Genomic DNA, 922,746 nt, shown 5'->3' with positions numbered 1-922,746 from the left:
CACCAGCCCGGGTGGGAGTACCACGACGAATCGCTCGTCGACGCGCACACCGGCACGCTGGACACCTCGGCACGCTTCCGCCGCACCATGTTCGACGCCGGGCTCGACCAGACCGTGGTGGGGGTGCTGGCACCGTCGACGGTCGCGTCGAGGGTCTGGGGCACGCCGGCCGACTTCGTGTTCATCGACGGCGGCCACAGCATGGAGGCCGCACAGAACGACCTCGACGGATGGGCGCCATGGGTTCGCATCGGCGGCGCCCTGCTCATCCACGACGTCTTCCCCGACCCGGCCGACGGCGGGCGTCCGCCGTACGAGATCTACTGCCAGGCACTGGAAACCGGGCAGTTCACCGAGGTCAGGGTCGAGGGATCGCTGCGCGTCCTGCGTCGCGGATCGGGTGATGTCGGTGCGCCACTGACCCCCGAGGTCTGACGCGCTGCGCCAGTGCGGGCGCTAGGCTTCCGCGGCCAGCGCCCGCACCTTGCCCAGCACGTCGGGGTAGCGCTTCAAGTGCGCACCGCCGTTGACGTCGAACGCGGCGCCGGTGATCCATCGCGCCTTGTCGGAGGCGAGAAATGCGATGATGTCGGCGATCTCGGACGTCTCACCGCTGCGGCCCAGCGGGGTGTTGTCGAGATAGTCCTCGGTGAGTCCCGGGACGAAACCGATCCCCTCGGTCAGCGGGGTCATCACCAGTCCCGGTGACACCGCGTTGACCCGGACCCCACGCTCGGCGAGTTCGAGGGCGGCGACCTCGACGAGCATCAGCACACCGGCTTTCGAGGCGCAGTACGCGCCCATCCCCGCACCGGGTTGCCGACCGTTGAGCGAGGCGATGCAGGTGATCGACCCACCGTCGACGATCCGTCGGCCGGCGTGTTTGACCACCAGGAACGTTCCGGTGAGACAGACGTCGACGGTGTGCCGCCACGCACTCAACTCGAGGTCGGTGAGCGGTCCGGGGTCGGAGAGTCCGGCACAGTTCACCGCGGTGTCGAACTCGCCCACATCCTCGAAAACGGCTGCCACCGAGTCCTCGTCGGTGACGTCCAGCCGGACCGCGCGCACCGCATCGCCTCGTTCGGCGGCGACCGCCTCGGCGCGCACGAGGTCGACGTCGGCGACGACCACCTCCGAACCAGCGTCGGCCAACGCGTCGACGGTGGCGAGGCCGATCCCCGAGGCGCCGCCGACGACGATCGCCCGACTCATCGGGCCCCGGCCTCTACGGTGTGGCCCATGGTGACCAGATGCCGTGTCAGGAAATCGATCTCGTGCTTGACGCAGGGCTCGAACCAGTCGTTCCCGGCGAACACGTCGAAGTGGTCGCACGGGTAGTGCCGCACCTCGGCGCGTGCCTTGAAGGCCGTCTTCGACGCGGCGTATGGCGGTGCGACGTAGTCGAAGTCAGCGATCTGGAACAGCACCGGAGCGGAGACCCGGTGTGCATACTTGTCCGCGCGGAAGCCCCCGATCTCCAGGCCGACCGAGGCGTCGACCTCGTTGCGCCAGGACGGGCCGGCAATGGCCTGGTAACTCTCTTGGTAGCCGGGCGCCGTCAGCGCGGCGCCGGTGTCGCCGGGTTGCCCCACGACACGCATCATCTTCGGGGCACGACCGAGGCGTCGCGACACCGCACTGGCCACCGCGGTCGCGGTCGACTTCGCGATCGCCGCCCCGCCGTTCTGCGCGTAGGCGACCCGGCCGGCGGCCGGCCCGTTCACGAAGGGGATGACGGAGATGACCGCGGCAACGTCATCGCGGTCCGCGGCCACGGTCAGTGCATGGCCACCGGACTGCGAGACACCCCACAGGATGATCCGACCGGGATCGACGCCCGGCTGTTTCTTCGCGGCCACGATCGCGGCACGGTAGTCATCGGCCTGACGTTCCAACGAGATCTGTTGCCGTGGTTCTCCTCCCGACAACCCGAAGCCGCGATAGTCGAACGCCAGCACCGCCAGGCCCGCCTCGGCGAAGCGCTGGGCGTAGGGGCCCAGACCGGAGTCCTTGGTCCCGGCGAAGCCATGGGCCATCACGACGACGGGCCGTGTGCCGTCGACCTCGAAGGGCGACGCGGCCGCGCCCGGGAAGAACCAGGCGTCGCACTCGGCGTCCGACGAGGAGAAGCGCACGGTGGTCGCACCGTCCGGTGTGTTCATGCCGAGGCTCCCTTCGAGACCAGTTCGGAAGCGACGCCGGCCCATTCGGTCGGCCCCTGCTGTTCGGCCCGGCGGATACCCGCCGGAATCTCCTTGGTCCGCATGTTGTGTTCGTACAGATAGTGATCGAGCTGCTGGGTGTGCCGCGGCCGATCGAGCATGTGGCCGGTGTAGTACTGCATGTCGGCCTCGATCGTCTGCCGCATCTCCGGCACCGACGGGAGCCGGTAGTGCCCCGTGGCGTAGGCCCCGATCAGACGGGCCTGACATTCCACGAACGGGAACAGCGTCGGGACCGCCTGCGCGAAACCGGCGAAGACGAGGTCGTCGATCCCCGGATAGAACATCCGCTTGTACAGATCGATGCGATTGTCCGGGGCGCTGATGAAGTCGGGATCGAAGAACGGGAAGGTGATGTTGTATCCCGTTGCGTAGATGATGATGTCGAAATCGTCGGAGGTGCCGTCGTCGAAGTGGACCGTCGAGCCGTCGAATCGGTTGATGTTGGGCTTGGGGATGACGTCGCCGGAGCCGAGCCGGAGCGGCAGCTCGACCGACTGGGTCGGATGTGCTTCGAAGAACTTGTGATTGGGCGTCGGTAGTCCGTAGTCCTCGGGACGTCCTGCCGTCACGGGCTGCATGACCTGGACGAACTTCCGCTGCCACGACGTGGGCAGGTACGGCGTCGACCGGTAGTACTTGTCGGCCGGTTTGCCGCCGAAGTACTTCGGGACGATCCATGCACCCGACCGCGTGGACAGGGTCAGCTTGTTGTCCAGTGCCTTCGACGACAGCTCGACGGCGATGTCGGCCGCGCTGTTGCCGAGTCCGACGACCAGGATGCGCTTGCCCATGAAGTCGTGCGGGGTGCGCGGGTCGATGTAGTGGTGGGCGTGCATCTCGATGCCGTCGAACTCGCCCGGGAAGTCCGGCCACCGGGGGTCCCAGTGGTGCCCGTTGGCGACGACTAGCAGATCGAACCGGCGTCGCTCGCCCAGCTGGGTCTGCAGTTCCCAGCCGCCGCCGTCGAGTCGGGTCGCGTGTTCGATGCCGTTGGTGAACTCGATCGACGAGTAGAGGTCGAAGGCCTCCGCGTACGAGTCGAGATAGGCCTTCACCTGGGTGTGGTGCGGGAAGTCCGGGTACTCGTCGGGCATCGGGAAGTCCCGGAACGACAGTTGGTGTTTGGAGGTGTCGATGTGCAACGAGCGGTATGCGCTGCTGTGGCCGTTCGGATTGCCGAACGCCCAGTTGCCGCCGACCCGGTCGGAACTCTCGAAGCATGTGTACGGAACGCCGTAATCGGTGAGCATCTTGCCTGCGGTCAGACCGCTGATGCCGGCCCCGATGATCGCGGTGGTTGGTAAAGGCACACTGCCCCCTCGTCGGACACGTCGTGGTTCGGTCGTCTGGGTCTCGGTCATGCGTGTAGACAGATTCTGGTTTGTGTCTACACGATGCGACGTATCGTGTACACAGAATCCGCGAACTGTCTACGACGCCGTCGTCCGTTCGCCGGAACCGCCGACGAGTACGCAGCAGTGCGCGCAGACCGTGACCGCAGGAGTGTCCGTGACCGAAGCCCCGACCACCACGGTCCAGGACCGCCTACTCGATGCGACGGAGAAGCTGCTCGCCGACAAGGGGATTCGCGCGACGACGATGCAGCAGGTGGCCGAGACGGCCGGGGTCTCGCGCGCGTGGCTTTATCGGCACTATCCCGACAAACCGTCCATGATCGGTGCCACCATCGTGCGCCTCACCGAGTCCTTCTGGCGGGACGCACGCGCCGAACTCGACGGGATCGACGACTTGGCGGGCCGGCTCACTGCCGGTGTGCGGATCGGCCGCGGCGCGTACGACGACCCCGGAACCCTGCTCATGCGGCTGCGCACCGACGAACCGACCGAGTTCGCCGAATGCGCCGGCGTGGGCGTCGTCAAGCTCGTCCCCGACCTCGCCGCGTTCTGGTTCCCGTTCGTCGAGCACGCCGCGCACCGGGGCGAGATCCATCCGGGACATGACCTGCGCGAGGTGTCCGAATGGGTTGCCCGCGTGCTGATCAGCCTGGGTACGTCGCCAGGTGAGACCGTCGACATCGACGACGCATCCCAGGTCCGACGACACCTCGAGGTCTTCATCCTCCCCGGGTTCCGCACCGATCCACGCCACTGACCGCGTCCGAGCCCTGGTCCTCCTCTGGTCTGGGTGACGCCAATCACCTAGACTGGTGTCCAGTCAACCGTCCGGCCGTCCCGGGCGGCCGAACGACGCCGTCGGAGGGCACCATGGATTTCGGGATCGTGCAGTTCACCAGTGATCGCGGATTGAAGCCGCACGTCCTCGCCCCACTCATCGAGGACGCGGGATTCGCTTCCTACTACGTTCCCGAACACGGGCACATCCCCACCAGGCGCGACGCGGCGCACCCGCGCACCGGTGACGAGACCCTGCCCGACGAGCGGTACATGCGCACGCTCGACCCGTGGACATCGCTGGCCGCCGCCGCCGCGGTCACCGAACGCATCCGTCTGGCCACGGCGGTCGCCCTTCCGGTGCAATCGGATCCGATCACGCTGGCCAAGACCATCGCGACCCTCGATCACCTCTCGAACGGACGGGTGACCCTCGGCGTCGGATTCGGCTGGAATCTCGACGAACTCGCGGACCACAACGTGCCGCCGAAGCGCCGGCGCACCATGCTGCGCGAGTACCTCGAGGCGATGTCGACGCTGTGGTCGGAGGAAGAAGCCGAATACGACGGCGAATTCGTGCAATTCGGTCCCAGCTGGGCGTGGCCCAAGTCGACCCAGGCGCACATCCCGGTCCAGGTGGGTGCGGCGGGCAACGAGAAGAACTTCAAGTGGATCGCGCGCAGCGCCGACGGCTGGATCACCACCCCGGGCGAGGAGGACATCGAGGGTTCGGTGTCGCTGCTCAAGCAGATCTGGGCCGACGCAGGTCGCACCGGCGATCCCGAGATCGTCGTCCTCGACTTCCGACCGGTTCCCGAGAAACTCGAGAAGTGGCGCGAGATCGGTGTCACGACAGTGCTGTACGGCCTGCCCGACGACTCGGTGGAGCGCGCGACCGGTTACCTCGCGAAACTCGCGGGAAAGTTGGGTATCGCTCCGGCAGTCGTGTAGAGGCCCGAATCCCTCTGCTAGCCTGGGTGCGTTCTGACACGGGGTGCTCCGCAACTGCGGGGCTGAGATGAGACCCGAGAACCTGTCCAGGTAATGCTGACGAAGGGATGTCATGTCTTTGCATGCGCACGCGCCGGATCCCGGCCGCTTCACCGACCACCTGTGGGAACAGACGACAGCTCTGCGAGCGTCGATCGACGATCTCGAATTCCTGCACCGCCTCGGAGACGGCACGCTGCCCCTCGAGGTGTTCCGCACCTACCTGGAGCAGGACTCGCTGTACCTGGCCGGGTACTCGAAAGCACTCGCGATCCTGGCGTCGAAGTCGCCCGACCCGCAGACCGCGGCATTCTGGGCGAACTCGTCGTCGACCGCGGCCACCGTCGAGGTCGCCCTGCACGGCGACCTGCTCGGGGGCGGCCAGTTGCCGCCGCGGCAGGGTGAGCCCGAGCCGTCGACCGCGTGCCTGGCCTATGTGTCCTACCTGATCGCCACCGCAGCGACCGAGTCGTACGCGGTCGGTGCCGCCGCGGCGCTGCCCTGCTTCTGGATCTACGCCGACGTCGGCCGGGGACTGGCGGCGAGCGCCGCCGAGGTCCTCGCCGCCGACCCGAAGCACCCGTATGCCCAGTGGGTGACCACCTACGACGCCCCGGAGTTCCAGGAATCCGCCGCCCGGGCAAGGGAACTGGTGGATGCGGCGGCGGCGTCGGCCGGCGCGCCGGAACGGGCTGCGATGTCCGCGGCGTTCACCATCGCCACCCGGTACGAGCTCATGTTCTGGGACACCGCGCTGAACCCCTACGCATGGCCCGCCGCATGACCGGCCGCGTGCGCCGCGTCCTGGCCTGCCTCGTTGCCACCGTCGCGGTGTTGTCGACGGCCACCGCGTGCGGGTCGGACACCGCCTCCGACAACACCATCCGGTTCGCGCTCGACTGGACCCCGAACACCAATCACACAGGCCTGTTCGTGGCGCAACAGCGCGGGTACTTCGCCGAGTCCGGCCTGGACGTCGAGATCCTGCCCTACAACAACACCTCCGTCGACACCGTCGTGGACGCGGGGAACGCCGAATTCGGGATCAGCACCCACAGTTCGTCCACCTTCTCTCGGGCATCGGGCGCGCACACGATCTCCGTGCTGGCACCACTACAGCGGTGGGCGACAGGTATCGGTGTCCGCGCCGACCGCGCCGACATCACGAGCCCGAAGGACCTCGACGGCAAGACCTATGCCGGGTTCGGTGACCCCGGTGAGGTGGAGACACTCAAGCGGGTGATCCGGAACGACGGCGGCACAGGTGAATTCACCTCGGTCACCCTCGGCACCTCCGCATACGAGGCCGTCTATTCCGGGAAGGCGGACTTCACCGTCTCGTATCTCGCCTGGGAGGGCATCGAGGCCGAGCACCACGGAACGCCGATGAGGTATTTCCACTACACGGACTTCGGTTTCCCGGAGGCCTACGCGATCGTCGTCGACGCCAACGAGGACTGGCTGAACGAGAACCCGGAGCGTGCGGGCCGGTTCGTACGGGCGCTGCAACGCGGCTACCAGGCTGCGGCCGACGACCCGGATGCCGCCGCCCGCGACCTCATCGCCGCCAATCCGGGCGCGTTCAACGACGAGAAGCTGGTCGTCGAGAGCCAGCGGATGCTCGCCGCCCAGTACATGAAAGACGCGAACGGCCGGGTGGGCGGGCAGACGCTCGAGCAGTGGGCCGGGAACTCCGGGTTCCTCTACCGCAGTGGGCTTCTCACGGGTCCGGACGGGTCCGCGCTCACAGCCGAGCCGGATTGGTCGACCTACTTCACCAATGATTACCTCGACGCGTCCCGCTAGCACCGGCCTCCGGCGGGCCGCGCCCGCGATCGTGGCGGTGGTGGTACTCGTCGCGGCCTGGCAGGTCTATGTCGACCTCAGCGGGGTCCGACCGCAACTGCTGCCGTCGCCGTCCCGGGTCGCGGGCCAAGGGTGGGCGCATCGGGACGAGATCGGGGTGCACGCCGGGGCGACGCTTCAGGTCACCCTGATCGGCTTCGCGGTGTCACTGGTCCTGGCATGGGTACTGGCGATCATCGTCGACTTCTCGCCCACCCTGCGGCGAGCCTTCGTGCCCCTGTTCGTCGCGTCGCAGACGTTGCCGATCATCGCGATCGCCCCGCTCATGATCATCTGGTTCGGCTTCGGCGTGCTACCGAAGGTGCTGGTCATCGCCCTTGTCACCTTCTTCCCGATGGCGATCGGGTTGATCGAGGGGTTCGCGGCCGCCGATCGCGAGGCCGGCGCACTCCTGCGGAGCATGGGCGCCACCCGCCGGCAGATCTTCCGCTACGTGCGCCTGCCGTCCGCGCTCCCCCGGTTCTTCACGGCGCTGCGGATCGGCATCACCTACGCGGTGGTCGGTGCCGTGTTCGCCGAGTACGTCGGCGCCAGCCAGGGGCTCGGCATCTACATGAGCCTCCAGAAGAACTCGTTCCGCACCGACCTCGTGCTCGCGGCCGTGCTGGTGACGGCCGTCATCAGCGTCGGGTTGTATCTGCTGACATTCGCGATCGAACGCGTCGTCGTGCCGTGGGCTCGTGCCGAGAAGACCGAGCCCTCATGACCGACGACGCTCGCCGGCTCGTCGTGGACCGGCTGACGAAATCCTTCCCCCCGAGCGGCCGCGAGCAACCTCCGCGTCACGTGCTCGACGCGGTCTCGTTCACGGCGGAGCCCGGCGAGTTCGTCTCCGTCATCGGACCGAGTGGCTGCGGCAAGAGCACCATCTTCAGCATGCTCGCCGGGCTCGACGTACCCGACTCCGGCAGCGTCACCGTCGGCGGCGACGCCGCGATCGCCGGACACTGCGCGTACATGCCGCAGAAGGATCTCCTGTTCCCCTGGCGCACGATCCTCGACAACACGATCCTCGGCCTGCAGGTACAGGGTGTGCCGGCAGCCGATGCCCGTCGCCGGGCGGCGGAGCTCTTCCCGACCTTCGGGTTGTCCGGGTTCGAGGACGCGCGCCCGTCTCAGCTGTCCGGGGGGATGCGACAGCGGGCCGCCCTGCTCCGCACGGTCGTGCAGAACCGCGATCTGCTGCTGCTCGACGAACCGTTCGGCGCCCTGGACTCGTTGACCCGGACGGAGATGCAGTCGTGGCTGCAGTCGGTATGGCAACGCTACCGGTGGACGGTGCTGATGATCACCCACGACATCCGTGAGGCCATCTACCTCTCCGACCGGGTCATCGTGTTGTCCGCCCGACCGGCGACCGTCGTCCGCCAAGCGCGCGTCGAGCTCCCGCGGCCGCGGGAACTCGCGGTCCTCACCTCACCGGAATTCGTTGCGCTCGAAGAGGATCTGCGAGCAGTGCTGCACGACGAGGCCCGGCGCGCCCTTGCCGAGCAGAGCGACTCGGGCTCGACGCTCGCGGAATGACCGCCCGCCGGGTCACCGGTCAGGGTGTCGGTGCGACCAGACGCTGACGGACATCCCGGAAGATCCCGTTCGCGACGCTCGTCCGGCTCACCGCGTCGGCCGCGAGGACGACGGCGGCCGAAGTCCAGCAACTCTTCTCGACCGGCCAGCGCTTGCCGTCGGCGAACACCAGCCCGGTCCAATACGATCCGTCCGGATCACGGAGGTGCTGGATCGAGGCGATGAGCTCGATGGCGTCGGCGGTGTCGCCGAGCGAGTCCAGAGCAAGGGCCAGCTCACAGGTCTCGGCACCGGTCACCCAGGGCCGATGGTCCACGCATCGGACACCCTTGCCGGGGACGACGAACTGTTCCCAGCGGCGAGCGATCAGTTCCTGACCTTCGCGGCCCCGCACGGCTCCGCCGAGGATCGGGTAGTACCAGTCCATCGAATGCTCCGACGGCGGGGTGAAGATCTGCCACTCCTCGCGCCCGACATCGGACCGGATGGCATCCCCGAGCAGGCTGTGTGCGGCTGTCCAGGTCTCGTCGGGCTGGTCCATCTCGCCCGCGATGCGTATCGCACAGTCCAGAGCCTGGAAGATGCTGGCGTTGCCGGTGATCAGGGCCTCGCCGAACATCGCTCCGGTGCGGTGGTCGCCACCCCAGCGAAACGCCCCGTCCTCCCGCTGGAAACGCAGGACACAGTCGATCGCCGACCAGACGACCGGCCACATCTTCTGCAGGAACGCGTCGTCACCGGTGATCAGGTAGTGGTGCCACACCCCGACCGCGATGTACGCGCAGAAGTTGCTGTCGGTCCCGGCGTCCTCGACCTTGCCGCAGACGGTACGGATCGGCCAGGACCCGTCGTCGCGCTGCTTACGTCGCGACCAGTCGTAGGCGGCCTCGGCCTCGGCGTGAAAACCCGTGACCGACAGCGCCATCGCCGATTCGATGTGATCCCACGGATCGGTCTGCCCGCCGGGGAACCAGGGCAGCGCCCCCGACTCCTCCTGCATGCCGACGATCGCGGCGCCGGTGGCGTGCATCTGCTCGGCCGTGACCACACCGGGGACCGCCGGAGCGGTCGTCATGCGACTCCCGTCCTGGAGGGCCTCGTCATGAAGACGCGGTGGCGGTCTCGGGCTTGCGCAGGTACAGGGCCACCGACTTGCCGATGAGCGGGTTGAGCACCTGCTCCCCGACGCGGGTCAGCCACGGCTTGCTCATCATGTCCCAGACGAGCAGCTGGTGATAACCCTTCACCAGGACGTTGTCCTTGTTCTCAACGCCCACAGCACATTTCAGCCACCAGTACGGTGCGTGCAGCGCGTGCGCGTGGTCGGTGCCGGTGACCTCGAGTCCGGCGCGCTGCAGCTTGCCCGCGAGTTCGGATGCCTTGTAGATGCGGACGTGCCCGCCCTCGACCTCGTGGTACTCGTCGGACAGGGCCCAGCACACCTTCTCCGGCCAGTAGCGCGGCACGGTGACCGCGGCGACTCCCCCCGGCTTCAGGACGCGCACCATCTCGGTGATCGCGCCTTCGTCGGTCGGGATGTGCTCGAGGATCTCGCTCATCAGGACCACATCGAAGCTGTTGTCCGAGTACGGAAGCCGGAGCGCGTCCCCAACCTCGGCGCGGGCCTTCGCCGATGCCGGCACGTGCCCCTCGGCCATCATCGCGTCGAACATCTCGCCGACGTCGGACATGTCGCTCTCGGACATGTCGAAGGCGATGACCTCGGCGCCGCGACGGAACATCTCGAACGAATGCCTACCCTGCCCCGCCCCGATGTCGATCGCCTTGGTGCCCGGTCCAACGCCAAGCCGGTCGAAATCAACTGTGAGCACTCGTCGTCCCTTCTGTTGCCCGCCGGTGTCCGGCGAGCACGGTTTCATAGTGAGCAGCCGTCTTCGCGGCCACCGCTGCCCAGCTGTAGTTCTCCTCGGCTCGACGACGGCCGCCGTCGCCGAGACGCCCACGCAGGTCCGCGTCGTCGAGCAGACGGCCGATCGCCTGCGCGAGGCGCCCGGAATCCCTCGGCGGCACCAACAGTGCGGCCTCTTCGGCGGTTCCGACGACCTCCGGGATCGCGCCCGCCCGGGTGGCGACCAGCGGTGTACCGCAACTCATCGCCTCGACCGCGGGTAGGGAGAAACCCTCGTAGAGCGAGGGCACACACGCGACCTCGGCCGAGGCGAGCAGGCCGGCGATCTCCTCGTCCTCGAGTCCGGACACCACCGAGACGCGATCGGCGATCGCCAGATCGTCGATCATCTTCGCGGACGGGCCGTTCGGGTCCAACTTGGACACCAGTACCAATTCGACGTCCCGCTCGGAGGACAGCTTCGCAACCGCCTCCAACAGGTACGACACACCCTTCAACGGCGCATCGGCACTGGCGACGCACACGATGCGACCGGGCACCCGGGTGGCAGCCGGTGTGAAGATCTCGGTGTCGACGCCCAACGGGATCGTCGTGATGCGACCCGACGGGATGTCGAACGCCTTGCGGATGTCGACCTCACTGCTCCGGGAAACGGTGAGCAGCTCGGGAATCCGCCGCGAGACCCGACCCTGCATACGCAGGAACGAATGCCACCGCCACGCGCTGATCTTCCGCCATCCCTTCGCCGCCTTCACCGCGAGCGTGCGGTCGCGCGTGATCGGGTGATGGATCGTCGCGATCAGCGGGAAGCCCGCCTTCTGGATGCCGAGCAATCCGTAACCGAGACACTGGTTGTCGTGGACGATGTCGAAGTCGTCGCGCCTCTCCTTGAGGAGCCTGGCCACTCGGAGGCTGAACGTCAGCGGTTCGCCGAAGCTCGCCGTCCACATCGAGCCCACCTCGAGAACGTCGATCCAGTCGCGGTATTCGCCCGGGCGAGGCGTGCGAAACGGATCCGGCTCGTCGTAGAGGCCCAGGCTCGGCACCTTGGTGACGGTGACGCCGGCGTCGATCGCGACCTGGTCGAGCTCGGGATAGGGCTGCCCCGAGAAGATCTCTACGCTGTGGCCGAGGAGGGCGAGTTCGCGGGACAGATGACGGACGTAGACGCCCTGTCCGCCGCAGTGGGGCTTGCTGCGGTAGGACAGCAGTGCGATCCGCATCACTGAGCTCCGGCGGTGGCAGCCGCCTCGAACTCGGCGACATTGACGAACTTCGCGCGGACCCGGCCGGCGGCCTTGCCCGCGGACTTCTCAGCGGCGTCGATCGCCTTCCACCCGGTGAGATCGATGCGGTTGGCGCCGCGATCGGCCACCAGGGCGGCGACGTCGTCCCGGGAGGTCGACGGATCGTCGAAGGCCGCGGCGACGAAGTCGGCGATGACGGCCTGCGCGGTCTCCTGGCCACAGATGCGGTTCATGCCGATACCCCCCGTTGCTCCGCGTTTGATCCAACCCGTCACATAGAGGCCCGGCATCACGTCACCACCGGCGGCGGTCTGGACGCGTCCCTCGGTGTTGGGGACGACGCCGTGTCCCTCGTCGAACGGCAGGTCGGTGACGGGCACGCCGCGGTAACCGATGGCCCGCAGGACCAGGCCGGTCTCGAGGTCGAAACGCTCCTCGGTGGGTGTCACCGCGACTCTCCCGGTCGCGTCGGAGTAGGCATTGCGCACGCAGGTAAGCGTAGCCACCTCGCCGTCCCCGGCGATCTCGACCGGAGAGGTGAGGAACCGGAACACGATGCGCTTGTTGCCCTCGGTCTGCGGGCGCTCGGCGAATTCGCGGGCGAGTCGGATCTTGGTGGCGATCGTCGAGTCGAGCGTGTCGTCGGACAGTGCCGCCTCGGTGGCCGGATCGAGGACCAGTTCGTCGGGATCGATGATCACATCCAGACCCTCGACGTCACCGAGGGCCAGGAACTCGCTGTTGGTGTACGCAGCTTGCGCGATGCCACGGCGACCCAGGAGGACGACCTCGGAGATGTTCGACTCCCGCAATGCCGCGAGCGCGTGATCGGCGATGTCGGTCTTGGCGAGCTCGTCGGGATCGGTGACCAGGATCCGCGCGACGTCGAGCGCGACGTTGCCGTTGCCGACGACGACCGCCCGGTCACCGGACAGATCGACGGCGAGGTCGGCGAAGTCGGGATGGCCGTTGTACCAGGCGACGAACTGCGTCGCGGCGACCGAGTTGGACAGGTCCTCACCCTCGATGCCCAGCCGTTTGTCGGTCGAGGCGCCCACCGCATAGATGACCGCGTGGTAGCGCGCCACGAGTTCGTCGTGGCTGATGTGCTTGCCGACCTCGACATTGAGGTAGTAGGAGAAGTTCTTCTTCGCCGCGACCGAGGCAAAGGTCTTCTCGACTCCCTTGGTGGCACTGTGGTCGGGTGCGACCCCGGCGCGCACGAGTCCGTAGGGCGTCGGCAGCCGGTCGAACATGTCGACCTTGATGCTCGGCTTGCGGACGAGCTCCTCCGCGGCGTAGAACGCCGCAGGTCCGGCACCGACGACGGCCACGTGCAGTTCCTTGTCGGGCAGCGGGGGCGCCTTGCGCGGCGGGACGAGCCCACCCTCGACGTCGTGGTCCTTGTAGTAGTCCGCGTTGATCTGAAGGTACGGCTCGTCGCGCTCCTCCAGCTGATCATCGGGGACGATCGCTTCCACCGGGCACTCGTCGATGCAGGCACCGCAGTCGATGCAGGTTTCCGGATCGATGTAGAGGGCCTCGGCCGTCAGGAACTCCGGCTCATCGGGCGTGGGGTGGATGCAGTTCACCGGACACACGCTCACGCAACTGGCATCGTTGCAACATGGGCGGGTAATCACATGCGCCATCTGCTGTTTCCTCGTAATCCGACACGTAGAACGTGTTCTATTTTTCCGGTTGGATGTATCTTAGCTGCAAAGATACCGGCGACCTATCGGAGGGACTCGAGTGAGCCAGGTTACGCCAGCAGTGTCCGGTGCATCACTCCCGGACCGCAAGCCTGGATCCCAGTTCTACGAGGTGGGTTATCGCATCCGCACCGGCGACGTCGATCAGGACATGCGGGTGCGGCTCGATGCCGTGGCCCGGTACCTCCAGGACGTCGCCAACGACAACCTCGAAGCCACCGAGTTCAGCGCGACGGACCCGTTCTGGATCGTCCGCCGCACCATCATCGATGTCATCGAGCCGCTGACCTGGCCGGGCGCGGTCACCGCGCAACGCTGGTGCGGGGCGCTGTCCACGCGCTGGACCAACATGCGCGTGCGCCTCACGGCAGAGCACGAGACGAACCGGTTCAACCCACGGCCCCGCCCCCCGGGGTTGATCGAGACCGAGGCGTTCTGGATCAACGTCAACGAGAAGGGCGTGCCGTCACGGCTGTCCGACGAGGCGTTCACGATGCTGTCGGCGATGACCGACGAGCACCGCCTCCGCTGGCGGTCGATGAATCCGGAGAAGGCCCCCGATCCGGCCGAGATCGACTTCCCGGACCGCGAACACGTCCTCCGGATCACCGACTTCGACCCGTTCAAGCACCTGAACAACGCCGCTTATCTCGAGGCGATCGAAGACGAACTCGTCGAACACCCCGACCTCGTCGACGGTCCGCACCGGTTCGTCATCGAATACCTGCGGCCCATCGTGCCGGGCACCCGGCTGATCCTGCGGCGGGTGCGCGAGGGCGACCGCCTGACCGTGTGGCTGCTGATGCCGGGCACCGGCGACGAACTCGTGGTCGCGGCCACCGTCGTCGTCGGGCCGATCCCGGAGTGAGTGGTTTCGACAAGCTCAACCAGCGGTACCCGGAGCTCAACCAGCGGTACCCGGAACTCAACGACCCGCTGGCCGAGCAGCGTCGACCGAGCGCAGCGAGGCCGCCGCGCCCGTCGAGGTCACCAGGTGCCACACGAGCCGGACACTGACACCGGCAGGCTCACTGACCGCCCTGCAGCAGCAGCTCCATCAGTTTGATCGGTGCCGCGCAGGGGTCGCCCGGAGGCGCACTGCGGGGTTCGACGAACCAGGTGAAGATGCCGCGGCTCGGCGCCCTCGCGGTCACCCCGCACACTCCCGGACGGTCGGGGCTGCGCTGGGTGAACGCCGACTGACTGGCGACCTTGATGTTCTCGGTCTCGAAACCCAGCTTTTTCGCGGTCTCTTTCTCGACGTTGACGTTGCCCCACTCGAACCAATTGAAGGTCACGCTCACCACGTCGGTCGTACCGGAGACCAGCCAGCGACAGATGGCGCCGCTGAACGACCGCTCGGCGAATCCGCCGCCGGCGACGACGTCGGCGATCATGGCGTCGGGCAACACATCGCATTCGAGCAGCAGGCGGTCGAACTGGTCGGTGTCGATGTCGCTGCTCCCGGACTGTCCCGCGGCCCCGAGCGGCACCGGCTCACCCTCGACCGTGCGTGCACACCCGGCGAGGGCGGCCACGCCCACCAGCACGGCCGCCAGCAGGACGAGGACCCGCTTCACGACGCACGCTCGATCGACATCGTCGCCAACTCGCGAGCGGCGTCGCAGATCTCCTCGATCGGTCGTGGGGTGGCGGCGTCCCCGCGGATCGACCACTCGAAGAAGTCCGCCCCGAAACCGATGCCGACCTCACAGATCTGACCTGACTGGGTGTAGCCGATGAACCCCTGGTGACCGTCGATCTCGAGTCTGTTGGTCACGTCGCGCGACAGCTTCACATTCGCTTCCTCACGGCCGATCGGCGAGCCGCGATACCAGTTGAACGACGCGACGGCCCCCGTCCGGGAACCGGTGGTGTCCCACTCGCACACCGAGGTGTTGTTGACGGTCTCGGTGAGCCCGGCGAACCCGGTGATCCGGACGACGTCCTCGAGGGATACGCCGCCACACTTGCCGAAGAACGGACCGGAACCGGCCTGGGCGGGCGCCTCGGGCGTGTTCGGCTTGTTCGGGTCGGCCGTCGGCTCGTCGCCGGAGCAGGCGCCGACGAGAAGTGCGACCGCGGCCAGCGCGGCGATGAGGAAGGTGCTGTCGCGCAGCCGGTCCAGTTGCCGCCGTTCACGTTTGGTGGGCCGCCCGGCCCCCCGGTCGCGCCGTGGCTGACTGGCGAGGATCTCCTTGGGTGGCGGTGGCGGCGACCGGTCGACGAAGCACTCGGCGGCCATCGGCGCGGACACCCGCTTGCTGATCGTCCTGGTGACCTCGACGATGCGCTCCCGCCCGGCGAGCCGAACCCGGATCTCGTCACCCGGCACCACCGGCTGCGCGGGCTTGGCCGTCACCCCGTTGACCCGGACGTGGCCGCCGCGGCAGGCGGCGCCCGCGGCCGACCGGGTCTTGGTCAGACGGATGGCCCAGATGTAGGCGTCGACACGGGTGGACATGTCAGCTGCCCAGCCGACTCGTCCCGAACGCGAGAACACGTCCGGCGCGAACGCCTCGACCCGGTTCAGCGACCACGACGCCGACTCCCTTCACCGCTCTCCTCGACCCGTTCACCGCGCGGTTCAGCGTCGGCGGACACTCATTGCGCACCACTCTAGCCGCGGACAAATCCTCGGTGCGGGATCGCAACGGACGCCACCGTCAGCGCTTGCGCGTGAGCAGATATGCGCCACCCCCGACGGCGAGGATGAGGAACAGGATCGCCAGAAGGGTCTGGTCGAGCAGCAGCAGGGTCACGAACACGGCGATGCCGGGCGAGACCGCGACGAGACTCATCGCCGGGTGTTGACGCACGACCTCCGACACCGCTCTGCTCTTGTCCCGATCGATCGCCATGAGGCCCTCCCTGGTCGGTTACCCGGCCCGGCCCGACAGCCGTCCCGGGGTCGTGTGCCCAGCGTAGTCGCGTCTTGCGACGGAGCAATTGCGCTGAAGCATGTCGCCCGGTTTCCGCCCCTGCGGCGCGAGCCGCGAAGGTTCTCCCGGATCAGGGAGCGGAATTGTGAGGTTCGTTCGGACCAGGAGCAGGGGTCTGCGGCCGATCAGGCTGCGGCCGATCCGGATTCACTGCCCGAGTCGGTGTCACCGGCGTCCACACCGTCATCGTCGGCGCTGTCGGCGTCTGCGTCTGCGTCGGCGTCGGCGTCGACCGCATCCACGCTGTCCTCATCGGTGTCGTGGGCGTTCGGGCTCTCGGATTCCGAAACGTCCGATCCGCCGCCATCCGATTCCCCGGAGCCGCTGTCGTCGGAGGGTTCCGGTGCCCGATGCCTGCCGACGTAGGAGTCCTCCGCCGAGCGGTGCTTGCCGACGTAGCTCTCGGCCTCCCCGGTCACGTCATCGGCCGTCACCTGCCCCGTCGACACATCGTCGAACGAGAGGGTCGTGGTCGCCGAGCTCGTCGACACCCCGGTGTCGATCGGGTCGGTCGCCGGCAGACCGAACGGCAACTCGTATTCCGGGATACGGATGACCGGGATGAGCTCACCGGTGTCGAGCTGCCCGAACTCGATGACCGGCAACCCGAGACGGTTCGGCCGCAGCTCACCGTTGACCTCGACCAGCGGGCGGAAGGTGACCTTCGAACCCAGCCAGTCGACCGTGATCGGACCGGTGAAACCGTAATCGCTCGTCAGCCGGAGGAAGTTGCCACTGAACAGGTCGTGATCACCCCCGATGCTCAGGCGGGCGAAGTCCTTCGACAGGGACATCCAGTCACTGTCGAAGTCGAGACCGGAGCCACTCAGGATGCCGGCGAGCAGACCCTCGAGAACCTCGGCGCCGAGGCCGCCGAGAACCCCGCCGGGATCGGCGATCAGTGCGGTTGGATCGGTGAGCGCGAACTGAAGTTCGCTGTTGGGTTGTTGCCAGCGGAAGTCGAAGGTGCCCAGCACATTTGCGCAGGCTCCGACGCCATCGGCGTAGGCGCCGGTGAGCCCGCCGTAGCAACCGACCCCCTGGACACCCGGGACGGTTCCGATCGTCTCCCCGAGGACCGTGACATCGAGCGGACCGGTGTTCCACGCATGCGCCATCCCGATCAGCGCGAACGATTTCGCGGTCCGCCCGTCGCTCGCGCCCGCGGTCGCGATGCTCAGAGGTAGATACGATGTAGCGCTTGCGTCGCCCCCGCGGTAGGCGAGAGCGAACTGGAAACCGTTCCCGGCGACCGTCGCCGAACCCTCGGTGGCGGGGCCGTCGGTCATCGTCTCCGGCAGGTCGACGCCGAGCCAGCGGATGATGTCCCCGAGAACCGAACCGGACAGCGTGTCGAAGACACCCTTCACCGGGTCGTAGACCGCGATCGGCACGACCTCGATGCGGTCGGGCAGGACGACGGCGAGTCCGATACCGCCGTACTCGGTGCTCGACTGCGAGCAGTCGGCTCCATCCCGGACGCCGCCGGACATGCAGCTCTGGATGCGCCACTGCTCCGCGATGTCGGCGAGCGCGCCGTTCCCGATCGTGGTCACCAGACTTCCGAGCGGGTTGGTCTTGTCGAAACCCTTCGACCAGTTCCGCAGATCGTCGATCTCGGACGGGATACCCGGGAGCAGCGCCGCGTCGGCCACTGCCGGTTCCGCCACCTGCCCCGCGCCGATCGCGGCGACGGTCGCCAACGCGGCCGCCCCCGCGATCGCGCGGTGCTGCCGCCGCTGTTTCCGGTTCTCGCGTCGAGCGACCTTGTCCGATCGCTGAATCTCGCTGCGCCCCACCCTGGTCATCCGCCCAACTCTCTTCTCCCCGACCTCCCGAGCTGAGTAAGTGAATCACCACGGTCGGCGAATCGGTAGCCGATCCGTGGAAACGGCACGAATCGGCCGTTCTGGTCAGACGTCCAGGACCGGACGTGAGACGAGTTCCTGGACAGGCGACCTCAGCTGAACGACGCCGCGATGTCGAATCCGGTTCGTGCGGCGGTGGTTCCGACGGAGGGCGGCGCCGCTGCCGACACCTACCAGCGGTCGCGGTCGAGGATCTGCCCCGACGCGCCGGCGTCGGCAGCACACCCGAACCCGACGATCCAGCGGGCCGGCCCGGTCTCGCCGGCGGCGATCTCGACCTTGCCCAGCATCATCGGCTCGGGAAGAGCGGCCAAGAAGTCCCCCAGCGCTGCCGAGGACAGCGTCCACACCTCGCCCCGGATCTCGCGACCGGCAGCCGGATCGCGGATCAGACCCGGCTTGGGCGGGGTCGTGTCCAGAGCCACGAGGCGGTAGGACGCGGTCGTGGTGACCTCACCGGCCCATCGGGCGCCGCGATCGCCGAGTTCGTGGGTCAGCGGCCCGCCCCGCATGTGCGCCCCGAAGACCGCGAGCTCGATCGCCTCGTCACCTTCCGCCCAGGACGGCGCCACCGAGTCGTCGCCGGAGAATCGGCGTGCCACGTCGACGAGCACGGCATCGGCATGTCCGCGGCCCAGGAACGTGATGCCGAACTGTGCTGTGCTGCCGCCCTCGTCGACGACGGTGCCGGCCGGCACGGCGAGTCCACACAGATCGAAGAGGTTGCAGAAGTTGGTGTACGTGCCCATCCGCGAGTTCACGCCCACCGGATCGGCGGCCACCTCGGCGAGTGTGGGGTGTGCCGGGGCGGTCGGCACCATCAGGACCGTGGCGTCGCCCCACTGCTGCATCGCCGTGGCGCGCAGGTCGGCGAGCCGACGACGAGCCCGTAACAGGTCGACGGCCGAGAACCTTTGCGCCGCACCGATGATCGCCGACACGGTCGGGTCGAGTCCGGCAACATCGGGGTCGGGGACCGAATCGAGGTAGTCCCCCACCGCGTCGTAGCGTTCGGCGACGAGCGCGTCGTCGTAGAGGAGCCGGGCGGCCTCGAGAAACGGTGACAGATCGATGGTCTTGACCATCAGACCCGCGGATTCGGCACGCAGCACGGCGTCGTCGAAGGCGGCCCGCCAGCGGTCGTCGAGGCCGGGCAGTTCGGTGGGCACGGCGATCACCGGGCGTTCCGGGGCGGCGTACGGGATCGACGGCGGGAAGGGCCGGGTGCCGGCGGCTTCGGCCATCACCGACATGGACCGGTCGGCCAGCGCCAGGTCGGCGGCGAAGACGGTGACGACGTCGTAACTCGCACAGGCGGGCACGACTCCGGCAGTGGAGACCACCCCGACGGTCGGCTTGATGCCGACGATGCCCTGCAGGCCGGCCGGCACCCGGCCCGACCCGGCGGTGTCGGTGCCGATCGCGATGTCGGCGAACCCGAGGGCGACGGCCATCGCCGAGCCGGAGCTCGATCCGCCCGAGATGCGGTCCGGTCGCCGCGAATCCCGCACCGCCCCATATGGGCTGCGGGTCCCCACCAAGCCGGTGGCGAACTGGTCGAGGTTGGTCTTGCCCACGACCACCGCTCCTGCCGCGCGCAAGGCGGCGACCGCTGGGGCGTCGACGTCGGGGGTGTAGGCGAACCCGGGGCACCCTGCGGTGGTCGGCACGCCTGCGACATCGACGTTGTCCTTGACGGCGAGGAGCGCGCCGGCGAGCGGACCGCCGGCGGCGACGGACCGCTCGTACTCGGCCGCGACCTCATCCTCGGATCGCAGCGTGATGAACACCTCCGGCCGGTCCGCCTCGGCGATCCGCGCATACAGCTCGTCGATCCTGCTCATGCCACCCGCTCCTTGTCGTCTGCGATCCCCGAGGCATCGGCGCGGCCCACTCCCGCCGCCTTCGCGGCGAATTCGCCCTGCATCGACCACCGTTCACGCTCTTCCGCACGAGCGGTCTCCATCGTGTTCCGCCGGATCGCGATGTCGGCGGCGTGCTCGTCGAGGAAGCTCTGGTGCGCGGCCAGCGAGAACTCGCCGTCGACGATCTTCGTGCTGTCCCCGCGCCCGGCGGCGACGTCGGCCCGCATGTCGAGGAGTTCCGCCGCACTCACCGGGTACCAGTGGATTCGGTCGAAGAACCGGAGGAGCCACGGATGTTCGGGATCGAACCCCGGTGCCGGCAACGGATGCCGGTGATTCCACACCTGCGTCGTCCGGCCGACGAACTGATAACCGCCCGGGCCTTCCATGCCGTAGATGCAGAGGTAGGCGCCGCCGATCCCCACCGCGTTCTCCGGCGTCCACGTGCGGGCCGGGTTGTACTTGGTGGTGACGAGACGATGCCGGGGGTCGAGTGGAACAGCCACCGGCGCACCGAGATAGACGTCACCCAGGCCGAGCACGAGGTAGCTCGCGTCGAAAACGGTGCGGTACACGTCGTCGACCGAATCCAGGCCGTTCATCCGTCGGATGAACTCGATGTTCCACGGGCACCACGGCGCATCCGATCGCACGCCCAGCATGTACCGTTCGATGGCCTCCCTGGTCGCGGGATCGTCCCACGACAAGGGCAGGTGCACGGTGCGGCTCGGCACCACGAGGTCCTCGGCGGCCGGCAACTGGCTCTCGCATTCGGTCAGCCACTCCAGCATCTGCGCCTGCGACCACACGTCCGGGTCGGCCTTCACCTGCAGCGAACGGATACCCGGTGTGAGATCGATGAGCCCGCGCGGCTTCTCGGCGGCGATCCGCTCGGCCAGCGCATGCACCCGGGCGCGCAGGGCCAGGTCGAGGTGCATCTCGCCGTACTCGACGAGCACATTGTCGTCACCGGACCGCCGGTATGTCACCGAGGTCGCTCCATCGGCTGTCGTGGTGGATCCGAGGATTCCGTTGTCGGTGTCCCCACCCGACGACAGGACGTCGACGAAGCAGGCCCGCCGACCCAGCCCGAGTTCGGTGGGCGAGGCCGCCCGGTCGCCGCGTACCGCGATGAACCGGATCGTGTCCCCCGGCTTCAGCTGGCCGAGCTTCCACCGTTGCGCGGTCGTCACCGTCACCGGGCACACGAATCCGCCGAGACTCGGCCCGTCCGGACCGAGCAGGATGGGTGTGTCGCCGGTGAAGTCGAGCGCACCGACGGAGTACGCGGTGTCGTGGATGTTCGAGGGGTGCAGGCCGGCCTCGCCACCGTCGTCGCGTGCCCACCGGGGTCGGGGGCCGATCAATCGGATGCCGGTCCGGTCGGAGTTGAAGTGCACCTCGTAGTCGGTGGCGAACAGGTCGGCGATGTCCTCCTCGGTGAAGAACTCCGGTGCGCCGTGGGGTCCCACGGTCACCGCCAGTTGCCAGGAGTTGGTGAAGGCAGGTTGCTCGTCACCGAGGATTCGACGCGGCGCGCCGACCGGCCCGTCCAGCAGCTCCAGACGGTCGTCGGCGGCCAGCGCCCGGCCGTCGAGTCCGCCGAACCGTCCCATGGTGAAAGTCGACCGGCTCCCGAGATGATCCGCCGCGTCGAGCCCACCCGACACCGCGAGATATGCCCGCATACCCAGGGCGCCGATCGAACCGATGTCGAGGACGTCACCCTCCTCGACCGTGAGCGGAACCCACTGCGGCACAGGAGTTCCGTTCACCGTCACGGCCACCGGCGCACCGGTGACCGCGACGACCGCGGACCGGTCGAACCGAAGGGCGGGACCCATGAGGGTGATCTCCAGACCGGCGGCGGTCTCCGGGTTGCCGACGGCGAGGTTGGCGAGCCGGAAGGACAGGTCGTCCATCGGACCGGACGGCGGTACGCCGACCTTCCAGTACCCGACCCGGCCGGGCCAGTCCTGGATGGTGGTGAGCGGACCGGACCGGAGAACGGTCACGGCACCCGGGGTGGTGGCAGTCATGATGATGAATTCCTCGTCGGGCTCGGTCGGCGCCCGGGGGCGCGGCGGAAAGAGATTCTCAGAACGGCCGGGTGACGATGACGCGCACCGCGGTGGGGTCGAACCCGTTGCAGGGGTTGTTGATCTGCGGACAGTTCGAGATGAGCACCAGGGTGTCGACCTCGGCCCGCAGCGCCAGTCGCTTACCGGGTGCGGACAACCCGTCGACGATGCCGAGCGAGCCGTCGGGGTCGACGGGCACGTTCATGAAGAAGTTCACGTTCCCGACGAGGTCGGCCTTGCCCAGTCCGTGGCGGCTGCCCTCGATGAGGAAGTTCTCCACGCATGCGTGCTGATGCTTGGTGTGGTGGCCGTACCGCAGCGTGTTCGACTCCTGCGAGCACGCGCCGCCGAGGGTGTCGTGGTTGCCGACCTCGTCGGCGACGATCGTCATCAGCGGTGCGGAGTCGTGATCGCGGATGACGCTGCCGGTGGTCAGGAAGATGTTGCCCTGCGCGGTGATCGTCGCCTGGGCCGAATACCGCCGCGTGGTGTCGTCGGCGGCGTAGAACAGCGTGTCGACGGCCTGATTGCCGTGCAGGTCGACGATGGTGAGCACGTCGCCGGCGGCGACGACACCCGACCACGGTGCCCGCTCGCCCACCTGCGCGTCGTCGACGGCGGTGCCGGGGACGAGGGCGAGTCCGGCGGCGGATTCCGTCGCGACATCGGGGATGACTGCGGAGTGTGTCTCGGTCACGATGGGTGGTCCTCTCTACTGGACGGCTCGGTGATGAGCCGCGGCCCAGACGTCTTCGGAGTTGGCGACGGCCCGCTGGTACTCGGGGTCGGTTCCGGCGACCTCGGCCAGCAGGGTGTCGAGATCGTTCTGCGCCTGCCACGCCAGTACTTCCAGCGAGGTGGTGCCGAAATCGGGCGACGGATCCAGGGGGTGAGCAGTGTTGGCGATCGCCACCGTGCACGGCAGATGCAGGATCAGATCCACGGTCCGGCCGGGCCCGGCGCTCCCGGTCGAACGCAGCGCCCCGTCGGCGTCGACGGTGACGCCGTGGAAGAACGACAACGACGGGGCGACGTCGGTCGGTGTCAGACCGTGTTTCGCCGCGGCGAGCGTGAACAGTTCACGACCGGCGGGACTCATCGAATACACCTCGCCCGCGCCGTATTTCGCCGCATTCCCGGCGAGGGTGGACGTGCCGCACAGCGCGTCGTGATGGCCGGAGTCGTCGGCGACGACGGTGGCCAGCACCCGGCCCTGGTCACTGAGCAGCGGATGGCCCGCGCCCAGGTAGGCCTGCCACGGGACCTTGACGGTGTCGGCGACGTTGAGACGTTCCCACGGGGCGTCGGCGCGCCACAGCAGCAAGTGTGCGCACGCCGCCCCGGCGACGTCGGCGAACCGCAGGCGGGTCCCCCGAGCCAACACCTTGCTGGTGTAGCGACCGCCGGGAACCGTCTCCGCCCAGGTCAACGAGGCCGCCGGCACGTCGTCGGGCGGGGCGGGCCAGTTCGACGCGGGCACCACCGGCATGCTGTCGGTGATCGCGCCGGCCTGCGCGCGGGCGTGTTCGCGTGCACCGGTGGTGGTGCCGGTACCCGCCGCGGTGATCGTGCTCATTCGGAACTCCTTGTCGTGGTGATTGTGTGCGGGCGCGCTCAGGCGGACGGATCGGTGTTCACCGGCCGGGGGTGTTCCTTGCCGCGGGGATAGCAGGCGATCCCGACGAGGACCGTCGCCACGATGCAGATGGGACCTGCCCACCGCAGGATCGGCATCTCACCCGCCGGGTCGAAGACCTCGGCCCGCGGCCATGCCAGGTTGATCACCATCAGGGCGCCGTAGAGCACCGCGAGGGCGTTCACCACGATCCCGAAACGACCCAGGCTGAACAGCTTTCGGCCACCGGCATCGACGGTCGGGTTGCCCCGGCCGCCACGATGCGGCCAGCCCTGGAACCGTCGGTAGAGCATCGGACCGGTGACCGCGAGATAGGCCAGGTAGATCAGGATGATGCACACGCTGGCGAGGGTCGCGAAGATCGCGGAGTTGCCGACGTTCACGAGCAGGATGCCGATGCAGAGCACACCGATCAGGATCGAGGGCAGGATCGGGGTCCCGGTGCGGCTGTTGACATGTGACAGTTGCGCGGAGAACGGGAGTCGGCCGTCGCGGGCCATCGAGAACATCAGACGCGAGCAGGCGGTCTGGATGGCGAGGGTGCAGATCAAGATGGCCACCGCCACGTCGGCGAGCAGGACCTTGCCCCAGAAGCTGCCGAGTACCGAATCGAGAACGTACGGCAGACCGCCGGTTGCGAGTTGCTCGTCGAGGGTGGGCGCCGCCATGAGGGTGCCGAGCAGCATCAGTCCGCCGCCGATGGCCGACACGGTCAGCGCCATCCGGATCGTACGAGGTGCGACGCGGCGCGGGTCGCGGGTCTCCTCGGCCAGCTCACCCGCCGACCCGAAACCGACCATGACGTAGGCGGCCATCAGACCGGACACGATGAACGCCCAGATGTAGCCGGGCTGCTGACCGGGAACGCCGGTGTCGAAGACGACGTCGGGGCCGCGCTGGGCGTGGGTGAACAGTGCCAGGATCACCGCGACGACACCGACGAGTTCGCAGACGACGCCGATGCTGTTGACCCGGCTCATCCACCGGACGCCGACACAGTTGATCGCGGTCACGACCACGAGCAGGACCGAGCCGAGCAACACCGCGTTCGCCGCACCGCTGGTGGTGGTCAGAGTCGGGTCGTCGCCGATGATCTGGAAGCCGATCCAGATCGACGGCAGGACGACCTGCAGGGCGATGGCGGCCGCGGCGGCGGTGACCACCTGCGCGATCATCATGAACCAGCCGCCGAACCAGCCGACGACCTCGCCCCCCATCCGGCGGGACCACTGGTAGATCGCGCCCGAGATCGGGTACCGCGCAGCGATTTCGGCGAAGCACAGGGCGACCAGGAACTGGCCGGCGTAGACGATCGGCCAGGTCCAGAAGAAGGCCGGACCGCCGAAACCGAACCCGAGGCCGAACAGCTGGAAGATGGTGGTCAGGATCGAGACGAAGGAGAACCCGGCGGCGAAGGACGCGAACTTGCCGAGCGAGCGATGGAGTTGCTGGTCGTATCCGAGCGCCGAGAGGTCGTGTGCGTCGGCGTCTCCGGCGGGCGAGGAGGGCGTCGTCGCGGGAGCCACTTCGGGGGTGGAGGTCATGCGCGGTCTTCCTTTCGGAGAAGAAGCTCCACGTTGAGCAACGGTGTGAGTCAGGCACTGTTTCCTGTCACCTGATAGATAAGCCCGCTCGGATTTCTATCGATTGACAGGATTGTTCCGGTCGTGAAAACTCCGGTTACGTCCCCGTTACGCGCCTGGGGTTACCCCGACCTGCGGGTTCGTGTGCGGCAGAAGAGCGCAATCCGTCGGCTAGGGTCGGGAAATCGCACCGACCCCATGAAGGAGACGAGCATGCCGACCGGCTCGAGCGCGGCCCCGACTCCGATCGGTCGCGGGCGTCCGCGCCTGGTGCCGGCACGGCGACGCGGGCAGACCGCACGCGAGGAGATCCTCGACGCCGCCGCCGAATTGTTCACCCGTCATGGGTACACCGGGACATCGACGCGGATGATCGCCGAGGCGGTGGGCATCCGGCAGGCGTCGATGTACCACTACTTCGCCACCAAGGACGACATCCTGGCGACGCTGCTGGAGACGACCGTCGTCGCCTCACTCGAACGCGCACGGGAACTCCTCGACGGCGACGAGCCCGCGCTGACCCGGCTGCTGGAACTCGCACGTTTCGACGTCGACCAGCTGGCGCAATCGCGCTGGAACCTCGGGGCGCTGTATCTTCTGCCCGAGGTCGCCGACCAGCGCTTCGCCGAATTCCGTTCGGATCGACAGGAATTGGCCCACTCCTACGCGGCGCTGGCCGCCGCTGCGCTCGGCGATGACACCGACCAGCGCACACTGCTTCCCTTCCGGCTGGTGGAGTCGGTCATCATGATGCGTGCCGACGAGCAGCGCGGCGAACTCGGCGAGCACACCGCCGCCGGACTCGCCGCCACCGTGGTCGGCGCCATCCAGATGCTCCTCGAGCACCGGAGCGGGTCGAGTTCGTAGCCGCGGAACCGCAGCGGCACAACAGATATACCCAAGATGATCCAAGACTGGAGCATGCCCCGACACACCCTGGTTCGGGTCGCCAGTGGAGCTGGTGAACCGGGCTCGCGTCGTCGACCGTGCGCCCATCTCCGTCGACTCTGCGCCCCGCTCACGTCGCCCCTTCTCGGAATACCCGACCGGGTGGGACGAGACCCCCTTCAGCAGGACGTACCAGGTCGACGCCGATGGCCGGCCCTTGATGAGCAGATCGTCCGGCCACCGACAGCGCGAACCACCCGCAGGGCCGGTCCCGGCGTTCCACTGCGCGCCGAAACCGGCACCGCAGATCCACCACTCGTGCGCCCGAATCTGTAACGAGTGAGGCTGGAATTGACGGCAGTCAACAATGGAAGCACAGTCGACGAAATATGCTGCACAGTAGATGATTTCGCGAAAATCGGTTGTGGAATTTCCTCGAAATCGAACGAACGTTCCCGTACAGTGGAGACATGCCAGAGCTCGCCACTCTCCTCGACCACCTCATCGAGACCACCCCACCCACCGACGACCCCACCGGCGCAGCAGCATTCGACGCACTGAACACACTTCGACTCATACGCAATATCGCCGACCACCAGATCGTGACTCACACAGCACAACTCGACGACCTTCGCGTCGCGCAGAAAGTCGGCAGCACCACCAAGAATCTGTTGATCGAGTCTGGCCATGCACCGGCCGCCGCCCACCGCACCATGAGGAGTGTCGACGCCCTACCCGAACTTCCAGCGCTCGCTCGTCACGCCGCCGACGGACGACTGACCGGCGAGATCGTCGACGCCATCATCCGCGGCATGAACGAGCTCGAGAAACGATGCGGCGACGCCCTTTCCGACGACAAGAGCACGTATGAATTGGAACTCCTCACTCACGCGTTGTCCGGTGCGACACCCACCGAAGTGCTCAAGCACGCCCGCACCATCGGCAACACCCTCACCGACGCCGACGACACCGGCATCCCCACCGCCGACGACTCGTCCTTGAACTCGGTCAGCGCCCACACCACCGACGACGGACGCATCGACATCCGCGCCGACCTCACACAAGTCGTCGGCGAGAAGTTCCTGGCCATGATCGACGAACGATCCTGCCCACGCCCCGAACCCGACGGCGCCCAGGATCGACGCACCGCGGAACAACGCCGCGCCGACGCCTTCGAGCTGATCCTCGACCAAGCAGCACTCGGAGCCACCCTCGACACCGTTGGTTCCCCACGGACACAACTCATGCTCACAATCCCCGCCACCGGCGCCGACCCAGCCACCCTGCCCTGGACCGGATCCGTCAGCCATGCAACAGCGAAACAGCTGTCATGTGACGGGTCGCTGACCGAAATCGTCCTCGATACTGAAGGCGTACCGCTACAGATGGGACACACCCACCGCCTGTTCCCACCACACCTACGACGAGCGATGATCGTGCGAGACCAGTGCTGCATCAAATGCGGTGCACCCCCATCGCATACCCAGGTGCATCACATCGAGCACTGGGCCGACGGCGGACCCACCGACCTCGACAACGGCTGCCTGCTCTGCCAACGCTGTCACACCCAAGTCCACCACCACGGGTGGGACATCGTCATCGGCTACGACCGCCATCCATGGCTCATCCCACCCGCCTCGATCGACCCACACCGCAAACCCCTACCCGCCTACAACCGGCGCACCATGCGACTCGACAACGCCGCCTGACCGCAACACACCTATAGCGCAGCACCTTCCGCACCCGGGCCTTACTCGGGACCGCGCTCGTACCTTGACAACTCCACAGTGAAACGGGCCCGGTCCGCGTTCCCGCTCGCACCGTCGAGCGGGAACGCAGATCGTTGCGGCGCAGTCCTTCGGCGTGGTCGTTGTCGCGCCGGTCACCCTGCCTGACAGGTTCCGATCGCACCGCCCTGCAGCGCCACCTCCACCTTGCGCACGATCGAGCAGTCCGCTGGACCACTCCCGACGGTCCGCATGGGTTCGACCCGCTTCACCGCAGGTGTCGGGGCCACCTGCCGGACGACGGGTGCGGCGACCTCGGGGACAACGGCCGGCGCGGGTGCCGCATGCTTCGCCTGATGTGGGACGACGACCCGTTCGGCCGACACCTCAGTGGTGTCCGCGCGCAGGTGCCGAGGCCCGCCGACCGGGACCTTCCAGCCCTTGTCGTAACCGTGCGCGGCGCCGATCGCGACACCCGCCGCGACCGCGGGCAGCGCGACCAGGGTGGCTACCACAGCCGTCCCCACCAACGGCCCGACGACGAGTCCGGTGGGCCACAACGGCAAGGTGAGTATCAGACCCAATGGGGCACCCACAACGCCGCCGACCGCGAGGGAGAGGGGCGCGGCCACCCCGGCGCCGATGACGCCGCCCACTGCGGCGTCACCAACCATCTGTTCGGCCACCCGGTCCGCGCGGGCAGCTGGAACACCGTTGCTCCGCAACACATCCGAGATGCCCCGGACGATCTCACCGGACCCCGCCGTGATCTGGGCCGCCAGCTCCGGCGGCAACGCGCTCGGCCGGGTCAGATCGAGGTTGCCGACCCGGACCCGGTCACCGGCATCGGCCGCGACCGGCACCATCACCTGGCCGAGCGGCCGTAGGTGCCGCGGCGACGGGACGACCGAGGGCGCCTCCGGCCACTGGCCGACCACGACCGGGCCGGCGTCCGACACCAACGCGGCGTCGACGTGCACGATCCGGAAGGCGTTGCCGGGCAGCACCTCTCCTCCCGGCGTCGACGACGACGGAAGCACCGGGACCGGTAGGGCGACACCGGGCGCGGCCGCCTGGGCGACGGCCGGGGCCGTCACGGTGAGCGATGCGGCCAATGCGCAGCCGAGGAAGGCCCCGGCCGGGCGGCGACCGCGCGGGCGTGGGCACCGGTGTGCGCCGGATTTGCCGATCTTGTCCATGGACGACCTCATTTCTTGATGGTGAACCGATCATCGTGAGAAAACGCTAACCCCGAACGGGCCTGCTGCGAGGCACTTTCGGACGTCAGATGGTCGTCGAGGACCGCTGCGATCCGCGCGATCGCCTCGTTCTCGGTCATCCCCAGATGGTGGGTGTCGACGTCGACATTCGTGATGCTCCCCCGGACGTATGGACCCCACCCGTCGGCACCCACCGCGTCCGGCCGCCGATCGCGCACGGCGGTGAAGTAGAGCACGTCGGTCTCGACGACCGGCGGATGCCAATCACCGGTCGCACGGATGAGCAGGTTGTAGGCGTCGGTCAGCCGCTCGATCGTCGCGGCGTCGATGCCGAACCCGTCCCCGAGACGCTCGGCGATCTGTTCGGCAGCGCGTTCGGCGGTCGCGTCCGAACTCACGAAGTCGATGCCGAGCACCGGTCCGAGATTGCTGATCAGCTCGCCCGCCGTGACCGTGGTGATCGCCGAGGTGTCGACGCCGTCGGCCTCCGTGTCGAGCATCGCCAGCAGGGCGACCTCGTGACCGGCCGCCCGCATCTCGGCCGCGACCGCATGTGCGATCACCCCACCCAGCGACCAGCCCAGCAGGTGGTACGGGCCCTCGGGCTGCACCGACCGGATCTCGTCGAAGTACCTGCGTGCGATCTCGGACATCGTGGCCGGACCGGGCACCTCGCCGCCGATCTGGGGCGCCTGCAGTCCATAGACCGGCCGGCCGGCCGGGATCTGCCGGCTCAACGTCTGGTAGCACCAGGACAGTCCGGATGCGGGATGGATGCAGAACAGCGGCGCCTGCTCGCCCTCCGGACGGATCGGGAGCAGGACATCGAGCCCCACGCCGCGTGACCCCGGGCCACCCGGCCCGGTCGCGGCAGCGTGGTCGGCATCGAACCCGTTGCGCATACCGGCCTCGATCCGCCGGGCCAGGTCGGCCGGGCTCGAATCGGAGAGCATCCACCGGATCGGGATCTCGACGTGCAACTCGGTCTCCAGATCGTTGACCACCTGCACCGACCTCAGCGAATTGCCCCCGAGGGCGTAGAAGTCGTCGTCGGCCCCGACCCTGGGCACGCCGAGCACGTGCTCGAACGTCCGCGCGATCTCGGTCTCGAGCCACGACGAGGGTGCGCGGAACCCGGAGGCGTCGCGGGGCGGCTCCGGCAACCGCGCTCGGTCGAGCTTGCCCGACGCGGTGAACGGCAGCGAATCGAGCACCATCACCGCGTTCGGCATCATGTATCCCGGTAGCGCCGCCGACGCGAAGGCGACGACCTCGGCGGTGTCCACCGATCCCGCCCCGTCCCGGTCCGACCCGACCGGCACCAGGTAGACGGTGAGATAGTCGACCGTGTCCGTCGAGGTGACCGCGGCCGCGGCGCGGGCGACATCCGGATGCCCGGCGAACACCGCTTCGATCTCGCCGAGTTCGATCCGGAGCCCACGTAGCTTGACCTGGAAGTCGCTGCGTCCCAGATACTCGAGCTCACCGGTTCGGCGTCGACGCACCAGGTCGCCGGTGCGATACATCCGGGCGCCGTCGACGAACGGGTCGGCCACGAAACGGTCGGCGGTGAGACCCGGGCGTCCGTGGTAACCCCGAGCCACCTGTGTCCCGGACAGATACAGGTCGCCGGTCACTCCCGCCGGCACCGGGCGCATCCGCGAATCCAGCACGTACGCGCGGGAATTCCACACCGGTACCCCCATCGGCACCGCCCCGTCGGCGGCCGTCCCCACCACGGACGACGTCGCGTGCACGGTGAACTCCGTCGGTCCGTAGAGGTTGTACATCTCCACTCCCGGCAGCGCGCGGCGGGCGGCGTCCACCACGTCGGGCCCGAACGCCTCGCCCGCCACGAGCAGGGTCCGCAGCGACGTCGCCCAACCGACGGGCAGGGCATCGGCGAACACCGCCAGCATCGACGGCACGAACGAGGTGATCGTGACCCGATGGGCGGACATGACCTCGGCCAGATATCGCGGATCGGTGTGGCCGTCCGGTCGCGCGATGACCAGACGGGCACCCACGGCCAATGTCGCGAACAGTTCCCACACCGACACGTCGAAGGTCGCAGGAGTCTTCTGCAGCACCACGTCCGCCGTATTCAGCCCGTACTCGGCACTGATCCAGCGCACCTGGTTGACCACCGAGCGATGCGACACCGCAACGCCTTTGGGACGCCCCGTGGAGCCGGACGTGAACAGGACATAGGCAAGGGCATCCGGGTTCAGTGGTCCGGTCCGCATGTCGTCCGTCAGCGGCGAGTCGTCGAACCCCGTCAGGTCCACGGAGTCGAGTGACGACAGGACCAACACCGGCTGGGCGCACTCGATCATGTAGTCGATCCGTTCGGCCGGATGATCCGGGTCGATCGGCACGTAACCACCGCCCGCGGCGTGCACCGCGTACATCGCCGTCACCTGGTCGAGCGAGCGCCGCATGCGGAGGGCGACCAGCGAATCCGGGCCCACTCCCTGTGCGATCATCCAGCGGGCCAGTCGATTCACCCGACCGGCGAACTCGGCGTAGCTCTGCGTGACCGCCCCCGAGATCACCGCGGTCTCGTCGGCGTGTGCCGCCGCGGCCGCCGCGAACATCGAGGCGAGGTTCTCGGCGGAATCCACATCGTGCGCCGACGCATTCGAACCCTGGAGTGCGGCATGTCGTTCGGCGTCGTCGAGCAGGTCGACGTCGTGGACGGCGCGGTCGGCGTCGGTCGTCATCGCCTCGAGCATCCCCACCAACCGGTCGACGAAGCGCTCCACGGTCAACCTGTCGAAGAGGTCGGACGCGAAGGTGACCCCACCGGCGATGCCCGCAGGCGTACCGTCCGGGTCATAGGCGTCGACCACCGTCACCTGCAGGTCGAACAGGGCCAGCCCGGTGTCCGGCTCGACGGCCCGCACCGACAGTTCGGGCAGTTCGATGTCGGTGGTCGAGATGTTCTGGAACGCGAGCATCACCTGGAACAGCGGGTTGTGGGCGTCGGAGCGGACCGGATTGAGTTCGGAGACGAGCCGCTCGAACGGGACGTCGGCGTGACCGAATGCCGCGAGGTCGGTGTCGCGCACGTCATCGATCAACTGCGCGAACGACATCCCGCTCCACACCCTCGTGCGCAGCACGAGGGTGTTGACGAACATCCCGATCAGGTCATCGAGATCGCGTTCCCCACGCCCGGCATACGGGGTGCCGACGGCGACGTCGTCGGTCGCGGCGAGTCGGGCGAGCAGGGCGGCCAGCGCGGCGTGAACGACCATGAACAGGGTCGTGTTGTGCGCGCGGGCCACCCGTTGCAGCCCGGCGTGCAGTTCGGCGTCGACGGTCAGACCGACGGAATCCCCGGCGTAGGACTGGGTGGCCGGGCGGGGCCGGTCGGTGGGTAGTTCGAGCAGCGGGGGCGTGTCGGCCAACTGTTCCGCCCAGTAGTCGATCTGCGCACGCAACAACGAGTCCGGGTCCGACTCCGAGCCCAGGACCGCCCGCTGCCAGATCGCGTAGTCGGCATATTGCACCGGGAGCGGCACCCATCCGGGCGCCTCCCCCTGCTTTCGCGCGACATAGGCCGACATGATGTCGCGCGCCAGGGGCGTCAACGACGAGCCGTCGCCGCCGATGTGGTGCAGCACGACGGCGAGCACCCACTCGTCGGCGCCGAGTTCGAAGAGCACGATCCGCGTCGACGCCTGGACGGTCAGGTCGAACGGCGTCCCGATCAGGTCCGCGATCGCCTGGTCCACTTCGGTTTCGGCGACCCGGGCGACCTCCATCGGGACGATGTCGGCCTCGGCCGGCAGGATCACCTGGGCTGGTTCCCCCTCGACGAAGGGGTAGACGGTGCGCAGGATCTCGTGTCGGTCGATGACGTCGCCGATCGCCCGGTGAAGCGCGTCGACGTCGAGATCGCCGGACAACCGCACCACGATGGGGATGCTGTACGCCGACGAGTCGGGTTCGATCCGATTGAGGAACCACATGCGTTGCTGGGCGTAGGACAGCGGAACCCGTTCCGGACGAGCGTGTGCCACCAGGCCGACCCGGCCGGTGTCGGCGTGGGATTCGGCGCGCGCCGCCAGCCGCGTCACCGTGGATGCCTCGAAGATCAGTGAGACCGGGATCGTCGTGTCCAGCGCCGCACCGATTCTCGCCACGACGCGGGTCGCGGCCAGACTGTTCCCACCCAGGTCGAAGAAGTCGTCATCGGCACCGACCGCGGCGTCGAGGGACAGGACGTCGGCGTACACCCCTGCGACGATCTCCTCGACCGGTGTGGCGGGTGCGCGGAAGGTCCGGGTGGTGACGATGGGCGCGGGAAGGGCACGCCGGTCGAGTTTCCCGCTCGGCGTCAACGGGATCTCGTCGAGGACCACCACCGCGGCCGGGACCATGTACGACGGCAGGACCTCGCCGAGCCCGGCTCGCAACTTCTCGCCGGTCAGGGCGACACCGGGCGCAGGCACCACATAGGACACCAGGCGCATGCCGATACCGGCGTCGTGTCGCGGAACGGTGACGGCGAAGGCCACCGCGGCCAGTTCGGCCAGGGCGGTGTCGATCTCCCCGAGCTCGACCCGGAAGCCGTGGATCTTCACCTGGAAGTCGTTGCGTCCCAGAAACTCGAGCATCCCGGCGCGGTTCCGGCGAACGAGGTCACCGGTCCGGTACGCGCGTTCTCCCGTCCGTCCGAAGGGATGGGCGACGAACCGCGCCGCCGACACCCCGGGGCGGTTCAGGTAGCCGCGCGCCAGCGCGGGTCCGGACAGGTACAGTTCCCCGGCGACCCCGTCCGGCACGGGCTGCAGACGCGGGTCGAGTACGAGTGTCTGCATTCCGGCAAGTGCCGAGCCGATCGTCGAGCGCTCCCCCACCCGCAATCCGGCCGTGGCGGTGGCCACGATGGTGGTCTCGGTCGGGCCGTACAGCACGCGGAACTGTCGGCCGCCGGCACGATCGGCACCCACCCACCGGCTCACCAGATCGGTGGGCACCTCGTCACCGCCCGAGAACACGACCCGCAGATCGTCGAGACCGTCCGGGTCCACCGATGCCAGCGCGGCCGGCGTGACGAACGCGTGCGAGACGCGATGCCGACGGAGGAGATCCGCCAGTTCGCGACCGCCACGCATCCCGGTGGGCGCGACCACCAGCGCGGCCGCGGCACTCACTGCGAGCAGGATCTCCAGCAGCGAGGCGTCGAACGACGGGGAGGCGAAATGCAGGACCCGCGAGGAGGTTCCGGCCGCTCGGTCCACGTGCAGCGTGGCGAGATAGTCCGCGACGCCGGCGTGTGAGACGGCGACACCCTTCGGCACGCCGGTCGAGCCGGAGGTGAAGACGACCCAAGCGATGTTCGCCGGTCGGACCGGGCACACCCGGTCGGACTGCGCGATCGGCAAGGACGGCAGTTTCTCGATCTCGGCGGCGGTCGCGGGGTCGTCGAGCACCACCCACTCGAGCGCATCGGGCAGCACAGGGCGCGACTCGCGCGTCGTGATACCCAGTGGCGCAACCGAATCGGTCACCATCTGGTCGATCCGTGCAGCCGGGTAGTGGGGATCCACCGGGACGTAGGGGGCACCCGACTTCACGACCGCCCACCATGCCACCACTGAGTCGACCGACCGCTCGACGGCCACCACCACCGGTCGTTCCGGTGCCGCTCCGCTCCGGATCAGCTGCCTGGCCAGTCGACTCGAGCGGCGATCGAGCTCACCGTAGGACAGCTCGACGTCGCCGGCGATCACCGCCGCGCCGTCGGGATCGGCGTCGACGGCGGCCGCGAAGACCTCCGGCAGCAGGGTCGGCTCCGCCGCCGCATCCGATCCGACGACCGTGAGCAGTTCGGTGCGCTCGTCGTCACCGAGCCAGTCGATGTCACCGACGGGCGTCGACGCGTCGGTGACGATCGCGTCGAGCACGAACTCGAGCCGACGAACGAATCCCGCGACGGTCGCGGGGTCGAAGAGGTCGCGGGCGAACATCATCGTGCCGGCGATCCCCTGTGCCGCACCGTTGTCCGAGTACGACTCGGCCACGACCAGCTGGAGGTCGAACTGACAGACACCGGTGTCGGCCCGCGCACGGGACACGTGTAGGTCCGGCAGTTCGACGTCGACGCCGGACAGGTTCTGGAACGCCAGGGCGACCTGGAACAGCGGATGGTGGGCGGTGGACCGTTGCGGATTGAGCTCGGACACGATCCGCTCGAACGGGACGTCGGAGTGCTCGAAGGCGTCCAGGTCGACGTCACGCACACGGTCGAGCAACCCGGCGAACGACTCCGCCGCGTCGAGATCGGTCCGGAGCGCGAGCGTGTTCACGAACATGCCGACGAGGGGCTCCAGATCCGGTTCGCCGCGCCCGGCCACGGGTGCGCCGATCACGACGTCGTCGACCCCGCTCAACCGGCCGAGGACCGTCGCGAGCGCGGCGTGCAGGACCATGAACAACGACGCGCCGTGTGAGCGGGCGAGGGCCAGCAGTTGCTCGTGGAGCCGAGCATCGATCGCCACCGGCACCTGACCGCCGGCCAGGGTCGCCACCGGCGGGCGCGGCCGGTCGGTGGGCAGATCGAGGACGTCCGGTGCACCGGCCATGGTCGCGCGCCAGAAGTCCAGCTGGGCGTGCATCATCGATGCCGGGTCATCGTCGCGTCCCAGCATCTGGCGTTGCCACAGGGCGTAATCGGCGTACTGGACCGCGAGCGGTTCCCAGGCCGGTTCCGCGCCGCCGAGCCGAGCGGCGTAGGACGTCATCACATCCTGCGCCAGCGGTGCCATCGACTGTCCGTCACCGGCGATGTGATGGACCACGAGTACGAGCAGGAAGCGTCCGTCGGTCGTCCGCCGGTGGTCTCGACCCCGCTCGTCCGGATCATCCACCGCGACCACTGCCACGCGCATCGGCACCGACGTGGTCACGTCGAATCCGCGGCGCACGAATCCGGCGACGACGTCCTCGACCTCGGTCGCCGGCACCCGGCGGGTCTCCACGGTCACCGGGGCCTCGTCGAGGATGAGTTGCCACGGGTCACCGTCGATCTCGGGATAGATCGTCCGCAGTACCTCGTGCCGTCGGACCACGTCGCCGAGCGCCCGCTCGAGTGCGGCGAGGTCCAGTCGCCCCGTCAGTTCGAGGACCACCGGGATGTTGTAGGCCGGCGACTCGGGCTCCATCCGGTTCAGGAACCACATCCGCTGTTGCGCGAGCGACAACGGAAGTCGTTCCGGGCGTTCGGAAGCCGCCAGCGGTGCGCGCCGGTCGTCGCCCAGCGATCCGACCGACTCGGCCAGGGCCGCAACGCCGGGCGATCGGAACACCGATCGAAGTGGGATCCGCACCCCGAGGACAGCTCCCAGCCGCGCGGTCACCACCGATGCGCTCAGCGAGTCACCGCCCAGGGCGAAGAAGTCGTCGTCGGCGCCCACCCGCGGCACTCCGAGGACCTCCTCGAACACGGCGGCCACCGCCGACTCGGCTCGGTTGGACGGTGCGCGGAACTCCCGAGCGGCGAAGACCGGTTCGGGCAGCCGACGCCGATCGAGCTTGCCGGTCGGGGTGAGCGGGATCTCGTCGAGGACGACGACCGCGGCGGGAACCATGTACGCGGGCAGCGTCTGCTCCAGGGATGCGCGGAGTTCGTCCCCGGACAGCGACACCCCCGGCGCGGCGGTCACGTACGACACCAGGCACTGCGGCGTTCCGTTCCCCCCATGCGGGACGGTCACGGCATAGGCGACGTCCACGCGGGACCCGAGGCGCGCGTCGATCTCGCCCACCTCGACTCGTGTACCGCGCACCTTCACCTGGAAATCGTTGCGTCCCAGATATTCCAGTTCACCGGATCGGGTGACCCGGACGAGATCGCCGGTCCGGTACATCCGGGCGCCGGGCACATCGGCCGGGCAGGGCACGAAACGCACGGCCGTCGTCGCGGCACGCCCGACGTAGCCGTCGGCCAACCCGGGGCCGACAAGGTACAACTCGCCGACAACGCCCTGCGGGACCGGGCGCATCCACGAGTCGAGTACCACCGTGCCGACGGGTCCCACCGCGGTTCCGATCGTGATCGGACCGGCCACGCCCAACGGTGCGCTCGCGGTGGCCCAGATCGTGGACTCGGTCGGTCCGTAGAGGTTGACCATCCTCCGGCCGCCGGCCCAACGCCACACCAACTCGTGCCCCACGGGCTCACCCGCGGTGGCCAGCACACGAAGGCTGTCGAGACCTTCGGACGGCACGGTGGCCAGGGCCGACGGTGTCAGCACCGCATGGGAGATGTCCTCGCGCCGGATCAGATTCGCGACGTCGGGCCCGCCGTAGACCTCCGGCGGCGACACGGCCAGCCGCCCGCCGGACCCGTGCGCCATCAACAGTTCGAACACGAAGGCGTCGAAGCTGGGCGATGCCACCTGGAGCACGGTCGACCGGTGGTCGACGCCGAGGACCGCGCGCTGGGCCGCGACGACCTGTGCCAGTCCGCGATGGGACACCACCACGCCCTTGGGCGTACCGGTGGACCCCGACGTGTAGATCACGTAGGCGGTGTCGGCGACCCGGATCGGGCCGCTCCGTTCGTCATCGGTGATCGGGTCGGCGGGTCTGACGCGCGCACGAGAAGACGAGTGCGGCCCGTCGAGAACGATCCAGTCGATGCTGTCGGGCAGCCCCGCCCGGCACGCGCCGATCGTGATCCCCAGCCCGGCGCGCGAATCGGCCAGCACGAACTCGATGCGTTCGGCGGGCAGGTTCGGATCCAGCGGCAGGAACGGTACTCCCGCCTTCGCCGCCGCCCAGATCGCGATCGCCGCCTCGACGGATCGTGGCAGAGCGCACGCCACGAGGCGATCCGTCGCGCGCCGCAGGATCTGTCGGGCCACCCGGTCGGACTCCGCGTCGAGCGCTCGGTACGACATCGACGTCTGCCCACAGGTCACCGCGATCGCATCCGGATTCTGCCCGGCCGCGGCGGTGAGGATGTCGAGAAGGGTTGCCGGTGGCGCCGACTCGTCGGTCCGGCCGACACCGGCCGGCCCCGCATGACGGAGGTCGCCGAGCCGTACACCGGGCCCGTCGGCGATCCGGGCCAGGCATTCCACGAAGTGGTCGGCGATCTCACGCGCGCGGGTCTCATCGAACTCGTCGCGATGGAACCGCACCGTGACGCTGAGCCCCGGCTCGCCCTCGCCGCTGTCGATCTTCGGCGCCACGACGACGCTCAGCGGGTACGGCGTGGCGTCGAGTCCGGTGATGCCGTCGACGTGCAGACCGGCCGAGGTGACGAGCTGTTGCAGCGCCTCCTCGCGCAGTGGGAACGACTGGAAGGCCAGCGCGGTGTCGAACAGATCCGACCGTCCCACCGCGCGGTGGATGGCCGGGAGTCCGACATAGTGGTGGTCGAGAACCAGCGCGTTCGCGTCCTGCACGTGAACCAGCAGGTCACGCAACGACATCGACGGATCGAGACGGACCCGGATCGGCACGGTGCTGAGGAACATGCCCAACGCCCGTTCGACGCCGGGCAGCTCCGGCGGTCGCCCGGCCACGGCGGAGCCCAGCACCACGTCGGTGTCACCGGTGAGGGTTCGCAGGACGAGCGCCCAGGCCGCCGAGAGGGCGGTGCCGACGGTCACGGCGGAATCCGCGACCGCCGACCGCAGGCGCGCGTACTCCTGCTCGGGGAGTTCGGCGATGATCTCGCCGGCCGCGACCCCACTCATCGCGAGGCCGCCCCTGGTCACCCGGGTGGGTCCGTCGACGTCGGCGTAGGCGTGCGCCCACGCGGCCGTCGAGGCGTCGTGATCCTGCGCGTCGAGCCACGCGAGGTAGTTCCGGTACGACGACGCCGGGCCGGCCACGCCGATCTGCGCCGGATCTCCGTAGTACTGCAGGAGTTCGCCGAGCAACAGCGGCATCGACCAGCCGTCGAGGATCACGTGGTGGTTGGTGACATGGACCGCGTAGCGGTCGGGGTCGAGTCGCACGACAGTGAATCGGATGAGGGACGGCTCGGCGAGATCGAAACCCGCTCCGGCCTCGTCGGCGGCGATCCGACGCGCCGCTCCCCGGTCCTCGACCGCGGTGAGATCGACGCTCCGGAAACGAACCCCGACATCGCCGACGACGACCTGCCGGGGGCCCTGCGACGTCTGGACGAAAGCCGTCCGCAGGATGTCGTGCCGGTCCACGACGGCCTGAGCGGCGCGGCGCAGCAACTCCACGTCGAGCCGACCGGACAGGGCGATCGTCGATTGCACGGTGTAGTCGTCCACGGAGTCGGGATCGAGCGTCGAGTGGAAGTGGATCCCCGACTGCGTCGGCGACAGCGGCCACACATCCGTGAGCGCCGGGAACCGCCGTCGCAGGCTCTCGAGGTCGCCGTGCGGCAGCTGCTCGAGGTGCGACCCCGAATGTGCGACATCGAATTCGGCGCCCACACCCGTCGACAGGACGTCGGTGTCCGGCCCGTTCGCCTCGCATCCCGTGCCGGTGTCGCCGATTCCGGTCGCGACGGCGGCAAGGGCGGCGACGGTCTTCGCCTCGAAGACCGCACGGGGGGTGATGGACAGGCCGGCCGCCTTCGCTGCCGCGACCAGCTGCATCGAGACGATGCTGTCGCCGCCGAGCGTGAAGAAATTGTCGTCGGCGGTGACGTCCTCGAGCTGCAACACCTCGGCGAACAGAGCGGCGATGATCCGCTCCGTCGGTGTCCCCGGCGCTCGCCCGCCCCCGCTCTCGGCGCGGAAGTCGCACTGCCGCAGCGCTTTCGTGTCGACCTTGCCGGATCGGGTGACGGGCATCGACTCCAGTTCGATGATCGCCGCGGGAACCATGTACTGCGGCAACGTGTTCGCGAGATCGTCGTGCAGTCCGTGCACGTCCAGCGTCTCGTCGGGCGTCCCGACGACGTAGGACACGATGACCGGACGGCCCGAATGTCCGCGCTGGAGCACCGTGGCTGCCTGGGCGACACCGGCGTTGCGCACGAGGTGGGCGTCGATGTCCCCGGTCTCGATCCGCAGGCCGTGGACCTTCACCTGCTGGTCGTTGCGGCCCAGGTACTCCAGCCGCAAGGCGTCGTCCACGCGCACCCACCGCACGGCATCGCCGGTGCGATACAGGCGTTCTCCCGGGGCCCGCAGTGGGTCGGCGACGAACCGCGCCGCGCTGACGCCCGGGCGGTCGAAGTAACCGCGCGCGAGTCCAGGACCACCGAGATAGAGTTCGCCGACCACACCGACGGGCACCGGACGCAACCAGGTGTCGAGCACGAACGCCGAGACGCCTCGGATCGGCTCCCCGATCGTCACCGGTTCACCGGGCCGGAGGTCGTCGGCGCCGGTCGCCCAGATCGTGCTCTCGGTGGGGCCGTAGTGATTCATCAGTCGACGCCCCGGCGACCACCGGTTCACGATGTCCGCACCCGTCGCTTCGCCGACCACCGCGATGATCCGCAGCGCCGGCAGTCGGGACGGGTCCATCGTGTTGAGCACCGTCGGCGTGATGATCGCGTGGGAGACCCGCTCGATCCGCAGTAGGTCCTCGAGATCGGAGCCGCCGTAGACCTCGGGCGGCGCGACGACCAGGCACGCGCCGGCACTGTGCGCGACCAGCACTTCCGAGACACAGGCGTCGAACCCCGGCGAGGCGACCTGCAGAATCGTCGAATCCTGGTGCACCGCGAACGATTCCGCGTATTCGACGACCCGATCGGCGAGACCGCGATGGGTGATGTGGACGGCCTTGGGCCGGCCGGTGGAGCCGGAGGTGAAGATGAGGTAGGCCGCGTTGTCCGGCCGGAGTGGGCGGGGGTCGACCGGCCGGTCCGGCAGTGCGGTGTCATCACCCAGCGGGAGCGAGCCGGGGCCGACGAGGGTCAGCCACTCGACCGTGTCCGGGAGGTTCGGCACGACGGCGTCGACGGTCACCCCGATGGTGGATCGCGCATCGGCGAGCAGTTCGGCGATGCGATAGGCGGGATTGCCCGGGTCGACGGCGACGAAGGCCGCCCCGGTCCGCGCGACCGCCCAGATCGCCACGATGAGCGCGGCCGACCGCGGGACCGCCAGCGCCACCGAGGTTTCCGGGCCGGCGCCGCGGGCGGCGAGGTCGGCGGCGAGTCGGCCGCTGCGGTCCGCGAGTTCGCGGTAGGTCATGGTCGCGCCGTCGGCGCGCACGGCGGGCGCCCCGGGGTGCCGGCGTGCGGTGTCGGCGAGGATGTCCCGGAGCACGCGCGCTGACACCGGGGGTGGCCCCTCGATCGGACACAGGGCGGCGCGTTCGGTGTCCCAGCACGAGGCCAGCGCGGCGACCGTGCGGCCGGGTTCGGCGGCGATCTGCCGCAGCAGGAGCACGAACCGCTCGAGCAGCACGTCTGCGGACTCCGCGTCGAGCCGGTCCACGGCGTACTTCAGCAGAAGTTCATAGGTGCCGGGCTGATCGGTGGCCGAACGGTCGGAGCTGCCCGGCCGGGGCGGTGTGACCTGGAGGCTCACCGGATACGGGGTGGCGTCGTGCGCGGCGAGACCGTTCCATCGCAGGCCGGCGTCGGCGAGCATGCGGTTGATCTCGTCCGGATCAAGGGGGTAGGACTCCAGCACCGTGGCGGTGTCGAACATGTCGGCCACCCCGGTCACCCGCTGGAGCTCGGCCAGGCCGATGTCGCGGTGGTCGAGCATCGCCGCCTGCTCGGACTGTGCCCGCGTCAGGAGATCGACGACGCGCTCGTCCGGGCGGAGCCGGATCCGCACCGGCAGGGTGTTGATGAACAGTCCGATCATCTGCTCGATGCCCGGGATCGAGGCGGGACGATCGGACACCGTGTTGCCGAACACGACGTCGGACCGGCCGGTCATGATCGAGAGCAGCAGGGCCCACGCCACCTGGATCGAGGTGTTGGCGGTGACGCCGTGGGCGCGTGCGAGTCCCGCGATCGCCTCCGTCGTCGCCCTGTCGAGTTCGAGGCCGGTCTCGCCGATCTCGCCGGTGGCGCCCCGTTCCGGCACTCCGGTGAGTCGCGTCGGACTCTCGATGCCGGCGAGGGTCTCCTGCCACGCGCGCGTCGTCGCATCGTGGTCGCGGGTGTGCAGCCACTGCAGGTAGTCCCGGAACGTCCGAGGACCCGGGAGTCCGGTGTCGCCGGCCTTCCCGCCGTCGGTGAGGTACAGGCGCAACAGCTCGGAGATGAGCACCGGCATCGACCAGCCGTCGAGCACGATGTGGTGGTTGGTGATCGACAGCACGTACTCGTCGGTGTCTGATGTGCCGACGGTGTCGGCGGTGTCCGATGTGCCGACGGTGTCGGCGGTGTCCGATGTGCCGACAGTGTCGCCACATGCGACCCGCGCGAGCCGGAAACGCAGCAGGGGCGGGTGTGTCAGGTCGAAGGGCCCGGCCGACTCGGCGATGAGCCGCCGCAGTGCCCGGTCTCGGTCGTCGGCGTCGACGATGCCGGTGAGGTCGGAGTCCGACCAGTCGACGGCCACGTCGTCGAGGAGAATCTGGCGTGGCCCGGCGCCGGTCTCGACGAACGCGACGCGGAGACTGTCGTGCCGATCGATCAACGCCTGCGCGGCCCGTCGCATCCGTTCGGGTCGCAGGCGCCCGCCCAGTCGTAGTTCGGCCTGCACGGTGTAGCCGTCGGCGGCGTCGTCGTAGGTCGCGTGGAACAACAGACCGGACTGCAGCGCGGTGAGCGGCCACACGTCGACCATCGACGGGTGGGCCACCGCCCAGCGATCGATGTCGGCCTGGCTGACCGAGACCAGGGGGAAGTCCGACGGCGTGTGACCGCCGGCCGTCCCGGACCGGACGTGTTGGGCGAGACCCTTGAGCGCCTGCGCCCACAGCGCGGCCAGTTCTTCGACGTCGACCCGGTCGAGCACCAGCGAGGCGTACTCCCAGCCGACGTCGAGTTCGGCGCCGGCCGGGCCCGGTTCGGCGATCGCGTTGATGTCGATGAGGGCGGGCAACGCCATCCACGGGTCGCCGGTACCTGCCAGCGCGTCGAATCCGCGCGCCGGCATCCACGGGCCGGTGTGTTCGCCGGTCCCCATCCGGCCCAGATAGTTGAGGCTGATCTGGGGTTCGGGCCGGTCTCCCAAAACGTCGCGGCCGGTCGGATCGAGGTACCGGACCAGTCCGTAACCGATCCCGTGATCAGGCGCGGCCCGGAGCTGTTCCTTGATCTGCTTGATCGCCAGCCCCGCCGACGCACCGCCGGTGAAGGCGTCCTCGAGGTCGACGCCCTGCAGCTCGAGCCGGACCGGGAAGCGTGCGGTGAACCAGCCCACCGTCGAGGTGAGGTCCGCGCCGGGTACCGCGGCCTCTTCGCGACCGTGACCTTCGAGAGCGATCAGTTCGCTGCCGTCGGTCTGGCCGTGCCTGCGGCGCCACTGCGCGAGCGCGAGGGCGAGGGCCGCCAGCAGCGGATCGTTGGCACCGCCGTGGAACCGCGCGGGGATGGTGGTGAGGACCGCCTCGGTCACATCCGCCGAAATCCGCATCCGGAGCCGGCCGGCGGTGGCGACGATGTCGCGATCCGGGTCGAGTGCGCGACGACCGAGCAACCGGTCCGCCGGTTCGACTACCTCCGTCCATCGGTCGAGTTCGGCCGCGGCACGCGACGGAGCCTGCTCGACGAGGCCGTGGACCCAGCGCCGCACCGAGGTCGTCGGCAGGCCGAGGTTCGGCACGTCCCCCTCCCGGATCTGATGCCAGGCCGTGACCAGGTCGGCGAGGATGATGCGCCAGGAGACGCCGTCGACGGCCAGGTGGTGGATGACCAGCCACATCAGGTCGGGCGCGGAGTGCTCGCGGTCCTGCAACCAGACGAACCTCACCAGCACGCCGGCACGCGGGTCGAGCCGGTCGGCTGCGGCCTGGAGGTGCCGGTCGATCTCCTCGGCATCCCGCTGTTCGAGCCACGTGTGCTCCAGCACCTCGTCCGCGTCGACCGCGCCGGGCGGCCGGACGACCACGTGCGGCTGGTCCGCCAGATCGTCGACGAGTACGGCGCGAAGGATGTCGTGCCGATCCAGGACGGCGGTCAGCGTGCGGACCAGCTCGTCGCGCCCGACGGCGTCCGGGAGTTCGACCAGCGCCGCCTGTCCGAAGCGGTCGATGGGACCACGGTCGAGCATCGCGTGCATGATCGGCGACAGCGGCAGAGACCCGATGGCACCGCCGGGCAGCTCGCGCAACCCGGCGTCGTCGGCGACCTCGGACGCCATCGCGGCAAGTGCCGCAACGGTTTTGTGCTCGAACACGTCCTGGGTCGTGAACGCCAGGCCGCTCGCCTTCGCCCGCGCCACGAGCTGGATCGAGAGGATGCTGTCACCGCCGAGAACGAAGAAGCTGTCGTCGGCACCCACCCCCGCAACTCCCAGGACGTCCGAGAAGAGCTGCGCCAGTTGATATTCCCTGGGCGTGGACGGCGGCCGCCCAGACCGGGCGGCGGCGAACACCGGTGCGGGGAGGGCACGCCGGTCGACCTTGCCGAACGGGTTCAGCGGCAGGGCGTCGAGCGTCGTGATCACGGCCGGGACCAGGTGCGGTGGCAGACAGTCACGCGCGAACCGCCCCAGCTCCGCCGGCTCGGGCCGCGGCCCCGCCGCCGGCACCACATACGACGCCAGCACGGTCGTGCCCGCATGATTGCGCACCGGCACGGTGACGGACTGTTCCACCTGGGCGTGGCCGGTGAGGGCGGCATCGATCTCGCCGGGCTCGATCCGGTAGCCACGGATCTTCAGTTGGAAGTCGGTGCGACCCAGCAACTCCAGCGACGGCGACGTCGACGCACCGACCCAACGCGCGAGATCGCCGGTCCGGTACATCCGTTCGCCCGGGGCGCCATTCGGATGGGCGACGAAACGAGCCGCGGTCTGACCGGACAGGTGCGCATATCCGCGCGCCAGACCGGGGCCGGCGAGGTACAGCTCGCCCGCCGTCCCCACCGGCACCGGCTGGAGCGCGTGGTCGAGGACCATCACCGAGGTCCCGCGGATGGGGCCCCCGACGGTGACATCGCCGTCGGTTTCGACCACCGAGCTCGCGGCCGTGATCGTCGCCTCGGTCGGCCCGTACTCGTTGATCATCGTCGCCGATCGCGTCCACCGTTCGACGACATGCGGCGCGCATCTGTCGCCCCCGACGACGACCGTCTGCAGTCCCGCCAGCGGCTCCGGCTCGACGGTCGCCAGCATCGCCGGGGTCAGGGTCAGGTGGGTCACGCGCTCGTCGGAAAGCAGCCGTGTGAGCCGCTCCCCGCCGATGACCTCCGGCGGGACGATGACCAAGGCGGCGCCGGCCGCGAAGCAGGTAAGGAGTTGTTCCATCGACGCATCGAAACTCGGGGACAGCGCATAGGACACCCGTGAGTCCGGTCCGAGGCCGTACGCGTCGGTCCGGTCGGCGACGAGACTCGCCAGACCGGCATGGGTGACCTGCACGCCCTTCGGCACGCCGGTCGAACCGGACGTGTAGGTCATGTACGCGACGTTCTCGAGTCGTGGACGCGTTGCGAAGTCGCCGTCGTCTGCCCCGTCGTGGTCGCCGGGGTCGGTGTCCGCCGACAGGTCACCGAGGTCGATCCGGACCGCCGCCGGCGGCACTCGATCGGCGAGGTCGTCGACGGTGATCGCAGCCCGGGCACCGCTGTCGGCGACGATGTGCTCGATCCGCTTGCGCGGGTATTCCGGATCCACCTGGACGATCGCGGCCCCGGTCTTCGCGATCGCCCAGACGGCCACGACGGTGCCCAGGGATCGTGGCAGCAGGACGGCCACCGAGGTCTCGGGCTCGCAACCGGCGGCGAGCAACCGACGCGCGAGCCGCGACGAGGCGGCGTCGAGTTCGCGGTAGGTCATGCTCCGCCCCGAGGCGCAGATCGCGATTGACTCTCGGTGCCGCGCAACCGTATCGGCGAGGACATCGGCCAGCACCCGCGGCGCTGCGGGGTCGGCGCCACGGACCGGGAGCAACGCCGAGCGCTCCTGCTCGTCGAGCAATGGAAGTCGTCCCACGTGGTCGCCGGGCGCCCCGCCGAGGAACTCGTGCAGGAACATCAGGAACCGGCGGTGGTGCGCGGTGAGCTCGTCGGGTGTGTAGATGTTCGGATTGCCCTGCAGGTCGATGTGTGTGCTGCTCTTGCCCGCACCCGGGTAGATGTTGACGAACAGATCGGACGTCGGGCCGGACGTCAGGACGTGCAGGCGCCCGGTGACCCCACCCAGGACGACCTCGCTGTCGACCATCATGAGATTCACCGCGGGCCCGAAGGAGGCCGACTCGTCGCGGGCCATCCCCATGTCGGCGAAGATGTCCTCCTGGCGGTACCGCTGGCGGCGCAGGGCGCTCAGCAATTCCCCCTGCACGGAGGTCACCACGTCGCCGAGGGTGCGCCCCGCGACCGGGACGCGCAGCGGCACCACATTCGCCACCATGCCGCCGGACCTGCGGAGCACGGCCGAGTGCCGACCGGACACCGGCAGGCTGAGGAGCACCTCGGCGCTTCCCGTCATCCGCGCGAGGTACGCGGCGAAGGCCGCGACGATCACCGGGGTGACTCCGCCTCCCTCATGCGCGGCGGCGTCAAGGCGCTGTGCCGTGCCCTCCGGAATCGGCGCGCTCACCAGGATCGGGTGCAGGGTCGGCTTGCCGTGCCGGCCGGCGAGCGTGACGACCGGCGGAGCGCCCTCGAGGTGCTCGCTCCAGTACTTCCGATCGTTGTCGTGACGAGTCGACCCCGGGTACGACGCATCCTGGTCGACGATGTCGGCGATGTCGCTCGCCGTCGACGGCGGAGCCGGGTCGCCGCGAACGGCGGCGTTGTACAACTCGGTGATGCGCCGGACCATCGTGACGGCGGCGAACCCGTCGAGCGCGATGTGATGGGCGCGGAGGTACCAGATGTAGTGCTCGTCCCCGACGCGGTAGACGATGCTCGTCATCAGGTGATCCGCCAGCAGATCGAGCGGTGTGGTGTAGTCGCGCACCATCATTCGATGAGCGGTGGCGATCGGGTCGGGCTCGTCCCGGAGGTCCACGGTGCGCACCGGGGCGCCCTGTGCGGCGACGTACTGTCGTGGTTCGCCGTCGACGACGGTCAAGCGCAGGTGTCCGGATCCGAATTCCCGCCCCGTGGTCCGGCAGACCGTGGCCAGCAACTCGGTGTCCAGTGCGCCGTCGATGTCGACGTATTGCGCCACCGAGATCGGCAGATCACCCGCGAGGTGCTGAGCGAACCAGATCCCCCGCTGCGCGGCGGACAGCGGCAACGAGTCGATGCCGTCCCCCGGTCTCGTCGGGGCGGCGGCCGGTGGCCGGGTCGATGGGCCCGCGGGCGGGTTGACGATGTCCTTGTCGGAGATGGTCACGTGGCCTCCATGCGTTCGTGTCGATCGCACTCGTCCGGGGTTCGGGACGACCCGGGCGGACCCCGCAGACCACGGGACGAAAGATCTCATCACCCGCGCAAGATCAAGCCAAGTAAGCCCCCCTGGAGAGCTGTCGCCCCGTCGACAAATCGGACCATACTCCCGATAAACATTCGCCGACATCAATTTTCGGCAAAGGCAAAATGCCGGTAAAGGCATCTTAATGACATGGGACAAATAGTCTCGAAAGCGTCACGAAAGATCAATTGGTCTCATCAGATGAGTTTTCGGAAAAGGGTGGATTCTTGGCCATGTCTCTGATTTTCAGCTGTGCGATCGGTAAAACCGAATCCGGATTCATCAGAAAGTCAGTGTTTGTCAAACAACAAGTGCTGGTTGATATTTGGTGACCAGGGCCGATTGCGTCAATACGCCCTTTGACGACGAACCACCCAAATGGGACATGCGGAAAGTTAGGTGTCGTTGCTAACAAATAAGTTCTCTATGCTAATCGTCGGTTTGATTGCGACTACCCTGATCACAATTGATCGAATCAACCCTTCAAATCGCCCGAATCGGCAGTGTCATTCACTGGCACGACACCGTCCGCAATCGGCCGGCTTCGACCGAGGCGACCGGAAGCGGTGGCCGTCCCCGGGCCGACCGGGCGCCACCCGACGGCACGCGCCAGGCCCTGCGGGGCCATCCCGCTCGAGATGGACTCGTGCTCACCGATGACGTAGGTCTCGTGCCAGATCCCGACCGAGTCGGTGTCGGCGAGCTCCCGGTTGAACCACCGCCAGACGGGCAGATGCGGCGCGTCGGGGTCGGACGCGAACCGCCGGAGATCGTCGGCGCTGCGCCAGTACGACAACACCATGAGTGAGCCACCCACATAGAGACGGGCGTCGAGCATACCCGCCTGCGGTCGTCGCCGGAGATGGATGAGCATCCTCGGCATCGCCGCCATCACCGACAACCACGCGCGCACCCGCCAGGGCCGGGTCACCCGCATCCCGATCAGGAACACGGCCGTGCCCGCGGGCGGGACGTCGTTGGTCATGCGGACGGCTCGGCGGGGTGGCATGGCGACTCCGTAGTTTGGTAACACTGTTACAGAACGATGTTATGAAACGATGGTGGTCGTGGCAAGACCTCGATCGCACACCGATGACGTGCGGACACGACTCCTCGACGAAGCGGTCCGGGTGGTGGCCGCGCACGGGGTCGGCGCGCTGTCGGTGCGGGAGGTGGCTCGCGCTGCCGACACCTCCACCACCGCGGTCTACTCGCTGTTCGGGAACAAGGAGGGACTGTCGCGCGCGATCCTGGTCCGTGCCTTCGACTCGTTCGCGGGCGCGCAGCGGTCCGCGGTGGCGGCAGCCGAGGGTCCGATGACGCTGGAAGGCCTCGGGGTCGCCTACGTCGGATGGGCACTGGAGAATCCCAGGCTCTACGAGCTGATGTTCTCCGACGCGCTCGTGGGGGTCGAACGCACCGACGAGACCCGTGCGGCCGCGACGCGTGCGATCACCCCGCTGCGCGAGGGGGTGCAGGCGGCGATCGGAGCCGGGCTCCTCCGCGCCGCCGACACCGAGACCGTCGTCGCATCGTTGTGGGCGCAGGTGCACGGGATGGCGACGCTCCTGCTGTCGGGCAACTACCCGGCGGGCGCCGACCCGGTGGCCGCCGCGACCGCCGTCATCGACGGGTGGCGCACTGCACGCGCCTGACCGCGGTGGGACCGGAGGCGCACTAGGGTATCGGTATGGCAGGGCGCAGCATGGATTTCGACCCCATCGCCGAGGCACGGGAGAACTGGACCCAGGCGGGGTGGGGCGGGGTCGCCGACGGCATGGTGGCGGTGACCTCGGTGATGCGCGCGCACCAGATCCTGCTCGCGCGCGTCGAGGCCGCACTGCGTCCGTACGATCTCAGCTTCTCCCGCTTCGAACTCCTCCGCCTGCTGGCGTTCTCGCGGCACGGCTCACTGCCGATCACCAAGGCGAGCGACCGGCTCCAGGTCCATGTCACCAGCGTGACCCACGCGATCCGACGGCTCGAGGAGGGCGGCCTCGTCCGGCGCGTCCCGCATCCCACCGACGGACGCACCACGCTCGTCGAGATCACCGAGCTCGGGCAGAAGACGGTGGGCGAGGCCACGGAAACCCTCAACCGCGAGGTGTTCGGCGACGTCGGGATGTCCGACGACGAGATGACCGGCCTCGTCGGCGCGATCCAGTCGCTTCGCAAGCACAACGGGGACTTCTGAGTCGGCACCTGAAACGCGTATGACGTTGCACCCGGAAACCGGGCACAACGTCATACGGATTCCGGAGCCACCCGACGACGGAACCGCACGCCGACCGGCAGCGTCGAATCACCATGGACATTGCCGAACTGGCCGCCCGCCGAGACGGCGTGTTCTCCACCCGCGAAGCCCGCGACTGCGGCGTCAGCTCCTCGACCATCCACCGCAAACTCGCCGCCGGCGACTGGAAAGCCGTCGCACGCGGGGTGTACCTCGTCGCCGGACACCCCCGCACAGCCCGAGCCCAAGCGCGCATCGCGGTCCTGTCGGTCCACACCGCAGCGGTACTCGGCGGCGCGGCCGCCGCCTGGTGGCTCGGCCTCCACGACGACGAACCACGAAAACACGTCGTGTACACGCCAACCCGCGGCACTGCCCGCCGCTCATCAGCGACCGCACTCGTCCGATACCGCCCACTGCACGCCGAGGACATCACCATCCACCAGGGACTTCCGACGACGGCCGCCGCACTGACCGTCCTCGACGCCTCCCTCGACATCGGGATCAGCATCCTCGACTCAGCACTACTGACCACCCGCGTCACCCTCGACGCACTCCACGCCGCACACGACCGCTACCCGAACCGACACGGAGCACCACGAGTCGCCACCTATCTACGACTCCTCGGCGACGGGGCACGATCAGAGGCCGAACGACTCACCACCGAACTGCTCACCACCGCCGGGATCACCGGCTGGATCGCGAACATGCCCACCCTCGGCCACGTCATCGACTTCGCCTTCCCCGACACGAAGATCGCAGTCGAGATCGACGGCTTCGCCTTCCACCGCGACGTCGCCACCTTCCAGCGCGACCGGACCAAACGCAACCTGCTCACCGCCAACGGCTGGACCGTCCTCAACTTCACCTGGACCGACCTCATCGAACGACCCGCCCAGGTCGCCACGGCCATCCACACCGCGCTCCACCGATCAGCCGCCTGAAACGCGTATGACGTTGCACCCGGAAACCGGGCACAACGTCATACGGGTCTCGTGCGGACGGCGAAGACCTAGTGCAGCGAGGTGATGATCGCGCTGAAGTCGAGGTCGGCGTGCTGTTCGGCGAAGCCGCGGTAGAGCTGTGCGGCATGAGTGCCCAGCGGTGCGCGCGACCCCGTGCTGGCGACGGCGTCCATCGCCAGACCGAGGTCCTTGTTCATCAGAGCGGTCGCGAAGCCCGGCTTGAAGTCGTTGTTCGCCGGCGACGTCGGGACCGGACCCGGGACCGGGCAGTTGGTCTGCACGGCCCAGCAGTTGCCGGTGGCGCCGGTGATCACGTCGTAGAGCGCCTGATCGTCGAGACCCAGCTTCTGCGCGAGGACGAACGCCTCGCCCACCGCGATCTGCTGGACGGCGAGGACCATGTTGTTGCAGACCTTGGCGGCCTGGCCGGCGCCCGCGGCACCGCAGTGGATGATCTTGCCCGCCATCGGATCCAGGGTTCCGCGTGCGGCGGCGAAGGCCTCGTCCTCACCGCCCACCATGAACGCCAGTGTGCCCGCGACGGCGCCCTTGACGCCGCCCGACACCGGCGCGTCGAGCTGCGCGAAGCCGTGCTCGGCAGCGCGCTGGTGGATCTCGCGGGCGTCGTCGACGGAGATCGTCGACGAGTCGATGAACAGCGCGCCGGTAGGCGTCGCCGGGAGGATGTCGTCGTACAGCTTCTTCACGATGGCGCCACTCGGCAACATCGTGATCACGACCTCGGCGGCGGACACCGCCTCGATAGCGGCCGGGAAGGTCTCGATGCCGTTGTCCTGTGCCGTCTTCACCGCTTCGGGTACCGGATCGAACCCGCGAACGGTGTGCCCGGCCTTCACCAGGTTGGCGGCCATCGGGCCGCCCATGTTGCCGAGGCCGAGGAAGGCGATCGTCGTCATTGTCTCTGCTTCCTACGAAAGTGGTTGTGGAGGACGGGTTGTCAGCCCTTCGAGGCTCGTCGCTAACGCTCCTCGCACCTCAGGGGGCGAGGGAACGGTAGCGGGTCGCGATCGAACGGCCGAGCACGACGCGCATGATCTCGTTGGTCCCCTCCAGGATGCGGTGCACACGGAGGTCGCGGACGATTTTCTCGATTCCGTACTCGGTGAGATACCCGTATCCGCCGTGCAGCTGGAGCGCCTGGTCGGCGACCTCGTAGCACGTGTCGGTGACGAAGCGCTTCGCCATCGCACACTGCTCGACCTTGTCCGGCGCATCGTCGTCCAGGGCGGACGCCGCCTGCCACAGCATCAGCCGCGACGCCTGCAGCGACGTGGCCATGTCGGCGAGAGTGAACCGGATCGTCGGCTCGTCGATCAGCGCGTTCCCGAAGGCCCGACGACTGGCGACATAGGCGGCCGCCTTGTCGAAGGCCGCCTGTGCACCGCCCAGCGACGATGCCGCGATGTTGATGCGACCTCCGTTCAGGCCGTTCATCGCGACGCCGAAGCCGATGCCCTCGGTGGCGCCCAGGAGATTGGCCGCGGGCACGCGCACCTCGTCGAGGATGACCTGGGCGGTGGGTTGCGCATGCCAGCCCATCTTGTGCTCCTGCGCACCGAAACTCAGCCCGGGGGAGTTCTTCTCCACGAGGAACGTGGAGATCCCCTTCGGACCGGCCTCGCCCGTGCGGGCCATGATGACGTAGAGGTCCGACGACCCCGCACCGGAGATGAACTGCTTGACCCCGGTGAGCACGTACTCGTCGCCGGACCGCTCGGCACGGGTCGCGAGCGCGGCCGCGTCCGAGCCGGCACCCGGCTCGGTCAGGCAGTAGCTCGCAACCGTCTCCATGGTCGCCAGGCGCGGCACCCACGTCGAACGTTGTTCGTCGGTGCCGTACTTGTCGACCATCCACGTGCACATGTTGTGGATGGACAGGAACGACGCGACGGCCGGATCGGCGTAGGCCAGCTGCTCGAAGATGCGCACGCCGTCCAGACGGCGCAGGCCACTGCCGCCGGCATCCTCCGAACAGTAGATGGCGCCCATCCCGAGTTCCGACGCCTCGCGCAGCTCGTCGACCGGAAAGTGGTTCGACGCGTCCCACTCCAGCGCGAACGGCGCCAGCTTCTTCGCCGCGAAACCCGCTGCGGTCTCGACGATGACGCGTTCGTCACCGTCGAGCCGAGCGACCGCGGCGTCGGCGAAAGTGGTCAACGCCGATCAGTCCATCGTCGGGATGACGAACTCGGCGCCGTCCTTGATGCCGGACGGCCAGCGCGTCGTCACCGTCTTGGTCTTGGTGTAGAACTGGATCGACGCCGGACCGTGCTGGTTGAGATCGCCGAAGCCCGAACGCTTCCAGCCGCCGAAGGTGTAGTACGCCACCGGAACCGGGATCGGCACGTTCACGCCGACCATGCCGACGTCGACGCGGGCCGTGAAGTCGCGGGCGGCGTCGCCGTCCTGGGTGAAGATCGCGACACCGTTGCCGTACTGGTGGTCCGACGCCAGCGCGAGGGCCTCCTCGTAGTCGCCGGCACGCACGATCGACAGAACCGGACCGAAGATCTCCTCGGTGTAGATGGTCATGTCCTTGGTGACGTGGTCGAACAGGGTCGGGCCGATGAAGAAGCCCTTCGAGATGTCCTCGTCGCCGAAGGTCTGCTCGTTGTTGGCGCGCTCGCGTCCGTCGATGACGACCTCGGCACCTTCCTCGGCACCCTTGTCGATGAACCCGCGGACCCGCTCGAGGGCGGCGGCGGTGACCAGGGGCCCGTAATCGGCCTTGGGATCGAGGCTGTGCCCGACACGCAGCGCGTTCACCCGGTCGATCAGCTTGGCGCGCAACCGATCTGCGGTCTGCTCGCCGACCGGGACCGCGACACTGATCGCCATGCAGCGCTCACCGGCGCTGCCGTAGCCCGCACCGATCAGCGCGTCCACGACCTGGTCGAGGTTGGCGTCGGGCATGATGATCGCGTGGTTCTTGGCGCCACCGAAGCACTGTGAGCGCTTCCCGTGGGCGGCCGCCGTCGAGTAGATGTACTGCGCGATGTCGGAGCTGCCGACGAAGCCGAGGGCCTTGACGTCCGGGTGGGTCAGCAGCGCGTCGACCGCTTCCTTGTCGCCGTGCACGACCTGGAACACACCGTCGGGCAGGCCCGCCTCGGTGAACAGTTCGGCCAGCCGCACCGGCACGGACGGATCGCGCTCGCTGGGCTTGAGGATGAACGCGTTGCCGCACGCGAGGGCCGGGCCGGCCTTCCACAGCGGGATCATGGCCGGGAAGTTGAACGGCGTGATGCCCGCGACGACACCGAGCGGCTGACGGATGGAGTGCACGTCGATGCCGCCGCCGGCACCGGCCGTGAACTCGCCCTTGATGAGGTGCGGGATGCCGATCGCGAACTCGATCACCTCGACGCCGCGCTGGATGTCGCCGAGAGCGTCGGCGTGGGTCTTGCCGTGCTCGAGCGACAGCGTGGTCGCGAGCTCGTCGGCGTTCTTGTTGACCAGATCGACGAACCGCATCAGGACGCGGGCGCGGCGCTGCGGGTTCCAGGCGGCCCACTCCTTCTGCGCCTCCGAGGCGGTCGCGATCGCGGCGGCGACGTCGTCGGTCGACGCCAGCGGGACCTGGGACTGCACGGCGCCCGTGCTCGGGTTGAAGACGTCGGCGAAACGTCCACCCTCGGCGGGAACGCGCTTGCCGTTCAGGTAGTGCGGGATCGAGGGGACAGCAGGAGCGGACACGGAGATCACCTTCGACTTCGTTGGGGGTTATGGCCGGTGTCACCACATAGTAGGACATCCAAGTATTTCTTCCAACCCCCTGTTCACCAGCGATTTCGCACCGGCGAGCCGGTTAGGCTACCCTCGCTTTGCGAAAACGCCGACGTCGAGAGGAGTTCACATGTCGGTTGTCATCCTCTACGGAACCGAAACCGGGAACGGCGAGCTCGTCGCGGACGCCATCGCCGACACGCTGGCCGCCGATCACGATCCCTCGATCTACGACATGAGCGAGTTCGCGGTCGAGGATCTCGACCCCGAGGACTTCCTCGTCATCGTCTGCTCGACCTACGGCGAAGGCGAACTCCCGACCGGCGCCGAGCCCTTCGCCGAGGAACTCGAGAGCGTCGACCCCGACCTCACCGGCGTGCGGTTCGCGGTGTTCGGGCTCGGGGATTCGATCTACGACACGTTCAACCGCGGCGGCGAGATCGTCGCGGAGATGCTCACCAAGCGCGGCGCGGTCCAGGTGGGCGAACACGCCCGCCACGACAACTCGTCGGCGATCAAGCCGGCAAAGCAGGCCGCCGAGTGGGCCGAAGGAATCTCGCAGGAGATCTGAGAACCCGGACGTCGTCGCGGTCGGTGGTCAGGCCACCGGCCGCGACGTCGTCGTCTCCGACTCCCCCGCCGCGGCGTCTTTCGCTGCGACCCCGTCGGCTGCGGTCTCCTCGACAGCGGCGGCCTCTTCCGCGGCGACCGCCTGTTCGTACCCGCGCACTGCCGACAGCTTGGCGAGTTCACACACCGCACGCACCATGATCGCGAGCACGATCCCGAGGAACAGCGCCGTCGGCACCGACACCTGCAGGTTCTCGCCGAGCAACAACACGCCGAGAACCATGGCGACGGCAGGCTCGGCCACCGTCATCGAGGGGAACGACGTCTGCAGGTCGCCCGCGCCGAATCCCATCTGCTGGGCGAGGATCGCGCCGATCACCACGAGCACGAAGAGATAGATCTCGGGGTGGACGAAGGTACGCCAGAAATGATGGGTGACCTGGTAGATCACCGTCTTGACCAGCAGTGCCGACACCCCGAAGAGAACGCCGGCGACCAGTCCGTAGAACAGCGCCTTGTAGTGCGGGCTCGAGCGGTGCGCCAAGACCACCAACGCCACCACGACACCGATGACCGCCCCCACCGTGCCCCAGAGCAACAATGCGTCGGGTCGCCGCATCGACGGTTCGGGTCGCGCCACGATGAGGAACGTGACGACACACGCGACGAGCACCCCGCCCCACGCCCATTCGATGCGGGCCGGGTGCCGATGGTCGGCCCAGGCCTCCAGCGGCAGGGCGAACAGCACCGCCAGCACGACCAGCGGTTGCACGAGCAAGATCGAGCCCAACCCGAGCGCAGACGCCTGCAAACCGAAGCCGCACAGCGCAATCGCCGCACCCGCCCACCAACCCGGGGTGATGGCACCGTTCACCCGAGAGGCGCGCTGACGCAACACGGTGCCCGCCGCGATCATCAACGCGGCCAGCACCGCGAGGAGAGCGGGTACCCAGGTGTGCACGATCCCCAGGGTAACGGCGGCTGCCGGTGCTCGCGGTGGCGACCGGAGTCGCCCGAACCGAGATCGACGGTGTCGGAACACCCACCACCTGCCCGGACAACGTAGATTCGAACCCATGCGTTATCGGTCAGATCTGGAACGACTGGCCACCCTCGACGCCGCCGCGATCGAGGTGGCCTGCACCGACTGCACCTCGGTGGGCGAATTCATCGCCTGCGCCGTCGACGAGTATCTGGAGTTCGACGTCGCCGCCGAGGAGGCCGAGGCCCGCGGCGACGACGAGCATGCGGCCTTCCTCCGGCAGGAGGCGGCGGCGTGGCGCGCCACCGTGCGGGTGCTGCGGATGATGGTCGCCGAGTCCGGGCCCGGCAACCGGCTCAGCGACCGACGGCACGGCGCCGCATGAGCGAGGCCCGCACGCTCATCCTGATGCGGCACGGCAAGTCGGGCTACCCGCCCGCGACGCCCGATCACGACCGTCCGCTGGCCGAACGCGGCGACCGGCAGGCCGCTCTGGCCGGACGATGGATGGCCGACGAGGGCCTGCGGGTCGACGCGGTGCTGTGCTCCACATCGACGCGAACGCGTCAGACCCTCGCCCGGACCGGCATCGACGCGCCGGTGACCTACGTCGAGGACATCTACGGCGGCGCACCCGAGGAGATCATCGAGTCCATCCGCATCCACGCACCCGCCGACGCGCAGACGATCCTCGTCGTCGGGCACGAGCCCGGGATGCCCGCGACCGCGCTGACGCTCGACCCGGACGGTCACATCGAACGGTTTCCCACCTCGGCCTACGCGGTCGTCGGCGTGACCCACCCGTGGGGCCGACTCGGCCTGACTCCCGACCCGGGGGCCCACCTCGTGGGTGTGCGAATCCCGCGCGAGGACTGACCGATGGCGCACACTGGGGTCATGCGTGAGATCCAGCGAACCATCATCGACGCCCTCGCGGTGAAGCCCTCGATCGAACCCGCCGACGAGGTGGAACGCCGGGTGCGCTTCCTCGCCGACTACCTCGACGCGACCGGCGCCAAGGGATATGTCCTCGGCATCTCCGGCGGGGTGGACTCCACCCTGGCCGGACGGCTGGCACAGCTGGCCGCCGACCGCGTCCGTGCCGGTGGCGGTGAGGCCGTCTTCGTGGGGGTCCGCCTCCCCTACCGGGTGCAGCACGACGAGGACGACGCGGCTGCCGCGCTCGATTTCGTCGCCGCCGACGAGGTGGTCACCGTCAATGTGGCCCCCGGCGTCGACGCCCTCACCGCGGAGATCGAACAGGCGACCGGCAACCGACTCACCGATTTCACCAAGGGCAATGCAAAGGCCCGGCACCGGATGGTCGCGCAGTACGCGCTCGCCGGCGACCGCGGATTGCTGGTCATCGGGTCCGACCACGCGTCGGAGAACGTCACCGGTTTCTTCACCAAACACGGCGACGGTGCCGCCGATGTCCTCCCCCTCTCCGGACTGAACAAGCGGCAGGGTCGTGCGTTGCTGCGCCACCTCGGTGCGCCGCAGCAACTGTGGGAGAAGGTCCCGACCGCCGACCTGCTGGACGACAAGGCGGGGCAGACCGACGAGGACGAACTCGGCCTGCGCTACGACGACATCGACGACTACCTCGAGGGACGCGAGATCCCGGTCGAGGCCGCGGAGAAGATCGAGGCCGCGTGGCATCGCAACCGGCACAAGCGGACGACTCCGGTGGAGGTCGACGACACCTGGTGGCGGTCCTAGGAACACCTGCCGCCGAGGCGCGTCCGGGCCCGCCCGCGATTAGGGTGTCGGAGTGTCTGTCTACGCAAACGGATTCGCCCGGGTCGCCGGTGCCGTTCCCGTCCTGACGATCGCCGAACCCGCGGTCAACGCCACGCGCACCATCGCACTCGCGCGACGGGCCGCCGACGACGGCGCCTGCCTGGTCGTCTTCCCCGAACTGGGGCTGTGCGGCTACAGCGTCGACGACCTCTTCCATCAGGATGCTCTCCTCGACGGGTGCCGCGCCGCACTCGACGAGATCGTGGCCGCCAGCGCCGGAATGACGCCGGTCCTCTGCGTCGGGCTGCCGATGCTCGTCGGCGACGGCCTGTACAACTGCGCCGCCGTCATCCACGACGGTGCCGTCCTGGGGGTGGTCCCGAAGTCCTACCTGCCGAACTACCGCGAGTTCTACGAGCAGCGCTTCTTCGCCGCGGCACGCGACGCGATCCCCACGACCGTGTCGATCGGCGGCGACGAGGTCCCGTTCGGCGCCGATCTCGTCTTCGAGGCACGCGACCTCCCCGGTTTCGCACTGTTCGTCGAGATCTGCGAAGACGGGTGGGTGGCGATCCCACCGAGCACGTGGGCGGCTCTCGGCGGCGCGACGGTGCTGGCCAACCTGTCGGGCAGCCCGGTCACCATCGGCAAAGAGGGCTACCGCACCAACCTGTGCACGGGGCACTCCGCACGCACCATCTCCGCCCACGTGTACGTCGCCGCGGGCTTCGGCGAATCGACGACCGACCTGGCCTGGGACGGTGACGCCCTCATCACCGAGAACGGCTCGCTCCTCGCCCGGAGCGAACAGTTCGCGACGACCGATCAGATCATCTCCGCCGACATCGATCTCGACCGGTTGCGGCAGGAACGGATGCGCATGATCAGCCTGCGCGACCAGGTCGGCGACCACTCCGAACGGTTGAAGTCGTTGCGCCGCATCGGCTTCGACTTCGGCGAGTTGGCCGGCGACGATGACGTGGTCCGGCGGGTGATTCCCCGGTTCCCCTATGTGCCGGCGGATTCCGCCGACCGAGACGAACGCTGTGCCGAGGTCCGTTCCATTCAGGTGCAGGGTCTCGCCCAGAGACTGCGATCGACCGGACTGGAGAAGATCGTCATCGGCGTCTCCGGCGGGCTGGACTCGACGCTCGCGCTCCTCGTCGCGGTCGACACGTTCGACCGACTGGGGCTGCCGCGCACCAACATCCTCGGTTACACGATGCCCGGTTTCGCGACCGGCGGCCCGACGCTGCGACGGGCCCACGCGCTCATGGACTCCCTCGGCGTGAGCGGCACCGAGATCGACATCCGGCCGTCGTGTGAGCAGATGCTCGCCGACCTCGACCATCCGTACGCCCGCGGCGAGAAGGTCTACGACGTCACGTTCGAGAACGTGCAGGCGGGCGAACGGACCTCGCACCTGTTCCGCCTGGCGAACTCCAACGGCGCCATCGTGCTCGGCACCGGCGACCTGTCCGAACTCGCGCTCGGTTGGTGCACCTACGGTGTCGGCGACCAGATGTCCCACTACAACGTCAACGGCTCGGTGCCGAAAACGCTCATCCAGCACCTGATCCGGTGGATGATCACCAGCGGACACCATTCGTCGGAGACCACCGAGACGTTGATCGAGATCCTCGACGACGTCATCTCCCCCGAGTTGGTGCCGCCCGGTGACGACGGCCGGATCCAGAGCACCGAGGACACCGTCGGCCCCTACGAACTGCACGACTTCTTCCTCTACCACCTGACGCGCTTCGGCTATCGGCCGACCAAGATCGCCTACCTCGCCCGGCAGGCGTGGGGCGACCGCACCCGCGGTCCGTGGTCGGATCTGGTGACCGAGGACAAACGCAACGAATACGATGCGGCGACCATCGAGCACTGGCTCGGCGTGTTCGTGAAGCGGTTCATGGGCAACCAGTTCAAGCGCTCGGCGATGCCGAACGGTCCGAAGATCGGATCGGGCGGGTCCCTGTCCCCGCGTGGCGACTGGCGGTCACCGTCGGATGCGTCGGCGCGGGTCTGGCTCGACCAGCTGGCCGGGGGTTAGTGGCTTCGACACGTCGCCTCGCTGCGCTCGTCGACTGCTCAACCAGCGGGAAACCATGCTGATCGACTACTCAACCAGTGGGAAACCATGCTGATCGATGCTCAACCAGCGGGAAACACGCTCATCGACTGCTCAACCAGCGGCAGCGGCAGATCTGCTCGTCGCTCGACCAGCGGCAAACCGCCCGCCTCAATCGCAGGCAGCGAGGAGTTGCTTGAGCTGATCGTCGAAGGCGTCGGCGATCGCCCACGGATCCGGGGTCTGGTCGGTGCAACCCACGATGCCGATGTTGAGGTTGCCGTCGGCGGAGAACACCGTGATGTTCAGTCCCAGTCCGTGGAAGATCGGGCCGAGCGGGTAGACGCCGGTGACCCGGGCGCCGAGGAAGTACAGCGGGAAGTCCGGACCCGCCACGTTGGACACCAGGACGTTGAAGACCGGTGGATGGGCCGACGCCAGGTTGCGGTCGCCGTAGATCTTCATCATGGTGGACAGCGTTGTGCCCGGGGCGAATTGAGCCCAGGACCGCAGGATGTTCGCATCGATCTCGGCGTGGTGCTCCTTCGAGGTGCGGCTCAGCTCGGCCTGCTTCCGGAGCCGGGCAACCGGATCCGGCTCGTCGGAGGAGAGCTGGGTGAACATCCCGGTCACCTTGTTGGTGCCGCCGACGACCAGGTCCTTCTCATCGGCGCCGTGCACCGAGACCGGGACCATCCCGACCAGCGGGCGATCGGGCAACTCGTCGTGTTCGAGCAGGTAGGTGCGCAGCGCTCCACCCACCATCGCGAGCACCACGTCGTTGATCTTCACGCCGAAGTGGTCCTTCACGCGCTTCACGTCGGCGAGCGAGAGTTGGGTCACGGCGATGCTGCGATGCGGCGTGATGGGTGCGTTGAACCGCGTCCGCGGCGCGCGGAACGGAGCCGGCATCGCCGAATCCTGTTGTGCGCGACGGAACCAGCCGACCGGTACGCCGAGGGTCCGGGGCAGCAGTTTGGCCATCGCCAGGGGACGCTGGACGAAGTAGTTGACCGCCCCACCCGCGGCCATCGCGACGCGCGACGACGGCCCGGCCGACTCTCCCACCTTCTCGGCGTCGAGTTCCGGGGGTTCCGGTGAGAGCGTGCACATCTGCGCCAGCAACTCGGCGCCGGTGACACCGTCGGTCCCGGCGTGGTGCATACGCAGCATGGCGCAGACCCGGCCGTCGGCGAGCCCCTCGATGATCCAGAGCTCCCAGAGCGGCTTGCCCCGGTCGAGCGTCTGACCGGCGAGATGACCGACCAGTTCGGCGACCTCGCCGGCGCCGGCGGGTGCCGGCACCCCCACGCGGTGGACATGACGCTCGATGTCGAAGTCCTCGTCCTCGATCCAGACCGGGTGGTCGATGTTGAGCAACGAGTTGTCGAGTTTGCGGCGGAACGCGGGGATGGCGGCGATCCGTCGCTCCATCTCCGCACGGATCTTGTCGAACCGATAGCCGCCCGGCATGGTGCTCGGGTCGATCTCGAACAGACCGATGACGTGCATCAGTTGCGAACGCGTCTCGAGGTAGAGAAACGATGCGTCCAATCCACTCAAGCGCTGCATGAGTTCAGCCTCTCCTCGACGTCGGGCACCCACCCCGCAGGCACCCCACGCCATCATGCCGCACCCGGCGTGCCTCGCGGAGCCGGTTCCGCCGACCGCCACGGCCGACTGGGGACACATGCTCTCCGGCGGTCAGAGCGGCAGCGAGTCCACCATGTCGAGAATGTCCTGACCGTCGGTTTCCAGTACGACGATCATCGCGAGTTCGCGCGCCGGGTCGTCGGTGATCTTGAAGACCCCGCGGCCGTTCTCGTCGATCAATCCCGTTCCGTGCCGCCACCTGACCGGCCGCGACGTCGACGACGACCGCGAGTACTCCGCGTTCAGCGCATCCCTGGACGCAAACCAGAACACCCCGAAAGGACGATCCACCGCACCCGCCGCACACCGCACGACGAAGACGGTGCGGACCTGCCCCGCCCCGGTCTCCGACGGGCCGACCTCGTCCCGGCCACCGGAGTAGCGGCGGATGCACTCCGTGTTCATCCATTGCGCGGCGGTGTCGGGGGCCTGCGGGAGCAACTCCGGGAACTGCGCCACGAGCGGCGCGAACTCTCCCCAGCTCGCACCCGTCCGGACCCGCTGCACCGGCCCGGGCTCGGAGTACACGCCCCCACGCATCGCAACCACCCGGTAGTCATGTTCTCCGGCAGGCACACTCGCGTCCTCGGCCGTCGTCTCCGGCCCCTGGTGGACGACGTATCCGTCACCGCGGAGGAGCTGGTAGGCCGACGCCCCGTCGACCGGGTTCCAGGTCGCGATGACCCGCCCCGGCCGGGCCTGCAGGGTGAGCCCGCCGGGCGGGTCCGGCGCATCGGGTGCCGTCACCGAACGGACCACCGCGAACCCACCGAGCGCCACCACCGCCGAGATCAGCACGATCAACCCGATCAGCCAGGGGCCGGATCCGATCCGTCGCGGCCGGGTCGGGACGGTCGTCGAGATCGGCGAAGTGGGGAGAGCGGGTGGAGGGGGCGAGTTCATCAGATCGGCAACCTCTTCAACACGTCGCCGGCCGCGGCGGCGGGCTCGCCCGGGACGACGACCCACACCACCGATCGGGCGTGGTCACCGTCGTCGAACGTGAGGATCGCCTGACCCTGATCACCTTGCTTGTCCGACAGATACAACGTGCCGGCGTGTCCCTGCGCAGTCGTGTAGTCGACGCCGCGGAGGTCGTACGCGGTCACCGTCGCTGCTGCCGTGGCCTCCTCCGGGGTGTCGTAGGCATCGACGATCACCTGGTACGCAGCCACCTGCGGACCGGCAGGGTCTCCGCTGCCGGCCCCGGTCGGGTTCTCCGCTTCGCGCGTGCACGACACGGTGCGCTTGCTCGACGAGAAGGCGAGGTCGCCGTCCTCACCCCAGCAGCGCATGGCATCGAAACCGTTGGTGCTCAACGGTGTCGCGGGGATGAGATCGTGGTACAGGTCGGCGATCGGTTGCAGCTGGCCCCACGTCATGAAGACATCGACCTGCTCGGAGTTCCGCGAGAAGTCCGACACCCGGCCGTCGTCGTGCGCGGCGACCTGGAACGTGTAGGTGCCGGGTACCGGTCGGGGCGCGGTGAACTCGGTCGCGGGCCCGGAGTAGATCACGGCGTCGTTCTGGGTGACCACGTAGCCGGTGGCCCCGGCCACACTGTTCCAGGTCAGTTCGACGGCAGTGGTCGTGACCTCCGCGTCCGGCGGGTCCGGGGTGTCCAGAGACGTGGCCGACATGCGCACGAGTCCGATGCCGGCGCCGAGGATTCCGGCGACGAGCACGGCGACGATCCCGATCACGAGCAGCTGACGCGGACGGCCGACCGCATTCGGTTGCGTCGCATCGTCGTCGGCCGGCCAGGTGGGCGACGGTTCCGGCGGAACCCGAGGCGGCGCGAGCGCCGCGGCACGCGGGCCCGGAGCACCGATCGGCGGGCGGGGATCGGTACCGACGCCGGTTCCGGCGGGACGGAGCTCGGCGAGGTTCTCCGCGTCCCGACCGTGGGACGCGGGTACCTCCCCGGAATCGGGCACGCCCACCGGGCCGATGAGTGTTGCGCGGGAGTCGAAGACGTCGGCGAGCGCGGCCGCGAACTCCCCCGCCGTCGAGTGTCGGCGGCCCGGCTCCTTCGCGATCGCCCGGGCGAGCACCCGGTCGACGGCCGCGGGGAGGGCCCGGTTGCGGGCACTGGCCGACGGGGGTTCGTGGTGCATGTGTGCCGTCATCAACCCGTGCAGCGACGGTGAGTCGAAAGGCGGCGCACCGGTGAGCAATTCGTACGCGGTGGCGGCGAGCGAGTAGATGTCGCTGCGGCCGTCGACGCGCAGGCCCTCGATCTGCTCCGGCGAGGCATAGCGCATCGTGCCGATGGTGATCCCGGTGCCGGTCAGGTGGGTGACCTCGTCGAGTACCTGCGCGATGCCGAAATCGGTGAGCTTGATGGCTTCGGGACCGCTCGGACCGCCGTCGACACGTTCCTCGCCCGGCGTGATCAGGATGTTGGCCGGCTTGATGTCGCGATGCATGACGCCGCGCCGGTGGGCCGCGTCGAGTCCGGCGGCCGCCCCGGTGATGATCGTGCACGCGAGACCGGGGTCGAGCGGGGACTCCCGGGCGAGCATCCGCGCGGCATCGGTGCCCGGCACGTACTCCATTGCGATCCATAGCAACTCGTCGAACACACCGCGGTCGTAGACGGCGACGATGTTGGGATGGTGCAGGGGCGCGACGATGTCGGCCTCGCGTTCGAACCGGGCGCGGAAGACCGGGTCGGTGGCGTGGACCGACCGGAGCACCTTGAGGGCGTCGGCGCGCGGCAGCCGGGGATGGGCGGCCTTGTAGACCTCGCCCATGCCGCCGCGTCCGAGCACGTCGAGGACGCGGTACCCCGCGATCAGGTCCCCTACCTGGTACATGACGTCCTCACCGATCCGTGTGCGGTGGCAGTGTTGGGCACGAATGGTACCGAGTGTCGCGAAACGCGGTGGATCGCGCCGTTCCGGACTCTACGATCGGCGACGATGGAAACCACCGAGAAACCGACCCCGCCGACCACCGAGTTCACCCACGCAGAACTCGACGAGGCCTTCGCGCAGTTCCAGCGCACGGTCGCCGAGATCGCCGTCAGCCGCGACTGGGATCGCTTCGCCGAGCTGTTCACCGACGATGCCGACTACGTCGAGCACGCCCTGGGCACCATGCGCGGCCGTGAGGAGATCCGGACGTGGATCTGGCGCACGATGACCTCGTTCCCCGGCAGCCACATGACCGGTTTCCCCTCCCTGTGGCATGTGGTCGACGCCCCGACCGGCCGGGTCATCTGCGAAGTCGACAACCCGATGCGTGACCCCGGTGACTCCACCCACATCACCGCCACCAACATCACCATCCTCACCTACGCGGGCAACGGTCGCTGGAGCCGCGAGGAAGACGTGTACAACCCCATGGAGTTCGGTCGGGCGGCCATGCGCTGGTGTGAGAAGGCCCGCGAACTGGGCACCATCGACGAGCCCGCAACGGCCTGGATGGAAACGACCGGGGCCATGTTCGCCTCTCGGCGCTGACCGTTCCGCCGCACGGGCGAACCCGCGCCCAGCTGGGCGTTTGCGGCGACGCCTGCGGAGGTCGCCGGCGTGACGGATGACACCCTCGCACCCCGTAACGGTTCGCCGGTGCTGCGACGACACCCTCACGACGGACTTGGGACACCGGTGAGCGTGCCGTACGCTAGGACTTTGACCAGTGGCGTCGGGCGCCGGAGCGCACCCCGGCCCGACACACCGCGGTCCGGCGGACCCGGCACGCATCCGCCAAGACGTCGAGCATCACCGACGACGTCGAGAACCACGATCGTGGCAGCGGCCGCGCACGTGGACCGACCCACCAGACACAGACGACGACACACGCACGATGACACACGCGGACACCGTTCGGAGGACACCCATATGGCACGCGACCTGACGCAACTCGAGCTCCTCAAGGAGCTGGCCCCGGTTGCCGAGGACAACGTCAACCGCCACCTCAAGATCGCCAAGGACTGGAACCCGCACGACTACGTGCCGTGGGACGAGGGCCGGAACTTCGCCGCGTTGGGCGGGGTCGACTACGACCCCGAGCAGTCGCAGCTCGACGAGGTCGCCAAGGCCGCGATGATCACCAACCTCCTCACCGAGGACAACCTGCCGTCGTACCACCGCGTCATCGCCGACAACTTCTCCATGGACTCCGCCTGGGGCCACTGGGTCGGTCGCTGGACCGCCGAGGAGAACCGCCACGGCATCGTCATGCGCGACTACCTCGTGGTCACCCGCGGCGTCGATCCCGTCGCACTCGAAGAGGCGCGGATGATCCACATGACCAACGGCTACGACCCGATGCTGGCCGCCGCCGGACGTGTGGACGAACTCGAGGAGCATGCCGACGAGCTGGGCCTGCTGCACTCGGTGGCCTACGTGACCTTCCAGGAACTCGCGACCCGCGTCAGCCACCGCAACACCGGCAAGGCGTGCAACGACCCGATCGCCGACAAGATGCTCCAGCGCATCGCGGCCGACGAGAACCTGCACATGATCTTCTACCGCAACATCTGCGGCGCGGGCTTCGACATCTCGCCCGATCAGACGCTGCGCGCGGTCACCGACATCGTGACCAACTTCCAGATGCCCGGCGCCGGGATGCCCAACTTCCGTCGTCACGGCGTGCTCATGGCCAAGCACGGTATCTACGACCTGCGCCAGCACCTCGAAGAGGTCGTCATGCCGGTCCTGCGCAAGTGGAACGTCTTCGAGCGTGAGGACTTCACCAGCGAGGGCGAGAAGACCCGCGAGGAGCTCGCCGCCTTCCTCGAGCAGCTCGAGAAGGACACCATCCGCTTCGAGGAGATGCGCGACCGTTCGCTCGCCCGCGAGGCCAAGAAGCGGGAGCAGCAGGCATCCTGAGCACCACCCTCCCCTTCGAGGCTCGCTCCGCTCACACCTCAGGGAGCAGCGACCCGGCGCCTTCGACCACCGCAAGCTCGCTCCCCGGCCCCCTGAGGGGCGAGCTTGCGAGCGTCGACCCCAGCCCCCTGAGGAGCGAGCTTGCGAGCGTCTCGAAGGGGCTGCGCATCGGTTCGATCGAACTGGCCAGCCCGGTCGTGCTGGCCCCGATGGCCGGTGTCACGAACGTCGCATTCCGCACGCTGTGCCGTGAGCTCGAACTCGCCCGCACCGGCACCGTCTCCGGGCTGTACGTCTGCGAGATGGTGACCGCCCGCGCGCTCGTCGAGCGGCATCCGGTCACGATGCACATGACGACCTTCGGACCGGACGAGAATCCTCGGTCGATGCAGCTCTACACCGTCGACCCGGAGTACACGTATCAGGCCGCGAAGATGATCGTCGACGAGAACCTCGCCGACCACATCGACATGAACTTCGGCTGCCCGGTCCCCAAGGTGACCCGCAAGGGCGGCGGTTCGGCGATCCCCTACAAGCGCACCTTGTTCCGCAAGATCGTCGCGGCGGCGGTCCGCGCCACCGAGGGCACCGACATCCCGGTGACGGTGAAGTTCCGCATCGGCATCGACGACGAGCACCGCACCCACCTCGACGCCGGTCGCATCGCCGCGGAGGAGGGCGCCGCCGCCGTTGCCTTGCATGCGCGCACCGCGTCGCAGCGGTACTCCGGCGAAGCCGACTGGGACGAGATCGCCCGTCTGAAGGACCACGTCACGTCCGTGCCCGTGCTCGGCAACGGCGACATCTTCGAGCCCGCCGACGCGGTCGCGATGATGAACCGCACGGGCTGCGACGGCGTGGTCATCGGACGCGGTTGTCTCGGCCGCCCCTGGCTGTTCGCCGAACTCGCCGCCGAGCTGGGCGGGTTCGACGCCCCGACCCCGCCGAATCTGGGCGAGGTCGCCGACATCATGGTCCGGCACTGCCAACTCCTCGTGGACCACCACGGTGAGATGAAGGGCTGCCGCGAGATCCGCAAGCACGTCGCGTGGTACCTGCGCGGCTTCCCGGCCGGATCGGAGATCCGCCGCCGGATGGCACTGGTCGGCAGCGTCGACGAGCTGCGCGAACTGCTCGCCGAGCTGCCCGCGGACACCCCGTTCCCGTCCGACGGCCACGGCCCGCGCGGCAGGCAGGGATCCCCGGCCAAGGTCGCGCTGCCGGACGGATGGCTCGACGATCCGGACGAGGACGTCGTCCCGGCCGGGGCCGAGATCATGCACTCCGGCGGTTGAACCGGATTGCGAAAACCGTCACAACCGGCGCCTGGCTGAGATGCTTTCTCAGGTGGGATCAGTACTATTGCGCGGAGGTCCCGGCCGCCGGGACCTCCATTCTGTGCGCACCGCGCTGGTCGAGCCCCGATCTGCGGTGACTCGCGAATCAGACCACGGGGCATGAGGAACGTGCATTGAGTCGTAGGACACCGGGCCCGGACGACCCCGAGGCGGGCGACGCCGATCGCTCTCGTCGTGGTCGTCGCGCCGGACGCTCCCACGACGAGCTCGGCCCGACCCCGGGACAGGACGCCACCGGCCCCGTCGGCCCGGGTGACCAGCCCCCCGCACACCCCAGCCTCCGTGAGCCGCGGTCCGCGGATCGATTTGTCCGCGGACGAACGCGGCTGACCGTCCGTCAGCTCATGGAGCAGATGAACGCCGAGGAGTCGTCACCGGTCGAGCCGCCTGCGGGCTCCGGCCGCTCCGGCTCCCGCCGCGCGATGCCCCCGCGTCCGGAGTCGCGGAATCCCGAGACCCCGTCGACGCGCGCACGTTCCCGCCGCCTCGGACAGCCGTTCGGTCAGGGCGCCGAACCGCCGCCACCCCCACGTGCGCCGGGCGCACCCCAGCCGGCGCCCGACGACCGCCCCACCACGGTCCATCGCTTCGACAACGACGTCACCCAGAAGATCCCCACCATCGGCGACTCCGCACCGGACCTGTCCGACCGTGCGACCGAGAAGCGGGCCATCGAGGAATCCCGGGGCCAGGAACCGGTCGCCGGGTCTCCGTCGGGGAGCCCGGTCGCGCAGGCACCGCTCGAGCGCACCCCCGACCTCACCGGACCCCTCGCCCTGCGTTCGGCACCCCGGCGTCATCCCGGACGCGACGAGGACCGTCAGGGTGCGATGCTCCGCAAGACCGCCGCGACCGGACGGATCCTGGTCGCCATCGCATGTGTCCTCGCGCTCGTCGGCACCGGCTTCGTCTGGGGCTACCTGCAGTCGTGGAACGGCAACTGGCGCAACGTCACCGCCGTCGATCCCGACGACCAGAACATCCGCAACAAGGACGCCCAGTACGGTGACGAGACCTATCTGATCGTCGGAACCGACACCCGCGGCGGACAGAACGCCAAGGTCGGGGCAGGCACCACAGCCGACGCCGACGGTGCCCGATCGGACACCGTCATCCTGGTGAACGTCCCCGCGAACCGGAGCCGCGTCGTCGCGGTGTCGTTCCCGCGGGACCTGCAGGTGGACCAGCCGGCCTGCCGCGCCTGGGACAACGCGACGGGCGCCTACGGCGCCGAGATGCCGCCCGCCGACGACGTCAAACTCAACGGCGTCTACGCCGCGGGTGGACCGCAGTGCCTCGTCCGCGTGATCACCGCGATGAGCGGTCTGAACATCAACCACTTCATCGGCATGGACTTCTACGGTTTCGAGAAGGTCGTCCGTGCGATCGGCGGCGTCGAGGTCTGCTCGACGGTGCCGCTCTACGACTACGAGATCGGTCAGATCCTGCGTAAGCCCGGCAAGCAGAAGCTGACCGGTCGACGGGCGCTCAACTACGTGCGGGCCCGCAACATCTCCTCCGAGGGCAACGGCGACTACGGGCGCATCAAGCGTCAGCAGTTGTTCATGTCGTCGCTGCTGCGGTCGTCTCTGTCGGGCAACGTGCTGTCGAACCCCAACAAGCTCAACGGCATCGTGAACACGTTCATCGAGTACAGCTATGTCGACGGTGTGGACACCCAGTCGCTCATCAGCCTGGCCGAGTCCATGCAGGGCATCGAGGCCGGACGCGTCTCGTTCCTGACGATCCCGACATCGGGAACGTCCACCGACGGCGCCAACAACGAGATCCCGCGCACCAGCGACATCGACGCGATCTTCGACGCCATCATCGACGACCTGCCCCTACCGGGTGAACAGGCGCGCAAGAAGCCGCCGTCATCCTCCAAGGCCCCCTCGAGTTCGGATGCCCCGAGCACCAGGGCCGACACGTCCGCTCCCGGACCGGTCACCGCGACGGCACAGAACCCCGGCAATGTGGGCGTCCGGGTGCTCAACGGCACCGATCGCACCGGTCTCGCCACCGAGGTGTCCGAACAGCTCACGCCGTACGGCTTCGACGTCCGCGGTGTCGCCGACGCCTCGGAGAACCGCGACGACACGGTCGTCCGCTACGGGCCGGGACAGCGCGATGCCGCCGCGACGCTGGCCGAGATGTTCCCCAACGCCAGCATCCAGCTCGATCGCACGGTCAAGTCCGGCGTCGAGCTCATCGTCGGGGCGGATTTCACCGGCTCTCTCGGATCGGTTCCGGCGTCCGGGGCGACCCTGACGGCGAATCAGCTCGCACCCGCCGAGAACACCGGCAATCTGCCCAATGACCTGGCGATCACCAACGCGGGCGACACCACCTGCACGTGATCACGGGCGGTCGCAGAGGCCCGGATGGACGGATCTGCACCCGACGTTCACCGCACGTTCATCGGTCGGAGTCGGTCCCGTGCGATCACGCACGTATCCTGGCAACATGCGTACCGCCTACCAAGAGCAACTCGAGGCCTTGACCTCGGTATTGGGTGAGATGTGCGAGCTCGCCGGCACCGCGATGGCGCGCGCCACGCAGGCACTGCTGCAGGCCGATCTCGCCATCGCCGAAGAGGTCATCGGGGACACCGACCGGATGAGCCAGCTGACGGCCCGCGCCGAGGAACAGTCCTTCGCGCTACTCGCGTTGCAGGCGCCGGTCGCCGGCGATCTGCGCGGGGTCGTCAGCGGATTCCAGATCGTCGCCGACGCCGACCGGATGGGCGCCCTGGCGCTGCACGTCGCGAAGGTCGCCCGTCGTCGCCACCCGGCGAAGGCGCTGCCCGAAGAGGTCAACGGTTACTTCGCCGAGATGGGTCGCCTGGCGGTGACGCTGGCGAAGAACGCGCACGAGGTCCTGGTCACCAGCGACCCGCAGGCCGCGCTCCGCCTCCAGGAGGACGACGACGCGATGGACGACCTCCACCGCCATCTCTTCACCGTCCTCATGGACCGCGAGTGGAAGCACGGCGTCGCGGCCGCTGTCGACGTCACGCTGCTCGGCCGCTACTACGAGCGATTCGCCGACCACGCGGTCCTGATCGGCCGTCGCGTCGTGTTCACCGCGACCGGCAAGACCCCGGAGCAGTTCCAGAGCGTGGGGTGATTTCCCTCGCTCGACGCGGATCGTCGAGCAGAGGACCACACCGAAAGAGGCCGAGAATTCAGTTTCCGACACTGAACTCGGCCTCTTTTCACGTTCGTGAAGAACTGTGCCCGAAGTGAGGCCGGCGAGATTTCACACGCGCCGAGGTCGTCGTTAGGGTGGCGGTCATGGCCCAGCACTATCCGACCGAGCCCGATTTCAATGCGGTGACCGACGAGGACGCCGAGGCTGCCGCCCACCGCCGCAAGATACTCGCGTATCTGGGTGTGACCGCATCGCTGGTCGCCCTGCTGGCGATCCTGCTGCTCAACATGTGACGCACGACGAAGCCCGCTCCCCGGATGGGCGAGCGGGCTTGTCGGTCTCGCGTCGGTTCTAGCCGAAGCGGCCCGAGATGTAGTCCTCGGTCTCCTTCTTCGTCGGGTTGGAGAACATCGTCTCGGTGTCGTTGATCTCGACGAGCTGGCCGGGCTGGCCGACTGCCTCGAGGTTGAAGAACGCGGTCTGATCGCTGACGCGAGCCGCCTGCTGCATGTTGTGGGTCACGATGACGATGGTGTACTCCTTCTTGAGTTCACCCATCAGATCCTCGATGGCCAGCGTGGAGATCGGGTCGAGCGCCGAACACGGCTCGTCCATGAGCAGGACGTCGGGCGAGACCGCGATCGCGCGGGCGATGCACAGACGCTGCTGCTGCCCACCCGACAGTCCGCCGCCCGGCTTGTCCAGACGGTCCTTGACCTCTTCCCAGAGGTTCGCGCCGCGCAGGCTCTTCTCGGCGACGTCGTCGAGCTGGGAACGGTTCCGCACGCCCTGCAGGCGCAGACCGGCGACGACGTTGTCGCGGATCGACATGGTCGGGAACGGGTTCGGCCGCTGGAACACCATGCCGATGGTCGCGCGCACGCTGACCGGGTCGACGGTCTTGCCGTAGATGTCCTCGCCGTCGAGGAGCACGCTCCCCTTGGCGTAGGCACCCGGGGTCACCTCGTGCATGCGGTTGAGGGTTCGCAGCACCGTCGACTTGCCACAGCCCGACGGGCCGATGAAGGCGGTGATGCAACGCGGCGGGACCTCGAGGGTGACGTCCTTGACCGCATGGAAATCGCCGTAGTAGATGTTCAGGTCTTTGATGTCGAGGCGCTTGGCCATGGCAGTGGTCCGTTCTGGAAAAGATGACCCGAGAAGGGTGAGGAGGTCAGGAGGTCTTGGGGGCGAAGAGTTTCGACACCGCCTTGGCACCGAAGTAGACGATGGCGACGAGGATCACCAGTGTCAGTGCCGCGCCCCACACCTGGTCGAACGCGCCCGGTCCGTTGTTGTACTGCTGCACCATCATCAGTGGCAGTGACTGCTGGTTGCCGTCGAAGGGATTCCAGTTCATCGCCCGGGTGGCACCGACGAGGATCAGCACCGGTGCCGATTCGCCCATCACGCGGGCGATGGCCAGCATGACGCCGGTGACGATGCCCGACAGCGCCGTCGGGAGAACGATCTTCACGATGGTCTTCCACTTCGGGATGCCCAGCGCGTACGACGCCTCCCGAAGGTCCTGCGGCACGATCTTCAACATCTCCTCCGTGGCGCGCACCACGAGCGGAACCATCAGCAGCACCAGCGCGATGGCCACCACGAAGCCCGACCGGGGAAGTCCGAGCGTGGTCCGCCACACCGCGTAGACGAAGAGAGCTGCGACGATCGACGGAACACCGGAGAGGATGTCGACCATGAAGGTGGTGACCCGCGCCAGCAGCGACTTCTTGGTGGCGTACTCCACCAGGTAGATGGCGACGAAGATGCCCAGCGGGATGGAGATGACCGCGGCGAGCGCGGTCTGCATCAGGGTGCCGACGATCGCGTTTGCCGCCCCGCCGCGCCGCTCGGCCTGAGTCCACCAGTCGATGTCGACGATCGTCTCGATACCGCGCGACACCAGGGTGAACACCAGCCAGAGCAGGGGAACCAGCGCCAGCAGAAGGGCGGCGATCACGGCGGCGCGCACGGCCCCGTCGGTGAAACGCCTGCGCCCGGACATCGGGGTGAAGCCGGAGGGCTTCTTGACCGGGTCGGCCGCGGAAGTTGTCGTGGTCACAGACATGGTCACTTCTTTCCGGCGACGACCGCGCGGGCGGCGGCGTTGACGATGAAGGTCAGGACGAACAGGGTGAGGCCGGCGGAGATGTAGGCGCCGGTCTTGGCCGGGGAGTCGAACTCGGCGGCGTTGTTGGCGATCTTCGTCGCGAAGGTCTCGCCGCTCTCCATGAGGTTGAAGTTCATGGGTCCGACGGTCGAGATGATGAGCAGCAGGGCCATCGTCTCACCGAGTGCGCGGCCCAGGCCGAGCATCGATCCGGAGATGTATCCGGAGAACCCGAAGGGCAGCACCGCGACCTTCACGACCTCGAACTTGGTGGCGCCCAGTGCCAGCGCGGCCTCCCGGTGGCCCTTCGGGGTCTGCATGAAGACCTCGCGGGTCACCGCGGTGATGATCGGCAGGATCATGACCGCGAGCACGATCCCCGCGGTCAGCAGCGTTCCGCCGGTGCTCATGTTGGCGACCTGGGTGGGCTGCTGGAAGAACGGCAGGAAGCCGAGGTTCCCGACCAGCCACTCGTTGACCGGGACCAGAGCGGGACCGAGGACGAGGATGCCCCAGAGGCCGTAGACGATCGAGGGCACCGCGGCGAGGAGGTCGACCGTGTAGGTGATCGGCCCGACGAATCGCTTCGGTGCGTACTCGGTCAGGAAGATGGAGATGCCGAGCGCGACGGGCATGGCGATCAGCAGCGCGATCACCGAGACCACGACCGTGGCGTAGAACAGCTGCGGGATGCCGAAGGCGAGCTGATCTCCGCTGGTGATCCACTGACCCGTGTAGGTGAAGAAGTTCTCCTCGTTCTTGGCCAGCGACGGGATCGCCTGCGCGAGGAGGAAGAGCGCGATCAGCGCGATGACGATGGAGACCACGAAGCCCGAGCCGACGGCGAGGGTGCGGAACACCCGGTCGGCCACGCGATGATGTGCGGCTGCGTGGAGCGAGGATTCGGGTTGGTCGGGCGATGACCCGGGGGTCTGGCGTTCGCCGGTGTCCGGCGGGATCGCGCCACCCTCTTTGCTCAGCGAGGTCATGCGTCCTTCTTGTGATTCGGCTCTGGTCATTGGGGCACTTCCCGCCGTCTCGTGGACACGCGAAATGTCGTGTCAGTGTGTCAACCACGTGCGCGGGGCCGCAACCGAAGCGGCCCCGCGCACGCGATCAGATGGGGTTGATCAGGCGTTCCCGGACCCACCGGACAGCGAGTCGATGGTTCCCTGCAGCTTGGCCTTGAAGGCGTCGGGGACCGGCACGTAGCCGATCTCCTCGAGGCCGGCCTGGCCGTCGTTCAGGACCGCGGTGAAGGCGTCCTTCAGCGTCTGGCTGGTGGCCTCGTCCTCGTAGCCTGCCGAGCAGACGATCGAGTACGGGGTGAGCAGCAGCGGGTAGGCGCCCGGGGCCTTGGAGGCGAACAGGGCGTCGGTGTCGACGACGAGGTCCTTGCTTGCCGGGTCCTTGAAGGCCAGCGACTCGAGCGCGTTGCCCGCGCTCTCGGCGTTCAGGGCGACCGGGCCGGCACCGAAGTCGACCTGGGCGACGCCGAGGTCGTTCTCGGTGGCGAAGCCCCACTCGACGTAGGTGATCGAGCCGGGGGTCTTCTTGACGGTGTCGCCGACGCCGGTCGACTTCGAAGCACCGGAACCGACGCCCTTGGGCGCGAATTCCTTGCTGTGCTCGTACGGCCAGTCGGCGGGAGCCGAGTTCTCCAGGAAGCGCTGGAAGTTGTCGGTGGTGCCCGAGCTGTCCGAACGGTAGACCGGGACGATGTCGGTCGCGGGCAGCTGCACGCCCGGGTTCAGCGCCGCGATGGCCGGGTCGTTCCAGCTGGTGATCTTGCCGTTGAAGATCTGTGCGATGACGCTCGGGTTGAGCTTGAGGTCCTCGACGCCGTCGAGGTTGTAGGCGACCGCGACCGGGCCGACGACGAGCGGCAGGTGCCACGGGGCGTTGCCGTTGCAGCGCGCGGTGGCGTCGGTGACCTCGTCGTCCTTGAGGGCCGAGTCCGAGCCGGCGAAGTCGACGTCGCCCGCGATGAACTTCTTGATGCCATCGCCCGAGCCGCTGCCGGTGTAGTCGAGCACGATGTCGGTGTTGTCGGTCAGGACCTGGCTGAAGTGCTCCATGGCCTTCTGCTGCGCGGTCGAGCCCTCGCCGCTGACCGTCTGTTCGCTTCCCCCACCGCACGCCGTCACGAGGGTCAGTGCCGCAATCGCCGACACCGACGCAAGGGCGCCGTTCCGATTGATTTTCACCGCTGGTGTTGCCTTTCCGTTCGCGTTCTCCGCGCCGACTGGCGTCGGGTCCGGAGTGTCCGATTGGAAAGCTATGGGGGCGCGGTGGACTGATCCCCTACAAAAGATGAACTGCGGGTGAACTGGCCAAGGCAGACGGGGTGCTACCTGCCCGGAGGCGATCGTACGTGATCTGCGTAACCCGACAATCGAGACTTAGGCAAGCCTTGCTATAGTTCTGCGGATCGTACTCATGGCCACACCCTCACCCACCCCGCCTTCGACCCCCCGGCACGTCGACCCCGCGGCACCCCGACCCGGCACGCTTCCGCGTTTCCGCTGCGCGGCGATCGACCTGTTGCACGGGCACAACCGAGCGGCATTGGTGATCGGCCCACTCGACCTTCCGTCCCGCGCCGTGGCAGCCGAGCGGATCGTGCGCCTGGCGCGGTTGGGCCCGCACGCCCGCGTCGGACTCCTGCCCTCGCCCCATCGACGGGACTGGGTGTTCGATCCCGATGCAGCGGCCGACTCGGTCGCCGACGCACCGCCCCCCGCGCCGGGCACGGACCCGGCCCGCCTGTTCGAGGCGCTGTACGCGTTGCCGCACAGGCCGATACGGATCGTGCTGGCGGGCGACCACCTCGCGCTGGACTACGACCACGGACTCGGCGACCTCACCCTGCTCAACCTGATCGTCGACGTCATCGTGGGCGCGGTCGACCCGTCGACACTGCCTCGCCGGGGTCCGGCGGTCTCACCCCTGCTGGTCGCCTCCGCACTCACCGTGGCCGACCCGCGCCGGGTCACCTCGCTCCTGCGCTTCCGGTCGCACCGCGAACCCGCCGAGTCGGCGTTCACGAACCGTCCGGTCCCACCACGGCGGCCGGTGTCGGCGAATGTCCACATCGCGGCCCCCGACGTGGACGCCATCCGCGCCGCGCGGACGTGGTCGATGCCGGAAACGGGACTCTTCGCCGTCTGTACGGTCGCCCTGGTCGAGGCACTGACCGAGGCCGGCGTCCGGCTGGACCCGATGGTCACACTGCCCTTCGACGTCCGCACCTCCCTACCCGACCGGGTGCGCACATACGCCAACTTCTCTGCCGGACTGAGCTTTCCGGTCGATCACACGACATCGGCCCCCGCGCTGCAACGCGCGATGACCGCATCGGCCCGGATGGGGCGTCCGACGGCCAACCTGGCCGTCGCCACGCTCAAGACGCTGCGTCGCCACAGCCACCGGTCGGCGTCGCCGGGTCAACACATCCACGTCCCGGCCGAGGGTGAGGTCCGTGCCGAACTGCTGCATTCGAGCGTCGGCCACCTCCCCGGCCGCGAGCGCGGCTGGCAGTGGTCCGACCCCGCCCGCGCCGCGGTCATCGCCGTGGCCACACCGCCGTCGGCGGCCGGGATCACGGTGACGACCGGTTTCGTGGGGGGCGGGATCTCCATGACCGCTGCCTTCCGCGACGACGTCTTCGACCCGGCACGCATTCGCGCGGCGATGGAAGCCGTTGCCGGGCACGCCGCGCGGATCGTCGGGGTGCCCTGACGTCCACCGGTCCCCCGTCCCACCCGTGAACTCCACCTGATCCGAGCTATCGAAGGCCGAAACGTGCTGTCCTCCCACCCTGCCGAACCAGCGGCCGACCCGATGACCCCCGCACCGGGCATCCCCGTTCTCGACGCCGCGGCGCGCACCGAACCGACGCTGTCGGTCATCATCTGCTGTTACACCGAGCGTCGGCGTCGATCACTCGACACCGCGATCGTCGAAGTACGAGCGCAACTCGGTCCCGACGACGAACTCCTCGTCGTCGTCGATCACAACGAATCCCTGCGCGCGGACCTGGCAGTCGCCCATCCCGACGCGATCGTGTGCGCCAACACCGGAGCCCGCGGGCTGTCCGATGCGCGCAACTCCGGCGCGGCCGCTGCGGGCGGAGACGTCGTCGTCTTCATCGACGACGACGCGTGTCCGGCCCCGGGCGCACTGGCGGCCGTCCGAACCCGATGCTCGGACCCCGATGTCGTGGCAGTGGGCGGAGCCGTTGTGGCACAGTGGGACTCCCCCGCGCCCCGATGGTTCCCCGAGGAGTTCGGGTGGGTGGTCGGCTGCGATTACCGAGGACTTCCGGGTGACGGCGCGCCGATCCGCAACCCGATCGGCGCCGCCATGGCCGTCCGCCGGGCCGCCTTGATCGACATCGGTGGTTTCTCGACGCGACTCGGTCGACAGGGCACGTTGCCCGCCGGGTGCGAGGAAACCCTCATGGGTATCGACCTGCGGCGCCGGGACCCGTCGTCGAAGATCTTGCGCGACACGGCTTTCGGAGTCACACATGCGGTGACCGACGACCGCGCCCGGTTCGGCTACTTCGCCCGTCGGTGCTACCAGGAGGGGCGCTCGAAGGCGATCCTGTCGGAACTGGCCGGCAGCGGCGAGGCCCTGGCGAGCGAGCGGAGGTACAGCACCAGGGTGCTGCCCGCGGGGGTCTGGCGACATCGTCGGACCCCGAGTCGGGTCGGCGCACTCGTCGCCGGTTTCGTGCTCACCTGCGCCGGATACGCTCTCGGGCTCGCCGGCCGCGGACGAGGTGTGTCCCGGTGAGGCCCAGCAGGCTGCTCGCGTCGATGGGCGCGGCGGTGGCCACGGCGGTGTCCGCGTGTTCGGTACCGACCGTCCTGGCCGAGCCCGACACCGGACCCGAGGTGATCTTCGTCGACGAGTTCGACGGCCCCGCGCGCGCACCGGGCAGCCCCTGGCAGATGATGACCGGCGGCGGTGGCTGGGGCAACAACGAGTCGCAGGTCTACACCGACTCGTCCGCCAACGCCCGGATCGACGGCGAGGGACACCTGGCCATCACCGCGCGCCGGGGACCGGACGGCTACACCTCGGCGAGATTGTCGACGAAGGATCGGCTCTCGGTCACCTACGGCCGGATCAGTGCCCGCATCGCCGTACCCGCCGGCACCGGTCTGCACCCCGCGTTCTGGATGCTCGGCGACGACATCGACGAGGTCGGGTGGCCCGCGGCCGGTGAGATCGACATCATCGAGACGCTCGATCAGGCACCGGAATTCCACACCGGGGTCCACGTACCGCAGACGTCCTCGGAACGGGGACAGAACATCTCGAGGTCGGGCGTCCCCGCCGGGCCGCTGGCCTCGACCTTCCGCACCTACTGGCTGAACAAGCTCCCGGGCCGGATCGAGAGCGGGATCGACGACCAGCGGCTGTTCGTCGTCGAACCCGGGGATCTCGCGCCGGACGCACGCTGGGTCCTCGACCAGCCCTTCCACCTACTGCTCAATCTCGCCGTCGGGGGCAACTGGCCCGGACCGACCGACGACACGACACCCGCGGAGAACACCATGCTCATCGACTGGGTACGGGTGACCGCACCGTGACAACCGACTATGTCCACGACGCGGCGGAGGACACCACCGATCCGGCCCCGGTTCCGCTGAATCCCGCGATGCCGCTCGAGGGCGCCCCTGAATGGGCGGGTGCCACCTGGGTCGGGACACTCGATGTCACCAAGATCGCCGACGGCGACCGGACTCCCGGATCGGCGCCCGACGGGTCGGTCACCTGCGTCCCATCGGACGCCACGGGTTATCGGCGCGCACGGGTTCTCCTCCGACACGGCTCCGTACCCATCCGGTTCGTCGACGCACCGATCGACGACGGCCTCGTACGGGTCCCGGTCGCACCGTACGCACTGCCCGAGCCGCCTTCGCGCGCCTCACTACCGCCGATCAGCGTCGTCGTCTGCACGCACGAGCGCCCCGGCATGCTGGCCGATGCGCTGCAGTCACTGCAACGACTGGACTACCCCGACTACGAGGTGGTCGTCGTCGACAACGCGCCCCGCACCGACGGCACTCGACAGGTCGTCGAGTCGCTCGACGACCCGCGGTTCCGGATCGTGACCGAGCCGGTCGCGGGATTGTCCAACGCACGCAACGCCGGCCTGCTCGCCACCGCTCACGACCTGGTGGCCTTCACCGACGACGACGTCGTCGCCGACACCGGGTGGTTGCTGGGGCTGGCCCAGGGTTTCGCCCGGTCGCCGGAGATCGCATGCGTGTGCGGCATGGTGCCGAGCGGAGAACTGCGGACTCGGTCGCAGGTCTACTTCGACTGGCGGGTGTCGTGGGCGGATTCGATGCGGGCTCGGGTCTTCTCACTCGCCGAGCCACCATCGGATCTGCCGCTGTTCCCCTTCCAGATCGGGGTCTACGGCACGGGTGCCAATTTCGCGATCCGCCGGGACATCGCGCTGTCGCTGGGCGGGTTCGACGAGGCGCTCGGCGCCGGGACCCGGACACGGGGTGGCGAGGACATCGACATGTTCTTTCGAATCCTGACGGCGGGCCACGCGCTGGCCAACGAGCCGGATTCGATCATCTGGCACCGGCATCGCAGCACCGACGACGCCTTGCTGGAGCAGTCGCGGGGTTACGGCGTCGGACTCGGTGCGTGGCTGACCAAGGTCGCCACCGACCGACACCATCTCGCACTCGCCCTGCGCGTGCTCCGGCGTCGGTCGCGCGCCGTCGCGAAAGCCGGTGTCGCCTATGGTGCGATCACCAGGCCACCGGCGGCCATCGCCGACGGTGTCGCGGCCCGGGCAGGCCGGCGCGAGGTGCTGTCGGTCGTCGGCGGACCCGTCGCGCTGGTTCGCGAGCGCCTTCGTGGCCGTCGCGCCGAGCCGCTGGCGAAGGGATCCGCGTGACTGCCGCCGCGGAGGCCGCACCGTCGCGCCCCTCCGACGCCGGCGCTGTGACCACGGCGACGGCCGGCCGCTCGGGGTCGGTGGCGACCCTGAGCGTCGTCGCCGCGATCGCCGGACTCGTCGGTGCGCTGCCGCTGCCGTCGGTGCTCAGCGCATTGTCGGTGGGCTTCTTCGTGATCTGTGGACCCGGTGCCGCCGTGTGCACCTGGGTGGAACTCCCGCGGCGCACCCGACTCGCCGCCGTACCGACGCTCGGCCTGGCGCTCACCACCCTGGTCACCATCGCCGCCATCTGGGCGTCGTGGTGGCAGCCGACAGTCCTCCTGGTGGTCGGCAGCGCGGCGGTGCTGGCGTCGGGCATCGCGTTTCGTCGACGGACGCACGCGCCGACCCCCGACCTCCGGGAGCTACGGACCCGACTCACCGGCCGCGGGGCCACCGCGTTCCGCAGTCCCGCCCTCCGGTCGACCAGGTTCCGTGTGTCCGTTGCGTTCTGCGTTGCGGCGCTGACGTTGTGGGCGATCGCCGTGCCGACGCTCCCGGGCGTCGACGCGAGCTACTACGGTCTGCTGTTCTCCGGCAGCGGACGCCTGCTCATCCCGGCGACCCTGCTGACCGCGGCCGCTGCCGTCGTCGCGATCGCCACCCGGAGCTCCGCCGGGCTCGTGGTCACGATCGGGACCTCGATCGTCGTCAGCCGCGTGACCACCTGGCTCGGCACCGAGATGCCGCTCTACGACTGGACATACAAACACCTTGCGGTCGTCGACTACATCCAGGACACCGGCACCCTCACCCCGAGCGGTACCGACATCTACGCCCAGTGGCCCGCGTTCTTCGTGGTCGGGGCCTGGTTCTGCGACGTGACGGGACTGGATCCGATGGTGCTGGCGCATCTCTTCGCGACGGTCGTCCACGTACTCCTCGCGGTCATCGTCTACGCCACGGCGCGCACCCTGTCGATGAGTCGCATCGTCGCGCTGACAACGGCTTTCCTCGTCGAAACGGTCAACTGGGTCGGTCAGGACTACTTCGCACCCCAGGCATGGGCGCTCGTGCTGGCCTATGGCGCGATCGCCCTCCTGTTGGCGTCGCGACGCACCCCGCGCGCCGCAGTCCTGGCGATCATCCCGTTCGCGGCGATCGTGCCGAGTCATCAGCTGACACCGTTCTGGGTACTCGGGGCGGGCATCCTCCTGGTCATCCTGCGCCGGGTGCGACCGTGGTGGGCGGTGGCCATCATGGTCGCCATCGCCGGTGCCTATCTGCTGACCAATCTGGAAGCGGTTGCCCCGTACGGCATCTTGTCGGGCGGCAACCCGATCGACAACGCGGCCAGCAACTTCACCATGGCCGGGGTGCCCGCCAAGGAGACCACCTCGATGGTGTGCCGTGGATTGTCGGCGGGGGTCGTGGTGTCGGCCGGCGTCTGCGCGCTGATCGGCCGGCGCCGCAGGCGCGCACATTGGCTCACCCTCGCTGTGCTCGCGTTCTCCGCTCTCGCCCTGTTGCTGGGCCAGAGCTATGGCGGCGAGGCGATCTTCCGCGTCTATCTCTATGGGCTCCTCGGTTGTGCGCTGCTGATCGCACCGACCCTGGTCTGGTTGCTCACCGGCTTCTCGCGGGGTGCCGGGGCCCGGTTGCGGGCCGCCGGCGCCGCCGTACTCGTCTGCGCGACGACCCTCGCCGGCATGTATTCCTATGTGGCGCTGTGGCCGCTGATCGTCGAGACCCGCGCACAGTACGAGGCGATCGACATCATCACGGAGAACGCCGAACCCGGAACCCGGTTCATCTCACTGCATCCGGCGGGCATGCCCACCCGGACGAACGGCAACTACGCGCCGATGACCTTGGCGAACCCCTACTTCGACTACCCGCTCAGTTTCGACCTCGCGGGCGACCGGATGACGTTCCCCAGTCCCGAACAGCTCGGCGACCTCTTCTGGAAGGTCGACCAGTCCGACATGCCGACCTACGTCACCTTCACCGAGCAGTCGCGCCGGATCTCCGCCTACTACGGGACGTACCGGCCCGACGCGGCGGCCGAACTCGAAGCCGCTCTTCGGGTTGCGCCGGGGTGGCGCATGGTCCACGAGGACGGCGAGACCGCGATCTTCGTCTTCGAACCCCAGCGCGACCCCTCCGCCCCCTGAGCTGAGAAGAGCGCCCCCTCCGCCACCTGAGGTGCGAGGAGCACAAGCGATCGACCCCCCTCCGCCCCCTGAGGTGCAAGGAGCACAAGCGATCGACCCCCTCTGTCCCCTGAGGTGCGAGGAGCACAAGCGATCGACCCCCTCTGTCCCCTGAGGTGCGAGGAGCGATAGACGGTATGAGGGCCTTGGGGCCGAAGGCCTCAAGCTGCAAACACATCGTGGGTTGCTGCTGCTGAGTTCACACTCGGCGGTAGCACCACATTGCAGATCAGGAGGCCTCCGGTGATTGTTCAGGGTACAAGTGTCGGATTGGATGTTCACGCATGCTCGGTGGTCGCTCATGCCATCGATGAAGACTCCGGGATGGTGATTCGGGAGACGTTGGTCCCCGATGCGGCGACCATCGTGAGCTGGCTACAGGGCTTGGCACCGCCCGTGCGGTTGGCCTATGAGGCCGGTCCGACGGGCTTCGGTTTGGCTCGGGCGATCGCTGCGGCCGGGATGGAGTGTGTGGTTGCCGCTCCCTCAAAACTGCAACGACCAGCCGGGGACCGCGTCAAGACCGATGCCCGAGACGCTGCACATCTGGCGAAGTTGCTGCGCCTGGGCGAGGTGGTAGCGGTCAGTGTGCCTGAGGTGGGCACCGAAGCCGCCCGTGATCTGGTCCGCGCCCGCGAGGACGCCCGCAGCGACCTGATGCGCGCTCGGCATCGACTGTCCAAACTGCTTCTGCGCCAGGGAATCGTCTACTCCGGCGGCAAACCCTGGACCGGTGTTCATCAGCGGTGGCTGCAGCGTCAACGTTTCGAGCTGCCGCTGCTGCAGGCCGCCTTCGACAACGACCTGGACGCGGTGTTGAGCGTGACCGCACGCCGTGACCGCCTCGATGAGCTGATCGAACAGACCGCGACGACCGATCCGTGGCGGGCGGTGGTCACCCGTCTGTCGTGTCTGCGGGGTGTGTCGACGCTGACCGCGTTCGCTCTCGCGGTCGAGATCGGCGACTGGTCGAGGTTCAGTGGCGCCACGATCGGCTCCTACGCCGGGTTGGTGCCCTCGGAGTACTCGACCGGCGGGACCCGCAGTCAGGGCTCGATCACCAAGGCCGGTAACGCCCACGTGCGTCGGTTGCTGGTCGAGGCGGCCTGGCAACACCGGCGCCCTTACGCCACACCCGGGCAGACCATGCGCCGTCGGTGGGAGGCTGCCTCGCCGGCTGCCCGCGCCCGTGGCCATGCCGGCAATCGTCGGTTGCACAAGCGTTGGCAACAGTTCGACCGCCGCAGCAAACATCCCTGCGTCGCCAACACCGCGATCGCTCGTGAGCTTGCCGGCTGGTGCTGGTCGCTGGCGGTGCTCGACGAGTAGCCAGCACTGACACAATCTTGGCCGCCCGTCGCGGGACTCCCGCTGTGGTGAACAGGGAACGAATCCACGGCGTCGCTATGTGCGCCAGCACTTTTGAGTGCACGGTACGCACGTTTACATAGACCCGTCGGTCAGCGTTTTCATCTCCTGTCGAACACCGTTGAGCGGTAACCAACCCGCGTATATCAGTCCGACAACACCGTCGCGAGTAACGACCACCACACACCGCGGCGGGCGGCCAACCCCCACTACAGCCCCTGAGAAGGAGGCCAACTTCGCCATGGGACTTGACAGAGCAACACTACATATCAGCGACGAGCCACGAAGGGCTGGGAGGATCACTGCTCCCGACGCCGAACGCCGGCGACCTCACGGTCACCGGCGTTCATCACGCGGGGCGTCCACCGTTGCGGCAGAGGCGGTCTCGGTCCGCTCAGCGGAGAGCCGACGCCTTGTGGTCGCGGTGGAGGCGACGCTCGAGACCGATGGTCCGGAGCACGCGCATACCGTCGGTCAGGGCGTTGAGGTTGCTGCGTCCGTGGATTCGCTTGGACTCGCGGCTGCCGACCTCGCGGATCGTCAGACCACTCCGCGCCATGCGCACGTTGATGATCGTCTCGATCTCGAACCCGTCGCCCCACTGTGGTTCGTCGACATCGGTCAGCGGAAGGTCGAGGACCTCGAGATGCCGGCGCCAGAATGCGTTGTAGCCGTAGCAGAGATCGGCGAATGACGTGGCGAAGATCCGGTTCACGAGCCAGTTCAGGCCCTTGTTGCCGGCACGGCGGAAGGCGGTGATGTCGTCGCTGTGTCCACCCAGGGAGAAGCGGCTGCCCTTCGCCAGGTCGGAGCCGGCCACGAGCGCACCGACGAAGTCGGGGATCTCGGCGGGGTCCGTGGAGCCGTCGGCGTCGATCATGACGATGATGTCACCGGTCGCCACCTCGAAGCCGCAGGCGAGCGCGTTTCCCTTGCCGGAACGGGTCTGCGAGACGATCACCGCATCGGGCCACAACGTCCGCGCGACGTCGACGGTCCCGTCCACCGACGCGCCGTCGACGACGACGATCTGGTCCACGGGCGGCATCCGCTCGGCCACATACGGCAGATTGAGCGCCTCGTTGCGGGTCGGGATGACCACGGTGACAGTAGGTCTCGCGGTCTCGACGACCTCGGCCGCGGAGACGTCGCCGATGCCGGCGATCTCCGCGACCCGCTCCCCCGTTTCCACGCCATCCGATGGGTGGACGTCGAGTTCGTTCTCGAACTCGGTCATGTCGTCGAGCACCGCCGGATCTGCACCCCCCGTGCCGTTCCCAGCGTCGATCAAGTCGGTCACCATACCTCCAGCGCGAATCGCATCATCATGAGTCATGAAGCGCCCCCCACGACGCTCAGCGAGTGAAGCATAACCAGTAAGGTTAGGCTGCTCTTACTTTGTGATCAGCTTCATATGAACCGCCTAAAACGGACTCGCGCAGTCGGATCGGTACGAGCGATGGCCCCCGTGAGATCTGCGCGCCATCCGCCTCGCGCGTCATTTGACACCACTGAGAGGAAAGCCAACTTCAGGATAGGCTACCCTCATCTCGGATCCGCGCGTCCCGCCAGATTCACCGTCCGCCGGATCACGATCGGAGAAGTCAGTGTTCGACGCGCACACGCCGTCTCGACGATCTCCTCGACCGATCGAGACACCGGCGGAATCCGTCACCCGGCGGCGCGTCCGGCCGAGGAGATTCACCAGGAACACCGGAGGGCTCCTCGGCGACCAGACGGGCGTGGGCCTCAACATCATGGCCGTCATGACGTCGAGTCTCGCGACCGGCGTCCTCGGATTCGTCTTCTGGACCATCGCCGCACGTGGCTACACCACCGCCGAGGTGGGTCGGGCGTCCGCGCTCATCACCTCGGCGACCCTGCTGGCCACCCTGTCGAACCTCAGCATCGGCAGCCTCTACGAACGCTTTCTCCCTGTCGCAGGGGGCAACGCGCCCCGGATCATCGCGTCGGGGCGCCTCGTGATCATCGGTGCCGCACTCCTACTCGGACTCGGTTTCGTCTTTCTCGGGCCGGTGGACTCCCTGTTCATGAGCCCGTGGGAAACCTGGCTGTTCCCGCTCTTCGTGGCCGTGCTGGGGATATTCGCCATCCAGGATCAGACCCTCATCGGCCTGGGCCGCTCGCGAACCGTTGCCACGAAGAACATCTCACAGTCGACCATCAAACTGGTCCTGGTGACGGCGTTCATCCCGGTTGCCACCGGATTCGCCGTCTTCTGGGCCTGGGTCCTGCCCGCGGCGGTGATCGCGGCGTGGGTCGGCCTGAGCGCGATCCGTCGTACCGCCCGCTCGATGACCGGCCCGGGCACACTTCCGCGGCCGGGCGAGATCGCCCAGTTCTATGCCGGCTCACTGGGGATCACGGCCGTCGGGGTGGTCGTGCCCCTCATCGTGCCGCTCGTGATCGTCGCTCGCCTGGGAACCGAGATGAACGCCTACTTCTCGATCTGCTGGCTCGTCGTGAACACCGCGGCGATCCTCCTGCACGCAACGTCGGCGCCCTTCGTGGCCAAGGCCGCGGAGCCCGATGCCGATCTCCGGTCGGCAACGATCCGGTTCATGACCCTGTGCGGTGGCGCCGGGGTCATCGGCGGCGTCGTCCTGTTCGTCACCGCGCCCTGGATTCTCGCGATCATGGGACCCCAATACGCCGACGAGGGCACCGATCTGATCCGTCTCATGGCGCTGACCCTGCCGACCGTGTCGTTCGTGACGATCTACACGGCGCTCGCCCGTGTCCGCCGCAAGCTCCGCCTCGCCGTCGGCGTGCAGGGCGTGTTCGGTGTGATCGTGCTGTGCGGCATCGTCTTCGGCGCCGACCACTGGGGCATCATCGGCGTCGGTTACGTCTATCTCACGGCCAACGTCGCCGTCGTGATCCTGCTGCTCGTTCCCGGTCTCCGGCTCATCCGCCAGGCCTTGACCCCCGCCCCCACTGCTGCCGAGCTCTCGGCGAGGACGACCACACCATGACCATCGACTCCACTCGTGGCCTCGTCGCCGCGTTCCCCGCGACCGAGTCCGGCACCGCCCAGCCCGAGCTGGCCGGCGGGCTGGCGCATGCGTTCGCGGCGGCCGCCGACCGTTTCGGGGACGCGATCGCGCTCCGATTGCAGGGCACCGAGATCAGCTATCGCGCGCTCCTCGACACCGCGCGTGGTGTCGCCGGACGGATCCACGAGCTGCAACCCGGCGAGCGGGGTCCGGTGGTCGTTCAGCTCGGCCTGTCCCCGGACACCGTCGCCGTGGTCCTCGGCATCGTCCTGACGCGGCGACCTCTGGTCACGCTCGACACGGCGCTGCCCGCGGACCGGATCGACGCCATCCTCGCCTCGCTGCGCACCCATGGCCGGCCACCGGGCCTGGCCATCGCCGATGACGATCACCTGGACAGGCTGCGCGACTGCGGAAATCGACTCGGACTCATGGTCGCGGCGACGACCGACGTCCTCGTCGACGTTCCATCGGCATCGGATGCGGCCATCCCGTCCGATACCGGCGGGGCCCCACTCCTCCCGACCGACACGGCCTTCGAGGTCACCAACATCCAGTTCACGTCGGGTTCCACCGGAACCCCGAAGGGTGTGCTGCAACCGGGCGCGATATGGTTGTGCGACTCGATGTTTATGCGAGCGCGTTTCGGGCTCGCACACCGCCTGCGCGTCGCCTTGTGCATGCCGATCAGTTTCGGCGGCGGTCTCAATGTGTTGATGGGCTCACTGCTGAGCGGTTGCGATGTCCTCGTCGCCGATCCGCGGCAGGGTACGTCGACCGATTTGCTCGACATGATCGCGGCAGACGAGATCCACACCGTCTTCCTCACCCCGTCGCTGCTGCGCTCGCTCGTTCGCGCCGGCGCGTCGGGCGCAGTGCACCCTGCGTGGGCGACAGTGCAGCGGATCATCACCACCGGCGAACCGCTCACCGGTGAAACTGCCACCGCCACACTCGCGTTGGCACCACAGGCGACCGTCACCAACTGGGCCGGTTCGTCGGAGACCTATGCGATCGGGCACTTCGACGTCCGCGCCGGCGATCCCGCCCGAACCGGGCCGCTGCCCGCGGGCACCCCGGCGCTCCACAAGACGGTGACGATCGACCCGTCCGGTCGGGTGTCGATCTCGTCGCGCTACATCGCTCTCGGTTATCTCGACCCCGCGGGCGACGCCGGCCGGTTCTCGGTCGACGACGACGGCGTGCGGACGTTCCATTCCGGCGACAAGGGACGGTTCGACGGCGACGACCTGATCCTGCTCGGGCGTGCCGACGACGCGGTGAAGATCCGTGGTTACCTCGTCGAGCCGGCCGAGGTCAGCGCCGCACTCCTACGCGAGGGCGACCTCTCCGAGGCCGTCGTGATCGCGCGCGAGACCCCCTCCGCGACAGTGGAACTGATCGCCTACGTGGTCCCCGAAGGCAGCCGGCGCACACCGCCGACCGCCGCCCTGCGTGCCCGCCTGCGGGATGCGCTGCCGCCGTGGATGGTCCCGACGCACATCGTCGAACTGTCCGACCTGCCCCGCAACGCCCGCGGCAAGGTCGATCGCACGGCCCTGCCCGAACCCCGACGGCACATCGAGCCGGTGGCAGGCGAGCTCGAATCGTCCGTCGCCGCGACCTGGGCGCGTGAACTCGCGCTGGACGTCGTCGGTCGGAACGAGAACATCTATGCGCTGGGCGCGGATTCGTTGACGATTCAGCAGATCATGGTGAGCCTGAACTCATCCCACGGCGCATCGCTCACCCAGTCCGACATGGCCTCCGCGCCGACCGTTGCAGAGCTCGCGACGATCATCGCCGACCGCACCGGCGGGTCGGGCACCGGTTCGCGGACCCGGCCGGGCATCCGTCTTGCGCCGACGACGATCCCGCTGCGCCGGGGCCCGGGTTGGCCTGTCTTCTGTTTCACCGGTGCGGGCGCCTCGGCTCTCACCTTCGTGCCGTTCGCCGACCGTATCGGTGAACTCGACGACGCCGGACCGGTGTACGCGTTCGCGCCGCACGGCCTGGACACCCGCGGGGTCCCGGACTGGACGGTCAACGCCGCCGTCCGCCGGCATCTCCGCGACCTCCGCCGACTCCAACCCGACGGACCCTATGTCCTCGTCGGCCACTCACTGGGCGGGTTCATCGCCCTGGAGACCGCACGGCGCCTCGAGTCCGACGGGCATCGTGTCGATCTGGTCGTCGTGGTGGACACATTCGTCCCGCCGCGCGTCCTCCTTCGCGCCAAGCGTGCCGATCCATCCCTCAGCACCACCCCCGTGTACGAGCCGCTTCCACGGAAAGAGCTGTGGCGACGACGTATTCGCGTTCCCCTCGCGGGCGTGGTGAAGACCTCGCCGACGGCCGACGCGCAGGCTCTCGAGGAGCTCGGCGTCCGCGTCGCGCGGCTGCATCGTCCGCGGCCGTATTCGGGGCGGGTCCTGGTGGTGCAGGGCAGCGAGAACCGCGACGAACCGTCGATCTGGCGGCGCCACATCGTGACCGGTGACGTCGACGTCCTCCGCCTCGACTGCAATCATCTGTCCGTGGTTCGCGAACCGCACATCGGCGACGTCATCGATGCCATCGGTTCCGCCCTCGGACGTCGAGGCGCGTGAGACTCAGCCGTAGGCGACGTCGACGGCGTATCGGGTGAACCCGAGGCGCTCGTAGGTGTGCAGCGCGGCGGTGTTGTCGCCCTCGACGTAGAGGTTGATCTCCGAGACTCCCGCGCGCGCAAGGTGATGCAGTCCGGCAAGCGTCAGCAGACGGCCGAGCCCGCGCCCCTGAGCGGCGGGATCGACCCCGACGATGTAGACCTCACCGAGATCGGCATCGTGCCGCTTGGTCCAGTGGAAGCCGAGGAGCCTGCCGGTGTCGTCATCGCCGGCACGGTCGACGGCGAGGAACAGACCTTCCGGGTCGAAAGAGTCGGCCTCGACCCGTTCCCGGATCTGCTCCGGCGACCAGCCGCCCTGCTCGGGATGCCAGTCGAAGGCGGCGTTGTTCACGCGCAGGATCTCGGCGTCGTCGGACGACCCGGCATAGGTCCGCAGCTCGACGGTCGGGTCGACGACCAGTTCGGGGAGTTCGTGACCTGCCCCCACCGGACGGCGCAACTGCAGGAGCTCACGGCGCTTCGTCAGGCCCATCGATGCCGCGAGCGCCACCGCACCGGGCAGGTCGCCGTGCGCCCACACCCGCACGCCGGCCCCCGACTCGGGAACGGGTGCGGCACCGAACGCCGCATCGAGCAACCTCCGGCCGCGCCCCTCACGCCGATGCGCCGGGTCGACGACCGCCTCGATCATCGCAGGCTCACCGTCACGGCCCGGGACGATGACGGCGTAACCCGCTCCTGACCAGACATGGACGGTCGGCGACCCGTCGGGGGCGTCGATCGCCGTGACCGCACCTTCCGACAGCGGTGCGACGCCGTCGGCCGTGGTCGCGTCGCGGACCAGACGACGAGCGAAGTCCGCCACGTCGTCGGGCAGCGCGCCCTGATGGATCTGGATGCGATCAGTTCCCGGCGCTTGCACTGAACTCCTCGTCGAAGGGGTCGGGACCATCCAGGGCACCGTCGAAGTCGTCGGGGCCGGACCCGGCCGGTCCCGCAGGCTCGTCGTCGGACAGGTCGGTGTCCGCCGCCGCGGCCGCGCGACCGCGCGTCGGGCGTACTGCCTTGTACCCGACGTTGCGCACGGTGCCGATCAGCGACTCGTGCTCGCTGCCCAGCTTGGCGCGGAGGCGCCGGACGTGCACGTCGACGGTGCGGGTGCCGCCGAAGAAGTCGTACCCCCAGACCTCCTGCAGCAGCTGAGCCCTGGTGAACACGCGACCGGCGTTCTGCGCCAGGTACTTCAGGAGTTCGAACTCCTTGTAGGTCAGGTCGAGCGGACGTCCGCGCAGGCGCGCGGTGTAGGTCCCCTCGTCGATGACGAGTTCACCCAGCGTGACCTTGCCCGAGGACTCCTCCGCAGCGACCCCGCGGGTACGCACCACGAGCAGGCGCAGCCGGGCGTCGAGCTCGGCCGGGCCGGTACCCGGCAGCAGGAATTCGTCGATGCCCCAGTCCGCGTTGACCGCGACCAGCCCACCCTCGGTCAGCACCGCCGCGACCGGCACCGAGGAGCCGGTGCTGCCCAGCAGACGGCACAGTCCGCGAGCCGCCGCGAGGTCGGCGCGCGCGTCGACCAGCGCGACATCGGCGTTGCCCGCCTCCATGAGTGACGACACCTCGGTCGGAGCGGTCCGTACCGTATGCGCGAGCAGCGACAGCGACGGCAAGACCGACTCCGGATTCGGGTCGGCCGTCAACAACAAGAGATCCACCCAGCACTCCGATCTCGTTCGTCCCCGTCCCGGACCATCCAGATCGCTCACCACGACGTGAACGCCACCCACACCTGCGCTCGGCGATTGTTTACGCCGCCTTACCAACGTGTGCGGGATAGGTGACAGAATAGCGCCACCGGGGCGGTTGGCTGTTAACAAGGCGACCTCGACCGCCGGATGACGACGACGGGGAGGGTGATCGGCCGAGCATGCCGCGCATCCGGAAAGTGCTTGTCATCGGCGTTGTCGCCGCGCTCGCCGCAACGGGGGTCGCGGTCGGCGTCGACGTCGCGGCCGCAGTCCGCGGTGAACACCAGCTCTCCCGCGCCATCGCCCAATCCCCCCGCGTGACTGTCGATCCCGAGGTCACCATCGCCGGGTTCCCGTTCACCTCCCAGTCGTCCGCCGGCCACTTCGCGGGCGCCACCATCGCCGCACGGGGCGTCGAGCTTGCCGGCTGTGAGCCCGCCCGCGGCGTCTGCCGCGGCGAGTTGGGGGCCGCTCTCGGCCCGTTCGACGTCGCCGACGGCAGCGGTTTTACCGCGAGTGATGTTCTCCACACCAGCTCGATCTCGGCCTACACCCGCCTCGACGCCGTCACCCTGGCGCGGTATCTGCGCATCGTCGACCTCACCGTGAGCACGCCAGGGCCGGACGGCAAGGCCGGTGCGGGCGGCCCTCAGGACGGCACCGTCAGCCGCACCAGCGGCGTCGTGTTCACCGGCACCGTCGCGCTGCCGCCGGGCGACGGACTCGATCCCGCCGAGCCACCGTCGGCGTCGGCCTACGACGGACCGAAGGTGCGCGTGAGCGTGTCCGTCGACCTCGGCGTGGTCGACGGCGCACTGGACATCCGGGCCACCGGCTTCTACACCGGCCCCGAACGCCACGTCGAGGCCGAGATCGCGCCCGACATGCGCGCCGCGGTTCTCGACCGGTTCAGCATGACCCTCCCCCGACTGCCCATGGCCTGGGACGTCGCGGCCGAGCGCGCGGAGAGTTTCGGCGGGGACGTCCAGCTGGTCGGCGATTCCGGCCCGGCCGCGGTCCGACCCGACCGCTTCTGACGGTCACCCGAACAGACTCTGAGCAGTTCAGACGGTTGTCGGGGATGCGGGCGCCAAAGGACCCCGGCCGTTGGGGGCCCGATCGACTCTGTTGTACCCTCGTGGGCATGCAGCAGCGCCGTGAGTATCTGCTCACACGACGCCGGGCGATCGACTTCTGTCGTGTCGCCGACTGTTGTTGTCGCACTCGCCGTTGACGGTGTGACCACCCGCGCTGCGTTGGCAGCCGGTCGCCCACACCGTCGATGAGTACGGGGGCGTCTCCACCGAGGTATCGATTCCTCGATTCCGTGCGCCGTCACCCGCGCTCATCACCTCCGCCGAGAACGCGGGAATCCTTCTCGCGTCTCACTGTCTCCACCTCCACCATCTGATCGACGACCATCACAAATGCACCGGAAAGGACACCGCCATGGCACGTTCCGACGTCCTGGTCAGCACCGAATGGGCTGAGCAGAACCTCAATGCCGACAAGACCGTCTTCGTCGAGGTCGACGAGGACACCTCGGCCTACGACGGCGGGCACATCGCCGGCGCCGTCAAGCTCGACTGGAAGACCGACCTGCAGGATCCTGTCCGCCGCGACTTCGTCGACGCCGAGCAGTTCGGCGCCCTGCTGTCCGAGCGCGGCATCGCCAACGACGACACCGTGATCCTCTACGGCGGCAACAACAACTGGTTCGCCGCCTACGCATACTGGTACTTCAAGCTGTACGGCCACAACGACGTCAAGCTCCTCGACGGTGGCCGCAAGAAGTGGGAACTCGACGGCCGTCCGCTGTCGTCCGACTCCGTCAGCCGTCCGGCCACGACCTACAAGGCCGGCGAGCCCGACCTGAGCATCCGCGCGTTCCGCGACGAGGTCGTCGACGCCATCAACGTCAAGAACCTGGTCGACGTGCGCAGCCCCGACGAGTTCTCGGGCAAGATCCTGGCGCCGGCTCACCTGCCGCAGGAGCAGAGCCAGCGGCCCGGCCACATCCCCGGCGCCATCAGCGTGCCGTGGAGCAAGGCTGCCAACGAGGACGGCACCTTCAAGTCGGACGAGGAACTCGCCGAGCTCTACGGTGAGGCCGGCCTCGACGGCTCGAAGGACACCATCGCCTACTGCCGCATCGGCGAGCGTTCGAGCCACACCTGGTTCGTCCTCAAGGAACTGCTCGGTCACCAGAACGTCAAGAACTACGACGGCAGCTGGACCGAATACGGCTCGCTGATCGGCGTCCCGATCGAACTCGGAGAAGGAAAGTAAGAGATATGTGTGCTGCACCCAAGCAGGGACAGAAGCTGCCCGCGGGCGTCGACGTCGAGAAGGAGGTCGTCCTGACCGGACAGGTCACCGACGGCTCGGGTTCGCCCGTCGCCGGCGCCTTCGTGCGTCTGCTCGACTCCACCGGTGAGTTCACCGCCGAGGTCGTGGCCTCGCCCACCGGCGACTTCCGTTTCTTCGCCGCCCCCGGCACCTGGACGCTGCGCGCCCTGTCCGCCGTCGGCAACGGCGACGTGACGATCAGCCCCGAGGGCCCCGGCATCCACGAGAAGGACATCACCGTCTCGAAGTGACGCCGGAGACATCGTCTCCACAGTGACGGCCAGTTCGTCCCGGCAGCCCGGTCACCGCATCCGCGGTGACCGGGCTGTCTCGTTCCGGCCCCGCGAAACGTCCGGGCCGGGCCGGGGTTAGAATTTCCCTCGTGGTCCTCTTCTTCGAAATCCTGCTGATCCTGGCCGCCGTGCTGATCACCTGGTTCGGTGTCTACACCCTGTACCGCCTGGTGACCGACGAGTCGTGACGTCCCCACCCGGCGGCACCACGGCCGACGGCCCACCCGCCCCGGAGCCGTCCGGCGACGGGTCGACAGATGCCGTCTCCGAATCCCGCCGGTCCGGTGACGAGGCGATCAATCAGGCCGAGGCCCGGGCCGTGGAGTCCGGCAGCCGTGAACGCAACGTCCCCACGTGGGACGATCTGCCGCTTCCCGCCGACACCGCCAATCTCCGTCTCGGGGCCGATCTGCATCCGGGCCTGCTCGCACTCTTGCCGCTCGTCGGTGTGTGGCGTGGCGACGGCGAGGGGCACGATCCCGAGACCGACACCGACTATCACTTCGCGCAGCAGGTCGTGGTCTCGCACGACGGTCAGAACTTCCTCGCCTGGGAGTCCCGCTCGTGGTTGATCGACGAGGACGCCGCCTACCAACGGCCCGACCTCCGCGAATCCGGATTCTGGCGGATCGGCGAGGACGACACCATCGAACTGCTGCTCGCCCACGCCGAGGGTTCCGTCGAACTCTTCTACGGCACCCCGCTGAACCAGACCACCTGGGAACTCGCCACCGACGTCGTCATCAAGGCCGAGTCGGGCCGGCGCACCGGCGGTGCCAAACGTCTGTACGGCCTCGTCGCCGACGGCGACCTCGCCTATGTCGAGGAGCGCGTCGACGCCGACGGCGATCTCACGCCGCGGCTGTCCGCCAAGCTCCGCCGCCACGTCGGCTGATCCCCCTCATCGACGCTCCCTGCGCCCCGCACACTCGCCCCAGTTCGGCGGCGCGGCCCCCTGCTCCCTGAGGTGCGAGCGAAGCGAGCCTCGAAGGGTCGCCGATCCGAGAACGCCATGTAGAGATTCCGTTTCGGCAGTGCGCTGTAGACGGGCGATCCGAGCATGACGACGACGGACCCGTACGCGGTTGCCTCACCCGGGCGCCCCGCCCACCCGGGATGCACCGTTCCCGACCGCGACATGTACGGTCCGTGCCCCGCCGTGCCGCCGATGCGGCGTCCGACCACCGAGAACACCTCGGCGCGCGCGGAATGCGGGGACAGGTCGAAACCGACGCGGCCTCCCGGCGGACACTCGACGAAGGTGAGGTCGGCACCGGATCGATGCACCACACCGATCCAGTCGCGGCCGGAATTGCGCACGAGGAACGTCGAACCGCCCGTCCGGTACTGATACGAGATGCCCGCCGCCGCGGCGTCGAGAATCTGTCGGCCCGAGACACCGCCGTTCCACTCCGGACTCCACGGAGTGAGGTACAGGTGGTCGAGGAACTCGTGCCGGGTGGGGATCGGCAGCGTCACCGGCATCACCCGTCCGTCTCGCACCCACACCGCGCCGTACAGGACCGGCCGGCCGTCGGCGGTGCGCGGCGCCTGGACGTAGGTGAGCGAATCCCCCTCCGGCAGAGGGGCTTCCGAACCGGGGATCAGGATGTCGAGATATGTGCGACCGTCCGCGAGCAGGACCACGACGGCCGCATCGCGCTCGCCACGGTTGCCGATGGTGACGCGCTCACCGAAGTCGCCGGACCTGCCCTTGGCGTGGAACAACCCGGCGGCGTGCGGATCGGCGAACTCGAAGCGGGGTGCCACCGCCGTTCCGAAGTCCGGATCGCCCGGACCCCAGTACTGTTCGCCCACCCCGGGTTGATGGCGACCGGGGTTCGCCTCCCCGACCACCGTGGCGATACTCGTGGCCACCATCGCACCTTCTCCTCTCGGCACCCCGACGGGCGCCGTGGACTCGCTGTGTTCCCATTCCAGCGCTTCCACGCCCCGGTCTCGCGAGTACTGCGCTACGCGAATCACCACGCTGGTCACCGGCAACCACGTCCTGTCTACCTGCGCCCGGAGCGCGCTCCCACGGAGCCGGGTCGCAGATCGAGTCGACGCAGCAGCTGCGCGTTCAGCGCCACCACCACCGTCGACGCGGACATCAGGATGGCGCCGACACTCATCGGCAGGACGACACCGATCGGCGCCAGGATGCCGGCGGCCAGCGGTACCGAGACGAGGTTGTAACCCGCTGCCCACCAGAGGTTCTGCGCCATCTTCCGGTAGCTCGCGCGCGACAGCTCGATGACCGACAGGACCGATCGCGGATCGGACGAGGCGAGGATGACCCCGGCCGAACCGATAGCCACGTCGGTCCCGGCGCCGATGGCGATGCCGACGTCGGCCTGCGCGAGGGCGGGCGCGTCGTTGACCCCGTCGCCGACCATCGCCACGCGATGTCCCTCGCGCTGGAGTTCGGCGACAGTGGCCGCCTTGTCCTCGGGCCGGACCCCGGCGTAGACGCGATCGATGTCGAGCCGGCCGGCGACGTCGTCGGCCACGGCCTGCGCGTCGCCGGTGATCATCACGACCTGCACACCGAGGGCATGGAGTTCGTCCACGGCCGCACGCGACTCCGGACGGACCTCGTCGGCGAGCCGGATCGCCCCTGCGACACGCTCGTCGACGAGCACATGCAGGATGATCGCCCCCTGCTCACGCCACGACGACGCGACGGGGAGTTCGTCGAGGCCCTGTTCGTCGAGCAGGTTGGGCCCGCCCACTCGCACCGCGTGCCCGTCGACGGACGCGGACACACCCACCGCAGGTGACGAGGAGAAGCCCTGTGCGGCCGGGAGTTCGATTCCCTCGGCCCGTGCCGCGCGCATGATCGCCGAGGCCAGCGGGTGTTCACTGGCCGCCTCCGCGGCGGCCGCGAGGGTCAGCACCCGACGCCGATCCTGTCCCGGGGCCGGCTCGACCTCGAGGACGGTCGGCTCCCCCTTGGTCAGGGTGCCGGTCTTGTCGAAGAGCACGGCGTCGACATTGCGCATCGACTCGAGCGCGAGCCGGTCCGTGATCAGGACCCCACCGCGGGCGGCCCGCTCGGTGGCGATGGAGACGACGAGGGGGATCGCCAGACCCAGCGCATGAGGACACGCGATGACCAGCACCGTGATCGCGCGGACGACGGCGTCGTCGGGCGACCCGACCGCGGTCCAGACGATCGCGGTCACCACCGCGGCGCCGAGAGCGAACCAGAACAACCACCCGGCCGCGGTGTCGGCGAGCCGCTGAGCGCGCGATGAGGAGGCCTGCGCGTCGGCAACCAGACGCCCGATACCGGCCAGGGCGGTGTCGTCGCCGGTCGCGGTCACGCGGACCCGCAATCCGGAGTCGGTCGCGACGGTACCGGCGACCACGACGTCGCCGATCTCCCGCCGGACGGGGGCGGACTCCCCGGTGACCATCGACTCGTCCATGTTCGCGGAGCCGTCGATGATGGCGCCGTCGGCGGGCACGGATGCCCCGGGCCGGACGATGACCACGTCGCCGACGACCAGGACAGCGGGCGCCACCGTGATGATCTCGCCCCCGTCGACCTTCTCGGCCTCGTCCGGGAGGAGCGCGGCGAGTGAGTCGAGGGCCGATGTCGTCCGGGCCAGTGAACGCATCTCGATCCAGTGACCCAGCAGCATGATCACCACGAGCAGCGCCAGCTCCCACCAGAAGTTCAGCTCGTGGCCGAACAGATGCAGCGTCGAGCCCCAGGAGGCGACGAAGGCGACGGTGATCGCCAGGGCGATCAGGAGCATCATCCCCGGACGACGAGAACGGATCTCGCCGGCTGCGCCGGCGAGGAACGGACGTCCGCCCCACAGGTAGAGCACGGTGCCGAAGAGCGGCGACACCCATCGCACCCAGTCGGCGTCGGGCAGCCCGTAGCCCAGGATGTCGGCGAACATGTCGTTGAAGCCGACGGTCGGGACCGCCAGGACGAGCATGATCCAGAACAGTCGCCGGAACTGCTCGACGTGGTCCCCGTGACCGCCATGGTCGGCGTGCTCATCGTGGCCGCCGTGCCCGTGTGCGGGCTGAGCGCGATGTGCGTGGTCCGCGGTGGGCGACGCCGCTGCACGTGGATGGTCATGATGCGTGTTCATGACCCGAGACTATACCCCCCAGGGGTACCAGCGCCAGGACTACTTCTACCCTGTATGGGTATCCACTCCGTGCACCCCGGACATGGAACGGCCCCCGCATCGCCCTCGATGGGCCTGCGCCGACCGGACCGGGTCGGGATGCGGGGGCCGGGTGACCACCTGGTATTCGCTTGCGCCGACCGACGGGTGGAGTCCCGCCTCGGTGCGACACGAATGCCACACGGTCAACTGCTAACGGATGGTCACCTCACATGTCCGATGAGAAATCACTATCAGACCACCTCCTTCCTTGTGTACCCGCGAACGTACGCCCGATTCCGGCGGGCCGCAACGGATTAACCCGGTCAGGGGGTGGGCACCGGCGCTCCGGCCGGGCCGGGCGCCGGCGTCGGCGTCGCCGCGGGCGACGCCGAACTCGGGCCGGGCACCGGCTTCGCGTCGGGCGGTAGCGACTCCACGACCTCGATCTTCGAGCGGAAGGTGTCGTCGGTGATGACCTCGATGGAGTTGATCATCCAGCGGTCGCCGTCGCGTTTCATGTCGAAGGTCAGCCGCGACGGGTTGATGCTCACGAGTTCCTTGTTGCCTCGGGTCACCGACTGGTTCATGAAGATCAGGACCTGCGAGGTGTCCGCGGTGTTGGTCACCACGCCCGCGTCCTGGATCGTCACCTCGGACACGACCGACTGCTTGCGTACCTCGGCGGCGAGATTGTTGTCGGTGATCAGCTTCGTGTACTCCGGCTTCGCCGGACCGGTGAGCACGCTCATCGATTGATCGATGTGCTCGGTGACGTTCTCGGCGTTGTACCCGAACATCGTCGTCGCATAGTCGCGAGCCGCCGCCAGCGACGACGCCCGCGCGTCCTCGACGGCGCGACCCTGGGTGAAGCGGAACCCGAGGAACGCCGTGACCACGACCGCGGCGACCAGCACCACCCCGAGTGCGATCAGACCCAGACGCCCTTTGCCCATCGCGAATCGCGAACGCGAGGTCGGTGCGGACCCGGACGCCATCACGCCACCCACTCGAAGTCGGTCATCTTCAGGTCCCCGTTGATGCGCGTCATGTCCACACGCCACCGGAACACCTTCTCCTGCGACGGCACCTCGCCGTCGAGAGATCGCTGGTGCCAGCCGAACACCATGATGACCGAGCCCTCGTCGGGTTCGGCCTTGGTGACCGCAGAACTGAGGATCAGCGACCGGGTCTCCAGCTTGCCGTCGCGGACCAGGGCAGCGACCTGCTGGATGTTGTTCTCCACCTCCTGCTTGACCTTGCCGCTCGTGTCCTCCTGCACCGAGGTGAGGGTCTGGTCGACGGTGTCGGGGTTCATGCTGGTGAGGTTCACGAGGACCTGTGACGCGAAGGCCGAGTACTCGGCTCGCAGGTCGTCGGTGCGGTCCTGGCGGGCGATACCGAGCGCGAACACCACGGACGCGATGGCGCACACGACGATGACCACGAGTGCCACCACGACACCTACGATCGTCCGTGGCGAGCGTTGACCGGTTCCGCGGTACCTGATGCGGCGCTTGGCTTTCGGCGCCTGCGCGGCCGACGAGGCGGCTGCCGTCCGGGCGCGTCGACGCTCACGGTAACCGACCGTCTTCTCGACCTCGGACGGGTCGGGCGCGATGGCGGGCACCGCGCCGGCGCCCGCCTCAGCGCCGGACTCGCCGTCCGGCTTGGTGAGCGACACCGACGACGTCGTGTCCGACCTGACCTCGTCGGTTCCGGCCGCCGACTCGTCGGTGCGCCCGTCCGTCGGCGCGGGAACATCGCCGGCGGGGGTCGCCGCGGCCGGCTTCGACGGCTTCTTCCCTGCCGGACGCCCGCGCCGGATCGGCGCCGAACGCACCGGCCGCTTCGCATTTCGGCGATCACCCGTGCCCGCGCGATCCGTGCCCGTGCGATCCGGGGAGGTCGTGCCGGGACCGTCCGGCGTCACGGGGCGACCGTCCCGCTGATCATCGTCTGCCATGTACTGCTCTGTCCCTGCTCATCGCTGCCGGCCCCGGCGTTGTAGGTCTTTCCGTCGGGTCCGATGAAGTTGCCCGAGTCCGGGTCGTATGTCGTCGCGTACACCGCGGGCTCGGCGTCGAAGTCCTTCGGTGTGCCCGGTGTCACGGTACCGGAGGACGCCGGTTGCCATTTCAACCCGAACGGCAGCCCGCTCTGGAAGGGGTCGACCGAACCCGGCTTCGGCACATACCCCGTCGCGCATTCCGCCGGAGTGGGCGCACGGCGTCCCGGGAACTCCGCGCACGGGTAGTTGCGCGCGCCGCGGACGGCGATGTTGGAGTTCTGCGGCACCCGGCACAGCATGCCCGGCGGCAGTTCGCGAGCGGTCTGCTCCGAGGGCCACCGCCAGTCCTCCTTGGGGAGGAACCCGATGTTGCACGGCGGCCGGTCCTGGAAACCGAGCGAGAAGTTCACGTTGGGACCGAACCGGTTGGTGCCGGTGTTCAGTGCCGTGATCAACGAATTGACCAGTCGCGGATAGAGAACGAGGACCTGCTTCCAGTTCGGTAGATACACCACCTGGGTCTTGGCGATGGTGCCCAGATTCGAGACCAACAGCGGGTACGACGCGCCGAGGGATTCGAAGAGTTCCTGGCTCTTCGACGCGGTCGCCGGCCCCTTGCGCAGGATGTCGCCGATCTCGGGCCGGTTCGCGCGGAGCTGATCGGTGAACGCGGTGACGTCCCGGGTCCAGGAGCGGATGGCGTCGGCCGTGCGTGATTGGGTGGCCAGCAGCGGGGCGCCCTGCTCGACCAACTGGATCGTCGTGTCGGTGTTCTTGTTCGCCTCGTCGACGAACAGGACCATCGAGTCGAGCAGTCGCTGAAGCGCCTCGCCGGTGCCGTTGAACGCGACGAAGGCCTCGTCCATCAGCGAGCGCAGACGCGTGTCACCGATCTCGGCGAGCAACCGGTCGGCCTGGTCGAGCATCGACGAGATCTCCACCGGCACCTGGTCGGTCGAGACCGTGGCCCCGTCCTGCAGGAATCCTCCGGACTCCCCTGCCTCGGGGTCCGGTGTGAACTCCACGAACTGCTCGCCGATCGCCGAGACGCTGCGCACCGACGCCGTCGACGATGCCGGGATCTCCGCGCTGTTCTCGATCGTCAGCACCGCTTCGACGCCGGAGTCGGTCAGCTGCACCGAGTCGACCTTGCCGACGTACACGCCGCGGTAACTGACGTTCGCATTCTGATACAGGCCACCGCTGGTGGGCAGCAGCAGCTGCACCTGGTAGCTGCCGACCCCGAACATCGACGGGATGCGGATGTAGAACAGCGCCATCACCACCATCGCGACCACGGTCACGATCGCGAAGATCATCAGCTGCATCCGGACGAATCGCGTGATCTTCATCAGCGGCCACCTCCCGCAGCCGGGACCGGCGTGACCGCGGGCATCTGCGGAATCATGTTCGCCGGAATCGGTTCGGCGGAGTCGGGCATCCGTTCGCCGCCCGGTTGGAGTGGCGCGATGAACGGATTCAGCCCGCGCGCGGCGGCGCCGGCGGGACGTCCGAAGACGCCCTCGGGCCCGGTGACGCCGAGGCTGGCGAACATCGACTTGTCCAGGCGCTCCAGCGTCAGATCGAGCGTGAGGTCCGAGTTCACGTAGTCACCCTTGACGATTCGTCGGATCGTCGGTTCGTAGAACGGGAAGGTCAGCAGGATGTTGAGCGATTGCGTCATCGCGGGACCTGCCGCCTGGAGCTGATCGAGGGCCGGTTCGATCCCCTCCACGATCGTCACGATGTCCTCGGAGTTGGCGTCGAGGATGTCGTTGGCTGTCTTCGACAGAGTGGCGACCGAGCCGAGCGTGTCCAGGAACTGCTGACGCTGGTCGACGAGAAGCTGCAGGATCTGCGGGCTGTCGTCGAGCGCGCGCTCGATGGTGCCGGACTGCTCGTTCATGGTGCGCGACAACCGGTCTAGTCCCTCGGTGGCCCGGATGATGTTGCTCTTCTGCGCATCCAGATCGGCGACGAGTGTGTTCAGTCGCGGGATCAGCTTCTTGATCTGGTCCTCACGTCCGCCGAAGACCTCGCTCATCTCGTGCACGATGTCGCCGATCTGGGACAGACCGCCGCCGTTGAGCACCACCGACAGCGAGCTGAGCACCTGCTCGGTGCTGGGGTAGGTACACGCCGACACCTGTTGTGCCGCATTGATGTCGGGCACCGCGGGCACCGACGGGTCGGTCACGATGTTGGATTGCTCCGGGCATTTGGTGAGGGGGATCTGGTCGCCCGCTTCGAGGCGGCCGCCTTCGGGCTCGGCCGGCTGCACGATCTCCAGGTGCGTCGAACCCAGCGCACTGGTCAACCCCACCATGACGTGCGACCCGCGCGGGACGATCACGCCGTCGTTGAGGCGGATGGTGACCAGCGCATTCCAGTCCTCGACCTCGATGTCGCCGATGCTCCCGACCGTTGCATCGTCGATGAGGACCGGCGCATTGTTGACCAGTCCGGCAGCCGACGGGATCAGGGCGGTGATCTCGTAGGAACCACCACCGGTGCCCTCGGCGCCCGGTACGGGCAGCGAGTTGGGGCCGTCGAAGGAACATCCGGCCAGGATCAGCGCGAGGGAGGCCGCACCGGCGACCAACCCGCCGCGCAGGCGTGCCGGCCTCATCGGTCACCTCCGAACGGGACCAGCAGATCCTCGAGCGGACTGCCTCGGTTGTCGCGTCGGGTCTCGTTGTCCACCCGGGTCACACCGGCATTGGCTCGCGCTCGAACGCTTGCGTCCTGGTACTGGAGCTGACTCGGTGTCGCGTTGCGACCCTGCACCGGATTCGTCAGGAACGGCGGGTAGTTCATCGAGATCGACGACAGGACGGGCGCGAGGATCTCCACGCACTTGTCGACGTCGGCCATCGTGGTGCCGGGTCGTTTGGTCGATTCCATGGTTCCGCACAACAGAGTGATGAGATTTGTTCCCATCCCCAAACCGAAGACACCCGACAGGGATCCCGAAAGCGGGTTGTAGATGTTGTAGAAGTTCGCGAGCTGGTTGGGCGCCGAATGCAGTACGCCACGCACCTGTTCGTCCTTGTCCGCCACGATCTTCGTACTGGCGGCCAGACGCTCAACCGATGACGACAGCGCCGTCTGGTTGGTGTCGATGAAGGTCTGCACATCGGTCATCGCCGCGTCGAGGCCTTTGAGCGCCTCGTCGAGCTCGGTCGTGTTGTCCGCGAGAACGGAACTGACCGAGGCGATCCGGCCGTTGAACTGCACGAGTTGCTCGTGGCTCCCCGACAGGGCGTCGGTGAGTTTCTGCAGGCTCTGGATGGTGGCGAACAGGTCGCCACTGCCGGCTGCAAGGGTGCCGATCACGTCGGACACCTCCCGGATCGACGCGTTGATCGCCTCGCCGTTGCCCTCGAGGTTCTCGTCGAAGACGTTGACCGCCTTGGCCGCCGAGCCCGGATCGGCCCCTTGCGGGCCGATGGCCTCGGTGAGTCGGGTGAGCTGGGCCTTGATGTCGTCCCACTCCATCGGCACCGCGGTGCGGTCCATCGGGATGTCGGCGCCGTCGGACATCTGCGGCCCGCCCGAATAGACCGGGGTCAGCTGCACGAACCGGCCCGAGACCAGACTCTGCGCCACGATGACGGCCTTCGCGTCCTGCGGGATGTCGACGCTGGAGTCCACGCGCAGTTCGACTTTCACGTCGTTCTCGCGGGGGGTGATCGCCGAGACACTGCCGACGTTCACACCGAGCACCCGGACCGGATCCCCCTTGTAGAGGCTGGCGACGCCGGCGAAATAGGCGGTGAAGGTGTTCGTCGTGGATTTGGTGAACACCTTCCAGCCCACGAGGACCAGGGCGACCGCGAGAATCACGGCGAGTACCCCGAAGAGCACCTTGCGTCCGATGGACATACTTCCGACGGTCATGTCACCTCCCCCTCGTGGTCGGCGCGGGCGTGGGATAGGTCGGGCTGGGCAGTGGTCCGCGCGGCGTATCGCTCCCCGCTGGAGGTCCCAGGCTCCAGCCCTGCGGAAGCAGCGGGTTGCCCGTGTACATCAGCGACTGCCACAGCTGCGGGTACCGACCGCGCAGGGCGTTGAGAAACACCGCGGTGTAGTCGCCGAAGGTGTTCACGCCGACGAGGGAATCGAAGTTCGGGCCCGACGCCACTGCTTCGCCGAGGGTGTTGGCGAACGGTCCGAGACGGTCGATCGTCTCCTTCAGCTCTTTCTCGTTGTCGGTGAGGATCGTCGCGACGCGGTCGAACTTCTGCAGCACGGGCGTCAGCTGCGCGTTGTTCTCGGCGATGAAGCCCCGCAGCTGAGCGGTGACGTCACCGATTCCCTTGATCAGCTGGTTGAGCGCGTAGCGCCGCATCTCGATCTCCCCGACGAGCGCATTGGCGTCGATGAGCAACCGGTTGATCTGTTCGTTGCGGTCGCCGACGATCTTGCTCACCTGGTTGGCCTTGGCGAGCAGCGCCCGCAGTTCCTTGTCGCGGTCGGCGACCGCTTTCGACAGCCGCGCAACACCGTTGACCGCCCCCTGGACCTGATCCGGTGTCTCGGAGAACGTGATCGTCAGCGTGTTGAGCGCCTCGTTGAGCTGGTCGGTGTCGGTGTCGGCGACGGTGTCGGTCGCTCCTTCGAGTGCGTCCTGCAGCGAATACGGCGAGATCGTGTTGCCGACCGGGATCGAGCCACCGGGCTTGATCCGGTCGCCCCCGTGCGGGATGACCGTGAGATTGCGTCGGCCCAGCACGGTCTCGGTCCGGATCGCGGCCTGGGAGTCCGACCCCATCTCGACGGTGTCGTCCATGCGGAACCCGACCTTGACCTTGGTCCCGGCGTCGGTACCGGCCAGTTCGATCGACTCGACCGTGCCCACCTGGACCCCGGAGACGGAGACGATGTCGCCCTTGGTGAGTCCGCCGGCGTCGTCGAAGTAGGCGGTGTAGGTGCTGATCGGCGAGATATAGGGCAGCTTGTCCATCTGCATCGCGGTGATGACCACCAGGCCGATCACGACGATGCCGATGACGCCGACCTGTGCGCGACTCCGCTGTCCGCGTTTCTGCTCGCGGGCGACGTCGGCCTCGTCGGATTCGGATCTACGGCTCGAGAACATGCCGCCGAACGGAAGACTCATGAGCCGTCACACCTTCCGCCTGCCGTCGTCGAGTTCCCCATCACGTTGTTCGACGTGTACAGGATGGTCTGACCGCCGGGCGCCGGCAGCATCAGCCGGATGCGGCAGAAGTAGATCTGCAGCCAGGCGCCGTAGGAGCCGAGGTTCGACAGCGTCTTGTAGTCCTCGGGAAGTCGCGAGATCAGGTTCCGGACAAACGGTTCCGCGGCCAGCAACTCCTCCGAGACCCGTCCGGTGTTGGTCACCATCGACTGCAGGGTCGGCCGGGTGGTGCCCAACAGGTCGGCGAGACCGTTGGTGACGCGCGAGGTCTGCGTCAATGCGTTGCCGACGGTGCTCTTCTGTTCGGCGAGCCCGGTGACGAGTTGCTGCAGGAGGTCGACGCTGGTGTCGAGGCCCTCCCGGTCGCCGTCGAGGGTGGCGAGGGTGGTGTTGAGGTTGTCGATCACGTCGCCGATCAACTGGTCGCGGTCGGCCAGCGAGTCGGTGAACGACGCGGTGTTGCCCAGCAACGTGTTCAACGCGCCGCCCTGCCCCTGGAAGACCGCGATCAGCGAACTGGTCAGCGCGTTGGCCTCGTCGGCGTCCAGGGTCCGGAACAGTGGTTTGAAACCACCGACGAGCTTGTCGAGATCGAGTGCGGGCTCGGTCTGGCCGATCGGGATCTGCGCGCCGTCGGCAAGGAAGGTCGACGTGTTGCCGGTCCCCTGCTGCAACTCGAGATACCGGTCGCCGGTGAGGTTCTCGTATCGGATCAACGCGCGTGCCGACTCCGGCAGCGGATACTGCTGGTCGACGCTGAAGGTGATGACGGCATCGTTGTCGCGGTTCAGCTCGACATCACCGACCGACCCGACCTCGACTCCGGCGATCTTGACCTTGCTGCCCGATTTCATCGCCGATGCACTGGTGAAGACGGCACTGTACTCGTTCGACGCGCCGGACCGATAGCGGCTGAAGACGACGACCAGCGCGACGAAGACCAGGACCATCACCACGGTGAAGGCACCCAGTTTGATCAGGGTCGCGCGGAACGCGCGAGCGCGGTTATCCACGGGGCGGTTCTCCGAACAGGATCTGGAACAGCTTCTGCGAGTTCGCCTTCGGCTTGGTCCTGGGCTGGTAGGGCTGTGGTGCGTTGTCGCCGACGTAGAACGGTGCCGGCACCTTGGTTGCGGGATCACTGAGTCCGCCCTGGCACGTCGGCGGTCCCTCGACCCCGACCCGCGGCAGGTCGTACGGATATTGATACGGATCCTTGCCGGGGAGGATGCTCGCGTCGAGCATCAGCATGCCGTTGCGTTCACCGAGGAACGGCGCCGCGACCTCGGAGGCGATCGCGCCCGCGGTGAGGAAGCACTTGATCCCCGGGGCGTTGTATCCCAGGAGCGCCGCGATGGGATCGAGATCCGACAGCGCTCCGATGAGCGTCTTCTTCGAGGGGGCGATGACCCCATCGATGGTGTTGGCCATCCCGGTGGCGTTGATGAGCAGTGCGTCGAGGTTGGAAGTGTTGTCCACCAACGTGTTCCCGACAACGGTGAAGTTGTCGACGGTGCGCAGGAGATCGGGCATCGAATCCGCGTAGACGTTGGTGACGGTCGCGCCCTCCCGGAAGAGTCGGTTCAGGGCGGGCAGATGCGGATTGGTCTTGCCCAGCAGCGTGGTCAGTTGCTCGAGGGCATCGCCGATCTCCTCGCCCTGACCCTGCAGCGCCGTGTTGATCGCACCGAGGGTCGCGTTGAGTTTCTCCGGCTGCAGCTGTGCGAGCACCGAGACGAGCTGCTGGTACACGGTGTTCAGTTCGACGACGACGCGGTCGGCGGGGATCTCGGCACCCGCGGTCAGCGTGCCCTCCGGCTCGCCGGGCACCACGAAGTTGACGGCCTTGGCGCCGAAGATGGTGTTCGACTTGATGTCGGCGGCCACGTTGGCGGGGATCTTCGCCATGTCACCGTCGGCGATGTCGAGGGTGAGGATCGCATCGCCCCCGCGCTCGGTGATCTCCGCGACGCGCCCCACCTCGACCCCGCGCAGCTTGACCTTGGCGTCGGGGTTCATCACCAGGCCGGCCCGGGGAGCCACGAGGGTGACCTGCTGGGTGCCCTTGAAAGCACCGAGGAACGACGCGCTGGCCCCGATGATCAGCGCCAGCAGCACCGCGACCATGACGACCGCCGCCGTTCGGCGGGTGGCCCGTGAACGCTCTTGTCTCTTGCTCATGACTCAGCCCGCCAGGTTGAACTTGCCATCGGCGCCGTAGATGGCGAGGGAGGTCAGGAGTGTGATCACGACCACAACAACGAGCGATGCGCGGACCGCGTTCCCGACGGCGACGCCCACGCCGACCGGCCCACCCGAGGCGTTGTAGCCGTAATAGGTGTGGATCAGCATGACGGCGACCGCCATGCAGATCGCCTGCACGAACGACCACAGGATGTCCGACGGGATGAGGAACGTGTCGAAATAGTGGTCGTAGACGCCGGGCGACTGTCCGTACAGGAAGACCGTCGCCGACCGGCTCGCGAGGAACGATGCCAACGACGCCAACGCGTAGAGCGGGATGATCGCGATCAGACCGGCGATGATCCGCGTGGACACCAGGTACGGGATGGACGAGATCGCCATCGTCTCCAGCGCGTCGATCTCCTCCGAGACGCGCATGGCACCGAGCTGCGCGGTCGCGCCGGCACCGATGGTCGCGGCGAGCGCGATACCGGAGATCACCGGGACGGCGATGCGCACGTTGATGAACGCCGAGAAGAAGCCGGTGAGCGCCTCGACGCCGATGTTGGCCAGCGAACTGTACCCCTGGACCGCGATCGTCCCGCCGGTGAACAGTGTCAGGAATCCGACGACCACGACGGTGCCGCCGATCATGGCCAGCGCGCCCGTGCCCATGGAGATCTCGGCGATGAGCCGCAGGGTCTCCTTCTTGTAGTGCTTGATCGCACGTGGGATCGACACGACGCTGTCCCAATAGAACAGCGCCTGATCGCCGATCTGATCCCAGTCCTCGCCGGCCCGCTTGACCGCGACGCGCGCGGTGCGGAACCGGGTGGTGAACGGAAGTACCATCGCTCAGCCCGCCGTTGCCTTGAGACCGACGGCGGTGACGACGACGTTGACGACGAACAGCGCCATGAACGAATACACGACGGTCTCGTTCACGGCATCGCCGACGCCCTTCGCGCCACCCTTGACGTTGAGGCCCTGGTAACAGCCGACCATGCCGGCGAACAGACCGAACAGAGCCGCCTTGACCATGGAGATCATCAGCTCGCCGAACCCGGTGAGCAGTGTCAGGTTGGCCACGAATGCACCGGGATTCACGTCCTGGAGGTAGACGGAGAAGATGAACCCGCCGCCGATGCCGATGGTGCACACGAGACTGTTGAGGAGCAGCGCCACGCCGGTGGAGGCCACGATGCGCGGCACCACCAGACGGTGGATCGGGTTGATGCCGAGCACCTTCATGGCGTCGATCTCTTCGCGGATGGTCCGGGCGCCGAGATCCGCGCAGATCGCGGTGGCGCCCGCCCCGGCGACGATCAGCACGGTGACGATCGGGCCGATCTGGGTGACCGTGCCCAGCGCGGCACCCGCACCCGACAGGTCCTGTGCGCCGATCTCGCGCAACAGGATGTTCAGCGTGAAGCTGACGAGAACCGTGAACGGGATGGCGACCAGGAGCGTCGGCACCATCGACACGCGGGCGATCGCCCAGGACTGTTCGACGGTCTCCCGCCACTGGAACGGACGGTGGAACAACTCGCGCGTCGACTCGACCCCGAGCGCAACGAAATCCCCGATCCCGCTCAAGGGTGTGGCCAGTTTGCTCAGCACCGCCAGCCCCCCTTCACCCTCGCACCATCGCGAAACCTATCACGCACAATCGAGCCGATTTGGTCAGTTGACCAGAGCACTTGCCGAGAATGTGCGTCCCGGATCGCGGTCGGCGAAGTGGCCCGTCAGGGTCTTCGCGAGGTCCTCCGCCGCCCACGCGTCGCCCTCGGCCACGAAGACCTCGTCGACCGTCGGCGCAGCCATCAGCGTGACCTTGGGACCGTAGACGACGAACACCTGACCGGTGACCGCGTCGGAGTCGGGACCGGCGAGATAGGACACCAGCCGCACGACGTGTTCGGGGTCGAGGGGATCCACCCCGTCGGTGGGCGCGTCGCCGAACACCGCGGCGGTCATCGCCGTCCGCGCCCGCGGGCAGATCGCATTGGCACGCACGCCGTATCGCTTGAGGGCTCGAGATGCCGACAGCGTCAGCGCGGTGATACCCGCCTTCGCCGCCCCGTAGTTGGCCTGCCCCTCGGGACCGAGCAGACCGGCCTCCGACGCGGTGTTGATGATCCGGCCGTAGACTGGACCGCCCGCCGCCTTCGATGCGGCGCGCCAGTGCGACGCGGCGTTGCGGGTGAGCAGGAAGTGACCGCGCAGATGCACGCGGATCACCAGGTCCCACTCGTCGTCGGTCATGTTGAACAGCATCTTGTCGCGCACCACGCCCGCGTTGTTCAGGACGATGTCGAGCGAGCCGAGTTGGTCGGTCGCCGTCGTCATGATGGCGGTGGCGGTGGCCGAGTCGCCGATGTCGCCGGCCACCGCGACAGCTCGGCCGCCTGCGGTCGTGATCGTGTCGATCACGTCGCTCTGTTCGAGCGCCGCGGGGAGGTCGTTCACGACGACCGTTGCCCCCTCGGCAGCCAATCCGATGGCCTCCGCGCGACCGAGACCTGCACCTGCACCGGTGACGACCGCGACGCGACCGTCCAACGAGTAACCCACCCGACATCCTCCTGAGCTAAAACTAGAACCTGTTCTAGCATGATTCACGAACGGATGGAACCGAACCGCATTTTCGCCGGGGTCAGTCCTCGACCACCGACAGCGCCGACTTCGGGCAGTTGGCGGCGACCTGACGAAGTTCCTCGACGCGGTCCGCCGGGATGTCCTCTTGAAGAATCACCAGGTAGTCGTTGTCATCCAGGTCGAAGAAGTCCGGCGCCATCCCGACACAGATGGCGTTGGACTCGCAGAGGTCGAAATCTGCCTTGATACGCATCGGAACCGTCTCCTCATCGATGGGTCACCTGTTGACTGGGCTGTGAGAACAGGTTAGAACGTGTTTCAGAAGTGCACGAGCACTTCGCCTGTCAACTTGACCATAAGCCGGGACCGGACGCTAGCCGATCCACCCCTTGGAGTGTCGATGCGCATCGCCTATACCGACCAACAAGCCGAGCTCCGCAGAGAACTCCGCGACTACTTCTCCGGCCTCATGACCGAGGACCGTCGTGCCGCCCTGTCCGGCGGCGACGGCGAGCTCGGCGAGGGCGACGCCTACCGCGACGTCGTCGCCCAGATGGGCGCCGACGGCTGGCTCGCGTTGGGCTGGCCCACCGAGTTCGGCGGCCAGAACCGGTCGATGATGGATCAGCTGATCTTCACCGACGAGGCCGCGATCGCGGGCGCACCCGTTCCGTTCCTCACCATCAACTCGGTGGCGCCGACGATCATGAACTACGGCTCCGACGAGCAGAAGGCGTACTTTCTGCCGCGGATCGCGGCGGGCAAGCTGCACTTCTCGATCGGGTACTCCGAGCCGGGCGCCGGCACCGATCTCGCGGCCCTGCGGACCACCGCGGTCCGCGACGGTGACGACTACGTCATCAACGGCCAGAAGATGTGGACCAGCCTGGTCGCGTATGCGGACTACATCTGGCTCGCCTGCCGTACCGACCCGTCGACGCTGGAAACCGGCGGGAAGAAGCACAAGGGCATCTCGATGCTCATCGTGCCCACCACCGCCGAGGGCTTCAGTTACACACCGGTGCACACCATGTCGGGAGTCGACACCAGCGCGACCTACTACCAGGACGTCCGGGTGCCGACGTCGTCGATCGTCGGCGAGGAGGGCGGTGGGTGGCCGCTGGTGACCAATCAGCTCAACCACGAGCGGGTGGCGCTGTGCAGCGCGGCGCCGATCCAGACCGCACTGCGCGAGACGGTCGCGTGGGCACAGCAGACCAAGACCGGTGACGGCCACCGGGTGATCGACGCGCCGTGGGTTCAGCAGAACCTCGCCCGCGTCCATGCCAAGGTCGAGTTCCTGAAGCTGATCAACTGGAAGATCGCCTCGGTCGCCAGCTCCGGCGGGTCGCCGAGTCCGGCCGATGCGTCGGCGACCAAGGTCTACGGCACCGAATTCGCCACCGAAGCCTATCGATTGCTGATGGAGGTCGTCGGTCCCGCCGCGACCCTGCGCACCGGCAGTACGGGGGCACATCTCAACGGCCGGCTCGAGCGCTACCAGCGCACGTCGCTGATCCTCACCTTCGGCGGCGGCACCAACGAGGTCCAGCGGGACATCATCGCGATGCTCGCGCTCGGCCTCCCGCACCAGCGCAGGTAACCTGCCCCGCCCCAGCCGCAGGTAACCCCGACCGAGCCAAGCAAGCACCCCGCCCCACCCGCTGGTTGAGTAGCCCCGAGCGAGCGCAGCGAGCACGCGGCGTATCGAAACCACAACCGCACCCCGAAGATGGAGACGCACCGATGGATTTCTCGCTTCCCGAATCCGGCGCCGACGTCCGTGGACTGGCCCGCGACATCGCGACGTCGATCAGCACTCCCGAGCGCGTCGCCGACCTGGAGTCCTCGCGGGCCGCGCTCGACGCGAACCTGTGGCGTGAACTCGGCGGCGCCGGGCTCCTGGGCCTCGAGCTGACCGCCGAAGCCGTCGGAGATGCCGGTGGCGACCTCGGTGTCGTCGAGAACGCGCTCGTGGCCACCGAGCTCGGCCGGGTGCTGGCCCGCGTACCGTTCGGACCCCATGCGATCGCTGCGCTGCCGGTGATCGCCGCGCACGGTTCGGCGCAGCTCCGTGGCCGGGTCCTCGCTGCCGGCGCCACCGGCGATTCGGTGCTCACCGTTGCCGTCGAGGAAGACCTGGCGACCGACCTCGGCTCCCCCACGACGACGTTCTCGACGGAGGGGACGCTGACCGGGGTCAAGGTCGACGTTCCCTATGCCGAGGCCGCGGACATGTTCGTGGTCACCGCATCCGGACCCGACGGTGTCGTCGCGGTGGTCGTCGCGGCCGACGCCCCGGGCGTCGTCGTCACCCCCACCCCGTCCACCGGATTGATCCCCTCGGCGCAGGTCGAATTCGACGGCACACCGGTCGACGGCGACGCCGTTCTCGCCGGCGGAGGGGACACCGCCGCGACGCTGGTCGCCCGCGCGACACTGGCGTGTTGTGCCGACCAGACCGGCATCGTCGAGCGCGGACTCGAGCTCACCGCCGAATACGCCCGCGAGCGTGAGCAGTTCGGCCGCGCCATCGGATCGTTCCAGGCGGTCGCGCAGCGTCTCGCCGACGGATACATCGACGCGCAGGGGTTGGCGCTGACGACGACGCAGGCGGCCTGGCTGCTCGACCATTCGAGCGGACCCACCCCGGAGCTGCAGAATGCGATCGCGACGGCCAAGTTCTGGGCGGCGGAGGCCGGTCACCGCGTGGCACACACGGCCGTGCACGTTCACGGTGGTGTCGGCCTCGACACCAGCCACCCCGTGCATCGTTACTTCCTGCGCGCCAAGCACAACGAGTTCGCGTTCGGCTCGGCCACCGCGTCGGTGAGGGTCATCGGAGCCGAGCTGGCCGCCACACCGGCGTGAGCCGGCCGATCGAACCGACGCGCGCCTCGACGGTCGCCGATCTCGTCGCGCCGCTGACCGGGGTCGACGATCGCGGGATCTGGTTCGAGGGCGGGTTCCGTTCGTGGGCAGATCATCTCGTCGACGCCGCGCTGCGGGCCGGGGTGGTGCGGAGCCGGTTGTCGGAGGACCGCCCGCGCCACGTGGGCGTCCTGCTCGCCAACACACCGGAGTTCAGCGCACTGTTCGCAGCGGCGGCACGTCACGGATTCGTGCTGGTCGGCCTGAACACCACCCGCCGCGGCGACGCCCTCGCCGCCGACATCGCCCGCGCCGACTGTCAGGTCGTGTTGTGCGGCGTCGACACCCGGCATCTGCTCGACGGCCTCGACCTCGGCGGAACCCGCGTCATCGATGTCGACTCGCCCGAGTGGGCGGACGCGGTGGCCACGAGCGAGCCGGCGCCCCTCGCCGATCCGACGCCGGACGACCTCATGATGCTGATCTTCACCTCGGGGACGACCGGGGATCCGAAGGCGGTGCGGTGTACGCATCGCACCTTCGCCACCAGCGGCCCGATGCTGGCCGACCGGTTCGACATCGGTCCGCGCGACGTCGCCTACTTGTCGATGCCGATGTTCCACTCCAACGCGATGATCGCCGGGTGGTGCGTCGCGGTGGCCGGCGGGGCGTCGATCGCGTTGCGACGCAGCTTCTCCGCGCGCGGATTCGTCGAGGATGTCCATCGATACGGCGTGACCTATGCCAACTACGTCGGCAAACCGATGAACTACATCCTCGCCACCGAGCCGCACCCCGGCGACGCCGCGAGTTCGTTACGCATCATGTACGGCAACGAGGCGTCAGCCCGCGACCGGTGCCGGTTCGCCGAGCGCTTCGGGTGCCGCGTCGTCGACGGTTTCGGCTCCACCGAGGGCGGGGTGGCCATCACCCGGACCCCCGACACACCCGACGACGCCCTGGGACCGTTGCGTGAGCCGACCGCGGTCGTCGATGTCGATACCGGCGAGCCCGTACCTGTCGGCACGGTCGGTGAGATCGTGAACCTCGCGGGCCCCGGCCTTTTCGCCGGCTATCACAATGATCCCGACGCCACCGCCGACCGCATGCGTGGCGGGATCTACCACACCGGCGACCTCGCCTGGGTCGACGACGCCGGTTTCCTGCACTTCGCCGGACGGCTCGGCGACTGGCTGCGGGTCGACGGGGAGAACATCGGCACCGGCCCGATCGAACGAATCCTGCTGCGTCATCCGTCGATTCGTCAGGTCGCGGTGCATGGCGTACCGGTGGAGATCGGTGACGAGATCGAGGCGGTCCTCGTCGCCGACGGGCTCACGGCCGACGAATTCGGCGAGTTCCTCTCCGCTCAGGACGATCTCGGCCCCAAGCAGTGGCCGCACCGGGTGCGACTCGTCGACGAGCTCCCCGAGACCGCCACCTTCAAGACGGTCAAGCGACTGCTGGCGGCCGACACCACCCCGCCCACGTGGGTTCGCGACGGCCGCACCTACCGGCCCGCGACGTAGTTCGCGCGCGATCCGTATGACTTTGTGTTCGGAATCCGAACCCGATGTCATACGGGTTTCGCGTCATTGTGGACAGTGAGTTGCAGAGTGCGGGCGCCAGAATCCGTGCCCGTCTTTGCTTGTACCGGCGGTCGTCGCCAAGATGTGACCGAGTTTCCGTCGAAGTGACACCCCGCAACGTCGGAGGAGCCATGGAAAGCATATTGGCCGGCAACGGCGACACACCCGTTCCGACCTACGACGCACCAGATCGTCAGGTACTTTGATGCCCGTCGGCCCGCGTTCCCTGACGGTATCCGACCAGCAGCTCGAGAGGCCTGACTCCATGACCGGACGACACCTGCTCCGCACCCTGGGCATCGCGCTCGGATGCGAAACCGCGGCAATCCTCTCCCCCGCGATCGCGCACGCCGCCCCCGGCGATGTCACGATCACACCTTCGGTGTCGGGCAACTCGGTCACCGTGACAGTTACGAACCGGTCCGCGGCGGTGATCGGGTGCAAGATGTTTCGGGCTACCGGCCGGGTCGGTGGCGAACAGCGACTCACGACCGCCGTTCGGGTACGTCAATCCGGTTGACCCGCGGGCTCTGATCGCCCCCGGCGGCACGAGAACTGTTGCGCTCGAGGTATCCGACGACGGTCCGACCGGGTCCACCGTGCTGCCCGACGGCGACTGGGACCTGTACTGGGGATGCACCACCGTGCCGGGAGTCGACGGCGTCGAACAATGGGGCACGCTCGGCCCGACCGGAAAGCCGTCGGCCGCACCAACCACGCGACTGACACTTCCCGCCGCAGTCGGCACCCTGATCGCACCGACTCCCATGCCGCCGGGGCCGTGTCCCGACGCGAGTTGCCTCCCGCCCGACGCCGCCGACATCGTCGACGACCTGTGGGGCGAGTACACCTCGCCGTAGCGCGATCCCCGAATCCCGAGCCGAGCCCGCTCGCAGCCGCCACACAACGGTTGTGCCGACGCGTGGGTTCCGCCGACACCTCGATGGGTGACGGATCGCCCGGGCGGACCGGTATGTGGTCGGACTCACGTGGCGCAGACGGCGGACTTCGGGTGCCCTGGAAGTAGGGAACTGCCCTATCGGGCTTCCCCGACGGGACAGACCGCCGATGCCGCCGGGACACACTCCCCCGTTCGAATGCCGATCACGACCACAGCCCTACCGACAGGACTGGGAGCCGACCCGATGACCGTTGTCGAACGCACCGCATCCACTTCCGACCCTCGCAGCGAATCAACCCGAAAGGAATTGCTGGGTCCCTTCTACGACGGGCGAGAGATGGTTCTCGCCGCCGTCCTCGCCGCGCTGGCCGGCGCCACCGGCGCCGCGGCATGGCTGTACTCCTCCGGCTGGTACGTCACCTTCATGACGGGCAACAGCGAACGGCTGGTGCTCGAACACGTCAAGGGGGCGCACCGGCTCGGCTTCACCGCGCTGCTCACCGTGGTGGTGTTCGTTCTCGGGGTGTTCGTGGCCACCTTGGCGCGAATGTATGTGTGGCGCAAGGCCCGGCACGGGGCGACGATGCTGACCGCGGGTTCGACGATCGCGGCGTGGCTCATCGACATCGGCCTCGAGAACGGCAATCGCGAATTCGGCGCCGGCCCGGTCCTCTGCCTGGCCTTCGGTCTCGGCGCACTCAACACCTCGATCAGCCGCAAGGGCGAGGTCGTCATGCCCCTGTCGTATGTGACCGGCACGCTGGTGAAGATCGGCCAGGGTGCCGGGTTGCACGTGGCCGGCGCCAAGCGGTGGGGATGGGTCGCTCACCTGAGCACCTACGCCGGATTCCTGGCCGGTGCCGGATTCGGTGGCCTGCTGTTCAACGCCTTCGACGAACGGAACTCACTGCTGACGTTGGCCGTGGTCGCGGTGGTCGCGGCGATGATCACCTGGCGCCTGGATCATCCGAAATTCTTGCGTGCCGATGTCCGCTGACGTGACGTCGCCGCACCGGTCCGCTAACCGCCCAGCGTCTTGTTCATCCGGCCGACGGCCTCGTCGTACTCGCTGACGAGATCGGCGATCAGATCGGCCACCGGCGTGATGGCGTTGCAGCGTCCGACGATCTGCCCGGCGGGCATGGCGACGACGTCGGGGTTGTCGGCCTGCGAGATCCGTGCGTGCGCCTCGGCGACGAGTAGGTTCTGCAGCGGCATCGGCAGCGGTTCGGGCGCCGATTCGGCGTCCCACGCATCCGTCCAGGCCGTCTTCAGCAGTCGCGCAGGCTTTCCCGAGTAGATCCGGCGGCGCACGGTGTCGCGCGACGTCGCCTTGAGCAGCGCCTGCTGAACGGTCGACGGCTTGTCCGAGCCCTCCGGCACGCCGAGCTTGTACTCCGCGGCCGTCAGCCAGTACGTGCCCATCCACACACCCTGGGCACCCAGCGCGATCGCGGCGGCGATCTGACGACCGCTACCGACGCCACCGGCCGCGAGAACGGGGGCGGTGTCGCCGACCGCGTCGACGAGTTCGGGCCACAGGATCATCGAGGTGACCTCACCGGTGTGCCCACCACCCTCGTAACCCTGCGCGATGACGATGTCCACGCCGGCCTCGACGTGATGCAGCGCATGATCTTTCGCGCCTGCCAGTGCGGCCACCAGCACGCCGTTGTCGTGCGCGGTCTGGATGACGTCGGGCGGCGGCGACCCCAGGGCGTTGGCGATCAGTTTGATCTGCCCGTATTTCCGACGATGCTCCATCGAGATGTCGACGTGGGACCGCGCGACCGAGTGCAGCCAGCCGAGCACACCGGCGTCGACACGATCACCACGGGGCAGCGGCGGCACACCCAGATCGTCGAGCGTGCGCTCGACGAACGCCCGGTGCTCGGGCGGGATCATCGAGTCGAGGTCGACCTTGGAACCCTCGGTGGGGATCTTGGCGGGCATCACCACATCGACGCCGAAGGGCTTGCCGTCGGTGTTCTCGTGCATCCACTCCAGGACCTCGTCGAGCTCGTCGGCCTCGTTGAAGCGGACGCATCCCAGCACGCCGAGTCCGCCGGCGCGACTGATCGCCGCCGCCACGTCCTGGCTGGGTGTGAACCCGAAGATCGGGTATTCGATGCCGAACTTCTCGGCCAGTTCAGTACGCATTGTTGTCAGCTCGCTTCCGGCGCTCTACTGCGCCTCGTCGGCGGGACGCTCGGCGGTGACCGACGCTCCCCATCGGTAGTCGGGTTTGCCTGCGGGAGAACGCTTGATCTCGTCCACGAACCACACGCTGCGCGGGCATTTGTAGCCCGCGAGCTCTTTCCGCACGACGTCGTTGAGACTCGTGAGCGTCGGCCGCGCCCCGTCGCGGGTGGCGATCACCGCGGCGACGCGCTGGCCCCATCGATCGTCGGCCACTCCCACCACGACGGTGTCGAACACGTCCGGGTGGGCCTTGAGCGCGCCCTCGACCTCCTCGGGGAACACCTTCTCGCCGCCGGTGTTGATCGACACCGACCCGCGGCCGAGCATGGTGATCGTCCCGTCGGCCTCGAGGACCGCATTGTCGCCGGGCAGCGAGTACCGCACGCCGTCGAAGACCTTGAATGTCTTGGCCGACTTCTCCGGATCGTTGTGGTAGCGCAGTGGCACATGTCCGGAGCGCGCGAGCACCCCCACCTCGCCACTCCCCGCCTCGACGGGTGTGCCGTCCTCCCGGAGGACGTGGGTCTCGCTGTCGGCCTTCACCCGTGGACCACCGGTGTGCGGGGTGCCCTTCTCGACGACTCCCATTCCACCGAAGCCGGTCTCCGACGACCCGATGGCATCGATGACGACTGCGTTCGGAAAGCGGTCGAGGAACTGTTCTTTCACGCTCGGCGAGAAGAGGCAGGCCGATGACGCGACCGACAGCACACTCGACAGATCGCGCTCGTCGCCGTTCTCCAGCGCCTCGATCATGGGACGTCCCATGGCGTCTCCGGTGATGAACACGACGTTGACCTTGTGGCGTTCGACGATGTCCCACGCGGCCGAGCCGCTGAACTCGGGGTACACCACCGCTTTTCCGCCGGCGAACAGCGACTGGAAGATCGCCCACTGCGATCCGCCATGGATGAACGGCGGGATCGGGTACCGGACGAGCTGCCCGCCGTCGGCGCCGGTCTTGGCGAGATGCCACTCGTCGGGGACGGGTTCGCTGGTGTACCAGTCGATTCCGCCACCGAGCACACGCCAGACGTCCACCTGACGCCACACGACACCCTTGGGCTTCCCGGTGGTCCCACCGGTGTAGAGCATGTACAGGTCGTCGTCGCTGCGGTCCTCGAAGTCGCGTTCGGTCGACGATCCCGCGATCGCTTCCTCGTACCGGATGGCGTCGCCGTGTCCGTCGCAGCAGAGATCCTCGTCGGACCCGTCCTCGATGGCGATGCGGTGCTCGAGTTCGGGTGAGCGCGGCAACGTGTTGCAGACGCGGGTGGCGAAGCCGCGCTCGTGGATGAGCACCTTCATCCCGGAGTCGGTGAAGATGTGCTCGAGTTCGGCTTCGACGTAGCGGTAGTTGACGTTGACCATCACCGCGCGCGCCTTGAAGATGGCGACCATCGCCTCGACCGATTCGATGGTGTTCCGGCTGTACAACCCCACTCGGTCACCCGGCTTGACACCCAGTTCGCGCAGTGTGTGGGCGAGGGCGTTCGACCGCGCCTCCAGCTCGGCGTAGGAGAGCGTGCGGTCGCCGGACTCGAGCGCGATGCGCTCGGGAACCAGGTCGACGGCATGCTCGATGAGGTCGGCGATCGTGTAGGCCATGGGATCAAAATTAGAACGTGTTATCGTTCTGGGCAAGCGGCAATCCACTGCCGCCGCGATCACCTGAGCACAGCGAGACCGGAGCGCAGCGATGACCACAACAACCCCCGCCGAGTCCGTCACCGAGAAGGCACCCGAGTGCCTCGTCGAGAAGTGCGGGCACATCCTCATCGTGACGATGAACCGCCCGGAGGCGCGCAACGCGCTGTCGACGGAGATGATGCGGATCATGACGGAGGCGTGGGATCAGGTCGATGCCGACCCCGACATCCGCGTGGCCATCCTCACCGGCGCCGGCGGATACTTCTGTGCGGGCGCCGACCTGAAGAGCATGAACAAGAACGCACCCGGCGACACGGTGGACTCCGGCGCCTGGAATCCGGCGTCGCTGCCCGCGCTGCTCAAGGGACGCCGCCTCACCAAGCCGCTGATCGCCGCGGTGGAGGGACCGGCGATCGCCGGCGGCACCGAGATCCTGCAGGGCACCGACATCCGGATCGCCGGCGAGAGCGCGAAGTTCGGTGTCTCCGAGGCGCGCTGGGGGCTCTACCCCATGGGCGGCAGCGCCGTCCGGCTCGTCCGGCAGATCCCGTACACCGTCGCCTGCGACATCCTGCTGACCGGTCGCCACGTCACCGCGCGGGAGGCCCTGGAGTACGGCCTGATCGGCCACGTCGTCGACGACGGCGCCGCGCTCGACAAAGCCCTCGAGCTCGCCGAGAAGATCGCGGCCAACGGTCCGCTCGCGGTACAGGGAATCCTGAAGACCATCCGCGACACCGAGGGCCTGCACGAACTCGACGCCTTCGAGATCGACGCGAAGATCGGCATCTCGGTCTTCAAGTCCAAGGACGCCAAGGTCGGCCCGCGCGCCTTCGCTGAGAAGCGCACACCCGAGTTCACCGGCGAGTAGTCACTTCGGCGCACAATCAACGCCAAACGACGCCCAGTCGACGAAAGCCGACGCCCAGTCGACGCACAGTCCGACTCTGCGCGCTAGCGAGCGAGGCGCGCGGTGGGGCCGGAGAGCACCGGTCAGTCCCCCGACGCCTGCCGGGGACGCAGCACGATCTCGTCGAGGCGCCGACGCTGGTGGTCCTCCACGGAGAGTCCCGCCTGGATCTCGACGACGAGCGCGGCCGCGACATCCCGGATCTTGACGTTCTCCTGCTGCGAGCGCCAGCGGAGCACATCGAACGCCCGGTCGGCGTTGACTCCGTACACCAGCATGAGCATGCCCTTCGCCTGCTCGATCACCCCGCTGCTGTCCCGGAAGGCCCGGACCTGATCGTCGACCCGCCGCTGCACCGCGGCCAGTTCGGCGTCGGTCAGGTCGAGATAGAAACCCTCGGTGCCGATGGGCACACCGGTTGCGTCGGTGATGGAGTGGGCGATGACCGCCACCGGTCGGACGCGCCCCGACGTGTCGACGATGCGGTGACGGCTCGAGAACGGCGCGTGATTGGTGAGTATCTCGGCCATCACCGCGTCGAAGTGGGCACGGTCCTCGGGGTGCTTGTGGCGGCGCATCAGCTCGGTGGTCGGTTCCACCTCACCCGGTGCGTAGCCGTGCAGCGCGGCGACCTCATCCGACCACTCCCACTTCTCACCCTCGTAGAAGAAGCGAAAATTGCCGATGCGGCGCATTCCCGACGGCATCCGGTCGGACGTGTTGTTCTGCCTTCCCGCCGGGAGGCCGCCCCGTTCGTGGTCTGCGCCCTCACAACGAGGATCGTGATCACCGTGTCGCACGGGGTGAATTCTATGGCCGAATCACACCAGCGTCGCCAGTTCGCGGATCGTCTCGGCGTCGCGCGCGGTGACCATGAGCATGGTGACCCCGGCCGCCTCCCACTCCTTGATCTGCGCGCGCACCTCGTCGGCGGTCCCGACCAGCATCGTCTCGCGGACCATCTCGTCGGGCACCGCGGCCATCGCCTCGGCCTTCTTCCCGCTCAGGAACAGGCTCACGATCTCGTCGACGGCGTCGCCGTAACCCATCCGCTTGTACAGCTCGGCGTGAAAGTTCTTCTCCTTGGCGCCCATTCCGCCGACGTAGAGCGCCGTCGACGGCCGGTACCGGTCGATGGCGGCCGCGACGTCGTCGGTGATGACGACCTGCACGGTCGCGGCCACCTCGAAGTCGCTGCGCGACCGGCGCGCACCCGGGCGGGCGAATCCCTCGTCGAGCCAGGCGTTGTACTGGTCGGCGAGGCCGAGGCTGAAGAAGATGGCGAGCCAGCCGTCGGCGATCTCGGCGGTCTGCGCGACGTTCTTCGGGCCCTCGGCGCCCAGCCAGATCGGCACATCGGCGCGCAGCGGGTGGGTGATCGGCTTCAACGGTTTCCCGAGGCCGGTCGACCCCGGTGCGTCAGCCGGATACGGCAGCGGATAGTGCGGACCGGGGTTGGTCACCTTGTCCTGGCGGGCGAGCACGTCCCGCACCACGCGCACGTACTCTCTCGTGCGCGCCAGCGGTTGGGCGAACGGTTCGCCGTACCAACCCTCCACGACCTGCGGTCCCGACACCCCGAGTCCGACGATGTGCCGGCCGCCGGAGAGATGGTCGAGGGTCAGCGCGTGCATGGCGAGCGAGGTCGGCGGTCGCGCCGACAGCTGGGCCACCGCGGTGCCCAGTCGCAGACGCGAGGTCGCGGCACCCCACCACGCCAGCGGCGTGTACGCATCCGATCCCCACGACTCCGCGGTGAACACGGCGTCGAAGCCACATTCCTCCGCGGCGGCGATCAGTTCCGGCGCGTTCGGGATGGGGTCGGCGCCCCAGTACCCCAGTTGCAGACCGAGCTTCACTCCCACTCCCCTTTCGCCCGGCCGCGCGTTCCCACGGCCTGACATGCACCTTGTGTCCAATACTAGAACGTGTTCTACTCGAGATGTGAGCATGAGCGTAACGTCTCCGGCCGCCCCGAGTCCCGTTGCCGAGGTGCCCGAGCCGAAGTCCCCCATCCTGACCGCTCCCCTGACCAACTCGTTCGACTACACCAGGTCTCTGGGTCCGGTTCTCAGTCAGTTCGCACTCGCCCTGCGCGACGGTCGGATCATCGGCTCGAGAGTCAGCGACGGCAAGGTCGCGGTCCCTCCGGTCGAGTTCGACCCCGTCACCGGCGCGCAGTCAACGGAGTTCGTCGAGGTGTCGGCCGTGGGTACGGTGACCACGTGGACCTGGAACCCCGAGCCGGTACCGGGCCAGCCACTGGACAAGCCGTTCGCATGGGCGCTCATCCGCCTCGACGGCGCGGACACGACTCTGCTGCATGCGATCTCGGTCGACTCCCCCGACGAGATGTCGACCGGGATGCGGGTCCACGCGGTGTTCGGCGCGGCTCGTATCGGCCGCATCGACGACATCGCCCACTTCGCCCCCGGCGAGGAGCCGGCCACCGCCCCTGCCAACACCGCCGAGGCACCCAAGGGTGCCGACACCGGCCTTCTCGTCATCCCCACCCCGGTCAGCACCGAGATCATCCACTCGGCCAACGAGGAGGAGTCTGTCTACCTCGAAGGGCTGAAGGCGGGCAAGCTGATCGGGACCCGTATCGGTTCGGGTGTCGACGCCGGACGCGTGTACTTCCCGCCCCGTGGCGTCAGCCCGGCCGACGGTTCCCCCGCGGTGGAACGAGTCGAACTCGCCCACACCGGCATCGTCACCACGTTCTGCATCGTCAACGTGCCCTTCCAGGGTCAGCGGATCAAGCCTCCGTACGTCGCCGCCTACGTGCTCCTCGACGGCGCGGACATCCCGTTCCTCCACCTGATCCTCGACATCGAGGCCGCCGAGGTCCGAATGGGCATGCGCGTCAAGGCCGTCTGGCTCCCCGAGGACGAATGGGAGCACTCGATCGGCAACATCAGCCACTTCGCGCCCACCGGGGAACCGGACGCCGAGTACGAGACCTACAAGGACCACCTCTGATGACACTGCCCCCGATCGCGATCATCGGTTTCGCGCACAGCCCCAATGTCGCCGGCACCCACGGCACCACCAACGGTGTCGAGATGCTGATCCCGTGCTTCGAGAAGCTCTACGCCGAGCTCGGCATCGCTCGCACCGACATCGAGTTCTGGTGCAGCGGATCGTCGGATTACCTTGCCGGCCGCGCGTTCTCCTTCATCTCGGCGATCGATTCGATCGGCGCCATGCCGCCCATCAACGAGTCACACGTCGAGATGGACGGCGCATGGGCGCTCTACGAGGCGTGGGTCAAGATCGCCACCGGTGAGGTCGACCTCGCGCTCGCCTACGGTTTCGGCAAGGCCACCGCCGGCAATGCGGATCAGACCCTGATCCTGCAGACCGACCCCTACACGGTCGCTCCCCTGCACCCCGACGCCCGGTCGCTCGGCGCGCTGCAGGCGCGAGCCGGGATCGACGCCGGGGTGTGGACCGAAGAAGACATGGCGACGATCGGCGCCCGCACCTTCGGCGGCTCGGTCGACGAGCTTCTCGGCCGCGACTACGTCGCGAATCCGCTACGGGCGCACGACATCGCGCCGTACACCGACGCCGCCGCCGCGGTCGTCATCGCCAGTGAGCGCAAGGCGCGTGAACTCGTCGCCAATCCGGCATTCGTCACCGGATGGGACCATCGGATCGACACCCCCAACTTCGGGGCACGCGACCTCACCCTCTCCCCGTCGACGAAGCTGGCCGGCGACACCGCGTTCGGCGATCGCAGCCGTGCGGTCGACGTCGCCGAGATCAACGCGTCGTACACGCATCAGGAGATCATCGTCCGCAACGCACTCGGCCTTCCGGACTCGGTGCGGATCAACCCGTCCGGCGGTTCCCTCGCCGGCAATTCGCTGTTCTCGGCCGGCCTGCAGCGCATCGGCTACGCCGCGCACGAGATCCTCGGCGGCAACGCGGGCACCGCGCTCGCCCATGCGTCGAGCGGCCCGCTGCTGCAGCAGAACATGGTGGTCACACTGAGTGCCCAGAACAACGAGGGGGCCGGGAACTGATGGGACACAACAACCGTGCCGCGGTGCTGGGCACCGGGCAGACACGATACGTCGCCAAACGGTCCGATGTCACGATGGCCGGCATGGTCCGCGAGGCCATCGACGCCGCGCTGATCGACTCGAAGGTCTCGCTCGACGACATCGACGCGATCGTCATCGGCAAGGCGCCCGACCTGTTCGAGGGGTCGATGATGCCCGAGCTCGCGATGGCCGAGGCCATCGGCGCGGTCGGCAAACGCCTCATCCGCGTGCACACGGCCGGCTCGGTCGGCGGGTCGACGGCCAACGTGGCCGCGTCGCTGGTCTTCGCGGGCGTGCACAAGAGAGTCCTCGCGGTCGCGTGGGAGAAGCAGTCGGAGTCCAACGCGATGTGGGCCCTGTCGATCCCGGTGCCCTTCACCAAACCGGTCGGTGCGGGCGCGGGCGGATTCTTCGCACCGCACGTACGCGCCTACATCCGGCAGTCCGGGGCTCCCGAGCACATCGGCGCGATGGTCGCCGCCAAGGACCGTCGTAACGGCGCGCTGAATCCCCTTGCGCACCTGCATCAACCGGATCAGACCGTCGAGAAGGTCATGAGCTCGCAGATGCTGTGGGACCCGATCCGCTACGACGAGACCTGCCCGTCGTCGGACGGCGCCTGCGCGGTGGTGATCGGCAGCGAGGATGTCGCCGATGCGGCCGTGGCCGCGGGTGACCCGGTGGCGTGGATTCACGCCACCGCGATGCGCACCGAACCGCTGTCCTATGCGCACCGCAACGTCGTGAGTCCCCAAGCCGGGCGCGACGCCGCCGCCGCGCTGTGGAAGGCCGGTGGCATCAGCAATCCGCTCGACGAGATCGACGCCGCCGAGATCTACGTCCCCTTCTCGTGGTTCGAGCCGATGTGGTTGGAGAACCTCGGCTTCGTCGCCGAGGGCGAGGGTTGGAAGCTCACCGAATCGGGTGACACCGAGATCGGCGGCCGCCTCCCGCTCAACGCGTCGGGCGGTGTGTTGTCGTCGAACCCGATCGGCGCATCGGGCATGATCCGTTTCGCCGAGGCAGCCATCCAGGTCATGGGCAAGGCGGGCGACCACCAGGTCGCCGATGCGCGCAAGGCGCTGGGTCACGCCTATGGTGGTGGCTCGCAGTACTTCTCGATGTGGCTCGTCGGGGCCGACAAGCCCCTCCACTGATCCGTTCTCGTAGCAGTCATGCGCGCCATGTGCGCATGACTGCTACGACATGCGTTCGGGCACAGCGCAGGCGAGGCCGTCGGACATCCCGGTCGGCCGAACGCCCAGTGACTGGTTCAGCCGAGCCCGCTGGTTCTCCCATGCGACGGTCATCGCGAGCTCGACGATCTGGGTCTCCGACAGATGTTCGGCCAGCCGACCCCGCAGCTCGGCGAGGTCCTCGCCCACTGCGGGGGTCAGGGTCATCGCCTCGGCGTAGCCGATGACGAGCTTCTCCAGATCGGTGTACGCACCCGACTCGCGATACCGCGGCAGATCGCGGAGTTGCTGCTCGGTGATGCCCGCTCCCGTCGCGAGTGCCGAACCGATGTCGAGGCAGAACTCGCAGCTGACCAGGCCGGCCGCCTTGAGCTCGGCGAGTTCCTTGAGTTTCGGGTCCATCCGATTCGACAGCAGCAGTGCCGATTCCATGCCCATTGTTGCGCCGGCGACGAGGGGGCGTCGTGCCAGATGGCCGACGAGTTCGGCGCGATGCCGTCGAGCCCGCCCCATCGCGCGAAGGTAGTTCCGTGTTCGGTGCAGTGCCCTCATCGTCCGTCCTTCCGGTGCCGATCGCCGACCTTTACGCACCTCATCGTGCGCCGATGCGACTCCGGTGTAAACGTCCGATGGCTCACAGGCACCGTCACTGACAAACACCGCGGGCGGGACAGGTGGTCGTCACCTGTCCCGCCCGCGGTGGGCTACTCGTGCGCCGATCAGGCCTTGCGCACCGAGTTGATGGTCTTCTCCACTTCCCAGAAGGCGCGCAGTGCCGACAGCTTCCCCTCGGCGTCGGCCCGATACGTGAAGACTCCCCGCGCCTCGGAGACGTGGCCGGCGATGTGGGTGACGATGCTGCCGATGTAGGCGACCTCGTTCCCGCAGATGATCTCCTCGTCGAACCGGAAGTCGATGTTCTCGGTCGTCCCGATCGACTTGTCCCAGAACTCGGAGATCGCCTCGTGCCCACGGAATCCGGCGCCGTCCGGATCGAACATCGACGGACCGACCGGGTCCTCCACCGTGGCGTCGACGGCGAAGTTGTCGATCCACGCCTGCTTGTCCCGTGACGCCACGAACTCACGCGAACGACGACCTGCCACGACTGCGGGATGATTCTCCCGGTCGATGCCGAGGTAGGCCGGCGACTGCTGTCCGGCGGTCTCCTCCGCTGCGGTCACTTCGTGCCGTAGTCGACGCGGAGTTCCTTGACCCCGTTGATCCAACCGTGCCGCAGGCGGCGCGGGGCGTCGAGCTTGGTGATGTCGGGCACCATGTCGGCGAGCGCGTTGAACATCAGGTTGATCTCCATCCGCGCGAGGTTCGCGCCGACGCAGAAGTGCGCACCGTTGCCGCCGAACCCGACGTGCGGGTTCGGGTCACGCATGATGTTGAACGAGAACGGATCGTCGAAGACGTCCTCGTCGTAGTTCGCCGAGCCGTAGAACATACCGACGCGCTCGCCCTTCGCGATGTGGACGCCGCCGATCTGCGTGTCCCGCTTGGCAGTCCGCTGGAAGCAGTTCACCGGGGTCGCCCATCGGACGATCTCGTCGACCGCGGTCGCCGGGCGCTCCTTCTTGAACAGCTCCCACTGGTCGGGGTTGTCCAGGAACGCGTTCATCCCGTGGCTGATGGCGTTACGGGTGGTCTCGTTGCCGGCCACGGTCAGGAGGATGAAGAAGAACCCGAACTCCGTCTCGTCGAGCGCCTGCCCGTCGATGTCGGCGTTCACCAGCGTGGTGACGATGTCCTCGCCGGGATTCTTGCGCTTCTCCTCGGCCATCGTGTAGCCGTAGCCGAGGATCTCGGCATTCGCCTGCTGCGGATCGGTGGTGTAGTCCGGGTCGTCGGCGTTCATCATCGAGTTCGACCAGTCGAACAGCTTCTCCCGGTCCACCTCGGGCACACCGAGCAGATCCGCGATCGCCAGCAGCGGGAGGTCGACGGCGACGTCCTTGACGAAGTCGCCGCTGCCCTTCTCCGCGGCCCGCCTGACGATCTCACGTGCGGCATCGTCGAGCTTCTCCTCGAGGGAGTGCACGGCACGCGGCGTGAACAACTTGGAGACCAGCTTGCGCAGGCGTGTGTGCTCCGGCGGATCGTGGTTGATCAGCAGCGCCTTGGTGATCTCGATCTGATCGGCGGTCATGTCGTCCTCGAAACGCATGATCACGCCGTTGGCGTTGGTTTCCCAGTCGTCGTTGTTCTTCGAGATCTCGCGGACGTGGGCGTGCTTGGAGATCACCCAGTAGCCACCATCGTGGAACCCGCCGCCCTTTCCGGGCGCCTGGGCATTCCACCAGACGGGTGCGGTCTTGCGCAGTTGCGCGAATTCCTGCACGGGGATTCCCTTTTCGAGCAGATCAGGGTTGGTGAAATCCCACCCTTCCTGCTGCATGAACGGGCACTCCGCGACGACGTCGGGAGGGCTCGCGTGCGCAGAATCCGCCGTGGTCGGCTCGCTGCCGATCGGGGCGCTCTGGGCCTGGGTCACGTCACACCACCTCGCTGTGAGATTTAGAACCTGTTTCAATCACATTGAAGCACACTGTGACCCATTCGACACCCCCAGACGAGAACTTGTTCTAGTTTTGTTCCCGGCTTGTTGCCCCCACCAGCAGCGTTGCTCCGCAGATCCGACCATGTTCGCCATCGTGCAGCGCAGTCGTACGACGCCGGACCGCGTCCCGAGGTGTCATCGGGGGACGCCTTCCGGACCCACCATAGACGCAAACATAGAACGTGTTCTAGCGTGATCTCAGCGGCCTCGACGCCCTGTCGTCGGGCCATACCCGGTGGGCAACGGAGTTCACCGAGACCAACGAAGGAGTGACCATGGGCGTTCCGGTCATCGTGGAGGCGGCGCGTACGCCGATCGGCAAGCGTGGCGGATGGCTGTCAGGACTACATGCCGAGGAGCTCCTCGGCATGACCCAGCGCGGGGTCCTCGACAAGGCCGGCATCGATCCCGCACTCGTCGAGCAGGTCATCGGCGGTTGTGTCACCCAGGCCGGCGCGCAGGCCGGCAACATCACCCGCAAGGCGTGGCTGTCGGCGGGCCTTGCCGAGGCGACGGGCGCCACCACCATCGACGCCCAGTGCGGTTCGGCGCAGCAGGCCAACCATCTGATCGCCGGGCTGATCGCCTCCGACGCGATAGAAATCGGTCTGGCCTGTGGCGTGGAGACGATGTCGGTCGTCCCGCTGGGGGCCAACGTCGGCACCGACGCCGGGCCGTACCACGCCGAGTCGTGGGACGTCGACATGCCCAATCAGTTCGAGGCCGCCGAGCGCATCGCGAAACGCCGCGGCATCACACGCGCCGACATCGACGGACTCGGCGAGCGCAGCCAGCGCCTCGCGCGCCAGGCGTGGGACGAGGGCCGCTTCGATCGCGAGGTGTTGACACTGAAGGCTCCCGAGCGGACCAAGGAGGGCGAGCTCACCGGCAACATCCTGGACGTCAGCCGGGACCAGGGTCTGCGTGACACCACCCTCGAGTCGTTGTCGGCACTCAAGCCCGTCCTCGAGGGTGGCATCCACACCGCGGGCACTTCGTCGCAGATCTCCGACGGCGCGGCCGCGGTGCTGATCATGGACGAGTCCAGGGCACGCGAGCTGGGCCTGACGCCGCGTGCTCGCATCCGGTCGCAGGCACTCGTCGGCGCGGAGCCGCACTTCCACCTCGACGGTCCGGTCCAGGCGACCGAACGGGTGCTGGCGAAGTCGGGGATGTCGTTGTCCGACATCGACGTCGTCGAGATCAACGAGGCGTTCGCGTCGGTGGTGCTGAGCTGGGCTCAGGTCCACGGCGCGGACATGGACAAGGTGAACGTCAACGGCGGCGCCATCGCCCTCGGCCACCCGGTGGGCAGTACCGGGTCCCGCCTCATCACGACCGCACTGCACGAGCTGGAACGCCGGGACGGTCAGACCGCCCTGATCACCATGTGCGCGGGCGGAGCGATGGCCACCGGCACGATCATCGAGCGGATCTGATGCCCGCCTTCGATCCGAACAACAAACCGGCGCAGCTGGATTCACCTGTCGTCAGCAAGTTCATCAAGCTGGGCTCCAAGGCGAACACGGCGCTGTACAAGGCGACCGGCGGCCGGGTCGGCGGCACGTGGCGCGTGGGCGCGGGCCTCCGCAAACCGGCGCCGGTGTGCCTGCTGACGACGATCGGCCGCAAGTCGGGTCAGCCGCGCACGGCTCCGCTCATCTACCTGCGCCGCTGCGACTCGTTCGTCGTCGTGGCGTCGCAGGGCGGCTCGGCCAAGCACCCCGCGTGGTACCTCAACCTCCGGGACAACCCGAAGGTCGAGATCCAGCTCGGCAAGGAGAAGTTCGACCTCGTCGCACGCACGGCCACCGATGCCGAACGCGCCGAGCTGTGGCCGGATCTGGTCGACACCTATGCCGACTACGACACCTACGCTGCCTGGACGGAGCGGACGATCCCGGTGGTCATCTGCGAGCCGGTTGCATAGCTCTAGCCAGACACCCCATCCCTGCTCCCTGAGGTGTGAGGAGCGATAGCGACGAGCCACGAAGGGCGGCAACGCATCTCGCCAGGACCCTTCGAGGCTCGCTTCGCTCGCACCTCAGGGAGCGCGAAGTCGGCCCGCTCGCACCTCAGGGAGCGCGAAGTCGGCCCGCTCGCACCTCAGGGAGCGCGAAGTCGGCCCGCTCGCACCTCAGGGAGCGCGAAGTCGACCCGCCCGCACCTCAGGGAGCAGAAGCCGTCGCGCTTTGTACTTCAGGCCACCCATCCCACCGACTGCCGGCCGGTCCAGTTGGCGAGCCGCTCGGTGGGTCCGGCCTCCGGGCGCGGCTCGACGACGGGGCCGAACGGGACACCGGGATCGGTGCGGATCGCGGCCGGGATGAACTGGCGTGCCACCCCGAGCGTCGTCTCGGCGAGTTCGGCGTCGGCCTCCGCAGGCCGAGCGGTGGCGACCGCCAGATCCCAGCCGTGGACGAGTGTTTCACTGACATAACCCCACAGGGCACCGGCGCCCGGGACTTCGCCCCATGGCACCTGGACCATCGCGGAGAGCTTGGCGTCATCCGACCATGAGTCGAGCGCCTGGTCGATGAAGGCCGCGTAGGTCCGGGCGTCGAACTGTTCGGCGATCGACGCCATCGTGCGGATGTCGACACCCTCGGCCAGCGCGGCCGCGCGTTCGGCGACGGCGACGAGGTGGGCCGACAGCGTTCGGACGTCGAACTCGTCGCACGGCGTCGGCGAGTCGAGTTGGTCGTCGGACACTCCGTCGAGCAGTTCCACGACCCATGCGGTGGCGGCGCGGAACGCCGGCCGGGGATCGTCGAGGGCGGGCGTCGCCTCGGGAGTGGGTGCGGAGTTCGTGGTCGCTGCGTTCATGATGTCGTCCTCTCGTGGGGTTTCGGGTACGTCGACCAGTGAAGTCCCGATACACGACACCTTCTGTCATGTTTTTCCGGAAGAATCTCCCCCGTGCGCGCTGAACGCCTCATCGCCCTGCTCATGGTGCTGAAGAAGCACGACCGGGTCACCGCCGCGGTGCTGGCCGCCGAGCTCGGGGTCTCCGAGCGAACCGTGCTGCGTGACATCGACGCGTTGTCTCTGTCCGGCGTCCCCGTGTACGCCGAGCGGGGTCGCCACGGCGGGTTTGCACTCCTGCCCGGATACCGCACCGATCTCACCGGACTGACCGTCGACGAGGCGACCTCCCTCCTGGCCGGGACGGGCCGGTTGGACTCCCCCGCGTTCACCAGCGCCATGCGAAAGGTGACCGCGGCGCTCCCGGAGGCGCACCGCGGCCACGCGGTCCGCGCCGCCCAGCGGGTTCTGGTCCGGCCGGAAGGGTTCGTCCGCGCACCCGAGCGACTCGAGTCGCTCGACGCCGTGCAGACCGCTGTCCTCGATGGGCGTCGGATACGCATGCGCTACCGCCGGCGAGGCGCGGACGAGGCCCGCGAACACGTCCTCGACCCGATCGGACTCATCGTGGCCGGTGACACCTGGTATCTCGTCGCCTCCGGACGACGCCCGGGGACCACCGAGACGGCCGCCACCCGGAAGGACGGACCGGGCAAGGGTTCCGACGAACGGATGTACCGCATCTCCAGGATGCGCGACGTCGAGGTCCTCGACGAGCCCGCACAACGGGACGACGAGGTTGACCTCGCCGCGATCTGGGAACGACGCCGCGACGCGTTCCGCAGCTCGTTCGAACCCGTCGACGTGGTCGTCGACTGCGCCGCCGACGATGCCGAGCGCCTCGGGATGATCGCCACCGCCGTCGACACGATTCCCCGGCCGGGCGACCGCTGTCACCTCGAACTCCATTTCGCCGATCATCGACATGCCACCCGCGCCCTGTGGACGTCGATGTTCGATCACGATTTCGCCGTGGTGGAGCCGAGGTGGTTGCGGGACGCACTGTCCGCTCGCGCCCGATCGATCGGAGGGGCGCGCGGACCGGGTTGAGAGTGGTTGCGCCGAACGAATGAATCCCGTGGCGACGCTCCCGGCCCTGTGGTCTGATTCTCAGATGTTCGGAGTCCTCACTCCTTGTCGGCACGCACTCGACCACGATCTGATGGACCAGTGGCGCTCACACCTGTGCGGTGTCTGTATCTCGCTGCGCGACAACCACGGCCAGTCGAGCAGGCTGACGGTCAACACCGACGCGGTGATGGTCTCGATCCTCACCGCCGCGCAATCGGCGTCGGAGTGCGCCTCCACAACTGCCGGCCGGTGCCCCCTTCGCGGAATGCGCACGGCGACAGTCGTGTCCGGCGACGAACCGGGCGTCCGCCTGGCCACCACCGCGTCGCTCACCCTGGCCGCAGCGAAGGCTGCCGACGTCGGCAACGAGCAACACCACGCGCTCGCGCCCCGCCGGCCGGTCCGCGCGAAACTCGCCGGATACGCCGGGAACCATCTGCGCCGGCACGCAGCGGCCGACACCGCGGTCGCCGACCGGCTCGACATCGATTCCATGATGACGACGCTGTCGCGGCAGGCGGAGATCGAGTCGACGAGCGTGGTGCTCGACGACCTCATCGAACCATCGGCGGTCGCTGCGGCACAGGTCTTCGCCACCTCGGCGGTGCTCGCCGACGCCCCCGACAATCGGGAGCCGCTGCTCGACATCGGCGCGGACTTCGGCCGCATCGCGCACCTGCTCGACGCGGTAGACGACTACGACTCCGATGACGCCGAGGGGCGGTTCAACCCACTCCGCGCGACCGGCACGTCACCCGAGACCGCCCTCGACCGGTGCCGGCGACTGGCGGCCGCGATCCGGGCGCGCTATGCGGATCTCTCCCTCGCCGACGACCGCTTGCTGCGCGTGGTTCTGCTCGACGGCCTGCGCCACGCCATCCACAAGCGAATGCACCCTCATTCTGCCGCCATGTCGGTGACCGCCGACTCGCGCACACAGTGGCCACCGCACCGGCCCTTCGGTTATCCGACCGAGTGGCCGTACCCGCCGCCGTTCAGGCCGAATCGTTCCTTCGCCGAACGGATTCTGCCCTTCATCGGTGTTTCTTGTTTCGGCAAGGCCTGCTGCACCGACCATTGGAATCACTTCACCGACAAGTACAAGGATGCGGCCTGCGACGACTGTGACTGCTGCGATTGTTGCGACTGCTGCGATCTCTGACCTGCGATCTGGGTCCGTCCCCCAGGGAACGAAGACCTACCCGACTCCGCGGTCGGAGGTGGCCCAGTACTGGGACCGCAGCGCCTTCTTGTCGGGTTTGCCGAGTGCGGTCAACGGCAGTGCGTCGGCGAAGATCACCTGCTTGGGCGACTGCACCGCGCCCTTGCGGTCTTTGACGGACTGCTGGATCTCGGTCGTGATGCGGCCTTTCGCCGCATCGTCGGTGTCGGCATCACTGCGGAGCACGACGATCGCGGTGACCGCCTCCCCCCACTTCTCGTCCGGGACACCGATGACGCCGACCTGCCCGACGGCCGGGTGCTCGGCGACGACATCCTCGACCTCGCGCGGGAACACGTTGAACCCGCCGGTGACGATCATGTCCTTGGTGCGGTCGACGATGAACCAGAAGCCGTCCTCGTCCTCGCGAGCGACGTCACCGGTGCGCAGCCAGCCGTCACGGAAGGTATCCGCGGTCTGCTCCGGGAGACCGAGGTAGCCACCCGCGAGAAGCGGTCCGGCGACACAGATCTCGCCGGGCTCACCCTGCGGGACGGGCTTGTCGTCGGGGCCGAGGAGGGCGGTGCGCAGGAAGGCCGACGGTCGTCCGCAGCTGCTCAGCCGACGCTGGTCCTCGCCGGGACCCGGATGATCGCCCTTGGCCAGATAGCTGATGACCATCGGGGCCTCGGACTGGCCGTAGTACTGCGCGAAGATCGGCCCGAAACGCTCGATGGCCTCGGCGAGACGTACCGGATTGATCGGCGACGCACCGTAATACACGGTCTCCAGCGACGACAGGTCGCGCGTCTTCGAGTCCGGGTGGTCCATCAGCGCGTACAGCATCGACGGCACCAGCATCGTCGCGGTGATCTTCTGCTCCTCGATCGTGCGCAGCACCTCCGCCGGGTCGAACTTGGACAGCACCACCATCGATCCGCCCTTCATGAGGGTCGGCACGAAGAACGCCGCACCCGCATGCGACAGCGGGGTGCAGAGCAGGAACCGCGGGTGTTCCGGCCACTCCCATTCCGCGAGCTGGATCTGCGTCATCGTCGACATGGCCCGGGCGGTGCCGATGACACCCTTGGGTTTGCCCGTCGTCCCACCCGTGTAGGTGATCGAGACAACGTGGTCGGGCGAGAGATGTGCCGCCGCAAGAGGCTTGGGGTCGAAGTTCTCGGCCTCGGCGATCACGTCGCGCGCGTGGGCGGCCAGTTGCTCGGGTACCGGCCCGAGTGTCAGCACCTGCTTGAGGCCGGGCACTCGTTCGAGCAGCGCCGCCGCCCGTTCGACGAACATGGGGACCGGATCGATGATCAGGGTCGACACACCGGCGTCGGACAGCACGTAGGCGTGGTCGTCGAGCGACCCCAGCGGATGCAGCGCGGTACGACGCCATCCCTGGGTCTGCCCGGCGCCGATCACGAACAGCACCTCCGGACGATTCAGCGCGAGCAGGCCGACCGCGGTTCCGGTGCCGGCCCCCAATCCCTCGAAGGCCTGGATGTACCGGCTGATCGACGCGGCCATCTCGCCGCCGGTCATCTCGGTGTCCCCGAGGGACAGCACGGTGCGGTCGGCGTGCCGCCGCAACGCCGCGACCATCAGGTCGCCCATGTGCGTGCCCCCGCGCAGGTGATCGAAGTCGGCCGGTGGTGTCGTCGTACCCTCGTTCGTCATGAGCACCAGACTAGGACGTGTTACAGCCAGAGGGAAGAATCTCCACCAAAACAGACCATCCAGCCAATAGAACCTGTTCTACATTTGCGCCTCGAGGGCGAGGTCCGGCATCCGATGCGCGCACCGGATGTCCACCACATGGTGACCGACGGTGACCTAGGATCGAGGCATGACTGATCTCGACCTCGCCACCACCCGACGAGACATCGCCGACGCCCTGCTGACCGCTCTCGAACGTCGCCATGAGGTCCTCGATGCCATCGTCGACGCCGAGAATCACGACCAGGCCGTCGCCGCAATCGTCGAGCTGCTCGGGAAGTCCCGGCTCGGCGCCGAGGCCATTCTGGACATGAAGCTCGACCAGCTCACCAAGGACGACCGTCGCAAGAACCAGGCCGAGCTCGACGACCTGAACAGTTCCCTCACCTTCACGCTGGCCGAGCGGCCGGCGAGCAGCGGTGACACGCTCGACCTCCGTCCGTTCGACCCGTCCGCCGACGCGGAACTGTTCTCGGCGCGGACCAACGAGATCGGCACCGCCGGAGACGGTTCCGGTGCTCCCGCCGGAGATGTCGCGGCCGAGATCAGCGCCGCCACCGACCGGGTCGACGCCGAGGAAGCCGTCTGGCTGGTGGCCGTCGAGGGCGAATCGAAGGTGGGCTTCGTATTCGGCGAGCTGAAGGACGGCGAGATCGACCTGCGCATCTGGATCCATCCCCAGTTCCGCAAGTCGGGGTACGGCACCGCCGCGCTGCGCAAGTCGCGTTCGGAGATGGCCGCCTACTTCCCGGGCGTGCCGATGGTCGTCCGCGCGCCGGGCGCCTGACTCACATCCATACCAGCCGAACACCCACCGCCACGCGGGGCGGTGGGTGTTCGTTGCGTGCGAAAGTGCCCGGCGGTCAGGCGCGTTGGGGCCGCGGGAGTCCGAAGTGGGCGACGATCGCACGGATCCGGTTGTCCTCGTCGATCACGAAGGTCTCCGACACCGTCGCCCCCAGTCGTAGCGCCTTGGGTCGGACGTGCACGACGTAGCGCGTGGTCACGCTGTGACCGTCGACCGTTGCGGTGAAGTCCGAGACCCGATGGATGAGGCGGAATTGCGGACCGCGGGCGAGGCTACGGGTGATGTGGCCGCCGTTGCGTCCGGTCTTGACGCCGAACTCCACCCGGGTGCAGTCCGGGTGCAGCGCGACCGCAGACGGATCGTGACTGACCAGGGCATCGACATAGGCCCTGGCCGCTGCGATCCGGTCGCCCGACGAATCGGCGGGTGACGTCATCGCGCGCCGTACACCGGCATCGGCACCGGCGCCTTCGCCAGGATCTCCTCGATCACCGGGCCGAGCTCACCAGCCTCCCAGCGAGACCCCTTGTCCCGCTCGACGCTTCGCTGCCAGCCATCGGTGACCGAGATCTTGCCGCCCTCGACCTCGAACACCCGGCCGGTCACCGAGCCCGCTGCGGGCGAACCGAGCCAGACCACGAGCGGCGACACATTTGCCGGATCCATCGAGTCGAAGGAGCCGTCGGCGGGCGCGGCCATCTGAGCGGCCATTGCCTCACCGGCGCCCATGGTCATCTGGGTGCGGGCGGCCGGAGCGATCGCGTTCACGGTGACACCATACGACCCCAGTTCGGCCGCTGCCTGGATCGTCAGGGCCGCGATGCCGGCCTTCGCCGCGACGTAGTTACCCTGGCCCACCGAACCGTACAGGCCCGCACCGGAACTCGTGTTGATGATGCGTGCCTGCGGAACGTCGCCGGCCTTGGCCTGCGCGCGCCAGTGCGCGGCCGCGTGCCGCAGTCCGACGAAGTGCCCTTTGAGGTGCACCCGGACGACCGCATCCCATTCGTCCTCCGACAACGAGACCAGCATCCGGTCGCGGACGAAACCCGCATTGTTGACCAGGATGTCGAGGCGCCCGAAGGTGGAGAGCGCGGTCTCGACCATGGCCGCTCCCGCATCCCAGTCCGCGACATCACCCACCGATGCGACGGCCTGCCCGCCCGCGGCGACGATCTCGTCGACCACCTCGCTCGCCGGATCCTCGGCGTAATCGTTGACCACGACCTTCGCGCCGTCGGCGGCGAACGCGAGGGCGTGGGCACGTCCGATGCCCTGGCCGGCACCGGTCACGATGACGACTCGACCCTCATTCATTGTGCTGGTCACACTGTTTCCTTTCCGAACTGCTCTCGGACCCGATCCGCGCCGGGTCTCAGACTGCGTTACCGGCGGTCGCGGCGTCGAGGAATGCCGGTTTCTCGCCGCCCCCGTGCACGGTCAGCGTCGATCCGCTGATGTAACCGGCGAGCGGTGACAGCAGGAACGCGACCGCATTGCCCACGTCGGCGGGCGTGGCCATGCGGCCCATCGGGATGGTCGCACCCACCGCCGCGACGCCGGCGTCGTCGCCGTAGTGCAGGTGCGACTGCTCGGTGACGACCGGACCGGCGATCACCGAGTTCACCCGCACCCGCGGCGCCCACTCGACGGCCAGCGAGCTCATCAGGTTGTCGAGCCCGGCCTTCGCCGCCCCGTAGGCCGAGGTCCCGGGTGACGGCCGGTGGCCGCTCACGCTGGAGATGTTCACGATCGCACCGCCGTCGGGCTGCGTCTGCATCACGGCGTTGGCCGCGCGGGCCACGGCCAGCGGAGCGAGCAGGTTGAGATCGACGATCTTGCTGGCGAATCGGACCGACGCGTCGGCGGCCAGTGCGAACGGTGATCCGCCTGCGTTGTTCACGACGCCGTCGATACGTCCGGCGCGCCCGATGATCTCGTCCATCATCGCCTCGACCGCATCCGCGTCGCGGACGTCGCAGGACACGAAGTCGACCTCACGGAGGTCGTCGGCGAGGTTGTCGGCGTTACGGCCGCAGATCACCGGTCGAGCGCCGAGCGCGCCCAGCACGCGGGTGATCCCGGCACCCACCCCACGCGCCCCGCCGGTGACCAGCACGACCTTTCCGACCAGGCCCAGCTCGACCTGTGACTGCGTCTGCATGGGTGCTACCCTACCAAACAACCAAGCACTTGCTTGGTGCGCTTCCGCAGTCCTCCGGGCTGTCCGAATCGCCCCATGAGAGGAGCCCGCGTGCCGATCACCACGACACGTTCCGATTCCGGGATCGTGACGGTCACCGTCGACTATCCGCCGGTCAACGCGCTGCCATCGGCCGCGTGGTTCGAACTCGGCGACGCCATCACCGCCGCCGGAGCGGACCCGACCACGCATGTGGTGGTCCTGCGAGCAGAGGGGCGCGGCTTCAATGCCGGCGTCGACATCAAGGAGATGCAGGCGACCGACGGCTTCGACGCCCTGATCGGCGCCAACCGCGGATGCGCCGCCGCGTTCAGCGCGGTCTACGACTGCGCGGTCCCCGTCGTCGTCGCCGTGAACGGATTCTGCGTGGGCGGCGGCATCGGACTCGTCGGGAACGCCGACGTCATCGTGGCCTCCGACGACGCCGTCTTCGGACTGCCCGAGGTCGACCGCGGAGCCCTCGGCGCGGCAACGCATCTCGCACGACTCGTGCCCCAGCACATGATGCGGACCCTGTACTTCACCGCCAAGAACGTCACCGCCCAGCAACTCGAGCATTTCGGGTCGGTGTACCGGGTCGTGCCGCGCGAGGAGCTGCTCGACGCGGCCCTCGAGATCGCGGAGGCCATCGCCGCCAAGGACACTCGGGTGATCCGCGCAGCGAAGGAAGCGATCAACAACATCGACCCGATCGACGTCAAGGCGAGTTACCGCCTCGAGCAGGGTTACACCTTCGAGTTGAACCTGGCCGGCGTCGCCGACGAGCACCGCGACGCGTTCGTCTCGACCGGCAAGCCACTCACCGCGAATTCGGCTTCGGATGGAGGACGTGCCTGATGCCCACCGACAAGACAAGCACTTTCGACGACGTCATCGCCGAGCTGCGCGACGGGATGACCATCGGCATCGGCGGATGGGGTTCGCGCCGTAAGCCGATGGCGCTCGTGCGCGCGCTCGCCCGCTCCGACGTCAAGGACCTTACCGTGGTCACCTACGGCGGGCCCGACCTCGGGTTGTTGTGCGCCGCACGCAAGGTACGCCGCGCGTACTACGGCTTCGTCTCGCTCGACTCGGCGCCGTTCTACGACCCGTGGTTCGCCAAGGCCCGCACCAACGGCGAGATCGAGGTGCGCGAGATGGACGAGGGAATGGTGAAATGCGGGCTGGAAGCAGCCGCCGCGCGCGTGCCGTTCCTGCCCATCCGCGCCGGCCTGGGCTCCGACGTCCTCAATTTCTGGGAGGGTGAGCTGAAGACCGTCACCTCGCCCTATCCCGACGCCGACGGCCGCACCCAGACCCTGGTGGCGATGCCGGCACTGAAACTCGACGCCGCCTTCGTCCACCTGGATCTGGCCGACGCCCACGGCAACGCCGCGTACACCGGGGTCGACCCGTACTTCGACGATCTCTACTGCGCGGCCGCCGAGCGTCGCTACCTCGAAACAGATCAGATCGTCTCCACGGAGGTACTGGTCAAAACGGTTCCGCATCAGCGTCTTCTGCTCAATCGGATGAACGTCGACCGGGTTGTCCACGCACCGAACGGGGCCCATTTCACTTTGACGGGCGCCGGGAGCGGAGCGAGCGGGCCCAATGGCACAGGCGAGTACGGCCGGGACGAGAAGTTCCAGCAGTTCTATGTGGCCTCGGCCAAGGAACCCGAGACCTGGGATACGTTCTCCCGCCGGTTCCTCCAGGTCGACGAGGAGACCTACCAGCGCGAGGTCACCGCGTGGCAGGCCGAGCAGAAGGAGAACGAGCAGTGAGCACCGCCGAGACCCAGACGTCCACGGACGTCACGCGCGCCGAGTACTGCGTCATCTCCTGCGCCGAGATCTTCTCCGGGGCAGGCGAGATCATGGCATCGCCGATGGCGCCCACTCCCCTGCTCGGTGCCCGCCTGGCACGCCTCACCACCGAACCCGATCTGCTGATCACCGACGGTGAGGCGCTGATCCTGGCCGACACCCCGCCGATCGGGAAGACCGGACCCATCGAGGGGTGGATGCCGTTCCGCAAGGTCTTCGACGTCGTCGCGTCGGGGCGTCGTCATGTGGTCATGGGCGCCAACCAGATCGACCGTCACGGCAATCAGAATCTGTCGGCCTTCGGACCGCTGCAGCACCCGACACGCCAGATGTTCGGTGTGCGTGGAGCTCCCGGCAACACCATCAACCACCCGACGAGCTACTGGGTGCCGCGGCACACGGCACGCGTCTTCGGCGAGTCCGTCGACATCGTGTCGGGCGTCGGCTTCGACAAGGTCGATCCGGAGAACCCCGCCTTCGACGATCTGAACATCCACCGCGTCGTCACCAACCTCGGCGTCTTCGACTTCGGCGGTGCGGGCCACACGATGCGGGCCCTCTCGCTGCATCCGGGAGTCACGGCCGACGAGGTCGCCGAGAACACCGGCTTCGAGATCGACGGACTCGCCGATGCACCGGAAACGCGCAGGCCGACGGCAGAGGAGCTCGGCCTGATCCGGGACGTCCTCGATCCGAAGGGCATCCGCAACAAGGAAGTCCGATGAGCGAACCCACCGCCGCGCATCCGAGCCCGGCACGTGCAGCCGGATTGTCGACTGCGTTCACCGAACTCGTGGGCATCGAGTACCCGATCGTGCAGACCGGGATGGGCTGGGTGTCCGGGCCGTCGTTGACCTCGGCGACGTCGAACGCCGGCGGGCTGGGAATCCTGGCGTCGGCGACGATGACCTTCGCCGAACTCGAGACCGCGATCGCGAAGACGAAGACGCTGACCGACAAGCCGTTCGGCGTGAACATGCGCGCCGACGCGACCGACGCCCCGGAGCGGATCGACCTGCTGATCCGCGAGCGTGTGAAGGTCGCGTCCTTCGCGCTGGCACCCAAACCGGAACTCATCGCCAAGCTGAAGGACAACGGGATCGTCGTCATCCCGTCGATCGGTGCGGCCAAGCACGCCGTGAAAGTCGCTTCGTGGGGTGCCGACGCGGTGATCGTGCAGGGCGGCGAAGGTGGCGGCCACACCGGACCCGTCGCGACGACGCTGCTCTTGCCGTCGGTGCTGGATGCGTTGTCGGCGAAAGGCATCGACATGCCGGTGGTCGCCGCCGGCGGCTTCTTCGACGGCCGCGGGCTCGCCGCGGCGCTGGCCTATGGCGCCCAGGGCGTCGCGATGGGCACGCGCTTTCTGCTCACCTCCGACAGTGCCGTGCCCGACTCGGTCAAACAGGAGTACCTCGGTCGCGGACTCGGCGACACCGTCGTGTCGGTGAAGGTCGACGGCATGCCGCATCGCGTCTTGCGTACCCCGCTGGTGGAGGCGCTCGAAAGCGGAAGCCCGGTCAAGGCGCTCGTCGCCGCGGCGCGCAACGCCAACGAGTTCAAACAGATGACCGGCATGCGCTGGACGACGATGCTCAAAGACGGTCGCACGATGAAGAAGTCGGGCGAACGCACGTGGCAACAGGTCATCATGGCCGGCAACACCCCGATGCTGCTCAAGGCCGGCCTCGTCGAGGGCGACACCCGCGCCGGGGTACTCGCCTCCGGCCAGGTGGTCGGGATGATCGACGACCTGCCGAGCTGTGACGAGCTGGTCCAGTCGATCATGACCCAGGCGCACGAACGGTTGAAGACACTCGGATCGTTGGGTTAAGGCGGAGCTTGCGGAGGGCGCCACCCCCGCCCCCTGAGGAGGCCCGGAGCTTGCGGAGGACCGCCACCCCCGCCCCTGAGGAGGCCCGGAGCTTGCGGAGGGCCGTCACGAAGGGTCCGGTAGGTTCGCAAGCGTGTCTACCCCGGATGTCCTGCGCCTGGATTCGGTCGGTTTCGTGCGGCAGTCCCGCGCGATCCTCACCGACATCGACCTCACCATCCGGGCCGGCGAGCGATGGGCGCTCATCGGCCCGAACGGTGCGGGCAAATCGACGATCCTGAGCCTGTGTGGCGCCGAACAACATCCGACGTCCGGAACGGTCCATGTCCTCGGACATCAGCTGGGGCGCGTCGAGATACGACAACTGCGCGAGTCCATCGGCCACGTGAACCCGCGGCATCCGCTGCGATCACCGCTGTCCATCCGCGAGGTGGTGCTGACCGGTGCGACCGGCACGACCGAGTTGATGGACCACCGGAAACCCGCACCGGAGACACTCGCCCGCGCCGACGAGCTGATCGAGATGCTCGGCCTGAGCGCGCTCGCGTCGGCGCCGTGGACCAACCTGTCACAGGGCGAACGCGGCCGGACGCTGATCGCCCGCGCGCTGCTGTCCGACCCGCGGCTCCTGCTGCTCGACGAGCCGTCGACCGGCCTCGATGTGGCCGCGCGCGAGCGACTTCTGCAGACCGTCGACCGGTTGCACCGCACGCACCCGGACCTCGCGACCGTGCTCGTCACCCACCACCTCGAGGAACTGCCCGAGACGACCACGCATGCCGTGCTGGTGACCGGAGGTCGGATCCTCGCCGCCGGCCCCGTCGACGAGATCCTGACCACCGAGTTGGTGACCGAGTGCTTCGACTACCCCATCGAGATCGCGCACCAGGAGGGCCGGTGGTCGGCGCGCGGCGTCTCGTTCACTGCTCCCTGACTCGGCCGGCCCCCTTGTGACTGGTGGGGTTTCAGTTCACCACAGTTTACCACGGTTCACCGCTGGGACGTGAGTGACATCCACTGCAGTGCAGTAATTTTCGTCGACTCCTGGGTTGTGAAACAAATCTCGTCGTCGAACGCTTTGGCGAGTACCTTGGTGTCATGCCCTCGATCACCGAGCTCCGCGACACCCTCATCGGTCTGACTCCACCACCCGACGACGGCACCGGTCGCGCGGTGCTCGACCGACTCGACGAACTACGGGTGCTGCGAAACGTGCTCGATCACCAGATCGCTGTCCACATAGCTCTTGTGGAGGCCTCGGCTGCAGCGGCACGCGCAGGATCGACGACACGGTCGTGGCTGATCGAGATGGGCATGCCACCGGCGGTCGCCCACCGCGGGGTGCGGATCGCCGCCGGCCTGGCGTCGTTGCCAAAGGTCGCCGACTGCGCAGCCGACGGATACCTCGCCGTCGAGTGCGTCGACGCGGTCGTCCGCGGTATCGCCTCCATCGACAGGTGTTCCACATCAACGCTTTCCGACGACGACCGGCAGCTGTTCGAGACCGAGTTGCTCACCCAGGCGTTCTCCGGTGCCACACCCGCCGAAATCGACACCCTCGCCCGCGGCATCGCCATGCGTGTCGCCGAGGCCGATCCCGGCACGGTTTCGGCAGCTGATGACGCATCACTGAACACCGTGCACGCTCGGGTGACCGACGAGGGCAGAGTCGCCATCACCGGCGATGTGACGGCGGTGATCGGAGAGAAGTTCCTGACGATGATCGACGAACGATCCGGTCCGCGACCCGAACCCGACGGCACCGACGATCGACGCAGTGTCGGCGAGCGTCGGGCGGACGGTCTGGAGTTACTGCTCGATCAGGCGGCGATCGGGGCGGCGATGACCACCGCCGGAGCGCCCCGTACCCAACTACTGGTCACCATCCCTGCTGATGGGGTGGACCCGGCGCGGATGCCGTGGGTCGGCGCGGTCACGGCATCGACAGCCCGCCGGTTGTCGTGTGACGGCGCGGTCGCCGAGATCGTCCTCGACAGCGAAGGCGTGCCGTTGCGGATGGGTACCACCAAGCGGCTGTTCCCGCATCACCTGCGCCAAGCGATCATCGTGCGCGACATGTGTTGCGTGAAATGTGGTGCCCCCGCGGCACATACGCAGGTGCATCATCTGGTGCCATGGGCTGACGGCGGCCCCACCGATCTGGACAACGGCTGCCTACTCTGCCAGCGCTGTCACACCCAGGTGCATCACCACGGCTGGCAGGTGGTGATGGGTCCCGACCGGCACCCGTGGCTGATCCCGCCGGTCGACGTCGACCCCCGACGCCTGCCCCGCCCCGCCTACAACCGACGCACCATGCGACTCGACGACGCACTCGTCTAGACGGCCCGCGCACCAGACCCTCCGGCGTCGACCCCGATGCCACACGACCTTTGACAACTCCACAGTGGAAACAGGCCCGGCCGGCCGGGATCTCGTAGCGAGAAGATGGGTTGCAGAGTGCGCACTTTCGCTACGAGATCTCGGTAGGGCCGGGGCGATCGGCCCTGAAGTGAGGACAGTCTGACCCATTTGCACTGCCTGAAGGGGCGCGCCTACGCCGACGGCGTCAGCGTCCAGCCGGCAGCAGCGGTGCGCTGGTTCCAGAACTCGGTGTAACGCCCGCCCCGGGTGAGCAGTTCGTCGTGGGTGCCGATGGCGTCGACACCGCCCTTATCGTCGAGGACGACGATCTGGTCGGCGGCGATCACGGTCGAGAGCTTGTGCGCGATGACCAGCACCGTGCTCTGGTCGGCGAGGCGGCGGATCGACTCGGCGACGTGCGATTCGTTCTCGGGATCGAGAGCACTGGTCGCCTCGTCGAAGAGCACGATCGGGGCGTCCTTGAGCAACGCGCGGGCGATCGAGACCCGTTGCCGCTCACCGCCGGACAGCGCCGAACCGCCCTCGCCGACGACTGTGTGCCAGCCATCGGGCAGCCGGTCGACGATCGAGGTGACGCCCGCTGTCTCGGCCGCGGCGCGAGTCTCGTCGTCGGAAGCATCGGGGCGGCCCAGTTTGATGTTCTCCCACAACGTGTCGTCGAAGAGGTAGACGTCCTGGAACACCTGGGACAGCTGGCCCATGAGCGCACCGGTCTCCTGCTCCCGCACGTCGACGCCACCGACCTTCACGACGCCGCCGTCGACGTCGTAGAACCGGGCGATGAGGCGGAAGATGGTCGACTTTCCCGATCCGGAGGGACCGACGAGCGCCGTCATCGTGCCCGGACGAGCCCGAAGCGACACGTCGCGCAGGACCTGCGCGCCGGTCTCGTATCCGAATGCCACACCGTCGAGTTCGACGGCACCCGGCTCGGTGATCGGCGTCGGCCGCTCGGGCGCGGGCATCCGGTCGGTGTCGAGCACACCGGTGATGCGATTGATCTCGTCGGTGGACATGCGCAGCGTCGAACCCAGTTCGGCGAGTTCGCCGATCGGCCCGAAGAAGCGCGCCGCGAGCCCGAAGACCGCGATCAGCAGCGCCGGTTCGATGTGACCCGCCACGGCCAGCCACGCGCCGAGGGCGAGCACGGCACTGAAGACAACCTGCACCGACAACCCGTTCAGCAGGATGCCGAGGATCGAGCGCCAGAGCATCGACTTGCCCACGCGGGCTTGCCGGCCGAGCGCGTCGGCGAGCGGCTTGTGCGCGGAGTCCGAATCACCGAAGGCGCGCAGCACCGCCTGGCAGCGGGCGAACTCCAGCACCCGGTTGTTGACCTTGACGGCCTCGGCACGCTTGCGCCCCTCGGACTTCGCGAGGAACGAGCTCGACAGCTTGCCGACGTACATCAGGAGCAGTGTCCCGACGACCATGAGAAGACCGATGCGCCAGTCGAAGAAGCAGATGCCGATGACGACCACCACGGAGCTGACCGTGTTGACCACGACCGGGGTGATGTAGTGCGCCCCGGTGCTGCCGACGAACATCGTTCCCTTGACCGCGATCTGGGAGACGTCGCCGACCCGGTCGCGGGTGAACCAGCCGAGCGGCAGCGTCACCATGTGGTCGCCGAGGCGGTGATGCAGCATGCGCATCGCGTAGAGGGCCATCGTCATGCCCTTGAGCGACTGGACGTACGCGCTGACCGCGCAGATGACGACGAGCACGGCCAACGGCCACAACCACTGTGCAGCGGCGGACAGATCGCCGGTCAGCAGGTGTTCGACGATCGGGACCAGGGTGAGCATCGCCAACCCCTGCGCGATGCCGTAGACGACCACCCAGGTCAGGAAGACGACCATGCGGGCACGTTCCGAACCCAGGATCGTGTAGAAACCGCGGATCATCGTGCCACCTCGCTGCTCGCGACCGCGCCGCGCGCGATCTCCTCGTCCTGTCGGGTGGTCCCGGCCTCGTAGGCGGCCCACATCGACGCATACAGCCCGCCGCGGGCGACCAATTCGTCCTGCCGGCCCTGTTCGACGACCCGGCCCCGATCGAGGACGACGATGTTGTCCGCGTGCGTGATCGAGCCGAGCCGGTGGGCGATGACGAGCACGGTTCGCCCGACCATCAGGGTGCCGATGGCCTGCTGGATCTGCGCCTCCGACTCTGGATCGGCGAAGGCGGTCGCCTCGTCGAGGACGAGGATCGGCGTGTCGGCGAGCAGTGCCCGCGCGATCGAGACGCGTTGCGCCTCACCGCCGGAGAAGTGTACGCCATCGCCGACCACGGTGTCGTAGCCGTCGGGTAGCTCCAGGATGCGGTCGTGGATCTGCGCGGCACGGGCGGCATCGTAGACCTGCACGTCGCTCGCGTCCGGACGGCCGAGCCGAATGTTGTCGCGCACCGACATCGTCAACAGCTGCACGTCCTGCAGCACGAAACCGACATGGCGGTAGAGCTCGGTGGCGGCGATGTCCCGCACGTCCACCCCACCGATGCGGACCGCGCCGGAATCGGGATCGCCGAAGCGGGGCAACAGTGTCGCGAGCGTCGACTTCCCGCTTCCGGACGGCCCGACGAGCGCGGTCACGGTGCCTTCGGCCAGTTCGACGCTGACGTCGTCGAGCGCCTTCACCCCGGACGGCACGCCGAGACGCGGCGGGTAGGTGAAGTGCACGTTCTCGATCCGCACGTCGTGTCCGGCGGGCACCTGCGGGTTGTCCGGGACGTCGAGTTCGGGCTCGGCGAGCAGCGCGGCGATACGCAGCGCCGCGGCCGAAGCCTGCTGACGGGTGTGGACCGCGGTGGACACGGTGAGCAGCGCAGTGGGCAGCACCATCGCGATCAGCGTCGAGCCGACGAGTTCGATGGGCTGGACCCACCCGTTGTCGACGAACCAGTACCCGACCCCGAGGTTGACCAGCAGGATCAAGGGCGCGCTGATCAGGACGGTGGTGACCGCCTGGACGCGCAGCATCGGCCCCATGTAGCCGGCGAAGTCGTCGTTGAACTCGTCGGCGGCATCGACGAAACGCCGGTGGGCCTTGCCCGTCTGCCCGAACGTCTTCACCACGGCGACACCCGAGATGAACTCGACGATGGTGGCGCTGATCCGCGCCACACCCTTGTCCATCTTCTCCATCTCGGTCGTGAGGTCGCGAGCCATGTAGGAGTAGGTCAGGGCATACAGCGGCACGGTGGCGACGGCCAGGAGCCCGAGTCGCCAATCCAGGTAGAAGCAGTAGACGAGCGCGAAGATCGGCGAGAGCATCGCGGCCGTGGCTTCGACCGTCGCATGGGCGACCAGGTAGTGCAGATCTGCGACGTCGTTCTGCACGGACTTGCGGACCGCACCGGAGCTGGTGCGGCTGAACCAGCCCAGCGGGAGCCGACCGAGCTTGTCCGCGATGCGGATTCGAAGTTGTGCCTGGAGGTCGAGATCGGCGAAGTGGGTGATCGCGAGCGCGAGGAAGCTGAAGGCCGCGCGTGCGCCGAGTCCCGCGACGACCAGCCACACGACCAACCACACGCGACCCGAATCGACCGGCCCGGGTTCGAGCAGGATGCGTCCGAGTTCGACGATCCCGATGAACGGCACCACCGTTGCCGCGGAGGCGAAGACCTGGACGAACTGGGCGAGGAGCGTGCGCTTCTTCACCGGGGCCAGGATGTCGGCGAGGGCAGCGGCTTTCGCCTTGGACTCGGATCGGGCCTGGGCGCGCGCCGCTTTCGGATCGTCGGGTCCGGCGTCGACGTCGGACACTGGTGCAGGCGCGGCCACATCGGTTCCGCCAATTGTCATATGCGCACAATAACGGCCGGACGCTGGGAAAGGAAAGCTACCCTAACTTCGACGTGCGTGGTCAGCGCGGCAGGATGCCGTCGAGGACAACCGACAGGTACTGGTCGGCGATCGAATCGACCGACATCGAGCCGCCGGGCCGGTACCACCGCACGGCAACCCACACGGTGTCGCGCATGAACCGGTAGACCAGTTCGACGTCGAGATCGGCGCGGAACTCCCCGTTCTCGACGCCGCGTTGCAGCACCGACTGCCACAGCCGGCGGAACTCGACGTTCAGCTCGGAGATATAGGCGAAGCGTTCCTGACTCGAAAGTCGCTTCGCCTCGTCCTGGTAGATCGCGACCGCATTGCGTTCGGCGTCGATGGACTCGAACGACGCGATGACGAGACCGCGCAACGTCTCGGTCGCCGACTTGCTCGACGCCGCGATCTCCCGGTAGCGGGCGAACAGATCGTCGAGGAAGCCACGCAGGATCTCGTCGACCATCGACTCCTTGGAGTCGAAGTGGTGATACAGGCTGCCGGACAAGATGCCGGCCGCATCGGCGATGTCTCGGACGGTGGTCGACCGCAGGCCCTGCTCGGCGAACATCTGCCCGGCCGTCGCCAGCAGCTCGTCCCGACGTGACGAACGCGCCGGAGCGTCGGCCGTACTCGCAGCGGTCCGGCCGTTCGCGTCGATCCTGGTCTGGCCTCGTGGTGACAAGCGCATCCTCCTGAGAGAGTCTGCGCTCACCCTAGCAAGCGCTTGGCCGGGACCGTCGGACGACGATCCCGGCCAAGCGACCGATGCTACGCGCCGAGGCGCTTGCGCACCTTCTTCATCGCGCGGTTGTTGAAGAACTTCCACAGCTTGAGCTGATTGTTGGTCAGCTTGGTGTCCTTGGGCAGGAACGGCGGCGACATCATCTCGGCGACGCTGACCGGCAGCGTCGAGAACGCGACGGCCCTGGCATGGCTGAACGTCTCGAAGCCGGTGCGGCCGTGGTAACCGCCCATGCCGCTGTTGCCGACACCGGCGAACGGCAGTTCGCCGCTGAACAGGTGGATGGCGAAGTCGTTGCCGTTGATCGAGCCGCTGCGGGTGTTGTCGGCGAGCTTCTGGAAACGCTCGTTCTGCTCACCGCACCAGTACATGGTCAGCGGATGCGGGTGCGAGCTGATCTGGCTGATGACCTCGGACAGATCGCGGTAGGGGTACACGGTCAGCACCGGACCGAAGACCTCGTCCTCCTCGATCTTCATGCCCGCCTTGACGCCGGTGAGCAGCGTCGGCGGGATCTTGCGGCGCTCGGCATCCGGCAGCGGCTCGCCACCGGGGATCACCTGCCGCTTGGTGGCGCCGAGCTGCTCGGCGTCGTCGATGAGCCCGAGGATGCGCTCGTAGTTCTTCTGGTTGATCGTCGAGGTGAACTGATCGTTGTCGATGATCGTCGGGAAGTTCTTGGTCCAGCGCGCGACGACCTTGTCGGTGAACTCACCGAGCTTGGCCTCGGGGACGAAGACGTAGTCCGGGCACAGGCACACCTGGCCGCCGTTGACCATGCGGGCATCGGCGAGCATCGTCGCGGCCTTGTCGATGTCGGCGTCGATGTCGACGACGGCCGGGTTTTTGCCACCGAGTTCGAGAGTGACCGGGATCAGGTTCTTCGCGGCCTCCTGGGCCACCGAGGCACCCACCCCGGGCGAGCCGGTGAAGAACATGTGGTCGACCTTGAGCTTCGCGAAGTCCGAACCCGAACCGTGCTTGGAGGTGGCGACCGCCAGCTCCTCGATCGAGAAGTAGTTCGGGGCATGCTTGGCGATCACGTCGGTGGTCTTCGCGGTCACCGACGACGGACGCAGGATGACCCGGTTGCCGGCCGCGAAGGCCGAGCCCGCGGGCACGATCGTCAGCTGCAGCGGGAAGTTCCACGGCCCCATGATGGCGACGACGCCGAGCGGGTCGTGGCGGATGCTCTGCTTGTACCCGAGCAGGCCCTGCACCTTGGCGACCTTGGACTCGGCCATCCAGTCCTTGACGCCGCGGCGCTGATGCGCGAGGTCGATCATGCAGCCGGCGACGTCGGCGGCCAGCGACAGCTCGCGCGGGCGGGAGCCGAAGTCCTCTGCCAGCGCTGCGGCGATCTCGTCGGCGTTGTCGAGCAACAGGGCCGCCAGCCGCGTGATGCGGTCGATGCGGGTGTCGGCGTCGGGAATCCCGTCGCGCAGGAACGCCGCGCGCTGGATCTCGACCAGTTCGGTCAGCGTGTGCGCCTCCGACGAGACGCCACGCGTCGAAATCGCGTCGGTGCCGGTGTGTTCAGCAGGCTTGGTCATCGAGATCCCCTCAGCTAGGTCGAGCTGCACCCATGTGCGGCGTTGGAACGAAACGGTCCGCCTGTCCCACACAATAGTATGCGCCAGGTCACACCTACATGTGGGCACGCCTGTTGTCAGAATGCTACGACCCCGAGACCGAAACGTCGAGGGGGTGAACGCTCAGCCGAGCCGCTCGATGATGGTGACGTTGGCGGTCCCGCCGCCTTCGCACCCGCGGCTGACCGCCGAACCTCAGCCCAGCCGCTCGATGATGGTGACGTTGGCGGTCCCGCCGCCCTCGCACCCGCGGCTGACCGCCGAACCTCAGCCCAGCCGCTCGATGATGGTGACGTTGGCGGTCCCGCCGCCCTCGCACCCGCGGCTGACCGCCGAACCTCAGCCCAGCCGCTCGATGATCGTGACGTTGGCGGTCCCGCCGCCCTCGCACATCGTCTGCAGGCCGTAGCGGCCGCCGGTGCGCTCGAGTTCGTTGAGGAGGGTGGCGAACAGCTTGGCGCCGGTGGCGCCGAGCGGGTGGCCGAGGGCGATGGCGCCGCCGTTGGGGTTGACCTTGGCGGGGTCGGCGCCGGTCTCCTTGAGCCAGGCGAGCACTACGGGTGCGAAGGCCTCGTTGATCTCGACGACGTCGATGTCGTCGATGGACAGTCCGGTCTTGTCGAGCGCGTACTTGGTGGCGGGGATGGGCGCGGACAGCATCATCACGGGGTCGTCGCCGCGCACGGACATGTGGTGAATGCGGGCGCGCGGGGTGAGGTTGTGTTCTTTCAGCGCGCGCTCGGAGACGACGAGGGTCGCCGAGGAACCGTCGGCGATCTGCGACGCGACGGCGGCGGTGAGGCGTGAGCCCTCGGCGAGCACCTGGAGGCCGGCCATCTTCTCCATCGAGGTCTCGCGCGGGCATTCGTCGACGACGCAGTCGCCGAGCGTGATGTTCTCCTTGTCGAACTTGCCGTCGGCGATCGCCGACCGGGCACGCTCGTGTGATTGCAGGGCCCAGCGCTCCATGTCCTCGCGGCTGATGTCCCACTTCTTGGCCATCATGTCCGCGCCGAGGAACTGCGAGATCTGCGCATCCCCGAAGCGCTCCTGCCAGCCCGCGGATTCCGCTGTGGGCGTCGTGAATCCGAAGTCCTTGCCCGCGATCATGGCCTGGGAGATGGGGATCGCGCTCATGTTCTGCAGGCCGCCGGCGACCACGATGTCCTGGGTGCCGCTCATGACGCCCTGGGCGGCGAAGTGGATGGCCTGCTGACTGGAACCACACTGACGATCGACGGTGGTGCCGGGCACCTCGAGCGGGAGACCCGCGGCGAGCCAGGCGGTCCGCGCGACGTTGCCGGCCTGCCCCCCGATGGTGTCGAGGCAGCCGAACACCACGTCGTCGACGGCTGCCGGGTCGATACCGGTGCGCTCGACGAGGGCGGAGATGATGTGGGCGCCGAGATCGGCGGGGTGGGTCTTGGCCAGCGAGCCGTTGCGCTTGCCGACCGGGGTGCGGACGGCGTCGACGATGTAGGCCTGGGGTGTGGTCATGGTCGGTGCTCCTTGGATCGGTGGAAGTCGGTTGCGCGTCAGGCGCGTTGGCTGGAGATCGAGACGACCTCGCCGGTGAGGTAGGTGGTGTAGTCGCTGGCCAGCATCGCGACGGTTGCGGCGACCTCCCACACCTCGGCGGCGCGTCCGTAGGCCTCGCGGGAGGCGAGTTCGTCGAGGAGGTCGTCGCTGGTGACCTTCGCGAGGAACGGGTGTTTGGCGATCGACGGCGCAATCGCGTTGATGCGTACCCCGACGTCGGCGGCTTCGAGGGCCGAACACCGGGTCAGGGCCATCACCCCGGCCTTGGCAGCGGCGTAGTGCGCCTGGCCGCGCTGCGCCCGCCACCCGAGCACCGACGCGTTGTTGACGATGACGCCGTTGTGGTCGACCGATCCGAAGTACCTCAGGGCAGCACGGGTGGCGCGGAAGGTACCGGTGAGCGTGATGTCGAGGACCCGGTCCCATTCCTCGTCGGTCATCTCGGCGACCGGGGTCTCCCCACCGAGTCCGGCGTTGTTGACCAGCACATCGATGCGCCCGAGTTCGCTTGCGGCATCGGTGATCAGCGCATCGACCTCGGCGGTGACCTGGACATTGCACGTGCGCTGGGCGACTGTACGGTCGGGGAACTCGGCGGCCAGCTTCTCGGCCGCCTCGCCGAGGCGTCGTTCGTGCCAGTCGCTGATGAGCACATCCGCGCCCTCGAGCAGGGCGCGCCGGGCTGACGCGAAGCCGATACCCGTTCCCGCGGCGGCGGTCACCACGACCTTCTTGCCCAGCAGCAGGTCGTGCCCGCCGATCTCGGCGGGCGGGGTGGCGAGCGGCGAGAGCGCTCCGCCCGGCGCGCGGGTCCCGTTGACATCGACTCCGGTCATCTCAACGTGCCTCTCGGGGTAGGCCGAGCACCCGCTCGGCGATGATGTTGCGCTGCACCTCGTTCGATCCGCCGTAGATCGTGTCGGCGCGGGTGAACAGGTAGAGCCGTTGCCATTCGTCGAGTTCGACGTTCTCCGGATCGGTGATGTCGTTGGCCTTGCCCTCGGCGGTCGCGGCCGGACCGATCAGCGAGGGTGCGCCGACGACGTCCATCGCGAGCTCACCGAGATCGCGATGCCAGTTCGCCCACAACAACTTCGACACCGACGCCGCGCCCGCTGGATTGGGCCCGCTCGCTCCGCTCCCGGCGCCCGCTTGCGAAGTCACGTCGCCGTCGAGCGTCCGTTGGGCATGCGCCCGCATGACGGTCAGTCCGATGTCAGCGCGCGCGAGGCGCGATGCGATCTCCGGATCGTCCAGCGCCCCGTTGACACGGGCGAGGTCGGTGAGATTGCCCAGCTCGCGCGCGAATCCGACCTGCTGGCCCAGTGTCGACACTCCGCGTTCGAACTGCAGCAGTCCCATCGCGACCTTCCAACCGTCGCCGGGTTCGCCGACGATCATATCGGCCTCGGTCTCCGCGTCGTCGAAGAACACCTCATTGAATTCCGAAGTGCCGGTGAGCTGTTGGATCGGACGCACGGTGATGCCCGGCTGGTCGAGCGGAACCAGCAGGAAGCTCAGGCCGGCATGTCGCGACGATCCCTTCTCGGTGCGCGCGATCACGAACACCCACTGCGCGACATGCGCGAGCGAGGTCCAGATCTTCTGGCCGTTGATGATCCACTTGCCCGAGCCGTTCGACTCGTCGAGGCGTGCGGACGTGGACACACCCGCGAGATCCGATCCGGCGCCGGGCTCGGAGTAGCCCTGCGACCACAGTTCGGTGACATCGACGATCCCGGGCAGCAGGCGCCGCTTCTGCTCGTCGGTGCCGTAGGCGATGAGCGTGGGACCCAACAACTCCTCGCCCAGGTGGTTCACCCGCGCGGGCGCGTTCGCGCGGGCGTATTCGCGGTGGAAGATGATCCGCTGCTCGAGCGTCGCTCCCCGACCGCCGTACTCGACCGGCCAGCCGATGCAGGTCCAGCCGGCGCGGGCGAGGTGACGGTCCCATTCAAGGCGTTCGGCGAAGAACTCGTGTTCGCTACCGGGGCCGCCCCGACCCTTCAGATCGGCGAAGTCGCCCGTCAGGTTCTCGTCGAGCCACGTCCGCACCGCGGCCGCGAACTCAGTGGTGGCGTTCGGCGTCGATTTCGCCCATTCACCCAGGTCGACGGCACGATCGGCGAGATTCGTCGTGGTCATGAGCGCTAGCATAACGCACCAAGCAAGTGCTAGGTTGGGGCGCATGGCGCAGACCTCTCTGCACGAGACTCTCCCCTCACCCACCACACCCGCCGCCGTACGTCGCGCAGCGCACACCTGGGCCGACCGTATCGCTCTCGTCGACGCGCAGTGGGCCCCTTCGTCGCATCCGCGCCTCGAGTTGACCTGGGCGCAGCTGCACGGCGCGGTGCGCACCTTCGCCGGTGCGTTGGTGGCGTCGGGCATCCAGGCCGGGGACCGGGTCGCGATCTGGTCACCGAACAGCTTCCACTGGCCGATCGCGGCGCTCGGCGTCCACTACGCGGGTGCCACACTCGTTCCGCTCAACACCCGCTACACCGCGGGCGAGGCGGTCGAGATCGTCGAACGGTCGGGGTCCCGCGCCGTCATCGTGTCCGGCGAATTCCTCGGGGCCGACCACGCATCCGAGCTCCTGCGCGATCACCGTGCGTCGATGCCGGATCTGGTCGTGCGGGTGCCGCTGACCGACGGCACGACCGCCCCCGACGGCGCCGTCGACTGGCATGAGTTCCTGGATCGGGCGACCGACGACGCACAGACCGAGGCCGACCGTCGCGCCGACGCCGTCTCCCCCGAAGACATCTCCGACATCCTCTTCACCTCCGGGACGACCGGAAAGTCCAAGGGAGTGCTGGCAACTCACCGACAGACCCTCACCGGGTCGTACGGGTGGGGCGCGAACGCGGGACTGCACCCCGGTGACCGCTACCTGATGGTCAACCCGTATTTCCACACGTTCGGATACAAGGCGGGCATCCTGCCGAGCGTCCTGTTCGGCGTGACGATGCTGCCGCTCGCCGTGTACTCACCGGAGCAGGCGATGACGCTCGTGTCCGACGAACGCGCAACGGTCTTCCCCGGCGCACCCACGATCTTCCAGACCATCCTCGACGACCCGAAACGCGCCGACCACGATCTGTCCAGCCTGCGCATCGTCATCACCGGCGCCGCGATCGTGCCCGTCGTCCTCGTCGAACGCCTCCAGCAGGACCTCGGCGTGGACACCGTCATCACCGCCTACGGCCTGACCGAGGCGAGCGGCTTCGTGTCGACATGCACGCCCGACGACGACGACACGACGGTGGCCACCACCTGCGGGCGGGCGTTCCCGGGCATGGAGATCCGGCTCTCCGACGACGGCGAGGTGCTCGCCCGCGGAGACATGGTGATGGTCGGCTACCTCGACGATCCCGACGCCACCGCTGCGACGATCGACGCCGACGGATGGCTGCACACCGGTGACATCGGGACCATCGACGAGCGCGGCAACCTGAAGATCACCGACCGACTCAAGGACATGTACATCTGCGGTGGGTTCAACGTCTACCCCGCGGAGATCGAGCAGACCCTCGCCCGGATCGACGGTGTCACCGAGTCGGCGGTCGTCGGTGTCCCCGACGACCGGCTCGGCGAGGTCGGCCGCGCCTACCTGACGGTCCGCGCGGACGCCGACCTCGACGAGGACCGTGTGATCGCCTACGCCAAGCAGCATCTCGCGAACTTCAAGGTCCCCCGGTCGGTGGTCTTCGTCGAGCAGTTCCCCCGCAACGCGGCGGGCAAGATCCTCAAGCGCAACCTCACCTGACCCCACCCGGGATTCCGCTCCGAAATCCCGGTCAGGAGCGGGGCTTCACCAGGGGGAAGAGGATGGTGTCGCGGATGCCGAGACCGGTGAGGGCCATCAACAGACGGTCGATGCCCATCCCGGTGCCGGTGGTCGGCGGCATGCCGTACTCCATCGCGGCGAGGAACTCCTCGTCGAGGACCATCGCCTCGTCGTCACCGGCGGCGGCCAGGCGCGCCTGGTCGGCGAAACGCTCGCGCTGGATGACGGGGTCGACGAGTTCGGAGTAGCCGGTCGCCAACTCGAAGCCGCGCACGTAGAGGTCCCACTTCTCCACGACGCCGGTCACCGACCGGTGCGCGCGGACCAACGGCGAGGTCTCGACCGGGAAGTCGCGGACGAAGACCGGGCGATCCAGCTTCTCACCGACCATGTGTTCCCAGAGTTCTTCGACGAGCTTGCCGTGGCCGTACCCCTTGTCCTTCGGGATCTCGAGGCCCACCCGTGCCGCGATCGCGAGCAACTGGTCGACGGTGGTCTCGCCGTCGGCGCCCGCGGGGACGATCTGCTCACCGAGTGCCTCGGACAGCGACGGGTACATCTCCAGCGCGGTCCACTCACCGGACAGGTCGTAGGTGGAACCGTCCGGCATGGTCGGGGTCTGGGTGCCGAGCGCCGCCTGCGAAACCTCTTGCACGAGTTCGCGGATCATGACGGCGGAATCGTCGTAGGTGCCGTAGGCCTGATAGGTCTCGAGCATCGCGAATTCCGGCGAATGGGTGGAGTCGGCACCCTCGTTGCGGAAGTTGCGGTTGATCTCGAAGACGCGCTCGATGCCGCCGACCACACAACGCTTGAGGAACAGTTCCGGTGCGATGCGCAGGAACAGGTCGATGTCGAACGCGTTGGAGTGCGTGACGAACGGTCGCGCCGCCGCACCGCCGTGCAGGGTCTGCAGCATCGGGGTCTCGACCTCGAGGAAACCTCGACGGCCCAGGGCCGCACGGAGTTCGGCGATCACCGAGATCCGGGTCCGGGCGATGCTGCGCGCCTCCGGACGCATGATGAGGTCGACGTAGCGCTGCCGCACGCGGGTCTCCTCGTTCATGTCCTTGTGGGCGACAGGCAACGGACGCAACGACTTCGACGCCATCTGCCAACCGTCGGCCATCACCGACAGTTCGCCGGTGCGCGAGCTGATGACCTCGCCCGAGATGAAGACGATGTCTCCGAGGTCGACCTCGGACTTCCACCGCGCCAACGCGTCCTCGCCGACGCCGTTGAAGCTGACCATCGCCTGCAGCTGGGTGCCGTCGCCCTCCTGAAGCGTCGCGAAGCACAGCTTGCCCTTGTTGCGCAGGAAGATCACGCGCCCGCTCACGCCGACGTGTTGTCCGGTCTCGGTACCGGCCTCGAGGTCGGGATAGGCCGCGCGGATCTCACCGAGGCTGTGGGTGCGCGGGATCGCCACCGGGTAGGCCTCGCGACCCTCGGCCAGGATCCGCTCACGCTTCTCGCGGCGGATCCGCAACTGCTCGGGAGTCTGCTCGTCGGTCGCTTCGGGCGTGGCGGTGCTGGTCGGCCTGTCACTCACCCCACGCACCCTATCGGGGCCGGTCATCGACTCCCAACTCACCGCCCGGCCGTGATCGAGGCCACAACCGGGTCGTGCTGGGCGCGGGTTCAGCTCTCGTGTGCGGAGATGACGGCGAGGTCGTCGGGGCGGATCCGGCCGTTGACCCGTGCCGACCGCATCCGACGGTGCCCGCCGACGACGAACACCGCACCGTGCACGCCACGCGCCTGCAGGTGCCACGCGAGCCATTCGGCCTCGTGCCCGTCCTCGCTGACGAGAATCCATCGCGACTCCGGTCGGGCGGCGCGCAGGGAATCAGGGGTGTCCGGCGTGAGCCGGTCGAGAACCTCGACCGCATCGATGGCGAGGGCACCGAACAGTGCGCCGTCGAGCTGACGGCGCCGGTGGGAGCGAACGTCGACCGGGATCGCGCCGGCGGCGACCGCGGACGCGTAGTCGTCGACCCGCAGGGACAACGGCGCACGGGGTGCCGGGGCGACAGTGGGCGGCGCAACGGAGAACACCGAGGCGGGCGAGGTGACAGCAGAAGAAGCAACCGAAGCGGTCATGAGGAGATGTCCTGAGGTGATCGAGATCGAGCGGGGAGCGCGAAGTAGGGCAGCCGCAAACGCGGTACTAGCCCCGACAACACTCCTGACAGCTCATGATCACGGCGACGAGTATGCCACAGCCCGCCCCGACCGGCCAGACCCCGATCGGAGCGACGACGTCACACTTCCGGCGGCTCCCACCGCTGCACGCGTCGCATCTGCGCGTTGAGGACGGCGTCGGGCGTCATGCGCAGGGCGAGGTCGCGGGCCCGGACCGCCGGCCCGGCGCGCATCTGGCCGACCCGGCCGACCATCGACGCCTGCCGCGCGATCCGTTGGGTCCGCGGGCGCCGCAGCTCGTCGTAGACCCGCAACGTGTCGTCGAGACCGCCGGGACCCGACCTGCGCAACAGGGCCACCAGGGTGGCCGCGTCCTCCATCGCCTGGTTGGCTCCCTGACCCAGATTCGGCGTCATGGCATGCGCGGCGTCGCCGACGAGGACGCACCGCGATCCGACGAACGTCGGCAGGGAGGCGGCGAGTTCCTCGATCGGGAGATACCCGACGTCCGCCGGGTCGGTGGCCTCGAGCAACTCCCCGATCGGCCGGTGCCACCCCGAAAACCGTTGCCGCACTTCGTCGAGGCCGCCGTCGCCGTCTCCTGTGGTCGACACCGAGGCGAACCAGTAGACGTGTCCGTCCGGCAGCGGCGCGATCCCGAACCGCGCCCCACGACCGGTCGTCTCACCCGCGGCGTCGACCCTCACCGGGGTTGATGTGACAGCTCGCCAGGCGGAGTAACCGCACCGTCGGACGCCCGGGTCCGCGACGATCGCGGGCCGCACCCGGCTGCGGAGGCCGTCGGCGCCGACGATCAGATCGCAGTCACCGATCTCGGTTCCGTCGGACAACCGCACAAGTCCACTCCCGGGCGAGATGTCGTCGACACCCGATCCTGTCCGGATCTCGACGTCGTCGGTCACCGCGGCGAGCAGGCCCGCGTGGAGGTCGGTGCGGCGCACGACGCGCATGTCGACCAGTGACGCCGGGTCGAATCGACTGAGCCACCGGCCGTTCGGCGTCCTGGTCCCGCTTGTCGGCGCAGGCGGAGCAAGAGCGTCGCCGATCGCCGACCGCAACCCGAGGGCGTCGAGCGCACGGACCCCGTTGGCGAACACGCTCAGACCCGCCCCGCCGCCCCGTACCTCAGGTGCCCGCTCCACGACGGTGACGCGCACCCCGTTGCGTGCCAGACCGGCTGCGGTGCACAGCCCGGCGATCCCCGCACCCACCACCACGACCTTCATGATCTTCTTCTCCACATGGAGAAGAAGGATAGCAGATACACTTCTCCAGGTGGAGAAATCGACGACTGCATCGACTCGCGACGTGCTGCTCGACACCGGCATCACCCTCATCGGCACCCTGGGTATCCGCCAGGCGTCCGCACGCGCCGTCGAAGACGCGGCGGGAGTCCCACACGGGAGCGTTCGGCATCACTTCGGCGGGCTGAGCGGCTTCCTCGCGGCTCTCGTCGAGCACGTCTTCACCGCTGACCGCGCCGCCGACGGCGAGTCGACGCGCGAGGTGATCGCCCGCTGGTTGGGCACCGACCGGATCCGCACCCGGGCGCGCTACGAACTCATGCTCCTGGCGACACGCGACGAGGAGCTGCGCCGGGCCATGGTCGGACACCGCGACCGCTATGTCGAGGCGCTCGTCGACGGCGGGCTGCCCCGCACCGAGGCCCGCCAACTCGTCGCCGCGCTCGACGGCCTGGTCCTCGACGCACTGCTGCGGGACTCCGACGGCACCGACGCCGACCACGATCCCACTCCCCTGCTGCGCGCGTTCCGCTGACACCGGCAGGCGTGTTCACGCCTCCCCGACGAGATCGGCGGCCAGCGCACGCAGATGTGCGGCCAACTCGTCGACGCCGGGTTGTTCGACCGGGAAGTGCCCACACCCGGTCAGCAGGTGGATGTCGGTACGCGCCGCGATCCGTCGCGCGAAGCGCACACTGACCTCCGGCGGTGTCCAGGAGTCGGCCGCCGGGTGGACCAGCAGCACGCGCGGACCCCGGTACTCCTCAGGGGGCGGCACCTCGTGGGTCATCAGGTCGGCCAAGAATCCCAGCGAGACCGACGATCCGGCACCCAGCCGGTCGTCGAGGCAGGCCCGGGACAGTGCCGGGTCGAGACTCATCGCGGACATCGGCGCCACCCAGCGGATCGGGAATCGCACCCGCGCGAGCGTTCCGAGCCGCGCGAGCACCGGCATCAGCGGGGAGAGTCGCCCGAGCATCGGCGTGCGCGCGACTGCTCGCCGCGCGTCGGGATCGCCGGCCAGATCCAGCAGGCAGGTCGCGACGACCGCGGCGACCCGCCCGGTACGGTTCGCGACCTCGTAGGCGAGCATGCCGCCGAGGCTCGCACCCAGCACGACGAGGGGCCGCGGATCGTCGTCGGTCTCGGCCACCACGAGGTCGCAGACCAGATCGATCCAGTCCTGGTGGCGAACCCGCCCGGGGTCGGCGACCCGCGTACGGCCGTACTGCGGCAGATCGGGAGCCAGCACCTCGTACCCCTCGTCGGCGAGGACCGCACCCAGCGGCCAGACCAGGGCGCTGTGTCCGCCACCTCCGTGCAGCAGCAGCACGCGCAGTGGTGCCGCGTTCCGGCGCGCCCGCAGGATGTGCACATCCACCTCCCCGCACGGCCGGTCGGAGCTCGACGGCCAGGCCCACCAGCCGGATTCGGCAGCCACCCCGGTGGCTGCGGACCGCCACGGTTCGGGCAGGAAGCGAAGGTAGGATTCGGGCGTTCCGGATTCGCGGATCATGCATCCATCGTCGAACCGGAGAAGTCCACCGGCAACTCGCATTCCACCGGCGTCGAGAAGATGCGAAACATACTCGGCGGCAACGGTCTTCGTTCACCGTCGGCCTACTTCTCGGGCACGCACTCAGCTTCTCGACGTCGGGGAGCACGGAGCCGACGTCCACCGCATCGCCGAGAATGTCGGACTGCGACGAGCTGCGACGCGATAGCGTGTGGGCCGACGGTGAGGCGGTGGGCGATGCGAGGGTCTTCGCGAGTGGGTGCGGTGGTCGTGGTGATGGCGTCTGTGGTTCTGGGACTCCAGCCGACGACGGCCGCGGCGGCGCCCGGATGCGCCCACGTGACGGTGACCGAGGTCGTTCCGTCGTCGACGCCGACCGGATGGTCGGAGAACGTCGGCTACGACGCCGACGGAAACCTGTGGGTGTCGCGGATTCTCGAGAACGTCGTCGAGAGACGTGACCAGCGGGGCCGGGTCACGGCTCGCGTCCGCGTCGAGTCACCCGGCGCCGTCCGTCTCGGCCCGGACGGTCTCCTCTACATCGCCTCTGGCGACTCGCCGGTCAACATGCTGCCCGGGTCTCCGCTGGTCGGCAAGGTCCTGCGGATCGACCCGCGTTTGCCCTCCGCGCCGGCGAGCGTCTTCGCACGCGGACTGGGTATGCCGAACGGGCTGGCCGTGGACCGCACCGGCGACGTGTACGTCTCCGACGGGCGACTCGGGGTTGTGCGGATCCGCCCCGACGGTTCCATCGATCGCGCCTGGTCGGCCGCGGCACCGAAGAACCTGACTCTCAGTGCCACGATCAACGGAACCGGGATCAACGGCGCCGTGATCGTCGGTCGGGACCTATTTGTCACGCTGACCATGAGCGCAACGGGTCGCGTGCTGCGTGTCCCGCTCGCCGATCCCGCCGCCTCCTCCGTGGCGGCCGATCTCACCACTCCGCTGCCGGGTGTGCTCGACGATCTCACCGCGGTCGGCCCCGGACAGCTCGCGGTGTCGTCGACCACCGGCCAGGTCCACCTCGTGGACCTCGGGACCGATCGGATCTGCACCACGAACGTCGGGCAGCCGGTGACCGCCCTCGCCGTGGTACCCGGATCGACCGGTCGCCTCGTGGCCGGGACGGAATCGGGGGCGCTGCTGACCCTGTCGATCGGCCGCTGAGTCCACCCCTCCGCCGCGAACGCGAGAGACCGAACAGATGCGCAAAAGACCACGGCAACAACGCTCTTCGTTCACCGTCGAAACGATCCTCGAGGCGACCACACAGCTCCTCGACACCGAGGGCGCGGAGGTGACCACCAACCGCATCGCGGAGAAGGCCGGGGTGTCGGTGGGTTCGATCTACCAGTACTTCGGCGACAAGCAGGCGATCTTCGACGAACTCGCGCGGCGCCACCTCGACGACGCCGACCTGGCGATGACCGCGGTGCTCGACGACAATCCGGTGGGTTCCAGTCCATGGCCGGAGGTGCTGCGCGCCGTGATCGAGGTGGCGGTGCGCGAGAACTCGACACACGGTCGTGCCCATGGGCGCCTGCGCGAACTGGCCGATCCGGCACGCCTGGCCGCCGGGTACACCGCGCTCGTGGACACCCTGATCGCTCGGCTGACCGCCTACCTCGTCGCCGACGGTTGGACCGTGGAGTCCGCGGCGGTGGACCTACGGCTCGCGTTCGCGGCCGTCGATGCCCAGGTGCATCAGCTGGCCGGCACCGAGCTGACCGGCGACGAACTGACCGACCGAGTCAGCGCCTACACCGAAGCCGCGCTCCGCGGGCGCTGACCACAGCGCCGGCGGCCGACCGCCTCGAGATGCGAGAATCACTTGCCGCGCCGCGGGTTCGCCTTGGCCCGTTCGTGGACCAGGCGCAGCCCCTCGAGGGTCAGATGCGGGTGATGGTCGGTGAGCGAACGACATTCGTCGAACATGAGCGGGGCGAGGTAACCGGTCGCGACCACGGTCACGTCGTCGCCGTCGAACCCCGGGACGGTGTCGCAGACACGGTCGACCAGTCCGTCCACCTGACCGGCGAAGCCGTACAGGATGCCCGACTGGAGCGCCTCGACGGTGTTCTTGCCGAGCACGCCGCGCGGCGGCATCAACTCGACCTTCCGAACCGTGACCGTGTGTTCGGACAGCGCCTCGACGGCAAGGTTCACCCCGGGTGCGATCGCCCCGCCCAGGAACTCGCCCGACGCCGAGATCGCGTCGACGACCGTCGCCGTGCCGAACGCGACCACGATGCAGGGCCCGCCGAATTCATGATGGGCGGCCAGACAATTGGAGACCCGGTCGGTACCGACCTCTTTGGGATTGTCGACCAGGAGCGGAACACCGGTGCGCACGCCGGGTTCGAGCAGCACATGCGGACCGTTACCGAAGTAGCGCGGCACCATCACCCGGAGCTCGCGGAGCAACGACGGCACCGTCGACAACGCACTCACCCCGGTGACCTGGTCGATGTCGTCTCCGAGCATGCCCCGGAACGCCCAGGCCAATTCGTCCGCGGTGTAATGCGGGTCGGTGTGAATCCGCCAGTCGCGCACCAGTCGCGCGTGGTCCCCCACCCCCGCATACACGCCGAGATGGATGTTGGTGTTCCCGACGTCGACGGTGAGCAGCATCGAAAGCCGTTGCCGTGTCAGAGCGAGGCGTCGGCGAAGACCGGACCGTCGAGGTGACGGGGGTCGAGCAGCCCCGACCCCTCGGGTACATCGGCCGGATCGTCACCGGTCGTCACGATCCGGTTCTGCGCATCCACGAACACCACGTTCGGCGAGTACTCCCGCAACTCCGCCGCGTCGAGCATGCTGTAGCCGATGATGATGACGAGATCACCCGGATGGACGAGATGTGCTGCCGCACCGTTGATCCCGATGACACCACTGCCGCGTTCGCCGGCGATCGCGTAGGTCACCAGGCGGGCGCCGTTGTCGATGTCGACGATGGTGACCTGTTCGCCCTCGAGCAGGCCCGCGGCGTCGAGCAGGTCGGAATCGATGGTGACCGAACCGACGTAATGCAGATCGGCCTGGGTCACGGTGGCACGGTGGATCTTCGAGGTCATCATGGTGCGCAACATGGTCATCGTCCCTCTGTCGTGGTTGCGGTGGCGTTGGTCCAGGCGATTTCTTCTTCGAGCGCGGCGAGTCCGCCGATGCTCACGCCCACGTTGTCGATCAGGCGCGCGTTGCCGAGCCGGGCCGCGACGAGCAGGCGTCCCGGGCCTTTCTCGGGTGGTTCCTCGAGCTGGCGTCCGAGCAGCGCCAGGTAGTCGAGCTCGATCTCCGGCACCGTGGCCAGCACCGAGTGCGCGGCGGCGAGAATAGCGTCGCGTCCGCCCTCGGCCGCGTGGGCGCCGGCGACGAGCGAGGCCGACAGCGTTGTCGCCAGTTCCCGCTGCTCCGGGGTGAGGTAGCGGTTGCGCGACGACATGGCCAACCCGTCGGGTTCCCGTACGGTGGGGACCCCCACGACGTCGACGTCGAGGTTCAGATCGGTCACCATCTGCTTGATGAGCACCAGCTGCTGATAGTCCTTCTCGCCGAAGAAGGCCGCATTCGGTCCGACGATGTTGAGCAGTTTGAGGACCACGGTCAGCATCCCCGCGAAGTGCGTCGGTCGCGAGATGCCGTCGAGGATCCCGCCCGCCGCACCCGGGTGCACTGTCGTCCGCGGACCGTTCGGATACATCGACGACGCGGACGGTGCGAACACCAACTCGACGCCCAGCGGCTCGAGCAGAGCGAGGTCGGCGTCGAGGGTGCGCGGATACGCGTCGAGGTCTTCGCCCGCGCCGAACTGCAGCGGATTGACGAAGATGGACACCACCACGACCGTGTTGCCCTTGGCCTTGGCGGCCTTGACGAGCTGGAGATGGCCGGCGTGCAGGGCGCCCATGGTCGGGACCAGCACGACGCGCTTGCCCGCGGCCCGTAGCGCGCGGGTGACGCGGCTCAGTGACGCCGGCTCCCGATGCACGGTCATGCGACCGGCCGAGTAGGTGGGTTGTCCGTCGGGCGGGCCGCTCACGCCGCCTCCTCCGTGTGGTGCTGTCATCGGTCCTCCAGTGCGTCGATCAATGCCTGCGGCGCATCGGTGTGGTCTGCCGCGCGTCGTGCGAGTGTGCGGTACGCGTCGGCGATGCCGTGCGGTCCGGCGCCACCGGGCACGGTGCGCAGCGCTGCCAGATGCCGGGTGACCGCGGGGGCATCGCCGCGGGCGACAGGCCCCGTCAGTGCCGACGGGCCGAGTTCCAGCACGTTCCGCAACGACGCCGCGACCAGCGGGCCGAGGATGCGTTCGGCGAGGCGGTTGCCGTGCCCGTCGACGGTTGCGGTGTCGCGGCCGGAGTGGTCGATCGCGGCATTCAGCGCGACGACCGCGTCGGAGATCAGGGCGATCAGATGGTTGGCGCCGTGCGCCAGAGCGGCGTGATAGAGCGTGCGATCGGCCTCGGCGATCCGCACCGGGTCGCCGCCCATCTCCAGCACCAGCGACGATGCGATGGCCTCGCCCACCGCATCGGCGGCGGTGATCGCGAAGCACGCGTTGGTGAGACGAGCGGTGTCGTCCTCCGACCCCACGAACGTCATCGCGGGATGCAGCGCGATCGCCAGTGCCCCGCGTTCGGTCACCGGTTGCAGCACGGCGACTCCGTGCGCACCCGCGGTGTGCGCCACGATCGTCCCCGGCCGAAGCGAACCGGAGGACGCGATCTGCTCGACAACGGCGCTCAGGGCTGCGTCAGGCACGCTGACCAGCAACAACTCGGAGCCTGCGACGACCTCGTCGAGATCGAGGACCTCGGACTCGGGGAGCCGACGCGCCGCCCGGCCGCGGGACTCGGGCGAACGGGCCACGACGGCACCGACCACGTGCCCGGCCTTCTCCAGCGCCTCGCCCAGCGCGGTGCCGACACGACCGGCGGAGATGAGACCGACGGTGAGCCGAGCCGGTGCCGGCAGGTTCGTCATTCCCGGAAAGGGATCGGTGGGAGCAGACCGTGCAAACGCGTCGTCCGAGACGAGGTGAGCGGGATGCAGGCCATCGCCGACGGCGTCATCGCCACCGGCTCGCCGTGCGGACGGCATACCACCGCTCGGTGAGGTCACCGCTGTCCTCCAGAGTCTCGTTCCAGTCCCGCCTCTGCCGGAGCGACCGTCACGCGAGCGAACTCGGCGCGGCGGCGTCGGCACGGGTACCAGACGTTGCAGAGCAAGAGTAGGTCCGACACCGCGGCCGGTGCCAACCTCTGTGACAGGTGTCACCTCGATGCCGGGACGGGTCCGCCCCCGGAGTTGTCGGCCGAACGACGGAACCCTCGATGACCTGGGCTGAAGCGGCGTAGTCTGAGGCGGCCGCCGCCGCTACCGACACGCCTGCACACGAAGGTCTGCCCATGAGCTTGCAACCGGGCACAGAGTTCGCCGGATACACGGTTGTGCGCAAGATCGGTGCCGGCGGCATGGGCGAGGTGTACCTCGTGCGTCATCCACGACTCCCCCGCCACGACGTCATCAAGCTGCTCGCCGAGCACGTCTCGAACGATCCGACCTTCCGTGCCCGGTTCACCCGTGAGGCCGACCTCGCCGCCCAGCTCGACCATCCCTGCATCGTCAGCGTCTATGACCGGGGTGAGGTCGACGGACGGCTCTGGATCTCGATGCAGTACGTGCCCGGAACGGATGCGGCCGCGCTGCTCGCCACCTCCCCCCGGGGACTTCCGTTGGCCGATGTCGCGGCCGTGGGCGACGCCATCGGCGCCGCACTCGATCACGCGCATCGGTGCGGGCTGCTCCATCGAGATGTCAAACCGGCGAACATCCTGCTCAGCGCCGAGGAGTCCGACCCGCGCTCTCCGGGCTCTGCGGTGCGACGACGAATTCGCCTGGCCGACTTCGGTATCGCGCGATCGACCGACGCCGGTGCAACCTCACTCACCTCGACGGACCTGGTGATCGGGTCCTTTCCGTACTCGTCACCCGAGCAGCTCTCGGCCGGCTCCCTCGATGCCCGCAGCGACGTGTACTCCCTGTCCTGCAGCGTGTTCGAGTTGCTCACCGGCACGGTTCCGTTCACCGCACGCACACCGGCGATGATGATCCACCACCACCTCAGCACGCCGCCTCCCGAGGTGTCCGCCCTCCGGCCCGACGTCCCGCGGGCAGTGGCCGCCGTGGTGCGTTCCGGGCTCGCGAAGGACCGGGCCGACCGGCCGTCATCGGCGGGAGCCTTTGCCGCGGAGCTCCGTTCGGCGATCGACACCACCACGTTCGTCCCGGCGCCGGGAGCGAGGCGAGCGGCCCAGTTCACTCCGACCGTCCGCGCGCCCACCGCCGCGATTCCCGTAACCGCCGCAGTCCCACCACGCGGCCGCGCGTCGCGAGCCGGTCCACCGAGGACGCACGCGGGTGCGACCGCCTATTCGGGATTACCGGGCCATACTGTGCCGCAGCATGTTCCAGAATTCTCGACCGTTCGGGCCTCACAGGACCTCCCGGTACTGGACCCACCGCCGGTCGACACCCGCCCGGCCCGGCGCACCACCGCGGCGCTCGCCTGCGGCGTCGCGGCGATTCCGTTGAGCGTCGTCGGCGGGCTGGGCCTGCCGGTCGGGGTGGCCGGCTGGTATCTGGCCGGTCGCGGTCAGCCGAACTCGGCCGGCCGACTCGCCCGGTTGCTGTGTGCGCTGGGCGTCGTCCTGAGCCTGGGGTTCATCGTATTCACCGTCGGACGAGCCGTGGCGATGCAGTTCTGACCCGAACCTTCTGTCTCCGATGGGTTTTCGTGAGTGTCAGTAGTCGCGGGCCCGGGACTGCTGCGGGTCGCGTCCCTGCCGCGACAAGGCACCGAACACCGAATCGACCACCCACAGGGTGACGATCCCCGCCACGATGTCGATCACATCGTCGAAGGGCGAACGGAATCTCGGCGAGAAGGGATCCAGCACCTGCGAGGCCGGGACGTCGAGGAGTCGTCCCGTACCGTCGACGATCGCGTCGACCGGATTCGACGCCCAGCCCTCATAGGCGTTGATCGCCAGCAGAGCGATGACCGGAACCGCCAGGACCCACCAGAATCCACGCCGGCGCGCGACCGACCACGCGACGATCAGGAGGACGACGAAGGCGGGCATGTTCTCCGAACAGAAGGTGAGGATCGGGTACTCACCCGACCGCACCAGGACGGGCACCTGGCCGCCCCAGAATCCGAGCGCGCCGACCGCGCCGATCGCCACCGCGATACCCGACCGAAGCGGGCTCCGCGCCCAGATCCCCAGCACGAGAACCGTGTACAACGGCATCAGGGCGGTCAGCGACCAGATCAACAGCAGGCTCGCCTCGGGCCCGTTGGCCTGGAGGTTCGCGTAGTACTCGGGGAACGGGGTGCCGTCGAGCGGGTCGAATGCGAAGAGCCACAGCACAGTCGGCCACCAGGCGAAGACCGGCAGGAACAGGGCGGCACTCACCAGTGACTGCTTGACCGCGTTCCCCCGGTCGGTGTGGCGGATCGCGACCATCGACGGACCGGACCCGGGCCCGAGACCGAACTCCCCACCAGCGAGCGTCTCGCTCATACGGGAATACTAGGGCGATCGTCCAACTCGCACGGTCGAAACCGCGGCAACGTCACGGATGTGACCCGAACGGATGACAGAAGCGTTCGGGGGATTGACCGGTGGCTCAGCCGTTCCGGCGGCGTCGCCCGCCCCCGGACGTCTCGGCCTGCGAACGCAACTGGTTCAGGAGTTCCGAGACCGGAAGCCCCGCCGAGTGCGCCGATTCCGCGTCGTCGTCGGTGGCGCGTCGTCGGCGGCCACCACCGTAGGACTCCGCGGCCCGGCCACCGGGCGGATTCTCGTGCCGGCCCGCGGCCGAGAGGAACGCGGGCGGTTCCACGTCGTCATCGGTGTCGGTGGCGTCTGGGGCCTCGGCGTCGGGGGCACCGGCGGGCGTGCCGGTTGCCCACTCATCGGTCGGGGTGTCGTCGGTGTACAACGGTTGATCCGCGGCGCCGACCTCGGCCGCCGTGTCGGCGGCCGGCGTATCGGCGGTCCGAGGTGCCGACTCCTCGTCGCCTTCACCGAGGTAGAAACCGCCGGAGAACGGGAGCGACGCGGACTCGGCGGTGCCCGTGCCGGCGGAACCGGCGGTCGGTGTGGCCGCCTCCGTGGCATCGGGAGCGTCGGTGTCGACGATCTCGGCGTCGGACACATCGGCGTCTGGCACGTCGGCGTTCGGGACATAGGTGCCGGGCGCCTCGTCACCGCCCGGCCTGTCACCGGCGCCGACCTCATCGGACGGGACCTCCGTCGCGATTCGACCCGAGATCGGATCGTCGGTGACGATCGGGATCACCTCGGTCATCTCGTTGGGGTCGACCGGACCGGTGTGCCGCCCGTCGTCTGTGGTGGGAGCGGTGGCCGCGAAGTCGCGGGCGGCGAGCACCCCGTCGTCGGCGTAGGTCGCGCCATAGGAGGACACGCCCCCCAGGTCGCCGGTGAAGTCACCACCGAAGGAGGCACCGGCCCGACGTCCTGTCCCGGACTCGTCGTTCAGGCCCGAGGCCAGTTCGCGCATCTTCTCGCTGGACAACGCGACCCGCTGGTCCGGGAGTGGCTCGCCGAGGAGCATCTCCAGGCTGGAGCGCAGCGCCAGGACCTGAGCCTTCAATTCGGACAGTTCCTCGTTGGACTCCGCGGTCACCTCTTTGCGGATGGTCGTCTCGACGTCGAGTTCGTACTGACGACGCGCCGCGATCTCGCGTTCGAGCTGCAGTTCGTAGACGAGACGAAGGTCCCGGCTCTTCGCCTCCGCACTCTCCGCCTGCCGTCGGAACTTCGTCACCAGGATCGCGCCGATGACGGCCGCCCACAGCGCCGCGATGACCGCCAGCGAGCCGGTGATCGACAATCGGTCGGTGAAGACCATGAGGATGCTGGCCACCAGGGCGAGCACGATCAACAGGCCGAGCAACCACTGAGCCGGTGACCGACTCGACCGGCGCGAGTCGGCGGCACGGCCGTTCGAGGTCGTCATGATCGTGAATTTACCCGCTGTGAGTACATTCGGACGTCAGGCGGGTGCGGAGTTTCTCAGATAGTCCGCATGTTAGGTGACACATCTGCGACCCCACCTCCAGTCGCGGCAACCGTCACGAATCGCCCACCGCAGACGGGTCGTCGGGGGCTCGGCAGCAGTACTCGAGCCACAGCGCCGCGGCGACGAGGACCACGCCGCCGACGAGTCCGACGATGGCACCCGGCCGGTCATGGTCGGCGGCGGCCAGGTCGTGTTGCCCGAGCAGGAACGCCAGCAACCCCAGCCAGACTCCGACGGCGATCGCACCGAGGATCGCAGAAGCCTTGGCCAGGGCCAGCACTCGCGCCGCCGTGAGCGGATGAAGCTGCCCCCGCGCGCGACCCACGTCTCGGGATTCGACGCGGGAGCGGACGACGAAGGCGATGACGATCTCGAGTGCCGCAAGCACATACAGCACCACACCGGCGAGCAACGGCAACGGCGGGAAATCGGAGTAGTTGTACCGCACCAGGATCCACGCGACGACGGCGGTGACCGCCGCGATCGCGGCGAGATCGCGGACCCGGGTGGGTCCAAGACCGCTCTGCTCGTCGTCCTGATCCGGCCGCCGCGGCTCCGGCGCACTCACGAGTCGGCCCCGGTCAGACGGCCGACCGCGCGCACCGCATCCCGCTCGGTGGCGTCGAGCCCCGCGACGAGGTCGGCCACCGCACGGACACCCGCCGGGGTCCACAGGGTGGCGGCGGGCTCGATCTCCAGCCACGGCACGAGCACGAAAGCCCGTTGCACCGCACGGGGATGAGGCAGCGTCAGGTCCGGGTCGTCGGCGACCACGACGCCGCCCGCGTCGGTCACGGTGATCACATCGACGTCGAGAGTTCTTGGCCCCCAGCGAATGTCCCGGGTCCGTTCGGCCGCGCGCTCGAGTTCGAAACCACGCTCGAGCCAGTGCCGGGCATTGTACGGCCCCTCTACGACGAGCGTGATGTTGCGGAAGTCGTCCTGTTCCACCCCGCCCCACGGGGGCGTCGAATAGACGGCGGACACCGCGATCAGCTCGTCGGCGAAACCCTCGACGACCGAACGCAGATATGCCATCGGGTCACCGACGTTGGACCCCGCCGATAGGACCGCGCGGCTCATCGTGTTCCCTTGCGGGAACGACGGGTCACCACCGCGACGTCGTCGAAGGTCAACGGGATCGGCGCCGACGGTTTGTGCACGGTCACCTCGCACGCGCTGATGCGCTCGTCGGTCATGATCGAGTCCGCGACCTCCGCGCCCACCTTCTCGATGAGGTTGCGCGGTTCGCCCCCGACGATGTCCGCGACCTGCTGCGCGAGCGCACCGTAGTCGACCGTGTCGGCGAGGTCGTCGGACTCCCCGGCGGCCTGCAGGTCCAGCAACAGCACGACGTCGATGAAGAAGTCCTGGCCGTCGGCCCGCTCGTGGTCGAACACACCGTGATTGCCACGGACCTTCAGGCCACGCAGTTCGATCCGGTCAGCCATTCGATTCTCCTACCGGTGATGAGGTTCGGGAACCGCCGGCGCGCCAGGCCGCGGCAACCGCAACCGCGTCGCGGCTGCCGGCGACATCGTGGACACGCACGCCCCAGGCGCCGGCGGCGGCGGCGAGCGCCGACACGGATGCGGTGGCCGCATCACGCCCGGCGGGCGGGCGGTCCGCGCCGTCGCGGCTCAGCAGCGTGCCGAGGAAACGTTTGCGGGAGGCGCCGACCAGAACCGGGAAACCCAGCCCGGTGAAGGTGGGCAGCGCGTGCAGCAGGGCCCAGTTGTGTTCGGCGGTCTTGGCGAAACCCAGACCCGGGTCGAGGATCAGGCGGTCGGCGTCCACACCGGCCGACACCGCGGCGTCGACCTGGGCGAGCAGCTCCCCGCTGACCTCGGCGACCACGTCCCGATAACCCCCGACATCGCCGCTGCGGTGGGTGAACCGGCGGTCGGGGCTGTCGCCGGCCGGACGCCAGTGCATCAGGATCCACGGCACCCCCGCATCGGCGACGACCCGCGCCATGTCGGCGTCGGCACGCCCACCCGAGACGTCGTTGACGATCGCCGCGCCCGCCTCCACCGCTGCGGCCGCCACCGGCGCACGCATCGTGTCGACCGAGACCGCCACGCCGCGAGCGGCGAGCTCGCTGATCACCGGTACGACGCGCGCCGTCTCGAGTTCGGGATCGACCCGGACCGCACCGGGGCGGGTGGACTCGCCGCCGACGTCGATGAGGTCGGCACCCTGCTCGATCAATTCGAGTCCGTGCGCGATCGCCGCATCGGCATCCAGGTACCGGCCACCGTCGGAGAACGAGTCCGCGGTGACGTTGAGGACACCCATCACGAGGGTCCGGTGCACTCCCCCGCGAGCGAGGACCGGGTGCGCCGTCGTCACCGGGTGATCAGGTCGAGGGCTTCGCCGCGAGACACCGCACTGGTCTTGAAGATGCCGCGGACCGCGGACGTCGTGGTCGTCGCGCCGGGCTTGCGGATCCCCCGCATCGCCATGCACAGGTGCTCGGCCTCGATCACCACGATGACCCCGCGGGGTTCGAGCCTGCGCATCATCGCGTCGGCGATCTGACTGGTGAGACGTTCCTGGACCTGCGGGCGCTTCGCGTACAGGTCGACGAGCCGGGCCAGCTTCGACAGCCCGGTCACCCGACCGGAGGTACCGGGGATGTAGCCGACGTGAGCGACCCCGTGGAAGGACACCAGGTGGTGTTCGCAGGTCGAGTACATCGGGATGTCCTTGACCAACACCAGCTCGTCGTGGTCCTCGTCGAACGTCGTCGCGAGGACGTCGTCGGGCTCGGTGTAGAGACCGGCGAACATCTCGCGGTAGGCGTTCGCCACCCGGGTGGGCGTGCGGATGAGGCCCTCGCGGTCGGGGTCCTCGCCGACCGCGAGCAGCAATTCACGCACCGCGGCCTCGGCACGCGCCTGGTCGAACTCCGATCGAGGTCCGGCGAGTACGGCGTCCTGCCGCTCGTTGATGCTCATCCGGCCACTTTACGAACTCGGCCGCGAGTCGTCGTCATCGGCGCGGTGTCCCCACCCGTTGGTGTCGCCGTTGCGGCCCGGCCGCGGCTCGGGCTCGGGTGGCCAGCCGGGTGCCGACCAATCCCGCGGCGCACCGTAATCCGGACGCGTTCCACCGCCGTAGGACCCGCCCGATCCGCTGCGCCCCGCGCCCGGATCCGGGTACTGCGGGTTGGGGTAGTTCGGGTTCGGGTACTGGGGGTTGGGGTACTGGGGGTTCGGATACTGGGGTCCCGGATGAGCCGGCGGATACCCGTGGTCGGGGTACCGGGGTTCGGGATTGCCGCCCTGCGCCGGTGGTGTCGGTCCGCCCGGTGTCCCCGGTTCGGGGTACATCGGCGGATAGTTCGGGACCTGACCCGGGACCTGCGGGGCACCCGGGTAGCCGGCTCCCACCGGTTCGGGGATCTTGGCCTGCTCCGGCGGCGGCCACGGCTCGCCCCGTTCGATGGCGAGCTCGCCCGGGGTCTTCACCGGCGGCTTGTCGCTGGGGGTGCGCTCGCCGAAATCGTTGAAGGTGGTGATCCGCGGACGCTTGTCGACGTCGGAGAATATCTTCTCCAGGTCCTTGCGGGTCAGCGTCTCCTTTGCGAGGAGTTCGGTGGCGAGGACGTCGAGGGTGTCCCGATACTCGGTGAGGATGGCCCACGCCTCGGTGTGCGCGGCCTCGATGAGCCGGCGCACCTCGTCGTCGATCTCACTCGCGATCTCCGCGGAGTAGTCGGAGTGCGACCCCATGGACCGGCCCAGGAACGGGTCGCCCTGGTCCTGGCCGTAGCGCACCGCGCCCAGTCTGGAGCTCATGCCGTACTCGGTGACCATCGCACGCGCGATCTTCGTCGCCTGGTCGATGTCCGACGACGCGCCGGTCGTCGGCTCGTGGAACACCAGTTCCTCGGCGGCACGGCCGCCCATCGCCATCACGAGCCGGGCGATCATCTCCGAGCGGGTCATCAGGTCCTTGTCCTGCTCGGGAACGGCCAGCGCGTGACCGCCGGTCCGTCCGCGAGCCAGGATGGTGACCTTGTAGATCGGATCGAGATCCGGCATCGCCCACGCGGCCAGGGTGTGACCGCCCTCGTGGTACGCGACCACCTTGCGCTCGTGCTCGCTGATGATCCGGGACTTGCGGCGCGGCCCGCCGATGACCCGGTCGACCGCTTCCTCGAGCGCCTCCGCGGTGATCGTCTGCTTGTTCTCACGCGCGGTGAGCAACGCCGCCTCGTTGACGACGTTGGCCAGATCCGCGCCGGACATCCCCGGTGTCCGCTTGGCGAGACCGTCGAGATCGGCACCGGAGTCGATCGGCTTGCCCTTGGCGTGGACCTTGAGGATCGCCCGGCGACCCGCCATGTCGGGGTTGCCGACCGGGATCTGACGGTCGAAGCGGCCCGGCCGGAGGAGGGCCGGGTCGAGGATGTCGGGACGGTTGGTCGCCGCGATCAGGATGACGCCCGAGCGGTCGCCGAAGCCGTCCATCTCGACCAGGAGCTGGTTGAGGGTCTGCTCACGCTCATCGTGACCGCCACCGAGGCCCGCGCCGCGCTGGCGGCCGACCGCGTCGATCTCGTCGACGAAGATGATGCACGGACTGTTGTTCTTGGCCTGCTCGAACAGGTCGCGCACACGTGACGCACCCACGCCGACGAACATCTCGACGAAGTCGGAGCCGGAGATCGTGAAGAACGGGACGCCGGCCTCACCGGCGACCGCGCGGGCCAGCAGGGTCTTGCCGGTTCCGGGCGGGCCGAAGAGCAGCACACCACGCGGGATCTTCGCGCCCAGCGCCTGGTAGCGAGCCGGGTTCTGCAGGAAGTCCTTGATCTCGTAGAGCTCTTCGACGGCCTCGTCCGCGCCCGCGACGTCGGCGAAGGTCGTCTTCGGCATGTCCTTGGTGAGCTGTTTGGCCTTCGACTTGCCGAAGCCCATGACCCCACCGCGTCCACCGCCCTGCATACGGCTCATCACGAAGAAGAACAAGCCGAACAGCAGGATCATCGGAAGCACGAAGATCAGGATCTGCCACAGGACGGACTGCTCGTTGACGTTGGTCGTGTACGGGGTGCCGGTGCCCTGGACGGCCTCGAAGACCTGGTCGCCTGCCTGCGCCGGGTACTTGGCGCTGATCTTGTCGGCGTCGGCGTCGTTGACCTTGATCGGCGACTTGAGCTCGATCCGGAGCTGCTGCTCGCGATCGTCGATGCTGATGAACTTGGTGTTCTTGTCGTTGAGCTGCTGCAGTGCGACGGAGGTGTCGACGCCGCGGTACTCCCGACCGGAGTCGCTCATCACGCTCCAGCCCCAGAGGGCGAGCAGGATGAGCGCCAGGATGGCGAGGTTGCGGAAGACTGTCTTACGGTTCATGCCAGTTGGTGGGGGTCGAGCGGGCTCGCGGGTTCAGTCCCGGTGCCGACGCCGTTCCCATGTCCTTCCCGTCGACGTACACATTGAGGCTACCGGTCAACGATCACGCTGGTGAAACCGTTCCCTCCGCAGGTCGGGCGCGTGAGTCACGCGGGAAGTCGCGTCAGTGCGTGTACACCGACGGCTTCAGGCGACCGATGTAGGGCAGGTCGCGGTACCGCTCGGCGTAGTCGAGGCCGTACCCGACGACGAACTCGTTGGGGATGTCGAAACCGACGTCGGCGACCCTGATCGTGGAGCGCACGGCGTCGGGCTTGCGCAGCAGGGCGCACACCTCGAGGCTGCGCGGCGAACGCGTGGCGAGGTTCTTCATCAGCCAGGACAGCGTCAGGCCCGAGTCGATGATGTCCTCGACGATCAGCACGTCACGTCCCTCGATGTCGCGGTCGAGGTCCTTGAGGATGCGGACCACACCCGACGACGACGTCGACGACCCGTAGCTCGACACCGCCATGAACTCCATCTGCGACGGGATCGGGAGCGACCGCGCGAAGTCGGTCATGAACATGATCGCGCCTTTGAGGACACCGATCAGGACCAGATCCTCGTCGATGTCGGCGTAGCGCGACGCCACGGACTGGGCGAGTTCGGCGGTGCGCTGCTTGATCTCTTCTTCGGTGATCAGGACAGCGTCGATGTCAGCGGCGTACGGATCGGCAAACTGCACGGTTCCAGCTTGTCATGTTTTCCCGACGCCGCGACGAACGGGTACCTCGGCGGGGCCGGCAGCCGTCGATCAGAGAAATGATGAAAGGCGACCTGCGGTTTTTCCAAGAATCACCTGCTCACACCATTCATCTCCTTTCACACCGACATTTCGCGAAATTGCTATGCGGATAACAGTCACATAACAACTCATCACACGGGCACCATTTCGCGGGGATGCGTTTCGATGTGGATCAAGCGTCTGACATTCTCGAAAGCAGAGAGCTGAGCACCAGACCTCTGAATCCCCTCCCTTCTCACGCCCTGTCCTGTGTGGACAAGAAGGAGCATTAGTGTTCCCCACTTCGCGTACTCCCCTGCGCAAAAAACGCCTGAGCGCGATTCTGGTGCTGGTCACCGCTGTCGTCACAGCCTTTGCCGCGACGGCCGAAGCTGCACCTCAGCGGGCCCCGGCCGCGACATACGACGCGTCCTGGAATGCCTCGGCACTCACTCTCACCGTGCACAACGCATCGGTGAGCACGGACAACGGGAATCTGACGATCCGGGATATCGCCGGCGCGGAACTCTTCCGGATGCCGCTCACCTACCGCAACGAATTCCGACAGTTCCCGATCGACACCCGGACCGCGGGGAACAAGGTCACGCTCATTCCGTCGCGGGACGCCGCACGTTCGTCGGCGCTCAATCCGACCGAGGTCGAGAAATTGCGCGGCGTGGCTCGGCACAATGTCGCGGCTCCGCAGACGCGGCAGGAACGCGACGATCAGGCTCTCGAACGATTCCAGTCCCAACTCCGCACCGGCATATCGGTCGGGACATTGGTCGGAACGGTCGTCGGTGGAATCGTCGGCGGTGTGATCGGTTGCGTCATCGGACTCGTCGCCGTGGTGGTGGGCTGCCTCGTGGGCGTCGCGCCGGCAGCCGCGATCGGCGGCATCGCCGGCCTCGCACTGGGCGGTGGAGGCACACTGATCGGTGCCGGAATCCACTACTTCCAGACGATCAACTCGCCCTTCACGCCCCCGCGTCGATAGCCGCGGAACCCACGACGACGGTCCGTCTCACCTCGCGGTGAGGCGGACCGTCAGTGTGTCGCCGGACCGGATGACGACACGACGCACCCCGGGGTCGCCACCCACGGCGATCTGGGTCCGGTCGGCGGTGGCCGTCGCGTCCAGGAGGTCGGCGACGGCCGAGATGACCCGGTGGGTCGGTTCGGTCGCCCCGATGTCGAGCAGCCAGGCGCGCAGCACACGCGTCCGGATCGCCGGCGGCGCATCGAGCAGTGGCCCGATCGCCAGGCCGTCGTCGCGCCCGCACTCGGCCAGCACCCGGGCCGCCCAGTCGTCGAGCGCGTCGTTGTCGGCCCGAACCCCCGCGGCGGTACGACACAGCGCCTCGACGACCCCACCGTGCAACGTGTCCTCCAACAACGGGAGGACCTCGGAGCGCAGCCGGACGCGAGTGAATCGCGGGTCTCGATTGTGCGGGTCGTGGTGGGCAGCGAGTCCCAGTTCGGTGCACGCCGCCAGGGTCTGTTGTCTGCGGACCCCGAGAAGCGGCCTGCCCCAGGGGTTTTTCCAGACGCGCATACCGGCGATCGACCGTGCCCCGGAACCACGCGCCAACCCGAGCAGCACGGTCTCGGCCTGGTCGTCGGCGGTGTGACCGAGCAGAACCGGGCGGTCACCGCGGGCCGCGTCGAGCGCCGCGTATCGGGCGTCGCGCGCGGCGGCCTCGAGACCTCCGCGACGGCCGACCCGCACCGGCAGGACCTCGACTCGGGCTCCGAGAGCACTCGCCGCGTCGGCCGCGGTCCTCGCCACCTGGGCGGAGCCCGGCTGGAGCCCGTGATCGACGACCAGCGCGGTGACGTCGAGACCCGCGCCGACGGCCGCCGCGGTCAGCGCGAGCGAGTCCGGGCCGCCGGAGAGTCCCACGCAGACCTCGGAACCGAGCCGGTGAGCGGCCGCGAAATCCGCGACCGCCTTTCTCACAAGACCCGCTGAATCCATGCCCGCGGGTCGTCGATCTCGTTCGGCAGCGGCATCGTGTCCGGTGAGGTCCACACCGTGTTGAACCGTTCCATGCCGACGGCCTCGACCACCGCGTCGACGAAGGCCTTACCGCGGATGTACTGCGCGAGCTTGGCATCCATCCCGATGAGGGCCCGGATGAGTCGCTGCACCGGATTCTGCGGTGCGGTGCGTCGTTTGTCGAAGGCGGTGCGGATACGAGCCACCGACGGCACGTGCGCCGGACCGACCGCATCCATGACGTGATCGGCGTGCCCCTCGAGCAGGGTGCCGAGGACCATCATCCGCTGGAAGGCGGCATGCTGCTCCGGACTTTGCAGCAACTGCATCGCCCCGATCACGCCCTTCTCTCGCGGGCCGTCGGAACCCTTGAGCGCCTTGGTCATCCGCGTGACGATCTCGGTGGTCGACTCGCCGGCGTCGGAGGTGAGCACCGCGACGTTGTCCTGCATGTAGTCACGTAGCCACGGGTTGGCCGAGAACTGCACGCGGTGGGTGACCTCGTGGAGGCACACCCACAGCCGGAAGTCCGACGGGATCACCTTGAGCTGACGTTCGACGTTGATGATGTTCGGCGTCACCACCATCAGCACTCCGGGTTCGCCGGTCTCCGGATCAGGCGTGAACGGATCGTACTGACCGAGGATCGCGGTGGACAGGAACGCGAGCAGACCACCGGCCTGCAGTCCGCCGAATCGTGCCCCGAGTCCCGGGGAGCCCGCGTCGGCGGATTCCTCGTCGGAACCGAGCATCGATCGCATCGACAGGGAGGCGGCGTCGATCCAGCCGGCCCGGTCGAGGACCCGCGTGGTCGGTACGCGCAGGCCGTCGGCCAGACCCGTGACCCCTCGGACCGGGGCCTCGGCGCGGGTGGCGGCGTCGGCCAGTTCGGCGCGCGCCGCCTCGTAGGTGTACGCGGTCGTCTTCGGGCCGGGGCGGGCGAGTCGTTTCGCCGTGGACGCGGCCAGCGACCAGTCGATCTGCGAACCGATACCCGGTCGGCGTTCTCGCTCGACGGTGTCCTCGGCGCCCGATTCCGGCGGCGTCCCGGTCTCGGTCCCGGCTTCCGCTGCCGCCGGCCCGGCGATTCCTGACGTGATCATCGGCACCCGCACTCTCTCAGTTGACCCACCACCGCATCGAGGGCGGGTCGCGCGTCCGCCGGCGAGGTGCCGCCGGACATCAGGGCGAACGACAGCACGCGGCCGTCGACTGTCTGCACTATGCCCGTCAACGAACTGACCCCGGTCAGTGTTCCGGTCTTGGCACGTGCCCACCCCGCGCCCGGGTTGTCGGCGGCGTCGAACCGGTCGGCGAGTGTGCCGGTGCCACCGGCGATCGGCAGCCCGTCGAGCATCGGGCGCAGGGCCGGTTTGGCGGGACCACTCGCGGCCGTCATCACCGCGTCGAGCAGTTCCGGCGTGGTCCGGTTCGCGTAGGAGATCCCGGACGCGTCGTGCAGTGTCGTACCGGCCCACTGGCCCGGGAACTCCGACGAGAGCACCTGCTCGATCGCCTCGACCCCACCCGCGTGGGTCGGCTGCCCGCCGCGATGCACGGAGAGTTCGACGGCGAGCGTCTCGGCGAGCACGTTGTCGCTGTAACGGAGCATGTCGTTGACCCGGGTGACCAGCGGGGCCGACTGGACCTTCGCGATCACGCGCTCGTCGCCGGATCCGCTCGAGGCGGTACCGCGTACCTCGGTGACCGGCCCCTCGACACCGAGCGCGGCGGCCAGCGCCTCGCCGGCCATGATGCCGGGGGTCGCGGTGCGGGGCGAGTACTCGTCCAGCGGCTCCAGCCGGGCACCGTCGACCATCAGTGATTCGATCGGCGCGATGTCGCCGCCCTGGATGTCCCGCCGGTCCCAGGTGGTGTCCATCGTCGGCCCGGAGAACGCGCCGAGGTCGACGGCCACCGAGGTCACCGGGATCTCGGTCTCCTCGATCTGGCGCGCGAGGTCGGCGATGCGTCCCGGATCGGTGTAGAAGGTGTCGGTTCCGGCGGGCTGGGCGGACAGGGTGGGGTCACCCGCGCCCCGGAGGACGACCTGCCCGTTGCTGCCGGCCACCACCGTCGTCGTCAGTCGCTGATCGTGCGGCACGGCCTCGAGGACGGCGGCGGCGGTCAGGATCTTGGCGTTCGAGGCGGGAATGCGGGGACGGTCGGGGGTTCTCGTCCAGAGGACCTCACCGGTGAGCGAATCGCTGATCTTGCCGCTGAGCTCGCCCAGCGCGGGATTGCGCAGTGCGGGCGTGATCGCTCGCAGGACCCCTGGCGGCGTCGGCTCCGGCGCGGTGTCGACCACCGGGCCGATCCGCGGGTCGACGGCGACCGCGGCGGGTTGCGGCGGCACCCCGGGCGGGAGTTCCGGCTCCCGGTCGATGCGGAGCGCGATCACGACCGACGCCGTGGCGACGAGGGCCAGGATCACCACCGCGGTGATCGTCCACCACAGAAGTCTCCGACCGCGACGACCGCCGTTTCGGGTGGATGCGCCCACAAAGCCTCCGGGTCTCTCACGGTTCACGGTCGATGGAACGGGCCCGGATGTACGCACAACGAGGGGTACGAACATCGAGGTCGCCGGACCAACAGTATCGTTGGGACAGCGTGCGGGCGTTTCGGCCCGACGCGGCATCCCCGATCAAGACTGCCAGGAGGAACTGTGGAATTCGATGTGACCATCGAGATCCCCAAAGGTGGCCGCAACAAGTACGAGGTCGACCACGAGACGGGCAAGGTCTACCTCGACCGCTACCTGTACACCTCGATGGGCTACCCGGCCGACTACGGCTACATCGACGGCACCCTCGGTGAGGACGGCGACCCGCTCGACGCGCTGGTCCTGCTCCCCGAGTCGGTGTTCCCCGGCATCATCGTGCGGGCACGGGTCGTCGGCATGTACACGATGACCGACGAGGCCGGCGGTGACGACAAGCTCCTGTGCGTCCCGGCCAAGGACGTGCGCTGGGACCACATCAAGGACATCTCCGACGTGTCCGAGTACGAGCTGGGCCCCATCGCCCACTTCTTCGAGCACTACAAGGACCTCGAGCCCGGCAAGGAGGTCCAGCCGGGCGGGTGGGTCGGACGCGACCAGGCCGAGAAGGTCGCGCAGGAAGCGATCGACCGCCTCGCCTCGCATCCCGACGCGGCCAACGAGCCCTCGCGGGGCTGACGCTTCGCAACACACGAGAACGCCGGCAGCATCCGTCGAGATGCTGCCGGCGTTCTCGTCTGGTCACCGGAGTGGCTTCGACTCGGCGCCTCGACCTCGACGCGCTCCTTCGTCGCTTGCTCGGCCCGGCGGCTGCGCTCGGTGCCGGTACCAGCGGAGCGGACCGTCAGGCCACGCGGTGCCGCTGCTCGGCGAGAACCGGCAGGATCTGTTCGCGGATGCGCACTTCGGTGGCCGCGCCGTCGATCGGGACCAGGATCACCGCGTCGGCGACCTCGGCCGCGTAGATGTCGCGGACCAGCGTGATCAGTCCGTGGGTGGTCCCGATGTAGCGGATGGTCCCGGAGCTCGCCTCCGACGACGCGACCACCGCGTCAGCGGCCGCCGCACGCGCCGACGCGGCATCCGGCGCGACGGCCACCTCCACCTCCAGAGCGACAACGAATCTCGCTTGATCGTGGCTGCCGGCCCGGAGCAGGGAACGCGCCCGCTGCGCATCGCGAAGGGTCTCGCGTCGCACGACGATCGGAAATGTCTGTGCCAGTTCGTCTCCGGCGACGGCGACCTGAAATCCCGGCCGGCCGATGCTGATCGGGGCCGTCGGTGCGGATGTCGGTGCGGGGACCACGGTGCCGCGGTCTGCACGTGCGTCGAGTTCGATGGTCATCGTGTCACCCCTCGTTCGAGTTCGGTCGGATCGTCTGTTCGGTCAGTGCTTGCGGTCAGGGCGCGTAGCGCGTCGAGCAGCCGGTCGATGTCATCGGAGGTGGTTCCCGCGCCGAAACTCGCGCGAACCGCGCCGGCCGGATGACCGAGACGTCTGAGCAGCGGGTGGGCACAGAACCGGCCGTCGCGCACACCGATGCCGTGTTGTGTACTCAGATACTCCGCGACGACCCGCGGTGCGATGCCGTCGACGGTGAAGCCCGCGATGCCGACCCGATCGGTGGAGTCGGCGAAGATCCGCAACGGCCGCACCCCGTCGATCGCGGCCAGTCCCCCGTCGAGACGCTCGGACAGGCGCGCCTCGTGCAACCCGATCGCCTCCGGCCCGAGGTCGGCGAGTGCGCGACAGGCCCGGGCGATCGACACCGCGCCAAGCACGTTCGGCGATCCGGCCTCGTGGCGGGCGGCCCCGGTGTGCCAGGTGACCCCACCGGCACTCGGACCCAGGTCGACGTCGGCGGTCGCACCGCCGCCGGCAAGGTAGGCATCGGCGGCGTCGAACCAGTCCCGGCGGCCGATCAGGACTCCGGAGCCGAAAGGCGCGTATGCCTTGTGTCCGGAGAAGGCCAGGTAGTCGATGCCGTGACTGACGATGGACACGGGTCGGTGCGCGACGAGCTGCGCGGCGTCGACCAGGATGCGGGCCCCGTGCCGGTGGGCGATCGACGCGAGCCGGCCGATCGGCAGCACCTCGCCGGTGACGTTCGACGCCGCGGTGACCGCGAGCAGCGAGGCCGGCGCCGACGCGAGCTCGGCCTCGAGCGCGACCAGGGTGTCCTCGATGGTGTCGCAGGCCGGGACGACCCGGGCCCGGTTGCGACCGTCGCGCGGCGCGCACCACGGCAGCAAATTGGCGTGATGCTCGATGTCGAGCACCACGACGTCCCCGGGGGTGATGTGGGCGGCGAGGTTGATGGCGTCGGTGGTGTTGCGGGTGAAGACGACGGTGTCGTCGACCCGCCCGCGGACGAACTCGCGCACGGTCTCCCGAGCGGCCTCGTACCGGGCGGTCGTGACCTGCGACAGGTGGCCGGCACCGCGGTGAACACTCGCGTACTCGCCGAGCCCCTCGGCGACCGCGGCGGCCACCGAAATCAGTGCCGGCGCACTCGCCGCGTAATCGAGATTGACGTATCGCGTCGTCCCGCCGCCGGCCAACGGTACGGTCACGTCGGCGCCGACGACCGGGGCGAGACCGGGAACGGCCGGGCGCGCACGGTGGTCGAGACCGACGACGTGGGCATCGACAGACTCGTGGCCGACAGTTCTCGGTGCTGACAGGACAGCGGTCATGGCAGGAGCTCCTCTGAATTTCCGCGCTTGCCGCGTCCGGTCGGTACGCGGCCAGGTCGTCACCCGGAGCACCCCACCGCGGAGGAGGGTTGCCGACCAGCGAGCCGGGGCTTGTCACTGGCACTCATGACCTACGAACCAGAGTCGTCGATGTCGCGCAGACGTGTCAATTTTCACTCAGCGTGATCCGAAGTTAGGGCACACTTACCTGTAGCGTGTCAGGGGTGTCAGCGACTGATGTGTTCGTGTTGTCCCGCCCGCACGGCACCGTGCGGGGCCGGGGCGCCGTCCGGGGTTTCACCGATGTCGATGCGGCCTCGGCCGCGCTGCGTTCCGGCGAGATCGGCGCGCTGACCGGCGCGATCCCGTTCGATCTCGCCGACCCGGCCGCGCTGGTGGTGCCCGAGGTCTTGGACCTCGACGACGCACCGCTGGCCGGCGGACCGCCGCTGTCGCGAATCCCGCTGTCGACCACCCTGCACCCCACCGCGGATGAACACCGCGAACGGGTGGCGCATGCCGTCAAACGCATCGTCGCCGGCGACGTCGGCAAGGTGGTCCTCGCCCGCAGCGTCGACATCGTGCTCGACCGAGAGGTCGCGCCAGGCGAACTCCTCGATGCCCTCGCGGGCGGGAACGCCGGGCACAATGCATTCGGCGTCGACCTCGGCGCGGCCACCGGCTCCGGGTCGTGGTTGTTCGGTGCGAGTCCCGAAGTGCTGCTGCGGAAGTCGGGATCGGTCGTCACCTGTCACCCGTACGCGGGGTCGGCGCCCCGATCGCCGGATCCGGTCGTCGACCGCGCGGTCGCCGACGGATTGTTCTCCTCGGCCAAGGATCTCGCCGAACACGCGTTCGTCGTGGATCATCTGCGGGACCGGCTGTCGCATCTGTGCGACGACGTCGACGCGCCGTCGACCCCGCAACTGCAGTCGACCGGAGAGGTCTGGCATCTCGCCACCCCGATCCGCGCGACGCTCCGCGACCCCGCCACCACCGCACTGGATCTCGCGCTTCTGCTCGGACCAACCCCCGCGGTGTGCGGCACACCGAGTGATGTTGCGGCACAGATCATCCGAGAGGTCGAGGGGGAACGCGGCTTCTATGCGGGAGCCGTCGGCTGGTGCGACGCCGCCGGCGACGGCGAGTGGATGGTGACCATCCGGTGCCTCGAACTCGAGGCAGATCGTCGCAGCCTCCGCACGTGGGCCGGGGGCGGCATCGTCGAACACTCCGATCCCCAGGGCGAGCTCGAGGAGACCGCGTTCAAACTCCGGACGGTGTTGAACGCGTTGGGGATCGACAGCCTCGACTAGCCGCGTCCGGGCCGCGCCGGCTCAGCCCAGCGCCTGGTCCAGATCCCCGAGCAGGTCGTCGACCCCTTCGAGCCCGACCGACAGCCGCACCACCGAGTCGCTGAGGCCGATCGCCGCGCGTCCGTCGGGTCCCATCGCACGATGCGTGGTGGTCGCCGGGTGGGTGATCAGCGACTTCGAGTCACCCAGATTGTTGGAGATGTCGACGATCTGCAGGCCGTTGAGCACCTCGAAGGCGCGCTTCTTGCCGTCGATGCCGTCGTGGTCGTTGAGCTCGAAGGTCACCACGGTGCCGCCGCCCGACATCTGCGACTTCGCGAGATCGTACTGCGGATGTGATTGCAGAAACGGGTATTTCACCCACCGCACGCGCGGGTCGGCCTCGAGGAACTCGGCGATCCGGAGCGCGGAGGACACCGAGGCGTCGACGCGTAGGCGCAGTGTCTCCAGACCCTTCACCAGCGTCCAGGCGTTGAACGGACTCAGCGCGGGACCGGTGTGGCGCATCAACTGCTGGACCGGCCCGTCGATGTACTCCTTGGCGCCGAGCACGGCGCCGCCCATGACGCGGCCCTGTCCGTCGATGTGTTTGGTGCCCGAGTACACGATGACGTCGGCGCCAAGATCGAGACCACGCTGCAGCAACGGCGTGGCGAAGACGTTGTCCAGCACCACCTGTGCGCCCGCGGCGTGCGCGAGTTCGGAGACCTTCACGACGTCGACGAGGCTCTGCATCGGGTTCGACGGCGTCTCGAAGAACACGGCGTCGGTGGGCTTGGACAGCGCCCGCTCCCACTGTTCGAGGTCTTCACCGTCGACGAATTCGGTCTCCACACCCCACCGCGGCAGGATCTCGTTGCACACGACGAAGCAGGAACCGAACAGGCTGCGTGCGGCGACGAGCCGGTCACCGGCCTTGAGCAGCGCCCCGAGTGCGACGAACACCGCGGCCATACCGCTCGCGGTCGCGAAACACGCTTCCGCACCCTCGAGTTGACGCAGACGCTCCTGGAACATCTCGACGGTCGGATTGCCGTAGCGCGAGTAGACGAATCGCTGGTCCTCCCCGGTGAAGGCACGTTCAGCCGCCTCGGCGGAGTCGTAGACGTAACCGCTCGTGAGGTAGAGGCCCTCAGAGGTCTCGTGGAATCCGGAGCGCGACAATCCACCGCGTACCGCGATGGTGTCGGCCGACAACCCTTCGGGCAGCGGGCGACCCACGGGCAGATCAGGACTCACGATTGCCTCCACGGCAGGTTCTCGGCACGCCAGCCCGACGCGCCGCGATGGTCGTTCTCGTCGAGGGCACCCTCGAAACCGTCGACGATGTTGTAGGCCTTGCCGATTCCGTCGGCGGTCGCGGCTTGCGCAGCGCCGATCGACCGATGTCCGGAGCGGCAGATGAAGATGACCTCTTGGTCGTCGGACACGCCCGAATCGCGCAGCTGTGCGACGAAGTCGTCGTTACGACGCCCCTCGGGAAAGGTGGTCCACTCGGCGAAGATCGTGCGCTTACCCAGGATCTCGAGGTCGGGCACGCCGACGAACGACCATTCGGCTTGCGTCCGACAGTCCACCAGCACCGCGTTTGGATTGCTCTCGAGCTTCTCCCACGCCTCACGGGGGGTCAGGTCACCGGCATAGGTCATGAGGAACACACCTTCCATTCGCCGTTCTCGCGCACCACGATCGTGTCGACGACGTTCACGTCGTCGGGTGTCTTGTCATAGTGCCAATGAACCTTCGCGGTCGCCCGGTCACCGTCGACGACCAACTCCGTGATCTCCGGGATCTCGATGTGACCGTTGCGGGTCAGGGTTTCCCGGTTGTCCTGCACGAACCGCTCTTCGGAGATGAAATCGGCCGCCTCGACGTCGGCGGCGCAGGTGTTCGCCCGGTACTCGGCATAATTCGGGCCGTTCCGCGCGGTGTAGACGTCGTTGATCGCGTACTGGACCTGGGCCGAGTCGCCGGCCCGGTCCTCGGCGGGACGGGTCACATTCGACAGCACGACGCCGAGCACAACGAGGCCCACGACGCCCGCCGCGACGAAGAACGGCCATGCGTTCTTCCACGACGGGGGCCTCTGGTCACCCTCACCTGCAGCTTCGGCCATGGCGGGCAGTCTATCGAGCGTCCCGGGACCGGTTGAGACCGGCGTCGCCGGCCGTGCGGTGCCCGACGAGCGCACCCGCGCGTCGTCGGCAATCGGAACACCGTGAGTAAGGTGGCCCTAAGTACTTGAGTACCTGAGTACCTGAGTACCGAAGTACAGCGGAGAACGACGACGCCGAACGCAACGACCAGCGAGGACCCCGGATGCGCTCTACCACCCGCCGCACACTCACCCTTCTCGTCGGGCTGCTCGCGGCAGCTCTCGTGGCGACCTCGTGTTCGCCGCCGGATGAGACCGTCGACTCCGGGATGGCGCAGGCGCCCGCCCCCGAGGCCGGCGCGATCCCGGTGACCGTGCAGCAGGTCTATGCCCCCGCGACGGTCGCACAGGCGCCGAAACGCGTCGCGGCGATGGGCGTCGGCGACGGTGACACCCTGCTCGCGCTGGGGATCACCCCCACCACGATCGCGCCCTTCGCCGACCCCGACCAGGCGTCGGCACCGTGGAATGCCGAGCTGCTCGCGGACTCGAACCCGGTCGTCCTCCCCAATTCCTCGGGTGCGTTCGGCGACGAGATCCCCAAGACCCTGGCCACCGAACCCGACCTCATCACCGCGGTCGGCGCCGACCCCACCCGCGATCAGTTCGACCTGCTGAGCAAGACCGCACCGACGATCCTGCGGCCCGCGCAGTTCCAGCCCTGGCAGGTGCCGTGGGACGCGCAGACCCGACAGATCGGCACCGCCGTCGGGCTGCCCGAGCTGGCCGACCGGAAGGTGGCCGAGACCGAGCAGTTCCTCGCACGAGTCCGCGAGCAGAATCCGCAACTCGCGGGCAAGACCGCTGTGGTCGTGACCGCCAGCCCGACCGGCGGCGTGTCGATCTACGGCCCCGGCGACGGCCGCGGGCAGACCGTCGCCGGATACGGACTGACCTTCCCGCCGGCGCTGCAGCCATCGCTGACCAGCGGATTCTACGGCGACCTCCCGGCCGAGAGCCTGAACCTGCTCGACTCGGCCGACGTCGTCGTCGCCGTCGACTGGGAGGGATCCAACGACCGGCTGAAGTCGAACGCGGCATTCAACCGCCTGGCCGTTGCGCAGTCGGGCCGCGTCGTCTACCTGCCCCAAGAGGTCGGCAGTGCCATGTCGGTGCCGACGGTTCTGACCATCCCGTGGGTCGCCGATCAGGCCGTCGAACCGATCGCGGCCGCCGCGGGCAAGGCCTGAGCCTGCCGCGGCCCCGGCCGCCGATCACCCGTCGAGGTGAGGGTTACCTCACAGACGGATTTTGGTCGGGGACAGCAAGCGCCTACCGTAGAAGGGATAGGCCTTATCCATACGCGCGGACCCGGGGGTCACCGAGATTACTGGCCGGCGCGTGCTGAGCAACGGAAGACACCTACTCCATGAGCGACAACAGCCGCCCGCTGCGGGTTGCGATCGTCGGTGCCGGTCCCGCCGGGATCTACGCCGCCGACGCGTTGATGAAGTCCGACACCGCCAAGGACCGCGGCGTCAGCATCGATCTGTATGAGCGGATGCCCGCTCCGTTCGGTCTGATCCGCTACGGCGTCGCACCCGACCACCCGCGCATCAAGGGCATCATCACCGCCCTGCACAAGGTCCTCGACAAACCACAGGTACGCCTGCTCGGCAACGTCGACTACGGCACCGACATCACCATCGACGAACTGCGCGCCCACTACGACGCGGTCATCTTCTCCACCGGCGCCACCGACGACCGCGTCCTCGACATCCCCGGCATCGACCTCGACGGCAGCTACGGCGCCGCCCAGTTCGTCGCCTGGTACGACGGCCACCCCGACTTCCCCCGCACCTGGCCCCTCGAGGCCGAGAAGGTCGCAGTCATCGGCGTCGGCAACGTCGCCCTCGACGTCGCACGCGTACTCGCCAAGACCGGCGACGAACTGCTGCCCACCGAGATCCCCGCCAACGTCTACGAAGGACTCAAAGCCAACAAGGCCATCGAGGTCCACGTCTTCGGCCGCCGCGGCCCCGCCCAGGCCAAGTTCACCCCCCTCGAACTCAAAGAACTCGACCACTCCCCCAACATCGAAGTCATCGTCAACCCCGAGGACATCGACTACGACGAGGGTTCGGCCGTCGCGCGCCGCGGATCGAAGATCACCGACCAGGTCGCCACGATCATCGAGAACTACGCGATCCGCGAACCCAAACAGGGCGCGATCCACAAGCTGTTCCTGCACTTCTTCGAAAGCCCCACCGAAATCCTCGGCGAAGACGGCAAGGTCGTCGGTCTGCGCACCGAACGCACCCAGCTCGACGGCACCGGCAACGTCAAACCCACCGGCAAGACCACCGACTGGGAAGTCGGCGCGGTCTACCGTGCGGTCGGCTACCTCTCCGACAACCTGCCCGAGATCCCGTTCGACTCCCAAGCCGGCGTCATCCCCAACGAAGCCGGACGCGTCTTCGACGAAGGCCACCAGCTCACCGGCATCTACACCACCGGCTGGGTCAAACGCGGCCCCGTCGGCCTCATCGGCCACACCAAGGGCGACGCCAACGAGACCGTCGACTGCATCCTCAAAGACATGGAAGCCGGGGCCCTCAACCAACCCGGCAAACCCGGCGAGGACGCCATCATCGAACTCCTCGAGTCCAAGAGCATCCCGTTCACCACCTGGGACGGCTGGTACCGACTCGACGAACACGAACGCGCACTCGGCGCCGCCGAAGGCCGCGAACGCGTCAAAGTCGTTGAACGCGAGGACATGCTCGCCGCGTCGGAGCCCGACAAGGTGTCCCGCCCCTCCGCGTGACGAACGCACAAGAGCGGCGGCCGAGATCTCTCGGTCGCCGCTCTTTCGCATGCGCCCGGCGGGTGCGGGGGCGTCCTCCCCGCACGCCGCCCGGCGCGAAATGCTTCAGTTGTTCATCGACCCGGGATCGCGGGAACGCCCGCGACGTCGGTGCCGCCGCCGGTCAGGACCGTCGACGCCGACGCCGAGGAGCCCGTGCCGAGCCGGTCCAACGGGTTGTCGACGCGCCGGACGTTCCACCAGAAACCGGCATTGTCGGTCAGGTTCTCGGCGTAGTCGGAGATCGCGTATCCGGCGATCGATGACGGGAAGCAGCCGAACCAGGTGGTCTTGATCGTGAGCGATTCGTTCTTCTTCAGCTGCGACTTGAACTTCGTCGCGCCGTTGATCTCCTGCAGGGTGACGTTGCGGAACTCGCCGTCACGCGCGGTGACCCGCATGAACCGGGTCATGCTCCACGCCTGGTTCCACGGAGTGCCCGGAGCAGCGAACTGACAGTAGACCCCGCCCGTCATCTGGAGGTTGGGAACGGCGGCGTGGGCGGGTGCAGCACCCACCAACGTTCCACCGGCGATTCCTGCGGCGACCAGAACCCCTGTGAGAGCCCGTTTCAGCGATTTCATCGATCCTCCTCGTTCGTAGGCGACACTGTTGTGTTTCCCGACGTCGCCGTCGTGGGGCGGTTCATCCCATCCCACCGGCGACCGGTCTGCTGCTGTCGGTCCGAGATGCCCACCGACACCGGGACTATCGACCCAGCCTGAGCGAAGTGTTACCGCGCGCACAGCCTTCCCTCAGCATTCGTCGGCATTTCGTTATCCGAACGACACCCGGCTTGTCTGCTCCGCACACGGTGCGGAGGCGTCCCCGCGCAAGGTTGGTAAGGTTTACCTTCGTGCGCCGATCTGTCCGAGTTCTCGGAATCCCGCTGCTGCTCGCGACCCTTGCAGCGCTGGTCGTCGCGTCCGTGCTCTTCGGGACCCGACCGGTCCCTCTCGACGAGATCTGGCCGAGCTTCACCGCCGGCGCCCAGGAGATCTGGAACGCGTTGATCAATCTGCGGATGCCGCAGGTGCCGAAGGACACCGACGTCGACGGGATCGTGTGGGACCTCCGTGTGCCGCGCACACTGCTCGGCCTGTCCGCCGGACTCGCGATCGGTGCGGCCGGCGCCATCACGCAGGGCCACACCCGCAACCCGATCGCCGACCCCGGAATGCTGGGCGTCAACGCCGGAGCCGCATGCGCTGTCGTGGGCGGCATCTATCTGCTGGGGATCACCAGCCCGATCGCGTTCATGTTCTTCGGCCTCGTCGGCGCGATCATCGCGTCGACCGTGGTGTTCGGGTTGTCGTCGTTGAGTGGCTCGAGTCCGCTGACCCTGGTGCTCGCGGGTACCGGCCTGACCGCGATGCTGACCGCCATCACGTCCGCGATCGTGCTCGTGGACACCAATTCGCTGGACCAGTGGCGCTTCTGGAGTGTCGGGTCCACGGCGGGCCGGGGCATCGACGTGTTCTGGGCCAGCCTGCCGTTCATCGGCGTCGGACTCGTCCTCGCGCTGGCGAGCGGATTCTTCCTCAACGTCCTGAGCCTGGGCGACGACATGACCAAGGCACTCGGTTCCCGGGTCGTGCTGATCCGCGCCCTCGGCGTGCTGACGATCACCCTGCTCATCGGAGCCGCCACCGCGGCCTGCGGCCCGATCGTGTTCCTCGGTCTGGTCGTCCCGCACATCGCGCGCGCGATCGTGGGCGCCGACTACCGGTGGATCATCCCGTACTCCGCTCTGCTCGGCGGCATCCTCCTCGTCGGTTGCGACATCCTCGGCCGCGTCGTCGCCCGCCCCGGCGAAGTCCAGGTCGGTGTGATGCTGGCACTGGTCGGGGCGCCGTTCCTCATCGTCATGGTCCGCCGACAGAGATTGGGGACCGTGTGAACCCGCCGACCTCCATGAAGACCGCGACCGGTATCGCCGAGAAGACCGGGCTCCGGGCCAAGACCCGGATCGCACCTCATCCCGGCGGCTACCGGATCGCCATCGAACCGATGTCGATGGTCGTCCGCCCGCGCATGCTCGCCGTGGCACTGGTGTCCACCACCGTCACCGTCCTCCTGTTCCTCACGAGCGTCGGGGTCAGCGACTTCCCGCTGACCCCGATCGACGTCGCGCGCATCCTCCTCGGCGGCGGCACCCGGGTCGAGAACGTCGTCGTCTTCGACGTCGCCCTGCCCCGCGCGCTGGTCGCGCTACTGGTGGGATTCGGTCTGGGCCTTGCCGGTTCGCTCACCCAGCTGATCGCCCAGAACCCGCTGGCCACGCCGGACATGCTGGGCATCACCGCCGGTGCCAGCGTGGCGGCGGTGACCGCGATCGCGTTCTCGACCACCAGTTGGGGCGCATGGCTCGGCGGTCTCGGCGTCCCCGCGTCCGCCATGCTCGGCGGGTTGCTCACCGCCGTCGTCATGTACGTCTTGGCATGGCCGGGACGCAAGGCCAACAGCGGCATCAACCCGTTCCGGCTCGTGCTGATCGGTGTCGGGATGACGTGGCTGCTGCAGGCGCTGACCCAGTTCCTGCTGTCCCGTGCCGACATCCGGGATGTCGGTCGCGCGCAGGTCTGGATCGTCGGATCGGTGGCGAACGTGGGCTGGTCGAATGTGTGGCCGGTCGTCGCGGGTGTGTGCGCGAGCATCGTCGTCGTGGTCGTCCTGGCCCGCCAGATCGGGATGCTCAGCCTCGGACCCGATCTCGCCCGCGGACTCGGCGTCCGCACCGGTGCGGTGTCGACGACGCTGCTCCTCACCGCGGTCCTGGTCGCCGCGCTGAGTGTGTCCGCGGCCGGCCCGATCGCCTTCGTCGCCCTGCTCGCCCCGCAGATCGCCCTGCGGCTGGCCGGTACCGCCGTGCCCACACCTCTGGTGTCCGGGGTCATCGGTTCGGCGCTGGTCCTGGGCGGCGACCTACTGTGCCGCACGGTACTGCCCGGTGGTCTGCCGGTCGGCATCGTCACCGCCGCGATCGGCGGGCCGTTCCTGATCTACCTGATGGTCGTCATGTCCCGAAAGGCGAGCGTATGACCGCGTCCTCCCTCGAAAACCCGACCGCCACCGCGCGATTGCGCGGCGTCGGGCTCACCGTCGGCTACGACGACCGGATCGTCATCGACGGCCTGGACATCGACATCCCCGACGGGCAGGTCACCACGATCATCGGCTCGAACGGATGCGGCAAGTCGACGCTGCTGCGGTGTCTCGCCCGGCTGCTGCCACCGCGGGCCGGCACGGTGTACCTCGACGGCGACGACATCTCGTCGGCCCGGCCCAAACAGGTCGCGCGCACCCTGGCGATCCTGCCGCAGAATCCCATTGCGCCCGAAGGTCTCACCGTCGCCGACCTGGTCGGGCGCGGACGGCACCCGCACCAGCGCTGGTTCGCGCAGGCCAGCGCCGCCGACGAGGCGGCGGTCGCGCAGGCGATGGAGATGACCGACACCCTCGACCTCGCCGACCGCACCCTCGACGCGCTCTCCGGCGGACAGCGACAACGGGTCTGGATCGCGCTGACCCTCGCCCAGGACACCGACCTCATCCTGCTCGACGAGCCGACCACCTATCTCGACCTCGCCCACTCCATCGACGTCCTCGACCTGGTCCGCAGGCTCCGCGACGAGCACGGCAAGACCGTCGTCATGGTGCTGCATGATCTGAATCTGGCTGCCCGTTACAGCGATTCGCTCTTCGTCATGCGCAACGGCGCCATCGTCACCACCGGCTCCCCCACCGAGGTCATCGACGCCGAGACCCTCGATGCGGCGTTCGGCCTGCGGGCGCACGTGATGACCGATCCGGTCACGGGCGGCCCGCTCATCGTGCCGCTGGACTCACGGACGAACGCGACCCCCGCTGCCCCCTGATCCGAAAGCGCGACCCCTGGTGCCCCTGAGATCAGGGGTCATCCCGCCGAGCCGAATTCGCGAGCATCCGCTCGCGGAGCGAGTCGTACACCGGCGGTGACCCGGACATGTGCGCGACGAGCACCGCGGCAGCCGTCGCGGCCAGCATGGGAAGGGCGACCGTGGTGGTCGCGGTCATCTCCATCACCACGACCATTCCGGTGAGCGGCGCCCGGACGACCGCGCCGAACAGCGCTGCCATCCCGGCCAGGATCATCGCACCCCGGAATCCCGACCCAGCCGAGTCCGGCTGCTGGACAACGACGTCGGCGACCTCGGCAAAGGTGGCACCCCACAGCGCGCCCAGCGCGAGCAGCGGCGCGAACAGGCCACCGGGCGTGCCCGCGGCGTATGAGAGCGGACCCGCGACGAACCGGACGAGGAAGAGCGCGGCGAGTGCGGGGAGCACGACACCGCCGTCGACCACCGCCTGGGTGAGTCCGTCCCCGCCGCCGGCTGCGCGCGCATCGAGGGCGAGCAGTGCACCGATCACCGCACCGATGAGAGCGGCGCGACCGATCGGGGGCACCCGCGAGAACCGGCCGACCCAGCCGAGGGTCCCGAGAACCATTCGGCTGTAGGCGATCCCGATGAGGCCGGAGACGAGGCCGAACACCACGAAGACGGGCAGCACCGTCACCGACGGCACGTCGAGATCGGGTACGTCGAATTCCGGACGGTCGCCGAGGATCACCCGGCCGGCGGCGACCGCCGCCACCACGGCGAACACCGTCGGCACCACGAGTCGCAGCCGGACCGAACGGCCGACCTCCTCGAGCGCGAACAGGGCACCACCGATCGGCGCGGTGAACGCCACCGCCAGGCCCGCGCCGCTCAGTGACGTCTGCATCACCCGGACGTCGGCGTCGTCCAGCCCTCCGCGCCTGCCGGTCTCGGCACCGACGACGGCGCCCATGTGCACCGTCGGCCCTTCTCGCCCGAGCACGAGCCCCGATCCGATCGCGGCGAGCGCGCCGACGAACTTGGCCGGGATCAGGCGCAGCGGCGCCGAGGACACCTCACCGCGCTCGACCGCCTCCACATGCTGGATTCCGCTGCCCGCGGCGGTCGGGACGACCCGAACGGCGAGCGCGCCGAGCGCCGCGCCGGCCGCGGTGACCGCGATGGGTACCAGCCACCCGGGAACACCGAATCCCGCCGACCAGTCGAGCATCTCGACGCGCCAGCGGTCCAGGTGCCCGAGACACCAGCGGAACGCGCCGCCCAGCACACCGGTCACGAGCCCCGCCACGACGGCCAGCACACACAATCGCACCAGGCCCCGGTCGGCAGGTGGTGGCGAGGTCACACGTGGACGCTACCCTGCATCGCGCATCACACCGGCTGGATCAGCCGTCCCTGCACCACAAGCGAGGCGTTCTGCTTGAGCCGGCGCATCCGGATGCTGACCGAGTACCCGGTGACGCCCTCGATGGCGGCAACCCGGGTCCGTAGATAGTCGTAGAAATGAGCGGTGTCCCGGCAGATCAGCGACACCATGAGGTTCCGCTCGCCACTGATCGCCGCGGCGAACGCGACTTCGTCGTGAGCTGCGAGTTCGGTTCCCGCCCGGTCGAGAGCCGCCGGGGTGACCGTGAGCCAGAGGGTGGCACTCAGGTCGAAACCGAGACGGTCGGGCAGGATCTCGACGTCGTAGAACAATGCCCCGGCGCGTTCGAGTGCGCGGAGCCGACGGCGGACTCGTCCGACCGTCCAGCCGCAGATACGGGCGAGCTCGCGGTGCGCCCGGCGGCCGTCCTGGACCAGGGCCTCGATCAGCATCGCATCGTCGGCGGTCAGGCGCCCGCCGCCCGCCGTGTCGTCCTGTTCCGGCTCCTCCGGCGTGTCATCGCCCGCACCGGTCGCTGCGGAGGCGAGGAGGTCCCGGTCGCGGTCGGCGAGATGGCCGCCGAATCCCGTCCATCTCGACGCCGGGTGGCCGGGGTCGAAGGCGTGCAGGATGAGATCGATGCTGACGTCGGTCACCGCGGCGCGCGCCGGGAACGTCCTCGCGATCGCTTCCTCGCCCGCCACGCCGAGTGGCGCCCGGATGAGGCAGATGATCTCCGCACCCCCCGATGCGACGTAGGCGAAGGCGACTTCCCGGCGGCGGGCGAGTGAGGATGCGAGCGGTTCCATCCGATCCGGGCGGCACCGCACTCGTGCCACCCACTCCGACTGGCCGCGCACCGAGGGTTTGATGATGCCGACGACCTTCATCACCCCGGCCCGCCGCAGCGCCTGGTAGCGACGTGCCGCGGTCTGCTCCGAGATCCCGGCCACATCGCCCAGCTGCCGGAACGTCGCCCGCGGCGACACCTGTAGTGCGCGGAGGATCGTGCCGTCGATGTCGTCCATGGTGGAGGAAGTGTACCGATGACGAGTCTCGGTAGTCGGAATCGTACCGCCTCAGGGAATCGGTACGCGATTTCGGGGCATGGACTCCGACAATGGATCTCTGCGCCGTGCCGGCGCCCCCTTCCTCCAGACCGAAAGCGAGCGCGTGACCGCGACCACCTCCCCCGTCACCACCGGTGTATCGACAGTTCCCGAACGCCGCACGGCAACCATCGTCATGGCCTGCCTCGGCGTCTTCGTCGCCTACCTGCCCATCACGAGCGTTGCCGTGACCCTGCCGGCGATCGGCACCGCGTTCGGCGCGTCGACCGCTCAATTGTCCTGGGTCCAGGACGCTTTCGTCCTGCCGATGGCGGCGTTCATCCTCACCGCGGGGGTCTTCGGCGACGTACACGGCCGACGCAAGGTGTACCTGGTCGGACTGTCCCTCACCGCACTGGGCGCACTCGTGGCGTTGTCCGCGCAGTCGATCAGCATGGTGTGGATCGGACAGGCGCTCGCCGGCACAGGCGCGGCCGCGCTGCTCCCCACGACCCTGGCTCTGATCAGCCATGCCGTCCCCGACGTCCGCGAGCGCGGCAAGTTCATCGGCATCTGGGCATCGGCGCTGATGCTCTCACTGACGGTCGGGCCGTTGGTCGCGGGCCCGGTCGCCGAGTCGGCGGGCTGGCGCTGGATCTACCTGCTGCCGATCCCGGTGGCGCTGATCGCACTCGCGGTCGCGGTGGTGACCCTGCCGGAATCCCGTGCGCCCCATGCCCGTCGCCTGGACTGGCCCGGTCAGATCTCCGCCGCGGTCGCGGTCACCGCGCTGGTCTTCGGCGTCATCGAGGCCGGCGTCTACGGCTTCGGCGACGCCCGGGTCATCGTCGCGCTGGTGGTCGCCGTCATCGCCGCGGTCGGGTTCGTCATCACCGAGAAGCGTTCGGCGAGTCCGATGCTCGACCTCGATCTCTTCCGGAGCCGCGCCTTCACGGCCACGACCCTGGTCGCGATGATCACGTTCCTGGCGCTCATCGGCTTCATCTTCGTGCTCAGCATGTATTTCGGTCTGGTGCAGCAGCTCGGCACCATCGAGGCGGGCTGGCGGTTGGCCCTCATGAACGGCGCGTCGATGCTGGTCGGGGCGCTCGCCGGCAAGATGATGCACCGTATCCACGCGCGGTTCCTGATCGGCGGCGGTCTGATCATGGTCGCCGTTGCCCAGTTCGCACTGCTGACCATCGACGCCGAGACCTCGTTCGCATCCATCTCCTGGCGTCTGGTCGTGCTCGGGCTCGGGATGGGCCTGGTGATGGCACCGATGACCGCGACCGCGGTGTCGGCGGTGCCCTATCACCTGTCGGGGATGGCCGCGGCCGGCAACAACGCCTTCCGTCAGGTCGGCGGCGCGCTCGGTCCGGCTGTCCTCGGTGCCCTCCTGACCGCCGGCGCGGTGAACTCGTTGCCGCAGAGGCTCATCGACGCCGGTGTCGAGGAACCGGTACGCGACCGGGTGGTCGGCGCGGTCGACACCGAGGGCCTGGCCGCCGCGAGCGGCCTGAACCTCGGCGCCGACACCCCCGCCGTGATGGGCGCCGTCGGCGACGCCTTCCTGGACGGCATGCACCTGTGTCTGACGTTCTCGGGCGTCCTCACCGCGGCCGCCGCGATCCTCGCACTCGTGATGTTGCGTCCCGGTCGGGCGGTCGAGGAGCAGCCGGTCGGCTGAGCCGCGGGTCGATGATCTAGGACCCGACAGGCGGCGCCCCGCCGAGCCCGTCGGTGACCGCGGCGGCGGCGGTCCGCACCCGGCGGCCGAGCTCGATGACATCCTGCCCGAGCATCGACGTGCGCGCGTCGACGACCGCGACGATGACTGCGGGCACTCCGCCGGGTGCGAAGGCGACGGCGTTGACAGAGATGGGCCGGTAGTCGGCGGCCGGATCGATCTCACCGACCACGACGTCGGTGGACAGACGACGCTGCGCCTCGCGTAGCGCGGAGACCGCACGCTGCCCGGCAATGCCCGTACCGCGCAGCCCGGCCACGGTGGCCGACAGCGACTGCTCTCGTTGATCAGCACACTCCACCGCGTACCCACGGGCGCGGATCACCTCGAGCATCGGCCGGTACATTTCGCGCAGTTCGGCATGGTCGATCCCGACATGGTCCGCACCGAGGAGCAGCCACTCGTCGAGCCGATCGGGCGGGTACCACGCGGCCAGTCCCGCGCCCAGCGGGGGCGCGATCTCCAGGGTGTCGCCCAGCCGCAGGCCGAGCGTGCCGCGGCGGCCGGCCACGGGTTGCACGATCTCACCGATCGCCAGGTCGGCCCCCGAGGGTACGAACGCGATTGCCGCCATGCCGCTTTCGTCGGCCAGATCGCGCATCAGCGGACGAGCGACCTCCACCGGGGCCATCGCCCGCGACGCCGCCTCACCGATCGGGACCACCGCGGGCCCCAGGCGGTAGCCCTTGGTGACCGGGTCCCGCAGGAGCCAGCCCGCTTCGGTCAGCGCGATGACCATCGGATAGCACGTGGGCTTCGAGACCCCGAGGTGCCGCGCGATGTCGGCCAGGCTCCGGGCCGTCGTCGGCTGGTCGGTCAGCAGCTGCATCAGCATGACGATGCGTTCGGTCTGCGGGGAGGAGCGCGCCATGCGCCCATCGTGCCACCGACGGATGTGTTCGCATAATGCGACTCTGGCGTCGCACTGTGATCGCAGTTACTCTCAGCCGCACACGTTGGACGGCTCTCGAAAGGTCCCCACAATGGCAACTGTCAACGGCGGTCAACTTCTTGCCCGCGCACTCGCCCAGGCCGGCACGACGGAGGTCTTCACCCTCCACGGCGGACACCTCGACGCCTTCCTGATCGCCTGCGCGGGAGAGGGAATCCGGCTCACCGACACCCGCCACGAGGCGAGCGCCGGCCACGCCGCCGATGCGTACGCACGCGTCACGGGCGGCTTCGGCGTGTGCGTGGTCACCTCGGGCCCCGGGTTCACCAACGTCTACACCGCGCTGGCCAATGCCTACCTGGACCGCTCGCCGACACTGTTCGTCGTCGGGGCGCCTCCGCTGCGCGAGACCGAGACCAATCCGCTGCAGGGCGGCTTCGATCAGATCGCCGCCGCCGACCCGGTCACCAAGTGGGCCTACCGGATCACCGACGCCGCCCGCGTCCCGGAGATCGTCGCGCTGGCCATCCGCAAGGCCACCAGCGGCGTGCCGGGCCCGGTGCTGCTCGAACTGCCCATCGACGTCATGTTCGGCGAGGCCGACGACGATCAGGTGCGCTTCCCCACCAACTACCGGGTCTCGACGCGGTCCGGAGCGGATCCCGACGCCGTGACCCTGGCCCTCGACCTGCTGCAGACCGCATCGAACCCCGCGATCGTGATCGGCGGCGGGATCACCTTCTCCCGTGCCGAAGAAGCGCTCGTGGCCTTCGCCGAGACCGTCGGCGTGCCCGTGTTCTATCCGGGCAAGGCCGATGGTGCGATCCCGGCCGACCACCCGCTCGCCGGTGGCGGACTCCTGTCGATGGGCACCATCCCGGCCCTCGGGGCGCCCACACCCGACGTCGTCGTCATGGCGGGCACGCGAGCCGGGATGTTCACCGGCGGGCGGGCCAGCATGTTCCCGGGCGCCAAGATCATCCAGATCGACATCGACCCCGCCGAGATCGGCCGGATCTACGACGTCGAGGTCCCGATCGTCGCCGACTGCCGCGCCGCTCTGGAGCAACTCACCGCTGCGGCCGCCGGACGGACCTGGCCGGACTGGACCGAGTGGGCAAGCACCGTGAAGGCCGCCAAGGGCGCGCACGCCGCCGGATTCCCCGACGCGACCACCGACACCGGCAAGATGCACCCCTACTTCGCGGCCAAGGCCATCGTCGAGGCCTGCCCGCCGGACACCATCTTCGTGCTCGACGGCGCCGAGGCCCCGTCCTGGGCAGAGTTCTTCGTCGCCGTCGGACGTCCGGGAAGCGTCCTGCGGCTGGGTTATCTCGGATGCTTGGGCGTCGGACCGGGATTCGCGATCGGAGCGGCCCGGGCCCGGCCCGCCGCACCCGTCGTGCTGATCACCGGAGACGGCGCAGCCGGTTTCCACCCGCAGGAATTCGACACCATGGGCCGTCATCACCTGCCGGTGACCACCGTCGTCTTCAACAACGCCGTCTGGGGTATGTCGATCCACGGGCAGGAGGCCGTCTTCGGGCCCGAGGGCGTGGTCGTGTCCGAGCTGGCCGACAGCGACTACGAGAAGATCGCGGAGGCCTTCGGCGGAATCGGAATGCGCGTCAAGCATCTCGATGATCTCGCGCCCGCCGTCGAGAAGGCTCTCGGCGCCGATGTCCCCGCGTGCATCAACGCCGAGATCGAGCCGGGCGTCGTCCACCCGATCACGACCATGATGCTCGGCGACGTCACGAGCACCGACGAGATCGTCGTCCCCTATTACGAGAACCTGCCCCGGTGACCACCGATCACACCCGGCGAGAGGGAGAGACCATGACGGACAAGCGTGTCGACGGCAAGATCGCCGTCGTCATCGGCGGCGGCTCGGGCATCGGCGAAGCCGCGGCCCGGACCCTGGCCGTCCACGGTGCAGCGGTGACCGTGGCCGACGTGAATCTCGAAGCGGCCGAGGCTGTTGCCGCAGACCTCGGCGGAGACGCACAGGCGCGGTGGGTCGACGTGACCGACGAGGAGTCGGTGGCCGCGCTCTTCACCGGGGTGACGGACGACCTCGGCGGTGTGGACATCGCGGTGAACTGCGCCGGGTTGAACATCCCGGGGTTCATCGTCGACCTCGACGCGCAGCAGTGGCAGACGACCATCGAGTTGTGTCTCACCGGTTCGTTCCTGGTGACCAAGCACGCGGGACGAACGTTGAACGACGGCGGATCGCTCATCGGCATCGCCTCTCTCAACGCCCGCCAGCCTGCGGCCGGCTTCGCGGGCTACTGCGCGGCCAAGGCGGGCATGGTGATGCTCGCCGAGGTCGCCGCACTCGAGCTGGCCCCGCGCGGCATCCGGGTCAACTCGATCTCCCCGGGGCTCGTGGACACCCCGCTGGTGCAGACCCTCACCTCGATCCCGGTCATCCAGGACGACTTCACCGAGAACACCCCGCTCGGGCGGAACGGCCGGCCGGACGAGATCGCCGACGCGGTCCTCTATCTCGCCTCCGACGACTCGCGGTGGGTCACCGGGGAGACGATCAACATCAACGGCGGTGCGCACCTGCGCCGGTATCCCGACGTGATGCGCCACCTCGCCGACCTGGCGGCTGCCGAATGACGACGCCGACCGACTATCGTCTGGCCGAGCAGACCCGGCTCCGCGCACGCCTCGACGGAGACGCCCCGGCGCTGTCGGGGGCCGGGGTGCAGCTCACCTACCGGCAGCTCGACGACCGCGCCAACCGTCTGGCGAACGTGTTGCGCGACCGCGGTATCCGAGCCGGCGATCGGATCGCCGTGTTGGGGAAGAGCTCTCCGGAGATCATCGAGACGGTACTCGCCGCCGCGAAGATCGGCGCGGTCACCGTGCCGCTGAACTGGCGGCTCTCGGTCCGCGAGCTCGGCGAGGTCGTCGACGACGCACGGGCACGTCTGATCGTCTGCCACCGCGACTTTCTCGATGCGGTGACGGAGATCCTCTCCGGTGCAGACACTGTCATGCAACCGATCGCATTCGGCGATCCACGACAACCGCTCTCGTACGAACAGTTGCTGGCGACGTCGTCCCCGAATGATCCGGGCCACGTCGGCGACGCCGACGACGTGGTCCTCCAGCTCTACACCTCGGGTACCACCGGCCGGCCCAAGGGCGTGCTCACCTCCAACACCAACCTGGGCGCCTGCACGCAGGCCGGCGGGCCGTGGGGGTTCGACGACTCGTCGGTCAGCCTCTGCGCCATGCCACTCTTCCACATCGGCGGACTGGGCTGGGCGCTGGTGGGGCTGGCCAACGGCGCACACAACGTGGTAATCGCCGACTTCACCCCGGAATCCCTCCTGGACACCCTTGTCCGCGAACGCATCACGAACGTCTTCCTGGTACCGACCGTCATCGGCATGCTCGTGGACGTACCGGGCGCCGACCAGGCCGATGTCGGGGCATTGCGGTCGATCGCGTACGGGTCCGCGCCGATCACCCCCGCACTCCTGCGACGGACGCTGCGCACCTTCGGCACCCCGCTGTTCCAGGTGTACGGACTCACCGAAACCCACGGCGCGGTCACCCAACTCGACGCCGCGGACCACAGCACCGACCCCGAGCGCGCACATCTGCTCCGCTCCGTCGGCCGCCCGTACCCCTGGGTGGAACTGACCATCAGAACCGCATCGGGCACCGAGGCGACGTCCGGCGAGCAGGGCGAGATCTGCGTCCGGACACCGCAGGCGACCCGCGGCTACCACCGGCGCGACGCCGAGACCGCGGCGGCCATCGACGCCGACGGCTGGCTGCACACCGGCGACATCGGCCGCGTCGACGCCGACGGTTACGTGTACGTCACCGACCGGCTCAAGGACATGGTCATCACCGGCGGTGAGAACGTCTATCCCACCGAGGTCGAGGCGGTTCTCGGCGACCACCCGGACGTCGCGCAGGTCGCGGTGGTCGGGCTGCCGCACGACACCTGGGGCGAAGAGGTGACGGCGTTCGTCGTGCCCGCGCCGGGGCACGAACCCACCGAAGCCGATCTCCGCGCCTTCGCCCGGTCCCGGCTGGCCGGCTACAAGGTCCCCAAGACCGTGCACATCGTCTCGGCGCTTCCGCTCGGCGCGACCGGGAAGATCCTCAAACGCTCTCTGCGAGAACAATTCGCAGCACGACGCGGGCCGGTCGCGTCAACTCCGGCGACCGCCGACGAGTGACGTCACATAGCGCGCAGGGACATCGAACCACACCTCGCGCGCCGGCGTCCGCTGCAGTGCCGATTCGGGCAGCTCGGTGGAGTAGGTCAGACTCAGCGTCCCGGTGAAGTCGGGATGGACGCGATCGAGCGCCGGGATCTCGATGACGAGACCGCCGGGGTCGATGACCGCGCGGACCATCGACCCCGGCGGGGCCGCCCACTCGTGGTCGACGGCCCGGCCGGCGCGCCCGGGAACGGTCGACATCGTCGCCAGGACTCGACGAGGCGTCAAGACGAGGGCACCGGTGAAGGGCCGGACGGAGCCCTGCGCCGATCGGCCGGGTACGCGGCCGCTGAATCGCAGTGTCACGGGCACGAATTCGACGATGTGGTGGGCCTGCTCGGAAGCGGCTTCGGCGCGAAGGTCATCGGGGAGCTTGCCGATGCCGAGCATCCGGCGCAGGGAGGCCATGGCAGCACCCTAGATCCCGCGGCGACGCTCCGTCAGGAGAATGCCGCGGCCACGTCCGCGGCTCGCCGCAGTTGATCGGGATCGGAACTCGTCGGGATGAGTTGGACCTCGTCGGTGCCGATGTCGGCGAAGCGCCGCAAGACCTCGGCCAACTCGGCCTCGGTGCCCGCCCACCCGGTGGTGGGTGCGATCGCGTCGACGAACTCCGAGGGGATCCAGTTCATGTAGTGGTGCAGGTGCCGGGTGACCTGCGCGCGCGGACCGTCCCCGTCGCCGATCGCGAACCAGAACGACGTCGCAAGATGCGGTGCCGCCCGCCCGGCCTCGGCCCACGCCGACCGGGCGACGTCGAAGAGTTCGTTCTGCTTGGCGGTGTCGAGATCCAAGGTGACCCCGGCGATCCCGTCCGCCCAGTCGACCGCGCTGCGGATGGTCTTGGGTCCGGTGGTGCCGACATGCAGTTCCGGACCGCCTTTTCGGTGCGGCGACGGACCGACCGGCAGGACCGATTCGGTCAGTTTCTCACCGGCCCACACTCGTTTCATCGTCGCCGCCCGGTCGGCGAGTTGACGCATCGTCTGCGTCGACGGGTCCGCGCCGACCGCCCGATAGTCCTCGTGTCGCCCGCCGACGCCGAGGGCCACGGTGAGGCGGCCGGCCGACAGCATGTCGCCGGTCGCCAGTGACTTGGCGAGCATCACCGGGTCGTGCAGCTGCGGCACGACGACCGTCATCACCAGCGGTACCCGAGCCGTCCAGGCCGCCAGCGCCCCGAGAAAGGTCAGGCATTCCGGGTTGTCGAACGCGATGCGTTCACCCCAGCACAAGGAGCTGAACGGACCGTCGTCGATGGTGGTGGCCCAGGAGTGGAGCATCTCGGCATCGAGATCGGGCTCCATCACGGGCATCGTCATCCCGATGCGCACGAGCGCCATTCTGGCACGGACGACCCACGACCGGACGTGGTTTCGCAGATGCCGCGCATCGTTGCGGCAAACGCAACGATGCGCGACATCGGTTCTGTCAGTGCTGGTTCCGCCCCGGAGCACCGGACGCGGCCCGGCCGACATGCGCTGCCCGCACCGGCGAATTCTTCAGTTCGCGCAGCGCGGTCCGCAGACCGCGGCGCTTGCCGGTCTCCGGGTCGACGCCGAAGTGATCGCTCATCCCCTCGCGGATCGCGAAACGCAGCTCCGACGCCGTCTCGGGCGCGTCGTCGGACGTGGCCTTCAACAGCGAGTTCGGCAGTGCCAGCTTCGCGATGGTCCGGAACGACTGCGCGTACTGGCCCAGGAGGGTCCCGGTCGTGTACGGAAGGTCGTACTTGTCGCAGAGTTCACGCACACGCACACCGATCTCCTCGTACCGGCTGCTCGGCAGGTCGGGGAACAGGTGGTGCTCGATCTGGTGACTGAGGTTGCCGCTCATGAACCGCATCAGCGGGCCCGCCTTGAAGTTGGCCGATCCCAACATCTGCCGCAGGTACCAGCGCGGCTGATCCTCGTTCTCGAACTCCTCGACCGTGAACTTCTCGGCGCCGTCGGGGAAGTGACCGCAGAAGATCACCATGTACGCCCAGTAGTTGCGGACGATGTTCGACGTGAAGTTCGCCGTGAGCGTCGTCTTCCAGTTCGGTCCGGCCAAGGCGGGGTAGATCAGGTAGTCCTTGGCGGCCTGCTTGCCGACCTTGGTGCCGATCACCCGGAGATCCTTGGCCGCCTGGCGGTAGGTCTTCTCCTTGTTGCGCAGCTTCTCCGTCTCCAGATGGTGCAGCGCGACACCGTATTCGAAGAACGTACCCAGCGTCAGGTTGTAGATCGGGTTGCCGACGTTCCACCACTCCCAGGGCTGGTCCCGGGTGACGCGGAGGATACCGTAGCCCACGTCGTCGTCCATCCCGACGACGTTCGTGTACTTGTGATGGACGAAGTTGTGCGAGTGCTTCCACTGCACGCTCGGGCAGGTGGTGTCCCACTCCCACGACGCCGAGTGGACCTCCGGATCGTTCATCCAGTCCCACTGACCGTGCATCACGTTGTGGCCCAGTTCCATGTTCTCGATGATCTTGGCCAGCGAGAGCATCGCGGTACCGGCCGCCCAGGCGACCTTCTTGTTGCTGAACATCAGGGCGAGCCGGCCGCCGGCCGCGAGACTCCGCTGGATGGTGATGGCCCGCCGGATGTACTTGGCGTCGGCCTCGCCACGCGACTCCTCGATGTCACGGCGAATGGCGTCGAGTTCGGCGCCGAGGGTCTCGACGTCGCTGTCGGTGAGATGTGCGTACTGATCGATGTCGGTGATGGCCATGAAGCCTCCTACAGATCGAGGGTGCATTCACCAGACACGGCGCTGATGCATGTCTGGATTCGTTCTCCTTCGCGACGCTCCTCGCCGGTGCGCAGGTCACGAACGTAACCCCCGGCGAGTGGCACGACGCAGGTCTGGCAGATGCCCATCCGGCATCCGAACGCCATCTGGATGCCCAGGTTCTCGCCCGCCTCGAGCAGCGTTGTGGCGCCGTCGATCTCGGCCTCTTTGTCCGAGATCGCGAACTTCACGGTGCCACCCTCGCCGCCGTGGTCGGTGCGCGCGATGGCGAACCGCTCCACGTGCAGCCGCTCGCGGAGACCACCGTCCTCGTAGTGGCTCTCCATCGCGTCGAGCAGCGCCACCGGCCCACAGGCCCAGCATTCGCGCTCGCGCCAGTCCGGCGCCCACTCGTCCATCCGGGAGACGTCGAACTTCCCCATCTCCTTGGTCAGCTGGAGGTTGAGGTCGTAGTCGTCGGCCTCCTCGGCCAGTTTCTCCATCTCGTCGAGGAAGATCACGTCGTCGCGCGTGGGCGCGGAGTGGATGTGCACGATGTCGGGCGTCTCACCGTGCGAACTCAGCTGTCGCAGCATGGCCATCACGGGGGTGATGCCGCTGCCGGCGGTCACGAACAGGATCTTGCCCGGCACCGGTTCGGGCAGATGGAAATCGCCCTTCGGGGATTGCAGCCGGATGATCGTCCCGGGGCTGACGCCGTCGACCAGGTGCGACGAGAGGAACCCGTCCGGGTTGGCCTTCACGGTGATCGCGATGGTCTTGTTCTCGTTGGCCCCGATCGATGTCAGTGAGTACGACCGCCAGTGCCACTTGCCCTCGATCTGCAGACCGATGCCGACGTACTGGCCCGGTTTGTACGAGTCGGGGAAGCCCCAACCCGTCCGGATGGTGACGGTCGCGGTGTCGTCGGTCTCCTTGGTGACGTCGAGCACCTTGCCGCGGAGTTCACGTGCGCTCCACAGCGGATTGATCAGGTGCAGATAGTCGTCCGGCAGGAGCGGAGTGGTCGCTCGCGCCACCAGACCGCGGATGATGTTGACCTCGGGCTTGCGGGCCTCGACCCCCGCTGCCGGCCGCTTGCTCCACTTCAATAGGTTCACACAAACTCCTCCCCTGGAATCCCCTCGGCTGGAGTTACTGGCGGGTATTTACCCTTCGGTGCACGACTGTACACATGCAATCGGTGACCGCGGTCACAAGCTTCGATATTGCCAGTTCAGACGCGGATCGGCGACCCCGCAGGTCACCAGACGAAGGCGCCGCCGGTCCAGATGCCGGTCGCGATCAGCGCGAAGAGCAACTCGATGCCGATCGTCTTGACGGCGGCTCTGAGTGCCGAGAACGCGCCGCGCCAGGCTCCGTCGAAGCTCCGCGTGCGGACCAGTTCCGACGCCAGTGCGCCGACGATGAACCCGAGCAGCAGACCGATGACCGGCACGACGAAGAAGCCGACGATGCCGACCAGTCCGCCCACCACGATCGTGCGGTTCGGGATCGCGTCCGCGCGCAGGGACCGCCCGGCGACCAGGTACTTGAGCACCTCACCGATCGCGATCACGACGAGGGCCAGCGCGAACACCGACCAGGCCCAGCCGCCGACGATCAGCGCCCACACGAACAGCGCGCCGACGATGAGCAACGTGCCGGGCACGATCGGCACGACGATGCCCACCAGCCCGACCATGATCACCGCTGCGACCAGCAGCTCACCCCAGAACGGCACCCGCGTGTCGTCCGGTCACTCGCCGGGTGTCGACGACGCGTCGGGGCGTACGTCGGTGGTCCGGCCACCGGTCTTGACGATCGAGGTCATCGCCGGAGCCGGTTCGTTCGGGGACTGGTCCTTGGGGGCCGTCCGCGGCGGCGGGCCCGCGGGACGCGGGGGCGTTCCCGGCGGGGGTGTCGAGGGCGGGGGCACCGGGCGTGGACCACCGGCCGGCCGAGGGACCGGTCGAGGCTGCGGCGGCGGGCCCGGTCGGCGGGGCGGCGGACCCGGCGGTCCACCCGCAGGCTTCGGCACGCCGGGTGGCGGGCCCCCGGGTCCACGCGATGGACCGACCGGTCCGGGCGGCGGCCCGGGCCGTCGGGGCGGCGCCGTCGGGGGCGGGGTCGGCGGAAGTGCGGTGACGGTGCGGACGGCGGCGCGACCCGGCACCGGGGTGACGAGCGAGGCGGCGCGGACGGCGCGCTCACGGGCGGCCGGGACGTCGTCGGCGGTCGCGGTGATCACGCCCATCCGCCGGCGGTGGAAACTCTCGGGCTTGCCGAACAGCCGGATGTCGGTCTCGGGGACCGCCAGCGCCGCGGCGACGTTCTCGAACCCGATCGCCGGCTCGTCGAGCTGCCCGTAGATGACGGCCGACGCGCCCGGGGACGCGAGTGTGACGTCGACCGGGAGGCCGAGGATCGCCCGGGCGTGCATCTCGAACTCCGACAGACGTTGGGTCGACATGGTGACGAGACCGGTGTCATGGGGCCGGGGGCTCACCTCGGAGAAGTAGACGTCGTCGCCCTTCACGAACAGCTCGACCCCGAAAACACCACGCCCGGCGAGTTTTCCGTCGCCGAGAGCGGTGGCGATGCGCGCCGCGATGGATGTCGCCGATGCGTGCGCATCGGTGCTCATCTCATGGGGCTGCCAGCTCTCCACGTAGTCGCCGTTGATCTGCCGATGCCCGATCGGCGCGCAGAAGTGGGAGGTGAGCCGGCCGGTGGCCGGATCGATCGCCCGGACCGTGAGAAGGGTGATCTCGTAGTCGAATTCGACGAAGCCTTCGACGATCACCCGAGTACCCCGTACACGACCACCGGTGTTCGCGGTCTCCCACGCCGACGCCAGGTCCTCGGGACCGCGCACCACCGACTGCCCCTTGCCCGACGAGGACATGACCGGCTTGATGACGCACGGGAACCCGATCTGGCGCGCGGCGATGGTGACTTCCTCGAGCGTGTCCGCGAAGAGGTACGGCGAGGTCGGCAGGCCGAGCTCCTCGTCGGCGAGGCGCCGGATGCCCTCACGGTTCATCGTCGCGACGACCGCGCTCGCGGTCGGGATGACCTCGGCGATACCGCGTTCGGCGATGTCGACCAGGGCCTCGGTGGCGATCGCCTCGATCTCGGGTACCACATACGCGGGACGATGTCTGTCGACGACGGCGCGGAGCGCATCGGCATCGGTCATGTCGATGACCTCGGCGTGATGGGCTACCTGGTGGCCGGGTGCGTCGGCGTAGCGATCCACGGCGACGACCTCGACACCGAGGCGCTGGAACGCGATCACGACCTCTTTGCCGAGTTCACCGGCTCCGAGGACCATCACCTTGGTCGCGGTCGGACTCAGCGGCGTGCCGATGACGTCCGGTGGCCCGGTCGTCGGCGCCGGCTGGGCTGCGCTGATCGCGCTCTCGCTGTTCGACGTCATCCTCAAATCCTACTTGCCGTCAGCACACATCCCGACGCGGTCGGCGCCGGGAGCGAAGCGAGCGGGCCGGATGTCACGCGGCGCCGGGAGCGAAGCGAGCGGGCCGGATGTCGCTCGGCGCCGGGAGCGAAGCGCGCGGGCCGGATGTCACGCGGCGCCGGGAGCGGAGCGCTCATCCGGTCACCTCGTGCACGAAGCACCACCGCCACACCTCGCCCGGTTCGGCCGAACGCATGACCGGGTGCCCGGTGTCGTGGAAGTGTCCCGTCGCGTGCCGGCGCGGGCTGGAGTCGCAACATCCGATGTGTCCGCACGTCAGGCACTTTCGTAGGTGGGCCCAGTGGGTCTCCCCGATCGCGACGCAATCCTGGCAGCTGCGGTCGTCGCCGGCGGCCGGGGCCGGGTCGTCGGCCGGTGCGGCGTCGAACGCCTCCAGTTCGGCGCAGCGTGCGGTGGCGGTCGAGCCGGCCGACGCCGACTCCGGCGGACCGGACGAGGACTTCCGGCGAAAGATCTGCATGCTCGACATTATCCACCGCGCCGGGCGCCATTAGAGTCGCTCGAATGGGCGCATCGCTACTGCTGGTCGCGGTCATCGCCGTGGCGGTCGCGGCTCTGTGCCGTCGCTACGGGTTGTCCTCGCCGCTCGTGCTGGTCACCGTCGGGCTGGGCATCGGCTGGATTCCCGAGCTGCCGTCGGTGGCCCTGGAACCGGAGCTGGTGCTGTTCCTCATCCTGCCGCCGTTGTTGTACTCGGCCTCGCAGGAGAGTTCGTATCAGGCGTTCCGCGCGAACTGGCGCGCGATCGGGTTCCTGGCCGTCGGCCTCCCGCTGGTGACGACGCTGGTCGTCGGGTACGTCGCCTACCTCGTCGTCCCCAATCTCCCGCTCGCCGCGGCGCTGGTGCTCGGCGCCGTCGTCGCGCCGCCGGATGCGGTGTCCGCGCAGGCCATCGGCCGTCGGTTGGGTCTCCCGCGTCGGATGATGACGCTGCTCGGCGGCGAGAGCCTGCTCAATGACGCGACGGCTTTGACCGCCTTCCGGATCGCGCTCGCCGCGGCGGTGGGGGCCACCGCGACGGTCGGCGAAGGGGTCCTGACGTTCGCGGTGGCCGCCCTCGGCGGCCTGATCATGGGGCTGCTCGTCGGGATGGTCGTGTCGTGGGTGCGCGTCTGGCTCACCGACCCACCGATGGAGACGGCCATCGGCATCATCGTCCCGTTCGCCACGTATTACGCGGCGGAGGAGCTGCACGGTTCTGGTGTCATCGCGGTGGTCACGGCCGGTCTCTACCTCGGCCACCGGTCGGTGCGGCTGGGCTATGCGACACGCCTGCAGGACGAGGCGGTGCGCAAGTCGATCGACACCATCCTCGAGTCGTTCGTCTTCCTGCTGATCGGCCTCCAGTTGCCGATGCTCATCGAGGGTGTCGAGAACGAGTCGTGGACGCAGATCGCCATCGACGCCGCGGCCGTCCTGGCGGCGACGATCCTCGTACGGATCGTCTGGGTCTTCCCGGCGACCTATCTGCCCCGTCTGCTCTCACGACGGATCCGCGACCGCGAACCGCCACCCACCCCGGCGTCGGTGTTCGTCGTGTCCTGGGCGGGTATGCGCGGTGTGGTGTCGCTGGCCGCCGCCTTTGCGATACCGGTCTACACCGAGATGAACGAGCCCTTCCCCGCCCGCGCGGAGATCCTGTTCCTCACCTTCGTCGTCGTGGTGGGAACGCTGCTGATCCAGGGCACGACCCTGCCCTGGGTCATCCGATTCCTCGGGGTCAGCGGCGACGAGCATGCGCAGGACCGGCTGGCGTACGCGGCCGCCCAGGACCGGGCGTCCCGCGAGGCCGAACGCCGTCTCGACGAGTACGCGGCCGAGCTGACCGACGACGACCCGCGCCGCCTTCAGGTGGTGATGCTGCGCAAGTGGGTCACGACGCAGCGCAACGTGGCGTGGGAGGAACTGGGCCGGGGCCCCGAAGATCTCGGGGAGAGTCCCTCGTCCGCCGGCGCGCGCCTGCGGACGGAGATCCTGCAGATCCAGCGCGCGGCGTTCATCGCCGAACGCGACGCGGGCCGCATCGACGACGAAGTACTGCGGATCGCGTTGCGCCGCCTCGACTTCGCCGAGGGGCAGGGCGACCGCGATGTTTAACCCCTGAGGAGCCGGAGCCTGCGGAGGGCGTCCCGTCGCCCACCCGAACGACTCCGGGGAGTTCTGCCCATTCCGCCTTCGGCGGTCCGCCCCTACCGTCGGTTCCCATGACCACGACCCTCACCCGCCTGGCCACTGCCGGCGCCTCCCTCGTCCTCACCGCAGGCGCGCTCGCCGTCGGCACCGCCGCCGCGGCTGCTGCGCCGTCCGCACCGTCCTGCGATGCCGGACAACGGACCGTCACCTCGGTCGTCACCGCACACTCGGCGGCGTCGATCTGTCAGTGGCGCTCCGACGGCACGCTCGAATATCGCGGCGTCGCCCGCTCGAGCGGCAACACCCTCCACATCCCGGTGTCCGAGGTGCACCAGCAGGAGAACGGTAGCGGCCGCCCCTATTACGTCGCCTACAACAACGGGTACAAGTACCTCGTCTTCGACGGGCTGGGCCTGAGCATCGTCGGCCCCGACGGGTTGCTGATCAGCTCCGAGGACGCGATCGGCTGAGTGGGACCGTCATCCCTCGCCGACGAACGCGGCGAACACGGTGGTCTCCTCCGTACGACCCCGCAGTGACGTGGTCTCCTGCTCCTCCCAGCGGTCGGCCTCTGTCCGCTGCGCGGCCTCGACCGCACGCCCAGAGGCCAACGGCCGCCGCGGATCCCGCTTGGCCAGCTCCGACAACCGGGCACTCTCGTTCACCGGATCGCCGATGACGGTGTACTCGAATCTCTCGATGGCACCGACGTTTCCGGCGACCACGGCCCCGTGACTGACCCCGATACCCGCCGACAGCTCCGGGACCTCCTCGGCCAACCCGTACGCGATGTCGCGGGCGGCGGCGAGTGCGCTGCCGGCCGCGTCGTCGAGGTCGATGGGCGCACCGAAGATGGCGAGCACCGCGTCGCCCTCGAACTTGTTGACCAGGCCGTCGTGTTCCTCGACCGCCCGCACGATCACGGCGAAGAACTTGTTCAGGATCTCGACGACCTCGGTCGGGCGTCGTTGCGCGGCAAGCGTCGTCGAACCGATGACATCGACGAACAGCGTGGCGGCCAGGCGTTCGGTGCCGCCGAGTTCCGGGCTCGACGACATCGCCGCCTCGGCGACGTCGTGTCCCACGTGACGTCCGAAGAGATCGCGGATCCGTTCCCGCTCACGGAGTCCGGCGACCATCGAGTTGAAACCGACCTGGAGGTCACCGAGTTCGGTGCCGTCGTAGACGACTAGGTCGGCGTTGTCGAGGTCGCCGTCGCTCACGCGGTTCATCCCGGCGCGCACGCTCCGGATGGGTCCGGTCACGCTCATACTCGACAGCAGTGTGAGCAGCAGGCCGGTGAACAGCGCGGTGATCCCGAGGACCGTCGCCCCGACGAACAGATCGAGTTTGGAGGTCTCGTCCCGCGCGAGCCCGAAGGCCAGCACCAGCAGGATGCCAATGATCGGGATGGCCGAACCCACCATCCACGAGACGACCGAGCGCGCCTTCACACCGGTACGTTTGCGTCGGCGGTGCCCGGCCGAGATCAGTTCCGCCGCAACGGGACGCAGCGTGAAGTCGATGAACAGGTACGAGATCGCCACCACCACGACGCCACTGAGGCTCACCACGAAGAGCGTCTTCGGGATCAGCTGCGGGTCGACGATCCCGTACATGATGGTGAGCATGACGGTGGCGATGCCCCACAGGAATCCCTGCACCAGGGACAACCGCCACGGCAACCGCATCGTCCGACGGGCATCGCGTTTGGTCGGCGCGACGTCGCGGATCGCCCAGCGCAGGTCGCGGACGCCGACGTAGGTGCCCCACCCGATCCCCACCACGAAGGCCGCGGTGATGTAGACGGGCACCACGATGAAATTGACCCACCACAGTTCGGCGGTGAAGATGGTCGGCTGCGGGATGCCGACCGCGGTGAGCGAGACCGCGACGATCGCCCCGAACAGATTGGCCACCACGATCGACGCGGTCAGCAGCGTCTGGATGCGGACCCGCTGTTTGACCGAGCTCTCGCCGACGGAACCGAGCAGGATGGACCCGTAGTCGCGGCTCCCCCGCTTCGCACGCATGGGCACTAGCTAATCACGAGCCGTGCCCGGATCCGCGATGAGCTTCGCGGAGCCACTTCCGGAGCGTCACCCCGCCCCTGAGCGGGAGCCCCCTGCCCCTGAGCAGGAACACCCCCTGCCGCCCCCTGAGGAGCGAAGCGCACCACCCTGCCCCCTGAGGAGCGAAGCGCACCACCCTGCCCCCTGAGGAGCGAAGCGCACCACCCTGCCCCCTGAGGAGCGAAGCGCACCACCCTGCCCCCTGAGGAGCGAAGCGCACCACCCTGCCCCCTGAGGAGCGAAGCGTCTCGAAGGGTCAGACGATCTCGCGCCGCACGATCGTCTGATCCCGGCCCGGACCGACGCCCACGCACGAGATGTGCGCACCCGAGAGCTCTTCGAGCCGCAGGATGTAGTTCTGCGCGTTCTGGGGCAGCTCCTCGAAGGTCTTGCACTGGGAGATGTCCTCCCACCAGCCGGGCATCTCCTCGTAGATCGGCTTCGCGTGGTGGAAGCCGGTCTGCGTCATCGGCATCTCCTCGACACGTTCGCCGTCGACTTCGTAGGCCACACAGATCGGCACGGTGTCGAGGCTGGAGAGGACGTCGAGCTTGGTGAGGAAGTAGTCGGTGATGCCGTTGACGCGGGTCGCGTAACGGGCGATCACGGCGTCGAACCAGCCGCAGCGGCGGGCACGTCCGGTGGTCACGCCCACCTCGCCGCCGGTCTTGGCCAGGTACGCGCCCCACTCGTCGAAGAGCTCGGTGGGGAACGGTCCCGATCCCACGCGCGTGGTGTAGGCCTTCAGGATGCCGAGGACGGTGGTGATCTTGTTGGGACCGATTCCGGCGCCCACCGCGGCACCGCCGGCCGTCGGGTTCGACGACGTCACATACGGATAGGTGCCGTGGTCGACGTCGAGCAGGGTGCCCTGCGAACCCTCCAGCAGCACCGTCTCGCCGTTCTCCAGGGCCTGGTTCAGCAGCAGGCGGGTGTCGGAGATGCGGTGCTTGAAACCCTCGGCCTGCCCGAGGACCTCGTCGACGACCTGCGCCGGGTCGAGAGCCTTGCGGTTGTAGATCTTGACCAGGATCTGGTTCTTCAGCTCGAGCGCGGCCTCGACCTTCTGGGTGAGGATCTTCTCGTCGAGGACGTCGGCGACGCGCACACCGACGCGGGCGATCTTGTCCTGGTAGCAAGGGCCGATGCCGCGACCGGTGGTCCCGATCTTCTTGTTGCCCAGGAACCGCTCGGTGACCTTGTCGATCGCGACGTGGTACGGCATGAGCAGGTGCGCGTCGGCGGAGATCAGGAGGCCGGAGGTGTCGACGTCGCGGTCCTCGAGGCCACCGAGTTCGGTGAGCAGCACGCCGGGGTCGACGACGACGCCGTTGCCGATCACGTTCTGCACACCGGGCGTCAGGATGCCGGACGGGATGAGGTGCAGCGCGAAGGTTTCCCCGTTGGGGAGTACGACGGTGTGCCCGGCGTTGTTGCCGCCCTGATAGCGGACAACCCAGTTGATCCGGCCTCCGAGGAGGTCGGTCGCTTTGCCTTTGCCCTCGTCACCCCACTGGGCTCCGATAAGCACGATCGCGGCCATGTCCGGTACTCCTTTGTGTGGCGCGCTTGGGACCAAACCTGACCAACACTACTGGGTCGGCGCGCTCGATACGCTATCCGCGTGCCGTTTGCCCTTCTGACCCAGACCAGCCGCGCCGACGACAAGAAGGCCGTCCGCGCCGCGGTCGCCGATGCCCTGGCCGATCCCGACGTCTCCCGCCTCGTCGTCGAGCCGCGCGTCGCCGAGCGGTTCGCGCCCACCGTGGCCCACGAGAACGACATCTTCCTGTCCCAGGTGCTCGCCGCACTGATGGTCACCGAACGACTCGACGTCGAGGTCGCGTACGTCTCCGCCGAGGCCACCCCGGCGACGCGCCGCTACGGGTTGCCGCACGGGCCGGCGGCACGCGACCTGGCCGAGCACGGCACCGCGGTCGCGGTACCGCTCATCCGCGACGACGCCGCGACGGTCGTGGTCGGCAGCGCCCGCCACCTGGGTGCCGAGGGCGCGAAGCTGCACGGCGAGACCTACGTCGACAACGAGCGCCTGTTCGACGGCGAGGTGCGTTCCGTGCTCATCGAGCCGACCCTCACCGCGCCCGGGCTGCGCGCACAGGTGGAGCGGATGTTGTTGCCGGGCAAGTGGTTCGCCGGACGGGCCTGCCAGACCGGGGGCACCAACGTCGTCGTCGAACGCGAAGGGGTGGTGAACCCACGCGTCCTGAAGCGGTCGACGTTCTACCGACACGTCACCGATCTGCTGCTCGTACGTCCCTGACGGGCAGCGCCTCCGGCCCCGTCGTGAGGTGGAGGTCGTCGCGTCGGATGAGGGCGGTCGCCACGACGCTGATGATCGCGGTGAGCACCAGGTATCCGGCTGCGAGCCACGGCGACCCACTCGCCGCGCCGATCAGCGCGGTGAGGATGAGCGGCGTCAGACCCGATGCGTAGATCCCGGAGAACTGGTAGACGACCGACAGACCGGTGTAGCGCACCGGGGTCGGGTACAGACTCGCGAACAATGTGCCCTGCGCGCCGTAGAACAGTGCATGGATCACGCCGAAGACGATCACCAGCCCGACGGTGAACCACAGCAGATTCGACGTCCCGAACAGCACGAACACCGGGTAGACCGCGACGCCGTAGGCGGTGATCCCGACCAGATAGATCGTCTTGGCGCCGTAGCGGTCGGTGAGCAGTCCGGAGAACGGCAACAGAGCCGCCATGACCAGCGATGCGATCGTCACGGCCACCAGGACCGGGACCTTTTCCATGTCGAGTTCGGTGGTCGCGTAGGCGATCGCGAAGACGCCCCAGGTGTTGAAGGCCGATCCCTCACCCCACCGGGCGAGGAGGCCGAGGACGGTGTTGCGCGTGTTCGGCGGGACCACGACGTCGCGCAGCGGTGCCGTGGACTTCTTCGCGAGTTCGGCGACCTCGGCGAAGGCCGGCGTCTCGTCGACCTTGAGGCGTACGACGAACCCGATGACCACCAGCACGATGCTCACCAGGAACGCGATACGCCAGCCGTAGGTCAGGAAGGCCTGATCGTCGAGCGCCACCTGCAGCAGGGCGAACACACCTGTGCCCAAGGCGAGTCCGAGTGCCAGGCCGATTTGCGGGATGCTCCCGAACAGACCGCGTTTGCCGTCGGGGCTGTGCTCGACCGACAGCAGGACGGCGCCCGCCCACTCCCCGCCCAGCGCGAACCCCTGAACGATGCGCAAGAGCAGCAACAGGATCGGGGCGAGCACCCCGACCGACGCCGCGGTCGGGAGTACACCCATGAGCGCGGTCGCGACGCCCATCATCACCATCGTGATCGCGAGCGTGCGCTTGCGGCCGATGCGATCGCCGATGTGCCCGAACACGATTCCGCCGATCGGGCGCACCACGAAGCCCACCGCGAAGGTCGCGAAGGACAGCAGGGTTCCGACGAACGAACTCTGGTCGGGGAAGAAGAGCTGGTTGAACACCAGGCTGGCCGCGGTCGCATAGAGGAAGAAGTCGTACCACTCGACGGTCGTGCCGAGAAGACTCGCCGCGACGACGGTCCGGAGCCGCTTGCGCCGCTCGGCTTCGGTCTCGCCGGCCGGGGCAGGTGCTGTGAGTGTGGTGGTAGCCATGACCGACACACGGTAACGACGCGACGTCCCGATCCGGCGACTACGAATCAGGGTGAGCGAAAAGTTGCGGCCGTGTGCAACCGTCGCCGGTCAGGGCAGGAGAATGCGCGGCCGAGCAGTCATCGGGCCGCGACGAAGAAGTCGTCCAGAGTCACCATGCGCAGCCGGCGATTCCGGATGATCTCGACGAGTTCGGGGTACACCTTGGTCACCGGATCGTGATTGGCGTGACCGATGACGATGCTCTGCGGGCGGAAGTACTTGCGCGCGCAGCGGATCAGATACTTCTCGGTGATCAGGCCGGAGTCCGACAGCGAGCCGTACCAGAGGGTCGGCACCGTGTAGCCGAGGTCGGCGGCCACCGCGTCGACGGTGGGGTTGTGATACCCGAACGGCGGTCGATAGAAAGGAGTCCCGTCGACGCCGAACTGCTTGCGCAGGAAACGCTTCGTCCGACCGAGCTCGTCGGCCACTCCCCGCGACGACATCTCGGTGAGCGCGGGATGACTCCACGTGTGATTGCCCAGTTGGATCTGACCGGACTCGACGAGAGGTCGCAGGTCGGCCCGGTGGTCGGTCCAGCCGTCGAACGAGCCGGTCACGAAGAAGGTGAATCGGGCGCCGGTGTCCTGCGCGAACTTCACATAGGCGCCGATCACCTCCGAGCTCGCACCGTCGTCGACGGTGAGCGCCAGATGCCGACCGGGTCCCGGTAGCGCGGTGATCGCCCCCGCGGGCAGCGGACGTCGAGACCCGACCGCAGGTGGCAGCAGCACCGACGACGGGGCTCGTGCCGTGCTGACCTGGCCGGCCGCCGGTGAGATCTCCTCGACCGGTTCGATCTCGGCCGCCGGGACCGGCGTCGCGCAGCCCGTGAGCGAGCCGGAGGTCAGTGCCCCCACGGTCCCCGCGGCGAGAACTGCGAGGAAGTCGCGTCGTTCCATGCGCCGCAATGTAAGGCATAACCGACATTCACGACGCAGTGACGCACGGTCACCAGGTCATCTCGTCCCGACATCGTCGCTGGTGGTCGTCGGGATCGATCTGCACCGTCGCGTGCTCGAGTCCGTGCCGGGCCAGGACGGCCTGCGCGGCGGGCAGCACCTCACCGTTGGGGCGACTGCTGCCGAGATGGACGGTGGCCACGTCCATCCCCGTCGTGAGCGTCCAGACATGGAGATCGTGCACGTCGTCGACCACGGGGATGTCGGCCAGGTCGGCCCGCAACGCCTCGACGTCGACGTGGGCCGGCGCCTGCTGGTTGAGGATGCGAAGCGCATCGAGCGCGAGTCGCACCGCGCGCGGGACCACCCACAGCGCGATCAGCACCGCGACGACGATGTCGGCGTAACCCCATCCGGTCGTCATCGCGACGATGCCGGCCACCAGGACACCGACGCTGCCGACGGCGTCGGCCAGGACTTCGAGGTAGGCGCCGCGTACCGCGATCGACTCCTTGGCGTCCGCGCGCAACAGCAACATGACCCCGAGATTCACCAGCAGACCGATCAGGGCCACGACGATCAGCGTGAGTCCCGGGACCTGCGGATCGCTGCCGATGCGTTCCACCGCTTCGTAGAGCACGAACGCGGCGACGCCCATCAACAGCACGGCATTGGCGACCGCGGTGAACACCTCGGCGCGGTGCCAGCCGAAACTACGGGTGTCGGTGATCCGCCCGTGCCGGCCGAGCAACAGCGCGATCAGCCCCATGACGAGCGCGACGACGTCGGTCAGCATGTGTCCCGCGTCGGCGATCAGCGCGAGCGAGTTCACCAGAATGCCGGTGACGAGTTCGACGACGAAGTAGCTGCCGATCAGTCCGACCGCCAGCACCATCGGCCAGAGCCGCCGCTGCCCACCGCCCGCGGGAGCGTGCGAGTGCGAATGTGAATGCCCCATGATGCCGGTCAATATATGCAGAACTTCGCATATGTGGCAACAGGCCGGTCAGCTCCGCAGGGTCGCCAGCGCCGAGGACCTTCGCAGACCCGCCGTCATCAGCAGGTCGACGAGCAGCGAGCGGATCTCCGCGAGCAGCGCAGCCTCCGACAACTCGCTGTTGGTGACCAGGTCGATCCGGGCCTTGCGCACGATGCTGCGGATCACCCTGGCCGCATCGGCCTGATCGGGTTCCTCGCCGGGGTCGGCCATCATCATCGCGCGCAGCACCTCGAAGGCGCCGGCGAGATCGTCGATGATCTCGATCAATTCGGGGAGCACCGGCACCCCCCGCTGGGTCATGCCGAGCGAACGCCGCGCGATGATCCGGAAATTGCGCACGGCGTTGTCGATCGGGTCGGCGGTGGCCGAGATCCGGTCCAACCGCATCCGCGAACCCCAGTAGAGCGGTGAGATCCGGGTGACCTCGCGTCCGCCCGTCATGTCCGACCGCATCTTGTTGATCTCCGCCTGCGTCCCGCGGCCGGCTTCGAGTGCGGCCGCGATGAGTTCCTCGTCGCGCTCGCGGAGTCCGGTGGCCAGCTGGCGGGCGGCGTCGCGAACCGTGGCGAGGACCCCGGCCGCGTCCCGGCGCGCCCGGCTCGCCGGGTTCACCGGCAGCAGCGCCCCCACGAGGATGCCGACCAGCCCACCGATCAGCGCGTCGAGCGCGCGATGGAAACCCGCCACCCCGCCGGGCGGGAGAAGCGTCGCGACCAGCGCGGCCGACGAGGCCGCCTGCATGGGGACGAGCGGACCGTCGTCGAGGAAGACCGCCACCGTCATCGCCAGGGCGACGACGATCATGATCTGCCACGCCCCCTCACCGACCAGGCTGATGAAGAGGTCGCCGACGAGGATCCCGATCGCGACGCCGCCGACGAGTTCGGCTGCGCGCCGCCACCGCTGCCCCAGCGAGAGGCCGAGCGAGATCACCGCGGCGATCGGGGCGAAGAACGGGTCGGGATGGATGAAGATTTCCACCGCGATCCACCAGGAGACGCCCGCCGCGAGCGCGCACTGCACGATGGGGACGAGCGAGACACGCAGCCTGCGCAGCCGATTCTTCAGCGGCGCGGGCATCGCGTTGAACACCCGGCGCGGGTACGACGGGTTCGCGGAGCTCGATCCCATCAGGCGGACGTCATCCCGGGATGACCGGTCGTCTCGGTGTCGTCACACAAGGCCGAGTTCGGCGGCCGCGCGTGGATCGCTGTCGTTGAGCAGGTCGAGGCAACGCAGGTGCTCGTCCTCCTCGCCGACCAGTTCGGCGGCCCGGGCCAGCGCCCCGACACACCGCAGGAAGCCGCGGTTCGGTTCATGACTCCACGGCACCGGGCCGAAACCCTTCCAGCCGTGGCGGCGCAGCTGATCGAGGCCGCGGTGATAACCGGTCCGCGCGTAGGCATAGGCCGCGATCACCGCGGGCGTGTCGATGTCGCCGCCGGCCGCGGCGCCCTTCGACGACTCGAGAGCCGCCTCGGCCAGATACGCCCAGGCGATCGACGCGGTCGGGTGCGCGGCCGCGACCTCCGCCGCGGCGGCGCCGTTGAGCAGGTCCGATTCGGCGTCGTCGTCCCCGGTGAGCAGAACCGGTTGTGGGCCGAGAAGATCTCCGAAAGACGTCATGCCCTCTATTCAAGCATCGTGTCGCCGGGGACCCTTCGTTCGATCAAACGCCCTAGTGCTGGATTGTCGGGCCATTCGCTAGGGTGAATGGCGCAATCGGTCCTGCTGCCCTCCCGCTGATCCGGTGTCGTCGGGCGGCCGGACCGAAGTCGTGCAATGGCGGAATGCGGGGTGAATCAGTCGATGGCGCGATCTGAGAGGCCGAGAGCTGCTGTCACCAGGGCTCTGTCGACCCTGAAACAGGTCCGGGAGGATCGTCGTGCTCGCCTGGCGGGTGCCCGACCGACCCCCGATACTGTTCCGACCGGCACCGACGCCACGCCACCCAGCACCAGCAGAGAGGGCCGCGAGCCAGCTGTGGACGATTCCACCCAGAACGAGACCGCCGAGGGCAAGGCCACCGAGGACACGGCCACCGGGACCGAGGCGACCGCAGCGGAGTCCACGACAGACGCGTCCACTGCGGCCGGCGCCGCGAAGAAGTCCCCGGCACCGAAGCCGAAGGGTGGACGCGGGATCGACGGCGCCACCCAGGTGATCAATCGCGACAGCCTCCCGTCTGCCGAGGATCTCGAGGATCTCGACGACATCGACCCGCTGAGCGACGAATCCGAGTCCGCCTCGACCGAGGAGACGGCGACCGACGACGCCACGAGCGAGGACGCCGCCGCCCCGAAGCGCCTCGGGCCCAGCGATTCGAAGACCACGGTCATCCGACGGTCGGACCTCCCCGACGCCGAGGGGCTCGAAGACCTCGACGACATCGACCCGACGGCCCCGGAGCCCGAGGCAGCCTCGCCCGAATCCGAGACCGACGCGGAGGGTCCGACAGACGAGGCCGCCGAGGCAGAGCCGTCCGAGTCCGAGTCCGAGTCCTCCGCAGCGGAATCGACCGAGGAACCGGAGTCGGAGTCGGACGACGAGGCGGACTCCGACACCGACGCGGCGGCTGAGCCGGTGGTCCCCGAGGACGACACCGACCCGTCGACGGGTACCGCGGTCAGCGCGGGTGTCGTAGCGGCCGGCGCGGCTGCCGTGGCGGCCGGCACGACCGAGACCGACGACGACGTTGCAGACGCGGAGTCGACCATAGACGAGTCCGCGACAGACGAGGCCGGGGACGCCACCGAGGCAATCGAGGTCCCGGCCGCCGAGTCAGACGCCGAAACCGGGGCGATCGAGACCGAGCCGATCGAGGACGAGCAGGCGGTGCCGACCGAGACCGAGCCGACCGAAGACGCGGCGGCGACGGACGAGACGGCGACAGACGAGACGGCGACGGACGAGGCAGAGGCAGAGTCCCCCACCGAGGCGATCGTCGTGCCCGCCGGCGGGACCACCGGCACACCCGAGACCGACACGGCCGACGCTGCAGACGACGCCGAAGCCGACGACAAGGCCGACGAAGCCGGCAAGGCCGACGAACCGGACGCCGCCACGACCGTCATCCCCGCGGCTGCGCCTGCGGCGGCCGCCGCGTCCGCCCGAGACGAGCCCGCCACGGCAGATGACGAGGTCCGGACCACCCCCGAGCCGGCCGTTCCCGCCTCGACCGCGGGGTGGACGACGACCGACCGCGAACCCCAGGTCATCCCGGGAAGCGGCCCCGCGTCGCAGAAGAAGAAGCGCGGCAAGGGCCTGCTGATCGCGGCGGCGGCGATCGTGGTGGTGATCGTGGCCGTCGTCGGCGGCATCTTCGCCTACAACAGCCTGCGCGGCCCAGCACCGGCCGACGAGGCCGCGACCGTCGCGATGGACTACACGACCGCGCTGTACGAGGGCGACCTCTCGACCCTGCGGTCGGTCACCTGCGGTGAGCTCAACGCGTTCTACAGCGACTTCGACGATGCCGCGTACGAGCGGACCTACGAGGCGCAGCGCGCCCGCAACGAGCTTGTACAGACGCAGGCGATCAACGCGGTCCGGGTCGTCGAGGGCGGCAATCAGGCCGTCGTCGAGGTCGTCGCCGTGCACACCAACACACCCGACCAGCCCGAGACCGTCACCCTCAACCTGCAGCGCGACGGCGACGACTGGAAGGTGTGCAACCCCACGTGACGAACGGACACCGGTACGGCCCGCCGCCGGCCGGCCCGGGTGACCGTTCTGCACCTGGATACTTCACGCCGCCGGCCCGACCGGCGTCGGCCGCGGGCACGGCGCCCAGCCGGACTCCCGGGCCGGACAACCGGGTCCGCACCAGTCGGATCCGTCCCTACGAGGTCGGTCCACCGCAACGGACCCGGTCACGCGTCGACCCGGCCGTCGTGATCGCGGCGCTGGTCATGATCGCGCTCGCCGCCGCGGTCGTCGTGGGTCTCGCCCTCACCTGAGTGCACGGACAACACTGCCCGCACCCCTCGTCGGAGTGCGGGCAGCGGTTGATCACCTCGGTCAGGCGGTCAGGGACTTGCCGTTGGACTTGAGGTCGTTGCACGCCTCGACAACGCGCTCGCTCATGTTGCTCTCGGCCTTCTTCGACCAGCTGCGCGGGTCGTAGACCTTCTTGTTGCCGACGTCGCCGTCGACCTTCAGCACACCGTCGTAGTTGCCGAACATGTGGCCGGCGACCGGGCGGGTGTAGGCGTACTGCGTGTCGGTGTCGACGTTCATCTTGATGACGCCGTAGCTCAGCGCCTCGTCGATCTCGCTCTTCAGCGAGCCCGAACCGCCATGGAAGACGAAGTCGAACGGCTTGGCGCCCTCGGCCAGACCCAGCTTCTTGGTCGCCACTTCCTGGCCGGTGTTGAGCACATCGGGACGCAGCTTGACGTTGCCCGGCTTGTAGACGCCGTGCACGTTGCCGAAGGTCGCGGCCAGCAGGTAACGGTTGCCGCTGTCGCTGGCACCGAGCGCCTCGATGGTCTTCTCGAAGTCCTCGGGGGTGGTGAACAGCTTGTCGTTGATCTCGTTCTCGACGCCGTCCTCTTCGCCACCGACCACGCCGATCTCGATCTCGAGGATGATGTTGGCGGCACCGGCCTTGGCCAGCAGTTCCTTGGCGATCTCCAGGTTCTCGTCGAGCGGCACGGCGCTGCCGTCCCACATGTGCGACTGGAAGAGCGGATTGCGGCCGGCGTCGACGCGCTCCTGCGAGATCTGCAGCAGCGGCCGGACGTAGGTGTCGAGCTTGTCCTTGGGGCAGTGGTCGGTGTGCAGACCGATGAGGACGTCGTACTTGGCCGCGACGACGTGCGCGAACTCGGCAAGTGCGACCGCGCCGGTCACCATGTCCTTGACACCCTGGCCGGACCCGAACTCGGCGCCACCGGTCGAGAACTGGATGATCCCGTCACTGCCTGCGTCGGCGAAACCCTTGATCGCGGCGTTGATCGTCGACGACGAGGTGCAGTTGATCGCGGGGAATGCGTAACCGCCCTTCTTCGCCTTGTCGAACATCTCGGCGTACTGCTCCGGGGTTGCAATGGGCATCGACGAATCCTCCAGGGTGTTGATGTGCTCTGGTGTTCGGGTTCTCTCGCCTCGAGTGGTGCTTCGGTGGCGAGCAGCCGGACTTCCCGCGGCCGGACTCCCCCCAGTATGGCAGGTGCCACATCGCCCGGCGCGGGCACCATTCGTGCCCGGACCTGCTGGAAAACGACGATGGCGGAGCCGTGAGATTCTGTCCTCGACGCACCCGCAGGTACTCTGGGTCCCCGTGATCGACTCCGCTCTTGCCACCACGACCACCAACCTGGCGCTCCTGCCGGGATTCCTGGATCCGGTGAACCTGCTCAACTCGTTCGGCACATGGATGCTGGCCGGTCTCCTGCTGGTCGTGTTCATCGAGTCGGGTCTGCTGTTCCCGCTGCTCCCCGGCGACTCGCTGCTCTTCACCGCGGGTCTCATCGTGGCGGCGAAGTCCGCGGAGATCGAACCGTTCGCACCGCTCTGGGTGCTCCTCGTGCTGATCCCCATCGCGGCGTTCCTCGGCGACCAGGTCGGCTACTGGATCGGCAAGAAGGCGGGGTATTCGCTGTTCCGGCCGGACGCGAAGATCTTGAAGCAGGTCTACATCGAGGAAGCGCACGAGTTCTTCGAGAAGCACGGCCCGGTGACCATCATCCTCGCGCGCTTCGTCCCCATCGTGCGGACCTACGCGCCACTGGTCGCCGGTGCCGCGAAGATGCGGTACCCGATCTTCCTCACGTACAACATCATCGGCGCGATCGCCTGGGGCGCGGGTGTCACGCTGCTCGGATACTTCCTGGGGCAGATCGAGTTCATCCGCGACAACATCGACTACATCTTCCTGTTCATCGTCTTCATCTCGGTTCTGCCGATCATCACCGAGATCGGCAAGCGCATCCTGCGCTCGCGCAAGAAGGTCGTCGAAGAAGCTCCGCTGCCCGCGTCCGACGATGCGAAGAATCAGACCGCCGAGAACTGATCGGCCCCTCGGCCGGCGCGCCGAGTCATCCCGTCAGCTCGATTCTTAACCTTCCGCCGGGGCGCCTGCGCGCTTAGCGTCGCCGATCATGGCAACTCCGACCGTCACGGCGACGGGTCCCGTGCTCGACGCCGCCCCGTCACAGATGCGTCTGGTGGGCCGTCGCCGCCCTGGGCGGTGGGTCGAAGCGACGGTGGCCGTAGTCCTGGGCGCGATGTTCGTCAACACACTGGTGACCAACGAGCGCTTCGAGTGGCCCACGGTGGCGCAGTACTTCACCCAGGAGTCGGTGCTGCGCGGCTTGTGGCTCACACTGTGGCTCACCGCGGTGACGTTCGCCGCCGGATTCGTGCTCGGCATCGGACTGGCGGCGATGCGCTTGTGGGGCGGCCCGCTGCTCCAGTCGATCTCGTTCGGATTCGTGTGGATCGTGCGGTCGGTGCCGCCACTGGTGCTGCTGCTGGTCTGGTTTCAGCTCGCTTCGCTCTATCCACGCCTGTCGCTGGGCATTCCGTTCGGGCCCGAGTTCACCTCGGTGGACACCACTCACCTCATCGGTCCGCTGACAGCAGCCTTCATCGCGCTGACCATCGACGTGGCAGCGTTCGCGGCCGAGATCGTGCGCGGCGGACTCGTCTCGGTCGACGACGGACAGACCGAGGCCGCCCGCTCGCTGGGGCTCGCTCCCAGCCGGATCTTCCGGCGCATCGTCCTCCCCCAGGCGATGCCCGCGATCGTCCCCGCCTCCGGCAACCTGCTCATCGGTTTGCTGAAGTCGACGTCGCTGGTCAGCGTGATCGCCGTGACCGATCTGCTGTATTCGGTGCAGCTGGTCTACAACCAGAACTTCAAGGTGATGCCGCTGCTGCTGGTGGCCACCATCTGGTACATCGTGATCACCTCGCTGCTGGCGATCGGTCAGTACTTCGTGGAGCGGCGTTTCGCCCGAGGCCGACGCGACGCACGTCCGTTCGCCGACATCCTCCGCGACGCCGCGCGTCTGCGCCCGCGTCTGCCCGGGACGCCGCGATGAGCGCCGTGGAGATCCGCGGCCTCGAGAAGTCCTTCGGCGGCCGGGAGGTTCTGCGCGGCATCGACCTCGATGTCGCCACCGGGGAGGTGGCCATCGTGCTCGGACCGTCGGGGTCCGGAAAGTCCACTCTGCTGCGGTGTGTCAACCATCTGGAGCGCCCCGACCGCGGTCATGTGCGGGTGCACGGCGACGTCATCGGTTACCGCGAAACGCGCCGACGCAACGGCGAGACGGTATTGCGCGAACTGCCTCCCCGTGAGGTCGCTCGACAACGCCGCCGGATCGGCATGGTCTTCCAGCAGTTCAACCTGTTCCCGCACTTCACCGTCCTGGAGAACCGCACCGAGGGTCAGCTCGCGGCCGGCACCTCACCGGACGAGGCGGACGAGCGGGGGCGGGCGTTGCTCGCCCGGGTGGGCCTCGCGGGACGTGAGAAGTCGTACCCGTCGCACCTGTCCGGCGGTCAGCAACAGCGGGTGGCCATCGCTCGCACCCTCGCCATGCAACCCGACGTCGTCCTGTTCGACGAGCCGACCTCCGCGCTCGACCCCGAGCTGGTGGGCGAGGTCCTCGCCGTCATCCGCGACCTCGCCGAATCCGGAATGACCCTTGTCGTCGTCACCCACGAGATCGGTTTCGCCCGCGATGTCGCCGACACCGTGATCTTCATGGACGACGGCCTGATCGTCGAGACCGGTTCGCCCGAGCGCATTTTCGCCGCCGCCGAGCACCCCCGCACCCGCGAATTCCTCGCGGCCGTGCGCTGACCTTCCCACACCACTGACGACGCCAAGGAGAACCCATGCGCAGCCGCGCTCTGCTCGCCCTACCTCTGATCGCAGCCGCGACGCTGATGATCGGCGCATGCGGTGGCTCGACCGACCCGGCCGGCGAGAGCTATGCGATCCCCACCCAGGACGTGGTGTCGTCGGTGGCGGTCGATCCCGCCGCGCAGGCCCTCCTGCCGCCGGGGACCAGCGAGCTCACCCTCGGCCTCACCCGCGCGCCCGGGGTCAACAACCTCCCGCACGCGGGCGAGGTCCCGGAGGGCAACCCGGTTGGCCTCGACGTCGACCTGCGCAACGCGGTCGCCAAAGCCCTCGGCGTGACGTGGAACGAGGAGGTCGGCACCTTCTCGACCATCATCCCCGGCGTGCAGAACGGCCGATATCAGGTGGGGCAGGGCAACTTCGGTGTGACGAGGTCTCGGCTCGAGGTGGTCGACTTCGCCACATACCTCAATGACGGACAGGCCTTCGTCGGCTCGTCCGGGTCCGGTCTGACCTCCGTCACGACGCTGGAAGACCTGTGCGGCAAGAAGATCGTGACCGGATCCGGCACCACCTTCCAACAGATCCTGGAGAAGGGCGTGCAGGAGTGCACGACACACGGCAAGCCCGCCTACTCGGTTCAGTACCTCGACGACCAGGGCGCGATCATTCTCAGCCTGCAGAACAACAAGGTCGACGCCTACTTCGGCCCCACCCTGTCGCTGCGGTACCTCGTCGACAAGGTGCCCGGGACGACGTTCCTCGGCGAATACTCCACCACCGTCGTCGGATTCGTGACGGCCAAGAACTCCCCGGTCGCCCGGGCGATCAGTCAAGCGGTCAACACCCTCATCGCCCGCGGCGAGTACCAGCGGTTGTTCGACAAGTGGAATGTCCCCACGTCGGCGCTGCCGAGGTCCGAGATCAACCCCACCGCAGGATTCTGAGCCGCCCGTCACCACGCGGCGTCGAGGTCGGCGTGCTGCCGGACCCACGCGTGCATGGCGATTCCGGCGGCGACGCCCGCGTTGATGCTGCGCGTCGAGCCGAACTGGGCGATGGACACCGTGAGATCGGCCTCGCGCTGCGCGTCGTCGCTGACCCCCGGGCCCTCCTGACCGAACAGCAGCACGCAGTCGCGCGGTAGATCCGCCGTCTCGAGGGGCCGCGCACCGGGCGTGTTGTCCACCGCCACCACGGTGAGTCGCGCGTCCCGAGCCCAGGCGATCAGGTCGGACACCGTCTCGTGGTGCATCAGGTGCTGGTATCGGTCGGTCACCATCGCTCCGCGGCGATTCCAGCGGCGCCGTCCGACGATGTGGACGGCGGCCACCGCGAAGGCATTGGCGGTGCGCACCACGGTGCCGATGTTGGCGTCGTGCGCGAAGTTCTCGATGGCGACGTGGAATGGATGCCGCCGGGCGTCGATGTCGGCGACGATCGCCTCTCGCGACCAGTACCGATACGCGTCGACGACGTTGCGGGTGTCCCCGTGGGCGAGGAGCTCGGCGTCGAGGCGCGGATCTTCGGGCACGGGCTCGCCCGGATGCTCGACGGTCCAGGGCCCGACCCCGACGGCCGGCCCGGTCTGCCACTCGGTGGGTCCCGCGGCGTCGTCTCCGCCGTGACCGGCCGACTCGTCAGGCAAGCCCGAGATCGCCGAGGTCGAGGAGGGAGCGGTACGGCACGCCGAGGGCCGTGATGACCGCGTCCGCGCCGGTCGCGCGGTCGACGACGGTGGCCACCCCGACGACGTTGCCACCGATACCGCGGACGGCTTCGACAGCCGTGGACGGGGAGGCCCCGGTCGTGCTGGTGTCCTCGACGACGAGCACGTCGCGGCCGCCGATGTCGGGCCCCTCGATCTGACGTTGCATGCCGTGCGCCTTGGCTGCCTTGCGGACGACGAACGCGTCGACCGACCGGCCGTCCGCGTGCATGATCGACGTCGCCACGGGATCCGCGCCGAGGGTCAGGCCACCGACCGCGGCGTACTCCCAGTCCGCGGTCAGCTCCCGCATCAGCGTGCCGATCAGTCGCGAGGCCTCGTGGTGCAGCGTCGCCCGGCGCAGGTCGACGTAGTAGTCGGCCTCTTTACCCGACGACAGCGTCACCTTGCCGTGGACGACGGCGAGCTCACGGACGAGCTCGGCGAGCCGTGCCTTCGCGGCCGGGTCGACCCGCGGGGTCTCGGCGGGAACCGGGGCGGACGAGGACATGCGACTTCCCTCTCGGTCGAACGTGCCGGGATCGACGATCTCCGGTGCGTGGCGTGCTGGGCGCGATCAGTTGCGGTGCCGGTTGGGCCGCTCGCCCGTGTCCCGGCGAGGTGCCTCGTCGGAAGTCGCGCCGGACCCGCGGACGGGCATCGGCGACATCCGGCGGCCACCGGTGGTCGGTGACGGGGGTGTGCGCGTCGGTGCCGGATTGTCGGACTCCGCCGGCTGCGACGCGCCGGCCGTGGAGCCGCCGGCCCGCGACTCGCCCTGGGCCTGCCGCCTGCGCTTGTCCCGCAACGATTCGGTCTTCTCGTCGGCGAGTTCGGCCCGCGTGGGTCCGTGCGGGTCGCGCGGATCGGGCGAGTCCTCGGGTTCCCGGACCGGCGGCAGCACTCGCAGCAGGTCGGCGAATCGGCGAACGACCTCCAGACCCGTGTTCAGCTTGGCCGGGTCGTTCGTCACCGGCATCGAGCCCAGCGCCCAGTTGCCCTCGTTCCAGAGGACCTCGACGAACGCGGGCGCCTTGTTGGCGAGCGCGACCATCCGGCGGTCGCAGACCCGACGGGCGACGTCGAGATTGTTGGAGAACATGACACGCGGGCCCATCGCACCCAGCAATTCCACGTCCTCCTCGGCGGGGGCGAGGACGTCCTCGTGCCGGAGGTCGACGACGACATGCGACGGCGAAGAGCGTCGGACGGCGATCACGGTCGCGGTCTCGGCGAGGTCGAAGACCACGGCCTCCACCCCGGCGTAGTGTCCGTATGCGACGTCCTGGACCGGGATGTGGTCGCCCACGTTCATGGTTGCGCGCCGAAACACCTTGCGCAGCTTGGTATCCGACTCACGGAACTTGAACTCGTGTTCATCGCCCCAGACCGCACGCTGGTGCCGCGCATCGCTCGACCGCTGGCGGTCGAGCCACAACAGGACACCCGCACCCAGTAGGGCCACGGCGGCGATCAGGAAATAGACGGTGGTCATCGCGCTACAGCCTACTATCGGCGGGCCCGCGGTGAGGTCATCCGCCTACCCGGATGTACCCGCGTTCCTTGTCGACGACGTTGACCAGCACGTCGGCCGGCTCCTCGGTGCCCGCGGCGACGTAGCGCCGGAGGTTGTCGAGGACCTGCTCGGCCAGCGCATCGCGCCACCCGACGGCGTCCCCGCTCATGTGTGCCGAGATCGCGACCCCGGGCAGGTCCCACAGTTCACTGTCGGCGGGCAGCGGCTCGGTGGCGAAGACGTCGAGCGTGGCCGCGCCCAGGTGTCCCGATCGGAGCGACCGCACCAGGGCCGGCTCGTCGACGAGCTCGCCGCGTCCGACGTTGACCAGGTGTGCGCCGGGCTTCATCGCCGCCAGCACGGTCTCGTCGATCATTCCGGAGGTCTGATCGGTCAGCGGCGCGATCGCGACGACCGTGTCGAAGTCGCCCACGTGCGCGGCGAGGTCGTCGGTGGCGACGACGTGTCCGAAGTCCGGGTCCGACGCGCGTTCGGTCCGGCCTGCCCCGGTCACCCGTACACCCACGGCGCGTAGCAGTTTCGCGGTCGCGCGGCCGATCCCGCCGGTGCCGATCACGAGCGCGGAGGTGCGGTGGGTCGCCACGGTCTCGCGGTGCCGCCATTCATGGTCGCGCTGCAACGCCATCGACTCGTGTATACCCTTGTGCCGCGCGAGGACAGCGGCGAGGACGAATTCCGCGATCGGCCGGTCGAAGACGCCGTGCGCGTTGGTCACCACGACGTCCGAGGCCCGCAACTCGTCGAAGAGCAATGAGTCGACGCCGGCCGCACACACGTGCACCCAGCGCAACGATGCCGTCGCCTCGCCCCAGTGGTCGGCGAGCCCGCGGGAGAAGAAGTCCCACAACACGAAGACGTCCGCACCCGGCAGGGCGGAGCCCAGATCGTCAGCCGTGCAGAGCCGTACCGTCGCGAGCTCCTCGATCTCGGCGAGGTTCCCCGGCGGAGGGGCATCGGGGGAGATCAACAGGGCAACCACGGGCGCATGCGGGGTCATGACCCCACCGTAGGTGACGGGTCGGTGTGTTCGTCGATCACGAAGAGCAGCAGCGTCACCGCGAGGAAACCGGCGGGCACCCAGGCGGCGCGACCGCCCAACAGTTGGGTGCAGACCGCCCCGACGAGTGCGCCACCCGCGAACGCCCCCACCAGGCGGCCGTAGACCGCGAGGGCCTTGCGCGCATCCGGCGACCGGTCGACGGTCACCCCGTAGCCGGCCTCCACGAGCCGCATGAGATTCCCGGTCGTGGCCACCGCGATGTAGTTGAGATCGCCGATGTTGCGGAACAACTCGATCTGCATCGCCGTGATGAACGAGATGGGGATGGTGACGAACGAATGCGGCACCGAGGTGGGGACGAAGCCGATCACCACGAGGATCGCCACCTGCAGCGCCATCGTCACCCGGATCGGATAGACGAGCAGGCGGTCGAGCCGGCCGGCCTTCACGTGCACCGCGAGCACGACGCCGACGAGAAAGGCGAGGATCGGCCACAGATGACCGGACGCCTGATGCCATTGCCGCTCCGACAGATTCAGCGCGAGGAGGATGACGTTTCCGGTCTGGGCATTGGCGAACACCCCGCCCCGGGACAGGTACGTGTAGCTGTCGAGGAAGCCACAGGCCGCGGTGATCAACAGGGCGAAGCGCAGCGAGGTCGACGTGGTCATCTCACAGCACCACCGGAACCGAGCCCGTGCGGCAGCCCGACCGGTCCAGCAGTGTTCCCAGCCGCTTCGGGGTCTCCAGGGTGACCGAACGGTCGGCGACGACGAGCCCCGGCACCCGGCTCTCGAGCTGCTGCTCGAACTCGGACAGTTCGCCGACGGTGTGCAACCAGACGCCCATCAGGATGTTCGCGGTGCCCGTGACCTCGCAGCAGACACGCACCTGGGGCAGTTCGTCGAGCGCGTCGACGAGCGCCGAGATCGACCTCGACGACGCGCGTGCCCACACGTTCGCCGTGACGGGCCATCCGCTGATGACATGGGCCACCTCGCATCTGATCGACAGGACGCGTTCGGCGACGAGTGCGGTCAGTCGGCGTCGGACGGTCGGTGCGCTCAGGCCGCTCGCGGCCGCCAGATCGACCGCCGAGCGTCGGCCGTCCTCGGCCAGTGCGGCGATGAGCCGCAGATCCATCTCGTCGGGTTCGTGCGCCAGCGGGCGGTGCTCGGGACGGTGCTCGACGAGCACCGATTCGTCCGCGTCGGACAGCGTGTGCACCCGCCAGCGTTCGCTCTCGCCGAAGACCCGCATCACCAGCCTCGTCCGGGTCCGGGCGACGCCCTCGGTCTCGGCGAGGCGCTGTACCCAGTCGCCGAGGAAGCCGAGGTCGGGCACCATCACGGTCAGCAGCAGGTCGCCGTCGCCTGCGGTGCGCTGGATCGTGGCCACGTGTCGGTCCCCCGCGAGTCGCTCGACGAGCGCCTCCCGCCGCGACGACGCCTGGACCTCGACGAACGCGCTGCAGCGGGTGTTCAGGTACGCGGCCCCGGGATAGGTGACGATCCAGGCGAGACCGCTGTCGACGAGCCGCTCCCAGCGGCGGGCCGCGGTCGCCGCGCTCACGCCCACGACGTCGCCGACGACGCCCCACGGCGCCCTCGGCGCGACCTGCAGGGCGTGAACGATCTGATAATCGAGGTCGTCCGGCACGCAACAATCCTGCATCACGAGGTGAACTTTTTTCGTCTTCGGCAGACGCCGGGACAGTCCGCGGCAGCGCTCCTACGTTTCCTCCCAACACCCCAGTGGCCGCACGGGCGGCCCGAGATCGAGGAGGACGATTCGTGAAGGTCTGCATCATCGGCGGAGGTCACGGCTCTTATGCGGCCGCGGCCGAGCTCAGCGAGAAGGACCACCATGTCACCTGGTGGCGGCGGGACGGCGCGGCGTTCTCGTCGCTGGTCGAGCGCGGAACCCTCGACCTCGACGACCATCGCGGCAGCAGGCAGATCACCGTCGACAACGGTGACGGCAGGGGCATCTCGATCGTCACCGACCTCGCCGAGGCGGTGTCCACCGCCGAGGTCATCGTCGCGCCGGTTCCCGCGTTCGCCCACGAGTCGCTCGCCCGGCAACTCGCCCCGCATCTGCGCGACGGTCAGGTCGTCTATCTGCCGCCGGGCAGCTTCGGATCCATCGTCTTCGCGCAGGCGGTACGCGCCGCGGGCAACCCCGCCGACGTCGCGTTCGCCGAAACCGGGACCCTGCCCTACCTCGCACGCAAGCACGGCGACACCCGCGTCGTGGTCAGCGGATACGCCACGCGTCTGCCCACCGGCGTCTTCCCGGCGCGGCACACCGACCGGGCGCTGGCGGTCCTCGGCGAGGTCTACCCCGCCGTCGAGCGCGTCGAGGACGCCCTCAGCGGCGCGCTGATGAACGCCGGACCGATCATCCACCCGCCGCTCATCCTGATGAATGCCGGTCCGCTGGAACACTTCCCGTCGTGGGACATCCACAACGAGGGCACCCAGGACTCCATCCGGCGGGTCACCTCGGCGCTCGATGCCGAGCGCATCGCGGTCCGCGAGGCGCTCGGCTATGCCGCACCGCATTTCCCGCTCGCCGACCACTACACCGCCGACGGCGACGAGTGGATGTACGGCAACGCCGCCCACGAGAAGCTCACCGACAGCGGCGACTGGCGCGAGAACATCGACCTGCACACCCACCGCTACATGGTCGAGGACGTCGAGATCGGGCTGGCGCTGCTGAGTTCCGTGGCGCGGTGGGCGTCGGTGCCGTCTCCGGTGGCCGACGGTCTGCTCGCCCTGGCCGGCGCGGTCACCGGCCGTCCCGCCGCGACCGGCGGGCGGACCCTGGAGAGCCTGGGGTTGGCCGAACTCGACCCGTCCGGCATGCGGGCACTGCTCCACGACGGACCGGCGCGGTGACGGGCCGTCACGTCGCCGTGGTCGGCGCCGGCCGGATGGGCCAGGGCATCGCCGCGGCACTGGCCTTCGGGACCGTCGCGGTGTCGGTCGTCGACCTCCGTGACCGCGGCGCCGACGCCGCGGCCTACCTCGAGGGAGTCCGTGCGTCGATCCGACAGGCACTGGCGCACAAGGTCACGCTCGGCCTGCTCGCGGTCGAGGACCTCGAGGATGTCGCCGCGCTGGTGACGGTCGTCGGCGAGGTCGACGCCCTCACCCCGATGGCCGCGGCGGATCTCGTCTTCGAAGCCGTGCCGGAGGTCGCCGGGATCAAACGCGATGCGCTCGCGTGGATCGAGGCGATGGTCGGCGACACCGTCCCCATCGCGTCGACCACGTCGAGCTTCCTCGTCGACGAACTCGCCGGCGCATTGTCGGCGCCGGCGCGTTTCCTGAACGCGCACTGGCTGAATCCGGCCGATCTCATGCCGCTCGTCGAGGTGGCGCCCGGCACGGCGACGGGTCCCGGGGCCGTCGACGCCACCCGCGAGCTGCTGCTCGCGGTCGGCAAGGTGCCCGTGGTGTGCGCGCCGTCGCCCGGATACATCGTGCCCCGGCTCCAGGCGCTGGTGATGAACGAGGCCGCACGCATGGTGGCCGAGGGCGTGGCCAGCGCCGAGGACATCGACACCGCGGTCCGCATCGGATTCGGTTCGCGCTTCGCGGTTCTCGGCCTGCTCGAGTTCATCGACTGGGGCGGCTGCGACACGCTCTTCCACGCGTCGAACTACCTGAGCCGCGAACTCGGCGAGAGGTTCGCACCCGCGCCTCTGGTCGAGACGAACATGACGTCCGGGCGCCGCGGGATCTCGGACGGCGCAGGCTTTTACGAGTTCGACCCGTCGACCGTCGACGACTATCGGGCACAGCGCATCGCCGATTTCGCCCGTGTCCTCGACGCGGTCGGACGCCTCGCCCGCCATGAGGAGTTCAGCACGGCCGACTGACGTCTCGGGCGATCCCCGCACCCCGCCACCGGGCCGGACCCGGTGGCGCGGTGAAACGCGCTCGAACGCGTCCAATAGCTCGGCGTTGTAGAGCTTTTCCCGATTCCCCGCGTCGCGCGGGTTCGACACAATCGATCCATCCACGAGTACAGCCAACGAACGCCGGCCTCGACGGTCCGTTCGCCCACCGATGAGGAGTGATCCGTGGTAACTCTCGACAATTCTGCACCGCCCGACCCGACGGCACCGAGCACCGAGCAGCCCCGGCGGGAACGGACCACCCGCGTCGCCGTCGCATCCGGCGTCGGCACGATCATGGAGTTCTACGACTTCGCGATCTACGGCACCGCGACGGCGCTGGTCTTCAACAAGATCTTCTTCAACGTCGACGATCCCTGGTTCGGCACCTTCCTCGGATTCGCGACCTTCGCGGTCGGTTTCGTGATGGCGCCGATCGGCGCCCTGATCTTCGGACACTTCGGGGACAAATTCGGCCGACGCAAGGCGCTGACCGCAGCCTTCCTGCTCATGGGCGGGTCGACGCTGGCGATGGGCATCCTCCCCGACTACCAGGCCATCGGGATCGTGGCACCGATCATCCTGGTCTTCCTCCGCATGGTGCACGGCATCTCGCGAGGCGGTGAGATCGGCGGCGCCGCCCTGCTCGCCGCCGAACACGCGCCGGCGCACCGGCGTGGCCTGTACGGCTGCTTCGTCACCCTGGGCTCGCCGGTCGGCGGCATCCTGGCCAACCTGTCGTTCGCACTCGTGCTGCTGATGCCGATGGAGCAGGTCCTGGCCTGGGGCTGGCGCATCCCCTTCCTCATCGGCGGAGTCGTGCTGGCGATCGGGGTGTGGACGCGATCGAGGGTGAGCGAGACACCGGACTTCGTCGCGTCCAAGCAGGCCGAGGAGAGCTCACCGCCTGCCTTCGCCGTGCTCCGGCAGAACTGGCGTCGTGTCGCCCTGGCCGCCGGGATCAACGTCGGGCAGAACTGTTACGCCTTCCTGTTGTTCACGTTCATGCTCTCCTTCCTGACCGAGACCGATCCGGGACGCGGCTTCGAGCGGTCGCCGGTGGTCCTCGGCAGCACGCTGGCGCTCGCCTGTCATGCCGCGACCGTCGTGCTCGGCAGTTACCTGTCCGACCGGCTGGGCCGCAAGACGGTGATCGGATTCGGCATGATCACCTCACTGCTGTTCGCGCCGATCCTGTTCTGGGTCACCGCATCCGGGTCGCTGACCGCCTGCATCACGGTCATCTCGATCGGCTTCGCCCTGACCGGCTTCGTCTACGGTCCGATGCTCACGACCTTCGCGGAGCTGTTCCCGATCACGCAGCGCTACAGCGGCATCGGGATCGGCTTCCAGGTCGGCGCGGTGCTGGGCGGCGGGCTGGCCCCGATGATCGCGAACCGGATCGTCAGTGCCACCGGCAGCGTGATTCCCGTCGGGATCTATGCGGCGGTCCTGATGGCGATCAGCCTCTGCTGCCTGATGGTCATCCGGGAGACGGCCCCTGCCCTCGTCGGCCGACCCTCGCGCGGGCAGCGCCTGCGCAACTGACGCACACCTCGGACGATTGACAGCATCCTGTCATATATGACAGGATGCTGTCATTATCGTTCACGAGGAGGCATCATGAGAACCGTCCATCTCGCCCTGTATCCGACGCTCGCGGACTGGGAGTTCGGCTATGTCGCTGCGGGCATCAACAACCCCGACTACCAGGCCGAACCCGGATCGTTCCGGATCGTGACCGTCGGCGCGTCCGCCGAGCCGATCCGCACGATCGGCGGGGTCACGATGGTGCCCGACACCACACTCGACGCCATCGGACCCGAGGACAGCGCGATGCTGCTGCTGCCCGGCGCCCAGCTCTGGGAGTCCAACGACGCCTTCGTCGACGCCGCCCGGCGGTGGGCGGACGCCGGGACACCGGTCGCCGGGATCTGCGGCGCGACACTGGGACTCGCGCGCGCCGGATTGCTCGACGACCGCCGCCACACCAGCAATGCGCCCGAGCAGCTCACACCCACGGGATATGCGGGCGCCGCACACTACGTCGACGCTCCCGCCGTCACCGATCGCGGGGTGATCACCGCCGCGGCGATAGCGCCCGTCGACTTCGCCCGCGAGGTCTTCGCGCTGCTCGGTCTCTACACACCGCCGGTTCTCGACGCCTGGTATCAGCTCTACGGCCATCAGGACCCCAGCGGCTTCTACGCCCTGGCCGGCGAGCAGTGAGAGACCATCAGGACCTGCTGTCGGCCTCGGCACTGACCGCGTTTCGCCTCAACGGCCAGTTCCTCGCCCTCGCCGAGCGCCTCGCCGCCCCCGCCGAGCTGACCGCCACGCGATGGCAGGTGCTCGGCGCGGTCCTCGACGAGCCGCTACCGGTCGCGGGCATCGCACGGGCGATGGGGATCACGCGGCAGAGCGTCCAGCGCACCGCCGACCTCCTCGTCGCCGACGGACTGGCCGAATACCGGGACAATCCGGCCCACCGCCGGGCCAAGCTCGTCGCGCCCACGGCAGCGGGACTCGCCGCCGTGCGGGCGATCAACCCCGGGCACCGCGAGGCGGCCGATCGCTTGGCGACCGTCCTCGACCCCGCGCGGTGGGAACAGGCCCTGCACGCGCTACATGACCTCAGCGCCGCCCTCGACACACTTGATGACCAGCACTGATGTCCAATTGTTGACAATCGTACGATCGAGCGTCACCGTGTACCCATGACCGCCAGTGTTGACTCCCCGATCCGCTCCGGCCAGACCGCGTCGCTGAGCCCGGCGCTGAAGCAGGCGACCCCCGTGGTCGTCGACACCGCGGCTGGCTCGTGGATAAGGGGCACCGACGGTCGCGACTATCTCGACTTCACCACCGGTATCGGTGTGACCAGCACCGGACACTGCCACCCGCACGTCGTCGCGGCCGCGCAGGCACAGTGCGCCAAGGTCATCCACGCGCAGTACACCACCGTGATGCACACCCCGCTCCTCGAGCTCACCGCGCGCCTCGGGTCGGTACTGCCCGCCGGACTCGACTCGGTCTTCTATGCGAACTCCGGTTCCGAGGCCGTCGAAGCCGCCGTCCGCCTGGCGCGGATGGCCACCGCGAAACCCAACATCATCGTGTTCCAGGGTGGTTTCCACGGCCGTACCGTCGCGGCGGCCAGCCTGACGACCGCCGGGACGCGTTTCTCCGCAGGCTTCTCCCCGCTGATGAGCGGCGTGCACATGGCGCCGTTCCCGTACGCCTACCGCTACGGCTGGGACACCGACACCGCCGTCGATTTCGCGCTGCGCGAGCTCGACTATCTGCTGCAGTCGCGGGTCGCACCCAATGACACGGCCGCCTTCCTCATCGAACCGGTTCTCGGCGACGGTGGATACCTGCCCACCCCGCCGCGCTTCCTCCAGGGTCTGCGGGAGCGCGCCGACCGCCATGGCATCCTCCTCGTCCTCGACGAGGTGCAGGCGGGATTCGGCCGCACCGGCAAGTTCTGGGGTCACCAGCACGCGGCGGGCCTGACACCCGACATCCTGATCACCGCCAAGGGCCTGGCATCGGGATTCCCGATCTCGGCGATCGCGGCACCGACGGAGTTGATGAGCAAGGCCTGGCCCGGCTCGCAGGGCGGTACGTACGGGGGCAACGCCGTGGCGGCGGCCGCCGCGATCGCCACGCTCGACGTGATCGAGTCCGAGGGCCTCGTCGAGAACGCCCGCATGCGCGGTGAACAGCTACTCGCCGGCCTGCGGCAGGTGTGCGCCACCTTCCCCGGCGTCGGGGACGTCCGCGGCCTGGGACTGATGGCCGGCATCGAGTTCATCGCCACCGACGCCACCGGGAACACCGCGCCCGACGCGGCGGCCGCGCTCGCCGTGCAGCAGGCCACCACCGCCCAGGGGCTGCTCTCGCTCACGTGCGGTCCGGCGGCCAACGTCGTGCGACTCATTCCCGCCCTCGTGGTCACCGCCGAGGAGATCGACCTCGGTGTGGCCCGTTTCGGTGCCGCCCTCGCCGCGGCACTCGGTTAGACCGACAGCTCGGTCACACATGCCACGGGTGGACATCGCAGCCGAACTCGCCGAACTCGGTGTCGACGCGGACTCCTCGACGCGTCGCCTCGCCGAATACTCCTACGACGCGTCCAATTACCGGGTCCCACCGCTCGCCGTCACCTTCCCCCGCACCGCCACAGAGGTCGCGACGGTGGTCGAATGGTGTCATGACCGCCGGATCCCGGTGGTCCCCCGCGGCGGCGGGACCTCGATGGGCGGCAACGCGATCGGACCCGGAGTCGTGATCGACCTGTCCCGGCATCTCGACCGGGTCCTGTCGGTCGACGCCGACTCCGCGACCGCGGTCGCCGGCGCGGGAATCGTCCTGACCACCCTCGCCGCCGAGGCACGAGCCGCCACCGGCGGTACGCTCACGTTCGCGCCGGACCCGTCGTCGGCGTCGCGCGCGACGCTGGGCGGCGCGATCGGCAACGACGCCTGCGGCAATCACTCGGTCCGACACGGCCGCACCAGCGATCACATCGTCGAACTCCATCTCGTCACAGCAGAGGGGTTGCTGCTCACCGCAACCCGCGACGGCCTGCGGGCCACCGATCCCGCCGACGCCGCGGCGGGGGCGCGAGCGGCCGAGATCACCGGGTCGCTGCGTGACCTGACCGCCGCGAACCTGGCGATCCTGCGCACCCAGCTCGAGACCATTCCGCGACAGGTCTCCGGTTATCATCTCGCGAAGCTGCTGCCGGAGAACGGGTTCGACGTGGCGCGCACCCTCGTCGGCAGCGAGGGAACCTGCGCGATCGTCGTGTCGGCGACCGTGACGCTCGTGCCGGTCCCGACCTCGCAACTCCTGCTGTGCGTGGGCTACCGCTCCCCCGCCGACGCCGCCCGAGATGTCCCGGCGATCCTCCCGTTCGCGCCGTCGGCCATCGAGGGCATCGACCGTAAGATCGTCGCGACGATGGCGGCGCGACGTGGCCGCGAGTCTGTCGCCGGTCTGCCCGACGGATCCGCATGGCTCTTCATCGATCTCGACGACCACAGTGCCACCGTGCAGTCGGAGGCCGACGTGCCCGCGACCGCCAAACGCCTTCTGGATCACCTGCGCGCGCAGGGTCGGATGATCGACGCAACGGTTGTCGACGACCCGGCCCGCCGCAAGGCACTCTGGCGGGTTCGCGAGGACGGCGCGGGGCTGTCGTCGCGCCTCGCCGATCCCGATGACGAGAGCATCGGCGACGGTTACGAATCCTGGCCGGGCTGGGAGGACGCCGCCGTCGCACCCGAACGACTCGCAGACTACCTCGACGACTTCGCCGAACTGCTCGACCGGCACGGCCTCACCGGCGTCATGTACGGGCACTTCGGCGCCGGTTGCATGCACGTGCGGATCACATTCGACCTGCGCTCCCCCGAGGGTCGTGCGGTGATGGCACGCTTCTGCGCCGAAGCCGCCGAACTCGTGGTGCGCCACGGCGGTTCGCTGTCCGGCGAGCACGGTGACGGGCGGGCCCGATCGGCGCTGCTGCCCGTCATGTACACCCCGGCGATGATGTCGGCCTTCGCCCGGTTCAAGGCGATCTGGGACCCGCACGGAATTCTCAACCCGGGCAGCATCGTCGACCCGCCCCCGATCACCACCGACCTCGCTCTCGCCGAGGTGCCGCGCCGGAGCTGGCCCACGGCTTTCGATCTCGGACCCGAACTCCCCCTGCTCGACCCGTTCGTGCACGCCGTACAGGGATGCATCGGCGTGGGGAGGTGCCGTGCGGATTCCGGCGGGGTGATGTGCCCGAGCTACAAGGCCACTCGCGACGAGAAGGACTCGACCCGCGGCCGGGCGCGCGTGTTGCAGGACATGGTCCGCACCGCGCCGAGCGTCGACGAGGGCTGGCGGTCGACCGATGTCGCCGAGGCCCTGGACCTGTGCCTGTCCTGCAAGGCCTGTTCCACCGACTGCCCGACCGGCGTCGACATGGCCACCTACAAGTCCGAGTTCCTCCATCACCACTATCGGCGCCGGCTCCGGCCGCTGTCGCACTACTCCCTCGGCTGGATGCCCGCGTGGTTGTCGGCGGCCGGGCTCACGGCACCGGTCCTCAACCGCGCACTGCGATCCCGGCTCAGCGGTCTCGCCGCGCGCGCAGGCGGACTCGACCCCCGGCGCACGATGCCCGCGTTCGCCACCCGACGGGCGCGGCGCACCCACCTCGGGGCGCTCTCCCCGGTCGACGCGAGTTCCACGGTCGTGTTGTTCGTCGACTCCTTCACCCGCGCCTTCCGGCCGCACGTGGCCACCGCCGTGGCCGAGATCCTCCGAGCCGCCCACCCCGTCGACCGTGCGTCGGATCCCGTCGGCTGTACGGCCGACAACTGTTGCGGTCTCACATGGATCTCGACGGGACAGCTGGATCGGGCCCGAAAGGTGCTGCGTCGCACCGTCGCCGATCTCGACGACGGGACGGACCGGCCGATCGTGGTGGTCGAACCCAGTTGCGCCGCGGCCCTGGCGAAGGATCTGCCCGAACTCGTCCCGACCGAGGCCGCACGTCGCGTCGCCGCACGCGTCCGGAGTTTCGCCGCCCACCTTCCCGCACTGCTCGACGCGGGGTGGCGACCACCGCCCCTACCCGATGAGGTGACGGTGCAGACCCACTGCCACGAGTACTCGGTGTTCGGCGCCCGGGTGGGCGTCGCCGCTCTCGAGGCGCTCGGAATAACCGTGCACACCGCAGACGGATGCTGCGGTGTCGCCGGCAACTTCGGCTTCGAGAGAGGGCACTACGAGGTCAGCATGGCCGTCGCCGAGAACAGTCTGGCTCCGGCCCTGCGGAAAGCACCCGACCGGCCGGTGATCACCGACGGTTTCAGCTGCGCGATGGCCGTCGAACACCTCGCGACCGTGGACGACGGCCTCGCCCCCGGCCGTGTCCGCGGAGTCCATCTCGCCGAACTGCTCACCTCAGCACCCGACACAACCACCGACCTCCGAGGAGTACGACCGTGACCGCCTCAGTGACCGCAACCCCCCACTCCGCACCCGATGTCGTGTCGCGCGTCAGCACCGATCTCTTCATCGACGGAACATGGACCCCGGCCGCCTCGGGTCAGCGATTCGACGTGGTCAACCCGGCCACCGGCGACGTACTCGCCCGAGTGGCCGACGCCGACGCCACCGACGCCCGGCGCGCACTCGAGACCGCGGCGGCACATCAGGCCGACTGGGCCGCGACCTCGCCCCGCCACCGCAGCGAGATCCTCTACCGCGCACATCAGTTGATCATGGCGCGGGTGGACGAGATCGCCGCGGTGATGACCGCCGAGATGGGAAAACCCCTCGCCGAGGCCAAGGGCGAGGTCGCCTACGGCGCCGAGTTCTTCCGCTGGTTCGCCGAGGAGGCGGTCCGCATCGGCGGCGACTCCACCACCACCGGCGACGGATCGCACCGGATCGTGGTGACCAGGCAGCCGGTGGGGCCGTGCATCCTCATCACGCCGTGGAACTTCCCGCTGGCCATGGGAACCCGCAAGATAGGGCCTGCGGTCGCGGCCGGCTGCACCATGGTTCTCAAACCGGCCGAGTTGACCCCACTCACCACGCTGTTGCTGGCCGACATCCTCGTCGAGGCGGGTCTGCCGTCGGGGGTGCTGAACGTCGTCACCACCAGCGACCCGTCGACCGTCGTCACCGAGTGGATGGAGAGCGGACTCGCCCGCAAGATCAGCTTCACCGGGTCGACCGAGGTGGGGAAACTCCTCCTGCGCCAGGCTGCGGGGACGGTCATGCGAACGTCGATGGAACTGGGCGGCAACGCGCCGTTCATCGTGTGCGCCGACGCGGACATCTCCCGAGCCGTCGACGGACTCATGTTCGCCAAGATGCGCAACATCGGCCAGGCGTGCACGGCCGCCAATCGGGTCTTCGTGCACCGCAGCGTGATCGACGAGTTCACCGATGCCTTCGCCGCGAAGATGTCCGCGCTGCGGGTGGGTGATGGTGCGGCCGAGGGCGTCCAGGTCGGGCCTCTCGTCGAATCGAGAGCCGTCGAGAAGGTCTCGGCACTGGTGTCCGACGCCGTGGCGAAGGGCGCCTCGGTCGTCTGCGGGGGCGAGAACCCGGCCGGCCCGGGCTTCTTCTATCCGCCGACCGTCCTGACGGATGTCGGGCTCGACGCGGATCTCACGCGCACCGAGATCTTCGGACCCGTCGCCGCGATCATCCCGTTCGGCGACGCCGACGACCCGGGCGATCCCGCGGCCGACGACGAGGTCCTCGCGCTGGCCAACGACACCCCATGGGGGCTGGTCGGTTATCTGTTCAGCCAGGACGTCGACCGCTGCGCCAGACTGTCGGCTGCGCTGGAAACCGGTATGGTCGGGGTCAACACCGGCGCCGTGTCCAATCCGGCAGCCCCGTTCGGGGGTGTCAAGGAGTCCGGACTCGGCCGCGAAGGCGGACGCGTGGGCATCGAGGAGTTCCTCGACGTGAAATACACGGCCACGCCGATTCCCCGTCGCTGACAACACTTCCCGGAACCAGTCCCGTTCAGACAGGAGCGCGAAGACCATGTACCTGGGGGCTCAGCTCTTCACCGACAGCGAGTACGAACAGCGCCTGACCCGAGTCCGTGAGCTCATGGACCGACAGGGTCTGTCGGCGATCATCGTCACCGATCCGGCCAACATCTTCTATCTGATCGGGTACAACGCCTGGTCGTTCTACACCCCGCAGATGCTGTTCGTGCCGATCGACGGCGAGATGGTCTTCTACGCCCGCGAGATGGATGCGCATGGCGCACACCGCACGACGTGGTTGTCCGCCGACCAGATCGTCGGCTATCCGGAGAGCTACGTCCACCGGCCGCACCTGCACCCGTTCGACTGGGTCGCCTGGTCGTTGCGTCAGCGTCACCTCATCGCCCCGGCGTCCAACACCGGGTCGGTGGGCCTGGAGATGGACTCGCACTTCTTCTCCCCCAAGGCCTACCGCGCGCTCTTCAACGCGATCCCGGAGTGGAAGCTCGTCGACAACTTCGAACTCGTCAACTGGGTACGATCGGTCAAGTCCGAAGCCGAGGTGCAGCTCATGCGCCAGGCGGGCATGGTCTGCTCGAAGGCGATGCGCGCCGCCATCGACACCATCGACATCGGTGTCCGGCAATGCGATGCGGCGGCGGCCATCTCGCAGGCGCAGATCACCGGGACCCCGGAGTACGGCGGCGACTACCCGGCGATCGTCCCGATGATGCCCACCGGCGCGGCGGCCGACACCCCCCACCTCACCTGGCATCAGGGAACTTTCGCCGAAGACGAGGCGGTGGTCATCGAATTGACCGGTGCGCACAGCCGATACCACTGTCCGCTCGCCCGCACGGTATCGCTGGGCACCCCGAGCAAGGACCTCGACTACGTCGCCAAAGCAACCGCCGAGGGGTTGAACAACGTGCTGGAGGCCATCAAACCGGGCGTGGCCACCCGCGAACTCGCCTCCACGTGGAACTGGACGCTCGCGAAGTACGGCCTCGAGAAACCCTCACGTCTGGGTTATTCGATCGGGATCGGCTATCCGCCCGACTGGGGTGAGCGCACCATCAGCATCCGCAGCGAGGACGAGTCGGTGCTCGAGACCAACATGACCTTCCACATCGTCTGCGGAATGTGGATGGACAACTACGGTTTCGAACTGTCCGAGTCGGTCCGGGTCAGCCCGACCGGTGTGGAGACCTTCACCGACTTCCCCCGCGAACTGATCCAGAAGTAGCCACAGAGAGACGAGGTGACGAGATGACCACAACCGAAACCGCCTACCAGAACCGGCATTCGGCACCGACACTGCCGCTGGCGGGCCGCGCCAAGGACCTCGTCGGTTCGATGATCGACTCGTCGACCTCGCTGCTGGCCGCGCAGTCCCACGACATCGTGCGTTTCGCGATGGGTTCGCCGGCGGACGAGGCCGTGCCGGCCGACGAGTTCCGGCAGATCGCCGGGGAGATCCTGGACAACACGTCGTTCACCTACGGGGCGACGGAGGGCGAGCCCCGACTGCTGCAGCTCCTCGTCGACTATCTGGCCACGACTCCCGATCCGTCGTCCCTGGACCGGCTGGTCATCACCACCGGGGGGATGCAAGGACTCGACCTCGCCTGCAAGCTGTTCGTCGACCCCGGCGACCTGGTCGTCGTCGAGTCCCCGACGTACACCAACGGCAGCGCCACCGCGCTGTCGTATGGCGCGCAACTGCTCGAGGTGCCCGTCGACGACGACGGCATGCAGGTCGATCAGTTGGAGGCGCTGGTTGCTCGTACCCGTCAGACGCCCAAGGCGATCTACACCATCCCGACGTTCCAGAATCCGTCCGGCGTCACCATGTCCGAGGACCGACGCCGCGAGCTGCTGCGGCTGGCGCACACCTGGGGGTCGGTGATCATCGACGACGACCCGTACGGGTTGCTGCGGTTCGCCGGCACCGACATCCCGACCTTCCAGACCCTGAGTCCCGGTGATCCGCTGATCTTCTCGGTGCGCACCTTCTCCAAGATCCTCGCCCCGGGCTGGCGGGTCGGCTGGGTCGACGCCGATCCGTCACTGCGTCAACTGCTCATCAACGGCAAGCAGGCGATGGACACCTGCACCAACGTGCCCAACCAGCACATCGTCGCGGAGTACATCGCACGCGGCGGTCTCGAGGACCACCTCGCCGGGATCCGGGTGCTGTACCGGGAGCGCAAGAACGCCATGCTCGACGCCATCGGGCGTCATCTGGGCGATCGGGTGGTGACCACGAATCCCGAGGGCGGCTTCTTCCTGTGGGTCACGCTGCGCGACGAGTTCGCCGAGATCGACACGCGGGAACTCTTCGAGGTCGCCCTCGCCGACGGGGTCGCGTTCATCCCCGGACCCGCGCTGTCACCGGGCGGCCGCTTCCGCAATTCGATGCGTCTGTGTTTCGCGTCGAGCACGCCCGAGCGAATCGACGAGGGTGTTCGACGTCTCACGGCCAGTCTTGAGAAGATGGCCGGGTGAGTGGTGAACAGGACCTGACCGCAGCCGAGTCCGCAGTACTCGGTTTCATCGACGAGGCTGCGATCACCTCGCTCACCTCGGCGCTGGTCGAGGCGCCGAGCGAGAACCCGGGCGGCACCGAGTCGGCCGCTGTCGCCGTGCTCCAGAACGCTTGCCGCGAACTCGGTTTCGATGTGTCGACGCACGAGGTGGCACCCGGCAGACCGAATCTCGTCGCCACCGTCCGTGCCGGGACATCGCCGGGCCTGATGTTCCTCGGACACTCGGATGTCGTTCCTGCCGGCCCCAACTGGTCGGCCGACCCGTATACGGTCCGCATCCGCGACGGCCGCATCTACGGGCGCGGTGCCACCGACATGAAGGGCGGGCTCGCCGCCGTCGTCGCCGCGATGAGCGCCGTGTCCCGGGCCGCCGAGGTCGGTGTCGAACTCTCCGGGCCGGTCCGCCTCGTGTGCACAGTCGACGAGGAGGAACACGGAATCGGGGTGCGAGATCTCGTCGGCCGTCCCGCCGACCACGAGTTCCTCGGTTGCGTGGTCGCCGAACCCACCGATCTGCAGGTCGTCCGCGGCTGCCGCGGCGCGTCGTACATCGAGATCGAGGTCACCGGACGCGCCGCGCACTCGGGACGCCCCGCGGACGGGCGGAGTGCCATCGACGCCGCGGCCGCCATCGTCGAGATCATCCGTGCCGACGGCGAGCGATTAGCTCAGATCGCCGACGACCTCCTCGGTCACGGAACCTGGAATGTCGGGACCATCACGGGCGGACAGGGCATCTCGGTGGTCGCACCAGGTTGTTCGCTGGGCATCGACCGGCGACTGATGCCCGACGAGGACCCGCATCGGATCGCCGAGATGCTCCGAACCACGATCCGCGAGAAGGGGATAGACACCGACGGCATCACCGTAGACGTCCGGGTGACCATGGAGATGCCCGGTTTCGCCACCGACGCCGCACATCCGCTCGTCACCACGGCCGTCGGCGCGGTCATCGATGCCGGTGCCGACACGTCGGTCGGCGGCTGGACCGCCGCCTGTGACGGCGGGTTCGTCAGCCGCGACCTCGGCGTCCCGTCGATCGTCCTCGGTCCGGGCAACATCAACACCGACGCCCATCAGCCCGACGAGTCGGTGGCCATCGCCGATCTGGTCACCGCGGCGAGAGCGTACGCCCTCGCCGCGATGCGGCTGCTCGGCCCCTAGTTCGCTTTCTGCTTCTGCAAGGACGTGAAATCGTTCTCGAGACTCGGTATCTCGGTACCGCGGAGCGAGGCACCCGCGGTCTCCTTGAGGAAGCACAGGGCGACCATGCCGATGGCACACGCGCCCATCATGTAGACCGCCGGGAACAGGTTCCAGTCGGTGCTCTCGACGACGGCATCGTTGACCAGCGGGGCTGTGCCGCCGAAGGCGGCGGTCGCGACGTTGTAGGAGATCGCGAAACCGGCGTACCGGACCTGCGTCGGGAACATCGCCGGGAATGTCGCCGAGATGGTCGCGAGCTGCGGTATGTAGAGCACGCCCAGGATGACGAATGCCACGATCGCCCAGGCGAACCCCTGCCCCATCAGCCAATAGAGCGGCAAGGCGAGGACGAACAGGCCGATCAGCGAACCCCACCACATCGGTTTGCGGCCCGTCGAATCCGACCACCATCCGAAGAACGGGATCAGCAACATCATGACCAGCTGACCGATGAGGTTGACGACGCTGGCGGAGGTCTCGGACAGATCGATCGTGTTCTGCAGATAGGTCGGCTGGTAGGCCAGCAAGGTGTAGTTGGCGACGTTCAGCGCGATCACCAGACCGAACATCGTGATGATCGGACGCCGGTAGTTGACCAGCAGGTCCTTGAACCGGGTCCAGGCCGACCCCTTGATCTCGTTGTCCTGCTCCAGTTCCTGGAACACGGGGGTGTCTTCCATCTGCGACCGCAGGTAGAGACCGATCAGGCCCATCGGGAGAGCGAGCAGGAACGGGATACGCCAGCCCCACTGGTCCATCTGGCTGTCGGTCAGCGCCAGCTGCAACAGCAGGACGAACAGTGTGCCGCCGCAGAAGCCGGCCAGCGTTCCGAATTCGAGGAACGATCCGTACTTGCCGCGTTTGTTGTCGGGCGCGTACTCGGCCATGAACGTTGCGGCACCGCCGTATTCACCGCCGGTGGAGAAGCCCTGGATCACCCTGAGCAGGATCAGCAGGACCGGCGCCCAGAAGCCGATGGACGCGTGTGTGGGCAGCAGACCGATCAGCGCGGTCGCGCCGGAGATGAGCAGGATGGTCATCGCGAGAACGGATTTGCGGCCGATACGATCGCCGATGGGTCCCCAGACCATGCCGCCCAGGGGCCTCAGCACGAAGGAGATCGCGAAACCGAGCATGGTGCCGACGGTTCCGAAATCGCCCGGGAAGAATGCCTGGGTCAGATAGACCGAGGCCGCGGCGTAGACGCCGTAGTCGTACCACTCGGTGGCGTTGCCGATCGCCGAGGCGCCGATGGCCTTTCGGAGGAGTTTCTTGCCCTCGGGAGAGTTCGGGTCCGGTGCGAGCTGCTCGTAGGTGTCTGCTGTCGTCGTGTCGCTCATCTGCGCTTCCTGATTCGTGGGGCCGCTGAGGGTCGAGCTCGTCGTGCAGCGCTCGGTGGACCCACGAGATGCACTCAGCGACGTTCTCGACTGTGTGCTCTCCGGCCGCGGGCGATCAGCCCCTGGCCACCTGAAGGTTTGCGGCGTCCTCGCCGTCACCGATCAGGCGACGCAACCCGTCGGCCATGTGCTCGATCATCAGAGCATCCGCCGCCGCGGCATCTCCCGCGGCGATGGCGTCCACCAACGCCTGGTGTTCGTCGATCCGATCCTTTCCCGAGGAATACGTTCCCCGCATGGCTCGCAGGCACATTCGCGTCTCCACGAGAATCGTCTCGTGCAGGCGCGAAAGCCTCTGACTTCCGGCGTATTCCACCAGGGTCTGATGGAAAGCCATGTCCGCCTCCGCCATCCCGGCGCCGTTGGGCTCGCCGATGTGGTCACGCATCGCGTCGACGGCCTCACCCAGCGCCTGCACCGCCTCCTGCTCGCGATGCGCGATCACCTGCTGCGCGGCAGCACGTTCCACGGCGGTCCGCGCTACGTACATGTCCCGGATGTCGTCGTCCTCCATCGACACCACGAACAGCCCGCGGTTGCGGTGGCTGACCAGCAACCCCTCGGCGGTGAGACGCTGCATGGCCTCGCGGAGGGGACCACGACTGACGCCCAGGTCGGCCGCCAGCCCCGACTCCGTCAGTTGCGAGCCGGGTGCGAAGTCCCCGTTTGCGATCGCATCGTGCAACTTACGCGCGATGATCGCCGGTGTCGATTCCTGAACCAGCGGCGACAACACCCGGCGACGTGGCGATTTGCTCTGTTTTGGCTGGTGAACGACGGTCCGATCAACCCCCGGATCCTCCGGACCCGGAGTCTCGGCCCCCACCTTCATCGTCACCGTCATCCCCTCTTTCTTACCGTGAATGGCGCGCATAAGTCAGTGTTTCCCCGCGCGCGCCGCCCATCCAGACGTCGTTGCAGGCAGCTGCGAACTCGTCGAGACCCTCGACGATGGTCGCGAACACATTGCCCGGGACCCAGCCCACATCGCCGTTGACCAGCAGATTGTTGCGGCCGTAGAACACCGCGAGGTCGATGAGCAGCCGATGCTCGGCGGGGGCCGATCCGCTGTCGTAGCCGTAGGCCGGGTTCTCGAGCACCCCGTCGAAAGTGAAATAGCACAGATCACCCGGGATCGGGGTGATGGTGGTGTTCTCCATCCCCGGTTCCGCCGGAGCGAAGGCCGGCAGCAGCGTGTAGATCTCGTTGCGCGCGAACTTGCCGTGAAAAACCTGCCCTCCCAGCGGCAGTGCGTCCCAGACCGCGGCGGCGGTGCGCGGCGCCTCGGCATCCAGCATCCGCGCCACCGCGCGCACGCCTCGCTTCTCCAGTGTCACGGTGATGAATCGGTCATCTCGGGACCGTGCACCCGTCCGCTGTTCCTCCGTCACGGCCGATCCCCCAACATGGTGAAGCCGGCGGCCGCCTCGTACGCCGCCGCGACGCGCAGAACGGTTGCGTCATGATGGCGTGCGCCGACGAACTGCGCCCCGGTCGGCAGACCATCGGCGAATCCGCTCGGCACGGAGATCGCCGGTTGGCCGGTGAGATTGAACGGGTAGGTGTAGGGGCTCCACGAGGTCCAGTCGGGAGATGCCGACCCGTCGGGAACCGTGCGACCGGCCCCGAATGCGACGGTCGGCATCGACGGGGTCAGCAGGACGTCGAATTCCTGGTGGAGAAGGCTCATCTGGGTGCCCATCTCCATCCGCAGGGCGGTGGCACCGACGACATCGGCCGCGCTGAGGTCGCGGTGGCGCTCGAGCGCTTCGATCAGCAGCGGGTCCACCCGCTCGGCGGCATGCGGGCCGAGCCCCCGCACGACGACGCCGGCACCGGCGAACCAGATGACGTGATAGGCCCAGGCGGGGTCATCCCAGCCCAGATCGACCTTCTCCACCGTCGCCCCGAGCTGCTCGAGGACTGATGCGACCCGATCGGTATTCGCCTGGACACCTGGGTCATTCGAGCCGAATCCGAGATCGGCGCTGTACCCGACACGGAGATCCGCGAGGTCGCGAACCTCGTGGACCGCCGTGGCCATACTCGTCGACGACGGGGGCAGGGCGGACCAGTCGCGCGCGTCGAATCCGCTCAAAACATCCAGCAGCGCAGCACAATCCGACACGGTCCGTGTCATCGGGCCGACGTGTGCCACCGGCGCGAACGGACTCGGCGGATACATCGGCACCCGTCCCATCGTGGGTTTGAACCCGACGACGCCGCAGTAGGCGGCCGGTATACGGATGGAACCGCCACCGTCGGTGCCGACCGACAGCGGCCCCAGACCGGCGGCGAGGGCCGCGGCACTGCCCCCGCTCGACCCGCCCGATGTCCGCGTCGTATCCCACGGGTTGCGGGTGACACCGGTCCGCGGACTGTCGGTCACGCCCTTCCAGCCGAACTCCGGCGTGGTGACCTTGCCGAGTAACACCGCGCCGGCCTCACGCAGACGGGCAACGGCAGGCGCGTCGGTGTCCCACACCATCTGATCGGGTTCGATCATCAGCGAACCGCGCAGTGTCGGCCATCCGGCGGTGAGGAGGAGGTCCTTGATCGAGACTGGCACTCCGTCGAGTGGACCGATGGGCGTCCCGGCCGCGAATCTCGCCGTGGATTCCACGGCCGCAGCCATCGTCCGGTCCCGGTCGACCAGGCAGAACGCGTTGATCGGCGGATCGACGTCCTCGATGGCGTCGAGCAGCTCCGTCGCCACCGTCTCCGGTGTGAGCGCACCGGTACGGTAGGCCTCGGCCAGTTCCGTGGCGCTGAGCCACCGCGTGGCGTCCGACATGCGCCCCCTCGGAGAGTTGGTAGATTGTTGACAATCTACCTTGGAGGTGTGGGCGTGACAACTGCCGTCGCCATGCTGTATCCCGGCCACGCCGCCGAGGACGACTACGAACTCATCGAGGCGGCCATCGGTGCCGCGGCACCCTCCCTCGGGGTCCGATTGCCGGTCCTCATCACCGAGGTGGACTCCGACGATCACACCGTCGAGGCCATGGCGGCGGTCGGCGAACGGGGCCGCCTCGCCGACGGCGTTCGGCGAGCGCTGGACCACCATCCGTCGGCGGTCATGTGGGCGTGCACCTCCGGCAGTTTCGTCTACGGCTTCGACGGCGCCCGACGCCAGGCCGCCGACGTCGCCGACCGGGCGGGCCGTCCGGCCTCGTCGACATCGCTGGCGTTCGCCGGGGCGTGCAGGCATCTCGGCCTGTCGCGGGTCGCGATCGCCGCGACCTACCCGGAGCCGCTGGCCGCCCGGTTCATCGGGTTCCTCGCCGACGCCGGTGTCGAGGTCGTGGCCCTCCGCGCCAACGACATCGGGACCGCCACCGAGGCAGGCACGTTCGACGGTGACGGGTTGTTCGAGATGCTCGCGGCTGCCGACTGCGATTCGGCACAGGCGATCGTGGTTCCCGACACCGCATTACACACCGCGATGTGGATCACCGACCTCGAGGCCTACGTCGGCAAACCCGTGCTCACGGCCAACCAGGTCACCGCGTGGGAGGGGCTCCGGCTTGCCGGTCTCTCGGTCGAGGTGCCCGGCCTCGGGAGCCTGTTCACCTCTCCGCCTGCTGACTAAGCCGTGTCGAAACCACCCACCGGTCTCGTCAGAACGGCGGCGGGTCGATGCGGTCGAGTTCTTCGCGGGCTCGTTTGTTGCGGGCGCGTTCGTGTCGCCGGCGGGCCAGTTTGGCGTCCAGTCGGCTATGGGGGCGCTCCGGGTTGTCGTCGGAGGTGATCACCCGCGGGGTGGGTGGGGCTTGGGCGGCTTGTTCGAACCGGATACGCCGCAGGTTCGGGAAGGTGTCTTCCAAGGTTTCGGCATCCCCGGGCAGGGTGACCCCTTCGGGGGTCTCGTATTCGGTGACCAGGCGTCCGTCTTCGTCGCGGTACTGCACATCCACCCACTCCCCATAGGTCTTGAAGAGATGCCCGGGGCGGCACTTGGCGTTGAGGTTCTCACTCGACGTCGCCCCACCCCGGGCAGGGTCGGTGTGGTCGTATTCGGAGACGTGGTCGAGATCGCAGGCGAACGCTGAACGGGTGCAGCCGGGTTCGGTGCAATACCCGTCCCGCACCCGCACGAAGTCGGCACACGACGTGGTCGGCCGGTACCCGTTGCCGGGATGGGTCGCCGGATACACCACTGCGACCGCTGCGGTGGCGGCATCGGTCGATCCGTCGAATTGCACTGCGGTGCGATAGTTCTCGCTGTCGGACTGCGGTGTCACGTCTGGTGCCGGGCGCCCGGCGGTCCGCCGCTGTGCATCGTCGCTGCTGCGGGCCACATAGGTCGGTTGGGTGCGGGCCGGGGTGACCGGGGACAGCGTGGCGTCCGGGCGGGCCGCGAGGTCACGCACATGCTCATCGGAGACTATGCCGTGCTCGTCGAGGAACCCCACCCCCGGCGCACCAGCCAGGGTCGCGGCATCGGTCACCACATGAATCACGACCTCGGCGCGCACCGCGTCGAGGACGCTCTGCGGGTCCGGGATGTCGGCGGTACACGGCTGTTCATCGTCGCACTGGCACTCGAATGCCGTGCGGGTCAGCAGCGCGAACATCGCATCCGACTGGCGGTGCCCGCGCTTGCGACCGTCTCGCTTACAGACGGAGTCAGCGAGGATGGCGACGGCTTTGGCCGAGATCCGCACGTTCTCCGCCGACATCACCGCGGTGAGTTCGGCGGTGCCGTCGGGCAGTTCGTGGGTCCACACCCCACGTTGGTCCATCGCGTCTTTGCGGCGTTGGCGTACCGCATCGGGGTCGTGCCGGAAGACCAGTCGGTCGACCATGTCCCGTAGCCGCGCCCGGTCCCACACGCCCGAGCGCCGGCGAATCGTCGCGGCGATCTCGGCATCCAGGCCGGGGGTGATCGGGTCGTCGGCGGGGATCAGCTCGGTGCGGGAGAGGATCAGCCGGATCTGCCACTGCGACAGGATCCCGTCACGCAGGGTGTCCGCGACCTCGGGGAGCCGGTCTCGTAGCGCGATAGCGTCGTCGATCAAGATTTCGGCCTGCCGTCGTGACACCGCGGCTTGGCGGGCGATCCGGGCGGCGCAGTCGGCGTGGCCGTCCATCACGAATCCCGACGCGCTGGTGGTGACCAGGCGGTCGGTCATCGCCGCGATCGTCTGATATCGATGCCAGGCGAGATAGGACTCTCCGCGTCGGGTGGCGTCGAGGCCGGCGATCAACATGACCATGTCGGTCTCGGCGGCGTGGGCAGGATCGACCCCGGCGACGAACTCGCCCGGCAGATCGGTCCACACCCTCACAACGCCCCCCGACGCCTGTTTCGTCACCCGCCCAGCTGGGTGACTTGTTACCAACCAATGTAAACCCGACCACCGACAATTTCGAAAGAGTCTCCACCGCAGGTGAGATCGTCGTCGACGAAATGAACTCTGCGAGTTGCAGTATGGTTCTGGCCGGGTTCGCGGGTGGCTGAGTTCCTCGGGTCACCAGGTGGTTTCGACACGGCGCCTCGCTCCGCTCGGGGCCGGCTCAACCAGCGGGTTGGGGGCTCAACCAGCGGAAGGGGCGCCGGTTCAACCCCACAGGAGGCGAACTGTCGAAGAAACCGGAGGCCGCAACAATGCACAGTCAACGGGATCCGACGCATAGTCGACACAATCGGACGCACGGTCGACGAGAACTGACGCACAGTCGACGAAACACGACACCCAGTCAACAGGATCGGACGCACGGTCAGTCGATCACTGCCTTCGCGACCGTGATGCACGTCGTGATCCACTCACGGTCGGTCGGGCGCAGTGCGCGCGACGCACGTTCGGCATCCTCGATCGCCCAGTGCGCGTTGAGGATCATCCGCACGATGACCCAGTCGCGCGCACGATCCGGATCGAGGTTCGCTGCGTCGGTGATCGTGGAGAAGCGCCGGCGGATGTCGTATCGCACGTCGGAAGCGCGCGTGTCCAGACGGTTCCACAGCATTGGGGCGAGTTCGTAGTGTGCATCACCCGACATCGGGCTGGGATCGATGGCGACCCAGCGGCCGTCGGCATCGGCGAGGACGTTCTCGTGGTGGAGGTCGCCGTGCACGATGACGCCCACGGTGGCGGCGTCGGCGAGGAAGTCCCGGCCGAGGGAGAGCGCTTGCTCGACAAAGCGTCTCGGCACCGGCGCGTCGCGCGGGATGCCGGCCAGGTCGTCCAGCCACCGCTCCAGATGCGCGGTGAGTGGCGTGAGCCGGCCCGGCGCCGGGATGTGCAACCGGCCGTAGAGACCGGCGACCACCAGACAGGCCTCGTCGTCGTCGACGGTCGTCAGGTCGCGTCGGGTGAGTCGTTCGAGGAGGATCGCGCGGCGACGGGGATCGGCGCGCAGCATTCGCACCGCCCCACGACCGTGCCAATGGTGCAGTCCCAGAGCCTCGTGCGCGCCCTCGTCGTCTCCGTCGAACGCCACCTTCAGGACAGCCGGCGCACCCTCGCGATCGAACACCGGGACCACGAGCGATTCGAACCCGTGCCACAACTCGTCGCCGTCGCGGCGCAGGGCCCACTCGTCGAGGAGTCCCGAGATCGTGACCGGGAGGCGTCGCAGCCAGTCCGTCCAGAGCGGCCCCAACTCGGCCTGATCCGACAATCCGGCCGGGATGTCGGAGGCGGCGATCATCCCGGCCCCGACCGGACGAACCGGTAGCCCATCCCGGCCTCGGTGAGGAGGTGGCGGGGATGTGCTGGATCCTCTTCGAGTTTGCGCCGCAGGCTCGCCAGGTAGACGCGCAGATAGTTGCTCTGCCCGAGATATCCCGGACCCCAGACCGAGGTCAGGATGTCGCTCTGCGACACCAGCTTTCCCTCGTGACGTACCAGCAGTTCCAGGATGCCCCACTCGGTCGGCGTGAGATGGACCGGAACTCCCCCGCGAGTCACCTGTTTCGCGGCGAGGTCGACGACGAACGCGCCCGCGTCCACCACCGGGGACTCCGACGTCGCGTTCGACGCGGAGCCACGCCGCAGTGCGGCCCGCAACCGGGCCAGGAACTCCTCCATGCCAAACGGTTTGGTCACGTAGTCATCGGCCCCCGAGTCCAGGGCGACGACCTTGTCGGCGGCGTCGGTCCGCGCCGACAGGACGATGACGGGAACGGTCGTCCATCCGCGCAACCCCTCGAGGACCGTCAGGCCGTCGATGTCGGGCAGGCCCAGATCGAGCACCACCACGTGCGGGTCCTCCCGCGCCGCCGCCGTCAGCGCGGCGGCACCGGTGGCCGCGGTCGTCACCGCGAAGCCGCGCGCGTTGAGGTTGATCCGCAAGGCCCGCAACAACTGCGGCTCGTCGTCGACGACCAGGACCCTCGTCTTGTCGGTCGTCGATTTCTCCGGACTCATCCGACCGGCCCTCCCGTCACCACGGGAGCGTCGTCATCGGTCGCGGGCAGGTCGACGACCATCGTGGCACCGCCACCCGGCGTGTCCTCGATGCCGAGCACTCCCCCGATCGCGGTGACGAATCCCCGTGCCACCGACAACCCCAGACCCACCCCCGACGACGCGCCGCTGGTGTCACCTCCCTGATGGAAGGCCGCGAAGACCCGGTCGCGGTCCTCGACCGGGAGACCCGGCCCGTGGTCCACGATGCGGATCACACATCGGGGCGGGTCGGCCGCGGTCAACCCGGCGGTGACCTCCACATGGCCGCCGGCGTGGCGCCGCGCGTTGTCGATGAGGTTCGCCAGCGCACGTTCGAGCAATCCGGGATCCGTGTAGGCCCAGGCGTGCCCGAGGTCGAAGGACAGGGCGGGCTCCGGATCGAGTCGGGCCACCGCCGCGGCGGCGCGATGCACGACCTCGGGGAGGAAGGTCCGCTGCCGGTGCGGCCGGACCGCGCCCGCGGCGAGCCGGGAGGAATCCAACAGGTTCCCCACCAGCGAGGTGAGGTGGTCGACCGACTCGTCGACGGTCGCCAGCAGTTCTGCGGTGTCCTCGGCGCTGAAGGTGACGTCGTCGCTGCGCAGGCTCGACACCGCGGCCTTCGCCGCGGCCAGTGGTGTCCGGAGGTCATGGCTGACCGCCGAGAGCAGGGCTCGGCGCAACTCGTCGGTGCGCGCGAGCGCCTCGGCCGTCGCCGCCTCGGCTTCCAGGGCGTGACGCTGCACCGCGCCCGCGGCCTGCCCGGCCACCGCCGCGAGTACACGGCGGTCCCGCGCACCGAGTTTCGGTCCACGCAGGAGCAGTTCGAACGTCTCGCCGGGCACGACGCACACCGTATCGGCGTCCTCGGGTGTCGCCGGTGGCGAGGAGCCCACCGCGGCCTCGACCGTGCGAGTCGAGCGTGAGGTCCGCCGCACGACCGCCACCGCCGACTGGTCGTAGGTCTCGCGGAATCGTTCCAGCAGGACCGGCACGTCGGCACCGCCGAGCACGACGCTGGAGAACAGCGCCAGCAACTCGGCCTCGCGCGCGGCGTCCTGCGCCTGCGCGCGCCGGACGGTTGCCGAATCCACCAGCGCGGCAACCGCGATCGCGATCATCAGCATGACCAGGATGGTGATCAGATTGTCGGGCTGGCTGATCGTGAACGTGAATCGCGGGTCGGTGAAGAAGAAGTTCAGCAGCAACCCCGAGATCACTGCCGACAGAGCAGCCGGCAGGATGCCGCCGAGCATCGACACCGCGAGCACCGCAACGAAGTACAGCGCCGACTGGCTGGCGAAGCCCAACCACGGATCGAGTGCCTGCAGCAGCCCGGTGAGACCGACCGGGACCACGACCGCGAACACCCAACTCAACGGCCGGTGAAAGCGGGTGTCCCGGATGTCGAGCCGGGACCGTCGTGTCGTCTCGTCATGGGTCACCATGTGCACATCGATGCGGCCGCTCTCGCTGACCACGGCGGCCCCGACACCCTCGTCGAAGATCCGCTGCCACCTCGGTCGCCGCGACGTCCCGAGAACGAGCTGGGTGGCGTTGACCCCGCGGGCGAACTCCAGCAGCGTGCTCGGGATGTCGTCGCCGACGACGGTGTGGATCCGTGCCCCGAATCCCGCGGCGAGCTCCTTGAGCGCGGCGAGGTCGATCCCCGCACCGGTCAGCCCGTCGCCCCGGACCACGTGGACGGCCAGCAGTTCCGCGCTCGAACGCGATGCGATCCGACTCGCCCGCCGGAGCAGCGTCGGCGACTCGGCGCCGCCGGTGACGGCTACGACGACCCGCTCGCGCGCTTCCCACGTCTCGGTGATCGAATGTGCCGCACGGTAATCCGCGAGCTTGTCGTCGACCTGGTCGGCCAGCCACAGCAGCGCGAGTTCGCGGAGCGCGGTGAGATTGCCCTGCCGGAAGTAGTTGGCCAGGGCACCCTCGACACGTCCGCCCGGGTAGACCTTGCCCGCGGACAGGCGCTGCCGCAACGCCTGCGGATCGATGTCGACGAGTTCGATCTCGTCGGCACCGCGCACGATGTCGTCGGGCACGGTCTCCCGTTGCACCACTCCGGTGATCTGGGCGACGACATCGTTCAGGCTCGCCAGGTGCTGGATGTTGATCGTCGAGTACACATCGATGCCGGCACCGAGCAACTCCTCGATGTCCGCCCACCGCTTGCGATTTCGAGATCCGGGGACATTCGTGTGCGCGAGCTCGTCGACGAGTGCCACCTGCGGTCGGCGACCCAGCACCGCGTCGAGATCCATCTCCTCCAGCGGCGTCCCGCGGTACGACCGGCTGATGCGCGGAACGGTCTCCAGTCCCTCGGCAAGCGCGGCAGTGGCCACCCGGCCGTGGGTTTCGACGATGCCGATCACGACATCCGTCCCCTCGTCGACGAGGGTTCGGGCCTGGGCGAGCATCTCGTAGGTCTTCCCGACACCGGGTGCACAGCCGAGGAACACCCGCAGTGTCCCCCGCCCCTCGGAGAGTCCGGCCGGTGAGGTCATCGGCCGAGTCTAACGTCGGTCACGGGGCGCGACAGCCGGGCGGCGCATGACCCAGCGCGAGGTTCACCTCGAGGACGTTCACGCGTGGTTGCCCGAGGAATCCGAACTGTCGGCCCTCGGTGTGCTCGTCGATGACTGCCTCGATCTCCGCGGACGTGCGACGGTTCTCGCGGGCCAGCCTTGCGACCTGCAGACCGGCGTATTCGGGACTGATGTGCGGATCGAGTCCCGAGCCCGATCCGGTCACCGCGTCGGCCGGGACCTGTGCCGGTGCGACCCCCTCCCGTTCGGCGATCAGCGCACGTCGCGCGGCGACGTTGGTCAGCAGGACCTCGCTGTTGGGTCCCTGGTTGGTCGCCGCCGACGCCGACGGATCGCCGGTCGCCATCGGCTCGCCGGCAGCCCCCAGGACCCGGGCGTGCAGGTACGGGTCGGGCGCACCCGGTTCGACCTGCGGATCGAGACCGATCAGCGTGGATCCGACGGGGCAGCGCGCGGCGTCGGAGACCTGCGACCCCTCCGCGCCTGCGGTGTTCACCCGCGAGATCGCCCACACCGCAGCCGGATAGGCGAGGCCGAGGATCAGCGTGAGACCCAGGATCATTCCCGCGGCGGCGACACATTGCCGGACGAAGCCGGACCAGACAGTGTTCATGACGTCATCCCATTCCCGGAAGCAGACGGACGACGAGGTCGATCAGCCAGATGCCGACGAACGGCGTGACGACCCCACCGACCCCGTATACAGCTAGATTGCGGCCCAACAACTTCGACGCCGTGTCCGGCCGGTAGCGCACGCCGCGCAACGACAGCGGGATGAGTGCCACGATGATCAACGCGTTGAAGATCACCGCGGACACGATCGCCGACTGCGCCGAGTGGAGACCCATGATGTTGAGGGCGTCGAGCTGCGGATAGACGGCGGTGAACATGGCGGGCAGGATCGCGAAGTACTTGGCGAGGTCGTTGGCGAGCGAGAACGTCGTCAGCGCACCCCGGGTGATCAGCAACTGCTTGCCGATACCGACCACCTCGATGAGTTTGGTCGGGTCGGAGTCGAGGTCCACCATGTTGCCGGCTTCCTTCGCCGCCGACGTCCCGGTGTTCATCGCCAGCCCGACGTCGGCCTGTGCCAGCGCGGGTGCGTCGTTGGTGCCGTCACCGGTCATCGCGACCAGGCGTCCGGCGGCCTGCTCGGCGCGGATGAGGTCGAGTTTCTGTTCGGGGGTGGCCTCGGCGACGAAGTCGTCGACGCCTGCCTCGGTCGCGATCGCCCGGGCGGTGAGCGGATTGTCGCCGGTCACCATCACGGTGCGGATGCCCATCGCGCGCAGCTGCGCGAACCGTGCCGTCATGCCCGGTTTCACCACGTCGGACAACGCGATCACACCCATGACCCGGGCCGGTTGCCCGTGGGTGCGAACCCCGACCACGAGCGGTGTACCGCCCGCCGACGAGACCCGCTCCACATCGGCGGCGACGGTGTCGTCGACGGTGCCCTCGCCGGCGGCGACCCATCGGGCGACCGCATCGGCGGCGCCCTTGCGGTACTCGACGAGTGCACCGCCGTCGTCGGAATCCACGCCGCTCATCCGCGTCTGCGCGGTGAACGGGATGGTCGTGTCGGCCCCGCCGTCCGTCGTGACGCCGTACGCGGACCGGCAGAGTTCGACGATGCTGCGCCCCTCGGGTGTGTCGTCGGCGAGGCTGCACCGACAGGCGACACGCGCCAGTTCGTCGACGGACACTCCCGGTGCCGGGTTCAGGTCGGTGGCGCGGCGGTTGCCGTAGGTGATCGTCCCGGTCTTGTCCATCAGCAGCGTGTCGATGTCACCGGCCGCCTCGACCGCGCGTCCCGACATGGCCAGGACATTGCGCTGAACCAGCCGATCCATGCCCGCGATCCCGATCGAACTGAGCAGGGCGCCGATGGTGGTCGGGATGAGGCAGACCAGTAGCGCGATCAGCTTCACCGGATCGGGCGATTGCCCGGCGTACTCCTGCATCGGCGCGACCGCGACCACCGCGAGCAGGAAGATCACCGTCAGGCTGGTCAGCAGGATGTCGAGCGCGATCTCGTTGGGGGTCTTCTTGCGGGCGGCACCCTCGACGAGGGCGATCATCCGGTCGACGAAGGTCTCCCCGGGTGCCGTGGTGATCCGGACGACGATGCGGTCGGAGAGCACCACGGTTCCACCGGTGACCGCCGACCGGTCGCCACCGGATTCACGGACGACCGGCGCGGACTCACCGGTGATCGCCGACTCGTCCACGGTGGCGATCCCGTCGACGACGTCGCCGTCGCCGGCGATGACCTCGCCCGCCTCGACCAGGACGAGGTCGCCGACCCGCAGGTCGCTGCCGGAGATCTCCTCGGTCGCCCCGACCCCGGCAACGTCATCGCCGTCGATCAGTCTGCGGGCGACCGTGTCGCGCTTGACCTTTCGAAGGCTGTCGGCCTGCGCGCGACCACGCCCCTCGGCGACGGCCTCGGCGAGGTTGGCGAACAGAACGGTGAACCACAGCCAGGCGGCGACGGTCCAGCTGAACCAGGACGGATGCAGCGCCGCGAGCACGGTGGTGACGACGGCTCCGAGGAACACGACGAACATCACCGGGTTCCGGGCCTGGGCCCGCGGGGCGAGCTTCCGTAGCGCGAGTGGCATCGACGTCACCAGCGAGCGGATGTCGAAGGCGCCGCGCGACATCAGTGGCGATGCCGGTTCATCGGACTTCGCGGCGCCCGGCGTCGCGGGTTCGTCGGTGGGGACGAATTGTGTGGTCACAGGAGTGCCTCGGCGATCGGTCCCAGCGCCATGGCCGGGAAGAAGGTGAGTCCGGCGACGAGCACGATGGTCGCGGCCAGTAGGAATCCGAACAGGAGACCGGAGGTGGGCAGGGTCGAGCGCGCCTCCGACGCACCGACATCCGGAGCGATCTCGGTCGGCCCGGGCACCACCGCGGTCGACGATCCGCTCGCGCGGTTCACCGCGACGGCGACGGGTGCGACGGCAGGTGCAGCGGTGCCGCCGCCGCGCGGGATCTGCCGGGCGAGAAGTCCGGCCAGCGCGAGCACCACCACGATCGGCAGGAACCGGCCGAGCAGCATGGCCATGCCGAGCGAACCCTGGAACCAGTCACCGGTCGCCGTGAGGCCACCGAAGGCGCTGCCGTTGTTGTTGGCCGCCGAGGCGTAGGCATACAGGACTTCGCTGAAGCCGTGGATCGAGCCCGGACTCCCCGGGTCCCCGCTGTTGCCCTGCGCCTCGGTCGTCGATCCCAGGATCATCGAGATCCCGGTGCCGGTCAGCACGAGGGCAGGCATCACCAGCACATACAGTGCCGCCATGGTGATCTCGTGCTGTCCGATGCGTTTGCCGAGGAAGGTCGGTGAGCGTCCGACGAGCAGCCCCCCGATGAACACGGTGATCATCGCCATGACGAGGATGCCGTACAGACCCGACCCGACGCCGCCGGGTGCGACCTCGCCGAGGAGCATGTTCCACAGGACGGCGCCGCCGCCGACCGCCGAGAAACTGTCGTGCGCGGAGTTCACCGCGCCGGTCGACGTGCCGGTGGTCGAGACCGCGAACAGGGCTGATCCGGGGATCCCGAACCGGACCTCCTTGCCCTCCAGCATCGCCCCGGCGGCCGCGGAAGCGCTTCCGGCGGTGCGGCTCTCGAAGACCCACACGAGGGTGAGCATCAGCGACCAGATGGCGGCCATCACGGCCAGCAGTGTCAGACCCTGCCGCCGGTCGCGGACCAGGGTCCCGTAGGTGCGCGTCAGGCAGACCGGGATCAGCAGGAGTGCGGTGATCTCCAGCAGGTTCGACAGCGGCGTGGGGTTCGAGAACGGGTGTGCCGAGTTCGCCGACAGCGTCCCGCCCCCATTGGTGCCGAGTTCCTTGATGGCCTCCTGCGAGGCGAACGGACCGAGCATGCTGCGCGCATCGGCACCGTCGAGGGTGGTCCACCCGAACCCGGTGTGCCAGGACTGGACCAGGCCCTGCGTGATCAGCAGGGTCGCGAGGACCAGGCTGAGCGGCAGCAGGATTCGGATCGATCCACGCACCAGGTCCACCCAGAAGTTCCCGATCTCGCCGGTCCCACGACGACTCACGATGCCGCGGATGACCGCCATCGCGACCGCCATGCCCACCGCTGCGGAGACGAAGTTCTGGACGGCGAACCCGACCATCTGCGTCAGGTTGCTCATCACCACCTCGGGCGAGAACGACTGCCAGTTGGTGTTGCTGACAAAAGAGATCGCGGTGTTGAACGCCATCGACGGCGACACACCCGGCTTGCCGTCGGACCAGGGCAGGACACCCTGGAGACGCTGCAGGAGGTAGACGACGAGGAACGAGATCAACGAGAAGGCCAGCACCGCAAGCGCATAACCCACCCAGGTCTGCTGACGACGCGGGTCCACCCGCGCCATCCGGTAGAGGACGCGCTCGACGCGCAGGTCCTTGTCGCCGGTGTACACCCGGGCCATGTGGTCACCGAGTGGGACGTAGGCGACGGCGAGGATGGTGACGAGAGCGGCGACCTGGAGCAGTCCCGCAACAGTTGTGTTCACGCGGTCAGAACCTCTCCGGGAACACGAGCGCGACCAACAGGAACAGCACCGTCACGGCAGCCAGGGCCAGCAGCACGACGTTTGTCACCCCGTCGGCGGTCACGACTTGGTCCTGACGTCGAGGGCCCGTACGGCCAGCACACACAGGGCGAACCCCACGACGGCCGGCAGCAGGTACACGAGGTCCGCCACGCAGTCACTCTCCGATCACATCGACACCCACCGTTCGGTGGCCACATCGAAGGATCACGCAACCCGGCCGGCTGCGGGAGAGTCCTTAACGCGTTCCATACGCGGACCGCACCGTTATTGACGCCGCGTTGACGTCTCGCTCGGTCCGCCCGGTCGGGGAGCCTATGCCGCGGGTGTGATGACGATCCCCACGCTGCCGTGCTTGCCGCGGCGGATCTTGCTGCCGAGGATGGTGATCTTGCCGAGCAGTCCGTACTTGCGGGCGATAGCGCGCTTCACGCTGTCGCTGCCGGCCTCGTCGAGCACCTCGGCGGTACCGCTGACGGGTTCGCCGAAGGTCTTGTGGCCCCGAACATCACAGGCCTGTACGACGACGCGGGGGTCGCGCCGCAGGCGCTTGACCTTCCATGAGTCAGCGACGGTCCACATGACGAGACGGTCGCCGTCGAGCGCCGCCCACAGCGGTGAGGTCACCGCGGTGCCGTCCTTGCGATAGGTCGTCAGGCTCACGTACTTGGCCGTGCCTGCTTCGCCGAAAGCCGCCGCGCTCGAGGTCATGCGGCCATGCTACGGGCAAACAGCGCCTGCGAGTGGCCGCTCGACGCGCCCGCGAACCCGGCGCTGTCACCGAGCACCCCGGCGTCGCAGAGTGTCGCCCAGGCGGTGACCTGATTCGCCGACAGGACCGGTTTGCCGAGCTCGGCTTCGAGGCCGGCGAGGATGTCGTAGGTCCAGAGGTTGGTGCAGGACACGAAGATCGCGTCTGCGTCGGGGTGGTCTGCGGCCCGGATGAGGTCTGCGGTCACGGGGTACGGGATCGTCCAGATCTCGTGGTCACGACCGAGTCCCGCCTGCGCGACGACGCCCCGGCCGGATTCGGCGAGGAAGTCGCACAGCAGCCCGGTGAGCGCCGCGGTGTACGGGGTCGCGACCGAGAGCGTGCCGATGTCCAGCGCGTCGAGGGCGCGGATCAGGGCCTCGGATGTCGTCACCGCCCGGTCGGCACCGGCTGCGACCATGCAGTTCGAGATCTCGAGCGCGCCCGCCATCCCGTAGACGAAGCTGCCCGACGCGCAGGCGTAGCCGAAGGAACGGGGTCCGACGGACGACACGGCTCGCACCGCGGCGGCGATCTCGGCGTGATTGTTCAGGTCGCGACACAGTTCGACGTCGACGGGTGCGTCGATGAACCCGGTGCGGGTGAAGTACAGGGACACCGAGTCCGGCATCCAGCGCCACAGCTCACGATCGAGAGCCATGTCGAACGGGCACACCATCCCGATGCCGATCTGGGCGGTCATGCAGGGATGATGGCATATTGTCAGATTGTCTACAATCGCTGGGGATAGGCGGCCCGAAGCGCCGCGTCCACGTCCGCCCGGATCACGCAGTCGTAGGCGTGGTCGTTGACCATGCCGGTCGCCTGCATGAGGGCGAACATCGTCGTCGGACCGACGAACCGCCAGCCGCGCTTCTTCAGGTCCTTCGACAGCGCCACCGACTCGGGCGAGGTCGTCATCGAGCCGGGTTCATGCTCCCCGGCAGGGGCGTATCCCCAGAAGTAGGACTCGAGCGACCCGTGCTCGTCGATGAGCTCGATCGCCCGGCGCGCGTTGTTGATCGACGCCTCGATCTTGCCGCGGTGCCGGATGATGCCGGCGTCGGCGAGCAGCCGGGTGACGTCGGCGTCGGCGAATCGGGCCACCTGCTCGATGTCGAATCCCGCGAACGCCGCCCGGAAGTTCTCGCGCTTCGTCAGGATGGTCCGCCAGCTCAGCCCCGACTGGAAACCCTCGAGGCAGACGCGCTCGAACAGCGCCGTATCGCCGGCGATCGGAAATCCCCATTCGGTGTCGTGGTAGGTGGTCTCCGGCTCCCGCGCCGCCCACAGGCAGCGCGCCCGACCGTCGGCAATCGTTATGGTGTCGTCAGGCAAGGCATGCCCCTCTCGTCGCGAGGAGGCTACTCCGCGAGACCGACAGCCCTGCTCATCGCCGCCATGCGGCCCCACGCATCGTCGTTATCGCACCGTTACCAAGTATTGCGAAACCATCCCGTTGTGTCTCGCGATGATCACTCCACGGCGCCACCCGCCTAGCGTTGGACACATCGCATCGCAGGGCACCCCGGACTCACCGCCGACCGGACCCGCGATCGCCACAATCCACCTTCGGCAAGGAGCTTCGTGATGAAAGACACCGATCTGAGCGCCCTCCTCGCCCGGGTGGCCACCGGCGACATGGACGCCTTCGCCCAGTTCTACGACGCGACCTGCGATCGGGTGTACGGCATGACACTGCGCGTGCTCCGCGACCCGGGCTACAGCGAAGAGGCGACGCAGGAGACCTTCCTCGCGGTGTGGCGCAACGCCGATGCCTACGACCCGGCATCCGGTTCGGCGCTCTCCTGGATACTGACGCTCGCGCACCGCCGAGCCGTCGACCGTGTCCGCTCGGAATCCGCCGCGACCCGGCGCACCGTCGCCTATGGCATCGCCGACACCGGCCGGGAGGTCGACGAGGTCAGCGAGTCGGTGGAGCGACGCGAGATCGCCCGTCTCATCCACACCGGCCTGGAGACCCTCACACCGCTGCAGCGACAGGCCATCGAACTCGCCTACTTCCACGGGCTCACCTACCGCGAGGTCGCCGAACATCTCGAGGTGGCCCTGCCGACCGTCAAGTCGCGCATCCGCGACGGCCTGATCCGACTGCGGCAGACCGTGCCCGGCCGCGCCGCCTGACACCGGCCCGCCCCCACCCCCGCCCGTTTCCACAGACCCCGCTCGACGGCGATCTCCCGCCACCCGAGTGGGGTCGAGTCATGTCGTGACCCATGGGGTCCCGCTGTGTCCTCGACCACACAAATTTTGAGACGCAGGCCAGGTCACAGCCGTTACCACCTCGAGTTCTGTCCGATTCCACCCACCACGTCTCCCGCCGTTCGCGGTGGACAGGCAAAATCATGGGTGGATGTCGCACGGGTACATCCCCGTCGTGATATCGGTAAAGCCGGACCCACAAGGCCGCACACTGAAGCGTCAACCAAGACAGAATCGAGAACACATCGCATGAGTGCCGAACAGCCGACCATCATCTATACGCTGACCGACGAGGCACCCATGCTCGCCACTCACGCGTTTCTGCCGGTGGTGCGCACGTTCGCCGGCGCGGCCGGGATCGCCGTCGAGACGAGTGACATCTCGGTCGCGGCTCGTATCCTCGCCGAGTTCTCCGACCTCCTGCCCGACGACCAGAAGGTCACCGACAATCTCGGTGAGCTCGGCAAGCTCACCCAGGCTTCCGACACCAACATCATCAAGCTCCCCAACATCAGCGCATCTGTCCCCCAGCTCCTCGCCGCCATCAAGGAACTCCAGGACAAGGGCTACGACCTCCCCGACTTCCCGGGCAACCCCAAGACCGACGACGAGCGCGCCATCCGCGACCGCTACACCAAGTGCCTGGGCAGCGCCGTCAACCCCGTTCTGCGCGAAGGCAACTCAGATCGCCGCGCGCCGAAGGCGGTCAAGGAGTACGCGAAGAAGCACCCGCACAGCATGGGCGAGTGGTCGATGGCGTCGCGTACCCACGTCGCCCACATGCGCGAAGGCGATTTCTACCACGGCGAGAAGTCGATGACCGTCTCCGGCGACCGCAAGGTCAAGATGGAGCTCCTCACCGATTCCGGCGAGACCCTCGTCCTCAAGCCCGAGGTGTCGCTGACCGACGGTGACGTCATCGACAGCATGTTCATGAGCAAGAAGGCCCTCATCGAGTTCTACGAGGAGCAGATCGAGGACGCCTACAAGACCGGCGTGATGTTCTCGCTGCACGTCAAGGCGACGATGATGCGCGTCAGCCACCCGATCGTCTTCGGTCACGCCGTCAAGGTCTTCTACAAGGACGCGTTCGAGAAGCACGGCGAACTCTTCGACGAGCTCGGCGTCAACGTCAACAACGGCCTGTCGGATCTCTACAGCAAGATCGAGTCCCTCCCCAGCGCGCAGCGCGAGGAGATCATCGACGACCTGCACAAGTGCCACGAGCATCGTCCCGAGCTGGCGATGGTCGACTCGGCCCGCGGCATCACCAACTTCCATTCCCCCAGCGACGTCATCGTCGACGCCTCGATGCCGGCCATGATCCGCGCCGGCGGCAAGATGTACGGCGCCGACGGCCGCCTCAAGGACACCAAGGCCGTCAACCCGGAGTCGACCTTCTCCCGCATCTACCAGGAGATGATCAACTTCTGTAAGACCAACGGGCAGTTCGATCCCACCACGATGGGCACCGTCCCCAACGTCGGCCTGATGGCGCAGAAGGCCGAGGAGTACGGCTCGCACGACAAGACCTTCGAGGTCCCCGCGGGCGGCACCGCCAACATCACCGACCTCGAGACCGGCGAGGTCCTGCTGACCCAGACCGTCGAAGAGGGCGACATCTGGCGTCTGTGCATCGTCAAGGACGCCCCGATCCAGGACTGGGTCAAGCTGGCCGTCAACCGCTGCCGCGATTCCGGGATGCCGGTGCTGTTCTGGCTGGACCCGTACCGCCCGCACGAGAACGAGCTGATCAAGAAAGTCCACAAGTACCTGCCCGATCACGACACCGAGGGCCTCGACATCCAGATCATGTCGCAGGTGCGCGCGATGCGGTACACCCTCGAGCGCGTCGTCCGCGGCCTGGACACCATCTCGGCCACGGGCAACATCCTGCGCGACTACCTCACCGACCTGTTCCCGATCCTGGAACTCGGCACCAGCGCCAAGATGCTGTCCATCGTCCCGCTCATGGCCGGCGGCGGCCTCTACGAGACCGGCGCGGGCGGCTCGGCCCCCAAGCACGTCAAGCAGCTCATCGAGGAGAACCACCTCCGGTGGGATTCGCTCGGTGAGTTCCTCGCGCTCGCGGTGAGCCTGGAGGACGTGGGCAAGAAGTTCGACGACAAGCGCGCCGTCATCCTGGCCAAGGCCCTCGACACCGCCACCGGCAAGCTGCTCGAGAACGACAAGGGTCCGTCGCGCAAGACCGGCGAGCTCGACAACCGCGGCAGCCAGTTCTACCTCGCGCTCTACTGGGCGCAAGAACTCGCCGCGCAGACCGAGGACGAGGATCTCGCGAAGCACTTCGCCTCGCTGGCCGAGACCCTCGCCGCCAACGAGGGCAAGATCGTCGACGAGCTCAACGCAGTGCAGGGTGAGCAGGTCGACATCGGCGGCTACTACTACCCAGACTGGGACAAGACCGCCGCCGTCATGCGTCCGAGCTCGACGTTCAACGACGCACTCGCGAGCGCGCAGCGCTGATCGCCCGGCCTCATGGCGAGGGGCGCCGACTACGGCGCCCCTCGCCATGAGGGATACACGTAGTGTCGGGACATGACCGACGCCGACGTGAGTTTCTACTTCGACCCCGTCTGCCCGTTCGCCTGGATGACGAGCACATGGGTGCGAAAGGTGCAGTCCCAGCGCGATTACACGGTCGACTGGCGTTTCATCTCGCTGCGCCTGCTGAACGCGCACGTCGATTACGACGCGCAGTTCCCGCCGGAGTACGAGGCCGGCCACACGGCCGGGTTACGGCTGCTGCGAGCCGCGGCGAGCATCCGCCGCGACCACGGACGAACCGCCATCGGCCCGCTCTATGAGGCGCTCGGTACCCGAATCTTCGACGCGCACACCGGTCCTTACACCGCCGGCGCCACCGACTTCCGCGGTACCGCGGACTTCCTCGGACCCGTCCTGGACGAACTCGGGTTGCCCGCACATCACCTGGATGCCCTCGACGACACCGCCTTCGACGCCGAGATCCAGGCGGAGACCGACGAGGCCCTGACATTGACCGGCCGCGACGTGGGTACGCCGATCATCCACTTCCAACCGCCCGAAGGCGTGGCGTTCTTCGGGCCCGTGATCAGCCGGCTACCCGGCGACGACGAGGCGATCACGTTGTGGGACCACGTGATCGGGCTGGCGAGCTTCCCGGGCTTCGCCGAACTCAAGCGCAGCCTGCGGGAGAAGCCGCAACTGCGGGCCTTCGGCGTATCCGATGACGAGACGGGCGTCGAGGAGGACTGGCACGGCGGAAGCCGGCGCACCCACAAGTGAGCCTGGACGTTCCTACTTGAACGGGTTGAGCGTCCGGCCGAGAAAGTACTGGACACCCGGCGGGAGCGGCCGCACAGCCGCCGTCACCAGTTTGTTCACCGTGCCGGTGACGCACACCGCGTCGCCCTTCATCACCGCGTTCCATCCCTCGCGCACGACGTCTTCGGGCTCCTGCCACAGCACACCCGGCAGTCGATCGGCGGTCTTGCGGGTCTCAGCGCCCATCGCGTCGTGGAACTCGCTCCGGGTGAATCCGGGACACAGCGCCGTCACGTGGATGCCGTGCGGCTTCAGCTCCATGTCCAGCGACTGCGACATCGTGAGCACATACGACTTGATGGCGTTGTAGAGCAGGCCCTCCGGCGGTGGCAGCAGCGCCGTGATGGATGACAGGTTGACGATCCGCCCCCACCCGCGCTCCTTCATCCCCGGGAGCACTCGATGGGTCAGCTCGGTCAGCGAGGTCAGCATCAATTGGAGCTGACCTCCCACCTCCTCCCACCGTGTCTCGCCGAACTTCGTGCTCAACGACATCCCGGCGTTGTTGATCAGCACGTCGATCCCCGACCCCAGCTCGTCGGCGTGTTCGATGATCGCGGCGGGCATCGCGGGATCGGACAGGTCGCCGACGAAGTTCTCGCATCGGACACCGTGTTCTCGCCGCAGTCGCGCGGACAGTTCATCGAGCCGCTCGGCTCGGCGGGCGACCAGGATGAGGTCGTATCCCTGTCCTGCGAGATGGTCTGCGAACGTCTTGCCGATGCCGGCGGAAGCGCCGGTGATCAGGGCCGTGCGGTGGTCAGGCGACCCGTCTCGATCCGATGACATGAGCGGACTTTCTCCTCGATGGACGATGCCGCGAGTTCTACCAGGGCGCACGTCGCGTCATTGGCGACAACAGCAGGATTCGTTCCAACGCCCGGCCGCCGGTCTCAGGACACGTGACCGTACGGGTGCCATCCGGAGGGGTTCCACTTTCCGCCGCGCTCCCGCCGGACCTCGCGCAGGCTGGTCCCCACGTATCGCGCCTCGAGGTCGGGGTCGGGTTTCCCGGTGTACACCCACCGCTTCGGGTCGAGGTTGCCCTCGGCGTCGCGATAGGACTCCCAGTAGTCGACGCGATGGACCGCACGGACGAGGTCGTCGGCGAAGACCAACACGGGCAGGTCCGGAACGGTCCGGTGCGGTCCCGCGCGCCAGGCGCTGCGAGAGAGTTCGTAGATGACGTCGGCGGTGGCGTCGCCCCGGGCCGCCGCGTCGACCTTCACCAGGACGCACGGATCCGGTAGCGGCGGCGACACCGGCGCCGCATATCTCAAGACGAGTTCTTCGATTCGCCACGGCCCCTGCGCGTCCGGCGCTTCCGACGAGCCCGACCCGGCGAGGGCGACGACGTCGAGTCCCGAGCGTCGCAGCGAGCTCGCATGCAGCTCAGCAGAATCCGCAGTGCCGATGTCGTAGTGCAGAATCCAGTGCTCGACGCCGAACCCGTCGGCATCGATGTCGCGGATGCGTTCTTCGATCGCATCCGCGATCGCCACCGGATCGTCGTCACCCACGATGTCGGCAGGGTCCGGCACGACGCCCGCCAGTGCGGCGGCCGAATGGCGATGCACACGGTCACCACGACCCGCACCGACGTGGAACAAGGACGAGTCCCGCGGATCGACGAGCGCGTACACATAGACGCCGAGCGCGGACTGCGCCTCGTACGGAACCGGTTTCGGCGGGCCGGGTGGCGGGACCGCGACCGGTCGCAACAGGGCGAGCACCTCGTCGACAACCGACGGCCGGACACCCAGCCCGCCCCCGGTGACCCCGCCGAAGACGACTTCGCCGGCACGCTCCCGGTCGACGAACCGCCGGCCGGCGAATCGGTCGACGGCGCGTATGACATCGGCGACCTCGGCGCGCCGCGCCGCAGCGCTCCGAGATGCTGTCCGTTCATCGCCGGGGTCGAGCATCTCGGCGAAGGCTGCCGACGAGAGGAAATTGTCGAGTGCCGCCCGTGGCAACTCGACCGCATCCATCCTGCGCACCGCCATGGTCGCATGATGCCAGCACTCGGTCCGGAAACCGCCGAAGCGGTAGTGTACGTTTGTACATGTACATACGTACACCAACGTCAACGTCGAGAGGACCGGACCGTCATGAGAAGACCGTCATGACCCAGGCCCCGGCTCGCCGCCGCCGGAACCCCGAAGAACGTCGTCGCATCATCGTCGAGGCCGCCGCCACCCTGATCACCGAAGTCGGTTCCGACGGCCTCACCCACCGACTCGTCGCCAAACGCGCAGGTGTACCACTCGGTTCGACGACGCAGTACTTCGCCACGCTCGACGATCTGCGCGAGGCTGCGCTCGTCCATCTGGCCGACGACATCGACTCGGGCCTGGCCGACGTCGCGGAGACACTCGGCGAACACGGCCCGTCGGCCGCGGTCTTCGCCGAAGCGCTCCACGAGTACCTGTCCGACGAGCGTCTGATCCGGGCCGACCTCGCACTCGTGTCGGCCGCGGTGATCGACCCCTCGCTCCGTCCGCTCGCGATTCGGTGGACCGACGGACTGGTCGAGATGCTGATACCCCATGTCGGGCGGACTGCCGCCCGCGCCATCGCCGCGTACACCGACGGGGTGGCGATGCACGCACTCCTCTACGGGTCACCGCTGTCACTCGACGACCTGACGGCCACCCTGACCGCTCTCACCGCGCTGCCCTCCACCCCCTCGACCACCGATCAGAACCGGAGCCGACGATGACGCAGCATTCATCGAAGACCACCTCGTCACCCGGCATGCCCGGCGCCGGACAAGACCTGTCCTACCGGCGCCGGTGGGCGTCGGCCGCGGTGCTGTCGGCCAGCCTGCTGGTCATCACCGTCGATCTGACGATCCTCAACGTCGCGCTGCCCGATCTGGCCGCCGACCTCCGCCCGACCGCCGATCAGCAGTTGTGGATCATCGACGCCTACTCGCTCGTCCTGGCCGGCCTGCTGCTCTCGATGAGCTCGCTTGCCGATCGGTGGGGCCGGAAGCGGATGCTGGTCACGGGCTTCGCGGTGTTCGGCGGCGCCTCGGCACTCGTGCTCCTGGCCGATTCACCCGGAGCGGTGATCGCGGTGCGGGTGCTGTTGGGTGTCGGCGGCGCGATGATCATGCCGACCACACTGTCGCTGCTGCGCAGCATCTTCACCGACCCCGCCGAACGAGCCACCGCACTCGGGCTGTGGGCCGCGGTGTCGGGTCTGGGTGCGGCCATCGGCCCGATCGTCGGCGGCGTTCTGCTGGAGTACTTCTCGTGGCGTGCCGCGTTCCTGATCAACGTTCCACTGATGGCCGTCGCCATCGTTGCCGCCCTGCTGATCCTGCCGGAGTCGAGGCATCCGCAGCCGGGCCGGTGGGATGCTGTCGGCGCATTGATGTCGATCGTCGGCATGGTGGCGCTCGTCTGGGCGATCAAGCGGTTCGCCAAGGAGGAGAGCCTCCTCGCACCGGCGGCCTGGTTGGCCCTGCTCGGCGCGATTCTCGTCCTGACCCTGTTCGTGCGGCGATGCCTGCGTCGCACCGAACCGCTCCTCGACGTCTCCCTCTTCCGCAGCCGGCCCTTCAGCGCCGGTGTCCTGGCCGCGCTCGGGTCGATGTTCGGACTGGCGGCGGCACTGCTGCTGCTGGCGCAATGGCTCCAGCTGGTCGAGGGCCACTCCCCGATCGCGGCCGGGATCCGGTTGCTGCCGGTGGCGGGAGCGGCGATCGTGTCCTCGATGATCGCCGCCCCGCTGTCCCGCCTGATCGGCGCGCGTGCCGTCGTGGCCGGCGGCATCGGCATCGCCGGTGTCGGCATGGCCCTGATGTCGCTCGGTTCCGACGGACTCGGTTACGGCACGGTCGCCGTCGCCCAGGTCCTCGTCGGCTTCGGCATCGGCTCGCTGGCGATCGCGTCGGCGATGATCATGGCCGGGACCCCGGATGCCAAGGCGGGCAACGCCGCTGCTCTGGAGGAGACCGCGTACGACCTCGGCAACGTGCTCGGCGTCGCCATCCTGGGCAGCGTCGCGTCGATCCTGTACCGGTCCACACTGACCGCCGAACCGATCCCCGGTGTACCGGATGAGGTGACCGATGCGGCCGCCGAATCCCTCGGCGCCGCGATGGGTCTCGCCGAGGCGGCCGGTGCGCCGGGCCTCGCGGAGCGGGCGGCGACAGCGTTCACCGACGCCATGCAGGAGACGAGCCTGATCGGCGGGCTCACGCTCGTCGCCGTCGCCGCGGCCGTCTTCGTGCTCGTGCCGCGCGGCACGGATGTCACGGCCGCGCAGCACTGACGCCCGTCACGACGCGGTGACGACAGCCTCGGCCGAGGGGAGAACAGCCTCGCGCACCCGGACGGCCCGCGGGAGCAGACCGTTCGCGTGGAGGAGGTCGGCGGCACGCTGCTGCTCGTCGAGGAAGTCCTCCGTGACGGGCCCGATTCCGAACGGCCGGTTGCGGATGGCGGCTTCCCAGGCGTCGAGACTCGCGTGGCCACCCCGATCGACGACGTCCTGCACGAAGTACTCGGCCGCCTCTCGGGGATGATCGACGATCCACTGATCCGACTCACGGAGCGCGTCGACGATGGCGGCCAGTTCCGCGGGATGCTGTTCGGCGAAGTCGCGTCGGGTGAACCACAGCGACGGGTGACTGAACAGGCCTTCGGTGTCGATCAGAGTCCGGAGTTCGAGATCACGTTCGACGGCGGCCAGGCCGGGGTAGGCGCCGACCCAGGCGTCGATCGTGCCCTTGCGGAACAGGTCGGCGCCATCGGTGACCGAGGTGTTGACGGGAATGATGTCGCGCCAGGTCAATCCGACCGAGTCGAGCGCGAACAGCAGCAGTGTCGTCTGCCACGAACCGTGGGCGATGCCCACCCGCTTGCCCTTCAGTGCGGTCACCGAGTCGATGTCCGAGTCGGCCTTCACGACGAGACGCCCGTTCTCGGTGCGCGGTCCGGACACCCCGACGTAGACCAGGTCGCGCTCCTGCGCCAGACCGGTGATCGGCGGCGTGAAGCCCGTGCCGATGAAGTCGTATCCGCCCTCGGTGAACAGCCAATCCGAGTGCAGCGTGGGCAAGCCGGTGGTCGGGTCCGGCTCCGATGTGGCAGGCAGGCTGCGCAGATCGACCCACTCGACGTCGATGCGCTGCTCCAGGATGCCCCGGTGGCGGAGCACGAACAGGGAATTGTTGTGCGGGAAATAGCCGACTCGAACGGTCATTGTCTCTCCTCAGTGGTGTCAGGTGGTTCGGGGGCGGTTCAGAGTTCGGGGATGAGGCCGCGCTCGCGTGCCTCGGACAGCAGACCGCTGCGCTTCCACTGGACCTCGAGGTTGGTGGGGTGGAACTCCGCCGACCCGCCGAGTCCTTCGGCGATCGCCTGGAACTGGGCGCCCTCCTCCAGCAGGACGATGAACTTCGCGGTGTCGAGCAGTCCCCGACGGCCGATCACGTTGGACCCGCCATTGGCCTCGAAGATCGCGGCGAGGTGCGGATCCTCGTGGAGACGCTCGAGGATGAACTCCGACGCCGGCTGGTGGCGGTTGATATGCGGCTTGATCTCCCGGGACAGCGTCAACCGCTGGGAGGCCGCGTACCGGATCGGGAGGGTCCGGTGGGTCTGCGCCCAGGCACCCAGCCAGGGCGTGTGGATGTGCACGACGGTCGTGATGTCCTCGTGGGCCCGGAACACCGGCGCGTACGATGTCACGAAACCCGCTGCGCCCGAACCGGACAGGATCTCCCCGTCGAAGGTCGCGACCACGGGGTGCACGGTCAGGTCGTCGGCCCAGGGACCCGGGTCGTTCAGTGCGACGGCGATCTCACGGCCGGGTACGCGTTCGACGAAGTTGGCGGTGCCGTTCGCCGACACCGTCCCGGTGGTCCGGAAGACGTCGAACGCCTTCTGTGCGTGCTCGGTCGCCTCGGCGACGAATTCGGCGACCTCGCGGTCGAGGCCGGTTTCTACGGTGGTCATGTCTCTCCTTGCGTCACATGGGTTGTCTGTCTTCGGCGATGGCGTGTGTTAGAGAAAGCGCTGCTGCTCAGGCCACGCCCAGGGCGGAACCGGCGGTGTTCTCGGCGCGGCCGAGCCGCGATCGTCCCAGGAGCGGGAGGACCTCCTCGCCCACGCGATAGGCCTCCTCGAGATGGGGGTTGCCCGCCAGGATGAAGGCGTCGACACCGAGATCGATCAGCTCGTCGAGCCGCTCGGCGACCTGCTCATAGCTGCCGACCAACCCGAACGCCGGGCCGCCGCGCATCAGGCTGAATCCGCACCACACGTTGGGCTGGACCTCGAGATCGGAATAGTGGGTGATGTTCTCGGGCACCCAGCCCTTGATCCGGCCCGCGCCGACGGAGTCGCCCTGCGCCTGGCGGTTCGCCGCCGCGCGGTCGACGTGCTGCCAGCCCTCGGCGATCTCCGCCCACGCCGCCTCGGCGGTGTGCCGGGCGAGCACGTCGATGCGGACGGCGAACCGCGGACGCCGTCCCAGCCGCGCCGCGTGCTCGCGCACCCCGTCGAACTTGGCACGCAGATCCGCGAAGGGTTCGAGCCAGGACAGGTAGTAATCGGCGTGGCTGCCCGCGGCGTTGACCGCGGCGCCGGACGACCCGGAGAAGTAGATCTCCGGAAACGGTGTCTCGGCGAGTTGTGGTGGCAGCACCGCACCCTCGGTGGAGAAGAAGTCGCCGTCGTAGTCGAACGGCTCACTCCCCCATACGCCCTTGAGGACGTCGAGGAACTCGCTGGTCCGGCGATAGCGGTCGTCGTGGGCGACCTTGTCACCCCACCACAGCTGCGCCGGGCCGCCGCCCCCGCTGATGATGTTGTAGACGAGGCGTCCTCCGGTCGCGCGCTGCAGGCTGGCCGACATCCGGGCGGCCTGCAGCGGATGCAGGAACCCCGGCTGGAACGCGACCATGAACCGGTATGTGCTGGTCTCTCGGGCCAGCGCCGCAGCAGCCGCCCACGGATCGTCGGTCCCGGGGAACGACGGGAGCAACCCGCCGACGAAGCCGGCGCTTTCCGAGGCCTTGGCCACGGCCGCCATGTGGTCGATGTAGCTGTACGAGTCACGTTCTCCCGCACGGATCGCCGGCGTCAGGTTGCCCGGCTGGACGCCGCGCCAGTCGCCCCGGTTGAGCCGGCGCGGCGTGCGCAGGGTGGCATGGTCGCCACCCATGCCTATCCGCCAGTAGAAGTCGATGGTCATGGGTCTCCGCTCGTCGATGGGAAACGGGTCGGTCAGGGAACGGTCAGGACAAGACGCGGTTTCGTTCGTCCGCCCGGAAGAGGAGGTGCTCGGTGTTGCGATTGAGTTCCTCGATGTTCGGTATGCCGGACAGGACGAAACGCTGGAAACCCTGCTCGGACAGTCCGACGATCCGTTGCGCGACATCGTCGTACGAGCCGACCAGACCGATCGGGTGCCGGTGGCCGATCCGATCGAATCCGGCGAACGTGAGGTCGTCGACCCAGAGATCCTCCGCGCGGATGTCGGCGTCCGCGCCGTAGGCGTCACGCCATTGACGGCGCAGGCGTTGCACCGCCTCGTCTTTCGTCGCGCGTGCGATCACCGGTAGGTAGAGGCCCGCCTCGACGGTCCGTCCGAGTGCGGCCGCCCGTTCGGAGAGCGGTCCGATCGCGGGTGCCGCGCCGGTCGAGGACAACTCGAACAGATGGATGTCGCCGTGCCTGGCCGACAGCGCGAGCGCGTCGTCGCTCTCCCCGGTCAGGCGGACGGTCGGGAATCGATGGCCGTGCACCGACCGGTCGAGCCCGCCGTCGATGACCTCGTAGAACTCGCCCGCGTGGTTGAACTCGCCACCGTCGAAACCACCCTGGCGGGCTCCGGCCCCGTCCCACACCCCTTTCGCCACGGTCAGGAATTCGTCCGCCCGGCGGTAGCGCGCGGCTTCCGTCAGTCGATCTCCGCGAGCCCGGTTGTCCGCGGCGCCGGTCACCACGCGCACCTGCCACTGAAGCCGGTCGTCGGAGTTACGCTGCAGGGTCGCCGACACCTTCGCCGCGTAGACGGGTGTCCCGAAACCGGGATGGAACTCGACGGCGACGCGCGCATGTCGCGTGCGTCGCAACGCGATACCCGCCAGGATCCACGATTCCTCTCCGGCGGGGTCGTACGGGGCGATCACCGAGTCGTAGCCTGCGGTGTCGATCGCGGTGATCACCTGCTCGGTCGGATCGAACGGATCCCACCGGCCACCCGTTCGCAGGTCGGTGGCCACCGCGGATCCGGGCGTGGGCGCCCAGCCACCGCGGTGCCTCCCGACGGAGCCGACGTGCCTGCTGTCGCCGCGAGTCGGCACCTCCCATTCGAACGCGACCATCACGCTTCTCCGGAGAGCTCTGAGATGGGTGTGGCCCCACCGATCTCGGCGCGCGCACGCCGCAGCGGCTCGAAGTCGACCCAGCTCTCGATGTCGAAGTCGGCGGGCAGGAAACCATAGGTGTAGAGGAAGCGCTTCTGGACTCCCAGCAGATCCAGCCGCTCCTCGGAGAGCGATGGGTGTAACGAGGTGTGGAAGCCGTCGCCATACGCCGCCGCGACGCCTTCTGGCCCCGAGAACGTCTCCTGCGCAAGCACTTCACGGACCGTTCCGAGGTTTCCGGCCGCCCAGTCGGCCGCACGGAGGCTGGCGGCGAGGAAACCGACGACGACCTCGGGATGATCCTGCAGCAGCGACTCGTGGACGGTGATCGGCCGCGGCGTACCGTTGTTGACCCGCGACCGCCTCGACTCGGTCGAATCGAGGTCGACGAGGACCCGCAGACCGTGCTCGGCGGCGGCCTCAGCGGCCCGGGCACCCTTCACGTAGATGGCGTCGACGTCACCGTTGAGCAGTTCCGGGAAACCGGACGGCACCGATCGCAACCGAGCCGCTTCCTCGGTGCGTACGCGTGGTTCCCAGTTGCCGGCCGTCTCGACGACGATCACGTCGCCGAACGAGAGTCCGGCGAGTGCCAGCGCGGAGGCGAAGCCGTGCAACGACATCGCGCGCGGAAAGCTGCGTGCCTGGTCGACCGCCCACGCGGGAACACCGACTCGTCTACCGCGGAGCCCGGCGGCATCGTCGATGTCGGAGTCGGGTCCCACCAGAATCGACTGCGACTCGTCGATCCAGGTCAGTCCGATCAGACGTGTCGGCGAACCCGAGGCGCGGGCGACGATCGCCGGCACGTTGCCGCCTTCGCGGATCAGGCCCGACAGCTGATGATCGAAGTGGCGGGGCGCGAGTTCGGCGCCCGCGTCCTGGAGGATCGAGAATCGCAGGCCCGCAGCCGATGCCGGCTCGCCGAGCCAACCCAGGCTGTTGGCCAGACCACTGGCGGTGGGGACCGGGCACCGGGTGTACCAGACGGTGTCGGCATCGGTAGAGCCCGCCTGGGTGGTCGCGGTGTCGATGGGAGTCACGCTGTCGATGGTCATGATGTTCCTCAACTCTCGGTGTCGGGATGTATGCGGCCGACGCCGAGTTCGCGGAGGAACTCGGCGCGGTAGCGGAGCGATTCGGGGTCGGAGCGGTCACGTGGGCGGGGCAGGTCGATGTCCTCGTCGACGCCGAAGGTGCCGTGCGACAGGATGATCACGCGGTCGGCCAGCCGGACCGCCTCGTCGACATCGTGGGTCACGAGAAGCACCGCGGGCTGGTGTCGGGCCACCAGGTCGCCGACCAGGTCCTGCATCTGGAGCCGGGTGAGGGCGTCGAGTGCCGCGAACGGTTCGTCGAGCAGCAGCAGTTCCGGTTCGCGGACGAGAGCCCGGGCCAGCGCGACACGCTGCGCCTCACCGCCGGACAGAGTCGCCGGCCAGGCGTCGGCCTTGTCCGCGAGGTTGACCTCCGCCAGCGCGGCCCGACCGCGGTCCTTGGTGCTCTTGCCACCACGCTGACCGATGGTCACGTTGGCCAGCGCCCGCTTCGAGGGCACCAGCCTCGGCTCCTGGTAGACCGTCGTGCGTGCTGCGGGGACGAGGATCTCGCCGGAGTCGGGCTCTTCGAGGCCGGTCAGCAACCGCAGCAGCGTCGTCTTCCCGGTTCCCGATGGACCGAGCAGCACCACGAACTCGCCGCGCCTGATGGTCAGGTCGACCGAGTGCAGCACGGTCTTCGGTCCGAAGGTCTTGGTCACTCCGGTCAGCGAGACCGCAACCGGTTGGCCCGCACGACGTTCGCGCGCGGTGACCTGCGTCGGCTGCCGTTCGAGGAGTGGGGGCAGCGGAGCCTCCGGGCTCATCGGACGGTCACCCCCGCCCGCCACGGCATCGAGTACTTCTCGAGGATGCGGACGATCAGGTCGAAGATCAGGCCGAGGATGGCGTACAGCACCACGCACAGGATCATGTAGTCGGTGCGGTTGTACTCCTGCGCCAGACTCACCAGATAACCGATGCCCTCTCGGGTGCCGACCTGCTCGGCGGCGATGAGTCCGGTGATCGAGATCGACAGGCAGATCCGGAGTGCCATCAGGATTCCCGGCAGCGCCGCCGGGATGATCACGCCGAGGATCAGACGGCCCCCGGTGAGCCCGAAACCCTGTGCCGCCTCGATCATCTTGCGGTCGACGTTGCGGACCCCGAGGTAGCTGTAGGCGTACATCGGCGACACCGTGGCGATGGCGATCAGCAGCACCTTGAAGGTGTTGTCGATGCCGAACCAGGCGATGAACAGGGGTACCAGCGCGAGGAACGGGATGGCCCGGTTGATCTGCATCGTCGAGTCGATGAGTTCCTCACCGAGGGTGTACAGGCCGGCGAGCACCCCGAGGATCAACCCGACGCCGACGCCCAGACCGACACCGAGCGCAGCGCGCTCCAGCGACGCCAGCGCGAAGTCGACGAGCTGACCGGTGCGGTAGAGCTCGACGAACGCGTCGAACACCGCCCCGGGTGAGGCCAGCACCGACGGTGAGATCGTGCCGGTGGCGGTGCCGATCCACCAGACGGCCACGATGACCCCGGGCACCAGGAACCGCAGCGGCAGCGAGAGCCAGACGGGCCGGCTGCGTTGCTTCCGAGTCCGGGGGGTCTCCAGACCTATCCGTGACACCCGCTGCGATGCAGCGTCTCCCGCGGTGGACTTCGCGACCGTTGCCGAGGTCACTTCTGTCCGCTCTCGTACTTCTGCAACTGTGCGGGCAGATCGAAGAAGATGTCCTCGGCGGTGACCGGCTTCTGGATCACGCCGGCTTCGACGAACAGTGCCGACACCGATTCGAGGTCCTCACCGTCTTCCGCCGTGGGGTAACGCGGGGTCGACGCGTCGGCGCCGAGGGCGAGGGCGCGGGTGAGCCGGTCTCCGCTGAGCGCCCGAGGACCCGCCTTCTCGAAGACGTTCTCGTAGTCGTCGGGATTCTCCCGCTGCTGATCGGTCAACTGCTGCAACGTCTTCAGGTACACGTCGGCGACGTCTGGCCGCTCTTCGAGCACCTCGGTCCGGAAGGCGACGATGGTGTTGTCGACCGAACCGATGCTCTCCTCGGTGGCGATCTCGACCCCGCCGGCGGCCTTCGCCTCCTGGTAGGGCTGGTTGAAGGACGCCCACGCGTCGACCTGACCGGTGGAGAACGCCGACCCTGCCTCGGCCTGCTGCAGGGGCACCCGCTCGACCTTGTCGAACGGAATACCCGCCTGCTGCAACGCCTTCAGCGTGATGTACTCACCCTTGCCCGCCGGGTTGACCGCGATCCGCTTGCCGACGAGGCCGGCGACATCGGTGACCCCGGAGTCCTTGGTGACGAGGATGCCGTTCTGGTCCTTGCCGGCCGGGTCGGCCACCGCGATGATCTTGACGCCGACGTTCTTCGACAGGGCGCCGACGACCGGGCTGTAGGCACCGCCGGACACGTCGAGCTGGCCGGTGTTGAACAGCTTGAGGTTGGACGAGAAGCCCGGTGTCGAATTGACCCATTCGATCTTGGCTCCGAGCGGGGCCAGCGCCTCGTCGAAGGTCCCGTCACGTTTGCCGACGGCCAGTGGCCCGGCGTTGCCCGGATCGGTCACCTTGAGCACGTACTGGTCGCCACCGCCGGCGGCGTCGCCGTCCGAGTCGCCCGACGCACACCCGGTGGCGACGGTGAACAACGCTGCCGCTGCGACCGCGGCGGCGGCAAGGCGAAATCGTGGGGTTCCGGGCATGAAGGGCTCCTGTTCGACAGGTGGAGACCGTGTTCAGGCGAACACGAGGACTGGGCTACCGCAGACGTTATGTGGACGGGGACGCCGCGCACACCTCTGCGTTTCCATCAGTTGGAAAGCTTGACAACTTCGCCGAAGGCTGGGTCAGCCGGCGCGTAGCTCTCCCACAGATCGCGGTACGGACCCGGCCTCGACACCAGATCGGCATGGCGCCCGACCTGGACGGCCCGGCCGTCGCGCATCACGACGACCCGGTCCGCCCACGCGGCGGTGGTGAGTCGGTGCGCCACCAGAACCGTTGTGCGGCTGCGCGCGACGGCTTGCAGCGCGGCGAGCACCTGGGCTTCGGTACCCGGATCGATGTCGGAGGTCGCCTCGTCGAGGATCAGCAGGTCCGGCTCGACGAGTTCGGCGCGCGCGAGACAGATCAGTTGCTGCTGTCCCGCAGACAGTGTGGCCCGGCCCGGCCCGACCGGCGTCTGGTAGCCGAGCGGAAGGGCCGCGATGCTCTCGTGCGCGCCGACCGACCTCGCCGCGCGCTCGATCTCCGCCTGCCCGGCGTCGGGACGCCCGAACGCGATGTTGGACGCGACCGTCCCGGCGAAGAGGTAGGGATCCTGGGGCACATAGGCGATTCCCGGCCGGGTGCGCGGTGAGCGGGGATCACGCAGGTCGACGCCGCCGACTCGGACGACGCCGCGGTCGGGCGAGTAGAACCGCAACAGCAGCTTCATCACGGTGCTCTTGCCCGCGCCGGTCGTGCCGACCACGGCCGCGGTCTCGCCGTCGGGGATGGCCAGGTCCAGCCCGTCGAGCGCAGGACGACCCCGCGTCCGCGTCGTCGACGAGTAACCGAACACCACCCCGTCGAATTCGACTGCCGCGCCGCTTGGTCCGGCTGTTCCGGTCGCCTCCGGCCGCACGTCCGCGTCGGCGGATGTGTCGACAGGGGTGTCGAGGAAGCCGCGCATCCGCTGGGTGCCGACCCGAGCCTGAATCCAGAGGTCGAGCACGATCGACAACTGTTGGAGCGGGGTGAAGAACAGATCGACGTAGAGGAGCGCGGCGACCAGCACACCGGTGGTGAGCGTGCCCGCGTCCATGAGATGCGCGCCGACGATCAGGATGAGCGCCTTGGCCACCACCGCGAGCAGGTTCAGGAAGGGGAAGAACACCGAGATGTAGAGCATCGAACGGCGGCGCGCGTCGCGGTAACGTCGCGAGTGCCCGTCGAAGGCCCCCGTCGCCCACTCCTCGGCGTTGTGCGCCTGGGTGACCCGCACCCGCCCGAGGTGTTCGGAGAGCAGCGCGGTGACGGTCGCGATGCGTGAACGTGCCTGCAGGTAGGCCCGATTCGAGCCTCGGACGAAGACCCACGACCCCACCGCGAGCAACGGGATGGTGACGAGCATCGCGGCCGCAAGCCGGATGTCGAGCAGGGCCAGCACCGCCAGGATGCCGGCACACGTGCACACGTTGACGATCGCGTTGACCATGCCCTGCGTCATCAGCTGCCCGACCGCGTCCACATCGCTGGTGAGCCGGGTGACGATGCGGCCCGACTGCCGCCCGTCGAAATAGTCGATGCGCAATAGCTGCAGGTGCCCGAACAGCCGGAGCCGCAGCGCGAAGAGCACCCGCTCGAAGACCCGCGCCGCCCGCAGCGCCAGCACCCACGAGTTCAGCCAGGACACCAGCGCGATCATCAGGACGATCGCGCTGGTCACCCAGAACACGGTCGTCGCGTCCACCGAGACACCCTTGTCGATGGCGTGGCGGAAGAGGGCGGGGACGGCCAGCGTCGTCGCCGCGTCGACGATGACCAGGAGGACGCACAGCGCGACGGCCCACCAGAACGGCCGCAGGGAACCGGTCAGACCGAAGACCCTGGTGCGCGCCGACGTCGGCGGCGGACGGTCGTCGCCGGGTGCGGGCTCCTCGGTCAACGGCGGGAGCGCCAGGAGCGCCTCGCGCAGGTGCGAGTCCACCTGCTGGACCTGCTTGCCGCTCTCGTCGGCGTCGAGACCCAACCGGGCCCGGACCACCGGGTCGGCACCGGCCTCGTCGACTTCCGGCCAGCTCTCCGCACTCGGGATCGCCTGTCCTTCGTGAGGCCTGGTCGCGCCCCGGACCGCGCCGCCGGCCAGGAGCTCCGCGACGCGCGGGTCGGCGAGCACCTCCGACGGCGGACCGTCGTGCGTGATGCGACCTGCCTCGAGGACGATGACCTGGTCGGCGAGTTCGGTCGTCGCCGGCCGGCGCGCGATCAGGATCGTGGTCCGGCCGACCATCAGCCCTTCCAGGCCCGCCAACACCGTCCGCTCGGTCGTCGGGTCGAGCGCCGACGTCGTGTCGTCGAGGATCAGGACCGCCGGGTCGGCGAAGAAGGCGCGGGCGAGCGCAATCCTCTGGCGTTGACCGCCCGACAACGAGATCCCGCCCGGTCCGACCACGGTGTCGTAACCCGCGGGCAGCCGCTCGATGAACTCATCGGCCGCGGCGGCGCGGGCAGCAGCGGCGATTCCCGCGTCGTCGGCCGGGGACCCCATCGCGATGTTGTCGCGGAGGGTGCCGGAGAACAGCAGGCTCTCGTCGAACACCATCATCACCGCCGACCGCACCGACCGTGGCGACACGGCGCGCAGGTCGGTGCCGCCGATCCGCACCGTTCCCCGATCGGGATCGAACTGGCGGGCGATGAGTGCGCCGAAGGTCGTCTTGCCCGCGCCGGCCGGACCGATGATCGCGACCCGGCTGCCCGGGGCGATCGAGGTGGTCACACCACGCAGGACGGGGTGGCCGCCGAGCGCCAGGTCGACATCGGTCACCTCGATCGTCCCGCCCGGCGACGGGAGATCCGGACCGGTGGGGTCCACGGCCGGCACGGTGTCCAACAGCGCGAACACCCGGCGCGCCCCCGACCGAGCCAGCTGCATCGTCGTCACCATCGCCGCGAGCAGCCGCGCCGGAGGCGCGAATTGCAGTACGTACGAGGCGAATGCGAGGAAGACACCCACCGAGACGTGCTCGTTCATGGCCAGCCAACCGCCGACCACCAGGACGCCGAGCTGGGTGAAGACGGGGATCGCGACCATCGCCGCGCTCCAGCGCGCCGAGATCCGCGCACTGCGCAGCCGCGAGGAGAACAGGCGGGTCGCGCGGGCGCGGAACCGATCCATCCGCGTCGACTCCTGACCGAACGCCCGGATCAGTTCGACCCCGGCGATCTCCTCGTCGACCGCCGCGGCCACCTGGCCCAGCAACACCTGGTCGCCGAACGACGCGGGATACAGTTCGCGGCGGAGCCGGCGGGTGACCCAGAACAGGACCGGGACGCTGGTCGCCACGACCACGAACAGCGGCGGGGACAGCGTGAACATCACGATCAGCCCGACCGCGAGCAACGTCAGGTTGGCGACGAACAGCGGCACCTGCGAGAGGAACATCTGGATCAGGTTGAGATCCGACGTGCCCCGCGAGATGACGTCGCCCGCAGCGAGTTCCGCGCGGCGTCGCGCATCGAGCGCGTGCAGGTGACGGTGGACCGCAACCCGCAGATCGTGCTGCACGTCGACGGCGCACCGGCTGCCGATGTAGCGGCGCAGCGCGTGGGAGACGAAGCTCAGCACGCCGATGGAACACAGGATCGCGATCCAGAACGCAAGGGACTGCGTCGGGTCGAGCAGGACGTCGTCGACGATGATCTGTTGGACCAGCGGCACCAGCGCCAGCAATCCCTGCCCCACCACTGCGAGCACGAGCGCCACCGACACCCGCCCGCGGTACGGGCGGACCCACTGCCAGAGCCGTCGCAACCAGCCCGCTCCACTCTCGTCGGTCACACGTCTCCTCGTCGATCTCGCGATTGCCCTGATTGCTGAACTGCCGAGCTCGAACCGCGCTGATCCTGATCTCGACGGCTCACTCCGCGAGGAGTATCTTCCGAATAGTGGAAAGTGGCCAGGCACTGAATCAGGCCGATTTCTAATCGGGAGGCACGGAGGCGATGGCGGGTTCTGGTGTGCAGACCGTGTCGAGGGCGCTCGCCGTTCTCGGCTGTTTTCGCGGCGGGGACGAGCTCGGCGTCACGGATGTGGCACGCGCACAGGGCCTCGCCCTCAGCACGACGCACCGGCTGCTGACCGCGTTGGTCGACGCCGGGTTTCTCGAGAAGACCGCGGAGGGCAGCAGATACCGCCTCGGCGGCGCGTTGGCGCAGTACGGCCAGATCGCCTACCGCCAGCACCGGATCTACCTCACCGAACCGCACCTGGAACGGCTCGCGGCCACCACCGGCGCATCAGCCTCGGTCGCGATGCGATACGGCAACGAGGTGGTGCTGCTGGGTACCAGCCGCTGGCGCGAAGCGGAGGGGCATGCCCTCCAGGGCGTCCTGCTCCCGCTGCACGCCTCCGCACTCGGCAAGGCGCTGCTCGCCTTCTCGAATGTCGGTCAGGACGAGCTCGAACGCCTCCCTTACGGAGACGGCACCGACCGTGCCGTCCGAAACGCCGACGAGCTCGCGAAAGAACTGGCCCTCACCCGCGAGCGGGGTTATGGCTTCAACGACGAGGAGCTGAGCCCGGGCCACCGCACCATCGGGCTCCCGATCTTCCCGGCTTCCGACGACCAGGAGGTGCGCTTCGCATTGGGCATCCGTGGGGCAACCGACCTCATGAGTCCCGAACGCATCCCGTTCCTCGTCGACCTGGGCCGGTCGACCGCTCGCGACATCGGCGTCGCCCTGGCGCAGTGAGCGAAGAGGTCTAGACTCGAACGCGTGCCAGCCTTCAGCCCCCTCGAATGGCCGGTGTTCCGCCAGCTGCGGTCGGGCGACGTCTTCGGACGCGGGCCGGCGGTCACGTCGGCGAAGACACGCGGCATCGAACCGCGCACCGCCACCGCGGACCGCGTGGTCCAGAGTGTGTGCCCGTTCTGCGCGGTCGGTTGCGGACAGAAGGTGTACGTGAAGGACGAGAAGGTCGTCCAGATCGAGGGCGATCCCGACTCACCGATCTCGCGCGGCCGCCTCTGTCCCAAGGGGGCGTCGAGCGAGCAGCTGGTCAACAACCCGATGCGGCAGACCGCGATCCGCTATCGCGCCCCGTATGCGACGGAGTGGCAAGACCTCGACCGCGACGCCGCGATCGACATGATCGCCGACCGCTTCCTCGAGGCCAGGCGCCGCGGATGGCAGGACCACGACGACGAGGGCCGGTTGCTCCGGCGCACGATGGGTATCGCCTCGCTCGGTGGCGCCACCCTCGACAACGAAGAGAACTACCTGATCAAGAAGCTGTTCACCGCCGCGGGTGCGATCCAGATCGAGAACCAGGCACGTATATGACACTCCGCCACGGTCCCCGGTCTGGGGGCCTCGTTCGGACGCGGCGGCGCGACGCAATCACTGCAGGACATGGCCAACGCCGATTGCATCGTCCTCATGGGCGGCAACATGGCCGAGGCGCACCCGGTGGGTTTCCAGTGGGTGTCGGAGGCGAAAGCCAAGGGCGCGAGGGTCATCCATGTCGACCCGCGCTTCACCCGCACCTCCGCGGTGGCGGACAAGCACATCTCGATCCGGGCCGGTTCTGACGTCGTCCTGCTCGGCGCGCTGATCAACTACGCCATCACGCACGAGAAGTACTTCCGCGAGTACGTCGTCGCCTACACCAATGCGGCGACCCTGGTCTCGGAGGACTTCCGCGACACCGAGGACCTCGACGGCCTCTTCTCCGGGTTCGACGCCGAGACCGGCGAATACGACGCCTCCAGTTGGGCATACGAGGAACCGGCCGCCCAGTCCGACGACAGTGGCGGCGGCGAGGACGGCAAGGTCGAGTCGCCCGGACACCCCGACGACGGACCTCCCGTCAAGGACCGCGCCGTCGGCCACGAACACGGATCCGGCGGGCCGCCGCTCGAGCACGGTGCGACGGTGCGCGACGACTCGCTCGAACATCCGCGCAGCGTGTTCCAGATCGTCAAGCGCCACTATTCGCGCTACACCCCCGAGATGGTGCGCGACATGTGCGGGATCTCGGTACGCGACTTCGACTATCTCGCCCGGGCCGTCACCGACAACTCCGGACGCGAGCGCACCACCTGCTTCGGGTATGCGACCGGATGGACCCAGCACACCTTCGGTGCCCAGTTCATCCGTGCCGCATCGGTTCTGCAGCTCCTGCTCGGCAACATCGGTCGCCCGGGCGGCGGGATCATGGCGCTCCGCGGCCACGCGAGCATCCAGGGTTCCACGGACATCCCCACCCTGTTCAACCTGTTGCCCGGTTATCTACCGATGCCCTCGGCAGGCAAGCACGACAGCTTCGACGAGTACATCGACGCCATCACCTCGAAGGCCGAGAAGGGTTTCTGGGCCAACGCCGAGGACTACACCGTGAGTCTCCTCAAGGCGTGGTTCGGCGACGCCGCGACCGCCGAGAACGACTGGTGTTACGACCATCTGCCGCGGCTCACCGGCCCGGCGGGCACCTTCCAGACGACCGTCGACATGCTCGCCGACAAGGTCGACGGCTACTTCGTCCTCGGTCAGAACCCCGCAGTGGGTTCGGCCAACGGCCGCCAGGCGCGGATGGCGATGTCGCACCTCAAGTGGCTCGTCGTCCGCGATCTCAACATGATCGAGACGGCCACCTGGTGGAAGGACGGACCGGAGATCGAGTCCGGCGAGCTACGCACCGAAGACATCGCCACCGAGGTGTTCTTTCTGCCCGCGGCCACACACGTCGAGAAGGCCGGCTCGTTCACCCAGACCCAGCGCATGGTCCAGTGGCGTCACCAGGCCGTCGAGCCACCGGGCCAGTGCCAGAGCGAGATGGACTTCTTCTACGAGCTCGGACGGCGCATCCGCGAACGTCTCGCCGGGTCGACCGACGATCGCGACCGTCCGCTGCTGGACATCACCTGGGACTATCCCCTCGACCAGCACGGCAACCCCGATCCCGAAGCGGTGCTGTCGGAGATCAACGGCTACCACGTGACCGGCCCCGACGCAGGCAAGAACCTCACGTCCTACACCCAGATGCGACGCGACGGCTCGACCGCCGGCGGCTGCTGGATCTACACCGGCGTGTACCCGGGCTCCGACACCGACGGGCCGTCGAACTCCGCCGCCCGCCGGGTCCCGCAGGGCGGTGGCGGTGTCACCCAACACGAGTGGGGCTGGGTGTGGCCTGCGGATCGTCGAATCCTCTACAACCGCGCATCTGCCGACCCCGACGGCCGGCCGTGGAGCGAGCGCAAGCGGTATATGGAATGGGACGCCGACGCGGGTCGATGGGTCGGTCCCGACGTACCCGACTTCCCCGTCGACCTCGCACCCGACGCGCGACCCGACCCCTCGGTCGGCGGCGTCGAAGCCCTGTGCGGCGACGATCCGTTCGTCATGCAGGCCGACGGCAAGGGCTGGCTCTACGCCCCGCGCGGATTGGTCGACGGCCCGCTCCCGACGCACTACGAGCCGCAGGAATCGCCCGTGGTCAATACGCTGTATCCGCAACAGCAGTCGCCCGCGCGGGTCCTGTTCCCCCGCGTGGACAACCTCGACGCGCCGAGCGGCGATGCCCCGGGCTCCGAGGTGTATCCGTTCGTGTTCACCACGTACCGCCTCACCGAGCATCACACCGCCGGCGGCATGAGCCGGTGGTCGCCATACCTCTCGGAGCTGCAGCCGGAGATGTTCTGCGAGATCTCGTCCGAGCTGGCCGCCGAGCGCGGCCTGACCAACGAGGGCTGGGCCACGATCGTCTCGCCGCGCGGCGCGATCGAGGCACGCGTGCTGGTGACCGACCGCATGATGCCGCTGACGATCAACGGCCGGCAGGTACATCAGATCGGTCTTCCCTACCACTGGGGCGTCGGTTCCGACGCGGTGGTCAGCGGTGACGCCGCGAACGACCTCATCGGGGTCACACTGGATCCGAACGTCCAGATCCAGGAATCCAAGGTCGGTTCGTGCGACGTCGTCGCCGGCCGCCGGCCGCAGGGTCGGGCACTGCTCGACCTGGTGCGCGCCTACCAGGAGCGAGCCGGGGTCACGGTCGAGACAGACAATCAGCACATCACCGGGAAGGTGGACGAGTAGATGGGGCAGCTGTCCGGACCCTCCGACCCCAGTGTCGACGCGCACTGGGCCACGCACGAATCACGAAAAGGGTTCTTCACCGACACGTCGATCTGCATCGGCTGCAAGGCCTGCGAGGTGGCCTGCAAGGAATGGAACTCCAACCCGCGCGACGGCGACCTGGCGCTGACCGGGATGTCGTACGACAACACCGTCGCACTCGGTGCGAGCACCTGGCGGCACGTCGCCTTCATCGAACAGAACTCCGACCGCATCGCCGAGGCCCGCGAATCCGGCCGCATGCTGGTCGGTCTCGGGATGCCCGCCATGCCCGAACCCGAGGGGTCCGGTGGTGCCGATCAACCGGTCGGTACCACCCTCCCGGACACCCCCGAGTTCCGCTGGCTGATGTCGTCGGATGTGTGCAAGCACTGCACCCATGCGGGGTGCCTCGACGTCTGCCCGACCGGCGCGCTGTTCCGCACCGAGTTCGGCACCGTGGTGATCCAGGACGACGTCTGCAACGGCTGCGGGACGTGCGTCGCGGGGTGTCCGTTCGGCGTCGTCGAACGTCGCGCCGACGGCACCGCGGCGCCGACGACGCGTTCCGGCGAGCGCAAGGGTGAACAGCCCGAGGTGCCCAAACGCGGTGTCGCACAGAAGTGCACGCTCTGTTACGACCGTCTGGTCGACGACGAGACGCCCGCGTGTGCCAAGACCTGCCCGACCACGTCGATCAAGTACGGCGACCACGACGACCTCGTCGACGACGCCCACGCCCGGGTGCGGGCGCTGCACGATCAGGGCATGACCGAGGCGCGGCTGTACGGTGCCAACCCGAATGACGGTGTGGGAGGCACGGGTTCGGTGTTCTTGCTGCTCGACGAACCGGAGGTCTACGGGCTGCCGCCAGACCCGCGGGTGTGCACCGCCGACCTGCCGGCCATGTACAAACGCGCCGGCATCGCCGCGGCCGGGATGCTCGCCGCAGCTGCACTCTCGTTCCTGCGCGGTGGCCGATGACCTCGTCGGAGTTCGATTCGTTCCGCCCGCCGGAGCCGCCCCGGCGGCGCGGGCGGGGGTTCGGTCGTGGCGGTCAACGCAAGCCACGCAAGAACTTCGGGCAGGGCGACGGCAACCGTGAGATGTCGATGGTGCCCGACGCCGAATTCACCTCGTACTACGGCCATCCGGTGGTCAAACCGCCGCCCTGGGACGAGAAGGTCGCCGCCTACCTGTTCCTGGGCGGTGTCGCAGGCGGCTCCGGTGTGCTCGCCGCCGGCGCACAGCTCACGGGACGCGATGTGTTGCGCCGCAACGCCCGTCTCGGCGGACTGGGCGCGGTGGGTCTGGGCGCGATCGCACTCGTCGCCGATCTCGGCCGCCCCGACCGTTTTTACAACATGCTGCGGACGTTCAAGGTGACCTCGCCGATGAGCGTCGGCTCGTGGATCCTGTCGGCGTTCAGCGGTGCGCTCGGCGTGGCCGCGGTCGGCGAGATCGACCGGATGACCGGGGCACGTCTCCCGTTGGGGCCGCTACGTCCGGTGCTTCGCGCCGTCGAGGCCCCCGCCGGACTGGCGGCGGGTCTCGCGGGACCGCCGCTCGCGGTCTACACCGCGGTGCTGCTCTCCGACACCGCCGTGCCGACCTGGAACGCCATGCACCGCGACCTGCCGTTCGTGTTCGTCAGTTCGGCGAGCCTGGCGTCGAGCGCGCTGGCACTGGTCACCACGCCCACGCGCCAGGCGGCCCCGGCGCGCACCCTGGCCGCCATCGGCGTGATCGGCGACCTCACCGCGATGCGACTCATGGAACGCCGGATGGACCCGGTGACGACCGAACCGATGCACGACGGCACCGCCGGAAAGCTGCTGCGGTGGAGTGAGCGGCTGGCCGTGGTCGGCGGCGTCGGCGCCCTCCTCAGCAGCCGGTCCCGGCCGCTGGCCGTCGCGTCGGGACTGGCGTTGCTCGCCGCATCGGCGTGCACACGTTTCGGCGTCTTCGATGCCGGGATCGAATCCGCGAAGAACCCGCGCTACACCATCGAACCGCAAAAACGGCGCCTCGCGGCCCGTCGCGCCGCCGGAATCACCGACGACTCGATCACCACCGGACCGCCCGCGCCCTGAGTGTGGGTAGCGCTTCTGCTCCGTGAGTGCCAGGAGCGTCAGCACACCGTGATCCCGGAGCCGGCCACCGTCTCTCCGATCACCGGATAGCCCGGCACCTCACCGACCACGAGGAGCCCGCCCGATGTCTGGGCGTCGGCCAGGAACAGCAGGGCGTCGTCGGTGATCCCGGCACCGAGGGTCAGGTGCGGCCGCACCCAGTCGAGGTTGCGGCGGGTTCCGCCGGACACGAACCCGTCGCGCAGGGCCTCGGCCGCGCCGCCCACCGCGGGTACCGCGCTGCGGTCGAGCACCGCGCCGACGCCGGAGGCTCGGCACAACTTGTGCAGGTGACCGAGCAGGCCGAATCCGGTGACGTCGGTCGCCGCGCGGGCACCGGCTGCGACCGCGGCCGTCGAAGCGTCGCGATTGAGCGTCGTCATCAGGGCGATCGCCTCGTCGAACACCTCGCCGGTCTGCTTGTGCCGGTTGTTCAGCAACCCGACCCCGATCGGTTTCGTGAGGGTGATCGGCAGGCCCGCCTCGGCGGCGTCGTTGCGCAGCAACCGGTCGGGGTGGGCGACACCCGTCACCGCCATGCCGTACTTGGGTTCCGGGTCGTCGATGGTGTGCCCGCCGATGACCGGGCAGCCCGCCGACGCCCCGACGTCGAGACCCCCGCGCAGCACCTCGGTCATCAACTCCATCGGCAGGACACCTCGCGGCCAGCCGACCAGGTTGATCGCGACGACGGGGGTACCGCCCATCGCGTAGATGTCGGACAGCGCGTTCGCGGCGGCGATGCGGCCCCAGTCGTAGGGATCGTCGACGACGGGCGTGAAGAAGTCAGCGGTCGAGAGCACCGCGAGGTCGTCACGGACGCGCACGGCCGCGGCGTCGTCCCCGGCGTCGAGCCCGACGATGATGTCGTCGCCGACCTGGCCGGTCAGCCCGGCGACCGCCTGCTCGAGCTCGCCCGGCGGGATCTTGCACGCGCACCCGCCACCGTGGGCGTAGCCGGTGAGTCGGACGGGAGCATCATCACGCACAGTCACCGTGCCGAGGGTAGCCCTCACGCAATCAGACGTGTCCCCGACCGCGGATCGCTACCATCGGGCACATGAGGCAGGCAGACGGCGAGTACTTCGTCACCGCGGACGAGTTACAGGCGTTCTGGGAGTCGGGTCACGACTACTGGTACATGCGGGAGGACGGTTCCACCGACCTGTATGGCGACGAACTCGACATCACCCACGGCTGGCCCATCTTCCTGATGAAGCGGGACGAGGACTGGTTTGCGAAGTGGGACGGCGATTTTCGACGAGCGGTCGAGGATGATCTCAATCCGAAGCTGATCCGCCACTTCGAGGAGCTGATCACCCAGGGGAACTGGCCGCACCAGCAGGACTGACGGTTCTCGCCGTCGGATACGTTGGACGGCGCAGGGAGGCGTATGGGTCCTGGTGGGCTCCCCGGTCTTCAAAACCGGTGAGGTCGAGTATCTCGGTCTGGCGGGTTCGATTCCCGTCCGCCTCCGCCACCCACCGCCGGCTGAGCCGGTGACAAGCAGGGCGAGAGCCACCCACCGCCGGCTGAGCCGGTGACAAGCAGGGCGAGAGCCACCCACCGCCGGCTGAGCCGGTGACGAGCGAAGCGAGGAGCCGTGTCGAAGCCCCCCGTCACCGACCCGCGTCGCCGCATTCCTCGCACCGATGCCCTGCTGTCGCTGCCCGCCGCGATCGACGCGCGAAAGCGGCTGGGCGACGGGACGGTTCGCGACACCATCCGTGCCGCCCAGGACGCCGCGCGGCGCGGTGAACTGCCGCCCGACGAGGTCGAGCAGGCGGTCGTCGACGCACTCTCCGGTCACCGCGCGTCCTCGGCAAGCCCGGTGCTGAACGCCACCGGCGTCGTCGTGCACACCAATCTGGGTCGGGCGCCACTCTCCCCCACCGCGCTCGAAGCAGTGGTCGCAGCATCGGGCTATGTGGATGTGGAACTCGATCTTCGGACCGGGACGCGGTCGAAGCGCGGGGCGGCCACCCGCGCGGCGCTCGTGCGCGCGTGTCCCGCCGCCGGAGATGCGTTGATGGTCAACAACGGTGCCGCTGCGCTGGTGCTCGCGACGACCGCGCTGGCCGCCGGCCGGGCGGTGGTGATCAGCCGTGGCGAGATGATCGAGATCGGTGCCGGCTTCCGGCTCACCGAGCTGATCGCGTCGACCGGCGCACGGCTGCACGAGGTCGGTACGACCAACCGGACCCATGCACGCGATTACGCCGACGCCCTCGCCTCGGACGACGTCGGTGCCATCCTCAAGGTCCACCCCAGCAATTTCCGCGTGGAGGGCTTCACCAGCGACACCTCGCTGGCGGAGCTGCGCGACCTCGGCCGGGCGCACGACGTGCCCGTCGTCGCCGACATCGGCAGCGGCCTCCTGCGACCAGACCCGCTGCTGCCCGACGAGCCGGACGCGACGACGACACTGGAATCCGGTGCCGATCTGGTGATCGCGAGCGGCGACAAGCTCCTGGGCGGTCCGCAGGCCGGACTCCTCCTCGGTGATCCAACTCTCGTGCAACGGTTGGCGAAACACCCTCTGGCGCGGGCGGTTCGCGCGGACAAGCTCGCACTCGCCGCCATGGAGGCCACCGTCGGCGGGCCGCGGCCGCCGGTCTGGGAGTACCTCCATGCCGACTCCGAGAACCTTCGTGTACGCACTGAATCCCTGGCTACTGCACTCGGTTTCCCGGTCGTCGCACACGACGGGCGGGTAGGTGGCGGTGGCGCACCCGGTGTGCCGCTACCAGGGTGGGCAGTGCGACTCCCGGTCGCCGCGGCCGAACGCCTCCGCCTCGGCGATCCCGCCGTGCTGCCCCGCGTCCACGACGACGCATGTCTCGTCGACGTGCGGTGCGTCCCCGAGGCCGACGACCCGCGACTCCTCGCCGCGATCGTGCAGGCCCTGGACGAACTGTGATCCCCGAATCATGAAGTTCAGCGCATGAAGTACTGCTCATGAAATACGTGGTCGCCACCGCCGGACACGTGGACCATGGCAAGTCCACACTGGTGCGGGCTCTGACCGGCATCGAACCGGACCGGTGGGAGGAGGAACGACGCCGCGGCCTGACCATCGACCTCGGCTTCGCCTGGACGACACTGCCTTCCGGTGCCGATGTGGCTTTCGTCGACGTCCCCGGTCACGAGCGGTTCATCCCGAACATGTTGGCCGGCCTGGGACCTGCGCCGGTCGTCCTGTTCGTCGTGGCCGCCGACGAGGGGTGGCGTGCCCAGTCCGACGACCACCGCGACGCCGTCACCGCACTCGGCATCGAATCCGGACTGCTGGTCGTCACCCGCGCCGACCGGGCATCGGCCGATCGCATCCGCGAGGTGATCGACGAAGCGCGACGCCGGCTGGGCGACACCGGTCTTGCCCATGTCCCCGCGGTGGTGGTGTCCGCAATCGACCACTCCGGCATCGACGAGTTGCGCACGACCCTCGATGATGTTCTCGCGCAGTCACCTTCGCCACCGTCCTCCGGTCGTGTGCGGTTCTGGGTCGACCGGGTGTTCACCCGCACCGGGGCCGGTACGGTCGTCACGGGCACCTTGGCGTCGGGAACGATCTCGGTCGGCGACACCCTGGAACTACATACTCCCCACGGCGGCCGCCGGGTCGATGTTCGCGGATTGCAGAGCGAGGGCACGACTCTCGCGACCGCCGGTCCGGTCAGCCGGGTCGCGGTCAACCTCCGCGGTGCGGGTGTCGACGACGTCGCGCGCGGTGACGCGCTCGTGACTCCGGGCGCCTGGCACGCGTCCGCCCTCATCGACCTACGACGCGCGAGCGGCACGCCGTTCGACGAGGCCCCCGAGCACCTGATCGCCCACATCGGCACGGCCGCGGTACCGGTGCGCGTGCGACCGCTCGACCCCGATCATGGCCGACTCACGCTCGCCCACGCTCTCCCGCTGTCGAACGGAGACCGGGTGGTACTGCGTGATCCCGGGCAGCGGATCGTCGGCGGCGGCGTCGTCCTGCACCCCGATCCGCCGCCACTGACTCGCCGGGGTGACGCCGCACGTCGAGCGGCAATCCTGGCGGCCACGACCGACGGCGCGGGAGCTGCCGAGGAGGTCATGCGACGGGGCGCGGTGCGCGTCGCCGATCTCGCGCGACTCGGTCTCGTCGGCGACGCGGACTCCGCACCCCGGTCCGTCCGCGTGATCGACGGATGGTGGGTTGCCGAGGAGTCACTCGCGGCCTGGGCCGGACGACTACACACCTCCGTTCTCGAGCTGCACGAGCGGGACCCGTTGTCCGCGGGCATGTCCGCGGCGGGAGCGCCCGCACTGTTGGGTCTGCCGGACTCGGCGTTGCTGGACGCCGTCGTCGCCGAGGCGGGTCTCGCGTCTTCCGATGGCCATCTGTCGGTGCCCGGCCACATCCCCTCCCTCGGCGACGCCGAGGACGCGGTCCGCGCCTTGGAGCGACGTCTCACCGACCAACCGTTTCGTGCTCCCGAGGCCGACGACCTCAGCACACTCGGACTGGGCGCCAGGGAACTGGCCGCAGCCGAGCACACGGGACGAGTGCTCCGGTTACGCGACGGGGTCGTGCTGTTGCCGGCCGCCCCAGCCATGGCGATGCGCATCCTCGCCTCGCTCGATCAACCGTTCACCACCAGTGCCGCCCGTCAGGCGCTGGGAACCACTCGGCGCGTGGTGATCCCGCTGCTCGAGTATCTCGACTCCCGCAGGTGGACCCGCCGCATCGACGCCGGGCACCGCGAGGTCGTGCGGTGAACTCGACGCGAGGCGGCTCGACGGACTCGTCCGAGTCAGCTGTCGGACGGCGGCCCCGGCACCATGGAGTCGAACATGCGCCGAAGACAGTGCCCGAGCTCGAGATCGTCTCGTCGGAGCCACATCTCGTGTGCAGCAGATGATCCGGCGATGACCGCGTACGCCACCGCGGTCGGGTACGCGTCGTCGCCACGACCGGCGGCACGCGTCCGGACGTGGTCGGCGATGACCGTCCGCCACTGCCGATAGACGACATTCGCCTGCGCCTGCACTGCGGGCACGGTGAGAATGAGTTGCGCCCGATGACGCGCCCACCGCTCTTCGGCTCGTCCGTGATCGATCGCCGTGATGAACGCTTCGGTCACCGTCAGGTGGGGTGGCGTGTCGGTGGACGCCGCTGCGACGAGCCGGCGGAAGTGATCGAGTTCGGCCGCCGACTCGACCCACACCACGTCGGCCTTCGTCGGAAAGTAGCGAAAGAAGGTCCGGCGGCTGACTCCCGCCGCATCGGCGATGTCGCCCACACTCGTCTTCTCGAAGCCGCGCTCGAGGAACAATTCCTGTGCTCGTGCGGCGAGCTCATGCGCGCTGGTCGTGGCGGGACGGCCGCCCCGGTCGACGCGCACCTCCTCAGACCGTGCGGTTTCCATGCCCGCCATCGTGTCACCCCCGCCTGCCGCGGACGCCTGACACCGGAAAAGTCGGTTTCGGCACCGTTATGGCACGCTGTGACATATCGTCACCGGTGAGACGTGCATCACTCGTCGCACGTCGTGTCGAAGGGATCACCATGGGCAAACTCGAGGGCAAGGTCGCCTTCATCACCGGAGCCGCACGCGGTCAGGGACGCAGTCACGCGATACGCCTGGCCCAGGAGGGCGCGGACATCATCGCGGTCGATGTCTCCCAGCAGGTCGAGACCGTCCCCTACGACACCGCCCGCCCGGGGGACCTCGAGGAGACCGTGCGCGAGGTGGAGGCACTCGACCGCCGGATCATCGCCACCGAGGCCGACGTGCGTGACCTGTCCGCGCTGAAGCAGGCCGCCGACGACGGGGTGGCACAGCTCGGCCGCATCGACATCGTCCTCGCCAACGCCGGTATCAGCACCATGGCGCCCACTCTCGAGATGGACGAGACCATGTGGCAGACCATGATCGACATCAACCTGACCGGAGTGTGGAAGACCGTTCGCGCGGCGGCACCACACATCGTCGCCGGTGGGCGCGGCGGCTCGATCGTCCTGACCAGTTCACTCGCCGCGATGTGGGCCAACGAGAACATCGCGCACTACTCCGCGGCCAAGGCAGGACTGATCGGCATGATGCAGGTCCTCGCGAAAGAGTTGGCGCCGCAGAGTATTCGCGTAAACACGGTGCACCCGACCACGGTGGCGACCGAGATGATCCTCAACGACGCCACCTACAAACTCTTCCGTCCCGACATCGAGCAACCCACCCGAGCCGATTTCGAGGAAGCCGCCCGAGAATTGAACAGGCTGCCGGTGTCGATGGTTGAACCGGTCGACATCTCGAACGCGGTCCTCTACCTCGTCTCCGACGACGGTCGCTATGTCACCGGGACCACCCACGTCGTCGACGCCGGCGGACGACTGTAGAGGGGGCATCGACATGGGACTTCTCGACGGCAAGACCGTACTGATCACCGGCGGAGCCCGTGGCCAGGGTCGCGCGCACGCGCTCACCTCCGCCCGCGAGGGCGCGGACGTCATCCTGCTCGACATCACCCGGCAGCTCGACTCCGTCGAATATCCGCTGGCCACAGCCGATGACATGACCGAAACCGTGCGCCAGGTCGAAGCGCTCGACCGGCGGGCTCTGACCTTCGACGCCGACGTCCGCGATCAGACGCAACTCGACGACGCGGTGGCCGCGGGGATCACCGAGTTCGGCAAGATCGATGTCCTGATCGCCAACGCCGGCATCTGGACCCGCGCCCCGTTCTGGGAGATGTCCGAACAGATGTGGTCGGACATGATGGATGTCAACCTCACCGGGGTGTGGAAGTCCGCCAAAGCCGTTGCACCGCACATGATCGAGCGACAGAGCGGATCGATCGTCATCACTTCGTCGGTGAACGGACTCGAACCCGGCATGAACTACGCGCACTACGTGGCCACGAAACATGGCGTGATCGGGCTGATGAAGAACATAGCGCTGGAGCTCGCGCCGCACGGAATTCGCTGCAACTCCATCAATCCGGGCGCGATCCGTACTCCGATGACCGATCAGCAGGGCGCGTGGGACATGTTCGCCGGCCACGAGGGCGGCACCCCCGACGACCTGATCGAGGGCGGATATCACTTCCACGCACTCAAGGGGCACTCGTTCATGCCACCCGAGGTGATCGCGAACACCGCCCTGTACCTGAACTCGGACCTGGCAGCTTCTGTCACGGGCGTGACCATCCCGGTGGATGCCGGTCACCTTCTCCTCACCGGGGTCAACCAGGAACCGGTCAGGTGACCTCACTTCGGCCGATGGAGACGCATGGCCTCGCGGCGATCCGGGCACGGATCGCCGCCGAGGTCGTCGGCCGCGATCGCGAACTCGACCTCGTCCTGGCCGCGGTGGCCGCAGGCCGGGACCTGATCCTGGAAGGCCCACCGGGCACATCCAAGAGCACGCTACTGCGCTCGATCACCGCCGACTGGGGCATCCCACTCGTCCTGGTGGAGGGCAATGCCGACCTGACTCCCGGACGCCTGGTGGGGCACCACAACCCGGCGCGGGTCTTGCGCGAGGACTACTCCCCCGACAACTTCGTCGACGGCCCGCTCATCGAGGCCATGCGCGCCGGCGGGTTCCTCTATGTCGAGGAGTTCAACCGCGCGCCGGAGGACACCATCGACACTCTGCTCACCGCGATGGCCGAGCGGACCATCACCGTCCCGCGCGTCGGCACCATCGCCGCCCAGCCAAGTTTTCGCATCGTGGCGTCGATGAATCCCTTCGACAATGTCGGCACCACGCGCCTGTCGACCTCGGTCTACGATCGCATGTGCCGGCTGGTCGTCGACTATCAGGACGACGCGGCGGAGCGCGAGATCGTTTCGCGCAGGACAGAATTGTCGTCGGCGAGAGTGGTCGCGGATGCCGTCGCCGTCACCCGCGACACCCGTCGACACGACGCCGTCCGTCAGGGCAGCAGCGTACGCGGAGCGATCGACACCGCACTCCTCGCGCACCAGCTGTGCGAGATGCGCGGCACAACCGTCCCGGTCGACGACGCGGTCGAACCGCCACGCGACCTGCCGTCGGCGTACACCGCCACCTTCCTCGACGCCATGCAGGTTGCCCTGTCCGGGCGGATCCATCTCGACGACGTCGCGTTCACCACCGCCGAACAGGTGCTCGGCGAGATCTGGCAGAACCACTTCCTACTGGCGCCGGCGGCGGCCGACCCGGGTTGAAGAGCGGTCGACGCCGATTCACCGCTCCGGCGCGATTCGGTCAGCACTCAACCCCGTCGACGGAAGCCACTGCGGCGCAGACCCAAACAGCTGTCGGAAAGCCCGATGCTGTTCGAGCCCGCGGGCCGCGGCGGCGCCGTCGTCCCGATCGGTCGACGTGGACGTGCCCGGGACGTGCCCCGCGGGACCTCGGGTGCGGTCGTCGCGGTCACCGATGACGCAGGTACCCGTGACGACGATTCCCCTGCGGCACAGACCGACCCGGTCGCGCGAGAGCGGGCGATCGGACTCGCCAGACGACTCCGACTCGCACGTCCCGTGGAGACACGGAACGCACGCCGCAGCGCCAACGGTGTACTCACGACCCAGCGTTGGCGGGGTGGCTCCGATGAGCTCGATCTCGACGCGACCCTCGAGGCACTCATCGGCAACCCGATTCCCGAGGACGACGACATCCGCGTGCGCGAGCGCGTCCGGCGCCGACGCTCCATCGTGCTGGCGGTCGACGTGTCCGGCTCCGCCCGCGGCGAGCAGGTCCGCACCGCGGCCGCGACAGCCGGCGCACTCGCCGGTGAACTCGGTCGCGACGACCTCGCCGTTATCGCCTTCTGGTCCGACGCCGCGCTCATCGTCCCTCTCGGCCGACCGGTCACCACCGAACAACTCGTCGACGAACTCCTCGCACTGCCCGCACAGGGCCTGACCAACGTGGCCTTCCCGCTGCAGACCGCCCTCGAACAGCTGGCCGGCGCACCTCGCGCAGACGCTCGCGTGATCCTGTTGAGCGACTGCGTCCACAACGCGGGACCCGACCCCCGGGACGTGGCCGGCCGACTCCCCCGTCTCGACGTGCTGCTCGACATCTCGGGGGAGCACGACGCCGAACTCGGGAAGGACTTGGCGCTCATCGGCCGGGGCCGGTGCCGGCCGATCCGGGACCACCACGACGTGGTGCCCGCACTCCAGGCGATCTTCGCCTAGGCGGTGGCGGATAACCGCCCTTATCACATGGCCCCGACAATCTATTGCCGTCGAATACGGTTGCACAACAGTATTTTTGGTCTTGCCATGCGTTCCCGTTCGTGTACACTCGAACGTACATTCGCAGCAACGGCTCTCGCCGGGGGGGGTGGCCGTCATGACAGATACCCAACGGCACGACGGCACCGACGCGCCGACCCCTCGTGCGGTCGAGTTGGTGGCCGACCTGCATGCGATCCTCGACGAACTGCAGACCGTGGACCTGTCTCCGTGTACCGATGCCGAACTCACCGAGGTCGCAGCCGACACCGAACGCGCCATCGCGCGACTGACCGTGGCCGGTGACCGGCAGATCGATCAGGCCGAGGCCCGCGACCTTCCCCGCAAGACGGGCTGCCGCACGCTCATGCAGTTCATGACCCACCGGCTGCGGGTATCCAACCCTGTGCGCCGCCGTAAGCAGATGGACGCCACCGCCACCCGCACCAGCCTGGGTGGCGAGGTCCTACCACCCGAACACCCCACCCTGGCCGAAGCATTCGCCGCAGGGTCTGTCGGCAGCGCGCACGTCCAGGCCGCCCTCGACGTCCTCGACCAGATCCCCCACGCCGTCGAACACGACGTGAAAGTCGCTGCCGAACGGCAGATGGCCGAGATCGCTGCCGATCACACACCGGCCGACATCACCCAGCTCGGTGCGCGGTTGCTTGCTCATCTCGACCCGGACGGCACCCTGTCCGACGACACCGACCAGAAACGGCGCCGCAACCTGTGGATCGGCCGCCAACGCGCCGATGGCACCGCGAAGATCTCCGGCACCCTGACCCCCGAACTAGTTGCCCGGCTTACGATGATGTTCGCCGTCTGGGGCAAACCCGGACTCAACAACCCCGACGACCCCAACTCACCCAGCGGACCCGCCGGCACCGCCGACCCCGACGCCCTCGCGCTCGCAGCCGATCGTGACGGCCGCACCCTCGCCCAGACGAATCACGATGCGCTCGACGCCGCACTCACCGCCGGCTTCGCCGACGGGATTCTCGGAACATCGCACCGCGGCCTGCCCGCCCATCTGATCATCAAAGCCGACCTCAGTGACCTGATCCGCGAAGCCGGACTCGCCACCACCGCCACCGGAACCCTGCTGCCCATCGCTGACCTGATCGCGATGGCCGGCGAGGTTCAGCCGTGGCTGGCGATCTTCAAAGATCACACCGCCGTGCCCTTGTACTTCGGTAGAGGCAGACGTCTGGCCACCCGCGAACAACGCCTCGTCTCCTTCGCCCGCCCCGACGGGGAAGTGTGCTCGGCGCCCGGTTGCGATCAGCCCGCCACCCACGTCGAACTCCATCACGCCCACAAGGATTGGGCCAAGGGCGGTCTCACCGACATCGACGACCTCGCCCCGGCCTGCCCCCGCCACAATCGGATGGTCGGCGACCAACCCGGGCAATACACCACCCGGATCGTCCGGTCCGGCCCCGACGAAGGCCGCTGCGTCTGGCAACTCAATGCCGAACCCGGAGCACCACCCAACGAACGCATCAACCGCCGACCCGACATACCCCGGCGGTTCTCAGAACATCTGAACACCGTGCGCACCGAGATCCACGGACCACCAACCCGGCCCGACGATCAAGCACGCCAATCATGGCTGACAATCAGCCACGTCATCGACGTCCGACCACCCCGACCCGGACCACCCCCACCCCGACCTTCCCTCGTCGAAGCACACCTCATGGAGCTACTCGCCACCCTTTGAACCATGCACAACGACAAAGGGACCCATCCCGAAGGATGGGTCCCCTGTCTTGCGATGGACTCTGTCTCGCGATGAACTGTGACGAGCTGAGATCAGCCGAGTACCAACGACTCTCCGTCGGCACTGACGTTGACCGGCACCACGTCACCGTCGCGAATGTCTCCGGCGAGCAGTTGCTTGGCGAGCTGGTCACCGATGGCCTGCTGCACCAACCGGCGCAGCGGGCGCGCACCGTACAGCGGGTCGAATCCACGTGCGCCCAGCCATTCCTTGGCCTTGAGCGACACCTCGAGGTCGAGGCGACGCTGCGCGAGGCGCTTCTTGAGCTGGCCGAGCTGGATGTCGACGATCGACACCAGTTCCTCCGGGCTCAGGGCATCGAAGATCACCACATCGTCGAGACGGTTGATGAACTCCGGCTTGAACGCCGACCGCACCGCCATCATCACCTGGTCCTTGTCGCCACCCGCACCGAGGTTCGAGGTGAGGATCAGGATGGTGTTGCGGAAGTCCACCGTCCGGCCCTGGCCGTCGGTCAGTCGGCCTTCGTCCAGCACCTGCAGCAGTACGTCGAAGACGTCCGGGTGCGCCTTCTCGATCTCGTCGAACAGGACCACCGTGTACGGACGACGCCGCACCGCCTCGGTCAGCTGCCCGCCGGCCTCGTACCCGACGTAACCGGGCGGGGCACCGACGAGCCGTGCGACGCTGTGCTTCTCGCCGTACTCGCTCATGTCGATCCGAACCATCGCCCGCTCGTCGTCGAACAGGAACTCGGCGAGCGCCTTGGCGAGCTCGGTCTTGCCGACACCGGTGGGGCCGAGGAACATGAAGGAACCGAGCGGCCGGTTCGGGTCGGCGACGCCTGCGCGGGCACGACGCACCGCGTCGGACACCGCCTGCACCGCGTCCTTCTGGCCGATGACCCGGTGCCCCAGTTCCTCTTCCATGCGCAGCAGCTTGGCGGTCTCGCCCTCGAGCATGCGTCCGGCCGGGATTCCGGTCCACGCCGACACGACCTGGGCCACATCGTCGGGTCCGACCTCCTCCTGCAACATCACGTCCTGCGACGGATCGGTGCCGGTCTTCTCGATCGCGGCCTCGAGTTCCTTCTCCAGTCCGGGGATCGTGCCGTACCGCAGCTCGGCAGCCCGTCCGAGGTCACCGTCGCGCTCGGCCCGATCCGCCTCGCCGCGAAGCCGTTCCAGCTCCTCCTTGAGGTCGCGGACCGCGTCGATGGCGGTCTTCTCCGACTGCCACCGGGCGGAGAGCTCGTTGAGCTTCTCCTTCTGGTCGGCCAGCTCGGCGCGCAGCTTCTCGAGCCGCTCCTTCGACGCCGCGTCGGTTTCCTTCTCCAAGGCGACCTCTTCGACCTCGAGACGGCGGACGATCCGCTCGACCTCGTCGATCTCGACGGGGCGCGAGTCGATCTCCATCCGCAACCGCGACGCGGCCTCGTCGACGAGGTCGATGGCCTTGTCGGGTAGGAAGCGCGAGGTGATGTACCGGTCGGACAGCGTTGCGGCAGCGACCAGTGCGGAGTCGGTGATGCGCACACCGTGGTGCACCTCGTACCGGTCCTTGAGGCCGCGGAGGATGCCGATGGCATCTTCGACCGACGGCTCACCGACATACACCTGCTGGAAGCGACGCTCGAGTGCGGCGTCCTTCTCGATGTACTTGCGGTACTCCTCAAGGGTCGTGGCACCGACCAGCCGCAGCTCACCACGGGCGAGCATCGGCTTGATCATGTTGCCGGCGTCCATCGCGGAATCGCCTGTCGCACCGGCACCCACGATCGTGTGCAGCTCGTCGATGAAGGTGATGACCTGTCCGGCCGACCCCTTGATCTCGTCGAGCACGGCCTTCAGGCGCTCCTCGAACTCGCCTCGGTACTTCGCGCCGGCGACCATCGATCCCATGTCGAGGGAGATGACGGTCTTGTTGCGCAACGACTCCGGCACGTCGCCGGCGACGATGCGCTGGGCGAGGCCTTCGACGATGGCGGTCTTGCCGACACCGGGCTCACCGATGAGGACCGGGTTGTTCTTGGTCCGTCGGCTGAGCACCTGTACGACGCGCCGGATCTCGGTGTCGCGGCCGATGACCGGGTCGAGCTTGCCCTCGCGGGCGGCCGCGGTCAGATCGGTCGAGTACTTTTCGAGAGCCTGGTAGGTCGATTCGGGATCCTCGGAGGTGACCCGCGCACTGCCGCGCACGGCGACGAATGCCTCGCGCAGAGCCTGCGGAGTCGCACCGAGGTTGTGCAGCAATTTGGCGACATCGGAGTCACCGGTCGCCAGACCGACGACGACGTGCTCGGTCGAGACGTACTCGTCGTCGAGTTCACCGGCCAGCTGCTGGGCTGCGGTGATGGCCGCGATCGATTCGCGGGATAGTTGAGGCGTCGAGCTGGCGCCGGACACCGTCGGCATGCGATCGACCAATGCCTGGGCCTGCGCACGAACGCTCGACGGGTCCACGCCCACTGCCTTCAGCAGTGGCGACGCGATGCCGTCGGACTGATCGAGCAGTGCCACGAGGATGTGGGCCGGTCGCACGTCGGGGTTTCCAGCACTGGCCGCCGCCTGCACAGCAGAACTCAATGCTTGCTGCGTCTTGGTGGTGGGGGTGAAGCTGTCCACTCGCGTACACCTTTCTCTTTAGTCCAACAGGCTCAAGTATGAGCCATACGCGGTCTACAACGCCAACAGAGTTGAGTCCATTCCGCTCATGTTAACTGGTGGTGTGATCTGCATCACTCCTTCCGCGTCAGCGAGCAGGTCCGCTCTCCGCGCGTATCCGACCTCCGGCAGCGTCGATGGGCACTATTGATGCATGACCGCAGACAGCTCCGCACCGGAGAACGCGACACCGTCCGATTCTGACGCGGACTCAGCAGTGATCTTCGTACTCTTCGGGTCGACCGGCGACCTCGCGAAGCGGATGGTCCTGCCGTCGCTGTACGAACTCCACCGCCGCGATCTGCTCCCCCGCGGATGGCAGCTCATCGGCAACGGGCGGGGCGACCGCACCGACGACGAGTTCCGACAGCACGTCAAGGATGCGATCAAGGAGTTCGGTGCGGACGGGTCGGGCTCGTCGGACGAGTGGACATCGTTCGCCGAGACCATCCGGTTCGCCGGCGGCGGGTTCACCGCGGACGACCCCGGCCGTCTGCTGGAGGTGATCGACGCCGCCCGCAACGCCGTCGGGGACACCGCTCAGCTGGTCCACTACCTCGCCCTCCCGCCGACCACTTTCGTCGACTACACGAAAGCCATTGCCGCGCATGGTCTCGCGAAGGGTTCGCGGGTCGTCTACGAGAAGCCGTTCGGGACGTCTCCCGACGGATTCCGGGCACTCGACGAAGCGGTGCACGAATCCCTCGACGAAAAGCAGATCTATCGGATCGACCACTTCCTCGGGAAGGAGAGCACCCAGAACCTGCACGTCCTGCGATTCGCCAACGGACTGTTCGCCGGGGTGTGGAACCGCGAGCACGTGGCCGAGGTCCAGATCGACGTCCCGGAGACCCTCGATATCGCCGACCGCGCCGCGTTCTATGACGCCACCGGGGCCTTCCTGGACATGATCGTCACGCACCTGTTCCAGGTGGCGGCCGAGGTCGCCATGGAACCTCCGGCGTCGCTCGGCGCCGACGACCTGCTCGACGCGCGGGAGTCGGTCATCGCGGCCTTCCGTCCGCTCGACCCCGCCGAAGTCGTCTACGGCCAGTACGAGGGGTATCGCGACACCAAGGGGATTCCGGACGATTCCACCACCGAGACGTATGCGGCAGTCCGCCTCTGGGTCGACACCGACCGCTGGCACGGCGTCCCGTTCCTGCTCCGGACCGGCAAGATGCTCGACCACAGCTCGCAACGACTCAGCCTCGTGTTCCGCGCCCCCACTGACGGTCCGCTGACCGATACCCCGGAGGACGGCACCGTGCTGACCTTCGACCTGGCCGGTGACGGTGCCATCGATCTGGCCGTCACGGTCAAGGAACCGGGGTCGGGCACCGACCTGTCCGTCGCGCACATGACCGAACAACTCGACGAGGTGGCCGACGGCCTGTCGCCGTACGCACGACTCATCGTCGACGTGCTGCGCGGTGACCGATCGCTGTTCACCCGGCCCGACGGCCTCGCCCACGTGTGGGAGGTGGCCGCGCCGGTGCTGGACAATCCGCCTGCTCCGCAACCGTATGCGGCCGGATCGACCGGCCCCGCGGCCGCCGACGACCTGTGCGGCGGGTCCGGCTGGATCTGAGGCGCGCCGGCTCTATTCGCCGAGGCGCCGATCGAGATTGATGGCCGCGCTGATGAGGGCGAGGTGGGTGAACGCCTGCGGCATGTTCCCGAGTTGTTCGCCGGTGAGACCGACCTGCTCGGCGTAGAGACCCAGGTGATTGGCGTGGGTGAACATCTTCTCCAACGCCAGCCGGGCGTCGCCGAGCCGGCCGGTCCGGGTGAGCGCTTCGACGTACCAGAACGAGCAGAGCGAGAACGTCCCCTCGGCTCCGTCGAGGCCGTCGTGTCCGCCGTCGGTGTCGTACCGGAACACCAGGGAGTCGCTCACGAGCTCTTCCTCGATCCGCTCGAGGGTGCGGACGAAGCGCTCGTCGGTGGGTGACAGCAACTTCACGGCGGGGATCAGCAGCAGCGCCGCATCCAGACGGTCGGAATCGAGGGTCTGGACGAACGCCCCCACCTCGTCGTTCCAGCCGCGCTCCATGATCTGCACGAAGATGTCGTCGCGCGCCTTCATCCAGCCGGCGATGTCGCCGGGTAGTCCGCGCTGCCGGCTCATCCGGATCATCCGCTCGAGGGCCACCCACGACATCACGCGCGAGTAGACGTAGTCCTGCGGCTTGCTGCGCACCTCCCAGATGCTCTGGTCCGGACGATCCCAGTTGTCGACGAGCCACCCGGCCACCGTGCACAGATGGGTCCAGGCCCCGTACGAGATCCCCGGTCCGTATTTGTTGTAGAGGTACACCGAGTCGATGAGCTCGCCGTAGATGTCGAGCTGGAGTTGGTCGGCGGCGGCGTTTCCGATCAACACCGGGGAGGTTTGCCGGTAGCCCTCCCAGTGGTCGAGTTCGGTCTCCTTCGGTGGTGGATCCCCGTCAAGGGTGTACATCAATCGCAGCGGCCCCAGATCTCCCGACTCGTCGGCACCGTCGTCGAACCGGCAGGTCAGCCAGTCCATGAACGCGCCGGCTTCGTCGGTGAACCCCAACCGGAGCAAGGCATACAGCGTGAACGCCGCATCGCGGATCCACACGTAGCGGTAGTCCCAGTTCCGTTCGCCACCGATCTCCTCGGGAAGCGCGGCGGTCACCGCCGACACCACTGCCCCGGACGGTTCGTGCGTCAGCAGTTTGAGTGTGAGCGCCGACCGATGCACCATCTCCCGCCACCGGCCGGTGTACGACGACCTCGACACCCAGTCCTGCCAGAAGGCGACCGTCGCGGCGACGACGGCGGGCGAACTGTCGTGGTCGAGAAGCTCGTCGTCGACGGGGTCGGGCGCGAGGACGAACGTGACGCACTCGCCGGTTTCGACGGTGAAATCGGCCTGCGCATCCCGGTCGTCCATCGTGTCGACATCGACCGTCGATACGAGATGCAGCACCAAGCCGTCGGTCTCGAAGCGAACCCGACGCCCGTCCTCGACGACCAGCTTGTGTGCCTCACGGCCGTAGTCGAATCGCGGTGCGATCGTCACGCGAAATCGGACGGAACCCCGGACACAGGAGATCCGACGGATGATCCGCGTCCGGTGGTCGGGGTCGTGTGGTCTCGCGATCGGCATCAGGTCCTGCACCTCGGCGACGCCGTCCTCGCTCAGGTAGCGGGTGACGAGCACGTTGGAGTCGGGCAGATAGAACTGGCGCGTGGTGACGTCGCCGTCCACCGGTTCCACCGTCCAGGCGCCGCCTCGTCCGGCGTCGAGCAACGAGCCGAAGACGCTCGGCGAGTCGAATCGCGGACAGCAGAACCAGTCGATCCGCCCATCCACCCCCACGACGGCCGCCGTCCGCAGGTCACCGATCACGCCGTGGTCGGCGATCGGCAGATAGTCGCTCGCGGAGTCAGCCGTCGTGGCGCCGTCGCATCGGGAAGTCGGATTCGCGTCCTCGCCGGATTCGGTCGCGGTGCTCATGGCGGCCATTCGTCGCCTGGCCCCTCCCGGATGGGCCGACATCCTCGCACCCCGTGCTGAACTCTGACGTGCTCGGCTGTCGTCTTTTAGTCGCACGTGAAACAAGCGGACAGCCGACGCGCACGGCCGCCCCAATTTGCAGCCGACTTCAGGTCCGGTCCCCCTCGATGGACCCGCCTCAAGGTCCGGCTCGCCCGTTAGGCGCCCCGCGACGCTGACAGTTGCGTTCCCAGGGTCACGGAACCCGCTATGACGACCTCTACTAGGATTCGCGCATGACGAACCCGAGGCACCACCGTGGCGCTTGAAGATGGCGTGTTTGGCCGCTACCGAATAGTTTCCAAGATCGGCCAAGGCGGAATGGGACAGGTCTTTCGAGCCTTTGACACCCAGACCAATCGCGAGGTTGCGCTGAAAGTCCTGCCCTCGGAGTTCGCTGACAATGACGAGTTTCGGACTCGGTTTCAGCGTGAGGCAGACTTGGTAGCCGGACTTCGCGAACCGCACATCGTTCCGATTCATGGATTCGGCGAGATCGAGGGCCGCCTTTTCCTCGATATGCGACTCATCGACGGCGTCGACGCACGTTCCATGCTCGAGTCCCAAGGCCCCATGAGTCCGGAACGGGCACTCGGCATCATCGACCAAGTGGCCGCTGCCCTCGACGCCGCGCATTCAGTCGGACTGGAGCACCGGGATGTTAAGCCCGAGAACATACTCATAGGTCAACGCGACTTCGTGTACCTGATCGACTTCGGCATCGCCCGCGCTGTCGACAAGACAGGCTTGACTCGCACCGGCCTGGCTGTCGGAACTTTCGCATACATGGCACCCGAGCGTTTCGGAGGAAACTCAGACCACAGGTCCGACGTATATTCCTTAACTTGCGTTCTGTACGAATTGCTGACCGGCGCTGCGCCATTCTCCGGCAACAGCATGGAGCAACTTATTGCCGCTCACTTGCACCAATCCCCACCGAAGCCGACGGAACGTCAGCCGTCATTGCCTGCATCGATCAACGACGTAGTCTCCCGCGGAATGTCAAAGGCCCCCGAATTGCGATATGCCTCGGCTGGAGAACTGGCCGATGCCGCGCGGCAGACTCTGACCGGAGGTGAGCATTCCGCAGCCGCTGGCGGGCGGGCACCGGTGACAGTGCTGTCGGGGGAAGCAACCAGCGGGCGACAGGACCCATTGCCTCACGATCCTGCTCGCCGAGCCCCCACTGAAGACGCACCCAGCCGCCGTCCGAGATCCGGCCAATGGGTACTGGGTGGAGTGGTTGTCGTTGTTGTCGCTATTTCACTAGTTGTTGGATTGAGCGTGACGCACGGCGAGGGCGGCAGCCCGTCAACGCTGGAAGCTTCCACGCCCGTCAAGAGTGGAGCCGATGCACCCGCCGGCTCAGCGGAACCACCACCCGCCGGGGGGAGTCAGACCGGACAGAACGTCGAGGTCGCCGGATTCACGCAGATTGGCACCGAAGTCTCGGTGCGTCTTCGGAATCCGAACCAAGATCTCGGACTGATCCGAAGCCCGTTCGAAGCGACCCTTCTCGGTGAATCCGGTGAGGTAATCGCCACGATTGGTCAGGGTGGGCTCCCCGGCGCAATCATCAATACGATTTATCAGCTGCCGCCAGGGGGCGATTACGGTATCAGCGTTCCTGCACCTGAAAACTCGATGGTGAAGTCCGTCGAAATTGTGACATTGGGAACCTGGCACGAGTGGGGTTCCGTTGGTCCTCCGGAAGTCACCGTCAACGGGCCCGCAATCGCCGATCAGTCCTCCACGTACGGGCCCGGTGTCACGGGCCGGATTTCGTTGGAAGGCGGCGTTCCGAGCAACGTCGTCGTCACGGCCTTCGTACGAACTTCAAAGGGAACAGTCGTCAGCAACGTAATCGTCGACTGCGTAAAGGTCGCTCAACCCCGTGCGTTCCAGACGTCTAGCTTTATACAGGTCAGCGGCCCGTTTGAGCTCGAGAAGGTCGTCGCTTACCCGACCGCGGTTGAGGGCGTGGAACCGTCCTACAAAGCCTGCTGAGCGACCCTCGTTGCGGGCGAGTTCGCGATTCCGCCAACTGGAACACCCCGATATCGGACACTCGGATCCAGAATCACCCTCGACCGAAGGACGCACCCGTTGACGACAAGCGACGTGAGCACGAGCACGGCAGACGACGCCGCCACCATCTTCGCCGACGCCAAGGCCTACACCGACGAGCCGCGCCTGTACGCGGCGATGGCATATCTGCGGGCACACAATCCGGTACCGCGCGTCGACCACGGCCCCTACCGACCGTTCTTCGCCATCACCAAGCACGCCGACATCATGGACATCGAGCGCGACAACACCCTGTGGCTGAGTGAACCGCGTCCCGTGCTGACCACCGCCGCCGCCGACGATGTCGCACGGGCGCAGCTGGAATCCGGTGCGGGCCTGCGCACCCTGATCCACATGGACGATCCGCACCACCGCAAGGTCCGCGCGATCGGCGCCGATTGGTTCCGGCCGAAGGCCTTGCGCGACCTGCAGACCCGCGTCGACGAGCTCGCCAAGCGCTACGTCGACCGGATGCGCGACATCGGACCGGAATGCGACTTCGTCGAGGAGGTCGCGGTCGGCTTCCCGCTGTATGTGATCCTCTCGCTGCTGGGCCTGCCCGAAGCGGACTTCCCCCGAATGCATCAGCTCACGCAGGAACTGTTCGGCGCGGACGACGTCGAATACCGGCGAGGGGCAACACTCGAGGAGCGGATGGCGACGCTTCTGGACTTCTTCGCCTACTTCAACGAGCTGACCGCGTCCCGACGCGCTCACCCCACCGAGGACCTGGCCTCGGCCATCGCCAACGGCCTCATCGACGGGGAACCCCTGTCCGACGTCGACACCGCGTCGTACTACGTGATCGTGGCGAGTGCGGGCCACGACACCACCAAGGACGCCATCTCCGGCGGTCTGCGCGCGCTGATCGAGAACCCCGCCGAGCTCGACCGTCTCCGCCGCGAACCCGAGCTCATCGGCACCGCGGTCGAGGAGATGATCCGGTGGACCACGCCGGTCAAGGAGTTCATGCGCACCGCCGCCGCGGACACCTCGGTCCGCGGCGTACCGATCTCGAAGGGTGAATCCGTCTATCTCGCTTACACTTCGGGCAACCGGGACGAGGAGGTCTTCGACGACCCGCACACCTTCGACGTCGGCCGCTTCCCCAACAAGCACCTGTCGTTCGGCTACGGCGTCCATTTCTGCCTCGGCGCCGCGCTGGCGCGGATGGAGATGAGAAGCTTCTTCGCCGAATTGATCCCGAGGCTCGATTCCATCGAACTCGCCGGAACACCCGAACTCGCCGCGACCGTCTTCGTGGGAGGACTCAAACACCTTCCGATCCGGTACTCGCTGCGCTGACGGCGAGCGAGACCCGTTCGTCGTAGAAGCAGATGAGGTCGCGCACGGGCTCGGCATCGGTCAGCGGGTCGGTGTACGTCCACGCGACGTCGGGCACCACATGGTCGCCGACGACCGCCGACCAGTAGGTCGCCTGGCCCTTGTACGCGCACACCGTCACGGTGTCCGACGGCACGAGAAGGTCCACCCGGACGTCCTCGCGCGGAAGGTAGTGGCGCGGCGGCAGATGGGTTTCGAGCAACAGGGTCGGGCGGCGGCTCTCCGCCAGGACCGTGTCACCCACCGTCACCACCACGTGTCTGCTGGTGGCAAGGCAGTCGATGCGCTGGAACGGATCGTGCGGGTGACCGATCGCCGTCTGGTCCTCTTCGCGCCATTCGTCGAACGCCGACCAGTCCAGGAGAACGTGGCCGGCGAGGTCCGGATCCCGCGGGCGGAACCCGGCGCCGCGCAGCGTTCGTCCGTCGGCGTGCAGGTCGTAGACCGTACCGGGTGTCGTGTGGATCGCGAACGGGTCGTCGGGCGTCAGGATCGGCGCATGCTCGGCGACGGCGTCGACCACCTGCGGATCGCCGAGCGGCGCAACGACATCGGCAATCGGTACCGCATAGCATCCGAGCACCCGGTAGGGCTCCCACACCTGGATGGCCGACGTCGAATCGACGACGACCTGCCCGTCGACCAACGCGCGCACCCGCCTGCGCATGTCGGCCCAGCGCAGCGAACCGAGTCGGGACATCGTGAGTTCATCCATCGACGTGGCCATGGTCCGATGGTCCTCCGATCACGCGGCACGCGCCAGGCCGCATCGGGTTCCCGGCAGTTCGCCGGTGGCGCCCAAGCGACCGTTCGGCGAGGCAGCGAAGAAGTCGTCCACCTCAGCTCCGTGGAAGGGCACCATGGTGACCGCTTCGAGACCCCACGGCACGGCTCGACGAGACCCGGCGGCGCGACGATGAGCAGGTGACCAGCCCGTCGGACACCGACCGCACCCGCTCCGGCGCAGGCGACGCCGAGTGGAATCGCGCCCAACGCGACGAGACCGAAACGCAACGGCTGGACCGCAACTGGAATTCGCTCCTCCAGGAGCTCCGCGTCGTGCAGACGGGAGTGCAGATCCTGACCGGGTTCCTGCTCACCCTGCCGTTCCACGACGGGTTCGAGGAACTCGGCGGCACACTCCGCGTGATCTACCTGATCACCGTGTCGTGCGCGGTCGGTGCGGCCATCCTGCTCGCCGCACCGGTGGCCCTGCACCGCGCGCTGTTCCGGCAGCATCAGCTCGCGCTGATCGTCACCTACGCGCACTATCTCTCGTTCGCCGGACTCACCCTGTTGGGACTGGCGCTGTCCGGCGCGGTCACGGTCGTCTTCGGTGCGACCGCCGGCCCGGTCCCGTCGGCGATCGCCGGGGTCGTCACGCTTGTCGTGTTCTCCCTCGCGTGGCTGATAGTCCCACTGTGGCTGCGCGCGGCGACCGGTTCGCCGGATGATTCCACCGACGAGACCCACCATTGACAGCGTTCACCCGCCCGGGGTACGCAGACGCAGTGACCGTCGCACCGAGTTTCATCGAGAACCGCTACGACGAGGTGACCGTGCTCGCGTCGTCGCACGGCGGCGCGTTCCCCTACGGCAACTCCGTCGTGGTCCGCGGCTCCGCCGGCACTCTCGTGATCGATCCCTCGCTCGAGGTCGACCACGATCCCGTGCAACCCGAGGCGGTGATGATCAGCCATGCGCACGAGGACCACATCGCCGGTCTCCGGTACTTCGCCGCGGACATCTTCGCCCATCACGCCGACGTCGACGGCGTGCGCTCCCTGCAGGTCCTCCTCGACAACTACGGTCTGACCGACGAGCAGCGAGCTGGTGTCGACGCCCAGATCGGTGACACCTTCGACCTGACGCCCGGCTTTCCCGACGCCGCCGGAGTCGACGATGGGCACGTCTTCGACCTGGGCGGCGTCACGGCAACGGTCGTACACCTGCCCGGCCACACCGCGGGGCATTCCGGCGTACTCGTCGAGCCCACCGGCTTCCTCTATCTCGCCGACATCGACCTCACCTCGTTCGGCCCGATGTACGGCGACCTGGGGAGCAGCGTCGACGACTTCCTGGCGTCGATCGCGCGGGTCCGGGACATCGACGCCCGTTGGTACGGGACCTTCCATCAGAAGGGTGTCGTCACCGGCGCCGACGACTTCCGCGCGCGGCTCGCGGACTATGAGGGCGTCATCCGTCGACGCGAGGACCGGCTGCTGGAGTTGCTACGCCACCCGCGCACCGTCGACGAGATCATCGTGGAGCGACTCGTCTACCGGCCGCATGTCCGGCTGCCCTTCGTCGACGCGGTGGAGAAGCGAACCGCCGAACTCCATCTCGAACGGCTGATGCGCCACGGGCAGGTCATGCGCTCCCCGGAAGGTGTCTACCACCGCACATAGACGATCGCCTGCTCTCCGCACGTTTACCGAATGTCCGGTTCGGTCACCCTGTGTCGACGACACGAGCGAGAGTGAGGAGCTATAAGTGCCCACCGACACCATGCGCCCGAACAGCTGGGACTTCGGCCTGGACAGCGCGATCCCCGACCTCGGCAGCTCCGGCGACGTCGAGGTCTCGTCAACCGATTTCAGCGACACCTACTACGACACCGAGGACCGGGACCTGCTCGCGCACGGTACTTCCGTCGTCTTCCTCGACGGCGGGGACGAGGAGGGCCGGGAATCGGGGTGGCGGGTCACGACACCGTCCCCCGGCGAGATCATCACGGAGCGGGTCGACGCGCCCTCCACAGCCGTGCCGTCGGCGATCGCCGATGCCCTGTGGGGTCTGAGCGGCGGCAAACCGTTACGCGTGGCGGCGATCGTGCACACGCACCGGACCCGCCACCGGCATCTCGACGCGACGGGGGAACACGCCTACGACGTCGTCGACGACACCGTCTCGGCCACGGTCACCGGCCCGGTGGCCACCGCGACGTCGTGGCGCGAGGTCGGGGTGCAAGCGGAGTCGAACGCGATCCCGAAGAGTGTGCGCAAGCGGATGGCCGGGGCCGGCGCGCGACCCGCGTCGGCATCGTCGACCTTCGAGCGCGCGATCGGCCACGAGGTCCCGCGCCCCGCTGCCCCTGCGTCGCCCGCCGCGGGCGCGGTTCTCGACTACGTCCGGGAACAGATTGCGACGATCTTCGCCGGTGACGTCGCCCTCCGACGCGGCGCGAACCCGGTGCACGGCGTCCGTGTGGCCATCCGGCGGCTGCGCAGCACGCTGCGGACTGCCGCTCCCCTCTTCGTGCCGGACGGTCTGTCGGACCTCGACACCGAACTCCAGTGGTTCGCGGGTGTGCTCGGCGAGGTGCGCGACCGTGAGGTCTTGCGCGCGCGATTCGCCTCGGCGGTCGCCGATCTCCCTGACGAGTTGGTGCTCGGGCCGGTCGCGGCACGGATCGAGGAGGAGCTCTCCGCGCAGCAGCACCATCACCGGCAGACCGTCACCGACGAGATGCGGTCGGACCGGTACCGCGGACTGTTGTCGACCCTCGGGACCTGGAACGAGTCGGTCCCGCTCGCCGACGACCAGATCTCGACGAAGCAGGTACGTCAGATCGCCACTCGCGCGGCGCGCAAGGCGGACAAGCGTCTTGCGCACGCGCTGGAGACCGGGAACGAGGAGGACCTCCACCGGGCACGCAAGGCGGCGAAACGGGCCCGGTACGCGGGTGAGCTGGCCGCGCCGGTCGTCGACAAGTCGATGGGTCGGTCGCAGGCCAAGCGATACAAGAGGATTCAGACCGTCCTGGGCGAACACCAGGATTCCGCGGTGGCCGCCCGCGCGCTCCGTGAACTCGGCGCGGGCGCCGGAGTCCGCAAGGGAGAGAACGGCTTCACCTACGGGATCCTGTATCAACGTGAACTCGCCGCCGCTGCCGCGGCGCGCGAAGCCGTGCTGTCCGGGAAGAACTGACGTCGGCCGCGCCGCCCGCTACGACGTCTCGAGGATCGCGCGCCGCAGCTCGGTGTGATCGTCGAAGAACGTCGTCGCCGGTCCGTACCGCCGGAAGGTGTCACTACCCCGGCCGGTGACCACGACGACATCGTCGTCACCGGCCATGGTCGTGGCGATCGCGAAGGCGGCCTGCCGGTCGGGTTCCTCGATGACGAGCGCCGACGCCGCGCGGCGTGCACCCCGGAGCACCCGGGCCCGGATGGCATTCGGGTCCTCGTCTTCCGGGCTCTCATCGGTCACGATCACCACGTCGGCGTACTGTGCCGCGACCTCGCCCAGGGGTTCTCGCTTGCCCGGGTCACGCCCGCCGGTCGCGCCGACGACCACGATCAGTCGCCCGCCCTCGGTCAGCGACCGCAGATACGGGAACAGCGCATGCTGACCAGCGGTGTTGTGCATGTAGTCCACGATCGCCCGGTAGGGCTGCCCCGCGTGCACGGGTTCGCAGCGGCCCGAGATGCCGGTCACCGCCGAGATCCCCTCGGCCGCGGCAGCGAGGTCGACGCCGTCGGCCACCGCGGCGGTGAGCGCGAGCAGGGCGTTGCCGACCTGGTGCGGACCCAGCACCTGCAGGCCCATCCGGGCCCGCCCGTGCGGCGTGTGGACGGTGAACTCGGTCCCGAGCCGGCCGGTCCGGATCTCGGTGGCGACGACATCGGCATCCGGGCGGGAGGTCGAGCACGTCCAGGTCTCCGTCGTGGTGCCCGTGGCCAGTCGCGCGCCCCAGGCGTCGTCGATGTCGATCACGGCGATCTGCGTCCGTTCGGCGGTGAATATCGCGGCCTTGGTCGCGAAATAGTTCTCCATCGAGTCGTGATAATCCAGATGATCATCGGACAGATTGGTGAACGCCATCACCCGGAACACCGTGCCGTCGACCCGCCCCTGGTCGATTGCGTGAGACGAGACCTCCATGGCGCAGCAGGTGACGCCGTGGCGCCGGAACATCGCCAGTGTCCGTTGCAGCAGCGGCGCCTCCGGCGTCGTGCGCAGCGGGACGACGTCGCATCCGGGTCCTCGGATGCGCGCGCCGGAGATGAGTCCGGCGGCCTCACCCCCCGCAGCCAGCGCGGCGTCGACGAAGTGAGTGGTGCTGGTCTTCCCGTTCGTTCCCGTGACACCGAAGACCCGCAGGTCTCGCGACGGCTCGCCGTGGAACCAGGAGCTCAGCGGCCCCATCACGCGACGCGGTTCATCGACGAGAAGTGAGGGCAGCCGAAACGCCGGCCGGTCGCTGATCACCAGCACGGCACCGGCGGCGGCCACCTCTCGCTCGAAGTCGAGTCCGTGCCAGCGGCTGCCGGGTATCGCCAGGTAGGCGTCCCCGGGACGGATCGTCCGGGAATCGTCGTCGATGTCGCGGACGATGATCGAACCGACGTCGGGTCCGCCGACGATCGGCGTTCGGAGATGGTCGGCGATCTGCGCAACGGTGAGCTGCGCACCCGGATGGGGGTCCATCCTGCGACTCCGATCCGGGTTCATCGCGCCGAGGTACCCGGGCCGCGGGCGAGCCCAAACCTCGACGTCGGGGTGCCGTTCGGTCGGTATCCGCCCCGGTACCGAGCAAAGCTCGGCAATCGGACATGGACCGCCCGGTCGGGCGCAACTGTGACACGCTTCACATACGTTCGGAAACGTTGTGACACTTGCTCTTTGCCGACTCGACCAGGGCCGATTCCCGCCGAGGTGTTACATCTGCCCTCGTCGTGGCAACACTCGGGTTGTAGCCCATCCCGACCCGCACCAGAGGGGAGCAAGAACCGATGACCGTTTCCACCACCACCGTTCACCAGCAACTTCGCGCGATCCTCGCGCTGACCCACACCGAGATCCAGATCGCCGAGACCCGGCAGGCCCAGGCACGCACCGACGCCATCCGCAAGGAACTCGCACAGAATGCCGAGAACGCACGCGAGCGTGCCCTGACCATCGAGAACGCGCTGCGCGACCGCGGCGGCCTCGTCGATGTGGTCCGACCGGTCCTCGGCCGCTTCGGAGCCGTCGCCAAGACCCTGGCCGAGCAGGCCCAACCGCTGGACGAGGCCCTGCTCGACGACCTCGCGCTCGAACAACGACTCGTCGCACGCGCCACCTACCTGAAGGCATTGGCCACCGGCCAGGAGGACCAGGCACTCGTCGCGCTGGCCGATCAGCTCATCGACGCGCACACCGCCACTGTCCACTGGCTCACCACCGTGCTCGCCGAGGAGGCGCTGGGTGGCCCGGCTGCCCTGCGTCGCGGGCCCTCGCAGTGGGCCAGCGGCCTCGCCGCACGCGCTCTCACCGCTCCCGCACTCGGCGCATCGTGGGCGATCGACCGGACCGCCGAATTCGCCCGCCAGCTGCCCGACCCGGTGGACTCGATCCGCAGCCGATTCGGGCGCGCCGTCGACGACGCATCGGAGACCGCGGCGCGGGCGACCGACGCCGTGAGCAACGCCGGCGCAGCCGTCTCCAAGACGGTCGCGGCGGGACGCGACGCGGCCCTCGAAGCCGTCGAGGACAGCGCCCGCGACAATGGCGCCGACGGTGCCGCCGACGCGCTCCACCAACTGCGCGAGATCACCGGAACCGTTGAGGCCGAGGACCTCCCGATCGAGGGATACGTCGACCTCAACGTCACCGACGCGGTCGCCGCGGTCAAGGAACTGACCAAGCCGGCCGACCTGCGGGTCACCCTCGCCTACGAGGAAGCACACAAGAACCGCCAACGCGTGGTCTCGGCGATCGAGATCCGATTCGCCGAACTCGCGAAGGACCTGGTCGGCATCGACAGCTGATCGCTCCGCACCGACCCGACGGCCGCCATCCATCTGATGGCGGCCGTCGTCGTGTGCGGACCGGAAAGGAATTTGGATCAGATCCAGAAAAACCGTGCGCGGTCGCGACGACGCCCCTATGGTGGGTCACGTGGCATCGACATCGGACTATGCCCAGCAACTCCGGGCCGCAGATCTTCGTGTCACCCAGCCGCGGGTGACGGTGATGCACGCCGTCGACGATCACCCACACGCCGACACGGACACGATCTACCACGCGGTGCGCGAAACCCTCCCCAAGGTCTCACGTCAGGCCGTCTACGATGTGCTGCACGCCCTGACCGAGCGCGGTCTCATCCGCCGAATCCAACCGTCGGGTTCGGTGTCGCGCTATGAGTTTCGTACCGGAGACAATCACCATCACGTCGTCTGCCGCGCCTGTGGCGCGATCGCCGACGTGGATTGCGCAGTCGGGGAAGCCCCATGCCTGACCCCATCCGAGGACCACGGTTTCGCGCTCGACGAGGCCGAGGTCATCTTCTGGGGACTCTGCCCCGAGTGCGTCAGCACGGCCCCGACCTGATCGCACCCTGTGATCATTCAGCCCATCAGCAGTTCCCCCTCGAAAGGAATGTCGTGACCTCCGACAGCCGCCCGCCCAATTCCGACGAGCAGACCCGTAGCAACAGCGAGAGCGAGAACCCGGTCATCTCGTCGCCCGAGCCGAAAGCTCATGCGCCGCTGACCAACAAGGACTGGTGGCCCGAGCAGATCGACCTCTCGATCCTGCACGCACACTCCTCGCTCTCCAACCCGCTCGGTGAGGATTTCGACTACTCGGCGGAGTTCGCGAAGCTCGATGTCGAGGCCCTCAAGGCCGATCTCGTCTCGCTCATGACCACCTCGCAGGACTGGTGGCCCGCCGATTACGGCCACTACGGCGGCCTGTTCATCCGCATGAGCTGGCACGCCGCCGGCACCTACCGCATCTTCGACGGCCGCGGTGGCGGTGGCCAGGGTGCGCAACGCTTCGCCCCGTTGAACAGCTGGCCGGACAACGCGAACCTCGACAAGGCACGCCGCCTGCTGTGGCCCATCAAGCAGAAGTACGGCACCAAGCTCTCGTGGGCCGACCTCCTCGTCTTCGCCGGCAACGTGGCGCTGGAATCCATGGGCTTCAAGACCTTTGGATTCGGTTTCGGCCGCGAGGACATCTGGGAGCCCGAGGAGGTCTTCTGGGGACCGGAGGATGCCTGGCTCGGTACCGACAAGCGGTACTCGGGTGAGCGGGAGCTCGCGAAGCCGCTCGGCGCCACCACGATGGGTCTCATCTACGTCAATCCCGAGGGCCCCGAGGGCAAGCCGGACCCGATCGCCGCAGCCGAGGACATCCGCGAGACGTTCAGTCGCATGGCGATGAACGACGAGGAGACCGCCGCCCTCATCATCGGCGGTCACAGCTTCGGCAAGACCCACGGAGCCGGCAACGCCGACCTCATCGGACCCGAGCCCGAAGGCGCACCCATCGAGCAGCAGGGACTGGGCTGGAAGTCGGGTTACGGCAAGGGGAAGGCCGAGGACACCGTCACCAGTGGCCTCGAGGTCGTCTGGACCTCCACCCCCACCCAGTGGGGCAACGGCTTTCTCCAGAACCTCTACGGCTACGAGTGGGAGCTGACCAAGAGCCCCGCCGGCGCCTGGCAGTACGTGGCGAAAGACGGTGCGGGAGCAGGAACCATCCCCGATCCGTTCGGCGGACCCGGGCGCGCCCCGACGATGCTGGTCACCGACGTGGCACTGCGTGAGTCGCCGATCTACGCCGACATCACCCGCCGCTGGCTCGACCATCCCGAGGAGCTCGCCGAGGCCTTCGCGAAGGCCTGGTACAAGCTGCTCCACCGCGACATGGGACCGGTCAGCCGCTACCTCGGTCCGTGGGTTCCCGAGCCGCAGATCTGGCAGGACCCGGTGCCCGCCGTCGATCACGAACTGATCGACGACGCCGACATCGCCTCGCTCAAGAGCACTCTGCTCGACGCCCTCTCGCCGACGCAGCTGGTGAAGACCGCGTGGGCATCGGCTGCCAGCTTCCGCAGCACCGACAAGCGCGGTGGCGCCAACGGCGCACGCATCCGCCTGGAACCGCAGAAGAACTGGGAGATCAACGAGCCCGGCGAACTGGCCAAGGTGCTGCCGGTCCTCGAGCAGGTCCAGAAGGACTTCAACGACTCGGCGTCGGGCGGCAAGAAGGTGTCGCTCGCCGACATCATCATCCTCGGCGGCGCGGCCGCGGTCGAGAAGGCCGCGGAGGCGGCCGGATTCCCGGTCACGGTGCCCTTCACCCCGGGTCGCACCGACGCGTCGCAGGAGAGCACCGACGTCGACTCGTTCGAGGTTCTCGAGCCACGCGCGGACGGGTTCCGCAACTACAGCAAGGGCGGCGAGAAGACACCGCTGGAGTCGCTGCTCCTCGATCGCGCGTACATGCTCGATCTGACCGCGCCCGAGCTGACCGCGCTCGTCGGCGGTCTGCGCGTGCTCGACGTCAATCACGGTGGCAGCAAGCACGGCGTGTTCACCGACCGCCCCGGAGTCCTGACGACGGACTTCTTCCGGAACATCGTCGACATGAACACGGAGTGGAAGAGCGGCTCCGACGAGAACGTCTACGAGGGAACCGATCGGGCCACCGGTGAGAAGAAGTGGACGGCAACGGCTTCCGACCTCGTCTTCGGTTCGCACTCTCAGTTGCGTGCCCTGTCGGAGGTCTACGCCCAGGACGACTCGGCGGAGCGATTCGTGAACGACTTCGTCAAGGCGTGGGTGAAGGTATCGAACAACGATCGGTTCGATCTGGCCTGATCAGCCACGGCCGTCACGACACAGAACACCCCGCGGGCCCGTTGCCCGCGGGGTGTTCCGCATTCAGCAGCCCTTCAACTCGGCCGAGCTAGGTTCACGGTGTGGACACCATCAACGGGCTCCCCCTTCACCCACTCCTCGTGCACCTGGTCGTGGTCCTCGTTCCCCTGACCGCGCTGATGGCGATCGCAGGTGTGGTGTGGCCGGCCGCGCGTCGTCGGCTCGGCATCCTCACCCCGCTGGTCGCGCTGGGCACCCTCATCGCGGTCCCGCTGACCACCTCCGCGGGCGAATCGCTGGAGGAACAGGTGCCCGCGAGTGCGGCGGTCGAACGTCATGCAGGCCTCGGTGACCAGCTGATCTACTGGGTCGGACCTCTCTTCGCCCTGACCGTGCTGTGGTGGGCTGTGCACGACGACCGGTTACTCACCGCCGTCCGCACGAGGGTGTCCAGAACGACGATCCCGACGAGCCGACCCGTCGCCATCGCTCTCGGCGCGCTGCTCGTCGTCGTGGCCGTGGTGTCGGTGATCATGGTGTACCGCATCGGCGAGAGCGGGGCACGCGCCGTCTGGACATGAGACGCGCGGGGTCGACGGGTCCGCGGGCTGCGACCCCAGCCGGTGATACTGGGACGCATGCGCGTGCTGGTGATCGAGGACGACCCGCGGGCCGCCGAGACCCTCCGCCGCACCCTGGCGGCCGAGGGCTGGACGGTCGACACGGCCGACAACGGGGTCGACGGCGTCGAGTGCGCCTGCACTCGGACCTACGACGTGATCGTCAGCGACATCATGATGCCGCGCCTCAACGGGTACGAGGTCGTCCGCGAGCTCCGCAGGCGCGCCGTGTGGACGCCGGTCCTGATGCTCACCGCGAAGGACGGCGAATACGACGAGGCGGACGCCTTCGACCTCGGTGCCGACGACTATCTCGTCAAACCGTTCTCGTTCGTCGTGCTGTCGGCCCGCCTCCGGGCGCTGGTGAGACGCGGTGCGCCCGAGCGTCCCGCCGTGCTCCGTGCCGGTTCGCTCACCCTCGACCCCGCAACGCGGGAGGTCCGGCGCGGCGACACCCCGATCCGCCTCACCGCCCGTGAGTTCGCCGTGCTCGAGTTCCTGATGCGGCACAAGGGAACAGTCGTCAGCAAGACCGAGATCCTGCAATCGGTATGGGACGCGCACTACCGGGGCGACGACAACATCGTCGAGGTGTACGTCGGCTATCTGCGCCGGCGCATCGACACCCCGTTCGGTTGTCGAACCATCGAAACCGTCCGGGGCGCAGGCTATCTCCTCGCCGGTGACGGCGGGGGCCCGCTGTCGTGAGGTGTCGTGCGCGGTAGCGACAGCTCGATGGCGAACCCGTCGGCCCCGGTGTCGGCGACCGCGACCGTCCCGCCGTGCGCGTGCACGATCTCGGCCACTATCGACAGGCCGAGACCCGTCCCGCCGCCGCGTTCACGAGCTGTGTCCAGGCGGACGAACCGGTCGAAGATCCGATCCCGGTCCTCGTCAGGAACGCCGACACCGTCGTCGGCGACGGTCACCGCCACCCGCTCCGGTCCGACCGCCATCGTGACACTGACCGCGCCGTGGGCGTGCCGGGTCGCGTTGTCGCCGAGATTCCGCAACGCTCGCGCGAGTTGTCGCCGGTCGCCGGTCACCCGCACCGGGAGAACCGTGGCGTCGACGTCGAGTTCGGTCGTCAGGTCGAGCCGGGTCACCTCGTCGTTGACGATGTCGTCGAGATCCACGTCCTCGAACTCGGGGCGCAGCCCGTACTCATCGGCGCGCGCGAGCAGCAGCAGGTCGTCGATCAGGTCTCGAAGGCGGTATGCCTCGGGGAGCAGAAGCGTCGACACCGAATCGTCGTCGATGGGCTCGCCGGTCCGGTCGGCCAGCTCGAGCAGTCCGATGATGGTGACGAGCGGGCTCCGCAACTCGTGCGACGAATCACCGACGAAACGGAGCTGCTGGTCACGAGCGAATGCGAGCCGGTCCAGCATCTCGTTCATCGTCTCGGCGAGGGTCGCGATCTCATCTCCGGTGTCGGGGACGGGCACCCGACGGGCGACGCCCGCACGGGAGATGTCGGCGACTTCGGCGCGGATGGACTCGACCGGACGCAGCGCTCGCCGTAGCAGCTGATCGGTCGCGATGACGGCCGCCGCGAGAATGATCGGGAACACCACGCACAGCACGGCGAACACCGTCCACACGGTGGCGTGGATGCTGCCCTCCCCGGCTCCGACCACCACCGTGACGAGGTCACCGGACACCTCGGCACCCTGAACGGTCGCGCGATACTCGGTGTCGCTCCCGGAGAATGCGGCGTCGATCACGTGGCTCACACCGGCCCGGCCCGCGGGCGGGACGAGCGCCCGGTCCTGCTCGACACCGGGCGTGGCGGCCAGCACGTCGCCGTTGCGACCGACGATCTGGACGATGTCGACGGCCTCCGTCCGTTCCAGCAGCGACGGATCGAGTCCGGCGACGCCCGACCGCGACATCGCGTCGACGATCTCTCCGCTGCGTGCGGCGGTCGCGCCGTCGGCGGCGGTGTTCAACGAGTGGTACAGGACGAACAGCACGATCGCGCCGGCGATCAGCAGTGCGGTGAACAGCATCGCCGCGCCGACGACCGTCAGTCGCATGCGAACGCTGGCCGCCCGGAATCGCCGTCGGCGGTCGGGCACCGCGGGTGTCACGCCCGGCGCACGCACGCGACGACCTCGGCGAGGACCTGCTCGACCCGGGATTCCGCGAGGGCGGAGGCCGCACCGGTCACCAGGACCTGCAGCTCCCCCTGCGCGGTCGGCGAGCCCTCGATCTGCAGCATCCATCGCGTGATCCGCGGTGGGAACACGTACAGATGACCACCCGCGCTCGGCCGGGTGATCGTCGGGACCCAGCCCAGGAGAACCGGAACCGGGAAGAGGCGACCGTCGACGACCGGGCGTCCCAGTGCGTCCAGCACGTCTTCCATCGGCCCCGTCGCCGCGCCGATGCACCGACGGGTCCGCTCCACCGAGTCGCGCGCATCCTCTCGGGCGTCCAGCGGCGTCATCGCGGAGATCACGAAGTCCCCCACGGTGTCCTCGAAGCCCGCCGGCCGCGTCGACGCCGCGGTGGCCGCCATCACCCGATCTTGTCCGGTCAGCCTCGCCAACGCCTCGGACACCGATCGACCGAACGCCTCGAACGACGTCATGCCCCGCTCGGACGCGTCGGTGTGGAATCGTGTGTGGACATCGGCGTCGACGAGGGCTCGACGGCGGATCGCCGCTGACCGTGTGCGCGAGACCGGGTTCACCCCGTCCAGCGTGAACGATTGCTCGGGCGGCAGGCCGAGCAACTTCTGCCACGACGCGCCGTCGACTCCGCGGTCGGCGCGGGGTGCGCGCGGCGAGATGGAGTGCACGGCCGGGACATCGGCCCCGCGAGCGATCAGGTCCGCCTCCCGAGCCAGTGTTCCGAGCGACTGACCGTCGACCGCGATGTGATGGAACACCGCGACCGCGGCCTCCACATCGCCGTCGGCGTCCGACAGGATGCGGACGCAGAACGGCGGAGCCACCCGGACGTCGAGCGTCGCCGACATCTGCTCGGCCAGTGCACTCAGCCGCTCGCGTGTCGGGTTCGGATTCGACTCCGAAACCACCTGCACGGCGGCATCGATCGCGGTGCCGGCGCCCCCCGCCAGCGCCCGCTGGACCGGCCCGGCGGGGGTGTCGGGGTAGATCGACCGCAGGGCAGGGTGCCGAACGGCCAACGCGCGGAGCAGTTCCCGCAGTTCGGCCGAGGTGGGTCGCCCGGTTTCAGGGGGAACCCATGCGACGCGGACGAGCTGCCCGTGCGGGTGCCCCGGCGCGCGTTCGACCGTCCGTTCCGCGGACGTGAGCGGCCGGTCGTCGTCGGACCCGGCCTCCCGCGGCGAGGCGATGTCCGAGTACACCGGCGCGACCATCCGCCCGGCCAGTGTCTCCAGGTCGGGGGCGGTGAGTATGTCGTCGGGCCCGATCTCGGAATGCCCCGCCGCCGTGAGCGATCCGACGACCCGCATGACCGCCAGGGAGTCACCGCCCTGCTCGAGGAAGCCGGCGAACAGGTCCACCGCGTCGGTGCCCAGCGCCTCACCCACGACCCGCACCAGGAGGGTCTCGTGCGAGCCGATGGGTTTACGCGCCGACCGACGACCGGGGATCGGGTGGTCCGCCAGCTTTCCGACGTCGAGCTTGTTGTTGCCGGTACGGGGCAGCGCGTCGATGCCGACGACGAGCGCCGGGACCATGTACGACGGCAGCACACCGGCGACCGCGCGACGCAGCCCGGGTGCGTCGACGTCCGTTCCGGTGTCCTGCGGCACGACGAACGACACCAGCGCGGTACGGCCCGACGGCAACTCACGCAGGATCGTCGCGGAACTGCGCACACCGGTGCATCGCCCCAGCGCGGCATCGATCTCGGCGAGTTCGATGCGCAATCCTCGCAGGGTCACCTGGCTGTCGCGCCGTCCGAGCACACGGACTTCACCGGACTCGGTCCACTGGGCAAGGTCCCCGGTCCGGTACATGATCTCATCGTCGGAGAACACGCTCTTCGCGAAGACCTCGACCGTCGACGCCGGGTCGTCGAGGTAGCCGTCGGCCAGTTGCGGACCCACACAGTGCAGGGTGCCGAGCGCACCAGGAGGCTGTGGCCGCCCCAGGCGATCCAGGACCGCCTCGCCGACCCCGACCATCGGCGGGCCCACCGTGATCGCCCCGCCCGGAGACAGCGGCGCGGAGATGTTGATGCTACATCGAGACTCGGTGGGTCCGTATGCGTTTCGTAGTCGGACGCGCCCTGACCACCGGTCGACCAACCGCGGCGAGGGCGGTTCGCCGCCGATGATCACCTGCACCAGGTCGTCGGCGAGATCCACGGGCAGGGTGTCGAGGACCGACGGAGTGACGATGAGATGGGTGACGCGATGGCGTCGGATCAGGTGTGCGAGACCGTCCCCGCCGGGAGTCGAGTTCGGCGCGACGACGACGGTCGCCCCACAGACGACCCCGCACAGCATCTCGACGATCCCGGTGTCGAAGGTCGGGGACGAGGCGTGCAGGATGCGTGACCCGGACGTGAGCGCATACGTCTGTCGGATCTCCGCGATCAGGGCGGGCAGGCCGCGGTGGGTCATGACCACGCCTTTGGGGGTTCCCGTCGACCCCGATGTGAACAACAGGTAGGCCGCGTCGTCGGGCCCGCAGTCCAGTCCCGGCCTCCGGTCGGCCTCCGGGGAATCGGGGTCGCTGTGCTCGAGATCCAGCCACCGGATCGAGCCCGGGCGTGGGGCGCCCGGCACGCACAACCCGACCTTGGCGCCCGAGCGATCGAGCAGATCACGCGTTCGCGCCTCCGGTGCGAACGGGTCGCCGATCGGCACCCATACGCCGCCCGCACACAGCACCGACCAGAACGCGACGACGGAGGCCGCCGACCTCTCGATGGACACCGCCACCCGGTCGCCCGCACCGACCCCGGCCTCCACGAGCAACCGGGTCCCGCGATCCACCCGGCGGGCGAACTCGCGCCGGGACACCGAGACCTCTCCGTCGATGATCGCGATGGCCTCGGGGTCCGACGTCCAGTGGTTCTCGAGGTGGCTCACGGTCGGCGTGAAGGGCGGCGTCGGCGGCCCGCTCACGCACCGGAACCGCTCCCATTCGCCGTCGACGAACACCGAGTCGTCGGGAATCGTCGGGCCGCCGTCCAGTTCGAGGAGGGTGGCGGTGAGATGTCGGTCGAAGCGTCGGGCGAGGGTGGCCAGCGCGTCGCTGTCGAAAACGGCAGCCGGGGCTTCCCAGGTCACCGCCTGACGCCCGTCCTGGTCCGCGGGGTGCAGGGTCACCGCGACGTCGGAGATCGGACCGGTCCGCATCACCTCCAGTCCCCAGTGCAGACCGTCGACGGCGGGCGGATCGAAACCCGGCAACAGGTTGACCACCGCGCCGAAGTCGTTGAGCTCCTTCCGGTTCCGCAGCATGTCCTCACGATGAAAACGCTGATGGCGCAGCGCGTCGACCAGGGCCGACGACACGTCGGCGAGGGCCTGACCTGCGCCCCGGTCGCCGATTCCGGCGAGGCGCAACGGCACGACGTTCGAGACGGGTTGCACCGCCCGTAGACGCGCCGCCGAGGTACGTGCCGCCACCGGAAGACTCAGACCCACGTCCGGGGTGTCGAGGAGCCGGGCGCACAGACCGGCGAACCCGGTGACGAACTCCGCCGATGACGCGGTGCGCGGACCGGTCAGGGTGTGGGTGACGCGCACGATCGACGACGTGAGGCGCGGGACGGTACCGGCGAGCCGAGAGGGTTCGAGGGCGTCGAGTCGTCGCGCCCAGTGTTCCTCGTCGACTCCTCGGCGTCGCGAGTCGCGATACCTCTCCTCTTCGGCCTCGAGTTCGAGGTCGTCGGCGAGGGGCATTTCATCCGGCCGCGCGGCACCCGCGTAGACGGCGGCGATGTGCGCCATCACCCGCAAGGCGCCGGCGCCGTCGGTGAGCACGTGATGAACACGCACGATCCACCGGTGGAGGTCGGGAGCGAGAACGTGCAGTTCACTGCGGAACAGCGGGAGTCCGAGGTCGGCGCCCGCGGGATCATCGAGGACACGCTGCGCTCGCGACTCGCTCTCCGCCGCCGGGTCGGCACACGCGGACAGGTCCACGCACGCCACCGGGTCCAGTCCGGAGCCGGCGGGTTGCACGGGATGCGGATGACCGTCGGCCGGCGAACGGTCCGGACTCAGACGTACGTCGCACCAGCCGACGTGATCGAGCACCGCGCGGGCCGTGCGGTCGAGTAGTTCGGCATCGAGCGGGCCGGACAGGGTCAGGCCGAAGGCGACGACGTGCGAGACCTCGGGATGCAGCAGTTGCGACAGCCACAGGCCGCGGCGGGTGACGGTCATCGCGGATCGCCCCCTGGACATCGTCTGGTGGAGCCGTGCCCCGAGATCACGTCCCGACCGTAGGTCCGCCGAGTTGAACGGACGCTGAAACGCGAGGTCCGGCGGTCGACGGCGACCGCCGCCCGCGGTGCATCTCCCGCGGCGTCACGCCCCGAGCGCGCGGGCGAACATCGGCCAGGACTCATGCATCTGGTCCTCCCAGTACCCCCAGGAATGCGTACCGGTCGCCGGGAGCCGGACGACGGCCGGGATGCGGAGCGCGGCGAGACGATTCGCCATCGTCACCGTGCACGATCGTGCGGTCGCCTCCGCGAAACCGCCGGCGGCGACCTGCTCGGCGAGTTCCCCCACGTTGCCGGCAACTCGGCGGTCGGACAGGTTGTCATGCGCGCCGGGCAGGCCGGTCGCCGCGCTGATCCATAGGGCGGGGGTGCGGCGAGCGAGCTTGTAGGCGTTGATCACCGGGTCCTGCGCCGCCCACTGCGGATCGCCGGGCGGCCCGTACATGTTGCTGGCGTCGGCGAGTCCGGGCACGAACGCCACATTGCGCAGGAGCAGCTGTCCGGTGGGCGACGCGGTGTCGGCGCATCCCGAGTAGGAGCCCACCGCCCGGTAGAAGCCCGGGTGGTTCTCGGCGATCCGGAGCACCGCCGTACCTGCCATCGAGATCCCCGCGACGCCGCGCGAGCGCCCCGGACCAGATCGTCCCCCGTGCGCGTTCTCGAACGCCGCGGGCAATTCCGAGGTCAGGAAGGTCTCCCACCGCAGGGGCCGGGACGACTTCACGCCGAAGCGGAAGTTCGCGGCCGGATCGACGCGGCGCCAGTCGGCGTAGTAGCTCGCGGCACCGCCGATCGGGGTCACGGTCCACACGTTCTTGTTGGCGTAGAAGGAGTTGGCGTCGGTGGCGTGCGTCCAGTCGTCGTTGTCCTCGCCGCCCGTCGATCCGCTGAGCAGGTACATCACCGGTGCGGCCTGGTTCCGGTTGGCCGGCGTCTGCACCAGCGACGGGACCTGGGTCTGCATGGACCGCGACCACACCGACACCACCAGGTTCCGCGGCGACACCCAGGTCTCCCGGTACGGCGCGTCCGCGGTCGCCTTGGCATAACGGACCCCGGCGAGGGTGTCCGCGGCCGCGGTACCGGCTGACGGCACCAGCAGCCCCGTCACGCCGAGCACCGAGCAGAGGAGGGCAGCGCCGACGACGATCGCGACATGGGACAAGCGAGACATCCACGGCTCCCTGGGTTCGGGCCGGGTCATCGACCCGGCTCCGCCATCGTAGGCACATCGACCTGTACCCAGAACCGTTCGGGTCAATCGTCCAGAGCTGTCCCCCAGCGGAATCGGACGAATCGGTTATCCCCTCCGCCCGGTCGACGTACGGTCGGACGATGACACCTCTCCTGCGCACCGCCGTCGCGACGCTTGCCGCCGCGGCCGCTCTCCTGACGCCCCTCGCGATGTCGTCGACGGCGGCGAATGCCACGCCCTCGTCCGGGATCTCGGCGGTCAGCCTGGCCAAGGCGGACATCCCGGCGGATCTGCTGCCCTTCGTGCCCGACGGCGTGCACGTCGAGGTCCGCGAGATCACCATCGCTCCCGGCGGCACCACGGGCTGGCACTACCACGACGGCACGCTCATCGGCCTGGTCCGCCAGGGCACGCTCACCCATCCCGGCTCCGACTGCAAACCGGTCGTCTACCGGACCGGCGAGATCATCCAGGAGCCCGGGGGCAAGGCGAACACCCATGAGGGAACCAACCTCGGGACCACCCCGGTCGTCCTCGACGTCCTGTACCTGATGCCGCTGAACAAGCCGCTCTCCGAGGACGCCCCGGCACCCCCTTGTGCGACAGGCCCATCTGCTCCCTGAGGTGCGAGGAGCGCAAGCAACCCCCATCCGCTCCCTGAGGTGCGAGGAGCGCAAGCGACGAGATGGTCCTATAGATTGTCAAGCGCTCCGAGGTCGGTGGTGAAGGCTTTGTAGAGTTCGCGGGCGACGTAGCGTTTGAGGCATCGGATGATTTCCTTCTTCGTTTTCTCGTTGCCGCGTCGGGCGAGGTAGGCGCGGGTGGGGTCGTGGGATTTCATCCGTCCGACGACGATCATGTGCAACGCGCTGTTAGCCGCCCGGTCACCGCCACGGTTGAGGCGGTGACGCACGGTCTTGCCCGACGATGCCGGTAACGGCGCGACACCGACGAGTTTGGCGAAGGTGGCTTCGGTGCGCATGCGTTCGGCATTGTGCCCGATCGTGATCAATAGCCGTGCGCTGGTGATCGGGCCGACCTGAGGCAGGCCCAGCACGGTAGGCACCAATGGTTTCAACAGCTTGTTGAGTTCGCGGGTCAACGTGGTGACCTCGCGGTGGGTCTGCCGGTACCGCCCGGCGATGGACTTCGCCGCGAACACAAACGCCGCGCGCGGATCGGTCAACGACGCCGGGGCCGTGAATGATTCGACCAGTGCGAGTCGTTGAGGCGTGGTGGTGCGGGTTTTGAGTTGATCAGCGAACTCATCGGGTGCCGTGGTGCACAGGTCACGGAGTTGGTCACCGAGTTCGGTGCGGTGATCGACCGCCATTCTCCTTGCCACGTACAGCATTCGGATCGACTCGACAACGCCTGTGGTGTCTTTGGCGTGGCCAGTGGCCCGCCCGGTCAGCACAGCCATCGCCGCGGCGTAAGCATCGAGCTGGTCGGACTTGCCCTGGGCTCGGCGGGCCCGCACGTCCGGGGCGTTGACCTCGATCACCTCGATACCGGCGGCGGTCAACTCGCGGGTGAGTCCCGCGCCGTATGAGGCGCTGGATTCGACCCCGGCTTGTTCGAGGCGACCGTGGGTGCGGGCCCAGTCCAGCAGCTGCTGGTAGCCGGCAGCCGAGGCGGGGAATTCGAGATCGGCCAACGGCAGGCCGAGGGTGTCGATGATCGCTGCGTGGTGGGTTTGCTGATGGGTATCAACCCCGAGTACGACCACTTGCGTAGCCGTTGCTGTCTCGGTCATTCTGGCGGTGTCTCCTTCACTGCGGTGATGGATGACCTCGCCGGGGCGGGTGGACACGACAGTGAGGAGTCACGGGCTCAAGCCCGAACACGGCCCTTATTAGGTCACACCCGCCCCGGTCTCCCAAGGTCGTTGTGTTGCGGTGATCGCCAGCGCAGTGAGGCCGACAGATCTCGTCCATGACAGCACCGTCAGCCACGAAGCAGGTCAGGCCTCAACCCATGACGACCACCACACCCATTCTCACTGCCACGAAGGGCCTGTTGAGACACCTCGCGTGACCCTTCGAGGCTCGCTTCGCTCGCACCTCAGGGAGCAAGGAGCCTCGTCGCTCGCACCTCAGGGAGCAAGGAGCCTCGTCGCTCGCACCTCAGGGAGCGGGAGGTCGCTTCGCTCGCACCTCAGGGAGCAAGGAGCCTCGTCGCTCGCACCTCAGGGAGCGGGGGGGTTACGTCAGCAGCCCTCCGAGTTCGGTTGCTAGCGTGCGGGATTCCGCGGCGAGGAGCCTGCCGTCGCGCACCACCCACCGTCCGCCGACCATGACGTCGCGGGGTCGACGGCCCGGGCCCGCCCAGAGCAGTCCGTCCACCGGGTCCGGGACCCCGGCGTCGAAGACGTCCGAGCAGTCCCAGACGCACAGGTCGGCTGCGGCGCCGGGCCGCAGGTGCCCCAGCTCGCTGCGGCCCAGGCCGGCCGCCGAACCCTCGGAGGCCATCGCGAGAGCCGCACGTGCGGTGACGGGTTCACCGATCAGTCCCGAGACCTGCACGGCCAGACGGGCGTCGGCGAGCAGGTGCCCGGCGTCGTTGCTTCCCCCGCCGCTGGTGCCCAGCCCCACCCGCACGCCCGCCGACATCAGCGCGGACACCCGCGCGACACCCCAGCCCATCGGCACGTCGCATCCGGGGGCATGAGTCGCCGAGGCTCCCGACCGAGCGAGAAGAGCCAGTTCGTCGTCGGTGATGTCGCACAGGTGCGCTACCGTGACGTCGTCATCGAGCCAACCCCACTCCTCGAGGAGGGCGAGGGGGCGTCGCCCGTATCGTTCCGCGGCGACCTGCACATCGATCTGCTCGTTGGCCTGCGTGCGGCGACGCAGACCGAATCGGGAAGCGACCTCGGCGAGCGTCGCGAAGGTCTCGGGTCCGTCGGCGTGCACTCCGGACGGCCCGACGGCCAGTTGGAGCATTCCGTCGGGACTGGTTCCGGTCGAAGCCGCATCCAGGTACGTCCGATGGATGTCCTCGACCGATGCGGCAGCCAGATCCGGGTCGTCACGAGCGGTGCCCCGCACGAACACCAGCCGCGCCCCCACCCGTGCGGCGGCACCGATCGTCGCACCCGCCAGTGCGACCGGGTCCTGATCCCGTGGCCAGGTGAGGTGGTGGTCGGCCACCGTGGTCACACCGCACAGCAGCGATTCCGCGAGTCCGACGGACGCCGCCGCGGCGGTGAGTTCGGGGTCCACACCGATCGACGAATAGCGCTGCGCCATCGAGTCGAGCCACTGCGACATCGGGACGGATCGACTCTCCGGGCGCGATCGGAACGCGGTCTGCAACAGATGATGGTGGGCGTTCACCAGGCCGGGGGTGACCACGCACCCCGAGACGTCGACGACCTGATCTGCCCCGTCCTGTCCGTCGGCGCCGTTGCCGATCCACCCGTCCACCACGACGACCGGGTCCCGCGCGACCGTCGAGGCGTCGCGCAGCACCGCCGCGGCCCCGGTGAGCACGGTCGTGGTCACAGTTCGAGAACCAATCGACCACTCGTGCACCGAGACACGCAGATCATCATGGACTCGTTCTCGGACCTCTCCTCCGGGGACAGGATCGAGTCCCGATGGTCCACCTCGCCGCTGAAAACCCCGGTCTCGCACGTTCCGCACACCCCCTCGCGACACGACGAGGGGGCCACCACCCCGCGTCGGTCGAGGACGTCGAGGATCGTGCGGTCCGCCGGCACCGTCACCGTCACACCCGAGAAGGCAAGCGAGAGTTCGAACTCCGCGTTGGCCTCGGACTCCGTCGACGTCGCGGTGAACTTCTCCGCGAACGAATCGACCGCCGGTTGCGGTTCACACACGCGCGCAACCGCATCCAGCATCGACGGCGGACCGCATGTGTACACGGCGGTACCGCGTGCCAGGCCGGCGAGCACGTCGCCGACATCCAGGCGACCCGATCGACTCGACTCGTGGACCGTCACCTGCCCGGGGTACCTGGACTCGACGTCCTCGACGAAGGCCATGTCCGCGCGGGTACGCCCGACATACACGAGCCGCCAGGGCCGGCCCGTGCGGTGGGCCTCGTCGACGAGGGCGAGGATGGGAGTGATGCCGATGCCGCCCGCCACGAACACGTACCCGAGTGCGCGCGTCAACGCGAAGTGGTTGCGCGGCAGACTGATCGTCACCTCGGCGCCGACCTCGACGTCGTCGTGCGCGGAGACCGAACCCCCGCGGCTGTCGAGCCGGCGTTCGACGGCGATCCGATACCTGTCCGTGTCATCGGGCGGGGACAGCAGCGAGTACTGCCTCACCGGCCCGGCAGGCGTGTGGAGATCGATGTGCGAACCGGCGGTCCACGGCGGCAGCGCCTCACCTCCGGACGGCGTGAGGACGAATTCGTCCACCCGCCGGGCGATCCGGCGCCGAGACACCACGCGAACACGTACGGTGTCCTGAATGTCGTTCACTGACAATGACATCGGAGATCTCCTCGATACTTCGATCTCCGCCGGAATTCCCAGCCACGGGAACCAGCCCCACCACCGCGGGTCAGGGCACCTGCGCCGACGCCTGGACAACGATCAGGCGAGCAGCCACGGCACCGATGAGCCGCCATCGGTGGGGAATGCCGCCAGCGTAGTAAAGGCTGTCGCCTCTTCGCAATTCGAGAACACTGTCATCCCCGAGGTCCACCTCGATCTCGCCGTCGACGACGTGCAGCCATTCGTCCTGCTCGTGCTGGAAGTACTCGCCGTGGTCCCTTCTGTTCAACAACTGCTCCTGCGGGAAGAAGACGGCGTCGCCGCGGACGAGCAGGCGCGCATATCCGGCGTTGTCCCCGGCCTGCGGGAGGGTCGCACCCTCTCCCGCGCGTACCAGTTGTGCCCCCATCGGCGCCGCGGGCGGAACTCCTGCCACGTGCGTGGGATCGGCGGCCAGCATGAGACTCACCTGCGTGGTGTCCAGGGCTCGGGCGATCCGTTCCAGCGTCGTCATGCTCGGGCGCGCGTAACCGCGCTCGAGCTGGGACAGGAACGGGTGCGAGATACCGGCCTGTGCAGCCAGATTCGCCAGTGTGAGGCCGTGCTGCTTACGGCGTCGGCGGATTTCGGTGCCGAGTGACACCTGCGCGAGATCCGGCTCGTCGAGCGCCATGCGGCCACCCCCTTCCTCCGGCGAGAAATCGCCACCGATGGTTACATGCCCGCAGCGCTGGTTAACGTCGCGGCAACAGCGCATTCCTATATTCGGTCGTGTTGACGTGATCAACAAGTATCACGAACCGCCCCACCCCCGCCGACCCCCAGCCACAGCGGGACCACCAACCCTCTCGTGCACCGTCGCACGTCGATCCCGAAGTCTCCGAGGAAGTTCCGTATGCAGGTTCCGCAGACAGCGCCCGTCCCGGGCATCACCGGGTCACTACCCGACGGGTCGGTGGTCGATGTCGAACTCTCGGCCGACGCCGACGACACACGTCGGGTCCGCGCCGTCACGCCGTTCTCCCCCGGGTCGCCGCGCACTGCCGGTTGGCTCGACCTCCGCGGCCACCTCCTGCTGCCGACCGCGGCCGAGCCTCACGCCCACCTGGACAAGGCCCTGTCGTGGCCGGAGCTCTCACCTCCGAGCGGCGATCTCGCGGATGCCATCGCGTCGTGGCGGGCCGGCAGCATCGTCCTCGACGAGGCGTCGTTTCGGACACGCGCGCTGCGGACGACCTCGTCCATGCTGGCCAACGGCATCACCGCGGTGCGCACGCACGCCGACATACTCCAGCACGAGGACCCGCTGCGCGCCGTCCGTGTCCTCATCGAGGTCCGCGACCATCTGCGTGGACTCATGGACGTCCAGATCGCGGTGCTCGCGAGTCCCCTGACGCCCACCGCGCACATCGAGGCCGCACTCGACGCCGGGGTCGATCTGGTCGGCGGCGCCCCCCACATCGCCGACGATCCGCTCCTAGAGCTCACCAGGCTGCTCGACCTGGCCGAGGCGCGCGGCATCGGAGCCGACCTGCATGTCGACGAGTTCCTCGACGGCGACCACCTGACCATCGAGGCCTTCGCCGACCGGGTCGCCGACTGGCCCGAGGACCGGATCCGCACGGCCGGCCACTGCTGCCGCCTCGACACCCTGGCCGCCGACGACCTCGACAGGGTCGCACGGGCACTCGCGCGTGCGCGTGTCTCGGTCGTCGCACTTCCGGTGACGAACCTGTATCTCCAGGGCCGCCACGGCCCGTCGGCGGGGCGCCGGGGAATCACCCCGATCGATGTCCTGCGCGATCACGGGGTCCGCGTCGCCGGGGGCGCGGACAACATCCGCGACCCGTTCAACCCCGTCGGTCGGGCCGACCCCTTGGAGACGGCCGCTCTGCTGATCACCGCCGCCCATCAGAGTCCGGACACAGCAACAGAATTGGTCACCTCTGAGGCGCGGTCCGTGCTCGGACTCGAGCCGGCCGGGCCGATCGTCGGCGCACGTGGTGATCTAGTCGCGATCCGCGGGACCGACCTCACCGAGGTGATCGCGACCGCCCCGGCCGACCGGGTGGTCATCGTGAACGGGATCCCGGTCGCGCGCACCGAGACCACCACCTGGACGGCCTTTCCGTCGCCCCCGGTCCCGTCGCCCCCGGTCCCGTCCCCGCCAGGAGCGTTTGCAGCAGGAGTGTCACCAGCAGGCATGTCCCCCGTCGGTATGGAGAGATGATGAGTTCACCCGCAACGACCCCCAGACCGGCACTCGGTCACCCGCTCGTCGGCTTCGAACACGTGGAACTCACCTATCCGGACGGCACCCATGCCCTCCGGGATGTGAACCTCACCGTGCGCGAGGGCGAATTCGTCAGCGTCGTGGGCCCATCCGGCTGCGGCAAGTCGACCCTGCTGCGCTTGTCGTCGGGATTGGAGACGATCACCGACGGCTACCTGCAGAGCGGAGCCGAGCGGATCGGTTACGTCTTCCAGGACGCCACCCTGCTCCCGTGGCGGACGGTGGCCGACAACGTCGCACTGCTCGGCGAGCTCGACGGCGCACCGAAAGCCGAACGGCGCGAGCGAGTTCGCGCCGCGCTCGAGACAGTCGGCCTGACCGGCTTCGACAAACACCTTCCGCACATGTTGTCCGGCGGGATGCGGATGCGGGTGTCGCTGGCCCGGTCACTGACCCTCGACCCCGACCTGTTCCTCTTCGACGAGCCGTTCGCCGCCCTCGACGAACTCACCCGCGAGCGACTCGGCACCGACCTGACCGAACTGTTCGCCGTCAAACGCTTTGCCGGCCTGTTCATCACGCACTCGGTCGCCGAGGCCGCGTTCTTGTCCACCCGCGTCCTGGTGATGTCGGGGCGCCCGGGCACCATCGTCGACGAGATCGAGGTCCCGTTCGACTATCCCCGTTCGCCCGACCTGCGGTTCGAGCCGGAGTTCGGCGCGATTGCCGGCAGGATCTCCCGCGCACTCCGAGAGGCACATTCATGACCGCCCCCGAGACCGACACCGACACCACCGCGAGCGTGCGAACCCCGAAGCCCGGCAAGGCCGGGACCCCGGACCCCGGATCCACCACCGAGCTCGCCGTGGCGGCGCGCACGAGCCGACGCGGACGATCTCGCTCGAAAGCAGTGGGGGTCGCCGCACCGCTCGTCGTCCTGGCACTGGTCATCGGTGTCTGGTACCTCGTGAGCTACGCGGTCCTCGATCCCGGGCGACGATTCCTGATGCCACCTCCGCATCAGGTCGTCACCGACGGCCTGCTCGGCGATGCCGCGCCGGCGATGTGGGAAGCGTTGAGCCGTACGGCGACCGTCGCACTGACGGGTCTGGTGATCGCCGCCGCCATCGGCATCACCTGGGCCGTGATCATGTCGCAGTCGCGTCTGATGGAGAACGCCCTGTTCCCGTATGCGGTGGTCCTGCAGTGTGTCCCGATCCTCGCACTCGTTCCGCTGGTCGGATTCTGGTTCGGATTCGGTTTCAGCGCCCGCGTTTTCGTCTGCGTGCTGATCTCGCTGTTCCCGATCGTGTCCAACACGCTGTTCGGCCTTCGGTCCGTCGATCGGCAGATGCGCGACCTGTTCGCCCTGCATCATCCGAGCCGCCTCACCATCTTGCGCAAACTCGAGTTCCCTGCCGCGATGCCGGCGATCTTCGCCGGCCTGCGGATCTCGGCGGGCTTGTCGGTGGTCGGCGCGATCGTGGGCGACTTCTTCTTCAAACAGGGCAATCCCGGGATCGGCATCCTGATCGACAACTACCGGTCGCGGCTACAGGCCGAGGAGTTGTTCGCCTCGATCGTGCTCGCCTCACTCCTCGGCGTGGCCGTCTTCTGGTTCTTCGGCTGGCTCGGCAACCGCATCGTCGGCCGCTGGTATCAGCACTGACCTGGTCTCGCCGGGTGGTTTCGACTCGGCTCCTCGCTTCGCTCGGTGCCGGCTCAACCAGCAGGCGGTGCCGGCTCAACCAGCGGGGGTGTCGGCTCAACCAGCAGGCGGTGCCGGCTCAACCAGCGCTCGGTGCCGGATCAACCAGCAGGCGGTGCCGGCTCAACCAGCGCTCGGTGCCGGCTCAACCAGCAGGCGGGTCCCCTGTCGTCGACACCCAATGATCACTCCAACCAACTTCCGGAATCTCTCAGCCCGAAAAGGAACTCATCTCATGAACACACACATCTGGCGTCGCCTGTCCAAGACCACCGGTGTCGCGGCCGTCGCCGCCGCCCTCGCTTTCACCGCCGCGTGTGGTTCCGGTGAGACCACCGAGTCCTCGGGCTATACCGGTGCCGTCGGCCCGGTCGACCTGAGCGCCAACTGCCCGGACAAGATCGTGGTCCAGACCGACTGGAACCCGGAGGCCGAGCACGGCCACCTCTACCAGCTTCTCGGACCCGACCCGACGATCAATGCCGGCAACAAGCGCGTCGTCGGACCGCTGTTCGACCGCGGCCAGTACACCGGCGTCGACATCGAGATCCGCTCCGGCGGACCGGCCATCGGCTTCCAGTCGGTGACCTCGCAGATGTACTCCGATCCAGAGATCCTCCTCGGTTACGTGGACACCGACCAGGCCATCCAGAACTCGAAAGACAACCCGACGACCGCGGTCATGGCGCCCCTGGACATCAGCCCGCAGATGATCATGTGGGACCCCGCCACATATCCGCAGGCCCAGGGCATCGCCGACCTCAAGGCGGCGAATGCGCGCGTCCTCTACTTCGAGGGAGCCACCTACATGGACTACCTGACGGGGTCGGGCGTCCTCTCCCCCGGACAGGTCGACGGCAGTTACGACGGGTCACCGGCCAACTTCGTCTCCGACGGCGGCAAGACGGCCCAGCAGGGATTCGCCAGCTCCGAGCCGCAGGTCTACCAGGAGGAGGTCGAGGGCTGGCAGAAGCCGGTGAAGTACCAGCTGATCCACGAGGTCGGATATCCGATCTATAAGTCGTCGGTGGCGGTTCGCTCGGACGCACTGGAGGAGAACGCCGCCTGCCTCGAGCAGCTCGTCCCGGTGTTGCAGCGCGGGTCGGTCGACTACCTGGCGTCGCCGCAGGCGGCGGACGCGGTCATCCTCGACGCCGTCGAGCAGTACGACACGGGGTGGGTGTACTCCCAGCGCAACGCGGACTACGCCCGCCAGACGATGGCCGACCTCGACCTGGTGAGCAACGGCACCGACACGACGATCGGCAACTTCGACACCGCCCGCGTCGCCCGCGTGATGGAGGTGACCGGACCGATCTTCACCGAACAGGGCACCCCCGCCGCCGACGGTCTGACCCCCGAGTCGATCGCGACCAACCGGTTCATCGACACCTCGGTGGGCCTCCCGTCATGACCGCACCGGTGGTCGCCGTCGGCACCGATGAGGGACGCCCCGACTTCGGACCCGACGACGTCGACGCGCTGGCCGACGACCTGCTCGCCATTGTCGGCCCGCGCGGCATCAGCTCGCTTCCCCGCGCACTCGAACGGGCGGGGCGGGACGGCTCGGGGATGAGCCCGATCCTGTCGGCGCAGGACCTCGGGCAACCGGACCTCGTGTGCTACCCGCGGTCGGCCGAGGCGGTGCCCGCGATCGTGCGTGCCGCGGCCGCCCGCGGGGTCCCGATCACCACGCGCGGCAAGGGCACCGGCAATTACGGTCAGGTCATCCCCCGCTTCGGCGGACTCGTCCTCGACATGACGTCGCTGACCGAGATCCGCGATGTCACAGAGCGTTCGGTCACCGCGCAGGCCGGCGCGCGGATGATCAACCTGGAACAGACCGCCTGGGCGCACGAGCGCCAGCTGTGGATGTACCCGTCCACCGTCCAGTCGACCCTCGGCGGGTTCCTCGCGGGCGGTTCGGCCGGTACCGGCACGATCGTGCACGGACGTAACCATCAAGGTTTCGTCGAAGCCCTCGATGTCGTCCACGCCACCGACGACGCCGAGGTGGTGCATCTCGAGGGCGACGACGCGACCCCCTTCGTGCACACCTACGGGGTTGCCGGCATCATCGTCGGCGCCACCGTCCGGGTGGAACCACTCCAGGAATGGCGGTGCGTCTATGCGAGTTTCGCCTCCGGTCCGGAGGCCTTCGACGCGGCGTACCGGCTGGCGGCGGTCGAGCCCAAGCCGCGTCTGCTGTCGGCCGACGGTCCCCTGATCACGGCGGCACTTCCCGACGACCCCGCCCTCGTCCGCGGGCGCGCCAGCGTGCGCGGGATCATCGACGCCCGTGCGCTGGCAGAGACCACCGATCTGGTCGTCGCAGCCGGCGGCCGCGTCGAAGCGGTCCGAGAAGGGATCGCCGAGACGGTCAAACTGTCGACCCTGTCCTACAACCACCCCACGTGGTGGCTGCAGAAGTCCCAGCCGGACAAGTGGTTCCACATGGAGGTACGCGGCGATGCGCTCGTCACCCGGCTCGACGAGGTCGAGCAGGTCTACGAGGGCGGCGAGCTTCATCTCGAGGTCGGTCACGAGATGATGTTCGGGATGCTCAACGGGGTCTATCGCAGCCCGCAGCAGGTCATCGACGGAGTCGCCGCACTCGAAGGACTCGGGGTCGGCGTCCACTCCCCGCACCAGTGGTACGTCGATCTCGACGCCGAGCGCGTCCGTGCGCTGGCGCAGCAGACCGATCCGAAGGGGTTGCTCAACCCGGGAAGGTGGATGTGAACGTGGTGGACACGACGGCCGCGAGCCCGAACGGTCATCGACGTTACGCTGAGCTGACCACCGAACAGATCGGCACGGCCCTGTCCCGAGATTCGATTCTCGTACTGCCCACGGGCGCAATCGAACCGCACGGACCACACCTACCGCTCGCCACCGACCTCATCGTCGCCGAGTCGGTCGCCGAGGCCGTCGTCGAGCGCGGCGCGGCGGCTGGGCACGACGTCTGGCTGCTACCCGCTCTCGGATACACCAAGTCCGACGAGCACTCGCGGCTCCCGGGCACGATCTGGCTGCGCGCGACGACCCTGTTCGAGACGATCGTCGACATCGGCGCCTCGCTCGCCGAGACCCCGGCGAGACGGATACTGTTCCTCAACGCACACGGCGGCAACTCCGCCCTGATCGAGGTCGCCGCGCGCGAGCTGCGCCGCCGGTTCGATCTGCAGACGTTCTTCTCCTCCGGCCCAGGGCATCCCGGTCCCACCGAACGCGGCCTGGGTATCCATGCCGGGTGGGCGGAGACCTCGATGATGCTCCACCTGCGGCCGGATCTGGTGCACATGGACAAGGCCGTGGCGGCCGTGGCGGACGCGGTTGCCGACGCCGAGCACGTCGGATTCGCCGGCACCGTTCGATTCGGTTGGTTGTCCACCGATTTCGCCGAGTCGGGCGTCATCGGCGATCCCACCGGCGCCGACGCATCCATCGGCGCGACGCTCTTCGACGAGCGCGTCGGAAACCTGGTCGCGGCACTACCGGAGATCGCCACGTTCAACCCGGGCCGGGTCGGACGTTGATCACCAGCGGAGCAGGCTTCGGAACCGATTGTGCGGCCACCGATCAGCTCACGATCGACCCGATGGAGCTGTTGCGCGACTGGCTGCCCCCTGCCGACCAACCGCGCCCACTGATGGCACTGGCGACGTCCGGTCGCGATGGATATCCCCGGGTCCGGCACGTCCTGATCACCGAAACCGACGACACCGCGGTCTATTTCCACACCGACAGCAGGTCGGCGAAGGTGGCCGAACTCGTGGAGACCCCCCGAGCGTCGGTTGCGATCGCCTGGCCGGCCGCGGGCCGTCAGGTCGTCGCGCATGGGGACGTGCGGCGGGCGCCGGATACCGAACTGCACGAGGCATATTCACGCCGGTCTCGCTATCTGCAGCTCCTGGCATGGATGAACGACGACGACCTCGCCGCACTGGCACCCGACGAGCGGCGGCGCCGCTGGGCCGACTTCGACGCCGCCCACCCACGACTCGCCGCACCGCCGACCTGGACCGGGTACGCCGTCGACCTGCGGGAGATCACCTTCTGGCGGGGCGACCCGGACGGTCCGTCGCAGCGAGTACGGTTCACCCACAACGCAGATCATTGGACATCGGAGGTTCTACCGGGATGACCGGCACTTACCACAACGCGCTGATCCTGCCGGTCAGCGGCGAGAAGCCGTGGTTCTGGGGATGGCTGTCGATCGGGGACGACGGCCGGATCTCCGGGATGGGCGAGGGGTCCCCGCCCGCCGACGCACCGCTTCCCCGGCACGATCTCGACGGCGCCTTCCTCGCACCCGGTTTCGTCTCGGCGCACAGCCACATCTACACCGCCGGAATGCGTGGTGTCGCGCCGAACAGTCCGCTGTACGAATGGGTCACGCTCAACAGCACGATGCTGCTCGGGGCCGAGGCGGAGGACCTGTACTGGATGACGCTGGCGGGCGGGCTCGACCACCTGTCCTCCGGCATCACGTCCGTGTACAACTTCACCCAGTCGCGCGTCCTGGCCCTCTTCGACTACGAGGAATCCGTCTTGAAGGCGGCACGGGTGCACCCACCGGAATTCGTCACCTCCCAGGTGGACGGCTTGGCGGCCAGCGGAATCCGGTTCGTCACCAGCGTGCGACTCGACGACGAGCAACTCGGCGAGGATGCGGCCTTCGCCGGTTTCGACGAGGTGATGACCCACCTGGCAACCGTCGACCGCGGGCTCGATCTGGGCGGTTCGGTCTACGGCTCGGTGCAGTGGTCGTCGTCGCAGGCGACCGCGGAACGCGAACGCGCCCTGATGGATCGATACGGGATCACCAATCAGGCGCACTTCGTCGAGACCGCCGAACAGATCGAGATCCAGCAGTCGAAGTTCGACTGGTACGACGCCGCGGGCGTGTTGGGTCCCGACTTCGCGTTCGGCCATTTCGTCCATCCGACCGAGGACATGTTCACGCGCGTTCGCGAGACCGGGTCGGCGGTGGTGTGGCAACCGATGTCCAACGGACGCCTCGGCTCCGGGATCGCCGATGTACCCCGCCTGCTGCGGGATTCGGTCACCGTCGGCATGGGCGTCGACGACCAGTCGTGCACGGACGTGTCCGACCCGTTCGAGAACATGCGCACCGGGTTGTTCCTGCAACGCGGCAAGCACAGCGACGCCGCTGTCCTGACCCCGCTCGATGTGCTCGGGTTGCACACCCTCGGTTCGGCGTCGGCGATGGGGGTGGCCGACCGGGTCGGTTCGCTCGAGGTCGGGAAGTTCGCGGATCTGCTCGTCGTCGATCCGCGGTCGCCCCACCTCGGACCGATCTGGGATCCGATCGCCACCTATGTCCTCGGATGCGGACTGCGGAACCTGCGCGAGGTCGTCGTGGGCGGTCGGTCGGTCTGGCACCGCGACGTGGCCGACCCCCGACGTGCACAGGCGGATTCCGAACTCACCGAACGGATGATCGCGTCAGCGGCGCAGTCCGGGATTCATCCGGCCGTGCCTGCGCTCCGCGGTCCGGACCGCACGAGCGCCGACGACCAGCGGTCGGTGTAGTCGGCGATCCGGGAATCGGTGGTGTAGGTGGAATCCATCAGGTACAGGCCCGGAGCCGGGCACACCGCGCCGAGTTCGACCAGGACCGGTTTGAGCAGCAGGTCGGGTGCCATCGCATGCGCCGGCCCCGCCCCCAGCATCAGTGGGACGGCCGTGACATCGCGCAGGCCCTCGCCGGTGGCGAACTGGTCGAGGAAGAGTTTGAGGACGCCGGTATAGGTCGCCTTGAAGGTCGGGCTCGCCACCACGACGAGGTCCGACGAGGCGACGGTCTCGACCGCACCCTGGACCGCGGTGTCACCCCACGCGAGCAGGCCCGGCCCGAGTCCGATCACGTCCACGACATGGTCGGGTTCGGTTCCGGTCAGCGCTCTCGCCAACCGGCGGGCGGCGTCGAGCGTGCGCGAACCGGGCTTGGGGTTCCCGGCGACAACGGTGGTGGTCATGGTCCGCCTCTCGCAGTATCGGTCTCGCCTATCGTGCCGCAGCCGGAGCGGGCGCACCCGCCCGGCGCCGCAGTATCGTCACCGCCGCCGTGGTGACGACCAGCGCGACGATCGTCCCGACCGCGACTCCCACGACGGCCGTCGACTCACCCTGCGCGGACACGATGATCCCGACGAGCGCCCAGATCAGCGTGAGCGGGTAGGCGACGAGCACCGACCCGACGACGGCGGTGACCGCCAGCCCGACCAGGGCGCACGCGAGCAGGACGGCCAGCTGCCATCCCAGGGACTGCGGATCCGCCAGGTCGGCGCCGATCGCCGCGGCCCAGTTCTGGAACACAGCCGCGGTCGCCCACGCCGCGTAGACACCCACGAGGACCCGGGTCAGGACCGTGAGCCATCGAGGCGCCGAATCGTCGGCCGGCCTCGCGGCGATCCGGGCCGCGTCGAGCAGGACCACCGTCATGACCGTCAGCACGATCGGTGTCACCCATGTCCACTCCGCCGCCGACACGAGAATCCACACCGCCGCGCCGGCGAACGCGACTTCGAGGTCGACGAGCAACCGCCGCGGGTCACCGGTCCCGGTGGCCCCCTTCCACACCACGGCGACGGCGAACACGATCGACAGCAGGTAGATGAGGCTCCAGATCGAGAACGTGTAACCGGCCGGGGTGATCAGCAGATCGGTCGTCGACTCGTTGGGCGAGGCGCCGAAACCGGAGAACGGGACGATGGGCGCGAGCACCTGTGCCACGGCGAGGACGACGGCGAGCCAGGTGATCGGACCGGAGATGCGCGTGGGTGTCATGTGTCCCAACGTAGGCGTAATTTGTCGGATTCACGCGCGGAGTGTCGTCGAGATGCGAGCGAATCCCCTTGCTGCCTGGTCCGAGAGAACCAGAAGAACTGATCCGTGAGGTGCGAGGAGCGCAGACGACGAGCTGGTCCTACACCCGTTCTCACTGCCACGAAAGGTCGCGCGAGCAACCTTCCGGGTGATGAACCTCATCTCGACCGATCGACTTCGATCGAGGTTCATCGGTCGAGTTCGAGTTCATCGGTGAAAGGTGCAGTGCCGCAGGACCGGGTCGGCCGGGCGAGGGTAGTGCATCCCATTTCCACACTGAATGGCGCCGGCAAGAACCATCAGTTCGTGTGACCAATGGGGTTTCTGTTCACCACAGTTTACCACGGTTCACCGCTGGGGCGTGAGTGACATCTATTGCAGTGCAGTACTTTTCGTCGACTCCTGAGTTGTGGAGAAATCTCGTCGTCGAATGTTGTGGCGAGTACCTTGGTGTCATGCCCTCGATAACCGAGTTCCGCGACACCCTCATCGGTCTGAGTCCACCGTCCGACGACGGGACCGGTCGCGCGGTGCTCGACCGGCTCGACGAACTACGGGTGCTGCGAAACGTGCTCGATCACCAGATCGATGTGCACGTAGCTCTTGTGGAGGCCTCGGGTGCGGCCGCGCGTGCGGGATCGACGACACGGTCGTGGCTGATCGAGATGGGGATGCCACCGGCGGTCGCCCACCGTGGTGTGCGGATCGCCGGCGGCCTCGCGTCGTTGCCGAAACTCGCCGACTGCGCCGCCGAGGGATATCTCGCCGTCGAGTGCGTCGACGCGGTCGTCCGCGGCATCGCTCTCATCAATAGAGTTGCTGCGGCAGCGCTTTCCGATGGCGAGCGGCAGCTGTTCGAAACAGAACTGCTCACCCAGGCGTTCTCCGGTGCCACACCCGCCGAGATCGACACCCACTCCCGCTCGATCGCCATGCGTGTCGCCGAGGCCGATCCCGGCACGGTTTCGGCAGCTGATGATGCATCACTGAACACCCTGCACACTCGGGTGACCGACGAGGGCAGAGTCGCCATCACCGGCGATGTGACGGCGGTGATCGGAGACAAGTTCCTGTCGATGATCGACGAACGCTCATGTCCGCGACCCGAACCCGACGGCGCCGAGGACCGGCGCAGTGTCGGCGAACGCCGCGCCCTTCTGCTCCCTGAGGTGCGAGCGAAGCGAGCCTCGAAGGGCTTGGTGAGATGCGTCGCGAAACCCTTCGAGGCTCGTCGACCTCGACGCCGAGGGTGTGCCGTTGCGGATGGGGACGACGAAACGACTGTTCCCGCACCATCTGCGCCAGGCGATCATCGTCCGGGATGCGTGTTGTGTGAAATGTGGTGCCCCCGCTGCACATACGCAGGTGCATCACATCGTGCACTGGGCTGACGGCGGTCCCACCGATCTCGACAACGGGTGCCTGCTGTGCCAACGCTGTCACACCCAGGTCCACCACCACGGCTGGCAGGTGGTGATGGGACCCGACCGGCACCCCTGGCTGATCCCACCCGTCGACATCGACCCCCAACGCCTACCCCGACCGGCCTACAACCGGCGCACCATGCGACTCGAGACGCACTCGTCTGAGAGCGCACCCGCCCCACCAGACCCTCCGGCGTCGACCCGGCGCCACACGACCTTTGACAACTCCACAGTGTGAAACCTCCGTCGCATCATCGGGAGTGATCAACCCACCGGGCGGAGGTCCGAGGTCGTACCCGGACGCGGTCCCCAGTACTTCTCGACCCACCTGTCCGACCCGGCCCGTGGATCGGTCTCGGTGATGTCCCAGTCCACGAAGTCGTAGAGGTCGTGCGACATCTCGACGATGACGTCGTGGAGTTCGAGGGACTTCAGCCATCGCGGCGGGATCGCTGCCGCGCCATCGCGGGCCCCCAGCAGGTTCCCGGCGATCGCCCCCGTGGAGTCCGAGTCGCCGTCGTGGTTGACCGCGATGATCACCGCGTCCTCGAGGTCATCGGCCACGAGTGCGGAGTAGGTCGCGATCGCGAGTGCTTCCTCTCCGACCCAGCCTTCGCCGAGGCGTGCGATCGCCGCGTCGTGGGACAGGCCCGAACCGGCCAGTGCCTCGGCGGCGTCGAGCGCCGCCAGGGTCTCCCCGTGCCCGGCACGAGTCCGGAGAACCCCTTTCGCGACCGACAGCGCGTCGGGCAGGCTCGCCCCGCCGACCAGATCGCGGATCGCGACCGCGAGGACTCCGGCGGGGAGCGACCCGGAGGGATGTCCGTGCGTGAGCGAGGCGAGGGTGGCCGCGAGATCGAAAGTACCTGCGGCAGACCACTCTGCGCGTGCCGCGAACAATCCCACGGGCGCAACGCGCATCACGCCGCCGCACCCCTTGCTGTCGTTGTCGGCGGGCGCGCCGGGACGAGTGGTCACCCGGAGCGCTTCCAGACAGGTGGTGCCGGGTGCGCGACGGTCGTGCAACTCCTGGTGTCCGGACAGCCAACTCGACCTCTCGGCCGTCGCCAGCACACCGTGTCGGGGGTGACCGCCCTGGGTGATGAACCAGCGCAGATAGGCGCGGGCGGTCGTGGCCGCGTAGCAGGAGATTCCTCCCGCACAGTCGCGCGCCCAGGAACGCAGCAGACCCTCCGCGGTGAAGAGCGTCATCTGCGTGTCGTCGGTGACGGTGCCGACACCGCCGTACGCCTCGGCGTACGAGGTGATCCCGGTAGGCCCGAACGCGTCGAGAATCGCATCCCGCGTCGAGAACTCGACCGCTCCGCCGAGGGCGTCGCCGGCAGCCCCGGCGAGTAGACATCCGGTGTATCGATCCATGGTCGCCCCCTAGAGTTCTCCCGGCGTTTCCCCATGGTCACACGCGCGGCCGAAACCTGCTGAACAGCGGACCGGCGGGGTATTTTCGGAGAACCTCGAGACGAAGGGGCCGGTCGGTTCTCTCCCTCATCCCCGATTCACAGCGACGCACACTCGACGAGATCGGTGAACGTCTCGACTTCTCCGTCGGCGACCGCACCGCCAAACGCAGCGCCTTCTGGCTGATGCTCACCCTGTCCGGGATCATCGCGGTGTCCGGAGTCGTCGCCGACAGCACGGCAACGGTCATCGGCGCGATGATCGTCGCGCCGCTGTCGACTCCGATCCTCGGCGTCGGCCTCGGGATCGTCACCGGCCGCGGCCGGCTCGTGCTCGCGAGCCTGGGTTACGTGCTCGCCGGGGTGATCCTGGTGACGATCCTCGGCGTCGTGTTCGCGGAGTTGCTGCCCAATCCGACCAGCGTGCTGTCAAATTCGCAGGTTCTGGGCTGGACATCACCGACGCTCGTCGACCTTCTGGCCGCACTGGCCACCGGCATGGCCGGCGCGGTCGCCATCACGCGTCGCGACGTCGGCGACGTGTTGCCCGGTGTGGCCATCGCCATCTTCCTGGTGCCGCCGCTCGGGGTCGTCGGGGTCTGCCTCGGGTCGGGGGCGCCGTCGCTCGCCTTGGGCGCCTTCGTACTGTTCGCGTCGAACGTGGTCGCGATGATCATCACCAGCCTGGTCGTGCTGACGATCGCGGGCTACGGCCGGGAGGCCGCCGAACTCGTCGGCGGGGACCATCCGAGGCCCCCGCGGCGCCGGGCGTACGCCGTACTGGCCGTCGCCCTCGTCGTCGTCACCGTCCCGATGGTCGCGAACTCGCTCTCATCACTGTGGTCCCGGCAGATCGCGACGGCGGCGGAGTCCTGGCTGGAATCCACCGGAAACGACACGTCCGAGGTCACCGGGGTGTCGTGGACCGGCAGCACGGTGACTGTCAGCGTGCTCGCTCCGCAAGACCTACCGCCGGTCGGCGAGCTCCAGACGACGGTCGACGAGCTCGTGCCCTGGGACCCAGAGGTGGTGGTCGTGCACACGGTCGGCGAACGCGCGACCGCCGGTTGATCGACCACCAACCAGAGGTGACACCGCTCGAACGCACGTGCGAAACTGTGCGGGTGGGCATGAAGTGGATTGGCGGGGACAACGGCCAACCACACCGGCCCGCCTTCGTGCGGGTCGGCCACAAGGCGGTGCTCATCGACCTAGGCGCGCTGTACCCCAACGCACCTCACTTCAACGGCGAGTATCACCCCGACGGGCTGCAGATCCGCTCCGTTCACCTCGGAGTCCTGACCGAATGGGGACGGGACGAGTGGGGCGCCTGGTACGGGAAGGTCACCTACACCATCACCTCGAAGGACCGGCAGGAGAAGGTCACGCACTGGGTACCGTCGTGGGCTCTGCGGCCGGCCGGTGATCCCCCGCCCGGGCGACGGTGACCCTTCGAGGCTCGCTTCGCTCGCACCTCAGGGATCGGGGGTAGCGTCGCTCGCACCTCACGGATCGGGGGTAGCGTCGCTCGCGCCTCAGGGATCGGGGGTAGCGTCGCTCGCGCCTCAGGGATCGGGGGTAGCGTCGTTCGCACCTCAGGGATCGGGGGTAGCGTCGCTCGCACCTCAAGGATCAGCGCGGCGTCTCAGCGGATGAGCGGATCGCGCGGCAACCCGAGGATGCGCTCGGCGATCTGGTTGCGGGTGATCTCCGACGTCCCTCCGGCGATCGACATCCCGCGGGCCCCGAGTATCAGCAGGCCGGCCAGCTTGCCGGGGCCGTCCGAGAACGCGACATCGGGTCCGAGCAGTTCCGCCGCGAGATGGGCACGATCGCTGAGGTGTTCGGCGAGAAGCAGTTTCGTGACGTTGCCCTCGGGTCCGGGGGCGGCGCCGACGACGGACCTGGCGGCGCGACGCAGATTCAGCAGTCGCAGCGCATCCTCGACGGCGAGGAACTCCCCGACCTTCGTCGCCGCCCCCTCGACCCGGTCCCCGTAGCCCTGGACGAGCGCCACCATCTGCTGCACCGCGCCATCGCTGCCCGGTGCTCCGCCGCCGATGCTGACCCGCTCGTTGCCGAGGGTCGCGCGGGCCACGGCCCAGCCATCGTTCGGGGTGCCCACCACGTCGGCGTCGGGGACGAAGACGTCGGTGAAGAACACTTCGTTGAACTCCGATCCGCCGGTGATCTGACGCAGCGGCCGCACCTCGACCCCGGGCGCCTCCATGTCGATCAGCACCGCGGTGATGCCCTTGTGTTTGGGAGCTTCCGGGTCGGTCCGGACCGTCGCCAGGCCGCGGCGACACAGGTGCGCGCCGCTGGTCCACACCTTCTGGCCATTGATACGCCAGCCACCGTCGACGCGTGTGGCCCTCGTGGTGACCGCCGCCGCGTCCGACCCCGCGCCCGGCTCGGAGAACAACTGACACCACACCTCGTCACCGAGCAGCGCCGGCCGTACGAGACGGTCGATCTGGTCCTGCGTGCCCTGTTGGATGAGGGTGAGGATGACCCACCCGGTGATGCTGTAGTCGGGTCGCTTCACCCCCGCCGCAGCCATCTCTTCGTCGATGACGAGTTGTTCGACCGAGTCCGCGGCGCGTCCCCACGGCGTGGGCCAGTGCGGCATCACGTACCCGGTGTCGATCAGCTTCTCCCGCTGCTCGGACTCGTCGGCCGCTGCGATCTCGGCGATGTCGGCGCGCACGCGCGTCCGCAGTTCCTCGGCCTCCGGCGGGAGGTCGAGGCTGTTGGCACGGGTGATGCCGGCCGCGGAGAAGGCATACACATCGTGCGCCGGCCGCTGCCCTCCGAAGAAGGCCTGCAGCACGGTGGCCCGACGCAGGTGCAGGTGCGCGTCGTGCTCCCAGGTGAAGCCGATGCCGCCGTGCACCTGGATGTTCAGTTCCGCATTCCGCGTGTACGTGGGCAACGCAAGCGCCGCGGCCGACGCCGCCACCAGTCCGAGGGCGTCGGCGTCCTCGTCGGCTGCCCGCGCGGCATCCCACACGACCGCCGTGGCGGCCTCCGCGCCGACGAGCATGTTCGCGCAGTGGTGTTTGACGGCCTGGAACGACCCGATGGTCCGACCGAATTGTTCGCGGACCTTCGCGTAGGCGACCGCGGTGTCCAGTGCATCGCGTGCCCCGCCCACCGCTTCGGCGGCGACCAGCGTCCGCGTGAGGGCCAGGGCGGTGGCGGCGAGTCTCGGCAGACGGACGACGGCGGCATCGGTCAACGACACCCTGGCCGAGCGCCGGGTCGGATCGAGGTCGGCCTGCGCACCCACGTCGACACCGGCCGCCGTCGATTCGATCACCAGTACGTCGTCATCGGTGATCAGCACCAGAAGGTCGGCGAGCGGTGCGCCGAGCACCGCGTCGACGACACCGGACGACTTGCCGTCGGACTCGGTCAGCCCCGGGGCGAGTCCGAGACCCGCGGTGATCGTGCCGTCGACGAGTGACCGCAACCAGCGGGCACGCGCCTCGTCGTCGGCACGGGCCAGGATCGCAGAGGCGAGCACGGTGGGCAGGAACGGCCCGGGTGCCACGGCGCGACCCAATTCCTCTGTCACCACGACCAACTCGGCCACACCGAAGCCGGACCCGCCGTACTCCTCGGCGACGTGCAGGCCCAACCACCCGAGGTCGGCGATCTCCTGCCAGAAGGTGGGCCTGGCCTCCTCCGACGCGTCGAGACGATCTCGCGCCTGCGCTCGCACCTTGCGGTCGACGGCGAATTCGCGTACCACCGAGGCGAGTTCGACGTGGTCTTCGGTCAGGGCAATACTCATGGCGACTCCCGGGATCGTCGGTCACCCGATCACACCATCTACCCGGCCCGCGGCGGGCCGCCTTGGGACAAAACGTCCGGGTTCGTCCCATCAGAGCCGGTTGCGATGAACGTCCTCAGGGCCGGTCGCCCTCGGCGACCGGCCGCTCCGGGTCCGACGACCACTGCGAGAACGACCCCGGGAACAAGGACGCGTCGATGCCGGCGACGGCGAGGGCCGCGATCTGGTGCGCCGCGTTGATCCCGGAACCGCAGTACACCACCACCCCGGTTCCGGCCTCCGCGTCGATGCCGACACCCGCGAACCGCCGCCGTAGCTCGTCGGCCGGATGAAATCGGCCGGACGTGTCGACGTTGTCCGCGGTCGGGACGTTGATCGCCCCGGGAATGTGACCCGCACGCGGATCGACCGGTTCGACGTCGCCGCGGTAGCGCTCGGCGGCGCGGGCGTCGAGCAGGTGGTCCGGTCCGGCCGCCACATCGTCGATGGTCGCGACCGGCAGGTGTCCGGCGGTGAGCGTCACCCGACCGGCCCGCGGGCGACCGCCGTCTCCCGTCGTCGTCCGCAGACCTTCGGCGCGCCACGCCGCGAGACCACCGTCGAGGAGTCGCACGTCGGCGACTCCCGCCCAGCGCAGCAGCCACCAGGCCCGGGCGGCGGCAAGATTGCCGGAGTCGTCGTAGACCACCACCGGGACGCCGTCGTCGATCCCCCATCGCCGGGCCGCCTCCTGGAGATCGGCAACGGCAGGCAGCGGGTGCCTACCCCCGACCGGCCCGGAGGGCGGGGCGGCCAGTTCGGAGTCGAGGTCGACGTAGACCGCGCCGGGGATGTGCCCCTCGCGGTAGGCACCCCGGCCGTCGAAGTCGCCCAACTGCCAGCGCACGTCCAACAGGACCGGTGGAGTGGACAGGAGCATCTCGGCCAGTTCGAGCGGGGCGATGAGGACCTCAGCCATGGCGGCGAGGGTACCAACGCACACCGATGGCAGAATTGGGGCAATCCGCCCATGCCCGGGCGCTGGCCATCCGCCGCCCTGTCGTCAACACCCTCAGGAGTCCATCCGTGGCGTTGTTTCCTGCCGTCGTCTTCGGACTCATCACGTTCTGGCTGCACCGGCGCATCGTGCGAGCGACTGCGATGCCACGTCCCTGGTCGATCATCGCCGACGTCGCGCTTGTCGTCCTGTGGGCGCTCGCACTCATCGGCTTCGCCACCGGACGCGTGCTCGACCCGTCGTGGGCGCGACCGATCGGCACCATCGGGCTGATCTGGCTCGCCGCCGTTTTCTACCTGTTCCTGGGCCTCGCGGTGGTGGGTCTCGTCTCGTTCGCCGCGCACGTCATCCGCTCGATCCGGCGTCGCCGTTCCGGCGTGCAGGACACCCCGGCCCTCGCCGCGCGTCGGGTCGGCAAGCTCCGGTTCGCGACCGCCGCGGTCGTGATCATCGCGCTCGGGGTCACCGGCTACGGCGTGTACGAAGCGTCTCGCCCCCAGGTCGTCGACGTCGACGCCACATTCGCGAGCCTGCCCCAGCAGTTCGACGGAACGCGCATCGCGGTGATCTCCGACCTCCACGTCGGTCCGGCCCGCGACGCGTCGTTCACCCAGCGCGTCGTCGACGACGTCAACGAGCAGAAGCCCGATCTCGTCGTCCTCGTCGGCGACCTGACCGATGGCACGATCCCGAACGTTCGCGACACGCTGGAACCCCTTGCAGACCTGCAGGCACCACTCGGTGTGTTCGGCGTCAGCGGCAACCACGAGTACTACGCCGACGACGGCGGCCGGTGGCTCGACGTCTGGGAGGAACTCGGCGTGCGCACGCTGCGCAACTCGCGGGTCCCCATCGAGGTCGACGGCGCGACCATCACACTCGCAGGCATCTACGACGCCACCGCCCCGGAACCATATGAGCCGGACCTGCCGGCGGCCCTGGCGGGATCGTCCCCCGACGACTTCACCCTCCTTCTCGCCCACCAGCCCAAGCAGGCGGTGGAGGCCTCCGATCTCGGCGTCGACCTGCAGCTGTCGGGGCACACGCACGGTGGCCAGCTCTGGCCCATCCGCTATCTGGTGCGCGCCCAGCAGCCGACGATCACCGGGCTCGACCAGATCGGCGACACCGTCATCTACACCACCCGTGGCGCCGGCGCGTGGGGCCCGCCGGTCCGCGTCCTGACACCGCCGGAGATCACGATCCTCACGCTGCGATCGGCGGCCTCTGCCCCCTGAGGTTTCGCGCACACAATCCGTTCCCACTCATCCTTTTCGGTGAGCGGGAACGGATTCGGTGAGCGGGAACGGACCGTCAGCCGTTGATGTCCGACGGATGGGTTGCCAGCGGGGTGACCTTGATCTGCATGTACGGGAACAACGGCAGACCCGAGAGCAGGGTGTGCAGTTCGTCGTTCGACTCGACGTCGAAGATCGAGTAGTTGGAGTACTCGCCGACGATCCGCCAGATGTGCGGCCACTTCCCTGCACGCTGTAGATCCTGGGAGTACGCCTTCTCCCGCGCGACGGTTTCCGCACGTACCTCGGGATCGAGGTCGTCGGGGATGGCGACGTCCATCCGCACGTGGAACAGCATTACTTCGCCGGGTCCAGCACGAAGTCGTAGGAGATGGTGAAGCCGCCCTGGCCGTCGTCCTTCGGGTCCAGCACCAGCTCGGGCTTGACCGCGCTCGCGACGTCGTCGTCGTTGTGCGGGTCGCCCGGGAAGTACAGCTGCGCGGTGAGCTGCTCGTGGCCGGGCGCCGACACCTTGAGGTGCAGGTGCGCGGGACGCCACGGATGCCAGCCGGCAGCCGAGATCATCTTGCCGCACGAGCCGTCGGTCGGGATCATGTACGGCGCGGGTCGGATGGTGGTGATCTCGAACCGGCCGTCGTCATCGACGGTGAAGGTGCCGCGCAGGTTCCACTCCGGGATGCCGGGGGCGAACTGCGAGTAGTAGCCGTCGTCGTCGGCATGCCAGAGCTCGACCGTGGCGCCGGCGAGCGCGGAGCCGTCACAGGAGCGAACCTGACCGGTCCACACCAGCGGATCACCGGGCTCGTCGTCGCGCATCGGAACCGTGCCCTTGGCGCCGAGCTCCGGAGCGTCCGGAACGTAGTACGGGCCCTCGATGCTGCCCTTGTTGCCCTGGCGGTGTTCGGTCGCAACGTCTTCGACGACGTGCTCGACCCACACGTCGAGGAACAGCGGCCACTCGCCGTCCTCGCCGACGTTGATGAGCCACGCCTTGAGCGCGTTGTACTCGTCGTAGGTGACCTTGTGCTTGCGAATGGTCTCGTGCACGCCCGCGAGGACGTCGTTGATCAACATCGACACACGCTCGGGCGGGGTGTCCTTGACGGCCTCGAACGGCGACTTGTCCGCATGGAACCGTTCGGTCGCGGAGGCGCCGGACGCGGCGGCGGTGGCGACTTCCTGGGGATGCTCGGTGGTGGTCATGTCCTTCTCCTTGTTGCTCCGAGTCGTGGGGCTGCCACGAGACGTGTTGTGGGGGTCGTGCTTTCAGTTGTCGGTGCGGTACTTCTCGAGCTTGTCCGGGTCGACCTCGAAGCCGATGCCCGGCGCGGTCGACCGGTGCAGGTGGCCGTCGCGGATCTGCAGCGGCTCGGTCAGCAGGTCGTCGCTCATGTCGAGGAAGTTCGACAGCTCACCCGCGTAGCGCGAGGTCAGCTCGAAGGCGCTGCCGAAGGCGAGAGTGCAGGCGGTCCCGATCTGGCCGTCGATCTGGTTGCCCATGACGACCGGGACGCCGAGACCCTCCGCGAGATGGTGCGTACGCCGCGAGGTGGTGAAACCCGAACGCGCGGTCTTGATGCTGATGGCGGTCGCCGATCGGCCGAGGACCTCGCGGGTGACGTCGGCCGGCGTGGGCACCGATTCGTCGGCGATGAACGGTACCGCCAGCTGTTCGACGAGCCAGCGTCGGCCGAGGACATCCGCTGCGTCGCACAGCTCTTCGGCGAACAGCAGATCGAGGTCGGCCATCTCCCGCATGGCGCGCGCCGACTCGGCCGCCGTCCAACCCCGGTTGCCGTCGACGTACAGTTCGACGTCGCCGCCGAACCGCTCGCGCAGCGCGCGGACGACCGCGGTGTCGAGGGAGGCGGGATGACGTCCGACCTTCACCTTGAACGTGCGGATCCCGTAGGCGTCCACCATCTTCTCGGCTTCGGCGACCATCGCGGCAGGCTCGGCGAAACCGAGCATGTGACTGACCCGCAACCGATCGGTGTACCCGCCGAGCATGTCACCCACCGGAAGCCCGAGAACCTTGCCAAGTGCATCCCAGACCGCCATGTCCACAGCGGATTTCGCAGCGGGGTTGCCGACCGTCCGGGCCATCCGGGCGGCGACCACCTCGCGTTCCAGCAGGGTGAGGCCGACGACCGCGGGCGCGAAGATGCCCTCGATCACGGCGATGATGCCGTCCTGGGTCTCGCCATAGGTGAACGGACGGGGCGGCGCCTCGGCGACGCCGACCACGCCTGCGTCGGTGTGCACCCGTACCAGCACGTGGGTGGCGGCGTGCACCTCGCCGGAGGCGAACCTCAACGGCTTCACATACGGGATGGCGAACGGGATCGCCTCCACAGCGGTGATTTTCACGACTTCTCTCCAGATCGAGCACCCGTCCGGGCACTCAGGGAACGATGGTCGGCGACCCGATCGCCGCCGGCTGCGGTGACGAAGGCCGGATCGGTGTCGATGGCGTCATCCGGGGCGAAGGCTGCGGCGATGACGTCGGCGACCGCCGCGACGACCGGGTCGCCGGATCCCGATCTCCGGGCGAGTGCGACCTCAACGGTGTCGGCGTCGGCGAGGTCGCGCACCACCAGCCCGTCGAGCGGGAGCGAACGCACCGAAGCCGGGAGCAGGGAGACCCCCAGCCCCGCGGCGACGAGGGCCAGCAGCACCGCGGTGCCCGGCGCCTGGTGCGCCCGATGCGGGACGAATCCGGCTGCGCGACAAGTCCGCATCGCGGCATCGTTGACCGCCGAGTCCCGGCTGTCGTAGAGCACGAACGGTTCGTTGCGGAGGTCGGCGACCGAGACCACCGGCTCGACGGCCAGACGGTGATCGACCGAGACCGCGAGCACCATCGGCTCGACGTCGATGACCCTCGTCTCGATGTCCTCGCCGATCGCCGGCGGGCGGAGCACCCCGAGGTCGAGGACACCGGCACGCAGGGCGTCACACTGGCCCGGTGTGAGCATGTCGGACTGGATGCGGAGGTCCACGTCGGGCAACTCCCGTTTGACCACCCGAGCGATGCGCGGGAGGTGGGAGAAGGCAGCGATGCCGGTGATGCCGACCCGGACGACGCCGCTGCGGCCGGCGGCGATCCGACGCACGCCGTCCACGGCCTCGTCCACGCCCGCGAGAATTCGTTCGGCCTGGACCCGAAGGTATTGCCCGGCCGGGGTGAGCGACACCTGGCGGGTGGTCCGCGTGAACAGCGTGACGTCGAGCTCGGCCTCGAGCTGGCGAATGGCGTAGGACAGCGCGGGTTGCGCCACGTGCAACGACTCCGCCGCCTGCCCGAAATGGCAGGTGTCGGCCACGGCGGCGAAGTACCGCAAGTGCCGTAGCTCCATGACCTGCCTCGTCTCGTACCGATCGACACCGCGGCTGTGACCGCGGACACGTCTCACGGTAGAGCGTCGATCCATACATGACAAAGACATAAATTGCGTCGATTGATGAATCAGATCGATCAATCGACTACTGGGTCAGGACTGGTAAATACCCCGGTGTGATCGCCGCCACGTGCTGCCACAGTGCAGAGAGCAGCCCACTTCTGGAGGTACACGACCATGACCGCGTCAGTATCGGAACATCTGAACCACGTGAACTCGGTCCTCGGCGACGCGGTCGTCGACGACCGCGACGCCGGTGTCTACCGCGCCAACCGGCGGATCTTCACCGATGAGGACATCTTCGAGCTGGAGATGAAGCACATCTTCGAGGGCAACTGGATCTACCTCGCGCACGAGAGTCAGGTCCCCGAGCCCGGTGACTACTTCACCACCTACATCGGTCGGCAGCCCGTGGTCATCACCCGCGACAAGAGCGGCGAACTGCACTGCCTGATCAACGCGTGCGCGCACCGCGGCGCGATGATCTGCCGACGCAAGACCGACAACCGCATGACACTGACCTGCCCGTTCCACGGGTGGACCTTCCGCAACGACGGAACGCTGCTCAAAGTCAAGGACCCCGACGGCGCCGGCTACCCGGACACCTTCGACGTCGACGGTTCGCACAACATGACCGAGGTCGCCCGCTTCGACAGCTACCGCGGCTTCCTGTTCGGCAGCCTGAACGACGACGTCAGTTCGCTCGACGACCATCTCGGCGACACGCGCGTCGTCATCGACATGCTCGTCGACCAGTCCCCCGACGGGCTCGAGGTCCTGCGCGGCGCATCCACCTACACCTTCGACGGAAACTGGAAAGTACAGGCGGAGAACGGCGCCGACGGTTATCACGTCACCGCCACCCACTGGAACTACGCGGCCACCACGTCGCGTCGCGGCACCGGCGAGTCGAAGAACGACACCAAGGCGCTCGACGCCGGCGGCTGGGGGAAGTCCGGCGGCGGATACTGGTCCTACCCCAACGGCCATCTGTGCCTCTGGACCTGGGCGGCCAATCCCCAGGACCGCCCGCTGTGGGATTCGCTGGAGCAGCTCAAGGAGATCCACGGCGACGCCAAGGGCGAGTTCATGGTGAAGGGTTCGCGCAACCTGTGCCTGTACCCGAATGTCTATCTGATGGACCAGTTCTCGACGCAGATCCGCCACTTCCGCCCGATCGCCCCGGACAAGACCGAGGTCACGATCTACTGCATCGCACCCAAGGGGGAGAGCGACTCCGCCCGGGCGCACCGCATCCGTCAGTACGAGGACTTCTTCAACGCCTCCGGCATGGCCACGCCCGACGACCTCGAGGAGTTCCGCTCGTGCCAGCTCACGTTCCGGGCGCAGGCCGCGCCGTGGAACGACATGAGCCGAGGCGCCGAGCACTGGCTCACCGGGCCCGACCCCGTCGCCGAATCGTTGGGCATGACCGGGGTGATCTCGGCCGGCGTCAAGAACGAGGACGAGGGCCTCTACCCCGTCCAGCACGGTTACTGGCTCGAGACGATGCGCGCCGCCGCAGCCGCCGAACAACGCATGTCCGCCACCGAGCACTGAAAGGGAAGGTCATGACGAACGTCCACACCGACTCCACTGCACCGACGTCCACCCGAGGCGCCGCCGACGCGACCGAGAAACTCATCACCCAGAACATGATCGAACAGTTCCTCTATCGGGAGGCGCGTCACCTCGACGACCGCGAGTTCGAGAAGTGGCTCGACTGTTACGCCGACGATGTCGTCTACCGGATGCCGGCGTGGGACGACCGGGACCGCCTCACCGAGGACCCCCACCGCGAGATCTCGCTCATCTACTACGGCAACAAGGGCGGTCTCGAGGACCGGGTCTTCCGCATTCGTACCGAGCGGTCGTCGGCGACGTCGCTTCCGGAGCCGCGGACGAGCCACAACATCACCAACGTGGAGGTCATCGACCGGCACGGTGACCTGGTCGACGTCCGATTCAACTGGCACACCATGTATTTCCGGTACAACACCGTCGACCCGTACTACGGGACCTCGTTCTACACGATCGACTTCTCCGGCGAGCATCCGCTGATCCGGCGCAAGACGATCGTGCTGAAGAACGACTACATCCATCACGTCGTCGACGTGTACCACTTCTGAACGGTTTCCCGGCCGCTCAACCCATCTCACTCTCATCGAGGACCCTTTCATGACTGTCACCCCGGAGGCGGGTGTCCGCAACGACACCGGCGACACCGACGCGACCACCCACCAGGTGGCACTGTCCTTCGAGGACGGGGTCACCCGATTCATCACGTGCCGCGAAGATCAGACCGTCGCCGACGCGTCGTACCGTCAGCGCATCAACATTCCGCTCGACTGCCGCGACGGCGCGTGCGGCACGTGTAAGTCGTTCTGCGAGTCCGGCGATTACGACGGCGGCACGTACATCGACGACGCCCTCAGCGACGACGAGTCGGCACAGGGCTATGCGCTGCCGTGTTGCATGAAGCCGAGATCCGATCTGGTCCTGCAGATTCCGGCGACGTCGGACATCGCCAAGACACAGGCGGCCAGATTCACCGGGACCGTCGTCGAGCTCGACCGATTGTCGGAATCCACCGTCCGGCTGGGTATCCACATCGAGAATCGCGGACAACTGGCGTTCTTGCCGGGTCAGTACGTGAACATCGAGATCCCCGGCAGCGATGACGGGCGGGGCAACCCGGTCACCCGGTCGTACTCGTTCGCCAACGGGCCGCACGAGGACCGGCTGATCTTCCTGATCAAGCTGACGTCCGGTGGGGCCATGTCGAGCTATCTCACCGACCGTGCCGCCCGGGGCGAACCGATCGCCTTCACCGGTCCGCACGGTTCCTTCTTCCTCCGCGAGGCGGACCGGCCGGTGCTGTTGCTGGCCGGGGGTACCGGACTTGCGCCGATCTTGTCGATGCTGCGAAAGTTGCACTCCGACAACAGCGATCGCACGGTCCATCTGATCTACGGCGTGTCAACGGATGTCGACCTGGTGGCGGTCGACGAGATCGAGTGGTTCGTCGGGAAACTGCCCGGGTTCACCTGGGATCACTGCGTCTCCGACCCGGCGAGCTCAGCACCCAACAAGGGTTACGTGATGAGCCTGATCGGCCCCGGCCACCTCAACGACGGCGACGTGGCGATCTATCTCTGCGGTCCTCCACCGATGGTGGAATCGGTCCGGCAGCACGTCACACAGGCCGGAATCGAGCCGACCGGCTTCTACTACGAGAAGTTCGCGCTCGCCGCGCAGGGAACCACAGACCTCCCCGCCGGCCCGGATGCGCGCGGCACGACCGGCACAACGAGCGTCGGCGACGCGGCTTCCGACGACATCACGCCGAAATCTTCGCGAGCACAGCCCATCGACGAGCAGACGCACGCCGACGCCCTCCTGTTCGCCCCGGACGCACGGGCGATCGCCGGACAGGAGACGCTCCCGTCCACGGACCTCGACGCATGGTCGGGTCCCCGCCCCGCCGCGACCGAGGACGCCCGCTGGCGAATCGCAGGTCAACTCATCTGGCCCCACGCGTCGGGAGCCCGGGCCGGTGACGTCGATGCCGATACCGTCGCCACGGTGTCGCAGCCCGGGGCACCGGCTCGTTCGATAGCCGGGCAGGAGATGTTCGCCGCATCGGACAGCACTGCGCTCCACACCCACCCCGCACCGACGCGCACACCGACGGGGACTCCCGACCTCGACGCGTCCGCCGCGCCGACCGTCATCGGCTCACATGGATATCAGATCGGTGAGGAGCATCCGGAGATCACCGAGTCCGACGCGCTCTTCGAGGCGCGGGCCGCTCTCGAACTGGGCGCACTGGAGCTGACTTTCGGCCGGTTGTCCACCCAGCAACTGGCGGGTTACCGCCTGCTCGCCGACGCCACGGTGCCCTACGTCGACGGCGACCGGTTCGTCGATTCCGCCGAGTACACGGAGACCAACGCCGCGTTCCACGACTATCTGTTCCTGCTCACCGGCAACGATCACCTCCTCGAGGCCTACAAGGCCCTCGGTGTGAAAGGCCGGATGAGCGAGGTGTTGCGGCACGCGACATGGTGTCACCCACTGTGCGCCCAGGACCACCTCGACATCGTGACCGCGTTCACCTCCGGCGACCACGATGCCGCCCGGGCGTTGATCGTCGCCCATGCCGACCGCTCCAAGCAGACCATGCGACGAGCGATGTCCGACGAGATCGGCTCGCGGCGGCCACGTTTCGTCACCCCGGGGCGGTTCAGCGGCAAGGTCGTGCTGATCACCGGTGCCGCACAGGGTATCGGGGAGCAGACCGCGCGCCGGATCAGCGCCGAGGGCGGACAGCTCGTGCTGGCCGACCGTTCCGAACTCGTCGACGACGTGACCCGCGAACTCGCCGTGACCGGGCCCGGTGCGGTGTCGGCCGTCGCCGACCTCGAGACCTTCGCCGGCGCCGAGGCCGTCGTCCGGCGTGCGATCGACTCCTACGGCCGGGTCGACGTGCTCATCAACAACGTCGGCGGCGCGATCAACTTCAAACCATTCACCGAGTTCACCGACGAACAGATTCGCACCGAGATCGACCGGTCGCTGATGACCACCCTGTTCACCTGCCGCGCGGCGCTGCCGTCGATGGTGCGATCCGGACGCGGCGTGATCGTCAACGTCTCGTCCGCCGCCACCCGGGGAGTCCATCGAATTCCTTACTCCGCGGCCAAGGGTGCGGTCAACGCGCTGACCGCGTCGCTGGCGCTCGAGTACGCCGACCACGGCATCAGGGTTGTGGCCACGGCACCGGGCGGAACCGAGGCACCACCGCGCCGCATCTCACGCGGCACCCCGGAACCGCGCAGCATCACCGAATCGCAGTGGTACCAGGCGCACATCGACCAGACCCTCTCGTCGTCGACGATGCACCGGTACGGCACGCTCGACGAGCAGGCGGCAGCCCTCTGTTTCCTCGCCTCGGACGAGGCGTCCTACATCACCGGGACCGTGCTCCCTGTCGCCGGCGGTGACCAGGGTTGAGCCACCCGGCGAGGCCCTAGTATGGACCGATGATGGTCACCGGCGGGTGTGTCGGCCGCGACCGCGAGATCGAGTTGCTGTCCTCGCGGCTCGATGCCGTGTCGGAGGCAGGTGTGCTGGCCGTCACGGGAGATCCCGGCATCGGCAAGTCGACACTGCTGAGGCACCTGGTCCGGCGGCGATTGTCCGCTCCGACAACCGGTCCCACGTTGTGGGCCGCGGTGTCACCATGGCGAGCGCACACGCCCGGCGCGCTCATCCGGCAGCTGGTACAGGACCGGTCCGACGTCACACCCGCGACCGATACCGTCCCGTCCCCGGACGACCTGCTCGACGGACTGCTCGCAGCGGTCGCGGCTCCCGCGGAGCCATCGAGCGAGATGACGAGTGACATGGCCGCACTCATCGCCATCGACGATGCCGACCTCGCCGACGAGGAGTCCCTGCAGACGCTGGTCTCGCTGACGCGTGAGCACCGGGATCGTCGAATCCTGGTCATCGTCACCATGTCTCGTCCGGGCGCCCGGCTCGTCGGCAGTGCGCTCGAGGAGTTGCGGCTCGACGGCCTGGACGCACAGGGCACGGCGGACATCGCCGCGCAGCGTGGCATCGTGCTGCACCCGTCGATGCAGACGGAACTGGCCCGGCACACCGGCGGTAATCCACGCGACATCGTGGCCCTGCTCGACGAGGTCCCGGCGCTCACCTGGTCCCGCACCGGCGTGGCGCTGCCTGCACCGTCCCACGTCGTCGTCGCGGTCCGAGACCGATTGCCGGACAACGGCACGCCCGCCCGATCGCTGATCGAGGCGCTCGCCATCCTCGACCCTGCCGAACCCCTGGCCACCGCGATCGCCCTCGCCGGGATCACGGACCCGCTCGGCGCCATCGACGACGCGCAGGCAACCGGACTGGTGACGGTCGACCGAGCGCTGACACCCGCAGAGGCGCAACCGCGCCTGGCCGGCCCGCTGGTCCGAGCCGCCGTCCTCGAGGTCCTCGGCATGAAAGCAGTGGGCGAGGCCCACCGCCGGGCCGCGGACACGGTCGACGACCCCGCCCGGCAACTCCATCACCGCGTCGCGGCCACCTCGACCGTCGACGCCACCCTCGCCGACGACCTCGCCGCTCTCGCACGGGCCCGCGGCGCCGACGGCGCGTGGGCCGAGGCCGCCGGGCTGTACCGGCAGGCGGGCCGACTCACCCCCGACCCGTTGCGGCGCGACACCAGGATGACGCTCGCGGTCGATTCGCTACTCGCCGCGGGAGATTGCACAGGCGCCGGCGCCCTGGTCCCGACCGTGGAGAGCCTGCGCGAGACACCCCTGCGCAACGCGACCCTGGCGTACCTCGCCATCCTGCGGGGACGGTCGGCGGAGGCGCAGCTGCGTCTCGATCGTGCGTGGGCGATCGTCAACGTCGAGCGCGAACCCGATGTCGCCGCCCTGATCGCGCAGCGTCACGTCCTGCACAATCTGGTCCGATGTCAGGGCGCCGAACTGGTGGAGTGGGCGGATCGGGCGAACGCGATGGCCGACACCGGTTCCGCCGCACGCGTGGAGGCCGCGGTCATCCGCGGGCTCGGACTGGCGTGGTCGGGACACCCGGACGCCGCCCGTGCCGAGTACGAGACGGTCTCGGAGCGCGTCCGCTACGGCGCGCAGGCGCAGCGCGCGATCATGGGACGCGGCTGGCTGCGCCTCGGTCTCGACGAGATCGACGCCGCCCGCAGCGATCTCGAGACCGCCGTGTCGATGGCACAGCTCGGCGGGTCCACCCGGATCACCCTGTGGGCACTGGCCTGGCTCGCCCGCGTCCAGTTCCTCACCGGCGACTGGGATGGCGCCCTGCGTGGCGTCGAGGCCGGTCGCGCTCTCGCCCGCAGCAGTGGCATCGCGTTGACCACTCCCCTCCTCAACTGGACTGCGAGCCAGATCCATTCGCTGCGCGGCGACTGGGAGGACGCCCACCGGAGTGTGGCACAGAGCAGCACCTCCATCGGCGACTACGAGATCATGCGGATACCCGACCTGCTGGCCCGGGCCCAGCTGGCCGAGGCCGCAGCGGATTACGGCAAGGTCCGACGAGTACTCACCCCGCTGGTCGCAATGACCGAGTCCGTCCCGGCGCTCTCCGAGCCGGGCTTGTGGCCGTGGGTCGACGTCCTCGCCAACGCACTGGTGCTCGAGGGACGACACGACGACGCCGACGATCTGCTGTGTCGCTACGAGTCCCGGTCCGCCGAGCGGGGACACCGATCGTCGGCTGCCCGGATGAAGTACGCACGTGGTCGCCTCCTGGGCGCGACCGGTGACATCCACGGCGCACGACGGACCTTCGAGGAGGGCATCGAACTCCTCGACGGTCTCGGCCTGCGCTACGACCAGGCACGGGTGAACTTCGCCTACGGCCAGACGTTGCGACGCGCCGGCAAGCGCCGCGCCGCGGACGCCGTCATCGGGACTGCCCGCGATCTGTATCTGTCGCTGGGCGCCACCACCTATGTCGAACGCTGCGAACGCGAACTGAAGGCCGGCGGTCTCGCGACGTCTCGTGGCGAGAACCACACCGCCGCAACGGGTGCCGTCGAACTCACGCCCCAGGAGGAGGCGGTGACCGCCCTCGTCGCGCGTGGCCTGTCGAACCGGGAGGTGGCGGCCGAGCTCTACATCTCACCGAAGACGGTGCAGTACCACCTGACCCGGATCTACGCGAAACTCGGCGTGAAGTCCCGCGCCGAGCTGGCGGCCTCGCGCCGGTGAACTCCCGGTTTCAGTCCTCGATCGCGTCGACAAGGCGCCACGACAACGCTCGAGAGGCCTCGATGGTCTCGCCGGTGACGAAGAGATGCAGCGCCCGCCACCGGCCGATGCGCCGGGGCACACTCACGGTGCCACCGGCACCGGGGATGAGTCCCATGGACACCTCCGGCAGTCGGAGCCGAGTGTCCGGTCTCGCGACGACCCGTCGCGCAAACGCGGGAATCTCGATACCTGCGCCCACACAGTGCCCGTGCAGCCGGACCTCGACGCGATCGGCCAGAGCAGCCATCAACCGTCCGGCCCCGCCCCGCGTGCGAACGAGATGTGCCGTCGTCGCGTCGGGCATGTGACCGAACTCGTCGAGATCGCCGCCCGCACAGAAGGAGCTTCCCGCGCCGTCGAGGACGACACGGCGGATCGTGCCGTCGACGACCGCGACCCGCAACGACTCGACCAGTGCGTCGCGCACCGCCGTGCCGTAGGCGTTACGGCGCTCGGGCCGGTTGAGGGTGATGTACAGGGTGTCGTCGACACGATCGAGCAGGACGGGGTCGACCGTCATCGGCGGAAGTGGTCGTCCCTGGGCGCGCCGCGCGGTGAGCCACGCGCCGAACTCGGGGCCCGCCTGCAGTGTCGAGTACGCGAACGACTCGACGTCGATGGCCGGGATCGGTTCGAGGGGCTCGGCGGCTCGGAGCACCTGTGCCGCCACCAGAGCCGCGGTCGGGGTCCGGCCGACCGATTCCAGGAACCGTCCGATCGCGGCTTCTACGTCGTCGACGGCGACGACGGCCCGGTCGTCGCACCCGGGCGCGTACGTGACATCAAGTGCGGCGAGGACGGGGCGCAGCGCGGGGTCCGGCGTCCGTCGAGAAACACCGACGAGGATGGTCTCGGCGGTCGCCGCCCGTTCGGCGGCGCCGGCGATGTCGGTGACCGACCGATCGTCCGCATCGAGGTCGACCACGACAACCGGGTCGGTCAGCGCCGCGTGGTGACCGAAGAGCTCGCCCCCGCCGATGGCCGGTGTGCCCGCCAGATCGGCGATCGAGAGACGGCGACTGCCCATGCCATGACCTCCTGTGTGCCCGTGCAGACGGTAGCATTTCGGCCGTGCACAGCGACGCGCCCCGTGACCCGGTGCGTGCATGGGCAGACAGCGGGATTCCCCACCTGACCGGCCGCCCCGACGGCCCGCCCGTGATACCGATGGGTGACGCCGCGGCCCGGGCACGGGATCTCACCGACCACATCCGGCTGGCCAGCGACGGCGCGGTCGACGTCGACGGGGCCGTCCTGCTGTCCGAACGAGCCGCTCTGACCGGATTCCACCGCCGCGGTGCGGTGACCCTCGGCGGGACGGGACGACTGCTGCCGGCCACCGACGGGTGGGTCGCGGTGAACTGTGCCCGCCCCGACGATGTCGCGCTTCTCGGCGCTGTCGTGGGACGCGACATCGGGAATGATCCCTGGCCGGCGGTCGCGGACTGGCTCGGCGAACACAGCCGGGCCGAGTTCGACGAACGAGCGGCGATGCTCGGCGTCGCAGCCGGTTCGGTGGCCCGCGACGACGAGGTGACTGCCGCCGCGTGCGGTGCCCCGACGCCGACGGGCGACCCGCGTTCGGTCGCGGACATGCTGGTGGTCGACTTCAGCGCGCTGTGGGCCGGCCCGTTGTGCGCGCACCTGCTGGGTTCGGCGGGTGCCCGCGTGGTGAAGGTGGAGACCCCGCAACGCCCCGACGGGGCGCGCAGCGGGAACGCCGAGTTCTACCGGCTACTTCACGGCGGCCACGAGTCCGTCGTCCTGGACCCGGCGGTGGCGGCCGAACGCGGCGCTCTGCATCGGCTCGTCGCATCTGCCGACATCGTCATCGAGGCGTCGCGTCCACGAGCCCTGCGCGGGTTCGGTCTGGACAGCGCGGAGTTCGTGTCGGCCGGCGCCACGTGGATCTCGATCACGGCCGCGGGACGTGGTTCGGAGCGAATCGGTTTCGGCGACGACGTCGCCGCGTCCGCCGGTCTCGTCGCCTACGACCACACCGGGGCGATGTTTGTCGGGGATGCCATCGCCGACCCGTTGGCCGGACTCACCGCCGCGGCTCTCGCCATGAGTGCCACCGACGGCGGTGTGCTGTGGGACGTCTCGATGCGCGCGACCGTGGCCGCGACGGTCGGCGCGACACCCACACCGGCGGCCCGTTCCGACGCCGGGCGATGGATTGTCGACACCGCATCCGGTCCCGCGGTCCTGGCCCCGCCCACGCGACGTCCCACGGCTCGGCACGCACCGCGGTCCGGACGCGACACGTCCGCGGTCCTCGACTCTCTCGGGATCCGGCTGTGAGTCGGCTCGTGATCACGAACGTGACACTCCACGAGGGCATTCGGGACGTGGCGGTGGAGAACGGACAGATCTCCGAGATCGGGGTGGGCCTGCCGACGACCGGCGCCGAGGTCATCGAGGGCCGCGGCGGCGCGCTCATCCCCGGCCTCCACGACCACCACATCCATCTGCACGCACTGGCCTCGGCACGCAACTCGGTCCGGTGCGGCCCACCACACGTGACCGACCCCGAGGAACTCGCGGCCGCACTCGCCACCGCACCGTCATCGGACAATCAGGGATGGGTGCGGGGCGTCGGCTACGTCGAAACCGTTGCCGGACTTCTCGATCTGGCCGCGCTCGACCGATTGCACGCCCGGCGGCCCGTCCGCGTGCAACATCGGAGCGGTGCGGTGTGGTTCCTCAACTCTGCCGCCGCAGCCGCGGTGGACCTCGCGTCCGGAGACCACCCCGGCATCGAACGCGACGAGTCGGGTTCACCGACCGGGCGCCTCTGGCGCGCCGACACCTGGCTGCGCGAGCGACTCGGCGGCGCGGGCCCGCCCGATCTGGCAGGCGTGGGAGCCGAACTCGCCCGGTTCGGTGTCACCGGCGTCACCGACGCGACGCCGGATCTCGCTCCCGGCAGCCTGGCCCACCTGATCGACGAGCACGTCACAGGTGCACTGCCCCAGCGTCTTCATCTCCTCGGTGCCGAGCAGGGGACCCCGCTGCCGCGTCCGACGGTGACCCTCGGACCCCACAAGATCGTGCTCGCCGACTCCGCCCTCCCCGACTTCCCCACCCTGTGCCGCGCCATCCGCGACGTCCACCTCGGGAACCGAGGGGTCGCCGTGCACTCGGTCAGCCGAGAGTCCCTGCTCCTGTTCCTCGCGGCACTCGACGAGACTGGCGGTCACCCTCAAGACCGGGTCGAACACGGCGCGATCATCGCCGCCGAGACCGTCCGCGAACTACGGCGACGAGGCCTCACCGTGGTCACCCAGCCGGGTTTCATCTCCGACCGCGGCGACGACTACCTCGACCGGCTCGACGGCGATGACATCGACGATCTGTACCGGTGCCGCTCTCTCGTCGACGCCGGCGTCACCGTCGCCCTGTCGAGCGACGCCCCATACGGACCCACCGATCCCTGGTCGGTCATCGCGGCCGCGGCCGACCGACGAGCTCCGGACGGGCGCGTCGTCGGACCCGGTGAGCGAGTGGACCACGCCGGCGCCCTGGGCATGTATCTCGCTCCGCCGGAGGCACCGGGGAAATCCCCACGCACCGTTGAGGTGGGCCGGCCCGCCGACCTCGTCCTGCTCGCGGAATCTCTCGAACACGCGCTGACCGACGGATCAGATGCAGTGCGGTGCACACTGATCCGCGGAGACATCGCGTGTCAGCGCTGAGCGGTCACCGCCACCCGGTCGACCACAGGCGCACCGGTCTTGTCCGCAACGACTTCCAGGTCGACACCCGGGGCGTACTCGACGACGTCGAAACCTGTTCCGGCGATGTCGAACACACCGAGGTCGGTGATCACGCGACTCACCACACCGCGGCCCGTCAGCGGGAGCGCGCAACCCTCGAGCAGCTTGGGTTCACCCTTCTTGGAGACGTGGTCCATCACCACGATGACCCGGCCTGCGCCGTTGACCAGGTCCATGGCGCCACCGATGCCCTTCACGAGGGCCCCCGGCACCATCCAGTTGGCCAGGTCGCCGTTCATCGCGACCTGCATGCCACCGAGGACCGCGACGTCGACGTGGCCACCGCGGATCATCGCGAAGCTCGTGGCCGAATCGAAGTACGACGCCCCGGGCAGCACCGTCACGGTCTGCTTGCCGGCGTTGATGAGGTCGGGGTCGACCTCGTCATCGTAGGGAAACGGCCCCACGCCGAGGATGCCGTTCTCGGCGTGCAGGTGAACACCCGAGTTGTCGGGCATGAGGTCGGGAATCATCGTGGGCAACCCGATTCCCAGGTTGACGTAGTCGCCGGGGGTGAGTTCGCGGGCGGCGCGGGCGGCCATCTCGGTACGGGTCCAGGTCATCTCGACACTCCTAGGCTGATGGGGATGCGGCGGGACGTTCACGGACGGTGCGCTTCTCGATCCCCTTGCGCGCCACCTGCTCCGGGGCGAGTTCGACGATCCGCTGCACGAAGATGCCGGGCAGATGGATCTCGTCGGGTCCGAGTTCGCCGACCTCGACCACCTTCTCCGCCTCGACGATCGTGACGCGCCCGGCCATCGCCGCCGGCGGGTTGAAATTCCTTGCGGCGGCGTGGAACCGGCAATTGCCGTCGGTGTCGGCGGCCGCGGCCCGGATGAGTGCGTAGTCGGTGACGATCGACTCCTCGAGGACCATCTCCCGGCCGTGGAAGGTCCGAACCTCCTTGGGCGGCGACGCCTCCGCGATGGTGCCGTCGGAGTGGTAGCGCCAGGGCAGCCCGCCCTCGGCGACGAGCGTGCCGACGCCGGTGGGGGTGAAGAACGCCCCGATCCCGCTTCCGCCGGCCCGCATGCGTTCAGCCAATGTCCCCTGCGGAGTGAGTTCGACGGTGACCTCGCCGGACAGGAACTGGCGACCGAATTCCTTGTTCTCGCCGATGTAGGACGCGACCACCCGGTCGATGCGACGGGCCTCCAGCAGCAGCCCCAGGCCCGCGCCGTCGGCTCCGCAGTTGTTGGAGACGATGGTCAGGTTCGCGGCGCCCTGCTCGAGGAGTGCGTCGATGAGAAATCCTGGGATGCCGGCCAGCCCGAAGCCGCCGACCGCGATACTCGCGCCGTCGGGGATGTCGGCGACCGCCTCGGCCGCCGACGCCGCGAGTTTGATCGGGCCGCCGGGACGGTCGACGACCGTCGTCGTGGCGGCACTGTCGCGAGTGCTCATTGTTGCTCCAGGTGCTCGAGAAGTGCGGGTGTGATGGTGCCGGGTTGTTCGGCGTTGGCGAGGTGGGCCGAGTCCGGGACCACCAGCAGACGGCCGTTCGGCACGGCATCGACGATGTCGCGCAACAGATCCGGTGGGGTGGCCGGGTCGTCGGCGCCGGCGATCGCCAGTGTGGGCGCGATGATCGACGACAGCTCGGCCCGCTGATCCATCGCGGCGATCGCCTCGCAGCAGGCCGCGTATCCCTCGGTGGGGGTGGCGGCGACCATGGCCTCGTACCCCTGTTGCGCTTCGGTGTTCGCGGCGAGGTATCCGGGGGTGAACCACCGCTGGACCACGGCCGCGGCGACCGCCGAGGTGCCGTCGGCGCGCACCAGCGCGGCACGGTCGGTCCAGCCCTGTGCCGGCGGCAGGTACGCGGCGGTGCACAGCAGGGCCAACCGGTTCACACGTTCGGGATTCCGTGCGGCGACGCGCATCATGGTCATCCCGCCGAGCGAGAGCCCGACGAGGTGCGCGCGTTCGATGTCGAGGCGCTCGAGAAGCCCGATCACGTCGTCGGCCAGTTCGTCGATCGAGTACGGGCCCGGTGGCACAGGCGAATCTCCGTGCCCGCGGGTGTCGTAGCGCACGACACGGAATCGCTCCTCGAGCGCGGCGATCTGGGCGTCCCACATCCGATGTGTCGACCCCAGCGAGTTGGACAAGACGACGGCCGGCCCGTCGGGACGACCCGTGACGACGGCGTGGACCTGCGCGCTCATCGGGTCGCCTCGAAGATCGCGGCGAGTCCCTGTCCGCCGCCGATGCACATCGTCTCCAGGACGTACCGACAGTCGCGGCGGCGCGCTTCGTACGCCGCCGTGGCGAGGATGCGGGCGCCGGTGGCTCCGATGGGATGACCCAGCGAGATACCGGACCCGTTGGGGTTGAGCCGTTCGTCGGTCGGGTCGATCTTCCACTCCGCCAGGCAGGCGAGCACCTGGGCGGCAAAGGCTTCGTTGAGTTCGATGAGGTCGATCTCGTCCAGCGTGAGGCCGGCGCGGTCGAGGGCGGCGGCGGTGGCCCCGACCGGGCCGATGCCCATGACCTCGGGCTCGCAGCCGGTGACCGCCCAGGAACGCAGCGCCAGAAGAGGTTCGAGCCCGCGGCGCTCGGCCTCGGCGCGCGTGGTGACCACGGCCATGGCCGCGCCGTCGTTCTGCCCGGATGCGTTTCCGGCCGTGACCGTCGAGTCAGCGTCGACCTTGAGTCGCACGGGGCGCAGGGCCGAAAGCGATTCGACGGTGGCGTCGGCGCGCGGGTGCTCGTCACGATCGACGATGGTGTCGGGGCGGCCGCGGCGGCCGGGGATGGTGACGGGCACCAGTTCGTCGGCGAAGCGGCCGCTGTCGTGCGCCGCGATCGCACGTTCGTGGGAGCGGGCCGCGAACTCGTCCTGCTCGATCCGCGAGATGCCGTATCGCGCCCGGAGATTCTCGGCGGTCTCGATCATCCCGCCCGGAACGGGGTGCGACTCGCCGCCCGCGGTCAGACGCCCGCGGTCGAGGCGATCGCGGAGTTCGACGCCGCCCTGCCTGATTCCCGACCGGAGACCGAGCGCGTAATGCTCGACGGTCGACATCGACTCGGCACCACCGGCCACGACCAAGCGGGCACCACCGGTCGCGACGGACGCGGCGCCGGTCAGGATCGCCTGCAGACCGGAACCACACCGACGGTCGATCTGCATCCCCGGCACTCCGACACCGAGTCCGGCGTCCAGCGCCGCGATCCGGCCGAGCGCAGGCGACTCCCCGTTGGCGTAGCCCTGCCCGAGGATCACGTCGTCGACATCGCCCTCTCCCAGCCCGGTGCGTGCCGTGAGTTCGCGAAGGAGGTCGGTGGCCAGGCGGGTGACGGGGACCGTCGACAGTGCGCCACCCATGCGTCCGACCGGGGTACGCAGCGGAGAACAGACGACGATGTCGGTACCCGCGCCCGTGCTGGAAGTAGCCATGCCACCACAGTAGGAACCGCCGCCGATATGGAGAAGTATCCGTATCAGGGCTTTTGATACGCAGTGGATATCAAACGCTTAGACTGGCCGCATGGAGCTGCGACACCTGCGGTACTTCCGCGCCGTCGCCGAGGAGCTGCACTTCGGCCGGGCCGCCCGGCGACTTCACATGGCCCAGCCACCGCTGTCCCAGCAGATCCGTCAACTCGAGGACGAGCTCGGCGTCGCACTGCTGGTCCGGTCGACGCGGCGCGTCGAGCTGACCCCGGCAGGTGCGGACTACCTGGAGCGAGCCGTCGCAATCCTGGACTCGGTCGACGCCGCATCGCGGCAGGCGCAGCGGATCGCCGACGGACGTGCAGGCACCCTGTCGATCGGGTGCGTGGGTTCGGCCACCTACTCGCTGCTACCCGCACTGGTGCGCGCACTCAGCGACGAGCTACCAGATGTGGACGTGAGCGTTCGCGGCGAGATGCTGGCACCCGCCCAGATCACCGCGCTCACGGCCGGGGACATCGACCTCGCGTTGTTGCGGATGCCGATCGACACGACCGGACTGCATGTCGAGCCGATCCGCAGCGACCGCCTCATCGTGGCTCTGCCCCACGACCATCAACTCGCCCGCGGCGCATCAGATGCGGCCGTCGACCTCGCGCTTCTGGGCGGCGACGACTTCATCGTCCACGCGGGCGGCGGGAAGTCGATCATGCACGGCGTCCTGTCGGCCGCCGCCGGACGCGCGGGATTCGTGCCGCGCATCCGGCACGAGGTCGAGGAGACGTCGACGCTCGTGACGCTGGTCGCCGCCGGGGTGGGGGTCGCCCTGGTCCCCGAACCCACCTCGGCGCTCGGCGTACCGGGCGTCGTCTACCGGCCGCTCGACACCGACGACGAGGTCGAACTCGCCGTCGCGTTCCCGGACGGGCGCCGGACCCCGCTCGTCGACCGGGCCCTCACCGTGCTTCGGCGGGTTTCGGGACCGATCAGCGGTGGGTGAAGTTCGGGTCCCGCTTCTCGACGAAGGCGGCCATGCCCTCGGTCTGGTCGTCGGTCGCGAACGTCGAGTAGAACAGCGCGCGCTCGGCGCGGACGCCCTCGACCAGACTCGACTCGAAGGCGCGGTTGACCGCGTCCTTGGCGGCCGCGGACGCGATGAGCGACTTCGAGGCGATGACCTCGGCGACCTCGATGGCGGCGGCGCGGCAGTCCTCCTTGGGAACGACCCGCGACACGAGGCCGAGGCGTTCGGCCTCGTCGACCTTCATCTGCCGGCCGGTCAGCACCATGTCCATCGCCTTGGCCTTGCCGACGGCGCGAGTGAGACGCTGCGAGCCGCCGATGCCGGGGATGACACCCAGGTTGATCTCGGGCTGGCCGAAGACGGCGTTGTCGCCGGCGATGATGGTGTCGCACAGCATCGCGAGCTCGCAGCCGCCGCCGAGTGCGTAACCGGTGACCGCGGCGATGATCGGGGTGCGCGCCCGCGACAGCTCATCCCAGGCGCCGAAGAACTGCTCGTTCACCACGTCCGCGTACGACTTCGACGACATCTCCTTGATGTCGGCGCCCGCGGCGAACGCCTTCTCCGAACCGGTGATCACGATCGCGCCGATCCCCTGGTCGACGTCGAATTCGCGGACAGCGCCGACCACTTCGTTCATCAGCTCGGTGTTGAGAGCGTTCAGCGCCTTCGGGCGGTTGAGGGTGATGATGCCCACCCGGCCGCTGGTCTCGACGACGATGGTCTGGTGTTCGGTCATGGTGAGTCCTCTTTCGGTCGGTGACGGCCCGGGATCGTACGGGGCTGGTCGTACGGGGCGGGATGCTACGGGTTGATCGCGAACGCCGGAAGGTCCGGCGTCGTGCCGGAAGGTTCCGCGGTCAGCGTTCGCCGAACGTGAGGTCGTCGGGAAGCGGCGCGAAGAAGGCGTCGACGGCATCCTCGGAGAATGCCGCCCACTTCGGATTTCGGTCCTTGTCGATGACCTGGGCGCGGATGCCCTCGGCCATGTCGGGATGCAGCAGGCACCGCACCGAGACGCGGAATTCACGGACGAGGGTGTCCTCGAGGGTCGCGTCGCCGGCTGCCTCACGCAACGATCGCAGCGTGACGGCCAGTGCGGTCGGGCTCTTCGCGGCGATGGCGTCGGCGGTCTTGTCGGCGAAAGGTGTACCGATCGCGCGGCAGCGTTCGATGATCTCCGAGACATCGTCGGCCGCAAACGCTTCCGCGATCCACTCACGCTGCTCGGCGAGTTCGGAGGCCGGCGCGTCGACGGCGTGGGCGGACAACGCCGCCTCGACACCCGACTCGCCGATCGCGGCGAGAAACGCCGGGAGGGACTCGGACGGGACGAAGTGGTCGGCCAGCCCCATCGCGATGGCGTCGGCGCCGCGCAGGTGACCGGCGGTGAGACCGGCGTAGGTTCCGAGTCCGTCCGGAACGCGCGAAAGAAGATGAGTGCCACCGACATCGGGAACGAATCCGATACCCACCTCGGGCATCGCGAGCTTCGTGCGGTCGGTGACGACACGGATGTCGCCGTGCGCGGAGACTCCGACACCGCCGCCCATCACGATGCCGTCCATGATCGCGACGTACGGCTTGGGGTAGCCCGAGATCAGCGCGTTCAGCCGGTATTCGTCGAACCAGAACTTCGCCGACGGCGACTGCTCGGCATCACGGTCGGTCGACTCGGGATTCCCGCTGAGCGAGGACGCGTCGCGATGGATGGCGACGATGTCGCCACCGGCGCAGAGCCCCCGTTCACCGGCACCGGAGAGAACGACGGCCTCGACCGCGTCATCGTCGGCCCAGGCCGCGAGGTGTTCGGCCATCGAGCCGACCATCTCGTGATCGATTGCGTTGATGGACTTCGGACGGTTCAGGACCAGCGACCGCGCCGACCCGTTCTTCTCCGTCACGACCGATGGTTCCGACACGGACGAACTCCTCTCCACACCGACAGACGTCGCAGATGGTTCTTCTCAGATAGTTGCATATCCTAGTAACCCGGGTCCAGACAAGTCAGGTTAGGGTTACCTCATGGGCTACTCCAGAGCACGCGTTGCCGACGTCGCCGACCTGACGCCCAATCTGCGTCGTATCGTCTTCGACGTGGCCGATCTGCCAGGACTCGGCTTGCCCGGCGGCGCCGACGAAGCCGTGGGCATCTACTTCCCACACGACCCCGAGCGTGTCACACCGGATATGGAATGTCGCGACGGCACGTGGGCCTACTACGACATCGACCCGGCACCCGACGGCCGGAACTACTCGATCCGGTCGGTCGACCACTCCGCCTGCACCATGGTCGTCGACTTCGTCATCCATGCGGCCGGCCCCGCGACGCTGTGGGCGCAACGCGCCGAGGCGGGGCATGACGTGGTGATGACGCATGCGCGGAGCTGGTACGCGCCACCCGCCGGCGTCGAACGCCTGATCCTCGCCGCCGATCTTGCCGGGCTCCCCGCTCTGGCACGCATCCTCGACGAACTGCCGTCGACCGACGGGGTGACCGCCGTGGTCGAGGTGCCCGCGCCGACCGAACTGTCCTACCTACCCGAGCGGGATGTCGAGCTGATCACGCTCGTCGGCGGAAACTCCCGTACGCCGAGCCGGCTTGCCGACACGGTCTGCGGGCTCACCCTGCCGGACTCCGGCGCGTACTGCTGGTTCGCCGGCGAGGCAGCGGAGTCGCGCGCGATTCGCAAGCACCTGCGCGGCAGTCTTCGCTGGGACCGCGGGTCCTACGACGTCATCGGCTACTGGCGTGTCGACGCCGAGCGCTGGACGCAGGCCTATGTACAACGAGGCGCCGAACTGTTCGCCGTCTATCGCCAGGCGCTCGAAGACGGCAAGAGCGAGAAGCAGGCCTCGGAGGAGTTCGACGAGGCGCTCGAACGGGCGGGGCTCTAGGCGCGACCCACCACTAGTACTCCGCGACCATTCCCCTCCTGGGGGCGCGGTACATCGTCCACAGGAACCGTGGCACCGCCCGCAGTGGCAGCCGAGACGGCCAGTCGCGTGCGCGCATGAGGGCATCGGTGCCGCCGTCGACGGTGACGACCGCGCCGGCCATGAAATCCGCCGCCGGCGACAGCATGAGTACGACCCAGGACGCGAGTTGCCCTGGAGTCCCGTACTCGCGCACCGGCACCGGGAACGACTTCACGTGTCCGCCCTGCGGACTGTCGAGTTGGGACTGCAGCAGTGGCGTCATCACCGGGCCCGGCGCGATGACGTTGACGCGGATACCGGCGCCCGCCCACTCGGCCGCTGTGCCATGGATACGGCACCACTGCGTGATCGCGATCTTCGAGGACGCATACGCGACGGGGCCGGTGACGCCCCGTCGGCGTCGGATCACCCGGGTGGCCCCCTCGGGGTCGTCGTTGAGCAGTCGGCGTATCGCGGACGTCGGCACCAGCGGCGTCACCGTCGTCGAATTGGAGCCGAACACAACCACTTTCGCGTTCCCCGCGGCGGCCAGCGCCGGACGCCAGGCGGTCAGCAGGTCGGTCACGCCGAACACGTTGACCTCGACGATCATCCGCTCACGCCCGGCAGCGGGGCCCATGCCCGCGGCCAGCACGGCACCGTCGAGCCGCCCGCCGGATCGGGCGAGGACTTCATCGGCCGCGCCGCGTCGACCCTCGGGTGTCGACAGATCGGCGACGACCTCGGCGTCGCGCTGATCGACCCCGATCACGGTGTGCCCCTCCGCGCGCAGGGCCGCGGCCACCGACGCACCCATCCCCGACGCCGAACCGGTCACCACGTATGTGCCGGCCGAGGTCACGCCGATCCTCTCTTCCCGGTGTCGGATTCATCGGTTGCGCCGTGCCGGTGCTGGGTCCGTTCGTACGCGTCGTTGAAGGCGCGCAGTTCGTCGAGCAGCGCCTGCGGGGAGCCGGGGGCCAGGTCGGCGAAGACCTGCTCGAGGCGCTCGGCACGCAGCAGGCCGTCGCGCCGGAACGCCGCCCGCCCGGATTCGGTGGGACGGATCATCTTCGACAGCGAATCCTCGACCTCGAACCGCTCCACATACCCGTGTTTGATGGCGGCGTTGACCTGGCGGTTGACCGTCGACTGCTCGAGTTGGAGGTCGGCGGTCAGCTCCCGCAACGTGCGCGGCCGTCCGTCGGAGAGAACCCAGAGGATCGCGAAAGCCGAGCGTTCCAGCCCGACGCCGGGGTGCACCAGGCTGCGACGCCGTGACATCCGCAGCAGTTCCTGCGCCAGGTCACGATGCACCGGCGACTGCCAGGGCGCGTGGTCCTCCGACATCTCTCCTCCATCTCTCGACGTGGACAATCTACTGTCCGATTTGCGTGTGTACATTACATATGTATGCTGCATACCTCGAAGGAGGTCTCTCCCATGGGCCAAGTACGAGGTTCGGCACCCGAACTGACCGACGACACGTCGGACGCCATCGAGAAGGCACCCGCGGGTGCCATCGGCAGCGTCGTGGTGCTCTGTTTCGGCGGTCTGGTCGCCTCGCTGATGCAGACGCTGATCATCCCGATCCAGCCCGACCTCCCCCGTCTCCTCGGGACGTCGATCGGCAACGCCTCCTGGATCATCACCGCGACCCTGCTCGCCGCCGCCGTGGCCATGCCGATCGCCGGACGCCTCGGCGACATGTTCGGCAAGCAGCGCGTCCTGCTGGTGAGCGCGGTGCTGCTCACTCTCGGTTCGCTGATCTGCGCGCTGGGCGATTCGCTCATCCCGCTGATCATCGGGCGCGGCGTGCAGGGCCTGGCCATGGGTTTCATCCCCGTCGGGATGAGCCTCATCCGCGAGATCACCCCACCCCGGATCACCTCGATGGCCGTCGCCGCGATGAGCGCGACCCTCGGTGTCGGTGGCGCGATCGGCCTGCCGCTGGCGGCGTGGATCGTGCAGACCTGGAACTGGCATGCGCTGTTCTATGTGGCTGCCGGCCTCGGCGTCCTCGTCACGCTGGCGGTGCTGATCCTGGTCCCGCGCGTCAACGACGCCGCCGGCGGTCGCATCGACATCCCCGGCGCCATCGGCCTGGCCGTGGGCCTGTCCGCCTTCCTCATCGCGGTGTCGAAGGCCAACGACTGGGGCTGGACGTCCGGCGCGACACTGGGACTGGGCATCGGCGGGATCGTCGTCCTGGTCGGTTGGGGATTCGTCGAACTGCGCCGGCGTGAGCCGCTCGTCGACCTGCGCACCACCGCACGGCCCGCCGTCCTGCTGACCAACATCGCCGCCGCGGCAATCGGATTCGGCATGATGGCCCAGTCCATCGTGCTGCCGATGCTGCTGCGCCTACCGGAGGCCACCGGTTACGGCCTGGGGCAGTCGCTGCTGGCCGCAGGTCTGTGGATGGCGCCCGGCGGACTGATGATGATGATCTTCGCGCCCGTCTCGGGCATCCTCATCAACCGGATCGGCGCCAAGATCACGCTCGCCATCGGCGCCGCCATTCTGGGATGCGGCTACCTGCTCGCGTTCTTCCTCATGGACGCCGCGTGGAAGTTGATGCTGGCCTCGATCGTGTGCGCCATCGGAGTGGGCGTCGGCTACGCGGCGATGCCGACCCTGATCATGGGGTCGGTCCCGGCCACGGAAGCCGGTGCCGCGGTGGGTCTCAACGGGCTCATGCGTTCGCTGGGCACCACCATCGCCTCCGCCGTGATGGCGCTGATCCTGGCCAGTGCCACGATCTCGCTGGGCGGCATCGAGGTTCCCGACGAGTCGACGTTCACCTGGTGCTTCCTCGTCGCCGCGGCCGCCGCCTTCGTCGGCATGGCGATCACACTCACCATCCCGTCGCACCGCAGATCGTCGAATGTGCCCGAGGAGCAGCCCCTTCCGGCTCGGGGTTGACAGGGATACCGCCACCTGAGTCCCGGCGAGCCACCAACCGCTCCCCGAGGTGCAAGCGAAGCGAGCCACGAAGGGCATGGTGACGTACGTTGCGGCACCCTTCGTGGCTCGTCGCTAACGCTCCTCGCACCTCAGGGAGCGGAGGGGTCGTTCCCTTCGGATCGGCGACCAGAGGGCGCCGGCTCACTCCGACCGCGGATCGGTGGTGCGGCGCAGAGTCACCCGGTACGTGTAGTGCTCGGGCAAGAAGTGACTGACCGCGAGTTCGACTGCCCTACCCCGTGAGTCGGTGTACAACCGGTCGACGCGCAGCACCGCGTGTCCGACGGGGCATCCGAGTCGGGCGGCGGTCCCGGCGTCGGCGACGGTGGCGGTGATCGACTGCGCGCACTCCTCGATCGGATGCACCAGATGGGGTTCGAGCAGTCCGATCATCGTGTGTTCGCTGCGCGCACCGGCTTCGACCTCGGGGGCGTCGATCACCAGGCGCGCGACCGACTCCGGCCACCACACGGTGGTCACGACGAACGGGACCCCGTCGTGAAAGCGCTGGAAGACGATGCGGTACGCCACGTCGGTGTCCAGTCGCAACCGTCCCGCGGCTTCGAGATCGACTCGGCGCGCGGGTGATTCGATGACCTGCATCTCGGTGTCCGCGGACAGGTTCATCAGATCTTCGATCGAACCCAGTTGGCGCAGATATTGCCCCGCGTTCTCGGTCGCGAAGGTCCCGCGGCCGGGGACGCGGTAGACCGAGCCCTCGGTCACCAGCTCCAGGAATGCGCGGCGGACGGTCTGCCGACTGAGCCCGTGTTCCTGCGACAGTTCGGATTCGGTGGGCAAGCGGACGCCGCCGGCATATATCCCCGCGACGATCTGTGAGCGCAGCTCGGCGGCCAGCGTCTTGTACGCAGGCGCGGACTGATCTGGCTCGTCCATGGAACCCACTCTCCGGCCGGGTCGACGCTCGTCGCCTCAGATACCGCCGCGCGAGACGAGCTGGGCCGCGATCACGTTGCGCTGGATCTCGTTGGTGCCCTCCCCCACGATCATCAGCGGTGCGTCGCGGAAGTACCGCTCCACATCGAACTCGGTGGAGTAGCCGTAGCCGCCGTGGATGCGCACGGCGTTCAGGGCGATCTCCATGGCCACCTCCGAGGCGTAGAGCTTGGCCATGCCCGCCTCCATGTCGCAGCGTTCGCCCTTGTCGTACTGCTCGGCGGCGTGCCAGGTCAGCTGACGCGCCGCGGTGAGCTTGGTGGCCATGTCCGCCAGATAGTTGCCGATCGACTGATGCTTCCAGATGGGCTGCCCGAACGACTCCCGTTGCTGCGCATACGCGAGCGAGTCCTCCAACGCTGCGGTCGCCACCCCGAGCGCGCGGCACGCCACCTGGATCCGACCGGTCTCCAGACCCTTCATCATCTGGCCGAACCCCTTGCCGGGAACCTCGCCCAGGATCGCCGACCGCGGTGCGCGATAACCGTCGAAAGACAGCTCGCAGCTCTCGACGCCCTTGTAACCGAGCTTGGGCAGGTCGCGTGAGACGGTCAGTCCCGGACCGTGTTCGACGAGCACGATCGAGATGCCCCGGTGCCGTGGCTGCGCTCCCGGATCGGTCTTGCACATCAAGGCGATCAACCCGGAGCGTCGCGCGTTGCTGATCCAGGTCTTCGACCCACTGATGACCAGATCGTCTCCGTCGACCTTCGCGACGGTCGTCATCGCCTGCAGGTCCGATCCCCCGCCCGGCTCGGTCAGCGCCATCGTGGCCCGAATCTCGCCCGTCGCCATCCGCGGCAGGTACCGCTGCTGCTGCTCCGCGGTGCCGAACAGCGTGAGGAGCTTCGCGACCACGGTGTGCCCGCCCATCGCCCCGGCCAGACTCATCCATCCGCGCGCGAGTTCCTGGGTGACCCGCGCGTAGCACGGCATCGACACCGGCGAGCCGCCGAACTCCTCGGGAATAGCAAGTCCGTAGATCCCGATCTGCTTCATCTGCTCGATCCACTTCTCGGGATAGGAGTTGGCGTGCTCGACCTCCTGCACGGAGGGCTTGACCTCCCGGTCGACGAACGACCGCACGGTGTCGACCAGGAATGCCTCTTCGGCGGACAGCGAGCTCATGACGGGTTCCCTACGATGTACGACCAGATTTGTACGGCCATTTTGTCCACCAGCACGGTCGGTGTCAACACTTCCCATGCACGCGTCGGTCTGATAGAACCGGAACGGCATCGAATTTGGCCGCACATTTGACCTCACACCTTTGGAGCAGCAGTGCAGAGAAGACGAGCCGTCCTGGTCGCGCCGGCCTCCGACGACCGCAAGGCCCGCAAGGCCCTGGGCTCGATCGCCGACGAAGTGGTCCTCGACCTCGAAGACGCGGTGACTCCGCAGAACAAGGACTCCGCGCGTGCGGCGGCCGCCGACCTCGTCGCCGAATTCGGTGCCGACCGCGCGATCTCGTTGCGCATCAACGCGATCGACACACCCTGGGCTGCCGCCGACCTCGCCGCATGTGCACAGATGCCGAACCTGTCGTCGGTCGTGCTGCCGAAGGCCGACTCGCCTGCCGACCTCCGGTCCGCCGACGAACAGCTCGGCCGAGCCCCGGTCCGTCTGCAGGCGTTGCTCGAATCGCCCCGCGGCATCCGTGACGCCGGTGCGATCTGCGCGGCCACCACCAGGCTGGACGCCGTCCTCATCGGGTACGCCGATCTCGCCGCGTCGCTGGGACGCAGTCCCGGCCTGCCGATGCAGACCTGGCACGTCGTCCAGGACTCGGTGCTGCTCGCCGCCCGGGCAGCCGGCGTCGACGTCATCGATGGACCGCATCTGACCATCGCCGACGACGACACCTTCCGCGACGCCAAGCGCTGGGTTCGCGACCTCGGCTTCGACGGCACCTGGGTCATCCACCCGGCTCAGCTGCAGTCCGCCATCGACATCTTCACCCCGGACGCCGCCGCCGTGGAGGACGCACGCCGGGTGCTCGACGCGCTCGACAAGGCTGCCGCCGTAGGTGCCGGCGCCGCCGAACTCGACGGCCGGATGCTCGACGAGGCGCTGGCCGTGTCTGCGCGGCGCGTCCTCGCGAAGGCAGCCGAATGACCCCGCCCGATCGAACCGGCGGCGAGACCATCGCCGTCGGCGGACCCTACTTCGACGAGCTGTTCCACGGGCAGGTCTTCGACGACGCCCCGTCGCTCACGGTGACCGACGGCCTCGCCGCGGCGCACCAGATGATCCTCGGCGATCGTCTACGCCTCGCACTCGACGCGCATCTGTCCGATCGGGTGATCCACGGTGGCACGCTCGTTCATCCCGGACTGGTCACCGACATCGCGATCGGGCAGTCCACCCTGGCCACCCATCACGTGAAGGCGAACCTCTTCTACCGCGGCCTGCGGTTCCTGAGCCACCCCCGGATCGGCGACACGCTGGCAACCGTGACCGAGGTGGTCGGGTTGCGCGAGAACAAGTCCAAGCCCGACCGTGCACCGACCGGGCTCGCCGCACTGCACATGGTCACGACCGACCAGCAGGGCGACACCGTCCTCGACTTCTATCGCTGCGCGATGCTGCCGCTGTCTTCGGACCCCGACCCCGGGCGGACCGTCCACGCGGACGACCTGAGCACCATCGGACCGGGAACGGACGCGTCGGCGTCCCTCCCCGAGTGGGACCTGGCGACCTACCGTGCATCCGCAGGCGGACAGCACTTCTCGCCCGACCTGGTAGGTCGATCCTTTGCCTCCAGCGCCGACGTGGTGTCCAGCGCGCCGGAACTCGCCCGGCTCTCGCTGAACATCGCGGCCACCCACCACGATGAGCGGGTGGCCGGCGCGGCCGCCGGCGGACGCCTGGTCTATGGCGGCCACACCATCGGATTGGCTCTCGCGCAAGCGAACCGGGCGCTGCCGAATCTGGTGACGGTCACCGGCTGGGACTCGTGCGACCACACCGGACCGGTGCACGAGGGCGACACCCTCAGTTCGACGATCCTCGTCGAGGACGCCACGCCACTGGCCACCGGCGGCGGTGTCCTGCGCCTGCGCTCCACAGTCATCGCACACGGCGTGGACGCTGACCGAGAGGTCCTCGACTGGCGCTTCCGCGTCCTGATGGCCTGACCTCACTCACCGCACCGCCCCCCACGTCCCAGGAGTCTGTCGCATGAGCTCGAATCCCCGTCCGCTCGAGGGTCTCCGCGTCGTGGAGGTGTCGAGCTTCGTCGCATCACCGCTGTGCGGCCTGACGCTCTCGCAACTCGGCGCCGAGGTCATCCGCGTCGACCCGATCGGCGGTGGCGCCGATGTCAACCGATGGCCGCTCACGGCAGACGGCCACTCGATCTACTGGACCGGGTTGAATCGCGGCAAGAAGTCGGTCACCGTCGACTTCCGCGATCCCGGTGGCCAGAAGTCGGTGCAGGACCTGGTCATCGACAGCGGCCCGGGCGGGGGAATCCTCGTCACCAACGCGGGTGGGCGGTCGTGGATGAGTCACGAGACACTGTCCGCACGGCGGTCCGACGTCATCACGCTGGAACTGCTCGGCCGCACCGACGGCACCCCGGGCGTCGACTACACGGTCAACGCGGCGTTGGGATTCCCGGCGATCACCGGTCCCACCGATTACGCCGGCGTCGTCAATCACGCACTGCCGGCGTGGGACATCGCCTGCGGTCTGTATGCCGCGCTGGCGATCACGGCGGCCGTCCGCCGCCGGGAACAGACCGGTTCCGGGGCACAGATCACCCTGCCCCTCGAGGACACCGCCCTCGCCATCGCCGGGGCGCTCGGATATCTCACCGAACCGCAGCTCGGCGGTGGCACACGCCCGGCGACCGGAAACGATGTATACGGCACCTACGGAACCGATTTCGTGGCAGCCGATGGCGGCCGGTTCATGCTCGTCGCGCTCACCCCGCGCCACTTCCGCGCCCTCGTCGAGATGACCGGGACCGGTGACGCGGTCGCGGCCGTCGAGCGGGCGCTGGGCGCGGACTTCAGCACCGAGGACGACCGGTACATCCACCGTGGTGTTCTCACCCCGTTGTTCGCAGCATGGTTCGCGCGGCACACCACCGCGGAGGTCGAGGCCGGCCTGGCAACGGCATCCGTGCTCTGGGAGCGGTACCGAACCTTCGACGAGGTCGTCGAATCGGGTGTCCTGGAGCGCAACCCGCTCTTCGGCGAGTTGGACCAGCCCGGAATCGGCACCTACCTCGCGGCCGGCCTGCCCGCCCGGTTCGACGGTGAGCATCTCTTCGCCGGACCGGCTCCCGACCTCGGCTCGTCGTCCGGGTTCTGACCCTTCGAGGCTCGCTTCGCTCGCACCTCAGGGAGCAGGGGGCGGGCCTTCGCTCGCACTCAAGGAGCAGGGGGGCCTTCGCTCGCACCTCAGGGAGCAGGGGTGGGCCTTCGCTCGTACCTCAGGGGCAGGGGGCGGGCCTTCGCTCGCACCTCAGGGAGCAGGGGGCGGGCCTTCGCTCGCACCTCAGGGGGCAGGGGGTGGGCCGCCGCTCGCGGGTCAGCGCACAGCCGCGCTCACCTGTGCGCCAGATGATCCGGACGTGGCGCGGTCCCGCCGTACGGCTCCTGCAAGGCGTTCGACTTCGCGTTGAAGACGACGAACAGGTTGCTGCGCGGGTAGGGCGTGATGTTCCCGCCGGACGCGTGCAGGCAGTTGGAGTCGAAGTACAACGCAGACCCGGCCGGTCCGGTGATCGTGTCGATACCGAGTTCATCGGCGAGGCTCGCGACGTCCTGCTCCTCCGGCGTCCCGAACGGCGGCCGGTAGGACGTCAGCGATTCCCGGTGATAGTCGCCGGGTGTCGAGCCCACACAGCTGACGAACCGCCGGTGCGAACCGGGAATGATCATCAGCGGGCCGTTGGTCGTGACGTTGGGTGTCAGGGCGAGGGACACACTCAGCGCGCGCGGCGCGGGCATCCCGTCCTCGGCGTGCCAGGTCTCGAAGTCCGAATGCCAGTAGAACGGACCGCCCGCGAACCCCGGCTTGAGGTTGATCCGGCTCTGGTGGATCGTCACGTCATCGTCGAGGATCTGACGGGCGACGCCGACAATCGATTCCCGCGAACAGATCTCGGCGATGACGTCACTGAGCTGATGCGCCGCGAACAGCGACCGCACGTCCCCGCTGGACGACTCGCGGATCACCCGGTCGTCGTCACCGAGCCGCTCGGTGATCGCTTCCACCTCACGGAGACACTCCGCGATGTCGCCATCGGCGAGAACGTTTGTCTCCGTGTGGTATCCGCGATCGGCGTATCGGCGGAGCTCAGGGGCGGACAGCGGTCCGGGGTTTCCCATGCTCCCCCACACCGTGTTGTGCGGTCGCGGTTCGATCTGGCTGTGGTGCGCGAGCCGCGTGCGGTAGACGTCGACACCGACGCTCGTCGACCGAGCGCCCGCCGAGACGGTCGGCGCTGCGCTCGTTCCGGCGGTGTCGGGCATCGTGGTTGCTGTGTGAGTTGTCACGATCTCTGCGATCCTCTCCCTCATCCGGCAGGCCGCTCTCGGAGCAGGTGCGCCTCGGCGGCGGGCAAGGTGATTGTGTTGTGCGCGAACGTCGGACGGCGACGCATCGCGATGTGACGGCATCGGTGGCGCGAACGATCTTCACGCGCGCCGGAATCGGCCGTATGTCTGCACCCTGCCAGGGACCGACAACCCCCGCAACCATGCAGGTATGCCGCACGCGAGAGCTCAGATGTGCTGGAGCACGACCGTCGCGATCGCCGCGGGCTTGGCTCCGCGGTTTGCCGCCACCACGCGCACCACCGACAGCGATCGGCCATGGTGCATGACCTCGGATGTGAACGTCGCCGTCTCAGCCGCGTCGCACGGGCGGACGTAGGTGATGTCGACGCTTGTCGTCCGCATGTCGCCTGCGGCGCGGACACACGACGCGGCCGCGAGTTCGGAGGCACAGACCAGAATTCCGCCGTGCGCGCTGCCCATCCCGTTGGCCGACAAGACCGTGGGCGCCATGCTCAGGACGTTCGGCGCGACCTCGACGAGTCCGAGCTGCTGACGGACCGGCTCGTCCGGGATCTCGAGGACCCGCGCTGACGCCCGCGGGCCGGGAGTCCTCGGCGCGTCGATGAGGTGCGACCGCTGGATGATCGTGGCGATCGTCCGGCCCGACGGATCAAGGACGGCCCCGGTGGTCATGGCACCCCGGTCATCTCGCGCCACGAGTTCACCGGAGACATGCAGCGAGGAACCATCCAGTGGCGGGTCGGCGAGGAAGTCCATCCGGATACCGAGCGAGACCGGCCACCGGTGCCGTGGACCACCGGCGGCGACGAGGTATCCGGTGACGTCGTCGCACGACACGGCCAGAGCCCCACGGCTCACCCCCGCTGCAGGGTCGGCCAGCCACGGTCCGGCCTCGGTGTGGGCCTCACTGCGTTCACCGGAAACGGAGACCTCGCCGATGCGGAGCATCACTTCGGGACCGCCGAGGTGGAAGGCGGATGCGGACGTCGTCATGGCTGCCGGGCGCCCTGCCGACGGCGCTGCGCGTGCTCCAGGATGATGTCGACGGCCCGGGCCGCGCTCTGGCACGCGCCCTCCATCGTCGTGGTCCAGTCGGTGCGGGTCCAGTCGCCGGCGAGGGCGAGACCGTCGACCTCGGTGCGCTGGTCGGGACGGATGCCTGCGGTTCCGGGTCGTTGCGCGAAGGTCGATTTCGGCATCCGGACCACGTGGCTGTGGACCACCTCGGCATCGGCCGCCTGCGGGAAGTATCGGCGCAGCATGTCCATCTGGATCTCGGTGATCTCGGCGTTCGTCTTGCCGATGAGGTCATAGGACGCGGAGACCGTCGTCGAGTAGAAGTGGTTGTCGCGCGGTTCGCGCCCGTGCATGCGCTGACGGTCCCAGACCTGCTCGAGCACACCCTCACCGCCGTAGAGGATCTCGCCCCAGTCGGTCATCCCGATCGAGCGGTCGAGATACAGGTTCACGCTGACGATGGGGACGGGGGTCAGGTTCTCGACGGCCCGATAGATGCGATCGTGCCCCGGGACCTGGTCGAGGAGCCCCTTCACACTCCACACCGGTACCGCGCAGATGACGGCATCGGCGGCGATCTTCTCGCCGTCGGCGAGGGTCACACCGCTCACGACCCCGTCGGTCACGTCGATCGACGACACCACCGCGCGGTGGCGGACCTCCACACCGGCGTCGGCGAAACGCTTCTCGGCGCCCTCGATGAACAGCGTGTCGAGATCGACGGTGGGGTACCCGATGGAGATCGGCGTGCGCGTCTCCCGTGCCCGCCGGGCGCCGGTCACCAGCAGATCGGCCGGGACCTTGGCCGAGGAGATGTCCGGCTTGTCCCCGGTGAGGCCGATGACGATGCCGTCCCACAGCGCGTCCCGCGCGGACTGCGGCATGCGGATACGCCGGAACCACTCGTCGGCGGTGATGTCGTCGAGCCAGTCGGGTTGCCGAAATGCCTGGCGTATCAAAGTGATCTGTGCCCGAGCGGTCCGCAGCCGGTCGAGGCCGGTCACGCCGGGCAGGTCGCCGAGCGCCGCGCGGAGTCCGGACACGCCCGCGAATCCGGATCTGCGGGTCGCCCCGCCGGGCATGCGCACCGTCATGTGCCCCGGGAACGCCACGTGTCGGCGGGTGCCCACGCTGTCCAGGTAACGCATGAGGTGCTCGTATCCGCTGGCGAACACATGCTGGCCGTTGTCGGGGACATCGTCGACGACATGCAGGGGCATCGAGATGGTGCGGCCGCCGAGTGAACCGCGCCGTTCGAGCAGGGTGACACGCTGACCAGCCTCCGAGAGCCACACCGCCGACGCCAGACCGGCGAGTCCCCCACCCACGACCACACAATGCATGCGCCACAGATTAGCGGTCAGGGCTGACCGGTACCGGCGTTGCGCGGATCCGCCTGCGGCATCGGGCCGGCTCGGCTCAGCCGGTCATCTTGGCGTTCTTGGCCGCGCCGAGCACAGAGACGGCCTGCGGCACCAGCACGAGACCGAGAACCGCCATCGCAAGCGTCCACGAACCCGTGACGTCGTGAATCCCGCCGATGGCGATCGGTCCGGCTGCCGCAGCCAGATAGCCGACGGATTGTGCCATCCCGGACACCTGCCCCGTCTGCTCCGAACCCGAGCTCCGCAGCACCATGAAGAGGAGAGCCAGACTGATCGACGAGCCGGGCCCGACCATCACGCAGGCGGCCCAGAACCCGGGCCACACGTCGGTGCTCAGCAGACCCACGAAACCGATGGCACACACGGTGATCACCGACAGGGTCACGACGCGCTGATCGGCGAAGCGGCCGGCGACGATCGGCGCGAGCAGTGACATGATCAGCGCGACCACCTGCGCCGACGCCAGAACCGCACCCGCCCGCAGTGGCGACATCCCGGTCTCGACGAGGTATTGCGGCAGCCACGCCACGAACGTGTAGAAGATCAACGATTGCGTGCCCATGAACACCGTGATGGCCCACGCGATCGGGTTCGTCAGCAACGACGTCGTCGGCGAGGCAGAGGTCACCCGGTGAACCGAGGGGAGCTGCGGAATCCAGACGACGACGGCCACCACCGCGAGGAGTCCCCACGTGGCGAGCGCGAGACGCCAGTCTCCGCCCAGTGCATCGTTGATGGGCACGCTCACCCCGGAGGCGACCGCGGCTCCACCTGACAGCGTCATCGAGTAGAGACCGGTCATGAGCCCGGAGCGGTGCGCGAAGTCGCGTTTGATCAGCGCAGGCAACACGACGTTGCAGGTACCGATGGCGGCTCCGATGATGGCCGAGCCGGCGAAGAGTGCTGCTGCGGAGGGAATCAGACGCACGAGGATTCCGGCGATCAGCACGAGCAGCGCGCCGAAGATGACCCGCTCGATGCCGAAGCGGTTGGCCAGGCGCGGCGCAACCGGAGCCGAGATCCCGAAGAACAGGACGGGCAGGGCGGTGAGTAGCCCGGCGACCGCGCTGCTGAACCCGGCGTCGTCGGAGATCACGCCGATGAGTGGCCCGACGGCCACGACGGCCGGTCGCAGATTCGCGGCGACCAGCATCACCCCGACCGCGGTGACGATCACCCCGATTCCGGTCCGCTCATGCGTGGACAGACCCCGCCCGCTCATTCCGGCACCTCGGTGAAGTCGACGTAGGCGTACACCGCCGCGCGCGCCGCGCCGGCGTCGCCGCGTTCGATCGCATCCACGACGTCGCGATGGCCACGCGGGTGTGACTGCTCGGCCAACGGACGACGCAGCACCGACGGATGGGTTCGAGCGATCGCCTCGGCGATCCCGTCGTACATCTCGATGAGCAGCACGTTGCGGGACGCGAGGACGAGTTCGGCGTGAAAAGCGATGTCGGCCTGTGTGTATCGATCCAGATCGCCGTCGGTCAGCGCATCCTCGGTGCGCGCGAGCAGCGTCCGTAGGCGTTTGACGTCGCGGGCATCCCCACGACCGGCCGCACCGGCCGCCGCCTCGCTCTCGAGCGCACGGCGCACTTCCAGTAGATCGCGTAACTCAGATGGCGCCGAGCGTCGCGCGATCGCTCCGGCGAGCGGACTCCGTCCACGTACATAGGTGCCGTCGCCGCGCCGCGGCTCGAGCATGCCGGCGTGTTCGAGCGCCCGGGCGGCCTCCCGGATCGTGTTCCGTCCCACCCCGAATTGCGCCACGAGCTCGGGCTCGGCGGGTATCCGCTCGCCGATCGGCCAGGTGCCGTCGGCGATCAGCTCCTGCATCCGTTGCACGACGAGCTCGCTGGTCCTGCGGGGCGGGATGATCTGGCCGGTCACGCTAAACAACCTAACATCCCATGTTTAGGTTCAGGAGCCGCCCGGTCTCGCCGCCCGGATACCTCAGGCGGTGGCCGCCCGGTGCAGCGCACCGGTGAGGTCGTCGATGGTGTTCGGCATGAGGCGCTGATCGTCGAGAAAGAACGTAGGGGTGCCCTGCACGCCCAGGGCCAGCCCGTCCGCGACGTCGGCGCGAATCCGCTCCAGCGTGGCCGGACTGTTGTACGCGGCGTCGAACGCGGGCATGTCCAGTCCGAGGTCGATCGCGAAACCGCGGAACACATCGTCGGCAGGAACCCGCTGCTCACCCCAGTGCGCCTGGGTGGCGAACATGCGCTGGTACATCTGCTCGAATCTGCCCTGTGCCGCAGCGGCTTCGACGGCGCGGGCCGCTCGCTCGGCGTTGACGTGGCCGGGCATCGGGAAGTAGCGGACCACGAAGGCGATCCGGTCGCCATACGTGCGCCGCAGGTCCTCGATGATCGGGTAGACCGCGCCGCAGGCCTCGCATTCGAAGTCGAGGAATTCGACGAATCGCGCGCGCTCGTCGGCCGGGGCCGTCAGGCGATGGCTGTCCGGGCGCACCAGGCGATCGACGGCGACCGTCGTGTCCGCGGGCGCGGGGGCGGGTTCGCGGTCGATGAGCACGGCGACACCGAGGACGACGACGATGGCCACGAGGGCCGCCCATGCGATCTTGGTCGGTCTGCTCATCCGTCCAACGTAGAAGCAACGGGGTCGGCGGCCGGACCGACCCCGCAACAGACAGCCCTCACCGGCCGCCGGGAGGACAGCTTCGGTTGATCTGAATGATTGGTTACCCTAACCTAACCTCCATGCATCCGAAGCGGTATCTCGCCGCCCCGTTCCTGCTCGTCGCCGTGCTCGTGTTCGCCCTGGGATGTTCATCCGGGAATGACGGCAACTCCGGCAAGAACTCGACCGAGTCGACCGGCTCGACCACCGTCGACCATCAGTACGGGTCGACGGTGGTCGAGGGCACGCCTGAGCGGGTGGTCACCCTCACCGGCGCGACCGCCTGGTCCGATTCGCTCATCAGACTGGATGTCCCCATCACCGCCGAGTTCGTCTCCACCGGATACTCGGGCCCGGGCAACCGGTTCGCGTGGACCCCACCGCACGAGTCCACCGTCATCCCGGTCGATGTCGGCGCCTCGCCGGGCGTCGCCGAGATCGCGAAACTCGATCCGGACCTGATCCTGGCGGGGTACCTACCCGATCGTGCGGCGTACGACATCCTCGCCAAGATCGCGCCGACCATCCCGGTGATGAGCACCGAGACCGTCAACGACACCTGGCAGCAGGTGTTGAGCACCGCAGGAAAGATCTTCGACAAGGAAGAGCAGGCGGCGGAAGCGCAGACCGAGGTCGAGGCGAAGATCGACGCGGTCAAGAAGAAATACCCTGCAGCACAGGGCAAGACAGCGACCTTCGGCCAGCTGACCCCGGAGCGGCAGTTCGGTGTCGTCACCTCCGACAACGACCCGTCGGCCAAGCTCCTCGCGGAGGTCGGCCTGCGCTTGGACCCCGCGGTCACCGGGCTGTCCGACAACGGCCAGCGTGTCGTCGTCTCGAGTGAACGGGTGGATCTGCTCGGCTCCGATCTGCTGATCTTCTGGCCGTTGGTCGGCGGACCCGAGGTCTTCGGGACGATCCCGGGATGGGATTCGCTGACCGCGGTCCGCTCAGGCGCGACGGTCTTCCTGACGAACGACACCGCCTCCGCGTTCGGCTCGCCGACGGTGTACTCGGTTCCGTGGGCGGTCGACGCCCTCGAGCCCGCACTGGCGAAGCTGACCACATGAGCGGTGCGGTGGACGACGTCGCTGTTGGGTGACCTCTCCCATCCCGGCCCATTCGATGTTTAGATGAGCCATGTCGTTCGGGGTGCGCACGAGTTGGCTGCGCGTGGGAGTCATCGGTCTTGTCGTCGGCGTGATCGCCGGAGTGCTCGCGAGCGCACCTCCCGCGCAGGCGGCACCCGGCCCGGGTTCGCCGCTTCCGTCGGCCGATCCGTTCTACTCGTACAACGGCTCGTTGGCCGGGGTGGCACCCGGCGCGGTGCTCCGCAGCCGCCCCATGCAATTCCGGACACCGACGCTGTCCACACCGATCACCGGCTCGCAGGTGCTCTATCGCACCACCGACCAGTTCGGCGAGAGCGTGGTGACGGTCGCGACGGTGCTCCGACCGCTGACCCCGGGCCCCACCCGACTGGTCTCGTACCACATGGCCTACGACGCGCTGGGTTCGCAGTGCGACCCGTCCTACACACTCAGCGGTGGCTACACCAACGGCACCGCGACCGCCGAACAAGGCGTCATCGCAGGCTATCTCGCGGCCGGCTACACCGTCGTGGTGCCCGACTACGAGGGCGAGAAGCTGCAGTGGACCATCGGCCGCCAGTCGGGGTACGCCGCGCTCGACGGCGTGCGCGCCGCGCAGTCGTTCCTGCGGCTGCCGCGGTCGACCCCGGTCGGCCTGGTCGGTTATTCCGGCGGGTCGATCCCGACGCAGTTCGGCGCCGAGGTCGCGCCGCGATACGCGCCCGAACTCAACATCGTCGGCGCCGCCGCCGGCGGCCTGCCCGTGGACCTCGCACACAACCTGCCGTACATCAACGGCAGTGCGAAGTGGGCGGGCGTGATCCCGGCACTGGTGGTCGCCTACCAGCGGACCTACCGCCTCGACACCTCGACCTTCCTGTCGGCACGCGGCAAGCAGGTCGCCCAGGACGTGAGCGACGAGTGCATCTCGGAGTTCGCGTCGAAGTACGCGGGTCTCACGAGTGCGGACATGGTCAAGCCGCCCTACACCGGGTTGCTCGACGTGCCGCAGGTGGTGCGCGCGATCAACGACAACATCATGGGCCGGTCGGGCACCCCGTCGACGAAGATGCTTCTCGCGGTGGGTCACTACAACGCGATCGGCGACACCCTGATGATCACCGGCGACGTCATCGGCCTGGCGAACGAGTACTGCTCACGCGGCGTCGACATCACATACCGCCAGATCAACGGCCTCACGCATCAGGAGGCGTTCCTGCCGTTCGAACCCCTTGCCCTGCAATACCTGACGGAGCGGTTCGCAGGTGCTCCGACGCAGAGCAACTGCGGTTCGTTGTCGCGTGGCAACAGTCTGGCTCCGCTCCCGGTGCCCTGAACCCGCGCCTAGCCCGGGAGCGTCTCGCCGCCGATCGGCGCGAGGACCTCGCCGGTGTAGTACGACGACAGCTGTTCGGCCGCGAAGAACACGTATGACGGCGCGATCTCGTCGGGCTGGGCGGCGCGCCCCATGGGCGCCTGCGTACCGAAGTCCTTGACCGCGTCGGCAGGCATCGTGGCCGGGATCAGCGGCGTCCAGACCGGGCCGGGAGCGACACAGTTCACGCGGATCTTCCGCTCCATCAACGACTGTGCGAGCGAATAGGTCAGCGCGAGAACCGCTCCCTTGGTCGCCGAGTAGTCGATGAGACTGTCGTTGCCGCGCAGTCCGTTGATGGACGACGTGTTGATGATGGCGCCGCCGCCGGTCAGGTGCGGGACGGCGGCGCGGGTGGTGTGGAAGAAACTGTCGATGTTGACGGCGAACGTGCGGCGCCACTGCTCCGGCGTGAGTTCCAGGAAGTCGTCGACGATCTCCTGGTAGGCGATGTTGTTGACCAGGATGTCCAACGCACCGAGTTCATCGACGGTTCGCCTCACGATGTCCGTGCAATGCGCCGGGTCGGCGAGGTCGCCGCGATAGGCGCGAGCCTGCCGCCCCTCCGCTTCGATCAGTCCGACGGTGTGCCGTGCATCGTTGTCCTCCTCCAGATAGGCGATGGCGACGTCGGCGCCCTCCTTGGCGAAGGCGACCGCGACCGCTCGGCCGATCCCCGAGTCACCGCCGGTGATGAGGGCGGTCTTGCCCGCGAGCAGATCGCGTCCGCGGTATTCCCGCATCTCGTCGCGCGGGCGATCACCCATCTCGTCGGTCTCCCCGGGGTACGGGATCGTCTTCGCCACGTGCTCGGGATTCTCGTCACTCATGGGCGGCGGATGCCCGAGCGGGCGGAGCCGGAAACATTGCCGCCGGCCCCATCGCGCGCGGCGTCAGGGATTCTCGTCGGGAATCTCCTGGTCGAGCTTCTCCTCTAGCGACTCGCCTTCGCGCTGCTCCCGGGCGGTCGTTCCGGTGCGGTCGCTGGCCGACCAGTCCTCCGGCGGATCCATGCCCTCCTCGAGCGGATCCCGACCGAGACGGTCCTCGTCGAGGTCCTCGAAACCCGCCGTCGACGTCAGATCGGGGTTGATGCCCTCGGTCGCTGCTGTCGCACTGTCACCCACGTTGTCGGTGCTCATTCTCGTCCTCCTCGTCGTGACCGGATTCGGTGATCGGGTCGGAGCCGCGTCGCACGCCGCCGGCCCGCAGACGCCGATACCCGAGCGGCACGGAGCCGAAACGATCTCCGCGAGTCCGGCATCGACGACACTGACCAGGCCGATTCCCGCTCGGCACCACAGCCAGGTAAGCTCATTTTTCGCCCGAGACCGCTGGCTCCCATGTTGATTTGTGGTTTGTAGGGGTGAGGGTGAGAGACGCCAACGATCACACCGCCGGCGAGTCCCGCATCAGTCACGTCGGCAGCTTTCGGTTCTTGTTCGACACCCAGGAGTGGGAGTGGTCTGACGAGGTCGCCGAGATGCACGGATACCGGCCCGGTGAGGTGACCCCGACGACCGAGCTGATCGCCGGTCACAAGCACCCGGACGACCGGCAGTCGTTCGAAGAGTTGCTCGCGACCATGCTGGACCGCCGGATTCCGTTCTCGAGCCGACATCGCATCGTCGACACCCAGGGCGAGGTCCGTCATGTCGCGGTCGTCTCGCAGCAACTGACCGACGAGGCCGGAGCCGTCATCGGCGCCGAGGGCTTCTATCTCGACCTGACGGCGATCGAGGAGAGAGCGGTCAAGGACCGCGTCGACGAGCACGTCGCGCGTTTCCGCGAGCACCAGGGCGTCATCGAACAGGCCAAGGGCATGATCTCGCTGGTCTACGGGGTCAGCGCCGATCGCGCGTTCGAGGTCATGCGGTGGCGATCGCAGACGGCGAACGTCAAGGTGAACGAACTCGCGCGGTCGATCGTCACCGGGGTCCACAAATACGTGGTGCTGCCGGACCCGGTCCGGCAGTCCTTCGACCACCTGCTGCTCAATGCGCACCATACCGACGGCCAGGGCACCCCACACTCGAACTCACACTGATCACCACACCGCTCATCGCACTCGTCGACGGTTTCGCCGGACGCCGTTCTGGGTAACTCGGCTCGCACGAGAACTTGCCGGAATTCGGCAGTCGTCGGCGGCTTGCGAAGCCGCGATCGCGCAGGCCCGGTTGAGAACACAGCCGTTGCGACCCGAGTGAACGGATGTGGCAGTGAGTAGTGGGCAGCCCAGCGGAACAGCAACCCTCGACACCACGGGGGTGAGCACGACACGGGACCGTTCGGTACGGGCGGGTCTACGCCCGCGGGCGAGTGTCGGCCCCACACGCGTGCGCGTCGCCTCGGTGCCGCACTCGCATGTGTACGTCCGGCACCTGTCTCCGCTCAACGGGACGGCCAGCGACCTCGACACCGGACCGGTGTCGGTGGTGCGCCTGCCCGACCCGGCGCCGGCCGACGGCGAAATGGTCCCGGGTCGGTGGTGGCCACCGCTGATGCTCGATCCCGCCTGGATCGCGCGACATCACAACGAGTTCGATGTCTTCCACCTCCATTTCGGGTTCGACGCCATCGAGCCGGCGACGATGTCGGCGGTCATCGACGAACTGCGCACCCACGGCAAGCCGCTCGTCTACACGCTGCACGATCTGCGTAATCCGCATCACGCCGAGCCGGGTCATCACGAGGAGGTACTGGACATCCTCGTGCCCGCGGCGGACGAGGTGGTGACGCTGACCCCCGGCGCGGCCGCCGAGATCACACGCCGCTGGCACCGGGAGGCGACCGTTCTCCCCCATCCGCATGTCGTGCCACCGGGAAAATTCGGCGCGCGAGAACCGCACACCGACGAGTTCGTCGTCGGGGTCCACGCCAAGAGCATCCGCGCGAACATGGATCCGTTGCCGGTCATCATGACCCTGCTCGATGCCGCCGCCGATTACCCGGACATGACCGTCCAGATCAACCTGCACGACGAGGTGTTCGTCCCGGGGACCCACGCGTACAACCCCGACTTCGGCACGACTGCTCTCGCGCTGTCGCGACATCCCTACGCGCGCGTGCGGGTTCACGACTACTTCACCGACGACCAGCTGTGGGACTATCTGCGAAGCCTGTCCGTATCGGTACTCCCGTACCGGTTCGGCACGCACTCGGGCTGGCTCGAGGCCTGCCACGATCTCGGTACCGCCGTCATCGCACCGAGCTGCGGCTTCTATCGCGAGCAGCAGGACTGCCTGTCCTACGAGTTCACCGCGGACCACTTCGATCCGGACTCGCTGGTTGCCGCTCTGGCGCAGGCCTATACGGCTCGACCGTCGGCAGCACTGTGGCCGGAACGACGCGCCCAGCGCCAGTCGCTCGCCGAACACCACGCCGCCCTCTACACCCGGATTCTGGATGCGTGACCCCCTGAAGATCGCCATCGTCGCGTCGAGCCGCTACCCGATCGCCCAGCCCTTCGCCGGCGGACTCGAGGCCCATGTCTGGCATCTCACCCGCGCCCTGACGCTCGCCGGACACGAGGTCACGCTGTTCGCAGGTGACGGCAGCGATCTCCCGGTCGACTCGGATCGCCTGCGCGCCGAGCTGTTCGAGCCATCCGCGGCCGCACGCTCGGATGTGTCGATGCCCCAGCTCGAAGTGTTGCAGGATCATCACTCGTATCTGTCGCTGATGCTCTCGTTCACGCGCAACCCCGGCGACTACGACGTGATCCACAATCACAGCCTGCACTACCTCCCGGTCGCCATGGGGCCTGCGGTGCAGACCCCGATGGTCACCACGTTGCACACCCCGCCGACGCCGTGGCTCGAGTCGGCCCTCACCCTCGCGCCCGATACGCGGTGCGTTGCGGTCAGCCGGCACACGGCGCAGTCCTGGTCACATGTTCTCGGCGACATCCCGGTGGTGCACAACGGCGTACAGCTGGACCGCTGGCCCGCCGGTCCCGGTGGGGACGATCTGGTCTGGTTCGGCCGTTTCGTCCCGGAGAAGGGTGCGCATCTCGCGATCGAGGCCGCGCAGCGCGCCGGACGACGGCTCCGACTGGCCGGACCCATCAGCGACGCAACGTATTTCGAGCAACAGATCGCCCCCTCCCTGGGCCGCCTCGTCCACTACGAGGGGCACCTCCACCAGCACGACCTGGCCCGGCTGGTGGGTTCCTGCGGCGCGACCCTGGTGAGCCCCGTGTGGGACGAGCCGTACGGCCTCGTGGTGGCGGAGTCCCTCGCGTGCGGCACCCCGGTGGCGTGCTTCGCGCGCGGAGGCATCCCGGAGATCGTCGGCGCCGACGCCGGTGTCCTCGTCCCGCCGGGCGATGTCGATGCGCTGGCAGTCGCCGCGGAGGAAGCGCTCACCATCGACCGGCAACTCGTCCGCCGTCGCGCGGAGGAACACTGCTCCGACACCGCGATGATCGGCCGGTACTCCGACATCTACGCCGATCTGGTCGCCGGACGTTCGACCCTCGGCACCGACTCGCTCACCCGCCAGGTACCGGCGTGATCGGTTACTACGTGCACCATCAGGGACGCGGACACTGTTCCCGCGCCACCGCAGTCGCCGGGCAGATCGGCACCGACGTCGTCGCGTTGACCAGCGCGTCGCTGTGCGATCCGGCGTTCAGTGAGGTGATCTCCCTCGACCGCGACGACGCCGACCCGGAGCCGAGTGATGTCGCCGTGAGCGGCCTGTTGCACTGGGCTCCGCGGCACGACGCCGGGCTGCGGACGCGCATGGCGCAGGTGGCGGAGTTCGTCGCCGAGCGCACACCGGCTGCCGTCGTCGTCGACGTCTCGGTCGAGGTCACCCTGTTCCTCCGGCTGCTCGGAGTGCCGGTGATCGTGACGGCGCAGCCCGGGGTCCGGGACGACCTGCCGCATCAGCTCGCCTACCGGGCGGCCGATGCGATCATCGCGCCCTGGCCTGCCGAGTTGTATCAGCCGGAGTGGCTCCGGGAACATCTGTCGAAGACGGTCTTCACCGGGGGCATCTCCCGCTTCGACGGCCGACCTCCCGTCTCACACCCCACGTTCGCGTCGGATGTGCTGGTCCTCACCGGTGCCGGCGGGGAACACGGGCTGCCGCACCCGGCGACCACTCTCGCCGACGAGCTGCCGGGGCGCACCGTCGTCGGACTCGGACCGGCATTCGATACATGGGTCGACGACCCATGGCCCTTCCTCTGCAGCGCCCGGGTGACCGTCATCGGCGCAGGTCAGGGCAGCGTGGCCGACGCCGCTGCGGCGGGCCGACCGGCGGTCGTGATCCCCGAGGACCGACCGTTCGCCGAACAGCGGGCGACCGGCGACACGCTCTCGCGCTCCGAACTGGCGCTCGTCACGTCGACGTGGCCGGACGCCGAGAGATGGCGATCGATCCTCGACACCGTCGGGGACTCGTCGCCGGCGTGGTCGCGCTGGCACACCGCGGGTGCCGCCGGGCGTGCCGCCCGCGCCATCGAAGCGGTCGCGAGCCGATGACAGGCTCCCCCGAGGTGGTCGCGGTGATCACGATCGTGGCGGGGCGACATCTCCACCTGCGACGCCAACTCGAGGCCTTCGCTCACTCGTCCAGCCGGCCCGACGTCCACATCATCGTGGCGATGGACGATCCCGACGTCACCACGGTGGTCGAGGGCCATCCGGTGCACGTCATCCATGTCGATGTCGACGAACCGGGCACACTCCAACTCGCCGACGCGCGCAACGCCGGAGCGGCGGCCGCGATCGCGGCGGGAGCGTCGATCCTGGCGTTCCTCGACGTCGACTGCATTCCTGGTCCCGACATGCTCGGACGCTACCTGCAGGCCGGCGCGGCGACGCCGGACCGCAGGCTCCTCTACTGCGGCCCGGTCACCTATCTGCCCGCCGATCAGCCGACCTTCGAGGCTCGTGAACTCCCTCGATTCACCGACCCACACCCGGCACGCCCGGCACCGGCGTGCGGACAGACGCAACTCTCGTCGGAACTGATGCTCTTCTGGTCGCTGTCGTTCGCCGTGCGAACCTCCGACTGGCTCGCGCTCGGCGGCTTCCACCCGGGCTACCGAGGATATGGCGGTGAGGACACCGACTTCGCGATGTGCGCGCGCGAGAACGGTTTTCGCATCGCCTGGGTGGGTGGAGCCCATGCGTATCACCAACACCACCCGGTATCGAATCCCCCCGTCGAGCATCTCGACGACATTCTCCGCAACGCCCGGGTCTTCCACGGCCGCTGGGGTACGTGGCCGATGGCGGGGTGGTTGAACGCCTTCGCCGACCTCGGTCTGTGCGCCTACGATTCCGCCGCGGACGACTGGCGGATCGTCAGCGACGGAACTTCGAGAACCGGATGACGACGCCGTGCGATCCCGAGTCCGACAGCGGTTCGTCGTAGGAGATCGTGTGGGTGTCGGTGACGGTCTGCACGATTCGCCACCCGAACGTGGACTGTTTGAGGGTCACACCCCCGACGAGTTCGCCGCGGATCTCCCCGACCACGCCCTGTGACGACAGGTGCAGCGTCAGCTCGATCGACGACCCCTCCGCCGCCGCAGAGATGATCTGAGAGCAGATCTCGTCGACGGCGACCTTCGCGTCGATGACGTCGTCGAGTGCCCAGTCATCGATGTACAACGCGGTCTCGATGAGGGCGCGTACCAGTGCGAGACGATCGGTGGCCGCGGGAACCCGCAGGACCGTCGGCGTGCCGCCGTCGATCGCTAGCTGGGACGTCGCGTCGGAATCGGTCATCAAATGAGTCTTCTTCGCCCGTTGATTGGTGGTGCCGATCTCGGCTGGTCTGGTCATGAGTGCCCCGTGATTCCCTGTTCCAAACCGCGGCTCGAGAAGATGTACCGCGCTGAACCGTGCCCCCCGAACACGTGTGGACACGGTAGCAGAGCATTCCTCGAGGACCGGACCCCATGAGATTCACATCTCGTTCCGTCCCAATTCCGGCGGACGGTTCGCACCACGACGTTTCGTTGTCGCCCCGTCGCGGTACACCGTCCGCACCGAGGCCGGTCGTCCAGCCACGTCGGCCACCGAGCCACAACCAGACAGCGCAGGGAGTGCACCATGCCAGATCTGACACCCGACCGAGAGGTCGCCTCGCGCGAGGCCATCGCCCGGCGTCCGGCACGAAAGTCACGAGGGCTGAAGGCCATCGGCCTCCTCGGCTTCGTCTGCCTCGGACTCATGCTGGTGCTCGCGGGCCTCGCGATCGCCGCCGGCGCGGGCGACCGCGACGCGACCGTATGGCTGGCGGTGGGCGCCGTCCTCGTCGGCCTGGTGGCGCTCGGCCTGCTGATCGGCAGCCGCGTCCTGCTCCGGCGACGCGCCGCCCGAGACGGTGATCGTGCCCATCAGGACCCGATCCAGCCGGAGACCACTGCCGAAGAGGCCGAGCGTTACGAGGAGCGCTTCCACGACTTCCCGGTGGAACACGCGGGAAAACGAGAGCGAGGGCGGGACGACCGCCTGGAAGAAATGCACGACGAGGGTCATCGACACAACCGGGGACACAACGAGGGAAAGGCCTGAGAATGCGCGCAGTGACCTGGCAGGGCAAACGACACGTGTCGGTCGACACCGTGCCCGACCCGAAGATCATCGAGCCCACCGACGCCATCATCAAGGTCACCTCGACCAACATCTGCGGATCCGATCTGCATCTGTACGAGGTCCTCGGTCCATTCATGCAGGCCGGCGACATCCTCGGGCACGAGCCCATGGGGATCGTCGAAGAGGTCGGCAGTGAGACCGGCGACCTCCGCGTTGGCGACCGGGTCGTCATACCGTTCCAGATCTCGTGTGGCTCATGCCTTTTCTGCCACGACGGGCTCATGACGCAGTGTGAGACGACGCGCGTCACCGAACAGGGGACGGGCGCCGCGCTGTTCGGCTACTCGCAGCTCTACGGCTCGGTCCCCGGGGGGCAGGCCGAGTACCTACGCGTACCTCAGGCCCAGTTCACCCACATCAAGGTGCCCCTGGAGAAGCCCGATTCCCGTTACGTCTATCTCTCGGATGTGCTGCCCACGGCCTGGCAGGCCGTGGCCTATGCCGAGATCCCCCAGGGCGGAACCGTCACCGTGCTCGGCCTCGGCCCCATCGGCGACATGGCCGCCCGGATCGCCGCGCATCAGGGCGCTCGGGTCATCGGTGTCGACCGGGTACCCGAACGGCTGGCCCGGGCGGAGGCCCGCGGTATCGAGACCGTGAACTTCGACGCCGTCGACAATGTCGGCGACGCCATTCGCGACCTCACCGGCGGGCTGGGTACCGACGCCGTCATCGACGCCGTCGGCATGGAGGCCCACGGATCGCCGATCAACAAAGCGCTGCAGAGCGTCGTCGGATTGCTGCCGGATGCCGTGGCGCGCAAGGCGATGTCCGAGGTGGGCACCGACCGGCTGGGTGCGCTCTACTCCGCGATCGACATCGTCAAGCGCGGCGGAACGATCTCGCTGTCCGGGGTCTACGGCGGCGCGGCCGACCCGCTTCCCATGCTGACCATGTTCGACAAGCAGATCCGGCTTCACATGGGGCAGGCCAATGTGAAGCGGTGGGTCGACGACATCATGCCGTTGCTCACCGATGACGACCCACTGGGCGTCGACACCTTCGCCACCCACGAACTGCCGCTCGACGAGGCCCCGCAGGCTTATGAGACCTTCCAGCGGAAGGACGACGGCATGGTCAAGGTGATCCTCAAGCCGTGACTCAGCGGGGCCTGCCGCGGCCCTTGGCTGCGGCGGGCTCTCCGTCGGCCTGCGGGGTGTCGTTGCCCTCGGCCTCGTCCTCCTCGACGACGACCTCGGACCGCAAGGTCTCGAGAATGCGCGTCAGCAGGCGCGACACGTGCATCTGGGAGATCCCCACCTCGCGTGCGATCTCGCTCTGCGACATCGACTTGAAGAAACGAAGGGTGAGAATCGTGCGCTCGCGCTCGGTGAGCCGCTCGAGTGCGGGCTGCAGTGTCACGAATTCTTCGACGAGTTCCAACCGTGCGTCCTCGTCGCCGAGGGTGTCGGCAAGGGTCCAGCCGTCGGTATTCGAGCCGGCCTCGGCGTCGATCGAACTCGCGGTGTACGCCGACCGGGCGACCATGCCCTCGATGACCTCGCCGACAGGCAGGTCCAGATGCTTGGCGATCTCACTCGGGCGTGGCGACCGACCGAGGGTCTGCAAGAGTTCTTCACTTGCCTTGGCGATGTTCAGCGAGGCCTCTTGCGCACGCCGGGGTACGCGGATGGACCAGGTGCTGTCCCGAAAATAGCGCTTGACCTCGCCCATCACGGTCGGCACCGCGAAGGCGAGGAAGTTGTTGCCGCGCTCGACGTCGAACCGGTCGACAGCATGCATCAGACCGATCCGCGCCACCTGACGCAGATCGTCGATGGGTTCGCCACGCTCGGAGAACCGCCGCGCGACATGATCCGCCAGGGGCAGGCACCGCGCGATGACCTCGTCCCGAAGTCGAGCACGACGATCGTCGTCCTTCTCCTCGTGCATCGCACGAAGTGAGGGGAGGACGTCACCGTAATCGTCGTGATCGCCCCGGTCTCCCGACGCCATTCTCACCACCAGACTTAGAAGACAGCACGAGAACTGATGCGCAGACCTCGTGCCGCAACCAGAACAGGAATGATGTGCGCACGGGTTCGACGCATATCCGAGTCCAGCCAACCACGGTCGTACGACAGCGTCCAGCCATGCCGGGTGTGGCCTGGTCAGAGCGGTGTGTGGCAGGAACTCGGCGCATAGAAACTGCCGAAGTGGGCACAACCTTGTACGCCGTGGTCGCGCAACGTAGGGTAAGGGATGCGGTTCAGGTAGTAGCTGCGTTCTAAGCGACAGGCGCCCAGGGCCTCTTCGCTTCCCACCATCACGTGTCAATCTTTTTTCGACGATCGTGAACTTGGGTTACTCCCAACCACATTCGGTGGAGTATCAAGGCCTTCGATCCAGAGGTGACGGTCGGGCCAGACGCGCACTTACCGAAACGAGAACATCATGGCTCTCACTTCTTCGACCACCTTCCGGTCGGCCTTCGATCCCGCGACCGAACCTGCGCCGAAGACACATCCACACCAGTTCGTGTCACCGAAATCGTATTGCGTACAAGGTTTTTCAGGCAGCGTCGATCGCGATTCCGCCGCCGATTTCGCGGCTGCGCTGGATCGGGTGATCAGCGGCCCGGTCGACGGCATCGTCCTCGACTTCTCCGGCCTGAACTTCTTCGGAACAGTGGGTCTCGTACTGCTGCGGTCCTTCATCGACGACGCCGGTCGACGATTCGTCCCGGTCGTGGTCGTCGGCGGCCGCAGTGTGACCCGCCCGCTCGAACTCTGCGGGATGGCGCCCTACGTCAAGGCTTTCGAGACACTCGAGGAAGCCGGACGCGCCCTGACTCAGAACGAGGTCGCCCCCAGCACGATGGAATTCACCGTCGCCGAGTAAGCCGCCCCAGCTAGGCCGCTGCTCCCTGAGGTGCGAGGAGCGCTGGCGACGAGCCTCCCCTGCCCCCTGAGGTGCGAGGAGCGATAGACGGTATGAGGGCCTTGGGGCCGAAGGCCTCAAGCTGCAAACACATCGTGGGTTGCTGGTGCTGAGTTCACACTCGGCGGTAGCACCACATTGCAGATCAGGAGGCCTCCGGTGATTGTTCAGGGTACAAGTGTCGGATTGGATGTTCACGCACGCTCGGTGGTCGCTCATGCCATCGATGAAGACTCCGGGATGGTGATTCGGGAGACGTTGGTCCCCGATGCGGCGACCATCGTGAGCTGGCTACAGGGCTTGGCACCGCCCGTGCGGTTGGCCTATGAGGCCGGTCCGACGGGCTTCGGATTGGCTCGGGCGATCACTGCGGCCGGGATGGAGTGTGTGGTTGCCGCTCCCTCAAAACTGCAACGACCAGCCGGGGACCGCGTCAAGACCGATGCCCGAGACGCTGCACATCTGGCGAAGTTGCTGCGCCTGGGCGAGGTGGTAGCGGTCAGTGTGCCTAAGGTGGGCGCCGAAGCCGCCCGTGATCTGGTCCGCGCCCGCGAGGACGCCCGCAGCGACCTCATGCGCGCTCGGCATCGACTGTCCAAACTGCTTCTGCGCCAGGGAATCGTCTACTCCGGCGGCAAACCCTGGACCGGTGTTCATCAGCGGTGGCTGCAGCGTCAACGTTTCGAGCTGCCGCTGCTGCAGGCCGCCTTCGACAACGACCTGGACGCGGTGTTGAGCGTGACCGCACGCCGTGACCGCCTCGATGAGCTGATCGAACAGACCGCGTCGACCGATCCGTGGCGGGCGGTGGTCACCCGTCTGTCGTGTCTGCGGGGTGTGTCGACGCTGACCGCGTTCGCTCTCGCGGTCGAGATCGGCGACTGGTCGAGGTTTAGTGGCGCCACGATCGGCTCCTACGCCGGGTTGGTGCCCTCGGAGTACTCGACCGGCGGGACCCGCAGTCAGGGCTCGATCACCAAGGCCGGTAACGCCCACGTGCGTCGGTTGCTGGTCGAGGCGGCCTGGCAACACCGGCGCCCTTACGCCACACCCGGGCAGACCATGCGCCGTCGGTGGGAGGCTGCCTCGCCGGCTGCCCGCGCCCGTGGCCATGCCGGCAATCGTCGGTTGCACAAGCGTTGGCAACAGTTCGACCGCCGCAGCAAACATCCCTGCGTCGCCAACACCGCGATCGCTCGTGAGCTTGCCGGCTGGTGCTGGTCGCTGGCGGTGCTCGACGAGTAGCCAGCACTGACACACAATCTTGGCCGCCCGTCGCGGGACTCCCGCTGTGGTGAACAGGGAACGAATCCACGGCGTCGCTATGTGCGCCAGCACTTTTGAGTGCACGGTACGCACGTTTACATAGACCCGTCGGTCAGCGTTTTCATCTCCTGTCGAACACCGTTGAGCGGTAACCAACCCGCGTATATCAGTCCGACAACACCGTCGCGAGTAACGACCACCACACACCGCGGCGGGCGGCCAAACCCCACTACAGCCCCCCGAAGGAGGCCAACTTCGCCATGGGACTTGACAGAGCAGCACTACATATCAGCGACGAGCCTCGAAGGGCACGTCAGGTCACCGCTTCGTGGTGACCTGGCGTGCGACGTCGACCAGCTTGGTGTTCGAGTCCTGTGACAGCCGCTTCAACAGCTCGAACGCGGCGATCGCATCGATCTCGAACCGCTCCATCAGCATGCCCTTGGCCTGGCCGATGACGTCGCGATTGGCCAGGGCGCTGTGGAACTGCTTGTCTTTCCTGACCTTGTTCCACGCGAGCGCCGCGTGGGTCGCGAAGACGGCGCCGAGATCCTCGGCGTGGAGGTCGAAGGCGCGGGGCACGTCGGCGAACAGATTCAGCGCCCCGATCGTGGTCGTGTCGGCGAAGAGCTGAAAGGACAGCACCGAGCGGATCGAGGTCTCCGCCAGCGCCCGCTGCCGGTACTCGGGCCAACGTTCTTCCTTCGCGAGGTCGTCGACGCGCACGACGCGGTCGGCAAGCGCCGCCGAGATACACGGTCCCTCACCGAGTTCCGCCTGGATACGGTCGTGCACGTCAGCGACGTCGTGGGTCGAGCCGAAGGACTCGATCGACTTCCGATTGGTGGTGACGGTGAGGCCGGCGTACCCGACGCCGGGGATGTCGATGAGCGCGTTCTCGACGATCGACTTGGCGACCTGTTCGTCGGAGTCGTCCCCGTGGAGCTCACGCGCCAGATCGGCGATCCTTCGGTGGACGTCCTCCTCGAACGGATGTGTCATGATCGAGCCCCTTTCAACGCCCGACGTGAACACCAACGACCACGGACGCGCATTGTTCGGCGTACTCACCCCAACGTAGCCCACGGCGACGTGCCTGTTGTCGGCTCGGGAAAGGCGTTCGGACCCTACGCCGGCAAGTGGCTCAGCGGAACGCCGAAGCACCGGTCAGCGCGCGACCGATGGTGAGCTGGTGGACCTCGGAGGTCCCCTCGTAGGTGAGTACCGACTCCAGGTTGTTGGCGTGCCGGATCACCGGGTACTCGAGGGTGATGCCGTTCGCCCCCAGGATGGTTCGGCATTCGCGGGCGATCGCGATCGCCTCCCGCGTGCTGTTCAGCTTGCCGGTGCTGACCTGCTCGGGGGTGAGTTCACCGCGATCTTTCAGACGGCCGAGATGGTAGGCCAGCAGGTGGCCCTTGCCGACCTCGAGCGCCATGTCGGCGATCTTGGTCTGGGTGATCTGGTAACCGGCGAGCGGCTTGTCGAACACCTCGCGGGACTGCGCGTAGTCGATGGCCGATTCGAGACAGTCGCGAGCCGCGCCCATGGCCCCGAAGATGATGCCGAATCGCGCCTCACCGAGAGCGGTGAGCGGTCCCCGCAGACCCTCTGCCTTCGGCAGCATCGCCGACGCGGGAAGCCGCACGTCGTCGAACACGAGCTCCGAGGTGACCGAGGCGCGCAGCGACATCTTCTTGGTGATCTCCGGCGCCGAGAACCCGGGCGTGTCGGTGGGGACCACGAATCCGCGGATACCGCCCGGACTGTCGGCGAGATCGGTCTGCGCCCACACCACTGCGACATCGGCGATCGAACCGTTGGTGATCCACATCTTCGTTCCGTTGAGCACCCAGTCGTCGCCGTCGCGCTTGGCATGGGTGCGCATGCCCGACGGATTGGATCCGAAGTCGGGCTCGGTCAAGCCGAAGCAGCCGATCGCCTCCCCCGCCGCCATCCGCGGCAGCCATTCGTTCTTCTGTTCTTCCGAACCCCAGTGATGGATGGAGAACATCGCGAGTGACCCCTGCACCGACACCAGGCTGCGGATTCCGGAATCGACGGCCTCGAGCTCGAGGCAGGCCAGTCCGTAGGACATCGCACTCATCCCGGGACAGCCGTACCCCTCGAGGTGCATTCCCAGGGCCCCGAGCCCGCCGAGCTCCCGGGCGATGTCGCGGGCAGGTAGGCGGGCCTCCTCGAACCAGTCGGCGATGTGCGGACGCAACTTCGACGCGGCGAAGTCGCGCACACCGTCGCGGATGGCGATCTCGTCCGCGTCGAGCAGCGAGTCCAGGGCGAAGAGCTGGGGCAACGTGCTGGGGCGGGACATCGAGACCTCCATGAGAACGTTTGCAAGAACGATTGCATCGCCTAAGGTAGGTGGTCGGCCGCCGCCGGTCAATGTGTGGGGTGGGCTCGAGCTACCGGGCCGAGAGGAGAGCCAGCGTGATCAGTGGTCAGCGCGCACCCACGCTCAAGGAGATCGCGCAGCGTGCCGGCGTGCACGTGTCCACCGCGTCCCGCGTCCTCCGCCAGGCCGAACCCGCCGACGGATGGTCGGAGTCGGCGCTCCGGGTCCGGGAGGTCGCCGACCAGCTCGGCTACCAGCGCAACGTGTGGGCGGCCAGTCTGCGGACCCGCAAGACCACCACGATCGGTGTCGTGATGACGCGACTCACCGACGGCGTCGTCGCCACGACCTACCAGGGCATCGAGCAGGCCGCCACCCGGGCCGGTTACTCGGTGCTGCTGTCGAGCCCGCCTGATGAGGAGGCCGCTCAGCGGCGGGCCATCGAACTCCTCGTCGGGCGGCAGGTCGACGGTCTGTTGCTGAGCGGGCTCCATCGGCCGGGTGGCGATTTCGTCGAGTCGCTGCGGATCGGCGACCTTCCGTTGCTCGCGCTGACCCGGCACGCCGAGGCCGGGCTTCCCTTCGTCGGCGGTGACGACGTGCGCGGCGGCCGCATCGCGGCCCGACATCTCCTGGATCGGGGGTACACCGACCTCGCCGCCATCGCCGGTCCCGCCCACGCGACCACGGCCACCGACCGACTCAGCGGGTTTCGCGTGGAGTTGCGCAAGGCCGGGATCACGCTGCCCGACGACCGCATCGTCGCGTCGAACTTCGAGGTCGACGGCGGTACGGCGGCCGGTCGCGCACTTCTGGATCGTCCGGACCGCCCGCGGGCGATCTTCGCGGTGTCGGACACGATCGCGGTGGGGGTCCTGGGCGTGGCGCGCGACCTCGGACTCCGCGTCCCCGACGACCTCGCCCTGATCGGCTACAACGACATCCCGGTGGCCGCCCAGCTGCCGGTTCCACTCACGACGATTCGTTCCCCGGCACGGGAGATCGGTGAGACCGCGGTGCGCGGTCTCCTCGACCTCGCGACCGGACGCGACGTCGAATCCCGGCGCTTACCGGTCGAACTCATCGCACGCGGCAGCACGTGATCGGTTCGCCTCCGCGCTGGCCTCAGGGCACGACCGGCTCGGGCCGTCGACGCACCGCGACGGCGCGGGCGACCGCGAACGTCGCGGCCAGGACCATCGTCACCACGAGGATCGTGGCGATCCACGTCGGCGAGGTGGTCGTGTACCCGAACCAACCGGCCACCCCGACGCCGGCGCCAGTCGCCAGCACGGCCCCGACCGGGAGCGAGATCGCGGTCGTCCGAACGGTGGCCCGGGTGTGCGCATCACCGGACAGTCGCAACACACCGAGGATGCCGACGAGCACCAGCACGTACCCGAGCACCCCACTCACGGCGTAGACCACCAGGACGGGGTACCCGGCGCCGGTGTCGCCGGTGAACGCGTTCGCCAGCAGGATGATCGCCGGGGCGAGTCCGACCACGACACCGATCAGCCCGGCGCCCACCACCCGGCCGAGCCGCAAGCCGCTGCGCTCCGCCAGACGTACACCGACCGCCCAGAGAACTCCCGCAACGAGCGCACCGGTGACGGCGCCGACCCCGGCCGCGACGATCACCGAGTCCGTCGGGTCTTGCGCGACACCCGCCGTGTCCCCGGTGCCCCACACCATCCAGATGTCGGGACCACCGACCGAGCCGCCGCGATCGGAGAGGGACAGGGCCGCGCCCAACGCCGCGATCACTGCACCGAACAGCCCGAACCCGACGAGTTGCCTCCACATACGGCCACTATCGCCGGTCTCGGCGTCGTCGGGCTTCCGGACACGCGGTAACACTCGTCGCTTGCGTTTCCGAGACAGTGTTTCGCGGTTCTTCCGGATCAGGAAGCGGCGGGGAAGTTCTCCTGCGCCGCACGGAACATCGCGACGACCGCGGCGCGAACGTCGGCTCGGTCGCGCACCGGCCGATCCCACGGGAGCCGTACACCGACAGTCCCGTCGGGGCCGGAGACGTCGAAAGTGGCTGCCTCGTGGTCGAATCCGGTCATCGTTGCCGTGACCGCATCCGGACGTCCGCCCAGCACCCGGCAGATGAGCAGCGAGTCCTCGGCATGGTCGTCGTTCATGTGCGCGAGTACGGCCGCCACGACATCCGGCGCGAACTGCGCCGTGTCCGAGACGTTGTCGTCAGTCACGCGCGGCCTCGCCCGTCTCGGTGCGCACGAAGTTCCCGACCCACCGCCGGAAGCGCTCGACGTCGCCGCCCTGTTCTTCGAACCAACCCCAGGTGCCGCCGCGGGCACCCGTCACGTCGCCGACGACCAGTTCGATGGCCTCGCGCGGGGTGCGCAGGATGGGGGCCTCCAGGGTGGTGCCCGCCGGAATCCGCTTGCGGGACCGCAGACGCTCGAAGACGCCGGCGATGCCATCTTCGGTCCGGTGGTAGTCGGCGATGACCGACGACTCGTCGACGCCCGCCAGCAGCAGCGCGATGGCGATGATCACCCCGGTCCGATCCTTGCCGGCCGCGCAGTGCACCAGAGTCGCGCCGCTGGGATCGAATTCGTTCAGCGCGGCGGTCAGCCGGTGACCGCCCGTCCGCATCATCGCGGTGTAGATGTCGACGAGAGCGGTGTCGGCGAGCCGGTCGACCCGGGCACCCGACGACACCGGACGGTGCACGACCCGCACGTTCGCCGGCCACGTGACGGCCATCCGGCCCAGCTCCGTGGGGTCTCGCAGATCGACGACGGTGGCCGGCGGCCAGGGCATGCCCACCGGGTCCTCGTCGTCGGGATACGGTGCGTCGCTGCGGATCAACACATTGGCGGCGGTGATGCCGCCGCCGGCGACCCGCATACCGCCCAGATCCCGGATATTGGCGAAAGTCCGCAGGTCAGAGGCAGAGGAGAGAGTCACAGCTTTCCCGATCGTCGAAGTGCGCGGTGGTCGGTCGCACCTCACCTTACGCAGGCAGCGGCACGTCCGGCCGCTGACGTACCGTTGCGACGGTGACGACCTATCACTCCTACGAACCGTCGCACGGCCATCGGCTGTCGCACGATCCCGTCAACGCGATCGTCGCGCCGCGACCCATCGGCTGGATCTCCACCGTGTCCGGCACCGGGGTGCGCAATCTCGCTCCCTACAGCTTCTTCAACCTCTTCAACTACACGCCGCCGATCGTCGGTTTCGCCAGCGTCGGCTACAAGGACACCGCCGCCAACGCGATCGAATCCGGCGAGTTCGTGTGGAACCTCGCCACCGACGACCTCGGCGAGAAGATGAATGCGACCTCGGCGGCGGTGCCCGCCGGCGAGGACGAGTTCGAGGTCGCCGGCCTGACACCGCTGGCCGCCGACCTCGTCGCGCCGGCACGCGTCGAGGAGAGCCCCGTGGCCTTCGAGTGCCGGGTCACCCAGTCGTTCCAGTTGCGCACCGCCGCTGACGACCCCGTCGACAGCTGGATGGTGTTGGGCGAGGTCGTGAAGATCCACATCGCCACCCACCTGCTGCGCGCGGACCAGACCTTCGACACGGCCGGTGCGCGCCCGCTGCTGCGAGCCGGCGGACAGGGCGACTACTTCCTGCCGAGCGACGACCACCACCGGTTCATGAAGCGACCGAAACCCGCCACGCGCTGACCGCCCGGTCGACGGGTTCGCTCACAACGCGCTGCGAATCTCCTCGTCGCTCGGCATCCCGGTCCGCGCACCGACCGCGGCCACCGACAACGACGCCGCCGCGACACCTCGCTTCGCCGCGTCGGCGACCGTCGAACCGCCGGCGAGCGTCGCCGCGAACACTCCGTTGAAGGTGTCGCCCGCCCCCGTGGTGTCGACCACGCGGTCGACGTGCCCGGCGGGAAGGACGACCACCTCAGATGCCGGATCGGCGATCAGGACGCCCTGCGCACCGAGGGTCACCAGAACCGGGGCACCCGTCCGCGACGCCACCGCCGTAGCCCGCTCGGCCGCGGGAACGTCCGGGGCGTCCCGACCGTCGGCGATCAGCCGGTGCAGGTCACGAAGTTCCGACGCGTTGGGCGTGAACACCGGCCGCGACGCCATCAGGTCGACCGTCGACGGCAACACCGGGGCGGGATTGACGACGCATCGGATACCTCGCGCAGCGGCCGTCGTCACCGCCGCGGCCACGGCGCCGGCCGGGATCTCGGTGCTGACGAGCACACACCCGGCCCAGCTCGCCGCGCGATGCACCGCGGCACGGACCCTCTCGGCGTCGACGGCGGCGTTCGCGCCCGCCCCGACGGCGATCTGATTCTCACCCTGTGGATCGACGACGATCAGTGCCATTCCGGTGGCGACGCCGTCGAGCACGCCCACGTCGGTCACGTCGACGCCGGAGTCCCGCAACTCGGCGAGTGCCTGCGCGCCGGTGTCGTCGGAACCCACTGCCCCGCAGTAACGCACCTCGGCACCCGCCCGCGCGGCGGCAACAGCGGCATTCGCGCCCTTGCCGCCGCCGTGCCGCGTCACCGTCGGGCCGACGACCGTCTCACCGGGCCCCGGGAGACGATCGGCTTCCACCACCAGGTCGACGTTGACGGCGCCGACGACGAGCAGTCGGGTCGCTCGATCGTGAGAAGTCATCGTGCCTCCGAACCCGTGAGCGCCCCCGGCGTCCAGTCGGGCCAGTCGGGCACGCCCGCGACCATACCGTCGACGTACCGCGCGACGATGCGCGTGGTCGCTCGCTCGTTGGCGTACACGGTTGCCTGGTCACTCCGCAGGATCGCCGTGCGGACGAGCGGCCACAGGCGTCGGAACCGCTCGCGGATCTTGACCTCCGGGACCGCATGCCCGCCACTGTCGACGCGTAGCCGCACCCGATGCACGGCGAGATCTTCGGGGATCATCACGACGTGGAGAGCGACCCGGTATCCGGCGGTGTGCGCACGGTCGACGAGTTCCAGTTTCGACGGATGCGAGAAGACCGTCTCGGCGATGAACGAGGCACCGGCCTCGATGAGGTGGTCGCGGGTGGCCGCGGCCAACCGGGCCGCGTCGTAGGAGTGGGCTTCCGCGGCGTCGGGCCACTGCTGCCGGGCGATCAGGTCGGCGTTCACGAAGGGTGTGCGCACCAACGGCTGTAGATGATGCTCGACCAGCGTCGACTTTCCCGCGCCGTTGCATCCGACGACGAGGTCGAGCCTCGGTGTCACCGGTCGAGGACGACGCTCGTCCCGTCGGGCCGGAGTTCGACGAGCCGTCCGGCGTCATCGACGACGACCGAGGAGAACCCCTCCGAGGCGCGTCGGACGACGTGGTCGTCGGTGGCCAGCCGCGCCTCGAGGTGCGCGTCGATCTCGGCGTCGTAGACGACGGCTTCCTCTGCGGTCAACGCCTCTGCCGGTAGGTCGCCGGCCAACGCGGCCTCGACCCGCCGACGCGACGCGGTGGTGCGCTGTGAGACGCTGCGGCCGAGACGTGCCCAGTGTTCGAGTTGCTGCCGCGCCGATCGCTGCTCGCGCGCGCCCTCCCGCGCGGCATCGGTCACCAGTGCAGCAGACAACCGGGTCACCTTGTCCGTACCGGTGCTCATCGCACACCTCCCGCGTGGGTGTAGCAGAGTGCTACATCGACCCAGCATACGCCGACGAACCCGTCGACGGTCGTTGTCGGACGACCGTCGACGAGCGCCGGCACTCTCAGCCGGTCTCGGGTGTCACCGCGTCGAGGTCGCATCCCGCTTCGGCAACACCCATCCCGGTCGCGGGAAGTGGCAGGTGTAGCCGTTCGGGAAATTCAGCAGGTAGTCCTGGTGCTCGGGCTCGGCCTGCCAGAACGGACCCAACTGCTCGATCGTGGTGACCGCCTTGCCCGGCCACAGACCCGAGGCATCGACGTCGGCGATGGTGTCGCGAGCGACCTGCTCCTGCTCCGGGGTCACCGGGAAGATTGCCGAACGGTAGCTCGTGCCGACGTCGTTGCCCTGCCGGTCGCGCGTCGTCGGGTCGTGGATCTGGAAGAAGAACGCCAGGATGTCGCGGTACGTCGTCTGCGTGGGGTCGAAGACGATCTCCACCGCCTCCGCGTGACCGGGATGGTTGCGGTAGGTGGCGTGGTCGTTCTGTCCGCCGGTGTAGCCGACCCGGGTGTCCAGGACACCGGGCTGCTTGCGGATCAGGTCCTCCATCCCCCAGAAGCACCCACCCGCGAGGACCGCGGTCTCGGTGCCGGGGCGGACGGTGATCTGACCGGTGTCGGTGGTCATGCGTTCTCCTCCTGGGTGTCGGTGGTGGTGTGGTCGTCGGTGAACAGGGCGGCGTACTCGCCGTAACCCTCGGCGTCGAGTTCGGCCACCGGGATGAACCGCAGCGATGCCGAGTTCATGCAGTACCGCTGTCCGCCCGCGTCCCGCGGCCCGTCGTCGAAGAGGTGCCCGAGGTGGCTGTCCGCCCCGGCGGACCGTACTTCGATGCGCCGCATGAACAGGCTCCGATCGACCTTCGTCGCGACGGCGTCGGGATCGATGGGCCGGGTGAAGCTCGGCCACCCGGTTCCGCTGTCGAACTTGTCGGTCGACGAGAACAGCGGCTGCCCCGACACGACGTCGACATAGATCCCGGGTTCGTGGTTGTCCCAGTACTCGTTGTCGAAGGCCCGCTCGGTGCCGTCCCGCTGGGTGACGCGGTACTGCACGTCGGTGAGGCGGCTCAACGCCTCGGGGGTCTTGCGGTAGGTGTTGCTCACGTTTCCTCCTGCCGACGCTCCCCCGCTCCGTCGATCGACGGCGCATCTCGGAGGGCGTCACCGTGCACAACACCACGATGCCCGCATTTGGTCCCGACCCGCGACCGGGCCGCCGCCCACCAGGTGGACGGCGGCCCGGACACGCCTGGCAGACTCCGATCAGCCCACGACGTCACGCCCGAAGATCTGCCGGGCGAGGACCCAGCGCTGCACCTCGCTGGCACCCTCGTAGATCTCCCCGATCTTGCTGTCCCGGTAGAGCGCCTCGACCGGACCCGACGAATCGTCGTCACCCAGTTCCTGGGTGAACCCGAACCCGCCGAACGCCTGGACCGCGTCGCGGGCCATCAGGACCGCGACCTCGGTACCGCGCAGTTTGGCCATCGCCGCCTCCGGTTCGGGGAACCGCGTGCCGGAGTCGAGCCGCATCGCCGCCTTGAGGTACAGGTCGCGCGAGATCGCGATCTCGGTCGCGCGGTCGGCCATCAGGAACTGCCAGTGCTGCCGGGCTGCGAGCGGTTCGCCGAAGGCCACCCGGGTGCGCAGGTGGGCAGCGGTGCGGTCGAAGGCGGCTTGCGCCATGCCCACACCCGCCGCCGCGATCCCGATACGTCCGTAGGTCAGCGTCTGCAGGGCGACCTTCAGCCCGCCGCCCTCGGTCCCGAGCAGGGACTCACGCCCCAGCTCCACCTCGTCGAGGTGCACGTCGGCGGTGATCTGGCCCTTGTTCCCGAGCTTGCGATCCGGCGTACCCACCCGGACCCCCGGGGTGTCGGTCGGGACGATGAACGTCGAGAGCCGGTCACCGGTGCGAGCGAGGACCACGACGAACGCGGCGACGACGGAATTGGTGATCCACCGCTTGCGCCCGTTCAGCACCCATCCGTCGCCGCGGCGGTGCGCCACGGTCTGGACCGCCTCGGGTGAGAGATCGCTCGACGCGGCCGGCTCGCTGGTGGCGAAGGAGCCGACGATCTCGCCGGCGACGACCGGGGCCAGCCACCTGCGGCGCTGCTCCGGCGTGCCCTGGTTGACGGCATTGCCCGCGAGGATGCAGTGGACGTCGAAGATCGCGGCGACGCTGTTGGAGAAGTACGCCAGTTCTTCGACGGCGGTGGCCGTCGCGGTGGCCGGGTGAGCCAGTCCGTCGCCGCCGACATCGGCCGCGAAGGGGATGCGGTAGATCCCCGCCGTGGCCAGCCGATCGAACACGTCACGTGGGAAGCCGTCGAGTCGCTCGTCGCCCCGCGCGATCCGGTCGGCCACCGGCGCGACGTCGCGAAGCGCGACCTGCCGGACCCTGCGCCGGACCTCGGCCACCTCCTCGGGCGACACGAGGTCGTGGTACAGGGTGTCGGCGATCCGCGGCGGCTGGTCGGGCATGTCGTCGGACGACGACACCCTGGTGATGTCGATGACAGTCAAGGAGTCTCCTGTTCTGATCGAACCGATCGACCCGGCTCAGACCGGCGCATCGGCCACGGCACGGGAGTGCTCGATCTCGTCGGGCACGAGTTCGGCCGCGGTCTCCGGCGCTCCTGCGCCCGGACCGAAGTCGGCAAAGGCCGTGATGTGCTCCTCGAGGGGCAGCGGGTTGGGCGTGCCGTAGGTGAAATAGGTCTCCCACGGCAGCTTCGCGCCGCCGATGGCCAGGCCGGTGTCGATGTCGGACATCTGCCAGGTCTTCGTCTCGGCAGACGGGTCGAGATGCAGGTATCCGGACTCACCGAACAGCTCGATGCGATTGCCGCCCGGTTCGAACACGTACAGGAACTGCCCCTGGGTGATCCCGTGCCGGTCCGGTCCGGCTTCGATCCGGATGTCGTACTCGCGGAACATCTCCACGGCGTCGATGTTGTGCTGGCCCGTGCCGTAGTAGAAGGCGACGTGATGGAGCTTGCCGCGCCCGCCGGTCATGTCGCGCATGCACGCGACCTCGTGTCCGAGGATGTTCGAGCTCATCCAGGCACCGATCTCGACGTCCCCGTCGACGACCCGCTCGGTGGTGTGGAACCCGAGGTGCCGTTCGAACTCGGTCTTGACGGCGGTGACGTCGGAGGCCATCAGGTTGAGGTGGTCGATGCGCTTGACCGGGATGCCCTGCAACGGCTTCTTCGACGGCCGGGTGAGGATCTTGCTCTGCAGTTCCGGTGGCGCGACGTACTTCTCGGCCTCCCAGACCAGTGCGAAGTCATGACCGTCCGCGGTCTTGTACGCCAGGGTCTTTCCGTAGCCGAATTCGTCCTCGTGCCAGGAGGTCTCGATGTTCGCACCCTGCAGCGAGGCGGCGCGACGTTCGAGCGCCTCCGGGGAGCTGGTCCGCAGACCGGCATGACCCATGCCCGGCTCGCGAGACTCGGTGATCTTCAGACTCCAGGGATAGGGGTCCTCGTACGCCCGCAGGTAGACGGACTGGCCTTCGCTCCGGGTCACGTACATGCCCAGGAATCGGGTGAAGAAGTCGAGGGTTTCCTGCGGCTTGGGGCTCAACAGTTCGGCTCGCGCGAGGTGCGCGACATCGAAGCGTGCGGCGTTCTCGGTCATCGGTTCTCCTGTGGATCGTGCGACACCGGATCTCGGTGGCTGCTGGCTGATGTCCGTCAGCATGGCGTCGAGATGTGACTGCCGTCACCGGCATTCGGGATATCCGAACAACGGCGCTGCCGATTGACTCCGCATTCGGACTGCCCGGTCCCGGCCCCGCAGACCGCCCCTGCTCCATAGCGTTCGGAGTCGAGCACGCCGCCGGCATCGGAGACCGAGCGTGCGCGACGAGCTAAGGAGACATGCGATGAGCCGGTTGACCGCCGCCATTGTGGGATCGGGCAACATCGGGACCGACCTGATGTACAAACTGTTGCGGTCCGAGTACGTCGACCCGGTCTACATGGTCGGAATCGACTCGGCCAGTGAGGGTCTGCGACGAGCGCGTGCCGAAGGGCTCGAGGCGTCGGCAGAGGGCGTGGACTGGCTGCTGCAGCAGTCGTCGCCTCCCGATCTCGTCTTCGAGGCCACGTCGGCCAAGGTGCACGCCGCGGTCGCTCCGCGCTACGCCGACGCGGGGATCACCGCGATCGATCTGACGCCCGCATCGGTCGGCCCCTACGTCGTCCCGGCGGTCAACCTCCGCGAACACGTGAACGCGCCCAACGTGAACATGGTGAGCTGCGCCGGGCAGGCCACGATCCCGATCCTCTATGCGATCAACCAGGCCGCCGACGCCGCCTACGGTGAGATCGTCGCGGCCATCGCGTCGGCGAGCGCGGGCCCGGGCACCCGGCAGAATCTCAGTGAATTCAGCGAGAAGACGGGGCGCGCACTGGCACAGGTCGCGGGAGCGGACCGGGCCAAGGCGATCTCGGTGATCAACCCGGCCGAACCGCCGATGAACATGCGCGACACGGTATATGCGAAAGTGCGCAACCCGGATCCCGCGGCCATCGAACGCGCCGTCGTCGACATCGTCACCGAGGTCCAACGCTACGTCCCCGGTTACACCCTCAAACTCGTCGACGTCGACGGTGATCTCGTGACCGTGATGCTCGAGGTCGTCGGCGCCGGCGACTTCTTACCCACGTACGCAGGCAATCTCGACATCATCACCGCGGCCGCCGTGCAGGTCGCCGAGGTGATGGCGCAGGAGAGGGCCGCGACAGCGACACTTCAGACAGGAGCACTGCGATGACCAGCCAGTCCCCGGCCCGCGGGCCACGATCGGTCACCCTCGTCGACACGACGCTGCGTGACGGGATGTCGAGTGTCTCGCACCGGTTCACCACACGCGACGTCGCCGCCATCGCGGCCGGCCTCGACCGGGCCGGCGTCCCGACGATCGAAGTGGCACACGGCATCGGTCTCGGCGCGTCGTCGGTCCAGTACGGCTTCGCCGCGGCCACCGACCCCGAGTACGTGCGCGCCGCCGTCGACGCGGTCGACAACGCCGACATCGCGGCCCTCTACGTACCGGGCATCGCGACGCTGAACGAACTGCAGGCGGCGGTGGACGCCGGCATCTCGACCGTCCGCGTCGCCGTCCACTGCACCGAGGCGGACTGCGGACAGCAACCCGTCGAGTGGGCCAAGGAGAACGGGCTCGAGGTCATGACATTCCTCATGATGAGCCACAAACTCGAACCCGATGCACTCGCCGAGCAAGCGGCCAAGCTCGACTCCTACGGCGCCGACGTCGTGTACGTCGTCGACTCCGCAGGTGCGCTCGTCCCGCAGCAGGCCGGCGAGCGGGTCGCGGCACTGCGCGAGGCGATCTCCGCGGACATCGGCTTCCACGCACACAACAACCTCGGTGTCGGGATCGCCAACGCGCTCACCGCCGCCGAGAACGGAGCCACCTACATCGACGGTTCCTTGCGCGGTCTCGGCGCGAGCGCCGGCAACGCCCAGACCGAAGTCCTCGCCGCAGCATTCGAACGCGCGGGATGGGACACCGGCGTCGAGTTGTTTCCGCTCATCGACACCGCCGAGAACGTCGTGGCACCGCTGATGACCGAACCGCAGATCGTCGACGAGACCGCGCTCGTGCTCGGTTACGCCGGCGTGTATTCCACGTTCTTCCACCCCACCAAACGCGCCGCGAAGAAGTTCGGTGTCCCGGCCCGGGAGATCCTGCTCGAACTCGGCCGGCGCGGCGTGATCGGCGGTCAGGAAGACATGATCATCGATGTGGCCTCGGAACTCGCGGGCCGCACCTACGAGACGCCCGTCGCGGCGGAGGTGTGAGGAAATGACTCTGTCTGTCACCGATCAGGACAGCACCGATCAGAACGGTACCGCCGAGGTGCGTCACCTCATCGGGAACGAGTGGCGTACGGCCTCGGACGGCGCCACGTTCGAGTCGCGCGACCCGCACGACGGCGCGTTGCTCGCGACGGTGGCGCGCGGCACCGCCGACGACGGGATCGCCGCGATCGACTCTGCCCGCACCGCTTTCGACGACGGACCGTGGCCGCAGATGTCGCCCAAGGAACGCGCGGCGATCCTGCATGCGGTCGCCGACGCCGTCGACGAGCACCGGGAGGAGCTGGCACAGCTCGAAACACGTGACGGCGGCAAGACGATCACTCAGTCGTTGCACGCCGAGATCCCGCGGGTGGCCCACAATCTGCGCTTCTTCGCCGACTACGTCTCGATGGCCGCGAACGAGGCCTACCCGGACGGCGACCTGCTGTCCTACGTCCTCTATCCGCCCGCCGGGGTCGTGTCGGCGATCAGTCCGTGGAACGCGCCGCTGATGCTGGCGACATGGAAGATCGCGCCTGCTCTGGCCTTCGGCAACACCGTGGTCCTCAAACCGGCACCACAGACACCGTTGACCGCCAACCGCTTCGCGCAGATCGCACTCGAGGCGGGCCTGCCGCCCGGTGTGCTCAACGTCGTGCACGGTTTCGGCGGTGAGGCCGTCGCCGGACCGCTGACCTCCGATCCACGCGTCGACCGCATCACCTTCACCGGATCGAGCGCCACCGGTGTGAAGATCTTGCAGGCGGCCGCGGCGAACCACACGCCGGTCTCGGCCGAGATGGGTGGCAAATCAGCCAACATCGTGTTCGCCGACGCCGATCTCGACGTCGCCGTACCCATGTCGCTCCGGGCCATCTTCGGCGGCAACGGACAGGTCTGCCTGTCGGGTTCGCGTCTGCTGGTGCAGAACTCGATCCGGGGGGAGTTCGTGGATCGCTTCGCCGAGGAAGCTCGGAAACTCGTGGTCGGCGATCCCAAGGACCCGGCGACGTTCATGGGCCCGCTCATCGAGCAGCAGCACCTCGACAAGGTGCACGGCTACGTCGAGCTCGCGCAGGACGAAGGCGGCAAGATCATCACCGGCGGCGAACGACTCACCGACCCGGATCGAGCGGGCGGCTTCTACTATCCACCGACCGTCATCACCGGCCTCACCAACGACTCCCGAACGGCACGTGAGGAGATCTTCGGTCCGGTCGAGACGGTTCTGGGCTTCGACACCGAAGAGGAGGCCCTGCGCGTCACCAACGACTCTCCCTACGGCTTGGCGGGCATCCTCTTCACGCAGAATCTCGACCGGGCTCATCGGATGGCGGCACGCTGGAAGGCCGGCACGGTCTGGATCAACACATTCTTCGAACGCGATCTCCGGCTGCCCTTCGGCGGTGAGGGCATCAGCGGCCTGGGTCGTGAGGGTGGCCAGTACTCCCGCGAGTTCTTCACCGAACCGCGCGCGGTGACGCTCCGGATCCGGAAGTAGGACCCGTGTCCACAACCGAGACTTGCGTGGTCGTCGGCGCGACCGGCGCCATGGGAACCGTGTTCACGCGACGCCTGGTGGCGCGAGGGATGCGTGTCATCGCGGTGGGGCGTCGCGCCGAGGAACTCCAACAGCTGGCCGCGACAGACGAATTGATCGTTCCGTGCGTGGCCGACATCGCCGAGGACGCGTCCATGGACGCGATCCGTGCCCGCCTCGACGGGACCGTGCGACTCGCGGTGTTCGCGGCGGGCCTGCCGGTCCGCGGCTCCGCGGACGCGATCGAACCCTCGTTGCTGGCCACGGCCGCCAACATCAAGGTGGCCGGCACGGTCCGGTTGCTGCGGGCCGTCCGCGACCATCTCGCCGACGGTTCGCGGTTCGTCGCGATCGCGGGTTCACTCGGACTCGAGCCGGGCCCCCTCGACGCGGGCCCGGGTACGGCCAACGCCGCACTGTTCAATCTGATGCGACAGATCGGTGCGTTGTACGGACCCCGAGGAGTCACCGTGCACACCATTGCGCCCGGGCCGATCGACACCCCTCGGCTCCGCGCCTTCGTCGACACCGAATCGCGCGAGACCGGTGCTGCGGCGCAGGAGATCTGGGACAGGTACACGGCCAAGACCTCGCTGGGCCGCCTGCCGACGCTGGACGAGATCGCCTGGCTCGTCGAGATGTTGCTCGAGCCCCTGGCCGCCGTGCTGCACGGCAGCGTCCTCAACGCCGACGGCGGAACCCGCCACGGTATCCAATAACCGGGTCCGGAACGGACGCGGGCACTTTCGAACGGAGCCGACGTGCCGGTTGCACACTTCCACATCCCCATCGGCAGCGCTTCCACCGAACAGCGCGCCGCCCTGTTGACCGCCGCGAGTGCGGCCTACTCCCGCATTCTCGACTCACCGATCGAGCGGGTACGCACCTTCGTCGTGCAGTACGACCCGACCGACCTCGCCGTCGCCGGGCAGCTCATGGTCGACGGCGGCGCGATCGCGCCGTATTTCACCGCGATCGTGCTCGCCGGCCGGCCGGCGCACCAGCGTGCGGAGTTGCTCGCCGCCTTCACCGACCTCGTCGTCGAACACCTCGGGGTCGACCGGTCCGCTGTCCGCGGCCGAATCGTGGAGGTGGCGCCGGAGAACTGGGGCATCGGCGGCATACCCGCGAGCGACGTTCGGAAAACGGAGATCTCGATGCGCGCTGCCCACCCTACTGCTCCCTGAGCCGACAGAGCCGCGAAACTGCTGGTCCTCGAGGTGCACGTGGCTAGCCCCTGCTCCCCAGTCCGAAAAAGCCACACACCCACTGAACCCTGAGGTGCGAGGAGCGCAAGCGACGATCCTCGAAGGACCGTCAACCGCGCCTGCCGAGATCTGGACCGAATCTTCGTGCTATCTAACGTCTTTGGCCACATGATCCCGGTGGTCATGGCGCGTGTCACACTGTGGAGTTGTCAAAGGTCGAGTGGCGTCGGGTCGGCGCCGGAGGGTCTGGGGTTTGTCTTGGGGGGCGACTAAACGAGGGCGTCGTCAAGTCGCATGGTGCGCCGGTTGTAGGCCGGTCGGGGTAGGCGACGGGGGTCGATGTCGACCGGCGGGGTCAACCACGGGTGCCGGTCGGGACCCATCACCACTTGCCACCCGTGGTGATGCACCTGGGTATGACAGCGCTGGCACAGCAGGCACCCGTTGTCCAGATCGGTCGGCCCGCCATCGGCCCAGTGCACGAGGTGGTGGACTTGGGTATGCGCCGCGGGGGCACCACATCTCACACAGCACTGGTCGCGAACGATGATGGCTTGCCGCAGATGATGTGGGAACAATCGTTTCGTGGTGCCCATCTGCAACGGCACCCCTTCGGCGTCGAGGACGATCTCAGCGACCCCGCCGTCACACGACAGTCGCCGGGCTGTCGACTCCGTCACCGCCCCCACCCACGGCAACCGCGCCGGATCAGCGCCTTCAGCGGGGATCGTCACCAACACCTGGGTGCGGGGTGCGCCGGCGGCGGTCATCGCCGCACCGATCGCCGCTTGATCGAGCAGTAGCTCCAGCTTATCGGCGCGACGCTCCCCGACACTGCGCCGATCCTCGGCCCCGTCGGGTTCGGGACGCGGGCAGGAGCGTTCGTCGATCATCGACAAGAATTTCTCGCCGATCACCGCGGTCACATCTGCGGTGATCGCGACCCTGCCTTCCTCGGTCACCCGGGCGTGCACAGAGTTCAACGACGCGTCATCACCCGCCGCAACCGCGTCCGGGTCAGTGGCTGCGACCCGGACTGCCATACTCCGGGCGTGGTCGTGTCGGAAACCCTGCCCTGGTTACGATCAGCCGTCGGCGCAGCGACGGTGGCGCCATCTCGACATGGGTGGCTGGCGATGCATTCTCGAGTTGCCGGCCAGACGGGTGCAGTGCCCGCGCCACAATGTGGGTAGCGAATGGGTTCCGTGGGCGCGTCCGAAAGCGAAGATGACCAGGGCTTTCGACGACGCCGTCGCGTGGATGTGCGCGCACGCGCCGATGAGCGCCGTGAGTGCTTATCTCCGGGTCTCCTGGCGGACGGTGTCTCGTATCGTTGAGCGCGTGGTCGACGACCATGTCGGACTCACCAAACGCTTGAACGGGTTGCGACGCATCGGTATCGACGAAATCTCCTACCGCAAGGGCCACCGATATTTGGTCGTGGTGGTCAACCATGACTCAGGTCAACTGGTGTGGGCGGGTGAGGGTGCCAAGAAGGAGACGATCGAGCGATTCTTCGATGAGCTCGGTGATGTGCGCGCCCGTCGGATCACCCACATCAGCGCTGACGGCGCCGAGTACATCGGCGCAGTCCTCGCCGAGCAGGCGCCGCACGCCTACTGGTGCATGGACCCATTTCACGTGATGCAGTGGGTCAATCAGGCGTTGGACAGGTGCCGCGCTCGGGTGATGAACCGAGTTGTTGGCTTATCGAAGGTAGAACGCGGGCGACTGAGGTGGGCGTTATTGAAGAATCCCGACAACCTCACCGACAGTCAACGGCGGCTGCAATCCATTGTTGTCTGTAACGTCAACAGCCAACTTGCCCGCGCTTATCAGATGAAAGAAGAGATACGGCACATACTTTCAGGCGCTTACCGATCAAGTTGGGCGCCGTTACGGCGATGGATCCGTAAGGCGGAGTCCTCCGGTATTCCCGAGTTTCGACTCACTGCGCAGAGCATCCGCAAACGGGAGGTGCAGATCCACAACGCGGTCGCGTGTCAAATGAGCAATGCGCGAGTCGAGGCAACGAACTGCCACCTCCGGTCATTGACAAAGCGGTCGTACGGATTCCACACACCCGACGCCCTGATCGCGATGGCCAACCTCACACGAGGCGGCGCGTGTCCGAAACTTCCGCATCACGATTGAACCCGGAATCCGCCCACTTCTACGTCAGGAGATCCAATTACGTTCGACGACGACCTTTCTCCACAGCCGACCATCATCGAAAAACGCTGCCTTACAATATATGTCACCCACGCCCCAGCGGTGAACCGTGGTGGACTGTGGTGGACAAAAGCCCCACCAGTCACACGGGTGCATCGGCCTGCTTGGAGACGAGTCACTACCGGAGGTAGGAGGCACTTCGCCCGCCAGTCCAGAGAGTCACTACAACGCATCCGGCTCCGACCGATGAACTCGAACTCGACCGATGAACTTCGATCGAAGTCCATCGGTCCAGGTGAGGTTCATCAGTCGGTGGAGGGGTTCGGCAGACCCTTCGTGACGCGCCCTCCGCAAGCTCCGGGTGCTCCTCAGGGAGCAGACAGTAGTAGCGCCCTGGCGGCCGTCGTGGATACAAAAGAACCCCGCTCGCTGAGGAGCGAGTTTCCCCCCACCGCTCCCTGAGGAGGGAGCTCGCGAGCGTCTTGAAGGGTTTCCCAAGCTTGCCCGCCAGCCCCTTCGAGGCTCGTCGGTTTCGCTCCTCGCACCCTCAGGGAGCGGGAGACACCCGTCGCTTGCGCTCCTCGCACCTCAGGAAGCACTTCAGGTCGCTTCTTCCAGATCCGGGAGCAGAGAGAATCGCTTCTCCTCGGGGCAGGCGGCGGAGAGACCGCGAGAAGACTTCCCGCACCTCACGATTCCGAGATCGTCGCCTGACGCTCGGCGACGGTGACGTCGCCCGCCGACCAGTGCGTGGGCGGTACCTCGCGGACACAGACGCGGATGTTCGCGACCGGGGCGCCGATCGCACGATGGGCGGCCGCCGTCAGCTCGCGCATGAGTGCGCGCACCTCGTCGGGCGAACGCCCCTGGGCGATGGTCACGTCGATGAACGGCATCTCACCCTCCCGCGACCGTGATCGAACCGAGCGTGGTGAAGTGAGCCGCGACCCGGCTACCCGGCTCCACCGGGACAGCGTCCGTCATACCCCCGGTGAGGACGACCCACCCCGCCTCCAGGGTGATGCCCCGCGCACCGAAGGTGTTGGCCGCGAATGCCAATGCCTCGGCGGGATGTCCGAGCACTGCTGAACCCGTCGCGGTGGCGACGATGTCACCGTCGACCTCGAGCAGGCACGCCTCGAGTCCGAAGTCCACGTCCGCGACATCGCGGATGACCGGACCGGTCACGTAGACGCCGGAGGAGTTGTTGTCGGCCACCGCATCCGCGAGGGTGAACTTGAATCCCGAGTAGCGACTGTCGATGATCTCGATCGCGGCCATCGCATGATCGACCGCGGCGAGTGCCGTGGCCGCGGTGACACCGGGACCGGCGAGGGGACGCCCGAGCACGAAGGCGATCTCGGGCTCGGCGCGTGGATGGATGAGTCGCTCACGCGGGACCGGCAAGCCCGCGGGCAACGCCATGGCATCGGTCAGCCACGCGACCGAGGGCTCGTCGACGCCCATCTGCTTCTGCTTGGCCCGCGAGGTCAGGCCCAGCTTGATCCCGGTCACGGTCTCCCCGCGCGAGCGGCGGTCGGCGAGCGCGATGTCCTGGGCGGCGTAGGCGACGTCGAGGCTCAGTCCCGGCCACTCGTGCTGGATCGAGGTCCGCGCCGTCCGCGAGCGCTCCGCGGCGAGCAACGAGCCGGCCACGCGAACCGCACTCCAGTCGTCGATTCCGTTGTCTGTCACTTCTTCTCCTGATGATTCGAGAACACGAGCACTCACGCACCCAGCACCGCGGTCACGCCGCCGACGCCGGCGATGGTGGCGACCACGGTGTCCCCCGGCCCGACCGGCACCGCCGCGGTCATCGAGCCGGGCAGCACCACATGGCCGGGTTCGAGCGTGACGCCGAGGGGCCCGACCGTGTTGGCCAGCCAGACCAGGGCGTTGATCGGCGATCCGAGCACCGCGCCACCGGCGCCGGTGTGGACGAGTTCGCCGTTCACGTGCAGGTTGCAGCCGGCCATCCGCAGGTCGACGTCGACGAGCGGCACCGGCCGCCCGCCCAGGATGACCCCGCCCGATGACGCGTTGTCGGCGATGGTGTCGAAGATGCCGATCTTCCAGTCGCGGATGCGGGAGTCCACGATCTCCAGTGCGGGGAGCACGAAGTCGACGGCCGCGGCCGCCTCGGCGACCGTGACCCCCGGTCCCCGTAGTGGCCTCGCGAGGACGAACGCGACCTCCGGCTCGATGCGCGGTTGGATGAACGTGCCCGCCGGGATCGGGGCGTGCTCGAGGTGGAACATGCTCGCCGTGAGGTGCCCGAAGTCCGGCTGGTCGACACCCATCTGCCGTTGGATGGCACGGGAGGCCAGCCCCACCTTGTGCCCTTTCACCACGTCACCCTGCTTCTCCCAGTCCTGAACCTGGGCGAGGGCGATCTCATAGGCGGTCGACAATGGGCGGTCCGCGAACCGCCCGGCCAGGGGTTCGATCGGGGCGTGGTCTCGATAGGCGTCGAGCAACGCATCAGCGGCATCGCGCACGAGGTCGGCATGGTCGGTCATGGAAGGCATGATCTTTCTGGGCTGAGGAACGGTGACCGCGGGGTCATCCCGCCACCGCGTGCAGGACGGAGACCTCGCGCTCGGGCAGACGGATGGGCGTGGACACGTCGCCGGACGAGGAGTTCAGCGCGCGGGACGCGTCGGCGGCGGCCGCGATCACCGCACGCCGGAATTCGTGCTGCGCCGGAATGAATCTCGTCGCGGGCGCGGTGATCGACATCGCCGCCACGACGACCCCCATCTCGTCGCGGATCGGCGCCGCGACGCAATGCACGTCGGGAACCGCTTCGGCCAGGTCGAAGGCGCAGCCCCGGCGCAGCACACCCTTCAGTTCCGCGGCCAGTTCGTCCGGGTCGGTCAGGGTCGAGGACGTGTACCGCCGGAGCTGCTTGTCGGTCAGGTTGCGAGCCAACTGGGCCGGATCGCAGTGCGCGAGGAGCACTTTGCCGACCGCGCTGCAATGCGCATCGAGCTGGGCGCCGATCCGGGCGCCGGACACGTTGATGACGTGGTTGCCCAAAACCTTGTCGACGTAGATCACCCGATAGCGTTCCATGACGGCGAGATGGGTTGTCTCGCCGAACTTCTCCGAGAGCGCCTGCAGGATCGGGGCAGCACAGGACTTGACGTCGACCGTGCCCTGCAGCGCCTGGTTCAGTTCGACGACGCGCCAGCCGATACGGTAGCGGCCGCGGGCGCGACACTGCAGCAGGCCGATGTCGACCAGCGAGGCCAGCAGCGCGTGCGCGCTCGACCGGGGGACGCCCAGTTCGCCGGCGACCTCCGACACACCCCACTCGGGACGTTCGACGGTGAACAGATCCAGGACCGGGCCGATTTTCTGGACGGTCTGCAGCGCGGCCACCTCAGGGACCCACCATCGACTCGTCGCTGAACAGCAGGGTCGCCCCACCGGTGGCGAAGTTGGCGACATCGCCGGCCGCGGCCTGCCCCTCAGGCGATCCGAGGGCCTGGGCAAGGGCGTCTTTCGAGTCGAAGTACAGCTCGGCCACCGAGTACGAGGCGGGTTCGGTGCCGTCGAGGGACTCGCACTTGCCCGCGGCGAACCGCCGCAGTCCGGGGATACGGCGGACCAGCTCGGCATGCTCGTTCTCGTAATGCCGGTCGAAGGCCGCCGGGTCGAGCGGATGTCCGTAGATCACGGTCAGTCGGTACATGAGGTGCCTTTCGGATTCGAGCGGGAGGTCACGACGCCGCGGTCGTCGCCACGGGGGCAGCCACGGTGAATTCCTCGCGGAAGATGAGACGGGGCGCCATCCGGCGACGTTTCAGCGCCCGGACGCCGGCCTCGATCATGGCCGGCGGGCCACAGAGATAGGCGCTCAGCCCTTTACAGCTGCGGAAGTCCTCGACGACGACGTCGGTGACCATCCCGGTGGCGCCGTCCCACTGCTCCTCGCTGAGGACCGGCCGGTAGTGGAAGTTGTCGTACCCGGCCTCGAGTTCGCGGAAGAACTCGACGTCGTAGAGGTCGTCCCGTCGTCGGCCACCGTGGTACAGGTACAGCTCGGGTACCAGGCCGTGGTCCAGCACGTGGCGGGCGATGGACTTCAGGGGGGCGAGTCCGGTACCGCCGCCGATGAGGATCGCCGGCTCGGCCTGCTCGCGGACGAGGTGGAACTGGCCGAGCGGTCCGCGGAGTTCTACCCGCTCCCCCACCGTCAGCGAACCGAAGATCCAACCCTCCGTGGCCCGTCCACCGACGGTGCGCTTGACGTGGAACTCCAGGAGCTTCGACTCCGACGGCGGGTTGGCCATCGAGTACTGACGCCCCACACCGGTACCGGGGATCACCAGCTCCGCATACTGGCCCGCGTTGAACGTCATCGGCTCGTCCAGTTCGACGACGAGCCGGCGCGTGTCGGTGGCGATGTCGTCCAGGACGACGACGGTGCCGTCGTGGTCGCGCAGCGGATGTCGGGGCGCTCCGTCGTCGACTGCGGCGTCCAGCGGTTCGACGACCAGGTCCGAGCACGGCGTGGCCATGCAACCCAGCGCCAACCCGGCACACCGTTCGGCCGGCGTCAGCGTGTAGTCGGGTGAGTCATTGTGCGCCACTTCGCCGTCGAGCACTCGGAGCTTGCAGGTACCGCAGGTCCCCTGGGTGCAGGAGTGCGGCAGCCACTCCCCGGCGCGCAGCACCGCATCGAGGACCGACTGATCGGCGGCCACGTCGAGCGGCGTGTCCGAGCCCTGGATACGAACCCGATGTGTGGTGTTCACGCCTCAGACCTCCCACTTGACATGGAGTTCCTTGGGGCCACGGAAACCCCAGCCCCAGAAGTCGACCTCGTGGTCGGTGTCGCGCTCGATGTTGGGGATCGTCTCCAAGAGCTCCTCGAGCGCGATACGGACCACGTTGTTCGCGAAATAGGTTCCGGCGCAGGCGTGGACACCGCCGCCGAAGGTCATGTTCGGGATCACCGCGCGGTCGAGGTCGTACGCGGTCGGGGCGTTGTAGGCACTCTCATCCTGATTCGCCGAACCGTAGGACAGCATCACCACGGAATTCTGCGGGATCGTCACGCCGCCGACCACGACCTCGTCGGTGGCGATCTTCGCGGCCGCCGACCAGATCGGCGCGACCCACCGCATGCCCTCACCGACCGCCCGCGGGATGAGGCCCGGGTCGTCGACGACCCGCTCCAGCTGATCCGGCCGGCTGAACAGGCCGGCCAGTGTGGTGGCCATCGCATGACCCGGCTCCTGCATCGCGCCGAGCAGGAACACGTAGAGGTTGGGGTAGATGACGTCGCGGCTGCGCGTCTGCCCCTCGGGCATCCCGTCGTGCAGCCAATGCGAGATCGCGCTGTGGTCGGGGTTGACGATCCACTCGTCGATCTTGGGGTCGACGTGCGCGATGATCTCGGCCTTCGCCTCGTCGCCGGGGACGAAGCCGTCGGGGTTGGCGAACTCGCCGTCGGGCGTCATCGCGGAATTCGTGAACGAGACGCTGAGCTTGTGGAACCACTCCCGCAGCTTGTCGGTGCTCACGTCGCTCAGGCCGAGCAGATCGCCGAGGGCCCGGACACTGACCGGTTCGCAGTACTCGGCGACGATGTCGGCCGAGCCGTTGTTCTCGATCCGCTCGAGCAGTTCGCGGGCGTACGGCCGGACCAGGTCGTCGATGTAGTTGTCGACGGCCGACGGCTGCAGATGCGGCTCGACCATGTCGCGCAGATCGCGATGCTCGGGACCGTTCGTGTTGAGCAGCGCCCCGTGACCGAACGTGCGGCCGCCCGCCGGGGAGATCACCGCAGGCCAGTTGTCCGAATCCTTCGCGATCTGCATGCACAGCTCGCGGGTCGAGACGATGTACATCCCGAGGGAGGGCACGAACGCCACCGGCGCCTCCTTCCGCAGCCGCTCGTAGAACGGGTACGGATCGGCCTCGAGTTCGGCCATCGTGATCTCTTCGACGAACTTCGGGGTGACCTCGTGCGAGGGCTGGACTGCGGTCATGGTGACTCTCCGTTGTCGTTCCGGATATCGGTTGTCGGGAGCCGGTTCGTTCGGTCATGTCGCCGGCCACCGTGGCAATGTCTTGTGATCTGGAACACTATGGGTGGAGGTGAGGGGAGAGAATGACTGCGAATGCACCGATGGATGACTCCGCGTGCACAGCGGGAACCGTCGAACTGAGCACCCGCGAACTCGCGAGCGCCGAGGGTCGGGTCCGGTGGGCGGAGGCGCTCGACGCCACCTTCTGCGAGATGGACATCGACTGGCCCCAGGACCGTCGCCCGTTCACCGCTCAGATCGTCGCGCGCCCCGTCGGAAGCCTCTCGGTGAGCGTGGTCCGCGCCGATCCGCACACCGTCGTCCGCACGCCGGCGATGATCGAATCCGATCCGGCCGACGACTATCTGCTGTGCCTCATCACCCAGGGCGCCGCCACGATCTCGCAGGGCGAACACACCGGACTGTTGCAACACGGCGCCTTCGGGATCATCGACGCCACAGCTCCTTTCGTCGTCAGCGGCGCCACCGAATTCGAGCAGATCGTTGTGCGTGCGCCTCGTGGACAACTGGCTGCGCGGGCGACGTACGACGTCATCGACGACGCGACGGGCCGGGCCATCGCGGTCGATTCCGGTATCGGACGACTCGTGTCGAGCTTCCTCGTCGACGTCGCGGCCCAGGTCCAAGGAATCTCCGTGTCGTCGTCCGGCACGGTGGCGAGCGCGGTGTTGGACATGGTCGCCGGCGCGGTGACCGAGCAGATCTCACACCGCACCGCGACCGACCGGATACATGCCGCCGACCTCCGCGCGGTCCAGAACGCGATGGCCGATCACCTGCACGATCCCGACCACACCATCGCGCTGGTGGCCGCCGAGGTCGGGATGTCGATGCGATACGTCCACAAGCTGTTCAGCACCACCGGCACGACACCGCGGGCCTGGCTGTACGCCCGACGGCTCGACCGGGCCCGCGCGCTTCTCGCGCAGACCGATCTCTGTGTCGCCGACATCTGCGCACAGGTCGGGTTCCGCGATGCGTCGCACTTCAGCCGCGCGTTCAGCCGCACGTTCGGAGTCAGCCCATCCCGCTATCGGGCCACCGCTCCCGAGCGGCATCGTCCCTAGGATGGTCCGTACGCGACCGCAGGAAGGCACCCATGACGATCAGTGACACCGACCGCAGTGCTCGATTCACCCACTCCAAGTCCATCCACATCGACGCCACACCCCAACAGGTGTGGGACCTGGTGACCGACATCGGTCGCACCGGTGAGTGGAGCCCGATCTGCAAGGCGTGCTGGTGGGCGGAACCGGCGACCGGTCCCGAGGTCGGTGCGTATTTCCATGGCCGCAACGAAACCCCCGAACGTGTGTGGGAGACCCGTTCCCGTGTCGTCGCCGCCGACGAACCCCGCGAGTTCGCGTGGATGGTGAACGAGAACGCGGTGCGCTGGTCGTACACGATCACGCCCGACGGCGACGGGACGACGCTCACCGAGTCCTGGGCCGTACAGCCCGCAGGGTTCGACCTGTTCGCCGAACGCTTCGGCGACGACGCATCGCATCAACTCGAACAGCGTCGCGACGCCGCGTTGGCGGGCATCCCGGCCACCCTCGCCGCCATCAGAGAGATCGCCGAGCGCGGCCCCTCCGCCCCCTGAGGTGCGAGGAGCGAAAGCGACGAGCCTCCGCCGCCCCCTGAGGTGCGAGGAGCGAAAGCGACGAGCCTCGAAGGGCCTGGCGACTATTCTCACCAAGCCCTTCGAGGCTCGCTTCGCTCGCACCTCAGGGAGCAGGGGCACCTCACTTCACCTCAGGGAGCAGAGGTCGCGGAGCAGGCCGCTACGAGCTGGCCACCCGCGAGTCCTGCTTGCCCCACGCCGGCGACTTCTCGATCGCGCCGATGATCTGGGGCCGGAGCTCGTCGGCCTGGATGACCGCGTCGACCGAGCCGACCTCGACGGCACGGCGGATGCTGTGCACCGAGTCGAACTCGGCGGCGATCTCACTGATCTTCTCCGCGCGCACCGACTGTCGGAGGTCGGCCAGTTCGGCGTTGAGCCGCGAGCGGTCCGGACCGGTGGCCTGTGCCGTCTCGGCCTCGAGTTCGCGCACCCGCGCGTCGGCACTCACCCGCTTGGCCACATCGCCGGCGAAGACGACCGCGGCCGCCGGCGCACCACCCAGCACGGAGGCGAACGAACCGTCGATCGCGAGCACGGTCATGTTGGGGTTCAAGGCCTTCGAGAACACCACGAACGCGCCGCCGTGGTAGCGCGAGATCACGCAGAACACGATGGGGCCTTCGAAGTTCACGATGGCACGGCCGATCTCCGCACCGTACTCCAGCTGCAGCTTGCGCAGCGACTCCGGCGATCCGTCGAACCCGGACAGGTTCGCCAGCACCACGAGTGGTCGGTTGCCGCTGGCCACGTTGATCGCGCGCGCCGCCTTCTTCGACGATTGCGGGAACAGCGTGCCGGCGGTGTAGGTGTCCGGACCGTCGGTCGGTGTGTAACCGCGGCGCGGCACCTCCCGTGACTCGATACCCAAGAGACACACCGGGATTCCGCCGATGTGCAGATCAGTCACCACCGCGGTCTCCGCGTCGGCCATGCCCGCCCAGCGCTCGAGCACCGGGTGATCCTGGTCGGCGACGGCGCGGATCACGGTGCGGATGTCGAACGGCTTCTTGCGATCCGGGTTGGAGGCCGCCGAGAAGATCTGCCCGACGGTGGTGAAATCGCTGCCCGCGAGGACGTGCGGGTAGTCGGAGATGTCACGGTCGACGGGGTCGCTCGTGATCGCGCGGCGCGGCGTCTGCTCGCCCGGCAGCACGTAGGTGTGCTCGTAGTGAGCCATCAGGAGGTCCCGTGCCGCACCGAGGTTCGGCGCCCAGTACTGCGCCTGGCCGTTGGGGCCCATGACGCGGTCGTAACCGCCGATGCCGAAGTTGTCCTCGGCCGACACACCTCCGGAGAAGTCCAGCGACTGCTTGCCGGTCAGCACCATCGCCGACTCCGGGGTCATCACCAGGATGCCCTTGGTGTGCATGAGCATCGTCGCCTCGGCGTTCCAGTACGGCTGCCCGCCCACGTTGATGCCGGCCACGACGATGTTGATCTCGCCGCCGTCCTGCGTGAACTCGACGATCCGCTTCAGCGCCCGGGCGATCCAGTCCATGTTCTCCGTACCGGAGTCCATGGAGATCCGCGCGCCCGACGAGAGTGCGTACCACTCGAGCGGGACCTGCATCTGCTCGGCGAGGTCGAGCGCCGCCACCAGCCGACTGCACTCCGGTTCCGCAAGCGCGCCCAGCGATTTCGTCGGATCGCCGAGCAGGACCACACGGGTCACGCCGCGCGGGTACTTCTCGGTGGGTGTGGTGACCACACCGGCGACGATCGCGGCCGAATTGCGACCCTTGGGGCGGTCGACCTGCACCAGTCGCTGCTCGGCGTCGAGGTCGTACTCGGTGAAATCGCCCAGGATGGCCGCCAATTCGTACGGGTAGACGGTGTTGCGCTTCGCCGCGCGCAGCACCTTCTGCCGGTATTCGTCGACCGGCTCGATGGGCTCGTCGCTCGGCTCGACGACCCGGACGTCGAATCCGCCGGTGGGGTTGCCCGAGAAATGCACCGAGACCTTGCTCAACTCACCGGTGTCGCGGTCGCGGCGGCGCGCGATGAGCTGGACCTCTTCGAGTCCGACGCCCTGCGTCGTGCCGCTGATGTGATCGGCGATCAGATCCAGGATGTCGGCGTCGACGTCGATCGGCGGCCACACGTACATGATGATCCGGTTGGCGCTCGACAGGTTGGTGGAGCCGCGCTGCGCACGCCGGATCGAGTCGACGCACGACGCGAGCGCGGCTTCGGCGGTCGGCAGCGTCAGCAATCGGCCGTCTTGCTCGCGCAAGGCGGTCAGGTCACGCACCTGGGCGAAGGCGACGAGTCGCCGGTCGGACGGGTTCTCCCGTGCGACACAACGGAAGAGGTACACCTCTTCGTCGTCCGACGAGGGCAGGCGGGTGAGGTCGAACTTGCGCAGACGCTCCATCTGCATCCGCTGTGCGATGTAGGGGTGCAGGCCCCGGATCAGACGTTCCTCGGCCATACCGGTGGCCGACGGCCGGAACGTGACGTGGTGGTGCATCCGGGCGTCGGCGCTGCCCGCGACCGTGATGGTGACGCGATGCACCTGCGGCGGAAGCGAACTCGTGGCGACGATGTCATGCAGCGTCCCGGCGAGGACGTCGAAGTCGTCGGGCTGCTGCTCCCAGGCGAGATAGATGTCCGCGTCGACGGCCGCGGTCTCGCGAGCGAGCTCGGCGAGTCCGCCGATGGCTGCGGGCAGCGCATCGAAACCGACTGCGGCCGAGGCGATGTTGCCTGCGTCGCGCTCGGCGACCACGAAGGTCGCGCCGCCGGCCTCACGAATCCGGATGTCCGAGAGGCCGCGATTGCCGTAGTAGCGCCGGGTCAGCACCTCGAGCATGACCGTGTTGTCGGCGTGCCGCTCGATGCGCTGGCCGAGCAGCCGGACGAGCGGCTCGGTGCTGCGCACCATGTCGTCGATGCGGCTCGTACGGTCGGCGGCGTCGGGATTCTCGTCGAGATACTTCAGCTGCTTGCGCACGTTGCTGTACACGCGTGCGCGGTCGCGCAGCAGCAGCGGCTGTCCGTACCAGGCGTAGATGACGCCGCGCGCGAGGTCGGAGACGGCCGGGAAGCGGACCTGGGTCGCGGCGACGAGGCGGTCGAGGGCGGTGCCCACCGCCTCGCGCAGTTCGTCTCGCGGGGTCGGCTCGTCGAGCCATTCGAGCAGCAACGCGCTGATCACCGAGGCGGAGTCGTTCGGGTTCTGCAGCGCGAGGAAGATCCGGAAGACGGCGGCTTCGAGCTCGGGGGTGCGCTCGAGTTCGGTGACGCCGTAGTGGCCGAGTGCGCGACCCAGCTGATCGTGGAACGCCGCGGGCAGTCCGTCGCGTTCGACGTCGAGACTCTGCAGGTAGGTGTGGAAGTTCTCCCGTGCGCTGTGTACGTGCTCGACGCCGACCTCGTGGCTCGACGGCCGGTTCTGGCTCAACTCGGCGAGGTCGGCGAACACCGTCACGAGTTCGAGTTCGTCGGCCAGCGGTCGACGTCCGCTGTCGATGGCGGCACGGCGGACGGACAGGTATTCGTCGAGCAGTCGTGTCCGGTGGTTCGGGTCCACGTCGTAGCCGAGCAGCTGGCTGCGGAGGTCCTCCTGGCTACGGGTGGTCCGCTCGGTCGGGTCGACCTGCGGCTCCTCCGGCAGTTCGAGGTCGACGGTCGCACCGACTTCCTCTTCGACCTCGTCTCCCTCATCGGCCAGCGGCTCCAGCCGCATCAGGGTGGCGCCGGTCTCGACCTGCGTGCCGACCGACACGGCGCACTCCTTGACGCGCGAGCGCACCGGGGCACGCAGCACGGTCTCCATCTTCATGCTCTCGAGCACCAGGATGGGAGCGCCGGCCTCGACCTCGTCGCCGGCCTGGATCGGTGTGGCGACGACGAGCGCGGGTGCGGGCGAGCGCACCACACCACCCTCGTCGCGACTGACGCGGTGGGTGACCCCGTCGACGTCGACGAGGTGGATCGGTCCATGGGTGTCGGTGAGCAGGCGGTAGCGGACCCGGTTCACCACGAGCTGCGCGGCGTGGTCGTCGAAACGCTCCAGGTCGACGTCGGCGGTGCGGGTCTCCCCCGGCGCCTCGATGACGACCCGGAAGCGATGAGCACCGATGGCGGCGACACGCACGCGGTAGGCGACGCCGCGCAGCTTGAGGTCGAGCGGGCGCCCGCTCTCGTGCTGCACCTGCGGGCGGCCACCGGAGGCCGTCGACATCAGGCGCTGCCGTTCGACGAGTTCCTCTTCCTCGTAGGCGTCGATCGCGGCGGCGATGAGAGCGATCGCCGAGTGCCGGTTGGCGACGAGGCCGCCCTCGGCGCGCACGCGGTCGATCCAGCCGGTGTCCGCGCTGCCGTCGATCACCTGCGGCTGATCCAACAACTCGAGCACGAAGCTCTTGTTGGTCGCGCCGCCGGCGATGATGACGCGGGTCTCGCGGATGGCCCGGCGCAGACGGCCGAGCGCCTCGTCGCGATCGCGGCCGTAGGCGATGATCTTGGCGATCATCGAGTCGAAGTCGGCGGGGATGGTGTCGCCCTCGCTCACACCGGTGTCGACGCGGATACCCGGTCCCGCGGGCAGCTCGAGCAGGTCGATGCGACCGGGTGCGGGCGCGAAGTCGCGGTCGGGATCCTCGGCGTTGAGGCGGGCTTCGATGGCGTGTCCGCGCTCGCTCGGTGCCGCACCCTCGAGCCGTCCGCCGGAGGCGACGTGCAGCTGCGCGCGCACCAGGTCGAAGCCGGTGGTCGCCTCGGTGATCGGGTGCTCCACCTGCAAACGGGTGTTGACCTCGAGGAACGCGAGGAGATTCTCGCCCGGGTGGTAGAGGAACTCGACGGTGGCCGCGCCCCGGTAACCCACGGCGACGGCGAGCCGCTCCGCCGAGGCCTTGAGCTCGGCGACCCGGTCCGCGGGGAGGACCGGCGACGCCGATTCTTCGATGATCTTCTGGTTGCGGCGCTGGACCGAGCAGTCACGCACGCCCAGCGCCCAGGCCGTGCCCTGACCGTCGGCGATGACCTGGACCTCGACGTGACGCGCGCCGGTCACGAGACGTTCCAGGAACACCACGCCGCTGCCGAAGGCGCGCTCGGCCTCCTCGCGGGTGCGGGTGTAGGCGTCGCGGAGATCGGCGTCGCTGGTGACCTTCCGGATGCCGCGGCCGCCACCGCCCGCGGTCGCCTTCAGCATCAACGGGTAGCCGATCTCGGCTGCCGCGGCCACCGCCTCGTCGAGGGTGTCCACACCGCCGCGGCTCCACGCCGCCACGGGGACGCCCACCTCTTCGGCGATCAGCTTGGCGCCGATCTTGTCGCCGAGCTTGCGCATCGCCTCGGCCGACGGCCCGACGAAGGTGACGCCGATCCGGTCGCACAGCTCCGCGAACAGCGGGTCCTCGGCCACGAAGCCCCAGCCGACCCACGCCGCGTCGGCACCGGTCTCGAGCAGCGCGTGCTCGAGCACCTTCATGTTCAGGTAGGGACGCGATGCCGCGGGCCCGAGGTCGTAGGCGACGTCCGCCTCGCGCACGAACGTGGCGTTTCGATCCACGTCGGTGTGCAGTGCGATGACCTCGATGGGTTGCCGGGTCTCCTCCGACAGGCCCCGAACGGCGTGGATGAGCCGCATCGCGGCTTCACCTCGGTTCACGATGGCGATACGAGAAAACAACACCGACTCCATTCACGTCGTCGTCGTGCGGCTGAAGGTCCGCAGGTACGGTACAGCGCGGCGACCCAGCTCAGTGGCGATCCGGGACGCGCGGGGTGGTTCGACGGTGTGATTCTTACGAGTCAAATCGCTACGCGCGAGTACGGCGCGTCGGAAGGTGGCCGGAAGCACCTGTTCCGGACGCCGGGAGAGCGGGTTTTCGCATGCTCCCTACGAGGAGCCCCGCTGGGGAGCCGGGATGCCGTGATGCAGTTCCGCGACGTCGGGATGAGCACGCGTACGCGACTTCCAGGCGTTCTCGCCGTAGGTGGCGAAGATGGGGTTGTCGGGATCGGTCTCGACGCCGCGCGACCGGCGCGCGAGGTCGGGCGGCAGGTCGATGATCGGAACCACCGCGTCCAGGGCCGGATTGAGAAAGAACGGGATGGACACGCGATCGGTGCCGGGCGCGGGGGCCTGGACCCGATGCCGGGTGGCCCGCAGGTAACCGCCGGTGGCGACCTCCAGCAGCTCCCCGATGTTGACGATGAATGCGCCATCCATCGGCGGCACGTCCACCCACTGTCCAGGCGTCAGCTCCACCTGGAGGCCCGCCGAGTCGGGCTCGACCAGCAGGAGAGTCAACACGCCCGAATCCTTGTGTGCGCCGACCCCCTGGCTTCTGTTCGCGGTGCCGGGATACCGCACCACCTTCATCAAGGTCGCGGGCAGATGCGCGAAGGCATCGTCGAACACCGTCGGTTCGGCCCCCAGCGACGACGCCCAGTGACGCAGCAGCCGAAGACCCACAGCCGACAGAGCGGCACTCCAGTCGTCGAAGACCTCCCGGAATCTCGGGATCGACGTGGGCCACAGATTGGGGCCCTGCAGATGCCAATACCCCTGCGCTCCATCGATGACGGCGCGCTCCGGGCCGATATCGATCTGCTCACGCCAGTCGACCTGCCCGTTTGTCAGCTCGCCACCGAGCCGTGAATAGCCGCGAAACTGCGCGCTCTGCAATTGACTGATCTCGTTCTTGTCGGCGTCGGGCAGAGCGAAGAACTCACGCGCCGTCGACAGAACCTCCGCCTGACGGTCGACGCCGACGCCATGCCCGACCAGATAGAAGAAGCCCGAGGTGTGCGCAGCCTCGCGCAGTGCCACCGCGAATTCCTCCGGCGCGTCGTCGGCCGTGGACAGATCAACCACCGGCACAGTCATGACGCCATCCTCACTCCTGTCGGCGGCCGAGGCCACCCGAGTTCACGGTCGGGGCCGAGAAGCGGCGTCGATGACGTCGTCGAGCACGGCCCGAGAGTTTCGCAGCTCACGTATCGCGTCGTCGATACGAGCCCGTTCGGCGGCGAGGCGTTCGACCAACTCGGGCGTCGCAGTATCGGAAGGACCACCGTCGGAGTCGCGCATGCACGGCAGCAGTGCTGACATCGTCTGGCTGCCGAGTCCGGCGGCGTAGAGCTCCTGGATGTGGAAGACACGGTCCACCGCGGCCTCTGTGTACTCACGTTGCCCTCCGGCCGACCGGTTGGAAGCCAGCAGACCACGCTGCTCGTAGTAGCGCAGCGACCGCTCGCTCACCCCTGTTCGTCGTGACAGCTCCCCGATCCGCATGGCTCCGTTTTACGCAACCGGCCAGGCGCGGCCCGCCGTTCCGGTGGGGACCGTCGGCCGGATCGCGCTTGACCCTGACATGCGTGTCAGGTCTTACGGTCGGCGCCATGACGAACCCGACTCCCGCGCCGCCTTACGAGTACTGCCCCATCGTCGACCGCGACCCGATCAGTTGGCCCGACGGCAAGAAGGTCGCCGTCTACATCGGTCTGAACGTCGAACACTTCTACTTCGGCCGCCCGTCGACGAGCATCTGGCCGGGTACCACCGAACTGACCCCGGATCCGCTGAACCACGGATGGCGCGATTATGGCCCGCGCGTCGGGATCTGGCGCACCATCGAGTGTCTCGACCGGCACGGTGTCCGACCGAGTGTCCTGCTCAACTCCTCCGTCGTGGATGCCCACCCACAGATCGTCGTGCCGGCGTAGAACGTGATTGGACGTGGCTTGCACACGGACGCAGCAACTCTGAACTCCACACCGACCTCACCGTCGACGAGGAGCGTCGAGCACTCGCCGAGATCACCGACACCATCCGTTCCGCGACCGGCCGCTCGCCGCGGGGGTGGATGGGACCCGGCCTGACCGAGACGCACCGGACGCCGGAGTTGCTCGCCGAGCTCGATTACTCCTATGTACTGGACTGGACACACGACGACCAGCCATTCCCGTTGACGGTTCCCGAGATGTACAGCGTCCCTTCCTCGGTCGAACTCAACGACCTACTGTTGTTCGGTCATGGTCTCACCGGGCCGGACTTCCTGCAGATGATCATCGACAGCTACGAGCAGCTCCGCGCGGACTCCGCGACGAGTGGCCGGGTACTGCCGATCGCCCTGCATCCGTTTGTGATCGGCCAACCGTTCCGCCACCGGTACCTCGATGAGGCGCTCGCATATCTCACCGCCCAACCCGACGCCTGGCTCACGACGACCGATGACATCGTCGATGTGTATCGCGCACAGGCCTGACGGCCGACGCCGGTCCCGCACATGGCCCATTGCCGAGCGAGGGTGGCGGCTGGTCCGCACGAACCGGCGACCGTGCGCGACGCGCCTACGCCGACTCCGCCGCCAGTGCACGCACCTGTGCCACCGAGTCCCAATCGACCGCAGCGGCGCAGTTCCGCCGCAGCAACGCGAGGATGAGGGTGTTGACCGTCTCGTTGTCGGGGAGCACGTCGATCGCGGCCAGGGTGATGTACAGGCCGCTGAGCAGCTGCACGCGGTAGTCCCTCAGCGCTGTCGCCTCGTCGTAGCCGGTCGACTTCTGCGCGAAGGTCTCCGCGTAGTGGGTGATCAGCCGGCGCTCGTGCGCTCGACGATCCTCGACGTCGACACTGCCCGACATGAAGTACCCGACGTCGTACATGGGATTGCGGAGGCCGGTGACCTGCCAGTCGATCAAGACCGCGCGTCGGACGTCTCCGACCGACTCGAACAACACGTTGTCCACGCGGGGATCACCATGGGTGAAGGTGAGGTGCTCCTGCGGGAGCAGGTGCCACACCCGGACGAGCTCGATCGCCTGACGGATCGCCTCGAGATGGTCGTCGGGAAGGTCATCGGCGAACCGGGTGAGTGCCTGCCCCGCCCCGCGTTCGGCCGCGTCGGACCAGTAGTCGCAGACGTCGCTCAGCCGGATCATCCATGCCGGCGCGGTGGCGGTGTCCATCGGATGGAACTCCGAGTGCACATTCGCGAGTTCGGCCAGCACCGCTGTCGCGTCCTCGACGGTCGCGCCCTGAACCTGGTTTCCCGCAACGGCACTCGTACTCAGGTCCTCCATCACCAGATTGATCGTGCTCTCGTCTCCGGCCACCCAGTACTTCAAGGGGATCCGGCAGGCGTTCCGCGCGGAGATGTCGACATACGCGCCGATCTCGCGATGGTATGCACCACTGCGCAATCCGTGCGCGTGTACATCAGGGTCACGGGGTTTCAGCTTGACCACGACCGCATCGGGCGCTCCGGGAGACGTCCTGGCATAGGCGACACTCACCCGTACGGTGTCGCTGACATTGCCCGCGCCGATCGGCTCGATCGTGATCGCCGCGATCGATGTGTCGTGGCCGGCGTGGCAGAGGACTTCCTCCATCCAGGCTGCGGTGATGTCGTCGGTGGTGTCGATGAGCTTCGGCGTTGTCAGCGTCATGACCAGGATCCTTCGAGGTAGTCGGGATTCCACACATCGGTGATGACACCGTCGTGGACTTTGAAGATCTCGATGCCGCAGAGACGCTCGCCCGTCGTGAGACGTTCGGCGTTCCAGGTGAGGGACGCGAACATCTCGTCGCCGACGAGTGTGACCACGGTGAACTTCGGCTGATGCGCGGCGAGGTCGGCGACGATGCGCTCTCGTTGCTCGCGTCGGCTGAGTGACCGGATACTGCCCGCCCCGTGGCGTGTCATCGGGTCGCCGCAGATCTCGTCGACCAGGTCGATCTGCTCGTCGTTGTACAGTTCGTAGACGTAGCGTTCGACGAGTCGTACTGCGCCAGTGCTCATGTGATGACTTTCTGATGGATTCTGTCGGTCAACTGCCGAGAGCGACGAATTCGGAGACCGTGCTGTCGAGCTCGGTGGGTGTCGCGCCGTGCATGATCACGCCGTCGACCCCCAGGTCGAACTGCGCCCGCACTCTCTCTGCGCAATGCCGTGGCGTCCCCATGGCCGCGCAGTCGAGCCACTCGGCGGGGATCACGTCGCGGAGACGTTCGAACGTGGCGGTGTCCCCGACGGCATCGGCCCATCCCGGTAGCTCGCGCACCACCTCGGACTCCCGGAACCTGTTCAGCGCGGCTACATCCCACCGGTTGGTCGACACCAGAAGATCCCCGTAGACCTGGAGGTAGGTGGCGATCCGGCCGACCGTCTTCTTCAGGATGACCTGTTCGTCGAGCTCGTCGGTGACGGTGGCATAGCACGACCACACCTCGACCGAGTCGGGGTCGCGTCCGGCCGCGGCCGCGGCGTCCTTGACGGTGCGTACGACCCTGGCCGTGGTCTCGTCGGAGAAGAACGTATGCAGCACGACGAGGTCGTAGGCGCGACCGGCCATGGCGAGGGTCTCGGGCCCGAAGGCCGTGGTGGCCAGCTTGATGTCCTCGTCGAAACCGGGGTCGAGTTTGATCGCCGGGAACCTGCCGAGCGCCCCGTCGTAATCGGTCACGGTCTCACCACGCCACAGTCTGCGCATCAGATGAGCGAACTCTTCGAGTTGTGCGGTGGTCGTGTGCGCGAGTCCGAGCCCAGCGATCTGGGGGCGCAGACCGCGGCCGACGCCGAGGGTGAAGCGGCCACGGGTGAGGCGATGCATGGTGGTCGCGAAGGCCGCGGTGATCGCCGGGTGGCGGGTGTTGATGTTGGTTGCCGCGGTGGTGATCCCGATGCGATCGGTGACGGCTCCGGCCGCCCCGGACAGGGCACACGCCTCTTTGACGTTGAGCCGTTCGGAGATGAATGCCTGCCCGAGGCCGAGACGCTCAGCGTGCGCGAGCTCGCCCAACATCTCTCGGGGGTCGTCGACGTGCCCGCCGAGCGTGTAGAAGCCCAGTCGGTCGGTTCCGATCGAGGACGCGGCGACCTGCGGTCGACCTTCTCGGACGGCGGTGTCAGACATGAACTGCCCCTTGCCCGCTCAGTGCGGCGATCCGCGCGAGCGCATCGTGGTCGCGGGCGTGCGCCAGCGAGTTGGCCACCATGGCCGTGAACAGCTCGTCACCCCGCTCGGATCGCGCGACGAGCATCGCGGCGGCGACACCGATCACCAGGTTCTGGAAGGTGCCGACCGGGTAGTCCCGCATCAGTTCGGCCAGTGAGTAATCCGTGACCCCGTGCGCGAGGAGCCCTCGGTGGTAGTGCTCGAGGAGCTCGGCTTCGGATGCCCGACGGGTCTCCGGGTCCAGCGCTCCGCCGATGAAGTAGGCGACATCGACGACCCCGGGCGCGAAGATGACCGTCTGCCAGTCGAGAACGGCGAGGGGTACGTCGCCGCCACCCGCGTCGAAGAGGACGTTGTCCGGCCGGTAGTCGCCGTGCTGGATGGTGAACGGCATCGTACGCAGTGCGGTGTAGTAGTCGGCGATGCGCTCGGTGAACGCCGTTCCGAGTTCGATGTCGGCCGCGGACAACCGGGTTCGGTACCGGTCCACGAAACCGGCCCACCATTCGGGCATCATCTCGGTGAAGCGGGCCCAGTAGGTGTCGGAGATGTCGAGCCAGGGCGTACCGGCGAGTTGCGCCGATCCCCAGTAGGGCCCGTGGATGCCCGCGGCCTGCTCCACCGCGAGTCGCACCTCGCCGACAGTGCACCCGGCCAGCTGGTTACCCGGCCGGGCCGGCGTCAGGTCCTCCAGGACAAGTGCGAATTCAGTGTTGTTGGAGTCGATCTCAGCGTGATGGCAACGCGGGACGCGCACCTGCAGGTTGGGTGCGATGTCTTGATAGAACCGCACCTCGCGCAGGTAGTTCAGCTCACTGCGACCGGCCGCGCGGCTCTGTTCCTTGTCGGAGGTGACCTTGATGACGAACGACGACGGGGCTGACGTGGGTGCGGAGTAGCTCACGGTCGTCCGGATGCTGTCCGCGACCTGTCCGGTTCCGATGGGGCTGGTGGCGAACTCGGTGATCGCCACCGTGCCGTCCTTCGTCCCGGTGGTGGTGAGCACGGTGTCGAGCCAGGTGGGACAGATATCAGAGGCGTGCATCGCTCTCCTCGGGTGCGCACGGGTGGAGCGGCCGGCCCCGAGGGGATTGGCTCTCTCGGGGCCGGCCGAGTCGAATAGCGAGATGGGACTTCAGATGAGGGTGACGGTGCCCGCGGTCCCGTCGACTTCGACGGTCGCGCCGTCGGTGATGCGTCGAGTCGCCTCGGTGGCCGACACCACGCACGGGATGCCGAGTTCGCGGCTCACGATCGCGGCGTGCGAGAAGGGTGCGCCCACGTCCACGACGACCGCGGCTGCGGTGACGAACAGCGGCGTCCACGACGGGTCGGTGATCGGCGCGATGAGAATGTCACCCGGTTCGAGTGCCGACGGGTCCGAGGCCTCGGTCAGCACCCGCGCCCGGCCGCGTGCGACACCGCCGCATGCGGGAACTCCGGTGATGGTGTCACCGGCGGATGCGGCGGCGACGGTCGACTCCGAGCGCAGCGGCCACTCGGAGATCGGCGCAGGGGTGCCGTCGACGACGAACGGCGGCGTGCGGTCGAACAGGTCCAGGTACCCCTTCTCGCGTTCGACGAGAGCGTCGCGGTACGACGCCGGATCGTCGAGGAACCCCGCCAGCTCGTCGGCGAAGAGCATGAAGATCTGACGCGGCGAGTCGATCGCACCCCGGTCCGCGAAGCGACGGCCGAGTTCGAGTGCGGGCAAGCGCAATTCGTGGATCAGCATCGCGGCCGTGGTGCGGCCGCGTTCCCGGCCGCGCATCCACAGAGCCGACGCATTGAGCACCGCCTCGAATTGACCTGCGGTCTCGGCGTCGCCGGCGAGCATCTCACGGATCGCCGCCGCGGCGGCGTCGCGCTGGGCGGCTCGCTGCGCCGACTTGGCCTCCGGCGCTTCCCCATCCGGAACGTCGCGCATCGTCTCGATGGTCGCCAGGGCGAGGTCGGGGTCGACACCCCACGTGATCGCGCGGATCTCCCACTCGGCAGGTCCACGGAAGTCCCAGTCGGCGAGGAACGCATCCAACTGCGCGGCGAACGCGCCGACCGCCTGCGACTCCGAGGCCTTGAGCTTGGCGTAGAGCCCCTTGGTGCCGGCATCGAACAGCGCTGAGACATCGGGATGCTGCGCCTGACGGCTCAATTCCCACATCCGCAGCGAGGGGCCTGCGGAGTCGACGTTGCCCAGCCCGGCCACCAGGGTGAGTGCCTGCTCCGGTTTGCCGACCGCCTCGGCGAGCTGCGCGATGGCACCGAGTCCGACGCCGCACTTCAGGCTGGCCTCGATGTGATGTTTGAAGAGCCGGCGGAGCAGGGTCTCGAACGAGTTCATCCGCTCGACGAGCTCACTGTCCGACAACTGGGTCAGATCAGGCCGACTGCGACGGATCTCGTCGACCTCGACGCGATCGGTGTCGTAGGCGGCGAGGTCGGTGGCGCCGAGGACCTGCTCATTGAGCCAGGCACCGGCTTTCGCCTCGTACTCGGCGTTTTCGTCGAAGTCGCGTTTCTCGCTCTCGTAACTCGGGATGCCGGGCATGTCCCCGAAGTACTGCAGGTCGACGGCCTCGGCACTCATGCCGGGCACCCGCACGCCGAACAGCCGCATCAACGACATGTTGATGTAGAGGTAGCTGCCGAACGCCGGGAGGATGTTGAACGCCACCGCGTCGTCGTAGAGGTCGTCGTCCCATACGCCGCATGCCACGAACGCGTCGCGCCATCCGGGTTCCAGCGTGTGCTGGAACCCGAGGGAGGCGTTCAGCGGGGTGATCGGGTCCGGGAAGATCTCGCCGACGTTGGCGCGAGAGTACAGCGGGAAAAGTTTCGAGGTCTCGTTCGAGATCGGCCAGGCGGTCATGTCCGGGCGTCCTTCCAGTTGGTCATGAGCGAGCGGCCGAGTCCCTCGGCCCGCTTCTGCATCTCGCAACCACACATCGGTGGTTAGCGAACGCTGCGTCACATTATTCTGTGATCCCACTCACGTTGTCAACCACTCGGGTCGCAGGATCTCTGTTCTGTCCACGCTCTTTACCTCCGCCACGCGAGTGCGGCTGGACAGATATGTGATGAGTGAGTCACTATTCATCCAGGCGGCGCGGTACTGGACGGGCTGCCGAAAGGAGAGTTCGGATGCGTGTGCTGGTCACCAACGACGACGGTTACGACGCCGATGGGTTGATCGCGGTGGCCACCGCGCTGATCTCCGCCGACCACGACGTGGTCGTCGGCGCGCCGAGCTCCGAGCGGAGCGGGAGCGGGAGTTCTCTCGGCACGATCGAGGACGGTGCGCTGATCACCACGACCGAGCACCGTATCCCCGACCTCGGCGACACCCCGGTCTTCGCTCTCGACTGTCCGCCGGCGCTGACCGTGGTGGCGTTCTGCGCCGGAGCCTTCGGGCCGCCGCCCGAACTCGTCGTCAGCGGGATCAACGAGGGCCACAACACCGGGCGGTCGATCCTGTTCTCGAGCACCGTGGGCGCAGTGCTGGCCGCGCGCGTGGCCGGAGTCAGCGGTATCGCGGTCAGCTGCGGGTTCGCCCCAGACCACCGCTACGACACCGCGGCAGCGGTGGCCGAGCGCGTCGTCGGATGGATGTCCGACTCCCCCACCACCCCGATGACATTGAACGTCAACGTCCCCGACGTCGACTTCCCCGATCTGCGCGGTATCCGGGTGACACCTCTGGCGAACCGGAGCATGTTCACCTTGCGGTTGTCCCGTACCGAGGGTGGCCTGCTGATCAATCGCGACGAGCGGCGCGGCGGCCGGTTCCGCGAGGGAACCGACAGTGCGGCGGTCGCGGACGGGTACGTCTCGGTGTCCGGGTTGAGCGGAGTCGACGCGGACAACGACTCCCTGGCGGACGCCGATACCGCACTGCGACAGGCGATGTCACGGGACGACGTGTTCGGGCTGGCGCAACTGCGCTGACTCCGGTGGTGGCCTCGACGGGCGCGGCGGCCTCGCTGCGCTCGGTCGACGCTGCTCGACCAGCGGGGGGTGCGACCATTCCCGCTGGTTGAGCCGTGTCGAAGACACCTGGTGACCCGTCAGTCCCTACTCGTCACCCGCGCCACGCTGGTGACCCGAGGTCAGCAGCAGATCCTGGTGGAGTTCCATCCAGATGTCGTGGTAGCTGTCGTACATCGGGCGCGCGAATGCGGCGGTGTCACCGCCGTGCACCTTCTCCAGGGCCGCCGAGAGCCGACTCCGGTAGCGGCCGAGTCGCGGGAGCTCGGCGCCGACCTCGTCGAGCGCCTGCGCGATCCGGTGGTGGATTCGGTCGAGTTCGGCGACGACGGATGCGTCGTAGTCGGCATCCGCGTGATCGTTGGGGGTCTCGTCCGGGCGGATCTGCCACGACGCGCACACCTTCTTGAAGTCCCCGTTGATCGGGCCGAAGCGCTCGTGGAACGTGTCCACCGCGGCACGTTCTGACTCACTCAGCGTGAGTTCCGAGGACAGTCGCTCGTACTCGGCTTTCCCGGCCGGGGTGATCATCGTGCCCGAGATCCGGCCGCCCTCGCGGCGCATCACGAATCCGGCGTCCGCCAGCTGTTCGATGGTCACGGCCAGGGCGTCCGCATCGTGGCCGGTCAGCGCGGTCAGGGTGTCGTCTGTTGCGAGCCCCTTCACCTTGAGGGCATGCAGCACGTCGAAGTGGGCGGTGGAGGTCTCGGTCGTCATACTCGTTCTCCTTGCTGGGATGGATCTGTGGGCATCGTCGGGTCTTCCTGCGCCGACGACGGTCCGCTCGGCGGATCGGCATCGGCCCCGGGGGTGGCGAACCGATCGACCAGTCGGCGTTTGTCGAGTTTGCCGGTGGGCAGGCGCGGTAGGTCGGTGGTGAACTCGACCGACCGGGGCGCCTTGAAGTGCGCCAGGTGTTCGCGCGCATGGGCGATCAGGTCGTCTTCGCTCACCGACGCGCCGGGGCGCACCTCGACGACCGCCTTGACCGACTCGCCGAACTCGGCGTCCGGCACGCCGACCACCGCCACGTCGGAGACCGCCGGGTGAGCCAGCAGAGCCGATTCGATCTCCTCGGGATAGATGTTGACCCCGCCGGAGATGATCATGAAACCTCGACGGCCGACGAGGTAGAGGAATCCGTCGTCGTCGAGATATCCGATGTCGCCCATCTGCTTCAACACCGGCCGTGCGGCGTCGGCCGGCCGGTCGGGTCCGCCGGCCGCCTCGAAACAGACCGTGCCCTCGACGCCGGGATCGACGTCCGCGCCCGCGGAGTCGGTGATGTGCACCCGTGCGGTACCCAGCGGTCGACCCACCGACCCCGGATGCGACCGCGCGTCCGTCGGCGAGATGTAGGTGTGCCCGTAGCCCTCGGATGCTCCGTAGTACTCGTGCAGGACCGGGCCCCACCACTCGAAGATCGCCTCCTTGACGTGCGGAGGGCACGGGGCGCCCGAGGTGAACGCCACCCGATGCCGCGGGGAGAGCGCGATCGTCTCCCGGTCGGGCAGGTTCAACAGGCGGATCAGCATGGTCGGCACCCACTGCGAGTGCGTCACACCGTATTCGGTGATCGCGCGCATCGCCCCCGCGGCGTCGAACTTCTCCATGCACACGACGGTGCCGCCGGCCGCCAGCGTGATCAGCTGGAACGTGAACGGTGCCGCGTGATAGTTCGGGGCGGGTGACAGCAGGACCGAGTCGGCTCCGACCCCGAGTTCGTCGACGAGGCCCGAGTGCCGGCGCGGTGCGTCCGCGGGATGCACGCCGAGCAGCGGTTGAGCGAACCGCTTCGGCCGTCCGGTCGTCCCGCCGCTGTAGAGCACTCGAGCACCGAGCAGCTCACGCTCAAGGGGCTCGGACAACTGGCCGGCGAGCGCGTCGGCCAGGGCGACACACCCGTCCGCCGGGCCGTCGGCGCACACGATCACGGTCTGGTCCCGTCCCGAGCCGTCGACCGAGTCGCCGACCGCGGCGACGACCTGGGCAGCGAGCGCCGCGCTGGTGACGATCGCGGCCGGCCGGTCCTCGCGAATGAGTGCGGCGAGCTCGGCCGGCTTGAGGTGCCAGTTCACGGGTGTCACATACAGTCCGCTGCGCATCCCGGCGGCCACTGCCACCGGCCACGCGAGACTGTTCTCCATGACCAGCACCACCGAGTCGCCCGGGCCGACGCCGCGGGACTGCCAGAATCGGGCCAGTCGATTCGATCGACGATCGAGCTCGGCGTAAGTGATGCGCTCCCCCGACCCCGCCATCACATAGGCGATGGCGTCGGGGCGGGTACGCGCGGTGGACGGTGGGTACACATCACTCCTGTTTGCGAATCAGATGTCACATTACCTTCACCGGCGGTGATCACCGATTGGTGCAGGTAGGCAATCTCAGACTTTTATCCTGTTGTGGTTCACAACACACCATAGACTATGGTTTAGTGAAAATGCAGTCGCAAACGAGAGTTCATTGGAGAAGACATGACCATCGCTGACGACATCGACCTGATGGACCTCCGCCCGTTCGCGGCCGGTGTCGACCATGACATGTTCGCGCGACTGCGCGCCGAGGACCCGCTGCACTGGAACGCCGAGCCCGACGGCCGTGGATTCTGGTCGGTCACCCGCTATGAGGACGTCAAGGCCGTCGCCTCCAACGCCGAGGACTTCACCGTCACCCAGGGCACGCAGATCGCGAGTCGCCGCGCGGAGGGTGAGGGCGCGCGCAGTATTCACCATGTCGATCCGCCCGAGCACGGCAAATTGCGGGGGATCGTCACGCCACACGTGCGGCCGGTCAAGCTCAAGTCGCTCGAAGGTGACATCTCCGCGGTCATCGACGAGTTGCTCGACGCCCACACCGGCGCCGGCGACATCGACTTCGTGGCCTCCGTCGCCGCGCAGCTCCCGCTGGTGATGATCGGGCGACTGCTCGGCGCGCCGCTCGAGGACTGCCCCAACCTGTTGCGGTGGACGAACCAGATGGCCAGTGAGGACCCCGACTACTCAGAGGGTCCGGAGACCGCGGTGAAGGCGCGCGACGAGGTCTTCGACTATTTCCGCGGATTGGAGAAGCTGCGCCGGGAATGCCCCGCCGACGACCTGATCAGTGTGCTGACCGCGGCCGAGCTCGATGGTGTACCCCTCTCCCGCGGCTACCTCGACGCCTACTACTTGATCCTCATGGTCGCCGGGAACGAGACGACACGCAATCTGCTGTCCGGCGGCGTCAACGTCCTGGCCGAGAATCCGCAGTGGTGGGACTTCATGCGAGCGAACCCCGCCAAGATCCGGGTGGTCGTCGAAGAGATGGTCCGCTGGGTCTCGCCTGTCCTGTCCATGCGCCGCACCGCCACCCGCGACATCGAGATGCACGGCAGGACGATCCGCGAAGGTGACAAGGTCGTGATGTGGTTCTGCTCGGCCAACCGCGACGAACGCGCCTTCGACGACCCGGAGACGTTCATCGGCAACCGGTTCCCCAACGAGCATGTCGGCTTCGGATGGGGCGCGCATGCCTGCCTCGGCTCGAACCTCGCCCGTCTCGAGGCACGGTTGTTCTTCTCCCGCATCATCGAGCGGGGACTGGGCATCACCGTCCTGGACACGCCGAATCGATTGCAGAGCAACTTCTTCCGCGGTATCAAGACGCTCCCGGTCCGGATCGAGGCCACCCGATGAGCATGGGCACGATCGGCGACCCCCCGACGATCGCCGGTGTCGGTCCGGCCGCGCTGATCGAGGGTCGCTCGATCCCGGATGGCGCGCCTATCCCGGTCGTCAATCCTTTCACCGACCGCGAGATCGGTGTGACCCATGAGGCGGGCGCAGCCCTCGTCGACGAAGCTGTTGCCGCCGCGGTCGCCGCACTCCCGGGGTGGTCGCGGACACCCGCGTCTCGGCGAGCTGCCGTGCTGCGGTCGACCGCGGATCTCATCGAGCGGCCGAGCCATCGGATCCCGGCCATGGTGACCGATGAAATGGGAATGCCCATAACGCTTTCGACTGTCACACAGCAGGCATTGCCGGCAACGGTCCTGCGGGCAACCGCAGATGCCGCCGAGAGCTTTCCCTGGGAGCAGACCTCTGACGGGACGATCCTGCGCCGGGTGGCCGGCGGGGTGGTCGCGGCCATCACTCCGTGGAACATGCCCGTGCACCAGATCATCGCCAAGGTCGCGGCCGCATTCGCCGCAGGGTGCACCGTGGTGCTCAAGCCTTCCGAGGCCACCCCGTTCGACGCGATGCTGGTGCGCCGGTGCTTCATCGACGCCGGCCTACCCGCGGGTGCCTTCGCCATCGTCAACGGCACGGGACCGGTGACCGGGCAGGCCCTGGCGTCGCATCCCGACATCGCGCACGTGTCGTTCACCGGCAGCGTACGCGGTGGAAAGGCCGTCGCCACAGCAGCTGTGGAGTCGCTCGCACGGACCACGCTCGAACTCGGCGGCAAATCGCCCGCCGTGGTTCTGCCCGATGCCGACCTCGACGCCGTGGTACCGCGAGTGCTGGCGTCCGGGTTGGTCAACTCCGGGCAGGCCTGCAACGCCACGAGCCGCCTCGTGCTGCCCGCCGCACACGCCGGCCGCATCGAGACGTTGATCGACACCGCACTCGGGCACTTCGTGTTCGGCGACCCGACCGCGTCGGAGACCACTCACGGCCCGCTCGCCTCCCCTGCGCACGCCCGACGAGTTCTCGACCATGTCAATCGTGCTCGTCAGGACGGCGCCCGGGTGATCGCCGGCACCGGAAGCCAACTCGACATCGGCGACTCCCGTTCGTTCGTCTCTCCGATCGTGTTCGGCGATCTCGACCCCACCGCCGCCGCGGTCCGCGAGGAGATCTTCGGTCCGGTCCTGGTGGCGCAGTACTACCACGACGTCGCAGAGGCCATCGAGCTGGCGAACGACAGCCAGTACGGACTGTCGGCAGAGGTGTGGTCGGCCGACCGGGATCACGCGCTCGAGGTCGCGACGCAGCTGGAAGTGGGCCAGGTCAAGGTCAACGGGGTTCGTACCCGCGAACGACCGACCGTGCCCTTCGGCGGGGTCAAGAAGTCCGGTCACGGTCGCGAGCTGGGCAGTGCGGGAATCACCGAGTTCACCGAGATCATGGCGGTGATGGCATGACCGTCCCCGCACGCACTGTCGTCATCACCGGCGCCGCCTCGGGGATCGGGCTGGCCCTGGTCCGGCGGATTCTCGATCGGGAACCCGACACCCGACTCATCGCCGTCGACATCGCCGACTGCCCGGATGAGCGGGCCGACACCCTGCTGTGCGACCTCTCCGACCTGGAGGCAATTGCCGCGCTGGACCTGCCCGATGCCATCGACGCGCTGGCCAACGTCGCCGGTGTCCCCGGCACCGCACCGGCCGAGACCGTATTGGCAGTCAACACACTCGGATTGCGGGCGCTGACATTCCGGGCTCTCGAACGGATGCCGGCCGGCGGCGCCATCGTCAACGTCGCCTCGATCGCGGCGAACCGGAACACCGTCGCGCACGACGACATCATCGGCCTGCTCGAGGTTCGCGACCGGGAAGAATTGCGTAGCTGGATTTCTCAGGTGCGGATCGAGGGCCCAGCCGCCTACGACGCCTCCAAACGCGCCGTCGTCGACTGGACCGTCGCACTGTCGGCGTCGCTGCAGCCCCGGGGAATTCGAGCCCTGTCGGTCAGCCCGGGCCCCACCGAGACCCCGATCCTGTCCGACTTCGAACAGTCGATGGGCGCCGAGGCCATCGCACGATCGGCGTCGATGGTCGGCCGCCACGGCACGGCGACCGAGTCGGCGTCGGTGATCGACTTCTTGCTCGGCCCGGACGCCGCCTGGGTCAACGGCATCGACGTACCCGTCGAGGGCGGACTCACCGCACTGCGCGCCACAGCCATCCCCCTTCCCCTGTCCCGACCCCGTAGCCGGGTCGACATCGCCGAGTGAAAGGACCACTCATGACCACACCTGCTGTCCTCGCACTGGACGGAACCGCGCCGGCCGATCGAGAGCTGCTCGGCGGCAAGGCCTACAGCGTGAACCGCATGCGGTCGCTGGGATTGCCGGTCCCACCTGCCTTCGCCCTCACCACGCCCGTCTGCGCCCAGTTCACCGAAGCAGGCGGTCAGCTCCCCACCCGCGTCTGGGAGGGGGTGCTCGCCCAGCTCCGCGTCCTGGAGCAGCAGACCGGAAAGGTCTTCGGCGCCGGCCCGTTCCCTCTGCTGGTCTCGGTGCGCTCGGGCGCTGCCCAGAGCATGCCCGGCATGATGGACACCGTGCTCAATCTCGGCCTCACCCGCGAGCTGGTCGCACAGCTGGCCGAGGCGACCGGCGACCCCGACTGGGCCCGTGACACCTGGGAGCGATTCCGCGCCGGATACGGCGACATCGTGCTCGGCGACGCCACCGCCGCACCACCCACCGACCCGTACGACCAGTTGCGCGAGGCGATCGGCGCCGTCTTCGGTTCATGGAGCAACGAACGGGTCGCAGCCTATCGACGTCACCACGGTCTGGGCGAGGGCGGCGGCACCGCGGTGACCGTGCAGGCCATGGTGTTCGGCAACCGCGACGATCAGTCCGGGACGGGCGTGGTGTTCAGCCGCGACCCGGCCACCGGCGCACCCGAGCTGTTCGGCGAGTGGCTCGCCCGGGCGCAGGGTGAGGATGTCGTCTCCGGTGAGCGCACGCCCGAGACCATCGACTCCTTCCGCACTCACTCGCCACACCTGCACGCCGAGCTCAGCACGATCGCGCGGACGCTCGAGAACGAACACCGCGATCTCGTCGACATCGAGTTCACCGTGGAGAGCGGCACGCTCTACATGCTGCAATGCCGCTCGGGGAAGCGCTCCGCGCGTGCTGCGGTCCGCATCGCCGTCGACCTGGTCCGCGAGGGCCTCATCAGCCGGGACGACGCCGTCGCGCGTATCAGTCCCGAACAGGCGAAGTCGTTGTCGCAGAACAACTCGGCAGACGCCGCGGCCGACGTCCTCGCCACGGGCACGAGCGCCGGCCCCGGTGCCGCGGTCGGCGTCGTCTACACCGACACCGACGATGCCTGCGCCGCAGCGGCACGCGGCGAGCACGTCGTCCTCGTCCGGCCCTCGACCTCGCCGGCCGACGTGCCCGCGATGTTCGATTCCGTGGCGGTCGTGACCGAGGTCGGCGGTACGACGTCCCACGCCGCCCTGGTGTGCCGCGAGATCGGGGTGCCCTGCGTGGTCGGGTGCGGGATCGGACTCTCCGACGCCCTCGCCGGGCAGACGGTCACCGTCGACGGAACGACCGGAAAGGTCTATGCCGGTGACGTTCTCAGTGCCGGCACCTCCGCTGACGAGTACGTCGACGAGCTGGTGTCGTATCTGCCGGACGTGCTGTCACCCGAACACCCACTGGCCGAGCTGATCACCGCACGAACACTGCAGGGGGCCTGATGAGCACCGACACCGGACCGGACGCCCGTGCGCACGATGGGATCGACGCTGCTTACTCGGCAGCCGGCCTTCTCGATCACACCGCGGCCCCGGCCAAACGCGCGAACAAGCGCGGTGAGCAGACGCGCGACAAACTGGTCAAGGCGGCGACGGAGTGCTTCACCGAGTACGGATACACCCGCACCCGGATCTCCGACATCACGCACCGGGCGGAGATCTCGCAGGGCAACTTCTATCGGCATTTCGTCAGCCTCGACGACATCTTCCTCGCCGCGCTCCGCCCGTCCCTGCTGGAACTGGCCAATGCACGACTGCGTCCCGATCGCGCCCAGGGCGAGTTGCAGTCGCTGATCGAGGTCAACACCACGTATCTCCAGGCCTACGCTCGCAGTCGCCACATGCTGCGACTGCTCCGCGAGGCGGCCGCGGCCAGTGAGAACCGGGGGTTCCAGCAGCTCTGGCTCAATCTGCGGGGCGACTTCGTGCGACGCACCGAGCGCTGGCTCGACCGCCTCGTCGCCAACGGGACCATCGAGGCCTGTGACACCGAGTTGCTCGCCGAGACCCTGGGCTGCGCCACCGAGCAGATGGCCTACATCCACGTCGGTCTGCCGGCCAGCACCCCGCGACGAGAGCGCCTCGAGGCTCTCGGGACCGCGCTCGGCGAACTCTGGTACCGGGTCATCCCGCTCACCTCCAGGACGACGGCATGACCCGCTCCGTCGCCTCGCCGGTCGAGCGCACCCTCGGGATCGACGTCACCGTGACCGCGGTCCGCGACGAGACGTCCGAGGCACGCACGATCGTGCTGGACTTCCCCGCGGGCAGCGACTACCGACCCGGGCAGTTCATCACCGTGCGCATCCCGAGCGATCGGACCGGCTCGGTCGCGCGCAGCTATTCGTTGTCGACCGCTCCCGGGGTCGACGCCGCCCCGGCGATCACCGTCAAGCGAACCCGAGACGGCTACGGATCGAACTGGTTGTGCGACAACGCCGAACCAGGCCTGACCCTGCACGTCATCCCACCGTCGGGGGTCTTCACGCCGCACTCCTGGGCGCACCCGCTGTACCTGTTCGCGGCCGGCAGCGGCGTGACGCCGGTGATGTCGATCCTGCGTTCGGCCCTCGAATCCCACGACACGACGGTGACCCTGTTCTACGCCAACCGCGACCGGGAGTCGACGATCTTCGCCGACGCGATCGACGAGCTGGCCGAGCGTCATCCCGGACGGTTGGTGGTGCATCACTGGTTGGAGGCCGACCGGGGTCTACCCACCGCGGCCGCGATCGGCGACGTTGTTGCCGGCACCGAGGACTGCGAAGCCTTCATCTGTGGTCCGGCACCGTTCATGGACCTCGTCGAGCACACCCTCCGCGGGCGCGGCCTGCACCACGAGGCGGTCCACGTGGAGAGATACGTGTCGCTGACCGGCGACCCGTTCACCCTCGCGACGCACGACGACGAGGGTGGCGCCCACGACGTCACCGTGCACATCGACGGCGACGTGCACACGGTCCGCTGCGGCACGGACACCGTGCTGCTCGACGCACTGCTCGCCGCCGACGTCGACGCACCGTATTCCTGCCGGGAAGGTGACTGCGGGTCGTGTGTGGCCCGACTGACCGCCGGCGACGTCGACCACGGCAACGGGATCGCGCTGGAATCCGAAGACATCGACGACGGATACCTGCTGACCTGTCAGGCGACCCCGAAGGGCCCGGTCACGATCGAGTTCGACTGAAGCCACACCCCGGATACATCGCATCGGCCCCGAGCGCTACACCGCGCCGATGATGTATTCCACTGCCAGATAAGCCTGCACCGTATTCCCGGCGACCCGATCTAGCGAGACCCGTCGGCCTTCGAGCGATTCTGTGGGGGACAGTGGCGCCACAGGGCGGGGTGTCAGTTGCCGACGGCAACGCGGTTCTGCAGGTCGAGTGCGATGTCGACGATGAGGTCTTCTTGACCACCGACCAGTCCTCGTCGTCCCACTTCGAGCAGGATGGTGCGCACGTCGATGCCGTAACGCTCCGAGGCGGTTTCGGCGTGGCGCAGGAACGACGAGTAGACCCCGGCGTAACCCAGGGTGAGGGTTTCGCGGTCGACTCGTACTGGACGGTCCTGCAGTGGGCGCACGATGTCATCTGCGGCGTCTTGTAGGGCGAACAGGTTGGTGTTGTGTTTCCAGTCGTGCAGGTCGGCGACGGCGATGAACGGTTCGATGGGGCAGTTACCTGCGCCGGCTCCGTGTCCGGCCAACGATGCATCGACCCGGGTTGCCCCGGCTTCGACAGCGATCACCGAATTGGCCACCGACAGCGAGAGATTCTCGTGCGCGTGGATTCCGATCTCAGTGGCTGGGTCGAGAGTCTCGCGGTAGGCGCGGACACGCTCGCGGGTACCGTCCATGGTCAGCTTGCCCCCGGAGTCGGTGACGTAAACACAGTGTGCTCCATAGCTTTCCATCAGTTTGGCCTGGCGCGCGAGTTCTCCGGGGTCGGTCATGTGGCTCATCATCAGGAAGCCGGAGACGTCCATGCCGAGTTCGCGGGCGGTGGAGATGTGCTGGGCGGAGACATCGGCCTCGGTGCAGTGGGTCGCGACCCGTACTGACCGGACGCCTAGGGAGTATGCCTGGCGGAGTTCGTCAATTGTGCCGATGCCCGGGAGTAGAAGCGTCGTCAGACGAGCATGGGTGAGGTTGTCGGCGGCGGCCTCGAGCCACTCCCAGTCGGTGTTGCTTCCCGGGCCGTAGTTGAGGCTGCCGCCGGCCAGTCCGTCGCCATGGGCGACTTCAATGCCGTCGACCCCGGCGGCATCGAGTGCGGCGACGATGATGCCGACGTTCTCCGGTGTGATCCGGTGCCGCAGTGCATGCATGCCGTCACGGAGCGTCACGTCCTGAATGAACAGTTGTGTGGTCATCGCAGAGTTCCCTTGGCTTCGGTCATCGCCAGGTCAACCGCGATGGTTTCGGCGAATTGCACCGCCGCAGAGGTCATGATGTCGAGATTGCCTGCATAAGCAGGTAGGTAGTGTGCGGCTCCCTCGACTTCGAGGAACACGCTGACCTGGTGCGTAGGCCGCGGCGCATCGGCAGGCAGCAGAGTGTGGACGGGCTGGTCGGCCGGGATCTCGGTGATCTGCACGTCCTGCTTGAGCCGGTACCCCGGCACGTAGACAGCCACCTTGTCGACCATCGCGTGCACCGACTCGATCACTGCCCGCTCGTGGTCGGGGCCCGAGAGTTCTGCGAGACAAAACACGGTGTCTCGCATGATCAACGGTGGATCAGCGGGATTCAGGACGATGATTGCCTTGCCGCGCCGGGCCCCTCCGACCGATTCGATTGCGCTCGACGTGGTTTCGGTGAACTCGTCGATGTTCGCGCGGGTGCCCGGCCCAGCTGACTTGGAGGCGATCGACGCGACGATTTCGGCGTAGGACACCGGGGCAATCGCGGACACAGCGGCGACGATCGGGATCGTCGCTTGGCCGCCGCATGTCACCATGTTCACGTTGTCGGACTGCCGGTGTTGGTCGAGGTTGACCGCCGGAACGACGAACGGACCGATCGCAGCGGGCGTCAGATCGATCAGCCGCTTGCCGAAGGGAGCGAGCAACTCGGCGTTGAGCCGGTGGGCTCCGGCGGACGTCGCATCGAAGACGATGTCGACGTCGGAGAAGTTCGGCAGATCGATGAGTCCGCGCACTCCTCCGGACGTCGTCGGCACCCCGAGACGCTGTGCGCGAGCGAGTCCGTCGGATGCAGGATCGATACCGACCATCGCTCCCATCTGCAGATTCTCCGAAAGCCTGATGACTTTGATCATGAGGTCGGTACCGATGTTGCCCGAGCCGATGACAGCGACGGTCGCATCTTTCGTGGTGCTCATCTCACCAGCTCCTTCACGAATGTGGTTGATACCGAGCCGAGACCACTGATGTCGGCGCGAACATGGCAGGGCCCGGCGACCGGCACCATCGGTCCCAGCGCACCGGAGAGCACGACTTGACCGGCCTGCAGCGGTTGGCCGAAGTCTCGAGCGGTGACTGCGAGCCAACGCAGAGCGTTGAGAGGATCCCCGAGACAGTCGGCACCCGTGCCCGTCGAGACGACATCGCCGTCGACCGACATCGTCATATTCACTGACTGCGGCTCGAACTCGCCGAGTGTGCGTCGTTCGTCGCCCAACACGAACAGACCGCTCGATGCGTTGTCAGCAACCGTGTCGGCGAACGTGATGTCCCACCCGGCGATTCGGCTGTCCACGATCTCCAGAGCTGCCACGGCATAAGCCACCGCGCCGTGTACCTGTTCATAGGACAAGTCGCCCTCCGCGAGATCCTCGGCAAGAACGAATCCGATCTCGGCCTCTACCTTCGGTTGCAGGAGACAGTCCAGCGCCACGACGGCACCCGCCGCACAACTCATGTCGTCGAGGAGAATTCCGAAGTCCGGCTGGTCCACACCGAGTTGTTTCTGGACCACCGGCGCGGTGAGGCCGATCTTGCGTCCGACAATGCGTGCACCTGCGTCCACACGAGCAGCGACGACCCGCTGCTGAACCGCATATGCAACGTCGGGATCGTCGACACCGATCAGGGCACGAACAGGCAGGCACGGCGACCGGCGCGCGGCCGCAGACTGTAGTGCTTCCGCAGCCCTTCTCACAGAAGGGTCAGAGGTTCTCAGAGTTTTACTCACGTCGTCTTCCATGTCATCGGGTGCTCAACGGCTCGAGGGTTGAATCGGCAGCCGGTTCTTATCAACTTTCCGCATCGCGATCCCACGTCGTCGCCGTCTTTCCGCGTTCTCGGAGGAGAACTTTGCGGATCTTCCCGTTCTCGGTGGTCGGCAGCGTCTCGACGATGTCGACAAAACGGGGAACGGCGAACTTCGCCAGACGGCCATGGCAGTGGTCGACGATCTCGCGAGGGGTGAGGATTGCGCCGGCCTTGGGAACAACCGACACCATGACCTCGTCCTCGGCCATCTCAGATGGCACCGGATACGCTGCCACCGATTCGACGGCGGGGTGTAGTCCGATTGCCTGCTCGACTTCGAAGGACGAGATGTTCTCCCCCCGCCGACGGATCACGTCCTTCATGCGGTCGACGAACCGGAACCAGCCGTCCGGCTCCCGGACGACGCGATCACCGGTGTGGAACCACAGGTTCCGCCATGTTTCCGTTGTCTTGTCGGACATGCCGTGGTAGCCGGTGGCAAACGCATATGGGACGCGTGGGCGGAGCAGAAGCTCCCCTGGTGTGCCGTCCGGTACTGGAGAGTCGTGCTCATCCACCACGACCGCTTCGAAGTCGGGCTGGACCTGGCCGATGTAGCCGGGTCGAGGCATGTCCGGCGCGGAGGTCAGGACCGAGTTGGTCTCTGTCGAACCGAAGCCGTCGACGAGTCGGATGCCGAACCGATCGAAGAACGGGTCGGCCAGACCCGCCGGAGTTGCCGGTGACAGCGCGCGGTTCACGTTGTGCTCCCGATCCCTCGACTGAGGCTCGCGGGACCAGAGAATGTTGATCATCGCCCCAAGCAGATAAGTGACCGTGGCGTCCGAGTCGGACAGCTCCGACCAGAACCGCCGCGCGGAGAATCGACGTCCTACGACGATCGTTGCCCCGGCGACGAGAGTTTGGAAGAAGGCGTTGAGGGCATTGGTGTGGAACAGCGGCAAAACCGTGAACAACGTGTCCTCATCGGAGATGCAGAGCTGCTCGGAGACGGTGATCCCCCACCAATAGAACTGGGCGTGGGGGCAGCACACACCTTTTGACACGCCCGTGGTTCCAGAGGTGTAGAGCAGCGCCGCCGTATCACCCGGCGACACCGAGCAGGGCGGGACGGTCCCGGAGAGCTCTGGGAAGGTGCGCACGTCGTAACCCGCCACAGCTGTGGCGGCTGAATCCAGCAACCAGACCTGCTCGAGATCGGGCGGGACCGGAACCGACTCCAGAAGGTTGAGGAGTTCTGGCTCGATGACCAGAATCCGGGAGTTCGAGTTCTCCAGCGCATGGTGTAGCTGGGTTCCCTGCAACGCGGCGTTCAGTGGCACGGCGACTGCACCGATCCAGGCGCACCCGAGGATGGTCTGAAGCAATTCGAGCCGATTCTGCGACAGTGTCGCGACCTTGTCCCCGCGACTTATCCCGTTCGCTTGCAACATCGCTGCAGTCGCGGCGGCCAGGTCGCGAACCTCGGCGTAGGTAAGTGCGGATTCCCCCATCTTCAACAGTGTCTTGTCGCTGTACAGCTCTGCCTGACGTGTCAGCAGGGCTGGAATGGTGCAATCCTTCAAGGGAAGACCGCGAAGCGGTGCGATGCGGTCAACGGTGCTCTGCATTTGTTCATTGCTCCTTGGCGGAGGGCTGCGGTATCACCGCGACCGGCCCGCCGGTTGTCTGCGTTTCTGGTGATGCCAAGTCGATTTCGGACCCGGGGACCCCGCCCTCGCCGACGACTTTCGCAACAACTGTCGGACCCAGGTCGGTACGTATCGACGCGAAGGTGACTGCGGGTGTGCCGCGCTGAACAGAGATTTCTTCGATGACACCTCGGTAGGCAGTCAGGGGTTCGAAATCGCCACTGCAGCAATGAGGGCAGAGGCTACGTGGAGGGAAGGACGCTCTTCCGCACCTCGTGCAGCTCTGCATCGTGATGCCCATGTCAAACCCTTTCGAGAATCGCAAGGTTCGCGCAGGATCCGTAGCGATAGGTGACCATGCCGTAACCGCTGACGGCGGCGGTGCGTGCGCCGGGAACCTGGCGCTCGCCGGCTTCGCCACGCAACTGGATGACGGCTTCGACGAGCCCATGCATTCCCGCCGCTGACCCCGCCTGCCCCGCGGACAGTTGACCGCCCGAGGTGTTGACCGGCCATCGATCGTGGAGGAGGCGATCGGTGATGTCGAACAAACTCCCGGTGGGGACGAAACCCATGTCCTCCAACTGGATCAACACCATGACCGGATAGTCGTCGTAGACGCTGATCACATCGATATCGGCAGGACGCAGACCTGCGCGGTTCCACAGTTCTGGGGCGACTCGGCACAGGCCGGTACGAAGTCCATCGCCTTCATGTCCGTCCCAGTTCACAGAACCGCCGATGGCACTGACGCGAACCGCCGGACTTCCGTCCTGCATGTGGTCCTGTCTCGTGATCACGATGGCGTCTGCACCCGTGACCGGCGGAACACAGTCGAACCGACGCAGGGGCGACGCGATGACGGGCGAGGTGAGATAGTCGTCCATACTCATAGGCGTCCGGTAGACGGCACCTGGATTCATTGTCGCCCAATGTCTCTGGGCAACAGCCACCGCTCCGTACGCCTTATCGTCGAGGCCATGTCGACGCATGTGGCGTTGCGTGAGCATCGCGAACATGGCGTTCGGTCCGCCCATTCCCAACGGAGTGACATAGTCCCGGGTGATGGCGTTGTATTCGTCGACTACTGACTTGAAGTCCGACGCGGTCATGCGATCGCCGGCAACCAGGACAATGGTTTCCGCGTCTCCGGCCTCGATTGCACGCACGGCATGCTGAAGCATGTTCACGCCGCTGGCTCCGCCGTTGGTGTCCTCCATGATCCAGCGGAGAGCCAGGCCGCTGCGAAGGGCCAGGTCGACAGCGTGGTCGGGTTTGAGGGTGAAGCTCGATACCCCGAGCCCATCAACGTCTTCGAGAGCAAGGCCGGCCTTCTCGACCGCCTGCCGAACAGCACTGGTCAGCAGACGCTCTGTGGTCTCGACTCCCTCTGGGTGTCGGGTATACGGCACCTCGACTGCGCTGGCGATGATTGCGCTGTGCCCGGTCATACCGGCTCGCCGATCTCGTCCAGCGAACGGGAATCCGGAGCAGCAGGCGGCATCCCCGAAAGCGAGTCGATGCCCTTGGTTTCGGGAGCCTTGAGCACGGCGACGGTGCTGAGGACGCCGAAGAGGGCCAGGTACACCGCGATGGGCCAGTACGTCCCGGACCAGGCAAGCAGGCCTGTGGCGATCAGCGGCGCGACACCGCCGGCAAAGATCGCGGCGACTTCATGACCTATCGACAATCCGCTGTAGCGGACCTTTCCGGTGAACAGTTCGCTGAAGAAGCTCGGCTGAGTACCGATCATCGCACTGTGGCAGATGCTGATGGCGATGATGATCGCGAGCCAGATGAGCGCCGTGTTCTGTGTGTTGATCAGAAGGAAAAACGGTGCGGCCCAGATGATCACCCCGACGGCGCCGATGAGATAAACCGGGCGTCGACCTATCCGATCAGACAGTGCCGCGAACCCGACCATGGTGAATGTCTCCAGGATGTTGGCGACGATGATCGCGGTCAGAATCACCCCGCTACCCACACCGATGTGGACTCCGTAGGCGAGGGAGAACACCGCGAAGATGTACGAACCGCCGTTCTCGGCCATGCGCGCGCCTACGGTGACCAGGATTGATCGCCGCTGCGTCTTGATCGCTTCGAGTGCGGGGAAGCGAACCCGGTTGTCCTCCGCCTGGAGCTCCTCGAAAACCGGGGTTTCCTGGACCTTCATGCGGATCACCAGGCCGGCGATCATGAGAACCAGTCCCAGAAGGAACGGTATTCGCCAACCCCAGGAGAGAAACTCGTCTTCGGGGAGCAGGTTGACCAGGGCAAACACTGACGACGACAGGATGAAGCCCAACGTGACGCCCACCTGGCTGAAGGCGGAAAAGAATCCGCGCCGGCTCGGTGGAGCATTCTCGCTGATCAAGAGTACTGCGCCACCCCATTCCCCGCCCACCGCGATTCCCTGAATCACACGCAGAATCACGAGGAGAATCGGCGCCCAGACGCCGATCTGGGCATGTGTGGGGAGTAGACCGATGAGCGCAGTACAGACGCCCATCATCATGAGTGTGATGACGAGCATTGACTTTCGTCCGACGCGGTCACCGAAGTGCCCGAAGATGACTCCACCGAAGGGCCGTGCGACGAAGCCTATGGCGAACGTTCCGAATGCGGCGAGTGTTCCAACGAGGGAATCGTCTCCGGTGAAGAAGAGTGGCCCGAAGACGAGGGCTGCGGCGGTTCCGTACAGAAAGAAGTCGTACCACTCGAGGGCGCTGCCGATCAGGCTCGCGGTGGCCGCCTTACGCGTTCGGCTTTCTACAGATTGATTGGACATGGCAGGAATCCGTTTCCTATATTGCGAGAATCATGATTGAGGGCGTATCAGCGGGCCAGTGATACCGGCGTCGGGATCTCGTTGGGACTGTGAGTCAGTGACCGAATGCTTCGACAAGCCACCATGCCCCTTCGTCCGAGACGATCTTGGCGTCCAGGACCATCGGGCGATTGGGTTGGTCGAGCCAGGACTTGATCGGGAGTAGATCGTCGAGGCACCTGACGGTGACGGTCTCACAGCCGAAGCCACGAGCGAGGGCAGCGATGTCCGTCTCTGGGAAGGTCACCGCGTCGAGGTCTTCGTGTGCTCCGAAGTGGTGGGCTTCCGCCCCGTACTGCGCGTCGTTGTAGACGATGACGAGCATGGGGAGGTTCAGTCGGGCTGCCGTCTCGAGTTCGCTGATACCCATCAAGAAGCCACCGTCGCCGCAGGCTGCGATCGGAACACGGTCGGGTTGAGCGATCGCGGCGCCGATCGCGGTGGCGAGGCCGAGGCCAACGGATTGAAATGCCTGGGTGAAGCAGAATCCGTACTCGTCGGGTACGTCGAGAAACATGCTCGGGTAGCCGAGGAAGTTCCCGGAATCCACCGACAGGACCCGCGAGCGCGGCAGCATTCGATTCAGCTGTGCACTCATCAGCCGGGGATCGATACGCTCGTCTGTGCTCTCGTCTTCGAACGGGACCTGGTGCCATCGACCTTCGGTCTGAATTCGTCGCAGAGTCCCGCTGGTCCGGTAGCCGGTCCTCTCGACCCGCGCCTCGGCAAGCAGAGCCGAGACGTCGGCGGCGGTTTCCGCCACGCCGGCCCACACACCGAGATCGACCGGGCGATGCCGCCCGAGGGCGCTCTGGTCGATGTCGACCTGGACAACCTTCGCGCTGTCGCCGATCAAGCGGCCGTGCCGCATGGTCCACATGTTCAGTGTGCATCCCCAGCCGACGATGAGGTCGGCGTTTGTGATGAGCTCAGCGGCAAGTGGCGTCGAGAACCCTCCGGCCACGTCGATACTCCACGGCTCCCCTTCGAACATCCCTCGGGCGACGGCAGATGTCGCCAGCAGGGCTCCGCATCGTTCTGCGAGTTCGATGAGGGTGCGTTTCGCAGGACCCCCACGGGCACCACGTCCAACGACGAACACAGGCCTCTGTGCCTGCTTGAGCAGTACCGCGAGTTCTTCCACATCGGTTCGCTGAGGCCGGGGAGCCATCCTGGTGATCGGGTGCGGAACCGAGACGGACCCGGTCAGTACACAGTCCTGGACATCGATGGGGATGTTGAGCACCACCGTGCGCTTCTGCATCGCGCAGACGTTGTACGCGTGAGTCAGATCGGAAACAGCTGTCTCCGCAGATCGGATTCGGAGCGCCACTGCTCCGCAGCCGCGGGCGATCGATTCCTGGTCGATGTAGAAGTTCGACTTCGGATCGGTGGCTTCGGCGGTCAGGACGAGCAGCGGGCTCTGGCTCTTCGCGGCCTCGACTATGCCGGTCAACGCGTTGGTGTAGCCGCACCCTTGATGCAGCGAGAGCACGGTCACCTGCTCGCTCATCCGGGCGTGGGCGTCTGCCATGACCGCTGCGCCGCCCTCATGACGTGCCGCGACGAAGCGGGCGCCGGCTCCAACGAGTGCGTTCGTATAGTGGAAGTTGCCGCTACCGACGACACCGAACGCCACCCGGACACCGAGCTCGTACAACGCTCGACCGATAGCTTCGCGAACGTACATGATCAATCTCCCTTTTCGAGCTCGGTGGGTGTTTTCACGAGCGCCAGCACTCGGGCGGGGCTACCTGACCCGCCGACGATCTTCAGCGGCGCGACGACCAGCACTCCACCGGCGGCGGGGAGTGAATCGAGATTTCGTAGCTGCGTGACGCCGTACTTGCCGGCGCCGAGCAGGTGGTGGTGACACGGGAAGGGTGGGTCGAAGGCGTATGCTTGGCCGGCGTCGATACCGACGGTTTCCACTCCGATGCCCCTGATTGGGCTCTGTGTCGCCAACCATTCGGCGCACTCCACCGAGATGCCGGGCGTGTGAGGACCATCGCCGTCAGCGTTGATGAATTGCACTTCGTCAGCGGCTCGGCGGTCCCAGCCTGTTCGGTAGAGCAGCCAACCACCTTCGGGCAAGGGGCCGTAGCTCCGTTCCCAATCCAGTACGTCATCGACACCGAGCAGGAAGTCAGGGTCGTCGACAACCTCCTTCGACTTGTCGATGACGACGAAAGGACCGATCAGGTGAGAAGCCGGAACACGCGAGACATCGGCGAGATCACGGCCGGTGACCCAGTGACACGGAGCGTCGAAGTGAGTCCCCACGTGTTCGCCGGTGTGGATGGCGTTCTGGTAGGACGTCTCACCCCTCTCGTCATAGCGTGCAAGCTCCTCGAGAGAGAATCGCGGAATCGGCTCCATGCCATCGGGAAGTGGCAGAACCGGAGTCCGGTCCGACAGGGGGGCGGTGAGGTCCACGACGCTGATCGTGTTGTCTCTCAACCCCTCTGACAGACCGAGGGCGGACGGGAGTAGTTCGGGCATGCCCTAGATACTTCAGTTTGTGGGCTGATCCACATAATGCCCTTCTTGCACGCACTATGCCCATATGGCTATCACGCCAGGCTCTGGCTATGCTCTCGCCATGGAACGTCGGCTGAAACACCTCCTCGACGGCGGCTTCAAACTCCGTCATCTACAACTGATCACGGCAATCGCGAACAATGGAACAATCGTCGGCGCTGCTGCGGATCTGTATGTGACCCAGCCTGTGGTGACCCGGGGTTTACGTGAGGCAGAAGAGATTCTGGGAGTGCGGCTGTTCGACCGCAGCACGCGCGGGGTCACCCCGACGCCCTATGGCACCTTGCTGCTTGAACACGCCGAGATGATCCTGACCAGCATGGAACGTCTGGCCGAGAACATCGATCACCTCCAACAGAGCGGAACGCGACCGATCCGGGTGGGCACGAACATGACCGGGTCGTATGTTCTCCTCCCACGCACCCTGGTGTCGCTGAAGGCCGCGCACCCTGGTCTCAAGGTGTCGGTGGTCGAGGGCACCGACGAGACCTTGCTCGAGTTGCTGGCGCACCACAAGCTCGACGTCCTGATCGGGCGGATGACTGACGGGAACCCCCACCACATCACCCAGCGGCATCTGTACGACGAGCCCATCCGCATCATGGCAAGGGTTGGACATCCCGCCTTCACGGGCGACGGCCTCGAGCCCGAGTCTCTGGCGTCATTCCCCTGGGTGCTGCCGCCTCCGACCGCGGTGGCAAGCCGATTCGGTGGGTCATTCGGCGAGACCGGATCTTGGGTCCCCACGAATGTCATCGAGTGCACGTCAATCCTCACGATCCGGGCGATTCTGCACGCCACCGATTCACTGGCCCCCCTGCCGGTGCTGGTCGGAACGAACGATCCCGAGCTGCGCATGCTCCCCGTGGAGCTCGATACCCTCCCCCGCGCAATCGCTCTCATTCATTCGGCAGAGTCAGCCCTGAGCGAGAGCGCCGACTTGTTCGTGTCGCACCTCCTCGACGAGGTCGAGGCGATCGAATCCGAGCTATCGGGATTGCACCTCGACCTCAAGTAGCGCACGAGATCGGATCGAGCCGACGAACCTTATGTCCGTATGGACATGGCCGGCTCCGATATAGGCATTTGTTTGGTATAGCCGGGGGCCCGACCATTGATCCATGACTTCAACCCCCGACGGCTGGATCCGCAACTTCGTCGACGGAGCCTTCGTCGATCCCGATCCGCGGCGTGGATTCGATCAGGTCGATCCTGCGACCGGACGGACGCTCGGCCAGGTCCACGAGGCCGACCAGGCGCTGGTCGATCGCGCCGTGAACGCCGCCCGTCGGGCCCTTGACAACGGCTGGGCCGACACGCCGGTGCGCGAACGCTCCGCGCTGTTGCGCCGCGCCGCGGATCGCATCGAGCAGCGCTTCGAGGAGTTCGTCGCCGCCGAGATGGCCGACACCGGTAAGCCGATCACCCAGGCACGAGAACTCGACGTGGCTCGAGCGCTGACCAACTTCAGGACGTTCGCCGATGTCGCTGCCGCCGCCGGCCAGGAGTCGTTCATGACCGACCTTGCCGGCGGTCGGCAGGCGCTCAACTATGCGGTCCGCAAACCGCTCGGCGCGGTCGCGGTGATCGTGCCGTGGAACCTGCCACTGCTCCTGCTGACCTGGAAGGTGGCGCCCGCACTCGCGTGCGGTAATGCCGTGGTGGTCAAGCCAAGCGAGGAGACGCCCGCGACTGCCACTCTGCTCGCGGAGGTCCTCGCCGAGGTGGGACTGCCCTCCGGCGTGTACAACGTGGTGCACGGCTTCGGTGGCAACTCCGCCGGCGAGTACCTCACGACACATCCGGGAATCGACGGTGTCACCTTCACCGGTTCGTCCGCGACCGGCTCTCATGTGATGAAAACCGTTGCGCCCCGTGTACGTCCGGTGTCGTTCGAGCTCGGGGGGAAGAATGCCGCGATCGTGTTCGATGACGTCGACCTCGACGAAGCACTCACCGGACTCACCAGGTCCGTCTTCGCCAACACGGGCCAGGTGTGTCTGTGTACCGAAAGGGTGTACGTCCACCGTTCCATCTTCGACGACGTCGCTGTCGGGCTCGTCGAGCGTGCCGAGCGACTGCGTCTGGGCAACCCCGCCGATCCCGACGTCACCACCGGACCACTGATCTCGCAGGGGCACCGCGACAAGGTAATGCGCTATTTCGAGCTCGCCGAGCAGTCGGGCGCCAAAGTCTTGACCGGGGGCGGAATTCCGGACCTGGGTCAGGATTTCGAGTCCGGCTCGTGGGTGGAGCCGACGCTGTGGACGGGACTGACCAACGAGGACCCGGTTCTGCGTGAAGAGATCTTCGGGCCGGTCGCCGCATTGGTGCCGTTCGACACGGAAGCGGAGGCGATCGCGCTCGCCAACGACACCCAGTACGGGCTGGCCGCGTCGGTGTGGACCAACGACCTGCGACGCGGACACCGCGTCGCACAGAAGATGAACGTCGGAATCTCCTGGGTCAACACTTGGTTCACGCGCGAACTGCGATCTCCATTCGGTGGCGTCGGGTTGTCCGGAATCGGCAGGGAGGGCGGCGAGTCGTCGTTGCACTTCTATACCGAGCCCACCAACGTGTGCGTGGCCCTATAACTCCCGGGAAAAGAGGAACAATGGAAGCGAAGTCACTGACCCGCAAGGAGATAGACACCCTTGCCGCGCGATTGGACGAGGCACAGCTGCAGGTACTCGACACTCCGAGTCTCGCAGACGATGTCGAGGTCCACATCGACGACGCGTACCGCGTCCAGGAAGCGCTGGTCGGCCGGCAACTCGACCGTGGGCAGACGCTCGTGGGCGTCAAGCTCGGGTTCACCAGCAAGGCCAAGATGGCTCAGATGGGTGTTTCCGACGTGATCGTCGGCCGGCTCACCGACGCTATGCGCGTCGACAACGGCGGTCGATTCGATCTGAGCCGGTTCATTCACCCCAAGATCGAACCCGAGGTCGCGTACCGCCTGATGCAGGACATCGATCTCGACGACCCAGGTGTCGACGTCGAAACCTGCGTCGACGCCGTCGCTCCGGCGATGGAGATCATCGACTCCCGCTACCGTGACTTCCGGTTCACCTACACCGACGTGGTCGCCGACAACACGTCCGCAGCCGCTTTCGTGATCGGTCCGTGGCAGTCGATGCGTTCCGTCGGCGATCTCTCGGTGCGACTCGAGGCGGGCGGGCAGTCCGTTGACGGTTCCACCGCCGCGATTCTCGACGATCCGGTCAACGCTCTCCACGCACTTCTCGACGTGTGTCGCCGTCGCCGAATTCCGTTGCGCGCGGGCGATGTGGTGCTCGCCGGCGCCGCCACCGCGGCAATCCCGTTGGCGGCGGGCGCCGCACGATGCGACATCGACGGCCTCGGCAGCGTCACCGCCGAAGTCAGCTCATGAGCCACGACGCCGCCGCCCGGGTCCTCGAGCAACTCGCGATCCCACGCGGACGATTCCCACATCTGAAGGTCGCGGGCGACTTCGTCTATGTCTCCGGAACGAGCTCCCGTCGACCGGACAATACGTTCGACGGTGTCGAGGTCGACGAGATGGGAACGACGAATCTTGACATCCGAGCACAGACGCGAGCGGTCATCGACAACATCCGATCGATCCTCGTCGAGGTCGGTGCGGATCTGAGCGATCTCGTGCAGGTCACCTCCTATCTCGTGTCGATGAACGACTTCGGCGGCTACAACGAGGTGTACGCCGAGGTGTTCGACGAAACCGGTCCGACCCGGACCACCGTTGCGGTACACCAACTTCCGCATCCGCATCTACTGATCGAGATCCAGGGTGTCGCCTACCTGCCCCCTCATCGCCGTACCGCCCTCAACCTGAAGGATCACTCATGAACGCCATCCCGCCCGTCATCGACTTCCAGAAGTGGATCGCCGAGAACAAACACCTGCTCGCACCGCCGGTGAACAACCAGACGATGGCCTTGGGCGACGACTTCGTCGTCCAGGTGGTCGGCGGTCCAAATCAGCGCACCGACTATCATCTCGACCCGTACGAGGAGTGGTTCTACCAGCTCGAGGGCAGTATCTACGTGGACGTCATGACCGCGGACGGACCGGAGCGCGTGCATATCCGCGAAGGCGAGACCTGGCTGCTGCCCGGCAACATTCCGCATTCACCGCAACGCCCGACCGCCGACTCGATCGGCCTTGTCATCGAACGCGTGCGTCGTGAGGGCACCCTGGAGAAGTTCCAGTGGTACTGCCTCGACTGCAATCACTTGATCCACGAGATCGAGCTGCAGGTGCGCAATATCGTCGCCGACCTGCCACCGGTCTTCGTTCAGTTCTACGAGGACGAGCAGGCTCGCACCTGTGACAACTGCGGGGCCCTGCATCCCGGGAAGGGCTGACGTGAGCGGCACCATCGACGTCCACACCCACTATGTTCCCAAGGGCTGGCCGGACCTGACCGCCGATGCGGGGCGCGATGCGCCGTGGCTGCGGATCGAGACCGAGGCTGAAGCCGTGATAATGATGGGTTCGAACGAGTTCCGACGCATTCAGTCCGACGCCTGGGATGCAGGCATCCGACTGCGGGACATGGATTCCGACGGCGTCCGGACCCAGGTTGTCTCACCCACACCGGCATTCTTCAATTACGGTCGCGCCGGCGCGCAGGCCGAACGGATCGCACGTGTCTTCAACGATCTCGCGCTTGACATCGTGGCCCCCGCCCCGGAGCGGCTGATTCCGTTCTGCCAAGTGCCATTACAAGACCCTGACGCTGCTTGCCGTGAAGTCGAGCGTTGCATCGCCAATGGGCACCGTGGAGTCGAGATTGGCAACCACGTCGGCGATCGAGACCTCGACAGCGAAGGGGTGGTGACGTTCTTGCAACACTGCGCGTCGATGGACGTTCCGGTATTCGTCCATCCTTGGGACATGGACTCGTCGCCCCGCCTCAATCGCTGGATGGCGCAGTGGCTGACCGCCATGCCCGCAGAGACGCACCTGTCGATCCTGGCGTTGATCCTGGGTGGCGTCTTCGACCGTATTGACGATCGGCTGAAGATCGCCTTCGCCCACGGCGGGGGATCGTTCGCGTTCTGGCTCGGCCGAATGGAGAATGCCTGGCACCGCCGCAACGACCTCATCGGCACCTCCGCGATGCCGCCGTCGCACTACCTCGGCCGCTTCTACGTGGACTCCGTTGTGTTCGACGACCGCGCGCTGCGCCTGCTCGTCGACACGGTCGGATCGGACCGGGTGATGGTGGGTAGCGACTACCCCTACCCGCTCGGGGAGCGGCCGGTGGGAGAGGTCGTCCGCACGAGCGACTTCCTGGACGAGGCCTCGCGGGAACTCATTAAGCGCGGCAACGCCGAGCGATTCCTTGGACTCACCGATACGCCTGCGAGATAGCCGATCGAGCCTCGATCCGAGGCGTCGATCGAGACTGCGATTTCCGATGTGGTCGCCTGCTCGGGCCGGAGTGGCGCGGTCACGACGAGGCGAGCAACCGCCAGCACCGACCCGGTACGGGGATTGCCCCGGACGGCCCGGGCGGAGTCAGATCTAGAGTGCCTGGCCATACTGCTCGTCGGTCACCGGTTGCAGCCACTCGACCGCGTCGTCTGGTCGTCGGCCTCGTTTATGGCAAAGTGGACCATCAGGGGCGCCGGGGCGGCGCCGTGCCAGTGTTCCTCGCCTGCTCCGAAGAGCACGCGCTCACCGGGTCGGATAACCTCGACAGGCCCACCGCGGCGCTGCCACAGCCCGATCCCCTCGGTGACGAAGACCGTCTGGCTCAGCGGATGCCGGTGCCAGTGCGTCCGCGCACCCGGCATGAAGTGGATGAGGTTCGCCGATACGTGCGACGGCGAAGTGAGAGCTTCAGATCTGAGTCCGGTCATTCTGCTTCCGGCAGCTCCCACGTGGTGTAGATGTTACAAAGATACACAAATTGTTTCATTGCCACATCGTACGACCCCGACGAGGTGCAGCCCCACCATGTTGAACCCAGAAGTGTTGCAAGACAGCCTATCCCTGGTCATCGACGACGAACAGAAGTTGATGCTCGACTTCTACGACCGACTGTTCGATGAACATCCGGAGGTCCGGCCGATGTTCGGCGCCGACCTGCGACCACAGGCCGCGATGCTGCAACAGGCCATCGCCGCCGTCCTCGACCACCTCGACGACGCCGAGTGGCTCGGCCGCACACTCGGCGCCCTGGGACGCCGACACAACGACCTCGGGGTGACACCCGAGATGTACGAGTGGGTGGCCGGCGTGCTCATCACGACGATGGCCGAGCACGGCGGAGCCGAGTGGACCGACGAGATGACCTCCGCCTGGACCGAAGCCCTCGGCGCGGTCGCCGGCCTGATGCTCGACGCCTACCCGACCGCCGCCGACTGAGCCGCCCGGCTCTCGTACTCGCGACGCCGGGCCGGCGGCCGACCCACGTGCCCTTGAGACGATTGTCACGAATCGTTTCTCGCCCGGGGGTAACCGCCGGTCAAAAGCCCATCACCCAGATCCGCCCGTCCGCTTTGGGCGTTTCGGCGCTCGACCGAGACGGGCCCATTTCTGACTACGTGTGGTATCAGATATCTGTTTCAGTCCGCGTTACGAGGAGGAACAGATGACCCGAGGCCGAGCGTTCGCCGCCGCCGCAGTGGCCGCAGTGCTGACATGGACAGGCGTGGGCACCGCGGTGGCCGACCCGAACATCCAGCTTCCCCGCCGCGACGACGGCACGTCGAATTGCGCCGTGCTGAACGGCCGGGCGTTCGCCGGCTACATCGGCACGGGAGACCCACAGCCGACCCGGCCGATCGACGAGAAGTTCGCCACCGCGCCCACCGTCTGGTGCAACACGAACGTCGGGTACAGCAAGACCTCCTACGGACCGAACGGGGTCACCTTCAAGGTGCCGCCGACCGTCGAGGGCTTGTTCCCGTACAACAACGCGGAGATCCTCGCGAAGCCGGTGTTCGAGCCGGGTCAGACGATGACGATGCGCGTGGGCGGCACCGAGCAGATCAAATCCTGGAACGGAACCACCGGGTGGGGCGTCTCCAACCGGTCGATCGATCCCCTGGGCCTCGAGATCGCCTGGTTCATGTACAACGGGTCCGCCGGGCTGGTCGGTCAGGCGAGCACGCTCACCGCGCCGATCGCCCATGCGCTCGGACAGGACTTTCCCAAGGGTTTCTTCATGATGGTCAAGAAATCGGGAACCCTTGTCCCCCAGGCTCGTTTGCTGCCCATGAACATTCTCGACAAGCAGCACGACTATGCGGTGAAGCTCGGTGGCAAGCAGGTCGAGTTCTACGTCGACGGCAAGCAGGTCGGCACCTTCGACAACGCGCCGACCGGTAAGTGGACCGACATCTCCCGCCAACCGGTCCCGCTTCTCGGACAGATGTGGCTCGACTCGAGTTACTGGTTCCCGCTTCCGATCCCGGAGTTCAACGGACGCTGGCAGACCGCGACGATGAGCCACTATCGTCAGGGCCCCTCCGCCACCACCCCATTGACGTTCGAGAACTGAGCCTCAGCGGAACCGGTCGCTCAGCGACCCATGCCAGAACAGTCCCCCTGCCGACCTCACGCCGGCGGGGGGATTGTCTACTTTTGCGGACTTATCTCGCTGTGTTGTGAGTCATAGCTTCTGATGTGTACCTCTCACGTCACACAGGAGTTCCGATGACCAGACTGAAGTTCGGCACGTTCCTCGCCCCGATCCACGAGCCGGGACAGAACCCGACGCTGCTGCTGCAGCGCGATCTCGAATTCGTCCAGTACCTCGAGCAATTGGGATACGACGAGGCCTGGTTCGGCGAGCACCACTCCGCGGGCGCCGAGATCTACGCATCGCCGGAGATCATGATCGCCGCCGCGGGCGAACGCACCAGCCGCATCAAACTCGGCACGGGCGTCACCTCGGTCTCGTACCACAACCCGCTGTGGGCGGCCGAACGCATGATCATGCTCGACCACCTGACCCGTGGCCGCGCCCTGTTCGGCCTCGGCCCGGGATCGCTCCCCACCGACGCCGCGATGCTCGGCCTCTCCCAGATCGACACCCGGGAACTGCTCGCGGAGAACACCGACATCATCATGCGTCTGCTCCGCGGCGAGACGGTGACGGCCAAGACCCGCACCCACGAACTGTTCGACGCGAAGATCCAGATGGCCCCCTACTCGGATCCGCTGTTCGACGTCGTGGTCGCCGCGATCGCGTCGCCCACCGGCGCGCGCCTCGCCGGCAAGTACGGCATCGGCCTGCTGTCGATCGCCGCTACGTTGACGGCGGACGGTTTCAGTGCACTGCAACATCATTGGGGCCTGCTCGAAGAGTTCGCCGCGCAGGCCGGACGCAGCGACGAGGTGGACCGCTCGACCTGGCGACTCGTCGGCCCCTTCCACATCGCCGAGACCAAGGAGCAGGCCTACAAGGATGTCGAGCACGGCATCGAGTACTGGTTCAACTACCTGCAGCACGTGGCGGCCTTCCCACAGATGGACGTCCGCGGGACCAACAAGCACGAGATGATCGACTTCATCAACACCTCCGGCATCGGTGTCATCGGCACCGCCGACGAAGCGCGTGCGCAGGTGCAGCGTCTGATCGACCAGTCCGGCGGTTTCGGCACCCTGCTGATCCAGGGCCACGACTGGGCGAACCCGCAGGCCACCCGTCGTTCCTACGAACTGTTCGCGCAGGACGTCATGCCGTATTTCCAGGGCCAGGCGCAACCGATGATCGACGCCGCGGCCCGCGCCCAAGCTGTCCGCGAAGGGCAGGCGGCCGAGCACGTGAAGGCCGTCGAGCACATGACCAAGAAGTACGAAGCCGAGCTGGGACGGGTGTGACATGGCGAGTATCGAGGTGACCAAGGACTTCCCGTTGTCCGCGACGGACGTGTGGTCGTGGATCGGTGACACCGGCGGTGTCTCGGCCTGGATTCCGGCCATCGGCGAATCCCGGATGGACGGCGATGTCCGCCACGTGGTCTTCACCGACGGAGCACCGGCGCGCGAACGCATCGTCGCCTTCGACGAAGAGGCACGCACCTACTCCTACGAGTACATCGACGGTCCGCTACCGCTCGAGCACTACCGCTCGACCGTCTCGGTCACCGCAGCCGGCGACGACGCCTGCTCGGTCCGCTGGTCCGCGCAGTTCGGCGCCGAATCCGCCGAGGTGGAAGCCGAACTCGCCACGGCCATCGAGGGCATCTATGCGGCCGCCCTCGACGAGTTGGCCACCAAGGCCGTCTGAGTCTGATCCTCCAGGTCTCGGCGGGTGCGCGGCAGGACGCACCCGCCGGGGCCGCATCGGAAGGAAATCCATTGAACCCCAGTCATACCGCCGACGCCGGGGCGTCCGTGTACGCCGCCGACGCGGACTCGGTCCGCGATCGATACCGGGAGGTGCTCGCGCACTTCGGTTCCGGCGTCGTGGTCATCACCTCGGCCAGGCCGGACGGCTCACCCGTCGGGATGACCGTCGGCTCCTTCACGTCCATCTCGATGGAGCCACCGCTCGTCGGCTTCTTCGCGGGCAACACCTCGACGACGCTGCCCTCGGTCGTGTCGAACGGCGCCTTCTGCGCGAACGTCCTCGCCGAGGACCAACACCTCTTGGCCCGTACATTCGCGCGCAGCGGTGCGGACAAGTTCGCCGGCGTGGACTGGACCCGATCCGCCAACGGCTCGCCCCGACTGGCCGGTGCGCACGCGTGGATCGAGTGCACCATCGACGACCATCGGCCCATCGGTGATCACGATCTCGTCGTCGGACGGGTCGACGCACTGGGAGTGCCGACCACCAACGACCCGTTGATCTTTCATCGGTCGGTCTTCCACGGATTGCGAGCTCACCGATGATCCCCGACGACCAGATGTGTACGGCCCGTTCCGCGGTCGAGAGGTGCGTCGATCAGCTCCGCCTCGGCCGTCCGGTCATCGTCGTCGACGACGCCGACCGCGAGAACGAAGCCGACCTCGTGATGCCCGCTCAGTTCGCCGACGTCGACGACATCGCCTTCTTCCTCGAACACGCCTCCGGATTCCTCTGCGTGGCGATGACCGCGGACCGTCTGGCCGAGCTCGAACTGCCTCCGATGGTGGACGATCCGACCGACCCCCTCGGCACGGCTTTCACCGTGAGCGTCGACGCGGCCGTCGGTGTCACGACCGGCATCAGCGCGGCCGATCGGGCACGGACGATCCGCACCCTCGCCGATCCGGACGTCGGCCCGACAGACCTCACGCGTCCGGGTCACGTGATGCCGTTGCGCGCCAGGGAAGGTGGGGTACTCGAACGTCGCGGGCACACCGAGGCCGCCGTCGACCTGTGCACCGAAGCCGGCCTCGAACCCGCCGGCCTTATCTGTGAACTCGTCAGCCCGGACCGGCGCGCGATGCTCGGGCGGGCAGACGTCCGCGACTTCGCCGCGCGTCACGGACTCGAGGTCATCTCCATCGCCGACCTCGTGGCCCATCGCCGGGCGGGCTCGTCGGTGGAACGGGGTGCGACCTGCGCCCTGCCGACCGATCACGGCGTCTTCGAGGCCACCGTCTACCGATCCTCCGGTGGCGCCGAACATCTCGTCCTGGTGCTCGGCAATCCCGCGCAGGGTGAGCCGCTGGTTCGCATCCACAGCGAATGCCTCACCGGTGACACGCTCGGGTCGCGGCGCTGCGACTGCGGCGCCCAGCTACGAGCCGCACTCCAGCACGTCGCGGTCGCCGGCTCCGGGGTCGTGGTGTACGTCGGCGGCCACGAGGGTCGCGGCATCGGTCTCGCGGCCAAGATCGCCGCCTACCGACTCCAGGACCTCGACGGCGTCGACACCGTCGATGCGAACCTGCGCCTCGGCCAGCCCATCGACAAACGCGACTATCGGGACGCCGCGGCGGTGCTGACAGACCTCGGAATCCGACGCGTCCGGTTGCTGACCAACAACCCGGCCAAGGTCGACGGGTTGGCCTCCGAGGGTGTCGAGGTCGTCGAGACAGTCGGACTCGAGATCGAGGCCACCGCGGACAACGCCGGATACCTCGCCACCAAGCGCGATCGGCTCGGTCACCGGCTGGCGCAGTCGGTGTCGACGACGACAGCGGCGGTGGTCTGAATGTCTGACGAGAAGTTTACGGAGACCATCGGATTCGGCTCGCTGTTCGAGCGGGTGACGGTGATGCACGCGACCGACCGGTGGGCCGGTGTCGCCGGTGACGTCCAAGCGGTCCTGGGATCACCAAAGTTCTCCGACGGTTCCGCCTGGGCGGCCTGGGATGCGTTGAGCGTCTCCGACGAGACGGACGGGCCGGCGTGGTCACTCCTCGCGCGGACCCCCGACCTGGCGGCGACGATCGAGGTCGCTCGCTCGCTGGGGTGGCATGTCGGTGAGAGGTCGGTGGGAGGTCATGAGACCCGGGTCCCCCTCCGCTCGCCGAACGGTCTGACCGTGATCGCGTACACCCCGACGTCGTGACCGGAAGACCCGCTCAGCGCGCCTGTCGCCGAGAACGCAGCACGGTGGTCGCGAGTTCGGCCCGGTTGCGCAGTCCGGCGGCCTCGAAGATGCGGCTCATGTACTTCTTCACCGACAGTTCCGACAGCGACAGTCGCTGGGCGATCTCGGCGTTGCTCAGCCCGTCGCTGACGAGTTCGGCAACCTCCAGCTGTCGCGGCGTGAGTGCCGCCAATGGATCGACGGGCTCGTGCGCCGCGGACACCGTCGCGGTCCGCGCGCGCAGCTGCCGCGCGAGAATGCGCATCGCGAGCATGTCCGACTCGTCCCACTCGCGGACGCGGTCGAACATCCCGATGAGAGCCTCGCCGTCGGAGAGTGGCAGGTGAAGGGCCGAGGCGGTGTCCATGTCGTTGGGGTGCAGATAGTCCACGACGTACGAGCGCTGCGGAACCGGCAGGCGGGACAGCTCCTCGAGAGTGGCGAAGCCCTCGGCGGTGAGAACCCGCCGGGCCCGCGGCAGCGCGAAGATGTCCTTGTCACGCCAGCGTTCGCGGTAGTCCCGCAGCAGCGGGGCCGCGGCACCGGTCAGCAGCGGTGCCGGATCGTCGAAGATCTCGCTGTAGGTCCGGCCGTGGAAGAACGTCACGTCACGAACCCCGAAGTACGTGGAAATGGCCTCGACCAGGCCTTCTTTGAACTGCTGGCCGCCGGCCGCGTGCTCGCACTGCTCGAGCACGGCCAGGACCCCGAGCATCTGTCGACGCGACAGCAGGTCCTGCCATCCCCCGCGAGGCGCCACCGACTCGGCGCCGGGACTTCGTCGGGCGCCCGGCTGAGAACTACCGCGCATAGCTACGAACAGTACCCATCGGCCCACTGCCACCGGCTCGGGTCGCACGATTTCACCGGATCGAGAGATACCTGACCATGACGACTTCTCCCCTCCCGACCGACCTCATGGCCGGCCTCATGACCGTGGCCCGGTCCCACTCGCTCGGTGACATCCCACGTCGGTCGGCGGCCCGAACGCCTGACAAGCCGGCCGTCATCCACCGCGACACCCGGCTGACCTTTCGCGAGTTCGACGACGCCGTCGACCGGGTCGCCGCCGCGTTGCATGCCGCCGGCCTGCGACAGGGACAGACCCTCGGCATCCTGTCGCACAACTGCTGGCAGTTCCCCGTGGTCGTCTTCGCCGCTGCCCGGATCGGGGTGGTGTCGGTTCCGATCAACTTCATGCTGACCGCGCCGGAGATCGCGTACATCCTGGACGACTGCGAGGCCGCCGGCCTGATCGTCGAGGACTCGCTCGTGCCCACCGCCGACGCCGCGATCGCCGCATCGGCGGCACCGGTGACCGTGCGCCGGTCGATCCCACTCGGCCCCGCCGGTTCCGACACCCGCTGGCCGTCCATCGACGACTGGCTGAGCGAGCCGGCCGGCGCATTACCCGACGTCCGCATCGCCGACGACGACGTCATCCGCATCATGTACACCTCCGGCACCGAGTCCCGGCCCAAAGGCGCGATGCACACGAGCCGAACGCTGATGTGGCAGTACATGAGTTGTGTGGTGTCGGGCGGCATGACCGACGATGACATCGAGGTGCACTCGCTCCCGTTCTACCACTGCGCCCAGCTGGACAACTTCCTCATCACCGACATCATGCTCGGCGCGACGAGCATCATCCTCGACCGTCCGGAGGCGACGACGCTGTTGCGGACGGTCGCGCGGGAACGAGCGACCAAACTCTTCTGTCCACCCACCGTGTGGATCTCGTTGCTGCGCTCCCCCGACTTCGACCCGGTGGCGCTGTCGTCGCTGCGGAAGGGCTACTACGGGGCGTCGGCGCTCCCCGTCGAGGTCCTGCGCGAGCTGAGCGCCAGCCTGCCCGACCTCCGGCTGCGAAACTTCTACGGCCAGACCGAGATGGGGTCCCTCGCCACGGTCCTGGCGCCCGACGACCAGGCCACGCGCGGGGGTTCCGCCGGCCGTCCCGCGCTGAACGTCGAGACGCGGATCGTCGATTCCGACGGTGCTGTTGTGCCGACCGGCAGTGTCGGGGAGATCGTGCATCGCAGTCCGCAGGTCACCGTCGGGTACCTCAACCTGCCCGAGAAGACCACCGAGTCGTTCCGCGGAGGATGGTTCCACAGCGGCGATCTCGGCTACTTCGACGACGACGGCTACCTGTGGGTGGTCGATCGGCAGAAGGACATGATCAAGACCGGCGGCGAGAACGTGTCGAGCCGCGAGGTCGAGGAGGTGCTGTTCTCCCACCCCGCCGTGCACGAGGCGGCTGTCATCGGAGTCCCGCACCCGCATTGGGTCGAAGCGGTTGCCGCAGTCGTCATCCCCGCCGCCGGGCGAACCGTCGAATCGTCAGAGATCATCCAGTACTGCCGGGATCGACTCGCTCCGTACAAGATCCCGAAGTTCGTGATCGCCGCCGAGTCACTGCCCAAGAACCCCAGCGGCAAGATCCTCAAACGCGACCTCCGCGACCGCTACGCCGACGTCGTCGACGGGTGAACTGGTCTCAGCCCGGTCCGAGCCGCTCGACGATCCCGTGGTCACCGTCGACCCGCACCCGGTCGCCGGTCCGCAGCACGCGGGTGCCCACCAGGGTGTTCACGACGCACGGCAGGCCGTACTCGCGGGCGACGACCGCGCCGTGGGAGACCGAGCTGCCGATGTCGGTGACCAGGGCACCGATGACGGTGAAGTACGGGGTCCAGCCGACATCGGTGACGGGCGCGACCAGGATCTCGCCACGCTGGACGTCGCGCGCCTCGACGATCGACTTCGCCACGCGCACCACACCTTCGACGGTGCCGCGACTCGCGGGACGCCCGACGATGCGATCGTCGGTGGCACCGCGTCGCGGGGCGGCGACGAGCGGGAACGGTCGTCCCACCGACACATCCTCGAACTCGAGAGAGTCCTGGAACGACAAGGCCTCTCGACGCTGCCGCGCGCTCTGCACCAGGCCGGTTGCTTCCGTAGGGCCGGCGTCGACGAGACGCTGCAGCTCGGCGCGGTCGAAGAAGAAGACGAGGTCGGCGTCCGGCAGTCGTCCGGTCTCGGCCAACACCTCACCGAGATGCCGGTAACCGCGCTTGAGCGCATGAGCCATCAGCGCCATCCGAGACTTCGTCTCCTCGCGACCGCGTGCGCCGCCCTGCGCCAGGCGGGCGAGAAGCCGGATCGCGGCCGGCGGCGTCTCGTCGACGGCGGCCGGGGCCGGAATTCGAGCGACGGGGTCGAGCGCCGACCGCACCATCACCTGCATCATCGCGCCCAGGCCGCCGGGGTCGTCGGCCCAGGACGGGTCGCGCATGCACAGTTCGCGGTACCCGCGATGACCGTGCCGTTCGAGGAAATGCCGCAACGCGCGACCGGCGTCGCCGGAGGCCGACCGCAGGTCGATGACCGCGTCATCCGGTGCTGCAGCAAGAAAATCCCGGGCAACCGCGGGGTCGGCCGCGATGGTGTGGACGACCGCGTCGAGTGCCGCGAGCATCATGGCGCTCTCGACTTCCGACGCACCGGCCATGAGCCGCGCGGCCTGCGCCTTGCCGTCCTCCTCGGTGCGTCCGTCCTTCACCGCCTGGCGGACCAGGACACTCTCCAGGACGTTGGCCGCCACCGCGGCGCGCGACGACGAGCGCACGTGGGTCAACGTCACATCGCAGTACTGCTCGACACCGGTCGCCAACTGCTGCAGCACAACCCGCGGATCGCGGCTCGTCGGCACCGGGAAGGCCGCGATCTCGGCGGGCAGTCGCCGGATGGCCGGGCCCACCGACAGGGCATGTGACGTGAGCCGGATCGTGTTGCCGAGCTTCCGTCGTAAAGGTTGTGCCGGTTTCGGTGTCAGCTCGTCGATCACCCGGCCGCAGATCGACATGGAGAACTGTTCGAGCGAGTTGCCGATGATGCCCGAGCTCAGCGCCGTGCCCTCGGTCAGGTTCAGGAACATGTGCCCGTAGAAGTAACCGACCTGGAGCCAGGGCTTCTCGTACCTCTCCTGTGCCCTCGCGACCACCTGCACCATCTGCATCGCATAGTCGATCGCGAAGCCGGAGACCGACGCGGTCAGGGGACAGAAGGCGCCGGGCATCATCTCGCCGATGTTGCACCGGGTGTACACGTGGTCGACACCGGCCGGCGGCGAGTCCATCTCGTTGAGGTCACCGGGGAGCGTGGTGATCGGCCGTGCCTGCAACCACCACAGTTCGCCGGCTTCGTCGATGGCCCACTCGAGGTCCATCGGTCGACCCCAGTGCTGCGCGGTGCGCAGCGCACCCGCGCGGACCTGTGCGATCTCATCCGGGGACAACACCGGCGCGGCAACGGATTCGTGCACCACCGTGTTGCCGTCGACATCGAGTACGAGGTGGTCGGGGGCGGCGGACCCGTCGACGAGTGCCTCCCCCAGTCCCGCGACGGCGTCGATGACCATCAGATCGCGGCGCCCCGACGTCGGGTCCGCGGTGAACACCACGCCTGCGGCGCGTGCGTCGACCATCCGCTGGACGACCACGTGCATGGTCGGCGCTGCGTCTCCGCTGTAGGCCGAGGCACGACGGGAATGCACCGAGGCCGCGCACCGACGGACGGCATCGGTGAAGGCGTCGACGGAATCGACGCCCAGCACCGTGTCGTACTGACCGGCGAAGGACTGGTCGTCCCCGTCCTCCCCCACGGCCGAGGACCGGACGGCGACCGGAGTCGTACAAGCGGCCACCATGTGGCCGAACCGGGCCGTCACGTCGTCGAGAGCCCCGTCTACAGACGCATCGGCGATGACGAACCCCGTCGGCACCGGCAGACCCAGACGACGCAGTTCCGCCAACCCGGCCGCCTTGCCCCCGTAGCGGTCGTCGACGATGTCGTCGAACTCGACGACGCTCGGCGTCACGTCGATCTCCTGCGTCATCTGGAGCCGCCGAGCGCGTCGACGATCTCGGCGAGCGCATCCACGGCGATGGGACCCGGCTGATAGAGGCAGATCCGGTCCGACACACCGTCGACCCGGTCGCGGATGTGCGTAGCGACCTCCTTGGGCGTTCCACACGCCGCGATCGTGTGCAGCATCTCGTCGTCGATGAGGCCGGCCATCTCCTGCCACCGGCCCTGCTTGGACATCGTGTTGAGCTCCGGTTGCAGATCTCCCCAACCGTGCGCTTCCAGCACCGGCCGGTATGCCGGAGTGGAACCGTAGAACGCCAACAACATCCGCGTCGAGGCGTGGTCATCGTCGAGATCTGAGCCGACTGAGACGATGATCTCGGGCACCACCTCGAAATCGTCCTCGGACCGGCCGGCCGCCGCGAGACCGTCGCGTACGGCGGGCAGCGTCGTCTCGTGCAGGAACCGTTTGGTCCCGAACGGCATCACCAGCAGGCCGTCGGCGACCTCGGCGGTCGCCCGGGTGAGCCGCGGACCCAACGCGCCCAGGTAGATCGGTGGCGGCCCGTACGGGTTCGGCCCCGGGACGAAGGTCGGCGTCATCAGCGTGTGCCGGTAGTACTCGCCGCGAAAGTCCAAGCGCTCGCCGGAGTTCCACGTCGCGAAGATCGCGCGCAGTGCGCCGACCATCTCCTTCATCCGCTCGACCGGACGGTCGAACTCGACGCCGTAGCGCTTCTCGATCTGAGCGCGGACCTGAGTGCCCAGACCCAGGATGAATCGTCCCTCGCTGAGCAGTTGCAGGTCGTTGGCCTGGTGGGCGAGTTGGATCGGGTTGCGCGGGAACGCGATCGCGACATTGGACATGATGTCCAGGCCCGTGACCGTCGATGCGAGCACGAGCGGGGAGAACACGTCGTGCGGCCCCTCGAAGGTGAACACCCCCGACGCACCCGCCTCCTGCAGGAGCTGTGCGCGTTCGACCGCATCGGTCGGGTTGAACAACGCCGTCATGATCTTCATCGCGCGCCTACTTCGCCACGTCGGTCCAGTCGGAGAAACCCGACGGGTGGTGCGGGCCGATCACGCCGTGCTCGAACAGGCCGGCGCCTCGTCGGACGGTGCCGTCGGGCTCGGTGCACACGGCCGACCCGACATGGTCGATGAGACTGAACGGCGCACGGGCCATGACCTCGTCGTCGGTCAGGTCGAAGGTGACGCGTTCGGCGAACGCACCCTCCTTCCAGGTGCCGTGCGCCCACGAGGTGTCGCCACCGTATCCGGACCCGAAGGCGATGGGAGCGAACAACTTCGACTCGACGTCGAGCTCGATCCGGTCACCGGACCGATTCAGGAACTCGACGTGAGCGCCGTGGGGAATCCTGGTGCCGGACGTGTAGTGGATGGTGACCCGCACACCGTCGAGCTGCTCCACACGGCCGTCCCGCCAGCGACGCGTGCAGTCGTACAGGCTCCGATGGCCGTCCGGGTCCTCCTGCAGGATCAGGAACAACTGGAAGTCGTCGAACGCCAGCGGGAGGTAGAGCCACCACATCCCGCGGAAGGAGGCGTCGGGCCGTCCCGCGGGTTCGGCTTCGCCCACCGGCCTGATGCCCCAGGACCGATCCCGGCTGGCCACACTGCTGTCGTGATCGACGGTCAAGCGCTCACCGTCGATGTCGATCCACCCCTCCCACGACCCGACCTGGGCAAACCGACACGCCTCCAATGTGACCCGACGTTCGGTCAGCATGTCGTGAGGCTTCTCCAGTGCCGCCGGGAACAGTCCCCGCCACGTGAGATCGGCGGCGACACCCTCGGTTTCCGCGAGGGTCAGGTGCATCTCCTGCAGCGGTTCGACGACGTCGAGACGGTACCCGTTGACGTTCTGGTGGAGCCGGTCGTCGTCGATGACGTCGCTCAGGTGCACCGCGGTCTGCGTGTCCCCGCGACGCACCACGAAGTAGGCGTCCTTCACCCCGAGCCGGGGGTAGTAGCCGATGCCGGTCAGAGCCATGAACCGGCCCTCGCGGTCGAGCACGTTGAAGTACGAGCGGTCGTAGAAGTTCCGGTCCGACGTCGCAGGCCAGCTGACCGGGGCCGCCGTCTGATGGATCGGATACTCGTCGAGCGGACTCAGTTCCACGAAGACTCCTCTAATACGATGCACACTGTATTGGAACTACGATGGAACTCATGACAGCAGATGGCCAGAGGGAAAACAAGAGGTCGACGTCGTCGGCACCCGGGCGGCCACGCGACGGGCGGATCGACACCGCGATCATCGCGGCGACCCGCGAACTGATCCTCGAGACCGGTTACCCCGCCCTGTCGCTGTCCGCGATCGCGGCCCGTGCCGGCACGACGACGGCCGCCATCTACCGGCGATGGTCGGGCAAGGCCGAACTCGTCCACGAGGCGGTGCTGTCCGCCGAGACCCTCGCCCCGCCAACCGGTTCCGGAGACGTGCAGCAGGACATCCGTGCCCTCGTCGAGATCGTCCGCGCGATGTTCAACCGACCCGAGGTGCGGGTGGCCCTCCCCGGCCTGATCGCCGACACAGTCGCATCACCCGACGTCCACAGTCAGATGATCGCCCGGCTGGCCGGCGACCTCACCGCCTTCGAGTCCCGCTTCGGCCAGGAACGCCGCGACGACGACCGGTTGCCCATGCTGGCGGAGGTCGTCGCGGGCACCGCGATCTTCCGCATCCTCATCCGCAGCGACGCCGCGCTCGACGACGCATGGGTCGATCAGATGGTCGAGCTCATCACGGAGCGCTGGCCGGCGAGCTGATCGGCCCACGCCCCAGATCGACGAGCGCCTGGAAGACCCGCGTCGGGTCCTCGGCGATGCGATTGAGCACGTACAACCACCATTCCGACCCGAAGATGCAGTACTCGCGAGTGGAGATCCCGTCCGTCGCCAGCCTGTCGAGCAGGTCGGTACCCAGACCCATCAGCATCTCGACCTCGACAGACCCGACAGCGCCGACCGCCCCGAGGACGTGCGACAACAGCGTCTCGTCGTGCGTCGCAAGGGTGAGCGAGCCGCCGGCGTCGGCGATGCGGTGCGCCAGTCGTTCGTAGCGCTTCGGCAGCTCCGGGTCCTCCCGTGCCAGCGCGTCCGATTCGGCCTCCAGGAATGCACCTTTGACGAGCCTGATACGGCCGCCGGCAGCGAGCACTCTCTCCACGTCCCGCTCCGAGCGATGGAGCCTTGCCTGCAGGGTGATGCCCACGTTGTCGTAGCGGTGCGCCAGCCAGTCGTAGACGTCGAGAACCCGATCGGTCCGGTCCGACCCCTCGGCGGAGATCATGAACACGGAATCGACTGCGGCGCACGCCTCTGCCAGGCGGGCACTGTTGTCCCGCACCAGATCTTCGGAGACGAGAAGTCCGATGTGCGACAGATCGCCGGAGACCGTCGACGGCAGCCCGGTCCGACCGATGTGATCGGCGACGGAGACGAACACATCGGTGGCCGCACTGGCCTCGGCGGCGTCGCGGACGCTCTCGCCCGTGAACTCGATGCTCACCCGATGTCCGCGCTCCACCGCGCGCCCTCCGGCGCGGATCGCGGATTCGACATCCTCTCCCGCCGTGTACCGATCGGCGACTCGTCGCGCACACTCGGCGAGCGCGGGATCGGCCATGACCCGGGACTTCAACTCTTCGTCGAGCGCCCACCGGCGGAGTGTGTCTGCCGCACTTGCTGTTTCCATGTCATACCGCCTCTGCTCACGCGCCTGCCGACCAGCACACACTACGCGGAACACGCCGAAAGTCGATGTACTGTACCGCCATGGAACGACACGCCTCGGAGGCGTTCGGATGCTCGAGCGATCCCGCCGATCGAAGAGAGGTGAGATGATCACCCTGCACGAGGACTTCACCGGCGACCGTTTCGACAGCCGGACGTGGATCGCCGACTACCTCCCGCACTGGACGAGACCGTCGAACTCCGCGGCTCGGTGGACCACGTCCGGGGGACGTTCGAGACTGTGCATCGACGACGACCAACCCGCATGGCGGCCGTCGGAGTCGACGATGCGCGTCTCGAGCCTGCAGACCGGACACCACGCCGGTGAGGTCGGCGGCGTGGTCGGTCAGCACGCGCACCGAGACGGGCTCACCGTGGCCACCCACCGTCCGTCGGAGATCCTGTTCGCGCAGCGGCACGGCCGCTTCGCAGTCACGATGAGTGCGATTCGCGACCCGGCGTCGATGGTGGCGTTCTGGCTCCTCGGAACGGAGCAGCGACCGGAGGAGTCGGGGGAGATCTGCGTCGCGGAGATCTTCGGCCCGGGGCCCGGCGAGCCCTGGACGCTGGGTGTCGGCGTGCACCCGCACCGGGATCCGCGCATCGTCGACGACTTCTCCGTCCTCGAGATGGCCGACGATCTCGCCGACCTCCACGAGTACGTCGTCGATTGGGGGCCCGACCGTCTCGTGTTCAGCATGGACGGACGCGTCGTCAAGGAGGTCCGGCAGTCCATCGACTACCCGATGCAGCTCATGCTGAGCATCTTCGACTTCCCCGACCGCGCGATCTCGGACTCTCCGCTCGCCTACCCCCGCATCCTGGATGCGGCGTATGTGCAGGTCAGCACACTCGACGGCGGTTGAGTCCGGCCCCGCCGCCGGGTCTGCCGGCAGGCGAACCTTGCCGGACCCGCGTCCCTCTTTATTGTTTGTCATACAAACACTGTCGCAGGACATTGACGACGAGGATTCTCATGCCCACGACCGGACGCGCCACGAGAGAGGCCGGCAAGACCACGCGCAAGTCGCTGCTGCGCGCTGCCGCCGAGGTGTTCGCCGAGAACGGCGAGTCGGCGTCCGTGGCGCAGATCTGTCAACGTGCCGACGCCTACCCGAACCAGGTCACGTACTACTTCGGCTCCAAGGAGCAGCTGTTCGTCGAAGTCGCCGGCGCCGGCGTGCTGCGAGCCGGCCGTCGCGCGGAGGAAGCCGCAGCCGGTGCCGAGACCGTCCGCGAGTACACGAACACCCTCGTCGGCACACTCCTCGGACCCTGCGCGCGGGACGTCGAACTCTTCGCGACGGCAATGCTTCTCGTAGCGCGTCGTACCGATCTGCGGCCACTCATCACGGACACACTCACAGTGCTGCACGAGCGCGGTGAAGAAGCGTTGCTCTCCACGCTCGTCCGCACCGGCTGGCAGCTCCGCGCCGGGATCGACGTCGAGGCGCGGGCGTTCTGGTCGGCGATCTTCGGACTTGCGGTCCAGAAAGCCGCCACCGGAGCCGATTTCGGCTATCGACTCGAAGACGCGGTGGCCGTCGTCTTCACCAATCTCCAGATCCCCGACGAGGTGTTGGACAGTCCGCTCCGCCCGGTCGACACCGACACCAACACCGACACCGACACGCCATCACCCGCAGCACAGGAGGCATGATGACCCAGTCCGCGAGTTCCGTTCGACCGCAGCCGCATCTCACCCACGAGGTGTTCAACCAGTCGGCGCCGCGGGTCGACGTGAACGAGTACGAACTCGACACGGTGCTACGGGAGTCCGTCAACCGCCACGACGCGGGCTGGGGTGATGCCGAACTGCGCGAGATCGGCGCCCTCGTCGGCAGCGAATCCTTCAAGCACGACGCCCAACTGGCGAATACCGTCATCCCGACGCTGCGCACGTTCGACCGATGGGGCAATCGCATCGACGAGGTCGAGTACCACCCGGCCTATCACCGCATCATCTCCGCGTCGATCGCCCACGGGTCCCACACCCGGTGCTGGGCGGACCCGCAGCCCGGTTCTCATGTCGTGCGGGCCGCGGCGTTCATGCTCTTCGGCCAGATCGAGCCCGGTCACGCGTGCCCGGTGTCGATGACGCATGCGGTCATCCCGTCCCTCGAGCTGCAGCCCGACGTCGCGGCCCAGTGGGTACCGAAGGCACTGTCGCGCAACTACTCCCCCGACCTCTCCGCCGGCAAGGACTCGGCGATCTTCGGGATGTCGATGACCGAGAAGCAGGGCGGCTCCGACGTACGCGCCAACACAACGGTCGCGGTTCCCGCCGGCGCCGGCGGCCCGGGCGCGGAGTACCTGCTGACGGGGCACAAGTGGTTCTGCTCGGCCCCGATGTCGGATGCCTTCCTCGTCCTCGCACAGGCCCAGGGCGCCGGGGGCGAGGGGCTCTCGTGTTTCCTGCTCCCGCGCATCCTGCCCGACGGCACCCGCAACGTCTTCCGCATCCAGCGGCTGAAGGACAAGCTGGGCAACAAGTCCAACGCATCGAGTGAGATCGAACTCGACGGGACCGTGGCGATCATGGTGGGTGAACCCGGCCGCGGCGTGCGCACCATCATCGAGATGGTCGCGCAGACCCGCCTCGACTGCGTTCTCGGTTCGGCTGCGGGCATGCGTCAGGCCGTGGCGGAGGCGGTCTGGCACGCCCGGCACCGCAGCGCCTTCGGCGCGACCCTGGCCGACCAGCCCGCGATGACCGCCGTATTGGCCGACCTCGCACTGGAATCCGAAGCCGCGACCACCACCGCCATCCGACTCGCACGCGCGCACGACGAAGACGCCGACCCGCAGGAGCGGGCCTTCCGCCGGCTCGCGACGGCGGTCTCGAAGTACTGGATCTGCAAACGCGGCCCCCACCACGCCTATGAGGCCCTGGAATGCCTGGGCGGAAACGGCTACACCGAGGACTTCCCGCTCGCCATGCGCTACCGGGAGCAACCGGTGATGGCGGTGTGGGAGGGCTCGGGCAACGTCATAGCACTCGACGTCCTACGGGCCATGACCCGCGAACCCGAGTCGATCGCCGCGTTCGACGCCGAGGTCTCACTCGCCCGCGGAACCAGTCGCACCCTGGACACCCACCTCGACCACCTGCGCGACCGGCTCGGCGAGCTGTCCCGGCTCGACGCCGCCGATGCCCAGCGGCGGGCGCGGTCCACCGTCGAGGCGATGGCCCTCGCCCTCCAGGCGTCGCTCCTCGTCCGACACAGTCCCACCGCGGTGGCCGATGCGTTCATCGCCGCGCGCCTGGGCCCCGACCGGAGCCTCGAGTACGGCGCACTCCCGGCCGGCGCCGATCTGCGCGCGATCCTCGAGCGGCACTGAACAGCGAATCACGTCAGAGCGAGTTCTCGGCAGCGGCGAGGATCTGGCGTCGCAGGGTCGAGGACGTGTTGGGCAACCACATGGCGCGGACAGGCGCGAACGGCGGGTCGGTGAACTCGACGATCCGGATGCGATTGACGTAGATCCAGCCGGGTTCGTTGGTGACGAAGGCACACGCATCGGGATGCGCGATGACGGCGGTGTGCGGGGGCGTGCCCAGCAAGGTCGACAGGATGATCCGCGGTTCGAAGCCGGCGCGCCGGCACATGCCGACCAGGATGTCGGTGTATTCGTACTCGTGCTCGGGGCCCCACACGACGATCTCGTAGCCGGCGAGGTCGGCCATGTCCACCCGGTCGTGCGCCGCGAGCGGATGGTCGGCGCGCACTGCCAGGCGCAACTCGTGCTGTGTCGCGATGGTCGTGGCCATGTCCGGTGGCGCCGCCACACCACGACCGAGGGCCATGTCGATGGCGCCGGACAGCAACTCGTCGCGGATGAGTTCCGCGAAGACCGGCCGCACGGTGATCGGCACCGACGGATCGGCGAGGACCACCGGTTCGATGATGCGGAACACCTCGGAGGAGGCCAGGTCGGGGGCGTGGCCGATGACGAACGGGGCCGGCGACCCGGCGTCGACGCGCCGTACCTGGGTCGCGAGTTGCTCGCCACCGGCCAGCAACGGCACCGCCCCGCGGTAGAGCGCTTCGCCCGCGGGGGTCGGCGTGAGGCTTCGGCGTGACCGCGAGAAGAGCTCGACACCGAGGTGGCGCTCCAACTCGCGGATGGCCGAGGAGAGCGCCTGCTGGCTGATGAACAGGTCATCCGCGGCGACCCGAAGGCTCGGTGCCTCCATCACGACGACGAACATTCGTAGCCGCCGTAGGTCGATATCGCGTAGTCCGGGGTCCCCAGGACCATTCATCAACCATCTCCTGTCAGTTATCCCGATTGATGTGATTGTAGGTTGACCATCGAGACCATATGCTGAATTCTGCGAGGCCGGGTTCGCACCGGCCAGATCGCATTCGGACTACCTGCTGGGGTCCCTCCCGCGGAGGGGACGGGAGGACCCCAGCAGGAAGCGGCTGATCGGGCCCGATTGGCACGACCGTCTCAGCACGCATCAGATCGACGGCGATTCTGCCGATTCTTACATCTTTCGCTCCGTCGGGTCATATCGCCGAATTCGGGACGAAACGATCTTTAATCGTCCTCTAAACTCCGTAATGTGCGTTCGACGATTTTCGCCGCCGCATGCGGGTGCGTGTCGCGCATCACGAGCGAGAAAAGAGGGCGTCGCCATCGGGTACCTGGAACGCGAGGGCAACGAGGCGCGGCCGACCGCACGTTTCCGGGCGCTTCGCCACGGGCCGATGTCCGACGAGACCTCCGGCCACCGCGACCTCTACGACGACGCCGATCATGTCCTCGAACAAGTGCGTATGCGCGAGTGGCATGTCCGCTTCACGATCGCCGTGCTGGTCGCGGTGTGCGGGGTCCTCGGAACGATTGCACTCTTCACACCGAGCGGCACGCAGGGTTCCGTTCCTCGCTCGATCGCGCTCGGGATCGTCGTCGCCTCGACCATCCCGATGGCCTTCGTCGTCAGCCGGGTTCACCTCGGCGTGATCTGGTGGACCAAACAATCCTCGGTCCGGGGATTCAACACCGCATTCGTCCTGTGGGCCGACGCCGTCCTGACCGTCGCTCTCGTCGCCATCACCGATACCGTGCTGGCCCAGTTCTGCGCTGTCATCTTCGCGGTGATCGGTTCTTACGTCGCCCATTTCGTACGCAGTGTGGTCGCATACGCGCACATGATCTACTCGAGCATCACCGTGTGCGCTCTGGGAATTGTCTCCTGGTCCGACGGAACCCCGTTCATGAATGTGCTGTTCACCTCGCTCGCACTATTGGTCGCGACCAATGGCACGACGGCTCTCCATCGCAGTTACACATCCGATTCCCAGCGGTCGCTGAAACATCAGCTCATCATGGCCAACACCGATTCACTCACCGGGCTGTTGAACCGTCGTGGCTTCATCTACGCGGCCACCACGATGCTCCGCCGCAATCCCGCCGTTCCGTTCGCGCTGATCGCCGCGGATGTCGATCGTTTCAAGGGCATCAACGACGAGCACGGGCATGCGACCGGTGACGACGTCCTGCAGCGGGTCGCGGAGATCCTGCAGGGCGCGAAGGCCGAACACGCAGTCGTCGCGCGGCTCGGCGGCGACGAGTTCGCGATCGCGACACTCGCGGACGAGGGCTCGGTGCGCGCTCTCGCCGAACGCATCCGCACCCAACGCATCACGACTCGCGGCGGTGCAACGGCCTCCATCAGCCTCGGCATCGCCGTCGGTGTCACCCCCGGCGGCCACATGTCCTCCGACGACGCCGACGCGTTCATCAGGGGCGAGTTCGACGTCGCCGACGAGGCGCTCTTCGACGCCAAGGCCGCAGGGCGCGGCACCTACGTGGTGGCGGGCCGGTCGACCTCCGGACCGCCTACAGGAGCACGCCCGGATTCAGCAGACCGTCGGGGTCGAGAGCCCGCTTGATCCGTGCCGTCAGTTCCATGACGTCGGCCCCGACCTGATCGGGCAGCCAGCCCTTCTTCAGACGTCCCACCCCGTGCTCACCGGTGATGGTGCCGCCCAGACGGATCGCGAGATCCATGATCTGACCGAAAGCGACCTGCGCGCGTTCCGCCTCGTCGGGGTCGGCGGGGTCGAAGACGATCAACGGATGGGTGTTGCCGTCGCCGGCGTGGGCGATCACCGAGATCATGACCCGATTGCCGGCCGCGATCTCGGCGACCCCGTCGATGAGCTCGGGCAGGGACGGCAGCGGAACACCGACGTCCTCGAGCAACAACGATCCCAGCTTCTCCACGGCCGGGATCGCCGCGCGGCGGGCCGCGGTGAACGCCTCCCCCTCGGTGGGGTCGTCCGTCGCGAAGACCTCCCCCGCCCCGTTGCTCTCGAACGCCTTCTGGATGAACTCGACCTCGGCCGCACCGGCGGCCCCCGGAGCGTCGGACTGGGCGACGAGGAGCGCACCGGCCTCCCGGTCGAGGCCCATCCGCATCAGGTCCTCGACAGCGTTGATGGCCACCGAATCCATGAACTCGAGCATCGCCGGCCGGATCTCGGCGGTCACCGCCAGAACGGCCCGGCTGGCCTCGTGCACCGAGGAGAAGACTCCGACAACGGTGCTCGCCGGCCCCTGCGGCGGCAGAAGTCGTAGCGTCACCTCGGTGATGATCCCGAGGAGTCCCTCGCTGCCGACGAACAATTTGGTGAGCGGCAGCCCCGCGGAGTCCTTGAGCTGCTTGCCCCCGACCCGGACCGCGCGGCCGTCGGCGAGCACCACCTCCAGACCCAGGACGTAGTCCGTGGTGACGCCGTACTTGACGCAGCACAGTCCGCCGGCGTTGGTGGCGACGTTCCCGCCGATCGAACAGATCTCGAACGACGACGGGTCCGGCGGATACCAGAGCCCGTGAGCCGAGGCCGCCGCCTTGACCTCCGCGTTGAACAGGCCGGGCTGCACGACGGCGGTCCGCGTCGCCGGATCGACCTCGAGGTCGCGCATCTTCTCGGTGGAGAGCATGATCGCGCCGTCCACCGCCGTCGATCCCCCGGACAGGCTCGTACCGGCGCCCCGCGTGATGATCGGGACGCCGTTCGCCGCGCACCAGCGCACGGTGTTCTGCACCTGGTCGGTGGTCGTCGGCCGCACCAGCGCGAGCGGAGTGCCCGCTGTCGGGTCGGCGGCGCGGTCCTGCCGGTAGCCGGCGAGGATGTCGGCGTCGGTGACCACCATGCCGTCGGGGAGGGAAGCGGCCAGCGAACTCGGGTCGGCACTCATCCGTTCAGAGTATTCGCCACGCCGACGACCACGGTTTCAGTTTGATACATGGCCGGACGCGACCCCTGCCGGGACAATGAGCGTCGTGAACGATTTCAATGCGACCGTCATCAACGAGTTCCGATCCAACAACGGACATGTCGAGACCGCCGGCTTCGGCAAGAATCTCGTGCTGCTGCACACGCTGGGCGCCAAGTCCGCCGAGCCGCGGATCAGTCCCCTCTTCGCACTTCCCGACGGCGGCAGCTGGCTGATCATCGGGTCCTTCGCAGGCTCACCGAAAGCCCCCGCCTGGGTGCACAATCTCCGTGCCCACCCCGATTCGGTCGCTGTGGAGGCACCGTCGGAGGACGGCGTCGAGCGCCTCGACACCGCGGTGAGCGAAGTCGAGGGCGACGACTGGGAACCGGCGTGGCAGAAGTTCATCGAGGCGTCCGAGCAGTTCCTGAAGTACACCGAGACCGCACAGGGTCGCCGATTCCCGATCTTCCGCCTGACCCCGACTCGCTGACACCGGCTCGCTGACACCGGACTTCCCGTCGCACGAGGATCGGCACAACTACCCTGTCAGGGGTGTTCGAGGTTGGTGAGAACGTCGCCGGCTTCACCATCGACGACTTCCTCGGTGGCGGGGCGAGCGCGGATGTGTTCCGGGTTCGGGATCTGCAGGATCGGTGCGATGGGCCGATTGCCCTGAAGGTCCTGCACCCGAACGCGTCCGATCACGCGCGAGTCCGCGAGCGCTTCGAACGCGAGTTCGGGATCGCATCACTGCTGGACCACCCGCACATCGTGCGTATGCTCGCGCACGGCGAGATCGCCTCACCGCGTGGGTCGCTCGGCCCACGACACCTGCCGTCGATGTGGCTGACCATGCAGTACATCGGCGGACCCGCCGCGACCGCACTCGTCCCGGAGCGTGGCGACGAACCGGACATGGGCACCATCCTGCGCGTGGCGACGCAGATCGCCGGGGCGCTCGACTACGCGCATGCCCAGGACATCCTGCACCGCGACGTCAAGCCCGCCAACATCCTGCTCTCCCGCACCCCCGACCCGCGATCGGGAGACGGCGCACCCCGCAGTGCCGATCCCCCCGATGCCTACCTCTCGGACTTCGGGATCGCCCAATTCCTCGACGACACGCGGCCGCTCGCCCGCAACGGACGCGTCCAGGGTTCGATCGGCTACGCCTCACCGGAACTCCTCCAGGCCCAGAAGCTCACGCCGGCAACCGATTTCTACGCGTTCGCCTGCACCCTCGTCGAACTCATCACCGGCACACCGCCGTATCCGCGCAACACCGCCTTCGCGATCACGTATGCGCACCTGAACGACGACCCGCCGAAACTCACCCGGCGCCGCCCCTGGTTGCCGTCGGCGACGAACTCGATCTTCGCCAAGGCGCTGGCGAAGAATCCCGAGGACCGGTACCCCTCGTGCACGGCGCTGGTGGAGATCCTGACCCGGCTCATGCGCGACGTGCCCGTACCGGAGCCGGCGCGGCGCTCGACGTGGTGGACTCGGACCCGCTGAGCGCTCAGCGCGTCGGACCGTCGATGGCATACACGCGGAACGCTGTGTCGCGGAAAACTTTTCGCAGGGCCTCCGAGCCCCACTGGGAGACGCAATCGACGAGCGCGCCCACGAGGACGTCGACGGCGGCGTTGGGCCGATCGATCGGGTAGTTGGACCCGAACATGATGCGGTCGGACCCGAAGTGGGTGATGACATGCTCGACGAAGGGACCGATCATCTCGGCGAGGGTGGCCTGGCCGCCGATGTTGCCCCAGCGTTCGTGACCGTAACCGAGGATCGGCATCGCCAGGCCGGACAGCTTGACCACCACGTTGCGATAGGTCGCCAGCGTCGTCATCCGCTCCCGCCACAACCGCCAGATGTCCGCGCGCGCAGCCGCTGTCGCACCGGTGCGCACCCCCACGGGACCGAAGACCCCGGCCGGTATGCCGAAGTGGTCGAGGATGATCGTCGTGTCCGGATACTCCCGGGCCAGCAGGATGACGTCGTAGAGCTGGTGTGAGTAGACCGACGCTTCGAAGACGAGGTCGCGGCTCGCGAGTTCGGCGAACCCCTCCAGGAACGCCGTCGAGGACAGTAGGTTGTCGGTGTCCCCGCCGTCGCGCACGCGCGGATCGGGATGCCGCGATGCGACGATGCGGATGCCGCGGAACCGCGGGGACGCCGCGAACTGCTCGTCGAGCATGTCCGCGAACGTCCGGGTGCGCGGATCGCCGTGCGAGATGACGGCGCCGAGACGCGGCGTGCCGGCCTGACCGAACGGCAGACTCTCCAGATACCGCGTCTCCTCCACCGCGGTGCTGTCCACCGGGGGTTCGGTGGCGTCGGCGGCCTCGCGGCGCCAATGCGACTCGACGTGGACCACGGTGTCGATCGGCACCCCCACCACGGTCGGGACCAGCGCCGCGTCGGTGGCGTACTGCCGCGGCTCGTAGGCCCGGGCGACGGTGCGCGGGGTCAGGATGTACTCGCGGTCGGCGCGCGAGACCACCAGGGGGAACACCCGGTCGCCCAGGGTGGGGACGAATCCGTACAACCTCGACGCCCGCGTGGCCGCCCACGGGGTACGCCGCGGGTTCCAGTGCTGCACATGGGCATCAACGATGCCCGTGAGGACCCCTTCGAGGGACGTCATCCCCGTACCTTGCCACACCTCATCACTGCCCGACATGGGATGCCGGATCCTGAATTGTGCCGTGTCGAAGGACTAGTGTGGGTCTCTTGAACCGGGTGGGGACACGAGCCGCGACGGAGGTGTGATCTTTTCGATATGGCGACACATTCGCGCCATGCGCTGCATCAGCTGCGGACGGCTGTCAATCGGCACCCCGACCGGTTCGTCACCAACGTCTACACCCGGATGTTCGCGATCGACCCCGACCTGCGCGACCTGTTCGGTGTGTCGATGGCCGCCCAGCGGGTCGCCTTCCATCGCGTCATCGACCATGTCCTCGAAGCGATCCCGGCCGAGTCCGGGCATGCCGAACTCGTGGAGTTCCTCGCGCAACTCGGACGCGACCATCGCAAGTTCGGGGTGGAACCCGAGCACTACCACGTGATGTACGCGGCGCTGATGGGCGAGTTCGGCAGCCTCATGACCGGATACTGGGACGCCGAGACCGAGCAGACCATCTCGCAGGCGATGATGCTGGTGACCGGGGTGATGCGCGGCGCGGCCGAGAGTGCGACCCATCCCGCGCGCTGGACCGCCGAGGTCGTCGAGAAGTACCGGATCACCCGCGACCTGGCGGTCGTCCGGCTCCTCGCGCATTCGCCGCTGACCTTCAACGCGGGCCAATACCTCGAGGTGCACACCCCGCAGTGGCCGAAGCAGTGGCGCAATCTCTCGCCCGCCATCCCGCCCAACCCGGCGGGAGAGCTGGAGTTCCACGTCCGCGCGGTGCCCCGGGGAACGGTCAGCACCGCGATCGTGAGCGAGACCAGCATCGGCGACGTGTGGACGCTGGCCCAGGGCCACGGCACCTTGCATGTCGACCGCGACAGCAAGGTCCTGATGGTCGCCGGCGGCACCGGACTCGCGCCGCTGCGGGCACTGTTGATCGAGATGTCCTCGCGCGTGGATTCGCCGGAGACGCACATCTTCTACGGGATGCGCCACCCGGGCGAGCTGTACGACCTGACGGTGCTGCGACGCATCGCGTCGACCAATCCGTGGCTGCGCGTCACCGCCGTGTCCCAGGAGCGGACCGATCCGTGGTGGATCAACGCGGTGGCCACGCCCGCCGAACTCGGCGTCGACCACGAGATCGGCACACTGGCCGACGTGGTGGTCCGGGCAGGCAACTGGGAGAACCACCAGGTGCTGATCGCGGGGTCGCCACAGATGATCGAGAACACCCGGCGCACCCTCATCATCGCCGGTGTGCGGGCCAGCCGCATCCAGCACGACCCCGTGTTCTAGGACCGCTCAGGGGACCTCGAGGCTAGGCTCACCGGCGGCCGGGGACGTGACCGTCTCGGTTTCGGTCACGGTGTACGTCTCCGGAGCCGACTCGGTGACCGTCTCCGTCCGCGTGACGGGGCGGGGGGTGCGCGTGACGGTCGTCGTACGAACGCTGGTCTCGGTCTCGGTTTCGGTGACCGTCGCCTGCTCGGTCGAGGTGACCGCCGCGGGGGTCTCGGTCACCGTGACGGGGGCCGGTTCGGCGATGGTCGACTCGGCGGTGAGGATCAGCGTGATCCCGACGGCACCGAGGAAGACGGCGGCCCCGATCGCGGCACCGACGAACCACCATCGGCGACCGGTCGACGTCCGGGCGGCGACGGCAGTGGTTGCCGGCGCGATCACCGCGGCGTCGGCGGCGCCGAGTGCGGAGGCGAGCGACGGATTGTCCGCCACCGTCACCGGACGCTGTGACGCGTACTCGAACGCCGGCGCGATCCCGGGGAGCTGAGCACCGGGGCCGACCACGATCACCGAGGTGATGTCGCGACCGCGAGGCAGCCTGGTGACCGCCGTCGCGAGCTGTGACGCCGCCTCCGGGTCGGTCACCGAGGCGACCTGGCCCGGCGTGAAATCTGCGGTGCCGAGAACGGCGCCGGACGCGGAGTCGACGGTGGCGAGGGTGGTGCCGGCCGCGGGCGCGGCGTTGCGATCCAGATCGACGACGGCCACCACCCCGCCGCGGGTCGAGTGGGTACACGCGATCTCGGCGAGAGCGGCGGCGTATCCGGTGACGACGACCTTGCCCGACCAAGACGGCCCGGTGCCCGCGCCCGGCGCGAAGACGCGAGCCAGATGATCGCGAACGTCGGCGCGGGACGCCGAGATGCCGATCCGGTCGACCTCGACGGGCACGGAGTCGACGAGTTCGACGATCGCGGCTTCGGCACCGGCGGCCGACGCATCGGGGAGGTCGACCAGGTTGCTCGCCAGGATGTGCCCGTCGGCATCGCGGACCACCGAGCTGATCTGATCGTCGACGACGGAGATGCCCAGGACCACGAACCCCGGCATCGGACCGTTCCCCGGTACCTCGGACATGGTTCACCTCCCGTCGCCGACCTGCTGTGGCGTTCTGACCCGCAAGCCTAGCGGCTGGGGGCCGGACGCCGTGCACCCGGCTGTGCGAGGTGTACCGCTCAGATCGGCTCGGCGGGATGCTGGGTGTAGGCCGCGTCGCGGACCGCCTCGTCGGTTTCCAGGCCCGCGCCCAGGGCGCCGCCGACGGTCGCGAGTGAGCAGGTGAGCCACGCGACCTCCAGATAGTCGGTGAAGCCGACCGGGTGGTCGAGCGTCGCACCGATGACCTGCGGCACCACCAGGCAGAGCGCGCCGATCGCGGACAGGACGAACAGCGCCGCGTAGAACGCGCCCACACCCAGAACCACTGTGATCGTGGTGACGATGTTGAACAGCACCACCTGTTCTCGCGTCTGTCGGGAGCCGCCGCGTTCCCAGAGGTCGGCACCGATGATCAGGGTCGCGGTGATCGCGATGATCGAGCCGAGCGCCACGCCGGTGAGCCGAATCCCACCGAAAGTGTCTGCGAGCAGCCAGATGTCGGCGGTCACCAGTGCGAAGACCCCGGCCGCGATCGCCCCGGTGAGTGCGCGGCTGAGGCCGAGTGCCAGCCGCCACGGGCGGTTGGCGCGCACCATGCCGGTGAGCAGACGCAGGTTACCGGTCAGGACACGCGCGGTGAACGCGGTGCCCGCCTCGTCGACGTCGGTCCCGAGTTGGCGGACGCGATGGCGCAACGCCGACCGCGCCGGCGACTTCTGGTGACCGCGGAGATCGTCGGCGTCGGCACCGAGGAGTTGCCCGACGAGTCCGGTGATGATGCCGCGGGCCCGCTGCCGCACTCCGGTGGCGCCGAGCGCCGGCACCGAGAGGACCGCGACGCCGTGCACCGCGTTGGCATGCGCCACGACCGGGCGTTTGCCGACATGCAGCGGAAGGTCGGTCAGATAGACGACGAGATCCCATTCGCGTTCGAGCAGAAGGTCTCTGGTGGCATCGACGATTTCGGCGTCGCCGGCCGGCGGCTGTACGAGACCGGCCTCGACGAGGTCGATCTGCCAACGCGCACCGGGGAACGTCGTCTCGACGTGTTCGGCCAGGCCGGCATCGACGAGCTTGCGCGCGAGACCGATGGCCTGCCCCGGCGCGGCGACGACGCCGAGGACGACGACGGGTTCATCCGGGGAATCCGGCCCGGGCGGCGGACCGGCGGAAGAGTCCATGGATGGTTCCGGATTCAGGCGAACCGGCCCGCGAGAGCGCGGAGGGTGCTCTCGATCCCCTTGCCGTTCTTCTTGTCGTAGCCCATGAGTTCGATGATCTTCGGCAGCCGGAGCGTCGAGTAGTCGAAGGTCTCGGTCACGGCGGTGGTGGTCGGTGAGGTGGACTCGAGCTCCCACCGCCAGCGGTGACCCATCGGATGCTGCCACTCGACGACCCGGCCGGGTTCGAAGTCGGTGACGGTGGAGGTGATCTTGTACGGCACGCCGTACTGCTTCATCCCGACGCTGAAACGCGCCCCGCGGGTCAGCGTCTCCGGCCCGCTCACGGGGGTGTCGCGCACCGTGCCCGAGCCGTCGAGCTCGGGATGCCTGTGCGGGTTCGACACGAGCGCGAACACATCGGCGGCCGGGGCGTTCACGACGACCCGACGCGAGACCTTGTGCGGCCCGGCGTCGACGGTGGTGACGGGTTCAGAAGCCATGCGGTCAACGTTACGCACCTCTGCGGGCCCGCGCCGAAACCGCGGCCGGGCACCAGGACGCCGGGCCCGGTGGGCGGTCAGTCGGTGGTGCGCTTGCGCCGCGGCTGCCACACGACGAGTGCGTTGGTGCGCGGTACGGGCACGAGTTCGCCACCACGCCGGGCCCGCGACGCCTGCACCTCGTCGGTGAGTTCGCGGACGCGGTGCTGGAGCGCCTCGACCTGATTGCTGAGGTCGATGATGCGCTTGATACCGGCGAGGTTGACGCCTTCCTCCTGCGAGAGACGCTGGATCTCTCGCAGGAGTTCGACGTCGCGGGACGAGTAGCGGCGTCCGCCGCCACTCGTCCGCTGGGGGGTGACCAGACCCAGTCGGTCATAGGTGCGCAGGGTCTGCGCGTGCATACCGGCGAGTTCGGCGGCCACCGAGATCAGAAAGGTCGCGCCGTCGGCGTCGAAGTTCTTCTGGCCGGCCATCGCTCATCGCCCCCAGTCCGCCCGCGGATCGAAACCACTCGCCCGCTCGGCCTGGTCGTAGGCGCGCATCGCCTCGACCGCGGCCTCGTCCAGCTTGTTCGGGACCGCGACCTTCACGGTGACGAGCAGATCGCCTGCCCCGCCGGAGCGCTTGGGCACTCCGCGACCGCGCACGCGCAGCGTGCGTCCGTCGGTGGTGTTCGGCGGGATCTTCACCCCGACCGATCCCTCCAGGGTCGGCACCGAGACGGTCGCTCCGAGAACGAGTTCGGAGATCCGTACCGGCAGTTGCACCCGAAGGTCGTTGCCGCTGCGGGTGAACTGCTTGTGCGGGGTCACGTGCACGACGACGTAGAGGTCGCCCGATGGGGCGCCACGCCGGCCGGCCTCGCCCTGTCCGGCGAGCCGGATGCGTTGTCCGTCCTCGACGCCGGCGGGGATCCGCACGTTGATGGTGCGCGCGCGGACCTTCACCCCGCTCCCGTCGCAGTCGGTGCATGGATCGTCGATCCGCGAACCGGTGCCCTGGCAGTCCTGGCACGGCTCACTGAAACCGAATGCGCCCTGATTGCGGCTCACGAATCCGGAGCCGTTGCAGTTCGCGCACACCCGCGGACTCGTGCCGGGCTTGGCGCCCGAACCGTGGCAGGTGGTGCAGGGCGACGGGCTGGTCACCCTGAGTGGGACGGTCGTGCCGAGCGCGGCATCGGAGAACGAGAGCGTCGTCTCGGTCTCGAGATCCTTGCCGCGACGCGGGCGGCTCGCCGTCGAAGTACGTTGCGTTCCGCCGCCGCGGTTGAACAGTCCGTCGAAGATGTCGCCGAAACCGCCTCCGCCGCCACCGGTCTGCGCCCCGCCGAACAGGTCGCCGAGGTCGAAGTCGTTACCGCCGCCGGTGGTGTAGGTGTTTCCGCCGCCGGGGAAACCGCCCGGGAAGCCGTTGCCGCCGCCGCGGAATCGTCCGCCGGCGAACATGGCGCGCGTCTCGTCGTATTCCTTGCGCTTCTCGGCGTCGCCGAGCACGCTGTGGGCTTCGGACACCCGCTTGAAGCGCTCTTCGGCCGCGGTGTCACCCGGGTTGGCATCCGGGTGCAGCTCGCGCGCGAGCTTGCGATAGGCCTTCTTGATCTCTTCAGCCGAAGCGTCAGAAGCAACGCCCAGGTCCTTGTAGAAGTCGTGTTCTAACCACTCACGTTGTGGTGCCACCAGACGTCACCTCCTATGAGTTCAGTTGTCTGGGTTGGTTTTTTCAGTTGGGGACACCCGCTCCCCGAGGTGCGAGCCGACCATCTGCTCCTGAGGTGCGAGCGAAGCGAGCCACGAAGGGTTCGTCGCCCTTCGTGGCTCGTCGCTTGCGCTCCTCGCACCTCAGGGATCAGTGGTGAGTTCGCCCACTCAGGATCGAGCGACGGTCGCTCTATTGTGCACCGGGTGCGTCGCCCGCAGGGGCAGGATCGGTGACCGTCACCATCGCGGTGCGGATCACCTTCTCGCCCAGGCGGTAGCCGCATCGGTACACCGATCCGATCACCGGATGCGCCCCGGTGCCGTCGTGCTGCACGGCTTCGTGGAGTTCGGGGTCGAACTCGTCACCGGCCGCACCGAAGGCCACGAGACCTTCGGCGGCCAGCACCCCGGTCAGCTTGTCGGCGACCGAGCGCAGCGGACCGCTGTCGAGGTCGCCGTGCTCGCGGGCACGGTCGAGGTCGTCGATGATCGGGAGCAGCTTGTCGATCAGGATCTGCTTGCCGTAGGCGACCGAACCCTGCTTCTGCTCGGCGGCACGCCGCCGGAAGTTGGCGAATTGGGCTCGCTCGCGCTGCAGGTCGGCGGTCAGTTCGGCGACCCGGGCATCCGGTTCGCCCGCTGCCCCGTCCGCCTGCTGCTCGTCACTGGTCTGCTCGTCGACGACCGGTCCGGCGTCGGCCGGGCCGGGTCCGGCGGCCGGCTCGTCGCGCACCTCACCCGTTTCCGGGTCGATGCGACGACGGTCGGTCACCGTCACCGGCTCCTCGCCGGACCCATTCGCCGAATGGGCTCCTGCGGTCACTTGTTCTCCTTCGAGTCCGCGTCGTCGACGACCTCGGCGTCGACGACGTCCGGGTCACTGTCGGCCGCGGCGGCCTCACCGTTGGGGGACTCGGCAGCGGCGTTGGCGTAGATCGCCTGGCCGAGGGCCTGCGACTCCTCCGACAGCTTCTCGATCGCGGACTTGATCGCTGCGGTGTCGTTGCCCTTGAGCGCTTCCTGCGCTCCGGCGACGGCCGCTTCGACCTTCTCCTTCAGCTCCGCCGGGACCTTGTCCTCGTTCTCCTTGAGGAACTTCTCGGTCTGGTGGACCAGCGACTCCGCCTGGTTGCGGGTCTCGGCCTCCTCGCGGCGCTTGCGGTCCTCGTCGGCGTGAGCTTCCGCGTCCTTGATCATGCGGTCGATCTCGTCCTTGCTCAGGCCGGAACCGTCCTGGATGCGGATCGAGTTCTCCTTGCCGGTGCCCTTGTCCTTGGCGGTGACGTGCACGATGCCGTTGGCGTCGATGTCGAAGGTCACCTCGATCTGCGGGACACCCTGCGGCGCGGGGGCGATGCCACCGAGCTCGAAGCTGCCGAGCAGCTTGTTGTGCGACGCGATCTCGCGCTCACCCTGATAGACCTGGATCTGCACCGACGGCTGGTTGTCCTCGGCGGTCGTGTAGGTCTCCGACCGCTTGGTCGGGATGGTGGTGTTGCGCTCGATCAGCTTGTGCATCACGCCGCCCTTGGTCTCGATGCCGAGGGACAGCGGGGTGACGTCGAGCAGCAGCACGTCCTTGACCTCACCGCGGAGCACACCGGCCTGCAGTGCGGCACCGACGGCGACGACCTCGTCCGGGTTGACGCCCTTGTTGGGCTCGCGGCCACCGGTCAGTTCCTTCACCAGATCGGTGACGGCCGGCATACGGGTCGAACCACCGACGAGCACGACGTGGTCGATGTCGCCGACGGAGATGCCCGCATCCTTGATGACGGCCTGGAACGGTGCGCGGGTGCGCTCCAGCAGATCAGAGGTGATCTTCTGGAACTCGCTGCGCGAGAGCTGCTCGTCGAGGAACAGCGGGTTCTTGTCGGCGTCGACGGTGATGTAGGGCAGGTTGATCGAGGTGCTCTGCGAGCTCGAGAGTTCGATCTTCGCCTTCTCGGCAGCCTCACGCAGACGCTGCAGGGCCATCTTGTCCTTGGTCAGGTCGATGCCCGAAGTGCTCTTGAACTTCTCGACGAGCCAGTCGACGACGCGCTGATCCCAGTCGTCACCACCGAGGTGGTTGTCACCGGAGGTCGCACGAACCTCGACCACGCCGTCGCCGATCTCGAGCAGCGAGACGTCGAAAGTACCGCCACCGAGGTCGAAGACCAGGATGGTCTGCTCCTTCTCGCCCTTGTCGAGGCCGTAGGCCAGGGCGGCCGCGGTCGGCTCGTTGACGATGCGGAGCACGTTGAGGCCGGCGATCTGACCGGCTTCCTTGGTGGCCTGACGCTGTGCGTCGTTGAAGTAGGCCGGGACGGTGATGACCGCGTCGGTCACGTCCTCACCCAGGTACGACTCGGCGTCGCGCTTGAGCTTCATGAGCGTGCGCGCGCTGATCTCCTGCGGGGTGTACTTCTTGTCGTCGATCTCGACGGTCCAGTCGCCTTCGCCCATGTGGCGCTTGACGGAGCGGATGGTGCGGTCGACGTTGGTGACCGCCTGGTTCTTCGCGGGCTGACCGACCAGCACCTCGCCGTTACGCGCGAACGCGACCACGGACGGTGTGGTCCGCGCGCCTTCGGCGTTGGCGATGACGGCGGCCTCGCCGCCTTCGAGCACGGCGACCACCGAGTTGGTGGTACCGAGGTCGATTCCAACAGCACGAGACATGTTTGGCTTCCTCCTAGTTTGTGGGTGTGCACCCGAGTCCTTGTCCCGCGGTCTCGCGACCGCGGGGATGTCGTGGCGAAACTCTGCGGGACCGGACTTCAGTGCGTCCGACTCATGTCCTACTGAAGAATCAGGCTCGAGTCAAACTTACTTGAGTCTCTGTCGCTCAGGTTTCTCGAAGTGTGTAACGGGGCTCGTCGGCCGATTGTTCCCGGATCGTCGAAAAAAGTTGAGCGGGGTTCGCTCACGTGCTTCGACCCTTGACACCCGGGGGTCGGCACGGCAGATTTCAACAGGAACCATGTGATTCAACTTGGAGCAGCCGTCAGGCGGCGCCCCACGAGACACGAGGACGGCCGATGACGCCACGCCCGCCACTCCCCGACGCCGCTTCGCCCGCACGTCCTCTCCGGATCGCCGTGTGGGGACCAGGTGAGGTCGGGGGCGCGATCATCCGCGCCGCCGTCGCCGATCCCGCCTTCGACATCGCGGGCGCACTCGTCCACGATCCGAAGAAGGACGGCCGCGACATCGGCGAGCTGGTGCGCATCGACCCCATCGGGGTTCCGGCCACCACCGACCGCGACGCGATCAAGGCACTCGACGTCGACTGTGTCGTGGTCACACCTGCGCCGGCCGCGGTGCTCAAGGGCCTCGACGACGACGTCGTCGACCTGCTCGCGTCGGGGAAGAACGTGGTCGCCACCGCGGCCTATCACAACGTGTCGATGCCGAACTGGATGAGCCCGTTCCGCAAGTCGCCGCAGCAGCTGCTCGAGGCATGCCAGAAGGGCGGTTCGACGCTGCACGGGACCGGCGTCCATCCCACGTTCATCGTCGAACGGCTGGCGATGACGATGGCCACGGCGATGTCGTCGGTCAGCCACGTCCGATCGGTGGAGGCGGTCGACTTCACCAGCGCGGGCTCGATGTGGGGCGGTCTCGGCGGACTGGGCTTTGGCGCCGACCTCGATTCCCTGGGCCCGGATTCACCGGTCGCCCGCGGGGGCGATCTCTACTACGGCGACCTCACCGGCAACGTCGCACATGCGCTCTACGGTTCGGACAGCTCCGAGGTCCGCGTCGAGACGTCGCTGCGGGGTCTTCCCGCCGCCGCCGACGCCCAGGTCGGCAAGACAACCATCACGAAGGGAACCGCGGCCGCGCTGCACCTGACCCATCGCGGATACCTCGGCGATCACCACTTCTTCACCAACGAGGAATGCTGGTACCTTGCCGCCGCAGACCTCGTCTACCGCGGCGACGATCTCCCCTTCGGCGGGTTCACCAGTCCGATCGCCTATACGCTCGTCGTGAGCGGCGAGCCGGCCGAGATCCGCACCCAGATGGAGTTCGGTGTCGGTGCGGGCCACACGAATCCGATCACCACGGCATCCGTGCGAGCGGTGCTCGACTCGATCCCCGCGGTCGTGGCCGCCGAGCCGGGAGTGCTCATCGACGACATCGGCCCGCACTACAAGCACGACGACCGGGTCCGGCTCTCGTGAGCGACTCGACGCGACCCGAGGTCGAGGCGTGGAACGGTCTCGTCGATGCGCTCCGCACCGCGGGCGACAAGCTCGCGTCGGACACTTCCGGCCTCAGCCCGCTCGAACAGGCCGATGGTTATCGCGCCCTCATCCGCGGATTGTCGAATCAGTTGTCCCGCTTCGACGTCGACCGAGAACGGCCCGAACTGGTGTCGTTCAACGGGTGGCGTCACAAGTTCCTGATGGACAACCCGGATTTCCGCTACTGGGTCGCCGACGTGCGAAGCGATCGGTCATATCGCATCCGCGGGAATCGCGGCGACGCCGTCTACGTTTCGATCACCGCCTACCGACGCACCGGAGGTATCGGTTCGGGCGGCATCAGTTCGGAGTCGACCGCCCGGATCGACAGCGACACGATCGTCTTCGACGACGACGGATCGTTCGAGATCCTCGTCGGCGGTGATGCCGGGATGGACCGCGGCGCAGACCATCTGGATCTGCCCGAGAAGTCCTCGGTGATCTGGGTGCGCTTCTTCCACGACGACGTCTCCCACGGCGAGGCGGGACGATGCAGCATCGAACCACTCGCCGATCCACCGACCCCGCCACCGCTCGACCCGACGAAGTTCTGCACGCAGTTGGGCACGCTCGGCACCATGACGTCGATGCTGCCGACGATCTTCGAGGTGGCCACCAACGACGACCGCAACCCACCGAACACGATGCGGCACTGGTCGGAGATGTCGGGCGGCGCGGTGTTCACCGAACCGGGCATCCACTACCTCCGGGGCGGCTGGCAGCTCGAACCCGGGCAGGCGCTGGTGATCGAGGGGGACGTGGTCGACTGCCGATACTGGAACATCCTCGCCTACAGTCGATTCCTGAACTCGCTCGACTTCCGCTACCGGCCTGTCTCCTACACGGGCGGCACCGCAACCGTCACCGACGGTCGGTACCGGTTCGTCGTCGCCGCCGAGAATCCACACCCCGAGGATCCGGGTTCCGCGGACTGGATCGACACGGAGGGAAGGGAATTCGGCATCGTCGTGATGCGATTTCTGCAGCCCGTCGACACCCCCGCCCTTCCCTCAGCCCGGGTCGTCGGGCTCGATGAACTGCGAGATCCTCGATGACGTGCTGGGTGCCGCCGGAGCGCACCGAGACAGCACAGCACATCTACGCTGCGGCCGAGGCGGACCGCGCGGCCGATCCCGACCGTTACCGGCTCGGCGTCGAGATCGCGGACCGGCTCGTCGAACGAGCTACGGGTGAGCACGGCATCGAGGGGCTGGGCGATCCCTCTCAGTGGCGACCGGGCCTGGAGCGGTATCTCGAGTCGGCAGACGCCGACGGTCGACTGAACGCGGTCGGGATTCGCCACGCCCAGGACGCGGCTGTCGGGAAGCTGCGCGCCCGAGCGATCTTCGACAAGACGCTGCGGGCCGATCCCGCTGTGGCGCAACGGTCCCTCACCCCACCGATCGTGATCATCGGTGGGTGGCGCACCGGGACGACGTTCCTGTTCCGCCTCCTGGCCCGCGACCCACGGCTGCGGGCACCGCGTCCGCTGGAGCTGTACGCGCCCTGGCGGGCCGCCCGGATGACCTCGGAAGAACTCGAGCGTTCCGTCGACGACCAAGCACGTCAACCGAATCCCCTGCACGTGCTCAACCCGTCGATGGCGGCGGTGCACGACTCCGGCCCGACCCTCCCCGAGGAGTGCGTCCTCGGCATGGGAACGACCATGCGCAACTGGGGATTCGCCTCGACGATGCGCCTCGATGGTTACGCCACGTGGCTCGCGACCCAGGACTTCGCCGCCGAGTACGACGCCCATCGAACGATGTTGCAGATCCTCGACGACGGGTCGGCCCGTCGCTGGTTGCTCAAGGCGCCCGCGCACACTCCCGAACTCGCTCACCTCGCCACGACGTATCCGGGTGTCTGCATCGTCCACCTGCACCGCGACATCGTGGAGACCGTGGCATCCGGGGCCAGCCTGTTCGCGACCTACCGGTCGACCTACAGCGACGAGGTGGACGGCCACGATGTCGGACGATTCCAGGTCGAGCAGTCCGAACGGTGGTTCCGGCGTGCACTCGACTTCCGGTCCTCGCCCGCGGCCGCGTCGGCGACCATCCTGGACCTCGACTACCGGGACCTGGTGGCGAGCCCCGCGACCACGGTCGGCCGGGTCTACACCGCGGCCGGGATCGACCCGCCGGACGTCGCCACACTGCTCGCCGAACACGAAGCCGCGCAACCCCGCCACGGCAAGGGCCGACACCGGTACACACCCGAGGAGTTCGGCATCGACCCCGACGCACTCCGTGAACGGATGGCGTTCTACACCGATGCCCTGACCGTCCAGCGGTGACAACCCCAGAGGTTCAGCGTCGTCGGGTGAGCACCAACCGGGCACCCGCATCGAGGACGAAGCCGAGGATGCCGATCACCACGATCAGAGCGGCGACCTGGTCGTACGCGAGCTGATCGCGGGCGTTGAGGATCTGGTAGCCGAGACCCGAACGCACGCCGAGCATCTCGGCGGGTACCAGAACCACCCAGGCGATGCCGAGCGCCACGCGGATGCCGGTCTGCACGTTGCCTCGGATCGCCGGGATCACCACGGCCGTGAGGACTTCGGTTCGGGTGGCATGGAACGATCGCGCGACCTCGACGAAACCGGGGTCGATCGACTTCACGCCGGCCGCCGTGTTGATGACGATCGGCCAGATCGCCGCGATGGCGATCAGGAAGATGACCGGTTCGTTTCCGATCCCGAACACCATCACCGCGACCGGAGCCCACGACAGCGGCGAGATCATCCGCAGGAAGGCGACGATGGGGTTCGCGGCGCGCTCCGCGGTCAGGCTCAGCCCGATCAGCAGGCCCAGCGGGAACCCGAGCACGACGGCGATCAGCAGTCCGATCGACAACCGCCACAGGCTCAGTCCGATGTCGGGCAGCAACACCCCGCGATCGAGGAGTTCCAGCATCGCCGGGAACACCTGTTGCGGGGCGAACTGGCGGGCGAGGGAGTCCGCAGCGGGGACGACTGTGGTCGTCACCCACCAGATCGCGACGAGCACCGCGATCGCGATCAGCGGTGGGGCGACGGTGGAGCCGGTTCGCCGGCGCGGGGCCGCCGCGGTCTCGTCCTGGGTCAGCAGCGTCATGGCATCACCTGTTCGGTTCTCGTGAGATCGGCGGGTAGTCCGAGAGCGGCCGCACCACCGCGCGTTCCGATGGCGCTACGGATGAATCGGTCGTCGACGAGGTCGGCGTGGACGGTGGCCGGATCCAGGCGCCCGAGGAAGCGCCGATCACCGTCGACGAGGGTGTTGTCCATCTCGGTGACGAGCCGCTCGGTGAAACTCGCGAACGGGAAGGGTTGGAATCCGAGTCGCTGCGGCTGCCAATCGACATTGCTCACGGCGAAGTCGGCCGGGTCGTAGGTGAGCGCCTTGGCGATGGCCGGTTTCGGTTGCGGGAGATACCCACCGGCGAGTTCGGCCGCGGCCCGGGGACGATCGAGGTCGATGTGGTGCTGTGCCGCAACCACGGAGTCGGCGAGGGATTGGACCGCCGCGGGGCGTTCGTCGATGGCCGCCTGGTGGACGAGGAGCGCGCAGCAGGCGTGCTGGCGCCACACGTCGCCGAGAAAGGTGTGGATACGGCCGATCTTGCGTACCTGGGCCATCGCGTTGAACGGATCGGCCACGACGTAGCCGCCGATCGATCCGTTCGCCAACGCCGGCACCATGTCCGAGGGGCTCATCACGATCAGTTCGACGGTCTTGTCACCTCGGGACGCCCCGGTCCGGATGACCGGCCGCAGTCCGTGGGTCCGCAACATCCGCTGCAGGATGATGTTGTGGATCGACCACCACGCCGGGATGGCCACCTGGGCGCCGGCGAGTTGCTCGAGGTCGACGATGTCGGGCGCCACGGTCAGCGCCGATCCGTTGGTGTGATTCCAGCCCAACACCTGCACAGGGCTTTTCATCGCGTAGCGGAGTGCCACCGCCATCGGCATCAGCAGATGGACGACGTCGACCTTGCGCGTCACGAAGGCCTCCGCGAGCGAGGACCAGCTCCGGAACAGCACGGGTTTCGTCGAACTCACCGCCGCCGGGTCGTAGAGCCCCGCGGCGTGTGCGACGAGAAGCGGTGCCGCATCTGTGATGGGGAGGTAGCCGACCCGCAGCGCATCGGACGCACTCGGTGGCGCTGCCGTGGCGGCCCGGCCCAGACCGACGACGCCGCCGATCCCGCCCGCCACGGTGAGACCACCGACCCCGGCCAAAAGCAGTCGGCGTGAGATGGGCGCGTTCACACCTGCTGCCCCACCTGGTGACCGAAGTGCGTCAGGATCTCCGTGCGCCGGTCGGGATCGGCGCGGCCGAGACCGGCTTCGAGCCGCCATTCCCCACCGATCCGGCCGGCCTCGGACAGCAGGACGATCCGGTCGGCGAGTTCGAGCGCCTCGTCGACGTCGTGCGTGACGAGGACGACGGTGATCCCCAGTTCGGCGGCCAATTCGGCCAGCCAGCTGCGCAATTCGCCGCGCACGGCCGGATCGAGGGCGCTGAACGGTTCGTCGAGCAGGAGCAACCTGGGCCGGATCGCCGCCGCGCGGATGATCGCCACGCGTTGCGCCTGGCCGCCCGACAGCTGATCGGGATAGCGGTCGGCGAGACCGTCGAGCCCGAAGCGGCGCAGCAGACCGAGTGCGTAGTCGTTCTCGAACGACGCACGGTGCGCGGCAAATCGTCGTCCGAACCGGATGTTCTCCGCCACGGTCAGCCACGGCATCAGCAGCGCTCGCTGGAAGACGACCCCCGTGTGAGGTCGCGCGCCGCCCGAGGTGTCCTGCCACTCCAGGCTGCCGGCATCGAGGGTCTCGAGACCGGCGAGCACACGCAAGAGCGTGGTCTTTCCGCTGCCGCTGCGGCCGAGGACGGCCACGAACTCCCCGTCGTCGACGGTGACGTCGATGCCCGTCAACACAGATGTGCCGCGAAAGGCTTTGCGGCCACCGACTATTCGAACTGCGCGAGTTCCCACCGCAGTTGTCCTTCCGAAGGTGATTGGATGGGGATGAAAGCTGTCTCCCGGAACCGCCGGTTGGTGGCGCTCGCGGTCGCATAACCCGCACCGCCGCGGACGGTCGCCTCGAGCCGGGAGGCCGCCACCGCGGTACGGGCGGCGTCGAGGCGCAATCGGATCAGATCGGCCGGCGACGGTGTCGTCGGATCGGCGGCGAAGGTCGCAAGACGTGCCCGTATCGACTCGAATTCGGCAGTCCGGTCGTCGAATTCGGCGCGGAAAACCTCGTTGACCCCGGCCAGCGCCCCGACGGCACCGTCGAGGGCGGCACCGATGGCTCCGCTGCAGAATGCGGACTGCAGCAGCAGGAAGACCGGTCGTATCCCCCGGACGAACGCGGTCAGGTCATCGGAGATCACGCTTTCCGCGGCGATCGTCACGTCGACGAGCTCGAGGGACGTCGAGGCTGTGGATCCCAAACCGATCAGGTCCGGCGCGGAACGGATCTCGACACCGGGCGCGTCCGCGTCGACGACACCGACGAGGGTCGTGTCGCCGGTGCGCACCGGCAGGACGATCAGCGACTCGTCGTAGACGTTCGACGCCCAGCGGATGGGCCCCGTCGCCACCACACCCGCCCGGCCGCGACGCCCCGTGATGGGTACCTCGCCGAGACCGGCCACCTGTTTCAGACCTGCCGCCATGGCCGTCACACCGATCCGCTCGCCACTGAGGAGTGACGCGAGGTGTCTCTCTCGCAACGGCTCCGGCGATCGGGCGACGTACTCGATCGCCATCCGCTGAGCCCACAGCGAGAATCCGGCCGACAGGCTCACCGCCGACACACGTTCGAGGACGTCGATCATCGACGCCAGCGACCCGTCGACCACGCCCCGGCCCAGGAGGCCGGCCGCACCGGCCGCGGCGATGTCGACCCGGGTGTCGGTGTGGCCGGCGTCGAGGTCGCGGGCACGATCGGCCACGGACGCGACGACCTCGCCGAGCTCATCGGTCAACGTCGGCGCCATACCGGTCAGCCCTGCAGACGGTGGAGGCGATCCACCGGGGTCGAGACGACCTCGCGAGCGTGACGGACGGCCGCCTCGTCCGGGGCGTCGTAGAAACACAAACACTTGTCGGTGTCCTCGCGGACATAAGTCCGCAGGAAGCTGACCTCGGGGACGTCGGCGTACTTCGGCGAGTTCGCCTTCTTGCGGGCCAGGTAGGTCTCCATGTCGATGGCTTCGGGGATGTCCCACTCGACGAGATAGCCGGCGGTCGGGCGCGCCTTCTTCAGCTCGTCCAGGTCCGCGCCGACGAGCCGGACCTCGTCCGGACCGGCAGCGACGACCCCCCGGAGGGCCTCGACCTCGTCGAGCCCCACGGCCCGGCACCCCTCGAACTCCGCGATCGCGAACAACCTCGCGGCGCCTTCCGTCACCTGCGTCTCGATCAGTTCGCCGCCGGCGGTCCGGAGATGCGCGTCGAGTCCTTTGATGAGTTCCTCGACTGTGCCCGCATCACTGTCGGCAGGTTCGAGTTCGTAGAGGAAGAGCGCCATGGCTGAGCCTTTCTGCGTCGGTGTGCCCGCTGGTGACCGGACCGACCCTGGCATAGACAGACCGGTCTGTCTATGGGCTCTCGTGGTTTACCCTTGGCGATGTGAGCAACCCCGCACAGGCGAGCACCGGCCGCGCGACCGCTGCTGCCGGGCCCGGCAGCCCGGCCGACCGACTGCTCGCCACCGCGACCGAACTCTTTGCCGCACAGGGCATACGGTCGGTCGGCATCGATCTGCTGCTGCGCGCCTCCGGCGTGGCCAAGGCGAGTTTGTACAACGCCTACGGCTCGAAGGACGGGTTGGTCGTGGCCTATCTGGAACGTTTGGATCAGGCTGATCAAAACCGGTGGTTCGAGGCGACGAAGGCCATGAGCGATCCTCGCGAGCGCATCCTGGCCTTCTTCGACCTGGCCATCGCCGGGGCCCCGACTCGCAATTTCCGCGGCTGTCAGTACGCCAATGCCGCGACCGAGTTCCCCGACACCGATCTGCCTCCCATCACGGCGCATCGTGCGTGGCTGCTCGACACCCTCGGCGACAACCTGGGCACACTCGGCGACCCGGAGCCCGACACGACCGCGCGACAGATCCAGGTGGTCTACGACGGTGCGCTCTCGGGGTCGAAGATGGCACGCTCCACCGCTCCCATCGAGACCGGGAAGCAGTTGGTGGAGGCGTTGCTCGACCGCACCATCGGGTGAGCCCGGCGTTCCCCACCCTGGCGGGGGACATCGGGGCTACCGTCGATGCATCCCGTCGACGCGGAGGTGGTGATGAACGCAGCCACACCGAGCGATCCGCGATGGGTGCCGTGGCGGGTGGCTCCCGAGTCGGGGTTCGTCGTCGACGATCCGACCGGGCAGGGTGATGTCGACATCGTGCAGATCGATGAACGGCAGTTCGTCGTGCGCAATGCCTTTCGATACCACGAACCCGCCGTCGAGGAGTACCTCGTCGGACAACTGGTCGATCGGGGCACGACGAAGGCCGAGGCGCTCAGGGCCGTCGACACCGCCCGCACGTTCCTCCCCCGCGAGGACAACCCGACCGACCTCGCCTCGATCCCCCGGTTCCTGCGCTGGTTCGAGAATCCTTACGGTCTGCATTCCCTGGCGGCCCTGATTCACGACAAACTCATCACGGGCACCCCCAATTCCGGCGCGCTCGGTAGCGACACCCTGTCCGACCGCTTCTTCCGCGAGATGATGCGAACGTCCGGGGTTCCGTGGCTCAAGCGGTGGATCATGTGGTCGGCGGTGGCGCTCCGTACGCGGTGGGTCGCCGGCGGATGGCGGCGCCTCATTGTGGTCGTGTGGTTGTTGCTGAGTGTCGTCGGCATCGGCACGGCGGTCGGTTCGAGCGGGGCACTGCTCTCCGCTTGGTCATGGCCGACGTCGTCGCCGTCGATCTCGCTCGCGTTCGCTCTGCTGATGATCTTCGTCGCCGCGCCGCTGTGGGGACGGCAGTGGGCGGCGAGTCTCATTGCGGCCGTGGCCGCCCTGTGGGTTCTCCCCGCGGCGATCGTGGCGTACTTCGCCTATGCGCTGTATCTGTTGTCGGAGAATGTCGCTCGCACCGTCGGGCTTCGGTGACCCGCGCAGCCCCGATCGCGCCACATCAGCCCACGGAAGCCTCGTCGGGGTCGGCGAACCGACGAGCGACTCCGGCGAGGAAAACCGTCACCATCTCGACGAACAGACGTTCATCGGTCCAGCGGGCACCCTCCATCGAACCGGCCAGATCAGGATCGAACTGCTCCGGGTTCTCGAACGGGGCCATCGCCGGCCGCCCGGTGGCGACACACATCGCAGAACCGATCGTCATCCGATGGACTGATTCCAGGATGAACATCTGCGAGTCGAGCGGCACGCCAGACAGTCCCAGGATTCGGCAATGTTCGGCATACAGCCGTTCCAGGAGCCCCCGGGGGAAGTATTCGACGACGATCGGCACCGCCCGCTGATGGGCGAGCAAGGCCTGACGGAACAGCACGCTCGCACTCACGAGCCACTGCTGCCAGTCCTCGCCGTCATCGGGGTCGGGCTGCCGCGGCGTCTCCGACACGACGAGGCGAGCGACAGCTGACAGGATCTCCGCCTTGTCGCTGAAGTGGTTGTACAGCGACGGCGAGCGGACGCCCAACCTCGCAGCCATCTTCTCCAGACTCAACGCCCCGGGCCCATCGGCGTCGATGATGTCCAGGGCGGCTCGAACAGCGTTCTCGCGCTGGATCATCGGCTTCCGGCCCATGGACTCCTACTTCCTTTGCCTCGACACCGAGAGTGTACGCGGACACCCTCTTGACGATTTATACTAACGGCACTAGTTTATTTAACGAGTGAGGCAGCTCACAGCCAACTTGAACCGTCCGTCGCGCCATCACCGGGAGCGACATCGCAATCACCTAGAAGAGGAGTGGGCAGTGGCAGTCGTGGATGCTCAACTACAGACGATCCAGGACCGGCGAACTCGTGCCCTACGGGCCCTGCTCGGCCATCTCGATGGAAAAGCAACCGATCAGGTCGCCGAGATCCAGCGTTTCGACGCGATCGATTATCACGATCCCGTGCGTGCCGAACTCGAACGCGATCGGATCTTCGGCGAGGTCCCGTTCATCGTCGCGCACTCGTCCGAGATTCCACGCCGCAACGATTTCCTCTCGATCGATCTGCCGCGCAACAAGATCGTCGTGGTACGTCAGCGCGACGGAGGCGTGAAGGCCTTCATCAACGCCTGCCGTCACCGAGGCGCCCAGTTGGTGACCGAGAAGTCGGGGACATGTCGCCTGTTCTCGTGTCCGTACCACCGGTGGTCGTACAGCCCGGACGGCACTCTTCGGACCGTCACCTTGGACAGCACCTTCGGCGAGTTCGACCGTTCGAAGTCGGGTTTGGTGGAGCTTCCGGTCGAAGAGCGGCATGGATTCGTCTGGGTGGTCGACAACGCGAACCGCGACATCGACGTCGCAGCCTGGCTCGGACCCGAGATGGATGCACTGATGTCCGAGTACCGAATCGCCGATCTCGTCAGTGTCGACCCGCATCCCTATGAGCGCCCGGTCAATTGGAAGATCATGCAAGACGGCTTTCTCGACAACTATCACGTGAAATACGCGCATCCCAATACCGCCGGAAAGATGCTGCACACCAACGCCGTCACCCTCGAGGACTTCGGACGGTCGTTCTGGTTCCTGACCGCACGCAAGACCATCGACCAGTTCATCGGCGCCGAGGTGGAATGGAGCCCGGCGATGGAAGCGCACACCATCGAGAGTTGCTTCCTGGCGCCGAACACGATGCTGCTCAAGCACGCCACCCACTTCGAGCTGTTGACATTCCGACCCGTCGGCGGGGATCCGAACCGCTCGATCATGGAGATGCGCATCCTGGCACCCAGCATCGAGGACAGCGGGCTCGAACCCGAACACTGGCAGCGTCGATGGGACAAGAACTGGGGCCTCCTCGTGTCCATCCTGCACGACGAGGACTTTCCCATCCTGGACAGTTCGCAAGCTGCGCTCTCGAGTCTCGATGCCGGGACCATGCTTCTGGGCCGCAATGAGATTGCGAGCCATCTGTTTCGACGTGAAGTGGACCGGTTGATCAGCGACACCGAGGACACCCGATGGCCGTCGACGTAGGCTGTCCCGACACCGACGTCTCCGATCTGGTGGAGCTGAACTGGCGTGACGGCCCTCCGGTCGAAGATGCGCGAGAGCTGCTGGACCGTGCGCGCCGCGTCGATGCGGAGATGAGCTTTGCCACGACCACCAGCGAGACACGACGACACCCGGTGTCATCCCGCACCGTCGAGGTCCGCACGCGGTTGCGCCGGTGGACAGCGCCGCGGACGGACCACGCCGCCCTCGCCGCCGTCCTCACCTTCACTCCGACCGCTGCCGGCGGTCCGATCGTCATGAGCGCCGTCGTCGACCCGGACTTCCGTTCCACCGGCGTCATCACTGCGGCTTTCGAGGCGCTGAGACACAGTCGCCACTGCACTTCGGGACTCGACGCCGATATCGTCGCCTGCGCCTTCGGGTCACATCCCGCCGCGCTGCGGGCCGCAGCCCGATTCGGCGCGAGGACTGTCGCCCAAAGAGATGTGCTGGTGCCCCACTCGCCGTTGAGGCCGCCGCCCGCAATCGGTGCCGATGGCATCCGCCCGCTCCCCTGCGGCACTGAGATCGGCGGTGGCGACACCCACTCGGTGTGGCAGCACTTCGACACCGGGCCGGCACCCGCCGTCTATGCGGCCACACGTGGTGCGGGCACGACCGCCGGATACTTCACTGTGGAACAGGGTTCCGAGACAACCCGTTTGACGATCCTCGGCGTACGCCCCGGTGCCGAACCTCTCGCCGCCACGCTCGACGACATCATCGGCGCAGCAGCTCCACTGGTACGCGACCGCGATCCCGCTCAGATCGAGGTCACCGCCGCGACCGATCACCGACCTCTGCTGGAAGCGCTCAGATACGCCGGCTTTCACCACGACCGCACCGATGTTGCGTTTGCTCTGCACATAGCACCCGACCTCGTCACACCCCACAAGTGAAGGACTCACCATGAACCACGACATCCTGCGCCCCCTGTCGGCCTGGGTCATCCGGCAACCCGACTCTCCGGTCATCGAATGCGACGGGTCGGCGCTCACCAGACGTGAACTGGACGATCGCTCCGAGCGAGTCGCGGAGTCCCTTGCCGCCCAGGGGATTCAGGCCGGGGATCGGGTCGCGATCATCGGTCGGCCCTCCGCCGACTGGGCGGTGGTCGCCGTGGGGATCATCAAGACCCGCGCGGTGTTGTGCCCGCTGAACGAGCGCAACGGTCCGGTCGAACTCTCCCAGGCCATCGCCGCACTGGAACCCAGTCTGATCGTGGCCGCGGAGGCTTTCCGGCCGGCAGTCGATGCGGTGGTCGCGGACCGCGACATCGCGACTCCGGTCACCGATCTCGAGGCGGTGGCCCTCGACACCGCACCGTCGACGCCGGTGACTCGGGAGAACCTGACGGTCGCCGGCGACGCCCCGGTTGCGATCCTGTCCACCTCCGGTTCCACCGGATCACCGAAAGGTGTCGTGTTCACCCATGATTCGCTGACGAACGCGTTCTTCGAGTGGTGCCTCCAAGAGCCCGGATTCATGCGTGTCAGGTCGCTCAACGTGAGCTCGATGGCCTTCGGCGCCGGCCTGCTCAACGGATTCCTGGCCCCACTCGTGCTCGGTGGCAGCGCCGTCTTTCTCCCTGACTGGAATCCTCAGGTGGCCCTCTCGCTCATCCGCGACAGCGGTATCACCCACCTGGGCGCCACCACCATCTTCTACGAACAGATGGCGTCGGACCCGGAGTTCACCGATGCCGATCTGAGCTCGCTGACCGTGGCATTCACCGGCGGCAACCCGGTCACCACCGAACTGATCCGCGCGTGGGCAGCGAAGGGGATCGGACTCCGCCAGGTGTACGGCCTCACCGAGTCTCAATCGAACGCCACCGTGCCAACGGTCGAGATGGCGATCCATCACCCCGACAGCGTGGGACTCGGCGGTATCCTCAACACCTTCACAGTACGAACCGCTGATGGGAATGAGTGCGCCGCAGGCGAAGCCGGTGAGATCTGGATCTCCGGGCCCGGGCTCGCAGCCGGGTACTGGCGTGACGAGCAGCAGACGAGCGCCAACTTCGTCGACGGCTGGCTGCGCACCGGTGACGTCGCCGAACGAGACGAGGATGGTCTGCTGCGCATCGTCGGCCGCATCAAGGACGTGATCATCTCCGGCGGTATCAACATCTATGCGGCCGAACTCGAACGCGTCATCCTCGAACTCGACGGCGTCCTCGAGGTCGCGGTCATCGGCGTCGCCGACGCGCAGTTCGGGGAGGCCCCGGCGGTCTTGCTCCGCGCCGGCGGAGGGCTATCAGCACAGGACGTCGTCACACATTGCCGATCCCGCCTCGCCCGGTTCAAGGCCCCCCGGTACGTCGAATTCGTCGCGGACCCGCTTCCACGAACAGCCGGGATGAAGATCGACAAGGCGCCGCTCCGGAGCCGATACGCCGACCTGCCGTCGTGGGCCACCCCGGTCTCTGCGGACGCATTGCAGGGCAGCGCCTGATCGGTTCTTGTCGGTGGTCGGGTTTACCTTGGACTCATCAGTTGGGCCGGTCGTTTCGATCGGGTTGCAGCGTCTTGGGGGAGTCACTGTGGGGGTTTGGACCGATCTGCCGGGCGAGTTCCTCGCCGGGGTCGATCCTGCCCGCCCGGCCGATGCCGACACCGCCACCCACATGCAACGCCTGGGATCGATCCGTGCCGGGGAGTCGTATCTGGCGTGGTGCCGCTATCAGACGATCTTGGTGTTGTGCGACCGGTTGTTGAATTCGGTTGGCAACAGCTACATCTCTGACGGTTTCGGTGACATCGTCGCCCGGGTCTCGCGGGAGGCCGGGATCACCCGCCACCGCGCCGGGGTGCTGGTCGACGAGGCACTGTGTCTGCGTGACCGGTTGCCGCGGGTGTTGGAGACGTTGCGCGACGGCATCATCGGGCCGCACCAGATCCGCGAGATCATCGGCCGCACCCACCTGGTGGCCGATGACCACCTGCTCGACCCCGCCGACCCTGACAGTCGTCGGATCATCGAGGTCCTCGACGAATCCATCGCCGACCTGCTGCGCAACCGGGCCGGGTCGTGGTCGACGTCAGGTTTGCGCGACATGATCGACCGTCTGGTCTTCGGCCATGACGCCGACGCGGTCCGCGAACGGCGCCGCGAGGCGCTGGACAACCGTGGCGTGTGGACCGAGAACCACGGCGACGGGACCGGTGAGATCACCGCGGTGATGGCCGCCGAGAACATCCGCGCGTCCCAGGCGTCGGTGCGCGCGCTCGCGGCGTCGGTCTGTGACAGGGATGGGCGCACCCTCGGGCAACGAAAGTCCGACGCCACATACGCGTTGCTCACCCGAACGGCGTTCGCGTGCGCGTGCGATCACTCCGACTGCACCGCACCACCGTTCAATCCTGCCGCCCCCGCCGGTGCGACAGCTGGTACCGAGGTCGTGATCCATGTCGTGACCGACGCCGCCACCCTGGCCGGCGGCTCCGGACCCGGTTGGGTCGACGGGCACGGGGTGATCTGCGATGAGCATGTGCGCGATCTCGCCGCCCGGCCCGACGCGACGACCAGACCGGTCACCCCGGTGCGGACACCACCGTCGCATGTCGTCGCCGGCGGACCAGCCGGGAGCGGTGAGGGTGGATTCGACGACGACACCGGGCGAACCGCGAACATCACCGCGCCACCGCAGGGTACCGAGGACACCGCCACCAGCCGCAGTGGCGATGCGTCGACACCCCCGACTCCGGCCACACCGTCGACGCCCCCGACTCCGGTCACACCGTCGACGTCGTCGGAGATCGTGGTGGTCTACCCGGGCGCCCTGCCCGGTGACCCGTACCGGCCGACGAGTGCGTGTGCCGAGTTCGTGCGGGTACGGGACGGCTACTGCACCGAACCCGGGTGCACGCGTTCGGCGTTCACCGCCGACGTCGACCACGTCGCCGAGTACGACCACGCCCGCCCCGCCCGCGGCGGCGCGACGTCGAGTGAGAACCTCAACGCCAAATGCCGCGCCGGTCATCTACACAAGACGCACGGGGATTGGACCGACGTGCAGTACCGAGACGACGAGGGCCGGCTGGTCACCGAATTCGTCACCCCGGAAGGTTTCGTGATCCCCGGCGAGGCCGAAACCCTCGAGGATCTCTTCCCGAACCTACGTCGTATCCGATTCGAGCAAGCAGCGAAAGCACCACCGACACCGCGCATCATCGTGCCCGACCACCACGGCCGACCACCACGCACGATCACCGAACGAACCGCCGCGAAACACGCGAAGCGGCGAGAAGAACGCGCCCGCAACAAGACACAGCTCGACGCAAATCGACGCGCCCGGACCGAGGCAGCCCACCATCAACCGACAACCCAGGACGACGACCCGCCACCGTTCTGACAAGGCCGACACCCCGGCGGAACGTGGTGGTCCACGCACCCGCCGGGGTGTTGACTGATAATGCCTGTCGTCAGGCCGCGCTGACCTGCTCGCCGACGGCCGGCTCCAGCGCCTGCGCAACGATCTCGGCGACGTCGGTCATCGGCCGCACGTCGAGAGCGTCGAGCACCTCGGCCGGCACATCGTCGAGGTCGGGCTCGTTGCGCTGCGGGATGAAGATGGTCTTCAGCCCGTTGCGTTGCGCGGCAAGCAGTTTCTGCTTGACCCCACCGATCGGCAGGACGCGCCCGTTGAGCGTGACCTCGCCGGTCATCCCGACATCGCTGCGCACCTGACGTCCCGTCGCCATCGAGACCAGCGCGGTGACCATGGTGACGCCGGCACTCGGACCGTCCTTGGGCACCGCTCCGGCCGGAACGTGCACGTGGATGGTCTTGTCGAGCGCCTTCGGGTCGACGCCGAGTTGCTCGGCGTGTGCCCGCACGTACGACAGTGCGATCTGCGCCGACTCCTTCATCACGTCGCCGAGCTGGCCGGTCAGCTTCAGGCCCGGCTCGCCCTCGGTGGCGTTGACCTCGATGAAGAGGACGTCACCGCCCATTCCCGTGACCGCGAGACCCGTTGCGACGCCGGGCACAGCGGTCCGTTCCGCCGACTCCGGGGTGAACCTCGGCCGCCCCAGGTAGTCGCGTAGGTCGGGCTCGTCGATGGTGACGGGTTCGCTCTCGCCCCCGTCCCCCGCTGCGACCGCGAGATTGGTCGCCGCCTTGCGCAGCGCCTTGGCCAGCAGCCGTTCGAACTGTCGCACACCGGGTTCACGGGTGTAGTTGGCCGCGATCTCACGTAGTGCCGCATCGGTGACGGTCACCTCGTCGGGGGTCAGCGCCGCGCGCTCGGCCTGCCGGGGCAGCAGGTAGTCGCGGGCGATGGCGACCTTGTCGTCCTCGGTGTACCCGTCGAGCGTGACCAGTTCCATGCGGTCGAGCAGGGCCGACGGGATGTTCTCGATGACGTTGGCGGTCGCGAGGAACAGCACGTCCGACAGGTCAAGGTCGAGATCGAGGTAGTGATCGCGGAAGGTGTGATTCTGCGCGGGGTCGAGGACCTCGAGCAGCGCGGCGGCCGGGTCGCCCCGGTAGTCCGAGCCCACCTTGTCGATCTCGTCCAGCAGCACGACGGGATTCATCGATCCCGCTTCGCCGATGGCCCGCACGATCCGGCCCGGCAGCGCGCCGACGTAGGTACGCCGGTGACCACGGATCTCCGACTCGTCGCGCACACCGCCCAGGGCGACGCGCACGAACTTGCGGCCCAGCGCCCGGGCGACGCTCTCACCGAGCGACGTCTTGCCGACACCCGGAGGACCGGCGAGCACCATCACGGCACCCGACCCGCGTCCGCCGACGACCTGCAGGCCGCGTTCGGCGCGACGGGCCCGCACCGCCAGGTATTCGACGATGCGGTCTTTCACGTCATCGAGGCCGTGGTGATCGGCGTCGAGGATCTCGCGCGCGCCCTTCACGTCCGTGGAGTCCTCGGTGCGAGTGTTCCACGGCAGGTCGAGGACGGTGTCGAGCCAGGTGCGGATCCATCCGGTCTCCGGCGACTGGTCGCTGGCGCGTTCGAGCTTGCCCACCTCGCGGAGGGCGGCCTCGCGCACCTTCTCGGGCAGGTCGGCTTCCTCGACGCGGCCGCGGTAGTCGTCGGCGCCCTCGGGCTCGTCCTCACCGAGCTCCTTGCGGATGGCGGCGAGCTGCTGACGAAGAAGGAATTCCTTCTGCTGCTTGTCCATCCCCGCGCGGACGTCCTCGGCGATCTTCTCGGTCACCTCGGACTCGGCGAGATGGTCGCCCGTCCACTCGATGAGCAGGCGCAACCGCGCCGCGGTCACCGGCGTCTCGAGCAACTCGCGCTTCTGCTCGTCGGACAGCCACGACGCGTAGCCCGACGTGTCGGCGAGATCCGCCGGATCGGACATCTTGTTGACGGCGTCGATGAGCTGCCACGCCTCACGGCGCTGCAGCATCGCCAGCACGAGTTTCTTGTACTCGCCGGCGAGTTCACGGTCTTCGTCGGTGACGTCGACGACGTCGACCTCGGTCACCTCGACCCACAGCGCCGCACCGTGACCAGGTGTCCCGGTCCCGATCTGCGCGCGCTGCTCACCCTTGACGACGGCTGCGATGCCGCCGCCCGGGATGCGGCCGACCTGAACGATCGACGCGATGACACCGTAGGTGGGATACCGGTCGTCCAGACGCGGCGCGACCAGCAGTTTCCCGGACTCGCTCGCCCGGGCGGCGTCGACCGTGGCCTGCGCGGCATCGTCGAGCGGGATGGGCACGACCATGCCGGGCAGCACGACGACGTCGGGAACGAAGAGAACCGGCAGTGAATATGTCTGGGACTGATCAGCTTGGGACATGAAACCTCCAGAGTTAAGTCTGACCGACTCAACCCAGGTGGCAGGAATCTTGTTCCCGAGCGATTTATGCCAGGAGCGAACGGGTTGCAGCGGCCCATTCGAACCCATCCGGATCGGTCAGCTCCCCGGCGTCGCCGCCGATCACCAGCCGATGGGAACCCGAACCGTCCGGCCGGACGCCCGCGTCCTTGGCCGCGGCCTTCCGCCCGTAGAGCGCCAGCTTGAGCGAGTTCTGCTCACTCTCGAACTCGACGTACTTCCGGCCGAAGCTCTTCGCCACGGTGAATCCGCGGCTCACGTAGAACTCCTTCGTCGCCGCGACGTCGTCGACGCCGAGCAGCAGGACCAGATCGTCGACCTTGCGCTCGGGTGCGCCGCTCGGCTTCTTCGAGGAACTGGCGACCTTCCAGATCGTGCCGTCGGGCGCCTGAACCACGCCGCCGTACCCCCAGAAGGACTTCTTGGCGGGTTTGAGCACAGTGGCGCCGGCCTCGATCGCCGGTTGCAGGAAGGAGTCGGCGACCGTCGGGTCGGCGACCACCAGGGAGACCACGAAGCCGCGGAAGCCCGACGTCGGTGAGTCTCCGGTGCGGAAGCGCAGCCGGTCGCCGAGTCCGAAAGCTTTGTCGTAGAACGTCTGCGCCGTTGCAGTATCGGGAACTTCGAGTGTGAGTGCGTTGATGTTCGTCATGCTTCGACGCTAAGACGCCGACCCGCCCGGAGGCTTCTCGATTCCTGACCGGTCGCGAACCTCAGGTGAGATCGGCCGCGGCGCGGGTGGCGACCACGACGACCTGGGCGATCACCAGGACCGCGATGGCGACGAGAAATGCCGCGGTGGTCACGACGACTCCGGCAGCACCCTTGAGCGCGCCGGACACGGAGTCGACCCACGACGCGGAAAAGTGGTGTGACGGTGCGGTGTCGAGTGTCATGGCTGTCCCCTGCGTACTGAAGAGCAATCCCGGCCAAGTGGTCGGAGTCACAACACTCAATCACAAGTAAGTACTTCTGTGCCAGAAATCGACGCCAAGACTCACGCCGACGCGAACTCGGCGCCGTCGGCCGTCCGAAACCCGGCTCGCCACGAAGTGCGGTAGAACCGAACCGACGCCCATCCGAGGAGCCTGCATGTCGATCCTGACCCCCACGACCACTCGCCAGCCGCTGGGCCGGGCCATCGCCCGCATCGCGCTCGGCGCCATCCTGGCGATCGCCGGTGTGGGTCATCTGACCGCACAGCGTGAGGAGTTCCAGGCGCAGGTCCCCGACTGGGTGCCGTTCAGCAAGGACTTCGTGGTGCTGGCCTCGGGCGGCGTCGAGATCGCCCTGGGCGCAGCCCTGATCGCGCTGCCCAGACACCGCAAGGTGGTGTCGTGGATCGTCGCGGCATTCTTCGTCGCCATCTTCCCCGGCAACATCAACCAGTACGTCGAGCACATCGACGCCTTCGGCCTCGACACCGACCAGAAGCGCCTGACGCGACTGTTCTTTCAGCCGCTCCTCGTGATCTGGGCCATCGCGGCCGGCACCGGGGAACGCCGGACCTAACCCGCCCGGGTCGCCGCGTCCTGGCACGCGGCGTCCACGCCGGCACGTACCTGCGGGTGCACCTCGGTGCTCGAGCGGATCGTGCACGCCGCCACGATGCCGCCGACCGCGCAACACGCCGCGCAGATGTACATCGCTGCCCGAAAGCCGTCGCCGAGAGGATCGCCAGGACCCGCGTCGATCCCGGCCACGGCCGGCAGCACCGCCACCGCGAGCAGTCCCGCGAGACGCGCCACCGCGTTGTTCACGCCCGACGCCGTGCCGGCGAGCGCGTCGTCGACGGCGGCGAGCGCGGCCGAGGTGAGCGGCGCGACGGTCACCGTCATCCCCAGACCGAACAGCAGCACGCCCGGTAGTACGGCGTCGACATACCCCGAGCCGGGCTCCACCCGGGACATCAGCGCGAACCCGCCGGCCGCGATGAGCGGACCGACCGTCATCGGCAGTCGCGGGCCGGTGCGCTGGGCCAGCGTGCCGACCAACGGCGACCCGAACAGCATGATGAACGTGCTCGGGAACATCGCCGCGCCGGCCTCGAACGCCGAGTAACCCAGACTCTGCTGTAGTTGCAGGGCCAGCAGGAACAGCGCACCGCCCAACGCCGCATAGACCAGCAGCGTCGTCAGGTTGGCGCCGGTGAACTGCGAGGAGCGGAACAGTCCGAGCGGCAGCAGCGGCGCGGCCACCCGTGACTCGATCACCACGAAACCCACGAGCGACACGACACCGACGATCCCGGCGGCGACCGTCTCGCCATTCCACCCGTTCGACGGCCCCTCGATCAGCGCGTAGATCACGCCCGCCAGCCCGACGGTCATCGCCAGCGCACCCGCCACATCCAACCGGGCGCCCGACGGCGTGCCGCGCGATTCGGGCACGTGCCGGATCACGATCCACAACGCGCCCAGCGCGAGCGGAACGCTCAGCAGGAACGTCCACCGCCACGACGCAGCGTCGACGAGCCAGCCGCCGAGGAACGGTCCGAGCGCGGTGGTCGCGCCGGACATGCCGGCCCACAGTCCGACCGCGGCACCTCGATCGGCTGGCTGGATCTCGGCGTTGATCAGCGCCAGACTGCCCGGCACCACCGCGGCCGCGGCGATCCCCTGCACGATCCGCGCGGCGACGAGGAGCTCGACGGTCGGCGCCAGCCCGCACGCGACGGTCGCCACCGCGAACACCGCCAGACCACCGGCGAACACCAGTCGACGCCCGTACCGATCGCCGGCGACGCCACCGATCAGCAACAGCGCACTCAAGGTCAGCAGGTACCCGTCGAGCACCCACTGCTGGCCGCGCAGACCCGTGTCGAGGTCGCGCGCGATCGCGGGTAACGCGACGTTGACCACGGTGCCGTCGATGAAGGCGACGCCCGAACCGAGAACCGCGGCGACGATCAGCCACCGGCCCGCCCGTGACGCGGCCGGCACCCCACGGGACTCGGCAGCGGCCGGGCTGGGGTCGGTCATCTGTTCTCGTCCATGTGGGCCTTCCGGACCGCGGGTCGTGTCCTACCCAGGGTCGGGGGCGGACCTTCCGCGCGCAAGTGCGCGCGCACCGAGGGCATCGGCGGCGATCAGCTCGGCGAGTCCGTCGAACTGGTGACCGCCGGTCGGGTGCCGATGCACCGTCGCCGACGGCAGGAGCGCCGTGTTCAGGTCCAGATGCTCGACGGGTACCACGTCATCGTCGACGCAGTGGTGGAGGGCAACGCCCTCAGGGAGCGGGGCATCGGCGTCTGTGTCGGTGAACGCGTACTGCGGGACGTCCCATCCGTCGGGACCCCAATTCGGCATCGCCAGCAGCACAGCAGGTCTGGGTGCGGGCACCGCGGCCTCGGCGAGGACGTGCACCAGCACTGTCGCACCGAAGGAGTGCGCGACGACGAGGTCGTCGGCGCCCAGCCCGGCGAGGTGCTCTCGGACCGGCCGCGCCCACGCCTCGATCGACATGTCATCGTCGGAGAACATCGGCATGACCAGGGTCGCGCCGAGCGCCGCGGACAGCGCCTCGGCGAGCGGGCCGTCGTCGACGTAGCCGCCCGCGCCGTGGACGAAGAAGAGTCGGCTCTGCGTCATGGGGTCTCCTCGGTCTCGACATCAGTCCTGCAGAGGTCGACCATCACCGTCGCGGATCCTCATCGGCGCGGCGTCGCGAAGGTCCGGGTCAACGGCTTCCCGGCTCCAGCAGCGACTTCAGCTGTGCGAGATCCTTTTCCACCATCTGGGTGTCGCGGTCGAACTCGTCGTCGGACATGGCCAGCTGCCGGATCGTGAAGACCACCTCGGCGCCGTCCGGATGCGGCAGGACCCGAAGTGGATTGAGCACGGTGTCACCGGTGGGGAGCACGACCTCGTGGTCGACGACACCCAGCGGGTTGCGCGGGACGAACCGGACCGTGACGGTGCCCATCGGCGACTCCACGAGCAACTCGTCACCCCGCCGGACCACCTCCGACTTCGCCAGCCCCGCAGCCCAGCGCGGCAGGTTGTCGGGTTCGGCCGCGAAGTCGTAGACGTTCCCGGGTTCGGCGTTGATGACCACACTCACGTGTCGGCTGCGCATGTGGCCAACCTAGTCGCCGCGATCATGGTCACCAAGTGGCTTCGACACGGCTCCTCGCTGCGCTCGGTGCCGGCTCAACCAGCAGTGGCCGCGTCCCACTGCGCTCGGTGCCGGCTCAACCAGCAGTGGTCGCGTCCCGCTGCGCTCGGTGCGGTTCCGCCGGCTCGATGTGGTGGCGGGCCAGGAACAGGCCGATGCCGAGGACGACGTAGACCAGGATCGGTGCGAACGCTACGACGTAGCCCTTCTGGTCGACCAGGATCATCGTGCCGGAGATGATCGTGAAGTCGAACAGTCCGTGGATGACCGAGTTGAGGACGTTGCCGCCGGACACCCGGCGTATCAGATAGAAGAAGTACCCGGCCAGGCTCACCGCGATCGCCTGCGGGATCGCGGTGGCCCCGTGGCTGATGGCGTTCGACAGATGGACGGCACCGAAGATGACGCTGGACCACAGCGCCACCTTGCCCTCGGAGAGGCCGTGATCGCGCAGCGTGGTGACGCCGATACCGCGGAACATCGCCTCCTCACCCCAGCCGACGAACTGCGTCGCGATGAGCAGGGTCACGATGAAGAGGAGATCTTTCTGGGCCAGCGAGCTGTAGTCGATCCCGACCAGGATGGCCACGACGAAGACCGCGGGCACGATCCACACCCAGCGCCGGACGGGGCGATCATCGCGCAGCACCGGCTTCTGCCAGCCGAGCGCCACGACGACGAGGATCGTGAACAACAGCGCCGCGCCGAGCGGGATGATCATGCCGAACACGACACCGGCCGTGGTGACCGGTTCGGTCTCGTCCGCGAAGTGCGCGATCGCCAGGCCGCCGAGCTGGATGATGGCCAGGTACACGACGACGATCCCGGCGAAACCGGCATAGCCCAGACGACAGCGGGTCCGCGGCCCCAGCTGGTCGAGGTTCACCTCGAGAACCTACCAACCGCGGGCGTGGGTGCGCCGGGTCAGGACATCGACTCGGTTCCCGCCTCGCCGGATTCGCTGAGCTCCCGCTCGATGAGCTGCTCGGCGACCTTGGCCAGCGGCGTGTTGGTGTCCTGGGACAGTCGTCGGAGCAGAGCGAAAGCGGCTACCGCATCAATGCGGAACCGGTACATGATCATGCCTTTGGCCTGGCCGATGACGTCCCGGCTCGCCAGGGCGCTCTGGAAGTGTTGCTGCTGGCGAGCCGCCCGCAGGGCCAGCGCGGCATGGGTGGCGAACAGCAGCCCGACTTCCAGGGACTCATCGCCGAACACGTCGGTCTCGTCGGAGAACAGGTTGAGCGCGCCGATGGTGCCCTTGTCGGTGAACAACTTGAACGACAGGCTCGACCGCAACGGCGTCTCGTCGATGACGCGTGCGGAAAACGCCGGAAACCGCTCGTCGGTGCGGATGTCGTTCACGAGCACCGTGTGGTGATCCCACGCGGCCTGCAGGCACGGACCCTCGCCGGTTTCTTTCTGGATCTGGTCAGCCGTGATCATCAGGGGATCGCTCGGCGCCAGGGTGTCGAAATTCTTCTTCTGGTCGACGAGCAGAACACCGGCGTACTGGGCGCCGGGGACATACTCGACGGCCCCGGCGGTGATGGAGCCCATGACCTGGCTGGTGGAGTCCTCGGTGCTCTCCGGGACTGCATGCATCTGCCGCGCCAGTTCGGCGATCTTGTGATGGACGTCTGTTGCCACAGGCATTCAACCTCGATTCGATGTGCCGGGGGCCGCCCGGCGAACCTCGTGATCGTACAGAATATTGCACGGGCTCAACCCAGTTGTTCGTGTCGAAGCGCCTCTCGGATGGCCCCGGATTGCCTCGTTCTTTGGGACGATGAGCCCCTTAACTCAGCCGTACGTGATCTCTACCATGAGCCAGGTGATCAAACGGTTGAGTGTTTCCGTCCTCTGTGTCATCGCTGCGATCACGGGGGCGGTGGCTGTCGGCACACCGACCGCCCAGGCCGCGCCATCGTGCTCCGACGTCGAGGTGGTGTTCGCGCGCGGCACCGTCGAGACGGCGCCGCCGCTAGGTCTCACCGGCCTCTCCTTCGTCGAGGCCGTTCGTTCGCAGCTGCCGGACAAGACCGTCAGCTCCTACGGTGTTCCGTATCCCGCCAGCGACCAGTTCAACAACCGCCTGAAGTTCGCCCAGACCGTGGCCGACGGTGTCCGCACCACCCAGAACCGCATCAAGTCTCTGGCCGCGAAGTGCCCGGGCACCAAGGTCATCCTCGGCGGATACTCCCAGGGCGCCGTCGTCGCGGCCTACTCCGTCCAGGCCGAACTGGATCTGCCGGCGCGATACGCGACTTACGACCGGTTCGTGCCGCCGCCGCTGCCGGCGAACATGGCGCGCAACGTCGCCGCGATCGTGCTCTACGGCGCGCCGTCGGATCGCTTCATCGACGACATCGGCGCTCCCCCGGTGAAGGTGGCCGCGCCCTACCGCAGCCGCACGGTTCGCTACTGCGTCCCCGGTGACACCATCTGCAACGGTTCTCCGGTCGGCGGCCCGAACGCCCTGCACGTGCTCTACTCGGTGAACGGCATGACCCTCGAGGGCGCCCGGTACGCGGCCCGGCGCGTCTGAACGGAGAAGCTCACACGGTTCAGAAGTCCGGCGCCGGCACGACCTTCGCGAAGGTCCGGCCGGCGTCGGACTTCGTCGCTTCGTAGACGAGAGCGAGTTCGGCGCGCTCGAAGTTGCGGAACCACTCGTCCCAACTGATGTGCTCGAGGCACTCGTCGGCCGTCCGGCCGGAGAAGTCTATGCGGAGCAGTCCCGTTCCGCCGACGCTCCGGATATCGCGTACGCGCGCCGGCACACCCTGGTGGGTGGTCACCCACTCCCGGATCTCGTCGTGATCACGCGTCGTCTTGCAATGAGACCCCATCGGTCGTCTCCTTCGTGCCGCACCGAAACCCACCATTGGGCATCGCGGTCCGTGGACCGCCCTGTCCTGGTCTCGGCATCCGGGGGTCCGACGTCAACCGCTGATCGGTTCGCTGTTCTTACCCACCACGCACTTTCGTCAATCCTGCGGAATTGAACGCACAGCGAAGCTCCGACGGCGACTGAAGGTTCGACCGCCGTGACCCCCGACGCTCAGCCCGCGAGAAGCGCGACGATGGCCCTGGCCAGGCCGCGGCGGGCGAGTTGCTGGTCCTGAAAGGTGCCGAGCTGTTTCTCCGACACCAGCCCGCGCATGGCCCCCGGGAGGAACGCCGCCACCTCGCGCACACGCTCCGGATCGACGTCGAGGTCGGCGAACGCGCGCTGGCATGAGTCGATCCAGGACGGTCCCCACGAGGCGAATTCGGCCGCGGTCTTGGGGAACAGGCGACGCAGCTCGTCCGGATCCCGCGGCAGCGCCGCCCGCAGGGTCTCGATGGCCCGCGACTCGGGTGCGGTCAGCCCGTCGTACATGAGGTCGACGATGGCTGCGACCCGTTCCACCAGTGGCGCTTCGGGTTTCACGCTCACCGGCAGGTCGCCGCGATGTTCCGCGGTCCGATGCAGCACTGCCGCCCACAGACCGTCGATGTCGTCGAACTGATACTTGATCGCGCCCCACGTCGCACCGATGTCCTTGGCGATCCGGTTGCCCGACACCGACGCGGGGTCACCCGTCGCCAGCGAGACGAGCGCGGCGTCGAGCATCGCGTCGCGCGTCGCCTGGCCGCGCTTGTTCGCCCGCCGCGGGACGCCGGCAGTACCGCTGTCGGGGATACCGGCGTCCGCGGACCGTGTGTCGGGGATGCGGGAGTCACCGGAGACCATGGCTGCCGATCGTAGTCGGACCGTTCACGGCCACGACGCTCCACCGACGCCCTGACCGGCGAGATGTTTGGCGATCGTTCGCTCGGCTACCCGTCCGATCACCCGATGGTGACGAACTGCGGACGACCGATGGATGAGCCGGCGCTCGGCCGGTTCGACACAACCCGACATATGGCACAAACCGTGATTCCGAAACACTAGGAACACATCGCATGGATTTGTATCATCAAGGCCTCCTGTGACACCTGTCACGAAGCGGGGGCGAGGAGGACGACATGATTTCCACCGATGTACTGGGTTCGGCCCGACACACCCTGGCCGGTTTCTCGCCGGCCGAGGCGCGTCGGCGCCTGCGCAACCGTGAGTACGTGGACGCCCTCTTCAACAGCCGGGAACCCGAACGAACCTCATGGGCGGTCACCGACGACGGCGCACGGCTGCGTGTGGTTCACCACGGCCCCGCAGACGCACCCGTCCTGGTCCTCGTGCACGGCTGGTCATGTTGCGTCGAATACTGGAATCCACAGGTCAACGCCCTTGCCGAGCGCTACCACGTGATCGCCTACGATCAGCGCGGACACGGCGAGAGCACCTGGGGCAAACGGAAATTCGACGCCGACGTGCTGGCAGACGATCTGTCCACCGTGGTGTCCCAGACGATCCCCGACACTTCCAAGGCGGTCTTCGTCGGCCACAGCATGGGCGGCATCACCCTGCAGGCGTGGGCGCACCGACATCGCGGCCAGGCCGAGGCTCGAGCGGCGGCAATGATCCTCGCCAACACCACCTGGGGTGGCATCGCCACCGAGAGCCGCGTACTGCCGCTCGTGAACGGTCCGATCAAGGCGCCGCTGTGGCTCCTGCAGATGGCACTGTCTGTACCGATCCCGTTCCCCGGTGACCGGTTCACGAGGAGCGTGATCCGCCACCGCGTCCTCAACGGCCGGTCCGCGACCGTCGACCACGCCGCATTCGTCCTCGCGATGACCCGCTCGTGCACCCCGAGCTCGCGAGCCAAGGCCGCAGTGGCCCTCCTTCAACTGGCGATGGGACCCACCGGCGCGGAGGCGATCTCGGTGCCGACGACGGTGATCGGCGGGCGGCACGACCTCCTTCTCCCCCATGCGATGACCCAGCGCATCGCACACGCCCTGTCGATCCGCGGCCAGCTCGACCGCCTCGTGGTCCTCGACACCGGGCACGCGTCGAACATCGAGGCCGCCGAGGACTTCACGGCCGAGATCCACCGGGTCATGCATGCGGCGTCGTCGACTCCGGAGTTGGTCGAAACCGCCAGCTGACCAGGAGGGACAACTTTCACAGAACCCTCTTGCATTCTGCGTCGGCGGGACCTACCGTTACCCCATGGCGAGAACGCCCCTGTCGATGACACCCACCGGCTGGTTCCAGGTCGCCTGGTGCTCGGAGATCGCCGTCGGGGCCGTCCACACGATGAAGTACTTCGGCCGCGAGATGGTCGCCTGGCGGTCCCGCTCGGGCGCCGTCTCCGTCTTCGATGCCTATTGCGAACACCTCGGCGCCCATCTCGGTCACGGCGGCCACGTCGACGGCGAGAACCTGGTGTGCCCGTTCCACGGCTGGGAGTGGAATCGCGAGGGGCGCAACGTGTGCATCCCGTACGAGAAACACCCCAACCGGGGACGCCGCATCCGCAGCTATCCCGTCGTCGAACGCAACGAGGCTGTCTGGATCTGGCACGACATCGACGGCCGCCCACCACATTTCGACGTACCCGACATCTTCGGCGACTTCGGCGACGACCGCACCGCCGCCGACTACTACCCGCCGGTCCCCGCCGCCACCCTGTTCCGGCCGGGACTCGAGATCCATCCGCAGTACATCATGGAGAACGGCGTCGACTTCGCCCACTTCAAGTTCGTCCACAAGACCCCGTTCATGCCGGAGTTCACGCGGCACGACTTCGGCGGCCCGGTGTCCCACGTCGACTTCACGATCGCCTTCGAGGACGGCGCGACACTCGAGAACGCCACCAGTGGAGTCGAATCCATCAACGCCGGGCTCGGGTGTTCGGTGACCAAGAGCTGGGGCATGGTCGACAATCGCACCATGCCGGCGGTCACCCCGGTCGACGAGCACACCTCCGACGTCCGGTTCACCGTGTGGATCGGCCGCAAACCGGGCGAGGAGACCGGCGAGATCACCCGCTACGGCACCGTCATGGCCGACCTCGTCATCGAGCAGTTCGCCGCCGACATCGACATCTGGGCGCACCAGCGCTACTCCGACCCGCCCGCGTTGTCCCGCAGGGAGTTCGAGGGCTTCACCGCACTTCGGAAGTGGGCGCGTCAGTTCTACCCCGACGGCGGACCCGACACCGCCGACCCGTCCGCACCGAGCGGCGCGGTGCCCTCCTCGGAAGAGTTCGTCCGCGTCCGCCGATCCGAGCTCGACGCGCTGCGCGCCGCAGCGCAGCCCTGACCGGAACCGCTTCCGCCGAAAGGATCCGCCATGACCGCCTCCCCACGTATCCGGGTCTTCCAAGTCGCCACCGGCAATCTCGGCACCGAGATGATCGGACGCATCCAGTCGCATCCAGATCTCGAACTGGTTGGCCTGCACTGCTATACGCCCGACAAGATCGGTCGCGACGCCGGCGAGATCGTCGGTCTCGATCCGGTCGGTGTGACCGCGACCGGCACGGTCGAGGAGATCCTCGCCGCCCGTCCGGATGTGCTCACGTTCCACGGCGTCTTTCCCGACGAGGATCTCTACGTCGAGGTTCTCGAGGCCGGGATCGACGTCGTCACCACCGCGGACTGGATCACCGGGTTCCACCGCGACACCAACCACCCACACCATTCCGGGCGCAAGGTCAGCGAGGTCATCGCCGAGGCCTGCGAGCGCGGTGGAGCCACCTTCTACGGCACCGGCATGAATCCCGGCCTGGCACAGATCCTCGGGATCGTGCACACCGCCGACGTCGCCGACATCGAGAACGTCACGGTGATCGAATCCGTCGACGTCTCCTGCCACCATTCCGTCGACACCTGGAAGGCGGTCGGATACGGCCTGCCCGTCGACGACCCCAGCATCCCCGATTCGCTGTACAAGTACACCGCGGTGTTCGCGGATTCGGTCTACCTGATGGCCGACGCCTTCGATCTCGAACTCGACGAGGTGACCTTCTCCTACGAACTGGGCGCCTGCACCAAGGACGTCGACCTCGGCTGGTATCAGCTGCCGCAGGGTTCACTCGGTGGCAGTTACATCAAGTACCAGGGCATGGTCGACGGCGTGGCGCGCGTCGAATCGCATCTCGAATGGCAGATGACGCCGCACACCGACCCGTCCTGGAACATCCAGGCCTGCTACATCACCCAGGTGACCGGCGACCCGAACATCTACTCCAAGCACATGATCTTCCCGCGCAAGGGTTTCGACCTCTCCAACCCGGAGAACTTCGCGTCCATCGGCATGACCGTCACCGGACTCCCGGCCCTCAACTCGATCCGGTCCGTCGTGGCGGCACCGCCGGGAATCGTGACGAGTGCCGACCTCCCGCTGCGATCATTCGGTGGTCGGTTCAAGCTCTGACGGAACATGTTGCGACCCTTCGTGGCTCGTCGACCTCGACGCGCTCCTTCGTCGCTTGCTCGGCCCGGCGGCCAGCGCTCCTCGCACCTCAGGGAGCGGGGTCAACCGAGGTCGATGGTCACCCCGGTGAGTTCGGCACCGATGTGCCACAGCCGTGCGGCGACGTCGCGGTCCTTGGCCTTCACCGACGGCTCGACCAGTACGGGCGGACCGGCGAGCCCGAGACTGCCGACGGGACCGTAGTATTCGCCGCCCTGTGCCTTCGGATCCGTGGCCGCACGAAGGACGGGCAGTGCACCGTCGGGCGGGTCCATGATGAACCGGTCGGTCAGCCAGCGCAGCGACGGTGCGTGGTAGGCCCACTGGAGGAACCGGCTCTGCTCACGCATCACCCCGGTCCGGGTGCCACCGGGGTGGGCCGCCAGCGAGATCGCCGACACCTCGGCATCTCTCATCCGACGGTCGAGTTCCATCGCGAACAGCATCTGGGCGAGTTTCGCTCGCGAGTACGCACCCGCACTGCTGAAGGTCCGGTCCATCGGCAGATCGGAGAAGTCGATGGCGCCGGCGCGGTGGGCATGACTGCCCACGGTGACCACGCGTGCCGAGTCCGCGGCGAGCAGGCGATCGGCCAGGAGCCCGGTGAGTGCGTAGTGACCGAGATAGTTTGTGCCGAAGTCCATCTCGAAACCGTCGGGCGTCAGTTCGCGCCGCGCCCGCATGACCCCGGCGTTGTTGACCAGCAGATCGATCCGTGGATGACGCCGCCGGATCTCGGCGGCGGCGTCATGGACGGAATCCAGACTCGCGAGGTCGAGATCGACGAGCTCCAGCTCTGCCCCGGGGACCTTGCCCACGATGTCGTCGCGGGCCTCCGCCGAGGTCTGGGGATTGCGGCACGCGAGCACGACACACGCGCCCAGCGTCGCCAGCCCGAGCGCGATCTCGCGTCCGATCCCCGAATTCGCGCCGGTCACCACCGCGACCCGACCGGTCTGCGGTGGCGCGTCGGCCAACGTCCACCCCGACTTCACATCTGCCCCCTCCGGCGTCGACTCGAACGACGATGTCGTTCGTATCACATCGACGCCGGAGGGCTGGCGTCAGGCGTTCACGGCCGCCGGGGTGGCGCTGCTGAACTGTCCGGCCGGCGCGAAGCGGGCGAGGACCTCCTCGTGCGGCTCTCCGGCCACCGCGGCGATGAAACCCTCCACGTCGTCACGGGTCCGCAGACCGAGCAGCGGATTCGGTTCGGAGAGCAGACCGAACAACGCCGACGCGATGGCGGGACTGACGGCGGCAGCCGGAAACGACAACTCCAGGTGGGTCGCGTAGTCGGGGTCGCCCAGGTAGAGCCGGGTGACCTCGACCGCGGCCCGTCCGCGTCGCTCCCAGTGCTTCTCGAACTCCGCCGACAGCCACTCGGCGGTGAACTCACCCTCGTGGTCCCGTGCGGCCTTGACGAGTTCGGCGACCTGGAACAGCGTGTTGGCTGCCCCCTGGCCCGCGACCGGGTCGACGGCGATCGCGGTGTCGCCGATGGCCGCCACCGGGTGTCCGCCCGCGGTGGTGGCGACGGCCTGCCGGACAGTCGGGGTGACCGCGCCCTTGAGCCACGACACCGGATCGGACTCGATGACCTCGAGCTGATCGATGACCGGTGCGTCCTCCGGGAAGTACTCCGCGAAGATGCCGGAGATCGTCTGCCGGGCGGACACCGCGTCGTGGACGTCGTCGAGCCGGGCCGCCCACGCTCCGTCGGGCTTGGCGAAGACGATGAACGACCACGTCGGCCCGGCATCTTTGTGCAGGAACGGTCCGACGAAGATCTCTCCGTTCTGGGCATCGAGGTTGAACAGCGAGTGGTCGCCGCCCGCGCTGCTGCGGTAGGCGAAGGACTCGGGGCCGTGGTCGACGCCGGTCAGGGTGACCTGCAGCAGACGACGCTGCGGTTCGCGGTAGTGACTACGTGATTCGTCGACCGGGAAGAGCGTCGACAAACCGCCCTTGCCGGTCGCGACGAGGGTGATGTCGGCGTCGGCGGCGATCGCGTCGAGGCGGTCGAGCCCGATCTGCCCGACCTCGAATCGTCCACCGCGGTCCAGGAACCGGGCCAGGCGGTCGTCGGCACGCAGGCGCAGGTCGACAGCCTGTGCGACGTAGCCGTAGTCCGGATTGAACTCGAGGACCGCGGCGCGCTCGTCGCCCGTGCCCGAGTACAGACGAGCGCTGATACCCGTCGTGTTGCCGACCTCGTACAGGTCGTCGATGATCTCGGCGTCCCACTCGCGCGGCTTTCCGAAGAGCACCCCGACCCCGGTCGGCGGCACCTTGTCGCGCAGCGACTCGCGGTCTCGGTCGCTGTAGAGCGTGACGTCGAATCCGGCGTCGACGAATCCGAGTGCCGCGCTGGTCCCGGCCAGCCCGGCCCCGATGATCGCGACCGATCGTCGTGCTGTCATGAGTGGATCTCCCCTGGTTGTCGGCGTGGAATGGCTGCTCGACAGGGTGCCGGGGCGAGTGCTGTGGCTGAAGGTTTAGACGCACCGAGAACGAATGGCGTGCGTCGTACCGGGAAAGCGGAGAGCCTACGTGTCGTCGCGCACGCGGAGGTAGCGCTCGTAGATCACCTGCCCGCCGTAGGTCCGGGTCTCGGCGAGCTCCAGTCGGACAGCGTCGGTGACCGGCGGGAGCAGCGGTGTACCGCCACCGACGATGACCGGGTACCGGAAGATGCGGAATTCGTCGACGAAGCCGAGTTCGATTGCCTGCCATGCCAAGTCGGCGCCACCGATCTCCACGTCGGCGTCCGTGGAGTCCAGTACCGCGGCGAGCTCGTCGGCCAGGGACCCCTGCGCCAGCCGGGCGTTGCCCTCGACCGTCGTGAGGGTGCGGCTGAAGACCACCTTGGGCAGCGCCGACCAGATGTCGGCGAACGCGGCATCCGCCGCGTTCTCGCGCATCCGCGGGTCCGTCTCCCAGACCAGCATCGTCTCGTATAGCCGACGGCCGCACACGAAGGCACCGAGCTCGCCGACCCGCTCGGTGTGGAACGCGAACAGGTCGTCGGATGGAACTGACCAGTCGAAATTCCCGTCACGGTCGGAGATGAAGCCATCGACCGACACACCCATCGACAAGAGCAGCATGCGGGGGATGGTACGACGCCCTGCCGACCCAGGCACCGACTCCGAGCGGATCGGCGAACCGAAGAGTCTGCTGTGAGGTCCGGCGACACCCCGCTCGTGCCAGGCTGCGCTCAGGTGCGGCCAAGTACCATCGCCCTCTGTGCGTACGCCCCTGACCGATGCGACACCTGTCGCGACCCCGAACGAGGATGCCGCGACCGGCAACACCTCCGGGTACCGGCTGGACCTCGACGGGCTACGCGGTATCGCGATCGCGCTCGTGGCGATCTTCCACGTCTGGTTCGGCCGGGTGTCCGGCGGCGTCGACGTCTTTCTCACCCTGTCGGGCTACTTCTTCGTCGCCTCCCTGCTCAAGCACGTCCTCGCGACGCAGCCCGCGACGAGTTCCTGGGGCGCGGCGATCAATCCGTGGCCACGGTTCTCTCGACTGCTCCGCCGGCTGCTGCCCGCACTGCTGCTGGTGCTCGCGGTCACCGCCGGACTGATCGCGCTGATCATGCCGACGACGCGCTGGGGACCGCTCGGCGCCGAACTGCAGGCCAGCGCGCTGTACTACCAGAACTGGCACCTCGCGTTCTTGTCGCAGGACTACGCGGCCGCCGACTCCGCGAACAGCCCGATGCAGCATCTCTGGTCGATGTCGATGCAGGGCCAGTTCTTCGTCCTCACCCTCGTGTGCGCGCTGGCGCTGGGCGCGGTGCTGCGTGCTCTCGGCCGACGGTCCGCGTTCTTCGCCGATCCCAAGGTGGTCCGCGGGGTCGTCGGGATCGCGCTCGGCGTCGTCGCTCTGGGTTCGTTCGCATGGGCCAACCACCGCCACGGGATCAACCAGCCGTTCACGTACTACGACACCGTCGCCCGTCTGTGGGAACCGCTCGTGGGTGGCCTCCTCGCGGTGTGGATGCCGCGGATCGCACTGTCGCAACGGGTGCGCGACCTGCTCGGCGTGGTCGCCCTCGGCCTCATCATCACGTGCGGCTGGTGGATCGCCGGCGTCCAGGAGTACCCCGCGGCCTGGGCCCTCGTCCCGGTCGGTGCGACGCTGCTCCTCATCTGGGTCGGCTCGTCGCAGACCGCCCCCATCGATCAGACGACGGGGAAGAGCCAGACCTCGATCCGTTCCGGGGTCAGCCGCGGCCTCGCGCATCCGCGACTCGTGTGGCTGGGCTCGATCGCGTACGCGCTGTACCTGTGGCACTGGCCGCTGCTCATCTTCTACCTGGCGTGGCGCTATCAGGACGACGTGTCGTGGTTCGAGGGCACCGCCATCCTGGCCGTGTCGGTCCTGCTGGCCTGGCTGACGACGAAGTACGTCGAGGCGCCGCTGCGTGCGGGATCGCCGAAGCGGACGAAGTCCCCGGTACCGCCCGAAGCCGATGGCCCGGTCGCGCGGTCGCCGTTCGAGAAGACCAGAGGCTACCGTCGCTCGCTCGTCGCGGTCCTCGTCGTCATCAGCGTCGCGGCCGGTTTCGCGGCGGTGACCTGGCAGCGCGACGCCGCCAACGCCACTCTGGACACGCAGAATCTCGACCCGCGGCTCTACCCCGGAGCGCGCGCGTTCCTCGACGGCGCGCCCGTCCCCAACGTCACGGCGCAGCCGAGCCCGAACGTCGTCGACATGGACTGGCCGATCACCTCCTACGACTCGATCATCAGCGGGTGGAAGGACCCGTCGATCAAGGTCGGGTACTACGGGGATGTCGACGCCACCCGGACCATCGCCCTCGTCGGCGGATCGCATGCCGAGCAATGGATCACCGCGCTCAACGACATCGGCAAGCGCCACCACTTCCGCGTGACCACCTACCTCAAGGTCGGTTGCGCCCTCACCACCGAGCACGTCTTCACCTGGTTCGGCCAGAAGTACTACCAGTGCAACGACTGGTCGCGTCGCGTCATGGAGCAGCTGGCCGTCGACAAACCCGACGTGGTGTTCACCAACAGCACGCGCCCGGTCGAGTCGGGCGACGGCGATTACGTCCCCAAGGACTACGAGGAGATCTTCGCCCAGTTCCGCGACCGCGGGCAGCGGGTCGTCGCGGTCCGCGACAACCCCTGGGCCACGGGCCAACTCAAGCCGCCGGAGTGTCTCGCGAGCGGCCGCAAACCCGAGGTGTGCGGCGTCCCGCGCGATCAGGCGATGGCACCGACCGACCCCGCCGCCGCGCTTGCCGGCGAGTTCCCCAACATGAGTTTCCTCGACTACACCGACGCCATGTGCGACGACCGGTACTGCCCCGCGGTGGTCGGGAACATCCTGGTGTGGCACGACTTCCACCACCTCTCGGCGACCTTCGTGCGCAGCCTCATCCCCGCCGTCGAAGCCGACCTCCAACGGTCGCTGCAGTGGTGGTGAACGGCAGATTCACCACCTCACCCGGAACGGTGGAAGTGAACAGGTCGTCGTTGCCGATAGTCGATGACGGAGCCCGGCGAACCGGCCCAGCCCGGTTCTGCGCGCACGGACATCTCGGTCTGCCGATCTCCTCGGTGGGCCGGTACCGATACCCGGATGTCGGTGTGGCTGCCCCGTGGACGCACCGAGACCACCTCAGCGCTTCCGTCGCCGGGGATTCCGGTAACGATCTCGAGGTCCTCCGGTCGCAACATCACCACCCCTGGTCCGTGGGCGGGTCGACGAATCCGTAACCGTCCGGCCACGCACGACACGGTCTCTCCGTCCGCGGAGGCCGTCAACTCGGTCACCGCGCCGAACATCTTGGCGACCTCGCTGTCGACAGGCTCCAGGTATATCTCCTCGGGGAGCCCGACCTGACGCACTCGCCCCTGCATCACCACCACGATGCGGTCGGCCATCGCCATCGCTTCCTCGCGATCGTGGGTGACAAGAAGTCCGCTCGCGCCCTCGGCCAACATGGTGTCGCGTACGTGCTCGCGCAGATGGGTACGAAGCTGAGCATCGAGTGCCGAAAACGGTTCATCCAGGGCGATCACCGCCGGGCGGGGTGCGAGCGCGCGCGCCAGGGCCACCCGCTGACGCTGGCCTCCCGACAGCGATCCCGGACGCCGTGCGCCGAATTCGCCGAGGCCGACGGCCTCGAGCAGTTCGGCGATCCGTTCGGCGCGACCGGCCGTCGGCCGCCACCAGGGACCGAGCCCGAACCCCACATTGCCCGCCACGGACAGGTTGTCGAAGAGAGCGCCCTCCTGGGGGACGAGCCCGAAGCGACGCCGCTCAGGCGGCACGTTCACATGACGCTCGCGATCGGGGCCGGACGAAGCGACCTCGACCCCATCGATCTCGACGCGGCCCGCCCGGATCGGTTCGAGCCCGGCGATGGCGCGCAGCAGGGTCGTCTTCCCGCATCCGGATGGCCCGATCACCGCGGTGATCGACCCGGTAGGGACATGCAAAGACAACCCGTCGAGCACGGTCGCGTCTCCGTAACCGACCGAGATACCCTCCACGCGTATGGCATCCGTCATGTTTGCCGAGCCCTTCCGAACAGCGCGGACAGTACCGCGGTCGGTATCGACGAGACGACTATGAGCACCAGGCCGAGCACGGCCGCGCGTCCGTAGTTCATGTCGTTGTTGAGACTCCACATATCCGTCGCAAGAGTCCGGGTTCCGATCGGCGCAAGCATCAATGTGGCCGGAAGTTCCTTGGCCACCGAGAGAAATGCCAGCGCCGAGCCAGCCAGCACAGCGGGTGTGGCCAACGGGAGCTGAACGCGTATGGCGGTGGCAAGCGGCCCTGCACCCAGTGTCCGGGACACCTCGGACACCGCGGGCGCGACCGCATCCACACTTGACCGGACCGGCCCGAGGCAGACAGGCATGAACAGCACCACGTAGGTCGCGATGAGCATGGTGGCGGTGAGATACAGCTCCGGCAGGGCTCGGGTTCCCGCGAAGACCATCGCCAGCGCGACCGTCACACCAGGCAGTGTGTAGCCCAGATAGGACACCATCTCGACGGCGTCGCCGGTACGACTCCGAGGGCGGGAAATGAAGAACGCCAGCGGTATTGCGAGAACTGCGATGACGATCGCGGCTTGCACCGACAGCACAGTCGTGGTGCGCGCGTAGGGGATGATCCAGGCAAGCAGTTCGCCGACACCGTCGAATCCGAGTCGACGCGATTCGCTGAGCTCTCGCAGCAACCCGGCGACCGGAACGCAGACTCCCACCACGCCGGTGGCGACGATCATGCCCCAGGCCGTCGGCCTGTTCTCCGCCGTCCGGGGCCGCATCGGGGACGGGCGCGAGTCGACCCTGCGCCGTACTCGGCGCTCACCGACGGCCAAGACCATCGCGAACACCGCGAGCACCAGTCCGTACAGCGCGGCGACCGACCGGTCCAGGGTCCCGTTGTACGCGTTGTAGATGCCGACCGTGAAGGGTTCGAACCGAACGATCGCAGGACCACCGAAATCACTGATCGTGTAGAGCGCGACGAGGAGGCCGCCCGCGATGACACCGGCACGGACACGTGGCAGGGTCACCCGTACAAACGCCCCGACGGGGCCGCATCCGAGAGTGCGAGCGGCGTCTTCCTCTGCCCGCCCGGCGCCGGAGAGCAGGGCGATCGTGGGCAGCATGACAAGCGGATAGCACACCAGGGTCAGGACAAGCGCCGCCGCCCACAGACCTTCGAAACCCGGGAACAGACGAGTCCATACGAAGCCGGACACGTACGACGGGATCGCCAGCGGGGCGGCAAGCAGCGCGATGACCACGGCGCGCCCGCGCGCCACACCGCGAACCACGCACCACGCCAACACGACCCCCATCAAGGTCGACGCGGCGGTCACTACCACTGCGAGCTGCACTGTACGCCAGAGCAATTGACCGGTACGCGGGCGGAAGAGCAGCGCGGTCGCCTGGTCGACCCCGATCCCGGCGACCCGAACAACAAGATAGATCGCCGGGGTCACGAGCAGCAGGGCGACCCCGATACTGACCCCGCCCAACGCGATTCGTCCCGACCGCATTCTACGGCCGGGACGGATCTCACTGCTGCTGTGCAACAGATCAGACAGCGCCGACCTCGTTCAACAACTCGTCGGTGCCGACGACGTCGGCGAGTTCGTCGAGTGCTAGTTGCGGCGGCGTCAGTTCCGCCAGTGTCGGCAGGCCCTCCACCGGAAGCGGCTCATCGCCGATCACCGGATACTCACCCACCTCGGTGGCGAAGTAGGTCTGCGTCTCCGGGGTCAGGAGCTGACGGACGAACTCGAAGGCCTCCTCCTTGTTCCCGGCGGTCTTCAGGACACCGATGGCACCCACGTTCACGAGGGCCCCCGGGTCACCGTCGGAGAAGAAGTGCAACCGTCCCGGAACATTCTCGATGCCCTTCTCCTGGACTTCCTGAACCCAGTAATAGTGGTTCGTGAGACCTGCGGCGAGCTGCCCTGTGTTCACGCCCTCCACGATGGGTCCGTTGCCCTCGAACGACTTTGGGTCGTTGGCGAGGAATGCGGTGAGCCATGCGCGCGCGCCATCGTCGCCCCGGGTGAGTCGGAGCGCGGTCACGAAAGACTTGAAAGACGCGTTCGTCGGCGCGTAGCCGACCTTGCCGCGCATTCCGGGCGCCAGCAGTCCATCGATGCCGGCGGGAAGCATTGCGGAATCCACTTGTCGCGGATCGTAAATGAGAACTCGTGAACGAGCCGACGTCGACACCCACGACCCGGTCTCCGAGCGGTACTGCTCGGGAATGCTCTCGGCGATGTCGGCCGGAAGCGGTTCCAGCAACCCCGCCTCGGCCAGCGCACCGAGTTCGCCGGCGTCCTGGGCGAAGAAGAGGTCAGCCGGGGTGCCTTCTCCCTCCTCGAGGATCTGGGCGGCCTTCTTGTCGTATGCGGCGGTCACCGGGATCGTCGCATCGATCCGTTCGACGAGCGGCCCGACCAGGGCTTCCGAACGTCCCGAGTAGAGAACGAGCGCCTCGTCGTCGCTGGAGGAGTCGCTTCCCGCGCACGCGGCCAGCAGCCCCGCCGCCATGATCGCGGCACTGCCCGTCGCGACCATACGTCGAACCCATCGTTGTGTTTGCACTTCCGACTCCCCTTCGCACACCCTCTGGACATGAACCCCCGACCGAGCGAGGAAAGCCTAACTTACTTAGCGACAAATGCCCTGAATCGGTCACACAAGTGAGGAGCAATCGACCGCGTCACACCCGTCAACCCACCGCGGTCAGCAGCGCACGCGGCCCGGCGAAGACCGTCTCGCGGACGTGATTGCGAACGAGAGTCCAGGCGGGGCAGTCACATCGGGCCGCCACACCGCGGGCATCGACACCCTGATCTCGACACAACGCGATGGCGCGGCGTAGGTGGAAGCCCTGGGTCACGATCACCACGTCGTCGACGCCGAACACCTCCCGCGCGCGACGGCAACTCGCCGCCGTGTCGAGACCGGCCGGGTCGTCGGTGATCACCCGCGACGCCACCCCGCGCTCCTCGAGATAGCGCCGCATCACCGCCGGTTCGTTTCCGGCCTCCTCGGAACCGTTGCCCGAGTTGATGATCCGATCGACCCCGCCGGCCCGGTACAGCTCCAGCGCAGTGTCGAGGCGGCCGCGCACGTAGTCACCGGGCGACCCGTCGTAGGCGAGCGAACCCAGCACCAGCAGCGTCGACCGGGACGCGGGGGCCATCGCATCGTCGATCCTGCCCACCGACGCGACGTACATCCAGGTGGCCGCCAGCGTGATCCAGAGTTCGATCGACACCAGCAGTACGGGCAGCACCAGACGAACACCTGATCTCACCCCTACAACGTAGGGCGCCCGGCGGTGAACATGCCCATTCCAGCCCGGGCCCGGCGGTCACCCCGCGATACTTGGAGGACTCGGTCGCGTTCAGCCTGTGCGCACCACTCCGCGGTGTGAAAGTGATGGTGCGAATGCCGTACATGCCGGTCACCTCGTCGATGTTCCTGCTGGCGGAGACGCGCGAGCAACCCATGCATGTCGGGGGACTCCAGCTGTTCGTCCCACGTGCGGGCCAGTCGTCGAGTGAGCTCGCCGAGGAGATCATCGAGGCGTTCTGCGGGTGTACCGACGTCCATCCGCTCTTCCGCAAGCGGCCGGCCTCGCCGGTCACGCTGCTGGGCAACGTTGCCTGGTCCTACGACGACGACATCGACTTCGACTATCACGTCCGGCGCGCGGTCCTGCCCCGCCCGGGCCGCATTCGTGAACTGCTGCGATACGTCTCCCTCAACCACGGGGCCCTGATGGATCGGTTCCGTCCGATGTGGGAGATCCACGTCATCGAAGGACTCGACGACGATCGGGTCGCGCTGTACACCAAGATCCACCATTCCCTGGTCGACGGCGTCTCCGCGCTGCGGCTGCTCGAACGCACGCTGTCCACCGATCCCGACGACCGGTCGGGCACCGCACCCTGGGACCCGGCACTGGCCGAGCGGCGCCGGCCGCGTCCCGCGCCGAGTCTGCGCAGCCGGGTGTCCGGGCTCGCCAATGTGGCGGGTCAGGTCGCGGGTATGGGGCCGGCGGCGGCGAAGGTCGCGGTCTCCGGGGTGCGGGATCCCGAATTCGTGGCGCCGCTCGGCCGCGCACCGCGGACCATCCTCGACGTCGCGATCGGGAGCGCCCGCCGGTTCGCCTCGCAGCAGTGGGAACTGACTCGTCTCCGGGCGGTGGCCGACGCCCGCAGCATCACCCTCAACGACGTCATCGTCGCCATGTGTTCGGGAGCCCTGCGGTCATACCTCATCGATCAGGACGCGCTCCCCGACGCGCCGCTGATAGCCGCGGTGCCGGTGTCGATGCACACCGACGGAGACGACGACGGCAACGCGGTCACCGCCATACTGGTCAGCCTGGCGACCGACGAGCCGGATCCCGAACGTCGCCTGGACAAGCTCGTGGAGTCGGCCCGGCACAGCAAGTCGGTGGTCCGCGGACTGCGCCCGCTGCAGGCCCTCGCGCTCGGCGCGGCCAACTTCGCACCGCTGGCGTTCGCCACCGTCCCCGGCTTCGTGCAATACGTCCCGCCGCAGTTCAACATCATCATCAGCAACGTGCCCGGGCCGTCCAAGCACCTCTACTGGAACGGCGCCCGCCTCGACGGCGTGTATCCCGTCTCCATCCCGACGCAGGGCCTGGCCCTCAACATCACGGTGACCAGCACCGCCGAGCACATCAATTTCGGCCTGATCGGCGCGCGGGCCCAGCTCCCGAGCCTGCAACGCCTGCTCACGCACCTCGACACGGCCCTCGAAGAGCTCGAGAAGGTCGCCCGCACGCGGTGACACCGTCGAGCACCCCGTCGCCGGAGGTGGCGTCGAGCACCCTGACTCGACAGTAAGTTACTCGCGAGTATCATCACTCATGAGGTAGACCAGCGTAATTAGGCCAGCCTTGGCAGCGCTCCGGTGGCGCAACGAATTACGGTTACCTGTAGTACACCGCCCCGTGGTACCCAGCCTCGCGTTCCGCGACCCGGCGGCGGACGACCTAGACGAAAGGCCGGTACGAGCCCGTGACAGCCACGACGATTGCCCTCGGCACCACCGCTGCCGTGGTCAGCCTGTTCTGCTGGTACCTGTTCCTCGGCGGCGTGGTGCGGATCTACCGCACCATCAAGCTCGGGCACAAGGTGGACAGCGCCCGCTTCTGGCCCATCCTGCCGCGGTTCCTGACGATGATGAAGGAATTCATCGTCCACACGCGCATGGTGAAGTTCCGCACCGTCGGCTGGGCACACTGGCTCGTGATGGTCGGCTTCCTCGGCGGCTTCCTGCTGTGGTTCGAGGCCTACGGCCAGTCGATCAACCCCGAGTTCCACTGGCCGGTCTTCGGTGACACGTTCGCCTGGCACCTGTGGGACGAGCTCCTCGGCATCGCGACCGTGGTCGGCATCATCGTGCTGATCGTGATCCGTCAGCTCAATCACCCGCGCGTCCCCGAGCGGCTGTCCCGATTCGGCGGATCGCGCTTCGCCCCGGCGTACTTCGTCGAGGCCGTCGTGCTCCTCGAGGGCCTGGGCATGATCCTGGTGAAGGCCTCGAAGATCGCGACCTACGGTCACGCGAACGCCTACTCCGACTTCTTCACCATGCAGGTCGCGAAGATCCTCCCCGCGTCGCCGACCCTGGTGTCGATCTTCGCCGTCATCAAGCTGATGAGCGGCATGGTCTGGCTGGCCATGGTCGGCATGAACATCAGCTGGGGCGTTGCCTGGCACCGCTTCTCGGCCTTCTTCAACATCTACTTCAAGCGCGAGCAGGACGGCGGCGTCGCCCTCGGTGCCGCGAAGCCGATGATGAGCCAGGGCAAGGTCCTCGACATGGAGACCGCCGACCCCGATGTCGATGCGTTCGGCGCCGGCAAGATCGAGGACTTCTCGTGGAAGGGCTGGCTGGACTTCACCACCTGCACCGAGTGCGGTCGCTGCCAGTCGCAGTGTCCCGCATGGAACACCGGCAAGCCGCTGAGCCCGAAGCTGCTCATCATGTCGCTGCGCGATCACGGCAACGCCAAGGCGCCCTACCTGCTCGCCGGTGGCCGCAAGGACATGGGCGGTGACGAGGTCGGACTGGTCGACGCCGACGGCAACGTACTCGAGGACAAGCTCAACGCGATCCCCGAGGCGGCGCGCGCCGAAGCGGCACGCAAGCTCGTCGGCGAGTCGAAGGGCGATCTCGGCGGCGGTCAGGTCGTCGAGGCCGTCGGTGACATCGGCTCTGGGGGCGAGTTCGATCCCGAGGCCCTCGGCGCCGTCATCGACACCGAGACCCTGTGGAGCTGCACCACCTGTGGTGCGTGCGTCGAGCAGTGCCCGGTCGACATCGAGCACGTCGACCACATCCTCGACATGCGTCGCTACCAGGTCCTCATCGAGTCGGACTTCCCGACCGAGCTGGCCGGCATGTTCAAGAACCTCGAGAACAAGGGCAACCCGTGGGGCCAGAACGCCTCCGCGCGCACCGCCTGGATCGACGAGATGGACATCGAGATCCCGGTCTTCGGCAAGGACGTCGAGTCGTTCGAGGGCTTCGAGTACCTGTTCTGGGTCGGTTGCGCCGGCGCCTACGAGGACCGCGCGAAGAAGACCACCAAGGCCGTCGCCGAGCTCCTCGACATGGCCGCGGTGAACTTCATGGTCCTCGGCGAGGGCGAGACCTGTACCGGTGACTCGGCACGACGCGCCGGCAACGAGTTCCTCTTCCAGATGCTCGCGCAGCAGAACATCGAGATGCTCGGCGAGGTCTTCGCGACCGCACCCGAGCAGCGCAAGAAGGTCGTCGTCACCTGTGCACACTGCTTCAACGCACTGGGCAACGAGTACCCGCAGCTGGGAGCGAAGTACGAAGTCGTCCACCACACGCAGCTGCTGAACCGCCTCGTGCGCGAGAAGCGGCTCGTCCCGGTTGCCCCCATCAGCGAGGACGTCACCTACCACGACCCGTGCTACCTGGGCCGCCACAACAAGGTCTACGACGCACCGCGTGAACTCATGGGCGCCGCCGGTTCGACGCTCACCGAGATGCCGCGTCACGGCGAGCGGTCCATGTGCTGTGGTGCCGGTGGCGCGCGCATGTGGATGGAAGAGCAGATCGGCAAGCGGATCAACATCGACCGGGTCGACGAGGCGCTGAACACCCTGGGCGCCGGGAGCGCAGCGAGCGGGCCCAATCGAAACGGCGACACGACCGGTGACCAGGTCAAGAAGGTCGCGACCGGCTGCCCGTTCTGCCGCGTCATGCTCACGGACGGTGTCACGGCCCGGACCAGCGGCACCGAGTCCGAGGGCAAGGTCGAGGTCGTCGACGTCGCGCAGCTGCTGCTCGACTCGGTCAAGCGCGGCGGCCCCACCGAGGTGAAGCTCGGCGGCCGGTTCCTCGGACCGCGTCCGAGCGCTGCCGAGCCGGAGCCCGAACCCGAGCCCGAGAAGGTCCCCGCCGCGGCGGCAGCATCCGCGTCGGCGACGACCGAGGCGGCCCCGAAGCCGAAGGTCGGCCTGGGCATGAAGGGCGGCAAGAAGCCGGGTGCGGCGGCCAAGACCGCAGCGCCGGAGGCACCCGCCGAGACGGCCCCCGCCGAGAAGAAGCCGGCGTCCAAGGGATTCGGCATGAAGGGCGGCAAGAAGCCCGGTGCCGCGGCATCCGCCGCCGCTCCGGCCACGGATTCCGCACCCGCCGAGGCCCCCGCCCAGGCACCGGCCGAGAAGAAGCCCGCCGCCCAGGGATTCGGCATGAAGGGCGGCGCCAAGCGTCCCGGTGCGGCAGGCAAGCCCGCCGGGGGGACCGCCGAACCGGTGCCCGCCGAGACCGAGTCGTCGGACGCGGTCAAGGAGGAGGTCGCCGAGGCCGCCACCGAGACCGCCGAGAAGAAGCCCGCGTCGAAGGGCTTCGGCATGGGCAAGGCGAAGCGGCCGGGTCAGAAGGCGACCAACGCAGCCGCACCCGACGCCGGAGTGACCGCCCCCGCCGAGAGCAAGGTCGACGAGAGCGAATCGGCACCGGACGCCGCGCCCACCGTCGACACGGAATCGTCGGCGACTGCGGGAACGACGACAGCGGAGTCGGCCACCGCGGGTTCTGCGGCAGCGGGATCGGCAACGGAGGAGAAGCCCGGCAAGGCCAAGGGCTTCGGGATGTCCGCGGGCAAGAAGCGGCCCGGCGGAATCGGCAAGGCGGCAGCCAAGCCGGCCGTCGCGGCACCTGCCGAGGCTGCACCCGCGGCGACCGAAGCGGAGCCGGAGCCGGAGGCGGTGTCCGACACCGCCGACGCCCCGGCCGCAGAGACGCCCGAGGCACCGGCAGCCGAGGCGCCGCAGGGTGGCTCGGCCGCCGCGCTGACCGAGGAGAAGCCGGCCAAGGCCAAGGGCTTCGGCATGGCCGCGGGCAAGAAGCGGCCGGGCGGGGCGAGCAAGGCCGCACCGGCAGCTACTCCGGCTCCGGAAGTGGCCCCCGAGCCGGAACCGGCGTCGGAACCCGAGGTCCCGCAGGCCGAGGAGGCCCCAGCGGCCGAGGCCGACGACGCGGGTACAGCCGAGGTCGAGAGCCCGGGCGACGCGAACGACGCCGACACAGAGGCGGCGCCTGCGGCGTCGAGCAACGGTTCGTCCGCGGCTCGCACTGTCGCCGAGACTGGGGCGTCGAAGGCCAAGGGCTTCGGCATCGCGGCCGGCAAGAAGCGGCCCGGCCACAAGTAGATCGCTCAGCAAAGCAGACAGATGTCGTCTTTCGTGGCGCCCACCGCCACGAAAGACGACATCTGTCGTTTGGGGTGACTCCGCTTCGACACGCGCCAGAAACGCATTTGCCATCGGCTGCGACAATGTACCCGTGAGTAGGCCCCATGTTTCGCACCTGAACCAGAACCTCAAGCCGCTGGAGCAGTCGCTCAAGCTGCAGAACGTGTGCTACGAGATCCGTGGTCCCGTCCACGCGCACGCGCAGCGCCTCGAGGCGGAGGGCCACCGAATCCTCAAGCTGAACATCGGCAACCCGGCGCTGTTCGGTTTCGAGGCCCCCGACGTGATCATGCGCGACATGATCCACGCGCTCCCCTACGCGCAGGGCTACTCCGAGTCCGCCGGCGTCCTGTCCGCGCGGCGTGCCGTGGTGACCCGCTACGAGCTCATCCCCGACTTCCCGTACTTCGACGTCGACGACGTCATCCTGGGCAACGGCGTCTCCGAGCTCATCACCATGACGATGCAGGCGCTGTTGAACGACGGCGACGAGGTCCTGATCCCGGCGCCCGACTACCCGCTGTGGACCGCGATGACCTCGCTGTCCGGCGGGCAGCCCGTGCACTACCGCTGCGACGAGGAGAACGGGTGGAACCCCGACGTCGCCGACATCGCCGCGAAGATCACCGACCGCACCAAGGCGATCGTCATCATCAACCCCAACAATCCGACGGGCGCGGTCTACTCACGCGAGGTCCTCGAGCAACTCGTCGAACTCGCCCGCCAACATTCGCTGCTGATCCTCGCCGACGAGATCTACGACAAGATCATCTACGACGAGGCCGAGCACGTGAACGTGGCGTCGCTGGCGCCGGATCTGTTGTGCCTCACCTTCAACGGCCTGTCGAAGGCCTACCGCGTCTGCGGTTATCGCGCCGGGTGGGTCGTGATGACCGGACCGAAGGATCACGCCCGCGGCTTCATCGAGGGCATGGGCATCCTGGCGTCGACGCGACTGTGCGCGAATGTGCCGGGCCAGCACGCGATCCAGGTGGCGCTGGGCGGCTACCAATCCATCGAGGCCCTCGTCTCCCCCGGCGGCCGGCTGTACGAACAGCGCAACGTCACCTGGGAGAAGCTCAACGAGATCCCCGGGGTCAGCTGCGTGAAGCCCAAGGGCGCGCTGTACGCCTTCCCCCGTCTCGACCCCGAGGTGTACGAGATCCACACCGACGAGCTGTTCGTCCAGGACCTGCTGCTGCAGGAGAAGATCCTGGTCGTGCAGGGCACCGGATTCAATCTCGACGACCACAACCACTTCCGCATCGTCACCCTGCCGTGGTCGCGCGATCTGAAAGAGGCCGTGGAGCGTATCGGTAACTTCTTGTCGTCGTACCGGCAGTGACTTCGTAGACGCCTGCGGATAACACCTGGTGAGGGCCCGGTCTTCGGACCGGGCCCGCACTGTTTTCCAGGGGTCTGGACATTTGTGTAACCGTTGGTAACGTGTACCTCCATCGGCGCGGCAACACAACGAGGTGACACACATGTCCGAGACGGCAGTACACCACCAGCCGGACTGGCGACGGGGAACCGTCACCAACAGCGGGATTCGGCTGGCCACCTATGAACTGGGCGATACGTCGAATCCGACGGTGCTGCTGGTGCACGGCTGGCCGGACACCCACCATCTGTGGACCCACATCGCCCCGCGCCTGGCGGAGAAGTATCACGTGGTCGCCTATGACTGCCGCGGCTTCGGCGCGAGTGACCGCCCCCGGCGGGTCGCCGCCTACCGACTCGACGAGCTCGCCGACGACCTGTACGCGGTCGCCGAGTCGGTGAGTCCGGACGACGCCGTCCACGTCGTCGCCCACGACTGGGGGTCGGTGCAGACATGGGAGGCCGTGAGTCGCCCGCGAGCGAACGCCCGCATCGCCTCGTTCGTCTCGGTCTCCGGCCCGAACCTCGACCACCTCGGCCAGTTCGTGCGCGATCAGGTCGCCAGCCCCACGCCTCGTCATCTGCGAAATGTTCTCGCGCAGTCGATGTCCTCGGCCTACACCGGGCTCTTCCAGCTCCCGGTGCTCCCCGGCGTGCTGTTGCGCGCACTGGGCAACCCGACGGTGTGGAAGCAGTTCCTGCGTGCGGTCGAGGGCACACCACCGGAGAACGTCGACGTCGCCGACTCGTTGCGTCGCGACATGGTGACCGGCCTCGCCCTGTACCGCGCGAACATCCGCGCGAAACTCCTGCGGCCCGATCCGCGGCCCACCACGGTGCCGGTGCTCCAGGTGGTCAACGAACGCGACATCGCGCTGCGGCCCGCCATCTACGACAACACGCCGACCTACGCCGCGAAACTCTGGCGACGCGACACCCCGACCGGCCATTGGCTGCCGTACACCCACCCCGACTATCTGACCGGGCTCGTCCTGGATTTCCTTGCGCTGCAAACCAACAGCGGAGAGCCGGCACCGGCGATCGAGCGCGCGCGGTTGTTCACCGAACCGAAGCCGCTGGCGGGCAAACTCGTCGTGATCACCGGTGCGGGCAGCGGTATCGGACGTGAGACGGCCCTCGCCCTGGCCGAACGCGGTTGCGAACTCGTGCTGGCCGACCTCGACCTCGCGTCCGCCGACGAGACCGCCCGGGCCTGCAAGGTCGCGGGGTCGGCGGCGCATGCGTACCTCCTCGACGTGTCGGACACCGCGGATTTCGTCACCTTCGCCGCACGCATCCGAGATGTCCACGGGGTTCCCGACATCGTGGTCAACAATGCGGGAATCGGTTTGGCCGGTGGGGTGTTGGCCGCCACCGACGAGCAGGTGGACCGGCTGCTGGACGTCAACCTCCGCGGCGTCGTCACCGGCAGTCGCGAATTCGGCCGCCAGATGGTCGGGCGCGGCGTGGGCGGGCACATCGTCAACATCGCGTCGGCCGCGGCGTTCACGCCGTCGCGCAGCCTCGGTCTGTACTCGGCGTCGAAGGCGGGGGTGCTGCTGTTCTCCGAGTCGCTGCGCGCCGAGCTCGCCGAACACCGCATCGGCGTCAGTGCGATCTGTCCCGGGCTCGTCGACACCAACATCGTCTCCTCGACGCCGATCGCCGGCCTCGACGCCGAGACCGAACAAGCCCGCCGCGATCGGCTCGACCGGTTCTACCAGCGCCGGGGGTTCACGCCGGACCGGGTCGCAAGTGAGATCGTCGCGGCCATCGAGCACAACCGGGCGGTGGTGCCCGTGACCGTGGAAGCCAAGGTGGGATACCGGATCTACCGCTTCGCGCCCTGGCTCTCGCGAATCGGGGCCCGCCAGAAAGTCGCGGGGTGAACGGATATGACGCACATCGACACTCCCGCGCACCGGGACGATGCATCGGCCGATCCGGGGCCCGTCGAGCTGCACGCCCGCAATGTGGCGTTCGACTGGGACGACGTCCCGCTCCACTGGATTCCGGGTCACCCGGTCGCGTCGAACTTCGTCAGCGTGCTCAACCTCCTTCTGCCCGAGGGTGAGCGCTGGTTCGTGCAGACCTACAACGAGGCCCTGCCCCTGGTCGCCGACGACGAACTCGCCGCCCGGATGCGAGGGTTCATCGGTCAGGAGGCGATGCACGCCGAGGCGCACGATCATGTCCTGTGGGAGTTCCTCGATCACCACGGCATCGACCCACGGCCCTATCAGTTACAGATGGAGTGGATCTTCCGCAAGGTCCTCGGGCCGTTGGAGGGTGGCACCCAGGAAGCCCGGGACAAACACCTCGTCGAACGCCTGTGGCTCATCGCGGCCCTGGAGCACTACACCGCGATCCTCGGCGACTTCGCGCTGAACAACACCTGGACCCGGCTCGGGGCGCACCCCACGATGGCCGACCTGTTCATGTGGCACGGGGCCGAAGAGGTGGAGCATCGGGCGGTGGCGCACGATGTCGCCGCGTACTTCGGCGACGGGTATCTCCGCCGCGGCCGTGCCATGTTCGTGGTGCTGCCGATCCTGCTGATCCTCATCCAGCGGGGTTACCGCTTCATCATGAGCCAGGACACGTCACTGTCCTACAACTACTTCCAGAAGACGTGGCATTACCACCGCGGGGTACGTGCCGGTGTGCTGCCGAAGATGCGGACGATCGTGTTCGCCACCTTCAGCTACTTCCGGCCCGGATTCCGACCCGAGGACATCGGCAGCACCGCGCAGGCCGTCGCCTACCTCGCGAGCTCTCCGGCCGCGCGCAACGCGGCGTGATCGGGGGCGAGGGGGCACTGTCATGAACCAACGCGCACATCCACATTCGACGACGCTGACCCAGCCCCCGCCGCACCTGCACGGCCGGTGGCGACACGATCCTCTGCTCACGGTCGGGACGATGGTGGCCCGGGCGTGGTGGCCGGTCTGGCGACCGCTGTCACCGTTGCAACCCGGTGCGGTGAGCGACGGGACCACCAAGGTCCGGATCGTCGGCCGCGAGGTGGTCGCGCGGGACGAGAACGTCATCGCACTCACCCTCGCCGCCGCCGACGGTGGCATGCTGCCGACATGGCGTGCCGGCGCGCACATCGATCTGCTGCTGCCCTCCGGACGCATGCGGGAGTACTCCCTGTGCGGCGACACCGCTGACCGCAACCACTATCGGATCGCGGTGCGCCGAATTCCCGACGGCGGTGGCGGTTCGGTCGAGGTCCACGACTCGCTGCGGGTCGGTGACGTGTTCTCGATCAAGGGACCGCGCAACGCTTTTCCGTTCGCCGTTCCCGGTCACGGGTCGTCCGCCCGCCGCCTCCGGTTCGTCGCGGCGGGAATCGGCATCACCCCGATCCTGCCGATGCTCGCCACCGCCGAACGATTCGGGCTGGACTGGTCGATGATATACACCGGCCGTACCGCCGAGTCCATCCCGTTCCTCGACGAGGTGGCCGCCTTCGGCGACCGCGTCACGATCCGTACCGATGACGTACACGGTCTGCCGAGCATGGCCGAACTCGTCGGTCCCGTGGACGATCCGGCCGACCTCGCCGTCTACTGCTGCGGGCCGGTTCCGATGCTGGAGGGGCTCAGGCGCCGGCTCGCGGCCCGGTCCGACATCGAGTTGCACTACGAGCGTTTCAGCCCTCCCCCGGTGGAGAACGGGACCGACTTCACCGTGACCCTGGCCTCGACCGGCCGGCAGATCCCGGTCGCCGCAGACGAATCCGCGCTCGCCGCGATCCGCCGGGTGGTGCCGTCGGTTCCGTACTCGTGCCAGCAGGGATTCTGCGGCACCTGCAAGGTCAGGACGCTGTCGGGCGAGATCGACCACCGCGACAACATCCTGACCGAGCCCGAACGCGAGGCCGGGACCATGCTCACCTGCGTCTCACGCAGTCCCGGCGGGAACCTCACCCTCGACCTCTGAGCCCTTCTGCTCATCAATCCCAAGGATGTGACCCCCTTCTGCTCCCTGAGGTGCGAGGAGCGTTAGCGACGAGCCACGAAGGGCCCCGTCGCCGACCTCGTCGACAGCAGCCTGCAACCCGGTCCCACTGCCGCGCAACAGGAATGCTGCCGCGATGCCTGCCGTCGCGGTGATGGCGACCGCCGCCCAGACCGCGTTGTGCAAGCCGTCCATGAAGACCTGTTGAACCGCGACCTGAACCGCATCGCCCATCGCGCCCGGCAGGCGGTCCGCCACCTCGACACCGGCCATCACGGACTGCTTCGCCGCGTCGACCGCTTCGGCCGGCACGCCGCCACCCGACAGTCGTTCCCCGACACCGGCGACGTAGGCCGACGTCAGGATCGAACCGAGAACGGCCACACCGAGCGTTCCGCCGATCTCCCGCGTCGTGTCGTTGACCGCACTGCCCGCGCCGGCCTGCTCCGGACGCAGCGCGTCCATGATGAGCTGGGTGCACGGACCGGAGATGAACGCGAGCCCCGCCGCCATCAGTGCCATCGACCACACGATGAGCTCCCAGTAACCGGAAGCGCGCGAGGAGATCTCGACGAGTGCGAATCCACCCGACATCAGGAACGCACCGATCACCGAGACGACCCTCGGCCCGAAACGATGCGACAGCGCCATCGCGACCGGCGACAACGCCGCCATCACGATCGCGAACGGCAGCGTACGGATCCCGGCGGCCAGCGGCCCGTAACCCTTCACCGCCTGGAAGAACTGGGTGATCAGGAAGATGAAGCCGAACAGCGCGAAGAACGCCACGCTGATCATCCCGGCCGCGGTCGCGAAACGCCGGTTGGCGAAGAGTCGCACATCGAGGATCGGATGCGCGATCCGGAGCTGCGTCGTGACGAACACGGCGAGGATCGTCAGCGCGACAACGACTCCGAGGACCGTGCGCACTTCGGCCCAGCCGACATGCGGTGCCTCGATCAGGGTGAAGGTGAGCAGGCCCAGACCGGCGACAGACAGCACGACGCCGACGGCGTCGAAGCGTGGCACCGCCAGCGGACGGGTGCCGGGAACGACGGCCAGGATCAGCGCCAGGGCCAGCACACCGAACGGAATGTTCACCCAGAACACCGAAGTCCACGAGAAGTGTTCGAGCAGCCATCCGCCGAGGACCGGCCCGATGGCCACCGCCACCCCGGACACGGCCGCCCAGATCCCCACCGCCATCGCGCGTTCCCGCGCGTCGACGAAAATGGTGGTGATGATCGCGAGCGTGGCCGGGAAGACCAGCGCCGCAAAGACTCCGAGCCCGGCTCGACTCGCGATGAGCTGCCCGATGTCCTGCGACGACGCCGCCGACACCGACACCCCCATGAACCCCACGATGCCGGCGAGAAGCATCCGTCGGTGCCCGAACCGGTCACCGAGGTAGCCGCCGGTCAGCAGCAGACCTGCGAAGACGAGGGTGTAGGCGTCGACGATCCACTGCAGGCCCGAGATCCCGGCGCCGAGGTCGCGAGCGAGCGTCGGGAGGGCCACGTTGACGATCGTGTTGTCGATCATGACGAGTAGTTCGGCGAAGCTGAGGGCGCCGAGCGCCCACCAGCGGATGTGTGCGCGTTCTGTTCGCATCGGATCTCCTGATCAGGGCCACTCGGGCGATCGTGCTGACAGCCGGACGAAGTGCTTTGGAACATTGTTCCATTGTTGTAGGACACTGTTCTATTCAAGAAGAACACTGTCCTAGTAGGTTGTCAACATGTCCCCCGCGAAGCCCCGCACCCGCACCTCGGCCGCCGAGGTCCGCTCCGCCCTGCTCCGGGCCGGACGAACAATCCTCGAGCGGGACGGCGAGGCCGGGCTGACGGTCCGTGCCGTCGCGGCCGAGGCACAGGTGGCCCCGATGGGGGTCTACAACCACTTCGACGGTCGCGACGGCCTACTCGACGCGCTGGTCACCGACGGGTTCGTCGAGTTCGGCCGGGCCATCGCAGCGACCGATGACGACCCGGTCGCCCGCCTCATCAACTCCGGTCGCTCCTACCGGGCGTTCGCGATCGCCAATCCGGTGATCTACCGGTTGATGTTCTCCGCACAGTGCGCGCCGGAACCGGACGTCGCGCTGGACGCGTTCGGCGTACTCGTCGATGTCATCCGGTACGGCCAGGTGGCCGGGGTGATCATGGCCGGGGACCCGGCCGACCTGGCGATGCTGGCCTGGTCGGCCGTGCACGGCGCGGTGGGACTCGAACTCGCGAGCACCCACCCGCCCCAGATCGACGCGACGGCGGGTTACGAGAAGGTCCTGACCTTCGTGGCGCGCGGGTTGTCCCCGCACCCGGGCTGACGTCAGGGCAGGACGATCGGCGGCAGACCGGGGATCGGGATCGTCACACCGCCTGGCGCACGCGGGGTCCGCGACCGGGGACGAGGTCGGGGCGCCGACTCTGAGGAGGGCGTCGTCGTCTCGGGCGGCGGAGGCGTCGTGTACCGACGCGCGGGTTGCCGGGCCTCGGCAAGGATTGCGGGGTCGGCGAATTCGGGTTCGGGGGTCACGATCGTGCGCTGGGGAAGCGGCGCGGCGACGGTCGGGGCCGGCTCATCGTGTGCGACCGCCAATGCCGTGGCCACACCCACGACGGCCACCGCGCACAGCAGAGCGATCCCCGCGAGCACACGCTTGTCCCCACGCCTCCGCCCGGCACCGACAGCTTGCGGGCCCGTCGTGGGAACGTCGACGAGTTGGAGCGGCCCGGTCGGCGCCGAGTCGTCCGGCGGCGAATCCGATGCGGGAACGGTGTCGACATCCCGTCCGATGGAAGGCGCAGCCACCGAGGGCGATCGGGTTGCCGACGACGATTCCGACGCGGTGTCCGTCCCGTCGTGTGACACGCCCCCGCCGTACGCCGGACCGCCATTCGGCGGGTCCTCGCGAATCGGTTGTCCGACTGCACCATACGTCGCCAGCGCCCCGAACGCCGTGGCCATCGGCGGCGGCGCGCGCTTCACCGCCTCGAAGATCGGGGGGTCGTGGGGTGGATCGTCGCCCTTGTCCGGGCGAACCGTTTCGTCCGGCGACGGGTTCGGCGTATGCGAGTCGGCCGCGTGCTCCGACGTGATGGTCGGTGCAGGCCAGACGTGGACATCGTCGCCGGCGACCTCGTCGGGTTCGGCTGCGTGCCCGCCGGTCGCCACGGGCCGGATCGCGCTCCCCGCGGGTTCGGCGTCGACAACGGGCACCGGGACCGCTCGCGCAACGGCGTCCCGCAGTCCCGGCCAGGCACTCACGCGACCGGTGATGACGACTGCGGGGGCAGCCGCGCCCGCCACGGCCGCGCGGGCGAGTTCTTCGGCCCGCGCGGTGAGTGGGGCGCCGGCTTCGGCGACGTCGCGACGCGCCATCCGGAACAGCCTGATGTGGTCACGGCCCATCAGGAACGTGCCGTCGGACTCGCGGAGCCGTTCGCGACCGCGCGTGACGAGGTCGAGTACCTCCTCGTGCCAGTCGCGCGAGGTCGGCGCGGCCACGCGCCCGACGCGGACGAGGTGCTCGGCGATCACGTGATCGAGGGCGTCCAGGGTGAGACCGGAATCGGAGTAGGAATCGGCGACGGTCCCGCGAGCCGGGTCCATGCGTCCCACCGAGACACCCGCGCGCGGATCGAGATCGAACAGCACGATCTCGGCTGTGTCGGGGATTCCGCGGTCAGCCAGCTGGGCGCGCACGGAGTCGGCGACGGCAGCGCTGACCGCGACCTCTGCCTGGGCAGACGTCGGTGTCACGGCCGGGTCGGCCACCGTGTCGGTCATCTGGTCAGTTCCTGCACCTCACGTGCACCTCGCCTCAAGCCCCCACCGGCGAGAAGGTGCCCCCTGGACAGTCGCGAGACTCAACCTAGCACGACTCAGCGGATCGAGGCCCCCGGCGCGAATCCGTTCACCTGCTCGGACGGGCTGTTTCGCGGTGCGGGGCGGGTGGGTGCCGGACCGCCCAGCGCGCGGTAGTCCCAGCCGGCGTCGCGCCACATCTGCGGGTCGAGGCAGCGCCGGCCGTCGACGATTCGTCTGGCGCGGACCACGCCGTCGAGTTCCTCGGGCGCCATGTGGACGAACTCCGCCCATTCGGTGGCGATGACGACGACGTCGGCCCGGTCGCATGCGTCGCGCGCGGTGGCGGCGTACTGGAGACTCGGCTGCATGCGTCGGCAATTGTCCATCGCCTTGGGATCGAAGACGGTGACCGATGCGCCTTCGAGAGCCAGCCTGCTCGCGACGGCGAGGGCCGGCGAATCCCGGACGTCGTCGCTCTCGGGTTTGAACGCGGCACCGAGGACGGCGACGTTGCGGCCCAACACCTCGCCGCCCAGCGCCTCGTAGACCAGTTCGACGGCCGCGCCCCGGCGACGCATGTTGATGGCGTCGACCTCGCGCAGGAACCCCACGGCGCGTGGCGCACCCATGTCGTCGGCGCGGGCGGTCAGTGCGCGGATGTCCTTGGGCAGGCATCCCCCGCCGAAACCGAGTCCGGCGTTGAGGAATCGGCGTCCGATACGGGGGTCATACCCGATGGCGTCGGCGAGCGTGTTGATGTCGGCGCCGGCGATCTCGGCCAGTTCGCTGATCGCGTTGATGAACGAGATCTTGGTGGCGAGGAACGCGTTTGCCGAGACCTTGACGAGTTCGGCCGTGGCCCAATCGGTTTCGATGAGCGGAACGCCGGTTTCGAGGATCTCACGGTAGATCTCGCGGATGACCTCGCCCGCCGACGATTCGGCGGCGGGGTCGTAGGACGGATCGTCGAGCGACCCCAGACCCAGCACCAGGCGGTCCGGTTCGAGGGTGTCCTCGACGGCGAACCCCTCCCGCAGGAATTCCGGACTCCATGACAGCTCGATGTCGGCACCAGAGTGCGTCAAGACCGAGATACGCTGCGACAGTTCGGCACACGTGCCGACGGGGACGGTGGACTTCCCGATGATCAGGTGCTTGCCGCGCAGTGTGGGCACGAGTGAGTCGACGGCGGCGTACACATGCGACAGGTCGGCGCGATGCCCGCGCGGCTCCTGCGGGGTACCCACCCCGAGAAAGTGGACCGAGGCGTGGTCGGCGGCGGCGAGATGGTCGGTGGTGAAGCGCAGCCGTCCGGCGTCGATGTTCCGCCGGAGGATGTCGGAGAGTCCTGGTTCGAAGAACGGGACCTCGCCGGCCTGGAGACGCTCGATCTTGTGCGCGTCGACGTCGATGCCGACGACGTCGTGCCCGAGTTCGGCCATGCAGGCCGCGTGTGTGGCACCGAGGTAGCCGCATCCGATCACCGTGAGCTTCATGAAGGCTACGGTTACCCACGCGGTGCGGCCGGTAACCATCTCCGCCGTGGCGGAGGGTGATCCGGTAGGTGAACTTCCGGTCGGCCCTAGTCGTCCTTCTGGAAGTTGAGGTATGCCTTCGACGGTGTCGGACCGCGTTGCCCCTGGTACTTCGAACCCACCGACGCACTGCCGTACGGCTCCTCGGCCGGGCTGCTGAGGCGGATGAGGCAGAGCTGGCCGATCTTCATCCCGGGCCAGAGCGTGATCGGCAGGTTGGCCACATTGGAGAGTTCGAGGGTGATGTGGCCGGAGAAGCCGGGGTCGATGAAGCCCGCCGTCGAATGCGTGAGCAAGCCGAGCCGGCCGAGCGACGACTTGCCTTCCAGCCGGCCGGCGAGGTCGTCGGGCAGTGAGCACACCTCGAGGGTCGACCCCAGCACGAATTCGCCCGGGTGCAGCACAAAGGGCTCGCCGTCGGCCGGTTCGACCAGCGAGGTGAGTTCGTCTTGGCGCTGCGCGGGGTCGATGTGGGTGTAGCGGGTGTTGTTGAACACCCGGAACAGACCGTCGAGCCGGACGTCGACGCTGGAGGGCTGGACGAGGGCGGGATCGAACGGATCGATGGCGAGGCGCCCGTCAGCGATCTCGGCGCGGATGTCGCGGTCGGAGAGCAGCACGGTGTCGAGGTTATCGAATGGTCAGGGAGGATCTGCGCCGGTGTCCGTCGAGGTCGGCGTTCCCTCACTCGCCGATGCCCCGGTTCCGCGCTGCCGGGCGTCGGTGCGCATCCGGTCGAGGACGGCGTCGGCGCGGTGGGCGTGGTTGATCCGCGGCGTCGACGACGGGTGCGAGCGGGGCGGGTGCCAGACGGCGCGGCCGGCGTCGACACCGTCGGCGGCGATGGTGGTGGCCCACTGGTCCACACCGACGCCGACCGCGCGGTTGTGTGGTCCGCAGGCGGTGGCGAGGGTGTCGAGGTCGGTGGAGCCGTGGTGGGCTTCCCACTCGACCACGTGGTGGATTTCGCAGTCGAACGACGGCCGTGCGCAGCCGGGGAAGGTGCAACCGCCGTCGCGGGCGAACGCGGCGATGCGCTGCGCGCGCGACGCGAAGCGCTTGGCCCGTCCGAGGTAGAGGACCTCGCTGGTGTGGTCGCGGAACACCGCGAGATGGTGCTGTGCGTCGGCGGCCAGGTCGAGGGCGTCCTTGATGGGGAGCAGAGTCCCCGTCGCGGTCCGTGCCGGATCGCCGGCCGCGTCGCGGAGGGCCGACTCGGTGATGGAGACGACAAGGTGTGGCGGCAGCCCGTGGTGCGACCCCCCAAGCGCGCCGGCGTCGAGCACAAAGCGCAGCATGGCGCGCAACGCGTCGTGGTTCCGCTTGTCGGCTGACCGTTCGTCGCGCTCGGCCGCTGCGGCGAGGGCATCGGGGTGCGCGGCTTCGGGGCTCCCCGTGGGCGATTCGGGGTCGGCGGGGTTGTTCATCCCGGGAGCGGCCCACACCGACAAGACGACGTCGAACATGGCGCGCGTCACGGGGTCGAGCGTTGCGGTCAGCCGAGACATCAGTTGGGCGTCTTGCGGCCCGAGTTTGAGGCCACGGTTGCGGGCGCGGTCGCGATCGTCGGTGATGGTGCCGTCGGGGTCGAGGTGGGCCAAGATGCGGGCGCCGAGATCACGGAGTGACGACGGGTCGTACTCGCGTGCGTAGTGCGCGAGAGTTGCTTCGGCGGCGTCCTTGTCGGCGGTGTCGACACCGGCGGGGATCTTGCGCATCACCTCGATGACGACGTCGACATGCCGTCCCGAGATCTCCCCCTCGGCAACACCTTTGGCGGTCTCCGGGAACCGGGGTTCGAGCGGGACCCCCTGCATGTCCGGGAACTTGCCCAGTGCCCAGACGCGGTTCATCAGGCGGTTCGCCTCGCCGCGCCGGTTAAGCGCGTGGCACAGGAAGTTGGAGACGGTCTGGCAGCCCATCTTCCGGTACGCCGACCGCTCGTCTATGTCGACGATGTGGTCGGCGAACGCCGACAGCATGCGCCGTTCGGCGCGCTCGTGCTGGATCGCGACCTGGAGTAGCTCGGTCTCCGAGCAGTCCGTTGACGACGTCTCGGCGATCTCATCCAGCAGCGCATGCAAGCGCTCGTACTGGTCGAGCAGAAGTGGTTGTGGTGCAGATGGCTCGGTAAAAGCCATGATTTCATCCCCCATCATCATGGCTTTACTCGAAACTACGTTCGAGACTACTGCTCAGCTGCCCTCCGCGCAACCCCTGTTTGTGAGTAGTGCTGTGTTGCAACCGAATCAAGTCCGGTGACTCCGTCTTATCGCCGGCCAGATGTAGTACTTCGTAGCGCCCAGCGCGACGATCCGCGACATCTGCGCGTCCCGACGACCGTCCCGGCCACCGGTTTGCTAGGCTGTCGATCGCGAGTCCAGCACTCGCACGCCGATGTAGTTCAATGGCAGAACATCAGCTTCCCAAGCTGAATACGCGGGTTCGATTCCCGTCATCGGCTCCACCATTCTCGGGCGCGATCCACAACCGAGCCGCCGCGTGCAATCATCAGACGAACCGGGCCGGCGCCATCGTCGGTCCTCGTCATCCCAGGACGCACACATGCATCTGCCCGCGGTGAGAATTCCGATTCTGGTGCTGTGCATCGGCCTGCTCGTGAGCTGGATGATGCCTCCGCCCGCACAGGCGGCACCCAACCGGGTGAAGGCCACGTCGACCGGATTGACCCTCGACGGACGCCAGTGGTGGCCATCCGGATTCGACGCGTACCAGCTGGCCACCGATTGGTCGGTGAACGCCGGGTGCGGAGCGATGGTGGATCTCGACGACTATTTCGCTGCCCTACCCCCGCATTCGCTCACCCGCTTCAATCTGTTCGCTCGACTGGCGGTGAACAAGTACACCCAGCAGTTGGATTTCGGGCCGATGGACGCCGTCTTCGACGCCGCGGCGCGGCACGACCAGATGGTCCTACCGGTCCTGGCCGCCGCCGACGGCGCCTGCGAGAGCGGAGTTTTCAAGGAGCGCGACTGGTACCGATCGGGCTGGCGAACGGCCGCCGGAGCGGGCGGACTCACGTTCGAGGAATGGGTACGGACGGCAGTGAGACGCTGGAAGGCCAGCCCGGCGCTGGCCGGATGGGAGCTGGTGGGTGAACCCGAACCGTCCGTCTGTGGCGATCAGACGTGTGCCTGGCAACAGCGGTCGTGCCCGGTCGACGCCGCGCGCGTGCTGCGGTCGTTTTTCGGCAGTGCAGGTGCCATGGTCACCCGGCTGCACGGCGGGGCGGTGATCTGGTCCGGCTTCACCGGCGGTGGCCAGTGCGGCACCGCCGGACCCGACTATCAGTACGTCGCGGGCTCCCCGTATCTGGATGTCCTGGACTACCACGACTACGGCGCGGACGGCGTCGCGCTCCCCGGGGATCAGTGGAACGGGCTGGCCGAACGTCTACGACAGGCGCGCGCAGTCGGAAAACCTCTCGCCGTGAACGAGATCGGCCAGTTCGCCGGTTCGTGCGGTTCGAGGTCCGGCCGCGTCGACGACTTCCGGACCAAGGTCGCCGGTCAGCGGGCGGCCGGGACGGCAACCGCACTGTTCTGGGCGTTCGTCCCGGACCCGCGGGACGACCAGTGCACTTACGACATCGGTCCCGGCGACCCGGTGCACGACCTGGTCGCCGAACTGACCCGTCTCGATTGAGGCCCGGCACCCAGGCAACAGCGCAACGCCCGGCCGACGGGCCGACCGGCCGTTAGACTCTGCCGGTGTCCAGTCCTCTGGGGATCACCCCCGACGAGTCTCTGCGCAAGGGACTTCAGAGTCGCCACATCAGCATGCTCGCGCTCGGCGGCGCCATCGGCACCGGCTTGTTCGTCGCGTCGGGCGCCACCATCTCCGACGCGGGTCCGGGTGGCGCCATCCTGGCGTATCTGCTGATGGGTTGCATGGTCTTCTTCCTCATGCAAAGCCTCGGCGAGATGTCGGCATACATCCCGTGCAGCAACCCATTCGAGGAGTACGGCAAACGCTTCGTGAGCAAGTCCTTCGGTTTCGCCGCCGGGTGGAACTACTGGCTCAACTGGTCGGTCACCCTGGCCGCCGAGTTGGTGGCCGCCGGGCTGATCATGAAGTACTGGGCCCCCGACGTGCCGTCGTGGATCTGGTCGATCGTGTTCCTGGCGGGTCTGCTGGCCCTGAACCTGTTCGCGGTCAAGGCGTTCGGCGAGGCCGAGTTCTGGTTCGCGGCGATCAAGGTCATCGCGGTGGTCGTCTTCCTCATCGTCGGCGTGCTGCTGATCCTCGGGGTCGTCGGCGACCGCCCGTCGCCGGGGTTCAGCAATTGGACGATCGACGACGCTCCGTTCGTGGACTTCCCGCTCGGCATGTTGTCGGTCTTCCTCATCGCCGGCTTCGCATTCCAGGGCACCGAGATGATCGCGGTCGCCGCCGGCGAGGCAGTCGAACCGAAGACCGCGATTCCGCGTGCGGTGCGCACCGTTTTCGTGCGCATCCTGCTGTTCTACATCGGCACCCTCACCATCATCGCGTTCCTGATCCCCTACACCGACCCCAATCTGCTGAATGCATCCGAGGAGAACATCGCGGTCGCCCCGTTCACCCTCGTGTTCTCCGAAGCGGGGATCGCGGTGGCGGCATCGATCATGAACGCCGTGATCCTGATCGCGATCCTGTCGGCGGGCAATGCGAGCCTGTTCGCGGCAACCCGCGCGTTGTACGGCCTGTCGGTTCAGGGCAACGCGCCGCGTGTGTTCTCGTGGGTCACGCGATCAGGTGTGCCACTCCTCGCCGTGGCCGCGACGACGGCCATCGGTGCCCTCTGCTTCCTGGCGAGTCGGGTGGGCGACGGTCGCGCCTACGTCTGGCTCGTCACCGCCTCGTCGGTGGCCGGTTTCATCACGTGGATGGGTATCGCCTGGGCCCACTATCGGTTCCGGCGGGCGTGGCACGCGCAAGGTCTGGACCTCGGCAGACTCCCCTACAAGGCCTGGCTCTATCCGGCCGGACCGATCATCGCGTTGCTCATGTGCGTTGCAGTCATCGCCGGCCAGAATCTCCCGGCGATCCGCGACGGCTCCGCGGGAAATCTCGAACTGTGGCTCACCGCCTACGGTGCGCTGTTCGTGTTCCTCGCGCTGTGGTGGGGCCACAAGGTGATCACGCGCAGCCCGAGCGTGGACCTGCTCACCGCCGATCTGTCACCCACGTCGGCTGCGTCGGCGCACCGCGACCCGGATCCGGACCTCGTCGGCTGACCCGCTCGTCGGGCACTAGCCAAGTGGGGCACCGGGTCTCGCCCAGTCAGCTCGCGCCGCCGCGAATGGGCAGTAGGCTCGGTCCATGCAGATCGTTCCCGAGATCGTCGACGTCGACCCGGTCGAACTCGCGGTGGTACGAAAGACCGTGGCCATGGACGAGATAGAGGCCTTCTACGACTCGGCGTTCCCGCTTCTGGTGTCGAGCATCGAGCAGTCGGGGCGCACGATCGCCGGACCGGCGTACGGCTTGACCTTCTCCATGCCGTCGGAGACTCCCGACGGCATGGTCATGGACATGGGGGCCGCGTTCCCCGTCGATGCGCCGTTCCCCGACACAGATCAGGTGTTCGGGATGCGGACTCCGGGCGGGCAGATCGCCCGCCATCTACACCAGGGCAGCTACGACCTGCTGCCCGAGTTGTATGCGGCGGTCTTCTCGTGGATAGACGAACAGGGCCTCACGCCTGGCGAGTTCGCGTGGGAGGTTTACGTGACCCAGCCGACTCCCGACGCCGACCCGGACAGCCTGCTCACCGAGATCGTCGTGCCATTGTCCGTCGCGCACATGTAGGCCGCCTCGAGGCCGGGCCGCTCAGCCGACGAGCTCGGCGATGTGGTTCAACGAGTTACGCAGATGGTCGTCGGCGAACGGCGGGAACTCGATGTACTCGCGGATGTAGGTGGGCACGGCCGACCAGTCGTAGGTCAAGGTGAGCTCGGTGCACGACTCCCCAACCGGCGCCAGGTCGTACCGCCAGGTCCAGCCGCCGAACTCGAGCTCCCCCGAGTCGTCGCGCTGTCCTGGTTGCCACGCTATCGCCGACACCGGTTCGATCACCTCGACCCGGTTCTCCATCAGGTAGTCACCGTCCGGATGGTTCGAGTGGTACATGTTCATCCGGAAGAGCTGACCCACCTCCCGCAGCGGTGTCGTGTCGACTGCGTCCCGAACCCAGCCGGTGCCGTCGATGGCCTGGTGGGTGCGCGGGTCGGCGAGCGTCGCGAACACCTCGTCGGGTGTGGCGGAGATCGTGAGGCTGACGGCAACGCTGTCGTGAGTCATGCTGCTGACCCTTTCTGGTCGGGTTCCCCGGATCGGGGCGTGGACACAGGGGTTGACCCGAACCGGCATCGACACTCATCGGTGACTCGAGCCTCATCTCTCCGCGACGTTCCGGACGTCTCCGTAGCCCGGCTCGACACCCGAACGCATGTCATCCTCGTGAGATGGACCTGCGCCTGACTCGCGAACGTTTCGCCGCCGCTCGGTCGGTCACGCTCGCCACGGTGTCGCCCTCCGACACACCGCACCTGGTCCCCGTCGTATGCGCAATCGATGACGACGTCATCTACACGTGCGTGGATCACAAGCCGAAACGCACCACCGCACTCCGTCGTCTCGCCAACATCGCGAACAATCCCGCGGTGTCGCTCTTGGCTGACCAGTACTCCGACAACTGGGATGAACTCTGGTGGGTGCGGGTCGACGGCCGGGCACACGTCGTCGACGCCGGTGAACCCGTCGGCAGTCACGGCATCGACACGCTGGCCGCGAAGTACCCGCAGTATCGACAACGACGGCCCGAGGGACCGGTGATCGTCGTGGAGTCCCTGACATGGCACAGCTGGTCGGCGACCGCATAGGCACGGCGGGACCGAGGAGGCGATCGTCACCCTTCGCCGCGCCTGGGAATGACCCGGCACGAGCCCTCGTTGCGCGAATGGTCAACAACGTCGTCGAATATTGAGGTGCAGTTGTGAAGATCGGGATCATCGGTGCAGGATTCATCGGCGGGACGCTCACGCGTCGTCTGACATCGCTGGGACACGAGGTGCGGGTGGCGAACTCGCGCGACCCGGAGACGCTGGCCGAGCTGGCCTCCGAGACCGGTGCCACGGCGGTGTGGGCGGCCGACGCCGCGCAGGACGCCGACCTGGTGATCGTCAGCATCCCGCAGAAGAACACCCCCGACCTCGCGCCGGGCATCCTCGACACCCGCAAGGCCGACGCGCCGGTCATCGAGACCAACAACTACTACCCGCAGCAGCGCGACGGGAAGATCGCGGCGATCGAGAACGGCACACCCGAGAGCGTCTGGGTGTCGGAACTGCTCGGCGTGCCGGTGTACAAGGTGTTCAACGGCATCTACTGGAAGCACCTGCTGAACAAGGGCGTACCGGCGGGCACAGAGGGCCGTATCGCGCTGCCGATCGCCGGCGACGACCCCGCCGGCAAGGAGATCGTGTTCCGCGTCGTCGACGAACTCGGGTTCGACCCGGTCGATGCCGGTCCGCTCGCCGAGTCGTGGCGTCAGCAGCCGGGGACTCCGGTGTACGGCAAGGACTTCGGTGTCGACGACACGATCAAGGCTCTCGCCGAGGCATCGCCCGAACGCACCGCGGAATGGCGCGCCTGACGCACCCTCGCCAAGGGGGCACGTCACGGCGTGAGATCACCGACGCTTCGGACGTCCCGACCCACGCCGCGCACTCTTGCCGGGGACCTTCCCGGCCGCCTCGCGTGCCGCCCTCTTCGCCGCCACTTTCTCCTTGGCCGATCGCTTCGGCGCCTCGCCGGTGCGTCCGCGCGAGGACGTCGGCTTACGGCCACGCACGATGCCGATGAACTCGTCCGCCGATTCTGTTGTGGGAGCAGGCCACAGGAGCCCCACGGCACTCGTCGGCGCGTCGATCACCGGACGGTAGACGAGGTCCTTGCGGTGATGCAGACGCGCCAGCGACTGCGGTACGAGCAGCACACCGACGCCGGCTGCGACGAGTTCGACTGCGTCACCTGCGGTCTCGGGCCGGTGCTCCACCGCCGCGCCCGGGCGGTCCGGCACCGTCAACGGCTCGTCCAGCGGCCAGAGGAACTGTTCGTCGGCGAGATCGGCCAGCGCCATCTCCTCACCCGCCGTCAGGACATGGTCTTTCGGCACGACGACGACGGTGCTCTCCTCGTACAGCTCGATGGTGTGGTGCTGCCGTGCATCGCCGTACCGGAGGGCCTCCGGCAACCGCGTGATCGCCATGTCCACACGCCCCTCCGCGACCGCCTCCGCGCAGTCCGCGACGTCGAGCGCGACGAGTTCCAGCGGCACATCGGGACGACGCTCCGCCCAGATCCCGACCCATTTGCTCGGTGTGACGCCCGGGACGTACGCCAGCCGGAACGCGGGGGCCTCGCCGGCAGCGTGAACGTCGGGTGTGGTCACATCCACAGGCTACCGCCCGATACCCTCGACGAATGAGCTCGCAGTCGATGAAGCCGGCCACCGCCGCCAAGAAACTGGACGTGTACCTGCCGGCCACTCCTGCGGAATTCCAGCAGGGCCCGATCACCCGGGCCGAACTCGCCGCCCTCCAGGCCGACCCGCCGGAGTGGCTCCGCACGCTTCGTGCCGACGGACCCCATCCGAAGAACCTCGTCGCCGCCAGGCTGGGGATCTCCAATTCGGGCCTCGTCCGCGGCGGCATCACCGAGGCCCTCACGACGGCCCAGATCGACGACCTCCTCAGCGAGATGCCGGATTGGCTGGCCGCCGAACGCGCCACCCAGATCGAGGTCCGGCGCGAGGAGCGGCGCGTCAAGTCCCTCCACGCCGACAAGCAGCGTGCTCGCGACGAGGCCGACGCCGACCCCGAGGGCTGACCGACCCTGCACAACCACTCCTGATACCGGCGAGATCTGGGTACACTACGTCCGATTCGCCGGTTTGCGGCCTGCCCGCACCTTCCGCTAGGAGTTCGTGTGCAGCACCGCATCCCGGGCCGATGGGTTCGATTAACACTGGCGGCCGTCGCCTGTGTGGCCGCATCGTCGGCGGTCACAGGAGTCCAGACAGCCTCTGCTGCACCATCCCCCACACCGGTCGCCGGGTCGGTCAGCGCCGCGGGCCCCGCCCGTGCATGGGACGTCCAGGCGTGGGTGTCCGGCATCGACGGGGCTCCCGCACGAAAGGCGGGCTCCGCACGCACGGACCGCGCGGGCAATTTCCGACTCGAGCCGACGTCTCACCCCGACGCCCGCCAGGCCTTCTACCTGACGGCCACACCGGCCGGTCGTAGAGACGCGTTCACGACGCTCGCCACCGTGTCCCCCACCGTTCCCACCCGGGTCGTCATCAACGAACCGACAACGGTCGCAGCGGGTTACGCGCTGGCACAGTTCGTCAGCAGCGCCGGCGTCAACAGCACCGACGTCAGCGGCGCGGCGCCCGGCGTGCGCAACGCGGCGTCGATGGCGGCCAACCTCGCCGACCCGTCCACCGGCCGGCTCGGCGCCACTCTGCGGAGCGCACCCAACGGCTCGCAGACGTCGACGATGGCCGCGTTCACATCGCTGTCGAACGCCGTGTCGGCGTGCACCGCGTCCGCCGACGGATGCGCGGCCCTTCGTTCGACGACCACCACCCCACTCGACGGCCGCCCCTCGACGCTGCTCGACGCCATGGCCAACATGGCCAAGAGCCCCTCCATCAACCCCGCCGGCCTGTTCGCGGTGTCGCTGCGCAATCAGGTACGTCCCGGCGGACTTCCGCTGCCGCCGCCGGCATGGACCCTCGCCCTCCGCTTCGACGGCGGCGGCGGACTCCTCGCGGGCCCCGGCAACTTCGCGATCGGCGAGGGCGGCGACGTCTGGGTGAATGCCAACTACCAATTCGCTCCCGACCCCCGGACCCCGGTCTGCGACGGCAAATACCTGTTCCGCTTTGCGCCGAACGGCACACTGGTCGGTGGCCGACCCCTCACGGGCGGCGGGCTCAGCGGAGCGGGCTACGGCATCACCCGCGACCACGACGGCGACATCTGGGTCAGCAACTTCGGTTTCGCGGCACCGGCCCCGGGCTGCCCCACCGACCGACAGCCGCCGCACAATTCGATGTCGGAGTTCAGCGCCGACGGCCGGGCGCTCTCGCCCTCGGCCGGTTACACCGAGGGCGCGATCAGCTGGCCGCAGGGCATGGCCACCGACCGCAACGGGTCCATCTGGACCGCGAACTGCGCCACGGACTCCCTCACCGTCTACCCCGGCGGAGATCCGCGGCGCGCACGGAACATCGACCCGGGCGTCCAGCAGCCCTTCGACATCGTCGACAACGGTCGCACCCTGTTCGTCAGCGGTCTGCAGAGCAGCTCGATCGCCGTGCTCGACCGCAACGGACGCGCACTGCGCGCTCCGATCACCGGCCCACAGGTCGACAATCCCCTCGGCCTGGCAACCGACGCCAGGGGCACTGTGTGGGTGGCCAATTCGGGCGTGATCACCCTGCCGTGCCCGGACCGCCCCACCCAGGCGCCGTCCTACGGTTCGGTCACGGCCCTCGCACCCGATGGGCGCACCCTTGCCGGACCGCTCCGCGGCGGCGGGATCACGATCCCCTGGGGCATCACCACCGACGGCGACGGGAACGTCTGGGTGGCCAACTTCGCCGGCAAGCGCGTGTCGAAGTTCTGTGGCGCCGACGCCTCGACCTGCCCGCCCGGCAAGCGCACCGGTGACGCGATCTCGCCGGACGTGACCGGCTACTTCTTCGACGGCCTCACCCGCAGCACGGCGGTCATCGTCGACCCGTCGGGCAATCTCTGGGCGACGAACAACTGGAAAGAGGTTCCGCTGCAGACGAACCCCGGCGGATTACATGTCATCGCCTTCGTCGGCGCCGCGGCACCGGTGCCGGTGAGCTGACTCGGGGTGGCCACGTCGATCCGCGGGGAGGGGACGCCGCCCCTCCCCAGAGCTGCTGCCGGCGGCTAGCGTCGCATCGCCCCGTCTCCTTTCCTCTCCGTCTCCGATGAAGAAACCACCGATGCGTCGACTCGTCCTGTCCGGAATTGCTGCCCTCACGGCTTTCACGCTCGCCGGGTGTGGTCAGATCGGCAAACCCGATCGCGAGGAGGTCCGCGAAGGTCTGGTTTCGGTCTACCTGGACAGCAAGAGCAAGCCCGATCAGGCCAGTGCCGAGTTCATGGCTGATTGCATGCTCGACCGTGTCTACGATTCGGCGCACGACGTGACGCTCCGGGCGTGGGCTGACGGGCAGGAAGACCAGGACGAGGTCTCCGACAATGTCGTGGTGTTCGAGGCGTCGCGCGCATGCAACGACGAGCTGGCCGACAAGCGCGAAACCGAAGAGAAGCAAGCTGCCGGACCGATGCCGAGCGACGCCGAGATCCGCTCCGGATTGGCGAAAGTGCTACAGGGCCAGAGCAGTTCGTTGACCGAGTCCGGAGCCGACGCGATCGCCGCGTGCGTGTTGGACGAGGTCGGGGACTCGGTCACCGACGAGACGCTGCGCGCTTTGGCGTCGGGGAGCAACCGGATGGGAGTCGCGGACGCGAGCACGATACGTACCGCAACACAGCCCTGCTACGACTCGGCCGTCGCCAACTGACCGTCCGGCGAATCACCCGGCCCGCCCGCTCCGGTCCCGACCACCGTTGCGAGACTCGGTGCCATGGGTTCCGCGGAGGGCATGGGTTCCACAGGTGGCGCCGAAAAGGTGTGGGTGACCGGGCGCACGACAGGCGTCCCCGAATGCCGTGGTGACATCGTCCTGACGGACCTCCGCGGCGTCGTCACCCACACCCTCGCCGACGACGGGCCCAACGGGCCGAACGGGCCGGTGACGCAGTACATCCTGGCCGCGGCGGAGAAGCGGCTCTACAACGGTCTCCGCAACGCACTGGGCGGGGGCGACGGGCTGGACCGCGACGCGGCCCTACTGAGCCGGATGGTCCCCCTCGAGACCTTCGGACCGGACGTTCTCGACATCAGCAGGAACAATCTGCGTCGGCGATGGGCGACTTCCACGGACTGGCTCGACGACGTGATCGCGTACTCGCTACGTCCGGGCAGGGCCGACAGCCACGCACGCGCAGCGGTCGCCCGGGCCTCCGCCATGATCGGCGGGCCGCTGGGCCGATTGATCGACGCGGTGGCAGCAGGTGAGGTCGAGGCCGAACGCGACCCCGGACGGTTCGCGCTCGCCGAGATGATCCGGATGGTGTGGCCCGAACACCCCGCCGTCCGGCGATCACAGGCGACTCACGACGAGTACGCAATGCGTTGGTGGGTACCGGTATACGAACACATCCTCGATGCTTACGGCCTCCGATTGCTTCCCGGCCTCGACATGGACGACTTCGCCTGGCCGCTGCTCGCACTCGTCGACCACGAGGCACGAACACCGGGCCCCGCGGGCCGCTCCGCGCTCACGATCCGGGTGCTGATCGCCGGCGGTGTCGCCGACCGGAGGACCGGCGCCGGGTTGACCCCGGAGGAGATTGCCGTGCGCCTGCCGCCTGCACGAGTGCCGGACTGAGGAGCGCGGCTCGGATCAGCTCGCGACCCGCAACACCGCCAGATGGTCCCGCAGTACGCGTCGAGCCCGGTCCGGCGATTCGGTGCCGGCGAGGAGCAGGTGCATCGCCAGGCCGTCGACGAGAGCGTGCAACGCCATCGCCTGCGAGTCGAGATCGAGGTCCGCGCTGATCATCTCGTGCTCGCCGAGGACCGTCAGCACCGTGCGGCAGAGCGAGCGCAGGCCGCCGTGGGCCTCACGCGCCGCAGCCGCAAGCCCCGGATGGGCCACCGACTCGGTCACCATCGCGATGTTCACGTGCATCTCGACGCGCCGCTCGTCGTCGAGCGGCAGGACCTCCGACAACACGACCTCGGCCCAGCGCAGCGGATTGCGGATCCGGTCGTGGCGTCGTAGTCGAACGGCGACGCGCTCGTAGATCAGCCGCATCGAGAACTCGAGCAACTCCTCTTTGTCGGCGAAGACGTGCCGGAGCGAACCCACCGAGATCCCCGCCTCGGCCGCCACCTCGCGGACCGACACTCCGGACGCGCCGTCACGCAACACGATCCGCCACAGGGCCTCGGCTATCTCGGCACGTCGCCCGTCCCGGTCGATCAACTTGGGCATTGACTCATGGTAGTACACCCGTGCTACGTTGACCCGAGTTTTGATAGCACGGTTGTGTCAACAAAGAACGGAGACACGATGTCGACCCGACACGCGGCACTCGATGTCCTGCGCGGCATCGCGATCCTGGGCACCCTCGCCACCAACATCTGGATCTTCACCAACCCAGAGGGGTTGGTGGGATACATCCAGGGCGCGAATCACGCGACCGGCTCCTGGTCGATGGTCGAGGACCTCCTGCAGCAACTCGCCCAGGGAAAGTTCTTGGGCCTGCTGACGATCATGTTCGGAATCGGACTGGCCATCCAGCAGCGGTCGGCCGTTCGACGAGGCCGACCCTGGCCCGGTCGCTACTACTGGCGAGCCGCCTTGCTGTTCGTCGACGGCGTGATCAACTACTTCCTCTTCACCGAGTTCGACGTCCTCATGGGATACGCGGTCACCGGACTCATCGTCGCCTACCTGTTGTCGATGCGGCTTCGGCGCCAGTATGTCGCCATCGCAGTCGCGGCCTCGACACATGTCGCCCTGCTGGGCCTGGTGACGTGGGCCCTCCTCGCCGCCCCGGCCGGGTCGGGCGCCGGCACCGAACTGTCCCCGAATCCCTACGCGAACGGCAGCTTCGTCGACCTCATCGCATTCCGCGCCGAGAACCTGCTGATGTTCCGCGCCGAGGTCGTCTTCATCCTGCCGATGTCGATCGCCCTCTTCCTCGTCGGCGCCGCCCTGCTACGCGCCGGCGTTCTGGAACCGCACGGCGCCCGGCTCCTACGACGCCTGATGGTCGCCGGGCTGGGGGTCGCGCTTCCCCTCGACCTCGCCGTCGGGCTTGCCGGTGGCGACGCCGGACTCGTCGTCGGACGGTACGGGCTGGCGCCGGTCGTCGCACTGGGGCTGCTCGCCTGGGTGGCCGGGCACTACGCCGACGGTCACGCGCCCGGGCGGTTCGGCCGGGCGTTGACACCTGTCGGACGAATGGCGTTGTCCTGCTACGTTCTCCAGAACGCGATCGCGGGTGCGGTCTGTTATGGCTGGGGAGTGGGCCTCGCGCAGCACCTCGACGGCACGACGCTGGTCCCGGCCACCGTCGCCCTCTACCTCGCGATCGCCGCGATGCTCATGCTGTTCTCCCGCGTCTGGCTCAGCCGATTCGAGCGAGGCCCCCTCGAATGGTTGTGGCACCGCGGCTATGACCGCATCACCGGTTCCACCGAACGGCGGGTCGCACAGCCGAGCGTCGAAGCACCGCGGTGACGGGCTCTCCCCCGCAGGTCGGAGCACCATCCGAGGTGGGTTAGGCATCCGCACCGCGGGGTACCCGACGCGCACCATCATCCGATCGAGGAGTGAGTCGTGGACACCGCCATCTGGATCATCATCGCCGTCGTCGTCGTGATCATCATCCTTGCGCTCGTGCTGTTGCTGATGCGTCAGCAGAAGGCGCGTCGCCGGGTACAGGCCGAGGAGATCAGGCAGAACGCCGCCCAGCAGGTCTCGTCGGTCCGCCATCGTGAGGCCGTTGCCGAGGAGGCCGACGCCCGGGCCCGCCAGGCCAAGGCCGAGGCGGATGCGAAAGCAGCCGAAGCCAAGCGCCTCCAAGAGCAGGCGCGCCACCACCAGGGGCATGCCGCGGAGTCGCGGCAGGAGGTCGAGAGCGAGTTCGCTCGCGCGGACCGACTCGACCCGGACGTTCGACGCAACGCCGACGGACGCAACGCCGACGGACGGAACACTGAAGGACCGAACACCTACGGACGGAATTCCGACGCACGGGACGACTCGACCAGCGCAGGTCGTCACTCCGGCCAGCCGTCGAACAACCCGGTCGATCCGCGCCACCGCCCCGGCGCAGACCCTCGCGGAGACCAGACCCCGCCGAACGCTCGCTGACGAGTCCCTTCGACGTGCGCGTGACGTGAGCGACCTGGCTCACGTCGACATGAAAGTGTGACCGAGCTCTTCATAAAAGTGGTACTCAGTACCGAGTGTGAGTGGCTACCATTTTGTTGATCACTCGCCGCGCCCGTCGGGGGCCGGTTCCACGAAGACCGGAAGGTTCCCACGTCATGGCGTCGTTTCTGTTCAAGCTCGGAAGCTTCTGCTTCCGCCACAAATGGTCGGTGATCGCAGCCTGGCTGGCCGCGCTCATCGCGGTCGCCGGACTGGTCGGCGCACTCCAGCCCAAGTTCGCGCAGGACTTCAGCCTCCCCGGCACCGACTCGGGAATTGCCACCGAACAGGTCGAGCAGTACTTCCCGCAGGTCATGGCCCAGCAGGAACAGGCGTCCACGAGCATCCTCGTCGCCGCCGAGGACGGGCTGCAGAACCACACCGCGCAGCTGAACGAACTCGCCGCGGCCCTCCGCGGACTCCCCGACGTGATCGAGCCGCAGACCGTCGTCAACCCGCTGACGGTTGCGGCCGCTGATCCAGCACTGGCTGCACAGGTCGTCGGCGACGACGGCCGCGTCGGCCTCATCCAGGTCCGTCAGGACATCCCGATCCTCGATCTCACCGTCGAGAACAAGGACGAACTGGTCTCGATCGTGGACGAGTTCTCCGTCGACGGCCTGCAGGTGGCGGCAACCGGGTCGCTGATGCAGGTGATGGAAGCAGGCGGCACGGCCGAACTGCTCGGTTTCGCCGTCGCCTTCGTCGTGATGATCGTGGCATTCGGAGCTCTCATCGCCGCCTTCATACCTCTCGTGACCGCGATCGTCAGTGTCGGCATCACCATCCTGCTGCTCACGCTGTCGGCCGAGGCGCTGTCGATCAACGAGTCCGCCACCGCCATCGTCACGATGCTCGGCATCGCCGTCTCCATCGACTACGCCCTGTTCATCGTGTCGCGGTACCGCGCGGAACTCCTCCGCGGCGGCGCGCCGTCAGATGCCATCGGCCGAGCCGTCGGCACCGCCGGGTCGGCGGTGGTGTTCGCCGGCCTGACCGTGATCGTCGCGGTGGTGGCCCTCATGGTGATCGGCATCCCGATCATCACTCAGATGGGCGCGGGTGCCGGCGTCGCCGTGTTCATCGCGGTTCTGGCTGCTCTCACCCTCATTCCGGCCATTCTCGGTGCGTTCGGGCGGTTCGCCTTCCTACCTCGAATCCCCTGGATCAAACACGCCGTGGAATCCGAGGACGACACCCTGGGTGTCAAGGTCGGGCGCACTGTCGTCAAGTGGCCCATCCCGTTCATCGTGATCGGCCTCCTGGCGCTCGCGGGCGCGGCCATCCCGGCCACCAAGCTGGAGCTCGGTCTGTCGCTGTCCAGCGAAGCCGAGGCGCCCGCGCAGGAACTGCTGAGCCGAGGGTTCGGTGAGGGCATCAACGGCCCCTTGCTCGTCGTCGTGCACGACGAGGACGGCGCGATCAACGCCGCGGCCGAGGAAACCGTCCGGCACATCGCGACACTGGGTGATGTCGCCAACCCCGAGGGGCTCACCTGGACGGGCAATCGGGCCGGCGACACCGCGCTCATCATGGTCACTCCGGAGAGCGCGCCGTCGTCAGCCGCCACACACGACCTGATGGAGCAGATCCGCGCCTTCGCACCGACGGTCGAGAATCGTGGCGCCGAACTGCATGTCGGCGGTCAGACAGCCATCATGTCCGATCTCTCCCAGAAGCTCGACGATGCACTCATCCCGTACCTGGTCGTGGTCGTCGGTCTCGCCTTCCTGATCATGATCGGCGTCTTCCGGTCGCTCTGGGTCCCACTCATCGGCACCCTCGGATTCGTCTTCTCGGTCCTGGCGACCTTCGGCGTCACCGTGGCGATCTTCCAGGAGGGCTGGCTGGGACTGATCACCCACACGCAGCCGATCATCTCCTTCCTGCCGATCTTCCTCATCGGTGTGGTGTTCGGGCTCGCGATGGACTATCAGGTGTTCCTGGTGACACGAATGCGTGAGGAGTTCATGCACGGCTTGTCGGCCAAGGAGGCGATCGTGGCCGGTTACCGGCACGGCGCACGAGTGGTGACCTCGGCGGCGATCATCATGATCAGCGTCTTCGCCGCATTCATGCTCTCCCCGGAGACGACCGCCAAGATGATGGGTTTCGCCTTGGCCGCAGCAGTGTTCTTCGACGCCTTCGTGATTCGCATGCTGGTCGTACCCGCGGTCATCGCACTTCTCGGTGACCGCGCATGGGGACTGCCGCGCTGGCTCGACCGTTTCGTCATCAACTTCGACATCGAAGGCGAAGCCGTCCGCCACCGCGGGCTCGAGGAACCGGACGACACCAAGACCCCGGTCCCCGCGAACTGAGCAGCTGCACAACCCTTTCGATGAAGAGTGAGCACACATGGGCGACCGCCTGACGGTGCACGCCACCTCCGACGCCCCGGGACCGATCCCGGGGCGTCGGATCGGCCTGCGCGAGAAGAACAAAATGCGCACCCGCAACGCGATCCGGCAGGCCGCGATCACGCTGATCGCCGAGCAGGGATATGCGAAGACGACCGTCGAGCAGATCGCCGAGGCGGCCGGGGTGTCGCACACGACGTTCTTCCGCTATTTCCCGTCGAAGGAACAGGTGGTCATCGGTGACGAGCATCTGCACGCCGAGGCGCACGCGATCGTCGAAGCGATGCCGCCCGGGCTCAGCCACTTCGACCTCATCCGGCGACTGATGACCGAACTGCACCGCCTCACCGTCGACGACCCCTGGGTGGGCAATCCCCTACGCATGCAGCTCATCCGCACCGAACCGTTGCTGCAGAAGACCTTTCAGGTCGAGGCCGAACGGATGATCTCCGACATGACGCAGCTGATCGCCGACTACCTCGGGGTCGCACCCGACGACTTCCGGTTGAAGGTCTTCCTCGACGCCGTGGCCGGGGTGACCTTTCATCTCGCCACCGAACTCGACGACAACCGCGAGGTGCCACAGCTCGAGACCACCCTGCGCGCGATCGACCTGCTCGAGCAGGGGTTGCCGGTCGGGTCGACGGACCCGTCTGACCGTTCGCCCGGCGAACATTCCGACTAGGATCTGGACCGTGATCTCGGACAGCGCCGCCCGACCTGGAACGACCGGCCTTCGACTCGGCTCCGCAGCAAGGGGGAGGTCCCGCCGGTCACGGTTGGCCACGTCTCTGGTCGGTACCGCAGCGGCACTCGCGGCCGCCGTCTCGCTCGCGGCGCCGGCCCAGGCCGCGCCCGCCCGACCGACGCCGACGCCGTTCCCGGTCACCGACATCGCGCGGCTGTATGCGTCGGACATCTCGTCGTATCCGGGCGGCGTCTACCTCCAGCCCGTCGAGACCTTCACCGCGTTGCGGCGGGACCACCCCGAGGTGATGACCCGCAATCTCGAGACCGCGGTCGCGATCAACCAGTCCGCGGCCGACAACCCGGGCCTGCAGCGTCGCGCGCTCGCCGATGCCCACGACGATCCGCTCCAGACGATGTCCGACGCCTTCGGCGCCCGCCTCGGACGCCACTTCCGCGACGCCCTCGCCGCCGGCCGGCTACCAAAGACCACAGCTCTGTTCAGCGACTACCTCGCCCGCGCGGGCGGACTCGCGAACGCGACGCTCGTCGAGAAGTACGTGTTCGGCTACGAGCGGCCGTTCATCGTGGCGCCGGAGCGGATCCGCAAGTACATGCGCGCCGGCGCGAGCGAGTACGACGCGCTGGGCAGCAATCCGTCGTTCCCCTCCGGTCACACCAGCCTCTTCTTCTGGCGGGGCACATTGTTCGCCTCGATGCTGCCCGAGCTCGCGCCGCAGTTCCTCGCCCGCGCCTCCGAGGGCGGATTCCACCGCATCGTGCTGGGTGTGCACTACCCGCTCGACGTGATCGGTGGTGCGATGGTCGGCCAGGCCGCCGCCGCCGACCGCTGGAACGACGCCGAGTTCCGCCGGCTCCTGACCGCGTCCGCCACCGAGATCCGCAAGGAGCTCGAATGGCGTTGCGGCGCAGCCCTCTCGGTGTGCATCGCGCGTGATACGCCCTATGCCACCGACGCCGAAGCCCAGGCGATCTACGCGCAACGCATGACCTACGGGTTCGGTCGCGTCGCATCGTCGACCCACCCGATGACGGTGCCGCGGCAAGCCGTCGACCTGATCGCCTCGGCGTATCCGCGGCTCACCGACGAGCAGCGCCGCCAGGTACTGGCCCAGACCTCGGCCCCCGCCGGATATCCGCTCGACGATCAGCGCCCCGGACGCTCCTCCTGGCAGCGCCTCGACCTCGTGCGGGCTTACACCGCCGACGTCAGCGTCGGCCCCGACGGCCGCGTGACCGTTCACCAGGACCCGCCGACCCGGCGGTAACCTAATCGTTTGTCCCACTGCCCGTTGCGAACTCATCGCGACGGGCAGTGTCGTCACCATCTGATCCAGAGTGTGTCCAGTTTGCGTCAACAGCTTGACACCGAAGTAAGGATGTGGCTACTTTTCGAGTGGCCCACATCACATCCGACGTGGACTCACCGCCGTGACCTGCGCGGACGGTGCCGGAATCGCGGACCCAGATACAGCGCTGGGTCGATGAACTCATTCCTTCTAAGCCCCGCCGGGGCGATGTCGCCATGCCCCTTTCCGGGGCGGTTCCGTCGTGCCCGGAGATCATCGGGAAAGGCAGTCGAAACATGCGTTGGTCGAATTCACGCAGGAGAGCCGGACGGTTGGCGGCAGTGGCCGTCGCCGCGGCGTGCATCTTCTCGGTCGTGTCGTGCAGCAGCGACGACGGCGGATCGTCGGACGGCTCAGCCGCGGATGCCAGTGGCACCAAGGCGTCGGGCGAGACGATCAAGGTGGGGTTGTTCAACCCCACCAAGGGACCCGCCACCCAGGGTGGCGTGACCACCGGCAAGGACGCCGCCCTGGACTACATCAACAACCAGATCGGCGGCATCGGCGGCCGGCCCGTCGAGATCGTCGACTGCGGGATCGACCAGACCGCACCGGAATCGACGGTGTCGTGCGCCAACCAGTTCGTCGAGGCAGGCGTGGTCGCCGCCATCGACGGGTACAACGCCGAATCCGCCTCCGCTGTACCCATTCTCACCTCGGCCGGGATCCCACTGGTCGGTCAGATCCCGTTCAACACCTCCACCGGCGCCTCGGCGGAGAACCGCGTGTACTTCGGTCCGCCACCCGCCGCCTTCCTCGTCGGCTTCATGCAGCAGCTCAAGGCCGCGAACAAGAACTCACTGACGCTGGCGAATGCCGACCTCCCACAAGCACATCAGGTGTTCGACGGCTTGATGAAGCCGCTCGGCGCCCAGCTCGGCATCGACGTCAAGTCGGTCTACTACCCGCCGACCGGCCCGAACTTCACCTCGTTGGCCACCACCCTGGCCGAGGGCAATCCCGCCGCGGCCGGTCTGATGACCTCCCAGAACGACAACGTGTGCACCAAGCTCGCCCAGTCGTTGCGCTCGGTGAACTACGAGGGCACCATGTTCATGGCGGCCTGCACCGACTTCATCGACACCATGGGTGCGCAAGCCGTTGGCGCACAGACGTACTCACCGATCTGGCAACCTCCGGCCATCGACTCCGCACCGGAGCCGGCCAAGGCGAACCTCGAGATCGCCCAGAAGTTCATCGACGAGCAGGGCGGCACCGGGGGCTTCTACGCCTACGGCACGTTCGCGACCCTCGCCGACTTCGCGATCACGCTCAACAACGCCAAGGTGACCGACTACACCGGACCCAACGTGCTCGGTGCGTTGAAGGCAGTCACGGACTACCAGTCCTTCATCGGCCCGAAGCTCAACTGCGGTAAGCCGACCACGCCGAACTGCACCACCGAGATGCTGCTGTTCGACGTCGTCGCCGAGAAGAAGACCGAACCCGCCACCGGCGGTTTCATCACCCCGCTCCCGGCTGCGCTGCAACGCATCCCGGGCGCCTACTGAGACAGGTCGTGACGTGGCGGGGTGGACACCCACCCCGCCACACCCGGCTCTGCCCCCCGTCCTGAAGCCTCGACCCCCCGAATCCCGCACCCCTCACGCGCGTGAGATCCGTCCGCGCCGAACGAATGAGTACGCCACATGGGCCAGTTCCTCCAGTTCGTCTTCCTCGGACTATCCGCCGGTGCCATATACTCGGTGCTCGCGTCGTCCCTCGTGGGCATCTATGCCGCCACCGGCATCATCAACTTCGCGCAGGGCGCCATCGGCCTGTACTCGGTCTACCTCGTCGCGGCGCTACGCACCGACGGCAGTCTCGTCCTGCCGATCGGCACCCTGCAACTCGGCAGTGAATCCGAGCCCACGTCAATGGAACTCGCGCTGGTGCTCGGTGTACTCAGCGCGGTGGTCTGGGCGCTGCTCGCGCATGTGCTCATCTTCCGGCCGCTACGCTCGGCTCCGGTGCTCGCACAGGTGGTCGCCTCCGTGGGCCTCATGCTCTTCATCCAGGCCCTGGTGCATCTACGTTTCGAGACCGAGAACCTCTTCGCGGAGGCGATCCTGCCGGAGAACACCATCGACATCGCCGGTGCGGTCGTGAACGTCTCGGATCTGATCCTGGCCGGTGTCGCCATCGTCATCTCCCTCGTCCTCTGGGCCTACTTCCGCCTCACCACCCTGGGCGTCGCGACTCGCGCCGGGTCCGAAGACGAACTGGCGGCGCGACTCTCGGGCTACTCCCCCGACCGCCTCGCGGGCATCGTGTGGGCATTGACGGGAGCGGCCACCGGACTCATCGTCGTGCTCGCGTCGTACACGATCGGACTCACCGAGACCAGCTACACCTTCTTCGTCATCCCGGCGCTGGCAGTCGCGCTCGTCGGCCGGCTCACCTCCTTCGGAATCGCGTGCGCCGCAGGCCTCGTCCTGGGCGCCTTTCAGTCGGTGATCACCTGGCTCACCACCAAGGACTGGTGGCCCGAATGGGCGCAGGCCGGCCTCGGCGACGCCGTCCCGTTCATCATCGTCGTCGTCGCCCTCTTCCTCCTCGGCGGTCGTATCCCCTCCCGCGGTTCGCTCGGCGAGGTGCGGATGCCCGCGGTCCGCATCCCACGCATCCGGGTGATCCCGACGGTCGTCTGCATCGCCGTCGTCGTCGCGGCCATCCTGGTCACCTCCGGCAGCTGGCGTTTCGGCGTCGTCACCTCGGTGATCCTCAGCCTCATCGCCCTGTCCCTGGTGCTGCTCACCGGTTATCTCGGCCAGATCTCGCTGGCCAGCATGGCGTTTGCCGGTGCGGCCGGTTTCGCGCTCTCGAAGCTGACCACCAACTGGGATGTGTCCTTCCCGTTCAGCATGATCTTCGCGGCGCTGATCGCGACCGGTCTCGGCGTACTGGTGGGCGTACCCGCACTGCGGATCCGAGGCGCCCAGCTCGCCGTCGTGACATTGGCGGCAGCACTGGCGATCCAGAGCTTCGTCTTCAACAACCCGGCCATCACCTCCTTCGAGGGCAACCTCATCGCGGACCCGACGATCTTCGGCATCGACCTCGGTGTCCGCGACGGCACCAACCTCGTCACGATCCGGTTCTCGCTGATGGTCCTCATCGTCGTCGCGATCGCAACCCTGGTGGTGCTGCGCTTCATGGGTGGCTCCACCGGCCGTGCCTTCCTGGCCGTACGGTCCAACGAGCGCGCGGCGTCGTCGGTCGGGATCAACGTGGCCGCGACCAAGCTGCTCGGTTTCGCGCTGTCGGCGTTCCTCGCCGGCATCGGTGGCTGTCTCATCGGCTACAGCCGGGGCCAGCTGTCGGCTGGCTCGTTCACGGTCATGATCGGGCTCACCCTGCTCGCGATGACCTACGTCGGTGGCATCACCTCGTTCGCCGGCGCGGTTCTCGCCGGCATCATCGGACCGCTGGGCGTGGGCTACGTGTTCCTCAACCAAACCCTCAGTCTCGGTGAGTACTACGAGCTCTTCGCGGCCGGCAGCCTGCTGCTGATGGCCGTGCTGAACCCGGTCGGCGTCGCCGGTGCGATGTCGGAGTTCGGCGAGCGGATACGCGCACACCGCCACCGACCGCCGCCCCATCCGGAAGCCCCGGGGGCGGCCCAGAACGCACCGGAGGGCGCACATGTCTGAGTCGACACTCGACAAGCCGGCCACGGCGACGACACTTCTCGAGACCGGTGGACTGTCGGTCCGGTACGGCGGCGTCAGCGCCAATTCCGACATCGACATCTCGGTCGCAGCAGGCGAGATCGTCGGGCTGATCGGCCCCAACGGCGCAGGCAAGACCACGTTCGTCGACGCGGTCACCGGGTTCACGAAGGCCACCGGCACGGTGTCACTGCGCGGGGAGCGACTCGACAAGGCGAGCCCGCATCGCCGACGCCGGGCGGGTATGGCCCGGACATGGCAGGCGGGCGAACTGTTCACCGATCTGACCGTCGCCCAGAACCTTGCCGTGGCAGTACAACCCGTCGGCCTGCGGGCCATGCTCGCCGACGTCGTCAACGGGTCCCGACCCCCGGCCGACGTCATCTCCTCGGCGCTCGAACTCGTCGGCCTGGCCGATGCCGCCGATCAACTCCCCGGCGAGCTGACCCTCGGGCAGCAGAAACTCGTGGGCGTGGCCCGCGCGCTGGTCGGCGGGACCCAGCTCGTCCTGCTCGACGAACCGGCCGCCGGGCTCGACACCCACGAGAGCCGCGACTTCGGCATCGAACTCCGTCGGATCGCCGCGACCGGCATCGGCATCCTGCTCATCGACCACGACATGTCCCTGGTGCTCGACGTCTGCGACCGTCTGTACGTGCTCGACTTCGGTCGTGTCATCGCCAGCGGACCACCGGCCGCCATCCAGGACGATCCCGCGGTGATCTCGGCCTACCTCGGCAGCCCCGAGGTGGACCCGGATGCGGTCGTCGATCCACCTGTTCCGCCGGCCGGCCCGTCCGGTGGGGGCATCGACACCGAACGACCGTCAGACATCGGCCCGACCGGGCACGCCCCGAAGGAGACGCCATGAGCACGCACGCCGAGTCGTCGTCCACGCCGAACGGGCCGGGATCGACGACACCCGACCCGGCCGCACCGGTGCTGGAGATCGACCAGATCACCGTCGGCTACGGCGGGGTCCCTGCCGTCCGCGGTCTCAGCGCGTCCGTCCGGCCGGGCGAGATCCTGGCTCTGCTCGGCCCGAACGGGGCCGGCAAGACGACGAGCCTCCTCGCCGCGGTCGGTGCGCTCGGCCTGATGTCGGGCACGGTCACCGCCCTGGGCGATCCGATCGACCGCCGGATCGAACGCAATGCGCGTCGCGGGGTGACTCTGGTACCCGACACGCGCGGGGTGTTCCACCGGCTGTCGGTGTCGGACAACCTCCGTCTCGCCAGACGTCGCAACGGACCCGACCTCGACACCGCCTACCAGTACTTTCCCAAACTCAAGACGATGCGGGGGCGGCGCTGCGGCAACCTGTCCGGTGGCGAACAGCAGATGCTGGCGCTCGCCAAGGCGCTGCTCGCGAATCCGAGAGTGCTGCTCATCGACGAACTGAGCCTCGGTCTGTCCCCGGTCGCGGTCCAGGACCTGCTGCCCCGCTTGCGGTCGATCGCCGACGAACACCAGATGGCGGTCGTCCTCGTCGAGCAGCACATCGACCTGGCCCTCGGCATCGCCGACGCCGCGATCGTGCTCCACCACGGTCGTGTCGCACTCTCGGCGCCCGCAGGCGAACTCCGCAGTCGCCGAGACATGGTCGAGGCGGCCTACTTCGGCCGGACCGTCGACGATCTCGCCTCCTAGGCCGCACGACGAGCAGAGGCGCAGGACGAGACGAACGGGGACCGGACGACGTGGCCGTCGGAGACGAGAACGATCCGGTGCGGACGGATGCCGACACCGCACGACCCCCACGCAACACACGCAACCGGCCCACCGACGACGAATTGCTCGACGCCGCGTGCGCGGTCATCGCCGAGGTCGGTGCCGAACGCGCCACGATGACCGCCATCGCCGAACGCGGCGGCACCACCCGGGTGACCCTGTACGCGCACTTCGACTCCCGCGACGAGCTGGTCAATCGCGTGATGACCCGCGAACTCGACACCTTCACCTCGTTCATGTTCGAGGTGTACGACGCGAGTGAGAACATGCCCTACGGGGCCCGTGCCCGCCATTCGGTGCTCGCCTTGTTCGACTACGCCCGACGCCACCCGGAAGGCCTGCGCGTCCTCATCGGTCATCGGGAGGGCGGCAGCGACCGCCGGCTCTATGCCGCGCTCGAACCCCGGATCGCCGCACGCCTGCGTGACAACTACGCCGAACGCGGGGCGCGGATCGCCGCCAGTGCGGACACCCTCGCCTCGCTCCTGCTGGGCATGAGCCTCGACGTCGCGCACCGCGCGCTCATCGTCGACGGCGCCGGCGTCGACGAGGCCTGCGACCTCGCGATCACCGCGACCCTCGCCGTCCTCCGCGACGTGCGCCCGGAACAGCTGCGGGCGCTCGACGAGTCACTCGGCGGGCGCTGACGACCGGATCGATCACCCCAGCCATCGTCCCGCCCGGCGGCTGTGCGCCGCCTTCGTGCCCGACGGCAGCCGATCGTAGGCCCGCGCGAGGAAGTTGGAGCGCGCGTTGGCCTCGAAGACGTCCCGGTGGTCGCGCACGAACGTCCAGTAGAGCCCGTCCCAGTCCTCGGTCCAGTCCCCGGCCGGGATGTCCGACATCTTCTTCAGGTAGTTGCTACCCGAGACGTAGGGCTTGGTGGTGATCGCCTCGCCCGCCGCGAACTGACTCATCGCGTACACGTTCGGGACCATCACCCAGTCGTAGGCGTCGACGAACATCTCCATGAACCACTCGTAGATCTCCTCGGGGTCGATACGGAGCAGGCACATCGCATTGCCGAGGACCATCAATCTCTCGATGTGGTGGGCATACCCGTGTTCGAGGACCCGCCGGATCACGAGATCCACCGGTTCGAGGCCGGTCTCCGCGGTCCACCACCCGTCCGGCAGCCGGCGATCGTGACCGAGGTGGTTCCGGCTGCGGAGGCCACGTCCGCGGATCTCATACGAGGCCCGCATGTACTCCCGCCAGCCGATCAGCTGCCGCACGAAACCCTCGAGGCCGGCCAGCGGGACGCGGTTTCGAGCGCCGACCTCCAGCGCCCTGGTCAGCACCGTGCGCGGACTCAACAGCCCGATGTTGAGGCCGGGCGTCAGCAGCGAATGGAAGACGAAGGGGTGCTCGGCGCTGATCGCATCCTCGTACGGACCGAACTCCGCGAACCGGTCGGCGAGGAACTGTTCGAGCATCGCCCGCGCCTCGTCGTGAGCCGTCGGCCACCCGAAGGCGTCCGCGTCGCCCGGGTTGTCGGGGAACGCATCCGACACCCAGGCGATCGCGGCGTCGACCTCCGGATGTCGCGCAGGCGGTGTCGGTTGCGGAACCTCGTGGCCCTTCGGCAGCTTCTTCCGGTTCTCGGAGTCGTAGCTCCACCGGCCGCCCTCCGGCTTGCCGTCGTCGTCGACGAGGATGCCGAGCCGCCGGCGCTGCCAGGTGTAGAACTGCTGCATCCGCGGCCGGTTGCCGCCGAAGAACTCCCGGAGCTGGCGACGGGTGGTCAGGAAGTTCGGGCTCTCGGCGATGTCGTCGGCCGCGAGCGGGCACCCGGCATGGTCGAAGGCCGCCAGCAGATCCCCGGACAGCCAGTCGTCGACGACGTCATAGAGGTGGATGGACGACGGCTTCCGACGCGACAGGTGGGCGACGAGTTTGTCGTGACTGGACTGCTGGGCGTCGGTCTCCAGGATGTCGACGTCGAAGCCCCGGTCCCGCAACCGATCGGCGAACCTGCGCATACTCGCCCGGTGCAGGACGAGCTTCTGTACGTGGAACCGGTACTGCCGGAACATGAGATCGTGTTCGACGAGAACGAAGCGGGTGCCGGGCTCCGCGTCGAGGTGTGATTCGAACAACTGATGCGGGAGCACCACCCGGACCACACCGCCGGACGGAACGGACATCGGCTCTCCTCTCTGCCTCCGCTGGTCGAGCGCCCCCAGCTGGTTGAGCTTGTCGAAACCACTCCGACGCACCCTCCACTCCCGACTTGGACGCGCCCCTCAAGGACCGGACAAGTCGACCCCAAGTTCGCACCAAGCGCCTGGCGACATCCTGTTGTCCATCACCCGATCACCACGATGAGCAGCCGAGACCGGGCATCCGCCCACTCCAGACGATAGGAACGACGATGTCGCGCAGCATCCCCAGCTATTCGCAAGCCTCCGCCGATCGGATTGCCGGACCCGGCGACGACGTGCCGCCCGTGGCCAGGCCCTTCTGGCAGTTGGGTCGGCGTGCCGCGGTGATCGCGGCCTGCGTGGGCTTCTCGGCGCTGGCGGCCTGCAGTGTCAGCGTCGGCACGCAGTCGATCGAGGAGGCCTCCGACATCGACGTGGGCGAGTGCCTGCAGATCGGCTCGGAGGCCGGCGAGGGCAAGGTCGAGGCGACGAAGGCCGACTGCGAAGGAACCGAGGGGCTGACCTTCTACGCCGCCGACAAGGTCAACACCTCGGCGGAGTGCGGCACCCCCAACACCTCTGCGCTCACGTTCGGTGAGGGCGACCAGAAGCTCTGCCTCACACCCAACTTCGCGGTCGACGCGTGCTACCAGATCCCGGTCAACGGCGGCAAGCTCGCCGACTACCGCGAGGTCGAGTGCAGCGCCTCCCCCGCGGACAGCACCATCCTCGCCAAGACCGTCAGCCGGGGCGGGGATTCCCTCACCTGCACCGAGGACGAGACGAAATGGTCGTTCGCGCAGCCTGTCTCGGTCGGCTACTGCCTGACCGAGGACGTCACCGCCGCCAGCCGCTTCGAGGGCTGATCGGCGCTTTGGGGTCCGGGCGCGGCGTCGACCAGGTCGTGGGTGACGCGGTAGTCCGTGCGCATCCGCGCCATCGCGACGTCCCGTGCGCGATAGGCTTTCTCGAGCCGAGTCCGCGCGCGTCGGGCTCCCCCGACCCGCTGCACCGACCCGGCCGCCGCGAGGACCGGCCCGACCCGGCTCAGGACATGCTTGAGCCGGCCGTCGGGAATCCGGAGCGCATCCGCGTCGGCGTCGCCGATGAAGACCCGCTGCAGGCCGTGCATCGTCGTCGCCGCAAGCCGATGTCGGAGCGCCGCCGGTCCGGGGAAGACCGCGGCCAGTTCCGGTACCAGGTAGTCGTCGGTCAGCGCGACGACGAAGTCCCGGTCATCGGGGCCCGGCCCCGGCGAGGTCAACCGGTAGAGGTCTTCGATGCGGACGTGGTCGGCCTCGCACACCGGGTTCAGCTCGGGACTCATGCCGACGACGTGCCCGACGTATCGCCACAGGTGGTAGATGTCGTCGAGTTCGCGGTCGGTGAACCGCACCCCGAGCTTGTGCATCGCGTCGATCGCGATGTGCCCGAACTCGGCGATCGTGAACGCCATGTACGGCTGCGGGATCGGCACGCCCCAGGCCTTCTCGTCCCAGTCCCCGCGTGTGAGCAGCATGTGGCGGACGTGCGCGTGGATCATCCGGACCCGTACCGTGTACGCGAAACCGGCTCCGTCACGACGCATCCCGCCGGGCGTGAGCACCTGACCCAGCCATTCACCGACCTCGACCGAGCGCACCGCCGGCTGTGACACATACCGTCCGGTGACCGCGAGCGGCTTGCCCGCGATCGTGTTACCCGCCCCGCGGACCAGCGAGGCCGCGCCGAGCACGATGCCCAGCGGCGCGGTGTTGACGACCAGCGCATCAGCCGCGCGGCTCATCCGGTCGTGATCGACCCAATCGGGCTCGTCGTCGAGGAACCCGAACAATGCGCGCAGCGAGTCGGTGGCGTCGTCGACCGAGTCGATGCCGCTCTCCAGCGCCGCCCGCAGCACGGTCGTCGTGGGGCCGCCGTGCTGCCGGTCGGCGGCCACGGCGTCGGCGAGTGGGTCCGCGAGCCACATCTGGTCGAGCCAGTCACGGCCGGCCGTCCCGAACCGCTGCACGGCGAGGTCGGTGTTCACGAGGTCGGCGGGCGCGGTCCGTTCCATCAATCCATGAGAACACGAGCAATCCTCACTTACCATTCACTTTTGATGGCATCGTCGACGAACTCGAAAAGTACAGCACTGCAACGACGCAGTGCGCCGAAACAGCAACGCGGCCGGGAGATGCGCCAGCGACTGCTCACATCCACCCTCACTCTTTTGGAGCGTCGCCCCGGCCGCCGGCCGACGACCGCCGAACTCGCCGGCCACGCGCACGTGAGCATCGGGACGGTGTACCGCTACTTCGCCGACATGGACGCGATCGTCGAGGAGCTGCGCCTCGCCGCCGTCCACGACATCACCGCGACCCTCGCGAGCGGTATCGGCCGGGCGATGGACCAGCAACCGGACATCGCGATGGTCACGGTGGTCGAGACCCTGGTGTCGTCGTTCGAGTCGCACGCGCCGGTACTGCGTGCCTCACTCGAGATCGGCGAGCACGGCTTCGGCGACGCCTGGGCGGAGGTCGAGGGACCCCTCCTCCCGCTCGCGCGGATTCTGCCGTCGCGCCTGCGGCCCGACCTCGACGACCGGGCCATCGACGAACTGGTGTTCCTGACCATGGGCGCGACCGCCAGCCTGTGCCTGCGCATCGCGTTGCAGCGGCCGCGGGACGCCGACCGGGCGTCGCTCGTCGCGATGGCGGCGCGAATGCTGCTGGCGGCTTTCGATTCGCCACCGGCCGATGCTGCCGGTTGAGGTCCGGGTCTCAGAGGCTGCGCTGTTTTGCGTACTCCGCCATAGCCGTTCGCTCCGCCTCGTGTTTGGGGTAGAAGAAGAACACCACGGCCGCACCGAGCAGGACGATGCCGGCCGCCGCGCCGTAGGCGTTCTTGTCACCCTGGACGAACGCGTCGCGGGCCGCACCGATGATCTGATCGGCATACTGCGGGTAACGCTCGGCCATGACCTCGGCACTCGAGAACGACTTCGTGAGCGCGGCTTCGGTCTGTTCGGTCACCTGGTCGGCCTGCGGTGAATCGGAGATGCTCTGCTGCAACTGGTTTGCGTAACCCGCCGTCAGGATCGCGCCGAGGGTGGACTGCAGGATCGCGCCGCCGAGGTCGCGTTGCAGATCGGACATGCTCGACGCCATCCCGGCGCGCTGCACCGGCACCGAGCCGGTCAGCGACTGCGACGCCGGGGTGCCGGCGAGACCGACGCCCACCCCGACGAGGACGTAGACCAGGCCCACATGCCAGAAGTGGGCGTGCTCGTCCCAGGTGAGCATCGCGAGCACCAGGCCGACGACGATGAACGCGTAGCCCGACAGCAAGGTGAAGCGCGAACCCATGTTCTGCACCAGCTTTGCCGACCGTGGTGCCACGACGATCATGGCGGCCGCCGCCGGGAGGATCGTGGCGCCGGCCGCGAGGGTGGAGTATCCGAGCACGTTCTGCATGTACTGCTGCCCGATGAACATCGCTCCCATGAGCGTGCCGAACACGATCAGCCCGCCCACCGCCGCGACCCAGAAGGTCCGTCGGGACGCGATGCGGAGGTCGAACAACGGAACCCGCACCCGCAGCTGCCGCCAGACGAAGCCCGCGCCGGTGAGCAACGCGATCGCGGCCAGGATGTAGACCTGGAGTCGCTGATCGGAGTTGGGGGCGAAGTTGATCGCGAGCACGAGCGACCCCACCATCACGATGGACACGACGCCGCCCAGGTTGTCGACGACCGCGGCCTCGTCACCGTTGTCGGCGGGCACCAGCCGCCATGCGGCGAGCAGCGCGACGACGGCCAGCGGCAGGGTCACGAGGAACACCGAGTGCCACGACAGGACCTCGAGGAGAGCCCCGGACAGCACGGGCCCCAACGCCGAGATCGCACCGCCGAACGCCGACCACGCGGCGATCGCGCGGACGCGTTTCGGTCCCGACCACAGGGCGGTGATCACCGCGAGGGTGGTCGGGAAGGCCAGGCCCGCCGCGATGCCACCGACCAGGCGGGCGCCGAACAGGACCTCGACGTTGGGCGCGAACCCGGCGACGAGCGACGCCGGGATCGACAGGCACATACCGATGACGAGCATTCGCTTGCGGCCGTGCCGGTCTCCCAGCGCGCCGAAGTAGAGCACCGACGCCGCGAGGCCGAGCGAGTAGCCGACCGCGACCAGGTTCAGCTGCGTCGAACTCGCGTCGAGCGCCTTTCCGATGTCGGGCAGCGCGACATTCGCCACCGCGAGATTGATGTTGGCCACCCCGGCCACCAGGATCAGCGCGACCAGGATCGCTTTCGCCCGCTTCGGGGCCGTACCCGCCTCGACCACGGCCGTTGTCGACGTCATCGGGGAATCGTACGTGCGCGAGGACCATTGGGCCCGGGATCTCAGCGGACCGGGCACAAACCGGTCACGCGATCACGTTGCTGTTCGTCCCGGAGGCCGGGACGAACAGCAATGGGATCTCAGTGAGTCCGATCAGAGACAGACGCTGATGGTGACCGGCCCGATCGGGATGCCGAAGCAGATCGCGACCGAACCGACAGCCTGGACGGGCTGCACCGGTTGCACTGCCGGCGCGGCCGAGGCCGTCGGCGCGGTGGCCAGACCGATCGCGCAGGCGGCACCGGCGGCGGCCACCCCGACAGACGTACGACGCATGATCCTGGACATGCTCATGAGCAGCTCCCCTCGAGCTCGAGTCCCCCCGGACAACCCTGCGGATGGGGTCAACACGCAGGTGATGGTGACTGCAGAGTCTACGCCTCGGCGCCCGCGTCGTACCCGTCCCGGAGGTCGAATCCCAGGACGGGTCACAGGCTGATGCGGAGACCGTCCCACTCGTGGTCGTGCATGAAACCCTCGGCGAGTCCGACGCGGTACTTGAGGCAGCTGCGGAGGATTCCGGCATACGCGAACGGGAGCATCAACGCCGGCTTCTGGTCGCCGGGAGACGTGACCACGTCGGACGCGCCGCGAAAGTCACGGACGAAGTCGCGCAGGGTCCGGTCCTTGCGCGACGAGGAGCGCCACCCGTAGAGCAGCATGCCCAGCCCGATCATCTTGTCGACGCCCGAGCCGGGGGTGATCGGCCCGTCGTCGGGGTCCCAGGTCCCGAGGAACGCGCGGTCGACTCCGTCCTCGGGCGTGAACATCATGATCCCGCTCGTCGCGCGCGGGTTGCATTCGATGCAGAACAGATCGGCGGCGTCCCCCGAACCGTTCCGGTCCTCGATGAAGTCGAATCCGATCTGGCCGGTGAAGTTCACCCGGCGGACGAAGTCACGGACCCAGCCGGCGATCTGCGGATGGTCCACCGATCGGAAGTTGAGGCACGAGCTGCCGTCGATGGCGTAGTCGACGGGGTAGGTGGCGTGCGCGTAGACGCGGCCCTCGTGGCAGACCGAATAGGTGCAGTAGTTGTTCCCCGACGCCCACTCCTGCGCGATCCACGGGTTCTGCTCGTCGTGCTCCAGCCACGTGAGCGGATCGCCGGGGGTCACCTTGTGGACCTTCTGCGACCCGCGCGAATAACAGCGCTTGAGCGCGAACGGCTGGGAGAAGTCGAGCGCTCCGACGTCTTCGGGACCGGTGACCCGCGCGAATTTGCGCGTCGGGATGCCCAGTTCGACGAGGAGTTCTTGGAAATCGTATTTGTTGTGCAGCCGGTTCTCGGTGGTGAAATCGGAGAGGAACAGGCGGCATTCGGGTGGGAACAGATCGGCGAGCATCGCGATGATGTCGGTCTCCTCGTGCACCGGGATCACCATGTCGACGTCGTTCTCGCTCACGATCCGCGCGAGCGCGTGGCAGTACGCGAGCGGCTCGAACTTCGGTGGCGGCACCCGGTGAAAGTCGCTCACCGCGTTGGAGAACCGGCCGATCCCGACCGGGATGGAATCGACGATGCTGACACGGTGCCCGGCCGCGGCCATGAGCCGCGCGAGTTCCAGGGTCAGGAACGACCTGCCGAATGTGATCAGTACATGGGCTTTTCCGGCGCTGTTCACCCGAGCGAGTCTAGTGCCGCCGGCGCGCGACGTACGGGCGGCCGATCGTCGAGGGGATCCCGCCCACAATTCTGTGCGCGAGGGAATATTCGATACCGTCCTGTCGGTTCGTGCTGTTAGTTTCTCCACGATCGGCCGGCACGTCGCACCTGCGGTATCGCGACCAGCACCAGCGCGGAGCCGGTGTCACCTCGGCCGATCGCGTGAGTTCGTAGTCGGGGTGGTCGGCGGTCCGGGCTTCACCAGAGGCTCATCCAGGCCGAGTTGGAGGAGGCATGCAGCTGTTCGTCATCGGCGTGATCGCCGCCTGTCTCGCCGCAGTCGCCTACGGGATGTCGACGGTCCTGCGCGCGCTCGGTGCGCGCCGCGTCGCCGAAGCCGCCGCCGACGAGGGCGAGGGCATCACCAACGAGAACGGCGCACCGACCCTCTCGTCGACCATGTCGACGCTGGTCGATCCCGCATTCATCCTCGGCACGACGCTGGTCGTCCTCGGGTTCGCCGGTGGTGCGCTCGCCGCCCGGTTCCTGCCCCTGTTCCTCTCCCAGACCATCGTGTCGGCGAACCTCGTCATCACCGCACTGCTCGGCACGATCATCCTCAACATCGCGCTGCACACCCGCGAATGGGTCGCCATCTGGCTGGTCGTGATGTCGCTCTGCCTGCTCGGCGTGGCGTCGTCCCACCACACCGGCGGTGGCGAGGAGGTCGGATTCCACTGGGGCCTGTTCGTCGCGACCCTCGCCCTGTGCGCCCTGGCCCTAGTGGGCGTCTACAACCTCGGCCCGGCCGGTGCGATCGTCGGCGGGGCGTCGGCCGGCCTGCTGTTCGGAATCATCGCCATCGCGGTCCGCATCCTCGACGGAGTGCAACCGTTCGACCCCGTCGCCCTGCTGAGCGATCCGGCCGCATGGACCATCGCCGCGGCGGGCGCGGTCGGCTTCTACGTCCAGACGGTCGCACTACAACTCGGCGCGGTGAACGGGGTGACCGCTGTCCTCGTGGTCGGCGAGACGGCCGGTCCGAGTCTCGTGGGGGTCGTGTTCCTCGAGGACACGGCCAAACCCGGACTCGGCTGGCTGGCGATCCTCGGCTTCGTCGGCGCGGTCATCGGCGCCGTGCTGGTCGCGTGGTACGGCTCGGTCGACCCGGACCACCTTGGCGAGGCGCCGCCGATGAAGGGCGGCTGGCGCCGTGGCCGCGAGGAGCCCGAATCCGACGAGGCGTCCGCCGACACACCTGCGGGGACCGACGGGTCGGCGCTGACCGACGGGTTCCGCGCGCCGGACGACGACCCGCCCCCGAGCGACCCGTCACCCGATTCCGGCTTCTGGTCGGTCGACGACGACTCCGTCTACGGCGGCCGGGACTCCCGCCGTAACTGACCGCTGCGCCTGCTCCGCAGATGGTTGACACCCGCCCCGCAGATGGAGAGGGTGGGTTGATGACATCGACCAGCACGGGCTCCGCGGCCCGGCTCGCCTACGAGACCCTCGAGCCCTTCCATATCCTGGCCTACTTCAACCCCGGACTGAAAGGCGCACAGGAAGACACCGGGCTCGATCCGTACGCCTTCTACGTCGGTGCGCGGGGTGCGCCGTTCGGCCCGTGCACGGCCTCGGTCGTCGCCTCCGCCTTCTACAACTTCAACCCCGAACTGATCGCGAAGAGTTGGACGGCCGCCATCGACGCCGGGCTCGAGCGGGTCCACGACCGGCGCAACCAGATGCTCGACGATTCGCTGCGCGACATCCTCGGCGACTCCATCGACGATGCAGAGCTCGATGAACTCGCTTCTGCCTATTACGATCTCGCGGCCGGCCTGCCGCTCGGCGGTCGCCCGCTGGCCGCCGCGTGGTCGACGGCTCCGACGCCCGACACCGCACGACTGCGGCTGTGGCACGCCATCGCGGTACTCCGAGAATGGCGCGGCGACAACCACATCGCCGCCCTCGCGCTCCATGGACTCAACGGATTCGACGCGGCCGTCTTCCACGAGGCACAGCTGCCCGACCCCACCGTCCGACGGCGCACACTCGGCAAACGCATCGTGCTGATGACCCGCGGGTGGTCCGAGCAGGACTGGGAGGACAGCGTCGATCGTCTCGCCGTCGCCGGGTTGGCCGAACGCGTCGACGACGGGCACCGACTCACCGCCTCCGGTGCGGCGACCTACGACGACATCGAGGCCACCACCGATGCTGCGGGAGAGTCCATCTGGGCCGGCACCGACGATCTGCTGGCGCGGACCAGGCCGGTCGTCAAGGCCGTCATCGACGCGGGCATTCTGCCGGGAACGAGGACGAAGTGAGCGCAACCGACGGTCGACTCGAGGACCTCCGGGCGATCGAGAACCTCAAATACCGGTATCTGAGGTCACTCGACACCAAGGACTGGACGACGTTCGCATCGACCCTCACCGACGACGTCACCGGCAATTACGGTGAGGGACTGAGATTCTCCGACCGGGACGAGTTGGTCGGGTACATGCAGACGAACGTCGGGCCCGCGGTGATCACCGAACACCGTGTCGCGCACCCGGAGATCGAGATCGACGGCGACACCGCACACGGTCGCTGGTACCTCCAGGACCGGGTCATCGTCGCCGAGTTCTCGTTCATGCTCATCGGCGCCGCGTTTTACGACGACACCTACCGTCGCACCGCGGACGGTTGGCGCATCAGCAGCACGGGCTACGACCGCACATACGAGGCGACCATCGGTCTCGCGGACCTGCCGAGCTTCGCACTGAAGGTCGGTCCCGCAGTGCGGGTCTGAGGCCGGACGATGGGCCCGCGCACCTTCGCCGACCGTCGCGAGGCGGGCCGCCTGCTGGGTGCGCGGGTCGTCACGGTGGCGAACATCCTCGCGCCACCCGTTGTCCTCGGCCTCGCCCGCGGTGGGGTCCCCGTGGCGCGGGAGGTGGCCGACGCGATCGCAGGGACGGCGGGAGCCTGCGACCTGGATGTCCTGGTGGTCCGCAAGATCGGGGCGCCGGGTCACGAGGAGTTCGCGATGGGCGCGGTCACCGCGCGCCATCTGGTGGTCAACGACGACATGCCCCGTCACCTCGGGGTGTCCCGCGCCGAGTTCGAGGAGGCCGCCGACCGGCAACGCCGTCTTCTGCACGATCGCGAACGACGCTATCGCGGCGACCGCCCGGAAGCCGAACTCCTCGGCCGGACAGTCGTTCTCGTCGACGACGGACTCGCCACCGGATCGACCATGGCCGTGGCGGTCGACTCCGTCCGGGCCGTCGGGGCCGCCCGCGTGGTGGTGGCCGTACCGACCGCACCGTCGGATTCGGTTCACCGCCTACGGGACCGCGGAGTCGACGAGGTGATCGTTCTCGTGACGCCGGAACCGTTTCGCGCCGTCGGCCTGTCCTACGAGGATTTCGCCCAGGTCGACGACGACGAGGTGATCACCGCCCTTCGCCGGCCGGGCGACTGAGCCGCCGGCGCACCCCCTGAAAACAACCCGTCAGGGCGACACCGTCGACATGCCGTCGACTGTCCGTTTCCTACGGGTGGTTGTCAGCGCGGCTGCGGCCGAGCGTCTTTGAGCAGGAGCTCGGCCAGTTCGGCGCGGTCGCCCACATCGAGCTTGGTGTACGCGCGGAACAGATGCCCCTCGACGGTGCGGACCGACACGGTGAGCCGTTCGGCGATGTCCTTGTTGGACAGGCCCGCCGCCGCGAGGTTGGCGATCTCGCGCTCGCGGGAGGTCAGCGGCAACGGCTGCGCGGCCGAGATCAGCGCGGGTGTCCGCAGGCCCCCGCACGCCGACGCCAGCCGGTTCGCCACCGCGGCCGACGCCACGGTCGCCGACCGCTTGTCCGCCGCGTCGTGCAAGACGCTGGCCTGCGCCGACGCATCGGCGGCGGACAGACACACCCCGGCGTCCTCGAACGCCGCCGAACACAGATCGAGTTCGACCGCGTCGCCGTCACGCAGCGCCGCGGCGTGACGCGCGTACAGGTCCGACAGCGGACCGTCGACGCGCTCCGCCAGTTCGGCGAGCCGATCGGCGACGCCCCCGTCACCGAAGCGTGCCGCGGTGTGCAATGCCTCGGCCTCCACCGCGAACTGACCCGCGGCGCGCGCGGACGCCGCCGCGGTATGAGCGAGTTCGACGGCGGGCGTGACGGTTCCGGCCGCGGCCGCCTGCCAGGCCGCCGCGATGGCGAGCATCGGCCCGAACACCGCCACGTGCGTGCCGGACTTCTCCCGCGCCTTGGCCAGCGCGGCGCCGGCACGGTCTGCCTGCCCCAGTGCGCTGAGGGCCTGCACCAGGAAGATGTGGGCGGGGAAGTTCCAGGACTCGGAGAACCGGCCGCTGTCGAGAATCGCGAGTGTCTGCTCCATCCGACGGGTCACCGACGCACACGATCCGCGCGCGAGTTCGACTGCCGCGACCAGGATTCCCGACATCGCCCAGCCCAGGTACTGCGCGGTCTGAGCGGCGGACACGAAGCGTCCCGCCGCGACGTCCGCGTCGCCGAGCCGGCCGGTGAGGGTCAGCGCGAGGGTCTCGCCGAAGCCGGTGGGGAACCGCAGCAACCCATCGACCTCGACCTCCCGTGAGTGCTCGGCCAGCGCCCGGACCTCCGCTCCCCGGCCGGCCACCGCGCGGGCGAGGCTGCCGCCGAACACCGCCCATTCCACCGCCCAGGGCAGCACCTTGGACTCGGCCAGGACGGAGTCGGACAACGAGATCGCCTCGTCGATGCGATTCTCGAAAAGAGCGCATGCCGAGGCGATCCCGGTGACGATCGGCGTGAGTGCGGGGTGGGTGACGCGCTCGGTCAGCAGCTGCAGTATCTCGTCGGCCCGCTCGGCGTCACCGAGCGCCCAGAATGTGTTGCCGATGATCGAGTTGCCCCACAGCACCAGCCGGCCCTCGTCGAGGTCATCCGGCGAGAACCGCGCCAGGATGTCCCGCGCCTCATCCGGGTGTCCCTGCCACATGACCGCCCGCGCGAGCAGCTCGGCCTCTTCGAGTCCCCCGCCCTCGTCGAGTGCCGCGCGAGCAAAGCGTTCGCCGAGTGGTGTCTGCGCGAGATTCAGTGCGTCGCGGGCTGCGGTCCGCACCAGCGACAGATCGATCTCCACGTCGCTCTCGATCGCGAGGTCGGCGAGACGAATGCGTTCGGCCGGAGTGTTCGTGGGACGCGACCGCAGCGCCTCGACGAGTCGGCCGCGCAGCCGTCGCGACGAGACCAGACCCAACCGGCGCCGGATGACCTCACCGAACAGCGGGTGGTGGAACGCGACATCGAGGCGCCGCCCGTCGCGGGTGATGCGCACCAAGCCGGCGATCTCGGCCTCCTCGACTGCCTCTTCACCGGCGAGTTCGGCGAGGACGTCGATGTCGAGCGGCTCGCACAGGCTCAGATACTTCAACGCGCCCAGGACCGAACCGTCCAGTTGCTCGATCCGGCCCTCGAGCAGCGACGCGAGCTCCGAGGTGATGGCGGCACGCCCGCGGAGTTGCCACACACCGTTGACCTGCCGCAGGGTGTCGGCCTGCCGGGCGCCGTCGACGAGATGCCGGAGGAACAGTGCGTTCCCACCGGAGGCCTCCCACATGAGATTCGCGGAGTGCTCCTCGAGCTGGCCGCCGAGCACGGACTCGATGAGCTCGACACTCTGTTCTTTGGTGAACGGCGACAACGTGATCCGTGTGAGATGGTTGTCCTTCCACAGCGAGGTCACCGCATCCGGGACGGTCTCGCCGCTGCGCACGGTCGCCACGATGTGCACCGCACGGTCGATCGCGAGTTGATGCAGGAGCGTCGCCGACAGTTCGTCCAGGAGGTGGGCGTCGTCGACACCGATGACGACATCGCCGTCGGCGAGCAGTGATTCACGCGCTGCCGCAAGGTAGGTGACCGGATCGCTCGACGTCGCCGGGCCGACGAGATGAGCGAAGACGCCCAGCGGGATCGACCGCGCGGACTCGGTACCCGCGACCCATCGCACCCCCGTGGGCAACTCGGCGGTGACATGCCGCGCAAGGGTGGTCTTGCCGACGCCGGAGTCGCCCGTCAGGACCACGCCACAACCGGTCGTCTCACCCCTGAGTGCCGCCTGGATCGTGCGGAACTCCCGATCGCGCTCGACAAGCGGCCAATTCGTGGACATAACCGCGAATTTTAGTCTGCCGGTGCCTACAATGGGCCGCGCCGAAGCACCAATGTGGTCCAACCGGATGCAGTGGCCAGCACTCAGCGAATCCCGGATTCGACATCAGCGGATCGAAGTACGCGAACTACGCATCCCGGGCGTTCGTGACCGTCACCGCCGCCGCCAGGAGCACGAGAGTGAACGCCGCGAAGTACAGCAACGATCCGTAGGCGTTCCAGTGGAAGGTGTCGCTGCCACCCGCGAGGAAGTTCCAGCCGTTGAGGAACGGCAGGAACGACACGATGTGCTCACCCACACGCGGGAGCACCGACACGATGCGCTCGAGGGCCAGCATCCAGACGAGCATGATCGCCACCGCGCCCGCCGAATGCCGCACGAGCGCCCCCACCGCGAGGCCGATCAGCGCGCACAGCATCGCGAAAACCGGCGTGCCCCAGAGGTGTCGGACGGTCTCGGACCCGGTCAGTGAGACCCCGACACCGGACAGCATCTGCGCGACCACGACCGCGACGACGCACAGGATCGCGACCACTGCGAACGAGAGTCCGCCGAACACGACCGCCTTCGCGATGAGGATCCGTGGGCGGCGCGGAATCGCGGCGAAGGTCGGGCGGATGGTGCCGAAACGATACTCGGTGGTGACACCCAGGATCGCCATGATCGCCAGGACCGCGACCCCGAACTGGTCGACGCCGATCAGGAAGTCGCCGGTGAGGGTGTCGGCCTCGCCGGGACTTCCGTACGAGGTTCCGGCGACGGCACCGAGCAGCACCGCAATACCCAGACCCAGCACGACGACGACACCGAGGCACCAGTACGGCGACCGCGTGCTGGCGAGCTTGATCCGTTCGGCGTTGATCGCGGCGATCACCGGCTCACTCCCCCCTGGTTGTCGGTGGCGGTGTAGTCGACAGCGTGGGCCGTCATCGACATGAACACCTCTTCGAGCGACGCCGACTCGGCGGAGAGCTCGTGCAACGTGATGCCCGCGGCGGCGGCGAGATCGCCGACGTGATCGGTCGTGGTGTCCGGTATGCGCATCACCGGACGCCCGCGATCATCCGGGTCACCCGGTGCGGGGTTCAGCCCCGCCGCGGCGAGCGCGGCATGCAACTGCTCCAGCTGCGGGCCGCGCACCCGCACGGACTGCCGAGCCCGTCCGGTGAACTCACCCACCGAGCAGTCGGCGATCAGCCGCCCCCGCCCGATGACGACGAGATGATCTGCGGTGAGCGACATCTCGGTGAGCAGGTGGCTCGACACCAGCACCGTTCGACCCTCGGCGGCGAGCTTGCGCATGAAACCGCGGATCCACACGATCCCCTCCGGATCGAGGCCGTTGACCGGCTCGTCGAACAACAGCGTGTGCGGGTCGCCGATGAGGGCACCCGCCAGACCGAGTCGCTGCGACATGCCGAGCGAGAAGCCGCCCGCGCGTTTCTTGGCCACCGACGTGAGCCCGACCGTCTCGAGCACCTCGTCCACCCGGGCGACCGGGATCTGGTTGCTGGCCGCCAGCCATCGCAGATGGGAACGCGCACTGCGGTTCGGGTGCACCCACCGGGCGTCGAGCAGCGCGCCGACCTGACGCAGCGGATGGTCGAGGTCGCGGTAGCGCTGACCGTTGATCGTGGCCGTACCCGAGGTCGGGCGATCAAGACCGAGCATCATGCGCATCGTGGTCGACTTGCCCGCACCGTTGGGCCCCAGGAAGCCGGTCACCCGTCCCGGCCCGACTTCGAAGGTGAGGTCGTCGACCGCGCGTTGACCGCCGAAGTCCTTCGTCAGATTCGCTACCCGCAACACGCCTCGACCATAGCCGTCCAAGCCGGAGCGGCCCGGTCCGTCATTCGGACGGCCTGTCGCGGGCGACCGTCAGCTCTGCTCCCGGCCGGGCGAGGACGCGTGGGCCCAGAAGCGCTTGGGGATCCGGCCCGCCCGCGCGGCGAGCCGGCCCGCGATCACCGCATGCCGCATCGCCGTCGCCATCTGTTCGGGGTTCTCCGCGCGGGTCACCGCGGTGGCCAGAAGTACTCCGTCGCAACCGAGTTCCATCGCCAGGGCCGCGTCGCTCGCGGTACCGATGCCGGCGTCGAGGATGACCGGCAGCGGGTCGTCGAAGCGGGTGCGGCAGTCGTCGACGATCATCTCGATGTTGTGCGGGTTGAGGATTCCGAGGCCGGTCCCGATGGGCGAGCCGAGTGGCATCACCGCGGCCACGCCGAGATCGGCGAGTCGCGCGGCCAGGACCGGGTCGTCATTCGTGTAGGCCAGGACGACGAATCCGTCCGCGACCAGGGCGGCCGCCGCGTCGACGAGCTCGATGGCGTCGGGCATCAGGGTGCGCTCGTCGGCGACCACCTCGAGCTTGACCCAGTCGGTCTCGAACGCCTCGCGCGCCAACTGCGCGGTCAGCACCGCCTCGGCGGTGGTGTGGCACCCCGCCGTGTTCGGCAGGACCGCGATGTCGAGCCTCCGCAGCAGGTCGAAGACCCCGGTGCCCGAGGCGGCGTCGACGCGGCGGACCGCGACGGTGGTGAGTTCGGTGCCCGATGCGACGAGTGCGCGTTCCAGGGTCGCGAGATTCGACGCGCCCCCAGTGCCGGTGATGAGCCGAGACGAGAACTCGCGGCCGCCGATCCGCAACGGGTCGGGTGTCAACTGGTCAGCCACCCTGCACCGCCGTGACGATCTCGACGACGGCGCCATCGGTCATGGTGTGCCGGTCCCAGCGGCCGCGCGGGACGACCGCGCCGTCCACCGCGACCGCGATCCCGCGATCCGGCAACCCGAGTCCGGCGACCACATCGCGCACCGAGGCGTCGGCCTCGACGTCCACTGTCTCGCCGTTCACCGTGATACTCATTCCTCGACTCCTTCCAGGATCGACAGGACCCGCTCCGCGGTACCGGGAGCGAGGACGATCCCATTGCGTCCGTGCCCGGTCGCCACGACCGTGCGGGCGTCCACGCGGGTGACGAGCGGTAACCCGTCGGCGGTGCACGGCCGCAGACCGGCCGCCGCTTCGGTCAGCTCATACGTCCGCAGCCCGGGCATCACCTCGATCGCGTCGGCCAGCAGGTCGGCGACCCCACCGGCCTGCGGCGTCCGGTCGGCCATCCCCTCCGCCTCGTACTGGGTCGCCCCGACGACGACCCCGTCCTCGCGCGGGACCACGTACACGGCGCGGCCGTGCAGGCGAGCCCGGACGACGTGGTCGGGCGGGGGCACCGACCACCGCGTGCGACGAAGCCGCAGGATCTCCCCCTTGGCCGGGTGCAGGTCGACGTCCGGCCACAGTGCCGCGGTGCCGAGTCCGGCGGCGAGCAGGACCTGCGCGTCGGGGCCCAGGTCGTCGACATCGGACAGGGACTCGAGGCGAGCGGAGACGAGTTCCACGCCGGCACTGGTGGCCGCGGCGCGCAGCGCCTCGAGCAGTCGACGGTTGTCCACCGACCATTCCCCGATCGCGCGGTAGCCACCGACGAGTCGAGAACTCAGTGACGGTTCCAGCGTTCGGATGTCGCGGCCGGTCACCGGCTGCAGCGCGGCATCGGTGCCGGGCTGACCGGACCAGACGAAGTCGGCGAGGTGTCGCAGATACTCGAGGTCGGTGGCCGAGGCCGCGACGAAGAGCGAGTCGGTGGCGGTGACGACGGCCGGATCGTCGAGTCGCTTCACGAGCGCAGGCCAGCGGCGGACCGACTCGACCGACAGGGCGAGCGATGCCTCCTCGCCGGGGATTCCCTCGCCGAGCGAACCGAGCATGCCGCCCGCGACCCACGAGGCGCGCTCCTCGGCGCCGGCGTCGAGTACGCGAACCCGCCACCCGGCGTCGGCCGCGGCGACCGCGCACGTCAACCCGATGACGCCGCCGCCCACGACCGTGAGCGGGCGGTGCGCACGCTTCTGCTGAGGGGAATTCACGCTGGAATCACCTTCCTTCGCCGGAATGACCCGGATCAGGTTCGACGGTCAGCGGATGGGTCCGCACTCTCAGCCCGGCCGATCCGGACTCCCGTGTGTTCGTGCGGTCCACCCTACGCCCGGGCCTCGGGCGTCCGGTTAGCCTGGTCGGCGTGACGACCCCGAACCCCACCACGTCAGCGTCCGCGGACTCCGGCCGCGCGGCGGACCGTCGTCGTCGGCTCTCCGCGGCCCGCCTCTACCTGTGCACCGACGCCCGGCGCGAACGCGGCGACCTCCTCGACTTCGTCGATGCCGCGCTAGCGGGCGGCGTCGACATCGTGCAGCTCCGTGACAAGAACTCACCGGGCGAACGCGAGTTCGGGACCCTCGAGGCGCGGGAGGAACTCGAGATCCTCGCCGGGTTGCGGGCCGTCGCCGATGCGCACGGCGCATTGCTGGCGGTCAACGACCGCGCCGACATCGCGGCGCTCTCCGGCGCCGATGTCCTGCACGTGGGACAGGGCGACCTCGCGCCGTCGGCGGCCCGCCGGATCGTGGGCCCGGAGGTGATCATCGGCGCCTCGACCCACGACCCCGAGCAAGCTGCCGCCGCGATCGCCGACGAGGACGTCGACTACTTCTGCGTCGGCCCGTGCTGGACCACGCCCACCAAACCCGGCCGCGCCGCCGCCGGCCTCGACCTCGTCTCCGCAACTTCGGAAATGCTGTCGGGGACACCACAATCGCCGAAGCCGTGGTTCGCCATCGGCGGCATCGACGCCGGCCGCGTCGGCGAGGTCACCGCACTCGGCGCCGAGCGCATCGTCGTCGTCCGAGCGATCACCGCGGCCGCGGACCCGGCCGCCGCGGCCCGCGACCTCGCCGGGATGCTGTAGCGGCTCACCGCCGGCCGCGGGCAAACACGTTTGCCCGGTCGATACCTCGGGTCTATGGTGGACCGATCATGTTGTGCATCACGAGCGTTCTCGTAACCCGCCGCAGCGGGGTCTGACTCTGACCGACCCCCCGCTGCGGGTCGGTTGCGCTCTCCAGTCGGTCATCCGTTCTTCGACCGAAATCGGTTAATGAGATGCACCCTCTTCATCTGTCCCATCCATCCTGTTCGTGGCATGAGTGCGGCGACCGCCGCGGTGACGATCTGTTCACCGAGCGGTACGGACGTCCGCTTCCCCCTGGAATGCACGAGGAGGCGACCGGGATGACCTGGCAGGAATTCACCGACGAATGCTCCCGCGGCGGCGCGATCCGGCTCGGATCATGGTCGGTCGTGTCGTGTCCGGGCGACCTGGTCGAGTGCCGGGCGACGCTCGCGATCGCCGACCGCATCAGGTCGTGCAGCGCGGTCGCCGCCGGTCCGGTCGGCGCGATGACCTCGATCCTCCACGACGTCGGCGCCCCGGTTCAGATCGTCCGCCTGCATCAGCGGGTGGTCGACGGCGTGGTCACGACGTTCCTGCTGTGCGAGAACGACGGCCGCCAGGCGTGGGCCGCCGGCGAGGGTGCGAGCGGCGACGAGGCGAACGTCCACGCCCTGATCGCCGGCGCGAACCGTCTGCTGGACGCCGATCGTGTCGGGGTCTGACGGGTAGGGAGCGGGACTCAGCTCTGGGGGTCGAGCATCGCGATGCGCTCGCGAAGCGTGGGCCAGGCGAGCCCGAACGCCGGGTGCAGCGGCAGCTGGTCGACGCGCTTCTCGTCGACCCACCGCAGCTCGGTGGATTCGAAGTTGGCGACCGTGCGGACCGGCGAATCGGTCTCGGCGATCACGGTCGTGTAGGTCCATCCGCCGGGTGACTCGTGGGTGACGACGGCCGCGACGACGCGCAGATCGTCGCCGGTGATGCCGGCTTCTTCCTCGGCTTCGCGAATCGCCGTGTCGACGGCGCCTTCGTGCGAGTCGCGCGCGCCGCCGGGCAGCGCCCATGTCCCGCCCTGGTGCGACCAGGCGGCGCGATGCTGGAGGAGCACACCGGTCGATCCCTCCGGCAACGGCGCCCGCAGCAGCAGACCTGCCGCGCCGTGGACACCCCAATATCGTGAACCGTCGGGATCGATCACCCAGCCGTCGCCGTCGCCGCGCACCACGCCTCCTCGCAACCCGATCGCGTCGACCGGGTGCCTCCACCGTAAGTGAGACGCGCGCCACCTGCCAGGGAGTCCGCGCAGCGCTTGCGGATCCCGGGTGGCGAACCCTGAGGCGACCCGGTTGCACGCACTGCGAGCCGAACGGTCGAGGTCGGCGACGCGGGGCCGGTCGAGCCCGGAGGAACCCCGCCCGATGGCATAGGGTGAAACACGCACGACCCGGTGAACGATGACCCAGATGACACAACACCTGGCGTTGATCGCCCGGTCACGCGAATCCGGAACGGGGAACCGGTGACCGTACGACCGCACCGGAGACGATCCAGCGTTCGAGAAGGGATCAGGTAGGTGACCGGCGACGCGTCCTCCGTGCGGACGGCGCTGACGCGTGGCGGTCGCACGATCCGACCGGCGCAATCCTCACCCCCGATCCGACAGGTGCTCGCCGACCGGCGCGAACTCGTCGCCACGGCCCGGGAACGCGCCCAGTCGCCCTTCCAGACCCTCCGGCACTTCGCGGTCACCACCCCCGGCAAACTCATCATCATCTGCGGCATCCTGGCGCTCGGCTGTCTGAGCACCGGGCTGTACGCGTCGACGGTTCTCGAGGACCGCACCCAGACCCTGCAGCGCCTCATCGATCGGACCGAACCGCTCGCCGAGGCCGCACAGGTCCTCTACAGCTCGCTGTCGATCGCCGACGCCTCCGCGAACGCCGCGTTCATCTCGGGCGGTCTCGAGACGCCCGAGTTGCGGCAGCGTTACTCCGACGCGCTGGCGACGGCGTCGTCGTCGTTGATCCTGGCGACCGGTACGTCCAGCGAACCCGGTTCCGGCATGGCGTCGGACCGGGCGGAGCAGGCAGTCAGCGCCGACCTCGAGACCCTATCCACCTCGATCCCGGTGTACAGCGGTCTCATCGAGACGGCGCGAACCAACAACCGACTCGGCAACCCGGTCGGCTCGGCGTACCTCGGCCAGGCGTCGTCGATGATGCAGGACGAGATCCTCCCGGCCGCACAGCGCCTGTACGAGCGGCGTTCGATGGCCATCGCCGATCCCCAACACACGCTCACCCGCCCGCCGTGGACCGTGTACGCGCCACTGTTGTTCCTGCTCGCCGCGCTGGTGCTGACCTCGCGCTACCTCGCACGCCGAACCCGCCGCCGGTTCAACCTCGGGATCGTCGCGGCCATCTTCGCCCTCAGCATCGGGACGCTGTGGCTGCTCGCCTCCGGCCTGATGTCGGTGGCGGCGACCAGCGACGCCCGCACCGAGGGCGCCGACCCGCTCCGCGACCTGACCGCTGCCCGCATCCTCACCCAACAGGCCCGGTCGGCGGAGACGCTGTCGCTGATCCGCCGCGGCGACCAGGGCGGACTCGAACGCAGCTTCTCCGCGGCGACCAGCGAGATCGGCAACATCGTCGACGACGTGCGCGGCGGAACCGAGGACGGCGACAGTGCGGTCACCGCCGAGCAGCTGGACACGGTGACCGCGGCGCTGACGGAGTGGAAGCGCACCGACGCCGCCGTCCGCCGCTACATCCAGACCGGGAACTTCGGTCTCGCCCGCCTGCACACCGTCGGCGACGGACCGGACAGCTCCGCGCGCGCCTACACCGCGGTCGACACCGCGCTGGTCGACGCGATCACCACCGCACGGAACTCGTTCCGCGACGACATCAACACCGCGCAGCGCGTCCTCGGGTTCACCGGCACCGGCATCCTGCTGCTCACCGTCTTCGCCGGTGTCGCGATCGTGGGCGGTCTCATCCCCCGGATCCGGGAGTACCGATGACGACCATGCCCGCACCTCATACCCCGTCACGTCATCGCCTGCTGACCTTCGTGGTCCTGCTCGCGCTCACCGGCCTCGTCGCCACGGGGTGCGTGCGGTTTCCCGCACCCGAATCGCCCCCGCCCACCGCCACCGCCGGACCACCGGTGCTGCCCGGCGTCCAGGTCGACGTGCCGGTCGAACCACTGCCGAGTTCCGAGGCCTGCAATGCGACCCTGACCCTTCGGCCGCCCGCCCAGATGCCGCTCCCGCGCCAGATGCCGCCGAACTCGACGATGGCCGGGATCCTGGAACGCGGCCGGCTCATCGTCGGCCTCGACATCGGCTCCAACCTGTTCAGCTTCCGCGACCCGATCACCGGCGACATCCAGGGCTTCGACGTCGACATCGCGCACGAGATCGCCGGCGCCATCTTCGGCGACGACCGTCGCGTCGAGTTCCAGGTCCTGAGCTCCGCCCAGCGGATCGACGCCCTGCGGGACATGACGGTCGACGTGGTGATCAAGACGATGAGCATCACGTGCGACCGGTTGCGCGACATCAGCTTCTCGGCTCCCTATTACGTTGCCTCGCAGCGCATTCTGTCATTCCGGAATTCGAATGTCACCGGCCCGGCGCAGCTGGCGGACAAGCGTGTCTGCGCGGCGCGCGGGACGACCTCGATCGGCCGCATCCAGGCCATCCAGCCCCGCGCCACCATCGTCAGCACGACGACCTGGGCCGACTGCCTGGTGCTGATGCAACAGGGGCAGATCGACGCGGCGACCACCGACGACGCCATCCTCGCGGGTCTGGCCGCACAGGACCCGTGGTTGCGGGTCGTCGGCCCCAGCCTCGGGGAGGAGTTCTACGGCGTCGGAATCCCGAAGGGCCAGGACGACATGATCCGGTTCGTCAACGGGGTCCTGGAGCGCATCCGCGTGACCGGTCGCTGGCAGGAGATCCGCGACCGGTGGTTGTCCATCCTCGACAGCGGGTACGGCGCGCCCCAGCCGTACTACCGGGACTGATGCCCATGGACGGCGCAGCGCGCAACGATCACGACACCGACGATGTCCGCCACGATCCGGCGGGCGACGATCGGGGCGAGGACGATCGGGGCGAGGACCTCGGCACCCAGCGCGTCTCGCTCGACGCGCTTCTCGGCGAGGACGAGATCGGGCAGGACGAGGTCGGCGAGGTCGGCGAGGTCGGCACCCAGAAGGCCGACCTCGCGGCGCTGACCGCCGGCTCCGACGACACCACCGACCCGCGGCCCGGTCGGCGCACCGACCCCGATGTCGGAACACAGGCTGTCGCACCGGTGTTCACCGTCGGGGTGGACCCCGACGATCGGACCGACCGCGTCGTGCGGTCCCGTCCGGCCGTACCCCATCCGGAGCCCGACTCGGGTCCGCTCGGCCGGCGACTCGTGCCGCGCCGCCGTCCTCCGGTGCACGAACGCAGGCTCGGCAGCGGCCTGGTCGAGATGCCGAAGATCACCGACATCGAACCCGAGGACGCCGTCATCGACGACCCGGTGATCGCCGACAACAAGCGGTTCTGCTGGCGCTGCGGCAAACCGGTCGGCCGCGTCGAGGGCGAGGGCGCCGGACCGCCGACCGGTGATTGCGGGAACTGCGGCGCGCGATATTCGTTCGTTCCCGGTCTCGCTCCCGGCACGCTGGTCGCCGACCAGTACGAGATCGCCGGTGCGATCGCCCACGGCGGCCTGGGCTGGATCTACCTGGCCATCGACCGCAATGTGAGCGATCGGCCCGTCGTCCTCAAAGGCCTGCTGAACTCCTCGGATTCCGAGGCGCAGCGCGTCGCGGTCGCCGAGCGGCAGTTCCTGGCCTCGGTGAACCATCCCGGGATCGTCAAGATCTACAACTTCGTCGAGCACGTCGACGACGATGACCGTTTCGGCTACATCGTGATGGAGTACATCGGCGGTCAGACGCTCAAGCAGATCACCGCAGGCGACCCGGACAACTCGTTGCTCTCGGTCGAGCAGGGTCTGGCCTACATCCTGGAAGTGCTTCTCGCCGTGGGCTACCTGCACTCGGTCGGCCTGGTCTACAACGACGTCAAGCCCGAGAACATCATGGTCGGCAGTGACGAGGTGAAGCTGATCGATCTCGGTGCCGTCTCCCCGATCAACGGTTACGGTCACCTCTACGGCACGCCCGGGTTCCAGGCGCCGGAGATCGTCAAGACCGGACCGCAGATCGCGACCGACATCTACAGCATCGGACGTACCCTCGCGGTACTCACCGTGCCGATGGAGATGCGTCACGGGCGCTACGTCGACGGCCTGCCCACCGCGTCGAAAACGTCGCTGTTCCGCAACAATCCGTCGTATTACCGCCTCTTGCAGCGCGCCACGGCGCCCGATCCGGCCGACCGCTTCGTCTCCGCGGAGGAGATGAGCACCCAGGTGCTGAACGTGTTGCGCGAGACGGTCGCCGTGCACACCGGCGTTCCGCGTCCCGCGTTGTCCACGGTGTTCACCCCGCAACGTTCGACGTTCGGCACCGACCTCATGCTCGCGCCCGTCGACGGTTTCTTCGACCCCGATCAGGCGGCGTTCTACGACCCGGTGGACATCGCCAACGCGCTGCCCGTCCCACTGGTCAACCCGCTCGACCCGGCCGCGAGCCTGCTCACCTCGGCGGCGCTGTCGGATCCGCGACAGACCCTCGACTCCATCAACACCGCCCGCGCAGAGGGTTTCGCGTCGCTCTTCGGCGGCCGACCGGTCAAGAACGCCCACCCCTCTCGGGAGATCGATCTCGCCGAGGCCCGCGCTCACCTGCAACTCGATGACGTCGACACCGCGCTCGCCCTTCTGCAGGAAGTCCGGGCCCACCACGGTGATTCGTGGCGGGTCGAGTGGTACATGGGCATCTGCGCGCTGATGAACGACGAGCCCGAACTCGCCTACGAGCGCTTCGACGAGGTCCTCGGCGCGATGCCCGGCGAGGTCGCACCGAAGCTCGCCGTCGCCGGCACGGCCGAACTCATCGGCCGCTGGCTGGCCGACGAGAAGGGGCCCGCGAAGTCCGCGGACAAGATCGCCAAGCTGTATGACGTTGCGCAGCACCACTATCACGACCTGTGGCTCACGGACCACAGCATCGTGACCGCCGCCTTCGGACTGGCCCGGCTCGCGGTGGCCGCCGGTGACATCGACGCCGCCATCCAGCCGCTCGACGAGGTGCCGGCCACCAGTCGCCACTTCAACACCGCACGCGCGACGGCGATCATCGCGCTCGTCCACGGCCGGCCCACCACGCAGGTGACCCGCGAGCAGATCGTCGAGGCGGCCCGACGTCTCGAGCAGATCCCGGATACCGAACCACGTAAGGCCCGGATGTTGCTGATCGTGTTGGGTACCGCGCTGGGCTGGATCCACGACAACCCCGAGGATGCCGCACAGGACAAGGAACCCTCCACGTTGCTCGGATTCCCGTTCACCGAGTACGGGATTCGCACCGGCACCGAGCGCTCGCTACGTCAGCTGGCCCGTCTGACCCGCACCAACCGAGCACACCGGTTCATGCTGGTCGACCTCGCCAACTATGTCCGACCGAACACGTTGTTCTAGGGCGTTTCGAAAGGCGTCCCGGTTGCGTTGCACACGAGCGGTTCTTGCCTGAGGAGATCCTCGAGGTGCGCCTCGACCGACGTTGGACGTCGGCGACGCACGCGCCGTGGTGGTCGGACGTCGATGACGTGGCTGGTTTTCAACCATGATTGGCGTGCGTCTTGGCGGTGTGGCGTCTCCGGGCGTGCTTGATCGCCGGGCCGGGTGGTCGGTCCGTGGATCTCGGCGCGTATGTCGCGTAGAAGTTCTGCGAACCGCCGGGGTATGTCGGGTCGGCGGTTGATGCGGTCGGGATTGGGTGGTGCGCCGGGTTCGGCGTTGAGTCGCCAGACGCAGCGGCCTTCGTCGGGTCCGGACCGTTCGATGTGGGTGGTGTACTGGCCGGGCTGGTCGCCGACCATCCGGTTGTGCCGCGGGCAGGCCGGGGCGAGGTCGTCGATGTCGGTGAGACCACCCTTGGCCCAATCCTTGTGGGCGTGATGGAGTTCGACCTGGGTGGCGGGTTGATCGCATCCGGGTGCCGAGCACACTTCACCGTCGGGGCGGGCGAAGGAAACGAGGCGTTGTTCGCGGGTGGCCAGACGCTTGCCCCTACCGAAGTACAGCGGCACCGCGGTGGCGTCTTTGAAGATCGCCAACCACGGTTGCACGTCGCCGGCCATCGCGAGCAGGTCGGGGATGGGCAGCAGGGTGCCGGTGGCGGTGGTCGCGAGCCCGGCTTCGCGGATCAGGTCGCCCAGATCGGCTTTGATGATCAGATGGGCGGGCAGGCCGCGGTGCGACGTTCCGAGAATCCCGTCTGAAAAGCCAGCGGTGAGTGCGGCGTCGAGCGCGTCGTGATTCGTCTGGGCGAGGGTGCGGCCGTCACGATCGGCTGCGAGCGCGAGGGCGTCGGGGTCGGCGGTGCCGGCGGGTCCGCTGGGTGAGGCGGGGTCGTCGGGGTTGTTGAGTCCGGGCTTGCCCCATACCGCGAACATCATCGTCAACCGGGCGGCGAGTGTGGGAGTCAGCGTGCCCGAGATCTTCGCGGTGCCATCGGCGCGTTGCCGACCGATCCACAGGCCTCGTCGTCGTTGCTGATCGGTGTCGTCCGTGAGGGTGCCGTCCGGATCGAGGTGGGCGATTAGGCGTGCGCCGAGTTGGGTGATGTCGGCCGGTGTGTGGTCGATGGCGATCTCGGCCATCTGCCGCTCGGCGGCGACTCTGATGTCGTGGTCGATAGTGCCTGGGATGCGGTCGAGGACGTCGAGTGCGGCGTGTACGTGTGCGGTGCCGACCGTTCCTTGGGCGAAAGCCTCGGCGAGGCACGGGTGTTCGGGCGGTAGGACCTCGCCGCTGAGGCTGGTGCGGGTGGCGGTGGCGTCCATCTGCTTACGACGCCGCACCGGGTTGGAGACCCGCAGCCGGTGGGTCATGAACTGCATGAGCGTGCGGCAGCCCGTCTTGCGGGGGAGGTCGCGGGCCTCGGCCTGATCGATTTGCCGGTCACCGGCAAAGGTCAGTCGCGCGATGGCGCGTTCGGTGTCGGCTGCGACCTCGGTGAGTTCGGCATCGGTGCACGGAGACAAGTCGACGGTCTGCAGTTCGTCGAGGATCGCGTGCAGGTCGGCCACCAGCTCGACGACACGTGGTTGCGGCGAAGCGGAGTCGTCAGGCATGGTCACCCCCCGGAGACGATTTCACGAATGCATGTTCGAGTGTAGCGTCTATCAAACTGTCGTGCAACGGTTTTCGCAATTCGCTACCGAGCGAGTCTTGTCGGTGGTGTGTGGTAGGGCGCCGATAATCGGACTATCCTGCGGCTTGGTCTCCTTCCGGCCGGCTACCGAACGCAACCGTCCTGCTTGAGCATCCGCGGCGTCGGCCCTAGTTTAGAGCCGGGTGTGTCGACCTCGAGTACCCCAACGTGTGCTCTTACACCTGAAGCTCGCTCGACATGTATAACCTGTGAGCATGACCGCAACGTCCGACCTGATCGCGCGGATTGAGAGCGCCTTCGCGACGGGACGAATCTCAGGCGACATACTCTATGCCGAGGGCGCAACTGCCCACGAGCTAGGCAAGGAAAGGTATGACGAAGCGGTTCGTCTAACTCGCCGCGAATGCCCACTCTCGGATGCGATCCAGGCGGCTGAACTCTACGGTTACGCGGCTGGGATTTCCAAAGCAAACAATCTGGGCTACGAAGACGACTGTGAAGCACGTCTAGCGATGTTGTTAAACTGGGTAGTTCTCCCAAATAGAGATGAAGCGCGCATTCGGGCCTCTCGGTTGATGTACGATCTTGGCGAAAGATTCCTCGCTCGAGGTGAGAAAAACCTCGGGGCGATGCAACTTACCAACGGCGCGTTAGCAATCGCGGAAATGAACAATGCCACTCTTTCTCAGCAAGAATCTGCGGCTGATACGCTACGCCGGGCGCTGAGAATGCGGGCACGTAACTCAACCGACTATGCCTATGGTCTTACGAACTTGGCAGTGATCGAGACCCAACTCGTACATCGCTTACCGAAATCGGAACAGTCGGTCGCCTACCGAAATGTCCTTCGCAAACTCAACAAGGCGAACAAACTATTCGTCAAGAATAGAGAGAAGGTACCGCGGTCGCTGTACCACGACGCCGTGCTGGAGGCTCTAACCAGATGGCTGTCGCACGAACTTGACTTGGCGACCGAGTCGGCCTACACAAGATCTATCCCTGAAGCCGAGGACATAGACCTGAGAGGCCTATCGAAATCGGAATACGTATCCGCGATGGTATCAAATTCCGTCGCGCTCGGTCTGGACTCACTTCCCGAATGGGTACCAGAATGGGAGACCGTAGTACAGGATGCTATCGCCAGAATACCTATGTTTTGGGGTTGCGTTGAGCGGGCAAGAAAATATTTGGACGCGACTACGGCATCAAGAACTAAGGCGGACCTCAAGCTATATGTCCTCCAGCAGATGGCGCACCAAAAGGTAGGTTTTCCGTACGAATCGATGGACGCCTTGTGGTCTTCTAACCAGATGGAGATGTATCTCACCTGGGCTGTAAAATGTATGAGCTGGCAAGATCGCCTCACACCGTCCGGCGACAGCCAATACAGAGCCTTGTTGAAACGCTCTGGGCAGAGTGTTCGAACGCTTCGAGCTACGTGGTCTGCTCGCGACGTAGAGAGATTGTTGGGTAGAAATCCGCTTGAATTTCGCTTCATTGCTTGTGAGTTGGCGCGGCTCGAAGAGTGGAAAGACTCGTTCGAACTGCTTGAGGCGACACGCGGGCTGGTATCTTCTAAGACTCTGAACGACGCTCCCGATGCGTATATGCGTGTTGCTGATTCTTTATCGTGGGTGCATCTCACGCACAGTCCAATGGGGACGTACGCGGTATGCCTACGCGATGGGTCCTATTTTGGGCGCGCTTTTCCTTCGCTAAGCGGCTCTGAACTGGCGGCATTGTTTTCAAATATTGCGGGCTCTGGGCTGCTGGTTGAGCAGAATGTCCAAGGATCAACGGCCGCAGCAAATGCTGCAGAAAAGATAGCGCTCGCATTAGCTCCCGTTGGGGATTGGATTTGCGAGGTCTCTGGAGCAGACGTCGTAGTAATGCCCGGTGGATTCTATCAAACGTTTCCGGTTTGGTCGACAGGGATGTTGGGGAATGATGTAGCGAAGGGCAAGAGGAGGGTTAGCAGTTCGCCGTCGAGAAACATTGCCTACAAGAACTCTGAGGCCCGCGCTGGCCGGGCTAAACCCTCTTCTGTAATCGCGATTGAGGAGGCCAGTTCCGTACCTGGATTCGCCGAGCTTCCCTGGTCTCAACACGAACCCACTGCACTGGCCTCGATATGCGGCGATTTCATAAGAGTCACGGCCAATTCGGCGACATTCGATTCCCTAGCTAGTTCGTTATCGAACTGTTTGGCAACGCATTTCACGGGCCACTCATACGCAGATCCTGATCCGTATTTCTCGTCGATTGGAACCTACGGGGAGCGTGTCACAGTCAGGCATCTACTTGAGTTGGACATTTGTAGCAGTCTCGTGGTTCTGGGGTCGTGCCAGTCGGGACTAGCACTCAACTTCAAGCAGCAAGACGAGTATCTCAGCATTCAGTCCGCGATCTTCTACGCAGGAGCTCGATACTGTATTGGGACCTCGTGGCCTGTAAGAGATTACGTTGCCTTTGCATTCAGTATTCAGTTCTATTCGGCGATGAAGGCTCTTCAAGAGCCTGTCGGTGATGCAGACTTCAGTCCCACACGGGAGTCTTTTGCGCAGGTGGTCAAGTGGATGCGCAACGCAACACTCGCAGAGGTGAATATAATACTCGCTGAGTACGAGGTCCCACAATTGAAAGGCAATTCCGAGACTCTGGCCTTTAGGTACTATGACTGGGCAGCATTCGGCGTCGTCGGCACGCAGTTGTAGCCGCCAACGATCTATTGTCATTAGCGATGGCCGCTAGGATACGGTCATCAAGTTCGGGCGATATGGGTTCCTTTAAGGGCTCACCCCACGTAAGCCACAACGATCAGTGCTCCCATAAAGTGGGCCCTAATCGCAGGGATGCAAACCACCATAGTCGAATATGCGGTCCGGACGATGCCGACCCGGGGAGATCACCCCCCAACCACCGCCGCCGATTGCCGCGCGATGGCGAGCTCTTCGTTTGTCGGCACGACGAGCACCTCCACAGCACTGTCATCCGCCGAGATCCGACGAGCAGCCCTGCCGCGCACGGCGTTCCGCTCCTCGTCGACGACGATCCCGAACCCTTCCAAGCCCGCCAGCGCACGAGAGCGAACGACTGCCGAGTTCTCCCCCACCCCCGCCGTGAAGGTGATGGCATCGACGCGGCCGAGGGCGAAGGCGTAGGCGCCGACATAGCGGCGCAGGCGGTGGATGTAGACGTCGAAGGCGCGTCGGGCGGCGTCGTCGCCGGAATCCATCAGCTCCGTGATGGCGCGGAAGTCGTTCTCCCCGCACAGGCCTCGAAGTCCCGACCGTTTGTTGAGCAGCGTGTCGATCTCGCCGACGGACAGGTTCGCCACCCGGTTCAGGTGCAGCACGAGCCCGGGATCGAGATCGCCGCTGCGGGTTCCCATCACCAGCCCCTCGAGCGGCGTCATACCCATGGAGGTGTCGATGGGCTGCCCGCCCGCGATGGCCGACGCCGACGCGCCGTTGCCGAGATGCAGCACGATCTGGTTCAGCGACGCCGGGTCGCGGTCCAGGAACTCGGCCACCCGCCCGGACACGTACTCATGGCTGGTGCCGTGAAACCCGTAGCGGCGGATCGCATGCTCGTCGGCGACCGCACGGTCGATCGCGTACGTCGCGGACGCATCCGGGAGTCCATGGAAGAAGGCGGTGTCGAAGACCGCGACCGACGGGACGTCCGGCAGCAACTCCTGCGCGGCCAGGATTCCGACCAGATTCGCGGGATTGTGCAACGGTGCCAGCGGAGAGATGCGCTCGATCTCCGAGATCACCTCGGGGGTGACGACAGTCGGCTCGTAGAACGACCTGCCGCCGTGGACAACCCGATGCCCGACCGCGCTCAGTCCCGCGTCCGCCAGATCGGTTCCGTTGTCGGCGAAGAACCGCTCCGCACGCCGGACCGCGGCGAGATGGTCGTCGAGTTCCAGCGTCTCGGTGACCGTCTCGCCGTTCTGTTCATGCGTCATCGACGAGCCGGTGTCGCCGATCCGCTCCGCGATGCCCTCCGCGAGCACCGTGCCGTCAGCCGGTTGCACCAGTTGATATTTCAACGACGACGAGCCGGCGTTGAACACCAGCACCGCACCGGACGCCGCGCTCATCGACGATCCTCCTCGTCGGCGGCGCCGGCGTTCTCGGCGATCGGGTCCACACCCTCCTGCTGGGCTTGGATCGCGGTGATCGCCACGGTGTTCACGATGTCGGAGACGAGAGCTCCGCGACTCAGATCGTTGATCGGCTTGTTCAGACCCTGCAGCACCGGTCCGATGGCGATCGCCCCCGCGCTGCGCTGGACCGCCTTGTACGTGTTGTTGCCGGTGTTCAGGTCGGGGAAGATCAGCACGGTCGCGCGACCGGCGACCGGCGAGTCGGGCATCTTGGTCTTCGCCACCGAGGGTTCCACCGCGGCGTCGTACTGGATCGGCCCCTCGACCAGCAGCTCGGGTTCCCGCTCCCGCACGAGTTCGGTTGCGGTCTTCACCTTCTCGACGTCGGCGCCCGATCCGGACGTTCCCGTGGAGTAGGACAGCATCGCGACCCGGGGGTCGATACCGAAGGCCGCCGAGGTCTGCGCAGACGAGATGGCGATGTCGGCGAGCTGCTCGTCGGACGGGTCGGGGACGATGGCGCAGTCCCCGTACGCGAGGACCTTGTCGGCCAGACACATGAAGAACACACTCGAGACGGTGGACACCCCGGGTTTGGTCTTGATGATCTCGAAGGCCGGTCGAATGGTGTGCGCGGTGGTGTGCGACGCCCCCGACACCATCCCGTCGGCGCGCCCGGTGTGCACCATCATCGTGCCGAAGTAGGACACGTCCCGCATCTTCTCCTGCGCCCGTTCGAAATCCATGCCCTTGTGCTTGCGCAGATCGGTGTAGATCCGGGCGAACTCGTCGAGGTACTCCGACTCGGCCGGGTCGATGACCGTCACGTCGGTCAGGTCGAGTCCGAGTTCGATGGAGCGCTCGCGCACCGCGTCGGGATCACCGAGCAGGGTGAGGTCGGCGACCCCGCGCCGGGCAAGCCGGTTGGCCGCGCGCAGGATCCGATCGTCATCCCCCTCCGGCAGCACGATGTGCTTCCGGTCGGCACGCGCGCGCGAGATCAGGCGGTACTCGAACATCTGCGGCGTCACCACGGTCGGCGTCGACACGTTGAGGTTGAGCATGACCTTCTCGGGGTCGACGTGGGTCTCCATGAGCGACAGCGCAGCCTCGATCTTGCGCGCCGAGCCCACCCCGAGCCGGCCGCGCGTGTGGGCGGCGGTGCGCGCGGTGTCGTAGGTGCCCTGTGGACAGCTGATGATCGGGAGGGTCGGCTTCAAGCCGCTCACCAGCGCCTCGATCATCGGATGCGGCTTGAGGCCGCCGTTGAGGATGATGCCCGCCAGGCGCGGAAACCCCTGTGCGGTGTTGGCGTTCACCAGGGCGAGAAGGACATCCGACCGATCGGCGGGCGTGATGACCACCGTGCCGTCGGTGAGTCGCTCGAGGATGTGCTCGACGGTCATGCCCCCGACCATCACCCGCAGCGCCTCACGATCGAGCAACTCCTCGTCGCCGCTGTACATGGTCGCGCCGAGCGCTTCTTTCAGCTCGCCCATCGTGGGAGCGAACAGCACCGGCTCCTCGGGCAGACACAGTGCGGGAACACCGGTGCTGCGCAACTGGTCCCGGATCTCGTCCAGACGGTCGGGATCGCACCGGTTCGCAACCAGCGCGATCGGGGTCGCATGTGCGGCCGTCACCTCGGCGATCAGACCCTCGGCCAGACCATGCAGTTCTGCCGGCGACCGGTCGATCGCCCTGATCGCCAACACCATCGGAGCAGCGAGGTTGGCGGCGATCCGGGCGTTGTAGCTCAGCTCCGACGGGGTTCCGACGTCGGTGTAGTCCGAGCCCACGATGACGACGCGGTCGCACCGGGACTGGATGGCGTGAAAGCGGGCGACGATTTCCGCGATCGCGCCCTCGGGATCGTCGTGGACCTGTTCGTAGGTGACGCCGAGACAGTCCTCATACGGGATGTCGGCCGAGTCGTAGTCCAGGAGAAGGTCGAGGATCGGATCACGGTCATCGGTAGCCGTCCGCGAGATCGGTCGGAACACGCCGACGCGTCCGCCGGTGGCCGACAGCAACGCCAGCAGTCCCAGCGCGACGATGGACTTGCCGGTCTCGCCCTCGGCCGAGGCGATGTAGATACTCGTCGTGGTGTCGGTGACGACCTGTTCCGCACTCGCGGGTCCGTCGGCGTTCGCGGTCTGGACTGCATCCGTGGCCATGCGCCCCAGCATAGTGGCGGTCGCGCCGGGCGCCGGGCCGCCGGATGGAGCGTCAGATCAGAATCCCGGGATTGCACACCCCGGTCGGGTCGAGCGACGCCTTCACCGCCCGCAACGCGTCGAGGGCCAGCGGTCCGATCTCGTCATGGTAGGCGTCCCGGTGATCCCGCCCGACCGCGTGATGGTGGGTGATACTCGCGCCGGACGCCCGGATCGCGGTATTGGCCGCGGATTTCGCCGCCGCCCATTGCGCCAGCGGGTCCTCGCCGAACGGCGCGACGACCGTGAAGTACAGCGACGCCCCCGACTCGTAGACGTGGCTGATGTGACACATCACCAGCGGTGGCGTGCCCGACGCCGTGAGCGAGTCCGTCACGGCGGCCGTCACCGCGGCGCGCACCTCGTGCAGCCGCGACCAGAAGGCGACGGTCTCGAGCGTCTCGACGAGCACCCCGGCGTCGAGCAATGGATCGCGCAGATACGGCCCCGCGAAACGGCCTGTACGCCAGGCCTCCCCGGGACCGTCACCCAGAGCGTTGCCCCCGACATCGGTCAGCACCGCCGACGCCGCGTCCCGCCGCCGCGCCACCTCGTCGGCCGCACCCTCGTACCCGGCGACGACCAGACACCCGGACCCGCCATCCGCTTCGCTCTCGGCGCCGGAATCATTCGGCCCGCTCGCTTCGCTCCCGGCGCCGGCGCCGGAATCATTCGGCCCGCTCGCTTCGCTCCCGGCGCCGGCCGGATCGGCGAGATTCAGCGCCGTCTCCACCTCATCCGACAGCCGGAGCACGGTGGGTAGCGGACCGTCCTGGGCGAGCCGACGGAGCGCGGTGGCGCCGTCGGCGAACGACGCGAACCGCCAGGCGTCGAAGACGCGGGTCGTCGGGACGGGCCGGATGCGCAGCTGGACGCTGGTGATGACGCCGAACACGCCCTCCGAGCCGAGGACCAGCTGACGTAGATCGGGTCCGGCCGCCGAGCGGGGCGCGGTACCGAGTTCGATCGTGCCGCGCGGAGTGGCCAGCACCAGCCCTTCAACCATCTCGTCGAACCGCCCGTAGCCCGCCGACGACTGACCGGCCGACCGGGTGGCCGCATACCCACCGATCCCCGCGCCCTCGTAGGACTGCGGGAAATGTCCGATGGTCCAGCCCTTCTCGCGGAGGAGCGCTTCGGCCGCCGGCCCCCGCAGGCCTGCCTCCAGCGTCGCCATGCGGGAGATCTCGTCGATCTCGACCACGCGGTCGAGGCGTCGCAGGTCGAGGCTGATCACACCGGCGACCCCGGCGCGGTCCGGCGTCAGACCGCCCACCACCGACGTCCCGCCGGTGAACGGCACCACCGCGATCCGCCGCTCCGAACACAGTCGCAGGATCGCGACCACCTCGTCGTGGTCGCCCGGGTACACCACCAGATCGGGTGCGTCGTCGGCGTCGCCCGCACGCAACCGCAGGATGTCCGGGGTGGAGTAACCGCGCGTGTGCTGAACCCGGGCGGCATCCGCATCGGAGACGTTGTCGGCACCGACGATCTCCGAGATCTGATCTCGCACAGCGGCATCGACGACCGGTCGGGCGAGCGTGATCGTCGCCGGGTCGACACCGGCATCGGCCGGGCGGTCGCCGGCGAGAGCAGCCGCCGCACCGGGCAGTTCGGCGGTGCGCGCCGGGTCTCCCCATCGCGGCCGGTGCATCTCGACGACGGGGATCGCGGTTTCGTCGGACATCGGATCGCCGCCGCTCATCGCGCCGTGCCCGGCCCGGTACCGCCGGTCGGCGCCGCGCCCCCGGCGTCGTCTCGGACGACCGCCCGGACGACCAGTTCGGCGATCTGCTCGTCGCTCAGGAAGCTGTCGGGGATGAGCATGAGGGAGTAGATGGTCCGCACGAGGAATTCCGCGGCCCCCCGCGGATTCGGGAACAACTGGTCCCCGATCTCGGGTTCGAGGTCGGGAAGGGTCTCCGCCACGATCTGGTGGATGAGCGTCGGCCCGGCCGGATCGCTGGTGGCGACCAGCGCGCGGACGACCTCCTCGGGCTCCTTGCGCAGCACGTACTGCAGCGCGTCGTGGTTGCGGATGTACGGCAGGACGTTCACCACCTGCGCGTGGATCTTGCCCGCCGCGTCGGGCGCACTGGCCGACCACTCGACCAGCTTCACCCGCAGCAGCGAGACCTCGCGCTCCACGATCGCCGTGACCAGCGCTTCGCGCCCGCCGAACATCCGGTAGGCGGTGGCGCGCGCGACCCCGGCGTGCCGTGCCACCGACGTCAGACTCAGCGTCTTGGCCCCGAATCGGGAGACGAGCCCGACTCCGACATCCACCATGCGGTCACGATCCATGCGAAAACCGTAGCGAATCAGCCTGAGGCGGGAACCGTCGTGGTGGTCGTCGTGACGGTCGGCGCCGTGGTCGTGGTCTCGTCCGGGACGGCATCTCGGGTGCTCGTCTGCGGTGCCGGGTCGTCGGCGGGCCGATCGGACTCCCGTGACTGCGACGGCGCGGACGGGGCCGGCGGAGGTGACGGTCGTCGGAACGACGGCGTCGTCCGCTCGGGCACCGGCGCCTCGGCCCGCGCGCTGATCGTCGTCTGACGCTCCACGCGGTCGGTACCCGAACCGCCGCCCCGGCACTCGACGACGAAGGTTCTCGACACGTTCGGGAACACCGTCGCCCCGAGAGAACCACGCGAACCGGGCCCCATCGCCGTCGAGTCGGTGGGCCGCAGCGCACCGCTCGGCGTGAGGGTGCACACCACGGCCGGGTTGCGCGTCGCGTTGTTGTACAGATCGATCTGGATGCGAGCCCCGTCGACGTGTACCGAACACCCGGGGACGGGCCCCGACCCGGCGAACGGCGGACAGCTCACATTCGGCGGCGCCGCAGGCGATTCCGAGTCGACGGTCAGAAGCGTAACCGCCGCGCCCAGGGTCAACGATCCGCCGATCGCGAGACCGGCGACGAGCTTGCGCATGACGGTGTCCCCTCGGTTGCGGTCGTGCCGGGACCCCGTTGTCGGTGTGGAGGCGCCATCGCCGGCGACGATGGGTCCAGGCTACGCGCAGGGCGGGCCATGCGCGGCCTCCTCGGCAGCAATCGGCGCGCGATGGCGACCCCGGCGAGGCAGAGCAGTCCACCGACGATACCGACGCCCGTCGGCAACTCGTCGAGCAGCACCCACGACAGGGCGATGACGATCGCGGGGACCACGAGCGTCGTGGCCGCCATCGCGCTCGCATCGGTGCGCGCCAACGCATACGCCCACGTGGAGAAGGCGATCGCGGTCGGCCCCACACCGAGGTAGATGACCGCCCAGATCGCCCCCGGCTCGGCGCCGGCCAACTCGCCGACGGCGACCGGGGCGAACGGCGCGGTCGCCACGAGACCCGCGACCGCACCCAGCCAGGTGGCGGTCAGCGCGTCGACGGTGCGCAGTGCGGACTTCTGGATCAACACGCCGGTCGCGTACAGGACTGCCGCGGCGACCCCGAGGACGATGCCCAGCCAGTCGGCGTGCGCGTCCGCGGTCGCGGATCCGCCGAGCGCTATCAGCACCACGCCGGCGAAGGCGATCGTCATGCCGATCACCAGATGGCGCGGAAATCCCTCTCCCAGAAACAGTCCCGCGGCAACGGCGACGAGGATCGGCGCCAGATTCACCAGCAGCGCCGCGGTCCCGGCGTCGAGGTGACGCTCGGCCCAGTTCAGCAGGATCGTGTAGCCCGCGAACCACGCGACGCCGTAGGCGATGACCATTCCCAGTGCGCGACCCCGCGGGAACAGCGGACGTGTCGGCGTTCCGGTTGTCCGCGCGCGCAGACGCACCACCGCCATGAGGACCGTCAGCGGGATGACCGCGGCGAGCAACCGCAGAAAAGCCATGGCACCCGGCGAGAACGTGTCGCCCAGCGCACGGATCCCGACGAAGGCCGACGCCCACAACACGACGGTGACGATCGCTGCCAGCGCGGGCAGCGATGCGGAGGCGGACGCAGCAGATGCCGGCAGGCGCGGGGACATACGGTCCAGAGTCGCCCATCCGGCACTTCAGGACAAGTGGATACTTGAATCCAACACTTCAGTGACACTGAAATGACCGCGTTATACTCGCCGCATGGTCGACATCCACCGACTCCGCGTCCTGCGTTCGGTCATCGGCGAGCAGTCCATCGGCGGGGCCGCGGCCGCGCTCGGGTACACACCGTCGGCGGTCAGTCAGCACATCGCCACGCTCCAGCGCGAGACCGGACTGTCGCTGGTGGAGCGTGACGGTCGTGGCATCGTGCCGACCGAGGCCGGCACCATCCTGGCGCGCGAGTCCGACACGGTCTTCGAGCAGATCGCCCGCGTCGACGGCCTGATCTCGGAGCTGCGCGACGGACGACTCGGCCAGTTGCGGATCAACTATTTCGCCTCCGCCGGCGCCACCTGGATCCCGCCCATCGTCGCGGCGATCTCCCGCGAATTCCCCGGACTGCGACTCGATCTGCGCCTCATCGAACTGATGGGCCCCTCGTCGACGTCACCCGACATCGAGATCTACGTGGCGGACAGTCGACGCCCCTCTGCCGAGGTCGGCGGCTTCGACGATCGCCGACTGGCCACCGACCCCTATCACGCTGTCGTACCGGAGGATTCACCGTGGGCGGCGCTCGAGTCGGTGACCCTCCGTGAGCTGTCCCAGGTCCCGTGGGTCGACAACGACGTGGCGCGCGGCCCGTGCCGACAGGCACTGCTGGACGCGTGCACGTCGGTCGGATTCGTACCCGATTTCAGCGTGGAGACACAGGACTACCCGACCGCGATCCGGTTCGTCGCGGCCGGGGTCGGACTCACCGTCGTCCCCCGACTGGCCCTGATCGACCTGCCGCCGGGCGTCGTGGCGATCCCGATCCTCGATCCCACGCCCGCGCGCGAGGTGCGGGTCCGGGTGCGCCAGGCCGGACTCGACCTACCACCGGTGCGACAAGTCCTCGACATGCTCGACTCCGCTGTGGCGCACAGCTTTTCGTAGGAGCTTCGACAAGCTCAGCCTCACCGCTGGTTGAGCCGGGCCGGGGCGAGGCGACGCCCCGAGTCGAAGCCACTCCCGCGTCAGCCGAGCTTGCGCAACCGCGGGGCGAGGTCGCGTTCGAAGTTGTCGAGGAACCGCTGCTGGTCGTGTCCGGGGGCGTGGAAGACCAGGTGGTTGAGCCCGGCGTCGGTGTAGAACTTGACCTTCTCGACGGCCTCGTCGGGGTCGGAGGACACGATCCACCGCTTGGCGACCTGCTCGATCGGCAGTTCGTCGGCCAGGCGCTCCATCTCGGTGGAGCTGTTGACGCTGTGCTTCTGTTCCGGGGTCAGCGACAGCGGGGCCCAGAACCGGGTGTTCTCCAGCGCCAGTTCGGGATCGGGATCGTAGGAGATCTTGATCTCGATCATCTTGTCGATGTCGTCGACGTTGCGTTCGGCCTTCTGCGCACCTTCGGCGACCGCGGGCAGCAGCTTCTCGGTGTAGAGCTCAGGACCCTTGCCCGAGGTACAGATGAAACCGTCACCGGCGCGACCGGCATAGCGGGCCACGACCGGGCCGCCGGCGGCGACATACACCGGGATCGGTTGCTCGGGAATGTCATACATGTACGCGCCCTGCGTGTGGTAGTACTCGCCGTCGAAGTTGATCTCCTCGCCGGTCCACAGCTCGCGCATGAGCGTGATCGACTCCCGCAGGCGTGCGAATCGTTCCTTGAACTCCGGCCACTCGCCCTGGAAACCGGTCGCGTACTCGTTGAGCGCTTCGCCGGTTCCGACGCCGAGCATGATGCGTTCGGGGTACAGGCAGCCCATCGTGGCGAAGGCCTGCGCGATGACCGCGGGGTTGTAGCGGAAGGTCGGGGTCATCACCGAGGTGCCGATCTGCACCCGCTTGGTGCGCTCACCGACCGCCGCCATCCAGGCCAACGAGAAGGGCGCGTGACCGCCGTTGTGCCGCCAGGGCTGGAAGTGATCGCTCACCGCAACCGAATCCATGCCGTGCTCTTCGGCCGCGACCGCGATCTCCACCAGCTCGCGCGGATCGAACTGCTCCGCCGATGCCTTGAAACCGAGCTTGAGTTCTGCCATGTCCATCGCTCCTCTGCCACCGGCCTCACCGCCGGCGCGGGCCGGTCTGCGGAGTCGGCCGAATCGTGTTGTGACCTCGCATACCAACGTAGAGCATGTGCGCAGACAGCGGCGTCGCCAGCCTGTCGCCCCGTCAGCCGGCCCTGCTGCCGGCCGCAGACGCCTCGCCGGACTCGCCAACGGTCAACGTCCGTGACGCTCCGGCCCGTGTGTCGGCGATGTGCCGCTCCAGCAGGTCGGCCGCACGCTCGGAGTCGCGGTCGCGCACGGCGTCGAGGATCGCCCGATGCTCGGCCACCGACACGTCGTGCCGCCGGCCCGCGGTCGGCAGATAGTAGAAACGCACCCGCTTGTTCACGTCGGCGACCATCGACTCGAGGACTCGGTTGTGCGCACAACTCGCCAGTCCGACGTGGAAGTCGCAATTGATCGCGGACAGCGCCGCGTCATCTGTCGTCGCATCCTGACGTTCGACGACCTGCACCAACTCGTCGAGTTGCGCGGCGGTGCGTCGTTGCGCCGCCAGCCACGCCGCTTTCCGCTCGACGATGAGCCGTGCCTCGAACAGGTCCGACAGTTCGGCGGCATCCCGGTCCCGGACGTAGGTGCCGCGATTGTGACGACGGACGACCCACCCCTCGGCTTCCAGGGAACGGAGGGCCTCGCGCACCGGGATGTGACTGACCCCCGACTCCCGGGCGAGCTCGTCGGCGTTGATGCGCGTACCGGGCGCGAGTCGTCCGGACAGGATGCCCTCCTCCACCTCGGCGCGAATCCGGTCCGCCGGGGCCGGGGTGACGCCCACGGCGCTCTCACTCATGGCGAGATCCTATATGAATTCTCGATTCTCGTTCTACGCGCTCGACGCCGGCCACCGTCGTGACGAGAGTTCGCCGCGAATGCCCTCCTGTCGTGGTTAATCGGTTGTTAACGACGCGGCAACGAGAGCGCGACGACTCGAGCGTTTCCTATAGGAACTTGCATCGAGGTTCGGGAGGAACCCATGAGCTCTACCTCAGACATACCCGTCGCCGGGACGGGACCCGGCAACACCGCCCCCGACGCGGCGGCGACCTTCGACGAGTACGAGGACCGGCCCGTCCCGGCGGCGGCGCGCAAGTCACTCTTCGCGGTGTCATCGGTGTGGCTCGGGTTCCCGATGATCCTCACCTGCGCGGTCTTCGGCGGCATGATCGTCTACTCGCTCGGCTTCTGGCCGGGCATGGCCGCGATTGCGGCCGGCAACCTGATCCTGATGGCTTACGTCGGCCTGCTCAGCTATCAGGCGGGACGAACCGGCGAGAACTTCGCGTTGATGGCGGCCCGGACGTTCGGCGCGAAGGGTTATCGCATCCCTGCGGCCTTCCTCACCACTGTCGTGATCGGCTGGTTCGCCTTCCAGACCGGCCTCACCGGCTCGACGCTCGAGGCGAGCATGGGGTGGAACGCCACAGTGATCGCGCTGATCGCCGGCGTCGGGTACGTGGCGGCGACGCTGCTGGGTATCCGGGCGCTGACCGTGATCGGCGTCATCGCGGCACCGCTCTATCTCGTCCTCGGTGTCCTCGCCATCGCCGACGCCTCGTCCGCGCCCGGCGCCGGTGAATTCACCTCGTACGCCGGTGGCGCCGGCGCCACCGCGCTCACCTTTGGTGCCGCGGTCACACTCGTGGTCGCCCTGTTCGCCGATTCCGGAACCATGACAGCCGATTTCACCCGTTGGTCGGTCAACGGCAAGCAGGCGTTCCTCGCCGCCTTCAGCGCCTTCCCGGTCGGCAACACGATCGCGCTGACCATCGGCGGCATCATCGTCGCGATGGGCGCCGGCGACGATCCGGCGGCCAACGGTGGCGGATTCCTCGGCATCCTGATCGACAACGGCGGCGTGCTGGTCCCGATCGCGATCGCCTTCGTGTTCATCAACCTCGGATCGGTGTGCACGCATTGCCTCTACAACGGCGCCGTCGGCTGGAGCGAGCTGACCGGCATCAAGATGCGTGTCCTGACCGTCGCACTCGGGGCCGTCGGTGTCGCGCTCGCCGTCGCCGGGATCTGGCAGCACTTCGAGGATTGGCTCAACCTGCTCGGCGTCGTCGTCCCGCCGCTCGGTGCGGTCCTCATCGTCGACCAGGTGCTCCCACGGACGAAGCGGGCCGCACCGGCCGATTCCCCGGTCGCCTGGCGCGCGACGTCGTTCGTCGCGTGGGGCGGCGGCGCGGTCGCAGCCCTCGTCACGCACTACGTCGCCCCCGTTCTGTGCGTCGTCGCGGTGGGGATCCTCGTGTCGGGAGTCCTTGCCGCGCTCCTGAGTCGGCGGTCATCCGTTCCGGCGGCGACGGCACCCGCAGCCACCGAGGGTGTCGAATCGGCGACGGTCTGACGCCGGCCCTTCGAGGCTCGTCGCTAACGCTCCTCACACCTCAGGGAGCAGAAACGGCATCTCGTCGCTAACGCTCCTCACACCTCAGGGAGCAGAAAGGGCATCTCGTCGCCAACGCTCCTCGCACCTCAGGGAGCATCCTGTGGCTCTCGGATCACGGAGCAGCAGCCCCCACCCACCGAAGCAGGAACCATCCATGACATCCTCTGCATCACATCGCTTTTCGACGATCGGCGCCGCACGGCCGTACGCCTGGCCCTACGACGGCGGTTTCGACCCCACCGCCACCGCACTCCTCTGCATCGACTGGCAGACCGACTTCTGCGGCCCGGGCGGGTACGTCGACTCGATGGGCTACGACCTGTCGTTGACGCGGGCGCCACTCGGACCGACCGCCCGGGTCCTGGCCGCGGCGCGCGACGCCGGCCTCACGATCATCCACACCCGAGAGGGCCACCGTGCCGATCTGTCCGATCTCCCGGCCAACAAACGCTGGCGGTCGGGACGGATCGGAGCCGAGATCGGCTCCGCCGGTCCCTGCGGTCGCATCCTGATCCGCGACGAACCCGGATGGCAGATCGTGCCGGAGGTCGCTCCCCGCGACGGCGAGATCGTCATCGACAAGCCGGGTAAAGGCGCCTTCTATGCCACCGACCTCGACCTCGTGCTGCGCACCACCGGGATCACGCACCTCATCCTGACCGGGATCACGACCGATGTCTGTGTTCACACCACGATGCGCGAGGCCAACGACCGCGGTTACGAATGCCTCATCCTCTCCGACTGCACGGGCGCGACCGATCCCGCCAATCACGAGGCCGCCCTGAACATGGTCACGATGCAGGGTGGCGTGTTCGGCGCCGTCGCCGCGTCGTCGGATCTCCTCGCCGTGATCGCCCCGGGAGCGGGCGTCGATATCGCCGTGTAGCACCTGCACCCCTGGTGAGGGGCGTGTTCGCGGCGGGCGATTCCTCTGGTGGCGAACACACTGGACTTGAAGCTCGGTTGAAGTTCTACCGTGGTTGGCATGAGCATGCAGTCCGTGGCCTGGGACATGATGTACAAGTCCGCCACCCAGCCCAACAGCAAGCGGTTGCGGGGCGACCGCCGGGCGACCCTCCGCCGGATCGGCGCATTCGCCCGACCCCACCGGCGTCGTATCGCCCTGTTCCTCGTGCTGTCGATCTTCACCGCGGTGCTGACGGTGGTGACCCCGCTGCTGGCCGGCCGGGTCGTCAACCTGATCACCGAGAGCGGCTCGGAGACGATGATCGTCGGACTCGCGGTCGCCATCGCGCTGATCGCCGTCGCCGAGGCCGCCGCGGGGATCGGGGTCCGCTGGCTGTCGGCGAACATCGGCGAGGGTCTCATCCTGGACCTGCGTCGAGCCGTCTTCGACCACGTGCAACAGATGCCGGTCGCGTTCTTCACCCGCACCCGCACCGGAGCCCTGGTGAGCAGGCTCAACAACGACGTCATCGGCGCTCAGCGCGCATTCAGCGACACCCTGTCGGGCGTCGTCTCCAACATCGTCACGCTCACCCTGACCCTCGCCGTGATGATCGCGATCAGCTGGCAGATCACGCTGCTCGCGCTGATCCTGCTGCCGGTCTTCGTCGTACCGGCGCGGCGGATGGGCCGGCGGATGGCCGCGCTGTCCCGCGAGGCCGCCGAGCACAACGCCCGGATGTCGACACAGATGACCGAGCGGTTCTCCGCCCCCGGCGCCACGCTGGTGAAACTCTTCGGGCGGCCCGACCTCGAGTCGCGCGAGTTCGCCGAGCGCGCCGACCGCGTCCGCGACATCGGCGTCCGCCGGTCGATGCTGCAGGCGTATTTCATGACGACCCTGATGCTGGTCTCGGCGCTCGCCCTCGCGCTGGTCTATGGGCTCGGCGGATGGCTTGCGGTGCAGGATCATCTGTCCGCGGGCGCGGTCGTCTCACTGGCACTGCTGCTGACCCGGATGTACGCGCCACTGACCGCCCTGGCGAATGCCCGGGTCGAGATCATGAGTGCGCTGGTCAGTTTCGAGCGCGTCTTCGAGGTGCTCGATCTCCGGCCCCTCATCACCGACGCCCCGGACGCGATAGCGGTGCCCGGCACCGAGAGTGGGCGGCCCGTACCGGTGTCCGTCCGGTTCGACGACGTCTCGTTCGCCTATCCCGCGGCCGACAAGGTGTCGCTGGCCTCACTGGAAGAGGTTGCCCAGCTGGACAACCGAGCCGGGACGACGGTGCTGCACCACGTCGACCTGGATGTCCCGGCCGGCAGCATGGTTGCCCTGGTGGGCAGTTCGGGTGCCGGCAAGTCGACGATCGCGAGTCTCGCGACCCGCCTCTACGACGTCGATGAGGGGTCGATCGAGCTGGCCGGGGTGGACATCCGGAAGTTGCAGACCGCGTCGGTCCACCGGACAGTCGGCCTCGTCACCCAGGACGGCCACCTCTTCCACGACACCATCCGCGCCAACCTCGTTCTCGCGCAGCCGAACACCTCCGACGACCAGATCTGGGACGCGCTCCGTCGCGCTCGGCTGGACGACCTGGTCGGCTCGCTGCCCGAGGGGCTCGACACGGTCGTCGGCGAACGCGGCTATCGCCTGTCCGGCGGTGAGCGGCAACGGATGACGATCGCCCGTCTGCTCCTGGCCCGGCCGTCGGTCGTCATCCTGGACGAGGCGACCGCACATCTCGACTCGACGTCGGAGGCGGCGGTTCAGGAGGCGCTCGGCGAGGCCCTCGAGGGACGGACCTCGATCGTCATCGCCCACCGGCTCTCGACGATCCGGGCCGCCGACGAGATCGTCGTGCTCGAGGGTGGGCGCGTCGTCGAACGCGGTGATCACCCGACGCTCCTCGCCCGCAACGGGCGCTACGCCGAGCTCTACCGCACCCAGTTCGCCGACGACGACCCCGAGGACTCGGATTCGCTGACGGCGTGACCCTTCGAGACGCGGCCTCCGCAAGCTCCGGCCGCTCCTCAGGGAGCAGGGATGGTCGCCGACCCCGCAAGCTCCGGCCGCTCCTCAGGGAGCAGGGGTGGTCGCCCTCACGCTTCTTCGGGAGGCAGAGGTGAGATCAGTCGTCGAGGTCGTCGAAGTTGTCGATCAGCCCGCGGCGCCGGGGACGATCGTCGGTGTCCTTGACCCGCTCACCGAGGCGGCGCCGGAGCTGCATGGCGATCAGCACGATGTTGACGACCACCACGGCGATCCCGACGGCCACCCAGAACCAACGGCCTTCCTGCCACCAGCCGACGGTCAGCCAGCCGATGCAGAAGATGAGGATCGTCGCGCCGACGATGGTCAGTGTCATCGAGAACGTCTGCGCGCTCCGCGAGAAGTCGGGGCCGGTGGTCACGATGATCTCCTGCATTCGGGGACAACTGTTGGCACGGCCGCCCCGGCGGAAACGATGTCGTGGTGGGCGCAGGTCAGGACTGGATCACCATGACGACCGCGACGAGGACAGCCACCACCACTATCGCAGCGACCACGAGCATGACCTGCTGCGGCCCCGGCATCTCGCCGCCGGTGACCAGGGCCCGCGACGTCCGCCGCCACCGCCAGGCCCCGAGAACCGCCAGCGAGGCGCCCAGCGCGACCATGAGGACGCCCAGCACGATGTCGAGGAGCGGGGTGGCCTCGTCGGGCGACAGGTAGACGACGGCGATCCCGGCCGCGATGAAGCCGAGGGCGGTCCGGACCCACGCGAGCAGGGTGCGTTCGGCAGCGAGGGTGAACCGGGCGTCCACCGCGCCGGGCGGCCTGATCTCCAGGTCGTCGTCGTACGACGGGCCCGGCGCCGCCGGAGCACTCACACCGTCAGCCGGCCCGCTTACCCGTTCGTTCGTCAGTGCTCTTGCCCTCTCGAATCGCTTCGGTGGCGAAGGCCGCGGTCACCTCGACCGCGTCCAGGGTCTCGGGGTGGTGGGCGCTCAACACCGGAAAGGCGTGTACCTGCCATGCGTAAGTGTGCGCCACCGCGGTGACGCCCAGCTCGTCGAGTGACTCGACGAGGTCGATGACGTCGGGCTCGAGCATCTCACCCTCGGCCGCGACGAGCACGGTCGGCGGGAACGAGGTGAGGTCGGCGTCGGCGATGCGCCGGACCCCGGTGAGCTCGACGGGCCCCTTGTCGAACTGGGGCGCCAGCCGGGCCATCTTGGACTTGGGTAGATAGGCGTCGGATCGGCTGGACCGGTCCGGGTGAACGCCGAGATCCATGTCGAGCAGCGGCGAGAACCCGATCAGCGCCGCCGGCGTCGGCAACCCGCGCGTGACGGCCGCCTCGACGACCTTCGCCGCCAAGAACCCCCCGGCCGAGTCGCCGGCGACGATGACACGGCGGAAGCCCCGCTCGTTGATCAGTTCGGCATATGCGTCGACGGCGTCGACGACGGAGGTCCCGACCCCCGCCTTCGGTAGTTGGCGGTACTCCAGCGAGAAGACCGGCACCTCACACGCTCGCGCCATCCGCGCCGCGATCGATCGGTGCGTACCGAGTCCGCAGACCACGAACGCACCACCGTGCAGATAGAGCATGGCCGTGTCGCTGTCCCGGCGTGAGGGACCGACCGGCATGATCAGCTCGGCCGGCCGACCGGCCAGGACAAGCTGTTCGCGGACCACGCCGCGGGGCTTGGGTCCGACCGCCATGATCCGGTCGATGAGGAACAGGCCCGCCAGCCCCGGCGTGTTGACCGGCCACAACGCCAGCGCCGGCTTCAGGAACACTCGTGCGCCGAACCACATGGGGAAAGACCGAAGGCTCGGGCGACGGTGGTGAACGATGGGCATCAGATCCTCCTGGCCCGAAGCTACACCCCGTGGCCGTCCGTTTCAGTACGTTCGTCGGGGTCGCCGTTCACTGTGTCGAGGTCGTTCGGTCACCTTGGTCGGCTATATTCTCGGACTCGTGACCAGATCGCGGATGTGCCCGGCAGGTGCCGTTTAGGTGCCGATCCCTCCCCAGTTCCTGTTGTCTGCGCAGGCAGACCCCCCTCGCACCCTCTGCGATGTACTCACCGCCACCGCGCGGGCGCACCCGGACGCGGCGGCCATCGACGACGGTGAGATGACCCTCACCTACGGCCAGTTGCTGGCCGTGGTCCGTCGTACCGTCACGCGCCTCGGCGGGGTCGGCGTCGGGCGGGGCAGCCGGGTCGGGATCCGGATGCCCTCGGGCTCGCGAGACCTCTATGTCGCGATCCTGGCGACCCTCTACGCGGGCGCCGCGTACGTGCCGGTCGACGCCGACGACCCGGACGAACGCGCCGAACTCGTCTTCGGCGAGGCCGGTGTCGACGCCATCGTCGACGCCGACGGACCGCGGTCGACCACAACGACGTCGACGTCCGCGGAACCCCCCGCCCGCCCCACGCCCGACGACGACGCATGGATCATCTTCACGTCCGGGTCCACCGGAAAGCCCAAGGGCGTCGCGGTCACCCATCGCAACGCCGCGGCCTTCGTCGACGCCGAGGCGGCCATGTTCCTCCCGGACGCCCCCATCGGCCCACACGACCGGGTCCTGGCCGGGCTGTCGGTCGCGTTCGACGCGTCGTGTGAGGAGATGTGGCTCGCGTGGCGCAACGGCGCCTGCCTGGTGCCCGCGCCTCGCTCGCTGGTTCGCAGCGGCATGGACCTCGGACCGTGGCTGGTGGCACGGGACATCACCGTCGTGTCGACGGTGCCCACGCTGGCCTCACTGTGGCCGCCGGAGGCCCTGGAAGCGGTGCGGCTGTTGATCTTCGGCGGCGAGGCCTGCCCGCCCGAGCTCGCCGACCGGCTGGCCGTCCCGGGCCGCGAGGTGTGGAACACCTACGGCCCCACCGAGGCAACGGTCGTGGCCTGCGCCGCACCACTGGGCGGGGACGGCCCGGTACGCATCGGATTGCCCTTGCGTGGTTGGGATCTCGCGGTCGTCGACGCCCAGGGACAACCGGTCGCCGAGGGCGAGGTCGGCGAGCTCGTGATCGGCGGCGTCGGTCTGGCCCGTTACCTCGACCCGGCCAAGGACGCGGAAAAGTACGCGCCGATGCCGACCCTCGGCTGGGAACGTGCTTATCGCAGTGGCGATCTGGTGCGCCTGGACACCGCAGGCCTGCTGTTCATGGGCCGCGCCGACGACCAGGTCAAGGTCGGCGGCCGGCGTATCGAGCTCGGCGAGATCGACAATGCACTGCAGAACCTGCCCGGGGTGAGCGGCGCCGCGGCCGCCGTTCGCAAGTCCGCGGCGGGCAACAGCCTGCTCGTCGGCTACCTCGTGTCGGCCGATCCCGGCTTCGACGTCGCCGACGCGCACGCCGAGTTGCGCCGCCAACTGCCCGCCGCGATGGTGCCCACCCTTGCCCTTGTCGACGAATTGCCCACGCGCACTTCGGGGAAGGTTGATCGTGATGCGCTGCCCTGGCCCCTGCCGGGCAGCAGCAGACCAGTGGATGACGACGTTGAACTGAGCGAGACCGAGCTCTGGCTGGCGCAACTGTGGACCGATGTCCTCGGGATGACCGTCTCCAGCCCGGACGTCGACTTCTTCGCCGAGGGCGGCGGCTCGCTGGCCGCGGCGCAGCTCGTCACCGCAGTGCGCGAACGATACCCCGACATCTCGGTCGCCGACCTCTACGACCATCCACGCCTGGGGTCGATGGCCGAGATGCTCGACGCCCGCCGCCCGACGACGAGCATCGACGAACGCCACATCGCACCGACCCCGCGCTCGGCCGGGCTGGCACAGCTCGCGCTGACCGTCCCGCTGACGACGCTCACCGGACTGCAGTGGGCCACCTGGCTCGGCGTGGTCAACAACCTCGCGGTGCTCGCCGCCGAGCGGATGGACCGCACCGTCGAGTGGCTGGTCGAGATCAACTGGTGGGTCCTGCTGGCGGCGTTCCTGATCTTCATCACCCCGCCCGGACGCATGTGCATCGCGGCTCTCGGCGCCCGGGTGCTCCTCGCCGGCGTCTCGCCCGGCGTGTACCCGCGCGGCGGCAGCGTCCACGTGCGGTTGTGGGTCGCCGAGCGACTCCTCGACGCCAGCGGCGCCGCCAACCTGTCCGGGGCACCGTGGATGATCTATCTCGCGCGGGCTCTCGGAGCGACGATCGGGCGCGGCGTCGACCTGCACACCATCCCGCCGGTGACCGGATTGCTCACGGTCGGCGACGGCGCGTCCGTCGAACCCGAGGTCGACATCTCCGGCTGGTGGATCGACGGCGACGACGTCCACATCGGTGAGATCGCCATCAAACGCGGCGCGTCGATCGGCGCTCGGTCGACGCTCACCCCGGGCGCGGTCGTCGGACGCGACGCCGTCGTCGCCCCCGGATCAGCGGTGTTCGGCCGGGTCAAGGCCCGCCAGCACTGGGCCGGTTCCCCCGCGGTCAAGATCGGGAAGGCCGAGCATCCGTGGCCCGACCACCGGCCCCCGCGGGCGACCTGGTGGGTACCGATCTACGGGCTGTCGTCGCTGGGGCTGGCCGCGATCCCGCTCATCTCCCTCGCGTCTGGCCTGGCGGTGATCGGGGCCTGGGCACTGACCGCGGACCGGTTGCGCGACGCCGGGATTCGCGCGCTGATCCTGCTGCCTGCGGCCACCATCACGAGCCTCTTCGTGTTCGCGGCCATCACCGCGGGCCTGGTCCGGCTCGCCTCGATCGGCCTGCACACCGGGTACCACCCGGTTCGTTCGCGTGTCGGCTGGCAGGTCTGGATCACCGAGCGCCTCCTCGACGCCGCGCGCACGTACCTGTTCCCGCTGTACGCGAGTCTGCTGACCCCGACCTGGTTCCGTGTCCTCGGCGCGAAGGTCGGTGTGGGGACCGAGATCTCCACCGCGCTCGTGCTCCCCCGGTTCACCACCATCGGCGACGGCGCGTTCCTCGCCGACGACACGATGGTCGCGTCGTACGAACTCGGCGGCGGCTGGCTGCACATCGACGAGGCGAAGATCGGCAAGAGGTCCTTCCTCGGCAACTCCGGTATGACCGGGCCCGGCCGCAAGGTCCCCAAGAACGGGCTGGTGGCGGTGTTGTCGGCAACGCCTGATCGGGCGAAATCGGGGTCGAGCTGGCTCGGCAGCCCGCCGGTGCGCCTGCGCCGGACCGCGGCCCAGATCGACACCTCGCGCACCTTCGACCCGCCGGCCACCCTGAAGATCGCCCGCTCACTCATCGAGACGCTGCGCCTGGTGCCCGTCATGGTGTCGTTCGGGCTGGGCGTCGGGCTGCTGCTCGCGCTGCAGTACGTCGCGGTACACGTGCACTACGGGGTCGCGGCCCTGGTGAGCGGCCTGCTCCTGCTCGTCGTCGGCGCGATCGCCTGCATCACCGCCGCCGCGGCCAAATGGCTGGTCGTCGGCCGCATCACGGTGAGCGAGCACCCGCTGTGGAGCTCGTTCGTCTGGCGCAACGAACTGTCCGACGCGTTCGTCGAGACCGTTGCGGCACCCTGGTTCGCCAACGCCGCGACCGGCACTCCGATCCTCAACCTGTGGCTGCGGATGCTCGGCGCGAAGATCGGCCGGGGCGTCTGGTGTGAGACCTACTGGCTGCCCGAAGCCGACCTCGTCACGCTCGGCGACGGCGCGACCGTGCAACGCGGCTGCGTGGTCCAGACGCATCTGTTCCACGACCGTGTGATGGCCATCGACCGCGTCACGCTCGGGGCCGGGGCGACCCTCGGCCCGCACTGCGTCGCGCTGCCAGCATCCGGACTCGGCGACTCGGCGACCGTGGGGCCGGCGTCGCTGGTCATGCGCGGAGATGTGGTCCCGGCTCACACCCGCTGGCAGGGAAACCCCATCGCTCCCTGGCCTCGCTGATCCGAAGGGACCGCATAACCGCAGTTCACAGCCCCTGCTCCCTGAGGTGCGAGGAGCGAAAGCGACGAGCCACGAAGGGTTGGCGACACACCTCACCAAGACCCTTCGTGACGGCCTCCGCAAGCTCCGGCCTCCTCAGGGAGCAGTTAGAGGGCTCACTCCGGGCGCACCGGGCTCTTTCGTAGTTCCGGCTCAGACCGTCGACTCGCCGGCGACCGGCTGCTCGACCTTCTTCGGCAGCGTGAGCAGTGTGGCGATCGACAGTGCGACGAGCATGATGCCGCCGACCCAGGCGAGCACCTCGAGCGAGAAGGCGGGCAGCACCATCATCACGATGCCCGCGATGATCGCGATGATGCCCGAGACGATCGAGAACCAGATGGGGGCGTGACCGGACTTGGTGATCGCCGCGTACAGGTCGGCGACGCCCTGGAAGATCCAGCCGATGCCGATGAACACCGCGAGCAGCCAGACCGCGTCGCCCGGGCTGAACAGTGCGATCACCCCGGCCAGCAGCACGATCGCGCCGACGACGCCGAGCATCACCCGGACCCCGGTACTGAGGAACGACGCCGCGAAGGCCTGGTAGATGCGGAAGATGCCGGCGATGATCAGCGAGATGGCGAACAGGATCGCGAGCACGACGATGGTCGGTCCGGGCCACAGGATCGCGATGACCCCGATCACGATGCCGACGATCGACGTGATGATGAGTGCCGTGCGCACGGCACCGACCAGTTCGTCGGGGAAGTGTTTGGTGTAGACCGTGGCGAAAGTCATGGTCGGAGGTTATCGGGCAGTGGAGGATCCGGCGCGCTATTCGCGCAGGAGTGGCACAAACCCGACCGTCGTCGTCGGCCTCGGATGAACAGGGGGTAAAGAGTAACGATGACCAACATCGCGTTCTTCGAGCCGATCAGCGGAGACGGCCGGCCCGACGAGGGAATCCGGTACCGGCCGACCACCTTCGCCGCCAGCCTGTGGGCACCCGGGACCCTGAACGGCCCCGCGGTGTGCGGCCTCGCCGCGCGAGCAGTCGAGGCCGAGTTCGGCCGTCACGAGTCGGGCGGCGACGAGTTCGTACCGGCCCGATGCACGATCGATCTGTTCAAGGCCGCGCGGGACATCGTGACGTCGACGCGAGTCCGCGTCGTCCGATCCGGCGGCCGCATCCGAGTCCTCGACGTCGATGTGGTGCAGCATCCCGACGACGCCGACGAGGTGGTCGTCGCCCGCGCCACGACGGTGTTCCTGCGCACCTCGACCAATCCCCCCGGCCGGCGGTGGCATCGCCCCGCGGACGCGGTCACCTTCCATCCACCGGAGATCGCCTCCGACGACGATCTGTCGCCCCGGTTCGCCTCCGACGCCGCGGACGACACCGTCGGCGAGTGGGAGCGGGATATGGCGAATCACCAGAACGGCCATCGCAAACGGATGTGGTCTCGCGCCGCACCCATCGTGGCGGGTGAGAAACTCACCCCGTTCCAGCGTGCGGTCATCAGCGCCGAGTCCGCGAGCCTCGTGTCGAACTGGGGCACCACCGGCATCGGCTTCATCAACTGCGACCTCACCGTTGCCCTGAGCCGGCTGCCGTCGGGTGAGCGGGTCGGCGTCGAGGCCGACGTCCACATCGAGGACGACGGCGTCTCGGTCAGCAACGCGGGCCTCTTCGACGCGCATGGGATGTTCGGGACCGCGCTCGTGACCGCGGTGAACAACGCCGCGGCGCAGATCGACTTCACCACCGTGGACAGCTCGGAGCGCTATCGGGAAGCCTGAGGCCATACGACATTTAGCCGTGCAAAGCACCGTAGTGCACCTCACACATCTCTCTCAGGTCTTGATAAGGTCACGGCCATGACACGGCGCCTCTCACGGCTTTTCCTGGGTCTTGTCGTCTCTGTACTGGCTGTTGCCTTGACGACCACCCTGGCCGCCTCACCCGCTCACGCCGCCCGCTACGCCAACGGCCCGGCGACCATCGTCAACCGGCTGACCGGCCCGTTCGCCATGAACGACACGATCGGACGGTTCAACATCGTCGGCACCGATCTCGGTGTCATGTGGGACAACGGACGGGGCGAGATCCTCACGGCCTTCGGCGACACCCAGTCGTTCAACGGATGGTCCCTGCTGTACGGCGAGCTCTTCTACTGGCGGTCGAACGTCCTGCTCCGGAGCACCGACCGGCATCTCAACGACGGCATGACATTCACCTCACACGCGGGCCGCCCCGGACATGCCAAGCGGTTGCTGAAGCCGAACGTCCGGCGCGAGGTCACCATCATCCCGACCGCCGGCGTGGCCGCCAACGGCAAGCAGTACATGACCGTGATGTCGGTGAAACGCTGGGACTCGCCGGGCATCTGGACCACGAACTGGGCCGGCCTCGTCTCCTCCTCGGACAACGGCGAGAACTGGCGAGCGGTGAACGCCTTCCGCCCCAACGGCGGCGGCAACAAGAAGTTCCAGATGGGCGCCTTCCTCAAGGTCGGCAAGACCGTCTACTACTACGGCACCCCCGACGGACGCTGGGGCGGCGTCTATCTCGCGCGCGTGGACGAGAAGGACATCGAGAATCTCGGCAAGTGGCAGTACTTCTCCTACGGCCGGTGGGTTCCGGGCAACCCCGATGCCGCCACCCCGGTGATGGGCGCGCCGACCGGTGAACTGTCGGTGCAGTGGAACGACTACCTCGGCAAGTACATCTCATTGGCCAGCCAGGACGTCGGCGTCACCCTGCGGACCGCCGATAACCCCTGGGGCCCATGGACTTCCGGAGAGATCGTCGCACCCTCGGTGGACCCGTACACGGGTTACGCGCCCTACATCCATCCGTGGTCGAAGGGCAGCACGCTCTACTTCACCTACTCGATCTCCATCGGGTACCAGGTCTATCTGATGCGGCTCCCGCTCCGACGCGGCTGAGCTCGATCCCTGCCACCGACGCGTCGGGGCGGCCGACGTCCGTTTCCGGATGCGACCGCCCCGACGCCGTCTCCCGGGACGATCAGCTCTGGCCGAGCATGCCCTTCATCTGATCGATCTCGGCCTGCTGAGTCCTCTTGACCTCCTGGGCAAGAGCTTTCGTCGCCGGGTCGACGCCGTCGGCGAGTACCGCATCGGCCATCGCGATGGCGCCCTCGTGGTGTCGGATCATGCCCTCGAGCCACAACCGGTCGAACTCCGTGCCGCGCGCGTCCCGCAGGGCGGTCATCTGGTCCGGGCTGAGCATGCCGGGCATCGCGGAGTGACCGCCATGCCCCATGTTCTCGTGGCTGTCGTCGGGATCGTCTTTACCGACGCCCCAACTCTCGAGCCGGTCCTCCATCTGCTCGATCTCGGCATCCTGCGCCTTCTCGATCGTCGATGCGAGGGCGATCAGCTCCGCATTGTCGGTACGGCCCTCGACGAGTTCGGACATCGCGACGGCCTGCCGGTGATGTCCGATCATCGTGGAGGTGAATTCGACGTCGGCCTCGTTGTGGGCAGCCGACGCCGACGCGGACGCCGTGGCCGACTCCGACACCGAGGTGGACGCGGACGGAGTGCCACTCGGCGACTCGTCGGGCGAACAACCGGCGATCGCGATGAGTCCCGCCGCGGTCAGGCCGATTGCTGCTGCCGCGCGGATTCGGCGTCGAGAGGTGTTGTGTGCGTGCATGAGTGAGTTCCTTGCTGCTTGTTGAACACCCGGCGGGCGCGACGGCCGGCCAGGGCGAGAAGAGATGACGGCATGACGGACCGAGCGGTCCGCGGGGGTCACCTCAGCAGCGAATCACCTGTAGTTGCAGATGGGAATACACGGCCCACGGCGGCGGTCGGCCCAGGACCGTCGTACGTCGTCGCGCGGTGTCGGAGATTCGTGGCAGAACGGCCAGCGACCAGACGAGCAACACGAGCACCACGGCCGGAAGGTCGACACCCGAGGCGCGGATGAAGACGCAGTCATGGGAGTGTTCGCCGCAGTCGTCGGTCCCGGTCATCTCGGGTGCGGCGGTCATCGTCGACGACGAGGTGAACGCCGAATGGTCCGCGTGGTGGGACATACCGCGGTCAGATCGTCCCGGCTCGCTCGCTTCGCTCCCGGCGCCGGCGCCGGGATGGCCCGACACCACCGTGTGCATCAGCATCACGGCGACTGCGAGCGCGAGGATGAACCCGCGGCGCCGGACCTCGGCGCCGCGACCGGTTTCTCGGCGGCGACTCACGGTGGCCAGGTTACGAGGTCACGATGCCGACGTCGACGCCCTGGCGTCATCGGGAACGGGATCGTCCCCCGATTCGGCCGCCTCCTCGGCGGCTCGCCGGCGTTGACGTGGGATCAGTATCTTGCGGTCGATGATCTGATAGGTCGCCACCACCGCCGCGGCCAGCGCCCATCCGAGCACGATGTCGAAGATGTAGTGCTCGGCCGTGTACACCAGGGCGAACGCCATCGCGAGCGCGTAGCCCATGAACAGTGTTTTGCCCAATGCCTTCACGCGTGGCCACATGAAGAGCGCGAGGAGCATCGTCAGACCGGCGTGCAGCGACGGGATCGCGGCCACCAGGTTGGACTTGCCCTGCCCGACCTCCACCAGGTTTGACGCCGCGTGGATGTTGAGGAAGCCCCAACCGCGCGCGGAGATCCGTTCGACGTACGGATTGGCGTCGGGGTACTCGTTTTCGAGCGGGCCGAGCAGCCCGCCCGGTTCCTTCGCCTCGGGCGAGTACATGCAGATGGGGTCGCGTGGGAAGTCCTGGACCTCGGCGGCGGTGCAACGCGCGGCGGCCCACGGCGGAGCGCCCGGGACGAGCGTGTACCCGACGAGGGCGAGGAACGTCGTCGCCACGAAGCACGCCGCGTAGCGACGCCACGCGGCCCGATCCTTCAGCCACAACACCGCCGCGACGGCGTACGGAATGATGAAGTACGACATGTAGACGACGCTGACGATGACCTCCCACCAGGGCGGGCTCGCCTGCTTGAGGTGCTCCTGCAGCCACGCGGTGGGATTGACCCCACCGGTCAGCCAGGCGTCGAAATCGATCGCCAGATGCCAGTGGGTGGGCATGTCGACGATGCGCGCGACGTCGCGCGTCCAGTCGTAGAGGATCAGGATCAGCGCGAACGGCGCCCAGTCGATGAGGATCGTGATGAACTTGCGCCGGCCGATGCAGGCGGCCGCGAGTCCCAGGCACATCAGGACGATCAGGCGCGTGCGGTCGAAGGCCAGGCCGTAGAGCGCGACGTGCACCGCCATCAGCACGATCCAGGCGCCGATCGCGATGCGTCGGACCATCGTCAGATCACGACGGCTCTCCGGGTCGGCCTCCATCTCGGCCGCGGCGGCCAGATCGTCGAGGACCGGGGACACTCCCGCCGGGCCGGCGTCGTCGCCGTCGGCGTCGTCGCGTTCGGTGTCCACGGAGGAATCCGATGTGGCGGTGGTCGTCTCGGCACTCTCGCGCTCATCGCGCTTGGAAGATCTGCCCGGCTGCGGGACGCCCACCGACTCGTCGACACTCACCCGACACAACCCCGCCTGTCACACCCCGCAGGGCAACCACCCACTTAACCTGCCGTCAGTGTAATGGCCATCTCCCGTTGGCGAGCCACCCCGACGGCCAGGCATGTCGGATTCGAGCGCTTTCGGCGAGGCGGCACGCACCCGACCCGCGCCTTCGGCGGTTTTCTCGGACGCCTCGCCCGGCGGGGTGTTGTGGATCACACTGGAGGCGTCGATCCCCTGAAGGAGGTCTCGGTGCCCAATCGCTACCTGCGCTACGGCGACCAGCGCTACATCATCAACAAGGAGGCGGAGGCCCGCCTGAACCGCACCCTCGACGCGGTCTACGCCGACGGGACCCGCGGACACGAGTGGCTGAACCTCTATCACGACAGCGCGGCACCCTGTCGGCTCCTCATCGCCCCCGGGGTGCCGATCACCATCGAGACCGAGCCGTGCCTGGGTGAGTGACGCGCGGGTCCGGGGTCGAGACGCGGCCGGACGAACGTCGCCCCCTTCGGGCGTGTCCGCGTATCGGCGTCGACGGGGGCGTCGGCACGTCGGTGAGGGCAACTATCGTTGTCGCATGCGCATCGGAGCACATCTTCGCGAGGACGCCGACCCACTGGCCACGGCCGCCGAACTCGGGATCGACGTCTTCCAGATGTTCGTCACAGACCCTCAGAGCTGGAAGAAGCCGCAGCCCAACCCTCGGGCGGCGGAGTTCCGTGAGTCCGACATCGACGTCGTCGTGCACTCCAGCTACCAGATCAACGTCGCGAGCCTGAACAACCGGTTGCGGATGCCGTCGCGCAAGGCCGTCGAACAGCAGGCGGCCGCTGCCGCCGAGCTGGGTGCCTTCGGACTCGTCGTCCACGGCGGCCATCTGCGCGACGGCGAGGACAGCGCCGAGGGTTTCGCCAACTGGCGCAAGCTCTTCGACCGTCAGGTCGACAAAGGCGGCTTCGGCGTCCCGATTCTCATCGAGAACACCGCGGGCGGCGACCACGCGATGGCGCGCACGCTGGAGTCCATCGACCGCCTCTGGGAGGCCGTCGGCGACTTCGATCAGGCGGGCTTCTGTCTCGACACGTGCCACGCCTGGGCGGGCGGCGAAGACCTCGTCGGGCTCGTCGAGCGGGTCCGCCAGATCACCGGCCGGATCGATCTGGTGCATCTCAACAACTCTCGCGACGAGTTCGACTCCGGCCGCGACCGGCACGCCAACCTCGCGTCGGGCCACATCGACCCCGAGGTCCTCGTCGCGGTCGCCGAGGCGGCGGGCGCGCCGGTCATCCTGGAGACGCCGGGCGACGGCATTCCCGACGACCTCGCCTATCTGCGCGAGTCGCTGTAGTTCGTCACGTCACCGGACCGGGTAGGCGGCGACGTTCATGACGACCGTCCCCCGGCAGGGCCCGCCGTAGATCGTGGTCCGCCACACGCCTTTCAGGGATCCGTCGCTCTGCGGCTTGTAGGTGGCGACCGACCGCGCCGGACGCCACACCTTGGGCACGCCGACCCCCTGCCAGCAATCCCACTGCCAGCTGTAGCGATGCACCCAGGAACCGTTCTGCCAGGTGTATCGCGGTGGTTGCGGCAGCGTCGGATTGGCCGGCTTGGGTCCGCCGACGACGGTCGCGACGCATCGGCTGCGCACACAATCGGTGTCGAAGGTGTAGTCGTCGGAGAAGTCGGGCTCGCGTTGGCGTGCCGCCAGGCTGGTCCCGGTCTTGGAAGCCGCGAACCGCTTGAGCGAGTACACGCCGTCCCAGGTCGGCTTGGGCGCCGCGTCGGCGGGAGCGACGCTCACCAGCAACCCGGCGGCCAGGGCGAGGACCACGGTCACGATGCTCGCCGGAACGACCACCATATTTCGGCGTCCGGCGGTGGGAGATCTGCGCATTCACCCATTGCAGCGCAGATCCGGGCGGCGCGTCGGCGTTGGGCGATTCTCGTCGTCGTACCCGCGGGCGCAGATCACACATCTTCCGATTGATCCGGCGAGAAGATGGGGCTATTCTATGGTTACCGGCGAGTAACATAGCTCGGACCGACCAGGCCCCTCACCCGGCCGGTACGCACACATCCGTGAGCGATCGGACCGGGTCGAGGATGCCAACGCAGACGGCCACACCAGACAAGGAACCACCATGGGCCATTACAAGAGCAACATGCGCGACCTGCAGTTCAACCTCTTCGAACTGTTCGAGCTCGACAAGGTACTGGAGTCCGGCGACTTCGGTGACCTCGACCGCGAGACCGCCGTCGACATGCTGCGCGAGGTCCGCGCGCTGGCCGAGGGTCCGATCGCCGAGTCCTTCGTCGACGCCGATCGCAATCCCCCGGTCTTCGATCCCGACGAGCACAGCGTCACGATCCCCGAGTCCTTCAAGAAGTCCTACAACGCCCTGGTCGAAGGCGGCTGGGACAAGATCGGCATCGCCGAGGAACTGGGCGGACTCCCCGCTCCCCGGTCGCTGTACTGGGCGATCGGCGAGATGATCCTCGGCGCGAACCCGCCCGTGTTCATGTACGCCGCCGGCGCCGGCTTCGCCAACATCTTCTACAACAACGGCACCGATGAGCAGAAGAAGTGGGCCGCCATCTGTTCCGAGCGCGGCTGGGGCGCCACCATGGTGCTGACCGAGCCCGACGCCGGCTCCGACGTGGGCGCCGGACGCACCAAGGCCGTGGAGCAGGAGGACGGCTCCTGGCACATCGACGGCGTGAAGCGGTTCATCACCTCGGCCGATCAGGACATGACCGAGAACATCTTCCACCTCGTGCTCGCCCGCCCCGAGGGCGCCGGGCCGGGCACCAAGGGCCTGTCGCTGTTCTTCGTGCCCAAGTTCCACTTCGACTTCGAGACCGGCGAACTCGGCGAGCGCAACGGCGTCTACGTCACCAACGTCGAGCACAAGATGGGCATCAAGGCGTCGGCCACCTGTGAGGTCACCTTCGGTCAGCACGGCACCCCCGCCAAGGGCTGGCTCGTCGGCGACGTCCACAAGGGTATCGCGCAGATGTTCGAGGTCATCGAGCACGCGCGAATGATGGTGGGCACCAAGGCCATCTCGACGCTGTCGACCGGTTACCTGAACGCGCTCGAGTACGCCAAGGAGCGTATCCAGGGTGCGGACATGACGCAGATGACCGACAAGGCCGCACCGCGCGTGTCGATCACCCATCATCCCGACGTGCGTCGTTCGCTGATGACCCAGAAGGCCTACGCCGAGGGTCTGCGCGCGATCTACCTCTACACCGCGTCGCATCAGGACACCGCCGCCGCGAAGATCGTCTCCGGCGCCGATCCCGAGATGGCCCACCGCGTCAACGATCTGCTGCTCCCGATCGTCAAGGGCGTCGGCTCCGAGCGCGCCTACGGCACCCTCGGTCACGAGTCGCTGCAGACACTGGGCGGTTCGGGCTTCCTTCAGGACTACCCGATCGAGCAGTACATCCGTGACTCGAAGATCGACTCGCTCTACGAGGGCACCACGGCCATCCAGGCCCAGGACTTCTTCTTCCGCAAGATCATCCGCGACAAGGGCCAGGCCCTCGCACACGTCGCCGGACAGATCCAGACCTTCATCGACTCCGAGGCGGGCAACGGCCGGCTGAAGACCGAGCGGGCACTGCTGAAGACCGCACTCGACGACGTGCAGGCAATGGCCGCCTCGCTGACCAACGATCTGATGGTGGCACAGGAGAACTCGGCCGAGCTGTACAAGGTCGGACTCGGTTCGGTCCGCTTCCTGATGGCGGTCGGCGACCTGCTCATCGGCTGGCTGCTCCTCCGCCAGTCCGAGGTGGCTCTCGCGGCCCTCGACAACGGGGCCTCCGACGCCGACAAGTCCTTCTACGAGGGCAAGGTCGCCGTGGCGAGCTTCTTCGCGAAGAACATGCTGCCGCTGCTCACCGCGGTCCGCGTCACCGTCGAGAACATCGACAACGACATCATGGAGCTCGACGAAGCGGCCTTCTGAGGCAAAAGAGTCAGACGGAAGGCCGCCCGCCGAGGGACACCATGGAGCTCGACGAAGCGGCCTTCTGAGCTGCTGACGCCTTAACCAAGAACTCCCACCGGCGAATCCGCCGGTGGGAGTTCTTCTTTGCGTCGAAACGCAGATCACTCGATGACGCTGAAGCAATATCCGACCGGCCGCGGCTTGTCCGCGAAATAGCTGCCATCTGCGTCGGGGCACTCGGTCTCACCCGAAGCCTTGGTGTCGACGCGGATGTTGGTTCCGCCGGAAACCGGTGCACCGCATTCGATCTCACGGATCTCGGCGAGGGCAGTGCCGGTGGTCGCGGCCGGCAGGTAGTAGCAACGCCCCTCCTGGTACACCGGCGCAAGGCACAGGGCACCATCCTGGCCCGCCACCCAGTAGCGCGAGTAGTTGGCGCCGCACAGTCCCTGCGTGATGGACTTCTCCGCGACGACATAGTGGAAGTCGGTGTCGCCGCACGACACTTCCTTGGCCTTGAGCGTGTCCGGTTCCGCGGTCACGACGATGCACTCGCCGACCGCGACGTCACTGACGTCCGAGATCCCACCACCCTGCGACGCGGACAACAACACCCTCGCCACGCCGCCGGCGATCACGATGAGCAGCAGTACGCCCACGACGCCCAGCACGACCCACAATCCGGTGCGCTTCTTCTTCGGCGGCGGCGGGAACGGCGGGCCGGGCGGGTACATCCCACCCGGCATCGGGCCACCCTGATAGGGCGGCGGCGTGCCATAGGGCACCTGGTTCGGTGGCGGAGCACCGTAGTGCTGATTCGGTGGCGGGTACCCGCCCTGTGGTGGATAGTGCCCGGGCTGTGGTTGTGGCCCGTATCGCGGGTCCCCCGGTTGATATGGCGAGTTCGTCACGCCGCGAAGACTACCGGCCCCCACCGGTACGTCCGGCACACCGGCGAACCTCGACTCGACTCATGCACTTCGATCGAAGTCCAGTAGTCGAAGTGAGGTTCTTTGGTCGGCGAGGTGTTACTCGAGGAAGGTGAGGCAGTAACCGGTGGGGGTCGGTCTTGGGATGAAGTACTCGGACTGACCTTCGGGGCAGGTCGGTTTGCCCGCCGTTTTCGAATTGACCCGAATATTGGTTGCGCCAGGTATCACAACTGGTTTCGCACAGTCGATCTCGCGAGTCTCGGCTATGGCGAGACCTTCGGTGGCGGCCGAAATGTAGTAGCAGCTGCCAGGGTGCAAGACCTCCGCGAGACACAGCGCACCGTTGGCAGACGGGTACTTGCTCGAAAACCAGAACTTCGCGTACTCGGGACCGCAGATATCTTTGCCGACGGACACCGACGCAACGACATACCGGAACCCGGAGCCGGAGCACGAGGCTCGTTTGACGACAAGCGATGCCTGCCGTGCTTCTACCTGGACGCACTCGCCGACGGAGACGTCATCGCTGCTGACCACCACTGTGCTGGGCGGAATGGAGTCACCAAGTCGGTGGAGGCCGAGTCCCCCGACTGCGAACACGACCAATCCCACGACAGCGCCGAGCAGGAGCCATAGCCCTGTGCGCTTCTTTTTCCGCGGCGGCGGGAACGGCGGTCCTGGCGGGTACATGCCTCCGGGAATCGGAACTCCGTATGGAGGCGGAGCCCCGTACGGCTGAGTCGGCGGTTGAAAACCCGGGTGCGGAGGGTACTGCCCTGGCGGGGGTTGTGGTCCGAATCGCGGGTCCCCCGACTGATATGGCGAATTGGTCACGCCGCGAAGACTATCCCGAACCTCGCGATCGCGGACCGCCGCATCCACTGTTGGATTTGCTGGCCCGACGGGTCCTGCGGGTCCGGTGGATCAGCTCCGCTGTTCAGACGTCGCGTCCAGACCGGACGCGCTCCACCACGTCCGCATAGAACGTGGTGGCCAGAAGGACCATGGCGGTCACGAATCCGCCCTCGCTTCCGGAGCGCTTCGAGCCCATCGACGACTCCATGGTCACTGTGAACTCGCGGATGTCGCGACCGTCGGACGGCATGACAGTGGAGGGGTCGGAGCGAATGTCCTTCAGCAACGCGGCAGTCGACTCAACCCGACTCCCCGAATGATGGGCGGTGATACGCAGATCGTCTGGTGCGTCGGCAAGTTGACGAACCAGCCAATTGATCTTGGTCTGCGTTCGCCCTGTCCGCGGTGCGGCGGTCTTCAACGAGCAGCCGATACGCCCACGGCCGAGATCGGCGTGCATTGCCACCGGACCAGCTGCTCCAGACACGCGCAACAACGCGAAAAGTTCTCCCGAGTCTGCCAATTGCCGTGCACGACTGACAGTGTCCACCCGGCTTGCCGGCGGCTGCGCGGTCACCCGCTGACCGGTCAGAGCACTCAGCCGGAGCGCCACATGCCGAGCCAGCGTGTGCGTCGGCCGAGACCAATCGCACGGCACCGCCCACTCCGCTGGGTTGGTTGTAGAAGATCAGATCATCGTTGGAACGCACTCGCCCGTCCTCGCCGAGGATGAGGATTCCGGCATCGAGTCCGATCTCCCTACCCGCGGCGGTTTCCGTCTGGATGACGAACACCAAGCGTGGTGAGGCCTCGCCGGCCACCTCGTCGACGGATACGTTTCCACCCTTGGACAGCTCTCGAGGCTCTACCTCGACAAACCTATTGGCTAAACCGTTGTCGGCGTGCGGTGAATCGAGAAGTAGGGACAGCAAACGGGAGCTCATTCGACCGATCGGGGGATTTGGTCCCGCAGATGCAAGCCGCTCAGACGGCCTTCTCCCGCTTCCGCTGTCCTGCGCGGGCCGAGACCGCGGCGCCGAGGAGGATCATCCGCATCGTGCGCTCGGCGGCGTCGGCGAGAAGTTGTTCGCCGTTGGCGACGGCCTCCGACAGCGGCATGGGTACCGCGATGATCGATGCGATCGCCCCGATCCCGACATCGTGGACCGACGGCGCGCCGTGACCGAGAGACCCGGCCAGCGCGACCACCGGCACGCCTCGAAGCTGCGCGCGGCGGGCCACCTCGGCGGGCACCTTGCCGTGCGGGGTCTGGAAGTCGATGGAACCCTCGGCCGTGATCACGAGGTCGGCCTTGCCGATCCGATGATCGAGGTCGATACCCGACAGGCCGGAATCGAGCAGGGCGTCGAACCGTGATCGCAGGATTCCGCCGATCGCGGCGAGTCCCGCACCGAGGCCGCCCGAGGCGCCGGAACCGGCCCCGTGGCGATAGTCGATGTCGGGCAACCCGTCCCGCTGCAGGACATCCGCCCAGACGTCGAGCGCAGCCGCCAGCTCGTCGACCTGTACGGGCGTCGCCCCCTTCTGCGGTCCGAAGACTCGCGCGACACCGTTCGGCCCCGTGAGGACGTTGTGCGGATTGCCCGCGATCACCATCTCGGTCTCACGGAGTCGGGGATGCAGACCGGTCAGGTCCAGCGACGCCGCGCGTGCGAGTTCACCACCACCGCGGCCGATCTCGTGCCCGGCATCATCCAGAACGCGCGCCCCGAGGGCCTGCAGCGCGCCCGCACCGCCGTCGCACGTGCCCGAATCGCCGCAGCCGACGAGGATCGCCGACACACCCGCATCGAGCGCGGCGGCGATCAACTGTCCGACACCGAAGGTGGTGGTCGCACCCGGATCCCGCTGACCCGCCGGAACGAGCGCCAATCCGGCGGCGGCGGCCATCTCGACGACGCCGATCCGGTTGCGACCGACACCCACCTCCGCCCAATGCGACTGCACCGGCTCGCCGGTGGGGCCGCAGACGGTCAGTTCATGGAGTCGTCCGTTGCCCGCGGCGGCCAGGATGCGCGCCGTGCCCTCGCCGCCGTCAGCAATGGGCGCGATGTCGACCCGCACCCCGGGGAGCGTGCGCCGGACCCCCGCGGCGATGGCACCGGCCACCGACACGGCGTCGAGGCTCTCCTTGAAACCACTCGGGGCGACCAGGATTCGTTGCGGAACTCGGACGGACATCGGCACTCCTGTTGATCGATCGGACGAGGTTCTGATGATGGGAGGGGAACTCGCGCCCGCAGGCACGCTCCTGACTGTCGCGGAGCGACGGTCAGGACGAGAGCAGGGGCAGGCCGAGGTAGGGCCAGACCCAGCACGCGAAGATGAGGAGCACCACCAGCGACACCGGTGCGAGCAATGCCGACATCGTGAGCAGATGGCGCGGTTGATAACCCGGTACGTCGGCGCTAGCGGCGAACATGGCGACCGGTTTCGCCGAACTCGTGAGGGTGATGCAGAATCCGGCGGCCGCGGTGGAAAGGAAGGCTGCGGCAACCGGGTCCACCCCGACGACCGGCGCGGTCACCACGATGATCGGGATCAGCACCGCGGAACGGGCAGAACGGGATTGGATCACGAGGTGTGCGAGCAGCGAGACAACAGCCGACACGACGACGAACACCATCGCAGCAGCCGGGCCGGTCTCGGCGATGGAGCCGAATGCCCGATCCGCCAGCCATTGCGCGGCGCCACTGGAGTTGAGAGCCATCCCGAGGGCGAGCGTGGCGGCCATGAACAGCAGGAGCGTCCACGGAATGGTCTTCAGCGCCGCACCGAGCGTAGTCGCGCCGACCGCCGGGGCGGACGCGGCCAGCGCGCCGAGCACCGCGACGATCGCCGGGTCGACGCCGTGCAGCGGTTCCGAACACCAGAGCACCATCACGAGTCCGAGGATGACCGACACGCGGCGTTGCGCGGGCGTGAACGGACCGGAGGTCGCCATCCCGGCCGTCTCGAATGCGTTCGGCGGCACGGACAGCGGACGGGACCGCTCGCCGTGATCGGTCATCAGCCACAGCGCCGCCTCCGCCGCGAGGTGCGACCACACGACGGCCAGCGGCACGCCCAGTACCGCCCACTGTAGGAATCCGATGCCGGTTCCTGTTGCCGCCGAGACGATCTCAGCAGTGATGAGGTGCGCGCCGGCACCCAGGAGTGATCCGACCGCCGAGAACAGGATGACGAACGGGAAGACCAGTGCAAGACACAGCACGAGTCGCGGCCGATCACGCAGGACCGCGGCCAGAACGAGGAAGATCGGGAGTGCCAGAGCCGCACGCCCGGACGTCGCCGGGACTGCGAAGGTGGTCAGCAGGAGCGCAGCGGTGATGAGGTGCACCAGCTGACGTGGTGTCCGGGCCAGGCGAACGACGCGCGCAGACACCCGGGCCGACAGTCCCGACGCCGTGACCGCAGCCGCGATCACGAAGGCCCCGATCAGAAGCCAGATCACTCCCGAGCCAAGAGTTCTCGCAAAGGTGTCGGCGTCGATGATCCCGAAGACCACCAGTGCGATGCCACCGCCCAGGGCGACGTAGGTGTCATCGAGGGGCGAGAAGATCCACGCCCACACCGCGATCAGGAAGACGAGCAGCGTCACGACGGCGTCGAACGACAGCTCTCTCGACCAGCCGGCGTGGCCGACGAACGCGCCGGCGGCCACCACCACGGCGAGACCTGCTGCCGCCCAGGGCGTCAGCACCCCGCCGACGACGCCCCGGACACCGCGTCGGGGCGGCGGGGACACGACAGGATGCGCAGGCGGTCGCGTCGCGTACATCGTCACCGGGTGTCCCGGGTGTCCCGGGTGTCGGTCGATCGCGTGCGGAACGTTCATGGCGACAACAATGGAGCGTGGGTGTGACGCCTCCATGAGACGCGCATGAAAGTTCTTTCACGTGAACAGGTCACGAACAACGAGAAACGCACCGCCGGATGATCGACGGTGCGTGTGCTCGACGAGGGTCGTCCTCGCGAATGTCGGTCAGCTGCCCTGCAAGAGCAGGTTGTCCTTGAGAAGCGTGTCGGGGTCACCCACGCAGAAGGCGCGGACCAGCAGGTAGCTGTTGGGATTGCTCTTGACCAGCTCCTTGCCATGGCGGTCCGCGAACTCGTTGACGGTGGCGATCTGCTCGGAATCGGTGAGCGACAGATAAGTACCGCAGGTCATCTCGTCCGGATCGGTTGCTGCGCCCGACTGCGGCGGAACCGCGACCCGTGACCGGGGCGACGCGCTCGCCGTGCAGGGAGCCGTCGTCCTTCCCGTGGTCGTAGTCGTAGTCGTCGTCGGGGTTTCGCTGGTCGTGACCGCGATCGGCGAGACCTCGGGAACGGCGGTCCCCGAGGTCTCGGTGGCACATGCGGACATGATCGACACGGCCGCAACGGCTCCGATCAGAGCCACGCCCGCGCTCCGGCGGGCGTCGATCATCTCGCGGTCTACTTCGGTGGCATCCGGATGCCGCCGTCGACGCGGATGACCTCGGCGTTCATGTAGCTGTTGGTGACGAGCTCGACGACCATCGAGGCGAGCTCGTCCGGTGCACCCAGGCGGTGCGGGAACAGGACCGACTCGCCGAGCTTGGCCTTGAACGCCTCGGCCGATTCGCCCTCACCGTAGATCGGGGTGTCGATCAGACCGGGGGCGATGGTGTTGACGCGGATGCCGACCGCCGCCAGGTCGCGCGCGACCGGGAGGGTCATGCCGACGACGCCGCCCTTGGACGACGAGTACGAGGCCTGGCCGATCTGGCCGTCGAAGGCAGCAACACTGGCCATGTTGACGATCGCACCGCGCTCACCGTGGGCGTCGAGCGGCTCGTTGCGGCTCATCGCGGTGCCGGCGAGACGGATGCAGTCGAAGGTGCCGATCAGGTTGATCGCGATGACCTTCTTGTACGCGTCCAGGTTGTGCGCCGAGCCGAACTCGCCGTCGCGGCCGATGGTGCGCTGGGCCCAGCCGATGCCGGCCGAGTTGACCAGCGCGCGCAGCGGGCCGAGTTCGGTGGCCGCGTTGACGGCGGCTTCGATCTGTTCGGTCGAGGTCACGTCGACGGCGACGAACTGCCCGCCGATCTCCTTGGCGAGTTCCTCGCCCTTGTCCGCGTTGAGGTCGGCGACGATGACCTTCGCACCCTTGGCCGCCAGCTGGCGAGCCGCAGCTGCGCCGATACCCGACGCGCCACCTGTGACGATTGCACTAGCTCCATTGATATCCACGACCCGGAGCCTATCGAGCGTTCTATCGCTCGGTAAAGCCCCTCCGCGAAACACCCCGCATCGAGATCACGCCGTCGGGTCAGACGCACTTCACGATCGGCTCGGGCGCATAGCGGACGGTGCGGGTCGATCGGTCGATCTCCCGGCCGGTCCGTGCGTCCTTGATGATGCGGGTGTCCGACGTCGTGAAACCCTTGCTCCCACTGCTGGGGATGCAGTCGTCCCCGCGGGGGACGCGAACCCGCTGCGGATCGGTGGTCGCGAACCGTTCGCCGGTCACCGACTCCACCTCGAATGCCTTGGTGCCCCACAGCCGCACGGTCACCGACGACGGCGACCAGCTCGTCTCGATGAGGACACCGTGCCGCGTGTTGTTGCGGAACTTCAGATCGATGGCGCCCTCGAAGACCGTCGCCTCCCTCGCCTCGGGGTACCGCGAGATGTAGTAGGCGTGCTCGGTGTGGTCGACATCTTCGAGCCCGGCGAAGTACGCCGCGTTGTACAGCGTCGTCGCGAACTGGGAGATGCCGCCGCCGACCGCGTTCGACGCCCGTCCGTGGTCGATGATCGTCGACTCGACGTAGCCCTGTTCCGAACCGCGCGGGCCGGTGTGTCCGTTGAGCGAGAACACCTTTCCGGGCAGCACGAGCGCTCCGTCGACCTCCGCGGCGACGAGCCGGATGTTCTCGCCGGACGCACTCGAGAACCCGCCCGTGGTGTACTCGCTGATCAGTTCCGTGACCCCGAGCTTGCGGGCGGCGTCGGTCGTGAGCCTCGGCTCCACCTCGTCGTAGACGACCTCGACCGTGCGATTGCCACCGTCGGCCGCCGCACTCGTCGCGACGGCGGCGAGGGTCTTCGGCCAGTTGATCGAGGCGCCGTCGACCCCGGGCACCACCACCGGACGGCCGGACGCGAGGCTGAACCTCGCATTGACCGGGGCCCGTTGGGAGGCGTCGAGGTCGGGGGCGAGGATCTCGCGGCCCACCTTCTCGTCGGAACGGGGACTGAGCCCGCCTCGCCCATCGGGGCCGAAGGTCAGCATCGACGCCAGGTCGCCCGCGGGGATCTCGACCGTCCGTTTCCGCCGGTCGATCAGCCGCACGGGAGCCGACGTCACGCGCTCGGCGGGTCCGGCAACGGTAGCGGCGACGACCTCGGCGGTGACGGTCGGCGAGAAGGGCTCCATCGGCAGGTCGACGGGCGCACCGTCGAGCCAGCGGTCGATGAGGGTGGCGGCCGCCGCGTCCCGGGCGATGCGTTCGCCCGCGGCGGGTTGATCCCCGACCGGTTCGGTGCCGTCGTAGTGCACGCCGCCTTCGACGGCGGCCTTCTCGAGAGATGTGCGCCGGCCATCGAGCGCGGCGTTCATCGCGGTTCGATCCAGGGTGACGACCGGTTCGATGTCGGCGTCACGGCCGAACAGCGCAGCAAGACGCACGAGCGGGTTGCGCGGCTGCTCGAGCAGGCGGGCACGCGTGGCGTCGGCGTCGAAGGCGAGTCCGAGGTCGGCGGGTGCGACCTCGGCCGAGCCCTCCGGCGTCCGCAGCACGACGGGCCGCTGTGAACGGGCCGTCAGCTCGTCGAGGACGGGGTTCAGTTCGGCGGAGTCACGGCCGCCCGCGTCGATCCCGCCGACGACGGCGTTGCGCGCGGAGTCGGAGTGGGTCGCCACGAGGTCGACGGCGAGGACGAGGGTGATCACGGCGACGACGGCGAGCACAGCGCGTAGCGCGGATCGTGCTCGGCGAGAGCCTGGGGTCACAACTCCATCCATCGTGGCTGGCACCTGGGCCGGACTGACGACTGGGCCGATCAGGTGGTGGCCGCAGAACTACGGTCGGGAAAAGTAGGCGCTCCGGCCGAGCTGTCGGGTCGGGGGTCTGACAGCGCAGCCGGAGCTATAGACATATTTACGCTACTTTTCGGCCGCAGGCATCCCCGGAAGGCCGATTCTGTCGAATATGTGACGAAGTACCCCCATTCGTCCCACGAAAGTGAGACGGATCGGCCGATCAGTCGCCGATTCGTCCCACCTGTCGGGATTTCGGGCGCATCGCGTTCGATGCGACCCCGTCCCGATCAGCCCTCGATGATCGCGGTGACGCCCTGCCCGCCGGCGGCACAGATGGAGATCAACGCACGACCGCCGCCGTTCTCCTTGATCTGCTTGGCCGCCTGCGCGACGATCCGGCCGCCGGTGGCGGCGAACGGGTGGCCCGCGGCCAGCGACGAACCATGGACGTTGAGCTTGCTGCGATCGATCGACCCCAGCGCGGAGTCCAGGCCGAGGCGCTCCTTGCAGTACTCCTCGGACTCCCAGGCCTGCAGGGTGGCGAGGACCACCGACGCGAAGGCCTCGTGGATCTCGTAGAAATCGAAGTCCTGCAGCGTGAGCCCGTTGCGGGCGAGCAGGCGCGGCACCGCGTAGGTCGGGGCCATCAGCAACCCGTCCGGACCGTTGACGTAATCGACCGCGGCGGTCTCGCTGTCCACGAAGTACGCGAGGACCGGCAGTCCGCGATCGGCGGCCCACTCGTCGCTGGCCAGCAGCACGGTCGACGCGCCGTCGGTCAGCGGCGTCGAGTTGCCCGCGGTCATCGTCGCGTCGCCCAGGGAGACACCGAAGACCGGCTTCAGCTTGGCGAGCTTCTCCGCGGTGGAGTCGCCGCGCAGGTTCTGATCGCGGGTCAGGCCCAGGAACGGGGTGATCAGGTCGTCGAAGAAGCCGGAGTCGTACGCGGCGGCCATGTTCTGGTGGCTGCGCGCGGCGAGCTCGTCCTGATCGGCGCGCTTGATGCCGAACTCCTTGGCCGTGACGGCGGCGTGCTCGCCCATCGACATGCCGGTGCGGGGCTCACCGTTGCGCGGGATCTCGATACCGAGCTTGGTCAGCAACTTCGCCGCACCGAGGAGCTGATCTTTGGTGCTGCGGGCCCGGTTGACCTCGAGCAGCTGACGACGCAGGCCCTCACCGACCGCGATCGGCGCGTCCGATGTGGTGTCGACGCCGCCCCCGATCGCGGCGTCGTAGCGACCGCGGGCGATGCCGTCGGCGACCGTCGTGATGGCCTGGAGTCCGGTGCCACACGCCTGCTGGATGTCGAAGGCGGGCGTGTACGGCGACAGGGCCGAACCGAGCACCGACTCCCGGATGAGATTGAAATCACGCGCGTGTTTGAGGACCGCGCCACCGGCCACCATGCCGAGCTGCTCGCCCTGCAGGCTGAAGCGGCTCACGAGACCGTCGAGTGCGGCGGTGAACATCTCCTGGTTGCTGACCTTGGCGTACGCCTTGTCCTGGCGCGCAAACGGGATGCGGTTGCCGCCGAGGATCGCGACGGGGCGATCGCTGCGGGTCTTCGGCTTACTTGCGGGGTTGGACTGTTCGGCCACGTCGATCTCCCAAGGGTCGGGTGCGATATCTATAGCGTATTCTTACTCATCAGTAAGTTCGTTGTCGAACGACAGTCAGAGGAGATCAACGTGGCCGCCAACGGAAACACTGGCCTGTACTCGAGCTTCGTCCATTCCGCGCCCGGCGCTTTCATCGCCAAACAGGCCGGCCTGCCCGTCCCGCCGCCGCTGCGCCGCTACAGGGCCTCCGAGCCCCCGCTGCCCGGTCCGGTGCTGCTCGGCGGGTCCGGCCGCCTCGTCGAACCGCTTCGCGAGATGCTCTCGACCGAGGACTACGACCTCATCCAGAACGCCACGACCGGCCGCAGCGCCGACAAGTTCGGCGGCCTGGTGTTCGACGCGACCGGCATCACCTCCCCCGGTGAGCTGCGTCAGCTCTTCGAGTTCTTCCAGCCCGCGATGCGATCGACCGCGGCCTGCGCACGATTCCTCGTCATCGGCACCACGCCGGAACTGGTCACCGATCCGTCCGAGCGCGTCGCGCAGCGCGCCCTCGAGGGCTTCACCCGCTCGCTCGGCAAGGAACTCCTGAAGGGTTCCACCGTGCAGCTCGTCTACGTCTCCCCCGACGCCAAGACCGGTCTGACCGGCCTCGAGTCGACCGTGCGCTTCGTGCTGTCGGCCAAGTCCGCCTTCGTCGACGCCCAGGTCATCCGGGTCGGCGGCGCCGACGCGACCGCACCGAAGAACTGGGACCGCCCACTCGAGGGCAAGGTCGCCGTCGTCACCGGTGCCGCGCGCGGCATCGGCGCGACGATCGCCGAGGTCCTGTCCCGCGACGGCGCGCACGTGATCGCCGCTGATGTCCCGCAGGCCGGCGACGCGCTGTCGGAGACGGCCAACAAGGTCGGCGGCACGGCGTTCCCGCTCGACGTCACCGCGGCCGACGCCGGCGCCAAGCTCGCCGAGCACGCCCTCGAGCGCCACGGCGGCATCGACATCATCGTCAACAACGCCGGCATCACCCGCGACAAGCTGCTCGCCAACATGGACGACGCCCGCTGGGACGCGGTCATCGCGGTCAACCTCATCGCTCCGCAGACCCTCGTCGAGACCCTGCTCGAGAAGGGCGCGCTGCGTGAGGGCGGCGCCGTCGTCGACGTGTCGTCGATCGCCGGCATCGCGGGCAACCGCGGCCAGACCAACTACGGCACCTCGAAGGCCGGTGTCATCGGCCTCGTCGATGCCTACGCGCCGATCCTGGCCGAGAAGGGCATCACCATCAACGCGGTGGCACCCGGCTTCATCGAGACCAAGATGACCGCGGCCATCCCGCTCGCGACCCGCGAGGCCGGCCGCCTGATGAGCTCGCTGCAGCAGGGCGGCGAGACCGTCGACGTAGCCGAGACCGTCGCCTACTTCGCCAACCCAGCGAGCAGCGCCATCACCGGCAACGTGGTCCGCGTGTGCGGCCAGGGATTCCTGGGGGCCTGATGGCGAAGACGATCACCCTCCCCGCCGCCCCCGGCACCGCCGAGCTGTACGGCAAGGCGGTCACCGCATTGCTGCCCGGCATCGGCAAACCGCCGCGCGTCTCCGCCGACGCCGTCGCCCCGGAGACGCGCTACCGGCTCGACGGCGTGCGGGTGGACTCGGCTGCACTGCAGGCGTATTGCCACGCGACCGGGCAACGATTCGGCCACACCCTGCCGCTGACCTACCCGTTCGTGCTGCAGTTCCCGGTCACCATGAAGCTCATGACGTCCGACGAGTTCCCGTTCGGTGCCGTCGGTTCGGTGCACATGACGAATACGATCGAGCGCAAGCGACCCATCGAGGTCGGTGAACCGCTCGACATCGTGACGCATGCCGAGAACCTGCGTGAGCATCGCAAGGGCATCCTGATCGACGTCGTCAGCGACATCAGCGTCGGGTCCGAACTGGTCACCACGCAGACGGCGACGTTCCTCAAGCAGCAGCGCACCAGCCTGTCCGACGAACCGCGCGGTCCCGAGCCCAAGTCGAAGACCCCGCCACCGCCGGACGCCATCCTGGCCGTCGACCTCAAGCGGATCCGTGAGTACGCGGCCGCCTCGGGTGACCGCAACCCGATCCACATGGGCAACCTGCCGGCCAAGGCCTTCGGATTCCCCAAGGCGATCGCACACGGGATGTGGAGTGCCGCAGCGGCCGTCGCGAACGTCGAGGCTCAGCTGCCCGACGCGGTCACCTACGACGTCAGGTTCGGCAAGCCGATCCTGTTGCCGGCCAAGGTGAACCTCTACACCCGCCGGATCGACGGCAAGGGCAACTTCGACATCTCGATCCGCGACCGTCGCAAGGGATTCCCCCACCTCACCGCGACGACGCGGGAGGGCTGAGGGACTTTCGCGTTTCGTTCCCACGGTCTCGTTTCCGTCCCGCTTATTGGATCCAATCAGCGGATAGGAAGCGGGGCCGCGGGACCGTTTGCGTTGCACTGATTTTCGGCTCACCACAGGGAGCGCCAGGGTGGCCACCACGCAGGAGCTATGGGCGGGCCGGCTCAGGAGTCGGTACCGACACCCTTCAGGCCGCGCCAGGTGATGCCGACGAGGAGGTTGGTGGCCTTCTCGAGATCGACGTCACCTTCGGTGATGCGGTCGGCGACGGCCTCGGCGGCACCGACGATCGAGACGGCGGTGAGTTCGAAGTCGATGTCGCTGGCACCTTCGACCGTGGTGCCCGCCTTGATCAGCTGGGCGACCATCTCGGTGACCCGCTGGCGGCTCTCGGAGACGATGCCGGCGAAACCGGCCGTGCCGATGGCGACGCGGTACAGCACCCGCCAGGACTGCCGGTGTTCGTGGACGAAGCGGAGGAACTCGCGGATCACCGTGACAGCCTGCTCGCGCTGCGAGAGTGAGGGATCGAAACCGACGCTCATCGCGTCGATGAACAGGCCCGACTCACGGGCGATACACGCGCTGAACAGTTCGTCCTTGGAGCCGTAGTACAGGTACAGCATCGGCTTGGAGATCTGCGCCTCGGAGGCAATCGCGTCCATCGAGGTCTCACGAAAGCCATTCTCCGAGAACACCTTGACGGCGGCATCGAGCATCTGCTGCTCACGCACCGCGCGTGGCAGGCGCTTCGTTCCGCCCGACATGACCCCACCTCCGTTCACGACAACTGCTCCGACCGACGATATAACAACTTACCAATCGGTAAGGTGAAACCCCATTCACGGGGCGCAGCGGTCTCGGCGGTTCAACAGTTCACCACACCCTTGGACCGCAGGATGCGCACGACCTTGTCATCCAGGCGGGCGGGCGCGAGGCGACCGGCCGAGACCGCGCGCTCGAGGTTGTCGAGCACGGAGGCGACACGGTCGGTGGAGAGCCACAACGCGACGTCGCCGCCCGCGAGGATGAACTTCTCGACCGCCTGCTCGATGGGGTACTGCGCGCTGATCGCCGCCATTCCCGACAGGTCGTCGGAGTAGATCACGCCGTCGAACCGCGGCCCGTCGTAACCGACGCCGGTGCGCAGCATCTGGATCGCGGGCCGGCTGATGCTGGCGGGCAACCCCTTCGTCAGGCCCGGGACGATCAGATGCCCGACCATCGCGCCTGCGGTCCCCGGGTCGCGCAGCAGGGTCCGGAACGGCACGAGGTCGCTGTCCTGGAGTTCCGCCAGCGACGGGACCGTCACGACACCCAGATGCGAGTCACCGGAGCCGTGGCCGTGCCCCGGAAAATGCTTGTACACCGGCGTGATTCCCGCGTCGGACAACCCCGCGGCGTACGCGCCCGCATACTCGGTCACGACCGCCGGGTCGTTGCTGAAGGACCGGTCGCCGATCACCTCGTCGTCCGATTCGTCGCTGACGTCGGCGACAGGGGCGAAGTCGACGGTGACCCCGAGACGCTTGAGCTTGCGGCCCACGTCGGCCGCGATCGCGCGCACCTGCTCGGGCGTCTTGGTCTGCGCCAGCTCACGCGGCGAGGCGTTGTCGATGCCGAGCGCGGACAGTCGCGACACCCGGCCGCCCTCGTGGTCGACGGTGACCATCAACGGAATCGACGAATTCTGCGAAATCCGTGCTGCCGCACCACTCGTCAGGATCGACTTGTCGGTCCAGCTCCCGACGAAGATGCCGCCGATCTCCTCGTTCTCGACGATCTGCTGGGCGTCGGACGCCCCTGTTACACCGACGACGATCAGCTGCGCCAGCTTCTGACGCACCGACAGCTTCGCGAGTTCGGTTGCGCCGCAGGAATTCGCGACCGGTGTGGTGGTCGGCGCCGGAGCCGACGACAGCGGCGACTCGGCGGTCACCGAGTACGAGGGCGTCGGCGGCGGCGAGTCCGTCGTCGAACCGGTGCAGGCCGCGAGCGCGACGCACAGAACCGTGACGGTTGCCGCGGTCAGCGTTTTCCGGTTCCATCGGGGTCTGCGAGTTGGGCCCATTCCCCGAGTCTGGCATGTAGTCTGAGCCAATGGACGTGGGGTCCGTTTCGTCCGGGTCCGCCACCGCCGGGAGCGGTAGCGGCGGTACCCGTGCCGCGCAAACTCTGATGATCGCCTACGACGGCTCGTCGAATGCCGACCGCGCCATTCGTTACGCCGGACACTTTCTCCGTGCGCAATCCGCGGTGGTCGTCACCGCCTGGCAACCCGGTGGCATGACGCCGGCGCGAATGTCCACCCTTGCCGGCGGGATGCAGCCGTTCATCGACACCCAGCTCGACGCCGGCGTCGACCAAGCTCTCGAGGACGAGGCCGCCGCGATCAACGAGCGCGGCGTGACCCTCGCGGCCGAGTGTGGGCTCACGGCGCGGGGATCGCTCGTCGAGGTCGAGTCGACGGTGTGGGGCGCGCTCGTCGCCGCGGCCGAGGCGCTCGACGTCGACCTCCTGGTCACCGGCACGCGCGGGGCGTCGGGACTCAAGGCGCTGCTGCGCTCCAGCGTGGCGGAACGAGTCCTCAAACACTGCCACCGTCCGGTGTTCATCGTTCCGGCCAAGTGCGAGAAGGAGCCTCAGGTCACGCTGTAGGGGCCCTTTGCCGGCCGAGCGTCCCCCACCCGCCGGCCGAGCTTGTCGAGGTCACCAGGTGGCTTCGACACGGCGCCTCGCTTCGCTCGGAGCCGGCTCAACCAGCGGACGGTCACCTCCCCTGCTCCGCTCGGAGCCGGCTCAACCAGCGGAGGGTCACCTCCCCTGCTGCGTTCGGAGCCGGCTCAACCAGCGGAGGGTCACCTCCCCTGCTGCGTTCGGAGCCGGCTCAACCCGTGGTGGGGGCTCAACCACAGGCGAGGCCGCCGCCCACCCCCTGCTGGCCGAGCAGCGTCGACCGAGCGCAGCGAGGCCGCCGCCCACCCCCTGCTGGCCGAGCAGCGTCGACCGAGCGCAGCGAGGCCGCCGCGCCCGTCGAGGTCACCAAGTGGCTTCGACTCGGCGCCTCGCTGCGCTCGGAGCCGGCTCAATCAGCCGGGGCCATGTCCTGATCTGTGGGATGCATGGCCTGGACGCCACGCAGCGGGTCGGAAACGATGTGTTCATGAGTCGATCGGTGGTGATCCTTGGCTTTCCCAGGGTGCAGGCCCTGGACGTGACGGGTCCGGCCGACGTGTTCACCACCGCGTCGATCGCGCTCGCCGACCAGGGGTCGGAGGTGACCTACGACCTCCGCCTGGTGTCGAAGTCGGGCCTGTCGGTGGGCACCGGCGTCGGCTTGGAGTTCGTCGCGCACCCGCTGCCCGATCCGGCCGATCCGCTCGACACCCTGATCCTGCCCGGCGGCACCGGCGTCCACGACGCCGCGCGCGATCCCGAACTGATCGACTGGATCCGGCGGGCGGCGCACCGCGCACGACGGGTCGTCAGCGTGTGCAACGGCGCATTCCTCGCGGCCGAGGCCGGGCTGCTCGACGGAAAACGCGCGACGACACATTGGGCAGTGACCGGCCTGCTCGCCGAGCGCTACCCCTCGATCGAGGTGGACGCCGAAGCCCTGTTCATACGCGGCAGCGATCGCGTGTGGAGTTCCGCGGGTGTCACCGCCGGGATCGACCTCTCGCTGGCTCTGATCGAAGAGGACCACGGCACCGAACTCGCACAACTCGTCGCGCGATGGCTCGTCCTCTACATGCGGCGACCGGGCGGGCAGAGCCAGTTCGCCCCGCCGGTGTGGATGCCGCGGGCTCGGCGCACGGCGATCCGGGAGATCCAGGAGCGCATCGAGGCCGAACCGGGCGGTACACACCGCATTGACGACCTCGCGCGTGAGGCGTCGATGAGTCCACGCCACTTCTCTCGCGTCTTCACCGACGAGACCGGCGAGGCGCCGGGCACCTACGTCGAGCGGGTCCGGACCGACGCCGCCCGTCGCGCGCTCACGCAGAGCGACGACACGATGCCGGTGATCGCCGGCCGATGCGGGTTCGGATCGGCCGAGACGATGCGCCGCACCTTCGTCCGCCGCCTCGGTGTACCGCCCGAGGCGTACCGCCGCACCTTCCGTTGAACGAGACGGAACGAGACATCCCGACAATCGAAAGGCCCTCATGACCCAGATCGCGATCGTCCTCTACCCGCAGTTCACCGCCCTCGACTTCATCGGTCCCTACGAGGTGCTGCGCGCCCTGCCCGACGCGGAGGTCAGATTCGTCTGGCACGAGCCGGGGCCGGTCGTCGCCGATTCGGGCGTGCTCGTGGTGGGTGCCACGCATTCGTTCGACGAGACACCGTCGCCGGACGTCGTCCTGGTGCCGGGCGGGCCCGGATTCCTGGCCGCGTCGCAGGACGAGAGGGTCCTCGACTGGCTGCGCGCGGTCCGGCCGGGCGCGCAGTGGACGACGTCGGTGTGCACCGGGTCGATCGTCCTGGCCGCGGCGGGTCTGCTCGACGGGAAGCCGGCCACCACGCACTGGTCGTCGATGGCCGGGTTGAGCCTGCACGGTGCGAAACCGGTGTCGGACGAACGCGTCGTGCGTGCGCTGCCCGACGGTGACCTCGTCACCGCCGCCGGCGTGTCCGCCGGGATCGATCTCGCGCTGTGGCTGTCCGAGCAGATCGCCGGGCGCGCACGCGCCGAGGCCATCCAGCTGATGATCGAATACGACCCGCAACCACACCTGGACTCCGGGCATCGGTCCAAGGCGTCGGCCAGCACGATCGCCACGTCGACGATGCTGCTCAGCCGCGACGTCGACAAGCCCGAACTGCTGAAGACGAGTGCGCGCCTGCTGTGGGATCGCACCCTGACGAAAGTGCGGTCGCGTCGATGACCGCGGCCGGGTCGATCCGCTGGTGTCAGCGGGTGTCACCCGGAATCGGACTTCGGCGATGGTAGTTTCATCGCCATGACCAACAACCGCCTTGTCGCCGGAGCCGTCGCCGGGGTCGCCGGCATCCTGGTGGGACTCGGCGCGGTGTTCCTCGGAGGATTCCTGGCCTCCGAGAACAGCCCGTCCACCGACCTGAACAACATCAGCCCGAACAACGGATTCGTCCAGGGCTCGGTGGACTACGGTTCGCGCGGCGGAGCCGGCGAGACCAACTGACCCGTCCACGACGCCGCCGGTCCCGGCGTCCCCTGATCGACAGCAGCAGCAACTGAGTACCCCGCCTTCGCCACCGGATCAGTCCGTCCCGACCCGGTCTGGGCTGGGTCGGCGCGGCGTCGCCGCCGTCGCCGCGATCTCGCTGCTCATCTGTCTCCTGCAGTCACCCGGCCGCATCGCGGCGGACACCAAACTCGACCTCACCGCGAACCCGCTCGGTTTCCTCGCCCGCGCCGCGCATCTGTGGACGCCGAACGCGCCGATGGGGCAGGTACAGAACCAGGCCTACGGCTACTTCTTCCCGCACGGCGCGTTCTATGCGCTCGGCGATCTCCTCGCCGTCCCGCCGTGGATCGTCCAGCGTCTCTGGTGGGCGGTGCTGCTGACCGTCGGCTTCGTCGGCATCGTCCGCCTCGCCGAGACCCTGCGGCTGGGTTCGCCGGCCTCGCGGATCATCGCCGCCGTCGTCTTCGTCCTGAGCCCCCGGGTCCTGACCACCCTCGGCTCGATCTCGTCGGAGACCTTGCCGATGATGCTCGCCCCGTGGGTGCTCGTGCCGGTGGTGCGCGCGCTGGACACGCGCGCCGACGACGACGCCCCGCCGCTCTGGCGCGAGGCCGCCCGTACGGCGGCCGCGGTGGCGCTGATGGGTGCGGTCAATGCTGTCGCGACGCTGGCGGCCCTCGGGGTCGCCGTCCTGTGGTGGCTGCTGCACAGTCCGCGCGACCGTCGATGGCGGCGGTTCGGAGCCTGGACCACGGTCGGGCTGGCCCTGGCCTGCGCGTGGTGGGTGGTCCCGTTGCTGATCCTCTCGCGGGTGAGTCCGCCGTTCCTGGATTACATCGAGTCGTCCCGGGTCACCACGCAGTGGACGTCGCTCACCGAGGTGCTGCGTGGGGCGAGTTCGTGGACGCCGTTCGTGTCGGCGGAGCGCGTCGCCGGGGCGGTGCTGGTCACCCAACCCGCCGCAGTCCTGGCGACGGGGACGATCGCGGCCGCGGGTCTGGCCGGACTGTGTATGCGGCACATGCCGTTCCGCGGCCGGCTCGTCACCATCCTGGGCGTCGGTCTCGTCGTGATGTGCGTCGGCTACGCGGGCGAACTCGGATCGCCGGTCGCCGAGCAGATGCGCGCCTTCCTCGACGGGTCCGGCGCACCGCTGCGCAACATCCACAAATTCGAGCCGCTGCTCCGCATCCCCCTGGCGCTCGGCGTCGCGCACCTGCTGGCGCGGGTTCCCCTTCCTGGAACCGCCGGTCGCCGGGAGACGCTCTCCGCCTTCGCCCAGCCCCAGCGGTCGCGTCCGGTCGCCGCGGCGATCGTCCTGTTCGTCGCGGTGATCGGTGCCGGGTCGCTGATGTGGACCGGCCAGCTCGCACCGAACGGCACGTACGAGTCGATTCCGCGTCACTGGCTGCAAACCGCCGACTGGCTGGCCGAGCACAGCGAACGCGACGACGGCGGCCCACCTGCCCGCACGCTGGTCGTCCCCGGGGCGCCGTTCGCCGACCAGCTGTGGGGACTCACCCGCGACGAACCGCTGCAACCCCTGTCCGACACCCCGTGGGCGGTCCGCGACGCGATCCCGCTCACCCCGCCCGGCGCGATCCGGGCCCTCGACTCCGTGCAGCGCGAGATCGCCGCGGGCCGCGGCTCGCCGGGCCTGGCCGCCACCCTCGCCGGGCAGGGCATCGGATTCGTCGTCCTCCGAGCCGATCTCGATCCCGAGACCTCACGGTCGGCCCGCCCGCTGCTCGCCCAGCAGGCACTCGACGAGTCGCCCGGACTCCGCCGCGTGGCCGAGTTCGGTCCGCAGATCGGGCCGCCGAGTGTTCGAGGGGTGGTGCGCGACAACGGTCTGCGGCCCGCGATGCCCGCGGTGCAGATCTTCGCCGTCGACGCTCCCGGCTCGCCGGCCGCCGGCACCGGCCCCCGACTGGTCGACACCGCGGGACTCCCGCGGGTCGCCGGTGGCCCCGAGGCCGTCGCCGAACTGGCCGAGGTCCGAGCACGTCAGGGGCTACCGCCGCTCGGGCCGGTCGTCCTCGATGCCGATGCACGCCGCGCCGGGATCACCCACGGCCCGTTGATCGTGACCGACACGCCCAGCGACCGGGAGACCGACTTCGGCCGCGTCGACGATCACAGTTCGGCGATCCGGGCCCCGTCGGACCCGCGGCGCACACAGAACGCCGTCGCCGACTACCCCGTCGACGGTCAGCCGCTGGTCCACGGGGAGTGGTTGCTGGACAACCGGAGTGGCGAGGTCGAGGTGTCGACGTCGGGAGCGGCGGCCGACGCGGTCCAGCCCGGGCAGACCTCACCGGCCAACTCGGCGGCCGCGGCCTTCGACGGCAACCCGCAGAGCGCCTGGGTGAGCGGCGGGTTGGAGAGTGCGGTCGGACGATGGATGCGCATCGGTTTCACAACGCCGCGAACCGATCTCGCGCTGACCCTGACGACTGCGAAGGCACTCGGGCCCGATGTCACCAGCGCACTGATCACCACCTTAGCGGGCAGCACGGTGGTCTCGGGGCTCGAACCGGGTGAACCGATGACGGTGACCGCACCCAGTGGAGCCACCCGCTGGGTGCAGATCCGTGCGCTCCGCACCGACGACGGCTCGGCCGGAAACCAATTCGCGCTCGGCGAGGTCACGGTGTCCGATCTGCGGACGGCGACGCCTCTGCGAATCCGCCATCGCGTGGTGCTGCCCGAGCTCGAGGCCGGCACCGAGGTCGCCCAGTGGCTGCTCTACCAGGAGTTGTCCGGACGGGCGTCCTGCGTTTCCGACCCGGAGCGGCAGATGACAAGGTGCGCACCGGGACTCGGCCTGTCCCCGGAGACGACCGCGGTGTTCGGGCGCGCACTCTCGGTGCCGTCGGATGTCACCGTCTCCCCCACCGCGATCCTGCGACCCCGACCCGGCGATGCTCTCGACCGTCTTCTCGCCGATGATGATGGGGTCATGGCGCGCGGCCCGCGCCCGGTGACCGATCCCCGCGGCGGGCCCGCGGCCGCCGTCGACGGCGATCCCGGAACATCGTGGACCGCACCGGAGATCCCCGATGAGCGGACGTCGCGAGCGGGTGCCGCCGATTCCCCGGACGACGGGGACGCGGCGGCGAACGAGAACAGTCCCACCCTGGTCCTCGATCTCCCCCGGGCGCAACGGGTCGACGCGCTGACCCTCGTCGCCCCCCGGGGCTATCCCGCCGCACCCACCGAGGTCGCGGTGGACCTCGGCACCGGCGAGCAGATCCGCGAGGTCGACGAGATCGGCATCGTCCGTCTCGATCCCGCGGTCACCGATCGCATCGAGATCACCATCCGCGCCCAGTCGGACCTCATCGACGTCAACAGCCTCGGGTTCGCCAGTCCCGCACCACCGGGGATCGCCGAGGTCCGCGTGTCACTGTCGCCGGCTACCGGTACGGACGCCGACCGGATCGTCGACATCGGTTGCGACGACGGAATCGGGCTGACCGCTGCGGGTCAGATCGTGCGGATGTCCGTGCGCGCCCGCGCATCTGATCTGCGTAGCGGGCAACCGGTGATCGGGCGCCCGTGCGGCGACGGTCGGCTCGCCCTGCCCGCCGGACAGCAGGAGGTGTCGGTCAATCCCGGCGACGCCTTCACCGTCGACGCCCTCTCGCTGGTGAACGGAGACCCGGTGTCGGCACCGGCCTCGACGTCCCCCGAGGTGAGCGAGTGGTCGGCGGTGCGGCGCGCGGTGACCGTCGAGAGCGGACCGCAACGACTGCTGGTCGTGCCCGAGAGCACCAACCCCGGATGGCAGGCGCGGCTCGACGGGGTGTCGCTGCGGCCGGTCGTCGTCGACGGCTGGCAACAGGGCTGGATCGTTCCCGCCGGCGCTGCCGGAACCATCGACCTGACGTACCGGTTCGATTCGCTGTACCGCTGGTCGCTGGTGATCGGCCTGGCACTGATGGTGCTGTTGCTCCTCGCGGCCTGGTGGCCGTCGGCACGCCGTGCCCCGCCCGGGGAGCCCATCGTGGTCCCGGCCGGACGCGGGTCGATACTCCCCGCCGGCGGAGCGGTGCTCGCCGCAGCGTGGCTGGTGTCGGGCTGGTGGGGACTCGCGGCCGCCGTCGTGGTCGGCGCCGTCACCGCCGCGCTACCGCAGAAGTCAGGCGTCACAACTGCATTCGTCGCGATGATGGCGGCGACGATCGGACTGGCGGCCGGACCGTGGCACGCCTCCGGCGGCTACCACGGCTCGCAGTGGTGGGTTCAGCTGCCGGCGCTGGTGGCGGTGTCGATGACCGCGTGGCTGGTGTTCTGGTCCGCCATCGACGGTCGGTCCCCGACAGGTGAACCCGCGGCGTCGTGGCGCGAGCGGTTGCGACGACGACTCTCGCGGTTGCGCAGCCAGTTCCGCGTCGGCTCCTCGATGAAGGCGTAACTGGCCGCGGACACACCGATCGACAGGACGAGCGTGATCACCAGCACCAGGAGGGTGTCACCGCTGAACGGCACGATGCCGAACAGCGGGAAGACGACCGCCAGGACCGCGACGTGCCAGATGAAGATCCCGTACGACCATCTCCCGAGCGCCAGCATCACGCGCGAGGTGAGGATGCGGAACGGCCCCTCATTGCACACCAGCGGGGCGAGCAGCGCATACCCGCAGAGCGCGCCGAGCACCATCTTGGTGGCGAACTCGAGTTCGGTGACGTCGCCGAGTCCGGTCGGTCCGGCGAGCCTGGTGCACGCCAGTGCGTAGGCGACGACGAGGACGCCCAGCATCAGCGGACGGTTGGCGCTGAGGCGGATCACACCCGCCATCCAGCGTCCCGAACGGGTGGTTCCGGACGCACCGGAGGCCGAGTCGAGGACCCCGGCGATCTCGGCCAGGATCAGACCCGCGACGAACCACGGGAGGTGACCGAACACCCAGTTCTTGGTCTCCACACCGTCGGCCACCGGCAGCGAGGTACCGACCCAGGCCCAGCCCAGGCTCACCGCGCCCAGAACCACCAACGCCGGGACACGCGCACGCAGGCGACGACCACGCAGCCGCAGGAGCGCGAAGCCGATGAGCGGCAGCAGGGCGTAGAACGCGATCTCGACCGAGAGGCTCCACATCTGGGTCAGACCCGCGGTGAGCGTGAGTGGCACGAAGACCTGGGTCAACGTCAGGTTCGCCAACCAGACCTGGGCGTCGGCACCCTGCGCCTCGGGGAGCAGCAGGATCACCAGAACGACCACGACCACGTAGGCCGGCCAGATCCGCACCACCCGGTGGCGGAAGTACCTCGACACCGACGGATGTCCGCCACCGCGATGCGCGGCGTCGACCCACGGTCGCCAGAGCAGGAAGCCGGAGAGAGCGAAGAACAGCGCGACCGCGAGGTCGAGGCGACCGAGGACCGGTCCCAGCACGGGGATCTCGACCGCGCGGGTCTGGAAGGCCACGTGGGTGACCAGGACGCCGATCGCGGCGATGGCCCGCATGCCCTCGAGCTGCGGGTAGAACCGCCGGGCGGAGCCGGGGGCGGCCTCGGCGATGATGGGGTCGGGGTCGGTGCTGGTCATGCTGCTGACAGGGTAGCCGGGAGGCGTTGCGTACCCTCGCCTCCATGTCCTCGCCGTCCTCCTCCTCGCGATCAGGGCCGTCGCCATCCGGGCCGCCGCCGGATTCCGAGAGCCGCCCGCAGCCGCATCGGTGGTCGGCCGCGGACCTCGCCGGACCGACCCTGATCTTCGTCGGCGCGTTCTTGCTCGCGGTGACGATCGCCCTGCCGACGTTGCTTGTCGGCGGATTCCGCACCATCCCGCTGAGCACGGACTTCACCACGGTCGCCACCGCCGATGACGCGACGATTTTCGACCGGTGTTCGCTCGAGACCCGCTCGGCGCGCGCCGTCGACGCCGACCTCGTCCGCCAGCAACGCGTCGTCGCGGTGCAACCCTCCGACGAACACCGGGTGACCCTGCAGGCCGGGACGTCGATCCAGGCCCAGGCGCTGCGCATCGACGGCCGTGAGGTCGACCCGGGCGATCCGCGTCCCGGCGTCGACCCAGGGGGTTCTCAGGCAGATGATCCGGCGCAACCGTGCAACGACGCGACGGTCAACGCGATCAAGGACCGGGTGACGCTCGACCGGAAGAACGCGCTGCCCCGGCTCGCCGCGCGCGGGGCGTCGGAAATCCAGTACGACAGCGGTCAGGCCGCCGTCCTCGTCCCGGATCGGCGCGGCGTCACCTATCTCCTCCCGTTCGATACCGAACCGGCCGATCGGGAGTTCTTCGACGCCGTCACCCGCACCACCGTGCCGCTGGTCTACGACGGCGACACCGAGGTGCACGGCCGCGACGTCGACCGGTTCCGCGCCGAGGTACCCGACACCGATCTCGCCCGCGCGGCGCTGGGCAGGCCGGTGGGCACGAATGTCACGATCACACGTCCGGCGTCGTGGTTCGGGGTCGGCGACACGAGTCGCCCGCTGACCGCGAACCTGCACCACCGCAGTTCGTGGGACCTCGCCGTCGATCCCCGGACCGGCACCATCGTCGACGCGACGATCACCGTCGACGAGGTGTACCGGTTTCCCGACGGCACGCCGGGTGTACCGGCCGACTTCGAATTGCCGCACCTGCGTGCGACATTCGCCTACGACGAGGACACCCAGACCCGGATGACGGACCTCGCCGACGATCTCGCGTCCCCGATCCTGATCTGGGGCAGGCTGGTACCGATCGGCACCGCCATCCTGGGCATCGTGGCGTTGGTGGCGGGGCTGGTGCTCACCAACCCGGCCTGGCTACCCGCCCGGTTCCGGCGCAGGGGCGCCGCGGGCGGGCAGCCGGGGTGACGAAGCGCTGCGTCAGGAAGCCGACTCGGCGGCGAGCCTGCCGAGGGTGTCGTCGAGCTGGGCCTCGGTGACGAGCGGGAACTTCACCTTCTCGAGCAGGTTCTTGTCGGTGACCTTCGACCAGTCGTAGGTGTGGCGCACCAGCGTCTCGTTGGGACCCTGGGACTCCAACTCCCACAGCCATTCCCACCCGGGCGGCTCGGTGCCGGCAGGCGCGGTCTTCCACGCCAGCAACTTGTCCTTGGCATAACCCGTGACGTGGTTGTCGGTCTTGTACTCGCCACCCATGTGGTCGCCGGCCATGTTCATCGTGAACACGTCTCCCACCTGCTGGATGCGGTCGGCGTGGTCCACGCCGCGGATGAACCCCGAACCGTCGAGCGCCTGATGCCGTTCGGGATTGGAGAGAACGTCGAACACCGCGTCGACGGGCGCCTCGATGATGCGTTGGACAGTGACCTGTGTGCTCTCGTTGTCGCTCATCACACAACACTGCCGAAACTTCGGGAACTCGGCAACGTCCGAGATCGACACGTCACTCAGCGCGCGACCGCCCACGTTCCCAGCGCGGCGATCGTGACGGCCACCGCCGCGGTCCCGGCCACCCCGATCACCGAGCCCGTGACCGTGACGATGACCAGCACCTCGACGGCGACCACCACCCAGGTGCCGAGCGCGACGCGCGTCCGGTCCCGCGCGATCGCCGACAGCAGGACGACCTGCAGGACCGCGAGTGCGGCGCCGATGTAGGCGAACAGCCACAGAATCGACACGAGGGCGTCGTAACCGTCCCCGAAGACGAACGGGACGATCGGACCGGCCGCACCGGCCAGCACGGTCAGCACCACTCCGATCCCGGCGACCACCGCGACCGCCTGTCGCAGCGAGGCCGCCGAACGCGCGGGATCGGCGAGGCGGGGATAGAAGACGACGCCGATGGCCTGCGGGAGCCAGAAGGCCACCTTGGTCGCGATCGCCCCGAGTGCGTACACCCCGACCGCCTCGGCATCGAGAACCCGGGGTGAGAGCAACAGGTCGATCGACGAGGCGACGATGAGCACCAGCTGGACCTGCGATGCGCGGACCACGCTGAGCACCCCGGCGGCACCCGACGGCGCGCCTGCGGGCCGCCCGACCGTCGCCACCGACCACACCACGAGCCAGACGACGACCGCCGAGGCCGCGGCACCCAGCGTCCCGGCCAGGAGTCCGCCCGCCGGCCCGGCGCCGGCCGCGAACGCCCCGATGATCGGCATCGACCGGGCGACACCGACCGCGGCCAGCACCCAGGACAGCACCTGGAACTCGCCGCGCCCTTGGAGAATCCCCTGACCTGCGGCGATGAGCGCGAGCAGCGGCGCCGAGGCGAGTGCTGCCGCCGTCGTCGCGACATCGGTGCGCAACAACAGCGCGACCAGCGGGGTGGCGACGGCGGTGAGCACGACGACCCAGAAGGTCGTCACCAGGCCCAGCCTGCGGAGCCGTCCTTCGTCGCCGCCGAGGACGACCTCCCGGGCGATCACGTTCTGCAGCGCCATCGCCGGCACGCCGAGCACGAGCATCGCCGACAGCAGGACCGCGAATTCGCCGTACTCGCTGACGTCGAGGAAGTGCGCACTCGCGGTGAGGTGCACCACGTACATGCAGACGTTGGCCACCATCGAACCGACCGCCACCGACCCGACGGCGCCGACCGTGCCCGTTCTCCGGCGCGTCTGCTGCATGGACCAAGTGTGCCGACCTCGACGTCGCGGCGTCGCACGGGGCGGGCACGAGGTAGCGCGGGGGACGCGGGCGATCTGCTTTGCACGTGCAGTCGTGCATAGGCAACGATGGGGCGGTTGCTGTTGCCGAGCGCGGGATCCACCGATCGCGCGTGTTCACCGGACCGAGAGACCCTGATGTACGACGACAACCCCACCTACGACGCCGAGTCGACCGACATCGGTTCGCGCATCGACCCGGTGCTGGCGCGGAGCTGGCTGCTGGTCAACGGCTCCCACTATGCGAAGTTCGAGCCGGCGTCCCGTTCGCGTGCCGACATCGTCGTGTTGGACATCGAGGACGCGGTGGCCCCCAAGGACAAGGTCGCCGCGCGCGACAACGTCGTCCGCTGGCTCGGGCCGAAGGACGGCACGCACGGCCCCGGCGCCGGAGACTGGGTCCGTGTCAACGGGTTCGGCACGCCGTGGTGGGCCGACGACCTCGACGCCCTGTCGCAGACCGCCGTCGGCGGCGTGATGCTGGCGATGGTCGAGTCCGTCGACCATGTCACCGAGACCGCCAAGCGCCTACCCGGCCTGCCCATCGTGGCGCTCGTGGAGACCGCGCGCGGACTCGAGCGCATCAGTGAGATCGCGGCCACGAAGGGCACGTTCCGTCTCGCGTTCGGCATCGGGGACTTCCGCCGCGACACCGGATTCGGCGACGACCCGCAGACCCTCGCGTACGCCCGTTCACGTTTCACCATCGCGGCGAAGGCCGCCCACCTGCCGAGCGCCATCGACGGGCCGACGGTCGGTTCGAGTGCCCTGAAGCTCAGCGAGGCGACCGCGGTGAGCGCCGAGTTCGGCATGACCGGCAAGATCTGCCTCACCCCGAGTCAGTGCGCCCAGGTCAACGAGGGCCTGTCCCCCTCGCAGGACGAGATCACCTGGGCCCGGGAGTTCTTCGCCGAGTTCGAGCGCGACGGCGGTGAGATCCGCAACGGTTCCGACCTGCCGCGGATCGCACGGGCGACCAAGATCCTGGACCTGGCCCGGTCGTACGGCATCACCGAATCCGACTACGACGACGATCCGGTGCACGCTCCCGCGCCGTCGGACACCCACCACTTCTGAAGGGGATCGCCGCGGTGACTCCCCGACGACTGCTGCCGGCCCTGTACGGCACCAGTATCGGTGCGACCGCGGTGATCCTGGCGCCGCTGCTGCCAGGGCTGATCGGCATCGGCGACCGGTATCTGCTGTATCGCGATGCGGTGTCCACGCCGCGCACCCACGTCACGGACACCACGCTCGGGATCGGCGACCTACCGCCACGCGCCGTGCCGCAGGACTGGTTCCTCGCGATGGCGAGCACCGTCGTCGACGGCGGCATCGTCGTGCTGGCGGTTCTCGCCGCGGCCCTGGTGTTCGCCGGTGTCGGCTACGGACGGCTGGCGGCCCGACTGGTCCCGGACGCCGGCCGCACGGGTGCCGCGGCCGCCGCGCTCGTCGCGGTGTGGAATCCCTATGTCGCCGAACGGCTCCTGCAGGGTCACTGGAGTCTGCTGGCCGGGTTTGCGGCACTGGGGTGGATTCTCGTCGCGGTCCTCGACCTGCGGGAACGCCCGCAGGGTGAGCCGGCACCAAGCGCAGCGAGGCGAGACAATCCGCTGGTTGAGCCGGCACCGAGCGAAGCCGCCGGGTCGAGTAAGCGACGAAGGAGCGCATCGAGATCGAGGAGCCGAGTCGAAGCCACCCGGCGACCGGACCCCCGAGCACACACCGTCCGGCTTCTTCAGCTGGGCGGGCTGTTCGCCGTCGCCGGGCTGACGCCCACCGGTTCCGTCCTCGCCGGAATCGTCTTCGCGACAGCGCTTCTGGCACGCCCGATCGGGCTGCGGGTCACCGCCATCGCCGTCGCGCTCTGGGTCGTCAGCGCCCTGCCCTGGTTGCTGACGTCCCTGATCACCGACGCCCCGACCACATCGGCGGCCGCCGGGGTCGAGGCGTTCGGCCTGCGGTCGGAGCCGTGGCTCGGGCCCGTGGGCACGGTCGGGTCACTGGGCGGGATCTGGAACGCCGACGCGGTGCCGGCGAGCCGGACCATCGGATGGGCCGCGGTGGCCACCATCTGCCTGCTCCTCGTCGTCGCGGTCGGCGCCGGCCACCTGTGGCGCCGTCGCCGGCAGCTCGATCCGATCGTCCGCGCCATCGCCGTGCTGGCGTCGGTCACCGCGATCCTGTTGCTGCTGAGCACCTTCGGACCGGTCCGGGCCGGACTGGGGTTCGTCGTCGAACACGTCGGTGGCGGTGGCCTCCTCCGCGACACGCAGAAGTTCTCGGCGCTCCTCGTCCCGGCGGTCGCGGTCTGCGTCGCGGCGGCCGTGGCGACGGCGAGGCGGCGTGTCCCCTCGGGATTCGCGTTCGCCGCGGTTGCATTGCTCGTGGTGGCACCGCTCCCCGACCTCGCGTGGGGAGTCGGCGGTGCGGTGCGCGCGATCGACTATCCCGACGAGTGGCGGCAGGTCGCCGACATCGTCCCGCCGGCACGCGGTTCGGTCGCCCTGTGGCCGCCCGGCACGGTCCGCGAGTATCCCTTCGCACGCGATCCGTCCCTCGATCCCGCCGCTCGGATGTTCCGCGCGCCGGTCGTCGAATCCGGTGAGCTCCGGGTCGACGGGGAGGTGATCGATCCCGCCGGAGAACATGCCGCAGCCGTGACGCGGATGCTGGAGTCCGGCGGGTCACCGACCGCGCTCGCCGCGCTCGGCGTCGGGTGGGTGCTGGTCGAGAACGACGATCCGCCTGCGCAACTCGCCGCGTCGGGGCACGTGGTCTTCGACGGGCCGTCGCTGCGGTTGTATCAGGTGACCGGCCCGGCGGATCGATCCGCCGATGACGCCGACCGCGCGATCGCGACCGGCGCGCACCTCGCGTGGGCCGCGCTGCTCGTCGCGGGCCTGATCAGCGCCGGCGTCGGCGTGGCGCGGACGACACGGCGTCGAACGTCGCCATGAATCCGTCGCACGTCGCCGACCACGAGTAGCGACTCGCCTTGGCTTGCGCGTTCCGTCCGAGCCGGCCCGACTCATCCGGGTTGTCGATGAGTTTCCTCGTCGCACTGGCGAGTTCGTCGACACCGTCGACCAGCAGCCCGGTGTGTCCGTCGTCGATCGAGTCGGCGAGTCCGACCGCACTGCGATAACCGATCGTCGGGACACCGTGCTGAGCGGCTTCGACGACGGCGAGGCCCCATCCCTCCTTGCGCGACGGCATGAGGTGGACCCGGGCCCGGGCGAGGAGTTCGTGCTTGCGTCGTTCGTCCACGTGGCCGTGGAACGTGACCGCCCCGGTCACCGCGAGTTCGGCTGCGGCACGGTGCAGTTCGTCCGACCACCAACCGCCGCCGATGACATCGAGGTGGGCGTCGACCCCGTCGCGACGCAACCGTGCGAGCACGGTCAGCGCGTCCTCGACCTGCTTGTGCGGAACCAGCCGCGACAACACGCAGAGCCGAACCGGGTCGTCGAACATGGCGTCGCCGGCGCGATCGGGCGCCTCGATGCCCTCGGGCAGCGGATCGATCCCGTTGCGCACGACCGCGATCCGCTCGGCGTCCACCCCGAGTGCGACGAGCTCGGACTTCGACGGCGTGGAGACGGTGACGTACCGATTGCGACGATGGATCCGGGGCGACACCCGCGACTCGAGAAACCACCCGATGTGGCCGAGGAGGCGACCGGCCACCGGCCACTGCTCACGGTGACAGTGGTGGACGAGGACGACCGTCGGCGCCGGCGACACCAGCACCGAGAAGAACGGCACACCGTTCTGGGTGTCGACGACGACGTCCGGTCGGCACCCCGCCAGCGGTCCCAGACCGAACCGACCGCCGAGGATCGTCGCGAGCATGCGCGGATACACACTGATGCGTCCGCCGGCACGGATGAACCGCATGCCGTCCCGCTGCTCCTCGCGGACGGACCCGGGGTAGGCGGAGGTGAGGAAGGTGACGGTCGCGCCGCGTCGGGCCAGTTCGGCGCCCACGCGTTCCAGATAGGTCTCACTGCCGCCGCCCTGGGGGTGGCGGGTGTCCCGCCAGCACAGGAGCAGGACGTTCGACGGTGCGCGCATTGTCGGTCAGCCTACCGACCGGAGGGTGAACGCCGGTACCCGCCGCACTAGAGTGACCCGACGATGACGACTCCATTCTCCGGTGCGCGGATGGCCCGGCTCGCCACCCTGCGCCGCGCCGCGGGACTGCTGAACGACTTCCGCTTCGAGCAGTCCGATCCCGCGCGGTTCTACGGCGCGCTGGCCGCCGACACCGCGAGCATGGTCGAGGCGTTCGTGCCGGATCTCGCCGGCGCCGCTCCCGACGGGGCGGTGGTCCTCGATGTGGGCGGCGGCCCCGGGTACTTCGCCGACGCCTTCCGCGCCCGGGGCGCCCACTACGTCTCCGTCGAACCCGATCCCACCGAGATGCACGCCGGCGGGCTCGAGCATCGCGGGTCGGTCCGCGGATCGGGCCAGGCGCTCCCCTTCGCCGACGGTTGCGTCGACGTGTGCCTGTCGTCGAACGTCGTCGAACACACGCCGACCCCGTGGCAGATGGCCGACGAGATGCTGCGGGTGACGCGTCCCGGCGGCGTCGTGATCATCAGCTACACGCTGTGGTGGGGACCGTTCGGCGGTCACGAGATGGGCCTGACGCACTATCTCGGCGGCCATCGGGCGGCCCGGCTGTACACCCGACGCCACGGCCGCCCGCCCAAGAACCTCTACGGCACATCGCTGTTCGCGGTCTCGGCGGCCGACGGCCTGCGCTGGGCCCGTGCGGCAGCCGGCAGTGGTCGCGCCGAACTCGTCGCGGCGTTCCCGCGCTACATCCCGCGCTGGATGTGGTGGGTCATGCGCGTGCCGGTGCTCCGCGACGTCCTCGGTACCAATCTGGTGCTCGTCCTGCGGCGACGCTGAGGATCCGGTTGCGCTCGGTCCACTGCTGGTTGAGCCGGGACCGAGCGGAGCCGCCGGGCCGAGCAAGCGACGAAGGAGCGCGTCGAGGTCGAGGACCCGAGTCGAAGCCACCTCCGCACCCGGTGCCCGGACTACTCCGCAGCGAGGTCCGCAGTGCAGTTGAGGGTGCCGCCCTGGCTGGTGGCGGCGGCGAGCTGTTCACCGTCGGCGAGGATGGCGCACGACACCGGGCCGCGAACCACGATGGCGGACAGGCTCGCACGGGTCCCCTCGAGTTGCACCCGCTGCGACCAGGGTGACCCCGTCGCCGGGATCACGGTCGGCGACCCCGGGCCACGACGGAATGTGAGCGCGACGACGTCGCCGTTCCCGGTCAGCTGGTAGGTGATGGTTCCGGAGCGCTGCGTCGTCGTCGTGGTCGACGTCGTCTCCTCGGTGGTCGTGGTGCTCGATGGCGTCGTCGCGCTGGTCGTCGCCGGTTCGCTCGACTCGGTGATCGACGACGATGCCGCGCTGGTGGAATCACCATCGCCCGAGCGGGTCACCAACACGACGACCAACCCGAGCACCACCAGCGCGATCAGGGCGGCCAGCGCCAGCCCGATCGTCCGCCCCTTCGATCCGGAGCCACGGGGCGGCTCACCACCGGCCGGCGCGTCGTACGGCGAGGACGCGTACGGCGCACCGCCGGTGTACTGGGGATCGGCGTACTGGGGATCGGCGTACTGGGGATCGGTGTACGGGCCCGGATACGGCTGCCCGCCCTGGTGCGGCTCGGTGTACGGACCCGGTTGGTGCGGCTCGGTATAGGGGCCGGGATAGGGCTGCCCGGGCTGCTGCTCGGTGTAGGCCTGCGACGGCGGCGCCGACGGGTCGAAGTCCGGGTCGAACTGCCGGGTCTCCGGCGGGTCGTTGCGCGGATCGTTGGGATCGCCCTCAGGTGGTCGGGTCATGCGGACGATTCTGTCATCCGCGGATCGGTCCCGACCCGACCACCACGAACCTGCGTCAAATGTCGGCGATCGCTTCGAGCGGTCCGGTGCGCGCGGCACGAACGGCCGGCCACAGGGCGGCCAGCACGCCGACGATCGCCGACGCCACGAGAGTGATCACGATGAGCGACCACGGGATCACCGGTGCGCCCAGCCCCCATTCGGCGAGCGTGCGTACCAGCGCGACGCCGATGACGGTCCCCAGCAGCACACCCAGGACGGCACCGAAGATCGAGATCAGCACCGACTCGAGATAGATCGACCGCCGGACCTGGGCCCGGACCATGCCGATCGCCCGCAACATCCCGATCTCCCGTTTGCGTTCGACCACCGACAGCGCGAGCGTGTTGATGATGCCGAGCACCGCGATCAGCAGGGCCAACCCGAGCATCGCGTACAACGTGCCGAGCATCTGGTCGATCTGCGACGAGATCTGACCCTTGAACTGGTCACGGTCCTGGATCTGGACCGTGAGGTATGCGGCCGTCGCCTCCTCGAGGTTGCTGCGCAGGGTGTCGAGATCGGTGCCCGGGGCAGCGTTCACGAAGAGCGTGACGTTGACCCGCGCGAAGGGCGGGACCAGTTTCTCGTAGACATCGGGACCCACCACCCACGGTTGCAGCGCCTCGTTGTCGGCGTAGACGCCGGCGATCGGAACCCGGACCTGATCGCCCGTCGCGGAGGTGAACGTGACCACGTCGCCTCGCTTCCAGCCGTTCGACTTGCCGGTCCGCTCGCTGATGAGCATCCCGTCGGCGGGCAGATCCGACGACGCGCCGTCCTGCATGTCCATCACGGTCACGCTGTTCAGCGGTCCGCCGAGCGCCGAGAAGCCGGTCTCCGACTTGTCGTCGACCTTGGCCTGGACGATGCCGAACGACACCACCTCGGCGACACCCGGCACACCGTCGATCGCCCCGGTCACCGCCGACGGCAACGGCGACTGGTTGGTGCCCGCGACGATGTAGTCGGCGGTGATACCCGCGTCGACGGCGTCGTCGACCGTGCCCTTGAACGACTGTCCGAGGGTGCCGATGATCGCGACCAGCATCAGTCCGAGCGTGAGCGCGAACGCCGTCGCGGCAGAGCGACGTGGGTTACGGACGGCGTTGGTCCGGGCCAGGCGACCGATCATGCCGAACGGTGCGCCGATGACGCGGCCGAGCACGCTGACGAACGGGCGGGCGATCGACGGGCCGATGAGGACGGCCGACAGCACCGCACCCGCGGCGCCGGCACCCACCGTGACCGCGGGACCCGCTCCTTCGCCCATCGCACCGATGACGATCGCGGCGATCGACGCGACGCCGATGACGGTCCCGAGGATGGTGCGGTTGCGCAACGAGGCCGACCCCTCGGCGGCCGATGCGCGCATCGCCTCCACCGGCGGCACCCGGGCAGCTCTCGCCGCGGGCACCCACGCGCTGACCATCGTCACCACGACGCCGACCAGGATGCCGGCCAGGATCGCTTCCGGACCGACGGCCAGCTCACCGTCGGGCAGGCCGGACGTCGCACTGGTGATCGCCTTCAGACCGGCGGCCAGCGCGATACCGATGGCGAGGCCGAGCGCGCCGCCGAGCACGCCGACCACGAATGCCTCGAACAGCACCGACCGCGACACCTGACGCTGGCTCGCGCCGACCGCCCGGAGCAGTGCGAACTCCCGGTTCCGCTGCGCGACGATCATCGAGAACGTGTTGTAGATGATGAAGGTGCCGACCACGAGACCGATCGCGGCGAACGCCAGCAGGATGTATTGGAAGATCTGCAGGAACTCGTTGACCTGCGCCTTCTGGTCTTCACGGACCTGATCGCCGGTGCGGACGTCGTAGAGATCCGCGTCGGCGCCGAGCGCGGCGATGATGCGTTCCTGCAACTGTTCCGGGGTGACCCCGGCGACGGCCGACATGTCGACGACCCCCACATGCTGACCGTCGGTGAACAACCGGGCCGACGTCGCGGCATCGAACTGCGCGTTGACGTAGCCGCCGGTCGAGCTGGGCGCGTCGACGAGACCGACCACGGTGACCTCGAGCGGTGTCGATTCGCCCTGGCCGACGACGACCTTCGTCTTCGACCCCACCGTCAGGCCGGCGGATTCGGCGGCCGACGTGTTCAACACGATCTCGCCGGCGTTCTCGGGGCCGCGCCCGCCCGGCAGGATCCGCGACTCGTCCGGGTCGAGGGCCTCCGCGGGCGGGATGTAGGTGCTGCCGACGCTCGGGGCGCCACCGGTCTGGATGGCCTTGCCGCCGGAGTCGGCGACCGTTATCAGGCCGTTGTTGTTGACGACGAGCTTGTCGATGCCGAACTGCGCGCGCTGATCCCGAAGTTGATCGACGATCGAGTTCGGCACTCCCGGTGACTGTCGGTCGGCGGGGGTCACCTCGACGGCCACGCCCTGGGCCGCGCTGTCGAAGATGTCGTTGAACGCCTTCGAGATGGACCCGGTGAACACCATCGACCCGGCCACGAAGGAAGTGCCGAGGACGATCGAGAAGAGCGTCAGGAAGAGTCGGAGCTTGTGCGCGCGCAGGTTTCGGAGCGAAACCCTGCGCATCACCGAGGAGGAGGCCACGGCTCAGTGCGCTCTGGCGGTGTCGGGCGCAGGCACGTTGTCCAGGTTCTTCATGACCTCGAAGACGTCGTCGGCGGAGGGCCGCGAGAGCTCCTGCACGATCTGGCCGTCGGCCAGGAACACCACGCGGTCGGCATACGACGCGGCGCGCGGATCGTGGGTCACGATGACGACGGTCTGCTTGAACTCGTCGGTCGCCGCCCGCAGGATCGACAGCACTTCGCCGGAGGACCGGGAGTCCAGGTTGCCCGTCGGCTCGTCGCCGAAGATGATCGACGGCTTGCCGATCAGCGCGCGGGCACACGCCACGCGCTGTTGCTGACCACCCGACAACTCACTCGGGAGATGTCCCAGCCGGTCGGTGATACCCAGCCGGGCCACCACGGCGTCGAACCATTCGGTGTCGACGGTCCGGCCGGCGATGTCGACCGGCAGCGTGATGTTCTCCTTCGCCGTCAGTGTCGGCACGAGGTTGAACGCCTGGAAGACGAAGCCGATGCGGTCGCGACGCAGCATCGTCATCGCCTTGTCCGACAACGCGGTGAGATCGGTGTCGCCGATGAACACCTTGCCGTCGCTCGCGACGTCGAGGCCGGCGAGGCAGTGCATCAGGGTGGATTTGCCCGACCCCGACGGCCCCATGATGGCGGTGAACTCGCCCTCTCGGAACGAAATCGAGACACTCTTCAGGGCTTCGACGGCGGTGTCGCCGACGCCGTACCGCTTGGAAAGGTTGTCGGCTCCGGCAGCCACCGCGTGCTTGGGCGCCCCGGAATCATCGCCACCGTCGTCTCGAGCGGCCACATCAGTCGTCGTCATGCCATCAACCGTGCCAAATCCTGCGCCGGTTGGCCATCAGGTATCACCCTGACCCCACCCTGAGGGCCAGTGACCTTGGGCACTACTTCGGGATCTGGACCTCGAAGGAGTGCACTCGGTTGGGCGATCCGACATTGTCCGACACCACGAGGAGGGTGCGGGTGCGGGTCTTGGCGAACGGGTTGTCGGGGTGCCAGTTGCCCCAGGCCAGACCGGACATGTTGCCGGTGAGCAGACGCGGGGTCGCGACCGTGGAGAAGATCCGACGCTTGGTCATCGCCTTCTCGCGCCCGCTCAGCTTCTTCTTGTTCGTCACCGAGGTGGCACCCCGGGTCGTCGTCCAGAAGATGTTCGCGAGGTTGCCCGGCCCGCGTTCGAGCACGAGGAAATCGGTCGAGTTGACGGCGAGCACATCGGCGGCCACCTTGTTGGCGTCGGTGCGGTAGACGAACTCGCGGTTGCTCTTGCCGAAGGTCAGCAGACGGGCCGACCGCGCGGCGTCCTGCCGGAGTCCGCCGGCCGTGAGGACGCTGACCTGCCCCTGGGGCCCGACGGCCGCGCCGGTCAGCCCGCGCTGGCCGGCCAGACCCGACTTCGGCGACGGGCGCCATGCCGACGGGAGGGGGAGGTCGCGGATGACCTGCCCGATGGGGCCGATCTGACGGACGAACTGGTTGTTGCCGCCGCTGACCACGGTGTAACCGCCGGCCGACTGCCGGATGCCCTCGAACTGGGCCTGGCCGGGCAGCAGCGGGAGGAACCACGGGCCGAGGACGGTGCCGCCGCCGTTGATCCGCGGTTGCCCGACAAACGACGCGTTGACCGATGTGTAGCCGATCGAGGCGGTGAAGAAGCGCGCAGGCAGCACGTCTTCGGCGATCAGCACGTAGCTGCCGTTACCGGTCCGGTCGATTCCGGAGATCCGGTTCACCGTGGGGAGGCCGTCGCCGATCGTCGTCGAATCGGTGAAGAACGCCGACACACCCGCCCCGGAAGGCGGTGTCGCCGAAGCCGGTTGGACCGCGATCGGGGAGGCCAGACCCAACACGCAGGCACCGGCGATCGAGGCGCCCCACACACGTAACTTCATGAGGGGCACGATACCTCAACCGTCACTTCTGACCCATCTGTTCATTCGGCCTCGGACCGCGGGCTGCAGTTCGGGTGTCAGGCCAGACGCTGCTTCAGGCCGTCCAGCTCGTCACGCAGTGAACTCGGCAGCTTCTCGCCGACGAAGTCGAAGAGCTCCTCGATCGACGGGATCTCCTCGCGCCACTCCTCGGGCTTGAAGGCGAGCGCCTCGGCGACGTCCTCGGCCGGCACGTCCAGGCCGCTGACGTCGATCGACTCGGGCTTCGCGACGATGCCGATGGGGGTCTCGATGCCCTCGGCCTCACCCTCGATGCGCTCGATGATCCACTTCAGCACGCGGCTGTTCTCGCCGAATCCGGGCCACAGGAAGCGCTTGTCGTCGCCGCGGCGGAACCAGTTGACGTAGAAGACCTTCGGCAGCTTGGACTCGTCGGCGTTCTTGCCGATGTTCACCCAGTGCTGCAGGTAGTCGCCGACGTGGTAGCCCATGAACGGCAGCATCGCCATCGGGTCGCGGCGCACCGTGCCGACCTTGCCCTCGGCGGCGGCCGTCTGCTCGGAGCCGACGGTGGCGCCCATGAAGACACCGGTCTGCCAATCGCGGGCCTCGGTCACCAGGGGCACGGTGGTCTTGCGACGGCCACCGAACAGGATCGCCGAGATCGGCACGCCCTTCGGGTCATCCCACTCGTCGGCCAGCGACGGGCACTGCGAGATCGGGGTGCAGTAGCGCGAATTGGGATGCGCGGCCTTGTGATCGGACTCCGGGGTCCAGTCGTTGCCGAGCCAGTCGGTCAGGTGCGCCGGCGCCTCACCGTCGATGTCCTCCCACCAGATGTCGCCGTCGTCCGTGCGAGCAACGTTGGTGTACAACGTGTTTCCGGCTTCGATGGTCTTCATCGCGTTGGGGTTGGAGTCGTAGCTGGTGCCGGGGGCGACGCCGAAGAAACCGAACTCCGGGTTGATCGCGTAGAGGCGGCCGTCGTCACCGAAGCGCATCCAGGCGATGTCGTCGCCGACGGTCTCGGCCTTCCAGCCGGGGATGGTCGGCTGCAGCATCGCGAGATTGGTCTTGCCGCAGGCGCTCGGGAACGCCGCGGCGATGTAGTAGACCTTGTTCGCCGGGCTGGTCAGCTTGAGGATCAGCATGTGCTCGGCCATCCAGCCCTCGTCACGGGCGATGACCGAGGCGATGCGCAGTGCGTAGCACTTCTTGCCGAGCAGTGCGTTGCCGCCGTACCCCGAACCGAACGACCAGATCTCGCGGGTCTCCGGGAAGTGGGTGATGTACTTCTCGGTGTTGCAGGGCCACGGGACGTCGGCCTGGCCGGGCTCGAGCGGCGCGCCGACCGAGTGCAGCGCCTTCACGAAGAAGCCGTCCTCACCCAGGATCTCCAGGACGCGGGGTCCGACGCGGGTCATGATCTTCATCGACAGCACGACGTACTCGGAGTCGGTGAGCTCGACCCCGAGCTTGGGGTCGTCGGAGTCCAGGGGGCCCATGCAGAACGGGATGACGAACATCGTGCGACCGCGCATGCTGCCGCGGTAGAGCTCGGTCATCGTGGAGCGCATCTCGGCGGGGTCGACCCAGTTGTTGGTGGGGCCGGCGTCCTCTTCGGCCTCCGAGCAGATGTAGGTCCGCGACTCCACGCGAGCCACGTCGGCGGGATCGGAGCTGGCGAGGAACGAGTTCGGCTTCTTCTCCTCGTTCAGCTTGACCAGGGTGCCGGCCTTCACGAGGTCGGCCGTCAGGCGCTCCCACTCCTCGTCGCTGCCGTCCGACCACACCACCCGGTCGGGCTGGGTCAGCTCGGCGACCTCGGCCACCCAGGCCAGCAGTCCCGCGTGCTTCGTCGGAGCGCTACTCGGGTCCAGTCCGGGAATGGTGGCTGCGGTCATCGTTGGGGCCTCCTCCGAGGTGGTGGCCGTTTGGAATGGCCACCTGTCAGGTCGTCTCGTCGTCCAGGATACGTACACCGAACAGGCGCTAGGTCACGGGGTTCGCGAGGTGCGGTCTACGCCACACTTGGGCAACAGATGACCAAAGTCCCTGGTGATCGCACGCGCTCCGGTCTCGGCGCGACGCGGACCGGTTCGAGGCGCGAGTCACCGGTCAGCCGATCCGTCCCGAACCGCCGGAGATCCAGTCGCCGGTGTCCGGGTCGAGCACCGCGGAACGGAACTCGCCGTCCGCACCGATCTCGGTGATCTTGTCTACCTGCCCATCCCGATCGCTGTCCGTGTACACGGTAAACCCGTCGGGACCGTTGCGGGTCAGGGAGTCGTTGATCCCATCATTGTCGGTGTCGACCTCGGCGGGCCCGAGATCCCAGATCCGGCCGTCGTCGTGCATCCACAGATGGTCGTCGAGGTCATCGACCACGGGTGACTCGTGCAGCGCGGCCACCGACTCGACAGATCGGGTGTCGTCGGCGGCCCCCACCCCACCGAACAGGGACGACTCGTCCGGACGATCCGGTTCCGGGGCGTCGTCGGGGAACATCGGGTCCATCGGGATCACTGCTTTCCGTCGTCGTGGCCGGCTCGGGCGGCCGTGACCGGTCCGTCGTCCGGCCGTCGGTTCTCTGGGCGCTCGGGAGTTGTGGGGTCCTCGGATTCTCGTCCCGGATCGGATTCTCGTCCCGGATCGTCGCCTCGGGCGGGGGACGCCCACAGCCGTCCCGACTGCGCCGCGAGGTCGCGGCGAACGGACTCGGCTCGCTCGCGCCGGACCCGGGCCGCGCGGACCTCGACCCCGCTGCGCAGCCGACGGATCTCCTCGTCGAGCCGCGCGATCTCCGCCGACACCTCTCGGCTGCGGCGTTCGTGGGCTCGGGCGATCTGCCCGGCGATCCGGGTCTCGGCCGCGGTGACGCGCAGGGCCAGCTGGTGATCGAGCGTCGCCCGCGCCTCGGCGAGGAACTCGGTGGCCCGCGCCGCCCGCTCGGAACGGTTCACCGCGGTCCGCCGGACGCGGATCACCCACGCCGCGACCGCCACGCCCAGGAGCAGGGCGAGCGGCATGCTGATCCACTGCAGCGTCTGGACCGACGCCATCGGTGCCACGACGAGGCGTCCGACACCGAGACCGGTCGACGCGCCGATGACGACGAGCAGCGCGTCTTCGGCGCCCGCGCGTCGCACCCGGGTACTCGGCCGCCCGGTGTCGAGGTCCACCGCGGGCCACGGCTCGTCCGGCGTCGGCTCGGCGTCCAGACCCACCAGCGCGGTCGCCCGCACGGCGTCGACGCGCTCGTCGGCACGCTGACGGATGCGGTCGGCAAGGGCTGCCCACCCGCTGCGGATCCAGGTGTCGTACTCGATGTCGGCGCTCGGAGCTCGGTCGGCGGCGGTGGCCGACAGATCCCGCACCGCGGCCATGAGCTCCGCCGACGACTGGGACCGGACACGGGACAGGCCCGCGCGGACGGCCGCCAATCGATCCGTACGCCCCCGATCGCGGGTGGCGACCAGCCGCCGGCGGGTGGCCAGGAGGCCATCGGCGTCGGCCTGCCCGGACGCCAGGTCGTCGACGTCGGTCCCACCGGACCGGAGAAGATGCTCGACCGCGCCCAAGCCCGCCGCCGTGCGTGCGCGCTCGCCGCGGAGCGCATCCGGCGCAAGGGTCACCTCGCGTACCCACTCCACGAGGGCCTCGACGCCCGACTCGTCCACTGCACCCCCGAGGGCCGCGACCGCGGACACCCCGAACAGCGGCAGCGTCGCGAACGGGTCGAGCGCGGCTCGGTGGGCACGCACGGTCCGCGGCCACTCCCAGAACGCGTCGATCTTGGTGCACACGATCGCGACCGTGCCCACCTGCGCACGCACCTTCTCCACGAGGAGTCGCTCCTCGTCCCCGACCGCCGACGACGGGTCCACGACCACGAGGGCGGCACCGGCCGGGGCCGCATCCCGGGTGGCGCGGGCGACGATGTCGAGATCCGGGGCCAACGCGCGACAGGCCTCGACCAGCGTGCGGACACCGACCCCGTCGGTGCCGACGACCAGCACGCCGGAGCCGGTTCCGACGCGGTCGGCGTCGAACCCGGTCAGCTCGCGTGCGGCATCCAGTGCGGTGTCGGTCATGGTGCGGCACCTGCCCCCGCGAGGAGTCGTTCGGCCCCGGCGCGGTCGAAGCCGGACGCGGCCGCCTCCTCCAGTCGGTTGCGCAGCTCGACTTCGCGCCAGTGCCGGATGCGTGCGACACGCTCCCTGATCGGCCCCGCCAGATCGGGTACCCCGGAGGCGTTCTGCAACGCCCGGCTCAGGTCGGTCGCGGTGGCGGCGACGGGCGCGCCGGACTGGATGAGGGCGAGCGCGGTGTCGATGCCGTAGGCGTCGATCCGGCGCAGCAGTCCCTGCCGCAGGAGCCGTTCGTCCGAGCCCGGGCGCCCGACCAGGAACCGGCCCGCCATGGACGGCATCCCGACACCCGCGGCCGTCATCGTCGTCAGCGCTGCGAACTCACCGTCGTCGAGGTCGGCGCAGGCCAGCAGCTGCGAGACGGGGTACACCGGCGTGCCGAGGGACGTGGCGCACGTCGATGCGACCGCGACCGCGGAGTCCCAGTCGCCGTGGGTGTCGGCCTTGCCGAGCACCACCAGCACGCGATCGGACGGAAGTGAGGAGAACAGTTCGTGGTCGGCCTGCCGGGGCAACCCGGCCAGGACCAGGAGCCACAGATCGGCGTCGGCGGCTTCCTGCGCGTCCTCGCCGGGCCCGATCACGCTGAGCGACAGTCGTTCTCGAAGCGCACGCACCATGGTGTCGCGCCCGGTCCCGGGCCGGCCGACCACCCGGACGTGGAGCGGACGGAGGAACCGTCGGCCCGCGACGGTCAGGATCGGTGCCAGCGGCGAGCTCGGCTCGACGAGGTCGGTGAGACGCCCCTGCTCGGCCGCGAGCGACAATTCGTCCCCGCCGCGCACGTCGCGCCACCCTCGGTTCACCGGTGCCCCCACCGCAGCCTCCTCGTCATCGGCCCCCTGCGCGTCACGCCACCGTCCGCGCGCACCGACGACCTCCGGGCCATCAGTACACGTGAACCGCGGCAGGGCCGAGACTAATCGGGATCCGCGCCGACGGCGGAGCCACCTCCACACCCCCGTCAGGGGCGGATCCGGCCCACGCCCGAGCCGGCCCGGATGCCCGTGACCGCAGCCGCAATCCGCCCGCGACTTCGTGGAAACGGCGCGATGCGCAACCATGGACGCGTGAACAACAGCCCCGACAGGTCCCGGTTGTACCCCCGCGTGACGAGCTTCCGCTTCCGCCGCGGCACGTTGACGACCGGTCAGCAGCGCAACTGGGAGACGCTGTGGCCGGTCCTGGGCCGCGACCTGGAGATCGGGCCCGAGCGGATCCCCGAGCCGCGACTCGACCTGACCGACCTGTTCGGGCGCGACGCCCCGAAGGTCCTCGAGATCGGCAGCGGGACCGGCATCTCGACCGCGGCGATGGCCGAGGCGGAGCCCGACGTCGACGTCCTGGCCGTCGAGGTCTACAAGCCGGGCCTCGCGCAGCTGCTCGGCCTCGTCGACCGCAACGGGCTCACCAACGTGCGCCTGATCCGCGGCGACGCCGCCATCGTCCTCACCGAACTCATCCCGCCGTCGAGCCTCACCGGTGTCCGGCTGTTCTTTCCCGATCCCTGGCCCAAATCGCGTCACCACAAGCGGCGCTTCGTCCAGACCGGCACACTGGAGCTGATCGCCGACCGTCTCATCCCGGGCGGAGTGCTCCACATCGCGACCGATCACGCGGGTTACGCCGAGTGGATCGCGGAGGCGCTCGCCACCCAGGACGCCGATCGTCCGCACGTCGTCCAGCTGACCCGCGAGTCGCCGATCCTGCTGGAACGGCCGACGACGAAGTTCGAGGGACGCGCCGAGCGCGACGGCCGCTACGTCAGCGAGTTCGTGTACACGCGGCCCACCCCGCCGGTCAGCTCGACCGGCGACACCCCGACGGGAGCCCGCCATGAGTGACCACAGCCCGACCGGTTTCGCCGACACCATCGCCGGCCAGACCGGGACGCGCCGCATGCTGTTGGTGTGGGACGCGCCCAACATGGACATGGGTCTCGGTGCACTGCTCGGCGGGCGCCCGACCGCCGCACACCGCCCCCGATTCGACGCTCTCGGCCGGTGGTTGCTGCAACGGACCGCAGATGTGTCCGCTCTCACCGACGGCGGCGCGGTCGAGCCCGAGGCCACCGTCTTCACCAACATCGCCCCTGGTAGCGCCGACGTTGTCCGGCCGTGGGTCGACGCGCTCCGAAATGTCGGTTTCGCCGTCTTCGCCAAGCCGAAGCTGTCCGACGACAGCGACGTCGACTCCGACATGCTCGACCACATCGAACTTCGCAGGCACACTGTGGGACTAGCCGGCGTGATCGTGGCGTCCGCCGACGGCCAGGCATTCCGCGAACCACTCCTCGACGTGGTCGGCGACGGCGTGCCCGTCACCGTCATCGGATTCCGTGAGCACGCCAGCTGGGCACTGAGCACCGAAGAGCTGGAGTTCATCGATCTCGAGGACATCCCCGGTGTGTTCCGCGAGCCGCTGCCACGCATCGGCCTGGACTCCCTGCCCGACGAGGGTGCGTGGCTCACGCCCTTCCGTCCGCTCAGCGCGCTGCTGCGCTGACCTGCGGCGTCGTCGTTCGGGGGTGTCACCGGACGGCTGTCGGCGACCCGTGGTCGGGCGTCGGCGTGGGGATGCCCGCGGGTGATCCGAGGCCGACGCCTCAGGGATCACTCAGGCAACACTGTCAGGATCTTTCGCAGAAACTGACAGAATCGCCACCGGCGCTCCGCAACGGCGGGCGACCAGAGTGCCCGACTCGTCGTCGTACACGAAAGGACATCAGCGTGTTCCGGTTCATCGGCACATTCGTCTATCGAATGCGCTTCCTCGTCATCGCGGTGATGATCGCGATGATGGCCGGACTCGGACTGTACGGTCTCGATCTCGGCAAGCACCTCAGCCAGAGCGGATGGTTCGACCCGACATCGGAGTCCGACACCGGTGCGCGGTACGCCGACCAGGCGCTGGGACGCGACCACACCTCCGACGTCATCCTGATGATCACGCCGCCCGAGGGCACCCGCGTCGACGACAAGGCCTTCGGGACCAAGGTGGAGACGTTCGTCGAGGACCTGATCGCGACCCATCCCGACATCGTCGGTCGCGCCGATCCGGGCCTGTACGACCCGTTCCTCGTCCAGCCCGCCCAGAGCACGCTGCAGGACCGGCTGTTCACCGAGGACGGCCGACACGCCTTCATCAGCATCGGCGTCGCCGGCAACGACGACACGACGGTCCTGAACAACTACAAGACCATCGAACCGTTCTTCGACGACATTCCCGAACGTTTCGATCTACCCGGTACGACCTTCGAGCTCGCCGGCCTGCAACCGGTCGCCGGTTCGATGGCCGAGGGCATGGACAAGGACATCCATCGGGCCGAGGTGCTCGCGCTACCGCTGGTGGCGATCATGCTGTTCTTCGTGTTCGGCGGCGTCGTCGCCGCCTGCCTCCCCGTCCTCATCGGCGGTCTGACGATCGCCGGTTCGCTGGGCATCATGAAGATCCTGGCGCTCACCACCGAGCTGAACATCTTCGCGCAGTCGGTGGTCACGCTGATCGGCCTCGGCATCGCGATCGACTACGGCCTGTTCATCGTGTCGCGTTTCCGCGAGGAACTCGGTGAGGGGTATTCGACGAAGGCCGCGGTCCGAAGAACCGTGATGACCGCCGGCCAGACGGTGGTCTTCTCCGCGACGATCATCGTCGCCGCCCTGGCGTGTCTGCTGATCATGCCGCAGGGCTTCCTCAAGTCCGTCGCCTACGGCGCGATCGCCTCGGTGTCCCTCGCCGCGATCCTGTCGATCACGGTCCTCCCGGCGATCCTGGGCATCCTCGGGCCCCGCGTGAACATGCTGTCGATCAGCACGATCATGAAGTACACCGCGGTGCCGCTGGCCCGCCGCTTCTCCGGCGACGAACGTGCCGCGGCGATCGAGAGCCGGTTCAGCGGCCGCATGAAGACCAGCCAGGAGGTCGAGAACGGCTTCTGGGGACGCCTCGCGACCTGGGTGATGAAGCACCCGGTCCGGACCGCCGTCCCGACCGTGCTCCTGTTGCTCGCGCTGATCATCCCGTTCGGCAGCATCCAGTTCGGCGGTATCAGCGAGAAGTTCCTGCCGCCGGACAACCCCAACCGTGTCGCGCAGGAGAAGTTCGACGAGTACTTCCCGCAGGAGCGGACCGAGGCCATCAAGCTCGTCATCGTCTACGACGAGTCGAGCCAGGCCGACCAGAACAAGCTCGACGCGATCGCCAAACGCGCCGACGAGGTCCCCGGCTTCACCAACAAGTTCAGCGACGCCGACAAGTCCGACTTCGGCTCCTTCGACGCCGAGCGGTATCCGAACGTGGGCGTGTACCAGGTGTCTGCGGGTCTGCAGGACCGGAACACCGCAGCCCAGGCGATCGAGCAGTTGCGCGCGATCGACACCGAGGGTCTCACCATGTACGTGTCGGGCACCCCGGCACTCACGCAGGACTCGATCGACGCCCTCATGCAGCGACTTCCGTTGATGGCGGTCATGCTCGTCCTGATCACCGGCTTGTTGATGTTCCTGCAGTTCGGCTCGATCGTGCTGCCCATCAAGGCGGCACTCATGACGGCCCTGGGCCTCGGTGCCACGCTCGGCATCCTCACCTGGATCTTCGTCGACGGCCACGGCGCCGAACTGGCCAACTTCACCCCGGGCCCGCTGTTCGCCGCCGTGCTGGTGCTGATCATCGCCATCGTGTTCGGCCTCTCGACCGACTACGAGGTGTTCCTGCTCTCCCGAATGGTCGAGGCCAGACAGAAGGGCGCGAGCACGACCGAGGCGATCCGCAGCGGCACCGCGCACACCGGCGGCATCATCACCGCGGCCGCCGCGATCCTCGTCGTCGTCACCGGCGCGTTCAGCCTGTCCGAGATCGTGATGATGAAGTACATCGCGTTCGGCATGATCGCCGCGCTGATCCTCGACGCCACGGTCATCCGCATGCTGCTCGTGCCGTCCGTGATGAAGTTGCTCGGCGACGACTGCTGGTGGGCACCGCGATGGATGCGAGTGGTCCAGCGCAAGATCGGTCTCGGCGAGACCGTTCTCGACGACGAACCCGACGAGCAGCGCGACGCCGGTGCGGGCGCCCGTCCGATGAGCGCGGGCACCGTGGTGGCCGAGGCCCCGACCTCGGTGATGGCCGCGGCTCGCAGGCAACCGGTCCCGGCGGGCGCCGTCCCCGGCCGGGGTCGGGCACCGGCCGGCACCAGTCGGTCCGCCGCACCGGCCCGGTCCGCTCCGGACCGACCGCTCGGCACCGCCCGCCCCGGACCGGTACCGGGCCCCCAGGGCGCCCCGGTGGGTCCGCCGACGACCACGGGACGCCCGAACCCCGGGCCGACCCCGCCGCGCACCCCGCCGGCTCGTGTCGGACCGTCCCCCGCGCCCACGGCGCCGAGTCCCGAACCGGCCGAACGCCGTCCGGCGACGCCGTATCGCCGCTCCGCGCTGTCGAAGAGCGATCGTCCCGACACCGGCGGCTGGAGTTTGGGCGAGGGCGGAATCCGACTCGGTGACGCCGCACCCAGGTCGACGAACGGCGACCGTCCGACGGTCACTCCCCCGTCGGGCCCGTCACGGGTGCCGGAGACCGGTGGGCGGCCGAACCCGACCCCGCCCCCGGGCCCGGTCCGCCCGAACCCGGAGCCGACCGGACAGCGGTCGCCCCTCGGCCGCCGACCGGCCCTCGACGAGACCGGCCGCCGCCCGCTCGCGGCGTCGGTGAGTCCGGAGACCGCGACCCCCTCGTCGCGTGGGCGTCGCAGCAACGGTCCGTCGCCGATGGAGCGCGGCCTCAGCGCCGACGCCACCCCGGCGGCCGCCCCGCGACCCGACACCGGTCCCGCCTCGGGTGAACAGGATCGCCCGGCGGACGAGTCGACGCGGCGTCGTCGCCCGCGCGCGGACCGGCACGCCCGGTCCGACGACACCGGCGACGACGGCCAGATCAGCGTCCAGGAACTGTTGAAGCGGAGTCGCTCGCAGAAGTGACCGTTCGGTCGAATAGCGTTGGTACGGAACCGAACAGAGCGAACACGGCCTCGAGGAGTTCACTCCTCCTCGAGGCCGTGTTCGATGACGTAGCGGGTCAGTTCCACCCGGTTGCCGAGCTGGAGCTTGCGGAGGGTGGCCTGGACGTGGTTCTCGACCGTTCGGTGACTGAGGTCGAGGCGCCGCGCGATCTGCTTGGCGCTCAATCCTTTTGCGACCAGACGCAACACCTCGGTCTCGCGCTCGGTGAGCACGGGCGCCGCGGGCGCGGCGTCGGGCTGCTGCGACATGCGCCGGTACTCGCCAAGCACCAGCCCCGCGAGCCCCGGCGTGAAGACCGCCTGGCCGTCGGCGGTGGCGCGCACCGCCTCCACCAACTCTTCCCGGGACGACGACTTCACCAGATAGCCACTGGCCCCGGCCTTCACGGCTTCGAGCACGTCGTCGCGCTCGCCGGAGGCCGACAAGACGAGGATGCGCGTGTGGGGCGAGACCGCGAGGACCGCGGCCGTCGCCTCGGTGCCGGTGCCATCGGGTAGTTGCATGTCCATCAGCACGACGTCGGGCGTGACGGCGGCCGCACGCCGGCCCGCACTGCCCACACCGTCGGCGGTGGCGACGACGTCGAATCCCTCGTCGGCGAGATCACGGGCCACCGCCTCCCGCCAGATCGGATGGTCGTCGACGACCATGATCCGCAGCGGCGCCTGCTCTCCGTCACTCCGGCCTGCACTCATCCCGTTGCTCCCCTCGACCTTCCGCTCTCGTCCCGCGGGACCGTGAACTCCCACTCCGTGCCCGCACCCGTTTCGGTGTCGAGTCGCGCTGTGCCGCCGAGGGATTCGATCCGCCCGACGATCGACTTCGACACCCCGACGCGTCCCTGCGCGACCGCCTCGGCGAGCCTGCCGTCCGGGATGCCGATCCCGTCGTCGCGCACACTCACCACCACATCCGATCCCAGATCCTCCACCAGGATGTACGCACGCGCACCGGGACCGGCGTGATTGACCACGTTGTCGAGTGCGTTGACGACCGCCGCACGGATCTCGGCACCCCGATGCGCCGGGATCATCACCGGGTCGGCGGGAGCACTGACCGACACCCGGCCGTCGCCGAAGACGCGGAGGGCGGCGGCCAGATCGACGCTGCGTTGCGCGTCGGGGTCGCTTGCGACGGGGTCGTCGGTATCCGAGATCAGTCGACGCAGCGCTCGCTCCTGCTCCGCCGCGAGCCTGGCCAGTTCGTCTGTCGGACCGCCGATCTCGCGACCGCGTCGAGCGATCAGCGCCAGGACCTGGAGGACACCGTCGTGAACCTCGCGCGAGAGCCGCTCGCGTTCCTCGGCGGCTGCCGCGATACGCGCGGCCCGCGACAGCTGCTCCTGGACCCGGCGGGCGTTCGCGGCCGCGAGTCCGACCGCCATGCCGGTCGCGACGATGACGATGATCGTGGCGTTGCGCCCGAAGTCGAGGTTGAGTTCGCCCTTGACGAAGGTACTGGTGCCGCCGACGATCAGACCCGCCACGATCCCGCCGACCGGGCCGGTGAGGATCGCGACCGAGATGACGGCGTTGGTGGCCCACAGGGTGGTGGGCCAGGTCTGGTTGTGCCACGCCCAGTCCGCGCCGGCGACATACGACGTCGACAGCATCAGCGCGCAGACGACGACCACCTCGGCGCCGACCCACACCCGGTTGCGCGTGAACCCGACGAAGTAGCCGATGCCGCTGACCAGCGTCCACGCGGACAGGAGACCGAAGAGGACCCAGGCGACGCCGCTGCGGTCGAGGTCGGGGTTGACGGCGATCTGGAAGCCGAGCGCATACAGGTACGACAGCAACCGGAAGATCTGCGCACCCCGCCACAGTGGGCCGACCGGATCGTGGTCGACGACCCGCGCCGGTCGGGCCGGTTCGCGCGTCCGGTCCCGCTCGGTGACCGCACCCGGCAGCGGCCGGCGGGTCACGTCGCGCCGCCCCCGTCGCGGTCGGGTCCCGCCCGGTCCGGCCCGGTCTGCTCGCTCCGGGTGAGACCCGGCTCGGAATCCGCCTGGTCGCCTGGTTCGGCGTCCCGGCGCGAGTCGGTGCTCGACACCTCCTGCGCGAGCGTCTCGGCCGCGGCGTCGGGATCGTCGGTGTCCCAGACCGGCGGATCCGGCTCGGCGACGACCCCCGGGCGTCGGTCGTCGTGGGCGCCGTCGGCCTCGCTCCCCTTCAGACGCCGGATCGCGGTGTTGAAGAACGCGATCAGGGGCACGGCGAGCAGGCCACCGATGATGCCGGCCGACACGAGGCCGGCCGCGATGCCGAGCACCACCGCGACCGGGTGCAACCGCACCGACCGGCCCAGCAGGAACGGCTGCAGCACATGACTTTCGAGTTGCATGACGCCGACGACGATGGCGAGGGCGACGACTGCCGCGATCCAGCCCTGGGTCACCAGGGCCACCAGCACCGCCAGGGTGCCGGTGACCAGGGCGCCGACGATCGGGATGAACGCGCCCAGGAAGACCAGCGACGCCAACGGGAGCGCCAGGGGTACTTGCAGGATCGCGAGTCCGATGCCGATGCCGCAGGCGTCGACGAAGGCCACCGCGACCGTCGCCCGGACATAGCCGACGAGGGTGCCGAACCCGGCGATACCCGCCTCCCACACCCGATTCCGGTTGGCCTGCGGGATCAGCTTGACGGAGAACTGCCAGATCTGGCCCCCGCCGTAGAGGAAGAAGATCAGCAGGAACAACGTCAGAAGTGCACCGGTGATGATCTCGCTCGCCGTGGTGGCCGTGGCCAGCGCGCCGCTGGTGACACGGTCCTGGTTGTGCTGGATGAAGTCGAGGGTGTCGGTGCCGAAGTTGCGCACCTGGTCCCGGTCGAGCCCCAGGGGCCCGTTGATGAGCCATTCCCTGGTCTTCTCGACGGTCACCCGAACCTGCTCGGCGAGTTCGGGGACGCCGTCGATGAACTCGCGGACCACGAACGTCATGACCGCCGCGAGCAACCCGATCGCCAGGACGAGGTTGACGATCACCGCAAGCGACCGCGGCAACCCACGCCGGTCGAGTGCATCGACTCCGGGGACCAGCATGGCCGCGATCAGGATGGCGAGGGCGACCGGGACGAGGACCTCTTCGAACTCCCGGAACACCCTGGTGGCGACGTATCCCGCCGCAACCAGGAGCAGCAACCGCCACGCCCATTCCGCCGCCGCCCGTACCTGGGGGTGCACCTTGGCCCGGTCGATGGACGCAAGGTCGCGGACATCGCGCGGCCGCTCGGCTCGTTCGGCTTCGGTCACGACAGTCACACTAGACAGTGCAGGTGGCCGACGGGGGTCGTCATCGACACCGGGCCCCCTACCCTAGGGTGGCACGTATGTCGTCGGAGGATGTTGGCTCGCCGGGGGGCGCGGCAGCCCCGGCCACCCGTCCTCGGTTCTGGTGGGTGCGTTGGGTCCTGCTCGCCGTCGTCCTCGTCATCCTCGCCGTCGAAGTCGTCCTCATCTGGCCCGAGCTCAAGGGCGCCTGGTTCCGCATCGGCGAGATCCAGTGGCACTGGGTGGCGGCCTGTCTGGTCGCCGCGATGCTGTCGATGGACAGCTTCGCGCAGGTCCAGCGCGCCCTCTTGCGGTCCGCGGGCCTGCGCGTCACGCAGTGGAAGTCACTGTCGGTCATCCTGGCGGCCAACTCGCTGAGCCAGACGATGCCGGGCGGCCAGGTGCTCGCCCCGGCGTTCACCTACCGCGAGACCCGCAAGTGGGGTGCGACGCCGGTCATCGCGTCGTGGCAGGTCGTGATGTCGGGCCTGCTCGCCGGTATCGGTCTCGCCGTCCTCGGATTCGGCGGCGCCCTGCTGGCCGGCGCGAAGACCAGCCCGTTCTCGGTCGTCTTCTCCGTCGCCGGGTTCCTCGCGGTCGCGGTGGTGCTGCAGTATCTGGCCAGCCACCCGGAGTCGTTGAAGAGCACCGGGATTCGTGTCCTCGGCTGGGTGAATCAGCTCCGCAACAAGCCGGAGGACCACGGGACCGAGCGCCTCTTCGAGACCCTCGAACAGCTCCGGGCGGTGCAACTCACCAAGCGCGACACCTCGGTGGCCTTCGGCTGGAGCCTGTTCAACTGGGTCGCCGATGTGGCCTGCCTGATGTTCGCCTGCTGGGCGGTCGACGCGCACCCGAGCATCTCGGGCCTGATGGTCGCCTACGCGGCGGGCAAGGCCGTCGGTTCGGCGATCCCCCTGCTGCCGGGCGGTATCGGTGTCGTCGACGCGGTGCTGGTGCCCGCACTCACCAGCGCCGGGATGCCCGCGGCCGACGCGATCACCGCGGTCCTCATCTACCGTCTGATCAGCTACGTCATCGTCTCGGCGATCGGCTGGGTGGTCATCGGCCTGATGTTCCGCAACCGCATCAAGCGCGACGACACGTTCATCGACGAGGTGGAGCGCGACGCCGAGGTTCTCGAACGCGCGGCCGACGAGCCGTCGCCGACGATGCCCGACGGCCCCACCCGGCCCGACCCCCCGCCTCCCGACGGCATCGGCCCCGACACCTCGGGCAGGTCGCCCGCCGACGAGTCCGACGGCCGGTTTCCCGGGGACTCCGGCCGAACGTCCGACACCGATCCGCCGTCGGACCCGGTACGGTAGTCCACCATGCTGAGCTCGAAGACGGATCGGGGCTCCGACACGGCGGAGACGGGGACCTCGCCTGCGCGCGGAACGGCGACGGCTCCCGTCGCAGCCCTGTTCGACGCCGTGGCGATCGCGGTCTTCGTCCTGATCGGCCGGGCCAGCCACGAAGAGGGGTATGTGCTGACCTCGGTGCTCCACACGCTGTGGCCGTTCCTGGCCGGCTGCGCGGCCGGTTGGTCGATCACCTACGTCTATGCGCACGTGCGGTCGAGCGATTTCTTCGGGCACGACTACCGTCCGGACCGGGTCGTCCCGGTCGGCCTCGTCGTCTGGTTCTGCACGGTGACCGTCGCGATGATCCTGCGGTTCATCCTCAGCCAGGGGGTGGCGGTCAGTTTCGTGATCGTCGCGGCCGTGGTGCTCGCCGCCTTCCTGCTCGGCTGGCGAGCCGTCTTCGCCGTGCTGGGTCGGCGCGCCGCCGCCTGACCGACCCCTGACCTGGCGGGGAGCTACTTGATCGTGAAGTACTTCTGCGCGACCTGGAGCGCGGCGGTCCCCGACTTCGGTCCCTCGGTGTAGATCACGACGACCTGGCCGCCCTGCAGACCCACGAACCATCCCGGCCCCTCCGGACCGTTGGTGCCCACCAGGGCGCGCAGTCCCGGGGCCCGGGTCAGGTCACTGGCATCACCGGTGGCGGCCGTCGAGGTCATCGCCTGGAGAACCGGCCGGACGACGGCCGGGTCGAGGCCGCCGAGGTCGCCTCCGGAGACCTTCGTGGGCACGTTCTTCAGTACGAACGGCGGTACCGAGGACGTCTGGCCGGCGGCGCTGCGCGCCATGGCGACACCGAAGGCGGCCATGTTCGTCATCGACATCATGCTCTGACCGGGCCGGAAGTCGATGGTCGCGATACCGGGACGATCCGGGGTGGGAACGCTTGCGCCCGGCACCGTGAACTGGACGCCGAGTCCGAGCCGATCGAGGAGTTCGTCGCCGCGCTCGTGCTGCGGCCCCGCGGCTCGCCCGATCGCGTCGAAGACCGGGTTGAGCGTCGTACCGACCGGATACGGGCGGTCGATGTCGACACCGCTGTCGATCGCGTACGAGTTCTGCGCCATCCCGAGGATCGCGCCGGTCTGCGCGTCGAGGGTCAGGATGGTCGCCGGCTGGCCCACCTCGACGGCCGCATCGCCCAGGGTCAGCTGGATGCCCTGATCGACGGTCGTCGGCACGTCCGGCCCGGGCGGCCCCTGCTCGCCCGCCAGTTTGCGGGGTGCCGCCCCCGGACCCAGCATCTCGACCTGCCACCCGGCGGTGGCATCGCGGATGGCCTGCCAGTAGTTGGTCAGTCCGTCCTCGAGGGGCGAGGAGAGCCGCCGGTCGGCCATCACGAGCTGGTCGGACCGATTGACCGTGACGCCGGGTACGCGCCGCGGGTCACCCGCGAGGACCTCCATGTCGGAGTCACGCAGTCCGACCGCGGTGATCGCCTTGCCGGGGGTCGCGTCGAGCTTCTCGCGGATCACCTGCCCGGTGATCATCGGGGCGATGGGTGCGATCACCCCGGCCAGCGCCCGCACCGAGGCGTTCAGATCGGCGGTGCGGGTGGGGTCGAGGACGATCTCGTTGACCGGCTGGGCGTACATGAAGACCTTGCCGGAACGGCTGCGCACGGTCGGCGCCGGCTTCGCATCGGTGCGGATCTCGCGGAGGGTGCCACCGGCGGTGAGACCGGCATGCAGGATCGCGGGGTCCCAGGTGACCTTCCAGCCCGATGAGAGTTTGCGCGCGGTGCCGCCGCTGGTCGACTCGTACTCGCGGCCCTTGTCCCAGTTCCAGGTGGTGGTGACCGAGAACGTGGCCGTCCCGTCGCTGTATTCGACGGGGTTCTCGACGTCGACGTCGACCCGCTGCGCGGACATCTGTTTCAAAGTGGTGGTGAGACTGTCACCGGCCTGTCCCGGCGCGGTGGTGAACGTCGCGGCCCCGCCGGCGTCCTGACGGCTCAGTGCGGCGGCGAATGCATCGATGGCGGCAGCGGCACCCGTGTCCGACGAACCGGCGAATCCACAGGAACTCACCATGACCGCGCACGTGACCGCGGCGCAAGCGGCTGACGTCGCGCGCTTGACCCAGATCTTCATGACACCAATTTTCACTCGTGTAACACTCGAAATCGACGCCGCGAGCTTCCATTCGGGGATCAAGCCGGTCACAAACTCATCTCGTCGCCGGGACCTTTGACACTTCGCGAACGTGCGAGATCGTCGTCCGGCTTCGGCATCGACACCGCCGGACCCGGTCGTCCCCGACCGTCCTCAGCTTGCCGGACTGGGACAATGAATACATGGTTTTCACCGTGTTCCGCAGTGACGATCGTGCCGTCACCGCCACCGACTGGCTGACCTCGCGGCACTGCTTCTCGTTCGGCGACAACTACGACCCGTCGAACACCCACTTCGGCGCATTGCTGGCGGTCAACGACGAGGTCGTCGCGCCGGGCGCGGGCTTCGACCTGCACTCCCATCAGGAGAGCGAGATCGTGACCTGGGTGGTCTCGGGGACGCTGGTCCACCGCGACTCGGCGGGGCACTCCGGGGTCCTCTACCCCGGCCTGGTCCAACGGATGAGCGCGGGTACCGGGGTGGAGCACTCCGAGCGCAACGACGCCTGGCCCGATCTCGCCGGTTCCGGCAGCGAGCCCGTCCGGTACGTCCAGATGTGGTTGATGCCCGACCGCCACGGCCTCGCTCCCTCGTATGAGCAGGCCGACGTCCGCGAGCGTCTCGCCGCCGGTGGTCTCGTACCGATCGCGTCCGGCGACCCGGGCCGCAACCCGGCGATCTCCGTCGCCAACTCGGGCGCCACCCTGTACGCGGCACGACTCCGGTCGGGCGAGACCGTCGAGGTGCCCGGTTGCCGGTTCACCCATCTGTTCGTCGTGGACGGACAGGTCGGCATCGACGAGATCGGTGTACTCGGTCCGGGTGACGCCGTGCGGGGCGCCGACGCGGAGCCGTTCTCGATCACCGCCGACACCGACGCCGAGGTGCTGGTGTGGTCGATGGCTGCCGGGTTGGGCGGTGGCTAGCGCCGGCTGATCAGCTCGACCCGACGCCGAGCCGGCGCGCCATCTGCGCGTACCCCTCCCACACCGAGTAATAGTGCGGCTGCCATCCACCGGCTGACCGAAACCGCTTGTTGGACACCCGGAGCGATCGGGTCAGCGACGTGGTGCGCTCGCCGAGCAGCAGTGCAGCACGACCGGGTCCGGTCACCACGGGATGCCTGCCGACCGCGCCGGCCAGGGCAGCCGTGTGGTTCCGCTTGGTGACCGGTAGATCGTCGACGATGTTGTAGGTGCCGGAATCGACGTGGAGCGCAGACACCACGGCTGCGGCGGCATCGGCGAGATGGATCGAGGAGACGTAGGCATCGGGACGGCCCGCCCGGAAGCCGACCCGACGCCGCGCGAGCGACATCAGTTGTTCGCTGTGAGCGGCGCCGGCACCGTAGAACAGTCCGAACCGGAGCACGACGCCGGCGCCACCGGAATCGGTGAAGCGATGGGCCGACGCCTCGGCGGCATGATTGCCGGTCGCGATCGGATAGTGATCGACGGGCGATTCCTCGTCGATCCAACGGTCCCCGGAACCGGTGTACACCATGACAACCGACTCCTGCAGCACTCGCGGCACACCGGCGGCGATGGCCGCATCGACCACCGCTGCCGAGCCCTCCCGTCGGATGCGGTGGCAGTCCGTCCAGGCCGACAGTCGGACGAACGACGCCGTACCCGGGAGCGCCGAAGCGAGATTGACCACCGCGGCGCAGTGGTCGAAGCTCTCGGCGAGGCCATCACGATCGAACAACGACACCCGAACCGGGGTGGCGCCGTGAGCACGCAATGCGGACGCGGCGGCATCTGTTCGCGCGAGGGCGCGCACGTCGTATCCGGCGGCGATCATCGCGGGCACCGCGTATCCCCCGATGGCCCCCGTACCGCCGGTCACGAATACCCGCATGCGCGAAAGTCTCCCGGATCAGGTTGCGCTTTGTCCCGGTTACCGGGACAAAACGCAACCTGACGGAGTTCCCCGGTCAGTCCCCCGACTGCGTCAGCGCATGTAGATCTTTTGCGGTGGGGGACTTCTCGACCGTCTCGGGGTCGGGATAGGTGTGCAACAACCGGTCCGCGGTGCCTGCCGTGGTGACCGCGAACCAGTAGTGTTCGTTGCGGTAGTGGTGGAAGCGATGATTCCGCCACAGCCGGCGATAGTAGGCGTGGCGCGGCCGGTAGTCGGAGTGGATCAGATAGTGCGTCCATTCATAGACCAGTCCGATCGCCGCGAGCGTCACCATGAACGTGAGACCCCGTTCTGCACTGGCGAATACGACGAGCCCCACCGCGACGGCCGCGAGGACGACCGTGACCAGCACCTGCCACGGAATGAACACCAGCGGGATGTTCCGAGGGTTCGCGTGATGTTCCCGATGCTTCCGCGCAACCAGGGGATCGATGGTGATGGGACCCCACCGCTTCGGCCGCCAGTGCAACACGAAGACGTGGATCAGCCATTCCGCCAGCGGGAAGGTCGCGATCATCACGACGGGGACCAGTAGGTCGGCAATACCCCAGCCGCTCAACCACAACCGCGCCGCGAGCGAGGTCAGGAAGAATGCGGCGATCATCCAGGGCGATGGGTGTCGCAGGAACTCGGCGAATGCGCCGCGCAGGGTCGTCGATTTGCGCGACCGCATGCGTCGTTCGTCTGCGGCGACCTGCCTGCGGGCGGTGGCGTCGATGTCGTCGGCAGACATCAGCTCTCCTCTCCGGGAACGGATTCGGTGTCTTCGAGCGCCCGGCAGAGGTCGAGTAGGGACGCCGTCGCGGGAGCGAGCAGTTCACGAGCGGCGGTCGCCGCGCGTTCGGGATCGTGTGTACCGACCGCATCGACGACCGCTCGATAGCCCTCGATGTTCCCCACCTCCGGCTCCAGCATCGATGCGAGCGCGGGAACCGCAGGCTCGTACGCGGCGCGGAGCGAGTTGTACATGAGACGGAAGGCGATGGAGTCGGCCGCGTCGACGACCGTGCTCCAGAATTCGAGTGCGACGACCTGTTGGGCGACCGGGTCCGGTTCGACGGCGAGGTCGGCGAGCACCGACGACAGCCTCTCGATGTGGTCGCTTGTCGCCCGCTTCGCGGCGAGACCCGCGACGTCCGGCCCCACCGCCGCGCGCGCCTCGACGATCGAGCGCGCAACGCTCGGCACAAGCGCACCGCCCCGGATGAGCAAGCGCGGCAACAGATCGAGACCGCCCGTGCGTGCGATGTCCTGGACCCGTGCGCCATCGCCCTGGCGGATGGAGACCAGGCCTGCGGCTGCCACCCGCTTCAACGCTTCCCGCACGGTGGGCCGCGACACACCGAGGATGCGCGCCAACTCGCGTTCGCTGGGCAGAGCCTCACCCGCCGGCAGATCACCGGACAGGACACCTTCGACGATCTGGTCGAAGACGATCTCGGGGGCGCTCTGCTGGGACACGGGCTCGAACGGCATGCGCCGACCGTAAACCGCCGCAGGCCTGGTGGTCAAGTGGTCAGACCAATGCCCTGGCGGTCATGGAATGATCGGCCGCCGCGCGGGTTGTACCGACCATGAGCGACACCACTGCGATCTCCTCGGACACCCTCGGCACCGACGACCTCGAGTTCCTGGCCCGCCCCCTCCTCGGCTTCTTCTCGACGGCCACCGGTCCGACGCCCCCGCAGCCCCGGCCCGTCTGGTTCGAGGCGACATCAGAGGGCGAGGTCCAGCTCTTCACCGGCCCCGATTCGCTCAAGGTCCGCCGACTCGCCTCCGACCCGCGCGCCTCGATCGTGGTCGCCACACCGGCCGACGAGCGCGAACGCTGGATCGCCATAGCCGGTCCGGCGCGGGTCGAGACCGACGGCGACGCCGCACGCGACCTCGCGACCCGACTCGCCGACCGCTACTGGGACCTCGACGACCCCACCCGCGCCCAGGATCTCGCCGAGATCCTCGCCGATGACTGGGTGCGGATCGTCATCCGGCCGGACAAGATCCGGCGACTGAGCTTCTGACCCGCGGATCGGGCCCCGGCCTCAGCCCACCGGGCCGCGGTTCATCGCAGCTGATCGAGCAGCCGCAGCCACACCTCACTGATCGTCGGATACGACGGGACCGCGTGCCACAGTCGCGACAGCGGGACCTCACCGACGATCGCCACGGTCGCCGAATGCACGAGTTCCGCTGTCTGCGGCCCCACGAACGTCGCCCCCACGAGGACGTCGCGGCTCGCGTCGACGACGAGACAGGCGTGGCCCGAGTACTCCGGATCGGTCAGATACGACCCCGCGACCGAGATGTCCCCGTCGGCGATCCGCACGTCGACCCCGGCGTCCTTCGCCTGTCTCTCGGTCAGGCCGACCGCTGCGATCTCCGGCCGGGTGAACACCACCTGCGGAACCGCGCCATGGTCCGAGGCCGCGGCGAACCGTGGGCCGTCGAGGCCGCGGCCCTCCGCGCGCGCGGCGATCACGTCGCCGGCCACCCGCGCCTGGTACTTGCCCATGTGCGTCAACGCATTACGGCCGTTCACATCTCCCACCGCGTAGAGCCACGGATGGTCCGCCACCGTCAGATGGTCGTCGACGCGGAGCGGGCCGCCCGCCTCGAGACCCACCGACTCGAGACCCAGATCCCGCGTCGCGGGCGAGCGTCCCGCGGCCACCAGGATCTCGTCGACGACGATCCTGCCGGCCCCGTCCCCGGCCAGGTCGACGGTCGCGGGCCCGCCGTGGATGCGTCCGTAGCCCGTGTCGGCGACGTCGGGCCGATCGACGGACTCGATCGTCGTGCCGAACCGGATGTCGACGCCGCGACGGGTGAACGACTCCGCGATCAGCTGCGGGACGAACGACTCCATCTTGGGCAGTAGCCGGTCGCCCCGGATGGCCATCACGACCTCACGCACCCCGAGATCGAGCAACCATGTCACCGCCTCGCAGGCCACCACGCCGCCGCCGAGGACCAGGACGCGATCCGGTACGTCGACGAGATTCGTCGCGTCGCGGGACGTCCAGGGGAGCGCGTCCGCCAGACCCGGCGTCGGCGGGATCGACGCCGTGCTGCCGGTTGCGACGACCACTGCCTCGCGCGCCGTCAACACCGTGTCACCGACGGTCACCTGGCGCTCCCCCGTGATCCGCCCGTGTCCGCGGATCACGTCGATCCCCGCACCTTCTGCCCACCGCACCTGACCGGCGTCGTCGTGCGTGGCACCGGGTCCCTCGCGGCGCCCGGTCACGGTGTCGCGCCACCCGAGAACGCCGGCGGCGTCGGGCAGTTCCCCGCTCACACGTTCACGCGCGCCCGCCAGGGCACGAGCCTCCTCGAGCGCCGACCCCGGACCCAGCAGCGCCTTGCTCGGCATACACGCCCAGTACGAGCACTCACCGCCCATGAGTTCGTGCTCGATGACGGCAGCGGTTCGATCACTGCCCCGGATCGCGTAGTCGGCGACGTTCTCGCCCACCGGACCGCCACCGATCACGACGACGTCGAAGGTTGACTCCATGGGTTCAGCGTAGGCGGATTCGTACCCGCGATCGCCGAGTCTGCGGAGACGACGCCGGCGGGTTTCGCCTACGGCGGAGGCGGCTGACGAATCGCCGATCCGGTGACAGGATGGAGCGCGTGACTGCATCGAATACTGACCTCAACTCCGGACTCGACCTCGAGTGGGTCGACGATTCCGTCCGCATCCAGGACGATCTGTTCGCCCATGTGAACGGTAAGTGGCTCGAGTCGCATGTCATCCCCGAGGACCGTTCGGTCGACGGCGCCTTCCACGTCCTCCGCGACAACTCCGAAGAGCACGTGCGCGACATCATCACCGAGTGCGCCGCCTCGAGCCCGGAGAGCGGCTCCGACGCGCAGAAGATCGGCGATCTGTACGCCTCGTTCATGGACACCGACCACATCGAGGCCCTCGGGATCGGCCCGATCACCGGCGAACTCGAGAAGATCGCCGCCATCGACTCCATCGAGGCACTCGCCCGGCGGATCGGCCGGCTCCAGCGGCACGGCACGGGTGGTCTGTTCGGCTACTACGTGGACACCGACGCGAAGCAGTCCGACCGTTACCTCGTGCACCTGACACAGTCCGGCCTCGGACTTCCCGACGAGTCCTATTACCGGGAGGACAAGCACGCCGAGACCAGGACGGCGTATGTCGCGCACGTCGAGCGCATGTTCGCGCTGGCCGGGTTCGACGACGCGGCCGCTCGGGCAGCAGTGATCCTCGACCTCGAGACAGCCATCGCCGGCCGGCACTGGGATGTGGTTCGACGCCGCGATGCCGAGCTGACCTACAACCTCATGTCGCTGAACGAATTGGCGTCCACCGCAGATGGATTCCCCTTCTCCGAGTGGTTCGGCGGGCTGGGCACCAGCGGCGATGCCACCTTTGCCGAGGTCGTCGTCGCGCAGCCGTCCTTCGTGTCGGGCGTCGGCGAGCTCGTCACCAGCCGCCCGCTGGACGAGTGGAAGACCTGGCTGACGTGGCGCCTGCTGCGCTCGGCGGCGCCGTACCTGTCGTCGCCGTTCGTCGACGAGAACTTCGACTTCTACGGCCGCACCCTCACCGGTGCGGAGACGAACCGGGACCGGTGGAAGCGCGGTGTCGGCTTCGTCGAAGGCGCGATGGGCTTTGCGGTCGGCAAACTCTATGTGGCCAAGCACTTCCCGCCCGAGGCCAAGGCTCGGATGGACGAACTGATCGCCAACCTGGTGGAGGCCTACCGCCGCAACATCTCCGACCTGCCGTGGATGACCCCGGAGACCCGGGAGAAGGCCCTTGTCAAACTCGGCAAGTTCAACCCGAAGATCGGCTACCCGGCCAAGTGGCGGGACTACAGCTCGCTCAGCGTGGACCGTGGTGACCTCATCGGGAACGTGGCGCGCGCCTCGTCGTTCGAGCAGGATCGCGAGTTCGCCAAGATCGGTTCGCCGGTCGACCGCGACGAATGGTTCATGACGCCGCAGACGGTCAACGCGTACTACAACCCCGGCATGAACGAGATCGTGTTCCCCGCCGCGATCCTCCAGCCGCCCTTCTTCGACCCCGACGCCGACGACGCGGTCAACTACGGGGGCATCGGTGCGGTCATCGGTCACGAGATCGGGCACGGCTTCGACGACCAGGGCGCCAAGTACGACGGCGACGGCAACCTCGTCGACTGGTGGACCGACACCGACCGCACCGAGTTCTCCTCGCGGACACGCAAACTCATCGACCAGTACGGGGAGTTCACGCCGACCGGGCTCGATCCCGAGCACAAGGTCAACGGCGACTTCACCATTGGCGAGAACATCGGCGACCTCGGCGGGTTGTCGATCGCTCTCGTCGCGTACCAGATCGCGACCGAGGGCGCCGGGAGCGAAGCGAGCGGGCCCGATGGCTCCGGCGCCGGCTCCGAGCCACCGGTCATCGACGGCCTGACCGGGACGCAGCGCGTGTTCTACAGCTGGGCGCAGATCTGGCGGACCAAGACCCGTGATGCCGAAGCCATCCGGCGCCTCTCGATCGACCCGCACTCACCGCCGGAGTTCCGCTGCAACGGCGTCGTCCGCAACATGGATGCGTTCTACGACGCCTTCGACGTCGAGCCGGGGGACGCGCTGTATCTCGACCCGGCCGAGCGCGTGCGGATCTGGTGAACGACGTTCCCGGCGGCACGGGTCCGCGAGACACGCCTGCGCCGGGCACGGCCGCATCACTGGGTCTGGTGCGGGGGCGCGATCTCACGATCGCGCTGCTGCGGCCGATCGGCGCGGCGGTCCTCCTGCTGACGGGTTATTTCCTGCTGCCCATCAACAAGGCCAGTGACGTCAACTACCTGGGTCTGATCATCGGTGCCGTGGCGTTGATCTGGTTCTGCGTCTGGGAGGTCCGCCGGTTCAGCCACTCGGACCGGCCGGTCGCGACCGCGATGGAGATGCTCGTGGCACTGGCGAGCTTCTACATCGTCGCGTTCGCGACGACCTATTTCCTGTTCTCCGAGTACGACACCGGGAGTTTCAACGAGTCCCTGACACGCGTCGATGCGCTGTACTTCTGTCTGACGGTCTTCACCACGACGGGGTTCGGCGACATCGCACCGGACTCGCAGGGCGCCCGGGTCGCGGTGTCGATCCAGATGGCCAGCACGCTGGTGCTACTCGGACTGGGACTGCGATTCCTCAACCTGCTGATCAACGAGCGACGCCAGACCACCGTGCGGTGATCTGGCGTCGCTTGCTCGCCGTGGCGATGTCGTGAACCCTGGCCGGTCGGCTCAGTAGTCGTCGTCGCCGTAGACGATCATGCCGCGGATGTTGTTGCCCGCCAGCATGTCGTCGTATGCCTCGTTGATCTGATCGAGACGGTAGGTCTTGGTCACCAGATCGTCGAGATTGAGCTTGCCGGCGCGGTATTCGTTGAGCAGCGCCGGAACCTGGGTGCGGGGGCTCGCTCCACCGAAGATCGCACCCTGCACGCGCTTCTGCATGAGGGTGAGGTCGAAGAGGTTCATCTGGGCGTCCATCGACTGGAAGTTGCCCATACCGACCACGACGACCTGCCCGGCCTTACCTGTGAGGGCGAGGGCGGGAGCGATCATCGAACCGTCGATCTCGCCCACGGTGAGGATCGTGGTGTTGGCCATCTTGCCCCACGTGATGTCGCCGATCGCCTCGAGCGCAGCCTCCATCGACGGGAACGTGTGTGTCGCACCCAGCTTTTCGGCCATCTGCAACTTGAACGGCACCGGATCGACGGCGATGACGTTGCGTGCGCCGGCGGCGGCCGCACCCTGGATCGAGTTGATGCCGACACCACCGATGCCGACGACCACCACGGTGTCACCGGCGTGGGTGCCACCGATCTCGACGGCCGAACCCCAACCGGTCGCGACACCGCAACCGAGCAGCGCGGCCGCCTGCAGCGGGATGTCGTCTTCGATCTTGACCAGCGACGCCTGATTGACGGTGATGTAGGGCGCGAATGTCCCGAGCATGCACATCTGCACGAGGGGTACCCCGTCGTGCGTGTACGCGCGGTTGGTGTCGTCGGCGATGGACAGACCGGTCAGCAGGCGAGCACCCTCGTCGCAGATGTTCTGCTGACCGCGCGAGCACGGCTCGCATGTTCCGCAGGCCGGGATGAACGCGGTGACGACGTGGTCGCCCTCCTTGAGGCGGGTGACACCGGGACCCACCTTGGTCACGACTCCGGCGCCCTCGTGACCGCCGAGTACCGGCATCGGCGCCGGGCTGTCGCCGGTCCGCAGGTGGTGATCCGAGTGGCACAAACCCGAGCTGACGAGTTTGACCTGGACTTCGCCCGCCACCGGATCGCCGAGCTCGAACTCCTCGATCTTCCACTCTTCGCCCGGATTGCGCAGAACTGCACCTTTGGTCTTCATTCGTGCTCCTCGCTCGTGCTGCCCCGGCACCGGGGCGTCAGATATCGCCGTCTGCTTATGCGACGTAGGTCACATGGTGGTCCACCGCCGACACTCTCGCAGGCGTTTCACGCGATCCATGGCACAGGATTGCGGTGACGTTCCAGGCCGGGTTCGGGCGGCCGTCGACCCGGGCTCCGGACAGTCTCGATTACGACCGCACACCCGACGAGCCAGGCCGCACGGTCGACGGCGTCGGCCGCCCGGCCGACGCCACCGGGTTCGACGATGACGACATCGCCCACCGATCGGCGTCAGGCCGGAACCCAGTCCGCGACAACAGAGTTGGTCGATCTCATATCTCCGGATCGAGGAAGGGGTTAGCGTCGGGGTACTCCACTTCCGAAGTGTCTGGCTGGTGATCTCATGACTCTCATCGAACACAAAGCGGAGGGCCGGGCCGACTTCTCGTCATTGCGACAGGGCGGTCTCAACTGGGACTCGTTTCCGTTGCGGCTCTTCGTGAAAGGCAATGCTCGGTTCTGGGATCCGATCGCCATCGACTTCTCGCAGGACGCACAGGACTGGGCCGAGCTCACCGACGAGCAGCGCCGGAGCGCCACCTACCTGGTGAGTCAGTTCATCGCCGGCGAGGAGGCGGTCACCCAGGACATCCAGCCGTTCATGAAGGCGATGGCGACCGAGGGCCGGTTCGGCGACGAGATGTACCTGTCGCAGTTCTGTTTCGAAGAGGCCAAGCACACCCAGGTGTTCCGGCGGTGGATGGACGCGGTCGGCCTCACCGGCGACCTCCAGAGCTTCGTCAGCGCGAATCCCTACTATCGCCAGTTGTTCTACGAAGAGCTGCCCGCGTCCCTGCACGTCCTCGACCACGACCCGTCGCCCCGGAACCAGATCCGCGCCAGCGTCACCTACAACCACGTGATCGAGGGCAGCCTGGCGCTGACCGGCTACCACGCGTGGCAGAAGGTGTGCACCAGGCACGGGATCTTCCCGGGGATGCAGAAGCTGATCCGGTTCATCGGCGACGACGAGCGGCGGCACATGGCGTGGGGAACCTTCACGTGTCGCCGGCACGTCGCGGCCGACGACTCGCTGTGGGACGCCGTCGGCGAACGCATGAACGAACTGTTGCCGCTCGCGCTGGGCATGATCGAGTGGGTCAACCAGCAGTTCGAGGTCCAACCCTTCGGCCTCGACAACGACGAGTTCCTCGCCTATGCGGCCGACCGCGCCCAGCGTCGGCTCTCGGCCATCGAGTCCGCCCGAGGACGCCCGGTCGCCGAGATCGACCTCGACTACTCCCCCGAGGTGCTGGAAGACCAGTTCGGCGAGGACGACGCCGTCCGCCTGCAGATGTGACGGGGCATCACTCCTCCGCTGGTTGACACCACCTCACCGAGTGGTCTCGACGAACGCGGCGTCCTCGCTACGCTCGGTCGACGCTGCTCGACCAGCAGAATCCCCGTCCACCGAGCGAAGCGACGCTCCTCTGCTGGTTGAGCCGGCACCGAGCGAAGCGACGCCCCTCCGCTGGTTGAGCCGGCACCGAGCGCAGCCGCCGGGCCGAGCAAGCGACGAAGGAGCGCGTCGAGGTCGAGGCGCCGAGTCGAAGCCACTCGGCGACCCGAACAGCGGCCGCAACCGTCAGCGCCGGTCGAGGTCGATGACGTCCCGGCTGCGCGATTCCACCAGCCGTCGGTCGTGGCTCACCAGCAGCAGGCCCGCCCCATCGGCGACGAGGTCGTCGAGCAGCGACGTCACGGCCCGAGACGCGACCGGATCCAGCATCGCGGTCGGTTCGTCGCACAGCACGACCCGCGGCTGCTGCACCACGAGCCTGCCGAGGCACGCGCGCTGGAGTTGACCGTCGCTCACCTGTGACGGATAGCGATCCAGCAAGGCCGGATCGAGGCCGACGCGATCCGCGGCTCGTTCGACGTCACAGTCTCGTCTCGCGATCGCCGCGGGTTCGGCGACGATCCGGCGCAGCGTCCACCGTGGGTTGGCGACGAGGCGCGGATGCTGGGCGAGGAGGGCGATGTCGCCGGGGCGACGCCCGCCCGGCCACGCGACTCTTCCGGCAGCCGGCGCGGCGAACCCCGCGAGGACGCGCAGCAGCGTCGTCTTGCCGCTCCCCGACCGCCCGACCACTCCGGTGACCGTTCCGGCGCCGACACCGACGTCGAGGCCCTCGAACACGAGGGTGTCGCCGAAGCGGGCCGACAGGCCCGTGCCGACGAGAAGGTCCCCCGTGGTCACGGCACTCTTTCGAAGAACCCGGCGACATAGGCGTCGTCGGAGGCAACGATCTCATCGAGCCGACGATGATCGACGATCCGTCCCGCGCGCATGACCGCCACCGAATCGCACCCGCGCCGCATCGTCTCGACGTCGTGGGTGATCACGAGCACCGCCGCGCCGGCACTCGCGGCTTCGACGAGGAGCTCCCAGATGTCGGCTGCGAGTTCGGCGTCGAGCGCCGAGGTCGGCTCGTCGGCGACGATCGTGTCCGGATCACCGGCCAGGGCTGCGGCGATCGCGGCGCGCTGCGCCATCCCGCCGGACAGCTCGTGCGGATACAACCGGAGTGCGGCGGGGTCGAGGTGCACGCGTCGGCACAGCTCGACGGCATCGTGTGACCCGCCGACAATGCCGATCACCTCGTCCAGCTGCGCGCCGACACTGCGCACAGGCGTGAACGAGGTCGACGCCGACTGGGGAACGGAGCCGATGCGGCGCCCGCGGAGTCCTCGCCACCGGCGGTCCGCGCCGGCGAGTTCACGATCGGTGAACACCTCGCCGCCGATCCGCAGTCGACCCGTCGGCACGGACCCCGGCGGGAGCAGACCGGACAGGACCGACGCGACCATCGACTTACCGCAGCCGGACTCACCCACCAGTGCGGTCATCGACCCGGCCGGCAAGGGCAGCGTCACATCGTCGAGCACTCGGACTGCTGCCCGGTTCCACCGATTCCGGGCCACGATCTCCACTGTCACCCCGTCGAGCCCGGCGTTCATCGCCACACCTCACCGGCGGGCGGCGACGTGGCACGACGCAGCGACGACGCCGCGGCCGCACACGCGAGCGCGGTGACCATCAGGGCGACACCGGGCACGACCAGCGTCCACCACGCGCCGGTGAGGATGTCACCGCGCGCCTGCCCGAGCAGCGTGCCGAGACTCGCGGCGTCCGGGGAGAGCCCGACACCCAGGAACGACAGCGTCGTCTCGTGCCAGACCGCGTGCGGCAGCAACACGGTCATCGCCACCAGCACCTGCCCGCTCACTGCGGGCAGCAGATGGCGGACGGCGACGAAGGTGCGGGACGCACCGGCCAAGCGGGCGGATTCGACCCACCCCGACGACGTCGCCTCGAGTAGTTCGGCGCGCACCACCCGCGCGACGGACGGCCAGTGGGTCAGCGCGATCGACGCGATGATCGCGACCGGCTCACCGCGCCACATCGCGGCGATGACCACTCCGACGACGAGGTGCGGCAAGGCGTTGACCCCGTCGACGACGCGCATCACCACCGCGTCGAACCACCCGCCCATCGTCACCGCACCGATTCCGACGAGGACGCCGAGGGCCGTCGCCAGGACCGCGCACGCCGCGGCGATCAGCAGCGAGATCCGCAGTCCGGCAGCAGTTCTGACACCGAGGTCGTACCCCGAGTGGTCGGTCCCGAGTGCCGCCCCGGAACCCGGAGGCAGCAGTGAACGCGCGAAGTCGGCGGTCTGTTCGCCTGCGAGAACGGGCCACCCGACCGCCATGACGACCATGACCGTCAGCACGACCCACGGTGTGACGAGGGCGGCGCGGTGACCGATCGCGGCCCGACGGCTCACGACCCCGACGCCCGTCGTGTCACCGATGGTCGTCATGCGGTCAGTCCGATCCGCGGATCGATCCACACGGCCGCCGCATCGGACAGGGCCGACCCGAGCAGCACGAGTACGGCCGATCCGACCGCGAGCGCGGCCAGCAACGAGAAGTCCAGTGCCACGGCCGAATCCACGAGCGCTGCGGCGAGGCCGGGCCAGCCGAAGACGGTCTCGACGATGGCGGCGCCGGCGATGATCTCGGGCAGGCGGGTGCCGAGGAGCGCGAGGGTGGGCAGTACCGACACCGGCACCACGTGCCCGCGCACGAGCGCCCACCCGTCGACACCGCGGGTCCGGGCGGCCCGGACCGCATCGGAGGCGGTGGCGTCGACGACGGCCGCGCGCATGGTCAGCAGCAACCACGGGATCATCGACACGGTCAGGGCCAGGTACGGCAACACGGCGTGGGTGAGCAGACCGTCGAGGGAGTAGTCGTCGCCGGGGCGTCGAGCACCGGAGGTCGGAAACCACCCCAGCGTCACCGCGAAGATGCTGACCAGCACCAGTGACACCACGAAGGGCGGGGTCGCGGCCAGCATGGCCGCCAACGCCGTACACGCCCGGTCGACCAGCCCGCCCCGCCGCATACCGATGACGGCCCCTCCGACGACGGCGAGCAACGCAGCGGAGATCAATGCAGCCGTCGACATGCCGAGGGTGAACGGAAGACGTTGCGAGATCACTTCGTCGACCGCGCGGCCCTGGGTCGAGGACCAACCCAGATCACCGTGGAGCAGCGCACCCCACCAGTTCCACCAGGCGCTCAGCCAGTACTGGTCCACGTCATAGGCGGCCGCGGTCGCCGCCCGCTGGGCGGGGGTGGCCGACTGGTAGTTGTCACCGAGATGAGCGGTGAGCGGTTCGAACGGCGACGCGGCGGCGACGGCGAAGATCCCGAGCGACACCAGGATCGTCGTCGGGATCATCAGGAGGACGCGCCGGAGCAGGAGTCGTCCGGCTCGCCGCGTGCGCGAGTCCGGCCGCCTCGTGCGCCGGCGCCGCGGGTGCCGCCTGTCGGTCCGATCGTCGGCGTCGGTGCCGGCCGGCCGGATCGACCGCACCGACGAGGCGAGGGAGGTCATGAGATCGGTTGCCACGACGGCACGTTCCACCACGGGCCCCAGGTGACGCCGTGCGAATGCGGTTCGAGGATCGGGTCGTCGTGCCGCCAACCCTCGCCCCGAGAGGCGTAGGTGTGGTGCAGGAACGCCAGGAAGACGTACGACGGCGCAGCCGCGTAGATCTGCTGGATGCGCTGATACCGCTGGTCATTCGCCGGCCCGGGCGCGCTCGCACGTGCCTCGTCGAGAAGGGCGTCGAGCCCGGGGGCGGTGAGGTCGCCCGGGTTGGAGTACGGCGACGAGTTCGCGACGCGCGTGTGCAGGGTGTCGTAGACCTGCGAGTCGATGCTGTACGGCGTCGCGCCGCCACCCAGAAGCACCGCTGCCGAGGTCAATTCGGAATCGATCTCGTCCCAGCTGGTGCCGCGGGTGAGGACCTCCACACCGATCCGTTTCATCGACGCCGCGAACGCCACCGCCAGATCACGGCGAAGAGTGTCCTCGGCGTTGTAGAGGAGGGCGAACGACGCCCGGTCGGCCCCGCGGGCCCGGATACCGTCGGGAGCCGTCCGCCACCCGGCGGCGTCGAGTGTCGCCCGTGCACGATCGGCGTCGAAGCCGAACTGCGTCTGCTCGTCGTAGACGTCAGCCCCGTATACCGAGGCGATCGGCGTGCTGGCGGGTTCACCGTCGCCGGTCAGCACGTCGTCGACGACGGCCTGCCGGTCGATGCCGAGGTTCATCGCGAGGCGAGCGGCCGGGTCGGCGGTGAACGGGTTCGTGCTCGGCAGTGAGATGCCGCGCCAGTCAGCGGATTTCACCGACACCACGTCGATGCCGTCACGCCCGTCCAGGCTCTCGGCGAGCCTCGGTGGCAGGTTCGCGCCGTCGATCTCACCGGCCGCGATCCGTTGCGCGCGGGTGTTGTCGTCGGGAACGTGGGTGTAGACGATGCGTTGTACCGCCGGCTGGTTTCCCCAATAGTTCTCGCGCGCAACGAGAACGGCCTGGTCCGGCTCGAGCGAATCGAGCCGGTACGCCCCGGTGCCCACGGGCTCGGTGTTCAGGGCCCACTCCGCCGCCGGCGCATCCTCCACCCGCTCGGCGGGCACGACACCCACGAGCAGGTACGGCGACGGGTCCGCGTCGGTGTTCATCCGAACGGTCACCGCCCCGGGCCCGTCGGCCTCGACCGAGACGATCGGCTCGAAGTCGATCGAGATCTGCGACGCGACCCGTGGATCGACGACGGCCCGGTAGGTCGCGACGACGTCGGCGGCGTCGAAGGCGGTGCCGTCGGAGAACGTGACGCCACTCTTGAGCGGCACCCGCCACGTGCGCGGCGCGACACGCTCGGGGCGGGACGCGGCGAGCGCCGGGACGAGGTCCGGAACGCGGTCGTCGCCGTCGGCGGACGGGATGAGGAGGCCGTCGTAAATGGGCGAGACGCCGAGCTGTGCATAACCGAGCATCGGGTTGAAGTCATCGAGGTCCTGCCCCTCGCCGAGGACGATCTGGTCGGTCGCCGTTGCCTGATCCGACACCGAGCAACCCGCGAGGGCGACCATCGCGAGAAGAACGGCGGCTCCGACCGTGGCGACTCCGCGAACAGTCGACGACGCTCCCTCAACACGTGTGTGCACAGACATATGTTCTCCCAGACACACATTTGCCGCCACCGGGGCCGTGAGGAACGATGAGCTGGTGTCCATCGACGAAGTGACGAGGAGGGGCCGGTGACCGACTTCGACCCACACTCATTTCACGCGGACTCGTTCGACGCGGACTCCTGGGCCGCACGTTTCATGCTCCTGAGCGACCCCAACCGCCTCCGACTCGTCGCGGAGATGCATGCGCGGCCGGGTTCCACGGTCGCCGAACTGGCCACCCGTATCGGCATCACCGAGAACGCCGCCTCCCAGTCGATCCGCAAGCTGCGCGACCAGGGGTGGGTCCGTTCGGAGAAGGTCGGCCGGATGGTCCACTACGAGGTCGTCGGCGACGCGATAGTGCATCGCATCCTGCACGACATCATCGGGGTCGGGCACCTCACCTCCGCAGATCGGTCGGATCACGCCCACCCGGTGACAACGGATTAGAACACGTTCTAGTCTGGTCGACGTGGATGTCACCTTCGATGCGACCAAACGGGAACTGACGACCGATCAGGGCACACTGCGCTATCACGAGGCCGGCGACGCCGACGCACCGCCGCTGATCCTCTTGCACGGATCCGGGCCCGGCGTGACCGGCTGGCGCAACTACCGCGGGAACCTCGGGCGCTTCGCGCAGACACACCACTGCTTCGTCATCGAATTCCCCGGCTTCGGGGTGAGCGACGCCGTCGAGGGCCACCCGGTTCTCACGGCCGGCGGCTCGGTGCTCCGGTTCATGGATGCACTCGGCATCGACAAGGCCGCGATGATCGGCAATTCGATGGGTGGGGTCGTCGGCGTCAACCTGGCGATCAAGAAGCCCGAGCGCGTCGAGAAGCTCGTCACCATCGGCGGTATCGGCCCGAATGTGTTCAGCCCCAGCCCCAGTGAGGGCCTGCGCCTCCTCCAGGAGTTCACCGACGCCCCGGACAAGGACAAGCTGGTCCGCTGGCTCACGTCGATGGTCTTCGACCGCTCGCTGGTGACCGAGGAACTCATCGAGGAACGGTGGCAGGCCGCCATCAACCCAGACGCGCAGAAGACGGCGCAGATGATGTACGGCTCAGCGGCTTTCGAGATGCAGCAGCAATTCATGGCCGCGTCGGACAACCCGCCGTACTGGGCGTCGATGCACAAGGTCGCCTGCCCGACGCTGCTGACCTGGGGCCGCGACGATCGAGTCAGCCCACCCGACATGGCGATGGTCCCGATGCGCCTCATCCCCGACGCGGAGCTCCACATCTTCCCGAAGTGCGGGCACTGGGTGATGATCGAGGCCAAGGCCGCCTTCGAGGCGACGGTGGGGGCCTTCCTCGCGCGATGATCCACTAACCTCGCCACCATGGATGGTGTCGACGTCATCGTGTCCCACTGGGCCGTCGCCCGGCCCGAGCTCGACGTCTCGGCGCTCAAGGTGTTCGGCCGGCTCCACCGCAGCTTCCTCGTCTACAAGGCGCGTATCGCCTCGACCTTCGACGAGCACAACATCACCGACTCCGGCTTCGACGTCCTCGCGTGTCTGCGCCGAGCCGTCCCCGACCATCGCCTGACGGCAGGCGAACTCGCCGAGCAGACACTTGTCACCACCGGCGGTCTGTCCCTGCGCGTCAAACGCCTCGAGGACGCCGGGTTCGTCACGCGCACCCGAGATCGGGCCGACGCACGAGTGGTCTACGTCGAGCTGACCCCCGAGGGCGCGGCACTCGTCGACCGCATCGCCGACGAGCACTTCGCGAAGCTCCGCGTGATGCTCGCCGAACTCTCCGAGGACGAGGCAGCCGACCTCGCCCGGCTCCTGGGCGCGCTCGAGCACTCCGCTCGTTTCGCGGTGCTCGGCGATGGCCTCGATCCCGGCGAAGCGGACCCCATCGCCGCGGTCTGACGCTGCGATCGAAACTTTTTCCGCGGCGTTCGTGATGGCCGACACACCGTGTGTGACCTGCATCTCTTCCATTTCGGACGCGTAAATCCCACGTAACGAGGTCCTGTAGTGGGGTTCTTCGAGGTTGACCTCTTAGCGCTAAGGCTTTACAACTGTCTTAGCGCAAAGATATTTGGTTCGGCCTTCGGCCATCACCTCCGAACGGATTCACATGACCCTCGTGACGAGCACCTCCACCCATCCCGGGATCGACGCCCGTGACCTCGACGACCGCATCTTCGTCGGCGGTCACTGGGAGGTCGGCGCCGGAGATCTGATCGAGTCCGTGAACCCGGCGACGGGTCGGGTCTTCGCGACCCTGCACGGGGCCACTCCCGCCGACGTCGACACCGCGGTCCGCACCGGGCTCCGCGCCGCCCACGAGAGCGGCTGGGCGAGTGCGCTTCCCCACGAGCGCGCGGCAGTCCTGCACCGGATCGGCGACGGTATCGACGCTGCGCGAGATCGCATCGCGCGGCTGCAGACCCTCGACACCGGCAAGACCCTCGGCGAGACATCGGCTTTGGCGGCGAGTGCGGCGAACACCTTCCGGTACATGGCGGCGGCGGCGGAGACCTCCGACGGCACGCTCACGACCCCGCGCGGCCCGTGGCTCACGATGTCCACGCACCGCCCGATGGGTGTCGTCGGTGCCATCACCCCGTGGAACTCGCCGATCGCCTCCGACGCGCAGAAGTTGGCCCCCGCGCTGGCCGCGGGCAACGCGGTGGTCAGCAAGCCGCCGGTGTGGGCGCCCTGGGTGACCTTGCTCCTGGCCCGCATCTGCGAAGAGGCCGGCCTGCCCCGCGGTGTCCTGTCCGTCCTCCCGGGCCCGGGCCGGACCGTCGGCGAGGCCCTGGTCCGCCACCCCGACGTCGCGAAGGTGACCTTCACCGGCGGGACGAGCACCGGGCGTCACCTCGGCCGGATCGCCGCCGACAAGCTCATGCCGATCACCCTGGAGCTGGGCGGCAAGTCACCGACCATCGTCTTCGCCGACGCCGACCTCGAACGCGCCGTACAGGGCGTGCTGTACGGGATCTTCTCCTCCAGCGGCCAGAGCTGCATCGCCGGATCACGAGTGTTCGTGCAGCGCAGCGTGTTCGATGCTTTCACGGACGATCTGGTGGCACGCGCCGGCCGGTTGCGGATGGGTCCCGGCACCAACCCGGACACCGACGTCGCCCCGATGATCTCGGCCGCGCACCGCGACTCGGTGGCCGACACGGTAGCCCGAGCGGTGGCCGACGGTGCCCGAGTGCGGTGCGGTGGCGCGGTTCCCGTCGACGGTGCGCTGGCCGACGGCTGGTACTACCCGCCGACCGTACTGACCGGCGTCGCCAACACCGACCGGATCAGCCAGGAGGAGATCTTCGGGCCGGTCGCGGTGGTCATCCCGTTCGACGACGAGGCCGACGTCATCGCGCAGGCCAACGACACCGTCTACGGCCTGGCCTGCGGCGTGTGGACCGAGGACTACCGGCGTGCGCTGCGGATCGGTGACGCCGTGGACGCCGGAACCGTCTGGGTCAACACCTACAAGCAGTTCTCCATCTCGACCCCGTTCACCGGGCTACGCGACAGCGGGCTGGGCACCGAGAAGGGCCGTGAGGCGATCCGCCAGTACTCCGACCAGAAGAGCATCTACCTCGACCGCAGCGACGAGCCGATCGCGTGGGGTCGCCATCCGTGACCGGCCGGACCGTGCACGCGCCCACTTCGACGAAAGGAACCACATCCATGACCGCAACTGCCGCAACCGACTTCGCCGCAGAAGACCAGAGCACCGCGCACCCGTACAGTCCCGCATTCGCCGTCGCCGGTTTCGGCTTCGTCTCCGGCGCACTGTCGGTGGATGAGAACGGGGTGGCCGTACCGGGTGTCGACGCCGCCCTCGACGCGGCGATGGCCCGGCTCGGCGAGCGCCTGGCCACGATCGACATGAGGCTCGCCGATGTCGTCAAGACCACCTACTTCGTCACCGACGTCTCGCTGCGCGACGCCGCGAACCGGCACTACGAGAGCGTCTTCGCCACGCCTCGTCCGGCCCGCTCGTTCGTCGAGGTCGCCGCGCTGCCCTACGGCGCGACCGTCGAGATCGAAGCCATCGCCCACTCGTCCTGACCGAGCGTCCGGCACCGACCGAATCCACCAGAACACCGAGAGGACCCGCCATCATGACCGCACCAGAGAAGACCATCGCCGATCTCGAGCAGCAGATCGACTCCTGCATCGCCAGCCGCGAGACCCGGCACGAGGACTGGGACACACTGGGTTTCCAGGCCGCCGCCGGCGGCGATCGCTTCAAGCGTGCCCAGATCCGCTACATCGGCTCGGGCGCCACCGGCAACCACGAGAATGACAGCCGGACTCTTCCGTCGGATCACTTCACGTTCTCCAACATGCGCCTGCCCGCCGGTGCCGTCGGTCCCGAGCACACCCACCACGACGTCGAAGAGGTGTTCTTCGTCCTCGAGGGCGAGCTCGAGGTCGCCGTCCACGACGTGGAGGACGGCACCAAGAAGGCCGTTCGTCGCCTCGGCTACCGCGACCTGATCCGGGTGCCCGCAGGCGTCCCCCGCAGCCTCGCCAACGTCGGCGACACCGACGCGCTGTTCTGCGTGATCATCGGCGCCGAGAAGCCGCAGCTGCCCACCTACCCGCCGAGCTCGGAGATGTTCGGCGTCACCCGCTGAACCTCGCTCCACCCGAACCGAACCCGAGAGGTGTCCACCATGTCCGCAGACACGACGAGAGTCCTTCGCGTGCACCAGAAGACCTGGGAGGCCGACGGCGTCACGAGCATCACCCTCGTGGACCCGTCCGGCGCCGAACTCCCGCGCTGGGAACCGGGATCGCATGTCGCGCTTCGTCTGCCGGACGGACTCGTTCGGGAGTACTCGCTGTGCTCGGCGCCGGAGGATCCGTCACGGTGGTCTGTGGCGGTCCTCCGGGCCGAGAAGTCGCGCGGCGGTAGCAGCTACGTGCACGATCGGCTGTCCATCGGCGCCGAGATCGAGGTCGACGGCCCGCGCAATGCCTTCTCGATCGACCCCGACGCCGCGCACCACATCCTGATCGCCGGCGGCGTCGGTATCACCCCCATCGTCGCGATGATGCGTCGGCTGGAGTCCGAGGGCCGATCGTGGCAGATGCTCTACGCGGGCCGGTCCCGACGGTCGATGGCCTTCGTCGACGAGGTGTCCGCGCACTCGACGTCCGTCATCCACGCCGACGACGAGCGAGGCGGGTTGCCCGATCTGTCGGCGCTGTTCGCGGGAGCGCCATCCGGGTCGGTGGCGTACTGCTGCGGCCCGGCCGCCCTCCTCGACGCCGTCGCCGGCGTCGTCCCGCCGGAGATCCCGCTGCGCAGCGAACGTTTCGCCGCACCCGTCGTGGGGGTGGACCCAGGCGGGGACACCGCATTCGACGTCGTCCTCGACCGGACCGGACAGCGGATCCCGGTACCGGCCGACATGTCCGTGCTCGACGCCCTGGCCGACGCCGGCGTCGACGTGCCCAGCTCCTGCACGGAGGGCATCTGCGGCACCTGCGAGATCGGGGTCGTCAAGGGCGATCTCGACCACCGCGACTTCGTCCTCACCGACACCGAACACGCGAGCGGTCAGACGATGCTTCCCTGCGTCTCGCGTTGCCGCTCAGCCGAACTCGTACTCGACCTCTAGGGGAACCCCGTGCTCTACTCCCAGCTTCCCGTACTCACCGAGCAACCGGTGTGCCGTCTGCGCAGCCTGCGCTCGGTCACGCTGAGCGTGCCCGATCCCCTGGCCTCCCGGGACTTCTATCACGAGGTGTGGGGACTGACCACCGTCGAGGAGGACGGTGACCGGTTCTGGCTGCGCGCCACCGGCACCGAACACCATGTCCTCGATCTCCGCCCCGGTGACGCGAATGCCCTGGGCGGCTTCAGCTTCGCACTGGGGACGCCGCGGGAGGTCGACGATGCCGCCCGGGCACTCGAGCGGATCGGCGTGCCGCTGCTCCGTGAACCCGGACCGCTCGACGACGCCGGGGGCGGATACGGCCTGGCCCTCGTCGACCCGGAGGGGCGCACCGTCGAATTGTCGGCGGACGTGCACGCGGTGTCGTCGCAGGAACCCGCGGGTCGTCGTGCCATCCCGCGCAAGATCGCGCACGTCGTCCTGAACACCACCGACATCGAGCGGATCACGGCGTTCTACACCCAGGTCCTCGGGATGCGGGTGTCGGACTGGTCCGAGCGCCAGATGTCGTTCCTGCGCTGCAACTCCGAACATCACGTCATCGCGCTGAACCAGGCGCCCTGGCCGGCCCTGAACCACGTCGCCTACGAGATGACCTCCATCGACCACTTCATGCGCGGCATCGGCAACCTGCGCTCCCACGGGATCAGCCCGCAGTGGGGACCGGGCCGCCACGGCCCCGGCGACAACACCTTCTCCTACTTCACCGATCCGGCGGGTCTGGTCTGCGAGTACACCTCCGAGGTCGCCCAGATCGACGAAGACGCCTGGCTGTGCCGGACCTGGCGCCGCACACCCGAACTGTCCGATCAGTGGGGTACCGCGGGCCCGCCGACGACCACCGTCCGCTCGGCCATGGCCGGCATCCCCGACCACGGCGCGAGCTCCCTGGTGACCCCGCGCGACCCGGACTACTTCATCCATCTGCCCCAGACGGTGGGCGTGGCATGACCACCACCGTCACCGTGCTCGACCGCGTGCACGTCGTCGCGCACCCGTCGAGCCGCGAGATCCGGAGCCGGCACAGCGTGGTGCTGCTCCACGGGATCGGCGGCGGCGCCACGTCGTGTGGCCCACTGGCCGCACGGCTGGCCGCCGCCGGACTCGACTGCTGGTGCCCCGACGCCCCCGGTTACGGGCGTTCGGCCGGTCCCCGGCCGGGTATCGGCCCCGTCGAGGAGATGGCCGAACTGATCGAAGCGCTCGCCCCCGGACAGCCCGTTGTTCTCCTCGGCACGTCCTGGGGCGGTGTAATCGCCATGGATCTGGCGCTGCACCGGCCCGATCTCGTCGCCGCGCTCGTCATCGCCGACAGCACCCGCGGTTCCGGGGTCACCGCCGAGCGGGCCGCCGGCATGCTCGCCCGCATCCCCGACCTCGTCGACCGGGGTGCCGCCGCAGTCGCTGCCGACCGCGCCGACGCGCTCACGGCACCCGACTGCGACCCGGCCGTCACCGCCGAGGTCCGCGCCACCATGGCGGAGGTCCGCGAGCCCGGCTTCGCCGCCGCGGCCCGATACATGGCCACGACCGATCTCGGACCCGACCTCGCCCGACTCGCCCGCCCGGCCCTCGTTCTCGTCGGTGAGCGCGACACCATCACCGGCGTCGACGAATCACGACTCCTCGCCGACCAGATCCCCGGCGCTCAGCTGCGGATCGTCCCCGATGCCGGCCACGCCGCGATCCAGGAACAACCCGACGTCGTCGCCGACCACGTCCTGGACTTCGTCGGGATGCTGTCATGAGCGCCGGGACGATGGTGGTGACCGGCGGCGGCCGCGGACTGGGCCGTGCCATCGCCGAACGTCTCGGCGCCGACGGGCACCGACTGGTGATCGCCGAACGGGATCCGGAGACCGCGTTCGCGGCCGAGGCCGCCTTGCGCGACGCCGGTCACGACGCCCGCGCGATCGTCACCGACATCGCCGACGTCGACGCCGTCCGCGCACTCGCCGACCGTCTCGACGCCGACGGCGATCACGTGATCGGCCTCGTCAACAACGCGGCGATCGCCGACGGCGTGGGCGGCGCGACGTTCTTCGAGCTCGCCGACGACGAGTTCGGGCGGCTGACCGATGTCAACGTCCGCGGCACCTGGTCGGTCACGAAGTACCTGTGGCCGTCGCTGTCCCGCTCGCGGGGCGCCGTGGTCAACATCGCCTCCGATGTCGCGATGTACGGGTCGCCGCGACTCGTGCACTACGTGTCGTCCAAGGCGGCGGTCATCGGGATGACGCGCTCGATGGCCCGCGATGCCGGGCCGCACGGAGTTCGCGTGAATGCCGTTGCGCCGGGCCTGATCCGGGTCGAGGCCACCGAGGGCGTTCCCGAAGACCGGTACCGCACCTACGCCGCGGGGCGCGCACTCGACCGCGAACAGACCCCGCAGGACGTCGCCGGAGTGGTCCGCTTCCTACTGTCCGAGGACGCCGCCTTCGTCACCGGTCAGACCATCGTCGTCGACGGCGGATTCATCTTCCGCTGAGCGACGTATCCACTTCGACTCCAGCCCCCAGCCCCCAGTCCGCAGCCCCCAGCCCCACCGCATACCAGCCCCGAGGAGTACCCATGGACCTGCAGCTCGCCGGTCGCCGAGTGTTGATCACCGGCGCGAGCTCCGGGATCGGCCTCGCCACCGCCCGGTTGCTCGCCGAGGAAGGCGCCCGCCTGGCGCTCTGTGCCCGTGACGAGGACCGTCTTCGTTCCGCGACAGCCGATCTTGCCGCGGTCACCGACGTGGTCACCGCGTCATGCGATGTCACCAGCCGCGCGTCCGTCGATGCCTTCGTCGCCACCGCCGTCGACCGGCTCGGTGGTCTCGACGGCGTGGTCTGCAACGCCGGGCGGTCGCTCATGCGCACCCTCGACGAGACCACCGACGAGGAGATCCGCGACGAGTTCGACCTGAAGATCTTCGGTGCGCTGCACGTCATCCGCGCCACCCGCGCCGCGCTCGCGGCGTCGGACCGCGGTGCCGTGGTGATCGTCAACGCCATCCTGTCCCGACAGCCCGAAACCCGCCTGGCCGTCACATCGGCGGCCCGGGCGGGCCTGTTGAACCTGTCGAGCTCGCTCGCCGACGAGCTCGCGACCGACGGGACGCGGGTCAACTCGGTGTTGCTCGGCCTCATCGACACCGGACAGTGGCAACGCCGGTTCGCCGAGAGCGGCGCCGACGACTTCGCGGCCTGGAGTGCCGAGATCGCCGACGATCGGGGAATCGCACTGGGCCGCTTCGGTTCCGCCGACGAACTCGCATTTCCCATCACCACCCTTCTCTCGCCGCGGAACAGCTACACGACCGGCGCCACGCTCGAGGTCGGCGGCGGGGTGCACCGCTATGTCTGACCCCGGCAGAGCCCGACCAACCCAGCCCAGCAACAGGAGAACCAGCCGATGACCGAACACACCGGAAGCCGCCGCCGACCGACCGGCGGTGACGTCCTCGTCGATGTGCTCCGCCGGCACGGCGTCACCACCGTCTTCGGGGTGATCAGTATCCACAACCTTCCGCTCGTCGAGGCCGTCGACCGCGACCTGACGTTCGTGGAGATGCGGCACGAGGCGGCCGCGGTCAACGCCGCCGACGGATTCGCCCGCGCGTCCGGCGGTCTCGGCGTTGCGCTGACCAGTACCGGTACCGGAGCAGGTAACGCTGCCGGTTCGATGGTGGAGGCCCTGACCGCGGGCAGTCGCGTCCTGCACATCACCGGCCAGATCGAGAGCGAGTTCCTCGCCCCCGGGCGTCCGGCCGCGAGTCGCGGTGTCATCCATGAGTTCCCGGGTCAGCCGCAGATGCTCGACGCGATCTCGGCGTACTCCACGACGATCACCGAGGCCAAGGACGTCGAGGCCGAACTCGAGTCGGCGATCGCGCATGTCCTCGCCGCACCCACGGGACCGGCCAGCGTCGAATGGCCCACGGACCTCCAGTATCTCGCCTCCCCGGACGCCCAGCGACCGGCGCCGTCGGTCACGGTGACGACGCCCGTCGCCGACGCGGAGTCCGTCGCCCGCGCCGCCGATCTGCTCCGCACCGCCGAGCGGCCCCTGTTGTGGCTGGGCGGCGGTGCGGCCGGCGCCGGTGAGCAGATCGCCGAGTTCGCTCGATTCCTCGGCGCGGGCATCGTCACCAGCAACTCCGGGCGCGGAATCGTCGCCGAGGACGTCCCCCTCGTCATCGGCAACTTCGCGACCACCCCCGCGGTGCGGGCACTGCTCGACGACGCCGACGTGCTCCTCGCCGTCGGTACCCACTTCCGATCGAACGAGACCGCGTCCTACTCTCTCTCGCTGCCGGAGAACATCATCCAGATCGACGTCGAACCCACGACGATCGGGCGCGTCTACCCGGCCGCGGTCGGGCTCGTCGGAGACGCCGCACCGACGATCACTGCGCTGCTGGCCGAGCTGGACGCGGTCGCGACCGCCGACGAGTGGCCGCGCCGCGTGACCGCCGTGCGCGAGGAGGTCCGCGACGATCTCACGACCTACATCGGTGGCTATGCCGAGGTCTGCACGGCGATCCGCGATGCGCTACCGCGTCGCTCGGTGATCGCCCGCGACGTGACGATCCCGTCGAGCCAGTGGGGCAACCGCCTGCTGCCGATCTACGAGCGCGGCACCAACATCTTTCCCCTCGGCGGCGGGATCGGACAGGGACTCGCGATGGGGATCGGTGCGGCGCACGCCCGGCCCGACGCCCCGACCCTCGTCGTCGCCGGCGACGGTGGATTGTCGGTGCACCTCGGCGAGCTCGCCCCCCTGGCCGGCTCGGGTGCGCACGTCATCGTGCTGGTGTTCAACGACGGCGGGTACGGGGTGCTGCGGAACATGCAGCAGAAGAACGGTTTCCGGCGCTCCGGCGTCGACCTGCACACGCCGCGCTTCGATCTGCTCGCGGCAGCGATGGACATCCCCTACCGACTCGTGCGCGGCCCGGGCGTCATCGCCGACGCCCTCGAGGCCGCGGTCGACCGCGGCGGCCCGTCGTTCATCGAGGTGGATGTCGAGGCCGTCGACCCCGCCCCCGGGCCGTTCGTCCCGCCGGTGCACGTCCCGTCTGAACTCGATTCCTCTGGGCTCGATTCCTCTGGGCTCGATTCCTCTGGGCTCGATTCCTCTGGGCTCGATTCCTCTGGGCTCGATTCCTCTGGGCTCGATTCCTCTGGGGCCCACTGATGACCGCCCCGGCCCTCTGGTGGGACCACGACATCGCGACGCGGGTGCGCTCGGGTGACCAGGCCCACGTCTTCGCCTCCGGCACCGACGTCGCCGACGCGATCGCCCTGGCCGTCGAGAACCCCGACCTCGTGCTGAGCCTGATCCTGGCCGAGCCCGCGCCGCTCACCGCAGAGACAACGAATCTGCTCCCGTCCGTTCGGGTTCCGACCCTGGTTCTCGCGTCGGCGCCGGACGCCGACACCGATCTCGATGCGGCGCAGACGCTCGCCGGCGACATCGACAACGGCGTCTTCGTCGTCCTCGACGGCGCGCCCGTCCCCGCGCACACCGAATGCCGGGAGTCCTTCGAGGAGTGGACCGTCTCGTTCGTCGCGATCGCCGAGGGCCTCGCCGCCCGTGACGGCCGCCTCCTCGCCCAGCCCACACCACTCATCGACGAAGGAGTACTCCGATGATGACTCGCCCAGCCCGCGAGCCCTACCTCGAGACACACCAGACCCATCCGGAGCCGCTGACACCGTATGAGCTCAAGCTCGCCGGGTCCGTCACCGAGATCTTCACCGCCGGGGCAACGACTCTCGATGAGGTCACCGACGGCCTGAACGCCCTCGGCCTCCACGGACCCGACGGTGGTCCGTGGACCGCCGAGACCTTCCGCGCCGAGATGCGCAGATTGGGGAAATGACATGACCACCACACAGCCCACCCCCGGCACCCGGTCCGCAACCCGCGAACGTCCCGCGCGACGCACACCGACCTACGCAGTAGGTACCCGTCGTCACCTCGACGCCGACGAGATCGCGGCGACGGGCCTCCGGGACCGCTGGTACCCGATCCTCCCGTCGCGCATGCTCGAGCCCGGCGCGATGGTCCCGGTCCGCCGACTCGAGGTGGACTGGGTGCTGTTCCGCGACGCCCAGGGTCGGGTCCGCATGCTGGAGGACCGGTGCCCGCACCGCAGCGCTCCGTTGTCGGTCGGCCAACACCTCGGCGACCGCATCGCCTGCGCGTACCACGGTGTCCAGGTCGACGGCGAGGGCACGGTGGTGTCGGTGCCGGGCATGCCGGGATGTGCCCTGGAGGGCCGTCGGGCGACGGTGTCGCTCGAGGTGGTCGAGGCGGCCGACACGATCTTCGCCTTCCTGCCGCTGACCGCGGACTCGGTGCCGACCCCGTTCGTGTTGCCCGACCGGCTGTCCGATCCCGAGGTGTCCTGGTTCGGCAACTTCGCCGAGTGGGCGGGCCCGTGGCGGTTCTACATGGACAACGTCCTCGATCCCATGCACGGCGCGTTTCTGCACCGCAACTCCCATTCGATGTTCGGTGGCGACACCTCGGCTCGGTTCCGCATCCGGGAGACCGACCGCGGCTTCTTCTTCGAGAAGACCGACCAGCGCGGCGTGAACTTCGACTGGGTGGAGTTCGTCCGCGGATCGATGGACTACGTCGACCTCGAGATCCCGTACGGCCCCGGCGCCGGCCCCGGCGGTGTGTTCGGGATCGTCGGGATGAGCACGCCCATCGACCGGTCGACGTCGGCCATCTTCCATTGGCGCACCCGGCGGGTGAGCGGATGGGAACGTGAGACCTGGCGGTTCCTCTACCGCACGACGCTGGAGGCCAAGCACTGGGAGGTCCTCGAACAGGACCGGCTCGTCTTGGAGGCGCTCGCCGGTGACGCCGACCGTGAGGAGCACCTGTACCAGCACGATCTCGGGGTCTCCCGGATTCGACGGATCTATCGCGCCGACGCCGTCGCCCAGGCCGAGCAACTCCTCGCAGCGAACGCATGAGCACCGACGGGTCGATGCTGCTCACCGTGGTGCTGCGCCACGATCAGAGCCAGAACCTCGACCAGTTGCAGGGTCGGCTCGACGAGAACGACTGGTGGCACGGCTTTCCGCCCGAGGGATGCGAGGTCGTCTCCTGGGTCGTGGCCATGGGTATCGGTCAGATCGTCACCCTCCGCCTACCGGCGGACCGGCTGCCCGCGGTGAACGTCGAACTGGAACGCCGGGCGTGGGGCACCTTCGCCACCGACTTCTACCCGACGTACGACTTCCTGCCGGTCCGCGAACGACTGACGCGTGAGTCCGATGCGCGACGTTCGGCGGTGACCTCATGACCCGGGTCGGACACCCCGACGTCGCGGAGCCGCCCCGTCGGGACATGTTCAGCAACGCCCGCGTCGTCGGCGACCAGTTCTTCCTCTCGGGGATGCACGCCGGCGGGCCGGACGGTCCGGTGGGTGGCGACGACACCCACGCGCAGGCGGTCGAGACCTTCCGCCGCGTGCGCGCACTGACGGAGGCGTGCGGCGCTTCCGTCGACGACATCGTCGTGTTGCGCATCTACGTCACCGACATCGCCGACAAGGCAGCTGTCGGACGCGCCCGGAGCGCGGTTTTCTCCGGAGACTTCCCGTGTTCGACCCTCGTCGAGGTGTCGGCACTGGTCGAGCCTGGCCTCAGCGTCGAGGTCGAGGCACAGGGATTTCTCCCGAAGGCCGCGCCCGCGGCCGACTAGAATCACTCGAACCGGCGTCAGCCACGCCGACTACACCCCGAGGACGCCATCGTGAGCGGACCAACTCTCAACTCCAGCCCGAACAACTCAGCACCGGCCGTCGACAGACCCAACTGGCCGGTCCTGATCCTCGCCTTCATCGCCGTCGTGCTCGACGGCTACGACACCATCGCCCTCGGCCTCTCCGTGCCGGCGCTCAAGGAGGACTGGGGTGTCCCCGCCTCCCACTTCACCCCCGCCCTGTCGCTGACCAGCCTCGGTGTCGCCCTGGGTTACATCGCGGTCGGCCGACTCACCGCACGGTTCGGCTGCCGCAAGGTCATCCTCGCCGCGGTCGTCGTGTTCACGATCGGCAGTCTGCTGACGGCATGGGCCGGCAACATCGTCGAGCTGAGCGCGCTGCGCCTGATCACCGGCTTCGGTCTCGGCGCGGTCATGCCGGCGGCCGTGGCGCAGGCAACTGCCCTCAACCCCGCCCGGCACCGGCAGTCGATCGCGGTGTTCGTCACGATGGGCATCTCGATGGGTGCGCTCATCGCCGGACTGCTGGGTACTCGGCTGGTGTCGGCATACGGCTGGCCGTCGGTGTTCGTCGCGGGCGCCATCGCCTCTGCGGCCCTGTTCCCCTTCCTCTGGATGTGGCTGCCCGACGAGCGCACGCTGACCGGTGTGACCCCGGGCTCGGAGGCCCGCCACCACGCGGCCGTGGCCCGGTTGTTCGACCCCGAGGTGCGCGGTCGGACCCTGCTGCTCTGGGGCTTCGCCTTCATGGTGTTCTCGGTCTTCTACATCTTCTCGTCCTGGCTGCCCACCCTCCTGACGAGTTACGGCTTCAGCACGGGTCTGGCACCACTCGGGTCGGCGGCACTGGGCGTCGGCAGCATCGTCGGTGCGGGTGTGCTGATCCTCGGCGCGACCCGGTACCGGATGAGCTCGATCCTCGCCGGCACCACGGTGGCGGCCATCGTGTTCCTGATCCTGTCCGCGTTCCTCGGCGCCGACAAGGCGTTGCTGCTGCTGGTGTTCGGCGGCGTCGGGCTCGGACTGCAGGCCGGCATGATCGGGCAGGCCGCCGTGGCGGTGTCGATCTACCCGCAGGCCACCGCCGCGACGGGAGTCGGTTGGGCCTCCTCGATGGGTCGCCTCGGCTCGGTGGTCGGCCCGATCGTCGGCGGCGCCCTGATCGGACTCGGTCTGTCGACGAGCGCCATCGTGCTGATCGCGTGCGCCCCGGTCGCGGTGGCGCTGGCACTCGTCCTGCTGCTCCGCCGCACGGAATCAAAGGTGCCCGAAGATGCCGCCGCGACGGGACGGCTCGACGGCCCGGAAGCCGGGGACCGCACGACGGTCGGCGGACCGGCGATGACCAGCCAGACGATGAACGGCCACGCGATCGGCGGGCAGGCCTGACGCGTCGAACCCATTCGACGAGCGGTGCACCGGGTATCACCTCGGTGCACCGCTCGTCGTCCCACCCACGTCGTGACGGACCGGTCGCCGAACGCGATCAGCACGCGCGCGACCACAGCAGATAGCCGACCGCGAGCGCGAACACGCCGGGACCGAGACACACCAGGTGATCGCGGGTCACCGCCTCGTCGAGGTCGGCATCGGAGAGTCCGGCACTCACCGCGTTCTCACGCAGGATCAGACCGGAACGATCAGTGGGTATCGGGATCACGAACACTTGGACGTGTCGCGGCGCCCATCGGTTCCATCGGACTCGTGGCGGCCGATGATCCGTTGCACCCCAGCGCACGACGCCCCACCCAGGTGCCGACGCCGAGGATGCGCGCCGAGTAAGTGCTCGGGCCCGCGACCGGTGCGTGCGCCGCCCCTCCGCTCCCTGAGGAGCGCCCGGAGCTTGCGGAGGGCGCGTCACGAAGGGTCTCCCACGCATCTCACCAGGACCCTTCGTGACGCTCGCAAGCTCGCTCCTCAGGGAGCGAGGCGATGCTCGATAATCCGTTGCGCCCCACAGCACGACGCTGGCATAGTTCCCGTTCGGCACGAGGACCAGCAGACCGGAGCGGGATACCGCGAAGTGTTTCTGCGCGTCGGAATCCTCGTCCGCCTTCAGATGGCAAGGGATACCTCCCGAGCAGGTTCGAGTCCTGACACGGCACCGCTCCCGGGAGCACGGGCCCGGTCGGTTCTGCGGTCGTCGTCCGGGTCGTGCGCGACCCCGCGTCGCACCCCATCGGCCGGCCCGCCCGCGAGCGGTGTCGCCATCCGAATCCCCACACCCGACAAGCATTGCGACGCAACGGAAAGGAGGATCGCCATGCTGTTCCACAATCGAATCACCGTCCCACCGGGCCACACCGTGCTGGCCTACCGGGGTAGCGAGGTCCAGACGCTCCCCACCGGTCGCCACCGCGTGCGGAAGCCGGACGCCACGCTCAGCGTCGACCTGCGAGAGCGCCTGATCCAGGTCTCGCCGCAGGAGATCCTCACCGCCGACTCGATGGCCGTCCGTATCTCGATGACGTTGCGCGCCCGCGTGATCGACGCAGTCGCCTTCGTCGAACGAGCCTCCGATCCGATCGGCGCGGTCTACCTGGCCGCCCAGATCGCGCTGCGTGAGGTCTGCGCCGGCGTCGAGTCGGACGACCTCGTGCGTCGCGGCGACTCCGTCGACGTCGAGCCGATCCGCGTCGCAGCGGCCCGGGCCGCGGGCACCGTGGGCATGGACGTTCTCGAAGCGGTCGTCCGCGACGTCATCGTCCCGGCCGAGGTCCGCAGTGCCGCACTCGAGGTCATCACCGCCAAGACACGCGGTCTGGCCAAGCTCGAGGCGGCTCGCGCCGAGACCGCCGCGCTGCGTGCGCTGACCAACGCGGGCCGGTTGCTCGACGCCCACCCGGCACTGGCGCAGCTGCGCCTCGTCGAGTCGGTGCCATACGGCGCCCGCGTCGTGCTCAGCGTCGGGGGCGCCGAGGCGCCGCCGGACGACTGAGCTCCCGCGGCCTCGTTTCCGTCCCGCTTATCCGATCCAATCAGCGGGACGGAAACGGCGACGCGGGAGCGACATTGGTGGTCCGGAGAACACAAGGGCCCCGGCCGGAACGAATCCGGCCGGGGCCCTTGTTGTCTGCTGGTCACCCAGCGAAAGCCCTACTTCGCAGCGAGGTTCTCGTTGGTCAGCTTGGTGACACCCTGCTCGGCCTTCTCGACCAGCGAGGCCGGCGGCTCGAAGTGCTTGCCGTACTTGCCGGCAAGGTCCTTGGCACGCGCGACGAAGCCGGGCACGCCACCCTCGTAACCGTTGATGTACTGGATGACACCACCGGTCCACGCGGGGAACCCGATGCCGAAGATCGAACCGATGTTGGCGTCCTCGACCGAGGTGAGCACACCTTCGTCGAAGCACTTGACGGTCTCGAGCGACTCGGCGAAGAGCATGCGCTCCTTCATGTCCTCGAGCGGGATCTCCGTGGTGCCCGACTTGAAGTGCTCACGCAGGCCCGGCCAGAGCTGGGTGCGCTTGCCGTTCTCGTCGTAGTCGTAGAAGCCCTTGCCGTCCTTCTTGGCAGTGCGACCGTTGTCGACCATCCAGTCGACGACGGCGTTCGAGCCGTGCTGCGGGAAGTCCTTGCCCTCGGCCTTGGCCGCTGCCTCGGTCTCCTTGCGGATCTTCTGCGGCAGGGTCAGGGTCAGCTCGTCCATGAGCTGCAGCGGCGCGGCCGGGTAGCCGGCCTGGGTGCCCGCGTGCTCGATGAACGCCGGCTCGACGCCCTCGCCGACGGCCGCGATGGCCTCGTTGACGAAGGTGCCGATGACGCGGCTGGTGAAGAAGCCACGGCTGTCGTTGACGACGATCGGGGTCTTGCGGATCGCCAGCGTGTAGTCGATGACCTTGGCCAGCACGGCATCCGAGGTCTTCTCACCCTTGATGATCTCGACCAGCGGCATCTTGTCGACCGGCGAGAAGAAGTGGATTCCGATGAAGTCCTCGGACCGCTTCACACCCTCGGCGAGGATGGTGATCGGCAGGGTCGAGGTGTTGGAACCCAGGACGGCATCGGGCTCGACGATGTCCTCGATCTCCTGGAACACCTTGTGCTTGACCTCGACCGACTCGAAGGCGGCCTCGATGACGAGGTCGACACCCTTGAAGTCGGCGGCGTCGACGGTCGGGTGGATGCGGGCGAGGAGTGCGTCGCTCTTCTCCTGGGTGGTCTTGCCCTTGGCGAGAGCCTTCTCCTCGAGCTTCTCCGAGTACCCCTTGCCGCGCTTGGCAGCGTCGAGGTCGATGTCCTTGAGGACGACCTCGATGCCGGCCTTCGCCGACACGTAAGCGATTGCCGCGCCCATCATTCCGGCGCCGATGACGCCGACCTTCTTGGCGGTGAACTTGTCGTAACCCTCGGGGCGCGAGCCGCCGCCGTTGATGTGCTGCAGGTCGAAGAAGAACGCCTTGATCATGTTCTGCGCGACCTGACCGGTGACCAGCGAGACGAAGTAGCGGGTCTCGATGATGTCCGCGGTGTCGACGTCGACGTAGGCACCCTCGACCGCGGCGGCCAGGATGGCACGCGGCGCAGGCATGTTGGCGCCCTTGATCTGCTTGCGCAGCAGGGCCGGCAGCGCCGGGAGGTTGGCCGCGAACGCCGGGTTGGTGGGAGCACCGCCCGGGATCTTGTAACCCTTGACGTCGAACGGCTGCTGGGCCTCGGGGTTCTCCTTGATCCAGGCCTTGGCGGCGGGGATCAGTTCCTCGATCGAGCCGACGACCTCGTTGACCAGGCCGGTCTCCTTGGCCTTGGTCGGGTTGAAGCGCTGACCCTGGAGCAGAACACCCATGAGGGCGTTCTGGATACCGAGCAGACGGACGGTACGCACGACGCCACCGCCGCCGGGCAGCAGGCCGAGGGTGGCCTCGGGCAGACCGATCTGAACACCCTTGACATCCGCGGCGATGCGGTAGTGGGTGTGCAGCGCGATCTCCAGGCCGCCACCGAGTGCGGCGCCGTTGATCGCGGCGACGACCGGCTTGCCCAGGGTCTCGAGCCGACGCAGCACCTTCTTCATGCCGTTGGTCGTCTCGGTGATCTGCGTGGCGATCTCCTCCTTGGAGACACCCGTGCGATCGCTGGTCATGTCCTTCAGATCGCCACCGGCGAAGAAGGTCTTCTTCGCAGAGGTGAGCACGACACCGGTGATGTCGTCCTTCTCGGCCTCCAGGCGGTCGACGGTCGCGGCCATCGACTCCTGGTAGAGCGCGTTCATCGTGTTGGCGCCCTGGTTGGGGTCGTCCATGGTCAGGATGACGACGCCGTCGGCGTCCTTCTCCCAATTGATCATGTTGTCACTCATGGTGATTCGCAGAGTTCTTTCTCGTGAAGTGGTGGTCGCTGCCCCCCTGAGGAGCGAGCGAAGCGAGCCGTTCACTGCCCCCTGAGGAGCGAGCGAAGCGAGCCTCGAAGGGTCAGAGACGCTCGATGATGGTCGCGACGCCCATGCCGCCACCGATGCAGAGGGTGATCAGGCCGTAGCGGCCGCCGGTGCGCTCGAGCTCGTCGAGGCAGGTGCCGTAGATCATCGCGCCGGTTGCACCGAGCGGGTGACCCATGGCGATCGCGCCACCGTTCACGTTGACCTTCTCGTGCGGGATCTTCAGGTCCTTCATCCACTTCATGACGACGGAGGCGAAGGCCTCGTTCAGCTCGAACACGTCGATGTCGTCGACGGTCAGGCCGGCCTTCTTCAGCGCCAGCTCGGTGGCCGGGGTGGGGCCGGTGAGCATGATGGTGGGCTCGGAGCCGATCTCGGCGAAGGAGACGACGCGGGCACGCGGGGTGAGGCCGTTGCGCTTGCCTGCCTCTTCGCTGCCGATGAGCACGAGGCCCGATCCGTCGACGATGCCGGAGCTGTTACCACCGGTGTGGACGTGGTTGATCTTCTCGACGCTCGGGTACTTCTGCAGCGCGACGTCGTCGAAGCCGGCCATGTCGGCGAGGGCGGCGAAGGCGGCCTTCAGCTTGCCGAGGCTCTCGACGGTCGAGCCCGGGCGACGGTGCTCGTCGTGATCGAGGATCGTGACGCCGTTGATGTCCTTGACGGGCACCACGGACTTGGTGAAGTAGCCGCTGTTCCAGGCCTTTTCAGCGCGAGCCTGCGACTCGGCGGCGTAGGCGTCGACGTCCTCGCGCGAGAAGCCCTCGATGGTGGCGATCAGGTCGGCGCCGATGCCCTGCGGGACGATGTAGTGGTCGTATGCGGTGGCCGGATCGGTGAAGAGTGCGCCACCGTCGCTGCCCATGGGGACGCGCGACATCGACTCGACGCCACCGGCGAGAACCAGGTCGTCGAAGCCCGAGGCGACCTTGGCCGCGGCGAGGTTGGTGGCTTCCAGGCCCGAGGCGCAGAAGCGGTTGATCTGGGTGCCGGGGACGGTCTCGGGGAGACCGCTGTTGAGGGCGGCGGTGCGCGAGATGACCGCGCCCTGCTCGCCGACCGGGGAGACGACACCGAGGATGACGTCGTTGACGTCGGCCGGATCGAGGCCGCCGTGACGCGACAGGACCTCGTTGATGAGACCGGAGACCAGGTCGACCGGCTTCACGCTGTGCAGCGAACCGCCGCGCTGCTTGCCACGAGGCGTACGGATCGCCTCGTAGATGAATGCTTGATCAGGCACGAAAGTGTTCCTTTCACACGAACCACTGGTTGGTTACCCACCGAGGCTAACGCGGAATAACTTATTTGGCTATACCCGGTGGTCAAGAGGTCTGGCGTTCTGTCGAATGTGCGCTATGGTCTGTTCACCATGCCTGACCGGAAACCCACCTCTCGCACCCGGGGCGCCGACCGCAAACGACAGCTTGTCGACTCCGCGGCCGCGCTCTTCCTGCAGCGTGGGTATGCGCAGGTCTCGCTTGCCGACATCGCGCGCTCGGCCGGCGTCACCGCGCCGTCGGTGTACCGGCACTTCGACGACAAGCAGTCCCTGCTGGCGGCCGCGGTCCTGGCCGGTGTCGACGACCTCGAGTCCTGCACCGATCGGGCGCTCGCCGACGGCATCGACGCGAACTCGCTGATCTCGACGGTCTGCGACCTGGCCGTGCAGCGACCCCAGGCGGCGTCGTTGTGGCGATGGACCAGCAACTACCTCACCACCGAGCAGAACAAACTGGTCGCGGTTCGTACTCGCGAGGTGATCGGCCACTGGGCGTCGGCGCTCGCGGCCCGTCGGACGGATCTCTCCGAGCGCGAGGCCGTGCAGTTGGCATGGGCCGTGTTGAGCGTGAGCGGTAGCCTCACCGTGCATCACACCCGCATGTCCGGCGCGCGTGCCCGCGACGAGATCGAGAAGCTCATCCGACGGATTCTCGCCCTGAGCCCCGCTGCGGCACCGCCCTTCGCGACCTCGCCGACGGTCAGCTCCGTGCCGGGTTCGCGTCGCGACGAGATCCTCGACGCGGCAGCCGAACTGTTCGCCGACCGCGGGTACACCGACGTCGGCGTCGACGAGATCGGTGGAGCCGTCGGTATCGCGGGTCCCAGTGTCTACAAGCACTTCCCGTCGAAGCTCGCCATCCTCGTCGCGATCGGCCAGCGCAGCGGCGCCCGCCTGGAGGCCGGGGTGATGGCCGTGTACGGGGCGACGTCCGATCCTGCGAAACTCCTTGCCGGTCTGGTCGATTCCTACGTCGAGACCATCACGAGCACCCCGGATCTGTCGGTGAGCTTCAACAACTCCCCCGCGCTCGCCGGCCAGGCCAGCGCCACCGACCTCGTCGATGTCCAGCGCCGCTATGTGGCGCGCTGGGTGGATCTGCTCATGCAGGTCGACCCGGAGATCAAGCGCGATCAGGGTGCGGTCGCCGTGCACGCGGCACTCTCGATCGTCAACGACGCCGTGCGCATGCGACGCGGCTCGGAGAGTCCGCAGTTCGCCGCGCGGATGGCCTACCTCATGAAGGGCGTGCTCGCGCTCTGATCCGCGCCGACGGGTATGCGCCGGTTCCTTTCCCACGAACTGAACTTACTTCACTTTAGTTTTGCGGTCCACTCCGCCGTCGGGCGTTGACCCGGCGACAGACGCCTGGTGTACTGAACTGATATCAGTTTGTTGACCGATGCGATGGAGCCCTGATGAGCCACACAGACGACCTGTCGACGAAGCCGTGGCTCGTCGACAGCTCGGTCCCGGTGCTGCCCTCCGAGGAAGAGGAGGATCTGCGTGCGGCCATGCGCGATCTCCTCGGAACGGGCGACATCGACGAGGTGCGACGGGTTGCCGCCACCGCGCTCGGATACTCACCGGAGATGTGGTCCGCTCTGACCGGGTCGATGTCGGTGACAACCATGGCGGTACCGGAACCGGTCGGTCTCGGATACGGACTCGCCGAACTGTGCACGGTGATCGAGGAGTGCGGCCGGGCGCTGCGGCCCGAGCCGGTGGTCTTGTCGGCCGCGATCGGTGTCCACGCGCTACTCCTCGGATCCGGTGAGCAATCAGGCGAATTCCTCACCGGCGCTCTCGACGGCAGCCGGATCGTGACGACGACCTCGCTCACGCCGGAGTCCGACGACCTGACCGCCGCATCCAACGGTGAGCGGTGGCTCGTCACCGGGCGTGCACCGGCCGTCGCCTCCGGGGCCGCCGCCGACATCGTTCTCGTGACGGCCGAAACCGGCGCCGGCCGAATGCTCTTCGCGGTCCCCACCGACGACCACGTCGAGCGGACGTCGCTGGATTCCCTCGACCCGACCCGACCGATCACCGCTCTGCGCTTCGACGACGCATCGGCGATCGCGCTCACCGATCCCGACGAGACCCCCCGAGCCGTGGCGACCCTGCGCGACCGCGCCGTCATCGCCCTGGCGGCCGAGAACGTCGGGATCGCCGGCGCACTGGTGGACATGACGCTCGACCACACCAAGACCCGCAGGCAGTTCGGGCGGCAGATCGCGTCCTTTCAGGCGATCAAGCACCGACTCGCGGACATGTACGTCGACCTCGAACGGGCACGGTCGGCCGCCCGATACGCCGCCGCCCTCCACGACATCGATCCGGCCCGGGCCGGACTCGCCGCGGCGGTTGCCGGGGCGGTCTGCGGAGACGTCGTCGTCCGCGCGTCCACGGAGGCGATCCAGTTGCACGGCGGCATCGGATTCACGTGGGAGCACGCCGCGCACAACCACTATCGGCGTGCGCTCACCAACGAGACATTGTTCGGCGACACCGCTGCTCACCGACGGCGGATCGCGCAGATCCTCGCACTGCTCCCGTCCGCAGCTTGACCCGAGTTCAGCTCATTCGACGTATACTTCGGCAACGAACAGAAGGGGGTCACCATGCCAGTGGCTACGGAGGTGCGCGAGGACGGTCCCCGTTCCAAACGCGCGCGAATACTCACCGTCGCGATCGAGCAGTTCGGCAGAGTCGGTTACGAGCACACGAAGTGGGCCTCGGTCGCCGGCGAGGTCGGCATCGGCCAGACGGCGCTGTATCACTACTTCGAGTCGAAGGCGCACTGCCTGCTGACCATCATGCGGCTCGAACTCACCGACTCGGTCGAGCGATTCCGCGTGGGCACCGCCGGAATCCCCGACCCCGCACAAGCTCTCCGATCGGCCATCGACGCCTCGCTGCGCGGCGAGCCGATCGACGCCCTGCAGCGTCGAATCCTGCAGAATCACATGGACATCCTGAGCACCCCGCGTCAATCGGACAAGGAAGAGGCTGAACGTCTCCGGTCGCGGGAACTCGTCGCCGAGATCGAGAAGAACTGGGCCGACCTGATCAAACGCGGGATGGACGAGGGCAGCTTCGTCCAGGGCGACCCGGTGGTCTATTCCCGTCTCGTCCTCGGTGCCCTGGTGAGTGTGTGGCGCTGGTATCGCCCCGGCGGTCCGCTGTCGCTCGACGACCTCATCCGCACGGTCTCCGACTCGGCGATCCGGATGGTGACCGCGCCCTAGCGGCTTCTCAGACCGTGAACCGACCACCGTTGCTCAGCAGCACGGCCCCCACGACGTTCGCCGCGCCCGGGGACGCGAGGTAAAGGATCGAGTCGGCGAGTTCCGCCGCGGTCGCGTATCCCCGAGCAGGTCCCGACGCCATCGCGGCTCGCAGGTGGGCCGGGGTGCGCGCGGCCATCCCCGTGTCGACCGGACCCGGCGCCACCGTGTTGACCCGAATCCCGAAGGGCAGGACCTCTTTGGCGACCGACTGGGTCAGTGCATGCACGGCTGCCTTCGACGCCGAGTAGTGCGGGTAGCCGATCAATGTGTCGAATGCCGACGACGAACCGACGGTGACGACGGATCCGCCGCCCCGGCCCCGCATACTCCGGACCGACTCGCGCAGAACGTGAAACGTGCCGTCGAGGTTCACCGCCATCACCCTCCGCCACGCCTCGTCCGACAGTCGCGAGAGAACGTCGACGGGATCCCCCGATTCGGCGGCCTCCTGTATCCACGCCTTGCTCACCGGATCGTCGACGCCGGCGGCATGCACCACGACGTCGACCCGCCCGGTGTCGGCGATCACGGTGTCGAACACATCGGCCACCTGTACCGGATCGGCGACGTCGACGGCCACCGGGACCGCACCGGTGACGGATTCGGCAATTGTCCGCGCGCCGGTCTCGTCGAGATCGAGGACGTATACCCGACTCGCGCCCCGCCGGCCCAGCGCGTGGGCCGTTGCCGCGCCGATCCCCGACCCGGCGCCCGTCACGACCGCGATGGCACCCTGAAACTGACCGTCCACCAGCATCTCTCCTGAATTCGGGGAATCAGATCTCACAACCGGCGCGATAGCCCTCGGCGATGGCATGCCCGATACGGCGAGGGGTCACGCAGTCGCCGATGAGGTCGATCGTCTCGTCGGCGGCGTGGACCCCCAGGTCGAGTACCGGTTGCCGCGGCCCGTGCCAGACGATCAGGGACTCGTCGAGAGCCGTGGCCTCGCCGCCGAAGACCGGTTGCAGCAGTGGCGATCTCCCATCTGATCCGGCTACGACGGCGTGCGCCACCCGCAGCCGAACTCCGGCGTCACCGAGCCTGCTGAGCAGGGGACCGACGCTCTCGGCGGGCACCCGGGAACACAGCGCGGTGAGCGGAGTGGCGAGTGTGACCTGCCATCCGCGCAAAGCCAGTGCCTCGGCGGCGTTGTACGCCGGCCAGAAGCCGTCGCCGTCGTCGACGACGACCGCCTCGCCCGCCGAGATCCCCGCCGGATCGCCGATGATGACCTCGTCGACGGTCGCGGTCGGGTGTCCGTCCAGCCATTCCGGTGCGGGCGCCGTCCGAGAACCGGTCGCCACCACGACATGGTCTGCGATGGAACGGATCTCGGCGAAGTCGTCGGCGTCGATACCGGCGGCGAGGTTCACCTCGACCTTGAGTCGGCGCATCTCGTTGCCCAGGTAGTCGATGACATCGATCAATGTGCTGCGGTGCGGCGCGGCTGCCGCGACGCGCACCGATCCGCCCAGTGCGGTGTCCTTGTCGAAGACAGAAACGCGGTGCCCCCGTTCTGCAGCGACGCGCGCCGCCTCCAGTCCAGCCGGGCCACCGCCGATGACGTAGACGTCCTTGGTCACCGGCGCCCTGACCCCCGCCTGCCGATGCCGGCCACGGCCGACCTCCGCGTTCACCGCACAGTGCAGGTGTGGATCGAACGCCCGGCAGTCCTGGTTGACTCCGAGGCACCCGCGGATCTCGAGCAGTCGGTTCTCGGCCGACTTGTTCGGCAGTTCCGGGTCGGCGATCAGCGCGCGAGCCATGCCGACCAGGTCGGCATGGCCGTGCTTGACGATGTGCTCGGCAGTGGCCGCATCGCGAATCCGCTGTCCCACCAGTGTCGTCAGCCCCGTCACCGCACGCACACGGGAGGCGGAGGGAACCGCCACGGCATCGGGCTGGGTGGAGTCCTTCACATACGCACCTCGCGTGCCGTGGGTGATGCTCAGGTAGTCGATGCCCAGCCCGGCGTAGAACTCGGCGATGGGCAGGCAGTCCTCGATCGTCATACCGCCGGGGATCTCTTCTTCCCCGCTGAGCCGGACGCCGAGGATCTTGCCCGCAGGCATGGCCGAGCGCATCGCCTCCACTATCATCCGTCCGAAGCGCATGCGGTTGTCGAATGATCCACCGAAGCAGTCGCTCCGACGGTTCGTCAGCGGAGACATGAACTGTGCGACCAGGTATCCGTGCGCGGCGTGGACCTCGAGGCCGTCCACCCCCGCGGCGATCAGGTTCTCCGTGGACACCCGCCAGCCCTCGACGATGTCCTCGATCTCGCCGATGGTGAGCTCATGCGGTGGGTAGGCGTCGCGGACCGTCTTGACGGGCGACGGCGCTACCGGGGGTGAGTCGGACTCACCACCGATGAACTCCCGCCCGAGGTGGACCAGCTGGGTGACCAGCCGAGAGCCGTGACGGTGTACCGCCTTGACCTTCTCTGCGGTCGCGGGGATGACGGCCTCCTGGTAGGCCTCCACCAGCTTTCGCGAGCGAAGCGTCGTGGTCGGATGGACGACGGTCGCCCCGCCGACGATCATCCCGACGCCGCCCGCGGCAAGCCGCTCGAAATGCTCGACGTCACCGTGGCCGGGAATCCCCTCCTGCACCAGGCTGGTGCCGGCGGGCAGCGCCACCAGGCGGTTCTTGAGTGTGGTGCCCCCCAGTGCGAGCGGACTGAACAGTTCCGGGAACGGGGTGGTCTGCGACGTCACGGCATGAACTGCTCGCGCCAGTCCTGCTGGAATCGCGAGACCGAGTCCGCCGTCAGGGTGTTGGTGTCGGGCAGCGGTATGTCCTGCGCCCGCGCGACCGCCCCGGGGATGTTCGGCAGAGCTGATCCATATCCCGTGGACAGCGCCGTCTGCCCCTTCTCGGTCACCAGAAAGTCGGCGAGAACCTGGGCGGCGTTCGGATGCGGCGCCGACGTGAGCACGTGGCTGTACCACGGGGTCCCCCAAGCCGGTTGCGGCAGAACCCAACCCACCGGAGCGCCGGCCGCCTGCTCCCGGACCAGTGGCTGCACCATCGGTGTCGCCGCGATCTCGCCGGAGTTCAGCGCCTGCGCGACACCGAGCGCACTCGGATAGACGCGCGGCTGCAGCGCCGCGAGGCGGCTGTTGAAGTCGGGAGACCAGTTCTCGTCGAAGAACCGGTACTCGTCGACCACGGCCGCGAATCCAGCCGGGTTGACGACCCCGATCTTCCCGCGCAGCGACTCCGTCAGCAGGTCGTCCGGTGTCCGCAGACCTCCCGGCAGTGCGGTGGTGTTCCACCCGAGGGCGAAGACAGCAGCGCTCACCAGGAAGAACCGATCGTCGAGGACACTGCGATCGCGTTCGTAGGCAGGAGCATCGAAGGCGGGGCCCACGACCGGCATCGAGTACGTGCCCGATTCGGCGGCGGTGGTGATCCAGGCCGGATCGGACGTCATGTGCACGTCCGCCGTGCCCTTGCCCGTCCGGTTCTCGGTCTCCACGCGAGGATTGATCTCGACGTCGGTCCCTCGGACGAAATCCAGCGTGATGCCCGGGTATTCGGCCTCGAAGGCGGTCTTCAGTTTCGCAAGGTTGTCGGGGTGTTGCGTCGAGTAGAGGAAGACGCTGCCCTCGTCCTCGGCGGCCGCAACCACCTCGGACCAGTCACCCTCGACCGGGCCGGTGGGGGCCGACGACGAGCCACACGCGGCGATCGCCATCGATACGACGGCCGCCATCGTCGTTCCGACCAGTGTCTTCACGCGCATGTCCAACCACCGTCCACGAACAATTCGGTCCCGGTCACGTAGCGGGCATCGTCCCCGGCGAGGAATGCCACTGCGGCAGCGACATCCGCAGCCTCACCCAGTCGCCCCATCGGAGTGTTCGCCACCATCGCCGCGTACCTCTCCGTGCCCTCGTACCTTTGCCGGAGCTGCTCGGTGCCGATGAACCCCGGGTGCACGGAGTTGACGCGAACGCCCCGCTTCGCCCAGTGGAGCGCGGCGTTCTTCGTCATGGTCGCCACCGCACCCTTTGCGGCCGCATAGGCCACGCTGTTTCCCAGTCCGCCAACGCTTCCGAGGATGGAGCAGAGGTTGACGATCGACCCACCGCCGGAACTCTCGATCAGTGCACCAGCGTGCTTCATACCGAGCCATGTGCCGGTCTGACTGATGTCGACAACCCGCCGGTAGTTGTCGAGTGTCTCGTCGACGACGCTACCGAGACTGCCGATGGCCCCGTTGTTCACGAGGATGTCGAGGGTGCCGAAGCGTTCACCCGCCTCGGCCACCACTCTCTCCCAACCGGATTCGTCGGCGATGTCCAGGTCGGCGATCGCGTGCCGGTCCGGGTCGCCGAGGCCGTCCCTCAGTTCGTCCCCGGGTGTACCGGGAACGTCGGTGATCATCACCGCGGCCCCCTCGTCGGCGAGTCGGCGGACGATCTCGACGCCGATCCCGCCCGAGGCGCCGGTCACCAGCGCCACCTTGCCCGCCAGGCGTGACGTGCCCACGCTCATCTGGATGTGTCTCCGTTCCTAGAGATTGCTCAGGACGTTGCGGCCACCGACGACCATCGCGGCACCAACCCCGACCGTGGTCACCGCGGTCATCAGCAGAGCCATCGCGGCGACCTGCGGGTACGAGCCGTTCTGCCACATGTCGTAGAGCAGCGTGCCCATCACCTGCGTCGTCGACGCCCGGACCAGCAAGGAGGCGGCGAACTCGTGGGTCAACAGAATGAACATCAGCGCGACCGCCGAGAGGATCGCAGGGCGCATGAGCGGCAACATGATCCGGAGGTTCGTCACCATCGGTGACGCACCGCTCGTGGCCGATGCTTCGGTGTAGGCATTGCCCAGTGAGAGCATCGCGGTCATCTGCATGCGGGTGGCGAACGGCAACATGAGCACCACATAGACCAGGACGATCACGGTACGGGTGCCGTACAGGATCAGCGGCGGTTCGGTGTAGGTCAACAGGAATCCGACGCCGAAGATGACGGCGGGGATACCCAACGGCAGCGCGGTGATCAGGTCACCGGTCAGGGACAGGACCCGGAAGCGCCTGCCCCGCACCAGGAGATTGGCCATGATGTAACCGATCGGCACACAGATCAGCACCGCGCCGAACGAGGTCACCACGCTGGTCACCACGGATTCGATCACCGCCGTGGTGGCGAAGAGCTCGCGGAAATTGTCCAGTGTGAACAGACTCCATGACAACGCGCCCGACCAGTAGGGGGTCAGCGACACGATGATGAGTCCGACCAGCGGGATCACCAGGGCGACCAGGGCGTAGATCACCAGTGTCGCCGTCGCCCAGCGCGCACGGCCGCCACTCGGCGCGAAGGCCTTGCCCCCGTGGGTCACGAATCGGTTCTGGTTGCCCAGCAACAGCTTCTGGATGAGGACGACCGCGATCCCGAGGATCACCAGCGGAGAGCCGGCCGCGGCGGCGGCAGCGAAGTCCGATGGGGATTCCGACACACGCCGGTACATGTCGGTCGTCAGGACGTTGACGCCGGTGTTCTGGCCGAGCAACAGCGGGCCGGTGAACTGGCCCAGCCCGAGCAGCAGAGCGATCCCGCCGCCGTAGATGAGGGACGGGCGGAGCAGCGGCAACACGACCCGGAAGAAGACACCGATCGTCGACGATCCGCTGACCTGCGCCGCCTCGAGGTGCTCGGAACTGATGTTCTGCATCCCCGCGCTGACGAAGAGGTAGACGAAGGAGGTCAAGCCGAAGCCGGTGAGGATGATGATCCACGGCACGGTGTAGACGTCGATCGGACCGCTGTCGCTCCCACTCCACCATGGCAGCTTGCGCAACAGGACGTTGAGATACCCGGGGCCCGGTGACAGCAGGAACGCCCAGCCGACGATGTTGGCCACCGCGGGCATGACGATCGGCAGGATGGGCACGATCTTCAGGAACCCCATCCGGGCCGGCAACCGGCTGGCCGCGAAGGCCAGCAGGGTCCCGAGCACCATGGCGATCACGAGCGAACCGATCGCCAGCGCGATCGTGGTCCGGATCGTCTCACCGATGTCGAATCGCCCGTATTGGCTCTGATACCCCTGTGCACCGTTCTCGAAGGCGAGTGCCTGCAGCCTGATCATCGGCAGCACGACGAGGTAGGCGAGCAGCGCGAGGAGCGCCAAGTAGCCGATCCGCGCACGCCAGTGGGCGGGAATCGTGAACGAACGCATCGACTCCGGCGCCATCGGCCCGGCCGGGACGGTCGCGGTCATGATGGCGACCCCGCGCGTTCTGCCTCGATCACCGGCGCGTCGTTCCGCCCGGTGGCACTCGTCTTGGCCGAGTTCGACACCCGGTCGACGGTCGCGCCGGCCTCGTCGGCGAACACCCGCAGCGCCGACGGCGCGAAACTCACGATCATCTTCTCACCCGGTCGGCTCTTCTTCAGGGTGCTGCCGTGTTCACCGGCCGGTGTGCGCAACATGAGCGTGTCCTCACCGCTGCGAACGGTCACGTCGTAGTAGCGACCGCCGTATTCGTGGTCGACGAGTTCGGTGTGCAACACCACGTTTCCGGAGGGGACCTCGTTCTCGCCGACATGCAGCAGCAGATCGTCAGGCCGCAGACGGGCCACCGCTTCGGTCCCGCGGTCGGGTACGCCCCGGACGACGGCGCGCGACAGATCGACGGCGTCGCCCTTCGTCGTCTCCCAGCCACGCTGCCCACGACGCAGTTCGATGCGGTTCGACATGCCGATGAACGCCGCCACGTACTCCGACACCGGGAACTCGAAGACCTGGTCGGGTTCGTCGTACTGTTCGATCTTGCCCGCCTTCATGATCGCGATCCGGTCACCGAGGGCGAACGCCTCGGACTGATCGTGGGTGACGAAGACCGCCGTGAAGCCCAGTTGCCGGTGCAGTTGATGGATCTGCGAGCGCACTTGATCACGAAGCCGCGCATCGAGATTGGACAGCGGCTCGTCGAACAGCACCAGGTCGGGCCGAGAGACCAGACCGCGGGCGACGGCGACTCGTTGCTGCTGTCCGCCGGAGAGCTGCGACGGGTAGCGATCGAGGAGACCCTCACAGTCGACCATGCGAGCCGCCTCGTCGACCGAGCCGTCCCGCAACGCGTCACGCATCTTGCGGACCTTCAGCGGGTAGCCGATGTTCTTGCGTACGGTCATGTGCGGCCAGAGGGCGTACGACTGGAAGACCATCCCGATGTTGCGCTTGTGCGCAGGAACATTCAGTTTGCGCTCGGCATCGAAGACCACCTGGTCCTTGAAGCTGATGGTACCGCCCTGCGGCGTCTCCAGGCCGGCCAGACAACGCAGCGTCGTGGTCTTGCCGCACCCGCTCGGTCCGAGCAGGACCAGGAACTCGCCGTCCTCGATGGGCAGATCCAGATCGTCCACGACGGTGTTGTCACCGTATTTCTTGACCAGTCCGGATACCGCGAAATGTGATGTCACGTCAGACTCTCCGCATTCTTCTTCGGGGTGCGGACGCCGGCCCCGGTGCCGCCGTCCACGAGCAGGTCCACGCCGGTGATGTAGCTGCTGCGCGGATCAGCCAGGAACCGGATCACCTCGGCGACCTCGGTGGGCGATCCGCGTCGTTGCATCGGGATGCTGCGCACGTAGCTGTCCACGTCGTCGGACGCGAAGTCCGGCACCGCGGTGATCTCGGTCTCGATGCTGCCGGGGCACACGTCGTTCACGCGGATTCCTTTGTCGGCGAGTTCGATCGCCGCGACCCGGGTCAGCGCCCGCACACCGAACTTCGACGCTCCATAGGCGCCGAGTTCCGCGGTGGCGAGCACGCCGCGCAGCGAGGAGATGTTCACCACCGCGCCGCCGGGCCGCATGTGTCGGGCCGCGGCGCGCACGCCGAGGAACGTCCCGACCAGATTGAGTTCGAGCATGTGCCGGAAGCCGTCGAGTGTGGTCTCGGCGAGCGGCGCCTTGATGGCTGCGCCCGCCGAGTTGACGAGGATCTGCAACGGCGCCCCGTCGGCCGCCATATCGGCCACGACGGCTTCCCAGGCGTCCTCGTCGCGGACGTCGAGCACCCGGAAGCGTTCGGCGGCACCGTACTCCGCGGCCGATGCGACCCCGGTCACCGAGTCGACGTCCGTCGGGTAGACGCGGGCCCCGTGCTGGGCGAGCAGCGCCGCCGTCGCCGCGCCGATACCCTTCGCGGCACCGGTGACGAGGACACCCGCGCCGTGGAAGTCGTCGGCCGAGGTCACGGCTGGAACTCCTTGGCCCAGTCCTGTGAGTACTCACGGACCTTGTCCGGAGTGAGGTCGGCCGTCTGGGGCAGCGCGATGTCCTGGGCGCGGGCGACGGCGCCGGGGATGTCGGGGAGCACGGCGGCGTACCCGGAGTTGAGCGCCACCTGTCCCTCTCGACTGATCATGAAGTCGACGAGCACCTGCGCCGCGTTGGGGTGCGGTGCGACCGACAGCGCCTGGGTGTACCACGGTGTGCCCCAGGGCGTTTCCGGGAGACTCCAGTTGACGGGGGCCCCGGCCTCGACCTCGGTGACGAGGGGTTGCACGGACGGTGTCACCGAGATCTCACCCGAGGTGAGTGCCTGCGCCACGCCCAGCGCGCTCGGGTACACCCGCGGCTGGAGTTCGGCGATCTGCTGCCAGTAGTCCTCGCCGTAGGTCCTCGCATAGTAGCGGTACATGTCGACATACGACGCGATTCCGGTCGGGTTGACGACGCCGATCTTGCCCCGGTACGCGGGATCGATGATGTCCTGCGGTGACTTCAGACCACCGGGGACGGCATTCGTGTTCCACCCCAGGCCGAACACGGCGGCGCTGGTGAGTGCGAACTTGTCGGCGATCACGCTCTTGTCGCGGTCGTAGTCGGGCGCGTCGAGGGCCGGACCCACGAGATCGGTGGAGTAGGTACCCGATTCGGCGGCGGTGTCGATCCACGCCGCGTCGGTGAGCATGTGAACGTCGGCGATGCCCTTACCGGTCTTGTTCTCCGTCTCGACCTTCGGGTTGATGTCCGGGTCGGTACCGCGGACGAACTCGAGGGTGATCTCGGGGTACTTCTGCGTGAAGGCGGTCTTGAGCGCTTCGAGGTTCGCCGGCTTCTGGCTCGAGTACAGCATGACGCTGCCCTCTTCCTTGGCCGCCGCGACGACGTCCTCCCAGGTTCCGTCGACGGGTCCACTCGAGCCGGAGCCACCCCCACCACAGGCCGCGAGCACGGTGGCCGCCGCCGCGGCGATGGCCACCGCCGTCATTCTCTTCAGGCTCTTCATCTCTCACATACCTTTCGTGCGGCCGTCGGCCGTGGAATCGGTGGTGGCTCGCCGACCGGCGATCTGGTTCAGCAGATCGGCGAGCTGTTCGGGGATCGACACCATCGGCATGTGCCCGGAGTCGAGGTGCGCGACGTCGCCGCCGACAAGGGCGGCCGACCGTTCTTGGAGATCAGGTGTGTAGCAGTGGTCGTCGGTCAGGCGGATGTAGGTGCGGGCGACCGGCGCGGTCAGGCCACCGAGGTCGACGGGCTCCTCGAGCAGCGCCGCCGAGTCGTCGACGACCTGCTCGGCGGTCCACGCCGTCTGGGACGCATCCATGTCGTTGCAGAGCATCGCCTCTACCGCGGCCCGGTCCTGGTGATAGATGCCGTCACCGATGGATGCCCGAACCGCTTCTCGGACGCCCGGATCGATCTGATCGAGAACGCGGGTGCCATCCGGCGGAACGACGGCCGAGAGGAAGACGACCGCTCGCAGCCGTGGCGCGAGGACCGGCATGACCCTGGGCACCGACACACCGGCGAACGAATGCGCGACGAGGACGATCTCGTCGTCGAGCCCGGCGGTGTCGACGTCGTCCAGGATGGCCTGGGCGCAGTCGCCGAGGGTCACCCCGCGCAGGTCGATGTCAGCTCGCCGGCCGCGGCCGGGGAGATCGACGGCAACCGCCGGTCCGTCGAGTAACGGGACGAGGCGGTCCCAGCACGAACTCCCCATCCCCGCTCCATGAACCAGGACGACACTCATGTGAACCCCTCCGGACCGAACTGAACTGATCTCAGTTCTGCAATTTAGTGAGATATGCAAGTGATGTCAATCACTAACGTGTTCGAGTCTGTGACCAGGACACCCGCCGAGAACGCGAGGTGCCCCGCGCCCACACGACGGCGGACACGGGGCACTTCGACGGACAACTCAGCCGAACGAGACCTCGGGAGTACGCGCGATGAGCAACCGACGCACCGAGCCGGCGGCGTCGACCTGTGCGATGGCGGAGAACGATGCCTCGAAGGCGCCATTCCTCGTCGTGCGGCCGAGCACCATCTCGTGACCGGCCTCGGTCACGCCGACATCGATGTGGTGGACCAGCGTGCTCTTCTCCCGCTGTGCGAGGTAGCCGACGAGGCCGGCCCGGTCCCCGACGAATTCGGCGGACTCCCCGCCCCCCTTGGAGAACTGCACGGACATCACGAAGTCGTCGGCGATCATGCCGAGCACGCGGTCCGGGTCATCAGAATCCATGTACTCGAACCAGCGGGCGAGAGTCGGGGTCGGGGCGGTGGTCATCGTTCCTCCTGCTCATCGGGAATCAGGGCAAAGTCCGGACTGAAGGTCACCTGATAGCGGGCGACGAGTCCGTCGCCGTCCAGATGCATGACACCCACGAAGAAACCCGTTGTGAGGCTGCCGTTCTCGGTCACCTTGCCCTGGGCGAACTCGAGATCGCGGTCACCCGCGGTCCGCTGCACGACGTGCTTGCGGTTGACCGGTGGCCGATTGCGCAGATACTCGAGCATGCGGTCGCGGCCACGGCCGCGGTTCTCGCCACCGGGCAGGACCATCGTGAACTCGACGTCGGCGGCGAGCATGGCCATCGCATCCTCCAGCCGCCCGCTGTCGACCGTGGCGTAGTACTTTTCGATCACAGTCATAAAGTGAACTTAGTTCAGTAGGCTTTCCGGTGTCGAGTGTTGACTTCCACCCTGCTCGGCCGATACAACTGAAGTGAATCCAGTTCAACTTGCTCGTCCGTCAAGGAGAAACTCAATGATCGACACCGACCACATCATCCTCGAGAAGGACGGTCCTGTCGCCCGCGTGTGGCTGAACCGCCCGCACAAGAAGAACGCCGTAACCCCGGAGCTGCTGCACCGTCTCGACGAGATCATCGTCGAGGTCGACAACGACCCTGATCTGCTCGTACTCGTCCTGCGCGGCAAGGGAAACCAGTTCTGCTCCGGATTCGACCTGGACATCCTGCTCAGCGACTTCGTCGGCACCACCAACGCCATGGACGTCGCCGTGCTCTCGGCCAAGGTGTGCGACCGCCTGTACTCGATGAACACCCCGTCGGTCGCGGTCCTCGAGGACTACGTCACCGCCGGCGGTTTCGAGCTGATGATCTCGTGCGACTTCGCCATCGCCGCCGACGACGCCCGGATCGGCGACTTCCACATCCGCCGTGCGCTGTTCGGCGGCGCAGGCCCGATCTACCGCCTCCCCCGCATGATCGGCATCCGTAAGACCAAGGAGCTCATGCTCACCGGCAAGCTGCTGTCGGGCAAAGAGGCGACCGACTGGAACCTGATCAACGCCTCGGCGCCGGCTGCCGAGCTCGACCAGCTCGAGGCCGACTTCATCGCGCCACTCATCGACAAGAGCCCGTTCGCGATGAAGCTCACCAAGATGACCATCGACCGTGGTCTCGACGCCGACATCCAGTCGCTCATGGTCATGGAGCACCTCGCGGTCGGCAACGCGCTGCAGTCCGAGGACGCCAAGGAAGGCGTCAACGCGTTCCTGAACAAGCGTGAGCCGAAGTGGGTCGGTCGCTGACCGGTTCGGCCGACTGATTTCTCGAGACGGAACGGATGGGAGGGACATGACGGAGAACGATCGCGTACTCATGGGTTCCGAGTGCAGTACCTGCGGCACAGTCGGTTTCCCAGCCACCGCGCACTGCGCGCGGTGCGCGACCGCGACGGCGGCGCCCCGGGCACTGAGTACCCAGGGCACGGTGTGGACCTACACGGTCCAGCGGTTCGCACCGAAGTCGCCTCCGTATGTCCCCCCACCCGAGGGCTTCTCGCCCTTCGCGATGGGTTATGTCGAACTGCCCGAGGGCATTCGCGTCGCGGGCATCCTCGACTGTGAGACCTTCGACGGACTCATGGGTGCCCCTGCCGTTCTCATCGCCACCGAACCCGTACCCCGTTTCGCCGTTCACCCGGACGAATCGGCTGACGCGACGATCCAGGAAGGGGAGACCCGATGAGCGACGTGAACATCATCGGCGCCGGGCTGTCGAAGTTCGGACGCCAGCCCGGGACGAGTGGCCGGCAGATGGCCGTCACCGCCATCGGAACCGCCCTCGACGACGCCGGGATCTCCTGGCCCGACGTCCAGGTCGCCTTCGGCGGCAGCGACGGAGCCGGTTTGGCCGACACCCTCGTCGCCGAACTCGGTTTCACGGGAATTCCGTTCACGAACGTCAAGAACGGTTGCGCCACCGGCGGGAGCGCCTTGGTGTCTGCCGTGAACGCGATCCGGTCCGGCGCGGCCGACATCGCACTGGCGGTCGGTTTCGACAAACACCCACGCGGCGCGTTCGATCCGATGCCCGCGGAATGGGGCCTCGACGACGGTTACGGCGACGCGGGCCTGATGGTCACCACGCAGTTCTTCGGCTCGAAGATCGCACGCTACATGGGCATATACGGCATCACCCCGCCCACGCTGGCGAAGGTCGCCGAAAAGGCCTACCGCAACGGCGCACTCAACCCCAACGCGTGGCGGCGGGAGCCGATGACCGCCGACGAGATCGCCGGTGCCGCGATGGTCAACGATCCACTCACGCGATACATGTTCTGCTCCCCGGGTGAGGGTGGCGCGGCGGTCGTCGTCGCGAGCGCCGAGGCCACCCGCCGCCTGGGCGCCCGTGGCGTGCAGGTCCGCGCGATCAGCCATCGGACACGACGCTTCGGATCGTTCGAGGTCTTCAGCCCGGCCGTGCAGGGCACCGGTGAACCGGTCAGCGTCACCGCCGATGCCGCGACCGCCGCCTTCGAACAGGCCGGCATCGCTCCCGGCGACGTCGATGTCGCGCAACTCCAGGACACCGAGAGCGGTGCCGAGATCATGCACATGGCCGAGTGCGGCTTTTGTGAACATGGTGCGCAGGAGCAGTGGATCACCGAGGGGCGCACCGAGATCGGGGGTGCCTTCCCGGTGAACACCGATGGCGGTTGTATCGCCAACGGTGAACCGATCGGCGCGTCGGGATTGCGTCAGATCCACGAGATCGTCACTCAGCTCCGCGGCGACGGCGGCGACCGTCAGGTACCCGGAGCGCCGAAGGTGGGTTTCACCCACGTCTACGGGGCACCGGGCATCAGTGCCTGCACTGTGCTCACCGTCTGAACCACAGCACTCGCGATCGGATCGAGATGACCACCACCCTCCCCGACCTGGCCACCTTCACCGCCGAGGCCCGGACGTGGCTGCGCACCGTCGCCTCGCCGACCACCGACACCGGGTGGGGCGAGGGCAGCGACTCCGTCGCGGTCTTCGAGAACTGGACCACAGCGGAGGAACGAGCGCACACCGACGCGGTCGCGGCCTACGAGAAGGCGAAGTTCGACGCCGGATGGGGCGCGCTGACCTGGCCCGAGACATTCGGCGGCCAGAACCTGCCGGTCGCCCACGAGCTCGCCTTCCGCGCCGTCGAGGAGGAGTTCGATGTCCCGCGTCGGACCGAGATGTTCTCGGTCACCCAACAACTCGTCGCCCCCACGATCGCGCAGTGGGGAACCACCGACCAGCAGGACCGTTTCGTCCGGGCGATGCTCCGCACGGATCTGATAGCGTGCCAGCTCTTCTCCGAGACCGAGGCCGGTTCGGACCTGGCGGCGGTCCGCACCCGGGCGGTCGCACGCGACGGCACCTGGGTTCTGAACGGACACAAGGTCTGGACCTCCGGAGCACGCGTCGCCGATTACGGGGTGGCCGTCTGCCGCACCGATCCGGCCGCCCCCAAGCACAAGGGACTGACCGTCTTTCTCGTTCCGATGGACGCACCCGGGGTCACCGTCCGGCCCATCAGGCAGATGACCGGCGGTACGTCGTTCAACGAGGTCTACCTGGAGGACGTGCGACTCACCGACGAGCACCGACTGGGGCCGATCGGTTCGGGTTGGCCGGTTGCCCTGACCGTCCTGGCCGCCGAGCGACTCGACGGTGCCGGTCTCGGTCTCGCCAACGCCGATCGGGCCGTCGAACTGGCCCGGCAGCTCGGCCGGCCTCTGACCGACTTCGAAGCAGACCGGGTCGCCGACCTCGTCACCCGGGGATTCGTCCAGCGCATCGCGGGGATGCGCGTCGCGCAGACAATGGTGAGTGGGGCCGAACCGGGTCCCGAGGCGTCGATGGGCAAGCTCCTCGCCACCGACACCATGGCACGTACCTCTGAGGTGGTCCGGTTACTACTCGGACCCGAACTGGTCGCCGATCACGGCGGATGGGGTCGATATGCATGGACCGAGCACGTACTCGGCGCGCCCGGTTATCGCATCGCCGGCGGTACCGACGAGATCCAGCACAACATCATCGCCGAGCGCGTGCTCGGACTCCCGAAGGAACCGCGACTGTGACCCTCTACACGACTCCCTCTCTGGAACAGCGCGTCTCGACCCGACTGCGGACGGCACACGGACTGGCCGTGACGTCGTTCGCCACCCTGCCCGGCGGTCACTCCGGCCTCACCTACCGGGTGGAGACCGACGGCGGCAACTTCGTCGTCAAGGCGGTACCCGAGGGACAGCGGTCGGTGGGCCGCCACGACATGATGCGGCAGGCCGCCATCCTGGCCGCGCTCGCCGACACCGACGTACCGGTGCCGAAGGTCCTGCAGATCGACCGCGACGAGCCGGCCTGGTTCGCCATGGAACTCGTGGCCGGCGAGTCATTGGAACCGGTTCTCGACGACCCGCCGGTGCTCCCCGATCTCGCTGCCGCCCGGATGTTGCGGGCTGCGGAGATCCTGCCCCGACTGCACGCCGTGGATTACCGACGCATCCCCGACACCGGTGATGTCCTCTCTCCCGCAGACGAACTCGAGCGCTGGGCTCGCACGCTGCGCGCGGTGCCGGCCGAACTGGTCGACGGCGGCGAGGAACTGCTCGCACTGCTGACCCGGTGCATCCCGAAGGCGATCGATCCGGTTCTGGTCCACGGCGACTACCGCCTGGGCAACATCATCTCGGCCGGCCCCGAACCGGTCGCCCTCATCGACTGGGAGATCTGGAGCATCGGAGACCCCCGCGTCGAACTCGGATGGTTCCTCGTCTTCGCCGACGGGGCCAACTTCCCGGGTGTGGGACGCGAGGTCGCCGGCCTCCCCTCCGCCGGCGACCTCGTGGCCGCCTACACACGGGACGCCGGAGTCGAGCTGCCCGATCTGACCTGGTTCGACGCCCTGGGCCGTCTCAAGATGGCGGCGATCATGGGCCACAACCTCCGTCGACATCGGGAGGGGCGCCATCACGATCCAGATCAGGAGAAGCTGCCGGACACCATTTCCCGTCTCATCGAGACCGGCACCGAACTGATCCCCCGACAGCGTTGATCCCCAGCCGATGACACCGATCTCCTGACCGGATTCGTCCGGCATCACCGACCACCCAGCCTGGAGGCTTCACCGTGGACTTCTCCTACTCCGAACGGACCCGCGAGCTCGCCGCACAGCTCGAGGAGTTCATGACCGACCACGTCTATCCCGCCGAGCGGGTGTACGACGAGCAGATCGCCGAGAACTACAACCCGCACGAACAGCCACAGATCATGCGCGACCTGCAGAAGCTCGCCCGCGATCGCGGCCTGTGGAACCTCTTCATGACCCACGACGGACTGGGCGCCGGGCTGACGAACCTCGAGTACGCACCGCTCGCCGAGATCGTCGGCCGGTCCATCATCGGCAACGAGGCGATCAACTGCTCCGCGCCCGACACCGGCAACATGGAGATCCTCGCCATGTACGGCACCGAGGCGCAGAAGCAGCAGTGGTTGAAGCCGTTGCTGGACTGCGAGATCCGGTCTGCCTTCGCGATGACCGAACCGGCCGTCGCATCGTCGGACGCAACGAACATCACGTCCACGATCGCGCGCGACGGTGACGACTACGTCCTCAACGGCCGGAAGTGGTACACCTCAGGCGTTCTCGACCCCGACTGCAAGCTCATCATCTTCATGGGCAAGTCCGATCCCACGGGTCCCACTTACCGTCAGCAGAGCATGATCCTGGTGCCGTTCGACACCCCGGGTATCGAGGTGCTCCGCGATCTGCCGATGTTCGGTTTCACCGACCGCCTCGGTCACGGCGAGGTGCAATTCACCGACGTGCGCGTGCCGGCCGAGAACATGCTCGGCGCGGAGGGCGACGGGTTCGCCATCGCCCAGGGGCGTCTCGGCCCGGGCCGCATGCATTATGCGATGCGAGCGGTCGGCATGGCTGAGCGGGCGCTCGACATGATGTGCAAGCGTTCGCTGGAGCGGCACGCGTTCGGAGGACCGCTCGCCCACCGCGGGGTCGTCCGGGAGTGGATCGCGCGCAGCAGGATCGAGATCGATCAGATCCGGCTGCAGGTCCTGTACTCGTCGTGGCTGATGGACACCCAGGGCAACGCCGCCGCAAGGTCCGAGGTCGCCGCGATCAAGGTCTCCGCCATGGAGGTCGCGCACCGCGTCGTCGACCGCGCCGTGCAGACCTTCGGCGCCGCCGGGGTCAGCAACGACACCGTCCTCGCCCGTCTCCACGCGATCACGCGTGCCCTGCAGATCGCCGACGGCCCCAACGAGGTCCATCTCCGCACCATCGCCCGACTGGAGGTCAAGAAGCACTCATGAGTACCGATCTCACCGGGAAGGTCGCCCTCGTCACCGGCGCGAGTCGCGGACTCGGGCTCGCGATCGCCCGCGGCCTCAAAGAGGCCGGCGCGACCGTGATCGTGTCCAGCCGCAAGCCCGACGCCTGCGCCGACGCCGTCGACGCTCTCGAGGACGTCCCCGGACAGGCCCACTCCCTCGCCTTGCACGTCGGTCGTTGGGACGAGCTCGAGCCCGCCGTCGACGGCATCATCGAACGTCACGGCAGCCTGGACATCCTCGTCAACAACGCCGGGATCGCCCCGCTCGCCGACAACCTGGTGTCGGTTTCGGAATCGCTGTGGGACAAGACCATCGAGGTGAACGTGAAGGGGCCGTTCCGACTGATGGCCGTCGCGGGCGATCGGATGCGCGCCGCGGGAGGCGGTTCGATCATCAACATCTCGAGTATCGGTGCCGTCCGGCCCAGTCCCGCGGAGGCGATGTACGCCGCGGCGAAGAACGGACTGAACGCCCTGACCCAGGCCTTCGCCCAGGAGTACGCGCCGACCGTCCGCGTGAACTGTGTCATGCCGGGCAGTTTCGCGACGGACATGGCCGAGAACTGGGATGACGAGTTCATCGGGCTCGTCACCGACCGTCTGCCTGCCGGCCGGCTGGGACGGCCGGAGGAGATCGCGGGACTCGTCACGCACCTCGCGAGCGACGACGCCGGTTACACCACCGGCGCACTCATCCCGGTCGACGGCGGCCGCACCGCGGTCTACTGAGGAGGCCACAGTGACCACCACGACCACCACTGAACACGCTCTGTCGGACCTGTTCGGACTCGCCGGGCGCACCGCGATCGTCACCGGCGCGTCCTCCGGACTGGGCCTGGGCTTCGCCACGACGCTGGCGTCCGCCGGCGCAACAGTTTTCGCGGCCGCGCGTCGCCTCGATCGGCTCGAACAACTCGCAGAGAAGTACCCGGCGATCGTCCCTGTCCGGTGTGACGTCACCGACGATGCGAGTCGCCGCAAGCTAGTCGACGAGGCCTTCCTCGCCACCGGGCGGGCCGACGTGCTGGTGAACAATGCCGGGATGGCCGGTCCGCCCGACGCCGAACAGGAGACGCCGGAGGGGTTCTCGGCGATTCTCGATCTGAATCTGCTGGCCGGTTTCCACCTCTCGACGTATCTCGTCGGCCGGCTCGACGAGGACGCCACGACGTCGATCATCAACATCGCGTCGGTCATCGGCCTGGTCTCGACGGCCCCGATCGGTGGCGCCTCCTATGCCGCGTCGAAGGCCGGGACCCTGGGCATGACACGCGAGCTGGCGGGGCAGTGGGGCCGGCGCGGCATCCGTGTCAACTCCGTCGTGCCCGGCTGGTTCGACACCGAGATGACCGACGGATTGTTCACCAACGACAAGTCGGCCGGGTGGGTCCGGCGCAACACGATGTTGGGACGCGGTGGTCGCGACGGTGAGGTCGACGGGGCGGTCCTGTTCTTGGCGTCCGACGCCGCCTCGTATGTCACCGGCCAGACCCTCGTGGTCGACGGCGGCTGGACGGCCCGATGACGGCAACCCGGATCGGCTCGGGCCCGAGAGGTCGAAGAGTTACGTTGGAGATGTTCGGAGGTGAGGTGAGATGAGGACACTGGCAACAGAACTGATCGATCGTGCCGCCACGGCGCCGGACCAGGTCGCGGTCATCGACCGGTTCGGGGAGCACCGGCTCGGCGACGTGGTCGACACCGCCCGGGCGATCGCCGATGCGCTCGCCACGCACGACGCGGCCGCACCCACCGTGATCGTCCAGGCCGACAACACCTGGCACACGCTGGCCTGCGCGGTCGGCGTCGGTCTTCGTGGCGGTCTCGTCGCCGTGTTCAGTCCACATGCCACGGCGTCGGAGTTCGACCTCGCGGTGGAGGACATCGCCCCCGACGTCGTCATCGCCGACGACGATGTGCTGGCGCACTGGGGTGCCGACGACGGACGTTTCGGTTCCCGACTCGCCGCTGGGTCGCATCGCACGGTACTGGCTCGACCGGACTTCGGTCCCATCGCTCGCTGGTCGGGCGGCACCGCCATCGCGATGACTTCCGGTTCCACCGGACGGCCGAAATGCGTAGTGCAGTCCGAGGAGGCGATTCGGTACGCGGCCCAGAGCACCATCGACGCAGTCGGTCTCCGTGCCGGCGACGCGATCGGTGCCTTCGTGCCGCTCTCCTCGGTCGCGGCCTTCTGCTTCGGTATGTACCTTCCCGCGTTCCTGGGCGGCACGATGGTCTGTATCGATCGGTGGACACCGGCGGGTGCGCTGACCGCCATGCGCGACCACGAGGTCGCCTGGACCATGCTCGTTCCCACGATGGCACTCCAGTTGTCCATCGCCGATGGTTCCGACACTCCCCTCACGGCGCTGCGGGCCATGACCGTCGGGGGCGGACCCATGAACGTCCGCGCACTGTCCGAGGCCGAGGAGACACTGGGCACGACGTTCCTCCGCGTGTTCGGGATGTCGGAGTGCCTCGGGCACACCACACCACTCCCCTCCGACCCTCGCGAACGCCGGCTCGGCAAGGACGGCAAGCCATTTCCCGGTACCGTGGTCCGCGCCGTCGACGCATCCGGCGCCACCCTGCCCGCCGGGGAGATCGGCGATGCACAGGTTCGCGGACCGTCGTTGTTCGTCGGCTACGCCCGGGACGGGAAGCCGCACCCGCCGGAGCTGACCGCGGACGGATTCCTGCCGACGGGCGACCTCGTGGAGGTCTCCGACGACGGTTTCATCCAGGTCATGGGACGCCAGAAGCAGATCATCATCCGCGGTGGGCGCAACATCGACATCAACGAGGTCGAGAGCGCCATCGCCGGGATCCCGGGTGTCGTACAGGTCTGCGTCGTACCCGTACCCGATGACATGCTCGGTGAACGCGCCGCGGCCCTCGTCGTGGCAGGCGGAGCCGAGATGACCCTGGCGGCGGTCACCGACGAGCTCGACCGATCCGGTTTCCCCAAGTTCAAATGGCCCGAGTACGTGTTCGCCGTCGAGGACCTTCCCCAGAATCGAGTCGGCAAACTCTCGCGGCCCGACGCCATCGCGCTTGCCACCCGGCTCGCCGGCCAGGCCGTGTGAAAATCTTCAAGAGGAGCAACAATGTTCAACCTCATGGTGCTGGCATCGCGCCCCAGCGACTGGACCCACGACCAGTTCATCGAGTGGTGGCGCGGCGAGCACGCCGACGTCACCTACCCGTTGCCGGGTCTGCTCCGATGGCAGCTCACGGAGATCGTGGAGGGTATCGACGAGAAGTCGTCGGGATGGGACGGATTGTCGGTGCTGAGCTTCGAGTCGCGAGAAGCACTCGACGCCGCACTCGCGAGCCCTGAGTGGAAGGCGGCCGTCGCCCACGTCGGCAGCATGCGCGGGCGTCGGATGATCTGGTACGGCGACGAGATGACCATGGTGCCGCTGACCGAACCGACGTCGTGACCGTCGGGAGTTCCTCGACGACGTGGCTCGAGGCGGGATGCCACCCCGTTGTCGATGGCGTTCACCGGATCCCGCTGGCTCTACCGCAGGACGGCCTGCGAGCGGTCAACATCTATGTGCTCGAGACAGATTCGGGTATCGCGCTCATCGACGGCGGCTGGCACCGGCCGGACACCCACCGCGAACTCACCGAAGCACTGTCCGTCATCGGGCGTACACCCGACGAGATCCACGACGTCTTCGTGACCCACATCCATCGCGACCACTACACCTTCGCGGTGGAGCTACGTCGACGACACGGATGTCGTGTCCACCTCGGGGCGGCCGAGGCCCCGGGCCTGGCCGAGATCGCCCGCGTCGACAGCAACGTCCCGACGTCGTCCCTGCGTGAGGTCCGGCGGGCCGGTGCTCTCGAGCTTGCCGACACCGTCCACGCGATGACGATTGACGAACCGTTCTCCATCGCGGACTGGGAGCAGCCCGACAGTTGGCTCGAGCCAGGGCTCCTCCCTCTTCCCGGCCGACGTGTCGAAGCGGTTCACACGCCCGGCCATACCAAGGGACACATCGTCTTCCACGATCACGATCACCGGCTGTCGTTCACCGGCGATCACATCCTGCCGACCATCACGCCCTCGATCGGTTTCGAGCTCGGCGACTGGGAGATGCCACTCGCGAAGTTCCTCCGGTCTCTCGAACTGCTCGTCGACGATCGCGATCACACCATCGCGCCCGCGCATGGCGCCGTGGGTGGCCAGATCCGCGCTCGCGCAGAGGTTCTCCTCGCACACCATGAGCACCGGTTCACCCAGATCGTCGATCTGCTCGCGGGTCACGGACGACCACTACCGGGACATGCGGTGGCACAGCGTCTGCCGTGGACTCGACACAATCGCCCCTTCGGCGCACTGGACACGTTCAATCAACTGATCGCCGTATGCGAGACGATGGCGCACCTCGATGTACTGGTGGACCGCGAGGTGGTACGCGTCGATGCTCGCGACGGAGTGGAGCACTTCGGCGTCCGCGGCTCCCACCGCAGCGAAACCCCGACCCCGCTCTGACCGGACTCACGTCCGGCCGCCGCAGCTCACCGTAGGAGAACGCAGGAGATCATGGCCAACCGACAGCTGTGTCTGGCACGCCGGCCGGAGGGCGCGCTGCGCGCCGACGACTTCGACATCGTCGAGACACCGGTGCGCACGCTCGCCGACGGCGAGGTCATGGTCCGCAACACCTGGCTGTCGATCGACCCGTCGCTACGCATCCGGCTGGAAGCCCAGACGCCGGACGGATATCTCCCGCCGTTGGCCATCGGTGAGCCGCTGGCGGGTCTCGCCCTCGGCGAGGTCGTCGAGTCCCGGTCCCCCGATTTCACGGTGGGCGATCTGGTCTCGCACACGCAGGGGTACCGCGACCTCGCGATCCTCGGTGGCGACGCCGGCACCCTCGGTGGGTACGGCGCCCCCACCCGGATCGAGCCGAGCGGCTTCCCCGACCACTGGTTCCTCGGTCCCCTCGGTAGTTCCGGCCTCACCGCCTACGTCGGCGTGACCGTGATCCTCGACGTGGAGGCCGACGACACGGTCTGGGTGTCCGCGGCCGCGGGGGCGGTCGGCAGTCTGGTCGCGCAGCTGGCACGGCAGCGCGGTGCCACCGTCATCGGATCGGCGGGCAGCCCGCCGAAGGTGGATCATCTGCTCTCCCAGCTCGGCCTCGACGCGGCGTTCGACCATCGCGCGCGGCCTCTCGCCGAGTCACTCGCCGAGGCTGCTCCCGCGGGCATCACCGCGTACTTCGACAGCGTCGGCGGCGCCCATCTGACCGCCGCGCTCGACGCGATGCGGGCCGGCGGCAGGATCGCCGTGTGCGGCGCCATCTCCGGTTACGACGCCGGGGACCCGGTTCCCGGCCCCCACAACCTGTTCCAGTTGGTGGCCAAGAGCATCCGCATGGAGGGCTACCGGGCCGGCTCGTTCAATCACCTCACCCCGGCGATGCAGGAGGAACTCGGCGATCATCTGTCCGCCGGACGGATACGGTTCGACGAGAAGGTCTTCGACGGCCTGGAGTCCGCACCGGCAGCCATGATCGCGATGCTGCACGGCGATCACCTCGGCAAGACGCTCGTGACGCTCGACGAGAGGAACTGATCATGCGCGCCGTTCAGCTCGTCGAATGGGGAGACCCACCAGAGGTCCGGGAGATCGACGACCCCGAACCCATCGGCGCCGAATTGGTCCTGCGCGTCGACGCGGCGGGGCTGTGCCTGTCGGACATTCACGTGATGGACTCCGGCGCGGGCATTTTCGACTATCCGCTCCCACTCACCCTCGGCCACGAGACCGCCGGCACGGTCGTCGGGGCTGGGCCGTCCGCGGACTCGTCCTGGCTCGGCAGGCGCGTGGTGGTGCACGGCATCTGGGCCTGCCGGCGATGCCGCAATTGCCGTCGCGGACGGGAGAACTACTGTCTGCACCTGGCGCGGGTCCCGGGCGAGCCCCTACCGCGTATCGGGAATGGCCTGGGCCACCATGGTGGACTCGCCGAGAAGCTGCTCGTGCCGTCGGATGAGGTGCTCGTCCCGACCGGCGACCTCGACCCGGGGCTCGCCGCTCCCCTCGCCGACGCCGGATTGACGGCCTTCCACGCCATTCGGATGAACCTGGACGTCGTGGACGAGTCGACCGTCGCGGTCGTGATCGGCGTCGGCGGGCTCGGCCACATGGCCGTGCAGATCCTCTCGGCATTGGGCGTCTCCGCGGTGATCGCCGTCGATCAGCGTCCGGACGCGCAGGCCCTCGCGTCGACGCTGGGGTGTATCTCCGCCCACGCCTCGGTCGACGAGGCTCGTCCGGCTGTGCGCGGTCTCGGCGGCGCCGACCTCGTTCTCGACTTCGCCGGCGCACCATCGACGGTGGAGACTTCCCTGGAGCTCCTCGGACCCGGTGGGCGGCTCGTGGTGGTCGGCACGGCAGGCGGACGCGTACTCGTGGGCAAAGATCTCGGACTCGCCCAGGGATGGCAGGTGGGTGCACCGTTCTGGGGCACGCGATCGGACCTGTCGGCGGTGGTCGAGCTCGCCGCTGCCGGCCGTTTGTCCGCGGAGACGGTGGAATTCACGCTCGAGGATGCGCCGAGGGCTTACGAGCTGCTTCGGCGTGGGGAGGTCGCCGGGCGGGCCGTGGTGCGTCCGAACGGATGACCCTCTCGGGGCGCCTGCGGCCCGCGACTCCCCGCCCGCGACCGCTAGGCCGAAGCAGCGGTGTCGGCCGCGGCGAGACCAAAGACCAGGGCTGTCGCCAACCCGCCGCCATAGGCGCGGTACCACAGACCGCCGGTGTCCGACCCGGCGGCGAGCAATCCGGGGATCGGATCACCGGACCCATCGGTCACGCGGGCGTTCTCGTCGATCCGGATGCCGACGAACGGGAAGGTGACCGCCGGGACGGTCTCGATGACGTAGTACGGCGGCTCGTCCAGCGGCATCGGGTCCAGCGCACGCGGGACCGATAGCGTGCCGTCGCGCACAGCCGTGTTGTACGACTCGATCTCGGCGGCGATGACCGCGCCGTCATAACCCCATTCCTCCGGGAGATACTGCAGTTCGTCGAGGGATTCCGCGACCCCGACGCGGCCGCCTCGCTTGCTCGCCAGCGCGAACTTGTCCGGCGCGATCGCACCTTCGACGTACGCCGTCGTCATCCAGTCGCGATGGACTCGCGCGTCGCCGATCAGCAGGCCGCGCGCCTCCGGTTGCGCGAGCAACTCCATCGTCGTCAGGTGGTCGGCGAGCGACTCGTCGGTGAACCGCTTGTTGTCGAGGTTGAACAGCAGCGCGTGCTCGCTGTAGTACAACGCCAGTTCGACGTAATCCGCGTCGGTGAACGTGATCTCGCTGGGGATGAGATGGCCGTAGAAGCCCGCGCCGGCGGTGCCGAAAGCCGCCCCGGCCGCGGCCGCGAGACGCAGCCCGCCGCCGCGGCTGTTCGGATTCGATCGAAGTGCGGTGTTTCGCGCCGATGGATGTAGGTGACGCGCACGCAGATCCGGGTCGGCCTGGAACCCGCCGGTGGCGACGAGCGTGTGCCTCGCCTCGATCTCGCGGGTCGACTCCCCGGGGCGCCGGACGACGGCACCGACGACCGCGCCCGCCGACATCAACAGCTCTTCGGTGTCCGTGCCCAGTAGTATCTCGCCACCGTGGTCCGTCACGGTCCTCCGACACAGGTCGACGTAGTGGTTGGTGTCGAACCGATGACCGCGGCCGTAACTCAGGATCCGCTGCGCGGGACCGACATCGGCGCCGAACTCGCGCAGCCAGTGGACGGCGGGACCGAAGCCGTCGACCAATCGCCGACGCAACACCGGGTCGCCATCCGGGTTCTGCTCGGCCATCACCTCGTGGTCGGGCATCGTCCACGCGTAACCCGCGTACCGGGCGGACCCGCCCACATCGTCGGCGACGTCGACCAGACACACAGACAGGCCCTGGGTCGCAGCCCTGGCCGCCGCGGTGCAACCGGCCATACCCGCGCCGATCACGAGAAGGTCGACGCCGTTGTCTCTCATGTCTTCTCCTCGCTCGGAAACCGTTCGCGGCTTCTGCCCATGTCCGCCCCTTGACTCGGCGCGTACCTCACACCTTAACTGAGTTCACTTCACTATGTCCCGGAAAGGGGTGGATCGTGTCCGATGGCAAGGTCGCGCCGGACTTCCCCCTCGACGGGGTTCATCACTCTCACCGTCCGACATTCCTCGTTCTCGCGGTGGCTGTTTCGTCGATGGCGATGCTGCAGTCGGTGGTGATCCCGGTGCTACCGGCACTCCAGCGGGAGTTGGGCACCGACTCGGTCGGCATCACGTGGGTCCTCACGTCGTTCCTGCTGTCGGCATCGGTGTGCACCCCGATCATCGGACGGTGCGGGGACCTGTTCGGCCGCAAGAGAGTGTTCGTCTGGTGCCTCGTGGTCCTCGCGATCAGCACTGTGATGGCAGCATTCGCCACCACTCTGGCGGTCATGATCGTCTCGCGCGTGCTGCAGGGAGTCGCCGGCGGTCTGTTGCCCGCCGCGTTCGGCATCGTGCGCGACGTCTTCCCTCCGGCGCGTGTGGCAGGTGCAATCGGGTCCATCGCCGCACTGATCGCGGTCGGTTTCGGGATGGGGATCGTCATCGCGGGACCAATTGAGTCGACGTTCGGCGTCAGGTGGCTGTTCGGCCTGCCGTGTGTGGTGATCGCGCTGGCGGCGGTCTGCGCGGCAATCGTGGTCGCACCGGACAGCACACGCTCGTCGGACGCGCGGGTGAACTGGCCCGCCGCAGTCGTTCTCGCGGGTTGGCTCCTCACGCTGCTGGTCGCCATCAGCCGGGCGCCCACGATCGGGTGGGTGGCGTGGCAGTTCGCCGGGCTCATCGCCATGGCGATTCTGCTCTTCGGACTGTGGCTCGCCGTCGAACTCCGAAGTGCGGTACCCCTCATCGATGTCCGGATCATGCGGGAGCCGACCGTGTGGGCGGGCAACCTGTCGTCCTTCCTGCTCGGGGTCGGGATGTTCGCCGCGTTCACGGCGTTGCCGCAGTTCCTCCAGGCTTCCCAGACGGACGGGTTCGGGTTCAGTGCGTCGAGCACCCTCGCTGGACTGATGATCATGCCCATCTCGGCCGGGATGTTCGTGCTGGGACTGTTCGCCGGTCGCCTGACCCGACGATTCGGCGCCCGACTCCTGCTGATCAGCGGCTCCCTCGTCGCATCTGTCGGCTACCTGGCCCTCGCGGCCGCGCACACCGCTGCCGGCCTGATCTACGTCTGGTGCACAATCGTCGGTGTCGGACTGGGACTGGCGTTCTCCGCGGTCTCCAACTTGGTGATCGCCGCCGTCCCGCCGGACCAGACGGGCGCCGTCAGTGGGATGAATGTCAACATCCGAACAGTCGGCGGCGCGGTGGGTGCCGCACTCATGGCCAGCCTGGTCACCGTCGGTGGCGACGCCCCCGACGCACCGTCGGACGTCGGATACACGCTCGGGTTCGTCATGATCGGTGTTGCCGTCGCCCTGTCCGCGGCGGCTGCGGCGGCTGCACCTTCTGCGTGACGAGGGGTCGGGCGCCCCCGTCTGCCGCTATGCTGAGCCGACGCCGGAGATGGGACTCGGATCGGATGAACGACGCCTCGGAAGCGCGGGACCGCCCCCGCTACACTCGCGACGAACTGGTCGCCGAACTCGGGCTGTCCGCCGATTTCGCCGAGAAGGCTTGGAATGCATTCGGTTTCGTGCGTCAGCCTTCCTCGGACAAGGTCTTCTCCGATCGCGACCTCGCCGCCCTGCGCATGTTCGCGTCCTCCTCGTCGGCGATGCCGGAGACCAGCCAGATCGCGATGGCCCGAGCCATCGGACAGACGATGTCCCGGCTGGCAGAGTGGGAAGCCGACCTGCTGCGTGACATCGTCGACGACCCCGCGGTGCCGTGGGACTTCGACCAGATGAGTCTCGCGCTCGGCCAGATCCAGCAACTCATCTGGCGTCGGCACATGGCGCAGGCGATCGAGCGTCACACCGATCACTCCGACGACGAGGAGATCGACCTGATCGTCGGCTTCGCCGACATCGTCGGTTATACAAGTCTTTCCCGGCGCATCGATCTGAATGACCTGGAGTCCCTGCTCGGCTCGTTCGAGGACGACACCTTCGACGTGGTCGTGGATCATGGTGGGCGCGTCATCAAGACCCTCGGCGACGCGGTCATGTTCACCTTCGACGACGCCCCCGCCGCGGCGAGTGCAGCACTGGAGATCCATCAGCTGTCCACGGACGACAGTCTTCCCCCGTTGCGGGTCGGCATGGCGCGCGGTTCCGTCCTCGCCCGACTCGGAGACGTCTTCGGCGAGCCGGTGAACATCGCCTCGCGTCTCGCCGGGTCGGCCCGTCCCGGAACCACACTCATCGACGACGCGATCGCCGACCAGCTCGGTGGTGACGACCGCTTCTACCTCAAATCGATACCGACACTGCGCGTCCGGGGCTACAAACATCTCAAGGCCCGCGTGCTCGAAGCCCACCGCGACGGGCCGCTCGGGGAGTGAGGCGCCGCGGTCGGCCACCGGGATGCAGTGGGTACACGATTCCTGGATAGGGTGCCGGCCCCCGTATGGGACGCCCTGACTTGGGAATCCAGGTTCTGCAGATGTTGCCCGCGTTGCCCGGGCGGGCCCTATAACCCGTAGCCGGGACCGCCAAGTCCAGGTGGCGGCTCCATCACGCGCGTAGCCCGACCGCCCCTGGACCACCGCTCACCAGAGACTTCTGGTCATCACCACGGCCGCATGCAACGCCGTCTACTCGTTCCCACTCACCGACCTTAGACACTTGGACGGATGTTCGGCGGACACTACCGCGGTGTGCTCGGACGCAACCGAGTACCTCACCGTGAACCGCTAGACCGGCCGCCAGGGCTACTGCCCGTAGGTGTATCGCAGGTTGGCGTTGATCAGGATGCCGATGCGTTGGCACAGATGACGCAGTTGTCGATCATCCGGTGCGGGCTGTCCGGTGAGCAATGTCCACCGCAGATTTGTACCACTGCGGCCGCCGCTCAGGTCGAAGACGACCTGAGCGTCCGGTCGTTTGGTCCACAACGATGACCAGACCACACGCGTGGGTCGATCGGACTCGAGGACGGTGGGCGCCATCTCGTCGTCGAGCAGGTGAAGCCAGGGACGTGACGGCTGCCGGTCAGGGCGGACGAGGTCATCGAAGACCACGTGCGGCGGCGCCGGCCGGTTCTTCTCCGTCGACGCAACGGCTTTCACACGACGAGACTCTTAACGCTTCGCGGTACGACGCAACTGCAATACGCAACATCGGCTGTGCGGGATTGTCAGTGAACTCGACGAGGGGTGGCTACAAGCTGCGAACCCTGGGTTACCCCGAGCGGCTGAACATTGCCCTCGACGGTGGCCGTGCGGCAGTCGACGACGAGTAGATTGTGTATGTGCTGCTCGCAGAGGCTGGGTTATCGGAATGCGCCAGAGATGCTGCGTGCAGCGCGGATTTCAACCGACCGTTCTACATCGCTTTCGCGGCGTTGGTGCTTTTCTCGGTGTGGGTCACGCTGTCGGGGTTTGCGACGGTCGACGTCATCAGTAACCGCCTCGGCTTTCTGCGCAGCCTGGCATGGATCGGGGTCGTGTGGATCGTTCCGATCGTCGGCGCCGCGGTGTGGCGACTGAGCAGGTGGCGGTGGCTGATCAGTCATTGGAACCCGCGCCCGGATGCCGCCTGACACAATGCGCGTGCGCGGGCCAGGCAGCACGACGCAGTCTTTTCCCCGCGAACTGGCCGCCTGCCGAGGGTTCATGTGACTTCGTTTGCTGCTACTTGAACGGGTTGAGTGTACGACCGAGGTAGTAGCCGACACGTCCGGGAATAGGGCGCATCGCTGCCGCTGACACCTTGTTGACAAGGCCGGGGATGCAGACGGGTTTTCCTGCGTTGACAGCGGCCCAGCCCTCGCGGACAACGTCTTCGGGTTCCTGCCACATGAACCCCGGCAACCGATCCGCGGCGTCGCGCGTGCCCATGACGTCATGGAATTCGCTGTGCGTGAAGCCCGGGCACAGTGCTGTCACATGAATGCCGTGCGGTCTGAGTTCCATATCCAGCGATTGAGACATGTTCAGCACATAGCTTTTGATTCCGGTGTAGAGCAAGCCCTCCCCTGGAGGCGATACCGCGGCGAGAGACGACAGGTTCACGATCCGTCCCCAGCGCCGTGCCTTCATATCCGGTAGCACGCGATGGGTCAGCTCGGTCACCGCAGTGACCATGAGCTGGAGTTCGGCGGCGACCGATTCCCACGGCGTCTCGGAGAACTTGGTACTCGAGGACATGCCTGCGTTGTTGACCAGCACGTCGATCGGCATCCCCATGTCGTCCGCGCGATCGACGATCGCCGCGGCGGGTGATTTCGGGTCACTCAGGTCGGCCGCAATGACCTCCGCGAGAACCCCGTGTTGCTGACGTAGTTCGCTCGCGAGCTTGTCGAGCCGTTCAGCGCGTCGCGCCACCAGGATCAGGTCGTGGCCCTCGGCGGCGAGATGTCGAGCGAACGCGGATCCGATCCCGGCGGAGGCCCCCGTGACGAGAGCTGTTCGACGGACAGTGTTCGGGGTCATCGCGGGTCACCGACATGGCCGTCGAGGAAGTCGATCTGGCGGCTGACGATGGACTCGAAATACGGGTCGAGATAGGGCTCGAAATGACCACAATCGTAGGTGTGCACCTCCCCGTTCGGTATGCGGCGTGCAACCGCCTGGGCCTTGCCGATCGGCGTGACGTCGTCCTTCGCCGCGAGTTGCACCAGCACCGGAGCCTCGATGGCCGATGCGTGCCGTCCGGGAGAGTAGAACGGCACACGCAACGCGATACGCGCGGCGACGTCGTTCTCGGCGAGCAGTTCCTCACGCATGTCCCCCATCCGTTCGACTTGCTCGTAAGCACCGGGCGAGGTCATCATCGCGATCTCCCCGGGTCGCCCGATCGCGGCCATCCGGTAGGGCGCCCGTCCTGTCCATGCTCGGAACTGATCACGCACTCCGCCAGCGATCAGGCGTGCCACCAGAGCCGGAGACCGGGAGAACGCGGATGCGGGGCCGCTCACATGCGGAACCTGGACGATCGCGGCGGCCACATGGTGGTCGCGAGCGGCCAGTCTCAGAACGTGGCCGCCGCCGAACGACGACCCCCAGGCCACCACGCGACGCGTATCGATACCCTCCAGACCTCGGACGTAGGCGAGTGCGGCATCCCAGTCAGCGTGCTGTTTTCTGATGTCGAGAATGCGACGAGGTGAGCCCTCGCTCGCACCCCAATGGCGGTAGTCGAAGACAAGGGCGGCGTACCCCGCCTGGGCAAATCGCGCGGCGTAGGCGTCGAGCCTCAGTTCACGAAATGCGGCGAACCCGTGAGCGAGGACGACGATGGGCGGGTTCACGACACCCTCCGGCCGGTAGAGCCAGGCTGCGCACCGGACTTCGCCGGACGTGAACGTGACATCGGATCGGACGTAGGTGAACTGACGCGTCATGGATGGGCCTCCACCAGGTATCTTGAATGGTGTTCAACAAGCTAACAGCTTCTTGAATGGCGTTCAAGACCGCATTGGTGTGGAGGTGATGTTTCAGTGGCGCGGAACAAGAGGCCGCAAGCCGCCGACGAGAAGCGCCAGGAGATCGTCGCGGCCGCCCGGCGACTGTTCATCGACAGCGGTTACGAGGCGACCTCGATGAGCAGACTGGCCAAGGAAGCCGGGGTCGCACCCAACACGATCTACTGGTACTTCGCCGACAAAGACGACGTGCTCGTTGCCGTCGTATCCGCCGTCATGGCCGATGCCTGGCCCCAGTATCAAGCGATTGCCGACCAGCCGATCGCCGCTCGGGTGCTGTGGATCGTGCGGCGGTTGACCGAGATGAGCGGCCTGGTGACCACGGTGCACGCTCGCGTGCCGCATTCACCAGTAGTGGCGGAGTGGCACAACAACTTTCACCTCCTCACGGCGACTTTGTTCCGTGCCGAACTGGAGACACTGGGCGTCCCTCCGGAGACCGTCGACGCCGAGGTGACGATTGCCGTGTTCACCGTCGAGGGACTGTTGACGCACGGGCAGGACGAGGACGAACAGCGCACCATATGCGAGACACTGGCCGCTCGATGGCCGTCGGCCACGAGCTGACCCACTCTTCGCTGTGAACACAAGGTCAGAGCGAGCCCGGGCCCACGGCGCTGATCCGCACTTCACTCGCCTTGACCACCAGGTAGACCGCGAGTCCGGTGACGAGCCCGAGGTCGGCGACCGCCGCCCAGGTGACCTCGGCCGCGACGAGTTGCTTCCCCACCTCGGCGGTCACCACGGCGTGGTCACCCCGGGGCGCGATGTCACGGACGCCGGCGGCCAGCGTGGTACGCGGACTACCGTGGGGTGCTTCGAGGTAGACGGCGACGGCCCGTGGCGAGAACGTGGCAGCGGCGCCCGCACCCGGTTGTGGCCCGTCGTCACCGGCGCTGCCGACGACCCGATTGCCTGACGGGTCGACGACGGCGTCGTCCTCGTCCAGGATGCCCACGAACAGGTTGAGCCCGGACAACGACGCCGCGAAACGACTTGTGGGACGTGTCAGAACATCGCGCGCGGAGCCGGATTCGACGACGCGGCCGCCCTCCAGGACCATGATGTCGTCGCACAGCCCGAGAGCGTCCACCGGGTCGTGGGTGACCATGATCGTCGTGCGGTCCCGGTCGGCGAGAAGAGTACGCAGCAGTGCTCGCAACCGGCTCGCGACGTCGACGTCGAGTGCACGGAAAGGCTCGTCCAACAGCAGTATTCGCGGTTGCGCGGCGAGGGCCCGAGCGATCGCGACGCGTTGTGCCTGCCCACCGGAGAGCTGGTGCGGCTTGCGGTCGGCGAGGTCGGCGACCTCGGTTGCCGACAGCCAGCGTTCCACTCGTTCCCGGATCTCCGACCTCGCCAGACGCTGCGCCGCAGGCGCGAACCCCACGTTGTCGGCGACCGTCAGATGCGGGAAAAGGCGAGCATCCTGCGACAGCAGTGCGATTCCACGCCGGCTCGGCGGCACGAACGTCGTGGTGTCGCTGAACACCCTGTCGCCAAGAGCTATCCGGCACCGGTCATCTCGACGCAACAGGCCGGCGACAACGCGCAACATCGTCGATTTGCCCGCCCCGTTGGGCCCGACGACCGCGGTGGTCGTGCCGGCGGCGAAACGGTGCTCGACGCGCAACGCGGGCACCGTGAGGTCGATGGACACCTCCAGATCCACTCCGGTCACAAGCCACCCCCAAGACGCGACCGGCGGCTGTGCACTCCCACGACGACGACCAACGACACGGCGACGAGGATGAGCGACAACGGGATCGCGGCCTGTGGGTCGTCGATGGCCGACACATAGATGGCCAGCGGCGCGGTCTGGGTCACCCCGGGCGCATTTCCGGCGAACGTGATGGTCGCACCGAACTCCCCCAGCGCCCGCGCGAAAGCGAGTACCAGGCCCGCGACGAGAGACGGCAGGACCAACGGGAGGGTGACCCGCCACAGGGTCCGGGTCGGACCGGCACCCAGGGTCGCGGCGACCTCCTCGTATCGCGTCCCGACGACGCGCACCGCGCCCTCGACGCTGATCACGAGGAACGGCAGCGCCACGAAGGTCTGTGCGAGCACGACAGCCGCTGTCGTGAACGCGATGTCGAGGCCGGCCGCGTGCAGGCGCTCGCCGACGATCCCGAGCCGGCCGAAGGTGTACAGCAATGCGAGACCGCCGACCACGGGCGGTAACACCAAGGGCAGCAACACCAGTGCGCGGAGCACTCGAATGACCGGACCGTCGTGTCGCGCGAAGATCAGCGCCATCGGCACCCCGACGATCAGGCAGATGACGGTGCTGGCACCGGCGGTGATCAGCGACAATCGCAGTGCGTCGAGCGACGAGGGTGACGAGATCTGCTCGACGAAGGTGGCCCACGGCGAACGGAGTAGGAGCGCCAGCGGAGGGAGGACGATCAGTCCGACACCGATCAGTGCCAGGCCGTACGTCCACCCGGGCAACCCCGCGGGGTCGCGTCGTGAGCGGATGAACGAACTGATGGTCAAGGCGCTCCGAAGCCGGCCTCGCGCAGGATGCGTTGACCATCCGCGCCGCGGACGAGGTCGACGAATTGGTTGGCGAGGTCGGCATTCCGGGCCCCGGTGAGGGTCGCGATCGGATAGGAGTTCACGACGGCCGCGAAGGCCGGGTCGGTCACGGTGGCCACCTTGTCACCGACCCCTCGGGCGTCGGTCACATAGACCACACCCGCGTCCGCCTGGCCGGTCGTCACCTTGGTCAACACCGCGCTCACCGACTGTTCCTCGGAGGCGGCGTCGACGGTGACACCGGTGTTGCGCTCGACGGTCTCGGTCGCGGCACCGCACGGCTGAGCCGACTGGCAGATGACCGCCGTCACGTCGGGCTTGTTCAGGTCGGCGAACGACGCGATGCCACCGGGATTGCCCGGCGCCGTGACGATCACGAGTGTGTTCGTGGCGAAGACCGCCGGGCCGACGGCGAGATCGCCGAGTTTGTCCATGTTCTTCTCGTCGGCACTCGCGAACACGTCGGCCGGCGCGCCCTGCTCGATCTGGTTGGCCAGCGTGGACGAACCGTCGAACGAGATGCGCACCGTGACCCCGTCGTGCTGTTGCTCGAACTCGTCGGCGATCGCGGTGAACGTCTTCTTCAGCGAGGCCGCCGCCGACACGTCGAGGGTCGTCGTGGCGGTGGATTCGGTGGAGTCGGTGTCCGTTCCGCCGGACGACGAGCACCCCGCCACGAGCAGCAGTCCGGTCGTCGCGACCGCGACGGCAAGCCTTCTCATCTGTTCTCCCGGTTGGTCTCGACGATCACGGTCGTCGCCTTGACGACGGCCGTGGCCACGACGCCGGGCCGCAGATCGAGTTCGCGAACGGCGTCCGCACTCATCAGCGACGTCACTTCGAACGGTCCGCACTGCAGGGTCACCTGGGCCATCACCACATCCGTGCGGACGTCGGTGACGAGCCCGGTGAACCGATTGCGAGCCGAGCGTCCGACCGATGCCCCGTCGTCCGGTGCCACCGCGCGCTCGCGGGCGAGGGCGGCGAGCCGCGCCCCGTCGACGGTGGCGACGGGTCCGTCGTCGGAGGCCTCCAGGACGCCGGTCGCGACCCAGCGCCGGACGGTGTCGTCACTGACGCCCAGCAGCGCGGCGGCGTCCCTGATTCGAATTGCGGTCACTGCGACACCGTACCCGCATCAGCGGCAATAGACGCGCTGTATCTCCGCGTACGAGCAAACCGACGACCTTGACCTCAACCGAGCTTGAGGTTCTACGCTCGAATTCGATCCGGCCGTCGGATTCCTGGTGCCGATACCGATGAGTTCGGTGCGGGAGGACGGTCTGACCTCTCGACGATGACCACCACACCCCGAAGGTGCCCTGAATTGTTCCCCGACGTCACCCGGACGCCACGAAATTCGGTCGCGGCTGTCACACCCCATAGATACCGTGGAGAATCATGAGCTCAGTCACAGTTCCCGCCACCGCGCCGGGAGAAGTCGCGACGTCCGACGTCGCCATCGAAGCCATCGACCTGGTGAAACGCTTCGGCGATTTCACGGCGGTCGACGGCGTGAGTTTCACCGTGCCGCGAGGCTCCGTGCTCGGCCTGCTCGGCCCCAATGGCGCGGGCAAGACCACCACCGTCCGCATGATGACCACCCTCTCACCACCCACGAGCGGCACGGCGCGCATCGCCGGCTACGACGTCCGCGAGCAACCCGGGATGGTCCGGCAGAACATGGGCCTGACCGGACAGGCCGCCACGGTCGACGAGATCCTGACGGGTCGCGAGAACCTGCGCATGATCGGCGGGCTCTACGGCATCGGACGCAAGACCCTCGCGCGACGATCCGACGAGCTCCTCGAGCAGTTCTCGCTCGCCGACGCCGGTGACAAACAGGTCAAGTCGTACTCCGGCGGCATGCGTCGTCGGCTCGACCTCGCGGTCAGTCTGCTGGCCACGCCGCCGGTGCTCTTCCTCGACGAGCCGACAACCGGCCTCGACCCGCGCAGCCGCTCCGAACTCTGGGAGGTCCTGCGCGAACTCGTCGCCGACGGCACCACGTTGCTGCTCACGACGCAGTATCTCGAGGAAGCAGATCAGCTCGCCGACGACATCGTCGTCATCGACAAGGGCACGATCATCGCGCACGGCACGTCACTGCAACTCAAGGAGCAGGCGGGCTCGGCCAGCCTGGTGCTGACCGTTTCGCACGCCGACGATCTACCCGCCGCGGAGGCCCTGCTGCGCAAGAACGGTGCGGAGGTGTTCGTCGACGTGGCGGCCCGCCGGCTCACGACCGCCGCCGCCGGCCTGGGCGACCTGCCGCGTGTTGCGGCCTGGTTCGACGAGAGCGGCATCGCCGTCGACGACTTCGGGCTCTCCCGTCCGAGCCTCGACGACGTCTTCCTCTCGCTCACCGGCCACCGTGCGGAGGAGTCCAGCAACGCCGAGGACACCGACAACACCACCGACGAGGAGCGTTCCTGATGACGACCACGGCACACACCCACGCGGTGGTCGCGGACAAGCCGCGGATCCACCCGACCACGATCTGGCAACAGGCCTGGATCATGGTCAAGCGCAACATGATCCACACCAAGCGGATGCCGGAGATGCTCTCCGATGTCACCATCCAGCCGATCATGTTCGTGCTGCTGTTCGCCTACGTGTTCGGCGCGTCGATCCAGACCGACTCGGCGTCGTACAAAGAGTTCCTGCTCCCGGGCATCATGGGCCAGACGATCGTGTTCACCGCGTTCATCGTGTCCACCGGTATCACCGCCGACCTGGAGAAGGGCATCATCGACCGGTTCCGATCGCTGCCCATCCAACGGTCGTCGGTGCTGATCGGACGCAGTATCGCGAGCCTGCTGCACAGCTCGATCGGCATCGTCGTCATGGCTGTGACCGGCTTGGCCATCGGCTGGCGGATCCGCGGCTCGTTCGGTGAGGCGGTCCTCGCGTTCGCGCTGCTCCTGCTGTTCGGCTTCGCGATGATCTGGTTCGGCATCCTCATCGGATCGTGGCTGCGGACCGTCGAGGCCGTCAACGGCTTCATGTTCTCGGTCCTGTTCCCGATCACGTTCCTGTCGAACGCGTTCGTCCCGACCGAACCGATGCCCACCTGGCTGCGGACGATCGCCGAATGGAATCCGATGTCGTCACTGGTCCAGTCGTTGCGTGTGCTGTGGGGCAACGGCCCGGCCTTCGGTTCGGACGCGGCGCTCCCCATGCAGTATCCGGTTGTGGCCACCCTGATCTGGACGGTTGCGCTGACGCTGATCTTCGGTCCGTTCGCGCTGCGCGCCTACAACAAACGAACCTCGGACTGACCCACCACCCGACCGGGGTTCGTCGACGCGACCCGCTCAGGCAGTCAACGTGATTGCCTGCAGCGGGTCGCTGTATATCGCGTCGAGCGATACCGCGCCGGCGGCCTGCTGCTGCACGGTCGCCCCCGAATGGGAGACGCGCACATCGCGTTTGGACACTATCGAGGTCTCCCGCACGGCACGAGCCACCGTGGGCAGTCCGGCCGCGTAGTCGGTGAAGGCCTGACCGCCCAGGATGATGTGGTCCGGGTTGAAGATGTCGGCGATGAGCCCGACTGTCCGTCCGAGCACCTCCGCGCGCTCTTCGAGCAGACGACGCGCCGTCACGTCACCGTTGCGCGCCAGAGCATGCACGTCCTCGACGTCGACCACCGAGAGACCAAGCGCCCGAGCTGCTTCCACGACACCGGTGTCGCTGACCGCGGGTTCCAGACGACCGGTCCGATTCGGATCGAGCAGAGTTGTCGAGCCTGTCGGGAAGTGCCCGATCACCGGCGGACCGGCGGTCGGGGTGTGCACGGTCCCGCCGACGCTGAAGGCGATGCCGAGCATCTCGCGCGCGTAGAAGTAGAGGAAGCTCGACTGCTGATCGTCGGGATTGAGTACGAGTTCGGCGGCGGCCATCGCCTCCACGTGGGACGCCACCGACACGGGCAGTCCGACGGCCTCGGCGATTGTCCGGCCGACCTGGGCACCCTCCCAGCCGAGCCGGGGGTGGTCGACGACACCGCCGTCGGCCACGCGTCCACCGAGCGCGACGCCCACCCACAGCACCCGCCGGCCCGTCCAGCGCTCGGCGAAACGCCGGGCGCTGACGCCGATGGCGGTGAGCGCTTCTTCCGGCGAGTCGGCGTGCGGGGTCGGGATCTGGATGGCACCGACGACGCGGTGCAGCAGGTCGTGGGTCGTGATCGCGGTGACCTTGTAGCCGATGTGGATGCCCAGCGTGAGGAACTCGGAGATGTTGACCTCGAAGGGCAACCGCGGCCGTCCGATGGCGCCCGACGGCGCGAGGTCGGCCCGTTCACGGATCAGGCCCGCCTTCAGCAGCGCGCTCACCTGACGATTGACCGTGGAGATGCTGAGCCCGGTGCGCTCGGCCGCGTCGTCGCGGAACAGCGGGCTGGACAGTCGGGCGGCCCGGAGGACGAGTGCCGCGGGTTTGGTCGACAACTCCAGGCGCGGCGTTGCGACGTGCACCCGCTGGTCCCCCTTCACTGGTCCGCGTCGGTCGGCGACCGGACCCGGGGTCCGAGTCGGCGGTACGGAAGTCAACGGTACGGGCTGGCGGGTGCCCAGAGGAGCGCGACGCACCGCGCGGGTGACCGGCTGACGCCGGACAGGAGAGGCGGGGGCGGTGCGCAGGGTGCGGGTGGAGAGTTCGGGCAGTGTGGCGGTCATGATCGTCCTCGTCGAAAGACCCCGCGGGTCGCGGGGCGGAAGCCGGAAGCTGGTGCTCTGAGAAGAGACTCGAGAAACGACGCCCCGGGGAGGAGATTGACTCGGCGGGGGTCGGTCAGCGCATTCGACGGCAACAACAGAGAACGCGTGCAAGCGGCAGACGACAACCCAGCGCGGTGGTCACATAGGTGACCTCCGTGAGGCTGTGGTCGGCACTTGTCATGCGGATCAAGCTAGCAACGCGACCCCGCACCGGCAAGCCCGTCCGGCCCTCGCTCATGGGCGTCGACGACCGGTCGCACACGCGTCCACCGGCGAGAATAGGCCCGTGGCGCGGCACGGACAGGGGTTGCACTCACCCTGATTCGAACCCGTTCGGCGTCCGGTGGTCCGACCTGCGGACCGAGGAGAAGCGGACCGTGGTCGGCTTGGCCACTCGGGTCGAGCCTGTCGGTGCACCCCGGTAGATTGTGAGCATGACCACAACCACTCCCGCGGCTGAGTCCGGCGCCGTGACCGACGCCGAGTTCCTCGAGGTCAGCGAGCCGTTCCGGCGCGAGATCATTGCGCACTGCTACCGGATGACCGGCTCCCATCACGACGCCGAGGACCTCGCCCAGGAGACCTTCCTCCGAGCATGGCGCGGCTACGCGAAGTTCGACCATCGGGCATCCGTGCGCACCTGGCTGCACAAGATCGCGACCAACACGTGCTTGACGGCTCTACAGAGTTCGCAGCGGCGGCCACTTCCCTCCGGCCTCGGCGGCGACGCCTTCGACCCCACGGACGACCTGTTGCAGAACCACGAGGTGCCCTGGCTCGAGCCGTACGCCGGCACCACCGACGAGATCGCGCCCGGCGACGACGCGGACCCCGCATACGTGGTCGGCGCCCGCGAATCGGTCCGACTCGCGTTCATCGCCGCACTGCAGCATCTGCCCGAGCGGCAACGGGCAGTCCTCATCCTGCGCGACGTGCTGCAGTGGCGCGCCGCCGAGGTCGCCGACACCATCGGTGTCACGACCGCCACCGTGAACAGCCTGCTGCAGCGGGCTCGTGAGCAGGTCAAGACCGCACGGCCGCAACAGGATTCGGCCGGAGACGGCGCCGCGGCGACACTCGACGACGATGCGAAGCGCGAACTCCTGGCACGCTATGTGTCGGCCTTCGAGCGCTACGACGTCGACGCCATGGTCGAACTGTTCACCGACAAAGCGATCTGGGAGATGCCGCCCTTCACCGGCTGGTACCAGGGCGCGGAGAACATCGGAACCCTCATCCGCCGCAATTGCCCGGCCGAGAAGGCCGGCGATCAGATCCTGTTGCCCACCACCGCCAACGGACAGCCCGCGTACGGGTTGTACATGCGCGAACCCGACGGCGTCCACCGTCCGTTCCAGCTCCAGGTGCTCGAGGTCGACGCCGCCACGCAGAAGGTCAGCCATGTCGTCGCCTTCTTCAGTGCCGACATGGAAGCCGACTTCGCGCGCTTCGGGCTCCCGGCGACTCCGTACGACGCACCGGCACGTTCCACGGCGAGCCCCTGGCACTGACCTCGGCCCGAGGGTCGTGCGGTCAGTCGACTACGGTCTGCGGGATCTGCGACGGGTCCATCCACACGACCTCCCAGGCATGACCATCCGGGTCACAGAAGCTACGGCAGTACATGAAGCCCAGATCTTCCGCCGCTCGGAGTGCACTGCCGCCGCACCCGAGCGCCGCATCGGCGAGCCGGTCTGCGTGTGCTCGACTGTCCGCGGAGATCGCCAACAACGACTCGCGACCGGCCGCCGGATCGGCGACGGTCCCCGCCGCGTACCCCGCGAATCGTCGTCGCTGCATGAGCACGACCATCGCCGAGTCGTTGATCATCATGCAGGCACTCCCCGCGTCGCAGAAGATCTCGTCGAAGTGAAACCCGAGCGTGCCGAAGAACCGGCGCGACCGCGCAACGTCCACGACGGGCAGGTTGACGAACAGCATCGGCGTCACAGGCGCACTCCAGACATGTCGGGGGGTCAGGGATACTGACCGGCCCGGCGCCTCGAACTCATCGAAGCCGACATAGGGTGCAGGAATGGGTGTGATCTATCTGGTTCGTCATGGTCAGGCGAACGCATTGGCCTACGGCATCGCCGACGCCACCGACGACCTCAGCAACGGACCCGGTGGTCTCACCACGACAGGGGCGACGCAGGCCGCCCTGTCCGGTGGATTCCTCGCCGGACAGATCGACGCCTTCACCGCAGCCGCCAGCGGCGACCTCCCGAGACAGCAACAGACGCTGAGCGGCGTGCTCGGAGCGTTCGACACCGACCGACCCCAGCCACATGTCGACCCCGGCTGGAACGAATATTCGCTGCCCGCGCTGGTCGGTGAGGCCACGCCGGAGATGTACCGCGACGGCCGCAGCTACCAGGAACAGCTCGACAAGGGGCTCGCGGCGTGGATCGCGGCCGGCGAGCATGACGCAGCGCCCGCTCTCGACGGCGGTCCCGCCGAGAGCTACCCCCAGTTCAAGGCCCGGGTCTCCGATGCCGCCGCGCGTGCCACCGAACTCGCCGGATCGGGTCAGACGGTGCTCGTGGTGTCCTCGGCAGGCACCATCACGCAGTGGATCGCCCAACTATGGGGTATCCCCGACGACACCTGGCCGGCGATGGCCCGCACGATGGTCAACGCCTCGATCAGCAAACTGATCGTCGGCCGCAGCGGCGTCTCGGTGGTGTCGTTCAACGAGCACGGTCACCTGTCGGACCGCGACGGCGGGATCGCGACGTTCCGCTGACCCAATGCTCCCCAAACCAAGTGAGTGACAGAGCCACTGATCCCTGAGGTGCGAGCGAAGCGCCCCCTCTGCTCCCTGAGGTACGAGGAGCGATAGCGACGAGCCTCGAAGGGCCCGGTAACGCAGGGCTAGACCCTCGAGTCGGTGAAACCTACGCCCGGTGCAGGTTCTCTCCGGGGCGGGTGATGACGACATTCGGGAGCACCGCGAACCGCGACAGTTGCGTGATCGAGTGGGCGATCACCGCGATGTCACCGGCCGTGATCATCTCCTCGGCGGGAATGCGATCCTTGAGCCAGTCGGTCATGTCGGTGTTGACGTAACCCGGTGCGATCGTCGTGGCGCTGACACCTCCGCGCGACTCTTCCAGGTTGAACGTCTCGCACAACGAGATGAGCGCCGCCTTGGTCGCGCCGTAGGCGGACAGTTCCGGCTCCGGATAGACGCCCGTGATCGACGCCACGGCAATGACTTTCGCACTCCCATGAGCCTGTGCGGTCGCACGCAGCGCAGGCAGCGCCGACTGCAGCAGCACGTAGGGCGCGCGGACGTTGACCTCGTAGAGGCGGTCGAACCGCTTGACCGGGAGGTCCGCGATCATGCCCTTCGACCCCATGCCGGCATTGATGATCAACGCGTCGAACCGCCCGAACGCCGTCGCGTGGGCTGCACCCAGTGCGCTGATCGACTCCGCGTCGGTCATGTCCGCGGGCACGACCTCGACCCGCCCGGCGCCGCGCTCGAGAAGCTCGGCAGCCTTCTTCTCCAACGCCTCTCGGCCACGGGCACTGATGGTGAGGTCCCAGCCGTCGGCGGCGAACCGGTCGGCGATGGCCGCACCGATCCCCCTCGACGCCCCGGTCACCAGCGCGGACCGGTTCGTGCTCGACTCGCTCATGCGGTTACCCCCTCGACTGCGCGGACCCGCGCGATGTGTTCTGACGACGTCATGGCTCGATCAGCCGATGTGGCGCAATCCTTCGGCGATGAACGTCGCCGTGGACTCGCCCGCCTTCTCGGCGCCGTCCCCCGACGATGCACCCGAGAGCGCGCGGTAGGTGATGCCCTCGGCGATCACGCCGAGCTTCAGATTGGCCAAACCGAGGTAGAAATCCCAGTCACCGAGATCAGAACCGGTTGCCGTGGAGTATTTCTGAGCGATCTCATCCACCGATGCGTACCGGTCGCTGGTCCAGGCCGCGGAGAACCCGAGGACCTGGTCGAAGGCGCCGATTCGGTACGCGCACATCAGCGCGACGTCGGTCAGCGGGTCGCCGAGGGTCGACATCTCCCAGTCGACGACCGCCGCGATGCGGGACGGGTCGTCGGCGTCCACGATCGTGTTGTCGATCCGGAAGTCGCCGTGCACCACGGACTCTCGTGCCTGTTCCGGTACGCGGTCGGTGAGCGCATCAACGAGTCGCTCGACATCGGGGAGCTCACGTGTCTTCACGTGTCCCCACTGGCGGGCCCACAATTTCACCTGACGCGCGGCGAAACCGGCCGGGCGCCCGAACTCTCCGAGACCGACCTCGCGGTAGTCCACGGCGTGCAGGTCGGCGAGGGTCTGCACGAGTGCATCGAGATTGCGGGCGACCTCGTCGTCGGAGTACGCATCCAGATCGTCAGCGGTCCGGACGACACGGCCGTCGACGAATTCAACGACGGTGCACGGCGCGCCGATCGTCGAACCGTCGGCATCGAACGCCACCGTGCGTGCAACCGGCACCGACGTCGACTGCAGCGCGCTGGTGACCGCCCACTCGCGCCCCATGTCGTGCGCAGACGGCGTGAGTCCACCGGTCGGTGGACGGCGAGCCACCCAGGTGGTCACACCGTCGGTGACCGTATACGTGAGATTGGACTTGCCGCCGCTGATGAGGTCGATCGAGAGTTCACCCGCCGGTTCGACCCCGTTGTCGATCAGCAACCGGCGCAGTCGGTCCCGGTCCAGCGCAGCGTCCACGGCGGTCATCGGGCATCCGCCGATGCCTTGGCCTCCAGCGCCTGCTGGGCCTTCTTCGCGCGCCCGACGGCGCGACGGGCGATCGCCCACCGGTGGACCTCGGACGGGCCGTCGTAGATGCGGAACGGCCGGAGCTCCAGCGACAGACGCGCCAGGGGCAGGTCGGCAGAGACACCGAGTCCGCCGCACATCTGGATGCTGCGATCGGCGACTCGCGAATATGCCTCGGCGGCAAAAGTCTTGGCGATGGACGTCTCGTCGGAGGCGTGGTTGCCCAGATCGAGCTCGTGACATGCCTTGAGCAGCAGCGCACGGGTCGCGGCCAGGTCGATCTCGTTGTCGGCGACCAGCTGCTGGATCATGCCCAGGTCTCCCAGACGCCCGCCGAATCCCTCACGGCGCGCCACATAATCGACGGCGACGTCCTGGCAGCGCTTTGCCGAACCGAGCCACCGCATCACGTGGGTCATGCGGGCAGGCCCGAGCCGGACCTGCGCGTACCGGTAACCCTCGTTCACCTCGCCGAGGATGTCCTCGTCGGGCACGAAGACGTCGGTGAAGCTCACCTCACAGTGACCGCCGATCATCGCCTTGTCGATGGTGTTGATGTGCCGGCCGACGGCCAGTCCGGGAGTGTCGGCGGGCGCGAGGAACATCGTCGCCCCGCCGCGGTCGCCGGGCGCACCCGAGGTCCGCGCCATGATGATGAAGAAGCCCGCGCCTTCGGCGCCGGTGATGAAGTGCTTCTCGCCGTTGATCTTCCAGCCACCGTCCACCCGCACGGCCTCGGTGCGGAGGGCATTCGGATCAGAGCCGGCACCGGGTGCGGGTTCGGTCATCGCGAAGGCCGAACGCACATCGCCCGCGGCGAGCGGCGCGAGGTACTTCTGCCGCTGCTCCTCGCTCGCGATGTGCGCGAGCATGTGCACATTGCCTTCGTCCGGCGCTCCGATGTGCAGGGCGATCGGACCGAAGGTCGAGTACCCTGCCGCCTCGAACACCGGGGCGCGGTCGCACATGTTCAGACCCAGGCCGCCGAACTCGACCGGCGCATGCGGCCCGAAGATCCCGGCGTCTTTGGCCTTCGCGTTCATCTCGCGACGGATGTCGTCTCCACCGGCCGCCGTGATGTCACCGGCCGCCTCGTCCTCGATGGGCAGGACGTAGTCGCGGACGAAGGTCTCGGTTTTCGCGACCACATCGAGCACGTCATCGTCGTGACGCAGGTCTATGGGCATGGTGACTCCTTAACGCGTGGGCAGGTGGGGCTCCCCGAACGCCGACCGATCGCTCGCTCGGCGTCCCATACCTTGCCAGGCCATACGCGCCGGGTCAAGCTCGATCGACGACGGTGTCGGCCCAGCGCCCTCAGTCCGGTCGGTAGCCGACCAGCGCCCGGGCCAACTGGAGATTGCGCGCGATCAGTTCGTCCGGACCCAACAGGCCGTCGAGCTTGAACCAGGTGGACACCCCGACGCACATGGTGGCCACGGCACGCGCCGCGTCTTTCGGGTACTCGGTGGTGAATTCGCCCGCCTCGACGCCCGCGAAGACGATCTCGTCGACCATCCGCTGTTGCCGGTCCCGGTGTCCGATGTAGGTCGGCCGGTAGGTGTCGTCGAGACTGCGGATCTCGGTGGAACCGACGAAAGCCTGTTCCCGGCGGTACATGTGGAATCGCAGCAGCGACTCGACGACGGCGTCGAACTGCCGGATCGGCTCGGGACCGGCCTCGAGGATCGCCGCCTCCGACCGCGCGAGCAGGTCGGTCATGGTCCGTTCGAGCAGCCCCTGCAGCAGCGACTGCTTCGACGGGTAGTGGTGATAGAGACCCGGCACCGACAGGTTGGCGCGCGCCGCGATCTCCCGGACCGAGGTGCCGTGGTAACCCTGCTCGGCGAAAGCGGACAGCGCTGCCGCCAACGGGACCGGGAGTTCGGGCTCACCGTAGTCGCGCCAGCCGCCCAGTGGTTGCGTTGCCGGACGGAGGTCTGCTTCGCCGGTTCCGCCACTCATGGCATCAAACATATCCCCACCCGCAGAACTACTCCGCATCGCCGGTGCGGCGCGACAAACTCTTCTCCAGCATCTCGGCGGGCGAGACCAGCAACGCGATGCTCAGATCGACCACGTCGGCCTTGCTCAGTTCGACGTCGCCCTCGAGCCAGGCGGCCAGCAGTCGACTGAGGCCACCGACCTGATAGTGCGCGACACCGACGGCAGCGGACGGGCCGACGTGCACGTCGAGGATCGCCGACGTGCTCTGCAGGGTGAGGCCCGCGAAAAGCGTGGTCGACTCCATCCGCTTGGCCGCGATGACCGGACTCAGCAGCGCCTGCGAGAACAGCAGCCGACCCTTCCGACGGTCCGCGTCGATGACATCGACGATCGCCGCCACCGCTCCGGCGACCTTCGCACGCATGCTCGAGCCCTCGGAGAACGCGGCGAGGCTGGCCTGCGCGATCTCCTCGATTACCTCGTCGTACATGACCCCGACGAGCTGATCGACCGATTCGAAGCTCTCGTAGAAATACCGGGCGGTGAGCCCGGCGCGCCGACACACCCCGCGTACCGTCACCGCGCCCACGTCACCGGCGCCGAGCAGGTCCAGACCGGCATCGATCAGCGCTGTGCGGCGACGCGCGACGCGGGTGTCACCACCCTCGCCGCCGTAGGCCCGCAGCGTGCCGGCCGAGTCCGACGCCGCGGCGGATCGGCCGTCCGGAGTCGATGGTGCTCGTCCCATGGTTCCTATCTTGACACCCCGGTAAGTTAGGTGTGTCATAAAACGGGAAACAGTCGTTTCCAGATTTCGAGCAGGAGGGGTGTTCGATGGCAACGGAGCCTATCACCAGTGGAAGTTCGGCCCTGTCACCACAGGCGTCGACGGACGTGACGGCCGAGGTGCAGGAGTTCCTCACCGCCGAGCGGCCGGACACCGAGTTCCTCCCCTCCACCGCCCGGATGAGCCGGGCCGAGCTCGACGCCCTGCCCACCAGCGACCTCGATCCGCTCGGCATCGGCGTGATCGCGGGCGCGGCGAACGTGATCATGCAGCTCAGCCTCCCCGCGGTCGGTTATGGCGTGTACGAGAGCCGCGTCGACTCGGGCAACCTGTTCAAGCATCCGATGAAGCGCGGTCGCACGACGCTGAGCTACCTCGCCGTCGCCGGACTCGGTAGTGCCAAGGACCGAAAGGCCTACCGCAAGGCCATCGGTAAGGCCCATGCGCAGGTTCGTTCGACCCCCGACAGCCCGGTGAAGTACAACGCCTTCGATCCGAAGCTGCAGCTCTGGGTCGCCGCCTGTCTCTACCGCGGCACCGAGGACGTCCACCGGATCTTCGGCGGGGTCACCGAGGTGACCGACGAGCGATACCAGGCCGGCGCGGTTCTCGGCACGACCCTCCAGGTCCCCCGCGAGATGTGGCCCGCCACGCGCGCGGACTTCGAGACCTACTGGAACGACACGGTCGAGACCCTCGAGATCGACGACACCATCCGCGAGTACCTGATGTCGATCGCCCGCGGAGAATTCCTCGGCCCGGTCGTCTCCCGGTTGCTCGGCTGGCACCTCGAGATCATGGCCATCGGCTTCCTGCCGGAGAACTTCCGCCGCAAGATGCGCGTGCAGCTCTCGCCGTGGCAGGAGCTGTACTTCGACAAGCACAACGCGGTCCTGCGCGCCATCATCACGCGGGCCCCGAAGTGGGTCCGTGCGTTCCCGTTCAACGTGCTGCTCGCCGACGTCCGGTGGCGCATGCGCACCGGCCGCCCGCTGGTCTGAGCGCATCCTGCTCCCTGAGGTGGACCTCTTACTGCCCCCTGAGGTGTGAGGAGCGCAAGCGACGAGCCACGAAGGGCCTGGTGAGGTACCTCACGAGACCCTCCGTGGCTCGCTTCGCTCGCACCTCAGGGAGCGTCAAGAAGGCAGCCGTCGTAGCGCCTCGCGGTCGAGGTCGGCGACGTCGGTGTGGCCGGACAACCCGAGGGTGAGGTCCAGTTCGGCGATGATGTCGGCGACCGCGTCCCGGGCACCGTCGGCGCCGGCGAGCGCGAGTCCGTACATGTGCGGTCGGCCGATGCAGGCGGCGTCGGCGCCGAGGGCGAGCGCCTTGAACACATCGGAACCGGTGTAGATCCCGGAGTCGATGAGGACCTTGATCCGGCCGTCGACCACCGGCGCGATGGTGTCGAGGGCGTCGATCGTGCTGATCGCGCCGTCGACCTGCCGGCCGCCGTGGTTCGAGACGATGATGCCGTCCACCCCGGCGTCGACCGCGCGGCGCGCGTCGTCGGGATGCAGCACACCTTTCAGCACGATCGGCAGCGCGGTGCGGTCGCGTAGGCCGGCGAGGTCGTCCCAGTTCAGCGACGGTCGCGAGTAGATGTCGAGGAACGTCTGCACCGCGGCCCGCGGCTGCGGCGAGCGCAGGTTCTGCAGGAACCGGCCCGGTGCGTTGCGGGTGATCGAGACGAGGGTCGCGATCGCGCCGAGGGAGATCTCCGGACGTTCGTCGGTCGCGGCGCGTAACCGGTCGGCGACGATGTCGACGAACCTGCGGTCGGCGGTGTACTGGGCGATCCCCTCGCCACGCGCGAAGGGAAGCGAGCCCAGGTTCAGGTCCTGCGGCCGCCATCCCAGCATCGTCGTGTCCAGGGTGACGACGACTGCCTCGGCGCGGATCGCCGCGGCACGGTCCAGCAGACTGTCGACGAGATCGTCGTCGGTGGACCAGTACAGCTGGAACCAGCGTGGCGCGCCGCTGCTCACCTCGTCCATCGCCGCGGCGACGTCCTCCATCGAGACGCTCGCCTGATTCGAAAAGATATACGGAACACCGAGTTCCGCCGCGGCACGACCGATGAGGGCGTCGGCCGCGGGCGCGGCGAGCGAACCCGCCCCGACCGGCGCGAACAGCACGGGCGCCGGTAGCCGCCGCCCGAACAGGTCGATGCTCAGATTCCGCTGCGAGACGTCCCGCAGGATGCGCGGCACGATCGCCCATCGGTCCAGCGCGGCGCGGTTGGCCGCCATGGTGCGACCCTCGCCGGCGCCACCGGCGATGTAGGCCCGGGCACGCGCCGACATCGCGCGCTTGGCTCGACGCTCCAGTTCGGCGAAATCCGTTGGTATGCGCGGCTTTCGCCGATGCACACCGGCCGTGTAGATCTCGTTCTGCCGTGCACGCCCATATCCCGCGGTCATGGGTGGTGATGGTAGTGCCGACGATGCGCGTCCGGCCGGTATTGCCGGGGCGCGCCACTCAGCGGGTGGCGGCGGCGGTGACCCCTGCCGCGGCAACCGTCACGGCCGCCACCGACGGCCACGCGCCGATCTTCTTCGCCAAGGGGTGCGATCCGCCGAACGCTGCCAGGTAACCGGCCAGCAGGCCGCCCGCGACCGCGGGCCCCTTGTTCAGCGCCCACCGGCGGGTGCACCAGGCACCGGCCGCGCCGAGAACCACGCCGCCGAGTTCGCGCCGGCCGCTGTACCGCGCGACCGCGAAACCACCGACAAGACCGATCGCCACCACGGGCACCGTTGCATCCACAGCCATGCGTCTCAGGCTACCGCGGCGAGCGGCGCCAGCCCCACTGGATCATCTCTGCCGCATCGCATTACGCGTCATGGTCGGCTGAACGAGAGATCGGCAGTCGCCGCTTTCCGTCGTGACTAGCTACCCCCTCGGGGATCACCGTCGCTCACATCAACTTGCCAGCCGGTTTCCAGGCTGACGGTGGCAGAGGCGTCGACTCTGGGACAGGAACGATCTGAGGAGGATCCATGACCGCAGTACTGGACACACCGTCGGCGCCATCGCCGTCCGATCGCGCCGCCCCGGCGCACCGACGACGCGTCGTCGCTCGGCCACGGTGGGGACGGCTCGGCCTCGTCGGACTCCTGGCCGCCACCGCCGTGCTTTACCTGTGGAACCTGTCTGCGAGCGGGTACGCCAACACCTTCTACGCCGCTGCGGCGCAGGCCGGATCACAGAGTTGGACGGCGTGGTTCTTCGGTGCACTCGACGCATCGAACTTCATCACCGTCGACAAGCCGCCGGCCTCACTGTGGGTGACCGGACTCAGCGTCCGCATCTTCGGGATGAACTCATGGGCCGTTCTCGCGCCCCAGGCGCTGATGGGCGTGGCCGCGGTCGGGCTCCTGTACGCGACGATGCGTCGGACGATCCGCGACCCGCGATCGGGTACCGCGGCCGGCCTGATCGCCGGCGCCGTGCTGGCGTTCACCCCCGCGGCCGCGCTGATGTTCCGTTTCAACAACCCGGACGCATTGCTGGTGTTGCTGATGGTCGCCGCGGCCTATGCGTTGACCCGGGCTGTCGCCGCCAACTCGGGTCGGTGGCTCGCCGTGGTCGGGATCGCCCTGGGATTCGCCTTCCTCACCAAAATGCTGCAGGGCCTGCTGATCCTGCCGTTCTTCGGGCTCGCCTACCTGCTGTTCGCGAAGACCGGATGGCTCAAGCGGATCGCGCACCTCGTCGGTGCGACCGCCGCATTGATCGTCTCTGCGTTGTGGTTCCCGGTGGTCACCATGATCGTGCCCGAATCGGCACGGCCCTACATCGGTGGTTCGACGGACAACACGTTCATGGACCTCGTCTTCGGCTACAACGGCGTGGGCCGCATCAGCGGTGACTCCGGGGGCGGCGGAGGCGGCGGCGGTCAAGCCGGCGGGTCCTTCGGTGGGTCCACCGGGCTGGACCGACTCTTCGGTTCCGAGATGGGCAACGAGATCTCCTGGTTGCTTCCGACCGCACTCGTCGCGCTGTTCTTCGCCGGCTACCTGGTGGTGTGCAGCTTCCCGGTCTTCCGCGTCGACCAGCCCGTGACACGCACCGAATCCGCGGCCGTGCTCTCGTGGGGCGGCTGGCTGCTGGTCACCGGGATGATCTTCTCCTTCATGAGCGGGACGATCCACCCCTACTACACGGTGGCACTGGCGCCGGCAATCGGCGCGGTCATCGGACTCGGCGGCGTGCTCGCGTGGCGTCGACGCACTCGCTGGTCGGCCAGGATCGCCCTGGCGGCGATGGTCGGTGGGGCGGCGGCGTGGTCGATCGTGCTGTTGAACCGCAACGACTTCGGCCCGACCTGGTGTCGATGGCTGATCGGCGTGGTCGCCTCGATCTCGGTGCTGGCCCTCCTCATCGGTGCAGCACGCGGTTGGCGACGTGCGGTCGCCGTGGCACTCATCGCGGGTTCGCTCGCCGGATTCGGCGGAACGGCAGCGTTCTCGATCGCAACCGCGGCGACCCCTCACAGCGGCTCGATCCCGACCGCGGTGTCGACCTCGATGGACGGCGGCGGCATGGGTGGCCCCGGCGGTGGCATGGGCAGTGCCCCCAGGGGTCGCGCAGACGGCGGACAGCCTGGCGCCCAGCAGGCCGGCGCCCGTCCGGACCAGCAGGGAAACCCGCCCACCGCCACGCAAGGCGGCGGCGGGATGACAGGCGGCCCGGGTGGCGACACCGCGTCGAACGCCGAACTCGTTGCCGCGCTGAAAGCAACCACCACAACATGGGCGGCCGCGACCAACGGGTCGCAATCCGCCGCCGGAATCGAGATCGCCACTGGCACCTCGGTCATGGCGATCGGTGGATGGAGCGGGGATCCGGCCCCCACGCTCGAGCAGTTCATCGCCTACGTCGAGGACGGCGAGATCGCCTACTACCTCGGTGACAGCGGCGGTGGTCCGGGCGGCAACTCGGAGATCTCCGAATGGGTCGCCGCCAACTACACGGCCACGACCATCGGAGGGACGGCGGTCTACCAGCTCTCCTGACGTCTCGACACAGTCCTGCCCGTTCCGGCGCATCGGGGCGGGCAGGACCCATGATCGACCGATCGAGGGTGGCCCGAGCCTTTCCCGTGCGGCGAACCCACCGCGCGGACCCGCGTCGCGGCCGACGCCCCCACGTCGCCGTCACCCATCCATCCACTGTTGCCGCTCCGAAGACGGGGTAACCGAGCCTCACCCCCGGACTCTCGAAGGGCCCCGTCATGACACCGACCGCCGAGATGACCGACTCGTCGGCGCCGCCTGCACAGTCGATCTCCCCGGCCTGCGACCTGCACTCCATCGACTCCTCGACGACCGATCTCGAACTCGTCGAAGAAGTGCTGGCCGCTCACTTCCGTCGTCACGCCTCGACACTGCAGGAGGTGGGTGCGGAACTGACGCCCGCCATCGACGTCGTGTCGGCGAGGATCGGCGGCGGCAAGCGACTGCGTGCGTCGTTCTGCCTGTGGGGGGCACGTGGCGCAGCCGACGGCCGGACCGTTCCCGGCATCGTCGAGATGGCGGCGGCGATCGAGCTGTTCCATCTCGCCGCGCTGGTGCACGACGACGTGATGGACGACAGCGATGTCCGTCGCGGCCTCCCCACGGTGCACCGCCACTTCGCCGATGACCATGTGCGCGCGCAGCGACGTGGGGACGCCGAGCGCCACGGCACCGCCGTTGCGATCCTCGTCGGTGACATGTGCCTGTCCTGGTCCGACGACCTCGCCGCCGCGGCCGCCGACGACGCGGCCGCCGACATTCGACGAGCCGTACGGGACACCTGGTCGCAGATGCGCGACGAGGCGTATGCGGGTCAGTTCCTGGACATGCTGAGTCAGACCGAGGACACCACCGACGCCGACCGCACGGCGCGCATCCTGCGCTACAAGAGCGCGCGGTACACGATCGGTCAGCCGTTACGACTCGGCGGCACGCTCGCCGGCGCCTCGCCGGTGCTCCTCGAGGCCTACGATCGAATCGGCCTCACCGCCGGCGAGGCCTTTCAACTCCGCGATGACATCCTGGGCGTCTTCGGCGACGAGAAGGTCACCGGCAAGCCCGCCATCGACGACCTGCGGGAGGGCAAGCGCACGATGCTCATCGCGGTGGCCGAGGAGTCGGCGGGGCGGATGGAGCGCCGTGTGATGGCCGATTGTCTCGGCAACCCGGATCTCGACGCGGAGGGCGCAGCGCGGATGCGCGACGTCCTGACCTCCACCGGCGCCGTCGAGCGCGTCGAGCAGCGCATCGTCGACCTGGCCGAGGAGGCCCTCGGCATCGTCGCCGATGCCCCGATGGATCCACCGAGCCGGAGTGCGCTGACGTCGCTGATCGAGCGCTGCGTGTGGCGGCGCGCATGACAGCACCTGCCGGACCGACGGTCGAACTCCGCGTCTGGGGTGTCGATCGGGTCCTGCCCGCGCTCGGACGGATGTCGTCCGGCCGTCGGACCCTTCGTCGTACGCCCGGCCTGCGGTTCGCCAAACTCCTCGGGACCGGCACTGCGCGCACGTTCACGATGGAGAGCGCCGACCTGAAGCACTGGGCCGCCCTCACGGTGTGGCACGACGACGAGTCGGCGTCGGCAGCACGGGATTCGGTGGTCTTTCGACGCTGGCAGGACTCGAGCACCGAGGAGTTGCGAGTCACGATGCGACCGATCCGATCCAAGGGGCGATGGTCGCGCGTCGACCCGTTCGGGACAGTGAAGCCGGCCGAGCAGCGCGGCTCCGACACCGCATGGGCTGGACCGGTCGCGGCGCTGACCCGAGCTCGACTCCGGCCCACGACCATGGCGTCGTTCTGGCGTGCCGTTCCGCCGGTGGCGACCGAACTCGCCGGGGCACAGGGAAACCGGCTGGCGCTCGGCGTCGGCGAACTCCCGATCGGGGTCCAGGGCACGTTCTCGATCTGGGACTCGGCACAGCATCTGACCGACTTCGCCTACCGCTCCCCCGCACACCTGTCGGCGGTCCGGCGCACCGCACCGTCACGCTGGTACGCCGAAGAGTTGTTCGCCCGGCTCGCCGTCACCGATGTCGTCGGCACGTACGAGGGGAGGTCGGCGTGAGTCTCCTCGACGGCACCGCTTCTCACCATTCCGAACCGTCGTCGCGCCCGGCGCGAGGCGCAGGCACCGTGTCCTGGAACCGAGGGCTGGTGACCCTGGCGTGGATGTTGCTCGCCGCCACGATCGGTGTCCAGATCGCGTTCCCGCTGACCGGTGGCGGCAACCTGCCGCTGACCCTCGCGAGTGTGCTCCTGCTGGCCTCGGCATCACTCGTCCACGTCGCCGCGACCCGCGGCGTCGCAGCCGCGCTCGCCCTCGCAGTCGTGGCCGGCGGTGGCGGCCTCATCGCCGAATCCGTCGGCGTGAGTACCGGATTCCCCTTCGGCACCTACGAGTACACCGATGGTCTGGGACTCAAGGTCCTCGGCGTCCCGGTGCTCGTCCCGCTGGCCTGGATCATGATGTCCTGGCCCGCGCTGGTCGTGACCCGACGCCTGATCCGGGCGGCGGGCGTGGCCGGGCGCTGGGTGCGGCCCGCGACCGCCGTGGTGGGAGCGTACGCCCTCACGGCGTGGGACGTGTTCCTCGACCCGCAGATGGTCGATCAGGGCAACTGGGCGTGGCGGTACCCGACACCGGCCCTGCCCGGGGTCGCCGACATCCCGCTGACCAATTTCGCCGGGTGGCTGCTGGTCTCGTTCCTCATCGTCGCGACGCTGGATCTGCTGATCCGCCGTGACGAGAACCCCGACACCGATCGCGCCGGAATGGACGCCGTGCCCGTGACGGCGTACCTGTGGACGTACTTCTCCTCGGTGATGGCTCACGCTGTCTTCTTCGGGCGCCCGTCGGTCGCTCTCACCGGCGGACTCCTGATGGGTGTCATTGCGATCCCGCTTCTGGTCGTCGAGATCCGGAGTCGCCGTGCGGGTTCCTGACCTGCTGCGTCCGTTGGTCGCCGCGGGGACCGCGCTGTCACTCGCGTCGCTGGGCCTGACACTCGACAACGCGCGCCGCGTTCGTCGACCCGAGCTGGCAGACATCCCTGCGCCGGAACCGCTGTCGGTGCTCATCCCGATGCGAAACGAGGCCGAGACCGCCGAACGCTGCCTGCGCGCGGTCCTCGAGGCGGCCGACCGCTGGCCCGGACCGATCCGGATTCTCGTGCTCGACGACGGCTCGGTGGACGGGACGGACGCCGTGCTGGCCCGGCTCGCTTCGCTGGACGACCGGTTGAATGTTCATCGCGGCACGGCACCACCGCGCGGCTGGCTCGGAAAGAACTGGGCCTGCGCCCAACTCGCGGACAAGGCGTTCCCCGACGGGGTCCAGATCTTCCTCGACGCCGACGTGGTGGTCGAGCCACATGCGTTCACCTCGTCGTTTGCCCTCCTCCGCAACACCGGACTCGACCTGGTGAGCCCCTACCCACGGCAGGTCGCGGTCGGCGCCGGCGAGCGACTTGTCCAACCGCTCCTGCAGTGGTCATGGCTGAGCACCTTGCCACTCGGCCTGGCCGAGCGGTCGCCACGCGAATCCCTCACGGCCGCAAACGGTCAGTTCCTGGTCGTCGACGCCGCGGCCTATCGCCGCGCCGGTGGTCACACGGCGGTGCGCGACGTCGTGCTCGAGGACATCGCGCTGTTGCGCGCGATCAAGGCGGCCGGTGGTCGCGGCGTGGTGGCCGAGGGAAGCGCGGTCGCCACCTGCCGGATGTACCACGGCTGGCGAGAGGTCCGGGCGGGCTATCGCAAGTCGCTGTGGTCCGCCTTCGGGTCGCCGGGCGGCACGTTGGGCGTCACCGGGCTGCTCTGCCTGATGTATGTACTCCCCGCGGCCGCAGCGCTGTTCGGCTCGCGGGTGGGGTTCGTCGGATATCTGGCCGGGGTGGCCTCACGGGCGGTCGCGGCCCGTACCACCGACGGCCGCGTGTGGCCCGATGCGTTCGGCCACCCGCTGTCGGTCCTCGTGTTCACCGGCCTCGCAGTCGATTCGACGCTGGCCCGGCACCGCGGAGAGCTGGAGTGGAAGGGTCGACCCATCGAGGTCCGCCGATGACCCGGGTGATCGTGATCGGCGCGGGCGTCGGCGGTCTGGCCGTCGCCATGCGTCTGGCCGCCACCGGTCACGACGTCACCGTCCTCGAACAGTTCGACGACGTGGGCGGCAAGCTCGGGGTCATCGAACACGACGGTTTCGTGTTCGACACCGGCCCTTCGCTCGTCACCATGCCGCACGTGTTCGACGAACTCTTCGCGGCGACGGGATCGTCGATTCACGACTCCCTGACCCTCGAACGACTCCCGGTTGCCGCTCGATACCGGTTCCCCGACGGCACCGTCCTGGACATGCCGGGAACCCTCGACGACATCCCAGCCGCCCTCGACGCTGCACTCGGACCCGGTCGAGGCGACCAGTGGTCGTCGTTTCTCCAACGGGCGCAACGTGTCTGGGACGTCACTCACGAACCCTTCCTGGAATCACCGATGAGCATTCGCACGATGATCGGTGGGATCGCCACCCCGTCGGACGTGCGCACGGTCGCACCGTGGAAGACGTTGCGCGGTATCGGGGAGCGCTACCTCGACGACCCGCGCCTACGGATGCTGCTGGACCGCTACGCCACCTACACCGGGTCCGACCCGCGTCGCGCACCGGCCGCGCTCGCCTCCGTGCCGTGGTCCGAGCAGGCGTTCGGATCATGGTACGTGCGAGGAGGATTGGGCCGCATCGCGGGCGCGATGCGCGACCGTCTCACCGAACTCGGCGGACGGGTCGAACTCGGCGTCGAGGTCGACCGGGTCTCGGTGGACCACAACGGCCGAGCCGACGGCGTGGTGCTGACCGACGGCAGCCGACGCCAGGCCGATCTGGTCGTCGCGAATGCCGACGCCCGGCAGGTCTACGACCGCCTCGTGCCGCGTCGCGCCGCCCGCAGGCCCGCGGCGCTCCTGCGACGGACCACGCCGTCACTGTCCGGGTTCGTACTCCTCCTCGCCGTCGACGACCCACCCACCCAGCCGCATCACCAGGTTCTCTTCGCCGAGGACTACGACGAGGAGTTCGACGCGGTCTTCGGGTTCCGCGGGCCTCCTCGTCCCGTCGCGCGACCGACCGAGTACATCTCGGCCCCAGCCGATCCCGAGATCTCCCCCGGCCCGGGAACGGGTGCATGGTTCGTGCTGGTGAACGCACCGCGCCACGACCCCGAGCACGGCGTCGACTGGGACGCAGAGGGTTTGGCCGATTCCTACGCCGATCAGATCCTCGAGGTGATGGCCGATCGCGGTCTGGACCTGACCGGCCATGTGCGTCACCGCCTCATCGTCACGCCCGCCGACCTGGAGCGCCGGACCAAGACACCCGGCGGCTCGATCTACGGTTCGTCGTCGAACGGACCCCGCTCGGCGTTCCTCCGGCCGTCGAACACCTCACCGGTACCGGGCCTCTACCTCGTCGGCGGATCATCACATCCCGGCGGCGGCCTCCCCCTCGTCGTCATGTCGGCGAAGATCGTCGCGGAGTTGATCGGGCCGGCGTCGGAGCGTCGCTGACCGAGGGCTCCTTGTCGTCGGAGCCGTCAGCGCGGATCGATGCGAAACACGGCGCATCGTCCCGCCACGGCGGCAAAGGCATCCGGGGTCACGTCGTCGACCACTCCCGCGTTCTTCATCATCTTCGGTCCGTCGGTACCCGCCAGCTCCGGCCAGGCGCGAAGCACCGGAACGGCCTGCTCGGCGGAGAGTTCGACAAGGCGGACATCGCGCAGCTCGTCCCCGTCGGACAGCTGCGCGACCCCGTCGGCCGCGCGAACATTGCTTGCCCAGTCCGCACCGGGAAACCCTTCGAGCAGGTAGCGCTCGCCATTCAGGTCGATCACGGTCAACGGTGTCCGTCTCGGCTTGCCGGTGCGTCGTCCGGCGACGACGAGGACCGGCAACTCCTTCATCCCGCCGAATCTTTGCAGCAGCAAGAAGATCTTGTTCATCGGCTTGAGCCACCGTGGCGCGGGGGTGTGGTGGGGGTTCGGCATCGTCAGCTCGCTTCGGCGGTCACATCGTGCACAGCAGTCTACTTCGTACACTGTACGGCGATGTGGCGAGCGTCGTCACCGCGATCCGGACGTCTGCTCAGGTCACCTATCGCGATAGGTGTACGCATGTCCGCCCAGGGAGGCGGTCACAACAGCCACCGGCACACGACAGGCCTGCAGATTTCGTCGTTCTTCAGGGGTGAGGTCCCGGCGCGACCACGTCCACCGCGGGGCGCGCCACCAGGAACCCGTACGTGTCTTCTCCATGTCACCCGAACCTCTCGCGCTGTGAGCACTGTCACGCGCCAGTACCCGGGTGACCGGGATATCAAACCCCAGAAACGTTACCCGTTCTCGCAGGTCAGCGCTTCACGACCGGCATCGGCCCGACCGACCGGTCGCCGCGGAGCTTCTTGCGGATGAGTTCGGCGCTGATCAGACACATCGGCAGACCGATGCCGGGACGCGTGCTCGACCCCGCGTAGAAAAGCCCGTCGACCTTGCGTGACCGGTTCGTCGAACGCAGGAACGCGCTCTGGCGCAGCGTGTGTGCCGGACCGAGAGCGCCGCCGCACCACGAGTTGACCGAATCCACGAAGTCGGCGGGGCCGATGGTGCGTCGGACGACGATACGCTCGGCGAGGTCGGGGACGCCCGCCCACTGTCCGATCATCGCGATGGCGCGGTCGGTCACCTTCTCGATGTCGGGGTCGCCGCCGCCGTCCACACCGCCGTGACCGAGTCCCGGATCGGGCGGGACCGGCACCAGGATGAAGAGATTCTCCGAATCCGACGGCGCGACCGAGGAATCGGTGGCCGACGGCTTGCACACGTACAGCGATGCCGGATCCGGGACGCGCGTGGGGCTCTCGAAGATGGCGTCGAAGTTGGTCTTCCAGTCATCGGTGAAGAACAGCGAATGATGCGCCAACTCGGGCACCTCACCGCGGACGCCGAGCAGTGCGAGCACCGCTCCCGGACCGGAAGTGGCTCGATCCCAGTAGCGTTCGGGGAAGGTCTGCAACTCGCGAGGCAGCAGCCGCGTCTCGAGGTGATGGAGATCGGTGGCACCGATCACGATGTCAGCGACCAGATCTCGCGAAGCACCGGCAGCGTCCTCGACGTGAACCGCGGCCACCTCGGCGCGACGGCGCCATCGGGCCAATCGCGTTCCCTGGCGCTGACGCGTCAGGACAGCAGTCGCAGCCGTTCCCGTCGAGATCCGAACGCCGCGTTCACGGGCGACTCGCTCCAGCGCGTCGACCAGGGTGGTGAAACCGCCGTTGGGGTATCGCACGCCGTCGGCCAGATCGAGCCAGCTCATCAGGTGGTACATCGCGGGGGTGCGCTCGGGCGAAGAGCCGAGGAACACCGCCGGGTAGCCGAGAACCTGGCGCAATCTGCGATCGGTGAACCGTGCGGCGATGTAGGACTGCAACGACGTCGTCAGCAAGGTGACGAGGGTCTTCGCGTGTCGCAACACCGGCAGGCCGAGGAAGGCGCGGGGGGAATCGAAGCTGGTGTACAGAAAACGTTCCACCGCAAGGTCATACGCCTGCCTGCCGGTCTGCAGGTACTCGTCGAGCGCAGCTCCCGCACCCGGTTCGATCTCCTCGAACAGTGCGCGGTTGCGTTCGCGGTCGCCGAAGACGTCGATCGGCTTCTCGTCGGAATCCGCACTGTCCCCGAAGAACACCCGGTATCCGGGGTCGAGGCGGACGAGATCGAGTTGCTCGGCCGTCGACGTCCCGAGCATCTCGAAGAAGTGATCGAAGACCTCGGGCATCAACCACCACGACGGCCCGGTGTCGAAGCGGAACCCGTCGCGATCCCAGGAGCCCGCGCGACCACCGAGTTCGTCGTTCTTCTCGACGAGTTCGACGTCGTGCCCGTCATGGGCGAGAAGGGCGGCGGTGGCCAATCCGGCGACTCCGCCACCGATGACGACGACGCGTCGGGACTCGCTCATACGTTGGTCTTTCTTCTGTACAGGCCGACGGCGTCGGCATGTGGGGTTCGCGGCATGCCGCGTCGGGCGACGGCGGCCGCCGCGATCTTCGCCTTGCCCGCGTTCGGGACCCGGACGCGGGTGCGGCGGGCCTCGGTGGCCGACGACTCGCGAAGACGAGCGGTCAGTTCGGCGAACAGGTCGTGCGCGGTACACACCGCGACGCGGCTACCCGCGGGCAGGTGTGGAATGGCGGCCGCGGCGGCGGTGAGGTCGAGGTCGATGTCGTCCAGCCAGAGCGCCCAGGCGGCGTCCGCCGGATCGTCGGGATCGAGGCCCACCAGATAGCGCCGGCCCAGTCCGTCGCTGTCCTCGCCGAAGTCGCGCAGGAAGTTGATCTTCTGGAAGGCCGCACCCAGTCGCTGGGCGCCGGGTGCCAGATGGTCGTACTGCGCAGCGGACTTGGGCTCGTCGGCGAGGAACGCCCGCAGGCACATCAGACCGACCACCTCGGCGGAGCCGTAGATGTAGGTGGCCAGTGAGTCGAAGTCGTGCTGGACCTGGGTCAGGTCGCTGCGCATCGAATCGAAGAACGGGCCCACCAGGTCGAGGTCGATGCCGACGCGGCGGGCCGTCTGGGCGAAGGCGTGCACGACGAGATTGCTGCTCGACCCGGTGACCAGCGCGACGCTGGTCTGCTCCTCGAGCTGGTCGAGCTCGTTGCTGCGGTCGACGAGACCCTGCTCGGGGCGCGGGGCGTCCACGATCTCGTCGGCGACGCGGACCAGCGCGTAGATGTTCTGGATGTCACGGCGTATCCGCGGCGGGAGCAATCGCGACGCCAGACCGAACGAACTGGAGTACGACCTGATCACCATCGCCGCGCAGGCCTCCGCGACCTCGTCGTATCGCCGGTGTGGTGGGACCACCTGCGTGTGACCGGGAAGGTGCATCATCCGACCGCTCCTCGACCTGGTGACTGGACTGGTTTGCCTGACGTCATGAATTCGACGCCCGGGACATCACCGGATGGGTCTCGTAGACCGAACCGTGGTCGCGCGCCGGCAACTGTCGCACCTGTTCGACGAACCACGGGCTGACCGCCCACGGCGTGCGCTCGACGAGCGCCCACACATCGGCGATCTCGGCCCAGACGTGTTCGGCGACCTCGTCCGGCTCCGGTCGCAACTCCCCCAGCGGTCGCGCGACGAACACCGGGCAGATCTCGTTCTCGACGATGCCGCTCGCGTCGACCGCCCGGTACCGGAAGTCGGGCAGGATGCAACGGACATCGGCGACGTCGGTACCGAGTTCGCGCCGGGCGTAGCGATGCACCGCGTCGACGACGTCCTCATCGGGACGTGGATGACCGCAGAACGAGTTGGTCCAGACCCCGGGCCAGCTGCGCTTGGACAGCGCCCGCCGCGTCATGAGGATCCGGCCGTCGACGACCAGGTGGCAGGAGAAGGCGAAGTGCAGCGGGGTGTCGAACCCGTGCACCCCCTCGCGGTCGGCGGTGCCGCACGGGCGGCCGTCGGCGTCGGCGAGAACCACCGAGTCGTTGGTCATCGAAGATTTCCTCATCGCATCGAGATCGGGCGGGGGGAGTTACTCGTCCCATTGTTCGTCACCGTGGCCCGATCCGGATGGGGAGCCGCGCGTCACCGGCGACTCACCCGAGACGTCGGGTCTGCCTCCGGACCGCGATTCCCAATTGGATCGTCCCCACCACCGCCAGCACTGCGCCGACGGCGGCGATGACGGCGGCCAGCGTCGCCGTGGTGTCGGATGCCAGAGCGGCCGCCCACCACCAGGTCGAACACAGCGCGGCGATGACCGCCAGTATCACCCGGGACGGCCGCTCCCACACGGTGACGGCACCCGGCCCGGTCATCCCGACCGCCTGTGCCGTGGCACGTGTCGTCTCGAGGATGAGGGTCAGCACGACGATCGAGATGCCGAGCCACGACGGCGCTCCCACCACGACGAGGATGCCGATCAGCATGACGTCGGAGCATCGGTCGGCGACGGCGTCGTTGATCCGGCCCCACCTCGACGCGGTGCGGGTCTGCGCCGCGATCGCGCCGTCGATCCCGTCGAGCAGGGCGGCGACGAGAATGACCAGCGCGGCAACGGCGGGCCACCATCCGCCGAGCATCGTCACGCACAGTGCGACCGCGGTGGCGACCACGCCGAGAACAGTGACCGTGTTGGCGGTGACGCCGAGGCGCACGAGCGGCCGTGCGCACCCGTGACTGATCAGCACCCAGCCGCGCACCCACGGGATCTGACGCGGATCCATACCGCCGTGGAGTCTCGACCAGGAGTCGAGCGCCTCGTCCCGGGCACTCGCCCGGTCCGTTTGCTCCGCTGCCCGCGCCGACGACGACGACGCGAGGTGCTCAGGCTCCGCGGACACGGTCCCTCCTCTGCTTCGAGATCGCCTGTCCGACCGCCCATCCGACGATGACGATGACATGCGCGACGTAGAGCCACAGCCCGACCGCCACCACCCCGCCGATCACGCGGAGCCCCCCGTACGGGATCCCGACATCGATCGGCAGCGACAGGAACAACAGAAAGCCCTGGAAGAAGCCGGCGATGAACGACGCGGTCCCGAGCGCGGTCGCCGCCGCGACCCCCAACGTCGGCTCACCAGGCGTCACCCGCCAGTACACCCAGGTCAGTGCGACCGTGACCGTCAGCCACACGACGATGAACTCCACCACGATCCGGACCACCAGATCGCCGAAGCCGCCCGTTCCGCCACCGTCGGGCGCCAGCGTGGTGAGCATGCCCGCGACACCGATGACGATGTAGGTCAGCGGCGGCACGACGACCACGAGTCCCAGCACCCAGATCCGCGAGCGCCATCCCGTGAACCGGTCATCGCGCGGATACAGCATCATGCACGCGCGACGGAGACCCTCGCCGTAGAACGACGCCGGGAACAAGAGGACGACGGCGCTCATCAGCGACAGCCCGGAGCCGATCACGACGGCTTCGTCGAAGACACCGCGCCCGCCCATCGCCGGCGGGATGAGCACGCGCAGCTCCGACAGCGACTCGGCGGTGGGGCTGCCCAGCCAGGTCGTCGACCAGATCCCGAGCAGCGCCCAGGGGACGACCGCGATCGCGGCGAAGTAGGTCAGCGTCGCGGCGGCCGCGGCGAGATCCCCGCGACCCAGCGTCTGCCGCACATCCGACAGCAATGCACGCACGTCGAACGTCGTCGTGGGCTCGCGGAGCGTGGTCTCACGAGTCACAGTCGGGGCCCATCGGCGCGCTGTCACCCTTCCGGGATACCCGAAAACACCCCGCGTGCGCTGCAGCGGGGTGCCGTCGGGGTCCTCGGGACGGGTCCGGACGACCCCGATCCGCCTCAGATCGACGCGAAAAGGGCAGCCGCCATCCCCAGCATGATGACCGCGACGACCGCGTCGAGCACCTTCCACGCCCGCGGGCTTGCGAAGAAGCCCGACAGCCTACGCGCCCCGCCGCCGAGCGCGGTGAACCACAGGACGCTCGCGATGCACGCTCCGAAAGCGAACGCCCACTTGCCGTTTCCGTGTCCGTTGGCGATGGCGCCCATGGTGATGACGGTGTCGAGGTAGACGTGCGGATTCAGCCAGGTCAGGGCCAGGGCCGTGCCCACCGCGACCCAGCGCCCGGTGGATTCGCCACTCCCGTCGTCGGCCCGGGTGCCGTCCGCCGCGATGACCTCGTTGCTGCGCAGACAGCGCCTGGCGGCCAGCACACCCAGCGCCCCCACATAGAGTCCGCCGGCGACCTTCGCGAACGTGACCACGTCCGGATGCGAGGCGACCACCGCGCCGAGCCCGGCGACGCCCGCGACGATGAGGACGATGTCGGAGACGGCGCAGACCGCCACGATCGGCGCGGTGTGCCGGCGCGCGACGCCCTGGCGGAGCACGAAGACGTTCTGAGGTCCGATGGCGATGATCAGGCCGGCGCCGGTGAGCAATCCGGCCAGTGCGGGGACGAGATAGGCGGTCACCGGGACGACGTTAAGAGCGACTCGGGAATCAGTCCAACGAAAGAATTTGACGAATCATCAATCGAACTTCAGATTATCATCCGAGTCGCCCAGTCCGAGGCCACGGAGCACCGAACAGAACGCCTCGATGTAGTCCTCGACGTCGAGGTCACCGACAAGACCCTGCTGCACGACCACCCCCTGCATGACCGAGACCATGACCTGCGCGAGCACCCCCGGTTCGGCGGGGAGTTCGTGCCCCGCGCGCTGCCACTCGGTCAGGACACGTTCGAAGACCCCGCGCAGACCACGGACGATGTCGCCCACCGTCTCGCGCAGGGGCGGATTGTTCGCCGCCTCGCCCCAGACCGTGAGGACCATCCGGAAACCGTCGGTCAGCGGGGCGATCTCGAGCAGGATGCGTTCGGCCAGCGTCCGGACCGCCGCCTCGGGCGACGCGGGATGGACCCCCGGTTCGTCGAAGCTGCTGATCCCCGCCTCGTAGGCCACGAACATCGACCGCGCCACTGCGGCGATCAGTTCTTCTTTCGACGAGTAGTACGAGTACACGGCCCCCGCGCTGAGCCCGGACTCCCGGATGACATCGGACATCGACGCGCGATGGAACCCCTTCTCCGCGAAGCAGCGGCGCGCGGCGTCGAGAATCTGCCGACTTCGTTCGAGCTTGCGGTCGTCGCTGATCTTCGGCATGCGAACAGTCTAAAACGAATACTCGTTCTTGATTCTGCGGTCCCCGCGGCGCATACTTTCTGAAAACGAAGGCTCGTTCTTTTTGGGAGGACCGATGAGTACCGATCTCACCACGACAGACACACGACCCGCCGCGAAGCCCGCCGGGCCGTCCGGTGCCGGCCACGCACCGGGGTGGCGGCTCGTGGCCGCGATGATCGTCGGAATCCCGACCCTCGTGGTCGCGATCGCCGCGATGTTCGTGTCGCTGGCCGTCGATCCCGAACCGCACCAGGCTCCGCTGGGTCTCGTCGCACCACCGCCCGCCGCGACGGCGATCGAGTCGGCACTCGCCGAACGGGCCGGCGCCGACGCCTTCGTCGTCGAACGGTTCACCGACGCCGACGACGCCCGAGCGGCGATCGAACGACGCGACCTCGTGGGCGCGATCGCGGTGGGACCCGACGGGGTCACGGTCCTCACCGCCGAGGCGGGGTCGCCCGTGCTTGCCCAGGTCGTCGCCGGGGTCGGGAACGGCATCGCCACCGCCCAGGGCCTGCCGGTCACCGTCGATTCGGTGGTCCCCACTCCCGAGACCGACGCGCGCGGAACGGGTTTCGCCGCCGGCCTGCTGCCATTGCTGATCGCCGGCATGGCGCTCGGCGGAGCGGCTGCGGTCGGGTTGCGGGGACGGGTCGCGATGCAGGTGACGTTGGCCGTCCTGGGCCCGCTCGTGGCCGGGTTCGGTTTCGCGGCGACGTGGTCGTGGCTGGGTGTCATCGACGGCGGAATCAGTACCGTCGGTCTCGCCGCGGCCCTGATGATCGGGGCGATCACGTGGTTCACCGTCGGCGCGGGGAGTCTGCTCGGCACCGCGGGGGTCGGGGTGTCCGCGCTGGTGATGGTGCTGATCTCGAACCCGTTGTCCGGGCTGGCGTCGTCTCCGTACCTGCTGCCCGCCCCATGGGGGACGATCGGCCAGTGGTTGCCGCCCGGCGCCGGTGGCACGCTGCTCCGTTCGGTCGCGTACTTCCCGGCGGCCGGCATCGCCGGGACGGTCGCCGTCCTCGCCGGGTGGGTTGCCGTCGGCGCCGGACTGCTCGCACTCGGTACGGTTCGGGCCCGGCGCGCCGACGCCCCGGGTGGCGCGGTAGCCGCCTGATCCGGTGGCCGGTGGTGTGTCTCGCCTGTTCGGCGAGACACACCACTACCCTCGGCTCGTGGACATCAGCCAGGAGGGCCTGCGCACGCTGGCCGAGGTGCTCCGCGAGGGCACGTTCGACGCGGCCGCCACCGCGCTGCACATCACCCCGTCGGCGGTGAGCCAGCGGATCAAGGCGCTCGAGTCCGCCGTCGGCCGGGTCCTGCTCCGGCGGACCAAGCCGGCAACGGCCACACCGGACGGCGAGGTCCTGGTCCGACTCGCCAAGCAGTGGGAACTGCTGCTCGCCGAGACGCGGGCCGAGTTCGTCGGCGCCCCTGACGACGACCTGCCGCTGGTCGACCGCCCACGCATCCACCTGCCCATCGCCACCAACGCCGACTCGCTCGCCACCTGGCTGCTGCCGGTCCTGGCGCACTTCCACCGCGAGCACGCGGTGGCGGTCGAGGTCTTCCGCGACGACGAGACCCGCAGCAGCACCCTGCTCCGCACCGGCGATGTACTCGCTGCCGTGACCTCGGAACCCCTTGCGATCCGTGGGTGCGCACTGCAGTCTCTCGGCACGATGCGCTACCTGCCGGTGGCCACTCCGGAGTTCATCGACCTCTGGCTGCCCGACGGACCCGACGCCGACGCGCTGGCCCGCGCCCCGATGGTCCAGTTCGACCGCAATGACCACATCCAGCGGAACATCTCGGCGGCCCTCGCCGGCCGGCCCGTCGACCCGCCCGCGGTCTACATCCCGGCGTCGACCGAGTACCACCGGGCCGTCACCCTCGGGATCGGATGGGGCGCGGTCCCGGTCGTCCAGATCGCCGACGCCCTCGACAGCGGCCGTGTCCGCCTCATCGCCGACCACCACATCGACGTCCCGCTGTACTGGCAGTACTGGAAGCTGAGCTCCCCGCTGCTGCAAGCACTGACGGCGAGTGTCGTCGAGGGCGCGGCGCGCGTCCTCTAGGTCGGTCCGGTGCCGATGCTCGTTTGACACCTCGGCCGTCTGACCCTTGACTGTAAACGGACCGCGGTACGATTTCGCCGCATCCGACGACGAGAGGACCCCCCCGATGACACGACGACGGACTTCCGGCAAGGCGCTCGATGCCGGGTTGCTGACCCTACGCGTGGCGGTCGGTGCCACGCTGTTCGCCCATGGCGCCCAGAAACTGACGGGATGGTTCGGCGGACCGGGCCTCGAGCAGACCGCAGCCGGGATGCAGCAGATGGGCTTCACGCCCGCGAAGCTGTCCGCGGTCACCGCCGGCGTCAGTGAGGCTGCCGGTGGGCTGATCGCCGTCGGCGCCGGCACGCGCGTCGCGTCGGCCGCCGGTGCGGCGGCCATGCTGGCCGCGTCCGACGTCCACCGTCCCAATGGCTTTTTCGCGCAGAACGGCGGACTCGAACTCCCCGCGGTGCTCGGAGTCGCATCGGCCGCGCTGACGCTGACCGGCCCCGGCCGCTATTCGATCGACGAAGCGATCGGCCACCGCTACGACCACGAGCGATACGGTGTCGCGGCACTCGCTGCGGCGCTGGTGACCGCCGTCGTCGTTCTCGGGCGCAGGCGCGCGGCGACGCAGGCAGCGGGCGACACGGCGCAGGCGTAGTCAGAGACCTATCGGTCACACCGGCACACTCCACTACGAGTGTGCCGGTGTGACCAGCTTCGGATGCGCATCGTCGACGAGCGGGTTCTCGATCTCGTCGCGCCACATGCGGGCCGCAACGTAGAACGCCCACGCGATCGGGACCGGGAGCAACCCGGCCAGCACGAATGTCGCGGTCAGGCCGATCGCCGACGACACCGGCGCGGCGATCGCCATCGACACCGGCATCAGCGCGACCGATACGAAGAAGTCGAGACTGGCGATGCGACCCAGCAGTGCCGGCGGCACCCGACGCTGTAACAGCGTCCCCCACAACACCATCGGTCCGTCGAACAGGATGCCCATGGTCACACCGGCGGCGATGAACATCCACGTCGAATCGGCGAGACCCATCAGAACGAGCGGGAGGCTGGAGAACGCCCAGAGCGAGAACATGACGGTCAGGTACCGCCGCGGCATCGGGATCGAGGCGAAGACGAGTGACGCCGCGGCCGCGCCGAGCCCGAATCCGGCGAGTACCCAGGCGTGCTGGGTGGCGCCGCCGTCGACGCGCTCACGCAAGGCGAACGGGACGAGCACCTCGATCGGACCGAGCGTCGCCAGCACCAGAACACATGCGAAGAGCAGCGTGCCCCACAGCCACGGTGTCCGGGCCATGTAGACGAACCCCTCGGCCAGATCGCCGACGATCCGTCGGGCACCCGCACCTTCGATCACCTCCGGTTCGTCCTCGGCCGTCTCGCCGAAGCGGCGCGCGGTGACCGGAGCCATCGCCAGATAGCAGACACTCGACAGGATCGCGGCGACCGCCGCCATCAGCACCGCGGGTCCCGGCGCCCACGCGCCGATGACCGCGCCGGCGACCATGGGACCGACCGCCTGGAAGACGACCGGGCGGAAGAAGCCCTCGATCCCGTTGGCGGCCTGCAGCTCCGCCGGCGCCACGATCCCAGGGAGCAGCGCCGAATAGGCGGGGTAATACATCCCGGTGGTGATGCCGCCCAGCAGCGAGGCCAGCACCACGTGCCAGAGCTGCAGCACGCCCGCAATCGACGCCAGCCCGATCGCGCCGAACGCGACCATCTTCGCGACCTCGAGTCCGATCATGATGTGGCGCTGCGAGATCCGATCGGCGAGCACCCCACCGGCCAGTGTGGAGAACAGCATTCCCACCGCGGCCACGCCGGTGGCGAGCGAGACCTGCCCCGGCCCGCCGCCGAGCGCGATGACCTGCCAGATCACCGCGATCGTCCACACACCGTCGGCGAACATGGCGAGGATCAGTCCGGACGCGAGCAACCGATACTGCCGGCGCGCGAACGGCAGCAGCGCGCGGGGCAGACGGGAGTCAGCGGCGGATTTCACCCTTCGAGCTTGCCCGAACCCGGCGTCGAGACGCCACCGATTTCTCCGGCGCCGGAGGTCAGCTCGCCTTGCGCGACGACTTCTTGGCGGGCGCCTTCTTGGCAGTCGACTTGGTTGCCGTTTTCTTGGCCGCCGCCTTCTTCGCCGGCGCCTTCTTGGCAGCGGCCTTCTTGGCCGGGGCCTTCTTCGCCGTTGTCTTCTCGGCCGGCTTGTCCTCGGAGTCCGAGTCCCCGCGGTCCTTCACCGACGCCCGCAGCGCGGCGAGGAGATCGGCGACGTCGGAGTCCTCGGTGTCGTTGTCTTCGTCGTCGGTCTCGGGGAACGCCTCGCCGCCCTCGGACTTCGCCTCGATGAGCTTGGTCAGCTCGTTCTGATAGGTGTCCTCGAATTCCGACGGGTCGTAGTCCGAGGCCATCGACTCGATCAGAGACGCTGCCATCTGCAGTTCCTGGTCGCGGATCTCGGTGTCGTCGTCCAGAAACCCGAAGTCGGGTTTGCGGACCTCGTCGGGCCACAGCAGCGTCTGCAACGTCATCACGCCGTCGACCACCCGCAGCGCGGCCACGCGTGTCCGGTTGCGCAGGGTGAACGAGGCGATCGCGAGCCGATCCGTCTCCTCCAGCGCCTTGGCCAGGAGGACGTACGCCTTCGGCGACTTCGACGACGGCTCGAGGTAGTAGGGCTTGTCGAAGTAGATCGGGTCGACCTGCTCGGCGGGTACGAACTCCAGGATCGAGATCTCCGGGCTCTTCTGCACCGGCAGCGTGGCGAGGTCGTCCTTGGTCAAAATCACCGTCTCGCCGGATTCGGATTCGTAGGCGTTGGCGATGTCGCCGTAGTCGACCTCGGTGTCGGTGCCCTCGCGCACACGGCGGTACCGGATGCGGGTGCCGTCCGACGAATCGACCTGGTAGGACTTGCGGTCGTGACTCTCGGTCGCGGAATAGACCTTGACCGGCACGTTGACCAGGCCAAAGCTGAGGTCGCCCTTCCAGATCGAGCGCATGGGGGCCATTCTGCCAGGGATTCGGGTCGAATGGCTGTAGCGAACCGTGATCGGCGACTGAGATGCCAAATGGGCCGTGCGCAGGGTGTAAGGTGATAGTGCACTGGACCTCATATCTGGCGGACTTCTGTCAGCGCCCCGGTGCCAAATGGGCGCCCGAAGCCGGCGGCCAGACAGGGCGGTTGCCCGATGATGAACAACTCTCGAATTCTCGGTACTGCCCCACGCAGCCGTCTGTACGGACACACCCGCGACTATCACCGGGCGCGCCCGGGCCATTCTCGTCAGCCAGACCTGGTCGTGGCCGGGATCCAGGAGGAAGATTCTCGTCAGGTGGCCGGCGACACGCTGGCCGAATGGGATGTCTGGTTCGCCCGGGCCACCGCTCCGACCCCGGGACGCCCCGTCGGTGACGTGCTCGCACGGCGCGCCGTGAGGCGCGCTCGCCACTCACGGACGACCACCGTCGATGACGACTCCCACCCGGTCATCCTGCTGGCGACCGACGTCCCCAAGTCCTACGCCGAACAGGTCTGGCAGCGGGTGATCCTGGCGGCAGAACGCGGCGGGACTCTCTCGGACGTACTGATGGAAGCCGACTCGGCACGCCGATGACGGCACCAACGATTCCACCCACCACACGGACGCTCCACCTCCGGCTGATCGGCCTCGCCGATGCCTCTGCGACCACCCCCGCCTCGGACTTCCCGGTGCATGAGCGGAGCGGCCTCATTCCCAGGGAAGCACTTTCATGACAGCAAACACGTTCCACTCATCACGAATCCAGTTCAAACCCGCCGGATCGGACCGCGGGTCCGTCGACGGGGCATGGTGGCCCCACACCCGAGACCTCGCGGGCGAGACACGCGCAATCGCTCGGGATGTCGGCGAACACCTGCAACGTCTCGAGCGCGTCGGCTACGCATTGCGCGATTGGGACACGTCCGACACCACCAGGATCGCGATCGACGGACAGCGGATCAGTCTGGAAGGCTTCACGGTCTGGACTCCGGCAACCGTCAGATTCACCGGTGCGTCGAGCACGCTGACGCTGGCCGTGATCCCGCCCGACACCGATCCGAGGACCGCCCGCGAGATCATGACGCGAGCCACCCACAGACACAGCACCCGGAGCGCCTCGGCGCTCCTCGGCCCGCAGGCATAGGTGGAAGAGCCACCCGAGCGCCACCACCAACGAAGGGTCGATTGATGGTCTCGGTCTTTCTGGTCGATGACCACGAGATCTCCCGCCTCGGAGTGATCAGCTCGCTGGGATCGGACTCGGACCTCCTCGTTGCCGGGGAGGCCGCGACGTTCCGACAGGCGGTAGCCCGGATTCCCGCCGTGAGTCCGGACATCGTGGTTCTCGAAACCGAGTTGCCCGACGGCAGTGGCATCGATCTGTGCAGGATGCTCGTGGGCTCGGCCGTGGGCGTGAAGTGCTTCATGCTGACATCAGCTACCGATGCTCCGACAGTGGTGGATTCGGTGCTCGCGGGTGCTAGCGGATACGTGGGCAAAGACATCACCGGCGTCGATCTGGCCGCCGCGATCGCGGATGTCGGAGCAGGCCGGTTCGTGCTGGACGAGCGGGCCGTCGAGGCACTGATAGGGCATATCCGTGTCCTGTCCCGACAACCCCGCGGCCCATTCGACGACCTCACCGAGCAGAACCGCACTCTGCTGCTGCTACTCGGCGAAGGCCTGACGAACCGCCAGATCGCACTTCGCATGCATCTCGCCGAGAAGACGGTGAAGAACTATGTCTCACGACTGCTGCAGACGCTCGGCATGCAGCGTCGTGCACAGGCAGCCGTGTATGCCACCTCCCTACTCGACACCCACCTTCGTCGAGAAGGCTGATTTCGGCCGTCGGCGAACCATCCGGCCGACCTTGTGGACAATGGACGGCATGGCAGGCGGCGAGACCCTGGAGGTCGATGGCCGACGGATCTCGATCACCAATCTCTCGAAGGTGCTCTATCCGGCGGCGGGGACCCGAAAGTTCGAGGTCATCGACTACTACTCGCGCATCGCCGACGTCCTCCTCCCCCACGTGCGAGGCCGCCTCATCACCCGCAAACGGTGGCCCAACGGCGTCGAGTCGACCCCGTTCTTCGAGAAGAACGTGCCCGACAGCGCACCGGACTGGATACGGCGCCACGGCATCCAGCACAGCGAGCGGGTCATCTCCTACGCGATGGCCGACGATCGCGCCACACTCGTCTGGCTCGCTCAGATGGCGGTGCTGGAGATCCACACTCCGCAGTGGCGGCTTCCGATGGGACCCGACGGCGCTCCCATGGCGAACCGCATCGTCTTCGACCTCGACCCCGGCCCGCGGGTGCCGCTGCACCGGACCGCGGAGGTGGCGTGCGAGATCCGCAACTGGCTCGGCGGGGCGACGACGTACCCGGTGACCAGCGGCGGCAAGGGTATCCACCTCTATGCGCGGCTCCCGAAACCCGTGACGTCGGACGCGGCGCGCAAGGTGGCACAGGAGGTTGCCAACGAGTTCGCGCGTCAGCACAGTGATTTCATCACCGCCAAGATGTCGAAATCGCTGCGCGACGACAAGGTCTTCATCGATTGGAGCCAGAACACCGCCGCCAAGACCACTCTCGCTCCGTACTCGATGCGCGGACGCGAGCAGCCCTGGGTGGCCGCGCCGCGCACCTGGGAGGAGATGGAGGATCCCGGGCTCTCCCAACTGCTCTACTCCGAGGTGCTGGAGCGCGTGGAGGAGTTCGGCGATCTCCTGGAGGGACTCGACGACCCCTACGGTGACACCGACGGGGATGAGCCGGAATCCGCCGTCGAGCCGGCAGCGGGTCAGGTCATCAACCTGAAGGAGTACCGGCGCAAGCGCGACCAGTCGAAGACGCCCGAGCCCTTCGGGGACGACGTGCACCGGCAGCGCATCGAATCCGAGAATGCATCGGAGGAGCCGGAATCCGCCGGCACCGCAACGGACCGGGCACCAATCTTCGTGATCCAGGAACACCATGCCCGGCGGTTGCACTACGACTTCCGGCTCGAACACGACGGGGTCCTGGTGTCGTGGGCCGTGCCCAAGAACCTGCCCACCGACCCCGACCAGAACCGGCTCGCGGTGCAGACCGAGGACCACCCGATGGACTACGCCGACTTCGAAGGCGACATCCCGGCGGGCGAGTACGGCGGTGGTCACGTATCGATCTGGGACAAGGGCATATTCGAGCTCGAGAAGTGGCGCGACAAAGAGGTCATCGTCCGCCTCCATGGCGAGCGCGTCCAGGGTCGCTACGCCCTGATCCGGACCGGCGAGAAGAACTGGCTCGCCCATCTCATGAGCGACGAGCCCCGGCCGATCGTCCCCGACAGCCTCACCGATCCCCGCCCGATGCTGGCGACCGACGAGTCCATCGACGGGCTCAACGGCCGCGACTGGGCCTTCGAGGGCAAGTGGGACGGGTACCGCCTCCTCATCCGTTCCGTCGGCGGCGAGTTCCGGCTCACCTCGCGATCGGGTATCGACATGACCGCCGACTTTCCCGAACTCGCGGGCCTCGCCGACGATCTCGGCCTCATGGACGTCGTGCTCGACGGGGAGGTCGTCGCCATCGACTCCTCCGGGCGCACCAACTTCACCTTGCTGACCTCGCGCCGGCACACCGACGAGCCGTACTCGCTCCGGTTGCATCTGTTCGACATCCTGTTCCTCAACGGCTCGTCGTTACTGCGCAAACCGTGGTCGGTCCGACGTGAACTGCTCGAGGAACTGGCACCCGCGTTCCGCAACTCAGCCTTCGTCGAGGTTCCGCCGCTGCTTCCCGGTCCGGGTTCGGCCGCCGTCGAGTACAGCCGCGAACACAATCTGGAAGGGGTTGTCGCCAAACGTCGCAACTCCGTGTACCAGCAGGGGCGACGGTCGACGACGTGGCTGAAACACAAGAACTGGAGCGACATCGAGGTCGTCGTCGGCGGGTACCGACCGGGGCGCGGCAACCGCTCCCACACCATCGGCTCGTTGCTGATCGGTCTGCCCGAGGAGACCGGATTACGCTACGTCGGCCGCGTCGGCACCGGTTTCACCGACGCGCAGCTGCGTTCGCTCGCCGAGGAACTCGGCCCGCTGGAGATCTCGCGGTCGCCGTTCCTCGACAAACTCGACCGGCCCGTCGAATCGAGCGCGGTATGGGTGCTGCCCAAGATCGTCGGCGAGGTCCGGTTCATGGACTGGACGACGGCCGGGCATCTGCGGCATCCCAGCTGGCGGGGGATCCGGCGGGACAAGTTGCCCGGCGATCTCTGAGCGCCGACGAGCGGCCGCAACCGAATCGAGAACAGGAGCGACACCCATGACCGGTGAGACGATCACCATCGCCGCCGCCGAGGGCGACACCGAAGCCTATGTGACACGGCCGGATTCGCCGCCATCCGATTCTCCGCTGCCGGGTGTCCTGTTCTTCACCGACATGATCGGGCTGCGGCCACGGATCGAGGCCATGGCCGACCGCATCGCGTCGTGGGGATACGTCGTCCTGGTTCCGCACCTGTTCCATCGGTACGGTTCCGCCACGGAATGGGCACCGACCGAGGATCTCCTGCTGCCCGAAGCGCGGGCCGCGTTCTTTCGATCTGCGATGCCGCGGGCACGGACACTCACGCCTGACGCGGTACGCCCCGATCTCGTCGCCTATCTCGATGCGCTACAGGCCCTACCGGGTGTCGCGCCCGGCCCGGTGGGTGTCACCGGGTACTGCATGGGCGGTCGGTTCGCGCTCACCATCGCCGCCGCCCGGCCCGACGACGTGGCCGCGGTCGGCATGTTCCACACCGGCGGGCTCGTCACCGACGACCACGACAGCCCGCATCTGCATCTCCTCGGCATCGATGCCTTCGTCCTCGCGATCCACGCCGACAAGGACCGATCGCTACCCGCCACGGCGGTGGCCCAGTTCGAGCACGCGCTGACCGCCGGGGGTATTGCCCACTCGGCAACCGTCTACCCCGGTGCACCACACGGTTATACGATGTCCGACCTGGCGGCCTACCACCACGAGGCCGCCGAACATCACTTCGCCGAGCTGGAAGCGCTCTTCCGGCGGACGCTCTAGGGGTGAGTCGGTCCCGCTCCGGGTGGTGGCGGTCCGACCGTGTCCTCGTGGGGATCGTCGCGATGCCCGCAAGGCGACTACAAGTCGGGTGTAAGTCGGGCGGCGCACAGTGGCCGTAGTCAGCCACCGCGAGCCTTCAGGAGCCACCCATGACCAGCCGCCCCACCTCCCGCACCGACACCACCGCGTCCAGCACACCCGATCTCACCGGCATGAAGATCGCCCACCGGGGCATGCTCCACGACACACGCCGCTTCGCCGAGATCCTCGGCCGGATCGGCGGTGGTGAGCCGTGTGATGGTCGTCGTCGCGACGCCATCGCGGGCTATCTCGATCAGCTGTGCGCGTCCATCCATCATCACCACACCATCGAGGACGAGGTGGTGTGGCCCATCCTCACCGCATCCGCCGGTGCCGCCGTCGACGTCCATGACCTGGAAGACGATCACACCCAACTCGAGGCGTTGCTCGCGACACTGCAGGCGCGCATCGCCGCGTTCTCAGCCGCGAAACCCGACCGCCTCGGCGTGGCGGCGACCGACCTGGCGGCGACACTCGACGACGTTCACCAGCTGCTCGGCGAGCACATCGCCGACGAGGAGCGAGTCGTGTTCCCGATTGTCGATCGCTATGTGAGCGTGGCCGATTGGGATCGGGTGGAGAAAGCGGCCCGGGCCGGCGCGAGCATGAGATTCGAGGCCCCGAGGATGATGCGGCACGCAGATGAGCGGGAGCTGGCGAAGATGAAGAGCGAGGCGGGTCCGGTCATCCGGGCCATGCTCGCCCTGCTCGTTCGCAGCTTCGACAAGCGGGAGGCCCTCATCGCCGGCCCAGCTCGATGAGGCCGGCTCGTACGGTGGCCTGCACCTCCTCGGCCGTACGACGGTGGGCAGCCGCCGCGTCCGTGTCGCCGAGGAGATCGGCGAGTTCGGCGAGCACCACGTCCATGGGGCCGAATGCGACCGATCCCGAGTTCAGGCCGGCAACGGTCCCCGACCACGGCCGCAGTTCGGTGTACAACACGCGAGCGGCCTCGGTCATCTCGAGCCGGACGAGGGCGCGAGCGTGGAAGACCGACATCGCGGTCCAGTAGAAATCGCGGCTGATCGGCGGCGCGGCGCGAGCGACGCGACGCGCCTGATCGGGCTGACCGGCGTCCAGCAGTGCGACGACGTACACCCAGGAGATCATCTTCGGAGCCACCTCGTCGATCGCGGCGAGAGGTCCGACGAGATGAGCGAGCGAGCCGCGGAACCAGCCGATCACCATCTCGCCGACCAGACCGATCTCCGCCGAGTTCACCGCGCCGGCGGCCTGCAGCCGGGCGGTGAGGTCGCGGTACTCACGCTCGGCCTGGTCGATGTCGCCACCCAGCACCTCCAGTACCGCCGAGAAGGCCGACAACACGACGACGAGTTCACCGGCACGCCCACTCGAGGCCGACCGCAGGCCCTGTTGTACCTGCGCGACGGCGCCGGGGAGATCCACCCGCGCCGCACGCGCGAGAAACGAGAAGAAGTGCGCGGCAGCCTGATAGGCGAGCACTCCGGATTCACCTGCCACACGGTCGAACTCGTCGGCGAATTCCGGGAGCTGCGCGCTGAGGTCAGGACCCAGCGCGGTGTACACACGCGCATTCCAGGCCGCGCAACGGACCTCGGGGTCCTCGTGGTCGGCTGCGGCTGCCACGGCCTGCGCGGCGAGTTCGATGGCGCGACGGTCATCGATGCCTTCGATTTCGAAGACCAGTGACACCAACAGGTACACGCGGTCCGCACCCGTGGCGCGACCCAGCGCGTCCGTCATCGCCGCGATCAAGTCCGTGTCGGCGATCCGTTGGCGGCGCGTCGTCCAGATGACCGGCGCCCGCCAGCACGTGAGCGCGGACATCACCAGGTCGTCGTCATCCAGCTCTCGCGCGACCGCGAGGGCCTGACCGCGGCGTGCACGGGCCTCAGCGGTGTCGTCGCCGCGGAACGCCAGTGCCGTCACCAGGTGCGTCAACGCGAGGACGAACGCAGAGCGCCCGGCCTCGTCGGCGGCCGACGCGGCGTGTCCGGCCATCTCGTGCAGACGTACTGCGGAGCGCCACAGGTCTGCCGAGTCCGCCGTGAACTCGGTGGCGAACCTCGCCGAGGCCGCGACGGTCACCAACTCGAGCGCGCGCTCGATCGTGTCCGGGACGGCGCCGAGCGCCGCGTGGTGCGCCAGCTCGTCCGGGTCGACGCCCCGGGTCTGTTCGAGATACACCACGATCTGCCAGTGCGATCGCCGCTTTCGCAGCGTGGGGATGCTGTCGTACACGGCGTCTCGCACGAGAACGTGGTTGAAGTGGACCGTGTCGACGTCAGCGGTCAACAGTCCGGCGGCGACGGCCGTGTCGATCGCGTCGAGGACGAGTTCCTCGGCGGTTTCGTCGGTGTTCCTGTTCCACAACGTGAGTACGCCGTCGATGGGTGCGCTGCGTCCGAAGAGCGCGGCGAGACGCAAGACGGTCGCCACCTCGGCGGGAAGCCGTTCGATCCGCTGCATCAGCACGCTGGTGACGCCACGGGGGATCGCGGCGGCAGCAGCCGAGAACCCGCGAGATGCGACCAGCTTGGCGAGTTCGCGCACGAACAGCGGGTTGCCGTCGGTCCTCGTGCGCAACAGCTCGAGCAGTGGGGTGTCCACGGATTCCAGTCCCACCGACGCCGCGAGCTCGCGGATACCGTTGTCCGACAGACCCTTCAACTCGATGTGGTCGGCAGTCACCGCGGCGAGGGATGCCGTGGTCGCCAGCAGGTCGACACCTGCTTCCGACGCCCGGTACGTGACCAGCACGAGTACCGGGGACCGGGCCATCCAGGTCACCAGTTGTCGAAGTACCTGGAGCGTGGCGCCGTCGGCGCGGTGTGCGTCGTCGAGGACCAGGACGATGCCTCGCGCCCCGGCTTGTGCACCGCAGGCTTCCATCACCCGCCGGGCGATGTCGAACGAACTGTCCAGCATCTCGACCGATGTCGGTTCCCCGCGAGTTCCGACCTGTTGCAGAATTTCTCGCCATGCCCAGGCTGTCGGAGCACCGTCGACCTCGGGGCAGTGTCCGATCGCCCCGCCCCACCCGGTGGCGCCGAGACGGGTGACGAGAGAGTCCGCACACGTGCTCTTGCCGCCGCCGGCCTCCGCGCAGAGCCACACCACTCGCAGACCGGATGCGCTCGCCGCCTTCTCGGCATGACCGACGAGGGTCGCGAGTTCGTGCTCCCGTCCGGCGGGTTCGCGACGACCCACCGCCGCGGAGACGGGCAGCACGCTCGGCGGTTTCGGCGGTTCCGGCACGGCCGGCGCCACCGGTGCCGTCAGAGTGGGCGCCTGCTGGAGGATGTCGCGTTCGAGTTGCTGGATCGGCGGTCCGGGATCCACTCCGAGTTCGTCGGCGAGATATGACCGCAGCCGACGCAGCGTCGCCAGGGCGTCCGCCTGCCGTCCCAGTCGGTACTGAGCCAGCGAGAGCAGTCGGAAGTACTCTTCGCGGGCCGGTTGGTCGTCGCACTCCGCTGCCAGCACCTGCGCGACCTCCGCCGCACGTCCGTGGTCGACCGCCAGTGATGCCCATTGCTCGACCGCCGACCGGCGCACGTCCTGCAGGCGGGCGACTTCGGGCTGTGCCCAACTCTCGGCCGAACATGCGCCATAGGGATCTCCGCGCCACATCCGCAACGCGCCGTCCAGTTCGTCGAGTCTCGACGCGGGATCCTCGGCGTCGCCGACGGTGACGAGGGCCTCGAACTCCCAGACGTCGACACCCGATCGTGGGAGCCGTAGTGCGTATCCCGGCTGTTCGCTGACCAGCACGGTGGCCGGAGCGCGGGGTGGGCGGGACGGTTCGATGACGCGTCGCAGGTTGGACACCTGCACCTGGAGGCCCGCCAGGGCCTTGGGCGGTGGTTCGCCGTTCCAGAGGTCGTCGATCAACCGATCCGTGGACACCACCCGTCCGCGACCGGCCACGAGCCGGGCCAAGACGGCACGTTGTCGACGCGGGCCGAGATCGACCACTTCGGAATCGAGTTCGCAGGAGATGGGGCCCAGCACCGAGATGCGCAGCGCCGAAGCGGCATCACCGGCCGGATGCCCGTCCCGAACCGCCATACACCACCCGATTCTCTCGCCGTCGACGACAGACTATCGCCGCGACCGATATCGCGTGTCGCTCACCGGCCGCCACTTCCATCCGCTGGGACGGCTCGGTGGGCAATCGGCGTGTGGCGATCCGTCGATCGTCCCCCGTCGCGCGAGCTGAGCACCGCCCACCCCCAGAGCATCAACCACACGCTCATACCGCCGACCTGGATGCGCTGGGCGAGTCCGAGCCGGAAGTCGCCGGACAGGTTGTCGGCGACCAGCATCCACACCGTGGCGAGCGCGACGACGACGAACACCGTGTTCCCGATCCGCCGGAGGACCGGCCAGACGGTGCCCCCGGAGGAGGTGCTGCGCAGCGCCGAGACGCCGGCGGCGACCATCACCGTGAAGATGGCGAACACCGCGACCGTACTGGTCAGCGCATGGATGTGGTGCAGTTGCGGGAGCAGCCCGCTCGGCTCGCGCGGGCACCCGGCGTCGACTCCCGGAATGCACTCGATCGGGAGCAGGGCGTCGGCGATGGTCGCCGCGCCGAAAACCGCCAGGGCGAGAACGGCGGTGGTCGCCGTCCGACCGCGGAAGGTCCGGTGCGGGACGAGCAACAGCAGTGCCGCGACCAATGCGCAGATCCCGGTGGTGACGTCCCCGACCACGTAGATGTCCCGGTGGGGACGATTCGCGGCGTCGAGCTCGCTGAGGAAGCTGCGCATCGGGTCCAGCGAATCCGCCCACGCGAACTCCATCACCCACGACGAATAGCAGAGGCCCGCAACGGCGATCAGGATGCCGGCGACCGATCTCCTCACGAGGCAGGCGTCGACTCCGGTGCACCGATCGGCCTTCCCTGGCGCAGCGGGAGCTCCTTCCAGGTGACCGTGCCGATGATTGCCAGCAACGAGATGATCGACACCGCCAGGAACACCCGGTCCATGGAATCGGCGAAGCCCTCCTTGATGGGCTGGGCGAGCTCGGTCGGCAGCTTCTCGATGATCGAGGTGTCGCTCATGACGCTGTCCGACGATCCCGTTGCGGCGCCGGGGTTCTGAGCGGCCGCGATGAGCGACTGTCCGAATGCGCTGACCTGCGGGTCGGAACTCTGCGCGGCCTCCACGACCGCCGCCCGGTACTCGGGCTGCGCGGCCGCCGACACCATCTCGTCCTTGATGTTCGGCCCCATGAACGAGAACAGCAGTGAGAAGAAGACCGCGACACCGAGCGTTCCGCCGATCTGGCGGAAGAAGGTGGCGGTGCCGGTCGAGAGCCCCATGTCCTTGGGCGGCAGGATGTTCTGCATCGCAAGAGTGATCGGCTGCATCAGATTGCCGAGGCCGAAGCCGAGCAACGCCGCCATCAGCATGACGAGATAGACCGGGGTCTCGGTACCGACCAGGTGTAGCAGGAAGGTGCCGGTGGTGATCAGCACCGCGCCGATGATCGTGAAGATCTTGTACCGACCGGTGCGGGAGATCAGCTGGCCCGACAGGATCGAACCGGTCATGAGTCCGAGCACCATGGGCAGCATCTGGAGACCGGCGATCATCGGGCTCGATCCGCGGAGGACCTGGAAGTACTGCGGCAGCATGGAGATTCCGCCGAACATGACGGCACCGATGATGACCGAGACGACGATGCCCTGACTGAAGACCACGTTCTTGAACACCCGCAACGGGATCAGCGCGTCGTCGCCCATCGTGTGCTCGATCCAGATGAACGCCGCGATACCGACGACGCCGATGCCGTAGCACAGAATCGCCAGCCCGGAGCTCCAGCCCCACTCGCGGCCCTGTTCGGCGACGATGAGCAGCGGCGCCACCGCGACGGCCAGCGCTGTCGCGCCCCAGTAGTCGGTGCGCCCACCGACGCCCTTCTGCTGGTCGTAGTTGAGCACCTTGTAGACGACGAACAGTGCGACGAGCCCGATCGGCACGTTCACGAGGAACACCCAGCGCCAGCCCGACACCCAGAGGATGGTCTCCTGACCGGCGAACAGACCGCCGAGGACCGGGCCGAGGACACTCGAGGTGCCGAACACGGCAAGGAAGTAACCCTGGTACTTGGCGCGTTCGCGGGGCGGCACGATGTCGCCGATCGTGGTCAGCGCGAGGGTCATCAGACCGCCCGCACCGAGTCCCTGGAATGCGCGGAACGCGGCCAGCTCGTACATCGACGTGGCGATCGTGCACAGCAACGAACCGACGATGAAGATCGAGATCGCCAGCAGGAAGAACGGTTTGCGACCGTAGAGGTCGGACAGCTTGCCGTACAGGGGCGTCACGATCGTCGCGGTGACGAGGTAGGCCGTGGTCACCCACGCCTGCATGTCGTAACCCTGCAGGTCGTCGGCGATGGTCCGGATCGCGGTCGACACGATGGTCTGGTCGAGAGCAGCCAGGAACATGCCCATCATGAGTCCGGCCAGGATGGTCAGGATCTGGCGATGGGTCAGTCCGGCCCCGGCGACCTCTTCGTGGGCCACCGTTTCGGGGACGACCGTTTCGGGGGTCGCCGAGGAGTCTGTCATTGTCGTCCTTTCACGGGTTTCACGCGTCCGCGTCCGGCTTGCGGGCTGAGCACGCCGGGTTGAGGGCCGAGTCGGCAGCGTCGACAAACCGACCGAGAAGCCCTACCAGGGTGTGGAGTTCATCGTCGGTCCAGTCCGCCATGACGCCGGCCATCGCGGATCGCCGCATCTCGCGCATCGCCAGGACGCGGTCCCGGCCCGCATCGGTGATGACAAGGAGGGTGGCACGTCCGTCGTCGGGGTCCGCCTCTCGACGGATCAGTTCGTGGTCCACCAGTAGAGCCACATGGCGACTCACCGTCGACGGATCGGCGTTCATCGCCTCGGCGAGTTCGCGGGATCGCATCGACCGTCGGGCCAGAGGGAACAGCGCCTTGAACGCCGCCGCCTCGAACTCGCCGTCTCGTGTTCGGAAGGTGGTGTGGACCGCCCGTTCACGGATGCGTACGAACCGCAGCAAGGTCTCGAACAGGTCGTCGATCGCCTGCTGATCGAGAACCGGCATCGTCGCCACCTCCGGATTCCCTCTTTACTTTCCCTTTGCAATTAGTTGCGCTGTGCAACTAGTTGTCGTGCGCAAGTGTGCGCGCGACGAAGGAAGAATGCAACCAGCTCGGGATACCACCTGGTAGAGGCGCGGGGATCAACGGACGCGGCGCCCACCGCACCGGACTTCGTCACCTGCCGGAGAGAGTGAATCGCCGACCTGCCGGGTCGGGGGTTGGCAGGTCGGCGACTCACTTTCGATGTCGTTCCCGGATCGCCGTACGTTACCCGCGTCGACGAGTGGGAGCGGGCTGAACCACAGCGACGGCACGGAAGTGCGTTGCGCCTCCCGGCCCCGAGGCGATGCGTCGTCGGACTGTGCGTGCGGTTAGCCTCGTGGGAGCCAGAACCGTGACAGGAGCTCTTCGTGTTCGTTGTCGCCCACATCAGCGACCTGCATTTCAACGGGACGCGGTTCAATCGGGCCCGCATCCAGGCGGCACTGGGCTACATCAATGCTCGTGCCGCCGGCATCGACGTCCTGCTGGTCACCGGTGACATCGCCGACGAGGGTGCGGCCAGCGAGTACCGCGAGGCCCACGGGGTACTCGAGAGTCCGCTGCCGATGCTCATCACCGCCGGCAACCACGACGTCCGCGAGCCGTTCAGCGCGGCTCTCATCGGCACCGAGACCTCCGGCCCGATCAATCACGCGCGGACGGTGCGCGGACGCGACGGCTCCGACGTGCTCTTCCTGATGTGCGACAGTTCGATACCGGGACGCAACGACGGCCGTCTCGACGACGCGACGATCGCCTGGCTGTCGGAGCGACTCGACGCCACGACCGCGGACACCCCGGTGTTCATCGCTTTTCACCATCCGCCGGTCGACCTGCTCATGCCCTTCATGGACTCCATCCGGCAGCGTGACGAGGGCCGCCTCGCCGACCTGGTCGGAGAACACCCGAACATCGTCGCGTTCCTGTGCGGACACGCGCACACCCCGGCGGTGACCACATTCGCCGACCGTCCGCTCTGCGTCGCACCGGGCGTGTCGTCGACACTGAACCTCCCGTTCGAAGGACGCGAAGTGGTGAATCGCGGTCAGCCGCCGGGTATCGCGTTCCACCTCTATGACGAGGAGCGGTTCGTCACCCACTTCCGGTCGGTGATGTTCTGACCCCCGGCGGCCGCGACGTGCCGGCGCGTCATCACCCCGCGAACCCGCGCACCAGATCGGCCATCGTCTCCGGCTGATCCTCGGGGATCAGCGTCCACGAGTCGTCGACGACGACCTTCGACGCATCGGGAAACAGGTCGACGAGCCGATCGGCATGCTCCAGCGGCATCATCCGGTCTTCCCTGGCCCAGACCACGAGTACCGGCCGGTCGAATCGTGCGAGCGTGTCCGACAATTCGAGCAGGCGGCGGCGAGAGGGCGCGCCGACCGCGAATTTCACCAGATCGCGCCGGATCGCCGCGTTCTCCACGGCCGGCCGGAACCACTCGTCGAAGAGCGAATCCGGTATGCCCGACTTCGTCAGAGCCCCGTATGCGCGCGTGCTGTGCCGGAAGAACCGCGTGCCCAGCATCCTGGTGAGAATCCATCCGCCGCCCGGCACCCGGCACAACAGCGCCGCCGGACGCGCGGGCGCAGGCGGATAGTTGTCGAAGGCGGTGCACGAGACCAGCATCAGTTTGCCGATGCGCTTGTCCCGACCTTGGGCGATCGCGAACTGTCCGCCGCCCCAATCGTTCAGCACGAGCGTCACGTCGTCGAGGCCGAGCGCGTCGAGGAAGTCGGCGAGGATGCCCGCCATTCCCGTCTCGGTGAGGTCGGCGTCATCGTTCATCGGCTGCGTGTGCGCACCCATCGGAAGCGTCGGAGTGATGCACCGGAAGCCGGCCAGGAGCGGAATCACCTTGCGCCACTGCCTGCCGTCCATCAGCAGACCATGGCCGAACACCACGACCGGTCCGTCACCCCCGGTGTCCTCGTAGGCGATGGGCCCGGATGGAACGTCGACGATCGGCACGTTCCACCTCCTAGATAGATCGTTCTACTTAGAAGGAAGATAAGCTGTCACGGCACGATGCGCAAGGAGGAGACGCCATGGCAGCAGACCCCACGACTCGCGACCGGATCCTGGAGGCCACCGCGGAGTTGTATCGCCGTCAGGGAATGCCGGCCACCGGACTCAAACAGATCTCGGCGGCGGCGCAGGCGCCTTTCGGATCGATCTACCACCACTTCCCCGGCGGCAAAGAGGCGATCAGCGTCGAGGTCATCCGGCGCGAGGGCCTCCGGTACGGCGGGTTCGTCGGCGAGCAACTGGCCGCCACCGACCCTCTCTCCGGTATCCCGTCACTGTTCGAGAACGCGGGAAAGTTGCTCGAAGCCCAGGATTACGGCGAGGCGTGTTCCATCGAGACCATCGCGCTGGAAGTCGCGAGCACCAACGAGCGCCTCCGCCTCGAGGCCGCCGACGTCTTCGAGAGCTGGCTGGCCGGTCTCGCCGCCTGGTTCGGTCAGCTCGACATCACGGGGTCGGAGGCTCGTCGGCTGGCGCTGATCACTCTCACCGCCCTCGAAGGCGCCTTCGTACTGTGCCGCACGCTGCGGTCGGTCGAACCGATCACGAGCGCCGGGCACGGCGTGCAGGCCGCCGTTCACGCCGCGGTCCGTTAAGGGTGACACCCGGCGCGATCAGGCGTCAGGCCGACGAACCGGCCTTCAGGAGCTCCTGGAGGATCTTGCCGCCGATCTCCGGGATGAGGCCGGGGCCGGTCTCCGGGAGGTTCTGCGGCAGCAGCCCCGGCTCGTGGGTGGCCGGGATACGGGCGGTCCGGGTCGCCTCCAGCCTGATGCCGGTCTGCTGCGCCTTTGCCAGCGGGGTCTGGTACTTCTCGAGTTCCGTTGCGGTGGTGAGCGACCCGACGACACGCAGCCCCATGGCCCCGAAGTCCGCCGCCCCGCGCCGGATGTGGTTGGGCGACGTGATCAGCACGATGTCGCGGATGCCCTGCGCCCGCAGGATCTCGGCGGTGTTCTGTGCATTGGCCACGGTCGACCCCGACTTGTCCTCGGTGAGGATGCGGCTCGCGCTGACACCGTTGTCCACGAGCCACGTTCGCATCGCGGCCGCTTCGGTGACACCCTTCTTCGGCACCCCGCCGGTCACCACGACCGGAGCACCGGTCGTCAGCTCCGATTGCGCCTTGGCCGCCGACACCCGGTTCACGAGCTCCGGCGCCATCTTCCCGTTCGCATTCAACCCGTACCCGAGGACGACGATGGCCACGCGGCCGGACACCGGTCGGGGCGTGGTACTCGGCACGATCTGCGCCGCGGTCGCGACACCGGAGATGATGTTGCGTGCTGTCGTCGCCAGTGCCGGATTCATCATCGACAGTCGGTTGAGTGCCGACTGGACCTGGCCCGCTCGCTGCGCTCCCGGCGCCGAGCGGCCGGCCACGACATCCTCGACCTGATCCGACCAGATCGCTTGCAGTGCCAGCGCATCGGAGTCGGCCGGCGCCACCGCCAGTACCTGCTGGAGGAGCTCCAGGCCGCCGGTGACGTCACCTCCGGCGAACTTCGACTGCGCGTCGTTGTACAGGCCGGCCGGGTCGATCGCGGACGCGGTCGTCACCACCGACGCATCCTGCGCCGGCAACGTCCCGACCGCCACGCCACCGAGCGCGGCGACCGCGATCGTCGCAGCAGCCGCCAGCTTCCTGCGCTTCACTCTGGTCACACCAGTCACTCGCGTAACAGTACGAGAGATGCACAACGACCCCGCACCCGTCCGATCCCAGATCGGTAACGGGTGCGGAGTCTCTTGCGGCCGGGCGTAGCTCAGCGCTTCAGGCCGGCCACCTTGAGCAGCTCCGGGCGTCGCAGGACCAACCCGATCCACATGAATACGCCGAGGTAGACCGCGAACAGGATCGTGTCGAACAGCGGTGCCTCGATCCGCATGTTCGCCGTGACCGCGCCACCGAGGTAGGCCGTGATCCCCACCGCGCCGAGCACGGCGGTGCGCGGGATCGCGTAGACGACCAGGCACACGAGCAACACGACCCCCATCACGATGGCCTGGTCGGCGGGAAAGCCGAGCTCCCGCGTTCCGTCGATCACCGCCTGCGGACGGGCCAGCTTGCCTGCGACGTCGAACGCGAGGAATGCGCCGACCAGAACGCTGATCACGATTCCCGTTGTGCGGCGCCGGTTCCGGCGGGCCGGCGGCGCCTCGTCGGACGCGGGGATCGTGGTCGGGGCGGCGGTGTCCTCGGTGATGCTGTTGCGACTCATGATGTTCTCCTGGCGGCTCGGGCGAGTGTGTTGTGCAGGGATAGACACGCCTGCTCGCCAGAATTCATCGCCGGAGGTGGTCCGGAGGCGCTACCGATCGGCGACGAGCCGCACGAGCGGATACTCGCGCGTCGCCTTCTTCTGATACTTGGCGTATCGCGGCTGCGCCTCGACCACCCGATCCCACGCTGCTGCGCGCTCGGCGGCGTCGAGTACGACCGGCCGCACGGCCACCGGCTCCTCCCCGTGGCGCTCGACCGACACGCCATCGGGACGGGCCGTCAGGTTGGCGAACCAGTCCGGGTTCCGGGCGCCACCACCCGATGCGACGACCAGCCAGCCGTCACCGTCGGCGAACCAGCTCAGGGGTGTCTCACGCACGAGACCAGAGCGCCTGCCGGTCGTGCGCAGGATGAGCATCTCCATCCCCCACATCGATCCGGACTTCTTCCGGATGCGGGCGACGGTGCGCTCGTTGGTCTTTCGCTGGTACCAGAGCGAGAGTGACCGCAGGGACAAGGACATGACTTCCTCCGATGAGATCAGGTGATGCGCCGACAGTACGGCGCCGGCCGGCCCCACGGCTTCTCGATTCCTGCTCGATCACGACCGGACACCGCGACCACTGGTCCCCCGAGGCGCGAGGAGCGCAAGCGACGAGGCCCCGGCAACCAGGACGGTTGCCGGGGCCTCGGGAGGACGCGAAGACGCTAGAGGGCCTTGAGTTCCTCGATCACGCTGTCGACGCTCTTCTTGGCGTCGCCGAAGAGCATGCTGGTGCCGTCGGCGAAGAACAGCGGGTTCTCGATGCCGGCGTAACCCGAACTCATCGACCGCTTGAGCACGATGGTCGATCGCGCCTCGTCGACGTTGAGGATCGGCATGCCGTGGATCGGCGAGCTCGGATCATTGCGGGCCGCGGGGTTGGTGACGTCGTTGGCCCCGATGACGATGGCGACGTCGGTCCGGCTGAATTCGCCGTTGATGTCGTCCATCTCCTTCATCGAGTCGTATTCGACGTCGGCCTCCGCGAGCAGCACGTTCATGTGACCGGGCATGCGACCGGCGACCGGGTGGATGGCGTACTTGACCTCGACGCCCTTGGCCTCCAGCAGCTTTGCCATCTCCTTGACCGCATGCTGGGCCTGCGCCACGGCCAGACCGTACCCGGGGACGACGATGACCTGGTTGGCATACGCCATCTGGATCGCGGCGTCGGCGGCCGAGGTCGCCTTGACCGTGCCGCCTTCGGCACCGGGGCCGCCCACGGCAGCGGCATCGCCGCCGCCGAACGAGCCGAACACGATGGCCGGGATCGACCGGTTCATGGCCTTGGCCATCAGGTTGGTCAGGATCGAACCCGAGGCGCCGACGATCATGCCGGCGACGATCAGCGCGGTGTTGTCCAGCGCGATACCCGCGGCGGCAGCCGACAGACCCGTCATCGCGTTGAGCAGCGAGATGACCACCGGCATGTCCGCGCCACCGATGGGGAACACCACGAACAGACCCATCACACCGGCGGCCACCAGCACGGCGACCATCCACCAGACACTCGCGCCGCCGCCGTTGGAAGCATCGATGCCGAGGTAGATCGCCAATCCCAGTGCGACGATGAGCAACACGATGTTGGCGGCCTGGAACAGCTTGGCATTGGAGACGAAGGTCTTCTCCAACCCCTTCGGCATGATCTCCTGCAGCTTCGCGAACGCCACCAGCGATCCCCAGAACGAGACCGAACCGATGATCGCGGCGATCAGCGAGCCGATCACCAGCGGCGAGGCCGGTTCGACGTTGTGGAAGGTCGAGAACCCGGAGGTCTCGATGAACTCGGCCCAGGCGATGAGCGCCACGGTGCCACCACCGACGCCGTTGAACAGCGCGACCAGCTGCGGCATGGCCGTCATCTTGGTCTTCAGGGCAGGCGGGATACCCAGAGCCACACCGAGAACCAGACCGACGACGATGAGCACCCAGTTGATCGTGGGCACGCCCTCGGTCGAGTGCCCATCGGAACCGACAGCCCCTTCGTTCCAGACGTAGAGCAGCGTCGCGGCGACGGCCAGACCCATACCCACCGCGGCGATCCAGTTGCCGCGCACCGCGGTCTTGGGTCCGGTCAGACCCATCAGGCCGTAGATGAACAGGGAGAACGAGACGATGTAGAGCGCGGTCACCAGGTAGGCGACGCCCTCGCTCGGGGTGTGCGCACCCGCCGCGAGTACCAGCTGTGACATAGATGTTTCTGGGGAGCCGTTCATTTGGCCGCCTCCTTCTTACCCTTGAACATGCCCAGCATGCGGTCGGTGACCGCGAAGCCACCGATCACGTTGAGCGTGCCGAACACCAGCGCGACGAAGGCGATGATGCGCACACCCCACCCGGCGTCGGCGGGCAACTTGCCCAGGACCACCAGCGCGCCGAGCACGACGATGCCGTGAATGGCGTTGGTGCCCGACATCAACGGGGTGTGCAGGGTGTTGGGGACCTTGGAGATGACGGCGAAGCCGACGAACCCGGCGAGCACCAGGATCGCGAGGTTCGCGAGAAGTCCGGCATACATCAGGCCTTCACCTCCTGCTGGCCGTCTTTCGGCCCGCTCACTTCGTTCCCGGCGCCGGGCTTGTCACGGGTGACGCACGCGGCCGCAATGACCTCGTCGTCGAAATCCGGTGTGATGGAACCGTTGTCGTCGAGCATCAGCTCGATGAGCGCCAGCAGGTTCTTCGAGTACAGCTCGCTGGCGTGCTCGGGCATCGTCGCCGGCAGATTCAGCGGGGCGGCGATCGTCACGTCGTGCTTGACGACGGTCTGACCCGGCTCGGTCAACTCGCAGTTGCCGCCGGTCTCCCCGGCGAGGTCGATGACCACGCTGCCCGGCTTCATGCCCTCGACCGCAGCGGCGGTCACGAGTCGCGGCGCCGGACGCCCCGGCACGAGCGCGGTGGTGATCACCACGTCGAAACCCTTGATCGCGTCTTCGAGCGCCTGTTGCTGCTGCGCGCGCTCGGACTCGGTCAGCTCACGGGCGTACCCGCCCTCACCGGCCGCGTCGATACCCAGGTCGAGCCATTGGGCGCCGACCGATCGGACCTGCTCGGCGACCTCGGGACGCACGTCGTAGCCGGTGGTCCGCGCACCGAGCCGCTTGGCCGTGGCCAACGCCTGCAGTCCCGCGACACCCACACCCAGGACCAGCACCGTGGCCGGCTTCACCGTTCCGGCGGCGGTCGTCAGCATCGGGAAGAAGCGCGTCGAGACATCCGCCGCCACCACGACCGACTTGTAGCCCGCGACGTTGGCCTGCGAGCTCAACGCATCCATCACCTGGGCGCGGGAGATACGCGGGATGGCCTCCACCGCGTAAGCCTCCACACCGGCATCGCGCAGGGTGCCGATCTGATTGTCGGCATTGCGCGGCGCGAGGAAGCCGATCAGCTTCTGTCCGCTCCGCAGCTTGCCGATCTCCGAATCCGACGGCGGCGACACCCGCAGAACCACATCCGATCCGTACGGATCGCCGATCGTCGCACCGGCTTCGGTGTACGCCTCGTCGGGGATCAGGGCGCCGAGACCGGCCCCCGACTCCACCACGACGGGCACACCCTTGCCCACCAGCGCGGCGACGACCTTCGGGACCAGCGCCACCCGGCGCTCCCCCTCGGCCGTCTCGCGCACGACACCCACTGTCATCTATCTCACCCTGTCTGGTCGGCGCCGCTCGTCGCAGCGCCGTTGGTTGGCGCCTGTGCTCGGCGCGTCTTGTCAACGAGGTGACCCGCCCCCAGATCGTGCAGCTCCGCCATGTGTGTCGGCGGAACGGACGACCTGACGCAGGTCACGAGGTGCACGGGTTCGACAAGGGATGACTGTCTCCCGGCTCACATAAAGGTGCGTTGAACATAACATGCGTTCTCAGCGGCAGCTCAGGTGAGTCGGATACCTCACTCAACCCTTGACGCTGCGCTTTTGGTCGTTTCTGGACATCTGTCTGTACAGGTGTCGTCCTCACGGGGTGCGGCACGAACACTGTCTCGGGGCGTCACCAGACACTGTCGCCCGTTCCGGCGAGAAGCGCGTTCGTCAACCTCGGAGTTCGGCAGTCTTCTATCCGCTCACGGCGCATCATGACTTACAGAGCCGAGACTTCGTAGGAGAACCGATCATGGCCACATTTCCTGCCATCGCCCACGTCGCGATCACCGTCAGCGACCTCGAGAACAGTTCTGCGTGGTATCAGACCCTGTTCGGAAGCGCACCCGTCCTGGATGAAGACGAGGAGGGCGGCACCTTCCATCACACCGTCTTCGAACTCGCCGGCGGGATGTTGTTCGGTCTTCACGCCCACACCGGAAACGCCGCCGATCAGCGGTTCGACGAGCGGGCCGTCGGACTCGATCACGTGGGGTTCGCCTGCACCCAGGACGAACTCCGGACCTGGCAGGATCGGCTCGACGCCGCAGGTATCCCGCACAGCGGAATCCGGCACGCGCACTACGGTTCCGGGTTGTCGTTCCGCGACCCCGACAACATCGCGCTCGAGTTCTTCGCACCGCCCGTGTGACGCGGTCGCGCGACCTCGGCGCGTTGCCTCAGACGATGGTGTAGGTGCGGTCGTCCAATCCGCTCGCACCATCCGGTGCCGGCGCCTGATAGCGCTCGATCTGGGGCATCCCCTTCTGATCGATCGCCCGGCATTCGAGGGTGTGATTGCCCTTCGTCGCCTGCCAGACGAACTTCCACTGTCGCCAGGTGTCGATGCTGTACTCCGTGGTCAGCTCGGCGGGTTGCCACGGCCCCTGATCGACACGGACCTCCACGCGTTCGATGCCCGTGTGCTGGGCCCATGCGGTGCCGGCGACCACGACCTCGCCGGCCGGATGCTCGGTGCCGTCGGCCGGACGGTCGAACCGCGACGCCATCTTGATCGGGCCGAGGGCCGACCATCCGCGCGTCGTCCAGTACGCCTTGGCCTCCGAGAAGCGCGTGATCTCCCAGTCGACAACCCATTTCGTCGCCGAGACGTACCCGTACAGCCCCGGCACCACCTGGCGGACCGGGTAGCCGTGTTCGAGGGGAAGCGGCGAACCGTTCATCCCGACGGCGAGGAGCGCGTCGCGCCCGTCGGTGAGCGCCGAGATCGGAGTGCCACAGGTCCATCCGTCGACGCTGGTGGACAGCAGCATGTCCGAGCCCGGCCGGACGCCGGCGAGGTCGAGGACCTCTCGCATCGGCACCCCCAGCCATGTCGCATTGCCGACGAGGTCGCCACCGACCTCGTTCGACACGCACGCGAGCGTCACGATCCGTTCGGTCATCGGCATGGCGAGCAGGTCGTCCCAGGACAGCGTCACCTCGCGATCCACGTCGCCGTGGATCCGCAGTCGCCATTCACCGGTGGTGAGGGTCGGGACCTGCAGCGCCGTGTCGATTCGATAGAAGTCGGCGTTGCTGGTCATGAAAGGTGTTGCGCCCGAGACCTCGAGCTCGGCACCGGCCGGGATCGGCGGCGCCTGGCTTGCGGCACGCGGCAGCAGCACCCGGGCGCGGTCGGCGACGACGCCCGCGGTGTCGGCGAGCACCCGCCGGGCCACGACCCCGACAACGACCGCGGCAGCCGCGATGCCGCCGGCGGTGAGCACGAAGCGGCGCGTGAAGTCGGACCGCGCAGCCGCTTTCGGCTCGTCGTCGGCCGAGTGTCCGTCCACCTCATCGGTATCGACCGACGCGGGACCCAACTGGGTGATCAGCACGCGGAGCACGACGACGCCGACGACCCCCGCGACGATCGACGGCAGCGCGTTCGTCCAGCCGGCATCCGGGCGGTTCAACGCCGCCAGCACGCCGACCAACCCGAAGGCTCCGATGATCACCGAGCCGAGCGGGGGTCGTCGTCGTTCGAGGTATCCGCACGCTGCGGCGAGTACCGCGATGAGGATGCCCATGCCGATGAACAGGGCGAGCTTGTCGGCGACACCGAACGTCTCGATGGCCCACTTGCGGACCGCCTCGGGTGAATGGTCGACGACCGACGAGCCCACGGCGAAATACGGCGACGCGTCCGGCGAGACCGGAACCGCGGCCAGCTCGCCCGCAGCCAGCGCCGCCCCTACCGCGACCACACCCGCCAGCGCGGGAGCCGGTGAGGAGGCGCGGCGCAACGGGCTACGGCGCACGGTGGTGGAGGTCATATTTCTTGATAGCGGAGGAACCTGTGAAAACGCCGTGGGCCACCCGTTCCGAGACCCGCCGGTGACCCGGCGATCTGTCCGCATCATCAATCGTTACCAAGACTAGAACAGGTTCTAGTTTGTCGGCTAATCTGAGCGGCATGGCTACCAGCACCGAGATCCCGGAGACCGTCGCACTCGATTCGGTGAGCGAGTTCTCCGACGAGGTCGACGTCGTCGTGATCGGGTTCGGCATCGCCGGCGGATGCGCCGCGGCGGAGGCCGCCGCGAACGGGGCGCGGGTGCTCCTGCTCGAGCGCGCCGCGGCTCCGGGCGGCACCACATCGCTGTCCGGCGGGTTCTTCTACCTCGGCGGCGGCACCGCAGTACAGAAGGCCACCGGCCAAGAGGACTCCGTCGAAGAGATGGAGAAGTACCTCACCGCCGTGTCGATCGATCCCGAAGCCGACAAGATCCACGCCTACTGCACCGACAGCGTCGACCACTTCAACTGGCTCGAGGGCCTGGGCTTCACCTTCGAGCGCAGCTTCTATCCGGAGAAGGCCGTGATCCAGCCGGGCACCGAGGGACTGATGTTCACCGGCAACGAGAAGGTCTGGCCGTTCAAGGACCAGGCCGTTCCGGCACCGCGCGGGCACAAGGTACCGGTACCCGGGGAGACCGGAGGCGCGAAGCTGGTCATCGATCTGCTCGTCACCCGCCTCGACGAGTTGGGTGCCGAGGTCCGGTATGAGACCGGTGCCCGCCAGCTGGTCGTCGACGAGCAGGGTGCGGTCGTCGGCGTGACGTGGAAGACGCCCGACGCCGAAGGTGTCATCCGCGCGGACTCGGTGATCATCGCCGCCGGCGGCTTCGTGATGAATCCCGACATGGTGGCCGAACACACCCCTCATCTCGCCGAGAAGCCGTTCGTGCTCGGCAACACCTACGACGACGGCCTCGGCCTGCGCATGGGCAGATCCGTGGGCGCCGCACTGAAGTACATGGACAAGGCGTTCATCACCGCGCCCATCTACCCACCCGCGAGCATGGTCATGGGCGTCATCGTCAACAAGTACGGCGAGCGGTTCGTGACCGAGGACTCCTACCACGCGCGGACTTCGGGATTCGTTCTCGAGCAGCCGGATTCGGTCGCCTACCTCATCGTGAACGAGTCGCACATGAACGAGAAGCAGAACTATCTCGTACCGCTCATCGACGGCTGGGAGACCATCGAGGAGATGGAGCGAGACCTCGGCATCCCGGAGGGCAAGCTGCAGGCCACCATGGCCCGCTACAACGAAAATGCCGCAAAGAAGGAAGACCCCGACTTCCACAAGGCCGCCGAATTCCTCGAGCCCCAGGACACCGGGCCGTGGGCCGCCTACGATCTGTCCCTCGGCAAGGCGATGTACGCCGGCTTCACCATGGGCGGTATGGCGACGTCGTTGGACGGCGAGGTACTCGACGAATCGGGCACCGTCATCACCGGCCTCTACGCGGCCGGTGCGAGTGCGACCAACATCGCCCAGGACTGCAAGGGCTATTGCAGTGGAACGCAATTGGGCGAGGGGTCGTATTTCGGCCGACGCGCCGGGCGCCATGCCGCGGCACGGGTGACCACGAGCGCGTGACGTAACGGGCTGACAACCGCCCTCCGGCAACCCACGGACGACGGAGGGAGTCGTCGGTGGCGCCGAGGAGGGCGGATTCCGCTCAGCGTTTCGGTGTGAACCCGCGCAGACGCAGGCTGTTGCCGACGACGAAGACCGACGAGAGCGCCATCGCCGCGCCGGCGATCATCGGGTTCAGCATGCCGGCGGCGGCCAGCGGGATGGCCGCGACGTTGTACCCGAACGCCCAGAACAGGTTTCCCTTGATGGTGCCAAGGGTTCGACGCGCCAGGGCGATGGCGTCGGCCACCGCGCGCAGGTCGCCGCTCACGACCGTCAGGTCACTGGCGGCCATCGCGACATCGGTGCCGGTGCCCATCGCGAGGCCCAGATCGGCCTGCGCGAGTGCCGCGGCGTCGTTGATCCCGTCGCCGACCATCGCCACCACGTGCCCCTGCTCCTGCAGTTCGGCGATCACCTCAAGCTTGCGGCGCGGGCTGACGCCGGCGGTGACGTCGTCGATCCCGACGCTCGACGCCACGGCGCGGGCGGCGCCCTCGTTGTCGCCGGTGAGCAGCTTCGGCGTCAGCCCCAGCCGCCGGAACTCGGCGATCGCCGCGGCCGACGACGGTTTGACCCGATCGGCCACCACGAGAACCCCCACGGGAACCGGTTGTCCGGCAGCATCTTCGGCGTCGGACTCGGCGACCAGCACGACGACCGCGGTTGCGCCGTCGGATTCGGCGGCTGCGACCGCGTCGTCGAGTGCAGTTGGCAACGCCACGCCCACCTTGCTCGGCGACACGACGGTCACCAGTCGGTCACCGACGATCCCGGCGACGCCCGCGCCCTGCGTGGAGACGAAATCGCGGACCCGCGAGTCGATGTGGTCACGCCCGGCATCGACGATGGCCGCCGCGATCGGGTGTTCCGATCCCGACTCCACCGATGCCGCCCAGCCCAGGACCTGCTCGGTCTCGTAACCGTCGACGACGGTGATTGCGGCGAACGTCATCTCGCCGGTGGTGACGGTGCCCGTCTTGTCCAGCACGATGGTGTCGACACGTCGCGTCGACTCCAGCACTTCGGGTCCCTTCAGCAGAATCCCGAGTTGCGCACCGCGCCCGGTGCCGACCATCAGAGCAGTCGGTGTGGCGAGCCCCAGCGCACACGGGCACGCGATGATGAGGACGGCAACGGCGGCGGTGAACGCGAAGGTCACATCGCCACCGGCGAAGTCGGTCGTCGACGCCACGCCGAGCCAGAAGCCGAGGGTGGCAAGCGATATCGCGATCACGATCGGTACGAACACCGACGAGATCCGGTCGGCCAGTCGCTGGACGTCGGCCTTGCCCTCCTGCGCCGCGGTGACCATGCGCGCCATCTGGGCGAGCGCAGTGTCGGAACCGACGGCGGTCGCCCGGACGACGAGGAGTCCGCTCGTGTTGACCGTCGCGCCGACCACCGCGTCGCCGGTGGTGACCTCGACGGGCACCGACTCGCCCGACACCATCGACGCGTCGACCGCCGACGCGCCCTCGACGACCACGCCGTCGGTGGCGATCTTCTCGCCGGGCCGGACGACGAACTCGTCCCCGACCGTCAACTGTCCGATGGGTATCCGGGACTCGGCACCATCGGGGCGTCGAACCACGACGTCCTTGGCACCGAGATCCATCAGGGCGGCGAGCGCGTCCCCCGCACGGCGCTTGGCGCGCTTCTCGAAGTAGCGGCCCGCGAGCAAGAAGGTCGTGACGCCGGCCGCGGCCTCGAGGTAGATGTGCGATGAGCCGTCGGTCCGCTGCGGCAGCAGGTCGAAGCCGTGGGTGAGGCCGGGAGTGCCCGCAGTCCCGAGGAACAGCGCGTAGAGCGACCATCCGAACGCCGCCAGGGTCCCGACGGAGACCAGGGTGTCCATCGTCGTCGCACCGTGACGCAGGTTGATCCAGGCCGCCCGGTGGAACGGGTATGCACCCCACACGACGACCGGAGCGGCGAGCGTCAGGGACAGCCACTGCCAGTAGGTGAACTGGAGTGCCGGGACCATCGCGAGAGCGATCACCGGCACCGAGAGGATCGCGGACACGATCAACCGCCGGCGCAAGGCGTCTAGTTCGGGGTCGCGGGAGTCGGCGTCCGCCGTGTCCGTGTCGGCGGTGGACGCAGGCGCGTCCGCCACGATCGGCGACGCGTCGTAACCGGCGGCGCGGACCACCTCGACCAGGTCGCCTGCCGCCAGACCCGCAGGCACCTCGACGTGGGCGCGTTCGGTCGCGTAGTTCACCGACGCGGTCACACCGTCGAGCTTGTTGAGCTTGCGCTCGATGCGGTTGGCGCAAGATGCGCACGTCATTCCGGAGATGTCCAGGTCGACCGGTTGCCCGGTACTCGCGGTCATGGGTGATCACCTCCGTGCGGGTTCGATGACGGTTCGTCGGTGACCACGACGCCATGCGAGGGGGCATCGTGCGTCACCGGCTCGACGTCGGGACCCCATGCGCGGCCGACGCCGAACGCGAGAGCGAAGACCGCGATCAGCGCGACGACGTAGGCCAGGGGTCCGGTGGCGGCGGATCTCATGGTCAGACCAGCACGTAGCCGGCTTCGGTGACGGCCGTCGCGACCTCGTCTCGGCCGAGTTCACGATCGGCCGACACGCGCACCGAGCCGTCGTCGACGGTCACCTCGACGCTCGTCACGCCGGGCAGGGCCTCGATCTCCTCACGGACCGACGCTGCGCAGTGGCCGCAGGTCATGCCGGTGACGGTGTAAGTGCTGGTGGTGCTCATGCGCGTGCTCCTCGGATCGTCGAAGTATGTGAGTGGTGGGTCAGGACTTGACCAGGCGCGTGATCGCGGCCATGGCCTCGTCGACCTTGGCCTTGCCGGCCTCGTCGCTCTCCTGCGCGGCATGCACCACGCAGTGGGCCATGTGCTCCTCCAGCAGACCGAGGCTCACCGCCTGCAGCGCCTTGGTCATCGCCGACACCTGCGTGAGGATGTCGATGCAGTAGGTGTCTTCCTCGACCATGCGCTGCAGTCCGCGTGCCTGACCTTCGATGCGCTTGAGTCGGCGGAGGTAGTCGTCCTTCCGGCCGATGTAACCGTGCTGGTGCTCGTCCATGATTCTCCCGTCCGGATACCCCTCAAGGGTATGCTCGACCAGGTATACCACCGTGGCGTCGATAACGGTACCCCCCTACCGTATCGGCGAGCGCAGAGCCTTGTGCTCCCTGAGGTGCGAGCCTTGTGCTCCCTGAGGTGCGAGCGCAGCGAGCCTCGTGCTCCCTGAGGTGCGAGCGCAGCGAGCCACGAAGGGCTCAGCGAACCGGAGGGAGCAACCTACGACCGCAGCGCGGCAGCCAACTTGGCCAGCGCGCCGGCCACCTCGTCGAGTGCGGCTCCGATGGCCGCCACTCGTGCGGCGTCGAAACCCGGTGCACCGTGGTCGGGCCCGGATACGGCCGGGAGGTTCCCCGGTGTGACGGCGGCCGGCCGGGATCCCGGACCGCCGACAACCGGGCCGCCGCGGTCGTGTCCGTCGACAGGGTCCACCGGGTCCGGTGAGTAGGCGACGTCATACCCGTCGGCCCGGTGACGTCGACCCTGATAGTCGTCGACGACCTGCGGCTCGACGTTGGTCGAGCGCCGTCCACCGCGATACGACATGTTCGGTTCCGGGTCGTCGGACGCCGAGGGCTGCGCGGCGAGCGACGCGGCCGGGTGCGAGTCGGGCAGGCGGTGCGACCCCATCCGTGACGAACCCGCTTGCGGCGGGGACTGACGCAGCTGGTCGACGCCGCGATCAGGCGCAACGGTCCGGGGATCGGGTGCGCCCGCGCCGCTCATCACCGACGGAGCGTGCCCGTTGCTGCGCGCATAGAAGTGCGGGCCGCCGTGCCCGGCGAAGAACACGCAGCCCGCGCCCTCCGGGGACGGCACCGGGCAGGGGTTGCGTTCGATGAGGGACTGCGCGCGGTCGTCGAAGTCGTTCCATTCGAGCCACAGCCGCCGGTCATGCCGCGGATGCGTGCTCGCATCGGTGGCGTGATTACCTCGGTGACCGATCGCCAGCCTGCACTGCAGCAACCAATCGGAGTCACCCGACAGTCCCAGCGCCGCGCGTTCGGCCGGCCGGCACACCACCGTCGACCAACAGCCCTCGCCGTTCATACGGACTCCCCTTCATGCCTTGCATCGCCGCGAGATCTTCGCACGACCACACCACTGTGGCGCGCACGGTCGTCTTCTCGTGCCCGTCGGCTTCGTGCCGCCCGGTAGCAAGCCCCCCGGCATGCATTTCCGCGGTGGCCGGCCCCCCGTGGCCACTCTGTGGTGAAGATCCCGCGGATCAGTCTACGAAGCGGGCCGGTCCGGTGCCACCCTCTTGGCCCCGCGCGTCTGAACTGACGAACGCCAGGATCCTCCCGTGCACCTCATCCGGCCGGTCGAGGTGCAGAAAATGGCCCGCTCCGGCGACTACCGCGGCCGCGCTGCCGGGCGGCAGCACCTCTCGGACGTGGTCGGTGAGGCGCGACTGCATACAACCGTCGTCGGCTCCGTGCAGATACAGCGTGGGACAACGCGGTTCGCCCAGCCAGTCGTCCCGCATCGCAGCGTAGCGAGGATGGGTCCGCGGCCTGCGGAGCGCGCGGTAGTACCCGAGCGCCGCCGTCCGGTGAGCACGAGTGGGCAGCGCCGCCAGAGCGAGGTCGACGTCGAGTCGGTGGTCGGGCCGCGCGCCGGCGCCCGAGTTCAGTCGCCAGCGGCGCCACAGCAGCGGGATCAGCCGGTGGAGCACCCGTTCGGGTAACCACGGCACCTGGTTGAAGGCGATGTACCAGCTCATCAACGCCTGACGGGCGAGGGTCTTGGCTCCGTCGATCCCTCCGGCGAGCGAGCGTCGTACCGCCGGGACCGGCGGCACCGACATCGAGACCACCGCCGCGAACGGATTGTCGGCGCGATGTGCCACGGCGTTCGCCGTCATCGCGCCCCAGTCGTGCCCGATCAACACCGCGTCGGCACCCGCACCCGTGGCGCGATGAACCGCGACCGCGTCGTAGGCGAGCGCGGCGACGTGAAAGTCGTTGTCCGACGGTATTTCCGACGGAGCGTAGCCACGGGTGAAGGGAGCGATCACCCGATGTCCGGCGGCGGCGAGTTCGGGACCGAGATGCCGCCACGTCCATGCCGAGTCGGGGAACCCGTGCAGACAGACGACGACCGGCCCGGCCACGGGACCCCAGGCCAGCGCATGCAGCGTGACGTGTCCGAGGTCCAGGGTGATCCGTTCGGGCGTCGCGATGGCCGGGTCGTCGTGATCGGGGCTGCCATCGCACCCCGAACCGTCTGCTGAGATCTGGGTCATCGTCGCCAATCTAACGCCGGCGGCACCCCGCCCGCATCGACTTCACCGGTCGCGTCAACCGGTCGCAACCGCGGGGCGAGCCTCGCGCAGTTCGCCGTCGACGACGCGGAACGCACGCGACTCCGCCACGTCGGCGGTCAGCGGGTGATCCGTGCGGACGTGCGCGCCTCGCGACTCGGTGCGCGCGGCCGCCGCGGCGACGACTGCCGCCGCGGTGAGCGTGAGCGCCGCGTCCTCGACATCGCGTACCGACTGCGCCGGCCGACGGGGCGCGGCGGCGACCGCGTCGGCGGCCGCGTCGAGCCCCGAGGCGGACCGTCGCAGTGCCACCTCCCGCGTCATCACGTCCTGCAGCACGTCCCGATCCAGGATGGGGACAGGCTGCTCGGCCCGCCGGCGACCGGCCTGCGGAAGCGGGAGCCCACGCCGGGTGACCGCCACCGCGGCTGCGCGTCGGCCCATCACCAGGCCCTCGAGGAGGCTGTTCGACGCCAGGCGGTTGGCGCCGTGCAACCCGGTGCGCGCGACCTCGCCGGCCGCGAGCAGTCCGTCCACCGCGGTGCGGGCCGACTCGTCGGTGACGACGCCCCCGCACAGATAGTGGGCTCCCGGCACGACCGGGATACGGCCGGACGCGGGATCCAGCCCGGCCGCACGCACTCCGGCGGTCACCGTCGGGAAGCGGTCCTCGAAGTCGACGACGCCGCTCGTGTCGAGATAGACGCACGGGTGCCCGGTGAGTTCGATCGCGGTCTGCACGGCGTCGGCCACCACGTCGCGGGGCGCGAGATCGCCCATCGGGTGGATACCCTCGGTGACCGACCGGCCCTTGACGTCGACGAGTCGGCCGCCCTCTCCGCGCACTGCCTCGCTGATGAGCGTCCGGCGACCCCGCGCGCCGTCGGTGTAGAGCATCGTCGGGTGGAACTGGATGAACTCGAGGTCGGCCACCTCTGCCCCGGCGCGCAACGCCAGGGCGACGCCGTCACCCGTCGAACCTGCCGGATTGGTGGTGGCGGCGTAGAGGTGCCCGGTTCCCCCGGTCGCGAGCAACACGGTCGGGGCCAGCACGGACGCGGCACGCCCCGACCGCAGGCACGCGACGCCGACGGCACGCCCGTCGTCGATGTGGACCGCGGTGGCGATCGTGTCGTCGAGGAAGCGGATCGGCGGGACGCCCCCGCCGATGCGGCCGGAGTGCCGGACGGCCTCGTGCAGGGCCCGCTGGATCGCGGCACCGGTTGCATCGCCCCCGGCGTGGATGATGCGCCGTCGGGTGTGACCGCCTTCGCGGGTCCGCAGCAGTGAACCGTCGACGTCCCGGTCGAATTCGGCACCCCAGCCGATCAGCGCCGACACCGACTCCCACCCGTCGGCGAGGATGAGTCCCGACGCCGTCGGGTCGGTGAGTCCGCCGCCGGCGGCGACCGTGTCGGCGAGATGGCGGTCCACCGAGTCGGCGGCCTCCGGGCCCGCCGCCCCGGGGATCACCACTGCGACACCGCCCTGGGCGTAGAACGTGGAGGTCGGCTGCTCCCGGCTCGCGGCGTCCCATCGCGGCCCCTTGTTGAGCACGACGACCCGCAGGCCGTCCTGCGCAGCCCACAGAGCGGCGGTGAGACCTGCGATACCGGCACCCACCACCACCAGGTCGGCGTGGACCGTCTGTTCGGTCCCGACCGGCTCCCGTGTGAACCCGCTCATGTCAACCGCCTCTCGCCGCGGCGTCCGACACCGCGCGTCTCCGGGCAACACCGCGCAGACGTTTTCGATTCCCAGTCGAAAACCTTACCCCGGCCGCGATGTTTCATCACCTCCTCTCGAGGCAAACCCGGACACCATGAAAACCCTCTGGTTCGACCCCGCCGGCGAGGCAGCCCCCGACCACCTGCCCGATGTCCGTCCGGAGACGATGCCGATCGACGTCGTCGACACCTTCGACCAGATCGTCGTCGGCGGCGGGATCACGGGCCTGACCACCGGTCTCCTCCTGGCCCGCGCCGGTCAGTCGGTCGCGGTCCTCGAGGCACGGCATATGGGTGCCGCGGCGACCGGCCACACCACCGGCAAACTGTCCCTGCTGCAGGGCACCCGGTTGTCGTCGATCGCGAGCCGCCACGGTCATGCGGCCGTTCAGGACTACGTCGAGGCCAATCGCGAAGCCCAGGCGTGGTTGCGGCACTACCTGGAGCACCGCGGGCTACCCGTCGACGAGCGGGCGGCGCTGACGTTCGCGGCCACCGCGTCCGGCGCGAAGTCGGTCGAGAAGGAGTACGAGGCGTGCCGCGCCCACGATCTGCCGGTCGAGCATGTGGACTGCCCCGAGCTGCCCTTCGACGTTCGGAGCGCGATCCGCCTCGACGGCCAGGCGCAGATCGACCCGATGGTCGTCCTGCGCGCCCTCGCCGACGACCTCCGCGCGCACGGCGGCCACTTCTACGAGGGCGTTCGCGCGCAAGGACTCCGCCACGGCTCACCGAACGTGCTGACGACCGACGCAGGTGACGTGCGTGCCCACTCGGTGATCATCGCGACCGGGCAACCCTTCCTCGACCGCGGCGGCTTCTTCGCGCGGGTCCACCCGCAACGCTCCTACGCCGCCGCGTTCACCGTCGACGGGGAGATCCCCCGCGAGATGTACCTGGGCTCGGACAACCCGTCGGTCTCCCTGCGGACGGTCCGGCGACCCGGTCACGACGGGGAGCTGCTGATGGTCGGCGGGTTCGGGCACGAGGTGGGCCGGACGAAGTCCGAACGACAGCACGTCCTGGACATGTTGAGCTGGACCCAGAAGCATTTCCCCAGCGCCCAGATGGTCGCGCGGTGGTCGGCCCAGGACTACACGACCATCGACGAGATGCCCTATGTCGGACCGATTCTCCCGGGCGTCGACTCGGTGCAGGTGGCGACCGGTTTCGCCAAGTGGGGTCTCACCAACGGGGTCGCCGCGGCACTCGCCATGACCGGACGGATCCTCGGAACCGAGCCCCCGTGGTCGGCGACACTGCGTCCGTGGCGGACGACCGAGATCAGCCGGCCGGGATCATTGATCTCGGCGGCGTCGGCGAACGCACAGGTTGCGGGCTATCTGGCAGGCGGCTATCTCTCGCTGCTGAAGCCGACCGGCGCGGCGCCGAAGGAAGGTGACGGGACCGTCGGACGCTCCGGCATCACACCCGAGGGCCGGTGCACGGTGGAGGGTCAGACGCGGTCGGTGGCGCCGCTGTGCACGCATCTGTACGGGGTGCTGCGGTGGAACGACGCGGAACAATCCTGGGACTGCCCGCTGCATGGTTCGCGGTTCAGTCACACCGGCGAGGTCCTCGAAGGTCCGGCGACGCGAAACCTGGCTTCGCACAACGACTGACGTCGCCGCGCCCGAGTTCATCGCGAACGCGACGCCCCGTCGACGGCGCCGGGCCGGGTCTCTCGGAGAGCAGCGTCCCCCAGAATCCGCCGGAACACCGGCCGGGTGAGCGTCGCCACCGGCCGCTGTACCGCGCCGGCCAGCAGGCGCACTCCCAGATCGATTGCGCGCGCGTCGAATCCGACGGGGATACGGTCGCGACCCGCCAGTACGCCGTGCAGGATCGCCGCGGCCGCCGCCTCCGGCCTGGTCCCGGGCAGTCGGTGGTTGAATCCGCGCGTGACGAAGTCCCGCACCCCGGGCGTCACATAGCGTGCGCGGGTGGCGATCTCGGTGTGGACGGCACCGGGGTGCACCACATGCAGCCGAACCCCGGAGCCGTCGGCCCGCAGCTGCTGCTGAACGGTTTCGGAGTACCCGCGAGCGGCGAACTTCGACGCCGAGTACGCCGATTGCGCAGGCGAGCCGAGGAGCCCGAACGCACTCGAGGTGTTCACGATGGAGCCGCTGCCGGCCGCCTCGAGGTGCGGGAGGAAGGCCACCGTGCCGTTCACGACACCGCCCAGGTTGACGGACATGATTCGCCGCGCGTAGTCGTCATCCTCCTCGAGAACCCCGGCCACCATCGTGATCCCGGCGTTGTTGAACACCATCGCCGGTGCCCCGGACCTGCCGACGACGGCGTCGGCATGTGCGGCCACCGCGTCGGCGTCGGAGATATCGACCTCGTCGACGTGCACCCGGACACCGGAGTCGCACAGACCCGCCGTCTCCAGCGCAGCGGGTACGTCGACGTCGACCAGGTACAGCTCGACGCCCGCGCGGGCCAGGCGTCGCGCCAGCGCCCGGCCCATGCCCGCCCCGGCGCCGGTGACGACCACCGGCCGGCCGGCGCATCGTCGGCGCAGCCGATGGTCGGAGACCTGCGGATGCCACAGTTGTTCGGGCGGGAACGGCAGGTCCGGGAGTCGCGACCGGAGGTCAGACGAGTTCGTCACCCCGGCGGACTACCCCCGTGCCGGGGCACTACACATCACCACCGGCCACCACGCGAGGCGCCGTCGGGCCGCGCGGGTTCACCATCCTCGCGTGCCGTTCGCGTTTACCCTCTGGGGCGGCGGGTATCCCGCGCACCGGACGGAAGAGCACGGGGAACGGGCCCGGACCAGGGTGACACCGACGAGAGGAGCCGACCGGTGAGCGTGTCGGACGCAGTTGTCATCGGAGCCGGTCACAACGGCCTCGTCGCCGCGATCCGCCTCGCCGATGCCGGCTGGGATGTGACGCTCCTCGAAGCACAGCCCGAAGTCGGCGGCGCGATTCGCAGTGCGGAACTCACCCCCGGTTACGTGACGGATCTGTTCAGCGCCTTCTACCCACTCGCGGTCGCGTCCCCGGTCTTCGCGGACCTCGACCTCGCCGATCACGGACTGGAGTGGAGCCGCGCCCCGCTCGCCTTCGGTCACCCCGCCGGGCCCGACGACGTCGACGCGCCGGTCGTCTTCCCCGACGCCGCGGACACCGCAGCGCACCTGGCCACCTTCGACGAGCGTGACCGGCGCGCCTGGCTCGACCTGGTCGAGCAGTGGGAACAACTCCGGCCGGCGATCCTCGACATCCTGTTCGGTCCGTTCCCCCCGGTCCGCGCGTTGTTGTCGCTCCTACGCTCGCTCGGCACGGCCGACGCCCTGCGCCTGGCCCGGTTCCTCATCCTGCCGGCCGATCAGATGGTGCGGGAACTCTTCCACAGCGAGAAATCCGGTCTGCTCATCATCGGTAACTCCCTGCACGCCGACATCCCGCTCCACGCACCCGGCAGCGGAATGATGGGGTATCTGCTGACCATGCTCGGCCAGGACACCGGATATCCCGTACCCGTGGGCGGGGCGAGCGCGCTGCCCGCGGCCCTTCGACGCCGCGCCGAGAGCGCCGGGGTGACCGTCGTCTGCGGCACGCGCGTCACACACATCGACGTCCAGGGCGGGCGGGCCACCGGGGTCGTGGACAGCACCGGCCGCCGATGGCCGGCGAAGCGCGCCGTTCTCGCCGACGTGGCAGCGCCCACGCTCTACACCGAGTTGCTCTCGGCCGACGACGTGCCCGCGCGCGTTCTCGACGACCTGCGGACCTTCACCTGGGACACCCCGGTGGTCAAGGTGAACTATGCGCTGAGTGAGAAGATTCCGTGGCGCAGTACTAATCTCAGCGGAGCCGGCACGATCCACCTCGGCGCCGACGCGCGCAACATCGCCTACGGGACCGCCGACATCGAAACCGGTCGCGTCCCGGAACATCCGTTCCTGCTCTTCGGACAGATGACCACCGCCGACCCGGGTCGGTCCCCCGCCGGCACGGAAAGCGCATGGTCGTACAGCCATCTGCCCCGCGGGGTGACCAACGACGAAGCGGCGCAACTGCTGGCCCGACGCATGGACGCGGTGCTCGAGGCGCACGCGCCCGGTGTCTCCGACCTCATCGTGGGACGGCATGTCCAGACCCCGCACGACCTGCAGGCCGCCGACGCCAGTCTCGTCCACGGGACGGTCAACGGTGGTACGGCACAACTGTTCCAGCAGTTGATCTTTCGTCCGACACCGAACCTCGGCGGTGCATCGACACCAGTGGACCGGCTCTACCTGGCCGGCTCGGGGGCCCATCCGGGCGGTGGAGTGCATGGTGCTTGCGGCAACAACGCCGCACGCGCCGCCCTCGGCTCGGACGGTCTCCGCGGATTGCCGCGACGAGTGTTCGACCGCAACGTCATCCGTCGCCTGACGAAGACCGACAACAACCACTGAACGGAGACCGGAGCATGAACCGAGTCGAACGCCACACGAGCGCAACACCGGCGCAGGTCTGGTCGGTGCTCTCCAACGGTTGGCTCTATGCATCGTGGGTGGTGGGTGCCTCCCGGATCCGCGATGTAGATCAGTCATGGCCGCAGGCGGGGTCGAAGATCCACCACTCGGTGGGGGTGTGGCCGGCTCTGCTGAACGACGAGACGACATCCGTCGAGTCGAAGGCCGGGCTCCTCGAATTGTCGGCGGCGGGCTGGCCTTTCGGACGGGCACGCATTCGCATGACCGTGGAGAAGGACGGAAACGGTTCCCTGATCGGCATGGAGGAGTTCGTGGAGACCGTGCCGCTCAGGTGGATTCCGCCGACGATCCAGGAGACCGTCATGTCCCCGCGTCTGAACGAGTGCCTGCAACGCTTGGCGATGCTCGCGGAGAACCACGCGAGCTGACGAGGGTTGTGTCCACGTCGGTTCGGTATTCGCCGGCATGACCACTGCACTCGCGATCACCTGCACATCTCAAAGCTGGAACGACGAGGCGATGGGCGGCCGCGGCTACAAGGACCTCGACGCGGTCCCGGATCCGGTCGACTCGGCGACCCATGCCGCCGCCCGTAACGCGGTACACCTCGCGCAGCTGCTGTCACAGAACGCTTTTCCGGCGTACGAGTGACCACCGGACGACTCTGATCGTCTCCAACTCGCCGTCGGCGGCGTCGGGCAGATTCATGCCCGCGTTCTTTTCGGAATTGCTCGTCGTCCGCGTGCATGAGCAACTCGCCGTTTCCGCCACCCGCGACGGCCATCATCGCCGCCTTCACCGACGGGAGCTGCCGCAGTTCGCAGAACGCCATCCCGGCACCGGTCGCCTCGGCCATGAGGTCCTCCGCGTCGGAGAGGTAACTGACGCAATCCGCTGGTCATCGAACCCGCTGTCGGTCAGCGCATCTCGGTGTCGGTTCGATGACCCGCGGCCTCGGATGCCTGGCGTCGCAACCGCTCTCGATAGCCGTAGGTGGCACGCAGGACATCGTCGTAGCTGTCGGCACTCGAACCCAGGGCGCCGGCAAAGATCCCCATCGACGTCGCCAGCCACGCCAGGTACACGTAATTCCGTAGGCCCACCGGATAACCCAGCTGTGCGGCGAGGAAGTTCTCCTCGATGACGATGAGCGCCGCGGCAAGAGTCGCGACGAACAGTCCGGCGTAGAGCACCACCGTACTGAACACGACGGTGCACGCCGTGGCCATGTTGTAGAGACGGGCGCGCGGCTTGGCGGTGACCGCCGCGCGTTCCCACAACCGGTTGTTGACGATGAGCCAGACCGAGGCGAGCACCAACGACAGCAGGGTGATCGCGGCCAGACGCCACGCGCTCAACGCATTGGCCATCGACCAGATGGTCGAGAAGAAGATGCCGAACGACGCCGCGGCCGCGGCCGCCGCCGTCATGCCCGTGAGAGTCGGGATCAGCCGCCACGGCCGGTTTCCCCGGACCATTCCGGCCATCAGCTTGAGTCGGCGCGAATAACCCTGGGCGCAGACGTATTCGGTGTTGTCCTCACGGACGACGACGATGCCGCGCTGCCGCTCGAACCCGGGCACCGAGTCATCACCGGTCATCGCCCCGGCGATGGTCGCGATCACGCTCCGCAGCGCTCGCCGCGGTGCGGGGCCGAGCGCGGGGAGCGAGACGACGGCGGCGTTGCGCTCGCGGTCCAGTTCGGCCAGCACCACGAGATTGCGGGGAGTCCGGTCGTCGTCGCCGTCCCGCGGCCGGTAGAGCCGCGGCATCTCGGTGACGAACACGATCACCTCGTCGGCCGTGTCCTCCGTGCCCCAGACCGTCTCCAGATCACCACGCGGCGTCATCTGCAGCGTGGTGTCCTTCGTGACCGTGTGGCCCCGGTACTCCAGCGACAGTTCGTCGGCGATCTGCTCGAACCGATCCTCGCCGCGCTCGATCAGGGTGGCGGGCAGCCCGTGTTCGGCGACGATGCGCAGCGCACCGGCCCGCCCGTGGTCACGCTTCTGGCTGGTCATATGCCCTGCCGTCATGATCGAAGTGGTGCTCTCAGTCCGGCGGTTCGGACTCCCCCGCCGCCGGCGAGTTCGGGTCGTCCTCGTCATCGCGTGCGGTGGCGGCGGAGGGGTCCACCTGCTCGTCCGTACCGGGTTCGTCGACAGCCCGCTCCTCGAGTTCGTCGACCTTGCGTCGAGCGTCGTCGGGCGTCGCGACCGGCGTACCGGTCTCGGCCGGCTCCATGGGTAGTTCTTCGGTCATCGTGTGCGTCGACCCTCCGGTTGGTGTCGCTCGGTGGTGCCTCTGTCAGAGGGACGGGTTCCCGTTCGTCACAGCGGGCAAACCCGGCGGGACACCGACCGAGCGCGGAGACGGCCGACCGTCACCGAGCCGTACTAGAGCGTCGAGGTGTCGATCACGAAGCGGTAGCGCACATCCGAGGCCACGACGCGGTCGTAGGCCTCGTTGATCCGGTCCGCGGAGATCACCTCGATCTCGGCACCGATGCCGTGTTCGGCGCAGAAGTCGAGCATCTCCTGGGTCTGCGCGATGCCGCCGATCATCGAGCCGGCGAAGCTGCGCCGCTTCCCGATCAGCGCACCCGCGGGCACGTCGATCGGATGTTCGGGCAGCCCGAGTTCCACCAGCGTGCCGTCGAGAGCGAGCATGCCGAGGTATTTTCCGATCGGCAGGTTGGCCGACACGGTGTTCAAGATGAGGTCGAACGAACTGCGCAGTTCACGGAAGGTCTGCGGATCGCCCGTCGCGTGGTAGTGGTCGGCTCCGAGGCGCAGACCGTCCTCCATCTTCTTCAACGACTGCGACAGCACCGTCACCTCGGCGCCGAGCGCGTGGGCGATCTTCACCCCGACGTGACCGAGCCCGCCCAGGCCGACGATCGCCACCTTCTTCCCCGGGCCGGCACCCCAGTGCCGCAGCGGTGAGTAGAGCGTGATCCCGGCACACAGCAGCGGGGCTGCCTCGTCGAGTGCGATGCCGTCGGGAATCCGGAGGACGTAGTTCTCGTCGACGACGATCGACGTGCTGTATCCGCCGTGCGTGGGTGTCCCATCGCGGCCGACAGCGTTGTAGGTGCCCACGTTGCCCCGCTCGCAGTACTGCTCCTCGCCGAGCCGGCACGGTTCGCACTCGCGGCACGAGTCGACGAAACAGCCCACGCCGACCCGATCACCGACCGCGTACCGGGTGACGTCGTCGCCGACAGCCGCGACCGTCCCGGCGATCTCGTGGCCGGGCACCACCGGGAACTTCGTCCCGCCCCACTCGTCGCGGGCGGTGTGGATGTCGGAATGACAGATCCCGGCGAACGCGATGTCGATCGACACGTCGTGCGGGCCCAGGTCGCGTCGTTCGATGGTGGTGGGTTCGAGCGGACGATCGGCGGCCGGGGCGATGTAGGCGTTGACCGTGGTGGGCATGCGGACTCCTCGGTACACATTCGATGGGTGGCAGATGGGCGATGCGCAACGCACCGACGACACACGAACAGATGCGGGCTGATGCATGTGTCCGACGCCCGCCAGTCTGCCCCCCGCGCGTTCTCCTTGCCATAACGGCACGTCGCGGCGTCGCGGGTGCTGTCCATCGGGGCGCGAGGCCACTGGATCCGTCGGCGATGATCGTTACAATGACCGACGGTGACGATCAACAGCTCAGTCGACGACGGTCAGCGCACGCAGTTGCACCCGGTGTCCCCCATCGCCGAGCTCACGCGATTCGGGACGACCACCGCTCACGCGGCCGCGGGCGTCGGACGCCTCGTCCTCCACACCGCAGGCGACGCCGTGCGCGGTCGCGCACCCGGCGCCGCCCGCGTCGCACACGAGATCCGGACCACCTTCGAACACCTCGGGCCGACGTATGTGAAGCTCGGGCAGCTCATCGCCTCGAGTCCCGGTGTGTTCTCCGAGTCCCTGTCCGCCGAGTTCGAATCGCTGCTGGACCGGGTGAAGCCGGCCGACCCGGCACTCATGCGCGAACAGTTCATCGCCGAACTCGGCCGCGGCCCCGAAGAGGTCTTCGCCTCGTTCGACCCGGTGCCGATCGCCTCCGCGTCGATCGCCCAGGTGCACACCGCGACCCTGCCCGGCGGCGAGGAGGTGGTGGTCAAGATCCAGCGCCCGGGCATCGCCGACCGCCTGGCCCCGGACGTCGCGATCCTCGAGCGCCTGGCCGGCCTCGCCGAGATCTCCGAGTACGGACGCATGCTCAGCGCGCGGCACGTGGTCGAGGACTTCGCGGCCGGGCTCGACGCCGAGCTGGACTTCCGTATCGAGGCCGACACCATGCGCGAGTGGTTCGCCTGCCTCCAGCCGGGACCGTACGGCGACCGTGTGCGCGTCCCCCGCGTCTACGACGACTTCACGACACAGCGCGTGCTGACCATGGAACGAATCCACGCGACCCGCATCGACGACGCCGCGGCAGTGCGCGCCGCCGGGCACGACGGTGTCGCGCTGTGCCGCAATCTCCTTCTGTCCCTGCTGGACTCGGCGTTCCACGGCGGCCTGTTCCACGGCGACCTACACGCCGGAAACGTCCTCGTCGACGATGCCGGCAAGCTGGTCCTTCTCGACTTCGGCATCGTCGGGCGGTTCACTCCCCGCACTCGACGCATCCTCCGCCAGCTCGTCGTCGACCTCGTGGTGCGCGGCGACCACGAGTCCGCGGGCCGGGCCATCTTCCTCCTCGGCGCCGTGCACAAACCGGGCTCGACGTCCCAGGGCGCCGAGGACATCAAGAAGGTGACGACGCCGTTGTCGACCGCCGAGCTCGGTTCGATGTCCTACACCGACCTCGGACGGCAACTCGCCGCCGTCGCCAAGGCCCATGACGCCCGCCTACCCCGCGAGCTCGTCCTCGTCGGAAAGCAGCTGCTGTACGTGGAGAAGTACACGAAGCTGCTGGCCCCCCGGTGGAAGGCGATGTCCGACAAGGAGATCTACGGCTACATGGCCGGCATCCTGAAGGAGGCCGAGCGCGATCGGCGAGCCGACCGGGGCTGACCGCACGCTGCACATTCCGGCATGTCGGACCCACTGTGCCCATCTGTGGCAAACGCGACAGTTAGGGTGGGAGCGATCAGCTGATTCCAGGAGTCACACATGAGACGTTTTGTGCCGGCAGTGCTGGCCTTCTTCGGCGCTGCGTGCATCGCGGCGGCCATCGCCATACCGCTTTATCTCGTGCCGCAGTTGAAGGTGGTTCCGCTCGATCTGGACATCACTTCCGACGCCACCACGGTTGCCGCGGACGGTTCGACCGGGGAGCGCTTCCCAGCGGTGATCTTCGATCGCTGTTCGGTGTCCGAGCCCCGGGCCCGCACACTCGATGCATCGCTCACCCAGCAGCGACGCTCGATCATCACCGAGCCGTCGGACAGCCGCCAGGCGAGCCTGCAGTCGGCGCAGACCGTCCTCATCGAACGTCTGCGTGACGCCGAGGGAACCGAGACCGAACCGACGGTCGCCGCCGCGGGTGAAACGCGCACGTGCGAGGACGGCCTGCTGACCGCGACCATCGACCGCGTGTCGGTGAATCGCAAGACCTCGGCACCCAACGGCGCCGTCAGCTCGCTGCAGCTCGAGGCGGTTCCCGAGGGCGGCAACGTCAACGACGTGTCGGTCGCCATCGACAACCGCACCGGCTACCAGTACAAGTTCGGCTTCGACGTGCAGCAGCGTGACTACCCCTACTACGACCTCAACACCCGCCAGGACTGCGCGGCGAAGTTCGAGGGCGAAGAGACCATCGACGGGGTGAACACCTACCACTTCGTGTGCGACGTCCCGGAGACCGACCTCTCCAACCTCCCGAACGCGCAGGGCGAGGCGGCACTGGGCACGATGCTGACGATGCCCGCCCGCTGGTGGGGCATCACCGGACGCGGCGTGCGGGCGAACGACCCGATCACGATGCACCGGTACGCCGCCGCGACCCGCCATGTGTGGGTGGAGCCGGAGACCGGAACCATCGTCGACGGTCGCGAGGACCAGCACCAGTACTTCAAGTCCCCCGATCAGAGCGACGCCACCCCGGAAGCGGTGCGCGAGTTCCGTATGGACGCCTTGAAGGGCACCTTCAAGTGGACCGACGAGACCGTCTCCAATCAGACGAAGAAGGCCAGCGGCTACGTCGACCAGCTGAAGGTGGGCGGGGTGTGGGTCCCGATCATCCTGGGCATCGTCGGCGTCATCCTGCTGATCGCCGCCGCGCTGCTGTTCTTCCGTGGACGCCGTGACGACACCCGGGTGGACGACACCCCGCCGCCGACGACCCCACCCGCCGACGAGCGCGACACCACGCTGATCAAGCGCGACGCACCGCCGGCCGGAGCAGCACCCGCGGGCGCCAACCCGTGGGAACGGCCGACCGAGCAGATCCCCAAGGTCGGCGACACGCCACCGGCCGACGACTCGGCCACGCGCACCTTCCGCAAGCAGCCGCCACCCGAGTAGGCAGAGGCAAGAGCGACCACCGCGGGCGCATCGGGTATCCACCGGGTGCGCCCGCGGTGTTGTGTCTGGATCCCCTGCGGGTTGTGCCGGCCCCGAGCGAAGCCGCCAGGCCGAGCCGGGCCACACCCCCCGCGAATTGAGCCGGACCCGAGCGGAGCCGCCGGGCCGAGCAAGCGACGAAGGAGCGCGTCGAGGTCGAGGCGCCGAGTCGAAGCCCCCTCCGCACCCCTGCGGGTTGAGCCGGCCCCGAGCGAAGCGAGGCGCCGAGTCGAAGCCCTTTGCAACCGAACCCACCAAAGTGACCTCGACAGACGCGCGGGCACGCTACGCGTGCACGAGCTGCTCGGCCAGCAGGGGTTGCGCCACACCCCCTGCGGGTTGAGCCGGCCCCGAGCGAAGCGAGGCGCCGAGTCGAAGCCCCTCCGCAACCGAACCCACCAAGGTGACCTCGACAGACGCGCGGGCACGCTACGCGCGCACGAGCTGCCCGACCAGCAGTGGTTGCGCCACACCCCCTGCGGGTTGAGCCGGCCCCGAGCGAAGCGAGGCGCCGAGTCGAAGCCCCCTCCACAACCAGCCCTCACCGAAGTGACCTCGACAGACGCGCGGGCACGCTACGCGTGCACGAGCTGCTCGGCCAGCAGGGGTTGCGCCACACCCCCTGCGGGTTGAGCCGGCCCCGAGCGAAGCGAGGCGCCGAGTCGAAGCCCCTCCGCAACCGAACCCACCAAGGTGACCTCGACAGACGCGCGGGCACGCTACGCGCGCACGAGCTGCTCGGCCAGCAGGGGGCGCGCGCGGGCACGCTACGCGTGCACGAGCTGCTCGGCCAGCAGCGTGCACGAGCTGCTCAGCAGATACAACAAGGGCCGGTGACCCGAAGGTCACCGGCCCTTGTCAGAGGGTCTGACTCAGAAGAAGGCGGGGCGGAAGGTCTTGGCCCACGACTCCTTGAAGGTGCTCTGCCAGTAGTCCCACCAGTGCGCACCGTCCGGGGTGATCCGGGTGGTGAGCTTGACGCCCGGGACGAGCGCGAGGCGGCCGATGTAGATCTGGCTGCTGGTCGACGCGGCGACCTCGAGCGGGATCATCTGCGCGAACTTGACCGGGTCGAAGTTGGCGCTGGCCGGGTTGACCGAGGAATCGTACTTGCTGCCGACACCGCTACCGGACGAGACGTAGACGTTCTTGCCCGCCAGGTTGCCCGCGCTCAGGAACGGATCGTTCTGGAACCAGGTGCCCGCAGGGTAGAAGCCCCACATGTTGAACGGGTTGCCGCCGACCTCCGCGACCGAGGCCATGATGCCCTGGGTGAAGCCCGGCAGGGTGACCGTCGGGTAGCCGCTGTAGGAGGCGACCGCCTTGTAGAAGTTGGGGTGACGCGACGCGAGGTTCAGCGCCGAGGTGCCCGACATCGAGAGTCCGGCGATGCCGTTGCGGCGGTTGTCACTGTTGTGACGCGCCTTCATGTAGCCCGGCAACTCGCGGGTCAGGAAGGTCTCCCACTTGTTGACACCCAGCCGGGGATCGGCGGTCTGCCAGTCGGTGTAGAAGCTGCCTGCGCCGCCGAACGGGATGGCGACGTTGGTGCCCTTGCCTGCCATGTAGCGGGCGACATCGGTGTTGATCAGCCAGCCGCTGTTGTTGGCGGGGGCGCGGAGTCCGTCGAGCAGGTACAGCGTCGGCTTGGGTCCGCCACCGCCGGCCGAGACGATGCACACGGGCACGGTCCGGTTCATGGCGTTCGAGCGGACGTACTCGACATTGCAACCGTTGGCCGCAGAGGCCTCCGGCGGAGCTGCGACCAGCGTCGCACCCGACACGGCCACGAGAGCCACGAGTCCGGCGACGAGGCGCTTACGGGCGCGTGTCAGCATTCGTCAGTTTTCCTTTGGATCACCACGGCCGGAGCCGGCCGCTTGCGGGTCTTGCCTACCGGGTACTGCTGCGGGCTTGTGTACGAAGACGTACGAGGAGGGATTGTATTGGTCCCCCCGGGCAGCGGTACCCGTCCTGGTGAAGTGTAACGGCACGATAACGCCACGGCAAAGGCGAGAGCGGGTCCCGTGACCCCATTACGGAGTGGTACACGTCACACCTCTCTACGCTGAACAGCTCATTCGGGACATAGGCGACGCCGCCGCCACGTGCTGCCGCTTTTCGTTCACGGTCTCGCGATCCGGCCGTTACCGGTTTGCGTGGGCAACGGTGACCGTGGGTCCCGGGTCGCCGAGAGGCCCGCCCGGCCCGCCGGCGGATCACCGACAAGTCCGCTCGACCGGCTCCCGGAACCACTAGGGTCAGGACGTGCACATGGGTGAGTATCTGTCCGCCGACGCGACCACCCTGGCAGGTCTCGTCGCCTCCGGCGAGGTGACGGCCGCCGAACTCCTCGACCTCGCGCGAGCCCGCGCGGACGCGGTGAATACGTCGCTCAACGCGATCGTGATCCGGATGGACGCCGACGCCGATGCCCGCGTCCGGGGCGATCTCACCGGGCCGTTCGCCGGTGTCCCGTTCCTCATCAAGGATCTCGCACAGGACTACCGCGGCTACCCGACGACCCGTGGCTCCCGCGCGCTGGCGACACACATCGCCCGCGAACACTCCGTCGGCGTGCAGCGGTTTCTCGACGCCGGCCTGGTGATCTTCGGTAAGACGAACACCCCGGAGTTCGGCGCGAAGGGCATCACCGAACCCACGTTCTGGGGGCCGACGCGTAATCCCTGGGACCTCGCGGTGACCCCGGGCGGGTCGTCGGGTGGCAGCGCCGCGGCGGTGGCCGCCGGAATCGTCCCGGCGGCCGGGGCCAGCGACGGCGGCGGTTCCATCCGCATCCCCGCCGCGTGCACCGGGCTGTTCGGACTCAAGAGTTCGCGTGGCCTGATGCCGTTCGGTCCGCAGACCGGCGAACCGCTCTTCGGGATGGGCGTCGAAGGCGTGGTGACCCGAACCGTCCGCGACGCCGCGGCACTCTACGACGCACTCATCGGGCCGACGCCGTCGTCGACGTACCCGACGCCGCTGCACACCGAGAGTTACACCGCCCGGATCGCGACCCCACCGCGGTTGCTGCGGATCGGCTACACCACGACGTCGGCGATCAACGCGAATCCGCACCCGGAGGCGGTCGCCGCGGTCGAACACGCCGCGTCGGTGCTGACCGATCTCGGCCACCAGGTCGAGGAGGTCGCCCCACCGCACGACGACGCCGCACTCGCGCGCGATTTCCTCGACATCTGGTTCGCGAAATGCGCCGCGCAGGTCGACGAGGTCCGACGCCTCACCGGTGCTCCCGACTCCCACTTCGAGGCCGACACCCTGACCCTCGCGGAGCTGGGCCGGGCGGCCGGCGTCGTTCCCCTGTTCACCGCACTCGACCGGATCAACGACCACGTCCTGGCCCTCGACCGCTTTCATCAGACCCACGACCTGCTGCTGACGCCCACGCTCGCAGTGCCGCCGCCCCGGGTCGGTTCGATGACCACGCCGCCGGTCCTGCAGCGGGCGGCGCGACTCGCCTCGAGAGCACGGTCCGGCCGGGCCATCGCGCGCCTGGGGATCATCGACAAGCTGATCTACGAGAGCCTCGGCTGGGTGCCGTACACGCAGCTCGCGAACCTCACCGGCCGCCCGGCCATGAGCGTGCCGCTGCACTGGACCGACGCGGGTCTCCCGCTCGGCGTGCAGTTCGTCGGCCGGCTCGGTGCCGACGGTGATCTCCTCGCACTCGCGGCCGGACTCGAGGCGGCCGCGCCGTGGTTCCACCGGTACGCCGACATCTCGCTGTAGTACCGGGCTAACCTCGTCTGCGAGTGCACATGCCCGGAGCAGCCCGGGGATGGCGGCGGGCGTGAGGAGTTGCGGTGGCGGAGCACGGGGCCGACGCGGTGGTCGTCGGCGCGGGACTGGCGGGGCTCGTCGCGACATACGAGCTCACCAAGGCCGGGCGCCGCGTCGTGGTGGTCGATCAGGAGAATCGCAACAACCTTGGCGCCCAGGCGTTCTGGTCCCTGGGCGGGTTGTTCATGGTGGACACCCCCGAGCAGCGCCGGCTGGGCATCCGCGACTCTGCCGACCTCGCTCTCCAGGACTGGATGGGGTCGGCGGGATTCGATCGTGACGACGAGGACTACTGGCCACGCCAGTGGGCCCGCGCCTACGTGGACTTCGCCGCCACCGAGAAGCGGCAATACCTGCATGACCTCGGCCTGCGTATCACCCCGATCGTCGGGTGGGCCGAACGCGGCGGCGGGTTCGCCGACGGCCACGGCAACTCCGTGCCCCGGTTCCACCTCACGTGGGGCACCGGACCGGAGGTGGTCCGGGTCTTCGCCGAGCCGGTCCTGGAGGCGGAGAGGCGCGGCCTGGTCGAGTTCCGATTCCGGCATCGCGTCGACGAGCTGATCGTCGAGGACGGCACGGCGGTGGGCATCCGAGGCGCCACCCTCGCTCCCACCGACGCCGATCGCGGTCAGGCCTCCAACCGGGATGTCGTGGGCGACTTCGAGATCCGCGCCAGAGCGGTCATCGTCACGTCGGGCGGCATCGGACACAATCACGATCTGATCCGTAAGAACTGGCCGGTCGAGCGCCTCGGCCCCGCTCCGGAGACGATGATCTCCGGCGTCCCGGCTCATGTCGACGGCCGCATGCTGGAGATCACCGAGACCGCCGGCGCCAACATCGTCAACCGAGACCGGATGTGGCACTACACCGAGGGCATCCACAACTGGGATCCGATCTGGCCCGATCACGCGATCCGGATCATCCCCGGGCCGTCCTCACTCTGGCTCGACGCCAACGGCAATCGCCTGGCCCCACCGAACTTCCCGGGCTTCGACACCAATTCGACGATGAAGGCGATCCTGTCGGCCGGCCACGACTACTCGTGGTTCATCCTCACGCAGACGATCGTGGAGAAGGAGTTCATGCTGTCGGGGTCGGAGCAGAATCCCGACATCACCGAGAAGGATCTCACACTCACCGCGAAGAGTCGGCTGGCGAAGGGCGCATCGGGTCCGGTGGACGCCTTCGTGCGCAACGGCGTCGACTTCGTGGTCGCCGACAACCTGCCCGAGCTGGTGGCCGGGATGAACAAGATCGCCCGCGGCCCCGAGCTCGATCTCGCACACATCGAACGCATCATCTCCGCGCGTGACGCGGAGATCGGCAACAAGTTCTCCAAGGACGCGCAGCTGATGGCGATCACCAACGCGCGACAATTCCTCGGCGACAAGATCGTTCGCGTCGCCAAACCGCACCGGCTGCTCGATCCGGAGCACGGCCCGCTGATCGCCGTCCGGCTCAACGTCCTCACCCGCAAGACCCTGGGCGGGCTCGAGACCAACCTCGACTCCCAGGTGCTGCGACCCGACGGCAGCGCGTTCGACGGTCTGTTCGCCGCCGGTGAGGTCGCGGGCTTCGGCGGTGGGGGCGTACACGGGTACAACGCCCTGGAGGGGACGTTCCTCGGCGGATGCATCTTCTCCGGCCGCGCCGCCGGTCGGGCAGTGGCCCGGGCCACACCGCGCGGCTGATCCACGGTACGACCGCACGTCGTCGGCGAAAAGGGTTGCCTGCCCTATACATTCGCGGCACGATCTGCTGCCCCATGCCGGTACGCGATCGGCTAGGGTGTTCAGCGTGCCGGTCCCCCAGACGATCCTGACCCGGAAGACGAAATCGGCGATCTTCCTCGTCTTCACCATCGACGACGGCGGTGAGGACGCGGTTCGCGATGCGCTGGAAGAGATCCCCGGACTGAACAACGCGGTGTCCTCGCGAGCGCCCGAGGCGGCGCTGGCCGGCATCGTGTCGATCGGGTCCGCAGCGTGGGACCGCCTGTTCGACGGCCCGCGGCCACGCTCGTTGCGGCCGTTCGTCCCGTACGAGGGCGAGGTCCACACCGCCCCGGCGACGCCCGCCGACCTCCTCGTGCACATCAAGTCCGACGACATGGGCCTGTGCTACGAACTCGGCGCCAAGATCACCGAGGCACTCGGAGACGCGGTCACCGTGGTCGACGAGGTGCACGGGTTCCGCTACTTCGACCTCCGCGACCTCATCGGGTTCGTCGACGGCACCGAGAACCCGACCGGGCAGGCCGCGATCGACGCGATCACGGTCGGCGACGAGGACCCCGACTTCGAGGGCGGCAGCTACGTCGCCATCCAGCGCTACGTCCACGACCTGTCGTCGTGGAACGACCTGAGCACCGAGGATCAGGAAGCCGCGATCGGACGCACCAAGCTCGACAACGTCGAGATGTCCGACGAGGTGAAGCCCCCGAACTCGCACATCGCCCTGAACGTCGTCGAGGACGAGAACGGGGAGGAGATCGACGTGGTCCGTGACAACATGCCGTACGGCGACGTCTCCGGCAGCACGGTGAACGGCAAAGGCGTCAACGGCACCTTCTACATCGCCTACTCGGCGGCCCCGGATGTCACCGAGGAGATGCTGCGCAAGATGTTCATCGGCGACCCGCCCGGCACCTACGACCGCCTCCTCGACTTCACCACGGCGGTCACCGGAGCACAGTTCTTCACCCCGACACTCGACTTCCTCGAAGACCTGCCGCCCGCACCCGACGCGGCACCCGCCACACCCCCGGCACCGACGACCCGTTCCGACGGCTCGCTGGGCATCGGGTCACTGCACTGACGTCACCTTCCGACCACCGCACCAGGAGGACACCATGAACAACCTGCATCGCGAACTCGCGCCGATCTCCGACGCGGCGTGGGCGGAGATCGAGGAGGAGGCGACCCGCTCGTTCAAACGCAACGTCGCCGGTAGGCGCCTCGTCGACGTGACCGGGCCGCTCGGTTCCGACACCGCGTCGGTGACCCTGGGACATCGCACCAAGATCGACTCACCCGCCCAGGGCATCACCGCCTTCCAGCGCCGCACCCAGTCCCTGGTCGAACTCAAGGTCCCGTTCACGGTGTCCCGGGAGGCCATCGACGACGTCGACCGCGGCGCCAAGGACTCCGACTGGGACCCGGTCGTGGAGGCCGCACGCGAACTGGCACTCGCCGAGGACCGGGCCATCTTCGAGGGATACGCCGCGGCGTCGATCAGTGGTATCCGTGCCGAGGCCGCCGCCACCCCCATCCCGCTGCCCGCCGACGTCCGCGACTACCCGGAGGCGGTCAGCCAGGCGTTGAGCACGCTTCGGTTGGCGTCCGTCGACGGCCCGTACGCGGTGGCCCTGTCGGCGGAGGTCTACACCCAGGTCAACGAGACGTCGAATCACGGCTACCCGATCCTCGAGCACATCCAGCGCCTGTTCACCGGCGACATCGTGTGGGCGCCGGCGATCAGCGGCGCGTTCGTCATGAGCACCCGCGGCGGCGACTTCGAGCTGACCATCGGCCAGGACGTGTCGATCGGATACGACTCGCACGACGCCGACGTGGTGAATCTGTACTTCCAGGAGTCGTTCACCTTCCTCACCCACACCGCGGAGGCGGCTGTCGCACTCACCGAACCGCCGACCGTCTGAGCGGCGGTCCGCCGTCCCCACCGGCCCCGGGTCCTGCCTGGCCGACACACTGCGGCGTCCGTTGCGAGCGGCAACTAGTCTGGCGCAGGTGATCGCGAAGAAACCCGGCCCGCCTGCGCTCCCGGCGGTCAGATGCTGACCCGGCTCATCCGCACGTACCTCGTGCGGTACCGCGTCAACGTCGTGCTCGTCATCGTGCTGCAGCTGCTCGCCACCACCGCGATGCTGTACCTGCCGAGCCTGAACGCCGACATCATCGACAACGGCGTCACCCGCGGGGACACCGGCTACATCCTGCGGATCGGCGGATGGATGCTGCTGGTGAGCGTCGCGCAGATCATCGTCACGGTCACCGCCCAGTTCTTCGGCTCCCGCGCCGCGCTGGGGGTCGGACGTGACATCCGCGGCGATCTGCTGCACCGGGTGAACTCCTTCTCCGCGCGCGAGGTCGGCACCTTCGGTGCGCCGTCGCTGATCACCCGCACCACCAACGATGTCCAGCAGGTGCAGATGCTCATCGTCATGAGCAGCGCCATCCTGGTGATGGCCCCGATCATGTGCATCGGCGGCATCATCATGGGTGTCCGCGAGGCACCCGCGCTGTCGTGGGTCATCGCCATCGCGGTGCCTGTCCTCGGAGTCTCGATGGGGGCCATCATCGCGAAGATGATCCCCGGTTTCCGGGCCATGCAGGAACGCATCGACAACGTCAACCGCGTTCTGCGCGAGCAGATCACCGGCATCCGGGTCGTGCGGGCGTTCGTGCGTGAGGACTACGAACGCAAGCGGTTCGCGGTTGCCAACGACGATCTCGCCGATGCGACCCTGCACGTCGGCCGGCTGATGGCCCTGATGTTCCCGGTTGTCATGGTGATCACCAACGTCACCATCGTCGCCGTCATCTGGTTCGGCGGTCACGCGGTCTCCGACGGCTCGCTCGAGATCGGCGCGCTCACCGCGGTGATGAGCTACGTCATGCAGATCCTGATGTCGGTGATGATGGCGTCGTTCCTGGCGATGATGGCGCCGCGCGCCGCGGTCTGCGCCGAGCGCATCTCCGAGGTCCTGGCCACCGACACCTCGGTCCACCCGCCGAGTGAGCCGATCGGCTTCGCCACCCATCCCGGCACCGTGGAGTTCGACGCCGCCGAGTTCCGGTACCCGGGCGCCGACGACCCGGTGTTGAGCGACATCGATTTTCGCGTCGAACCGGGCACGACGACCGCGATCGTCGGGTCGACCGGCTCGGGCAAGACGACGCTCATCGGGCTGGTCCCGCGACTCATCGACACCACGGCCGGCGCGGTCCGGGTCGGCGGCACCGACGTGAAGCGGCTCGACCCCGACGAACTGCGATCGGTCGTCGGGCTGGTCCCCCAGCGGCCGTACCTGTTCTCCGGAACCGTCCGCTCGAACCTGCTGCACGGCAAGGCCGACGCCACCGACGACGAGATCTGGGAGGCGCTGCGCATCGCGCAGGCCGAGGATTTCGTGTCGGCGATGCCCGACGGTCTCGACACCAAGGTGTCCCAGGGCGGCACGACCGTCTCCGGCGGGCAGCGCCAGCGCCTGGCCATCGCGCGGGCCCTCATCCGGCGGCCGGCCATCTATCTCTTCGACGACTCGTTCTCCGCCCTCGACCTCACCACGGATGCGCGCCTGCGCGCCGCCTTGCGTCCCGCCACCCGCGACGCGGCGGTGATCGTGGTGGCCCAACGCATCTCGACCATCGTCGACGCCGAACAGATCGTCGTCCTCGACCGCGGCCGGATCGTCGGTCTCGGCACACACGACGAACTGCGTCAGTCGTGCCCGACCTATGCCGAGATCGTCGAATCGCAGATGGCGATGGAGGAGCGCGCATGACCCGGCCCGGTGGTCCGCCGATGGCGGCCGGACCCGAATCCAAACCCCGGTCGTTCTGGCCCTCGATCAAACGCGTTGTCGCACAACTGGCCTCCTATCGCCTGTTGATGACGATCACGCTCGTGTCGCTGGTGGGTTCGGTCGTGCTCATCGCGATCGCGCCCCGCGTGCTGGGGTATGCCACCGACCTCGTCTTCGACGGCGTCATCGGCCGCACCCTGCCCGACGGTCTCACCAAGGAACAAGCCGTCGCCGGTCTCCGGGAGAGCGGCGACGACACCTTCGCCGACATGGTGTCGTCCATGAACGTGACACCCGGCGTCGGAGTGGATTTCGGCGCTGTCGGGCGCGTGCTGCTCGTCACCCTGGCGCTCTACGTCGTCTCGTCACTGCTCGCGTGGCTGGCCGCCTACCTGCTGAACATCGTCGTCGTCGGCACCATCCGCCGACTCCGCGACGACGTCGAGGCCAAGGTGCATCGCCTACCGCTGCGCTATTACGACACGATGCCGCGCGGCGAGCTGTTGAGCCGGGTCACCAACGATCTCGACAACCTGTCGCAGAGCATGCAGCAGACCATCTCCCAGTTCGCGAACTCGGTCCTGACGGTGATCGCGCTGCTGGTCATGATGATCTGGATCTCGCCGCTGCTGGCGCTCATCGCGGTGGCCACGGTGCCGTTGGCGATCATCGCGACCGGGATCATCGCCAAACGGTCGAAACCGCATTTCTCGGCGCAGTGGTCCTCGACCGGTGCTCTCAACGCTCAGGTCGAGGAGGCCTTCACCGGTCACGAGCTGGTCACCGCCTTCGGCCGGCAGCGCGAGATCGAGGCGACCTTCGACGAACGCAACCAGAAGCTGTACGAGTCGAGTTGGCGTGCGCAGTTCATCTCCGGCGTCATCATGCCGACGATCATGTTCCTGGGAAACCTGAACTACGTCGCGGTCGCGGTCGTCGGCGGACTGCGCGTGGCGTCGGGATCGCTGAGCCTCGGTGAGGTGCAGGCGTTCATCCAGTACTCACGCCAGTTCACCCAACCGCTGACGCAGATCGGTTCGATGATCAACCTCATGCAGAGCGGTGTCGCCTCTGCCGAGCGGATCTTCGACATCCTCGATGCCGACGAGCAATCGCCCGACGCCGCGAAGCCGAAGACGCCCGCCGACGACAAGGGGCTCATCGAGTTCGACGACGTCTCCTTCCGGTACGTCGAGGACAAGCCACTCATCGAGAACCTCAGCCTGGTGGCCCGGCCGGGCCACATGGTCGCGATCGTCGGTCCGACCGGTGCGGGCAAGACCACCCTGGTCAACCTGATCATGCGGTTCTACGACGTCGACTCCGGGGTCATCCGGGTCGATGGTGTCGACTCGACCGAGATGACACGGGACGACCTGCGCGAACGCACCGGCATGGTGTTGCAGGACTCATGGCTCTTCGGCGGCACGATCTACGACAACATCGCCTACGGCGACCCCACCGCCTCTCGCGACGAAGTGATGGACGCGGCCCGGATGAGTCACGTGCACCACTTCGTGCGGACCCTCCCCGATGGTTACGACACGGTTCTCGACGACGAGGGCGGCGGGGTGAGCGCCGGTGAGCGGCAGCTCATCACGATCGCGCGGGCCTTCCTCGCCCGCCCCACGATCCTGATCCTCGACGAGGCGACGAGCTCGGTGGACACCCGCACCGAGCTGCTCATCCAGAAGGCGATGGCGAACCTGCGGTCGGACCGCACGAGTTTCGTCATCGCCCACCGGTTGTCGACGGTGCGCGACGCCGACGTCATCGTCGTCATGGAGGACGGGCACATCGTCGAGCAGGGCAGCCACGACGAACTGCTCGCCGCCCGCGGCGCGTACTGCCGGCTCTACGAGAGCCAGTTCACCGGGGCCATCGAGGCGAGCTGACCCTTCGTGACGCTCGCAAGCTCGCTCCTCAGGGAGCAGGATGACGCGCTCGCAAGCTCGCACCTCAGGGAGCAGTAAAGGCGGCCCACCCCCGCTCCCTGAGGAGCGCCCGGAGCTTGCGGAGGGCGCGTCACGAAGGGTCTGGCGACCCACTCAGCGTGGCAGTCGGTTCGCATTCGGCCCGGCACCGGCGACCAGGTCCACGGCGTGGGCAGGTTCGAGACGGCCGTACCACTCCCCGGCCGGGTTGACGATCGCGAGCGGGCCCAGGTTGCAGGGACTCAGGCAGCCTGTGCCGGTGACCTTGGTCGGGGTCCCCTTGGAGGTCGCGGTGAGTTGGCGGTGAAGTGGTCCGGCACCATAGGCCATGCAGCGCGGGCCTTTACAGACGAGCACGTGTCGGTCGTGATCCTCGATCACCGACCAGGCCGGACTGCGATAGGACGCCGGTGATACTCGGATGTCCTCGGCAGGAACCCGCTCGATGGCGTCGGCGAGGTCGGCGACCACCGCTCCGGCGATGTCCGGTTCGATGATCGAGATGTCGAGACCGACACCGGACCGACTCTCCCGCCAGTTCGCCACCGCCCGCTTGGTCCAGGTCACCAGGTACTTGTCGCGCGGGATCGCCACCGGGACGAGGTTGACGGCCGACAGCCCGTCACCGGCCGCGCGGTCGAGCTCGTCATGGACGGTGGGTGTCGAGATGTCCAGGTAGGCGAGCCCGACATCACGGGCACTGCGCGCCCGCAGTCGGTCGACCATCGCCACCGCCGACGCCTCGTCCAGTCCGCTCACCGTCGGGCGGAGCACGACGACGATCCGGCAGTCTTTCGAGGTGGTCATCCGCCGAGCGTCTCCGCGAAGTCGATCCCGCTGCCGGGGACCAATCCGTACTCCTCGAGGGACTTCCGCAGCTCTTCGGCGCCATAGATGTTCGGGTAGCCGGAGGTGAACATCGCCAGCGGCAGGACCACGAACCTGTTGTCCCGGACAGCCGCGGTGTCACGGAGTCCTGCCCGGGCCTTGATGGCGTCGATCTTGCCCTGGACTTCGTCCGGACTCTTCTTGTAGTCCATGATCACGATGACATCCGGGTCTGCCGAGGCAACGGTTTCCCAACTCGCCCGGAACCAGGTGTTGTCGACGTCGGCGAAGACGTTCGCCCCGCCCGCGACATCGATGATCCCGTTCGGCGCTCCGTTGCCACCGCTGGTGTACAGGTCCTCCTCACCGCTGTCATAGATCAGGACACGCGGCGCCACTGCCGGACGCGGCGCGCCCTGCAGCCGGCGCAGTCGATCGTCGAGTTCGGTCCCGGCAGCGGCGGCGGCCTCCTCGGTCCCGAAGAGGATTCCGTAGTTCTTCACGTCGGCTCGCAACGCATCCCAGGGATCCATGGTGCCGAGCTTGTCCGGGGCGTCACCGCCCTGGCGGCAACTGTCGGAGATGATGTACGACGCAATGCCGTTGGCCTGCAACGACTCGGGCGTCACACCCGATGCGCCCTTGAACAGTCCGCTGTAGGAACCAACCACCAGATCGGCGTCCGCGCCGAGTGCCGTCTCCATGGTGATGGTGCTGCCCTCGAGGTGGGGGACGTCGGCGATCCCAGGGCCGAACATCGACTCCATCACCGGATCATTGTTCTTGTTCAGCGACACTGCGGCAAGCTTGTCGAGTCCCCCGACCTTGAGGATCGTTCCGACGTTGGCCCCGTTGCTCGTTGCGACCACGCGCTCGACCGGCACCTCGTAGGCCACTTCGGCGCCGCAGTTGGTCAGCGTCGCCGACTCTCGTTCTGCCGCGTCGTCGGTGGGCGGAGTGGCACTGCAACCGGCCAGCACAAGGGCCGCAGCCAACGCTGCCGTCGCGAGGGGCGTTCGGAAGTGCCTTGTGGTGGTTCTCGTCATCGTGTCTCCATTGTCGGTGTCGAATCAGTTGGCGGGCAGGTGGTCGTGACCGGGATCGCGCAGCGGCAGCGGCGTATCCAGCGACGCGCCCGGGGTCGACTCGAATACGAGATGCGTTCGGCCTGTGTCGCTGTTGAGAACGCGGTGGGCGGAGACCCCGAAGACCTCGGCGACGACTGCGGGATCGAGCGCGGTGGCGGCGTCGCCGTGCGCGCGGATTCTGCCGTCGTTCAGCACGTACACCGAATCGCAGTGGCGAGCAGCCAGATCGAGGTCGTGAAGCGACACGAGGACCGTGGTTCCCAACGTTCGCACGAGCCCCAGCAGGTCCAGCTGGTGCCGGATGTCGAGGTGATTGGTCGGTTCGTCGAGAACGAGTACGCCACAATCCTGGGCGAGTCCTCTGGCCAGGGCGACGCGGCGTCGTTCACCACCGGAGAGGTGGTCGACGGCGGCGTCCCGGTGCTCGATCATCCCGACCGATCGCAGAGCTGCTTCCACCGCGGCGCGGTCATCGGTGCGACCCATACTCCACGGCGGTGCGTAAGGAAGCCGCCCCAACGAGACGTACTCGTGCACCAGCATGTCGGCGGGTAGGTCCACTTCCTGCGGCACGAAGGCGATCTGCTTGGCCCGGTCCCGGACGCTCATCGATTCGGTTGCCCGGCCGTCGACGGTGACCGTGCCACGCCGCGGTCCGAGCAACCCGACGACCGACCTCAGCAAAGTCGACTTGCCGGACCCGTTGGGACCGACGAGGCCGACGATGTCACCTGCCCGCACGTCGAGTGAAATGTCCTGCAACACCGGGTGATCGTCGATCCACACCTCGACCCCGGACGCTGCGATCCCGACCGGTGTGCGACTCATGCGGCGGCACCGAACTGGTAGCGGCGCCGGCCGAGGATGAACAAGAACAGCGGCGCACCGATGACTCCGGTGACCACGCTGAGCGGGATCTCGACCGGCCGCAACGCAATCCGGGCGACGACGTCGACGAGAACCAGGAAGACCGCGCCGATCAGGGCTGAGGTGGGCAGGACCCAACGGTGCCGGGAGCCGACGAGAATGCGTGCGATGTGGGGGATCACCAATCCCACGAACGCGATGGCCCCCGACACCGCGACCATCGTGCCGACCATCACCGCGAGGAGCGCGAACAACAGGTTTCGTAGCAACGGGACGCGAACGCCCACCGCGGCGGCGACATCGGGTCCGGCCGAGAGGGCGTCGAGCCACCCATGGAGTGCGAAAGCGATCGCGGTGCAGGTCACGACGACCGAGACCGGCAGCAGCAGCTTGCCCCACGATGCGCCGGCAAGACTGCCGAGCAGCCAGAACAGGACCGATTGAGCGGCCTGCGAATCGTTGGTGCGCAGCACGAGGAAGCTGGCGATGGCGGACAGCGCCGATGCGGCAACGGTTCCGGTGAGCACCAGCCGGAGCGGAGTGATACCACCCTGGCTCATGGTGATCGCGAAGACGAGCAGCGCGGCTCCCAGTGCGCCTGCCATTGCTCCGAGGCTCAGCGACCACAACCCGAAGCCGGCAAGGAACCCGGTGGTGATCACCGATGTCGCCCCGACTGCCGCACCAGACGAGACGCCGAGAAGGTGCGGGTCGGCCAGCGCATTGCGGACCAGGGTCTGGACCAGCACCCCCGCAACGGCAAGACCCGCGCCGACCACCAGCCCGAGCAGGATTCGCGGCATCCGGATGTCCCAGACGATCGCAAGCTGGGTACGCGTGACGGCAGGCCCACCGAACCGTGAGGCGATCACGTCGACGACCGTGGACACGGGCAGCACTTCAGCGCCCGAGCACAGGGCGAGAAACGCAGCGGCCAGACCCAACCCGAGCACGACGACAACGACGACCACGGGACGGCGTCGTCTCGTGCGTCTGTGCGTGCGCGGCAGTACCGGCGCCCTGCGGGCACCATCGATCAACATGTGTCGTCGGTCCATCCTCGTGGCGTGACAAGCAGCATCGAGGCTGGTATCTGGCTGAGTCAGTGCGTCGAGGTCATCGACGCGCCGAGTTCACAGTGGCGGGACCGCGCCGGAGTCGAACCGGCTTCCCAGGGATCTCGATGCGACGAGACTACGACATACCCGACAGTCTCCGACACCGCGCCCCGACGACACGGGCGTCAGGGTCGCTCGTTGCGCCCCGCCCGCTCGACGAGGGCGGCGACGCGCTTGGTCTTGGTCTCCGGTCGTTTCGCCAGGGCGATCTGCGACAGTCCGAACTTGCGCGCACTCGGCGGAAACGCATCCCAGTTGGCCCGCGCGACGGGGTCGGCGTCGAGCGCGGCGGCGAGTTCGGGGGACTCGATCAGCGCCTCGGCGTCGTCGAACATCGTCCAGAGACCGCGGGCCTGGGCGTCGTCGATCACGGCTTGCCCCGCGGGCTGAATCCGACCGGCGGCCGCGAGGTCGGCGACACGCGCCTTGTTCGACGCCGACCATCCGCTGTTGCGTCCGCGCCGGGTGAACCACATGCCGCGGCGGCGGTCGTCGATGACGCGGGTGTGGCCGTCGATCCAGCCCCAGCACAGCGCCTCGCGAACGCACTCGTCGTAGTCGATCGGTTCCCGGCCCGATCCCTTGCGCCAGAACACCAGCCACACGCCGCCGGATGAGTCGTGGTTGTCCCGCAACCACTCTCGCCATGCCTCGATCGTGTCCACGGCGAGCTTCGGCGCATCGGGGTCGGCCATGCGTTCACCCTAATCAGCCGGGCCTCGTCTCGGTACAGTTGAGCCGTGAACGAGATCGTCAGCTTCGCGACGGACAACTGGTGGCTGATCTTCCCCATCGGCGCTGTCGTCGGCGGGTGGGCGGGGTCGATCGGGAAGTACAACGAGAAGCGGCGCAAGGACAAGATCGAGCTCGCCCGGATCAAGGCGAACGCGCAGACCGAGCAGCTCAAACTCACGACGACGTCGGCCGACCAGGTGCGCCGGACCCTCCGCCAGCACGACTCGCTGAACGAGAAGTGGTTCGGTTACGAGCTCGATCTCGCGACGCTCATCGAGTACCCGATGATGACCGACATGCGAGAACCGCTGACCCTCGCGTTCCACCGCGCCCGGGTCCGCGCCGACGATCTGCGACCCGAGCCGGGCGCCAAGGCGCCGCTGCCCGATTCGATGTCCCCGGCAGACTTCGCCGAGTACCGCGACGCCGTGGGCGAATACGCCGCGGCATTCGACGCAGCCGAACGAGAGTCCCGGCGGCGCAGGCAAACCGACTTCTCACCCGTCGAACGCGAAGCCCTGGACCGGGCGCGCAAGCTGATCGGCGTGGCCGCCGACTCCGCGGCCACACTCGCAGAGCGGCAGGCGGCCTACAAGAAGGCCCGGGCCGAACTCGAGGGCATCATCGACGTTCCGCAGGTGGCCGCGGCGCAGCTCGAACGGCAGATCGCCGGCGCTCTCGAGCGCGGCTCGGAGTGATCAGAGGTCCGGGATCGGCAGGTCCAGGTTCGGCGAGATGATCCCGCCGTCGACCTCGAGGATCTTGCCGGTGACGTACGCGCCGGCCGGGGACGCCAGGTAGAGGGCGGCCGCGGCGATGTCCTCCGGGTCGCCGAGTCGGTGCAGCGGAGTCGATGTCTCGACTGCGGTACGCATTCCGTCGTCGCCCGCGACGATCTCCAGCGCCGATGTCAGGATGGCGCCCGGTGCGATGCCGTTGACCCGGATCTTCGGATTCAGATCCATCGCCGCGATGCGCGTGTAATGCGCGAGAGCAGCTTTCGCGGTGCCGTAGGCGGCGTAGGCACGTCCGGGCAGGCGGCCCACCGCCGACGTGATGTTGATGATCGAACCCCGGCCGCTGGTCGCGAGGATCTGCTTGGAGCCGGCGACGACCAATGCGTGCGCGTTACCGACATTGAAGTCGAAGGCATCTCGCAGGTGCTTGGGGCTGGTGTCGAACAGAGGCCGGGGCATCGCCCCGCCGACGTTGTTCACCACGGTGTCGAGCCGCCCGAACTCGTCGACCGCGGTCTGCGCGAGCGCCGCCGCCGCATCGGGGTCGCCGAGGTCCACGGAGACGGTGCGCGCGCGTCGGCCCGCCGCGCGGACCCGTTCGGCGACCTGCTCGAGGTCGGATTCACTGCGGGCCGCGATCACCACGTCGCCGCCGGCCTCGGCGAAGGCGAGCGCGATCGCCGCCCCGAGGCCCCTGCTCGCGCCGGTCACGATGGCCACCTGGTCGTCTATCCGGAATCTGTCGAGAATCACCCGTCGACCATGCCACGCCGGGACCAAAAACGAGAACGTGTTCTAGAAATCGGCCGGAAACAGCAGGTCGTGGTCTCAGTAGTCGCGGCCGGCGGACACCACGGAGAGCAGTTCCTCGCCCGCGGCGAACCTGCGGAGGTTCTCGGCGACCCACGGTGCGAGCTCGCGCGTCAATCCCGACGCCGGGTTGGCGACATGCGGGGTGATGATCACGTTCGGCAGGGACCAGAGCGGATGGTCGTCGGCGGGCGGTTCCGGATCGGTCACGTCGAGGGCCGCGCCCGCGATCTGGCCGTCGGCCAGCGCCCGGTACAGAGCTTCCTCGTCGACGAGCGGGCCGCGCGCGATGTTGACCACCCACGCATGGTCGGGCAGCGCCGCGAGGCTCTCGGCGTTGATCATGTGCCGGGTCTCGGGCGTCGCCGGCGCCGCCAGCACCACGTGGTCGATGGTTCCCCACAGCTCGTCCAACTCGTCGGACCGTCGGATCTCGTGCGCACCGGGCACGTCGCGGCCCGATCGGTTCACCGCGACGACGCGGGCACCGCACGCCCGGAGACGTGGGGCGAGGGAGGCACCGATCCCGCCGGCACCGACGATGGCGACGGTGGCGCCGTGCAGCGACCGGACCGCGGTGTCGATCCGTTCCTTGTCCCAGTGCCGGAGGACGGCGGTGTTGATCTGCCGGAGTCCTGCGAGGAGCAGCGCCAGCGCGTGCTCGGCGACGTTCTCGGCATAGAAGCCCGACGCGTTGGTCCAGAGCCGGCGGTCGTCGAGGATGTCGGCGGCCACGAAATCCTCGATGCCCGCGGTCTTGAGGGCCACCCATTCGACGGTGTCGGGCAGTTGCGGGAAGTCCGCGGGCGGCCCGATCCACACCAGCACCCGGGCGTCGTCGAGGCCGACGATCTGTCCGCCCGCGCCCTCGATCGCCGCGACCAGGTGCTCGTCGCGGACGGGTTCGAGGGCGACGGCCACCGGGGTCATCGGGAGACCGATCGGGCCGCGGTGGTCGCCAGTTCGTCGGCGATCTCGTTGAAGTGGTCGCCGGCGTGCCCCTTCACCCAGCGCCACTCCACCTGATGCCGTTTCTCCTCCTCGACCAGACGACGCCACAGATCCGCGTTCTTGACCGGCTTGCGATCCTTCGTCTTCCATCCGTTGGCCTGCCAGCCGTTGACCCACTTCATGATCCCGTTGCGGACGTAGGTCGAGTCGGTGTAGATGATGACGGTCGACGGCCTGGTCAGCGCCGCGAGACCCTCGATGGCGGCGGTGAGTTCCATCTTGTTGTTCGTCGTGTCGGGTTCCGACCCGGAGATCCGCCTCTCGGTGCCCTTGTATCGGAGCACCGCGCCCCATCCGCCCGGGCCCGGGTTCCCCAGGCAGGCACCGTCGGTCGAGATCTCGACGACGGCCGAGCCCGATTCCGGGTCTGCGGAGGAGTCGTCGGTTGTCGGGTTCGCGGAAGCTGTCACGCACGGAAGCCTACGGCAGCTGCGATGCCCGGCAGCAGACTCACCGCTAGGGTGGACTCATGGCTGTGTGGGACCCGACACGCTATCTACAATTCGCCGACGATCGCGCGCGGCCGTTTCTCGACCTCATCGCGCAGATCCCGACCAACCCGCTGTCGGTGGTCGACCTGGGGTGCGGACCGGGCCACCTGACCAAGCACCTGCGTGCGCTCTGGCCCGCGGCCGAGATCCTGGGCATCGACGACTCGGCGGAGATGGTCGACCGGGCCATCCGGGACAACACCGACCCGCACGCCAACTACGACGCCGTCGACGTCTCGCAGTGGACGCCCCACCGGCCGGTCGACCTGATGCTCTCCAACGCGATGTTCCAGTGGGTGCCCGACCACCTCGACGTCATCGACGGTCTGCTCGGTCACCTGACCGATGGCGGCGCCTTCGCCCTGCAGGTGCCGAACAACACCGACTCGCCGACCCACGCGGCGCTCGCCGAGCTCGCCTCGACCGAGCCGTACGTCGGGGCCTTCGGCGACCTCCGGGCGCTCCCCCGGCTCGACGCCGAGATGTATCTCGACTTCTTCGCCGAGCGCGGTTACCACGTCAACGCGTGGGAGACGACCTACTTTCACGTGCTCGACGGCCAGGACCCGGTGTTCGACTGGATGTCGGGAACCGGTGCGCGTCCGTACCTCCAGGCACTGACCGGCGACCTCCGGAAGCAGTTCGTCACCGACCTCAAGAAACGTTTCGCCGAGGCCTACCCGCGCCGCGAGTGGGGCACGGTCCTGCCGTTCCGCCGAACGTTCGCCGTGGCCACTCGCCGCTGATCCGCCCCCGTCGACCCGATCCGGGACAAGCACTCCCCACTGCTCCCTGAGGAGCGCCCGGAGCTTGCGGAGGGTGCGTCACGAAGGGTCCGGCGACAGAGGTTGCGAGACCCTTCGTGACGCTCGCAAGCTCGCTCCTCAGGGAGCAGAAGGAGGGCTCGCAGGCTTGCTCCTCCCGGGTCACGCACCGGCGTCGGTTCGGCATCGACGCCGCTCCGAGCTGACACTTCTGCAACACTGACACCACTTGTCGTTTCTTCTGGGGGTACGTCCATGCGTCCGGCCCGCCGCATCATCGCGACCGTTGCCGCTGTCGCCCTCGCGGGCGGCCTGTTGACCACCGTGTCTGTTCCGGCGAGAGCCGCGGTCTGCAACGCCACCGGCATCACCGGGGGCGATGTCGGCAGCACCGGCAGTTCCGGGTCCAGTGAGCTCGGGTGGGGCAGTCTCGACTTCGGCAGCTACCGGGCGGACGGAAAGAAGCCTCAGGGTCCGCTCCCGACATTGACCGGCGCCACCAAGGCCGTCTCCTGGGTGACCGGCCCGCGAAGTCCCGCACGCACCGACACCCGTTTCGGCATCACCGCCACCGACGTCGGTGTGCCGTGGGACAACGGATCCGGTCAGATCCTGATGGCCTTCGGTGACACGTGGGGCAGGTGCGCGGGACAGATGGCCTGGAAACACAACACGATGCTGCGCAGTGACGCGAACTCCGACCTGGCCAAGGGCATCCGATTCCCGAACGCCGTGCCCGGGTCGGTCCGTTCGGGCGCGCCGGTGACGCCGGCGCATCCGACGTGGGCGCAACCCATGTTCAACGCCGTCGGGGTGCGCAACATCGAAGTCGGTCGGATCCCCACCGGCGGTATCTCGATCAACGGCACGCAGTTCGTCGGTTTCATGTCGATCCACCGGTGGCTGGGGCCCGGCCGGTGGAGCACGAACTACTCGGGAATCGCTGTGTCGCACAACAACGGTCAGACCTGGACGGTCGACAACAACACGCTGCGTTGGAACACCGACCTGACGATCCCGGGCGTTCCCCAGGTGACGAGGGGCCATGATCGGTTCCAGATGGGCGCCTTCCTGCGGAGCGGGGAGTACATCTACCAATACGGAACGCCCAACGGACGTTCCGGTTCAGCCCATGTGGCCCGCTTCCGTCCGGCCGACATACTGAACCTCAGCCGATACCAGTACTTCCGCGGTGGCACCGCGTGGTCGCCGAATCCGGCCGACGCCGCGCCGGTCGTCGCCGGCCCGGTCAGCGAGATCTCCGTGGCCTACAACGCCTTCCTCGGCCGGTTCGTGATGCTGACCGAGCGTGCAGGGACGATCATGCTGCGCACGTCGCCGTCGCCGGTGGGCCCGTGGAGCGGAGAGCGAGTGCTCATCACCCCCAAGCAATCCAGCGGTCTGTACACCCCCTACATCCACCCTCGATCATCGGGCAAGAACCTGTATTTCGTCGTCTCGCGGTGGGACGACTACAACGTGATGCTGGTTCGGACCGACCTGTCGAAGGTCCGTCTGTGAGCCGCCGCATCGTGTTGATCCGCGCGGTCAATGTCGGCGGGGCGAAACTCCCGATGGCCGAATTGCGCCAGATCGCAACCGACCTCGGTGCCGAAGACGTCTCGACCTACATCGCGTCGGGCAACCTGCTCTGCACACCACCGGCCGCACCAGAGCAGTTCGACCGCGCTCTCGAAACCGCGATGCAGGATCGCTACGGATGGTTCCGAGAGGTCATCAGCCGCACGCCCGGGCAGGTCCGCGCCGCGCTCGACGCGCATCCGTTCGAGATCGCCGACGACAAGTACTCCTATGTCTACTTCCTGACCGGCCGACCGGCGCCCGACAAGGTGGCCGCGTTCGAGCGCAAGGACTTCGGCCAGGACGTCGTCCGGGTCATCGGATCCGATCTGCACATCCGCTATGCCGACGGGGCGGGGCGTTCGACGCTGACCGCACCGGTGATCGCGCGCGGTCTGGGTGTGCAGGGCACGGGACGCAATCTGCGGACCGTCCGGAAGCTGCTGGAATTGGCCGACTCCTGAGCGCGGCTCGGTGGCCGGTGTCTCGCCACGGGCGTAGCGTCGGTGGGGGCATCACGAGACAAAGCCGACGAACCAGACGTTCGCGTCGAGAGGAGTCCGGACATGAGTCAACCGGTCCCGCCGCCCCCGCCACCGCCGGAGCCCGTTCCCGCACCCGAGCCCATCCCCGAGCCGCCGCCGGAACCGCCGATCCCCGTGCCGACCCCGCCGCCGGCTCCCGACCCACAGCCCGCACCACCGCAGCCGGACCCACCGCCCCGCCCGACGGTGATCTGAACTGCTCCGAGCGGTCAGCCCCGCGCCAACACGCGCGCGACACGGTCGATGTCGGCGAGTTGTTCCTCGCGAGGCGCCTCCCACAGTTTCTTGGGTAGCTTCTCGAGGTCCTTGATGGCCGACTCGGCGTGATCGAGCGCCTCGGTCGATTCGTCTTCGCCGAGGTCCGCCGACGCGATCAGCCGATCGTCGAGTTCGAAGACCGCGTCGTCGAGGCGATTGCGTGCCGCGACGAGTTCGTCGTCGTGCGGGATCGCCGGGTTCGCATGGACGTCGGCGATGGCGTATCGAATTCGACGGTGCAACAGCGCTTCTCGCGTGTTGTCGGTGGCCCAGCTCTCGGGTGCCCGTCCCGGTCGGCCGGGAATCAGGTCGGTGGACCGCGCGAAGGTGCGTACGCGTTTGTCCGAGTCGTAGGCGAACCAGGCGGCGCCGCCGAGGATGAACAGTGCGACCACCACGGTGGCCACGATGATGATGACCGCGATCATGTGGTCAGCCTACTCAGGACGACTGCACTCCCTTGGGTGCCTTTCCCGACATGAAACCGAACAGGTATCCGGCGACGCGTCGCATCTGGATCTCATCGGCGCCCTCGGTGATCCGGTAGCGACGATGATGCCGGTAGATGTGCTCGAACGGCTCGTGCCGCGAGTAGCCGCGTCCGCCGAACACCTGCATCGCCTGATCGGCGGCATCGCAGCACAGCCGGTTCGCCTGGTAGTTGCACATCGAGACCTCCGCAGACGCGGCGAACGGTCCGTAGGTGTCCATCTTCCAGGCGGTTTCGCGGATCAGGGCCCGGATCATCGCGCACCGGGTGTGCAGGTCGACGAGCGGGAACTGGATCGCCTGATTCATCGACAGTTTCTTGCCGAAGGGCGCGCGTTCGTTGGCGTACGCCACGGCGCGATCGACGCAGTATTGGGCCGCCCCGAGACTCGACGCCGCCTGACGGATGCGGTTCTCGTTGAAGAAGTGCTGCACGACCTGCAGACCGGCTCCCTCCGCCCCGAACACCGCGGAATTCGGCACTCGGACGTCGCCCAGCGAGATGTGTGCATGGTCGGTCGGCATGTTGAACGTCCACAGGTACTCCTCGACGGCGAACCCGGGGTCCTGCGGGTCGACGAGGAAGGCGGTGATCCCGCGAGCGTCTCCCGGTTGACCGCTGGTGCGGGCGAACACGATGTCGCGGTGTGCGGCATGGATGCCGGTGTTCCACGTCTTCTCGCCGTTGATGATCCAGTCATCGCCGTCGCGAACGGCGGTCGTCTCCATGTAGGTGGCATCGGACCCGTGGTCGGGTTCGGTGATGCCGAAGGCGAAGAACTTCGTGCCCGCGGCCAGTCCCTCGACCCATTCCGCCTGCTGCTCCGGGGTGCCGTACTCGAGCATGAGGAGCAGACCGATGTTGTTGCCGACGATGGCGTGCTCGTTCTGCAGATCGCAATGCAGGCCCAGCCCTTTCGACGCCAGGTGCTCGCGGATGATCGCCATCGCCAGGTTCGATCCGTCCCGGCCACCGAATTCGGACGGGAACGGGTAGCGGAAATGGCCTGCCGCATCCGCGCGACGCCGCGCCTCACCGAGGAGCGCTTCCCACTCCCTGTTCGGCAGGCCGCCTCGCTCCCAGTCGGTTCGGGAGTCCTCACGCCGGTGGTCGAAGAATCGGATGTTGTCGTCGGTCTGCTCGAGGGGGACGATCTCGGCCTCGATGAAGGCGTCGAGTTCGGCAAGGTAGTCGCTCAGCGACTCGGGCAGGGCGAAGTCCACGATGAACCCCTCTCGGTTGGGATCGGATGTCCTGCGGTCACGGATGAGGGACCGCGAAGTACTTGGGGTTCGCCACGAGGAGCCGCGCACGCACGTCGGCGACGACGGCGTCTCGGACCTTCTCGTCGGTCCCGTCGAGCTCTCCGGAACGAAGTGCTGCACAGAGCGCCTGTTGATCGGCGACGCCGAGAGCACTCAGGCGTTGCGCACTCGCGGCTGCATCTGCGGCACCCAGCAGGACCTGCCGACGGACGACGTCGACGACATTGCCGGCCACCCTCGTGTGAAAACGCACCTGTGGTGACAGATCGGCCTGTACCGAGTCGGATCGAAGGAACTCGGCGAGCGCTTCGAGTAGTTCGACGGAGCTCGGCGATCCGTAGAGATCCTCGCTCGCGCGTGCACCCGTCGCCTCTGTCAGCGGATCGGGCACCGCCTCCGGTGCCACGAGCCCGAGGTCGAGCAGGGCGTCGAATTCCTGCTCGGCACTTCGGCGTCCGATGGCGGCCAGTTCCACCGACCGTTCGACCCCGTCGAGGTGGCGGGCGGCCTGGACCGCACAGATCAGTCCCCACTTCACGGTGGCGTAGAGCTCCCACCAGCGCAGCGCCCGGTCCGTGGGACGCCAACCCGCCTCCCGGGCGTACGCGTCGAGCAGCTCGTCTCGGCTGCCCATCCCGGCCACCGGTGTCGACCCTCCGAACCGCCACGCCTTCGCGCACAGCCAACCGAGGTCCTCGACGGGATCGCCGAGGTGGACCAGCTCCCAATCGAGCACCGCCGCAATACCTTTGGGTTCGACCAGAAGGTTGCCCAACCGGAAGTCACCGTGTACGAGGCACTGCCGCGGTGAGGGTTCGGGAGGGTTGTCGGCGAGCCACTGGGTCGCCAGTACCAGTCCGGCCGGCATGGCGTCGAACTCGCGTGGGAACAGCTCTCGGAGCCCGGCGATGGGATCGCCGAGTTCGCTGAGACCGGGCGTCTGCCGCACGTCGATCCGATGGATGCGCGCGAGGATCTCACCGCATTGAGCGACGAACCGGGCACGCGCGCCGGCATGGGAGTCGTTGCGCAGTATTCGGCGTGGGATGGACTCACCATCGATGAACGTCATTGCCAGATAAGGGAACCCCAGGACATTGCCGTCTTCGTCGAAGCCCGCGTCGAGGATCTCCGGCACCGGCACCCCGGCGTCGGCAGCTGCTCGCAGGACCTGCGCCTCGGCTCGCAACCCGCCGTCGTCGGCGGCGGCGGGAACCGCGCGGATGATGATCGGCTCCATCTGCCCGGAACCCTCGACGAGGCCGGCGGCGTAGGTCGCCCGGCTCGCACCCGCCGGCAGCAGTCGTGCGGATTCGACCGAGAGTGAGGTACCGCGTCGGTCGGCGAGTCGGGACGCGATCGTCGCGGCGACATCGTCCGCTTCCGGTACTCCCACGCCGATCCGTCCCTTCGCGCCGTCGCCCTGGGCGGCGGTAACCGCCACCACAGCGAAGCTAGCACGGGAGCTGAATCCGGACTCAGAAATCTGGCGTCGCGGCCACTCAGTGGTTCGGCGTCTGGAACTCCGGCTGGTCGATGATGCGTACCCACGATCCATCGGATCGTCGCGCGACCACCTGAGCGCGGGCACCCGCACCGTCGCGGGGCGGTGTCGATGTGAGTGCGAGATCGTTCCCGAACATCAATGTCGGCAACGGCGGCTCCGGCACGAAGGTCGGCCGGTGCGCGAGAACCGATGCCCACAGGTCGCGGATCGCGGTCCGGCCGCGGGTGACCTCGCCGGGCGGGAAGGCCATCACTGCGTCCTCGTCGTAGAGCGAGGCGACGGCGTCGGCATCCCCGGCGTTGGAGAACTCGACGAACAGTCGAGTCAGGTCCTCGGGCGTGCGTGCGGTTTCGTGTGTGGTCATGACGACTCCTCTCGATGTGTTCGGAGTCCAGAGTCGACCCAGCCGCCCGATAAGTCCAAGTGATGGTTTGTATGGTCGATATCATTTTCACTTATGGACCTTCGCCAGCTCGAATACTTCGCAGCCATCGCCGCGGAAGGCAGCTTCACCGCGGCCGCAGCGCGCGTCCATACGACGCAGCCGAACATCAGCGCGCAGATCCGCACCCTGGAACGGGAACTCGGTGCGGCCCTCTTCGATCGCTCCGGCCGCGCTGTGCGCCTGACCGACGCCGGCCGGGAAGCGCTCCCCGCGGCCCGCCGTGCCCTTGCCGCTGCCGACGACGTCGCCCGTACCGTCGCCGAGGTCTCCGGACTCGTTCGTGGCAGCCTCTCGGTCGGGATGGTCGAAGGGTGCACCATCGCGCCCCTGTTCGCAGCGCTCGGCACCTTCCGGTCGACGCACCCGCAGATCGAACTGAGCCTGCGCGAGTCTCCGTCGACCGAACTGATCGCGTCGGTGGAGGACGGACGCCTCGACGTCGCCCTGGCCGGGTACGGCGGTAGCCTGCCGCCGGGGGTCGAGTCCATGACGATCATCGCCGAACGCGTCGTCGCCGCGGTGCCCGCGAACGATCGTGCCCCCGGCCGATCGGTCGACCTCGCCCTGCTCCGCGAACGGTCGCTCATCTGTCTCCCGAGCGGCGCGGGAATCCGCAGCGTGTTCGACGCGGCAGCGTCGGAGGGTAGCCCTATCCGGCCCGCGATCGAGGCGTCCTCTCCGGAGGCGATCATCGAATTGGTGTGCAGTGGACTGGGAGTCGGCATCCTGAGCGAGTCGATCGCAGCGGCCGACGACCGCGTGGTCGGGGTGCCGATCCGCGACGTCGACGGCACCGCGCATCTCGGCTTGCTGTGGGGTTCGAAACCGTCCGCTGCTGCCGCGCGTTTCGTCGAGGTGGCCACGGATGCGTTCGGAGGAGCCGACTGAGGATGGGGCGGAACCTTGCACCCCTGAGCTCGGGCGGGTGGCCCGGGAGCCCGCTACCGGACCCGCACTCGTTCTGCCGACGAGAGCCCCTGGAGAAACGCCAGGTGTAGTACCCGGTGAGCTTGTGGACGCGCAGGCGATCGATCGGGACGAGTCCGCCGATCCCGGTGTGGGGACGGTGGTAATTGTTGGTGGTGCAGCCAGTCGTCGTAGGTGGCCGCTCGGGCGGTTCGGAAGAGTAGGACTCAGCGCCGGCCCATCTGATGTGTGGCCGCGGCTCACCGTTTGACCTTGCCGCTCGCTTGTGGCCGGCGCGGGCGGGTCTTCGTGCGACCAGTCGCGGTACCGAGAGTCTCTGCGCCAGAGGGGCGTGGCCGTCGACGCCAGAGCGAATGGTTGGCATATCCCGGACATTGCTCGTGCTGCGCCTGTTGTGGATCGTGCGTCGAGTGTGCGGTGTCCACCGCCATCGGGGGGTGCGCCCGTGCCGGATCTGCTACAGGTGTGACTGCAGTTCACTGCTGTTGCCGAGAAACGTACCGTCGCCGAAATCGGCCACACAGCACCGGTTTCCGCAAGGACAGGTTGTGGAGAAACCTCGTAACCGAACACATATGTTCCCGTACAGTGGAGTCATGCCAGAGCTCACCACCCTTCTCGACCAGCTCATCGAGACCACCACGCCCACCGACGACCCCACGGGCAGAGCGACATTCGACGCGCTCGACACTCTCCGGCTGATTCGTAACATCGTTGACCACCAGATCGTCACGCATGCAGCGCAACTCGACGAACTCGGAGTCGCACAGAAGGCTGGTGGGACCACCAAGAAGGTGTTGATCGAGATGGGCTACGCACCCGCCGCGGCACTACGCGCCATGCGAAGCGTCGACGCTCTCCCGACGCTGCCCACCCTCGCCCGTCACGCCGCCGACGGACGCCTGTCGAGCGAAGTCACCGACGCCATCGTCCGCGGCCTGATCCAGATCGACAAGCGTTCGCCAACAGCACTTTCCGACGAGGAGCGCGCCACCCATGAGACAGCTTTGATCGGCCAGGCACTGTCGGGAGCAACCCCGGCAGAAGTAGAGAAGTACGCCCGCGCCATCGGCAACACCATCGCGGACGCCACCGACACCGGCATCCCGGCCGCCGACGATCCATCGCTGAACACGGTCAATGCCCACACCACCGACGAAGGACGCGTCGACATCCGCGCCGACCTCACCCAAGTGGTCGGCGAGAAGTTCCTCTCGATGATCGACGAACGATCCTGCCCGAGACCCGAACCCGACGGCTCCGAGGATCGGCGCGCCGCCGAGCAGCGCCGCGCCGACGCACTCGAGCTGATCCTCGACCAAGCCGCACTCGGCGCGAGCATCGACAGCGTCGGCTCTCCCCGTACGCAACTCATGGTGACCATCCCCGCCACCGGCGCCGATCCCGCCACCCTGCCGTGGACCGGGTCGGTCAGTCAGGCCGTCGCGAAACAGGTGTCCTGCGACGGGTCGCTGACCGAGATCATCCTCGACGGCGAAGGTGTACCGCTACAGATGGGCCACACCCACCGCCTGTTTTCGGCACATCTGCGCAAGGCGGTCATCGTGCGCGACCAATGCTGCATCAAATGCGGTGCACCACCGTCGCATACGCAAGTGCACCATGTGCGCCATTGGGCCGACGGCGGTCCCACCGATCTCGACAATGGTTGCCTGCTGTGCCAGCGCTGTCACACCCAAGTCCACCATCACGGCTGGGACGTCGTGATGGGCTTCGACCGACACCCCTGGCTCGTCCCACCCGCCACCATCGACCCACAACGCCGACCACTACCCGCCTACAACCGACGGACCATGCGACTCGACGACGCCGCCTGACCCAGATTCCGCCCAGCCACACTCGGCTCGCCCACACATTCGCGTAGCACCTTCCGCACCCGAGCCAGCCCGGGACCGCGTCCGTCTCTTGACAATTCCAGAGTGAAGGCCCAAGCCTCCGTCTCCACTGCCCCGCTACAACGGCTGGGCCCGACGGACCTGGTCTGCGGCGTGGGTGGCGTCGAGTTCGACATCGCTGATCAAGACCGCACGACCGAGACTGAGGGTCCCCGACGTCAGCGGCTGCGCCCGCAGGCCACCTCGGCCTATCAGAGCCTTGCGCACGCCGTCACCGGCGACGGTGTCCATCCACGAACACGGGTGGGCAGGGCGCCCGCCGCGGAACCGGATCGGCCCCGCCCCTGAGTCCAGCTCGAACTCTCGGCCCCGCAGAGGATCCAGTTCCACGCCGCGCACCACGATGTTGCGCCGGGCGAGGACTGGATCGGCGTCACCGGCCGCGGCCATCCATGCCTCGAGCGCGAGAAACGTCACCGCCGCCTCGGTGTGGGCGCGGACGCCGAAGAATCGATCCCCACGAATTCCCTTGTCGGCGATTATGTCCACCGACTCCGGTGTGCGGGTCTCCACCTCGTCGGCCGGGCCGTCCTTGGGCCGACCGAAGTAGGCGTGGTCAGGCGAGACCACGAACATCAATAACTCGCAGGAGTATTCGTAGGTCATCAATCGGGCACCCGGGTCAGGAAGCCGGGGGCGTCGGCCGCGCGTCGGCGGCCGTCGCGTCCGGCGCCTTGACCACCACGCTCGCGGGGTCGGTGGGCTTGCCCGCGATGAGGTCGCCGATGCTCAGACCCCAACGCCCCCAGCGGTCGTCGAAACTCTTCGCCCGGGCCCGCGCCCTCTCGGTCTTGGTCGGGGTGTATCGACGGCGGGCCCAGGCCGAGTGCGGTCGGGCCAGCCGGATCGCACCCGACCAGGCGAACACCGGGATGAAGACGCCGACGATGGCCGTCGAGAACTTGCCTTTGAGCACGCACAGGATCGCGCAGGCGACGTTGATCGGAACAGTGGCCACCAGAGCGACGGGGCCGATCTCCACGTTCGCGTCGTCGAGGGGGTTGAAACCCAGCACCGCCATCCCCAGGGCGGCAACCGTCAGGGCGACCACCTGAACCGAGAGTTGGCCTTCCGGTGACCAATACACATCCTGCAGGCGGAGGATCAGCGCGAACTCGTCGAGCACCAGTGAGGCGCCGACGCCGATCAGCACCGCACTGATCTCCGCACCGGGCGACGCCCCGTTGACACCCACCGAGAGGAAGGCGCCGACGATCGTCAGGATCAGACCCGGCACCATGTGGTGCACGTGCACGCCGTCCGACACGTTGTTACGGAAGGGGCCCTTACCGGCCCGGATGAGTCGGGTGATCACCCGGGTGACGATGAACGTGACGACGAACGACGCGAACAGCAGGAACAGCGGAAGTCGTTGGTGCGTGAGCTCGTCCAGGAAGTTCACCGGGGCCGCCCTGCCGTCAGCCGGGAACGATGCCGGTGCGGCGCTGCTCGATGATCAGGCAGCGATCCTCGACATACAGCAGGCCGGCGTCCTCGGCGATCGCCCGCGCCTCCGCCGATCGGATTCCGAGCTGCAGCCACAGTGCGGTCGCACCGGCCGCGACGGCAGCCCGGGCGACGTCGGCACATTCGGGCCCGGGGCGGAAGACGTCGACGAGGCCGACCTGTTCGGGGACATCGGCGAGGGTCCGATACACCTTCTCGCCGACGATCTCGTCGGCGGTGGGGTTCACCGGGATGATCCGCCAACCGCGGTTCTTCATGTACGCCGGGACCTCGTTGGCGGCCTTCGACGGATTGGCGCTGGCACCGACCACGGTGATCGCGTCGTAGGTGGACAGGATCTGTTCGACGACGTCGTCGGTGTTGCTCGGTGCGGTCATCCCACGAGTGTAGGTGGGTGGGCCGATCTCATCGCAGAACTCCGTGCACGACCAGCGCGCTGAGTTGATCGGCCCACGCGGTGTCGAACTCACGGTCGTCGAGCAGCAGTGCGTGCAACATCGCCGCTCCACCGACGACCTCGATGAGCCGATCCGGATTCACGTCGGGATGCACCTCGCCGCGGTCGACGGCGGTCACCAACCGGTCACGCAATGCACCGAACACCTCCGCGAACCCTGCGTGCACACGCGCCGACAGTTCGGGTTCGGCAGCCATGTCCGAGATCAGGCCGGGCAGCGCGGCACGGGTCACCGGGCTGGCGAAGAGGTCGCGAGCCGCCGCGACCATGATGCGGAGGTCGGCCTCGACCTCACCGCTGGACGGAGGGAGCCGCACCATCCGGGAGAACGCGAGATCGTGGATCAGCTCGGCTTTGCCCGACCAGCGGCGGTAGAGCGCGGTCTTCGTCGTCCCCGCGCGATCGGCGATCGCAGCCATCGTCAGTTTCCGATAGCCGACGTCGACGACCAGTTCCGCAGCGGCGTCGAGCACCGCCGAATCGATCCGGACGTCGCGGGGACGCCCCGGGACCGCTTCTCCCGTCCCGGTGCTCATCGGCCCACCCGCTCTCCGTCGGCCCCCGTGTAGTCGGGGATTTGCCGAAGTCGCTGCGAACCGCGCGACCGTTCTGCTGTCATAACGCTACTCACCGTAGCGAATGTGCCGGTAACGACCACAGGGGGTGCCCATGGCCACCGAACCCGCCGTCGAGCAGGTCGACCATCTGCAGCGTTCCAGCCGGGACAACGCCTCGGTCCCGGACACACTCGCGCGCTGGCTGGCCGGGCAGAGCGACACCCCCGACGCCCTGCCCGAGGTCACGGTCACCGCGAGTGGGGACAGCAACGGCATGTCGTCGGAGACGATCCCGGTGTCGGTGTCCTGGCCCGGCGAACCCACCCGGCACTGGGTGATGCGGATGGCGCCGTCGAGCGCCGACGTTCCCGTGTTCCGCTCCTACCGGATGGACCATCAGTACGCGACGATGCGGCTGATCGCCCGGCTCAGCGACGTCCCGGTCCCCGCGGTACACCACCTCGAACCGAGTGGCGCCCTCCTGGGTGCGCCGTTCTTCCTGATGGACCGGTGCGAGGGCGAGGTCCCGCCCGACGTGATGCCGTACACGTTCGGCGACAACTGGTTCGGGGACGCCTCCGAGGCCGATCGTCGTCGGGCCCAGGACTCTGCGGTCGGCGTGATCGCCGACCTCCACTCCATCCCCGACGCGGCGCAGCAGTTCGGCTTCCTCGCCGACGACCTCCCCGCGGGTGACACCCCCCTTGCTCGTCTGCTCGCCTGGCTGCAGGACTGGTACGACTTCTCGGTGGAGGGGATCGGCCGTTCGCCCCTGGTCGAACGCGCGCTCGCCTGGCTCGCCGACAACTTCCCCGACGACGTCGCGCACACCGAACCCGTCCTGTCCTGGGGTGATTCGCGCATCGGCAACATGATGTTCGCCGACTTCACGGCCACGGCGGTCCTCGACTGGGAGATGGCACGTATCGGCCCGCGCGAACTCGACGTCGCATGGGTGGTGTTCGCACACCGTGTCTTTCACGAGCTGGCGACGATGGCGGGCCTGCCGGGCCTGCCGGACCTACTGCGCGAGAGCGACGTCCGCGACACCTACCGGCAACGGACCGGCGTCGAACTCGGCGACCTGCGCTGGTTCTACGTCCACGCCGCCGTGCAGTGGTGTTGCGTCTTCATGCGCACCGGTGCGCGGCGCGTGCACTTCGGCGAACTCGAACGCCCCGACGACGTCGACGGCACCCTGTTCTACCACCGACCACTGCTCGAACGACTTCTCGAGGAGAACTGACCACATGAGCCGAACCGGCCTGGGACCGATGGACGAGTATCCCATTCACCAACTGCCGCAACCGATCGCATGGCCGGGTAACAGCGACCGCAACTTCTACGATCGCGCCTACCTCAACGCCCACGACCGCAGCGGCACCATCTTCCTCATCACCGGCATCGGGTACTACCCCAACCTCGGCGTGAAGGACGCGTTCGTCCTCATCCGACGACGCCGGGCCGACGGAACCGACACCCAGACCGCGGTCCACCTCGGTGACGCGATCGACGACAACCGGCTCGAGCAGCGCGTCGGCGACTACCGATTGTCCGTCGACGATCCGCTGCGCACGTTGCACCTGACCCTCGCCGAGACCGAGGGCATCGCCCTGGACCTGCACTGGGAGGGCCTGTTCGACGCCCTTCTCGAGCAACCCCACGTGATGCGACAGGGCGCGAAGGTCACCCTCGACGCGCAACGATTCGCACAGGTCGGTACCTGGCGCGGGTCGATCACCGTCGACGGCGAACAGATCGTCGTGGACCCGGCGACCTGGGTCGGCACCCGCGATCGCTCGTGGGGAATCCGGCCGGTCGGCGAGCCCGAACCGGCCGGCCGACCGTCGGACCCGCCGTTCGAGGGCATGTGGTGGCTCTACATCCCGATGGCGTTCGACGACTTTCAGCTCGTCTTCATCATCCAGGAGGATCCCGACGGTTATCGAAGCCTCAACGACTGTTCGCGCGTCTGGAAGGACGGCCGCGTCGAGCAGCTGGGTTGGCCGAACGTCACCGTCCACTACGCGCCGGGCACCCGGATTCCGACCGGCGCAACCATCTCCACGACCGGGTCAGGCGGCTCGCCCGTGACGCTGGAGGTGGAATCGCTGCTCCCCGTACCCATCCACGTGGGCGGAGGCTACGGCGGCGACCCCGACTGGACCCACGGCGTCTGGCGCGGAGCGGACTTCACCGAACGTCTCACCTACGACATGACCAGCACCGACATCATGGGACGCATGCCCTTCGGGGTCATCGATCACGTCGGACGCGCCGAATGCCGTGAGGCCGACGGCACCACCCGCACCGGCTGGGGACTCTTCGAGCACGGGGCCCTGGGCCGGCACGATCCGTCGGGATTCGCCGACTGGCTCAGCGTCGCACCGGAGTGAGTGCCGCGCTAGTCGACGACGCGAAGCCGATAACCCATGCCGCGCACGGTCTCCAGCCGATGCGAACCGATCTTGTTGCGGAGCGCCCGTACGTAGACGTCGACCACGTTCGACGCGGGATCGAAGTCGTAGCCCCACACGTGACCGAGGATCTGCTCGCGTGACAGCACCTGATCCGGGTGTCGCAGAAACACTTCCAGCAGGGCGAACTCACGCGCGGTGAGGTCGAAGGTCTCGGTGCCCACGCGCGCTCGTCGCGACTTCAGGTCCAGACGCAGGTCCCCGGCGGACAGCAGGTTCTCCGACGCGACCGCCGAATCGTCGACGAGCCGTAACCGGATGCGGGCGAGCAACTCGGCGAACTGAAAGGGTTTGGTCATGTAGTCGTTGGCCCCACCCTCGAGCCCGTTCACCGTGTCGCTCACGCTGTCCCGGGCCGTGAGGACGACGACCGGTGTCGAGATCCCCTCGCCGCGCATGGAATACAACACGTCGAAGCCGTCCATCGCCGGGAGTCCGATGTCGAGGACGACCATGTCGAAAGCGCCGCTGCGCACTGCCTCGAGCGCGGACAGTCCGTCGGACACATGCTCGGTGCTGTAACCCGCCGCACGCAGGCCGTTGCCGATGAACGACGCGATCCGCGCGTCGTCCTCCGCGATCAAGACACGGCTCATCGCCGTTCTCCTTCTCCTGGTGCCGACGACGCTGTGTCGACGTAGGTGGTCATGTCGGGGACGGGGACATCGATGCCGAACGTCGCACCGTGCCCGGGAACACTACGTACCCAGGCGATTCCGTGGTGTGCGTCGGCAATGGCCCGCACGATCGCGAGTCCCAGTCCGGCACCGGACGAGTGCTGGGGTGCCGACCCCGACCGTCCGCGCTGGAAGCGCTCGAAAATCCGCGCAGCGTCCTCCTGCTCGACACCCGGGCCGTCGTCGGTGATCCAGATGGACAGATGGCGCTGCGCTCCGATGCCGGCGAAGCGTGAACCCAACTGGATGACGGAGCCCTCGCGCGTATGCCGGACCGCATTCGAGGCGTACTGCAGCATCGCCTGGGTGATCCGCTCGTGATCGACGGTGCACGGGCCCTCGGCGACCTCCATGAGCAACCATTGCCGATCACCGAGCGGTTGCACCTTGGACTCGATGTCGAGCATCAGCTGCGCCGCGTCGGTCGGCCTGACCACCACGAAGTCGGGTTGCTCGGACTTCGCCAGCATGAGCAGATCCCCGACGATGCGCCCCATCCGCCCCAGCTCGCTGTCGACGAGGTCGAGCGTCTTCCGGCGTTCCTCAGGATCGTCGGGCAGGAGTTCGAGATGACCACGCACGACCGTGATGGGAGTCCGCAGCTCGTGGCCGGCATCGTCGACGAACTGACGCTGCGTCGTATAGGCGTCCTCGATCCGGTCGAGCATCGCATTGAAGGTCTGCGCCAGCGCGGCCACGTCGTCACGCCCGATGACCGGCACGCGCGCGGTGAGGTCGTTCTCGCCGATCTCCGCGGCGACCATCCGCACACTCCGCACCGGCGCCAGAATCCGGCCGGCCACCAGGTACGCCACCCCGGTGGTGACGATCATGCCGGCGAGGCCCACGATCGCGAGGACCCGCATCGTACGGTCCACCAGTTCCCGACCGGGGTCGGTGTAGATGCCGACGATGAACGTCCCCGGTTGCGCCGACTCCGCGCCCGGATCCGCTGTCCCGGAGCCGACGGGCTCCAGATCGACCTTCCCCCAGCGGATCTCGCCGTGATCGGTCATCAACACGCCGGCCGGACCGGTCTGGGCCCGCAGCTCGTCGAGCACCCGGCGGCCCTCACCCGCGGCCGGCCAGGCGTTACCGGGGAGTTCCAGGATCTCGGTGTCCCCGACGACGCCGGCCATCACCTCGCCCTGCCCGGCCGACTGCCGAGAGAGAAACACCTCCAACAGCCGCGACACCGAGGTGAAGGGTTCGGTGGTCGTCGGGTCGACCCCCTCGGCCGCGAACGTCCGGAACTCGCTGGCCTCCTGTGCGACGTCGTGGTTCGCCCGGCTGTCGACGTCGCGGAGCAACAGATTGCGCGTCACCACGAACACCACCACCAGCAGCAAGAACGTCGTGAGCATGATCCAGGCCGTGATACGCCAACGCGCCGAGAGCGCGGGGCGCTGCCGCACACCCGCACTCTCGGCTGGATTCGGCCCGCTCGCTCCGCTCCCGGCGCCGGCTGGATTCGGCCCGCTCGCTCCGCTCCCGGCGCCGGCTGACTTCGGTGTCTCGGCGTCAGTCGTCCTGGTCGTCATCGATGTCATCGTCCCAGTCGTCGCCCTGATCGTCGTCCTGGTCATCCCAGTCGTCGTTGTGATCGTCCCAGTCGTCGTCGCAGTCGTCGTCGCGCTGAGCCGATCGGGGGTCACACCAGTCGTCGTCGTCGGAGTTCAGGTTCGGCGGGACGGCCCGCTGCACCGGTGCTCCGGCGGGGATCTGCGGAACCGGCGCCGGGGCCGGCGGGGTCTGGGTCGGTGGCGTCGGGCCCTGAGGCGTCTGCGACGCGACATCGACCGACACCGAGTCGGCGGCCAGGTCGGGCTCGGGCGAACGGATGAGGAAGAAGCTGGCGGTCACGACGGCGACCGCGAGCGCACCGAGGGCGAGGGTGGCGAGTACTCGTGAGATCTTCATGTCGACGACTCTGTCGGACTCCGGTGAGCCGACCATGAGTCGAAGATGAAGGTTTTTTCATCTACGAGTCGCGGGGGTCCAGGTCGCTCAGGAACTCCTCGATCCGGGGCCACGTCTGTTCGACCGCCGCGGACCCGGCGATCAGCCCCAGATGGCTGGTCTCCACGGTGGTGAAGTCCACGCGCGGCGCCCCGGCCAGGAGTTCCACCCCGTGATGAGCAGCCGCCCAGCTGACGATCGCGTCCCGGTGACTGCCGAACAGCGCGACCGGTACCGCGACGTCGGCGAGATCGACGACGCGACCGTCGAAGTCGAGCACGCCGCCAGCGAGTTCGCCGCGCATGATGAAGTTCTCCCACATCTGTTCGGACACCTTGCCCGGGTAACCGGGCATCGTCTCCTGGAACCGGTCGATGGCCTTCATCCTCACGAGGGCGTCGGTGTCGTCGGCGTTGCGCAGGATGTAACCGGGCTTCTTCAGTTCGCGCTGCCACGCGGTGCCCCGGTAGGCCAGGCGGACGAGCGGCGCGGGAATCCCGCCGAGTGCGCGCAGCGCCAGCTTCACCGGCGTGGTGCCGACTGGTCGCATCAGGGTCTTCACCAGCGGATACGGTGGCACCTTGGCGTAGTCGAGCGGGGTGCCGACCGCCGTCACCGAGGCCAGGGGGAGGTGCGGGTTGGCCGCGGCGGTCAGCAGGCTGATGGTCCCGCCGATACTCCAGGCCAGAACGTCGACCCGCCCGGGCCCCGGCGTCACCCCGGACTCGCGGCGGTCCGCTGTGCCGTAGAAGTCCGCGACGGTCGCCGCGACGGCCTCGGGGACGATGTCGTCGAAGAAGTCGGCGAACCCCAGGTGGCGGTCGGCGCGGGTCATGTCGCCGAAGTCGAGCACGTACGGAACCCGGCCGGCCGCCAGCAGGAACTGCACGACGGACAGCCCCTCGGCGAGGTCGTAACACGCGGTCGACACCGCGAGCGGTGGGATCAGCAGCACCGGTCGCCGTCCGGTTCCGGCGGCAGCGACCACCTCGTCATCGGCGCCGTACCGCCGCAGCGTGCGATGCGGCCCCTCGGCGATCACCGAGTGCGGGGTCTCGTGCCACTCACCGATCTCCCCGCCGCGCGCCAGATGAACCAGCGTCGCGACGCCGTCGAAGCCTCCCACCACTACCTCCCAGTCGTTGCCCGGGGACATTCAACACACCCCGGTCGGGCCGGGTCCGGGCGGGTCCGACCGTTTGGTGCACCACACCGACGGGTATCGGACCTGACGAGGCACCGCTGCCGTATGCGGTGCACAGAGGAGGTACACGCCATGGCCGAAGAACTCAACGGCACCACCATCGCATTCCTGGTCGCCCAGGAGGGCGCCGAGCAGGTCGAACTCACCGAACCATGGAAGTCGGTCGAGGCGTGCGGCGGAAAGCCCGTCCTGGTGTCCACCGACTCCGGGACCGTCCAGGCGTTCGACCACCTCGACAAGGCCGACACCTTTCCGGTCGACCTCACTCTCGAAGACGCGCGCGTGATGGACTTCGACGCGCTCGTCCTGCCCGGTGGTGTCGCCAACCCCGACTTCCTCCGTGCCTCGGAACCCGCCGTGCGGTTCGTGCGCAGCTTCTTCGAGGCAGGTAAACCGGTGGCAGCCATCTGCCATGCGCCGTGGACGCTGATCGAGGCCGATGTGGTCCGTGGGCGGACACTCACGTCCTTCCCGAGCGTGCGGACCGATGTGATCAATGCCGGCGGCACCTGGGTCGACGAAGAGGTCGTCACGTGCCGGGACGGGGACAACGTGCTGATCACCAGTCGCAAGCCCGACGACCTGGCAGCGTTCAACGCCGCGATCGTGGCCGAATTCGCCCACAGCAACGCCGCGACCTGACCCTCGCGCGTACAGCCCTCAGACGAGGGTCGGCGGCTCGGATTCGCGACCGGTCAGGGTGAGCAGCACTCGCTCACCCTGGCCGATCCGTGTTGCCATCGCCGTCGTGGTGGACAGTGCTGACGCGAGCACCGGCGCCGGGAGCGGTAGGTCGGCGTCGATCGCGCGGGAGATGTCGAGGCCATGCACCGCGAGTTCGAAGGTCCGGGTCGGCAGATAATCGGACAGCATGATGCCGCCGAACGGTGTGGTCAGCGGCCGGTCACGTTCTCCCGCAAGTGCTCTGATGGCCTGGTCGCGGCGCTCGAGCACCCCCGCCCGTGGATCGTCCCCCAGTGCCAGGCCGGCGTCGACTCCGCGCTGCCGGACCGAGGCGGGGTCGCCGTATCCCTGGATGGACGCGAAATACGCTGCTGTCGAATCCAACTCGATGTCCGAGCCCGGCTCGGCCAGATAGCTGACCACGGTGGTCAGCGACCGACTCGCGTGTCCGACGAGCGATCTCAGCGACCACTCCCCCAGCCCCGGACCGTCCCATCGGTCGTCATCGATCAGGGCAACCAATTCCGTCAGATGCCGGGCGCCGGCCGTGAAGTCGTCGACCGCGCGCGACAGTGCCCCCTCGCTCATCTCCGTCAGTCCTTCGGTGTCCCGGCGGTGGTCGACGACGCGGTCCCGCTCGCGGTGGCGATCTTGCGGACACGGTCGTAGAGGAGTGCGATGGTCGCGGCGAAGACGATGACGCCGAGGATCTGGGCCCACCGCTCGAACCCGTCACCGACGATCGCCAGAGCCGAGTCGTCGCCGGTGGCCGCGACGATCCCGGCGAAGACCACACCGAAGAGCGCCTCGCCGACGATCAGACCGGTGGCCAGCAGAACACCCATCCGTTTCTTGTGTTCGACTGCGCCGCCGCTGCGTTCGGCCCACCGGTTGTAGTAGTGACCGATGAAGGCACCGATCGGGATCACCAGGACGACTGACATCGGCAGGTACATGCCCATGCCGACGGCCAGCGGCGGCAACCGGAATCGCCCTGCGCGACCGAGGAGTTCGTCGATCACGATCACCGCCGCGCCGATCAGCGCCCCGATACCGATGAGCCCCCAGTTCAGGTCCGCCCCCAACACGCCCTGCGCAAGAGTCGTCAACAGGCCGGCCTGCGGTGCCGCGAGGGCATCCTCCGTCGCTCCCGGCGCTCCGACGAAACCGAAGGCGTCGTACATCAGCTGCAGGATCGGCGGGATCACGGCGGAGCCGAACAGCACGCCGATGATCAGGGCCACCTGCTGTTTCCACGGTGTCGCCCCGACCAGCTGACCGGTCTTCAGGTCCTGCAGGTTGTCGTTGGAGATCGTCGCGACGCCGAAGACCACCGCGGCGGTGAACAGCGTGTAGGCGATGAGCGCGTCGGTCTGCGACGCGTCCGCCGGCCCGAAGGTCAGCTTGACGAGCAGTGCAGCGATCAGTACCACCAGGATGCCGACACCGGAGATCGGACTGTTCGACGACCCGATGAGGCCCGCCATGTAACCACACACCGAGGCGACGGCCAGTCCGATGACGAAGACGAAGACGATGCTGACCGCGATGATCCCGGTGGCGCTGCCCTCCAGCACCGTGTCGTGGACGAAGTCCCACAGCAGCACCCCGATCGGGATGAGCAGCACGAGGATGCTGCCGCCGACGATGTTGATCGGCATGTCCCGCTCGGTGATGTCGACGGTCACCCCCTCACGGCGTGACCGCGACGAGACCATGGCCGCCCGGATTCCGCGCACGATCGGCCCGATGACCTTGATCAGGGTCCAGATGGCCGCGATGGCTATCGCACCGGCGCCGATGAGCCGCACGTCATTGGCGAAGATCGCGCTGACGGCGTCGCCGAGATCCTCCCCCGCCGTCTGCCCCTGGGTCTCGATGGGCAGCAGGACGACGTAGGAGATCACCACCCCGACGAGCATGGCGACACCGACGGTCACCCCGACGAGATGGCCGATGCCGATCAGCGACATCGACAGTCCGGCACTGAAGAGCGTTCCGCCCGTGCCGATCTTGATCGTCGCCGAGATCGAGTCGCTGAGCACCTTCAGTTTGGTGAGCAACGCGAATCCGGCGGACGCGACCGAGCCCAAGATGATCGTGCGCAGGCCCGCCTTGTTCTCGGTGGCGCCGCCGGCGGAATCGCCGACCTTCAGGACCTCGGCCGCCGCAACACCTTCGGGGTAGGGCAGATCGGATCCGGTTACCAGCGCGCGGCGCAGCGGAATGGAGTACATGACGCCGAGGATGCCGCCGATCGCGCAGACCGCCACCGTGATCCAGTAGGGGAATCCGGTCCACCACCCGATGATCACCAGACCGGGGATGACGAAGATGATCGCCGACAGCGTCCCGGCCGCGGACGCGATGGTCTGGACGATGTTGTTCTCCACCACCGAGTGGTTCGCGAAGTACCGCAGGATGCTCATCGAGATGACGGCCGCCGGGATCGCGGTGGCGAAGGTGAGACCCACCTTGAGCCCGAGGTAGACGTTGGCGGCGGTGAAGACCAGCGTGATGATCCCGCCGAGGACCGCGCCTCGGAAAGTCAGCTCACGTAGGTTCGCGGTGGCCGGAGGCGCAGTCGCCATCGTGTCCTCCCAACAGTCGGGTCCTGCGACCGATGGTCGTTCGGACGGCGGATCATCCGGGCCTTCGTCGATTCACCTTAGGTCGGGGTGTCCACTCGCGCAGGGACTTCCCGAGTAGGCGGAGGTCGGTTCGCGCGTCGGGCCGAGCCGCCGCTGTACGGGTGCGTCCGCTATGCCCGTTTCTCATCGTCGTAGAGACGGCCGGTATCGCGCCGTTTCAGACGGCTCGCGTAGGGCATCATCTAGGTCATGAGCGAAGGGAAGTCGGAGCAGTCTGCCCGCACTCGCGCGCTCCTGATCGGCGCTGCCGAGAAGCTGATCGCCCTCAACGGCGTGGCCGCCGTCTCCAGCCGCCAGATCAGCAAGGCGGCGGGTCAAGGCAACAACTACGCCGTCGGACATCACTTCGGTTCCAAGGACGATCTGCTTCGCGCGACATTGACCTCGCACAACATCCCTATCGAACGGTTGCGTCGCAGATGCCTGGCCGAGGTCGGACCCGAACCGGGGGTTCGCGACTGGCTCCGCTGTCTCGTCGGGCCGGAGGTCGAGTATCTGGCGGAACTCGGCCCGCCCAGCTACTTCGCCCGGTTCTTCGCCCAGGTGTCCAGTGACCCGTCCGCGACCGTCCTGCTCTATGAGGAGACCGCACGATCGGAAGTCCTCATGACGATCCTCGACCGGTTCTACGCCACCTTGCCGACCCTCTCCGACGACGTGCTCGAGGTGCGTAACAACCTGACGCGCCACATGATCGTCAACGCGCTGGCCGACATCGAGCGCACGGGCGAGGCCGAGGCGGGCGCTGCATCTCGGACCTGGCAGCACCAGCGCGATCTCGTCGTCGACGCTCTGACCGGGATGTGGCTCGCCCCGGTCACCCCGTGACGGTCAGATCACCGCGCCGACGTCCTCGGCGACGATCCGGTCCAGTGCCCGCTCGGCCACCGCGGCGATGGTCATCGACGGATTGCATGCCGCGGTGTTGCCCGGCATGAGCGCGCCGTCGATCACGTAGAGTCCGCGCTGGCCCTCGACCCGCCCCTCGAGGTCGCAGACCGTGCCCATGTTGGCCCCACCGAGGGCATGCCAGGTCGACGGGAACACCGCGTTGGTGTCGGTGAGGATCGCGTCGGGCCCGGCGATCCGCCGAACCGTCCGATCGATGTGCTTGGTCTGGATCTCCGAATCGCCCTCGTGCGGCCATCGGATGAGCGCGTCCCCGATCGCCGAGTCGTAGGCGATGACACCACGGCCCGAGCTCACGCCGAAGCCGACCATCATCGTGGTGCCGGCGTACACCGGCAGCGGCGGGAGGGACGCCTGGATGATGGTGAACGCACTTTTCGGGTCACTCCAGTTGGGACTGCCGAAGACGACCGGGCCGCCCTGCACCTTCCCGAAGTCGATGCTCGGACTGGTCCAGGTGTAGATCCGGTCGGCGTTGGTGCCCCATCCGTGCCCCAGACCGTCCGGCAGGTCGGGCACAGTACCCGTCGCACGCGCCTTGACGAGCAACTTGGTGGTGTTCACGCTGCCCGCCGACAGGATGAGAGTGCGCGCGATCAGCTCCTTGTGCTCCAACACTTTTCCGGACTCGTCGGTGCGTTCGACGTCGAGGGACCACCGGCCGTCGGGGCGGCGTTCGACCTGGCGCACCGTGTGCAGGGTGCGGACCTGAACGCGCCCGGTTGCCTCGGCCTCACGGATGTAGGTGACGTCGACGCTGTGCTTGCCGCCGTTGTTCACACCGATGGCGCCGTCGCCGTTGGTGTAAGCGGGTTTCATCTCGCCGCGCAATTCGGCTGCGGCGTAACCCCAGTCGATCGGCATCGGGATCTTCTCCAGCGGTAGCCCTTCGGCCCGGACCCGTTTCGCGAATTGTCGCGGCGCCAGGTACTGCGGGGACCGCACCACCGAATCGGGGGCGACCGCGACCTTCAGCATCCGCGCGACCCTCGGATAGTGCACCCGGTTCATCAGTTGCCAGTCGAGCGCGTCGGGGAAATGCTCGTTGAACACCGCCTCGCTCGGTTGCAATGTCATGCCCTGGTAGACGAGGGAACCACCGCCGAGGCCGGCCGGACACAGTGCGGTCATGTTGGCACCGGCAACCGATTCGAACAGTCCCACATAGGGTTCGACGCTCAGCGGCTTGCCGAAGAGGTTCGGGGTCGACTCATGCCACAGCATTCGCTTGTCCGGACTCGACGCACGCGGAAAGGTCTCCGAGTTCGGTCCCGTCGCCCATCGCCGGCCTCGCTCGAGCAACAGGACCGGCACTCCCGCCTGGGCGAGGCGGAGCGCCGCGACGCCGCCGCCGAATCCCGAGCCGACGATCACCACGCGATGCTCTTCGCGCGTCCGCCTGATTCGTCGCGACGGGTCGGCCGACGCCCGGCCGCCACCGTTGGCCACCGCGGCCGCCGTTCCCGCGGCGGTCACCGCTGCGGCACGAAGAAAAGTCCGTCTCGTCGGAAGTGCCCCGGTCATCGTTCTCCTGTCATCAGTGCGCGAGAAGACGCTCGACGCTTCGTAATTCGGTGATCTCGAGAGACGGGGAGGAACCGGTCGCGGTCGCAGACACCGCGGGGGGACGTGCCGGGCGTGGCCGTCGGCACACAGGATTTGCCATGGACCGGCCGCGTGTCAAGCACCACTCCGACAACCAGGAGTGATCGGCACCATGGCCGGCGTAACCCTTGACAACCCGCTCAGTCATGTGACTGAATCGTCGGCGGGCGTGGAATGGAGCCGCAGCCGGTCGATGGCCGGTGCGCGGGCGTGGTTGCGGCGGAGCCGTTCTCACGTGGACTGGGATCATTGCGGTGGTGCGACATCGCGCCACCGGCGAGAAAGAGGGGCGGAGTTCACCGGACGGCGATGCAGCGGCGCGTTGCTACGATGACGCGACCATTTCGTCGCGGCCGGGGAGCTCAATGTCTGATCATCTGCAGGGCAAGACCATCATCATCACCGGTGCCGGAGGAGGTTTCGGCAAGGTCATCGCGCAGATGTGTGCGGCGCAGGGCGCCCATGTCGTCGGTGTCGACATCGACGCCGACGGACTCGCCGGGGTCGTCGAGGGCATCGCCGACGCAGGCGGGTCGGCCGTCGCACACGTCGCCGATGTCACCGACATGGACCAGATGAGGAGCGCCGCGGCGTCGGCGGTGGAACGCTTCGGTGCGATCGACGTGATCGTGAACAATGCCGGGGTCATGCCGCTGGCGTTCTTCGCCGACCACGAACGTGCCTGGGAGAAATGGCACAAGGCCATCGACATCAACATCAAGGGTGTCGTGAACGGCATCTCCGCGGTCTACGACCAGATGATCGCGCAGGGCCGGGGTCAGGTGGTGAACATCGCGTCGATCTACGGCAACGGCGGATTCGAGGGCTCGGGTGTCTACAGCGCCACCAAGGCTGCGGTGACGATGCTGTCGGACTCGTTGCGCATCGAGGCCAAGGGCAAGATCAAGGTCACGACGGTCAAACCCACCGGTGTCGCGGGCACCAACCTGGCGAGCTGGATCGTCAACGACCGCGCGATCCGCGGGATCGTCGGACAGCGCGCCGCGTCGTATCGCGAGCACGTCACCGAGTTGGTGCAGGGCACCCTGCCCGCCGAACTCACCGATGTCGACTCGGTGAAGTACTGGCTCATCACCCCGGAGGACCTCGCCCGGGCGGTGGTCCACGTCATCGACCAGCCGTGGGGGATCAGCCTGTCCGATGTGACGGTGCGGGCCAGCGGCGAGGACTACCTGTACTGAGCCATGCGCCCCGGCGGCCCGACTAACGTCCCGCGCCGGGGCGGCGGCGCTCGCCCCGGTACTTGCGGTGGTACTCGTCGTAGAGGTCGGAGTTCTTCTCCCGCTCGAGCTTGTTGACCAGCTCGGGATCGAGGCCGTGCTGGACCAGGCGGTGGCGCCGGTACACCCGGTTCAGCGCGATCGAGAAGAACAGGTAGGCCAGCAGGATCGGCATGGTCATCGTGACCCGGACACCCCAGTCGGCGGGGACGAAGAGCATCGGGATCAGCACGATGATGCAGGGCACCGCCCAGCGGACCACCATCCGGACGGACGCTCCGGGGCCCGCCAGATCGTCGGCCACCCAGTCGAGCATCGACTTCGGCAGACGCGCCCAGTAGGCGTACTTCACGTACTCCCAGGGATTCGGCTTGGTGCGCTGTGAGGTGGCCACCTCTCGATCGTGCACCACGTCGGGTGGTCGTCCGACGTCGCCTCCCCCACATCGGCTGGGTAATCTGACCCGCATGGGTTCGGAGATGACCGCGTCGGCCGACGACTCCCCCGGGCCGGATCCCGTCGGCACCGATCCCATCAGCACCGATCCGATCAGCGGGCTCGAAGCCGAACTCACCGACTTCTGGCGGCGGGGCCGGGTCCGCACGCGTCTGCGCGCCCGCGCCATCGACCCACGTCTCGACCCGTCGTGCTACCCGCTCATCACCGTGCTCGCCAAGCACAACTCCATGCCGATGTCGGACCTGGTCACCGCCGTCGGCATGGAGAAGTCGACGGTGACGCGTCAGATCGACGCGATCGTCCGGCTCGGGCTCGCCGAGCGGCATCCGGACCCGCGCGACGCCCGCGCCCGCGTAGTCACCCTCACCCAGCACGGTCGCGAACGCGTCGACGCGGTACTCGCCTCGGCGATCACCGAATGGCGTGCACGGCTGGCACAGTGGGATCCCGACGACATCCGGTCGCTGACCCACCTGCTGCACCGTCTCACCGAGGCCACCAACGATCCCGAGGCCCGCGAGGGTCCTCGTTGACGGGCGTCGCACCGTCGGCGATCCTTGGCCGGTGACTCCGGACGAAGGACTGCTGCCCCTCGCGGGCATCACCGTGGTGGCGCTCGAGCAGGCTGTCGCCGCACCGCTGGCAACTCGACATCTCGCCGACCTGGGCGCCCGGGTCATCAAGGTGGAACGGGTCGGCGACGGAGACTTCGCGAGAAAGTACGACGCGGCGGTGCGCGGCGCGGTCGCCTCCCACTTCGTGTGGCTCAACCGCGGCAAGGAATCGGTCACCCTCGACCTCAAGACCGAGTCCGGGCGCGACGCGATCCGCACGCTCATCGGCGGCGCGGACGTCTTCGTCCAGAATCTCGCGCCGGGCGCGGCCGCCCGGCTCGGTCTCGGCGCCGACGCGCTACGCGCGGACCATCCCGGACTCGTCGTCGTCGACATGTCCGGGTACGGCGACGCCGGACCCTATCGCGACCGCAAGGCCTACGACATGCTGGTCCAGGCCGAGGCCGGCCTCATCTCGGTGACCGGGACACCCGAGGAGATGTCCAAGACCGGCATCCCCTCCTCGGACATCGCGGCCGGCATGTACGCACTCACCTCCGTGTTGTCGGCGCTGCTACGACGCGCCACCACCGGAGTCGGCGCACGGGTCTCGGTGGCGATGTTCGACGCGACGGTCGAATGGATGGGCCATCCGATGTACATGCGGCTCTACGGCGAGCGGCAGATCGCCCGTGCCGGGCTCGGGCACGCGGCGATCGTGCCCTACGACAAGTACCCGACCCAGGACGGCGACATCCTCATCGGCGTCCAGAACGACCGCGGGTGGGACGCCCTGACCCGCGTCGCACTCGACCGCCCGGATCTCGCCGACGACGCCCGCTACCGCACCAACATCGATCGCGTCTCGCGCCGAGCCGAGGTCGACGCCGTGATCAGCGCGGAGACCAAACGCTTCACCACCGACGAACTCGACCGGCGTCTCGCCGACGCGGGCATACCCGCCGCCGAGATCCGCGACCTCGCAGGTGTCGTCGACCATCCCCAGCTCGGCGAGCGCGACCGCTGGCGCGAGGTGGACACCGAGGTCGGCCCGGTCCGCGCGCTCCTGCCGCCCCTGACCTTCGACGACGTGGAACTGGCGATGGGTCCCGTCCCGGCACTCGGCCAGCACACCGAGTCGGTGCTGCGGGAATTCGGCATCGACGTGCCACCGACCCCGTCGGCGTAGGATCGGCGGAACGGACCTGCAGCCCTCGGGTCCCGTTGTTCATGCACGGATACGACGACCTCTCGGAGGCGATATGTCCGACGATTCTCTGTTCACCACCCGGGATTCGGGAGCACCGGCGGGAAGTGACGAGCACTCCCTGACTGTCGGCGCCGGCGGCCCCATCGTCCTGCACGATCACTATCTGATCGAGCAGATGGCGCAGTTCAATCGCGAGCGGATTCCCGAGCGTCAGCCACATGCCAAGGGCAGCGGCGCGTTCGGCACATTCGAGACCACGCAAGACATTTCGGCGTACACATGTGCGGCCCTGTTCCAGCCAGGCGTGAAAACCGAGATGGTGGCTCGATTCTCGACGGTCGCGGGCGAGCGCGGCAGCCCGGACACCTGGCGTGACCCGCGCGGTTTCGCGCTGAAGTTCTATACCTCCGAAGGCATCTACGACATGGTCGGCAACAACACGCCGGTCTTCTTCGTCAAGGATCCGATGAAGTTCCAGCACTTCATCCGCTCGCAGAAACGTCGCCAGGACAACAACCTTCGCGACCATGACATGCAGTGGGACTTCTGGACGCTCTCGCCGGAGTCCGCGCATCAGGTCACCTGGCTGATGGGCGACCGGGGCATTCCCAAGACCTGGCGCCACATGAACGGCTACACCTCCCACACCTATCTGTGGGTCAACGCCGAAGGCGTGAAGCACTGGGTGAAGTACCATTTCAAGTCCGATCAGGGCGTCGAGCACCTCACCCAGCACGAGGCCGACCAGATGGCCGCCGCCGACACGGATTTCCACACCCGGGACCTGTTCGAGAACATCGCCGCGGGCAATCATCCGAGCTGGACACTCAAGGTGCAGCTCATGCCGTTCGACGACGCGGTGAGCTACCGGTTCAACCCGTTCGACCTGACCAAGGTGTGGCCGCACGGCGACTACCCGCTCATCGAGGTCGGCAAGATGACCCTGCACACCAATCCGGTGGACCACCACACGCAGATCGAACAGGCGGCATTCGAGCCCAACAACGTCGTGCCCGGTATCGGTTTCAGCCCCGACCGGATGCTGCTCGCGCGCGTGTTCTCGTATGCCGACGCCCACCGCCACCGGATCGGCGGCAACTACAAGCAGATCCCGGTGAACGCGCCGACCAACGAGGTGCACTCGTACTCCAAGGACGGCGCCATGCGGATCCACAACGTCCCGGACCCGGTCTACGCCCCGAATTCGAAGGGCGGGCCGTCCGCGCTCTATCCCGGACAGGGTGAGCCGCAATGGGCCGCGAACGGGGAGATCCTGCGCAGCGCCTACGTCGACCATCCCGAGGACGACGACTGGGGTCAGGCAGGCACCCTGGTTCGCGAGGTCTTCGACGACGAGCAGCGTGAACGCTTCGTGGACAACGTCGTCGGCCACCTCCTGAACGGCGTCTCCGAACCGATCCTCCAGCGGGCATTCGAGTACTGGCACCGCGTCGACCCCGACATCGGCGCGCGGATCAAGTCCGGGGTGACCGAGAAGCAGGACGAGTCCGACCCCAAGAAGGACGATCAGGCCAACCCCGCCCGCTCGTCCATGCAGGAGAAGGCCAAGGCCGAGAAGGCCTGATCCTCACGTCAGCCGACACCGTGGAACGCGTCCTCTCCCCGAGGGCGCGTTCTGCGTCGGTGGCGGACACACCACTAGGCTCGATGCCGTGAGTGTGCGCGCAGGCATCGTGGTCACCGGAACCGAGGTCCTGACCGGTCGGATCACCGACCAGAACGGTCCCTGGCTGTCCGAGGAACTCCTCGAACTCGGGGTGGACGTCGCCCACATCACGATCTGCGGCGACCGACCCGGCGACCTCACCGCCCAGCTTCGCTTCCTCGCCGAGCAGCAGGTGGATCTCATCGTCACCAGCGGCGGGCTCGGTCCCACCGCCGACGACCTGACGGTCGCAACCGTCGCGGAGTTCTGCGGCCGCGAGTTGCTCCTCGATCCCGCACTCGAGGAGCACATCGCCGCGATCATCCAGCGCTGGCGTGGGGTCGGGTTCGATGTCGACTCCGGCCCGACGCGGACAGGGATCCGCAAGCAGGCGCTCGTGCCGGTCGGTGCGGCCCCGGTGCCACCGACCGGCACCGCGCCGGGTGTCGTGATCCCCGCTGCCGCCGGTGTGCCGACGATCGTCGTCCTGCCCGGCCCACCCGGCGAACTCCAGGCGATGTGGCCGACCGCGATCTCCACCGCAGCCGTGGCCGACGTCCTGTCCCGGGCCGACGACCTCCGGCAGGCCACCATCCGCGCCTACGGCCTCCTCGAAGCCGAACTCGCCGAGACGCTCCGGTCTGCCGAGACCGCTGTCCCCGACTTCGATCGACTCGAGATCACCACTTGCCTGCGGCGCGGCGAGCTCGACATGGTCACCCGGTTCGCCGCCGCGGACGCGCCGGTCTATGACGCCCTACTCGAACTCCTCGTCGAACATCATGGGCGACAGATCTTCTCGACCGACGGTTCCACGATCGACGATCAGTTGGTCACCGCGCTGGGCGGAAGGTTGATCTCGACCGCCGAGTCGTGCACCGGCGGACTCGTCGCGGCCCGGTTGACCGACCGGCCCGGCTCGTCGGCCTACGTGATGGGCGGTGTCGTCTCGTACTCCAACGACGCCAAGTCGGATCTGCTCGATGTCCCGGCCGAGCTCATCGCCACGCACGGAGCCGTCAGCGTCGAGGTCGCCGCCGCGATGGCCGAGGGCGCGCTCACCCGGTTCGGCACCGACGTCGCGGTGTCGACCACCGGCGTGGCCGGTCCCGGCGGGGGGACCGAGACGAAGCCGGTCGGGACCGTGTGCTTCGGCGTGGCCCTCCGCGACAGGCCCACGGTCACCGTCACCCGCAGGTTTCCCGGCGACCGTGAGCGTGTCCGGTCCCTGACCACCACCGCCGCACTGCATCTCGTAGTGCGTTCACTCGCCGCCACCCCCACTGCTTTAGAGGAGCGATAGCGACGACACCCCTCCGCTCCCTGAGGTGCGAGGAGCGATAGCGACGACACCCTCCGCTCCCTGAGGTGCGAGGAGCGATAGCGACGACACCCTCCGCTCCCTGAGGTGCGAGGAGCGATAGCGACGAGCCTCGAAGGGTTCCGAGGCGAGAAACCTGTTTCCCGGCGAACGGCGGTCGGTCACACTGTCCTGATGCTGTTGACCATCTCCGCCGAACGTTCGTCGACCCTCGACACACCGAGCGATCTGGGCTTTCTGCTGCACAAGCATCCGGCGAAGGTGCAGCCGTTCGAGGTGTACGGGGGCACAGCTCACGTCTTCTACCCCGAGGTCGACGCCGATCGGTGCACGGCCGCGATGGTCATCGAGGTCGATCCGGTCGCGCTGGTGCGGGGACGGTCCGGCGCGCGTGACGGATTCGCGTTGGGCCAGTACGTCAACGACCGGCCGTATGTCGCATCGTCGTTGCTTGCCGTGGCGCTGGGAAAGGTCTTCCGGTCGGCGCTGTACGGGCGCTGCGCGAACCGGGACGAGCTCGCGGGCGCGGCGCTGGATCTGACGATTGCCCTTCCGGTGGTCCCGGGCGATCCCGACCTGTTGTGCCGGCTGTTCGAACCCATGGGGTGGAGCGTCACGGCCGAGGCCATCGAGTTGGACTCCACCAGGCCCGACTGGGGTGATGCACCGCTCGTGTCGCTGACCCTCGTCGGTTCCCTTCGCCTGGCCGACGCACTGAATCACCTCTACGTCTTGCTGCCGGTGCTCGACGACGCCAAACACTACTGGGTCGGCGACGACGAGGTGGACAAACTCGTCCGCGCCGGAGCGGGATGGCTTGCCGGCCACCCGGAGCGCGAATTGATCACCCATCGCTACCTGGTCCACCAGCGAGGGCTGAAAGATGCTGCCACGCAACGGCTCGTCGAGTTGGACGACCGGCCGGTCGAGGAAGCTGCGGAGGACGCCGAACCCGACGTCTCGCGCCCGTTGGTGCGGTTGCGCCACGATGCGGTCCTCGACGTCGTGCGAGAGTTCCGGCCGACGACGATCGTCGACCTCGGGTGTGGTCCGGGAGCACTGCTCGGTGCGTTGCTCGAGTTGCGCGGCGTGACAAAGGTGATCGGCACAGACGTGTCCGACTCGTCCCTGTCGAAGGCGGCTAGGCGCCTGCATGTCGACCGGATGACCGAGCGTCAGTCCGAGCGCCTCACCTTGCTGCTGTCGTCGCTGCAGTATGAGGACGACCGACTCGCAGGTCTTGATCTGGCGATTCTCATGGAGGTCATCGAACACATCGACCCGCCCCGGCTCCCGGCGGTCGTCGACAACGTCTTCGGGACCATGCGATCTCGTCGGGTGGTCGTCACGACACCCAACAGCGAGTACAACGTGCGGTATCCGGCGCTGGTCGCCGGCGGCTTCCGACACCCCGACCACCGTTTCGAGTGGACCCGAGAAGAGTTCGGGACCTGGGCCCGCTCGGTGGGTGAATCCTACGGGTACGCCGTCGATCTCCGGTCCGTCGGCGAGTGCGATGAGGAGCTCGGGTCGCCGACGCAGATGGCCGTGTTCACCGAACTGACGACGACGGGGGGAACAGCATGGCCGAACTGAGCATTCCGGAACTGTCCCTGGTCGTCCTGGTCGGAACGAGTGGTTCCGGCAAGTCCGTCTTCGCGGCCACCCACTTCCGTCCGACCGAAGTCGTGTCGAGTGACGAGTGCCGGGCGATGATCTCGGATGACCCGAATGATCAGGCAGCGACGCCAGATGCGTTCGGCTTGCTCGAGTACATCGCGGGCAAGCGCCTCGATCGCGGCCGGCTGACCGTCGTCGACGCCACCAACGTGCAGGCATCGGCACGCCGGTCGCTGCTGGCATTGGCCAAGGATCACGATGTGCTCCCGGTGGCGATCGTCCTCGACCTTCCTGTCGCGCTCACGCTGGAGCGCAACGCTTCTCGACCGGATCGGGACTTCGGCGCCCACGTCGTCAAGCGTCAGCACGACCAGCTACGGCGGTCGCTGCGCAATCTGAAGCGTGAGGGTTTCCGCACGATCCACGTCCTGGACTCCCCAGAGGCCGTCGCGTCGGCGTCGATCGTACGGACGCGTCTGTTCAACGACCGGCGGCACGAACACGGTCCATTCGACGTGATCGGCGACGTGCACGGGTGTCGCGACGAGCTGGAAGTCCTGCTCGAACGACTGGGATACGCGATCCGTCGCGACGACGGACGCGCAGTGGACGCCGTGCATCCGGATGGCCGCCGAGCAGTGTTCGTCGGCGATCTGGTCGATCGCGGCCCGGACTCGGTGGGCACTCTTCGACTGGTGATGGGTATGGTCGCCGGCGGAAACGCCCTGTGCGTGTCGGGAAACCATGAGGCGAAACTCGTTCGAGCACTGGGTCGTGGGAACGTCAAGGCCACCCACGGCCTCCAGGAGACCTTGGACCAGCTCGCGGGCGAGGACGATGCATTCGTCGCCGAGGTGCGCCGGTTCTGCGACGGCCTCGTCGCCCATTACGTGCTCGACGACGGCAGACTCGTCGTCGCACATGCAGGACTCGCGGAGAAGTACCACGGCCGGGCGTCCGGCCGGGTGCGGGCGTTCGCCTTGTACGGCGACACCAGCGGCGAGACCGACGAGTTCGGCCTGTCCATCCGTTACCCGTGGGCCGACGAATATCGCGGTGCGGCAACGGTCTTGTACGGGCACACGCCGGTGCCGGATACCCAGTGGATCAACAACACGATGTGCTTGGACACGGGGTGCGTTTTCGGGGGAAAGCTCACGGCCCTGCGATACCCCGAGCGAGAGGTCGTGTCGGTACCCGCACGGTCGACGTACTACCAGCCCGTTCGCCCCCTGGCCCCGCCGTCGCGCCGCCCGGAGGTGCTGGCACTGAGCGACGTCCTCGGGCATCGCGTCATAGACACCCACCACCTGGGCCGCGTCTCCGTGCGCGACGAGACCGCCGCGGGCGCACTGGAAGTGATGAGCAGGTTCGCGATCCCACCGGCGGAGCTGCTGTACCTGCCGCCGACGATGTCGCCGGTGGACAGTTCGTCGCGCGACGGATTCCTGGAGCACCCGGATCAGGCGTTCGACCACTACGCAAAGCACTCGGTCGCTCGGGTCATCTGCGAGGAGAAGCACATGGGGTCCCGCGCTGTCATCCGGGTGGCGCGCGATGGGTCCGGCTCCGTTCATTCGCGAACCGGACGCGCCTTCTTCGCCGATCAACGGCAGACGGCAGTGCTGTCGCGGATCGCCGAGGCCGTCGCCGCCGCCGGTTTGTGGGCGGAGCTCGACACCGCCCACCTCCTCGTCGACGCCGAGGTACTGCCGTGGACTGCGAAGGCCGAGGCGATGATTCGTGGTCAGTACGCCAGGGTCGGCGCCGCGGCGACGTCCGCGTTGCCGGCCACGATCGACGTACTGACGGCTGCGGAGGCGCGAGGCGCGGACGTCGGCGATCTACTCGCGAGGACCCGGATGCGCGCCGTGAACGCCGGCCTCTTCGTCGACTCCTATCGCCACCACGTTCAACCGATCGCCTCACCGTTGGGTGTGCAGGTGGCGCCCTTCCAGGTCCTCGCCGGGGATGCCGCGACGTATGAGACCCGAGACCACCAGTGGCACCTCGGCATCGCCGACCGCCTGATCGCGGCGGACCCGGAACTCTTCCGGACCACCCGTCGCCTCGTCGTGGAGACCACTGCGGAGTCGTCTCGCGCGGCCGGCGTGACCTGGTGGGAGGACCTCACCGAGAGCGGCGGCGAGGGCATGGTCGTCAAGCCGCTCGGCAATCTCGTGCGCGGACCCAAGGGCCTCGTACAGCCGGGGCTGAAGGTCCGCGGGCGCGAGTACCTGCGGATCATCTACGGTCCCGACTACACCGATCCGTCGACACTGTCCCGTCTCAAGAACCGCAACCTCCGCCTGAAACGGTCGATGGCGCTGCGCGAGTACGCGCTGGGGCTCGAAGCACTCCGCCGAGCAGCGGCCGGAGAGCCCGTGTGGCGCGTCCACCAGTGCGTGTTCGGCGTCCTCGCAATGGAGTCGGAGGCCGTCGACCCGCGGCTCTGACCCCGTGCTCGCCCCTCCGCTCCCTGAGGAGCGAGCTTGCGAGCGTCACGAAGGGTCAGAGCGGCCCGGTGGGTAGGTGACGGCGGACCAGCTTGCCGGTGGGGTTGCGCGGCAGCTCGTCGGTGAAGACGATGTCGCGCGGCACCTTGTACCGGGCCAGGTGACCCTTGACGTGGGCCTTGATGTCCTCGGGCGTCGGGTTGGCGTGTTCGGCGACGACGATAAAGGCGCGCAGGCGTTTTCCGTACTCGTCGTCGTCGACACCGATGACCGCGACATCGTCGATGTCGGGATGGCGGCCGAGGAGGTTCTCGACCTCGAGCGGGTAGACGTTCTCGCCGCCGGACACGATCATGTCATCGTCGCGGCCGTCGATGTGGAGGAGTCCGTGCTCGTCGAACCGGGCCATGTCGCCGGTGGACATGTAACCGTCGATGATCTCCTTGTTGCGTCCGTCGGTGTACCCCTCGAACGGGGCACCGTTGCGCACGAACAACCTTCCGCGCACGTTGGTTCCGGAGATCCGCTTGCCGTCGTCGTCGAAGAGCGCCAACCGGCTGGTGACCGGCGCGCGACCCACCGTGCCCGGCGCCAGGCGGAGCTCCTTCGGTTGCGCGACCGTCGCGATCGCCACCTCGGTCGAGCCGTACAGGTTGTAGAGCACGTCGCCGAAGGTGTCCTGCACTGCTTCCGAAAGTGTCGGCGACAGTGCGGAACCCGCGAGCACGATGATCTTCAGCGACGACACGTCGTACTTGCCGATGACGTCGGGTCCGAGTGCGACCATGCGGTGCAGCATGGTCGGGACCGCGACCAGCACCTCGGCCTTGTGCTCGGCGATCGCGGCGAGGGTCTTCTCCGCGTCGAACCGGCGCATCACCACGGTCTTGTTGCCCAATGCGGTCCCGACGCCCCACAGCGCGAAACCGGTCGAGTGGAAGATCGGCGAGACGATCACCATGGCGCTGCGTTGCGGAATCGGAATGCGGTCCAGGAGCAGGGCACTGGCGAATGGCGACATCTTCGACCGCTGGGCACCCTTGGGCAGGCCGGTGGTACCGCTGGTGAGGATGACGAGACCGCCCCACTCGGCAGGCTCGGGCGGGGTGGAGGAGTCCCCGCTGTCGACGATGTCGTCGAGGGTCCGGACGCCGTCGCCGATCGGGCGGTTGCCGTCGATCCAGGTGGCGATGCGCAGGGTGTCGGCGGGCAGGGAGTCGGCGAGGTCGGTGAACTCCTCGTCGTAGAGCATCGCGACGATCTTCTCGCGTTCGGCGACCTCGGCGAACTGGGTCTTGCCGAAGCCGGTGTTCATCATGGCGAGGCGGAACCCGGCCTTGCCCGCGGCGCTCATGGTGGTCAGCAGTCCGCGATGGTCACGCGCGATGACACCGATGACCGCTCCGGGCTTGATCCCCGACGACAGCAGGTGGTTCGCGAGCGCGTTGGCGTGTGCGTTCAGTTCACCGAAGGTGAGCTGGCCGTGTTCGTCGGCGACCGCTCCGGCCTCGGGATACTCGTCGGCCCCGTGCGCCACTGCTGCCGCGCACGGGCCGATGATCTTGGCACGCTTGACCGTCGTCAACAGTTCCTTGGGTCGCGTCGGATCCACCAGACCCGCCCGCCTGAGGACCTTGAACGCGCCGAACGCGTCCTGCGCCGATTCGACCACCGTGCCGACTGCACCGGTCACCGAGACCATGTCCACCCCACCTTTCGCGGCTGGGCCGCGTTGTCGCCTTCTTCGCCACCGGTCGCAATACAGATGCAGGATATTGCCGGCCCGGCTGGCCGATGTCCGTTTCACCCGAATCAATTCGGGCACTGCACCGTTCGCAACATCACGTACTCAGGCCGCCGTTCGCCGCCCCGATGCGGGGTCGGCCGAGCGGCGAACTCGTGGCGTCAGGCTACCAAGTCTGACAACCCGCGTCATCAGATTGGAGCACCGCACCGTCTCGGGTCAGTAGGGAGGTGGGTCCAACCGGTCGAGTTCTTCGCGGGCTTGTTTGTTGCGGGCGCGTTCGTGTCGCCGGCGGGCCAGTTTGGCGTCGAGTCGGCTGTGGGTGCGTTCCGGGTTGTCGGCCGGGGCGATCACACGGGGTGTGGGTGGTGCCTGAGCAGCTTGCTCGAACCGGATACGCCGCAGGTTCGGGAAGCTGTCCTCGAGGGTTTCGGCATCTCCGTACAAGGTCACCCCTTCCGGGGTGGTGTACTCGGTGATCAGGCGACCCTCGCGGTCGCGGTACTGCTCATCGACCCAGTCACGGTGGGTTTTCAGCAGGTGCCAAGCGCGGCATTTCGCGTTGAGATTCTCACTCGACGTCGACCCACCCCGGTCAGGGTGGGTGTGGTCGTACTCGGCAACATGGTCCAGATCACACGCGAATGCCGAACGGGTACAACCGGGTTCGGTGCAATACCCATCCCGAACCCGCACGAAATCGGCACACGCGGTGGTGGGCCGATACCCGTTACCGGGATGGGTCGCCGGATATACCACTGCCACGCTTGCGGTGGCGGCATCGGTCGCGCTGTCAGGCTTCGTCGCGGTGGAATGTTCGTCGCCATCTGCGCGAGTCTGCTGAGCCGGCGCCGGGCGCTGCGCGGTCTGCCGCTCAGCGTCGTCGCCGACGGATTCGGCGACATAGGTGGGTTGGGTCCGGGCAGGCGTGACCGGGGCGAGAGTGGCATCAGAGCGGGCGGCGAGGTCGCGGACATGCTCATCGGAGATGATGCCGTGCTCGTCGAGGAATCCCACCCCCGGCGCCCCGGCCAGGGTCGCGGCATCGGTCACCACATGAATCACCACTTCAGCGCGGACCGCGTCGAGCACATCTTGCAGGTCGGGTATCTGTGCGCTGCATTCCTCTGGGCTGTCGCACTGACACTCGAAGCTGGTCCGGGTCAACAGCGCGAACACCGCATCAGACCGGCGATGCCCGCGCTTGCGGCGATCCGCTTTGCACACCGCATCAGCGAGAATGCCAACGGCTTTCGCGGAGATCCGCACATTCTCCGCCGACATCACCGCGGTGAGTTCGGCGGTGCCGTCGGGTAGTTCGTGGGTCCACACGCCACGTTGGTCCATCGCGTCTTTGCGGCGTTGGCGTACCGCATCGGGGTCGTGGCGGAAGACGAGGCGGTCGACCATGTCGCGTAGGCGGGCCCGATCCCACACACCGGTGCGACGACGCAGCGTGGCGGCGATCTCGGCATCCAGGGCGGGGGTGATCGGGTCGTCGGCCGGGATCAACTCGGTGCGGGAGATGATCAACCGGATCTGCCACTGCGCCAGAGTCCCGTCCCGCAACGTCTCAGCGACCCCGGGCAGCCGGTCCCGCAACGCAATCGCCTCATCGATCAAGATCTCGGCTTGCCGCCGCGACACCCCGGCCTGGCGGGTGATACGGGCCGCGCAGTCGGCGTGGCCGTCCATCACAAACCCCGATGCGCTGGTGGTGACCAGACGGTCGGCCATCACTGCGATCGTCTGATATCGATGCCAGGCGAGATAGGACTCGCCTCGCCGGGTGGCGTCGAGGCCGCCCATCAGCACGACCATGTCGGTCTCACCGGCGCGGGCAGGATCGACCCCGGCAAGATACTCGCCCGGCAGATCGGTCCACACCCTCACAACGCCCCCCGACGCCTGTTTCGTCACCCGCCCCGAGCAGAGTGATCTGATACCCACCAATCTAAACCCGGCCACCGACAATTTCGGATGGTTGTCCACAGCAACATCAGTCCGTCGCAGACGAGATGCGGTGCACATGGATTCGCTGACGGCGCCGGACTGGGCTGACGTCTTCCGGCGAAACCCCGCGCTCGACGGTGCCGTGGTTGCTCCGGAATGTTCTGGTCGCCAGGTGGTTTCGACTCGGCGCCTCGCTTCGCTCGGTGCCGGCTCAAGCAACGGAGTGGGGCCGGGTCAACCGGCAGCCGGGCGGGCAGGGCGGCACCAAGAGGTCGGCGCCCACAGTCCATTCAGCATGGACAACGAGGCGCTGGGGTCACCGGTTATCGACGGAAGTGCGACGTCGACGATCGTATTGTCTGGCGAGGCCATGAGCACGCTGCTGCAGCAGACCGCCAGGTGACGCCCGCCGTCGAGTGCGTGGACCTACCGCAACGGTGTGATGCCCTGTGTGCCTTGGGGGAAGGTGGCCAGGGCGGCTTCGTCGATGTTGAGGTGCTGGGAGAGCAGCTTGGGCGGAACATGGCTGAGCCACTGGGCGAGGGAGACTTCCTCGTACTTGTCGGCCCGGAACACCTCGAGGAACTGCAGCACGTCGTCGCCGGTGTTCTCGACGTAGTGGCCGTAATTCCGGCGGACGACGCCGACGTCGCCGGGCCGGAAATCCGTGGTGTTGGCGTGGGGGCCATTGTTGAACACCGTCATTCGTGCCGAGCCGCGAAGGTAGTACTGCCATTCGTCGGCGTTGGGATGCCAATGCAGCTCCCGCATCGAACCCGGTTCGACGGTGACCAGTGCGGCCGCGACGGTACTCGACAGCGGGAAGTTGGTGCTGTCGGCGATCTGGATGCTGCCGCCGCTGTTCTCGATCAGCGGCTTGGAGCGCGACAACCGGAAGATCACCGGCTCGTCGGCACCCCACTCGACGCCGGCCGCGTCTTGGTCGGCGGCCAGCTCACCGGGTTCCTCACCCGGGAAGATCCACAGGTTGTGCAGCGGGATGTCGGCGAAAACCTCTTGTGCCACACCGAAGTTCTTGGCCAGCACCTCGGGTGGGGTGTGGGCGAACCATTCGGTCAGCAGCAACGTGTTGCTCTCGGACTGGTCACCGTCGTCGAAGGCCAGCACGAACTCGGGCGCCGTCGGGACCCAGCCCCTGCAGGGAGTGCGGGGTGCCGGCCGGGAAGAACCAGAGATCGCCTTCTTCGACGTCTTCGACGCTGGGCCGGCCGGACCGACTGATGGTGGTCACCCGGCACCTGCCACGCGTCATCACCGCCCACTCCGCGGTCTGATGCCAGTGCAGCTCACGGATGCCGCCGGGCTCGAGGTACATGTTGACCCCTGCGATCTCGTCGGAGATCGCGAAGTCCTGCTTGGTCAGCTCGCGCGCCCAACCGCCGGCCTGGATGCGGCGCGAGGAGATGTTAAACGACGACCAGAAGAACGGTTGCGTGCTGACATCGGTTGCGGGCGGATCGATCTGGTTGGGGAACTGACTGTCGATCGCCGGGTTGCGAGGCCCCCGCATCTCCACGCTGCGCGGATGTCCGACGGTGTTGATCCTGCCTTCCGGCGGCAGATCGGGGTTGCCCACGGTGGGGGTTTCGTGGCCGATGGCGGTCTCTGGCGTGTCCATGGTGTGCTCCCGTTGTTCGTGGCCGAAGTGTGCCGAGGTGGTTGCCGGATATGCTGCGGTCGAGAACTCAACCGGAGTTGGCCTGATTGAGCTGAGCGATCCAGTCGCCGGGAACCCGTGCGCGTGGGCCGGGCACGGTTTGGTCGCGGGGGTGTGCGGTCGGCGCGGCCAGTGTCGGACCGGTGAACATCTCCTCGGTGGCGAAGTCGTAGAACCAGTCCTCGCCGGGTTCGTAGCTCTGGATGATCGCGTGCCCGGTGTGTGCGGCGTGACCGCTGGCGTGGCGGTTCAGCGATTCGTCGCAGCAGCCGACGTGACCGCACTCGGCACAGCGTCGTAGGTGAAACCACCACGATCCCGAGGCTTCGCAGTCGGCGCATCCGGGGCCGCTCGGCGGCATGGACGTGTTGATGGATTTGTCGATCGTCATCGGGAGAGTCCGTTCGTAGGCACCGCGGTCGGCTGGGTTGCGCGGAAACCGGACCGGCGGGGTGAGGGGGACCCCGCCGGTCCGGAGCGTGGGTCACTCAGCGATGAACGCGAGGATGTCGGCGTCGAGAGCCTGCTGGTAGTCGCCGTAGATGCCGTGCGGGGCACCGGCGTACACCTTGAGCGTGCCGTTGCTCACCAGCTTGATCGCCTTGTCCGCGGCAGCCACGATCGGCACGATCTGATCGTCGTCACCCTGAGCGATCAGGATCGGGACGTCGAGGGCCTTGAGGTCCTCGGTCTGATCCGTTTCCGAGAAGGCCTTGACGCAGTCATAGGCCGCGGAGAGGTTGACGAGCATGCCCTGGCGCCAGAAGTCGTCTTTCGCACCCTGAGACACCTGCGCGCCGTCACGGTTCGCCCCGTAGAAGGTCTCGGCGAGATCCTGGTAGAACTGCGACCGGTCGGTGAGCACGCCCTTGCGGATGCCGTCGAAGACCTCGATCGGCGTGCCCTCCGGGTTGTCGGGGGTCTGCACCATCAGCGGCGGAACCGCTCCGGCGGTGATGATCTTGGCCACGCGGCCCTTGCCGTACTTCGCCGCGTACCGGACGACCTCCCCGCCGCCTGTCGAGTGGCCGATCAGGACCAGGTCGTGCAGGTCGAGGGCTTCGACGAGTTCGGCGAGGTCCTTGGCGTAGGTGTCCATGTCGTTGCCGGAGCCGGTCTTCGACGAACGGCCGTGCCCCCGGCGGTCGTGCGCGATCGCCCGGTAGCCGGCATCGGCGAGCAGCTTCAGCTCGACCTGCCAGGCATCCGAGGACAGCGGCCAGCCGTGGCTGAGGAGCACGGGCCGGCCCGTGCCCTGCTCGGTGTAGTAGATCTCGGTGCCATCGGTGGTGGTGATGTACGGCATGGTGTCCTCCTGGTCGGTGACTGTTGTCTGACCACAAGACTCGTCCGTACCGGCGACGTTGTCGTCGATGCTGACCACCATTTCACCTGGACGCTGACCGGTGGGTCCACTACCGGCTAGCCGGTAGTGGACGCGGTCGCCGCTCCGGTCAGCGGTATCTCCGCACGCACGGTGGTGCCGACGCCGGCCGGGCTGTCGACGCTGAAGGCGCCCTCGACCGCCTCGACCCGGTCACGGAGTCCGATGAGTCCAGAACCCCTGTCCGGCAACGCCCCTCCGACCCCGTCGTCGGCGACCGACAGAACCAGCACGTCGTCGTCGACGCGTGCGGCGATGTTCACGCCGGACGCCTGGGCGTACTTGGCGGTGTTCGTCAACGATTCGGCCACCACGTAATAGGCCGTGACCTCGACCGGTTCGGACAATCGCCCGCTCACCGAGATCTGTAGCGACACCGGTACCGGTGACCGGCGGGCCAGCGTTTTCAGAGCCGGCGCGAGACCGCCGCGAGACAGGATCGCCGGGTGGATACCGCGGGACAGTTCCTGCAGATCGGTGTGGATCTGCGACAGCGAGTCCACCGCCGTGTCGAGCTTGTCCCGGAGATCCGACTGCTCGTTCGGGATGGTGGCCTGCACCGCTCGCAGGTCCATGCCGAGGGACACGATGCGCTGCTGGGCTCCGTCGTGCAGATCTCGCTCGATGGCGCGGCGCGCCTGGTCGGCCGCGGCGATGACACGTGCGCGCGAACGGTTCAGCGCGGCGCGCGATTCGCTGTTGTAGACCGCTCTGGCCACCAGATCGGCGAAATCGGACAGTCGCAGACGCAGATCCGGCGGAGCCGACCGGTGGGTCACACCGACGATGACCGCACCCCAGGGCTTGTCGTCGACGGTGATCGGCACCCCGATCCCCGAGCTGATACCCCGACGTCTGAGGCGGTCCCCGATGGGTCCGGTCGCCCGCGAATAGTCCAGTGCCGCCACCTCGCCGGTCTCGAAGACCATGGTCGAGATGTTCCTACCACCGAGCGGGATGCGTTCGCCCACAACGAGTCCGTCGGGCCCTGCCGCAGTCTCGTCATCGCGCGCGGCCAGGACCTCGCACTCGTCCTCGCCGGTGAAGTGCACCAGGGTGACGTGTTCGACGCCCAGTTCGTCGGCCAACTCGTCGGTGACGGCGTGGAACACCTCGCTCGGTTCGGCACGTCGGGCCACCAAGGTGGCCACGCGGCGCAACGCCGCCTGCCTGCGGGCCATCGAGATGGTCTGGTTGTACAGGACCTCGCGGTCACGGGCAGCGGCGAGCAGTGATTCGAGGTTGGGCACCATCCGACGGATGCGGCGTCGATCGGCATCGCTGACCTCTGCGGAGACGAGCAGCGAGCCGACCGGTCGTTCGTCATCGAGCAGCACGATGCACTCCAGGTGTTCTCCGCACTCGACGTCGGGCTCGCCGAGTATCGCTCCTGGCGTCGGCAACTCGAGCACCTCGGACAGGCGCGCGCTCGCTGCGGTCAGCGCCTCCGACGGGTCCGCCGCACGCAGTACCGTGCGGGCGAGCGAGGCCGAGAGGTCGGCTTCCCGGCGACGTTGGTCGGACTCCAACGCCCGGAGCCGCGACTGGCCCACCAGCAGATTGGTGAGCAGCGCGAGGACGGAGAACACCGCGACCGCGGGAGCGACACTGCCGCTGCCCTCGAGCGCGTGGAACCACACGTAGGCGGCAGCACTGGCCACCGATGTCGCCAGCGCCAGCCAGAAGCCCCAGCCGGCCGAGACGACCAGGACGCCGAACAAGAAGACTGCGCCGAATGCGTTCTCCGGGGAGAACTGCTTGAGCCAGTGCACCACCAGCGCCTCGCCCGCGATCAACACCGCGGCCGTGATCACACCCCACTTCAACGGCGGCGACGTGGGACGGAGCACGACCGCGGCGATGCGCTCCCACAGCGGGGCGCGCTCGATGTTCCGGCTAGCGGGAATGACCCGCCCATCGATGTCTGACACGCTCGACAGTATGGAACCCCCACGCTTGCGCTGCCTCATCGTCGATGACAGCGCCGCCTTCCGCACCTCAGCCCGCGGGATGCTCGAAGCCGGCGGGATCACGGTGGTCGGAACCGCCTCGACCCTCGCCGAGGCACTGCACGAGACCGCATCGGCCCATCCCGACGTCGCGCTCGTCGACATCGATCTCGGCGGCGAGAGCGGCTTCGACGTGGCCGAGGCACTGCACGCCGCGATGAGCGGGTCACCGCCCGCGGTGGTGCTCGTCTCCACCCATGACGAAGACGAGTTCGCCGACATGATCGACGCCAGCTCGGCCGTCGGCTTCGTGCCGAAGTTCGCGCTCTCCGCGGATCGCGTCCGCGCCGCACTCGCCGAGACGAGCTGATCCAGGCGGACGCAGCCCCGTCAGGTGGTGGCGTCGAGGAACACGATGACGGCTCGCACCCGGCGATGATCGTCCGGCGTCTCCGACAGGTCCAGCTTGGTCAGGATGCTGCGGACATGCTTCTCCACGGTGCCCTCGGTGATCCACAACCGGCGCCCGATCCCCGCGTTCGACAGACCCTCGGCCATCAGCGTCAGCACCTCGCGCTCGCGCGCACTCAGCACCTCGAGCGGGTCGTCCCGGCGCCGCGCCGCGACGAGCTCGTGAACCAGTGCCGGATCCATCACCGACGCCCCGTTGGCGATCCGCTGCACGGTGTCGACGAAATCGTTGACATCGGTGACGCGGCTCTTCAACAGGTAGCCGATTCCCCTGCCGCCCTCCAGGAGTTCCAGAGCGTGCTCGACATCGACATGGGCGGACAGCAACAGGATGCCGATCTCGGGATACTCACGACGTATCCGCAAAGCGGCGTCGAGCCCCTCGGCGGTGTGCCCTGGGGGCATCCGGATGTCGACCACCGCGAGGTCGGGCCGGCGATCGGTGACGACCGCCAGGAGTTCGTCGGCGTCGCCGGCCTGCCCGACGACCTCCATCCCCGCGGTCGTCAGCAGACTCGCCACACCCTCCCTCAGCAGCACGTCGTCGTCTGCGAGCGCAACACGCAGCGTCATCTCAGAATGACGCGCTCTCGTAACCGGTCCCGCGCGCGGGACCGGAGTTCAGCGGGCACCGACGAACCGATCTCATTGTGCAAACCTCCCCACACGACGCGCAGCACCCGAGCCGGCGCACTGGCCGTACTCTATCCAACGCCCCGCATCGGTGGCCGCGCTCCGCCGACCATCACACCGACGTCGCGCGAGCCCGTCCGAGCATCGCGTGCGCGACGGTGTCGACGTGCACTGCGTGGTCCTGGAACAGCAACTGATCGGTCTTGGCCCGCCGGAAGTGATGATGCAGCGGGTGCTCCCACGTGAACCCGATGCCGCCGTGGATCTGGATGGCCTCCTCGGCGGCGAACATCGCGGCGCGCCCGGCGAGCACCCGCGCCGACGCGGCCCGCTCGGCCAGATCGGCATCGTCGAAACGGTCGGCGTCCGCGACGTCGAGCATCGCCGCCTCGGCCAACTCGGTGGCCACCAGCATGTCGACGAGGCGATGCTTGAGCGCCTGGAACGACCCGATGGTCCGGCCGAACTGTTGCCGCGTCTTCGCGTAGTCGACCGTCATCTCGAGGCACTGGCGGGCGATCCCCACCTGCTCGGCGGCCAGCGCGATCATCATCAGCGAGCGCGCCCGGCCCAGGCGTTTCGCGAGCTGCGGACCCGACACCCGGGCCGCTTCCGCGCCCGCGAACTCGACGCAGGCGAACTCCCGTGTCAGATCCAGGCTTTCGCGCACATCGCGGCGGACTCCGGCAGCGCCGCCCTCCACGACACCCAGCTCCACCCCCGATGCGCTGTGCGCCACGACCACCAGCACGTCGGCCGACGCGGCGTCGAGGACGACGTCCTGACGACCGTTCAGGAGGAGCGTGCCCCGCTCGGAGAGTTCGGCGTCGATCGACGAGGACACGACCGCGGAACCGCAGACGAGCGCCGCACGACGCTCACCGGTCACGATGGCCGGCAGGTGTGCTCGCCGGCCCTCGTCGTCGGCGGCGTGGAGCAGGGTGAGGCCGGCCATGATCACCGACGAGAGATAGGGCGAGGAACCGAGACGGCGACCGTGGGCGGTCATCACGACCGACGCGTCCTTCAACCCGTATCCAGCCCCGCCCAGGTCCTCGGGGAACGGGATCTCGGTCAGGCCGAGCTCCCGAATCGACGACCAGAGATCCTGTGCGGGAGCGTGATCCGACCACGCATCGGTGAGGGCAGCCTGTAGATCGCGCTGCTCCACGGTGAGTTCGATGGGCATGTGTACTCCTAGCGGGGTTCGCGCGGCAGTCCGAGGCCGCGTTCGCCGATGATGTTCCGTTGGATCTCGTCCGAGCCGCCCGCGATGCGGTAACCGGGTGCGCCGAGGAGATGCTCCGACCATGCGAAGGTGTCGGACTCACCGGTGTCGGCGATGATCCGGTCGCCGAGAAACGATGCTGCCGCGTCGCCGACGCGCTTCAGGTTCTGCGTCCACACGAGTTTCCCGATGGAACCCTCGACTCCCGGGACGGCACCGGCGCGCTCACGTTCGGCGTAGCGCGCCACCATCAGTGCCGCTGCCCGTTCGTAGATCGCGGCGTCCCCGAGGCGCTGCCGGACAAGCGGGTCGTCGGACAGCCCGAGACGGTCGACGAGACGAGCGAGATCGACGCTGTTGCCACCGGCACTGACGATTCCGGCGCTGGAGTTCCGTTCGAAACCGAGCGTGGTGAGCGCGACCTTCCATCCGTCGCCCTCGGCACCGACCCGCAGGGAATCCGGCAGCTCGACATCGGACAGGAAGACCTCGTTGAACGTCGATCCGCCGGACATCTGCCGGATCGGCCGGATCTCGACGCCGGGCGTGTCCATCGGCACCATGAATGCGGTCATGCCCTTGTGTTTCGGCACCGACCGGTCGGACCGGGCGATGAGCAGACCCCACTCCGAGAATTGCGCGCCGGAGCTCCACACCTTCTGGCCGTCGATCCGCCAGGTGTCCCCGGTACGCACCGCTTTCGTCGACAACCCGGCGAGGTCCGAACCCGCTCCGGGTTCGGAGAACAGCTGGCAGCACAGCTCGTCCGCGCGCAGGAACGGGCGGACGAACCGTTGCCGCTGCTCCTCGGTGCCCAGCGCGTGCAGGGTCGGCGCGACCAATTCCACTGTCACCAAGACATTCTCATGGCGTTCGGGCGTCTGGTACCCGCGTTCGAGATTCACATAGACGCGTTCATGACCCGCTGTCAGGCCCGGGCCGCCCCAGTCCGGACCCCAGGTGATCGCGCCGAAGCCCGCGTCCACGCGTCGTGCCTGCCAGGCCCGAGCCGCGTCGATCAGCGCGCGTTCCTCGTCGTGGGTCCGGTTGTGGAAGATGGCGTAGTTCGGTTCGTGCTCCTGTGCAGCCCGCGCCGGGAGTTCCGCGTCGAGCCAGGCCCGTGCCTGGGCTTCGTAGTCGTCGAGCGTGATCGCGCCCGGCATCGTGGTCGTCATTCTCGTTGTCCCTGTCCTGCTCGATCTGGCGGTCGTACTCGGAGTTGCTCTGACGCAGCGCTTCTCATCTCTCGTGTGCAGCGGAGATGGTCACAGCCTGCATCTGTGGCGGTGTGATCGCGCGGTCGCGCGTCCAGTCGCGGAGGGCGAATTTCTGGATCTTCCCGCTCGCCGTCTTCGGCAGGGAATCGACGACGAAGATGCTCTCCGGGACCTTCTGCATCGCGATTCCTCTCGCGGAGAGGAACTCCCGTACCTCCTCGAGCGTGAGATCGACGGCGTCCCGGGTGACGACGAAGGCGCACCCACGCTCTCCGGTCCGGGCATCCGGCCCGGCGACGACCGCGATCTCGGTGACGGCGGGGTGTTCGCTCAATTCGTTCTCGACATCATGCGTGCTGATCTTCTCGCCGGACCGGTTGATGATGTCCTTGATCCGGCCGGCGATGTGGATGCCGCCCTGGGCGTCGAAGTAGGCGAGATCCCCGCTGCGGAAGAATCCGTCGGCGGTGAAGGCCTCCTCGTTCAGCGAGGCGTCGAGGTATCCGAGACAGGTGTCGGGTCCGCGCCAGAACACCTCCCCGACGACGCCGGTCGCAGCGCTGCCCCCGGCTCCGTCGGACACGATGACCTCGGTCGGGGCCAGCACGCGTCCATCCGTGCCGGTCCGCAGGTACGGATCATCCGATCTGTTCGCCGACGTCACCGAGGGTCCCTCCGTGGCCCCGTACATCCGCGTGACGGTGCCGAGCACCTCGGTCGCCCGGGTCACCAGCGAGTCCGGGATGTCGGCGCCCCCGCAGATGATGTACCGCACCGACGGGGTCCGGACGCCCCGCACGGTGGCGGCCTCGAGCAGGCCCCGCAGGAACGGCGTCGCGAAGATCATGAAACTCGCGTTGTTCTCGAGCACCCTGGTCAACGCGACTTCGGGGTCCCACACGTCCTGCAGCACCACCGGCGCACCGAGCAGGAACGGCAGGGTCAGGGCACAGTTCACCCCGGTCACGTGCGTCACCGGTGACGGGTTGAACACGACGTCGCGCTCGTTGAGCCCGAACGTCTCGATCATCGAGCTGTTCTCGAAGACCAGCGTGTTGTGACTGTGCAACGCCCCCTTCGGGTCCGCGGTCGTTCCCGACGTGTACAGCAGCAGGCAGACGTCGTCGGGATCGGCGCGGGGCAGCGCGCGCACGGTCTCGATCATCTCCGGCGTCGCGGAATCGATCAGCGACATGAGGTCGACAGCCCCGGCGTCCGAGGTCGCGCGTCCGGTCGTCACCACCAGCTCGAGTTCCGGAAGTTGCTGCCGCAGAGAGGCATACATGGCCTCGTGATCGAAGCCCCGGTGCGTTCCGGGAACGAAGGCGGCCTTGGTTCGTGCCTGGCCCAGAATGAAACCGACTTCACGCTCGCGATAGATCGGCACGATCGGGTTCGCGACACCGCGAACCCGGTGGATCGCATGGAAGACGACGACCGCGTCGGCGGAGTTCGGGAGCTGGAAGGACACCACGTCCCCCGGTCGGACGCCGCGGTCGTACAGCGCGGCGGCGAGGCGCAGGGACTCGCGCTCGACGTCGGCAAATGTCAGTCGCCGGTCACCGTCGATGATCGCGACGACGTCCGGATACAGCGCGGCGGCGCGCTCGACGAAGTGGTCGACGGTCTTGTCCCGCCAGTGGCCCGCCGCCCGGAACTGCTCGGCGAGGTCGGGATGTGGAGAGTGCGTGGGACGCATGGTGTTTCCTCTGGGAACTCTTGCCGATTGCTCGTGTCGCGTTCTACAGTAACCCACGTCTCACTAAATATGTACATATTAGTGCTCCCAGCGCCCTTCCCTCAGAAAGAGACCCCATGGCAACCCAGGATCAACGGAGCCGGCGTGCGGTGATCGCCGCCGGCGTCGGAACGGTGGTCGAGTACTACGACCTGACGGTGTACGCATACCTCGCGGTGGTGGTCAGCCCGCTGTTCTTCCCGAGCGACGACCCGACCGCGTCCCTGCTGTCGAGCCTCGCGGTGTTCGCGTCGGCGTACCTCATGCGGCCGATCGGCGGCATCTTCTTCGGCCGCCTCGGCGACCGCTTCGGCCGCAAACGCGCGCTGCTGGTGTCGGTCATCCTGATGGGGGTGGGCACCACGCTGATGGCCCTGCTGCCGACGTACGCCGCGGTCGGGGTCCTCGCGCCGATCCTGCTGGTCGTCGCCCGGCTGCTGCAGGGCTTCTCCGCGGGCGGCGAGCTCGGTGGTGCGCTCACCTATGTCTACGAGGTCGTCGGACCGAAGCGCCGCGGCCTGGGCGGGTCGATCGTCGCGCTGGGATCGAACAGCGGCTTCGCGCTCGCCGCGATCGTCGTGGCGACGACCTCGGCACTGACCTCCGACGCACAGATGGACAGCTGGGGCTGGCGAGTCCCGTTCGTCGCCGGACTCCCGCTGTTGCTGCTCTGCCTCTGGTTGCGGACCCGCATCGAGGACTCGCCGGAGTTCACCAAGACCGCCGAGCGTCGCGAACTCCCGAAGGCACCGCTGCGAGAACTGTTGCGCAGCCAGCCGATCCAGGTCCTGCAGGTCCTCGGTCTCGGTATCGCGCAGAACGCGACCGGGTACATGGTGCTCACCTACATCGGCATCCATCTCGTCCGTGAGGGCGGTTACAGCCAGACGGCAGTCACCTGGACCGCGGCCGGTGTCATCGTGTTCGTCGCCGCATGCATGCCGATCGCGGGACTCCTGGTGGACCGCTTCGGAAGTCGACCCGTCCTCATCGCCGGCCTGCTTACCGCGGCCACTCTCGCCTACCCCGCAATGGCCCTGATGACCGGACACGGCCTCGCGGTCGCGGCCCTCGCCTTCGCGGTGTTCGCGCTGTGCACCCCGCTGATCCAGGTCGCCACCGCACCGTTGTTCCCGTCGTTGTTCGACACGAAGGTCCGTCTGACCGGCGTGGCGCTCGGCTTCAACCTCTCGACGGTCCTGGCCGGCGGCACCGCCGCGTACATCGCCACGTGGCTGATCGACCGCACGGGCAACTCACTCGCGCCCGCCTACTTCCTCATCGGCGCCAGCGCGATCGGACTGCTGACACTGATGACGATCCGGCGGAAGGCACGGGCCCTCGGGGACGCCACCGACGCCACCGACGACGCAGTGGCTGCCCCCGCCCGTTCCTGACCCGAACGGCGCCATCCGGTACCCGAGGGTCGAATCCGACGAAACGGACGCGGGCCGCCACCAAGCGTGTGGTCCGCGTCCGTGTGGGCATACTGTTCGAGAACTCGATCCCCTCGAACCCCGGAGGTCCCCGTGGCCAGTGGTCTCGTCGCCTTGCTCGACGACATCGTGACCCTCACCCGGGCCGCCGCGGCGTCCCTGGACGACATCGGTGCGGCGGCCGGCAAGGCCAGCGTCAAGGCGGCGGGCGTGGTGGTCGACGACACCGCCGTCACGCCCCGTTACGTCCACGGTTTCACCCCCGACCGGGAGCTTCCGATCGTGCGGAAGATCGCCATCGGATCGATCCGCAACAAGCTGCTCATCATCCTGCCGGTCGCGATGATCCTGAGTCAGTTCCTCCCCGGCGCCCTTCCCTACCTGCTGATCGCCGGCGGCCTCTTCCTGTGCTTCGAGGGCGCCGAGAAGGTATGGGAGGCCATCGGCGGCGGCCACCACGCCGAGGAACAGACCGCCGGTGAAGCCGGGCCCGAGTTCGAGAAGACGATGGTCAGCGGCGCGATCCGCACCGATCTGATCCTGTCCGCGGAGATCATGGTCATCTCGCTGTCGTCGGTCGAGTCCGAACCCTTCTGGACACGCCTGGCCGTCCTCGTGGTCGTCGCCGTCCTGATCACGGCGCTCGTCTACGGCGTCGTGGCGATCATCGTGAAGATGGACGACGTCGGTCTGGCACTGGCACAGCGCGAGTCACCCCTGCTCCAGAAGACCGGTCGGGGTCTCGTCCGCGCCATGCCCACGATCATGTCGACGCTGACGGTCGTCGGCATCGCGGCGATGCTCTGGGTGGGCGGTCACATCCTGATCGTCAACGTCGGCGAAGCCGGTTTCCACTGGCCGGCGGACCGCCTCCACGACGTCGAGCACTGGTTCGGCGAACTTGTCCACGGCGGGTTCGGCTCCGTCCTCTCGTGGACGGCGGGCACCGTGTTGTCCGCCGTCGTCGGCCTCGTCGTCGGTGCGGTGATCGTGGCGATCCTGCACGTCATCCCGCGTCGAAAGAAAAACGCCGCCCCCGCGCACTGACCCCGCACCCGTCGACCGTGCGTCGTTGTCCGTCGACTGGGCGTCGGTTTCCGTTGACTGGGCGCCTGATCACGCGAGCAGGCGCCAGAGGCCTATCAGTCCGACGACGACGATCACCCCGCGAAGCGCGCGGGGTGAGAGCCGACGTCCGTATCTGGCGCCCAGGAAGCCACCGGCCAACGAGCCGATCGCGATGGCCGCTGCCGCCCACCAGTCGATCCGGTCGAACGCCACAAGCGTGTACGTGACGGCGGCGACAACGTTGACGACCAGGCTCAGCAGGTTCTTCGCGGCGTTCATCCGTTGGAGGTGATCGGGGACGATCACCCCGAGGACGCCCATCAGGAGGATGCCCTGCGCAGCGGTGAAGTACCCGCCGTAGACGCCGACGGCGAATGTCCCGACGGTCATCGCGGCGATCCGCACGGGACCGAGATGCGGGGGTGTGAGATCACCGCCGTGAGTGGAGCGACCACCCACCCATTTCTGGATGTAGGGCTGCGCGACGACGAGAATCAGCGCGGCGACGAGCAGGACCGGGACGACCGTCTCGAACACCGTCTCGGGCAGGTGGAGCAGGAGCCAGCAGCCGATGATCGCGCCGGTGAACGACGCCGGCATCTGCCAGCGGAGACGCGTCCACTGCCCCTCGAGTTCGCGCCGATAACCCCACGTACCCGACACCCCGCCGGCCACCAGTCCGATCGCATTGGACATGGTCGCGGTCACCGGCGGGACCCCGAAAGCGACCAGCGTCGGAAACGTGATGAGCGTCCCGCTTCCGACGAGGGCGTTGATGGCTCCCGCCCCGACGCCGGCGATGAGCACGGCGGCCAGTTCCCAGATGGACACAGTCTCCGAGAGTGCCCTCCGGGAGATTCGGCGGGTTCACCGGGGTGGTTTCGAGCCTTCTGTCAGTTGAGGCGGTCCCCACTGGACGGGTCGAACAGGTGCACCGCGCTGTCGGACTGGCGCAGGCGGATGCCCTCGCCCCGCTTGGCGGGTGCCCGCTCGGCCGACCGCGCGACCATCACCATCGGGTCGCCGTCGAGGTTGCGCACCGAGTCGTCGGCGAGGTTGGCGTAGATGTAGCTCTCGCTGCCGAGCTCCTCGAGGAGAGCGACGTCGGCGTTGAGGCCGGTGCCGTTGTCCGACAGCGTGAGGTGCTCCGGACGGATGCCCACGACGACCGAGTCGAGCCCGGAACGACGCAGGGCCGCCTGCGCTTCGGCGTCGATGTCCACGGCAGCACCCGACACGGTGATCACGCCGTCGACGACCGGTGCGACGAAGAGGTTCATGCCCGGAGATCCGATGAACCCCGCCACGAACGAGTTCACCGGTCGGTCATAGAGTTCCGTCGGCGTGGAGAACTGCTGCAGGACACCGTTCTTGAGCACCGCAACGCGGTCGCCCATCGTCATCGCCTCGACCTGGTCGTGTGTGACATAAACCGTCGTGGTGCCCAGGCGCCGCTGCAGGGCTGCGATCTGGGTGCGGGTCTGGACACGGAGTTTGGCGTCGAGGTTCGACAGCGGCTCGTCCATGCAGAAGACCTGGGGTTCGCGAACGATGGCGCGGCCCATGGCGACGCGCTGCCGTTGTCCGCCAGAGAGTTTGGCGGGCTTGCGATCCAGGAAGTCGGTCAGGTCGAGCAATCGGGCCGCCTCGGCGACCTTCTGTTTGCGCTCCTCGGCCGGCACACCGCGCATCTTGAGCGCGAAGCCCATGTTCTCGCCGACGGTCTTGTTCGGGTACAGCGCGTAGTTCTGGAAGACCATCGCGATGTCCCGGTCCTTCGGGGCGACGCCGACCATGTTGTCCCCGCCGATCCGGATCTGGCCGGAATCGATCTCCTCGAGACCGGCGAGCATCCGCAGCGCCGTCGACTTTCCGGACCCGGATGGCCCGACGAGGACCACGAACTCACCGTCGGCGATGTCCAGGTCCAGCGAGTCGACGGCGAGCTTGTCCGCGCCGGGGTAGACGCAGCAGGCCTTGTCGTAGGTGATGGAAGCCATGATGTTCTCCGGTTTCTACAAAGGTGTTGTGCGAGTGCGTGTCAGAGGGGACGGGTCACTTGATTGCGCCGCGCTGGGACCGATGGCGCGATACCGAACTGAGCTGTCACTTGATTGCGCCAAACGAGAGGCCGCGGACGAGCTTGTTCTGGGCGATCCAGCCGCAGATGACGACCGGGAGCGCGGCGAGCACGGAAGCCGCGGACAGCTGCGCCCAGTACAGGCCCTGACCGGACATGAAGCCGGTCAGGAACACCGGCATCGTCTGCGCGTTGACCGCGGTCATGTTGACGGCGAAGAAGAACTCGTTCCAGGAGAAGATCACGCAGATCAGTGCTGTCGCTGCGATTCCCGGCGAGATCAGCGGCAGGATCACCTCGCGTACCGAGGTCCACAGGCTCGCGCCGTCGATGCTGGCGGCCTCGAGCAGTTCCCCGGGCACCTCGAGGAAGAACGAGCGCATCATCCACACGGCGATCGGGAGGTTCATGGCCGTGTACAGGATGATGAGGGTCCAGATGTTGTCGAGCATCCCGATCTCGCCGACGATCACGTAGAGGGGGATGATCGCGGCGACGATCGGCAGCATCTTGGTGCTGATGAAGAAGAACAGCGCGTCCTTGGTCTTGCGTACCGGCCGGAGTGACAGTGCGAACGCCGCGGGTACGCCGAGCAACAGCACCAGGATCGTCGAGACGATGGTCGCGAACACCGAGTTCAACAGCGGTGTACCGATTCCCGCGTCGAAGACGTCCCGGAACTGCTGCAGTGTCGGCTCGAAGAAGAAGGTCGGCGGGTTCGTCGCCGCGTCGCTCTCCTGCTTGAACGCGGTCAGCACCATCCACAGCACCGGGAAGAAGAAGCCGATCGCGAGGATCCAGGTCACCGCGGTCAGCGCCGCTTGACGTGGCCGGCGCCGACGACGGATCTCGGTGCCGGGCTTCCCGTCTGGCTTCCCGGCCGACGTACGGTCGGAGCGGATGTCGGTGGTCATCAGGCCGGCTCCTCTGTCCCGGTGAATGATTTGAAGATCAGGCGTAGAGCGAGCGTGGCGACGACGATCGTGCCGATCACGGTGACCACGCCCATCGCCGCGGCCTGGCCAATGTCGAAGCCGAGGAACGCGCGCTGGTAGATGTAGTACGACAGATTCGAACTGGACACTCCCGGGCCGCCGGAGGTCATCATGTACACCGCGTCGAACGTGTTCACCAGGTAGATCGCACCGAGCACCGCACCGAGTTCGATGAAGCGACGCAGATGCGGCAGCGTCAGTTCGCGGAAGAGCCGGAAGCTGGTGGCGCCGTCGACGCGTGCCGCCTCTTGGATGTCACGGGGCATCGACTGCAGACCCGCGAGGATCAGCAGCATCATGAAAGGCGTCCACTGCCAGACCAGTTCGGCCATCACGCTCATCAGCGGGAACTCCGACAGCCAGTCGGTCTCGATGCCGAACGGACTCAGCGCCCAGTTGACGAGACCGTTGGTCGGCGACAGCAGGCTGGTCTTCCACAGCAGCGCGGCCGCCACCGGGGTGACGAGGAACGGCGTGATCAGCAAAGTGCGGACCACCCCGCGGCCGAGGAACTTCCGGTCGAGCAGCAGCGCGAAGAGCAGGCCCAGGAGCACCGAGATCAGTACGGTGCCGACGATCAACAGGATCGTGTTCACGGTCACCCGCCAGAACTGGCTGTCGCCGAAGACCGCGACGTAGTTGTCGAGGCCGACGAATGCTCGCGAGTCCGGGCGCACCAG

Annotated in this window: 813 protein-coding genes, 2 tRNA genes, 8 pseudogenes and 4 riboswitches (2 of these 827 cut by a window edge); of the genes and pseudogenes, 380 read left to right on the top strand and 443 right to left on the bottom strand. The window is 68.1% G+C overall.

The features are described from left to right. A protein-coding gene (locus AB4Z55_RS08040) for a class I SAM-dependent methyltransferase (RefSeq protein WP_369519514.1) crosses the window boundary here: on the top strand, positions 1 to 435 show its 3' portion. It extends 264 nt beyond the left edge of the window; only the last 435 of its 699 coding nucleotides appear in the window; its start codon lies off the left edge, out of view; its stop codon occupies positions 433 to 435. A 21-nt stretch (positions 436 to 456) separates the two neighbouring features. Here the strand turns inward: AB4Z55_RS08040 and AB4Z55_RS08035 are convergent, their stop codons facing one another. The 3 genes from AB4Z55_RS08035 to AB4Z55_RS08025 are packed head-to-tail and all read right to left on the bottom strand — an operon-like array spanning position 457 to position 3,538. Continuing rightward, positions 457 to 1,215 (bottom strand): SDR family NAD(P)-dependent oxidoreductase, encoded by a 759-nt coding sequence (locus tag AB4Z55_RS08035; protein ID WP_101822319.1) that lies wholly within the window; start codon positions 1,213 to 1,215, stop codon positions 457 to 459. Next, positions 1,212 to 2,165 (bottom strand): alpha/beta hydrolase, encoded by a 954-nt coding sequence (locus tag AB4Z55_RS08030; protein ID WP_369519513.1) that lies wholly within the window; start codon positions 2,163 to 2,165, stop codon positions 1,212 to 1,214. Before AB4Z55_RS08030 ends, AB4Z55_RS08035 begins: the two co-directional genes overlap by 4 nt. Next, positions 2,162 to 3,538: a flavin-containing monooxygenase gene (locus AB4Z55_RS08025; protein ID WP_369519512.1), complete on the bottom strand. Its 1,377-nt coding sequence runs from the start codon at positions 3,536 to 3,538 to the stop codon at positions 2,162 to 2,164. Before AB4Z55_RS08025 ends, AB4Z55_RS08030 begins: the two co-directional genes overlap by 4 nt. Positions 3,539 to 3,731: 193 nt before the next feature. Here AB4Z55_RS08025 and AB4Z55_RS08020 point away from each other — a divergent pair, with 193 nt between their 5' ends. From AB4Z55_RS08020 to AB4Z55_RS07995, 6 genes are all read left to right on the top strand, one after another. Further along, the gene (locus AB4Z55_RS08020; protein ID WP_101822352.1) at positions 3,732 to 4,340 is read left to right on the top strand and encodes a TetR/AcrR family transcriptional regulator; all 609 of its coding nucleotides are present in this window, start codon (positions 3,732 to 3,734) and stop codon (positions 4,338 to 4,340) included. A gap of 113 nt (positions 4,341 to 4,453) precedes the next feature. Further along, the gene (locus tag AB4Z55_RS08015) at positions 4,454 to 5,311 is read left to right on the top strand and encodes an LLM class F420-dependent oxidoreductase (protein WP_064571002.1); all 858 of its coding nucleotides are present in this window, start codon (positions 4,454 to 4,456) and stop codon (positions 5,309 to 5,311) included. 29 nt (positions 5,312 to 5,340) lie between these two features. Then, a riboswitch (TPP riboswitch) is annotated at positions 5,341 to 5,436 on the top strand. Continuing rightward, complete coding sequence (locus AB4Z55_RS08010) at positions 5,424 to 6,134, top strand: TenA family protein (protein WP_064571003.1); 711 nt, start codon at positions 5,424 to 5,426, stop codon at positions 6,132 to 6,134. Its footprint overlaps the riboswitch before it by 13 nt. Next, positions 6,131 to 7,156, top strand: a complete 1,026-nt coding sequence (locus tag AB4Z55_RS08005; protein WP_180819480.1) for an ABC transporter substrate-binding protein — start codon at positions 6,131 to 6,133, stop codon at positions 7,154 to 7,156. Before AB4Z55_RS08010 ends, AB4Z55_RS08005 begins: the two co-directional genes overlap by 4 nt. Then, positions 7,131 to 7,922 carry an ABC transporter permease gene (locus AB4Z55_RS08000; protein WP_369519511.1) on the top strand — a complete coding sequence of 264 codons (792 nt, stop codon included), beginning with the start codon at positions 7,131 to 7,133 and terminating at the stop codon, positions 7,920 to 7,922. The genes AB4Z55_RS08005 and AB4Z55_RS08000 overlap by 26 nt, the downstream gene beginning before the upstream one ends. Further along, on the top strand, positions 7,919 to 8,740 hold the full coding sequence (locus AB4Z55_RS07995) for an ABC transporter ATP-binding protein (protein WP_369519510.1): 822 nt from the start codon (positions 7,919 to 7,921) through the stop codon (positions 8,738 to 8,740). The genes AB4Z55_RS08000 and AB4Z55_RS07995 overlap by 4 nt, the downstream gene beginning before the upstream one ends. A gap of 19 nt (positions 8,741 to 8,759) precedes the next feature. Here the strand turns inward: AB4Z55_RS07995 and AB4Z55_RS07990 are convergent, their stop codons facing one another. From AB4Z55_RS07990 to AB4Z55_RS07975, 4 genes are read right to left on the bottom strand one after another with little or no spacing between them, the layout of a single operon-like run. Next, the gene (locus AB4Z55_RS07990; protein WP_101822331.1) at positions 8,760 to 9,815 is read right to left on the bottom strand and encodes a prenyltransferase; all 1,056 of its coding nucleotides are present in this window, start codon (positions 9,813 to 9,815) and stop codon (positions 8,760 to 8,762) included. Positions 9,816 to 9,840: 25 nt separating this feature from the next. Further along, on the bottom strand, positions 9,841 to 10,572 hold the full coding sequence (locus tag AB4Z55_RS07985) for a class I SAM-dependent methyltransferase (protein WP_004022598.1): 732 nt from the start codon (positions 10,570 to 10,572) through the stop codon (positions 9,841 to 9,843). Then, positions 10,559 to 11,833 carry a glycosyltransferase family 4 protein gene (locus AB4Z55_RS07980; protein ID WP_369519509.1) on the bottom strand — a complete coding sequence of 425 codons (1,275 nt, stop codon included), beginning with the start codon at positions 11,831 to 11,833 and terminating at the stop codon, positions 10,559 to 10,561. The genes AB4Z55_RS07985 and AB4Z55_RS07980 overlap by 14 nt, the downstream gene beginning before the upstream one ends. After that, entirely contained in the window at positions 11,833 to 13,509 is a 1,677-nt protein-coding gene (locus tag AB4Z55_RS07975; protein WP_369519508.1) for an FAD-dependent oxidoreductase, read from the bottom strand. Before AB4Z55_RS07975 ends, AB4Z55_RS07980 begins: the two co-directional genes overlap by 1 nt. A gap of 100 nt (positions 13,510 to 13,609) precedes the next feature. On the opposite strand from AB4Z55_RS07975, the gene AB4Z55_RS07970 reads away from it, so the two are divergent. Continuing rightward, positions 13,610 to 14,437, top strand: coding sequence for an acyl-[acyl-carrier-protein] thioesterase (locus AB4Z55_RS07970; protein WP_369519507.1), 828 nt, complete (start codon positions 13,610 to 13,612; stop codon positions 14,435 to 14,437). Between the two features lie 160 nt (positions 14,438 to 14,597). On the opposite strand, the gene AB4Z55_RS07965 is transcribed toward AB4Z55_RS07970, so the two are convergent. From AB4Z55_RS07965 to AB4Z55_RS07925, 9 genes are all read right to left on the bottom strand, one after another. Continuing rightward, positions 14,598 to 15,149 carry a DUF3558 domain-containing protein gene (locus AB4Z55_RS07965; RefSeq protein ID WP_239399748.1) on the bottom strand — a complete coding sequence of 184 codons (552 nt, stop codon included), beginning with the start codon at positions 15,147 to 15,149 and terminating at the stop codon, positions 14,598 to 14,600. Continuing rightward, the gene (locus AB4Z55_RS07960) at positions 15,146 to 16,033 is read right to left on the bottom strand and encodes a DUF3558 family protein (protein WP_101822354.1); all 888 of its coding nucleotides are present in this window, start codon (positions 16,031 to 16,033) and stop codon (positions 15,146 to 15,148) included. Before AB4Z55_RS07960 ends, AB4Z55_RS07965 begins: the two co-directional genes overlap by 4 nt. Before the next feature lie 202 nt (positions 16,034 to 16,235). Further along, complete coding sequence (locus AB4Z55_RS07955; RefSeq protein WP_004022592.1) at positions 16,236 to 16,430, bottom strand: hypothetical protein; 195 nt, start codon at positions 16,428 to 16,430, stop codon at positions 16,236 to 16,238. A gap of 206 nt (positions 16,431 to 16,636) precedes the next feature. Beyond that, positions 16,637 to 18,319 carry a hypothetical protein gene (locus AB4Z55_RS07950; RefSeq protein WP_369519506.1) on the bottom strand — a complete coding sequence of 561 codons (1,683 nt, stop codon included), beginning with the start codon at positions 18,317 to 18,319 and terminating at the stop codon, positions 16,637 to 16,639. A 230-nt stretch (positions 18,320 to 18,549) separates the two neighbouring features. After that, positions 18,550 to 20,223, bottom strand: a complete 1,674-nt coding sequence (gene atzF, locus AB4Z55_RS07945; RefSeq protein ID WP_369519505.1) for an allophanate hydrolase — start codon at positions 20,221 to 20,223, stop codon at positions 18,550 to 18,552. Then, positions 20,220 to 22,283 (bottom strand): 5-oxoprolinase/urea amidolyase family protein, encoded by a 2,064-nt coding sequence (locus tag AB4Z55_RS07940; protein WP_369519504.1) that lies wholly within the window; start codon positions 22,281 to 22,283, stop codon positions 20,220 to 20,222. The genes atzF and AB4Z55_RS07940 overlap by 4 nt, the downstream gene beginning before the upstream one ends. 58 nt (positions 22,284 to 22,341) lie before the next feature. Continuing rightward, positions 22,342 to 23,022, bottom strand: a complete 681-nt coding sequence (locus AB4Z55_RS07935; protein WP_369519503.1) for an urea amidolyase associated protein UAAP2 — start codon at positions 23,020 to 23,022, stop codon at positions 22,342 to 22,344. Positions 23,023 to 23,037: 15 nt separating this feature from the next. Further along, positions 23,038 to 23,901, bottom strand: coding sequence for an urea amidolyase associated protein UAAP1 (locus AB4Z55_RS07930; RefSeq protein WP_369519502.1), 864 nt, complete (start codon positions 23,899 to 23,901; stop codon positions 23,038 to 23,040). Positions 23,902 to 23,939: 38 nt separating this feature from the next. Further along, a complete protein-coding gene (locus AB4Z55_RS07925; protein WP_369519501.1) occupies positions 23,940 to 25,505 on the bottom strand; it encodes an amino acid permease in 1,566 nt (521 codons plus the stop codon). 252 nt (positions 25,506 to 25,757) lie between these two features. Between AB4Z55_RS07925 and AB4Z55_RS07920 the strand changes: the two genes are divergently transcribed. Together AB4Z55_RS07920 and AB4Z55_RS07915 are read left to right on the top strand one after the other, a co-directional pair. Beyond that, the gene (locus AB4Z55_RS07920; protein WP_004022483.1) at positions 25,758 to 26,411 is read left to right on the top strand and encodes a TetR/AcrR family transcriptional regulator; all 654 of its coding nucleotides are present in this window, start codon (positions 25,758 to 25,760) and stop codon (positions 26,409 to 26,411) included. A 491-nt stretch (positions 26,412 to 26,902) separates the two neighbouring features. After that, the gene (locus AB4Z55_RS07915; RefSeq protein ID WP_369519500.1) at positions 26,903 to 28,141 is read left to right on the top strand and encodes a DUF222 domain-containing protein; all 1,239 of its coding nucleotides are present in this window, start codon (positions 26,903 to 26,905) and stop codon (positions 28,139 to 28,141) included. A 173-nt stretch (positions 28,142 to 28,314) separates the two neighbouring features. Here the strand turns inward: AB4Z55_RS07915 and AB4Z55_RS07910 are convergent, their stop codons facing one another. The 3 genes from AB4Z55_RS07910 to AB4Z55_RS07900 all read right to left on the bottom strand — a co-directional run bounded on the left by AB4Z55_RS07910 (position 28,315) and on the right by AB4Z55_RS07900 (position 48,843). Next, a complete protein-coding gene (locus tag AB4Z55_RS07910; RefSeq protein ID WP_369519499.1) occupies positions 28,315 to 29,370 on the bottom strand; it encodes a hypothetical protein in 1,056 nt (351 codons plus the stop codon). Continuing rightward, entirely contained in the window at positions 29,367 to 47,756 is an 18,390-nt protein-coding gene (locus AB4Z55_RS07905; RefSeq protein WP_369519498.1) for an amino acid adenylation domain-containing protein, read from the bottom strand. Before AB4Z55_RS07905 ends, AB4Z55_RS07910 begins: the two co-directional genes overlap by 4 nt. 553 nt (positions 47,757 to 48,309) lie before the next feature. Then, the gene (locus AB4Z55_RS07900) at positions 48,310 to 48,843 is read right to left on the bottom strand and encodes a DUF4188 domain-containing protein (protein ID WP_369519497.1); all 534 of its coding nucleotides are present in this window, start codon (positions 48,841 to 48,843) and stop codon (positions 48,310 to 48,312) included. Between the two features lie 49 nt (positions 48,844 to 48,892). On the opposite strand from AB4Z55_RS07900, the gene AB4Z55_RS07895 reads away from it, so the two are divergent. From AB4Z55_RS07895 to AB4Z55_RS07885, 3 genes are all read left to right on the top strand, one after another. After that, complete coding sequence (locus AB4Z55_RS07895; protein ID WP_369519496.1) at positions 48,893 to 49,489, top strand: TetR/AcrR family transcriptional regulator; 597 nt, start codon at positions 48,893 to 48,895, stop codon at positions 49,487 to 49,489. A gap of 35 nt (positions 49,490 to 49,524) precedes the next feature. Continuing rightward, positions 49,525 to 50,028, top strand: coding sequence for a MarR family winged helix-turn-helix transcriptional regulator (locus AB4Z55_RS07890; protein WP_004022492.1), 504 nt, complete (start codon positions 49,525 to 49,527; stop codon positions 50,026 to 50,028). A 113-nt stretch (positions 50,029 to 50,141) separates the two neighbouring features. Then, the gene (locus AB4Z55_RS07885; protein ID WP_369519495.1) at positions 50,142 to 51,011 is read left to right on the top strand and encodes a type IV toxin-antitoxin system AbiEi family antitoxin domain-containing protein; all 870 of its coding nucleotides are present in this window, start codon (positions 50,142 to 50,144) and stop codon (positions 51,009 to 51,011) included. A gap of 68 nt (positions 51,012 to 51,079) precedes the next feature. Here the strand turns inward: AB4Z55_RS07885 and mmsB are convergent, their stop codons facing one another. The 3 genes from mmsB to AB4Z55_RS07870 form a co-directional block, all read right to left on the bottom strand. Next, positions 51,080 to 51,949 carry a 3-hydroxyisobutyrate dehydrogenase gene (gene mmsB / locus AB4Z55_RS07880; RefSeq protein WP_064571021.1) on the bottom strand — a complete coding sequence of 290 codons (870 nt, stop codon included), beginning with the start codon at positions 51,947 to 51,949 and terminating at the stop codon, positions 51,080 to 51,082. A 79-nt stretch (positions 51,950 to 52,028) separates the two neighbouring features. After that, positions 52,029 to 53,210 (bottom strand): acyl-CoA dehydrogenase family protein, encoded by a 1,182-nt coding sequence (locus AB4Z55_RS07875; RefSeq protein ID WP_064571022.1) that lies wholly within the window; start codon positions 53,208 to 53,210, stop codon positions 52,029 to 52,031. A 6-nt stretch (positions 53,211 to 53,216) separates the two neighbouring features. Next, a complete protein-coding gene (locus tag AB4Z55_RS07870) occupies positions 53,217 to 54,749 on the bottom strand; it encodes a CoA-acylating methylmalonate-semialdehyde dehydrogenase (RefSeq protein WP_033206343.1) in 1,533 nt (510 codons plus the stop codon). A 160-nt stretch (positions 54,750 to 54,909) separates the two neighbouring features. Here AB4Z55_RS07870 and AB4Z55_RS07865 point away from each other — a divergent pair, with 160 nt between their 5' ends. Beyond that, a complete protein-coding gene (locus AB4Z55_RS07865) occupies positions 54,910 to 55,350 on the top strand; it encodes a flavodoxin domain-containing protein (RefSeq protein WP_004022497.1) in 441 nt (146 codons plus the stop codon). 27 nt (positions 55,351 to 55,377) lie between these two features. Here the strand turns inward: AB4Z55_RS07865 and AB4Z55_RS07860 are convergent, their stop codons facing one another. Beyond that, positions 55,378 to 56,310: a DMT family transporter gene (locus AB4Z55_RS07860; RefSeq protein ID WP_101822830.1), complete on the bottom strand. Its 933-nt coding sequence runs from the start codon at positions 56,308 to 56,310 to the stop codon at positions 55,378 to 55,380. Positions 56,311 to 56,425: 115 nt separating this feature from the next. On the opposite strand from AB4Z55_RS07860, the gene AB4Z55_RS07855 reads away from it, so the two are divergent. Genes AB4Z55_RS07855 through AB4Z55_RS07840 form a run of 4 tightly spaced genes read left to right on the top strand, consistent with a single transcriptional unit; the run spans position 56,426 to position 60,130 of the window. After that, positions 56,426 to 56,716 carry a hypothetical protein gene (locus tag AB4Z55_RS07855; protein WP_369519494.1) on the top strand — a complete coding sequence of 97 codons (291 nt, stop codon included), beginning with the start codon at positions 56,426 to 56,428 and terminating at the stop codon, positions 56,714 to 56,716. Further along, positions 56,713 to 57,207: a histidine phosphatase family protein gene (locus tag AB4Z55_RS07850; protein WP_369519493.1), complete on the top strand. Its 495-nt coding sequence runs from the start codon at positions 56,713 to 56,715 to the stop codon at positions 57,205 to 57,207. Before AB4Z55_RS07855 ends, AB4Z55_RS07850 begins: the two co-directional genes overlap by 4 nt. A 21-nt stretch (positions 57,208 to 57,228) precedes the next feature. Beyond that, a complete protein-coding gene (gene nadE / locus AB4Z55_RS07845; protein WP_033206327.1) occupies positions 57,229 to 58,053 on the top strand; it encodes an ammonia-dependent NAD(+) synthetase in 825 nt (274 codons plus the stop codon). Between the two features lie 52 nt (positions 58,054 to 58,105). Then, a complete protein-coding gene (locus AB4Z55_RS07840) occupies positions 58,106 to 60,130 on the top strand; it encodes an NAD(+) synthase (RefSeq protein ID WP_369519492.1) in 2,025 nt (674 codons plus the stop codon). Positions 60,131 to 60,319: 189 nt separating this feature from the next. Here the strand turns inward: AB4Z55_RS07840 and AB4Z55_RS07835 are convergent, their stop codons facing one another. The 3 genes from AB4Z55_RS07835 to AB4Z55_RS07825 form a co-directional block, all read right to left on the bottom strand. Further along, the gene (locus AB4Z55_RS07835) at positions 60,320 to 61,720 is read right to left on the bottom strand and encodes a wax ester/triacylglycerol synthase family O-acyltransferase (protein WP_369519491.1); all 1,401 of its coding nucleotides are present in this window, start codon (positions 61,718 to 61,720) and stop codon (positions 60,320 to 60,322) included. Positions 61,721 to 61,852: 132 nt separating this feature from the next. Then, positions 61,853 to 62,704, bottom strand: coding sequence for a fibronectin type III domain-containing protein (locus AB4Z55_RS07830; protein WP_369519490.1), 852 nt, complete (start codon positions 62,702 to 62,704; stop codon positions 61,853 to 61,855). After that, positions 62,704 to 64,620, bottom strand: a complete 1,917-nt coding sequence (locus AB4Z55_RS07825; protein ID WP_369519489.1) for a protein kinase — start codon at positions 64,618 to 64,620, stop codon at positions 62,704 to 62,706. Before AB4Z55_RS07825 ends, AB4Z55_RS07830 begins: the two co-directional genes overlap by 1 nt. 105 nt (positions 64,621 to 64,725) lie before the next feature. Here AB4Z55_RS07825 and AB4Z55_RS07820 point away from each other — a divergent pair, with 105 nt between their 5' ends. The 6 genes from AB4Z55_RS07820 to AB4Z55_RS07795 all read left to right on the top strand — a co-directional run bounded on the left by AB4Z55_RS07820 (position 64,726) and on the right by AB4Z55_RS07795 (position 71,446). Beyond that, positions 64,726 to 65,268 (top strand): nuclear transport factor 2 family protein, encoded by a 543-nt coding sequence (locus AB4Z55_RS07820; RefSeq protein WP_064569787.1) that lies wholly within the window; start codon positions 64,726 to 64,728, stop codon positions 65,266 to 65,268. A gap of 381 nt (positions 65,269 to 65,649) precedes the next feature. After that, complete coding sequence (locus AB4Z55_RS07815; protein ID WP_004022003.1) at positions 65,650 to 66,642, top strand: acyl-ACP desaturase; 993 nt, start codon at positions 65,650 to 65,652, stop codon at positions 66,640 to 66,642. 161 nt (positions 66,643 to 66,803) lie between these two features. Next, positions 66,804 to 67,937, top strand: coding sequence for a tRNA dihydrouridine synthase DusB (gene dusB, locus AB4Z55_RS07810; protein WP_101822987.1), 1,134 nt, complete (start codon positions 66,804 to 66,806; stop codon positions 67,935 to 67,937). A 176-nt stretch (positions 67,938 to 68,113) separates the two neighbouring features. Further along, on the top strand, positions 68,114 to 70,360 hold the full coding sequence (locus AB4Z55_RS07805; RefSeq protein ID WP_369519488.1) for an LCP family protein: 2,247 nt from the start codon (positions 68,114 to 68,116) through the stop codon (positions 70,358 to 70,360). Between the two features lie 106 nt (positions 70,361 to 70,466). Then, on the top strand, positions 70,467 to 71,129 hold the full coding sequence (gene phoU, locus AB4Z55_RS07800) for a phosphate signaling complex protein PhoU (RefSeq protein ID WP_004022006.1): 663 nt from the start codon (positions 70,467 to 70,469) through the stop codon (positions 71,127 to 71,129). A gap of 167 nt (positions 71,130 to 71,296) precedes the next feature. Continuing rightward, positions 71,297 to 71,446, top strand: a complete 150-nt coding sequence (locus AB4Z55_RS07795; protein WP_004022007.1) for a hypothetical protein — start codon at positions 71,297 to 71,299, stop codon at positions 71,444 to 71,446. A gap of 58 nt (positions 71,447 to 71,504) precedes the next feature. On the opposite strand, the gene pstB is transcribed toward AB4Z55_RS07795, so the two are convergent. The 4 genes from pstB to pstS all read right to left on the bottom strand — a co-directional run bounded on the left by pstB (position 71,505) and on the right by pstS (position 75,476). Next, entirely contained in the window at positions 71,505 to 72,281 is a 777-nt protein-coding gene (gene pstB, locus AB4Z55_RS07790; protein ID WP_004022008.1) for a phosphate ABC transporter ATP-binding protein PstB, read from the bottom strand. A 46-nt stretch (positions 72,282 to 72,327) separates the two neighbouring features. Beyond that, on the bottom strand, positions 72,328 to 73,227 hold the full coding sequence (pstA, locus tag AB4Z55_RS07785; protein ID WP_004022009.1) for a phosphate ABC transporter permease PstA: 900 nt from the start codon (positions 73,225 to 73,227) through the stop codon (positions 72,328 to 72,330). Between the two features lie 2 nt (positions 73,228 to 73,229). Next, entirely contained in the window at positions 73,230 to 74,258 is a 1,029-nt protein-coding gene (gene pstC, locus AB4Z55_RS07780) for a phosphate ABC transporter permease subunit PstC (protein WP_004022010.1), read from the bottom strand. Between the two features lie 141 nt (positions 74,259 to 74,399). Further along, positions 74,400 to 75,476, bottom strand: a complete 1,077-nt coding sequence (pstS, locus tag AB4Z55_RS07775) for a phosphate ABC transporter substrate-binding protein PstS (RefSeq protein ID WP_354560873.1) — start codon at positions 75,474 to 75,476, stop codon at positions 74,400 to 74,402. Between the two features lie 232 nt (positions 75,477 to 75,708). On the opposite strand from pstS, the gene AB4Z55_RS07770 reads away from it, so the two are divergent. The 6 genes from AB4Z55_RS07770 (at position 75,709) to AB4Z55_RS07745 (ending at position 83,727) form a co-directional block, all read left to right on the top strand. Further along, the gene (locus AB4Z55_RS07770) at positions 75,709 to 77,010 is read left to right on the top strand and encodes a hypothetical protein (protein ID WP_369519487.1); all 1,302 of its coding nucleotides are present in this window, start codon (positions 75,709 to 75,711) and stop codon (positions 77,008 to 77,010) included. 63 nt (positions 77,011 to 77,073) lie between these two features. Next, on the top strand, positions 77,074 to 78,069 hold the full coding sequence (locus AB4Z55_RS07765) for a glycosyltransferase family 2 protein (protein WP_369519486.1): 996 nt from the start codon (positions 77,074 to 77,076) through the stop codon (positions 78,067 to 78,069). Positions 78,070 to 78,092: 23 nt separating this feature from the next. Next, a complete protein-coding gene (locus tag AB4Z55_RS07760) occupies positions 78,093 to 78,872 on the top strand; it encodes a glycoside hydrolase family 16 protein (protein WP_369520990.1) in 780 nt (259 codons plus the stop codon). Next, positions 78,869 to 80,203: a glycosyltransferase family 2 protein gene (locus tag AB4Z55_RS07755; protein WP_369519485.1), complete on the top strand. Its 1,335-nt coding sequence runs from the start codon at positions 78,869 to 78,871 to the stop codon at positions 80,201 to 80,203. Before AB4Z55_RS07760 ends, AB4Z55_RS07755 begins: the two co-directional genes overlap by 4 nt. Then, positions 80,200 to 82,359, top strand: a complete 2,160-nt coding sequence (locus AB4Z55_RS07750; RefSeq protein ID WP_369519484.1) for a hypothetical protein — start codon at positions 80,200 to 80,202, stop codon at positions 82,357 to 82,359. Before AB4Z55_RS07755 ends, AB4Z55_RS07750 begins: the two co-directional genes overlap by 4 nt. A gap of 282 nt (positions 82,360 to 82,641) precedes the next feature. Then, the gene (locus tag AB4Z55_RS07745; protein ID WP_369519483.1) at positions 82,642 to 83,727 is read left to right on the top strand and encodes an IS110 family transposase; all 1,086 of its coding nucleotides are present in this window, start codon (positions 82,642 to 82,644) and stop codon (positions 83,725 to 83,727) included. A 433-nt stretch (positions 83,728 to 84,160) separates the two neighbouring features. On the opposite strand, the gene AB4Z55_RS07740 is transcribed toward AB4Z55_RS07745, so the two are convergent. Continuing rightward, entirely contained in the window at positions 84,161 to 85,069 is a 909-nt protein-coding gene (locus AB4Z55_RS07740; protein WP_369519482.1) for a glycosyltransferase family 2 protein, read from the bottom strand. A gap of 463 nt (positions 85,070 to 85,532) precedes the next feature. Here AB4Z55_RS07740 and AB4Z55_RS07735 point away from each other — a divergent pair, with 463 nt between their 5' ends. Further along, complete coding sequence (locus tag AB4Z55_RS07735) at positions 85,533 to 86,762, top strand: lipopolysaccharide biosynthesis protein (RefSeq protein WP_231895837.1); 1,230 nt, start codon at positions 85,533 to 85,535, stop codon at positions 86,760 to 86,762. Then, on the top strand, positions 86,759 to 89,392 hold the full coding sequence (locus AB4Z55_RS07730; protein WP_354560881.1) for an alpha/beta fold hydrolase: 2,634 nt from the start codon (positions 86,759 to 86,761) through the stop codon (positions 89,390 to 89,392). Before AB4Z55_RS07735 ends, AB4Z55_RS07730 begins: the two co-directional genes overlap by 4 nt. A 3-nt stretch (positions 89,393 to 89,395) precedes the next feature. Here the strand turns inward: AB4Z55_RS07730 and mshD are convergent, their stop codons facing one another. Together mshD and AB4Z55_RS07720 are read right to left on the bottom strand one after the other, a co-directional pair. Further along, positions 89,396 to 90,316 carry a mycothiol synthase gene (mshD, locus tag AB4Z55_RS07725; protein WP_354560883.1) on the bottom strand — a complete coding sequence of 307 codons (921 nt, stop codon included), beginning with the start codon at positions 90,314 to 90,316 and terminating at the stop codon, positions 89,396 to 89,398. Next, positions 90,297 to 91,109 (bottom strand): response regulator transcription factor, encoded by an 813-nt coding sequence (locus AB4Z55_RS07720; RefSeq protein WP_354560885.1) that lies wholly within the window; start codon positions 91,107 to 91,109, stop codon positions 90,297 to 90,299. The genes mshD and AB4Z55_RS07720 overlap by 20 nt, the downstream gene beginning before the upstream one ends. A 212-nt stretch (positions 91,110 to 91,321) precedes the next feature. On the opposite strand from AB4Z55_RS07720, the gene AB4Z55_RS07715 reads away from it, so the two are divergent. The 4 genes from AB4Z55_RS07715 (at position 91,322) to AB4Z55_RS07700 (ending at position 94,679) form a co-directional block, all read left to right on the top strand. Then, positions 91,322 to 92,179 carry a DUF2993 domain-containing protein gene (locus tag AB4Z55_RS07715; protein ID WP_354560886.1) on the top strand — a complete coding sequence of 286 codons (858 nt, stop codon included), beginning with the start codon at positions 91,322 to 91,324 and terminating at the stop codon, positions 92,177 to 92,179. Between the two features lie 412 nt (positions 92,180 to 92,591). Further along, entirely contained in the window at positions 92,592 to 93,431 is an 840-nt protein-coding gene (locus AB4Z55_RS07710) for a sulfurtransferase (protein WP_004022023.1), read from the top strand. Positions 93,432 to 93,436: 5 nt separating this feature from the next. Next, positions 93,437 to 93,742 (top strand): DUF1416 domain-containing protein, encoded by a 306-nt coding sequence (locus AB4Z55_RS07705; protein ID WP_004022024.1) that lies wholly within the window; start codon positions 93,437 to 93,439, stop codon positions 93,740 to 93,742. Positions 93,743 to 93,968: 226 nt separating this feature from the next. Then, entirely contained in the window at positions 93,969 to 94,679 is a 711-nt protein-coding gene (locus AB4Z55_RS07700; RefSeq protein WP_354560888.1) for an FABP family protein, read from the top strand. Here the strand turns inward: AB4Z55_RS07700 and AB4Z55_RS07695 are convergent. From AB4Z55_RS07695 to AB4Z55_RS07630, 14 genes are all read right to left on the bottom strand, one after another. Further along, a complete protein-coding gene (locus AB4Z55_RS07695; RefSeq protein WP_369519481.1) occupies positions 94,601 to 95,773 on the bottom strand; it encodes a hypothetical protein in 1,173 nt (390 codons plus the stop codon). The genes AB4Z55_RS07700 and AB4Z55_RS07695 overlap by 79 nt on opposite strands. Positions 95,774 to 95,799: 26 nt before the next feature. Continuing rightward, a complete protein-coding gene (locus tag AB4Z55_RS07690; protein WP_354560891.1) occupies positions 95,800 to 97,899 on the bottom strand; it encodes a heavy metal translocating P-type ATPase in 2,100 nt (699 codons plus the stop codon). A 344-nt stretch (positions 97,900 to 98,243) separates the two neighbouring features. After that, positions 98,244 to 98,915 carry a hypothetical protein gene (locus AB4Z55_RS07685; RefSeq protein ID WP_354560893.1) on the bottom strand — a complete coding sequence of 224 codons (672 nt, stop codon included), beginning with the start codon at positions 98,913 to 98,915 and terminating at the stop codon, positions 98,244 to 98,246. Then, positions 98,915 to 99,850 (bottom strand): hypothetical protein, encoded by a 936-nt coding sequence (locus tag AB4Z55_RS07680; protein WP_354561288.1) that lies wholly within the window; start codon positions 99,848 to 99,850, stop codon positions 98,915 to 98,917. Before AB4Z55_RS07680 ends, AB4Z55_RS07685 begins: the two co-directional genes overlap by 1 nt. After that, a complete protein-coding gene (locus AB4Z55_RS07675; protein WP_004022033.1) occupies positions 99,847 to 101,280 on the bottom strand; it encodes an MCE family protein in 1,434 nt (477 codons plus the stop codon). The genes AB4Z55_RS07680 and AB4Z55_RS07675 overlap by 4 nt, the downstream gene beginning before the upstream one ends. After that, positions 101,280 to 102,557 carry an MCE family protein gene (locus AB4Z55_RS07670; protein ID WP_248643470.1) on the bottom strand — a complete coding sequence of 426 codons (1,278 nt, stop codon included), beginning with the start codon at positions 102,555 to 102,557 and terminating at the stop codon, positions 101,280 to 101,282. Before AB4Z55_RS07670 ends, AB4Z55_RS07675 begins: the two co-directional genes overlap by 1 nt. Beyond that, positions 102,554 to 103,828 (bottom strand): MCE family protein, encoded by a 1,275-nt coding sequence (locus AB4Z55_RS07665; RefSeq protein WP_248643471.1) that lies wholly within the window; start codon positions 103,826 to 103,828, stop codon positions 102,554 to 102,556. The genes AB4Z55_RS07670 and AB4Z55_RS07665 overlap by 4 nt, the downstream gene beginning before the upstream one ends. A gap of 1 nt (position 103,829) precedes the next feature. Next, positions 103,830 to 105,050 carry an MCE family protein gene (locus tag AB4Z55_RS07660; RefSeq protein WP_058253548.1) on the bottom strand — a complete coding sequence of 407 codons (1,221 nt, stop codon included), beginning with the start codon at positions 105,048 to 105,050 and terminating at the stop codon, positions 103,830 to 103,832. Continuing rightward, positions 105,047 to 106,105, bottom strand: coding sequence for an MCE family protein (locus AB4Z55_RS07655; protein WP_058253549.1), 1,059 nt, complete (start codon positions 106,103 to 106,105; stop codon positions 105,047 to 105,049). The genes AB4Z55_RS07660 and AB4Z55_RS07655 overlap by 4 nt, the downstream gene beginning before the upstream one ends. Then, positions 106,098 to 107,219, bottom strand: a complete 1,122-nt coding sequence (locus tag AB4Z55_RS07650) for an MCE family protein (protein ID WP_058253574.1) — start codon at positions 107,217 to 107,219, stop codon at positions 106,098 to 106,100. Before AB4Z55_RS07650 ends, AB4Z55_RS07655 begins: the two co-directional genes overlap by 8 nt. Before the next feature lie 57 nt (positions 107,220 to 107,276). Then, on the bottom strand, positions 107,277 to 108,128 hold the full coding sequence (locus AB4Z55_RS07645) for an ABC transporter permease (RefSeq protein WP_004022039.1): 852 nt from the start codon (positions 108,126 to 108,128) through the stop codon (positions 107,277 to 107,279). A gap of 3 nt (positions 108,129 to 108,131) precedes the next feature. Further along, positions 108,132 to 108,896, bottom strand: a complete 765-nt coding sequence (locus AB4Z55_RS07640) for an ABC transporter permease (protein WP_004022041.1) — start codon at positions 108,894 to 108,896, stop codon at positions 108,132 to 108,134. Between the two features lie 63 nt (positions 108,897 to 108,959). Further along, a complete protein-coding gene (locus AB4Z55_RS07635; protein ID WP_004022042.1) occupies positions 108,960 to 109,850 on the bottom strand; it encodes a 3-oxoacyl-ACP reductase in 891 nt (296 codons plus the stop codon). Positions 109,851 to 109,932: 82 nt separating this feature from the next. Beyond that, positions 109,933 to 110,127: a ferredoxin gene (locus AB4Z55_RS07630; RefSeq protein ID WP_004022043.1), complete on the bottom strand. Its 195-nt coding sequence runs from the start codon at positions 110,125 to 110,127 to the stop codon at positions 109,933 to 109,935. A 147-nt stretch (positions 110,128 to 110,274) separates the two neighbouring features. On the opposite strand from AB4Z55_RS07630, the gene AB4Z55_RS07625 reads away from it, so the two are divergent. From AB4Z55_RS07625 to AB4Z55_RS07605, 5 genes are all read left to right on the top strand, one after another. Then, positions 110,275 to 111,477, top strand: coding sequence for an acyl-CoA dehydrogenase family protein (locus AB4Z55_RS07625; RefSeq protein WP_354560896.1), 1,203 nt, complete (start codon positions 110,275 to 110,277; stop codon positions 111,475 to 111,477). Between the two features lie 143 nt (positions 111,478 to 111,620). Further along, positions 111,621 to 112,745: an acyl-CoA dehydrogenase family protein gene (locus AB4Z55_RS07620; protein ID WP_239403504.1), complete on the top strand. Its 1,125-nt coding sequence runs from the start codon at positions 111,621 to 111,623 to the stop codon at positions 112,743 to 112,745. Beyond that, complete coding sequence (locus tag AB4Z55_RS07615) at positions 112,742 to 114,274, top strand: long-chain-fatty-acid--CoA ligase (protein WP_369519480.1); 1,533 nt, start codon at positions 112,742 to 112,744, stop codon at positions 114,272 to 114,274. The genes AB4Z55_RS07620 and AB4Z55_RS07615 overlap by 4 nt, the downstream gene beginning before the upstream one ends. 530 nt (positions 114,275 to 114,804) lie before the next feature. Further along, positions 114,805 to 115,194, top strand: a complete 390-nt coding sequence (locus tag AB4Z55_RS07610; RefSeq protein ID WP_369519479.1) for a hypothetical protein — start codon at positions 114,805 to 114,807, stop codon at positions 115,192 to 115,194. Between the two features lie 285 nt (positions 115,195 to 115,479). Continuing rightward, complete coding sequence (locus tag AB4Z55_RS07605) at positions 115,480 to 116,232, top strand: DUF1275 family protein (RefSeq protein WP_101819887.1); 753 nt, start codon at positions 115,480 to 115,482, stop codon at positions 116,230 to 116,232. A gap of 23 nt (positions 116,233 to 116,255) precedes the next feature. On the opposite strand, the gene AB4Z55_RS07600 is transcribed toward AB4Z55_RS07605, so the two are convergent. Next, a complete protein-coding gene (locus AB4Z55_RS07600; protein WP_354560907.1) occupies positions 116,256 to 117,395 on the bottom strand; it encodes a nitronate monooxygenase family protein in 1,140 nt (379 codons plus the stop codon). A 24-nt stretch (positions 117,396 to 117,419) separates the two neighbouring features. Further along, complete coding sequence (locus tag AB4Z55_RS07595) at positions 117,420 to 119,045, bottom strand: acyl-CoA synthetase (RefSeq protein ID WP_354560909.1); 1,626 nt, start codon at positions 119,043 to 119,045, stop codon at positions 117,420 to 117,422. A gap of 91 nt (positions 119,046 to 119,136) precedes the next feature. On the opposite strand from AB4Z55_RS07595, the gene AB4Z55_RS07590 reads away from it, so the two are divergent. Further along, the gene (locus tag AB4Z55_RS07590) at positions 119,137 to 119,958 is read left to right on the top strand and encodes a crotonase/enoyl-CoA hydratase family protein (RefSeq protein WP_354560910.1); all 822 of its coding nucleotides are present in this window, start codon (positions 119,137 to 119,139) and stop codon (positions 119,956 to 119,958) included. A gap of 122 nt (positions 119,959 to 120,080) precedes the next feature. On the opposite strand, the gene AB4Z55_RS07585 is transcribed toward AB4Z55_RS07590, so the two are convergent. Beyond that, positions 120,081 to 120,797 carry a PAS and ANTAR domain-containing protein gene (locus tag AB4Z55_RS07585; RefSeq protein WP_354560912.1) on the bottom strand — a complete coding sequence of 239 codons (717 nt, stop codon included), beginning with the start codon at positions 120,795 to 120,797 and terminating at the stop codon, positions 120,081 to 120,083. A 21-nt stretch (positions 120,798 to 120,818) separates the two neighbouring features. After that, the gene (locus AB4Z55_RS07580) at positions 120,819 to 121,856 is read right to left on the bottom strand and encodes an LLM class F420-dependent oxidoreductase (protein WP_004022058.1); all 1,038 of its coding nucleotides are present in this window, start codon (positions 121,854 to 121,856) and stop codon (positions 120,819 to 120,821) included. A 91-nt stretch (positions 121,857 to 121,947) separates the two neighbouring features. Here AB4Z55_RS07580 and AB4Z55_RS07575 point away from each other — a divergent pair, with 91 nt between their 5' ends. The 3 genes from AB4Z55_RS07575 to AB4Z55_RS07565 are packed head-to-tail and all read left to right on the top strand — an operon-like array spanning position 121,948 to position 125,206. Next, entirely contained in the window at positions 121,948 to 122,979 is a 1,032-nt protein-coding gene (locus tag AB4Z55_RS07575) for an OB-fold domain-containing protein (protein WP_354560913.1), read from the top strand. After that, a complete protein-coding gene (locus AB4Z55_RS07570; protein WP_354560915.1) occupies positions 122,979 to 124,028 on the top strand; it encodes a thiolase domain-containing protein in 1,050 nt (349 codons plus the stop codon). Before AB4Z55_RS07575 ends, AB4Z55_RS07570 begins: the two co-directional genes overlap by 1 nt. Continuing rightward, positions 124,028 to 125,206, top strand: coding sequence for a thiolase domain-containing protein (locus tag AB4Z55_RS07565; protein ID WP_004022061.1), 1,179 nt, complete (start codon positions 124,028 to 124,030; stop codon positions 125,204 to 125,206). The genes AB4Z55_RS07570 and AB4Z55_RS07565 overlap by 1 nt, the downstream gene beginning before the upstream one ends. Positions 125,207 to 125,248: 42 nt before the next feature. Here the strand turns inward: AB4Z55_RS07565 and AB4Z55_RS07560 are convergent, their stop codons facing one another. From AB4Z55_RS07560 to AB4Z55_RS07550, 3 genes are all read right to left on the bottom strand, one after another. Continuing rightward, the gene (locus tag AB4Z55_RS07560; RefSeq protein WP_033205059.1) at positions 125,249 to 125,797 is read right to left on the bottom strand and encodes a carboxymuconolactone decarboxylase family protein; all 549 of its coding nucleotides are present in this window, start codon (positions 125,795 to 125,797) and stop codon (positions 125,249 to 125,251) included. Positions 125,798 to 125,964: 167 nt separating this feature from the next. Continuing rightward, positions 125,965 to 126,429: a nuclear transport factor 2 family protein gene (locus AB4Z55_RS07555; protein ID WP_004022063.1), complete on the bottom strand. Its 465-nt coding sequence runs from the start codon at positions 126,427 to 126,429 to the stop codon at positions 125,965 to 125,967. Then, entirely contained in the window at positions 126,426 to 127,745 is a 1,320-nt protein-coding gene (locus AB4Z55_RS07550; RefSeq protein WP_004022064.1) for a cytochrome P450, read from the bottom strand. The genes AB4Z55_RS07555 and AB4Z55_RS07550 overlap by 4 nt, the downstream gene beginning before the upstream one ends. Positions 127,746 to 128,086: 341 nt before the next feature. Here AB4Z55_RS07550 and AB4Z55_RS07545 point away from each other — a divergent pair, with 341 nt between their 5' ends. Together AB4Z55_RS07545 and AB4Z55_RS07540 are read left to right on the top strand one after the other, a co-directional pair. Then, positions 128,087 to 129,250: a steroid 3-ketoacyl-CoA thiolase gene (locus AB4Z55_RS07545; protein ID WP_004022065.1), complete on the top strand. Its 1,164-nt coding sequence runs from the start codon at positions 128,087 to 128,089 to the stop codon at positions 129,248 to 129,250. Then, the gene (locus tag AB4Z55_RS07540; RefSeq protein ID WP_354560917.1) at positions 129,250 to 129,741 is read left to right on the top strand and encodes a nitroreductase family deazaflavin-dependent oxidoreductase; all 492 of its coding nucleotides are present in this window, start codon (positions 129,250 to 129,252) and stop codon (positions 129,739 to 129,741) included. Before AB4Z55_RS07545 ends, AB4Z55_RS07540 begins: the two co-directional genes overlap by 1 nt. A 269-nt stretch (positions 129,742 to 130,010) precedes the next feature. On the opposite strand, the gene AB4Z55_RS07535 is transcribed toward AB4Z55_RS07540, so the two are convergent. Further along, entirely contained in the window at positions 130,011 to 130,637 is a 627-nt protein-coding gene (locus AB4Z55_RS07535; protein ID WP_354560918.1) for a TIGR03086 family metal-binding protein, read from the bottom strand. 93 nt (positions 130,638 to 130,730) lie between these two features. On the opposite strand from AB4Z55_RS07535, the gene AB4Z55_RS07530 reads away from it, so the two are divergent. Next, the gene (locus tag AB4Z55_RS07530) at positions 130,731 to 131,726 is read left to right on the top strand and encodes a WYL domain-containing protein (protein WP_354560920.1); all 996 of its coding nucleotides are present in this window, start codon (positions 130,731 to 130,733) and stop codon (positions 131,724 to 131,726) included. Between the two features lie 64 nt (positions 131,727 to 131,790). Further along, positions 131,791 to 132,909, top strand: a complete 1,119-nt coding sequence (locus tag AB4Z55_RS07525; RefSeq protein ID WP_354560922.1) for a DUF5685 family protein — start codon at positions 131,791 to 131,793, stop codon at positions 132,907 to 132,909. Positions 132,910 to 132,945: 36 nt separating this feature from the next. Here AB4Z55_RS07525 and fadD8 read toward each other — a convergent pair whose 3' ends face one another. Further along, positions 132,946 to 134,592, bottom strand: coding sequence for a fatty-acid--CoA ligase FadD8 (fadD8, locus tag AB4Z55_RS07520; RefSeq protein WP_033205101.1), 1,647 nt, complete (start codon positions 134,590 to 134,592; stop codon positions 132,946 to 132,948). Between the two features lie 169 nt (positions 134,593 to 134,761). On the opposite strand from fadD8, the gene AB4Z55_RS07515 reads away from it, so the two are divergent. Further along, a complete protein-coding gene (locus AB4Z55_RS07515; protein WP_004020843.1) occupies positions 134,762 to 135,418 on the top strand; it encodes a GNAT family N-acetyltransferase in 657 nt (218 codons plus the stop codon). Positions 135,419 to 135,494: 76 nt separating this feature from the next. Here AB4Z55_RS07515 and AB4Z55_RS07510 read toward each other — a convergent pair whose 3' ends face one another. The 3 genes from AB4Z55_RS07510 to AB4Z55_RS07500 are packed head-to-tail and all read right to left on the bottom strand — an operon-like array spanning position 135,495 to position 137,603. Continuing rightward, positions 135,495 to 135,875: a hypothetical protein gene (locus AB4Z55_RS07510; RefSeq protein ID WP_004020842.1), complete on the bottom strand. Its 381-nt coding sequence runs from the start codon at positions 135,873 to 135,875 to the stop codon at positions 135,495 to 135,497. Continuing rightward, positions 135,872 to 136,768, bottom strand: a complete 897-nt coding sequence (locus AB4Z55_RS07505) for an SDR family oxidoreductase (RefSeq protein ID WP_354560923.1) — start codon at positions 136,766 to 136,768, stop codon at positions 135,872 to 135,874. The genes AB4Z55_RS07510 and AB4Z55_RS07505 overlap by 4 nt, the downstream gene beginning before the upstream one ends. A gap of 46 nt (positions 136,769 to 136,814) precedes the next feature. After that, the gene (locus AB4Z55_RS07500) at positions 136,815 to 137,603 is read right to left on the bottom strand and encodes an SDR family oxidoreductase (RefSeq protein ID WP_369519478.1); all 789 of its coding nucleotides are present in this window, start codon (positions 137,601 to 137,603) and stop codon (positions 136,815 to 136,817) included. Positions 137,604 to 137,693: 90 nt separating this feature from the next. Here AB4Z55_RS07500 and echA20 point away from each other — a divergent pair, with 90 nt between their 5' ends. The 6 genes from echA20 (at position 137,694) to AB4Z55_RS07470 (ending at position 143,627) form a co-directional block, all read left to right on the top strand. Continuing rightward, complete coding sequence (gene echA20 / locus AB4Z55_RS07495) at positions 137,694 to 138,479, top strand: (7aS)-7a-methyl-1,5-dioxo-2,3,5,6,7,7a-hexahydro-1H-indene-carboxyl-CoA hydrolase (RefSeq protein ID WP_101819834.1); 786 nt, start codon at positions 137,694 to 137,696, stop codon at positions 138,477 to 138,479. Then, the gene (locus tag AB4Z55_RS07490; RefSeq protein WP_354560927.1) at positions 138,479 to 139,408 is read left to right on the top strand and encodes a CoA-transferase; all 930 of its coding nucleotides are present in this window, start codon (positions 138,479 to 138,481) and stop codon (positions 139,406 to 139,408) included. Before echA20 ends, AB4Z55_RS07490 begins: the two co-directional genes overlap by 1 nt. Continuing rightward, positions 139,405 to 140,175 carry a CoA-transferase subunit beta gene (locus tag AB4Z55_RS07485; RefSeq protein WP_064569760.1) on the top strand — a complete coding sequence of 257 codons (771 nt, stop codon included), beginning with the start codon at positions 139,405 to 139,407 and terminating at the stop codon, positions 140,173 to 140,175. The genes AB4Z55_RS07490 and AB4Z55_RS07485 overlap by 4 nt, the downstream gene beginning before the upstream one ends. Further along, positions 140,172 to 141,284, top strand: a complete 1,113-nt coding sequence (locus AB4Z55_RS07480) for a nitronate monooxygenase (RefSeq protein WP_354560929.1) — start codon at positions 140,172 to 140,174, stop codon at positions 141,282 to 141,284. The genes AB4Z55_RS07485 and AB4Z55_RS07480 overlap by 4 nt, the downstream gene beginning before the upstream one ends. 133 nt (positions 141,285 to 141,417) lie before the next feature. Next, the gene (locus AB4Z55_RS07475) at positions 141,418 to 142,218 is read left to right on the top strand and encodes an ATP-binding cassette domain-containing protein (protein WP_354560931.1); all 801 of its coding nucleotides are present in this window, start codon (positions 141,418 to 141,420) and stop codon (positions 142,216 to 142,218) included. Between the two features lie 164 nt (positions 142,219 to 142,382). Then, the gene (locus tag AB4Z55_RS07470) at positions 142,383 to 143,627 is read left to right on the top strand and encodes a DUF222 domain-containing protein (RefSeq protein ID WP_354560932.1); all 1,245 of its coding nucleotides are present in this window, start codon (positions 142,383 to 142,385) and stop codon (positions 143,625 to 143,627) included. 212 nt (positions 143,628 to 143,839) lie between these two features. Here AB4Z55_RS07470 and AB4Z55_RS07465 read toward each other — a convergent pair whose 3' ends face one another. The 7 genes from AB4Z55_RS07465 to AB4Z55_RS07435 form a co-directional block, all read right to left on the bottom strand. Further along, positions 143,840 to 145,576 (bottom strand): ABC transporter ATP-binding protein, encoded by a 1,737-nt coding sequence (locus tag AB4Z55_RS07465; protein WP_354560934.1) that lies wholly within the window; start codon positions 145,574 to 145,576, stop codon positions 143,840 to 143,842. Further along, positions 145,573 to 147,477 carry an ABC transporter ATP-binding protein gene (locus AB4Z55_RS07460; RefSeq protein ID WP_354560936.1) on the bottom strand — a complete coding sequence of 635 codons (1,905 nt, stop codon included), beginning with the start codon at positions 147,475 to 147,477 and terminating at the stop codon, positions 145,573 to 145,575. Before AB4Z55_RS07460 ends, AB4Z55_RS07465 begins: the two co-directional genes overlap by 4 nt. A gap of 61 nt (positions 147,478 to 147,538) precedes the next feature. Next, positions 147,539 to 148,186 (bottom strand): TetR/AcrR family transcriptional regulator, encoded by a 648-nt coding sequence (locus AB4Z55_RS07455; RefSeq protein WP_004020832.1) that lies wholly within the window; start codon positions 148,184 to 148,186, stop codon positions 147,539 to 147,541. A gap of 86 nt (positions 148,187 to 148,272) precedes the next feature. Then, the gene (locus AB4Z55_RS07450; RefSeq protein ID WP_004020831.1) at positions 148,273 to 149,799 is read right to left on the bottom strand and encodes an aldehyde dehydrogenase family protein; all 1,527 of its coding nucleotides are present in this window, start codon (positions 149,797 to 149,799) and stop codon (positions 148,273 to 148,275) included. A gap of 378 nt (positions 149,800 to 150,177) precedes the next feature. Further along, complete coding sequence (locus tag AB4Z55_RS07445; RefSeq protein WP_354560937.1) at positions 150,178 to 151,335, bottom strand: acetyl-CoA C-acetyltransferase; 1,158 nt, start codon at positions 151,333 to 151,335, stop codon at positions 150,178 to 150,180. 38 nt (positions 151,336 to 151,373) lie between these two features. Next, positions 151,374 to 152,213, bottom strand: a complete 840-nt coding sequence (locus tag AB4Z55_RS07440) for an SDR family oxidoreductase (protein WP_354560939.1) — start codon at positions 152,211 to 152,213, stop codon at positions 151,374 to 151,376. Between the two features lies 1 nt (position 152,214). Then, positions 152,215 to 153,522 (bottom strand): acyl-CoA dehydrogenase family protein, encoded by a 1,308-nt coding sequence (locus AB4Z55_RS07435; protein WP_354560941.1) that lies wholly within the window; start codon positions 153,520 to 153,522, stop codon positions 152,215 to 152,217. A gap of 43 nt (positions 153,523 to 153,565) precedes the next feature. On the opposite strand from AB4Z55_RS07435, the gene AB4Z55_RS07430 reads away from it, so the two are divergent. Continuing rightward, positions 153,566 to 155,149, top strand: coding sequence for a FadD3 family acyl-CoA ligase (locus tag AB4Z55_RS07430; RefSeq protein ID WP_239403795.1), 1,584 nt, complete (start codon positions 153,566 to 153,568; stop codon positions 155,147 to 155,149). A 31-nt stretch (positions 155,150 to 155,180) separates the two neighbouring features. Here AB4Z55_RS07430 and lysS read toward each other — a convergent pair whose 3' ends face one another. From lysS to AB4Z55_RS07415, 3 genes are all read right to left on the bottom strand, one after another. After that, positions 155,181 to 156,749, bottom strand: coding sequence for a lysine--tRNA ligase (lysS, locus tag AB4Z55_RS07425; RefSeq protein WP_248643500.1), 1,569 nt, complete (start codon positions 156,747 to 156,749; stop codon positions 155,181 to 155,183). Between the two features lie 62 nt (positions 156,750 to 156,811). Then, positions 156,812 to 157,273, bottom strand: coding sequence for a hypothetical protein (locus AB4Z55_RS07420; RefSeq protein WP_101819823.1), 462 nt, complete (start codon positions 157,271 to 157,273; stop codon positions 156,812 to 156,814). A 161-nt stretch (positions 157,274 to 157,434) separates the two neighbouring features. Further along, entirely contained in the window at positions 157,435 to 158,562 is a 1,128-nt protein-coding gene (locus AB4Z55_RS07415; protein WP_354561289.1) for an FAD-dependent oxidoreductase, read from the bottom strand. Between the two features lie 49 nt (positions 158,563 to 158,611). Between AB4Z55_RS07415 and AB4Z55_RS07410 the strand changes: the two genes are divergently transcribed. Continuing rightward, the gene (locus tag AB4Z55_RS07410) at positions 158,612 to 159,115 is read left to right on the top strand and encodes a TetR/AcrR family transcriptional regulator (RefSeq protein ID WP_231895834.1); all 504 of its coding nucleotides are present in this window, start codon (positions 158,612 to 158,614) and stop codon (positions 159,113 to 159,115) included. A gap of 15 nt (positions 159,116 to 159,130) precedes the next feature. On the opposite strand, the gene AB4Z55_RS07405 is transcribed toward AB4Z55_RS07410, so the two are convergent. Continuing rightward, positions 159,131 to 160,096, bottom strand: a complete 966-nt coding sequence (locus AB4Z55_RS07405) for an alpha/beta hydrolase (protein ID WP_354560943.1) — start codon at positions 160,094 to 160,096, stop codon at positions 159,131 to 159,133. Positions 160,097 to 160,372: 276 nt separating this feature from the next. On the opposite strand from AB4Z55_RS07405, the gene AB4Z55_RS07400 reads away from it, so the two are divergent. Both AB4Z55_RS07400 and AB4Z55_RS07395 read left to right on the top strand, forming a co-directional pair. Next, a complete protein-coding gene (locus AB4Z55_RS07400; protein WP_354560945.1) occupies positions 160,373 to 161,266 on the top strand; it encodes a hypothetical protein in 894 nt (297 codons plus the stop codon). 37 nt (positions 161,267 to 161,303) lie between these two features. Then, the gene (locus AB4Z55_RS07395) at positions 161,304 to 161,888 is read left to right on the top strand and encodes a TetR/AcrR family transcriptional regulator (protein ID WP_354560947.1); all 585 of its coding nucleotides are present in this window, start codon (positions 161,304 to 161,306) and stop codon (positions 161,886 to 161,888) included. Positions 161,889 to 161,926: 38 nt separating this feature from the next. On the opposite strand, the gene AB4Z55_RS07390 is transcribed toward AB4Z55_RS07395, so the two are convergent. From AB4Z55_RS07390 to AB4Z55_RS07375, 4 genes are read right to left on the bottom strand one after another with little or no spacing between them, the layout of a single operon-like run. Then, positions 161,927 to 162,730, bottom strand: a complete 804-nt coding sequence (locus tag AB4Z55_RS07390; protein WP_004020819.1) for a type III pantothenate kinase — start codon at positions 162,728 to 162,730, stop codon at positions 161,927 to 161,929. A 17-nt stretch (positions 162,731 to 162,747) separates the two neighbouring features. Further along, positions 162,748 to 163,188, bottom strand: coding sequence for an aspartate 1-decarboxylase (gene panD, locus AB4Z55_RS07385; RefSeq protein WP_354561290.1), 441 nt, complete (start codon positions 163,186 to 163,188; stop codon positions 162,748 to 162,750). A gap of 2 nt (positions 163,189 to 163,190) precedes the next feature. Continuing rightward, positions 163,191 to 164,165: a pantoate--beta-alanine ligase gene (panC, locus tag AB4Z55_RS07380; protein ID WP_354595828.1), complete on the bottom strand. Its 975-nt coding sequence runs from the start codon at positions 164,163 to 164,165 to the stop codon at positions 163,191 to 163,193. Further along, entirely contained in the window at positions 164,162 to 165,220 is a 1,059-nt protein-coding gene (locus AB4Z55_RS07375; protein ID WP_354560950.1) for a DUF2520 domain-containing protein, read from the bottom strand. Before AB4Z55_RS07375 ends, panC begins: the two co-directional genes overlap by 4 nt. 287 nt (positions 165,221 to 165,507) lie before the next feature. Here AB4Z55_RS07375 and AB4Z55_RS07370 point away from each other — a divergent pair, with 287 nt between their 5' ends. Continuing rightward, the gene (locus AB4Z55_RS07370) at positions 165,508 to 166,866 is read left to right on the top strand and encodes a protein kinase (RefSeq protein WP_354560952.1); all 1,359 of its coding nucleotides are present in this window, start codon (positions 165,508 to 165,510) and stop codon (positions 166,864 to 166,866) included. A 36-nt stretch (positions 166,867 to 166,902) separates the two neighbouring features. Here AB4Z55_RS07370 and AB4Z55_RS07365 read toward each other — a convergent pair whose 3' ends face one another. The 9 genes from AB4Z55_RS07365 to hpt form a co-directional block, all read right to left on the bottom strand. After that, positions 166,903 to 167,685: a hypothetical protein gene (locus tag AB4Z55_RS07365; protein WP_248643505.1), complete on the bottom strand. Its 783-nt coding sequence runs from the start codon at positions 167,683 to 167,685 to the stop codon at positions 166,903 to 166,905. 106 nt (positions 167,686 to 167,791) lie between these two features. Next, positions 167,792 to 169,147, bottom strand: a complete 1,356-nt coding sequence (locus AB4Z55_RS07360) for a DUF6779 domain-containing protein (protein ID WP_354560954.1) — start codon at positions 169,145 to 169,147, stop codon at positions 167,792 to 167,794. Positions 169,148 to 169,262: 115 nt separating this feature from the next. Continuing rightward, on the bottom strand, positions 169,263 to 169,778 hold the full coding sequence (locus AB4Z55_RS07355; RefSeq protein ID WP_004020812.1) for a DUF3180 domain-containing protein: 516 nt from the start codon (positions 169,776 to 169,778) through the stop codon (positions 169,263 to 169,265). Continuing rightward, positions 169,775 to 170,293 carry a 2-amino-4-hydroxy-6-hydroxymethyldihydropteridine diphosphokinase gene (folK, locus tag AB4Z55_RS07350; protein WP_354560955.1) on the bottom strand — a complete coding sequence of 173 codons (519 nt, stop codon included), beginning with the start codon at positions 170,291 to 170,293 and terminating at the stop codon, positions 169,775 to 169,777. The genes AB4Z55_RS07355 and folK overlap by 4 nt, the downstream gene beginning before the upstream one ends. Next, a complete protein-coding gene (gene folB / locus AB4Z55_RS07345) occupies positions 170,290 to 170,661 on the bottom strand; it encodes a dihydroneopterin aldolase (protein ID WP_101819815.1) in 372 nt (123 codons plus the stop codon). The genes folK and folB overlap by 4 nt, the downstream gene beginning before the upstream one ends. Further along, positions 170,654 to 171,508 carry a dihydropteroate synthase gene (gene folP / locus AB4Z55_RS07340; protein ID WP_248645650.1) on the bottom strand — a complete coding sequence of 285 codons (855 nt, stop codon included), beginning with the start codon at positions 171,506 to 171,508 and terminating at the stop codon, positions 170,654 to 170,656. Before folP ends, folB begins: the two co-directional genes overlap by 8 nt. A gap of 50 nt (positions 171,509 to 171,558) precedes the next feature. Next, entirely contained in the window at positions 171,559 to 172,170 is a 612-nt protein-coding gene (gene folE / locus AB4Z55_RS07335; RefSeq protein ID WP_004020808.1) for a GTP cyclohydrolase I FolE, read from the bottom strand. A 9-nt stretch (positions 172,171 to 172,179) separates the two neighbouring features. After that, positions 172,180 to 174,573, bottom strand: a complete 2,394-nt coding sequence (gene ftsH, locus AB4Z55_RS07330) for an ATP-dependent zinc metalloprotease FtsH (protein ID WP_004020807.1) — start codon at positions 174,571 to 174,573, stop codon at positions 172,180 to 172,182. Between the two features lie 163 nt (positions 174,574 to 174,736). Beyond that, positions 174,737 to 175,300 (bottom strand): hypoxanthine phosphoribosyltransferase, encoded by a 564-nt coding sequence (hpt, locus tag AB4Z55_RS07325; RefSeq protein WP_004020806.1) that lies wholly within the window; start codon positions 175,298 to 175,300, stop codon positions 174,737 to 174,739. Positions 175,301 to 175,631: 331 nt separating this feature from the next. Here hpt and AB4Z55_RS07320 point away from each other — a divergent pair, with 331 nt between their 5' ends. Next, positions 175,632 to 176,336, top strand: a complete 705-nt coding sequence (locus AB4Z55_RS07320; RefSeq protein WP_354560957.1) for a glycine zipper family protein — start codon at positions 175,632 to 175,634, stop codon at positions 176,334 to 176,336. 27 nt (positions 176,337 to 176,363) lie between these two features. Here the strand turns inward: AB4Z55_RS07320 and tilS are convergent, their stop codons facing one another. Genes tilS through dacB form a run of 3 tightly spaced genes read right to left on the bottom strand, consistent with a single transcriptional unit; the run spans position 176,364 to position 179,841 of the window. Then, the gene (tilS, locus tag AB4Z55_RS07315; RefSeq protein WP_257881160.1) at positions 176,364 to 177,317 is read right to left on the bottom strand and encodes a tRNA lysidine(34) synthetase TilS; all 954 of its coding nucleotides are present in this window, start codon (positions 177,315 to 177,317) and stop codon (positions 176,364 to 176,366) included. Beyond that, positions 177,296 to 178,441 (bottom strand): zinc-dependent metalloprotease, encoded by a 1,146-nt coding sequence (locus AB4Z55_RS07310; protein WP_354560959.1) that lies wholly within the window; start codon positions 178,439 to 178,441, stop codon positions 177,296 to 177,298. Before AB4Z55_RS07310 ends, tilS begins: the two co-directional genes overlap by 22 nt. Then, a complete protein-coding gene (dacB, locus tag AB4Z55_RS07305) occupies positions 178,438 to 179,841 on the bottom strand; it encodes a D-alanyl-D-alanine carboxypeptidase/D-alanyl-D-alanine-endopeptidase (protein ID WP_354560961.1) in 1,404 nt (467 codons plus the stop codon). Before dacB ends, AB4Z55_RS07310 begins: the two co-directional genes overlap by 4 nt. Positions 179,842 to 180,006: 165 nt before the next feature. On the opposite strand from dacB, the gene AB4Z55_RS07300 reads away from it, so the two are divergent. Continuing rightward, the gene (locus AB4Z55_RS07300) at positions 180,007 to 180,519 is read left to right on the top strand and encodes an inorganic diphosphatase (protein WP_004020801.1); all 513 of its coding nucleotides are present in this window, start codon (positions 180,007 to 180,009) and stop codon (positions 180,517 to 180,519) included. 166 nt (positions 180,520 to 180,685) lie between these two features. Here the strand turns inward: AB4Z55_RS07300 and AB4Z55_RS07295 are convergent, their stop codons facing one another. Continuing rightward, on the bottom strand, positions 180,686 to 181,186 hold the full coding sequence (locus tag AB4Z55_RS07295; protein WP_239403767.1) for a hypothetical protein: 501 nt from the start codon (positions 181,184 to 181,186) through the stop codon (positions 180,686 to 180,688). Beyond that, positions 181,183 to 182,538: an aminotransferase class V-fold PLP-dependent enzyme gene (locus AB4Z55_RS07290; protein WP_354560963.1), complete on the bottom strand. Its 1,356-nt coding sequence runs from the start codon at positions 182,536 to 182,538 to the stop codon at positions 181,183 to 181,185. Before AB4Z55_RS07290 ends, AB4Z55_RS07295 begins: the two co-directional genes overlap by 4 nt. Positions 182,539 to 182,556: 18 nt before the next feature. Beyond that, positions 182,557 to 182,670, bottom strand: a riboswitch (SAM riboswitch). A 107-nt stretch (positions 182,671 to 182,777) separates the two neighbouring features. Between AB4Z55_RS07290 and AB4Z55_RS07285 the strand changes: the two genes are divergently transcribed. Further along, the gene (locus AB4Z55_RS07285) at positions 182,778 to 183,854 is read left to right on the top strand and encodes an isochorismate synthase (protein WP_354561292.1); all 1,077 of its coding nucleotides are present in this window, start codon (positions 182,778 to 182,780) and stop codon (positions 183,852 to 183,854) included. Positions 183,855 to 183,875: 21 nt separating this feature from the next. Here AB4Z55_RS07285 and AB4Z55_RS07280 read toward each other — a convergent pair whose 3' ends face one another. Genes AB4Z55_RS07280 through AB4Z55_RS07270 form a run of 3 tightly spaced genes read right to left on the bottom strand, consistent with a single transcriptional unit; the run spans position 183,876 to position 185,970 of the window. Next, positions 183,876 to 185,093: an O-succinylhomoserine sulfhydrylase gene (locus tag AB4Z55_RS07280; RefSeq protein WP_239403765.1), complete on the bottom strand. Its 1,218-nt coding sequence runs from the start codon at positions 185,091 to 185,093 to the stop codon at positions 183,876 to 183,878. Further along, positions 185,090 to 185,503, bottom strand: a complete 414-nt coding sequence (locus tag AB4Z55_RS07275; protein WP_033205106.1) for a rhodanese-like domain-containing protein — start codon at positions 185,501 to 185,503, stop codon at positions 185,090 to 185,092. Before AB4Z55_RS07275 ends, AB4Z55_RS07280 begins: the two co-directional genes overlap by 4 nt. After that, positions 185,500 to 185,970, bottom strand: coding sequence for a hypothetical protein (locus AB4Z55_RS07270; protein WP_101819793.1), 471 nt, complete (start codon positions 185,968 to 185,970; stop codon positions 185,500 to 185,502). The genes AB4Z55_RS07275 and AB4Z55_RS07270 overlap by 4 nt, the downstream gene beginning before the upstream one ends. A gap of 203 nt (positions 185,971 to 186,173) precedes the next feature. Between AB4Z55_RS07270 and AB4Z55_RS07265 the strand changes: the two genes are divergently transcribed. Together AB4Z55_RS07265 and AB4Z55_RS07260 are read left to right on the top strand one after the other, a co-directional pair. Further along, the gene (locus tag AB4Z55_RS07265; protein ID WP_239403764.1) at positions 186,174 to 187,199 is read left to right on the top strand and encodes an ABC transporter substrate-binding protein; all 1,026 of its coding nucleotides are present in this window, start codon (positions 186,174 to 186,176) and stop codon (positions 187,197 to 187,199) included. A gap of 179 nt (positions 187,200 to 187,378) precedes the next feature. Beyond that, entirely contained in the window at positions 187,379 to 188,776 is a 1,398-nt protein-coding gene (locus AB4Z55_RS07260) for an FAD-dependent oxidoreductase (RefSeq protein ID WP_004020778.1), read from the top strand. A gap of 113 nt (positions 188,777 to 188,889) precedes the next feature. Here the strand turns inward: AB4Z55_RS07260 and AB4Z55_RS07255 are convergent, their stop codons facing one another. Next, positions 188,890 to 189,399: a hypothetical protein gene (locus AB4Z55_RS07255; protein ID WP_004020777.1), complete on the bottom strand. Its 510-nt coding sequence runs from the start codon at positions 189,397 to 189,399 to the stop codon at positions 188,890 to 188,892. A gap of 272 nt (positions 189,400 to 189,671) precedes the next feature. Between AB4Z55_RS07255 and AB4Z55_RS07250 the strand changes: the two genes are divergently transcribed. Genes AB4Z55_RS07250 through AB4Z55_RS07240 form a run of 3 tightly spaced genes read left to right on the top strand, consistent with a single transcriptional unit; the run spans position 189,672 to position 192,693 of the window. Further along, the gene (locus AB4Z55_RS07250; protein ID WP_004020776.1) at positions 189,672 to 190,715 is read left to right on the top strand and encodes an iron ABC transporter permease; all 1,044 of its coding nucleotides are present in this window, start codon (positions 189,672 to 189,674) and stop codon (positions 190,713 to 190,715) included. A gap of 14 nt (positions 190,716 to 190,729) precedes the next feature. Beyond that, a complete protein-coding gene (locus AB4Z55_RS07245) occupies positions 190,730 to 191,857 on the top strand; it encodes an iron chelate uptake ABC transporter family permease subunit (RefSeq protein ID WP_231895829.1) in 1,128 nt (375 codons plus the stop codon). Further along, positions 191,854 to 192,693: an ABC transporter ATP-binding protein gene (locus AB4Z55_RS07240; protein WP_101819788.1), complete on the top strand. Its 840-nt coding sequence runs from the start codon at positions 191,854 to 191,856 to the stop codon at positions 192,691 to 192,693. Before AB4Z55_RS07245 ends, AB4Z55_RS07240 begins: the two co-directional genes overlap by 4 nt. 31 nt (positions 192,694 to 192,724) lie before the next feature. On the opposite strand, the gene AB4Z55_RS07235 is transcribed toward AB4Z55_RS07240, so the two are convergent. Continuing rightward, positions 192,725 to 194,041, bottom strand: a complete 1,317-nt coding sequence (locus AB4Z55_RS07235) for a ClC family H(+)/Cl(-) exchange transporter (protein ID WP_248643515.1) — start codon at positions 194,039 to 194,041, stop codon at positions 192,725 to 192,727. A 26-nt stretch (positions 194,042 to 194,067) separates the two neighbouring features. Beyond that, the gene (locus AB4Z55_RS07230; RefSeq protein WP_354560966.1) at positions 194,068 to 195,090 is read right to left on the bottom strand and encodes an AsnC family transcriptional regulator; all 1,023 of its coding nucleotides are present in this window, start codon (positions 195,088 to 195,090) and stop codon (positions 194,068 to 194,070) included. Positions 195,091 to 195,235: 145 nt separating this feature from the next. Between AB4Z55_RS07230 and AB4Z55_RS07225 the strand changes: the two genes are divergently transcribed. Then, the gene (locus AB4Z55_RS07225; protein ID WP_354560968.1) at positions 195,236 to 196,801 is read left to right on the top strand and encodes an MFS transporter; all 1,566 of its coding nucleotides are present in this window, start codon (positions 195,236 to 195,238) and stop codon (positions 196,799 to 196,801) included. Between the two features lie 16 nt (positions 196,802 to 196,817). On the opposite strand, the gene AB4Z55_RS07220 is transcribed toward AB4Z55_RS07225, so the two are convergent. After that, entirely contained in the window at positions 196,818 to 197,732 is a 915-nt protein-coding gene (locus AB4Z55_RS07220; RefSeq protein ID WP_248643518.1) for an IclR family transcriptional regulator, read from the bottom strand. Between the two features lie 112 nt (positions 197,733 to 197,844). Between AB4Z55_RS07220 and AB4Z55_RS07215 the strand changes: the two genes are divergently transcribed. From AB4Z55_RS07215 to AB4Z55_RS07205, 3 genes are read left to right on the top strand one after another with little or no spacing between them, the layout of a single operon-like run. Beyond that, positions 197,845 to 199,560 carry a thiamine pyrophosphate-binding protein gene (locus AB4Z55_RS07215; RefSeq protein ID WP_354560970.1) on the top strand — a complete coding sequence of 572 codons (1,716 nt, stop codon included), beginning with the start codon at positions 197,845 to 197,847 and terminating at the stop codon, positions 199,558 to 199,560. A 32-nt stretch (positions 199,561 to 199,592) separates the two neighbouring features. Further along, positions 199,593 to 200,384 (top strand): SDR family NAD(P)-dependent oxidoreductase, encoded by a 792-nt coding sequence (locus AB4Z55_RS07210; RefSeq protein WP_239403756.1) that lies wholly within the window; start codon positions 199,593 to 199,595, stop codon positions 200,382 to 200,384. Continuing rightward, a complete protein-coding gene (locus AB4Z55_RS07205; protein WP_354560972.1) occupies positions 200,381 to 201,967 on the top strand; it encodes a long-chain-fatty-acid--CoA ligase in 1,587 nt (528 codons plus the stop codon). Before AB4Z55_RS07210 ends, AB4Z55_RS07205 begins: the two co-directional genes overlap by 4 nt. Here AB4Z55_RS07205 and AB4Z55_RS07200 read toward each other — a convergent pair. The 7 genes from AB4Z55_RS07200 to AB4Z55_RS07170 all read right to left on the bottom strand — a co-directional run bounded on the left by AB4Z55_RS07200 (position 201,941) and on the right by AB4Z55_RS07170 (position 208,689). Continuing rightward, positions 201,941 to 202,420, bottom strand: a complete 480-nt coding sequence (locus AB4Z55_RS07200) for a hypothetical protein (protein WP_248643522.1) — start codon at positions 202,418 to 202,420, stop codon at positions 201,941 to 201,943. The genes AB4Z55_RS07205 and AB4Z55_RS07200 overlap by 27 nt on opposite strands. A gap of 32 nt (positions 202,421 to 202,452) precedes the next feature. Next, positions 202,453 to 203,355, bottom strand: coding sequence for an LLM class flavin-dependent oxidoreductase (locus AB4Z55_RS07195; RefSeq protein ID WP_248643523.1), 903 nt, complete (start codon positions 203,353 to 203,355; stop codon positions 202,453 to 202,455). An 88-nt stretch (positions 203,356 to 203,443) separates the two neighbouring features. Further along, entirely contained in the window at positions 203,444 to 204,727 is a 1,284-nt protein-coding gene (locus AB4Z55_RS07190; protein ID WP_101819781.1) for a fatty acid desaturase, read from the bottom strand. 8 nt (positions 204,728 to 204,735) lie between these two features. Beyond that, the gene (locus AB4Z55_RS07185) at positions 204,736 to 205,848 is read right to left on the bottom strand and encodes a ferredoxin reductase (RefSeq protein ID WP_064569728.1); all 1,113 of its coding nucleotides are present in this window, start codon (positions 205,846 to 205,848) and stop codon (positions 204,736 to 204,738) included. A 143-nt stretch (positions 205,849 to 205,991) separates the two neighbouring features. Then, positions 205,992 to 206,471 carry a DUF456 domain-containing protein gene (locus AB4Z55_RS07180; protein ID WP_354560974.1) on the bottom strand — a complete coding sequence of 160 codons (480 nt, stop codon included), beginning with the start codon at positions 206,469 to 206,471 and terminating at the stop codon, positions 205,992 to 205,994. Between the two features lie 15 nt (positions 206,472 to 206,486). Continuing rightward, positions 206,487 to 208,169, bottom strand: a complete 1,683-nt coding sequence (gene purT / locus AB4Z55_RS07175) for a formate-dependent phosphoribosylglycinamide formyltransferase (protein WP_354560976.1) — start codon at positions 208,167 to 208,169, stop codon at positions 206,487 to 206,489. A gap of 172 nt (positions 208,170 to 208,341) precedes the next feature. Further along, on the bottom strand, positions 208,342 to 208,689 hold the full coding sequence (locus AB4Z55_RS07170) for a UBP-type zinc finger domain-containing protein (protein ID WP_101819876.1): 348 nt from the start codon (positions 208,687 to 208,689) through the stop codon (positions 208,342 to 208,344). 44 nt (positions 208,690 to 208,733) lie between these two features. Here AB4Z55_RS07170 and AB4Z55_RS07165 point away from each other — a divergent pair, with 44 nt between their 5' ends. Then, positions 208,734 to 210,326, top strand: coding sequence for a Na+/H+ antiporter (locus tag AB4Z55_RS07165; protein ID WP_354560978.1), 1,593 nt, complete (start codon positions 208,734 to 208,736; stop codon positions 210,324 to 210,326). 107 nt (positions 210,327 to 210,433) lie between these two features. After that, positions 210,434 to 210,832 (top strand): hypothetical protein, encoded by a 399-nt coding sequence (locus AB4Z55_RS07160; RefSeq protein ID WP_354560980.1) that lies wholly within the window; start codon positions 210,434 to 210,436, stop codon positions 210,830 to 210,832. 9 nt (positions 210,833 to 210,841) lie between these two features. Here AB4Z55_RS07160 and AB4Z55_RS07155 read toward each other — a convergent pair whose 3' ends face one another. Together AB4Z55_RS07155 and AB4Z55_RS07150 are read right to left on the bottom strand one after the other, a co-directional pair. Then, complete coding sequence (locus AB4Z55_RS07155; RefSeq protein ID WP_354560981.1) at positions 210,842 to 212,395, bottom strand: adenylate/guanylate cyclase domain-containing protein; 1,554 nt, start codon at positions 212,393 to 212,395, stop codon at positions 210,842 to 210,844. A 295-nt stretch (positions 212,396 to 212,690) separates the two neighbouring features. After that, complete coding sequence (locus AB4Z55_RS07150) at positions 212,691 to 213,977, bottom strand: adenylosuccinate synthase (RefSeq protein WP_004020756.1); 1,287 nt, start codon at positions 213,975 to 213,977, stop codon at positions 212,691 to 212,693. An 81-nt stretch (positions 213,978 to 214,058) separates the two neighbouring features. Between AB4Z55_RS07150 and AB4Z55_RS07145 the strand changes: the two genes are divergently transcribed. Further along, entirely contained in the window at positions 214,059 to 214,715 is a 657-nt protein-coding gene (locus AB4Z55_RS07145) for a hypothetical protein (protein WP_239403811.1), read from the top strand. On the opposite strand, the gene AB4Z55_RS07140 is transcribed toward AB4Z55_RS07145, so the two are convergent. The 5 genes from AB4Z55_RS07140 to AB4Z55_RS07120 form a co-directional block, all read right to left on the bottom strand. Continuing rightward, positions 214,687 to 216,063: an MFS transporter gene (locus tag AB4Z55_RS07140; protein ID WP_101819875.1), complete on the bottom strand. Its 1,377-nt coding sequence runs from the start codon at positions 216,061 to 216,063 to the stop codon at positions 214,687 to 214,689. The genes AB4Z55_RS07145 and AB4Z55_RS07140 overlap by 29 nt on opposite strands. Before the next feature lie 119 nt (positions 216,064 to 216,182). Continuing rightward, on the bottom strand, positions 216,183 to 217,007 hold the full coding sequence (locus AB4Z55_RS07135) for a polysaccharide deacetylase family protein (RefSeq protein WP_369519477.1): 825 nt from the start codon (positions 217,005 to 217,007) through the stop codon (positions 216,183 to 216,185). A gap of 49 nt (positions 217,008 to 217,056) precedes the next feature. After that, positions 217,057 to 217,965: a cation diffusion facilitator family transporter gene (locus tag AB4Z55_RS07130; protein ID WP_033206121.1), complete on the bottom strand. Its 909-nt coding sequence runs from the start codon at positions 217,963 to 217,965 to the stop codon at positions 217,057 to 217,059. A gap of 48 nt (positions 217,966 to 218,013) precedes the next feature. After that, positions 218,014 to 219,138 (bottom strand): aromatic acid exporter family protein, encoded by a 1,125-nt coding sequence (locus AB4Z55_RS07125; RefSeq protein ID WP_101819771.1) that lies wholly within the window; start codon positions 219,136 to 219,138, stop codon positions 218,014 to 218,016. 42 nt (positions 219,139 to 219,180) lie between these two features. After that, a complete protein-coding gene (locus AB4Z55_RS07120) occupies positions 219,181 to 219,633 on the bottom strand; it encodes a DUF3151 domain-containing protein (protein ID WP_101819770.1) in 453 nt (150 codons plus the stop codon). Between the two features lie 357 nt (positions 219,634 to 219,990). On the opposite strand from AB4Z55_RS07120, the gene AB4Z55_RS07115 reads away from it, so the two are divergent. Beyond that, positions 219,991 to 221,691 carry a hypothetical protein gene (locus tag AB4Z55_RS07115; RefSeq protein ID WP_369519476.1) on the top strand — a complete coding sequence of 567 codons (1,701 nt, stop codon included), beginning with the start codon at positions 219,991 to 219,993 and terminating at the stop codon, positions 221,689 to 221,691. After that, positions 221,688 to 221,966, top strand: coding sequence for a hypothetical protein (locus tag AB4Z55_RS07110; RefSeq protein WP_369519475.1), 279 nt, complete (start codon positions 221,688 to 221,690; stop codon positions 221,964 to 221,966). Before AB4Z55_RS07115 ends, AB4Z55_RS07110 begins: the two co-directional genes overlap by 4 nt. Before the next feature lie 61 nt (positions 221,967 to 222,027). Here AB4Z55_RS07110 and fbaA read toward each other — a convergent pair whose 3' ends face one another. Next, positions 222,028 to 223,065 (bottom strand): class II fructose-bisphosphate aldolase, encoded by a 1,038-nt coding sequence (fbaA, locus tag AB4Z55_RS07105; protein WP_004021344.1) that lies wholly within the window; start codon positions 223,063 to 223,065, stop codon positions 222,028 to 222,030. Positions 223,066 to 223,291: 226 nt separating this feature from the next. Here fbaA and AB4Z55_RS07100 point away from each other — a divergent pair, with 226 nt between their 5' ends. From AB4Z55_RS07100 to AB4Z55_RS07085, 4 genes are all read left to right on the top strand, one after another. After that, entirely contained in the window at positions 223,292 to 224,023 is a 732-nt protein-coding gene (locus tag AB4Z55_RS07100) for a VTT domain-containing protein (protein ID WP_239403816.1), read from the top strand. 88 nt (positions 224,024 to 224,111) lie between these two features. After that, entirely contained in the window at positions 224,112 to 225,056 is a 945-nt protein-coding gene (locus tag AB4Z55_RS07095) for an amino acid ABC transporter permease (RefSeq protein WP_369519474.1), read from the top strand. Then, complete coding sequence (locus AB4Z55_RS07090; protein ID WP_369519473.1) at positions 225,053 to 225,823, top strand: amino acid ABC transporter ATP-binding protein; 771 nt, start codon at positions 225,053 to 225,055, stop codon at positions 225,821 to 225,823. The genes AB4Z55_RS07095 and AB4Z55_RS07090 overlap by 4 nt, the downstream gene beginning before the upstream one ends. A 35-nt stretch (positions 225,824 to 225,858) precedes the next feature. After that, positions 225,859 to 226,773 (top strand): ABC transporter substrate-binding protein, encoded by a 915-nt coding sequence (locus tag AB4Z55_RS07085; protein WP_004021340.1) that lies wholly within the window; start codon positions 225,859 to 225,861, stop codon positions 226,771 to 226,773. 8 nt (positions 226,774 to 226,781) lie between these two features. Here the strand turns inward: AB4Z55_RS07085 and AB4Z55_RS07080 are convergent, their stop codons facing one another. The 6 genes from AB4Z55_RS07080 to AB4Z55_RS07055 all read right to left on the bottom strand — a co-directional run bounded on the left by AB4Z55_RS07080 (position 226,782) and on the right by AB4Z55_RS07055 (position 231,730). After that, positions 226,782 to 227,474, bottom strand: a complete 693-nt coding sequence (locus AB4Z55_RS07080) for a TrmH family RNA methyltransferase (protein WP_369519472.1) — start codon at positions 227,472 to 227,474, stop codon at positions 226,782 to 226,784. Beyond that, positions 227,467 to 228,045, bottom strand: coding sequence for an orotate phosphoribosyltransferase (gene pyrE, locus AB4Z55_RS07075; RefSeq protein ID WP_369519471.1), 579 nt, complete (start codon positions 228,043 to 228,045; stop codon positions 227,467 to 227,469). The genes AB4Z55_RS07080 and pyrE overlap by 8 nt, the downstream gene beginning before the upstream one ends. Before the next feature lie 66 nt (positions 228,046 to 228,111). Further along, positions 228,112 to 229,029, bottom strand: coding sequence for a hypothetical protein (locus tag AB4Z55_RS07070; RefSeq protein WP_239403822.1), 918 nt, complete (start codon positions 229,027 to 229,029; stop codon positions 228,112 to 228,114). A 37-nt stretch (positions 229,030 to 229,066) separates the two neighbouring features. After that, complete coding sequence (locus AB4Z55_RS07065; RefSeq protein ID WP_369519470.1) at positions 229,067 to 230,068, bottom strand: D-2-hydroxyacid dehydrogenase; 1,002 nt, start codon at positions 230,066 to 230,068, stop codon at positions 229,067 to 229,069. Further along, positions 230,065 to 230,742 carry a YoaK family protein gene (locus AB4Z55_RS07060; protein WP_004021335.1) on the bottom strand — a complete coding sequence of 226 codons (678 nt, stop codon included), beginning with the start codon at positions 230,740 to 230,742 and terminating at the stop codon, positions 230,065 to 230,067. The genes AB4Z55_RS07065 and AB4Z55_RS07060 overlap by 4 nt, the downstream gene beginning before the upstream one ends. Position 230,743: 1 nt before the next feature. Further along, positions 230,744 to 231,730, bottom strand: a complete 987-nt coding sequence (locus AB4Z55_RS07055; protein ID WP_064569944.1) for an Lrp/AsnC family transcriptional regulator — start codon at positions 231,728 to 231,730, stop codon at positions 230,744 to 230,746. Between the two features lie 134 nt (positions 231,731 to 231,864). On the opposite strand from AB4Z55_RS07055, the gene AB4Z55_RS07050 reads away from it, so the two are divergent. The 11 genes from AB4Z55_RS07050 (at position 231,865) to AB4Z55_RS07000 (ending at position 246,213) form a co-directional block, all read left to right on the top strand. Next, positions 231,865 to 232,974, top strand: coding sequence for an NAD/NADP-dependent octopine/nopaline dehydrogenase family protein (locus AB4Z55_RS07050; RefSeq protein WP_004021333.1), 1,110 nt, complete (start codon positions 231,865 to 231,867; stop codon positions 232,972 to 232,974). Then, complete coding sequence (locus tag AB4Z55_RS07045; protein ID WP_369519469.1) at positions 232,971 to 233,960, top strand: 3-hydroxybutyryl-CoA dehydrogenase; 990 nt, start codon at positions 232,971 to 232,973, stop codon at positions 233,958 to 233,960. The genes AB4Z55_RS07050 and AB4Z55_RS07045 overlap by 4 nt, the downstream gene beginning before the upstream one ends. Positions 233,961 to 234,164: 204 nt before the next feature. Next, a complete protein-coding gene (locus AB4Z55_RS07040; RefSeq protein WP_004021331.1) occupies positions 234,165 to 235,526 on the top strand; it encodes an MFS transporter in 1,362 nt (453 codons plus the stop codon). A 75-nt stretch (positions 235,527 to 235,601) separates the two neighbouring features. Next, positions 235,602 to 236,207, top strand: coding sequence for a DJ-1/PfpI family protein (locus AB4Z55_RS07035; protein WP_369519468.1), 606 nt, complete (start codon positions 235,602 to 235,604; stop codon positions 236,205 to 236,207). Next, positions 236,204 to 236,650: a MarR family winged helix-turn-helix transcriptional regulator gene (locus AB4Z55_RS07030; RefSeq protein WP_239403829.1), complete on the top strand. Its 447-nt coding sequence runs from the start codon at positions 236,204 to 236,206 to the stop codon at positions 236,648 to 236,650. Before AB4Z55_RS07035 ends, AB4Z55_RS07030 begins: the two co-directional genes overlap by 4 nt. Before the next feature lie 45 nt (positions 236,651 to 236,695). Continuing rightward, positions 236,696 to 238,003 carry an aspartate aminotransferase family protein gene (locus AB4Z55_RS07025; RefSeq protein WP_369519467.1) on the top strand — a complete coding sequence of 436 codons (1,308 nt, stop codon included), beginning with the start codon at positions 236,696 to 236,698 and terminating at the stop codon, positions 238,001 to 238,003. A 19-nt stretch (positions 238,004 to 238,022) separates the two neighbouring features. After that, the gene (locus AB4Z55_RS07020) at positions 238,023 to 240,992 is read left to right on the top strand and encodes an FAD-binding and (Fe-S)-binding domain-containing protein (RefSeq protein ID WP_369519466.1); all 2,970 of its coding nucleotides are present in this window, start codon (positions 238,023 to 238,025) and stop codon (positions 240,990 to 240,992) included. Positions 240,993 to 241,000: 8 nt separating this feature from the next. Then, the gene (locus tag AB4Z55_RS07015) at positions 241,001 to 242,506 is read left to right on the top strand and encodes an NAD-dependent succinate-semialdehyde dehydrogenase (protein WP_033206139.1); all 1,506 of its coding nucleotides are present in this window, start codon (positions 241,001 to 241,003) and stop codon (positions 242,504 to 242,506) included. A 46-nt stretch (positions 242,507 to 242,552) separates the two neighbouring features. After that, positions 242,553 to 243,746 (top strand): M24 family metallopeptidase, encoded by a 1,194-nt coding sequence (locus tag AB4Z55_RS07010; RefSeq protein WP_004021325.1) that lies wholly within the window; start codon positions 242,553 to 242,555, stop codon positions 243,744 to 243,746. Between the two features lie 23 nt (positions 243,747 to 243,769). Further along, on the top strand, positions 243,770 to 245,008 hold the full coding sequence (locus AB4Z55_RS07005; RefSeq protein ID WP_369519465.1) for a PLP-dependent aminotransferase family protein: 1,239 nt from the start codon (positions 243,770 to 243,772) through the stop codon (positions 245,006 to 245,008). Then, positions 245,005 to 246,213 (top strand): M20 family metallopeptidase, encoded by a 1,209-nt coding sequence (locus AB4Z55_RS07000; protein WP_369519464.1) that lies wholly within the window; start codon positions 245,005 to 245,007, stop codon positions 246,211 to 246,213. The genes AB4Z55_RS07005 and AB4Z55_RS07000 overlap by 4 nt, the downstream gene beginning before the upstream one ends. Here the strand turns inward: AB4Z55_RS07000 and AB4Z55_RS06995 are convergent. The 4 genes from AB4Z55_RS06995 to AB4Z55_RS06980 form a co-directional block, all read right to left on the bottom strand. Then, a complete protein-coding gene (locus AB4Z55_RS06995) occupies positions 246,210 to 247,595 on the bottom strand; it encodes an MFS transporter (RefSeq protein WP_239403836.1) in 1,386 nt (461 codons plus the stop codon). The genes AB4Z55_RS07000 and AB4Z55_RS06995 overlap by 4 nt on opposite strands. Positions 247,596 to 247,710: 115 nt before the next feature. Then, on the bottom strand, positions 247,711 to 248,499 hold the full coding sequence (locus AB4Z55_RS06990) for a GntR family transcriptional regulator (protein WP_369519463.1): 789 nt from the start codon (positions 248,497 to 248,499) through the stop codon (positions 247,711 to 247,713). 10 nt (positions 248,500 to 248,509) lie between these two features. After that, complete coding sequence (locus AB4Z55_RS06985) at positions 248,510 to 249,046, bottom strand: DUF3830 family protein (RefSeq protein ID WP_004021320.1); 537 nt, start codon at positions 249,044 to 249,046, stop codon at positions 248,510 to 248,512. Beyond that, the gene (locus tag AB4Z55_RS06980; protein ID WP_369519462.1) at positions 249,043 to 250,449 is read right to left on the bottom strand and encodes an amidase; all 1,407 of its coding nucleotides are present in this window, start codon (positions 250,447 to 250,449) and stop codon (positions 249,043 to 249,045) included. Before AB4Z55_RS06980 ends, AB4Z55_RS06985 begins: the two co-directional genes overlap by 4 nt. Positions 250,450 to 250,503: 54 nt before the next feature. Between AB4Z55_RS06980 and AB4Z55_RS06975 the strand changes: the two genes are divergently transcribed. Next, positions 250,504 to 251,247: a maleate cis-trans isomerase gene (locus AB4Z55_RS06975; protein WP_369519461.1), complete on the top strand. Its 744-nt coding sequence runs from the start codon at positions 250,504 to 250,506 to the stop codon at positions 251,245 to 251,247. Positions 251,248 to 251,275: 28 nt separating this feature from the next. Here the strand turns inward: AB4Z55_RS06975 and AB4Z55_RS06970 are convergent, their stop codons facing one another. The 11 genes from AB4Z55_RS06970 to AB4Z55_RS06920 all read right to left on the bottom strand — a co-directional run bounded on the left by AB4Z55_RS06970 (position 251,276) and on the right by AB4Z55_RS06920 (position 264,284). Continuing rightward, on the bottom strand, positions 251,276 to 252,940 hold the full coding sequence (locus tag AB4Z55_RS06970) for a DUF222 domain-containing protein (RefSeq protein WP_369519460.1): 1,665 nt from the start codon (positions 252,938 to 252,940) through the stop codon (positions 251,276 to 251,278). Positions 252,941 to 253,379: 439 nt separating this feature from the next. Beyond that, complete coding sequence (locus tag AB4Z55_RS06965; protein ID WP_369519459.1) at positions 253,380 to 254,309, bottom strand: aminoglycoside phosphotransferase family protein; 930 nt, start codon at positions 254,307 to 254,309, stop codon at positions 253,380 to 253,382. Beyond that, complete coding sequence (locus tag AB4Z55_RS06960; protein WP_239403841.1) at positions 254,306 to 255,028, bottom strand: response regulator; 723 nt, start codon at positions 255,026 to 255,028, stop codon at positions 254,306 to 254,308. The genes AB4Z55_RS06965 and AB4Z55_RS06960 overlap by 4 nt, the downstream gene beginning before the upstream one ends. Then, positions 255,025 to 257,571: a DUF4118 domain-containing protein gene (locus AB4Z55_RS06955; protein WP_369519458.1), complete on the bottom strand. Its 2,547-nt coding sequence runs from the start codon at positions 257,569 to 257,571 to the stop codon at positions 255,025 to 255,027. Before AB4Z55_RS06955 ends, AB4Z55_RS06960 begins: the two co-directional genes overlap by 4 nt. 19 nt (positions 257,572 to 257,590) lie before the next feature. After that, the gene (locus AB4Z55_RS06950) at positions 257,591 to 258,226 is read right to left on the bottom strand and encodes a potassium-transporting ATPase subunit C (RefSeq protein ID WP_369519457.1); all 636 of its coding nucleotides are present in this window, start codon (positions 258,224 to 258,226) and stop codon (positions 257,591 to 257,593) included. 4 nt (positions 258,227 to 258,230) lie between these two features. After that, positions 258,231 to 260,279 (bottom strand): potassium-transporting ATPase subunit KdpB, encoded by a 2,049-nt coding sequence (gene kdpB, locus AB4Z55_RS06945; protein ID WP_369520989.1) that lies wholly within the window; start codon positions 260,277 to 260,279, stop codon positions 258,231 to 258,233. Positions 260,280 to 260,353: 74 nt separating this feature from the next. Further along, positions 260,354 to 262,156, bottom strand: coding sequence for a potassium-transporting ATPase subunit KdpA (gene kdpA, locus AB4Z55_RS06940; RefSeq protein ID WP_369519456.1), 1,803 nt, complete (start codon positions 262,154 to 262,156; stop codon positions 260,354 to 260,356). A 4-nt stretch (positions 262,157 to 262,160) separates the two neighbouring features. Next, positions 262,161 to 262,259 (bottom strand): potassium-transporting ATPase subunit F, encoded by a 99-nt coding sequence (locus AB4Z55_RS06935; protein WP_369519455.1) that lies wholly within the window; start codon positions 262,257 to 262,259, stop codon positions 262,161 to 262,163. A 251-nt stretch (positions 262,260 to 262,510) separates the two neighbouring features. Beyond that, positions 262,511 to 262,906 carry a PPOX class F420-dependent oxidoreductase gene (locus tag AB4Z55_RS06930; protein ID WP_004021310.1) on the bottom strand — a complete coding sequence of 132 codons (396 nt, stop codon included), beginning with the start codon at positions 262,904 to 262,906 and terminating at the stop codon, positions 262,511 to 262,513. After that, positions 262,903 to 263,649, bottom strand: a complete 747-nt coding sequence (locus tag AB4Z55_RS06925) for a hypothetical protein (RefSeq protein WP_064569959.1) — start codon at positions 263,647 to 263,649, stop codon at positions 262,903 to 262,905. Before AB4Z55_RS06925 ends, AB4Z55_RS06930 begins: the two co-directional genes overlap by 4 nt. Before the next feature lie 29 nt (positions 263,650 to 263,678). After that, positions 263,679 to 264,284, bottom strand: a complete 606-nt coding sequence (locus tag AB4Z55_RS06920) for a DNA-3-methyladenine glycosylase I (protein ID WP_004021308.1) — start codon at positions 264,282 to 264,284, stop codon at positions 263,679 to 263,681. A gap of 252 nt (positions 264,285 to 264,536) precedes the next feature. Between AB4Z55_RS06920 and sigK the strand changes: the two genes are divergently transcribed. From sigK to AB4Z55_RS06905, 3 genes are all read left to right on the top strand, one after another. Beyond that, complete coding sequence (sigK, locus tag AB4Z55_RS06915; protein ID WP_004021307.1) at positions 264,537 to 265,091, top strand: ECF RNA polymerase sigma factor SigK; 555 nt, start codon at positions 264,537 to 264,539, stop codon at positions 265,089 to 265,091. A 327-nt stretch (positions 265,092 to 265,418) separates the two neighbouring features. Next, positions 265,419 to 267,656, top strand: a complete 2,238-nt coding sequence (locus AB4Z55_RS06910) for an NADP-dependent isocitrate dehydrogenase (RefSeq protein WP_248643601.1) — start codon at positions 265,419 to 265,421, stop codon at positions 267,654 to 267,656. Between the two features lie 72 nt (positions 267,657 to 267,728). After that, positions 267,729 to 268,457 carry a hypothetical protein gene (locus AB4Z55_RS06905; RefSeq protein WP_369519454.1) on the top strand — a complete coding sequence of 243 codons (729 nt, stop codon included), beginning with the start codon at positions 267,729 to 267,731 and terminating at the stop codon, positions 268,455 to 268,457. 12 nt (positions 268,458 to 268,469) lie between these two features. Here the strand turns inward: AB4Z55_RS06905 and AB4Z55_RS06900 are convergent, their stop codons facing one another. Together AB4Z55_RS06900 and AB4Z55_RS06895 are read right to left on the bottom strand one after the other, a co-directional pair. After that, positions 268,470 to 269,285, bottom strand: coding sequence for an SDR family NAD(P)-dependent oxidoreductase (locus AB4Z55_RS06900; RefSeq protein WP_369519453.1), 816 nt, complete (start codon positions 269,283 to 269,285; stop codon positions 268,470 to 268,472). 104 nt (positions 269,286 to 269,389) lie between these two features. Continuing rightward, positions 269,390 to 270,487, bottom strand: coding sequence for a GIY-YIG nuclease family protein (locus tag AB4Z55_RS06895; RefSeq protein WP_369520988.1), 1,098 nt, complete (start codon positions 270,485 to 270,487; stop codon positions 269,390 to 269,392). A 134-nt stretch (positions 270,488 to 270,621) separates the two neighbouring features. Between AB4Z55_RS06895 and AB4Z55_RS06890 the strand changes: the two genes are divergently transcribed. Together AB4Z55_RS06890 and AB4Z55_RS06885 are read left to right on the top strand one after the other, a co-directional pair. Continuing rightward, entirely contained in the window at positions 270,622 to 271,218 is a 597-nt protein-coding gene (locus AB4Z55_RS06890) for a TetR/AcrR family transcriptional regulator (RefSeq protein WP_101819697.1), read from the top strand. Continuing rightward, positions 271,215 to 272,780: an MFS transporter gene (locus AB4Z55_RS06885; protein WP_354561084.1), complete on the top strand. Its 1,566-nt coding sequence runs from the start codon at positions 271,215 to 271,217 to the stop codon at positions 272,778 to 272,780. Before AB4Z55_RS06890 ends, AB4Z55_RS06885 begins: the two co-directional genes overlap by 4 nt. A 6-nt stretch (positions 272,781 to 272,786) precedes the next feature. Here AB4Z55_RS06885 and AB4Z55_RS06880 read toward each other — a convergent pair whose 3' ends face one another. The 9 genes from AB4Z55_RS06880 to AB4Z55_RS06840 form a co-directional block, all read right to left on the bottom strand. Further along, on the bottom strand, positions 272,787 to 273,713 hold the full coding sequence (locus AB4Z55_RS06880) for an ABC transporter substrate-binding protein (protein WP_369519452.1): 927 nt from the start codon (positions 273,711 to 273,713) through the stop codon (positions 272,787 to 272,789). 38 nt (positions 273,714 to 273,751) lie between these two features. Then, positions 273,752 to 274,468, bottom strand: coding sequence for a class II aldolase/adducin family protein (locus AB4Z55_RS06875; protein ID WP_354561087.1), 717 nt, complete (start codon positions 274,466 to 274,468; stop codon positions 273,752 to 273,754). A gap of 67 nt (positions 274,469 to 274,535) precedes the next feature. Beyond that, positions 274,536 to 275,708: an LLM class flavin-dependent oxidoreductase gene (locus AB4Z55_RS06870; protein ID WP_369519451.1), complete on the bottom strand. Its 1,173-nt coding sequence runs from the start codon at positions 275,706 to 275,708 to the stop codon at positions 274,536 to 274,538. 43 nt (positions 275,709 to 275,751) lie between these two features. Next, complete coding sequence (locus AB4Z55_RS06865; protein ID WP_369519450.1) at positions 275,752 to 276,843, bottom strand: LLM class flavin-dependent oxidoreductase; 1,092 nt, start codon at positions 276,841 to 276,843, stop codon at positions 275,752 to 275,754. Then, on the bottom strand, positions 276,843 to 277,943 hold the full coding sequence (locus tag AB4Z55_RS06860) for an ABC transporter substrate-binding protein (protein WP_369519449.1): 1,101 nt from the start codon (positions 277,941 to 277,943) through the stop codon (positions 276,843 to 276,845). The genes AB4Z55_RS06865 and AB4Z55_RS06860 overlap by 1 nt, the downstream gene beginning before the upstream one ends. A gap of 8 nt (positions 277,944 to 277,951) precedes the next feature. Then, positions 277,952 to 278,749: an ABC transporter ATP-binding protein gene (locus AB4Z55_RS06855; RefSeq protein WP_004021295.1), complete on the bottom strand. Its 798-nt coding sequence runs from the start codon at positions 278,747 to 278,749 to the stop codon at positions 277,952 to 277,954. Beyond that, positions 278,746 to 279,615 carry an ABC transporter permease gene (locus AB4Z55_RS06850; protein ID WP_354561094.1) on the bottom strand — a complete coding sequence of 290 codons (870 nt, stop codon included), beginning with the start codon at positions 279,613 to 279,615 and terminating at the stop codon, positions 278,746 to 278,748. The genes AB4Z55_RS06855 and AB4Z55_RS06850 overlap by 4 nt, the downstream gene beginning before the upstream one ends. Further along, positions 279,612 to 280,649: an NrtA/SsuA/CpmA family ABC transporter substrate-binding protein gene (locus AB4Z55_RS06845; RefSeq protein WP_101819690.1), complete on the bottom strand. Its 1,038-nt coding sequence runs from the start codon at positions 280,647 to 280,649 to the stop codon at positions 279,612 to 279,614. The genes AB4Z55_RS06850 and AB4Z55_RS06845 overlap by 4 nt, the downstream gene beginning before the upstream one ends. Before the next feature lie 107 nt (positions 280,650 to 280,756). Then, on the bottom strand, positions 280,757 to 284,491 hold the full coding sequence (locus AB4Z55_RS06840) for an ABC transporter ATP-binding protein (RefSeq protein WP_369519448.1): 3,735 nt from the start codon (positions 284,489 to 284,491) through the stop codon (positions 280,757 to 280,759). 164 nt (positions 284,492 to 284,655) lie between these two features. Between AB4Z55_RS06840 and AB4Z55_RS06835 the strand changes: the two genes are divergently transcribed. Genes AB4Z55_RS06835 through nrfD form a run of 4 tightly spaced genes read left to right on the top strand, consistent with a single transcriptional unit; the run spans position 284,656 to position 290,867 of the window. Then, positions 284,656 to 285,405 carry an IclR family transcriptional regulator gene (locus AB4Z55_RS06835; RefSeq protein ID WP_369519447.1) on the top strand — a complete coding sequence of 250 codons (750 nt, stop codon included), beginning with the start codon at positions 284,656 to 284,658 and terminating at the stop codon, positions 285,403 to 285,405. Between the two features lie 24 nt (positions 285,406 to 285,429). Next, complete coding sequence (gene fdh, locus AB4Z55_RS06830; protein WP_369519446.1) at positions 285,430 to 288,756, top strand: formate dehydrogenase; 3,327 nt, start codon at positions 285,430 to 285,432, stop codon at positions 288,754 to 288,756. After that, a complete protein-coding gene (locus AB4Z55_RS06825; RefSeq protein WP_369519445.1) occupies positions 288,757 to 289,758 on the top strand; it encodes a 4Fe-4S dicluster domain-containing protein in 1,002 nt (333 codons plus the stop codon). After that, a complete protein-coding gene (gene nrfD, locus AB4Z55_RS06820) occupies positions 289,755 to 290,867 on the top strand; it encodes an NrfD/PsrC family molybdoenzyme membrane anchor subunit (protein ID WP_369519444.1) in 1,113 nt (370 codons plus the stop codon). Before AB4Z55_RS06825 ends, nrfD begins: the two co-directional genes overlap by 4 nt. A gap of 38 nt (positions 290,868 to 290,905) precedes the next feature. On the opposite strand, the gene selD is transcribed toward nrfD, so the two are convergent. Then, positions 290,906 to 291,901 (bottom strand): selenide, water dikinase SelD, encoded by a 996-nt coding sequence (selD, locus tag AB4Z55_RS06815; protein WP_354561104.1) that lies wholly within the window; start codon positions 291,899 to 291,901, stop codon positions 290,906 to 290,908. A gap of 65 nt (positions 291,902 to 291,966) precedes the next feature. Here selD and AB4Z55_RS06810 point away from each other — a divergent pair, with 65 nt between their 5' ends. The 4 genes from AB4Z55_RS06810 (at position 291,967) to selB (ending at position 295,658) form a co-directional block, all read left to right on the top strand. Then, positions 291,967 to 292,257, top strand: a complete 291-nt coding sequence (locus tag AB4Z55_RS06810) for a hypothetical protein (RefSeq protein ID WP_369519443.1) — start codon at positions 291,967 to 291,969, stop codon at positions 292,255 to 292,257. Positions 292,258 to 292,291: 34 nt separating this feature from the next. Next, positions 292,292 to 292,386, top strand: a tRNA-Sec gene (locus tag AB4Z55_RS06805). A gap of 123 nt (positions 292,387 to 292,509) precedes the next feature. Then, positions 292,510 to 293,826 (top strand): L-seryl-tRNA(Sec) selenium transferase, encoded by a 1,317-nt coding sequence (gene selA, locus AB4Z55_RS06800; protein ID WP_354561106.1) that lies wholly within the window; start codon positions 292,510 to 292,512, stop codon positions 293,824 to 293,826. A 38-nt stretch (positions 293,827 to 293,864) separates the two neighbouring features. Beyond that, positions 293,865 to 295,658, top strand: a complete 1,794-nt coding sequence (gene selB, locus AB4Z55_RS06795; protein WP_369519442.1) for a selenocysteine-specific translation elongation factor — start codon at positions 293,865 to 293,867, stop codon at positions 295,656 to 295,658. A 35-nt stretch (positions 295,659 to 295,693) separates the two neighbouring features. On the opposite strand, the gene AB4Z55_RS06790 is transcribed toward selB, so the two are convergent. Then, a complete protein-coding gene (locus AB4Z55_RS06790; RefSeq protein WP_369519441.1) occupies positions 295,694 to 296,317 on the bottom strand; it encodes a TetR family transcriptional regulator in 624 nt (207 codons plus the stop codon). A 131-nt stretch (positions 296,318 to 296,448) separates the two neighbouring features. Between AB4Z55_RS06790 and AB4Z55_RS06785 the strand changes: the two genes are divergently transcribed. From AB4Z55_RS06785 to AB4Z55_RS06765, 5 genes are all read left to right on the top strand, one after another. Then, entirely contained in the window at positions 296,449 to 297,276 is an 828-nt protein-coding gene (locus AB4Z55_RS06785; protein WP_004021919.1) for a mycofactocin-coupled SDR family oxidoreductase, read from the top strand. Positions 297,277 to 297,289: 13 nt separating this feature from the next. Then, on the top strand, positions 297,290 to 298,144 hold the full coding sequence (locus AB4Z55_RS06780; RefSeq protein ID WP_239401628.1) for a mycofactocin-coupled SDR family oxidoreductase: 855 nt from the start codon (positions 297,290 to 297,292) through the stop codon (positions 298,142 to 298,144). Positions 298,145 to 298,158: 14 nt separating this feature from the next. Next, positions 298,159 to 299,091, top strand: coding sequence for an AAA family ATPase (locus tag AB4Z55_RS06775; protein ID WP_369519440.1), 933 nt, complete (start codon positions 298,159 to 298,161; stop codon positions 299,089 to 299,091). A 105-nt stretch (positions 299,092 to 299,196) separates the two neighbouring features. Next, positions 299,197 to 300,072: a VWA domain-containing protein gene (locus AB4Z55_RS06770; RefSeq protein ID WP_369519439.1), complete on the top strand. Its 876-nt coding sequence runs from the start codon at positions 299,197 to 299,199 to the stop codon at positions 300,070 to 300,072. A 157-nt stretch (positions 300,073 to 300,229) separates the two neighbouring features. Then, complete coding sequence (locus tag AB4Z55_RS06765; protein ID WP_369519438.1) at positions 300,230 to 301,834, top strand: DUF222 domain-containing protein; 1,605 nt, start codon at positions 300,230 to 300,232, stop codon at positions 301,832 to 301,834. A 92-nt stretch (positions 301,835 to 301,926) separates the two neighbouring features. Here AB4Z55_RS06765 and clpB read toward each other — a convergent pair whose 3' ends face one another. Further along, complete coding sequence (gene clpB / locus AB4Z55_RS06760) at positions 301,927 to 304,479, bottom strand: ATP-dependent chaperone ClpB (protein ID WP_369519437.1); 2,553 nt, start codon at positions 304,477 to 304,479, stop codon at positions 301,927 to 301,929. Between the two features lie 193 nt (positions 304,480 to 304,672). Between clpB and AB4Z55_RS06755 the strand changes: the two genes are divergently transcribed. After that, positions 304,673 to 306,109 carry a glucose-6-phosphate dehydrogenase (NADP(+)) gene (locus AB4Z55_RS06755; protein ID WP_369519436.1) on the top strand — a complete coding sequence of 479 codons (1,437 nt, stop codon included), beginning with the start codon at positions 304,673 to 304,675 and terminating at the stop codon, positions 306,107 to 306,109. Positions 306,110 to 306,121: 12 nt separating this feature from the next. Here the strand turns inward: AB4Z55_RS06755 and AB4Z55_RS06750 are convergent, their stop codons facing one another. After that, positions 306,122 to 308,017: a glycoside hydrolase family 15 protein gene (locus tag AB4Z55_RS06750; protein ID WP_369519435.1), complete on the bottom strand. Its 1,896-nt coding sequence runs from the start codon at positions 308,015 to 308,017 to the stop codon at positions 306,122 to 306,124. A 288-nt stretch (positions 308,018 to 308,305) separates the two neighbouring features. Between AB4Z55_RS06750 and AB4Z55_RS06745 the strand changes: the two genes are divergently transcribed. Both AB4Z55_RS06745 and AB4Z55_RS06740 read left to right on the top strand, forming a co-directional pair. Next, a complete protein-coding gene (locus AB4Z55_RS06745; protein ID WP_369519434.1) occupies positions 308,306 to 310,054 on the top strand; it encodes a serine/threonine-protein kinase in 1,749 nt (582 codons plus the stop codon). Between the two features lie 114 nt (positions 310,055 to 310,168). Further along, complete coding sequence (locus tag AB4Z55_RS06740; RefSeq protein ID WP_369519433.1) at positions 310,169 to 311,419, top strand: cytochrome P450; 1,251 nt, start codon at positions 310,169 to 310,171, stop codon at positions 311,417 to 311,419. Here AB4Z55_RS06740 and AB4Z55_RS06735 read toward each other — a convergent pair. Further along, on the bottom strand, positions 311,385 to 312,185 hold the full coding sequence (locus AB4Z55_RS06735) for a DUF427 domain-containing protein (protein ID WP_369519432.1): 801 nt from the start codon (positions 312,183 to 312,185) through the stop codon (positions 311,385 to 311,387). The genes AB4Z55_RS06740 and AB4Z55_RS06735 overlap by 35 nt on opposite strands. 18 nt (positions 312,186 to 312,203) lie before the next feature. Next, positions 312,204 to 312,347, bottom strand: a complete 144-nt coding sequence (locus AB4Z55_RS06730; protein ID WP_369519431.1) for a hypothetical protein — start codon at positions 312,345 to 312,347, stop codon at positions 312,204 to 312,206. A gap of 35 nt (positions 312,348 to 312,382) precedes the next feature. On the opposite strand from AB4Z55_RS06730, the gene AB4Z55_RS06725 reads away from it, so the two are divergent. The 3 genes from AB4Z55_RS06725 (at position 312,383) to AB4Z55_RS06715 (ending at position 315,388) form a co-directional block, all read left to right on the top strand. Next, complete coding sequence (locus tag AB4Z55_RS06725; protein WP_369519430.1) at positions 312,383 to 312,937, top strand: DUF6328 family protein; 555 nt, start codon at positions 312,383 to 312,385, stop codon at positions 312,935 to 312,937. Between the two features lie 32 nt (positions 312,938 to 312,969). Continuing rightward, on the top strand, positions 312,970 to 313,866 hold the full coding sequence (locus AB4Z55_RS06720) for an MBL fold metallo-hydrolase (protein ID WP_369519429.1): 897 nt from the start codon (positions 312,970 to 312,972) through the stop codon (positions 313,864 to 313,866). A gap of 85 nt (positions 313,867 to 313,951) precedes the next feature. Further along, positions 313,952 to 315,388, top strand: a complete 1,437-nt coding sequence (locus AB4Z55_RS06715; RefSeq protein ID WP_369519428.1) for a CHAD domain-containing protein — start codon at positions 313,952 to 313,954, stop codon at positions 315,386 to 315,388. Positions 315,389 to 315,406: 18 nt separating this feature from the next. Here the strand turns inward: AB4Z55_RS06715 and AB4Z55_RS06710 are convergent, their stop codons facing one another. Further along, positions 315,407 to 316,891, bottom strand: a complete 1,485-nt coding sequence (locus AB4Z55_RS06710; RefSeq protein ID WP_369519427.1) for a Mur ligase family protein — start codon at positions 316,889 to 316,891, stop codon at positions 315,407 to 315,409. Between the two features lie 305 nt (positions 316,892 to 317,196). Between AB4Z55_RS06710 and AB4Z55_RS06705 the strand changes: the two genes are divergently transcribed. The 5 genes from AB4Z55_RS06705 (at position 317,197) to AB4Z55_RS06685 (ending at position 322,382) form a co-directional block, all read left to right on the top strand. Further along, positions 317,197 to 318,213, top strand: coding sequence for a hypothetical protein (locus AB4Z55_RS06705; protein WP_004019143.1), 1,017 nt, complete (start codon positions 317,197 to 317,199; stop codon positions 318,211 to 318,213). Positions 318,214 to 318,343: 130 nt separating this feature from the next. Next, the gene (locus AB4Z55_RS06700) at positions 318,344 to 318,775 is read left to right on the top strand and encodes a Fur family transcriptional regulator (RefSeq protein ID WP_174316841.1); all 432 of its coding nucleotides are present in this window, start codon (positions 318,344 to 318,346) and stop codon (positions 318,773 to 318,775) included. Positions 318,776 to 318,828: 53 nt separating this feature from the next. Beyond that, positions 318,829 to 321,054, top strand: a complete 2,226-nt coding sequence (katG, locus tag AB4Z55_RS06695) for a catalase/peroxidase HPI (RefSeq protein WP_239401602.1) — start codon at positions 318,829 to 318,831, stop codon at positions 321,052 to 321,054. Between the two features lie 101 nt (positions 321,055 to 321,155). Beyond that, positions 321,156 to 321,635 carry a DUF2231 domain-containing protein gene (locus tag AB4Z55_RS06690; RefSeq protein WP_248643636.1) on the top strand — a complete coding sequence of 160 codons (480 nt, stop codon included), beginning with the start codon at positions 321,156 to 321,158 and terminating at the stop codon, positions 321,633 to 321,635. A 57-nt stretch (positions 321,636 to 321,692) separates the two neighbouring features. Next, positions 321,693 to 322,382: a response regulator transcription factor gene (locus AB4Z55_RS06685; RefSeq protein WP_004019147.1), complete on the top strand. Its 690-nt coding sequence runs from the start codon at positions 321,693 to 321,695 to the stop codon at positions 322,380 to 322,382. Here AB4Z55_RS06685 and AB4Z55_RS06680 read toward each other — a convergent pair. The 3 genes from AB4Z55_RS06680 to AB4Z55_RS06670 all read right to left on the bottom strand — a co-directional run bounded on the left by AB4Z55_RS06680 (position 322,343) and on the right by AB4Z55_RS06670 (position 329,250). Then, the gene (locus tag AB4Z55_RS06680; RefSeq protein ID WP_369519426.1) at positions 322,343 to 323,779 is read right to left on the bottom strand and encodes an ATP-binding protein; all 1,437 of its coding nucleotides are present in this window, start codon (positions 323,777 to 323,779) and stop codon (positions 322,343 to 322,345) included. The genes AB4Z55_RS06685 and AB4Z55_RS06680 overlap by 40 nt on opposite strands. Beyond that, positions 323,761 to 328,014 carry an AMP-binding protein gene (locus AB4Z55_RS06675; protein WP_369519425.1) on the bottom strand — a complete coding sequence of 1,418 codons (4,254 nt, stop codon included), beginning with the start codon at positions 328,012 to 328,014 and terminating at the stop codon, positions 323,761 to 323,763. The genes AB4Z55_RS06680 and AB4Z55_RS06675 overlap by 19 nt, the downstream gene beginning before the upstream one ends. Before the next feature lie 144 nt (positions 328,015 to 328,158). Next, positions 328,159 to 329,250: an alpha/beta hydrolase gene (locus tag AB4Z55_RS06670; protein WP_369519424.1), complete on the bottom strand. Its 1,092-nt coding sequence runs from the start codon at positions 329,248 to 329,250 to the stop codon at positions 328,159 to 328,161. Positions 329,251 to 329,411: 161 nt separating this feature from the next. Here AB4Z55_RS06670 and AB4Z55_RS06665 point away from each other — a divergent pair, with 161 nt between their 5' ends. Then, complete coding sequence (locus tag AB4Z55_RS06665; protein ID WP_004019151.1) at positions 329,412 to 329,894, top strand: cupin domain-containing protein; 483 nt, start codon at positions 329,412 to 329,414, stop codon at positions 329,892 to 329,894. A 68-nt stretch (positions 329,895 to 329,962) separates the two neighbouring features. Here AB4Z55_RS06665 and AB4Z55_RS06660 read toward each other — a convergent pair whose 3' ends face one another. The 4 genes from AB4Z55_RS06660 to AB4Z55_RS06645 form a co-directional block, all read right to left on the bottom strand. Beyond that, positions 329,963 to 331,027 carry an IS110 family transposase gene (locus AB4Z55_RS06660; protein ID WP_369519140.1) on the bottom strand — a complete coding sequence of 355 codons (1,065 nt, stop codon included), beginning with the start codon at positions 331,025 to 331,027 and terminating at the stop codon, positions 329,963 to 329,965. A gap of 448 nt (positions 331,028 to 331,475) precedes the next feature. Continuing rightward, complete coding sequence (locus tag AB4Z55_RS06655) at positions 331,476 to 332,777, bottom strand: amidohydrolase family protein (RefSeq protein WP_369519423.1); 1,302 nt, start codon at positions 332,775 to 332,777, stop codon at positions 331,476 to 331,478. Beyond that, positions 332,774 to 333,739 (bottom strand): 2Fe-2S iron-sulfur cluster-binding protein, encoded by a 966-nt coding sequence (locus AB4Z55_RS06650; protein ID WP_369519422.1) that lies wholly within the window; start codon positions 333,737 to 333,739, stop codon positions 332,774 to 332,776. Before AB4Z55_RS06650 ends, AB4Z55_RS06655 begins: the two co-directional genes overlap by 4 nt. A 70-nt stretch (positions 333,740 to 333,809) precedes the next feature. Continuing rightward, positions 333,810 to 334,415, bottom strand: coding sequence for a helix-turn-helix domain-containing protein (locus AB4Z55_RS06645; RefSeq protein ID WP_004019154.1), 606 nt, complete (start codon positions 334,413 to 334,415; stop codon positions 333,810 to 333,812). A 222-nt stretch (positions 334,416 to 334,637) separates the two neighbouring features. Here AB4Z55_RS06645 and AB4Z55_RS06640 point away from each other — a divergent pair, with 222 nt between their 5' ends. From AB4Z55_RS06640 to AB4Z55_RS06605, 8 genes are all read left to right on the top strand, one after another. Then, the gene (locus tag AB4Z55_RS06640) at positions 334,638 to 335,972 is read left to right on the top strand and encodes an amidohydrolase family protein (RefSeq protein WP_369519421.1); all 1,335 of its coding nucleotides are present in this window, start codon (positions 334,638 to 334,640) and stop codon (positions 335,970 to 335,972) included. Next, positions 335,972 to 336,742, top strand: a complete 771-nt coding sequence (locus AB4Z55_RS06635; protein WP_004019156.1) for an ABC transporter ATP-binding protein — start codon at positions 335,972 to 335,974, stop codon at positions 336,740 to 336,742. The genes AB4Z55_RS06640 and AB4Z55_RS06635 overlap by 1 nt, the downstream gene beginning before the upstream one ends. Beyond that, entirely contained in the window at positions 336,739 to 337,644 is a 906-nt protein-coding gene (locus AB4Z55_RS06630) for an ABC transporter permease (protein WP_004019157.1), read from the top strand. Before AB4Z55_RS06635 ends, AB4Z55_RS06630 begins: the two co-directional genes overlap by 4 nt. Positions 337,645 to 337,918: 274 nt before the next feature. Next, positions 337,919 to 339,097, top strand: a complete 1,179-nt coding sequence (locus AB4Z55_RS06625) for an ABC transporter substrate-binding protein (protein WP_369519420.1) — start codon at positions 337,919 to 337,921, stop codon at positions 339,095 to 339,097. Further along, positions 339,094 to 340,425 (top strand): FAD-binding oxidoreductase, encoded by a 1,332-nt coding sequence (locus tag AB4Z55_RS06620; RefSeq protein WP_354561161.1) that lies wholly within the window; start codon positions 339,094 to 339,096, stop codon positions 340,423 to 340,425. Before AB4Z55_RS06625 ends, AB4Z55_RS06620 begins: the two co-directional genes overlap by 4 nt. Continuing rightward, positions 340,422 to 341,222: a creatininase family protein gene (locus tag AB4Z55_RS06615; RefSeq protein WP_369519419.1), complete on the top strand. Its 801-nt coding sequence runs from the start codon at positions 340,422 to 340,424 to the stop codon at positions 341,220 to 341,222. Before AB4Z55_RS06620 ends, AB4Z55_RS06615 begins: the two co-directional genes overlap by 4 nt. Beyond that, a complete protein-coding gene (locus tag AB4Z55_RS06610) occupies positions 341,219 to 341,830 on the top strand; it encodes a pyridoxal 5'-phosphate synthase (RefSeq protein WP_064569999.1) in 612 nt (203 codons plus the stop codon). The genes AB4Z55_RS06615 and AB4Z55_RS06610 overlap by 4 nt, the downstream gene beginning before the upstream one ends. After that, positions 341,827 to 343,242, top strand: a complete 1,416-nt coding sequence (locus tag AB4Z55_RS06605; RefSeq protein WP_369519418.1) for an amidohydrolase family protein — start codon at positions 341,827 to 341,829, stop codon at positions 343,240 to 343,242. Before AB4Z55_RS06610 ends, AB4Z55_RS06605 begins: the two co-directional genes overlap by 4 nt. On the opposite strand, the gene AB4Z55_RS06600 is transcribed toward AB4Z55_RS06605, so the two are convergent. Continuing rightward, positions 343,176 to 343,688, bottom strand: coding sequence for an NADPH-dependent FMN reductase (locus AB4Z55_RS06600; protein ID WP_369519417.1), 513 nt, complete (start codon positions 343,686 to 343,688; stop codon positions 343,176 to 343,178). The genes AB4Z55_RS06605 and AB4Z55_RS06600 overlap by 67 nt on opposite strands. Before the next feature lie 28 nt (positions 343,689 to 343,716). Next, positions 343,717 to 344,499, bottom strand: a complete 783-nt coding sequence (locus tag AB4Z55_RS06595; protein WP_354561166.1) for an MFS transporter — start codon at positions 344,497 to 344,499, stop codon at positions 343,717 to 343,719. Between the two features lie 494 nt (positions 344,500 to 344,993). Here AB4Z55_RS06595 and AB4Z55_RS06590 point away from each other — a divergent pair. Beyond that, positions 344,994 to 346,113 (top strand): annotated as a pseudogene (locus AB4Z55_RS06590) (HNH endonuclease signature motif containing protein); the annotation flags it as partial. 113 nt (positions 346,114 to 346,226) lie between these two features. On the opposite strand, the gene AB4Z55_RS06585 reads toward AB4Z55_RS06590, so the two are convergent. Then, positions 346,227 to 347,342, bottom strand: coding sequence for an ADP-ribosylglycohydrolase family protein (locus AB4Z55_RS06585; RefSeq protein ID WP_369519416.1), 1,116 nt, complete (start codon positions 347,340 to 347,342; stop codon positions 346,227 to 346,229). 224 nt (positions 347,343 to 347,566) lie between these two features. Here AB4Z55_RS06585 and AB4Z55_RS06580 point away from each other — a divergent pair, with 224 nt between their 5' ends. Further along, positions 347,567 to 348,451 carry a TIGR00341 family protein gene (locus AB4Z55_RS06580; RefSeq protein WP_369519415.1) on the top strand — a complete coding sequence of 295 codons (885 nt, stop codon included), beginning with the start codon at positions 347,567 to 347,569 and terminating at the stop codon, positions 348,449 to 348,451. Positions 348,452 to 348,510: 59 nt separating this feature from the next. Next, complete coding sequence (locus AB4Z55_RS06575) at positions 348,511 to 348,828, top strand: hypothetical protein (RefSeq protein WP_064571382.1); 318 nt, start codon at positions 348,511 to 348,513, stop codon at positions 348,826 to 348,828. 197 nt (positions 348,829 to 349,025) lie between these two features. Here AB4Z55_RS06575 and AB4Z55_RS06570 read toward each other — a convergent pair whose 3' ends face one another. Both AB4Z55_RS06570 and AB4Z55_RS06565 read right to left on the bottom strand, forming a co-directional pair. Beyond that, positions 349,026 to 351,179 carry an acyl-CoA dehydrogenase gene (locus AB4Z55_RS06570; RefSeq protein ID WP_354561173.1) on the bottom strand — a complete coding sequence of 718 codons (2,154 nt, stop codon included), beginning with the start codon at positions 351,177 to 351,179 and terminating at the stop codon, positions 349,026 to 349,028. Positions 351,180 to 351,294: 115 nt separating this feature from the next. Next, complete coding sequence (locus AB4Z55_RS06565; protein WP_354561175.1) at positions 351,295 to 352,137, bottom strand: sulfurtransferase; 843 nt, start codon at positions 352,135 to 352,137, stop codon at positions 351,295 to 351,297. Positions 352,138 to 352,244: 107 nt separating this feature from the next. Here AB4Z55_RS06565 and AB4Z55_RS06560 point away from each other — a divergent pair, with 107 nt between their 5' ends. Continuing rightward, complete coding sequence (locus tag AB4Z55_RS06560) at positions 352,245 to 353,414, top strand: metallophosphoesterase (protein ID WP_354561176.1); 1,170 nt, start codon at positions 352,245 to 352,247, stop codon at positions 353,412 to 353,414. Positions 353,415 to 353,490: 76 nt separating this feature from the next. On the opposite strand, the gene catC is transcribed toward AB4Z55_RS06560, so the two are convergent. The 4 genes from catC to AB4Z55_RS06540 all read right to left on the bottom strand — a co-directional run bounded on the left by catC (position 353,491) and on the right by AB4Z55_RS06540 (position 356,794). Then, a complete protein-coding gene (catC, locus tag AB4Z55_RS06555) occupies positions 353,491 to 353,772 on the bottom strand; it encodes a muconolactone Delta-isomerase (protein WP_004022243.1) in 282 nt (93 codons plus the stop codon). After that, a complete protein-coding gene (catA, locus tag AB4Z55_RS06550; protein ID WP_004022244.1) occupies positions 353,772 to 354,638 on the bottom strand; it encodes a catechol 1,2-dioxygenase in 867 nt (288 codons plus the stop codon). The genes catC and catA overlap by 1 nt, the downstream gene beginning before the upstream one ends. 63 nt (positions 354,639 to 354,701) lie before the next feature. Then, positions 354,702 to 355,805, bottom strand: coding sequence for a mandelate racemase/muconate lactonizing enzyme family protein (locus AB4Z55_RS06545; RefSeq protein WP_369519414.1), 1,104 nt, complete (start codon positions 355,803 to 355,805; stop codon positions 354,702 to 354,704). Next, the gene (locus tag AB4Z55_RS06540) at positions 355,802 to 356,794 is read right to left on the bottom strand and encodes a LysR family transcriptional regulator (RefSeq protein ID WP_004022246.1); all 993 of its coding nucleotides are present in this window, start codon (positions 356,792 to 356,794) and stop codon (positions 355,802 to 355,804) included. The genes AB4Z55_RS06545 and AB4Z55_RS06540 overlap by 4 nt, the downstream gene beginning before the upstream one ends. Positions 356,795 to 357,013: 219 nt before the next feature. Between AB4Z55_RS06540 and benA the strand changes: the two genes are divergently transcribed. From benA to AB4Z55_RS06520, 4 genes are read left to right on the top strand one after another with little or no spacing between them, the layout of a single operon-like run. After that, positions 357,014 to 358,396, top strand: coding sequence for a benzoate 1,2-dioxygenase large subunit (benA, locus tag AB4Z55_RS06535; protein WP_369519413.1), 1,383 nt, complete (start codon positions 357,014 to 357,016; stop codon positions 358,394 to 358,396). 11 nt (positions 358,397 to 358,407) lie between these two features. Beyond that, the gene (gene benB, locus AB4Z55_RS06530; protein ID WP_369519412.1) at positions 358,408 to 358,965 is read left to right on the top strand and encodes a benzoate 1,2-dioxygenase small subunit; all 558 of its coding nucleotides are present in this window, start codon (positions 358,408 to 358,410) and stop codon (positions 358,963 to 358,965) included. Between the two features lie 49 nt (positions 358,966 to 359,014). Beyond that, the gene (gene benC, locus AB4Z55_RS06525) at positions 359,015 to 361,852 is read left to right on the top strand and encodes a benzoate 1,2-dioxygenase electron transfer component BenC (RefSeq protein ID WP_369519411.1); all 2,838 of its coding nucleotides are present in this window, start codon (positions 359,015 to 359,017) and stop codon (positions 361,850 to 361,852) included. Positions 361,853 to 361,881: 29 nt separating this feature from the next. Next, positions 361,882 to 364,614, top strand: a complete 2,733-nt coding sequence (locus AB4Z55_RS06520; protein WP_369519410.1) for an AAA family ATPase — start codon at positions 361,882 to 361,884, stop codon at positions 364,612 to 364,614. Positions 364,615 to 364,624: 10 nt separating this feature from the next. Here the strand turns inward: AB4Z55_RS06520 and AB4Z55_RS06515 are convergent, their stop codons facing one another. Beyond that, the gene (locus AB4Z55_RS06515) at positions 364,625 to 365,683 is read right to left on the bottom strand and encodes an enoyl-CoA hydratase/isomerase family protein (RefSeq protein WP_369519409.1); all 1,059 of its coding nucleotides are present in this window, start codon (positions 365,681 to 365,683) and stop codon (positions 364,625 to 364,627) included. Between the two features lie 44 nt (positions 365,684 to 365,727). Here AB4Z55_RS06515 and AB4Z55_RS06510 point away from each other — a divergent pair, with 44 nt between their 5' ends. After that, entirely contained in the window at positions 365,728 to 366,960 is a 1,233-nt protein-coding gene (locus tag AB4Z55_RS06510) for a CoA transferase (RefSeq protein ID WP_369519408.1), read from the top strand. Beyond that, positions 366,957 to 368,354 (top strand): amidohydrolase family protein, encoded by a 1,398-nt coding sequence (locus tag AB4Z55_RS06505; RefSeq protein ID WP_369519407.1) that lies wholly within the window; start codon positions 366,957 to 366,959, stop codon positions 368,352 to 368,354. Before AB4Z55_RS06510 ends, AB4Z55_RS06505 begins: the two co-directional genes overlap by 4 nt. On the opposite strand, the gene AB4Z55_RS06500 is transcribed toward AB4Z55_RS06505, so the two are convergent. Genes AB4Z55_RS06500 through AB4Z55_RS06485 form a run of 4 tightly spaced genes read right to left on the bottom strand, consistent with a single transcriptional unit; the run spans position 368,345 to position 371,841 of the window. Continuing rightward, the gene (locus AB4Z55_RS06500; protein WP_369519406.1) at positions 368,345 to 368,998 is read right to left on the bottom strand and encodes a 3-oxoacid CoA-transferase subunit B; all 654 of its coding nucleotides are present in this window, start codon (positions 368,996 to 368,998) and stop codon (positions 368,345 to 368,347) included. The genes AB4Z55_RS06505 and AB4Z55_RS06500 overlap by 10 nt on opposite strands. A 10-nt stretch (positions 368,999 to 369,008) precedes the next feature. Beyond that, positions 369,009 to 369,842, bottom strand: coding sequence for a CoA transferase subunit A (locus AB4Z55_RS06495; protein WP_248643717.1), 834 nt, complete (start codon positions 369,840 to 369,842; stop codon positions 369,009 to 369,011). Continuing rightward, positions 369,839 to 370,606 (bottom strand): 3-oxoadipate enol-lactonase, encoded by a 768-nt coding sequence (gene pcaD / locus AB4Z55_RS06490; protein WP_369519405.1) that lies wholly within the window; start codon positions 370,604 to 370,606, stop codon positions 369,839 to 369,841. The genes AB4Z55_RS06495 and pcaD overlap by 4 nt, the downstream gene beginning before the upstream one ends. Next, on the bottom strand, positions 370,603 to 371,841 hold the full coding sequence (locus AB4Z55_RS06485; RefSeq protein ID WP_369519404.1) for an acetyl-CoA C-acetyltransferase: 1,239 nt from the start codon (positions 371,839 to 371,841) through the stop codon (positions 370,603 to 370,605). The genes pcaD and AB4Z55_RS06485 overlap by 4 nt, the downstream gene beginning before the upstream one ends. A gap of 91 nt (positions 371,842 to 371,932) precedes the next feature. Between AB4Z55_RS06485 and AB4Z55_RS06480 the strand changes: the two genes are divergently transcribed. Then, positions 371,933 to 372,838 (top strand): LysR substrate-binding domain-containing protein, encoded by a 906-nt coding sequence (locus tag AB4Z55_RS06480; RefSeq protein WP_239401491.1) that lies wholly within the window; start codon positions 371,933 to 371,935, stop codon positions 372,836 to 372,838. On the opposite strand, the gene AB4Z55_RS06475 is transcribed toward AB4Z55_RS06480, so the two are convergent. Both AB4Z55_RS06475 and AB4Z55_RS06470 read right to left on the bottom strand, forming a co-directional pair. After that, on the bottom strand, positions 372,825 to 373,601 hold the full coding sequence (locus tag AB4Z55_RS06475) for an enoyl-CoA hydratase (RefSeq protein ID WP_004022259.1): 777 nt from the start codon (positions 373,599 to 373,601) through the stop codon (positions 372,825 to 372,827). The genes AB4Z55_RS06480 and AB4Z55_RS06475 overlap by 14 nt on opposite strands. A 121-nt stretch (positions 373,602 to 373,722) precedes the next feature. Next, positions 373,723 to 374,784 (bottom strand): enoyl-CoA hydratase/isomerase family protein, encoded by a 1,062-nt coding sequence (locus AB4Z55_RS06470; protein ID WP_369519403.1) that lies wholly within the window; start codon positions 374,782 to 374,784, stop codon positions 373,723 to 373,725. 103 nt (positions 374,785 to 374,887) lie between these two features. On the opposite strand from AB4Z55_RS06470, the gene AB4Z55_RS06465 reads away from it, so the two are divergent. Then, a complete protein-coding gene (locus AB4Z55_RS06465) occupies positions 374,888 to 375,760 on the top strand; it encodes a siderophore-interacting protein (protein ID WP_239401487.1) in 873 nt (290 codons plus the stop codon). A gap of 13 nt (positions 375,761 to 375,773) precedes the next feature. Here the strand turns inward: AB4Z55_RS06465 and AB4Z55_RS06460 are convergent, their stop codons facing one another. Together AB4Z55_RS06460 and AB4Z55_RS06455 are read right to left on the bottom strand one after the other, a co-directional pair. Continuing rightward, positions 375,774 to 376,643: an SDR family oxidoreductase gene (locus AB4Z55_RS06460; RefSeq protein WP_239401485.1), complete on the bottom strand. Its 870-nt coding sequence runs from the start codon at positions 376,641 to 376,643 to the stop codon at positions 375,774 to 375,776. Then, positions 376,640 to 377,131 carry a MarR family winged helix-turn-helix transcriptional regulator gene (locus AB4Z55_RS06455; protein ID WP_064571402.1) on the bottom strand — a complete coding sequence of 164 codons (492 nt, stop codon included), beginning with the start codon at positions 377,129 to 377,131 and terminating at the stop codon, positions 376,640 to 376,642. The genes AB4Z55_RS06460 and AB4Z55_RS06455 overlap by 4 nt, the downstream gene beginning before the upstream one ends. A 93-nt stretch (positions 377,132 to 377,224) precedes the next feature. On the opposite strand from AB4Z55_RS06455, the gene AB4Z55_RS06450 reads away from it, so the two are divergent. Further along, positions 377,225 to 378,706 carry an MFS transporter gene (locus AB4Z55_RS06450; RefSeq protein ID WP_369519402.1) on the top strand — a complete coding sequence of 494 codons (1,482 nt, stop codon included), beginning with the start codon at positions 377,225 to 377,227 and terminating at the stop codon, positions 378,704 to 378,706. A gap of 183 nt (positions 378,707 to 378,889) precedes the next feature. On the opposite strand, the gene AB4Z55_RS06445 is transcribed toward AB4Z55_RS06450, so the two are convergent. Both AB4Z55_RS06445 and AB4Z55_RS06440 read right to left on the bottom strand, forming a co-directional pair. Continuing rightward, a complete protein-coding gene (locus AB4Z55_RS06445) occupies positions 378,890 to 379,645 on the bottom strand; it encodes a GntR family transcriptional regulator (RefSeq protein ID WP_239401481.1) in 756 nt (251 codons plus the stop codon). Positions 379,646 to 379,681: 36 nt separating this feature from the next. Continuing rightward, on the bottom strand, positions 379,682 to 380,833 hold the full coding sequence (locus AB4Z55_RS06440; protein ID WP_369519401.1) for an acyl-CoA dehydrogenase family protein: 1,152 nt from the start codon (positions 380,831 to 380,833) through the stop codon (positions 379,682 to 379,684). Between the two features lie 153 nt (positions 380,834 to 380,986). On the opposite strand from AB4Z55_RS06440, the gene AB4Z55_RS06435 reads away from it, so the two are divergent. Genes AB4Z55_RS06435 through AB4Z55_RS06425 form a run of 3 tightly spaced genes read left to right on the top strand, consistent with a single transcriptional unit; the run spans position 380,987 to position 384,025 of the window. Further along, entirely contained in the window at positions 380,987 to 381,820 is an 834-nt protein-coding gene (locus AB4Z55_RS06435; RefSeq protein ID WP_369519400.1) for a CoA ester lyase, read from the top strand. Further along, positions 381,817 to 382,842 carry a MaoC family dehydratase gene (locus tag AB4Z55_RS06430; protein WP_369519399.1) on the top strand — a complete coding sequence of 342 codons (1,026 nt, stop codon included), beginning with the start codon at positions 381,817 to 381,819 and terminating at the stop codon, positions 382,840 to 382,842. The genes AB4Z55_RS06435 and AB4Z55_RS06430 overlap by 4 nt, the downstream gene beginning before the upstream one ends. A 43-nt stretch (positions 382,843 to 382,885) precedes the next feature. Beyond that, complete coding sequence (locus AB4Z55_RS06425; RefSeq protein ID WP_239401473.1) at positions 382,886 to 384,025, top strand: CoA transferase; 1,140 nt, start codon at positions 382,886 to 382,888, stop codon at positions 384,023 to 384,025. A gap of 236 nt (positions 384,026 to 384,261) precedes the next feature. Here the strand turns inward: AB4Z55_RS06425 and AB4Z55_RS06420 are convergent, their stop codons facing one another. The 6 genes from AB4Z55_RS06420 to AB4Z55_RS06395 all read right to left on the bottom strand — a co-directional run bounded on the left by AB4Z55_RS06420 (position 384,262) and on the right by AB4Z55_RS06395 (position 390,248). After that, complete coding sequence (locus AB4Z55_RS06420) at positions 384,262 to 385,215, bottom strand: phytanoyl-CoA dioxygenase family protein (protein ID WP_101819865.1); 954 nt, start codon at positions 385,213 to 385,215, stop codon at positions 384,262 to 384,264. Between the two features lie 228 nt (positions 385,216 to 385,443). Further along, positions 385,444 to 386,232: a PaaI family thioesterase gene (locus AB4Z55_RS06415; RefSeq protein ID WP_369519398.1), complete on the bottom strand. Its 789-nt coding sequence runs from the start codon at positions 386,230 to 386,232 to the stop codon at positions 385,444 to 385,446. Next, positions 386,229 to 387,599 (bottom strand): FAD-dependent oxidoreductase, encoded by a 1,371-nt coding sequence (locus AB4Z55_RS06410; protein WP_369519397.1) that lies wholly within the window; start codon positions 387,597 to 387,599, stop codon positions 386,229 to 386,231. The genes AB4Z55_RS06415 and AB4Z55_RS06410 overlap by 4 nt, the downstream gene beginning before the upstream one ends. Positions 387,600 to 387,675: 76 nt before the next feature. After that, complete coding sequence (locus AB4Z55_RS06405; RefSeq protein WP_064570410.1) at positions 387,676 to 388,863, bottom strand: MFS transporter; 1,188 nt, start codon at positions 388,861 to 388,863, stop codon at positions 387,676 to 387,678. After that, a complete protein-coding gene (locus tag AB4Z55_RS06400; protein ID WP_369519396.1) occupies positions 388,860 to 389,534 on the bottom strand; it encodes a FadR/GntR family transcriptional regulator in 675 nt (224 codons plus the stop codon). Before AB4Z55_RS06400 ends, AB4Z55_RS06405 begins: the two co-directional genes overlap by 4 nt. A gap of 63 nt (positions 389,535 to 389,597) precedes the next feature. After that, the gene (locus AB4Z55_RS06395) at positions 389,598 to 390,248 is read right to left on the bottom strand and encodes a thioredoxin (protein WP_004022275.1); all 651 of its coding nucleotides are present in this window, start codon (positions 390,246 to 390,248) and stop codon (positions 389,598 to 389,600) included. A gap of 122 nt (positions 390,249 to 390,370) precedes the next feature. Between AB4Z55_RS06395 and AB4Z55_RS06390 the strand changes: the two genes are divergently transcribed. Together AB4Z55_RS06390 and AB4Z55_RS06385 are read left to right on the top strand one after the other, a co-directional pair. Continuing rightward, positions 390,371 to 391,360 carry an ABC transporter substrate-binding protein gene (locus tag AB4Z55_RS06390; RefSeq protein WP_033204809.1) on the top strand — a complete coding sequence of 330 codons (990 nt, stop codon included), beginning with the start codon at positions 390,371 to 390,373 and terminating at the stop codon, positions 391,358 to 391,360. A 70-nt stretch (positions 391,361 to 391,430) separates the two neighbouring features. Beyond that, positions 391,431 to 392,717, top strand: coding sequence for a lipase family protein (locus AB4Z55_RS06385; RefSeq protein WP_369519395.1), 1,287 nt, complete (start codon positions 391,431 to 391,433; stop codon positions 392,715 to 392,717). A gap of 8 nt (positions 392,718 to 392,725) precedes the next feature. On the opposite strand, the gene AB4Z55_RS06380 is transcribed toward AB4Z55_RS06385, so the two are convergent. Together AB4Z55_RS06380 and AB4Z55_RS06375 are read right to left on the bottom strand one after the other, a co-directional pair. Then, the gene (locus tag AB4Z55_RS06380) at positions 392,726 to 393,586 is read right to left on the bottom strand and encodes an SDR family oxidoreductase (RefSeq protein ID WP_064570407.1); all 861 of its coding nucleotides are present in this window, start codon (positions 393,584 to 393,586) and stop codon (positions 392,726 to 392,728) included. Positions 393,587 to 393,649: 63 nt separating this feature from the next. After that, positions 393,650 to 393,898: a hypothetical protein gene (locus tag AB4Z55_RS06375; protein WP_369519394.1), complete on the bottom strand. Its 249-nt coding sequence runs from the start codon at positions 393,896 to 393,898 to the stop codon at positions 393,650 to 393,652. A 230-nt stretch (positions 393,899 to 394,128) separates the two neighbouring features. Here AB4Z55_RS06375 and AB4Z55_RS06370 point away from each other — a divergent pair, with 230 nt between their 5' ends. The 5 genes from AB4Z55_RS06370 to AB4Z55_RS06350 all read left to right on the top strand — a co-directional run bounded on the left by AB4Z55_RS06370 (position 394,129) and on the right by AB4Z55_RS06350 (position 399,105). Next, positions 394,129 to 394,803, top strand: a complete 675-nt coding sequence (locus tag AB4Z55_RS06370; protein ID WP_369519393.1) for a PAS and ANTAR domain-containing protein — start codon at positions 394,129 to 394,131, stop codon at positions 394,801 to 394,803. Between the two features lie 289 nt (positions 394,804 to 395,092). Next, the gene (locus tag AB4Z55_RS06365) at positions 395,093 to 396,169 is read left to right on the top strand and encodes a glycosyltransferase (RefSeq protein ID WP_248645662.1); all 1,077 of its coding nucleotides are present in this window, start codon (positions 395,093 to 395,095) and stop codon (positions 396,167 to 396,169) included. Beyond that, the gene (locus AB4Z55_RS06360) at positions 396,162 to 397,271 is read left to right on the top strand and encodes a glycosyltransferase family 4 protein (protein WP_248643731.1); all 1,110 of its coding nucleotides are present in this window, start codon (positions 396,162 to 396,164) and stop codon (positions 397,269 to 397,271) included. The genes AB4Z55_RS06365 and AB4Z55_RS06360 overlap by 8 nt, the downstream gene beginning before the upstream one ends. Next, positions 397,268 to 398,248: a hypothetical protein gene (locus AB4Z55_RS06355; RefSeq protein ID WP_248643732.1), complete on the top strand. Its 981-nt coding sequence runs from the start codon at positions 397,268 to 397,270 to the stop codon at positions 398,246 to 398,248. Before AB4Z55_RS06360 ends, AB4Z55_RS06355 begins: the two co-directional genes overlap by 4 nt. Continuing rightward, positions 398,245 to 399,105: a glycosyltransferase family 2 protein gene (locus AB4Z55_RS06350; RefSeq protein WP_369519392.1), complete on the top strand. Its 861-nt coding sequence runs from the start codon at positions 398,245 to 398,247 to the stop codon at positions 399,103 to 399,105. Before AB4Z55_RS06355 ends, AB4Z55_RS06350 begins: the two co-directional genes overlap by 4 nt. Here AB4Z55_RS06350 and AB4Z55_RS06345 read toward each other — a convergent pair. Then, positions 399,077 to 399,502: an anti-sigma factor gene (locus AB4Z55_RS06345; protein ID WP_101819864.1), complete on the bottom strand. Its 426-nt coding sequence runs from the start codon at positions 399,500 to 399,502 to the stop codon at positions 399,077 to 399,079. The genes AB4Z55_RS06350 and AB4Z55_RS06345 overlap by 29 nt on opposite strands. A 327-nt stretch (positions 399,503 to 399,829) precedes the next feature. Between AB4Z55_RS06345 and AB4Z55_RS06340 the strand changes: the two genes are divergently transcribed. Together AB4Z55_RS06340 and AB4Z55_RS06335 are read left to right on the top strand one after the other, a co-directional pair. Beyond that, complete coding sequence (locus tag AB4Z55_RS06340; protein WP_004022286.1) at positions 399,830 to 400,294, top strand: hypothetical protein; 465 nt, start codon at positions 399,830 to 399,832, stop codon at positions 400,292 to 400,294. Between the two features lie 2 nt (positions 400,295 to 400,296). After that, positions 400,297 to 401,475 (top strand): zinc-dependent alcohol dehydrogenase, encoded by a 1,179-nt coding sequence (locus tag AB4Z55_RS06335; protein ID WP_004022287.1) that lies wholly within the window; start codon positions 400,297 to 400,299, stop codon positions 401,473 to 401,475. Between the two features lies 1 nt (position 401,476). On the opposite strand, the gene AB4Z55_RS06330 is transcribed toward AB4Z55_RS06335, so the two are convergent. After that, positions 401,477 to 402,331: a SigB/SigF/SigG family RNA polymerase sigma factor gene (locus tag AB4Z55_RS06330; RefSeq protein ID WP_369519391.1), complete on the bottom strand. Its 855-nt coding sequence runs from the start codon at positions 402,329 to 402,331 to the stop codon at positions 401,477 to 401,479. Between the two features lie 438 nt (positions 402,332 to 402,769). Here AB4Z55_RS06330 and AB4Z55_RS06325 point away from each other — a divergent pair, with 438 nt between their 5' ends. Further along, complete coding sequence (locus AB4Z55_RS06325) at positions 402,770 to 403,216, top strand: STAS domain-containing protein (protein WP_064570401.1); 447 nt, start codon at positions 402,770 to 402,772, stop codon at positions 403,214 to 403,216. A 198-nt stretch (positions 403,217 to 403,414) separates the two neighbouring features. Beyond that, positions 403,415 to 404,500 carry an IS110 family transposase gene (locus AB4Z55_RS06320; RefSeq protein WP_369519390.1) on the top strand — a complete coding sequence of 362 codons (1,086 nt, stop codon included), beginning with the start codon at positions 403,415 to 403,417 and terminating at the stop codon, positions 404,498 to 404,500. Between the two features lie 339 nt (positions 404,501 to 404,839). On the opposite strand, the gene AB4Z55_RS06315 is transcribed toward AB4Z55_RS06320, so the two are convergent. After that, positions 404,840 to 405,523 carry a GAF and ANTAR domain-containing protein gene (locus tag AB4Z55_RS06315; RefSeq protein ID WP_248643734.1) on the bottom strand — a complete coding sequence of 228 codons (684 nt, stop codon included), beginning with the start codon at positions 405,521 to 405,523 and terminating at the stop codon, positions 404,840 to 404,842. A gap of 142 nt (positions 405,524 to 405,665) precedes the next feature. After that, on the bottom strand, positions 405,666 to 406,853 hold the full coding sequence (locus AB4Z55_RS06310) for an acyl-CoA dehydrogenase family protein (protein ID WP_369519389.1): 1,188 nt from the start codon (positions 406,851 to 406,853) through the stop codon (positions 405,666 to 405,668). A 116-nt stretch (positions 406,854 to 406,969) separates the two neighbouring features. Between AB4Z55_RS06310 and AB4Z55_RS06305 the strand changes: the two genes are divergently transcribed. Next, the gene (locus tag AB4Z55_RS06305; protein ID WP_354561223.1) at positions 406,970 to 407,977 is read left to right on the top strand and encodes a LacI family DNA-binding transcriptional regulator; all 1,008 of its coding nucleotides are present in this window, start codon (positions 406,970 to 406,972) and stop codon (positions 407,975 to 407,977) included. 22 nt (positions 407,978 to 407,999) lie between these two features. Here AB4Z55_RS06305 and AB4Z55_RS06300 read toward each other — a convergent pair whose 3' ends face one another. The 3 genes from AB4Z55_RS06300 to AB4Z55_RS06290 all read right to left on the bottom strand — a co-directional run bounded on the left by AB4Z55_RS06300 (position 408,000) and on the right by AB4Z55_RS06290 (position 409,817). Next, the gene (locus AB4Z55_RS06300; protein ID WP_248643737.1) at positions 408,000 to 408,680 is read right to left on the bottom strand and encodes a hypothetical protein; all 681 of its coding nucleotides are present in this window, start codon (positions 408,678 to 408,680) and stop codon (positions 408,000 to 408,002) included. A 98-nt stretch (positions 408,681 to 408,778) separates the two neighbouring features. Further along, positions 408,779 to 409,093 (bottom strand): DUF2470 domain-containing protein, encoded by a 315-nt coding sequence (locus AB4Z55_RS06295; protein WP_369519388.1) that lies wholly within the window; start codon positions 409,091 to 409,093, stop codon positions 408,779 to 408,781. Beyond that, the gene (locus tag AB4Z55_RS06290; protein ID WP_248643739.1) at positions 409,086 to 409,817 is read right to left on the bottom strand and encodes a tyrosine-protein phosphatase; all 732 of its coding nucleotides are present in this window, start codon (positions 409,815 to 409,817) and stop codon (positions 409,086 to 409,088) included. Before AB4Z55_RS06290 ends, AB4Z55_RS06295 begins: the two co-directional genes overlap by 8 nt. A gap of 92 nt (positions 409,818 to 409,909) precedes the next feature. On the opposite strand from AB4Z55_RS06290, the gene AB4Z55_RS06285 reads away from it, so the two are divergent. Further along, entirely contained in the window at positions 409,910 to 410,542 is a 633-nt protein-coding gene (locus tag AB4Z55_RS06285) for a flavin reductase family protein (RefSeq protein WP_101819600.1), read from the top strand. A 21-nt stretch (positions 410,543 to 410,563) separates the two neighbouring features. Here AB4Z55_RS06285 and AB4Z55_RS06280 read toward each other — a convergent pair whose 3' ends face one another. From AB4Z55_RS06280 to AB4Z55_RS06250, 7 genes are all read right to left on the bottom strand, one after another. Further along, the gene (locus AB4Z55_RS06280) at positions 410,564 to 411,511 is read right to left on the bottom strand and encodes a PfkB family carbohydrate kinase (RefSeq protein WP_248643740.1); all 948 of its coding nucleotides are present in this window, start codon (positions 411,509 to 411,511) and stop codon (positions 410,564 to 410,566) included. Next, positions 411,508 to 412,083, bottom strand: coding sequence for a zeta toxin family protein (locus AB4Z55_RS06275; RefSeq protein WP_101819598.1), 576 nt, complete (start codon positions 412,081 to 412,083; stop codon positions 411,508 to 411,510). The genes AB4Z55_RS06280 and AB4Z55_RS06275 overlap by 4 nt, the downstream gene beginning before the upstream one ends. Continuing rightward, positions 412,080 to 412,463, bottom strand: a complete 384-nt coding sequence (locus AB4Z55_RS06270; protein ID WP_248643741.1) for a ParD-like family protein — start codon at positions 412,461 to 412,463, stop codon at positions 412,080 to 412,082. Before AB4Z55_RS06270 ends, AB4Z55_RS06275 begins: the two co-directional genes overlap by 4 nt. A 123-nt stretch (positions 412,464 to 412,586) precedes the next feature. After that, a complete protein-coding gene (gene msrA / locus AB4Z55_RS06265) occupies positions 412,587 to 413,135 on the bottom strand; it encodes a peptide-methionine (S)-S-oxide reductase MsrA (RefSeq protein WP_239401430.1) in 549 nt (182 codons plus the stop codon). Next, positions 413,132 to 413,614: a peptide-methionine (R)-S-oxide reductase MsrB gene (msrB, locus tag AB4Z55_RS06260; protein WP_004022301.1), complete on the bottom strand. Its 483-nt coding sequence runs from the start codon at positions 413,612 to 413,614 to the stop codon at positions 413,132 to 413,134. Before msrB ends, msrA begins: the two co-directional genes overlap by 4 nt. Positions 413,615 to 413,773: 159 nt before the next feature. After that, positions 413,774 to 414,997 carry an acyl-CoA dehydrogenase family protein gene (locus tag AB4Z55_RS06255; RefSeq protein WP_248645663.1) on the bottom strand — a complete coding sequence of 408 codons (1,224 nt, stop codon included), beginning with the start codon at positions 414,995 to 414,997 and terminating at the stop codon, positions 413,774 to 413,776. Positions 414,998 to 415,075: 78 nt separating this feature from the next. Beyond that, on the bottom strand, positions 415,076 to 416,158 hold the full coding sequence (locus tag AB4Z55_RS06250; RefSeq protein ID WP_354561230.1) for a VOC family protein: 1,083 nt from the start codon (positions 416,156 to 416,158) through the stop codon (positions 415,076 to 415,078). 247 nt (positions 416,159 to 416,405) lie between these two features. Here AB4Z55_RS06250 and AB4Z55_RS06245 point away from each other — a divergent pair, with 247 nt between their 5' ends. The 5 genes from AB4Z55_RS06245 to AB4Z55_RS06225 are packed head-to-tail and all read left to right on the top strand — an operon-like array spanning position 416,406 to position 421,078. Continuing rightward, complete coding sequence (locus AB4Z55_RS06245; RefSeq protein WP_369519387.1) at positions 416,406 to 417,299, top strand: acetaldehyde dehydrogenase (acetylating); 894 nt, start codon at positions 416,406 to 416,408, stop codon at positions 417,297 to 417,299. Next, positions 417,296 to 418,351: a 4-hydroxy-2-oxovalerate aldolase gene (gene dmpG / locus AB4Z55_RS06240; RefSeq protein WP_354561234.1), complete on the top strand. Its 1,056-nt coding sequence runs from the start codon at positions 417,296 to 417,298 to the stop codon at positions 418,349 to 418,351. Before AB4Z55_RS06245 ends, dmpG (AB4Z55_RS06240) begins: the two co-directional genes overlap by 4 nt. A 4-nt stretch (positions 418,352 to 418,355) precedes the next feature. Continuing rightward, on the top strand, positions 418,356 to 419,852 hold the full coding sequence (locus AB4Z55_RS06235; protein WP_369519386.1) for an aldehyde dehydrogenase: 1,497 nt from the start codon (positions 418,356 to 418,358) through the stop codon (positions 419,850 to 419,852). Positions 419,853 to 419,857: 5 nt separating this feature from the next. After that, positions 419,858 to 420,610, top strand: coding sequence for an SDR family oxidoreductase (locus AB4Z55_RS06230; protein ID WP_354561236.1), 753 nt, complete (start codon positions 419,858 to 419,860; stop codon positions 420,608 to 420,610). 42 nt (positions 420,611 to 420,652) lie between these two features. Continuing rightward, entirely contained in the window at positions 420,653 to 421,078 is a 426-nt protein-coding gene (locus tag AB4Z55_RS06225; RefSeq protein ID WP_354561237.1) for a tautomerase family protein, read from the top strand. A gap of 290 nt (positions 421,079 to 421,368) precedes the next feature. On the opposite strand, the pseudogene AB4Z55_RS06220 reads toward AB4Z55_RS06225, so the two are convergent. Next, positions 421,369 to 422,154 (bottom strand): annotated as a pseudogene (locus AB4Z55_RS06220) (HNH endonuclease); the annotation flags it as partial. Here AB4Z55_RS06220 and AB4Z55_RS06215 point away from each other — a divergent pair. Next, positions 422,120 to 423,253, top strand: a complete 1,134-nt coding sequence (locus AB4Z55_RS06215) for an ISL3 family transposase (protein WP_354561297.1) — start codon at positions 422,120 to 422,122, stop codon at positions 423,251 to 423,253. The pseudogene AB4Z55_RS06220 and the gene AB4Z55_RS06215 sit on opposite strands and share 35 nt — an antisense overlap. A gap of 707 nt (positions 423,254 to 423,960) precedes the next feature. Here the strand turns inward: AB4Z55_RS06215 and AB4Z55_RS06210 are convergent. From AB4Z55_RS06210 to AB4Z55_RS06180, 7 genes are read right to left on the bottom strand one after another with little or no spacing between them, the layout of a single operon-like run. Continuing rightward, positions 423,961 to 424,245 carry a tautomerase family protein gene (locus AB4Z55_RS06210; RefSeq protein WP_248645664.1) on the bottom strand — a complete coding sequence of 95 codons (285 nt, stop codon included), beginning with the start codon at positions 424,243 to 424,245 and terminating at the stop codon, positions 423,961 to 423,963. Continuing rightward, positions 424,169 to 424,966, bottom strand: coding sequence for a 2-keto-4-pentenoate hydratase (locus tag AB4Z55_RS06205; RefSeq protein ID WP_004022313.1), 798 nt, complete (start codon positions 424,964 to 424,966; stop codon positions 424,169 to 424,171). Before AB4Z55_RS06205 ends, AB4Z55_RS06210 begins: the two co-directional genes overlap by 77 nt. Positions 424,967 to 424,998: 32 nt before the next feature. Then, entirely contained in the window at positions 424,999 to 425,790 is a 792-nt protein-coding gene (locus AB4Z55_RS06200; RefSeq protein ID WP_354561238.1) for a fumarylacetoacetate hydrolase family protein, read from the bottom strand. 43 nt (positions 425,791 to 425,833) lie between these two features. Further along, the gene (locus tag AB4Z55_RS06195; RefSeq protein ID WP_238418837.1) at positions 425,834 to 426,655 is read right to left on the bottom strand and encodes an IclR family transcriptional regulator; all 822 of its coding nucleotides are present in this window, start codon (positions 426,653 to 426,655) and stop codon (positions 425,834 to 425,836) included. A gap of 1 nt (position 426,656) precedes the next feature. Then, positions 426,657 to 426,968, bottom strand: coding sequence for an EthD family reductase (locus AB4Z55_RS06190; RefSeq protein WP_248643752.1), 312 nt, complete (start codon positions 426,966 to 426,968; stop codon positions 426,657 to 426,659). 28 nt (positions 426,969 to 426,996) lie between these two features. Beyond that, positions 426,997 to 428,010, bottom strand: coding sequence for a 2Fe-2S iron-sulfur cluster-binding protein (locus AB4Z55_RS06185; RefSeq protein ID WP_354561298.1), 1,014 nt, complete (start codon positions 428,008 to 428,010; stop codon positions 426,997 to 426,999). 27 nt (positions 428,011 to 428,037) lie between these two features. Continuing rightward, positions 428,038 to 429,273, bottom strand: coding sequence for a cytochrome P450 (locus tag AB4Z55_RS06180; RefSeq protein ID WP_248643753.1), 1,236 nt, complete (start codon positions 429,271 to 429,273; stop codon positions 428,038 to 428,040). A gap of 122 nt (positions 429,274 to 429,395) precedes the next feature. Between AB4Z55_RS06180 and AB4Z55_RS06175 the strand changes: the two genes are divergently transcribed. Together AB4Z55_RS06175 and AB4Z55_RS06170 are read left to right on the top strand one after the other, a co-directional pair. Then, positions 429,396 to 430,400 (top strand): AraC family transcriptional regulator, encoded by a 1,005-nt coding sequence (locus tag AB4Z55_RS06175; protein WP_004022319.1) that lies wholly within the window; start codon positions 429,396 to 429,398, stop codon positions 430,398 to 430,400. A gap of 32 nt (positions 430,401 to 430,432) precedes the next feature. Beyond that, on the top strand, positions 430,433 to 430,936 hold the full coding sequence (locus AB4Z55_RS06170; protein ID WP_354561241.1) for an SRPBCC family protein: 504 nt from the start codon (positions 430,433 to 430,435) through the stop codon (positions 430,934 to 430,936). Between the two features lie 181 nt (positions 430,937 to 431,117). Here the strand turns inward: AB4Z55_RS06170 and AB4Z55_RS06165 are convergent, their stop codons facing one another. From AB4Z55_RS06165 to AB4Z55_RS06155, 3 genes are all read right to left on the bottom strand, one after another. Further along, a complete protein-coding gene (locus AB4Z55_RS06165; RefSeq protein WP_369519385.1) occupies positions 431,118 to 436,613 on the bottom strand; it encodes a carboxyl transferase domain-containing protein in 5,496 nt (1,831 codons plus the stop codon). A gap of 198 nt (positions 436,614 to 436,811) precedes the next feature. Further along, complete coding sequence (locus AB4Z55_RS06160) at positions 436,812 to 437,804, bottom strand: isopenicillin N synthase family oxygenase (protein ID WP_239401399.1); 993 nt, start codon at positions 437,802 to 437,804, stop codon at positions 436,812 to 436,814. A gap of 42 nt (positions 437,805 to 437,846) precedes the next feature. Next, positions 437,847 to 438,212 carry a MerR family transcriptional regulator gene (locus tag AB4Z55_RS06155; RefSeq protein WP_004022323.1) on the bottom strand — a complete coding sequence of 122 codons (366 nt, stop codon included), beginning with the start codon at positions 438,210 to 438,212 and terminating at the stop codon, positions 437,847 to 437,849. Positions 438,213 to 438,319: 107 nt separating this feature from the next. On the opposite strand from AB4Z55_RS06155, the pseudogene AB4Z55_RS06150 reads away from it, so the two are divergent. After that, positions 438,320 to 439,185: pseudogene (locus AB4Z55_RS06150) on the top strand (polysaccharide deacetylase family protein). An 85-nt stretch (positions 439,186 to 439,270) separates the two neighbouring features. On the opposite strand, the gene AB4Z55_RS06145 reads toward AB4Z55_RS06150, so the two are convergent. From AB4Z55_RS06145 to AB4Z55_RS06125, 5 genes are all read right to left on the bottom strand, one after another. After that, positions 439,271 to 440,368, bottom strand: coding sequence for an aminoglycoside phosphotransferase family protein (locus AB4Z55_RS06145; RefSeq protein ID WP_369519384.1), 1,098 nt, complete (start codon positions 440,366 to 440,368; stop codon positions 439,271 to 439,273). Continuing rightward, a complete protein-coding gene (locus AB4Z55_RS06140; protein ID WP_238418845.1) occupies positions 440,365 to 440,721 on the bottom strand; it encodes a hypothetical protein in 357 nt (118 codons plus the stop codon). The genes AB4Z55_RS06145 and AB4Z55_RS06140 overlap by 4 nt, the downstream gene beginning before the upstream one ends. A 28-nt stretch (positions 440,722 to 440,749) precedes the next feature. Next, complete coding sequence (locus AB4Z55_RS06135) at positions 440,750 to 441,835, bottom strand: TIGR03857 family LLM class F420-dependent oxidoreductase (protein WP_239401395.1); 1,086 nt, start codon at positions 441,833 to 441,835, stop codon at positions 440,750 to 440,752. Beyond that, positions 441,828 to 442,922 carry an ecdysteroid 22-kinase family protein gene (locus AB4Z55_RS06130; protein ID WP_239401393.1) on the bottom strand — a complete coding sequence of 365 codons (1,095 nt, stop codon included), beginning with the start codon at positions 442,920 to 442,922 and terminating at the stop codon, positions 441,828 to 441,830. Before AB4Z55_RS06130 ends, AB4Z55_RS06135 begins: the two co-directional genes overlap by 8 nt. Positions 442,923 to 443,012: 90 nt before the next feature. Then, the gene (locus AB4Z55_RS06125) at positions 443,013 to 444,746 is read right to left on the bottom strand and encodes a PEP-utilizing enzyme (RefSeq protein ID WP_369519383.1); all 1,734 of its coding nucleotides are present in this window, start codon (positions 444,744 to 444,746) and stop codon (positions 443,013 to 443,015) included. A gap of 272 nt (positions 444,747 to 445,018) precedes the next feature. On the opposite strand from AB4Z55_RS06125, the gene surE reads away from it, so the two are divergent. Next, positions 445,019 to 445,822 (top strand): 5'/3'-nucleotidase SurE, encoded by an 804-nt coding sequence (surE, locus tag AB4Z55_RS06120; protein WP_239401389.1) that lies wholly within the window; start codon positions 445,019 to 445,021, stop codon positions 445,820 to 445,822. 126 nt (positions 445,823 to 445,948) lie between these two features. Here the strand turns inward: surE and AB4Z55_RS06115 are convergent, their stop codons facing one another. Together AB4Z55_RS06115 and AB4Z55_RS06110 are read right to left on the bottom strand one after the other, a co-directional pair. Beyond that, positions 445,949 to 446,578 carry a MarR family transcriptional regulator gene (locus AB4Z55_RS06115; RefSeq protein WP_369519382.1) on the bottom strand — a complete coding sequence of 210 codons (630 nt, stop codon included), beginning with the start codon at positions 446,576 to 446,578 and terminating at the stop codon, positions 445,949 to 445,951. Then, complete coding sequence (locus AB4Z55_RS06110; protein WP_369519381.1) at positions 446,575 to 448,173, bottom strand: AMP-binding protein; 1,599 nt, start codon at positions 448,171 to 448,173, stop codon at positions 446,575 to 446,577. The genes AB4Z55_RS06115 and AB4Z55_RS06110 overlap by 4 nt, the downstream gene beginning before the upstream one ends. A gap of 165 nt (positions 448,174 to 448,338) precedes the next feature. Between AB4Z55_RS06110 and AB4Z55_RS06105 the strand changes: the two genes are divergently transcribed. Genes AB4Z55_RS06105 through AB4Z55_RS06080 form a run of 6 tightly spaced genes read left to right on the top strand, consistent with a single transcriptional unit; the run spans position 448,339 to position 455,038 of the window. Beyond that, positions 448,339 to 449,538, top strand: coding sequence for a cytochrome P450 (locus AB4Z55_RS06105; protein WP_354561256.1), 1,200 nt, complete (start codon positions 448,339 to 448,341; stop codon positions 449,536 to 449,538). Next, positions 449,535 to 450,989, top strand: a complete 1,455-nt coding sequence (locus AB4Z55_RS06100) for an aldehyde dehydrogenase family protein (RefSeq protein WP_354561257.1) — start codon at positions 449,535 to 449,537, stop codon at positions 450,987 to 450,989. Before AB4Z55_RS06105 ends, AB4Z55_RS06100 begins: the two co-directional genes overlap by 4 nt. After that, positions 450,986 to 451,804, top strand: a complete 819-nt coding sequence (locus tag AB4Z55_RS06095) for an SDR family oxidoreductase (protein ID WP_354561259.1) — start codon at positions 450,986 to 450,988, stop codon at positions 451,802 to 451,804. Before AB4Z55_RS06100 ends, AB4Z55_RS06095 begins: the two co-directional genes overlap by 4 nt. Positions 451,805 to 451,815: 11 nt before the next feature. Continuing rightward, complete coding sequence (locus AB4Z55_RS06090; protein ID WP_239401377.1) at positions 451,816 to 453,294, top strand: pyruvate, phosphate dikinase; 1,479 nt, start codon at positions 451,816 to 451,818, stop codon at positions 453,292 to 453,294. Next, complete coding sequence (locus AB4Z55_RS06085; RefSeq protein WP_239401375.1) at positions 453,294 to 454,007, top strand: TetR/AcrR family transcriptional regulator; 714 nt, start codon at positions 453,294 to 453,296, stop codon at positions 454,005 to 454,007. Before AB4Z55_RS06090 ends, AB4Z55_RS06085 begins: the two co-directional genes overlap by 1 nt. After that, positions 454,004 to 455,038, top strand: a complete 1,035-nt coding sequence (locus tag AB4Z55_RS06080; protein WP_239401373.1) for a ferredoxin--NADP reductase — start codon at positions 454,004 to 454,006, stop codon at positions 455,036 to 455,038. The genes AB4Z55_RS06085 and AB4Z55_RS06080 overlap by 4 nt, the downstream gene beginning before the upstream one ends. 164 nt (positions 455,039 to 455,202) lie before the next feature. Here AB4Z55_RS06080 and dmpG (AB4Z55_RS06075) read toward each other — a convergent pair whose 3' ends face one another. The 9 genes from dmpG (AB4Z55_RS06075) to AB4Z55_RS06035 form a co-directional block, all read right to left on the bottom strand. After that, complete coding sequence (gene dmpG, locus AB4Z55_RS06075; protein WP_238418858.1) at positions 455,203 to 456,225, bottom strand: 4-hydroxy-2-oxovalerate aldolase; 1,023 nt, start codon at positions 456,223 to 456,225, stop codon at positions 455,203 to 455,205. Continuing rightward, complete coding sequence (locus tag AB4Z55_RS06070) at positions 456,222 to 457,196, bottom strand: acetaldehyde dehydrogenase (acetylating) (protein WP_238418859.1); 975 nt, start codon at positions 457,194 to 457,196, stop codon at positions 456,222 to 456,224. The genes dmpG (AB4Z55_RS06075) and AB4Z55_RS06070 overlap by 4 nt, the downstream gene beginning before the upstream one ends. Then, positions 457,193 to 458,020 carry a 2-keto-4-pentenoate hydratase gene (locus tag AB4Z55_RS06065; RefSeq protein WP_239401371.1) on the bottom strand — a complete coding sequence of 276 codons (828 nt, stop codon included), beginning with the start codon at positions 458,018 to 458,020 and terminating at the stop codon, positions 457,193 to 457,195. Before AB4Z55_RS06065 ends, AB4Z55_RS06070 begins: the two co-directional genes overlap by 4 nt. A 49-nt stretch (positions 458,021 to 458,069) precedes the next feature. Then, complete coding sequence (locus AB4Z55_RS06060; RefSeq protein WP_369519380.1) at positions 458,070 to 459,659, bottom strand: ATP-dependent acyl-CoA ligase; 1,590 nt, start codon at positions 459,657 to 459,659, stop codon at positions 458,070 to 458,072. 4 nt (positions 459,660 to 459,663) lie between these two features. Next, the gene (locus AB4Z55_RS06055; protein WP_369520987.1) at positions 459,664 to 459,969 is read right to left on the bottom strand and encodes a zinc ribbon domain-containing protein; all 306 of its coding nucleotides are present in this window, start codon (positions 459,967 to 459,969) and stop codon (positions 459,664 to 459,666) included. 13 nt (positions 459,970 to 459,982) lie between these two features. Next, positions 459,983 to 461,131: a thiolase family protein gene (locus AB4Z55_RS06050; protein ID WP_369519379.1), complete on the bottom strand. Its 1,149-nt coding sequence runs from the start codon at positions 461,129 to 461,131 to the stop codon at positions 459,983 to 459,985. Continuing rightward, the gene (locus tag AB4Z55_RS06045) at positions 461,128 to 462,468 is read right to left on the bottom strand and encodes an MFS transporter (protein ID WP_238418863.1); all 1,341 of its coding nucleotides are present in this window, start codon (positions 462,466 to 462,468) and stop codon (positions 461,128 to 461,130) included. The genes AB4Z55_RS06050 and AB4Z55_RS06045 overlap by 4 nt, the downstream gene beginning before the upstream one ends. Positions 462,469 to 462,562: 94 nt before the next feature. Next, positions 462,563 to 464,197, bottom strand: a complete 1,635-nt coding sequence (locus AB4Z55_RS06040; RefSeq protein ID WP_239401369.1) for a thiamine pyrophosphate-binding protein — start codon at positions 464,195 to 464,197, stop codon at positions 462,563 to 462,565. 2 nt (positions 464,198 to 464,199) lie between these two features. Further along, positions 464,200 to 465,009: a cyclase family protein gene (locus AB4Z55_RS06035; RefSeq protein ID WP_238418865.1), complete on the bottom strand. Its 810-nt coding sequence runs from the start codon at positions 465,007 to 465,009 to the stop codon at positions 464,200 to 464,202. Positions 465,010 to 465,109: 100 nt separating this feature from the next. On the opposite strand from AB4Z55_RS06035, the gene AB4Z55_RS06030 reads away from it, so the two are divergent. The 6 genes from AB4Z55_RS06030 to AB4Z55_RS06005 all read left to right on the top strand — a co-directional run bounded on the left by AB4Z55_RS06030 (position 465,110) and on the right by AB4Z55_RS06005 (position 470,430). Beyond that, positions 465,110 to 466,066 carry a LysR family transcriptional regulator gene (locus tag AB4Z55_RS06030; protein WP_239401367.1) on the top strand — a complete coding sequence of 319 codons (957 nt, stop codon included), beginning with the start codon at positions 465,110 to 465,112 and terminating at the stop codon, positions 466,064 to 466,066. 103 nt (positions 466,067 to 466,169) lie between these two features. Next, entirely contained in the window at positions 466,170 to 467,645 is a 1,476-nt protein-coding gene (locus AB4Z55_RS06025; RefSeq protein WP_369519378.1) for a 2-hydroxymuconic semialdehyde dehydrogenase, read from the top strand. Between the two features lie 20 nt (positions 467,646 to 467,665). Next, complete coding sequence (locus AB4Z55_RS06020) at positions 467,666 to 468,445, top strand: 4-oxalocrotonate decarboxylase (protein WP_238418868.1); 780 nt, start codon at positions 467,666 to 467,668, stop codon at positions 468,443 to 468,445. After that, positions 468,442 to 468,900, top strand: coding sequence for a RidA family protein (locus AB4Z55_RS06015; protein WP_238418869.1), 459 nt, complete (start codon positions 468,442 to 468,444; stop codon positions 468,898 to 468,900). Before AB4Z55_RS06020 ends, AB4Z55_RS06015 begins: the two co-directional genes overlap by 4 nt. Further along, entirely contained in the window at positions 468,897 to 469,418 is a 522-nt protein-coding gene (locus AB4Z55_RS06010; RefSeq protein ID WP_238418870.1) for a 3-hydroxyanthranilate 3,4-dioxygenase, read from the top strand. The genes AB4Z55_RS06015 and AB4Z55_RS06010 overlap by 4 nt, the downstream gene beginning before the upstream one ends. Position 469,419: 1 nt before the next feature. Next, entirely contained in the window at positions 469,420 to 470,430 is a 1,011-nt protein-coding gene (locus AB4Z55_RS06005) for an amidohydrolase family protein (protein WP_238418871.1), read from the top strand. Positions 470,431 to 470,612: 182 nt separating this feature from the next. On the opposite strand, the gene AB4Z55_RS06000 is transcribed toward AB4Z55_RS06005, so the two are convergent. Beyond that, positions 470,613 to 470,921, bottom strand: coding sequence for a cupin domain-containing protein (locus AB4Z55_RS06000; protein ID WP_354561270.1), 309 nt, complete (start codon positions 470,919 to 470,921; stop codon positions 470,613 to 470,615). A 97-nt stretch (positions 470,922 to 471,018) separates the two neighbouring features. Here AB4Z55_RS06000 and AB4Z55_RS05995 point away from each other — a divergent pair, with 97 nt between their 5' ends. From AB4Z55_RS05995 to AB4Z55_RS05965, 7 genes are all read left to right on the top strand, one after another. Beyond that, positions 471,019 to 471,429, top strand: a complete 411-nt coding sequence (locus AB4Z55_RS05995; RefSeq protein ID WP_354561271.1) for a globin domain-containing protein — start codon at positions 471,019 to 471,021, stop codon at positions 471,427 to 471,429. Positions 471,430 to 471,655: 226 nt separating this feature from the next. After that, entirely contained in the window at positions 471,656 to 472,567 is a 912-nt protein-coding gene (locus AB4Z55_RS05990) for a hypothetical protein (RefSeq protein ID WP_354561273.1), read from the top strand. A 155-nt stretch (positions 472,568 to 472,722) separates the two neighbouring features. Beyond that, positions 472,723 to 473,892 (top strand): LLM class flavin-dependent oxidoreductase, encoded by a 1,170-nt coding sequence (locus tag AB4Z55_RS05985; RefSeq protein ID WP_058249683.1) that lies wholly within the window; start codon positions 472,723 to 472,725, stop codon positions 473,890 to 473,892. Position 473,893: 1 nt separating this feature from the next. After that, positions 473,894 to 474,301 (top strand): SRPBCC family protein, encoded by a 408-nt coding sequence (locus tag AB4Z55_RS05980; protein ID WP_101821235.1) that lies wholly within the window; start codon positions 473,894 to 473,896, stop codon positions 474,299 to 474,301. A gap of 71 nt (positions 474,302 to 474,372) precedes the next feature. Then, on the top strand, positions 474,373 to 474,909 hold the full coding sequence (locus tag AB4Z55_RS05975) for a flavin reductase family protein (RefSeq protein ID WP_238418875.1): 537 nt from the start codon (positions 474,373 to 474,375) through the stop codon (positions 474,907 to 474,909). Continuing rightward, a complete protein-coding gene (ribB, locus tag AB4Z55_RS05970) occupies positions 474,906 to 476,159 on the top strand; it encodes a 3,4-dihydroxy-2-butanone-4-phosphate synthase (RefSeq protein ID WP_369519377.1) in 1,254 nt (417 codons plus the stop codon). The genes AB4Z55_RS05975 and ribB overlap by 4 nt, the downstream gene beginning before the upstream one ends. After that, on the top strand, positions 476,160 to 476,519 hold the full coding sequence (locus AB4Z55_RS05965; protein WP_354561277.1) for a hypothetical protein: 360 nt from the start codon (positions 476,160 to 476,162) through the stop codon (positions 476,517 to 476,519). A gap of 13 nt (positions 476,520 to 476,532) precedes the next feature. On the opposite strand, the gene AB4Z55_RS05960 is transcribed toward AB4Z55_RS05965, so the two are convergent. Beyond that, a complete protein-coding gene (locus AB4Z55_RS05960; protein ID WP_354561278.1) occupies positions 476,533 to 477,351 on the bottom strand; it encodes a helix-turn-helix transcriptional regulator in 819 nt (272 codons plus the stop codon). A gap of 77 nt (positions 477,352 to 477,428) precedes the next feature. Between AB4Z55_RS05960 and AB4Z55_RS05955 the strand changes: the two genes are divergently transcribed. Then, positions 477,429 to 479,033, top strand: a complete 1,605-nt coding sequence (locus AB4Z55_RS05955; RefSeq protein WP_369519376.1) for a fatty acyl-CoA synthetase — start codon at positions 477,429 to 477,431, stop codon at positions 479,031 to 479,033. Between the two features lie 7 nt (positions 479,034 to 479,040). On the opposite strand, the gene AB4Z55_RS05950 is transcribed toward AB4Z55_RS05955, so the two are convergent. The 3 genes from AB4Z55_RS05950 to AB4Z55_RS05940 are packed head-to-tail and all read right to left on the bottom strand — an operon-like array spanning position 479,041 to position 483,561. Continuing rightward, a complete protein-coding gene (locus AB4Z55_RS05950; protein WP_369519375.1) occupies positions 479,041 to 481,443 on the bottom strand; it encodes a PEP/pyruvate-binding domain-containing protein in 2,403 nt (800 codons plus the stop codon). Further along, positions 481,440 to 482,438, bottom strand: coding sequence for a TIGR03617 family F420-dependent LLM class oxidoreductase (locus AB4Z55_RS05945; protein WP_369519374.1), 999 nt, complete (start codon positions 482,436 to 482,438; stop codon positions 481,440 to 481,442). Before AB4Z55_RS05945 ends, AB4Z55_RS05950 begins: the two co-directional genes overlap by 4 nt. A 7-nt stretch (positions 482,439 to 482,445) precedes the next feature. After that, positions 482,446 to 483,561 carry a hypothetical protein gene (locus tag AB4Z55_RS05940; protein WP_239401345.1) on the bottom strand — a complete coding sequence of 372 codons (1,116 nt, stop codon included), beginning with the start codon at positions 483,559 to 483,561 and terminating at the stop codon, positions 482,446 to 482,448. A 50-nt stretch (positions 483,562 to 483,611) separates the two neighbouring features. On the opposite strand from AB4Z55_RS05940, the gene AB4Z55_RS05935 reads away from it, so the two are divergent. Beyond that, positions 483,612 to 484,211 carry a TetR-like C-terminal domain-containing protein gene (locus tag AB4Z55_RS05935; protein WP_369519373.1) on the top strand — a complete coding sequence of 200 codons (600 nt, stop codon included), beginning with the start codon at positions 483,612 to 483,614 and terminating at the stop codon, positions 484,209 to 484,211. Here the strand turns inward: AB4Z55_RS05935 and AB4Z55_RS05930 are convergent. After that, the gene (locus tag AB4Z55_RS05930; RefSeq protein WP_369519372.1) at positions 484,186 to 485,139 is read right to left on the bottom strand and encodes a proline dehydrogenase family protein; all 954 of its coding nucleotides are present in this window, start codon (positions 485,137 to 485,139) and stop codon (positions 484,186 to 484,188) included. The two genes, AB4Z55_RS05935 and AB4Z55_RS05930, sit on opposite strands and share 26 nt — an antisense overlap. Before the next feature lie 145 nt (positions 485,140 to 485,284). Between AB4Z55_RS05930 and AB4Z55_RS05925 the strand changes: the two genes are divergently transcribed. The 3 genes from AB4Z55_RS05925 (at position 485,285) to AB4Z55_RS05915 (ending at position 488,519) form a co-directional block, all read left to right on the top strand. Continuing rightward, positions 485,285 to 486,043 (top strand): glycoside hydrolase family 16 protein, encoded by a 759-nt coding sequence (locus AB4Z55_RS05925; RefSeq protein WP_369519371.1) that lies wholly within the window; start codon positions 485,285 to 485,287, stop codon positions 486,041 to 486,043. A gap of 110 nt (positions 486,044 to 486,153) precedes the next feature. After that, a complete protein-coding gene (locus AB4Z55_RS05920) occupies positions 486,154 to 486,837 on the top strand; it encodes a TetR/AcrR family transcriptional regulator C-terminal domain-containing protein (protein WP_239401337.1) in 684 nt (227 codons plus the stop codon). Further along, positions 486,837 to 488,519 (top strand): acyl-CoA dehydrogenase family protein, encoded by a 1,683-nt coding sequence (locus AB4Z55_RS05915; RefSeq protein ID WP_239401762.1) that lies wholly within the window; start codon positions 486,837 to 486,839, stop codon positions 488,517 to 488,519. The genes AB4Z55_RS05920 and AB4Z55_RS05915 overlap by 1 nt, the downstream gene beginning before the upstream one ends. A gap of 13 nt (positions 488,520 to 488,532) precedes the next feature. Here AB4Z55_RS05915 and AB4Z55_RS05910 read toward each other — a convergent pair whose 3' ends face one another. Beyond that, positions 488,533 to 489,444 carry a LysR family transcriptional regulator gene (locus tag AB4Z55_RS05910; protein WP_004022360.1) on the bottom strand — a complete coding sequence of 304 codons (912 nt, stop codon included), beginning with the start codon at positions 489,442 to 489,444 and terminating at the stop codon, positions 488,533 to 488,535. A gap of 451 nt (positions 489,445 to 489,895) precedes the next feature. On the opposite strand from AB4Z55_RS05910, the gene AB4Z55_RS05905 reads away from it, so the two are divergent. Beyond that, entirely contained in the window at positions 489,896 to 491,083 is a 1,188-nt protein-coding gene (locus tag AB4Z55_RS05905; RefSeq protein WP_369519370.1) for a diguanylate cyclase, read from the top strand. Here AB4Z55_RS05905 and AB4Z55_RS05900 read toward each other — a convergent pair. Then, positions 491,031 to 492,395: an FAD-binding oxidoreductase gene (locus AB4Z55_RS05900; RefSeq protein ID WP_239401333.1), complete on the bottom strand. Its 1,365-nt coding sequence runs from the start codon at positions 492,393 to 492,395 to the stop codon at positions 491,031 to 491,033. The two genes, AB4Z55_RS05905 and AB4Z55_RS05900, sit on opposite strands and share 53 nt — an antisense overlap. An 85-nt stretch (positions 492,396 to 492,480) precedes the next feature. Between AB4Z55_RS05900 and AB4Z55_RS05895 the strand changes: the two genes are divergently transcribed. Beyond that, positions 492,481 to 492,906 carry a nitroreductase/quinone reductase family protein gene (locus AB4Z55_RS05895; protein ID WP_064570426.1) on the top strand — a complete coding sequence of 142 codons (426 nt, stop codon included), beginning with the start codon at positions 492,481 to 492,483 and terminating at the stop codon, positions 492,904 to 492,906. 62 nt (positions 492,907 to 492,968) lie between these two features. Further along, entirely contained in the window at positions 492,969 to 493,931 is a 963-nt protein-coding gene (locus tag AB4Z55_RS05890) for a serine/threonine-protein kinase (RefSeq protein ID WP_239401331.1), read from the top strand. Positions 493,932 to 493,935: 4 nt separating this feature from the next. On the opposite strand, the gene AB4Z55_RS05885 is transcribed toward AB4Z55_RS05890, so the two are convergent. After that, positions 493,936 to 495,069, bottom strand: coding sequence for an amidohydrolase (locus AB4Z55_RS05885; protein WP_239401329.1), 1,134 nt, complete (start codon positions 495,067 to 495,069; stop codon positions 493,936 to 493,938). A 123-nt stretch (positions 495,070 to 495,192) separates the two neighbouring features. Here AB4Z55_RS05885 and AB4Z55_RS05880 point away from each other — a divergent pair. Next, positions 495,193 to 496,356: pseudogene (locus tag AB4Z55_RS05880) on the top strand (FAD-binding oxidoreductase); the annotation flags it as partial. 6 nt (positions 496,357 to 496,362) lie between these two features. On the opposite strand, the gene AB4Z55_RS05875 reads toward AB4Z55_RS05880, so the two are convergent. The 7 genes from AB4Z55_RS05875 to dnaK all read right to left on the bottom strand — a co-directional run bounded on the left by AB4Z55_RS05875 (position 496,363) and on the right by dnaK (position 503,490). Continuing rightward, positions 496,363 to 497,439, bottom strand: coding sequence for a hypothetical protein (locus AB4Z55_RS05875; protein WP_354561698.1), 1,077 nt, complete (start codon positions 497,437 to 497,439; stop codon positions 496,363 to 496,365). 98 nt (positions 497,440 to 497,537) lie between these two features. Continuing rightward, entirely contained in the window at positions 497,538 to 498,641 is a 1,104-nt protein-coding gene (locus AB4Z55_RS05870; RefSeq protein ID WP_248643789.1) for a hypothetical protein, read from the bottom strand. 14 nt (positions 498,642 to 498,655) lie between these two features. Next, positions 498,656 to 499,123: an SRPBCC family protein gene (locus AB4Z55_RS05865; protein ID WP_248643790.1), complete on the bottom strand. Its 468-nt coding sequence runs from the start codon at positions 499,121 to 499,123 to the stop codon at positions 498,656 to 498,658. Between the two features lie 77 nt (positions 499,124 to 499,200). Then, a complete protein-coding gene (locus AB4Z55_RS05860; protein ID WP_004022370.1) occupies positions 499,201 to 499,599 on the bottom strand; it encodes a heat shock protein transcriptional repressor HspR in 399 nt (132 codons plus the stop codon). Between the two features lie 3 nt (positions 499,600 to 499,602). Then, positions 499,603 to 500,805, bottom strand: a complete 1,203-nt coding sequence (gene dnaJ, locus AB4Z55_RS05855; protein ID WP_004022371.1) for a molecular chaperone DnaJ — start codon at positions 500,803 to 500,805, stop codon at positions 499,603 to 499,605. Between the two features lie 211 nt (positions 500,806 to 501,016). Beyond that, positions 501,017 to 501,649: a nucleotide exchange factor GrpE gene (grpE, locus tag AB4Z55_RS05850; protein WP_369519369.1), complete on the bottom strand. Its 633-nt coding sequence runs from the start codon at positions 501,647 to 501,649 to the stop codon at positions 501,017 to 501,019. Further along, positions 501,646 to 503,490 (bottom strand): molecular chaperone DnaK, encoded by a 1,845-nt coding sequence (gene dnaK, locus AB4Z55_RS05845; protein WP_004022373.1) that lies wholly within the window; start codon positions 503,488 to 503,490, stop codon positions 501,646 to 501,648. The genes grpE and dnaK overlap by 4 nt, the downstream gene beginning before the upstream one ends. Positions 503,491 to 503,849: 359 nt before the next feature. Here dnaK and AB4Z55_RS05840 point away from each other — a divergent pair, with 359 nt between their 5' ends. The 3 genes from AB4Z55_RS05840 to AB4Z55_RS05830 are packed head-to-tail and all read left to right on the top strand — an operon-like array spanning position 503,850 to position 507,360. Then, a complete protein-coding gene (locus AB4Z55_RS05840; RefSeq protein ID WP_369519368.1) occupies positions 503,850 to 504,998 on the top strand; it encodes a hypothetical protein in 1,149 nt (382 codons plus the stop codon). Next, a complete protein-coding gene (locus tag AB4Z55_RS05835) occupies positions 504,995 to 506,116 on the top strand; it encodes a DUF1214 domain-containing protein (RefSeq protein ID WP_369519367.1) in 1,122 nt (373 codons plus the stop codon). Before AB4Z55_RS05840 ends, AB4Z55_RS05835 begins: the two co-directional genes overlap by 4 nt. Beyond that, the gene (locus AB4Z55_RS05830) at positions 506,113 to 507,360 is read left to right on the top strand and encodes a sulfotransferase (protein WP_369519366.1); all 1,248 of its coding nucleotides are present in this window, start codon (positions 506,113 to 506,115) and stop codon (positions 507,358 to 507,360) included. The genes AB4Z55_RS05835 and AB4Z55_RS05830 overlap by 4 nt, the downstream gene beginning before the upstream one ends. A gap of 13 nt (positions 507,361 to 507,373) precedes the next feature. On the opposite strand, the gene AB4Z55_RS05825 is transcribed toward AB4Z55_RS05830, so the two are convergent. Genes AB4Z55_RS05825 through AB4Z55_RS05805 form a run of 5 tightly spaced genes read right to left on the bottom strand, consistent with a single transcriptional unit; the run spans position 507,374 to position 511,596 of the window. After that, the gene (locus AB4Z55_RS05825; protein WP_369519365.1) at positions 507,374 to 508,162 is read right to left on the bottom strand and encodes an ABC transporter permease; all 789 of its coding nucleotides are present in this window, start codon (positions 508,160 to 508,162) and stop codon (positions 507,374 to 507,376) included. Next, positions 508,159 to 509,322 carry an ABC transporter substrate-binding protein gene (locus AB4Z55_RS05820; RefSeq protein ID WP_369519364.1) on the bottom strand — a complete coding sequence of 388 codons (1,164 nt, stop codon included), beginning with the start codon at positions 509,320 to 509,322 and terminating at the stop codon, positions 508,159 to 508,161. Before AB4Z55_RS05820 ends, AB4Z55_RS05825 begins: the two co-directional genes overlap by 4 nt. Continuing rightward, positions 509,319 to 509,996, bottom strand: a complete 678-nt coding sequence (locus tag AB4Z55_RS05815) for an ABC transporter ATP-binding protein (protein ID WP_369519363.1) — start codon at positions 509,994 to 509,996, stop codon at positions 509,319 to 509,321. Before AB4Z55_RS05815 ends, AB4Z55_RS05820 begins: the two co-directional genes overlap by 4 nt. 32 nt (positions 509,997 to 510,028) lie before the next feature. After that, on the bottom strand, positions 510,029 to 511,063 hold the full coding sequence (locus AB4Z55_RS05810; protein ID WP_369519362.1) for an acyl-CoA dehydrogenase: 1,035 nt from the start codon (positions 511,061 to 511,063) through the stop codon (positions 510,029 to 510,031). A 5-nt stretch (positions 511,064 to 511,068) separates the two neighbouring features. Continuing rightward, positions 511,069 to 511,596, bottom strand: coding sequence for a DUF4242 domain-containing protein (locus AB4Z55_RS05805; protein ID WP_369519361.1), 528 nt, complete (start codon positions 511,594 to 511,596; stop codon positions 511,069 to 511,071). A 101-nt stretch (positions 511,597 to 511,697) separates the two neighbouring features. Here AB4Z55_RS05805 and AB4Z55_RS05800 point away from each other — a divergent pair, with 101 nt between their 5' ends. After that, the gene (locus tag AB4Z55_RS05800; protein ID WP_101821205.1) at positions 511,698 to 512,297 is read left to right on the top strand and encodes a TetR/AcrR family transcriptional regulator; all 600 of its coding nucleotides are present in this window, start codon (positions 511,698 to 511,700) and stop codon (positions 512,295 to 512,297) included. 72 nt (positions 512,298 to 512,369) lie between these two features. Next, positions 512,370 to 513,188 carry a DUF1353 domain-containing protein gene (locus AB4Z55_RS05795; protein WP_369519360.1) on the top strand — a complete coding sequence of 273 codons (819 nt, stop codon included), beginning with the start codon at positions 512,370 to 512,372 and terminating at the stop codon, positions 513,186 to 513,188. 25 nt (positions 513,189 to 513,213) lie between these two features. On the opposite strand, the gene AB4Z55_RS05790 is transcribed toward AB4Z55_RS05795, so the two are convergent. Beyond that, on the bottom strand, positions 513,214 to 513,846 hold the full coding sequence (locus tag AB4Z55_RS05790) for a TetR family transcriptional regulator (RefSeq protein WP_064570343.1): 633 nt from the start codon (positions 513,844 to 513,846) through the stop codon (positions 513,214 to 513,216). 235 nt (positions 513,847 to 514,081) lie between these two features. Between AB4Z55_RS05790 and AB4Z55_RS05785 the strand changes: the two genes are divergently transcribed. The 4 genes from AB4Z55_RS05785 (at position 514,082) to AB4Z55_RS05770 (ending at position 519,611) form a co-directional block, all read left to right on the top strand. Next, positions 514,082 to 515,236 carry an aromatic ring-hydroxylating dioxygenase subunit alpha gene (locus tag AB4Z55_RS05785; protein WP_354562025.1) on the top strand — a complete coding sequence of 385 codons (1,155 nt, stop codon included), beginning with the start codon at positions 514,082 to 514,084 and terminating at the stop codon, positions 515,234 to 515,236. After that, entirely contained in the window at positions 515,221 to 516,153 is a 933-nt protein-coding gene (locus AB4Z55_RS05780) for a hypothetical protein (RefSeq protein WP_369519359.1), read from the top strand. The genes AB4Z55_RS05785 and AB4Z55_RS05780 overlap by 16 nt, the downstream gene beginning before the upstream one ends. Before the next feature lie 10 nt (positions 516,154 to 516,163). Next, the gene (locus AB4Z55_RS05775) at positions 516,164 to 517,711 is read left to right on the top strand and encodes a class I adenylate-forming enzyme family protein (protein ID WP_369519358.1); all 1,548 of its coding nucleotides are present in this window, start codon (positions 516,164 to 516,166) and stop codon (positions 517,709 to 517,711) included. 88 nt (positions 517,712 to 517,799) lie between these two features. After that, positions 517,800 to 519,611: a DUF222 domain-containing protein gene (locus AB4Z55_RS05770; protein WP_369519357.1), complete on the top strand. Its 1,812-nt coding sequence runs from the start codon at positions 517,800 to 517,802 to the stop codon at positions 519,609 to 519,611. A gap of 70 nt (positions 519,612 to 519,681) precedes the next feature. Here AB4Z55_RS05770 and lon read toward each other — a convergent pair whose 3' ends face one another. From lon to AB4Z55_RS05755, 3 genes are all read right to left on the bottom strand, one after another. Beyond that, positions 519,682 to 522,036: an endopeptidase La gene (gene lon, locus AB4Z55_RS05765; RefSeq protein WP_369519356.1), complete on the bottom strand. Its 2,355-nt coding sequence runs from the start codon at positions 522,034 to 522,036 to the stop codon at positions 519,682 to 519,684. A gap of 64 nt (positions 522,037 to 522,100) precedes the next feature. Continuing rightward, positions 522,101 to 522,727, bottom strand: coding sequence for a glyoxalase (locus AB4Z55_RS05760; RefSeq protein ID WP_369519355.1), 627 nt, complete (start codon positions 522,725 to 522,727; stop codon positions 522,101 to 522,103). A 61-nt stretch (positions 522,728 to 522,788) separates the two neighbouring features. Further along, entirely contained in the window at positions 522,789 to 522,971 is a 183-nt protein-coding gene (locus AB4Z55_RS05755) for a hypothetical protein (protein ID WP_004022389.1), read from the bottom strand. 196 nt (positions 522,972 to 523,167) lie between these two features. Here AB4Z55_RS05755 and AB4Z55_RS05750 point away from each other — a divergent pair, with 196 nt between their 5' ends. After that, positions 523,168 to 523,587 (top strand): hypothetical protein, encoded by a 420-nt coding sequence (locus AB4Z55_RS05750; protein ID WP_004022390.1) that lies wholly within the window; start codon positions 523,168 to 523,170, stop codon positions 523,585 to 523,587. Here AB4Z55_RS05750 and AB4Z55_RS05745 read toward each other — a convergent pair. The 5 genes from AB4Z55_RS05745 to AB4Z55_RS05725 all read right to left on the bottom strand — a co-directional run bounded on the left by AB4Z55_RS05745 (position 523,584) and on the right by AB4Z55_RS05725 (position 527,847). After that, entirely contained in the window at positions 523,584 to 525,056 is a 1,473-nt protein-coding gene (locus tag AB4Z55_RS05745) for a DHA2 family efflux MFS transporter permease subunit (protein ID WP_369519354.1), read from the bottom strand. The genes AB4Z55_RS05750 and AB4Z55_RS05745 overlap by 4 nt on opposite strands. Positions 525,057 to 525,098: 42 nt before the next feature. Beyond that, entirely contained in the window at positions 525,099 to 525,665 is a 567-nt protein-coding gene (locus AB4Z55_RS05740; RefSeq protein ID WP_369519353.1) for an alpha/beta fold hydrolase, read from the bottom strand. An 88-nt stretch (positions 525,666 to 525,753) separates the two neighbouring features. Continuing rightward, a complete protein-coding gene (locus AB4Z55_RS05735) occupies positions 525,754 to 526,152 on the bottom strand; it encodes an SRPBCC family protein (protein ID WP_369519352.1) in 399 nt (132 codons plus the stop codon). 115 nt (positions 526,153 to 526,267) lie between these two features. Beyond that, positions 526,268 to 527,077, bottom strand: coding sequence for a CPBP family intramembrane glutamic endopeptidase (locus tag AB4Z55_RS05730; RefSeq protein WP_369519351.1), 810 nt, complete (start codon positions 527,075 to 527,077; stop codon positions 526,268 to 526,270). Positions 527,078 to 527,115: 38 nt separating this feature from the next. Further along, positions 527,116 to 527,847 (bottom strand): GAF and ANTAR domain-containing protein, encoded by a 732-nt coding sequence (locus AB4Z55_RS05725; protein WP_248643806.1) that lies wholly within the window; start codon positions 527,845 to 527,847, stop codon positions 527,116 to 527,118. A gap of 169 nt (positions 527,848 to 528,016) precedes the next feature. On the opposite strand from AB4Z55_RS05725, the gene AB4Z55_RS05720 reads away from it, so the two are divergent. Further along, entirely contained in the window at positions 528,017 to 528,739 is a 723-nt protein-coding gene (locus AB4Z55_RS05720; protein WP_369520986.1) for a cutinase family protein, read from the top strand. A gap of 19 nt (positions 528,740 to 528,758) precedes the next feature. Here the strand turns inward: AB4Z55_RS05720 and AB4Z55_RS05715 are convergent, their stop codons facing one another. Together AB4Z55_RS05715 and AB4Z55_RS05710 are read right to left on the bottom strand one after the other, a co-directional pair. Further along, positions 528,759 to 529,043: a hypothetical protein gene (locus AB4Z55_RS05715; RefSeq protein ID WP_101821194.1), complete on the bottom strand. Its 285-nt coding sequence runs from the start codon at positions 529,041 to 529,043 to the stop codon at positions 528,759 to 528,761. A 212-nt stretch (positions 529,044 to 529,255) separates the two neighbouring features. After that, entirely contained in the window at positions 529,256 to 529,930 is a 675-nt protein-coding gene (locus AB4Z55_RS05710; RefSeq protein WP_248643807.1) for a TetR/AcrR family transcriptional regulator, read from the bottom strand. Between the two features lie 275 nt (positions 529,931 to 530,205). On the opposite strand from AB4Z55_RS05710, the gene AB4Z55_RS05705 reads away from it, so the two are divergent. The 3 genes from AB4Z55_RS05705 (at position 530,206) to AB4Z55_RS05695 (ending at position 533,506) form a co-directional block, all read left to right on the top strand. Continuing rightward, positions 530,206 to 531,231, top strand: coding sequence for an alpha/beta fold hydrolase (locus AB4Z55_RS05705; protein WP_101821193.1), 1,026 nt, complete (start codon positions 530,206 to 530,208; stop codon positions 531,229 to 531,231). A 64-nt stretch (positions 531,232 to 531,295) separates the two neighbouring features. After that, a complete protein-coding gene (locus AB4Z55_RS05700; RefSeq protein ID WP_369519350.1) occupies positions 531,296 to 532,390 on the top strand; it encodes a Rieske 2Fe-2S domain-containing protein in 1,095 nt (364 codons plus the stop codon). Between the two features lie 30 nt (positions 532,391 to 532,420). Next, the gene (locus tag AB4Z55_RS05695) at positions 532,421 to 533,506 is read left to right on the top strand and encodes a dihydrodipicolinate reductase (RefSeq protein WP_369519349.1); all 1,086 of its coding nucleotides are present in this window, start codon (positions 532,421 to 532,423) and stop codon (positions 533,504 to 533,506) included. A gap of 101 nt (positions 533,507 to 533,607) precedes the next feature. Here the strand turns inward: AB4Z55_RS05695 and AB4Z55_RS05690 are convergent, their stop codons facing one another. The 3 genes from AB4Z55_RS05690 to AB4Z55_RS05680 form a co-directional block, all read right to left on the bottom strand. Beyond that, the gene (locus AB4Z55_RS05690) at positions 533,608 to 534,540 is read right to left on the bottom strand and encodes an oxidoreductase (RefSeq protein ID WP_369519348.1); all 933 of its coding nucleotides are present in this window, start codon (positions 534,538 to 534,540) and stop codon (positions 533,608 to 533,610) included. A gap of 69 nt (positions 534,541 to 534,609) precedes the next feature. Continuing rightward, complete coding sequence (locus AB4Z55_RS05685; RefSeq protein ID WP_369519347.1) at positions 534,610 to 535,968, bottom strand: styrene monooxygenase/indole monooxygenase family protein; 1,359 nt, start codon at positions 535,966 to 535,968, stop codon at positions 534,610 to 534,612. A 126-nt stretch (positions 535,969 to 536,094) separates the two neighbouring features. After that, positions 536,095 to 536,655, bottom strand: coding sequence for a dihydrofolate reductase family protein (locus AB4Z55_RS05680; RefSeq protein ID WP_369519346.1), 561 nt, complete (start codon positions 536,653 to 536,655; stop codon positions 536,095 to 536,097). Between the two features lie 139 nt (positions 536,656 to 536,794). Between AB4Z55_RS05680 and AB4Z55_RS05675 the strand changes: the two genes are divergently transcribed. Continuing rightward, complete coding sequence (locus AB4Z55_RS05675) at positions 536,795 to 539,011, top strand: acyltransferase family protein (RefSeq protein WP_369519345.1); 2,217 nt, start codon at positions 536,795 to 536,797, stop codon at positions 539,009 to 539,011. A 17-nt stretch (positions 539,012 to 539,028) separates the two neighbouring features. On the opposite strand, the gene AB4Z55_RS05670 is transcribed toward AB4Z55_RS05675, so the two are convergent. The 4 genes from AB4Z55_RS05670 to AB4Z55_RS05655 form a co-directional block, all read right to left on the bottom strand. Next, positions 539,029 to 540,102, bottom strand: a complete 1,074-nt coding sequence (locus AB4Z55_RS05670; protein WP_369519344.1) for an ABC transporter ATP-binding protein — start codon at positions 540,100 to 540,102, stop codon at positions 539,029 to 539,031. Further along, a complete protein-coding gene (locus AB4Z55_RS05665) occupies positions 540,099 to 541,613 on the bottom strand; it encodes an ABC transporter permease (protein WP_369519343.1) in 1,515 nt (504 codons plus the stop codon). Before AB4Z55_RS05665 ends, AB4Z55_RS05670 begins: the two co-directional genes overlap by 4 nt. A 40-nt stretch (positions 541,614 to 541,653) precedes the next feature. Continuing rightward, positions 541,654 to 542,679, bottom strand: coding sequence for an extracellular solute-binding protein (locus tag AB4Z55_RS05660; protein WP_101821184.1), 1,026 nt, complete (start codon positions 542,677 to 542,679; stop codon positions 541,654 to 541,656). Positions 542,680 to 542,806: 127 nt separating this feature from the next. Beyond that, complete coding sequence (locus AB4Z55_RS05655; RefSeq protein WP_369520985.1) at positions 542,807 to 543,319, bottom strand: vancomycin high temperature exclusion protein; 513 nt, start codon at positions 543,317 to 543,319, stop codon at positions 542,807 to 542,809. Positions 543,320 to 543,531: 212 nt separating this feature from the next. Between AB4Z55_RS05655 and AB4Z55_RS05650 the strand changes: the two genes are divergently transcribed. The 6 genes from AB4Z55_RS05650 (at position 543,532) to AB4Z55_RS05625 (ending at position 554,186) form a co-directional block, all read left to right on the top strand. Beyond that, on the top strand, positions 543,532 to 544,905 hold the full coding sequence (locus tag AB4Z55_RS05650) for a wax ester/triacylglycerol synthase family O-acyltransferase (RefSeq protein WP_101821256.1): 1,374 nt from the start codon (positions 543,532 to 543,534) through the stop codon (positions 544,903 to 544,905). Between the two features lie 230 nt (positions 544,906 to 545,135). Next, positions 545,136 to 548,813, top strand: coding sequence for a (Fe-S)-binding protein (locus AB4Z55_RS05645; protein WP_369519342.1), 3,678 nt, complete (start codon positions 545,136 to 545,138; stop codon positions 548,811 to 548,813). A gap of 133 nt (positions 548,814 to 548,946) precedes the next feature. After that, the gene (locus tag AB4Z55_RS05640; RefSeq protein WP_369519341.1) at positions 548,947 to 550,200 is read left to right on the top strand and encodes a pyridoxal phosphate-dependent aminotransferase; all 1,254 of its coding nucleotides are present in this window, start codon (positions 548,947 to 548,949) and stop codon (positions 550,198 to 550,200) included. A 142-nt stretch (positions 550,201 to 550,342) separates the two neighbouring features. After that, on the top strand, positions 550,343 to 552,127 hold the full coding sequence (locus AB4Z55_RS05635) for an SDR family oxidoreductase (RefSeq protein ID WP_369519340.1): 1,785 nt from the start codon (positions 550,343 to 550,345) through the stop codon (positions 552,125 to 552,127). A gap of 6 nt (positions 552,128 to 552,133) precedes the next feature. Further along, complete coding sequence (locus AB4Z55_RS05630) at positions 552,134 to 553,039, top strand: metal-dependent hydrolase (RefSeq protein ID WP_354561742.1); 906 nt, start codon at positions 552,134 to 552,136, stop codon at positions 553,037 to 553,039. 22 nt (positions 553,040 to 553,061) lie between these two features. Beyond that, a complete protein-coding gene (locus tag AB4Z55_RS05625; protein ID WP_354561743.1) occupies positions 553,062 to 554,186 on the top strand; it encodes a PDR/VanB family oxidoreductase in 1,125 nt (374 codons plus the stop codon). Here the strand turns inward: AB4Z55_RS05625 and AB4Z55_RS05620 are convergent. Then, positions 554,148 to 555,815, bottom strand: coding sequence for a DHA2 family efflux MFS transporter permease subunit (locus AB4Z55_RS05620; protein WP_369519339.1), 1,668 nt, complete (start codon positions 555,813 to 555,815; stop codon positions 554,148 to 554,150). The genes AB4Z55_RS05625 and AB4Z55_RS05620 overlap by 39 nt on opposite strands. Positions 555,816 to 555,942: 127 nt before the next feature. On the opposite strand from AB4Z55_RS05620, the gene AB4Z55_RS05615 reads away from it, so the two are divergent. Next, the gene (locus AB4Z55_RS05615) at positions 555,943 to 556,530 is read left to right on the top strand and encodes a TetR/AcrR family transcriptional regulator (RefSeq protein ID WP_369519338.1); all 588 of its coding nucleotides are present in this window, start codon (positions 555,943 to 555,945) and stop codon (positions 556,528 to 556,530) included. 2 nt (positions 556,531 to 556,532) lie between these two features. Here the strand turns inward: AB4Z55_RS05615 and AB4Z55_RS05610 are convergent, their stop codons facing one another. From AB4Z55_RS05610 to AB4Z55_RS05595, 4 genes are all read right to left on the bottom strand, one after another. Then, on the bottom strand, positions 556,533 to 557,993 hold the full coding sequence (locus tag AB4Z55_RS05610; RefSeq protein WP_369519337.1) for a hypothetical protein: 1,461 nt from the start codon (positions 557,991 to 557,993) through the stop codon (positions 556,533 to 556,535). Positions 557,994 to 558,088: 95 nt separating this feature from the next. Further along, positions 558,089 to 559,510, bottom strand: coding sequence for a UDP-glucose/GDP-mannose dehydrogenase family protein (locus AB4Z55_RS05605; protein WP_004022431.1), 1,422 nt, complete (start codon positions 559,508 to 559,510; stop codon positions 558,089 to 558,091). Positions 559,511 to 559,596: 86 nt separating this feature from the next. Further along, complete coding sequence (dcd, locus tag AB4Z55_RS05600) at positions 559,597 to 560,169, bottom strand: dCTP deaminase (protein ID WP_369519336.1); 573 nt, start codon at positions 560,167 to 560,169, stop codon at positions 559,597 to 559,599. A 21-nt stretch (positions 560,170 to 560,190) separates the two neighbouring features. Then, complete coding sequence (locus AB4Z55_RS05595; RefSeq protein ID WP_369519335.1) at positions 560,191 to 561,690, bottom strand: DUF222 domain-containing protein; 1,500 nt, start codon at positions 561,688 to 561,690, stop codon at positions 560,191 to 560,193. 252 nt (positions 561,691 to 561,942) lie between these two features. Here AB4Z55_RS05595 and AB4Z55_RS05590 point away from each other — a divergent pair. The 4 genes from AB4Z55_RS05590 to AB4Z55_RS05575 all read left to right on the top strand — a co-directional run bounded on the left by AB4Z55_RS05590 (position 561,943) and on the right by AB4Z55_RS05575 (position 565,363). Then, positions 561,943 to 562,016 (top strand) — tRNA-Gly (locus AB4Z55_RS05590). Between the two features lie 98 nt (positions 562,017 to 562,114). Beyond that, the gene (locus AB4Z55_RS05585) at positions 562,115 to 563,215 is read left to right on the top strand and encodes a beta-mannosidase (protein WP_369519334.1); all 1,101 of its coding nucleotides are present in this window, start codon (positions 562,115 to 562,117) and stop codon (positions 563,213 to 563,215) included. A gap of 65 nt (positions 563,216 to 563,280) precedes the next feature. Beyond that, on the top strand, positions 563,281 to 564,789 hold the full coding sequence (locus AB4Z55_RS05580; protein WP_064570314.1) for an amino acid permease: 1,509 nt from the start codon (positions 563,281 to 563,283) through the stop codon (positions 564,787 to 564,789). An 85-nt stretch (positions 564,790 to 564,874) separates the two neighbouring features. Beyond that, on the top strand, positions 564,875 to 565,363 hold the full coding sequence (locus AB4Z55_RS05575) for a GyrI-like domain-containing protein (RefSeq protein ID WP_101821173.1): 489 nt from the start codon (positions 564,875 to 564,877) through the stop codon (positions 565,361 to 565,363). 21 nt (positions 565,364 to 565,384) lie between these two features. On the opposite strand, the gene AB4Z55_RS05570 is transcribed toward AB4Z55_RS05575, so the two are convergent. Then, positions 565,385 to 565,855 (bottom strand): SRPBCC domain-containing protein, encoded by a 471-nt coding sequence (locus AB4Z55_RS05570; RefSeq protein ID WP_369519333.1) that lies wholly within the window; start codon positions 565,853 to 565,855, stop codon positions 565,385 to 565,387. Between the two features lie 164 nt (positions 565,856 to 566,019). Here AB4Z55_RS05570 and AB4Z55_RS05565 point away from each other — a divergent pair, with 164 nt between their 5' ends. Then, positions 566,020 to 566,436 carry a TIGR03668 family PPOX class F420-dependent oxidoreductase gene (locus AB4Z55_RS05565; protein WP_004022449.1) on the top strand — a complete coding sequence of 139 codons (417 nt, stop codon included), beginning with the start codon at positions 566,020 to 566,022 and terminating at the stop codon, positions 566,434 to 566,436. Between the two features lie 113 nt (positions 566,437 to 566,549). Then, positions 566,550 to 567,209 (top strand): NADPH-dependent F420 reductase, encoded by a 660-nt coding sequence (locus AB4Z55_RS05560; protein ID WP_248643830.1) that lies wholly within the window; start codon positions 566,550 to 566,552, stop codon positions 567,207 to 567,209. 36 nt (positions 567,210 to 567,245) lie between these two features. Here the strand turns inward: AB4Z55_RS05560 and AB4Z55_RS05555 are convergent, their stop codons facing one another. Beyond that, positions 567,246 to 568,007: a LysR family transcriptional regulator substrate-binding protein gene (locus tag AB4Z55_RS05555; RefSeq protein ID WP_369519332.1), complete on the bottom strand. Its 762-nt coding sequence runs from the start codon at positions 568,005 to 568,007 to the stop codon at positions 567,246 to 567,248. 47 nt (positions 568,008 to 568,054) lie between these two features. Here AB4Z55_RS05555 and AB4Z55_RS05550 point away from each other — a divergent pair, with 47 nt between their 5' ends. From AB4Z55_RS05550 to AB4Z55_RS05535, 4 genes are all read left to right on the top strand, one after another. Next, on the top strand, positions 568,055 to 568,444 hold the full coding sequence (locus tag AB4Z55_RS05550; protein ID WP_101821253.1) for a DUF5997 family protein: 390 nt from the start codon (positions 568,055 to 568,057) through the stop codon (positions 568,442 to 568,444). A gap of 99 nt (positions 568,445 to 568,543) precedes the next feature. Next, positions 568,544 to 570,481, top strand: a complete 1,938-nt coding sequence (locus tag AB4Z55_RS05545; RefSeq protein ID WP_369519331.1) for a hypothetical protein — start codon at positions 568,544 to 568,546, stop codon at positions 570,479 to 570,481. A gap of 121 nt (positions 570,482 to 570,602) precedes the next feature. Further along, entirely contained in the window at positions 570,603 to 571,187 is a 585-nt protein-coding gene (locus AB4Z55_RS05540) for a lipoprotein (RefSeq protein ID WP_369519330.1), read from the top strand. Between the two features lie 63 nt (positions 571,188 to 571,250). Continuing rightward, positions 571,251 to 572,117, top strand: coding sequence for a hypothetical protein (locus AB4Z55_RS05535; RefSeq protein ID WP_369519329.1), 867 nt, complete (start codon positions 571,251 to 571,253; stop codon positions 572,115 to 572,117). A gap of 15 nt (positions 572,118 to 572,132) precedes the next feature. On the opposite strand, the gene AB4Z55_RS05530 is transcribed toward AB4Z55_RS05535, so the two are convergent. Next, positions 572,133 to 572,726 (bottom strand): TetR/AcrR family transcriptional regulator, encoded by a 594-nt coding sequence (locus AB4Z55_RS05530; protein WP_369519328.1) that lies wholly within the window; start codon positions 572,724 to 572,726, stop codon positions 572,133 to 572,135. A 78-nt stretch (positions 572,727 to 572,804) separates the two neighbouring features. Between AB4Z55_RS05530 and AB4Z55_RS05525 the strand changes: the two genes are divergently transcribed. From AB4Z55_RS05525 to AB4Z55_RS05480, 10 genes are all read left to right on the top strand, one after another. After that, positions 572,805 to 573,980: a DUF418 domain-containing protein gene (locus AB4Z55_RS05525; protein WP_369519327.1), complete on the top strand. Its 1,176-nt coding sequence runs from the start codon at positions 572,805 to 572,807 to the stop codon at positions 573,978 to 573,980. A gap of 99 nt (positions 573,981 to 574,079) precedes the next feature. Then, complete coding sequence (locus AB4Z55_RS05520) at positions 574,080 to 574,616, top strand: hypothetical protein (protein ID WP_369519326.1); 537 nt, start codon at positions 574,080 to 574,082, stop codon at positions 574,614 to 574,616. A gap of 176 nt (positions 574,617 to 574,792) precedes the next feature. Next, entirely contained in the window at positions 574,793 to 576,997 is a 2,205-nt protein-coding gene (locus AB4Z55_RS05515; protein WP_369519325.1) for an MMPL family transporter, read from the top strand. Between the two features lie 37 nt (positions 576,998 to 577,034). After that, on the top strand, positions 577,035 to 577,721 hold the full coding sequence (locus AB4Z55_RS05510; protein ID WP_239401235.1) for a TetR family transcriptional regulator: 687 nt from the start codon (positions 577,035 to 577,037) through the stop codon (positions 577,719 to 577,721). 106 nt (positions 577,722 to 577,827) lie between these two features. After that, a complete protein-coding gene (locus AB4Z55_RS05505) occupies positions 577,828 to 579,012 on the top strand; it encodes a phosphatase PAP2 family protein (RefSeq protein WP_369520984.1) in 1,185 nt (394 codons plus the stop codon). A gap of 317 nt (positions 579,013 to 579,329) precedes the next feature. After that, on the top strand, positions 579,330 to 580,604 hold the full coding sequence (locus AB4Z55_RS05500; protein ID WP_172622070.1) for an ABC transporter substrate-binding protein: 1,275 nt from the start codon (positions 579,330 to 579,332) through the stop codon (positions 580,602 to 580,604). 138 nt (positions 580,605 to 580,742) lie between these two features. After that, positions 580,743 to 582,746, top strand: a complete 2,004-nt coding sequence (locus AB4Z55_RS05495) for an ABC transporter permease (RefSeq protein WP_369519324.1) — start codon at positions 580,743 to 580,745, stop codon at positions 582,744 to 582,746. After that, positions 582,739 to 583,635, top strand: a complete 897-nt coding sequence (locus AB4Z55_RS05490) for an ABC transporter ATP-binding protein (RefSeq protein WP_004022462.1) — start codon at positions 582,739 to 582,741, stop codon at positions 583,633 to 583,635. Before AB4Z55_RS05495 ends, AB4Z55_RS05490 begins: the two co-directional genes overlap by 8 nt. After that, complete coding sequence (locus AB4Z55_RS05485) at positions 583,632 to 584,414, top strand: ABC transporter ATP-binding protein (protein WP_239403989.1); 783 nt, start codon at positions 583,632 to 583,634, stop codon at positions 584,412 to 584,414. Before AB4Z55_RS05490 ends, AB4Z55_RS05485 begins: the two co-directional genes overlap by 4 nt. 50 nt (positions 584,415 to 584,464) lie before the next feature. Continuing rightward, positions 584,465 to 585,142 (top strand): TetR/AcrR family transcriptional regulator, encoded by a 678-nt coding sequence (locus AB4Z55_RS05480; RefSeq protein WP_064571199.1) that lies wholly within the window; start codon positions 584,465 to 584,467, stop codon positions 585,140 to 585,142. A 12-nt stretch (positions 585,143 to 585,154) separates the two neighbouring features. Here the strand turns inward: AB4Z55_RS05480 and AB4Z55_RS05475 are convergent, their stop codons facing one another. Beyond that, positions 585,155 to 586,642: a cryptochrome/photolyase family protein gene (locus AB4Z55_RS05475; RefSeq protein ID WP_369519323.1), complete on the bottom strand. Its 1,488-nt coding sequence runs from the start codon at positions 586,640 to 586,642 to the stop codon at positions 585,155 to 585,157. Between the two features lie 227 nt (positions 586,643 to 586,869). On the opposite strand from AB4Z55_RS05475, the gene AB4Z55_RS05470 reads away from it, so the two are divergent. Further along, positions 586,870 to 587,505 carry a hypothetical protein gene (locus tag AB4Z55_RS05470; RefSeq protein ID WP_064571197.1) on the top strand — a complete coding sequence of 212 codons (636 nt, stop codon included), beginning with the start codon at positions 586,870 to 586,872 and terminating at the stop codon, positions 587,503 to 587,505. On the opposite strand, the gene AB4Z55_RS05465 is transcribed toward AB4Z55_RS05470, so the two are convergent. Next, positions 587,457 to 588,695 carry an oxygenase MpaB family protein gene (locus AB4Z55_RS05465; RefSeq protein WP_369519322.1) on the bottom strand — a complete coding sequence of 413 codons (1,239 nt, stop codon included), beginning with the start codon at positions 588,693 to 588,695 and terminating at the stop codon, positions 587,457 to 587,459. The two genes, AB4Z55_RS05470 and AB4Z55_RS05465, sit on opposite strands and share 49 nt — an antisense overlap. 120 nt (positions 588,696 to 588,815) lie before the next feature. Here AB4Z55_RS05465 and AB4Z55_RS05460 point away from each other — a divergent pair, with 120 nt between their 5' ends. Continuing rightward, positions 588,816 to 589,391, top strand: coding sequence for a TetR/AcrR family transcriptional regulator (locus AB4Z55_RS05460; protein WP_004022469.1), 576 nt, complete (start codon positions 588,816 to 588,818; stop codon positions 589,389 to 589,391). A 10-nt stretch (positions 589,392 to 589,401) separates the two neighbouring features. Here AB4Z55_RS05460 and AB4Z55_RS05455 read toward each other — a convergent pair whose 3' ends face one another. From AB4Z55_RS05455 to AB4Z55_RS05445, 3 genes are all read right to left on the bottom strand, one after another. Beyond that, the gene (locus AB4Z55_RS05455) at positions 589,402 to 590,982 is read right to left on the bottom strand and encodes an MFS transporter (protein WP_354561768.1); all 1,581 of its coding nucleotides are present in this window, start codon (positions 590,980 to 590,982) and stop codon (positions 589,402 to 589,404) included. 132 nt (positions 590,983 to 591,114) lie between these two features. Continuing rightward, positions 591,115 to 591,315: a hypothetical protein gene (locus AB4Z55_RS05450; RefSeq protein ID WP_033205197.1), complete on the bottom strand. Its 201-nt coding sequence runs from the start codon at positions 591,313 to 591,315 to the stop codon at positions 591,115 to 591,117. Positions 591,316 to 591,449: 134 nt separating this feature from the next. Further along, a complete protein-coding gene (locus AB4Z55_RS05445; protein ID WP_004022472.1) occupies positions 591,450 to 592,646 on the bottom strand; it encodes a hypothetical protein in 1,197 nt (398 codons plus the stop codon). Positions 592,647 to 592,921: 275 nt separating this feature from the next. On the opposite strand from AB4Z55_RS05445, the gene AB4Z55_RS05440 reads away from it, so the two are divergent. From AB4Z55_RS05440 to AB4Z55_RS05425, 4 genes are read left to right on the top strand one after another with little or no spacing between them, the layout of a single operon-like run. Beyond that, entirely contained in the window at positions 592,922 to 594,031 is a 1,110-nt protein-coding gene (locus tag AB4Z55_RS05440) for an EamA/RhaT family transporter (RefSeq protein ID WP_248643851.1), read from the top strand. 59 nt (positions 594,032 to 594,090) lie between these two features. Continuing rightward, positions 594,091 to 594,957, top strand: a complete 867-nt coding sequence (locus AB4Z55_RS05435; protein WP_248643852.1) for a hypothetical protein — start codon at positions 594,091 to 594,093, stop codon at positions 594,955 to 594,957. Beyond that, entirely contained in the window at positions 594,954 to 595,424 is a 471-nt protein-coding gene (locus AB4Z55_RS05430) for a nuclear transport factor 2 family protein (protein ID WP_248643853.1), read from the top strand. The genes AB4Z55_RS05435 and AB4Z55_RS05430 overlap by 4 nt, the downstream gene beginning before the upstream one ends. Positions 595,425 to 595,433: 9 nt before the next feature. Next, positions 595,434 to 596,099 carry a phosphoribosyltransferase gene (locus tag AB4Z55_RS05425; RefSeq protein WP_369519321.1) on the top strand — a complete coding sequence of 222 codons (666 nt, stop codon included), beginning with the start codon at positions 595,434 to 595,436 and terminating at the stop codon, positions 596,097 to 596,099. Between the two features lie 83 nt (positions 596,100 to 596,182). Here the strand turns inward: AB4Z55_RS05425 and AB4Z55_RS05420 are convergent, their stop codons facing one another. From AB4Z55_RS05420 to thiO, 6 genes are all read right to left on the bottom strand, one after another. Then, positions 596,183 to 598,792, bottom strand: a complete 2,610-nt coding sequence (locus tag AB4Z55_RS05420) for a LuxR C-terminal-related transcriptional regulator (RefSeq protein ID WP_369519320.1) — start codon at positions 598,790 to 598,792, stop codon at positions 596,183 to 596,185. A 127-nt stretch (positions 598,793 to 598,919) separates the two neighbouring features. After that, positions 598,920 to 599,666 (bottom strand): ABC transporter permease, encoded by a 747-nt coding sequence (locus AB4Z55_RS05415; protein WP_369519319.1) that lies wholly within the window; start codon positions 599,664 to 599,666, stop codon positions 598,920 to 598,922. Beyond that, positions 599,663 to 600,601, bottom strand: coding sequence for an ABC transporter ATP-binding protein (locus tag AB4Z55_RS05410; protein ID WP_239403979.1), 939 nt, complete (start codon positions 600,599 to 600,601; stop codon positions 599,663 to 599,665). The genes AB4Z55_RS05415 and AB4Z55_RS05410 overlap by 4 nt, the downstream gene beginning before the upstream one ends. Positions 600,602 to 600,670: 69 nt before the next feature. Further along, positions 600,671 to 601,468, bottom strand: a complete 798-nt coding sequence (locus AB4Z55_RS05405) for a thiazole synthase (protein WP_239403978.1) — start codon at positions 601,466 to 601,468, stop codon at positions 600,671 to 600,673. After that, positions 601,461 to 601,661, bottom strand: coding sequence for a sulfur carrier protein ThiS (gene thiS, locus AB4Z55_RS05400; protein WP_239403977.1), 201 nt, complete (start codon positions 601,659 to 601,661; stop codon positions 601,461 to 601,463). Before thiS ends, AB4Z55_RS05405 begins: the two co-directional genes overlap by 8 nt. Continuing rightward, positions 601,658 to 602,722: a glycine oxidase ThiO gene (gene thiO / locus AB4Z55_RS05395; RefSeq protein WP_248643858.1), complete on the bottom strand. Its 1,065-nt coding sequence runs from the start codon at positions 602,720 to 602,722 to the stop codon at positions 601,658 to 601,660. The genes thiS and thiO overlap by 4 nt, the downstream gene beginning before the upstream one ends. Further along, a riboswitch (TPP riboswitch) is annotated at positions 602,717 to 602,827 on the bottom strand. It overlaps the preceding gene by 6 nt. Before the next feature lie 47 nt (positions 602,828 to 602,874). Between thiO and thiE the strand changes: the two genes are divergently transcribed. Continuing rightward, positions 602,875 to 603,600: a thiamine phosphate synthase gene (thiE, locus tag AB4Z55_RS05390; protein ID WP_369519318.1), complete on the top strand. Its 726-nt coding sequence runs from the start codon at positions 602,875 to 602,877 to the stop codon at positions 603,598 to 603,600. A gap of 323 nt (positions 603,601 to 603,923) precedes the next feature. Continuing rightward, positions 603,924 to 604,307, top strand: a complete 384-nt coding sequence (locus AB4Z55_RS05385) for a hypothetical protein (protein WP_369519317.1) — start codon at positions 603,924 to 603,926, stop codon at positions 604,305 to 604,307. A 17-nt stretch (positions 604,308 to 604,324) separates the two neighbouring features. Here the strand turns inward: AB4Z55_RS05385 and AB4Z55_RS05380 are convergent, their stop codons facing one another. Next, a complete protein-coding gene (locus tag AB4Z55_RS05380) occupies positions 604,325 to 604,807 on the bottom strand; it encodes an NUDIX hydrolase (RefSeq protein WP_101820842.1) in 483 nt (160 codons plus the stop codon). 351 nt (positions 604,808 to 605,158) lie between these two features. On the opposite strand from AB4Z55_RS05380, the gene AB4Z55_RS05375 reads away from it, so the two are divergent. The 3 genes from AB4Z55_RS05375 to AB4Z55_RS05365 are packed head-to-tail and all read left to right on the top strand — an operon-like array spanning position 605,159 to position 610,199. Beyond that, a complete protein-coding gene (locus tag AB4Z55_RS05375) occupies positions 605,159 to 606,610 on the top strand; it encodes a hypothetical protein (RefSeq protein WP_004019761.1) in 1,452 nt (483 codons plus the stop codon). Continuing rightward, positions 606,607 to 607,620, top strand: coding sequence for a glutamate ABC transporter substrate-binding protein (locus tag AB4Z55_RS05370; protein ID WP_354561779.1), 1,014 nt, complete (start codon positions 606,607 to 606,609; stop codon positions 607,618 to 607,620). Before AB4Z55_RS05375 ends, AB4Z55_RS05370 begins: the two co-directional genes overlap by 4 nt. A 5-nt stretch (positions 607,621 to 607,625) precedes the next feature. Then, positions 607,626 to 610,199 (top strand): tetratricopeptide repeat protein, encoded by a 2,574-nt coding sequence (locus AB4Z55_RS05365; protein ID WP_369520983.1) that lies wholly within the window; start codon positions 607,626 to 607,628, stop codon positions 610,197 to 610,199. Here the strand turns inward: AB4Z55_RS05365 and AB4Z55_RS05360 are convergent. Beyond that, positions 610,196 to 611,857 (bottom strand): DUF222 domain-containing protein, encoded by a 1,662-nt coding sequence (locus AB4Z55_RS05360; RefSeq protein ID WP_369519316.1) that lies wholly within the window; start codon positions 611,855 to 611,857, stop codon positions 610,196 to 610,198. The two genes, AB4Z55_RS05365 and AB4Z55_RS05360, sit on opposite strands and share 4 nt — an antisense overlap. Positions 611,858 to 612,152: 295 nt before the next feature. On the opposite strand from AB4Z55_RS05360, the gene AB4Z55_RS05355 reads away from it, so the two are divergent. Beyond that, positions 612,153 to 614,612 (top strand): CHAT domain-containing protein, encoded by a 2,460-nt coding sequence (locus AB4Z55_RS05355; protein WP_369519315.1) that lies wholly within the window; start codon positions 612,153 to 612,155, stop codon positions 614,610 to 614,612. A 191-nt stretch (positions 614,613 to 614,803) separates the two neighbouring features. Here the strand turns inward: AB4Z55_RS05355 and AB4Z55_RS05350 are convergent, their stop codons facing one another. The 6 genes from AB4Z55_RS05350 to AB4Z55_RS05325 are packed head-to-tail and all read right to left on the bottom strand — an operon-like array spanning position 614,804 to position 622,213. Further along, positions 614,804 to 616,006: an acetate/propionate family kinase gene (locus AB4Z55_RS05350; RefSeq protein WP_369519314.1), complete on the bottom strand. Its 1,203-nt coding sequence runs from the start codon at positions 616,004 to 616,006 to the stop codon at positions 614,804 to 614,806. Next, complete coding sequence (gene pta / locus AB4Z55_RS05345; protein ID WP_239403972.1) at positions 616,003 to 618,201, bottom strand: phosphate acetyltransferase; 2,199 nt, start codon at positions 618,199 to 618,201, stop codon at positions 616,003 to 616,005. Before pta ends, AB4Z55_RS05350 begins: the two co-directional genes overlap by 4 nt. 40 nt (positions 618,202 to 618,241) lie before the next feature. Further along, the gene (locus tag AB4Z55_RS05340) at positions 618,242 to 619,918 is read right to left on the bottom strand and encodes an FAD-binding oxidoreductase (RefSeq protein WP_248643865.1); all 1,677 of its coding nucleotides are present in this window, start codon (positions 619,916 to 619,918) and stop codon (positions 618,242 to 618,244) included. Positions 619,919 to 619,932: 14 nt separating this feature from the next. Beyond that, positions 619,933 to 620,535, bottom strand: a complete 603-nt coding sequence (locus tag AB4Z55_RS05335) for a TetR/AcrR family transcriptional regulator (protein ID WP_101820798.1) — start codon at positions 620,533 to 620,535, stop codon at positions 619,933 to 619,935. Positions 620,536 to 620,552: 17 nt separating this feature from the next. Next, the gene (locus tag AB4Z55_RS05330) at positions 620,553 to 621,167 is read right to left on the bottom strand and encodes a hypothetical protein (protein WP_101820797.1); all 615 of its coding nucleotides are present in this window, start codon (positions 621,165 to 621,167) and stop codon (positions 620,553 to 620,555) included. Next, complete coding sequence (locus tag AB4Z55_RS05325; RefSeq protein WP_369519313.1) at positions 621,125 to 622,213, bottom strand: DMT family transporter; 1,089 nt, start codon at positions 622,211 to 622,213, stop codon at positions 621,125 to 621,127. Before AB4Z55_RS05325 ends, AB4Z55_RS05330 begins: the two co-directional genes overlap by 43 nt. 94 nt (positions 622,214 to 622,307) lie before the next feature. On the opposite strand from AB4Z55_RS05325, the gene AB4Z55_RS05320 reads away from it, so the two are divergent. After that, positions 622,308 to 623,207 (top strand): LysR family transcriptional regulator, encoded by a 900-nt coding sequence (locus tag AB4Z55_RS05320; RefSeq protein ID WP_248643867.1) that lies wholly within the window; start codon positions 622,308 to 622,310, stop codon positions 623,205 to 623,207. An 80-nt stretch (positions 623,208 to 623,287) separates the two neighbouring features. Here AB4Z55_RS05320 and fgd read toward each other — a convergent pair whose 3' ends face one another. Both fgd and AB4Z55_RS05310 read right to left on the bottom strand, forming a co-directional pair. Then, complete coding sequence (gene fgd, locus AB4Z55_RS05315; protein ID WP_369519312.1) at positions 623,288 to 624,298, bottom strand: glucose-6-phosphate dehydrogenase (coenzyme-F420); 1,011 nt, start codon at positions 624,296 to 624,298, stop codon at positions 623,288 to 623,290. Between the two features lie 133 nt (positions 624,299 to 624,431). After that, entirely contained in the window at positions 624,432 to 625,118 is a 687-nt protein-coding gene (locus AB4Z55_RS05310) for a GntR family transcriptional regulator (RefSeq protein ID WP_004019778.1), read from the bottom strand. 183 nt (positions 625,119 to 625,301) lie between these two features. Between AB4Z55_RS05310 and AB4Z55_RS05305 the strand changes: the two genes are divergently transcribed. From AB4Z55_RS05305 to AB4Z55_RS05295, 3 genes are all read left to right on the top strand, one after another. Then, complete coding sequence (locus AB4Z55_RS05305) at positions 625,302 to 626,678, top strand: cytosine permease (protein ID WP_369519311.1); 1,377 nt, start codon at positions 625,302 to 625,304, stop codon at positions 626,676 to 626,678. Positions 626,679 to 626,874: 196 nt separating this feature from the next. Next, positions 626,875 to 627,606: a cysteine hydrolase family protein gene (locus AB4Z55_RS05300; protein ID WP_369519310.1), complete on the top strand. Its 732-nt coding sequence runs from the start codon at positions 626,875 to 626,877 to the stop codon at positions 627,604 to 627,606. Positions 627,607 to 627,705: 99 nt separating this feature from the next. Then, positions 627,706 to 629,622 (top strand): ABC transporter ATP-binding protein, encoded by a 1,917-nt coding sequence (locus AB4Z55_RS05295; RefSeq protein ID WP_369519309.1) that lies wholly within the window; start codon positions 627,706 to 627,708, stop codon positions 629,620 to 629,622. Between the two features lie 136 nt (positions 629,623 to 629,758). Here the strand turns inward: AB4Z55_RS05295 and AB4Z55_RS05290 are convergent, their stop codons facing one another. The 3 genes from AB4Z55_RS05290 to AB4Z55_RS05280 form a co-directional block, all read right to left on the bottom strand. Then, complete coding sequence (locus AB4Z55_RS05290; RefSeq protein ID WP_033205231.1) at positions 629,759 to 630,040, bottom strand: hypothetical protein; 282 nt, start codon at positions 630,038 to 630,040, stop codon at positions 629,759 to 629,761. A 73-nt stretch (positions 630,041 to 630,113) separates the two neighbouring features. Beyond that, a complete protein-coding gene (locus AB4Z55_RS05285) occupies positions 630,114 to 630,500 on the bottom strand; it encodes a YidH family protein (protein WP_004019784.1) in 387 nt (128 codons plus the stop codon). A 4-nt stretch (positions 630,501 to 630,504) separates the two neighbouring features. Then, the gene (locus AB4Z55_RS05280) at positions 630,505 to 631,479 is read right to left on the bottom strand and encodes an alpha/beta hydrolase (RefSeq protein ID WP_004019785.1); all 975 of its coding nucleotides are present in this window, start codon (positions 631,477 to 631,479) and stop codon (positions 630,505 to 630,507) included. Between the two features lie 157 nt (positions 631,480 to 631,636). Between AB4Z55_RS05280 and AB4Z55_RS05275 the strand changes: the two genes are divergently transcribed. Beyond that, entirely contained in the window at positions 631,637 to 635,503 is a 3,867-nt protein-coding gene (locus tag AB4Z55_RS05275; RefSeq protein WP_369519308.1) for a Pls/PosA family non-ribosomal peptide synthetase, read from the top strand. 192 nt (positions 635,504 to 635,695) lie between these two features. Here AB4Z55_RS05275 and AB4Z55_RS05270 read toward each other — a convergent pair whose 3' ends face one another. Further along, positions 635,696 to 636,283, bottom strand: a complete 588-nt coding sequence (locus AB4Z55_RS05270) for an HdeD family acid-resistance protein (RefSeq protein WP_101820788.1) — start codon at positions 636,281 to 636,283, stop codon at positions 635,696 to 635,698. 108 nt (positions 636,284 to 636,391) lie between these two features. Here AB4Z55_RS05270 and AB4Z55_RS05265 point away from each other — a divergent pair, with 108 nt between their 5' ends. Both AB4Z55_RS05265 and AB4Z55_RS05260 read left to right on the top strand, forming a co-directional pair. Then, complete coding sequence (locus AB4Z55_RS05265; RefSeq protein WP_369519307.1) at positions 636,392 to 637,285, top strand: PaaI family thioesterase; 894 nt, start codon at positions 636,392 to 636,394, stop codon at positions 637,283 to 637,285. Between the two features lie 78 nt (positions 637,286 to 637,363). Beyond that, positions 637,364 to 638,434, top strand: a complete 1,071-nt coding sequence (locus AB4Z55_RS05260) for a DUF4185 domain-containing protein (RefSeq protein WP_004023720.1) — start codon at positions 637,364 to 637,366, stop codon at positions 638,432 to 638,434. Between the two features lie 82 nt (positions 638,435 to 638,516). Here the strand turns inward: AB4Z55_RS05260 and AB4Z55_RS05255 are convergent, their stop codons facing one another. The 3 genes from AB4Z55_RS05255 to AB4Z55_RS05245 all read right to left on the bottom strand — a co-directional run bounded on the left by AB4Z55_RS05255 (position 638,517) and on the right by AB4Z55_RS05245 (position 641,019). Continuing rightward, entirely contained in the window at positions 638,517 to 639,170 is a 654-nt protein-coding gene (locus AB4Z55_RS05255) for a DUF305 domain-containing protein (protein ID WP_369519306.1), read from the bottom strand. Positions 639,171 to 639,273: 103 nt separating this feature from the next. Continuing rightward, the gene (locus AB4Z55_RS05250) at positions 639,274 to 639,717 is read right to left on the bottom strand and encodes a hypothetical protein (RefSeq protein WP_064569404.1); all 444 of its coding nucleotides are present in this window, start codon (positions 639,715 to 639,717) and stop codon (positions 639,274 to 639,276) included. An 18-nt stretch (positions 639,718 to 639,735) separates the two neighbouring features. Next, positions 639,736 to 641,019 carry a phosphatase PAP2 family protein gene (locus AB4Z55_RS05245; RefSeq protein ID WP_369519305.1) on the bottom strand — a complete coding sequence of 428 codons (1,284 nt, stop codon included), beginning with the start codon at positions 641,017 to 641,019 and terminating at the stop codon, positions 639,736 to 639,738. 234 nt (positions 641,020 to 641,253) lie between these two features. Here AB4Z55_RS05245 and AB4Z55_RS05240 point away from each other — a divergent pair, with 234 nt between their 5' ends. Together AB4Z55_RS05240 and AB4Z55_RS05235 are read left to right on the top strand one after the other, a co-directional pair. Further along, the gene (locus AB4Z55_RS05240; protein WP_004023724.1) at positions 641,254 to 641,469 is read left to right on the top strand and encodes a hypothetical protein; all 216 of its coding nucleotides are present in this window, start codon (positions 641,254 to 641,256) and stop codon (positions 641,467 to 641,469) included. A gap of 115 nt (positions 641,470 to 641,584) precedes the next feature. Next, on the top strand, positions 641,585 to 642,355 hold the full coding sequence (locus tag AB4Z55_RS05235) for a deoxyribonuclease IV (protein WP_086534264.1): 771 nt from the start codon (positions 641,585 to 641,587) through the stop codon (positions 642,353 to 642,355). A 9-nt stretch (positions 642,356 to 642,364) separates the two neighbouring features. Here AB4Z55_RS05235 and AB4Z55_RS05230 read toward each other — a convergent pair whose 3' ends face one another. After that, positions 642,365 to 642,871 carry a hypothetical protein gene (locus AB4Z55_RS05230; RefSeq protein WP_369519304.1) on the bottom strand — a complete coding sequence of 169 codons (507 nt, stop codon included), beginning with the start codon at positions 642,869 to 642,871 and terminating at the stop codon, positions 642,365 to 642,367. Positions 642,872 to 643,151: 280 nt separating this feature from the next. Between AB4Z55_RS05230 and AB4Z55_RS05225 the strand changes: the two genes are divergently transcribed. Then, entirely contained in the window at positions 643,152 to 644,987 is a 1,836-nt protein-coding gene (locus AB4Z55_RS05225; RefSeq protein WP_369519303.1) for an acyl-CoA dehydrogenase, read from the top strand. 143 nt (positions 644,988 to 645,130) lie between these two features. Here AB4Z55_RS05225 and AB4Z55_RS05220 read toward each other — a convergent pair whose 3' ends face one another. The 9 genes and pseudogenes from AB4Z55_RS05220 to AB4Z55_RS05180 all read right to left on the bottom strand — a co-directional run bounded on the left by AB4Z55_RS05220 (position 645,131) and on the right by AB4Z55_RS05180 (position 655,393). Continuing rightward, positions 645,131 to 645,880, bottom strand: coding sequence for a hypothetical protein (locus AB4Z55_RS05220; RefSeq protein ID WP_369519302.1), 750 nt, complete (start codon positions 645,878 to 645,880; stop codon positions 645,131 to 645,133). Between the two features lie 958 nt (positions 645,881 to 646,838). After that, positions 646,839 to 647,333 carry a hypothetical protein gene (locus tag AB4Z55_RS05215; RefSeq protein ID WP_369521067.1) on the bottom strand — a complete coding sequence of 165 codons (495 nt, stop codon included), beginning with the start codon at positions 647,331 to 647,333 and terminating at the stop codon, positions 646,839 to 646,841. Positions 647,334 to 647,400: 67 nt separating this feature from the next. Continuing rightward, positions 647,401 to 647,700: pseudogene (locus tag AB4Z55_RS05210) on the bottom strand (TerD family protein); the annotation flags it as partial. A 40-nt stretch (positions 647,701 to 647,740) separates the two neighbouring features. Further along, complete coding sequence (locus AB4Z55_RS05205) at positions 647,741 to 648,958, bottom strand: glycerate kinase (protein ID WP_369519301.1); 1,218 nt, start codon at positions 648,956 to 648,958, stop codon at positions 647,741 to 647,743. A 91-nt stretch (positions 648,959 to 649,049) separates the two neighbouring features. Then, on the bottom strand, positions 649,050 to 650,615 hold the full coding sequence (locus AB4Z55_RS05200; protein WP_369519300.1) for an SLC13 family permease: 1,566 nt from the start codon (positions 650,613 to 650,615) through the stop codon (positions 649,050 to 649,052). Positions 650,616 to 650,762: 147 nt separating this feature from the next. Continuing rightward, complete coding sequence (locus AB4Z55_RS05195; protein WP_369519299.1) at positions 650,763 to 651,209, bottom strand: hypothetical protein; 447 nt, start codon at positions 651,207 to 651,209, stop codon at positions 650,763 to 650,765. Positions 651,210 to 651,217: 8 nt separating this feature from the next. Then, positions 651,218 to 651,997 (bottom strand): SDR family NAD(P)-dependent oxidoreductase, encoded by a 780-nt coding sequence (locus tag AB4Z55_RS05190; protein WP_369519298.1) that lies wholly within the window; start codon positions 651,995 to 651,997, stop codon positions 651,218 to 651,220. 79 nt (positions 651,998 to 652,076) lie between these two features. Next, positions 652,077 to 653,774, bottom strand: coding sequence for a VanW family protein (locus AB4Z55_RS05185; protein ID WP_369519297.1), 1,698 nt, complete (start codon positions 653,772 to 653,774; stop codon positions 652,077 to 652,079). Between the two features lie 305 nt (positions 653,775 to 654,079). Further along, positions 654,080 to 655,393: an acetyl-CoA C-acetyltransferase gene (locus tag AB4Z55_RS05180; RefSeq protein WP_369519296.1), complete on the bottom strand. Its 1,314-nt coding sequence runs from the start codon at positions 655,391 to 655,393 to the stop codon at positions 654,080 to 654,082. Positions 655,394 to 655,483: 90 nt separating this feature from the next. On the opposite strand from AB4Z55_RS05180, the gene AB4Z55_RS05175 reads away from it, so the two are divergent. Further along, positions 655,484 to 656,848, top strand: a complete 1,365-nt coding sequence (locus tag AB4Z55_RS05175) for a 3-oxoacyl-ACP reductase (protein WP_369519295.1) — start codon at positions 655,484 to 655,486, stop codon at positions 656,846 to 656,848. Then, positions 656,848 to 657,735 (top strand): MaoC/PaaZ C-terminal domain-containing protein, encoded by an 888-nt coding sequence (locus AB4Z55_RS05170; RefSeq protein ID WP_369519294.1) that lies wholly within the window; start codon positions 656,848 to 656,850, stop codon positions 657,733 to 657,735. The genes AB4Z55_RS05175 and AB4Z55_RS05170 overlap by 1 nt, the downstream gene beginning before the upstream one ends. Before the next feature lie 164 nt (positions 657,736 to 657,899). Here the strand turns inward: AB4Z55_RS05170 and AB4Z55_RS05165 are convergent, their stop codons facing one another. Next, a complete protein-coding gene (locus AB4Z55_RS05165; RefSeq protein WP_004023740.1) occupies positions 657,900 to 658,502 on the bottom strand; it encodes a TetR/AcrR family transcriptional regulator in 603 nt (200 codons plus the stop codon). 101 nt (positions 658,503 to 658,603) lie between these two features. Further along, complete coding sequence (locus tag AB4Z55_RS05160) at positions 658,604 to 659,806, bottom strand: glycoside hydrolase family 3 N-terminal domain-containing protein (RefSeq protein WP_369519293.1); 1,203 nt, start codon at positions 659,804 to 659,806, stop codon at positions 658,604 to 658,606. A 29-nt stretch (positions 659,807 to 659,835) separates the two neighbouring features. Here AB4Z55_RS05160 and AB4Z55_RS05155 point away from each other — a divergent pair, with 29 nt between their 5' ends. The 5 genes and pseudogenes from AB4Z55_RS05155 to AB4Z55_RS05135 form a co-directional block, all read left to right on the top strand. Then, entirely contained in the window at positions 659,836 to 660,393 is a 558-nt protein-coding gene (locus AB4Z55_RS05155; RefSeq protein ID WP_369519292.1) for a universal stress protein, read from the top strand. A 505-nt stretch (positions 660,394 to 660,898) separates the two neighbouring features. Further along, positions 660,899 to 661,864 carry a GlxA family transcriptional regulator gene (locus tag AB4Z55_RS05150; protein WP_369519291.1) on the top strand — a complete coding sequence of 322 codons (966 nt, stop codon included), beginning with the start codon at positions 660,899 to 660,901 and terminating at the stop codon, positions 661,862 to 661,864. 40 nt (positions 661,865 to 661,904) lie between these two features. Further along, positions 661,905 to 662,627, top strand: a complete 723-nt coding sequence (locus AB4Z55_RS05145; protein ID WP_369519290.1) for a DJ-1/PfpI family protein — start codon at positions 661,905 to 661,907, stop codon at positions 662,625 to 662,627. Positions 662,628 to 662,702: 75 nt separating this feature from the next. Continuing rightward, on the top strand, positions 662,703 to 662,903 hold the full coding sequence (locus tag AB4Z55_RS05140; RefSeq protein WP_004023745.1) for a DUF2613 domain-containing protein: 201 nt from the start codon (positions 662,703 to 662,705) through the stop codon (positions 662,901 to 662,903). A 52-nt stretch (positions 662,904 to 662,955) separates the two neighbouring features. Continuing rightward, positions 662,956 to 665,088, top strand: a pseudogene (locus AB4Z55_RS05135) (DUF3367 domain-containing protein); the annotation flags it as partial. A 2,069-nt stretch (positions 665,089 to 667,157) separates the two neighbouring features. On the opposite strand, the gene AB4Z55_RS05130 reads toward AB4Z55_RS05135, so the two are convergent. Then, on the bottom strand, positions 667,158 to 668,462 hold the full coding sequence (locus AB4Z55_RS05130; protein WP_369519289.1) for an acyltransferase family protein: 1,305 nt from the start codon (positions 668,460 to 668,462) through the stop codon (positions 667,158 to 667,160). A 44-nt stretch (positions 668,463 to 668,506) separates the two neighbouring features. On the opposite strand from AB4Z55_RS05130, the gene AB4Z55_RS05125 reads away from it, so the two are divergent. Continuing rightward, a complete protein-coding gene (locus AB4Z55_RS05125) occupies positions 668,507 to 669,742 on the top strand; it encodes a DUF3068 domain-containing protein (RefSeq protein WP_369519288.1) in 1,236 nt (411 codons plus the stop codon). 12 nt (positions 669,743 to 669,754) lie between these two features. Here AB4Z55_RS05125 and AB4Z55_RS05120 read toward each other — a convergent pair whose 3' ends face one another. Next, positions 669,755 to 670,225: an SRPBCC family protein gene (locus AB4Z55_RS05120; RefSeq protein WP_064569416.1), complete on the bottom strand. Its 471-nt coding sequence runs from the start codon at positions 670,223 to 670,225 to the stop codon at positions 669,755 to 669,757. Between the two features lie 56 nt (positions 670,226 to 670,281). Continuing rightward, positions 670,282 to 671,466, bottom strand: a complete 1,185-nt coding sequence (locus AB4Z55_RS05115) for a polysaccharide biosynthesis protein (protein WP_369519287.1) — start codon at positions 671,464 to 671,466, stop codon at positions 670,282 to 670,284. Between the two features lie 177 nt (positions 671,467 to 671,643). Here AB4Z55_RS05115 and AB4Z55_RS05110 point away from each other — a divergent pair, with 177 nt between their 5' ends. Further along, positions 671,644 to 672,582 carry a CoA ester lyase gene (locus AB4Z55_RS05110; RefSeq protein WP_101820836.1) on the top strand — a complete coding sequence of 313 codons (939 nt, stop codon included), beginning with the start codon at positions 671,644 to 671,646 and terminating at the stop codon, positions 672,580 to 672,582. A gap of 14 nt (positions 672,583 to 672,596) precedes the next feature. After that, a complete protein-coding gene (locus AB4Z55_RS05105) occupies positions 672,597 to 674,465 on the top strand; it encodes a hypothetical protein (protein WP_369519286.1) in 1,869 nt (622 codons plus the stop codon). Here the strand turns inward: AB4Z55_RS05105 and AB4Z55_RS05100 are convergent. Further along, positions 674,413 to 675,582, bottom strand: coding sequence for a glycosyltransferase family 4 protein (locus tag AB4Z55_RS05100; protein WP_354561826.1), 1,170 nt, complete (start codon positions 675,580 to 675,582; stop codon positions 674,413 to 674,415). The genes AB4Z55_RS05105 and AB4Z55_RS05100 overlap by 53 nt on opposite strands. Positions 675,583 to 675,645: 63 nt before the next feature. Between AB4Z55_RS05100 and AB4Z55_RS05095 the strand changes: the two genes are divergently transcribed. Then, a complete protein-coding gene (locus tag AB4Z55_RS05095; RefSeq protein ID WP_369519285.1) occupies positions 675,646 to 676,425 on the top strand; it encodes a class I SAM-dependent methyltransferase in 780 nt (259 codons plus the stop codon). Positions 676,426 to 676,556: 131 nt separating this feature from the next. Here the strand turns inward: AB4Z55_RS05095 and AB4Z55_RS05090 are convergent, their stop codons facing one another. The 8 genes from AB4Z55_RS05090 to AB4Z55_RS05055 form a co-directional block, all read right to left on the bottom strand. Further along, the gene (locus AB4Z55_RS05090; RefSeq protein WP_369519284.1) at positions 676,557 to 677,378 is read right to left on the bottom strand and encodes a hypothetical protein; all 822 of its coding nucleotides are present in this window, start codon (positions 677,376 to 677,378) and stop codon (positions 676,557 to 676,559) included. A gap of 55 nt (positions 677,379 to 677,433) precedes the next feature. Continuing rightward, positions 677,434 to 679,980: an FtsX-like permease family protein gene (locus AB4Z55_RS05085; RefSeq protein WP_354562031.1), complete on the bottom strand. Its 2,547-nt coding sequence runs from the start codon at positions 679,978 to 679,980 to the stop codon at positions 677,434 to 677,436. 21 nt (positions 679,981 to 680,001) lie between these two features. Next, positions 680,002 to 680,817, bottom strand: a complete 816-nt coding sequence (locus AB4Z55_RS05080) for an ABC transporter ATP-binding protein (RefSeq protein WP_101820766.1) — start codon at positions 680,815 to 680,817, stop codon at positions 680,002 to 680,004. 82 nt (positions 680,818 to 680,899) lie between these two features. Then, positions 680,900 to 681,907 (bottom strand): esterase-like activity of phytase family protein, encoded by a 1,008-nt coding sequence (locus AB4Z55_RS05075; protein ID WP_064569386.1) that lies wholly within the window; start codon positions 681,905 to 681,907, stop codon positions 680,900 to 680,902. 77 nt (positions 681,908 to 681,984) lie between these two features. After that, complete coding sequence (locus AB4Z55_RS05070) at positions 681,985 to 683,811, bottom strand: phosphoenolpyruvate carboxykinase (GTP) (RefSeq protein ID WP_004023759.1); 1,827 nt, start codon at positions 683,809 to 683,811, stop codon at positions 681,985 to 681,987. 214 nt (positions 683,812 to 684,025) lie between these two features. Beyond that, a complete protein-coding gene (locus tag AB4Z55_RS05065; RefSeq protein ID WP_354561829.1) occupies positions 684,026 to 684,424 on the bottom strand; it encodes a DUF6802 family protein in 399 nt (132 codons plus the stop codon). A 5-nt stretch (positions 684,425 to 684,429) separates the two neighbouring features. Continuing rightward, a complete protein-coding gene (locus tag AB4Z55_RS05060) occupies positions 684,430 to 686,001 on the bottom strand; it encodes a hypothetical protein (protein ID WP_354561830.1) in 1,572 nt (523 codons plus the stop codon). Next, positions 685,998 to 686,876 (bottom strand): hypothetical protein, encoded by an 879-nt coding sequence (locus AB4Z55_RS05055; RefSeq protein WP_369519283.1) that lies wholly within the window; start codon positions 686,874 to 686,876, stop codon positions 685,998 to 686,000. The genes AB4Z55_RS05060 and AB4Z55_RS05055 overlap by 4 nt, the downstream gene beginning before the upstream one ends. 234 nt (positions 686,877 to 687,110) lie before the next feature. Between AB4Z55_RS05055 and trmB the strand changes: the two genes are divergently transcribed. The 3 genes from trmB (at position 687,111) to AB4Z55_RS05040 (ending at position 692,033) form a co-directional block, all read left to right on the top strand. Next, positions 687,111 to 687,902, top strand: a complete 792-nt coding sequence (gene trmB / locus AB4Z55_RS05050; protein ID WP_354562033.1) for a tRNA (guanosine(46)-N7)-methyltransferase TrmB — start codon at positions 687,111 to 687,113, stop codon at positions 687,900 to 687,902. Beyond that, positions 687,895 to 688,563, top strand: a complete 669-nt coding sequence (locus AB4Z55_RS05045; protein WP_354561832.1) for an NYN domain-containing protein — start codon at positions 687,895 to 687,897, stop codon at positions 688,561 to 688,563. Before trmB ends, AB4Z55_RS05045 begins: the two co-directional genes overlap by 8 nt. Positions 688,564 to 688,787: 224 nt before the next feature. Continuing rightward, a complete protein-coding gene (locus AB4Z55_RS05040; protein ID WP_369519282.1) occupies positions 688,788 to 692,033 on the top strand; it encodes an MMPL family transporter in 3,246 nt (1,081 codons plus the stop codon). 59 nt (positions 692,034 to 692,092) lie between these two features. Here AB4Z55_RS05040 and AB4Z55_RS05035 read toward each other — a convergent pair whose 3' ends face one another. From AB4Z55_RS05035 to AB4Z55_RS05025, 3 genes are read right to left on the bottom strand one after another with little or no spacing between them, the layout of a single operon-like run. Next, positions 692,093 to 692,770 (bottom strand): response regulator transcription factor, encoded by a 678-nt coding sequence (locus AB4Z55_RS05035; protein WP_064572022.1) that lies wholly within the window; start codon positions 692,768 to 692,770, stop codon positions 692,093 to 692,095. Then, the gene (macS, locus tag AB4Z55_RS05030) at positions 692,767 to 693,987 is read right to left on the bottom strand and encodes a MacS family sensor histidine kinase (protein ID WP_354562035.1); all 1,221 of its coding nucleotides are present in this window, start codon (positions 693,985 to 693,987) and stop codon (positions 692,767 to 692,769) included. Before macS ends, AB4Z55_RS05035 begins: the two co-directional genes overlap by 4 nt. 11 nt (positions 693,988 to 693,998) lie before the next feature. Further along, the gene (locus AB4Z55_RS05025; protein ID WP_354561836.1) at positions 693,999 to 695,333 is read right to left on the bottom strand and encodes an AI-2E family transporter; all 1,335 of its coding nucleotides are present in this window, start codon (positions 695,331 to 695,333) and stop codon (positions 693,999 to 694,001) included. A 77-nt stretch (positions 695,334 to 695,410) separates the two neighbouring features. Here AB4Z55_RS05025 and AB4Z55_RS05020 point away from each other — a divergent pair, with 77 nt between their 5' ends. Both AB4Z55_RS05020 and AB4Z55_RS05015 read left to right on the top strand, forming a co-directional pair. Beyond that, entirely contained in the window at positions 695,411 to 696,679 is a 1,269-nt protein-coding gene (locus AB4Z55_RS05020) for a YbhN family protein (protein WP_369519281.1), read from the top strand. A gap of 6 nt (positions 696,680 to 696,685) precedes the next feature. Then, positions 696,686 to 697,150 (top strand): DUF3054 domain-containing protein, encoded by a 465-nt coding sequence (locus AB4Z55_RS05015; RefSeq protein ID WP_004023770.1) that lies wholly within the window; start codon positions 696,686 to 696,688, stop codon positions 697,148 to 697,150. 23 nt (positions 697,151 to 697,173) lie between these two features. Here the strand turns inward: AB4Z55_RS05015 and AB4Z55_RS05010 are convergent, their stop codons facing one another. Next, the gene (locus AB4Z55_RS05010) at positions 697,174 to 698,811 is read right to left on the bottom strand and encodes an NTF2-like N-terminal transpeptidase domain-containing protein (RefSeq protein WP_033205988.1); all 1,638 of its coding nucleotides are present in this window, start codon (positions 698,809 to 698,811) and stop codon (positions 697,174 to 697,176) included. 203 nt (positions 698,812 to 699,014) lie between these two features. On the opposite strand from AB4Z55_RS05010, the gene AB4Z55_RS05005 reads away from it, so the two are divergent. Next, the gene (locus tag AB4Z55_RS05005; RefSeq protein WP_369519280.1) at positions 699,015 to 699,758 is read left to right on the top strand and encodes a pirin family protein; all 744 of its coding nucleotides are present in this window, start codon (positions 699,015 to 699,017) and stop codon (positions 699,756 to 699,758) included. 10 nt (positions 699,759 to 699,768) lie between these two features. Here AB4Z55_RS05005 and AB4Z55_RS05000 read toward each other — a convergent pair whose 3' ends face one another. From AB4Z55_RS05000 to AB4Z55_RS04990, 3 genes are all read right to left on the bottom strand, one after another. After that, positions 699,769 to 700,692, bottom strand: a complete 924-nt coding sequence (locus AB4Z55_RS05000) for an NAD-dependent epimerase/dehydratase family protein (protein ID WP_369519279.1) — start codon at positions 700,690 to 700,692, stop codon at positions 699,769 to 699,771. 76 nt (positions 700,693 to 700,768) lie between these two features. Next, a complete protein-coding gene (locus tag AB4Z55_RS04995) occupies positions 700,769 to 701,488 on the bottom strand; it encodes a sterol desaturase family protein (RefSeq protein ID WP_369519278.1) in 720 nt (239 codons plus the stop codon). Further along, the gene (locus AB4Z55_RS04990; protein ID WP_354561842.1) at positions 701,488 to 702,231 is read right to left on the bottom strand and encodes a FadR/GntR family transcriptional regulator; all 744 of its coding nucleotides are present in this window, start codon (positions 702,229 to 702,231) and stop codon (positions 701,488 to 701,490) included. The genes AB4Z55_RS04995 and AB4Z55_RS04990 overlap by 1 nt, the downstream gene beginning before the upstream one ends. Positions 702,232 to 702,329: 98 nt before the next feature. Here AB4Z55_RS04990 and AB4Z55_RS04985 point away from each other — a divergent pair, with 98 nt between their 5' ends. Further along, on the top strand, positions 702,330 to 702,776 hold the full coding sequence (locus AB4Z55_RS04985) for a pyridoxamine 5'-phosphate oxidase family protein (protein ID WP_369519277.1): 447 nt from the start codon (positions 702,330 to 702,332) through the stop codon (positions 702,774 to 702,776). A gap of 41 nt (positions 702,777 to 702,817) precedes the next feature. On the opposite strand, the gene AB4Z55_RS04980 is transcribed toward AB4Z55_RS04985, so the two are convergent. Further along, on the bottom strand, positions 702,818 to 704,272 hold the full coding sequence (locus AB4Z55_RS04980; protein WP_369519276.1) for an NAD(P)/FAD-dependent oxidoreductase: 1,455 nt from the start codon (positions 704,270 to 704,272) through the stop codon (positions 702,818 to 702,820). A gap of 110 nt (positions 704,273 to 704,382) precedes the next feature. On the opposite strand from AB4Z55_RS04980, the gene AB4Z55_RS04975 reads away from it, so the two are divergent. Together AB4Z55_RS04975 and AB4Z55_RS04970 are read left to right on the top strand one after the other, a co-directional pair. After that, the gene (locus tag AB4Z55_RS04975; RefSeq protein ID WP_354561846.1) at positions 704,383 to 706,416 is read left to right on the top strand and encodes a M13 family metallopeptidase; all 2,034 of its coding nucleotides are present in this window, start codon (positions 704,383 to 704,385) and stop codon (positions 706,414 to 706,416) included. Continuing rightward, positions 706,413 to 706,982, top strand: a complete 570-nt coding sequence (locus AB4Z55_RS04970; protein WP_354561848.1) for an ion channel — start codon at positions 706,413 to 706,415, stop codon at positions 706,980 to 706,982. Before AB4Z55_RS04975 ends, AB4Z55_RS04970 begins: the two co-directional genes overlap by 4 nt. 51 nt (positions 706,983 to 707,033) lie before the next feature. On the opposite strand, the gene AB4Z55_RS04965 is transcribed toward AB4Z55_RS04970, so the two are convergent. Further along, a complete protein-coding gene (locus AB4Z55_RS04965) occupies positions 707,034 to 708,161 on the bottom strand; it encodes an NDMA-dependent alcohol dehydrogenase (RefSeq protein WP_101820746.1) in 1,128 nt (375 codons plus the stop codon). Positions 708,162 to 708,566: 405 nt separating this feature from the next. On the opposite strand from AB4Z55_RS04965, the gene AB4Z55_RS04960 reads away from it, so the two are divergent. Next, positions 708,567 to 709,523 carry a R2-like ligand-binding oxidase gene (locus tag AB4Z55_RS04960; RefSeq protein WP_101820745.1) on the top strand — a complete coding sequence of 319 codons (957 nt, stop codon included), beginning with the start codon at positions 708,567 to 708,569 and terminating at the stop codon, positions 709,521 to 709,523. A gap of 285 nt (positions 709,524 to 709,808) precedes the next feature. On the opposite strand, the gene AB4Z55_RS04955 is transcribed toward AB4Z55_RS04960, so the two are convergent. From AB4Z55_RS04955 to AB4Z55_RS04935, 5 genes are read right to left on the bottom strand one after another with little or no spacing between them, the layout of a single operon-like run. After that, the gene (locus AB4Z55_RS04955) at positions 709,809 to 710,423 is read right to left on the bottom strand and encodes an ABC transporter ATP-binding protein (RefSeq protein ID WP_369519275.1); all 615 of its coding nucleotides are present in this window, start codon (positions 710,421 to 710,423) and stop codon (positions 709,809 to 709,811) included. Beyond that, positions 710,420 to 711,184 carry an ATP-binding cassette domain-containing protein gene (locus AB4Z55_RS04950; RefSeq protein ID WP_369519274.1) on the bottom strand — a complete coding sequence of 255 codons (765 nt, stop codon included), beginning with the start codon at positions 711,182 to 711,184 and terminating at the stop codon, positions 710,420 to 710,422. The genes AB4Z55_RS04955 and AB4Z55_RS04950 overlap by 4 nt, the downstream gene beginning before the upstream one ends. Beyond that, positions 711,181 to 712,050 carry an ABC transporter permease gene (locus AB4Z55_RS04945; RefSeq protein WP_239402275.1) on the bottom strand — a complete coding sequence of 290 codons (870 nt, stop codon included), beginning with the start codon at positions 712,048 to 712,050 and terminating at the stop codon, positions 711,181 to 711,183. The genes AB4Z55_RS04950 and AB4Z55_RS04945 overlap by 4 nt, the downstream gene beginning before the upstream one ends. Further along, positions 712,047 to 713,147 (bottom strand): ABC transporter permease, encoded by a 1,101-nt coding sequence (locus AB4Z55_RS04940; RefSeq protein ID WP_239402277.1) that lies wholly within the window; start codon positions 713,145 to 713,147, stop codon positions 712,047 to 712,049. The genes AB4Z55_RS04945 and AB4Z55_RS04940 overlap by 4 nt, the downstream gene beginning before the upstream one ends. Then, complete coding sequence (locus AB4Z55_RS04935) at positions 713,129 to 714,760, bottom strand: ABC transporter substrate-binding protein (RefSeq protein ID WP_369519273.1); 1,632 nt, start codon at positions 714,758 to 714,760, stop codon at positions 713,129 to 713,131. The genes AB4Z55_RS04940 and AB4Z55_RS04935 overlap by 19 nt, the downstream gene beginning before the upstream one ends. Before the next feature lie 156 nt (positions 714,761 to 714,916). Here AB4Z55_RS04935 and AB4Z55_RS04930 point away from each other — a divergent pair, with 156 nt between their 5' ends. The 18 genes from AB4Z55_RS04930 (at position 714,917) to AB4Z55_RS04845 (ending at position 729,553) form a co-directional block, all read left to right on the top strand. Next, positions 714,917 to 715,210, top strand: a complete 294-nt coding sequence (locus AB4Z55_RS04930) for a helix-turn-helix domain-containing protein (RefSeq protein WP_051987019.1) — start codon at positions 714,917 to 714,919, stop codon at positions 715,208 to 715,210. Between the two features lie 22 nt (positions 715,211 to 715,232). After that, entirely contained in the window at positions 715,233 to 716,090 is an 858-nt protein-coding gene (locus tag AB4Z55_RS04925) for an alpha/beta fold hydrolase (protein ID WP_239402280.1), read from the top strand. Between the two features lie 18 nt (positions 716,091 to 716,108). Then, positions 716,109 to 716,648, top strand: a complete 540-nt coding sequence (locus AB4Z55_RS04920) for a MarR family winged helix-turn-helix transcriptional regulator (protein WP_239402282.1) — start codon at positions 716,109 to 716,111, stop codon at positions 716,646 to 716,648. Between the two features lie 211 nt (positions 716,649 to 716,859). Beyond that, complete coding sequence (locus tag AB4Z55_RS04915) at positions 716,860 to 718,380, top strand: aldehyde dehydrogenase (RefSeq protein ID WP_369519272.1); 1,521 nt, start codon at positions 716,860 to 716,862, stop codon at positions 718,378 to 718,380. 47 nt (positions 718,381 to 718,427) lie between these two features. Next, positions 718,428 to 718,811, top strand: coding sequence for a RidA family protein (locus AB4Z55_RS04910; RefSeq protein WP_369519271.1), 384 nt, complete (start codon positions 718,428 to 718,430; stop codon positions 718,809 to 718,811). Positions 718,812 to 718,864: 53 nt separating this feature from the next. Further along, positions 718,865 to 719,383, top strand: a complete 519-nt coding sequence (locus tag AB4Z55_RS04905; RefSeq protein WP_004018942.1) for a cupin domain-containing protein — start codon at positions 718,865 to 718,867, stop codon at positions 719,381 to 719,383. Positions 719,384 to 719,422: 39 nt separating this feature from the next. After that, entirely contained in the window at positions 719,423 to 720,373 is a 951-nt protein-coding gene (locus tag AB4Z55_RS04900) for a 2Fe-2S iron-sulfur cluster-binding protein (protein WP_369519270.1), read from the top strand. A 9-nt stretch (positions 720,374 to 720,382) separates the two neighbouring features. Continuing rightward, complete coding sequence (locus tag AB4Z55_RS04895) at positions 720,383 to 721,381, top strand: VOC family protein (protein WP_064570450.1); 999 nt, start codon at positions 720,383 to 720,385, stop codon at positions 721,379 to 721,381. Next, positions 721,378 to 722,178 (top strand): alpha/beta fold hydrolase, encoded by an 801-nt coding sequence (locus AB4Z55_RS04890; protein ID WP_369519269.1) that lies wholly within the window; start codon positions 721,378 to 721,380, stop codon positions 722,176 to 722,178. Before AB4Z55_RS04895 ends, AB4Z55_RS04890 begins: the two co-directional genes overlap by 4 nt. Beyond that, complete coding sequence (locus AB4Z55_RS04885; protein ID WP_369519268.1) at positions 722,175 to 722,918, top strand: SDR family oxidoreductase; 744 nt, start codon at positions 722,175 to 722,177, stop codon at positions 722,916 to 722,918. Before AB4Z55_RS04890 ends, AB4Z55_RS04885 begins: the two co-directional genes overlap by 4 nt. 83 nt (positions 722,919 to 723,001) lie before the next feature. Beyond that, a complete protein-coding gene (locus tag AB4Z55_RS04880) occupies positions 723,002 to 723,781 on the top strand; it encodes an SDR family oxidoreductase (RefSeq protein ID WP_369519267.1) in 780 nt (259 codons plus the stop codon). 48 nt (positions 723,782 to 723,829) lie between these two features. Then, on the top strand, positions 723,830 to 725,614 hold the full coding sequence (locus AB4Z55_RS04875; RefSeq protein WP_369519266.1) for a thiamine pyrophosphate-binding protein: 1,785 nt from the start codon (positions 723,830 to 723,832) through the stop codon (positions 725,612 to 725,614). Further along, positions 725,614 to 726,072, top strand: a complete 459-nt coding sequence (locus tag AB4Z55_RS04870) for an alpha/beta fold hydrolase (protein ID WP_239402297.1) — start codon at positions 725,614 to 725,616, stop codon at positions 726,070 to 726,072. Before AB4Z55_RS04875 ends, AB4Z55_RS04870 begins: the two co-directional genes overlap by 1 nt. Further along, the gene (locus tag AB4Z55_RS04865; RefSeq protein ID WP_004018951.1) at positions 726,069 to 726,302 is read left to right on the top strand and encodes a recombinase-like helix-turn-helix domain-containing protein; all 234 of its coding nucleotides are present in this window, start codon (positions 726,069 to 726,071) and stop codon (positions 726,300 to 726,302) included. Before AB4Z55_RS04870 ends, AB4Z55_RS04865 begins: the two co-directional genes overlap by 4 nt. Before the next feature lies 1 nt (position 726,303). After that, positions 726,304 to 727,410, top strand: coding sequence for a Rieske 2Fe-2S domain-containing protein (locus AB4Z55_RS04860; RefSeq protein WP_369519265.1), 1,107 nt, complete (start codon positions 726,304 to 726,306; stop codon positions 727,408 to 727,410). Then, positions 727,407 to 727,742, top strand: coding sequence for a hypothetical protein (locus AB4Z55_RS04855; RefSeq protein ID WP_004018953.1), 336 nt, complete (start codon positions 727,407 to 727,409; stop codon positions 727,740 to 727,742). Before AB4Z55_RS04860 ends, AB4Z55_RS04855 begins: the two co-directional genes overlap by 4 nt. Beyond that, on the top strand, positions 727,739 to 728,143 hold the full coding sequence (locus tag AB4Z55_RS04850) for a RidA family protein (RefSeq protein ID WP_064570455.1): 405 nt from the start codon (positions 727,739 to 727,741) through the stop codon (positions 728,141 to 728,143). Before AB4Z55_RS04855 ends, AB4Z55_RS04850 begins: the two co-directional genes overlap by 4 nt. A 51-nt stretch (positions 728,144 to 728,194) precedes the next feature. Next, positions 728,195 to 729,553, top strand: a complete 1,359-nt coding sequence (locus AB4Z55_RS04845) for an MFS transporter (protein WP_004018956.1) — start codon at positions 728,195 to 728,197, stop codon at positions 729,551 to 729,553. A 97-nt stretch (positions 729,554 to 729,650) separates the two neighbouring features. On the opposite strand, the gene AB4Z55_RS04840 is transcribed toward AB4Z55_RS04845, so the two are convergent. Beyond that, positions 729,651 to 729,824 (bottom strand): hypothetical protein, encoded by a 174-nt coding sequence (locus AB4Z55_RS04840; RefSeq protein ID WP_369519264.1) that lies wholly within the window; start codon positions 729,822 to 729,824, stop codon positions 729,651 to 729,653. A 603-nt stretch (positions 729,825 to 730,427) separates the two neighbouring features. Between AB4Z55_RS04840 and AB4Z55_RS04835 the strand changes: the two genes are divergently transcribed. Next, positions 730,428 to 731,102 carry a slipin family protein gene (locus tag AB4Z55_RS04835; protein WP_369519263.1) on the top strand — a complete coding sequence of 225 codons (675 nt, stop codon included), beginning with the start codon at positions 730,428 to 730,430 and terminating at the stop codon, positions 731,100 to 731,102. A gap of 158 nt (positions 731,103 to 731,260) precedes the next feature. Here AB4Z55_RS04835 and AB4Z55_RS04830 read toward each other — a convergent pair whose 3' ends face one another. Both AB4Z55_RS04830 and AB4Z55_RS04825 read right to left on the bottom strand, forming a co-directional pair. Further along, the gene (locus AB4Z55_RS04830; protein WP_064570457.1) at positions 731,261 to 733,462 is read right to left on the bottom strand and encodes a 3-hydroxyacyl-CoA dehydrogenase NAD-binding domain-containing protein; all 2,202 of its coding nucleotides are present in this window, start codon (positions 733,460 to 733,462) and stop codon (positions 731,261 to 731,263) included. A 112-nt stretch (positions 733,463 to 733,574) separates the two neighbouring features. Continuing rightward, on the bottom strand, positions 733,575 to 734,786 hold the full coding sequence (locus AB4Z55_RS04825; RefSeq protein ID WP_004018964.1) for an acetyl-CoA C-acetyltransferase: 1,212 nt from the start codon (positions 734,784 to 734,786) through the stop codon (positions 733,575 to 733,577). Positions 734,787 to 734,915: 129 nt separating this feature from the next. Between AB4Z55_RS04825 and AB4Z55_RS04820 the strand changes: the two genes are divergently transcribed. The 3 genes from AB4Z55_RS04820 to AB4Z55_RS04810 all read left to right on the top strand — a co-directional run bounded on the left by AB4Z55_RS04820 (position 734,916) and on the right by AB4Z55_RS04810 (position 738,076). Continuing rightward, the gene (locus AB4Z55_RS04820; protein ID WP_248643924.1) at positions 734,916 to 736,088 is read left to right on the top strand and encodes a TetR/AcrR family transcriptional regulator; all 1,173 of its coding nucleotides are present in this window, start codon (positions 734,916 to 734,918) and stop codon (positions 736,086 to 736,088) included. A 155-nt stretch (positions 736,089 to 736,243) separates the two neighbouring features. Further along, entirely contained in the window at positions 736,244 to 737,395 is a 1,152-nt protein-coding gene (locus AB4Z55_RS04815; RefSeq protein ID WP_369519262.1) for an acyl-CoA dehydrogenase family protein, read from the top strand. Between the two features lie 54 nt (positions 737,396 to 737,449). After that, positions 737,450 to 738,076, top strand: a complete 627-nt coding sequence (locus AB4Z55_RS04810) for a TetR/AcrR family transcriptional regulator (protein WP_064570458.1) — start codon at positions 737,450 to 737,452, stop codon at positions 738,074 to 738,076. A 7-nt stretch (positions 738,077 to 738,083) separates the two neighbouring features. On the opposite strand, the gene AB4Z55_RS04805 is transcribed toward AB4Z55_RS04810, so the two are convergent. From AB4Z55_RS04805 to AB4Z55_RS04755, 11 genes are all read right to left on the bottom strand, one after another. Next, the gene (locus AB4Z55_RS04805; protein WP_308219779.1) at positions 738,084 to 738,875 is read right to left on the bottom strand and encodes an SDR family NAD(P)-dependent oxidoreductase; all 792 of its coding nucleotides are present in this window, start codon (positions 738,873 to 738,875) and stop codon (positions 738,084 to 738,086) included. A 19-nt stretch (positions 738,876 to 738,894) separates the two neighbouring features. After that, complete coding sequence (locus AB4Z55_RS04800; RefSeq protein ID WP_369519261.1) at positions 738,895 to 740,838, bottom strand: FAD-dependent oxidoreductase; 1,944 nt, start codon at positions 740,836 to 740,838, stop codon at positions 738,895 to 738,897. Continuing rightward, on the bottom strand, positions 740,835 to 741,869 hold the full coding sequence (locus AB4Z55_RS04795) for an ABC transporter substrate-binding protein (RefSeq protein WP_064570460.1): 1,035 nt from the start codon (positions 741,867 to 741,869) through the stop codon (positions 740,835 to 740,837). The genes AB4Z55_RS04800 and AB4Z55_RS04795 overlap by 4 nt, the downstream gene beginning before the upstream one ends. Then, positions 741,860 to 742,624, bottom strand: coding sequence for an SDR family NAD(P)-dependent oxidoreductase (locus AB4Z55_RS04790; RefSeq protein WP_239402309.1), 765 nt, complete (start codon positions 742,622 to 742,624; stop codon positions 741,860 to 741,862). Before AB4Z55_RS04790 ends, AB4Z55_RS04795 begins: the two co-directional genes overlap by 10 nt. Before the next feature lie 18 nt (positions 742,625 to 742,642). After that, positions 742,643 to 744,316, bottom strand: coding sequence for an iron ABC transporter permease (locus AB4Z55_RS04785; protein ID WP_156524263.1), 1,674 nt, complete (start codon positions 744,314 to 744,316; stop codon positions 742,643 to 742,645). A gap of 38 nt (positions 744,317 to 744,354) precedes the next feature. Continuing rightward, entirely contained in the window at positions 744,355 to 745,563 is a 1,209-nt protein-coding gene (locus AB4Z55_RS04780) for an ABC transporter ATP-binding protein (protein WP_369519260.1), read from the bottom strand. Next, positions 745,560 to 746,342, bottom strand: a complete 783-nt coding sequence (locus AB4Z55_RS04775; RefSeq protein ID WP_354561866.1) for an SDR family oxidoreductase — start codon at positions 746,340 to 746,342, stop codon at positions 745,560 to 745,562. Before AB4Z55_RS04775 ends, AB4Z55_RS04780 begins: the two co-directional genes overlap by 4 nt. Then, the gene (locus AB4Z55_RS04770; protein WP_064570464.1) at positions 746,339 to 747,379 is read right to left on the bottom strand and encodes an ABC transporter substrate-binding protein; all 1,041 of its coding nucleotides are present in this window, start codon (positions 747,377 to 747,379) and stop codon (positions 746,339 to 746,341) included. The genes AB4Z55_RS04775 and AB4Z55_RS04770 overlap by 4 nt, the downstream gene beginning before the upstream one ends. Positions 747,380 to 747,382: 3 nt before the next feature. After that, positions 747,383 to 748,129 carry an alpha/beta fold hydrolase gene (locus tag AB4Z55_RS04765; protein WP_064570465.1) on the bottom strand — a complete coding sequence of 249 codons (747 nt, stop codon included), beginning with the start codon at positions 748,127 to 748,129 and terminating at the stop codon, positions 747,383 to 747,385. Between the two features lie 168 nt (positions 748,130 to 748,297). Next, on the bottom strand, positions 748,298 to 748,669 hold the full coding sequence (locus AB4Z55_RS04760; protein ID WP_239402314.1) for a hypothetical protein: 372 nt from the start codon (positions 748,667 to 748,669) through the stop codon (positions 748,298 to 748,300). Then, entirely contained in the window at positions 748,666 to 749,034 is a 369-nt protein-coding gene (locus AB4Z55_RS04755; RefSeq protein WP_369519259.1) for a nuclear transport factor 2 family protein, read from the bottom strand. The genes AB4Z55_RS04760 and AB4Z55_RS04755 overlap by 4 nt, the downstream gene beginning before the upstream one ends. A 115-nt stretch (positions 749,035 to 749,149) precedes the next feature. On the opposite strand from AB4Z55_RS04755, the gene AB4Z55_RS04750 reads away from it, so the two are divergent. The 13 genes from AB4Z55_RS04750 (at position 749,150) to AB4Z55_RS04690 (ending at position 761,673) form a co-directional block, all read left to right on the top strand. Further along, positions 749,150 to 749,938: an enoyl-CoA hydratase/isomerase family protein gene (locus AB4Z55_RS04750; protein ID WP_064570468.1), complete on the top strand. Its 789-nt coding sequence runs from the start codon at positions 749,150 to 749,152 to the stop codon at positions 749,936 to 749,938. A gap of 46 nt (positions 749,939 to 749,984) precedes the next feature. Continuing rightward, complete coding sequence (locus tag AB4Z55_RS04745; RefSeq protein WP_369519258.1) at positions 749,985 to 750,377, top strand: Zn-ribbon domain-containing OB-fold protein; 393 nt, start codon at positions 749,985 to 749,987, stop codon at positions 750,375 to 750,377. Continuing rightward, entirely contained in the window at positions 750,374 to 751,522 is a 1,149-nt protein-coding gene (locus AB4Z55_RS04740; RefSeq protein ID WP_064570470.1) for a thiolase family protein, read from the top strand. The genes AB4Z55_RS04745 and AB4Z55_RS04740 overlap by 4 nt, the downstream gene beginning before the upstream one ends. Positions 751,523 to 751,548: 26 nt before the next feature. Further along, positions 751,549 to 752,751 carry an acyl-CoA dehydrogenase family protein gene (locus AB4Z55_RS04735; protein ID WP_239402318.1) on the top strand — a complete coding sequence of 401 codons (1,203 nt, stop codon included), beginning with the start codon at positions 751,549 to 751,551 and terminating at the stop codon, positions 752,749 to 752,751. Then, positions 752,748 to 753,725, top strand: a complete 978-nt coding sequence (locus tag AB4Z55_RS04730; protein ID WP_369519257.1) for a phosphotransferase family protein — start codon at positions 752,748 to 752,750, stop codon at positions 753,723 to 753,725. The genes AB4Z55_RS04735 and AB4Z55_RS04730 overlap by 4 nt, the downstream gene beginning before the upstream one ends. Positions 753,726 to 753,799: 74 nt before the next feature. Further along, positions 753,800 to 755,002 carry an acyl-CoA dehydrogenase family protein gene (locus AB4Z55_RS04725; protein WP_369519256.1) on the top strand — a complete coding sequence of 401 codons (1,203 nt, stop codon included), beginning with the start codon at positions 753,800 to 753,802 and terminating at the stop codon, positions 755,000 to 755,002. After that, positions 754,999 to 755,751: a glucose 1-dehydrogenase gene (locus AB4Z55_RS04720; RefSeq protein WP_354561876.1), complete on the top strand. Its 753-nt coding sequence runs from the start codon at positions 754,999 to 755,001 to the stop codon at positions 755,749 to 755,751. Before AB4Z55_RS04725 ends, AB4Z55_RS04720 begins: the two co-directional genes overlap by 4 nt. 10 nt (positions 755,752 to 755,761) lie before the next feature. Beyond that, on the top strand, positions 755,762 to 756,547 hold the full coding sequence (locus tag AB4Z55_RS04715; RefSeq protein WP_354561878.1) for an SDR family oxidoreductase: 786 nt from the start codon (positions 755,762 to 755,764) through the stop codon (positions 756,545 to 756,547). A 70-nt stretch (positions 756,548 to 756,617) separates the two neighbouring features. Next, the gene (locus AB4Z55_RS04710; RefSeq protein ID WP_354561880.1) at positions 756,618 to 758,111 is read left to right on the top strand and encodes a class I adenylate-forming enzyme family protein; all 1,494 of its coding nucleotides are present in this window, start codon (positions 756,618 to 756,620) and stop codon (positions 758,109 to 758,111) included. Between the two features lie 21 nt (positions 758,112 to 758,132). After that, positions 758,133 to 758,468, top strand: coding sequence for an EthD family reductase (locus AB4Z55_RS04705; RefSeq protein ID WP_369519255.1), 336 nt, complete (start codon positions 758,133 to 758,135; stop codon positions 758,466 to 758,468). Further along, the gene (locus AB4Z55_RS04700) at positions 758,465 to 759,532 is read left to right on the top strand and encodes an MBL fold metallo-hydrolase (protein ID WP_354561883.1); all 1,068 of its coding nucleotides are present in this window, start codon (positions 758,465 to 758,467) and stop codon (positions 759,530 to 759,532) included. The genes AB4Z55_RS04705 and AB4Z55_RS04700 overlap by 4 nt, the downstream gene beginning before the upstream one ends. 51 nt (positions 759,533 to 759,583) lie before the next feature. Continuing rightward, the gene (locus AB4Z55_RS04695) at positions 759,584 to 760,621 is read left to right on the top strand and encodes an NADP-dependent oxidoreductase (RefSeq protein WP_239402327.1); all 1,038 of its coding nucleotides are present in this window, start codon (positions 759,584 to 759,586) and stop codon (positions 760,619 to 760,621) included. Between the two features lie 2 nt (positions 760,622 to 760,623). Next, positions 760,624 to 761,673 carry an alcohol dehydrogenase catalytic domain-containing protein gene (locus tag AB4Z55_RS04690; RefSeq protein WP_369519254.1) on the top strand — a complete coding sequence of 350 codons (1,050 nt, stop codon included), beginning with the start codon at positions 760,624 to 760,626 and terminating at the stop codon, positions 761,671 to 761,673. 44 nt (positions 761,674 to 761,717) lie between these two features. Here AB4Z55_RS04690 and AB4Z55_RS04685 read toward each other — a convergent pair whose 3' ends face one another. Next, positions 761,718 to 763,040: an FAD-dependent oxidoreductase gene (locus AB4Z55_RS04685; RefSeq protein ID WP_369519253.1), complete on the bottom strand. Its 1,323-nt coding sequence runs from the start codon at positions 763,038 to 763,040 to the stop codon at positions 761,718 to 761,720. Between the two features lie 116 nt (positions 763,041 to 763,156). Between AB4Z55_RS04685 and AB4Z55_RS04680 the strand changes: the two genes are divergently transcribed. Then, positions 763,157 to 764,563, top strand: coding sequence for an MFS transporter (locus AB4Z55_RS04680; RefSeq protein ID WP_369519252.1), 1,407 nt, complete (start codon positions 763,157 to 763,159; stop codon positions 764,561 to 764,563). Positions 764,564 to 764,628: 65 nt separating this feature from the next. Continuing rightward, positions 764,629 to 765,552 carry an adenylate/guanylate cyclase domain-containing protein gene (locus tag AB4Z55_RS04675; RefSeq protein WP_239402331.1) on the top strand — a complete coding sequence of 308 codons (924 nt, stop codon included), beginning with the start codon at positions 764,629 to 764,631 and terminating at the stop codon, positions 765,550 to 765,552. 369 nt (positions 765,553 to 765,921) lie between these two features. Here AB4Z55_RS04675 and AB4Z55_RS04670 read toward each other — a convergent pair whose 3' ends face one another. Then, positions 765,922 to 766,230 (bottom strand): hypothetical protein, encoded by a 309-nt coding sequence (locus AB4Z55_RS04670; protein ID WP_369520982.1) that lies wholly within the window; start codon positions 766,228 to 766,230, stop codon positions 765,922 to 765,924. Between the two features lie 230 nt (positions 766,231 to 766,460). On the opposite strand from AB4Z55_RS04670, the gene AB4Z55_RS04665 reads away from it, so the two are divergent. After that, the gene (locus tag AB4Z55_RS04665) at positions 766,461 to 766,751 is read left to right on the top strand and encodes a hypothetical protein (protein ID WP_144066044.1); all 291 of its coding nucleotides are present in this window, start codon (positions 766,461 to 766,463) and stop codon (positions 766,749 to 766,751) included. 91 nt (positions 766,752 to 766,842) lie between these two features. Here the strand turns inward: AB4Z55_RS04665 and AB4Z55_RS04660 are convergent, their stop codons facing one another. Next, entirely contained in the window at positions 766,843 to 767,643 is an 801-nt protein-coding gene (locus tag AB4Z55_RS04660) for an SDR family NAD(P)-dependent oxidoreductase (protein ID WP_369519251.1), read from the bottom strand. Beyond that, positions 767,640 to 768,554 (bottom strand): alpha/beta hydrolase, encoded by a 915-nt coding sequence (locus AB4Z55_RS04655; protein ID WP_369519250.1) that lies wholly within the window; start codon positions 768,552 to 768,554, stop codon positions 767,640 to 767,642. The genes AB4Z55_RS04660 and AB4Z55_RS04655 overlap by 4 nt, the downstream gene beginning before the upstream one ends. A 96-nt stretch (positions 768,555 to 768,650) precedes the next feature. Between AB4Z55_RS04655 and AB4Z55_RS04650 the strand changes: the two genes are divergently transcribed. Then, positions 768,651 to 769,202, top strand: coding sequence for a TetR/AcrR family transcriptional regulator (locus tag AB4Z55_RS04650; RefSeq protein WP_369519249.1), 552 nt, complete (start codon positions 768,651 to 768,653; stop codon positions 769,200 to 769,202). Positions 769,203 to 769,227: 25 nt separating this feature from the next. Here the strand turns inward: AB4Z55_RS04650 and AB4Z55_RS04645 are convergent, their stop codons facing one another. The 4 genes from AB4Z55_RS04645 to AB4Z55_RS04630 are packed head-to-tail and all read right to left on the bottom strand — an operon-like array spanning position 769,228 to position 772,296. Further along, entirely contained in the window at positions 769,228 to 770,316 is a 1,089-nt protein-coding gene (locus AB4Z55_RS04645) for a sulfate/molybdate ABC transporter ATP-binding protein (RefSeq protein ID WP_369519248.1), read from the bottom strand. After that, positions 770,313 to 771,134, bottom strand: a complete 822-nt coding sequence (locus AB4Z55_RS04640; RefSeq protein ID WP_004018973.1) for an ABC transporter permease — start codon at positions 771,132 to 771,134, stop codon at positions 770,313 to 770,315. Before AB4Z55_RS04640 ends, AB4Z55_RS04645 begins: the two co-directional genes overlap by 4 nt. Next, entirely contained in the window at positions 771,131 to 771,898 is a 768-nt protein-coding gene (modA, locus tag AB4Z55_RS04635) for a molybdate ABC transporter substrate-binding protein (RefSeq protein ID WP_369519247.1), read from the bottom strand. The genes AB4Z55_RS04640 and modA overlap by 4 nt, the downstream gene beginning before the upstream one ends. Beyond that, on the bottom strand, positions 771,895 to 772,296 hold the full coding sequence (locus tag AB4Z55_RS04630; RefSeq protein WP_004018975.1) for a molybdopterin-binding protein: 402 nt from the start codon (positions 772,294 to 772,296) through the stop codon (positions 771,895 to 771,897). Before AB4Z55_RS04630 ends, modA begins: the two co-directional genes overlap by 4 nt. A gap of 281 nt (positions 772,297 to 772,577) precedes the next feature. Here AB4Z55_RS04630 and AB4Z55_RS04625 point away from each other — a divergent pair, with 281 nt between their 5' ends. Next, positions 772,578 to 773,612, top strand: coding sequence for an ATP-binding cassette domain-containing protein (locus tag AB4Z55_RS04625; RefSeq protein WP_004018976.1), 1,035 nt, complete (start codon positions 772,578 to 772,580; stop codon positions 773,610 to 773,612). Further along, positions 773,612 to 774,457: an ABC transporter permease gene (locus AB4Z55_RS04620; protein WP_004018977.1), complete on the top strand. Its 846-nt coding sequence runs from the start codon at positions 773,612 to 773,614 to the stop codon at positions 774,455 to 774,457. Before AB4Z55_RS04625 ends, AB4Z55_RS04620 begins: the two co-directional genes overlap by 1 nt. A 36-nt stretch (positions 774,458 to 774,493) precedes the next feature. On the opposite strand, the gene AB4Z55_RS04615 is transcribed toward AB4Z55_RS04620, so the two are convergent. Then, positions 774,494 to 775,657 (bottom strand): ROK family protein, encoded by a 1,164-nt coding sequence (locus AB4Z55_RS04615; RefSeq protein WP_369520981.1) that lies wholly within the window; start codon positions 775,655 to 775,657, stop codon positions 774,494 to 774,496. A gap of 677 nt (positions 775,658 to 776,334) precedes the next feature. Between AB4Z55_RS04615 and AB4Z55_RS04610 the strand changes: the two genes are divergently transcribed. Next, complete coding sequence (locus tag AB4Z55_RS04610; protein ID WP_354561896.1) at positions 776,335 to 777,411, top strand: sigma-70 family RNA polymerase sigma factor; 1,077 nt, start codon at positions 776,335 to 776,337, stop codon at positions 777,409 to 777,411. Positions 777,412 to 777,433: 22 nt separating this feature from the next. Here AB4Z55_RS04610 and AB4Z55_RS04605 read toward each other — a convergent pair whose 3' ends face one another. Next, the gene (locus AB4Z55_RS04605; RefSeq protein ID WP_369519246.1) at positions 777,434 to 777,850 is read right to left on the bottom strand and encodes a VOC family protein; all 417 of its coding nucleotides are present in this window, start codon (positions 777,848 to 777,850) and stop codon (positions 777,434 to 777,436) included. A gap of 85 nt (positions 777,851 to 777,935) precedes the next feature. Here AB4Z55_RS04605 and AB4Z55_RS04600 point away from each other — a divergent pair, with 85 nt between their 5' ends. After that, positions 777,936 to 778,646 (top strand): histidine phosphatase family protein, encoded by a 711-nt coding sequence (locus tag AB4Z55_RS04600; protein ID WP_369519245.1) that lies wholly within the window; start codon positions 777,936 to 777,938, stop codon positions 778,644 to 778,646. Between the two features lie 151 nt (positions 778,647 to 778,797). Here AB4Z55_RS04600 and AB4Z55_RS04595 read toward each other — a convergent pair whose 3' ends face one another. The 5 genes from AB4Z55_RS04595 to AB4Z55_RS04575 all read right to left on the bottom strand — a co-directional run bounded on the left by AB4Z55_RS04595 (position 778,798) and on the right by AB4Z55_RS04575 (position 783,358). Then, complete coding sequence (locus AB4Z55_RS04595; protein ID WP_369519244.1) at positions 778,798 to 779,544, bottom strand: SDR family NAD(P)-dependent oxidoreductase; 747 nt, start codon at positions 779,542 to 779,544, stop codon at positions 778,798 to 778,800. Between the two features lie 60 nt (positions 779,545 to 779,604). Beyond that, the gene (locus AB4Z55_RS04590; RefSeq protein WP_239402339.1) at positions 779,605 to 780,621 is read right to left on the bottom strand and encodes a phosphotransferase family protein; all 1,017 of its coding nucleotides are present in this window, start codon (positions 780,619 to 780,621) and stop codon (positions 779,605 to 779,607) included. Beyond that, a complete protein-coding gene (locus tag AB4Z55_RS04585; protein WP_369519243.1) occupies positions 780,618 to 781,850 on the bottom strand; it encodes an acyl-CoA dehydrogenase family protein in 1,233 nt (410 codons plus the stop codon). The genes AB4Z55_RS04590 and AB4Z55_RS04585 overlap by 4 nt, the downstream gene beginning before the upstream one ends. 130 nt (positions 781,851 to 781,980) lie before the next feature. Then, positions 781,981 to 782,628: a TetR/AcrR family transcriptional regulator gene (locus AB4Z55_RS04580; RefSeq protein ID WP_004018986.1), complete on the bottom strand. Its 648-nt coding sequence runs from the start codon at positions 782,626 to 782,628 to the stop codon at positions 781,981 to 781,983. A gap of 28 nt (positions 782,629 to 782,656) precedes the next feature. Beyond that, a complete protein-coding gene (locus tag AB4Z55_RS04575) occupies positions 782,657 to 783,358 on the bottom strand; it encodes a TetR/AcrR family transcriptional regulator (protein ID WP_004018987.1) in 702 nt (233 codons plus the stop codon). An 86-nt stretch (positions 783,359 to 783,444) separates the two neighbouring features. Between AB4Z55_RS04575 and AB4Z55_RS04570 the strand changes: the two genes are divergently transcribed. Then, positions 783,445 to 784,398 carry an oxygenase MpaB family protein gene (locus AB4Z55_RS04570; protein WP_004018988.1) on the top strand — a complete coding sequence of 318 codons (954 nt, stop codon included), beginning with the start codon at positions 783,445 to 783,447 and terminating at the stop codon, positions 784,396 to 784,398. A 135-nt stretch (positions 784,399 to 784,533) separates the two neighbouring features. On the opposite strand, the gene AB4Z55_RS04565 is transcribed toward AB4Z55_RS04570, so the two are convergent. Both AB4Z55_RS04565 and AB4Z55_RS04560 read right to left on the bottom strand, forming a co-directional pair. Further along, positions 784,534 to 785,820: an alpha-hydroxy-acid oxidizing protein gene (locus AB4Z55_RS04565; protein ID WP_369519242.1), complete on the bottom strand. Its 1,287-nt coding sequence runs from the start codon at positions 785,818 to 785,820 to the stop codon at positions 784,534 to 784,536. 58 nt (positions 785,821 to 785,878) lie between these two features. Further along, positions 785,879 to 786,172, bottom strand: coding sequence for a hypothetical protein (locus AB4Z55_RS04560; protein WP_369519241.1), 294 nt, complete (start codon positions 786,170 to 786,172; stop codon positions 785,879 to 785,881). 227 nt (positions 786,173 to 786,399) lie between these two features. Here AB4Z55_RS04560 and AB4Z55_RS04555 point away from each other — a divergent pair, with 227 nt between their 5' ends. From AB4Z55_RS04555 to AB4Z55_RS04530, 6 genes are all read left to right on the top strand, one after another. Beyond that, positions 786,400 to 788,418, top strand: coding sequence for an ArnT family glycosyltransferase (locus AB4Z55_RS04555; protein WP_369519240.1), 2,019 nt, complete (start codon positions 786,400 to 786,402; stop codon positions 788,416 to 788,418). Between the two features lie 218 nt (positions 788,419 to 788,636). After that, a complete protein-coding gene (locus AB4Z55_RS04550) occupies positions 788,637 to 789,779 on the top strand; it encodes a polyprenyl synthetase family protein (protein WP_354561905.1) in 1,143 nt (380 codons plus the stop codon). Next, a complete protein-coding gene (locus tag AB4Z55_RS04545) occupies positions 789,776 to 790,489 on the top strand; it encodes a monooxygenase (RefSeq protein WP_239402344.1) in 714 nt (237 codons plus the stop codon). Before AB4Z55_RS04550 ends, AB4Z55_RS04545 begins: the two co-directional genes overlap by 4 nt. After that, on the top strand, positions 790,486 to 791,367 hold the full coding sequence (locus AB4Z55_RS04540) for a carotenoid biosynthesis protein (RefSeq protein WP_369519239.1): 882 nt from the start codon (positions 790,486 to 790,488) through the stop codon (positions 791,365 to 791,367). The genes AB4Z55_RS04545 and AB4Z55_RS04540 overlap by 4 nt, the downstream gene beginning before the upstream one ends. After that, entirely contained in the window at positions 791,354 to 792,487 is a 1,134-nt protein-coding gene (locus AB4Z55_RS04535; protein ID WP_354561907.1) for a glycosyltransferase family 2 protein, read from the top strand. Before AB4Z55_RS04540 ends, AB4Z55_RS04535 begins: the two co-directional genes overlap by 14 nt. Next, positions 792,484 to 793,983 carry a phytoene desaturase family protein gene (locus tag AB4Z55_RS04530; protein WP_369519238.1) on the top strand — a complete coding sequence of 500 codons (1,500 nt, stop codon included), beginning with the start codon at positions 792,484 to 792,486 and terminating at the stop codon, positions 793,981 to 793,983. Before AB4Z55_RS04535 ends, AB4Z55_RS04530 begins: the two co-directional genes overlap by 4 nt. Positions 793,984 to 794,009: 26 nt before the next feature. Here AB4Z55_RS04530 and AB4Z55_RS04525 read toward each other — a convergent pair whose 3' ends face one another. The 8 genes from AB4Z55_RS04525 to AB4Z55_RS04490 all read right to left on the bottom strand — a co-directional run bounded on the left by AB4Z55_RS04525 (position 794,010) and on the right by AB4Z55_RS04490 (position 801,118). Further along, positions 794,010 to 794,462: a nitroreductase/quinone reductase family protein gene (locus AB4Z55_RS04525; RefSeq protein WP_354561909.1), complete on the bottom strand. Its 453-nt coding sequence runs from the start codon at positions 794,460 to 794,462 to the stop codon at positions 794,010 to 794,012. 361 nt (positions 794,463 to 794,823) lie between these two features. Further along, positions 794,824 to 796,431, bottom strand: a complete 1,608-nt coding sequence (gene crtI, locus AB4Z55_RS04520) for a phytoene desaturase family protein (protein WP_354561911.1) — start codon at positions 796,429 to 796,431, stop codon at positions 794,824 to 794,826. Further along, positions 796,428 to 797,366: a squalene/phytoene synthase family protein gene (locus AB4Z55_RS04515; RefSeq protein WP_354561913.1), complete on the bottom strand. Its 939-nt coding sequence runs from the start codon at positions 797,364 to 797,366 to the stop codon at positions 796,428 to 796,430. Before AB4Z55_RS04515 ends, crtI begins: the two co-directional genes overlap by 4 nt. Positions 797,367 to 797,409: 43 nt before the next feature. Then, positions 797,410 to 797,979, bottom strand: a complete 570-nt coding sequence (idi, locus tag AB4Z55_RS04510; protein ID WP_354561914.1) for an isopentenyl-diphosphate Delta-isomerase — start codon at positions 797,977 to 797,979, stop codon at positions 797,410 to 797,412. A 103-nt stretch (positions 797,980 to 798,082) separates the two neighbouring features. Further along, positions 798,083 to 798,829 carry a CDP-alcohol phosphatidyltransferase family protein gene (locus tag AB4Z55_RS04505; RefSeq protein WP_004020353.1) on the bottom strand — a complete coding sequence of 249 codons (747 nt, stop codon included), beginning with the start codon at positions 798,827 to 798,829 and terminating at the stop codon, positions 798,083 to 798,085. Next, the gene (locus tag AB4Z55_RS04500; RefSeq protein WP_369519237.1) at positions 798,813 to 799,676 is read right to left on the bottom strand and encodes a YhjD/YihY/BrkB family envelope integrity protein; all 864 of its coding nucleotides are present in this window, start codon (positions 799,674 to 799,676) and stop codon (positions 798,813 to 798,815) included. The genes AB4Z55_RS04505 and AB4Z55_RS04500 overlap by 17 nt, the downstream gene beginning before the upstream one ends. 116 nt (positions 799,677 to 799,792) lie before the next feature. After that, positions 799,793 to 800,428, bottom strand: coding sequence for a LysE/ArgO family amino acid transporter (locus tag AB4Z55_RS04495; protein WP_369519236.1), 636 nt, complete (start codon positions 800,426 to 800,428; stop codon positions 799,793 to 799,795). A gap of 57 nt (positions 800,429 to 800,485) precedes the next feature. Continuing rightward, positions 800,486 to 801,118: a TetR/AcrR family transcriptional regulator gene (locus AB4Z55_RS04490; RefSeq protein ID WP_369519235.1), complete on the bottom strand. Its 633-nt coding sequence runs from the start codon at positions 801,116 to 801,118 to the stop codon at positions 800,486 to 800,488. 94 nt (positions 801,119 to 801,212) lie between these two features. Between AB4Z55_RS04490 and AB4Z55_RS04485 the strand changes: the two genes are divergently transcribed. From AB4Z55_RS04485 to AB4Z55_RS04475, 3 genes are all read left to right on the top strand, one after another. Then, a complete protein-coding gene (locus AB4Z55_RS04485) occupies positions 801,213 to 802,259 on the top strand; it encodes an ABC transporter permease (protein WP_354561921.1) in 1,047 nt (348 codons plus the stop codon). Between the two features lie 58 nt (positions 802,260 to 802,317). Next, a complete protein-coding gene (locus tag AB4Z55_RS04480; protein WP_369519234.1) occupies positions 802,318 to 803,220 on the top strand; it encodes a LysR family transcriptional regulator ArgP in 903 nt (300 codons plus the stop codon). A gap of 106 nt (positions 803,221 to 803,326) precedes the next feature. Beyond that, a complete protein-coding gene (locus tag AB4Z55_RS04475; protein ID WP_369519233.1) occupies positions 803,327 to 803,866 on the top strand; it encodes a DoxX family protein in 540 nt (179 codons plus the stop codon). A 33-nt stretch (positions 803,867 to 803,899) separates the two neighbouring features. On the opposite strand, the gene AB4Z55_RS04470 is transcribed toward AB4Z55_RS04475, so the two are convergent. Next, positions 803,900 to 805,231 (bottom strand): MFS transporter, encoded by a 1,332-nt coding sequence (locus AB4Z55_RS04470; protein ID WP_239402356.1) that lies wholly within the window; start codon positions 805,229 to 805,231, stop codon positions 803,900 to 803,902. Positions 805,232 to 805,289: 58 nt separating this feature from the next. Next, positions 805,290 to 806,246: a Ku protein gene (locus tag AB4Z55_RS04465; protein WP_101820028.1), complete on the bottom strand. Its 957-nt coding sequence runs from the start codon at positions 806,244 to 806,246 to the stop codon at positions 805,290 to 805,292. Positions 806,247 to 806,426: 180 nt separating this feature from the next. Between AB4Z55_RS04465 and AB4Z55_RS04460 the strand changes: the two genes are divergently transcribed. The 6 genes from AB4Z55_RS04460 to AB4Z55_RS04435 all read left to right on the top strand — a co-directional run bounded on the left by AB4Z55_RS04460 (position 806,427) and on the right by AB4Z55_RS04435 (position 812,178). Continuing rightward, positions 806,427 to 806,852: a hypothetical protein gene (locus tag AB4Z55_RS04460; RefSeq protein ID WP_369519232.1), complete on the top strand. Its 426-nt coding sequence runs from the start codon at positions 806,427 to 806,429 to the stop codon at positions 806,850 to 806,852. A 136-nt stretch (positions 806,853 to 806,988) separates the two neighbouring features. After that, positions 806,989 to 807,402, top strand: coding sequence for a DUF5994 family protein (locus tag AB4Z55_RS04455; protein ID WP_369519231.1), 414 nt, complete (start codon positions 806,989 to 806,991; stop codon positions 807,400 to 807,402). Positions 807,403 to 807,446: 44 nt separating this feature from the next. Beyond that, positions 807,447 to 808,100: a response regulator gene (locus tag AB4Z55_RS04450; protein WP_369519230.1), complete on the top strand. Its 654-nt coding sequence runs from the start codon at positions 807,447 to 807,449 to the stop codon at positions 808,098 to 808,100. Between the two features lie 49 nt (positions 808,101 to 808,149). Further along, positions 808,150 to 810,531, top strand: coding sequence for an ATP-dependent DNA ligase (locus AB4Z55_RS04445; protein WP_369519229.1), 2,382 nt, complete (start codon positions 808,150 to 808,152; stop codon positions 810,529 to 810,531). 46 nt (positions 810,532 to 810,577) lie between these two features. After that, on the top strand, positions 810,578 to 811,336 hold the full coding sequence (locus AB4Z55_RS04440) for a dienelactone hydrolase family protein (protein WP_369519228.1): 759 nt from the start codon (positions 810,578 to 810,580) through the stop codon (positions 811,334 to 811,336). 149 nt (positions 811,337 to 811,485) lie between these two features. Beyond that, the gene (locus AB4Z55_RS04435) at positions 811,486 to 812,178 is read left to right on the top strand and encodes a hemerythrin domain-containing protein (protein ID WP_369519227.1); all 693 of its coding nucleotides are present in this window, start codon (positions 811,486 to 811,488) and stop codon (positions 812,176 to 812,178) included. Here AB4Z55_RS04435 and AB4Z55_RS04430 read toward each other — a convergent pair. The 4 genes from AB4Z55_RS04430 to AB4Z55_RS04415 all read right to left on the bottom strand — a co-directional run bounded on the left by AB4Z55_RS04430 (position 812,156) and on the right by AB4Z55_RS04415 (position 818,490). Continuing rightward, a complete protein-coding gene (locus AB4Z55_RS04430; protein WP_369519226.1) occupies positions 812,156 to 815,470 on the bottom strand; it encodes a BTAD domain-containing putative transcriptional regulator in 3,315 nt (1,104 codons plus the stop codon). The two genes, AB4Z55_RS04435 and AB4Z55_RS04430, sit on opposite strands and share 23 nt — an antisense overlap. A gap of 62 nt (positions 815,471 to 815,532) precedes the next feature. Beyond that, positions 815,533 to 816,270: a DUF998 domain-containing protein gene (locus AB4Z55_RS04425; protein ID WP_369519225.1), complete on the bottom strand. Its 738-nt coding sequence runs from the start codon at positions 816,268 to 816,270 to the stop codon at positions 815,533 to 815,535. Continuing rightward, positions 816,267 to 817,985 carry an MDR family MFS transporter gene (locus AB4Z55_RS04420; protein WP_239402363.1) on the bottom strand — a complete coding sequence of 573 codons (1,719 nt, stop codon included), beginning with the start codon at positions 817,983 to 817,985 and terminating at the stop codon, positions 816,267 to 816,269. Before AB4Z55_RS04420 ends, AB4Z55_RS04425 begins: the two co-directional genes overlap by 4 nt. 19 nt (positions 817,986 to 818,004) lie before the next feature. Further along, the gene (locus tag AB4Z55_RS04415) at positions 818,005 to 818,490 is read right to left on the bottom strand and encodes a MarR family winged helix-turn-helix transcriptional regulator (protein WP_004020370.1); all 486 of its coding nucleotides are present in this window, start codon (positions 818,488 to 818,490) and stop codon (positions 818,005 to 818,007) included. A gap of 408 nt (positions 818,491 to 818,898) precedes the next feature. Here AB4Z55_RS04415 and AB4Z55_RS04410 point away from each other — a divergent pair, with 408 nt between their 5' ends. Then, positions 818,899 to 819,651: a metallophosphoesterase gene (locus AB4Z55_RS04410; RefSeq protein WP_004020371.1), complete on the top strand. Its 753-nt coding sequence runs from the start codon at positions 818,899 to 818,901 to the stop codon at positions 819,649 to 819,651. A 31-nt stretch (positions 819,652 to 819,682) separates the two neighbouring features. Here AB4Z55_RS04410 and AB4Z55_RS04405 read toward each other — a convergent pair whose 3' ends face one another. Then, positions 819,683 to 820,507, bottom strand: coding sequence for an alpha/beta fold hydrolase (locus AB4Z55_RS04405; RefSeq protein WP_239402364.1), 825 nt, complete (start codon positions 820,505 to 820,507; stop codon positions 819,683 to 819,685). Positions 820,508 to 820,584: 77 nt separating this feature from the next. Here AB4Z55_RS04405 and AB4Z55_RS04400 point away from each other — a divergent pair, with 77 nt between their 5' ends. Then, positions 820,585 to 821,160 carry a TetR/AcrR family transcriptional regulator gene (locus AB4Z55_RS04400; protein WP_369519224.1) on the top strand — a complete coding sequence of 192 codons (576 nt, stop codon included), beginning with the start codon at positions 820,585 to 820,587 and terminating at the stop codon, positions 821,158 to 821,160. Between the two features lie 25 nt (positions 821,161 to 821,185). Here the strand turns inward: AB4Z55_RS04400 and AB4Z55_RS04395 are convergent, their stop codons facing one another. From AB4Z55_RS04395 to AB4Z55_RS04370, 6 genes are all read right to left on the bottom strand, one after another. After that, on the bottom strand, positions 821,186 to 822,229 hold the full coding sequence (locus AB4Z55_RS04395) for a YdcF family protein (RefSeq protein ID WP_248645679.1): 1,044 nt from the start codon (positions 822,227 to 822,229) through the stop codon (positions 821,186 to 821,188). A gap of 101 nt (positions 822,230 to 822,330) precedes the next feature. Then, complete coding sequence (locus tag AB4Z55_RS04390) at positions 822,331 to 822,786, bottom strand: DoxX family protein (RefSeq protein ID WP_369519223.1); 456 nt, start codon at positions 822,784 to 822,786, stop codon at positions 822,331 to 822,333. Positions 822,787 to 822,876: 90 nt separating this feature from the next. Then, complete coding sequence (locus AB4Z55_RS04385; protein WP_369519222.1) at positions 822,877 to 823,311, bottom strand: nitroreductase family deazaflavin-dependent oxidoreductase; 435 nt, start codon at positions 823,309 to 823,311, stop codon at positions 822,877 to 822,879. Between the two features lie 185 nt (positions 823,312 to 823,496). Then, a complete protein-coding gene (locus tag AB4Z55_RS04380; protein ID WP_239402368.1) occupies positions 823,497 to 825,023 on the bottom strand; it encodes an NAD(P)(+) transhydrogenase (Re/Si-specific) subunit beta in 1,527 nt (508 codons plus the stop codon). Positions 825,024 to 825,043: 20 nt separating this feature from the next. Continuing rightward, positions 825,044 to 825,349 carry an NAD(P) transhydrogenase subunit alpha gene (locus tag AB4Z55_RS04375; RefSeq protein WP_004020381.1) on the bottom strand — a complete coding sequence of 102 codons (306 nt, stop codon included), beginning with the start codon at positions 825,347 to 825,349 and terminating at the stop codon, positions 825,044 to 825,046. Continuing rightward, positions 825,349 to 826,479, bottom strand: coding sequence for a Re/Si-specific NAD(P)(+) transhydrogenase subunit alpha (locus AB4Z55_RS04370; RefSeq protein WP_239402369.1), 1,131 nt, complete (start codon positions 826,477 to 826,479; stop codon positions 825,349 to 825,351). Before AB4Z55_RS04370 ends, AB4Z55_RS04375 begins: the two co-directional genes overlap by 1 nt. A 472-nt stretch (positions 826,480 to 826,951) precedes the next feature. On the opposite strand from AB4Z55_RS04370, the gene AB4Z55_RS04365 reads away from it, so the two are divergent. Next, entirely contained in the window at positions 826,952 to 827,350 is a 399-nt protein-coding gene (locus AB4Z55_RS04365; protein WP_369519221.1) for a VOC family protein, read from the top strand. Positions 827,351 to 827,378: 28 nt separating this feature from the next. Here the strand turns inward: AB4Z55_RS04365 and AB4Z55_RS04360 are convergent, their stop codons facing one another. Continuing rightward, positions 827,379 to 828,977, bottom strand: a complete 1,599-nt coding sequence (locus AB4Z55_RS04360; protein ID WP_064570516.1) for a molybdopterin-dependent oxidoreductase — start codon at positions 828,975 to 828,977, stop codon at positions 827,379 to 827,381. A gap of 140 nt (positions 828,978 to 829,117) precedes the next feature. Between AB4Z55_RS04360 and AB4Z55_RS04355 the strand changes: the two genes are divergently transcribed. Further along, a complete protein-coding gene (locus tag AB4Z55_RS04355; RefSeq protein ID WP_369519220.1) occupies positions 829,118 to 830,590 on the top strand; it encodes an FAD-binding protein in 1,473 nt (490 codons plus the stop codon). Between the two features lie 82 nt (positions 830,591 to 830,672). On the opposite strand, the gene AB4Z55_RS04350 is transcribed toward AB4Z55_RS04355, so the two are convergent. From AB4Z55_RS04350 to nadB, 7 genes are all read right to left on the bottom strand, one after another. Then, positions 830,673 to 832,967 (bottom strand): heavy metal translocating P-type ATPase, encoded by a 2,295-nt coding sequence (locus AB4Z55_RS04350; RefSeq protein WP_369519219.1) that lies wholly within the window; start codon positions 832,965 to 832,967, stop codon positions 830,673 to 830,675. Continuing rightward, positions 832,964 to 833,149, bottom strand: a complete 186-nt coding sequence (locus AB4Z55_RS04345; RefSeq protein ID WP_101820011.1) for a hypothetical protein — start codon at positions 833,147 to 833,149, stop codon at positions 832,964 to 832,966. The genes AB4Z55_RS04350 and AB4Z55_RS04345 overlap by 4 nt, the downstream gene beginning before the upstream one ends. Positions 833,150 to 833,151: 2 nt before the next feature. Then, positions 833,152 to 833,358: a heavy-metal-associated domain-containing protein gene (locus tag AB4Z55_RS04340; protein ID WP_004020388.1), complete on the bottom strand. Its 207-nt coding sequence runs from the start codon at positions 833,356 to 833,358 to the stop codon at positions 833,152 to 833,154. Positions 833,359 to 833,398: 40 nt separating this feature from the next. Next, on the bottom strand, positions 833,399 to 833,692 hold the full coding sequence (locus tag AB4Z55_RS04335; protein ID WP_004020389.1) for a metal-sensitive transcriptional regulator: 294 nt from the start codon (positions 833,690 to 833,692) through the stop codon (positions 833,399 to 833,401). 218 nt (positions 833,693 to 833,910) lie between these two features. Further along, a complete protein-coding gene (locus AB4Z55_RS04330; RefSeq protein WP_369519218.1) occupies positions 833,911 to 834,741 on the bottom strand; it encodes a hypothetical protein in 831 nt (276 codons plus the stop codon). A 178-nt stretch (positions 834,742 to 834,919) separates the two neighbouring features. Further along, positions 834,920 to 835,939, bottom strand: a complete 1,020-nt coding sequence (locus tag AB4Z55_RS04325) for an alpha/beta hydrolase (RefSeq protein WP_369519217.1) — start codon at positions 835,937 to 835,939, stop codon at positions 834,920 to 834,922. Between the two features lie 54 nt (positions 835,940 to 835,993). Beyond that, positions 835,994 to 837,643, bottom strand: coding sequence for an L-aspartate oxidase (gene nadB, locus AB4Z55_RS04320; protein WP_369519216.1), 1,650 nt, complete (start codon positions 837,641 to 837,643; stop codon positions 835,994 to 835,996). 136 nt (positions 837,644 to 837,779) lie between these two features. On the opposite strand from nadB, the gene AB4Z55_RS04315 reads away from it, so the two are divergent. Beyond that, positions 837,780 to 839,306 (top strand): FAD-dependent oxidoreductase, encoded by a 1,527-nt coding sequence (locus tag AB4Z55_RS04315; RefSeq protein ID WP_369519215.1) that lies wholly within the window; start codon positions 837,780 to 837,782, stop codon positions 839,304 to 839,306. Between the two features lie 17 nt (positions 839,307 to 839,323). Here the strand turns inward: AB4Z55_RS04315 and AB4Z55_RS04310 are convergent, their stop codons facing one another. Further along, complete coding sequence (locus AB4Z55_RS04310; protein WP_369520980.1) at positions 839,324 to 840,187, bottom strand: SDR family NAD(P)-dependent oxidoreductase; 864 nt, start codon at positions 840,185 to 840,187, stop codon at positions 839,324 to 839,326. Between the two features lie 315 nt (positions 840,188 to 840,502). On the opposite strand from AB4Z55_RS04310, the gene AB4Z55_RS04305 reads away from it, so the two are divergent. From AB4Z55_RS04305 to AB4Z55_RS04295, 3 genes and pseudogenes are all read left to right on the top strand, one after another. After that, entirely contained in the window at positions 840,503 to 842,104 is a 1,602-nt protein-coding gene (locus tag AB4Z55_RS04305; protein ID WP_369519214.1) for a phytoene desaturase family protein, read from the top strand. A gap of 14 nt (positions 842,105 to 842,118) precedes the next feature. Further along, positions 842,119 to 842,553 (top strand): SRPBCC family protein, encoded by a 435-nt coding sequence (locus AB4Z55_RS04300; protein WP_064570526.1) that lies wholly within the window; start codon positions 842,119 to 842,121, stop codon positions 842,551 to 842,553. Positions 842,554 to 842,629: 76 nt separating this feature from the next. Further along, a pseudogene (locus tag AB4Z55_RS04295) lies at positions 842,630 to 842,776 on the top strand (flavodoxin); the annotation flags it as partial. A 266-nt stretch (positions 842,777 to 843,042) separates the two neighbouring features. Here AB4Z55_RS04295 and AB4Z55_RS04290 read toward each other — a convergent pair. The 3 genes from AB4Z55_RS04290 to AB4Z55_RS04280 form a co-directional block, all read right to left on the bottom strand. After that, positions 843,043 to 844,161 (bottom strand): hypothetical protein, encoded by a 1,119-nt coding sequence (locus tag AB4Z55_RS04290; protein WP_369519213.1) that lies wholly within the window; start codon positions 844,159 to 844,161, stop codon positions 843,043 to 843,045. Between the two features lie 16 nt (positions 844,162 to 844,177). Then, a complete protein-coding gene (locus AB4Z55_RS04285; RefSeq protein ID WP_248643973.1) occupies positions 844,178 to 844,387 on the bottom strand; it encodes a hypothetical protein in 210 nt (69 codons plus the stop codon). A 134-nt stretch (positions 844,388 to 844,521) separates the two neighbouring features. After that, positions 844,522 to 845,565, bottom strand: coding sequence for an NAD(P)-dependent alcohol dehydrogenase (locus AB4Z55_RS04280; RefSeq protein WP_211540673.1), 1,044 nt, complete (start codon positions 845,563 to 845,565; stop codon positions 844,522 to 844,524). A 219-nt stretch (positions 845,566 to 845,784) separates the two neighbouring features. Between AB4Z55_RS04280 and AB4Z55_RS04275 the strand changes: the two genes are divergently transcribed. Next, on the top strand, positions 845,785 to 847,152 hold the full coding sequence (locus AB4Z55_RS04275; protein WP_004020402.1) for an AarF/ABC1/UbiB kinase family protein: 1,368 nt from the start codon (positions 845,785 to 845,787) through the stop codon (positions 847,150 to 847,152). A 99-nt stretch (positions 847,153 to 847,251) separates the two neighbouring features. Next, entirely contained in the window at positions 847,252 to 848,604 is a 1,353-nt protein-coding gene (locus AB4Z55_RS04270; protein WP_369519212.1) for a DUF3068 domain-containing protein, read from the top strand. Positions 848,605 to 849,515: 911 nt separating this feature from the next. On the opposite strand, the gene AB4Z55_RS04265 is transcribed toward AB4Z55_RS04270, so the two are convergent. Next, entirely contained in the window at positions 849,516 to 850,481 is a 966-nt protein-coding gene (locus AB4Z55_RS04265) for an alpha/beta hydrolase family protein (protein WP_004020404.1), read from the bottom strand. Between the two features lie 436 nt (positions 850,482 to 850,917). Here AB4Z55_RS04265 and AB4Z55_RS04260 point away from each other — a divergent pair, with 436 nt between their 5' ends. The 6 genes from AB4Z55_RS04260 to AB4Z55_RS04235 all read left to right on the top strand — a co-directional run bounded on the left by AB4Z55_RS04260 (position 850,918) and on the right by AB4Z55_RS04235 (position 859,896). Beyond that, positions 850,918 to 852,396, top strand: coding sequence for an amidase (locus AB4Z55_RS04260; RefSeq protein ID WP_354561952.1), 1,479 nt, complete (start codon positions 850,918 to 850,920; stop codon positions 852,394 to 852,396). A gap of 74 nt (positions 852,397 to 852,470) precedes the next feature. Then, positions 852,471 to 854,144, top strand: coding sequence for an FAD-binding dehydrogenase (locus AB4Z55_RS04255; RefSeq protein WP_369519211.1), 1,674 nt, complete (start codon positions 852,471 to 852,473; stop codon positions 854,142 to 854,144). A gap of 106 nt (positions 854,145 to 854,250) precedes the next feature. Then, a complete protein-coding gene (locus AB4Z55_RS04250; protein ID WP_354561955.1) occupies positions 854,251 to 855,270 on the top strand; it encodes a Dyp-type peroxidase in 1,020 nt (339 codons plus the stop codon). Between the two features lie 34 nt (positions 855,271 to 855,304). Further along, entirely contained in the window at positions 855,305 to 856,114 is an 810-nt protein-coding gene (locus AB4Z55_RS04245; RefSeq protein WP_004020408.1) for a family 1 encapsulin nanocompartment shell protein, read from the top strand. Between the two features lie 132 nt (positions 856,115 to 856,246). Then, positions 856,247 to 857,980: an ABC transporter ATP-binding protein gene (locus tag AB4Z55_RS04240; protein WP_004020409.1), complete on the top strand. Its 1,734-nt coding sequence runs from the start codon at positions 856,247 to 856,249 to the stop codon at positions 857,978 to 857,980. Continuing rightward, positions 857,977 to 859,896 carry an ABC transporter ATP-binding protein gene (locus AB4Z55_RS04235; RefSeq protein ID WP_369519210.1) on the top strand — a complete coding sequence of 640 codons (1,920 nt, stop codon included), beginning with the start codon at positions 857,977 to 857,979 and terminating at the stop codon, positions 859,894 to 859,896. Before AB4Z55_RS04240 ends, AB4Z55_RS04235 begins: the two co-directional genes overlap by 4 nt. Positions 859,897 to 860,049: 153 nt before the next feature. On the opposite strand, the gene AB4Z55_RS04230 is transcribed toward AB4Z55_RS04235, so the two are convergent. The 5 genes from AB4Z55_RS04230 to AB4Z55_RS04210 all read right to left on the bottom strand — a co-directional run bounded on the left by AB4Z55_RS04230 (position 860,050) and on the right by AB4Z55_RS04210 (position 864,531). Beyond that, on the bottom strand, positions 860,050 to 860,742 hold the full coding sequence (locus tag AB4Z55_RS04230) for a (2Fe-2S) ferredoxin domain-containing protein (protein ID WP_354561958.1): 693 nt from the start codon (positions 860,740 to 860,742) through the stop codon (positions 860,050 to 860,052). Then, complete coding sequence (locus AB4Z55_RS04225) at positions 860,739 to 861,809, bottom strand: ABC transporter substrate-binding protein (protein ID WP_369519209.1); 1,071 nt, start codon at positions 861,807 to 861,809, stop codon at positions 860,739 to 860,741. The genes AB4Z55_RS04230 and AB4Z55_RS04225 overlap by 4 nt, the downstream gene beginning before the upstream one ends. A gap of 24 nt (positions 861,810 to 861,833) precedes the next feature. After that, a complete protein-coding gene (locus tag AB4Z55_RS04220) occupies positions 861,834 to 862,679 on the bottom strand; it encodes an ABC transporter ATP-binding protein (protein WP_354561961.1) in 846 nt (281 codons plus the stop codon). Then, entirely contained in the window at positions 862,676 to 863,689 is a 1,014-nt protein-coding gene (locus AB4Z55_RS04215) for an iron ABC transporter permease (protein ID WP_354561962.1), read from the bottom strand. Before AB4Z55_RS04215 ends, AB4Z55_RS04220 begins: the two co-directional genes overlap by 4 nt. A 95-nt stretch (positions 863,690 to 863,784) precedes the next feature. Beyond that, positions 863,785 to 863,932, bottom strand: a riboswitch (cobalamin riboswitch). Between the two features lie 29 nt (positions 863,933 to 863,961). Then, positions 863,962 to 864,531, bottom strand: a complete 570-nt coding sequence (locus tag AB4Z55_RS04210; protein WP_369519208.1) for a YdeI family protein — start codon at positions 864,529 to 864,531, stop codon at positions 863,962 to 863,964. A 45-nt stretch (positions 864,532 to 864,576) separates the two neighbouring features. Here AB4Z55_RS04210 and AB4Z55_RS04205 point away from each other — a divergent pair, with 45 nt between their 5' ends. Beyond that, positions 864,577 to 865,269 carry a hypothetical protein gene (locus tag AB4Z55_RS04205; protein ID WP_369519207.1) on the top strand — a complete coding sequence of 231 codons (693 nt, stop codon included), beginning with the start codon at positions 864,577 to 864,579 and terminating at the stop codon, positions 865,267 to 865,269. On the opposite strand, the gene AB4Z55_RS04200 is transcribed toward AB4Z55_RS04205, so the two are convergent. From AB4Z55_RS04200 to rnhA, 3 genes are all read right to left on the bottom strand, one after another. Next, positions 865,270 to 866,061, bottom strand: a complete 792-nt coding sequence (locus AB4Z55_RS04200; RefSeq protein ID WP_369519206.1) for an SDR family oxidoreductase — start codon at positions 866,059 to 866,061, stop codon at positions 865,270 to 865,272. A 75-nt stretch (positions 866,062 to 866,136) separates the two neighbouring features. After that, positions 866,137 to 867,048 carry a D-isomer specific 2-hydroxyacid dehydrogenase family protein gene (locus tag AB4Z55_RS04195; RefSeq protein WP_004020414.1) on the bottom strand — a complete coding sequence of 304 codons (912 nt, stop codon included), beginning with the start codon at positions 867,046 to 867,048 and terminating at the stop codon, positions 866,137 to 866,139. Then, entirely contained in the window at positions 867,045 to 867,539 is a 495-nt protein-coding gene (gene rnhA / locus AB4Z55_RS04190) for a ribonuclease HI (RefSeq protein ID WP_369519205.1), read from the bottom strand. Before rnhA ends, AB4Z55_RS04195 begins: the two co-directional genes overlap by 4 nt. A 59-nt stretch (positions 867,540 to 867,598) precedes the next feature. Between rnhA and AB4Z55_RS04185 the strand changes: the two genes are divergently transcribed. From AB4Z55_RS04185 to AB4Z55_RS04170, 4 genes are all read left to right on the top strand, one after another. Continuing rightward, complete coding sequence (locus tag AB4Z55_RS04185) at positions 867,599 to 868,366, top strand: methyltransferase domain-containing protein (protein WP_239402398.1); 768 nt, start codon at positions 867,599 to 867,601, stop codon at positions 868,364 to 868,366. A gap of 273 nt (positions 868,367 to 868,639) precedes the next feature. Next, positions 868,640 to 869,905 carry a DUF4185 domain-containing protein gene (locus tag AB4Z55_RS04180; protein WP_369519204.1) on the top strand — a complete coding sequence of 422 codons (1,266 nt, stop codon included), beginning with the start codon at positions 868,640 to 868,642 and terminating at the stop codon, positions 869,903 to 869,905. Beyond that, complete coding sequence (locus AB4Z55_RS04175) at positions 869,902 to 870,429, top strand: DUF1697 domain-containing protein (RefSeq protein WP_369519203.1); 528 nt, start codon at positions 869,902 to 869,904, stop codon at positions 870,427 to 870,429. Before AB4Z55_RS04180 ends, AB4Z55_RS04175 begins: the two co-directional genes overlap by 4 nt. Positions 870,430 to 870,531: 102 nt before the next feature. Then, positions 870,532 to 870,705: a hypothetical protein gene (locus AB4Z55_RS04170; RefSeq protein ID WP_156036616.1), complete on the top strand. Its 174-nt coding sequence runs from the start codon at positions 870,532 to 870,534 to the stop codon at positions 870,703 to 870,705. 14 nt (positions 870,706 to 870,719) lie between these two features. Here AB4Z55_RS04170 and AB4Z55_RS04165 read toward each other — a convergent pair whose 3' ends face one another. The 4 genes from AB4Z55_RS04165 to AB4Z55_RS04150 all read right to left on the bottom strand — a co-directional run bounded on the left by AB4Z55_RS04165 (position 870,720) and on the right by AB4Z55_RS04150 (position 874,394). Beyond that, entirely contained in the window at positions 870,720 to 871,196 is a 477-nt protein-coding gene (locus AB4Z55_RS04165; protein ID WP_004020419.1) for a hypothetical protein, read from the bottom strand. Between the two features lie 13 nt (positions 871,197 to 871,209). Next, complete coding sequence (locus AB4Z55_RS04160) at positions 871,210 to 872,481, bottom strand: acyl-CoA dehydrogenase family protein (RefSeq protein WP_369519202.1); 1,272 nt, start codon at positions 872,479 to 872,481, stop codon at positions 871,210 to 871,212. A 37-nt stretch (positions 872,482 to 872,518) separates the two neighbouring features. Further along, the gene (locus AB4Z55_RS04155; RefSeq protein ID WP_369520979.1) at positions 872,519 to 873,919 is read right to left on the bottom strand and encodes a phosphotransferase family protein; all 1,401 of its coding nucleotides are present in this window, start codon (positions 873,917 to 873,919) and stop codon (positions 872,519 to 872,521) included. 106 nt (positions 873,920 to 874,025) lie between these two features. Continuing rightward, positions 874,026 to 874,394 carry a nuclear transport factor 2 family protein gene (locus tag AB4Z55_RS04150; RefSeq protein WP_369519201.1) on the bottom strand — a complete coding sequence of 123 codons (369 nt, stop codon included), beginning with the start codon at positions 874,392 to 874,394 and terminating at the stop codon, positions 874,026 to 874,028. 93 nt (positions 874,395 to 874,487) lie between these two features. Between AB4Z55_RS04150 and AB4Z55_RS04145 the strand changes: the two genes are divergently transcribed. Beyond that, positions 874,488 to 875,363: a LysR family transcriptional regulator gene (locus tag AB4Z55_RS04145; RefSeq protein ID WP_369519200.1), complete on the top strand. Its 876-nt coding sequence runs from the start codon at positions 874,488 to 874,490 to the stop codon at positions 875,361 to 875,363. Positions 875,364 to 875,466: 103 nt separating this feature from the next. Here the strand turns inward: AB4Z55_RS04145 and AB4Z55_RS04140 are convergent. Further along, a pseudogene (locus AB4Z55_RS04140) lies at positions 875,467 to 875,593 on the bottom strand (IS481 family transposase); the annotation flags it as partial. A gap of 384 nt (positions 875,594 to 875,977) precedes the next feature. Here AB4Z55_RS04140 and AB4Z55_RS04135 point away from each other — a divergent pair. After that, positions 875,978 to 877,240: a DUF222 domain-containing protein gene (locus tag AB4Z55_RS04135; RefSeq protein WP_369519199.1), complete on the top strand. Its 1,263-nt coding sequence runs from the start codon at positions 875,978 to 875,980 to the stop codon at positions 877,238 to 877,240. A gap of 135 nt (positions 877,241 to 877,375) precedes the next feature. Here AB4Z55_RS04135 and AB4Z55_RS04130 read toward each other — a convergent pair whose 3' ends face one another. Genes AB4Z55_RS04130 through AB4Z55_RS04115 form a run of 4 tightly spaced genes read right to left on the bottom strand, consistent with a single transcriptional unit; the run spans position 877,376 to position 879,778 of the window. Beyond that, complete coding sequence (locus tag AB4Z55_RS04130) at positions 877,376 to 877,924, bottom strand: molybdenum cofactor biosysynthesis protein (RefSeq protein WP_354561972.1); 549 nt, start codon at positions 877,922 to 877,924, stop codon at positions 877,376 to 877,378. 16 nt (positions 877,925 to 877,940) lie between these two features. Further along, positions 877,941 to 878,720, bottom strand: a complete 780-nt coding sequence (locus tag AB4Z55_RS04125) for a hypothetical protein (protein WP_369519198.1) — start codon at positions 878,718 to 878,720, stop codon at positions 877,941 to 877,943. A 16-nt stretch (positions 878,721 to 878,736) separates the two neighbouring features. Continuing rightward, the gene (locus tag AB4Z55_RS04120) at positions 878,737 to 879,162 is read right to left on the bottom strand and encodes a CoA-binding protein (RefSeq protein WP_101819979.1); all 426 of its coding nucleotides are present in this window, start codon (positions 879,160 to 879,162) and stop codon (positions 878,737 to 878,739) included. A 28-nt stretch (positions 879,163 to 879,190) separates the two neighbouring features. Continuing rightward, a complete protein-coding gene (locus AB4Z55_RS04115) occupies positions 879,191 to 879,778 on the bottom strand; it encodes a TetR/AcrR family transcriptional regulator (RefSeq protein WP_354561975.1) in 588 nt (195 codons plus the stop codon). Positions 879,779 to 879,911: 133 nt separating this feature from the next. On the opposite strand from AB4Z55_RS04115, the gene AB4Z55_RS04110 reads away from it, so the two are divergent. Together AB4Z55_RS04110 and AB4Z55_RS04105 are read left to right on the top strand one after the other, a co-directional pair. Next, entirely contained in the window at positions 879,912 to 881,045 is a 1,134-nt protein-coding gene (locus AB4Z55_RS04110) for a phosphotransferase family protein (RefSeq protein ID WP_004020430.1), read from the top strand. 4 nt (positions 881,046 to 881,049) lie between these two features. Then, the gene (locus AB4Z55_RS04105; protein ID WP_064569691.1) at positions 881,050 to 882,195 is read left to right on the top strand and encodes a hypothetical protein; all 1,146 of its coding nucleotides are present in this window, start codon (positions 881,050 to 881,052) and stop codon (positions 882,193 to 882,195) included. 8 nt (positions 882,196 to 882,203) lie between these two features. Here AB4Z55_RS04105 and AB4Z55_RS04100 read toward each other — a convergent pair whose 3' ends face one another. The 4 genes from AB4Z55_RS04100 to AB4Z55_RS04085 form a co-directional block, all read right to left on the bottom strand. Beyond that, positions 882,204 to 882,872, bottom strand: coding sequence for a response regulator transcription factor (locus AB4Z55_RS04100; protein WP_004020432.1), 669 nt, complete (start codon positions 882,870 to 882,872; stop codon positions 882,204 to 882,206). Continuing rightward, complete coding sequence (locus tag AB4Z55_RS04095; RefSeq protein WP_369520978.1) at positions 882,869 to 884,317, bottom strand: sensor histidine kinase; 1,449 nt, start codon at positions 884,315 to 884,317, stop codon at positions 882,869 to 882,871. Before AB4Z55_RS04095 ends, AB4Z55_RS04100 begins: the two co-directional genes overlap by 4 nt. 157 nt (positions 884,318 to 884,474) lie before the next feature. Continuing rightward, a complete protein-coding gene (locus AB4Z55_RS04090; protein ID WP_354561978.1) occupies positions 884,475 to 884,873 on the bottom strand; it encodes a hypothetical protein in 399 nt (132 codons plus the stop codon). A 61-nt stretch (positions 884,874 to 884,934) separates the two neighbouring features. Continuing rightward, complete coding sequence (locus AB4Z55_RS04085) at positions 884,935 to 886,038, bottom strand: alpha/beta hydrolase (RefSeq protein WP_369520977.1); 1,104 nt, start codon at positions 886,036 to 886,038, stop codon at positions 884,935 to 884,937. A 150-nt stretch (positions 886,039 to 886,188) separates the two neighbouring features. Here AB4Z55_RS04085 and AB4Z55_RS04080 point away from each other — a divergent pair, with 150 nt between their 5' ends. Then, positions 886,189 to 886,758 (top strand): type 1 glutamine amidotransferase domain-containing protein, encoded by a 570-nt coding sequence (locus AB4Z55_RS04080; protein ID WP_004020437.1) that lies wholly within the window; start codon positions 886,189 to 886,191, stop codon positions 886,756 to 886,758. A gap of 18 nt (positions 886,759 to 886,776) precedes the next feature. Here AB4Z55_RS04080 and AB4Z55_RS04075 read toward each other — a convergent pair whose 3' ends face one another. Beyond that, positions 886,777 to 887,388, bottom strand: a complete 612-nt coding sequence (locus AB4Z55_RS04075; RefSeq protein WP_369519197.1) for a maleylpyruvate isomerase family mycothiol-dependent enzyme — start codon at positions 887,386 to 887,388, stop codon at positions 886,777 to 886,779. A gap of 5 nt (positions 887,389 to 887,393) precedes the next feature. Beyond that, the gene (locus tag AB4Z55_RS04070) at positions 887,394 to 889,391 is read right to left on the bottom strand and encodes an OPT family oligopeptide transporter (protein WP_064569693.1); all 1,998 of its coding nucleotides are present in this window, start codon (positions 889,389 to 889,391) and stop codon (positions 887,394 to 887,396) included. Positions 889,392 to 889,640: 249 nt separating this feature from the next. Between AB4Z55_RS04070 and AB4Z55_RS04065 the strand changes: the two genes are divergently transcribed. Beyond that, the gene (locus AB4Z55_RS04065) at positions 889,641 to 890,279 is read left to right on the top strand and encodes a TetR/AcrR family transcriptional regulator (protein ID WP_354561981.1); all 639 of its coding nucleotides are present in this window, start codon (positions 889,641 to 889,643) and stop codon (positions 890,277 to 890,279) included. Between the two features lie 3 nt (positions 890,280 to 890,282). Here the strand turns inward: AB4Z55_RS04065 and AB4Z55_RS04060 are convergent, their stop codons facing one another. Continuing rightward, positions 890,283 to 891,884, bottom strand: a complete 1,602-nt coding sequence (locus AB4Z55_RS04060; protein WP_369519196.1) for a GMC oxidoreductase — start codon at positions 891,882 to 891,884, stop codon at positions 890,283 to 890,285. A gap of 446 nt (positions 891,885 to 892,330) precedes the next feature. On the opposite strand from AB4Z55_RS04060, the gene AB4Z55_RS04055 reads away from it, so the two are divergent. Next, entirely contained in the window at positions 892,331 to 893,167 is an 837-nt protein-coding gene (locus tag AB4Z55_RS04055; protein ID WP_004020442.1) for an SDR family oxidoreductase, read from the top strand. A 22-nt stretch (positions 893,168 to 893,189) separates the two neighbouring features. Here AB4Z55_RS04055 and AB4Z55_RS04050 read toward each other — a convergent pair whose 3' ends face one another. Then, positions 893,190 to 893,618: a DUF5313 domain-containing protein gene (locus AB4Z55_RS04050; RefSeq protein ID WP_369519195.1), complete on the bottom strand. Its 429-nt coding sequence runs from the start codon at positions 893,616 to 893,618 to the stop codon at positions 893,190 to 893,192. Positions 893,619 to 893,673: 55 nt separating this feature from the next. Between AB4Z55_RS04050 and AB4Z55_RS04045 the strand changes: the two genes are divergently transcribed. The 6 genes from AB4Z55_RS04045 to AB4Z55_RS04020 all read left to right on the top strand — a co-directional run bounded on the left by AB4Z55_RS04045 (position 893,674) and on the right by AB4Z55_RS04020 (position 902,492). After that, positions 893,674 to 894,198, top strand: a complete 525-nt coding sequence (locus AB4Z55_RS04045; RefSeq protein ID WP_004020446.1) for a MarR family winged helix-turn-helix transcriptional regulator — start codon at positions 893,674 to 893,676, stop codon at positions 894,196 to 894,198. 31 nt (positions 894,199 to 894,229) lie between these two features. Next, entirely contained in the window at positions 894,230 to 895,408 is a 1,179-nt protein-coding gene (locus AB4Z55_RS04040; RefSeq protein WP_369519194.1) for a CaiB/BaiF CoA transferase family protein, read from the top strand. Positions 895,409 to 895,481: 73 nt separating this feature from the next. Then, positions 895,482 to 897,014, top strand: coding sequence for a catalase (locus tag AB4Z55_RS04035; RefSeq protein ID WP_064569685.1), 1,533 nt, complete (start codon positions 895,482 to 895,484; stop codon positions 897,012 to 897,014). An 88-nt stretch (positions 897,015 to 897,102) separates the two neighbouring features. After that, on the top strand, positions 897,103 to 898,398 hold the full coding sequence (locus AB4Z55_RS04030; protein ID WP_369519193.1) for a competence/damage-inducible protein A: 1,296 nt from the start codon (positions 897,103 to 897,105) through the stop codon (positions 898,396 to 898,398). Between the two features lie 192 nt (positions 898,399 to 898,590). After that, positions 898,591 to 900,012, top strand: coding sequence for a 3' terminal RNA ribose 2'-O-methyltransferase Hen1 (locus tag AB4Z55_RS04025; protein WP_369519192.1), 1,422 nt, complete (start codon positions 898,591 to 898,593; stop codon positions 900,010 to 900,012). Further along, on the top strand, positions 900,000 to 902,492 hold the full coding sequence (locus AB4Z55_RS04020) for a polynucleotide kinase-phosphatase (protein ID WP_354561989.1): 2,493 nt from the start codon (positions 900,000 to 900,002) through the stop codon (positions 902,490 to 902,492). The genes AB4Z55_RS04025 and AB4Z55_RS04020 overlap by 13 nt, the downstream gene beginning before the upstream one ends. Positions 902,493 to 902,547: 55 nt before the next feature. On the opposite strand, the gene AB4Z55_RS04015 is transcribed toward AB4Z55_RS04020, so the two are convergent. The 7 genes from AB4Z55_RS04015 to AB4Z55_RS03985 form a co-directional block, all read right to left on the bottom strand. Next, on the bottom strand, positions 902,548 to 904,194 hold the full coding sequence (locus AB4Z55_RS04015) for an acyl-CoA synthetase (RefSeq protein WP_369519191.1): 1,647 nt from the start codon (positions 904,192 to 904,194) through the stop codon (positions 902,548 to 902,550). A gap of 261 nt (positions 904,195 to 904,455) precedes the next feature. Beyond that, a complete protein-coding gene (locus tag AB4Z55_RS04010) occupies positions 904,456 to 906,123 on the bottom strand; it encodes a DUF222 domain-containing protein (protein WP_369519190.1) in 1,668 nt (555 codons plus the stop codon). A gap of 492 nt (positions 906,124 to 906,615) precedes the next feature. After that, entirely contained in the window at positions 906,616 to 907,317 is a 702-nt protein-coding gene (locus AB4Z55_RS04005; protein ID WP_369519189.1) for a cupin domain-containing protein, read from the bottom strand. After that, positions 907,295 to 907,828 carry a cupin domain-containing protein gene (locus AB4Z55_RS04000; protein ID WP_369519188.1) on the bottom strand — a complete coding sequence of 178 codons (534 nt, stop codon included), beginning with the start codon at positions 907,826 to 907,828 and terminating at the stop codon, positions 907,295 to 907,297. The genes AB4Z55_RS04005 and AB4Z55_RS04000 overlap by 23 nt, the downstream gene beginning before the upstream one ends. A 67-nt stretch (positions 907,829 to 907,895) precedes the next feature. Next, positions 907,896 to 908,258 carry a UBP-type zinc finger domain-containing protein gene (locus AB4Z55_RS03995; RefSeq protein WP_101819964.1) on the bottom strand — a complete coding sequence of 121 codons (363 nt, stop codon included), beginning with the start codon at positions 908,256 to 908,258 and terminating at the stop codon, positions 907,896 to 907,898. A 93-nt stretch (positions 908,259 to 908,351) separates the two neighbouring features. Next, positions 908,352 to 909,173: an alpha/beta fold hydrolase gene (locus AB4Z55_RS03990; protein ID WP_101820076.1), complete on the bottom strand. Its 822-nt coding sequence runs from the start codon at positions 909,171 to 909,173 to the stop codon at positions 908,352 to 908,354. A gap of 116 nt (positions 909,174 to 909,289) precedes the next feature. Next, the gene (locus AB4Z55_RS03985; RefSeq protein ID WP_369520976.1) at positions 909,290 to 911,077 is read right to left on the bottom strand and encodes a GAF domain-containing protein; all 1,788 of its coding nucleotides are present in this window, start codon (positions 911,075 to 911,077) and stop codon (positions 909,290 to 909,292) included. Between the two features lie 115 nt (positions 911,078 to 911,192). Between AB4Z55_RS03985 and AB4Z55_RS03980 the strand changes: the two genes are divergently transcribed. After that, positions 911,193 to 911,570 (top strand): response regulator transcription factor, encoded by a 378-nt coding sequence (locus AB4Z55_RS03980; RefSeq protein WP_354561995.1) that lies wholly within the window; start codon positions 911,193 to 911,195, stop codon positions 911,568 to 911,570. Positions 911,571 to 911,590: 20 nt separating this feature from the next. Here the strand turns inward: AB4Z55_RS03980 and AB4Z55_RS03975 are convergent, their stop codons facing one another. The 4 genes from AB4Z55_RS03975 to AB4Z55_RS03960 all read right to left on the bottom strand — a co-directional run bounded on the left by AB4Z55_RS03975 (position 911,591) and on the right by AB4Z55_RS03960 (position 916,448). Further along, entirely contained in the window at positions 911,591 to 912,244 is a 654-nt protein-coding gene (locus AB4Z55_RS03975) for a response regulator transcription factor (protein ID WP_101819961.1), read from the bottom strand. Positions 912,245 to 912,416: 172 nt separating this feature from the next. Next, a complete protein-coding gene (locus tag AB4Z55_RS03970) occupies positions 912,417 to 913,493 on the bottom strand; it encodes an acyl-CoA dehydrogenase family protein (protein WP_369519187.1) in 1,077 nt (358 codons plus the stop codon). Between the two features lie 8 nt (positions 913,494 to 913,501). Continuing rightward, positions 913,502 to 914,707, bottom strand: coding sequence for an acyl-CoA dehydrogenase family protein (locus tag AB4Z55_RS03965; protein WP_354561998.1), 1,206 nt, complete (start codon positions 914,705 to 914,707; stop codon positions 913,502 to 913,504). A 64-nt stretch (positions 914,708 to 914,771) separates the two neighbouring features. Then, entirely contained in the window at positions 914,772 to 916,448 is a 1,677-nt protein-coding gene (locus tag AB4Z55_RS03960; RefSeq protein ID WP_354562000.1) for an AMP-binding protein, read from the bottom strand. Between the two features lie 116 nt (positions 916,449 to 916,564). On the opposite strand from AB4Z55_RS03960, the gene AB4Z55_RS03955 reads away from it, so the two are divergent. Next, positions 916,565 to 917,884, top strand: coding sequence for an MFS transporter (locus tag AB4Z55_RS03955; RefSeq protein WP_369519186.1), 1,320 nt, complete (start codon positions 916,565 to 916,567; stop codon positions 917,882 to 917,884). 132 nt (positions 917,885 to 918,016) lie between these two features. Then, positions 918,017 to 918,970 carry a DUF808 domain-containing protein gene (locus tag AB4Z55_RS03950; RefSeq protein WP_354562003.1) on the top strand — a complete coding sequence of 318 codons (954 nt, stop codon included), beginning with the start codon at positions 918,017 to 918,019 and terminating at the stop codon, positions 918,968 to 918,970. Positions 918,971 to 919,039: 69 nt separating this feature from the next. On the opposite strand, the gene AB4Z55_RS03945 is transcribed toward AB4Z55_RS03950, so the two are convergent. The 4 genes from AB4Z55_RS03945 to AB4Z55_RS03930 form a co-directional block, all read right to left on the bottom strand. Further along, positions 919,040 to 919,822 carry a sulfite exporter TauE/SafE family protein gene (locus AB4Z55_RS03945; RefSeq protein ID WP_369519185.1) on the bottom strand — a complete coding sequence of 261 codons (783 nt, stop codon included), beginning with the start codon at positions 919,820 to 919,822 and terminating at the stop codon, positions 919,040 to 919,042. A gap of 62 nt (positions 919,823 to 919,884) precedes the next feature. Continuing rightward, entirely contained in the window at positions 919,885 to 920,991 is a 1,107-nt protein-coding gene (locus AB4Z55_RS03940) for an ABC transporter ATP-binding protein (protein ID WP_064571702.1), read from the bottom strand. Between the two features lie 106 nt (positions 920,992 to 921,097). Continuing rightward, entirely contained in the window at positions 921,098 to 921,985 is an 888-nt protein-coding gene (locus AB4Z55_RS03935; protein WP_101819954.1) for a carbohydrate ABC transporter permease, read from the bottom strand. Next, a protein-coding gene (locus AB4Z55_RS03930) for a carbohydrate ABC transporter permease (protein WP_101820075.1) crosses the window boundary here: on the bottom strand, positions 921,985 to 922,746 show its 3' portion. Its footprint extends 192 nt past the window's final position; 762 of the gene's 954 nt are visible here — the last part of the coding sequence; its start codon lies beyond the right edge, outside the window — the gene reads right to left on this strand; it ends in the stop codon at positions 921,985 to 921,987. Before AB4Z55_RS03930 ends, AB4Z55_RS03935 begins: the two co-directional genes overlap by 1 nt.

The organism is Gordonia sp. ABKF26 (genome assembly GCF_041103195.1).
In the GTDB taxonomy this organism is placed as follows: domain Bacteria; phylum Actinomycetota; class Actinomycetes; order Mycobacteriales; family Mycobacteriaceae; genus Gordonia; species Gordonia terrae.
Note: the sequence above shows the minus strand (reverse complement) of the source record. Positions and strands in the feature narration are given on the sequence as shown.

Bases quoted from the DNA above. Each gene is read 5' to 3' on its own strand.
- AB4Z55_RS08035 (WP_101822319.1), bottom strand. From the start codon at position 1,215: ATGAGTCGGGCGATCGTCGTCGGCGGCGCCTCGGGGATCGGCCTCGCC.
- AB4Z55_RS08030 (WP_369519513.1), bottom strand. From the start codon at position 2,165: ATGAACACACCGGACGGTGCGACCACCGTGCGCTTCTCCTCGTCGGAC.
- AB4Z55_RS08015 (WP_064571002.1), top strand. From the start codon at position 4,454: ATGGATTTCGGGATCGTGCAGTTCACCAGTGATCGCGGATTGAAGCCG.
- AB4Z55_RS08010 (WP_064571003.1), top strand. From the start codon at position 5,424: ATGTCTTTGCATGCGCACGCGCCGGATCCCGGCCGCTTCACCGACCAC.
- AB4Z55_RS08005 (WP_180819480.1), top strand. From the start codon at position 6,131: ATGACCGGCCGCGTGCGCCGCGTCCTGGCCTGCCTCGTTGCCACCGTC.
- AB4Z55_RS08000 (WP_369519511.1), top strand. From the start codon at position 7,131: ATGATTACCTCGACGCGTCCCGCTAGCACCGGCCTCCGGCGGGCCGCG.
- AB4Z55_RS07995 (WP_369519510.1), top strand. From the start codon at position 7,919: ATGACCGACGACGCTCGCCGGCTCGTCGTGGACCGGCTGACGAAATCC.
- AB4Z55_RS07990 (WP_101822331.1), bottom strand. From the start codon at position 9,815: ATGACGACCGCTCCGGCGGTCCCCGGTGTGGTCACGGCCGAGCAGATG.
- AB4Z55_RS07980 (WP_369519509.1), bottom strand. From the start codon at position 11,833: ATGCGGATCGCACTGCTGTCCTACCGCAGCAAGCCCCACTGCGGCGGA.
- AB4Z55_RS07975 (WP_369519508.1), bottom strand. From the start codon at position 13,509: ATGGCGCATGTGATTACCCGCCCATGTTGCAACGATGCCAGTTGCGTG.
- AB4Z55_RS07960 (WP_101822354.1), bottom strand. From the start codon at position 16,033: ATGTCCACCCGTGTCGACGCCTACATCTGGGCCATCCGTCTGACCAAG.
- AB4Z55_RS07955 (WP_004022592.1), bottom strand. From the start codon at position 16,430: ATGGCGATCGATCGGGACAAGAGCAGAGCGGTGTCGGAGGTCGTGCGT.
- AB4Z55_RS07950 (WP_369519506.1), bottom strand. From the start codon at position 18,319: ATGACCAGGGTGGGGCGCAGCGAGATTCAGCGATCGGACAAGGTCGCT.
- atzF (WP_369519505.1), bottom strand. From the start codon at position 20,223: ATGAGCAGGATCGACGAGCTGTATGCGCGGATCGCCGAGGCGGACCGG.
- AB4Z55_RS07940 (WP_369519504.1), bottom strand. From the start codon at position 22,283: ATGACTGCCACCACCCCGGGTGCCGTGACCGTTCTCCGGTCCGGTCCG.
- AB4Z55_RS07930 (WP_369519502.1), bottom strand. From the start codon at position 23,901: ATGAGCACGATCACCGCGGCGGGTACCGGCACCACCACCGGTGCACGC.
- AB4Z55_RS07925 (WP_369519501.1), bottom strand. From the start codon at position 25,505: ATGACCTCCACCCCCGAAGTGGCTCCCGCGACGACGCCCTCCTCGCCC.
- AB4Z55_RS07920 (WP_004022483.1), top strand. From the start codon at position 25,758: ATGCCGACCGGCTCGAGCGCGGCCCCGACTCCGATCGGTCGCGGGCGT.
- AB4Z55_RS07915 (WP_369519500.1), top strand. From the start codon at position 26,903: ATGCCAGAGCTCGCCACTCTCCTCGACCACCTCATCGAGACCACCCCA.
- AB4Z55_RS07910 (WP_369519499.1), bottom strand. From the start codon at position 29,370: ATGAGGTCGTCCATGGACAAGATCGGCAAATCCGGCGCACACCGGTGC.
- AB4Z55_RS07900 (WP_369519497.1), bottom strand. From the start codon at position 48,843: ATGCCACCCCGCCGAGCCGTCCGCATGACCAACGACGTCCCGCCCGCG.
- AB4Z55_RS07895 (WP_369519496.1), top strand. From the start codon at position 48,893: ATGGTGGTCGTGGCAAGACCTCGATCGCACACCGATGACGTGCGGACA.
- AB4Z55_RS07890 (WP_004022492.1), top strand. From the start codon at position 49,525: ATGGCAGGGCGCAGCATGGATTTCGACCCCATCGCCGAGGCACGGGAG.
- AB4Z55_RS07885 (WP_369519495.1), top strand. From the start codon at position 50,142: ATGGACATTGCCGAACTGGCCGCCCGCCGAGACGGCGTGTTCTCCACC.
- mmsB (WP_064571021.1), bottom strand. From the start codon at position 51,949: ATGACGACGATCGCCTTCCTCGGCCTCGGCAACATGGGCGGCCCGATG.
- AB4Z55_RS07865 (WP_004022497.1), top strand. From the start codon at position 54,910: ATGTCGGTTGTCATCCTCTACGGAACCGAAACCGGGAACGGCGAGCTC.
- AB4Z55_RS07855 (WP_369519494.1), top strand. From the start codon at position 56,426: ATGCGTTATCGGTCAGATCTGGAACGACTGGCCACCCTCGACGCCGCC.
- AB4Z55_RS07850 (WP_369519493.1), top strand. From the start codon at position 56,713: ATGAGCGAGGCCCGCACGCTCATCCTGATGCGGCACGGCAAGTCGGGC.
- nadE (WP_033206327.1), top strand. From the start codon at position 57,229: ATGCGTGAGATCCAGCGAACCATCATCGACGCCCTCGCGGTGAAGCCC.
- AB4Z55_RS07835 (WP_369519491.1), bottom strand. From the start codon at position 61,720: ATGCAGCGCTTGAGTGGATTGGACGCATCGTTTCTCTACCTCGAGACG.
- AB4Z55_RS07830 (WP_369519490.1), bottom strand. From the start codon at position 62,704: ATGAACTCGCCCCCTCCACCCGCTCTCCCCACTTCGCCGATCTCGACG.
- AB4Z55_RS07825 (WP_369519489.1), bottom strand. From the start codon at position 64,620: ATGTACCAGGTAGGGGACCTGATCGCGGGGTACCGCGTCCTCGACGTG.
- AB4Z55_RS07820 (WP_064569787.1), top strand. From the start codon at position 64,726: ATGGAAACCACCGAGAAACCGACCCCGCCGACCACCGAGTTCACCCAC.
- AB4Z55_RS07815 (WP_004022003.1), top strand. From the start codon at position 65,650: ATGGCACGCGACCTGACGCAACTCGAGCTCCTCAAGGAGCTGGCCCCG.
- phoU (WP_004022006.1), top strand. From the start codon at position 70,467: ATGCGTACCGCCTACCAAGAGCAACTCGAGGCCTTGACCTCGGTATTG.
- AB4Z55_RS07795 (WP_004022007.1), top strand. From the start codon at position 71,297: ATGGCCCAGCACTATCCGACCGAGCCCGATTTCAATGCGGTGACCGAC.
- pstB (WP_004022008.1), bottom strand. From the start codon at position 72,281: ATGGCCAAGCGCCTCGACATCAAAGACCTGAACATCTACTACGGCGAT.
- pstA (WP_004022009.1), bottom strand. From the start codon at position 73,227: ATGTCTGTGACCACGACAACTTCCGCGGCCGACCCGGTCAAGAAGCCC.
- pstC (WP_004022010.1), bottom strand. From the start codon at position 74,258: ATGACCTCGCTGAGCAAAGAGGGTGGCGCGATCCCGCCGGACACCGGC.
- AB4Z55_RS07770 (WP_369519487.1), top strand. From the start codon at position 75,709: ATGGCCACACCCTCACCCACCCCGCCTTCGACCCCCCGGCACGTCGAC.
- AB4Z55_RS07760 (WP_369520990.1), top strand. From the start codon at position 78,093: ATGGGCGCGGCGGTGGCCACGGCGGTGTCCGCGTGTTCGGTACCGACC.
- AB4Z55_RS07740 (WP_369519482.1), bottom strand. From the start codon at position 85,069: ATGGTGACCGACTTGATCGACGCTGGGAACGGCACGGGGGGTGCAGAT.
- AB4Z55_RS07735 (WP_231895837.1), top strand. From the start codon at position 85,533: ATGACGTCGAGTCTCGCGACCGGCGTCCTCGGATTCGTCTTCTGGACC.
- AB4Z55_RS07730 (WP_354560881.1), top strand. From the start codon at position 86,759: ATGACCATCGACTCCACTCGTGGCCTCGTCGCCGCGTTCCCCGCGACC.
- AB4Z55_RS07715 (WP_354560886.1), top strand. From the start codon at position 91,322: ATGCCGCGCATCCGGAAAGTGCTTGTCATCGGCGTTGTCGCCGCGCTC.
- AB4Z55_RS07710 (WP_004022023.1), top strand. From the start codon at position 92,592: ATGGCACGTTCCGACGTCCTGGTCAGCACCGAATGGGCTGAGCAGAAC.
- AB4Z55_RS07705 (WP_004022024.1), top strand. From the start codon at position 93,437: ATGTGTGCTGCACCCAAGCAGGGACAGAAGCTGCCCGCGGGCGTCGAC.
- AB4Z55_RS07690 (WP_354560891.1), bottom strand. From the start codon at position 97,899: ATGAACACGCATCATGACCATCCACGTGCAGCGGCGTCGCCCACCGCG.
- AB4Z55_RS07685 (WP_354560893.1), bottom strand. From the start codon at position 98,915: ATGGCGTCCGGGTCCGCACCGACCTCGCGTTCGCGATTCGCGATGGGC.
- AB4Z55_RS07675 (WP_004022033.1), bottom strand. From the start codon at position 101,280: ATGAAGATCACGCGATTCGTCCGGATGCAGCTGATGATCTTCGCGATC.
- AB4Z55_RS07670 (WP_248643470.1), bottom strand. From the start codon at position 102,557: ATGAGGCCGGCACGCCTGCGCGGCGGGTTGGTCGCCGGTGCGGCCTCC.
- AB4Z55_RS07665 (WP_248643471.1), bottom strand. From the start codon at position 103,828: ATGACCGTCGGAAGTATGTCCATCGGACGCAAGGTGCTCTTCGGGGTA.
- AB4Z55_RS07660 (WP_058253548.1), bottom strand. From the start codon at position 105,050: ATGAGTCTTCCGTTCGGCGGCATGTTCTCGAGCCGTAGATCCGAATCC.
- AB4Z55_RS07650 (WP_058253574.1), bottom strand. From the start codon at position 107,219: ATGGTCGCGGTGCTGCTGGCGCTGATCATCGGGGCCAGCGCGTCGTTC.
- AB4Z55_RS07645 (WP_004022039.1), bottom strand. From the start codon at position 108,128: ATGGTACTTCCGTTCACCACCCGGTTCCGCACCGCGCGCGTCGCGGTC.
- AB4Z55_RS07630 (WP_004022043.1), bottom strand. From the start codon at position 110,127: ATGCGTATCAAGGCAGATTTCGACCTCTGCGAGTCCAACGCCATCTGT.
- AB4Z55_RS07625 (WP_354560896.1), top strand. From the start codon at position 110,275: ATGCGCATCGCCTATACCGACCAACAAGCCGAGCTCCGCAGAGAACTC.
- AB4Z55_RS07620 (WP_239403504.1), top strand. From the start codon at position 111,621: ATGGATTTCTCGCTTCCCGAATCCGGCGCCGACGTCCGTGGACTGGCC.
- AB4Z55_RS07605 (WP_101819887.1), top strand. From the start codon at position 115,480: ATGACCGTTGTCGAACGCACCGCATCCACTTCCGACCCTCGCAGCGAA.
- AB4Z55_RS07600 (WP_354560907.1), bottom strand. From the start codon at position 117,395: ATGCGTACTGAACTGGCCGAGAAGTTCGGCATCGAATACCCGATCTTC.
- AB4Z55_RS07595 (WP_354560909.1), bottom strand. From the start codon at position 119,045: ATGGCCTACACGATCGCCGACCTCATCGAGCATGCCGTCGACCTGGTT.
- AB4Z55_RS07590 (WP_354560910.1), top strand. From the start codon at position 119,137: ATGACCACAACAACCCCCGCCGAGTCCGTCACCGAGAAGGCACCCGAG.
- AB4Z55_RS07575 (WP_354560913.1), top strand. From the start codon at position 121,948: ATGAGCGTAACGTCTCCGGCCGCCCCGAGTCCCGTTGCCGAGGTGCCC.
- AB4Z55_RS07570 (WP_354560915.1), top strand. From the start codon at position 122,979: ATGACACTGCCCCCGATCGCGATCATCGGTTTCGCGCACAGCCCCAAT.
- AB4Z55_RS07565 (WP_004022061.1), top strand. From the start codon at position 124,028: ATGGGACACAACAACCGTGCCGCGGTGCTGGGCACCGGGCAGACACGA.
- AB4Z55_RS07560 (WP_033205059.1), bottom strand. From the start codon at position 125,797: ATGAGGGCACTGCACCGAACACGGAACTACCTTCGCGCGATGGGGCGG.
- AB4Z55_RS07545 (WP_004022065.1), top strand. From the start codon at position 128,087: ATGGGCGTTCCGGTCATCGTGGAGGCGGCGCGTACGCCGATCGGCAAG.
- AB4Z55_RS07540 (WP_354560917.1), top strand. From the start codon at position 129,250: ATGCCCGCCTTCGATCCGAACAACAAACCGGCGCAGCTGGATTCACCT.
- AB4Z55_RS07535 (WP_354560918.1), bottom strand. From the start codon at position 130,637: ATGAACGCAGCGACCACGAACTCCGCACCCACTCCCGAGGCGACGCCC.
- AB4Z55_RS07525 (WP_354560922.1), top strand. From the start codon at position 131,791: ATGTTCGGAGTCCTCACTCCTTGTCGGCACGCACTCGACCACGATCTG.
- fadD8 (WP_033205101.1), bottom strand. From the start codon at position 134,592: ATGACGAACGAGGGTACGACGACACCACCGGCCGACTTCGATCACCTG.
- AB4Z55_RS07515 (WP_004020843.1), top strand. From the start codon at position 134,762: ATGACTGATCTCGACCTCGCCACCACCCGACGAGACATCGCCGACGCC.
- AB4Z55_RS07510 (WP_004020842.1), bottom strand. From the start codon at position 135,875: ATGACGTCACCCGCCGATTCGTCGGGCGACCGGATCGCAGCGGCCAGG.
- AB4Z55_RS07500 (WP_369519478.1), bottom strand. From the start codon at position 137,603: ATGCAGACGCAGTCACAGGTCGAGCTGGGCCTGGTCGGAAAGGTCGTG.
- AB4Z55_RS07490 (WP_354560927.1), top strand. From the start codon at position 138,479: ATGCCCACCGACAAGACAAGCACTTTCGACGACGTCATCGCCGAGCTG.
- AB4Z55_RS07480 (WP_354560929.1), top strand. From the start codon at position 140,172: ATGAGCGAACCCACCGCCGCGCATCCGAGCCCGGCACGTGCAGCCGGA.
- AB4Z55_RS07470 (WP_354560932.1), top strand. From the start codon at position 142,383: ATGCCCTCGATCACCGAGCTCCGCGACACCCTCATCGGTCTGACTCCA.
- AB4Z55_RS07465 (WP_354560934.1), bottom strand. From the start codon at position 145,576: ATGATCCGCGGTTTCTACACGATCCTGGGTTCGGAACGTGCCCGCATG.
- AB4Z55_RS07460 (WP_354560936.1), bottom strand. From the start codon at position 147,477: ATGACAATTGGCGGAACCGATGTGGCCGCGCCTGCACCAGTGTCCGAC.
- AB4Z55_RS07450 (WP_004020831.1), bottom strand. From the start codon at position 149,799: ATGACCAAGCCTGCTGAACACACCGGCACCGACGCGATTTCGACGCGT.
- AB4Z55_RS07445 (WP_354560937.1), bottom strand. From the start codon at position 151,335: ATGACCACACCCCAGGCCTACATCGTCGACGCCGTCCGCACCCCGGTC.
- AB4Z55_RS07440 (WP_354560939.1), bottom strand. From the start codon at position 152,213: ATGACCGGAGTCGATGTCAACGGGACCCGCGCGCCGGGCGGAGCGCTC.
- AB4Z55_RS07435 (WP_354560941.1), bottom strand. From the start codon at position 153,522: ATGACCACGACGAATCTCGCCGATCGTGCCGTCGACCTGGGTGAATGG.
- AB4Z55_RS07430 (WP_239403795.1), top strand. From the start codon at position 153,566: ATGGCGCAGACCTCTCTGCACGAGACTCTCCCCTCACCCACCACACCC.
- lysS (WP_248643500.1), bottom strand. From the start codon at position 156,749: ATGACCGGCCCCGATAGGGTGCGTGGGGTGAGTGACAGGCCGACCAGC.
- AB4Z55_RS07420 (WP_101819823.1), bottom strand. From the start codon at position 157,273: ATGACCGCTTCGGTTGCTTCTTCTGCTGTCACCTCGCCCGCCTCGGTG.
- AB4Z55_RS07415 (WP_354561289.1), bottom strand. From the start codon at position 158,562: ATGAAGGTCGTGGTGGTGGGTGCGGGGATCGCCGGGCTGTGCACCGCA.
- AB4Z55_RS07405 (WP_354560943.1), bottom strand. From the start codon at position 160,096: ATGATCCGCGAATCCGGAACGCCCGAATCCTACCTTCGCTTCCTGCCC.
- AB4Z55_RS07400 (WP_354560945.1), top strand. From the start codon at position 160,373: ATGGCGTCTGTGGTTCTGGGACTCCAGCCGACGACGGCCGCGGCGGCG.
- AB4Z55_RS07395 (WP_354560947.1), top strand. From the start codon at position 161,304: ATGCGCAAAAGACCACGGCAACAACGCTCTTCGTTCACCGTCGAAACG.
- AB4Z55_RS07390 (WP_004020819.1), bottom strand. From the start codon at position 162,730: ATGCTGCTCACCGTCGACGTCGGGAACACCAACATCCATCTCGGCGTG.
- panD (WP_354561290.1), bottom strand. From the start codon at position 163,188: ATGTTGCGCACCATGATGACCTCGAAGATCCACCGTGCCACCGTGACC.
- panC (WP_354595828.1), bottom strand. From the start codon at position 164,165: ATGACAGCACCACACGGAGGAGGCGGCGTGAGCGGCCCGCCCGACGGA.
- AB4Z55_RS07370 (WP_354560952.1), top strand. From the start codon at position 165,508: ATGAGCTTGCAACCGGGCACAGAGTTCGCCGGATACACGGTTGTGCGC.
- AB4Z55_RS07365 (WP_248643505.1), bottom strand. From the start codon at position 167,685: ATGAGCGAGACGCTCGCTGGTGGGGAGTTCGGTCTCGGGCCCGGGTCC.
- AB4Z55_RS07360 (WP_354560954.1), bottom strand. From the start codon at position 169,147: ATGACGACCTCGAACGGCCGTGCCGCCGACTCGCGCCGGTCGAGTCGG.
- folK (WP_354560955.1), bottom strand. From the start codon at position 170,293: ATGAGCCGCGCGGTCCTATCGGCGGGGTCCAACGTCGGTGACCCGATG.
- folB (WP_101819815.1), bottom strand. From the start codon at position 170,661: ATGGCTGACCGGATCGAACTGCGTGGCCTGAAGGTCCGTGGCAATCAC.
- folP (WP_248645650.1), bottom strand. From the start codon at position 171,508: ATGGGTGTCCTCAACGTCACCGCGGACTCGTTCTCCGACGGTGGCCGG.
- folE (WP_004020808.1), bottom strand. From the start codon at position 172,170: ATGAGCATCAACGAGCGGCAGGACGCCGTACTCGCCGGACCTCGATCG.
- ftsH (WP_004020807.1), bottom strand. From the start codon at position 174,573: ATGAACCGTAAGACAGTCTTCCGCAACCTCGCCATCCTGGCGCTCATC.
- tilS (WP_257881160.1), bottom strand. From the start codon at position 177,317: ATGGATTCAGCGGGTCTTGTGAGAAAGGCGGTCGCGGATTTCGCGGCC.
- AB4Z55_RS07310 (WP_354560959.1), bottom strand. From the start codon at position 178,441: ATGATCACGTCAGGAATCGCCGGGCCGGCGGCAGCGGAAGCCGGGACC.
- AB4Z55_RS07295 (WP_239403767.1), bottom strand. From the start codon at position 181,186: ATGACCATCGAACTCGACGCACGTGCAGACCGCGGCACCGTGGTCCCC.
- AB4Z55_RS07290 (WP_354560963.1), bottom strand. From the start codon at position 182,538: ATGACCGCTGTCCTGTCAGCACCGAGAACTGTCGGCCACGAGTCTGTC.
- AB4Z55_RS07275 (WP_033205106.1), bottom strand. From the start codon at position 185,503: ATGACCTATGCCGGTGACCTGACCCCCCGTGAGGCGTGGGAGAAGCTC.
- AB4Z55_RS07270 (WP_101819793.1), bottom strand. From the start codon at position 185,970: ATGGCCGAAGCTGCAGGTGAGGGTGACCAGAGGCCCCCGTCGTGGAAG.
- AB4Z55_RS07265 (WP_239403764.1), top strand. From the start codon at position 186,174: ATGCGCTCTACCACCCGCCGCACACTCACCCTTCTCGTCGGGCTGCTC.
- AB4Z55_RS07260 (WP_004020778.1), top strand. From the start codon at position 187,379: ATGAGCGACAACAGCCGCCCGCTGCGGGTTGCGATCGTCGGTGCCGGT.
- AB4Z55_RS07255 (WP_004020777.1), bottom strand. From the start codon at position 189,399: ATGAAATCGCTGAAACGGGCTCTCACAGGGGTTCTGGTCGCCGCAGGA.
- AB4Z55_RS07245 (WP_231895829.1), top strand. From the start codon at position 190,730: ATGAAGACCGCGACCGGTATCGCCGAGAAGACCGGGCTCCGGGCCAAG.
- AB4Z55_RS07240 (WP_101819788.1), top strand. From the start codon at position 191,854: ATGACCGCGTCCTCCCTCGAAAACCCGACCGCCACCGCGCGATTGCGC.
- AB4Z55_RS07230 (WP_354560966.1), bottom strand. From the start codon at position 195,090: ATGGACGACATCGACGGCACGATCCTCCGCGCACTACAGGTGTCGCCG.
- AB4Z55_RS07220 (WP_248643518.1), bottom strand. From the start codon at position 197,732: ATGGCGCGCTCCTCCCCGCAGACCGAACGCATCGTCATGCTGATGCAG.
- AB4Z55_RS07215 (WP_354560970.1), top strand. From the start codon at position 197,845: ATGGCAACTGTCAACGGCGGTCAACTTCTTGCCCGCGCACTCGCCCAG.
- AB4Z55_RS07210 (WP_239403756.1), top strand. From the start codon at position 199,593: ATGACGGACAAGCGTGTCGACGGCAAGATCGCCGTCGTCATCGGCGGC.
- AB4Z55_RS07205 (WP_354560972.1), top strand. From the start codon at position 200,381: ATGACGACGCCGACCGACTATCGTCTGGCCGAGCAGACCCGGCTCCGC.
- AB4Z55_RS07200 (WP_248643522.1), bottom strand. From the start codon at position 202,420: ATGGCCTCCCTGCGCCGGATGCTCGGCATCGGCAAGCTCCCCGATGAC.
- AB4Z55_RS07195 (WP_248643523.1), bottom strand. From the start codon at position 203,355: ATGGCGCTCGTGCGCATCGGGATGACGATGCCCGTGATGGAGCCCGAT.
- AB4Z55_RS07190 (WP_101819781.1), bottom strand. From the start codon at position 204,727: ATGGCCATCACCGACATCGATCAGTACGCACATCTCACCGACAGCGAC.
- purT (WP_354560976.1), bottom strand. From the start codon at position 208,169: ATGACGTCGAACAGCGAGAGCGCGATCAGCGCAGCCCAGCCGGCGCCG.
- AB4Z55_RS07170 (WP_101819876.1), bottom strand. From the start codon at position 208,689: ATGCAGATCTTTCGCCGGAAGTCCTCGTCCGGTCCGCCGGAGTCGGCG.
- AB4Z55_RS07165 (WP_354560978.1), top strand. From the start codon at position 208,734: ATGGGCGCATCGCTACTGCTGGTCGCGGTCATCGCCGTGGCGGTCGCG.
- AB4Z55_RS07160 (WP_354560980.1), top strand. From the start codon at position 210,434: ATGACCACGACCCTCACCCGCCTGGCCACTGCCGGCGCCTCCCTCGTC.
- AB4Z55_RS07155 (WP_354560981.1), bottom strand. From the start codon at position 212,395: ATGCGTGCGAAGCGGGGGAGCCGCGACTACGGGTCCATCCTGCTCGGT.
- AB4Z55_RS07150 (WP_004020756.1), bottom strand. From the start codon at position 213,977: ATGGCCGCGATCGTGCTTATCGGAGCCCAGTGGGGTGACGAGGGCAAA.
- AB4Z55_RS07140 (WP_101819875.1), bottom strand. From the start codon at position 216,063: ATGGCTACCACCACACTCACAGCACCTGCCCCGGCCGGCGAGACCGAA.
- AB4Z55_RS07135 (WP_369519477.1), bottom strand. From the start codon at position 217,007: ATGGAACGACGCGACTTCCTCGCAGTTCTCGCCGCGGGGACCGTGGGG.
- AB4Z55_RS07130 (WP_033206121.1), bottom strand. From the start codon at position 217,965: ATGGGGCATTCACATTCGCACTCGCACGCTCCCGCGGGCGGTGGGCAG.
- AB4Z55_RS07125 (WP_101819771.1), bottom strand. From the start codon at position 219,138: ATGGGATCGAGCTCCGCGAACCCGTCGTACCCGCGCCGGGTGTTCAAC.
- AB4Z55_RS07120 (WP_101819770.1), bottom strand. From the start codon at position 219,633: ATGACGTCTTTCGGAGATCTTCTCGGCCCACAACCGGTTCTGCTCACC.
- fbaA (WP_004021344.1), bottom strand. From the start codon at position 223,065: ATGCCCATTGCAACCCCGGAGCAGTACGCCGAGATGTTCGACAAGGCG.
- AB4Z55_RS07095 (WP_369519474.1), top strand. From the start codon at position 224,112: ATGGCAACTCCGACCGTCACGGCGACGGGTCCCGTGCTCGACGCCGCC.
- AB4Z55_RS07090 (WP_369519473.1), top strand. From the start codon at position 225,053: ATGAGCGCCGTGGAGATCCGCGGCCTCGAGAAGTCCTTCGGCGGCCGG.
- AB4Z55_RS07085 (WP_004021340.1), top strand. From the start codon at position 225,859: ATGCGCAGCCGCGCTCTGCTCGCCCTACCTCTGATCGCAGCCGCGACG.
- pyrE (WP_369519471.1), bottom strand. From the start codon at position 228,045: ATGTCCTCGTCCGCCCCGGTTCCCGCCGAGACCCCGCGGGTCGACCCG.
- AB4Z55_RS07070 (WP_239403822.1), bottom strand. From the start codon at position 229,029: ATGACCACCGTCTATTTCCTGATCGCCGCCGTGGCCCTACTGGGTGCG.
- AB4Z55_RS07065 (WP_369519470.1), bottom strand. From the start codon at position 230,068: ATGACCCCGCATGCGCCCGTGGTTGCCCTGTTGATCTCCCCCGATGCC.
- AB4Z55_RS07060 (WP_004021335.1), bottom strand. From the start codon at position 230,742: ATGACCACGTCGACCTCGCTGCGCTTCGCCCTGTTGATCACCGCGGCC.
- AB4Z55_RS07035 (WP_369519468.1), top strand. From the start codon at position 235,602: ATGAGAACCGTCCATCTCGCCCTGTATCCGACGCTCGCGGACTGGGAG.
- AB4Z55_RS07025 (WP_369519467.1), top strand. From the start codon at position 236,696: ATGACCGCCAGTGTTGACTCCCCGATCCGCTCCGGCCAGACCGCGTCG.
- AB4Z55_RS07020 (WP_369519466.1), top strand. From the start codon at position 238,023: ATGCCACGGGTGGACATCGCAGCCGAACTCGCCGAACTCGGTGTCGAC.
- AB4Z55_RS07010 (WP_004021325.1), top strand. From the start codon at position 242,553: ATGTACCTGGGGGCTCAGCTCTTCACCGACAGCGAGTACGAACAGCGC.
- AB4Z55_RS07005 (WP_369519465.1), top strand. From the start codon at position 243,770: ATGACCACAACCGAAACCGCCTACCAGAACCGGCATTCGGCACCGACA.
- AB4Z55_RS06995 (WP_239403836.1), bottom strand. From the start codon at position 247,595: ATGAGCGACACGACGACAGCAGACACCTACGAGCAGCTCGCACCGGAC.
- AB4Z55_RS06990 (WP_369519463.1), bottom strand. From the start codon at position 248,499: ATGACGGTGACGATGAAGGTGGGGGCCGAGACTCCGGGTCCGGAGGAT.
- AB4Z55_RS06980 (WP_369519462.1), bottom strand. From the start codon at position 250,449: ATGTCGGACGCCACGCGGTGGCTCAGCGCCACGGAACTGGCCGAGGCC.
- AB4Z55_RS06965 (WP_369519459.1), bottom strand. From the start codon at position 254,309: ATGATCGCCGCCTCCGACATCCCGGCCGGATTGTCGGATCAGGCCGAG.
- AB4Z55_RS06960 (WP_239403841.1), bottom strand. From the start codon at position 255,028: ATGAGTCCGGAGAAATCGACGACCGACAAGACGAGGGTCCTGGTCGTC.
- AB4Z55_RS06955 (WP_369519458.1), bottom strand. From the start codon at position 257,571: ATGACCTCACCGGCCGGACTCTCCGAGGGGCGGGGGACACTGCGGGTG.
- AB4Z55_RS06950 (WP_369519457.1), bottom strand. From the start codon at position 258,226: ATGAACACTGTCTGGTCCGGCTTCGTCCGGCAATGTGTCGCCGCCGCG.
- kdpB (WP_369520989.1), bottom strand. From the start codon at position 260,279: ATGTCGCGCGGCGCCTTCGACATCCGCTCGCTGGTGACGTCGATGCCA.
- AB4Z55_RS06930 (WP_004021310.1), bottom strand. From the start codon at position 262,906: ATGACCTCGAGCGCGGCGGCTTTCGGCGAAGCAGGCACGGCCAAGTAC.
- AB4Z55_RS06925 (WP_064569959.1), bottom strand. From the start codon at position 263,649: ATGACCGCCCAGATCGGCATCGGGATGGTGTGCCCGTTCGACATGGCT.
- sigK (WP_004021307.1), top strand. From the start codon at position 264,537: ATGAAAGACACCGATCTGAGCGCCCTCCTCGCCCGGGTGGCCACCGGC.
- AB4Z55_RS06910 (WP_248643601.1), top strand. From the start codon at position 265,419: ATGAGTGCCGAACAGCCGACCATCATCTATACGCTGACCGACGAGGCA.
- AB4Z55_RS06905 (WP_369519454.1), top strand. From the start codon at position 267,729: ATGACCGACGCCGACGTGAGTTTCTACTTCGACCCCGTCTGCCCGTTC.
- AB4Z55_RS06900 (WP_369519453.1), bottom strand. From the start codon at position 269,285: ATGTCATCGGATCGAGACGGGTCGCCTGACCACCGCACGGCCCTGATC.
- AB4Z55_RS06895 (WP_369520988.1), bottom strand. From the start codon at position 270,487: ATGGATGCGGTCGAGTTGCCACGGGCGGCACTCGACAATTTCCTCTCG.
- AB4Z55_RS06890 (WP_101819697.1), top strand. From the start codon at position 270,622: ATGACCCAGGCCCCGGCTCGCCGCCGCCGGAACCCCGAAGAACGTCGT.
- AB4Z55_RS06885 (WP_354561084.1), top strand. From the start codon at position 271,215: ATGACGCAGCATTCATCGAAGACCACCTCGTCACCCGGCATGCCCGGC.
- AB4Z55_RS06880 (WP_369519452.1), bottom strand. From the start codon at position 273,713: ATGACCGTTCGAGTCGGCTATTTCCCGCACAACAATTCCCTGTTCGTG.
- AB4Z55_RS06875 (WP_354561087.1), bottom strand. From the start codon at position 274,468: ATGACCACCGTAGAAACCGGCCTCGACCGCGAGGTCGCCGAATTCGTC.
- AB4Z55_RS06870 (WP_369519451.1), bottom strand. From the start codon at position 275,708: ATGACCATCGACTTCTACTGGCGGATAGGCATGGGTGGCGACCATGCC.
- AB4Z55_RS06865 (WP_369519450.1), bottom strand. From the start codon at position 276,843: ATGGTCGCGTTCGAATGGGAGGTGCCGACTCGCGGCGACAGCAGGCAC.
- AB4Z55_RS06860 (WP_369519449.1), bottom strand. From the start codon at position 277,943: ATGACCATCGACAGCGTGACTCCCATCGACACCGCGACCACCCAGGCG.
- AB4Z55_RS06855 (WP_004021295.1), bottom strand. From the start codon at position 278,749: ATGAGCCCGGAGGCTCCGCTGCCCCCACTCCTCGAACGGCAGCCGACG.
- AB4Z55_RS06845 (WP_101819690.1), bottom strand. From the start codon at position 280,649: ATGCCCGGAACCCCACGATTTCGCCTTGCCGCCGCCGCGGTCGCAGCG.
- AB4Z55_RS06835 (WP_369519447.1), top strand. From the start codon at position 284,656: ATGGCGGGTTCTGGTGTGCAGACCGTGTCGAGGGCGCTCGCCGTTCTC.
- AB4Z55_RS06825 (WP_369519445.1), top strand. From the start codon at position 288,757: ATGGGGCAGCTGTCCGGACCCTCCGACCCCAGTGTCGACGCGCACTGG.
- nrfD (WP_369519444.1), top strand. From the start codon at position 289,755: ATGACCTCGTCGGAGTTCGATTCGTTCCGCCCGCCGGAGCCGCCCCGG.
- AB4Z55_RS06810 (WP_369519443.1), top strand. From the start codon at position 291,967: ATGAGGCAGGCAGACGGCGAGTACTTCGTCACCGCGGACGAGTTACAG.
- selB (WP_369519442.1), top strand. From the start codon at position 293,865: ATGAAATACGTGGTCGCCACCGCCGGACACGTGGACCATGGCAAGTCC.
- AB4Z55_RS06790 (WP_369519441.1), bottom strand. From the start codon at position 296,317: ATGGCGGGCATGGAAACCGCACGGTCTGAGGAGGTGCGCGTCGACCGG.
- AB4Z55_RS06785 (WP_004021919.1), top strand. From the start codon at position 296,449: ATGGGCAAACTCGAGGGCAAGGTCGCCTTCATCACCGGAGCCGCACGC.
- AB4Z55_RS06780 (WP_239401628.1), top strand. From the start codon at position 297,290: ATGGGACTTCTCGACGGCAAGACCGTACTGATCACCGGCGGAGCCCGT.
- AB4Z55_RS06775 (WP_369519440.1), top strand. From the start codon at position 298,159: ATGGAGACGCATGGCCTCGCGGCGATCCGGGCACGGATCGCCGCCGAG.
- AB4Z55_RS06770 (WP_369519439.1), top strand. From the start codon at position 299,197: ATGCTGTTCGAGCCCGCGGGCCGCGGCGGCGCCGTCGTCCCGATCGGT.
- AB4Z55_RS06765 (WP_369519438.1), top strand. From the start codon at position 300,230: ATGACAGATACCCAACGGCACGACGGCACCGACGCGCCGACCCCTCGT.
- AB4Z55_RS06755 (WP_369519436.1), top strand. From the start codon at position 304,673: ATGACCGCAGACAGCTCCGCACCGGAGAACGCGACACCGTCCGATTCT.
- AB4Z55_RS06750 (WP_369519435.1), bottom strand. From the start codon at position 308,017: ATGGCCGCCATGAGCACCGCGACCGAATCCGGCGAGGACGCGAATCCG.
- AB4Z55_RS06735 (WP_369519432.1), bottom strand. From the start codon at position 312,185: ATGGCCACGTCGATGGATGAACTCACGATGTCCCGACTCGGTTCGCTG.
- AB4Z55_RS06710 (WP_369519427.1), bottom strand. From the start codon at position 316,891: ATGGACCCCCATCCGGGTGCGCAGCTCACCGTTGCGCAGATCGCCGAC.
- AB4Z55_RS06705 (WP_004019143.1), top strand. From the start codon at position 317,197: ATGACCGTTTCCACCACCACCGTTCACCAGCAACTTCGCGCGATCCTC.
- AB4Z55_RS06685 (WP_004019147.1), top strand. From the start codon at position 321,693: ATGCGCGTGCTGGTGATCGAGGACGACCCGCGGGCCGCCGAGACCCTC.
- AB4Z55_RS06675 (WP_369519425.1), bottom strand. From the start codon at position 328,014: ATGACCGTCACCCGCCGCGGCCTGTGGCTGTCGCAACTGCTGCATCCC.
- AB4Z55_RS06670 (WP_369519424.1), bottom strand. From the start codon at position 329,250: ATGTCTCGCTTGTCCCATGTCGCGATCGTCGTCGGCGCTGCCCTCCTC.
- AB4Z55_RS06665 (WP_004019151.1), top strand. From the start codon at position 329,412: ATGACACCTCTCCTGCGCACCGCCGTCGCGACGCTTGCCGCCGCGGCC.
- AB4Z55_RS06660 (WP_369519140.1), bottom strand. From the start codon at position 331,027: ATGACCGAGACAGCAACGGCTACGCAAGTGGTCGTACTCGGGGTTGAT.
- AB4Z55_RS06650 (WP_369519422.1), bottom strand. From the start codon at position 333,739: ATGTCATTGTCAGTGAACGACATTCAGGACACCGTACGTGTTCGCGTG.
- AB4Z55_RS06645 (WP_004019154.1), bottom strand. From the start codon at position 334,415: ATGGCGCTCGACGAGCCGGATCTCGCGCAGGTGTCACTCGGCACCGAA.
- AB4Z55_RS06640 (WP_369519421.1), top strand. From the start codon at position 334,638: ATGCAGGTTCCGCAGACAGCGCCCGTCCCGGGCATCACCGGGTCACTA.
- AB4Z55_RS06635 (WP_004019156.1), top strand. From the start codon at position 335,972: ATGAGTTCACCCGCAACGACCCCCAGACCGGCACTCGGTCACCCGCTC.
- AB4Z55_RS06630 (WP_004019157.1), top strand. From the start codon at position 336,739: ATGACCGCCCCCGAGACCGACACCGACACCACCGCGAGCGTGCGAACC.
- AB4Z55_RS06625 (WP_369519420.1), top strand. From the start codon at position 337,919: ATGAACACACACATCTGGCGTCGCCTGTCCAAGACCACCGGTGTCGCG.
- AB4Z55_RS06620 (WP_354561161.1), top strand. From the start codon at position 339,094: ATGACCGCACCGGTGGTCGCCGTCGGCACCGATGAGGGACGCCCCGAC.
- AB4Z55_RS06605 (WP_369519418.1), top strand. From the start codon at position 341,827: ATGACCGGCACTTACCACAACGCGCTGATCCTGCCGGTCAGCGGCGAG.
- AB4Z55_RS06600 (WP_369519417.1), bottom strand. From the start codon at position 343,688: ATGACCACCACCGTTGTCGCCGGGAACCCCAAGCCCGGTTCGCGCACG.
- AB4Z55_RS06595 (WP_354561166.1), bottom strand. From the start codon at position 344,499: ATGACACCCACGCGCATCTCCGGTCCGATCACCTGGCTCGCCGTCGTC.
- AB4Z55_RS06585 (WP_369519416.1), bottom strand. From the start codon at position 347,342: ATGGATCGATACACCGGATGTCTACTCGCCGGGGCTGCCGGCGACGCC.
- AB4Z55_RS06580 (WP_369519415.1), top strand. From the start codon at position 347,567: ATGCTCACCCTGTCCGGGATCATCGCGGTGTCCGGAGTCGTCGCCGAC.
- AB4Z55_RS06575 (WP_064571382.1), top strand. From the start codon at position 348,511: ATGAAGTGGATTGGCGGGGACAACGGCCAACCACACCGGCCCGCCTTC.
- AB4Z55_RS06570 (WP_354561173.1), bottom strand. From the start codon at position 351,179: ATGAGTATTGCCCTGACCGAAGACCACGTCGAACTCGCCTCGGTGGTA.
- AB4Z55_RS06565 (WP_354561175.1), bottom strand. From the start codon at position 352,137: ATGGCTGAGGTCCTCATCGCCCCGCTCGAACTGGCCGAGATGCTCCTG.
- catC (WP_004022243.1), bottom strand. From the start codon at position 353,772: ATGCTGTTCCACGTGCGGATGGACGTCGCCATCCCCGACGACCTCGAT.
- catA (WP_004022244.1), bottom strand. From the start codon at position 354,638: ATGACCACCACCGAGCATCCCCAGGAAGTCGCCACCGCCGCCGCGTCC.
- AB4Z55_RS06540 (WP_004022246.1), bottom strand. From the start codon at position 356,794: ATGGAGCTACGGCACTTGCGGTACTTCGCCGCCGTGGCCGACACCTGC.
- benA (WP_369519413.1), top strand. From the start codon at position 357,014: ATGACCGCGTCAGTATCGGAACATCTGAACCACGTGAACTCGGTCCTC.
- benB (WP_369519412.1), top strand. From the start codon at position 358,408: ATGACGAACGTCCACACCGACTCCACTGCACCGACGTCCACCCGAGGC.
- benC (WP_369519411.1), top strand. From the start codon at position 359,015: ATGACTGTCACCCCGGAGGCGGGTGTCCGCAACGACACCGGCGACACC.
- AB4Z55_RS06520 (WP_369519410.1), top strand. From the start codon at position 361,882: ATGATGGTCACCGGCGGGTGTGTCGGCCGCGACCGCGAGATCGAGTTG.
- AB4Z55_RS06515 (WP_369519409.1), bottom strand. From the start codon at position 365,683: ATGGGCAGTCGCCGTCTCTCGATCGCCGATCTGGCGGGCACACCGGCC.
- AB4Z55_RS06500 (WP_369519406.1), bottom strand. From the start codon at position 368,998: ATGACCTGGACCCGTACCGAGATGGCCGCCCGCGCCGCCCGCGAACTC.
- AB4Z55_RS06495 (WP_248643717.1), bottom strand. From the start codon at position 369,842: ATGAGCACTCGCGACAGTGCCGCCACGACGACGGTCGTCGACCGTCCC.
- pcaD (WP_369519405.1), bottom strand. From the start codon at position 370,606: ATGAGCGCGCAGGTCCACGCCGTCGTCACGGGTCGTCCCGACGGGCCG.
- AB4Z55_RS06485 (WP_369519404.1), bottom strand. From the start codon at position 371,841: ATGGCTACTTCCAGCACGGGCGCGGGTACCGACATCGTCGTCTGTTCT.
- AB4Z55_RS06480 (WP_239401491.1), top strand. From the start codon at position 371,933: ATGGAGCTGCGACACCTGCGGTACTTCCGCGCCGTCGCCGAGGAGCTG.
- AB4Z55_RS06475 (WP_004022259.1), bottom strand. From the start codon at position 373,601: ATGACCGAACACCAGACCATCGTCGTCGAGACCAGCGGCCGGGTGGGC.
- AB4Z55_RS06465 (WP_239401487.1), top strand. From the start codon at position 374,888: ATGGGCTACTCCAGAGCACGCGTTGCCGACGTCGCCGACCTGACGCCC.
- AB4Z55_RS06455 (WP_064571402.1), bottom strand. From the start codon at position 377,131: ATGTCGGAGGACCACGCGCCCTGGCAGTCGCCGGTGCATCGTGACCTG.
- AB4Z55_RS06450 (WP_369519402.1), top strand. From the start codon at position 377,225: ATGGGCCAAGTACGAGGTTCGGCACCCGAACTGACCGACGACACGTCG.
- AB4Z55_RS06445 (WP_239401481.1), bottom strand. From the start codon at position 379,645: ATGGACGAGCCAGATCAGTCCGCGCCTGCGTACAAGACGCTGGCCGCC.
- AB4Z55_RS06440 (WP_369519401.1), bottom strand. From the start codon at position 380,833: ATGAGCTCGCTGTCCGCCGAAGAGGCATTCCTGGTCGACACCGTGCGG.
- AB4Z55_RS06430 (WP_369519399.1), top strand. From the start codon at position 381,817: ATGACCCCGCCCGATCGAACCGGCGGCGAGACCATCGCCGTCGGCGGA.
- AB4Z55_RS06425 (WP_239401473.1), top strand. From the start codon at position 382,886: ATGAGCTCGAATCCCCGTCCGCTCGAGGGTCTCCGCGTCGTGGAGGTG.
- AB4Z55_RS06415 (WP_369519398.1), bottom strand. From the start codon at position 386,232: ATGACGACGTCCGCATCCGCCTTCCACCTCGGCGGTCCCGAAGTGATG.
- AB4Z55_RS06410 (WP_369519397.1), bottom strand. From the start codon at position 387,599: ATGCATTGTGTGGTCGTGGGTGGGGGACTCGCCGGTCTGGCGTCGGCG.
- AB4Z55_RS06405 (WP_064570410.1), bottom strand. From the start codon at position 388,863: ATGAGCGGGCGGGGTCTGTCCACGCATGAGCGGACCGGAATCGGGGTG.
- AB4Z55_RS06395 (WP_004022275.1), bottom strand. From the start codon at position 390,248: ATGAGCAGACCGACCAAGATCGCATGGGCGGCCCTCGTGGCCATCGTC.
- AB4Z55_RS06390 (WP_033204809.1), top strand. From the start codon at position 390,371: ATGCATCCGAAGCGGTATCTCGCCGCCCCGTTCCTGCTCGTCGCCGTG.
- AB4Z55_RS06385 (WP_369519395.1), top strand. From the start codon at position 391,431: ATGTCGTTCGGGGTGCGCACGAGTTGGCTGCGCGTGGGAGTCATCGGT.
- AB4Z55_RS06380 (WP_064570407.1), bottom strand. From the start codon at position 393,586: ATGAGTGACGAGAATCCCGAGCACGTGGCGAAGACGATCCCGTACCCC.
- AB4Z55_RS06375 (WP_369519394.1), bottom strand. From the start codon at position 393,898: ATGAGCACCGACAACGTGGGTGACAGTGCGACAGCAGCGACCGAGGGC.
- AB4Z55_RS06360 (WP_248643731.1), top strand. From the start codon at position 396,162: ATGCGTGACCCCCTGAAGATCGCCATCGTCGCGTCGAGCCGCTACCCG.
- AB4Z55_RS06350 (WP_369519392.1), top strand. From the start codon at position 398,245: ATGACAGGCTCCCCCGAGGTGGTCGCGGTGATCACGATCGTGGCGGGG.
- AB4Z55_RS06345 (WP_101819864.1), bottom strand. From the start codon at position 399,502: ATGACCGATTCCGACGCGACGTCCCAGCTAGCGATCGACGGCGGCACG.
- AB4Z55_RS06340 (WP_004022286.1), top strand. From the start codon at position 399,830: ATGCCAGATCTGACACCCGACCGAGAGGTCGCCTCGCGCGAGGCCATC.
- AB4Z55_RS06335 (WP_004022287.1), top strand. From the start codon at position 400,297: ATGCGCGCAGTGACCTGGCAGGGCAAACGACACGTGTCGGTCGACACC.
- AB4Z55_RS06330 (WP_369519391.1), bottom strand. From the start codon at position 402,331: ATGGCGTCGGGAGACCGGGGCGATCACGACGATTACGGTGACGTCCTC.
- AB4Z55_RS06325 (WP_064570401.1), top strand. From the start codon at position 402,770: ATGGCTCTCACTTCTTCGACCACCTTCCGGTCGGCCTTCGATCCCGCG.
- AB4Z55_RS06315 (WP_248643734.1), bottom strand. From the start codon at position 405,523: ATGACACATCCGTTCGAGGAGGACGTCCACCGAAGGATCGCCGATCTG.
- AB4Z55_RS06310 (WP_369519389.1), bottom strand. From the start codon at position 406,853: ATGTCCCGCCCCAGCACGTTGCCCCAGCTCTTCGCCCTGGACTCGCTG.
- AB4Z55_RS06300 (WP_248643737.1), bottom strand. From the start codon at position 408,680: ATGTGGAGGCAACTCGTCGGGTTCGGGCTGTTCGGTGCAGTGATCGCG.
- AB4Z55_RS06280 (WP_248643740.1), bottom strand. From the start codon at position 411,511: ATGACTTCTCACGATCGAGCGACCCGACTGCTCGTCGTCGGCGCCGTC.
- AB4Z55_RS06270 (WP_248643741.1), bottom strand. From the start codon at position 412,463: ATGAGCACCGGTACGGACAAGGTGACCCGGTTGTCTGCTGCACTGGTG.
- msrA (WP_239401430.1), bottom strand. From the start codon at position 413,135: ATGACCACCGACACCGGTCAGATCACCGTCCGCCCCGGCACCGAGACC.
- AB4Z55_RS06255 (WP_248645663.1), bottom strand. From the start codon at position 414,997: ATGCCCGACCAGCCGCCGCGGATCGCCGACACCCTGTACCACGACCTC.
- AB4Z55_RS06250 (WP_354561230.1), bottom strand. From the start codon at position 416,158: ATGACCGAGAACGCCGCACGCTTCGATGTCGCGCACCTCGCGCGAGCC.
- AB4Z55_RS06245 (WP_369519387.1), top strand. From the start codon at position 416,406: ATGAGCCGGTTGACCGCCGCCATTGTGGGATCGGGCAACATCGGGACC.
- dmpG (WP_354561234.1), top strand. From the start codon at position 417,296: ATGACCAGCCAGTCCCCGGCCCGCGGGCCACGATCGGTCACCCTCGTC.
- AB4Z55_RS06235 (WP_369519386.1), top strand. From the start codon at position 418,356: ATGACTCTGTCTGTCACCGATCAGGACAGCACCGATCAGAACGGTACC.
- AB4Z55_RS06200 (WP_354561238.1), bottom strand. From the start codon at position 425,790: ATGACCGACCATGCCGACCTCGTGCGCGATGCCGCTGATGCGTTGCTC.
- AB4Z55_RS06190 (WP_248643752.1), bottom strand. From the start codon at position 426,968: ATGTACCGACTGACCGTGATCTACGGACATCCGCTCGACCCGGCGGCC.
- AB4Z55_RS06180 (WP_248643753.1), bottom strand. From the start codon at position 429,273: ATGACCGCAGTCCAGCCCTCGCACGAGGTCACCCCGAAGTTCGTCGAA.
- AB4Z55_RS06175 (WP_004022319.1), top strand. From the start codon at position 429,396: ATGACTGCGAATGCACCGATGGATGACTCCGCGTGCACAGCGGGAACC.
- AB4Z55_RS06170 (WP_354561241.1), top strand. From the start codon at position 430,433: ATGACGATCAGTGACACCGACCGCAGTGCTCGATTCACCCACTCCAAG.
- AB4Z55_RS06165 (WP_369519385.1), bottom strand. From the start codon at position 436,613: ATGGAGTCGGTGTTGTTTTCTCGTATCGCCATCGTGAACCGAGGTGAA.
- AB4Z55_RS06160 (WP_239401399.1), bottom strand. From the start codon at position 437,804: ATGACTGTGCCGGTGGTTGATCTGTCCACGGCCGACGACGCGCCGGAG.
- AB4Z55_RS06155 (WP_004022323.1), bottom strand. From the start codon at position 438,212: ATGCGGATCGGGGAGCTGTCACGACGAACAGGGGTGAGCGAGCGGTCG.
- AB4Z55_RS06145 (WP_369519384.1), bottom strand. From the start codon at position 440,368: ATGACGCTGACAACGCCGAAGCTCATCGACACCACCGACGACATCACC.
- AB4Z55_RS06140 (WP_238418845.1), bottom strand. From the start codon at position 440,721: ATGAGCACTGGCGCAGTACGACTCGTCGAACGCTACGTCTACGAACTG.
- AB4Z55_RS06135 (WP_239401395.1), bottom strand. From the start codon at position 441,835: ATGTCTGACACCGCCGTCCGAGAAGGTCGACCGCAGGTCGCCGCGTCC.
- AB4Z55_RS06130 (WP_239401393.1), bottom strand. From the start codon at position 442,922: ATGCACGCCTCTGATATCTGTCCCACCTGGCTCGACACCGTGCTCACC.
- AB4Z55_RS06125 (WP_369519383.1), bottom strand. From the start codon at position 444,746: ATGACCGCCTGGCCGATCTCGAACGAGACCTCGAAACTTTTCCCGCTG.
- surE (WP_239401389.1), top strand. From the start codon at position 445,019: ATGCGTGTGCTGGTCACCAACGACGACGGTTACGACGCCGATGGGTTG.
- AB4Z55_RS06115 (WP_369519382.1), bottom strand. From the start codon at position 446,578: ATGACGACCGAGACCTCCACCGCCCACTTCGACGTGCTGCATGCCCTC.
- AB4Z55_RS06105 (WP_354561256.1), top strand. From the start codon at position 448,339: ATGACCATCGCTGACGACATCGACCTGATGGACCTCCGCCCGTTCGCG.
- AB4Z55_RS06100 (WP_354561257.1), top strand. From the start codon at position 449,535: ATGAGCATGGGCACGATCGGCGACCCCCCGACGATCGCCGGTGTCGGT.
- AB4Z55_RS06095 (WP_354561259.1), top strand. From the start codon at position 450,986: ATGACCGTCCCCGCACGCACTGTCGTCATCACCGGCGCCGCCTCGGGG.
- AB4Z55_RS06090 (WP_239401377.1), top strand. From the start codon at position 451,816: ATGACCACACCTGCTGTCCTCGCACTGGACGGAACCGCGCCGGCCGAT.
- AB4Z55_RS06085 (WP_239401375.1), top strand. From the start codon at position 453,294: ATGAGCACCGACACCGGACCGGACGCCCGTGCGCACGATGGGATCGAC.
- AB4Z55_RS06080 (WP_239401373.1), top strand. From the start codon at position 454,004: ATGACCCGCTCCGTCGCCTCGCCGGTCGAGCGCACCCTCGGGATCGAC.
- dmpG (WP_238418858.1), bottom strand. From the start codon at position 456,225: ATGACCACACAACTGTTCATTCAGGACGTGACGCTCCGTGACGGCATG.
- AB4Z55_RS06070 (WP_238418859.1), bottom strand. From the start codon at position 457,196: ATGAGCACCACGAAAGATGCGACCGTCGCTGTCATCGGCTCGGGCAAC.
- AB4Z55_RS06065 (WP_239401371.1), bottom strand. From the start codon at position 458,020: ATGGAAGACGACGTGAGTAAAACTCTGAGAACCTCTGACCCTTCTGTG.
- AB4Z55_RS06060 (WP_369519380.1), bottom strand. From the start codon at position 459,659: ATGCAGAGCACCGTTGACCGCATCGCACCGCTTCGCGGTCTTCCCTTG.
- AB4Z55_RS06055 (WP_369520987.1), bottom strand. From the start codon at position 459,969: ATGCAGAGCTGCACGAGGTGCGGAAGAGCGTCCTTCCCTCCACGTAGC.
- AB4Z55_RS06050 (WP_369519379.1), bottom strand. From the start codon at position 461,131: ATGACCGGGCACAGCGCAATCATCGCCAGCGCAGTCGAGGTGCCGTAT.
- AB4Z55_RS06045 (WP_238418863.1), bottom strand. From the start codon at position 462,468: ATGTCCAATCAATCTGTAGAAAGCCGAACGCGTAAGGCGGCCACCGCG.
- AB4Z55_RS06040 (WP_239401369.1), bottom strand. From the start codon at position 464,197: ATGTACGTTCGCGAAGCTATCGGTCGAGCGTTGTACGAGCTCGGTGTC.
- AB4Z55_RS06035 (WP_238418865.1), bottom strand. From the start codon at position 465,009: ATGCCCGAACTACTCCCGTCCGCCCTCGGTCTGTCAGAGGGGTTGAGA.
- AB4Z55_RS06030 (WP_239401367.1), top strand. From the start codon at position 465,110: ATGGAACGTCGGCTGAAACACCTCCTCGACGGCGGCTTCAAACTCCGT.
- AB4Z55_RS06025 (WP_369519378.1), top strand. From the start codon at position 466,170: ATGACTTCAACCCCCGACGGCTGGATCCGCAACTTCGTCGACGGAGCC.
- AB4Z55_RS06020 (WP_238418868.1), top strand. From the start codon at position 467,666: ATGGAAGCGAAGTCACTGACCCGCAAGGAGATAGACACCCTTGCCGCG.
- AB4Z55_RS06015 (WP_238418869.1), top strand. From the start codon at position 468,442: ATGAGCCACGACGCCGCCGCCCGGGTCCTCGAGCAACTCGCGATCCCA.
- AB4Z55_RS06010 (WP_238418870.1), top strand. From the start codon at position 468,897: ATGAACGCCATCCCGCCCGTCATCGACTTCCAGAAGTGGATCGCCGAG.
- AB4Z55_RS06000 (WP_354561270.1), bottom strand. From the start codon at position 470,921: ATGACCGGACTCAGATCTGAAGCTCTCACTTCGCCGTCGCACGTATCG.
- AB4Z55_RS05995 (WP_354561271.1), top strand. From the start codon at position 471,019: ATGTTGAACCCAGAAGTGTTGCAAGACAGCCTATCCCTGGTCATCGAC.
- AB4Z55_RS05990 (WP_354561273.1), top strand. From the start codon at position 471,656: ATGACCCGAGGCCGAGCGTTCGCCGCCGCCGCAGTGGCCGCAGTGCTG.
- AB4Z55_RS05985 (WP_058249683.1), top strand. From the start codon at position 472,723: ATGACCAGACTGAAGTTCGGCACGTTCCTCGCCCCGATCCACGAGCCG.
- AB4Z55_RS05980 (WP_101821235.1), top strand. From the start codon at position 473,894: ATGGCGAGTATCGAGGTGACCAAGGACTTCCCGTTGTCCGCGACGGAC.
- ribB (WP_369519377.1), top strand. From the start codon at position 474,906: ATGATCCCCGACGACCAGATGTGTACGGCCCGTTCCGCGGTCGAGAGG.
- AB4Z55_RS05965 (WP_354561277.1), top strand. From the start codon at position 476,160: ATGTCTGACGAGAAGTTTACGGAGACCATCGGATTCGGCTCGCTGTTC.
- AB4Z55_RS05960 (WP_354561278.1), bottom strand. From the start codon at position 477,351: ATGCGCGGTAGTTCTCAGCCGGGCGCCCGACGAAGTCCCGGCGCCGAG.
- AB4Z55_RS05955 (WP_369519376.1), top strand. From the start codon at position 477,429: ATGACGACTTCTCCCCTCCCGACCGACCTCATGGCCGGCCTCATGACC.
- AB4Z55_RS05950 (WP_369519375.1), bottom strand. From the start codon at position 481,443: ATGACGCAGGAGATCGACGTGACGCCGAGCGTCGTCGAGTTCGACGAC.
- AB4Z55_RS05945 (WP_369519374.1), bottom strand. From the start codon at position 482,438: ATGAAGATCATGACGGCGTTGTTCAACCCGACCGATGCGGTCGAACGC.
- AB4Z55_RS05935 (WP_369519373.1), top strand. From the start codon at position 483,612: ATGACAGCAGATGGCCAGAGGGAAAACAAGAGGTCGACGTCGTCGGCA.
- AB4Z55_RS05930 (WP_369519372.1), bottom strand. From the start codon at position 485,139: ATGGAAACAGCAAGTGCGGCAGACACACTCCGCCGGTGGGCGCTCGAC.
- AB4Z55_RS05925 (WP_369519371.1), top strand. From the start codon at position 485,285: ATGATCACCCTGCACGAGGACTTCACCGGCGACCGTTTCGACAGCCGG.
- AB4Z55_RS05920 (WP_239401337.1), top strand. From the start codon at position 486,154: ATGCCCACGACCGGACGCGCCACGAGAGAGGCCGGCAAGACCACGCGC.
- AB4Z55_RS05915 (WP_239401762.1), top strand. From the start codon at position 486,837: ATGACCCAGTCCGCGAGTTCCGTTCGACCGCAGCCGCATCTCACCCAC.
- AB4Z55_RS05910 (WP_004022360.1), bottom strand. From the start codon at position 489,444: ATGAATGGTCCTGGGGACCCCGGACTACGCGATATCGACCTACGGCGG.
- AB4Z55_RS05905 (WP_369519370.1), top strand. From the start codon at position 489,896: ATGTCCGACGAGACCTCCGGCCACCGCGACCTCTACGACGACGCCGAT.
- AB4Z55_RS05900 (WP_239401333.1), bottom strand. From the start codon at position 492,395: ATGAGTGCCGACCCGAGTTCGCTGGCCGCTTCCCTCCCCGACGGCATG.
- AB4Z55_RS05885 (WP_239401329.1), bottom strand. From the start codon at position 495,069: ATGACGTCCCTCGAAGGGGTCCTCACGGGCATCGTTGATGCCCATGTG.
- AB4Z55_RS05875 (WP_354561698.1), bottom strand. From the start codon at position 497,439: ATGTCCGAGGTACCGGGGAACGGTCCGATGCCGGGGTTCGTGGTCCTG.
- AB4Z55_RS05870 (WP_248643789.1), bottom strand. From the start codon at position 498,641: ATGGACTCTTCCGCCGGTCCGCCGCCCGGGCCGGATTCCCCGGATGAA.
- AB4Z55_RS05865 (WP_248643790.1), bottom strand. From the start codon at position 499,123: ATGGCTTCTGAACCCGTCACCACCGTCGACGCCGGGCCGCACAAGGTC.
- AB4Z55_RS05860 (WP_004022370.1), bottom strand. From the start codon at position 499,599: ATGGCCGGCCAGAAGAACTTCGACGCCGACGGCGCGACCTTTCTGATC.
- dnaK (WP_004022373.1), bottom strand. From the start codon at position 503,490: ATGTCTCGTGCTGTTGGAATCGACCTCGGTACCACCAACTCGGTGGTC.
- AB4Z55_RS05840 (WP_369519368.1), top strand. From the start codon at position 503,850: ATGACGCCACGCCCGCCACTCCCCGACGCCGCTTCGCCCGCACGTCCT.
- AB4Z55_RS05830 (WP_369519366.1), top strand. From the start codon at position 506,113: ATGACGTGCTGGGTGCCGCCGGAGCGCACCGAGACAGCACAGCACATC.
- AB4Z55_RS05825 (WP_369519365.1), bottom strand. From the start codon at position 508,162: ATGACGCTGCTGACCCAGGACGAGACCGCGGCGGCCCCGCGCCGGCGA.
- AB4Z55_RS05810 (WP_369519362.1), bottom strand. From the start codon at position 511,063: ATGGCGCCGACGTTGACCGATGAGCTCGGCGAGGTCGTCGCGTCCGTG.
- AB4Z55_RS05805 (WP_369519361.1), bottom strand. From the start codon at position 511,596: ATGGCGCTCTTCCTCTACGAACTCGAACCTGCCGACAGTGATGCGGGC.
- AB4Z55_RS05795 (WP_369519360.1), top strand. From the start codon at position 512,370: ATGAACGCAGCCACACCGAGCGATCCGCGATGGGTGCCGTGGCGGGTG.
- AB4Z55_RS05790 (WP_064570343.1), bottom strand. From the start codon at position 513,846: ATGGGCCGGAAGCCGATGATCCAGCGCGAGAACGCTGTTCGAGCCGCC.
- AB4Z55_RS05780 (WP_369519359.1), top strand. From the start codon at position 515,221: ATGGCCGTCGACGTAGGCTGTCCCGACACCGACGTCTCCGATCTGGTG.
- AB4Z55_RS05775 (WP_369519358.1), top strand. From the start codon at position 516,164: ATGAACCACGACATCCTGCGCCCCCTGTCGGCCTGGGTCATCCGGCAA.
- lon (WP_369519356.1), bottom strand. From the start codon at position 522,036: ATGTCCCAAGCTGATCAGTCCCAGACATATTCACTGCCGGTTCTCTTC.
- AB4Z55_RS05760 (WP_369519355.1), bottom strand. From the start codon at position 522,727: ATGACGAACATCAACGCACTCACACTCGAAGTTCCCGATACTGCAACG.
- AB4Z55_RS05755 (WP_004022389.1), bottom strand. From the start codon at position 522,971: ATGACACTCGACACCGCACCGTCACACCACTTTTCCGCGTCGTGGGTC.
- AB4Z55_RS05750 (WP_004022390.1), top strand. From the start codon at position 523,168: ATGTCGATCCTGACCCCCACGACCACTCGCCAGCCGCTGGGCCGGGCC.
- AB4Z55_RS05745 (WP_369519354.1), bottom strand. From the start codon at position 525,056: ATGACCGACCCCAGCCCGGCCGCTGCCGAGTCCCGTGGGGTGCCGGCC.
- AB4Z55_RS05740 (WP_369519353.1), bottom strand. From the start codon at position 525,665: ATGACGCAGAGCCGACTCTTCTTCGTCCACGGCGCGGGCGGCTACGTC.
- AB4Z55_RS05735 (WP_369519352.1), bottom strand. From the start codon at position 526,152: ATGCGCAGCCGACACGTGAGTGTGGTCATCAACGCCGAACCCGGGAAC.
- AB4Z55_RS05725 (WP_248643806.1), bottom strand. From the start codon at position 527,847: ATGCCTGTGGCAACAGACGTCCATCACAAGATCGCCGAACTGGCGCGG.
- AB4Z55_RS05720 (WP_369520986.1), top strand. From the start codon at position 528,017: ATGAGCCAGGTGATCAAACGGTTGAGTGTTTCCGTCCTCTGTGTCATC.
- AB4Z55_RS05715 (WP_101821194.1), bottom strand. From the start codon at position 529,043: ATGGGGTCTCATTGCAAGACGACGCGTGATCACGACGAGATCCGGGAG.
- AB4Z55_RS05710 (WP_248643807.1), bottom strand. From the start codon at position 529,930: ATGGTCTCCGGTGACTCCCGCATCCCCGACACACGGTCCGCGGACGCC.
- AB4Z55_RS05705 (WP_101821193.1), top strand. From the start codon at position 530,206: ATGATTTCCACCGATGTACTGGGTTCGGCCCGACACACCCTGGCCGGT.
- AB4Z55_RS05700 (WP_369519350.1), top strand. From the start codon at position 531,296: ATGGCGAGAACGCCCCTGTCGATGACACCCACCGGCTGGTTCCAGGTC.
- AB4Z55_RS05695 (WP_369519349.1), top strand. From the start codon at position 532,421: ATGACCGCCTCCCCACGTATCCGGGTCTTCCAAGTCGCCACCGGCAAT.
- AB4Z55_RS05685 (WP_369519347.1), bottom strand. From the start codon at position 535,968: ATGACAGCACGACGATCGGTCGCGATCATCGGGGCCGGGCTGGCCGGG.
- AB4Z55_RS05680 (WP_369519346.1), bottom strand. From the start codon at position 536,655: ATGCTGCTCTTGTCGATGGGTGTGTCGGTCGATGGCTTCATCTCCGAC.
- AB4Z55_RS05670 (WP_369519344.1), bottom strand. From the start codon at position 540,102: ATGACGGATGCCATACGCGTGGAGGGTATCTCGGTCGGTTACGGAGAC.
- AB4Z55_RS05665 (WP_369519343.1), bottom strand. From the start codon at position 541,613: ATGCGGTCGGGACGAATCGCGTTGGGCGGGGTCAGTATCGGGGTCGCC.
- AB4Z55_RS05655 (WP_369520985.1), bottom strand. From the start codon at position 543,319: ATGTACGTCGCGTCGGTGGGCAGGATCGACGATGCGATGGCCCCCGCG.
- AB4Z55_RS05650 (WP_101821256.1), top strand. From the start codon at position 543,532: ATGCCGTACATGCCGGTCACCTCGTCGATGTTCCTGCTGGCGGAGACG.
- AB4Z55_RS05635 (WP_369519340.1), top strand. From the start codon at position 550,343: ATGTCCGAGACGGCAGTACACCACCAGCCGGACTGGCGACGGGGAACC.
- AB4Z55_RS05630 (WP_354561742.1), top strand. From the start codon at position 552,134: ATGACGCACATCGACACTCCCGCGCACCGGGACGATGCATCGGCCGAT.
- AB4Z55_RS05625 (WP_354561743.1), top strand. From the start codon at position 553,062: ATGAACCAACGCGCACATCCACATTCGACGACGCTGACCCAGCCCCCG.
- AB4Z55_RS05620 (WP_369519339.1), bottom strand. From the start codon at position 555,815: ATGCGAACAGAACGCGCACACATCCGCTGGTGGGCGCTCGGCGCCCTC.
- AB4Z55_RS05615 (WP_369519338.1), top strand. From the start codon at position 555,943: ATGTCCCCCGCGAAGCCCCGCACCCGCACCTCGGCCGCCGAGGTCCGC.
- AB4Z55_RS05610 (WP_369519337.1), bottom strand. From the start codon at position 557,993: ATGACCGACACGGTGGCCGACCCGGCCGTGACACCGACGTCTGCCCAG.
- AB4Z55_RS05605 (WP_004022431.1), bottom strand. From the start codon at position 559,510: ATGAAGCTCACGGTGATCGGATGCGGCTACCTCGGTGCCACACACGCG.
- AB4Z55_RS05595 (WP_369519335.1), bottom strand. From the start codon at position 561,690: ATGGCTTTTACCGAGCCATCTGCACCACAACCACTTCTGCTCGACCAG.
- AB4Z55_RS05585 (WP_369519334.1), top strand. From the start codon at position 562,115: ATGCATCTGCCCGCGGTGAGAATTCCGATTCTGGTGCTGTGCATCGGC.
- AB4Z55_RS05575 (WP_101821173.1), top strand. From the start codon at position 564,875: ATGCAGATCGTTCCCGAGATCGTCGACGTCGACCCGGTCGAACTCGCG.
- AB4Z55_RS05570 (WP_369519333.1), bottom strand. From the start codon at position 565,855: ATGACTCACGACAGCGTTGCCGTCAGCCTCACGATCTCCGCCACACCC.
- AB4Z55_RS05565 (WP_004022449.1), top strand. From the start codon at position 566,020: ATGGACCTGCGCCTGACTCGCGAACGTTTCGCCGCCGCTCGGTCGGTC.
- AB4Z55_RS05550 (WP_101821253.1), top strand. From the start codon at position 568,055: ATGAAGCCGGCCACCGCCGCCAAGAAACTGGACGTGTACCTGCCGGCC.
- AB4Z55_RS05540 (WP_369519330.1), top strand. From the start codon at position 570,603: ATGCGTCGACTCGTCCTGTCCGGAATTGCTGCCCTCACGGCTTTCACG.
- AB4Z55_RS05535 (WP_369519329.1), top strand. From the start codon at position 571,251: ATGGGTTCCGCGGAGGGCATGGGTTCCACAGGTGGCGCCGAAAAGGTG.
- AB4Z55_RS05530 (WP_369519328.1), bottom strand. From the start codon at position 572,726: ATGCCCAAGTTGATCGACCGGGACGGGCGACGTGCCGAGATAGCCGAG.
- AB4Z55_RS05525 (WP_369519327.1), top strand. From the start codon at position 572,805: ATGTCGACCCGACACGCGGCACTCGATGTCCTGCGCGGCATCGCGATC.
- AB4Z55_RS05515 (WP_369519325.1), top strand. From the start codon at position 574,793: ATGGCGTCGTTTCTGTTCAAGCTCGGAAGCTTCTGCTTCCGCCACAAA.
- AB4Z55_RS05510 (WP_239401235.1), top strand. From the start codon at position 577,035: ATGGGCGACCGCCTGACGGTGCACGCCACCTCCGACGCCCCGGGACCG.
- AB4Z55_RS05500 (WP_172622070.1), top strand. From the start codon at position 579,330: ATGCGTTGGTCGAATTCACGCAGGAGAGCCGGACGGTTGGCGGCAGTG.
- AB4Z55_RS05495 (WP_369519324.1), top strand. From the start codon at position 580,743: ATGGGCCAGTTCCTCCAGTTCGTCTTCCTCGGACTATCCGCCGGTGCC.
- AB4Z55_RS05490 (WP_004022462.1), top strand. From the start codon at position 582,739: ATGTCTGAGTCGACACTCGACAAGCCGGCCACGGCGACGACACTTCTC.
- AB4Z55_RS05485 (WP_239403989.1), top strand. From the start codon at position 583,632: ATGAGCACGCACGCCGAGTCGTCGTCCACGCCGAACGGGCCGGGATCG.
- AB4Z55_RS05475 (WP_369519323.1), bottom strand. From the start codon at position 586,642: ATGTCCGTTCCGTCCGGCGGTGTGGTCCGGGTGGTGCTCCCGCATCAG.
- AB4Z55_RS05470 (WP_064571197.1), top strand. From the start codon at position 586,870: ATGTCGCGCAGCATCCCCAGCTATTCGCAAGCCTCCGCCGATCGGATT.
- AB4Z55_RS05465 (WP_369519322.1), bottom strand. From the start codon at position 588,695: ATGGAACGGACCGCGCCCGCCGACCTCGTGAACACCGACCTCGCCGTG.
- AB4Z55_RS05460 (WP_004022469.1), top strand. From the start codon at position 588,816: ATGCGCCAGCGACTGCTCACATCCACCCTCACTCTTTTGGAGCGTCGC.
- AB4Z55_RS05455 (WP_354561768.1), bottom strand. From the start codon at position 590,982: ATGACGTCGACAACGGCCGTGGTCGAGGCGGGTACGGCCCCGAAGCGG.
- AB4Z55_RS05450 (WP_033205197.1), bottom strand. From the start codon at position 591,315: ATGAGCATGTCCAGGATCATGCGTCGTACGTCTGTCGGGGTGGCCGCC.
- AB4Z55_RS05440 (WP_248643851.1), top strand. From the start codon at position 592,922: ATGCAGCTGTTCGTCATCGGCGTGATCGCCGCCTGTCTCGCCGCAGTC.
- AB4Z55_RS05435 (WP_248643852.1), top strand. From the start codon at position 594,091: ATGACATCGACCAGCACGGGCTCCGCGGCCCGGCTCGCCTACGAGACC.
- AB4Z55_RS05425 (WP_369519321.1), top strand. From the start codon at position 595,434: ATGGGCCCGCGCACCTTCGCCGACCGTCGCGAGGCGGGCCGCCTGCTG.
- AB4Z55_RS05420 (WP_369519320.1), bottom strand. From the start codon at position 598,792: ATGTCCACGAATTGGCCGCTTGTCGAGCGCGATCGGGAGTTCCGCACG.
- thiS (WP_239403977.1), bottom strand. From the start codon at position 601,661: ATGAGTATCACGGTGAACGGCGAGACAGTGGACGTCGAGGCCGACGCC.
- AB4Z55_RS05385 (WP_369519317.1), top strand. From the start codon at position 603,924: ATGACCTGGCAGGAATTCACCGACGAATGCTCCCGCGGCGGCGCGATC.
- AB4Z55_RS05370 (WP_354561779.1), top strand. From the start codon at position 606,607: ATGACGACCATGCCCGCACCTCATACCCCGTCACGTCATCGCCTGCTG.
- AB4Z55_RS05365 (WP_369520983.1), top strand. From the start codon at position 607,626: ATGGACGGCGCAGCGCGCAACGATCACGACACCGACGATGTCCGCCAC.
- AB4Z55_RS05360 (WP_369519316.1), bottom strand. From the start codon at position 611,857: ATGCCTGACGACTCCGCTTCGCCGCAACCACGTGTCGTCGAGCTGGTG.
- AB4Z55_RS05355 (WP_369519315.1), top strand. From the start codon at position 612,153: ATGACCGCAACGTCCGACCTGATCGCGCGGATTGAGAGCGCCTTCGCG.
- AB4Z55_RS05350 (WP_369519314.1), bottom strand. From the start codon at position 616,006: ATGAGCGCGGCGTCCGGTGCGGTGCTGGTGTTCAACGCCGGCTCGTCG.
- pta (WP_239403972.1), bottom strand. From the start codon at position 618,201: ATGCTGGGGCGCATGGCCACGGATGCAGTCCAGACCGCGAACGCCGAC.
- AB4Z55_RS05340 (WP_248643865.1), bottom strand. From the start codon at position 619,918: ATGTCCGACGAAACCGCGATCCCCGTCGTCGAGATGCACCGGCCGCGA.
- AB4Z55_RS05335 (WP_101820798.1), bottom strand. From the start codon at position 620,535: ATGGATCGTGACCGCATGGTGGATGTCGGAGTCGGGCTCGTCTCCCGA.
- AB4Z55_RS05330 (WP_101820797.1), bottom strand. From the start codon at position 621,167: ATGCGCAAGCTCGTCGCCGGTCTCGCGATCGGCGGATCGTTGACCCTG.
- AB4Z55_RS05325 (WP_369519313.1), bottom strand. From the start codon at position 622,213: ATGTCCCCGCGCCTGCCGGCATCTGCTGCGTCCGCCTCCGCATCGCTG.
- AB4Z55_RS05320 (WP_248643867.1), top strand. From the start codon at position 622,308: ATGGTCGACATCCACCGACTCCGCGTCCTGCGTTCGGTCATCGGCGAG.
- fgd (WP_369519312.1), bottom strand. From the start codon at position 624,298: ATGGCAGAACTCAAGCTCGGTTTCAAGGCATCGGCGGAGCAGTTCGAT.
- AB4Z55_RS05310 (WP_004019778.1), bottom strand. From the start codon at position 625,118: ATGAGTGAGAGCGCCGTGGGCGTCACCCCGGCCCCGGCGGACCGGATT.
- AB4Z55_RS05305 (WP_369519311.1), top strand. From the start codon at position 625,302: ATGAGCTCTACCTCAGACATACCCGTCGCCGGGACGGGACCCGGCAAC.
- AB4Z55_RS05300 (WP_369519310.1), top strand. From the start codon at position 626,875: ATGACATCCTCTGCATCACATCGCTTTTCGACGATCGGCGCCGCACGG.
- AB4Z55_RS05295 (WP_369519309.1), top strand. From the start codon at position 627,706: ATGAGCATGCAGTCCGTGGCCTGGGACATGATGTACAAGTCCGCCACC.
- AB4Z55_RS05280 (WP_004019785.1), bottom strand. From the start codon at position 631,479: ATGCCCATCGTTCACCACCGTCGCCCGAGCCTTCGGTCTTTCCCCATG.
- AB4Z55_RS05270 (WP_101820788.1), bottom strand. From the start codon at position 636,283: ATGACTTTCGCCACGGTCTACACCAAACACTTCCCCGACGAACTGGTC.
- AB4Z55_RS05265 (WP_369519307.1), top strand. From the start codon at position 636,392: ATGACCAACATCGCGTTCTTCGAGCCGATCAGCGGAGACGGCCGGCCC.
- AB4Z55_RS05260 (WP_004023720.1), top strand. From the start codon at position 637,364: ATGACACGGCGCCTCTCACGGCTTTTCCTGGGTCTTGTCGTCTCTGTA.
- AB4Z55_RS05255 (WP_369519306.1), bottom strand. From the start codon at position 639,170: ATGCACGCACACAACACCTCTCGACGCCGAATCCGCGCGGCAGCAGCA.
- AB4Z55_RS05235 (WP_086534264.1), top strand. From the start codon at position 641,585: ATGCGCATCGGAGCACATCTTCGCGAGGACGCCGACCCACTGGCCACG.
- AB4Z55_RS05230 (WP_369519304.1), bottom strand. From the start codon at position 642,871: ATGGTGGTCGTTCCGGCGAGCATCGTGACCGTGGTCCTCGCCCTGGCC.
- AB4Z55_RS05225 (WP_369519303.1), top strand. From the start codon at position 643,152: ATGGGCCATTACAAGAGCAACATGCGCGACCTGCAGTTCAACCTCTTC.
- AB4Z55_RS05205 (WP_369519301.1), bottom strand. From the start codon at position 648,958: ATGTCCGTCCGAGTTCCGCAACGAATCCTGGTCGCCCCGAGTGGTTTC.
- AB4Z55_RS05200 (WP_369519300.1), bottom strand. From the start codon at position 650,615: ATGAACGTTCCGCACGCGATCGACCGACACCCGGGACACCCGGGACAC.
- AB4Z55_RS05195 (WP_369519299.1), bottom strand. From the start codon at position 651,209: ATGATCGACGCCCGCCGGAGCGCGGGCGTGGCTCTGATCGGAGCCGTT.
- AB4Z55_RS05185 (WP_369519297.1), bottom strand. From the start codon at position 653,774: ATGGATGGAGTTGTGACCCCAGGCTCTCGCCGAGCACGATCCGCGCTA.
- AB4Z55_RS05170 (WP_369519294.1), top strand. From the start codon at position 656,848: ATGGCGAAGACGATCACCCTCCCCGCCGCCCCCGGCACCGCCGAGCTG.
- AB4Z55_RS05165 (WP_004023740.1), bottom strand. From the start codon at position 658,502: ATGTCGGGCGGAACGAAGCGCCTGCCACGCGCGGTGCGTGAGCAGCAG.
- AB4Z55_RS05160 (WP_369519293.1), bottom strand. From the start codon at position 659,806: ATGGGCCCAACTCGCAGACCCCGATGGAACCGGAAAACGCTGACCGCG.
- AB4Z55_RS05155 (WP_369519292.1), top strand. From the start codon at position 659,836: ATGGACGTGGGGTCCGTTTCGTCCGGGTCCGCCACCGCCGGGAGCGGT.
- AB4Z55_RS05150 (WP_369519291.1), top strand. From the start codon at position 660,899: ATGAGTCGATCGGTGGTGATCCTTGGCTTTCCCAGGGTGCAGGCCCTG.
- AB4Z55_RS05145 (WP_369519290.1), top strand. From the start codon at position 661,905: ATGACCCAGATCGCGATCGTCCTCTACCCGCAGTTCACCGCCCTCGAC.
- AB4Z55_RS05140 (WP_004023745.1), top strand. From the start codon at position 662,703: ATGACCAACAACCGCCTTGTCGCCGGAGCCGTCGCCGGGGTCGCCGGC.
- AB4Z55_RS05130 (WP_369519289.1), bottom strand. From the start codon at position 668,462: ATGACCAGCACCGACCCCGACCCCATCATCGCCGAGGCCGCCCCCGGC.
- AB4Z55_RS05125 (WP_369519288.1), top strand. From the start codon at position 668,507: ATGTCCTCGCCGTCCTCCTCCTCGCGATCAGGGCCGTCGCCATCCGGG.
- AB4Z55_RS05120 (WP_064569416.1), bottom strand. From the start codon at position 670,225: ATGAGCGACAACGAGAGCACACAGGTCACTGTCCAACGCATCATCGAG.
- AB4Z55_RS05115 (WP_369519287.1), bottom strand. From the start codon at position 671,466: ATGCAGCAGACGCGCCGGAGAACGGGCACGGTCGGCGCCGTCGGGTCG.
- AB4Z55_RS05110 (WP_101820836.1), top strand. From the start codon at position 671,644: ATGTACGACGACAACCCCACCTACGACGCCGAGTCGACCGACATCGGT.
- AB4Z55_RS05100 (WP_354561826.1), bottom strand. From the start codon at position 675,582: ATGCGCGCACCGTCGAACGTCCTGCTCCTGTGCTGGCGGGACACCCGC.
- AB4Z55_RS05095 (WP_369519285.1), top strand. From the start codon at position 675,646: ATGACGACTCCATTCTCCGGTGCGCGGATGGCCCGGCTCGCCACCCTG.
- AB4Z55_RS05090 (WP_369519284.1), bottom strand. From the start codon at position 677,378: ATGACCCGACCACCTGAGGGCGATCCCAACGATCCGCGCAACGACCCG.
- AB4Z55_RS05085 (WP_354562031.1), bottom strand. From the start codon at position 679,980: ATGCGCAGGGTTTCGCTCCGAAACCTGCGCGCGCACAAGCTCCGACTC.
- AB4Z55_RS05080 (WP_101820766.1), bottom strand. From the start codon at position 680,817: ATGACGACGACTGATGTGGCCGCTCGAGACGACGGTGGCGATGATTCC.
- AB4Z55_RS05075 (WP_064569386.1), bottom strand. From the start codon at position 681,907: ATGAAGTTACGTGTGTGGGGCGCCTCGATCGCCGGTGCCTGCGTGTTG.
- AB4Z55_RS05070 (WP_004023759.1), bottom strand. From the start codon at position 683,811: ATGACCGCAGCCACCATTCCCGGACTGGACCCGAGTAGCGCTCCGACG.
- AB4Z55_RS05065 (WP_354561829.1), bottom strand. From the start codon at position 684,424: ATGGACCCGATGTTCCCCGACGACGCCCCGGAACCGGATCGTCCGGAC.
- AB4Z55_RS05060 (WP_354561830.1), bottom strand. From the start codon at position 686,001: ATGACCGACACCGCACTGGATGCCGCACGCGAGCTGACCGGGTTCGAC.
- trmB (WP_354562033.1), top strand. From the start codon at position 687,111: ATGCGCAACCATGGACGCGTGAACAACAGCCCCGACAGGTCCCGGTTG.
- AB4Z55_RS05045 (WP_354561832.1), top strand. From the start codon at position 687,895: ATGAGTGACCACAGCCCGACCGGTTTCGCCGACACCATCGCCGGCCAG.
- AB4Z55_RS05035 (WP_064572022.1), bottom strand. From the start codon at position 692,770: ATGAGTGCAGGCCGGAGTGACGGAGAGCAGGCGCCGCTGCGGATCATG.
- AB4Z55_RS05020 (WP_369519281.1), top strand. From the start codon at position 695,411: ATGTCGTCGGAGGATGTTGGCTCGCCGGGGGGCGCGGCAGCCCCGGCC.
- AB4Z55_RS05015 (WP_004023770.1), top strand. From the start codon at position 696,686: ATGCTGAGCTCGAAGACGGATCGGGGCTCCGACACGGCGGAGACGGGG.
- AB4Z55_RS05010 (WP_033205988.1), bottom strand. From the start codon at position 698,811: ATGAAGATCTGGGTCAAGCGCGCGACGTCAGCCGCTTGCGCCGCGGTC.
- AB4Z55_RS05005 (WP_369519280.1), top strand. From the start codon at position 699,015: ATGGTTTTCACCGTGTTCCGCAGTGACGATCGTGCCGTCACCGCCACC.
- AB4Z55_RS05000 (WP_369519279.1), bottom strand. From the start codon at position 700,692: ATGCGGGTATTCGTGACCGGCGGTACGGGGGCCATCGGGGGATACGCG.
- AB4Z55_RS04995 (WP_369519278.1), bottom strand. From the start codon at position 701,488: ATGTCTGCCGACGACATCGACGCCACCGCCCGCAGGCAGGTCGCCGCA.
- AB4Z55_RS04990 (WP_354561842.1), bottom strand. From the start codon at position 702,231: ATGCCGTTCGAGCCCGTGTCCCAGCAGAGCGCCCCCGAGATCGTCTTC.
- AB4Z55_RS04985 (WP_369519277.1), top strand. From the start codon at position 702,330: ATGAGCGACACCACTGCGATCTCCTCGGACACCCTCGGCACCGACGAC.
- AB4Z55_RS04980 (WP_369519276.1), bottom strand. From the start codon at position 704,272: ATGGAGTCAACCTTCGACGTCGTCGTGATCGGTGGCGGTCCGGTGGGC.
- AB4Z55_RS04975 (WP_354561846.1), top strand. From the start codon at position 704,383: ATGGAGCGCGTGACTGCATCGAATACTGACCTCAACTCCGGACTCGAC.
- AB4Z55_RS04965 (WP_101820746.1), bottom strand. From the start codon at position 708,161: ATGAAGACCAAAGGTGCAGTTCTGCGCAATCCGGGCGAAGAGTGGAAG.
- AB4Z55_RS04960 (WP_101820745.1), top strand. From the start codon at position 708,567: ATGACTCTCATCGAACACAAAGCGGAGGGCCGGGCCGACTTCTCGTCA.
- AB4Z55_RS04950 (WP_369519274.1), bottom strand. From the start codon at position 711,184: ATGAACGCCGGGCTCGACGGGGTGACAGTGGAGATCGTGGCCCGGAAT.
- AB4Z55_RS04945 (WP_239402275.1), bottom strand. From the start codon at position 712,050: ATGACGACCATCGGTGACACGACGGGCGTCGGGGTCGTGAGCCGTCGG.
- AB4Z55_RS04935 (WP_369519273.1), bottom strand. From the start codon at position 714,760: ATGTCTGTGCACACACGTGTTGAGGGAGCGTCGTCGACTGTTCGCGGA.
- AB4Z55_RS04930 (WP_051987019.1), top strand. From the start codon at position 714,917: ATGCTCCTGAGCGACCCCAACCGCCTCCGACTCGTCGCGGAGATGCAT.
- AB4Z55_RS04920 (WP_239402282.1), top strand. From the start codon at position 716,109: ATGGATGGTGTCGACGTCATCGTGTCCCACTGGGCCGTCGCCCGGCCC.
- AB4Z55_RS04915 (WP_369519272.1), top strand. From the start codon at position 716,860: ATGACCCTCGTGACGAGCACCTCCACCCATCCCGGGATCGACGCCCGT.
- AB4Z55_RS04910 (WP_369519271.1), top strand. From the start codon at position 718,428: ATGACCGCAACTGCCGCAACCGACTTCGCCGCAGAAGACCAGAGCACC.
- AB4Z55_RS04905 (WP_004018942.1), top strand. From the start codon at position 718,865: ATGACCGCACCAGAGAAGACCATCGCCGATCTCGAGCAGCAGATCGAC.
- AB4Z55_RS04900 (WP_369519270.1), top strand. From the start codon at position 719,423: ATGTCCGCAGACACGACGAGAGTCCTTCGCGTGCACCAGAAGACCTGG.
- AB4Z55_RS04890 (WP_369519269.1), top strand. From the start codon at position 721,378: ATGACCACCACCGTCACCGTGCTCGACCGCGTGCACGTCGTCGCGCAC.
- AB4Z55_RS04885 (WP_369519268.1), top strand. From the start codon at position 722,175: ATGAGCGCCGGGACGATGGTGGTGACCGGCGGCGGCCGCGGACTGGGC.
- AB4Z55_RS04880 (WP_369519267.1), top strand. From the start codon at position 723,002: ATGGACCTGCAGCTCGCCGGTCGCCGAGTGTTGATCACCGGCGCGAGC.
- AB4Z55_RS04875 (WP_369519266.1), top strand. From the start codon at position 723,830: ATGACCGAACACACCGGAAGCCGCCGCCGACCGACCGGCGGTGACGTC.
- AB4Z55_RS04870 (WP_239402297.1), top strand. From the start codon at position 725,614: ATGACCGCCCCGGCCCTCTGGTGGGACCACGACATCGCGACGCGGGTG.
- AB4Z55_RS04865 (WP_004018951.1), top strand. From the start codon at position 726,069: ATGATGACTCGCCCAGCCCGCGAGCCCTACCTCGAGACACACCAGACC.
- AB4Z55_RS04860 (WP_369519265.1), top strand. From the start codon at position 726,304: ATGACCACCACACAGCCCACCCCCGGCACCCGGTCCGCAACCCGCGAA.
- AB4Z55_RS04855 (WP_004018953.1), top strand. From the start codon at position 727,407: ATGAGCACCGACGGGTCGATGCTGCTCACCGTGGTGCTGCGCCACGAT.
- AB4Z55_RS04850 (WP_064570455.1), top strand. From the start codon at position 727,739: ATGACCCGGGTCGGACACCCCGACGTCGCGGAGCCGCCCCGTCGGGAC.
- AB4Z55_RS04835 (WP_369519263.1), top strand. From the start codon at position 730,428: ATGCTGTTCCACAATCGAATCACCGTCCCACCGGGCCACACCGTGCTG.
- AB4Z55_RS04830 (WP_064570457.1), bottom strand. From the start codon at position 733,462: ATGAGTGACAACATGATCAATTGGGAGAAGGACGCCGACGGCGTCGTC.
- AB4Z55_RS04820 (WP_248643924.1), top strand. From the start codon at position 734,916: ATGCCTGACCGGAAACCCACCTCTCGCACCCGGGGCGCCGACCGCAAA.
- AB4Z55_RS04815 (WP_369519262.1), top strand. From the start codon at position 736,244: ATGAGCCACACAGACGACCTGTCGACGAAGCCGTGGCTCGTCGACAGC.
- AB4Z55_RS04810 (WP_064570458.1), top strand. From the start codon at position 737,450: ATGCCAGTGGCTACGGAGGTGCGCGAGGACGGTCCCCGTTCCAAACGC.
- AB4Z55_RS04805 (WP_308219779.1), bottom strand. From the start codon at position 738,875: ATGCTGGTGGACGGTCAGTTTCAGGGTGCCATCGCGGTCGTGACGGGC.
- AB4Z55_RS04795 (WP_064570460.1), bottom strand. From the start codon at position 741,869: ATGCGCGTGAAGACACTGGTCGGAACGACGATGGCGGCCGTCGTATCG.
- AB4Z55_RS04790 (WP_239402309.1), bottom strand. From the start codon at position 742,624: ATGAGCGTGGGCACGTCACGCCTGGCGGGCAAGGTGGCGCTGGTGACC.
- AB4Z55_RS04785 (WP_156524263.1), bottom strand. From the start codon at position 744,316: ATGCGTTCGTTCACGATTCCCGCCCACTGGCGTGCGCGGATCGGCTAC.
- AB4Z55_RS04770 (WP_064570464.1), bottom strand. From the start codon at position 747,379: ATGAAGAGCCTGAAGAGAATGACGGCGGTGGCCATCGCCGCGGCGGCG.
- AB4Z55_RS04765 (WP_064570465.1), bottom strand. From the start codon at position 748,129: ATGAGTGTCGTCCTGGTTCATGGAGCGGGGATGGGGAGTTCGTGCTGG.
- AB4Z55_RS04760 (WP_239402314.1), bottom strand. From the start codon at position 748,669: ATGACCACCGCCCCGACCCCGACTCTCGCCCGCTGGTTCGAGTACATG.
- AB4Z55_RS04755 (WP_369519259.1), bottom strand. From the start codon at position 749,034: ATGACTGTGATCGAAAAGTACTACGCCACGGTCGACAGCGGGCGGCTG.
- AB4Z55_RS04750 (WP_064570468.1), top strand. From the start codon at position 749,150: ATGATCGACACCGACCACATCATCCTCGAGAAGGACGGTCCTGTCGCC.
- AB4Z55_RS04745 (WP_369519258.1), top strand. From the start codon at position 749,985: ATGACGGAGAACGATCGCGTACTCATGGGTTCCGAGTGCAGTACCTGC.
- AB4Z55_RS04740 (WP_064570470.1), top strand. From the start codon at position 750,374: ATGAGCGACGTGAACATCATCGGCGCCGGGCTGTCGAAGTTCGGACGC.
- AB4Z55_RS04735 (WP_239402318.1), top strand. From the start codon at position 751,549: ATGACCACCACCCTCCCCGACCTGGCCACCTTCACCGCCGAGGCCCGG.
- AB4Z55_RS04720 (WP_354561876.1), top strand. From the start codon at position 754,999: ATGAGTACCGATCTCACCGGGAAGGTCGCCCTCGTCACCGGCGCGAGT.
- AB4Z55_RS04710 (WP_354561880.1), top strand. From the start codon at position 756,618: ATGAGGACACTGGCAACAGAACTGATCGATCGTGCCGCCACGGCGCCG.
- AB4Z55_RS04705 (WP_369519255.1), top strand. From the start codon at position 758,133: ATGTTCAACCTCATGGTGCTGGCATCGCGCCCCAGCGACTGGACCCAC.
- AB4Z55_RS04695 (WP_239402327.1), top strand. From the start codon at position 759,584: ATGGCCAACCGACAGCTGTGTCTGGCACGCCGGCCGGAGGGCGCGCTG.
- AB4Z55_RS04690 (WP_369519254.1), top strand. From the start codon at position 760,624: ATGCGCGCCGTTCAGCTCGTCGAATGGGGAGACCCACCAGAGGTCCGG.
- AB4Z55_RS04685 (WP_369519253.1), bottom strand. From the start codon at position 763,040: ATGAGAGACAACGGCGTCGACCTTCTCGTGATCGGCGCGGGTATGGCC.
- AB4Z55_RS04675 (WP_239402331.1), top strand. From the start codon at position 764,629: ATGAACGACGCCTCGGAAGCGCGGGACCGCCCCCGCTACACTCGCGAC.
- AB4Z55_RS04660 (WP_369519251.1), bottom strand. From the start codon at position 767,643: ATGACCCCGAACACTGTCCGTCGAACAGCTCTCGTCACGGGGGCCTCC.
- AB4Z55_RS04655 (WP_369519250.1), bottom strand. From the start codon at position 768,554: ATGACGCGTCAGTTCACCTACGTCCGATCCGATGTCACGTTCACGTCC.
- modA (WP_369519247.1), bottom strand. From the start codon at position 771,898: ATGAGAAGGCTTGCCGTCGCGGTCGCGACGACCGGACTGCTGCTCGTG.
- AB4Z55_RS04625 (WP_004018976.1), top strand. From the start codon at position 772,578: ATGAGCTCAGTCACAGTTCCCGCCACCGCGCCGGGAGAAGTCGCGACG.
- AB4Z55_RS04620 (WP_004018977.1), top strand. From the start codon at position 773,612: ATGACGACCACGGCACACACCCACGCGGTGGTCGCGGACAAGCCGCGG.
- AB4Z55_RS04610 (WP_354561896.1), top strand. From the start codon at position 776,335: ATGACCACAACCACTCCCGCGGCTGAGTCCGGCGCCGTGACCGACGCC.
- AB4Z55_RS04600 (WP_369519245.1), top strand. From the start codon at position 777,936: ATGGGTGTGATCTATCTGGTTCGTCATGGTCAGGCGAACGCATTGGCC.
- AB4Z55_RS04595 (WP_369519244.1), bottom strand. From the start codon at position 779,544: ATGAGCGAGTCGAGCACGAACCGGTCCGCGCTGGTGACCGGGGCGTCG.
- AB4Z55_RS04590 (WP_239402339.1), bottom strand. From the start codon at position 780,621: ATGACCGCCGTGGACGCTGCGCTGGACCGGGACCGACTGCGCCGGTTG.
- AB4Z55_RS04585 (WP_369519243.1), bottom strand. From the start codon at position 781,850: ATGCCCATAGACCTGCGTCACGACGATGACGTGCTCGATGTGGTCGCG.
- AB4Z55_RS04580 (WP_004018986.1), bottom strand. From the start codon at position 782,628: ATGAGTGGCGGAACCGGCGAAGCAGACCTCCGTCCGGCAACGCAACCA.
- AB4Z55_RS04575 (WP_004018987.1), bottom strand. From the start codon at position 783,358: ATGGGACGAGCACCATCGACTCCGGACGGCCGATCCGCCGCGGCGTCG.
- AB4Z55_RS04570 (WP_004018988.1), top strand. From the start codon at position 783,445: ATGGCAACGGAGCCTATCACCAGTGGAAGTTCGGCCCTGTCACCACAG.
- AB4Z55_RS04565 (WP_369519242.1), bottom strand. From the start codon at position 785,820: ATGACCGCGGGATATGGGCGTGCACGGCAGAACGAGATCTACACGGCC.
- AB4Z55_RS04560 (WP_369519241.1), bottom strand. From the start codon at position 786,172: ATGGCTGTGGATGCAACGGTGCCCGTGGTGGCGATCGGTCTTGTCGGT.
- AB4Z55_RS04555 (WP_369519240.1), top strand. From the start codon at position 786,400: ATGACCGCAGTACTGGACACACCGTCGGCGCCATCGCCGTCCGATCGC.
- AB4Z55_RS04550 (WP_354561905.1), top strand. From the start codon at position 788,637: ATGACACCGACCGCCGAGATGACCGACTCGTCGGCGCCGCCTGCACAG.
- AB4Z55_RS04545 (WP_239402344.1), top strand. From the start codon at position 789,776: ATGACAGCACCTGCCGGACCGACGGTCGAACTCCGCGTCTGGGGTGTC.
- AB4Z55_RS04530 (WP_369519238.1), top strand. From the start codon at position 792,484: ATGACCCGGGTGATCGTGATCGGCGCGGGCGTCGGCGGTCTGGCCGTC.
- AB4Z55_RS04525 (WP_354561909.1), bottom strand. From the start codon at position 794,462: ATGCCGAACCCCCACCACACCCCCGCGCCACGGTGGCTCAAGCCGATG.
- crtI (WP_354561911.1), bottom strand. From the start codon at position 796,431: ATGAGCGAGTCCCGACGCGTCGTCGTCATCGGTGGCGGAGTCGCCGGA.
- AB4Z55_RS04515 (WP_354561913.1), bottom strand. From the start codon at position 797,366: ATGATGCACCTTCCCGGTCACACGCAGGTGGTCCCACCACACCGGCGA.
- idi (WP_354561914.1), bottom strand. From the start codon at position 797,979: ATGACCAACGACTCGGTGGTTCTCGCCGACGCCGACGGCCGCCCGTGC.
- AB4Z55_RS04490 (WP_369519235.1), bottom strand. From the start codon at position 801,118: ATGCCGAAGATCAGCGACGACCGCAAGCTCGAACGAAGTCGGCAGATT.
- AB4Z55_RS04485 (WP_354561921.1), top strand. From the start codon at position 801,213: ATGAGTACCGATCTCACCACGACAGACACACGACCCGCCGCGAAGCCC.
- AB4Z55_RS04475 (WP_369519233.1), top strand. From the start codon at position 803,327: ATGACACGACGACGGACTTCCGGCAAGGCGCTCGATGCCGGGTTGCTG.
- AB4Z55_RS04465 (WP_101820028.1), bottom strand. From the start codon at position 806,246: ATGGCCCCCATGCGCTCGATCTGGAAGGGCGACCTCAGCTTTGGCCTG.
- AB4Z55_RS04460 (WP_369519232.1), top strand. From the start codon at position 806,427: ATGATGAACAACTCTCGAATTCTCGGTACTGCCCCACGCAGCCGTCTG.
- AB4Z55_RS04455 (WP_369519231.1), top strand. From the start codon at position 806,989: ATGACAGCAAACACGTTCCACTCATCACGAATCCAGTTCAAACCCGCC.
- AB4Z55_RS04450 (WP_369519230.1), top strand. From the start codon at position 807,447: ATGGTCTCGGTCTTTCTGGTCGATGACCACGAGATCTCCCGCCTCGGA.
- AB4Z55_RS04445 (WP_369519229.1), top strand. From the start codon at position 808,150: ATGGCAGGCGGCGAGACCCTGGAGGTCGATGGCCGACGGATCTCGATC.
- AB4Z55_RS04440 (WP_369519228.1), top strand. From the start codon at position 810,578: ATGACCGGTGAGACGATCACCATCGCCGCCGCCGAGGGCGACACCGAA.
- AB4Z55_RS04435 (WP_369519227.1), top strand. From the start codon at position 811,486: ATGACCAGCCGCCCCACCTCCCGCACCGACACCACCGCGTCCAGCACA.
- AB4Z55_RS04430 (WP_369519226.1), bottom strand. From the start codon at position 815,470: ATGGCGGTTCGGGACGGGCATCCGGCCGGTGATGCCGCTTCGGCGCTG.
- AB4Z55_RS04420 (WP_239402363.1), bottom strand. From the start codon at position 817,985: ATGACAGACTCCTCGGCGACCCCCGAAACGGTCGTCCCCGAAACGGTG.
- AB4Z55_RS04415 (WP_004020370.1), bottom strand. From the start codon at position 818,490: ATGCCGGTTCTCGATCAGCAGGCGATCGACGACCTGTTCGAGACCTTG.
- AB4Z55_RS04400 (WP_369519224.1), top strand. From the start codon at position 820,585: ATGGCAGCAGACCCCACGACTCGCGACCGGATCCTGGAGGCCACCGCG.
- AB4Z55_RS04390 (WP_369519223.1), bottom strand. From the start codon at position 822,786: ATGAGTCGCAACAGCATCACCGAGGACACCGCCGCCCCGACCACGATC.
- AB4Z55_RS04385 (WP_369519222.1), bottom strand. From the start codon at position 823,311: ATGTCCTTGTCCCTGCGGTCACTCTCGCTCTGGTACCAGCGAAAGACC.
- AB4Z55_RS04380 (WP_239402368.1), bottom strand. From the start codon at position 825,023: ATGTCACAGCTGGTACTCGCGGCGGGTGCGCACACCCCGAGCGAGGGC.
- AB4Z55_RS04375 (WP_004020381.1), bottom strand. From the start codon at position 825,349: ATGTATGCCGGACTTCTCGCGAACCTCGCGATCCTGGTGCTCGCCGGG.
- AB4Z55_RS04370 (WP_239402369.1), bottom strand. From the start codon at position 826,479: ATGACAGTGGGTGTCGTGCGCGAGACGGCCGAGGGGGAGCGCCGGGTG.
- AB4Z55_RS04365 (WP_369519221.1), top strand. From the start codon at position 826,952: ATGGCCACATTTCCTGCCATCGCCCACGTCGCGATCACCGTCAGCGAC.
- AB4Z55_RS04360 (WP_064570516.1), bottom strand. From the start codon at position 828,977: ATGACCTCCACCACCGTGCGCCGTAGCCCGTTGCGCCGCGCCTCCTCA.
- AB4Z55_RS04355 (WP_369519220.1), top strand. From the start codon at position 829,118: ATGGCTACCAGCACCGAGATCCCGGAGACCGTCGCACTCGATTCGGTG.
- AB4Z55_RS04350 (WP_369519219.1), bottom strand. From the start codon at position 832,967: ATGACCGCGAGTACCGGGCAACCGGTCGACCTGGACATCTCCGGAATG.
- AB4Z55_RS04345 (WP_101820011.1), bottom strand. From the start codon at position 833,149: ATGAGATCCGCCGCCACCGGACCCCTGGCCTACGTCGTCGCGCTGATC.
- AB4Z55_RS04340 (WP_004020388.1), bottom strand. From the start codon at position 833,358: ATGAGCACCACCAGCACTTACACCGTCACCGGCATGACCTGCGGCCAC.
- AB4Z55_RS04335 (WP_004020389.1), bottom strand. From the start codon at position 833,692: ATGGACGAGCACCAGCACGGTTACATCGGCCGGAAGGACGACTACCTC.
- AB4Z55_RS04330 (WP_369519218.1), bottom strand. From the start codon at position 834,741: ATGAACGGCGAGGGCTGTTGGTCGACGGTGGTGTGCCGGCCGGCCGAA.
- AB4Z55_RS04325 (WP_369519217.1), bottom strand. From the start codon at position 835,939: ATGACCCAGATCTCAGCAGACGGTTCGGGGTGCGATGGCAGCCCCGAT.
- nadB (WP_369519216.1), bottom strand. From the start codon at position 837,643: ATGAGCGGGTTCACACGGGAGCCGGTCGGGACCGAACAGACGGTCCAC.
- AB4Z55_RS04315 (WP_369519215.1), top strand. From the start codon at position 837,780: ATGAAAACCCTCTGGTTCGACCCCGCCGGCGAGGCAGCCCCCGACCAC.
- AB4Z55_RS04300 (WP_064570526.1), top strand. From the start codon at position 842,119: ATGAACCGAGTCGAACGCCACACGAGCGCAACACCGGCGCAGGTCTGG.
- AB4Z55_RS04290 (WP_369519213.1), bottom strand. From the start codon at position 844,161: ATGACGGCAGGGCATATGACCAGCCAGAAGCGTGACCACGGGCGGGCC.
- AB4Z55_RS04285 (WP_248643973.1), bottom strand. From the start codon at position 844,387: ATGACCGAAGAACTACCCATGGAGCCGGCCGAGACCGGTACGCCGGTC.
- AB4Z55_RS04280 (WP_211540673.1), bottom strand. From the start codon at position 845,565: ATGCCCACCACGGTCAACGCCTACATCGCCCCGGCCGCCGATCGTCCG.
- AB4Z55_RS04270 (WP_369519212.1), top strand. From the start codon at position 847,252: ATGAGACGTTTTGTGCCGGCAGTGCTGGCCTTCTTCGGCGCTGCGTGC.
- AB4Z55_RS04265 (WP_004020404.1), bottom strand. From the start codon at position 850,481: ATGCTGACACGCGCCCGTAAGCGCCTCGTCGCCGGACTCGTGGCTCTC.
- AB4Z55_RS04260 (WP_354561952.1), top strand. From the start codon at position 850,918: ATGGGTGAGTATCTGTCCGCCGACGCGACCACCCTGGCAGGTCTCGTC.
- AB4Z55_RS04245 (WP_004020408.1), top strand. From the start codon at position 855,305: ATGAACAACCTGCATCGCGAACTCGCGCCGATCTCCGACGCGGCGTGG.
- AB4Z55_RS04240 (WP_004020409.1), top strand. From the start codon at position 856,247: ATGCTGACCCGGCTCATCCGCACGTACCTCGTGCGGTACCGCGTCAAC.
- AB4Z55_RS04235 (WP_369519210.1), top strand. From the start codon at position 857,977: ATGACCCGGCCCGGTGGTCCGCCGATGGCGGCCGGACCCGAATCCAAA.
- AB4Z55_RS04230 (WP_354561958.1), bottom strand. From the start codon at position 860,742: ATGACCACCTCGAAAGACTGCCGGATCGTCGTCGTGCTCCGCCCGACG.
- AB4Z55_RS04225 (WP_369519209.1), bottom strand. From the start codon at position 861,809: ATGACGAGAACCACCACAAGGCACTTCCGAACGCCCCTCGCGACGGCA.
- AB4Z55_RS04220 (WP_354561961.1), bottom strand. From the start codon at position 862,679: ATGAGTCGCACACCGGTCGGGATCGCAGCGTCCGGGGTCGAGGTGTGG.
- AB4Z55_RS04210 (WP_369519208.1), bottom strand. From the start codon at position 864,531: ATGGCCGACCCCGATGCGCCGAAGCTCGCCGTGGACACGATCGAGGCA.
- AB4Z55_RS04195 (WP_004020414.1), bottom strand. From the start codon at position 867,048: ATGACCCCGGTGGCCGTCGCCCTCGAACCCGTCCGCGACGAGCACCTG.
- AB4Z55_RS04185 (WP_239402398.1), top strand. From the start codon at position 867,599: ATGGCTGTGTGGGACCCGACACGCTATCTACAATTCGCCGACGATCGC.
- AB4Z55_RS04180 (WP_369519204.1), top strand. From the start codon at position 868,640: ATGCGTCCGGCCCGCCGCATCATCGCGACCGTTGCCGCTGTCGCCCTC.
- AB4Z55_RS04170 (WP_156036616.1), top strand. From the start codon at position 870,532: ATGAGTCAACCGGTCCCGCCGCCCCCGCCACCGCCGGAGCCCGTTCCC.
- AB4Z55_RS04165 (WP_004020419.1), bottom strand. From the start codon at position 871,196: ATGATCGCGGTCATCATCATCGTGGCCACCGTGGTGGTCGCACTGTTC.
- AB4Z55_RS04150 (WP_369519201.1), bottom strand. From the start codon at position 874,394: ATGACCACACACGAAACCGCACGCACGCCCGAGGACCTGACTCGACTG.
- AB4Z55_RS04145 (WP_369519200.1), top strand. From the start codon at position 874,488: ATGGACCTTCGCCAGCTCGAATACTTCGCAGCCATCGCCGCGGAAGGC.
- AB4Z55_RS04135 (WP_369519199.1), top strand. From the start codon at position 875,978: ATGTTCCCGTACAGTGGAGTCATGCCAGAGCTCACCACCCTTCTCGAC.
- AB4Z55_RS04130 (WP_354561972.1), bottom strand. From the start codon at position 877,924: ATGACCTACGAATACTCCTGCGAGTTATTGATGTTCGTGGTCTCGCCT.
- AB4Z55_RS04120 (WP_101819979.1), bottom strand. From the start codon at position 879,162: ATGACCGCACCGAGCAACACCGACGACGTCGTCGAACAGATCCTGTCC.
- AB4Z55_RS04115 (WP_354561975.1), bottom strand. From the start codon at position 879,778: ATGAGCACCGGGACGGGAGAAGCGGTCCCGGGGCGTCCCCGCGACGTC.
- AB4Z55_RS04110 (WP_004020430.1), top strand. From the start codon at position 879,912: ATGGCCACCGAACCCGCCGTCGAGCAGGTCGACCATCTGCAGCGTTCC.
- AB4Z55_RS04105 (WP_064569691.1), top strand. From the start codon at position 881,050: ATGAGCCGAACCGGCCTGGGACCGATGGACGAGTATCCCATTCACCAA.
- AB4Z55_RS04100 (WP_004020432.1), bottom strand. From the start codon at position 882,872: ATGAGCCGTGTCTTGATCGCGGAGGACGACGCGCGGATCGCGTCGTTC.
- AB4Z55_RS04095 (WP_369520978.1), bottom strand. From the start codon at position 884,317: ATGCTCACGACGTTCTTGCTGCTGGTGGTGGTGTTCGTGGTGACGCGC.
- AB4Z55_RS04090 (WP_354561978.1), bottom strand. From the start codon at position 884,873: ATGAAGATCTCACGAGTACTCGCCACCCTCGCCCTCGGTGCGCTCGCG.
- AB4Z55_RS04080 (WP_004020437.1), top strand. From the start codon at position 886,189: ATGGCCGAAGAACTCAACGGCACCACCATCGCATTCCTGGTCGCCCAG.
- AB4Z55_RS04075 (WP_369519197.1), bottom strand. From the start codon at position 887,388: ATGAGCGAGGGGGCACTGTCGCGCGCGGTCGACGACTTCACGGCCGGC.
- AB4Z55_RS04070 (WP_064569693.1), bottom strand. From the start codon at position 889,391: ATGGCGACTGCGCCTCCGGCCACCGCGAACCTACGTGAGCTGACTTTC.
- AB4Z55_RS04065 (WP_354561981.1), top strand. From the start codon at position 889,641: ATGAGCGAAGGGAAGTCGGAGCAGTCTGCCCGCACTCGCGCGCTCCTG.
- AB4Z55_RS04060 (WP_369519196.1), bottom strand. From the start codon at position 891,884: ATGACCGGGGCACTTCCGACGAGACGGACTTTTCTTCGTGCCGCAGCG.
- AB4Z55_RS04055 (WP_004020442.1), top strand. From the start codon at position 892,331: ATGTCTGATCATCTGCAGGGCAAGACCATCATCATCACCGGTGCCGGA.
- AB4Z55_RS04045 (WP_004020446.1), top strand. From the start codon at position 893,674: ATGGGTTCGGAGATGACCGCGTCGGCCGACGACTCCCCCGGGCCGGAT.
- AB4Z55_RS04035 (WP_064569685.1), top strand. From the start codon at position 895,482: ATGTCCGACGATTCTCTGTTCACCACCCGGGATTCGGGAGCACCGGCG.
- AB4Z55_RS04025 (WP_369519192.1), top strand. From the start codon at position 898,591: ATGCTGTTGACCATCTCCGCCGAACGTTCGTCGACCCTCGACACACCG.
- AB4Z55_RS04020 (WP_354561989.1), top strand. From the start codon at position 900,000: ATGGCCGAACTGAGCATTCCGGAACTGTCCCTGGTCGTCCTGGTCGGA.
- AB4Z55_RS04015 (WP_369519191.1), bottom strand. From the start codon at position 904,194: ATGGTCTCGGTGACCGGTGCAGTCGGCACGGTGGTCGAATCGGCGCAG.
- AB4Z55_RS04000 (WP_369519188.1), bottom strand. From the start codon at position 907,828: ATGGACACGCCAGAGACCGCCATCGGCCACGAAACCCCCACCGTGGGC.
- AB4Z55_RS03995 (WP_101819964.1), bottom strand. From the start codon at position 908,258: ATGACGATCGACAAATCCATCAACACGTCCATGCCGCCGAGCGGCCCC.
- AB4Z55_RS03990 (WP_101820076.1), bottom strand. From the start codon at position 909,173: ATGCCGTACATCACCACCACCGATGGCACCGAGATCTACTACACCGAG.
- AB4Z55_RS03980 (WP_354561995.1), top strand. From the start codon at position 911,193: ATGGAACCCCCACGCTTGCGCTGCCTCATCGTCGATGACAGCGCCGCC.
- AB4Z55_RS03975 (WP_101819961.1), bottom strand. From the start codon at position 912,244: ATGACGCTGCGTGTTGCGCTCGCAGACGACGACGTGCTGCTGAGGGAG.
- AB4Z55_RS03970 (WP_369519187.1), bottom strand. From the start codon at position 913,493: ATGCCCATCGAACTCACCGTGGAGCAGCGCGATCTACAGGCTGCCCTC.
- AB4Z55_RS03965 (WP_354561998.1), bottom strand. From the start codon at position 914,707: ATGACGACCACGATGCCGGGCGCGATCACGCTCGACGACTACGAAGCC.
- AB4Z55_RS03960 (WP_354562000.1), bottom strand. From the start codon at position 916,448: ATGCGTCCCACGCACTCTCCACATCCCGACCTCGCCGAGCAGTTCCGG.
- AB4Z55_RS03955 (WP_369519186.1), top strand. From the start codon at position 916,565: ATGGCAACCCAGGATCAACGGAGCCGGCGTGCGGTGATCGCCGCCGGC.
- AB4Z55_RS03940 (WP_064571702.1), bottom strand. From the start codon at position 920,991: ATGGCTTCCATCACCTACGACAAGGCCTGCTGCGTCTACCCCGGCGCG.
- AB4Z55_RS03935 (WP_101819954.1), bottom strand. From the start codon at position 921,985: ATGACCACCGACATCCGCTCCGACCGTACGTCGGCCGGGAAGCCAGAC.